This is a genomic window from Terriglobus sp. TAA 43 (genome assembly GCF_000800015.1).
GTDB lineage: Bacteria > Acidobacteriota > Terriglobia > Terriglobales > Acidobacteriaceae > Terriglobus.
The window spans coordinates 1-922,746 of sequence record NZ_JUGR01000001.1 but is presented as its reverse complement, the minus strand read 5'-3'; the positions used below and the strand labels follow the sequence as shown (position 1 = coordinate 922,746).

Below are 922,746 nucleotides of genomic sequence, written 5' to 3'. Positions count from 1 at the left end.
GGTCTCCCTTTTCGAGTCGTTCCACGACGCTTTCCAGCGACTTTAATTGCTCTTCGAAGGTTGCCATGTCTGTTTCTGATCCTACTCTGCCGTGACTGGTACCAGCAGTGCTTCCAGTACTTCTGCTGCTGCAACGTAACGGGCGAAGGGAGCACTTACCTGCACGCCCTGCACCATGGGCTGCGCCTCGGCCAGCATTTCCTGCGCAATGCGGATACCTTCTGCTCGCGATTGCTCCGGTGTCCCGGCATGCGCAGCCATGCGATGCAGAATCTGATCCGGCATGCGCACCTTCAGATCGTTCTTCATAAACTCCGCATTCTTCACGCTTGTGAGCGGCCAGATACCTGCGACGACCGGAATGCGGAAACCCTCGATCCGCTTCAGGAATGTCTCCAGCAACTTCAAATCGAAGACGGGCTGTGTGATGGCGAACTCTGCTCCCGCCTCTACTTTTGCTGCGAAGCGACGAACTTCCATATCAAGATCCGGCACGCCAGGATTGGCCGCGCAGGCGAGCACAAACCCGGTACTCGCGCCAATGCTCTGACCGCCAATGTCGAGGCCGTGATTCATGTCGCGCAGCACACGCGTCAGGCCGACGGCATCCACGTCAAAGACGCCTGTCGCATCGGGATAATTGCCCATCTTCGGCGGGTCGCCCGTAAGGCAAAGGATGTTCTTCATGCCGAGCGATGCAGCTCCGAGGAGGTCGCTCTGAATGCCCAACAAATTGCGGTCGCGGCAGGTAAAGTGGATGACCGTTTCTATGCCGATCTTCTGCTCAATCTGCAGGCACAGGCTGCTGGCGCTCATGCGTGTGCTGGCGCGTGGGGAGTCGGGCACGTTGATGGCATGCACGCCGAGCTTCTTCAGCATGCGTGCGCCTTCGAGTTCGCGCGAGGGATCGAAGCCCTTCGGCGGAACGATCTCTACCATGGTGACGAATTCGCCGATGGCAATGCGGCGGCCAAGCTGTGATCGCTCTGCGAGTGGTGCGGGCTCGATCAGTATTGCGGAAGGCTTATCGCCCACCTGCGCCACTCCTTCTGCCTGCGACTGAATCGCCTTTACGCTAGAACGCATGGCGCGAATGTGTTGTGGCGTGGTGCCGCAGCAACCGCCAATGATCGTGGCGCCCAGACGCATCGCCTTGCGCGCGAAGCTGGCAAGATACTCCGGCGACGAAAGATAGATGCTTCGACCGTCCACGCAACTGGGAACACCCGCATTGGGCATCGCGGCGATCGGCAGGGAAGTCACACGGCGCATGCGCTCAATGGTGTCCAGTACAAGTTGCGGACCATCACTGCAGTTGCATCCGATGGCATTCGCGCCCCACTCACCCATCAGGCGTGCCGCCTCTTCGGGTGATGTGCCGTCCGAGACATTGCCTGCATCCGTCACGGTGATCATGGCGATGATGGGGAGATCGGCGCCTACCTGTCGGATGGCGTCTATGGCCGCTTTCGCTTCAGCCATGGAGGTCATCGTTTCCACCACGAACAGATCCACGCCTGCATGGGCCAGCGCCTGAGCCTGTTCGCGGTAAGCCTCGATCATGACGGTTGCATCCCGAGCCGGTTCCGGCAGACCGAGCGGACCGAGCGCGCCAGCAATATAGGCATGGTGGGCGTGCTTCTCACGGACGGCGTTAGCAGCTTCACGGGCGAGCTTTACCGCGGCAGCGTTAATCTCTGCCACCTTGTCTTCCAGTCCAAAGCGCTTCAGCCGTATGGCATTCGCGCCAAAGGTATTGGTCTCCAGAAGTTCCGCACCCGCAAGGAGATATTCTTCGTGAATATCGCGGATCATCGTCGGTTCGCTGAGGTTCAGTTCGTCGAAACAGCGATTGATAAAAATGCCCCGCGCATACAGCATGGTTCCCATAGCGCCATCGCACAGGATGGGGCGAGAGCCGAAAATGCGGTCGATGCTGGGCAGAGAAACGTCAGACATAGGTATCTTCCTATCCTACTTTGTCCAACGCTTCGCCGTTCTGATCGTCCAACATGGTACCCGCTCTGCAAATCAGCCTGTTTGCTTTGGTATACTTTGGCAGGTTGCGGACAGGGAGATTCCCGCAGCAACATTGAGGTTTTCCGTTGAAGAGTGTTTCCGTTGCGCGGTCGGCAACCGCCCTGCTGTGTGCCACCGTTGTTGTTCTCCTGACGGGTTGTGGGTATCGCCCCTATAAGACCACGGAGAATCAGTTCGCCGGTCGTCCCGTACCGCCGTCGAAGCTGACCCAGCGCGTGATGGTCGCCATCTCGCAAGCATCGTTACTTGGTGGCGGTCTGGAAGTTCTGGACGCTAAGCGCGATATCCGTTCCAACGTCTACGTGGCCAACAGCACCACGATGATCGGCGCTTACAGCAGCAATGCGAAGAGCATCATCAACTATCCAGAGCAGATGCGCGGCTACGTGTACAGCACGGATGGTGCCATCAATACGATCAACTACTCAACGGAGGCGGCATCCGGTACTACGGCATCCACCACCGGTGCGTTGTCTTCGTACTTCGTGTCGCAGGACGTGTACTCGGTTCTGACTGCCGTTGAGAGCAGTGGCTTGTTCGTGATGAATGCACCGTCGACGGCGTCGGCCACAACGAGCTCGGTCATGACGACATACGCATTCCCGGTTCCCAGCGTATACAAGGTGGTGGCGAACCCGTCCCACAGCGTGATCCTGCTGATGCTGCGCAATTCGAACAACGTTTACCGTGTTCTGCAGCTCAACGCCAACCAGGCTGGAAACCAGACGCCTCCTGCAAATTCGCTGACCTGCATGCCGGTAAATAATCCCGTGTACTGCATCGTCCCGGTTAATGCGCCGGATGGCACCAGCAATGGCACTCCGCAGCCTACTTTCCACAGACCCTACGATGCGTACTTTTCGCCGGATGGGTCGCAGGTGTACTTCCTGAACTGTGGTCGGGAGTGCGGCGGAACGACAGCAACGGGCGATGGTGTAGCTGGTGTTTCCTTTGTTGACCTGAACACGCTACGTATCGACTACTATCCGCCGAATGGAGCAGCTGTTTCGCCGTCAACCACCTTTGTTCCTGTCCCAGGCGGCGCTACGGCAGCTATCTCCGACGGCAACACGCTGTACGTATCGGGTCAGTCGTTGCAGACGGACGGTCTCTTTGGCGGCAACCTTTCGGTGATCCCGCTGTCCACCAAGACCATCTCGGCGACTTATTCCATCTCCGATGGAACGCATACGAAGATGCTCTTTGCAGATAACAACACGCTCTGGATTGGTTCTTCCAACTGCGCAAGCGGCGAGCGTGCGGCGCACAGCCAGAACTACAACTGCCTGACTCGCTACGACATCACGAACAGGACTGCAGGCATTGTCCCCAATGTCACACCGGGTGGTTCGACGACCGTGCCCTATCCGAATGAGAATCTGGACAGGTACTACTACGGAAGCCTGACTGGTCTGTGCTGGGTGGAAGGTCTGAACAAGGTGTACACGGCGTACGGTGGCCAGGTTCATGCCTTCAACACCGCTGACGGTTCGGAAATCGATAACACGAACATCACGGTGCAGGGAACAGCGACCGACGTGGCTTATATGGATGCATCCACGAACGTAGCCAACTAACTCCGCATCACAAGAACACAACAATGGCCCGCTTTATGAGCGGGCCATTGTTGTGTGTCGATTAGTCTCTTTTAACGGCCTCGGCTGAGTCGTGCCAAGTCGCGTAGGTACTGCTTCAACGGACGTGCGGGGCGTCCCCAGAAAACCTGGCCAGCACCAAAGAGCTTCTTGCCGCTAAGTACGCCTGCGCCTCCACCAAGAATCACGCCCGGACCAACCGTTGCATGCTCGCCCATGCCGACCTGTCCGCCGAGGATCGCTCCGTCTTCCACCACCGATGAGCCGCTGATTCCGGTTTGTGCTGCGATGATTACGTTGCGTCCAATGCGGCAGTTGTGGCCGATGTGCACCAGGTTATCGATCTTCGTACCTGCGCCGATGCGTGTCTCTTCCAGTGCGCCGCGGTCGATGGTGGTGTTCGCACCGATCTCCACGTCGTCTTCAATTACAAGCGCACCCTGTTGCGGGAACATCAGGTAGCTACCGTCAGGTCTACGGGCATAACCAAAGCCGAGCGCGCCAAGTATCGCTCCTGCCTGGATGCGTACACGATCCCCGATGACGACGCCGGGTTCAATGACAACACGAGCACCGATGAGACACCCGTTGCCGATGCGAACGTTAGCGCCAATAACTACGCCGGGACCGATGCTGGTGTGATTACCAATATGTGCGGTCACGTCTATCACTGCGGTGGGATGAACGCTCGTTGCAGCCAAGGGGTGCAGCCGATCTCCAATAATGGAGAACGCCAGTCGAGGGTCCGTCACCAGCACAAGCCGATTGTCGTTTGATTCTGCGGCGATCTTTGCGGCGGCAAGAATGACTCCAGCGCGAGACTGCAAAGCACTCTGTAAAACGTCTGGAGACGAAGCAAAGACGGCCGCATGAATGTCAGCATCATCGAGAGAGCTGACACGCGTAATCTCGCCCTCAAAAGGCGAAGAGGCAGCCCTTCCATCGGTCCATTCTGCAATCTCTGCAATGGTCGCCATTAAACTAACTCACCTTGTTTTGCTGTGCGCGATACCGGCAATGCAGGTTCAGTTGAAGAAGTACGCCGTTTGTAAATCGGAGGTTCGCCTTCAGGACGTGTCTTCCAACGGCGATGCAGCCATAACCACTGATCCGGATAGCGACGGATGTAATCTTCGGTGACTCGTGCGAAGAGAGCGGTATTCGCCAGCGCGTCGGCTTCGGCATCGTCCGTCTTCTGCAGTTGCAATTCTTCGCCGAAGGTCAGCACATAGCGCGACTCTTCTTCGGACCACAGAAGAAATCCGGGAATCACAGTCGCGCCCGTTTTGCGTGCGATGCGTGCCAGACCGCTTCCAGTGCATGCGGGTATATCGAAGAAGGGAACGAATACACCTTGTGGCGGCGTCATGTTCGTGTCCATCAGAATGCCGACCGCTTCGCCGCGATGCATAGCCTTGATGATGCCGCGCGCGAAGTCATCCTTGTGCAACACGCGGTTGCCATGCAGACAGCGAATGCTGTTTACAAAGTTGTCCACCAGCGGATTGTCCAGTCGCCGTATGACCATACCCATCGGTTCGCCCAACAGAGAATGGACAAAGCTTGATAGCTCCCACGCGCCCAGATGTCCGGTGAGTACAAGGACGCCTTTGCCCTTTGCCTTGGCCAACTGATAGTGATCCAGGCCTTCGTAGCGCATGACTTCTCGCTGCACGAACTCCGGCGAGTACTTCGACATCTGGCAAAACTCAGCGAGCAGCCATCCGAGATTGCGATACGTTTTTTGCAGAATGGCGCGGCGCTCCGTGGCGCTCATTTTGGGAAAAGCAATCTGAAGATTCTGCTCGCCGGCGGAGGAGAGTTTTCCTGCGAGTTTGCCTGCAAGCGTGCCGAGCCACGCACCCAGAGCGCGCGCTGTATTCCGCGGCAGGACTCGTAGCATCCCAACGATCAGACGCAACGCGGCGTATTCCATGCGCTGCCGCATCGTCACCCGAACACGCTCTGTCCCAGAAGCATTCAACCCGAACAGTGTACTGCTATTTCGATATGGAAAACATTGGGTGCGGGAGGCTTACTTCTGATTCAGACCTTGCAGATAAGCAAGATAGGAAGAAAACTTTTCCGGGACAGAGCGGTAGTAAACGTTTAGTCCCTCTTTGCGCGATGTGATGAGGCCGAGGTCCGTGAGCACTTTGAGGTGATGCGACACCGTTCCGGGTGAGAGGGCGTGCTTCTCACAAACCTCTCCGCAGTAAACCTCATCGCCTTCGGCGATCTGCCTGTAGATAGAGAAGCGGCTCGGCTCTCCCAGTGCCTTCGCGATCTGTGTCGCCTCTTTTTCTTTCATCGCGCTCATATCTATCAGACGTGGCTACCGGCGCAAATATTCAAAACGTGTGAATCCTGAATCCAACTATTTTGACGTGCATCAAAGTAGTCGAAATGCAAAACGTCGCATTGTGGAGACGTCGTTATGTGGATAGTCCGTCTTGCGCTCAATAAGCCTTACACATTTATTGTAGCGTCGATTCTCATCCTTGTTCTTGGGTTTTCTTCGATTGCGACGACTCCGACGGACATCTTTCCCAACATTGATATTCCGCAAGTTACGGTGATTTGGTCCTACTCTGGTCTACCCGCCAAAGAGATGGAACAACGCATCACGACGTTTAGCGAGTTCGTGATGGCTGTGGTCAACGATGTGAAGTCGATTGATTCGCAAACTACGAATGGTGCGTCCGTCATCAAGATTTCGTTCCAGCCCCAGGTGCGTATTGATGCTGCCATGTCGCAAGTGGGCGCTGCGGTGAACTCCATTCGATTCCGAATGCCGCAGGGCGTGAATCCACCATGGATTCTGAGGTTCAGTGCGTCTACGGTACCGATCATTCAGTTGTCTCTTTCAAGCGATACGCTGTCCGAATCAGAGATTTATGACTACGGTTTGTTCCGTGTTCGTCAGCAATTGACGAAGGTCCCAGGGACACTTCTGCCCACGCCTTATGGCGGCGTTGCACGGCAAATCATGGTGGATCTTGATCAGAACGCGCTTCTGGCGAAAGGTCTTACGCCGATTGATGTGACGAACGCTATCAATGCGCAGAATGTCACTCTGCCTTCTGGTACTGCCAAAGTCGAGAACACCGAGTACACGGTCAGTACTAATTCCAGCCCTGTCGATGCATTGTCTTTGAACGATGTGCCTATTAAGCAGGTAAATGGCGCGATGGTGTACATGCGCGACGTTGCCCACGTACGCGATGGCTGGTCTGTACAGCAGAACGTCGCAAGAGCCAACGGAAAGCCTGCTGCACTTCTCACCATCATGAAAACAGGTTCGGTGTCTACGCTGGATATCGTCAAGCAGATTAAGGACGATGTACTTCCTGCATCACGTGCAGCAGCGCCCAAGGGCTTGAAGATCACCGAACTTTTCGATCAATCCATCTTCGTAAAGGCGTCGATTGTTGGCGTCTTGCGTGAAGGATTGATTGCTGCTTCGCTTACGGCGCTTATGATCCTGTTATTTCTTGGAAGCTGGCGCAGCACGCTTATCATCGCAATCTCGATTCCGCTTTCCATCCTGAGTTCCATCATCGTCCTCAGTGCACTTGGGGAAACGATGAATACGATGACTCTCGGTGGTCTCGCACTCGCAATCGGCATCCTGGTTGACGATGCGACGGTGACCATTGAAAACATTCATCGTCACATGCACGGGCAATCGCTTCGCGAAGCTGTTCTTATCGGTGCGTCGGAGATCGCAACGCCCACACTAGTTTCGACGCTCACGATCTGCATCGTGTTTGTCTCGGTTGTCTTCCTAACGGGGCCTGCAAAGTTCCTGTTCACTCCCATGGCGCTTGCAGTCGTCTTTGCCATGCTCGCTTCTTATGTGCTCTCTCGCACGCTTGTCCCGGTTCTGGTGAACTTCCTTCTTGGTGCGGAGCATAGCTTCGAGGGGAACTCCATCGAAGCTGGCAATGCTGGTGCGCCATCCTTCTTTCGTCGTATCAACGAGCGTTTCAATCAAGGATACGAGCGCTTTCAGCATCGTTATACCGCAGCGTTGGGAACATTCCTTGCCCATCGTCGAAAGGCACTATTCGCTTCGGTAGCGGTGATGCTTTCAGCCTTCGTGTTGTTGCCATTTATCGGCCGCGACTTCTTTCCCAGTGTCGATGCGGGACAGATCAAGTTACATATCCGCACGCGTCCCGGAACCCGGATTGAGAAGACGAAAGTCATCTTCAGCCAGGTGGAAGAGGAAATCCGCAAAACGATTCCTGCCGATGAGACAGAACTCGTGATGGATAACATCGGGCTTACGCCGGAAACGTTTAACTATGCCTTTGGTGATGGATCCACGATCAGCAGTGCTGATGGCGAAGTTCTCATCGCGTTGAACGAAAAGCACCACTCCACGCAGCGTTACATTAAGCAACTTCGTGCTGAGCTCCCAAAGAAGTTTCCTGATGCGACGTTCTTCTTTCAGCCTGCGGACATGGTGACGCAGATCCTGAACTTCGGGCTTCCGGCGCCAATCGACATCCAGATACAGGGATACGATCCAGCAAACTATGCCATTGCAAAACGTCTACGCGAGCAATTGGCCACTGTACCTGGCGCTGTTGACGTGCACATGCACCAGGTAGTGGATGCGCCGGATCTTCATCTCGACATTGATCGTGTTCGGGCGGCGCAGTTTGGGCTTACGCAGCAGGATGTAGCAAACAGTCTGTATGTTTCGCTAAGTTCCAGCGCTGCGGTGCAGCCGAATTTCTGGCTCGATCCGAAGATGGGTATTACTTACACGGTTGCAGCCCAGACACCGCAATACAGCATTGACTCCATCAACGCGCTGCAAAATACGCCGATCCCGATGCACACGATAGCGAATCGGACAGAGGTGTTGGGCAACATGGCAACACTTCGTCCGGCCATCATGCCCGTTGTCATCAATCACCACAATGGCGCACCGGTGTATGACATCTATGCGAACACACAGGACAGTGATCTTGGCTCTGTAGCTGCCAAGGTGAATCGCATCGTGAAACAGGAGAGTGCCAACCTGCCGGCGGGAACGAAAATTGTCATCCGGGGTCAAGTGGAAAGCATGAATGAGGCATTCACGCGCCTGGGTGTCGGCCTCACGTTTGCTGCGCTGCTGGTCTATCTGTTGATGGTTGTGAACTACCAGAGCTGGCTCGATCCGTTCATCATCATCTGCGCTCTACCTGGTGCGTTCTGCGGTATCGTCTGGGCGCTGTTCCTCACCCAAACCACTTTCAATGTGCCATCACTGATGGGTGCCATCATGTCGATCGGTGTCGCTACGGCCAACTCAATTCTGCTGGTTACTTTTGCAAACGAACTAAGAGCTAACGGTGAGTCGCCTCTGCGGGCTGCTGTAACGGCGGGTTTCACACGCCTGCGCCCGATCATTATGACGGCTTGCGCCATGATCATCGGCATGTTGCCCATGGCTTTGGGAATGGGCGAAGGCGGCGAGCAGAATGCTCCATTGGCCCGCGCTGTTATCGGCGGACTCAGCATTGCAACATTCGCAACTCTTTTCTTTGTTCCTTTGATGTTCACGTTGATTCACGGAAGAAACACCACTCAGGAGGCCGCATGATCACGCAGGAAATTCCGACCGGCGAGCGCGTTCAGACACAAAAAGGAAGCCGCATCAAAGCGGTTGGATTGGGAGCTGTTATCGCAGTTGCCCTGGTTGCCGTTGGCGCTGTGCCGCGCATTGCAAGCTATCGTGAAGCGCTTGCCGCAACCAACGATGCTCCGGTAACGCATCCCGTTGTCACAGTCATCCACGCACAGAAGGGTGAGCCCACTTCACAGCTCATCCTGCCTGGGAACGTTGAACCTCTCTATACGGCGAATCTCTTTGCTCGAGTGGACGGTTACGTGGATCGCCGCAATGTCGACATTGGGACAAAGGTGCGCGCAGGACAGGTTCTTGCTGTCATTTCCTCACCGGAAATCGATCAGCAACTGAGCCAGGCAAAGGCAACACTTGCTCAATCGCAGGCCACATTACTTCAATCGCGTGCAGCGCTGGAGCAGGCAAAAGCAAACGCGGAGCTGGCGCGCATTACCAAAGAGCGCAATCTGCCTCTCGGTGAGCAGCACGCCATCTCGCAACAGATCGTCGATTCAGCTGTGCAGACGCATAACGCTCGAGTGGCTGACGTTGCAGCTGCAAATGCGAACATCGCAGCAGCGGAGGCGGCCGTGGTTGCAAACCAGGCAAACGTGGCGCGGCTACAGCAGATGCAGGGTTTCGAACGTATCGTTGCACCCTTCGATGGTGTGATTACGCAACGAAACATTGAACGAGGTGATCTTGTTAGTGCGACTGCGCCTACTGGTGGGAAGCCACTCTTCAGCATTGCGCAGAGTGACACGCTACGTGTCTACGTCGACGTGCCGCAATCGGAAGCCGTGAATATTCGTGATGGGCAGAATGCTGTCGTACAGGTAAGTGAACGCTTTGGACGCAATTACAGCGGAACTGTCACGCGCAATGCGTCTGCGTTGAACGACGCTGCGAGAACGATGCGAACGGAAGTACAAGTGGCGAATGGCGACGCATCGTTGCTACCGGGTATGTATGCGCAGGTTCACTTCACCCTGTCGCAACAGCGTGCATCGCTTGTCATTCCTACTAGCGCGCTCGTGGTCGATGGAGCAGGAATGCATGTCGTGACGGTCAACTCGCAACATAATCTCCATTTCGTTCCAGTCACGATTGGCAAAGACATGGGCAAAGAGATTGAGGTACTGGCTGGGTTAAATGGCGGCGAAGCGCTGGTCGCCAGCCCGAGCGATGTACTCAGTGAGGGACAACATGTGGAAGTCCGCTGATTCAAACCAATTGCTTTATCGTGCAGGGTGGGTTGCGACTGCAGCCTTTCTGATACTCCTCATTGCGGGTTGCAGGGTGGGACCAAACTACGCACGCCCTGCCGTAACCACGCCGCAGGCATATCGTGGAGCGATAGCGCCTGCAATCGCAAGTGAGCCGTCCATTGCAGAGCAGGATTGGCGCACGATCTTTGCTGATCCGGTGCTTCAGAGCCTTGTTGATGAGGCGCTGAAGAATAACCTGGACCTGAAGATTGCGGCGCAGCGCATCCTTGAAGCGCAAGCCCAAGTGGGAATTGTTCGGGCGCAACAACTGCCCAGTATCGGAGCGGGTGGGAGCTTCAGTGCTCTTCAATTGCCCGCAGGGCTTGCGAACAAGAACGCAGACGGCACATCGAATGACTTCATCCGTGGAGGCGGCTTCAGTGCTTCAGCTGCGTGGAATCTTGACTTCTGGGGACTCTATCGCCGTCAGACGGAAGCCGCGCGAGCGGAGCTTCTGCAGACAGAGTGGGCTCAACGCGCGACACGTGCGTCTCTCATCGAAGAGCTTGCGACAGCGTACTTCCAATTGCGCAGCCTCGATTCGCAGTTAGAGATTACGCAAAACACGATTAAGGCGAGGGAAGACTCACTTCATTTGACACAGTCGCTGGAGAAGTACGGAGCAGGTTCACGCGCGGATACTCGACAGGCCGAAGAGCTTCTCCATACGGCGCAAGCGAATCTGCCCGAGATTCGACGTCAAATCGCAATTCAGGAAAACGCTATCAGCGTGCTTCTTGGTCACAATCCGCAGGACGTACAGCGTGGTCTGAGTGTGACAGAACAACCGCATCCTGCATCTGTGCCTGCAGGGTTGCCATCAGAGTTGCTGGAGCGACGGCCAGACATTCGCAAAGCGGAAGCAGAGTTGATGGCCGCCAATGCGCGTATCGGTGTTGCAAAAGCGCAGTTCTTCCCACAGATCTCGCTTACTAGCATGGGTGGTTCTGCAAGCAATCAGTTGCAAAGTATCTTCGAAGGCAAAAATGCGTACTGGTATGCGGCCGGTTCGCTTACACAGCCGATCTTTGCCGGTGGACGGATCACCAGCAACTATAAGTACTCGCAAGCGCAACAGCAGGAGATGTTGGCGAGCTATCAGAAGGCAATTCTCAATGCATTCAAGGACGTATCCAATTCACTCGTGACATATCGAGAGACGCAGAATTCTCGCGAGGAGCAACATCAAGTGGTGGTCTCAGCAGCCGATGCTGTCCGTCTGGCGCGCCTGCGTTATTCGGGAGGGAATACCAGCTATCTTGAGGTGCTCACGACCGATACAGATCTGTACGATGCCCAGTTGAAGCTCGCGCAGGCAGAAGCGCAAGAAGCTGGTTCGCTTGTGAACCTTTATGCGGCGCTGGGCGGAGGGTGGAAATAAGGCCCTCTGACAGCCGCCTAAAGGCGTCGTGCTGAAGCTGTTAAAACAACATTCTTAACACTCCACCGCTTCCCATCTTCATTGCAGAGACTTCGACGGGTATGCTGGATGCCACTACGTAGGCTCGTAGCAAAGCGTTGCGAATGGGGTGGAGTTTTCATGTATCGATGCGGGATGCAAATGCTGGCGGCAGCATGTGCAATTTGGGTGGGAACTGCCGGTGCGCAGTGGGTTCCGTCACATGCGACTGATCCCGGAGTGCATCCGGTAGGCGAGTTCATTTACACGCCGGCAACCGTGACTCCGCAGTGCCATGCATCAACAGTTGTGGCGTTGAAAGACGGTGATCTGTTGGCTGCCTGGTTTGGCGGCAAGGCAGAGCGAGCGCCAGATGTAGCCATTTACACAGCACGCAAGCACAAGGGTGTTTGGTCCGCGCCGGTTGAAGTCGCACGTGAGAAGGATGGTGATCAGGGAATCCCAACATGGAACCCGGTCCTGTTTCATACGAGTGACGGCAAGCTCTGGCTCTATTACAAATATGGCCCCAGTCCCGACACCTGGTCAGGGATGCGAATGGTGAGCACGGATGAAGGTAAGAACTGGTCGCCGAAGGAGCGCTTGCCTGACGGTGTACTTGGTCCTATCCGAGCAAAGCCTCTTGTTCTATCCAGCGGAGTCATCGTTAGTGGTTCATCCAATGAAGGCAAGGATGGGTGGCGCGTGTTTGTTGAACGCAGCGCCGATGGTGGCAATACGTGGAAGCGAATTGGTCCTCTCACCATCAGTCGAGAGGATGATGCGGCAGCGAAGCCCTGGCCTGATCCACCATCGGACTCATCGGAAGTGCGTGCCAAGGATAAGGCGGCACGGCCCTACGGCGGCATTATTCAGCCCTCAGTGATTTCGTTGGGTAGCAAGCATCTTCGTTTCTACGCACGCTCGAAGACGCTTGCTTCTCGCATCGTCGTATCTGACTCCATGGATGAAGGTGTGACGTGGTCCACGCCTCGTTATCTCGATCTGCCGAATAACAACTCTGGTCTCGACGTTGTGCATTTGCAGGATGGACGCGTGGTGATGATCTTCAACGACACAACGCGTGGGCGGTCTCCACTCAATCTGGCTGTGAGCACGGATGGCGAGCATTTCCGCATCTTCGCCACGTTGGAGCAGGGTGAGGGCGAGTATTCGTATCCTGCAATCATTCAAGGGAACGATAAAGCGTTGGAGATGACCTACACCTGGCATCGCACCACGATAAAACACGTTCGCCTGGAACTTGCGCAGGTTCCCGCGCGATAAGGAGTCGCCATGCAACTGCGTCGTCGCTCCGTACGCTTCGTCCGTCGTTGGCAACGGGTTGCATGGTTTCTGATCGTTGTTTGTGCAGGGATCTGCAGCGCGCAGGATGTGTTTTATGTGTCTCCTTCGGGTAACGACGCCTGGAGCGGGAAGGTCGCAACTGCGAACGCTACTGGCAGTGATGGTCCATTGCATACGCTGGAAGCCGCGCGTGACCATGTGCGCCAGCTGCGTCAGGAAAAACATACGGGGGCTATCCGCGTTGTTCTGCGTGGTGGCACTTATACTCTGAATCGCACGTTCGAACTTCGCCCGGAAGATTCTGGTCTTGCTTCTGGGGCTACTATCTACGAGGCATATTCACACGAAGAGCCCGTTATAAGCGGTGGCGTACGTGTGACGGATTGGACTGATAGAGGCAAAGGGCAATGGCAGACATCGCCAAACTTCGCTACGTCGCAGCTCTTTTGGGATGGTCTGCGGCTGCCTCGCACGCAAACACCAAAGAATGGTTATCTGCGTATGGTTGGGAAGACCAATGCAGATACCCAGTTCCAACTGCAGTACGACAACGACGATATTCGTCCAGAGTGGGCTGGTACGGGAGCTGAAGTCGTTCTGTATATTGCGTGGTTCGAAGCCCGCTATCGCATCGTTGAAGTCGATACGACTCATCACATAGCAATACTTGCGGGTTCAGCAAAGGGTTCGGCATTCGAATCGCAGGCGCGGTACATCGTGGAGAACATTCCTGGTGAGCCTGCGGTTGCAGGCACATGGTGGCAGAATAAGAAGTCGAACGTGATTCAGTTGCGCGAAAGACCCTTGGAATCACTTCGCAACGCCGAGATTATCGCGCCGCGCTTATCGCATTTGATGGAGATACGCGGTGGCAATAGTCAGGGTCGTGTGCACGATGTGCGGTTCTCCGGCATAACATTTGCATATTCCCGCTGGGAGATGACCGATAGCGGATTGAAGAGCAATCAGGCAGCCGATGTCGCGGATGCGGCCGTGATCCTTCGCGGAACGGACAATGTAACGATTGATCATTGCACCTTCCATGGCATGGGCGGTTATGCGCTGGCACTGCGTGGCGGCAACCAGCACGCGATCATTGATCACAATCATTTGTTTGACCTGGGCGCTGGGGGCATTCGCGTTGGCGAAGGCGAGATTCCGAAGGCACCAGAACAGATCTCTTCGCACCACGTGATCACGAACAATGAGATCGATCACGATGGATTGGTGTACCCGTCGGCAGTAGGTCTCTGGGTGCTGATGAGTGGCGACAATACTATCGCTCATAATCACCTGCACGATCTGACCTACTCCGCTATCTCCGTAGGTTGGAGCTGGGGTTATAACCCTGTGCCCGTGGCGAACAATCACATTGATCACAATCTGATCCATGACATTGGAACGGTGCTTAGCGATCTGGGCGGCATCTATCTGCTGGGTGTGCAACCCGGAACGCGTGTTGATCACAACCTGATTCATCACGTCGGCTGCTTCACCTACGGCGGATGGGGTATCTACCTGGATGAAGGATCAACCGGCATCACTGTGGAAAACAATATTGTGTATGAAGCGCAAAGCGCCGGTTTTCACATTCATTATGGGCGCGACAACGTTGTCCGGAACAACATCTTTGCATCCAATCGCGACTATGCCGCGCGACGCACGCGATCCGAGAATTTTCATGCGCTGACCTTTGAGCGCAACATAGTGGTTCTTGCAACAGGAGCAACGTTGGACGGTGCCTGGTCCGACGGCAATGTAACTCTGGACAGGAATCTTTACTGGAATGCGCGCCATAGCGCAATGCAATTTGCGGGTAGTACATGGGAGCAGTGGCAGGCGAAAGGGAACGATGTGCATTCCACCATCGCCGATCCGCTCTTCCGTAACGCCGCCGCTTATGACTTCACATTGCTGCCCGGATCGCCGGCGCTCAAACTGAGCTTTCAGCCAATCGATTTGAACGATGTTGGGCCTCTGCCGGATGTGTCAAGCCGCTGACAGCAAAGGCTTCAGAAAGCCCACAAGGGCCGACTGTGAATTTGCCGGTTTCGTCCGCTGATAGGATGAAGCTCGCAGGTATCGAATGGAACGATTTGCCCAACCCATGGCGCGGCTCATTGAAGAGTTGCGCAGACTTCCCGGAATCGGGGCCAAATCGGCCCAGCGGCTGGCGTTTCACATCCTGCGCGCCCCCGGGGAAGAGGCGTCAGCACTGGCGCAGGCCATCCAGGAGCTTCGTGCGAAGCTACGCCTGTGTTCCGTATGCAATAACGTCACGGATGTAGACCCCTGCGTGTATTGCTCAAGCCCCACGCGCACTCATGCGACTGTCTGCGTGATCGAAGAACCCACGAACATTGCAGCCATTGAGAAAACGCGCAGTTACAACGGCGTGTATCACGTGCTGCACGGAACGCTGTCGCCACTGAATGGCATTGGTCCAGCGCAGCTTCGAACAGCAAACCTTTTCAGCAGGCTTGGCGGTATTGAGGAGATCATCCTCGCGCTATCGCCTACGGTGGAAGGCGAAGCCACATCGCATTGGCTTGCAGGGGAATTGCATCGCGCAGCAGCCGATCATCCCCTGCGTATTACTCGGATTGCCACCGGCATTCCTGCCGGCAGCGATATCGAATATGCGGATGAAGTCACAATGAGCCGCGCCTTGGAAGGTCGCCGCGAGCTCTAGCCGAGAATCTCGTCCAGAATGACCTTGGCCTTGGTGCCAAGCGTGCGAGCGCCTTCCATGTCCTGCTTCTTCCACGCGTCCGCTGCCTGCCTCAGGTAGAGCCGTGCCTGCTCCACCTGCTGGCTGTGCATGGCGATGATTGCGGTAGACATGGAGGTGAGTCGGCGGTTTTGCGTGCGGAGCAGGTCTTCTGTCTGATGGCGGAACTGTTCGTTGTTGGATTCGCCACCGGTGGTTAACTCCCCAAGATCGGCAATGCCTGACGGCGCCGCAGAAGCTGTCTCCACAGGCTGGTTCGTCGTTGGGATGCGGCGACGCACAGGGGGCCGGACGACCGGCTCTGTTGGGATCGGAACTTCTTCCGAAGTAATCACGGGAATCTCTGGCAGCGGCTCCGTAGGATGCGTTGGAGGCGGAACGCTGACCACGGCCGTTGGCGTTGGCGGTGGTGGAGGCGCCACTGCGGTCACACGCTTATTGCAACCTGCCAACGGAAGCGCCAGGATCAGCGAAACCGAAGCACATAGAGCGCGGTTCATGCCGTCACCGCCGGAATTGATGCGGCCGCACGATTGGCCAGCGGTAGCCGCAGGGTGAACGTCGTGCCATGTGTCGGCGACGCGGTATCTGCGTCGGAAGCGACGGCAATGACGCCGCGATGAAGCTGAATAATGCGGTACGTCAAGGCCAGACCGATTCCGCTGCCGGTTGGCTTGGTGGTGAAGTAGAGGTCGAAGATACGGTCCAGCTTCTCTGGCGGAATGCCGCTGCCAGAATCGCGGATAGAGACTACGGCACTGCCGCGCTCCCGGGACAGTTGGATCTGAACAGCGCCGCCTCCGGGCATAGCCTGCATGGCGTTCAATGCGATATTCAGGAATGCTTGCCGCAGCAATTCGGCATCGGCAACAACGCGTAGGGAGATATCTGGAGTTCCATCGGCAATCGTAATGGCGATGTTTGCTTTTTCTGCCTCTGCCGCCACAAGCTGCACCACAGCCTGCACGATGGGTAGCAGGTCCTGTTCCAGGAACGTGGGTTCCATCGGCCGTGAAAAGTCAGCCAGCGTCTGCACCACGCGATCCAGTCTCCCCATCTCGCTTGAGAGCACATCCACATGTCGCTGCGCACCATCGGCATTCGTGCCAGAGGCCAGCTTGCTCCGAAGAAGTTCAAGATGGACAACCATGGCGTTGATCGGATTCTTTACTTCGTGGCCAACACCCGCCGTCAGCCGTCCGATGCTTGCCATGCGACGTGCGACTTCGATCTCGCGCTCTAATTCTTCCTGCGCTGCTACGTCGTGTAGCGTCAGCAACGTGCCCGGCGAGTTGCCGGGAAAGTAATCGAAGGACAGTTCTACAGTGCGACCGTCGGCCAGAACTACAGGTTGGGAACGAACGCTTCGTCGCTCCGCCAATAGGTCCGCAAGCAACGCGCCAATCGCGGTGTTGCGCGGGAAGATGTCTGTCAACGGCGCGCCTAGTTCGGCGTCTTTGCCCGGCGGCAAAAAATGGTGCATGGCCTCGCTGGTCATGATGACGCGCAGGTCCGCATCGATCAGCATGACGCCGTCTTTCAGCGTCTGCAACATGCTGTTCAGATTGGTCGCCATCTCGGTACGCGTCTGTTCGCTGGTGCGAATGCGTTCATCCAGACGACTGATGGACGTGGTGACACGCTGCACGGCGTCACTGTTCTGTTCCTCTTCGGTCTGCACTCCGGAAGTGCCGGAAAGCACATCGAGTTCACGGCTGATGTCTTCCAGCGGGCGCATTGCTGCTGCAGAGAGAGCGGCGGCCACCAGCAAGGCACCGGCCAGCGCAAACGCGCAGATCATGGCGGCATCGCGCAACCAAGGCGCATAGGCATTACGCAGAAGCGTGGACCGGACACCGAGATGGGCCGTCAGGAAAGGCTGTCCATTCCGCTCCATTGGCAGGCTCATGTCAAGCGTCTCGGCCTCACCAAAGAGCAGGGCTCGTTTCTGCAGCAGGGAAGCCGTGGTCACGACGGAGAAGTCACGACGGTGCGGCTGCACCGCATTCAATAGGGAAGGATCGCTGCTGACCAGAACCCGACCATTGGCATCAGCAAGGTATGCATCCTGGATGCTGGGGGAGTAACGGACAAACCCGTTCAACGTGTCAGCGAGTGCGTCATCATTCTGCAGCGCGGATTCAATCGCTGCTTGCAATGCCTGCTCCCCTATCTCCGTCGGGGGATGGTCGCGCAGGCCGTTCTGCAGCGCCGTGCGGGTGGCCGACAGCATCTCGTGCACCAGCACAACGTTCGAAGACTCGGTCTGCGCAATGCGCTCACGCAGAATCTCCGATAGGAAAACAAGCGAAAGCACCACCGTTAGGGTGAAGGTGAACAGCAGGGTGGCTGCTATCAGCTTGTAACGAAGCCTCATGGTTCGAGGGCATCCTTGTCTTCTAGAGCGTATTCCTTCAGCTTATTCTGCAGAGTCTTGGAACTAATGCCCAGAATTTCTGCAGCGCGCGTCTTGTTGTTCCGCGTTGCTTCCAGTGTCTTCAGGATAAGCTGTTTTTCCGCCTCATCCACCGTCATGCCAACGGATAGATGCACGATATCGTTGCTGTTGGCGGTCCCTGCAAACGTCGTCGGCTGCTGGTTGTTGAGATGAGCGCCATGCGCAGGAGGTGTGTGTTGTTCCTCACCGAATCCCGGCGGCAGATGCGACACATCAATCGACTTGCCATTCGCAAGAATCACCGCGCGCTCAATGGTATTGCGCAGTTCGCGCGCATTGCCGGGCCAGCTATAGGCCATGAAACGATCCATCACCGCACGCGAGATTCCGGGCACCTGCATGCCATGGCGGTCATTCATCTCCTGCACCATCGCCTCTGCCATGGCAGGAATATCTTCCTTGTGGTCGCGGAGGGAAGGCATCTGGATGTTGAAGACGTTCAGGCGATAGAAGAGGTCGCCGCGTAATTCACCGCTGGCAACGGCCTGATGCGGGTCCTTATTCGTGGCGGCAACCACGCGCACGTTTACGGGAATCTCATCGCGCGACCCCAGACGGCGCAGCTTGCGGTCTTCCAATACACGCAACAGCTTCGATTGCGTGGCTGCAGGCATTTCGCCAATTTCATCCAGCAGCAGCGTGCCTTCCTCTGCCAGTTCAAAGCATCCGGCGCGACGCTCCTGCGCACCCGTGAAAGCACCCTTCTCGTGCCCGAAGATCTCGCTTTCAATCAGCGTCTCCGGGATCGCGGCGCAGTTCACCGCGACAAAAGGCTTATTGCGGCGACCGCTAAACATGTGCAGCGCGCGTGCTGCCAGTTCCTTACCCGTACCGCTTTCACCTGTGATCAGAACGCTGACGTTATTCGGCGCAATACGCTCTATCAGGTGGAAAATCTCACGCATGTGTGGCGACGACCCGACTAGTGGTCCAAGACGGCCCTCTTCTTCGGAAGAAAGCTCTTCTGAATGAATCTCTTCGTTTGTTTCCGCCTGTTGCTGCGCATTTTGCAGAATGGTCTTCAAGCGCTGTGGATCGACCGGCTTCTGCAGGTAGTCGTACGCGCCCATGCGCATCGCATCCACCGCCGACTCAATCGACCCCTGGGCCGTCAGAACCACAACGGCGACCTTTTGCTGCGGCAGCTCACTGATGCGGTCCAGCAGTTGCAGGCCGTCCATGCGGGGCATCATCAGGTCCGTGACCACCACGTCGGGCGACCAGCGCACCACCAAGTCAAGCCCCATTACGCCATCCACCGCGGTCTCGGTGCGATAGCCCCAGGAAGCAATCAGTTCTGCCAGGCCGGCGCGTGCGTTCGGCTCATCTTCAACGACCAGTACCTTGGTCTGTGCCACTCAGTAATAGACCTTTCAACGTAAGTTCAAGGGTAGGATGCGCTTCCCGGCTGGAAGTTTGCGTATGCTTGTTCTGTGCTGCCCTATGAAATCAGTGTCGCAGAGGTTGCGCAGATGCGCGCATCCCAAACCCCTTTTGTTCTGTTGGACGTTCGCGAGCCGTGGGAGATTGAAACCGCGCATATCGCCGGAAGTAAAGATATTCCTATGAATGACATACCCGCGCGGGTCAACAACGAGCTGGATCCCGATGCGCATATTGTCGTCATTTGCCACCACGGAGCGCGTTCCTTGTCAGTAACGGCATGGCTTCGCCGCGAGGGCTTCGACAACGTGCAATCCATGGCTGGCGGCATTGAGCAGTGGTCACGCGAGATCGACGGAAGCGTCCCGCGTTATTGATTTAGAGGTACCAGTTAAAGGAAGTCGAATGACCCTCGCGGAGTTTAAAGCGCTGGCCAGCCTACACGACAGGCGTGTCCGCATGACTTTCAGCGACGGAGAAATTGTGGTCGCTCAACTCCTGTGCATCAGTACCGATCTAGATGACTCGCGGCATGTGATTTATGACATGGTGGAATGGTCATCAAAGAGCCAAATGGCGACGTTGCAAATCAAGCACGCTACGCGCCGGGTGAGGAACTCATCTCGTGCCTTGCCTGGGATGTGGATCCAACTTCTTAATCTTTAGATTTTTTGCGGAAGGCGGTGTTGACCTGAGTTGATCAGTCAACTCAGGTCAACTCATTGAGCGGACCTATACCTCGATCTTCGAGAACAGGTAAGCGCCCAGTACCAGGAAGCCACAGGTAATCGCAGCCAATATGCCTGCGTCCAGCGCGGGTGAGAACTGCCAGTGGCCAATCAACGCTCCACGCAGCCCGTCCACGCCATAGGTCAGTGGGTCAAGATGCGTGATGACCTTCATCACATTACCCAGATTGGCCAGCGGATACAGCGCGCCGCTGAGGAAGTAAATGGGCATCACCAGAAAGTTCATCACCAACTGGAACCCCTGCATGTCCTTAATGACGGAGCCGATGGCCGTTCCCAGCGCAGAGAACAACATGGCTACGAGGAAAACAAAAAGAAACGCAAAGGGAAGTGATAGCCAGTGTTGCGGCCGGAAGCCGAAGAGCAGGCAGATGAGCAGCACTAGCGTGCCCTGAATCATGGCAACGGTAGCGCCACCAAGCGTACGGCCCGTCATAATCTGCAGGCGCGATACAGGCGCTACCAACGTCTCTTTCAGGAATCCGAACTGGCGATCCCACAACATGGCAATGCCGTTGAATACGGATGAAAACAGAATCGTCATGCCGATGATGCCCGGCGCGATGAACTGCAGATAACTGCCCAGACCGGCCTGCCGAAAGACCGGGCTGAAACCGGCTCCAAAGGCAAACAGGTAGAGGCAGGGCTGCGCCAGCGATACCACCACCTGCACGCGCGAACGGATGTAACGCTTCAGTTCCCGAAGCCACAGAATGTAAATTGCACCCATCGCCCTATCGCCTCCACATCTGGGCCATCTGCCGCAGGCCAGCCTTTGCATCCGCACCTTCGTCACGCAGCGACGAACCAGTCAGCGCAAGAAATGCCGCTTCCAGGGAATCCGTGTCTGTCTGCGCCTTCAACTCCGCGGAGGTTCCCTGCGCCACAATAGCGCCGTGGTCCATGATGGCAATGCGATGCGCCACGCGGTCTGCCTCATCCATGTAATGCGTGGTGAGGAAGACGGTCGTCTTCTCGCTCTCGTTCAGCGCCTTCACGTGTGTCCAGAGCTGGTTGCGGCTCTGTGGATCAAGGCCCAGCGTGGGCTCATCTAGAAAGAGAATCTTGGGCGTATGCAGGAAACCACGCGCGATTTCCAGGCGACGCTTCATACCACCAGAGAAAGTCTTCACCATCGCATCTTTGCGGTCCCATAGTTCAAAGGTCTTCAGCAGCGTTTCAATGCGTTCTGCGCGGACCTTGCGGGGCACGTGGTACAGCACGCCGTGCAACTCCATGTTTTCCCAGGCCGTTTGTTCCTGATCCAGGCTGGGGTCCTGGAAGACGATGCCAAAGCTCTGCCGCGCTGCAATCTGGTTGCGATTGGGGTCTTTGCCATCCAGCTCAATGGAGCCGCTGGTGGGGCGCAGCAGCGTGGTAAGCATCTTGATGGTGGTGGATTTTCCCGCGCCGTTCGGCCCCAGGAAGGCGAAAATCTCGCCCTGCTCCACGTCAAAGGTAATGTCCTTCACGGCGGTGAAATCACCAAAGGTGCGGACAAGATTTCGTACACGGATCATTGTGCGTTTCTCCCGTGGGCTGCAAACAAGCGTGAACAGTATCGCTCGCTTGCCTCTCGCAAAACGCGTCATGACAGGAAAATGTTCCCGGCTGTCGCAAGGTGTGACAATTCTTTCTGCAATCCGGCAGACTGTTACGGACAACAAAGCTTTTATTTGGGAAAACCTTCGAAATGGCCATCGTAGCTGGAGCAGATTTTGGAACACTCAGCGTCCGTGTGACGCTGTTGGACAGTGAACGCGGACGCCTGGGAACAGCCTCCGCATCGTATCCGTTGAACCGCAAGCGTGACGATCCGGATTTCGCTACGCAGTCCCATACGGCGCAGATGGATGCGCTGGTGCAGGCCACGCGCGAGGTGCTGGCACAAACCGGCGTGAACGGCGCGGATGTGCAGTCGTTCGCGTTGGACACCACCGGGTCAAGCGTCGTTCCCGTCGACGCCGCGATGCAGCCGCTGGACGACTACTACCTGTGGTGCGATCACCGTGCTCTGAACGAAGCGCAGGAGATCACCGCGCTGGCACACGAACGCGGTCTTGAGGCCATCGAGTGGTGCGGAGGTGTGTACTCGCACGAGTGGGGATGGGCCAAGTTGCTTCACTGGCTGCGGCATAACCCGGAGAAACGCGCGCAGTTCGCGTCAGCCTTTGAGCACTGCGACATGGTCGCCGCAACGCTCTCAGGCATTACGTCGCCACGCGACGCGAAACGCAGCGTCTGCGCATTAGGGCACAAGTGGCTTTGGAATCCGAGGTGGGATGGTTTCCCATCGGAAGAGTTCCTTGTTGCCGTCGATCCTCTGCTCGAGGGTGTCCGCGAAAAGCTTCAGGGAGAAGTGCTGACATCGGATCATCTCGCCGGTCATCTCGCCGCGACATGGGCAGAGAAGCTCGGCCTAAAGGCGGGCATCCCAATTCCTGTTGGCGCTTTCGACGCCCATTGGGACGCCATCGGAGCTGGTTGCCGTGAAGGCGATGTCGTCAACGTTGTTGGCACATCCACCTGCATCATCGCCATGCAGCCCAAGACGACGCTGATCCCCGGCGTATGCGGCGTTGTCCCTGGCAGTGTGCATCCGCAGTACACCGGCGTTGAGGCGGGCCTATCCGCTGTAGGCGATATTTTCGATGCCATCGCGAAACGAGCTGGCACCGATGTAAAGACGCTTTCGCAGGGCCTGGATACCTTCCGCGCAGGGCAGACGGGATTGCTCCGCCTCTCTTGGGACAATGGCGACCGCACCGTGCTGGTGCGTAGCGACCTTGGCGGCATCACGCTTGGCTGGCATCTGGTCAGCACGGCGCAGGATGAGTTATTCGCGGCGATTGAAGGCACTGCGTTCCATACCCGCATCATCCTTGAGCGCATGGGCGAATTTGGTGTGCCGGTGGAACGCGTCATCAACGGTGGCGGTATTCCGCAGCACAATCCCACGCTGAACCAGATCTACGCGAACGTGTTCAACAAGCCAGTGCTGGTACCTGCTTCTTCCACCACGAGTGTGGGCGCAGGCATCTTTGCGCAGGTGGCTGCTGGGTCGTTTGCAACGATTGAAGAGGCGCAGGAACGCATGTGCCCGCAGTACAAGGTCTACGAGCCAGACCCGGATGCGGTGGTGATCTACCAGCAGTTGTATCCGCTGTATCGCCGTGTCTACGAAAGCTTTGGTGATCGCAACGCTGCGCCGCAGTCGCTGACCGAAGTGCTGCATGATCTCCGTGAGATTGCAGCCAGGAGCCGTGGCGCACACTAAAAGCCGTTATCCTGCTCATGGAGAAGTTGGCACATGAGCAGGAATCCGCTGGAAGTGTGGTTTGTTACAGGCAGTCAGCATCTGTATGGCCCCGGCCCGTTGGCCCAGGTGGCAGAGAACGCAGGCACGATTGCATCTTCGCTCGACGAGCGGGATGCAATCCCCGTGCGCGTCGTGGCGAAGCCTGTCATGGTTTCTGCGGACAGCATTCTGAAGCTGTGCCAGGAAGCGAATGCTGCGGATAATTGCATCGGCTTGGTGCTGTGGATGCACACCTTCTCACCGGCGAAGATGTGGATTGCCGGACTGAAGGCGCTGCGCAAGCCTTTCCTGCATCTGCACACACAGTTCAATCGCGAACTTCCTTATGCGTCCATCGACATGGACTTCATGAATCTGAATCAGGCGGCGCACGGCGACCGCGAATTCGGATTCATCACGGCGCGTCTGCGACTGGCACGCAAGGTGGTTGTTGGCCACTGGAGCGATGCGGAGACCGTCAACGAAATCGCCACATGGACGCGTGCAACGCTGGGCTGGCATGAGTCGCAACATCTGAAGGTCGCACGCTTTGGCGACAACATGCGCAACGTGGCCGTAACCGAAGGTGACAAGGTCGAAGCGCAGAGTGTCTTCGGCTATACCGTATCTGGTTTTGGCATTGGCGATCTAACCGACCGCATGAATGCTTTCAGCGATGCAGACGTTGCAGCGCAGGTGCAGGAGTATCGCGATACCTACACGATTGCACCGCAGCATGATCGTGCGGATGCGCTGACGGTGGCGGCTCGTATTGAACTTGGCCTGCGTGCCTTTCTTACAGAAGGCGGTTTCGGTGCATTCACCGATACGTTTGAAGATCTGCACGGCATGCGCCAGTTGCCCGGCATTGCCACGCAACGGTTGATGGCTTCCGGTTTTGGCTTCGGCGGTGAAGGTGACTGGAAGACAGCGGCGCTGGTTCGCATCATGAAGGTTATGGCGCAGGGGTTTCCCGGCGGCACATCGTTCATGGAGGACTACACCTACGACTTCGCGGGCAAGCCTTCCATCCTCGGTTCACACATGCTTGAGATATGCCCGTCCATTGCAGAGAGCAAGCCTTCGCTTGAGGTGCATCCGCTGGGCATTGGCGGCAAGGAAGATCCTGTGCGTCTCGTCTTCAACTCTCCGGCGGGACCAGCGATTGTCGCCAGCATCGTGGACATGGGCAATCGCTTCCGCATGATTGTGAATGAGATCGATGCAGTGAAGCCCGCACAAGAGCTTCCAAAGCTTCCGGTAGCGCGTGTGTTGTGGCATCCGAAGCCAAGCCTGAAGATCGCCGCTGCTGCATGGATTTATGCAGGCGGCGCACATCACACCGGCTATTCGCAGGCGCTGACGATGGAGCACATGGCAGACTTCGCGGAGATCGCCGGTATCGAACTGGTGCGCATCGACGACGAGACGAAGCTGCACACCTTCCGCAATGAACTTCGCTGGAACGACGCAGCCTACAAGCTGCTGTAACGGGAGCAGGGATGCTGTTAAAAGAACTACGCGAAGAAGTACTGGAAGCAAACCTGGAACTGGTGCGCCGTGGCCTGGTGCTGTACACCTTTGGCAATGCTTCGGGCGTTGACCGCGAACAGGGACTCGTCGTGATCAAGCCATCCGGCGTGGACTACGACAAGCTGAAGCCCGAGCACATGGTTGTGACCAACTTAGTGGGCGAAATCGTAGAAGGAAACCTACGGCCGTCTTCTGATCTGGATACGCATACGTTGCTGTATCGCGAGTTCCCAACGATCGGCGCCGTCGTTCACACGCACTCTGACTATGCCACCAGCTTTGCACAGGCTGGCCTGCCGATCCCCGCGTTTGGTACCACTCACGCAGATTATTTCTACGGCCCCGTGCCGGTGACAGCACCGCTCAGCGACGAAGCGATTCATGGCCGCTACGTTCACGAAACAGGTCTGGCGATCGTTGAATACTTCCGCAAGGGAGAAGATGGTCAGCCCATCGATCCACTCGCTGTTCCTGCATGCCTTGTCGCGGGTCATGCGCCGTTTGTGTGGGGACGTAACGCCCATGATGCCGCACATAACGCCGTCGTTCTTGAGGCAGTCGCCAAGATGGCTTATCAAACGCTAACGCTGCGCGCGAATTGCGAAAGTGTTTCGAAGGCGCTGTTGGATCGCCACTACTTCCGCAAACACGGAGCATCGGCAACTTACGGACAGTGCTAGGCTGCGGCGTCCTGCAGCCATCGCACCATCTGTGATGTATCGACCAAGCCAGCCTGCTGCCGAACGAGCGCACCATCGCGGAAGATAGCGAAATTCGGGATGCCGCGTATCTTGTAACGCGCGGAAAGCTGCGGATTCGCCTCGGTATCTACCTTCAACACCAAGCCTCGACCGGCCATCTGCTTCGCCGTCTCTGCAACGTAAGGCGCAGCCATGCGGCAGGGGCCGCACCACGCCGCCCAGAAGTCCACCAGCACCGGCACGCGTGCCTTCTGCAGAATTTCATCGAAGAGCGCAACATCAGCGGCAATCGGTTCACTCACGGCAGCCAGCGGTTGTTTGCACGAACCACAACGCCCGGTATCCGCAAGATGTTCCGCGGGGATACGGTTTTTCCTGCCGCACGCTTCACAGGCTCGAATCACTGGCATTGCATTCCTCCGAATACCCAGAGATTGTTTTATGTTCGATGTTCTGTGAAGATAATCCGTTTCAAGACGAATAGAAAGGCCCCGCTGAAGCGGGGCCTTTTCATCGTTGGAGAAAGCTAGAAGGAGATGCGTCCGCTGAAACGAAGCGTGCGGTTGCTGGTGGAAAGCACGCTTTGGATCTGACCGAAGCCGCTGTTGTTTACGTCGGCGACGGGCTGGCCCCACTGTGGAGTGTTGGTTACATCGAAGCTCTCTGCCTTGAAAACGAGCTTAAACTCCCGCCAGATGGGGATATTGCGTGTAATGCCCACGTCCAGGTTGAAATAGCCCGGACCGCGAACGGAGTTGCGACCTACGTTGCCGTTGGCGCTTGCGTTCGGCAGCTTGGTGAAGTTGCCGTTATTCACGAAGTAATACGGATACGTGGTGGAGCCGGTGCCGTAACGTGTTCCAGACAGCGTCGGTTTGGACACCATGTTCGGAACGACCGTGTCGCCGTTACCGTTCTGTGAACCATCGGTAATCTGGAAAGGCTTACCACTGTAGTAGGTCGTGATGGTATTGAGATCCCATCCGCCCAGAAGAACTCCCGCAATACCGGACTGCAGGAATTGGCGACCGCGGCCGAAGGGAAGTTGGTAAACCGTCCACAAGGAATTCATGTGAGGGCGGTCGTAGCCGGACAACGCGAAGTTCCGTTTGAACAATCCCTGGGTGCTGAAAGCCGGTGTGCCTAGGGTGGAGTCGGCATCCCAGTTGTTCATGTATTTCGAGTACGTATAGCTATATCCGAATTGCAAGGACTTCAGTTGCCGATCTGTTAGCTGTACCTGCAAACCGGAATATTCTTCGTCCCCAAGGGGGAGAACGTTGAGGATTGTTCCGGTATAGCGTTGTGCACCGCCTGGCGCATTCGCATTTGCGAAAAGTGGACGACTGGCAGCACCGAGAGGGCTCACACCACCAGCGTTGATATCAATACCCTCAACTTGCCGCACGTGATGCGTGCCCACATAACCTGCACTCACTACAAGGTCATGCGCAAGGTCGCGATCGATAAAGAGGTTCCACGTTTCGATATAACCGCGACGCCATTTCTGCGGTGCAGTCTGTGTCGTGTAGTTATAGGGCAGGGGAACGATACCGGACGAGATATCCGGAACATTCACTGTCGGAACGCCTGGGTTCAGAGTACCCGCGGGTGTGGTGTTCATGTTCGGCGCACCCGCATTTGGCCCTGTAAGGGAACCAGCCGCGACATAGTTGTTGGCACCAGTATTGTTCAGTGTGATCAGCGCAGGATACGAGTCGCGGAAGAAGCGGAAGTTTTCCGGATCTACCGTGATGCCTGCGCCGGACCGAATGACGGTTTTTTCGTTGACGCGATAGTTGATACCAAATCGAGGCACGATCATGCCCCACCCAACATTTTCGCCGGTATCTGTTGGAATGGAACCGCGCCCGCCAATCAGTACATTGCTGGTGGCGGGATCAAAGCGGAACACGCCTGTGTGGTCGCGATTCGCAAACGGATAGTATTCGTAACGCACGCCATAGTTAATGGTGAGATTCGGGTTAGGTTTCCAGGTATCTTGCGCATAGAAACTGAACGACGAGAAGCGTGGTCCATTCGGTTGGAACGACTGTACGGTTTTGCCGATGGCTTGCGGCATTCCCAATAACAGGTCAGCAACCGCACGATAGTAGTTGGGGCCATCCGTCGTTACGCCGCTGTTATTGCCCGTTACACCGCCGCTGAAAGTGAACTGTCCGCGTGGACCAGCGTTGTTTGCCTGCAGATGATTGATGGCTGAGTGGACATACTCACCACCGAAACGCATCGTGTGTTGTCCGTGAATGTAAGTGCCATTCAGGTTGGCCACATACTGCATGTCGCGGAACTGAAATGGATTGGACTGGATATAGTTACCAAAGCTGGAGTTGTTGGCAACAATGAATCCAGGCGTGCCGGACTGGAAGGGCGTCGGTCCATTCGTTCCAGGAATACCCAGCGTATCCAAGCCAACATTCTTACCGTAATCCGGAGCCTTCGCAGCCAGATTGATGCGGACAAAACCGGCGTTCGCGTCAATCAGGAAATTTGGTGTGAAGGTGTGTGTGGCACCCAGACCAACGTTCTGAATGGTGCCCGGCGCCGTGCCGGGCTGCCCACCATCCCACGTATTGCCGATCGCATTGCCTAATGCCGGAGGGTCGGTGATGTTTGAACGACCGATAGAGTAACGCCCGAAGAAGGTGGTCTTCGATGTCGGGTTGTAACTAACCTTCGCGTCATAGGAAGAACGGTCGTACTGCAGTACCGCGCCACCCGGATAGTTTCCTGATGTTCCGCCTACTTTTTCTGTTGGCAGCAGCGCCAGAATCTTCTGCGCAGCTGAGCTAAGTCGCGCTGCAGGAATTATGTTGCCGGTAAACGGTGTGCGACCTGATCCGTTCGCATTTCCGGTTGTCGGATCGTAGATGGTCACGCCCGTCCCGGAAAAGTCTCCATTACGCAATGCTGCCAATGGCACGGTCATAGCACTGCCAGTTTTAAATTGCCGCAGCGAAACCTTGTTGTAGTTGAAGAAGAAGAACAGCTTGTCTTTGATAATGCGACCGCCGATATTGCCGCCGTACTCGTTGTAGATGTTCTTCGGCGTTACCGGCGTGGTGGTATAGCGAGTGAAATACTGGCGCGAGTTGAACTGAGCAATGGAGTTGTACTCCCAAATACCGCCGTGGAAGTTATTGGTGCCGCTCTTTACGATCAGGTTGGCAGCGATACCGCCGGCCGCGCCCTGTTCCGCATTGAAGCTGTTGGTTACGATGTTCGCGGATTCAATCGAATCAGTTGGGGGAATATACGCCACAATGGACTGAAGCCACGGATAGCCCACCGCTGCGCCGTCAATCTTGGTGGAGTTCACCGTGTTCACAATGCCGTTTGCTGTGACCGCTTGCGTACGGCCGGGGTTACCAGCCTGCGAGTTGTTCTCCGTCGGTGGGGGAACGCCAGGGATCAGGCGATACAGTCCTTGAAAGTTACGACCGGCGGTCGAAGTCGTAGGCAACTCCTGCACCTGCGTCGGTGAAATTTCATAATTTACGTCAGCGCGCTCCGTTTGTAGCGCGGGCGGTGCGGTATTTACATTGACGGATTCCGTCACATTGCCAACAGTCAACGCCACGTCGACACGACGGGTCTGGTTCGCGCTGATGGCAATGCCCTGTGAGGACGATGTCCCGAAGTTAGCGGCGGTAAAGGTGACGTTGTATGTGCCCGGAGGCAGATCCGTGAACTGATAGTTACCGCTGCTATCGGAAGTCGCGGTGCGTTTCAGGCCGGTTGCCGGATTCTCCGCAGAGACAGTCGCTGCGGGAACCACAGAACCTGTCGCATCCGTTACTACACCGGTTAAGCCGCCATAGAGGGTTTGGGTGTAACCAGCAACGGGCATCATGAGAATCGGTGCCGCCAGGGCCACGGAGCGCAAAACGCAGGAAGTGCTGAGCTTAAAGGGCATAGGAAACCAATCCACCTTGAGTAGCTAAAGCCAGCGAACTATAGATCCGGTGGGATTGGACGGTCAACGGTTTTTTGGGCGTCTTTAGACGACAGGTCGCCGGAACCTATACAATAGGTCGTCGGAAGCGCTTCCGAAGGATTCGCCAGGAAGTGATATATCTTCTTGGTCTTATGTCGTGCGGAGTGGCATACTTGCAAACCATGGCAGCGGAACGCGTTCCAATCAACACGCTCGCATCGCGAGTAACGGATTTTGTCTTTGAGTACATACGGGAAAATGGTCTCTCTACGGGAGATTCGCTTCCGTCCGAACTGAAGACCAGCACGGAGTTGAAGGTCAGCCGCGGTGTTGTGCGGGAGGCGTTTCATTCGCTTGAAGTTGCCGGAATTATTGAAAAGGGAAATGGCCGTTCGCCCAAAGTTGGAACGCTGGACAGCGGATTTCTCACGCAACTATTGCTTCACGCCGTTTCCACACAGCAGATTTCAACCGAACAGGTGATGGATGTCCGAACCGCAGTTGAAGTGCGATCGGCGGAATTGGCGGCACTGCGCCGCTCCCGGGCAGACATCCAGCAGTTACGCGCCGCTATCACCGGCATGAAGCAGTCGCTGGAAAACGCGTCAGATTTCGTGGAACACGATGTCAGCTTTCACAGCATTATCAACCGCGCTACGGGCAATCTGTTGGTGGATGTGATCGGTTGCGCAATGCACGGCTGCATGCGGCAATCCATGCGCAGCGGTATCCTCCAGAGGCGAAAAAAGACAGAGATGTTGGAGGTGGTGCAGGCTCATGTGCGCATTGCCGATGCTATCGAGGATCGTGAACCGGCCAAGGCGGGCATGTGGATGAAGCGCCACTTTGCGGATGCCCGGAGGGCCCTGCGGCGAGCGCAAGTTGTTTAAAACAATTCTTCAACCTGTACGATAGGTAGTGACGTTTTGTGAAGGGTGAAGCCGCAGTTTCAGATTGCGGATGCTAGGTGAGACTGAAGTCATGGCACTCGATTTACGTTCGTCTTCTACCTGTCGATGGGACTTGCTGAGTCTCGGCGAAGTGATGCTTCGCTTCGATCCGGGTGAGGACCGCATCAGCCGCACACGGAGTTTTCGCGTATGGGAGGGCGGCGGCGAATACAACGTGGCGCGCGGATTGCGTCGCTGCTTTGGTCTGCGCAGCGCGGTCGCTACCGCATTGGTCGACAACGCCGTCGGCAGGCTGGTGGAAGATCTGATGCTGCAGGGCGGCGTGGACCTGAGCCACGTTCTCTGGACGGAGTTCGACGGCATCGGCGCAGAGGCGCGCAACGGTATTTACTTTCTGGAACGCGGTTTTGGCAACCGACCCGCCATGGGCATGATGGATCGCGCCCACACTGCCATTGCGCAGATCAAGCCAGGCGATGTGAATTGGGACGCGATCTTCGGGCAGGAAGGTGTGCGCTGGTTTCACACAGGTGGTATCTTCTGTGCGCTGTCAGATTCCGCTGCGGCGGTGGCACGCGAGGCGATGGAGTCGGCGAAGCGCCACGGTGTAGTGGTCTCGTTCGATTGCAACTATCGTCCATCGCTCTGGCGCGATCGCGGCGGAAGGATTGCTGCCAGTCGCTTGAATCGCGAACTGGCTCCGATGGTCGATGTTTTGTTTGGCCATGACGGCGATCTGGCTGCTGAAATCTGTGAGGCATCCAGCGGGCCGCCCTGGCATGACCGAGAAAGTTACGCAGCCATGGCGGAGCGCATTCAAAGTGAGTTTCCCAACGTCCATGTAATCGCCACTACAGTGCGCAAAGTACGCACTGCCAATCGCAATGACTGGGGCGCATTTGCATGGATGGATGGTGCGGTAGAAGAGAGCATTCGCTTCCTCGATCTTGAGATTCTGGATCGCGTTGGTGCGGGAGATTCGTTTGCCTCTGGTCTGCTCTATGGACTGATGGAAGGCAAAGATCTGAAATGGTCATTGGATTGTGGCGTAGCGCATGGTGCGCTGACCATGACGACTCCGGGTGACAGCTCTATGTCCACACTGACAGAAGTTATGCATGCCATGGATGGCAAAGGGAGTGGCGTGCAGCGTTAACGCTTTACGCGGAGAGAAGTATGAAGAAGACTGAAGTTCTACAGGCGATTCGCGAAGTAGGTGTTCTGCCCGTCTTGCGCGCCAGTTCCATCGATACAGCCATGCAGCTGGCTGAAGCCATTTCCGAAGGTGGCGTTTCTGCCATGGAAGTGACCATGACCGTGCCGGGGGCCATCGAAGTGATCCGCCGTCTGGTGAAGGAGCGCCCGGACCTGCTGGTGGGCGCTGGCACTGTGCTGGACCCCGAGACCGCGCGCATGTGCATCGCAGAGGGCGCGCAGTTTGTTGTAAGTCCTGCAATCAACCTGGAGACGATTGCGCTGTGCCATCGCTATTCCATCGCGGTATTACCCGGCGCACTGACTCCGACAGAAGTTGTGACTGCGTGGCAGGCAGGTGCGGACATCATCAAGATCTTCCCGGCGAGCGCCATGGGCGGCGCGAAGTACCTGCAATCGCTGAAGGCTCCACTGCCGCAGATTGAACTCATCCCGACCGGTGGTGTGAATGTGAACACTGCCAAGGACTTCCTCGCAGCAGGAGCTTACGCGTTGGGAGTAGGCGCGGACCTTGTGGATGAGAAAGCCTGCTTCGAAGAACGTCTGCACGAGGTGACTGCCGTCGCCGCAAAGTATGCAGGCATCGTGCGCGAATTCCGCGCTGCACAGGCCTAGTTATTCCACCGAGAGTTTGACTGCTGCTGTGGCTTTCACCGGCCGCAGCAGCAGAATCAATATTCCCGACAGCAGTAGCGACACGGACATCAACAGATAGCCAGCCTTCGAACTGCCCGTCGCACCCTGCAAATAACCCACAAGATAACTTCCCAGGAACGAACCTAGCGCGCCCATGCTGTTGATGAGCGCCATTACTTCTCCTGCAACATTGGCGGGAAGCATCTCCGGGATGATCGCGAAGAACGGGCCGTACGGTGCATACATACATCCACCCGCAACGATGAGGAATCCGAAGGCAATCCAGAAGCTGGTATCCGCCGCCAGATACGACCCGAAGAAGGCCGCTCCCGCCACCAGAAGGTATGGCCACACAAAGCGCGAACGCGTGGATGCGCGGTCACAGAAGTAGCTATTGATCAGCATCAGCACGATGCTTGCGGCGTAAGGAATCGCGCTGAGCAGGCCCGTCACGCCCATGCCCGTCGCTGCCCCTTTGCGTACCATTAACGGCAGCCACAACACGAATCCATACACGCCGATGGACCACAGCAGGTATTGCACCGACAACAGAATCACGTTGGGATTACGCAGCGCTGCGGCGATGTTCGGAACGGCAGGCAGTGATGATTGTTCTGCCGCCAACACCATGTTCAGTTCCAACCGGCTTTCACTAGTGGTCCAGTGCGCATCCTGTGGTTTGTCGCGGACTATCGCATACCAGACGAATCCCCACAGCACGGACGGCAGACCTTCGATGATGAACGTCATCTGCCAACCGAAGGCACGAATGATGTAGCCGGTAATGGCCGACATCCAGAGCACCGTAACTGGATTACCCAGCAGCAGAATGGTGTTGGCGCGTGAACGTTCGGGTCGAGTGAACCACTTCGTCAGCAGGATCAGCATGCCCGGAAGAATGAAGCTCTCTGCTGCACCCAACAGCAGGCGATCAATCGCCAGCAGGGGATAGCTGCGAATGACACCGGTCAACGCAGCAAGAATGCCCCACGTGCAAAGTGCCAACGCAATCAGTAGCCGCGCACTGCGTTTACGCGCATAGGCTGCGCCGGGAATCTGAAACAGGAAATAGCCGAAGAAGAACAATGACCCCAGCAGCGCCGATTGCGACGCGGTGATGTGAAGTTCATCCGCAAGCCCGGCGGCCGCGCCAAAGCCATAGTTCGCGCGGTCTACATATGCAAGGCTGTAGGTGACAAAGACAGCAGGGATGATGACGAACCATCGCCGCCGCATATCGGGCCGATTCGCAATCTCGGGACGCAACGACCTTGCAGCAGCACCATGAGGAGCATCGTCAAAGGGCATTTGGCTACAGCTCTCCTGAGAAAGGTGGTGGCAGGTCTCGACGAGGGTATCGTCCTGCTCTTCACACCGTCAAGAAAGCCGCATCAACTTACGTGAACCACAGGCCGCCGCTCTTGTTGCGGAATCGCGCGACGCAGCACTTCATGCGTCAACGGTGCTGTATCGCCTTCACCCAGGAAGAGGAAGCGCATGATGTTCACTGCGGGACTGACTTCGGTCCAGCGGAAGTACACATGCGGAACTTTGCCGGTGCGTTGTTCCAAATAGATCAGCAGCGCCGCAATCGAATTGGCAATCACAGGGCTGCGCGCACTTAGAATGCGGTGTCGTCCCACGCGCCGTCCCGTCACCTGAAGAGTTTGGGAGAAGTCAGACGCATCGCCGCGAATTACTTCGAAGAAGAACATGCATTCCTGATTCGATAGATTGTGAAAGTGCCTGATCTTCCAATCGGCCACATCGAGCACCTGTTCCGCGTCTCCTGCCTCAGGCCCGCGCGCCACCAGGCGGATGATTTGATCCACATCTTCTTCCAGAATGGCTTCTGCCTCGGCATCCAGCTTCACATCGGAGATGCGAAGTTCGGTAGAGCGCATCGCACGCGAGACGAACGATGAAAACAGAATGGAAGCGATAAAGATGGAAGAAATCTTCAGACCTTCTGGTCGTTCCACGATGTTTGCGATGGTCGTGTAGGTGAAGATGGCTGTGGTCGCCATAAATATATAGCGCAGCCGTTTCTCCTGCACATTCAGCATTACGGCGACGGAGGCAGACGTGATGAGCACCAGCACGCCAGTTGCATAGGCGCCACCCTGCGCGTCGACATCTGCGTGGAACAGAACGGTAACCAGCGTCGCAATGCCCATGAACACCAGCACCAGCGGACGCGACGCGCGCGCCCATTCCGGTGCCATACCGAACTTTGGCAGGTAACGCGGAATCAGGTTCAGCAATCCCGCCATGGCGGAAGCGCCGGCAAACCCAAGAATCAGGATGGTGACAATGTCGTAGGTCGTACCGATGACGTTCCCGGCATAGTGATGTGCCAGCCACGCCATGGCGCGGCCGTTCGCGTCTCCGCCGGGCTGGAATGCCGCAGGGGGAATCAGCACGGTGGTGATGACGCTGGTGGCAATCAGGAAGACGCTCATGATCGCCGCCGCCGTTACCAGCAGATGACGCGCATTCCGAACCCGTTCTTCCTGGTCCTTCGCCTTGATCAGAGGCATTACAGCTACGCCGGTTTCGAATCCTGAGAGACCCAGTGCCAGCCTGGGGAATAACAGTAGCGCGATGCCGATCATCATCCACGGACTCTGGTGTCGGTCGGCAAGGGCCATGCGCCAGCCGTGAAGCGTCTCCGGATGATGCATGATCTCCCGCACTCCCGCCACAACAACCACTGCATTCAGAACCAGGTAGCTGGTGACCAGAAACACCGCAACGCCAATGGCTTCCTTGAAACCCTTCAGGAAGATGCCGCTGAGAATCGCCAGAATCAGCAGCGTCACCACTACCTGGTGATCGATCCACGCAGGCATCAGCGGATTATGGATCAAGTGGGCCGCGCCATCGGCCGCGGACAGCGTCATCGTGATGATGAAGTCCGTTGTGGCAAACCCCAGCAGAATCAGTACGAATATCTTGCCGAACCACGCAGGGAACAGCGACTGCAGCATTGCAATGGAGCCCTGGCCGTATGGGCTGGCCTGGCAGACGCGCCGATAGATGGGCAGCGCCGCAAACAGCGTGACCAGCACCAGCACCAGCGTAGCTAGCGGCGATAAGACACCCGCGGCCAGAAAAGCAATGCCCGGCTGGTATCCCAACGTGGAGAAGTAATCCACGCCGGTCAGGCACATCACCCGCCACCAGGCATTTTGTGCCTCCGGTTGGTGCGTGCTCGGTACGTTCAGGTCGGCTAGCAGCCAGTCAGGAAAGCTCATTGATTGTTGGGAGTACCCAGCCAAGTATAAGGTTGGTTTGCGGTAAGGCTACCCCACGGCCGACTCCGGCGCACTTTCTATCAACGATTTACCGTCCATTTGCAATTGGTCACCGCACTTTGCGCTACGCTGATTGCGGGTACCGCCTGTTATCGGGGTACAGGGAGACTGCAATCAGCGTGAGCCAGACTATCTTTTTGCTGGAAGACGATGCGGATATTAGCCGGTTAGTCCGCTACCAACTGGAGGCGAACGGATTCATCGTCCAGGCCTTTGCGAATGCCGGAGAAGTGCTTCCGGCAGCCGAACGGAAGGCTCCGGGACTGTTCCTGCTGGACATCATGGTGCCTGGTGGCGATGGCCTGGATCTGTGCCGCCGTCTTCGCCTGAATCCTGCACTGAGCTCCATTCCGGTGATTTTCCTGACCGCGCTGGCTTCGGAGAGCGATCGCGTCCACGGCTTGGAACTTGGTGCCGATGATTACATCACCAAGCCCTTCAGCACGCGCGAGCTTCTGGCCCGCGTAAAGGCTGTGCTGCGCCGGTTTGAGCGCCACGAGCCTGCTGAGACCATCCGCATGGGCGACATTGAGATTGATAGCGGCGCCATGCAGCTTCGCGTGCGTGGAGAAGTGGTTACCACCACCGCCACCGAGTTCCGTCTGCTGGATTATCTTGCCCGCCATCCCGGCCGCGTTTTCAGCCGCGATCAGTTGCTGGATGCCGTTTGGGGCGATGCACGCTTTGTCACGCCGCGCTCTGTCGACGTGTACGTGCGCCGCATTCGCGAAAAGATTGAAGACGATGCCGAAGATCCGCGTTACCTGAAGACCATGCGCGGTGCAGGCTATCGCTTTGAGCGTCCGGATCGCATTGCCCAGACGCTGACTGCAGCCACCGTCACGGAATAAGAACAATAAGAACGTAGACTCCGTACGTGACGCGTCCGCTCCACAATCCGTTGGTATCACTGTTGCTGGCTCTGCTGGCGGGTGTTGCGCTCCTGTTGTTGGTGGCGCAACATCCCGTGTGGCTGTGGCCTGCTGCGGTTCTCTTCGTTGCAGTCTGCACGCTTTGCGGTATGGCAGTACGAAGCGGGATGCTCCGTCGTGCGGAGGCTGCCGCCAGGGCCGTTGAGCAGATCGGCGCTGTACCCGCACAGCAGATTTCGTCTGGCTCTGCCGAGTCGATTCGCATTCTGCAGCCAGTCTTTTCTGCGGTAAGAAGCTCTGCGGAAGCCGTGGATCGTGATCGCGAACGTCTGCTGGAAAGCCGTCATCAGCTGGAAGTGCTTCTAGAAGGCATGCAAGACGCTGTTCTCGGCTTGGACGCTGCAGGTCGCGTGCAGTGGAGTAACGCCGCTTTGCAGCGACTCATGCAGCGCGAAGGGCCGGGCGTCTCCGTGCGCCACGGACGCGCACTGGTCCACACCTTCCGTGATCCTGCGGTGCTGGCTTGCGTGCAGGGAACTCTCGACAACGGGACCACGCAGGAATGCCGCAGTGAACTGCTGCTGCATGGCAGCATCTTTCATGTGACGGCATCGCCGCTGCCCGGAGGCGGTGCTGTCGTTGTGTTGCGCGACACCACACGGTTTGAGGCCGTGGAGCGCCAGCAGCGCGACTTCGTAGCGAACGTCTCGCATGAATTGCGCACACCCCTGACCTCCATCGTTGGCTACGTGGAAACGGTTCTGGACACCGAACCGCTTTCGCCTGCAGCTAACGAATTTCTGGAAACGGTCTTGAAGAACGCTTCACGTATGCATCGCCTCACAGAAGATCTGCTTATGTTGGCGAAGGTAGAGCGTGGCGATGTGATCCTTGACCCTCTTCCTATCTCTGCAGAACTCCTCGTCCGGGACGCACTTGTGACTGTCTCAGGCGCACCCTATGCCGAAGAGGCGAAGCTTGAGATCGGTGAAATCACAGAGCAGCGTGTCATGGCCGATGAACACGCCATCCTTCAAGTACTGGGTAATTTGCTAGAGAATGCGCTGAAGTACTCCTCCGGCATGGAGCGCGTGCCACATGTGATCGTGAGCGCGCGTCCTGTAGAGAATGCGGTGGAATTTTCCGTGAAGGACTTCGGCCCTGGCATTCCGTCTGAACATCTGCCGCGCCTCTTTGAGCGTTTTTATCGCGTCGAAAAAGCGCGTTCGCGTGAGAAGGGTGGCACTGGTCTGGGCCTCTCCATCGCGAAACAACTCATCGAGCAGCACGGCGGTCGTATCTGGGTTGAAAGTGAACTCGCCAAGGGAAGCACCTTCCTGTTCACGCTGCCAGTAGCTTCGTGAAATAGCAGCGTCACCGTTAACTTTCTAAACGCTCCCTGGCACGCATTGACACGGTGTTCATGCTTCTCAAGTACTCTTGATGCACGGATTCGTGTGCATTCCGTGGCTGGGAGCGGAAGCGTGGGCGTTGCTATCGCCGTTGACAATTTGAATGCGTGGTACGGCAAGACCCACACGCTGAAGGGCATCACGCTGGAGATTGCGGCAAACTCCGCAACGGCGCTGATCGGACCCTCCGGTTGCGGCAAAAGCACGTTTGTACGCTGCCTGAACCGTCTCCATGAGACGGCTCCGCATGCCCGCGTGGAAGGCACCATCCGCATCGGCGATGAAGACATTTATGACGATGCGTCGCCGGTCGAAGTGCGCCGTCGCGTCGGTATGGTCTTCCAGCGACCCAACCCGTTTCCGACGATGTCCATCTACGAGAATGTGGCAGCCGGGCTGAGGTTGGGCGGCGTTGCCAAGCGCTCGGAACTGGACGAAGTTGTCGAGCGATCGTTGCGACAGGCTGCTCTATGGGAAGAGGTGAAGGATCACCTCCGCACCAAGAGCGGCGCCAGTCTTTCCGGTGGTCAGCAGCAACGTTTGTGCATTGCACGCGCTCTTGCAGTCGACCCCGAAGTGCTGTTGATGGATGAACCCGCTAGTGCGCTCGATCCCGTCTCAACAGGCAAGATTGAAGATTTGATCTTTGAGCTGAAGGACGATTACACCATCGTCATCGTCACGCACAGCATGCAGCAGGCGGCGCGCGTGGCAGAGGATACAGGCTTCTTTCTTTCGGGGGAACTGGTCGAGTTCGATAAGACCGACCGCGTCTTCACCAACCCACGCGACAAGCGAACCGAGGATTACATTACAGGGAGGTTCGGCTGACGATGCGTAAACGCTTTCATCAATCGCTGGACGAACTGAAGGAAAAACTGCTGGTGATGGCAGGCTTTGCGGAGCAGGCCATTCAGCGTTCCATTGAGGCGTACCGCACACGCGACCCCGAACTGGTGGAGCTTGTGCGCCGCAGCGAACCAGCCATCAATCGCCTCGAACGCGAGATCGATTCCACTGCGCTCGACCTGCTCGCCATGGAACAGCCTATGGCCGTGGACCTGCGTTTCATCCTCTCAGTCATCCGTATCAATGGTGACCTGGAACGTGTCGGCGATCTGGCCGTGAACATTGCCCTGCGTGCCGGAGAAACGAACGACCTGCAGCCGGTAGATCTTCCGGTCGACATTCCGCGCATGGGAACGCTCGCTGCCGCAATGATTCGTAAAGCACTGGAAGCCTTCATCGACGGTGACGCGCAGCTTGCCGAAAACGTACTCGCATTGGACGACGAAGTGGATACGCTGAACTCTGCTGCCTTCCACGCGCTTTCGAACGTGATCCGCAATCAGCCGCAGTACACCTCGCAGGCGCTGCATGCCATGCTGATTGCGCGCAATCTGGAACGCGTAGGCGACCACGCCACCAACATCGCGGAAGATGTCATTTTCTGGGTAAAGGGACGCGACATTCGCCACGCAGCGCCGGCGGCGTAACGAAACTAATCCGTCTCGGGGCGAGACTGCAGTGGAATATAAGGCCCGCGCGCTGACGTATGTGCATGGCGTGTGATGTGCGGAGTTACCAGCACCACCAACTCGCCGGTAGACTTGCTGCCGTTCTTGTTCGTCGTGCTCTGAAATCCTGGAATTTCGCTTAAACCGGGAAGTCCGATAACTGCAGCAATTTCCGTACTGGTGGTTTGGCTCATCATCATCACCGTATCGCCGTCGTGCACGGTCAGATCCGACGAGAACTGCCGGCTCGCCAGAATCGGAATGCCGTTGAGCGATGTTCCGGCAAGCGCGGTGATCTTGATGTCTAGATGCGTGGAGATATCTCCCGTCCATTGAATCTTGGGATTCGCGGTCAGCGTGATGCCCAGATCTTCGTACTGCACCTGCGGGATGACAGAACCGTTGCTGATGGAGCTGGATCCGGTGTACTGCGCCAGCAAACTGGCCAAACTCACGCCGTTCACCGACGTGTTGGCTGCAGAAGTGCTGCTGGCAATATCGCTATAGAGCGACGTCTGAATGGGATAACGCATCCCGGCCTTGAAGATGGCGTTCTGCATGTTTCCCGCGCGCAACTGAACATCTTCCAGCGTGCGGGCATCACTGGTACTCAGTGCAAGATTGATTGTGGGAGCGTTCGCTGTGGTGACGCCGGTCGTCGTCGATCCTCCGCCAAAAACGAAGAACGTATTGGTCAAGGAAGTGGAGCCGCTCACCCCGGCCACAAAGACGAGATAAGCCGCAATCTCCACATTGCTGGTGCCGGATGGAATGACGCCGTTGGCAATGAGCTGTTCCACCAGCGAACTGTTTGCGGAGATGATGCTCTGTGCCTCTGTCGCCAGGTTGTAGGCGGTGAACGAACTCGGCAACACCACGCCCAGATTTCGCATGCGCGAATGGTCCACGGAGTAGACCTTCACATCAAACACGACGTCGCTCTGGCCACCCATCAGGTCAGTGAAGATACGTTCGGCCGCGTCGGCAAGATCCGCCGGACCGCGCACCACGATGGCGTTCTGCCCGGCATCCACGCTGACTTTGTCGATCTTCAGAATGGTCTGCGCAATGCTCACAAAGTCCTTGAGCTGATCGGCGGCATATCCCGGAAAGAAATAGGCTTCCTCCACCATCCGTTCATATCGCTGGCGGTTTTGCATGGTGTCCTGCGCGAGCAGAATCGTGTGCTCATCCAGCGGAACGAACATCGAATCGCTGACCAACCCAAGCACCCGCATGGCTTCGTCGAAGTTGGCATCGTCCACGTCCATGCGGAAATCCTTCGTCTGCATGTCAGGATCGAGCACCACACGGAGACCGTAATCGCGGGCAACCGTCTCCGCCAGCGAATGAATATCTCCACGCTGGTGATAGCTGTGCCGCGATGCATTGTGCAGAAGCACAATGCTTGTGGCCAGCCGCTCGGTTCGAATGGGATGTAGATCGACAGGGGGGGCGTGCTGCACAACGGCAGGATTCGACGCATCCAGCAGCCGTGCCTGCGCCACAAGCGCCTCCGCAACGGCGGGATTCGTGGTGCGCTCTTTGGCGGCTTCGTGAAGCAGGTCGGTCAGGTGATGTTCTCGTGCCAGCAGGAGTGCCTGCACGTATTCGCTACGCAGGGGATTACGATCGACGGCCTGCGCGAAGAGTTTTTCAGCCTGCGGGAAACGTCCGTCCTGGAGCTCTTTCGCCCCGGAGAGATACGCCTTCTCGGCCGCGTCGCGATCCTTTTGCGAAGGCTCTTTCGGCTTTCTCGCCGCCGGTTCCTGGGAATCAGGGGGAAGGTTCGGAGTTCGCTGCGCAAGCGCGGTACAGGCAGAAAACGGCGCAACAGCGCAAACGCCTGCCAGCAGACCGCCAGAAATCAGCTTGGATGCAGTAACCACTGCTTGGTTAGACGCAGCTCAACGGACGCGGGCGATCGTCTGCAGACGCGGTGTACCCGCTGCGCGCTCGCTGCGTGCCGGACGCTTCAAGCCGTTGCGAATCTGCGCGGTGTCCATGTTCAGCTCCGCGAGCGTACGGCTCAGCGTATTGCGGTGCATGCCCAGTTCTTCAGCGCTCTTGCACTGATTGCCGCGGTGATTGATGAGTACCTGAAGGAGGTAACGGCGCTTGAATTCGCGGACAGCGTCCTCATAGGAAATGCCATCGGCGTGCATTTGTGCCACCAGTGCGTCCAGTTCGCGCTTCACTCGTACTTACCTCGCTCAGATGGCATCGTGCGGACTACGGCGGGCGTCCACTCGCCTGCAGCCGTCCTGGCATGGGTCAGCCAATCGGTTGCGGAGAGTCGTCTGCCAAAGTCACGCGGCACAACGAAGGATATCCCATGTGCGGCCGGAAGCAAATAGGGAAGCAAGAGAGATGTTTGTGCCGCGGGTACACTCCCCAGAAACGGAGCCACCGGCAACAACAACGCCGCCAGCAGCAAAATCCCCCTCGCAAAGCCGAAACAGGCCCCACCCAGCCGGTCCAGGAAACCCAATCCAACCGCCGAACACGCCCCCCGCAGTGCCCGCCCCACCAGCGCGGCCACCACGATCACGGAAACCAGAATCAGCACAAACGCCGCAACTTCCGCCAAAGACGACTGCGTGATCCAGCGATGCAGCCACCCCGCAAGTCGATGGCAATACCAGAACGCCAGCAGCACCCCAGCCAGAATCCCCGCCAACGAAACCACTGACCGAATCAGACCGCGCATAAACGCCATCACGGTCGACAGGGTCAGCACCAGCGCAATGCACCAGTCCAAGGGGTTCATGTGCCCCAGTCCAGCCGCCGCGCCATGGAGAGCTTCGTTCATCGTTATTCCGGCAGCTTTGCCTTGCCCGTCAGCTGCATGAACGCCTGTAGATACTTCAACCGCGTCTCGGTGACCACTTCTTCCGGCAACGACGGCGCAGGAGGCTGCTTGTCCCAGTGAATCTCTTCCAGATAGTCGCGGACGTACTGCTTGTCGAACGAAGGCTGCGCTCCACCGGGAGCATAGCCGCTCGCGAGCCAGTAGCGCGACGAATCCGGTGTCAGGACTTCATCGGCCAGAACCAGCATGTCGCTGCCGTCCTTTGCCGGGACGAAGCCAAATTCAAACTTCGTATCCGCAAGGATCAGCCCCTTGCTTTCCGCATACTTCGCGGCGGTGGTGTAAATGGAAAGCGTCAGCGTGCGCAGCTTCTCGGCGAGTTCACCGCCCACTGAAGCCACCACCTGATCGAATCCGATGTTTTCATCGTGCCCGGTATGGTTCTTTGCCGCGGGCGTGAAGATCGGCGTCGGCAGGCGATCGCTCTCGCGCAGACCCGCAGGCAGCGGAATCCCGCACACTTCGCCGGTACGCTGATAGTCCTTCCATCCCGATCCGGAAAGGAAGCCGCGAGCCACGCACTCCACCTGCACCATCTTTGCTTTGTGGACGATCATGCTGCGGCCACGGAGGTAGTTGCTGTACGGCTGCAGATCAGCGGGATAATCGCGCACATCGGCCGTCAGCAGATGGTTCGGCACCAGGTTGCGTAGATAGTCGAACCAGAAAAGGGAGATCTGCGTAAGCACCTTGCCCTTGTCCGGGATGGTGCTGCCCAGTACGTGATCAAACGCAGAGATGCGGTCGCTGGCAACAAAGAGCAGCTGGTCCGGTCCGGCCTCATACAGGTCTCGCACCTTACCGCTCAAAATCGGTTTCCGGTCGCCCAGTGGCATTTCACTCATACACACCAGTTCATCACTTTGGCGCAACAAGGGAAAGCCCCGTCTTCTGAGGCGCGAGGAAATGAACCAGAATTGTTACTTGCCCAGTTCCGCTTCCATGTTGTCCACCATGCGTTGCAAAAGCTGTTGCAGCGTGTCCACTTCGGCCTTTGTGAACCCCTGCAACGAGATCTGGCGACCTTCCATCAGTACATCGCGTGCAGCCTCTGAGCGTTTGAGCGCCCGCGGCGTAATTGAAATCAGGCTGCTGCGGCCATCGTTCGGATCGGGTTTGCGGACAATCAGACCGTCGCGTTCCATGCGATTCAGAAGTTGCGCCATCGTCGGCTGCTCCACATGCAGCAGCGTGGCCAGTTCTCGCTGTGACATCGAACCCCGCTGCTGCAATGCCCCAAACACCGGCACCTGCGCCACAGCCAGCCCCATCTCCTGCAGACGTGGCTCGATCCAGCGATTACTCATGCGCGCCATGCGTTGGATGAGTTGACCCGGCCCTGGAGAAAATTTGCTATCCATGAATCGTTTTCTAAATGCATAGTATCCTATGAATAATAAATAGGAGGCTATGTAAATGACTGCACGCATCGCAATCGTCGGTGGAGGACCCGGAGGGGTAACACTGGCGCGCATCCTCCATCAAAACGGCAGGGAAGTCGCCGTCCTGGAACGCGAATCTTCCTTTGTCTACCGGCCTCAGGGAGGTTCGCTGGACATCCACGCGGACAGCGGCCAGATTGCATTGGCAAAGGCCGGACTAACCGCAGAGTTCCAGCGTATCGCCCGTCATCAGGACCAGCAGATGCGGCTCTACGACAAGGAAGGAACTCTGCGCCTGCTGGATGAAAGTTCCGAAGGTGAAAGGCCTGAGGTAGATCGCGGCCATCTGCGTCAGATGCTGCTTGATTCCTTACCGCAAGACGTGGTGCGCTGGAATCAGCATGTGACGTCTGTTGAAGCACAGCAGGATGGAACCTGCGACGTGATCTTTGCGGGCGGCCATCGTGAGCGCTACGACCTGGTGGTGGGCGCCGATGGCACATGGTCAAAAGTCCGTCCAGCAGTATCCCCTGCACAACCGGAATACAGCGGAATCGTCTTTGTGGAACTGGGTATTCACAATGTGGATCGACGCCATCCTGCCATCGCAAAACTTGTCGGGCATGGCATGACGTTTTCTCTCGGCGACAGCATGGGGCTGATGATGCATCGCGATGCGAACGCGCATATCGGCTTCTACGCAGCGTTTCACGGTCCCGTGGATATCTATGCGGGAAAATCGGAAGCTGAAATTCGCGCTGAATTGATGAAGAAGTTTTCCGGATGGGCTGGCAATCTGACCAGCCTGATTGCAGAGAGCGATGAAGTGGTTGGTGTGCGCGGAATCTACTGGCTGCCGCCGGGACATCGCTGGAAACATGTACCGGGTGTCACATTGCTTGGAGACGCCGCACATGTGATGAGTCCCTTCGGCGGCGACGGCGCAAATTTCGCACTGCAGGATGCAGGTGAGCTTGCCGAAGTCCTCTTGCAGAAGGATTGGAGACAGCAGCTTCCGATCTTCGAAGAGGCTATGGCAGCACGCTGCGAACGTCCGGCTGCAGCGGCAAATGCAGCCATCCTGAAGGCTTTTTCACCAGACGGATTCACGCATAGCTTCCACATGATGCAGCAGCTTATCCCAAAGGCAAGAGCGTTTCCCGCAAAGTCATAGAGCGGTGATGCGCATAAGTGTGAAGGGGCCCAGCTTAGCTGGGCCCCTTCGATGATTTGGGTTTCTGTAAACGATGGAACCTACGCTACCGCTCGCCGTTCCGCCTTGTTGAGATTTACGCTGACGATTTTGCTCACGCCGGGCTCCTGCATAGTGACGCCGTAGATCACGTCGGCTTCGCTCATCGTGCGCTTGTGGTGGGTGATGACCACGAACTGAGTCTCCTTGCTCATTTCGTGGATCAGGCGTGCGAAGCGGCCCACGTTGGTTTCGTCGAGCGGTGCATCGACTTCGTCCAACACGCAGAACGGGCTGGGCTGGAACTGGAAGATACCAACCAGCAGCGACAGGGCAGTGAGGGCTTTCTCTCCACCGGAGAGCAGCAGCACGTTCTGCAGCTTCTTGCCCGGAGGCGATGCAATCAGATCAATGCCGCTTTCCGCAGAGTTCGACTCGTCGGTAAGCTTCATCAGCGCCTGTCCGCCACCGAAGAGCTTCACGAACATGTCGGAGAAGTTCTTGTTGATGATGGCGAAGGCTTCGTCGAACTTCGTCTTACTGATTTCGTCGATTTCCTTGATGGAATTCTGGGTGTTTTCGATCGCGTCCAGCAAGTCCTTGCGCTGCGCTTCCAGGAAGCCGTGACGCTGCTCTGCTTCGGCAAACTCTTCCAGCGCCATCATGTTCACCGGGCCCATCGCTTCCAGCTTGCCCTTGAGCGAACGCGTGTCTTCTTCCGCAGCGTCGAGCGCTTCGGACGTGATGGCTTCAATGGTGGTGTCCGCACGCAACTCTTCCGCAGGCACATTCAGATCATTCAGCGACTGGGCTTCAAGATGTTCAATCTCGCTCGAAAGTCGTGCAATCTTCGCCTGCAACGTGGCGCGCTGTTCGCGCAGACCGTCGATCTCCGTACGCAGTGTGCGAAGTGTGTTGTTCTTCTCTGCAATCTGAGCACGCAGAGCGGAGGCTTCCGCCGTCAGGCGATTGGCCTCGGCATTCAGTTGTTCGCGCTGTGCGGTCAGTTCTTCCTGCTGTGCCTGCAGCGCGACAGTCTCTTCTTCACGACGAGCTTGTTCCGCTGTGGCGCCTGCATTCTGACCTTCCAGATGATGAATGCGTTGCTGCGTGGTATTGCGCATACGCTCGTTCTGCTCGAAGTTTGCAGAAGCATTGCGACGACGCTCTTCCAATCCTGCAAGTGCAGCAGCGGCAGCAGCAGCGGCAGACTGCGCTTCTTCACGTGCACGACGCAGATCATCGGTACGCAGCATCGCTTCGTTGATGCGTACCTCAATCGCTTCACGCTCAGCAGTCAACTGCGCGGCTTCGGCCTGCTTGCGCTCGATCAGCTCCTGTCGCTGTGCGCGCGCATCGCGATTGCGCTCCGTGTGCAGCGACCAGTCCGCAAGACGACGCTCAATGCGCGCAGCTTCTGATTCCATCTGGCGCAGCGCAGCGCCGCTGTTGGCGGCTTCACGCTCCGCATCACGACGTTCGTTGCTCTTTACTTCAATGATCTGTTGCAGGTCGTGAATGTCGCGCGTCAGCGCCGCAACGCCAACCTCGCTCTGCGACAGCTCTGCTTGCACGCCTTCCAGCTTTACCTGAATCTCACGCAATTCCTGCTTCAATGCAAGCGGGCCACCGGAACGTGCTTTGCCGCCCGTGACAGTCAGGTTGTGGAAGATTTCTCCCGTTGGCGCAAGGAAGAACGCTTCAGGATTCGTGACCGCAAGTTCACGTGCCGCATCTGCATCCGGTGCAATGTAGCCTTCGCGCAGCTTCGGCAGAATCACTTCCAGCGAACGGCCAAAACCATTCTGCACCTTGATGAAGTCCTTCAGGGGACGCGCTCCACGCAGATCGCCGTTGACGCGGCTCTGCATGCCGTCCATGTAGGTAGGTGCATGGTCTTCATGGACCAGGAAGGTGGCACGCCCATCGACGGAGGTCTTCAACAGGCCAATGCCTGCATCCGCTGAATTCCAGTTCTTTACGACGACATAGTTCAGCTCGTCTTTGAGGAATTCGTCGACAACCAGGCCGTACTTGTCCTCCACTTCCAGAAAGTCTGCGAGTGTTCCCACCGGTGCAACAGTGCTGGCAATATCGTTCGCCTTGAATAGCTTCTTCACCGTGTCACTGGAGTAGCTGTGGTCGCGAATAAGTGCTTCCAGTGAATTGCGACGACCCGTCAGCGTAGCTGCTTCCGCACGCAAATGATCACCCTTGCGGCGCATCTCCATCTCTTCGTTCCGCTTGTTGCTCAGCTCAATGCGGAACTCCGCAATCTCTGCCTCAAGCCGCTTCAGGCGATCGGTGATGGATTCAAAGCTCATGCTCACCTGGCCACGCTGTTTACCCAGCGCATCCAGTTCGGCCTTGGCCTGTTCGCTCTCTGACACGAGTCGCTGCGCTTCGCGCTCAAGCCCGGCAAGTGACTCCGCCGCCTGTGCCTCCTCACGATGCACATTGCTGATGCGTTGCATCAACTGCATGGAATGATGGCGTCCCTGTTGCGCATCGCGGTCAGCCGAGTTCACCTGAGCCTGCGCTTCATTTGCTTCCTGCTGACGATCCTGGGCCGTGTGGCGAGCTTCTTCCGTATCGGCAGTCGCTGTTTCAAGAAATTTCTGCAGACCTTCGCGATCCGCGGCCAGCCCTTCCATCTGGTGCTTCAACTGCGCCAGTTCATCGGTGCCGCTGGCAATGCGTGCAGCAAGATCGTGGATGCGATCGTGATTGCTGGCAATGCGCGATGTCGCGCGCTCCAGTTCAATGCGCGTCTCGTTGGTGCGCCCCTGTGCCACACGGATCTCTTCATCCAACTCATAGCCGCGCGTGACGCTTGCAGTATGCTCCGCGTCCAGTGCTTCCAGTGAAGCAGCCTGGGTATCAATCGTCTCGGTCAACTTGGCAATCGTTGTTTCCGAGGCATTGCGATCTTCGTCATGCTGCGATAAGCGCGAGCGGAGAACAATGCGCAGCTTGCCGCGCAGTTCATCGCGAATCTGACCATAGCGTTCGGCCTTCGCAGCCTGACGCTTCAGTGAACCCATCTGTCGCGTCACTTCGTCGAAGATGTCATCCACGCGGGCCAGGTTCTGCTTGCTGGCTTCGAGTCGCAGTTCTGCAAGACGCTTCTTCGTCTTGAAACGCGTGATGCCCGCAGCCTCTTCCAGAATGGAGCGGCGATCCAGCGGCTTCGACGACAGCAACTGACCGATGCGTTCCTGCCCAATGATGGCGTAGTTTTCGCCCGAAAGACCCGTGCCGAAGAAGATGTCCTGAATGTCGCGCAGACGGCAGATCTTGCCGTTTAGCAAATACTCCGATTCACCCGAACGGAACAGGCGGCGCGTGATGGTGATTTCACCCGCACGTACTGGAGCGCGGTTAAATTTGCGACGACGAATTTTCAGAACAACAGGAGCAACAGGCTCACCGTTCTCATCGACGGTTGCGCTCTGTGGGGCATCCACTTCAATTTCTTCTGAATCTTCACCAACCGGTATCGGCCCGGGCTGCGCTTCAGCAATGGCGGCTGCGGTATCGGCAGAGCGGACGTCGCGTTCGCTCTGTTCGTCCCAATCGTTCAGCTCTGCAGGACGATTGCCTGCAGACCCAATGCTGATGGCATCGCCGCTGTCGCTGGCGTCGTACACATCAGGATCAACCAGCGTCAGTGATACTTCGGCCATGCCGGTGGGCTTGCGATCACGTGTTCCGGCAAAGATGACGTCTTCCATCTTGATGCCGCGGAGGCTCTTGGCACTCTGTTCGCCCAGCACCCAGGTGATGGCGTCGGAGATGTTCGATTTGCCGCAGCCGTTGGGACCAACGATGGCGGCAATGCCATTTCCGCTGAGCTGAACGTCCGTACGGTCGCAGAACGACTTGAAACCGAGAATCTGAACGCGCTTGAGCTTGAGCAAAAGGGAACCTCCAACACACCGCCTCTCTGGACGGTATTCCTGTTTGACTTGAGGCTAAGCGTCTGCAGGGGCGGAATCAAGCGAGATACAGGGTCTATCTTGTGGATAAGAGGTCCCTAAACGCAACGGAAAGGGGTGCCTTCGTATATGTGGTGTATTTCGGCTCCCGAACAAAATCGCTCGGCAAAATGGATGGAGCTGGAGCAATATTCCGAATCCGGTTCGATAATCGGCATTCTCATGCGTCAAAATAGGCGTGATTCAACACACGTTTAAAGAGGGTTCTTCAGAATGCATACCTACACCTGATACATTGCTTGCATCTATTCAAGCCTGTGCGACCTACAGAAGCACGGTAGTGCTCTGAATTGAATACAGATCGAAAAAAGAACAGGGAGAGTTCGATGAAGAAGGCATTTCTTGCCTCGATGCTGGCAGTTTCCTGCGTTTCCGCAGTAGCTGTGACACCGATGTTTGCCCAGGCAGCACAGGGACCTCAACTCTCGCAGGACGAATACGCGGATTACCAGAAGGTGATCACGGCCACCGACGGCGCCACCAAGGCCGCGGCAGCCGAGGCGTTCCTGACGAAGTACCCCGCGTCCACTGTGAAGGGTACCGTGCTTGAACAGTTGCTGGCGGGTTACGCCGGCTCCAACAACGCACCCAAGGCCCTGGAGGCTGCGGACCGTCTCTTGGCCGTGGATCCCAACAACATTCGCGCTCTGGCGCTGGAAACCAGCCTTCTGAAGGCGCAGGGTGACTCCGCGACGGATCCTGCCGCCAAGCAGGCTGCTTATGACAAAGCTGCAGACGCTGCCAGCAAGGGCCTGAAGGTAACCAAGCCTGCTGCTGTCGCTGATGCAGACTGGACCGCCATCACCAAGCAGGTAACACCCTACTTCTACTCGGCCATCGGTATCGATGCGCTGACCAAGAAGGACTCGGCAGGCGCAATTGCTGCTTACACCGCTGAACTGAAGTCGGTTGACCCGGCCGCTACACACCAGCCCGGCCAAATCCTTCAGGACACCTACTTCCTGGCTCAGGCGTACTACACCAGCACGCCGCCGGATTACCTGAACTGCACGTTCTTTGCGACCCGCACCGCGACCTTCGCACCGGACCAGTTCAAGCCCACCTTCCAGCCGCTGGCAACCTACTGCTACAAGAAGTTCCACGGCGCAGAAGATGGCTATGACGCGGTCAAGACTGCTGCTGCAGCAAGCGTCTTCCCGGCACCGGAATTCGCCACCAGCGTTAAGCCCGCTCCCACCCCTGCAGACACTGTGAAGCAGGTTCTGGACAGCACTCCCGATGTAACCAAGCTGGCTCTGGCTGACGTGGAATACATCATTCAGAACGGCACCGCAGATCAGGCACAGAAGGTGTTTGACGGCTTCAAGGGCAAGGAAACCAAGGTTCCGGGTAAGGTTGTCAGCATCACCGACACCAGCCTGCAGCTTGCTGTTTCCGATGACGCGAAGCAGGCGAATCCCTTGGTTGCCGACTTCACGATCACGCTGAAGGAAGCTCCGAAGACAGCTCCGGCTGCCGGTTCAGACGTCAACGTGGTTGCAACCTTTGACTCGTACGCGCAAAAGCCCCTCATGATCACCATGACGGGTGGCGAGATCGAACAGAAGGCCGCTGCCAAGCCGGCTGCCAAGGCAGCTCCGGCGCACAAGGCAGCTCCTCGCCGTCGCTAGGACGCATACAGCAGAACCACGAGAGGCAGCCTGCGGGCTGCCTCTCGCTATTGCAGAAAAAGGGATGGTTTCATGCCAACCAATCGCGCGACAAATGTACTGCTGGGCCTGATTGCAGGTTCTCTCATGGTGCTTGCTGTACGGCCTTACATTGCACCGGCTACTGTCCATGCCGACGCCAACTCATTTGACCCGCTTTATATCGAGCCGGGCGTTCACATGCTTCGCATCGCAAAGGGTGGCCAGGTGCTTGGAAAGGTCGTCGTCAACCTGCGCACCGGCAATGTGTATGGCTACCCAACCGGAACGTCAGACTCGTATCCCGTCTCGCCTCTCGATAACAAGCCACGGGTATCAGAAGCTATCCCGTTGGGGCGCTTTGCTCTCGAAGAGGCACGCTGACCTATTCGCCCAGCAGGATACGACGAATGCCATAGGCGCGGCCTGTGGCGCCGTCGCATTCGACCAGCGTCGCAGCCATCTTCGGGTTTCCCCTGGCGGCCTCAAACTTTGCTGGTTGGCCGGTCAGGAAGCGGTCAATCACTGCTTGCCGTTCCACGCCGATCACAGAGTCGTACGGCCCGCTCATGCCTGTGTCTGTCTGGTAGGCCGTGCCGCTGGGAAGAACACGTTCATCCGCCGTGGGAACGTGGGTGTGCGTGCCGATAACGGCAGTAACGCGGCCATCCAGATACCATCCCAGCGCGATCTTTTCGCTGGTGGCTTCGGCGTGAAAATCGACAAAGATCACGCGGCTGCGGATACCGTTCAGTAGCTCGTCTGCTTTGCGGAACGGATCATCGTTCTGCGACATGAATACGCGGCCTTGCAGGTTCACCACGGCATAGGCTTGCCCGTTGGGCAGCGCGCCTTCGTACACGCCAAACCCCGGCGTCTTCGGGGCGAAATTCGCGGGGCGCAGGATGCGGCGAGGACGGTCGTGCGAATCCACCGGGACCTTGAGGTAATCCAGAAGCTCTTTCTTGTCCCAGAAGTGGTTGCCCGTGGTGATGACATGCGCGCCCAGATCGAAGAGTTCATCGGCGATGGGAGGTGTTAGACCGAACCCGCCGGCAGCGTTTTCGCCATTGATGATGCAAAGGTCGACAGCGTTGGATTCAAGCACATGGCCGATGTGTTCGGCGACAATACGGCGGCCCGCCGAGCCAAAGACGTCGCCTACGAAAAGAATGTTCACCTGAACAGTGTTGCAGCGGCGAGGTCTGCTCTGCAAGGCACTCCGAAAGAATCAGCCAACTGCCGAAGTGAAAGGAAGAAACAGGCGGAAGACCGTACCGCTTGCGTCGGGCTTCTGGCTGCTCCGAAGCCGCAGCACGGCTTCATGCCGATCCACGATCTCCTTGCTCACCCAAAGGCCCAGCCCGTTTCCTTCTTCACCCTTCGTGGTGAAGAAGGCATCGAACAGGCGCCTCTGCACCAGCGGAGGCATGCCGGTTCCCGTATCAGCCACCACGATGTACACGCCCTTACGGCCCTTGCGATCCTGCCCGTCGTGGGAACGCAGACAGATGCGGCCACCGTTGGCGGGCAGGGCATCAATGGCGTTGGTGATCAGATTGGCCAACACTTGCCGGATCTCACCGTCCAGGCACCGAACCGGTTGAGCGGCACACCATCGTTGTTCTAACTGCACGCCGTGTTTGAACAGTCGCCCCTGCAGCACAGAGATCACACTCTCAAACAATTCCTGGACCGTCACGCGCCGTGGAGCGGTGGATTGCTTGTAAAAGCGCAGGGTCTGCGCGCTGATAACAGAAACACGTGAGAGTTCCTTCTCCGCGGTCTGTAGATAGTGCTGGATCTCCGTGATGTCATCGCTATGCTGCGATAGGTAAAGCAGGTTGGTAATGGACTCCAGGGGATTGTTGATCTCGTGCGCAATGGAAGCTGCCAATCTGCCCACTGCGGCCAGTTTCTCGTTTTCCAGCAGAGCCAGTTCCGCCTGTCTCCGTTCGTGGATGTCGATGTTAATGCCGATCATGCGCAGCGGCGTGCCATCGTACGCATACAGAAAACGAGCCTGTCCATGCAGCCATCGCTGTGTCCCATCAGGCAGGCAGGCGCGGAAATCGTAACCAAAATCGCGTTGCTGCATTTGCATGACGGTCGCGATCTCATGCTTGACTCGTTCCGCATCCTCCGGAACAACACGGCGCGACCAGTCTGAAAAGCTACCCTCAAAAGTGCCGGTCGGCACACCGTACAGTGCTTCCAATTGCGGAGACCACGTAATGCGATCATCCTGGATGCTCCAGTCGAAAACACCTGCGTGTCCGGCCTCCAGGGCCATGTTCAATACTTCGCGAGCTTCGACTGCTCTTCTGTCGCTGCGGATGCGGATGATCGACTCCCACACGCGATTCGCAACAGCCTGCAGTAGCGCGATTTCATCCGCGGTCCAGACACGCGGCTCCTTGCAGTGAAGAGCCATAGCAGCCAGCAGCACGCCGCCGCGTTTGACTGAGACGCAGATCACCGAACGAATCTGCGGTGCACGGAAAGCCTCCAGCACAGCCTGCGTGCTCCAGTCTTCCTCGCTGTCGTAGACCACGTAAGGCTCGCCTGCCCGCATGCATCGCAGGCACTCCAGCGAAAAATCATGGAACGTATAACGCCCCACAATGGTTCGCACACCGTTCAGGTAGTTGCCGGTCAGGTTGAACGTGTCTTCGTCTTCTTCCACATCGGCAAAAGCGCAGCGATTCACTCGCAGGAATTCGCCCAGCAGCGTGGCAGAGCGAAGAACAATTTCCTCTGGCGAAAGAAGACGGCGCGCAGCCTCGTCAATTTCCGCGAGAAGACGCACGCGGTCCAGCAGATGGCTTTGGTGCGAGTCGTCTGTCACCGACGAAGGAATTGGGCGAATCGGCATCGTTTCAGGGGAGGTCTTTCCACTAGGTTGAGATGCAGGACTGAGTTTGCCAGATGTGTGGCGCGGCTTTTCCGGCAAAAGAGCGGTGCGAGTTGGTTCCGAGGCTAAAGACTGGTAGAATCGATTGAATCCACTCCTTTGGAGAGGCAATGCAAGCCATTTTAGCGCTCGAAGACGGGCGCATCTTCCGCGGAAAAGGCTTCGGCGCCCCAGCCGAACGCGTCGGGGAAGTCGTTTTCAATACTGCATTGACCGGTTATCAGGAGATCTTTACAGATCCCTCCTACGCCGGGCAGATTGTCGTTCTCACCAATCCACAAATCGGAAACTACGGCACCACCCCGAGCGACGACGAAAGCACGAAGCCCTATATCGAAGGTCTCGTAGTTCGTGAGTTCTCTCCGGTGTCGTCCAACTGGCGTTCCACCCAAGTCACAGACGAGTACCTGGAAAAGAACAGCGTTCCCGTCATTGCTGACGTGGACACGCGCGCCATCGTTCGTCATCTTCGCGCCAACGGCGTGATGCGTGGTGTCATCGCCACCTTCGAGAAGGACGCTGTCGTCGACACGGATGCTCTCGTGGTGAAGGCGCGTTCCATCCCCAAGATGGACGGCACGGATCTTGCCAGCAAAGTCACCACAAAGCAGACCTACGAATGGTCCGCGGCGACAGAGCGCAATGAAACCGGCGACAAGTTCCTTCCGGCAGCCATTGATGGCGGACGCGAAATGCATGTCGTTGCGTATGACTTCGGTATCAAGCAGAACATTCTGCGTATGCTGGCGCGCGAAAACTGCCGTGTAACGGTAGTTCCCGCAACCACGCCTGCAAGCGAAGTTCTGGCGCTCAATCCCGATGGAGTGTTCTTCTCCAACGGACCTGGCGATCCTGAGCCGCTGGACTACGCACAGAAGAACGTGCAGGAACTGGCAGGGAAGACGCCGATGTTTGGCATCTGCCTTGGTCACCAGATCTTCGGTCTCGCACTCGGCGGCAAGACTTACAAACTGAAGTTCGGTCATCACGGCGCGAACCATCCCATCAAGAACCTGGAAACTGGCAAGGTGGAGATCACGTCGCAGAATCACAACTTCGCTGTTGATCCGGAATCGCTGGATGAGGGCAAGGTTGCCATCACCCACGTGAACCTGAACGACCAAACCGTGGCAGGCCTGAAGCACAAAGAACACCCCATGTTCAGCGTGCAGTACCACCCCGAAGCCAGCCCCGGGCCGCACGATTCGCACTACCTGTTTAAGGACTTCCGGAAGTTGATGGAAGAGTGGAAGAAGTAACAAAAGGGGCATCCTGAGGATGCCCCTTTTCATGAGAGCTTGTGTGTCTGGCCAAGCAAACAGCAAGAGGGAAGAGATAGATGCCACGCAGAAATGACATCGCAAAAATTCTGGTGATCGGCTCCGGGCCGATCGTCATCGGCCAGTCCGCCGAGTTCGATTACTCCGGCACGCAGGCCTGCAAGGCCCTCAAGGCTGAGGGCTACGAGGTCGTGCTGATCAACAGCAACCCCGCGTCGATCATGACAGACCCCGAAGTAGCCGACCGCACCTACGTTGAGCCGCTGACGCCGAAGTACCTGGAAGAGATTCTCCGCGTCGAAAGCGACCTGCTGAAGGAAAGCGGCAAGCCCGGCGTCTTCGCTGTTCTGCCCACTGTAGGCGGACAGACCGCGCTGAACCTCGCTGTAGACCTTGCAGACGACGGCACACTCGACAAGTACAACGTCGAACTCATCGGCGCGAAGCTCGACGCCATCAAGAAGGCTGAAGATCGTCTCCTGTTCAAGGATGCGATGAACAAGATCGGCCTCGACATGCCGCAGAGCTCGCTGGTGAACAACCTGCGCGACGGCCTCGACTTCGCACAGAAGATCGGCTTCCCGTGCGTCATTCGTCCGTCGTTCACGCTGGGCGGATCAGGCGGCGGCATCGCCTACAACCGCGAAGAACTGACGGAGATTCTGTCGCGCGGACTCGACCTTTCGCCTGTTACCGAGTGCCTGCTTGAAGAGAGCGTTCTCGGCTGGAAGGAATACGAACTCGAAGTCGTTCGTGACCTCGCCGACAACGTCATCATCATCTGCTCCATCGAAAACTTTGATCCGATGGGCGTGCACACCGGCGACTCTATCACCGTGGCACCCGCGCAGACACTGACGGATCGCGAATACCAGTGCATGCGCGACGCAGCCATCGCCGTCATTCGTGAGATTGGTGTTGAGACCGGCGGCAGCAACGTGCAGTTCGCAGTGAATCCCGCGAATGGCCGCATGACGGTCATTGAAATGAACCCGCGTGTGTCGCGTTCGTCGGCGCTTGCATCCAAAGCCACCGGCTTCCCGATTGCAAAGATCGCTGCACGTCTCGCCGTTGGTTACACGCTGGACGAACTGCAGAACGACATCACCAAGGCCACGCCTGCCTGCTTCGAACCCACCATCGACTACGTCGTGGTGAAGATTCCCAAGTGGCAGTACGAGAAGTTCCCTGGCACGGAAGAGACGCTTGGACCGCAGATGAAGTCGGTCGGCGAAGTCATGGCCATCGGCCGCACCTTCAAGGAAGCTTTGATGAAGGCGATTCGTTCGCTGGAGACGGGCAAGAAGGCATCCGCTGCCGACATCGAACCGCGCCGTCTCACGCAGCGCCTCGTCACACCGCACCCTGAGCGTCTGCGCTACATCCTGTACGCATTTGAACGCGGCATGACCGTGCGTGAAGTTGCTCGCCTCACCACCATGGACCCGTGGTTCCTGTACCAGGTGAAGCAGATCACCGACGAGATCCGCGGCCTGCATGGCAAGACGCTCGATAGCCTCGACGCCGGCCAGCTCCGTGACGTCAAGCGCATGGGCGTCAGCGACGATCTCGTCGCAACCGCACTCAACCTCGATGGCAAGGATGCATCGAACAAGGTCGCTGTACTGCGCGAGAAGCACGGCATCCAGCCCGTCTACAAGCTCGTCGACACATGCGCCGCAGAGTTCGAAAGCTTCACGCCATACTTCTACTCCTGCTACGACGAGGAAGACGAAGCGATCCCGACCGCGAAGAAGAAGATCATCATCCTCGGCAGCGGTCCCAACCGCATCGGCCAGGGCATCGAGTTCGATTACTGCTGCTGCCACGCATCGTTCGCACTGCGTGAAGACGGTTACGAGACCATCATGGTCAACTGCAATCCAGAAACCGTCTCCACGGATTACGACACCAGCGATCGCCTCTACTTCGAGCCGCTCACCTTCGAAGATGTGCTCGCCGTCTACAACCACGAAGCTTCAGCCGGTGCTGAGATTGGCATGATCGTGCAGTTCGGCGGCCAAACGCCGCTGAACCTGTCGCTGCCGTTGAAGGCGGCAGGCGTGCCCATCATCGGCACATCGCCGGAATCGATCGAACTCGCAGAAGACCGCAAGCGGTTCCAGAAGCTCATTGAAGACCTGAAGATTCCGCAGCCCGCGGGCGCCATCGCCACCAGCATTGAAGAAGCTCTTGCTGGTGCGAACAAGGTCTCGTACCCCGTGCTCGTCCGTCCCAGCTTCGTGCTCGGCGGCCGCGCCATGGTCATCGCGTATGACGATGAAGCCATCATTCGCTACATGAGCACCGCCATCGAATATTCGCAGGAACGCCCGGTCCTCATCGACCACTTCCTCGAAGACGCGACGGAAGTCGACGTGGACGCGCTCTGCGACGGCAAGGACGTCATCATCGCGGGCATCATGCAGCACATCGAAGAAGCCGGTATTCACTCTGGCGACTCGTCCTGCGTCCTGCCTTCGGTCGATCTCACCGCCGACGTGCTCGATCAGATTCGCAAGTACACGCGCCAGCTTGCGCTCTCGCTGAACGTGATCGGCCTTGTGAACATCCAGTTCGCTATCCAGCATGGCAAGGTATACGTCATCGAAGTGAATCCGCGCGCATCGCGTACGGTGCCGTATGTTTCGAAGGCAACGGGCCTGCCGCTGGCAAAGATCGCATCGCGCCTCATGACGGGCCGCACCCTCGCAGAGCTTCTGCCGAAGCAGCTTGCATCGGGCAAGGATCTTGACACGGGCAACCACTACTTCGTAAAGTCGCCTGTCTTCCCGTGGGGTAAGTTCCAGGGCGTCGATCCGGTCCTCGGACCGGAAATGCGCTCCACCGGCGAAGTCATGGGCGTGGCCGAAACCTTCGGCGAAGCCTTTGCCAAGGCGCAGATCGCCGCGGGCCAGAACCTGCCCACCAAGGGCACGGCCTTCCTCAGCGTCAACGATCACGACAAGGCAAACGTTGTTCCTCTCGCCAAGCAGTTCGTGGAGATGGGTTTCCATCTCGTCGCCACGCACGGCACGGCAGACATCCTCAGCGACGCCGGTCTACAGGTAGAGCGCGTTCACAAGGTGAAGGAAGGGCGTCCCAATGTTGTCGACTTCATCAAGGGCGATCGCATCCAGCTCATCATCAACACGCCGCGTGGTCAGGACAGCATCTTTGACGAGAAGGCAATCCGCCGCGCTGCCGTAACCGCACGCATCCCCTCCATCACCACGCTTGCCGCAGCACGCGCAGCAGCAGAGGGCATTTCTGCGCTACAGCGCGGCCAGACAAGCGTGTACACGTTGCAGGAGCTGCACGCTTCACGCACCGTCTAGAGCACCGGCACAAACAGTAAGGGCCTCCGCAACGCAGCGGAGGCCCTTACTGTTTGTGAAGAACGAAGGTGTTATTCAGACAGGTTGCGAGCAAGCTTCGCGCCAACGGCATACCCAATCATCGACAGCGGAATCCACGTTCCGATCAGCAGACCGTCGCCGCCCAGCAGGCCGCTGTTGAGCTCAATGGTGAAAAAGGTGCGCCACAGCTTGTCCACGGCGCCGCAGCCGTTGCACAGGCCATTTCCGGTGGGCAGGTCAAGCGTGTACACACACACCACCAGGAAAAACAGTAGCCCGGAGATCCAGACATACGACGCGACCGTACCCGGAAACATGCGCCCCACAACGTAGCCTGCGCCCATGGGGACGATCAGCGCCAGCACGGTGCAGATGATTTTGGGCAACGACGAATCCTGGTCGACATGCAGTACCCAGAACACGGCGACAATCACTACCAGCACCAGAACCGCCAGCAGCGTGTGCAACGCAAACCAGCCGGCCTCGTGCGCCAGGTCTTTCGTCGTTTTGTTTCCGCGAATCTCTACTGATTCCATCGACCTCTACGTTAGCTTTTCCTGCGCCAATTGCAAAGAGTCAGGCCGGAAATTCCTCGGGCAGGCATCGTTGGCGATACCATGAAGACATGCTGTTTGAAGGCGTTCACGTCCCGCTCGCAACTCCGTTTTATCCCGATGGCCGGCTCAACCTCCGCAAACTGGAACACAACGTACGCCGCTATTCGCTTACGCCAAACAGTGGACTGATCGCGCTTGGCCCCAATAGCGAGACGGCATCGCTCTCAACGGACGAACGCATCCAGGTGCTGAAGACCGTCGGTGCAGAGGCTGCGAAGGAGAAAGTTCTCACCGCAGGCATTGGTCTCCCCAGCGTGTACGAGTCCATCCAGCTTGCCGCAGCCGCCGCAGCCGCACGCTTTGACGTCGTGCTGCTCGCCGCACCCGTGGAGTACTCCCAAATGCTCTGGAACGACAGCAGCGCCACCACGGCCCTCCTGACGTACTTCCAGACCATCGCTGACGCTTCGCCGCTGCCAGTCCTTCTGCACTCCGATGCGGACCGCGTTGCGCTACCCATCGAACTCATCGCGCAACTCGCCTCACACCCCAACATCATCGGCGTGCTGGAGCAATCGACGCACGTCAGCCGCGTGACACAGATCCGCGAAGTTTCCGCAAACGTGAAGCACACAGCCACCACCACCATCACCTTCACAGCAGCTACCGGCCGCATGCTCGCTGTCGAGCAGCCAGAAGTCGTGGTCGCGGGGACTTTCGTCAGCGCCACAGCGCTCACAGGCGGAACTGCTGTAGCCACCGCTCCTCCGGTGCCTGCACTGAAAACACGTACCCGCGAAGTTGGTTTCCAGGTTCTCTGGGGTGCAACAGCGGATGCAGACGCCGCGCTCCGCGCAGGTTCGGTTGCGCTCGCCATGCCCATCGCTACATCCGTACCGCAGGCTGCCTTTGAAGTATGGGCTGCATGGAAAGACGGCAACCCTCGTCTGCTCGAAGAAAAGCAGGGCAGGCTCGCCCGCGCAGAGCAGGGCATTGCGTCGTGGGACACACCATCCATCAAGGCTGCCAGCGAACTCTCCGGCTACTTCGGTGGCCGTCCCCGACTCCCGCTTCTGTCCGTAACGGCAAACCGCGCAGAAGAGATTGCTTCTCTCCTGCGGGGCATGAACTCGTAATTGTCATTCTGAGCAAAGCGAAGAATCCCGACGAATCTTCCTTGCCGAAACGTTGAATGCCTTCCAGCCGATTCATCATGGCTGGAAGGCATTTGTTTTCTCTCCGAACTAGAAAGCGCTGTTCAGGTCTTACCGGGTCCGCGGAACCACCGTCACACCCAGCGCATTCAGCTTGCTGCGTGCGGCAGTGGCTTCCTGCGTGTTGGGATAACGCTGGATCAGCGAACGCAGTTCACGCACACCCGCATCCGTCTGCTTCATCGCCAGCAACGACTCGCCCTTGCGAAGCTGGGAAACGGCAGTCTTCTGATTCCCCGGATACTGTTCCGCTACCTTGTCGTAGTTCTTCGCGGCTGCGGAGAAACGACCGGCCTTGTAATCAATCTCGCCCAGGTAGAAGTAGGCATTGCCCGCCAGGTTCGAGTCGGGGTAGTACTTGATCACATCGTTGAACTCGGCCGACGCCAGCGTGTACTTCGCGCCGTTGTAGTCACTGAAGGCCGTGCGATACAGATCTTCCACCGGCGGGGCAGAAGGTGCCGTAGGTAGCGCAGGCGCTGCTGTTGCGGGGATCGCCGCAGAAGGCTTGCCATTACGCACGATCGGCGCAGCCGGGCTACCGCTCGGAGCGGGAGTATCGGTCGTCATGGGTGCGCCACCGCTGGCAGCTCCACCACCACCCGAATCCAGCTTCGCGCTGATGCTCTGCTGCTGGCTCTGCACATCGCCAATGCTCTTCTCAACGCGGCCAAGGCGAGCCTTCAACTCATCCAGCGAGTCATTCAGCGACTGCATCTGCCCGGAGAGCTGTTCCACGTTCTTGCCCGTGCTTTCGCTCTGCGCGCGCATCTGGCGCTGCACACCATCCATCGTCTGCGCCATCTTGTTCACGGCGTCGGTGGTCTGCTGAATCAAATCTTTCATCACGCCCATGCGTTCGTCGTTGGACTGTTGCAGGCGTGCAATAGCGTCCTGCAGCGCGCGGACCTGTGTCTGCAACTCCACCATGTCTTTGTTTGCAGCAAAGGCGGGAGTCGGGGCAGTGAACAGGACAGCGGCAAGTGCAAGCGTAGCGGGCACAATGCGAAGTGTGCGGTGCATGGGATGGTTCCTCCACGTAAGAGAACGCATGGCGGGCTTGTACCTCCCCGCCATGCGTTCGTGCTTTACCAGATTAAGTGAAATTGCAGTTGTTTACCGGTCGATGTTGAACTGTGCGCGGCGATTCTGCTGCCAGCACGATTCATTCTGTTCGGTGCAGAACTGCTTTTCCTTACCGTAGGAGATCACGCGGATGCGGCTAGCCGACACGCCTGCATTCACCAGCGCGGTCTTCGCTGCGTTCGCACGGTTCTCGCCCAGCGCCAGGTTGTACTCAGCCGAACCACGCTCGTCGCAGTAGCCGCCAATCAGCAGCTTGATGTTGGGATGCTGGTTCAGGTACGTGGAAGCCTGCTGCGCCGCGGTGTGGCCTGCGGGGTTCAGATCGTAGCTGTCGTAGTCATAGAAAATGTCCGGCACGGCAGCGTGGAACGCAGCATCATCCGGCAGATCCGACGATGTACCTGCAACCGGAGCCGCGGGGACACGTACGGTCACGCGGAAGTTCGCATCCGCAGTGCCACCATCGCCCGTTGCCACCAGGTGGAAGTTCGTCGAGTTTGACGGCGTCACGTTCGTCGTTCCGTTCAGGTTGACCGGTCCAACACCATCAATCGAAACCGACGTCGCGTTCGAAGTGTGCCAGGTCAGAACAACAGACTGGCCCAGGTCGATCGTCGCAGGCTCTGCGGTCAGCGTAGCTGTTGGCGCAGCAGCAGGTGCAGCAGCCGGCGGTGCGGTATACGGCGGCGGCGCGCTCTGCTTCTTATGGCAGCCTGCCAGCAGCAGCATCGCGGCCATCGCAGTTGTCACGATTGATTTGGTGCGGGTTGTTTGCAATCTCATCATCTCTCCTCAAAAATCGTTGATCGGCAGAAAAAACTTCAGCGAAAACTCCAATTGGGCATGTCGCTTCCGGTGCCTGCAAGTTTGTGCTTCGCAGTACCATCAGCCAGCATGGTCCAAACTTCTGCGCGTGCGCCAGAGCCCACGGCAAAAACGATGTGACGGCCATCCGGCGACCATGAGGGGAAGTCGCAGCGGCCTATGCCGTTCGTGAGCTGGATCCAGCGCTTGCTGGCAATCTCCATCACGTAAATGTCTTGTCCTCCTGGCGCGCCCGGACCGTACTTGCGGTCCCATGCAAAGGCCAGGAATTGTCCATTGGGAGACCACGAAACTGACGTGGCGTATCCACCATCGGTCATGCGCTGCACACCAGCGCCATCCGCGTCCATGATATACACCTGCGGCAATCCACTGCGACCGCTGATGAACGCAATCTGCGATCCCGTCTTGGGATTCCATGTCGGCGAAACATCCGGTCCGCGCGAGTTCGTCACGCGACGCGCTCCACCGCCATTGGCATCCGTGACGTAAATCTCAGGATCACCCGTGCGCGAAGAGGAATACGCAAGCTGACCGTTCGACGCCCACGCCGGAGAAAGATTTGTTCCGCCACCAGAAGGGAAGTTGATCGGACGATTCAGCAGCAGCGAATACATCCGGATTTGAAATCCGTCCTTGCCCAGAGACGAAAGCGCAATGCGCGAATTGTCCGGCGAAACACGCGGCGAAAGTGAAATGGTGCCCAGGTGCGTTACTGCATGAGCATTCGCGCCGTCGTAATCCATCGCCCAGATTTCTTTGGTGCCGCCACCCGCGCGCACAAAATAAATCTTGCTCTCTGCAATGCCGGGGATGCCGCCACCCAGGCGCAGAATGATCTCATCCGCCAGCTTGTGTGCAATGGTGCGTGCACCATTCTCGTCACCAGCTTCGGTGTACTGTTTGCCCAGCACCTGCGGATACTGCGCGTTGTGCGTGTCATCCACGTAGGCGTTCACCACCACGCGATTGTTTGCAACGCTCAACGAACCAAACGCAACATAAGCCGCACTGACCGGCGTAGCGGTCCACTCATCCAGGCGCATCTCCTGCGGAGTGCCAGGCATGGATTGCGGCTGCAGACTCTTCGACACAAGATCGAACACACCCGCGTTTTGCAGGTCGTTGAACAGCACGGAATCAAAAATTTGTTTCAGGCTGCCAGCATCGGCAGAACCCGCGCGAAAGTTTGCCGTGGCAATGCGGATGCGGTCTGCACCCGTGTTCGTTCCGGTGAAGACATTATCCTGCGCATGCAGCGCCGCGGAGCCCAACAACACCACTGCCGCGACAGCAGCCATCTTTACGAGATTCAAACGTGTGCGATTCACCATCGTTGTCCATGGTAGACGCTGCAACATGAAAACGGTGTGGAGAACGTTCCTCCGCGGGTACGGCATTTTCTTTTCGCCGCGCCTTGAACTCACGTTGCGTACCGGTTAATTGCCCTTCGGATCAAAGTAATACTGCACGTTGATGTACGAACCGCTGTAGCTGTCCGGCAGAGGTCCAAACGTGTCAATGCGTTGCAAGGCCCGCATGGCGCTCGCATCCAGAGTGGCATCACCACTCGGTTTCGCAATCTGGATGTTCGATGGCGAGCCATCACGATTCACACGAAAACTGATCCACACGCGATGTCCCACAGCACCGCTGTCGAGCGTTTGCGTGTACCACTGCTGCGCCACCCGCTGCGTCAGTTGCCGGACGTAATACGCATAACGCTCGCCAAATGCGGAATCCGACACGTTTGTGGCCGATGTGCCCGCACGATTTTCGACAGACGTCATCGCCATCTTCAGCCCGGCAGTCTCACCAGAAGTTGCTTTGTCCGGCTGCGGCTTTGTGGGCTGCGGCTTCTGCGGCGGTACAGGTGCAGGCTTCTCTGCAACCTTCGGTGGAGTCTTTTTGTCCGGTTGTTTCACCGGAATGGGAATATCCGTGGGCTTCGGTGGAGGTTCTGCAGCAGGCGTCGGCGGCGGAGGAGCTTCACTTGGATTCTCGCTCGCCAGCACATTGTCTTCCTTCGGCTGAACACGCGGCGGCAGCGGCAGGGAATTCACCATCGTCGCCTGCACCGCACCTGTAATGTCAGCTTTATCGCCCCACTTCTCTCCGTGATTGCGAAAAACGTATCCCGCAGCCAGCACACCGCCAATCACCACGCCATGCAGCACCAGCGACACCACGAAGTTTTGCTTCGTGCGCTCCTGCATCCGGGTTGGCTCCATCGTTACGGGCATCGCTTATTTCTCAATCGGCCTTGTCACAATGCTGATGTTCGTAATCCCCGCCTGCTTCACCGCATCCATCACAGAAGCAAACGCACCAAATGGAACCTTCTGGTCCGCGCGCAGGTAGATCACCTTCTTTGACGGATCACCCTTGGTGCGCAGCAGGCTCGGCAACTCTGCCAGGTTCACCGGCTTGTCCTGCAGGTAGACGCGCTGTTCATGGTCAATCGTCACCACGGTGCGTTCGTCCGTAAGCTGATTTACCGTGCGTGTCTGCGGCACCGCCACTTCAATGCCGCTCTGCAACACCGGTGCCGTCAGCATGAAAATCAGCAGCAACACCAGCACCACGTCCACCAGTGGTGTGATGTTGATCTCTGCAAGCGAAGAGCGTGTGCGTCCGCCGCTACTGGAAAATGCCATCGCGTTCTCTCTCCGAAAGCTTTAGTTGGTCTGCGAGATGCGGCGGCGCGGATCGTCTTGCCCCGTCTGCGGAGCGGCCGCTGCGGCATTCTCCAGCGCATTCAAAAGTTCGCGACCAAAGTCATCCATGCGCGCTGCGAAATCCTTCACGCTTGCAGTCAACTGGTTGTAGCCAACGACTGCAGGGATAGCCACCACAAGGCCAGCAGCCGTCGTGATCAGCGCTTCGCTGATACCCGGAGCAACGGCGCGCAATGTCGCGGCACCCTGCGTCCCCAGGCCATGAAACGCATCCACAATGCCCATCACGGTACCCAGCAATCCGATAAACGGAGCCACCGCCGCAATCGTCGCCAGCCACGTCAACTGCGATTCAAGATCGGTCATCGCCTCGCTGCTTGCAATCTGCGCGGCGCGTTCCACGGCAACAGGATTGCGCGGGAATCCACGACCACCGGTCTGTCGCTGATACTCCTCCACAATCTCTGAAAACACATTCACCAGAGGAGAAGGCTTGTACGTATCGGCCACAGTGGCAATCTCGCTCAGGCGCGATGATTTGCGAAATGCCCGTAGAAACTGCTGCCCCTTGGAGCGTGCACGCCGGAACGAACCCCACTTGGTCAGCATGATGGTCCACGAAACAATCGACAGAACCAGCAGCAGCGCCAGCACCGTCAGCGCCACCGGGCCACTGTTGTGCAGCATTTCCACCAATGCGGAAGAGTTTGCGGCATCGGGTGGTGCAGTCGCCGCGTTAACCGGTGTGCTGTCCTGCAGGAGAAGTGTCAGAAGAAGACTCATAGCTTGCTCGCAGTGTATCGACTCTTGCGGTGGGTTGAAGGTGAGGGAGAATCTTTCCAGGTGCATCTTCGGAAGAAACAGGTCCAAAAGACGCAAGGAATCATGAAGTTCCTGCCGAAGACTTTGTGTATCGCTTTCTCGTCCTGACTGCGCAGGAACTCCTTTCGCCAATGCCCACAGCAAAGAAATGTAATCTGATCACCAATCCTTCCGTGCTATTCTCGGCGCGAAGAGAGGGCGAAGATGCTCCTTGAGCTGCGAGCGGAAAACTATGCTGTCATCGACCACGCTGTCGCCACCTTCGGCAGCGGCCTGAACCTGCTCACCGGCGAAACCGGCGCGGGTAAATCCATCCTCGTCGACGCTCTCGCCCTTCTTATGGGCGGTCGCGCAGCCAGCGATGTGGTGCGTCACGGCGCCGAAAAGGCTGTCGTCTCCTGTGTCTTTGAAGCGACCGCCGGGGCCGAGGCCATCCTCGAAGCCAACGGTATCGACGTCGAAAGCACTGAGATTCTTCTTCGTCGCGAAGTGAATGCATCCGGCAAGGGCCGCGTCTTCCTCAACAATCAGCCCGCCACGGTTGCAGTTCTCCGTCAGCTCGCACCGGAACTCGCACTGGTGCACTCGCAGGCCGAAACCATGGGCGCATTCGATCAGGCACAGCAACGCGGCCTGCTCGATCGCTTTGCTGGTGTGAATACCAATGCAGGCCTGGGCAAAGATCTCGTCATCGATCTGCGTGAACGACTCAAATCGCATAAGGGACTTGACGTTGCGCAGGCAGGCGAAAACATCCGCACCGCATACGCCCTATGGCGCGATGCTCGTGAAGAACTCGACCGTCTCTCTGCCGATGAGCAGGAACGCCTCCGCATGGTCGATCTGTGGATCTTTCAGCGCAGCGAAATCGCAGACGCCAACATCGCATCCGCGGAAGAAGACGATCAGCTCGAAGCAGAGAAGCGTGTCTTGGCCAACGCGGAGAAGCTCTACACCGCAGCGATGAACGCGCAGGAAGTTCTCTACGAGAACGAAGCCAGCGCTGAATCCTCGCTCGCGGCTGCACAGAAGCATCTCGAAGAACTCGCGCGTTACGACCCATCATTCACTGAGGCCGCAACACAGATTGCCAACGCCCGTGCCGCTGTTGCCGACATCAGCGAAACCGCCCGTCATTATGCGGAAAACATCAATGCGTCACCGGAGCGTCTCGCGGAGATTGAAGACCGTCTCGCCGCGCTCGATCGCCTGAAGCGCAAGTACGGCAAGACGCTCGGCGATGTCATCGCGTATGGCGAAGATGTCTCCGCAAAGCTGAACGAAGTAGAGAATCGCGAAGCGCTCATCGAGCAGGCGAAGAAGACGCTAGCCGAATGCGAACACATCTACACCTGCGTCGCGCAGGACCTTACCGAGACACGCACTGCCTCTGCGCGCAAACTGGAAAAACTCGCCGAGCAGCAGATCAACGACCTTGCGATGCAGGTACGCTTCCGGGTCGAAGTCGCTCCGCAAAAAGAACAGAGCTTCTGGACAGCCATGGGCTGGGATCACGTCGAATGCCTGATCGCGACCAACGCCGGTGAACCTCTCAAGCCCCTCGAAGAGATTGCTTCCGGCGGCGAAATGAGCCGCGTCATGCTGGCCCTGAAGGTTTCCGTGGAAGAGGGTGGGGCAGACCGCACCAAGCGTCGCATCCCGCTGCCGCGTACCCTCGTCTTCGACGAAATCGACATCGGTATCGGCGGCCGCGCCGCAGAAGCGGTCGGTGCCAAGCTGAAGGCCCTGTCGAAGCATCAGCAGGTGCTCTGCGTCACCCACCTGCCCCAGATCGCCGCCTTCGCCGATCAGCACTTCCTCGTTGAGAAGTCGGAAAAGGAAGGCCGCACCCGCACCCAGATCCGCCAGATGAAGGACGAAGAGCGCACCGGCGAAATCGCCCGCATGATCTCCGGAGCCACCGTCACGGAGACCAGTCTGAAGCACGCGGAACAAATGCTTAAAGCCAGTCGCTGACCGCGGCAACCGGAAATCGTGGGAACCAATCCAAGTCATCACGGACTTCACAGCAAGAGGAGATCCACCGATGTCTCACGAACCGAAGAAGTGCGCACATATCGCCTGTAGCTGCACCGTGACAGAGGGCAAATACTGCTCGCAATACTGTGAAGATGCGGCCAAAGCGGCACCCACGGCCATCGCGTGCCACTGCCCCCATAACGGCTGCACAGGCAAACTTTAGGGTCTCCACTGGTACAGTAGCGCTTAGCGACCGGTCTTGTGCGCCATAGTGCGCCACGGCGCTTTGTCGTAGTTTCGTCAGACTGCACCACAACAGGTTCAAATCACTGCGGCAGGGGTTTACTTCGCGGTATACTTTAACCGTGAGCACTCTGACCCTCGACCCGCCTGTATCCACCGAAAACGAAAGCGCACAACAGAAGCGCGTTCTCCTGCTGAAGCCCCGTGGTTTCTGCGCGGGTGTGGTGCGTGCAGTGGACATCGTGAAGATCGCGCTGGACACCTTCGGTGCGCCGATCTACGTGCGTAAGGAAATCGTTCACAACCGTTACGTCGTGGACGACCTGCGCCAGAAGGGCGCAATCTTCGTCAACGAACTGGACGAGGTGCCGGAAGGCAAGCGCGTGATCTACTCCGCGCACGGCGTATCGCCGGCCGTTCGCGAACGTGCGAAGGAACGCGGCCTCAAGGTCATCGACGCCACCTGCCCGCTCGTGACAAAGGTTCACGTCGAAGCCATCAAGTTTGCCAAGCAGGGCTACTCCCTCGTTCTCGTCGGTCACCGCGATCACGAAGAGGTTGAGGGCACCGCAGGCGAAGCACCTGAGGTTACCCAGGTCGTCTCCACGGTTGAAGAAGTGGAAGCCCTCGTGGTTCCCGATCCAGACAAGCTCGCGTACCTCACACAGACGACGCTTTCACTCGACGAAGCGAAGTACATGATTGAGGCGCTGAAGAAGAAGTTCCCGAACATCGTCGGACCGCACGCGCAGGACATCTGCTACGCCACGGAAAACCGCCAGACAGCGGTAAAGAATGTGGCGCACGGTGCAGACCTGGTGCTGGTTGTCGGTTCGAAGAACAGCTCCAACTCCAACCGCTTGGTCGAAGTTTCTGAGAACCTCGGCACCAAGAGCTACCTGATCGACAAGGCCCAGGATATTCAGCCTCAGTGGCTGGAGGGTGTTGAGAAGGTGGCTATCACCGCGGGTGCATCCGCGCCTGAAGTTCTCGTACAGGAAGTGGTCGCTTATCTGCAGGGCATCGGTTATGGCTCGGTCGATGAAGTCGAGGTCATGCCGGAGAACGTTCGCTTCGGCCTTCCGCCGGAAATTGTTCGAGCAATTGCTCCGGCGCCATCACCGGCTGCGTAATAGTAGTCGAAGGTATCAGTAGTGCTCTCGCAGTTGCAGTAAGCAGCATCGCTCGGCACGGGGAATACGTCTAATAACAATGCAGGATCAAAATTACAGACCGGGAACGTCGGCGGCCACCGAAGCCGGCGCGGCACAGCCACGTTTTGGGCGCATTGATCTGGGCCTGGACCATGTGCGCACCGCCGTCCGCAAAGCTGCGGACTGGCTACTTTCTCAGCAGCAGCCGGATGGCCACTGGTGTGGCGAGCTCGAAGCCGACGTCATGCTGGAGGCCGATTACATCTTCATGCATACGCTGCTTGGCACGGGTGACCCGGGCAAAATGCAGCGCGCCGTAAATGAAATCCTTCGCCACCAGAATGAAGATGGTGGTTGGAGCGTTTACCCAGGCGGCCCCTCGAACATCAATTACGGCGTCAAGGCGTATCACGCTCTGAAGATGATGGGTTGGTCCGCAGAGCATCCCGTCATGGTCAAGGCCCGCGAGTCGGTGCTGTCACAGGGCGGTGTGGTGGAATGCAACACCTTCACCAAGATTTATCTCTGCGCATTCGGTCAGTACGACTACGATGCCGTACCCGCAATTCCGCCCGAGATCGTTCTTTTCCCGAACTGGTTTTACTTCAACATCTACGAGATTTCGGCATGGTCGCGCGGCATTCTCGTGCCGCTGTCGATCATCTACGCAAAGAAGCCTCTGAAGCTTCTGCCAGCGGAGCAGGGCATTGAGGAACTGTTCGTTGGTGGACGTAAAAACTCGAATCTCCACCTCCGCTGGGATAAGAAGCAACCTGTCTCCTGGCGCAACTTCTTCCTCTTCTGGAATCGTCTGGCCCAGGGATACGAGCGTGTACACATCCGCCCCCTGCGCAAGAAGGCGCTGAAGAAGGCAGAACAGTGGATGCTGGAGCGCTTCGAAGGCTCAGATGGTCTGGGAGCGATCTTCCCGGCCATGCTCAACGCCATCGTTGCGATGCGTCACCTCGGCTATTCGCTGGACGACCCGCAGATGATTCGCGCGATGGACGAGTTTGAAAAGCTCGGCATCGACAAGCCCAACGGCGAACCGAATTACCCCACGCCAACCTTCCGCATGCAGCCCTGCCTCTCGCCCGTTTGGGATACGGCGCAGGTCGTATCGGCACTCGGTTCGGCTGACATTTCGCCTACTGACCCGCGCATGATTCTCGCGGCGGACTGGCTCTTTAGCAAGGAGAGCCGCCACAAGGGCGACTGGGCGCAGAAGGTCAAGAACGTTGAGCCCGGCGGCTGGGCCTTCTTCTACAACAATATTCATTACCCTGACGTGGACGATACGGGCGAAGTTCTGCTCGCACTGAAGGCCGTGGAGCACCCGCACGAGCGCCAGCAGCACGACATTGCGCAGCGCGCCATCAACTGGGTCTTCGGCATGCAGTGCAAGAACGGTGGCTGGGCATCCTTCGATCGCGACAACACGAAGATGATCTTCCAGTACATCCCCTTCGCCGATCACAACGCGATGCTGGACCCACCAACGGTGGACATCACCGGACGCATCCTGGAAACGCTGGCTGCTTACGGCTACACCCGTCGCGATAAGCGCGTGGAAGCTGCGGTGCAGTTCATCCTGAAGGAACAGGAGTCAGACGGTTCGTGGTTTGGTCGCTGGGGTGTGAACTACCTCTACGGCACCTTCCTCGTACTGCGTGGTCTGGAAGCCATCGGCTTCGATCAGAACGAACCCGCAGTGCAGCAGTCTGTCGAATGGGTCCGCTCCGTACAGAACACAGACGGCGGATGGGGTGAGTGGTGCGCAACGTACGACGATCCGGGAACACGTGGCGTCGGCCCTTCAACTCCCTCGCAGACAGCATGGGCTCTGCTCGCGCTTCTCGCAGGTGGTGACACCCGTTCTGATTCGGTGGCCAAGGGCGTCCGCTGGCTCGTCAATCAGCAGCACGAAGACGGCACGTGGAGCGAACTTATTCCGGGCCGCAACGGCGAAAGCTACTACACCGGTACTGGATTCCCCCGTGTGTTCTATCTGGGGTACCACCTGTACAAGCAGTACTTCCCGCTGCTGGCGCTCACGACCTACGATAAGGCGATGCGCGCTCCTGCGGAATAGAGATTCGTAACACCAGTTTGTAATTGCTGGGGCCTTTGCCCCGGAGGAACTTAGACCTATGGCAATTCCTGTATCTCAGGCATGGACGGTAGCGACTTACGTCATCAAGCAGAAGCTCGCGGGCCGCAAGCGTTACCCCCTCGTGCTTATGCTCGAGCCGCTCTTCCGCTGCAATCTGGCCTGCGCCGGCTGCGGCAAAATCCAGTACCCCGCACACATCCTTAAAGCAGAACTCACCCCCGAGGAATGCTTCAAGGCCGTTGAAGAATGCGGCGTTCCGATGGTGTCCATCCCCGGTGGCGAGCCCCTTCTGCACCCGAAGATGCCCGAGATCGTTCAGGGCCTCATCGACCGCAAGAAGTACGTGTACATGTGCACCAACGCGCTTCTCCTCAAGGAGAAGCTGCACCTCTTCAAGCCGTCGAAGTATCTGTCGTTCTCCGTGCATGTCGACGGTGAAAAAGAACACCACGACTTCGGTGTCTGCCGCGAAGGCGGACACGACATCGCTATGGAAGGCGTACGCGCCGCTGTGGCTGCGGGCTTCCGCGTCACCACCAACACCACGCTCTTCGATGGTGCTGACCCGAACTCCGTTCGTCGTCACTTCGACCAGTTGATGGAAGCCGGCGTGGACAGCATGATGATCTCGCCCGGCTACACCTACGACAAGGCGCCGGACCAGAAGCACTTCCTCGGTCGCGCACGTTCGCGTAAGTTGTTCCGCGCACTGCTGTCGAACCGCAAGAAGCGCTGGCAGTTCAACGCAAATCCCATCTTCCTGGAATTCCTGATGGGCAAGCGCGAACTCACCTGCACCCCGTGGGGCATGCCGACGTTCTCCATCTTCGGATGGCAGAAGCCCTGCTACCTCCTGCAGGACGGCTACGCCGACACCTTCCAGGAACTGCTGGATGAAGTGGATTGGGCCAACTACGGAACCGAGAGCGGCAACCCGCGTTGCGCCAACTGCATGGTGCACTCCGGTTACGAAGCGTCGGGCGTGAACTACACCTTCGGTTCGCTGAAGGGCCTCATCGCGACGGCCAAGGCCATGTTCGGCGGGCTGTATGAAGACCCCGATGCACAGAAGCTTCTGAACGACTGGAAGCCCACGAACCACGGTCAGCTCGTGCAGATCGGCTCTGGCATCCTGTCGGCTGAATCGGAGCGCGTCAATCATTCGGAATCGCTGGCGGTGGGTGACTAATGGCAACCGAACAGCAGGAACACCTGAAGATTGAAGAACTGCAGCAGCTCAGCCCCGACCAGATCGAGGTCATGGCTGGCCGCGACCGCGAAAACCTCGAAGGCTGGATTCCGGCACTCGCCACGGAAGCGGAAGTGAAGGACGCCTTCGAAAAGGCTTTCGACTATCGCGGAGACGTCACGCTCACGCTCAAGTCTGGTGAAGTCGTCGAAGGCTACATCTACGATCGTCGTCAGGGTTCCACCCTCGAAAATTCTCTGGTCCGCGTGATGCCCTCCAAGGGCGAAGACCGTTCGCGCCGGAGCATCCCGTACAGCGAAATCGCTGCTCTGAACTTCAGTGGACGCGATACCGCCGCCGGCAAAACCTTCGAAGCCTGGGTCAAGAAGTACTGGGAAAAGAAGGCTGCAGGCGAAAAGAACATCCAGATCGAACCCGAAAAACTGGACTAATTTCATGAGCGAGAATCTGCAGCCTTTCCTGCAAGCGCAGGGCAGGCAACTGACCGCAGTCCTCAGCAACGACACCGGCGAAGGCGAGGAGATACTCCTCGCCTTCGGTGCCGATGCCCTCATCTTCCGTTGCAACGAGGACTCCGACGCCATCGCCGTCACCTTCGAAACCATCCCGAAACTCGAAGACGCGGACGACCTCACCACGGACCCGGCATGGAGCTGCTTCATCGGCAAGGAACTCTCCACCGGCTGGCTCATGCAAAACCAGCAGGGCTACGGAGACGGCGCACTCCTCAGCTTCGACGGCGTAGTCCCTGAAGTTGGTTTGAACGTCGTGGCGGCTGCCTTTGAAGTGTTGGAGATTCGTCAGCGTTCGTAGTGTGTGACAGATCTTTGCCGTAAGACTTCAGCTGGAACGTGGCTGGAATAATATTGGTGAGCAGGCTCCTTATGGAAAACAAGTCCATCCGAAAATTCTCAACGTCCGTAGGATGGGCATCGCTATGTGCGATTTGTTTTTGGACGCCTGATATTTTGATTCACTTGATTAAGGCAGATTCCTTTAATCAACCCTGGCTGGTAACGGCAGTCTGTCCAGTTGTTTTTCTCTTAAGCTATTTAGGGCTAATCTTCTTCTCCAAGAAACAAATAAGTGCGCGTCAGGCTTTTTTTGTAATGGTGGGAATATGGTGTTCTGGAGGAATTGCAACAATGATTGCCGCCTCTTTCGGAGGTAGTGGGTTTGTCTCCGGTTATAAAATTGCCGTGGGAATTTCTCTATTAGGTGTTGTGTTTCCCCCGTCTACACTCTTCTTCACCACTTACGACGGTAGTTTGTTTGCCCTTTCCGTCGTTTCTATCCTTCTGATTCTTGACGCGGCATCGGGCGCTGCGGAATACATGAGAAGCCTGTTCCATCCCGCTACTGCATGAACGTCTTCCTCACCGGTGCCACCGGCTTCGTCGGTAGCCATGTAGCGCGCGCCTATGCGGCACAGGGCGCAAACCTCCGTCTGCTCACACGCAACAGCAGCAATCTCGCCTCGCTCGAAGGCATTGCCGCGGAGACTGTCACTGGCGACCTCCGCAGCGCACCAGCGCTTCGCAGTGCTCTGGAAGGTTGCGATGCGCTCGTCCACGTCGCTGCTGACTATCGTCTCTGGGTACCCGATCCAGACGACATGTACAAGGCCAACGTCGAAGGCACACGCGAACTCCTCAAGTTGGCTCGCGAAGTTGGCGTGCATCGCGTTGTGTACACCAGTAGCGTCGCCACAATGGGCTTCACAAAGACGGACACCATCGTCAACGAAGACACGCCCGTCTCCGAAGCCGACATGATCGGACATTACAAACGCAGCAAATGGCTCGCCGAACAGGAAGCCATCGCCGCAGCACGTCTAGGCCAGTACGTGATGATCCTCAACCCTACGACACCCATCGGCCCGCTCGATCGCAAACCAACGCCCACCGGACGCATTGTCGTCGACTTCCTGAACAAGAACTTCCCGGCCTACGTCGACACGGGCCTCAACCTCGTGGACGTGGAAGAGATCGCAAGGATGCACGTCGAAGCGCTCGACAGAGGCACTCCCGGCGAACGCTACATCCTCGGCGGCGAGAACCTCACGCTGAAGCAGATACTCGACCGCATGGCAGCCATCAGTGGCCTGCCATCGCCCAAGCACAAGGTGCCGCACGCCGTCGCCATGGCCTTCGCCTTCTTCGACGAGAACATCACCGGCAAGCTCCGCGGCAAAGAACCACGCGCCACCGTTGAAGCCGTCCGCATGGGCAAGAAGATGATGTGGGCCTCCTCAGTGAAAGCAGAGAAAGACCTGGGCTTCCAGGTCAAGCCAATCGACCACGCACTCAAAGCAGCAATGGAGTGGTTCGTAGCGAATAACTACGCTCCTCAGTACAGCAAAGCATGACGAACGACGCCATCGTGATCATCGCCGCAATGCCCGGCGAACTGAAGCCGCTCGTCCGTAGTTGGGCCGCGCTCGAATCCGTCAACGGCGTCGACGGCTGGCAACACCCAGCAGGCCCCATCATGGCCTTCGTAGGAGGCATGGGCGCCGCAGCAGCCACACGAGCCTTCGCACGTGCCACCCAGGTCTGCCAGCCCCTCACCATGCTTTCCGTAGGCTGGGCAGGCGCACTCCGCGAAGAGATCGCACCGGGCAGTGTCATCAAGGCCAGCATGGTGCGCGACCTCAACACCGGCGAAATGTACGCAGCCGAAGGCAGCGGCGGCCTGCTGCTCACCTCATCCCGAGTCGCCAGCCGCGAAGAGAAGCACCGCCTCGCCACTACGTACGACGGTTCCGTCGCAGTCGACATGGAAGCCGCCACCCTCGCGCGCCTCGCGCTCGCCAACGGCCTCGGTTTCCGCGCCATCAAGGCCATCAGCGACACCCTCGAAGAAGACCTGCCGGACATGAACCCGTTCATCACCGCGCAAGGCAAATTCGCCACAGCGCGCTTCGTCGCGCACGTCGCCACGAAACCCCGCTACTGGAGCGCGCTTTCGCAATTCGGCAAACAGGCCAGCCTCGCCGCCAACAACCTCTGCAACGCCATAGCCGACGAGATCGGCATCGAACGCCCCCGCTAGCACTTCGTGCCGTCCTCGACATCGCTTCGCGATGTGTCCTCAACTGGAATGAATGTAGTGCCAGCACTATGTCGTGGGAGGCACGAATCGTAGGGGCACGACTTTAGTCGTGCCGGTGCAACGTTGGTTAAGAAAGGGCTTTAGCCCCTGAGGTCAGTTCGCTGCAGCCTGCAGCAGTACGAGCAAACTCGATACACTAGTCATGAACATGGAAGCCACACCCGCAACGCAAAAAGCCGCTGTCTACCGCGCCGTAAACGACGTCCGCATCGAAGAAGTTCCCGTCCCGACCATCGGTCCCGGCGAAGTGCTGATGAAGATCCACACCTGCGGCATCTGCGGCACGGACCTCAAGAAGATCCACACCGGCTCGCACTCCGCACCCCGCGTCTTCGGCCACGAGATGAGCGGCACCGTCGTCGCTGTCGGTGAAGGCGTCACCAACTTCAAACCCGGCGACCGCGTCATGAGCTTCCATCACATCCCCTGCGGCACCTGCTATTACTGCCGCAAACAAACCTTCGCGCAGTGCGACACCTACAAGAAAGTCGGCGCAACCGCAGGCTTTGGCGAACCCTCCGGCGGTGGCTTCGCGGAATACATCCGCGTCATGGACTGGATCGTCGAAAAAGGATTAATTCACATACCGAACGACATCCCGTTCGAGCAGGCCGCATGGATCGAGCCAGTCAACACCTGCTACAAGGCCATCGAACTTCTCAACCTCAAGGACGACGAAACCGTACTCGTCATCGGCCAGGGCCCCATCGGCATCCTGCTCGCAGCACTCGCAAAACGTAAGACCCCGCACGTACTCACCAGCGACCTCTACGCCGAGCGTCACGCCGTCGCAAAGACCTACGGCCTCGATCACCCGCTAGACGCCAGCAGCGACGTCATCGCCGAATGCAAACGTGTCACCGAAGGCCGCGGTGCCGACGTCGCTCTTCTCGCAGTCGGCGCAAACAGCCTCATCACGCAGGCCATGAACGCCATCCGCCCGGGCGGCCGCGTCTGCCTCTTCGCACAGACCCAACACGGCGAAGCACCCTTCGATCCCGCCGCCGTCTGCATGGACGAAAAGACCCTCATGGGCTCCTACTCATCCTCAGTGGCCATCCAGGACGAAGCCATCGATCTAGTCTTCGACGGCTACCGCGATGGAACCTTCGACCTCACCAAACTCATCTCCCATCGCTTCTCGTTGGAAGATGCAGTGAAGGGAATCGACCTCGCATCACATCCCGTAGCCGATAGTATGAAGATCGTCATCCAGCCGTAACCACGCTTCGCGGTGAATCGCTCCGGAAAATCATGCGCGGCATTCTGCTCTACAACCCGGCATCCGGACGATCGCGAATCAGCCGTGCCTCCATCGTGGAAACAGTCGCAACAACACTTCGAAGCCACGGCTACGAGCTGGAAATTCTCGCCACCACGCATCGAGGCAGTGCAGGCAATCAAGTAAAAGAAGCCATCGCAAACGGCGCAGAAGTCATCTTCATCTGCGGAGGCGACGGCACAATCCACGACGCCTTACAGGGAATCGCAGGAACCAGCGCAAAGCTCGCCATCATCCCGCTAGGCAGCGCAAACGCCCTCTGCCGCGAACTCGGCGTCCCTCTGCATCCGCTAAAAGCAGCAGAGTCCTATCAGCGAACATCACAAAAAGACGTACAGATAGCGCGCTGCAAAACACCGCAAGGCGAGCGTCAATTCCTCATCATGTCAGGTGCAGGTCCCGACGGCGCACTGATGTATCGCATGCTCACCACATCCAAAGGCAGACTCGGCCGCTGGGCTTACGCAATGCACGCGCTGCATCTCCTGCTTCGCGCACGCTTCCATCAATTTCAGGTGCGTTATCAAACGGCCGATGAAGCGTGGCACACCACCTCAGCCATCAGCGCCATGGCGCTTCGCATCGGCAACCTCGGCGGCATCTTCCCCGGCATCGCAAGCGGCGCTTCATTGAACAACAAGCACATGCGCCTCGTCTTAGTGAAACCACCAGCGATACTAGGCCTGCCGACATGGTTTCTCTTGTCCTGGCTACATCTCGATCACTGGAATCCCTATCTCGACACGAAAGATGTACAGGCATTCCATTGCGAATCACGCGAAAGCAAAGTCCATGCACAAGCTGACGGCGAATGGATCGGAACGCTTCCGCTCTCAGCCGAACTCGGCGAGCGAACGATAACGCTCCTCATCCCGAGCACCGAAGCGAAGCGCTAAAGAGTCAGAAGACGATCGACGGTAGCCACGCGCCAGCAGGCTCGTTATAAAGCCCAGTGCTCATCAGCGTCATCGTTTGCACCACGCGCAATCCATTCGCAAGGCACCATCGCAGCAGCGCACTATTGCGTGAAGGCACAAGCACTCCCGGCCCTGAGAACGACTCCACAGAAGCAAGCAAAGCCTGCATATCGACATTTGTCTCCGCCGTGGAATGTCCAAAGAAACCAAGGTGAGTCGAGTAGCCAGTCACACGGTTCTCACGCTCCACCACACGCGCCGAACCCTCTCGAATCGCGTGCGCCAACTCGACTCCACGATCGACTCCATGAACCCGCCGGGCGAGCGCATTACACGCCGCTTCATCTGCAGGCTCTGCATGTCGCACAACACATCCCGGCACACTTCGTTCGCGAGTCTTACCCTGCAAACACGCAAGCGGCTCACGCACGTCAAAGCCAAGCGATGCATACAGAGACAGCGAACGACTGTGATACGCAGCCTGCACCAGCCGCACGCCCGCAGCACCGTTCCGCTCCGCACGATCCATCACAGCGGCCATCAACTTCCGGCCAACCCCGGCATTCTGCACATTGGGATCAATCGTGATCGGACCCACACCGTAAATCACAGCTTGCTCTGCAAGCACATTGCTACCCACAATGCGGCCATCGCTTTCCGCAACGACTGCATAGAATCCCGGCGCAGAAAACATCATCGAAAGCAGCCCAATACCGACCTCCGGAGATGGAAGATCGCAGGGAAATCCATGCGCCGCACTAATCGCTGCGAAGGCGTCATAGCAAATCAACCCACACGCATGGGCGTCCTCAATGGTGGCAGCTCGAATCGTGATCTCGGGCGATGCAGTTGACGGCATGATTATGGATACTCGATTTACTTATAACTCCAAGATCACTCTCAAAGCTTGCAAATGACGAACCCTATCGAAAAGGCCCAACAGGTGCTTCGCCCGTATGCATCACGTCCTCTAATGTCTCTGCGGCGATCTTAGGCTCCTCAACCTCTTGCTGCGGCTTTGGAGCATCACTGTTACCGTTGCCATTGTTGTTTGCGTCATCTTGGCCACCTTGCTCACCTTGATCGCCATCGTCGTTATTCGCTCCATTCGCCGCAGCGCCATTCCGGCTTGCGGGCGGTAGTGGGCTAGCCGGTCCGGGATCTTTCACGGACAACACTTTCGCGCTAAGCCGATCAAGGCTATCTGGCACCAATCGCTCTGCGAAGCCAGCCAGGAACGCCCACACAAACAGCTTCCCGTACTCGGCACTTGAAGAAAGCTGCAACGGATAGAGCGATGAAGCGTGCGCAATGTCCGGTGGCATAAACGATGGAAACGCAATGCCCTGCAGAATCTGTCCAAGGAACATCAGCATCAACAAGACTGCAAAGATGCCGCCCAGCATGGGCGAAAGCCACAGATAGTAGCCGGAGATATCCAGTCCAAGAACGCTCACCAATGGGTCGCCGTCGCTGGGGATGTTCTGCATCCGTCGCTGTGAGCTAACGAATCCACCAATGATTCCGCAATAAATCACACCAAGCAACGTCATCAGCGAATGATCATGCTGAAACTTGTAAGCGGCCAATCCCAGGGATACCGTATACAGAACCACGCACCAGATACACGCCACAGTAAGCGATTTACGAATGCGTTCGCGCTGCGGAATCAGCGAGTAATACCAATGCAGAACGTCGAGGATGCGACTCAGGTCTGCACGAAGCAACTCAGCTTTGGCCGGAGTATCAGCTCCCGATGGTACGCCTGAATCAATGTATTTCTGGTAGATCGTGGGCGACGCAATACTGCGTAAACGCTCGCGCATGATCCACGCATTGCGTTCCACCATATCCGTCGGCAGCAGCGAGAAGACGACACTTTCTAAAAGGAAAATATCGCCCCATGTAAGATCGTCCGGTCGCTCACGAGACTTTTCAATGACTCGGTCTGCTCGTTGATCTGGCACATTGACGTTCACATACAGCGCAACAATGTGATCGAAATAAGACCAACCATAGGGAGGCACGGTTGGTGGATCACGAAGATTCAGTACCACTCCAAGCCGTCGCCACAACTTACGCCCGAAAATCATGGGAACACCCCATGTGAATTGTGAGTAGATTCCAACACAGCTTGGCGCCCGCGCACGCCATCAATCTGTGTGAGACGGCAGACTAACGCAGGGAAAAACTAAATACCAACATAATTTTTTGATCTGTTTTGGCCCGTGAACACAGGTGCGTCAGGTTGTAGGTTGTCCTTTTGCAAGTTAGCGCAACTTACTACAATCCGTTTCTACTCATTGCGTCGCCCAGGCGCCATCACACTTAGTTGAGTTCCTGCGCCAGTCCAATCAGAATTCCCTCAGGCCCGCGCAGGTAGCAAAGCCGATACGAATTCTGATAGCGGACCACTTCACCAACAAGCCTTGCGCCGCGCATGCAAAGCCTCTCAAGGGTGTCATCAATGTCATCCACGGCAAACATCACGCGGAGATAGCCCAGGGCATTCACCGGGGCATTGCGATGATCTTCAACGACGGCTGGCGCAAGCAAGCGTGAGAGTTCAATACGGCTGTGCCCATCCGGTGTGCGCATCATGGCAATCTCAACACGTTGGTCGGCAAGTCCGGTCACACGTCCTGCCCATTCGCCTTCGACCGTGGCTCGTCCTTCCAGCTCAAGCCCCAGCTCGAGAAAGAACGCAATCGCCTCATCAAGATCTTCGACGACGATGCCAACGTTATCCATCCGCTTCAATGCCATGCCGCGACTCTACAGGACATTTGTTACAAGCGACAACGCACCCTCTCGCAACGGGGAAGCGAGCCGTTAAGATTCAGCCGACGACGCAAACGGATCGTTCGCGCCTCTCACATAGGCCGCAGCATCCTGAAAGTTGCGACCGATTCTCTGAGCCTTGCTCAGAATCCACTCCGCTGTCTCTGCAGGGAATATCTCGACAGTTGTCTCGGAGAACAGGGCCAGCCATCGATCAAAATGCTCAGGGTCAAGACCAAGTCCGACATGGCGCATCGCTGGATCGCCTTTGTAACGACCCGAGGTCAGCAACACCGTAGACCAGAAGTCCTTCAGGACAGAGAGATGATGCGGCCAGTCGGACACGACCGCGTTGAAGATCGGGCCAATCTCGGGGTCTGTTCGAACCTTGGCGTAGAACACGTCAACAAGGTTTGCGATTTGTTCTTCCGTAATCCCCACACTCAATAACCTAACTGAGTTGCTCACAGCACCGAACGCATAAACAAGTTCCAGTTTTCTTAAAGCAAAGCTCGCACATCCAAGGCGCGAACACCGGAACGATCGCGCCTGGCAACGCGCCGAAGGCGTCCAGAACGGTATGAAAAACCTGTCAAGCCCCTAAGCTACCCAACCATAACAAATGAAAGGAAATAGAGTTGGCATGGTATTTCCGCCAAGCCGATAAAATAGAACTAGAGAGAAAAGGGCCGCGCTTTGGCGCGGCCCTAACTCGTTTAGAAAGACGATTTTGCCTCTAACCCCAATGGGCAGACGATTTTACAGCTACTGAGTCCGTAAACCCAATAGAAAGACGATTTTAGAAAAACAGGGAGGGGAGGGAGGGTACCCCGCTACTCCCGATCCTTACGTTTCTTGATTTCCACGTTCAGACGCTTGATCTTCTGGTTAAGCGTACTCAGAGGAATCTTCAGGAACTCCGCGGCTTCCGTCTGGTTCCAGTTGCAGCGTTCCAGTCGGTCCGAAATAATGCGGCGCTCAATCTCTTCCATGATGTCGAAGAGACTGGAATCCGCCTTCGTATCCAGAGCAGCAGCGGTATAAACAGTTCCACTCAACTGCTGCGGCAGAATCTCCAGCGTGACGGTTGGCGTAGATGACAGCACAACACCGCGTTCCATCGCATTCTCCAGCTCACGCACGTTTCCGGGCCATTCGTAATCCATCATGGCTCGCAGCGCATCCGGAGCAAGCGTACGCAGCTCAAAACCGTTCTCATCGCTGTAGCGCTTCAGGAAGTGTGTTGCCAGCAGAGGAATGTCCTCGCGACGCTGACGCAGAGGCGGCAGATCCAGGTTAATGACAGACAGGCGATAGAACAGGTCCTCGCGGAAACGACCGTCCTTCACCGCTGTCTGCAGGTTCACGTTCGTCGCTGCCACAATGCGAACGTCAACGGCAACCTCCGTCGTTCCACCTACGGGAAGGAAGCGACGCTCCTGCAGCGCACGCAGCACCTTCGCCTGCGTATCCAGCGGCATGGTGCCAATCTCGTCCAGGAACAGCGTTCCACCGTCCGCCGTCTCGAACAGGCCCTTCTTCGTGGCGACTGCGGAAGTGAAGGCACCCTTCACATGGCCGAAGAGTGTCGACTCCAGCAGGTCCGTTGGAACCGCGCCAGTATTGATGGCAACGAACGGCTTGTCGTGGCGCGGCGACGCAGTATGAATGGCCTTGGCGATCAGTTCCTTGCCTGTGCCGCTCTCACCCTGGATCAGCACGGTGGTCTTCGCCGGAGCCACCTGCGCAACCGTGTCCAATAGCTTCCCCATCACATCGGACTTACCCACGATGTTGTCGAAGGAGTAGCGCTGCTTGAGCGTACGACGAAGCTGAGTGACTTCCTGCAGCGAACGCTGCTTGGCAATGGCGGTGCGGATGTCGGCGAGTAGCTTCTCGTTATCCCACGGCTTCTGGACGAAGTTGTCCGCGCCCGCGCGCAGAGCATCGACCACATTGCCGACCGTGCCATAAGCGGTGATCATGATCACCGGCAGCTCCGGACGCATCCGTTTGATGCGGGGAAGTAGATCAATACCGCTCTCGCCCGGCATGGACAGATCCAACAGCAGCAGATCGTACTCGTTGGAGGAGAGCATCTCCAGGCCGGACTGGCCTTCGGGCGCCATCTCCACGGTGAAGCCCTCAAACGTCAGCAGCGTCTCTAGGGAGTCGCGGATTCCGGCTTCGTCGTCGATGATGAGGATGCGTGCGCCCAGGGAGTTACTAGTATCGAGTATTGCTGCCTCAGGCATTCACTGTCCTTGTGTCTCGTGTAGTGTCCGGGGACGTCTCGTCGGCACCGCCAACGCGTTCCACCGGGAACTCCAGTGTAAACGTCGTCCCTGTACCGATCTTGCTCTCCACGTGGATACGTCCCTGATGCTCCTGCACAATGCCGTACGACACCGACAGCCCCAGCCCGGTACCCTTGTGCTGGCCCTGCCGCGGCGCATTCTTGGTGGTGAAGAACGGATCGTAGATACGGTGCAGATGCTCAGGCGCAATGCCACTGCCGGTGTCCGCAATCCGCAGCGTGACAGTCCGACCATCGTCTAAGCTGGCAATGCGGATGGTGCCACCCGTACCGTCATTCATGGCATCCTTCGCATTCAAAACCAGATTGAGGATCACTTGCTGTAGCTTGCCGTGGCTGCCATAAATCTTCGCCAGCGGAAGCTGCAGGTCAATGTCCACGTTGACCTTTGCAGTGCGTAGTTGATGATCGATCAGCGTAAGCGTCTCGCGTACAACGGAGTTCACATCCAGCGACGCGAACACTGTGGAGCTTGTACGTGAGAAGTTCAGCAGGTTGTTGACGATCTCACTCGCTCGGAAGGTCTGTTGCGTGATCTTCTCCAGCACAGGTGCCAACCGCTGATCATCACGCGTGTGCTTCTGCAACATCTGCGCGTAGGAGGAAATAACGGCGAGAGGCGTGTTGACCTCGTGTGCCACGCCTGCAGCCAGCAGACCGATAGAAGATAGCTTCTCCGCTTGCGTTAACTGGCCTTCAAGGCGTGTGCGGTCAGTGATGTCTTCCATCATCACCGTAGAACCAACGGAGACGAAGTCGCGTGTCAGCAGCGGTGCGATGGAGATATTGGCAGTGCGGCTCTCGCCAGTTCGTAGGTCCAGCGTCACTTTGGACAAGTGGTGCGTTCCGGGCTCATTCGCGGCAGCAAGGAATGTCTCCAGGAACTCCGGCGAGAAGATCTCCGAAACGTGTTTCCCGATCACTTCCGCGCGTGACAGTGCATACAGCACTTCCATCTCGGTGTTCCAGCTCTCCACGCAGTTCTGCAGATCCAGCGTGAAGATGCCCACCTTGATGGATTCCACGATGTTCTCGTTGAACTCCTTCAGTCGCTCGAACTCGTTGATCTGCTTCTCGAGGCGATTGAAGAGTTGCGCATTCTGGATGGCGATCCCGATGTAACCCGCGAGTGATGCGAGCAACTCCATATCTTCCGACGAGAGGAAGTCACCTTCTTGTGTGCGTCCGAGACCAATGATCGCGATGGGACGTGTGGAGTGCCCGTTGCGTCCGAAGACGCGACACGGAAGGTAATAGTTCAGGTCCAGCAGGGAAGCTACGCGCTGTTCCGCAGGCTCGAGATGCGGCAGCAGTTGCGGGTTCTCGAAGAAGATGTGTTCTTGCGACAGCAGACCGAAGTTGAGGAATGAGTTATGCGAGAGCTCTTCAGGGAGGTCGGCCAGAACGATATCTGGCATGCCATGCGATGCCGCAAGTGTGAACGTGCGGCCGGCGCCATCGTCCGCCGCCACAAACACAGCTACACGCGATACCAGAAGTGTCTGAGACAGACGCTCGACGACGGAGCGCGACAGCGTCGTAAGGTCCGTCTGTGACGAGAGACCTCGGCTGAACTCAATCAATGTCTCACGATAGTCGAAACGCTTGCGATCAAAGAGCCGATCTACTCGCGCCTGAATCGCTGCCTTGATCGGCTCAAAGATGAGTGCCGTTGCGATGATGCCTGCCATCAAGCCCCACACACGCAGGTTCGGCAGGCGTGTATGGACCAGTTCGCCCGTCACGGCTACAACACCGAAGTAAACACCAACCAGTGCGGCCGTTGCCAGCGTGTAGGTCACTCCACGCTTGAAGATCAGGTCCGTATCCATCAGGCGATAACGGACAATCGCCCATGCGAAGGTCAACGGCAGGAAGATCAGCGTGAAGCCAGCCGCGCGAGCCATGCCAAGCGGTACATCAGCATCGGCAAGATACGGAATGGCGTACAGCACCGTGAATGGCACCACTGAGAGTAGTGTGCCGCGCGTCAGCCACTTCAACTGCTGGCGCTCCAGCGGCTTGTCCGCAGCGCGATAACGGAAGAAGAAGACGGTTGCCGCGATGACGTAGTACAGAGCCAGGTAGCCAACACCGATCTGATCCAGCCGATGCTTCAGGCGTTCGGTCGCAGACCACAGTTCGATAGCAACCACCTGCAGACCGAAGATCAATGCTCCCGGAAGATACAAGAGAGCGACCAGGGCCTTGCGGCGCAGAGAGATTGCGCTTTCACCGAACGAGACTGCGAAGTGAAGGAACACTGCAGGTTGCAATGTGCCAGCCAGTAGCGCACCCCAGTAGCAGATCCAGTCCAGCGTGTCGAAAGCACCTGTATAGCGGAAGCTGTACAGCACACCGCTTACTAGGCAGAAGACGTAGAAGTGCATCGCCTTGGGAGCCGTCCAGCGTCGCAGCAGAACGTACATGCCGATGGCGAGATAGGCCATCGCAATAAGGCGCAGCCCTTGGTTGCGACTGTGGTCTGTAGGTTCCAGGATGACGGGAACATCCAGCGGTGCCTTGCCGCGTATGAGCGAGTACGTTACGCGACTGTACGTTCCGATGCGGTGCATCTCGCGTTCCAGCGGGGCGACGGTGAGAGTCTTATGTCCGTCAGCGGCGACGAGGAGGTCGCCTTCACGTACTCCGGCACGGTGTGCAGGGGAGGTCAGTGGGACGCGTTCAGCGTGTAGGCCGCCGTCGGATTCCAGCCACCACACGCCATCGGTGGGTGCGTCGTAAGAGCTTTCCTGTAGGAAGTTGGAGATGCCAAGGGCACAGACCAGCAGCGTCACGAGCGCCAACACTACGGCGGTCACGCGGGTTTGTAGCGCCTTGCCCATCTCCTCCAGGGTCCCTGGTACAGGTTAATTAGTAAGGTACATGCACTTTGGGGGCCAATCCAAAACGATCGACAGAGCATCGTTCACGCCGTTGCCGCCCAACAATGATGCTGCTGTATCGTCTTCATGATACGCGCTGTAGCAGAGAAGAATCCCTAACAGCGGAAGCATCTACAAAATCCCATAGATGGCGATAGAACGCGGAGTTCACAAGTGTTACGCGGAATGCATTGAGCTTCCTGTGTGTCCTTGTGAACTCCGTGTGTTGCTCTTAGAGCTGCTTTGAGAGCTCGCTTGCCAGTTCCGCGTACTTGTCCACGGCTTCGAGGAGTTCGGACTTCAGAACTTTTTCATCGGGGGTGTGGGCTACGTGGATGGTGCCGGGGCCTAGGAGGAGTGGCTCTCCCCAGTTGGTCAGGGAGGAGATGTCCGTGGCGTACTTGGCGATCATGGTGTCGAAGCCGGGGAGGCGCTTCATACGTACTGCTGCCAGGTCGAGGGCGAACTTCACGTCACAGCGGTTGCCGACGACGCGAGTGATTGTGTCCTTGACGATCTGGGAGTCGCCGATGGTGCGGATGAGGACGTGGGCTTCGGCGGCGTCGGGGATGACGTTGGGGGCACGGCCCCCGCTGATGAGGCCCACGTTGAGGGTGGACTCACCGATCTCGGGGTCGACCGGCAGTTGGGTGCGGGAGAGTTCGTGGAGGACATCGACCAGCTTGTCGATGGCGGACTCGCCCAGCTCCGGGTAGGCGGAGTGGGCCATCTTGCCGCTGGCACGGAGTTCCACACGAAGAGCGCCCTTGGTGGCGAGTGCGAGACGGTTGGATGTGGGTTCGCCGTTGATGAGGAAGCGGGAGCCTTTGCCGTCACGATTGGCTACCTTGGCGCCGGCGGAGTCGCGCTCCTCGCCTACTACGTAGAGCAGGCCGACTGGAATGCCGCCCTTATGCAGTTTCTCCGCGCCTGCAACCTGTGAGGCGAGGATGCCTTTGGCGTCGCAGGAGCCGCGGCCGTAGACGTAAGTGTCGTCCTCAGAGGACGGGAAGTATGGCGGAACCGTGTCGAAGTGCGTGGAGAGGGTGATCTTCGGCTGTGTGCCGGGCATCTTCGCGTAGAGGTTGAAGCGCTCGCCTGTAGCGCCGTTCACACCCGGTTGTTCCACCGGTTGACGTTCCACTTCGTAGCCAAGGCCTTGCAGGTACTCGTGCAGGAAGAGTCCGCACGCTCCCTCGAAATAGGTCGTCGACTCAATGTCGACTAGCTGTCGTGTCAGCTGAATAGGATCGATTGCCATGGCCTAAGGATACCCGACAGCCAAAGGGCATTCGGGCCAGTTAACATGGGTGTGATGGCCGGAACGATACAGACTGTTGAGACTCTACGCGGACCCGCGGGACGACTTGAGGCGCTGCTGAATGTGGGCGCTGCCGATGCCGCTTACAGTGCTGTGGTGTGTCATCCGCATCCTCCTTCGGGTGGCACGATGCATACGAAGGTGGTGTATCACGCGGCGAAGGCCTTCTCACACTTCGGTGTTCCGGTGCTGCGGTTCAACTTCCGTGGAACCGGGTTGAGCGAAGGCACGCACGATAACGGACCGGGCGAGATTGCGGATGTGAAGGCTGCTCTCGATTGGCTACAGCACGAGTACGGCTTGCCGATTCTGCTGGCTGGATTTTCGTTTGGCGCAAACATCGGGTTTCGGGCGGCTTGCGGGGATGACCGGGTGAAGGGGCTGGTGGGGCTTGGGATGCCGTTGCAGGCCGGTGGCCGGAGTTACTCGTATGAGTTCATGGCGCACTGCGACCAGCCGAAGCTGTTGCTGACCGGAGCGCAGGATCCGTTTGCACCACGTCTCGTAATGGAGAGCTACTTCGATGAGGCTGGCGGCGACACAGAGATGCAGTGGATTGAGGGTGCGGAGCACTTCTTCGCTGGTGTTCCGGGATCGCCTCAGCCGAAACTGGATCGGATGCGCCTGGCGATGCAGGATTGGCTTGGGCGGAAGTTCTTTGGGCTGTAGGTACCCCCTCCCCCCTGTTTTTCTAAAATCATCTTTCTATTGGGTTTACGGAATCAGTGGCTGTAAAATCGTCTGCCCATTGGGGTTAGAGGCAAAATCGTCTTTCTAAAAGAGTTAGGGCCGCGCTTTCGCGCGGCCCTTTTCTCTCTAGTTCTATTTTAGCGGTTTGGTGGAAATAGTATGCCAACTCTATTTCTTTTGATTTGTTCGGTTTGAGTGCATCTGGGTCTTGACAGCTTTCGTTTGTCACTCCATTCGTAGGGCGTCCATGGGATTGATGGATGAGGCGCGTTGCGCGGGGATGATGGCGGCTATAGCTGCCGCGACGGCAAGGATGATGACTGAACTCGTGATGACGATGGCGTCGAGACCTGCAATCTCATAAAGCTGGGATTGAACGAAGCGGACGCAGAGCAATGCGACCGGGATGCCGATGAGCATGCCGAGCGCGGTTTGAATGGTTGCGCCACGCAGGATCATGAGCATGACGGTGGAGCGGTTTGCACCGAGGGCCATGCGGACACCGATCTCCTGGTTTCGGCGGACAACTGAATAAGCGGTGACGCCGTACGATCCGATGGCTGCGAGCAGGAGTGCTAGTCCACCGAAGAGCATGGTCAGTCGTGAGATCAAGCGTTCTTCGGTGAAGTTTGCGGCGATCTGCTGGTCGAACGTATCGAAGCGCACCACGGTTAGGTCGGGGTTAATGGATGCGAGCGTGTGCTGCGCGATGGCTTCCATGCCGTCGACGGGATGGTCTGTAGCGACAACCAAAGCGCCGGCATAGAGGGCGTCATCCTTGTCGATGGGATCGGTTCTTGATTCCGGTTCCTGCATGGTGGGAATGAAGAACATGAGGTGATCCTTCCACCGCACGTTCTGATAGATGGTGTCTTCCACAACGCCGACGATCTCCCATGCGTTATTCGTATCCGCGCCGGGGAACCCGAAGTGTTGGCCGATGGGGTTTTCGCCGGGTTGGAATATTTTGCGAACGAAGGTTTGATTTACGACCGCAACGCGAGGCGCGGTGGGTGTATCGCGTTCATTGATGCCGCGGCCCATGAGGACGCGGGTTCCCACGGAATCGAAGTAGTCGCCGTTGATGCGAATGACGGATGAGATCGCTCCCTTCTGAGGATGCGCGTGAGCTTCTATTCCCCAGCCGTTGTTGTTGTCTTCCATGGGTGTGTATGAGGCGATGCCGACTTTTGTGACACCGGGTAATGCATGGAAGCGGTCTTCCATGGTGTGGTACAGCGCATCGAGCTGAAACTGTGTGTAGCCCGCTGCCTGCGGGTTGATGTGAATGATGTAGCGATTGGTCGCGTTCAGTTTCATGTCAGAGCCCTGCAGCTTCTTGAGGCTTTGAAGGAACAGACATGCAGCGATGAGCAACACGAGTGAGAGCGCAATTTGAAAGACAACCAATCCCTTTTGCAGGAGTGATGCGCCGGAGGTGGAGGTGCGGGAGCTGCTACGGAGTGCATCTGCTGGTTGGGTTCGTGATGCGTTCCATGCTGGTGCGAGGCCGAAGAGAATGCCGGTGACGAGTGACAACGCACAGGCAAAGCCTACGACTGCAAGCGACGGTGTTGCGTGGACAGGAATGCTGGCGGCATCAGGAAATGCGAGAGCCAACAGCATGCGTGTTCCTGCATAGGCCACGAGAAGGCCGGCGATGCCGCCAAGGATGGCGAGCAGGACGCTTTCTGTAAGCAGCTGGCGGATGATGCGTGAACGCATGGCACCGAGCGCAGTGCGCACGGACATTTCTGTTGTTCGAGCGATGCCTCGCACCAATAGCAGGTTCGCAATGTTGGCGCAGGCGATGAGGAGTACCAGACCCGCGGTGGCCATGAGGAGTTTCAGATGATCGCCATACTGTTCCTTCATGGTGGTGATGCCAGCGCCACCGGGAGTAAGTGTGATGTGAAGTCTCGTGAGTTTCGCCTTGTCATGGTCGGGAGAGAAACGACCTACGGCTACAAGTTCATTGCGAAGTTCCGCGGTGATTTTCTGTTGTAACTGGGCGAGGTCCGTGCCGGGTTTGACACGACCGATCATGTACAGCCAGTTCTGCTTCGGATTGTGCACGTAAGGCACATTCGCCAGTGCGGGCATGGTCTCGATGGGCAGGTAATACTCAGGCGGGTTGCGGATGAGTCGATCGCCGAAGAAGTTGCGAGGCGCGATGCCGATGATGGTGACGGGCCGTGTGTTGACGCGGAAGGTGCTGCCGATGACAGTGGGGTCGCCTTGGAAGCGTGTCTGCCATGCTTCGTAACTGATGATTGCGGTGGGCTGCGCTCCTTCTTTGTCGTCCGCATCTGTGAAGAAACGTCCCGCATGGGGTTGCAGACCGAAGGTGTGGAAGTAGTTTCCGGAGACGAATTCACCTGCGACCGAGCGCGGTGGGTCCTGTGTGCCTTCGCGACGCACGACGATGGGACGATAGCCGAAGCCCGCCTGCATGGCGGCGAGCTCTTCAAACTCTGGCGTGTTCTTTTTTAAGTGTTCGTAAGCATCGGTAGAGAAGTACGACATGGAGTCGCTCATGCCCATGCCGACGCAGCAATCGTTGGTGTCGCCGAGGCGCACGAGCAATGCAGGATTTGCGACGGGGAGGTCCTTTTGCAGGACAGCATGCACGAGTGTGAAGATGGCCGCGTTGGCACCGATGCCGAGAGCGAGTGTTAACAGCGCGGTGATGGTGAATGCAGGTGTTCGACGCAGTTGTCGAAATGCGAAGAGGATGTCGGCACCGATGGTTTCAAGGAGGTTGGTGCCTCGGGATTCGCGACAGTTTTCTTTCACCTGGGCCATGCCTCCAAATTCAAGTCGCGTTCTACGGGTGGCTTCCTGCTGGGAGAGGCCGGAACGCATGTGCTTTTCAACCTGCTGATCGAAGTGGAAGCGCAGTTCTTCATCGAGTTCGTTTTCGACGGTGGTCCTGCGGAACAGGGCTCGTAGACGAAAGATCAGATCGCTGAACATATGCGCTCCTCCTTACACGGCTTCAAGAACCTGGGCTACCGCTGCGGTGAGCTTTGCCCATGCTTCCTTTTCAACTTCGAGTTGATCGCGGCCCTTCTTCGAGAGTTCGTAGTACTTGGCGCGTCGGTTGTTCTCAGTGGTTTGCCACTTGGCCTTGATGAGACCGCGACGCTCGAGGCGATGGAGTGCGGGGTAGAGCGAGCCTTGCTGGATGCGGAGTGCGTCGCTGGAGAGTTGTTGTACGCGTTCTGAAATAGCCCAGCCGTGTTGTGAGCCCAATGCGAGCGTGCGCAGGATCAGAAGATCGAGTGTGCCTTGTGGGAGGTCTAAGTAGTCGCCAGCCATGCTTCCCCTTTCACTTCGACAGAAGAGTACATGGGGTTGTTGTAGAAGTGCAAGGGGAGAGTTTGAAGATTCGGTGGCGAGGCTATAGAGCGGGCCTTTGGCCCTTGTTTGCCTGCACGGACTTACACCTAGGCCTTCGGCCTAGGCTAATATTTCGTCGCGCCTTTGGCGCTTAGGGCTGCGGCTGTTCGTAGGCCGTGCCTTTGCCAAGAGTTGTTGGTTGGTGAGGTTTTACGGAGTGCTTATTGGCCCCAGAGGAGTAGGGCGAAGAGGAAGATCCAGAGGACGCCCATGGCGTGCCAGTACCAGGAGGTGCTGTCGACCATGATCTGGCGGGATTGGATGGATTTCAGTGAGCGCAGGCCGACGATGGCTGTGATCAGCATCACGATGCCGAGGATGAGGTGGATACCGTGGACGCCGGTGATCAGATAGAAGAAGCGCGAAGACGGATTCGCTGAGTAAACGACGTGCTGCGCGACGAGTTGTCGCCATGCGAGGATCTGTCCCCAGACGAAGGCTGCGCCGAGGAGCGTGGTGGCGATGAGCCAGGGGAGCGCTTTGCGGCGTGTGGGGCTGCCGAGGCCGAGCCACTCTTCCATGACGTCGATTTCGCGGAAGACGGAGCGGCGTGCGAGTTCAATTGTGACCGATGAGAGGATCAGGACGGCTGTGTTGAGCCAGAGGATGGACGGGATGCCGATGGGAATCCATGTGCGGACGTAGTGGTTGTAGGCGTCGATGTGCGCTGCGTGCTTGGTGACGAAGAACGCGCTGACGAGCGTCATGAAAAAGATGAGGTCGCCTGCGAGGAACGAGAAGACAGCGAAGCGGTAGGTCTGGAGTTTTTCGCGAGGGCCTCGGCGGCCTACGGGGTTGTTGCTCCAGTTGTCGCCGTCGCCGCCACCGCCGGTGTGTTTGGGCTCGATGGGTGGGAGGCGTCCTCCGCCGATGTCGGCTTCATCAGGGCGCCGGGGTGGGAGCTTTTCGACGACCTCATCGGGATGGAGGATGGTAGGCATGGGGGCAACAACGCCGTTATGGCCTTGATAGTACTCCGCAAATGAGCCGTGTGCATGTGACGTGGCTCACAGTGGCAAGGTTATCCGTTGTGCGCCGCGCGGACGGAGTCGAGGAAGAGTTCGTGGACGCGCTTGTCGGTGGAGAGTTCGGGGTGGAACGTGGCCGCGAGCAGGTGGCCCTGACGGACGAGCGTGGGGGAGCCGTCGCGCTCTGCGAGCGTTTCCACGCCGGGGCCGGTCTGGGTGATGCGGGGCGCGCGGATGTAGACCATTTCGAACGGGCCGCCGGGCAGGGTGGTTTCGGCTTCGAGGATGCGGGAGTCGTTCTGGCGGCCGTAGGCGTTGCGTTCTACCGTGACGTCAAGCGCGCCGAGGGACTTCTGCTCGGGGTGGGTGACGTGTTTGGCGATGAGGATGACGCCAGCGCAGGTGCCGAAGGTGGGTTTCGTCTGGACGAATTCCTGGAGCGCGTCGAAGAAGCCGCCGCGTTCGAGCGCCTTGAGGAAGGTGGTGGATTCGCCGCCGGGGATGACTAGGCCGTCGATGTTTGCCAGTTGCTCGGGCTTGCGGATGAAGACCGTTTTCGCACCGCATTGCTGGAGCATGCGGGCGTGCGCGTCAAAGGCACCCTGAAGCGCGAGAACGCCGATGGTTGGCTGGAAGTTGGCGGTAGAACTGTCGGCCATGGTTCATCATAGCTGCATTTTTCGCTGGAAGACGGAGCGGTCGTCCTAAAGTCTTAAGCCTGATGTGGATGGTTTGCCCAACTGCCGTTACACTGTGGCGGTGAGTGAGTCTTTGAAATCTCTTCCGGATGCCATTCGCGAACGTCGCAGTACGCCCTCGTTCGATGGCAGCCCGATTCCGGCAGAGGATATCCGTACGATTTTGGAGGCGGGGATTGCCGCGCCTTCTGGGTATAACGTGCAGCCGTGGCGCTTTGTCGTGGTGCAGTCGCCGGAGCAGAAAAAGAAGCTGCGCGCGGCTTGCTACAACCAGGCCAAGGTGGAAGAAGCTTCTGTCGTGATTGCCTGCTGTGGCGACGTGGATAGCTGGCGTCGCGATGCGGACGATATTGTGCGCATGGGGCTGGAAGGCGGCATGAGCGAAGGCTATGCCTCGCAGTTGAAGAGTTACGTGGAGAGTTATCTGCTGAGTTTGAATGCTGACCAGATGCATGGCTGGCTGAACAAGCAGGTGACGTATGCCGCGGCTTACATGCAATTGACCGCTGAAGTAATGGGCTATGACACCGCTGCGATGGAAGGCTTTGAGCAGAACGAAGTGAAGGAAGCTCTGCGGCTGCCCTTAAGTTACTGGGTGGTGTCGCTGCTGGCGATTGGAAGATTGAAGGGGCCGGATAAATATAACGGCGGCCGCTTCGATCTGAATCACGTGGCCTTTGCGGAAGAGTTCGGGAAACCACTGCGGTGAGGCGCGGCTTCATAGCGACGCTTCTTGGAGTTGCGGCGTTGGTGGCCGTGGCGTGCACCTATCTTTACTGGAACCCAATGTGGCTGGTGGATCGGTCGGTGAACCTTTACCTGCGGGGTAAGGGGATTCAGCATCATTACGTGATGGTGGATGGCTACCGGATTCATTATCTGGAAGCCAAACCGGCAGGGAATGGACCGGAGAAGCCGGTGCTGCTGGTGCATGGGTTGGGGGCTCGCGCTTCTGACTGGGCGAAGATGATTCCCGATCTGGCGAAGGCCGGATACCACGTGTATGCACTGGATCTGCTGGGGTATGGCGATTCGCCGAAGCCGAAGGATGGCGACTACACGCTGGATGGGGAAGAGCGTATTGCGACTGATTTTCTGCGGGAGCTGAAACTGCAGAAAGTGGACCTGGGCGGATGGTCGATGGGTGGTTGGGTTGCCATGAAGATGGCGCTGGATCATCCGGAGATGGTGCGGCGGTTGATGGTGTATGACACGGCCGGGCTGTACTTCGTTCTGGATTTTCCACCTTCGCTGTTTTCGCCGCATGACCGCGCGAGTTTCGATGCGCTGATGGACAAGATTGAGCCCAGCCGGTGGCGTACGAAAATTCCGTCGATGATGATTCCCGGAATGATCCGCAACTTTCAGAAGAACCAGTTCATTGTGCAGCAATCATTTGGCAGCATGCTGCATGGGCGAGAGTTGCTGGACTTCCGGTTGGGTGGATTGAAGATGCCCATGCTGATTGTGTGGGGCACGGAGGATCGCTTGATTCCCGTGGAGGTTGGGCTGCGGATGCACGACCTGGTGCCGCAGTCAGTGTTTCTGGGCGTGAGGAAGTGCGGGCATTTGACTGCAGCGGAATGTGCGCCACCGGTGGTGGAGGAGACGCTGAAGTTCCTGAATGCCGACCCACCGCTATCACGTTCTACCAGTTACGCGGACGCGCCGCAGTAGCTAGTCTTCCTTCCAGCGGTATGCGGAGGGTTGCGGAAGGCCGATGTGGCCTAATACGCGACAACAAAATTGACGAGCAATGTCATCCAGGCTTGGTGGCCGGAAGTACATGGCGGGGATTACGGGGTAGATCACGGCCCCAGCCTCCGCCGCAAGCGTCATGTTCCGAAGATGGATGCGGTTGAAGGGAGTTTCCCGGACGCAGAGAATCAGCGGCCGCTGCTCCTTCAATGTGACATCCGCTGCGCGGTCGATGAGTCGCGCGGCCATACCGTTCGCGATGGACGCGAGCGTTCCCATGGAGCAGGGCAGCACAATCATGCCATCGGAAGGATGGCTGCCGCTGGCAACGGGGGCTGCAATGTCGTCATTGCGGAATACCGTGAACTTGCTGGAAGGCGGGCCGTCGAGAAGTGTTTCCAACAGCGACGCGCGCCCGCCGGCGAGGCTAAGTTCTTCCGTCACTACGCGCAAGGCATGATCCGATGCGATGAAGTGAACGGTTTCCACGCGATCGTCGTTGTTGAGAAGTCGAAGCAGATGCGCGGTGAAGAGTGCTCCGCTAGCACCTGTCATCGCAACGGTGAGGCGCGCGTGGGTGAGGTCGTGGCTTTGAGAAAATGGACTCACGCCATCGATTATCGTCGAAAGCTGAAATTTTCATCGGCACACGTGGTTCCAGATTGCGTCTTAAAGAATAGGCCGCGCCCCCCAAAGGCCGCCTCACATGTCCATAGCCCGACGTCCTGAAGGAGATGATCATGCCGCAATTGCGACATGCCGCAAACTTTCTCGCCGCCGCATTGTGCATTGCGCTTCTTACGCCATTGCGTGCGAACGCCAGTATCAGCCTGCTGGTGGAGGAGCCGTTTGGATCTTTTGGTTCGTTTACCTCCACTGGTCACGCTGCTGTGTATCTGGACAATGTCTGCGCAGATTCGCCGACGCGGTTGCGGCTTTGCCATGGCGCGGAACTTGGAGTGGTGATAAGCCGCTACAGCAACGTGAACGGCTATGACTGGGTTGCGATTCCATTGATCCCGTATCTCTACGCGGTGGAAGATATTTCCGACGTACCGGAGAAGGCTACGGTTTTGCTGGAAAAAGAGCTGCGCGATCGCTATCGGCGGGCGCATCTATTGGACCTGGCACCGAGTCGGGAGGATGGCAGCGCACCCGGTGGCGACTGGATTCAACTGATTGGCGCATCCTACGATCGGCACATCTACGGGTTTCAACTGGAAACGACGCGAGAGCAGGATGAGGCCATCATGGCGAGATTGAATGACAGCCGCAATCGGGGTGAGTTCAACCTGCTCTATCGGAACTGCGCGGATTTTGCGCGCACCATTCTGCGCAGTACGTTTCCGGGATCAATTCCTCGGAATGCGATGGCGGATTTCTGGCTGACGACGCCAAAGCATCTGGCGCGGCTGGTGACGAAGTTCGGTATGAAGAATCCTGAATTGCAATTTCAGACCTTCCAGATACCGCAGGTTCCAGGGACGCTCCCACGCAGCCGGAGGGTGAATGGTATTGCAGAGACGGTGGTGCGATCAAAGAAATACATTGTGCCTCTAGCGTTCTTTTCGCCCACCACAGCAGTGGGCCTGGTGGTTGCGTATGTGGGCACCGGGCGCTTCAAGATGCCGAAAACTGCGCCAGTGATGGCGCAGTTACAAACACCGTCGCAACCCGTTGGCATTATGATTGCCGACGACCGGATTCAACTGCCGATGACTCCACCGCCGTTTATGGAAGCGAAGATGTGTTCGACGGTGGTTCCATTGCTTGAGGCAGAGGGCGGCGGCAACTGAACGCCTGAGAAGCCTTCAAGTTGAACATGGCGGTTTGTTGTTGCGTGTGGTTCAGGAAGTGCTTTGGAGGTTCGTTGCATGCGTTTTATCCGTCCGCTTTGTTCTGCACTGCTTTCTGTCTCCTTGCTGCTACCAGTTTCTGCCGATGCCTGTACGCGTGCGGTGTATCACGGTGCGGATGGCGAGGTGATTACGGCGCGTTCCATGGACTGGAAGGTGGACGTTGGAACCAACCTCTGGATTTTGCCGCGTGGGATGGAACGGAGTGGTGCTACCGGCCCGCGTTCTCTTCACTGGACATCGAAGTATGGCAGTGTGATCGCGAGCGGATATGACATCTCCACCACAGATGGCATGAATGAAAAAGGCCTGGTGGTGAACCTGTTGTGGCTGGCCGAGTCAGAGTATCCGAAGTTTGATGGAAGCAAGCCTGGACTGGCTATTTCGCTGTGGGCGCAGTACATGCTGGACAAGTATGCGACGGTGGCTGAGGCCATTGATGCGCTTGAAAAAGAGCCATTGCTGGTGGCTACGGCGCAGGTGCCAGGTGAAGAGAGGCTTGCGAACCTGCACATGTCGATGTCAGATTCGAGCGGCGATAGTGCTGTTGTGGAGTATGTGAAAGGCAAGCAGGTGATTCATCATGGCCGTGAGTATCAGGTGATGACGAATTCACCGACCTACGATCAACAGCTGGCGCTGGAATCGTATTGGAAGGATATTGGCGGTACGACGATGTTGCCGGGAACGAATCGCGCTGCGGATCGTTTTGCGCGTGCTTCGTTTTATATCAATGCGATTCCCAAGAGTGAAGACCCGGACATGGCGGTGGCGAGTGTGTTCAGCGTGATTCGCAATGTGTCTGTGCCGTTTGGTATTACGACGGCGGATCAGCCGAATATCTCGTCGACGCGCTGGCGGACGGTGGCGGATCAGAAGCGGCTGGTCTACTTCTTCGAGTCAGCTCTGACACCGAATGTGTTCTGGGTGAAGCTGAGCGATATTGATTTCTCGCATGAGACGGGCAAAGTGATGAAACTAGACCTGGGGAAAGACCAGAAGAATACTTTCTCTGGAAACGCGGCTAAAGACTTCAAGGAAACGAAGGCTTTCTCGTTTATGGGGTTGCCTGATAAGTAGCTGCTACTGATCCTTCAGCGCGAAGGCGACGATGGTGGTGCCGGTAATGCTGGTCTGTTCGTCGAGTGTGGCTTCGAGCGCCGGTTCGGGTAGATGCAGTTCTGCTGCGGCGATGGTCTCTGCTGGCGCTCCTACAAAACACAGTTCGCAGACACCGAAGCCATCGTCTTCTATGCGGACGGGCGGGCCGAAGGTGCGGCAGGTCATGGGGCGATGCGCGTAGAGATCGCAGGTGCCTGTGGCGGGATCGAGAACGGGGCACACCGCGTCGTTGGCGAAGTCTTCGAATTGTTCGAGGGAGGCTTCGTCTTCGTAGAGGATGCCTGTCGTCGTGTCGCCGGGGAAGTCGGTGCTTAGATCTGCGATGGATTGTTGAACGCGTTCTTGTATGCGTTGTTGTGTCTCGATCGGGGCTTGATGGAAGCCTTCGCGGAGGCGTTCGGTGTCGAGCGGGCCGATGCGGAAGACGCCGGTGCAGCATTGGCTGCATCCCGGACGACAGGCCAGCCATGGGCCGCTGCGACGCGTTGCGTCTGCGAGTGCGGCGTCCATGAGCTGGATGAGTTGACTGTCGTCGGGGGGCAGCATGGCTGGCTCTTACTGCGCTTGCAGTTCGCTTAGTGGCTTGCCGAAGACGCGTTCGAAGATGGCGGGGACGTTGTTGAGGCGGCGGTTCACGTCGAAGGCGCGGGCGATGCGTTCGGGCGGCAGGAGGCTGGTGATCTGCGGATCGGCGGCGACCAGTTCCTTGAATACGAGGTCTTCTTTCCAGGCCTTCATCGCGAGGGTCTGGACCGTTTTGTATGCGTCTTCGCGGAGCATGCCGGCTTCTGCGAGGTCGAGCAGGAGCTGGCCGGAGAAGACGAGGCCGCCGGTGAGGTTCAGGTTCTTCAACATGCGCTCGGGGTAAACCATGAGCTTGTCGATGAGGTTGGTGGCCTTGCTGAGTGTGTAGTCGGCGAGGGTGGTGGTGTCGGGGAGGATGACGCGCTCGGCGGAGGAGTGCGAGATGTCGCGCTCGTGCCAGAGGGCAACATCTTCAAGTGCTACTTGAGAGTTTGCTCGCATCACGCGGGCAAGGCCGCAGATGTTCTCGCAGGTGATGGGGTTGCGCTTGTGCGGCATGGCGCTGGAACCCTTCTGCTTTTCGCTGAAGAACTCTTCGGCTTCACGGACTTCGGTGCGCTGGAGGTGGCGGATTTCTGTGCCGATCTTGTCGAGCGAGGACGCGATGATGGAGATGGCGCCGATGTAGGCGGCGTGGCGGTCGCGCTGGAGCACCTGTGTGCTGACTTCAGCGGCCTTGAGGCCGAGGCGCTTACAGATCTCTTCTTCTAGCTGAGGCGTGACGGTGCCGTAGCTGCCGACTGCGCCGGAGAGTTTGCCTACGCGCATGTCTTCTGCGGCGGCGGTGAAGCGCGTGATGTTGCGCTGGCACTCGGTGTACCAGAGGAGCAGCTTGAGGCCGAAGGTGGTGGGTTCTGCGTGGACGCCGTGGGTGCGGCCGATGCAGGGTGTGAGCGCGAACTCGATGGCGCGGCACTTGAGGACGACGGATAGCGCTTGCAGGCCGTCGAGGATGATTGCGGAGGCCTTCTTGAGCAGCAGGGCTTGTGCGGTGTCGACGACGTCGGTGGAGGTGAGGCCGAAGTGCAGCCAGCGTGATTCAGGGCCGACCTTTTCAGCGACTGCGGTAGTGAAGGCAATGACGTCGTGACGCGTCTGGAGCTCGATCTCCTGGATGCGTGCGATGTCGAAGTCACCCTTGGTGCGGATGGCCTTGGCGGCTTCCTGCGGGACGATGCCTGCGTCGGCGAGGACTTCGCTTGCGGTCGCTTCGACTTCGAGCCATGCACGGAACTTCGATTCGTCGGACCAGAGCTTGCGCATGGCGGGGCGTGTATAGCGATCGATCAAGGGAACGTACCTCTTTGGCGTGGTGGCCGGGATAAGCGCGGGCTGCTCAGGCGCTACCATTAAGTTTAATGGACGCACGAAGTCGCGATGTCGTGGTGGCGCCTTTACCTGCCCAGGTGAAGGCCGCTCGGCGACGCTTGATGCTGCGAGATGGCCTCAAATTCCTGACACTTACGGTTGTTGCGCTGCTCATGAGCGGCGTAACGACGCTGCTGTTTCGCAGCTTTGAGGCGCATCGCGAAGTTTTGGCGGTGCGATGGGCGGAGCGCGGGCAGCAGGCGCTGGCGGCGGGAAAACCGGCGGAAGCTGTTACTGCTCTGCACACTTCGCTGGGATTTCGACCGGATGTTCGTGAGAACCAGCTTGCCCTGGCGCGTGCGCTGGCAGCGAGCGGTCGCGTGAACGAGGCAGAGAATTACTTTCTGAATTTGTGGCAGACGCAGCCGGGCGATGGCGGTATCAACCTAGAGCTGGCCCGGTTGGCGCGGCAACAGGGCAGGTCTTTCAACGCGATTGAGTACTATCGCGCGGCGATTTTTGGTAATTGGAGCGGCGATGGTCCTGCGCGGCGACGGGATACTCGGCTGGAGTTGTCGAGCTACCTGGTGGGGCTGGGGCAGGGCAAGGCAGCTCGTGCGGAGTTGTTGATTGCGGCGGGGAATAATCCGGATGCGTCTTCGCAGCTTCGCATTGGTGAGGCGCTGGAGGCAGCGGATGCTCCGAAAGAGGCTGCTACGGCTTATCGCAATGCGAGTGACGACAAAACTTTCGCTGCGACGGCGCAGGCGAAGCTGGGCGAGCTTTGTTATGCGCAGGGTGACTATGCGTGTGCTTCGGAGGAGTTGACGCGGGCTTTGCGCACGACTTCGTGGACGGCGGAACAGAAGCAGCGCATGAGTGCGTTGCAGGATCGTTCGGAGTGGTTGCGAGAGTTTGTTCTTTCGCATGATGTGCCTTCTCAGTTGCGTGCGGAGCATTTGTTGAAGGCTTCGCGGATTGCGATCGCGCGCGTCGATGGTTGTCTTGTGCAACATGCAGAGCAGGCTGACATGATGCAATTGCAGGCGCAGTGGAAGGCGCTGGATACGGAGAAGAATCGTGTGGAGCTGCGGCACGACGATGATGTGCAGGACCAGTATCGGCGGTTGATTTTCAGCAGCGAACGAAGTGCGCAGAATGTATGTGGCGCGCCTACGGGCGATGATGCGTTGTTGCTTTACCTGGCGGACCATCCGGCGACGCAGTTCGGAGGTCAGTCATGAGCGCGCAAGAACCGGTGGTGGTTCTGCAGGAGATGGAAGCTGCCGCAGAGCAACAGGTGGAACATTCTTCGAAGCGTGAAGGTCGCCTGTTTCTTCTGCTGAGCATTTTCATTGGACTGATCTCTGGCCTGCTGGTGGTTTCGTTCCGCATGGCCATTGAGTGGCTGACGGTGTTGCTGCAGGGGTCGGCGCCAGCGCCTCACCAGTTGCGATTGTTGATTGTGCCTACGGTGGTGGGTGTGGTGTTGGGACTGATGACGCGTTACGTCTTTCCGGATGTGCGCGGTTCTGGTGTTAACCAGACGAAGGCTGCTCTCTACATTCACAACGGCTACATCTCTACGAAGACGATGATCGGCAAGTTTCTGCTGGCTGCGTTGTCGATTGGTTCGGGACAATCGCTGGGGCCGGAGGATCCTTCGCTGCATTTAGGCGCTGGTGTGGCTTCGCGCATTGGGCGTTATGTGGGGTTGTCGCGTGCGAGGCTGCGGCTGTTTGGGCCTGTGGGTGCAGCGGCGGGTTTGGCTGCGGCGTTTAATGCGCCGATTACTGCTGTGCTGTTTGTGATTGAGGAAGTCATCGGGCAGTGGACAGCGGCGATTCTTGGGTCCATTGTTTTGTCCGCTGTTTCCGCGGTGGTGGTGGCGCGATGGTTCTGGGGATCGCAGGCGATGTTCCGCGTTCCGAACGTGAATCTGCGTGATCCGCGCGAGTTGCTGGCGTATGCGGTATTGGGTGTGATCGGCGGATTTGCATCGCTTCTGCTGACACGTGCATTGGAATATCTGCGGCCTCGTCTGCGGAGCCTGCCTGCGAATCGACAGGTGTTTGCGCCAGCGTTTGCTGGTTTGTTGGTCGGGGCGATTGCGTATCTTGGTGTGCCGCAAGTGTTGGGCGTGGGGTACGGCACTATGGATGCCGCCATGCACGCGGAGTACACGATTGGGTTTCTGCTGTTGCTGGCAGGGATCAAACTGCTGACGACTACGTTCTCGTTTTCATCCGGTGCGCCCGGTGGATTGTTTGCACCTGCGCTGTTCATTGGCGCAATGCTGGGTTCTGCGGTGGGGACGTTTGAACATCACTTCTTTCCATCGCTTACGGGTTCAGTGGGATCGTATGCGCTGGTGGGCATGGGTGTGTTCTTTGCGGCGTTCATTCGCGCGCCGCTTACGAGTGTGTTCATGATCATGGAGATGAGCGGCAACTACACGATTGTGTTGCCGGTAATTGTGTCGAACACGATTGCGTACATCATCTCGCGTTCGCTGCAGCCAGTGCCGATTCTTGAGGTCTTCACGCATCAGGATGGTCTGTATCTGCCCTCACTGGAAGAGGAGCGCGAAGATACGGAGTTACGGCTGGAAGATGCGTTACGACCTGCCGATGTTCCAGTGCTGAACGGCGGCGAGATGTTGAAGGAACTGGAGCGCGAGATTTGCGTTGCTTCTGTTGTTCTGATTCGTTGTAGCGATGGATGGTATGCCGCACGGCAGGAAGAGATGCAAGCGCTGTTGAGCAAGGCGCAGGATGAGGGCGACAAAACACTGGAGCAGAGCGTGGCGGCGAGCAGGACGCCGATGCTGTTTCCGGATCAGCCGCTGGCGCACGCTTTGCCTTACTTCAAGAACTGGCCTCTGTTGCCTGTCTCCAATCGCGCGATGCGTGGCGTGGTGGAAGGCGTGGTGACGCTGCAGGATGTGTTGGACCGTTATCAGCAATAAGAAACGCCCTGCGGATGCAGGGCGTTTCAGTATCAAATTGAGGGTGAAGTTATCCCGGCTGCTGTACGCCGAACAGTGTCGACATCTCATCGAATAGGAAGCCCTTGCCGGGACGGTATGGCTGTATCCATTTGCCATCGATGACGAATTGCGGGATGGCTTTCTTGCCTACGTTCTGAACAAGTTCATCAACAGCGCCCGGAGTCTTTTCAATGTTGACTTCGGTGTAGGGGATGTTGTGCTGTGCCAGAAAGCGCTTAGCAACGAAGCAGTCGCGGCACCAGTCAGCGGAATAAACCTTCAGATCCATGCTTCTAGTTTACCTCTTTATGACTATTGCTCGTGGTAGTTGCGGATGAGGCCGCCGTCGACGAAATACGTGGAGCCGGTGACGTAAGCCGCTTCATCGCTGGCGAGAAAGGCTGCGAGAGCAGAGACATCGTCTACTGTTCCCATGCGGCCCAACGGTATGTTTTGCAGTAGCGCATTGAGCTTTGGCTTGTCGTTCAGCAATGACTGGTTGATGGGCGTGATGATGGCGCCGGGCGCTATGTTGTTGACCGTAATGTTCTTTGGGCCGAGTTCCACGGCGAGGTCGCGCATGAGCATGCGCACGCCACCCTTGGCTGCGCAGTAGCTGGCGAAATGAGGGAAGACCATGTCCTCATGCACGGAGGAGATGTTGATGATGCGGCCTGGCATGTTCTTTGCAAGCAGGTTCTTCACGAAGGCCTGTGTGGTGAAGAAGACACCCTTGAGGTTTACGTTGAGCACGTAGTCGTAATCCGTTTCCGTGACATCGACAAAATCCGATCCTTTTTCAACGCCTGCGTTGTTGATGAGGATGTCGAGCTTACCGAAGGCATCAATGCCGGACTGCACGAGCGATTGGCAATCAGAGACCTTGGAGAGATCAGCCTTGACGCTGATTACTTTGCGACCGAGTGCTTCGATCTGTTGTTTGGTTGTGTCTGCGCCTGTGGGATTGCCGGAGTAGTTGACGACGATATCTGCACCGTCTTTTGCGAGCCGGATGGCGATGCCTTGACCAATGCCGGATGACGAACCAGTGACTAGTGCTACTTTGCCTGCGAGTTTGCCTTCGCTCATGCGGAGTTGGATGCAGGGAAGGCTATCGTTGCTATCGACGTGCGCGGAAGAATTGCGTCAGCATGGAGCTGCAGTCTTCGGCGAGGACGCCAGGGATGACTTCGACTCGATGGTTCAGGCGTGGATGATTCATGACTTCCAACACAGAGCCGCATGCGCCTGCCTTGGGATCGGCTGCGGCGTACACGAGGCGACCGATACGTGCGTGGAGGATGGCTCCGGCGCACATGGCGCAGGGCTCCAATGTGACGACGAGCGTGCAGCCAGTGAGACGGTAGTTGTGCAGGTGATGCGCGGCGTTGCGCATGGCGACGATTTCAGCGTGGGCCGTGGGATCGTTGTCGCGGATGACGCGATTGTTGCCGCGGCCAATGATCTGGCCGTCAAGAAGAACGATGGCGCCGACGGGAACTTCGCCTTCTGCCTCAGCGGCGTGCGCTTCGGCGATGGCTTCGTACATGGCTTCCTGATCGGTCATCTGTCTCTGAGTTTACTTGGTTGCGGCAGGTGCTGATTCGGCGCGATAGACGTCGCTGAGGGTGTCTTTTTGTTTCGCGATGGGAAGAGCTGTTGGATAGAACTGCGCGAAGCTTGTGTCTACTGCGCCGTGCGATTCGTGGCAGGTGTAGCAGCTTGCGGGTTTGGGAACGAGGTGTTCTGCGCCATCTTTACCGCGCACGTAAAAGGACCATTCGCTGTTGCGCTTCTGATGGATTTCGAGGCCGCTGACTTCAGTGTTCTGCGTGTGGCCGCCTTTGTTGATGGAGGTGTTTTCTTCTGCCGTGCGATTCTCAAGCACGAAGGTTGTGCCTTCGGGCCAATGGCCGGTTTGCTTGAACGATGCCCACGCTTCGGGATTGACGAAGACGTTATCGAAGACGGAGTGATGTTCCTGTGTGAGTCCTACTGCACCGGGCGCGGCGTAGTTCATGTCGATGCCGCTGGTCATGTAAATCCATTCGCGATAGTTCGCGGGGATGGGAATGGACTTATCGGTTTGCAGTGCGGCGTCAATGCCGTGCGCTGCAACGATGAAGAGGCAGAGAAGCGATGCTGCGGCGAGGAATGCCTTGTGCATGATGATCTCCGATCCGCGGTTGGCGAGGACACTTTCAGATTACATGCAGTGATGCGTGCAAAAAACAAAACGGCGCTCGCAATGGAATTCATCTGCGAGCGCTGCGTTTGTTTTGTGTTGTGTTTATGCGGGTTCCTGCTGGGTCATGCAGTGCAGTGCGCCGAGTCCCCAGATGAAGTCGCCGCAGTGGATGCCGACAATTTTGCGGGTGGGGAACTGGTCCGCGAGGATGTTGAGTGCGATGCGATCGTTCGCGTCGTTGAAGGTGGGGACGAGTACAAGGTCGTTCGCGATGTAGAAGTTGGCGTAGCTGGCGGGCAGGCGTTCGCCGTCGAAGATGACCGGTGCGGGCATGGGCAGTTCGATGACGTTGTAAGGCTTGCCGTTGGGCTGACGGAAGCTGCGCAGGCGGTCGAGGTTTTCCGCGAGCGGCAGGTGATTTTCGTCTGCGGTGTTGTGCTCGGTGGCGGCGACGATGGTGTCGACGGCGGTGAAGCGCGCGATGTCGTCGACGTGTCCGTGCGTGTCGTCGCCTGCGCAGCCGCGATTGAGCCAGAGCACCTGGTCGATGCCGAGATAGTCGTGGAAGCAGGTTTCAAGCTGCTGCTTGCTGATGCCGGGGTTGCGTTGCTGGACTTCGCTGAGCAGGCACTCTTCCGTGGTGAGCAGGGCGCCCGCGCCGTTGACGTCGATGGAGCCGCCTTCGAGGACTACGCGATGATCGCCGATCATCGGCTCAAACGCGCGCATGTTGTAGTGCTTCGCGACGTGCGATGGGATGAGGTCGTCGTTGTGCCAGTTGGGGTACTTGGCCCAGGCGTTGAACTTCCAGTTGGTGATGGCTACTTCGTTAGCCTTCTTAACGAAGATGGGGCCGCTGTCGCGTAGCCAGATGCGGTCCGTCTTCCAGAGATGGAAGTGGATGCGTGCGAGGTTGGCGCCGGCGCGCGTGAGGATGCGGGTGGCGACCTTTTGTGCGCGCTCGTCGTTGACGAGAATGTTGACGTCTTCGACCTGTGAGAGGTTCTTGACGATCTCCGAGTAGACCCAGGGGATGGGCTGGAACTTGCCGGGCCAGTCTTCGGCGTTGTGCGGCCATGCGATCCAGGTGGAGGTGTGTGCGTCCCACTCTGCGGGCATGCGGTAGCCAGTATTGTCTGTCATTGTTTACTTTCCGAACCGTTGTATATCTGCGGAAGAACGAGCGAGACTAGCGTGTCTAATTTTCGTTCCAGCTCGTCCAGAGATTGCGAATCTTTCGCGTGAGCGATTGGAATTAGCTCGTTGAGCGGAGTGTTATTACGCACTGCCACAACCCACTCCCTAACCCCATCCAGATAGCGCTTTGCGGCGTCTCTCGCGACCGGGAAATCCTTAGCTTCTAAGTACGCAGTTGGAACGTCGCCAATGAAAACCCACAAGTCAACGCCTTCGCCAATCTTGTCGATGTCGGCACGAAAAAGAAAAAGCGCAAAGATGCCACCATAGCCATCAACAAATTTTCCTTCGGTGAGATTCCTGCACCATTTGAAAGCTTGCAGGAAGGATTCCGCCCTTTGCGCCATATCTCGCAGAAGTACAGTATCGACCTCGTCGTCTCCGACTATCGTGGATTCTTCGATTACTTTCATCAGCAACCTGAACTACAGCAAGAAGCGCTTTGTTATGCCTTCGTAGGCGTCGATGCGGCGGTCGCGTAGGAAGGGCCAGTGCTGGCGCGTGACTTCTACGAGTGCAGGGTCGAGGGTTGCGTAGAGCGTTTCTTCCTTGTCGTGCGAAGCTTTCGCGATGATGCGGCCGAAGGGATCGGCGATGAAGCTGCCGCCCCAGAACTCGAGGCCTGCGCCTTCGGGGCCGGGCATGTTTACGCCGTTGTGGATCACGTCGCCCTGTTCATGGCCTACGCGGTTGACGGAGCAGACCCACACGCCGTTGCTGATGGCGTGGGCGCGCTGCGTGGTCTGCCATGCGTCGTACTGGGCTTCGCCGAACTCTTCCTTTTCGCTGGGGTGCCAGCCGATGGCGGTGGGGTAGAAGAGGATCTCTGCGCCCTTGAGTGCGGTTACACGAGCGCCTTCGGGGTACCACTGGTCCCAGCAGACGAGTGTGCCGATGTTGCCAGCGGTGGATTCGAGTGCGCGGAAGCCGAGGTCGCCCGGAGTGAAGTAGAACTTCTCGTAGTAGAGCGGGTCGTCGGGGATGTGCATCTTGCGGTAGACGTCCGCGATGTGGCCGTCGCGTTCGATGGTGACGGCGGTGTTGTGATACAGGCCGGGTGCGCGGCGCTCAAAGAGCGATGCGATGACGACGACCTTGTTGTCTCGTGCGATTGTGCTGATGCGCTCCGTCGATGGGCCGGGGATGGATTCGGCGGTGGCGAAGAGGGCGTGGTCTTCGCGCTGGCAGAAGTATTGCGCACGGAAGAGTTCCGGCAGGCAGATGAGTTCTGCACCGTTCTTCGCGGCTTCTTCAATGCGCGCTGCGGCCTTATCGAGATTCTTCTGCGTATCGGGCTCACAGCTCATCTGGATGAGGGCTACGTTCGTCTTCTTCATCTTGCGGTGCTCCCTTCGTGTAGGGCGGACTCTGGCCCTTGGTCCAGTCTTTGGCGCTTGTAGCATCGGCTTCTTCTATTGCGTGTAAACGCCGGTTGAATCCTTGGTTCGCGCTTTGCGCGGGTGCCCCACATCTAAGAATCGGGATGTGGGGCACCCGGTTTAGCTCATGATGGCGCGGATATCTGCTGCGAGTTGATCGACGCGGGCGGGGTCGGTGTCCCAGGCGAACATGAAGCGTGCGCCGCCGCCGATGAAGGTGTAGAAGCGCCAGCCGCGTTCGCGAAGTTGTTGCAGATGCGGTTCGCTGGCGAGCAGGAATACTGCGTTGGCTTCCACGTCAAACATGATGCTGGCGTTGGCTACGTCTGCGATGGCTGCATTCAGGCGCTTCGCCATGGCATTCGCGTGTTCGCCGTTGCGCTTCCATGCGCCGCTTTCCAGCATGCCCACCCAGGGCGATGAGAGATAGCGCATTTTGGAGGCGAGCTGGCCTGCTTGTTTGCAGCGATAGTCGAAGTCTTCCGCGAGGGCGCGGTTGAAGAAGAGAATCGCTTCGCCTACAGCCATGCCATTCTTGGTGCCGCCGAAGCAGAGAACTTCCACGCCGGACTTCCATGTCATTTCAGCGGGCGTGCAACCGACGTGCGCGATGGCGTTGGCGAAGCGTGCGCCATCCATGTGCAGGTGCATCTTCAACTCGCGCGTGGTTTCGCTGATGGCTTTGAGCTGATCGAGTGTGTAGACGCGGCCCGTCTCGGTGGACTGCGTGATGGTGACGGCCTTGGGGCGAGGGAAGTGAATGTCCTGACGCGAGGTGGCAAGTGCGCGGATGGCTTCTGGCGTCATCTTGCCGTCGATGGTCTGCGCGGTGAGGAGCTTGCTGCCGTTGGAGAAAAATTCGGGTGCGCCACACTCGTCGGTTTCCACGTGCGCTGTCTGTGCGCAGATGACGGAGTGGTAGCTCTGGCAGAGCGACGCGAGCGACATGGAGTTGGCCGCGGTGCCGTTGAAGGCGAAGAAGACTTCGCAGTCTGTTTCGAAGAGATCGCGGAAGAGGTTAGAGGCCCGTGCCGTCCATGGGTCGTCGCCGTAAGGGGTGGCGTGGCCGTGGTTGGCTTCCTGCATGGCGGCCCATGCTTCAGGGCAGATGCCAGAGTAGTTGTCGCTGGCGAACTGTTGCGAATTATCAGTGCTGATGTGGCTCATGTCACCTCATTCGATGAAGCAAACATGCTTCTCGATGGACAGAGAAAGAGCGCTGGCTTGTGGCCAGCGCTCTTTGCAGATTCCAGTTACTGCGGAGCGCTACTTCTCCTCGTCATCCATGATGAGGATGGCGGCGGCGATGGTGGTGGTCCACAGGCCCTTCTTGTCGCCCACGGCGGACTGCGTTACGTTTGCCGTGCGGACGATCTTGTTGGAGATGCGGTAGATTTCCTTCTTCTCGTCCCAGCTCTTGTCGGGATCGAAATCTACATCGAGGGTGGTGGCGAGCATTTCTGCTGCCAGCTCTTCTGCGTAGTCACCGGCCTGATCTTCGGTTTCGCCGAAGCTGTGGTGCTCCGAGAGGTAGCCATAGGTGTTGCGATCGGTGGGGATAGCCACGCCGATCGACGAGACGCAAAGACGGTGCGCTTCACGCGTGCTGTTTTCCGCGACCACTGCAAAGACGACTTCGCCGGGATTCAGGTACTTGAGACCTTCCTTGCGAGTAATCAGCTTGCACTTGGGCGGGAAGATGGACGACACACGCACCAGATTCTGTGCCGCGATACCGGCGTCACGTAACGCCATCTCGAACGACGTGAGTCGCTCCTTATGCTTTCCTACGCCCTTCGTGAAGAAGATGCGCTTCGGAACCATGTTCATGCCCAATGTAGTCGTAGCCTCCAGACTGATTCGAAAGCTGCTGCCTATAAGCAGAAGCCCAAATGAAATTATCACATGTTGGAGGCCCTGCCGGGGCTTTTGGTCCGTGAGAATTGCTGGAATCGCAAATATTTACCTCAGCGAAAGACGACACGTTTTTTCGCACTCAAGAACGTCAATCTTCAGTAGGGGTTTACGGCGGATTTCTGCTAATTTAGGAATCGGTGATTCACCGCCTTTTCACACCACATCTGTAGCGAAAACCCACCGGGGTACTGGCAGAGCCAGCCTGGGGGAACTAAGGAGTCGTATGTCCGGCAACTACCGCGATTTTCTCGAACTGTCGTATGCAGAACTCGAAGACCTTAACCTGGCAGCTAAGGACCAGCGCAAGCAGCGCGTGGCAATCGACAAGATTCAGGAAGAGCGTCTGAAGTACCTGACGGACACGAAGGGCATTAAGGCCGTCACCGTGCTGTTCAGCGACCTGGAAGGCCGCCTGCACATGCTGGACTATGACAAGAAGTTCCTGGTCAACAGCTATGACAACCTGACCTTTGACGGTTCTTCGATCCGTGGCTTTACAGCGCAGAAGGAATCCGATCTTCGCCTTGGCCTGGATTGGAACGCGTTCTACTGGACGCCGTCGGATGTGTTCGGCACCGGCAAGGTTATGGTCTTCGGCGAAGTGATCGACAAGAACGGCGCACCGTATGCTGCCGATCTGCGTGGCATCCTGAAGCAGTACGCGAACAAGATGTACAGCGAGAAGGGCTACACCCTGAACGCTGCGAACGAAGTCGAGGGCTTCCTGTTCGAGGGTGTGGATGCGGAGCGCAGCTATCACAAGACCGGTAGCTTCGAGTACGTAAACGCCGGTGGCTACTACCACTCGCTGCCTGGCGATCCGCTGCGTGAGTTCATTGACACCGCTGCGGAAGTACAGCGCGCGATGGGTTTCGAAAACGAGAAGGACCACCCGGAAGTTGCGCCTTCGCAATTCGAGATCAACTACACCTATGGCGATGTGGTTTCCGCTGCTGACCAGATCCAGCTGTACAAGCTGATCTGCCGCCAGGTTGCTACGCAGATGGGTATGACCGCAACGTTCCTGCCTAAGCCCGTTACCGGTGTGAACGGCAGCGGCATGCACACCAACGTTTCCATCACCAAGGACAAGAAGAACCTCTTCTTCGACAAGGCCGGTGAAGAGAACATGAGCGAACTGGCATGGAGCTTCATCGACAAGATTCTGACGCACGGCAACGACATCTGCCTGCTGCTGAACTCGTCAGTGAATGCGTACCGCCGTCTCGATCCGCACTTCGAAGCTCCGAACCAGATCAAGGCTTCGGCTACGGATCGTGGATCGATGGTTCGTATTCCCATCGGCAACGAGAAGTCTGCTCGTGTTGAGGTTCGTTCGGTTGGTCCGGATGCGAACCCGTACGGTGTGCTGTACTCGGTCTTCAAGACGGGTCTGGACGGACAGGTTGGCAACATTGAAAACCTGCGTCAGGCTGCTCGCTACCTGCCGGACAACATCTACACCGCGATCGAGAACTTCCAGGGATCGGAGTGGATCACGACTCTGCTCGGTTCGGATGTGAAGGAGCGCTTTGCTGAGTTGAAGAAGGCTTCGGCTGACCGTTGCCCGCGTCTTCTGGGCACCGTCGTGAAGGGCAGCGAAGTGCAGTTCCACCACGAAGTCTACAACCAGCTCCTCTGGGGCCAGTTCTAGTGCTTCGCACGTGTTCGTCGTAGCAGCTAAGAGATCAAGAGCCCGGCTTCGTGCCGGGCTCTTTGATTTTGTGGTCGGTTTTAGCGACGGTTATCGGGTAGGTGGACGCGGAAGATTATGCCTGCGCCGAAACGGATGTTGCGCTGGCGATCGTCGACGCCGTTGGGCAGGTTGGTCTGCAGGTAGTCGACCTGGACGGGGCGCAGAAGGACTGCGTGGTTTAGTGGGAGGTCGATGCTTCCACCGAATGCCATTGCGAGATTTGTTGAGGTGTCGGTGTGCGTGTTGGTGGCGATGATGAAGTCGCTATCGAAGCCACGTACTGCTCCGAAGAGTACCTGTGCATTTAGACGGATGCGATGGATGGGTACGGTGTAACGCGGACCAGCGAGCAGCGTGATTTCGCTGAGTCCACGGGTGCTTGCGGGAACGCGAGCGACGGTGCTGCCGCCTGCTTCCACCACCCCGCGGAGATGCGGCAGGACGGGAATGGAGGCTTCTATGGCGCCTCCTTGAAGGAAAAAGCAGCCGCAACTTCCCGGTGGGGCATTCGCAGCCGTGACAGAGTAGCGCAGGCCTACCAGGAGAGTGTCGCCCTGCATTTGTGCTTGTGCCGCAGCGCATGACAATGCGACAGCGAGGAATGAGACGACGTACTTCATTGCGTGAGATCCAGTTCCACTGGGACGGTGTGGATGAGCGTGTCGCCCACGACGCCTGTGGTGGTGGCGGTGATGGTGCAGTTGTAGCGGTGTGTGTTGCTTGCGGTGCTGGTACTGGCCGTGGTGCGGAAACCGCCGCACCCTTGCAGTGTGAATGTGCAGCAGATTAGTAGGAAGGCAGGGAGGCGCTTTCGTTTCAGGGGGAAGATGCCGAGCAGAAGCAACGCCGTGAGTATGCCGGTGAGATTGGAAGGATGAAGCGCGAGTGTTGCGGGGATTTTGATCAGCAGCGATACCGCGACCGGGTCTCCCGCCAGAGTAAACGTGGATGGTGTAAAGGTCGCTGTGGCTCCGCTGGGCAGGCCGCTGATGGTGAGTGTGGTGGGGTGATTCAGTGTGCCGTTTAACGGTAAGAGCGTGATGGGGATGCTCACTGAGTTGTTGGCGCTGCCGCTGTAGCTGGCTGCGGATGTTGTGAGAGAGAAATCAGGCGCTGCGACAACCGTCTGCGTGGTTGAGCTCGATGTACTGGTGGCGTAGATGCTGTCGCCGCTATAGACGGCCTGGAGTGTGTGAGAGCCAGCCGTGAGCACGGTTGTGGAGAGTACGGCAGTCCCTGCTGCGAGCGGTATGGTGGCGAGATTGTTGTTGCCGTCCTGGAAGATGACATTGCCCGTGGGAGGCGTTAGCAAAGAACCTGCCACCGTTGCTGTGAGCTTGATGGGGGCTCCGGAATAGCTGATGGAGCCGTCGCTGACCAGCGAGATGCGCGACGTTGCGAGGTTTGTGCCGGAGACTCCGACGCCTGTGAGTCGCAACATGGACGGCGGTGCAGAGGCGGATTGGACCAGGCCGATTGTTTGTGCGCTTCCATTGGCTTGTGGAGTAAACGCTAACTGGAGGGAGCACTGAGCCTTCGCTGCGAGTGTGAAGGGCGGCGTGCCGCAGTTGCCGTTTGCGTTGATGGAAAACGCAGGCGACAGAGCGATGGATGCGATCTGCAGTGGCGTGTCTGCGGCATTCTGTAGCAGCAATGTCTGTGCTGCAGAGGTACGCCCGACGGGGATGCTTCCGAAGTCGATGGTGGGGAGTGCAAGATGTTGCACCTGATGGTTGCCGCGGTCGCTGATGGCAATGCCGCCGCTAGCGTCTGTTGCAACGGAAGAGGGGGAGTTGAGTGCGCCGGTTGCACTGGTGCCTTGTTTGCCATTGCCGGCGAGAGTGTTGCTTCCGGTGGTCGACGTTTGAAGCACCTGTTGCAGTTGCGCATCGGCAACGACGATGTTGCCGGAGGCGTCGAGTGTCATGCCTTCCGGGCTGCGGAAGGTTGTGCTGCCGTAGGGGCCGATGGTGCCGTCGGGTGACAGGATGCGGATACGGCGTGCGTCGGTATCGGCAATCAGGATCTTGCCATCGTTAAGAGCCAGGAGAGATGTCGGCCTGCGAAATGTGGCATTCGCCGCGGATTCTCCATCACCCGAATTGCCTTCTTTTCCTGTGCCAGCAACAGCGACAATGGTTCCGTTTGCGGCGAGGCGGCGGATACGGTGATTGCCTGTGTCGGCGATGAGGAGAGTGCCGTCGGCATCGAGGGCTAAACCGCTCGGATTGCGGAGTTGGGCGGTCTTAGCGTTTCTTCCGTCGCCTGAGTCTCCGGGCTTCCCGTTGCCCGTAACGGTCGTGATGGTTCCGTCGGGTGAGACGCTGCGAATACAGTGGTTTCCGGTATCTGCAATGAAGAGAGTTCCATCGGGTCTGAGGGCGATGGACGTGGGGCGGTTGAGGAGAGCGTTTGTGGCTGCGCCACCATCGCCCTCGTATCCCTCACGTCCTGTTCCGGCGATGACAGCGAGTTGGCCCGCGGGGGTAATCCGAGTGACGATGTTGTTTCGGCTATCGACAACGAAGAGGTTGCCCGCGGCATCATAACGGACCGTGCGCGGAGTTCCCATGCGCGTGGTGAGGGCATCTCCCGCAGTTGTCTTGCCATCACTGCCGCTGCCGCTCAGGGTAGTCATGGTGTTACCGGAGTTGAGGATCAGGCGAGTCTGCGAAGGCGCAGACGACGCCATGACAAAGAAAGCAAGCGCCATTGCGTGCCGCGGGCGTCGAGAGCCACAGCACACGGAACGGTGGATGTGGCCAGGAATTATCGTGGCCACGAAGGAACTTAGCTTCATGGAGTCAGGAGATTATCGCAGTTTTCGGGGGTCGCGAGCGAGGTACTAACACCTTTGGTACATAGTGAAGACCCACCTTTGGGGGTAGCCTTTAGTAACAGCTTTGTAGCTTGCCTAACTTTTCCAAACAATGGGAAACGGATGGCTGAATCATTCAGTGTGTGAGCTGGTCTTAGGGATTGCCGATACTCACGTTTGAAAGAGGCCAGTCAGGAGTATGCAGGAGTTGGAGTACCAATACTGGGTGCGTGAACAAGAACGCAGGTTGCGATCCGTATCTCACTCCGGTCGTGCACACGGCGGCATTCCTAAGTTCTCGATGGCATTTCAGCCAATCGTGAACGTCGCCAATGGTGGCGTTTACGGTTACGAGTCCCTTGTGCGCTCTGAGAGCGGCGACTCTGCACACAGCGTTCTTTCGCGTGTGCCTACGGAACATTTCCATACGTTTGATCGCGCGTGTCGATCCAAAGCGATGTCTGAGGCCATTCGTTGCGGGTTTCTCGAGACTGGTCCAACTCGTCTTTGTGTGAATGTGAATCCGAACGCGGCGATCAACGAGGCGAGCGATCTTCGGCGTACATGTGATGAAGCCGCCGAGATGGGGTTCCCGCTGGATCGGCTTGTGCTCGAGCTGGTGGAAGATGAAGAGATCTGGGATCTGACGAAGCTAAAGCCCATCATCGATGAGTATCGCGAGTACGGCGTGAAGGTGGCGATGGATGACTTCGGCGCGGGCTATTCCGGCCTGAAGCTGCTGTCGCGGCTGAAGCCCGATGTGATCAAGCTGGATATGGCGCTTGTCCATGCGATGGATGAAGACCGCACGTCGCAGGTGATTGTGAAAGCGATTGTGCAAGCCTGCTTTGAACTAGGCATTGTGACCATCGCAGAGGGAGTGGAGCGCTACGACCAGGCGATGCGTCTGCGCGATATGGGCGTGGTCTTTCAGCAGGGTTATTACTTCGCCCGGCCCGCTTTTGAGGCGCTTCCCACTGTCCAGTTCGAGTTGCCGGAGTTGCAGATCGGCGCGGCGACCCACAACTCCTCTTTCTAAGCGAAGAAGAATTCTTTTGTGCGCAGTTCCTTGATGGTGTCGCGCAGCTTCGCAGCCTTTTCAAATTCAAAGTTCTTTGCGGCTTCGCGCATCTCGGTTTCAAGACCGGCGATATGCTTGTCCAGTTCCTGCTGCGACGCGAAGTCCTGTACGGATGCGTCGGTGGTGACGTCGACGTAATCGGCTTCGGCGATGCCGACGAGAGCTTCACCGATGGGACGAACGACGGATTGCGGAGTGATGCCGTGCTCTTCGTTGTAGGCAAGCTGCTTTTCGCGGCGGCGGCTGGTTTCGTCGAGCGCGCGTTGCATGCTGTCGGTCATGTTGTCGGCGTAGAGGATGGCGCGGCCGTTGAGGTGTCGCGCGGCTCGGCCGATGGTCTGGATGAGTGATCCCTGCGAGCGGAGGAAGCCTTCCTTGTCCGCATCAAGGATGGCGACGAGCGAGACTTCCGGCAGATCGAGGCCTTCGCGGAGAAGGTTGATGCCGATGAGAACGTCGTATTCGCCTTTGCGCAAATCCCGCAGGAGTTTCACGCGTTCCAGTGTTTCGATTTCCGAGTGCATGTAACGGCACTTCACACCGACTTCGGTGTAATAGCCGCTGAGATCTTCGGCCATGCGTTTGGTTAGTGTTGTTACCAAAACACGTTCGTTCTTCGATACGCGGTCGCGGATCTCTGCGAGCAGATCGTCAATCTGGCCCTTGATGGGACGGATTTCTACTGGCGGATCGACGAGGCCGGTGGGACGAATGATTTGCTCGGTGATGACGCCTGCGGCTTTGGTGAGTTCGTAGGGGCCGGGCGTAGCGCTGACGTAGATGATCTGGCCGGCGCGATTTTCGAATTCATCGAACTTGAGCGGGCGGTTGTCCATTGCAGAGGGGAGGCGGAAGCCGTAATCAACGAGGTTGCCCTTGCGCGAGCGGTCGCCATGCCACATGCCATGAAGCTGCGGAACGGTGACGTGCGATTCGTCGATGAAGATCATGAAGTCGCGCGGGAAGTAATCGAAGAGTGTTGGCGGAGGTTCGCCTGGCAAGCGTCCGCTGAAGTGGCGCGAGTAGTTCTCAATGCCGTGGCAGTAGCCGACGGACTTGATCATCTCAAGGTCGAAGCGGGTGCGTTGATGGATGCGCTGCGCCTCCACCATGCGGCCTTCTTTTTCGAGTTGCGCTTCCCAGTCTGTAAGTTCGCTCACGATGGAGTCGATGGCTGCGGACTTGCGTTCGGGCTGCACGACGTAATGCGATTTGGGATAGATGGGAAGGCGCGAGTACTTCTGCTTGACGGTACCGAAGAGCGGATCGATCTGCGAGAGGGAATCGATCTCGTCGCCGAAGAGTTCGATGCGATAGGCGAGTTCGTCGTAGGTTGGGTAGACCTCGATGATGTCGCCACGAACGCGGAAGGTGCCGCGGCGGAAGTCGCCTTCGTTGCGCTCATAGAGGATTTCAACGAGACGACGGGTGATGTCTTCGCGGCGGATCTTCTGGCCCTTCTCCAGCAGCATCAACATGCCGTAATAGGCCTCCGGTGAACCGAGACCGTAGATGCAGGAGACGGACGAGACGATGATGCAGTCGCGGCGTTCGAAGAGTGAACGCGTTGCGCTGAGGCGCAGCTTGTCCAACTCGTCGTTGATGGTGGCTTCCTTCTCGATATAGAGATCGCCGCTGGGGATGTAGGCTTCGGGCTGGTAGTAGTCGTAGTAGCTGACGAAGTATTCGACGGCGTTGTTGGGGAAGAACTGTTTGAACTCGTGATAGAGCTGCGCGGCGAGCGTCTTGTTGTGTGCGAGGACAAGCGCGGGACGGTTTACGGCTTCAATGACCTTGGCCATGGTGAAGGTTTTGCCGCTGCCTGTGACGCCGAGGAGAACCTGATGCTGCTCGCCGTCGCGCAATCCCTGCGTCAGATCGGCGATCGCAGTTGGTTGATCACCCTGTGGTTTGTAGTCCGTCGCGAGCTGAAAGTCCATCCATTTAGTTTACCGTTTCTTCGCCTTTTTGCGGTGAAGGACGGCTTGCCGGACGGATGGACTTTCTGCGACGGGAGCGGTGTTTATTCGGTACGGAGCGCTTCCATGGGGTTGGCGGTTGCCGCACGACGGGCAGGCAGGGCGCTGGCCAGGAATGAGGAAACTCCAAGCACAAGGCAGGAGATGCCGAGTGTCAGAGGATCCCATCCGGAGACGCCGAAGAGGACCGATTTGAGAAGCGAAGCGGCGAGCACGGAAAGCAGCAAACCGCTTACGATGCCTGTGACGCTGAGGCGGGCAGCTTCGCGCAGCACCATGCCGTATATGGATTCGCGCCGCGCGCCGAGAGCCATGCGGACGCCAATTTCGCGGGTTCGGAGAGAGATGGAATAGCTGATGACACCATAGAGTCCGACAGCGCAGAGCAACAGAGCGGTTATCGCAAACGCACCCGCTAACCATGCAGCGCCACGATGAAGTGTGGCACTTTGCGAACTGTTGATGCGGTCGTTCATGGTCATGACGTCGCTCATCCCCAGGTCGGGATCGACGGAATGAATTACTCCGGGAAGTGATGCAATGACGGAGCTTTCACCGGACGAGACGCGCAGCGCGATGGCTTGTTGATCCGTCGATTGATACGCGGAGTAGTATGCCGCTGGCCAGATGGGATCATCGAGGGCGCCTTCATGCAGGTCGTCGATGACACCGACGATGGTTTTCATGGATTTTGGTTCGAGTGAAGTGTTCCCGAAGGTTTTGCCGATGGGGTTCTGGCCGGGGAAATAGTTTTCGGCGAAGCGTCGATTGACTACGGCTACCAAGGGTTTGCCAACGGTGTCCTGCTCGGAGATGAAGCGGCCCTTTAGCAGTGGGACGCCAAGTGTCTGCAGGTATGTGGATGACGCGCTGCGGCCGTTGATCTCAATGTGCTTGCCGTCGTAGGGGCGATCGGGGAAACGGATCCAGTCGGTATTGCCGTTAAAGCTGACGGGCATTATGCCGCCGAATCCTGCGGCGGTGACACCCGGGAGTGTTGCGAGGCGTTCGATGACCCTGCGCTGAATGGCTACTTGTGAGTCGTCGGTGGGGAACTTCTTGCCGGGCGCAACAACAATTACTGTGACCAGGTGATCGGAATTGAAGTTGAGGTCTGTGCGTAGGAGATTTGCCAGGCTGCGCGAGAGCAATCCGGCACCTGCCAACAACACGACTGCAACTGCCACTTCTGTAATGACCAATAGCGATCCCACTCGATTCCAACTGAGGCTGCCGGAACCCGCACTAGCGTTGCCTTCAGCGATGGCGCGCTGCAACGCGTTCCATGAGATGCGAAGGCTTGGAATCATGGAGAACAGGATGATGGCGCCAAGTGCTATGGAGATCGCAAAGAGTAAGGTGTCGCGGTTGATGGAGACGGAGTCAAAGAACGGCATCTGATCGCGCATGCTTTGTGGCACCAGAAGCATGATGAAGCGCACGCTCAACAGGGCGAGTGCCATGCCGCTCAGTGTGCCGGTGAGTACGAGCGTGATGCTTTCGGTTGCGAACTGCCGCAACATTCTGCGGCGCGTTGCACCAAGGGCGGAACGCAATGCGAATTCGCGACGTCGGCCTTCGGATCGTGCCAGCAAGAGGCTGGCGACATTGATGCAAGCAATGAAGCACAGCAGCAGAGCCGCAGTCAGCAGGACGTAAAGCACGGGGCGGATTCTGCGAACGACCTGTTCTGTGAGCGGCATCGCTACGCCACCCTCACCGCGATTGGAGTCGGGATATTGTGACTCCAGATTGTGCGCGATTGCTTTCACATCTGCGTCAGCTTGTTGGAAGGTGACGCCCGGCTTGAGACGTGCCACTCCGTTGAGAGAGTGGCAACTTCTACGTCCTTCGCATAAATCTTTATCCGGCGTGATGGCAGTAATTGCCTGGAGACGGCCGCGCGGTGCGAACTGAAATTTTTCGGGGAGGACGCCGATGACGGTGTATTTATCGCCGCTGAAATCGAGTACGTGATTCACGATGTTTGGGTCACTGTGGAAGTTGTCTCGCCACAACTCGTAGCTGATCATGACAACCTTTGCGGCTCCGGCAAGATTGTCTGTCGCGGCGAAGTCGCGGCCAGCGGCAGGATGAACGCCGAGTGTCGCAAGAAAGTTCGCACTGACGCGCATTGCGGGCGTGAAGACAAGGCCTTCGCCCACGCGCATTTGGAAGCCGCCATAGCGCCATACGGCAAGTGATTCAAAGCTTTTGTTCTGCTGATTCCAGTCCTGGTAGTCCTGCCAGGAGAGGTTGGCAGGACCCATGATTTCGACGGTCTCTGTAACCCATGCGAGGCGCTGCGGCTCGCGGTAGGGCAGCGGCTTGATCATGGCCGCGTCCACGAAGGCGAAGATGGCGATGCTGGCGCCGAAGCCAAGTGCAAGTGTGAAGATGGCCGTAAGAGTGAAGCCGGGTTTGCGATGAAGCTGGCGCAGTGCAAAGCGGAGGTCTTGAAGGAACTCCTCAACCGAGGGCAGTGTGCGACGATCGCGAACGGATTGCATGGTTTGTTCCAGTCCTCCTAATTGCAGTAGCGCCTGACGGCGGGCTTCTTCGTGGGAAAGGCCGCGGAGTTCGCCGTCCTCTGTCATCAGGGCGAGATCGTGCGCAAGTTCTTCACGCATGCCGGGCTCGCTGGACGGAGCTGTCCAGAGGCCGCGCACGCGGATGAAAAAAGCACGCAGAGCGGCGATCATTTTGCGGCCTCAAGCGCCAGGAAGCGGGCCATGATTTCGCTGGTCTGCTGCCAGCTCTTTGTTTCGGTTGCGAGGCGGCGATGACCGGCGCGGGTGAGGGAATAGAACTTGGCGCGGCGATTGTTATCCGAGTTGCCCCACTCCGCTGCGATGTAGCCTTCCTGCTCAAGCTTCACGAGCGCGGGATAGAGCGTGCCGTAGTTGAGCGCGAGGAGATCGCCGCTGGTCTGCTCGATGCGGCGCGCGATGCCATAGCCATGCTGGGCGCCCATGCTTTGCAGGGTTTTCAGCACCATCAGGCTCAGGGTTCCTTGCCACACATCCGCGCGTTCGCTCATCGACAGCTCCTATAGGGAACCCATAGGGGTTCCTATGGTTATCCAATAGAACACTGTGGTGCTGATTTGGCAAGGAGATTTTCGCCTGTCTGCCGTTTCTGTGTGCTGTATACGCTGTTGAGATTGCCAAAGTTCGGGGAAAATTTTGGTGTTTTACGGGGCAAATTCGGGTGTAGTCTGCGTGCACTATCCTCTGCCGTTTGTACTGGAGTTCCGCATGGCAACTTCGTCCCTCGCATTTGATGAATCAGCACTGCCTGCTGGCGTTGCGGAAGAACTGGCTGGGCCACCTGAACCGTCGCTCGGCCCGGTATCTCGTCAAGAGCGCATTGGTGCGCTGGATGTGCTGCGCGGATTTTCGCTGATGGGCATCCTGATCATGAATGTGACGGATTTTGCCTACGGCTATACGAATTACGCGGTGCCGTTGAGCATGCTTGTGCCTGTGTTTAATGGGCCGCATGCGAAGGCGAATACGCTGGCGTGGATGTTGCGCTGGGTGCTGGCGGAAGGCAAGATGCGTGCCATGTTCAGCATGTTGTTTGGCGCAGGCGCGGTGTTGCTGACGGAGCGTGCGGAGCGGCGTGGCGGTGGCGATCGTGTGGCGGATATCTATCTTCGCCGCAATATGTGGCTGGTCGTGTTTGGGATGCTGCACGCGCTTCTGATCTGGAATGGCGACATTCTTTTCTGGTATGGCGTCACGGGCTTGATCTTCCTGTATCCCATGCGTCACTTGAAGTCGAAGACGCTGCGAAGGACTGCCGGATGGTTGCTGTTGGTGTGGGTGCTGGCTGCGGGTGTTGGGCGCAGTGTAGGCGTGTATTACACGAACAAGGGTGGCGTTGATGCCATTGCCAAGGTGCATGCGGGTAAAACGCTGACAGAGAAGGAACGCAAGAACATTGTTGAGAAGGTGTCGCAGGACAAAGACTGGAGCCGCCTGCGCGTAGACACAGAAAAAGATATTGCTGACCACAAGGGCTATGGCAAGGCATTGGCCGCCGACGCGAAGGATGCAATCAAGTCAGAGCAGGTGATCGAGTTTGCGTTTCCGGATGTGCTGATCTTCATGCTGCTGGGCATGGCGCTATACAAGAATGGATTTCTTACCGGTGAGCAATCGACGAAGGTGTACGTTTGGACCGCCGTGATTGGCTATGCGATTTCGTTGCCGCTGGGTGCGGCTGGGGCGATCATCGCGTGGAAGAGCGGCTTTGAGATTGTGAAGTCTACGATCTGGTTATTCGCGCCTTACGATATTTGTCGCGTGAGCGGCGCATTAGCGAATGCCGCGGTGATCCTGTTGATTGTGCGTGCTGGTGCATTACGTTGGGCTGCGAAGGCTGTGGCCAACGTGGGGCAGATGGCGTTGTCCAACTACCTGGCAACGAGCGTGATCTGCCGCTTCCTGTTTGTGTGGGGACCAACGCACTGGTACGGGTACATGACATACTACAAGGTCTATTACGTGATGGCGGGAGTGTGGGCGTTCAACCTGATCTTCAGTGCCATCTGGCTGCGCTACTTCCAGTTTGGGCCGGTGGAGTGGGCGTGGCGTTCGCTGACTTACTGGCATCGCCAGTCGATGAAGCTACGTGTGTCGTCTGCGGAGACGGCCGCGGCTTAGTAAACTAAGAGCTTGGCGAACACTTCAAAGAAAGTCGAAGACCCGTCCACGCTGCGCGGACATGCGCTGGCTGTTGCGCTGCTGTCAGCGGGCGCGCTGTTTATGGAGAACCTGGATGCGACGATTATCGCGACCGGGTTGCCGACGATGGCGCGCGATTTCGGCACGTCTGCCATTGCCGTGAACGTTGGCATTACGGCCTATCTGCTAACCCTGGCGATCTTCATTCCGGTGAGCGGATGGGTGGCCACGCGGTTTGGCGAGCGACGCGTTTTCACATCGGCCATTCTGATCTTCACTTGCGCCTCTGCCTTGTGTGGGCTTAGCCATACGTTGCCGTTGTTTACGGCTTCGCGCGTGTTGCAGGGCATTGGCGGGTCGATGATGGTGCCGGTTGGGCGGTTGATGGTGCTGCGCGCTTCCACCAAAGCGCAGTTGATGAAGGCGATTGCTTACACGATCTGGCCTGCGCTGGTGGCGCCTATCCTTGGGCCACCGTTGGGTGGGTGGATTCTGTCGTTTACGACGTGGCCGTGGATGTTTCTGCTGAACGTGCCGATTGGCGTGGTGCTGTTTGCGCTGGCGTTGAAGCTGGTCCCGAAGGATCGTGAGACGGTTCGTGAGAGTTTCGATCTTCCGGGATTTCTGCTTGCTGGATCGGCTTCGTTCTGCCTGATGTATCTGCTGGAATCGCTGGAAGTGCAACATGCTCCCGGGATGAAGGCTGCGGTGTTGCTGGTGTTGACTGTCGCGTTGTCAGTGGCATTGGTGTGGTGGCTGCGTCGAGCGGAAAAGCCTTTGTTTTCGCTGGAGGTGTTTCGTATTGAGACATTCCGCGTATCGAATGGTGCTGGCTCGTTGTTCCGGATGGCAGTATTTTCTGTGCCGTTCCTGTTGCCGTTGTTGTTTCAGGAGGCATTCGGGCTGAATCCCCTGGAATCGGGATCGCTGACGATGGCGGTGTTTGCAGGGAATCTTGCGATGAAGCCGCTGACGGGGCCGCTGCTTCGTCGCTATGGCTTTCGCACCGTTCTGCTGTGGAATGGGACGTTGACCGCGTTAGCGCTGGTGGCTTGCGGATGGCTTCATGCAACCACGCCAAAGGTGATCACTCTGCTTGTTCTGTTTGCGGGTGGACTTGGGCGATCGATGGAACTGACGGCGCTTACGACGATGGGATTCGCGGACCTGCCGGAGAAGTTGAAGAACAGCGGCACCACGCTGGCTACGACGATTAACCAGATGACGACGAGTCTTGGTGTGGCTGTTTCTGCGCTGGCTTTGCACGGCAGCGCACTGGTGCGTGGTGGTGCAAGTGCGTTTGATTTTCGGGTTGCGTTTTGCGTGATGGCTGGCTTGGCTGCGTTGAGTTTGCCATCGTATTGGACGATGCATCCTGCTGCCGGTGCGGCGGTGAGTGGAAACCTGATCCGGCAGGAACGAGAAGCTACTCCTGCCGAGGGTTAGCGCAGAAGTGTTTGTAGAGCATTGAGCCATTTGGTTGGGCTATCCACCATCGCATCCGGGCCCGCTTCGCGTAGTTTTTCCGGTGCTAATCCGTAGCTGCACCCCAGGCAGAAGGCGCCAGCGTTGCGTGCGGTGGCGACGTCGACGTGGGAGTCGCCTACGAGGACGGTTCGTTGCGAGGATACCGGGCGGCCCAGCATGCGCGATGCTTCTTCCATCAATGAGTGCATGCCTTCGGGATCGGGCTTCTTGGTGGGGAAACTGTCGCCGCCATAGTTGGCGAAGAAGAACTCAGACAGCCCAAGGCCAGAACAGATGACGTGCGATGGGCGGTATGGCTTGTTGGTGAGGATTGCCATCGGCAGGGATGGTGCAGTTGCGCGGATCTTGCGGAGTTCACTGATCACGCCGGGATAGACGTAGGTGAAGTCGAGATCGTGCGCGCGATAGTAGTCCAGGAAGAAGGGAATCGCTTGCGCGAACGCTATTTCGTCCATGCCGCCTGTGGCTTCTAAAGCACGGCGCACGAGCATTGCAGCGCCATCACCGATGAACTCTGCAATGCGATGGGGCGGGAGCTTCTCGCGGCCCAGAAAGGCGAGTGTTGCATTGACCGACGCAGCGAGGTCTTGTTCCGAATCGATCAGCGTTCCGTCCAGATCGAAGACGAGAAGATCGCAGCGTAATTCGCTGCTGGCGTTCTCAGGCATACTTGCGCAACATGCCGAGGACCTTGCCCTGAATTGCGACGCGGTCGGCTGGGGCGAAGATGGGGGCCATCTCATTGTTGGAAGGCTGCAAGCGGATCAGGTTGCCTTCCTTGTAATAGCGCTTCAGCGTTGCGTCTGAACCGTCGACCAGCGCCACAACGATTTCACCTTCACGGGCGGTGCTGGTGCGTTCCACCAATACATAGTCGCCGTTGACGATGTGTTCGTCGCGCATGCTGTCGCCGCGGACTTCGAGGGCGAAGACTTCGCGGTTGCCGATGATCTCCGAGAGGGAGATAGATTCGGCTGTTTCGATGGCTTCCACGGGGCGGCCAGCAGCGATGCGGCCCAGGAGAGGCAGACGTTCATTCCCTTTACGGGAATTCCTTGGTGAAAGGACGTCGATGGAGCGGCTGCGGTTATGGGCGCGTTGCAACAGGCCCTTATTGTGCAGGTTTGTGATGTGTTTATGCACTGTTGCGAGCGAATTCAGACCGAGCCCAGCCGCAATTTCTTCGTAGGAAGGGGAGTATCCCTTGCGCTGGGTAAAGCCTGAGAGGAAGTCCAGAACCTCTTTTTGTCGCCGCGTGATCGCCATGGCTGAAATTGTAGCGAATAAAAGGCGAACTGCAAGGTAAAAATATTTTGTACCAAGAAAGCCAATGGGGTAGCGCGGTCGTTCCCGATGTGGTACGACTCGCCGACGCAGTGCCAAGCGAATTATTGTTTTGCTCTTATGTTCGCGTCATCTTGGAGTGGAGACAGATGCCGGATCGGAAAGCGCACCTGCCCGCACATGGACAAACGGAACGCAGGAGGAACAGAGATGAGAGTGATGGTGGCAGAAGATGATGCGGCACTTTCTTTGTTTTTGAAGAAGGCGCTCGAACTGGAAGGACACACCGTTCGCGCCGTTGCAGATGGCGCAAGTACGGTGGAAGGTATTCAGGAGGACGTGCCCGATCTGCTGGTACTGGATCTGGGACTTCCGCAGATGGATGGAATGGATGTGCTGCGCGCACTGCAAGACCGGGTTGCGTCAATGTCGATCCTGGTGCTGACGGGCCGGTCGCAGTTATCTAACAAGATTGAATGCTTGGAGTTGGGAGCGGACGACTATCTGTTGAAACCGTTCTCAATGCATGAACTGCTTGCACGTTGCAAGGCAATTGGTCGGCGGCGGATGGGATCTGCGGCGGGCATTCTGCAATGTGCAGGGGTGCGGATGGATCGCATTCAACGTACTGTTTCGTATCAGGACGAAGTTTTGGAATTTACCTCGAAGGAATTCCTGTTGCTGGAGTACCTGTTGCTGCAGAAGGGACGGGCGGTGTCACGTCGTGAATTGCTGGAGAACGTGTGGCAGATGTCGCCAGATGCAGGAACCAACGTGGTGGATGTGTATGTGAACTATCTCCGTCGCAAGCTAGGCGCAGTGGGAGCATCAGGCTTGGTGCAGACAATGCGTGGCGAGGGATATGGCATTGCCGCGAAACATAATATTGGTACGCCGCGATTTGGTGCGATGTCTGCCACCACGGGTTATCGAGCAGCGCTGGAGGTTGCGTGAACCAGATGAGGTCGACTGTGAACGATGCCGCATTGGAAGAGTTGGATGATGCTATTCACATGCTTGCGCAGCCATTGACGGCGCTGTTGTTTACCGTGGAGATGGCTGCTCTTCGAACAGATCCGGAGCAGATCCAGGACGCGTTGAAGACCGCGCGTACGGAGTGCCGCCGAGCGGTTGCGGAGATGGATCGAGTGCGTGAGGCAGTAGCGCGTCTGCACGCGGGAGGAACGCGATGAATCCGATGGCGGCTGCGTCTGTTCAGCAACGCTCTGTGGTGTTAGTAACTCCTGATACGGAGTTGCGGCATAAGCTTTCTGCTTTGCTTGCTGGCCTGCGTTGGCAGGTGTTTCCTGCTTCCGGAGGGGCGGAGGCAATGATGCATCTCGGAAGCATGGCACCGGAGGCGATGATTGTGGATCATTGGCTGCCGGACCTGGATGCGTCAGAGTTCGCGGAGTACGCTGCGACGGTTTGTCCTGCGACGGATATGTTGCAGATGGATGGCAGCTGTAACGGGTCCACGGTGCGTAGTGCGCGACGCAATGAGCTGCTGCACGCGTTGCGAGAGGCGCAGGAAATTCGCATGGAACCTTCGCCTTCAACCGGAGGTTTCGACGGGGCATCCTGGCTTCATGCGCCTGTTACAGCGCCCGTTTCGATGCCTGTATTTGCGGCCAAGCCGATGGTGCCTGACGTCCCGGAAGAGATCAAGATGCATCTTCCTGAATTTGTCGGCGATGCTTTGAAGATGCGGGAGTTGGCACTGCAGATCCGGCTGGTGGCTGCTCATACGGCGAACGTGCTGGTGTTGGGCGAAACGGGTACGGGAAAAGAGCTGGTGGCAAAGGCCGTGCATCGGTTGAGTCCTCGTGCAGGAAAGCCGTTTGTTGTGCTGAACTGTGCTGCCATTCCGGAACATCTGCTGGAGGCGGAATTGTTTGGTCATACGCGGGGCGCGTTTACAGGAGCGGTTTCCTCGCGCATGGGGCGCATTGAAGCAGCGCATGGCGGCACGCTGTTTCTGGACGAAATTGGAGAGATGCCTCTGCCGCTACAGGCGAAGATGCTTCGTTTCCTGGAGAGTGGCGAGATTCAGAAGGTGGGTGAGAATGACCCTATTCGTGTGGATGTGCGCATTGTCGCGGCCACACACCAACCGTTAGAGGAACTGGCGCGTGATCGGCGATTCAGGCCGGATTTGTATTACCGTCTTGCGGTATTTCCAGTGGAGATACCGGCATTGCGGGAGAGGCGTGAAGATATTCCCATGCTGGTGGAACATACATTACGCAAACTGGGCGATAGCATGCCCCGTAAATCTATCAGCAGAGAAGCCTTGGCTTTATTGATGGACCTTGATTGGTCAGGCAATGTTCGTGAACTTGGCCATATGATCCACCGCGCGGTGATTTTGTGCGGTGAGGAATCGGGTATCCGACCAGAACATATCCGGCTGCCGGGACAGATTTCAGTGATGCAACATTAGAAAAATCGCAAGCAAAGCATAGCTCGCAGTTAGGCCGCTCTCAGGAGCGGCCTAACTCTTGGCCTTCAGAATGCACTTATCGGCAGTAAGTCATTCTGCCTTTAATTGAAGGGAGGCTTCATGCTTGAGATGCCAACGGCCGATGCGCTGGAACGTTATCTGACACTGACCACACAGCAGATGAAGCTGACCGCGGCAAACATGGCCAATGTAGACACTCCCGGATATCGCACGCAGGGTTTGGACTTTGAGGGTGAGTTTGGGAAAGCGCTGGATGCGCACGGTATGAGTGGCGATCTGACCATAAGTGATGTTGGTGGGCTGACATCGCGACCGGATGGCAACAACGTTTCTCTCGATCGCGAATCGATGCTGATGGCGCAGACTCAGTTGCAATTTCGCACAGGTGTGGAACTGCTGAGGCATCAGTACTCGCAAATGATGGACGCTATTAAGTCGGACGGTAAGTGAGTTAACCAATGAACCTATTTGGAATGATGCAGGTTACAGGTTCGGCACTGACGGCGCAGCGTGTGCGGGCCGATGTGGTGGCTGCAAATATGGCGAATGCAGAGACCACGCGGACGGAAGACGGTGTGCCGTATCAGCGACAGAGCGTCGTGTTGCAGAGCGTTGGTGAAAATACGTTTGCCGGTGCGATGAAAAGTTTTGGATTGAGTAATGCGAGTGCGCCGGAAGGTGGCGTGAAGGTCGCTGAGATTCTCAAGAGCGAGGCGCCGCCATTGCGACGCTATGATCCTTCGCACCCGGATGCAGATGGGGATGGTTATGTTTCGTTTCCGGATATCAATCCGGTGACGGAGATGGTGGATCTGATGGGCGCCAGTCGCTCGTATGGTTTGAACGCAAGTGCTTTGCAGGCTGAAAAAGGCATGTTGAGCGCTTCCATAGACCTGTTGAAGTAAACGGACGGAGAGAGAGATGTTGCCGATCCAAAATCCCGTGGCCCTTCGTGAAGCTCTTCTGCAAAGCAGAATGCCAGCGGCCGCTGCGGAGAGTGCGCAGCCTTCGAATGTTTTTGGAAACATGATGCATGCCGCGCAGCAGCAGATTAGCAACGCAGATACAAAAGCGCAGCAGGCAGTGACGGGCTTATTGAGTGGCCAGGGTGTGGATGTGCACGAGGCCATGATTGCGACGCAGCAGGCGGATCTGACCTTTGAACTCGCACTCCAGGTGCGTAACAAAGCTGTAGCTGCCTACCAGCAGATGATGCAGATGCAGTTTTAACGCAACGGACGGGGAACGATGGCAGCAACGATGGAACCAGGAACGGCGATCAGCCGCAGCAACGCGATGCTGGTGGCCTTTCGTGAGCGATGGAGTGCCATGGAGCCCGCTCGCAGGCATCTCCTGATGGGGAGTCTTGCAGCGTTGTTGGTCCTGTCTGGTATTTCCGTTTGGTGGAGTACGCGTACGGATTGGCGCGTACTGTTTAGCGGAATGGATGGCAGAGATGCCGCGACGATGGAGCAGCAGTTGAGTTCCGCGGGCATCCGCTATCAGACCACGCCGGACGGATCAGCGCTTCAGGTTCCGGCTGAACAACTGGACAAAGCGCGCGTTGCAATTTCCACTAGCGGACTGCCGCAGTCGGGGCGCATGGGGTTTGAGCTTTTCGACAAGCCGAACTGGGTGGGTAGCGAGTTCGACGAGAAGGTGAACTACCAGCGGGCTTTGGAAGGGGAGCTGGAGCACACGATTGGAACGCTGCAATCGGTGCGGTCGGCACGTGTGCACGTGGTGTTAGCAAAGCAGGGTGCGTTTGCATCGGAAGACCAGCCGGCGAAGGCCTCGGCTGTGCTGAAGCTGCGCCGTTCAAATCTGCCGCGGGAACAGAGCGATGCGATTCGCAATCTGATTGCAAGTTCGATTGAAGGTTTGCTGCCGGAAGCTGTGACGCTTGTAGATGCCGATGGGCGCATGGATTTTACTGCGAGCTCCGCATCTGCAAATGATCGCGAAGAAGAGATTGCATTGCAGAACAAGTTGACCCAGGTGCTGGAGCCTTTGGCAGGTGCGGGGAACGTTCATGCGACGGTTTCAATCAGCTACGTGCAGGGATCGGAAGAACACACCGACGAGGTCTATGATCCGCAGCAATCGGCCCCGTTAAGTATGCAGCGGACGGAGCAGCTTGCGCAGGCATCGCGTCCTGGCGGTGTTGCCGGGACAGGAAGCAACGCGCCCGCACCGCAACCAACGGCGCAGAACGCGGCTCCAAACGGCACGCCCGCGGCTGTTGCGGCCGGACCATCCCCAACGATTGCGAGCACGGGGCAGACTCAGAATTCGCGTGAAGAGAGTACGCAGTATGCTGTGACGCGGCACGTAACGCACACGGCAGAGTCGGCTGGGCGTATACGACGTATCACTGCGGCGATTGTGGTGAATGATCGCGAGATTCGGCAGATGAATGCGAAGGCATTGCATACCGCGTGGCAGCATCGCACCGCGGATGAAATGAAGCAGTTGCAGCAATTGGCGCAAGCAGCCGTGGGATATGACGAGAAGCGGGGCGACTCTGTAGTGCTTGAGAATCTGGCTTTTTCTGGTAACAACGATGATGCTCCGATTGCGGGGTGGTCCAGGGTTATGGAGTCGACAACCGAACTTTTGCGAGCGCAACCGATGCTGCCGCGAGCGCTGGCAACGCTGGGAGGCATTGTGTTGCTGGGCATGATGGTGCTTCGACCCATAACAAAACAGACGCAGATATTGCTGGCACCTGTGTCGGTGCGGCCGATGTTAGCGGCAAAATCTGCGGAACAAGAGATTCCGAATGAAGCATCGATAAGGACCAGCGCCGGTGTGAGCACGCAGCACATTTTTGATCGCGTGACGGAACAGATTAAGGCTGAGCCAAAGAACAACACCAGACTGATTGGTTCGTGGATTCGCGCTGGTAGCGAGGAGATGGATTAATGTCATCGGCTCCCGTGGCTTTACCTTCTCCATCGGCACGTCTGGCTCTGCCGCAGATGCCGCAGCTGGATATACCGCCGTTGCGCAAGGCGGCAGTCCTGATCGTGACGCTGGGGGAGGAGACCTCAAAGTCGCTTCTGCGTGGGTTGAGTGAACAGGAGGTTCAGCACCTTACGGAAGAGCTTTCTCGCGTGGGTGACATCAGCCCTGATGAGCAGACGCAGGTATTGCTGGAGTTCTACGGCTTACAGGAGACGCAGCAATACATGCTGCGAGGCGGCGTGGAATATGCCACGCGATTGTTGACGGAAACATTTGGAAGACAGCGTGCGCAAGAGCTGATTCGTGACATCAGCCGCGCCGATGTGGATGGCAAGGCCAGTGATCTTGTTGCACTGCAAAAAATGGACCCCACGCAGTTGAGCAAGTTCCTGGAGGGAGAGCATCCGCAGACGGTGGCGCTTGTGCTGGCGCATCTGAATCCAAAACGCGGTTCCGCGGTGTTGATGCAGCTTCCGGAAGACCTGCGCGTGGAGGCGGTGCGGCGACTTGCCGAGATGCGTCAGTTCTCGCCCGAGATGGCGCAACGTGTTGCCGTGATTCTTTACAAGAGGATTCATGCGCTTGGGTCGACTGGACGGCAATCGTATGCGGGATTCAAGGCAGTAGCGGATTTGCTCAATCGTATGGATGGGAATGCGAGTCGTAGCATCCTGGACGGCATCGAGCAACAGGAACCCACCCTGGCCCTCGGAATTCGAAATCTGATGTTCACGTTTGAGGACCTGTTGACGGTGCCACCGGGCAGCATCCGCGAATTGGTAAGTGCTGCCGATAAAAGAATGCTCGCGCTGGCACTGAAATCGGCCGATGAGAATCTCAAGGCACATTTGTTCTCGGCGATGAGTTCGCGCGCCGTGGAGATGTTGCAGGAGGACATGGAAACTCTTGGGCCGGTTCGCGGACGAGATGTTGCTCAGGCTCAACATGAACTGCTTTCGCTGGCCAGAAAGCTGGAGGCAGAGGGCAAGATGATTTTGAAGGTGGAGGCAGACGATGGTTTGGGACGATAAAGCTATCTGCGACCCGAAAGTAGAGCCACTTGCGTTTCGTAACGCAAAGGAGGCCGCAATAACGATGAATGTTGCGACCGAAATGGAGTCGGCGGTCGCTGCCTGTGCTCCTGTTGACCTGGACGAGAGACTTCAAGAGGCCCATGAGCGAGGCCGTCGGGAAACGCTGGAGAGTTTAGAGGGCGAACTGGACCGCAAAATCGCGGAAGAGCGTAAGGCAGTGTCGCGGATCGTGCAGCAATTCGATGAGGAACGGAAACGCTATTTCAAAGAGGTGGAGAGCGAGGTTGTGCGTTTGTCTCTTGCAATTGCAGAGCGGGTTCTTCACCGTGAGGCCACGATGGACCCTACACTTCTGGCTGGAGCGGCGCGCGTTGCGCTGGAGCAGGTGGCCGATGGAAGCGAAGCGGTACTGCGAGTAGCCGCAGAGGAAGCTCAGCGATGGAACGAAATGCTGGAAAAGACCGCGGCCGCGGTGCACATTGAGCCGGATGACCAACTGGCAAACGGCGAGGCTGTATTGAAAACGCGTAGTGGAAGCGTGCAGCTTGGGGTGAAGGCACAGCTTGCGGAGATTGAGAGAGGCTTCTTTGAGTTGCTACGCCACCGACCGGTGATGGTTGCCTAAGCGATGGCACTGGAGATGTTTTTTCATCAGCTTCAGGATGCCGCTCCGGTCCGTCTTCATGGCGAAGTGGTGGAGGCGAATGGGAACTATGTGCAGTCTCTTGGGCCGCCTTGTTCGGTAGGTGACTGTTGCGAGATTGAAGCTGCAGATGGACGACGGCACCTGGCAGAGGTTATCGGGTTCCGAGGCCAGCATGTCCTCTCCATGCCTCTGACTTCGGTATCTGGCATTCGTTATGGTGATCGCGTGTCGGTGAGTCGGCATCGCGCGGGAATGCGTGTTGGCGGAGATATGCTGGGCCGCGTTCTGGATGCGAACGGTTTGCCAGCGGACGGTTTGCCAACGGTGAATGGAACGATGAATCTACCGTTGGATCGCGATGCTCCAGGTCCGCTGGAACGTGTGCGGATGGTTGAGCCTCTTGGCACGGGAGTACGTGCGATCGACACCATGTTGACTGTTGCACGGGGCCAACGAATTGGCATCTTTGGTGGTTCAGGGGTGGGGAAGAGCACGCTGCTGGGAATGATGACGCGGAACACTGCCGCGGATCTAACCGTGGTGGGGCTGGTTGGGGAACGTGGCAGAGAGCTAATCGAGTTTCTGGAGGACTCCCTGGGAGAGGAAGGCCGACAACGCTCGGTGGTTCATATCGCGACCTCCGATGAATCGCCGTTAATGCGAATGCGTTGCGCCTGGGCAGCGACGACAACAGCAGAGTATTTTGCGTCGCAGGGAAAACACGTGTTGTTAATTCTGGATTCGGTAACACGGTTTGCGATGGCTGCGCGAGAGATAGGTCTTGCTGCGGGCGAGCCACCGTCTACGAAGGGATATCCTCCATCGGCATTTGCAAAATTGGCACGTCTCCTGGAGCGGGCCGGGAACTTTGCCAACGGAAGCATCACCGGTTTCTACACGGTACTGATGGAAGGAGATGACGAGCAGGATCCTGTTGTGGATAGTGCGCGGTCGATCCTTGATGGCCATGTTGTTCTTTCGCGCGAGATGGCATCCGAAGGGATGTACCCGCCCATTGATGTACTGCGGTCACTCAGCAGACTGATGCCTTCTGTGGCGTCTGCGTCGCATCAACAGCGCGCGCGCGAGGTCCGGAGGTTGATGAGCGTTTATATGAAAGGTGAAGATCTGATTCGTGTGGGCGCCTACAAACCAGGAGCCGAACCTGAATTGGATCGCGCGATTGCAATGCGTCCGCGTTTCCGGTCCTTGTTAGAACAAACATCGTTGGAAACATCCTCGTTCGAGGATGCAATCGCCCGGTTGACAGGGCTTCCGGAGATGGTATGAGCAGGGGAAGAAAGCAGCTGGAAAGGATCGTTGCTCTTCGCGGACAGTTGCACGAACGATCCGTTCTGGCTCTGAAGCTGGCGAACGCAGAGATGGTAACGGCAGCCAAAGAGGTTGCTAACGGACAATTGCAACTATCCGCATGTAGGGATGCTCAAGTGACGGCGATCTCCGAAGGAGAACACGACCAGTGGCTCATGGCCCGGTCAAGTTCAGCTTTGTCGTCTATGGCTTTCACACACGCACTGCACTATCAACGCACACGGGATCAACTGGTAGTCGTTGTCGCACAGGATGAAGCGCAGTTACGTCGCGAACTACGGCAGCTGGAACGGGTTCTGGAACGTGCGGTGGACGAAGACCGCCTGTCCGCGCATCGCAAGGAACAGCGGCAATTAGAAGAAGTTGCGCAACGTATGGGAATCGCAAAAGCAAAATACGTCCCTTCTTAGAGCCTGCATAGAAACGAATTCGTAAAAAGGCAATCCAGATGCAGATCCTTTTGTGTCATGTTGCCGACTGCAATGCTTATCGCCGATACGCCGAAACCAATGTCAGGTATGCCGGGCGACGTGCCATCGAAAAATGCCGATTCGTCTGTGTCGGTGTCATTCAAAGATCACCTGCATTTCCATGAGGTGTCAGGAGTGGATCAAACAACTTCCGGCGTTGCGGTTCCCACTCGCGCATTAGAGGTGGCGGACTCTTCGTCAGAACTTTCTTCCTTGTTTATGAATGGCGATTGTGCGCCCTCACCTGCGCCGGAAGATGGGGCGACTTCCACGAAGAGCGTCATCGCACCGCAGGAAGACGCGTCGAAGGAAGATAGGTCGCCGGAAGACACGTTGCAGGCAGACCCTCAAGGCGAGCCGCAAGGCCTCACAAAAGAATTATTAGAGTCTGCTGTAACTCCAACGGCGAAGGAGCCAGAGCGCGGCGAGTCCGGTCACATAGCGCGGGCTTTCGTTACTAAGGAAGACAAGACGTCCTCCAAGCGAAATGGTATTCCGAGTATGACGTCGGGAGCGTTGGCGACAGGGCAGGCGGATTTAGTCCCGACGAGCGTGAATATTGTCGCAGTCGATCCGGGTAAGCCAATGGTTGATGGAAAAATTGCTCTGTTGATAAAGACTTCAGAAGACGCAGCAGGTTCGGCAAAGTTGCACAGTGGAATCGCGTCCGTGAAAACTCTCAATGTGAACCTGGCGACATCTGTTGAGCAGCCAGCACCACAGGAAAGCGAATTCACCGAGCTGGCAAACAGGGTTGTCGGCAGCTCTGCACCAGCAGCGGACGATCAATTGACCTCTCCTGATGGAGTCAAGGTAGAAGCCGGCGAGAAGGTTGCTCATGCCGCGGGTGTATCCGAACCATCGTTTGCGGTACCCGTCCCGCCCACGTCCGTCGTTTTCCACTTATCACTCTTGCGCGAAGAAGGATCGAACGTTCAGCTTGCAATTCCGGATGACGAGTCGATGTTGCCGACTTCCGAAACGACCGCCGTCTCGGATCTCAGGAGTCCAGTAAACCATCTGGACTTGCAATGGAAAGACGGTGCGCTCGGAAGTATCTCCGTGCGTGCGGAGATGCGGGAGGGTTCGCTGCACGCTACCGTGAACGGTTCCCATGTTAGCTCCACAGTCAGTGTGACCGACTTGCATCAATTTCTGGAAGATAACCGGATCGCTGTGCACTCTCTGCAGGTGAATGGTGTTGCAGAAACAAAGCTTGTCTCTGAACGACATGGACTTGCTGTAGATGCCCCGGTAGCGAATGGAGGGCAGGCCCCCTCACTGTCCCATCGTGATGACAATTCCGGTTCTGGTGCACGAGAAAGAACTACGCCCGGTAGATCTCGGAAAGAAGTACAGGAAATACCAGTGGCCATCTCTTCTGCCGCGATCTCGTTCGTGGGGCAGGCAAGCAATGGTCGTCTGAGTATTCATATTTAAGAGGAGTGAGATGAATCCAATTTCGAACAGTGCCCATGCGGTTGCGACCGCATTTGCAACGCAGGGTGTCGCACATAGCAATAGCGCTTCTTCCTCGACCGACGATGGAGCGACGATTACTTCCACTGACTTCCTGACACTCCTGGTGACACAGTTAAAGAACCAAGATCCAACACTGCCGACTGATCCGACTCAATATGTCTCACAGTTGGTTGGAGTGAACAGCCTGGAACAGTTGATTGACATAAATAAGCAGCTAACTTCTCTTGGTGGCTCGACCGCGACCTCGAGCGGTTCGTAACAAATAATTCAGTTCTTGAAAAGGAAGATATTGTTATGCCCTCATTTTCTATCGCGCTTAGCGGGTTGCAGGCGGACTCCATTGCTCTCAGTGCAATCGGCAATAACCTGGCAAACCTGAACACCACCGCATTTAAAAAAGAGAACGTAAACTTCGCTGACATGTTCTATCAAAGTGTCGGAACCTCCGGCTCGAATGCACCATTACAGGTCGGTATCGGAACACGTGTCTCATCGATAAGTAGCGATTTTTCCCAAGGAAACCTCAATTCGACCGGTAGCGCCACAGATATGGCGATCAACGGGAACGGATTTTTTGTTGTTCAGCAGACTGGCACGAATGAGCTTACCCGCACAGGAAACTTTCAACTGAGTCCGACCGGAAATCTCATGACGAGTGAGGGGTATTCGGTGATGGGATATCCGGCGGTAAATGGGGTTGTCGACACAAACGCGGCATTGACGCCAATGAATGTCCCGACGGCAAAAACTCAATTGGCGCACGCGACGACGGGGTTTTCTTTTACTACAAGTCTTAATTCGAGCTCCGCCGTGGGAACGAGTTATGTCTCATCCATGCCAATGTATGACTCGCAGGGAACAGCCCAAAATGTTAGCGTCACGTTTACGAAGACGGGGGGCAACCAATGGGATTACAGCATTGCTATGCCAAGCGGCGATGCGACCACGACATCCAATAACACCGGCACACTGGAGTTCAACCCGGATGGAACACTTGCTTTACCCACGGGCGATGTGACATCGATCAGCTTCAGTGGCCTTTCGGATGGCGCCAGTGATATGACATTGAATTGGTCACTCAGGGATGCGAGCGGTAACAGCCTGATCACGCAGAGCGCCGGAACTTCCAGTACAAATGCAAGCTTGCAGGATGGCTATCCGTCGGGAACTTATAAGAGCTTTTCCGTGGATGCTCAGGGAGTGATGCGTGCGACCTACACGAACGGTGGCACGGAGGTTCTTGGGCAGATCGCGATTGCGACAGTTGCCAGTCCTGAGTCGTTAGGTCGTATGGGCAGCAACCTGTATTCGGTAAATCAGGCATCGGGCGCGATGGATATCGGTGTCGCCGGAGCAGGAAGCCGTGGAAGCGTCACGGGCAGCACCTTAGAGCAGTCCAACGTTGATATCTCGACGGAGTTTGCGAACCTGATCGTGGCACAGCGATCCTTCGAAGCGAATTCGAAGACTGTCACTGCCTTTGACACGATTACACAGGACACGATCAACATGATTCGATAACCAGGGAATCTCCACGTGAGATAGGGCCGCCTTAGTTTCGACTAATGCGGTCTTTTTTTTGTGGCCCAGCTCGTGCATCGCATCATGGCATGTCCACCGCGGCCAATGTTGATACAGCAACGACGGAATCCATCACTCCGACTCCAGTGAAGGTGGGGGTGGGAGTGATCCTGATTCCAGTGCTCCTGTCTACGGTTTTAACGCTGGGAGTTGTAGGCGGAGGTGCCTTCTATCTCATCCGTTCAGGGAAACTTGGGACGGGAGTACAGAACACCGCCGCCCAACCGGCCGTTGCGCCGATCATCGTTGTTGCGCCGCCCGCATCGCATGTTCTTGCGTTGGAGCCGATGATCGTTAATCTTTCCGACGCAAATGGTCGAGCCTATCTGCGGGCGTCCGTAAGTTTGAGAATTAAGGATGAAGAGAAGACTGAGAGGCTGCCAGAGAAGAAAGATCCCAAAGCGGTAGATGCTGTCGCTACGGAGCTACGTGATACAACCCTGGCCGTGCTCAGCCGCCAGACATCCGACGGGCTGCTGTTGCCGGACGGCAGGGAAGCACTTAAGCAGACGCTGGAGCATGAATACAAGGTGCGAAACACCGAAATCCCAGTGTTTGAAATATACTTCACGGACTTCCTGGTGCAGCGAGGATGAATATCCTCAACGACTCTCCCGCGCCAGAAACCCCCGAGCGCTCCGTGGGGCTTTCCGTCCCGTCCAGTCCTTTGATTCAAGGACGAGTTCGGAATATGCCATTCCGGCTGTCTGTGACGATTCCGCTCATCGGATGGCGGCTGCATCGTCTGCGTGACCTGCAGCAAGGACAGCTAATTGTCACGGCAGTATCGGCAACAGAGGATGTCCCAGTGAGGATAGGTGAAGCTCTATTGGCGCATGCAGAACTGGATAACGTTGATGGACAGATGGCAATTCGTCTTACGCGTTTGGACTAACTGGGGCAGCATGGCTCATCCTCTTCGAATCGAGAACGGCGTGGAAGCATTGGCTGAACCAGACGCGGTCGAAGTGCCGTCGTGGAGGCAAAGGCTACGCGTGTTCCTGACCGCATTTACTTCAATGCGAGTACCGCAGAAATCGCTTCGGCATATTGAGACGCTCTCGCTTGGAGCCAAACAGAAAATCTATTTGTTGGAGTGTGAGGGACAGCGATTCCTGGTGGCGGAAGGATTAAGTGCGCCCGTTCCTCTAACGCAGCGATTTGCGGTGGAAGAGAGGTAACGGTGCGAAGTGTTCGCCTGACGGCTCTGTGGCTGCTTCTGATGTTCCATGGAGTATTGGAGGGCCAGAGCGTGCATTCCTTCTGGGTGCATCCTCCAGCGGCACGACGGGCAGCAGACGCGCCGCATGTCTTACACGCATCGCAAAGTGCGGCCAAGTCTTATGTCGTAAAAAAGAGCGATAAAGAAAAACCTGCGACCGAGCCTCATTCCACCGTGAAGGTTGCTGATCCTTCTGAAACCAGAAGCATCGCCGAGGAGTTCGCGATAGGGCATAGCTCGCAATGGGCTGTTGTTATCGGGCTTACGCTGTTGACGCTCGCACCTGCGATTCTTCTGGCGATGACGCCACTGATTCGACTTTTGGTTGTGTTTCATTTCTTGAGGCAAGCACTTGGAACGCAAACCGCGCCATCAAACCAGGTGCTGATGGCGCTCGGACTTATGATGACATGGTTCCTGATGCAGCCTGTTATCACGCAGGTAAATGATGTGGCGGTCGCACCGTATCGTGCGGGTGTGATGTCAGGGGAAGACGCGCTCAATAAGGGCTCGCTTCCTGTGAAGACATTCATGTTGCGCTATGCACGCGATAAAGATCTGGAACTGTTCGCGGCTGCATCGCAGCCTACGCGCCTGCATCGTCGTGAGGATGCGCCGATGCAGGTGGTGGTTCCGGCATACATGTTGAGCGAACTGAAGAGTGGATTCCAGATTGGCGCGGTCCTCTTTCTTCCATTTCTATTAGTGGACCTTGTAGTTGCCAGTGTGACCACTTCGATCGGTATGTTGCAGATGCCACCTACGGTAGTTTCCACGCCAGTGAAAATCCTGCTGTTTGTGATGGTGGATGGATGGCATCTGTTGGCCAGTTCACTCTTGAAGAGCTTTTGACAGGAGATAGGCAATGAGCCCGGACATGGTGACGGAACTAATGCGACATCTTCTGCTGGAGGCGCTCTTGTTGAGCGCGCCCCTGTTGATCGTGGGATGCATGGTGAGCGTGTTACTCACGCTGGTGCAGACATTAACCGGCATTCAGGAACAGACCATCACGGCGGTACCGCGATTGCTTGTTGTGTTTTCGGTTGGACTGGTTAGTTTGCCCTGGTTTCTGCGGCATGCTGTGACTTACACGCTACGTCTTTGGTCGGACTTTCATCGGTATCTCGGATAAGCATGCAATCGACAGATCAAGACGCTCTGAAGCCATTCCTTGCAGCGGGCGTGTTGCTTCTACTGCGTTTCGGAAGTGCAGTGGTGACGCTGCCGGTATTTAGTTCGGCCGCTATTCCAGCGCGTGTGAAGGCAATGTTGATACTCGTGCTGACCGTTGTCATTACTCCTGTGGCTGCGTATCAGCCGAATGCAGATCTCAAACTTTCGGCTCCGGCACTTATGAGTGAAGTGGTTGTGGGATTGTGCTTCGGTTTGACATTGATGCTTCTATCCGAGTCCCTAACGTTTGGCGCTGCCCTGATGGGATCTGCGTTTTCCTTTTCTCTTGCGAATCTCGTGGATCCAAATTCGCAGGTTGAAACAGAAGTGTTGGGTACGGTTCTGAATTGGCTTGGGATGCTTGTTATCCTTGCCGCCGGTCTGCATCGCACGATGCTGGCGGCATTGTTGCGCACCTTGACTGCTGTGCCGCTGGGACATGCACCAGCGGGCGGTGCATCGGCGCAGGCATTTGTCTTGATGGCTTCCGGGATATTTCTCTCTGGAGTGCAGCTTGCTGCACCAGTGCTTGCTGCTGCCATCCTTGTCGAAGTCGCGGTTGGCCTGGTAAGTCGACTAGCGCCTGCTATGCCCGCGCAGATCGCTTCAGTTCCGGTGAAGACCATCGTGTCCTACATCGTGCTCATCGGTGGCTTGTCCTTGTGGCCTTTGTGGATTGAGCGCCATTTCGCTGCGCTTTTAGACGTAGCACAAAGGAACATCCGGCTATGAGTGGCGAGCGCACAGAAAAAGCGTCAGAACAACGAAAGCGGAGGTCGCGGGAGAAGGGTGAAGGTGTTCGCAGCCGAGAGCTAACTAATGCTGCTGCAATGGTGGGTGGACTGCTACTGTTGCGTGGCGCTGCCGGACAGTTTGCGATGCAATGGAGTAAGACGTATACGGCGGCGGTGCATCTTGGCATGCGCCCTTATGACACACCGGATGGCATGAGCCGAGCTCTTCCTCAATTGCTTCTTCCAGGGGTGGTCCCTGTAGGAGTGGTACTCGCGGGTGCGCTGTTTTCTGCGATTGCGATTGGGGCGATGCAGACAGGCGGAGTGCAGATTTATGGTGCGGCACTTGCGTGGAAGCCTGGTCGCCTTAACCCAGCGACCAATATCAAGAATTTGTTTTCGGCGCGTTCTCTCCTGCGTTGTGCAAAGTCGCTGATTCCCGCGGCCGCAGTGACAGCGCTCGCCTCGATGGCGCTTCGCCGGTCTGTTTTGCCGATGCCGGTGATGAGTGAGGCACGACTTCCCACGACCTTGACGGCGGCTTATGGGCTTGCGGTGCAGGCCGCGTGGATCTCACTTGGGTGGGCGGCAATTGACTACATCAACGAATGGCGTTCCTGGAATACCTCGCTAAAGATGACCAAAGAAGAGGTCAAACAGGAGATGAAGGAATCAAACGGCAACCCGCATACGAAGGGCAGAATTCGCCAGATTCAACGTGCGATGCGGAGACGTCGCGTGAAGGCGGATATATCCAAGGCTGCCGTAGTGATCACCAATCCTACGCATTACGCGGTTGCTCTTCAGTTTGACTTTGCCACGATGGCTGCGCCCAAAGTACTGGCGAAGGGGCGCGATCTGCATGCGCTGGAGATTCGTGAAGAGGCGCGATGGGCAGGTGTTCCCATTGTTGAAAATCCGCCGCTGGCGAGGGCGCTCTACCGCGGTGTGGACGAAGGCAGAGACATTCCTTTCGAACTGTATTCCGCGGTGGCAGCGATCCTTGCTTACCTGTTCCGCGAGAGTCGTCAGCGCGCGTCGTCTCATGCAACAAGACACCGCAGTTATGGGTATGCAGCACCTGCTCGCATGATGTTGGGTTTGACTGATTATTCTGCGCCGTCGAGCGCAACTGGAGAGCCTTCACATGAGTGAGACTGTTCAAGCCAAACGCCTTGGCATATTCGCTCATGCCAAGCCGTTCCTTCTTCCAGCTGCCGCAATGAGTGCCATTTTTGTGATGCTGGTGCCATTGCCTGCGGTCTTGCTGGACCTGCTGTTGGCTGTATCGATTACCGCGTCGTTATTGGTGTTTGTGACCGCGGTGCAGGTGCGAAAAGCTACCGATCTATCGGTCTTTCCAACGCTGCTGCTATTGCTGACGCTGTTCAGGCTCTCGCTGAATCTGGCATCGAGCCGTCGCATTCTTCTGCATGGGAGTGAAGGCACTTCAGCTGCAGGCGATGTGATCCAGGCGTTTGGGCAGTTCGTTGTGGGCGGTAACTATGTTGTGGGATTTGTACTGTTCCTGGCGCTGATTGCGATTCAGTTTCTGGTGGTGTCACATGGCGCGGTGCGTACTGCAGAGGTGACCGCACGCTTCACGCTGGACGCGCTTCCCGGTAAACAGATGGCCATTGATGCTGATATGAACGCGGGGCTCATCGATGAACAGACCGCCAGGAAACGCCGCGAAAGCATTGCGCGCGAGGCGGAGTTCTACGGCGCCATGGATGGAGCTGCGCGGTTCAATCAGCGCGATGCGATGGCGACCATCCTGATTACCGCGATCAACATCATTGCCGGACTACTGATTGGAGTGTTGCAGCAGGGGGTTGATCTTCTCACTGCAGTCAAAACCTACACGATTCTGACGGTGGGTGATGGTCTTGTGACCATGATTCCAAGCTTGTTGGTGTCGATGGCCGGTGGTCTGGTGCTGACGCGCGCATCCAGTTCTGGGACGCTTGATAAAGAAATCAACACGCAGCTGTTTTCTCAAAGAAATGTTCTGTTTCTTACTGCCGGTGTGTTGACGGCCATGGCCTTGATTCCAGGAATTCCAAAGATTCCATTTTTTCTGGTGGCTTTGGGTGTCTTTCTGTTTGGTCGCACGCTGCCAGCAAATGGTCTGAAGGCAGAGGAAGACGCAGCGGCAGTGCTAGCGGGAAATGCCGTCGCGGGCGCGCCGCCATCCGAAGACCTTACCAGTCTTTTGAAGGTGGACGAATTAACGCTCGAAATCGGGTTCCAACTGATCCCGATGGTGGACGAAAAACAAAATGGACAGATGCTTAATCGCGTTCGAGCGCTGCGTAGACATCTTGCGGCTGAGCTTGGGTTCATTGTTCCCCCGGTTCATATCACGGACAATCTTCGACTTCGTCCGCGAGAGTACGTGGTGCAGCTTCGCGGCAATGAGATAGGTCGATGGCAGACGGAAGGCAACTGTCTGCTTGCGGTCAACAGCGATCCGAAAGCACGCGTGATACCGGGAGTGGAGACACGCGAGCCTGCCTTTGGAGTAGCCGCTCGATGGATCGATCCAGGTTTGGAAGAGCAGGCCCTGGCGGCAGGATATTCGGTTGTTGATCAGACGGCGGTGATAGGAACGCACCTGGCGGAACTGATCCGACGCAATGCCTATGAGTTGCTGGGGCGAGCGGAGACGAAGCGATTACTGGACTCGGTCAATGACAGTTACCCGAAGTTGATGGAAGAGCTGATGCCGAAGCTGATGACGTTGGGCGAGATTCAAAAAGTATTGCAACAGTTGTTACGCGAACAGGTCAGCATTCGTAACCTTGGAACGATTCTGGAAACGATCGTGGAATACGCTCCGCAATCAAAAGATTTGGTTTGCCTAACGGAGCAGATTCGGCAGACGCTGGCGCGGAATATTGTGCGTCCACTGCTCGATGGCGAGGGCGGCCTAAGTGTACTGACGCTGGAGCGTGGACTAGAGGAGCAGATCATCCGGACCTTCGATCCAGAGGGCGCTGCGCGGCTTCTGGGGAACGATGGGCGCGGTGCTCCTTTGAGTAGTAACTTTCTTCGTCCATTGCTTGACTCTGTGAAACGCCTAACAGGCGATGCCATGCCAATGGCAATCCCCGTGCTTCTCTGTCCTTCGCCGGCACGCTATCATCTGCGCCGCTGGCTGGAACCATTTCTGCCCAAAGTGACTGTGCTTTCACCGAGCGAGATTCCGCCAGAGGTGCGTGTTCGCAGCCTGGGGACGGTGGGGCATCAGTTGACAGGTGGCTAGAAAACGCACGCATTCGTAAGACAGGAGAAATGCACATGGAGCAGACCGGACATTCAGAGGAACGAGGCAAGGCTGACGTCCCGGCCAGTGTATTGTTTGGAGGAAATTCCGGACCGGTCGCCGGGATCAATGCATATGGAACGTTAGGCAACGCACCCGCGCGGATGAGCCAGGCCGCTCAGGATCAGTTGCTGGTGGAACACCTGGCCACGGTTCGGTTTGTTGCACGACGCGTCCATGAGCGCTTGCCACAGCACGTGGAGATAGACGATCTCATCTCTGCAGGCATTGTGGGTCTGATGGATGCAGTTGCGAAGTTCGATCACTCCAAACAGGTGCAGTTCAAGAGCTATGCTCAGTTCCGCATACGCGGCGCCATTCTGGATTCGTTGCGCACGCTGGATTGGAGTCCGCGCGAACTTCGCAGAAAGGGGCGCGCGGTTGAAGATGCAGTGCGTGCGCTCACGCAACGCCTTCGGCGCACTCCCGTGGAGACAGAAGTTGCGGACGAGATGGAGATGTCGCTTCAGGAGTATCAGCGCCTGCTGGGTGAGCTGAAGGGGCTGGAGATCGGCAGCCTTAACCTGGAGCGTAATGAAGAGGGCGGAGACGACGAATTGTCGTATCTGCCGGGCTCCGAAGGTGACGAACCGCTCTTTCGATGCCTGAAAGGCGAGTTGCGTCAGCGACTGATGGACGCTGTTGAGGAGCTTCCGGAGAAGGAGCGCATGGTGGTGTCTCTCTACTATCACGAAGAACTCACGATGAAAGAGATTGGTGTGGTGCTGGGAGTAGTGGAATCACGTGTTTCGCAGATCCACACCTCAGCCGTGGTGAAATTGCGTGCAGCCCTGACAGATCTTGGTGCAGAGAAGGCAGCCTCGCGCAATCGTGGAAAGCGGGGACAGGATGGGCGCTGAGTCTGTATCGGCGGCCGACGCTACAGCGTTCAATTTCAGTCGTGCCGGGTTAGTCGCCAATGATCAACTGCGCACACTGCGCACGTTGGACGAACAGTTTGCTCGTAACCTGACACATACGCTCGGAGCATGGCTACGAACGAACATTAGCATCACGCCTCAGCCAGCGTCGCAAATGATCTTTAGTCAGTTCATGGAGCAGACGTCGACTGGATGTTTTGTTCTTCCACTTCACATGGAGCCTCTGCGTGTGCGTGCAGCGCTCTCGCTGGATATTCAACTTGCGCCTGCCATCATCGATCTTCTTTTGGGAGGCAGTGGTAAGACGGTTCGCATTGACCGCGACCTTACTGAGATCGAAGAAGCGGTGCTTGGTTCGGTTCTGGATATTGTGTTGCGGGAATGGACTGGCGCATGGGGAGCGATGGGTGTGGAGTTTCTTGCAGAACCACGCGAACGCGAGAGCCGCGGACAGCGGTTGATGCTATTGCAGGAAAAAGTACTGTTTGTGCGATTCAGCATCACGCTTGCAGAAGTTACGGGCGATCTGTTGTTTTGTCTTCCTTCGGCTGCAGTCACTTCCACGATGAAAGCTATGTCCCATCGGCAGGATCGACAGCGCCTGCGGACCCCGGAAGAGCGAGCCAACATGGAGCAGCGTCTTGGCAATGCGAAGCTGCGGATGGCATTGCATCTGCCTCCGATGCGGCTTTACGCCCAGGATCTTCGGGCGCTAAGGCCAGGAATCACGCTGCCACTGCCTTTGCAGAATGGAATGGCAGCGGAATTACGGGTAGGTAACGCAACTATCTTTCGTGGTCGTCCTGTGCGGTATGGCGAACATCGCGGCGCCCAGTTGCTGCACCTGGTGGAAACACACAGCGCGGAGGGAGGAAGGGAATGACCGACATGTATGGCGGTAGCAATGCCGCAACGGAGCGAGAGCTTAAAGAACCTACCGTGGAATCGCTGTTGACAAGCGATGGCGATGCCTTTCTGGACATTGAGATGGAGGCACGTATTCAGTTCGGTAGTCGCGAGATGTTGCTTTCCGAAGTTCTGGAATTGAACGCCGGCGACGTGCTGGAGCTGGATCGGCTGGTGTCTGATCCGGTTGATCTTCTGGTCGGCGACAGAATCGTTGCACGTGGCGAAGTTGTGGTAGTGGGCGGCAATTTTGCCTTGCAAGTGACAGAAGTAGCGGTGCCTCGCCTGCGATTGGAGAGTGTTAGATGTCTACACTAATGCATCGCTTGGGAACGACCGTTTCTTCTGTCTACAGGCCGTCTGAAGAGAGGCGGGACTCCGAACTTGCAGTCCGTGACTTGACTGCGGGTTCATGTCTCTGTGGTTCGCGCCTTCCGTTGCCGGTTCGTTTCGGACTCAGAAGCCGTACTCGACCGGTCGTGGAAGGGCGTTGGTGCTGCAGCGAGCAGTGCCTGAAAGCGCGCGTGGCATCCTTTGTGCGTCGTGGTTTGCCGAACCATTCTTTGCGGCTTGAACATAATCATCGCGTTCCTTTGGGGCTGTTGTTGTTATCGCAGAGTGCTATTACCCAAGAACAGCTGCGGTTTGCACGCGACCGTGCAGAATACACCGGCGAACGTATCGGTACAGTTCTCGTGCAGCATTGCGGCCTCTCAGAACAACGCCTGGTCCAGGGGCTTGCAGCGCAGTGGGGGTGCACTGCGTGGGATGTTAAGGGAAGCATTCCCGATGGCATGGCGTGCGTTGCTCCGTATGCTGTGCTTCGTGGGGTGGAGATGTTGCCTCTGCGTCAGCAGTCGGATGGCACGATCAGCGTTGCATTTGCAGACGCACCTGACGCGCAGGCTGTGTTCGCCATACGCAGGATCCACGATCGTCCTGTGGATGCTGGCATTGCTGCGGTTAGCGACTTTGTTGCCGCGGTGGAGAGTATCAGGAAGCAGGCCTCCGTTCCGGCGGAGGAGTTCTATTGCGAAGATGAGGTGGACCTGGTGCAGATGCTCACCAGGACGGTTCAGCGCCAGTCGCCGGTGGAGAGTCGGTGGGCGCGCGTGCGCAACATGATCTGGGTTCGAATGTGGTTGGAACCTTCGGCGCTGGCTGGAGGCTTGCACCAGACAGAAGATGTGATGGATTTCATCTTCCATCTTTCTGGCGGGAGCATGAATGCCGCGAAACGTTAAATCGTCCTAACTCCACAAGCATTGTTGTGGATGAATGATTGCATCGTCCATAGGCATGGACAGTGGACTTTATGCGGCATACACCGGATTGCTGGCTCGCACACAGGCCCTGGAAACTGCCGCCAATAATCTTGCGAATACCAATACCAATGGTTTTCGCGCGCAGCAGAACTACTTTCGTGGTGTTTTCGCGGCTTATAGCCCTGAGGCTAAAAGTGACGGGTTGAGCAGCGCTGTGAATCAGTACTCGATGCTCGGGGGAACCCGGCTGAATCTGGCGCAGGGGCAACTTACGACGACGGGTAATCCTTTGGATATCGCGTTGAACGGAAGCGGTTTTTTTCAGATCAAGACCGCGTACGGCACGCAACTGACAAGGGATGGTTCCTTTCTCTGCGCAGCCGAAGGAACGCTGACAACGCAACAGGGCGAGCCTGTCCTGAATGCTTCCGGTGCACCGATTGTTTTACCGACTGGTGACGTCCATGTTGGCAGCAACGGGGACATTTCTGTAAGTGCAGCGGATGGTGGCAGTGCCATTGTCGGGAAGTTAGGCATTGTGAACTACGACGCAGCCGATCTGGCGGCTACGGGCTCGAATCGCTTTGTGAGCCGGGATGGCGCAAAGGCAACGGCCGCCGATGCAGAGGTGCGTGAGGGTGCATTGGAAGGCGGGAACGAAGATGCCGTGCAAGGAACGATGCAGCTGATGCTGATCCAGCGTCAGGCGGAAATGATGCAGAAGGCATTGAATGTCTTTCACAACGAGTTTGACAAGACCGCAGCGGAAGAGCTGGGCCGGGTCTAGCGCAAGAACAAAGAGGTGAGGCGATGATTCGTGCACTGTACACAGCCGCCAGTGGAATGAGCGCACAGCAGGCAAACCTGGATACGGTTGCTAACAATCTGGCGAACTCATCGACGACGGGCTTTCGTCGTCGGAATCTTCAGTTCGAAGACATGATGTACCAGAATCTTGTAACGCCTGGAGCAGCGCAGACGACAAGCACAACGCAGGCGGGATTGCAGATTGGGCTTGGGACCCATGCGGTGTCAACGGAAGTCGTAAACACGCAAGGAGACTTTAACCAGACGGGGAACCAGCTCGACCTTGCGATCAGCGGAGCCGGGTTCTTCCAGGTGACGCGGCCGGATGGCACCACGGCATATACGCGCGATGGAAGCTTCCATCTGAATTCATCGGGGCAAATGACGGATGCGAATGGTGAGCTTCTGTTGCCGTCCATCACGATTCCGACGAATGCAACCAATGTCAGCATCTCGCAATACGGAGTGGTAACGGCAACGATTCCGGGACAGACAACTGCGGCGACACTTGGACAGATTCAGTTGGCGACATTCGCGAATCCAGGGGGGCTGAGTTCCGTTGGTGGCAATTTGCTTCTTGCGACAAGTGCTTCGGGAACTCCCATTGTTGACAACCCTGGAGGTAGTACAGGATTGGGTACGCTGCAGCAGGGTTATCTGGAAGCGAGCAACGTCGATGTTGTGGAAGAGTTCGTGCAGATGGTGCTGGCACAGCGCGCCTACGAGAGCAATTCGAAGGTGATTAAGACCGCGGACGATATGTACTCGCAGGTCAATAACATGGTGCGCTGATGCGATCCTGGCGTCTTGTCTTACTGGTTAGTATTTGTCTGTTGCCTGCATCGCTCGTGGCGGAATGTGCTCCTACGCCGGAGATGGCGGCGCGGGCTGCTCTTGGAGAAAACACAAACAGTAGCGTGGGGAACGCAGGCTATCGCCTGGAGGATGTGGAAGTGGATTTGGTACTGCGCCGTGCCTGGGTTCGCGTTCGCCGTTGCGATATGCCAAATGCGCCTGCGGTGCTTGTGCCGATCTCTGTGCCTGTTCGAATGGCCAACTCAGTTGCCAGCAATTCGGAAGCTAAAAACGTTGTGACTGACCGTCGCATCGTTGAGGCTCCGCACCTGATCCTGATTCAACCAGGGCAGTCGGTGCATGCAGTTTTCATTTCGTCAGTGATGCATATGGAAGTGGAAGCGCGGGCGATGGAAGCCGGAAGTGCCGGGAAAACGATTTCGCTTGTGTTGAAGCGAAATCCGGGTACGTCCGCAGATGAACCCGAACACAGAATTCGTGGCACGGTGCGTGCAGATGGTTCGGTAGAGGTAACGCCGTGAACCGCACGAATGTATCGCTGCACAGGCTGCAGTATCGCTTTATTGCGACTAGCGCCGGCGCGCTTCTGCTGTTGGGAATTGTTGTGATGCATGGGCAGGCCAAGGTGGTCACTGCGTCGAGTGCGACGCGTTCCGCGAAAGATCCTGCTGCGGGATCACTCGACGAGTACCTGCGAAGGGTGCACGCGGAATCGATGGCGAACCAACCTGCAGCTGGAGCGATCTGGACAGATGGCAGCCGATTCTCGAGGCTTTCCGCCGATGTGCGCGCGCTTCAGCCGCACGATCTGGTGCAGGTAGTGGTTTCGGAAGGCTTGCAATCGTCAACCGACGGGACTGTGAAAGGAAGCCGTTCTTCCTCGGCAAGTTCAGCGGTGTCGGCTCTCTTTCAAAAACTCTCTGCTGCTTCGGCAGCGCAGAATCTCATCAACATGAACGCGCAGTCCGCGTTGAATGCCCAAGGGCAAAGCGAGAACAACTCCTCATTAAGCACGGTGCTCGGCGGCGAGGTGATAGAAGTGCTGCCGAATGGGATGTTGTTAATCGAGGCAGCGCGCCAGGTGGAGTTTAGCCAGCAGACTCAGACGGTTGTCTTGCGTGGGCTGGTGCGACCAGAGGATATCTCGCAGGCGAATCGTGTTCTTTCCACTTCCATCAGCGATTTAACGTTGCAGGTGCGCGGCCATGGCATCGTTACGGATTACACGCATCGGCCCAACGTGCTGGTGCGACTACTGCAACATGCACTCATCTTTTGAGCTTATGACTTGTTCGCGTACATTCCGTGTTGTTGCAATGGCCGCATTACTATTGCTGGCCCAGCGTCGACTTCTTGCTGACCCTGTTCCTACCGCTGTGCAGCGGCAAGCGCGCATTAAGGACATCGCATCCATTGAAGGCATTCGCGAAAACCAACTTGTTGGTTATGGAATTGTCGTAGGTCTGAATGGAACAGGGGACAGTCAGCAGACGGCATTTCCTGCACAGACGCTGGCGGCGACTCTACTGCGCATGGGGGTTAGCATTCCAGCCACTTCCATCCGCGTGCAGAATATGGCGGCTGTGTTTATTTCGGCATCGCTGCCACCGTTTGCACGATCGGGAACACGGATTGACCTGACCGTTTCTTCTGCCGGTGATGCTCGCAGTCTGGAGGGTGGCCTTCTTTTGATGACGCCGCTCTATGGTGCTGATGGCAAGATTTATGCGGAAGCGCAAGGGCCGCTTGTACTTGGTGGATATTCAGTTTCCACCAATGGAAACAGTAAGTCGATGAACCACCCAACGACAGCGCGGGTTCCCCAGGGAGGTTCCGTGGAACGCGGTGTTGCTCTGGAGATTGCGGGCAAGACGAGCTTTATGTTCCTGCTGCAGGACGCAGATTTTCATAGTGCGGAGTCGGTTGCGTCTGCGATCAACAAGGAGTTGGCACGTCCTGCCGCACATGCCATTAACAGCCGCAGCGTGGAATTGCAGGTGAAGACTGGCGAAGATGTGCCGGAACTGCTGTCCCGCGTGGAAGCAATTGAGGTTGCACTGTACCCCAAAGCGAAGGTTGTGGTGAATGAACGAACCGGGACGGTGGTTATCGGCGGAAATGTGGTGTTGCAGCCGGCATCTATTCTGCACGGTGGTCTTGCAGTGAACATCGTGAGTGAGTTTGAGGTGTCGCAGCCCAATTCGTTTTCGCAGGGGCAGACGAAGGTAGTGCAGCAGACGCAGGTGGACGTGAAGGACAAGCCCGTGAATCGCATCGATCTGAAAGGTGGTTCGACGGTGGAGGACCTTGTACGGAGCCTGCAGATGATTGGGGCATCGGCGCGTGATGTGATCTCCATTCTCCAGGCGATGAAGTCTGCCGGGGCCATGGAAGCAGAGATTGAGGTGCTGTGATGGTTTCTCTGGGATCGATCGTCGACACGCAAACGGAGAACTCTTCGAATGCACTGCGGCACACAAAATTGGTGCAGGCCGCGCAACAGTTTGAAGCGGTGATGATGGGCGAGTTGATGAAACCCTTGGGAAACGGTTCGGCCATTGGAGAGGACGCGGATGAAAGTTCGTCCAATCCCATGCAGAGCTATGGCGTAGAGGCGATGGCGGGTGCCCTAGCGCGTTCAGGAGCTTTGGGCTTTGCCAACAAGATGGTGAAAGCCGTGGAATCGCACGAACAAAAAAATATTGATCAAACGCCTAAAGTTATTTCCCAAGGTGCCGATATGCCGGAGAAAGGGGACTCTCGATGACGCAGACGAATGGGATCGGAAGTAGCGCACTGACGAACGGATTGGTCGATCGGGCGGAGCGCGCGTCACAGGCGGACAAGCAGTCTAAAACGAGTGCTGCAGACGTTTCTAAAGCACAGGCTTCGCAGGATGTTGCCAACTTTAGCGGCGCGGGCAGTGTTCTTGCAGTGGCGTCTGCTAATGCCGATGATGTACGCGCGGATCGCGTGGCCTCTTTGAAGGCCGCGGTTGACTCCGGAAACTATCACGTCTCCGCGGGTGCAGTGGCGGACAAACTTTTGACTTCGATGCTGGAATAGGTATGCACACACTGGTTCAGGCTGCGTCGCGCGCGCTCGCTCGACAGGATGCGGATGAGTTGGAACGCCTGGTTGAGACAGCGTTGGCACAAAGAGCCGATTCGCAGAGTTTGAACCTGCGTGAGTTATCTGATGCAGCCCGTGTCCTCTCGCGGCAGGTGCGGATGGCGGAAGTGCATTTGGGAATTTCATCGCAAGTGACCGCGCAGAAAGAGCACAACCCATGGGCTCTTTAATCGGTCTGCTTCATCTCAGCTCAAGCGCCCTCGCAGCGGACCAGGCCGCGCTTTCTGCGACCGCTTCGAACATCAGCAATCAAAATACCGATGGCTACACGCGCCGTGTTGCCAGTTTTTCCGATACAGACACGGTGAATGTAAACGGTGTGTCGACCAGTTCTGGGGTTACGGCGACCATTACGGCACAACGGGACCGTGTTTTGCAGCGATCCTTGCAACAAGCTACGGAGGCGTCAAGCGCCAGCACCGCCCGGACGACTGCGCTGGATAATCTGCAGTCGTTATTCACGATCGATAGCTCTGGTGATGATGCGTCGGGGATTGGTGCTGCCATCAGCAACTTCTTTAACAGTATGACCTCGCTTGCATCGTCGCCGTCGGATACCAACGCGCGGCAGACCGTCTACACCGCTGCGCAGGCGCTGGTTACGACGATGAATCGGACGGCTTCGCAAGTATCCTCGCAAACGGCATCGCTGAATCAACAAATTAGTATCTCTGTGGATCAGGTCAACAGTCTCCTCATGAACATTGCATCGCTGAACAAACAGATTCAGCAATCTGGGGGACAGGACACGGATGGCTTGCAGGATCAGCGCGACCAGGCAGTTCTTTCACTTTCAAAATTGGTCGATGTAAATACGGTTAGTGCACCAGATGGAACGGTGAATCTCTCACTGTCTGATGGAACACCTTTATTGAGTGGCACGCAGGCGATCAATATGGGCACAGCTACAGTGAATGGCAATGTTCACATTCTTTCGAATGGAAATGACGTCACAGGATCCATTCTCTCGGGTAGCATAGGCGGCCTGTTGCAGGTTCGGGACCAGGATATTCCCGCCGTACAGCAACAGTTGGATGCGGTCGCCGCTGCGATTGCGTCTGCAGTGAATGCTCAGAACGCTGCTGGAACCGATGCCAGTGGGAATGCCGGAGGCAATGTCTTCTCTGGCAGCACGGCAGCGACGTTACAGCTAGCCATCAGCAGCGGCGCTGGCATTGCGGCATCTTCAGATGGAAGCAATGCTGCCGCCATGGGGGCAGTAGCATCACAGGCAATCGTGGGTTCACTAACGGGGGCCGGAGCATTCTCAGCGATGATCACATCGTTGGGACAAACAGTATCGGGTGCCAGCGTAACCAAGTCCGCCAACGATGCCGTCCTGACGCAAACGTCGACGCAGGTAGCGAATGTGTCAGGCGTTTCGTTGGATACGGAAGCCGCAAACCTGACGCAGTATCAGCGTTCGTACGAGGCGGCGGCGAAGGTGCTTTCTATTGTGAACGAGTTAATGGCGCAGGCGATCAACCTTGGTCAGCAGACCACCGCCTCGTAGCGCAAGGGGAGATGATTCATGTTGAATAGCACGACCTCGCTGCAACAGATGCTTTCGTCGCTCTCCAATCTGAGCGATCAGCAGACACGCATCTCGCAGGAAATGTCATCCGGTCTCCGCATTACTTCGCTGGGTGATGATCCCGTGGCGTCGGGCCAGGCGGTTATCATGGCCGATACCTTGCGACAGGATGGGGCGTTTCTGTCCACAGCCAGCAATGCGACGAATCGCATGCAAGCTGCTGATACTGCGTTGGGCTCTGTTGTGTCGCAGCTGACCTCGGCTATCAGCACTGCAACGGGGGCGCTGAACGATACGGGGAACGCAACGACTCGTAACATTAGTGCGCAGTCACTGGCTGCTATTCGTGACTCGATCCTCTCGCTTGCGAACAGTAGTTATGGTGGCGCATATCTGTTTTCCGGATCTTCCGCCGCAGTCCCTTTCTCTGAAGATGCGTCTGGAAATGTGACCTATACCGGTAATCAAGACATCACAAGTGTTGCGCTGACATCTGGCGGGTCTGTAAATACCTCTCTTCCAGGGAGCAGCGTTTTCACTGCTTCCGGAACGTCTGTATTTGATGCCTTAAATAACATCATTACCGCACTACAGAGCGGGACGACGACAAATGCTACATCGTTAGTAAGCGGCTTACGGGACGCACTGAATGGTGTCATTTCGCAACGTTCCGTTTTGAATTCTGCGCAGAGTCGCCTTTCGGGGGAGAGCGATTACATCACGGCACAGAAGACCAATGTTCTGGCACAACAATCCACACTGCTGTCTGCGGATACACCGACGCTTGCAACGGAGCTTTCGGCTGTGACTACGCAACGTTCTGCCTTGCTGAGCACGATCGCCGCGATGCAAAAGGGAAGCCTCTTCGACTATCTCTAAGACAGCGCAACTCTCATATCCGGTACACTCGGCATGTGATTGGTGCAGTTAGTTTTCTTTGGAACAGCACGCGCGGTTCTCGCTTGCGCCCCTGGCGGAGTGCTTATCTTCGTTGGCGTCTGGAGACATACTCGGGAATGCACGCCGAGGATATCGGCGCAAATGAAGTATTTGGTTTCCTTTGGGCTGAGAAGCGGCAGTTTCTGCATTTTCTTCGTTGGACCGATGAGATCCGCAAAGAGAGCAAGACTCCACATGTCTGAGACGCATTCTTTTAGCCGCAGAGAGTTGTTGCAGGGGGCGTCAATGTTGGCGGCCACTACCGCGATGACTGCGTTGACAGGATGTGGACCCAAGCGGTCGTCGAGTTCTGGGCACGGATTGCCGGGCGTGGATGTGAGCGGATCACACTCGTTGAAGGCACATGCGATGGATGCGCGGATGCTGTTTGGCTTCGCGGTGAACACGCAGAAGTTACGCGACGATGCAGCCTATCGCGCTCTTGTGGAGCAACAGTGCAGCATTATCGTGGCCGAAAATGCGATGAAGTGGCAGGCACTGCGTCCGGCCATCGATCAGTTCTCCTTCGCAGATGCGGATGCATTGGTGGAATTTGCCGCTAGCCGTCATATCCGTTTGCGAGGCCATAACCTTTGCTGGCACGAGGCGTTGCCGGAGTGGTTTGCGAAACAGGTAACGGCGGTGAACGCACGTCAGTTACTGCGGGATCATATTCGCACTGTTGCTGGTCGCTATGCCGGGCGGATGCATTCCTGGGATGTGGTGAATGAGGCGATCGATGTGAAGGATGGTCGTCCAGATGGCCTTCGCAACACACCCTGGCTGCAACTGATTGGCACGGATTACATCGAGATGGCGTTTCGTGTGGCGCGCGATGCCGATCCGTCGGCCCTGCTGACATACAACGAATACGGCATTGAGCAGGAGACCCAGGACGCTGCCATGAAGCGTGCGGCGGTTCTGCTGATGTTGCGTCGGTTGAAGCAGCGGAATGTGCCATTGGACGCCGTTGGCATTCAGTCTCATTTGCAGGCGCAGTCCGCGTACGGAACTGGTTTACAGCGGTTTGTTCGTGATTGCCGTGAGATCGGTCTGGAGGTCTTTCTCACGGAAATGGACGTGAATGACCGAACGCTGCCATCGGATATTGCGACTCGGGATATCACCGTTGCCAGGCTCTATCGCAGCTACCTGGATCTTCTGCTGCCTGAAAGAAATGTGACGGCCGTGCTGACATGGGGCGTTTCAGATGCGGGAACTTGGTTGAATAACGGTAAGGATCGGGCGAGGGAAGACGGCTTACCCCAGCGACCTCTGCTATTTGACGATCATCTGCGTGCCAAACCGGCATTTGTGGCGGTGCGGGAGACGTTTGATGCACGACGGCAGGCGGGTGCCTTGCGAAGTACCCCGACACCGCAGAAACCACTGCCGAAACTGTAGGTTGCCTTTGTTCAATCGCCGTCCCGGTGGTATCCTGTTGCGTAGACCAATTCGGCTTTATTGAAATTCAGGAGCACTACAAGACAGTGTTGGCAACAGTGAAAAAGAACGAGATCATCAGCAAGTATCGTGTGCACGATACCGATACCGGCAGCCCCGAAGTGCAGATCGCTATTCTGAGCGAGCGCATCGGCCAGTTGACCGAGCATTTTAAAACGCACAAGAAGGATCATGGTTCGCGCCGCGGCCTGCTGATGCTGGTATCCAAGCGCCGCAGCCTGCTGGATTACCTGAAGAAGAACGACTCCGACCGCTACCGCGAAGTGATCGCGAAGCTCGGCATCCGTAAGTAAATCTTCCTTCAAGTTATTCCGAGGGCCGCTTCTCGTGCATTCATTTATCGGGAGCACCGTATCTGCTGTGCCGGGACGTTATCGTCCCGGCCACACGCTCTTCCTAAGGAGAGTGATCGGTTGAACCTGCCCTTCGGCACATGCAGCGTTTCATTCCGGATATCGTCTGGAACCACCCCGCATCGCAATTTTCAAGGTTTTTCGCGCCATGCAGGCCACTGTGCCGTGCGTGCGCATTCGCGCGTCTGCGCAAATAAGTTTCCATATACCAAAAAGAGAGAACACCCGCTATGAAGCAGGAGATTACCGTTGAACTTGCCGGTGGCAAGAGCATCACATTTGAAACGGGCCGTATTGCCAAGCAGGCGTCTGGCGCAGCTTTCGTAAGCAGCGGCGACACCGTCATTCTGGCAACCGCCGTTGGCGCTCCGGAGCCGAAGGAAGGTATCGACTTCTTTCCGCTGACCGTTGAGTATCGCGAAACAGCTTATGGTGGTGGCCGCATCCCCGGTGGCTTCATCAAGCGCGAAGGACGTCCTTCTGAGAAGGAAATCCTGACCTCGCGCCAGATTGATCGTCCCATCCGTCCGCTGTTCGCCGAGACCTACCGCAACGAGACCCAAGTGGTCGCGTTCGTTTACTCCGCAGATAAGCAGAATGATCCCGATGCGATTGCGATCAATGCCGCATCGTGCGCGTTGGCACTGTCGGATATTCCATTCCTCGGTCCTATCGGCGCGGTTCGCGTCGGTATCGTAGACGGCGAGTTCATCGTGAACCCGACCTACGCGGAGCGCGAGAAGAGCCTGCTGAACATCATGGTTGCCGGTACGAAAGACGGCATCACGATGGTGGAGTCGGGCGCGAAGGAAGTGTCGGAAGACAAGGCTGTCGAAGCGATCGAGTTTGCGCACGCACAGATCAAGCTCATCTGCGCAAAGATCACCGAACTGGCAGAGAAGGCCGGCAAGAAGAAGCGCGCCGTGGCGGAAGCCGAGGACCTCTCGGGTTACTACAACGAGTTGAAGGGCCAGATTGGCGAAGAACTCGCCGACGTCCTGAACACGCAGAAGTACTCCAAGACTGACAGCTATGCGAAGATTGCCGAGATTAAGTCACGTCTGAAGAAGGCTCTTCCGGAAGGCGATGCTGCCGCTGCCAAGCGTTTGGGCAAGGTCTATGAACTGCTGCGCGAAAACATCTTCCGTGACCAGGTTCTGAAGGATCGCATCCGCCCGGATCGCCGCTCGTTTGATCAGGTTCGTGCAATCGACATCGAGGTTGGCGTTCTGCCTCGTACGCACGGATCGGCATTGTTCACCCGTGGTGAGACGCAGGCACTTGTCACTGCAACGCTCGGCACCGCTGACGACGCGCAGCGCCTGGAAACCTACGAAGGCGAAGTGAAGAAGCGCTTCATGCTTCACTACAACTTCCCGCCGTATTCCGTTGGTGAGGTTGGACGTATGACCGGTACCGGTCGCCGCGAAATCGGCCACGGTGCTCTGGCATCGCGTGCGATTGAGGCAGTTCTGCCGGATGAGAAGTCCTCGCCGTACACGCTGCGTGTGGTGTCGGATATCACCGAGTCGAATGGTTCTTCGTCGATGGCTTCGGTCTGCGGCGCTTCGCTGTCGCTGATGCAGGCGGGTATTCCGCTGAAGGCTGCTGTGGCCGGTATCGCGATGGGCCTAGTCAAGGAAGGCGATGACTACGCCGTTCTGACCGATATTGCCGGTGCGGAAGATCACTATGGCGACATGGACTTCAAGGTGGCCGGAACGCGCGAAGGCATTACCGCGCTGCAGATGGACATCAAGATCATGGGCATCACCCCGCAGATCATGCGTGAGGCTCTGGCGCAGGCCAAGGCTGCTCGCATCTTCTTGCTGGACAAGATGGATGCAGTGATTGCGTCGGCTTCGGAAGAGAAGTCGCGCTACGCTCCGCAGATCAAGACGCTGCAGATTCCGACGGACAAGATTCGTGACCTGATCGGACCTGGCGGCAAGGTGATCCGCGGCATTATCGAAGCCACGCAGGTGAAGATCGATGTGGACGACAGCGGCAAGGTCGATGTCTCGTCCAGCGATCCGGACGGCCTGGCACGCGCGATCCAGATGATCAGCGACCTGACGGCAGTTCCTGAGCCTGGTAAGACCTATCTGGGCAAGGTGGTTCGTCTGGCGGAGTTCGGCGCATTTGTCGAAATCTTCCCGGGTACGGACGGCCTGCTGCACGTTTCTGAAATCGCAGAGCATCGCGTAAAGGACGTGAAGGACGAACTGCGCGAAGGCGATCAGGTTCTGGTGAAGGTGCTGGCAATTGAAGGCAACCGCATCAAGCTGAGCCGCAAGGCTGTTCTGAAGGAGCAGCGCGCGAAGCTTGGCCTGCCTGAGCCGGAAACGGAACAGGCAAGCAGCGATCGCGGACCGCGTCCGCCTCGCCCGGCAGCACCTGCTCCGACGGAGACCATCACGCTGGAAGGCGGCGATGACTTCGATGAGGATGATGACCTGGACGACGAGGGCGATGACGAGGGTGGTGAGTCCGAGACCGAAGGTTCGGATGCTTCTGCTCAGAACGGCGAAAACGGTGGTGCACAGGCACAGCGTAAGCGTCGCCGTCGTCGCGGTGGACGTCGTGCGCCCGGTGGCAACAGCGGTGCGCCTCGCGCGTAATACTTGTATGGAATGAGAAGAAGACCGCGGCTAAAGTGCCGCGGTCTTCTTCTTTTGACCTTGCCGCAACAGCCCGCGCCTGCGCATACGCTATCCTGAAGGTGCTTCCACTGTGCTCCCCATCTTTCTTCCCCTGGAAGGCGCGTGAACGCTTCAGCTATACGAAAAGTACTTTGGATATACCTGCTGCTGTTGGTACCGTTGGCATTGTTTTCTGCGCGATACGACGCGTATGCCATCGACGGTGACGCAGTAGCCTACATGGATCTGGCCGACCTGATCCGCGGCCACAACCTGCACGCGGCCGTGAACGGCTATTGGCATCCACTGTATCCGGCGCTTCTGGCGGCGGCACAGACGGTATTTCAGACAAACCGGTGGAATGAATTGGGTGCGTATTACGTACTCAACGTCGCCATCTTCTTTCTGGAAGTAGGCAGCATCCTGCTTCTGGTGCATGGATTGGTGCGGCTGCGGAGACGGCTGGATCCTGCTATGGAGAGTCTGTTCTCAGGCGATTTGCTTGCTCTCTTCAGCCTGTCTCTGCTGGTGATTGCCACTACACGCGAGCTTTCGTTGGGTAAAGTGCGCACGGATAGCCTATTGCAGGCGTTGATACTTTCCGGTGTGGGGCTGTTGCTGGAAGCGCTGGCCGTGGAGGGTAGCGCGGCGTTTGTGTATGCGGGATTGATGGGGCTCACGCTGGGCTTTGCGTATCTGACGAAGTCGTTCGCGTTTCTGCTAGCGCTTCTGTGTGCCGCTGCGCTCGTATCGTTTTCAGTGCTCGTATGTAAACGGCGTATTCCCACGGCGCTTGCGCAGAGCATTGTCGCGTTGGTTGCATTTGGTGTCGTCGCTGGACCGTACATTGCAGCGCTCTCACGTCAGCATCAACGTTTCGATTTCGGTGACTCTGGCAGTTTGAACTACATCTGGTACGTCTCCGGCACAGAGAAGATGCATTTGCAGCAGCGGATGACGGGCTCGTTTGGCTCCGCTACTGTCGAGTTGAAACATCCCGAGCAGGAACTGATGCGAACGCCGGGCGTCTACAGCTATACGCAGATGCAGCACGGGACATATCCACCGTGGTTTGATCCAACCTACTGGAACGATCACATCACTGCGAAGTTTTCGCTGTCGCGACTTATCGCGCGCGACGAGCGAAATGTGGTGCTGATCTTCCGATATCTCTTGAATCATCCGGAGCCACTCCTTCTTCTGCTTGTTCTGTTGCTCACATGCGGCAGGATTCATTGGCTTGGACGGTATGCATGGCCAGCATCGGGACTGGGCATTTTGATATGGGGTATCTACTCGTTAGTGAATGTCGAAGAAAGATACGTTACAGCAGCGTATCTCCTGATTCTGATTGCACTCTTCGCCGCAGTTGAGAAACAAAGGCCCCACGACGGCACGCTCAAGCTTGTTCCTTCTGCCATCATGCTTTTGTTTGCGCTGCTTCCTTTGGGGGCAATGACGCGACAGGCCGCTGAGAATCGACGTCAGCTTTCCATCGTGGGGCAGGTGCCAGCATGGCGAGATGCGCAGATCTTCGGTGCAGCAGAAGGGTTGCGGACTATGGGCCTGCAGCCCGGCGACAGCATTGCCTGTATCGGAACGATTGCCTGCGTTAATGATTTTTACTGGGCGCGTGTGGCAGGCGTTCGTATCGTCGACGAGATTTATGCGCCTGAGTCAAAACATCTCGCCATGCAACTGGATACCATGGCAAACCGGCAACTGGCATACGATGCGCTTCGCAGCCAGGGCGCGAAGGTGATTGTGGGGGCGTTTGACCCAGGAGAGATGAACAACGCACACCCCGCCACAGAAGGGTGGCAACGGCTTGGTGAGACCAGGTATTACGCTCTCCGTTTAAGCCCGAAATCTCAAGTCATGCCATGATGAATGCAATGAGCTCACAAGAAGCCGCACACACAGGTTCGTTGGAACTCACAGTTGTCATGCCTTGTTTGAACGAGGCAGAGACACTCGCCGTTTGCGTCGACAAAGCAATGGCGGCACTGCGAGAAAACAACATCGCAGGCGAAGTTGTTGTCGCGGACAATGGTTCGACCGACGGTTCGCAGCAGATCGCAACAGACCATGGTGCACGAGTAGTTAATGTACCTATCCGTGGTTATGGAGCCGCGCTGAATGCGGGCATTCTTGCTGCGGAAGGCAAGTATGTGTTGATGGCGGACGCGGACGATAGCTATAACTTTGCGCACATTCCGCGCTTTTTGGAAAAGCTTCGCAACGGTGCAGATCTTGTCATGGGCAATCGCTTCGCTGGCGGAATTGGGCCGGGTGCGATGCCACCGTTGCATAAGTACCTTGGCAATCCCGTTCTGAGCTGGATGGGACGCACGCTGTTTCATACGCCGGTTGGCGACTTCCATTGCGGTATTCGGGCCTTCAGCAAGAGCGCCTACGAATCTCTTGCACTGCGCACCACGGGCATGGAGTTTGCCAGTGAGATGGTGGTGAAGGCGTCGCTGCAGAAGCAGAACATTGTTGAAGTGCCGACGACGCTTCAGAAAGACGGACGCAGCCGTCCTCCGCACCTGAAGACGTGGCGCGATGGATGGCGTCACTTCCGCTTTCTGCTGTTGTATTCGCCGCGTTGGCTGTTCCTGTTTCCTGGTCTTACGCTGATGCTTGGCGGCTTTGGATTGATGGCTTGGTTGATGCCTGCCGAGCGCCCTCTAGGCCATGTGAACCTGGGCGTGGATACGCTGGCTTATGCCGCCGCGGCTGTGCTGCTAGGGTTCCAACTTGTGTTCTTCGGTGTTGCGGCGAAGGTATTTGCCATTACCGAAGGTCTTCTTCCAGAGGACGAAAGCTTTAATCGGTGGTTTCAGTACATCACTCTGGAAACCGGCCTGATTGCAGGCGTATTGCTACTGCTGGTCGGTATTGGAATTGCGGTCTCTTCGGTTGTCGGTTGGGCGCACACGGGCTACGGTCATCTTCCTCCAGTGGAGATGATGCGTCGCACGCTCCCTGCGATGTTGTGCCTGATGTTGGGAACGCAGGTCTGCTTCGGCAGCTTCTTCCTTAGCCTTCTTGGTCTGCGTCGCCGGTAAACGGCGAACGCAGGCCTTTGCACAAGCCTGTTTTGTTTACACTAGGCCGCAGATGGCTGCTTCGATGTACATCGTCGTTGAAGGAGACGACCCAGGCTTCGATACGTTCGTGAACGGTCGTGCGCTGGCTCGTAATGAAGACTCGTTGGAGCGCTTGGCGATTCATCTGGGTGTGCGTCCGCTCATTGACTTCTTTTCCGCGGATGACAACGCCATGGCTCTCTTACTCGACGAGGGCGCGGGCGATCCCGAGCTGCAGGGAAGATTGCTTCCGCCGCAGTGGTTCAGCGGGCATGAAGGTTTGGCTACGGTCTCACCCATGCTGCGCGCATTGGAAGAGGACCCCGCACTGATCGGCAGCGAAGGTGAGTTTATTCGCGAAGAGCTTGAAGAGTATGAAACTGTTCTTCGCAAGGTTGCGGATCGCGGTGTGCGTTGGCATCTTGCTGTGAGTTTTCGCTAAGACAAGAATGGAGATGAACTGTGATCGTTGCGCCGCATGAGTATGTAACCCTCGATACCCCCTATGGCCCCATGCGCACGCACATTGTGCGTCCGGCTGCTCCGGGAAAATATCCGGGGCTGGTGTTTTATTCGGAGATCTTCCAGATCACAGAACCTATCCGTCGTACCGCTGCGTTTCTTGCCGGGCACGGCTATGTGGTCGCCATGCCCGAGGTTTACCACGAGTTTCTGCCGGCGGGAGAAGTGCTGGCCTATGACCAGGCTGGCAGCGATGTGGGCAACAAGTACAAGTATGAGAAGGAACTGGCCAGCTATGACGCGGATACACGAGCTGTGCTGGATCATCTGAAATCACGTGAGGATTGCACTGGCGAGCTTGGTGCCATTGGCATCTGCCTTGGTGGGCACCTGTCGTTCCGTGCTGCCTTTGAGCCAGATGTGCGGGCCACGGTGTGCTTCTATGGCACAGACATTCACAAGGGATCGCTGGGCAAGGGACAGAACGACGATTCGTTAGCGCGTGCGGCGGAGATCAAGGGCGAGTTGCTGATGATCTGGGGACGGCAGGATCCGCACATTCCGCTGGAAGGACGCCGCACGATCCTTGCTCGTTTGGACGAGTTGAACCTGCGCTTTGCATGGCACGAGGTGAACGGAGCACATGCGTTTATGCGCGATGAAGGTGCACGGTACGATCCTGAACTGGCCATGCATCTTTACCGAGAGACGCTGGATCTTTTTGCGCGTCGATTGGGCCAGGGCGACCGATAGGGTTACGAGAGGAAGTTCTGCAACCACGGGTCTTCGGTGTGAGTCAGCTCCAACGTGGACCCGTCGAAAACGACTCGTCCTTCGTTCAGCACCAGAAATTTCGTGCTGTTATCCACGCCGCCATCCGGGATGAGTTGTGCCGATTTTGTGGCACTATCCCAATGATGCGTGGCCAGGAAGAACGCGTCCTGCAGACGATGTGTGATCATCACGGAGGCAGTGTGCGATTCGTCACGCTGCTTCAGGATGAGCTCTACAATCGTTGTGGATGTGATGGGGTCCAGGCCGCCGGTGGGCGAATCGTAGAGGATCAAGTCTGGTTTGGTGATCAACGCGCGTGCGATGGAAACGCGACGCCGCATGCCGCCCGAGAGTTCTGACGGAAATTTGTTGATCGCCTGGCTCAGTTCCACGAACTCCAATGACTCTTCGACTCGTTTGTGCGCTTCGGTTGGATCGACACCTTCTTCGTTCAGACGGTAGGCGACGTTGTCTTCCACATTCATCGAGTCAAACAGAGCAGACTCCTGAAAGACCATGCCCACGCGGCGCCGCATCTGGAAGAGTTCCTGCTGCTTCATGGTGGTGATCTCCTGACCGAAGATGCGGATGCTACCGCTGTCCGGTGGGATCAATCCATTGATGATCTTCAGCAGAACGCTCTTGCCGCCGCCTGCGGGCCCAAGCAGGACGCAGGTTTCGCCGTTGTAGAGCGTGAAGCTGACGTCATTGAGAACACGATTGCTATCGAAGGCAATGCTGACGTTTTGAACCTCGAGCACTGGTTCTTTAGGTTTTCCTTCAGGCATTGTGGTCACCGCCCAAAGATGCCGATGGTGAGGCGGCTAATAAGGAAGTCCATCACGATGATCATCACAGAGGACACCACGACGGCCTGAGTGGTGGCTTTACCCACGCCCTGGGTTCCACCCTTGGTGCTGACGCCAAAATAGCAGCCCACCGTGGCGATAATGAACCCAAAGAAGACAGGCTTGGTCATACCCTGGACCACGTCGCCGTAGTTCAGGGCACGATAGCTGTTGCGCCAGTAAGAGTGTGCGTTCAGGCCCAGCATGAACACGCCGACGAGTCCACCGCCGAGCATGCCTACTGCGTCGGAAATGACCGTAAGCCAGAAGAGCATGAACACCGTCGCGGAAACGCGTGGCGCAACCAATTTGCGGACGGGATCGACGCCGAGGGCGCGCATGGCGTCCAGTTGTTCCGTCACCTTCATGGAGCCTAGTTCGCTGGCCATGCCTGAGGCATTACGGCCGGAGACCATCAGGCCCGTCAGCACTGGGCCAAGCTCCTTCACCATGGAGAGCGAAACAAGCGTGCCAGTCATCGAGACGGCGCCAAACTCTTTGAGCGATGAAACAGATTGCAGCGCCAGAACGCAACCGGTGAAAAAGCCCGACAGGATCACGATGGGAAGTGATCCGATGCCGATGGAATCCATCTGCGTGAATATGTCCGAAAAATAGATGGGGCGCGAAAAAAGAGAGCCAATGGAGCGACCGCAGAGCAGGGAATACTCCTGCACGGACCACAGCTTGTCTTTTGCAAATTCAGTTGGCGAAACAAACTTCATCCGTGTGTCGTTGGCCTGCCCTTAAAAGTTTGGAAGTCCCGGTCAAGGTATCAGATGCGAAGAAACGATGATCCGTTTCGCAACCGCTGCTCAACCATGCAACAAGTGAGAAAATAGTAACGAATGGCAAAGACGATGCAAGCCGTAGTTCTCCATGGCAGGGAAGACCTGCGGCTGGAGACCGTTTCTGTTCCGGAAATTGGTCCCGGAGAGCTCCTGGTGCGTGTTGGCGCAGCTTTGACCTGTGGGACGGACCTGAAGGTCTTCCGTCGCGGGTACCACGCCAAAATGCTGGTCCCGCCCACGCTTTTTGGCCATGAGATCGCCGGAACGATCGTAGCCATGGGTGAGGGAGTCGCCGGTTTTCAGCCGGGTGACCGCGTCGTGGCGTCGAACTCGGCACCTTGCGGATCATGCCTGTTCTGTCGACGCGATCAGCCAAACCTGTGCAGCGATCTGCTGTTCAGTAACGGCGCTTATGCCGAGTACATCCGTATTCCAGAACGCATTGTTCAGAAGAACACCCTGCATATCCCGGATGGCGTCCCGTTCGAACACGCTGCCCTGATGGAACCGCTGGCGTGTGTTGTCCTGGGCTTGGAGCAGTGTTTTCCCAAGCCCGGCGACACGCTGGTGGTCATCGGAGCGGGGCCGATCGGACTCATGTTCATCCGTACCGCGCACATCAGCGGATGTCGCGTAATTGCCGTGGTGAAGCGCGATGACCAGATTGCCAGCGCGAAGCGGTTCGGCGCAGACGAAGTTGTCCAAATCACAGAAGGCGTCGATACCGTTGCGGTTGTGCGTGCGCTGACACCTGAAAACGAAGGCGCAGACATTGTGGTGGAGTGCGTCGCCACACCTGCCACTTGGGAGCAGTCCGTGGAGATGGTGCGCAAGGGGGGCACTGTGAACTTCTTCGGTGGCCCGCCCAGCGGCACGGTTGTGGCGTTGGATACCAACCGCCTACATTATGGCGACATTACTCTGAAGGCCACGTTCCATCACACGCCTGCAACCAACCGTCGCGCCTTTGAGTTGATCACCAGCGGACGCATGCATGCGGAAGATTTCATTACTGCGACCGCACCGTTGAGTGATGTGCCTAATGTTTTCGCGAAGATGCTGGTGCGGAGCGACAACCGCATGCTCGACATCAAGACGGCCATCCTGCCTGGGAGTGCGGCATGACTTCCGTAGCAGAACAGCGTCTGGAAGGCGCTCCAGCGGAACTGTTGGAGCCAACCACGCACCCTTCTCTGGAGGAGGCGCAGGCTTGGTGCAAGGCGCTGGCCGAGTCGCACTACGAGAACTTTCATGTAGCGACGGCGTTTCTGCCGAAGCCGCTGCGTCCGCATTTTCATGCGGTATATGCCTTCTGTCGTGTGTCCGACGACTTGGGTGATGAAGTCGCCGATACGGCAACAGCCACGCGTCTTCTGCACACGTGGCGCGAGATGTTGGACGAGTGCTACGACACGCCGGAGTTGTCGCGGCATCCTGTTTTTGTTGCCCTGCGGCCTACGATTGTGGCGTGTGATCTGCCGAAGAAACCGTTTGCCGATCTCATCGCTGCTTTTGAGCAGGATCAGGTGAAGACGCGCTTTGCCACGCTGGCCGAAGACGAAGAGTACTCCGTGTATTCCGCGAATCCGGTGGGTTCGCTGGTGCTGTATCTGTGTGGCTATCGCGAGCCTGCGTTGCATGCATTGAGCGACAAGACGTGCACCGCGTTGCAGCTTGCGAATTTCTGGCAGGACGTAGGCGAAGACCTTCGTCAGCGCGACCGCATCTATCTGCCGCTGGATCGCATGGAGAAGTTTGGCGTGACCGAAGCGGATCTTCGAAGTGGACGCGAGACAGACCGATATCGTGCGATGTTGCAGGAGCTCTGCATGGACACACGCGCGATGTTACTCGAAGGCGCGCCGTTGATTGATCGTGTTGACCGCGAACTTGCTGCGACGCTGCGACTATTTACGCAGGGTGGACTTGCCATCCTAGATGCGATTGCGGCTATTGGATACAACACGCTCAGTCAGCGACCGGAAGTCAGCAAGGCTGCAAAGTTGAAACTGTTGCTTGGAGCCGGACTGAGCAAGCTAGGTGTGCATCGGGGATCGCGGGGGCTTCGCTGAGAATGCAGCGCACGGTACAACTTGAAGCCGCGTACGCAGAGTGCTGCGCAATAGCCAAGCGGGAAGCGAAGAACTTCTACTATGGCTTTCTTGCGTTGCCAAAGCATAAACGCGAGGCTATGTGTGCGGTTTATGCCTTTATGCGCCGCGCCGATGACATCAGCGACGATGAAAGTTTTTCGCTCGAAACACGTCGCATCCAAATGGCCGCATGGCTTGCGTCATGGAATGGATTTCGGAGTGCGTCGTTTCACGATGAAGCACCGGTCCTCCCCGAAGATAAGCGCGATCATGCCGTCTTCCTTGCGGTAGCGGATGTGCAGCAGAGGTTTGGTGTGTCTGACCGACTGTTGGAACAGTTGATCGCAGGCACAACGATGGACTTAAAAGCAGAGGCACCGGAAGGTGTTGTTCGTCTGCAATTGGATGGGCGCACAGTAGACGTTTACGAGACGATGCAGGCATTGGAAGGCTACTGCTATCTGGTCGCGTCGGTGGTTGGGCTCACGACGATCCGCATCTTTGGTTATCGCGATCATGTCGCAGAGGATCATGCAGAAAAGATCGGCCTTGCGTTTCAGTTGACGAATATCCTGCGTGACGTGAAGGAGGATGCAGAACGTGGCCGCGTGTATCTTCCAGAAGACTTGCTGGCAAAGCATAAATTGACGCCGCAGGATGTGCTGACAGCATCTGCAAGTGGTGAGATGGGTCCCGCGTTGCGTGCATTGCTCGCGGAAGTGGGCACGCGTGCGGAGCAGTACTATGCAGCGACAGAGAACCTGATTCCGCTGCTTGATCGCGATAGCCGGCCTGCCATGCGAGTTCTTACCTCGATCTATCACTTGCTGTTGAAAGAAATCGTCGCGCACAACTATGACGTATTGCGGCAACGGGTGAGTGTTTCCAGCGGACGCAAGATGCGTGTGTTGGCTGGCGGAATGGTGCGCGCTCTGCTGGCTCGTGGAGGAGCGGCGTGAGTGTGCCGTCGTTTGATGTTGTGGTTGTTGGTGCAGGATTAGCTGGTCTTGCCGCAGCATCTTCATTGTCTGCGGCAGGGGCTTCAGTGCTCATCCTGGAGCGAAAGCCCTTTGTCGGCGGCCGTGCATATTCCTATGAGCATCCGGCTCTGCATGAAGAGATCGATTGCCAGCATGTGCTGCTGGGATGCTGTACCAATCTGATCGACCTGTGCGCGAAATCAGGTGTTGCAGATCGCATCCGCTGGTATGACGAACTTACTTTCCTGCAGCCGGGGAATGCGCCGCGCACACGTTTGAAGCCGGGCGGCATGCCTGCGCCATTTCATACTTCGTTTGATTTCCTTCGCGCGCCCATGTTGTCTATGAAGGACAAGGTTGCAGTCGCGCGCGGATTGATGGAGTTTCTGCGTGGCTATCCACAGAACGATAATGAGAGCTTTGCTACATGGTTGAAGCGCACCGGACAAACAGAGGGCGCGATTAAGCATCTTTGGGAACCCGTCATCGTAGGTGCATTGAACGATAGTTTTGAAAACTGTTCAACGAAGTACGCCGGACAGGTCTTTCACGAATCGTTCTTGAAATCAGCAGAAGGTGGACGTCTTGGAATCCCAACTTTGCCCCTGTCGCAGTTCTACGGTTACGTGGCGGAGCAGTGTGTGCGGCAGGGTGCCGAGCTTCGGCTGTCGCAATCAGTGACCGCGCTGCAACGTGACGGTGATGCGTGGCACGTGAGCACCTCCGAAGGTGGCTTTGCTGCACATGACGTGATTCTGGCAACCAACTTTCATCAGACGGCAAGCCTACTGCCGCAATCGAATTACGCATTTCAGAACTTCAAGAACGCGCCGATAACAACGGTTCATCTCTGGTTCGATCGTCAGATTACGGAGTTGGATCATGCCGTGTTATTGGATACCGGCATCCAGTGGCTGTTTCACAAGTCGCGCATCCGTAGTTGGGCTGAGGCACGCGGAAGCTATTGTGAACTGGTGATCTCGGCATCCTTTGCGCAACTTCATCAGACACGCGAGGCAATCTTCTCCAACGCGTTGCGCGAACTTGCCATGTTCTTTCCTGCAGTGAAAGAAACGAAGTTGGTGAAGAGCGGCATCCTGAAGGAAGCGCGAGCCACTTTCTCCGTCACGCCAGGACTTGATGCGTATCGTCCCAAGCAGGCGACCGGGCTCCCAGGGCTGTTCGTTGCGGGCGACTGGACCGCTACGGAGTGGCCCTCCACCATGGAAGGCGCGGTACGCAGCGGGCGTCTGGCGGCAGAGGCGCTGAGCATTTCCGCCGGTCAGAATGCGCGCTTCCTTACCCACGAGCCGTCGGCATCCGGTCTGATGCAGTGGATCGCGGCTCGCCGTTAAGTCATACGTTCCGGGCGTCTTAGCGACGCTGCCAGCGAATGATGCGCGGTCGCCTTACAAAGTTTCATCTTTCCGCGCAACAATCTCAAGAAAACGCGTGTCAGTAGGGGTGTACGCGAGCCCACGTGCGTGCGGAGGTTGTTGCCCAATGCGTGCCTCGAATGCTTTTCGTGCTCCTCTTTCTGCGGTTCTCTGTATCACCCTCGCGGCGCCGGCTTTGCCTGCGGCGCCGCGAGTCGATCCGGTGCGACCGTTGGATCGAAATGCACGTGCGGAGTTGATGCTGCAGCGCTTCACCTTTGGCCCCACAGCATCCGATCTGCAGACCATTCGCAGCGTAGGCGTTGAGACATGGTTTCAGCAGCAGTTGAGTCCACAGAGCATTCCTGACACAAGCTTTGAAGCACGCATGGATGTCTATCCGGCGCTGCGCATGACACAGGCTGAAAGACTGCAACGCTATCCTGAGCCCGCGACGATCCGAGTATTGGCACGCAGCGGAAGATTGCCTGCCGATCCAGAGTTGCGCGCCATTGTCAGCGACCAGGTGGAGTTCTACCAGATGGCGCAGGACAACAAAGCTGCCAAAGGGCAGGCTGCCACGAACAACATGGCCGCTCCTATGATGAACGGTGCAACAGACAAGCCCACGACGCAAACTGCAGCGCAAGTGCAGGCTCAAGCGGCCGTTGCCAATCTGGAGCAGACGACGCCGGCGATGGAAAAGCCGGAGATGGATGCGATTCTTACCCTCCCCCCGAATGATCGATACGCACAGCTGCTGCACATGCCACCTGCGGAACTGATTGCGTTGCGCAAGGGAGCGCGCGGTCCGCTAGAGGCGAAGCTGGTCGATGGCATGTCATCCCTGCAAAAGGAAACACTGCTGGCTCTCTCGGGCACGAATCGCATGATCAATGCTGAAACACAGGGCGCGCGGCTTCTACGCGACATCTATTCGCAGCGCCAAGTGGAAGCCGTGATGACTGACTTCTGGCTGAATCACTTCAACATCTTTAGTGGCAAGGATGGGCAGGAGCCTTCGCTTATCCCGCTGTATGAACAGACTGTTCGCGATCATGCGTTGGGTCGTTTTGAGGACCTTCTGGTAGCAACGGCTCAAAGCCCCGCCATGCTGCGCTATCTGGATAACGCCACCAGCACTGGTCCAAATTCACTGGCGGCACAGCGGGAACGTCGCAATCCTAAGAACAAAGCGAACTCCGGGTTGAACGAGAATTATGCGCGTGAACTCATGGAGCTGCACACACTCGGTGTGAATGGCGGTTACACGCAGAAGGACGTTACGGAAGTAGCAAAGGTATTTACCGGCTGGACGCTGGAACGTCCTTACGATGGTGGCGATTATTCCTTCAATCCAAATCGTCATGAGCCCGGCAACAAAACAGTGTTAGGCAAAACGATCAAGTTTGGCGGCGAAGATGAAGGTCGTGAAGTGCTGCACATGCTCGCCACGAACCCTGCGACAGCGAACTTTATCAGCACAGAAATCGCTCAGCGGTTTGTGAGTGATGCTCCACCAAAAGCAATGGTGGATCGCATGGCGCAGACATTCCTGAAGTCGAATGGCGATATCAAAGCAGTGTTGTTAACCATGATGCATTCACCAGAGTTCTTCACCACGGCCACTGTGAATGCAAAGTTGAAGACACCGCTGGAGTATGTCACTAGCGCTCTGCGCGCAAGCGGTGCGGAGGTGACGAATCCCTTGCCGTTGGTTCAATCGCTACAGCAGCTTGGGATGCCTTTGTATGGTTGCATGCCGCCCACCGGTTACAAGTGGGATGAAGAAACGTGGTTGAGTTCCTCGGCATTGATCAATCGCATGAACTTCTCACTCACGCTGGCGACGAACCGCATTGGCGGCGTGAGTGTCGATTGGATGCCAGTGATCACAGATTCAAATTCAACGGCGATGCGCTCTGTTGCGATGACTTCTGCACCAGCTGATCCGGAAACAATGCGTAAGGAATCGTTGCTGGAAGCGAAGTTGTTTGAAGTTCCGGTGAGTGCGCAAACACGTTCTGCCGTTATCTTTCAGGGGAACGACAACGTAGCGGCGCAGGCTTCGCAGCAGTTCTCTCAAACGAACAACGGTCGGGTGTTAACGCAGGCAGAGAAGGACGCGCAGCAGCAGGATAAGTTAGACGAAATGATGATGGCTCGCCGCAATGGTATGCAGCCCGCAAAGGCTGCAGGCGGAGTAAAGGGACAAGCAGTTGTGCAGCGTGGTCTTGGTGCGACACCGGCGAAGATGGGAGCGCCACCTGCAGATAAGCAGGCTGCGGCAATGGCAGGACTGCTGCTAGGTTCACCGGAGTTTCAGCGACGGTAAGAGGGATGTGAAGGCGAGGTAACGCAATGTTTTCACGGAGAGCATTTGTAAAAAACGGCGCTATTGCACTGGTGGGTACTGCAACAGTATCTCAGTTTCTTGTGCGTTCCGTGATGGCGGAACAAGCGTCGGCACAGGCCAGCGGCAAGAAACTGGTCGTGTTGTTCCAGCGAGGTGCTGCAGATGGTCTCAACATCGTGGTGCCGTATCGCGAGAAGAACTACTACGCCATGCGCCCGAACATTGCGATTCAAGCCAATGAAGTGCTGGATCTGGATGGTCAGTTTGGATTGCACCCCGCCATGGCCCCACTGTTGCCGCTGTATCAGAAGGGACATCTGGCGGTGGTGCATGCCGTCGGGTCGCCCGACACAACGCGGTCACACTTCGATGCCCAGGACTACATGGAGAGTGGCACACCGGGCATCAAGAGCACGCAGGATGGATGGTTGAATCGCGCGTTGCAGGCGGAGCGTATTGACCCTAAGGTGGCGACAGCATTTCGTGCCGTGGCGTTGGGGTCGCAGGTACCTCGTACGTTGCAGGGGCGTCTACCTGCGGTGGCGGTATCCAACGTGGCTAACTTCTCGGTGGGGAACAGTCAGGGAGCACAGGCTGCTGCTGTGTCCAATGCCTTCCAGGAGATGTATGCCGGAACGCATGACCGCATCCTGAGTGGTGAGGGGCAAGAGACGTTTGAGGCGGTGCGGATGCTGAAGGGAACTGATCCAGCGCACTATCAGCCTGCGAATGGCGTTGTGTATCCGAACACTGCCTTTGCCAACAGCCTGAAGCAGGTGGCGCAGTTGATGAAGGCCAACCTGGGAGTGGAAGCTGCGTTTGCGGACATCAATGACTGGGACACGCATCAGGCTCAGGGTGCGGTGCAGGGAAGGCTTGCTAATCGGCTAAGGGAGTTCAGTGAGGCGATTGCGTGCTTCTGGAATGACATGGGGCAGGATGCCGAACACATCACGCTCGTGACGATGAGTGAGTTTGGTCGTACCGCGCGCCAGAACGGCACCGGCGGAACAGATCATGGACACGGCAACGTGATGTTCGTACTTGGTGGGACGATTCGCGGTGGCAAGGTCTATGGCGAATGGCCGGGACTGGACGATCATCAGCTGAACGAGGGGCGTGATCTAGCGATCACCACGGACTTCCGGCAGGTATTGGCCGAAGCGACGCAACACGCGCTGGGAACGCGTGATCTTTCACAGGTGTTTCCGGGAGCCAAGCTGGGAGAAGATCGGTATCTACAGTTCGTTTGAGGGATGATTTCGGAGGTCGTTTGTGCGTGGAAATGTCGTGTTCTGATATGTCACGATGTATTCACTTAGATTCCCGTAAAAGCCTCATATCAACCGCGCAACCTTTAGTCGAAAACTGCGTCTTATTGAATGTAGTCAGTAGTTAGCCGGGGTCACCCTCTACGACACCGGTTTCACCTATCCGCAACAAATCTTCCCACCCTTTATGTAAGGCTCCCAGAGTATCGGGAGCCTTCACTTCTATGTGGGGTATGGGGTTGTGCGTGATGTGGGTGTTGTCAGCGTGCCCAGGCTGTCAAGTGGGTGCTACTCGAGGCCTAGACGGCGGTCGAGGGAGAGCATGCCGGCACCGAAGGCGGTGGCGATGAGTGCCAGGACGCCGACGGCGAGCGGGTACTTGGAGGCATCGTATGCCGGGTATGTGACCTTGGCGATGCCGACGATAAGGGTGATGGTGGTCAGCGCGCCGAAGAGGCGGGTCAGCAGGCCCAACAGGATGCAGAAGCCACCCAGGAACTCCGACAATGCGGAGACCGTGCCGAGCCATGCGGGCATGCCCAGCGTCATCACGTAGTGGTTCCACTTCTCGATGGCGGAGAAGAGGTTGTTGCCGTGCAGACCGCCGTGCGGAATGACCTTATGCCAGCTTGCAGAGATGAGCGCCGCGCCAAGGACTAGACGCAGGACGAGCAGGGCAAAGGGTTGCAGACGGTCGAAGAATCGGCCCATGAAAACACACCTCTCAAAATCAGGCTAAGGTGTTTTCGCTGTGTTTCTTGCAGCTATTTCGTTGTGGGTGCCAACACCGGCACGGGGCCACCGGGTAGGGTGCTGTCCAGGAAGCGGGCGAGTGAGGCCTTCTCCACGGCGGCGTCGTGAGTGGGGACCTCGACGGTCAGCTTGGGGTCGGCGGCACTCTGGTAGACGGCAGTGCGAGCCTTGTCCAGCGGACCGACGGTGTACAGCAGCTTGGGGGCTGCGAGGTGCTTCAGGCCGTCGAGCGGGAAGCCGTCGTGGAAGACCACGCTCATCGGGTAGAGCAGTACGCGGGCATCCGCGCGGACGCGGGCCTCTACGGATGGGTCGGCGTTGTAGGCGATCAGGCCTGCGCCGGGACCGTAGTTCTGGAGCAGTTGTGTACCGATGGAGACGCCGATGCCGCTACCGAAGACCAGCACGTGGTCTGGTTGGATGTGGCGTGTTCCGGTGAGGTATTCCCAGGCGGAGACGGCGTCGGCCAGCATGCGGTCCTGGCTGGGATGCGGACGCTGGGCGCTTTCGCCGTAGCCGCGGTAGTCGAAGGCGAGGACATTCAGTCCCTCGTCGTGTAGGGCGGCGATCTGCGTGCCGTCACCGGCATCGAGTTGGCCGTCGGCTCCGCGGAGGTAGAGGACAGCGTAGGAGGAGCGTGGCGATTGGTCGTTAGCGGCGATCCATTCGCCGGAGAGCTGCGGCTGGCCGCTGGTATCGGGGCCGAAGCGGAGCTTCTCGGAGGCCAAACCTGTGCCTACATTCGGCTTGCGCGTGGGATGAAGGACAAGCTGCCACGCACCCATGTAGATCATTGCTCCCATTGCCAGATAGGCGCAGACGAAGGCCGCGCCAATGGTGAGGCCGAGCATCTTGAGGAGCCAACGCGGATCGATAACCTGAACGGTTTTGGGTGGGTTCTGCTGCTTTTTCTTCGACTTCGCCATCGTTTCCCATGGTATCGCGTGGGTACCCCCCTCCCCCCTGTTTTCGTAAAATCGTCTTTCTATTGGGTTTACGTTTTCAGTGGCTGTAAAATCGTCTGCCCATTGGGGTTAGGGGCAAAATCGTCTTTCTAAAGGAGTTAGGGCCGCGCGAAAGCGCGGCCCTTTTCTCTCTGTTTCTATTTTAGTTGTTCAACGGAAATACCATGCCAAGTGTATTTCTTTTGATTTGTTGGAGTTGGATGGTTTAGGGCTTGACAGGTTGTGGCTGCAGATCCGTTGCGGTTTCCTGAAGCGTTGTAGAGGGTGCGGAGGAAAGCAGATCCTTCAGCTCCGCTTCGCTTCGTTCAGGATGACGGCCCTTACGGGCGTATGAGCTTCGCTAGGATGGAATGAGGAGTTTTGGATGGCGCAGTGGGTTCGTTTGTGTGCGGCGGGGGATGTGCCGCAGCCGGGTACGGTGGGGCAGTTTGAGGCGCAGGGTGTGGATGTTTGTCTTGCGAATATCGGCGGGGAACTGCATGCCATGGATAACTGGTGCCCGCATCGGCGCGGACCTCTTGGAGAAGGCTGGGTGGAAGGGGATCGCGTGGTTTGTCCCTGGCATGCGTGGGGTTTTGAGGTGAGTACGGGGAATTGCCCTGAAGAGAAGGGGCATGTGGATGTGTTTCCTGTTCGCGTGGACGGGGAAGATGTTTTGGTGGATTTGGCCTGAGGGCGCTTTCTTGCTTTCCAGTGGCATCGTAGTGAGGGATAGGAATGCAGGTCCTTCGGCTTCACTTCGTTTCGCTCAGGATGACGACCTGATGGGCGTACGAGCTTCACTGATGGGGTTTGTATTCTCTGTGATTTGGTGGGAATAGGAAACGGCCTCTTGCGAGGCCGTTTCTTATCGTTTGCTTTTGGTTGTCGTTACTTTGTTTCTTCTGCTTGTTTGGTGTCTTCCTTGTCCTGCGCTTTCTTTGAGGGGCGTAGGAGGGGGAAGAGGATGACGTCGCGGATGGAGCGCGAGCCGGTTAGGAGCATGGTGAGGCGGTCGATGCCGATGCCTTCGCCGCCGGTGGGAGGCAGGCCGTAGCGGAGGGCTTTTACGTAGTCCTCGTCCATGTCGTTGGCTTCTTCGTCGCCCGCGTTCTTCTGGGTCATCTGATCTTCGAAGCGGCGTAGCTGGTCTTCCGAGTCGTTCAACTCGGAGAAGGCGTTACCGATTTCAAAGCCGCCGATGTAGAACTCGAAACGCTCGGTCCAGTCTGGCTCGTTTGGTTTCACCTTGCTTAGCGGTGAGACGGCTAGTGGGAAGTCGTAGATGATCGTTGGCTGGATGAGGTGATGTTCGGCGACAGACTCAAAGACATCGGAGATTGCTTTGCCTAAAGGCGCATTGCTGAGGCCGTGAAATACGGCGTTGAGAGCCTTAGCAACGACGATTTGCTCTGCCGAAATCTCTGCTCCGGGGCCGTCGTCGAATGAATTTTCCGTAGCGACGTTGAAGCCTGCAGCGAGTGCATTCTTCAGCTTCAGAGTGAGCGCTTCTTTGCTCTCAAGATCGGACAGTTCGATTGGAGTGAGCCATTCCGGCCAGAACTTGATGATGGCTTCCTTCATGGAAAGGCGGGTCCACTTGCCCAAGTCGATCTCGACCATCTCGCCTGCGCGCGGGCCCTTTGGCAGTGGGAAGTCGACTACGGTGGTGCCGTTCACTTCGTTGGCTACGAAGGTGACGATCTCTTCCGTGAGGTTCATCAGGTCGTGGTAGTTGGCGTAGGCCTGGTAGAACTCCAGCATGGTGAATTCGGGGTTGTGCTGGGTGCTGATGCCTTCGTTGCGGAAGTTGCGATTGATCTCGTAGACGCGATCCATGCCACCGACGACCAGGCGCTTCAGGTACAGCTCCGGCGCGATGCGCAGGAAGAGTTCCATGTCGAGCGTATTGTGGTGCGTTACGAACGGGCGTGCTGCTGCGCCGCCTGCGACGGGCTGCATCATGGGCGTTTCGACTTCGAGGTAGCCGCGGTCGTCGAAGAACTTGCGCAGTGCTTTGAGAACCTGTGCGCGCTTCACGAAGACTTCGCGTGCGGGGAGGCGCTTCATCGGTGCTGTTGCTGCGGCGATTGCTTCGGGGTTCTCGTTCTCCGTTACGGATTCTTCGGTGGTCGGTTCGGCGGCGTCTTCGCCGGTGTCCATGAAGAGATCGACGTAGCGCTGGCGGTAGCGCAGTTCGATGTCGGTGAGGCCGTGGAACTTGTCGGGGAGCGCGACCATTGCCTTCGAGAGGAAGGTGAGCGATTCAACGTGGACGGTGAGTTCGCCGGTGCGTGTGCGGAAGAGGAAGCCGGTGACGCCGATGTGGTCGCCGAGGTCGAGGAGTTTGTAGAGCTCGAATGCGGGTTCGCCAACGTCGTCTTTGCGGACGTAGATCTGGATGCGTGCGCCGTTGTTCTGCAGAACCGCGAAGCCTGCCTTGCCCTGGCGGCGATGGGCCATCACTCGGCCTGCGATGGCGACGTGGGGCTTGTCGGCTTCGAGGAGTTCGCCGGTGGTGTCGGCGAAGGTGCCGATGATCTGTGGCGCGGTGTGGGTGAAGGCGAAGCTGTTGGGGTAAGTGGCTTCGAGCCGCGACAAGCCTGCTTGTGCGCCTAATTCGGCGATCTTGTCGAGTTTTTCCTGGCGCTCTTTGAACAGGCGCTCTTCAAAGTCGGATGCGAACAACAACGGTGAGCCTCTTTCTCTACGAGGCTCAGTATAAATTCGCTGGTACTTCGTACGGTTCTTGAAACGCTGCGCGTTTGAAGTTCGTTGGCTCGGTGGCTCAAAAAGCGCGACGCACTCGAGCGGATGTCGAGTGCGTCGGGATTCTTCGCGTTGCTCAGAATGACCAGTCTGTGACCATCTTCTTTCCGCAAGGACACACGCGAAGCGTGTCGAGAGCGGTGCGAAGCACTAGGTGGCTTTGCGCTGGAAGCTGGTCTTTTTGAAGCCAGCGGATGCGGACTTGCCGCCGCCAGCGTTGCCGTGGCTGAAGTTCTGCTTGCCGCCGCCGTTCTTCTGGGCTTCCAGCTTTTCGCGGAGGGCCTGCAGCTTCTGCGCCTTGGGGCCGAGGCCGGTGGCGCGGGGTGCGGTTGGTTTTGGTGTGTCAGTACTCATGGGAAACATCGTAGCGGCGGACGGGGTTGGGTGCAACGTGTGTCGCTATGCGGGGTTGCGGGGCGGCGTGATGTAATGGAGGTCGCGATGAGCGGAGACGGCAACATTCCGGGTAAACCGAAGGGCGCGCTGGGCGATCTGGTGAAAGCCGAGACGATGATTCAGCTGGCGCTGGCGCTGCCGATTGGGTGCGTGGTGGGTTGGCTGCTGGGGTCGCTGGTGGACCATCACTATGGCACTCGTTACGGCGGCATTGTCGGCATTGTGATTGGCGCCGTTGGCGGGTTTATCAAGATCTTCCAGACCGCGCAGAAGTATATGAAGGACAACAATTAAGTGGAACCAACAGAGATTCCCGCGGGTTTTACGGACGCGGATGCGCGCGAAGTGATTGCGCGTGCAGTGAAGATTGTGGCCGTGATGGCGGCCGTGTGCGTGATTCCAGCGTGGGTTAAGGGCGGCTGGCGGTCGGCGCTTTTGCTGCTGATTGGTGCGGCGATTGCGGGTAGCGGATTGTGGGAGTGGCGGCGTTTGATGGCCGCGTTGACGGCGAAGATGGAGCCGCTGCCGGGCGAGCATATTGTGGGTGCGCGGAGGCCTTCGATTGGGTTCGCGCTGGTGGGGTTCTTTCTCCGTTTATTCGTCGTCGTGGGCGTTCTGTATGTTAGCCTTAAGTATCTGAATGGCTCCGCGCTGGCACTTGCGGCGGGTCTTGCGATGGGTGTAATTGCACTGACGATCGAAGGCTTGCGGCTGTTGCGTAGCGGCACGATTTAGGAGCATCAGACAAAGTTTTCAAAGGCTCAGGCCGACAAGAAAGAATCATGCCGGAACAGCTCGTTTTCACTCGATTTTTGAATGCGCATTTCGCCGGTCCGGTGGATGCGCTGCTGCGTGCTTTGCACGTGAAGGTGGTCTTCCCCGAGGCCCCGATTTCAAACGCAGTTGCGATGGAGATCATCGTTGGACTGCTGCTGATTGCATACTTTGTGGCGGTGCGGGCCAGCCTGAGCGTGGACAAGCCGAATGGCATTGCTCACTCGGCTGAGATGGTGCACGAGTTTGTCTCCGGACAGGCTGAGAGCATTGTGGGCCACGGCTACGAAAAGTTTGTGGGCTACCTGTCGGTGCTGCTGCTGTTCATCCTGGTGATGAACCTGCTGGGACTGATTCCGGGGCTGATGTCGCCGACGTCGAACCCGGTGGTGCCACTTGGCATTGCGCTGGTGACGTTCATCTACTACCACTACCATGGCATCCGCTCGAACGGCGCTGGCTACATCAAGCAGTTCCTTGGACCGGTGTGGTGGCTGGCTCCGCTGATGTTCATCATCGAAATCGTTTCGCACTGCGCACGTGTTCTGTCGCTGACGGTTCGTCTTTACGCGAACATGTTTGCGGGTGACCTGGTGACGCTGGCGTTCTTCTCGCTGGTGCCGATCGGTGTGCCGCTTGTGTTCCTGGGACTTCACCTTGGCGTGTCGATCATTCAGGCGTATGTGTTCATGCTGCTGTCGACGATTTATCTGAGCCTGGCTGTCAGCCACGAGCACTAGGATTGAGCTGGTCCGCTCATGCGGACCACTCAGGGCTAAAGCCCTGAGCTACCGAATGGTAGAAGACTAAGTTTGACGTCGATGGAGCAGTCTCCGCTATCGATGGGTTTCATCCGAATAAGCGTGAGGGGGTCAGCACGGTGAACCTCAACCACCAACTCATTCGGCACTTTGGAGATATTGGAGTACGACCATGAAGGTTATGAAGTATGTATTTATGACGCTGGCTACGTTGCTGATCGCATCGCCGGTGTTCGCGCAGACCGGTGCTGATGCATCCGCTAAGGGACTGTTCTACATCGCTGCCGGTATCGGCATGGCTCTGGCTGCTGGTCTTTGCGGCCTGGCACAGGGCAAGGCGACCGCTTCGGCTGCTGAGGCTGTTGCTCGCAACCCCGGCGCACGTCCGGCGATCTTCACGTTCCTCATCCTCGGCCTGGCCTTCATCGAATCGCTGGCTCTGTTCACGTTCGTGATCATCTTCCTCAAGGTTGCGTAAGCAGCCTGCCGCGATCGCGGTTTAGAAAGCCCTCGCTTCGGCGAGGGCTTTTCTGTTTTCGAAGACGCGCTATTTCCTGCGGGGAACATGGTGGTGGGCTCGATAGACGTAGTGGCCGATCAGCCAGCCCACGCTGGAGCCGATCAGGACGTCGGAAGGGAAGTGTTGCTGACCGAGGACGCGGGTGAGGCTCACGCCGGTTGCTGCTGTGTAGATGCCGAGCTGCGCCCAGGGATTGTGGTATTCGCCTGCGATGACTGCGGCGGATGACCACGCGATGACGCTATGGCCCGAAATGAAGGACGAATCCAGTTTGGATGGGGCCGAGAAGAAATCGCCTCTTGCGTTGTCGATGTTGGGACGTTCCCGGAAGGTGACGACTTTCACGAGTTCGCCGACGGCATACGCTTCCGCCAAGGCCTGGGAGGCGAGGATGCCGGTTTCACGGGAGCGCTCGTCGCCTTTGATCTTGCCCCATGCGTACATGCCAACAGGCGTGGCGATGGAGGTGTAGAGCAGGCCGTCGGATACGTTGACGGTGGTTTGATTGAACGAGGGATTGCGACTGACGACATCGCGCATGGTGTGCGTGTCCGTTGCGAAGGCTGCACCGGAGGCGCCCACGAGTGGGAGTAGCCACGTCAGGTCGCGGGTGCGGATGTAAGCAGGAGAAGTGAAGATGTGGACCGCGTCGGAGGCCATGCTTTTCGGAAGACCGAGGAGGGTGACCTCAGGGTGGGGCTGATCTTCGAGAGGGATATGTTCGGGCGCTTGTCCTTGTTGTTGCGACTGCTCTGCGGAGTAGGAGGGGGCATCCGGAATTGCCGGGCCAGTCTGCGCGTTCGCACCTAAGGCCGCGGTGAACAGGACGAGGGAAGACGGAATGAGGGCTCTTGAAATCACACATCCAGATTGCTGAGTTGGGCCTTAATCCTTGCTGAATGTTTGGGATGTGATTGGGGGACAAACGCGCACCCAACCAATTCAATTTTGCTGTGGTGATTTCAGTGGACACGTGGCGCGAAATGGCGTCATCGCTTTTGACGTGTTTTTGCGTAGCTAACACTTGAACGGAGAGTGATGGATGGCTGCTTTTGCGGATGACGTGCGGTATGGAATCAGGAGATTGCGGCGTTCGCCGGGGTTTGCAGCGACGGCCTTGCTTACGCTGGCATTGGGCATTGGCGCTACGACGGCCATCTTCACGCTGATCTACCAGGTCATTCTTCGTTCCATGCCTGTCGAGCATCCGGAGCAGATTTACAAGGTGGGCAAGGAGATTGAGTGCTGCGTGGATGGCGGCCTGCAGGATGACTGGCGTATCTTCTCCTACGACCTGTATCGCACCTTCCGTGACCATGTACCGGGCGCGCAGGATATGGCGGCAGTGCAGGCTGGATCGACCACGGTATCGGCGCATCGTGCGAATGAGACGGCGACGCAGCCGGTAGAAGTCCGCATGGTCTCCGGGAATTATTTCGATGTGTTGCGGGTGCATCCGTTTGCTGGACGCTTGATTCATCCTGATGATGATCACGAAGGCGCGGCACCGGTTGCAGTGCTGAGCTATCCCGTATGGCAGACGAAGTTTCATGGCGACCCGAGCATCGTTGGGCAGACGCTGATTCTGACGGGACACGCGATTACCGTGGTGGGCATTACTGCGGATGGATTCTATGGTGACCGCAATTCCGCTGACCCGGTGGGCGTATGGATCCCGGTAGCGCAGGAACCGGTGTTTTCGGTTCGGTCGCTTTCGAAGCAGCCTGCTTCGCATTGGATGGATCTGCTGGTTCGTGTTCCTGATCCGGCGAAGGTGCCGCAGATTCAGAATGCGATGCGTGGGACGCTGGTGCAGTGGTTGTTGGCGAATCGCGATCCGCAGTCGCGCGACACGGTGGAACAGATTCGTAAGCAGACCACGGAGCTGGCACCGGCAAGCGGTGGCGTCAACGATCTGCGCAGCGACTACGAGAAGAGCCTGACGATGCTGCAGATGATTGCGGGCTTTGTTCTGCTGATTGCGTGCGCGAACCTGGCGAACCTGATGCTGGTGCGCGGTGTGGCGCGTAGGCAGGAGTTGAGTGTGCGGTCGGCGCTGGGAGCGAGCCGGAATCGGCTGATCCGCGAGATGCTGGTGGAGTCTGTTCTGCTGGCGGTGACGGGCGGTGCGTTGGGGCTGGTTGTTGCCTACGTAGGAGTGAAGGGCATTCTGGCACTGGCTATGCGCGGTGCTGAGATTGTTCCGGTGAGTGCCTCGCCTTCTTTGCCGGTGTTGGGATTTGCGCTGGTGCTGTCGACGTTGACGGGGGTGTTGTTTGGGATTGCGCCCGCGCTGATTGCATCACGTACAAATCCTGCTGAGGCGTTGCGTGGTGCGAATCGAACAACGGGACACAGCGGTGGCTTGCAGAAGACGCTGGTGGTGCTGCAGGCGGCGTTGTCTGTGGCGTTGCTGAGCACGGCCGGTTTGCTGATCATGAGTTTGAACAAGCTGGAGTCGCAGAACTTCCGCTTTGAAACCAAGGGCAGAGTGATTGCCTTCATCGATCTGGCGGCAGCGGGATACAAGTACGAACAACTTGATGGGTTGTATCGGCAGATTGATCAGGCGTTTGCTGGGCTTCCCGGTTTGCACGATGTTTCGTACGCGACCTACGGGCCGATGGCGTTCAACAATTGGGGTACGAATGTGGCCGTGGAAGGCGGCAACCCAGATGACAAGTTGAATGTGAGTTACTCGTCAGTGAGTCCGCACTTTTTTGACTCAGTGGGTCAGAAGCTGATGCTGGGCAGGACTTTTTCAGAACATGATTCTGCGACGAGTACGCATGTGGCCGTGGTGAATCAGCAGTTTGTGAAGAAGATACTGAAGGGCGCGTATCCGATTGGCAAGCGGTTTGGTGAAGACCGCAGAATGACCGGCGAGTTTCAGATTGTGGGCGTGGTGGATGATTCGAAGTACGGGAATCCTTCACGAGAGACTCGCGCGATGTTCTTCACGCCGATGAGCCAGACGTCAGACTACAGCGGTATTAATGCTCCTGCGGCGGAGATTGAGCGAGCGACGAAAGGCGAGCAGTACAAGCACTTTGCGTCGAACCTGATTGCTCGCTATGACGGCGATCCTTCGATTGCGACGGCGACGATTCGAAGGATTGTGAACCAGATCAATCCGGATATTGCGATCACTCGATTGACGACCTATGACGATCAGGTGAGCAATTACTTCACGCAGCAGAAGCTTGTGGTGCGGTTGACGACGATCTTTGGCACGCTGGCGCTGTTACTGGCTTCGATTGGTCTGTATGGCGTGACGGCGTACGGAGTGGAGCGCAGGATTCCGGAGATTGGCGTGCGGATGGCGCTGGGTGCGGATCGCAGCAATGTGGTTCAGCTGATCCTGCGCGGTGCGGCGATTCAGACGGCGATTGGCGTTGCTGTGGGGATTCCGCTTGCGCTGTTGGCGGGGCATTTTCTGCAGTCGCAGTTGTATGAGGTGAAGGGGATCAACGTGTGGGCGCTGTTGACGGCGTGTGGCGTGATGATTGTGAGCGCGTTGGTGGCGAGTGCGGTGCCTGCGGCGAAGGCTGCAAGCGTGGAACCGATGACGGCGCTTCGGATGGAGTAGATTCGTCGGTGATTTGAAATGAGACGCGGCTCCTGATGTTTCTGGGAGCCGCGTTCTTTTTTTAGTCTCAGATCACTTAGTTTTCGGATGGCGTTTCGATATGGTCGATGACCATGACTTCGATTGAAGTCTTTGTGGGGATGAGCTTGAGTCCGAGCTGTTCTTGCATTGCGGTGTAGATGCTAGTTGGCTTGTCGGGATCGGAATGAGAGTGTGTTGCGTCTACCGGACAGTAGCTCTGCGATTCGTCGGGTAGCCAGTTGAGATCGAAGTCGTATCGATCCTGCAGGCCGGTTTGATCGACGACGGGCTTCTCAAGGAATGCTTCCTGCATGCCTTTCGCTACGTCAGTTAGCGAAGCATTGCGGACTGTCAGAGTGATCTGGCAGTTATACGAGAAGCCTGTGCTGTCGCTGGGTTTGCGTGTAGTTCGTGCGAGCTTTGGGCCGTTGTTGGCGAGCTGGATGGCGTAGGCAGGAAGTACGCGGGACTCGTAGTGGAATGCGAGTTTGAAACGAGAGATGAGCAGCTTCTGGAACATCAGGCGCGACTGCGCGAGGTTTGGATGACCTGCGATGTCGGGCACGCCGTCGATATCGAAATGGATATCGAAGATGGGTGACGTGTTGTTGATGATTTGCTTCTGGTGCAGGCCGTACGAAAAGGCTATGAGTTCGCCGAGCGGAAAATTGAATGCGGTGATGTGGCGTCCGTTGTTTCGGATGCCTGTGCCGCGGGGGACGGAAGTGTCGCTTGGCTTGATGACGGCGACGTCGAATGATGGATCTGCGTCGGATGCCATCGGTACAGGCTGCATTGCGTTTGATTGCGCGGATGTGGTGACCGACGAGAACACCGTGAGCAGGGAGATGAGCGTGAGTCTTGTCAGCGACAGCATTGCTTTCTCCTCGCGATTGCGCGCAACTAACGTTATCAGTCAGTGAGGTTCATTCGACATAGACCGAGTCGTTCGCGTATCTGAGCCCAAACGAAAGATGGGGTGCCGAAGCACCCCACCTGTTTGATGGTTACTGAGATTTAGCGGAGAGCTTCCGGATCGTTCACGGTGTTTTGTGTGGCGTCGCCTGCGGGTGCTGTTGCGATGGCTGCGGTGCGTGCCGTGGCAACGAAGCGGCCGGGCCATACGCCGAGTACCAGGGTGGCGATGACTGCGGCAGCGAGTGCGATGTAGCCGGGGAAGCGGCGACCGTCTTCATGCGTGAACAGCGTGTCCGGACGGCCTGCGGCGGTGAAGCTGCCGGAGGTGGGTTCGTTGGGCTGCGGTGTGCTGTACAGGCGGATGATCAGGCGCAGGTAGTAGTAGCAGGCGACGCCGGAGTTCGCGAGGCCGATGATGGCCAGCTTCACGTGGCCTGCGTGCAGGACGCCGGTGAAGACGTAGAACTTGGCGAAGAAGCCGCCGGTGAAGGGAATACCGATCATGGACAGCAGGAAGAAGCTGAGTGCTGCGCCGAGAACGGGGTGGCGGAGCGCCATGCCGGTGTAGTCTTCGCCGGTGCGGACGGTTTCTTTGTAGCCGGAGATGAGCGTGATGACGGTGAAGGCACCGACGTTCATGGCGGCGTAAGCAGCGGAATACACCGCGGCTGCTGCGATGCCGTCCGTAGGGAGCGCGGTGAAGGCGCAGATGAGGTATCCCGCGTGTGCGATGGACGAGTATGCGAGCATGCGCTTGACGTCGCGCTGCAGCAGGGCACCGAGGTTGCCGATGCACATGGACAGCGTGGCGATGACAGCCATGAGGATGGACCAGCGCGGCTGGTAGATGGCGTAGCCCGAGAAGAGGATGCGCAGAAGGACGGCGAAGGCTGCGGCCTTGGGCGCGGTGGACATCATGCCAACGACCGGCGGCGGTGCTCCCTGGTAGACGTCCGGAGTCCAGACATGGAAGGGAGCCGCGGAGACCTTGAAGCCGATGCCGATGATGATCATGGCGACGGCGACGATCGCGAGAACCGGTGTGTTGGTGTGCGTGATGACGTTGGCGACAACGTTGATGTTGGTGGAGCCTGTGGCCCCGAACGTGAGGGCGATGCCGTAGAGGAAGAAGGCCGTGGCGAAAGAGCCGAGCAGGAAGTACTTCAGCGAGCTTTCGGTCGCGCTGGCTTCGGTCTTGCGGTAGCCCGCCATGATGTAGGTGGAGATGGACGAGATCTCAAGTCCAATGAAGACCATGAGCAGCTCGGTGGAGCAGCACATGAGCATCATGCCGACGGCGGCGAAGCAGGAGAGTGCGTAGTATTCGCCCGCGTGGCTGTTATTACCGTCGAGGAAGTCCAGCGAGGAAAGCAGCGAGACGACGACCACGAAGCAGATGACGACCTGGAAGAAGACGGAGTAGGCGTCGACGCGGATGGAGTCGCTGAAGGCATTCAGGATGCCCAGGTGAAGCTGCCAGAGCGTGAGGCCAGTGGTGACGAGCGTGCCGAGGACGGCGAACCAGCCGAGGGAACGACGGGACTTGCCAGCAGGCAGCAGCGGTTCGACCAGCATGATGATCACACCGACGAGGGTGAGGACATACTCCGGCAGAAGGGCCGTGACGTTGTTGGAGAGCGATTCGAGCATCTTAGCGTGCGTCTCCTGTGCGAATGGCCGAAGCAACGGCAGTGGTGTTGGCAGGGAGGCTCTGCGAATACGTCTCGGCTTCTACCTTGCGGATGGTGTCCGCAGGAGCAGGTGTGTAGCCGGAGTAGTGGACGCCGAGCGGATCGAGCGAACGCGTGAAGGTGGGCGAAGAGAGGCCCATGTACAGGAACAGCGCAACCAGCGGCCACAGTGCGAGGTGTTCGCGCGGCGTGATGTCCCATCCAGTTGTTTCGGAGGTGGTGGCACCGAGGTTTGCGTAGAAGACACGCTGGATCATGGTGAGCAGGTATGCCGCAGCGAAGATGACGCCGCTGGTGGCGATGGTCGTCCAGAGCCACGGGCATTTGGTCAACGTGTTGCCAGCGGTGCCGGAGAGGATGAGGAATTCGCCGACGAAGCTGTTCAGCATGGGCAAGCCTACGTTGGACAGCGCGGTGATGACGAAGAGCGTGACCATCCACGGTAGCTTGCCTGCGATGCCGCCGAGTTCGCGCATGTCGTAGGTGCCGTAGCGCTCGTAGAGGAAGCCCATCAGCAGGAAAAGCGCGCCGCCAGAGATACCGTGGTTCAGGATCTGGTACATGCCGCCGTCGAGGCCGTTCACCGTGAAGGTGAAGATGCCCAGTGTGATGAAGGACAGGTGGCCGAGAGTGGAGAAAGCGGCGAGGCGCTTGAGATCGTCCTGGATGAGAGCGACGCATGCGCCGTAGACGATGCCGATGGCACCGAGCGCGATCATCAACGGAGCGATGCGGTGCGACTGCTCCGGGAAGATGCCGAAGGAGAAGCGCAGCAGGGAGTAGAGGCCGATCTTACCGGCGAGGATCATGACGGCTGCGGTGGGTGCTTCGCTGATGGCGTCCGAGAGCCAGCCGTGCAGTGGGAAGATGGGAATCTTCACTGCGAAGGCGATCAGGAAGGCCAGGGAAGCGAGCCACATGCCGGCAGAGGTGCCGTTGATGCCGTGGTTGGCAGCGAGCGTGAGGAGGTGCGGGATCTGGAAGGTGCTGGTCTTGGCATAGATCCAGATCACGCCTACGAGAAGGATCGCTGACGGGATGAAGTTGTACAGGAAGTACTTCATCGCGGCCTTCTGACGGTTGCCGGTGCGACCGTAGATGGCGATCAGCAGCGTCATGGGGACCAGGGCCAGTTCAAAGAATGCATAGAACAGGAAGAGGTCCAGCGACATGAAGAGGCCGAGGATGGCCACCTGCTGCAGAAGGAACAGCGAGTAGAAAAGCTTCTGGCGGCTGGCGATCGTGCGCCATGAGGCGAGAACGCCGAGCGGAGCAAGGAGACCGCTGAGGACGATGAGCCACATGGAGAGGCCATCGACGCCGACGTGATAGTGAATGATCGGCGAGGGAATCCAGATGCGGTCGAACTCGAAGGCGAAGTTCAGAACGCGGCTGCCCGGTGCGATCACCGTCTGCGCCTGATGGAAGTTGACGGGCAGGTGCAGTGTGAAGACGAAGGTAAGCAGCGTGATGATGAGCGCTACCCACTGGTGCGATTTACCGCGCTGCGGCAGAAGCGCAAGAATTGCGACTCCGGCCAGCGGCGTGAGGAGAATCAGCGTCAGGATGAGGTCGTTTATTGTCATTGGTCCTCGCGCTCTCCTTACTTGAGGTGCAACGCCGCTTTAGTGGCGTGCTCGGTCAATGCGGTGTAGGTCATCAGCAGGATGACGGCTGCGGCTCCGGCAGCGAGCCATCCTGCGTAAGAACGAATGTTGCCGGACTGCATGCGGCGTGTGCCGTTGCCAGCCTGGCGGGTGAGGAATGCTGCAAGAGCGCCGCTACCGCTGACGAGTCCGCCATCAATCAGCGCGCCAAGGATGAGGCGTGAGAAGACAAGGATCGGAGTGACGATGGCGTAGTGGTAGATCTCGTCGACGTAGTACTTGTTAGAGACGAGCTTGTAGAGCAGGTTGTTCGTGGCCTTTGCGCCGAGCGTTCCGGGCTTCTTGTAATAGAAGAAGTAGGCGGCGAGGAAGCCTGCGACCGCGGTCAGCAGGGAGACAGCAGCGAGGCCGAGTTCCATGCCGCGTGATGCGGTTTCTTCTGCGGCGGCGTGTGCGCCTTCCATGGCCGGTGCGAAGACTGGTGCGAGGAACGCACCGATTTCGTCGTGGCCGTGCTGCGCTGCGGGAACGCCAACCCATCCACCGATGATGGAGAGCGCGGCGAGGATCGCAAGAGGTCCGAGCATGACCCACGGAGATTCGTGGACGCCGTGGTGGCCGTGTGCGGACTGGCTGTCGTCGTGTTCGGCTTCCATCACCAGCGTTGTGTCGTGACGGGAATGAACTGCGGCACCGTGCTGCGCGAGAGAATCGTGACCGTGAGCGTCGCCGAGGTTGTGTTCGTCAAAGCGCTCTGTTCCGAAGAAGGTCTTGAACCAGAGGCGGAACATGTAGAACGAGGTCAGGCCCGCGGTGATGAGGCCGACGGCCCACAGCAGGTAGTGCAGCGGGTTCTCCGTGTGGGAGAAGGTCTGCCAGAGGATCTCGTCCTTGGAGAAGAATCCAGCGAAGGGCCAGATACCTGCGATGGCGATAACGCCCATCGTCATGGTCCAGAAGGTGACGGGGATGCGTTTGCGCAGGCCGCCCATGACACGCATGTCCTGCTCGCCGGAGAGGGCGTGGATGACCGAGCCCGCTGCGAGGAAGAGAAGTGCCTTGAAGAAGGCATGCGTCATGAGATGGAAGACTGCCGCGCCATACGCTGCAACACCGCAGCCGAGGAACATGTAGCCAAGCTGCGAGATGGTGGAGTAAGCGAGGACGCGCTTGATGTCGTGCTGCACTGCGCCGATGGTGGCTGCGAAGAGTGCCGTTGCCGCGCCGATGATGGCGACTACGCCGAGTGCGAAGGGCGAACGGTCAAACAACACGTGCGAGCGAGCCACGAGGTAGACGCCTGCGGTGACCATGGTTGCGGCGTGGATCAGTGCCGAAACCGGTGTGGGGCCTTCCATTGCGTCCGGCAGCCAGACGTAGAGAGGAATCTGTGCGGACTTACCAGCGGCACCGACGACGAGCAGCAGTGCGATCGCGGTGAGGAAGCCGCCGTGCAGTTCCGGCTGACGCTGGATGGCAGCGAAGACCTGCGTGAAGCTCAGCGTACCGAAGTGGTTGATGAGCAGGAACATTGCGAGGAGGAAGCCGAAGTCGCCCACGCGGTTGACGACGAACGCCTTCTTGCCTGCGTTGTTGGCGGAGGGCTTCTTCCAATAGAAGCCGATGAGCAGGTAGGAAGCTAGGCCCACGCCTTCCCAACCGACGAAGAGGAGCAGGAAGCTCTCTGCCAGCACCAACGTCAACATGAAGAACATGAAGAGGTTCAGGTAGGCGAAGAAGCGCCAGTAACCCTCGTCGTCTGCCATGTAGCCGGTGGAGTAGATGTGGATGAGGAAGCCGACGCAGGTGATGACGCCGAGCATGATGAGCGTGAGGTGATCGACCGTGAGGGCGAAGCGCACGCTGAATGCTGCGGTCTCAATCCAGGGGCGCGAGGCTGCGGTGACCTGAAGCAATTCATGCGAGCGCATGAAGAACCAGAGCCACATCCACAGCAGGGCCGGGATGGCGGTGAAGAAAAGTGCGATAGCTGCGACACCGGCCTTGGGCAGCTTACGGCCAATGGTGCCGTTCAGCAGAAAGCCGGTGAAGGGAAGCAGCGGGAATAGCCAGAGCAGATGTGCGGGCATCGGTATGTATCTCGTCTCCGCTTAGTTCTTGAGCAGGTTGATGCGGTCCACGTCCAGCGTCTGGCGCGTACGGAAGATAGCGATGATGATGGCAAGACCGACGGCGGCTTCGGCGGCGGCAACCACCATGACGAAGAAGACGAAGATCTGACCGTGCACGGCGTGATGCACGTGCGAGAACGCAACGAACGTCAGGTTCACGGCGTTGAGCATGAGCTCAATCGACATGAAGACGGTGATGATGTTGCGCTTGATGAGGAACGAAGCAATGCCGATGGTGAAGAGCACCGCGGCAAGAACCAGATAGGCGTAGATGGGCACCATGTGTTTAGTGCTCCTTCCGTGCGAGAACCACAGCGCCAAGGATGGCGACGAGGATGAGGATCGAGGTGACTTCGAAGGGCAGCAGCAGGTCAGTGAACAGCGTCTTGCTGATCTCAACCATGTTGTTGACGCCGTTGTTCAGATGGCCACCGAGATTGACGGAACCCAGGGTGTCCTTCTCATGGAAGAACGTATAGCCGAGGAGGGCGACGACGCCGATGGCTCCCGGGATACCCGCGAAGTAAGCGGCCTTTGAGCCACGCGTTCGGTCTTCTTCACCTGCGTTGAGCAGCATGATGACGAAGGTGAACAGCACCATGATGGCGCCGGAATAGACGATGACCTGGGCGGCCGCAAGGAACTCCGCACCGAGCGTCCAGTAGATGACGGCGAGCGACATCATGACGACGATGAGCGAGAGTGCGGAGTTGATGGGGTGACGCTGAAACAAAAAGTTCAGCGCACCGGCCACACAGAGCACCGCAAAGATGATGAAAAGCGCGAGTTGCATCGTTCCGGCAAGTCCTTCGATCTGTTGCAAGAAGCGGTTAAAAGGCAGTTTGCTGGGGTTTCGGTTCCGTGTTGATTGTAACCGAGGCCCTGCAGTGGGTTTACCCCTTGAAGGCCAGCACCAATGCTGTACCTACGATGTTGAGCATGGAGAGTGGCAGCAGCCACTTCCAGCCGAAGCTCATGAGCTGGTCGTAACGGAAGCGCGGCAGTGTGGAGCGCACCCAGATGTAAAGGAACAGGAAGCAGAAGACCTTAAACACGAACCAGAGCACGGGGAAGAGGTGCATCAGGATCGGGCCACCGAAGGTTTCCGGCAGCAGGGTACCCAGCGGGGAGGATGCGCCGCCGAAGAAGAGCAGCGTAGCCACGCAGGAGACCGTGATCATGTTCGCGTATTCCGCCATGAAGAACATGGCGAACTTCATGGATGAGTACTCGGTGTGGTATCCGGCGACGAGTTCCGATTCGGCTTCGGGAAGATCGAACGGTGCGCGGTTGGTTTCCGCGTAGGCCGCCATCAGGTAGATGAAGAAGCCGAGGAACTGAGGCCAGATGTTCCAGCTCAGCAGACCGTGCGTTGCCTGGGTGTCAACGATGTCGCGGAGGCGGAGTGAACCGGAGCGCAGAACCACACCAACGAGCGAGAGGCCCAGTGCGAGTTCGTAGCTGATGACCTGGGCGGAAGCGCGCAGGGAGCCGAGCAGCGAGTACTTGTTGTTCGAGGACCAGCCGGAGAGCGCGATGCCGTAGACACCGATCGAGGTGATGCCGAGGACGACCAGCAGACCGATGTTGATGTCGGAGATCTGGAAGAGATCAACGCCGTGGTACACGAACACGTTGCCGAAGGGAACGACGGCGATGGAGACCAGAGCGCAGCCGAGCGCAATGATGGGCGCGAGCACAAACAGCGGACGCTCTACCGCGAAGGGCATGAGGTCTTCCTTGAGGAAGAGCTTGATGCCGTCAGCCAGCGGCTGGAAGAGGCCGAAGGGGCCGACGCGGCTGGGTCCCCAGCGGTTCTGGATCAGGCCGATGAGTTTGCGTTCGAGCAGAACCGTGTACGCCACCGAGGTGAGCGTGATGACCAGGACCACTACGATCTTGAGGATCGTGAGCAGGATGAAGATTTGCGTGTCTGTCAGATGCATCGCGGCTGTCTTATGTCCTTATCAGTCAGCCGGGATGCCGGCGGGTTCTACAGCGTACTTGTCAGCCAGCTCGGTCAGCTTGGGCGAGTAACGGCCCAGGGTGCCGGAGGTGAAGAGGGTGTCGTCGGCAGGCAGGATCAGGTCGCGCCGTGCTGGTGCGATCTGAATGAGGTCTGTCGGAGCTGCGGGCGACAGGTGCTGGTCGTTGCCGCTGAGAAGCTGCAGACGGAGCAGGTCGTAGCCCGGGACGAGGCGCTGGATCTCATCGAGTACTGCGAAGGGATCGAACGGCGAGAGCTTCGGCTCAAGGTTGTTGCTGGTGAGCCATACTGCGTGACGATCGGCTTCGCCAGCCTGTGCGCCGCGGGTCTGACCCAGGTCAGCGCGGAGTCCCGTGGACTTCTTGCCGAAGGGAACGAGTTCGCGGATGTTTGCGCCCATGGCGTCGGCCACGCGGACGATCAGCTCCAGGTCGGTGCGGACACCGGCGCGGTCGCTTGCCTTCTGTACGAGTTGCAGGTCGCCGTAGCTGTTGGTGACGGAGCCGGACTTCTCGTAGAGGTTGGCGCAGGGCAGGATGACGTCTGCGAGCTTGGCTGTTTCGGTGAGGAACATCTCGTGCGTGACGACGAAGGTGTTCTTCAGGTATTCCGGCTCGATGGAGTAGCGGCCTACCGGGTTCGCATTGACGATATACAGCGCGCCGAGATTGCCTGCGTTCGCTGCGTCGAAGATGCCGACGAGGTCGAGGCCGGGCGTTGCGTTGAAGCGCTCGCCGTACTCGGCTGCGAAGCTGTGCTGGCCGTTGAGCGGCTGGTAGCCGGGCAGCATGTCGGGCAGCAGGCCCATGTCGGCTGCGCCGTGCGCGTTCACGTAGTCGCCGAGGAGCGCGAATTTGGTGTTGGGCAGCGAGAGGCCGAAATCGATGAGGCGCTTCAGGGATTCGCCGCGCAGTTCGTCACCGATGAGGATGACGAGCGACTGCTCTGCTTTGACGGCGTCGCGCAGGGTGTTGAGGGCTGCGTCGCTGGTGCCGTTTGTGAGAGCTTCAACGGCTGCGCCGTAACCGAGTTCGTCGATCTGCGCGAAGTTCTTTGCCTGACGGCGGAGCTTGATGGCGCGGTGGTTCACGATGAACAGCTTGGCGCGGTTCAGGCGAACGTTGGTGCGCAGGTTCCATGCGGTCAGCGGCGCTTCGTTGGTGGGGTCGCCACCGACGAGAAGGATTGCAGGAGCGTTCTCGTTGTCATGCTGCGAGGCGAAGCGGTCGCGGTGGCCTGCGAGTGCTGCGGCCAGTGTGACGTAGTCGGCCGTGCGGTGATGATCGATGTTGTTGGTGCCGAGAACCGTGCGTGCGAACTTCTGCAGCAGGTAGGCCTCTTCGTTGGTGAGGCGGTTGCCGCCGATGACGGCGGTCTGCTTGCCAGCGTCGCGGATTTCAGCGAGCTTCTTGCCGGTGAAGGCGAGTGCTTCGTCCCAGGTGACGGTCTTGAATTCGCCGTTGGCTTGGCGGAGCATGGGCTCCGTGATGCGCTGGGGCGAGTTGGCGAAGTCAAAGCCGTAGCGACCCTTGTTGCAGAGGAAGTCGCCGTTGAGGCCGGACTTGTCGCGGTTGTCGCCGCGCATGATTTCGCTGCCGTCGGTGGTGGAGCGGACGCCGAGGGTGGTCTTGCAACCATCGCCGCAGTGCGTGCAGATGGTGGCGACGTGGTTCATCTCCCACGGGCGGGTCTTGTAGCGATAGGTGTCTGAAGTGAGCGCGCCTACGGGGCAGACGTCAATGCACATGCCGCACTCTTCGCAATCGAGCTTGGCGAGGCCGTCTTCGGTCTGCGATGCGGGGATGTTCGGCGCGATGACGGCAGAGGAGCCGCGGTTCTGGATGCCGAGAGCGTAGACGTCCATGCCTTCGCCGCACATACGGACGCAGCGGTAGCAGAGGATGCAACGCGGACGATCAAAGTAAACCGTGGGCGACCACTTCTGCTCTTCGCGGTGGTTCTTCGGCTCGGTGTAGAACGATTCAGCCGCGCCGTACTTGAAGGTCATGTCCTGCAGTTCGCACTGGCCGCCTGCGTCGCAGACGGGGCAGTCGAGCGGGTGGTTGCCGAGCAGGAGTTGCAGCGTGGCCTTGCGAGCCTGCGCGATCTCCGGCGTCTCGGTCTGCACGATCATGCCTTCCGCGACGGGGGTGGTGCATGCCGTCTGGAGCTTGGGCATTTTCTCAATGCGGACGACGCACATGCGGCAGGCCGCCTGGAGCGACAGGCCGGGGTAGTAGCAGAAGGCCGGGATCTGGATGCCCGCGGCCTTGCAGGCGTCGATGAGCAGCGTGCCCGCGGGTGCGGTAAGCTGCTGGCCGTCTACGGTAAAGGTTACGTCTGGCATTCCGTCCTCGAACTTAGTGCGCCGCGCCGATGAGTTCATCGGTGGTGATGAAGGCCTTCTCGGTGCGATGGCCCTTCAGATACTCTTCAAACTCGCTGCGGAACTTCTTCACGAAACCGAGCGTGGGCATGGCTGCTGCGTCGCCGAGCGGGCAGAAGGTGCGGCCCATCATATTTTCGGCGAGGTACTGGATGTTGTTAATGTCCTTGATATTGCCGCCGCCGTTGTAGAAGCGGGTCATGGTCTTCTTGATCCAGTCCGTGCCTTCGCGGCAGGGGATGCACCAGCCGCAGGATTCATGCTGGTAGAACTTGATGGTTCGCAGCGCGAATTCCACGATGGAGACAGTTTCGTCGAGAACGACGATGCCGCCGGAGCCAAGCATAGTGCCGGCTTTTCCCATCTGATCGAAGTCGAGACCTACGTCAATTTCTTCCGGCAGAAGAACCGGGCACGATGATCCGCCGGGGACGACAGCCTTGAGCTTGCGTCCGCCCTTGACGCCGCCTGCGACGTCGTAGATGGCCTTCTTCAGGTTGTAGCCCATGGGCAGCTCGTAGACGCCGGGGCGCTCGACCATGCCGCTGATACCGAAGAGGCGTGTGCCGCCGTTACGTTCGGAGCCGAGCTTGGCGTATGCCTCGCCACCCATAAGGAGGATGTGCGGTGCGGAGGCGATCGTCTCTGCGTTGTTGATGACGGTGGGACCACCGTAGAGGCCGACGACGGCAGGGAACGGGGGCTTGATGCGCGGAACGCCACGCTTGCCTTCCAGCGACTCCATCAGAGCCGACTCTTCACCAACTTCGTATGCGCCTGCGCCGGACTGCGTGACGATGTCGAAGTCCACGCCTTCCTTGCCGAAGATGTTCTTGCCGAGGAAGCCCTTGGCGTATGCATCGGCAACGGCCTTTTCGACGATCTTGAGGAGATAGCGATACTCGCCGCGCAGATAGATGAAGCCCATCTTTGCGCCGATGGCGAGGCCGGCGATCATGGTGCCTTCGATCACAGCATGCGGATCGTGCAGGAAGATGACGTGATCTTTGCAGGTGCCGGGTTCGGATTCGTCGCCGTTGACGAGAACGTACTTGGGCTTGTCAGACTGCTTGGGAACGAAGGACCACTTGAGGCCGGTGGGGAAGCCTGCGCCACCACGACCGCGAAGGCCGCTGGCCTTCATCTCATTGATGACCCATTCGGAGCCGCTCTCAATGGCCTTCTGCACTGCCTTGTAGCCATCGAGTTCGAGGTACTTATCGATGTCTGCCGCGCCTGCGCCGAAACGGCGGGAGAGGACTTTGACTTCATCGGGATGTGAGACGAGAACGGGCATGTTACTTCACGTCCTTTCCACGGCCTGCTGCATAGTCTTCGAGGATGACGTCGACTTTGGCGGGCGTGAGGTTTTCGTGGAAGTCGTAGTTGACCTGCATGGCGGGAGCCCAGCAGCAGGCGCCGATGCACTCAACTTCTTCGAGCGAGAAGAGACCGTCTGCGGTGACTTCCTTGTGGCCGATGCCGAGCTTGGCTTTGCAGTGATCGAGAATGTCGTAACCGCCGACGAGCATGCAGGAGATGTTGGTGCAGACCTGCACGTTGTACTTGCCCGCGGGCTTGGTGCGGAGCATGGAGTAGTACGAGAGCACGCCGCGAACGTCCAACTCGAGAAGGTCGAGACGCTGGGCGATTTCAGCGACGACGGCGTCGGAGACATAGCCGACCTCGTCCTGCGCATAAAGCAGCATGGGAACAAGAGCCGAACGCTTGACGGGGTACAAAGTGACAAGTTTGTCGAAGCGCGCGGCCGTGGCCGGCGAAAAGATGCTGTCGGTTACGGTGCTCACACGGTAATTATCGCCGATGCAAGACGTTCTGCGAACAGGTCCATCTCATCTTCATGGTCACCAACGATGGCACGCCCGTTTTCCGTGAGTTTGAAGGGCTTTGAATCGCCTTCACTGGTGCGGTATTCGTCTGGCGTGAACTGCATCCAGCGCAATCCATAGCGGACCAGAATGGTCGTATCGGAGACTTCGACGACGGCGTGATGTTCGCGTCCCAGAGAGTGGACGGCTGAGTACGAACGCAAGAGGGAAGCCCAGGATGTCCAGAGTTCGCGATGAAGTTGTGCAGTGAAGTCGCTCACCTCTTCACGCTATCGCATCTGTGGCGCTAGGATGTGGATGTTCCTCGCGAGGCGGCATTCCTGTTGCTTCTACCTGCGCTGCGAAACCTTCTCGCCGTGACGCGGATGGGGGCTGACCTGCGAGAGTGTGCTCAAAAAGCACGGAGGTCAACCCATGGCTAAGAATCAGTTTTCGTACCTTGAATTGCCCGCGACAGATGTGGCTTCGCTGAAGTCGTTTTACGGAAACGTCTTTGGATGGACTCACCAAGACTGGGGTCCGGACTACGCAACGGCGCATGGATCGGGGCTGGAAACGGGATACAACGGCAGCGATGAGGGCCGGTCAAAGGCTCCGCTGGCGATGATTGAGACGGATGCGATTGAAGCTGTGGCAGATCAAGTGGAGGCTGCCGGGGGCGCGATCACGCAGCCAATCTTCCAGTATCCCGGAGGACGTAGGTTTCACTTCACCGATCCAGCGGGAAATGAGCTGGCTGTGATGCAACCGAATAAACAGCACTCGTAATGCTTAGGCGGCAACCTGGCGACGTTCCTGCGGGATGACGGACGCGCTGGGATGCTTCTGCGTCTCTTCCGCGGCCTCGTCTGTGAGGAGGTTCCAGCCGTCGTAGGTGCCGTTCATGCCTGTGGCGGTAAGGACCATGTCGGCTACGAACTCCTCGCGGACGGCGTCGCGCAGGCTGCGCTTGACGCCAACGCGGATGCCCCAGCGGCCATTGGCTTTCCGCTTCGGATCGCGTGTGAGAATACGCGTGCCTTTGGCGAAGAGCGCCTTGCTGAGGGCGTAGGCGCAGTCCTGATCCTGACACGAGAAACAGAGCACGAGCGAACGTGTGACTTCCACGTTGTACTGCTGGTCGATCAACTCTTTGATGCGAACACTGTTGTACGCCGACTGCTGATCAAAGTTTTCCTTCTCGCGCAGATGGGTAGCCATGGTTTTGCCCTCGTGTCTGCAAATGTGATGCAGGAGAAGGCATGCAGCGTTTCTTTTCTTTTCGGATCTTTAAGGTTTTGTAACGTTGTCAACCAGTAATGGTGCAAAGTGCGAAAGATCAGGATCGATAGGCCATGATGTTCAGCCCCTCTTGCACCCGGGGAGGTTGGAAATAGCCGCAGATGGCGCGGAAATCCTCTTCGGTGGTGGTGGCGAAATAGAGGCCTTCGGGCTTTTGCTCGTTTCTTGTCTGGAGGCGTCGGAGGCATTCTTCTTCATCGACGTCCAGAAAGTGCAGGATGTGCGGGGCCTTCGCTTCTTGGGAGAGTGCGAGAACCCAGGCTCGATCCGTGATTCGATTGCCTGCGAAATCAAGCACTACGGACGCGCCTGCTTTGAGCGTGTCGACGATCAGTGGCGCCATGACGGCGCGGCATCGTGCGGACCACTTCAGGTAGTCCTGCAAGGAAGTGATTCCATCGGAGAGCTTTGAAAGCCAGACGTCTTCGCAGAAAAGCACCGCATTGTGTTCAACGGAGAGCTTTCGCGCCAGTGTGGTTTTGCCGGCGGCGAGTCTGCCCGAGATGAAGTGAAGTGTGCCTGGTTGCATCGTCTTCTACTCCGTGCATTTCAAAGAGAAACCCCACGCCTCATCGGAGACGTGGGGTTTCCATTGAGGCGTGAGACGTTAGCGGTCGATTTCACCGAGAACGATGTCAATGGAGCCGATGACGGCTACGACGTCGCCGAGGAGCTTGCCTTTGCACATGGTTTCCAGCGACTGCAGGGTGGCGTAGCTGGGGTTACGCATGTGGCAGCGCAGGGGCTTTGCCGTGCCGTCAGAGACGACGTAGTAGCCCATGACGCCGCGGGGCGATTCCACCGTCAGGAAGACTTCACCGGCGGGGACTGCGAAGCCCTCGGTGACGATCTTGAAGTGGTGGATGAGGGATTCCATCTGCGTCTTCATCTGCTCGCGGTTGGGCAGGATGATCTTCGGCGCGTCGGCCACGATGGGGCCTTCGGGCATGCGATCAAGCGCCTGTTGGCAGATCTTTACCGACTCGTACATCTCTTCGAGACGGATGACGTAGCGTGCCCAGACGTCGCCTTCAGTGCGGATGGGTACCTTGAACTGGTACTTCTCGTAGCCGGAGTAGGGCATATCGCGGCGAAGGTCCCAGTCCACGCCCGAAGCACGGAGCGGTGGGCCGGTGACGCCGAGGGCGATTGCGTCCTCAGGCGAGAGGTAGCCGACACCCTTGAGGCGGTTGATCCAGATGGGGTTGCCGCTGAGCAGACCTTCGTACTCGGCGATCTTCGACGGCATGATGTTGAGGAACTTCTGCACACGGGCGAACCAGTCGATGGGCGGTTCCATGGAGAGGCCGCCGATGCGGAAGTAGCTGGTCATCATGCGCTGTCCTGCGACGGCTTCAAAGAGGCGGAGGAGTTCTTCGCGCTCGCGGAAGCAGTAGAGGAAGACGGTGAGCGCGCCGATGTCCATGGCGTGCGTGCCGAGCCAGACGAGGTGCGACTGGATGCGCGTGAGTTCGTTCAGCAGGATGCGGATGGTTTCTGCACGTTCCGGAATCTCAAGGCCCAGGAGCTTTTCAACCGCCAGCACGTAGGCCAGGTTGTTGGTCATGGGGCAGAGATAGTCGATACGGTCCGTGAGGGGAACGACCTGCTGGTAGAACTTGGCCTCGGTAGTCTTCTCGATGCCGGTGTGCAGGTAACCGATGTCAGGCGCGAGGGAGACGACGGTTTCGCCGTCAATCTCAAGCACGAGACGGAGCACACCGTGGGTGGACGGGTGCTGCGGTCCCATGTTGAGGACCATGGTGTGGTCGCGCGAGGGGTCCTGGTTGTGGTGGCGCGCGTCTGCGACGACGTCGTCCACACCGGGGTTGATCATGTCAGGAGCGGCTACGGGTGCCATCTTGCCTCAATCCTTTTCAAGGGCGAACGTAGGGTTCGCAAGGTTGCCAGTAAAGTACGCGGAGTTTAGCGGTAGCCCTCGACGGGGTAGTCCTTACGCAGCGGATGTCCAACCCAGTCGGTGGGCATCATGATGCGGGTCAGGTTCGGGTGGCCGACGAGGCGGATGCCGAACAGATCCCATATCTCGCGCTCGTAGAAATTGGCGCTGGGCCAGACAGAGGTGATGGAGTCGATCACCGGATCTTCGCCGTCGAGCAGGGCTGCGAGGCGGATGCGCTGCTTCAGCCCCATGCTGACGATGTGGTACGTGACCTGGAAGCGCGGCTCGCTGGGGTACCAGTCGACTGCTGTGACGTCTTCGAGGAAGTTGTAACCGGCCTTCTGCACGGCAGTGGCGGCGGCGACGATGTTCTGCGGGGCGACGTAGATGGTGAGTTCGTCGCGATCAAACTTGGCCTTCACGGCGAGGTCCGCAAGCGCGACTACGGCCGGGTTGTCGGCCATGTGTTCGCGAACGGCTTCGAGGGAGAGGAGAGCTTCTGCCATTTAGAGGTCCGCCTTGTCGGTGCTCCAGTCGAGCACGCCCTTCTTCCAGACGTAAAACAGGCCTACGGCGACGAAGCCGAGGTACACGATCATCTCCCAGAAGCCGAAGAAGCGCGATCCTGTGATGTGGGGGAGCTGGCGATAGATTACCGCCCAGGGAAGCATGAAGACGGCTTCCACGTCGAAGAGGATGAAGAGCATGGCGACCATGTAGAAGCGGACCGAGAAGCGTCCGCGGGCGTCGCCGACGGGCTCCATACCGCACTCGTAGGCGCCTGCCTTGACCTTGCTGGCACGCTTCTTACCGATGAAATACGATCCGACGACCATGCCTGCAGCCAAGCCAATGGCCACGATGAGCTGGAAGGCCAGCGGAAGGTAATTCCAGATATAGGGATGTGACGTGTTCATGCCATCCTCTGAATTTCTTTAGTTCCGATTCTGATTCTAGTCGCAACTGAGGCGAGGGGAAAGACAGCGAACCATCAGGGTGTCTGCGTTTCGTCTTTCCGGCTTGATTTGGCTGGTATTGGAAGACCTGTTCCAGCGGAACGGCAAAGATGGTTGCGATGCGGAAGGCGACTTCGAGCGACGGGGAATACTTGTCGGCCTCGATGGCGATTACGAATCCTCTTAATTTCGTGGTATTCAGGTTTCACACTTCCCCGACTTCTATGCGAAGGAAAGTTCATGCCGGATGAGCAGAAGATCGACGAGATTGCTGGCCAGCCAGATAAAAATACGGCGTCCGACATCACAGATGGGAGTGTTGGGGCTGGAATTTCATCATCCGAAGTGTTGCCCAAGAACGCTGGCTTGGAGGAGATAGCAAAAGAAGTCAAGACTGGTGAGAAATGGCTCATCGGTGTTGGCCTGCTTGGCATCATCGTTAGCTCCATCACCGCTTTCATTTACTTTCAACAGTTGGTCGAGATGGTTGGAGTGGCTGGTCAAACTGATGCGCTTACTAGGGCTTATCGTAACCAAGCTATGGAGATGCAAAAACTTGCACAGGAGACTCATATCCTCGCTGCGCACGCTGATGATCAGGCTACTGCTGCTAGGGAGTCTGTGTTAACCGCTCAGCATGCATTGCTGGTAACCGCTCACTCTCAACGGGCTTGGATCGGGCTGAAAACATTCCACATCATTACGTTCTCCGCCTACAGGCCTGTCGAATTTGAGGTTGACATCATCAACACCGGTCAAACTCCAGCGTTGGCAGTGAAGTCTGGAATGATTCCTGTATGGCTCAAAACCATTCGTAGCGATTCCAGCAAGAAGGAAGAAATATCTAAAGCCAGGAAACTCATCGTTCTCAAACCTAACGAGTCTATCGGCCCAGGGCAGACTAGCAATCTCTTTTACACCACCGCCTCTGCACAAGTTGATAGTGGCATCAGCGCTGGTGGGTTCGAAGAAATTAAAAGCGGAAGATCTTCACTCTACTATCCGGGGCGGATTGAGTTCGACGATGTGTTCCATCGGCATCAATGGATTGAATTCTGTGTATACATCACTAGTGTAGGGCTTAATCAGCTCGAAATTGAAGGCTGTCCACTGGAAGAAAGCCGAATGAGTTATCAAGAAGAAACTAAAGACCTGCAAAAATGATCGGATCCAATATCAGCTGACCGGTCTACCAAAACAATGCCAGATACGCGTCGGCGATGGTTCGGCCGTAGAACGCTGCGAAGAGGCCTGCGAGTGCGAGGAAGCTGCCGAAGGGGAGTCTTGTGGCGGTGTTTGCCTTGCCTCGGATGAGCAGGAGGACTGCGTAGAGCGTGGCGAAGAAGATGCCTAGGGCCAGTGCGATTGCAGTTGGTGCGAAGCCCAGGAAGGCGGCGATCATGGCGAGGAGTTTGGCGTCGCCGAGGCCCATGCCGTCGCGCTTGCGGAGTGCTTTGTAGATGGCGCGGATGGCGTAGAGCAGGAGGAATGCTGCTGCGGCTGCGAAGATGTGGCTGAAGATGTGGAACTCTGGCCCGGTGAGGAAGACGTTGCCGGTGCTGCGGCCTGCGTTGGCGCTGTTGATGTTGATCTGATGTTTGAGGACGACGTCGTCCTGCTGCGAGTCGAGGAAGAAGGCCTGCATGCAGGTGATGGCGATGCCGACGAAGATGCCGCCGTAAGTGAGGTCGCTGGGCAGGATGTGTTCACGCCAGTCGGTGACGGCGAGGCCGATGAGGAACCATCCGAGGCAGGCGGTGGCGAAGCAGCGCAGGGTGAGCTGCATGATCGGATCGAAGTCAGCCGGTAGCGGATGTGTGAAGGGCCAGAAGCTGGCGATGAACCAGAGTGCGACTGCGAGTTCTACTGCGGGGTAGCGCCACGAGATGCTCTGGTGGCAATCGCGGCAGCGACCGCGGAGTAGTAGATAGCTGAGTAGCGGAATGTTGTCGTACCAGCGAAGCTGCGCGTTGCAATTTGGGCAGCGGGAGCGCGGTGAGACGACGGACTCGTCTGCGGGCAGGCGAACGATGCAGACGTTGAGAAAGCTGCCAAGCGCGAGGCCGATGATGCCTGCGAGCGCGGGAATGATCCAATGGGACGGCACGGATTTCAGTATAGGTGTGGGTGTTGTTGGGCTGTTCGAATATGGGCGTGATTCGGCGTCGGTGTGCGAGGCTTCGCGGTTACGTGCGAGGGCGTCTCACGCTGCATGATTCGCAAACTTAAATCCGGTGAATTTCGTATCTACTCCCGCAAGGTGGATGAGAAGACGGGCAAGCGCAGGAACCTGGGAACGTTTTCTACGCGCGAGGCTGCTGAGAAACACGAACGCGCGATCCAGTACTTCAAGCAGGGCTGAGGTGATGTGCAGCCGCGGTTAAGATGAGGGGAATGCCATTCAATTCCTGCTTCCTCTCACGGGTTTCCGCGCTGCTTTCGTGCGTGCTTTTGTGCTGCATGACTTGTAAGGCCCAGGAGCCTGATGTTGTTCCGGATGCGAACCCGGGGCGACCTACTGTGTCGACACCAGCGACGCTGACGCCGGTGGGCTATCTGCAGTTTGAGAGTGGCGGTTTATATGCTCGCCATTCCAGTGAGTTCTCAACGCGCTTCGAACTGAATGAAGTGGTGAAGTTGGCGGTGAATGAGCGGCTGCAGGCTTTGTTGCTGATTGAGCCGGTGGTGAAGTCGACCAAGTCCTCTTCGGATTCAGCGAAGCCTGGCGAAGTGTTTGTCGGAGCGCAGGGCGTGTTGATGAGAGGCGCAGAAAGCCGTCCGACGCTTTCGGCAAGTTACATCTATCGCACGCATGCGAGTCCTGCGCCGGAGCTGGATTATGGGACGTATCGCCAGGGTTTCATGTTGTTGTTGAGCGGCGATGCGAAGGGATTCCACGCGGATCTGAACGGGATGTTGAACGAGCAGATCAGCGATGAGACAGGTGCGCGTCGTGGTCAGTTTGGGCAGTCTCTTGCCGTGTCGCATCCTGTGGGGCGGTTCATTGTTTCAGGCGAACTATGGCACTTTACGCAGCCGTTGGTAAAAGGAAACGCCGTCGGCAATCTGTGGTCGGCGGCGTATCCCGTTCGTAAGAATCTGGTGGTGGATGCGGCGTATGAGCATGGGCTGACCAGCAGTTCAACGCGCTGGCAGACGACTCTTGGGATTAGCTATCTGCTGCCAAAGCAGTTGCTGCCGTGGAAGCAGCACAGGGGATAGCCTGCTTACTTGCTGCGTGCGCCTGCCACGGCGAGACCGAGTCCAGCGACGATCAGAACGCCGGAGACGACGGGGCCGATGGGGAAGGAATGCTCTTCCGTATGGCTGACCTGGATGGGGCCGAGTTTGGCGTCCTGCTTCTTTTCTTTGAACGAAAATCCGCCTGTGATCAGCGTAACGATGCCTGCGAGAACCAGCACAACTCCAACAATGGTGAGACCCTTCATGGAAACCCTCATCTTTTCTGAATTCAGCAACGGGTTTCTGAGACGTGGCAGAACGTGGCGGGGATGCCTTTGGTTGGCGGATTCCGGCGCTCAGCCGGCCTTGCTAACGGATTTCGGCAGGCGTAGTCTCACGCTTACACGGGAAAGGAGGATGGTCCAAACCTATGAAATTTGACTGTAGTTTGTGTGGTTCAACACGTGAGGTGACTGAGGCCTAGAGCGTTCCGCTCCAGACCTGGCTATCTTGCCGAACTATGCACGACGCCCGCCAATATGGGGGATTCTTGCACGGCTGACTTCGCCGAGGCCCTCCGAACGAGTGGACGCCTCAGGTCAATCTCAACAGTTCACCGCAAATAAGAAATGGCCCGCATGCCTATCCGGCGCGGGCCATTTCTTTTTTGTTTTCTTTCTTGCATCAGGGGGCAGGAGGGCGCATCTTAATTACGGATAACAAATATCCGTATATAAAAAGTGAGGCTTTACCCATGTCCCTTCGCATTGACTACGCACACCAATCGCCTGAACTGTTTCGCAAATACCTGGAGATGAGCATGGCTCTGAAGAAGAGCAGCATCGACGAGAAGTTGAAGTCGTTGGTGGAGATTCGCGCTTCGCAGTTGAATGGCTGCGCCTTTTGCCTGGACATGCATGTGAAGCAGGCCAAGATTGCCGGGGAACGTGAGTTAAGGCTTTACCATGTGAGCATCTGGCGCGAGAGCAACCTGTTCACACCGAAGGAGCGCGCGGCGCTGGAATGGACCGAGGCTGTGACGAAGCTAGGCGAACACGGTGTAAGCGATGCGATTTTCGATTCGGTTCGGAAGGAACTTTCGGAGAAGGAATTGACGGACCTGACCTTCGTTTTGATGGTGATTAATGGCTGGAATCGTGTGTCCGTTGCTTTCCAGGCAGTGCCGGGATCGCAGGATGAGGCTTACGGTCTGACGGCAGCAGGGCTGAGTTAATGCAACTTCGGAATCATGTGGAATGGGCTTTGCACTGTTGCGCGATCCTGGCTGGATTGCCAGAGGGCAAGTTTCTGCCTGCGAAGGTGCTGGCGGAGTTCCATGGGGTTCCGAAGGAATATCTGGCAAAGGCGCTTCAGGCGTTGTCGTTGGCGGGGCTGGTGGAAGGAACGCTTGGTCCCAATGGCGGCTATCGCCTGAAGCGTGCGCCGGAAAACATCACGTTTCTGGATGTGGTGGAGGCTGTAGAGGGTAAGGCCTCTACGTTTGTCTGCACGGAGATCCGTGGGAACAATCCTTGCCGCGAGCCGGGATATTGTGACGCGAAGCCCTGTGGCATTGCACGGGTGATGTGGGATGCGGACCGGGTGTGGCGGGAAAAGCTGGCGAGCGTACGGATGTCGGATCTGATGGTGACGCTGCTGGAAGATGTACCGGCTGACCAGCTTGCGAAGAATGCGGAGTGGTTTGCGGAACGTAGCTGACCTGATAAGGCGCCTTTACCGTTTCTGGTGACGCAGGACACTGCATAAGCATGTGAACCGCTCTTAGAATGGAAGGCATGGAACCTCTCGTCATTGCAGGCAAGGCATTTCAGTCGCGACTGATTGTTGGAACAGGAAAGTACAAGGATGGGCCGGAGACGCGCGATGCCATTGAGGCGTCGGGTGCGGAGATGGTCACGGTTGCGGTGCGCCGTGTGAATCTGGACCGGTCGAAGGAGTCGCTGCTGGACTTTATCGATCCGCAACGATACTTCCTGCTGCCGAATACCGCCGGTTGCTACACCGGTGAAGAGGCGATCCGTGCTGCTCGGCTGGGGCGCGAAGTGGGTATCTCCGACTGGGTGAAGATTGAGGTCATTGGCGACAAGAAAACCCTGTATCCGGACGTAGCCGGGACACTGTTAGCGACCGAGGTTCTGGTGAAGGAAGGCTTCACGGTTCTTCCGTATACCTCTGATGACATTGTATTTGCGAAACGGTTAATCGACGCTGGTGCGGCTGCAGTTATGCCGTTGGGAGCACCGATTGGGTCCGGGCTGGGACTGCAGAACACGGCGAACCTCCGCATCCTTCGGGAGATGATCACGGAAGTTCCGCTGATCGTCGATGCGGGGGTGGGTACCGCTAGCGATGCGGCCGTTGCCATGGAGATGGGTTTCGACGCGGTGCTGATGAACACGGCAATTGCGGAAGCTCGTGAGCCGGTGCTGATGGCTGAGGCCATGGGCAATGCGGTGCTGGCAGGACGGCAGGCTTACCTGGCTGGTCGTATGCCGCGGCGGCTGTATGCCTCGGCTAGTTCGCCGCTGGAAGGCGTTTCGCGGTAGCTCTTAGCGAAGATCAGGCAGAAGCCAGTGCGCGGGGATGGGCCTCAAGGGGCTGAACCTCGTGCGCTGGCTTTGCTTCTTTGACCATCAACCAGTAACCGGCCGCGAAGGTAAGCAGGATCAGCGGGCCGTCGATGGCTTTGCGGATGAGCCAACTGTAGATGGCGAGTGCGTTCAGGACGACGAAGGCCATGACTTTCAGGCTGTAGATGAGCCCAGGTCGCGTGGTGACGCGTGCGACGCGCCAACCGATGATTGCTAACGGTAGGGTGATGGTTGCCGCGTCGTATTCCATGATGCGCGGATTCAACAGCAACACACCGACGAGAAGCACCGGGCCCCATTGTTGAAGCGTGATGCGTCCGCGTTCGTAGAGTCGTGCTCCGTAGAGGAGCGCTGCGAAGACGGGTGCTGCGTAGGCGGCGAAGAAGAAGTAGCAACCGGGAGCGTAGGGGATGCCGCGCTTATAGAGGATGTCGCTGAAGAGTCCGGCGGGACTGCAACCGAAGTCGTGATTGAAGCTGAACTGTAGTTCTACCGCTTCAAGATAGTGGCGGAAGAGCGATGGCATAAACACTGGCTGCAAAGCGTATAGACCGATTCCTGCCGTGATGACGCCGAAGGTGGGAAGCCAGTTCTTTTTGCTGGAGAGTGGTGCGATCAGTATCAGCGACAGCATGGGTGCTTTCACGCAGGTAGCGAAGAGAATGACCGCGTAAAAGGGAATCCATTGGTTGCGGCGCCAACCAAGTAGGGCTGTAGCGAAGATGGCCCCGTAGAGAATGTAAGCGATGTTGCCGCTCAGGATGACACCGTTGGCGAGCAGACCTGGGAAGAAGAGGGCGATGCCAGCGAGGTACAGCACGCCGGGTATTTCTATCGTTTGTGCAAAGGTGGCGCAGACTGCGACGGTGCCGAGTGCTCCGGCGAAATAGACCAGCCAGTACAGAGTGATGAGCAACGTGCGCGGCAGGTGGCCGAGGGCTTTCAGCAACGGCAGTGTGATGGGTGCGTAGACATAGCTGTAGGGCGGCGTCTGATCGTTTGCTAGCTGTCCATTTGCTGAGAGTTGCTGATGGTGTTGTTTCTGGATGTCTGTGGCGTCCTGGTACGGGTCATGCCCGCGATCCATGCTGATGAGCGCGTGGTTGTAGACCTGCATGTCCCAGGCTGTGTCGTCGACAGAGGCCCAGATGGGCAGAGCAATTGCAGCGGCGAGCCACAGGCAGCGGACGCCGAGGGGGATTCGTTTCCAGAGACTCCAGAATTGTCGTGCGAAAAGACTCAATGCGTGACCTCGATATTGCCTGACAGCGCAGGATCATAGGCTGGCCGTGTGTCTGAATGATGGCGACGTACTGGCCATGTTACGAAGCTGCTCACAGACAGATTCCAGACAGACGCGATCATGATGCCAGCGAAGCCTGCGACGAGCCATTCGACGCCGGATTGCCAGAGGGCACGCGTAAAGATGAAGTTGGCCCATGCGCCGAAGGAACAAGTGACGGCAAAGCGCAGGATTCCCGGCAGAAGATGTTTGCCTTTCAGGCGGCGGTCGCGGAAGGTGATCCGGTTATTCAGGACGAAGTTTTCCGTCATGGCGAGGAAGGTGGCGATGATCTGTGCAGTGAGGAAATGCACATGCCGGCCATCCACGAGGTAGAGCAACGTGAGCAAGTGCAAGATGAGACCGATGCAGCCCACCAGCATAAAGAGCGTGAGGTGCACGGGGATAACGTCACCGAGCATCTTGTTCAGGACCAGGAAGACATACTCGATGGCCACGGCGGCGTCCAGTTTGCTCTCACCGTGGGTGCGTGCGCGGAAGGTGTAACCGACTTCGTTGAGGCTGACGGGACGACGCGCTGAGCTGAGCATGTCGACGAGGATTTTGAAGCCTTCGCCGCGGACGTCGCGCGCGACCTCCATGAGGAAGCTGCGGCGAATCAGGAAGAAGCCGCTCATGGGATCCGTGAGTTTGCAGTGGCAGATGTGCTGGCTGAGGCGCTGTCCGGCGCGGCTGAGAAGAACGCGCGTCTTGCAGAATTCGCCCATGCTGCCGCCATCGCAGTTGCGGGAACCCACGACCACATCGTGCGATCCGTGCCGCAGGCACTGGACCATTCGGGGAAGGATGGTTGAGTCGTGTTGGAGGTCGGCATCCATGACAGCAAGCAATGGCGCTTGTGAGGACAGCATGCCTTCCATGCAGGCAGAGGAAAGTCCGCGGCGACCGATGCGATGAATCAGACGGACACGAGGGTTTGTTTTTGCGTGAGCGGAGACAACGTCCGCGGTGCCGTCGACGGAGTCATCGTCAACGAAGACGACCTCCCAGTTCCAACCTTCGAGAGACACAGACAACTCTCGGATCAGGAGAGGGACGTTCTCCCGTTCGTTAAAGGTTGGTACGACGACACAGAGTTCTGGTGTCAAAAAACGCCTCCACCGGATACAGCCCCCGTATGCCAACAAAGTTGGATTCAGGCTGCTGTTCTAGGGAGACGTGTGTGGCGCAAATTTGGATTACACCCCAGGCCGGGAGGAATCTTCCCGGGCCTGAGCAATTTATTCCGAAACGGCAGAATTAGCGGAGAAAAACGCTCAATTCGTTTGCGGCGGTTCGTAGATAGGGCAGGAATTTGGCCTGCATCTCCATCATGGGCATGCGAGGAGCATGGCCGCTCAGGTTGATGGTGGCAATGACTTTGCCGCTTGGTGCGTAGACGGGTACGGCCATGGAACGGAGGCCGACTTCATATTCCTGGTCGCAGACCGCGTAGCCGTTGCGGCGAACATTGCGCAGAAGCATCCGGAGTTTTTCTACGGTGTTGACGGTGCGGGGCGTGAATGGCTTCAGGACGACGCGCGACAGGTAACGCTCCACTTCGTCTGGCGGTTGCGACGCAATCAGAACGCGACCCATGCTGGTGCAGTAGGCGGGTAGGCGGCTGCCGATGTGAAGATCGACGCTCATAAGCCGCTGCACCTGGGTGCGAGCGATGTATACGATTTCGTCGCCGTCGAGCGTGGCGACAGAGAAGCTTTCATTCAGCTTTTCGCTCATGCGCTCGAGAATGGGTTGCGCTGCGGAAGAAAGAGTGTTGCTGACGGTGTAGGTGTGGCTGAGCGACAACATCTTGGGCCGCAGGGAATAACGCTGACCGTCTTCAGAACCAACGTAGCCGAGTTTGTTGAGAGTGTAGAGGCAGCGGCGAACTGCGGCGCGGCTCAGGCCGGTCTTGTTCGCAAGCTGAGAGATCGTCATCTGCGGCATTTGCTGCGTGAATGTCTCCAGCACCGTGAGACCGCGCGCCAACGATGTCATGAAGTTGGCATCGCCCTGGTAGATCTCTAGAGCCTTTGCGGGAGAGACCTTTTCAGGCGGCGCCGGAGCGGCGGGAGTGCTGGGGAGGACGGCAGGCGAGTCAAGGACAGCAGAGTCAGACACTAGGCACCTCGTTGCGAGAAGTGTTCGAATAACGCGCAGACGAACGATTAACGCACTTCCAGTGTAACGCCGCCGCGGATTCACTGCAATTCTTCGCACCTGTTCACTGGCAGAAAACATCGACACGTTAGAGAGATAGAACCGCTCTAGAATGGAGACACTATGAGCTCGCTCGAACTTCAGACTTCGCTTCCTTCCGCGCTGCAAAGCACCGTTGCCTCTACCGCTGCCGATTGGCAGAGCGGCAACAAACTGGGCCGTCTTTTTGCCAAGGACGCTTCGCTGTGGACCAGCGGACAGGGCTCTGATGATGAATCGATCTGGCTGGGCTGGCTGGATATTGTGGAGCGCCAGTTGGGCGATCTGCAGTCGTTTGCAGCGTTGCGCGACGACGTAAAGGCTGCTGGTTTTGAGCACGCGCTGCTGTTGGGCATGGGCGGATCGTCGCTGTGCCCGGAAGTTCTTTCGCTGACGTATGGCCACCAGGCAGGCTTCCCGAAGCTGCACATTGTGGACTCGACCGATCCCGCGCAGGTTGCAGCGGCACGCGCTGCCGTGAACCTGAAGAAGACGGTTTGCATTGTGGCTTCGAAGTCGGGCTCGACGCTGGAGCCGAACATTCTGAAGGATTACTTCTTCAGCGAGATGCAGAAGGAAGTGGGCGCTGCTGAGGCTGGCAAGCATTTCATTGCGATCACTGATCCAGGTAGCAAGATGGAAGCAGTCGCAAAGGCTGATGGCTTCCGTCACATCTTCTACGGCGATAAAACCATTGGCGGTCGTTTCTCGGCGCTGTCGAACTTTGGCATTGTGCCTGCCGCTGTAGCTGGTCTGGATGTGCCGAAGTTCCTGCAGCAGGCCAAGCGCGGCGTTGACGCGGCGCACACTGCAGAGATCACGAAGAACCCCGGTGTTCTGCTGGGCATCATTCTGGGCGATGCGCACAATGCAGGTCGTGACAAGCTAACGTTCTTTACCTCGCCGGAGATTTTCGACCTGGGTGCCTGGCTGGAGCAGTTGATTGCGGAATCGACTGGCAAGCTGGGCAAGGGCATTACCCCGGTTGATCGCGAGACGATTGGTGCGCCGAGTGTGTATGGCAACGATCGCGTGTTTGCGTACATCCGCCTGAGCACTGCGGACAACGCTGCGATGGATGCGAAGGTGGATGCGCTGGCTGCTGCTGGTCATCCTGTTGTTCGCTTCACGATCGACGATGTGTATGAGCTGCCGGCGATCTTCTACATCTGGGAGATTGGTGTGGCTGTTGCCGGTTCGGTGATGGGCATTAACACCTTCAACCAGCCGGACGTGGAAGCTGCAAAGATCGAGACGCGTAAGCTGACCGATGAGTATGCTGCGACGGGCAAGCTGGCCGAGCATGAGCCGATTCTGGATGTGGACGGCGTCAAACTGTTTGCCGATGAGAAGTATGCTCTGACGCTTTCGACCACCGCTTCCGGCAAGACACTTACGGATTATCTGAAGGCGCATCTGACACAGATTAAGCAGCACGATTACTTTGCGACTCTGGCTTATATCGAGATGACGCAGGAGCATGAGGACCTGATCCAGAGCTTCCGCATGAAGGTGCGTGACGACAAGACGGTGGCCACGTGCCTCGGCTTTGGACCGCGCTTCCTGCACTCGACGGGCCAGGACTACAAGGGTGGACCGAACACCGGTGTGTTTCTGCAGATCACTGCGGACCACGCGGTGGACCTGGCGATTCCGAATGCGAAGTACACGTTTGGCGTGGTGATTGATGCGCAGGCAGCGGGCGATCTGGCCGTGTTGCAGCAGCGCGGACGTCGTGCGCTACGTGTTCATCTGGGCGCCGACGTTTCGAAGGGATTGAACCAGCTTGGGCTGGCGATTACGGAAGCACTCGCATAACTCGCTTCACAAATGCAAAGGGCCGGAAGTTTTCGAAAGAAAGCTTCCGGCTTTTTTGTTTTGCGAGGATGCGTTGGGATTCTTCGCTTCGTTCAGAATGACGTGCAGTTGTTAGAGCGCGGCGAGGACGTCTTCAGGTTCGGGGCGGACGCGGAAGTCCGCGTGGGCTTGCGCGAAACGAATGGTGCCGTCCTGGCCGATGACGAAGGTGGCGGGTAGCGGCAGTTTCCAGACGCTGTCATCTGGTGCGGCCATGATGTTCTTGCCGCTGTTAATGAACGGAATGTTCACCAGGATGGAGCGGTAGTAGCGCTGGAGCGTGATCGACACCGCATACGCAATGCCGAACTTTTCTGCGAGTTCGCTGTTTGCGTCCTGCAGTAGCGGATAGGGTATGTTGTGTTGTTGAACGGTGAAGTCGCTCTGACGAAGTGTCTGCGGTGAAATGCCGACGAGGAGGGCGCCGCGTTCGCGCAGTTGCGGATAGAGGTCGCGCCAGACTTCGAGTTCCGTGACGCAGTACGGGTCCCAGCGGCCGCGGAAGAAATTGATAACAAGCGGGCCGAGTGCGAGAAGATCGCTGGAACGAACCGTCTTGTTCGACACCGCATCCAGCAGCGAAAACGATGGTGCCTGCGCTCCTACGGGGAGGATGCGATCTTCAATGCCGGTGCTGAAAAGCTCGGCAATGGCCTGCTCGCTGATGGCAAGGCGATCGGCCTGCACCAGCTTTCGCGTGTTCTGTGTGATTTCGTCGAGCTTATCCTGCAAAGCGGCCATGGTTATATTGTCTGATGTTTCGGTGTTTCGCTTCAACTAAGCTGGAAACATGCAGCAGGCGATTGAGTTCATCCTGGAAGTAGAGAAGCTGAAGACGGTAACGCGGAAGGTGAAGCCGCTGGCACTGGAGCGGTATGAAAACTCCGCGGAACATAGCTGGCAGCTTTGCCTGTTTGCCTATTCGCTGGAAGTCTACGCCGCGGAACCAGTGAATATGAACCATGTGATCCGCATGCTTCTGGTGCATGACATCGGAGAGATTGATACCGGCGACACTATGGTGTTTGTGGAAGGCGGATGGGGCGAACGCAAGCGCGATGAGCTGGCTGCGATTCGCCGCATCTTTGGTTTTCTGCCTGCCGATAAGGCTGCGGAACTGGAATCGTTGTGGCAGGAGTTTGAAGCGGGGCAGACAGCAGAAGCCCGGTTTGCAAATGCCATTGACCGCGCCATGCCTGCGTTGCTGAACCTGAATAACAACGGCCAGAGCTGGAAGGAAAACGGCATCAGCTATGAGCGCGTAGTGAAACGCATTCGCGGCCAGATTGAAGAAGGATGCCCGGCGCTGTGGGAGTATATGGAGCCGCGCCTTGCCGAAGCGAAAGAACGCGGCTTCTTCGGAGCGTAGTTATTCCTTTGCGGCTGCTTCCAGATCGGCAATGATGAATTTCTTCATGCCCATCATGGCTTGCATGCCTTTAGGTGTCTTCACCAGATCGAAGATGTTTTCGGGGACGATCTGCCATGCAAGACCGAACTTGTCTTCCAGCCAGCCACAGGCAACTTCCTGTCCGCCATTGGCCGTTAATTTGTTCCAGTAATAGTCGATCTCTTCCTGGTCTTTGCACATGACTACGAAGGAAATGGCCTTGGTGAAGCGAAATTCGGTGTCGCTGTTGAGGGCCGTGAAATGGAGATCTTCCAACCGGAACGAGATGGTGAGGGGCTTGCCGCCAGGGCCGGGGAGACCGCCCGTCTTCTCTGCGTCGGGGAAGACAGAGATGTAGAAGTCGACAGCCTCTTCCGCGTTGCCGTTAAACCAGAGGAATGGTGTGATCTTGTGCGTGGTCGTGATGCCCATGAAGTGCTCGCCTCCTTAATGTGGACATTGTACACATTGGCATACAGGGAAGGGGACAGCGTTTAGCTGTCCCCTTTCCTGTTAAGTATGAATTTTTCGTGTGACTACATTCCTGCCATATCCATGTCATGGCATTGCGTGGTGGTCACCTTGGCTGTTACGACGCGTTTTGCAGGCGCAGGGGCGGGAGTACGCAGGGAAGAACGCTTCTTCGCGGGGCCTGCATTGAGTTTCGCCAGCTCTGTGGTGAGGCGTGCGAAGCCCTGTTCACGTGCGGTCTTGTTGCCTTCCACTGTATTGGTGGGATCAACACCGGCTCGCATGAAGCCGTGGCCTGCGCCGTCGTAAGTGACGGGATCATACTTCTTGCCTGCAGCCTTCATCGCTTCGATGGTGGCGGGGATGGTTGCATCGATACGTGCGTCGTTGCCGCCGTAGAAACCGAAGACAGGTGCGTTGATGGCAGCCATGTCTGCGGTGGCAGGTGGCGGGCCGTAGAAGACGAATGCTGCGTTCAGATCTTTGCGATGCGTGGCGAAGGCGAAGCTCTTACCGCCGCCCCAGCAGAAGCCGACGGACGCCAGCTTACCGTTTGCGGCAGGAAGCTTGGTGACGTAGTCGGCTACTGCATCGAGGTCGGCCATGACGACGGCGTTATCGAGTCCGCTGACCGATTTGGTTACCTGATCCTGAGAGGGGAAGCTGTCCGTGCCGCCGCCGTTTGGTCCCATGCCTGTGAGAACGTCGGGTGCGATGACGATGTAGCCCGCTGCAGCGAGATCATCGGCCATGCTCTTGGCCCAACCGCTGAGGCCGAAGATCTCCGGGATGAGAACGATGGAGGTCGCCTTGGTTTTCACTTCGGGGTAGACGACGAAGGCATCGAGCGGCTTGCCGTTGGCCTGGAGCTTGACATATTCGTGGTGGCGCGGGGAGGCGTCGAGGCGCTTCACCGCCCAGTCCTGTGCGTGTGCAGCGGCTGTGGTGCCAAAGAGGATGGAGGCGGCGAGGGCGAACGCGCGGAGTCTCATGCGTTGGAGTGTAGGGCGTTCCGCGTGGAATGCGCAATGGGATTTGTGGGTTGTGACAAGGCTTTGACAAGCAAAAATGGCAGGGGGGATTTTGGCTCGATCCCGAATGTCGATTGCCCGAATCGTACGACCGCTTTTCGCCGCAGGCCCACACCGTAATGGGGATGTGGGCCTGAGGCTTTGTGTTTATGACAAAGGCTTTGGACCGGATGGCGGGAACGTCGTGATGCTTACGATCTTGCCTTCCGGGGAGAGGAGGAGCGAGTCGTGCCCTTTGGCGGGGATGGTTCCGTCTGCCAGGACGAGCGCCCATGTGAAGAGGGCGACATCGTGGTGTGAGGACATGTCTTCGACAGCAAAGTGTGCTCCCGGGAACTTCTTCCGAAAGCTTTCCATGTCGTTCAGAATTGCTTCGCGGCTACCCTGGAATTCGGGCGTCAGGTACTGGATGGAATCGTCAATGACTTGAGCCAGGGCGTTTTCTCGTTCTTCGTTTGATACTAGTTTCCATGCTTCGGCGTAGGTCTCGTAGAGATTCCAGAGTTGCGGCTTTGTCATGTGTGCTCCTTGCTGCATGCTCCCTCATCACGTAAGGAACAACATGAAGCCAGTGTACGAAGAGTCTGCTGACACCCTTGTGTCAGTACATTGAGAGATGGAGGTGGGATAGAAGGTGACCGTTGAAGCCTTGCGAGATCGCGTTCGGACCTATGCGGTCCCGGTGGTTGTCGTTGTTGCCGTGGCCCTGCTTTTGCGGTTTCCTCTATTGGATTGTTTTGACTGTGAAGGTGGAAACCCTTGGGGGCGAGACGAAAGCGCTTATATGCTGCGGTCGTACCTCTGGTTCGCTTACAGAGCCATTTCATGCTTTTTGATGGCAGCCTCCCGTGCTCGCTTGGCATCGGCGGCGCCGATACTGCTTGCTGTGGTCGATTTCATCACGCAAGGAATAGATGGGGTTGCGTGGTGGTCGCTTTTCAATAATGAAGGCCCGTTCATCTTTCTTTTCGACTGCGCTGCCGGCCTATGTGCGTTATTGCTTGGGAGTGGAGTCGCGATGTTGTTAGCTCGTGTCAAACGTCGCGTGCGTTACCAAGACGACTGTATTTCGTAGTGGAATGCAAAAGGAGGAGCCCGAAGGCCCCTCCTTTGTCATCGAGAACAGTACGAAGTACTAGCGGCCGAAGCCACCGCCCATGCGTCCCATTTGTCCCATCTGGCTCATGAGGCGGCGCTGCATTTTGCCGCCACCGGAGCCGAGTCCCTTGAACATCTTGCGCATCTGGCCGTACTGCTTCAGCAACTGGTTCACTTCCTGAACCGATACGCCGCTGCCTTCCGCAATGCGGCGACGGCGTGAGCCGTTGATAATTTCGTGGTCGATGCGTTCTTTCTTCGTCATCGAGTTGATGATCGCTTCGGTGCGGGCGAGCTGCGAGTCGTCCACGTGTTCAGCGGCCTGCTGCAGACCCTGGAAGGGACCGACTGAGGGCATCATCTTAAGAATGGACTGCATGCTACCGAGCTTCTTGATCTGGCGAAGCTGATCGCGGAAGTCTTCGAGAGTGAAGCCGTCGCCGCTTAGGGCTTTCTTGGCGAAGTCTTCTGCCTTGCCGCGGTCGAGCTTTTCTTCGGCCCGTTCGAGCAGGGTGGCGATATCGCCCATGCCCATGATGCGCGAGACAATACGGTCCGGGTGGAAAGCTTCAAACTGCTCCGGTTTTTCGCCGGTGCCGAGGAACTTAACCGGGGCACCGGTAACGTTGCGGATGGAGAGTGCCGCGCCGCCGCGTGCGTCGCCGTCCATCTTGGTGAGGATGACGCCAGTGATGCCGAGCTGCTTGTGGAAGGCGTCGGCGGAGTTGACGGCGTCCTGTCCGGTCATGGCGTCGGCCACGAAGAGGATTTCGCTTGGATTGAGGGCAGCTTTGAGCTGCTTCATCTCGTCCATCAGCGCTTCGTCGATGCCGAGACGACCGGCGGTATCGACGACGAGGATGTCGTTACCAAAGTTGCGGGCTTCGCGGAGGGCTTCCTTGGCGAGACGCAGGACGAGCGGTGTGCCAGCTTCTTCTTCGTTGACCTTGCCGGTGTAGATCTGCGCACCGACGGCCTTGGCGACGATGGCGAGTTGCTCACGCGCGGCAGGACGGTAGACGTCGACCGAGACGAGCATGGGGCGGTGGCCGCCCTTCTTGAGCCATGTGGCCAGCTTGCCGCTGGAAGTGGTCTTACCGGAGCCCTGGAGGCCTGCCATCAGGATGACGGTGGGTGGCTGTGAGGAGAACTTGAAGCGCGCAGTGTCCTTGCCGAGGATCTCGATCAGTTCGTCGTTGACGATCTTGATGATCTGTTCGGTGGGGGAGAGCGCGGTGGCCACCTGCGTACCGAGAGCTTTTTCTCGGATGTGGTCGATGGTGGCTTTGACGACGTTCAGATTAACGTCGGATTCGAGCAGCGCGAGGCGAATTTCGCGCAGGGCTTCGGAGATGTTCTCTTCCGTGATGGTGCCCTGACCGCGGAGGTTCTTAAAGGCGCGCTGCAGTTTTTCTTGAAGATTCTCAAACATGGCTTGTCACTTTTAAGTTTAGCAGTGGGGGCGGCTGCAACATCTGTCCGTGGTTTTGAAGCGTCTATCTAAGAGAGAAGGTGACGCGATGAATCGACGGAACTTCCTGCAGAAAGCGGCGGTTTTTGGCGCTGCGGTGACGGTTGGGTCGCGCTTTGCGATGGCGGCGAGCGGACCTGCCATGGTGAAGATTGCGGTTTTTGACGTGGACGGCAAGCCGACCGGGGTGCAGACGGTGGCAAAGGTGCAGAAGTCCGATGCGGAGTGGAAGAAGCAGTTGCAGCCGATGCAGTATGCGGTAGCTCGGCGGGCAGAGACCGAGCGGCCGTACAGCGGCGCGACGTGGAATGAACATGCGCATGGCGTGTTCCGCTGCGTGTGCTGCGACTTGGCACTGTTCCGGTCTGAGACGAAGTTCGAATCGGGCACGGGGTGGCCGAGCTTCTACCAGCCCATTGCAAAAGAAAATGTGATCGAAAAGATTGACATGACGCTGGGCATGGAGCGGACGGAGGTGCTGTGCCGGCAGTGCGATGCCCACCTGGGACACGTGTTCGATGATGGTCCGCGGCCAACTGGGATGCGGTACTGCATGAACTCTGCGGCGATGACGTTTCACAAGACGGCATAATCAGCGATATGGCAACTGTGGAACCTTGGCTTCGCGGAACGTTGAGTGAGATTGAGCCAGTGCGGCGGGCGGTTCTGCATGCTCTGGAATTGGCCGAAGAAGATGTATTGCGGTGGACGCGCGATCTGGATGACGAGACGCTCGAAATGGAGCCGTTGGGTCTGCCTTCCGTTGCGTTTCAGATGCGGCATATTACGCGGAGCATTGACCGTTTGCTGACGTATGCGGATGGGCGCGGTTTGTCAGAAGAGCAGCTGCTTGAGCTGCGATCGGAACACGTTGCTGGAAGTGGTGGGGAGGAACTTCGCCGACAAGTGTCGGAGGTGATTGCGAAGGTGCGTCCATTTGCGATGCGGTTTTCGCAGGATCAGTTAAATGAGCCGCGTGGAGTGGGGCGTGCTGGTTTGCCTACGACGTTGGCGGGGTTGTTGATTCACATTGCGGAGCATACGCAGCGGCATGTGGGGCAGTTGATTACTACGGCTAAGGTCGCTGTGGCATTGAAGGATGCGCAGGGGAGTTGACGGGAGAGATGTAGGTAGCGGTCAGTACAATCCTCAGCTGAATAGTCTCTTCAAGGGGTGGTCATCGTGAACGTGATTCGTTTCTGTGGTCTCCTCGCTTCGCTCCCGATCATTTTCAGTTTTAGCGTTGCGTCTGCACAGGAGCCCTCGTCGTCGCCCTCGTTTGATGTGGTCTCTATTCGACAAGTGAGTTCAGGCGCACAACGCAGCAATGACCAACCAGACATGGAAGTCAGGGCGAATGGATGGCGGTTGAACGATGAGTCGTTGTTCGCCGCGATTCTTAATACCTACACCCCGTCTGTAGGAAACGCGGCTTTTTATACCGTGAAGCAAGTCCAAGGGGTTCCTAGCTGGGCTATGGACGACTTGTATGTGATCGACGCCCGGATCGGAGAGAGTGATCTCGAGAGGTGGCAAAACCCTGCTACTCGGGCCGATTTGCTTCACTCCATGATGCGCTCCATGTTAGCGGATCGCTGCAAGCTTGCTGTCCACCGCGAGTTAAAAGAAGTGGCGATCTATTCTTTAACCCTGACTAAAGATGGGCCCCAGTTTAGTGAATCTGTTCCAGGGGCCAAGCACCCAACTGGCGGCCCCATTCCCGGGGGCGGTGAGTTTATTCCCAGCGACGGGCAGGGTGTAATGCATTTCTACGGAGCGCCTCTCAGCGCCGTTGCCGGAGTGTTGTCCAATATGATGGGACGGCCAGTGCAGGATGCGACGGGACTTAGCGGCAAGTACGATATTTCACTGAAAATGGCGTCGTTGGATTCGACCGTTGGCAGTTCCGGGCTGTCCGTTTCCGAGGTCGCAAAAGACCTTGGCCTCAAACTGGTTCCGACAAAGGGGCAGGTCGAGATTTTGGTCATCGACCATATCGAGAAGCCATCTGAGAACTAGACAGGCATAGACGATCGGCGACTCGCCCTTTTACGCGCATGTGCCTCGCATAAGGGGGCTATTCCTTCACGAGCTTGTAGACGAGGCCGAGGATGGCCGTTGCGATGAAGACCCACAACAACTGATACCAGTAGAAGAACGGGAAGCCGAAGAGCGTGGGCGTTTCGCGGTTGTAGAGGCTGGGAAAGATGAGCGCCACAACGGGCAGCAGCAGAAGCCACAGCCATCCGCGGTTTCGCTTTTCGTTTTCGACTGGTTCCTGCATGCGCCAAGGATAGCGCAATGCGTTGATACGATGAAGATATGAGTGAAAGCACGTCAGCGAAAGCTGGAGATGCATTCCGTGAAGCCGCAGCGATCATGGCGCGGCTGCGTGGTCCGGGCGGATGCCCGTGGGATCGCGAACAGACCTTCGATTCCATCAAACCGCATACGTTGGAGGAGACCTACGAGGTCTTCGACGCGATTGATCGGCGTGCCTGGGGCGAGTTGCGTGACGAGCTTGGCGACTTGCTGTTGCAGGTGCTGTTCTACGGGCAGATGGCCGAAGACGAAGGGCATTTCAATATTGACGATGTCGTCCGTGGACTCAGTGCGAAGCTGGTGCGCCGGCATCCGCATATCTTTGGTGATGTTGTCGCCGAGACGGCAGGCGACGTTATCCAGACATGGGATGCGGTGAAGCAGAAGGAACGCGAAGGTAAGCTCGCGAAGGATGATGGCTTGCTGGGCGACGTTCCGCGCTTTGTGCCTGCTCTGGTTGAGGCGCGCAAGCTTGGCTCCAAGGCTGCGAAGGTTGGTTTTGACTGGCCGGATGCCAGCGGTCTGCTGGATAAGGTTCAGGAAGAGATTGCGGAGGTCAGAGAAGAGATGACTACCGCGCCGAATGCCGAATTACTGGAAGAAGAGATTGGCGATTTGTACTTTGTACTGACCAATCTTTCGCGTCATTTGCATGTTGATCCAGAACAGGCGTTGAAGAAGGCGAACACGAAGTTTCGTCGCAGGTTTCGCGCGATGGAAGAGATGGCGGGAGATGGATTTGCCGCGCTGCCGCTGGATGAAAAGGATGCGCTTTGGAACAAGGCAAAACTCAAGGAGAAGAGCCTGTGAGTGAGCTTCGTGTAGAGCAGTTACATACGTTGGAAGAGTTTGATGCCTGCGTGCATTTGCAGCAGAAGACATGGCAGTATTCCGCGGGTGAGTTATTGCCGCGCAGGGTATTCTTTCTTGCCGACAAACTGGGTGGACATGTCCTGGGGGCCAGGGATGGCAACACCTTAGTGGGTTTCAACCTGGGGTTGCCGGCGCAGCGCAACGGCATGGCATATATCCATTCGCAGATGCTGGCAGTGCTGCCGGAGTATCGCAATAGCGGCCTGGGACGGACCATGAAGCTGCGACAGCGCGAGATTGCGTTAGAGCAGGGCATCAAACTTATCGAGTGGACTTATGATCCACTGGAAATAAAGAACAGTTTTTTTAACCTATCGCGCCTTGGTGCGATTAGTCGCAGATATATCCCGGATTTTTATGGGTCGTCATCGTCACCGTTGCAGGGTGGTTTGCCGACGGATCGTTTGTATGCGGAATGGTGGATTGACTCGGACCACGTGAAGCGTGTGATGGCGCGTGAGGCGATGAAAGAAAAGGTGGAAGCTACCGTCTCAGTCCCTGCCCAGATTTACGCGTGGAAAGCCGAAGGCGATAAGCATGCTGTGCAGACGCAGTTGCGGGTAAGGGAAGCTCTCACGCGGCACTTTGCTGAGGGCCTTTCTGTGATTGGTTATGAGCGCGCGGAAGATGGTACGGGTGCGTTTTTGCTGGGGCTAGTGCCTGCTGAATTTCAAAGCTATTAGGAGTAGTTGATGAAGATTGATGCTATTGTTCTGCGCGAGATCAAGATGCCATTGGTGCATCCGTTCCGTACCAGCTTTGGCCTGACGACGGATCGTCGCATTCTTCTGATTGAGTTGCAGAGTGAAGGTCTTACCGCGTGGGGTGAGTGTGTCGCGGGTGAGCATCCGTTCTTCTCAGACGAGATGATCGATACGGCATGGTTCATCACAGAACATGAACTGGCGCCACGATTGGTGGGCAAGGACATTGCCGCAGGACGTGATGTTCCTGATTTGCTGTTGCAGGTACGCGGGCACCGCATGGCCAAAGCTGCATTGGAAAATGCCGTATGGGATCTTGAGGCGCAGGTCCGCGGGATTTCGCTGGCGAAGTTACTGGGTGGCACACGAGAGAAGATTGCCTGCGGTGTTTCTATTGGCATGGAGATGGATATTCCGAAGCAGCTGGACCGCGTTGCGAAGGAAGTTGCCGCGGGATATCAGCGCATTAAGTTGAAGTGTCAGCCGGGTTATGACTCGGAGATGTTTGCAGCGGTGCGCGAGCGGTGGCCGGATATTTTGCTGAGTTGCGATGCTAATTCGGCTTACAAGTTAAGCGATGCCGACCACATTGCGTCGTGGGACCAGTACAAGCTGCTGATGATTGAACAGCCGCTCTGGTATGACGATTTCTACTTCCACTCGCAGTTACAGAAGCGCATTCAGACTGCGATCTGCCTGGATGAATGCATTCGCAATGCGCGCGATGCCCAGGCTGCGTTGGAGTTGGGCAGCGGCCGGATCATCAATATCAAGGTGGGCCGCGTGGGCGGGTTCACAGAAGCTATTGCCGTGCATGATATTGCGCAGCAACATGGCGTACCTGTGTGGTGCGGCGGCATGTTGGAGAGCGGTGTTGGTCGTGCGCAAAATATCGCACTGAGCAGTCTGCCGAATTTTTCACTCCCGGGAGATGTCTCTGCCTCTGCCCGTTATTGGACAGAAGACATCATCGAGCCGGAAGTTACTGTTAGCAGCTTTGGTGAGATCGTTGTGCCAGGGACTGTGGGCCGTGGCTACGAAGTGCGAAGAGACCGCGTGGAAGCGCTGACTGTTAGGCAGCAACGTATTACGGCTTGATTGCAGGGATTGCCAAGAGGGTATTGACCGCATCGTGTACGGAAGGTGCGGTTGGAAGAAACCGTATGTCTGTGACGGACAGTGTCTCTTGGTACGGCGCAACATGCACCATTAACTCGCGGAGTTTTACGTCCATCTTGATTTCCGTGTACGCATCATGTGTGAGGCTGACGGGTTTTTGCTCATAAGACAGGGTTCCGCCCTGATACACACGCGCAAGGATGCCGAACATGAGATTCAGGTTCTGAATGACGCGGACTTCGATGCGCGAGAGATGGTGCGTCTCTGCGTCGATCCAGATGCGACCGGCAATACCCATCAGTAACGATTGGGTTGTTGAGGCAGGATGAAATTCCGGATTCGGAGCGTAGTCCAGAACGATTTGCGGTCGAGGATAATTTGGTAGCTGTGGCTGGCCTGCGACGGTTATGAAGGTCATGGCCTTTGGCAGAGTCTTCATCAGCTCAATGCCGTATTTGTCGCTGCTCTCGGATTTCTGACGGCGCTTACGAACATCTTCCGGTGTGAGTGCGCGAAGACGCGCCAATTCACCGGTTTCTTCTTCAGAAGTTAATGGACGCCCCTTAAAAGTAAGGATGCGCGATATGTTTCCATCCTCTGTTTCAATGATTTCGCGGATACTGTCTTCTTTTTGATTGATGCGATGGACGCGGTATTGCAATCCCCATCCGCGATGATGGAAGTCATCCAATTGAAATTGGACCGCCTGCTGAAGGATCGCGGAGATTGAGGACGGGGTAAGAGCTTCCTGTGCCCGTGCCGTAAAGCTGGTGAGAAAGCTGGCGATGGCCAGCCACACAAAACAATGATTCCGAACGATTCTCAACATGGGCGCGTTCTAACTTTGCCGTAGGATGCTTTCCTAGCCTACTAGGTGACTTTGCAGATGCGGACAGAATCTCACGTTGCTGTGCAGCCCGCACTTTATTAGACTCACCGGAAGGTCAAGAGGAGAGTACGAGCGATGGCAGAAGGATCAACAGTTCTGGGAAAATCAATTCAGGTACGCGGTGAAATTTCGGGCGCGGAAGATGTCACCGTACATGGCAAGCTGCAGGGCAGTGTGACTTTGAAGGAAAGCCGCCTTACTGTGGGCCCAGATGCTGAGGTGGATGCGGAACTTCATGTGCATGATGCGATCGTCCTCGGTCAGGTGAAAGGCAACGTGACGGCGACGGGTCGCGTGGAGCTGCGTAAAGGTGGTTCGCTAATGGGCGATCTGAATGCAGCCAGACTCTCGATTGAAGAAGGCTCTGCGATTCAGGGAAGAGTTTCTCTCAGCGGCACCAAAGAGTAGCCCCGTCTGTCTCTGGGCAGACTAATAAGTCGGACACAATGCGCCGGCGCTAGCAGTGGAGGTGGATGTGCGTCTATTTGGCGGCAGCGAAGCACGTGGATCGGGAACGAAGGCAAGTGCTCGCATCCCTCGGCTATCCAGTGGATGGACCCAGCTCCAGAAGTCATTGCGTGAACAGGAGGGGCTGCGCATATTGGATATCGGTCCCACCTCGTCTACGAATATTAACTTTCTGACGGCCATGGGACACAGCGTGTACATGGCGAACCTGGTTGAAGATATTGCCGATCCCAAATGGGTTCGGCCCGACGCAGAGACGCCTTTTCGGACCGAAGACTTCATAAGCGAAAACCTGGATTTCGGGGATAGGCTCTTCGACACCGTATTGTTCTGGGATACTGCAGATTATTTCCCTGCTGAATTGCGTACGGCAGTCGTGCGCCGTATCCATGAAGTGATGCAACCCGGCGGACAATTACTGGCGTTCTTTCACGTGAAACCAGAGACCGGCCTGCAACGCTATCATCTTCGGGACGATGGACAAGTGGATACACAATTTGCTGCAGAGGCCGAGGTCCGAGACACGATGACCAACCGCCAGATCGAACAACTTTTCCATGACTTCGCTACTTATAAATTCTTTTTGGCGAAGGACAATCTGCGAGAAGTACTTGTGACCCGATAGACAGCAATCATCAAAGGGGGAGGCCGATGGCCTCCCCCTTTTTGATGATTACCGTTTATAAATTTTGTTCTTACTTCTGCGACTTGCGGGTTTCTGCCCAACGCTTCTTCTGAGCGTCGGCAATCCGCTTACGTGCTTCTGCGCTCAAGGTGCGCTTTTTCGGAGTCGCCTTAGAAGCAGATGTCGTGATGCTCTTGCGCGGACGTCCCACGGCCTTCTTTACTACCGCTGGGGCAGTGCTGCTGCCGCCAGCAAGCAATGCACGCGCCTGCTGCAGCTTGGCAATCTGCGCATCGATCTCTGCAAGAATACGATTTACTTCCAAGTAGTTACCCTCCGTAGAGCATAGATGCTCATTGAGACAAAGTTTAGACCAAATACTGCGTATTTGGATACAGATTGGAGTAACACAAGCTAAGGATATCGGTAATCAGTTGTTATCTAATTAAAAACTATCCGTACGAGACGCAGTAAGGGAGTATCCCGGACTTTCATCCGTGTCCTCAAAACGGGAGACTGCTCCGAGTCCGCGCCTCTGGCTGCCATCATCAATGGCTGCACGCAACTGCTGTGATGTCACGGTACGATCGTTTGCGTATGACGCTGCGAGGCGCGTTAGCGCGAAGGACACGATGTCTGAGTGGTGCAGATCATCCATGTGAGGATCGCGACGCATATTTAACCAGAGCCTGTGTACGAGCTGAACATCGCTTGCAGGAATGGTAGGTGCGTGAGGTCCGATATGGAAGCTCTCTGCCTCACCCGTTGGTGGAACAACGTAAAAGGTGAACTGGCGCTTCGGCTCAGGCAGTGTCTCCCACGCCTGGCCAACATGATAAGCCTGTTCCTGTGCGGTCAATTTAGTAGACAGACCGGATACTACTGCGGCCACATCTAATGAATTTGCCGTACGAACAATGGCGGCGAAGATATCGCCAGCAGGGACCACGACGAGGCCGATATGTTTACCAAAGCTTTCGGCGACAGATACAGCCTTGGTGAACAACATCTGTTCGTGTTCGCTGAAGAGCTGTTCTGAAGCGTCGACATATTCAGGCCCACCAGCGCCCATCATGCGGGCAGCAAGAACAACGATGTCTTGTTCGTCAGTATCTGTGCGGGCCAAAGCCCATTTCAAGGCGTGTGGTGTAGCAGCATCGCGCATGGTGACCAACACGCCACCAGGACGAATCGCAAGATCATCTCGGCCCACTTCTTCCGAATGCTCTAACTGGAAGTGTTCCTTCATCTGACGCTCTGTCTGCTTATGACGGCGCTTATTGTCCCGTTCTGACAAAGAGAAGATGATGAAGAACCCGATGGCGAAAATAACTCCGCTGACGGTAGCTACGGATTTCGTGAATAAGTTGACGACCGCTGTGGTGAACAACACCAGGAAGACACAGAACAATCCGATCGGTAACTCGGTCTTGCCGATCCGAAGGTTCACTGGCACCTTCGCGCCGCGTTCCCCTTTATATTTCCAGCGAAGAACGAGCATTGCCAGCGCATTGAACGTGAAGCTCCAGATGACGCCGAAGGCATACGCTTCGCCGATCATGATGACGTCACCGCGTGTTACCACGATTACGAATAGCTGAATCAGTGCCACCATATTCACGATTCGGTAACTGGTACCGAAGCGCTTTTGTGGTTTGCGGAACCAATCGGCGAGTACGCCATCTTCGGCCACGCGCATCAGCACGCCTGTGGAACCGACGATGGCCGTGTTCACGGCGCCGCCCAGAATCATGAAGCCGACAATGACGACGAACACTCGGAACGCGACACGGATCGCCAAGGGACCGACCATGTACATGGCCATTCCAGCGATCAGGTTGTCGCGATACACGCTGACGCGGACGCTATCCGGAATCAGCATGACGGCCAGCAAAGAACCCAGGCCGGTGAAGACCATGCTGTAAATCGCTATGACCAGAGCGGCGCGCTTCAGATTCTTCAGCTTGGGATGTTCAATTTCGCGGTTGACCTGTGCCAGCGATTCTTCGCCGGACATCGCAAGTACTGAGTGGCCAAAGGCCATCAGGATGCCAAACAGCCCGAGGTTTTTCGCGAACTGAGTATGTCTGAGGAATCCCAGCGCATCCGGGCTGAACTTGAAGTTTGCTGGTGTTGGGAAGGGAGGAAGCGTAGCTCCAATATGTCCGACGCTGAAGAGGCCCCAGCCGATCAGAATGATCACCATGACAGTGGTGACCTTCATGATTGTGAGAGCTTTTTCGCTCGATTCCTCAATACCCTTGATGTTCTGCCACCAGAAGAAAATGGTGATCAGAATGGCGATGAACGCCGAGGTGTGGTTCACATTGAACTGGTGCGGTACCCCCGCAGCGTTCACAGCCCAATGATGATATTTAGGCGAAGCTGCTGCCTGGGATAAGAGGCCATTAAGAAGACCGACGATATATTGTCCGGCCGACACACCCGAGATTGGTCCCGTGAGGACGTAATCGAACATCAGCGCGGAGACGCTGACCTTCGCGAAGGTGCCTCCCAAAGCCTCCTTCACAATGCGGTAGACGCCGCCGCGTGTGTACATGGAACAGCTCTCCACGTATACCGCTCGCACCGCATATGAGAAGAACATGGTGCCCAGGATGAGCCAGGGGGCCGATTTGCCCACGGCTTCTTCCGCAATGCCACCTGCGTAAAAAGCAGAAGATCCAAGATCGTTGAGAACGATGGCGGCCGCTCGCCAAAAGGAGATGAAGGTCAGCATCACAGAGGATGCGACCACGAGGCGAACACGATTCGGAACGGGTGGTGTGTAAGTGCGTTTCGACGCCATCTTGTACCGGGCCTGCTCGCTTAATGTGCCCAAGAACCTGCACGCGCGAAAAAGCGCCCAGCGGTGAGTCTACTGCCGGCTGGGATATCAGTCAATGATGTCGTGGGGAGTTAGTGCAGATTGTCAGCGCTGGACTGTTCGCCGTTGTCAGCGAAGAAATCGTGCATGTCTTTGACCAGGGTAATTGCCACGACAATGGCCGACCCTCCCATACCAATAAGGAACATGGGGATGAGCACGTGAGATAGTCCGCGAATGATCAGGTCCAGCATCGATCTTCATTGTAATCGCAACACGTGGATTGGCGAGGGATGCTAGACTCCACGCGATGCGACTGCTCTCCATGCGGGCTATTGCCGCGCTTTTTCTTACCAGTTTTCTACAGGTGGTGATTTTTCCCGTTGCCGGGCCGTTGCCGGTGTGGCGGTCCGCGTTCTCGTGGTTCGCGCTGGTGCCGTTGTTATGGCTTTTATTGGTGGAAGGCCGCACCTGGAGCGCGTGGAAGTGCGCCGCCGTGGGTTATGCCAGCGGAGTGCTCTGGTACCTGGGGACCTGCTATTGGGTCTACTCGACCATGCATGTGTATGGAGGTTTACCGGCTCCGGTCGCGGCGCTGGTGATGGTATTGTTCTGCCTCTATCTGGGGCTCTATCACGCACTGTTTGCCGGCTTGCTGGCAGCGACGCGTAAGGCAGGGATTGCAGCGGCGCTGATGGCTGCGCCGTTTTTGTGGGTGGGTGTTGAACTCGCCCGTGCACGTATCACCAGCTTCCCGTGGAATTTGCTGGGGTACGCGCAGGTTGATAGCTATGCATTAACCCGACTGGCTCCATTGACTGGTGTTTACGGCATCAGTTTCGTGTTGATGGCTGTAAACGCAGCGATTGCCGCGGCCGTTGTGATGCCACGTAGGCGCATTCCCACTGTTGTTGCATTGTGTGGGGCAGTGTTGGCGGCAGGTGTGCAGAATGTTGGCGGATGGATGGCGCCTCAGCGTCAGGCGGGTTCGCAAAAGGCTGTTCTGATGCAGCCGAATCTTTCCGTAGGACAAGAAGAGTCGGACGATGCAAGCACGCTGGCAAGGAACTTTGCTGGGCTCTCATTGCAGGCTGCTTCGCTGGATGATTCGCCGACACGTATTGTGCTGTGGCCGGAATCTCCTTCGCCGTTCTATACAAATCGGCAAGACTTTACCTCGGTGGCCGCACAACTGACTGAGGCGGTGCATGCGCCGTTGATTGCGGGGGCGATTGGCATAGAGGCCGCCCCAAACGAACGGCGCGGCTACCACGTATACAACTCGGCGGCTCTATTTCTCCCCACCCAGGGATATGTCGGGCGATACGACAAAATTCATCTTGTACCGTTCGGCGAATTCACCCCTTATGCCGGTCTCTTTTCGTTCGCAAGTGGCCTCACGCAGGCCGTGGGCACCTTTGATCGAGGGAGCAGCCGTGTACCGTTGGGCGCCGATGGCCATCGCTACGGTGTCTTCCTTTGTTATGAGTCCATCTTTAGCGACGAGGTTCGGCTATTTGTGGCCAACGGTGCCGAGGTGCTGACGAACCTTTCCGACGATGGTTGGTATGGCGATACCAGTGCACCCTTCCAGCACATCAACATGGCCAGAATGCGGGCTATCGAGAACCATCGGTGGGTATTGCGCGATACCAATAACGGCATAACGGCTTCGATTGATCCGAACGGTCGCGTGGTGGAGCGTATGGAACGTCATCAGCGCGGTGCTGCTGCCATGCATTTTGACTATCTCCATGACCTCACGTTCTACACGCGATACGGCGATGTCTTTGCGTTCATCTGTGCAGGGATTTCTGCGCTGGTTTTGCTGTATGGGCTGACGCGGCAGAGCATCGCGATAGACTGAAGAAGTTATGTTGACTGATCTTGAATACCAGTACTCCCCGGTTCGTGCCCGCGTGCACGATCTGCGGGAGTATCTTTGACTCGCCTAAACTCAAACAGCAACTGGAAGCCGTTGAATCGCAGATTGGAGACCCCGCGATCTGGGCCGATGCTGCGCGTTCGCAGCCATTGATGCGTGAACGAAAGCGCCTGGAAACATTGCTTGCGGACGATGCCGAACTATCGCGTCGCAGCGAGGATGTGGAGGCTTACTTCGACCTGGCCCGCGAAGGCGAGGATGTAGAAGCCGATCTGGCGAAGTCGATTGAAGAGATTGATCGCTTTGCAGAAGAACTTGACGCGAAGACGATGCTCTCGCAGGAGAGTGATCCGTTGAACGCCATCGTCACGGTGCATCCGGGCGCAGGCGGAACGGAGAGCCAGGACTGGGCGGAGATGCTGATGCGTATGTATCTGCGCTGGGCCGAACGCAATGGCTTCAAGACCGAAATCAACGAAATTCAGGATGGCGATGAAGCAGGCATCAAGTCGGCGACATTCACCATCATTGGTGATAACGCCTTTGGTTTGATTAGTGGCGAGACGGGCGTGCACCGGCTGGTGCGTATCTCACCCTTTGATTCAGCGAAACGTCGACACACTTCGTTTTCGTCTGTCTTTGTGTCTCCGGAAATTGATGACTCGATCGTGATCGACATCAAGCCGGATGAGCTTCGCATTGATACCTACCGTTCCGGGGGCAAAGGTGGGCAACACGTAAATACGACGGACTCTGCCGTGCGTATTACGCATCTTCCTACCGGTATCGTCGCGGGCTGTCAGAACGAGCGTTCGCAGCACAAGAACAAAGAGAAGGCGATGAAGATGCTACGCTCGCGCCTGTATGAATTCGAGCTTGAGAAGAAGCGTGCAGCGAGCAAGAAGCTGGAAGATTCGAAGCTGGATATCAACTTTGGATCGCAGATTCGTTCGTATGTCTTGCAGCCATACCGCATGGCCAAGGATCTACGCACGCGCGTAGAAGTAGGCGATGTGGATCGCGTGTTGGACGGCGATTTGCAGCCGTTCATCCGCGGTTATCTCAAGATGCGTCGTGAGGGCAATATCCCCGCAGCGATGGTCGATGACATCGATTGATTCAATGGTTCAACGTCTTCAGCAGCGAACGATAAGACGATCGACGAAGAACGATGTTGATCGTGTCTTAGAGATATGGCGAGATGCCGTCGATGCGACGCATGATTTCTTGTCGCAAGAAGATCGTGTTGCCATTGAGGCAGAGGTCGTTTCATTTCTGCCCGACGCGCCGCTTTGGGTTGTTGTGGATGAACACAACAAACCTTTGGGGTGGATGCTGCTTGACGAAGATCGAATGGAAGCATTGTTCATCGATCCGGTGAGTCGGGGTGAAGGTGTAGGCCGTGCTCTGGTACAGCATGCACTATCGCTGCGCTCTCCGATCTTTACTGATGTCAACGAGCAGAACCTGCAGGCTGTTGGATTCTACGAGCATCTCGGCTTTGTGCCGATTGGGCGTTCGGAACGGGATGGGCAGGGGCGCGTTTATCCTCTGATTCACTTACGTTCGGCGTCCTGAGAGCTATGCTCAGCAGCTATTTCACGTTGAAAACATGTTTCTCCGTGGAATAGCTGGCATCCAATGCTGCATGGCTAACTCCACGCTGGAAATCGAACTAAAGAAACAATTGAAGGCGCTGTTGGACGGTGGGCAGGCGCATGCAAAGCTTGATGATGCAGTAGCCGGCGTGCCATTTGATGTACAGGGCAAGGTGCCGGAAGGATTGCCGTATTCACCGTGGCAATTGCTGGAACACATCCGCATTGCGCAGAAAGACATTCTTGAGTTCAGTGGCAATGCAGACGGCAGCTACAAGGAATTGAAGTGGCCGGATGATTACTGGCCGAAGTCGCCGGAGCCGCCTGATGAGAAGGCATGGGATGCCAGCGTGCAATCGCTGAAGAAAGATCGTACTGCCTTTGAAAAGTTGTTGGCAGAGCGCGATCTGATCGAACCATTTTCATGGGGCGATGGCAGTCAGAATCTGCTGCGTGAGTCTCTATTGGTTGCAGATCATGAGGCTTATCACACGGGTGAACTGGTAATGGCGCGACGTCTCCTGGGGGCATGGAAGCCGAAGAAAGGCCACGCGTGAACTCTTCCGAAGACATCGAGAAAATGCTGGCGGCCAAGACGATTGCGGTGGTCGGGTTGTCAGATGATCCTGCGAAGCCGAGTCACTTTGTGTCTGCTTATATGCAACGGGTGGGGAAGAAGATTCTGCCGGTGAACCCGGCCGTCCCGTCTGTGCTGGGTGAGACGAGCTATGCATCGCTGAGCGAACTTCCAGAGAAGCCGGATGTCGTGAATGTCTTCCGCCTACCCAGAGCGATTCCCGCGATTGTGGACGAGATGATTGCGCTCGGGTTAAAAGCTCTGTGGGTGCAGCAGGGAATTCGCAATGAGGAGGCTGCGGCTAAGGCAGAAGCTGCGGGGATTCGCGTCGTGATGGATCATTGCATTATGGTGGAGCATCGGATGCGTACTCGCTAAGTTACGCCGCGCCACTACAATGATTGCAATGTTCTCACTCCGTAGATTCCGCCTCCTTGCCGCCCTTTTGCTAACCCTTTTTCCGGGTTGTCTTTTTGCGCAGATTGGTACTGTTGTGGGCAATGGGGGCCCCGGGCCTGCCAAGGCCCAGCACCTGACGGTGGAGATGATCTCTGCCGGGCCGCAGATCGCCGCCGATGGTACGCAGACGGTGGCGTTCGTCTTCTCCATGGAGGAGGGGTGGCATGTGTACTGGAAGAATGCCGGCTTTGCCGGGTTTCCTCCCAAGGTGAAGTGGACGGTGCCGGAAGGCATTACCGCCGGGCCACTGCAGTTCACCGCGCCGGACCGGTTGCCGCTGGATACCACGGTGGACTACGGCTACCAGGATTCGGTGGCCTATCCCGTGACTGTTGAGGCGGGGCCGAAGCCCAAGGTGGATAAGGCTGGCAATGCCCATTTGGGTGCCGAGATCAGTTGGCTTGTGTGCAAGCAGGTCTGCATTCCGGGCAGAGCGAATCTGGGACTAGATCTGAAGGTGGTTCCCGCCAGAACCATCGTCAGCCATGACGGTGAGAAGGTAGGCGAACTTGGCGCGGCGCTGAAGGGGATGCCGAAGCCACTGCCGCTTAGCTTCCGGGTTACGGCAAGCACGGTCGGGGACAATATCGTCCTGACCGCGATTACCGGTACGCGCGAGACGGATGCCGAGTTCTTCCCGGCAGAGCCGGATGTGATCGCCGATGTAGCGCAGATCGAGACCGACATCCTCGACAACGGAGCGCAGATCCACTTCCAGCGCTCGCCGAATGCCAAGACTCCGCCGAAGCAGTTGGTCGGCGTGCTGAAACTGGCCACAGAGGAGAGCTACGAGATTGATGTGCCCATTCTGCCTGGGCCTCCGCCGGTGCATGCAGGCTCCGGGAAGCTGGGTACGGCGACGGCGGTTGGCGCTGCTGCATTGGCCTTCATCGGTGGTGTACTGCTGAACCTGATGCCGTGCGTGTTTCCGGTGCTGTTCCTGAAGGCGTTGTCGCTGCTGCAGACGTCGTCGTCGCAGAAGCACCAAGTGCGCGCTCATGGTATTGCGTACACGCTTGGCATTGTGGCCTCGTTCTGGCTGGTGGTTGCGGCGCTGCTAGCCTTGCGCGCCGAAGGACGGCAGCTTGGTTGGGGATTCCAGTTGCAGTCGCCGGGATTTGTCTTGGTGCTGGCGAGCTTCCTGTTCTTCTTCGCCCTGTCGCTTGCAGGCATGTTCGACTTTGGCCTGTCACTCACGAGCACGGGTGATTCGCTGACGCACAAGAGCGGCTTCACCGGTAGCTTCTTCACCGGTGTGCTGGCTACGGTGGTGGCTACGCCTTGTGTGGGACCGTTTATGGGAGCGGCGATCGGGTTTGCGTTGGCGCAGCCTGCTCCTGTGACCTTCCTGGTATTCACTGCGTTGGCGCTTGGTCTGGCGGCGCCTTATATGCTGCTGACCCTCAATCCGGCCTGGGTGCGGCTGCTGCCGAGGCCTGGTGCGTGGATGGACCTGCTAAAGCAGATCACTGCGTTGCCGCTGTTCATCACGGTGATCTGGCTGGTTTACATCTACGGTCGTTTGTCCGGCTCTAACGGCATCTTCGCTATGTCGATGCTGCTTGGCGGGTTGATGCTGGTGGTGATTGCGGCGTGGACGCTTGGTCGCTGGCCGGTTCGTAAGTGGAGTACAGCAGTGGCTGCGGTGCTTTGCCTGCTTGCCATTGGCGTGCCGCTGTACGCTTCCCGCGAGACCAAGAGCGCTGTGACCTGGCAGCCGTTCGATGCGGATGCTGTTGCCAAGGCGCGTTCGCAGGGCAAGGCAGTGTTCGTGGACTTCACGGCTGCGTGGTGCTTGTCGTGCCAGGTGAATGAGCGTGTGGTGCTGAATTCCGACGAGGTGGAGAAGCAGTTGACGCAGCCGAACGTGGTGGCGATGAAAGCGGATTGGACGCAGTACGACGCGAAGATCACGACGGCATTGCAATCTGCCGGACGCGATGGTGTTCCGACGTACATCGTTTATCCGGCGAATCCAACCGCAGCGCCTGATGTCTTGCCGGAAGTACTGAGCAAGAGTGTTGTGCTGAATGCGCTGGAGAAGGATTTGAAACAGTAGGGAGGGCCCCCTCCCCCTGTGTTTTCTAAAATCGTCTTTCTATTGGGTTTACGGTTTTGGTGGCTGCAAAATCGTCTGCCCATTGGAGTTAGAGGCAAGATCGTCTTTCTAAACGAGTTAGGGCCGCGCGATGCGCGGCCCTTTTCTCTTCTGTTTCTATTTTAGTGGTTTCGTGGAAATACCATGCCAAGTTTATTTCTTTTGGTTTGTTGGGGTTGGATGGTCAGGGGGCTTGACAGCACTTCGTGCCGTTCTCGATGCCTTCGGCGTGGGGCCAGCCGCGTGCTTCTGCTAGGCGCGCGGGGTGGAAGATATGCTCCTGTTTGTTTTGGTGGCCGCGCGGTTTTCAGTTCTTCTTGTAGCGGCTGCGTCAGCTTGGCGTTTCCGAGGACATCGTCTCACCATTAGCTGCTCAAATCACGCGGAACGAGGTGGCCGGAACTCCTCGCGTATCACTCTGGTGATGAGAAGAGCATTTATCGGGACTGACTTGTGGGACACACGACTCCGCTTCATCAGCGGCCTGTTGCATCATCCCGAAACTTCACCCTTTTCGGGACAAGTCGGAGTTTCTGATAGCGCCGTTCTCACGAATCACCGTTGCCGATATTCTCGCTGCATGAACTATGAGACGGTGGTGCCCGAGTTGTTCAACCGGTTTCCTGAGCTTGAGGCGATCTACCGTGCAAAGTTTGCATATATGGGAGACGACGAAGCGATTCATTACATCGTCTTCGGCTCAATCCTCATACCTGCTTTGACAGCAGCGTTAGAAGAGGGAAACTTAGGAGCCATCCTTCCGATCTCTGCATTTATGGAAGACGCTTCGGTCGCTGCGCGCCATGACAACTCCTTAGCGACGCTAATGAAGGTCGAAGTAGGCGAGTGGCTCGGGTGGGCCTCACACGAAGAACGACTAGCTCCTTGGTTAGGACCGGAAACCAAACGCCTTTGCAACTATGTCCCCGGACTCGCAACCCAACGGATACGGCTGCGGTCAGAGGAAAAGGCTCAAACGATCTCGGCTCGACTCTCTGCACTCTTCGGGGGGCGTAAGCTCCCGTGAAGTGGTCTTTTCAGCAGCTCACTTGCAGTCCCGAAACTTCTAAGTTTCGAGACTGCCGAGGACAGGTATCAGTAATGATTAGTCGGCTTATCGCCAATATTACTTTGATGACGTTAATCGCGTTTCTCGTTACTGATGCGCACAGTTTAAAAACTCGAGTTTGCGGAAGCTGCCTTGGATTATTTGTCCAGCCACAGCAGCACTGTCATCTGCAACCAGTCTCCGCAAAGTCCTTCTCGATAGCAGCGTCATCCGATATGTAGAAAATCGGCTCCATCTTTCTGTGTTCGATCATCTCGGTCATGCCGTTGACCGTGACTCGTTCGTAAGCGGGATAACCAGAGGGATACCCTTGAGGAGGATTCTTCGGTGTGAAAGGCCTGTCACATGAGCCGCTGCCATACAGCTTCTTGAGGACCGTGCCTTTAGAGTTCTGCAATACGAACGACGCAGTCCTTCCCGACGGCGTGACGTAATAGTTCATCGTTATCGAAACGTCGGCGCGTGCAAGTCCCGGCGGAATCGCGAACCATTTGGGCAACCTAGACTCACTCGCTAATCGGAATGTTGCCTCAGGAAAGTGTTCGCATCCCATTACTGTAGAAGCCAAAGCAGCCGCAGCTACACCGACGAGGAAATACCTCATGATGACCTGTATAGGCTCTTTCCGCATGCTCGCAGCCTATCTCATTCCCTCTCAGTTCGCCGAAAACTGCGTTTGCGGAAGCTGGTGGTAGATCGGTAATGATAAGTCGGCTTGTCGTCCGCAATCAGTCCCGCAAAATATCGCTCGGTAAGTTTCGTAACAGGCTCGATCTTGCGGCTCACTTTGTTTCGGCCGTTGGCCGTTCGAGCTTCGCTTTGCGAAGCTAGTCTGGTTTTTGGCTGATGAGGATTTGTGGCTGAGCGAAAACGATAGAGCGGGCCTTTGGCCCTTTGTTTTCGCGGGTGCTGGCCTACCTAGGCCTTCGGCCTAGGCTAATATCTTGTCGCGCCTTTGGCGCTTGCGTTCGTTGTTGCGCTGACTATTTCGTCGTGGCCATGGCGTTTGATCGCTGTGCGATACCCAAGTTAGCTTCGCGAACCTAAGGCCCCCGGTTTTTGGGGAACCTTTCGATCCCACGTCTCAAACGCGAGACGTGGGGCACTCGCATCCTCGTGAGGGAGAGGAATGCAGATCCTTCGGCTTCACTTCGTTTCGCTCAGGATGACGATTCTTCAAATCGTAGGAGCTTCGCTGGTGGGCGGCCTTTGGCCGTTAGAGTTTCGCTGTTGGCACGGAGCCCATCGTGGACGCTTTGCTTGCTCACGATAAAAAGCCCGTCATCCTTGGTTCTGGATGACGGGCTTTTGTTTGGAAGTGCTTTGTGACTATGTGTTCTTCTGGCGTTCGAGTGCGTTTTGCAGAACGATCTCAAGTGCTGGCTTTACCCGGGCGTATTGCTCTTCGGTGATCTTGCCGGTCAGCTTGTCGCTTTCCAGTTGGAAGAGTTCATCGCGCAGGACACTGAGAAGGTTGGCGGGAGCAACGTTGGCGTGGGACGGGACAACGGAGGCCGTGGTGGGGCCGCTGGTTGCGTCGGGCGTGGTTGGGGGTGTGTTTTGCGGACGTGAGAGCAGGAAGCCTGCGCCTGCTGCGAGAAGGAGACCCACGCCTGCGATGATCCACCACTTGTACTTGGAGAGCGGATCGGGAGTGTCGATGGGGGTGCCGAGGCCGCCGCCGGGCTTCTCAGCCGATGGGCCGGTGGGCTGCGCCTGCATGGGGCCTTGCGGGGCACCTGCTGCGCCGGGCTGTGCGGCGGAGCCGTCGGTGGTGTCCGTGGGCTTGGGAAGCTGGCCGTTGCCGCTGACGGTGAACTCTGCCACATCACCTGCGGCGAGGTTGCGAGCGACGAAGGTCTGCGCGTCCACCTCGTCCTGAATGGGCGCCCAGGGCGTGCTGCCGCCATCGAACTTCATCTGCTTCGGCATCATGACGATGACGTTGTCTGCAGGCATGACGGTGGTGGGGGTGAGCTTCATGTTGCCGGAGTACGGCACGTGATAGCTGACCTGGAACTGGGTCTGGCCGCCGGGACGGATGGCGAAGTTGAAGCTGTAGTGGCCCTTCTTTGCCAACGGCATGGGCTGCGACTGGACGGTCATGCCGCCGGGGCCCTGTGCCGCGCCGCCTTCGATGACTGCGCCTTCAGGCAGAGTGAAGTCAAAGGTGGCTTCCGGGGAGAACTGTGTCTTGGGCGGTGTGGATTCGTTCTTGAGGAAGAAGTGCTGCACGATGCGCAGGTTCTTGTTCTCGGTGTCGGTCTGCAGGCGCATGACGTCTGCTTCGAGGCGCACGCCGGGAACTTTGGCGGCGACGCTGTAGACGTCGATGTCGACGGAGGTGGTTCCTGGAGGTGCTGGCTTGAAGTAGTTCGCGCCTTCGTGGGTGACGCGGACGAGGTGGATGCCTTCGTCGGGGACGTCGAGGGAGAAATGGCCCTTGGCGTCAGAGGTGGTGTGCGTGGCTTCCTGCATGCCCTGCGCGAGGCGGATGAGGGTGACGGTGTCGCCCGCGGACGGCTTGTTGATGGTGCCGTTGGTGACGGTGCCGGTGATGGTGCTGGCGGCGAATGCGGAGAACGGCAGCGCGAGGAGCGCCGCGAGGGCTTTGAGTTGGAAGTGACGCATCGCCTTTTAGTTTAACTGGACGGCGCCTTACATTACTTCGCCAGTAGATAACAGATCGTGGTTTCGAGCTTCTCCGGATCGTTGTTCCAATGCCCGTAAATTTCCCACGAAGCGTCGGCTATGCGCCGTTGCTGGGCGCGGCACCATTGGTGAATTGCGGCGTGTGCTTCAGGAAGTTGCGAATAAGGGCCGAAGTGGGTGGTTTGCGCGATCTCTCCTTCGGGTGTCTGGACGCATTGGATTTGGGATTGAGCCTCGAAGGGGGCGAGGACCTCCACACCGAAGTCAACGACGAGAGGGCTATTGTGCTGGTTTGGATGGTGATAAAGGAACACGTTGCGACCAGTATTTGGCACTTGATTCTGGCGCAGAAAGGCCCACACGGTGTCGAGCGCGGGCTTCCATGTGGTTGGAATGTCCTTCGCGTGAGTGGATACGCGACACGATGCCAAAGTGAGCGGGCCTACGGTTTTCGACGTGACGGCATATTGCATGGCTGCGAGCTAAGGTAGCGCTTAAAACGCTTCTTTGGAAGATAGATTCGCGAGAACTTCTTTGCGGGTGCGCCAGACGTCGCGCCACTGTTTCTTTTCGGCGAGAGGCAGTTCGTCGGTGTGAAAGGGCGAGCCGGGCTGGGAGGATTCGCCGTAGTAGACGAAGGTTTTTGCCTGCTTGATGCCGGTCTTGCTGAATTCGAGCGCTACGGTGAAGCCGTCGCCGTGGACGGGGGTTTTGGTGCCGTTGAGCATGGGGCCCCAGGTGATGACTCGGAAGATGCCGAGGTTGCCGGGGCCGCCGTTGCCGGGGAGGCTGACACCGTTGATGGCTTCGCCGCGTGGGGCGGACGTGTTGCCGTCGGACTGGCCGTTGATTTCAAACTTGTTCACTTCGCCCCAGGGGCGGTCGGGGGCGCCGTAGGTTTTGGCGGTTTCGTCGTAGGCGGCGTCAAGCATCTGCGCGGCGAGTTTGGGGTCCTTGATGCCGCGTGGCGTGGTGAGTGGCTGGTTGTAGTCGTAGGGGACGGCGAAGTTCTGCATGGACTTGGGTGTCTGCATGCCGACGGTGGTGCCGATGAATTTTTGTGCCCAGACGTAGAAGAGGAATGCGCCGCGGGAGTTGGCTTCGGTGGTGTGGTCCCAGTTCTTGAGGATTTCGGCGGCCTTCTTTGCCTTGGGTGAGCCGTATTGTGCGACGGCGGATTGGAGATCGTCCATCATGCGGTCGGCCATCTCCATGCGGGTGGAGAACTTCTTTTGCAGCAGCATGTCGAAGGTGAATTTCTTGTCTTCGCTGAGCATGCGCAGGGCTCGGTCGGAGCGGAAGAGCGGGAAGAAGGATGAGACGTAGGCTGGGTACTTTGCGCGGTCGATCATGGTGGGCCATGCTGCGTCCCAGGGTGGCTGGTTGGAGTTCTGCACGTAGCCGCTGGCGGGGTCGACCTGCTTGGGGAGTTCGTCGTAGCTGAGGATGCCGTGCGGCATGGTGGTGGAGATTGAGCCGTCGACGGGCTTGGTCCACATGGCCCAGTCGCCGGTGCGGCGTGGGACGTTGGCGTTGAAGAGGTATTCGATGTGGCCGTCGCGGTCCGCGTACAGGATGTTGTACATGGGGACTTCGAGGCGCTTGAGTTGCGTTTGGTATTCGGCTAGGTTGTGCGCGGTGTCCATCTTCCAGTACTGCTCGAGGAAGAAGGGTTTGTCGAGGCCGGCGGCGTACAGCGCGATGGGCGTGCCGTTGTCGCGGCGGACGATGGGGCCGTGGACGGTCTTTTGCACCTGCACGATTTCGGTGGTGAGGCTGCCGTCCTTCTGCTTGATGCGGAAGGGATATTGTGCGGTTTCGTACTTGAGGACTTTGCCGTCGTAGAGGTAGCCGCCGTCCTGTTCCTTGATGGCGAATTGGAGCGCGCCGTTGTTGGTGTTCACGGTGTTGGTGATGGCGACGTAGTCAGAGAAGCAGAAGCGCATGACGGGCAGTCCGACCTGCGATGCGCCGAAGAGATTGATGCCGGGCGCGACGAGTTGCGCTTCGAAGTAGCTTTGTTCACCGGCCATGGCGAGATGCGGATTCATGAGCAGCATTGCGTTGCCACTGGCGGTGTGTGAGGGCGCGATGGCCCAGCCGTTGGAGCCGTCCTGCATGTCCATGTTGGTGGGCGAGTAAGGCGATTCGGGCATGCGAAGCTCGGCTGTTTCGGTATCGCGCGCGTTCATGAGGCGGTTGCTGGCGACGAACTCAAAGTTGACGAAGTGGTGCGTGTGCTGGACGATGTCGAGCGCGGTGATGGGCAGGACTTGCTTGGCTTCGGCGCTGAGTTTGTCGGGATGTTTGGCGGCGTAGGCGTTGATGCCAGCGGCGAAGGCTTCGAGGTAGCCACGGAATTCAGGTGTCTGTTGTGAGAGCCACAACTGCGAGCGTTTGGGGACTTCATTGAGCAAGACCCAACGGTCGGTCTTGAGGTTTTTGTCGCCGTCGCCGGGACCGTAGATTTCGCTGGAGCGGCCGCGTGATCCGGCCATGACGTGCATCAGGAGTTCGCCGTGGGCTTCGGTCTGCGCGTAGCCGTAGAGGTAGAACATGTCCGTCGTCGACTTGGCGAAGATATGCGGGACACCCCATTTATCCCAGAGAATCTCAGAGCCTTTCTGCGGCTTGTACTTCGGCTGTGCAAGGGCAGGGAGGCACGCGGCTGCGATGAGGGCAGCAGAGAGAATACGGCGGCGCAAGGGCATGGACGGCTCCTCGTGTGTCGCTGAGATGAATGGGGTACTGAGGGGAGATTAACAGATGGGGGATATCTGCAAGAACCGCCATCTTTGCGATGGCGGTTCGTTATTATGCCTTGTCTTCTGGGAAGAGACGGATATCTGCTACGTTGCGATACTTTTCTGCGTAGTCCATGCCGTAACCAATCACGAAGCGATTGGGGATGCTGAAGCAGACATAGTCGGCTTCGATGGGAACGAGACGGCGCTCCGGCTTGTCGAGGCAGGTGGCGATCTTCAGCGATGCGGGCTTGTGCTGGAGCATGAGGCGACGCAGGTAGCTGAGGGTCAGGCCGGTATCAAGAATGTCTTCCACCACGATGACATGCTTGCCTTCAATGGGAGTGTCGAGGTCCTTAATGAGCTTGACTGCTCCACTGGAGGTCTTGCCTTTGCCGTATGAGGACACTGCGACGAAGTCGAAGGTGTTGTCCACTTCAATGGCTCGCGCGAGGTCAGCGAGGAAGATTGCGGCTCCCTTGAGCACGCCAACGAGGACGATACTTTCGCCTTTGTAGTCGTCGCTGATCTGTTTGCCGATGGCTTTGACGCGCTCGGCGATCTCGGCGGCGGAAAAGAGAATGTCACATTCGGAGGCGGGAACTGCGGGTGTGGTGGGCTGTGCCATGAGGTATAGCGTAACCGATTGACGCCCTGTACGGTTCATCCCCGATATACTGGGTGAAGCGCATGTTTCCGTATCTTCACCTCGGCTCAGTGACCCTGGGCACCTTTGGCATCCTGATGTGGCTTGCGGCCGTGACCGCGGCCTGGGTGCTGCACCGTTCCTTTGTACGCGCCGGCGTTACCGCAGATGCGATTGTGGTGGTTGCCACGGTCATGATTGCCGGTGTGATCGGCGCCAAAGTCTGGCACGAACTGCAGAATCCTTTTGCCCTGCGTATGCAGATGGAGGAGATCATTCTGCCCGGATGGCATGAGCCGGGACAGGTGATTCTGCGTTTTCTGCATTGGTTCCAGGCAGGGTTTGCGTGGTTCGGCGGTCTGCTGTTCGGCGTGGGAACGCTGATGTGGCAGGGGCGTTCGCTGAAGATTGGCGCTGTCCGCATTCTTGATTTTGCGGCTCCGGCGGCTGCCGTTGGTTATGGTGTGGGGCGTATTGGCTGCCTTACGTCTGGCGATGGCGACTACGGTATCGCCACGAAATTGCCGTGGGGTGTTCATATTCATGACGACGCGCTGGATCCGCCACAGCCGAATCCTCCGGATCTGCGCGTTCACCCAACGCCGGTGTACGAGTTCCTATTTTCACTGGCGCTTGGCTGGTACCTGTGGGTTCGTGGGCGGAAGAACCTGCCTGTTGGTCAGCTTACTGGCGAATACCTTGCCATTAGCGGCGTTGGCCGTTTCCTGGTGGAGATCATTCGTCGCAACGAGAAGCTGTATCTGGGCATGAGCAATGCCCAGGTGGCTGCGCTGGCGACGGTTGTGATTGGACTGATTCTGATTGCGCTGGCAAAGCGTCAGCTTGCGCCCGAAACTGCCGAAGGCGTTTAAAGCTGTTTTAGAAAAGCCTTCGCCTCTTCCAGTTCGGGGAACAAACGTTCCTCGGCCTGGAATTCGCGCGAGTGGACGCAGCGACGCCCGGCACGTACGCGCACTGGATGTTTCAGGTGAAGCATCTCGTGGTACATGAGGTATTCAATCGCGTAACGCGGCACCTTGGGGCCGTCGAAGATGCGGCTCACCACGATGGTGTTGTGTGCGGCGTCGTAGTGGCCCAGCATTCTGCGGGCGCGGTGTGCGCTCCATGTCAGCACAGGACGGCCTAACAAGCCGTGAAAGAAGCGGCGATTGATGGTTTCGAAGACCTCTTCCAGGTCGTAATAGTGGCCCAGATGCGTGTGAATCTGTTTGCGGCCACGCGTTTGTCGCGCTTGTTCTGCCTGTCTGCTTACTACTTCGGATTGCGTGTACCGGCGATAGCGATCGTTGTGAAACGCCTCGATCGGTTTGCGGTAGAGCTTGGCAAGAAGGATGTGCGCGATGGCCTGGAGGACGGATGGCGGAGCGCCTTCGAGCAAGTCAGAGAGACTTACGTGCAGTCGGCCTTCGCGCAGCCGGATCGTGGTATTGAGCGAGACGAATCGCCTAAATTTGATTTCAAACGGGGGCATGGGCGCACGCGGTCGAAGATCGCGATACGCAACCTGAAAGATCTGTTGCAGTTCCAACGGTGTCACTACGAGTAGTGTAAATGGGCGCGTTATTCGTGATGAACTTCGCCTACGCCGCCTGGGTTCGCATTCTTATCTGGCGGATGCGCTTTGAAGTATGCGGCCTGTGCCGGGATCATTTCTGTGACTTCAGCCTTTACGTCCGCAACAGTTTCCAACGCGAGCTTTCGCGTGAGCTCATAGCTATCGTCTACGGGGGGTTGCTTTAGAACGCTCTCCCACCGCTCCATAGCTGTGACGAGTTTTGGGAGCGGTTTTCGTAGATCGCGATGCGCCTTGTCGTACTCCTCAAGGTTGTCTTCAAATTCGTCGACCAATCCGGAGATCTCGTCCATGTTCTGTTTCAGATCTTCACGGCGGCCCTGTGCGCGCTTGTCGGCAAGGATGGATTGCATGCGCTGCACGCGGGTTTCGATGATCTGCTGAAACACGACCACGCGCTGCGCCGGGTCGGCAGCGGCATCGCGGATCTTTTCTTCTTCTGCTTCGGAGATGGCCGTGGAATGCCTTTGACCATGTGCGGAAAGAGCACACAGTAAGAGCCACCCACATATGCGGAGAACGCGCTTCGCCACCATTTGCTTACTTGGCAAAGACCGCACTCAACAACGATGTCTGCGCCTGATCCAGTCGCTTAAGTGCCGACTGCACCATGGGCTTCATGTCGCCGGAAGCTTCGCGCACCAGATCTTTCAATCGCCGATTCGTGGTGTGCAACAGCATTTCAGCCTTTTTCATGCCTTTGCTGTCGAGCTTCAGGGTAATTTCCATCTGCGCCGTGCAGGCTTCGAGTTGCTTCAGCGTGGCCTGCGCGTGTTCTTCGTCACCGTCAGCAATCTGTTTCGTAGCCAGCAAGCTGATTTTGTCCGCCAGATCGGCGAACAGTTGCATCTGATCGCGCGGGGCCGCTTGTTCCGCGCGCAGTTGCAGCGTGGCAATCATTGAGGGATCGATCGTGGCGAGGTTATCCGCAGCATGGAGAGCCAGCGGCATAAGAGCCATCATGGCGCCACAGCATGCGGCGGCGCGGAGTCGCGAGGGAAGCGAAGGGGGAAATACATGAGACCGGAACTGCGAGGGTACTGCGAACTGCATAGCACACCTCCCCAAAGCCGGGGCACATACGGAGGCCTACTTGGTTCTTGTCAGGATTTGCAGCCGCTGCTGCGCCTGCCACTCCTGATCCGGATACTTACCACCAGACTGTGACAGAAACTGGCGGTATGCATCCACCGCCTGTTTCGTGTGATGCAGAGTATCATGCGCCGACGCCGCTAGAAATGTAAAGGGGGCAGATGAGGGCGCCAGCGGTTCCCGGATTGCCAATGCTTTCAGCACCGTGGCGGCGTCCTTGTTGGAAGAGGCGGCGAACGCCAGTTCTCCTGCCGCCTGCGCCAGAGCAGCTTTGGAAGGGAATTTGTCGGGCTGGGAAACGGCTTTCTGCAGCAGGGGTTCGGCTTCGGGCGAGCGGCGCAGCCGGATGAGCGTGTCCGCTGCTTCCGTCATGAGTGTTACGTCGTTCGGCGAGGTCTTCAGCAGGGCTGTGTAGATGGGTTCGGCCTTTTCCGGGGCACCTGAGGCGGAATACGCTCGCGCGAGAAGCATGGTTACGGCTACGTTTTCGGGCTCGTCCGCATGGAGGGATTGCAGTGCGGGTAATGCCGTTTCAGGCTTGCCTTGCAGCAGTTGTTCCGATGCGCGTTCGGCAAGCAGCGCATGGTTGCCGGGATGCTGTGCAAGTGCGCTGGTCAGCACCTGTTCTGATTGGGTGAATTTCTTTTGACGGGTTAGCGTCCGGGCGTATCCCAGGGCCACGTCTACGCTGGCCGGATTGAGCTTGGATGCGTGTGCGTAGGCCTGAGATGCGGCGTCATCGTCGCCCATGGCTTCGGCAATTTCTGCGGCGGTGGCGGCATCGTCTGGAGTTTCAGGAGAATACTTCAGGGCTGAAAGGAGGTCGTTGCGCGCCATGGTCGGGTTCGATTTGAGATCGAGTTCCGCGAGAGCTCGCCAGGCGCGTGCAAGTAGATCTTTTTCTGCGGTTTCGATCTTTGTTGCGGAACGTAGTTGATCCTCGGCCTTGGTTGTTTCGCCCATGCGTGCGTAGAGCAGACCTAGCGATACGTGCGCGCCTGCGTCGTCGCTCTTTAGCGCGATGGATTTTGTGTAGGCCGCTGCGGCTTCTGCGTCATGGTTGAGAGCGTCTTGCGCGAATCCCAGGTCGTAGAAGACGCGGGCGTTGGTCTGCGACTCGGTTGCGAGCGGAGTTAGCAATGTGACTGCGTCGGCATACTTGCCGTTGGCGATGGCGTCTTCTGCTTTTGCCAGCGTGGCCTGCGAAGCGGAGGGCGCAGCTTGATCTTGTGGCACGGCAGATGTGGTGCCGGGAGGCATTTCCATCTGCGCTGCTACGGGAAGTGAGAGCAGCAAAGCTGCCGCGAGAATCTTCATGCTACTGCGCCTTCTAATACGGGTTTCAGGAAGCGGCCGGTGTATGACTCTGGCACGCGCGCGATCTCTTCCGGTGTGCCCACTGCGACGACTTGTCCGCCGGCGGAGCCGCCTTCCGGGCCCATGTCGATGACCCAGTCGGCGCTCTTGATGATGTCCATGTTGTGTTCGATGACCAGCAGCGAGCCGCCGCCGTCGATCAGTTTGCGGAAGGCTTGCAGCAGTGTTGCTACGTCGGCAAAGTGCAGGCCTGTTGTTGGTTCGTCGAGGATGTAAAGTACTCGGCTGGCGGCTTTCTTTGTTTCACCGCGCGGTGAAGTGGAGCGGATGTTCGCGAGGTGTGACGCGAGCTTTACACGCTGTGCTTCACCGCCCGAGAGCGTTGTTGCTGACTGGCCGAGACGGACGTAGCCGAGTCCGACTTCTTCGAGGACCTGTAAGCGATCCACGATTTTCGGATTGCCGGCGAAGTAGTGAACTGCATCGCGGACGGTCATGTTCAGCACGTCGTGGATGTTGCGGTTCTTGTACTTGATGTCGAGAATGCCCGGCTTGTAACGTGTGCCGTTGCATTCTTCGCAGGGGAGTTCGACGTCGGCGAGGAACTGCATTTCGACCGTGACGGTGCCGTCACCTTCGCAGGTATCGCAGCGGCCGCCGGGGACGTTGAAGCTGAATGAACCGGCGGTGTATCCCTTGCGGCGTGCATCCGGTTGCGAGGCGAACAGTTCGCGGATGGCGTCGAAGGCTTTGATGTAGGTGACTGGGTTGGAGCGCGGTGTGCGGCCGATTGGCGATTGATCTACCAGCACTACTTCACGAATGAAGTGTGTTCCGGTGAGTTCGCGGTATAGCTGCTGGACGTCGCTGCTTACTCCTTCTACGCCGAGCGAAAACTCGAGTGCGCGATGGAGTACCTGGTGGACGATGGTGCTCTTGCCGGAGCCGCTGACGCCGGTGACGACAGTTAACATTCCTAACGGAATTTCGATGTCGACGCCGCGCAGATTGTGGATGCGCGCACCCTTGAGTTTGAGCATTTCGCGCGTGGGTTCGCGGCGTTCTGCGGGTACGGGGATGCGTGAACGACCGGAGAGGTATTTGCCGGTGATGGAGTGGTCGTCCTTGCGAATTTCTGCGACGGTTCCGGTTGCGAGGAGTTGACCGCCGAGTTCGCCTGCGCCGGGGCCGAGATCGATGAGGCGGTCTGCGCTGGTGATGACGTCGGGATCGTGCTCCACGACGAGGATGGTGTTGCCGAGGTCGCGGAGTTCGTGAAGGATCTTAACCAGTTTGGCGGTGTCGCGCGAGTGCAGGCCGATGGAGGGTTCGTCGAGCACGTAGAGTGCGCCGACAAGGCGCGAGCCTAGTGACGTTGCGAGCTGGATGCGCTGCGATTCGCCACCGCTCAGCGTGGAGGACAGGCGGTCGAGCGTGAGGTACTCAAGGCCTACCTGTTCGAGGAAGCTAATGCGTTGGCGGACTTCTTCGAGGATCTTTCCGGCGATTTCGGTTTGTGCGGGCGATAGCTTCAGTCCGTCGAAGAAGGCGCGGGCTGCGCTGATGGTGAGGCCTGCGGCTTCGCAGATGTTCTTCTCGTTCAGCAGTACTGCGCGGGCTTCTGCACGCAGGCGTTGACCGCGGCAGTCGGGGCATGGGGCGTAACCGCGGTACTTGGATAGAAAGACGCGGACGTGCAGCTTGTACTTCTTCGTGTCGAGCAAGCGGAAGAAACCACGGATGCCGGGAAAGCCTGTGCCGCCATCCCAGATGGCATTCTGCTGCGCTGGTGTCAGGTCATACCAGGGTGTCTTCAGCGGGATGTTGTTGGCCTGCGCGAAGCGCTTCATGACGCCGTGGTATTCGCGGTACTTTGGTTTCGTCCACGGATCGATTGCGCCTTCGTCCAGCGTCTTTGATTTGTCGGGGATGATGAGGTCGGGGTCGAAGTCGATGGTGTTGCCGAAGCCCTGGCAGCGGGGGCAGGCGCCGAAGGGATTGTTGAAGCTGAAGAGACGTGGTTCCGGATCGCGGTAGGCGCGATGGCAGTTCACGCACTCGAATGCTGCGGAGAAGCGTAGTCGCTGGGGTTGGGTTTCATCACGGGGGGCGGTGAGGAAGACGATCTCGCCACTTTCGCGGTAGCCGGTTTCGATGGCGTCGACAATGCGCGAACGTACGTCGGCGCTGACGCTGAGGCGATCGGCGAGGACGTAGATCGGTTCGCTGAAGTTGAGTTCGAGCAACGATTCCGGCGTGGAGAACTCAACGATGTTGCCGTTTTGAAAGAGGCGATTGAAGCCGCGGCGACGTAGTTCGACGAGCCGTTCTTTCAATGGCTCAGAGGGATCGACGATCGTTTGTTCTGCGGTCTTGGTTTTCTTTGTCGCTAGTTTTTTGGGCTTTGGCTTGGGAGCTTCTTCCACCACAGGGAGAGCGAACTCCTGCATGGGCTCCAGCACAACTTCGCGCCGCACGATGGGGAAGAGTGCGTAGAGTCGTGCGCCTTCTTCCATTGCGAGAACCGCAGTCGCAATTTCATCGACTGTGTCGCGCTTCACGATGCCGCCGCAGTGAATGCATGTGACGGTGCCGCAACGTGCGTAGAGCAGTCGCATGTAGTCGTAGATTTCTGTTGCGGTGGCTACGGTTGAGCGCGGATTGCGGGTCTGGTTCTTTTGCTTGATGGCGATGGCCGGAGCGAGGCCGTCCATGTGTTCTACATCGGGCTTTTCGATGCGCTCGAGGAACTGACGTGCGTATGCAGAGAGGGATTCCACATAACGGCGTTGGCCTTCTGCATAGACCGTGTCAAACGCAAGCGAGCTCTTACCCGAACCCGACACGCCGCTCACCACGGTGAGCATGTTGTGTGGGATGTTGACGTCGATGCCCTTGAGGTTATGCGTGCGTGCGCCACGGATCACGATGTGATCGTTGGGGGATACTGCTTTTTGTTCCACTGCGACGCTGCCCTCCTGATGAGAGTGAAGCGGAGCGGATGGACCTGTTTTCTTCTCAGGCGCCACGAACTTCTCCTTCAGATGCAGACGACGCTGCTTCTTCCTGCGGCCAGATCATCTCCGCCAGCAGCAACACAGCGCCCACGCAGATGGCCGAATCTGCGACGTTGAAGTCTGGCCAGTGATAGGTACCGATGTGGACTTCAAGGAAGTCCACGACGTAATGCAGCACGGCGCGGTCGTACAAGTTGCCGATGGCTCCGCCCAGAATGAGAGCGAAGCCGACGCTGGCGGCAGACCATGTCTTGCCATAACGCCACAGCAGAAATGCAATGCCAACGGTGACCAGTAGTGAGAACACTACGAGACCAAGACGCACTGCGATGGGTGAAGCCGAATCCGCAAACATGGAGAACGCTGCGCCCGTGTTCAGAACATGCGTGATGCGAAACACTCTCGGGATCACGACGATGCCTGTGCCGCTTTCGATGTGCGTCGCCACAACGATCTTGGTGATGCGATCGAGCGCGATGACGGCGACTGCGATGAGCAGCAGCCACCACCGCGCGTCACGCGAGGTGCTGGATTTGGAATGCAGTGTCTCGCTCAAGACGTCTACTCCTGTGCGTACGGTTGAAAGGCGATCTTCTCCAGCGCATCGGCACATCGTGCGCAGACCGTGGGGTAGCGGCCTTCGTTGCCGACGTCGTCTGTGAAGCGCCAGCAACGTTCGCAGCGTGTGCCTTCCGCTTTTACAAAGCGAACTTCCACGGGCGCGTTTTCTGTCTGCTTCAGCACAACCTGCGACACGCCAAACAACTCCGGCAGCTGGCGCTCGTATTTCGAGAGTGCAACGGCGATATCACCGCTTGGCACGTCGACTTCAAGACGCGCTTCCAAAGCCTTGCCGATCTCCTTTGCCGCGCGTGCTGCCTCCAGCACTTTCAGCGCTGCTTCGCGCACCGTGCGGATTTGCGCCATGTCCTTCAACAGTTCAGACGAAGCAGGCGCGAGATCAGAAGCAGCAGGGAACTCTGCAATGTGAACGCTCTTTGCACGTCCGGCAACTTCCGGCAGATAGCCCCAGACTTCGTCTGCAGTGAAGGAGAGGATTGGAGCGATCAAGCGCACGAGAGTTTCGGTGATCTTCCATACCGCTGTCTGCGCGCTCAAACGACGCGTGTCCTTCGGAGCCAGCGTGTAGAGGCGGTCCTTCAGAACGTCGAGATAGAAAGCTGAGAGTTCGGAGTTACCGAACTCGTTCAGTGCATGGAAGACGCGATGGAACTCGAATTCGTCGTATGCTTTGCGAACCTTTTCGACGAGTTCGGAAGCACGCGCCAGCATGTACTGATCGAGCGCTTCCATCTGATCCCATGCCACTTCGTCGGTTGCAGGGACGAAACCATCGAGATTGGCGAGAAGGAAGCGGAATGTGTTGCGCAGCTTGCGATAGATCTCTTCTGCAAGGCGCTTCATCAGCGGTACGGATGCGATGACATCTTCGCGGAAGTCGACCGATGCGACCCAGAGACGAACGATGTCGCCGCCGAGTTCATCCATCACCTTGACGGGATCAACGCCGTTGCCGAGTGACTTCGAGAAGGCACGACGCTGCTCATCGAGTGTCCAACCGGAAGTGGCAACGTACTTGTAAGGCGCAACGCCGCGAATTGCAACACTTGCGAGCAGCGACGAATGGAACCATCCGCGATGCTGATCGCCACCTTCCGTGTACATGTCGGCGGGGAAGCGAAGTTCCGGCTCTGATTCAAGCACGGCATGCCACGAGGAACCCGACTCAAACCAGACGTCGAGGATGTCCATTTCCTTGCGGAATTCAGTGTTGCCGCATTTGCAGCTTGTTCCTGCCGGCAGAAGCTCTTCGGCGCTGTACTTGTACCAGGCATCAGCGCTTTCTGCTTCGAACTTCTTCACGATGGATGCGTTGATTGCAGCATCGTTCAGAGGCTCATGACACTTCTGGCAGAGGAACACCGCGATGGGCACGCCCCAGATGCGCTGGCGACTCACGCACCAGTCCGGGCGCGTGGCGATCATGTTGCTGATGCGCTCCTGGCCCCACGACGGATCCCACGTGACCTTGGCGATTTCATCCAGAGCGCTTTGACGGAAGGTGCGGCCGTCGGGCATCTGCGTTTCCATGCCGATGAACCACTGTTCCGTGGCGCGATAGATGACGGGGCGGTGGCAACGCCAGCAGTGCGGATAGCTGTGATGGATTTCGCTCTGCGCCATGAGTGCGCCGCGATCCTTGAGCAATTCGATGATGGGCGCGTTCGCCTTGTGGACGTTGAGGTTGTCGTATTCGGGCAAGCCGTTGCGAAGACGTCCTGCTTCATCGACATCGCATGCCTGGCTCAACGCATATTTCTTGCCGGTGGCAAAGTCGTCCGGGCCGTGGGCTGGCGCGGTGTGAACGCCGCCTGTGCCTTGTTCCGTGGTGACGTACTCGGCCATGACGCCGAGGATTTCGCGTGGCAGGAAGGGGTGCGCAAAGGTTGCACGTTCCAGCTTCTGGCCGTGGAAGCGCGCGAGGATTTCAAACGCAGGCAACTGCGCCGCTGCACTCAGCGACTCAAGCAGGTCCATGGCAACGATGTAGACGTTGCCTTTGCCCCAGGTGGCGTTGTCTTCGGCGATCTGGATGGCTGCGTATTCAAATTCAGGATGGAACGCGATGGCGAGTGATGCTGGCAGGGTCCACGGAGTGGTCGTCCAGATGAGTCCGAAGACATCCAGGTTCGCCAGCGCGGGATCGATCTTTTCCGGCGCCGAGGTCAGTGCGTAGCGCACGTAAACGCTGGGCGACGTGTGCATCTCATACTCGACTTCCGCCTCGGCGAGCGCGGTTTTGTCGTGCATGCACCAGTAGACGGGGCGCAAACCCTTGTAGACGAAGTTCTTTTCGAAGAAGGCGTAGAAGGTTTCGAGGATGCGGGCTTCGTAGCCGAAGCTCATCGTGAGGTAAGGATTGTCCCAGCGACCGAGCACGCCCATGCGGACGAACTGCGACTTCTGAAGATCGACGTACTTCTGCGCATATTCGCGGCACTGCTGGCGGACGGTGAGGGCGTCCATCTCGAGCTTTTTGCGGCCAAGTTGTTCGTCGACTTTGATTTCGATGGGCAGGCCGTGGCAGTCCCAACCGGGGACATAGGGCGCGTCGAAACCGGCCATGGTCTTGGACTTCACAACGAAGTCTTTAATGCACTTGTTCAGCGCATGGCCGAGGTGGATGGCGCCATTGGCATACGGGGGGCCGTCATGCAGGATGTATTTTTCGCGGCCTTCGCGGCTCTGGCGGATTTGACCGTACAGGTCGGATTCGTTCCATCCCTGCAGGCGCGCCGGTTCATTGCCGGGCAGGTTAGCCTTCATGGGGAAGGCGGTTTTGGGCAGGTTCAGCGTATCTTTCAACTGAACGGGCAACTGCTGCGGCGTATTCGCCTGATCCATCCTGTTCCTCGTGGGCCCCGGCTTTGACGTACCGGCACTTACGGCCAGTCGCTCCCGTCGCAGCGCCCAAACTCTTATTGTAAGCGGTGTTGTGTCATCGCCGTGAGAATGGGAACTTCCGCATTCCAGACTTCGTATCTTTGCGTTGTGACTAATGCGAGGTTTCGCGCGTCAAACAGGGTACACAGCAGTTGGCGCTGTTGTGTGCCCGGACCTGACGCCGGGGTATTCGCTTTTGTACAATGCGGACGGACGCCAAAGACGCCGCACCCCGGCTTGTGTACTCTGAAATCCGGCACTGTTTTGTGAGCCGGCGGATCGAAACGAATCCGGAGCACGCAGCCACAGAAAGTTTCCGCACGCGGTTGAAGCGTGCCGAGTGATAGAGATCAAGAGGCGATGGCGACAATACTTCAGGAACCGCCCACAGAACATAGCCGCCGTACCGACGCCGGACCAAACCTCGGCGAACCGGAAGAGCTGAAATCCACTAGCCCGTTTACGTCGCTGGTGGACAACATCAAGGACGTCTTCTTTCCGGAGAAGCTTCCGCCGCTTGTTCTTGAATCGCAGCCGATCGCCGTCGATAACCCGATGGACGTTAAGCGCGATCCGAAGTCGACTGCGGTGGCTGTTGTTGTCCATGCGCTTATCTTTCTTCTGATCTGGTACATCGGCAAAAAAGTCATCACAGTGGTAGTGGCCAAGAAGCCGCAACTTACGCAGGTTTCCTTTGATACACCCGCACCGCAACCTCCCATCAAAGCACCTGCCAAGCAGGCAATGGGCGGCGGTGGTGGTGCGCCTGATATTGCTCCGGTAACCAAGGGACGTCTGCCAAAGTTTGAAGCGCACCCGATTGTGCCGCCGTCGAATCCGCCGAAGATTGAGCCGAAGCTGACGGTCGATCCGGCGATCAACGTGCAAACGAACCTGCACATGACCAACAACAACATGCCGAACCTTGGCATTCCGAATGCGCCGAATGTTGGCGTGGCATCGCTGGGTAACGGTAGTGGCGGTGGTCTGGGCAGCGGTCGCGGTAATGGCCTTGGACCTGGCGAAGGCGGCAATACCGGTGGCGGAGCTTACAGGATCGGCGGCGACGTTTCAGCTCCTGTGCTGATCTACCAGGTTGATCCGGAGTTCAGCGAAGAAGCCCGCAAGGCGAAGTTCCAGGGTGAAGTGCTAGTGCATCTGATTGTGGATGCGCAGGGACGGCCTACGAACGTGAAGGTGATTCGTCCGGTGGGTATGGGACTGGATGAAAAGGCACGTGAGGCGGTGGCGCAGTACAAGTTCCGTCCGGCTCGTAAGGGCGGTCAGCCTGTGCCGGTGGAACTGAATGTCGCTGTGAACTTCCAGATCTTCTAGCGGAGTTCAGAAACGAAATAAGAATGCCCGCGTCCTCTGGATGCGGGCATTTCTTTTTGCTATCGGCGCTTATCCGAAGAGAGAGTATTGGCCGTCGGTATCTGGTTCTGCTTTTTCTGTTTCTGCGATGAGAGCCGGTGTCTCTGTGGTGGTTTCGTAGGGCCACCAGATGAGGCGATCCATTAGCGGATAGAAGAGAGCCAGATGGATTGGTGTGCCTGGCGGTAAGGTCAGGCTGCGGACTTCGGCATAGGTGCGGAGTTGCGCTTCGTAGGCGGCGCGTTCTTCTGCGAGATAGGCGTTGCGGGTGGCTTCGGTTTCGTTAGGACCGGTGCGGTCGCCGGTTTTGAAATCGATGATCCAGAAGATGTTGTCGCCGGGTTGATTCGGTTCGCGACCGGCGAAGAAGCTGCGGTCGAGGCGGATGCGTGTTTCTGAACCTGCGTCGCCGGTGTGCCATGCGGACTCGCCGGAGGCTGCCGTGTGAGGGGTGAGAATCCAGCGTCCCTCTGGGCTTTGCAGTGTGGCTGTTAAGGCTCGCAGGACGGTGGCGGAGGCGCGTTCGACTACTGAGGGTGGGAGCGAGCCTGCGCGCAGCATCGCTCGGATGGCGGGTTGCCACGATTGCACGGTGTGGAGCAGCGAATGCGCGGCTTCGGCTACCGTTTCGCCAGCGGTCGTTCGTGTTGCGAGTTCGTTGGAGAGACGGTCGACGAATGCGTGGATGGCGTTGCCGACAGCGCGTGCTCCGAAGGTTCCGGCGGGCCGCGCGAATGGTTGCGCAATCGGAGTGTTGTTTACATCGGCGGGGGTGGTTGCGCGGAGGCGTTCTACCGCGTGAACGTCTGACGGAAGGCGCTGGATGTTTGGGAGCTGGACTTCACGAGCTGTTTTGGGAGCGGGGAACGGGATGAGTTCTGCCGCGGCTGCGAGGGCGATTGTTTCCGCTTCTGCTTCTTCAGTTTTTTCGGCTTCGGTGACAACCGGGATTACTACGTAGTTTTGTGCGGCTGGCCATGCTGCTTTCAGGAGGGTTCCGGCGCGGTTAATGATCTCGCCTTTTTGCGAGAGTTCCGGTGACGCAAAGAGATGAAGCGAGGTGCGCGCGCGTGTGACGGCTACGTAGAAGAGGCGCTTGATTTCAGCGTAGGTTCGCGCTCGTTTGCGTGTGCGGATGAAGTTCAGTAATGCGCCCGGCTCGCCGCCTTTGCCGGGGAGGGGCGCCATGAGAACGTCGCCGGAGCCGTCTTCGCCGCGCGTCGGAAGTTCGAGCCATTCCAGCGCAGAGTAGGTATCGCGCGTGGGGATGCGATGCAGGCCCGGAACGATAACGGTGTCCCATTCGAGGCCCTTGGCGCGATGGATCGTCATGATGTCGATGGCGTCGGGTGCGTTGCCGGAGCGGGCGAATAAGCGATCGAGGCGTCGGTTGAGGTGAGGCAGGGTGAATGATTCGCCCTCTGATTCCATCGCGTCGAGAACGCGTAGATAGTCTGCGGCGTTTTCGCGTTCGGTGGGCGCCAGGTACAGGTCGGCGCCGAGGGACCGCCATGTGCGTTCCACGCGGTCTGCCAATGATTCGGTACCCGTGTGGCGGAGCGCTCCGTCGAGAATGTCGAGCGTGCGGATGACGCGTTCTCTCGCTTGTTCAGGGAGGCTTTCTGCGCGTTCCCGCAGACGAAGTCGCAGCGATTCTTTGCGATGTTCGGGATGGTCACCGGCTGCGAGCGTGTGCAGGTGTGCGAGTTCGATGCCGCACCACGGAGCGCGCAAAAGCGCCAACCATGCGATGCGATCGGCGGGATGGAGCAGGGCGCGTGTGATGGCGACGAGATCGAGTACTTCCTGTTGTTCCGCGAGAGGCTTCAGATCGACGGCGCGATAGGGGATGCCTGCTCGTTCAAGCTGCTTGGCAATCTCGATCACGTGATTGCGGGCGCGCGTTAGAACGGCGGCTTTGAACGGGAAGTCTTTCTTGTCGCCGACTTCGATGCGGTGTTGCTTTTCCTGTAGCCATGCCACACGCGCGGCTTTGACAACAGCAAGGGTTTCGCGGGCTTCGCGGCGGATGGCGAAGCGGCGATTGCGGCGATTTTCTGCGAGGTCGGAAGAGGTGGGAACGGCCTCGATGGTCCAGTCCATGCCTTCGCCGGGCTGTGCTGGATTGGCTGCGGTTGCGTCGTGAAAGACGACGTCGCCGTCGGCCGGATGGTCGGCGGGAAAGATGGCGCTGAAGGTTTCGTTGAACTGCGAGACGATGTGGCCACCGGACCGGAAGTTGGTTGTCAGCGGCAGGACTTGAAGAGGGATGTCGCCCAATCGCGCGTCGGACATGCACTTCTGGAAGCGGTCGACGCGAGCCTGACGGAAGAGATAGATGCTCTGCTTGGGGTCGCCGACGAGGAAGACGGTTTGGCTGCGACCGTCCCACCCTGCAGTGAGTTGCTCCAGGAGGTCGTACTGGCCTGAGGAAGTGTCTTGCATTTCGTCGACGAGAAGATGGCGCAGGCGTGTGCCGAAGACTTCGAGCAGGCCGCTTTCCTGGGTTTGCAGAGCGGCGCGCGCGGAGAGGGCGATCTCTGTGAAGTCGCAGACTTCTTCGCGGGCGAAGAGCAATTTGAGTTCGACGAGGGCGTGTTCGAGCAGGCGAAAGAGAGCCTTGGAGACTCGCCATTGGTCTTCAGGGTAGGTGGCTTCCGGAGCGAATGCTCGCACTGCGTCGACGCGGCGGAAGAGTTCATCGCAGGCGATGTCTTCGAGGATGGCTTTTAGGCGATCCGCGTCGTCTTTGAAGAGTTTTGTGCCGATGTGATTGACGCTGAATGCAGCGCGAAAGCCATCTGCTTTGAGCATGAGGCGCGCGAGAGCCTGCCAGTGTTGAAGATCGCCCACCGTACTGCCGGGACGATTCTGCCGGCCTGCGCAGGGCAGAAGCGGGTTGGGTTCGTCTTTGTAGCCGGGTTCGAAGGCGTGCCGTTCGGCGATGCGTGCGATCTCGTTGAGAGTGTCGTCGTCAAATCCTTCGCAGGCTTCGTTCAGTGCCTGTTCGATGGTACGGCGCAGAGAGGCGTTCAAGCGTGGGAGCGTGATGTTCTCGAGATGCTCTTCCGTAAGCGCTTTGCCCAGAGGAATGAGGCTGCCCCACTGGTCGCGTGTGGCAAGCATTTCGGAGAGGACTCGTTCGCAGAAGGGAAGGTCGCCATCGCGGTGAAGGAGTACGGTTTCAATCGCAGCATCCAGCACTGGGTCGCCACTGCCGAAACGCCTCATGACGGCGTGCGCGGCCTGCAGATAGTACGGGCGTGGATCGGCCACGGGACTGACTGAAGACATGCCGCCGGAGGTGATTGGCAGTGACTGCACGATCAACGCGCAAAGCGAATCGATGGTGCGGATATTGAGAAGATGCGGGCGATCGAGGATGCGCCAGCCGCGTTCGCGGTCGCGCTGCAGCACGGCTTGGGCTAGTTGATGCGTGAGTAACGCGAACTCGTTTGTCGGCGGTTCGGTTGCGTTGCTAGCAGAACGCAGTGCCTTCAGAACGCGCTCGACCATCTCGGCGGTGGCCTTGGTCGTGAAGGTGAGCGCTAGGACTTCTGCGGGGTCGTCTACGGTGCCGAGTAGCTTGAGGAAGCGCTGAATCAGCAACCCCGTTTTGCCTGAGCCTGCGGGCGCTTCCACTATGCAGGATGAGGTGATGTCTAACGCGGCTTCGCGTTCGCGGAGATCGGCAATCTGTTGCGAGGGGAGGGCGGTAGGGAATGGGACGATCATACTGCGCCCTCCTCTTCTGTCTCCTCCAATGTGTCGTCGTCGGGCTCGAGACGCGTTACGTCTACGCGGCAGAGCAGGCGACTGGGGCAGCGTTTGCACGTGATGAGGTAGTCCTTGGGTTCCACGACGGCCTCGCTGCGAGCGAATGCTTCGGCCAGTGTGGTGAGGTCATGCTGCCACTCTTCCATTCGTTCCGCGAAGGTGGGTTCGGTGCGACGCCCTTTCGAGGCTTGATCGCCAAGGAGTGCGCGGTCGGCGAGCATCTCTTCGAAGTTCATGCCGAGTCTGCCAACGCGAACACGCCCGAAGGCGATGCCTTGCACGTCAGGGATGCCGCTTGCAATGGCGTACAGCGGGAGTTGTGGTGCGTCGGGGCGGTCGCCAAACCAATCTTTGCGCTCGGCCGAGCCGGTTTTGTAGTCGATGAGAAGTGTGGCTTCGCTGCCGTCGGCAAGTGGGATGCGGTCGATTCGGTCTACGCGAAGATTCATGGCGAGCGGGCCGATGTGGGCTTCGTCCACTTCGACCTCCATGCCTTCTACCCAGAATGGTTTGCGAAGGGATTCGAAGTCGAGCCAGTCGGACAGCAGGCGGTGCAGGCGTTTGCGCTGCACTTCGATGTAGGCGCTGTCCCATCCAGCGGCAGGGCGTGCGGGAAGCGCCTGCGCTATGCATTCGGCAAGGAGGGTATCGCGCGCTGTTGTGCCATCGTCGTAGCGCGTCTTGTTGAGGGTCGATAACTGTTCGTGTGTCTTGCAGTTGTCCCAGAAGAGTTGAAGTGCCGTATGTACTTCGTCGCCGCGCTCTCCTGCTGAGAGACCGGCTTCGATGCTTTCCATCTCGCGGGTCTGCAGGCGATGGAGCGCGAAGGCGCGGAAGCCGCATTGGGCTTGTTCGGTGAGGATGCCAACGCCGCCGGATGCGATACCGGAGAGGTCAGGGAGTGAGAGAGGATCAACGTGATCTTCCAACGGGATGGCGGTTGGGGTGCTGGAGACGAAAGCGTTCTCACGCTGAACGCCAGGAAGAGCAGAGACCAGCGGCGAGGGGCGAGACTCTCCTTCGGAACGCGCGGCGGCGTAGCTAAAACAGGCCGTGGCGGCGCTGTTGAAGCAGCGCAGTGTGATCTGCTGAGCGGATTCCTCATCGACGAGCGTATCCGATCCGGGCATGCGCAATGCACGTTGAAAGCGGGCGGGGAGCAGCGGGCTGGACGAGGTGTGTTGCGGCCAGGTCTGCTCGTCTGCGTGGAGAAACCAGAGGAAGTCGCTGGTGTTGCCGGCGGCTTCGGAAGGTGTCATTACCTGGATGGGCGCGCCGGTGTTTTCGGGGGCGAAGATCGTCTCGTGCAGTGTTGCGGTGAGTGTCTCCAGCCATTCTGCGAAGGTGGTGTGGCCGCCGAGCAGGTCCAGTGTGGCGACACGGTCGAGTACCTCGTTCCAGCGCTGTTGTGCCTGGAATTCGTTGCTGTCCAGATCGTTTCCTGGCCATCCTGCGGTTTCCAGCAACTTGCGCGCACCGTCTGAAAAGCTGGCAAAGCTGTGCGTGGACTGTGTCCACGGGGCGGCTGCTTTTGCGAGTTCTTCTACGTGGCTGGAGGTATGGGGATCTTCTTTGTGCAGAAGGCGCTGCGATTCGCGCAGGGTGATGGTGCCGCTGAGGCCGGTGGCGCTGCGGAATTTACGCGTGTTGCGAAGTGTCCAGGCCTCTAACTCAGCACCACGCTCAGGGGAGGGCGCGAGCGATATGAAAGGGCTGCGGAGAATGGCTCCTGCATCTTCGACGGATACGGCCGAGGCGCACCAGCGAAGCAGGAGCAGTGCGTCTGCAACCATGGGAAGTTGCGGGAGCGGCCGTCCGGTCGAAAACTCGTACGGCGAACTGCTGTGAGGCTGCGTTACGTCTTCGAGCCAGGGTGCGACGGTGACGCGGAGAGTTCGTTCGAGTACGGAGCGGCATTCCTGCAGGTCAGGTACGACGATGGCGATTCGTGCGGTGGGATTGGTCGCCAGCGTGTCGCGCACCCATTGGCAACAGGCGTCGATTTCTGCGTGAGGATCGTCGCAGCGAACCAGCGTTGGCGACGTTTGCTGCGGCATATCCGCGGGCAGATGCTCGATGGTTGCACTTGCGTGTTCCAGCGCACTCAGCAACGAACGCTGTGATGGGAGCAGGGCATCGAAGCCGTAGAGAATGTATTCCTTCTCCGTGATGGAGGTGTTGCGACGGAAGAGACTGCTGAGTTCCGCATCCAGATGCGAGCTGGGCAACAGTTGTTCGCTTTGGCAGGCGCTTAGAAAATCGCGATACCAGCCGTGAAATGCGGCCGCGTCTGAAACTGCGCTTGCGGGCGTGCGGGCGAAGGTATCTTCCAGATCGGACGACCCGAGGAGACGCATGGCGCGACTACATTGGCGTGCGACGGAGCGCGCGGATTGCAAGCCGAGATCGCCAGAGGCCTCGAGAATGCGCATCCATAGTGATTGCTCTTGCAGGCTGTTGAGCAGGACCGACTGGACGTGGCCGAGAAGGATGGCTTCGTTCCAGAGGGAGGATGTCCAGCCGCTCCAGGAAAAGACACGCGCCGGTTGCCATGCGGTCAGTCCTTCGGCGCGGCGCTCCGCGTCGTAGAGGCGGGTCAGAGTGCGAGCTGAGCGAACGTTCGGTGTGAGAACAGTCGCACCGCGCTGCATGGCCGTCATCAGGTCGCCCAGGCGGTTCGGTAGCAGATTCGCTGCGGCGGCTGACATTCTCCTTTTATACGCTTTTTGCCGATGTGGAAGACCGGGTAAATACCGCCAACAGAATCAGCAGGAGTAGTCCTGTGAGCGGAACGGCCAGGGCTGTGCGCAGCGATCCGGTGCTGCGCGAAACCATGCCCAGCAGGAGAGGCAAAATGGCCGCGCCAATTCCGGAGAGTGCGATGATGATGCCGGTTTCACGCGCCGAGGCTCCGCGGCCGATCATGGCGGAGAGGACCAGCGGAAACCATGCTGCAAGAGACAGCCCAAGAAGTGCGGCCAGGAGCGCGATCGTTATTGCTCCGCTGGAACGGCTTAACAGCGCAACGATGATCGTCGCAGCGCTTAAGGTTGCGATAAGGAAGATGCGTTCACGAAGAAATTTCAGTAGTAAGGGGGTGAGCGCGCGGCCGCTTGTAATCCCAATCCAGAGTGCCGTTGCACCTAATGTGCTGATGCGGAGAGTGGCATTGCCGTAGCGTGTGCCGAACGTGGTGATCCATCCGCTCAGGCATGTTTCCACGCCGCCGTAAAGAAGAAGCATCGTGGCGAAGGAGAGAAATGCGGTGCGAGGAAGATGGCTTTCTGTATGCGTGGTCTGTTGTTGCTCTTGCAATAGATTGCCGCGAACAGACCACGTTGCCCAGGTAAGCACAATGGCGAAGAGTGCGGTAACGGCGCCAAGAACAACGGATAGCGATATCCACGACAGGATGCTCCCCAGGAGAAAAGGAGCGGTGACTGCGCCAAGACTCCACGTGAAATTGATGAGGGCCAGTGCGGAGCTTCGTTGCTCCTGAAAACGCTGCGCTGCCAGCAGGTTTACGGATGTAAGCATCTGTCCTACACCGAAGCCAAGCGGGAGGAGTGCTGCCACATCCCAAAGCAGGCCCGCATGTAGCCCGACGGAAATTGCGAGGAACAGAAAGCCAGCGGCTGCAGCGGACAATCCGCGAACCAGGCAGTAGTACAGACGATGCGATGTGGTGATGCCGCCGAAAAATGCGCCGATGAACTGCGCGGTGAAAAAGAGGCCGCTGCCGGAGTCGGTGGCGTGGGCACTGGCTGCGAGCGCTGGAAGAACAGGGCCGAGAAAGACGGTGCCGAATCCAGAGAGCAGCATGGCCGCATGAAAAAGTGAAAGAGCAGGCTCAGATGTGCGCCCGGCCGGCGCAGCCTGTAATGCGGGCATGGTTCCTCCTGGCTGGCTGTCGCCGTGGCGGCGCTCAACTGCCTGTTACCTTTCGCAACGTATCATGGATGGTATGAAGTGGTTTTTCAGGAATGCTGTATTTGCCGTTGTGCTGATGGCTGTTGCTGGGCTGGCGGGCTGCGGTAAGTCAACGGAGCGACTGGGTAGCACGACGCAGGCCTTTACCATTAAGGGCACCGTGCTGGCAGCGGATCTGCAAAAGGGCGAGCTTACGTTGCAGCATGAAGCCATTCCCGGCTTTATGGAAGCCATGACCATGCCATATAAGTTGGAACGTCCTGAGATGGCTAAGGAGTTTCATCCTGGCGACATTATCCGTGCGCGGCTGTTGACGGAAAAGGACTCTGACGGTGTGTATCACCACACACGGTTGAATGAGATTGCCATCCTGGCGCAGAAGCATCTTGATGTAACTCCGACGGCGAACTATCACGTTCCCACGAAGGGCGATGCGATCCCTGATTTTGAAATGACAGATCAGGATGGGAAGACGTTCCGATTCGCTTCGCTGAAGGGCGAAGCGGTTTTGCTGACGTTCATCTATACGCGCTGCCCCATTGGGGATTACTGCCCGAAGATGAGCCGCAATTTCCAGGCGATTCGAGGCATGATGCAGAACGATGCTGCGGTGCGTGACCACGCTGACTTTGTTTCCGCATCGTTTGATCCTGCGTTTGATACAGCAAGTGTGTTGCGTGCGTATGGGAAGAACTATGTTGGCAGCAATGATTTTTCACACTGGCAGTTCGTTCGCCCGAAGGATGACAAAGCGCTGAAGGCGATGGAGCAGTTCTTCAACGTGGGAGCAACGCCGGAGAGCAATGGCAGCCTGACGCATTCGCTTTCGACCATTTTGATCGATCGCGATGGACATATCTCAGAGTGGTTTCCCGGCAACGAGTGGGATCCTGCGGATGTCTACGCAAAGATGAAGGCGCTTACCGCGAAGTAACGCGCTTCTGTTGCAACGGTCGCAACGACGCCCATGAGGGAGGGGCACACGCACATGGGTTCTATGGGATCGCTGGGTGGCGGAAGACATCTTCACAATGCGGAACGCACGGCAAGGAATCCTTCGCGCACCATCTCTGCGGAGATGACGAAGAAAAAGAAGCTTCCTCCGATGAAGCGTGTGATGCCGGAGGTGATGAAGCTGGTGAAGCCGCGGCTTCCGCTGCTGATCTTCAGCTTTTTTGTGCTCATCATCAATCGCGTATGTGGATTGGTTCTACCTGCTTCGACGCGCTTTCTTATCGATAACGTGATGCGGCAGCATGAGATGTCTCTTTTGCCGAAGATCGTTGCAGCAGTTGCGGGCGCAACGATTCTGCAGGGCATAACGACGTATGCGTTGACGCAGATGCTGTCGAAGGAAGGCCAGAAGCTGATTGCAGAGATGCGGGTGAGGGTGCAGGCCCACATCGGCAAACTTCCTGTGAAGTACTACGACGAGAACCGCTCAGGCACTCTGGTTGCGCGCATCATGACGGACGTGGAGGGCGTGCGCAACATTATTGGCACCGGTCTTGTTGACTTCGTGGGTGCACTGCTGACGGCGAGTCTTTCCTTCATTTACCTGATGCGGTTGTCCACTGGCATGACGTTGTTGAGTTTCGCTATTCTTGGCATGTTTGGACTTGTCATCTTCCGCGCATTCAAGGTGATTCGTCCCATCTTCCGCGAACGCGGCGCTATCAACGCAGAGGTCACGGGAAGGTTGACGGAATCGCTTGGCGGTGTACGCGTGGTGAAGGGGTATCACGCTGAAGCAGCAGAAGCGAAAGTATTTGCTGCGGGCGCGGAGCGTCTGCTGAAGAATGTGATCAGTTCGCTGACCGCGCAATCGGTGATGGCTCTTACATCGCAGGTGATGATGGGTATTGTTGGTGCGCTGATTATGTACCTGGGCGCGCGGCAGGTTGCCGCAGGACATCTCACGACTGGCGGCTATGTTACTTACACCATGTTCCTCACGTTCATGATCGCTCCGCTGATGAGCATGGTGAACATCGGCACGCAGCTCACAGAGGCGCTGGCGGGTCTTGATCGTACCGCCGAGATCATGAATGAGCACGATGAAGACGCAGCGCCGCGACGATCCGTAGAGCTTGCCACCATTACCGGCGACGTGATCTTTCAGGATGTTCATTTTGAATATGAACCGGGCAAGGAAGTGTTGCATGGCATCACGTTTGAAGCGGAACCTGGTTCGGTAACGGCGTTGGTAGGATCGTCGGGCTCTGGTAAATCGACCATCATCTCGTTGGTGTGTGCTTTCCACGATGCGACGACCGGACAGGTGCTGGTGGACGGAGTGGATCTGTCAACGGTGCGCCTGGATAGCTTCCGTTCGCAGTTAGGCGTGGTGCTGCAGGAGACCTTCCTGTTCGATGGAACGATCCGCGACAACGTGAAGTTCTCGCGGCCCGAGGCTACTGAGGAAGAGTTTTTAGAGGCTTGCCGCATTGCACGTGTTGATGAGTTTGCAGAGAACTTCGCCGAGGGCTACGAGACGATCGTGGGTGAGCGTGGCGTGAAGTTGTCCGGTGGTCAACGGCAGCGCCTTTCGATTGCGCGTGCGATCCTTGCGGATCCTCGCATTCTGATTCTGGATGAGGCGACAAGCTCACTGGACTCTGAGAGCGAAGCAATGATTCAGCAGGGTCTAAATCACCTGATGCAGGGACGTACGACATTTGTGATCGCACATCGTCTGAGTACGATTCGCAATGCGAATCAGATTCTTGTGATTGAAGCGGGAAGGATTGTGGAGCGCGGAACACATGCAGAGCTGTATCTGCTGCACGGACGTTATCGCGAGCTATACGACCGTCAACACGGTCTGGAACAAAATCTGTTTCTTGCACCCGGTGAAGAGCCTGTGCCGGTAGAGTAACCAGCACAGGCTTCACTCATTAGTCGATGGCGAGTTCGCGCAGGATGAATGCGTAATCCATCGCGGTTTCTTTCAGGTAATCGTAGCGACCAGATGCTCCGCCGTGGCCCGCATCCATGTTGATGTGAAGCAGCAACGGAGCATCGTTGTTTGTCTTCAAGGTGCGCAGCTTTGCCGTGAACTTCGCTGGCTCCCAATACATTACCTGCGAATCATTCAAGCTGGTCTTGATCAGTGTTGCGGGATATGCGCCTGCGGCCAGATTGTCGTATGGCGAGTAGCTGCGCATGTAACTGAAGGCTTCGGGCTCGTTGGGATTGCCCCACTCTTCGTATTCACCAACAGTAAGCGGCAGTGATGCATCGAGCATCGTGTTCATCACGTCGACGAAGGGCACATGAGATAACACGATGCGGAAGAGGTCAGGCCGCAGGTTGGCAACGGCACCCATCAATAGACCACCTGCGCTGCCACCTTCAATGATGACCTTGTCGCTTGCGCCGTAGCCTTCGGCGACGAGATGTTCAGTGCACACGATGAAATCGGTGAAGGTGTTGCGCTTATGCATCATCTTGCCAGCGTCGTGCCATGTGTCGCCGAGGTCGCCGCCGCCGCGGATGTGTGCGTATGCCATCACGATGCCGCGGTCCAATAACGAAAGACGGCTTGATCCAAAACCTACGGGGAGTGCATATCCATACGAACCGTAGCCATAGACGTAAAGAGGATTAGTGCCGTTTTTGTGGAAGGTGTCGCGGCGATAGACGAGTGAGACAGGAACCTTTACACCATCAGTCGCGATGGCCCAGATACGTTCCGCAGCGTAACGCGTGCGGTCGAACCCGCCTGGAACTTCCTGCTGTTTCAGCAGCGTGCTTTCGTTGGTGTTGACGTTGTACTCGTAGACCGATGCGGGTGTGACAAGCGAGGTGTAGCTGTAGCGGAAGCTGGTCGCGTCAAAGATGCGGTTGACGCTGAGACCTGCAGAGTAAGTCGGTTCAGGGAAAGCTACCGTGATCGGATTCTTCGCGAGCTTTTCATCGTCATAGCGGAAGACACGCATGCGATCGAGGCCAAGAACCGTTTCCGATGCAATGGCGAAGTTCTGGAAGACGTCGAAGTCTTCGAGTGGAACTTCTTTATCTTCCGGCAACAGTTCCTGCCAGTGTTCGCGCGATGGCGTGGTTACTGGCGTTACGACAAGGCGGAAGTTCTTCCCGATGTCGTTGGTGCGGATATAGAAGAAGCCGTGGCGATGATCAGGATAGTATTCCTGATCGTTGATGCGCGGTGCGATCAATGCGAATTCCGCTGTTGGTTGCGATGCGTCTACGAAACGGCATTCGCTGGTGGTGTGCGAGCCGGATTCCAGAACGAGATACTTGCGGTCGCGTGTGCGTCCAATGCCGACGTTAAAGCGCTCGTCCTCTTCATGAAAGACCTGAACATCGTTCGATTGTGCATCGCCGAGCGTGTGGCGGAAGACGCGGTCCTGGCGTTTGGTCTGCTCATCTTCCGTGCTGTAGAAGAGAGTCGTTGAATCGGCAGCCCATGCAATGGAACCCACGCGTTGAGCGGTGTCTTGCAGGTCTTCGCCTGTGTTCAGATCGCGGATGTGCAGTGTGTACTGGCGAAAGCCGGTGTTGTCTGTGGTGTAGGCCAGCAGGCTGCCGGATGGGCTCATGCCAAGTCCACCGAGAGACATGAAGGGTTGACCTTCAGCAAGCTTGTTGACGTCGAGAATTACTTCCTCAGCCGCATTTGCGTTGTAACTCTGATCGGAGGCCGCGGCTCGGCGGCAATAGATCGGGTACTGAAGGCCTTCGATCGTATGCGTGTAGTAGTAATGACTGCCGTCGCGATAGGGAACTGACGTATCCGTTTCCTTGATGTGCGAAAGCATCTCGTCGTAGAGTGTCTTCTGCAGATCCTTCGTAGAGGCCATCACCGCTTCGGTGTAGGCGTTCTCGGCTTCGAGATATTCGCGGACTTCCGGCGCATCCTTTTCACGTAGCCAGAAGTAGTCGTCTTCGAGCGTGGTGTTGTGAATGTGTGTGGGGTGCGGGATGCGCGTGGCGACGGGAGGCTTGGCGTCCGGCTTGGCGGAGTTCAGAAGATTGCTCATCACTTTCAGGATACGCAACCATTGGCTGTGCTTTCCATACGACACAATGGCGTGGTCTGGCGCGGCAACGGCCTTGGCGGCGATTCACTCTATCTCGCGTGTAGAAGCGGGAACTGCAAACAAAGCAGACCGCAAGGAGAACGACCATGAACATTCGGACGATCGCACTTTCGGCAGCATTGTTTGCATGTACCGTACCGGCAGCTTTCGGGCAGGCCTTTAGCGATCAAGACAAGAGCTTGCTCAAGGACGCGGCGGAAGCCAATCTGGCTGAGGTCAAAGCGGGCGAACTGACCGTGAAGACGACGAAGAACCCGGACGTCAAGATGTTCGCGCAAAAGATGATTACCGATCATCGTGCGCTGTATAACGGCATGAAACCGGTTGCGGCCAAGGCCGGTGTGACTCTGCCGACATCGCCTTCGATTGGCGAGGATGCAACCTATGCCAAGCTGAAGATGCTTACCGGTGAGACATACGACAAGAGCTATGTGAAGTCGATGGTTGAGGATCACCACCAGGATCTGGACAAGATGAAGCAGGAAAATCAGGCAACAAACAATCCAGATATTAAGAAGCTGACGGAACATGCTTCTACTGTGATCGCCGAGCACACGAAGATGATTGATGGCATTGCCGGGAAGATGGGCATTCAGTAAGCCACGCTTTTCAAACGACAGAGTGAGGCGGATGCACGCGATGCATCCGCCTTCGTGTTTAGGGAACCATTTCCTGCGCGGCAGCGTATCATCATTCGTGATGGCTAGACGCATCCTGCGGTACTGGGGCTTTGTCGTTGCGGTTGTGCTGCTGGGGTGGGTCTTCCCCGCAGTGGCGGAGACCGTTAAGGACATGCCGATGCCCACGGCATATGTGAACGACTACGCGAGCGTTCTGAGTGATTCCACCAAATCTGACCTGAATGATCAGTTGCGTGCCCTGGATACGCAGGCGCATGCGCAGATGTTTGTTGCGATTATTCACAAGATCGAAGGCGCTTCTTCATCTGCTGAGTTTGCCAATGAGTTGTTGGCGAAGTGGAAGCCGGGGCAGAAGGGGCAGGACCGCGGGGTGGTACTGGTCGTTGCCGTGGATGACCACAAGTACCAGTTCGAGATTGGGTACGGGCTTGAGGGCATTCTGCCTGACGGCAAGACCGGCGACATTGGCCGCGATATGGTTCCTGACCTGAAGACGGGGAACTATAACGGTGCGTTGCGTACAGCGGTTGGTGAAGTCTCCGATGTGATCGCCAAGGATGCGGGTGTGACTCTGAACACTCCGCAGCCGGTGCAGAACTATCGTCGTAGACAGCGCAGTTCCGGTAGTCCTTTCTCCGGCATTCTTATCTTCCTTGCCATACTTTTCTTCATCTTTCTGGCTTCGCGTGGTGGACGTGGGGGTGGGGGGCGGTATGGTGGCGGTGGTGGAGGAGGAGGGTTCCTTACCGGGATGATCCTGGGCAACCTGCTTGGTGGCGGTCGACGTGGGGGTGGGGATGACTCCGGTTGGGGCGGCGGTGGCGGCGGCTGGGGTGGTGGCGGTGGAGGAGGCTTCAGCGGCGGCGGTGGTGGAAGTTCGGGTGGCGGAGGCGCCGGCGGTAGCTGGTAGCTCCTAGCCAGAGGGATGGTAGCTGGCACTCCTGGCAGAGGGAATGGTAGTTGGTGACTCGTACGGCAAGGACGCGGTAGCTGGTAGAAGACGCGGAGCTGGTAACGGATATGCCAAAGACATTGGACGGTAGTACAACAGCAGGAAACGGGGGAACGATGAAGAAGGGACTGATTGGCATCATTGTGCTGGTGGTTCTGGTTGGGCTGGTAGGTATGAGCTATATCTCCGCGCGCAACTCCATGGCAGTGAAGAGCAACCAGGTGGATGCGGCGTTCAGCGCCATTGACGTGGATCTCCAGCGGCGAGCTGACCTGATCCCGAACCTGGTGGCCAGCGTGAAGGGCTATGCCAAGGTGGAGACGGACGTTCTGACCAAGATTGCCGAGGCTCGCAGCGGTCTGCTGCAGGCTCGTACGCCGGACGAGAAGCTGGCGGCGAACGATCGCCTGTCGACTGCCATTCTGCCGTTGACGCGGATGCAGGAAGCTTATCCGGACCTGAAGAGCAACCAGCAGTTCATGCGCCTGGAAGATGAACTGTCCGGCACCGAGAACCGCATTGCTGTGACGCGTAAGCGCTATAACGACGCGATTCTGGACTACAACAACACCATTGCGGTGTTCCCGAACAGCCTTTGGGCTTCCATCGGCGGATTCAAGCCGAAGACAACCTACTATCAGGCTGATCCGGGATCGAAGTCGGCTCCGAAGGTTGATTTCGGTAGCTAAATTGTTGGCTGATTTAAAGGGAAGGCGAGCTTGCGGGCTCGCCTTTTCTGTTGCCCTGATGAGGGGTACCCCCCTCCCCCCTGTTTTTCTAAAATCGTCTTTCTATTGGGCTTAGGGTTTGGACGGCTGTAAAATCGTCTGCCCATTGGAGTTAGAGGCAAAATCGTCTTTCTAAACGAGTTAGGGCCGTGCTTGTCACGGCCCTTTTCTCACCTGTTTCTATTCTAAAGAGTTGGCGGAAATACCATGCCAACTCTATTTCTTTTGATTTGTGGGGATTAGGTGGGTTGGGGGCTTGACAGTGTCAAGGAACACGTCGAGATTTGCCGTTTCCGTGTCTTGAGATCGGATCCGGTTTATTGCATGGTTTTCATGAGCACCCAATCCATCATCTGATCCGGCAGGAGCCACTTCAAAAACAGGATGGGGCCCGCCATATAACCGCCGTGATATCGGGCGCGTGGACGCTTGCTCTTGAGTGCCTTCAGCAGCAGATCGGTGATGACCTGGGGTGGGGGCATCGTGCGTTTCAAAATTGGCGAGTTCATCATCACCTTCACCAACGGACCATAGGCACCCTGGCCTGAATACTGTTCCGCCGAACCAAATGCGATGGGACCCCATTCCGTCTCTATGCCTCCCGGTTCGATCACAACGACATCAATGCCGAACTGCCGAACCTCCATGCGGAGAGTGTCGGAATATCCTTCCAGCGCGTGCTTCGACGCGTAATACCAGCCACCTAACGGTCCCGCAAACTTTCCGCCAATCGTTGAGATGTTCACGATCCTGCCGGACTTCTGCGCGCGCATGTGCGGCAACACAAGTTGTGTAAGACGAGCTACGCCGATCAGATTGACTTCCATCTGCCGTCTGGCCACATCCATTGGCACGTCTTCCAACGCACCCATCTGCCCGTAACCTGCGTTGTTGACGAGAACGTCAATGCGTCCTTCGTCGCGAATGATGCGGTCGATGGCAGTCGTCATCGCTGCGTCGTCTGTGACATCCATCTCAAGAGCAACACCGCCGGCGGATTCGATGTCGGCCATTCGTTCCACTCTCCTGGCCGCGCCATAGACCCTGTAACCCTCCCGAAGCAGTCGCAGTGCAAAGTCCTTACCAATACCCGAGGATGCCCCTGTTACGAGAACGACAGGTTTCTCTTTACCGCTCATTCTTTGCTCCTAACTGGCAGACTGGAACCGCCATGCTGCGAGTATGCTGTGGTTAGTATCAAATGGCAATAAGGCACCTTTTTGGCTGATACTTACCTTGAGGTAACTAATGGCGATTGATTGGGAATATGCGAACGCAGCCTGCGAAAAATTAGGACCACAGAGGGATTCAGTCGCGCGAGAGGTCGTTAACCAAATGGCCGAGAAATGGACATTGTGGACGATGGCCGTGCTTGCAGAAGCTGACGCGCCGATGCGATTTTCTCGCGTAATGGAAAGAGTTGAAGGTGTAAGCCAGAAGTCGCTCACGAAGACACTGCGTCAGCTTGAACGAGATGGGCTGGTGACACGGGCTGTATTTCCCGAGGTGCCTCCGCGGGTGGAATACACCATTAGTCAGTTAGGTATTGCGATGCTGGAGCAGGTTCACCCGCTCTGGATGTGGACTGTCGCGAATCTGGATAAGTTCGAGAAGGCAAGACGCCAGTACGACAAGAAGAGATAAGAAATAGAGTTGGCTAACGGCGAGATAGGCGACTCGCCGTCAGAAGGAAAGCAAGATCATCGTCACTTGATTTCTAAGCGGTTGCCTTGGGTTTGAGTTCAATGGTGACCTTTTCGATCTTGCCGGTGAAGACGAAGGGCATCTCGTAGGTGAAGTCGACTGGCGAACCAATGTCGCAACCTATATCCAGGCCTTCGTTCATCGTGAAACGAATCGGGATGGTTTTCTCAATGCGACCTTCGGCTACTTTCTTTCCGTTGGCGGACATGGTGATTTTCCCACCCTTGCCCTTGCCTCCGCCGTCGTAAGCGAAATCCACGACAAGTTTTATTTTGCCTTTGGGGAGCGGAGCCTTTGCTGTGAATGTCGGACGATCAACGAGGACGTTGTAGACAAAGGTTGGAACATTGTCGCGAAGGTAAAGGCCATAGCCACCTTCAAATCCACCGTGAGTGATGACCATGCCGCTCGTCTTGTCGTTGAGCAGTTCGATATCTGCGCTGATGGTCCACGATTTGTTGATCATGGATGGCGATGCGGCATCGGGGAGTCCGATGGTGCCGGGATAGTAGGTCATCTTGCTGCGTCCGGCGGTCAGGCTTGGACGCCCCATGGCTTCTCCATCCATGCGGACGGTACCGCGCCAATCAAGCGGCATCACGTTGTATTTTGAGGCTTCAACCCACCACAGGTCCTGCAATTGTCTTAGCTTGTCGGGGTACTTTTTAGCCAGGTCGTTGGCCTGCGAAAAATCCTCTTCGATGTTGTAGAGCTCCCACGGAGCTTTGTCTAAATCCCAGCCACCACGATTTGGCTCCCAGGGTACGAACGAAGGCGACGAAGCCATCCATCCGTCGTGATAGAGACCGCGATTGCATGCCAGTTCGAAGTACTGCGTTTTGCGAACAGCTTCGGCCTTTGCATCGCCAAAGGTGGAGACGAAGCTTACTCCCTCAATGGGCCGCTGCTGCACACCATTCAATTCACGTGGAGGCGTGATGCCACACACCTCGTAAATGGTTGGGACGATATCGATGATGTGGAGGAAGTGTGAGCGCACTCCACCCTTGTCTTTGATACGCGCGGGCCATGAGACGATCATCGGGTTGCGCGTGCCACCGAAGTGACTGGCTACCTGCTTGGTCCACTGGAACGGCGCGTTCATGGCGTGTGCCCATGAGGCGGGGGAATGGTTGAAATGCTTCGGGCCACCGAGTTCGTCGATGACCTTGATGTTGTCTTGCCATGTTTCAGGGAAGCCGTTGAAGAACTTGTTGTCGCTGATGGAACCTTCGAGGCCGCCTTCAGCGCTTGATCCGTTGTCTCCGGCAATGTAGATGATCAAGGTGTTGTCAGCGCCAGGGAGTTGCTTTACGGCGTCGACTACGCGGCCAAGTTCGTGGTCGCAGTGCGCGGCATATGCTGCAAAGACTTCCATCATGTGCGCATAGAGGCGCTTCTGATCGGCATTGAGGGAGTCCCATGCAGGAAGACCTTTGGAGCGTTCGGTGAGTTTGGTGTCCTTAGGAACGACGCCAAGTTTCTTTTGGCGCGCGAGTGTTTGTTCACGGTATTTGTCCCAGCCCTCATCGAACTGGCCCTTGAACTTATCGATCCATTCCTTGGGTGCGTGGTGCGGAGCGTGAGTGGCACCCGGAGCAACATAGAGAAAGAAGGGACGAGTGGGCGCAATGCTTGTCGCCTGCTGAACCCACGCGATGGACTTGTCCGCGATGTCTACGGTGAGGTGGTAGTTGGGATCTGTGGAACGCGGGACGAGATTGCGGTTCTCGTAAAGTATGGGCTCCCAATGATCCATGGAACCTGCGTTAAAGCCATAGAAGTAGTCGAAGCCGAGGCCGTTGGCCCAGCGATCGAATGGCCCAACGGCACTGGTCTCCCATGTGGGCGTGTTGTGATTCTTGCCGACCCATGCGGTCATGTATCCGTTCTGGCGAAGGACCTCGCCAACACTGCCGCAACTCTTTGGCAGGATGCAGGTGTAGCCGTCGTAGCCGGTGGCAATCTCAGTGATGCCGGCAAAGGCAGCGGAGTGATGATTGCGGCCGGTAATCATCGCTGCGCGGGAAGGACTGCAAAGAGCGGTGGTGTGGAAGCGGTTGTAGCGCAGGCCTTCGGCGGCGAGGCGGTCCATGGTGGGCGAGGGGATTCCCCCGCCGAAGGTGCCGAACTCACCGAAGCCGCAATCGTCAATCAGGATGAGCAGAATGTTCGGCGCGCCTTCAGGCGCTTGCACGGGCTTGGGGAATTGCGCGGGATCGGAATCGAGATAGGTGCGGCCAATTTCGCCGGGGAAATGAAAGTCAGGTCGAGGAAGGATGTTGGGTGTACCTGCAGCAGCCAGTTCAGGATCTGAGTTTGCCTTCGTCTTCGATTTCGCCATTGGTTTCCGTCCTTCACGGAAACGCTAGTGCGCGCTGTTTCAACCAACAACTGATGGTTTTTACAGGCGGACGCTTGAACCAAGGAATGCCGGGTCTAGAAGAATCCAAGCGGTGGGTAGACTAGTCTATTCTTTATGGCCAGCAGAACCACACGCGAGAATTTGATTGAAGTCGGTCTGGAGTTGGTGCGTTCGGCGGGGTATTCCGCTACTGGAATCAACCAGATACTTGAGGTTGCCAAGATTCCGAAGGGGTCGTTCTATCACCATTTCTCGACGAAAGACGAGTTTGTGATGGAGGTGATCCGGCGCTATGCGGCTGGTGAGCTGGATCGCCTGGAGCGGAACCTGGATGATTCGACCCGCTCGCCTATGAAGAAGCTGCGCCGTTATTTCAAGGACCTGATGGCAACCTATGGGCGTCGCGGTGGGCCGATTGCGGGATGCCTGCTGGGCAATCTGAGCCTTGAGATTGGCGGACAGAATGCCGAGATACGGAGTCTGCTGAGCACGATCTTCGATGCCTGGCAGAACTCGTTGGCGAAGACGATTCGGGAAGCGATCGCGGCTAACGAATTGCCCAAGACAGCGAAGGCTGATGATCTGGCTGCGCTGCTTGTGAATGGGTGGGAGGGGGCGCAGGTGAGGGCGAAGGCCGACCAGAGCGATAAGCCGCTGGAGTTGTTCTTCGACAACACTTTCAATGTTCTGCTGAAGGGCTGAATCCTGCATGCCTTACATAAAAGAAAAAGATTTTCTGAATCACAGAACAGACTGGTCTAATCAATTCAAATGTGACCGGGATTACGGCCAACTTAACGAACAAGAGGTGAATGAAAATGTCTTCCGCAAACTCCAAAGGTACGGTCGTTATTACCGGTGCATCGGGCGGTATTGGTGCTGTTTACGCAGATCGTTTTGCAAAGCGCGGATATGATCTGCTGCTGATTGCGCGTGATGGTGAGCGTCTTAACAACGTTGCCGATACGGTGTCGAAGCAGAACGGTGTGAAGGTCGAGACGCTGATTGCGGACCTTACTGATAAGTCCTCTTTGCTTGCAGTTGAAGCGAGACTCAAGGCCGACAAGAATGTGTCGATTCTTGTGAACAACGCTGGCTTTGGCGGCACGAAGTCTCTTGTTGACTCGGACGTGGATGAGCTTGAGAACATGATCTTTCTGAACGTGACGGCGCTTACTCGCCTGACGTCTGCAGTGCTGCCGAATCTGATTGAGAAGAAGGCTGGCGCTGTGATCAACGTTTCGTCAGTGGTTGCGGTGAATCCTGATGCGCTGAACGGTACGTATAGCGGATCGAAGGCCTACGTGTTGAACTTTACGCAGTCGCTGTTCAAGACGCTGAAGGACACAGGCGTACAGGTGCAGGCGGTTCTGCCGGGCGCAACGAGGACGGACTTCTGGGATCGTGCAGGTTTGGCCGTACACAATCTGCCTGAAAAGAATGTGATGAGTGCAGAGGATTGTGTTGATGCATCGCTGGTGGCATTCGACGAGAAGGAATTGGTTACGATTCCTGCGTTGCCGGATGTTGAGGTGTGGAATCGGTATGAGGAGGCGCGCCTGGCGCTGTATCCCTTCCTGTCGAGCAAGGACGCAGCTCCTCGCTACACGTCGAAGTTCTAATCGCACCTTCAAAGGAGGATGTCATGAAGGATGGAAAGCTCTACCTGCTTGCGGAGATTTTGGTGAAGCCTGAAGTGCTGGAAGAGACCAAGCAGATTTTTGCAACGCTTCTTCCCACGGTGCTGAAGGAGCCGGGATGTGAGGCGATGTATACGACCTCGATTGAGGGTGCTCCGAACAAGCTGGTTTTCTTTGAGATCTTCTCTTCGGAGGAGGCGCACAGATTCCATATGGCTCAGCCGTACACACAGAAGTTGGGTGCGGATCTGGAAGGAAAGCTGCTGGAGCCGATGAAGGTGACTAAACTGAATTCCTTTTAAGTGGCATAAGAAAGGCCGGGCTAATTGCCCGGCCTTTCTTTTGTTGCGGATTGTGCCTGGTCCGATAGAGCGGGCCTTTGGCCCTTTGTTCTCGTGCAAGACTGGCTACCTAGGCCTTCGGCCTAGGCTAATATCTGGTCGCGCCTTTGGCGCTTGGTTCGGTGGTACTTTGCAGGTTTTCGATTTCCTGTTGCGTTGTAGTGAGTGTGGAGGAATGCAGGTCCTTCGGCTTCACTTCGTTTCGCTCAGGATGACGACCTTTGGTCGTTTGAGCTTTGCTTTGTCCTTTTGAGAGAAAGATATTTTCATTCTGAAAATACAAACAGGCCTGAGGGGGAGTCCTACAGGAGAAACGCCTCCATGTATTCCGTCATTGTGTTGGAACGGGGGAGACACACTTCGTTCTCAATTGATGTTGGAACCTGGGAGGAGCAAGTAGTATGAATTCGATTTCAATCGGGTGAGGCTCTTGATGCCAAGTTTGCTGCGTAACCTCCGCCATACCGTACGCATGCTTTGGAAAAGTCCGGGATTGACGATCACGATCCTGCTGACGTTGGCTCTTGGAATCGGTGTCAATACGGCTATTTTCACGGTCGATTACGCGACACTGCTTGCTCCGCTACCGTACCCGGAACCTGACCAATTGGTGGTTGTGTGGTCGAAGATCAAGACGTATCACAATGGCATTTCCGCTGGTGACTACAAGGACTGGAGCGAACAATCGCGTTCGTTTTCGACCCTGAGCGCCTTCACCGGTGGATCTTTCAACATTGCCACCAAGGCTGTTCCGGAGAACATCGACGGAATGCAGGTGACTCCCGGTTACTACAACATGCTTGGGAACCCGTTCTTTCTTGGCCGCGACTTTCTGCCGGAAGAAGGAAAGGAGGGTAAGGGGCATGTTGTGATCCTGACTCATAAGCTGTGGTCACATCTGGGGTCGGATCGAACGCTGGTGGGTAAGACCATGCATGTGAACAGCGAGCCTTACACCGTGGTGGGTGTGCTCGCTCCGGGGATCGCTGATCGCAACGAAGCGCAGATTATCGTTCCGCTTGTCTTCAAGCCCGAGCAGCTGAATCACGACTTCCATTGGCTTCTTTCGATTGGAAGGCTCAAGCCCGGTGTGACTCTGAAACAGGCACAGGCCGATATGGATGCTGTGACAGCCCATATTGCAGAAGTGAACCCAAAGAGCAACAAGGGGTGGGGTTCGTTCGTTGAGCCACTGAAGAACGACTTTCTGCCTTCTGAGCGGAAGCAGACGCTCTGGATACTGCTTGGTGCGGTTGGATTTATTTTGCTGATTGCCTGCGTCAACGTGGCGAATCTTCTTTTGGCGCGGGGTTTGAGTCGGCAAAAGGAGCTTGCGGTTCGAAGTGCGCTGGGAGCGAGTCGGAAATCGCTCTTTGAGCAGCTCCTTTTGGAAAGTTTGCTACTTGCAGTGGCTGGCGGGGTGCTGGGGATCGGTGCGGGCTGGGCGATGCTCCAGGCACTCGTCTCGATCATGCCGCAGGGTACGCTTCCTACCGAAGCCGACCTGCACTTGAATCTTCCTGTGCTTTTCTTTACGCTCGCCGCCACGACACTTGCAGGGGTGCTGTTCGGATCGGCTCCCGCCTGGTATGCCTCACGGATTGATCCAGGAGAAGCTCTTAAGGAGGGTGGCCGGACGGGTACCAGCGCGGGACATCATCGTTTGAGACAGATGCTGGTGATCGGCGAATTCGCTCTCGCACTTTCGTTGCTGACAGGCGCCGGGCTCGCCATTCATTCGTTCGTCAAGCTGCTGAATGTGGACCTGGGCATCCGTCCGGATCACAGTCTGACGTTTTATCTTCCTGTACCAGAGACGCGTTCCAAAGAGCCGGAGCGAGTGGTTGCTTACTATCGCCAAATGCTGGCGAGTATTCGCGCAGTCCCGGGTGTTACTTCTGTCTCTGCTGAAACCGGAACGCCGCTCTACGGGCCGGGATTTGGAATGCCATTCACCATTGTTGGGAAACCGGCTTTCAATGATCCGTCCATGCGCCCGAATACTGGGTACGGAATGGTGACTCCTGACTATTTCCAGACGTTCGGGATCACGATGACGCGTGGTCGTTCGTTTACGGATCAGGATGCAGGGGCTTCCGTGAAAGTGGCTGTCGTCAACGAGGACTTCGTGAAGAAGCACCTCAAGGCTGCAGACCCGCTGCTGACTCGCATCTCGGTGGAAGAGCTTATCCCTGGCGTGACAAAACTCGGTGCGCCGCAGGAATGGCAGATCATCGGGGTTTATCACAATGTGCATAGTCGCGAGAGGACCGACGGAAACCCGGAGATGCTCATCCCCTTTTGGCAGATACCCTGGCCTGCCGCGGGTATTGGCGTGAGGACGACAACCGACCCCGCGTCGATGATTCCTTCAATTGCGACAGCCGTTCACCGCGTGGACTCTGATATCGCGCTGGCGGAACCCAGGACCATGGAGGAAATTCACGACCGGGTTCTTTCGAACGATCGCTTCACTCTCATCCTGTTCGTTGTATTCGCTGTGGTCGCGTTACTGCTGGCATCGATCGGAGTGTATGGCGTTCTGTCGTTTTCGATTGCGCAACGAACGCATGAGATCGCATTGCGTATGGCGCTGGGTGCGAGCCACCGCAGCGTGGTCGGGTTGATCGTGAAGGAAGGATTGGTGTTGGCGGCAATCGGGCTCTCCGTGGGCGCGGTCGGAGGGTATTTTGTCGGATGGGGAATGCAGAAGACGCTCTATGGGATGGAGAAGCTGGATCTGTCCGTGATGTTCTCCGTGGCATTGCTGCTGCTTATTTCAGCGCTTGTTGCTTGCTTGATACCGGCTCGTCGGGCAGCTTCGGTTCAGCCTATGCAAGCACTTAGAACGGAGTAGGCAGGGAATAGTTCGGTTCAGGCGGATCAAGGTATTCGTTTTCACATGCTGATGAACGGCGCGCACCGGATTCTTCATGTGTTCGGGACGGATTGATCGCACTGTTCAGAGGGAAGTTTCAGACAGCAAAAAGCCGGGCTGATTCGCCCGGCTTTTCTCTTGATGCTGGTTGCTTTTTACGGGAGCTTGCCACCGACGAAGCTGCTGCCGTTGCGGCTGTTGACGGGGCGTACTACGAAGACCACGTCGTCGCCTGACTTCAGTTTCGAGATCGTGGATTCGAACTCGGGCAGGGTTGGGGTGGCATGGCGGTTCACTTCGGTGATGATGTCACCCTTTTGGAGCGGCAGGTCATCGGCGAAGGTGCCGGGCTTGATGTTGGTGATCATCACACCGCCGGAGATCTTAAGGCGGCTGAGAATCTCAGAGGGGACGGCCTGTACGGACATGCCGAACTTGTCCTGTGCGACGTTGGACTTGGGCGGCGTGTTCGGGTTGCTGTCGTCTTCGGAGTCGTCGCCGTTCATAGCGGCGGTGGTTTGAGCGCGGTCGCCGATGGTGACGGTTACGTTGTTTTCCTTACCGTCGCGGAGGTAGGTGAGGCGTGCGGTTGAACCGGGATGGCGGGGCGAGACGTTGGAGACGAGTTCGTCACCATCCTTGACCGGGGTGCCATCGATGGCCGTGATGACGTCCTGCGGCTTGATGCCAGCCTTGGCTGCCGGGCCACCGGGTGTGACGGTGGAGACCAGAACGCCGCCCTTGGCGAAGCCGTAGATACGGCTGACCGCGGAGGAGATACCGGGCTGGAAGCTGATGCCGATGGAGCCGCGAACGACCTTATGCTCTGGCGAGATGAGGTTGTTGTAGACGTTGATGACGGTGTTCGACGGGACGGCGAAGCCAACGCCCACGGAACCCATGGACTGGGTGTAAATGGCCGTGTTCACGCCGACGACGGAGCCGGACATGTCGAGCAGCGGGCCGCCGGAGTTGCCGGGGTTGATGGCTGCGTCGGTCTGGATAAACTTCTGGAACTGGCTGCCAGCGCCCGAGGGATCGACACGGTTCTTGGCGGATACGATGCCAGCCGTAACGGTCTGCGAGAGCGAGAAGGGGCTGCCGATGGCGAGAACCCAGTCGCCGACCTGTGCGCCGTCGGAGTTGCCGAGCTTAACGGTGGGCAGGGAGCCGGGGACGTCGATCTTGATGACGGCGATGTCGGTTTCCTTGTCGACGCCGATGACGCGGGCCGGGTGGCCGGGGTCGTTTTCGGGGTCGGTGGTCAGCTTGACGTAGATGCGGTCGGCCTTATCGACAACGTGGTTGTTCGTGACGATGTAGCCGTGCGGGTCAACGATGAAGCCGGAGCCGAGTGCATGGCGTTCGCCGCCTGCTGGGCCGCCCTGATCGTCGTCGTCATCTCCGTCGCCGCCTTGGCCGTTGCCGCCGAAGAAACGGTTGAAGAAGTCCTGCATGTCGTTCTGCTGCTGATCGTCATCGCCCTGACCCTGGCCCGGTGCTGCGCGACGGCCACCGCGACGGTTGCGCGGATTGGTGACCTGCTTGGGCAGCGATTCGGTGTTGATATTGACGACCGCTGGACCCACTTCCTTGGCGATCTTGGTGAACTGATTCGGCTCCGCGACCATGCCGGGAATCTTCAGCGGCGATGCGTCGGAGGTATCGTTCTTCTTCTGCTGCATTGCGCCGTGAACGGTTCCGGTCATCACCGAGCCAGCGATAACGCCGGCTGAGAGAGTTCCGAGCAGCACGAACGATGTCGCAAGACGGTTGTTGCGAATCCGTTCTGAAAAGGTCTGGTTCGATGCCATGAAAGGGTATTCCTCGTTCTTCCTTGGAGCGTACGTGCCGCGAGATGTGGCACCTCAGCGGATTAGACGCCTCCGCATTGAAATTGTATGCGTGGAAAGGGGTGTTATGCAGCGTTGGCTTCGGGTTGTTCCGAGACTGGTTGTGATGACAGCAATTCGCTGGCGATGAGACTGATGAGAATGAGTGCCGCACCGAGGCCGGAGCGGAGGGTGAGTCGCTCGCCGAAAAAGAGCAGTGCTGTGAGCAGGGCGAAGGCTGGTTCGAGGGCGAGGAGCAGGGCGGTGTGGCTGGCCTGCAGATATTGCTGTGCCCAGGTCTGGACATAGAACGCTGCCGCCGTGCCGACGAGCGCGCAGAGCAGCATGGCGAAGATGAGGTATCCGCTGATATGGATGCGCGGCGTTTCGACCAGCGGCATGGCGACGGCGAGGAAGAAGGCTGCGAAGCCGATCTGCAGGGTTGCGAGTTGGGACGCGGGGACTTGCCGGGCTAAGTGCGACAGCGAAAGTAGATGCGCGGCGAAGGCGATGGCGCACAGGAAACTGAGGAGGTCGCCGAGATGGAGTCCGTGAGTGAATTCGCTTAACGGAAGGCCTGCAGGTGTGGTCAGTAGAACGATGCCTGCGAAGGCTCCGGCGGCACCGAACAGGGGTCCGATTCCGGGGCGGGTTGTGCCCGGCGGACGGAGTTTGGGAACGATGCAGAAGAGTGGCACGAGGACCACGACCAGTCCCGTAAGAAAAGCGCAACGGGGGGCTGTTGTGGTTTGGAGGCCGGTGGTTTGCAGGGCGTAGCCGAGGGCGAGGAAGAGGCCGGCGACGGCTCCTGCGCGGATGGCGGAACGGGACAGGTTGCGCAGGTGTCGGAGATGGACGACGGCTAAGGCGATGCATGCCAGCGTCATGCGCAGGGTGTTGAAGAGTAAGGGTGAGCAGTCGCGCAGGGCTTTCTGCACCACGCTGAAGGTGGCTCCCCAAACGAGAACGATGGCGAGAAGAAAAGCGTGGGCCAGGAAGGATTGGCGGCGCGTGACGATCATGACCGCTCGTCGCATTCGGCGGCATTTATGCCTGCGTAGCCGCAGAGGTCGAGCAGGACGAGAAGGACGCGGCGCAGGGCGAGGTCGCGGCCTCGCGTGTCGTGCCATTCGTTTGTGGTGTGGACGCCCCCGGCGAGTCCACCGGAGCCGATGGCGACTGCTTCGCGGCCGAGGGAGAGCGGGATGTTGGCGTCGGTGGAGCCGAGACGCTCTTCTGTGCGGAGGCGCAGGTGCCGGTCGGCTGCGTGGATGCTGGCGAGGAGGCGCGAGTTGGGTGCGAGTTCTCCGGCAGGGCGGTCGCCGATGAGTGTGATGACCGCCTTCAGGGTGTCGCGGTGAGAGCGCGGGATGGCGAGCATGGCGTCTTCGACGGCGCGGTAAAGACGGACTTCGAGCGAGAGGATCTGGCTGGCGTCGGTGGAACGGATGTCGAAGGTGGCGGAAGCGGATTGCGGGACCGAAGTGACCGACGTGCCGCCGCGGATTTCGCCGATGTTCAGCGTGGTTCGCGGGCGTGCGGGAAGTTTGAGTGCAGCGAGTTCGCTGATGGCCTGCGCGAGGATGACGATGGGGTTGGGCAGCGCGGAGTCAGTCCATGCGTGACCGCCGGGGCCGGTGATTTCGACACGGAAGCGTCGGCTACCGAGCGCACGGGTGACGACGGTTTCGTTGCCTGCGCCTTCGAGTGCGAGCGTGCCGCAGATACGTGATGCGAAGGGTGATGCGTTGAAGAGATGGCGCATGCCGCGGAGGTCGCCCTCGGCTTCTTCGCCGGTGTTGGCGGCGAAAAGGATGTTTGCGGCGGGGTTGATTTCCGAGTGGCGCACGGCGGCGGCGATGGCGAGGAGGGCGGCGAGGCCTGCGCCGTTGTCGGAGATACCGGGGCCGATGAGGAGCGATTCGTCTTCGCGGATGTCGAGTTCTGTTTCGGCGGCGAAGACGGTGTCGAGGTGCGCTGAGAGCAGCACGACGGGCGATGTGCCGTCGTCTTCATGGAGAAGGCCGAGCGCGTTGCCTGCTTCGTCAATGTGGACGTTGGCGAGGCCGAGGTCGTTCATGCGGTCGACGAACCATGCGGCGCGGGTGGCTTCACCGAAGGGTGGTGCGGGGATGGCGACGCATTCTTTCTGCCATGCGCGGATGCGTGGTTCATGCAGATGGAACCAGCCGAAGGCGCGATGGACGGAGCGGTCCTGCGCGATTTGTGCGATGCGTGCGAGGGGGAGGAGTTCGCGGTCGCGAAGAATCATGCGCTGGCCTCCTCAGTATTTGGACGATCGTTGCGGTAGATCACCTGCATCATGTGCAGACCCTGCGGTGGTGCGGTGGCTCCTGCGGCGTCGCGTTTCTTTGCGGCAAGGATGGCTGGGATGCTATCGGAAGGGATGCGGCCAGAGCCGATTTCGACGCAGGTACCCACGATATTTCGCACCATGTGATGCAGGAAGCCGGTACCGGTGACGCGATAGACGAATAGGTCATCTTTATGGAGCCATTCCGATGCGAAGATGGTGCGGATGTTGTTCAGCGGTTCACCGGACTCTTCTGCGCGACGTTTGCGGTCGGGGTCGCGGGCGGCGAAGGACGAGAAGTCGTGCGTGCCGATGAGGGCTGCTGCGGCCTGCTGCATCGGTTCCAGTTGCAGCGGCCAGCGGCAATCCCACGCGTACCGTGCGACGTGTGGCAGGCAGATGTTTTCTTCGCGACTGCCGGGCGTACGGCGGGGGAAGATGCGGTACTCGTAGGTCTTATTGAGGACGTTCGCGCGGGCGTGGAAGTCTTCGGGCACGGCTTCGCAGGTGAGGATGCGAATGGCGGAGGGAAGCCGGCGGTTGAGCGCGCGGTGGAGACGGTCTGCAGGGATATCGGCTTTCAGTGTGAGGGAGGCGGTCTGGCCGACGGCGTGGACGCCGGTGTCAGTACGCCCTGAGCCTTGTGGCAGGGCTTCTTCGCCGATGGTTTCGCGGAGGACTCGGGCGAGGGTGCCCTGGATGGTGCGGAGTTCGGGCTGGATCTGCCATCCGAAATAGTCTGTGCCGTCGTAAGCCAGAGTCAGCCGGAAGGTGTGGGCTGCGGTGTCAGTCTGGAATTGAGAATCGGGCATGGCAAGAGGTCCGCGGGAACATTGCGGATGTTTCGAACGTACCATGCACGACCATGCCGTGTGGCGTGGCCAGTGGTTGGTATACTTTGACTTCCGAAGGGAACACGGACGTACAAGTGGCCTGCGAATGGGGTCAGTCAGGCAATCGAAATGGATTGAACTGATCTGATAATCGGTCGCATGCAAGAAAGGTGCGTCCGAACGGGTCCGGCGAACGTCTCCCTTAGGAAAAGACTTTCCTCACAGTTGTTGGAGAACACAGGCGTGAAAGCAGGAACATTGCAGGGAGCGGCCGGAATCGCGCTGCTTTTCATGGGAACACTTGGCCAGGATGTGGCGCTGGCGCAGGCTGGGCAGCAACAGGCTCCCCCGGCGGGCGCACAGGCAAACCCCACCGCACCTGCTGCCCCGCAGGCGCAGCAGATTGACACGACTGGCCGACCGGATGTCCCGCAGGCTCCTGAGCCGGCCCATCCCGGACCGCTGTATCTGCGGGAAACCGGCAAGGATTACACCACACTGAAGAGCCATTGGAAGAATCCGATCGCGCCTTATACGGCGACGGATTACAACGCTCCTCGGTTAAGCAACACGCCCCGACTGAAAGATTTGTTGCGCGATGGCCGGATTTATCTGAGCCTTTCTGACTCGGTTCTGCTGGCGCTGGAAAACAACTTCGATATTGAAATCGCGCGTGTGAACCTGGACATTGCGGATACGGATATCCTGCGCGCCAAGGCAGGAAGCACGTTGCGCGGTGTTTCGACGGGTCTTGTCGCGAATACGCTGGGCGGCACTTCATCTACGGTGACAGGCGGCGGTGGCCCAGGTGGAACGACGACATCGTCGGGCGGTTCCGGTACCGGTGCCGCAGGCCTCGTGTTGTCCACGAACGGTGGCGGACCTACGCCGCTGAACCGGGACCCTCTGCTTTCGGGCACGCTGCAGTATGAGAGCTCAATCGCGCCGGGTGGAACGAGTATCTTCAACCCGAACTCCACGACGACGGATACGGCGACATACAACTTCGGCTATGCGCAGGGATTCCTGACGGGTACGCAGTTGAATGTCACGTATAACAACTCGCGTGTGACCTCGACTTCATTTTTGAGCGCGTATACGCCGCAGTTCAACGCGAACTTTAAGGCTACTGTTACGCAGAACCTGTTGCAGGGATTCGGCACGTGGATTCAGGGCCGTTTCGTACTGCAAGCAAAGAACAATCGCCGCATTACGGACTCGGCTTTCCGCCAGCAGTTGATCTACACGGTCACCCAGGTGGAAAGCATCTACTGGAACCTGGTGAGCGCGTACGAGGATGTGCAGGCGAAGACCCGCGCGTTGGAGCAGTCCACGAAGTTGGCTTCTGACAATCGCCGCCAGCTTGAGATTGGAACGCTGGCACCGCTGGATATTGTGAACAGCGATCAGGCTGTGAGCACGGATCAGCAGTCACTGACCACCTCGCAATCGAACCTGGAGTATCAGCAGTTGCTGATGAAGCAGGCGATCGTGCGTGATCTAAATGATCCTCAGCTTGCGACGGCTCCGGTGGTTCCGACGGATCGTGTGAGCCTGGAGCGTTTGCCGGAAGAAGATACTCCGCTGGAAGACCTGGTGAAACAGGCCTACGTGAATAATCCCTCCATTGAACAGGCAATCCTGAACATGGAGAACAACAAGATCACCATTCGCGCAGAAAAGAATGGTCTGCTGCCGGTACTGAATGCCTATGCATTCTACGGCGGCACGGGTATTGCCGGTACGGCGAATCCTGCCAGCTCTGCCTGTACGAATAACCCGACATTGCCGAACTGCGGTCTAGGCAACTATGGCGCGTATGGCACGGCGTTCTCAGGTGCGTTTAACAACAGCGCTCCGGATCGCGGTGTAGGTGCAACGTTGCAGATTCCGATCCGCAACCGTCCGGCGCAGGCTGACCAGGCGCGTTCGCAGATGGAATATCGCCAGGCACAGATGCGTTTGCAGCAGCTTTACACACAGACACGCATTCAGGTGATCAACGGGCAGTATGCGTTGACGAATGATCGTGCTTCCGTGGTGGCTGCGCAGGCGACGCGTGATTACCAGGCACAGGCTCTGGATGCAGAACAGAAGCGTTTCCGCCTTGGTGCTTCAACCACGGCGAATGTTCTGCAGCAGGAACGTAACCTGGCAACCGCTGAGAACACGCTGATCACTGCGACTGCGGTGTATGCACGTGACCGTGCTTCGCTGCAGCAGCTGCTGGCAAACACGCTGGACCGTTACGGTATCAATCTGGAGCAGGCTGCGACGGGCAACATCACCACCGCGCCTGTGATCCCGGGATTGACCGCGCCAAAGGATCCGGAACCGCCGAAGCCTTTGACGAATACACCTCCGCCGTTGCCGCCGTTTCAGGGCGTGACCCCACAGAGGTAAGCTTCACAAACGAACGACCGAACGAGGCAGAGAGAACACTCTCTGCCTCGTTTCCATTGTGCGCAAAGTACACTGGACAGGATGTCTGAAATCGTTGCAAACGCGCTTTCCTCCTCGTCTTCTTCGTATCTGCGCTCGGCTATGCATCAACCAGTGCAGTGGCTTCCGTGGGGGCCTGAGGCCTTTGAGCGTGCACTGGCAGAAGACAAGCCCGTGCTGCTGGATGTGGGGGCGGTGTGGTGCCACTGGTGTCATGTGATGGACCGCGAATCGTATGAAGATGCGGAGACCGCGGCGCTGATCAACGAACACTTCATTGCGGTGAAGGTGGATCGTGATGAGCGGCCGGACGTGGATACGCGTTATCAGGCGGCAGTGGCTGCGATCAGTGGGCAGGGCGGCTGGCCTCTGACGGCGTTTCTTACTCCGGATGGACGGCCTTACTTCGGCGGCACATACTTTCCGCCGGAAGAACGGTATGGACGCCCGTCGTTTCGGCGTGTGCTGATGACGATGGCCGCTTCGTATCAGAATCAGCGTGACGATGTTTTTGAGTCTGCATCGAGCGTGATGGAAGCGATTGAGCAGGGCGAAACATTCTCTGGTGCGATGAGTGATCTGGAGCGCGATGGTGCTGGCATTGCGCTGCTGCATCGCATGATGGATTCGGCGTTAAAGCAGTTTGATCCGGTGCACGGCGGGTTCGGATCGGAGCCGAAGTTCCTTCATCCTGGAGCGATTACGATGCTGACCGATGCGGCGTCGCGTGGTGAAGCGAATGCGGCGCAGTGTGCGGAAGCTGTATTGACGACGCTGAAGAAGATGGCGCGTGGTGGTGTCTACGATCAACTGGGAGGAGGGTTCCATCGCTACTCAGTGGATGAACGATGGATCGTGCCGCACTTCGAGAAGATGAGTTGTGACAACTCCGAAATGCTTAGGAGTTATTGCCATGCGTTTCAGACGTTTGCGGATGCAGAGTGCGCGGCGGCGACGCGAGGCATTGTGCAGTGGATGGATGAGTGGCTGTGCGACCGCGAGCAGGGCGGATTCTTCGCTTCGCAAGATGCAGACCAGTCGTTGGATGACGACGGTAATTACTTCACGTGGTCGCGTGCGGAGGCTGCGGAAGTTCTCACGCCGGAAGAGTTGAAGTTTGCCGAGGTGTACTACGACATTGGCGCGGTGGGCGATATGCGCCACGATGTTTCGCGCAATGTACTGTTCCGTCCGATGACGTTGGAGAAGGCCGCGGAACATGCAGGCGTGGATGCGACGCTAGCGCCAATGATGTTGAAGATGGTACGCGGGAAGTTGTACCAGGCTCGTTTGAAGCGGCCGATGCCGTTAATTGATCGCACGCTGTACACGGGCTGGAATGCGATGTGCATCTCTGCGTTTGTGACGGCGGGACGCGCGTTGCAGATGCCGAAGGCTATAGCGTTCGCGAAGAAGTCGCTGGATCGCGTGCTGGGTGCCGCGCTGCAGGATGGTGCTGTTTCGCACGTGGTGGCTTATGCCGACAAGGTTCACGCGACGAAGGTGTCCGGTGTTCTGGATGACTATGTCTTCCTTGCTGAAGCTTGTTTGGATGTTTGGGAGGCGTGTGGCGAGCAGGCTTATTACCTTGCTGCGGAGCAGATTGCGGAGACGCTGTTGCGGCGATTCTATGACGGCCGTGGTGGTGGGTTCTATGACACGCCGTCGGATGCAGCGGAGTTGATTGGCGCGTTGATCACGCGGCGTAAGCCGATTCAGGATGCGCCTACGCCTGCGGGAAATCCTGCTGCTGCGATGTTGCTGCTGCGGTTGCATGAGTTGAGCGGCAAGCAGGTGTATCGCGATAACGCGCAGGAGACACTGGAGACGTTCGCGGGCATTGTGGAGCACTTTGGTTTGTATGCCGCGACGTTTGCGCTGGCGCTGGGAAGGCTTTCGCGTCCGCCGGTGCAGGTCGTAATCGTTGGCGATGGAGAGGAAGCTGCGCGGCTGGAGTTGATTGCGTTGACGCCGTTCGCGGTGAATCGCACGGTGATTCGTGTGAAGCCGGAACAGATGGATGCGTTGCCGCCTGCGTTGATGGAGACGGTGGCGAAGATGCCTCGCGTGGACGGCGTGTATACGTTGGTTTGCAGCGGTATGACTTGCCATCCACCGATACGCGATGTGGAGGAGTTGATTACTGCTTTGCAGGCGTAGAGAGAGGGAAATGCAAAGAGGCCGGGTGATGATCACCCGGCCTCTTTCTTTTTGCCTTGTTGCGAGCGTTACTGCCAACCGCCACCGAGTGCCTGGTAAAGCTGTACCAGTGACGTCGCCTCACCTTGTTGCGCGCTGATGAGATTCAACTGCGCATTGAAGAGTGTGGAGTCACTGACGAGAACTTCCAGATAGGTTGCGGCGCCTGCCTGATAACGAACACGTGCGAGACGTGTCGAGTCCTGCGCGGCTGCGACAAGCTTCTGCTGTTCTTCACGTGCGGCACGTTGTTTGTTTACGGCGATGAGGGCATTTGATACATCGCGGAAGGCACCGAGGATGGTCTTCTGATAGGTGAGGACCATCTCTTCCTTCTGCTGTTTTGAAAGAGCGTACTGCCCACTCAGTTTGCCACCTGCGAAGATTGGCTGCGCGAGTGAACCGATGCCGTAGATGGTGCGGCCGGATGGATCAAAGAGATTGGAGAAGCTGTCTCCGCCGAGACCTGCGGAGAAGCTGATGGATAGCTGCGGGAAGAACTGCGCCTTGGCCACGCCGACGTTTGCGTTCGCTGCCTTGAGCTGTGCTTCCGCTTGCTGGATGTCCGGGCGACGCTCCAACAATTGCGAAGGGACACCTACAGGGAGATCCTGCGGCACAGGCGCGAGTGCAGATGCGTCTGTGTGCGTGACCGTACCGGGAGTCTGGCCCAGCAGAAGACGCATTGCGTTTTCCTGCTGCTCGCGCTGCTGTTCCAGCGTTGGGATAGCGGAAGTAGCACCGTAAAGAAGCTGTTCCGCCTGACGAAGATCCGAGAGCGGCGCGCGGCCCCCATCGGTCAGCGCGCGGGTGAGGCGCACAGAATCCTGCCGGGCCTTCAGCGTGTCCTGCGCTACGGCAATCTGTTCGTCGAGCGAACGCAGCGTGAAGTACGTGGTGGCGACCTGGCTGACAAGGGACATGCGCACTGCGGAGCGTGCCCAGTCCTGCGCGATGAGTTGATCGCGCGCAGCTTCCGTCTGTTTGCGATAGAGGCCCCAGAAGTCAGGTATCCACGCAGCGGAAAGATTAAGGCTGCCTGCAGTAATTGGTGAGCTAATCGTATTGCTGAGCGAATCCGGCAACTCCGCACCGATGCCCGAACCGCCAGCGTTGAACGTAGGGAACTGATTAGCGCGTGTGATCTTCACCTGCGACTGCGCTTCCAGTACTTTCTGTGCTGCGATGCGCAGATCGTAGTTGGCAGCGAGTGCCTGCTGAATGTATTGCTGCAGTTCAGGCTCGCGGAAGATCTCGCTCCATTTGCGATCGCCGATGGATTGCGTGGGATCGCTGGAGACGACTGCTTCATCCGCGCCGCGGAATGCCGGTGGTGCCGGCACCTGCGGGCGGGTGTATTTGGGACCAACATTGCAGCCAGTGGTGGCAATCAATGCAAGCGAAAGAACAGAGGTGATTGCTGGGTGTCGCATTAGTGTTGACCTCCATCTGCGGCAGCCGCGGCTACAGGATCAAAATCCGGCTTGGAATCCATCGTTGTGCCCTTACCGCCCTTGCCGAAGCGATGCGAGATGTATTCGACGACGGAGAAGGTGACGGGCACCATGAGGATGCCGATGATGGACGACAGCAACATGCCGCCGATCACCACGGTTCCGAGGATGCGTCGCGATACCGCGCCTGAGCCGGTGGCTGTCCACAAGGGAAGGCAGCCAAAGACGAAGGCGAAGCTGGTCATCAGGATGGGTCGGAAGCGCAGTCTTGCAGCTTCCAGTGCGGACTCTGCGATGGACTTTCCTTCCTTGTAGCTGAGGACAGCGAACTCCACGATAAGGATGGCGTTCTTTGCCGAAAGACCGATCAGCATGACGAGACCGATGGTGGCGAAGATGTCGTTTTCCATGGAGCGGATGCTGAGCGCAAGATACGCACCCAGAATGGCGACCGGTGTGGAGAGCAGAACGCTGAAGGGAAGAGTCCAGCTCTCGTACAGTGCCGCGAGGATGAGGAAGACGAAGAGCAGCGACAGACCGAAGACAACCCATGCAGGTACGCCTTGTGCCGCCTTCTGTTCCTGGTAGCTCATGCCGGTGTAGTCATAGCCCATGCCGGTTGGCATGGATTGCTGGAAGGTTTCTTCCAGTGCTTTTCGTACCTGTCCTGAGCTGTAGCCCGGAGCGCCGGTGACGTTCAACTGCGCGCCAGGGTGCTCGTTGAATCGGAGAACGAACTCCGGTCCATTGATCTGCTTCACGTGAACCAGCGATCCGAGTGGAACCTGGCTTCCGTTGGCACTGCGCACGTAGAACTGATTGATGTTGTCGATCTTCGTACGCGATGCACCTTCGGCTTCGACGTATGTCTGCCACTGTCGACCGAAACGGTTGAAGTAGTTGACCAGGTAGCCGCCCATGAAGGTGGACATGGTGTTGTACACACTGCTGAGATCCACCTGCTGCTGGATGACCTTTTCACGATCGACTTCAGCGTAGAGCTGCGGTACTGCCGGCAGGTACGACGGGATGGCCGCGGCAATCTCAGGACGCTTCTTCAGCGCGCCAAGATAAGCGAAGAGGTTTTGCGTGAGGAAGTTTGGATCATCCTTGCCGGATTGATCCTCCACCACCATGGTAACGCCACCCGAGGTTCCGATGCCGGGAATGGCTGGCGGCGGGAAACTGAAAGCCAATCCAGCGGGATTGCCCATCAGCTTCTGTCCGACCGAAGCCTGGATCGCTTCGATCTGCTCTTCCTTGGTTTTTCGATCGTCCCAGGGTTTGAGAGAGACGAAGAAGAACGCGCTGTTGGTGCTTTGTACCTGTGTCAACAAGCTGAAGCCGTTGACGGCTACAACACCACCAACACCCGGTGTATCAAGAAGCGCCTTCGTGATCTGCTGCGCGGCTTGATCCGTTTTCTGAAGACTGGTGGCATCCGGCAACTGCAGTGCAGCGAAGAGATACCCCTGGTCTTCCTGTGGGATAAAGCCCGTGGGCAGGCGCGAACCCATGAAGACTGCGACCACGGCGATGACTGCGAGCGCGATCATCGTGGCACCCGACTTGTGGATCAGAACGCGCGATGTTCCTACATAGGCTTCCGTGGTGCGACCAAAGACACGGTTGAACCAATTAAAGAAGCGTCCAAGCAGTCCGGGCTTCTGTTTGTGGTCCTTTGGCTTGAGCAACAGCGCGGCGAGTGCAGGCGAGAGTGTAAGAGCGTTGAACGCCGAGATGAGCACCGAGATGGCGATGGTCACAGCGAACTGCTGATACAGACGGCCGGTAATACCAGGGATGGCCGCTGTTGGGATGAACACCGCTGCGAGGATGAGGGCGATGGCGACGACGGGACCGCCTACCTCTTCCATCGCCTTGATCGTCGCATCCGTTGGCGACAAGCCTTCCTCGATGTGATGTTCGACGGCTTCGACCACGATGATGGCGTCGTCGACGACGAGACCGATGGCGAGTACAAGGCCGAAGAGCGACAGCGTATTAATGCTGAAGCCGAGCAGCGGGAAGAGCACGAATGTGCCGATGAGTGAGACGGGGACGGCCAGCAATGGAATCAGCGTGGCGCGCCAGCCCTGCAGGAAGATGAACACAACGATGATCACGAGGATCAACGCGATGCCCAGCGTCAGGATAATGTCGTGAATACCCGCGCTAACGGCCTTGGTGGTGTCCAGCGGCACGTCGTACTTGATACCCGGGGGGAAGGTCTTCTGCAGTTCGTCCAGGCGCTTGCGCACCTGCTCTGCTACCTGCACCGCGTTCGAGCCGGGTAGCTGGTAGATACCCATCATGCCGGCAGGTGCGCCGTTGTAACGTGCGGAAAGGCTGTAAAGCTGCTGTCCGAGTTCCACGCGTGCAACGTCGCGCAGATGCAGCACCGATCCGTCAGGATTGGCGCGCACTACGATGTTTTCGAATTCCTTCTCGTCCACCAGACGGCCCTGAGTCCGAACGGTGTAGGTGAACTGCTGTCCGTTCGGAACAGGTTCTCCACCAATCTGTCCTGCCGGGTTCACGGCGTTCTGTGTTCCGAGGGCAGTGATGACATCGGTCGCGGTGACGCCAAGGTTTGCGAGTTTGTTGGGATCAACCCAGATTCGCATGGCGTATTGGCCGCCAAATACCTGTACGCGGCTTACGCCGGGTACACGCGCAATTTCGTCCTGCACGTTGATGATGGCGTAGTTGGTGAGAAATTCCTGATCGTACTTCTTGTCGTTTGAGTTGATGCCGACAAGCATCAGGGGAGAGGTGAGCGCCTTCTGCACGGTGAGACCGGCAGTGTTCACCTGTGCGGGAAGCTGTGCCTGCGCCTGCGAGACGCGAAGCTGCGACAGGATCTGATCTGTGTCAGCATTCGTCTTTACGTCAAAGTCAACGAAGACCTGTGTCTGCCCGTTGTTGGCGTTGACCGAATACATGTAAAGCATGTTGTCCACGCCGTTCATCTGCTGCTCGATCGGTGTGGCAACGGCCTGCGAAAGTGTTTTTGCATCGGCGCCGGGATAGGTGGCCTGTACAAGGATTTCCGGCGGAACGATATCAGGGTATTGCGACGTGGGCAGAGTCAGCATGGAAACCACACCGACAATGACCGTAATAATGGCGATCACAATGGCGACAATGGGTCGCCGAATGAAAAATTTCGACACGAACTTACCTCGCTTCCGCGGGTGTTGTTGCGCTCGCAGGAGCGGGGGCGTGCGGCGCGACTGGCGCACCTTCCCTTAGCTTCTGCAGATTGTCCACGATGACGCGGCTTCCCGGAGCAAGACCGGAGTTCACGATCCAGTTGTTTCCAGATTCGGAACCAAGCTGCAGCGTTACGGCATGTGCCTTGTTGCCAGCGTCGACGATGTACACCTGCTTCATTCCCTGCACATCGGTCACCGCGGCCTGAGGTACGGTGATGGTGTTGCGGCGAAGCTGTGTGGTGGCAGAAACGCGGCCGAACTGACCGGGGCGCAGGACATTCTTAGGATTCGGGAAGACGGCGGCGATGCGGATGGCACCTGTCTGCTGATTCATCTGACGATCGATGAATGCGATCTTGCCCTTGTGGGGATAGGCATCGCCGTTGGACAGTGTCAGTGTCAGCGGAACGTTGGCGGCGCTCTTCAAGAGATCCGCATCGCTATCATTCGCACGACCGATGAGTGCGAGGTATTCGCTATCGCTGATGGAGAAGTACACCTTGACGGGATCAAGCTGCGACACAGACGTGAGGGCAGTCTGGGGCGATACAAGATTGCCGATCTGTGTGACTGCCTGACCGGCAACACCGGAGATGAGCGAACGAACCTTAGTGAAGCCGAGGTTAATCTCTGCTGTCTCTTCTGCCGCGCGTGCGGTTGCGATCTGCGCCTTCGCCTGCTGCACGTTGGCTTCGCTCTGTGCCCTGGTCTGGACTTCCTGATCTAACTGGCTCTGAGCAATTGCCTTTTGTTCTGCGAGCGGGGTATCGCGGGTGACGTTGATCTCTGCGAGCTTTAGAGCGGCCTGTGACTGACCCAGTGCAGCTTCTGCGGCTGCGACCTGGCCCTTCGCCTGATCAAGTGTTGCCTGGAAGGGACGAGGATCAATCTCAAACAAGACCTGGCCCTTGCTGACAACGGAACCTTCGCGATAATTCTGGCGGATAAGGTAACCGGTCACCTGCGGCTGGATCTGCGCGTTCACGAAGCCATCCAGTGTGCCCACCCACTGGTTGTTCAGGGCAACGTCTGACGGCTGTACCGTGACCACGGAAACAGGCAGGGCACCCATTTGCTGCTGTGGAGCGGGCTTGCTTTCGCAGCCTGTTGCCAGAAGCACGATGCTTGCTCCGGCTAAAAGAAAAGCCGCACGGCAAGCGGTCTGTGCGAGGGGAGTGCGTTGGTTCACGCGGCGGATGGCCGGCATGGTCATGAATGCTCCTTGGCGAAAGATCCTGCGGCTGAACGTTCTCTCACAGAAAACATACGCGCATGTATCTTTCACATACGATGATGCGTCCAATAGCGGGGATTCAATAAGTTGCCTGTGAGAAAAGTTACTTCCGAACATCGTACGCAAGAACGGGCCATACGGACACGTAAAGATTTGATGGCTGCGGCTCGGCGCGTCTTTGCGCGCGATGGGTTTGAAGTGGCTCGCCTGCAGGATATCGCGCAGGAAGCGGGCAAGACGCGCGGCGCGCTCTACGCCCACTTTAAGGACAAAGAAGATCTCTTTTTCGCATTGATCGAAGAGAACATGGAGGCGGACGGGGAATTCTATAGGACTCGGCTTACGCCCGAATCAACGCGCGAAGAACGTGTGGCTGCGCTTGTGGATCATATGGAAGCTATGTTGTGTGATCGCAAACGTGTGATGCTTTACCTGGAATTCAAAATGTACGCTATCCGGCATCCCCATAAACAAAAGCGTCTGGCGGAGCTTCACCAGGCACTTTGTGTGAAGGGCATGGATTCCAAGTTGCACCTGGTACCGGAGCTGCATGAAGACAACTCGCAAAAGCGGCGAGCGATCTTTGCTGCATTTGGTGCTGTGCTGGACGGCCTTGCGCTGAATCTGTATTTCGATCCGGGAGCACTTTCGCAGGAGGAAGTGCGCTCCCGCATTGAACAGATGGTGCGCGAACGCGTTGTTTAATGTGACTTGTAGGCCTTGATCCCGATAGCAACGGGATGTGGTCCGGCAGGCAACATGGTGAACAACTCAGGACCGCGTGTGGCGCGTGTGCGAATGACCGCCACGTCTGCACCGCGCGAGTCGGCGACCAGCAGCACAGGTTGTCCCGGTGACATGGCCATGGCATCGGGGCCGGGGCCGGTGTGGATGCTGTTGGACATGCGTCCATCGTCGATGGAGTAGAGGCTTACGGAGTCTGAGCCGTTCGCTGCGACCCAGAGCGATGTGTTGTCCGCACCGACTATACCGCGCGTGGGCTGTGTGCCGATGAGGTAGGTGCCGCCCACTTCGTTGGTGTAGGTGGAGATTTCACTGACGCTGTCAGAGCCGTAGTTGCTGACGAAAATCTCACCGCTATCGGGCTTCAGGGCAATGTGTCCGGGCTGCTTGCCAACGCGCAGTCGCGCCAGCAAGTGGTCCTGCATGGATGCGGGGTCCTGCTTGGCTTCCCATGTTCCGGGTGCGGAAGAGAGGCTGACGGCCATGACTTCATCGTTGCCGGGGCAGGTGATGAAGGCTTTGGAAGAGTCGCCAAGGATGGCGATGTCGGCTGCGCCGGAGCACTTGTCGTAGGTGGAACGAAGCTGCAACGGATGGTCTTCGCCGATCGCATAGACAGAGACGGAACCCGCGCCACGATTGGCCACAACCAGCGAACGATTGTCAGGCGACACGCGCACTGTGGCAGGCTGAACGCCAGCGGCTACGGTTGCAATGCTGCGATGCGTTGCGAGGTCGATGACGCTGACGGAGTTGGAGTCGGCATTCGTTACGTACGCGCGCTTGCCGGTGGAATCAACGTCGATGCCGGTCGGGCCGCGTTGCACGCCGATGGTGGCGGCGATGGAGTTGTTGTCCGCGTTGATGGCGGTGACGGTGCTGCTGCCGGAGTTGGTGACGTAGACTTCGTTGCGCGTGGGATTCACGGCAATGGCACTGGGCTGAGCACCCACCTGCAATGTGCGGTCGGCGCGGAAGTTCACCAGATCGAGGACGGTCACGGTGCCAACTGCATTATTCGCGACGTACGCGTATTCGCGGTAGTTCGCCGCGAGTTGCGGAAAACGCATACGATTGCATCCGCCTGCAAGGAGCAGAAGCGGCAGGGAAGCAAGAGTGATGGAGCGGCTTACCTTCACGTTACGATTGCTTCCGATTTACGGACGACCAACGCGCTGCAAGCCAGATGACCACGGCGATGTTCGTAACGGCAACGAGAATGTAGGCGGCCCAGAGGAAGTGGATACTGTTCACAGTAGGTTCCATGTTTATGCCTCCAGTGCTTCCATGGCTTCGCGTTCTGCGATCTGCTGTTCACGACGAACGATGGCGTAACGCGCCCAGATGAGAGTGCATCCCCAGAAGAACCACGCCACCATGTTCCAGAGGAAGGCGGTCTTCATTACCGGGTCCAATGCGCCGTCTCCGCGCAAAACCGGTGCGGGATGCTGCGTGCGCCACCAGGTGATGGATTCGAAGACGATGGGAATATCAATACCAGCAAAGACACTGAGTACTGCTGCAATTACCGGTGCCTGGCTGCTGGAGGAGAAGCTGCGCACCAACAGGTAGCTGACGTAGAGCAGGAAGAGCATCAGGAAGCTGGTCAGGCGGGCATCCCATGCCCACCAGATGCCCCACACGGGACGCCCCCACAACATCCCGGTGGCGAGACCGAGGCCTACATAAAGAACGGAGATTTCTGCGGAGGCAATGGCAAAGGCGTCCAACTTCATAGCCAAGGCGTGATTTTTGCGACGCGTCGCCAGGAAGGCGATCGACGCGATCATGTTCGCATAGGGGAAGATTTCGGCGGAGATGTTAATTGGCACATGCCAATAGAAGATCCGCTGAATCGGTCCCATGGTGGCTTCCGTGGGAGCAACGAAAATGGCCTCGTACAAACCCCATGCCAGCAGGGCCACGCTCAGACCGCACAACATCCAGAAAAGGCGCTTCATGATCGTCTTACAGTCTACCGTCTTCGTGGATTTGCGGGGCGTTATTCGGCGTGGAGCACGGTTCCGAAGAGAAGGATGCATGCGGTGGTGAAGATGACGTCAAACCCGAAGATCAGGCGCACCCACATGCCGGGTTCAAAATCGCCGGTGATGACGGCGGTGGTGGCCTGCGTGACACCGAGCAGCGCCGGGATGGAGATGGGGAAGAGAATTGCTGGCAACATCAGAGCGCGGTTGCGGCTGCGCAGACCCAGCGCGGCGAAGAACGTGCCGTTGGCTACGATGGCCCACGTTCCCAGTGGCAGGATCAGCAAGAGCCACTTGATCTCGCCCAGCGGATGCAGGTTGTAAAAGACGATGAAGACCGGCGCGAGTACGGCTTCAATGAAGGCCACGAAGAGGAAGTTTGCCAGCGCCTTGCCGAGGAAGAGTGCGGATGGCGGTGCGGCGCTCATGCGGTGCGCGTCCATGACTTGATTGCGGCGTTCGCGTTCCCATGAGATGTTGAGCGAGGTCGTTGCGGCGAAGAGTAAGCCCACCCAGAGAAGGCCGCCGCTCATTTGTCTTGCCATGGCGGGATAGCCGGTGGGGTCGAATGCCATTGCAAAGGCTACCGCGATCAGCAATGTGAAGAAGAGCATGCCAGCGACGGCTTCGCGGCTTCGCCATTCGAGCCGAAGATCTTTCTTGAGGTGGAGCCAGACGGTGCGGAGATAGATCACTCGACGGTCACTCCATCTTTCGTGATGTCGGCGACTTGAGCTTCTGCTGCGCGAATGTAGTCGGCGGGTGCAAGAAGGAGCTGCAGACCGCGCGTGCCAGCGGAGACGCTGATTGTGTCGAAGAGCTCGATGGATTCGTCAGCGAATGCGCGGTACGCCTTCTTCGCGCCCATGACGGTCACGCCGCCGCGGATGTAGCCAGTGAGTGGCTCTACGTCTTTCAATGAGGTCAGTTCGGCTCTCTTTGCTTCTGCTGCCAAGGCGAGTTTCTTCAGGTCGAGTTCGCTGTTGCCGGGAACGACGCCGAAGACATATTCACCGTCGTGGAGGCGACAGAGGAGTGTTTTGAAGACCTGCTCGACGGGCATGTCGATCTTGCGTGCGACTGTGCCTGCGGTGAGGTCGTTAGGGCTGACTTCGTACTCGCGGGTTTCGTACTTGATGTTCAGTTTGTCTAGCAGACGTGCGGCGTTCGTCTTCATGCAGCCGCCTCGGCATTTGGTGTGACGATGCTGCCATGGCGCATGTGGATGACGGAATCGGCTGCGTGATGGACGAGCTCGAACTGATGCGTTGTGACGATGACGGTGCGCTTGCGTCCGCCAACGAGCGGCCAGGTGCGGAAGTCGAGTAGTAGCGTGACGAGTTCCTTTGCGCCGCTGACATCCATGTTGCTGAATGGCTCGTCGAGTAGCAGAAGTTCAGGATCGCTAACGAGTGCACGTGCCATCGAGACGCGCTGGCGCATGCCCTGCGAGAACTGCGATACGGGGCGCGTGAGGAAGGGATCGATGCCGACTGCACGCAATGCCATCTCTGGTGAACCAACGCAGTCGCACGTTGCGCCGGGATTCTGAAGGCGCAGGAAGTAGCGGAGGTTTTCCATCGCGGTTAGCTCTTCGTAGAGCATGGGTGCGTGGCTCATGTAAGCCATGCGATGACGCTCGTTGAAGGGTGTGCCGCCAAGTGTCGTTACGGTTCCTGATGTCGGCGTGATGAGTCCGGCGAGCGTGCGGAGGAGCGTGGATTTGCCTGCGCCGTTGGGACCGAGCAGGACGTGGAATCCACCCGATTCAAAGGTGCAGGAGACACGCTTGAGTGCAGCGAAGCTGCCGTAAAGCCGGGAGAGGTTTGTGACCTCTGCTGCCAAATTGGGAATGGACTGCATCGGCTTTCAGTATAAAGTGCGGAATCTGCTTGAGCTTGGGTTGAAAGCATCGTTAGAGTGTTGGCCATGCAAGAATTGAAATCTTCCCACGATCCTCGGATCGTTCTTCCGCCTCCACGTCTGCATTGGGGTTGGGTGTTAGCCCTATCCATCCTTACCCGCAGCTACTTTAATTCGATCTGGATGATTGTGCTGGCCAACTGGGTGCGCAAGGTAACGGGTCGCAAAGACGCGTTGATCTGGGCGATCGTGAATGTCGCTGTTATTCCCGGAGTATTCCTGATCGCGGTGATGGTAGGAGCCACGATTGGCCTCATGTCTCGCGGTCAAGGTATTGGCGATACACGCGTGCTCTATTACTCGTTGGTAGCTTTTGGGATGATCGCTGTCGTAGGCAGTTACACTGCCGCAGCCTTCAAGTTGAGGAGCGCGCTGGAGGAAGCGACGGTTGGCCTGGCGTTTGGCGGTGTGATGACATTCCTGTTCAGCGGCACGTACTTTCAGTACTTCCTGCACGACTACGTCGTTCCGGATGCCGAAGAACTGTATGGAGCTCTTCCAACACCACCAGCGTACGTGCTGCCGCCGACTGCCTAAAGCTATTTCAAAGGTGCAACAAGCGTAGCTGTAGGAGCGGCGCTGGGAGTTCCGGCGGGTTGGGTGCCGGGCTTCGCTCCGTTGGGAGCGGGGGCGTACTTGCTGGCGCACTTGGCCTGGAGTTCGGTGGCCTGGAAGACGCCATCGCGGCCGAGGTGGCCCATGGCTAATGCCTGGGCGTCGTCCTTGAAGGTGTCTGGTGGCGGTTCAGTGCCCTGGTAGTTCACGGTGAGTTCCTTACCCTGTTCCAGCAGGACGAACTGAGCGTGCGTGCCCACGCGTTGGATGGAGCCGGGCTTCACGTTGCCTGCCACGCGCAGGTTGCGCTTGTAGGCCTTCTGGCCCATGGTCTGGAGTTCGCCGATGGTGCAGTAGTAGCTGGTGGCCTTGCTGTCACGTGCGCCCGCAATGGCGAGGAACAGGACAGCACCGACGATGACGACGGTGGCGACGATGACCTTGACGGAGGAACGACCGGACTGGGACATAAGCTACCTCCGATTCTACTCCTGCACCAGTGGCGATGCTACGGTTACCGGACTGGCGGAGGCGATGTTTGGCCTACATTGACGATATACTTCGCCTTACAGCTATGCCGAGAAATGGCATCTGGGCAGGAGACACGAATCCATGAGCACATCGACGAACGGGCACAAGCATAACGGGAACGACTACACCGTTCCAAAGCCGCGCGAGCAATGGATTGTGAACCGCAAGGCTGAAGCCGCCAAGACCGGCGACTGGAACATGAGCCAGATGCACTTCGCGCGTAAGGGCCTGATCACGGAAGAGATGGCTTACGTTGCACACAAGGAGAAGCTGGAGGCCGAGTTCATCCGCCAGGAGATCGCCAAGGGAACGATGATTATCCCGGCGAACATCAATCATGTTGAGCTGGAGCCGATGTGCATTGGCGTGGGTTCACTATGCAAGATCAACGCCAACATCGGCAACAGCGCCATCACGAGCAACGTGGATGAGGAGCTGCGCAAGCTGCATACTGCTGTGCACTATGGCGCGGATACGGTGATGGACCTGTCGACCGGCGGCGATATCCCGATGATCCGCGAGGCCATTCTGCGGCATTCGCCCGTGCCCATCGGAACGGTGCCGTTGTATGAGGCGCTTTCGCGTGTGAAGCGTGTTGAGGATCTCAACATCGACATCTACATGGACGTGCTGGAAGAGCAGGCGCAGCAAGGCGTGGACTACTTCACGATCCATGCTGGCGTGCTGATCCAGTATGTGCCGATGGTGTCGAAGCGCATCACAGGCATCGTGTCACGCGGCGGCGCCATTATGGCGCAGTGGATGACGAGCAATCACAAGCAGAACTTCCTGTACGAGAACATCGAACGCATCCACAAGCTGATGGCGAAGTACGACGTCAGCTACTCGTTTGGTGACGGCCTGCGTCCCGGATGCGTTGCCGATGCCAGCGATGAGGCACAGTTTGCCGAGTTGGCGACATTGGGCGAGTTGACGCGCAGTGCGTGGAAGCACGATGTGCAGGTGATGATCGAAGGTCCGGGCCACGTGCCGATGGACAAGATCAAGGAGCAGGTGGACAAGGAAGTGGAGCTTTGCGATGGCGCTCCGTTCTACGTGCTTGGACCGCTGGTTACCGATATTGCTCCGGGTTATGACCACATCACCAGTGCGATTGGCGCGGCGATGATTGGCTGGCACGGCGCGGCGATGCTCTGCTACGTAACGCCGAAGGAACATCTCGGACTGCCGAACGAGAAGGACGTGAAGGACGGCATCATCGCGTACAAGATTGCGGCTCATGCTGCGGATATTGCGCGTCATCGTCCGGGTGCGCGTGATCGTGATGATGCGATCAGCCATGCTCGTTACACGTTCGACTGGGATGCGCAGTTTGACCTGTCGTTGGATCCTGAAACCGCTCGCGGTATGCACGATGAGACGCTGCCGGATGACTATTACAAGGAAGCGGCTTTCTGCAGCATGTGCGGACCGAAGTTCTGCTCGATGAACTGGTCTTCGAAGGTCGACAAGTACAACGAGGAAGTTCATGGACTGAAGAAGCCGGAACTGACCCAGATCATGACGGAGCAACTCGTTTCGTTGCGCGGATAGTCAGGGAGAGGGGTACCCCCCTCCCCCCTGTTTTTCTAAAATCGTCTTTCTATCGGGTTTATGGTTTTGGTGTTTGTAAAATCGTCTGCCCATTGGAGTTAGAGGCAAAATCGTCTTTCTAAACGAGTTAGGGCCGCGCTCAGCGCGGCCCTTTTGCTGTCTAGTTCTATTTTAGTTGTTTGGTAGAAATGACCTGCCAACTCTATTTCTTTTTATTTGTTGGAGTTGAGTGGTTCAGGGGCTTGACAGGGCACTTCGTGCGATTCTCGACGCCTTCGGCGGGCGTTGGCTGTCATTCATCGCGGTGCGGGTGGTGTCGTAAGTACCAGGAACCGAACGGCCGCGGATGGTGAGGTTTTGGCCGGCTGCATGAACGCTTCCGCGCTCGTTCATCCAGTGCATCTTGAAATTACGGCCCCGGATATGGCTCTTGAGCTTTCCATCCGTGTTCACTCTCGGACAGTCCCGATTATCGGTTGCAATTATTTTCTGCAATCGTCGTCCCATAGAACATCGAGTGGAGTAACTTCATTCCCATAGAAGTTCTAGTGGAGAAGCCGATGGGCAAAGCCGATTCAACATCAACCGAAGTGATGATCGTGGCCCTTGGCAGATCCCCGGGCTCTTTGCAACGCTCTTCGAACGCACTAGAAGATCTAGTCCTCGCGAGGCTCTATGCGCAGAATTGAGTGGTATCAACGTACCTGCTTGCTCGTCATCGCATCCGTAGCAATGTCGCTGCTGTATCGGGCGCAAGCACAACAGCCCGCACCCAGTGCTGACACACAGACTCAGATCTCTCATATCGAGAATGGGTTACTGCCTTCGGTGATCATCAAAGGCCAGCCCGTGGCCGGAATGCACGTGACCGACAGGATGCGCTACTACCATGTGCCGGGTGTGAGCATCGCCTACTTCGATCATGGAAAGATCCAATGGACAAAGGCCTACGGTGTTGCAGACGTACAAACAGGCCGTCTGGTGACTCCGGAGACACTCTTTCAGGCGGGCTCCATCAGCAAACCGATTGCCGCGCTCGGCGCGCTTAGCCTGGTACGAAGTGGCAAGCTCAAGCTTGATGAGAATGTAAACAACGAACTTCGCTCATGGCACATTCCCGAGAATGAGTTCACGACAAACCAGAAGGTGACGCTTCGCAGACTCCTTAGCCATAGTGCAGGCGTGGGTGTTCATGGATTTAGCGGCTACGAAGTGGGGCAGCCGCTACCCACGGTGATTCAGATACTGGATGGCTTGAAACCAGCAGCCTCACCGCCGGTGCGCGTCGAGACCGTGCCTGGTTTGGTATATAGCTATTCAGGCGGCGGCATGATGATCGTCCAGTTGCTGATGATGGAGAAGTCGGGGAAGAGCTTTCCAGCAGTGATGCGCAGTCAGGTGCTTGGCCCCATTGGCATGATTCAGAGCACGTATGAACAGCCACTGCCGTCCAATCTGGTCAGTAGCGCAGCACTGGGATACGGATCACATGGTTCGCCTCTCCCCGGTGGTTTCCACGTCATCCCCGAGATGGCTGCTGGAGGCTTATGGTCGACGCCCTCCGACCTTGCGCGCGCAGCAATTGAAGTGCAAAAGGAATATGCCGGAACATCCGACAGGATTCTGACGCAAGCTTTGGCGAAGGATATGCTGAGTCGCCAGAAGGACAATTGGGGTTTAGGTTTCGAAGTTGAGAAGCCTGGTGCAACGCCTCGTTTTGATCATTTTGGGGTGAACACAGGCTTCGTCTCCGTGCTGGAAGCGTATCGCGACCAAGGACAAGGAGTCGTGATTATGACCAATGGACAACAGGGCGAAAAGCTTATTACAGAGCTTCTTCGTTCCATTGCCCATGAGTATGCGTGGCCGGATCTTCAACCTGTCGAGCATACGTTGATCAAACTTGATCCCGCTTCGCTGGAAGGTCTGGAGGGAACGTATGATCAGGCGGATAAGGATGGGCAGGACAAACTAACGGTCACAATCCGAGACGGGAAACCCTACATCTCTGGCTCCTACAGTGTGGGGTCGACCTATCATTTTGGATTTTCGGAGCCATGTGAGTTACTGCCCGAAACGCGCGACCAGTACTTCACCTTGCAGACAAGTGCTGCCAGCTTTCGCTTTGAAAGGGCCAGCGAAGGTCGAGTGGATCGTTGCATCGTGATTTCAGGAACGAATCAGCGTGACGCCAAGAAACTATAGAGTAACAATTGCCATTCATGATCTGTTCACGCTTGCTTCGTACATAGGGGAAAGGAGTAACGATGCGTCTGATGTCTTCCTCTAAAGGTTCTACGGTTCGTTTGTTTTCAGCCTGTCTGCTGATTGGTTCTGGTTTGGCCTGGGGGCAGGCAAAACCTGCTCCCGCCAAAGGCAGGGATTTTGATACGGCTGCCCCAAAAGAAGAAATCATGGGGACGGGGAAGGCTGCAGCGGGCGCAAACTCTGAGGTAGGCAGCCCGAATCGCACGGTGGGACCGCAGCGGGATGGCTCGATTGTTGTTTCCGACAACCAAGTGCTGACGCCTGCGGGCAAGATTGTTGAGATGGGCACGCCTGTGCGCGTGAAGGCGATTGCGCTCAATCCCAATCGCATGGTTCATAGTGCGGCTGTGTTGCTGATGGGATCGCCGCAGCCGATCATCGTATTCGATACGGTGGCGGGAAAGGTGCTGCAGCGGTTTACTCCTGAAGACGCGGGAGCCACTGCGAAGGACACCACCGCGGGATCGTTTACGGGCATTACGTATTCCGCCGATGGCTCGAAGCTGCTTTTCAGCCAAGACAACAACCACGTTGTGATTACGAAGGTGGATAAGAAGACGGGTCTTCTGAGCAGTGAGCAGCGAGTGAAACTGCCTGAGCCGCCCGCGGATGGGCGCACGTATCACAATGCGAAGTCAATCAATCCGGGAGGCATTGCATTCTCAGCGGATGGTAAGCGTGCCTATGTTGCGTTGAATGTTGCGAACACGCTCGGAGTGATTGACCTTACATCGTCTCCCGCGAAATTGATTAGCCAGATTCCTGTTGGCAATGTGCCGAACAGTGTTGTGGTGAGCGGGAACTATGCGTATGTGACCAATGAAGGGGGACGGCCCGCTACTGGCGAGGATTTCACTAACGATTCGGATGGTACGGCGATCGTTGTTGACCGGAAGGATGCTTTCACGATCACTGGCACGGTGTCTGTTGTTGACCTGACAGCGGGTAAGGAAGTGAAGACCATCCCGGTTGGTTTGCATCCGGTAGGGATGGCGATTTCCGGTTCGAAGCTCTATGTTGCGAATGCTTATAGCGATAGTCTTTCGATCGTTGATCTTCAGACCGATAAGGTGATGCGCACGATTAGCCTTAGCGTTCCGATTGGAAATGGTGCGTTTGGCGCTGGTCCCAATGGCGTTGCCGTTACGGATGATGGCAAGGCTTATGTAACGCTGGGGCAGGCGAATGCTGTTGCCGTTGTGAACCTGCAGGGGCGCGAAGCGAATCCCGTGGTTGGTTATATTCCTACGGCTTACTTCCCAACTTCCATCACGTATGACAAGGCGCGGAAACAGATTCTGGTGGCCGATGATAAGGGGCTGGGATCACGCGGTAATACGACGATCAAAGAAAACGTAGTTGGCTACAACACGCACGGCGATATGGGGGTTGCGAACCTGATTGCGGAGCCGAATTCTGTTGAACTGGCGAAGTTCAGCAAGCAGGTGTTTGATAACAATCACTGGAACCTGACGACGAACATTGAAGTTGGGAAAGAGTTCATTGATCCGCGGGCTGTGGCGGTCGCGGTGCCAAAGCATATTGGTGAGCCTTCGCTGATCAAGCATGTGTTTTTGATCATTAAAGAGAACCGCACGTACGACCAGATGCTGGGTGATGTGAAGTGGGGGAATGGATCGCCTGAGTTGGCGATGTTTGCTTCTGCTGTGCCGAATCAGCATGCGATGGTGAAGCGGTTCCCGCTGTTGGACAACGTGTATGCGCCGAGTCGTCAATCGGCTGATGGTCATCCGTGGATTGGTATGTCGGGTTCGTTTTATTCCAACGACATTCTGTCGCCGGATTGGATTCGTTCGTACCCGGGTGGTGGTGCAGAGGATCCGCTGACCTATACGCCGATGGGATTTCTGTGGACGGGACTTGAGGCAAAGGGACTTACCGCGAAGCTGTATGGCGAATGGAGCAGCGGCGCTACGATTGCGCATAAGGCTGATGGATCGGCTTATACGTGGACGGATTTCTATAACACTTCGCTATGCAAGGAAGGCAAGGCTCCGGCTTCCAGTTGCGTTGTTCCGGATGATGCCATTCATGTGAGTTCGGTGATTCCTTCTGCGGCGAAGATTATGGATCCGCACTATCCGCCGTTCAATTTGAATATTCCCGATCAATATCGCGTGGATTACTGGATCAAAGATTTTCAGGCGATGGATTCCGCAGGAAAGGTACCTAACTTAACTATTCTTTGGCTGCCGAATGACCACACGGCGGGTGCTTCAAAGGGAATGCCTGATCCGATGAGTTATCAGGCAGACAACGATCTGGCGCTTGGCCGCATGGTTGAGGCGATCAGTCACAGCAAGGTGTGGGGCGATTCGGCCATCTTTGTTGAGGAAGATGATTCGCAGGGTGGGGCCGACCATGTGGATGGACATCGTCAACCGGTGTTTATCATCAGCCCCTACACCGTTGCGTCGCAGACTCCCGGTGAAGGCAAGGCGATTCACACGACGTATACCGCTGAGAACATCAACCGGACGATTGAAAACATTCTTGGCACGCAGCCGCTGACGCAGTTTGATCTGGTGGCTTCGCCGATGTTTGACGCGTTCCAGAACACGCCTGATCTGACTCCGTATGACGTTGTGCCTGCGGTGCTGCCGCTGGATCATGGGCCTGGGTTGAAGGGTGCTCAGGCTGTTTCGTCGAACCCGATGGAGAAGGCCTGGTTCAAGGCTACGGCGACGGTGATGAAGGGTAAGTACGACAAGGCCGATGCGGTTGAACCGAACTTCCTGAATCATTCCACGTGGTATGTGGTGACGGGATGGGCGCGCCCTTATCCTGGTGAAGATAAGGTGATGCTGCCGGGGCCTTTGGTGAAGGTTGCGAAGAAGTACAACGGAGATGGGGACGACGACTAAGTCTGACTTACTAAGTCAGCACTTGTTACTTACGCCTGTTTTGATTTGCGGCTTCGGCTTTGGCACGGGCGATTTCTTCCATGCGTTGGGATAGCTGGCGTTCGCGACCCTGGTCGGTGGGGCGGTAGTAGCGGCGATCTTCGAGGCCTTCGGGCAGGCACTGCATGTCGGCGACTTTGCCGGGGAGATCGTGCGCGTACTGGTAGTCCTTGCCGTAGTTGAGGTTCTTCAGCAGGCGCGTTGGGGCGTTGCGCAGATGCAACGGTACTGGTTGTGCGCCGGTGGCGTTCACGTCTGCTGCGGTCTCGTTGAAGGCTACGTAGACGGCGTTGGATTTGGGTGCGAGTGCGAGATAGACGACAGCCTGTGCGAGTGCGAGTTCGCCTTCGGGGGAGCCGAGTAGATGCATGGCTTGTTGCGCGGACAAGGTGAGATTGAGCGCTTCTGGTGCGGCCAATCCGATGTCTTCTACGGCCATGCGGACGACTCTTCTGGCAACGTACATGGGGTCTTCGCCTGCGGCCAACATGCGGCGTAGCCAGTAGAGCGAGGCGTCGACGTCAGAGTTGCGCACGCTTTTGTGGAGCGCGCTGATGAGGTCGTAGTGCTGCTCGCCGTTCTTGTCGTAGAGGAGCGTGCGTTGCTGGAGTGCGTCGCCGACGGCTTCGCGCGTGAGCGTGGTTTCGCCGCGACCGATGAGGAGCGATGCTGCAGTTTCGAGGGCGTTGAGAGCGTAGCGGGCGTCGCCGTTAGAGAACGATGCGATGGCTTCGAGTGCGCCTTCGGCTGCGGTGAGTTGAAGGCTGCCGAGGCCGCGATCTTCGTCGGTGAGTGCGCGCTGGAGGAGCGCTACGATCTCTGCGTCGGGGATGGATTGCAGTACGTAGACGCGGCAACGGGAGAGCAATGCGGCGTTGACTTCGAAGGATGGGTTTTCTGTGGTGGCCCCTATGAGGCGGATGGCGCCGCGTTCGACGAAGGGCAGGAAGGCGTCCTGCTGGGCTTTGTTGAAGCGATGGATTTCGTCGACGAAGAGGATGGTGCGGGAGCCGGAGGCGGCGGCGCGTTCCGCGTCGGCCATGACCTGCTTGATTTCTTTAATGCCGGCGGTGACGGCGGAGAACTCAATGAAGGTGGCGGAGGTGGCGCGCGCGATGATTTTTGCCAGCGTGGTTTTGCCGGTGCCGGGAGGGCCCCAGAAGATCATGGAGCCGGGCTCGCCGCGGTCGATGGCGAGGCGCAGGGGTTTGCCGGGGCCGATGAGGTGTTTCTGGCCGGCGAACTCGTCGAGCGTGGTGGGGCGCATGCGCTCGGGGAGTGGAATGTCGCGGCGGTTCAGCGGCGCGCCTACGGGATCGAGATTGCCGAAGAGACCGCCCATTAGAAGTTCCTCTGTTGGGATGCTTCGTAGAGCAGAAGGGAGCCTGCGACTGCGGCGTTGAGGCTTTCTGTGGGGCCGGTGGTTGCTAAGGTGATCTGCTTGTCGCAGATCGACAACATCCGCCTGGAGACGCCTGCGCCTTCGTTGCCGATGACTAGTGCGATGGTGCCGCGGAGGTCGGTGGCGTGGGCGGCTTCGCCGTCTTTGGCCACGGCTGCTAGGAGTTGGCTGTCTACGGCTTTTAGTGCCTGGATCAGTGCGTTGTCGCAGCGGGGGAGCGGGACTCGGAAGGCGGCTCCAGCGGCGGCGCGGAGGCATTTGCCGTTCCAGGGATCGACGGTGCCGGGCGTGAGCGCCACGGCGGAGGCCCCGAAGGCTTCGGCGGAACGGATGAGGGTGCCGAGATTGCCCGGGTCCTGCAGGCCATCGGCGATGAGGATGAGGTCGCCGGTGCGCGGGGCGTAGGGGAGTTCGGGTCGTTCGAGGAGAGCGGCTGCGCCCTGCGCGTTCTCGGTTTCGGTGGCGGCCTGGAAGGCGTCGGGGCTGAGGAGCAGAACTTCGCGGGCGGCGTCTTCTGGGAGGTCGCGCAGGAGGTGCGCGAGGTCTTCGCGGAGGTAGAGCGTGTCGAGTTGCAGGCCGCTGGCGATGGCCTCGCGGACGAGATGGAAGCCTTCGATGCCGATGTGGTCGGACTTGCGCGTGGTCAGCGCGGTGCGAAGGGCTTTGACGCGGGCGTTGGTGCGGCTTGTGATTCGTTCGGGCATTGCTCTGGTAAGTGTAGCGGGGCTTGCGGTTTGGCATTGTGGTGAGGGTGAGGAATGCAGGTCCTTCGACTTCGCTCAGGATGACGAACTTCGTTCGTTTGAGCTTCGCAAAGCGAAGCTGATTTGGTTTGTGGTTGGAAGGGGTGGGCGTATCGGAGCGGTGAAGTGCGTCGGGATTCTTCGCTTTGCTCAGAATGACGGCGTTTGACTGTTTGAACTTTCGAGATGACGCCTTTCGGTGGTTTGAGCCTTGATGCGGATTAAGTTGTTGCGGCTGCTTGCGTTCCGGTGTGGTTTGGGCGATGCTGCGAGGGAGGTTCTTCGCGGGACTTCGGGAGTGTGCATGTCGGCAGAAGTGTTGCGGATTCATCCGGATGAACCAGAGGCAGAGCTGGTGGGGTATGTGTCGCAGTGTGTGGAGCGTGGCCAGGTGGTGGCGCTGCCGACGGACACGTTCTACGGTCTGGCCGTAGACCCGGTGAATCTGCGTGCAGTGGAGCAGATTTACGAGTTGAAGAGCCGCGCGAAGCATAAGCCGTTGTCGCTGCTGGTGGGAAGTACCGCACAGGGATACGAGCTGGCCCGGGGATTGGATAGCGCCTTTGACAAGCTGGCGGAACGATTCTGGCCGGGGCCTCTGACGATCATCGTGAAGGCGGGTTCGAAATTGCCACTGAGGGTGACGGCGTACACCGGCAATGTGGCGATTCGCGTGCCGGAAGCTCCGATTGCGCGTGCGGTGGTGGAACATTTGGGAATGCCGATCACCGCGACTTCTGCGAACCTGGCGGGGCATCCCGAGTGTAGCCACGCGCGGTGTGTGCGCGAGCAGTTGGGCGATAAGATTCCGCTGATTGTGGATGGCGGCCCGACCGCGCGAACGGTGCCCACGACGATTGTGGATCTGAGCGGTGGCGGAAATTCGTGGATGATTCTGCGTGAAGGCGCGATCCCAACGCATGAGATTGCGCTGGCACTCCAGCACTAAGTAACGAAAGGCACATGGCACGACGATCCGAAAGACGGCAGCGCGGCGGCGGACACCCATTCCGAACGCTGCTTGTGGTGGTCGTGCTGATCGCCGCGGCGTGGTTTGCCAGTTTGTATGTGCGCATTGACCGCGTGGCGCAGGAAGACCAGGCAGCGCCTTCGGATGCGATTGCGGTATTTGGGGCGGCGCAATATGTGGGGCGTCCATCGCCGGTGTATCACGCACGGCTGGACCACGTGGTTTCGCTCTACGAACATGGCATGGCGCCTTACATTGTGACGCTGGGCGGTTCGTCCGATAAGAAAAACGGACTGAGCGAAGGCGATGTGGGGCGTAACTACCTGCTGGCCAATGGCGTGCCGTATGACCACATCATTGCGGAGACGCGGTCGCTGGACACAGGCGAGCAGGTGGACCAACTGGCGCGCATTGCACGCGACAACCAATGGAAGCGTGTGATTGTGGTGAGCGATGGCACGCATCTGTTCCGGATACGGGCATTATGTGAGCGCGAGGGGCTAAATGTGTTGACGTCTCCACGTGCGGCCTACGGAAACTTGTCAGCATGGGGACATTTCACACGGATTACACACGAAATGTTGAGCTACACCTTCCTTCGGCTGCATGTGGAGGCCGGATGGGCGAAACGATGGATGGAAGGGAAGGAAGAGGCTTAGAAGCTGCCGTTCTCCTGACCGTTGGATGACGATTTGAGGACGACTTCGTCTCTTGGTTGAGGAATGCATCACGGGCATCTGGAAAGGTGCCGGGGTTGCGCCCTTATATCCGTTACAATCTGAAGATGGCGGGGCCGCAGTGCTCCCGAAGCAGGAGCAGCGTTTGGTTTCACTTCCACGTCAGGTATTTCGCGTAAGCGCGGCTGGTTTGAGCGCAATTGCGGTGTTGGCCATTGCCGGTTGCGGCAATAACTATCGGCCAGTTGTCAGCGCGATCAATCCGGTTGGTCCTTCGACTCAGCCGCTGGTATACGCCACGGCAGTTGCCGATCCGGGCAACGGCAACGATGGTCTTGCGACGGTCGTTAATGTTTTTGGCGAGACGGTGGCCGCCACGGCCGCTGTTGCTCCGAGTCCTCTGTACTTTACGGTGGATTCGGGAGGCCAGGCTTATGTTCTGCATAGCGGCAATTCGGTCATCGACTCGTTTAGTGCTGCTGAAGGCCTGATGACGACGACGGTGAAGCATTCGTCGCTGGCGCAGGGTGTAAATCCGACGCAGATTACGACGAACGGCACTGCTGGTCCGGTTTTCATCATCGAGCCGACGGTGAACAAGGTGGCTGTGCTGTCGGCAGGAACACCTCCGACGATCCGTCAGGAACTGCCAGTACCGGCGAATCCTGTGTACACCATCGCTAATGCGAGCGCGACGCGTGTGTACACGCTGAGCCAGGGTGCAACTCCGGGTACCGGTCTTGGTACGGCGACGGCTATCGAAGCGGGTACCGGAACAGCGAACAATGCGATCTCCGCAAGCATTCCTGTGGGTATCAACCCTATTTACGGTGTGATGACGCCGGATGCGCGCCGCGCTTTCGTCCTGAATCAGGGCAGCGGTACGGTGACCGTGATCAACACGGTGGGCAACAATCTGGATAAGACCATCACGGTTGGATCGAACCCGATCTGGGCAGATGTGGCTCCTGCGATTAATGAGATTGCTGTGCTGAACAAGGGCAACGGAACGTCTGCTGGATCGCTGAGCATTATCAACGTGGCGCTCTGCAACCAGGTTGCGCTGCCGGGCAATGCGGCCTGCGATGCAAACAATCCGGCAGATGCTGCGAACTTTGGCACGGTGCTGTCGACCGTTCCGGTGGGCGTGAATCCGGTGCAGGTGGCGATTCTGTCGGACCTGAGCAAGGCTTACGTGGCGAATGCCGATGGCACGGTTACGGTGGTGGACATGAACACGATGGTGGCCACCAAGACGATCACCGTGGGCGGTTCGCTGAACTGGATTCAGGCTGTTGCGGGCAATCCTACCGGCAAGATTCTGGTAACTGCTGCGGATACGCAGACGCTGACGATGATCCGTACCGATACGGACGTTGTGACGTCGACCATTCAGTTGCAGGGCAAGGGTATTGGAGTTCGCGTTTCGCAGTAACTCCTTGATGTACTAAAAGGGGGACCCTTCGGGGTCCCCCTTTTACTTTGTGCTGATTTGCGCTTTGGGCCTACGCGCCGATCATGAGGATGGGCAGGGTGGGGTTCTTCGCTCCGCCTTCTTCTTCCATGGTGACGCCGAAGGTGCCCGCGACAACTCCCTTGGGGATGTCGGGCAGGACGATGCTGGCGTAACCGCGTTCGTCGGGGCGGAAGGTTCCTGCAGGAATGGGCGTGCGGCCTTCGCCTACGGGGATGAGCCAGAGTTCGTAGACTTTACCTGCGGGCAACTGGTCAAGGTTTGCGCCCTGAAAGATGAGCGAACCCGTCTCCGACACGTAGGTGACCCGCGCATTCGCGATGGGCTGCGAGCTTTGCTTTGTGAGCTGGAACCGCTGGGCCGCGCTATTGCGCAGGACGTCGAGCACTCGCAGTGAATTGTCAGACTCTGTCGCGATGCGCGCTGCCTTCGCGTTCGCCGTTGTGGCTGTCTCCTGCAGAGTTTCGGCTTTATGCCACAGGGTGAAGGTGCTGGCGGCGAGACCCGCGGCCAAGGCCCATCCTGCCCACGGAAGAAGCCGCGTGAAGATGTTTCGCTGGGGCTCTTCTTCCTGAAAGGAGCGGAAGGGCAGCGAAGCTTCCGGCGACGGCGTGTAGCTATCGTCGCGAATGGCGCTGAGGCGGTCGGGAGCGGGTTCCGGCGTCAGGATCGGATCTGTCGCGATGGCGTGCTGCGCTGTGGCGCGATCGGCGACGGAATGGATTGCAGATTGTGATTTCTTGCCACGCGCAATCTGCTTGAGGAGACGCTGGCGGCAGAGTGCTGGCGGTGTGTGCTGTTCCGGCGTCATCGACAGGAGGATGAGATCGCCGTGGACATTCGCCAGCTCTTTGCGAGCTTCAGGAGAATGCTGGAGGAATTCCTGAAGACGCGTTTGCTCTTCAGGCAACAGCAGCTGCATGGCGTACAGGTAAAGGTCTTCGGCGGTGACGGGTTGTTGCCGGGTCATCCCTGCATGGCCTTTCTGAGCTGCAGCAGCCCTGTACGGATACGAGTCTTCACGGTGGAAGCAGGGTCGCCGGTTAACTCGGCGATTTCCGTGTGCGTGAGGCCGTCGAAGTAAGCCATGTCGAGCGTTTTGCGCTGTTCGGCAGGCAGATTCAGTAGCGCGGCGCGAGTACGTCCGAGTGTCCCGTTGCGATCCGATTCTTCGGAGAGACGGACTGCGGAGGGCAATTGGAACTCCTGCACCTTTGCGTCTGTTTTCTTGCGACGGAGCGTGTCCAGCGAGCGGTTGCGTGCAGCTACGGCGAGCGATCCGCCCAGTGATGCAGTTGCATCGTTGTACGACTCTGACTGGTTCCAGAGATTCAGGAAGACTTCATGAAGAACGTCTTCCGCGGAGGAAGGATCACGCAGGACGCGGAGTGCCACGGAGTAGACGAGCTTCGCATAGCGGTCAAAGAGTTGCGCTATGGCTGCTTCGTCTCCGCGCTGGACGCCGCGGAGAAGGAAGCCGTCGTCGCTGGAGGGCAGGATCTCGCTCTCGCGGGAAAAGGAACGCGCGAAAGGTTCCGCGGGATTGGGGCGCGGTGTGATGTTGCCGAAAGAAAATTCTGATGATGATGCCATGGGCGTGGAAGAAGTCAGCGCATCCTCAGGCGGTGTGCGTGTCCAGAACTGGATGCGAATCCGCAAAGGCGACCTGACCTCCCGTTGAGTGTAACCCGCAGGTGTGGGCTTTGCGCAATCTCTGCGAGGATGGAAATGGAGGCTGAAAGATGGCAAAGGTTCGGTTGGATAAGGCATTGGTTGAGCGAGGGCTGGTTCCTTCGCGAGAACGTGCCGCGAGTCTTATCCTGGCTGGCCGTGTGCTAGTGGACGAACAGAAGCAGACCAAGGCAGGCTTTGCGATGGCTGAAGACGCGGCGATTCGCATCCTGGGTGAGGACATGCCGTACGTCAGTCGCGGTGGGTTGAAGCTGCGTGGCGCGCTGGATCACTGGAAGATTGATCTTGCGGGACGGCTGTGTGTCGATATCGGTGCTTCTACCGGCGGCTTTACGGATTGCATGTTGCAGGCTGGTGCTGTGGGTGTGCTGGCGGTGGATACGGGTTATGGGCAGCTTGCGATGTCGTTGCGTATGGACGCGCGCGTGAAGCTGCTGGAGCGCACGAATGCGCGGCTGCTGGAGCCGGGTGCGTTGCTTTCGGAAGCTGGCGCGTTGTCGGCCGATGTTGCGCCGAGTTTCTTTTCCATGGATGTTTCGTTTATCTCTGCGTCGCTGGTGATTGCGGCTGTGGTGGCTGCTTTGACGAAGCCGGAATCGAAGTGGGCGGGTGAGTGTGTGGTGCTGGTGAAACCGCAGTTTGAGGCTGGCCGTGAATGGGTGGGCAAGGGCGGTATCGTGCGCGATCCAGAGGCCTATCGCATTGCAACGGAGCGCGTGAAAGAGGCGATTCGTGTGGCGGGCGGCGAGACGATGGAGGTGATTGATTCACCGATCACCGGGATGGAAGGGAATCGGGAATTTTTGTTGTACGCACGATTTGCTTGAGGTATTGGGCTGTAGCCTGCCTTTCAAACGATGATGAACTTGATTTGTAAACGCGCTGCTGGTTGGGGCCAAGTACACTAAACAGGCATGCAGCACGTTGCCATTATTTCGAAGCCGCAGAAGCCGGAACTCGTCACCTTGTTGCCGGAGCTTATTTATTTTCTGAAGGAACGCGGCTTTGAAGCGCATCTGGATGAGACAAGCGCGGCGTATGTAAAAGAACACGGCATGCTTCGTGAGAGCATGGCGGGTTGTTGTCCGTCGCTGGTGATTGTTCTGGGTGGCGATGGTACGTTGTTGTCGGCTGCGCGCGCCTTTGCCAAGACGGATACGCCGATCCTGAGTGCGAATCTTGGTTCGTTAGGTTTCCTAACGGAAGTGCCGCTGTCGGAAATTTATAAGACATTCGACGCTTGGCAGGAGGGATCCTGCTCCGTGGATCAGCGCAGCATGATGCATGCGGAGCTGTGGCGCGATGGCAAGGTGTACCAGGCGTGGGACGCGCTGAACGATGTGGTGATCAGCAAGGGCGCGATTGCGCGTATGGGCGATTACTCGATTCAGATTGGCGGGCAGAGTGTGGCACGGTTTCGCGCGGATGGCATGATCGTGGCCACTCCGACAGGCTCGACCGCGTACAGCCTGGCGGCGAATGGGCCGATTGTGATGGGCAGTGTGGATGCCATGGTGGTGACGCCGATCTGCCCGCATCTGCTGACGCTGCGTCCGATTGTGACGCCTGCGGATACGGAGATTTGCATTTCTGTGGTGGGGATTGCGGACCAGACATTTCTGACGGTGGATGGGCAGGAAGCCGTTGAATTGAAGCTGTCGGATGAGGTGCATTGCCGCCGCTCGCAGTACTCGGTACGGCTGATCCGGTTGGGCGAGCATGGTTTGTTTAACGTGCTGCGGTCGAAGCTGAAGTGGGGCGAGCGGTAGGTCGTTTTTCGGCTGGACAGAATGACAGGCGTTGGCGTGGCTAATCCTGTCATTACAGGATGTAGCATCAATGGAGACGCGATTTCTGAGTTTTTCCTTCGCGCATTTCCTTTCGAGTTTTGCCTTTCATGTTGAAACAGTCCCGCAGTCTTGTTGCCGCCGCAGTGCTTGTGTGCGGCATGTCCGTTCATGCGCAGAAGACGCCGATTCAGATCACGGCTGATCTGACTGAGGGCGTTCGCCACCTGTATCACGCGGAGATTGATATCCCGGTGAAGCCGGACTCGACTGCGGACCTGATCACGCCGAAGTGGATTCCGGGCACGCATGCTCCGGGTGGGCCGATTGGCGCGATTACCGGCGTGGTGTTTACGGGCAATGGCGAGACGCTGAAGTGGCGTCGTGATGATGTGGAACTGGCCGAGTTTCACGTGCCGGTGCCGAAGGGCGTAACGAGCATCCATGCGCATCTGGACTGCATTATCCCGGGACGTGTGACTTCGAAGATGAGCGTGCTGGAGTGGGAACACCTGATGCTGTATCCCGCGCATGTGCCGGTGAAGGAGATTGCGATTCAGCCTTCTGTGACGGTGCCTGCGGGATGGGGTACGGGCACGGCGCTGAAGCCGGTAGGTACGGTTCCGACGCCCAAGACGACGGGCGTTCTGGAAGGCGCGCATACGCCTCCTGCTGACGCTGTGACGACGAAGTATGACGTGACGACGGTGGAGCAGTTGGAAGATTCGCCGGTGATCACGGGCAAGTACTTCCACGAGTTCGCGCTGGCTCCAGAGATTTCGCCGAAGCACTTTCTTGATGTCGTGGCGGATGAGCCGGAGGACGCGAAGATGCGTCCGGAGACGCTGGCTGAAATTGGAAACCTGGTGCGCGAGGCTGATGCGAACTATGGCTCGCATCATTACAACGAGTACCACTTCCTGCTGACGCTCTCAGACCGCGCGGGCGGCGAGGGGCTGGAGCATGGCCAGTCTTCTGACAACGGTACGGGCGAAAAGGGATTTGCGGACGATGTGCACCAGTTGGCTGAAGCTGACTTGCTGGCGCATGAGTTCACGCACTCGTGGAACGGCAAGTATCGTCGTCCGGCACGCCTTTACCAACCGGATTTTGCGACTCCACAGCAGGGCGACCTGATGTGGGTGTACGAAGGCATGACGCAGTACTGGGGCAATGTTCTGGCGGCGCGTGCGGGCCTGAAGAACGCCGAGGGATATCGCGATCTGCTGGCGCTTTCTGCGGCGCAGTTGGATTACAAGCGCGGCCGCAACTGGCGTTCGACGGAAGACACGGGGATTGCAGGAAGCCTGATTCGTGGTGGCAATCCGCAGTGGATGAACTGGCGTCGTGGGCAGGATTATTACCAGGAAGGCGAACTGGTCTGGCTGGATGCGGATACGTTGATCCGCAAGCTGACGGACAACAAGAAGTCGCTGACGGACTTTGCAAAGATTTTCCTGGGCAAGGGCGGCAATACTGGTCCGTTGATTGTTGGGTATGAGTTCCCGGAGATTGTTGCTGATCTGAACCAGGTGGTGAAGTACGACTGGGACAAGTTCCTGCGCGACCGCATCAATGGAGTAGATCCGCAGGTGGATCTGGACGGCATTGAGCGCGGCGGCTACAAGCTGGTGTACCAGGATCATCCGAGCAAGGGCGAGCGGATGTTGGCAGGCAGCCGTCGCGGTGGACTGAATGTCTGGTACTCGCTGGGAATGCGCATTTCCGGTGAGGGCTTGATTGGCGACGTACTGTGGGATGGGCCTTCGGACCGCGCGAAGCTGGGACCTGGAGAAAAGATTGTCAGCGTGAACGGACAGGCTTTCTCCGCTGATGCTCTGAAGGCTGCGATCGTGAAGGCGAAGGCTGACCCTGCGCCGATTCACCTGCTGGTGCAGCAGGAAGACGCGATTCTGCCGGTGGATGTGAACTATCACGACGGTGAACGCTATGCGGTGCTCGTACGGCAGGAGGGAACGCCCGATTATCTGGGTGACATCCTGAAGCCGTTGACTACGCCACAGGCTGCAGCGAAGTAAACGCAAGATGAAATGGAAGCCCGTTCGCGAGATTCGCGGGCGGGCTTTCTTTCGTGTCGCAGGCGGAAGTTTGCGCTTGTTGACCTGTGTTCGTCCGGCAACCAAAGATAACCGCAACTTCCTGCTGCAAAGTGCGTTCTAACGAGATATGGGCAGGCCGTTTCGATCGAGGGGCCGCAAGCCCAGCGGAGTTTGGATTATGCGTTGGAACATCGCCGCACGTACTTTGGGATCGCTCGCTTTCGCGGCGGTCCTTTCCGCGCCTGTCGCGGGATTTGCCCAGGCTCAACCCGCTTCAACCGGTACGCAGAACGCGAAATTGAGCGATGCGCAGGTGGAAGCGAATGTTTTAAAGGCGTTTGCCGAAGATAACCGTCTGGCGAACCAATCGATTAATTCCTCCACCGTGTTTGGAACTGTGACGTTGACTGGTTCGGTGACCGATGAGGCTTCGCGCACGGCTGCGGAGCAGGTGGCTTCGCATGTGGGTGGCGTGACGAAGGTGGTGAGCCAGTTGACCGTGGGTGCTCCGGAGACCGCGGCCGCTGACCCTGCTGACGCGAACATGATGCCAGCGGATGGCTCGTCGCTGCCTGCAGCGCAGGGCGCGATTATCGCGGCGCAACATCCGCAAACTGATCCGGAGAATGGAAACCAGGCTCCTCCTCAGCAGGGTTATGCGCAACCGCAGGACGGGCAGCAGGCTTCTTCGCAGATGCCGGATGGCGATCCGAACGGCTACCCGCAAAATGCTCCGCAGCAGGCGCCGCAACGCCGTTTGTACTATCGCGATTATCAGCGTCAGATGGCGCAACAGCAGCAGGGCGGATATCCGCCGCAGCAACAGCAGGGCTATGCGCAACAGCAGGGCCAGCCGGGTGGTGTGCAGGTGACGGTGCCCGATGGAACGGTGCTGCCGGTGCGCATCAATCACTGGATTTCCAGTGGCAATGCGCAGCCAGGATCGACGTTTGACGCATTTGTGACGAGCGACATTCTGGCTGGTGGCGAGATCGCGATTCCTCGTGGTGCAACAGTTGAAGGAACGGTTGTGGATGCGAAGGGCGCTGGCGTGCTGAAGGGCCGCGGTGAATTGACGCTGCAACTGACGGCGCTGAACCTTGGCGGGCAGCGGATTCCGCTGCAAAGCCAGCCGTTTGTGATCAATGGACATGACAAGAGCCTGCAGTCGGTTAACTCGACGATTATTGGCGCTGGCCTGGGTGCTCTGTTTGGTGCGGCCGTTGGTGGCGGCACGGGTGCTGCGATTGGCGCGGGTGTTGGTGGTGCGGCTGGTCTGGGCACGTCGGCCGCTTCGGGCGGGGGCAATGCGAATGTGCCCGCGGAGGCTATGTTGCAGTTCCGGTTGGTAGCGCCAGTGCAGGTGGTGACGGTGTCTGAGGCGGAGATGCAGCGGCTGGGTGGCTATGCCGGACCGGCAGGAGCGTATCGGCAGGGACCTGGGCCTTATGCACGCCCCTACCCAGCCGTAGGCGTCGGAGTCTATGGCTATCCGGGATATCCGTATGGCTACTATCGTCGCGGATATTATGGGCCGCGACCGTACTGGTACTAAGTCTGGTTCACGAGAAAGGGCCGCGGCGAGGGATGCCGCGGCCCTTTCTGTGTCTTCGCTCGGCTATACTTTCGTAAGCGTGCGTCCGGGAGGACGAACGCATGCGCGCGTCTGTGTTAGTCCGCGCAACACATCCCGATCCACTCTTTGAAGGGTCTCCGCCGAAAGCCAATGATTCGTTCTCTGCAGAAGAATAACCGTGTAATGAAGGCGATTTTCGCCATAATCATCGGCGTCGCCACGATTTCCATGGTGGCCTATCTTGTTCCAGGCTTGATGGATGGCCTGAACGGTACGCAGCAGGGCGTGTATGCCACGGTGCGTAAGCCGGGTTTCTTCGGCCGTTTTAGCGATGCGACTGATATCAAGTCCACCGAAGTATCGCAGGTGGCGCAGAACCTGGCGCAGCAGCAGAACCTGCCCGCGCAGTATCTGCCGTTCCTGATGCCCCGCTTTGAGGCGCAGGCTCAGCAGTTGCTGATTGCACAGGCGATTGAAGATCGTGAGGCGGACCGCCTTGGTCTGAGCGCGAGTGCTGCTGATGTGCAGAAGGAATTGCAGACGGGCCAGCTTGGCCAGTTTTTCTTCCCGGATGGCAAGTTCATTGGCGACGACAAGTACCGCGATTTTGTGACGACGCGCCTGGGCTTTGCCAGCGTTGGCGAGTTTGAAGAGAAGATCCGCCAGGAACTGACCGGACGCAAGCTTCAGGAATTTGTGACGGCAGGCGCCGTGGTGAGCGACAATGCTGTGCGCGAACTGGTTCGTAAGCAGGCCGCGAAGGTGAAGTTCGATTACGTGGTGGTTTCGTCAGCGGACATTGCGAAGACGGTGAACCCGATCGATAGCGATCTGGAGAAGTGGTTCAACACGAACAAGGCACGCTATGCGACGGCTGTTGCAGAGAAGCGTCAGATCACGTACATCCCCGTGACGCTGGCGAACCTGCCCGGTGGCAAGCCGCAGGTGAGCGATGCCGATGTGCAGGCGTATTACAACGCCCACAAGGCCGACTATCACGTTGACCAGCAGGTGAAGGTGCGCCACATCCTGATCTCAGCGCCGCAGGGCGATGCGAAGGCAGATGCGGCGGCGAAGGCCAAGGCTCAGGGCATCCTGGACAAGATTCATGCTGGTGGCGACTTTGCGAAGTTGGCGCAGGAGAACTCGGACGATCCGGGATCGAAGACGCAGGGTGGCGAACTGGGTTATGTGAAGGCCAATGGCCAGATGGTGAAGCCGTTCCAGGATGCCGCAATGGCACTGAAGGCTGGCGAGACATCGGGCCTTGTGCATACGACGTTTGGTTATCACATCATTCAGGCGACAGCTCGTGACGAAGCGCATGACAAGCCGTTGAGCGAAGTTGCTGGCGAGATCCGTCCGATTCTGGAACAGCAGAACGGTGCGAAGGCTCTGCAAGCGCTGACGGGACAGATTGCGAATCAGGCTGCGAAAGAGGGCATGGACAAGGCCGCTGCTGCGCACAACCTGAAGGCAACGACGTCTGGCTGGCTGACCAGCAGCGACACCATTCCGGCGCTGCCGGATAGCGCGCAGATGATGCAGGCCGCGTTTACGGGTAAGAAGGGCGATTCGCCACGTTTCGCTCCCGCAGGTGAAGGCACTTATGTTGTGTTCCAGACTGCTGATGTGCAGGCCGCGCATGCGCCCACGTTTGCAGAGTGGAAGGACAAGCTGCTGAACGACTATCGCAGCGAGCAGGTTCCGCAGATGTTGCAGGCGAAGCTGCAGAAGCTGAGCGATCAGGCAAAGCTGCTGGGCGATCTGCATGCTGCTGCGAAGGAAATGGGCCTGCCGGTGAAGTCGTCGGACCTGGTCGACCGCACGGGCAATGTGCCGGATGTGGGATCGATGGGCGGTGCTGCTTCTACCATCTTCGACCTTGCGAAGGGCGGCGTGAGTGGCCCCATTGCGAATGGCGAAAACGGCGTCGTGGCGCAGGTGACGGACAAGCAGGAGCCTTCGGCTGAGGAGATTGCGAAGGCATTCCCGGCACAGCGCGACAAACTGGTTGAACAGCAGCGCGCGGAACTGTTTGGCGTGTACATGCAGACGCTGATTGATGAATACACGAAGAAGGGTGCCGTGAGGATTCATCAGAAGCCCACACCGCAGCCGGCTGGATTGCCGATTGGGCAGTAGTTCTTCGTAATGAAACAAAGGCCGGACTCAAACGAGTCCGGCCTTTTTATTTTTGATGGACACGGAATGACCATCCTGATGCGGGCCGGGTAAATGACGTCACGCCGCAGTCCGCTTCGCGTCGTAGCACCGTAAAATCGCATCACACATCACGGACATGATTTCAGAGCGACTTTCCGGCGTTTTATTGCACGTGACATCGCTGCCTTCTCAGGGTGGCATTGGTGATTTCGGCCCCGCTGCCTATGCGTTCGTTGATTTTCTTGCGGCGGGCAAGCAGAGACTTTGGCAGGTGTTGCCGCTAAACCCGGTGGGATATGGCAACTCGCCCTATTCCGCTGTTTCTGCGTTTGCAGGAAACCCGTTGCTGATCAGCCTGGAACATTTACAGCGCGATGGATGGCTGTATGCCGGTGAGTCCGATGGTCTTGCAGGGACGCAGGGAGCGGTGGACTTTGCGCGTGCACAGGCAGAGAAGCTGCCACTGATTGAACGCGCGGCGAAGCGGTTTTTAAAGCGCTGCAGCGCGGCCGATTGCGAGGCATTCCAAGCCTTTCGTGAGAACGGCAAGGGATGGCTTATCGACTATGCGCGCTTTACGATTTTGCGGCGGACGTTCGATTACCGGCATTGGAATGAGTGGCCCGCGGAACTGGCGGCGCATGATGAAGCTGCGCTGGAAAAGTTTGATACAGAGAACCGCGATGCGATGGAGATTGAGTTCGCCGTGCAGTTCCTGTTCATGCGGCAGTGGGAGACATTGCGCGCGTTCTGTACCAGCCGCGATATTCGCGTGATGGGCGATATGGCGATCTTTGTGTCGTACGACTCAGCGGATGTGTGGGCGAACAAAGATGTCTTCGATCTGGATGAACATTACAAGCCGATTGCGGTGTCGGGTGTTCCGCCGGATTATTTTTCGGAGACAGGGCAGCGGTGGGGTAATCCGCTGTATCGCTGGCGTCATCTGGAACAGCAGGGCTTTCAGTGGTGGATTGATCGTGTGAAGCGGCAGATGGAGTTGTACGATCTGTTGCGGCTGGATCATTTCCGCGGATTTGAGGCGTACTGGCGTATTCCCGCAGAAGAAGAAACAGCGATGAACGGCGAGTGGATTGAAGCGCCGGGACACGCACTGTTTGATCGGTTGAAGAGTGCACTGGGCGGGTCGTTGCCGTTCATAGCGGAAGACCTTGGCGTGATCACCGACAAGGTGGATAAGCTGCGCTGCGATTTTTCGATGCCTGGTATGCGTGTGTTGCAGTTTGGGTTTGCGGGACGAGGAGCGCATCTGCATCTGCCGCATAAGTACGACCGCAACACCGTCTGCTATACCGGCACGCATGACAACAACACGACGCTAGGCTGGTGGCTGGAAGCCCCGGAGATGGATCGGAAGAATCTGCTGACGTACCTGGGGCCGCTGGCACATCCGAATGATTGTGTGTGGGCGATGATTCGTTGCGCGGAACGGTCGGTGGCGTCGATCTGCATTGTGCCGCTTCAGGATCTGCTGCACCTTGGGTCAGAAGGTCGTATGAATACGCCGGGAATCCCAGAGGCGAACTGGACGTGGCGGTATTTGCCGGAACAATTGCATCCCGACATCAGCCTGCAGCTTCGGCACATTACGGAAGAGTGCGATCGTGACGCGTACATTCCGGAAGAAGTGCTGGAGAATGTCGACGCGCCACCACCGCCGGAAGCTCTGCATGACCAGAGCGGTGAACAACAGGGAACCCAGCCAGAGACGTTGGCCAGCGCATAGAGCGCCGTAATCGAATAAACTTCTTAGGAAGGAGTTTCCTACACGATGCCGCTGTCAGGTGAAGCGATCCGCACCATGAACTACGTTGACGATATTTCGGTAACGCTGCGCCGTATTCTGGCCGTGTTGCCTTCTCTTACCGAAGAGGAGCGCAGCCGCGTTGAGGAACACATCAAGAAGTCGGAACCGAGCTATGCGTCGGTCGTCGCTGCGATTGAAGCGAAATAAGACGCGTTGAACACGGGACAAAACATACACGGCCCGCTGACGCTTGCACTGATTGGTGCAGGCAAGGCGGGCCGTTCTCTTGCTGCTGCGGCGGTGAAGGCGGGGCATCGCGTGGTGCTGGAAGACGTGATGCCGGCGAAACTGCGTGAAGCGTTGGATGAGATTCCGACCGAAGGTATGCTGGGCACGCTGGAGACAGTGACCACCGTGGAAGATGCGGTGCGCGAGGCTGACCTGGCGATTGATTTTGTGCCGGATGAGTTGGAGTCGAAGCTCGAAATCGTCTGTATGGTGGACCGCATGGCTCCGCCGAAGACGATTCTTTGTATTCAGACGCGTGCATTGAACGTGACTGACCTTGCGGCTTGTACCTATCGTGCGGATCGCTGCGTGGGACTGGCGTTTGATGAAGCTTCCGCGTTGATCACGCGCGGTGCGAAGACATCCGACGAGACGCTGCAGCTGGTAGAGGCGTTTGCGCGGTCCTGCGGAACGACGGTCGCGCTGCGCGAAGAACTACCCATTTCTTTATAAGTTCTATTTCCAGGCAAAAAGCAAGGCCCTGAACGTCTTCAGGGCCATCATGGTGGACTCGATTTCAGTCCTGATGTTTTAGCGGTGTGCCGTCTGCTGCTGACCACTGGGGCGCGGTGAACTGTCGTGATAGCTGGGTGAGCTATCGTGTGTGCGCGGGGAGCGGTCATGCTCTTGGGCAGCGATTGCAAGCGGTGTGGCGAGGGCAAGAAGAACTGCGGCGATGCGATACGTCATGGGAAATACACCCCTTGATGAGTCGGGCGCCGTCGAGCGGTCGCGGCCTTTGCCAGACTCGGCTTGGGAAGCGGGATACTACGTACCGGGTCCGTTCAAATCTCCGGTACGGTTGGCCTTATGCCAATCCTCGAAGATGGTGTTCCGGGTGTCGACGCCCCGGTCCTGACCAACTTCTGTACACACATCTAGACGCTCGAGATCGCTCGAGGATTCAGGTTTTCAGGTTTCTGTTGCTTAACGGGGCACTGAAAAGGGGACGCAACTATACGCCACGTCCCCTATGCATGTGAAATCAGGCAACTAGTCCGTGGCGCGGGGGCGCTCGTAGGGCTTTTGCAGCAGTGCACGGGCTTCGTTGATGGCGCCTTGTGTGTTGTCGTTGGTCTGTACGGCGAGTCGGTATTCCTGCACGGCGCGGTCGCGCTGGCCGGTGATATCAAAGATTTTGCCGAGGCCGATGTGGCTCCAGACCTGCGTCCAGCGTGGATCGCCGTCACCTCGCAAAGCGTCGCGATAGCTGTTAGCTGCGGACTGATAGTTGCGCTGCGTGAAGAAGATCTCCGCAATGCGATAGGTGGCCAGCGAAGAGTTCTTGTTGGTGTCGAGAGCCTTCTGGTATTCGGCGAGCGCACCGATGAGGTCACCCTGCGCGACGAGTTGCTGGCCCTTCAACACAGCGACACGAACAGCGAGGTCGGGCGTGCTCTTGAGGATCCAGTTGTCGGGATCGATGACGATGCGGCGCGGCCGGCCGAAGGTTTCGATGGTGTACGCAGAGTCGGTTCCTGAGACATCGATCTTGCGCGTTTCGGTCTTGCCGTCAGTCTCAATACGAAGGTCGACGGGCATGCGGAACAGGTCAAGGTCCTGCGCAACCGCACCAACAGTACGGAAGCCTTTGCCACCGCCGAGACGATAGACGGTGTACTTGTTCTGGAACGTTGGCGAGCCGGTGCCGTCGAGCCACTGCGCGAAGAACGGCGTCAGGTTAGTGTTGTCACCCGCGGTCAGTTTGGCGATGTTCTCCAGATCGGCGGTGCGCACGGGCTTGTCTCGGTAGGTGGAGAGCAGGTTCTTCAGGAAGGTGAGGAACTTGTCATCGCCGAACTGGTATCGCAGCATGTGAAAGACCATGGCGCCCTTTTCCAGCGTCATGGATTGGAACTGCGGCGAGAAGGGATCGATGCGTGCGAGTGTTGTGAGCGGCTGCGTGTCGTATGCGAGCGCGCCTGCTTCAATGTCGGGCATGGCGGTCTGGAGGGCGGTCTTGCCACCGTTTTCTTCCAGGTTCATCAACTCGCCGTAACGAGCCATGCCGTTGGTGATCCATGCGTCGTTGAGCGTGGCCGGGCTGATGGCGGAGCCGAACCACTGGTGCGCGATGGTGTTGGCGAGGAGGCGGTGGCTGTTCTTATCGCCAATGCGGTTACCCGCGATGGCAATGACTTCCGGGCCCCATGAGGCGCTCACGGAGTCGTCGGGGATTTCGACGATCTGGAGGATGCCGGACTCTGGCGCGCCAAAGCTCTGCGTGAAGAACTCCTGCTGCTGCGCGGCGGTGGCCGCATATTCGGCGGCGTTTGCCTTGTGCTTCTCCGTTACGTAAACGGAAATCTGCCGGGCGTCCGGAGTTTTGATGGCAGGCAGGAATTTGCCGATCACGAGGGTGCCGGGTAGGCCGGGTTTGGTCCATGCGAAATCAAACTCGGTCTTGTTGGCGGGCATCGCTTTTTTGGCGACGAAGCCGCTGGAGACGGCGGTTTCACCCTCTGGCACCGTGACCTTCAGGTCCATGGTGAAACGGTTGGTGTACAGGCCAACCATGGGAAACCAGCGGCCGGGATAGAGCAGGATAGAGACGGGATCGGCGATGGCGGCCAGCTTAATGCCTTCGACCGGACTTGTATCCTCGTCTTTCAGAATGCCCGCGTAAGTAAAGGTAAACGTAGCACTTGTGCCGCTGGCCATGGGCGCAGGAAGCGACACGGTGACGGTGGAGCGTCGGGCGTCGCGGTCGCTGTCGAGCGGCTTGGCGCCGGGGCCGGTGATTTTGGTGATCCGCAGACCATTGTTCAGCTCAAAGGTGGCGGAGGTGATGTCCTGATTCGCCGTGAAGGTGACCTGCGCGGTGGCGGTGAGGCGCTGCGCCGTGGGGTCGACTTCGGCGGTGATGGCATAGCCTGTGACGTTGATGGGCGGCCGCGTGGAACTCTGCGCAAAGGCAGCGGAGCCGAGCGCGAGGAGGGCGGCGCTGGCAAAGGCGAGTGTCGTGCGAATCGCAGGCATGCTGGCAGAAATCCTTTTGGTGCAGGGACAGACTAGCCCTTTCTCCAGAGCTGTCAAACGGTTAGACGCAGATCGGCGGAGTGTGTTGTGGGGGATCAGGACAGTGCCTCCAATACGGCGTCGCGCAGACTTTCAATGGCGGTGCGATTTGTTGGGCTTAGAAGGCGTCGACGAACTTCGGCGAGGGCTTCGATCTGCTCTTCGCGCTGGGGTGTGTCGGCCAGAAGTGGCTTCAGGGCTGCGGCCACGTTTGCGCCAGTGAACTGATCCTGAAGAAGCTCCGGAACGACGCGGCGGCGGGCGATGAGGTTGACCATAGCGATGGGCAGGTTGCCGTGTTCGTCGACTTCTGCGGGGATCTCTGGTGGGTACTTCACCAGCGCTTTCGCCATGCGGAAGGTGAGATTGGAGACGCGGTAGACCACGACGAAGGGTGTGCCGATGACGGCAGCCTGTACGGTTGCTGTTCCGCTGGCTACGACTGCGGCTCGGCTGTGCATGAGGGCTGCTCGCGCGTCTTCAACGAAATGGAATGAGCCACTCCTGGCACGCGAACGCATCTGGTCCCGGCGGTCGTGGCTCACAGTAGGAGCCACGGGGATGAGGTATTCGTAAGCGTCGCCAAGGAGCATGGCGGCATGAACAAGCCCAGGGAGATTGGCGTCGATTTCGCCGCCACGGCTACCTGGCAGAAGCGCCACCCATTGCTTGTGAGGATTCAGAGCGTATCGCGTGGCGTAAGCTTCGCGGGAGACAGTGGGCAGTGGTTGCTCTGCGAGCGGATGGCCTACGAACTCGGCTTGTACTCCACGATTGGCATAGAAGGGTTGCTCGAAGGGGAAGATGGTGAGCATCTTCGCTACACGCTGTTGTACCCAGCGCAGACGCTTGCGCTTCCATGCCCATAGTTGCGGCGAGACAAACCAGATGACCGGCACTCCCATCCGCTTGAGATGTTTCGCGAGGCGAAAGTTTACGTCGGGGAAGTCGATGAGTACGGCGACGTCGGGCCGTTGTCTTTTTATCGACTCCACTAGCGTTTTGTAGCTGCGCAGGATGGTGGGGATATGGCGGAGGATCTCCGTGATGCCCATGACCGCTACATCTTCTGCGCGAATGACACGGTCTTGTCCGGCTGCTTCCATGGCAGTGCCGCCGAGGCCGGTGAAGCGGGCTTCAGGGAGCACGGCACGAAGGGCTGTGATCAGCTCTGCGCCGTAATGATCGCCGGAGGCTTCGCCTGCTGAGAGAAAGATGAGGGGACTCTTCACGCACCTTCAGTCTAGTAGCTGGCGAACGAAAGTGCAGATGGCAGGAACATTTGGCCACAACAGAAAGAAAAATTTTCTGTGCAACATCCCTGGCGCAGCCGTGTCTTCACGTTTGTCCCGCAGCCATGCTGCGAACAAGGGAGAAGAGTTTGATGAAGACGTTGACACGCACTGCCACTCTTGCAGCCGTTGCTGCTTTCGCTGTTGCCGTTCCGCTGGCACAGCATGTCTCCGCGCAGTCGTTTGCGATTGGGATTTCCATCCGTACCGCACCGCCAGCATTGCCCGTGTATGTACAGCCGCCATGCCCACAGCCGGGTTACATGTGGACGCCGGGATACTGGGCCTGGGGTCCAGAAGGCTACTACTGGGTTCCGGGTGTGTGGGTGGCTCCGCCGCGCGTGGGTGTGTTGTGGACGCCTGGTTATTGGGGCTATAACGGCGGCGTGTATGCGTGGAATGCAGGCTACTGGGGACCGCATGTTGGCTTCTATGGCGGCGTGAACTACGGCTTTGGCTATAGCGGCGTGGGCTTTGGTGGCGGCATGTGGGCTGGCAATGTCTTCCGCTACAACACTGCCGTGGTGAACGTGAATACGACGGTGATTCGCAACACCTACATTGATCGCACGGTGGTCCGCAACACGGTGGTCAACCGTACAAGCTTCAATGGACCTGGAGGCATTGGCGCACGGCCCACGCCGCAGCAGATGGCCTTCAGCCGCGAGCAGCATTTTGGTGCGACGGTGAACCAGCAGCAGCACCAGAACTTCGCATCGCAGGATCGCAATGCGTTTGCCAGGAACAATGGTGGTCGTCCGCAGACGATGGCGATGACGAATGTCGGCGGCAATCGCTTTGGAGCGCAGGGACGTCCTACGGGCGCACCGGCGATGAATCCCGGAGCACGTCCGGGTGGGCAACCGAACGCAGCTCCTGTGCAGCGTGGCTTTGCCAACAACACGGTGAACAATCGTGAGGTGAACCAGCAGCAGCGCATTGGCAACGGTATTGAAAGTGGTCGGATGTCATCGGGTGAAGCAGCGCGTGCGGAGAATCGTCAGCAGTCGATTGATCGCCAGGTGCGGCAGGATCGTGTTGCGAATGGTGGACGGATGACGGGGCCGGAACGGCAGCAGGTGAACCACGAACAGAATGCTGCCAGCCGGCAGATCAGCCACGAAAACCACAACGAGGCGCATGGACCTCGTCGTTAAACAGCACTGAAAATAAGAAGGGCGCGCTTATTTGATAAGCGCGCCCTTCTTTATTGATTGCTTGATTCTGATTCTTAGTGAATGGCGACCGCTCCGCCGAGCCATGCTTCCAGCGTGAAGTGGAGCAGGTAATAGGTTACGGCGCCGACAAGCGCTGCTCCCGGGAAGGTAAGAATCCAGCCATAGATAATGCGCTTGGCCCAAATCCAGCGAACGGCGTGGAGACCACGCGTGGCACCAACGCCAGAGATTGCTCCGCCGATGGCGTGAGTGGTAGAGATGGGGACCTTTGCAACTGTGGCAAGACCGATGGTGATGGCTGCGGCCATTTCCGCGGAGAAGCCACCCATAGGACGCAGGTGCGGGGTGATGCGCGAACCCATCGTTTTAACGATTTTCCATCCACCGATCATGGTGCCGGCGGCGATGGCCGCGTGGCAGGACAGGATGATCCAGATGGGGATTTCATGGTGGCGACCCAGCAGATTGGTGTGGCCTTGTGCGTACTGACCATAGCCAGTGGCAACGAGTGTGGCCACGATGATGCCCATGGTTTTCTGCGCATCGTTGGTGCCGTGACCGAGCGAGTAAGCACCTGCGGAGACGAGTTGCAGGCGGCGGAACCAGCGCGAGGCATCCTCGCGCGGTGCCTTGTAGCTGCTCCACGCCACAATATGCATGATGATGTAGCCGAGCACCATGCCGACGAGCGGAGATAGAACGAGGAAGATAAGGATGGAACCCCAACCCGTGCCCCATCCCGTGAAAAGGATTGCGTGGTAGCTGCCGAACGATGCAATGGCTGCTCCTGCGAGCGCCGAGATGATGGCGTGAGAAGAGCTGGTGGGCAGAGCGAGATACCAGGTCAGCAGATTCCAAAGAATGGCGCCGATAAGGCCAGCAAGCACCACATAAATGGTCATGGCTTCAGGCCGGATGAGGCCGCTGCTGATGGTATGCGCCACGCCTGTGCCGAAGACAAATGCCGCAACGAAGTTGAAGATGGCGGCCCAGAGGACGGCCTGCGGCGGTGTCAGCACACGCGTGGTGACGATGGTGGCGATGGAGTTCGCCGCATCGTGCACACCGTTGAGGAAGTCAAACCCCAAAGCGATGACAACCGTAATGATGACCAGGAGCAGAGGTGCTGCGTGCATGCGTCAGTCGTTCTTTAGAAGGATGCGCTCGATGGTGCGGCCAAGGTTGTCGAGGAGGTAGATCGCCTCAAGCATCAGGTCGTGGACCTCGCGCTTTTTCATGACGGAGATGGGGTCCGGCTGGCCGCTGTACAACTCCACCAGGAACTTATCGCGGCTCTGGCGTGCTGACTCTTCCTGACGACCGATTTCGTCGAGGTTGCCTCGGAGTTCGCTGAGCTTTGCCTTCTTGCGCAGACGGTTCAGCGTGGCCGAAACCTCAGACGCCATGGTGTCGATGGCAGTGGTGTGCGCGCGCAGCGAGGGGTGCATCTCCTCAAGCCGGTAGAGCTCCATACGGCGACCCGCCGAAGCGATCACGGCGATGGCTTCGTAAATGCGACTGGTGAGTTCGAGGATGTCCTCGCGATCGAACGGGGTAATGAAGGCCGTGTCGAGCCGGAGAAGCGTCTCGCGCATAACGCGATGGGCTTCATGGCGGCTCTGTTCCATCTTGGCAACGTGACCGTTTGTGCCGGGCCAGAGATTCATGCTTCCAGCGAGTTGGTCAGAGACCACCACCAGGCATTTGCCAAGCTGTTCAAAGTGGTCAAAAAAACTTCTGTCCTGTGGCATCACGCTGAACATGCTTGCGTTCTTCTCCTCCTGCGTTGCGTTCTCTGAGCGCAGGCACCCGGGCAAGGATAGCGCACCGGGAGGGTTAAATCGTAGTGTTGTGATGGTTTTTTGCAGAACTGTAATAAATCGTCAGTCGCCGGGCTGGAGGCGCAGAGCATCGACGGCCAATGGGACTGCGGTTGTTTCCTGATCCTTGTACTGAAGGCGATAGAGACGCCAATACAGGCCGCGGTGGGTCAGCAGTTCGTTATGCGTACCGCTTTCGCGAAGCTTGCCCTTGTGCATGACCAGGATTTTGTCGGCGCTCTGGATGGTCGATAATCGGTGGGCGATGACGAAGGACGTTCGGCCGGAGATCATCTTTTCCAGCGCGGACCGGACACGGAGTTCGGTGTCGGTATCGACGGAGGAGGTGGCTTCGTCGAGGATAAGGATCTCTGGCCGGTGCGCCAAAGCGCGGGCGAAGCTGATGAGCTGCTTCTGGCCGGTGGAGAGAGTCGCACCGCGTTCCTGCATAGGTTCGTTGAAACCCTGGGGCAGGGTGCGGATGTAGTCGCCAATGTTGACTTCGTCGGCAGCGCGTTCCACTTCGGCATCGGTGATCCATTCGGAGCCGAGGCGGATGTTGGATTTGACGGTGCCGGTAAAGAGGAATGCGTCCTGGAGAACCACACCGAAGCGCTTGCGGAGGGCTTCCAGCGGCATCTGCCGGACGTCCATGCCGTCGACGAGAACACTGCCGTGCTGGACATCGTAGAAACGCATCATCAGCGCGGTAATGGTGGTCTTGCCTGCACCCGTGTGACCGACCACGGCTGCGGTTTCACCCTTCGCAACAGCAAAAGAAACGCCGCGAAGAATCCATTCGACGTCGGAAATAGCGGAGAGATCTTCGTCCGATTGCGCGAGGGCGATGGCGGACTTTTGATCGTCACTCAACGTCTGGTAAGTGAACCAGACATTGCGGAACTCGATGGCGCAGGGTTCTCCGTGCGGAGGTTCAACGGCGATGGCCGGGGAGACGATCTCCGGTTCCATGTCGATGAGTTTGAAGACGCGCTCGCTGGCGGCCATGGCGGCCTGCAGGATGTTGTACTTTTCGCTCAGATCCTGAATGGGGCGGAAGAAGCGTTGCGCATACTGCATGAATGCGAGCAGCACACCGATGGTGACGGCGCGACCAAAGAATGTGGCGCCATGCAGGACACCGAAACCGCCCTTCCATAACACCATGGCAATCGCAATGGTGCTGAGCAGTTCCACCGCGGGGTAGTACAGCGAGTAGGCTTGCACCTGATCCACATAGGCGTCGCGGTGTTCGGCGTTGATTAAAGTGAAGTCGTCGTACGCGCGTTGTTCTCGATTGAAGAGCTGCACCACGCTCATACCGCTGACGTGTTCCTGCGTGTAGGCGTTGATTTTGGCGATGGCCGTGCGGATGCGGCGATAGCTGCTGCGAACGGCAATGCGGAAGAGGCGCGTGGCATAGCCGATGAGCGGCAACACCGACAACGTAAGCAATGCCAGCGGCCAGCTGAGCCACAGCATGATGCCGACGATGAAGATCAGCACGAACACATCTTCAAAGATGGCGAGAACGCCGCTGGTGAACATTTCGTTCAGGGCATCGATGTCGCTGGTAACGCGGGTGACGAGGCGACCAACGGGATTACGGTCGTAAAAGCCGACATCCATGCGTTGCAGATGGCGGAAGATCTGCGAGCGCATGTCAAACATAATGCGCTGGCCGGTCCACTGCATCAGGTACGTCTGCATGAATTCCAGCGCGTAGCTGAGTAGAAGTGCGACGAAGTAGAGCGCGGCACATTCGGTGATGCCGACGATGGGCTGCGGACTAAGATGGCGCGCGAACCATCCGGGCACAAACGTGGTGTTGTGGCCGGTCATATAGCGGTCGGTGGCGACCAGCACAAGGTATGGGCCAACGACGTCCGCGGCTGCTTTCAGCAGGATGGAGGCGAAGCTGAGGCCCGCATGGCCCGCATAGGGGCGCATGTAGGTGAGCAGGCGCTTCATCAGGCGGCCGTCATACGCCTTGCCCAGCACCTCTTCGTCGTGTGTGGACTTTGCCGCGGGTTTCGGCTTCTCTTTGCTTTTCTTCGCCATGCGCTTGTCTGATTGTAGATGTCTTTGTGGCATGCTTCGGCTCACGATTTTTACAGCGCATACATGGGAAAATAGAAAGAATGCATTCCCACGACGCCACGCTCGGCCTGTATGTGTCTGTGCCGTTCTGCCGGCAGAAGTGTACTTTCTGCAACTTCGCGTCGGATGCGTTTCCTCCGGCGAGGATGGCGGCGTATGTCGACAGGCTGGTGGCGGAGATTGAGGCCTCGCGTGATTTTGCCGCGCAACATCAATTGATTGTTCCGCAGCGGGTGGATTCGGTGTTTCTGGGTGGTGGTACGCCATCGCTGCTGGAACCGGAGCAGATGGCGCGTGTATTTGCCGCGCTGCGTGCGACTTATCCCATGGAGCAGGACGCTGAGGTCACCGTGGAGGCGGCTCCGGGGCAGATCCCGGATGACTTGCTGGATGTGTTGCTCCGAAGCGGTGTGAATCGCGTTTCGCTGGGCGTGCAGAGTTTTGTGGATGCGGAGTCGCGTGCCGTGGGGCGCGTGCATACAGGCGATGCCTGTCTTGCAGAGTTGAAGCGTTTGCGCGCTGCCGGGATTCGCAACCTGAACGTTGATCTGATTGCGGGATTGCCGCACCAGACGGCTGCGTCGTGGTCGCATTCCTTGAAGACAGCGATCGATTCCGGTGTGGAGCATGTGTCGGTGTACATGCTTGAGGTGGATGAGGATTCGCGGCTCGGGCGCGAACTGATTGGGCCGGGTGTTCGTTATGGAGCGCATGCTGCGCCGACGGATTCGCTGGTGGCCGATCTGTACGCGCAGGCATGCGAGACGTTTGACGCGGTAGGACTCTCGCAGTACGAGATTTCAAACTTTGCACGTGCGGGCTATGCTTCGCGGCACAACCTGAAGTACTGGAAGCGCGATGCGTATCTTGGCTTTGGGCTGGATGCGCATTCCATGTTGCGTGCGCAAAGCGATGGACGCGCTTCACGCTTTGCCAATGGCGATGAACTTAATCCCTACATTGCAGGCAACGAAGACGTCGAAGTGGAACACATCGAGATGCTGGGCGAGTGGGAAGAAAGTATCTTCCTTGGGTTGCGATTGATTGAGGGCGTTTCGATTGCGGAACTGCAGTGGCCGTTTCCCGCGCCGTGGCTGGATGCATTTGTGGAGCGCGTGCAGAGCTTGCAACGCGATGGACTGATGCGGTTGGACGATGGTCGCGCCATGCTGACACAGCAGGGACGTATCGTGTCCTCGAGCATCTTTGGTGAATTGCTGGCCGACGAGCCAGCGGTGGCATGAGTGCTCCCAAAGGATTAGGAGAAGTGACGATGGAAGTGATTGATCTGCGCAGCGACACCGTAACCAAGCCCACGCCAGAGATGCGTGAGGCAATGGCATCTGCAGAGGTGGGCGATGACGTGTACAGCGAAGACCCGACGGTGAATCGCCTGGAAGAGCGCGCTGCGGAGGTCTTTGGCATGGAAGCGGCGATCTTTGTTCCCACGGGATCGATGGGGAACCAGATTGCATTGCGTCTGCATACGGAGCCGGGCAGGGAAGTTGTCTGCGAATCGCGCGCGCATGTGCTGGACTGGGAGATGGGCATGGCCGCAATGTTCAGCGGATGCCAGCTTCGCACGGTGCAAGGGCAGCGCGGCATTCTTCGCTGGAAAGATATTGAGCCTGCGCTCGCCACAACGGGTTTGTATTACAAGGCGCAGACCGGCCTCATCTGGGTGGAGAACACGCACAATATGGCTGGCGGATCGGTCACGCCGCTGGCAGTGATGCGCGAGCTTCGCGATGGTGCGCATGGCCGCGGACTGCAGATTCATCTGGATGGTGCGCGCGTTTTCAATGCCTCCACCGCGTTGAAAACGGATGTCGCCACACTGACTGCAGGCTATGACTCTGTGAACTTCTGCCTCTCAAAAGGGCTATGTGCGCCGGTCGGATCGCTGCTGGTGAGTTCACGCAAAAACATCGATAAGGCAAGGCGCATTCGTAAAGCACTGGGCGGCGGCATGCGTCAGGCAGGAGTGCTGGCTGCGGCTGGATTGATTGCGCTGGATGTGATGTCTAAGCGGCTGGATGACGATCATGCCAATGCGAAGCTGCTGGCGCGGAAGATTGCGGATGTGGATGGTATCTCCGTCGATCCTGCGGAAGTGGAGACAAACATTGTTATCTTCCGCACGGAATTTGATGCGCCCGCTTATGTGGCTTCGCTGAAAGAGCGTGGCGTGTTGGCCAGTGCGATCAATGCAAATACGGTTCGTTTTGTTACCCACCATGATGTAAGCCAGGAACAATGCGCGCGTGCCGGTGAGATTGCTGTTGATGTTGCTGCGAAGATGCTTTTAGAAACCGCATAAAACAAGGTATTTACGCTGTACACTGGCAATACACGTTTTGAGTGCAATTCTGAAGAGGATTGCTTTGTTCAACACAAGCGCAGCGGAATGCATTGGGAAGCGCGGTGAGAATCCGCCACTGCCCCGCAACTGTAAGCGCGCATCTTCGACCATGTTTCGAAGACACATCCTTTTCGTGACACAGCTATCACTGCGTAAGTGGGAAGACAGCATGTGCAGGATACGAAGGCAATGTGCGATGCGCGTAAGTCAGGAGACCGATTCCGCTGCTGGTTGTAAGCCATGCTCCCGCGGGGGAAGCAGAGGAGAATTCTGATATGTATCGCATCGCTCAAAAGCGACGCGCAGCAGCGCAATTGTGCGCAGTCGCTGTGTGCGCCTTCACCGCATCGGTTGCACACGCTGTTGTTGTCCGCGGCACGGTCCGCGATCCGCTGGGCCGCCCTATCACCGTTGCACATGTGCGACTGGTTAAAGGAACGCAGGTGGTGGCATCCACCGTCACGCAACCGGATGGTTCCTTTGAAATTCGCTCCACGGAAGATGGCCGCTTCCTCCTGATTGCGGATGCGCCCACGTTTTCTCCGCAGGTCAGTGACTCGTTTTATGGTCGGCAATGGGACATGGTGCAGAAGAATCTGCAACTGACGATCAGCCCCATCAAGCAGGACATTACGGTAACGGCGACAGGCGAACCGATGCCCGTTCAGCAGACGAGCGGAAGCGTCTCCCTGATTGATTCTGAGTCGCTGAGCACACGCGCAGGTGTAGTGAATGAACTTCGCCTGCAGCCCGGTGTTGCAATGGTGCAAACGGGACAATACGGCGGTGTGACGTCGATGTTTGTGCGCGGTGCAAACTCCGATGCAAGCAAGGTGTTGATCGACGATGTGCCCGCAAACGATGTGGGTGGAGTATTCGACTACGGCACAGTCTCTTCAACTGCGCTTGCCTCGATCGAGACGCATCGCGGACCCGACAGCATCCTGTATGGAACGGACGCACGCGCTGGCGTGGTGCGCTTTGAAACGCCGCATGGAACCACGCTGAAGCCGGTGCTGACGTACTCCGGTGATGCAGGCAATCTGCACACGTGGCGTAACGAGGGCACGCTCTCCGGCACGTATGGTAAAGCTGATTACTTCGGTGCGTTCTCGCGATTTGATAGTTCGAATGCGCTCCCGAATGATCGCTATCACGTGGCAACTTCCGCGGCGAACCTGGGCTATAGCTTTACCGCAAAAACAAGCATTCGCGGAACAGTGCGCAATGCTGTCAGTGCTACGGGAATACCTGGTGCGTGGGACTTCCAGGGACTTGCACAGAACGGCAAGCAGGGCGATCAGGACACGTACATGAGCGGCGTGCTGGACGACACCCGTAGCAATGGTTGGCACAACACCTTCCGTTACATTGGTGCGCGAAAGCGCGAACAGGCCCGTTACTTTGCCGCTGTGGGTGCGCCGGATGGTTATGGCGAATACTTCGGTAACACCGTGACGATTCGTGGCGCCAACGGTACAAAGGCCACAGGGCAGGTCATTGTTGGGTACGATCCGTTTCCCACTTACTACGAGATGGTGAACAATCGCGACGGTCTGGACTATCACACCAGTTACAGCTTCAACCCTCACCTATCTGTGGTGGGAGGTTTCCGCTTCCAGGACGAGCGTGGGGCTTACCGCTATCCGCTGTATGGTGAAAATGATCAGGTGGGACGCAGCAATTACGATTACACGCTGGCGTTCAACGGCAATGCGTTGCATCGGTTGTTCTATACCGTTGGCGGAGCGATCCAACGCAACTCTTTGTATGGAACAGAAGGCCAGCCGCAGGTTGGGCTTTCGTACTACTTGTTCCGACCAGCGCGTGGATGGTTTCATGGAACACGTTTTCGCTTCCAGTTTGCGAAGGGTGTTCAGGAACCCAGCCTGAATGCGCAGCTTTCGTCGCTTTACCAGAAGCTGATTGGAATTGGAGATACCGCATCGATTGCGAATTTCCATGTAAGTCCGATTGGTGCACAACGGAGCCGCGTCTATGAAGGTGGGTTTGATCAGAATATTTATTCTGACAGCGCGATTCTTCATGTGACTTACTTCCACTCGACCTATGGACGGGGTACGGAGGGCGTTCCAGTAACGCTGTACAACGCGTATTTCCATCAGAACCTACCCGTGGCATTGGGAAGCTTCTATCTCAATTCGCTTGATACGCGGTCGGCAGGTGTAGAGACGTCGCTTGAATACCAGGTGCTGCATCACCTGTTCCTGCGTGCCGGATACACGTACCAGGATTCATTGGTGAAGCAATCCTTCTCCAGCGATGCGCTGGCGGCGTTGGGTGGTTCAACGACGATCAACCCTAACTATCCGGGTATTCCCATCGGGCAGTATTCGCCGCTGGTGGGCCAGCGTCCGTTCCGTCGTCCGCCGCAGACTGGATTCTTCGTGGCTCAGTACACCACCACGAAGTGGTCCGCGGCTGTGAAGGGTGCTATCGCTTCGCGTGCGGATGATTCCACGTTTATCGACGCTTATTCCAACTCGTCATTCGATAACTCCATGCTGCTTCCGAACCGCAATCTCGATCCTGGATTTACCAAGCTGGATGCGAACTTCACGTATCAGGTTCGGCCATCCGTTGCGGTGTTTTCGCAGTTAGACAATCTGCTGAACAACCAACATATGGGCCCAATCGGTTACCCATCGTTGCCGTTTACCTTCCGTGTCGGTTTGAAGGTCCGCATCCCTCACGAGTAATCGATCGCGTTATGTGTTGAACATGCGCCATCACCGAGTAAAAGGCCCACGCTGCGCGTCTTAATCAGTGTGGGCCTTATCCTTTGGGCCGGAGGGAATTTCATGTTGGCACGTTTTCGTTTTGCATGTACCGCTTTCGCTCTGCTCTTTGCGGCGCTTCCTTCTCACGGCCAGGAAGGTCCGTACAACGTTCGTGTGGTGTTGCGCGCCGAAACGAAGGGACAACCCACGGTTCTGCAACCGGCCGACGTACGCGTTCAGTTTGCAGGCAAGAAGGTCCCCGTACAGCGGCTGGAACCATTGATCTCCAACCGCACCACGAAGCCTTTACAGGTAGCCATCTTGATCGATGACGGTTTGCGCGGTAGCTTTGGCAGCCAGGTAAGTGACATCCGCCAGTTTGCGGCTGACCTTGCGGCACAGCATGTCTCCGTAGGCGTGGCGTACATGCAGAATGGCCGCGCTGTGTTTGGCGAAGGAGGATTCACTTCTGATCCTGAAGTCGTCGCGAAGCAGTTGCGGTTATCCATGGGTGGTGCGGGCATCAGTGCCAGTCCGTATTTCTGCCTGCAGGATCTGATCAAGAACTGGCCGGGCGATAGAACAGCACCGCGTGCCGTGCTGATGATTACCAACGGCATTGATTTGTACAACGGCGCGCCCACGCCGAATAACCAGTACAGCCCATACGTGCAGTCGGCAATTCAGGATGCGCAACGCGCAGGCGTGCCGGTGTATTCCATCTACTACGGCCGCTTTGATAATCATCCCGGTTATGCCAGCTTCAGTGGGCAAAGTTATCTTGGCGATCTAGCGGATTCTACTGGTGCCAACACGTTCAACCAGGGCAGCCTGAATCCGCCGAGCATCAGCCCATACCTGAAACAGTTTGAGAAGAACCTGAATGAAAGTTGGCTGCTGTCGTTTCAGACGGGAACGCGCAAGCTGGAACCACTCAAAGTTGATGGAGCAAAGGGAACAAAACTGTACGTGCAGCGCATGGCGCAGGGAAACGATGCGACGGCTGCTGTGCTCCGCTAGAAGCTTTGCCTATGCAAACAAGAAAGCCCCGGATTGCTCCGGGGCTTTTCTGTTGTTCGTGCTTGAGGCTTAGTACATGCCGTCCATGCCGCCGCCGTGGGAGTGGCCGCCTGCCGGAGCAGCTGCCTTCTCGGGGATGTCGGCGATCATGGCTTCCGTGGTCAGCATCAGGCCAGCGATCGAAGCTGCGTTCTGCAGGGCAGTGCGCGTTACCTTCGTCGGGTCGATGACGCCAGCGGCTACCAGGTCTTCGTACGCGCCGGTACCGGCGTTGTAGCCGAACGACAGGTCCTTGGACTCGGTGATCTTGCCGATGACGACTGCGCCTTCTTCACCTGCGTTGTAGGCGATCATGCGCAGCGGCTCTTCGATGGCGCGGCGGATGATCTGTGCACCGATCTTCTCGTCGCCTTCCAGAGACTTCACAAGAGCGTCAACCTCAGGAATCGTGCGGATGAGAGCAACACCGCCGCCCGGGACGATGCCTTCTTCCACGGCAGCGCGGGTTGCATGCATTGCATCTTCCACGCGAGCCTTCTTTTCCTTCATCTCGGTCTCGGTTGCAGCACCGACCTTGATGACGGCAACGCCGCCAACCAGCTTGGCAAGACGCTCCTGCAGCTTCTCGCGGTCGTAGTCAGAGGTGGTCTTCTCAACCTGAGCGCGGATCTCACGCACGCGGCCGTCGATCTCGGATTCCTTACCAGCACCGTCGATGATGGTGGTGTTGTCCTTGTCGATGGTGACGCGCTTCGCCGTGCCGAGGTCTTCGATCTTCACCGACTCCAGCTTGATGCCGAGGTCTTCCGTGATGGCCTTGCCACCGGTCAGGATGGCGATGTCGCCCAGCATTGCCTTGCGGCGATCGCCGAAGCCAGGAGCCTTCACAGCAGCCACGTTGATGGTGCCGCGCAGCTTGTTGACCACGAGGGTTGCCAGAGCCTCACCGTCGACGTCTTCCGCGATGATGATGAGTGCCTTGCCGGTGCGGGCAACCTGCTCGAGCAGGGGCAGGATGTCCTTCATCGACGAGATCTTCTTCTCATAGATGAGGATGTAGGGCTCGTCGAATGCAGCTTCCATGCGCTCTGCATCGGTCACGAAGTAGGGCGAGAGGTAGCCGCGGTCAAACTGCATGCCTTCCACTACGTCGAGCTGGGTCTCCATGCTCTTCGCTTCTTCAACGGTGATCACGCCGTCCTTGCCAACCTTCTTCATCGCTTCGGCAATGATGGTGCCGATCTGCGAATCCGAGTTAGCCGAGATGGTGCCAACCTGCGCGATCATGTCGCCGGAAACGGGCTTGGAGAACTTGGAGAGAGCGCCGCCCTCAACCACGCCGTCGTTGTTACGCACACCGACGATGGCTGCAACAGCCTTGTCGATGCCGCGCTTCAGCGCCATGGGGTTTGCACCGGCAGCAACCGTCTTCACGCCTTCGCGGAAGATAGCCTGAGCCAGAACGGTGGCGGTCGTGGTGCCGTCGCCGGCAACATCGCTGGTCTTGGAAGCAACTTCCTTCACCATCTGTGCGCCCATGTTCTCAAGCGAGTTGGGCAGCTCAATTTCCTTGGCGACGGTGACGCCGTCCTTGGTGATGGTGGGCGAACCGAACTTCTTTTCGATGACAACATTGCGGCCCTTGGGTCCGAGGGTCACCTTAACCGCGTCAGCGAGGACATTCACGCCGCGGAGGATAGCCTGACGGGAATCTTCACCGTGCAGAATTTGCTTTGCCATTGTGTTCTTCCTTTGCATCGCTCGCGAACGAGCGGTAACTAAACTGTGTCGCTGCCTTTGAAAGCAGAAGGGAAGCTGAAGCTTTCATTCCACACAACGAATGGCGCGAAGCGCATCCGCTGCATGCAATGCCTACTTGAGGATGCCGAGGACTTCTTCTTCACGCATGATCAGGAGGTCTTCGCCGTCCAGCTTGATTTCCGTGCCGGAGTACTTGCCGAAGAGAACCGTGTCGCCAGCCTTAACGTCCAGCGGGAAGACCTTGCCTTCATCGTTGCTCTTGCCCTTGCCAACGCTGATAACGGTGCCCTGCTGCGGCTTTTCCTTGGCGGAGTCGGGGATGATGATGCCGCCGCGAAGCGTCTCGCCCTCTTCCAGGCGGCGCACCAAAATGCGGTCATGCAGCGGTGTGAAAGTCGATGCCATGGTGTTTCGTTCTCCTTGGGTGGTGGTTGATGGTGATGCTTAGCACTCCATCGTTCCGATTGCTAATGTACGAACTGGCAGTCACCCGCGTCAAGTGCTAATCGTGAAATATGAGTGAAACGCACTCATGTCCGAAATGGGAACAGTCGTAGCGTCAGAATGCGCCATGCCTGCCGCGACAGAACACCCCTCGGAACGATAGAATGCAGGGCATGTTGTCCCGTCGTTCGCTTCCCGTCGTTGCCACCCTGCTGCTCTCTGCCGCACCGCTACTCTCCGCTCAGAGCGATCGCCATGGCCGTAAGTACAAGGCTCCGCCGGAGACCAGCCACTTTGAAATTCTGGTCGTGCGCGATTTCAACGGTAAGGTGATTGAGAACGCCGGCGTGATCTTCCATCCCACCAAGGACGGCATTGACGAGGGCAACCTGGAAGTGAAGTCTGGCCCCGACGGCAAGGCCTTCATCGACATCATCCCAACGGGATCGGATGTGCAGGTACAGGTGATTGCGAACGGGTTTGAGACCTATGCAGGCGACATCAAGCTGGATACCCCGTCGAAGCAGTTGACGATCCGCATGAAACGGCCGTCGTCACAGGTTTCCGCCTACGACGAGAGCGAAGGCAAGGGAAACCTGAAACGCAATGTCGGCGTGCAGGAGCCCATCCGTAACCAGACGGCACCCGCCGGGGGCGCAAAGCCGCTGTCGGCGAGCGAACCAGTGATCAAGCTGCCCACGTTGCCGAAGAACAAGACCGCAGATGGTGATGCGACGGTTCAACCGGGAACAACGCCTGCTCCCGCATCGAAGCAGCCCACAAAGACGGGTAACTCTGCACCGGTTGCAGACGGAACCCCAGCTCCGCCGCAAAGCAACTAAGCATGACTTCTTCGCACGACAGCCTCCGTGGGCGTCGCGTCCTGATTACAGGCGGCGTACGGAGGCTTGGCCGCGCCTTTGCGTTGGCATTGGCGAATGCAGGGGCTGACGTTGTTGTCACCACTCGTCATTCCGATGAAGAAGCAACAGAGTTGCTGCAGGCCATAACGCCACTGGGTGGCCGATACGCAGCCATTCAAAGTGATGTGACGGTTCCCGAACAAGTTAGCCGTGCCGTGGAAGAAGCTACGGGTTTCCTCGGCGGCATCGATCTGCTCGTCAACAACGCAGGCATGTTTGAGTCAGCGAAGCTGGAAGACCTGACACCGGAACAATGGGATCGCGTCTTTGCAACGAACACACGCGGGCCGTTCCTGATGGCGCAGGCTGCGCTGCCGCATCTTCGCAGCAGCCAGGGAAGAATCCTCAACATCGGCTCGCTCGGCGGCATCCGTCCCTGGGTGACACATGGTCACTACTGTTCCAGCAAGGCCGCGTTGCACATGCTGACGCAGACCATGGCGAAAGCTTGGGCTCCTGAAGTCAGCGTGAATGCGATTGCGCCAGGCATGATTCGCTTTCCTGATGAGCCGGAACGCATGGCAGCAAAGACTCCGATGCAACGCGACGGTTCACCTGCCGATGTAGTGAAGGCGGTGTTGTTTTTCGCGTCGGCGCCACGGTTCATCACCGGTCAGATACTGGCCGTGGATGGCGGACTTGGGCTTGCTTGAGCCTTCGCTTCGATACACTGGAAGCTGAACCGCTCATGTCCTCTGAAATTGTTCTCAAACCTTCTCCGGATGCCATCTCGCTTGCTGAACGACGCGAACAGCTTACTGCTGTCCGTACCCAGCTTGCGGAGTTGGAGGCGGAGCTTGCGCAGTTTCGCGCGCAGTTAAAGGCGTTTGAAGGACGTTATCTGCGGCAGGTGGGCGTGCTGTACGCCGAGCTTGATGAGTTAGAAGCGCGCATCACGCAACATGAAGCTTCGCTCTATGACTCCGATGCCGCGCGTCAACGTGCAGAAGAGGCTAAGCAGCGCGCGCAGGAAAGCCATGATGCCGCATTTGGTGAGGCCCGCGAGGCAGAAGAGTTTGATCCACCAACAAATCTGAAGACACTCTTTCGCGAAGTAGCCAAGCGCATTCACCCGGACTTTGCACGTGACGATGCGGAGCAGCAGTACTTCACACTGCTGATGGCACGCGCCAATCAGGCCTATCGACGCGGCGATTTAGAAACGCTGCAACGCATGCTCGACGATCATCTCGAAATCAATGCGGCGGTCGCAGGTGAAAGCACTGCTGCGGAGTTGCTGCGCATTTCAAGGCAGATGCAACATGCCAAACGCGACATTGCCTCATTGGAGATGGAGCGTTACACACTGCAGGGCAGTGAGATTGCCATGATGTTTCAGGACGCGGAGACCGCTGCGCGTGAGCATCGTGATCTGTTGACGGAACTCGCCGTCAGCGTGCGCGAACAGATTGCAGAGGCGCAGCGCCGCTTTGATTTGATTGATCGGCAGATGAACGTTCATGGAAGATAACCCGCAATCCGGCCTGCAACATGTACCCACGGGGTCTGGCCTGTCATTGCACACGGCACGCTCCGGCATGATTGCGCGTGGTCGCCGCGACGCCGCCAGTGCAGCGTCAAACCCACATTACAAGCAGGCATTGGAGCATTACAACGCAGGCGATTTCGTTTCGGCTGCCGCATCATTCAAGTTGGCTGCAGACCTGGGCCACGCCGAATCGCAATACATCCTGAGCACGCTCTATGACGAAGGCACAGGTGTTACACAAAGCGATGAACAGTCCGCGTACTGGGAACGCAAAGCAGCCGAGCAAGGACATGCCTATGCGCAGGCCAACGTAAGCTTTCGTTATTACGCTGCGAATGATTTTGCAGAGGCCTTCATCTGGTGCCAGCGTGCGGCGTATAGCAAGCTCGCATGGGCGCAGTACAACCTTGGCCTGATGTATCGCAAAGGTGAAGGCACGGAACAGAGCGACACGCAGGCGGCTTACTGGTATCGCCTGGCAGCTTCGCAGAACTTTGCAGAGGCGCAGCAGAAGCTTGCGGACTTGTATTACTTCGGCCACGGCGTACCGCAGAACTATGTTCAGGCGGCTTCGTGGTATCGCAAAGCCGCCGACCAGGACAATGCAGAAGCACAGTTCCAGCTGAGCCATCTGTACGCCATTGGTGAAGGCGTAGAGCATGACTACGTGCAATCGCGCTATTGGATTCGCAAAGCCGCGCAACAGGGGCACGAGCAGGCAGTGAAAGAACTGAAGCGACGCCAGTATCGCGACGCGTAATATGCTTCGTTCGCCAAACTAACCAGTGATCTGCACCAGCTTTTGAAGCGATGGTGTCTTCGCCATCTGCGCAAGGCTGTATTGATCCAACGCACGGAAGAATGCTTCATATGCTTCATCCAATGCGCTCTTCAACAAGCAGTCTTCGCGCAGTGGGCACGGTTGCGTCCAGCAATCAATCAGACCACCTTTGGGCTCGGTGATGCGTACAATCTCACCGATGCGCAGGGATTCGGGACGGCGACCCAACCGTAGGCCACCACCCCGTCCCTTTGCGGTTTCCACCAATCCTGCCAGGCCTAGTTGATATGCCACCTTCACCATGTGTGTGTAGGGAACATTGAACAATTCAGCCGCAGCACGCACCGTCACCACGGTCTCCAGTGGTTTGTCGCGGCTGGCCAGATACAGCAGCAGGCGCAGCGAAAGATCGGAAAATCGAGTCAGTTGCATGAGAACAGTTCACAGTCTACGGTGCATCGTCCGTTAGACCAGTGCAGGCTCCTCCCCATAGATCTCCTTCTCACGAGCGATCATCACCTCCGCAAGCTGCTGGTACGCGGCTGTCCATGCTTCCAACACCTCAGGTGTAATCGCGTCCGCCAACACAATCTTCATCGCCTGCAACAGGTAGCGACCAACCAGCGGATACTGATCCGGTGTGACGTGTGTCTGCACATGACGATGCGCGATCTTCTCCACGGCGGGGCCAAGATTCTGCAGCTTATCCAGGTTTGCAACGTAGGCAAGAATCGACTGCGCAAGTCGTTTCGGCTGCTCCCCATTCTGCTGATCATCCATGTTGAACTGCGACTTCAACTCCGGATTCTCACCGATCATGTTGGCATAGAAGACGCGCGTGATCTCCTCGCCATGTTGAGCGAGGGCTGGCATGGTGGACTTAACGATCTCGAGTTGGCGCTGTGAAAGCAAGGTGTGCTCCTTCGACTTGAATATGTATTTAAGATAATGATTAAAGCGCGAAGGATTCAGTGACCTGTGTCACATCGTTCGGTTATCGGAGCGGAATTATTCTGCGACGATCTCTTCTTCGAGTTGTTGCTTCTCGAAGAGTTCTGCGTAGTAGCCACCTTCGGCCAGCAACTCTTCATGTGTGCCAAGCTGGGCAATGTGCCCATTGACCAACACAGCAATACGATCTGCAGAACGCGCGGTTGACACGCGGTGCGCGATGAGGATGGTGGTGCGATCTTGCATCACCTCGCGCAGACCTTTCAGGATCTGTTCTTCCGTGTACGTGTCCACAGAGGCAAGCGCATCATCAAGGATCAGGATGCGGGGATTGCGCAACAGCGCGCGCGCAATCGAGGTGCGTTGTTTCTGTCCGCCGGAGAGCGTTACACCGCGTTCACCGACGAGGGTCGCAAAGCCATGCGGGAACTCCAGGATCTCCGCGGCAATGTGCGCACGGCGAGCCGCATCTTCAATCTGTTCGTCGGTCGCGTCAGGAACGCCGAAGGCGATGTTGTCGCGGATGGAAGTGGAGAACAGGAACGTCTCCTGCGGTACAAATCCAATGGCGCCACGCAGCGCAGCAAGCGGCCATTCGCGAATCGGCAAACCATCAATCAACACTTCGCCAGCAGGCGCATCCAGCAGGCGCGGAATCAGGTTCACTAGCGTCGTCTTGCCGCTACCTGTGGGACCAACAATGGCAAGCGATGATCCTGCCGGAATGGCCAGGTTCACGCCGTCAAGAATCTTGGGTCCGTTGCCGTACGCGAAGGTAAGATTGCGGAACTCCACCTCGCCCTGCGGCACTGCATCAATGGCCACGGCGTTGCCGCTCTCATCCTGAATCGACGGCACGGCCTTCATCAGTTCGTCGATGCGCATCACGGAAGCCGTACCGCGCTGGAAGAGATTAATCACATACCCAAGCGCCAACATGGGGAAGGTCAGCTGCACCATGAAGACCATGTAGCTGGTGAATTGCCCCGCGGTGACGTGTCCCAAGACAACCTGGTGTCCACCGACGAGCAATGTCAGAACAATGGATAGTCCAAGTACAAACTCCAGCGTGGGCCACAGCATCGCCATGATGCGGACGAGGAAGAGCGAGCGCCGGATGTACTCGTGATTCGCGTCTTCAAAGGAACGAATCTCCGCTTCTTCCTGCGCAAAGGCACGCACCAGTCGCACACCAGAGAAGTTCTCCTGGGCCTTGGCACTGATCTCCGAAAACATCGCCTGAATGCGCTCAAAACGCTGATGGATTCGGCGCCCCATCAGCTGCACGACAACAGAAGCAATCGGCAGAGGAAGGAAGGCAAGCAGCGTTAGCCGCGGCGAGATACGAATCATGAAGGGAAGCGCCGCAGCCGTGAAGACCACGGTATTTGCCGAATACATGATCGCGGGTCCAAGCAACTGGCGAACAGCATTCAGATCATTGGTTGCGCGGGCCATGATGTCGCCCGTGCGATGTTCATGGAAGAAGGTGATGGATTGCTTTTCAAGTGAGGCGAAGAGATCGTTGCGCAGATCGTATTCAATCTCGCGCGATGCGCCGATGAGAATCCATCGCGTGGCATACAGACAGACTGCAGCAACGCAGGCAATGGCGATCAGCACCATCACATTTCGCGCCACGATGCCTTGCGCGCCGTGATGAACAACATCGTCCACCGCATGACCAATGAGGAGCGGCATAACAACTTTCGATGCGTTGTAAAACAGAACGGCCACCGCTCCACGGACAAAGTGTCCGCGATAACGGCTGAGGTAAGGGAACAGTGGCCGCAGTTTATCCAGCATCGTTACTCGTGGCGCTCCTCAGGGCGTTCGGCAGGTTTGGCAGAAGGTGCCTGGCTAGCCGCAGGCGGAACCGTGGGACCAGCTTCGGGGGCTTCAAAGTGCGTTCCGGTGACAGGCTGCTGCGTATTGCCCTGACCAACCAGCTCGATATCGAAAATCAGATCGGCCTTCTCAGGAATGACCGGCGGATGTCCAGCCGCGCCATAAGCAAGCTGCCACGGAATAATCAGGCGACGCTTGCCGCCCACACGCATTCCTTCAAAACCCACATCCCATCCTGTGATGACACGCTTCAGGCCAATCGGGAAAACGATCGGTTCGCCACGATCGACAGACGAGTCGAACTTGGTTCCGTCGGTGGTCCAGCCTGTGTAATGCACGGTATAGAAGACCACCTTGTCAGGCGGCATGGACGGACGGGCTTCTTCGCCATCACCAACCTTCAGGTCGATGAAGCGCAGCGAAAACAGTTGTGCGGGTGTGCCGGTCGCGGCAGGCATGGTGCCCACGGCGGCGACGCCTTCGGTAGCTTTAGGATCTGCTGGCATAGGACGTGTCGGTGAAGTTGGTCTCAGTTTCTGTGGAGCCGTGGCGCTTTTCGCAGCCGTTGTAGCAGGCTTCTTTGTGGTGGTGGTTTGTGCCGCCAGCGTGGTGCTGACGATCAGTGCTGCTGCCAGTGCTCGCATCTCGTTCCTCAAATCCATTTTACGTCTGTGCCTTTAGCAGCAGGTATCCGCCGGCCATGCCGAAGAGCAGGTCAGGCGACCACGCAGCAATCACAGGCGGTAACGCATTCACGTTGCCCATAGCTTCAAAGATCGACGAGACGACCATATACGCAATGGCCATGCCTATGGCCGTAGCAAAACCGGCAAGTGAACCGCGTTTGCCCATGGTGAGCGCGAATGGCACAGCGAAGATCGCCATCACAAGCGTGATAAGCGGATAGGCAAGTTTGCGATTCAACTGAACACGCAGACGCATGGTGTCAAAGCCGCTCTGTTGCAGATCGTGGATGTAGTTATTCAATTCGCCGAAGCTCATCTCCTGCGACTGGCGGCTTTCCTTCTTGAAGTACACGGGCTGCTCGCGAATTTCAGGGAACGACGCCACCTCAAATGGTTCGTAAGAAGCGACACTGTCGCCACGGAAGTTTCTTTCCCATCCGTTTTCCAGTACCCATCGCTGTGCATGCGTATCCCAATGCGCGGCACCGGCAAAGATGCGGCGACTGAGATGAAAGCTGTTCGGTTCAAACTCAAAGACTGTCAGGTTGGCGAAGACGTCTTTGTCCGGATCGAAGAACTGGTAATAAAAAATGCGCGTCGGTTCGCCTACCGAATCCTGTTGACCGCTGATCCATTTGCGATCGGGCCGAAGGAAGGTCTGCGCAGGCTTGCCTTTGATAACGGAACGCAACGCTTCCTGTCGGCGGTTCGCCTGCGGAAGATAGAGTTCATCAAACGTAAAGAGCGACACAGCCAGGATGGCAGCGAGCGCCAGCAACGGAATAATGAGGCGATACAGACTGACGCCGCTTGCTTTCATCGCGGTGAGTTCACTGGAGCGGCTCAGCGCACCAACCGTAATCAGGACAGCCAGCAGAGCGCACAGCGGTGTCAGGTTGTAGAGCATGTAGGGAATCAGGTTCAGCAGGTAATCGCCCACGGTGATCAGCGGTGTGCGATTGCGGAAGATATCCCCAATCAGTTCAAAGAAGCTGAAGATCAGCGAGAGCATGATGAACGACGCCAGCACCAGCCCGAACGTGGTGAGGAACTGCCGCATCATGTAGTCGTCAAAGATCAGCGGGAAACGATTTTGCCGTGTGGGCCGATGCACGGTCGTAGCGGCACGATGTTCGCCGCTCTCCTGCGCAGGTGTAGCGTGTGCGCTGCGCATGCGCTTCGGCAGACGGCGTTCGATCCAGACACCCACAGGTGCCAGACCACGTGCCATGGTGGCAACCAAACCAGTTTCACCGCGCGACATCTGTCGCAGCAAAACAATGCCAACCGCGGCGAAGACTACATTCGCGGCCCATACACCAACGACAGGTGCAATTTTTCCTTGCTTCGCCATGGCGACGCCGATGGAAGAAAAGAAGTAATAGACGAAAACCAGAGCCACCGTCAGCACGAAGCCGGTACTCTTGCCGCCACGTCGTGACGACAAACCAAGCGGCACACCAACCAGCATGAGAACAATGCACGCCACCGGATACGAGAGGCGCTTGTTCCACTCGATCATGTAGGTGCGGCCCTGTTCCTCGTGCCGACGCTGCCATAGTTCCGTGGCCGACATGGCAACCAGCGGCGTATCCGCATGACCCAGCTTCAGGTCTTCCTGCGAGCCAATCTGGATGGGCGTATCCGTCTCGGTAAAGGTGGAGATGTCGTACTGATTCGGATCTTTTGGCGAGGTCTCGTGCTTGGTGCCGTCACGAAAGTGCAGACGCAACTCATTGCCGGGAGCGGGCAGTACAACCGCGTCTTCCGCAGTGGTAACGCGAGGCGTGGCCGGGTTTGTCAGGTCTGCAAGAAATACATGTTGCCAAAGCGACGCGCCCTGACCAGGACGAGTGTTTTGAACATAGAGGACGTAGTTCTTGAAGTCTTCGTAGAAGACACGTGGCTGCACTTCAAAACCCGCCTGCTGTGTTTTCAGACTGTCTTCCAGTCGCAGCAGGGCTGCCGCGGAGCGCGGCGCCACATAAAGAGAATTGAACAAGCCAAGCGCAAGGCCGAAGCCGGCCGCGATAGAAACAATCCCCACAAAGTGCAGAACACCCACACCCGCGGCGCGCATCGCAGTGATCTCGCTGTCCGCAGAAAGGCGCGACAGCCCTAGCAGGATGCCGACGAGCACAGTCATGGGGATAGTCAGGATGAGCGTAGTCGGCAGCGTATAGAAGAAAACATCAGCCACGGCCTGCAGCGACGCCGAACCGCGTACCAGCAACTCAAGAATGTGCCCCAGGTCGCGCATGAACAGCACAAACGTGAAAAGCACACCACCCAGCAGGGCATGCGACAGCACTTCGCGCAGAATGTATTTCGTTAAAATCCGCACAATGTCAGCGCCGCCTCTTGCATCCGTACCAGTTTAGTAATTTGACGCTCTAGACGTCGCCCAGGCTTCGCAAAATCTTCGATATCCAGTTTATTGGGCCGCCCCGTCGCCCACGACAAAGCGGTAGCCAATGCCGCGCACGGTCAGCAGGTGCTTCGGCTTCACAGGGTCGTCTTCCAGATAGCGACGTAAGCGGACAATGAAGTTGTCAATGGCGCGGGTATCAGTGTCCTCGCGGACGCGCCAGACCTCTTCCAGAATCTCCTTGCGCGAAACCACCCGCCCCTCACGTCCCAGCAGATAGCGCAGCAGGTCGGCCTCCATCAGCGTGAGGCGTGTGACTTTTTCCCCGACGCGGATTTCCAGGGTGTCAAAGTCGATGACCTTGCCTTCAAATTCGTAGATATTTCGTACAGCCTCTGCTTCGACTTCGGTAGCTACAGCAGGAGAGGGTTTCTCCTGCCACTGCATGCGCCGCAACAGACTGTTCAGCCGCGCTAGCAGAATTGACAGGTCAAACGGCTTGTTCAGATAGTCGTCTGCGCCAGCCGAAAAGCCTTCCAGAACATCTTCCGGGCGGTCGCGTGCTGTCAGCATCAGGATAGGGACATAGTTGTTGGCCGCGCGCAGTTGCCGGGCAATTTCAAAACCGTCGATGCCGGGCAACATGACATCCAGCAACACTACTGCGGGACGTTCCGGCGTGTGCATCAGCCAGTTCAGAGCCGCTTCGCCGTCGGCTTCGTGATGCGTACGAAAGCCCTCGATTTTCAGGTTAAAGAGCAGGGCTTCGGCCAGATGCTCTTCGTCCTCCACCAGTGCAATCAGCGGAGATTCACTCATGCAGTCGTTTCCTCCGTTGCAGGCGCGGACTTCAGGCCAGCGGTTGTGATCAAGGGAAGCTGAAGCGTAATCGTCACACCGCGACCTTCACCATGGCTCTGTGCCGTAGCATCGCCGCCATGCTGCCGTGCAATGGAACGAACAATAAACAAGCCCAGCCCCGTCCCTTTCACCTTGGAGAGCGACACACCACCCACGCGATAGAAGCGATGAAAAATACGCCCAATGTGCGCAGCCGCAATGCCGACGCCCTGATCGGTGATACGCAACGTCGCCGTATTGAAGCGCGGCATGTTCAGATCCGCTGTAATGTGAACGCCATTGGGGGAGTACTTCACAGCGTTGTCGAGGATGTTCAGGATGGCGGTACGCAGCGCATCCGCATCGCCCAGCACCTGAATCTGTTTCCCCACGGCACGATCCTCAAACTGCACGGCATCGTCCGAAAGATGATGCCGTCTGACCGTCTCCTCAAGGCAGGATTGCGCCAGCGCTCTCAGGTCTACTGGTAATCGAGCCTTCAGATTACGTTTCAAGCCTTTGGCGCCAGCCTCACCCGCGCGAAGAATCTGCTCTACCGTGGCCAGCAGACGGTCGTTGTCCTCACGTATGCGGCTATAAAACTCCTGCCGCTGCGCTTCCTCCAGAGGACGCCGCTGCAGCGTGTCCAGATAAAGCCGGATGGAGGCAATCGGTGTCTTCAATTCATGTGTCACGGCATTTAGAAAACTGTCCTGACGCTCATTGCGTCGGATTTCGCGCACCAGAAAAATCGTGTTCAGAACAAGGCCAGCGATGATGACGGCAAAGAAAAGAATGCCGATGACCATCAGCGCAACGCGTCGCTCCGTCACGTTGAGGATGATCCAGCCGACATTCAGGGCAGCCGCCAGCCCCACCAGGCAGATGCCCAACGTAATGAAGAAGGCAATGGTGCCGCGTCTGCGGGTGATATTCATCGCTTGTCTATTGTGGCACTTACACTTGGGCAAAGGGAAAGGGCACAAAGCTTGTGAACTTTGTGCCCTTCGGTGTCTCTTAGGTTGGAAGCTTACGCGCCAGCCGGTTTCGGGTTCTTCGGGTCCCACTTGGCAACCTGGACCTTCTTCGCCAGACCGACCTTCTCCAGGAGCCAGATGCCGTAGTAGTTGGGGTCGAACTCGTACCAGACCAGGCCGTGACGAACGCTCACCGGATGCGCATGGTGGTTGTTGTGCCAGCCTTCGCCACCGGTCAGAAGGGCAACCCACCAGCTATTGCGGGAGTCGTCCTTAGTCTCAAAGCGGCGACCGCCGAACATATGCGTCGCAGAGTTCACCAGCCAGGTGGCGTGAACGCCGATGCAGACGCGCAGGAACGTGCCCCACAGAACCATGCCCAGAGCGTCGTGAATGCCACCCATCCAGTAGCCAATGCCCATCTGAATGAAGCCAGCGATGGTCAAGGGGAGCCAGTGGTACTTGCTCAGCCAGCGCTGCGCGGGGTCGCGGGTAAGGTCAGGAGCGTAGCGGCCCAGCAGGGCGGTTTCGCTGTGCAGGGCACGACCGGTGATGATCCAGCCAATGTGAGCCCAGAAGGTGCCATCGTTCGGCGTATGCGGATCGCCGTCGTGGTCGCTGTGTTGATGATGAACGCGGTGCGTGGCCACCCAGAAAATCGGTCCGCCTTCCAGCGCCAGGGTGCCGCAGGTGGTCAGGGCAATCTCAAGCCAGCGGGGAACGCGGTATCCGCGGTGGGTCAGCAGGCGGTGGTACGTCATACCGATGCCCACATTGATCGCCAGGAAATACATGACGGCGGCGCAGATCACATACTTCCACGACCAGAAGAACAGGGCAGCAAAACCCAGCACGTGGAAGATGCTGAACGCAATGGTCGTAATCCAGTTGATGCGTCCCTGCTGGTGCTCACGTCCCATGCGCAGGTCCTGCTTCACCTTTTCGCGCTGTGCAACGGCGGCCGCAACATGGCGCGCGGGCTGGTCGGCGGGTGTTGCTGTAGATGTATTCTGCTCAACCTGGTCAACAACTGGTGACATTCTGCTCTGCTTTCCGGCGGAAGGTTTCTGGTTCCGCTCTACACCATTGACCCTATCGCGAAGGACACCCTCCCGTGTGTAAGAGTTCTGTCAGGGCGCTGGTACATGAAATATCACGGCTTTTCATATGCGGTTATCGACTCGGCCACCTCCCGTCGCCGTTCGCAGCCTGCAAACGATACACTCGTCACCATGCGGGTTTTCGGCATCGATTGCGGGACGGAATACACCGGATGGGGCGTCGTCCAGGTAGAGGAAACACCGCGCGAACGCCGTCTCGTGCCCGTTGCCGCCGGGGCTATCCGGCTGAATAAGAAGGAGCGCACACCGCTGCGCCTTCAACAGGTATACGTCGAGTTAACAGGCCTGCTGGCGGCTTATCAGCCCGATTGCGTGGCAATTGAAGATGTCTTTTTCGCCGCAAATGCCAAAAGTGCATTGAAACTGGGCCACGTACGCGGTGTGGCCATGCTGGCAGCGGCATCCTGCGGCCTTTCCGTCAGCGAATACGCACCTTTGTCCATCAAATCAGCAGTCGTGGGCTACGGCCTTGCCGCGAAGGAGCAGGTCCAGTTCATGGTGGCTCGTCTACTCGACCTGGAGAAAGCGCCAGAACCCGCCGACGCTGCCGACGCTCTGGCCATTGCCATTTGCCACGTTCATACTGCTCAGACACAGATAGGCGTCGGAGTCCGATGAAGCAATTGTTCCTTGCCACATTGCTGCTTGCCTTGCCGTTGCACGCACAGTCGACCTACAGCGTCACCATGACGTATGACCGCGAAGGCCTGACCGTGCCGCATTGGAAGATCATCATCCCCGAGCAGGGGGATGCCCACTACACCGGCAAACCGACGAAGGGAATCGACCCCGGCCTTATCAGCTTCCACATGTCAGCAACAGGCCGCGAAAAGCTCGGCTGGCTACTTGGCCAATCGAACAATTTGCAACCCTGCGAAACCAGGAGCAAGGGCATTGCGAACATGGGACAGAAGGACGTCACCTATTGGCCCAGCGGCGCCTCCGAAGCCCATTGCAGCTTCAATTACACCGACAACAAGGCGCTCGGCCAGTCCACCGACTATCTCATGGCCCTCGCCAACACGATCCAGACCGGTGTGGAGCTAGACCGTCTGCATCGCTACGACCGTCTCGGTCTGGATGCAGTCATGCACCGCTTCGTAGCCGATGTAAAAGAGCATCGCGCTGTAGAAGTCGTCGCCATCCAGCCCACGCTGCAACGACTGGTTGAAGATGAAGCGCTGATGGATCGCGTAAGAGCCAACGCACAAAGCCTGTTGACACTGGCCAGCCAGGAATCCGCGAAGTAAGTTACATGGCGCGATAAAGCGCCGCAAAGCGATCGAGCGGCAACGCCTCGGCCCTTGCAGACGGCTCAATCCCCGCAGCATTACATGCTTGTGCAATCTGCTCTGAGGTATATCCCGCAGCACGCAGATTGTTGTTCAGCGTCTTGCGCTTCTGCTGAAAGCAAAGCTTCAAAAAACGATCAAATCCCTTAGCATCTGTAATGCCAAGCTCCGCAAACCGCGGCGCAAAGCGCATCCGCAACACCGTGGAGTACACATCCGGCGGAGGATCAAACGCCTCCGGCGGCAGCGTGAACACATTGGCCACGTCCGCATACATCTGCACCGTAGCGGACAACAGCCCAAAGTCACGATTGCCCGGCTCCGCCGCCACACGCTCTGCCACTTCACGCTGCATCATCACCACGGCCAGTTCCATCGAAGCTTCATGCGCGCACAAATGCAGCAGAATGTCGCTGGTGATGTAGTACGGCAGATTGCCAATGACCAACGCCTTTTCACCCTCAGGAACAAGCGCCGTGATGTCCGTCTCCAGGATGTCCGCTTCGATAATCTCCACATTCGGATGATTGCGAAACTTGAAACGAAGCTCCGGTACCAGCGACCTGTCCAGCTCAATGCAGGTCAGCTTTTTCGCTCGTTCGGCAAGAATCGTCGTAATCGCGCCATGCCCGGGGCCAATCTCAATGACCGTGCGCGAGGACACATCACCCAACGCATCCGCAATGCGATGCCGCGCGTTGTCGTCCACCAGAAAGTTTTGTCCGAGCTTTGGTTTGCGTGGCTGCATCTGATACGGTGTGCGTGCTCCTCTCGTTAGAGTAACGTGGAGCATGGAAACAGGAGTGTAGATGCACATCGTATTTGCAGCATCGGAGTGTGTACCCTGGGCCAAGACCGGCGGCCTTGCAGACGTGGTGGGCGCGTTACCGCCCGTGCTGGTACGTATGGGACATCGTGTCACCACCTTCGTGCCGTATTACCGGCAGGTGGCGAAAAAACTGCCGGATCTTCCCGTAGTCATCTCCAGCCTCACCATGCCGTACACCTACTACCAGCGCTACGCCAGCGTGCTGGACGGTGGCGTGCATGAAGGCGTGCAGATTTACTTCATCGATTGCCCGGAGATGTTTGACCGCGAAAATTTCTACGCCACGCCCAGCGGCGACTATCCCGACAACTGGGAGCGTTTCGGGCTCTTCAGCCGTGCGGTGATCGAAGCAAGCAAGATTCTCGGCGTGCCCGACGTCTTCCACGCACATGATTGGCAGGCCGCGCTCATCCCCATCTTTCTGCGGTCCATCTATTTCTTCGATCCCGCTCTGCGCCGCGTGCCATGCGTCTTTACCGTTCACAACGCCGGCTATCAGGGCTGGTTCCCGTCGGACATTATGCCGCGCCTCTTGCTGCCGTGGGACATGTTCACCATGGACAAGCTGGAGATGTACGACAGCGTCAATCTCCTCAAAGGCGGATTGGTTTACGCGGATGCGCTGACAACGGTAAGCCGCCGCTACGCGGAAGAGATTCAGACCAGCGAATTTGGCAACGGTCTTGATTCGATCTTCCGCCGCCGCAGCGCGGACCTCTTCGGCATTCTGAACGGTGTGGATTACGAAGAGTGGGACCCGACACAGGACAAACACATCGCCGCTCACTACTCGGCAGATAACCTAAAGGGCAAGAAAGAGTGCCGCCGCGATCTGTTACACGCCTTTGGCATCGATGGCGTCGAAGATCAGACCGCGGTACTCGGCATCGTCTCGCGTTTCGCTACGCAGAAGGGCTTCGATCTGCTGGCGGCCATCATCAACGATCTCGTGCAGGACGACATCGTCCTTCTCGCACTCGGCACAGGCGAGGAGTATTACGAACGCCTGCTCGGCGAACTCGCTCTCCGTTATCCAGACAAGGTGCGTGTTCAGGTCCGTTATGACAACACGATGGCGCACAAGGTAGAGGCAGGCAGCGATATCTTCCTCATGCCATCGCGGTACGAACCCAGCGGCCTGAATCAGATGTATTCGCTGCGCTACGGCACAGTCCCCGTCGTGCGATCCACTGGTGGATTGGAAGACACCGTATACGAAGAACACGACGGCAAAGGCAACGGATTCAAGTTCCACGGTTACAACCCGTTGGACTTCCTCGATGCCATTCGTCGCGCACTTGCCACCTTCCAGAACAAGGAACAGTGGGAAGAGATCATGAAGCGCGGCATGGAAGAAGACTTCTCCTGGGACAAGCCAGCAGAGGAGTACACAAAAATCTACGAGCGCGTCGTCGCAAACCGTACCTGGAGTTAAGCCAACATCGCTTCATCAAGCCCACGTCTTGTTTTTAGGACGTGGGCTTTTCTGTTGACGCACGAACGATCGAGCGCTGCGAGCAAACGTCTCTGACCAATACGGTCGATGCGATTTCGAATAGACGTTGATCCAAATCCTCATGTGACAGACCGTCACGAGAACAAATGCCGGTACGAATACTGGACGTCTGCAGCATGGTGCTTCGAGGTGCAGTCAACCAGTGAAAGCGCTCGCGCTGCGACAGCTTCGCCATCGGTCCACCATCCGGATTCCCTGAACAGACCTGTGAGAACGCCTTCAGGTGTTGCTCGATCGCTTCTGTATCCACGTCAGGAGCCAAAGCGCGCAGGCGCTCGGAATCCAGTCCGATGCAGCACGCAAGATAGCGCAACTCCTGGCTGTACAGGATCACGCCCGCATTCACAAACTCTTCGCGCTCCACGCGTGGCACCACGCGCAGCACGGCGTAATCAAAGCTGACGTTCGCGTGCACGGATGGCCTCCTGTTCGAAGATGTCTGCGTGTTCCAGTCGTTCCACAAAGAAGCGAAGATACGCTTCGCGAATACCTTCTACATCGCTGCCAAGAAAATCATCTGGCACCAGCGCAAGAATGTCGCTTAGAACAGTTTCATTCAGCCGCTCACGAGCAATCGCACCAGCCGCGGCAATCTCGCTGGCAAACGGCAGCAGCACATGCTGATCAATCTGCGGAAACGGCGAACGCGCCTTGCCCGGCATCGTCTCCCAATGATGATGGAAATACATCGCCGCGCCATGGTCGATCAGGTACAGTTCGCGATGCCACATCAACAAATTCGGATTGCGTGGTGTGCGGTCGACGTTCTGAACAAAGCTGTCAAACCAAACGGCAAGGGAAGCTGTCTGTGTAGAAACCTTGTCACCAGCAGCTGCAACAAAATCAGTAGATCCCGGCAGATAATCCAGACCCACATTCGTTCCCACACTTGCCTTCAGCAGGTGACGAATCTCCGCATCCGGATCGCTTCGACCAAGCACGGGATCAACTTCCACCAGCACAATCTCTGGCACCTTTAAACCAAGCGCACGGCCAATTTCGCCAGCGATAATCTCCGCGGTCAGAGCGAACAATCCCTGCCCGGCACCACGAAACTTGGTGACGTACATGCCAAGATCGTCAGCTTCCACAATCGCAGGCAGAGAACCGCCTTCACGAAGTGCAAGGACATACCGCGTTGCCAGAACAGACCGCATGTTTTCTAGTGTATCGGGAGCGCTGCCGCATTCTTCTTCCGCTCAAAGTAACGGAATAGGGGAATGCCAAGCAGAATGACAATGCAACCAAGCAGCGTGTTCTTCGGATCGTCCACAAGCTGGAAGACGGTCAACGCAATCGCCGCAAGGATAAAGAGAATCGGCACCACCGGATATCCCGGCGTCGAGAACAGACGAGCACGACCTGAAATCGCATCACGCTTGCGGAAGACAAACACTGTACTCACCGCAAGCCCGTACGTAATCCACTCCGCAAAGATCGCCAACGAAAACAGCGCCTGAAACTTGCCAATCGCAAAGATCAGCAACGACCCAATGGCGGACTGCACCACCAGCGCAAACGCCGGTGTTTGATAGCGCGGATGCACATTCGCAATACGAGCGAAAAACAATCCATCGCGCGATGCTGCAAACCCGATGCGCGCACCGGAAAGCGTAGTTCCAACCAGCGTCGCGGTAATGCTGATGGCCATACCAATGCTCACCAGCGCCGCACCCCACGCAATGCCATGCTGACCCAGCACCGTCCTGATCGCATCCACCGCAGGCCGATCCGCAGCAGCCAGCGCAGATGCCGGCAACACATATTGAATCGCCGCATTCGTCAGCATGTACAGCGCACCCACGATGAGGATGCCGCCGATGTAAGCCACCGGCAGATCGCGCTGCGGCTTCTTTACCTCGCCCGCCAGAGTCGCTACATCGCTCCATCCGTCGTAGGCCCACAGCGCCGCAATCAACGCCACCATAAAGCCAGCGAATCCACCACGCGCCCCACCAAACACGGTGGCAAAGTTATGCAGTGTCCCCACAGGCCCGGAGAAGACAAAGCAACTCACACCAATTACCAGGATGATTGCGACCTTCAGCAAAGTAAGCGCCGCCTGCACATCCGCGGCCTTTCGAGTGCCAACAATATCCAGCCCCGTCACAAGCCAAAGCGCGACCAGCGCCGCAACCTGTCCCCAGTTCATGCCAAGGAATGCCGGGTTCGCAAAGAAAGAAAACATCGCAAACGTAGCCAGCGTCCGCGTGAGTCCGCTCACGACTGTGGCAATCGAAGCAGGCTTCGCAATTGTCCACCACGTCCACATATGCAGGAAGCCAACCAGATCGCCATAGGCCTCGCGCAGGAACGCATACTCACCGCCATAAGCAGGACGCCCCGCGGAGATCTCCGCATAGGTCAGCGCGCCAAACAAACTCAGCAGACCGCCCACGATCCATACCGCATAAAGCGTGCTGCTCTTGCCGACAGCAGCCACCATTTCGCGCGGCACCAGGAAGATGCCGCTGCCAATAATGATGCCCACCACCAGGGCCATTGCATGGCGTGCGCCAAGTACGCGAGGAAGTTCGTGATCAGAGTTCATGCGGTGCAATCGAGCCTAGCATCCACCGCGCTCCACACCAAATTCTTTAGTAGTAGATACGGCTCTCAGCCCAGTCCGGCGCCAGCGGCACCTTCCGGTGACGCACTAGGTAGATGTCGTGTTGCTCGTACCACATAGACAGCGGATTATCGACATGCCCCACCACCTGCACGTCCTGGTAGTACTCCTGCAGCTTCGCCACGCTGGTCTTGCGATCAATGATCATCACTTCCGCATCGAGCCCACGTGTACCCCACAGCCAGTAGTTGTTGTGTTCGGAAATCACAGTCGGCAACGCGATACCTTGCACGCTGCTTAACCATTCCAGCGACGCTGCTTCGCCATAATTGCCGCCGAAGATGCCCACCTTCGCTCGATCCTCCGGCGAGAGGCCATTCACAATGCGTGCAACCTCCGCCAGATTCTCCTGCCATCCATAGCGATCCGCATAGAACTGCGGAAGAATCTGATGACCGCCGGTATTTTCCGAATCCCCCACCGGAATATGCATCGCCTTCACGTAAGCCACAAAGGTGTTTGGTGGCAACACAAAGATCGCAGTAGGAAGCACCAGCGCGGTTAAAACAATCATCGTCACGAAAGCAACAGGAAACGCGACCACGCGATCCTGTTGCACAGCCTTACGCGAAGCAAAACGATTCGTCCAGGCAATCCCACCAGCAGCAAACAAAATGGGATAGATCGGCGCAAAGTAATAATCCTTCGCTCCAAGGGCAATCATTAGCACCAGCAGGATCAGCCAGGTCAAACCCAGCCAGCGGCGATCCGCACGCTTCAACAGATGCACCAGCCCAGGAATCCAAACGAAAGCCGTCCAGGGCCCAAGAACCATCAACTGGTTCAGAATCCAAGCCGCAGGATTCAAATGAACATTCTTGCCCTTCACTCGACCGTTATGCAGAAACTCCAGCGTGGGCCAGTGATTATGCATCTGCCACAGCAGATTCGGCATAGCAATAACCGCCAACAGCACAATGCCAAACAAAGCCTGCCGCGTAAACAACACGCGACGCTGCGGCGTAACCAGCAGCGCAATCCCAAGACAGAAAAGAAAGAAAGCCATCGACGGCTTGTTCAACAACCCAATCCCGGCGGACAAGCCAAAGACGCTCCACCATATCCAGCGCCGATCCACACCATCGCTTTCATCGCGCAACAGAAGAATGACAGCAAGCAGGCAAGTCATCCAGAACAGGCTCTCAAAAGAATTCATGCTCAGGTAGCTGTCGACGCCGAGATAGAGCGGCATGCAGATGCATGCAAGCATCGCCAGCGCCTGTGCACTTCGTTTGCCGCCCAACGACCAGCAAAGTAATCCCGTAAGAAAAATGCGTCCCGCACCCGCCAGCGCCGACAACATCCGGATGCCCACCATCGAGTGCCCAAAGAGCGTCTCCGCAATGCGCGCCTGCACGGCAACAATGGGCCCGTGATCTACATAGCCCCACGCCAGGTGCCGTCCACACATCAGGTAATAAAACTCGTCGCGGAAATAACCCACGCCAATGTGCCGTTGCCAAAGCGTGCCTGCAATGTGCAGTAACAGCTTGGCCAGCGCAAACCACAATGAGAGACGAATCGCCGAACGCAACGATGCGTTCACAGGACGGACAACCGTCGAGCTTGTCATGCAGGAAGCATACGTGCAACGCAAGCGATTGGTTCCGCGTTATGCTTCCCGTGAGGCATTCGGAAAAGCGCATCGCGCATCCAACCCAATGACTCCAACGAATCAACACAAGAGGGAACTGCAATGGAATGGACGCCCGGAGGCACCAGCAGCGATATTGAAGACCGTCGTGGAGATTCCGGTGGCGGCGGGGGCGGATTCAATCTCGGTGGAGGCGGGCTTGGCATCGGCGGATTCATCCTCGTCGTTGTCATCGGATTGATCTCTGGTCGAGGCTTCATCGGCAGCCTGCTCACCGGCCTCGGCGCAGCCGCAGGCGGCGGTGGCGGACAACAAGTTCGCCACAGCGAGCCCGGCCAGCCAGTACAGGAAAGCGCCGCCGAACATCACGACGTGCAACTCGTCTCCTTCGTGCTCGACGACGCGCAAAAAACCTGGACAGCCATCCTTCCAGAACAGACAGGCCGCAACTACCGCCACGCAAAGCTGGTGCTCTTCCGCAACCGAACACAATCCGGCTGCGGCAACGCACAGTCAGCCACCGGCCCCTTCTATTGCCCGGAAGATGAGCGCGTTTACATCGACCTCGGCTTCTGGGACGAGCTGAAACAACTCGGTGGCAACACCGGCGAGTTCGCACAGGCCTACGTCATCACCCACGAGATCGGTCACCACGTGCAGAACATCCTCGGCACCGAGCAGAAGGCGCAGCAAGCCATGCGCAATCCGGCGACTCGCTCGAAGACCTCGGTTGAGTTGGAACTCCAAGCCGATTGCTACGCCGGCATCTGGGCCCACTCCACGCAGCAGCGACACATCCTTGATGCCGGTGACATCGATCAAGCCATGCAGAACGCCGCAGCCGTGGGCGACGACCACATCCAGAAGATGCAGCGCGGCACGGTAAGCCCGGAAAGCTTCACGCACGGCACCAGCGCAGAACGTCAGGGATGGTTCAAACGCGGCTTCGAAACCGGTCAGGTAAAAGCCTGCAACACCTTCGATGTCGGCGCGGATGGCTATCAGTCGTCCACTGCGAACTAACTACTGCAAAATCCTGAACTCAGGCGGCGTTTCGGTTTCCACCGGAACGCCGTTTCCGTCGATAGCAGCCTCACGCTCACCATCAAAGTAAGCGCGAATCTTCTTCGCTGTCGCAGCGTTCACCACAGCCGTAAGAGCATCCGGTCCTGCAGCCTTGATGCCGCGCAAGCTTCCGAAGTGTTCAATCAATCGCTTGCGAGTCGTCGGCCCCACACCTGGAATCTGCAACAGTTCGCTGTCACGATCACGCATCTCACGACGCTTACGGTGATAGTTAATCGCAAACCGATGCGACTCATCGCGGATACGCTGCACCAGATGCAACACAGGCGAACGACGATCCAGCACCACCGGATCATCCTCTTGCCCGTAGACGTAAATCACTTCCTCACGTTTCGCGATGGAAGCCAACGGCTGCAGCGTCACACCAATACTTTCCAGCGCCGCATACGCAGCATGCAGCTGCCCCAACCCACCATCAATCAAAATGAGTGAAGGGAAGGGTTCATTGTTCGCTTGCAGCTTCGAATAGCGGCGCACCAGAATCTCGTGCATCGACGCAAAGTCATCCACGCCCGTCACGGTCTTCAGTTTGAACTTGCGATAGTCGGCCTTCTTCATATCGCCGTTCTCCCACACCACCATGCTGGCCACGGTCTCCGCGCCTTGAATGTGCGAGATGTCGAAGCACTCAATGCGCGTAGGCACTTCTGGCAGATTCAACGCATCCTGCAACGCTTCCGCAATCGCTTTCTTCGAAGGCTGCAGCGTGCGGAATCGCTGGTCGTAACTTTGCTTCGCATTCGTGCCAGCAAGATCCAGAAGCGAACGTTTATCACCACGCTGTGGCGCAAGAATCTCCACCTTGCGCTTGCTCTGCTCACTTAATGCAGAGGTCAGTGCAACACGATCCGGAAACTCTACCGGCACAAGAATCTGTCGCGGAACATAAGGCTGATCAAGATAAAGCTGCTTCAGAAACGCCGAGAAGAACAACGTAGGCGAAAAGCTCTGCTGTTGCGAAGTCACATCCGCGTCCGCCGAAGAAACATCGTCTTCCTCCGCAACCATTTCAAAGTTCACATCCTGCAGGTCTTCCCAGAAGAAGTCGCGCTTGTCCACGATCTTGCCTTCACGCATATGAAACTGCGCCACGGCCAACATCTCTTTATCGAAGTGAAAGCCAAACACGTCGGCATCCTCGTTCTCGGTAGAAGCGATGCGTTGCTTCGCCTGCAACTCCTGCAGCGTGATCAGTTGATCGCGCATCTTGGCCGCAAGCTCAAACTGCTCATTCCCCGCAGCCTCGCCCATGCGCTGCTTCAAGCGGCCTTCCAGTTCGCCTTCCTTACCTTCCAGAAACAACTGCACATCGCGAACAGCTTCCCGGTAAGCCTCCGGAGTGACAAGGTTCTCCACGCACGGTCCCGAGCACCGTTTGATGTAGTACTCCAAACAGGGCCGCGGATGGTAGCGGTTCAGATCCACCTTGCAACTCGGAATCAGGAACGACCGATGGATCAGATCCACAATGCGATACGCCAGATTCCCCGGGAAATAGGGCCCGAAATACTGGCCGCCATCCTTGCGTAGCTTGCGCGTAACAAAAACCTTCGGATGGCGATCACCCATGGTCAGCTTCACATACGGATACGTTTTGTCATCCCGTAGAAGAATGTTGTAGCGCGGCTTGCGCTGCTTGATCAGGTTGTTTTCCAGCGCCAGCGCTTCGTGGTTGTTGGCCACCTGGATGTAGTCCACATCCACGGCCTCGCGCATCAGCGTGCCGGTCTTCGCATTCGCCTGGTTGGCCTTCAGCAGGTAACTACTGACGCGGCTCCGCAGGTTCTTCGCCTTGCCAACATAGATGACCTCACCCTCGGCGTTCTTGTACAGGTACACGCCGGGTTGCTGGGGCAGCGTCCGAATTTTCTGATGGAGATCCATGTATGGTTCGCGCAAGGCGAAGATATCTTCGCGTCTGTGCAACAGTTTAGATGGAATATGCCGCAGGAAGATTCTGCCGGAAAGAAAGGGAATTTGTACCTTAATCCGGCTTTCATAAAGTTCCTGCAAAACGGTTTATCCGCAACAAATAGCAGTACTTAATCGTTTGGCATGGGGCGTGCATTCATCCAGACCGTACAGGCGTTCTCTCGAAGCGCCGACGTAAGAACCGGAGGAAGGCTGGAATGACTATGAAAGCAGACAAGATGACTCGCGCTACGGTGGCGGCCGGATCGGCTGCCCTGATTCTGTTTCTGACCACGGGTTGCAGCACCAAGAACTACGTACGTTCGCAGGCTGCTCCCATCGTCCAGCAGACGAACGAGCTGGATGCACGTACCGCCACCGACCACCGCAACATCGTGGACACGGATCAGCGCGCACAGGCTGGCATCGCCAAGGCCCAGGGCGCTGCTGACGCAGCCGACCAGCATGCAGCAGTTGCCGGTCAGTCTGCTGACAAGGCACAGGCAAACGCGAAGGATGCGTACAACCGTGTCGATACCCTTACCGGCGTCGTTGCGAACCTCGACAACTACAAGTCCATGCAGGACGTCAGCGTAACCTTCGGCTTTGACAAGTCCGTGCTGACAGCCTCGGACAAGAAGCAGCTCGACGAGCTGGCAACCAACCTTCAGTCCAGCAAGCACTACATCCTGGAGCTGACCGGTGGTACCGACTCCACGGGTGATGCGAATTACAACTACACCCTGAGCCAGAAGCGTGCAGACGCCGTGGCTTACTACCTGCAGAGCAAGTACGACATCGCTCCGCACAAGTTCTACCTGGTCGGCATCGGTAAGGACCAGGAAGTCGCTTCCAACCGCACGGCAGACGGTCGTAAGCAGAACCGTCGCGTACAGGTCCGCGTGCTCTCCAACCTGCAGGACCAGAACAGCATGACCGCGAAGGCAGGCCAGTAACTTCTGGTTGTGCAACGCAAATAATTAGGCGGCCTTCGGGCCGCCTTTTCTTTGCGCCAAACTCATGGGACAGGTGGGAAGAGAAAACGAACTGCATCCGGAAAGCGAGCCGCCCACGCGGCTTCTGTGTGTTGGCCGCCGGGTGCAATTGTTAACTTGACTTCGGTTTTTCCCATCATGCTGTGCCGCATACTGTCTGCCAACGTCTCATGCATTTTCACCAGTGCTTCGTTCGCGGTCGGCAAACCCATGCTTTCCAGCATCTGTTGATTCGCTTCTGCTGTCCCCACACCAAGCGAAATCTTCCGCGGCCCTCGAACAATAACCGACACATCTCGAAGTGCCAGCCCGTTGCCGTCCTGCAACGATGTGCTTTCCAGCAGCCCCAGGCCAAAAACCTCGGGGCGATGAAGAAGTGTTCGCAGCGCTGCCAGGCCACCAAAGGACGAGCCACCTATCGCGGTATGTCCCGGGCCCGCCTTAACGCGGTAGCGGCTCTCAATCCATGGCAGAACCTCGTCCATGAATTCCGGGATTTTGCTGCCCAGCGAAGGCATAGTATCCCGCTGCGAGGGTATCGGATTGTCATACCACTCGTATTCTTCTGAGCGATATGGGCCGGCGTTATCGATCCCGACCACAACGATTGGTTCCACCTGTTGACGGCCAATCAGATCAGTAAGCGTCTCATCGATCTGCCATTCTGACTTCCATTCAGAAGTGCATTTATCGAACAGCCACTGACCGTCAAACATATACAGGACGGAGTATCTCTTCTTCGCATTTTGCGGACTGTCGTAACCGGGCGGCAACCAGACACGTAGGTTGCGGTTTCGTCCGAATGTCATGTCGTGAAAAGGAACGATGTCGAGATGGCCGACGACAGTACTGGCGCAGGGTTGCTGAGACTTCGCATGCAAGACAGGCAGCCCAAGGGCCGCTAGGAGCAAAGCAGAGAAGATGCGCATGGTGCGGCCATCTTACTCCCAACAGAAAACGAACTTAGAGCAGTGAGCCGATCAGGTGGCCCATCTTGTCCCGCTTCACTTCCAGGTACTTCTGACTGGTCAGCTCCGCCGCCACTTCAGCGCTGATGCGCTCCGCCACCTTGATACCGTGGCTCTCCATCGCCTGTACCTTCTCGGGATTATTCGTAATCAACCGGATCGACCGAATACCAAGCTGATTCAGAATCTCCGCAGGCAGCGTGAAGTCACGATGATCCGCGCGATAACCGAGTTCCACATTCGCCTGAATCGTGTCGCGGCCAGCGTCCTGCAACTCGTAAGCGCGCAGCTTCGCCATCAGGCCAATACCGCGGCCTTCCTGCGCTTCATAGAGCAGAATGCCCGAGCCATGCGCCGTAATCGTATCCAGCGCCAGTTCCAACTGCTGGCGGCAGTCGCAGCGCAGCGAATGAAACACATCGCCCGTCAGGCATTGCGAATGCACGCGCACAATCGGCGATCCCGTGCTGACATCGCCATAAATCAGCGCCACGGCCTCATCCACGGTGTTACCCATGGGCCCCGGCGTTACATCGGGAGCAAGATGCCCCTCAAAGCCAAGGATGCGAAAGCTTCCCCAGCGAGTGGGAAGTTCGGCTTCTGCGACTTTTTCAACCCGGCTGTACTGCATAGTCTCGATTCTATAGATGCCGAGCTCTCCATGTGGATGCAGGCCTTTCCATCTCCGCCGGGGTAAGCTGAAGACGTGAATCCACTTGAACCCAAGCTCGTCCTCATCTCGTTGCTGATTCAGCTTGGTGTGGCTGCTGCTGTTTCCAGTTCGCTGGCCCGCTCCACGGCTTTTCGCAGACTTCTGCTTGCAACGGAACGTACCCCCATCGACCGCATGCAATTAATGTTGTTGGTCGTCACGCCACTCACGCTGGGCGTGTGGATTCGCACTGTAGTCCCGAACTTCCTCGCAGCAGACATTTCATTCGCCACCACCATCCTGCTCGGCGCCATCCTAGGACCCTCCGTCGCCGCAGTCGGTGCGGTCATCCTGTCGTTTCCAGCACTACTGCACCACGAATTCCTCGCGCTTCCGGTCAATCTCGTCGCCGCAACCGTCGCAGGAGGCTTCTATCGTTTCGCCGACGTGGAAGCGATCTGGACCTTCTCGCCCATGATCGACCTCAGCCTGTACCAGTGGGTGCGCCGCAATCTCCGCCGCCCGCACCTGGACCGGCAGGTCCTGTTGCTGCTCATCATCATGCTGTTGCAACTGTGCGCCAGCGAAGTTGCCATGTACCGTCCTCGCCGCTACTTCGCCCTGCGATCGAACCTGTGGCTCCTGCAACTCGCCATCGCCGCCGCAGCCCCGGTCATCGTCGGCATTCCATTGAAGATCTGGAACGCCATCCGCATTGAAGACAAGCTGGAACAACAGGCCCGCCTCCTGCTCGAAGCGCGCCTCGATGCACTCCAACGCCAGATCAACCCGCACTTCCTGTTCAACACCCTCAACTCCATTGGTTCGCTCATCCGCCTCGAACCCGAACTCGCACGCGAGATGATCGTGCGTCTCGCCAACATCCTGCGCATCCTGCTCAAGAAGCGCGAAGCCTTCGTCCCATTCCGCGACGAACTCGCCTTCACCGACGACTACCTCGCCATCGAAGTCGTCCGCTTCGGCGAAAAGCTCCGAGTCGTCAAAGAAATCGCCCCAGACACCCTCGACCTCGTAGTTCCAAGCATGTTGCTCCAGCCATTGATTGAAAACAGCATCAAGCACGGCCTCGAACCGCGCATTAGCGGCGGCACAGTCACCCTGCGCAGCCGCATCCGTGGCGAACGCCTACTGTTAGAAGTAGAAGACGACGGCGTAGGCATCGCCCCCGAACGCGACGTCGCCATGCCCGTCAGCGGCCTCCGACGCCCCGGCAACGGCATCGGCATGAAGAACGTCCGCGAGCGCATGGAAGTGCTCTACGGCAACGACGCCATCCTCGAAATGGAAAGCCGCCCCGGCCGGGGCACGCGCATCACCCTCGAAATGCCGGTAGTCGCCACCACCGAACTCCAGCAGAGCACAACAAGCGCCCGAAACTAAATCTCGTCATATCCGATCAACTCAAAGCGCCCTTCGCGGACAGCTGCAGGAATATACCCCAGCAGGGCATTCCGTTCTGCATCTCGCTGATCACGGAGCCGCGTACGAACCGCCGCCAGCGCGGCATCGTTGTAGCCGGGATGACACACCAGCTCCCACGTTCCCTCGGGCATACCCTCCAGCAGCCGCGCCAGGTTCTCAGCATCAAGAGTTCCCGTCGCCGACACTCCAATCGACCCCGCTGTTGTCTTCAGCCCGGAAGCGCGCAACAGCTTCTCAAACGTGCTGCTGAAGTTACGGAGAGCCGTGACTTCCAGCTTCCGCAGCAGCGGCCCACGCGTCAGCCGCGCAGACCACGCCTGCTCAAACGGGTTCCGAATCGCCGAAACACCACATTGCATGGCCGCCCGCATCAACGGACGAGCCACACGTGGGAAGAGGTGCGTATGTTTATGGGTGTCCACGTGGGTGACGGTCACCCCCGCATCCTGCAACCGCCGGATCTGGGCCACCGCCTCCGCTTCAATCTGTTCTTCCGGTATTTTTCCGCGTTGCAGGTCAGCAATAAACTTCGGCAACGACGAGCGCAATTGCCCCTGGTCTCCGTCGAGTAGGGCACGTACCGTCTCCGCTGGCGCAACACAATTGCCGTCTACCAGCACCACGTGGCAACCCACACGAAGATTTTTGTACTCCTTAGTAGTACGAACAGCGTCTTTAAAGGCGGCGCCTGCTGCCATCAACGTGCAGGATCGTAAAGCGCCAGCCTCTGAAAGTTCTCCAATGGCACGGTTGACACCCTCCGTAAGGGCGAAATCGTCTGCATTCACAATCAGGCGCCGTTGGGCAGTTTTATCGGATGGCATCACGGGGAGTGTAAAGGCTGCATCCCCAATCGCAAAGGATGCTACGCAACAAACTGACTTCAGGGCGAGCCGTTAAGGGTGCATGTGACAGATATGGTGCGGGTTGAACGAAACAATGGGTTGGTTGAGATATCCTGAAAAGAAAGAAGGCAATAGAGAACAAAGAACAGTTGAACGGTTCGCCGTTCTGTCACACGGTTTTTTTCCCGCAAATCAGGTGGCAATAAAACCCACCCTGAATGGCCCGAACCGCATCCAACGGCCAAAAGGTAGCGAATGCCGGCACAAGAATACGCGCAGGGGAGTGTCATGACCACGGAGGCACCGTCCTTTCGAGGACGTGGTATGTCCATGGCGGCGGGCGTGCTGGAGCAGCCATCCATTACAGGAGCAGCGTGGGCCGCGCTGGACATACTCACCGCGCTCATCGGCAGCCTCATCGCCATGCATTTCCGGCTGGATGCCTCGCATGAGAGCGGCACCCTTACGCAGAATGGTGTCTTCCATCTTCTCTGGAGCCAATACGGCGCGTACATGACGTGGTTTGCGCTGTGCCTCGCATTTTTCTCCCGATCCTACGGACTTTACGGCCCCATCCAGAACCGCAGTGGTCTGAATGAGCAGCGCCTCACTATCCAGGCCACCCTGGTCGCCGGCCTTCTGCTCTGCGGCAGCATCTATCTTCTCCGCGGCGAAACAGTCTCCCGCATCGTGGTCATGCTTTCCGTCATCCTCACGGGAACCATGCTGTGCGCACGCCGGGCTCTCTGGCGTTCCATGGTCTACACCCGCTACCGCGATGGCGTCGATACCCGAAACGTACTCATCATCGGCTCCGGCCGAGTAGGCCACGCCCTCCGAAATCACCTTGAGTCGCTCCGTCACCTTGGATTCCGCTTCCGCGGCTTCATCGCCCTCAACGAGAGCGAGACCGAATCAGGCGACGCAGATAACGTTGGCGACATGAGCAACTGCCTCGCCATCGCCCGCGCACTCTTTGTCGATGAAATCTTCTTTTCCGTCCCTGCCGACAAGAAGATCGTGATTGACCTCGTTCAGGAAGCACGTGAACTCGGTATTGACGTCCGCGTAGTGCCCGATCTTTACGATGGCCTCGCCTGGAACGCACCCATCGAATACGTGGGCCAGTTTCCCACGATCCCGCTGCATCGTCGCGAGTTTCCAATCGGCTCGTTCATGGTCAAGCGCACGCTCGACCTTGCCCTGTCGTTTCTGGCGATTGTCGTACTCAGCCCCATACTGTTTCTGATCTCGCTGGCGGTTCTGTTGGATTCGCCTGGCCCCATCTTCTATCGTGCACGTCGCATTGGCCGTAAGGGACGCACCTTCAACTGCTACAAGTTCCGCACCATGGTCCAGAATGCCGATCACCTGAAGTCGCAGCTGGAACACATGAACGAGCGCGACGGCATCCTGTTCAAGATGAGCAATGATCCGCGCATCACCCGCGTGGGCCGCTTCCTCCGCAAGTATTCACTGGATGAGATTCCGCAGTTCTTCAACGTGCTCAAAGGCGACATGAGCCTCGTCGGACCCCGCCCGCCCATCGCGGCAGAAGTGGAGCGTTACGACCTCTCCCATCTACGCCGCCTCGACGTGCTTCCCGGCATCACAGGCCTCTGGCAGGTAGAAGCGCGTCAGGACCCATCGTTCGACAGCTATATCTCGCTTGATACGGCGTACGTGGAGAATTGGAATCTCTGGCTCGATCTGAAGATCCTTCTCCGCACCATCAGCGTGGTCATCAGCGGCACCGGCAGCTAAGGGCACTCGCAGCAACTGCGCTCACCGTTCCATAATGGTGTTGTGAAGATTGCACTCGCGCAGTTGAACCCCACCGTAGGCGATTTCAAGGGCAACACCGCTCGCATCCTGGACTACGCAAAACGCGCCGGCGAATTGGGCGCCGATCTGGTCGTGTTCCCGGAGCTTGCTATCCCCGGCTATCCACCGCAGGATCTGCTGGAAGACGAAAACTTCCTCGCCCACTGCCAGCGCTCGCTGGAAACAATTGCTCAAGCCACATTGCAGCCCGGAATGCCTGGCATCCTTTGCGGAACCGCGCTGGAGTCCACCGCAAATCCCGGCAAGCACGCTCGCAACGTCGCCGCACTCTGCTACGACGGCAAGGTGCAGTTCGTCCAGCAGAAGATGCTGCTGCCGTTCTACGACGTCTTCGACGAACAGCGCTACTTCCAACCCGCGGAGTCACAGTCGCTGGTGGAGTTTCAGGGCGAAGTACTCGCGATCACCATCTGCGAGGATGCCTGGAACGACAAGGATTTCTGGGCAGAACGCCTCTACGCAAACGATCCCGTGGAACGTCTGCTCACCTCCACGCTTAATGGCCGAAAGCCCTCGTTGCTGCTGAACATCTCGGCCTCGCCCTATTGGGAAGGCAAGCAGCAGATACGCCGCAGCATGATTGGCGCAATCGCAAAGCGTCACAGTGTTCCGGCAGCCATGGCCGCGCAGGTGGGTGGCAACGACAGCCTTCTCTTTGATGGTGCCTCCTTCGTGGTCGACAGTGAGGGTGAAACCGTAGCTGCAGCAAAAAGCTTTGCAGAAGATCTCCTGCTTTTTGACACCGCACCTGCCGCATCGCACACCATCGCACCCGTCCTCGACGGTGTGGAAGCAGCGTGGAAAGCGCTCGCAATGGGCATCCGCGACTACGTGCGTAAGTGTGGCTTCTCGAAAGTGCTCATCGGTCTCAGCGGCGGTATCGATTCCGCTGTCGTCGCTGCGTTGGCGGTCGATGCAGTTGGCAAAGAGAACGTCATGGGCATCGGCATGCCCAGCGAATACTCCTCCAGCGGCTCGGTCGATGACGCGCTCGCGTTGGCAAAGAATCTTGGCATCCGGTGCGAAATCATCGCGATTCGCGAAACATTCAATGCAATGGATAAGGCTCTGGAGCCGGTCTTTGCAGGAACCCCCTTCGGCCTCGCAGAAGAGAACATGCAGGCTCGTATCCGTGGCACGCTGCTGATGAGCGTCTCCAACAAGTTCGGCCACCTGGTCCTGACCACCGGCAACAAGAGCGAAATGTCCGTCGGCTACTGCACGCTCTACGGCGACATGGTCGGCGCATTAGCAGTCATCGGCGACGTCTGGAAGACAAAGGTCTACCAGCTTGCCCATTACGCAAACCGCGAACGCGAAGTCATCCCCGAAAACACCATCAGCAAACCGCCCAGTGCAGAGCTGCGTCCCGACCAGAAAGACACCGACTCGCTGCCGCCTTACGAGGTGCTTGATCCCATCCTTCAGGCATACGTGGAACGCTACGAATCGGCAGACGAGATCGTCACCTCGCAGGGCGTAGATCGAGAACGAGTCGAACAGGTGTTGAGGCTCGTAGAACGCAGCGAATACAAGCGTCAGCAGGCTGCCCCCGTCCTGAAGGTGACAGCCAAGAGCTTCGGCACAGGCCGCCGCTTTCCGCTCGCAGCACGCACGCGTCAACAACTCTAAAATCTGTCAAGCCCCTTGAGGTCTCAACGTCAAGAAAGCAAAGCAGATAGAGTTGGCATGGTATTTCAACGAAAGCTCTACAATAGAAACAGAGACCAAAGGGCCGCGTATAGCGTGGCCCTAAGTCGTTTAGAAAGACGATTTTGCCTCTAACCCTAATGGGAAGACGATTTTAGCGCCACCCATGCCGTAACTCCAATAGAAAGACGATTTTAGAAAAACAGGGGGAGGGGAGGGGGTAGCGCAACCCGGCGCAGTGAAAGGGGCTTGCGACATCGCTCTTGGGTGAGAAGATAAACGTGATCATGCGAATCCAGTCCTTGCTCTCCTTTGCTGCTGCCGTGGCGATTGCGGTTGGTTCTGCCGCTGTTGCCCAGGCGCCTGCCGAACCCGCATTCCCGGCTACCAACCCGAAGTACTTCGATGCCACCTCGCCCACCTCGGCCGACGTGGAAGCCTTCCTCAAGGCCATCTGGGGCTACGACACCAACCGCTCCTGGAAGGTCATGGCCATCCAGAAGACGCCTGCTCCCGGCGTGAGCAAGGTGACCATCTTTGTAGCCGATAAGAGCCAGGGCAACAAGGTAGACAGCGTCCGCTTCTACGTCACGGCAGATGGTAAATACGCCATTGCCGATACAGTCTTCCGCTTCGGAGCGCATCCCTTCGACGACAACGCTAAGGTGCTCGCCGCCGAAGCCAACGGCCCCGCCACCGGTGCCGCCGACAAGAAGATCCTCTTCGTAGAATTTGCCGACCTTCAGTGCCCGCATTGCAAGGAAGCAGAGCCGGTGATGGAACAGCTACAGAAGGACTTCCCGCAGGCACGTTTCGTGTACGAGAACTATCCGCTGGTGGAGATTCACCCCTTCGCCTACAAGTCTGCCGCAATCGGCAACTGCATAGCGCAGGCCAAGGGTGATGCAGCCTTCTTCACCTACATCAAGGACGTCTTCGCCCACCAGGAAGGCCTGACCGACTCGATGGCAGACACCACGATTGCCAACGCCGTAAAGGCTGCCGGTGCTGATCCCGCCGCCATGGCCACCTGCGCCGCCTCACCCGCCGCCAAGACTAAGCTAGACGGACAGATCGAGCTGGCAGGGAAGCTGGGCGTAGACCAGACCCCCATGCTCGCGGTCAACGGCCACCTGATGCCCCTGGGTGGCGTACCCTACGAGACCCTGAAGCAAGTCATCGACTGGGATTTGAAGCAGGAAGGTTTGAAGTAGTTGTTCGCATCGACTGAATAGAAAATGGCCGCAACGTCTCACGTTGCGGCCATTCTTCATGCAGGTGCGTTTAGTGATGTGACAGAAAGAGGAACCGCGCGACGAATAGCGCTGCCAGCACAAACAGCAACCAGTCCTTGCGCGACGATTGGCCGCTGAACAGCCGCAAGAGCGCAAAGCTGGTAATGCCAATACCAAGTCCATTGGCGATGGAATACGTCAGCGGAATCATCACCAGCGTAAGGAACGCCGGAATGGCAACCGTCGGATCGCTCCAGTTCACCTCGGCAATGGAACCCAGCATCAGCGCCCCGACGATGATGAGCGCAGGCGCAGTAGCCGAACTGGGAATCGCTCCCACAAGAGGCGCCACGAACATGGACACCAGGAAACACAGTCCCGTCACGATGGCCGGAATCCCCGTCCGTCCACCAGCAGCAACACCAGCCGACGACTCAATGTAAGAGCACACCGTGCTCGTTCCCGCCAGCGATCCCGCAATCGTGGCGGTCGCGTCGGCGAAGAAGATACGCGACAACCGAGGTATCTTCGCATCGTCCGTAATGAGTCCAGCCTTCTTGGTCACGGCAACGAGTGTTCCCACGTTGTCGAACAGGTCCACGAAGAGGAAGACGAAGATGATCTCCAGCGCGCCCGTATGCAGAGCGCCTCGAATGTCCAGGTGAAACGCCGTCGCCGTAATCGCCCGGAAGGAGAACGGCTGCGAAGCCAGATGCACCTGCCCAAACACATATCCAGTGAGCAACGTCCCGGCAATACCGATAAGGATCGACGCACGCACACGCAGGATCTGCAACACACCAATCAACAGTAGCCCGAACAACGCCAGCGCCGTTCCCGGTGCGCGCAGATTCCCCAGCGCAACAGTGGTATCCGGATCACGCACAATGATCCCGGACTCCATTAACCCGATGAAGGCGATGAACAGTCCAACACCACCAGCGACCGAGGCGTGCAGCTCACGCGGGATCGCCTCCACCAGCAACTGCCGGATGCCCCCAAAGGTAAGCAGTAGGAAGACCACACCGGAGATAAACACCGCCCCCAGCGCCGTCTGCCAGGGAATATGCATCTTCAGGCACACCGTGTAGGTGAAGTACGCGTTCAACCCCATCCCCGGTGCCAGTGCCAACGGATAGCGCGCCATAAACCCCATCAGAATGGAGCCAAATGCGGCGCAAAGACATGTGGCAGCCGTCACCGCGGCAATCGGCATACCCGTCTTCGACAGGATCGCAGGGTTGACGAAGATGATGTAAGCCATCGTCAGAAAGGTCGTTAGACCCGCAAGGATCTCCGTGCGCCATGTGGCGTGAAGACCGGCGAAGTCGAAATAGCGCTCCAGTGCCTGGCGCAAAAGCATGTCCTTTCTGCAGGAGGGGATATGCCAACTATACGAGACATCCATCTCCAGACGGCGGTCACCCCAGTTGCGGATTCTGCATCCCATTCGTTGCGATGAAGAAGGCAGTCGGAATGAAGGCACCGGAAATCATTCTTGATCCGGTCGAAGCGGCAAAGTCAGCAGGGCTTCGCTACACAAGCGATCGTCAACCTGGGCATCATCGGATTGCGCATGGCAAGACGTTTCGTTACACCACGCCCGATGGCAAGGTGCTGCGGGAGAAGCAGGTCCTTGCACGTATCCGGTCACTGGTGATCCCGCCGGCATGGACCGATGTCTGGATCACCACGCACGACAACGGTCACCTGCAATGTACCGGGCGGGATGCGCGCGGACGCAAGCAGAGTCGCTATCATCCGCGTTGGCGTGAAGTCCGCGACGAGACGAAGTATGAGCGCATGTCACTTTTCGCGGAGGCATTGCCGATCATTCGTAAACGTGTCGCAAATGATCTGGAGCAACCGGGGTTGCCGCGTGAGAAGGTGTTGGCCACCGTAGTCCGGCTTATGGAAGAGACTCATATTCGCGTTGGCAACGAGGAATACGCGCGCACCAACAAAAGCTACGGCCTGACTACCATGAGGACGAAACATGTGGAGGTTCATGGGACGCACGTTACCTTCGACTTTCAAGGCAAGAGCCGTGTTCATCACACCATCAACCTGCAAGACCGCAGGCTTGCGAAGATCATCCGCCAGATCAGCGAGCTTCCGGGATATGAGCTATTTCAGTATGTGGACGATGAGAGCAATCGCCATAGCATCGATTCCACGGACGTGAATGACTATCTGAAAGAGATTACGGGTGAACACTTCACAGCAAAAGACTTCCGTACGTGGGCAGGCAGCGTCCTGTGCTGCTCTTTGCTCAATGAGTCGGAACCGGCAACATCCATGACGCAGGCGAAAAAGAATGTGGTGCAGGCCATCGCTCAGGTAGCGTCGAAGCTCGGAAATACTCCCAGCGTATGCCGCAAATGCTACGTCCATCCTGCAGTTCTGGAACGCTATTTTGGCGCAATCAGTGCTGAGGAAGCGGAGAAGCAGCTTGAGAACCAGATTCTCGAAGAGCGCAAGAGTATTGCGAAACACCCCTCAGCGTTACATGCTGAAGAACGCGAACTGGTGAACCTGTTACATCAGCGATCACTCCTGAAAAAAGCGGCCTGATACGAGACTTCGCGGAAACGTTTATCCTTGGTAGAAGCGCGTACACGCGGTGCATCGGAACATCGAGTGCCAGCGGAATCCCGGGACGCGTGGTTACGAGGATTCGCGTTGGCTTCCGTTGACAATACCCTCCGGCTGATTCGTATTGGCGAACAGCAAGGCTCCAGTTGCTCCTCCGCACTTGCAGACGATCCCTGGCAGTATGACGCGACCGCAGGCTATGGTCCCGGTGCGTCACAGCGTGATGCGCTACCCGAAGGTTCGCCCGCACAGGGTGTGATTCCGCGGGAGTATCGCAATGCCTCGGCAGCCGAGCTTGATCTGCGTATCCGTGCGGCGAAACATTCGCTGGGCGATCGACTGGTAATGCTTGGCCACTTCTATCAGCGCGATGAAGTCGTAAAGTACGCCGACTTTGTTGGCGACAGTTTCCAGCTCGCACAGGCAGCAAAGACCCGACCCGACGCGGAATACATTGTTTTCTGCGGCGTCCACTTCATGGCAGAAACCGCCGATATGCTATCGCAGCCGAATCAATCGGTAATCCTGCCGAATCTTGCCGCTGGATGCTCCATGGCCGATATGGCCGATCTGGATAGCGTGCAGGATTGCTGGGAAGAGTTGATGGATCTATACGGCAACGAGCCAGATGCCGATGGTCGTACTCCCGTTATCCCAGTCACGTACATGAACTCTTCAGCAGCACTGAAGGCGTTTTGTGGACGCAATGGCGGTATTGTCTGTACGTCGTCTAATGCGGCTCAAGTGCTGGAGTGGGCCTTCGCACGCGGACAGCGCGTGTTGTTCTTCCCAGATCAGCATCTCGGACGCAACACTGCAAAGGCCATGGGTATTCCACTGGCTCAGATGCCGGTATGGCAGCCCGAGCAGGAGCTTGGCGGCAACACGGAAGCAGCGATGCGTGACGCAAAGGTCATCCTTTGGCATGGCTACTGCTCAGTGCACAAGCGGTTCACGGTAGAACAGATTCGCCACGCGCGTCACCGGCATCCCGGTGTGCGTGTGCTCGTACATCCGGAGTGCCCAATGGAAGTGGTTGACGCTGCGGACGAGTACGGCTCGACGGATTACATTAAGAGGCGCATTGAAGCGGCCGAACCCGGCGGCGTGTTTGCTGTCGGCACTGAGATCAACCTGGTACAGCGCCTCGCCGACCAGAATCCCCAACACACCATCGTCTGCCTGGATTCCATCATCTGTCCGTGCTCTACGATGTATCGCATTCATCCCAGTTATCTGGCGTGGGTGCTGGAGTCTATGGATCGCGGTGAAATCGTTAACCAGATTACCGTTCCAGAGGATGTGGCCGAGCCTGCGCGTATTGCGCTGGAACGTATGCTTTATGTGAAGCCCAAGGTTGCTTGATGATACTCGCCGTAGACGCTGTCGATCGCATTGTCCGCATTGCACTGGACGAGGACGCTCCCTGGGGTGACGTTACTTCCGAGCTTCTGATTTCCGAAGATACGCAGGTAACAGCAATTCTCGCAGCGAGGGAAGATGGTGTTCTTTCCGGCGCGCAGGTTTTCGCTGCGGCGATGCGCCTGGTCGACCCTGCAACGCTCGTTACCTTCTCTGTACGGGACGCAGAATCGTTTACCGCTGGTCAGGTGCTAGCCACGGTGAGTGGATTTGCTCGCAATGTTCTTCGCGGAGAGCGCGTTGCGCTGAACTTCATCCAGAGGATGAGCGGCATTGCAACGCTCACAGCAAAGTATGTCTCGGAGACCGCGGGAACGAAGGCTCGCATCGTGGACACGCGCAAGACGACGCCGGGATTGCGGCTGCTGGAGCGCTATGCTGTCCGTTGCGGTGGCGGATCCAATCATCGCTATTCGCTGTCGGATGCAGTGTTGGCCAAGGATAATCACCTTGCCATCGTTACAGACGGGGGCAAAAAAGATCTGTCCACGGCTTTACGAGAGGCACGGAGCCGTCTTCCGCACACAACGCATTTTGAAGTGGAAGTAGATCGTCCCGATCAGATTGAACCTGTGCTGTCCGCAGGCGTGGACACAATTATGCTCGATAACTTCACCACGGAGCAGATGCGTGATGCGGTGAAGCAGATCAATGGACGCGCCCTGGTGGAAGCAAGCGGTGGTGTTCAGTTGCCACGCATTCGTGAGATTGCGGAGACAGGCGTGGACATCATTTCGGTGGGCGCACTGACGCATAGCGTGCGCGCGCTGGATCTCGGTCTGGACATCGAAGACAGCTAAAGCTACTGGGCAGTCTTTTCCGCAACCGCATTCTGGCTCGCATAGCGCTGATCTGCGAGCATGATGCGCGTAATCTCTTCCACTGTTCCAATGCGACCACGTGCGCCCGCACGTGTGCAGTTCAAAGCGGCTGCGGCACAGGCATAGTCGAGTTGACGCTCGAGTGGCCAGCCCTGCAGCAGTCCATAGATGAAGCCTGCGTGGAACAGGTCGCCCGCACCTGTTGTATCAACTGTGGAGACGCGATAGGCGGGTCGCTGCAGAATCTGCTTACCGTTGAAAGTGAGCACGCCTTCAAGCCCCAGAGTGATTCCGGCAAGATTGCAATCTGCGCGTTCCTGGAGGAGCTTTAGAGCTTTCAAGGGATCGGGCTCGCCGGTAAGTGCAGAAGGGAACTCGCGACTGGCGAGAACATAGTCGACCAGCGGCAGCAGGTCATCCACGCCGGGGCGGATCACGTCTAAGTCCGCAATGACAGGGATGCCAGCCTCACGAGCCCAACTGGCTGCGGTGATGGCAGCAGTGGTGTGATATCCGTCCACGAGCAGCGCGCGGGCAGAAGTAATCCATTCGCGGTGAAGGTCCTCTGGCTGTAGCGTAAGGCGCGGGTCGCGATGGCACAGAACGGTGCGCTCGCCGGAGCCGTCGACAAGAATCAGCGACTGCGGGCTGGCGGAGTCTTCGACTGTCGTTATGCGCGTTTCGACACCGACGTCGTCAAATGCGGCGCGGTGCAGCCGTGCCGCGTAGTCATCGCCGAGACGTCCGATGTAGCGCGTGCGCAGACCCCAGCGGCGGCAGGCGATAACAGCGGTAGAAACTTCGCCGCCGAGAAGGATGCTGCGCTCCGAATATTCGGTTTTGGAACCGAGGGCAGGGAAGCTGGCAAGGGGAATGACAGTATCGGTGGCGTTGAGACCCACGCCTACCAGATCGACCTTTGTGCTCTTCGGTTTTTGCGACATCTCCTTCATCGTACTCCCCTCAAAAGCAAAAATAGAACGTCAAGTTGCTGGTCGTACCAAACGAAAGGCCCCCGGATAACCGAGGGCCCTGGAGATGGAATGACGCTGGTTTACCAGTCAAGCTTCTCAGGAAAGAACTCAGCAAACAGATCGTCGTAGTAGGGCTTCAACTGAGCCATGTCTGGCTTGGTATTGCCCTTGGAGTACAGATCGTAGGGATTGAACCGAAGCACGGAAGGGAGCATGGCGCGATCCTGCTCGTTGCACAGGTGGTCATATGCGCCGTGACGGTGCCAGGCATAGAACGAATGATAGCGAAGCATGTAGAGCGCCTCCATGGGGAGGTAGTTCTTCGTTACTTCGTAGATGTAGCCGTCATGGCCGAAGCTCATCTTCACCTTGTCCAGACCGCAGTTTGGTTCATAGATACCGTACTTGGTCTGATACAGCGGGTTGTTGTAATCCGGATTTGCCTTGAAATATTCGGGGAAGACCACTTGATTGGAGTACGCACAGCCGGTGGGGAAGGTATCGCCCACGACGCCCCACTGAGGCTCGCCGTAGAGGCAGAGGCACTTGCCCAGGTCATGAACAAAGCCGGTGGCCACCATCCAGCGCGGCTCATTGTTGGCGCGCATGGCTTCAGAGGTCTGCAGCAGATGTTCAATCTGGGTCAGATCTGTGTCGGGGTCGCTGTCGTCGACGAGGGTATTCAGGTATTCCGCAGCTTCCCAGATGCTCTTTTTACCGCGCGTCAGGCCAAAGTATTCCTTTTCTTTGCCCAGCACGTATTCGTGCGTCTGGTAGGTATGGTTTAGGCGGTAAAACTCTGCAACACCGGGGTTTGCCTCTGCGTCATAAACGCGAAATTCCTCCTGGCTCTTGCCTTCCTTGTAACGTCCCTGAAGAAATTCTTCCCACTCGTGCTCGATTGGTAAACCGTTCTCACCAACGGCATCAACAACTGCAGTACCCATGACAACCCTCCAGCTACGCCTTTCGTACGGGCGTTTAGTTAGCGGTAACTATACCCAGTCAATGAGACGGTGCGCAAGGATAAAAGTTCTTATTTGGCAGAAGTTGTCAGAGAGGATTCGCGGACGACCAATGTTGGTTCCAGAAGGACGGAACGAGGTTCCAGGTTCGGCTGTTCCGCAAGCTGAATTGCGAGCCGCCCGGCCTGCTGGCCGAGGCGCTCGGTGCTCTGATCGATAGAAGTTAATGGCGTCCGCAGATAGCGGGCATAAGGCATGTTGCCGCAGCCAACGAAGGCAATCTCTTTGGGGATGGAGCGGCCTGCGTCACGTGCAGCTTCCATGGCACCAATGGCCGCCAGGTCGTTGTAGCAGAAGACGGCATCCACATCCGGATGCTCTCCTAACAGGCGTTGCATCGCAGCATAGCCTTCGCGGTCGCCGGCTTCGTCCATGTGGTCGAACCGGACGACGAGAGACTCATCCACCGGAAGCTGGTTTGCAGCAAGAGTCTCGCGATAGCCGCGCGCGCGCTCCATGGACGGGCTCAGCGGCCGCCCCGTGATGTGCGCAATGCGCTTTCTGCCAGTGTCGATGAGGTGCTGCGTGGCCATGCGGCCTACTGCGAAGTCATCGCCGCCAACGAAAGGTGCTTCTAACTCTGGATAGTTACGATCGATGAGCAGATATGGCGTTCGTTCGTCGCCAGACTGGTAGATGCTGGCCAAATTCTGCTGGCACGACGCGACGAGCAACACATCCACGCCACGGCTAAGGATGGTTCGAATTTCCGATTGCTCGATCGCCGGGTCATCCTCTGACGACGCGATGATGAGAGCGCGGCCCGTCTCACGCAGAACTTCAGAAAGGGACTTTGCGAACTCGGCAAAGAACGTTTGCACGAGGTCTGGAACCACAAGACCTACGGTGTAGGTGCGGCCACTGGCCAGTCCCCGCGCCAGCATGTTTGGCTGGTAGTTCAATTCCTGCATGCGCTGTAGAACGCGTGCGCGGGTGGCTTCGCTGATGTCGGGATTGCCCCGCAGCACCTTAGAAACGGTCACGGTAGACACGTTCAGATCGCGCGCAATGTCTTTCAGTCGTACGGCCACAGTGAATCCAGTCTACGGTGCAGGGGACATCAGGAAAAGCGTGTCTCGCGGCGGAGGCGCATCCCGGCGGCGATCAGGCTAACCACCAGGACAATACCAAGTACGGCCATCCAGCGGAAGTTCATCTCCAGCGGTGGTACGACAGCGCGCACAGCGAGAAAAATGAAGAAGCTGGTAGCGACTCCGACGATGAGGTAATCCCACCAGCGTCGCTTTTCTTCGCGTCCTGAGAATTCATCGCCCGCCTGAGCCAGAAGGGTTTCGCGATAGTCCAAGCCATAGCGGTCGCACTCACGTTCGAGGGCCTTGTTACGCGACGTGTGCTCCCCGATGGAAGCTTTGGCGGTGCTGATAAACAGGGCGCCGAGGATCATGATGAGCGATCCGGCAATGACCAGAGCTTTGTGTTGGCCGTCGGCATTGCGGAGTTCGCCGAACACGAGCGCACCCCATGCCAACCCCCAAAGCTGGTTCGTGTTGGAGAGAGGAATGCCACGGCCAATGCCGAGGTACTTCGTTGCGAACTGCTGGAAGAGATCTCCGATAACCCAGACAAATCCGCCGAGGAAGAGCCAGAACAACAGCGGACCGCTCTGCACGAGTGTGAACGCGGAAGAATGCCGCCCGCCATCAAGTGTCCATGTAAGGGCGAACATCGTGAACAGTTCACCCACGGTGAAAGCTGTGACGAACGACAGCGGATTCATGCCGCTGAGATATGCCTTGCGGTAAGGCACGTACATGGTGCCCCACATCAGGCTGGCTCCGATAGCGGCGAGAACGCCTCCCAGCGCATTGTGTCCGGTGGAGGTGGCTCCATGCAGAGTGCTGAAGCCGAGCATAATCGCAGCGATGATGATGCAGGTGGTTCCCAGGACGACCTTGGTTGTTGTCTTGCCGTCCGCACCTTGTAGTTCGCGAAAGAGAATACGTCCCCAGAAGAGGCCTACGAGGGAGTTGGTGTTCCACATGGGGAAGGCAATGGCCAGGCCCACATCACGAATGGCGAACACCGTCAGCGTATTCGCAACGGCCCACAAGGCGCCCGCAAGGATTGCCCACACCAGCAGGTGCTTACGCGCCATCAGATCGCGAAAAACGTAACCTGTGCCTTTGAGCAGCGTGGGGAATGTCCAGCGTGCAGTAAAGACACCTGCCACCATGCAGAGCGAGATGGCAAATGGGGAGAAGCCCGCGGTAACGAGTTTTGTGGGCGCTTCTGCGGCTCCCAGCCAGACACCTGCAGTCAGACCGCAGAGAACGCCTAGGGAATGCAGCGACGACGCATTGGATGAATGTTCTTGTGACAGGGCAGTAATCCTGAAGAGAAATTAGCGCTTAGTGAAGCGCGATAAGCAGCGCGAGGCCGAAACCAAGAACGGCAACTGGCACCCAGAACTGAACGTCGGTAACAATGGCTCTAAGAGTGCGGCCTGCGGATGGCGATGTGCTCAAACGGTCCTCGATGCAATAAGTGCTTTGCGAATGTCACGTTAGGATGCCGTGCGGACGATGTCAAGTTCCGCCATGAAAAGGTTTTGGAATGATTGCGAAGTTATGCGATGCGAAAGACCTGCCAGACGCAGGAAAAATGAAGAGTTTCGCGGGTCGCAATGGACTGCAAATCTGCGTTACAGAGATCGAAGGAAAGCTGGTTGCATTCGACAACCACTGCCCGCATCAGGGTGCACCTCTATCCGCAGGGCATCTGGACGGTTGTATGGTCGTATGCCCGTATCACGCATGGCGATTCGACGTAACGAACGGCAAGAGTGAGAACATTGCCGACCCTGATCTGGGAACCTACGAGATCCGTCGATATGACGACGAAGTGTTCGTTAGGCTTCCTAACTCCATCTAGGTCGTCGGAGTGCGCATCGAGTCTTCTTCCGCGTCGGGTACTTCTTCGGCGTCCTTCTCTTCGTGATAGACCATCTCCGAATTGATCTTCCAGAGATTGCGCTTGTCTGTGATGCCATGGATCACATTGTCGACGGCACGCATTGCGGTCAGCATGGAATGATCCTGGTTGTTGTACTTGTGCATGCCGTTACGACCAACAAGAAACAGATTCTCAAACTGGTCGGTGAAGGCGCGAAGTTCGTCAAAGCGATCGTATGTGCCGAAGTAAGCAGGATAGGTCTTGGGGACGCGGACCACATGCGCGTCTTCAAACTGCGGCGAGGGAAGAATGCCGATCTTATGCAGCTCTACTGCACCAAGTCGCTTTAACTCGTCGTCCGGCATGCTCCACAGCGGGTCTGTTTCATAGCAGAAATACTCAAGGCCAATCCAGATTTTGTCGGACGCGACGAGATACGGACTCCAGTTATTGAAGATTTGTAGACGACCAATCAGGACATCTGGCTCCTGGATATAGATCCACGTGTCTTTCAGTAATGAACCATCGTTTTCAGTAACCGCAAGACGATCCACGAGTAGGCCGATTGTGATGAAATCGCGATACACAAGGCCTTCTGCGACCTGTTTCACGTTCGCAGGAATCGCTGTGCCCGTGCGCTCCATCGCGCGGATGAGATCACGCATCGGCATGGTGGACACGAAGACGTCCGCAGGATGATTTGTGACATTGCCATGGCCATCAGCTGCGTCTACTGAGATCACACGATTGCCTTCTGTGTGAATGCCGACGACGGGGTTTTCGAGCTGAATCTCCCCACCGTTGGATACGATCTTGTCCGCGACATGCTCCCAGAGTTGGCCTGGCCCGTACTTGGGGTACAGAAAGCGCTCAATCAGCGATGTGTCTGTCTTCTTTTGCTGAATATCCGACAAATCAGCGTCCTTCTTGCTGAAGGACTTCTTAAGGAAATGCTTGATCGCAGTGGTGAGCGACAATCCCTTGATACGCTGTGCGCCCCATTCTGCGCTGATTTCGTCGCATCGTGTGCCCCACACCTTTTCCGTGTAGCTCTTGAAGAAGGTGAGGTAGAGTTGGCGACCAAACCGGTTAATGAGAAAGTCTTCGAGTGACTTTTCATTTTCAATGGGCGCAAGCCGCGACTCGATGTAGCTGATGCCGATACGCACTGCCCGCGACAGTCCAAGTTTTTCCAGCGTGTCGCGTGTGAGCGTAATGGGATAGTCGAAGAACCGGCGGAGGTAGTAAATGCGGCTTTTGCGCGGGCGGATAAGCATCAGTAAATCCGCTTCTTGAGCCGTTTTGTCAGAGCTCTCCGCTAGCCCCTCAATTGAGCGAGTGCTGTTCTGGTAGGCGATGGCAGCCTTACTGTCCGCTCCGCGTTCGGTGGGCATCTGGTCTAGCCACCACTTCATCACGCGATCGTTCTTTGAAAAGAAGCGATGGCCGCCGATGTCCATGCGGTTGCCCTTGTACTGTACCGTGCGCGAGATGCCCCCGATTTCGCCAGTTGCTTCAAGGACGACGGGGTGAATGGAGCTCTGCTTTTGGAACTCCAGTGCTGCGGTGAGGCCAGCGGGGCCTGCTCCGATGATGAGGGCGGTTTTGCGGGACGGCATTGCTTCCTTCAAGACTTGCTCACGCTAGTGTACGGATTGCATCGCGTAAGTGTCTTCTATTGTGACGATCCGGTTTGGCAACGGTGTATTTCGGTACGATAGAAGACAGGATTTTCAGTGGCTCACTATCTCGTTACCGGTGCATCAGGATTCTTTGGCGGCGTGTTGAAGCGCAGGCTTCTGCGCGAAGGACATACCGTAGTCAACATTGATCTTGAGCGCGACGAAGACGCCGGGCTCGACGGATTAACTAGCATTCAGGGTGATCTACGCGATCGCGCGCTGATGGAGCGCACGTTTGCCGAGCACAGCTTCGACGCCATCTTTCATGCGGCAGCACAGCTCGCGCATGGCATGAAGCTGGATGAGCACCTAATGTGGACCAGCAACGTGGATGCCACAGCTTTGCTGGCTGAATTGGCAAAGAAGCATGGTGTGAAACCGTTCGTCTTCGTCTCGACGAATTGTCTGTGGGCGTCGAACCTGGGGCATCCGGTTCATGAGGAAAACGACACACCTGCTCCCGTGGAGCTTTATGGCCGCTCCAAGCTGGAGGCGGAGCATCGCCTGAAGCCGTTCATGGACGACCTGAACGTGGTCATCATTCGTTGCCCCACGATCATGGATAGCGGTCGGTTGGGATTACTCGCGATTCTGTACGAGTTCATCGATGACCACAAAACGGTATGGGTAGTGGGTGACGGTAGCAATCGGTACCAGTTCATCTACGCCGACGATCTGGCGACAGCCTGCATTCAGGGCGCCAGCTACCAGGGCAGTGGCATCTTCCACATTGGGTCCGACAACGTGAAGTCAATGCGCGAGGTGTATGAAGCTGTCATCGCCGCAGGTGGCAGCCGCAGTAAAGTCCGCTCGTTGCCAAAGACTCCAACAATCGCGGCGATGATGCTGGCTCACAAGCTGAAGGTGTCCCCACTGGGGCCCTACCACTACAAGATGATTGCGGAGAGTTTCATCTTCGACACTACGAAGATCAAACGCGGACTAGGCTGGCAGCCGACTCTGACGAACGAAGAGATGCTCCTGCGCGCATATGACTATTACAAACAGAATCGCCGCGAAATCGCCGCGCGTACGGACGTAAGTGCACATCGCAAACCAGCAGAGATGGGAATCATTCGCTTGTTGAAGTGGATTTCGTAGCGACAGCTGTGTAGCTGAATTTATAGAAAAGGGAATCCGAGACGCGATAGGGGAGTGGAGGCGCGGGTCGGGATCGAACCGACGCATAAAGGTTTTGCAGACCTCTCCCTTACCACTTGGGTACCGCGCCATTCACACATTCAGGAGAAGAGGAATGTGCAATCTATCTTACGCTTGCTTCGATAGTCTGAAGCCGGTATCAGCACGCCGGAGAGGCAAGGCTGGAAATGGAGCGGGAGACGGGATTTGAACCCGCGACATCTTCCTTGGCAAGGAAGCACTCTACCACTGAGCTACTCCCGCTCAACAAGATTAACTATATCGAATGAGAAGGCTGAGGTCAACGTGCGCTGGGCCTTGGAATAACATCTGCTGTGGAAAGCAGTTACATGTTTTGATTCCTGCCAAAAGTATGACTTTATACCAGAGCGCGTGAAGATTCGATCTCTTCAAAGGTCATATTCTCTGCAAGGGATGCGCTACGTTGCTTCCAGTCCAGAAACATGCGGCCATAGCTATCGGTAAAGCAGAGCTCGCGGGATACATTCAGGCGTTCCAGTGCCCGGTCAATCCAATCTGGTGTGCCTTCCAGTTCCGCAAAGATGCCAATTGGAGTCTCATCCAGCAATAGTTCACCCTGGCCATCGCGAAATTCGGTACGGAACTTCTCATAGCGAAACACCGGACCGTAGCCAAGCTCAACAAAGACTGTTGCCAACGCGTCCGGGTCGGCAACATCTGTCTCCGTTTCCACTCGTTCTTTGTAGAACGAGGTGTCGTCGTTATCCGCCGGTGGCTTCTTGTGGGTCAGCAGGTTGCGGCCGTTGTATTCGCGAAGCCGCAGGATCTGGCGCTCCGAGAGAAGGCGGCGTTCCGACGTGTCGAAGAGAGTATTGCGTTCGAGTGTGCGTTCGGTGTGGATCTGAAAGCCGGCGCGCAGGGCGCGCGCATGAAACTCGCGCGCATCGCCGACACGGAACTTGAGCTCAATCTCCGCGTGCTGCATAACAAAGTATAGGCATGGGTACTTGCGAACGGTACGAGAAAGTGGGCAGTATAGACCGGTGAAAATTGCGACATCTTCTTCCTCTGCACAACGGACGCTGCATCTTCAGGCCGATCAACCCGCCGACATCGAAAAAGCGGCAAAGATTCTTCAGGATGGCGGACTGGTCGCCATGCCAACCGAGACCGTGTACGGCCTGGCCGCAAACGCTCTGGATGAAAAAGCCGTAGCTGCGATCTTTGCCGCGAAGAAACGCCCCAGCTGGGATCCACTCATTGTCCATGTGAGCGACATGGCGATGCTCTCCCGCGTGGTGCGTGAGGTGCCCACCGCTGCGTTGATGTTAATGGAGAGGTTCTGGCCCGGACCACTCACTCTGTTGTTGCCACGCCATCGGAGCCTGTCCGATAGTGTGACGGCAGGACGAGAGCTGGTAGGGGTAAGAATGCCGGCGCACAAGACGCCACAGCAGTTGATCCGTAGTGCCGAGTTGCCGCTGGCCGCTCCCAGCGCCAATCTTTTCGGCCACGTAAGCCCCACGACCGTCGCGCATGTCCTGGCGGATCTGGATGGACGGATTGACGCTGTCCTGGATGCCGGTCCGTCGGAGATCGGCGTGGAATCGACAGTTCTCGATCCAGTGACGCGCGTGTTATATCGCCAAGGGGGCGTGAGCCGGGCTCAGATCGAAGCGGTACTGGGTAAGCCTGTCACCGTGTATCACCGACGTGAGGACGTCACCAAGCCTGCGGCGAAGCCGGAAAGCCTCCCGTCGCCGGGTGTGGGCATTCGGCATTACGCACCAAAGGCAAACGTGATGTTGGTACATACGCAAGCGGACATGGACGATCTGCTATTGCACGTTACTCCCGAGCATACCGGCGTGATGCTGCCCAAAGGCTGGAAGGCAAGCGGATGGAGCGGTAAGGTCTTTGCGTGGGAAGCATGGAACGAGCCTGCCGCGCTAGCGAGAACACTCTATACGGGGCTGCGCACGCTCGACGAAAAGGGAGTTCGGACCATCGTCTGTCCTCTCCCTTCCTCCAGTGAAGAACCACTGGTCGAGGCCATTCGTGATCGCTTGTTGAAAGCCGCGCGAGATGCCTAAGCGCGTCTGAAATATGGCTTTCTGTCGCGGACTTGCTGGACAACATCGACCCCAACAGAACATTCAAGTCATGCCAGAAACAAAGCGACGGCGTAATCTCTTCGATTACGCCGTCGCTGTTTCTTGCATGTTTTTAAGCCTGAACGACTGCCGGATCGTCAATTTCCAGTGGCTCTTCCGGCGATGGCGGATCGACCAGCATGACACCAGCGCGGCGCACAAGCTGGCGCACGGCGGGTTCGGTCAGACGTGTTGCGTCGTACTCAAGTCCAATCGTCTTGGCGCGTTCGTCCAGAGTGACACGGCGGATGCCGTAAACCTCGCGAATGCGCGCAATGGCCAGAACGGAGCGTTCGGTCGGTTGGATCTCGTAGTGGTAGAGCACGTCAACGGTAGTCATCTCAAGGGGAAGAATATCAGGCGACGTGCCCCTTCGTGGAAGATTGCGGAATGCCGAATCTGACGGACGTGTATTCCATGCCGTAGTATTTGGGCGTAGGAATACTAAAAACGTTTTTCTCCACGCAAGACAACGGGTGAAAACGCTATCCCAGAAGAGGTTCCATGTCGGTTCGAGTCATCGGTGTTCGGTTAGCTTTGGCTGCGGTAGTGTTATCGGCGGTTGCGCCAGTGCATGGACAGGCTTTGGATTCAGTCGCTCAAAAAGCTGCCACGCAAGGCGCAGCGATGGCACGCACCGTGGAACAGAATTGGTCCGCAGGTGTCATCACCACTCAGGCTCGGCCGGGCGCATGGGCTTATGAAGTTGGCACATTGCTGGACGGTATGACAGCGCAGTCACGAGCAGCAGATGATGCGAATGCATTTGCGTATGTGCGCGCAACAGTCGACCGCTGGGTGGACAAAGACGGCAATGTGACGACAGAGCTTGGCAAGGCTTTCAACCCGGAACTACATACGCTCGATAATTTGGAGCCCGGTCGCGCTGTACTCGCGGTGTATGAGAAAACCAACGATCAACGATATGCGAAAGCAGCGAAGCTGATTTTCAATCAGTTTCAGACGATGCCGCGCAATTCCGCGGGTGGCTACTGGCACAAACAGATCTATCCGAATCAGATGTGGCTGGACGGCGCTTACATGGGTGAGCCATTTCGCGCGGGGTATGCGAAGACTTTTCATGTTGCAGACGAGTTCGACGATATTGCCAAGCAGCTTCTGCTGATGGACGAACACATGCGCGATCCAAAGACAGGATTGCTGCGCCACGGATGGGATGCGAGCAAAGAGCAGCCGTGGGCGGATAAGACGACGGGGCTTTCACAGGAAGTGTGGGCGCGCGCATTGGGTTGGTATGCAATGGCGCTGGTCGATACCATTCCGTCGTTTCCCGCGAACCATCCACAACGCGCGAAGTTGATTGCCGTGTTGCAACATGTTGCCGAGGGCGCTGCGAAGTATCAGGATGCAAAGAGCGGCACATGGTGGGATGTGATGGACAAAGGCGGACAGCCTGGCAATTTCCGTGAAGCATCTGCAAGCGCGATGTTCACATACGCATTAGCAAAAGGCGTGCGACTGGGTTATCTGCCAGATAAATATCGCGCGAATGCAGTCAAGGGCTGGCTCGGCATCGAGAAGGAATTCATCACCACGGACAGCAGCGGCAAGGTCACGCTGCATGGAACTGTGAAGGTCAGCGGCTTGGGCGGCAAGCCCTATCGCGCAGGCGATTACAACTACTACGTTCATGAAGCCGTAGGTGACAACGACGCGAAGGGCGTCGGCGCGTATCTTCTGGCTACGAGCGAGATACAACAACTCGCAAAGAAGACGGCCCGCACGAAGTAGGTGCGGACCGTCTTCAGATTCGTTAGTGTGCTTACTTCAGGTCGGCGATGCTGACACCGTCCATGTCGTCGTAGGCTTGATTCTCGCCGCCCATGCCCCAGCAGAAACCGTAGGCGCTGGTGCCCGCGCCCGCATGGATGCTCCATCCTGGTGAAACGGCGACTTCGCGATTCGCAACGACGAGATGGCGGGTCTCCTGCGGCGGCCCCATCAGATGCAACACGCGGTGCGCAGGATCGACGTCGAAGTACATGTACACCTCAGAGCGGCGCATGTGCGTGTGCGGAGGCATGGTGTTCAGGTTTGATCCTGCATCCAGCAACGTGAAACCCATCACAAGCTGACAGGAACGAATGCCGTCGCGATAAATAGCTTTGTAAATCGTGCGCTTATTGCACGTTTCCACGGTGCCAAGCTGCAATCCTTGCAGGTCTTTGAATGCAACAGATTTTGTAGGATAGTCCGCGTGTGCGGGATAGCTCAGCAGGTAAAACGCTGCGGGTGCATCAGCGTTTTCACTGTCAAACGTGACAACCTTGCTGCCGCGCCCGACGTAGAGGCAGCTAAGTTTCTCCATGGGATAACGCTCGCCATCCACGGTGATGGTGCCAGTGCCGCCGACATTCAGCACACCAAGTTCGCGACGCTCGCAGAAGAACTCTGCGCGCAATTCTGGTTGTGTTTCAAGATGAAGCGGAGTCGCCGTAGGAACAGCAGAGCCAATAACGGTGCGGTCCAGATCAACGTAGACCAGATCGATTGCACCTGCGGTGAAGAGGTTTTCCAGCAGGAAGGTCTCGCGCAATTCTGCAGTGGTCATGCGGGGAAAGCGCACCGGATCGGACATTTGAAGCAGCTTCATGTGTGCAGTATAGCGAGCCGCAATGATGTAGCCGCAAGTGCAAACGCACATGTATGCTTCACACACCATGGCTATGACATCGACTCGCCGCAGTTTTCTTTCGTCTGCATCGCTGACCGCATTGGCTCTTCCTTTGATGGAGACACAGGCGCAGGCTATCCCGCACCCCGAGCCGTTTCAGGTGTTCTCGAACGAGAAACTGGAGGCATCCAAGAAGACTCTGAATGCCAGTCCCGGCAACGACAACCTGTTTAAAGGATCTGCTGGACTGACCATGGCGATGACCGTGGAAGAGAAGAAGGCTGCGAAAGAATTTGAGTGGCACGAAGGTCGCGACCATATCCTCCAGGTGTTGGAAGGCTCCACGGTTTATGAACTCGGCGGAACTCCGAAAGATGGCCGTAATGTGAAGCCAGGAGAATGGCTTGCACCATCGGCGGACGGAGCCACTCGTGTCGAGTTGAAGAAAGGCGATGTTCTGGTGATCCCTCGTGGGACGCTCCACAAGCGAACAACCGCCGATAAAGTAACGTTCTACCTGATCTCGTCTGAGGGAAGTGTCCGATAACTCCGCCCTTCATCGAAACGTATTTGCAGATCGTGGCATACGGCGCATAAAGTGACATGCAGATATGTCGACTTCAGCTTCTTCGCTCGATCTGTTTCGGTTGGATGGAAAGGTCGCTCTGGTGACTGGCGCGGCCAGCGGTCTTGGTGCTGCCATTGCCGTGGGCCTTGCCCAGGCCGGTGCGTCCGTCGCAGTGCATGGAAACCGCCGTCCAGCAGATGAAACTGCGGCTGCCATTGGCGGTTTTGCCGCCGCGTTTCAGGCAGATCTGGCCGAAACAGAAGGCGCACGCACCCTCTTTGACCAGGCGAAGGCGAAGTTCGGCCGCGTTGACATCCTCATCAATAACGCTGGAATGATCCATCGTAATGAAGCGGAGAGCGTGCTGCTGGAGGACTGGCAGCGCGTGTTGCAGGTGAACCTGACGAGCGTGTTCCAGCTTTCGCAGCTCGTGGGTCGCGATCTGATCAGCCGCAACGCACCGGGCAAGATTGTGAACATCGCGTCGCTCTTGAGCTTTCAGGGCGGCATCCGCGTGCCTGCCTATGCTGCGTCGAAGGGCGGTGTGGCTCAGTTGACCAAGGCATTGGCGAACGAATGGGCTGTGAAGCAAATTCAGGTGAATGCGATCGCTCCTGGCTATTTCGCAACGACGAATACCGAAGCATTGCAAGCCGACGAAACCCGCAATCGGCAGATCCTGGAACGCATTCCTGCTGGTCGCTGGGGGCAGCCTTCGGATCTGGTGGGTGCGACGCTCTTTCTGTCGTCGGCAGCAAGCGACTACGTCACCGGAACCGTCCTGACCGTGGACGGGGGATGGATGGCGCGATGAACAAGAACATTGCTGGCTTGGCCCTTTGGTCCGCGATGCTGCTGCCGGCACTCCATGCGCAAGTAGAGTCGCCCAGTGCAGCGCAGAAGCCCGCGATCGTCGGCATTGCGCATGTGGCGATTCGTGTGGCCGACTTGCAGGCATCCCGCGCGTTCTACGAGAAACTTGGCTTCGCGCAACCGTTTGAAATTACCAAGGACGGCAAGGTTACAGAAGCGTTCATCAAGCTGAATGACCGCCAGTATCTGGAACTATATCCAGCAGACGCAGGGCAGACGGCGGCGTTTCTGCATGTGTGCTTTGAGGCGGTGAATCTGCCGGGTCTGTATCCGATTTACACCGCGAATGGTGTGGTTGCGCCGCCTGTACGCAAGGCTGGGGCAGGGAACATGCTGCTGGCGTGGAAGGGGCCGGAAGGGCAAACCGAAGAGATCACGGAATACCTTCCGGGTTCGAAACACAGCAACGATTTTGGCCAGCACCTGGACGGGGACCGCATCGCAACACATCTCGCTGCGGCAGTGGTTCCCATGAAGGATCCAGCAGCTACGGCGGAGTATTTCATCCAGAAAATGAACTTCGTGGACGGAGGCGTGCGCGAGGGCGCGCACGTCACGTCTCCTGCCGGTGGCAAGGACGGCTCATTCGCTTTTCTGTCTCAGAGTTCGCCGGAGAAGCTTGTGCTGGTCTTCACCGGCGTCAAAGAGAAAGAAACGTTGCGAAAACTACAAAAACAAGGCCTTCCGGCCACTGTAGAGCATCATCGCGTTCTGGCTCGTGATCCGGACGGGAATTTGCTGGTGTTCACCTCGCATTAGGCCGCGCCACGTCAGAATACGAAACGTTTCGATATTCGTTGACGACAGTGAATATGGGCTCCTATAGTTGCGGTGCATCGCTCGAATCCGCACCAGACTGGAATCCGCTTGAAACGCTATGCAGTCGCAGTACTTCTGTTTGCTCCACCGCTTCTCCTCCACGCACAGGACACCCGGCACGTCATTGAGCCGGTGATCCCTCCCGCATGCACGGTGTTGAAGGCGCAACTCCATGCGACCAGCAACGCATTGGGGGAGGAGGACGAAAAGAAACTGGACTCCGAGCGTATCCAGAAGGCCATGGATCATTGCGGCGAAGGCAAGGCGGTGGTCCTCAAATCGGATGGCGTCTCCAACGCTTTTCTCAGCGGGCCGCTGGAATTACGCAATGGCGTGACACTGATGATTGATAAAGGCGTAACGCTGTACGCATCGCGGGATCCTCGGCTCTTTGATGCAACGCCAGATACCTGCGGCATTACAGGGCCACAGGCGAAGAACTGCCTCGCGTTAATCAACGTGCGCGACGTGAAGAACGCCGCTGTCATGGGTGATGGTGTGATTGATGGACGCGGCGACAAACAGATCCTGGGCAAAACTTTCACGTGGTGGCAGCAGTCACGAGCCATGGAACCGACGAACACGAAATACTCCGCGCCAAGGCTGATCGTCGCGAACCACGCGGATGGATTGATCCTGTATCGCATTCGCCTCCACAACTCGCCCAACTTTCATGTGACGGTGAGCAATACCAACGGCTTCACAGCGTGGGGCGTTCATCTGCTGACACCAACCGTGCGCGGTACAGACGCACGCAATACCGACGGCATTGATCCTGGTTCCTCAGAGAACGTGACCGTAGCCAAAAGCTGGATTGATAACGGCGACGACAACATCGCAATCAAGGCCAGCGTGCACCACATGAGCGTGTTAGATAACCACTTCTACAGCGGTCACGGTATGTCGATGGGGTCCGAGGCCCGCGATGAATCGGACATCTACGTAGACACGCTGACGTTGGACCACACGACCAGTGGCATTCGCATTAAGAGCAACGTGCAGCGCGGCGGAATCGTGCGCGGTGTGAGCTACCGCAACGTGTGCATGCGTAATGTCGCGATGCCGATTTCCATTTCTCCGTTCTACACCGGACAAACAACCGATGGCATTGAAGACACCGGCCTGAAAGGCGATATGACACCCGATTACAAGGGCATCCACATCGAAGATGTGCTTAGTATCACTCCGGGTATCGTGCAGGTCGCAGGACTGAACAAAGACCACATCAGTGAAGTCACGCTGAACGGCGTGGAAGTGCGCGGCATTCAGCCTGCGCAGATGCGGGCTCGGTTTGCTGCCTTCACTTACGGACCGAAGGGCGCGAATATTAGCTTCTCAGGCGAGGGCGTAACGAGCAACCCAGCCACGCCGCCTGCAGTGAAGCCCACTCTTTCTTGCGATGGCAAGTTTGTTCCGTATGAGGATTAACACAACCATGTCTTGGCATAAGGTTTCATTTTCTGTCGCGCTTCTCGTCGCAAGCACCATGAGTGCGTTCGGACAGGAAGCGCACGTCGGCAATAATCCTGCGCAACGTAAGGCAGGAACTTCTGTGCGTATTGATCTGATCGGAGACTCAACGCAGACGGACAATGCGGGATATGGCCGTGGCTTCTGCGCGAATCTGTCTCCGCAGGTCGATTGCCTCAACATGGCCAAGGGCGGTGCAAGCACCAAGACGTATCGCGAACTTGGGCTGTGGGATCGCGCGCTCGCCACGAAGCCGGATTACATGTTGATTCAGTTCGGCCACAACGACATGGAATCGGCTGAACATAACGATCGTCAGGTTCCAATCGCTGTATACGAGCAGAACCTACGAAAGTTTGTGACCGAGGCGCGAAACCACGGCATCAAGCCGGTACTGGTGACGCCGTTAACACGCCGCTACTTTCAAGCGGACGGAAAGATCCATAGCGATCTTCTGAAGCACGCAGCAGTGATGAAACAGGTCGCTGCCAACATGCATGTGGCATTGATTGATCTGCAGAGCGAAAGCATTGCGTATCTGGACAGCATCGGCGAGGTTGCCGGCACCAAGCTTGGGATCACGAAAAAAGACGGACAGGGAAGAACGATCGCTGACAAGACACACCTGAACTGGCAGGGGAGCTATGTCTTCGGTCGAATGGTCGCAATGGATCTTGGAAGCGCCGTGCCCGCATTGAAGAAGTTTGTGCTTGCACAGGCCGCAACCCTACCTGCAGAAGGGCAGCTTGCCATGCGTGTGATCCAGCAGGCACCGTTCAAGATTGTTCTTGCGGGTGACTCCACGGTTGCTACAGAAGGCGGCTGGGGGCCTGGATTCTGCGCCACACTAACCTCCAACGTCTCGTGCGTTGATGTGGCCATGAATGGTCGCAGCACGAAGAGCTATATCGACGAGGGCCTGTGGCAAAAAGCACTGGACGAGAAAGGGAACTACTACTTCATCCAGTTCGGCCACAACGATCAGAAACCCGATCCGAAACGTCATGCGGATGCAGACGGACTCTACGCGGAGAATCTGCGTCGCTTCATTCACGATGTTCGCGCGATGGGTGCGATTCCTGTTTTAGTGACACCCCTGTCTCGTCGCAACTACAAGGATGGCGCACTGGTGAAGGATGGTCTGGAAGACTATGCGGCTTCCGTTCGTAAAGTGGGTGCCGAGGAGAAGGTGACGGTCGTTGATTTGTTCAGCGTGTCGCAAAAGTATCTCAGTGGCATCACGCAGCAGCAGGCCGATACCTTTGACATGGTTGGTCATCCAGATGAGAAGGCGGAAAATGCAGGCGCCGCCAAGCCCGATCGCACACACCTGAATGACAAAGGTAAGGCTATCTTTGGGCGCATGGTTGCCGACAATGTAATCCGCGTACAGGTGGAACTGGGACCCAATGTCAATGGACTTCCAGACGGCGCGCTGGCCGTGTTGCAGGCTGCTCCCACCGACGGGCACTAATACTTACTGCTCCATCTTCGAAAAGGATTGACCGTGCGCCGAATTCCTCTTGCTTTGCTTGCTGCTCTTACTTGCGTGACGACCTGCCCTGCGCAGTCGTTGAAACATGTCACCGTAGCGCGTGATGGGAAGTCAGACTTCCATACGCTGCAGGAGGCGATCGATCATGCGCCCACCGATGGCGAAGAGATTCGCATCGCTCCGGGCACCTATCGCGAGAAGATTCATATCAGCACGCCAAACATCCATTTGATCGGCACCGGGAAGCAGCCACAGGATGTCGTGTTGAGCTGGAATGATTCTGCGAAGAGCGCAGGCGGCACAGGAAAGAGCGGTAGTGTCAGTGTCGACGCAGATGGGTTCATGGCAGAGAACCTGACCATCGAGAACACCTGGGAGCTGGAGCACACGCGAACCGAGGAGGGCTCGCAGGCCGTCGCGCTGTTGATGAGCAGTGATCGCGCCGTGCTGGACAACGTGCGACTGATTGCGGCGCAGGACACACTCTACGCTAATAGCCGTACGTGTCACGACAATCTGCCGAAGGACGGGAGCCCACCTTCTCCGGGACGCGCGGCATGCCAGGCATCAAGGCAATACTTCCGCAACTGCTATATCGAAGGCCACGTGGACTTCATCTTTGGCGACGCGAAGGCTGTCTTCGATCACTGCGAACTGCACGCGAGGCACAATAGCAATGTGATGTTCACGGCGCAGAGCCGTCAGTTCCCTGAAGAAGATTCGGGATACTACTTCCTGCATTGCCGCATCACCGGCGATTCGCAACCCGCCGAAAAGCTTGTGCTGGGAAGGCCGTGGCGCACGTACTCGACGGTGCTCTTCTACGACACGGAGATTCAACCGATGTTAGCCGCCGATGGTTGGTCAGAGTGGGGCGGCAAACTGAAGACCAGCACCTATCGCGAATACCTTTCGCACGGCCCCGGAGTGAACGGAGAACATCGGATCGTGTCCTATCCTCCGTTGTCTCCGGAAGAAGAAGGGCGCCTTACTGCTAATGCTCTCTTGGCTGGCGAAGACGGTTGGAACCCTGTGGCCGCGGCCGACAGCTTGCGTCACCGCAGGTAAGGGCAACCTTGCGAGCACCCGTAAAGCGAAGAAAAAGGGTATGTGATTCGATTCAAATCGAAACGATTCAAGAGTGCAAAATATTCGCCAATACGGGGAAATTGCCCGAATAGTCCCAAAGCGTTTCGCTGTTTTCTCGGACATTTTGCAAAACCGTGAAAATTGGTTGACGACGCTATGCATTGGCCGCTAGTATTCGCCCGTTCTCGTTAAAAACCGAGATTATGTTCTACCAGCATGCAAAGGGAGCTAGCTGGCAGTAATAATAAAAACCTTTCGATCCACTCCAGGAGTACCCAATGACGTTTCGCAACCCACTATCCCGCATGACGCTTGGAGCAGGTCTTCTGCAGCCAATGCGCATTGCGGCGCCACTCGCCTTGGTGGCCACCATGACTCTCACAGCGGGAGCGCAGCTTGCCGGCAAGGGCGCCATCAATGGCCGTGTCGTGGACAACACTGGCGCCGCCATCCCTGATGCGACAGTCACCATCAAGGACAACGCAACAAACAAGCTGCAGAGTCTGAAGTCGAGCGGTTCGGGTGAGTACAGCTTCTCCCTTGACCCCGGCAAGTACACGATCACAGTCGCCCACGATGGCTTCAAGTCCGTGACGCAGGAGAATGTGAACGTCAATGCATTGCAGACGTTCTCCGTCGATCTGACACTGCCCACCGGTGAGACAACGGAATCGGTTACGGTCGTCGACACGCCGCCGACCCTCGAAACCTCCAATGCCACGTTGGGTGTCACCATCGAGCAGGAGCAGTACTCTGCGCTGCCGCTGATTCAGGATGGCGGCGGCCAGCGTCGTGCGACCGACTTCGCGGCTCTCCTGCCGGGCGTGAACTCCCAGACCACCAACGGCAACCAGACGACGAACGCGGGGTCGGTCAACGGTAGCGGTAGCCGTGGTGCGGTTTCGGCGATCTACATCAACGGCGTGCCCATCACCTCGGTAGCTGGTGAAGGCGACCCGCGCTTTGTATGGACGTCTATGGCCGTGGACGCAATCGAGCAGTTCCAGGTGCAGACCGTCGGCTATTCGGCAATCTACGAAGGCCAGGGCGTACAAAACTACGTGGTGAAGCGCGGTACCAACAACATCCACGGCGCTGTGTACGACTACTTCCGTGACACCGGCCTGGATACCTGGGGATTCCAGCAGACAATCAACCCTGTGACGGGCCGCGCGCAGAAGCCAACCGAACATCAGCACGAATATGGCTTGTTCGCAGGTTTGCCCATCATCAAAGACAAGCTGTTTGTCTTTGGTGGGTACGAAGGCTATCGCTTCTCGCGCCAGGTGCCATTCCAGCTTCAGACGATCCCCACCGCTCGCATGCGTCAGGGTGATTTTGGCGAGTTCGTCACGAATCCCGCGAGCTGCGGCACTGCCCCCACTACGCAGGCCGTTGCGGGTTGCATCTACGATCCAGACAGCACAAGGCTTGTGACGATCAACGTGAACGGTAAGGCGACGCAGGCCTATCAACGTACGCCGTTTGCCAATAACATCATTCCGGGTTCGCGCCTGTCTCCAGTGGCGCAGCGCATGCAGTCCTATCTGCCAGCGCCGACCAACGGCAACGTAAACAACAACTACCTGGTCAACTACAAGACTGGCCTCAACAACTGGACCACCACAAATCGCGTTGACTGGACGATCAATCAGAAGCAGGCGGCATCGGTTGTGCTGGCCTGGGGACGCCAGGCGACCACCGCGCCCGCAGCCGTGACGGTTTCTTCAACGTCAAACGGCATGCCACCGCCGTACATCTCGTCGCAGCAGTTCGCGCCAAAGACGAAGGTGTTCCTGTTCGAGCACACGTATGCCATCACCCCGCACGTCACGAACCAGTTGAAGTACGGTTTTGGTCGCTACGACGGTCCAGGCTACAACCAGGACATCGGCGGTAATTACGGCGCTGCAGCGAATGGCATCCAGGGACTTCCCGCAGGTCAGGCACAGGACTCGTTCCCGACGGTCACATTCAGCGGCAACACCAACATCAACCGCTGGGCTGGTTATTCCAGCAATCGTCCCGTCGCCAACGGTTATGTACTGCTGGACAACCTGCAGTGGGTGAAGGGAAGCCACACGTTTACCTTTGGCTACCAGATCGCCTGGATGCAGTACAACTTCCTGAACAACGCAACGGGAGTCAATCCGCTTCAGCTTACGTTTTCCAATGCGCTGACAGCGGGTTACAGCAACAACACGACCGCGCTTTCGACTTCCGGTCAGGGCTACGCCAGCTACATGCTGGGAGCGGCCAATTCGGGTGGTTTCACGTTGTCTTCAGTACCTGAAACAGGCGGTCGTTTCCGTCCGCAATCGCCCTATTTCCAGGACAACTGGAAGGTCACTTCAAAGCTCACGCTCGACTACGGTTTGCGTTGGGATTACTTCCCAACGTATCGCGAAGTGAAGAACCGCTTCGCCTACTTCGACCCGAATGCAACGAATCCGCTCACGGGATCGAAGGGCGCGCTCGCTTTCGGTGGCTATGGCAATGGGCTCTGCAACTGCAGCAGCCCCGTGCATGACTACATGAAGAACTTCGGCCCCCGCGTTGGATTTGCCTACCAGGCCGATCCCAAAACGGTGTTCCGCGGAAGCTTCAGTGTGATCTACACCCACGGCAACGCGAACGGTGGTTCGGCGACCAGCCGTCAGGGCTCTGGTTTGCAAGGCTACAGCGTGAGCCCAAGCACCACGGTTGTTCAACCGACCGCCAGCCAGACGGGAACGCAATACTGGAAGATCGACAACCCGTATCCGACCTATACCTTGCCGCCAACGCTTGATCCGGGCTTGGGTACGTCGTACACAACTGCAACGACCGCTTCCTCACAGACACCCACGTACGCTGACCCGTACTACGGTGGACGTGCACCGCAGTTCCTGAACTGGAACTTCGGCCTGCAGCGTGAGATCAGCCCGAGCACTACGTTGACCATCAGCTACGTCGGGTCGCAGGGACACTTCCTGCAGCCGGACAGCCTTAACGGTCGCGGCATTGCCAGCAACCAGCTTGATCCCAAGTACCTGGGACTGGGAACACAATTGGCGAACACGGCTACCGCTGCAAATCTGGCAACGGCAGGCGTCACAGTACCGTACGCCAGCTTCGGTGGATCGCAGAACCCCTCCATTGCTCAGGCTCTGAAGCCTTACGCGCAGTATGGCAGCATCAGCGACGCATATGGATTCGTAGGCAACACTCGCTTCCATGCGCTGCAGGTGTACATGACGAAGCGTCTGACACACGGCCTCACCTTCATGACGAACTATCAGTGGGCGAAGTCGATCGACAACAACGCAACCTTCCGTTCCGGCTACGACATTCCGGCAGCCTACGCATCGGACGGAAAGTTCCATGCCGCGCGTTCGCTGGACAAGAGCCTGTCGCTGGGCGATCAGCGTCACAAGTTCGTCGTGACCGGCGCCTACAATCTACCCTTTGGCACCGGCGCGCTGGGTGGGGGCAATGCGTTCACTCGTACGGCGTTTGGCGGTTTCAAGCTGTCGGGTATCTTCCAGGCGTTCTCTGGTGCGCCACTGTCCATTGTGATGAACTCGTGCAACACGAACCCGTCGCAGAACGTCTGCTATCCGTTCCTGAACCCAAGCTATTCGGGTAACGGACAGATTCAGGGCAGTACCCGTCCGAAGACCTCGGCCGACCTGGGAACCACGCAGTATCTGGATTCCAGTGCGTTCCTGAGCACGGCGAACACGCCGAACTATATGTTCAGCACGACGGCGCGTTCGGCCCCACTGTCGGGACTGTTCCAGCCGGGCAACTACAACCTGGACATGAGCCTTCGCCGGGCGATCGACATCCCGACCGGACGGCATGAAGGTACCAAGCTGGTGCTTGAGGCAGACTACTTCAACGTGACGAACCACACACGGTTCGTTTACAGCCAGTCAAATGCCGTTATCAGCACCTTTGGCACGTCCAGCTACGGCACCAAGGTTCGTGACACAACGGTTCCTTATATCCGCGCGCTGCAGCTTGCTGCACGTATCGAGTTCTAACTCTTAACCTCAGAAAGACAAGACCACCGATTAATATGATCGGTGGTCTTGTCTTCTTTCCTTCTACTTATGCGAATCTCATCTTGTCTCTCCGTTGCCCTATTGATTACCGTTTCCGCTTCCACAAACCTGCCGGGACAGGTTGCCGCCGGTGGCGGTGGAGAGCCTCGCCCTGACCAGTTCTTCTCGGTACAAGCGCCGTATAACAGCGGAATCTTTGTCACGCCGGGTAAAGACCTTTCCGCAGCGCAGATCAAGAAGCGCGATGATGTGTGGCGTGCGGAGATCCGCAAACAGCTCTTTGTTCCGGACAAACTTCCGGCATTACAGCCCAAAGTCTGGTCCACATTTTCTCCTGCGCCCGGTGTTCTGGCAGACCGTGTGACATATTCGACGGCCAATGGCATGCGGGTGCCCGCCATTGTGTATCGGCCTGATCCCAAGACGACGCACTGGAAGGGCAAGCTGCCCGGCGTCGTTGTGGTGAACGGGCATGGTAACGACAAGTTTGGCTGGTACGCCTTTTACAGCGGCATCCTGTTTGCCAAGGCTGGAGCCGTTGCCGTCACCTACGACCAGATTGGTGAAGGGGAGCGCAATGCGCACAAGGCCAGTCGCCAGTCTCCAGCCGAGCATGACCACGTTGTGGATCTACCCCACTGGGGACAGCGCCTCGCGGGATTGATGCAGATGGACGCAATGCAGGGAGTCAGCTATCTGCGCTCGCTTCCGGAGGTGGATTCTCAGCGTATCGGTATGGTGGGGTACTCTCTGGGTTCGTTGATCGCAGGAATTACGGGCGCAATTGATCTTCGTATTCATGCCATTGTGCTGAGCGGAGGCGGAGTCTATGACGGCCCACACGAGTATTACGACAGCAACAAGCTGCCATGCCAGACACCGCCGTATCTTTCCTTGGGTGTGCTGGGAGACCGCGGAGCCATCCTGTATGCACTGAATGCGGCTCGCGGGCCTCTCTATGTCATGAACGGCGAAAGCGACACCGTGATGAAGATGGCGGATCATCCGCAGCCGTGGTTTGATGCGGTGCGCGCACGGGCAATTGCGCTGAACGGCAATGATCGCAATATGTTCACGAACATCATGTATCCCGGCATCAGCCACCGCACCAGCTGGGTAAATCTGGATGGAATGCTTTGGCTGAACCAGCAGCTTCACTTTGCCCTGTGGGATGAAGCAGCGATTCGCGCCGCGGGTACGACCCATATCTCCACGTGGATTCGCGCCAATAACGTCGACATTGCACCCACCTACTTCCGCGAAGACCGCGAGGGCGGCCTGGATGCTGTGGGGCAGGGCTTTCCCGCAATTCCTCGCAAGGATCTGATGGTGCTGCCAGACGATGAGTGGGAACGGCAGAAGAACGTGCTGATCTACGACGCGTGGGCTGCAAAGGCCCGCGCATTGGAAGAAGGAAAGGCGCAGTAATGCAGAAGGACGTAAGTGCTACTTTTATGCGAGTTCGCGGCCCCTTTGGGGGTTGAAGAATGTATAAGTTTTACAACGCAATTCTCGGTTTCACCGTGTTATCTGCTTTGCCTTCTCAGGAGATTTGAACTTGTCCGTTACCCGAAAACCGGATGCACGTAAGAAGAGCCGCTCCGGCCGAATCAAAATTCAGGACGTCGCACGGCTGGCGCAGGTATCGCTCAGCACCGTTTCCGGCGTGCTGAACGAAAAGGACAATATTCGTCCAGAGACGCGGCAACGCGTGCTGGATGTGATTGCGCAGCTTGGCTATACGCCGAATATGTTCGCCAGCAACCTGGCGCGCCGCCGTACGAAGCTGATCGGCATTATCGTGTCCGATCTGCTCAATCCCTTCTTCGCAGAGATCGCCCGTGCTCTCGACATCGAAGCACGGAAGCATGGATATGAGACCTTCCTGACATCGACGAACTTCAACCTGGAGCAACAGGGGGAAGCGGTACGTCAGATGCTGTCGCTGCGGGTTGCCGGTATCGCCATGATGACCTCTGAGAACGATCCGGAGGCTTTTTTCCAGCTCAAAGCCAGTGGTACTCCTGCAGTTTATTTGGACAACAATCATTCCGCGCCGACCATTGGCACGGTGCGCGTCGATAAGCGTCACGGCATGTATGTAGCAGTGAAGCATCTGCTTGAGCTTGGACACAGGCGCATTCTGCTGATCAAAAATTCGCAGCGCGATTCCACTGCGCCACCGATGTTCTCGCACATGGAACGTCAGATCGGCTTTGAAGAAGCTCTGCATCAGTACAACGCTGAAGACATGGATGTTCATATCATCGACGAGCCGGGCGAACCGGCTGCCGCGGGTCTGAGCGCTGTCGAGCGCGCGTTGAAACACTATCGCTTTACTGCGGTGGTGGCCATCAACGATCTTGTGGCGCTTGGTGCATTCCGCGCGTTGCAGGCAGCAGGTCTGACGATTCCCAACGATGTTTCCGTTGTGGGATTCGACGACACGTATCTGTGCCGCTTCCTGCATCCTCCATTGACGACAGTGGCAACTCCTCGCAACGAGCTGGCTCACAGCGTTCTCGATATGCTCTTCCGCTACGTTGACGGAGAAGAGCATGTGATCGAACCAACGCTGTCGGCAAACATCGTTTTACGCGAATCGACGGCACCGCCCGCGAAAGAATAGCCCGCACCACAGAGGAACGTTATGCGCTGCATCCTTGTCCTTCCATTCCTGTTAATGGGAGGCCTATGCCTTCCAGCGCAAACACACTCTGTCGCGCCGGACGAGAGTGTGCTGTGGTACCGCCAGCCTGCTCCTATCTGGGATCACGCCTTGCCGATTGGCAACGGCCGGCTTGGTGCCATGGTGTTCGGCGGCACAAATACCGGCGCGAATAATGGCGACCTGCAGGACGCCAAGGAAAACGCCGCGTTGATGGACGGCAGTCAGACCTCGGCTGCGGATGAACATCTGCAACTGAACGAAACCAGCGTGTGGCAGGGAAGTCGTGCAGATCGACTGAATCCCAAGGGGCGAGAATCGTTTCTTGAGGCACGCAAGCTGCTGCTGGAGTCCAAGGGCACCGACGGCGAAAAGATAGCCGCTGCGGAGAAGATTGCACAGGAAGGCATGCTAGGCGTACCGATCAAGATGCCTGGCTACAGCACGCTGGGCGATCTCTATTTACGTGCGACCAACGCTCAGCCAGTCAGCGACTATCGCCGCGAGCTTGATCTGCAAACAGGCGTGGTCCGTGTCACGTACACGATGAATGGTGTGCATTACGCGCGTGAAGTATTCGCGTCGATCCCGCAACAACTCATTGTTATGAGGATATCGGCAGATAAGAAGGGGGCGATCGGCTTCCGTGCCAGCATGGATCGGCCTGAGGACTTTGCTGTTCGCACACAGGGCAACGACACCTTAGTGCTGCGCGAAGGAACAAAACACGAAGGGCAGATTCACTTTGCTAGCGAGACAAAGTTCGTAGCATACGGAGGCACTGTAAAGGCGGATGGCAAAGAGATTGTCGTATCCGGCGCAGACACCGTCACCGTACTGATTGCTGCAGCGACAGACTTCAAGGGCGGTCCGTTTGCAGGCGGTGATCCAGAGCAGCAATGCCAGCAGGCATTTCGGAAGGCAAACGATCTGACCTTCCTTGCCATGTTCGGAGCGCAGCAGGCGGTGTATCAGCCGGTCTATCGGCGGATGAAGCTGCAGTTGGGTGCGACTGATGCCGCAATCACATCGCTGCCAACCGATGAGCGCGTGAAGCGCGTTAGCGCCGGTGCTGACGATCTCGGATTGCAACAGCTTTACTTTCAGTTCGGCCGCTATCTGCTGATCAGTTCGTCGCGTCCGGATGGGCTGCCTGCAAACCTGCAAGGGCTTTGGGCCGCAGGCGTGAACAATCCGTGGGGGTCTAAGTACACCATCAACGTGAACACGGAGATGAACTACTGGCTCGCGGAGCCCGCCGGACTCTCAGATACGACGTTACCGCTGATCAATCTCATCGACATGGTGCGTACCCCATCGAGTGGAAGTGGCACCCAGGTGGCACAGAAGTATTATGGCGCTCGTGGATTTGTGATTCATCACAACACCGACCTGTGGGGTGATGCAGAACCGATTGATGGATATCAATACGGTATCTGGCCTATGGGCGGCGCGTGGCTCGCGTTACATGCGTGGGAGCATTACGCTTTCACGCTGGACAATGCATTTTTGAAGCAGCGGGCATGGCCCATCCTGCATGATGCTTCGCAGTTCTATCTGGATTACCTGACCAATGATGGTTCAGGGCATCTGGTTACCGGGCCATCGCTCTCGCCGGAGAACAAGTACAAGTTGCCAGACGGCAAGTCGCATTCGTTGGCCATGGGGCCAACCATGGACATGGAGATCATCCGTGAGCTCTTCACGCGCACGCTTGATAGCGGACGTGTCCTGCATGAAGATCCTGCGTTCCTGAAGCAGGTTGAGGATGCACGAGCGAAGCTGCTGCCATTCCAGGTGGGCAAGTTGGGGCAGTTGCAGGAATGGCCGCTGGACTACACAGAAGATGCTCCGGGACATCGCCACATTTCTCACCTATGGGCCCTATTTCCGGGAACGCAGATTTCGTTGGCGCACACACCGGAGCTTGCAAAGGCAGCACGCGTAACACTGGAACGCCGACTCGCGAATGGCGGCGGACAGACGGGATGGTCGCGCGCGTGGGTGGTCAACTATTGGGATCATCTGCATGAAGGTGAGAAGGCATACGAGAGCCTGCAGGTGTTGTTCCGGCAATCGACCTTTCCCAACCTGATGGACACACATCCACCGGGAGTCTTTCAGATTGATGGCAATCTGGGCGCAGCCAACGGAATGCTCGAAGCGATTTTGCAATCGCGCTGGACGAAAGATGGAGCGGAGTTGGAGCTGCTTCCGGCATTGCCGCGGCAATGGAGTTCCGGTGCTGTTACAGGCTTGCGCGTGCGGGGCGGTGCCAGCGTTGACATGCGTTGGAGTAATGGCAAGATCACTGCTTTGCGTATCCATGCAGACGGAGATACAAAGCTGCAACTCTTGTTACCGACAGGGAACACTGTTGCGGAAGTTACAAGTCAGGGCAGGAGAGTTGCTTTAACAGGCGGTGTCCTGTCAGTGAAGAGAAATCAATCGTACGAAGTGAAAATTCAATAAACATCAATGAAGCCTCGCAAGGGGCTTCGCTCTTTTGCATCCGACGAAACTTGCCATCGGCAGGTCGTTTGCTGCGCAACCGCACAAGGGAACGTATGCTGTTAGCAACGGATCGGCTGGTCCGTGTATGGTTCTGGCGGTGAACTATCTCCGCCCTTCGTAAACGGTCCCTTTTTCTGTGAAGGAGTTTCGAATGTCCGGTACCACCCCCAGCACTCCCCTTGAACAAGATGAACTGAGCAAGATCCATAGCTATTGGCTGGCCTGCAACTATCTTTCGGCAGGCATGATTTATCTGCGTGACAATCCGTTGCTGCGCGAACCACTCAAGCCAGAGCACATTAAGAACAGGCTGCTGGGACACTGGGGTTCTGATCCTGGACAATCGTTTGTCTGGGTTCATCTGAACCGCTTGATTCGCAAATATGACCTGGACGTGATGTATGTTTCGGGGCCAGGGCATGGCGCGCCTGCGACGCTTGCGAACAGCTATCTGGAAGGACACTACACCGAGATATATCCGGATCGCACGCTCGATGATGCGGGTATGAAGCGGTTCTTCTGCCGGTTTTCTTTCCCGGGAGGAATCGGTAGTCATTGCACGCCAGAGACGCCGGGGTCTATTCACGAGGGCGGAGAACTGGGATACAGCCTGTCGCACGCTTACGGAGCGGCGTTTGATAATCCCGAATTGATCGTCACTTGCGTCGTTGGCGACGGTGAAGCAGAGACAGGGCCGCTTGCAACATCATGGCACTCAAACAAATTCCTGAATCCTATTCGTGACGGCGCAGTACTTCCGATCCTTCATCTCAATGGATACAAGATTGCGAACCCGACGATCCTCGCGCGTATTCCGCATGAAGAATTGGAGTGGCTATTCCTCGGTTTGGGATATAAGCCTTACTTTGTCGAAGGCTCTGATCCTCTAGTGATGCACCAGGAGATGGCAGCAACGCTTGAAAAGTGCATTTTAGAGATTCGTGCGATTCAGGATGCGGCTCGTGCTGCAGGAACGTTTGAACGCCCTCGTTGGCCCATGATCGTGCTGCGCTCTCCCAAAGGATGGACAGGGCCGAAAGAAGTAAACGGCCACAAGGTGGAGGACTTCTGGCGAGCGCATCAAGTGCCCATTCTTGACCCGGTCACCAATCCGAAGAGCCTTGCGATGGTCGAAGAATGGCTTCGCAGCTATAAGCCAGAAGAGCTGTTTGACGAGACAGGCCGACTGCGCCCGGACCTACGTGCCACGGCACCGGAAGGCACTCGTCGCATCAGCGCAAACCCTCATGCAAATGGCGGCGTGCTTCGCCAGCCGCTTAACCTTCCCGACTTCCATTCCTATGCAGTGGAAGTGAAAAGACCTGGAACCGAATACATTTCCCCTACAGCCACGCTTGCAAGCTTTCTGCGCGACGTGATGAAGCAGAATATGAAGACCTTCCGCGTCTTTGGTCCGGATGAAACTGCTTCCAACAAGCTCGATGGAATTTATGCCGCATCTGAAAAAACGTGGATAGCAGAGTACAAGCCGGAAGATGCTGATGGTACTGAGATCGCGCTTGATGGCCGCGTGATGGAGATGCTCAGTGAACACACGTTGGAGGGCTGGTTCGAAGGATACGTCCTAACAGGGCGCCACGGGTTCTTCTCCACCTACGAAGCATTCGTTCACGTGATCGACTCCATGTTCAACCAGCATGCGAAGTGGTTGGAGAAATCAAAGAACGAGCTAAGCTGGCGCGCGCCCATCTCCTCCATCAACCTGCTGATTACATCGTTGGTGTGGCGACAAGATCACAATGGCTTCACGCATCAGGATCCTGGATTCCTGGATATTGTCACCAACAAGAGCCCGGATGTCGTCCGCATTTACATGCCGCCCGATGCGAACTGTCTGCTGAGTGTGGCGAATCATTGCCTTAAATCCGTTGACTACTTCAACGTGATTGTTGCCGATAAGCAACCGCATCTCACGTACCTCAGCATGGACGATGCGGCAAAGCATTGCACAAAAGGCATCGGCATATGGGATTGGGCCAGCACCGACAATGGACAGGAACCAGACATCGTTCTGGCGTGTGCCGGTGATGTTCCCACGATGGAGGCTCTTGCGGCCGCAGCAATTCTGAAAGAGAAGCTGCCAGACCTGAAGCTCCGTTTCGTCAATGTAGTCGATCTATTCCGCTTAACGCCGAATGCAGAACATCCGCATGGTTTATCAGATCGCGACTTCGATTCCTTGTTCACCAAAACCAAGCCCGTCATCTTTGCGTTTCATAGCTACGCATCGCTGATTCATAAACTCGCGTATCGCCGCACGAATCACGAGAACATTCACGTCCGTGGCTACAAAGAAAAGGGCAACATCAATACGCCACTCGAACTGGCCATCATCAACCAGATTGATCGGTTCAACCTTGCGATTGACGTGATCGATCGAGTGCCACGTTTCCGTGACACGGCTGCACACTTGAAGGACTGGCTGAAGAACGAAATCATCGAACACCTGAACTATGCCTATGCGGAAGGCATTGACAGCGAAGAGATTCGCAACTGGACATGGCCGGGTTAATGCGATGAGCGCATCGCGTAAACCTATCCTCACACTGAATAGCGGTTCCTCATCGTTGAAGTTCGGAGTCTTTGCAAACTCAGGCGACGATGAGGAACTGTTGTTGTCCGGCAGTGCGCAGGGAATCGGTCGTGACGACGGAACTCTTCAGATTCAGGCTGCGGATGGTACGACGCTGGTACACCGTGAAGCCATCCTCGAATCGCAAACCGAAGCGTTACAAACGATCGCTGCTTCGTTGCAGGAGTACTTACACGAAGCTCCCATTGCAGTGGGTCATCGCATTGTTCACGGTGGACCACATCTGCGTGAGCATCAACGCATAACACCACAGGTATTACAAACGCTGGATGCAGCGGTTCACTTTGCACCACTGCATATTCCATCGGCTTTACAGCTTGTCCGCCAGGCGCAGGAAATATTTTCCAATGCGACCCATATCGCATGTTTCGATACGGCATTCCATCGCACTATGCCACCCGTGGCAGCACAGCTTCCTTTGCCCTCGGATTATTTTGAAGAAGGCGTGATGCGTTATGGCTTTCATGGTCTTTCGTACGAGTCCATCGTGCATCGCCTTGGCAGCGGTCTTCCAGAACGCACAGTCATGGCTCACCTCGGAAACGGCGGCAGCGTGACCGCGGTCTTCCGAGGCAAGTCTATCGATACCAGCATGGGGCTTACTCCGACAGGCGGTATTGTGATGGGGACACGCACAGGTGATCTGGACCCTGGCGTGTTGCTGTACCTAATACGCAAAGAGACATTGGGTGCAGATGCACTGGAAGCTCTGGTGAATCGCAGCAGCGGACTTGCAGGATATAGCAATGGCGAAAGCGACATGCGTGCGTTGTTACAACGACGCGCAACAGGCGATGCGCCCGCCACGCTTGCCGTCGATGCCTTCTGTCTCAGCGTTCGCAAGACCATCGGAGCTTACGCCGCACTGATGGGCGGCATTGACCTGTTGGTCTTTACCGGAGGCATTGGCGAGCACAGTGGCGACGTGCGCACGAGGATATGCGATGGCCTGGAGTTTCTAGGCCTCACCCCGGATCGCATCACTGTTGTCCCGGCGCAGGAAGAACTACAGATTGCACGCCATTGCCGCACAATTCTGCAATAGCCTTTCATTCTCCCCGGCGTGAACGACGTTCTAGTTCGGCGTTGGCTTTGAGACGCTGTCAATTACGAGCACATCCACCGGTATCTTGCCGGAATCCAGCTTCAGCCCGAACTCTTCAGAGAGCGCGGTGATGAGCGGTGGTGGTGTATCGCCGGTGTCAGACTGCGGCGGAGCCTTCAGGCCCATCTTCATCAGTTGGCTGTCATCCATCTGGTACTTCAGCGTGCCGTTGTAGCGGGCAGCTCCCAGGTTCGTCTGATCAACGACAGGGTGATCAAACATGTCCGATTGCAGAAACCGCGCGAACTCCTGCATGGTCGCGTTGTTGATGAAGAGCCGCCCCGGAGGCAAGCCGAATCCTGGAATGTCGCCGGATCCCGTAGGCGCCGGCTTCATCTTGATGCCGCTCTTAGTCACCGTCAATGAGTAGGCGGTCATCGTGCGCTTCTCGGTGTGGTACTTCAAGCCATAACGATCCGTCATGAGTTTTGCGACCTCGCTCATGAACTGCTTCAGGCTCGGTTGTCCCGGAGTGTCGGGCTTTGCATCAATGTCGTACTTATCCTGAGTGGCCCAGTCCGGGAGACCCACGATCTGTGCGGCATTCAGTCCCAATGAGATCGTCATCATCTTTTCAAGGGTGAGTCCCTTGCCAATGAAGTTTCCGCGATTCAGCAGGAAGGCAAATCCCTTGTCGCCCGGTGCCTGAGGCTTGATGGTAGCTACCTCAAACGACGGATTTGCGTTGGGATCCATCTTGGGCTGGGGCGGGGGAGGCTCAGGGATGGCCCATGCTGTCTCTGTCGTGGCTCGCACGAAGATCAGTGGTACCTTGTTGTCGCCCGAGGTGCGTATACCGGAGATGGTGGTCCCGTCGGGCGACATCTTGCCCTCGTAGGTGATGAAGACGCGCTCGATGTTGAGCTTCAGCGTCCCGTCCACGAATTCGACCTTCTCGATCGGAATTGCGGGGGACTTCTGATCGATGAACCACATGGTCCCTTTCCAACCCGAGTCCGCCTTCTCAATCTTCACGACCCACCGGTTGTCTTTGCCGTCGGGCTGACGCACTGCGCCCTGCCACGTGCCGTCGAGCTTTACCTGTGCCGCGGTCTGCGCCGCAAGAGAGGGAAGCGTGACAGACGCTATCGACAGTAGCGAACCACAGGCAAGAACCACCGAACGAACCGGCACGGATAAGGACAGGCGCATGGAGACCTCGCAGAACTTGTGGCAGGAAATTGAAACCATAGTACGGCGGTCCCTGACGGAACACATGCGAAATCGCGAGCGTCATGACAGGTTATGGATGTGACGGAGCGTGAGGCAGAGCGGAAGCCCTACCGCAAACAAAAAAAAGCCCCTACCGACGAAGATCGCCGATAGGGGGGAGGCCAGTGACGCAACTTGTAGCGGCGGGATGTTTGCTCTACCGTCCGCGAACTTTCGGGCTCTCTTGCCCTCACACTGATTATGACGCAAAAATCTATGAGAAGTTGCATATTTCTGCTATGAGGCTAAGAAATCTACATAATTCAGTAGGATTGGCGTGGTTTGGCGTTCCCAGAGGGTATTCGGTTACTTCAGATGAGCGTTTTCGGACGTAAAAAACGGAAGCCGCGATCAGTCGCGGCTTCCGTTCTCCACTTTTTGGTAGATAGAGCGGCTACCAACCACGGGTTTGCATCAGCTCTTTTTCCTCGATGGCGAGGGCGGCCAGGCCCTTCATGCTGCCCAGAACCTGCTCGCTGACCTCTGCAAGGATCTTGGGGTCGTCAAAGTGGCGGGCAGCCTGAACGATGGCAGTGGCGCGGCTGACAGCTTCTTCGCGTTCCTTCGCGTTGTTCTCCACGTCCAGGGGGGTGGCACGCTCCTTCATGAAGATGCCGCTGCCCACAAATACAGTTTCAGCACCGAGCTGCATCATAAGGGCTGCGTCTGCCGGGGTTGCGATGCCGCCCGCGGAGAAGTTGGGAACGGGCAGCTTGCCCAGTTCCTTGACCATGCGAACGAGTTCGTAGGGCGCGCCGTGGTTCTTGGCGGCGTGGTAAAGCTCGTCGTCGCCCATAACGCTGAGCTGTTTGATCTCGCGGACCATGGTGCGCATGTGCTGCACGGCATGGATGACGTCGCCAGTGCCGGGTTCGCCCTTGGTGCGGATCATGGCTGCGCCTTCCGCAATGCGACGGAGTGCTTCGCCCAGGTTACGTGCGCCGCAGACGAAGGGCGTGGTGAAGGCGTGCTTGTCGATGTGGAAGGTGTCGTCGGCGGGCGTGAGGACTTCCGACTCGTCAATGAAGTCGACGCCGAGTTCCTGAAGGATCTGAGCTTCGGCAAAGTGGCCGATGCGGGCCTTGGCCATGACGGGGATGGAGACCGTGCCGATGATTTCCTTGATGAGCTTGGGGTTCGCCATGCGGGCCACGCCACCTTCGGCGCGGATCATGGCAGGGACGCGCTCAAGCGCCATGACGGAGACGGCGCCCGCCTCTTCAGCGATGCGAGCCTGCTCAACGTTCATGACGTCCATAATGACGCCGCCCTTGAGCATTTCCGCCAGACCAGTCTTGAGACGAAGGCCGTGCGGCGCGTAGTTGCCGTTGGAAGAAGACAGGTCAGCCATGGCGAATGCTCCTTGTAATGACGAATGTTCCGGATGTTAAGACGGAGATGGCTTCATTTTAGCAGCGATATGCCGCTTTATTTCGTGCGTGTGAATGGCATCCGTTTATCGCATGTAAGAAAGCGTGGATGGACGCATCGGCGTTGGTTTGAAATTGCGTGTCGTATCCGGCTTCTTTTCTGTTGGCGTAGAAGAGAATTCGTCTTTCGATGTTGGGGTAGGTTGGTCGGTGATATGCAGCGGAAGTTCGCCGTGCAGGACAGCGATGATCGCGTCGCCCCAGCGCGCGGCTTTGGCTGCGCCGATGCCGGATACGTCTTCCAGATCTTCCACGGAGCGGGGATTGTCGAGAACAATCTGGCGAAGCGTACGGTCGCCGAAGATGACGAAGGCAGGCTTCTTTAGCTTCTTGGCTTCATCAGCACGCCAGCCGCGTAGAGCTGCGTCGGCGATCTTTTGATCGGCGGTGAGCGGCGTATTTTCCTGCTCAGCCTTCTGCGACTTAGAGCGGCCTCCGGATGAGCTGCTCTTGGATTGACTGCGCGAGCGTTTGGACGGCAGAGCCGATGTCTCTGTAACGTCGCGCATCTGGATACCGATGATGGGTTCGCCGTCGTTGGCTTCGCGGCCTTCGTGAGTGATGAGGGCACGGCGGTAGCTGATCTCTTTGCCTTCAGGACTCATGAAGGTTGCGGATTCCAGCGTAATGTAACCAGCGCGGCCCATGGCGTCGAGCAGGACGTCGAGTTCTTTGCGATCGAGCTCGTTGCGCGAGTACAGCTCTGTGTGGAGCTTGCCAGTGGATTTGCCGTGGGGTGAAGCGGCGAGTTCTCGGAGGACGCGATGAATTTCCCGTAGCTCAGGCGTGGACGGATCGCGGAAGGTTTGCGAGGAAGCGCGTTCGGGCGAACAGAAGTCGCAGAGTCCGCAGGCGCGGTTGTCTGACATGTCGCCAAAGTGACGAATGAGTGCCGACATGCGGCATTCAGCAGCTGATGCGAAGCGCATCATGGCATCAATCTGGCCGCGGCGGAAGCTGACCTGCGTGTTGTAACGAGCCATCCATGCGGGCGAAGGATTGTCTGCGCGCGTGACGTTGCCGCCCATGTCGATTTGCGCTGCGCCTTGAGCGAGGAGTTTGTCGAGCGCTGGGCCGAAGACGTCGAGATCAAGACGGAGCTTGATGCGAAGGTCGTCGGCGTGGATGGGCTCGATTGGGAGCGCCGTAGCGATTCGCGAAAGAGTGTCTGTGGGCGGGTAGTCGCGCTCCAGGAAGAAGTCGTGCATGCGGCGGTCGGCGAAGCTGTACATCAGCACGGAGCGGGCAGGTTTTCCATCGCGTCCGGCGCGGCCGATCTCCTGGTAGAAGCTTTCGACGGTGGAGGGCATAGCCATGTGGAGCACAGTGCGCACGTCGGCTTTGTCGATACCCATGCCGAAGGCGATGGTGGCGACGACGACTTCCAGCTTTCCGTCCAGGAAGCCACGCTGCACCTTGTCGCGCGTGGCCGGTTCAAGGCCTGCATGATACGTGGCGGTGGGAAAGTTGCTGTTCAGTTCTGTGGCGAGCGTCTCCGCATCTTTGCGCGATGGCGCGTAGATGATGGCGGGACGACTGGCCGATTCTGAAAGAAGCTTGCGCGCCATCTCCGTGCGACGCGGCTTGGAGACTTCCACAACTTCTACGGCGAGATTGGTGCGACGGAAACCTTGGATAAATTCCGCGGCGTTCGTCAGCGCGAGTTCGGTAACGATGTCTTTCTGTACCTGCGGTGTGGCGGTCGCGGTAAGGGCAATGATCGGAGCGGGGCGAAGAGCTCCGAGATGCGCAGCAAGGTTGCGATAGTCAGGGCGAAAGTCGTGTCCCCATTGCGAGATACAGTGCGCTTCGTCGATCGCGATGAGCGAGGGCTTACGCTTGGCGAGCATTGCGCCGAAGCCGGGCACGCGGAACCGCTCGGGCGCAATGAAAAGGAACTGCAGTTTGCCGTTGAGGTAGTCGCGGCAGACCTGGCGGCTTGCTTCGCGGTCAAGGCCGGAGTGGATGCGTCCGACGTTGAGACCGAGCGATGTGAGCTTGTGCGCCTGATCGTCCATGAGCGCGATCAGTGGTGAGATGACCAACGCCGTACCGCCGAGGGCAATGGCCGGGAGCTGATAGCAAAGGCTTTTGCCTGCGCCCGTTGGCATGACCAGCAGGACATCGCGTCCCTTGGTGGTGGCTTCGCAGACGGCGCGCTGGCTGGCTCGGAATTCGCGGAATCCGAAGACGCTGTGAAGGAGCGATTCGAGGTCCGGAGATGGGGTGGGGGAGTGCATCAGGGGTGGTGCTATTTTCGCACAATCTTCTCCCTGTTTTCAGAATGCACTGAGCTGGGTTAGGCTGGTGCGCAAAGGAACCTTGATGCGAATTGTTGCTGTGATGCTTGCCCTTGTTTCAGCGGTGGGTGTGGCGCAGACGGCTGCGCCGGTTGCTGCTCCTGCTCAGAACGCAGTGCCTCCGGGCTTTACTACGTCGTTTCCGCCCGATCCCGGTAAGACTTTGCTGCCGTTGCCTGAGGGGCATACTTGGACGCCGCTTTGGCCAGATGGCGCGCCGGGACAGCAGGGAAATGAGGTTATCGACATCCCTGCAGTGAGCGTGTTCCTGCCGAAGGAAAACCCCACGCATTCACTTGTGGTGGTGGCACCAGGCGGTGGTTATGTTCACCTTGCCATCAAGCATGAGGGTTACGACATTGTGCAGTGGCTGAATCAGCATGGTGTGGCTGCTGTTCTGTTGCGCTATCGCCTGGGGCCGAAGTATCACCATCCCATTGAACTGGGTGATGCGCAGCGGGCCATCCGTTTTGCTCGTTCACACGCCGCCGAGTGGGGCGTGGATACATCGCACATCGGTATGTGGGGCTTCTCGGCTGGCGGTCATCTGACGTCGTCTGCAGGAACACACTTCGACGCGGGGAATGCTTCTGCAACCGATCCAATGGATCGCGTATCAAGCCGACCGGACTTTCTGGTGTTGGCCTATCCGGTGATTTCGTGGGATCCGACGGTGATGCATGCGGGTTCGAAGAAGTATTTATTGGGTGACAATCCTGATCCGGCACTGGTGACTCTGATGTCGAGCGAGCTGCAGGTAACGGAGCAGACACCTCCGACTTTCCTGTTCAGCACAACCGATGACAAGACTGTGCCAATTGCTAATTCGATTCTTTTCTATTCCGCGCTGGTGAAAGCGAAAGTGCCGGTTGAGATGCATATCTTTCGGCACGGGGCGCACGGAGCGGGATTGGCTACAGGGAATCCAGAACTGAGCGTTTGGCCGGATTTGTTGCTGAACTGGCTAAAGGTGAATGGCTGGGCGCAGTAGTTCGCCGCGGTCTTGTTCTACCTTTACAGGGACCTGAAAAGGTCCCTGTTCTCATTTGCTGCACTCAGGCTGCGATACTGCTAGACGATGCGTTTTGAGCTTTTTATTGCCGCCCGTTATCTGCGCGCCAAACGGCGGCAGGCGGTCATTGGTGTGATTACGGCGATCTCCGTGGCCGGTGTGGCTGCGGGTGTCGCATCGCTGATTATTGCGCTGGCTATTACAAATGGCATGCGACGCGATTTGCAGTCCCGCTTGCTGGGGTCGACGGCACATGTGGACCTGATGCGGGTGGCGGGTGATGGTATCCGTGATTGGCGTCCGCTGTTGGAGCGGCTGCGACAGGCGCCGCATGTAACGGCGGCTGCTCCTGGACTGTATGGGCAGGTGTTGATTTCCCGTGGGCCTCGGTCCGGTGGCGGCCTGATTAAAGGCGTTGTTCCCGCGGAAGAGAAGACCGTCAGTGACCTGTTGCAATCGGTGAAGAAGGGAAGTGCTTCAGCCCTGGAAAGCACTGGTCCGATGGCCTTACCGCCGATCGTTTTTGGTTCGGACTTAGCAGAGACGATTGGTGCGGGTGTGGGCGACACCGTACTGGTGACGAGCCCGCAGGGTGAGTTAACACCGCTGGGAATTGTGCCGAAGTATCAACGGTTTCAATTGGTGGGCATCTTTCATTCTGGGTTTTATCAGTACGACTCCAGCTATGCGTTTACGCGGCTGATGGATGCGCAGCGGTTGTTCAGTGAGCCGGACCTGACCTCTGTCATTTCGTTCAAGGTGGACGACATGTACCGCGCGAAAGAGATAGGTAAGACGATTGAAGAGGCTGCGGGACAGGGCTTTCAAGCGACGAACTGGATTGATCAAAACCGTGAACTATTCCGGGCCTTATCGTTGGAGCGCATCGTTACGTTCATTGTGATTGCGTTGATTGTGTGTGTGGCGGCGCTGAATATTCTCATCGCTCTCACGATGCTGGTGATGGAGAAGACACGCGACATTGCCGTACTGATGAGCTTTGGTGTGAAGCCGGAGCAGGTACGAAGGATCTTTCTGGCACAGGGTCTGCTGATTTCGTTGACCGGTACTGTGATTGGATTGGTGCTTGGTTATTCGTTGTCGTGGGTTGGTGGGCATTACCACTTCATCCAGCTTTCGGCAGAGGTGTACTCGATTGACTATCTGCCATTTGCGCCGCGGGTGATTGACGGAGTGTTGGTGGCTGCGGTGTCTCTGGCTGTTTCGTTGCTGGCTACGCTTTATCCCAGTGGGTCGGCAGCAAAGATCTTGCCTGCTGAAGCCCTGCGGTACGAATAGGCGATCATTGATCGATTGATTGCACCTAAATGCGAAAGTGCCCAGGTCAGCTTCGTGAACCTGGGCACTTTTCTTTGCGCATTTTGATGTAGCTACTTTGCGATGGCCTTTACGCTGGTGGCGTTTCCGGCACGATCCGCGAGGCGGATGGCTATGGTGTGTTCGCCTGTTCCTGTGACCGGGAGGGTCAAGTCATAGCGTTCGGTGAGGCTGTCGCTGAGGCCGCCGCTGGGTTCCAGGTATTGCCAGTCGTCTGCGTCGAGAGAGTACTCCGCGCGCGCGATGGGACTGGTGGCATCTGTGGCTTCGAACGTGGCGTGCAGCTTGCCGTTTTGTAGCGTGGCCGTCAGCGGACCGGGGACCGGCGGCGTGGTGTCCAGCGTGAAGGTGTCAGAGACACGTTGTCCGGTGAGCGCCTCGGCGGTGGTGTGTACAGCGGCGTCTGATGCTGTGACGCGGAGTTCGTAGTTGCCGTCTGGAAGTTGCGAAGAGTCGAAGCTGTAGGCGCGTTCGCGGATGTCGGTCTTCAGCGTGTGCCAGTTGGTTTCTCGGACGTCGCGATAATCCACGGTGAAGGTAAGTGGGTCGTTGTTGGGATCGTGTGCCAGCCAACGAGCGGTAACGGCATTGCGGTCGCGTGTGGCGATGATGGGCGGTGCGCCGGTTTCTGCAATGGTGAGCGCTGGCGCGGCAGAGGGAGCGCCCCTAAAGCCAACTGCGATGCTGCCGCCGCCTGTTGATGTTGCTGCTGTCGCGTTGGGAATGCGCGCTCCGGGCTGCACAGCAATGTCGTCAACCTGTGGTGGTAGATTGCGCTGGAGGTAATTCACAGCGACAGAGCGAAGTTGGGTGCCGGGATGGAAGACGGCCTTCCATTGCACGTAGCGTGCGGCGGGGATGGGAAGCGGTGTCTGGTTTGGTTTGACGGGTGTCCAGTCAGACCAGAGATGCGCGAGCGAGTCGTGTGCGTTTTCGACGTTGCCCGACCGGACGAAAAGGTCAATGCCGGTGGCACTGCCTTCCGTTTCGACACGACCGAAACGTGTGGTGGTGGAGGCGTCGAAGACGTCAGATACAAAGGTGGCATTGGCTGCAACGATGTCTGACACCTGAAGGATTTTGCCGCTGTTGGCTGTGGCAAGAGCGAGACCGGAAGGCGTCTGCGCGATGGCAGTTACCTGGCTGGCTTCGGTATGAGCGATGTCGGTGTACTTGTTGGCCTGTACCGTGTCAATGCGATAGACGCGACCGCGATTGCCAGTCGCTGCGAAGAGAGCGTTGTTGCGAACAGTCAGCGCGTAAACCACGTCCTGCTGAAGCGCAACGAGACGCCGCGGTGTGCCGTCCGGAGCGATGCGATAGATTTCAGAGCCATCGGGAACAATGGAGTTGTTCGTCGCGGAGATCGCTGAGCCGGGCTGCAGGATGGTGATGGCCATGGCAGCGGTGGGCTGGCCGGACGCGGGAAGCGGCGGTAGCACCGGCGGCTTGCGATCACCTACGGCTGCTGCGTAGAGGTTTCCTGCTGCATCGAGCGCGAGTGCGGTGATTTCGTGTTTGGGTGCCGCGTAGAGAGCGAAGGGCTTGCCATCGGGAGCGATGCGATAGATGAGTCCTGCACCGTCAGAACCTGCGTAGATGGTGCCATCTGCGGCTACCGCGAGTGAGCGGATGTGCTGGTCGCCGCTGCGGAAAAGCAGTTGCGGCTTGGCATTGGGCGATTGCAGCGGCACGCGAAAGATGGTTGCCGGAGCACCCGTTGCGACGAGCAAATCACCGTTCTTTGCGATTGCGAGCGACCAGATGTACTTCGGCTTTTCTGCGGTCTGCGTGGGGTCAAAGACGATTTGCGGCGTGGTGTTGCCGGGGGTAACGCGATAGACCTTGCCGTCCGGCGACGTCGCCGCGAGGATGCTGCCGTCGGCGAGCGCGAGAGTAGCCTGAACGTTCAGCTCTTTGAAGGATGCTGCAGTGCTGATGGCGCCCTTCGCGTCGATCTTGAGGAGTTGCGAGCCGCCGGAGGGTGCGCCCGTTCCTGCATAAAGATCCGTGCCAGCCGCCGCGATGGACCAGAGGAAGGTGCTGGAAGTTGCGGCGATGCTGCGGAGTGCTGGTGCGGGTTCCAGGCGACCGTCGTTACGCATGGCGACGTTGGTGGGGGTACCGCGTTCGAACTCGTCGTAGCGGGTTTCCGTCCACTGGCGGGTTCCTTGTGCCGTTGCGGTGAGAGCGGTGGTGGCGAGCAGGATGGCGGCGGCGTGTCGGATGGCGTGCCTCTAACGAATGCGAATAGTGAGAACTTCTGCGCCCGAAAGTTGGGCTTCCGCGGGTGCGGAGCCCGCCTCGGCGGCGGTCTCAGAAGTGAACGTGATCTGGCGTGTGCCGCGCATGGGCTGCAGCACATTCGCAATGGAAGGCGGCAACGATGGCAGCGCGGCCGCGGCGGTGACGGCCTGCGTCTGGTGGTCGAGGAGCGTGACGTAGAGACGGTCGTTGCTGTGTGTGCGGTTCAGTTGCGCGACGGTATCCTGCACGCCGAGGTTCACGCTGCCTGCAGCAGATGGTGGTGTGAGCAGCCGGTCGAGCGACGGGCCATCGCTGACGAAGATGCGCAGCGGCCCGGGCGTCAACGTCGTTGGCAACGTAACGGGGATGCGCACGACGCGGGACTCGCGCTGGAAGGGACGAATGGTGGCTTCCACCTGGATGGTGTCGCCGGGTTGCGCTTCATTGGTACTGAGACGCGCCGTTTCCAGTTCAGCGGACTCGCGGCGCGGTACGGCAATGGCGTGGAGTTGGATGCTGGTGATTTTGGGTTGCGCGAGGTCGTTGCCGAAGACGGCGAGGAATTTCTGCGCGAAAGAAACAGTAGCAAGCTGAGCCGCGGGTTGATTGTCCGAGGCAGCGAAGGTGCTCGCGAGATGCACGGTACCGGGACGACCCTCCGCGTCTTCCAATGCAATGTCGCCGGTAAGGCGAAGGCTCATCTGGTTGGCAGCGGTATTGTTCTGGTTCAGCGATTGGTAGACGGACGCCAGCATAACCTGCGGTGTGAGCTGCCGGTTGTCCAGCACTTCAAAATGCAGTGATTGAGCAGGGAGGCCGCTGCCGGGTTCCGGCGTGATGTCGACCGCGACTGGAATCATGCGGGCAGTGCGACCGAAAGTGCCGGCTACGGCGTTGGCACGGTCCTGCGTAAACGAACCGACTGTCTCCGTTGAATTGACGATCTTAAAGGCGTTCATCGGAGAGGCGAGCGTCGCGATCACCTCGGATTTCGTCATAGGGATGGAGATGTCACCGTACTGCGTCATGGGATGGCCGCAGGCAAGGAGCTGCTTCTCATCGACGTAGGTAACGGTGCAGGTGGCGGCTACGTTGAGGTCGCCGCGCGCGAGAATGGCGGAAACCGCGGAACCTGGGACGATGGGCGCCGGTTGACGTGTATCCGGCGACGCAGAGCCTATACCGCTGACAGGCTCAAGGCCCATGTTGCGGAAGTTATCGGCGTATTTCGCGACGGTGTCCTGCGAGAAGCCGCTGAAGACGAGCGGAGTGTCAATGGCGTGAATCTCCGGGCTGGCTTCGCTGACGGAGGCTTTACTGAGCGGTGTAGCGATCGCTGGCGGCGAGAGCGTCGGCAGATCGCGCACCTGGAACATGCTGCCGATTGGCGTGATGCCGCAGATGGGTTCCTTGCTGAATTGACCGATGCGATAGGCGAGTGCGCCCAGAAGTTTGCCGTCGACGTAAACGGGTGAACCACTCATGCCCGCGACCACACCGGTGAACTCGGGCTTGGCACCGTGGAGGCGTGCCAGGATCATGTCCTGGCCGGGGCCGATGGCGTCTTTCAGGCGTCCCAGGATTTCTACGTCCATGGGCTCGGGGTCGGTGCCTTCAAAGACCGTCCATGCGGTGCCGTGCAGGCCGCGGTGAACCTCGGCGAGCGGAAACGGATCGGCGTGCAGGGGCGGCTGTGCGGCGTTTTGTGCCGCAGCAACGGCCATAGGCAAAACGGCAGCCAGTGCTGCCGCTGCCAGCGTAGCCTTTCGGGGAAGAATCACGTCTACCAGAGTAGGGCCAAGTGTACCCTGTGCCAAGTTTCGCCTTGCCCCCTTACACGTGATGGACGTGGCCGGACGGGTTTAGGCTAGGGAATACCGCCAACGGATTCGGGAGACGAAGTCTTGAGCAGAACGAAGCACACCCTGGCTGCAATGGTTGCCGCGACAATGCTGCTGCCGGTTGCAGCCATGGCACAGACACCGCAAACCAAGCCCGCCGCGCCTACGCAGACAGACGATGCCGGGCCGCAGCAGCAGGATTCTCCCGTCATTCTGAAGAAAAAGCGTGCCAACGCACAGGAAGACGAGCCGCCACCGCCTGCTCCGGATGAGGAGAAGGTGAAGAATCCCAAGGAACTGGAGAACTACTCCATCCGCGTGGATGTGCCTGTGGTCACGGTGGATGTGAGTGTCCAGCTGCAGAAGACAGGCCAGTTTGTACCTGGTCTGAAGCCGGAAAACTTCCGTGTGACGGAAGATGGTGTGCCACAGAAACTGACCGATTTGCGTATGCAGCAGAAGCCCATTACAGCAGTGATGCTGCTGGAATTTGCGGCGAATAGCTGGGTGTTCATTCGCGATATGCAGCAGGCTTCGTATGTGTTCTTCAGGCAGTTGAAGCCGGAGGATTACGTTGCCGTGGTGACGTATGACTTGAGGACGCACATCCTGACGGACTTCACTCAGGACAAGCAGTTGACGGCACAAGCGTTGCAATCGCTGACGATTCCTGGATTCAGTGATACCAATGAGTTCGACGCTTTGTCTGAGACGCTGGATCGTCTAAGCCGCATTGAAGGCCGCAAGTACATCATCCTGGTTTCGAGCGGGCGAGATACGTTCTCAAAGCTGAACCTGGATCAGATTTACAAAAAAGTGCGCGAGTCCAAGGACATTACGATTTACACGGTAAGCACCGGCGGACTAGCGCGTGAGATATCGGATTCACGCGGTGCCATGGGCAGCATTGCACGCATGGATTATCTGCAGGCGGATAACGAGATGAAGACCATCTCGGCGATGACTGGTGGGCAGAGTTATTTCCCGGTCTTTCAGGGCGCGTTTCCAGAGGTGTTTGCGTCGATCAACAACTCAATCCGCAACCAGTATGTATTGACTTATCACCCCACCAATACAGCGCAGGATGGCACGTACCGGAAGATCAAAGTGGATCTGGTGGATCGTGAAGGCCAGCCGCTAACAATGGTGGATGAGAAGAGCAAGAAGCTGAAGTATTCGGTGATGGCGCGTGATGGATACCGTGCCCGCATGCCCGTGGAGTAATGCGCGCAGACGCTAGACTGGCAGTATGGTTCCACGTACTGCCAGTCTGCTTGCTCTTGCGGTCGCAATCATTGCAGAGACTTCCGCGACTACAGCGTTGAAGGCGTCGCACGGTTTCACGAGACTCTGGCCTTCCGTCATCGTTGTGATTGGCTATGCCATCGCTTTTTATTCCATGACCATTGCACTTCGCACCATGCCCGTGGGCGTGGTGTATGCCATCTGGTCTGGTGTTGGCATTACGCTCATTTCACTGCTGGGATGGCTGGTGTATCGCGAACGCCTGGATGTCCCCGCCGTGCTGGGCATTGTGCTGATCTGCTCCGGCGTGCTGGTCATCCAGATCTTTTCGAAGTCGCAGGCACACTAAAGCCTGCTCTTATTCTTCGTCATCCAGATCGAAGACGCGCTTCGGCGGGGCAGTGGTGATGCGTTCGCGCAGACCCGCTTCGCAACCGATGAGAACTGCGAGTCCGATGCCGAGCAAGAGTACCGTGCTTTCAACGCGTGTAGACCACTGGTGCCGAGCGTCGAAATCCTGGCGCAACGGTGAATCCGGCAGAAGGACGCTGATGTTGCCGCCTGCGAGTGCGCGGTCATGTTCCATGGGCAAAACGATCGCCCGATTGGATACAAACGTAAGCACAAGCATCAGCAGAATCAGAATGCCTTGCCACAGCGGTTTAAACGCGCGGTTATTCAGAAATCGCAGTGCGACGAGCATGACGATGCCGCAATAAATGCCGATCATGTGCAGCATCAGGATGGAGCGGCCAATGAAGTCCGCGAAGCGTTCCGTGGTGCCAAAGATCGCGGCTGCGCCGGGTGCGACAACTGCTCCAAAATAGACAATGCCACCAAGCCAAACAGCAAGAGCCAGCAGACGAAAAATGCGCGCGGCGATGATCATATTGCCAGTGTACTTGTGGGCTTACAGAGATGCGGTTCTTATGGGATTTGCGGCCTTGATTCGTTGATACATGGTGCCCGGAGGGGGACTTGAACCCCCACGACCTTGCGGTCTGCGGATTTTAAGTCCGCTGTGTCTGCCGATTTCACCATCCGGGCTTGATGTCTATTGTAGAGTCCGTCGCGCCGTTGCGGTGTGGAAGGACTCGGCCGTTGTGGTGGCTTTAGTGGTACAGCGTCGCATCTTTTATCTCAGCGGTCTCGCCTGCATATTTCATGTGTTCCATAAGAAGCGCTTTTAGCTCCTTCGCCTTTTCGCGATACTCTTTGCGTCCGGCAAGGTTCACCAGCTCATGCGGATCGTTGCGCTGGTCGTACATCTGCCATTCCATGTATTGCGGACTTGCAGCGTTTTTGGCGCCAGAGATGTCAGCCACGCAATAGGTCCAGTCCTGCGTGCGAAGTGCGCGCGCTGTCATCGATTCGCTGATCTGTACCAATTGCTGATCTGGCCATGCGGTGCGCGCAGTTCCGTCCTGCAGCAACGGCAGGAAGCTATGACCTTTCCACGAAGAGGGAATAGGAACACCTGCAGCCTGCAGCAATGTCGGAGCCATGTCGATGATGCCCACAAGCTGGCTGATCTGCTGCGCTCCGTTGAAGCCGGGGCCGTCGATGATCATGGGCACGCGGATGCTGCTGTTGTGCGTGGAGCGCTTGTATTCGGTATTGCGCGTCATAAAGTGGCAACCGTGGTCTGAGAAGAAGATGAAGATAGTGCCTTCATCCTGCCCGGTTTCCTTCAGCACGCTGTGGAGGCGTCCTACCGAAGCATCAATGCTTTCGCAGGCACCGTAATAATCCGGCAATTGCTGGTGCCAGTCGCCGGGAAACGCTCGAAGATCAGGAGGGACGTGAGCGTTGATGAATCGCTCCGCCGAGCCTTTGGGACCAACCATGCGGTTCAGGTCGTTTTGTTGATGCGGTTCCAGTTGCGACACGAAGAGGAAGAACGGTTTGTCGTGCTTCTGGCGCAGGAACTGTTCCGCGCGATCAGTCAGGAAGTCTACGCGGTAACGGTCTTTGTAGGTAATCTCCTTGCCGTCCCGATCGTAGAGTGTGCCTTCGTACGGATGGCTGGTGTGCTCCAGGGCGTTCGCACCCTCCCACAGATCGTCAAACCCACCTCGCCATTGCGGAGGCACGGCACCATCGCCACCACCCTGCTTCACGTTGCCCGGAGCCAGATGCCATTTCCCGATCAGGTTTGCGGAGTAGCCAGCTTTCCGAAGTTCCCCAGCCAGCGTGGGCAGGTCCTGCCGCATGCCGGGGCCGTTTTGCCAAACGCCGGTTTCTGTTGCGTAACGACTGGTAAAGAGGACCGAGCGTGATGGCGCACAGACCGGCTGATTCGTGATGGCATGGGTGAAATTGGTGCCACGACGTGCCATCGCGTCCAGATTCGGCGTTTGAGTGGAGCTATTCGCACCGTTTGCCCCGACAAAGTCCCAGCGAAACTGGTCGGAAAGGTACAGGATGATGTTCGGCCGACGGCGAGATGCCGTTTGGGCTGGTATTTCACCACTGGCGGTCAGTGCGGCTGCTGCAAGTCCACTTTTACGAAGAAAATCCCGGCGATCCAATCGGCAACTCCTTATCCGGTAGCCATCTTAGCTTGCTGCACCTCTGCGAGGCTGCTTCGACTTGGAATCAGGCGAAAATCGAGGTATACTAAGGTGTTGACTACGGGTTCGCGAAACGCGCTGAGCAGTGGTCGACGAATTGACGTGAGGGAGCGTGCATGGCGAAGCGTCGTGGCAATCCGAATTGGGGCAAGCCGGAGCCGATTGGGCCGGTCGTCCCGACGGTGACATCGTTTGAGTTGATCGTGAAGGAATACAAGCTGACCCCGGACCAGTATGTTCGGTCTACGCGGTTGCGTGAGTGGGCCCGCCGTAATAAGAACTCGAAGTACATCCCGGAATCGCTTTTGGAAGCGTGGGGATTTGAAATCGAGTCCACCCTGTAAGAAATTGACATCAGTGATGGAGGGGCTTCGTCTTCGGACGGAGCCCCTCTGCTTTTTCGAAGCCTTTCTTTCCGTGCAGCATCCGAAAGAAGGGAAGACTACACTGGAGGCGTATGCCTGAGAGCCCGTTTGTCGACGTACCGGAAGCGCTGCGACAGTTTGCCGCAGGGAAGATGATTGTTGTGGTGGACGATGAAGACCGCGAAAACGAGGGCGACCTGACCCTTGCGGCGGAACACGTTACACCCGAGGCGATCAACTTCATGGCGAAGTATGGACGCGGACTGATCTGCCTGACGCTGACAGAAGAGCGCGCCGATTATCTCCGACTGATGCCCATGGCCGCCGAAAACACCTCCCGCTTTGGTACGGCATTTACGGAGAGCATCGAGGCCCGCGAAGGCGTGACGACTGGCATTTCCGCCGCAGACCGGGCACATACGATTCTCACGGCGGTAAATCCGGGAAGCACCGCGGCTGATCTGGCACGACCGGGTCACGTTTTTCCGCTCCGCGCTCGCAAAGGCGGCGTGCTGGTACGCGCGGGACAGACGGAAGCGTCGGTTGATTTGGCTCGCATGTCCGGATTGATTCCTGCGGGCGTGATCTGCGAAATCATGAACGAAGACGGCACCATGGCGCGGGTGCCAGACCTTGTGTCGTTCTGCCGCGAACACGATATGGCCATGCTGACCGTTGCGGAGTTGATTCGTTACAGGTTGCAGCATGAGCGGTACATCCATCGCGAGGCGGAGACGCTATTGCGTACCCCCTGGGGTGAGTTCCGCACGATTGCCTATGCCAGCGACGTCGAGGAGGGGGAAAGCCACCTCGCACTGGTTATGGGCGACGTCACGGCTGCGGGCGGCGCGGAAGTGCCACTGGTTCGTGTGCACACGCATTGTCTGGCTGGCGGCATCTTTTGCCACGATAGCTGCGACTGCAGGCAGAGCATTGAAACGGCGTTGCGTCGGATTGGCGAAGAGGGACGCGGTGCGTTGGTGTACCTCCACAATGGAAGCCGTGGCTTTGGAATCGACCGCACGGTCACGCCACCTCGCATGGTGCTGCATCGTGACGGTATAGCACGCGGCAAGGACCAGACGCAGACGCTGCGACACACCGGGATTGGCGGCCAGATCCTCTCTGATCTGGGGATTCACCGCTTGCGCCTGCTGGTGTCACGGCCCACCCACGTTCCTGCACTCCAGGGGTTTGGCGTTGAGATTGTCGAGCAGGTTCTGATGGGCGAAGCCGTCAAAGCTGTTTGATCGTTCATTAGGTTGGCGATGTCACCACAAGCGTAAGTTTGACCGTTTGCGAAGCCGTGGTGCCATTTGTTGCGCTCGCCGTGACATGAAACGTGTACGTGCCAGGTACGACGGAGCGAAGACGAAAACCGCTTTCGCCGCTACCGCAGCCGATCAGCGAAATACAGAACAGACACAACAGAAGCATGCCTGGAGATCTGCGACGACGCAGCCAGAGGAAGATTGCGCCTGCGGGCAGGATGCAAGCAAGAATCGCTCTGCTGCCGGACTGCGATTCAAGCTTGGCCGTGTTCGAATTGACGACCGTTACCGTCGTGATGGTAGCAACGGATGATTGCGACCCACCGTTCAGAGTTACGGTGGAGGGCAGCAGCGAACAAGCGGCATACGCGACAGGCGCGTCTGGTGTACAAGTAAGCGCAACGGACCCCGCAAAACCATTCACTGGTGCAACACTTAGCGAATAGGTCGCCGCAATGCCTTGCAGTACTGTTACCGAGGCGCTGGAACCACCATTCACAGTCAAAAGCAAGTCACCACCTGCGATACCGCTCGCGGTTAGAGGCACGATCAGAGGCGACGCCGGGTCTGTGCTTTGAATCGTGAGCGTGCCGCTCGCATTGCCCGTGGTGGAAGGCGAATAGGTGATGTTTACAGAGCAAGACGATGTCGCGTTCAGCGTCGTGATGCCGCAGGTGCTGGTTACGCTGAAGTCTTTGCTGGCGGTAAATCCAAGGCCGCCAACTGGGTCCGCTCCGATATTTCGCAGCGTGAGCGAAAGCGTCTTGCTTGATTCGAGAAGAACGTTGCCAAATGCGAGAGAGGTAGGCGTGACTGCGAGCAGCGGCTGTGTGCCGACACCGGAGAGTGCAACCAACAAGGGAAGAGGTGTTGCCGAAGTTGCGACAGAAAGTGTTCCGCGCATCGTGCCTGCAGAGGGTGGCGTAAACACTACGGCAACGGTGCAGGACGCGCCTGCAGCCAATGTGTCTCCAGCAGCAGGGCATGGCGTCGACGAAGAAGACGATGTTGCCAGCACGAAGTTCGCACCTGTAACGGCGACGGTTTTCATCGTGACTGGGGCCGCGCCGGTATTGGTGAGCGTCGCGAATTGCGAACTGCTTGCACCCACCAGAACGCGGCCAAAATCGATGGACTGCGGCGCAAGGGAAACAGAAGCAGTGCTACCGGTACCCACCAGCGTCACAAACTCCAGCGATGCAACTGAGTCACTTTGAATTTCCAGTGTGCCAGTGGTGACACCTGTCGATTGCGGCTGGTAGTTCACGGAAATGCTGCACGTGGCCCCCACGGGAAGTGTGGCGCAGTTGCTGGAAGCTACGAAGCCAGTGGATGCAACAAGCTTCTGAATATGAACTGTGGCTGTGCCCGTATTCGCGAGTTCAATGAGCTGCGCAGGGGAACTGTCCCCCACTGCCGTATTGGCAAACGTGAGTGCCCCCTGACTTAGCGAATACGTCTGCAACGGGGCATCACTGCTGGCAACGGAGGACGCAATCGGAGCAGCCTGTCCACTCAACGCGATGAATTGCGGCGCGTTGCCTGCATCGCTTTCGATGGTGATGCTGGAACTATCGATTCGACCGGTCAGCAGCGCGGTACTCCCGGTCACCTGATACACGGGCGCGTACGTTACGGTGATGGAACAGCTTTGTCCGGGGGCCAATGGCTGCCCGCAGTCGGTCGTCGTGAGGAACGGTGCCTCAGACCGAATACGGCGAACCGTAAGACTCACGACAGCCGTTGCACTTGTGGGATTCGTTACTGTCAGCGTCTGCGACGCGGTCTGCCCCGACGTCACCTGGCCAAACTGCAACACGCCCAGCGGAGAAATATTTCCCGTAATACTGAGGTTTCCTGAGCCCTCGCCATATCCCTCTAGGTATCCCAGACCGTTTTGTGCCGTTGAACCGTCGGCGGGAGTTCCTGACACGAAAACCGTTCCAGTGATGCTGCCACTGATTTGTGGGACAAACTGCACCGTAAGATCGCAACTGCCACCCCCTGCGAGTGCACCACAGTTACTGGAAGTGATGGAAAAATTACGGGGCTCGCCAACGTTAAGCGTTAGAGCTTTGCCACTGAGATTATTCACGTGCAACACCCGGCTTGCGGCGATGCTTCCCGTCGCACCTGATCCAAAATTGACGGTATTGTGTTCGCCCGGAATGATCTGAATGCCAGCGGATTCCGAGGTGTACTGGCCCGTCAGAGCGATCGCGTACGTTGCCGTGGACGCTGCTCCTGCAGGCGAAGTGATAACAGGAACGCTGAGGACACCGGTGCTGAGTGCGGCTGTAGCCCGATAGACCACCGTAAGCGTGCACGATGCCCCCACTGCCAAAGAAGAGCAGCCGCTGCTGACAGTGAAGTGCGAGTCGCTGGTGGTGGGTAGACCGATGCTCGCGGACACGGCACCCGTGTTGGTCAGCGTGATCGTCTGCTGTGTTGCAGTGATACCGGGCACGTTGTCAAAACGAAGTTCACCGGGAGTAAAGCTGATTCCCGGATCGTCTGAGCCTGTCCCTGTCAGAACGGCTGAGGTGTTGCCGGCGGAATTCTGTACGGTAAGCTGACCAGTCCGTGTACCGGTTGCTGCAGGAACAAAGTCGACCGGTACGAAGCAGCTTGCACCGGGCTGTACCGTTGCAGCGGTACAGGAGACACCGCCAGTAGCGTCCGAGTTGATACGGAAGTCGCCGCTGGTTGTTGCATCGGTGATTGTGATGGCGGCAGGGGTTGCGTTCGTAAGTTGAAACACAGTTGCAGCGCTGGTGGTATGCACTGCAACAGAACCAAAGTCCTCCGTCAACGGCGTCAGGATCAATCCTGTCAACGGCACTCCATTGCCGCTAACGATGACGGACGCAGCTTTGCCAGCGCTCGAGGAACGCACCGAGATCATGGCAATGTCAGTCCCGCTTGTTGTTGGCTGAAACTGTATGCCGAGCCAGCAGTTCAGACACGAACCTGAAGTAGTCGATGAAAAACTGCTGGCGGTGGGCTGTCCATGCCCATAACCAATGTCTTCCACGAGGATGACTTTGTATGCAGCGTCGCTGGATGATGCCGTTGCCGATACCAGCCCTTGTTGCACTTTCAACCATTGCACAGACGGGGTGTTGAGCGGCACGTCTCCGTAGGCGATGCCGTTGTTCTGCGGAAGGATGGCGGTTCCTGTACCGCTAAGCGAAACGTATGTCGGTCCTGCCAACCCCGCAGTAACCGCCAGCAATCCCTCGCGCAATCCCGAAGCGGACGGGGTGAACGTGACGTTCACGGTGCATGAAGCGCCACCTGCGAGCAACGCAGGGCAATCGGAGGTCTGCGTAAAGTCACCAGTGATGGCAACTTGAAGCGCGAAAGCAACGGCACCAATGTTGCCGACGGTCACGGTCTGGACTGTGGTGGAAGCAGTGGTCACAATGACCGGATCGCTGAATGTGAGTGAGGTGGCCGAAACCGTCAGGTTCGGATTCGTTGAAGAACCTGTGATGGATGGCTGGGGCAATGTCTCACCCAGTACCGTGACTGCTGTGCCATCCACCACAAGTGAAAGCGCGTCGCTGCTTGGCGCTACCGCAGAGAGATAGCTGATCGCGATGCGGCAGATGGAAGACGCCTGCAATGTTGCAGGGCATTCATCGGTCACCGTGAAGACGGTATTGGTAGACGCCACCTTCATGTGTGACTGGGGAGTATCGCTGGCGTTGCTCATGTAGAGATAGCGCGGCGTGCGTATGCCATTCACATACTGGCGACCAAAGTCGATCGTCGTAGCAGATAGAGAAGTTGCCGCAGCCTGGGCATAGCCCGTGAGCGGAATGTCGTAGCTGCCCACCTGCCACGTCGCGGAAACAGGGCTGTCGTTGCCGTTGAGCGCAGATGGAGATAACGCGAGCGTAATAGTGCAGGAATTGTTTGGTCCTAGTATCTTCTGCAGGCCATCTATCGTGGTGTTGCATGTGCTTCCGGACTGCATGACGGAATAACTTGAGGAGCCAGCATTGATACGCGCAGACGAGAAGGTTTGGGTTGTGCCACTCGGGTTACGAACCGTAAGCGTGCGCGTGTTGGCCGCGCTTGTAGAAGTAACAATCCCGAAGTCCAACTCATGCGGTGTCACAACAATTGCACTTTCCGTGCGCGACGTAGCAGGCAAAGCGGTTGTAGATGCGGGAGCATTTGCTGCCTGCACTGTGACGGAACCTGCGGCGGTCCCTGAAAGTGCAATGCTGCATTCCGCACCAGCAGCCAACGTACTGCCGCATCCACTCGTCACGGTGTAATTCGTCGCAGTGATCTGCAGGCCCGTTGCATCCCCAGGCCCCAGGTTACGCAGGACAAGGTTTGGATGGTCATCGATGCTTAACGCCAGTTGTGGTCCAGTGGCATCCGGGGCGATTTGAGCCAGCAAAGCAGCAGACCCACCACAAGCGCTGCCGCTGCAACTGGCTAGTGGAAGCGCATCGCGCACAGTCGACGGCAACGCGCTGTTTGGTGCCTGCGCAAGCGGAAGATCGTAGTGCTCCGTTGGCAACAATTCCGAACTCAGCGTGGGCGCAATGGAAGCGGCAAGCGCGACGTTGCCGGAGTTCTGCAACAGGATTCCGCCCTCAGTGACGGGAAGGCTGGCATAGCCGCTATTGTTTACGGGAATCCCGCCGATACGGGTAATACGGTCTACCTTACCGTCGACACCCAGTCGGAATGCCGCAGCATCTCCGAGGTTTTCAAGCGGCTGCACAGGCAGCAGAGGGGTGGGGATAGAAGAAGCAAATACCCAGGCCTGACCGTTATTTCCGGGCGTGATGGAAGAGATGGACGCTAGAGAAGATGGCGCCAGCAACGTGGCGGAAAGGACCTGAGATCCATCCAGCGATAGACGTACCGCACTCTGATAGCTCAGGCCGCTGGCAATGGGTCGTTGCGCGACGGTGAGAGGGAAAAGGCCGGCAGCGATGTTGCCTGAAAGCAACAGGGAACCGCTGCCACTGGAGTCCAGCGATACAGCGTTCAATCCGTTGCCGGGGATGAAGGTTGAGAACAGAAAACCATCACCCGCGGTGGTGAGTTTTGTTACGAACCCTGATACCGGATAACTCGCCGCAAAGCGCATGACCGGACTGAGTGCTGATGTCGTTGGATAGCCAGTGGCCGTTGTAGTGCCTGCGATATAAGCCGCGCCGGTGTTGTCTGCAACAACGGCCGCGGGTTGCGTGTCACCGTTTGCTCCAGTCAGGTATGTTGCGTATTGCAGCGTGCCGTTCGTCGCATCGAATGCCTCGACGAAGCCATTGCCGCTGCTATTGACGGCGGGTACCTGCTGGATGCCACCGGACGTTACCGGTAGCGTCGCTGCGTAGATGCCACCGGTGATGTATACCGTAGAAGCTGTTGCGTCGATGGCCGTGACCGCTGTTTTCCCGCTGCCCGCAAAACTTAACCACTGCAGTGCAAGGGAAGACGAGAAACACGCAACGAACGAGTTGGTTGTGCTATCGGCGCGATTGGGAAATGCGGCACCGCTTGTACCTGCCACGCTTCCTGTAGAAGTCGACGTGCCAGCTACATAGACGTTGCCGGAGGTGTCCAGAGCCAGCGCAACGCCTGTATCCCCAGCCTGGCCGATCCGCGTCTCTGCCAGCACCTGTGTTCCATCGGTGGTCAACTTCAGTATGCGTACGCCATCGTGGGCATCGAACAGGGTATACAGATTGCCTGCAGCATCCTGCTTCAACGAGCGAAACGCTCCCGCGTGGTTCAGCGAGCGTAGCCCGAGCAGGGAAACCTGCTGCCCGCAGGCAAATCCTGCGATCGCTAAACACGCCGTGAGAAAAGCTAGGGGTCTGAAATTTAATCGCATGCGCGCAGAATTACGTCCGCATCGGAGTAGCGGCTGTGATCATTTATCCACGGCGAAGCGGCCCCTGGGTGTCCTGTTCTGCAACAGGTACATCTTTATGGCTACAACTGTCCCAATTCGGGACAAGCGGAAAGCTGAAGCGTTCAGGAACTAAAAGGAAGCGATGGTTTCCGGTTCGAGGAGATATCCGAAACCCCGCGTATGCATCTCGGTAACAAAGTCGGCGTGGTTGTCATAGACAATCGCCTGCATGCCAAACGCCTCTGCCGCTGCGGTGTTCTCCGGTTTGTCATCGATGAACAGGATGTTCTGCGGTGCAGTCTTCAACCCATCTGCCGCGATGGCGTAAATCTCCGGTTGAGGCTTCCGCAGCTTCAACGCGTAGGACCATACGGTGTGATGGAAATTCGCGATCCAATCAAATTGCGCAACGATGCCCTCGGCCATGGCGTCCGGCATGTTGGAAAGAATGCCCGTGCGAAAGCCGTGCTGGTGCAGGGAAGCTACCCATTGCAGCATGGGTTGGTTCATCTGCGTCCAAAGCGCTACATCCGCAGCCTTCAGGTCGCGCAGCACGTCGTCGGAGATGGATGCACCTGCGATAAGCCGCCAATACTCATCACCCGTAAGGAGGCCTGCGTCATAGTCATCGCGATATTTCCAGTAGCCAGCCTGAAGTTCCGCCTCGGACAGTTGCGAAATAGCACGCATTTGCTCCCAGACGCGCAGATCAGGGGCGAGGGTCAACACTTTACCGAAATCGAAGAGGACTGCACGAATCTGGGACATGCGGTCGATTGTAGCTGCGTGCTCTTTCGATAGCATGAGGGCTATGTACTTTGCTTCGCGGACAGAATTTGGTCACGAGTCGTCGCCCTTCGGAGACGCGTTGCACCGCGCAAAGCAAGATGCAGCGTTCCTTGATCTGACAGTGTCAAACCCGACTCGATGTGGCTTCGACTATTCCGCGATCCCGTTAGATGTGCTGGCAGCCAAGGCCTCGCTTCATTACGACGCGAGCTCTCTCGGAACACAATCGGCGCGCGTTGCGGTTGCTGGCATGTTCCCTAGCCTAGATGCAGAGCAGATTCTGCTGACCGCAAGTACAAGCGAAGCGTACGGATTTCTCTTCAAGCTACTCTGCGAACCCGGCGATGCCGTGCTTGTGCCGTCTCCGAGTTATCCATTGTTTGACCTGTTGGCGCGGCTCCATGATGTGGAACTGATCAAATACCCGCTGGTCTATCACGATGGCTGGCAGATTGACCCTGCCTCGCTGGATGCGGCAGTAACCGAACGCACGCGAGCCATTGTTGCCATCCATCCGAATAACCCAACAGGGCACTACTGCAGCGAATCCGACCGTGCCGCACTGTATGGTTTGGCGAACCGGCATAGGCTTCCTCTGATCGTGGATGAAGTCTTTCTAGACTACGGCGTTGAAGGTCGCGGCGAAACGTTTGCGCAGGCAGAGGCTTCCGCGCTTACCTTTGTGCTCGGTGGCCTGAGCAAGCTGCTTGCGATGCCTCAGATGAAACTTGCATGGACCGCCGTGTGCGGACCCGCAAGGCAGGTTCACGAAGCGATGCATCGACTGGAGATCATCGCCGACACCTTTCTCTCCGTGGGGACGCCTGTGCAGACAGCGGTGCCCGCCTGGTTGTCCGTGCGACATAAGATTCAGGTGCAGATACAGCAACGCGTAAGCGCGAATTTAGCCGCGTTGGATCTCTGCATACAAGGCACCGTGGTTAGCCGACTCAAGCTGGAAGGCGGATGGTGTGCGGTATTACGTATCCCCGCTGTCGCCGATGACGTCGAACTAGCCATCCGCTTACTGGAAGAGACCCGCGTGGCCGTGCATCCGGGGTCCTTCTATTGCTTTCCGTCAAGAGGCTGGTTGGTCGTCAGCCTTCTTGGAAATCCGGAGCAACTTACCGCAGGGCTACAACGGATGTTGCCGCGCCTGTAATTTGTACCGCGTTTTCCGCAGCCTCCTACCACACGGCTCGAGTCCTAGAATCGAAGTATGGCGGATCGCGAATTTACCCATCTTCACCTTCACACCGATTACAGCTTGCTGGATGGCGCATGCGACGTTGATAAGCTTGCCGCGCACCTGAGCAAGCTGGGCCAGAAGGCCGCCGCGATGACGGATCACGGCAACATCTATGGCGCCGTGCACTTTGCCGCAGCTATGGAGAAGAAGGGCATTAAGCCCATCATCGGCTGTGAGTTGTACCTGTCACAAACGGATGACCATCGCGAGAGGAGCGGTGGTTACAACCACTTCCTGCTGATTGCAGAGAATGACGAAGGCTACCGCAACCTCGTTCGGCTAACGAGCGAGGCAGCGGTTCATGGCTTCTATCGCAAGCCGCGTGTGTCGAAAGACTTTCTGTCGAAGCACACGGACGGTCTGATTGCGTTCAGTGGATGCCTTGCGGGCGAAGTGAATCAGCACCTGATGGCCGGCAAGTATGAAGAAGCAAAGAAGAGCGCCGGCATGTTCCAGGACATGTTTGGCAAGGACAACTTCTTCCTTGAAATTCAGGATCATGGACTGGAGCCCGATAAGGGCGTTTGCGATGCGCTGTTCAAGATGGAAAAAGATCTGAACATCCCACTCATCGCAACGAATGATGCGCACTATGTGGCGAACGATGACAGCCGCGCGCATGAGATTTTGCTGTGTGTTCAAACAGCGGGTTCGATGAATGATCCGAATCGCTTCAAGTTCGACACGCAGGAGTTTTATATCAAGTCTGCGGAGGAGATGTATCGCACCTTCCAGGGTCATGAAGAGGTCTGCGAACGCACGAACCAGTTCATGGATCGTTGCAATGTAAAGCTTCAGAAGGTGAAGAACCCATTCCCGCGCTTCCCAACGCCCGACGGGATGGACCTGGACGACTACTTCGAACACGTTTGCCGCGAAGGCTTGAAGAAGCGCCTGGACACCGCCATTACACATCTTCGTTCGCGTGGCCTGCTGCGTTACGAAATCGATGCCTATGAAGCGCGTTTGCAACGCGAGATCGATTGCATCAAGAGCATGAAGTTCCCCGGCTACTTCATGATTGTGTGGGACTTCATTCGTTATGCGAAGGAGCAGAACATTCCCGTAGGACCGGGACGTGGTTCCGCTGCCGGATCGCTCGTTGCCTACGTGATGGAGATTACGGACGTTGATCCGTTGCAGAACGAATTGCTGTTTGAGCGATTCCTGAATCCAGAACGTATCAGCATGCCAGATATCGATATCGATTTCTGCATGAACCGTCGCGGCGAAGTCATTGAGTATGTGAAGCGCAAGTATGGCGCCGACCAGGTTGCGCAGATCATCACGTTCAACACGATGGCGGCAAAGGCTGCCATTAAGGACGTTGGTCGCGCTCTGGAAATGCCTTACGGCGAAGTCGATCGCATCGCGAAGATGATTCCTGCGACCATCGGCATCACCATCGATCAGGCACTGAAAGACTCGCCGCCGTTGGCGCAGGCATATGAGAGCAATCCGCAGGTACGGGAGATCATCGACAATGCCTTGCGGCTTGAAGGACTCGTACGCGGTGCTGGCGTTCACGCTGCCGGCGTTGTTATCGCGCCGCAACCGTTGACAGAGCTTGTTCCCGTAACGCTCACCAAGACGGATGATCTGGTTACGGCGTATGACATGAAGGCCGTCGAGAAGATGGGATTGCTCAAGATGGACTTCCTTGGGCTCACGACTCTAACCGTCATCGACGACTGCCTCAAGCTGATCAAGAGCAATCGCGGCGACACCGTCGAGATGGATAAGATCCCACTGGACGATGCAGAGACGTACGAAAAGGTCTTCCATAGAGCGTTAACCAGCGGCGTTTTTCAGTTTGAATCCGGCGGTATGCGTGATGTGCTGCGCCGCTACAAGCCGACGACCGTAGAAGATTTGACTGCTCTCAATGCTCTCTATCGCCCCGGCCCGATCCAGGGCGGCATGATCGACGACTTCATTGAACGCAAGTGGGGCCGTCGCCCTGTTGAGTATCTGCTGGATGGTCTGGAACCACTGCTGAAGGAGACGCTGGGCGTCATCGTTTACCAGGAACAGGTCATGCAGATCTCGTCGGTCATCGCGGGCTACTCGCTTGGCGGCGCCGATCTGCTGCGTCGAGCCATGGGTAAGAAAGATCCCGCGGCGATGGCGGAGCAGAAAGACATCTTCATGAAGGGTGCTGCTGAACGGAAGCACCCCAAGGAAAAGGCTGGCGCGCTGTTTGACCTCATTCTGCAATTCGCGGGATACGGCTTTAACAAATCGCATTCATCGGCGTACGCATTGCTTGCGTATCACACGGCATATCTGAAGACGCATTACCCGGTGGAGTTCATGGCGGCACTGCTGACCAGTGAAACTTCCAAGCCGGAAAACGTTGTGAAGTACATCCAGGAATGCCGCGAAATGGGCATCACCGTGTTGCCCCCTGATGTGCAGATTTCAGATGCCAACTTTACGCCTAATGGCGATGCGATTCGTTTTGGTCTGGCAGCCATTAAGAACGTTGGTGGAAACGCTATCGAGACCATCGTTCAATCGCGAAACAAACTGAAAGACGAAGGGAAGTCCGGCTTCAGTTCGCTGTGGGATTTCTGCGAGCAGGTTGAACTTCGTCTGCTGAACAAACGTGTGCTGGAATCGCTGATTAAGGCAGGCGCTATGGATAGCTTCGGCCCGCGTGCGCGTGTGTTTGCGGCGGTCGATAAGGCGATGGAACGCGCTCAGAAGTCGCAGCGTGATGCAGCCAGCGGACAGAGCGGATTGTTTGGCCTGTTTGATGCATCACCATTTGCAGATGCAGCGGCTGTGCCGGAAGATGATCTGCCAAAGGTCCCTGATTGGGATGAGCATGAGCGTCTTCAGAACGAGAAGGAAGTTCTGGGCTTCTTCGTCAGCGGCCATCCAATGGACAAGTACCGTGAAAAACTGCGCAACATCAAGGGTGTTCTCGATACGGCAACCGCGTGCGAAATGAAGCCGGAACCTGTGGTCTTTCAGCGTGGCCAGCGCGAGCCGCAGAATGAAATCCAGATTGCTGGTGTCATCTCTGCACTGAAGGTTGCAAAGAGCAAACGCAGTGGCGAAATGTATGCCTCGGCGATTCTCGAAGATACTGTCGGCAAGATCGATCTGATCGCATTTCCAAAAGACTACGAGAAGCTGCAGGAGAAGCTGAAGATCGACGTGCCAGTGTTGGTGCGCGGTTCGTTACGTGGTGAAGAAGACTCTGCGCCGAAGCTTTCGGTAACGGGTATCACAGCGCTTGAGGATGTACAGATCAAACTGCCCGAGGCTCTGCGGATTCGAGTTCCGCTGCATCATCCGGATGCTACTCTGCTGGAGAAACTGGCAGCGCTGTTTCAGGAACGCCCCGGGCCGGGCAAGCTGATGCTTGATCTGGAAGAACCTGGTGAGTTCTGTGCCGTACTGGAACCGCAGGGATTCAGCGTGTGCGCCGACCGTCTCTTCATTGATCAAGTGGAGGATCTCATAGGCGCAGGTTCGGTGAAGCTGATTAACTAATTCCAGTTCACAGAGTCTGTCCTTTAGGGGACATGGGTGATGCTGCATGTTGCGTGATCATAAGGCTGTTGCATATGCGCTGATGCGCCTGGCGTTGGGGATGAACATCTTTGGCCACGGCTTTTTCCGCATTCTCAGCGGAGTAGGCAATTTCGCGAACGGCATGGCGCAGGGAATGGACAAAGGCCCGTTGCCACACGTGTTGACCTTAGCTTTCGGCTACTGCATCCCGTGGATCGAGCTAACGGTGGGGGCGTTGCTTCTCCTTGGCCTGTTCACTCGGTTCGCTCTGGCCGCGGGTGCGCTGCTCATGATTGCGCTGACCTTTGGCACCACGTCGGTTCAGAACTGGAATGGGGCGGGCACGCAACTGACATACAGCTTTATCTTCTTTGCCATGTTGTGGCTGGTGGAGGCGAACACGTTTTCCTTGGATCAGCTCCTGTCGCGTCGCAAGTGAGAGCCAGCCGTTATAATCGGCAGGAGCCCTCGCGGGCGCTTGGATATAAACCCTGATGGCAGAGACAGAAGCAAAGCCCGTTGCCGCTCCAGTGCCGGAGGCGTGGCGTAAGACTGAGGTAGCACGGGACCCGCAGCGCCTCCATCCCATGAACTTCATTGACGCGATTTTTACTGATCAGAGCGAAATCCACGGTGACCGCAGCTTTGGCGATGACGCGGCGATGTTTGCCGGTATGGCTCGCTTTAACGATGATGAAGTTCTCGTCATCTGCAACCGCAAGGGTCGCAATGTGAAGGAGCGTATGCAGTATCGCTTCGGTTCTCCAGAACCGGAGGGCTATCGCAAGGCTCTTCGTGCCATGAAGATCGCGGAAAAGTTCAACAGACCGGTATTCAGTTTTTTGGATCTGGCGGGTGCTTACCCCGGTCTGGGAGCGGAAGAACGCGGGCAGGGTGAAGCAATTGCCCGCAATCTGATCGAGATGTCTCGACTGCGCGTTCCGACGATCACCGTCATTACCGGTGAAGGCGGATCCGGTGGAGCCCTGGCTTTGGCTGTTGCCGATCGCGTTCTGATGCTGGAGAACGCGATCTACTCTGTAATCTCCCCGGAAGGATGCGCTTCCATCATGTGGAAGGACGCCACCAAACGGCAACAGGCGGCAGAAGCGCTGAAATATACGGCTCCCGATGTGTCACGCCTGGGCTGCGTCGATGGAGTGATTCCCGAGCCCGCAGGTGGCGCCCAAGCTAATCAGGACGAAGCGATTGCACTGGTTCGCGCGGCGCTGGAAAAGAATTACGCGGAACTGCGGTCTCAATCGGTGGAAGAACTCCTTGCAGCGCGTTACAACAAGTTCCGCAATATTGCTGCGTTTTACGCGACGGCCTGAGGCTGCCCTCGTCTAATACCGGAACCCCTCTGGGAAGGCGTACGGATGCCATTTGCAAAACACTCTCTGCACAAACCATCACGTCCGGCGGCGACATTTCTATTGTCCGCCGCATGGACGGTGCTTTCGCTGCTCTCTGCAAGCGAACTGTCGCAGCTTGTGCCCGCGATGTGGACCGACTTTGTGCGTGAGGTAGTCGCCGCACTTCTTCTTGCGGGTGGATTTTATGCCCTGGCAAGGGTTTGGGTGCCAGAGCTTCGACCGCTCAGCAGCCTTGGTTTCGTGCGTCGTCCAGGAATCGCAGGGGAGATCGGACGCGGCGTAGCTTTGGGCTGGGGGATTGCCATTGCGCTGGTTCTGCCGGCGCTCCTGACCGGCAACCTCTCTATGCAATTCCTCTTCAATGGGCCGACGCTTCTGCGAACCCTGTTGAGTGTTGCTGTCCTGTTTGTCTTTGCTCTCGTAGTGCAATTGGTGCTGGCCGGGCTTCCTCTTCAGACGCTGGTCAAAGCCTCCAGCCCCGGCTGGGCTGCCGCTGCTGTCATCTTTGTGGTGACCATGCTGGCCATCACCGGCACAGCATCGCAGGGAAGAACACTCCCGGTCATGGTGCTGGCTGCGTCGATTTTTGTCACGGGCTTTCTGCGGACACGCGCCCTCTGGTTTTCGCTGGGTGTGCAGCTGGGTTGGTCGGTTGTGTTGCAGATCCTTTTCGGCTTCAACTCGCCGTATACACCGGTCACGTTCGGTTTCATTCAAAGCGGGTCAGACGGTCCCGTCTGGTTGACCGGTGGGCCATTCGGCCCGGAAGCATCCCTTGTTACAGTGTTGGTACTCGTCGTCGCTCTTGTAGTCGTCTTCCGACTCACAAAGGAATACGCGTGGCATTACACGTGGCAGCCGCTGGAAGGCGCGGGGCGCCCAATGGATGTAGCGCCGCCGGCAGAGCACCAGCGGGAAGAGAAGCGACAGGCCGCCGCAGCTCCTTTGATCCAGATCGGCGGACTGCAAGCTCCGCAGATTCCGTATAGCGAACCTCGCGATCCAGCGTAACAACAGGCCACCTGCTGCACCGGACTTGCATTAGGGCATGTGTTAGGTCTACAGTGCCTGTCATCGGGGTGCCCCGTCCCATGCGTCACACAATTGCCGCCGTCGTGTTTGGTATTGCTGCCACGGGCAGTTGCGTCCTCCTTGCGCAACAGGCACAGACTGTAGGGCCAATGCCGCAACGGGATGTCTTTGTTGTTGGCCCAGACACTTCTGTTGGCGATCCTCTTCGTGACTTCAAGCCAACCCGCGTGGAATACACACAGGATCCCATGGACATTGCAGGCAAGCGCGAGCTGGTGCGCATGCTGCTGATGGAACAGGGATTCGCCCATCGGTCCCTGCCATTGGGCGCGCCTGGACTTGTAATTCACGCAAACGGACGCCTCACCGTCGATAACGACAGCCTGAAGAGACGCATGTTCAAGGACGGCATGAGCGCGGCTGCAGGTGATCGCATCATGGTCACCGACATCAACATTCTCGCGGACCGTATCGATATCGACATCAACGGCGGTCCTTACCTGCCGCATCGATTCCTGCGCCACATCTCTATCAATGACGTCCCGCTGGCGGGCGACGGTGTGATGGGCGAACGTCCAACGGGAACGCGCATCACCCTGCTGTTTGAAGGTCGGACACCACGTGTATCCGCCGCGGAGGTGAAGGCATTGCTGGAGCCTCTGCTCGACTTTGGCCTGAAGACTTCAGAGCAGGCCTATGCCGACACGCTTCCTGATCCCATCCGCAACGCGATCCTGGAACATGAGGTCCTGGTGGGGATGAATCGCCGCATGGTGCTTGCCTCTTTGGGACAACCGGACACCAAACTGCGTGAGCGTGCCGCAGAAAGTAGCGACGGCGAGGTGTTCGAGGAATGGATCTATGGCAAGACACCACAGTCGATACGTTTTGTGCGTTTCCGCGCCGATCGCGTGGTGCTGACGAAGCTGGCCGCATTGGGCAAGCCAATTGAAGTGCATGACAAGGATCAACTTGCCGGATATCGAGATCCTGCGCTGACGCACGAAGTATCGCTCGGAGATGCAAAAACCGGAACCGAGGAAACAGAAGCAAAGCCAAAGGCTCCTTCTCTCCGGCTTCCTTCTGACCGGCCCGCGGATCAAACTGCGCCAGTTCCGGCGAAACCGAAAGCGGATAAGGTTGCAGTGAACGACGCACCGCATCTGCAGTAGCTTACTGTTGGGATAGAATGAAAAGGTTGCGCGACAGGGCCTGCGTTCTCCACGTAACGCCCGCAGACCGGCTTCTTAGCCGGGACCAGTCGCGAATCACATTTTTCGGCGTAAGGAAGACGCCAACCGAAGGGAACTACCCATGGCCAAGATTGCCAAAACCGGTGATCGCAAGAAAGCGATGGACACCACCAAGAGCACGGATTGCCCGAAGTGCGGCAAGCCAACCCGTATCGTGAAGCGAGTCAAGGACCGCGATCGCGGCACCCCGGGCGGCATGTATATCTCCTGCTCAGCGTGTGACTTCTTCGAGCGCCTCTAAACCAGCACTTGAAGTATGCGAAAGCCCGGTTATCCGGGCTTTTCTCTTTTTGTAACCTTGGCTATGCCGTCTCGATTTCTTTCAGAATGGCTGTTGCCGCTGCTGCTGGATCAGCCGCTTTGGTGATAGGACGTCCTACCACCAGCATGCTTGCACCCCTACGAATCGCATCCCCCGGCGTAGCTATGCGGCTCTGATCGTCTGCCACCGTTGTGGCCGTGGGACGAATGCCCGGCACCACCAGAAGCGCATCCTGGGCTTTGCTGACACGAAGAATCCCAACTTCCTCCGGAGAACAGACAAGGCCATCAATACCGGCGGCCGTAGCCATCTCGCCCAGTAACAACACCTGGCTTGCAGGCGACGCATCGATGCCGGTGGCCGTTAGTTGATGCTTGTCCATGCTCGTCAACACGGTGACAGCGAGCAGGCGCGGAGCATAGTCCAACTCATCGGCAGCACGCCTGGCGGCTGCAAGCATGGCCGGGCCACCAGAGGCATGCAGCGTTAGCAACCCCGCTCCACTGGCAGCAGCAGAGCGAACTGCGCCCGCAACCGTATTCGGGATATCGTGCAGTTTCAGATCCAGAAAGACCTCGTGCCCCCGCGAGCGAATCGCTTCCACAATGGAGAGACCCTCTGCCAGATACAGTTCCAACCCGACCTTGAACCAGCGGATCTGGCCATTAAGCCGCTCAACCATATCCAACGCTTGCGTTCGATTCGGAAAATCAAGGGCCACAATGAGCTGATCGGCTGGGTTCATGCCTTCAGTGTAGCGGCTATCCTGAAATGGATGAACACTCTGCCACAGAAGACGGCGCTGACCATTGCGGGTTTTGATCCGTCGTCCGGCGCGGGCATTACCGCAGACCTGCAGGTGTTTGCAGCGCACGGGGTATTCGGCACCTCCGCGATCAGCGCGCTCACGGTTCAATCCACGCTTGGTGTGCGCAAGGTTCAGCCGGTTGATGCGCTACTGTTGCGCGAAACGCTCGAAACTCTGCACGAGGACCTGCCGCCACACGGCATCAAGATTGGCATGTTGGGCGGAACGGAACAGGTCGCGGAAGTTGTTCGCTATCTTAGTGGTTGCGAAGGGAAGAGGCCGGTCGTTGTTCTCGACCCGGTCATTCGCTCGTCCTCTGGCGCACCGCTGCTGGATGGAGATGGCCTGCGACAACTTCGAGCAGAGCTCCTACCTCTTGTAGATGTCGTTACTCCTAATGTTGGCGAACTTGCGCTCCTTACCGACTTACCGTGTGTCGATGACGCCAGTATTCAAGCCGCAGGGGAACAGCTTGCGCTACGGTTTGGATGTGCCGTTGTGGTGACCGGTGGAGACCGCGCGAAGCCAGACGATCTCGTGTTTGCAGATGACGTTTGGACAAGCTTGAGTGGAGAGCGCATTGAGACGCGCGCAACCCACGGAACCGGATGCGCATTTTCTTCTTCGATGCTGTGTCATCTGTTGCAAGGCTTGCCCGCGGTGGATGCCGCACGCCAGGCGAAAGCGTTCGTAACGGAAGCGATGCGTTCCGCAACACCTCGCGGTGGAGGACGTGGCCCCATGAACCTGTTGTGGCCTATTTTGCGACACACATCTCACTGATGAATGGCCCCTGGGCGCCGATGAGAGGGACATGTCCAGCGCTGCCAATATTCTCACCGCCCCCATGCTTCCGTGCCCCCAGTTTGCACCGAAGCTGCCTTCACAGCAGCCGCAGCGTTCTTCGTCGCCGCAGCGCAAACCCACACTTTCGCAGGGACGCGCTCTGGAAACGTTAGGCCACGCAATCGAATACCTGGTGGATTCGCGCCTGTACGAGACATGGGATTCGCCGGCTGACGCAGAGGCAGTCCACACCCTCATGGCATGCTCGCGGGCAGTATTTGCGGATTGCGAAGAGGTTATGGGCTGGCAACACAGACTGCAGCGTACACTCATGCGACGTTTGCATTCCGCACCCAGCCCAACTCGCTAGGCAAACGTCAGCTTGGTAAGCTGAAAGTATGTCGGAACCGATAGTTGTCACGCTCAACGGGAGCGAACGTCACCTCACCGAACTGGGCCAGCAACCAACGATTGCGGAACTGATTGCATCGCTCGGATTCAGGGCCGACCGGGTCGCACTGGAACGCAATGGGGAAATTGTGCCGCGCACCGCGTGGCCAGAGACGCCGCTGGCCACTGGCGACCGGATCGAGTTAGTTCATTTCGTCGGAGGCGGTCGTGGCTAACGCTTCGCCGTGAGGCTGTTTTGCAGCAGCTTCTCCCAACGATCACCGTAGGTTTCCCATCCACCAAGATGCTTGACCCGTTCCAGTCCTGCGGCACGCAGTCGTTGCTGTAATGCAGGATCCTGCGCGATCCGTTCCATGCGATCTGTCAGTGCCTCGACGTCACGGATTGGAACGATAAATCCTTCCACCTCATCATGAAACAGGTCTTCGCCGCCGGTGTTGGTGGTAGCCAGCACCGGGCATCCGCAGGCCAGTGCCTGGCCTTGAACCAAAGCGAGACCTTCCTCGACGCTGGGCAACACCAGCAGGTGACTGCGGCTCATGATTTCAGCCACTTGCTGTTGCGGAAGAATGCCGGTGAACTCGACGTGTTCTTTGGGCAACCGTTCCAGCACGGCCGGGAACTCGCGGCTCATACCGCCGACAACTCGCAATCGCTTGTTCGGATGCCGCAACCGCGCAAACGCCTCCAGGAGGTAAGGAACGCCTTTGCGCAGCCCAACGTTGCCTACAAAGAGAATCTCCAGGCGGTCTACGGGCGGCTCACCCGTGGGCTGAAAGCGTTCCAGACGCACGCCGTAAGGGATTGTATGGACCTTTTCGCTGGGAATTCCCATCTCCACGAAAGATCGCGCCGCGAAGCTGGAGGGTACAGTAATTCCATCCGCCATCGTGTAGATTTCTTCTTCACGTGCCGTGTCCCGAGGGTCGCTTACCGGGGCTTGAACGCCCCATTTCCGGAACTCCGACGAGACAAGCTGCTCCTGATAACGCTGATGCGAGGAGCCTCGATCGCAGAAGAAACGCCCGCCGCGCTGCTGCAGTAGGCGACCAGCCTTCAATGACGAACCGGAAATGCCAATCAGCACATCGCATTCCGGCAGTGTCTTTGTCACATATTCGTCGAAACTAAGGGCATTCAGATACCCGGTAATGTCTTCGACGGGCTGCGGCAGAATACCGGCGCGCTTCATCAAGAACTCGGGCGTATGAACCCATGGAAAGGTACGGACCTTGCTGTGTGGGAGACCTTCACGCTGAATCCGCCGCCACGGCCACGTGGAATAGATTCGCTCTAAATGTCCTCGGCGCTGAAGTTCACGCGCTAGATCGAAATGATGGAAGACACCAAAAACCGTTTGGACAATTCGCATGAAAGACTAGCCGGATGTTAGCAGATGAGCGGTTTCAAACATGGGAACCCAAAAATCCTCCGCGGCTGCAATGGGCTCAGGGGATGGGTGCAGATCATCGCAAAGGAATAGGGCTCAATCAGCTGGCCAGCTTCACGATACAGAATATGCATTATCGGACGTATCATCTAAGGCGCCTTTTGTTTGTTTGATTTGGCGGAATCTCTTGAGTACGGCCCGAAGCCCTTCACTCCTGTGAGTTACATGGCCAAGGACTAAAACTGTGTGGCGGGTCAGAAGCAACATCGTCGCATGAATCTGTTTCCGCCAGATTGGTTCAGGTGGAAACTTGCGGTGCCGTCGCAGCGTATGTCACCGCATAGGTGCCATTACAGCAAAAACTGGAATCGGCTTGCGCCTCGTCGGATATCATTCGCATAGTGGAACATCTACTCAATCTGTTGTGGCTGACCGTCGTGAGCGTCCTGTTCGCGAGTACGGTTGCGTTCAACCGTCGAGGAATGTTGCGCTGTTCACTTCCTGTTGCTTTGGGTGTGGTCGGCCTGCTCGCCATCGTGCTGTTTCCGGCGGTCTCCATGACCGACGATCTTCAGCGAGCAAAGATGGCCGCCGAGACTTCCTGGCAACAGGCCGATGGAGAGTTCTTTCCCGGATTACGTCCGGGGAGCGCCGCTGTTTCCGTTGCATTGCTTCCCTTTCTGCTCCTGGCAATGTTGTTCGGCGCTGTGATGCGTCGAATGGAATCGCTTTCTCGCAGGCGTCATGCCTGGAAGATGTATGAACTCGTCGCCATCCGCCCGCAGTCACCGCGTCCTCCTCCCTTTGACTGCATCGCGTAACAGGTTTTCAAAGCTCCTTTTCCCAATCTTGAAGTAGAAGCATCCGCAATCGTTATCGAGCGCGGAGGAATCGACATACCTATGAAGCGAATCTTGCTGTCTGCGGGGCTGGTATTACTGCATCCCGCGGTCTATGCACAAGCGACAGCCTCTCCGCCTACCCCGCCGCAACCGCTTACGCTGCAACAGGCGGTGGACTATGCACGACTGCATAGTCCGGGCCTGCTGGGTGCCCAGGCACATCTGTCTGCCATTCAGGCGAATGAAATCACTGCCGGACTACGCCTGAATCCGAATCTTGTGGCTGAAGGCACACAGATGAGTCTTGCCAACAGCGACTCGAATGGGCCGCCGTTCTATGGTGTTGGGTTACAGCGGACGTTTGAAGTGGGCGGCAAACGCTCTCTTCGTATTGCCGCAGCAAAAGCCAATACCGGCGTCGCCTCGGCCCAGGTGGACGATCAGCGCCGCGGGCTGGATCTGGCGGTTAAACAGGCATTCACTGGCATGCTGCAGGCGAAGGTGGCGCTTACGATTGCCAACGACAATCTCACCGACTATCGCAAGACGGTGGAACTGATGCAGGTCCGGCTGGATGCCGGAGATGTCGATCGCACGGACTTTGAGCGCGTAGAACTTCAGCTCGCAGGCTTTGAAAACGATCAGACGAATGCTCAACTGAATCTGACACAGGCCAGCGAACAGTTGCAGGTGTTGCTGGGCGAGCCTTCCGTACTGACAACCTTCGACATCAGCGGAGCGCTCGATCTTCCAGCGCTGGCAAGCTCCTTGCAGCAGTTGGAAAATGCAGCATTGGCGGCTCGGCCAGATCTGGTCGCGGCGCAACGCCAGGTGAACGCAAACGAAGCCGCAATTCATCTCGCCGACGCAATGGGCAAGACCGATCCGCAGTTTGGCGTGGAGTATGAACATAGCGGCACTGCAAGCACCGTAGGCGCGAACCTTCAGATTCCGTTGCGCATCTTCGATCGCAACCAGGGTGAGAAAGAACGCACGCGGCGTGAAGCTGATTCGAGTCGGCTGTTGCTGCAGCAGGCGCGCAATCAGGTCATCAGTGACGTCGATCAGTCGTACGCCGCGTATCAGGCGGCTGTGCAACAGAACGCGCGTTATCAGCAGAAGTATCTGGCAGAAGCCGCACACGTACGCGACAACATCCAATTCGCATATCGCAACGGAAACGCCACACTGCTGGACTACCTGTCCGCATTGCAGGACTACCGTCAAACCAATCTTGCCGCGCTGAACGCGCAGGCCAACGCGCAGAATGCGCTGCACCAGCTCTCTTACGCTACGGCGACCGAGGTGAATCCATGATCAGGACGCAAAGCGTCGCCCTGCTGTTGTCTGCCACCTTGTTGGTGACCGGCTGCAAGAAGAAAGAAACTCCCGAGGCTGATCTTCCTGCTTCGAACATTGTCACTACCACTGCGCACGCCACCACACTGAACGATTCGCTCGCTGTGCCCGCGCATATCGAAGCGAACCCCACGCAGACGGTGCATATCTATCCACCGCTGTCGGGCCGCATCGTAGAGATGAAAGTAGTTGCAGGACAGGAAGTTCATAAAGGACAGGTTGTTGCTCTGTTGCAGAGTGGCGATGTTGCCTCCGCACGCTCCGACTTTGAGAAGGCTAAGACCGAGTCGGATCGCGCTGATCGAGCGTTGGCTCGCGGCAAAATCCTGTTGGATCACGAGGTTCTTTCGCAAGCCGCATATCTCGAACTGCAAGCCACCGCAGCGTCTGGCCATGCCGAGTTGGAGCGCGCACGTCAGCGTCTACACGAGCTTGGCTTTAGTGAAAACGGAACGTCAGATGTTGCGCCAATCACCTCCCCCATCTCCGGTACTGTGATTGATGTTGGTACGGCGAATGGTGAGTTACAGAAGTCCGTGGACAACGCGACGAACGGCATTGTCACCATCGCAAATCTCGATTCTGTCTGGATCGTCGGCGAAGTCTTTGAACGGGATATCGCGCTGCTCAAGCAATCAGAGAACGTTGATGTCACCGTACAGGCGTATCCCAACGAAACGTTCCACGGCAGGGTTGCCAACGTTGGCGATACTTTCGATCCAACGACACACACTTTGCGTGCGCGTGTTGTCCTGCCAAACCCTGGCCATCGCCTAAAGCCCGCGATGTTTGCGAGTCTTAAGATTGCACGTCCATCGCAAAACGCAGTGGTGGTGCCAAACACCGCAGTGATTCACGATGGTGAAAGCACTGGCGTCTATGTGAAGGGCGCAGATGGCAAGTTCAATCTGCGACAAGTGAAGGTGGGCGCAGCACACGGCGACGACGTTGAGATCCTCAGCGGTCTGCAGGGCGGCGAAACCATCGTGAAGACGGGTGCCAGCTTCCTGCGCGCACCGGCGACAGGAGACTAACGCGATGTCTGCTCTCATTCGCATTCTTCTGCGCATGCGCGCGCTGGTTCTGATTGTGCTGGCATGCATGCTGGTCGCAGGAACCTTTGGCGCCATGCAGCTTGACGTTGAGGCGTATCCCGACCCCTCTCCACCGCTGGTTGAAATCATCACGCAGAATCCTGCGTGGTCCGCCGAGGAGATGGAACAGCAGGTTACCGCACCTGTTGAGACCGCGCTGTACGGCGTGCAACATCTCGACGGAATCCGTTCTATCTCCATCTTTGGCCTCTCCGATGTGAAGCTGTACTTCACCTTTACGAGCGACTATTTTCACGACAAGCAGGAAGTGCTGGATCGCCTGCAACTGTTGCAGCTTCCCAATGGCTTGCAGCCGCAACTTTCGCCTTGGTCACCCATTGGTGAAATCTATCGCTATCAACTGACCGGCCCCTACACGTTGTATGACCTCACGGCTACGCAGGACTGGCTCGTGACGCGTGAGATGAAGCAGGTTCCCGGCATCATCGACGTCACCACCTTCGGCGGCGATGTCAAGCAGTACCAGATTGAAGCCGATCCTCAGAAGCTGCTGGCTCACGGTGTAACGTTGCCGCAGGTTACGGCTGCGGTGCAGAACTCCAACGCCAACGCAGGTGGCAACTACATCTCACTCGGCGAACAGAGTGTCAATGTACGCGCTGTTGGTCAGTTGCACACGGTGGACGACATCAAGCAGGTTGTCGTCGCCAGCAATCGCGGTGTACCTGTTCTTGTTGGCGATGTTGCAGATGTGAAGATCGGTTCGCAGCAGCGCATGGGCAAGATCGGTCGCAACCATGATCCGGATGCGGTGGAAGGCATCGTTCTGCTCAACAAGAACGAAGAGTCAATCCCTGCACTGGAAGCACTCAAGGTCAAGATTCACGATCTGAATCATGGGCTGCTACCACCGGGCATGCACATCGACACCATCAGCGATCGAACCAACCTGATCGATCGGACCGAACACACGGTGAAGCACGTTATCATCACCGGTCTCGTGCTGGTGACGTTAATCCTGCTGTTCATGCTCGGCGATGTACGCACCACTATCATCGCCGCGGCGACGATTCCCTTCGCCGTGTTATTCGCGTTTTCGATGATGGCCATGACAGGCCATTCCGCGAACCTGATCTCCATCGGCGCGATCGACTTCGGCATCCTAGTCGACGCTTCCATCGTGGTACTGGAAAACATCCATCGCAAACTATCGCGACGATTGCCGGAAGACGATCTCGCTACCCTCATCATCGAAGGCGTTCAGGAAGCATCTCGTCCTGTTCTCTTCTCCACTGTCATCATCCTGGTGGCGTTCATTCCGCTGTTCACCATGGAAGGTGTGCCGGGTAAGATCTTCGCGCCCATGTCGGTCACGTACGGCTTTGCGCTCATTGGCGCGTTGCTATTCGGCCTGGTCTTTGCTCCGGTGCTTGCAATGGTGCTGGCTCCGAAGGGGCCACCCCCGGCACGTCCGGAAGAAGACGATGCACATGCGGGTGAAGGTACATGGCTGTCGAACTTCTTTCGTCACCACTACAACCGCATCTTCACGCTCACGCTACGGCGATCGAAATTCGTGTGGGGAGTCGCGCTCATCGCTCTCATCATTTCGGGTTTCATCTTTGTCTACGGAGTTGGCGGCGAATTTATGCCTCCACTTGAAGAAGGCAACCTGTGGGTACGTGCAACGTTGCCGCAGGATGTCTCTTTTGATGTGGCTTCCACTACGGTCGACAGTCTTCGTGAAGACTTCCAGCGTTTTCCTGAAGTGAAACAGGTAGTCTCGCAACTTGGCCGTCCAAACGATGGAACAGACGTCACCACCTTCAACAACCTGGAATTCCTCGTTGACCTGAAGGACGAAAGCACCTGGCCTGCGGATGTACACGGCAGCAAGGAGAAGTTGATTGAGCAGATGCAACACGCGCTCAGCAAGTATCCCGGTGTCGTGTTCGGCTTCTCTCAGCAGATTCAGGACAACGTGGAAGAAGCGATGTCCGGCGTGAAGGGCGAGAACTCACTGAAGATCTTCGGTGATGATCTCGACCAACTCTCAAAGCAGGCCGTCGCCGTCCAAAACGTGATGGAAAAGGTGCAGGGTGTGCAGGACGTTGGCATCTTCAAGGTCGATGGCCAGCCGTCGTTGGTCATTCGCGTGGATCGTGCGAAGGCAGCACGCTACAACATCGCCCCTGCTGATGTGAACGCCGCAGTGCAGGCTGCGGTGGGAGGGTCGGCCGTTACGCAATTGATCGAAGGTGATCGTCGCTTCGATATCACAGTTCGTTATCCCAAAAGCTATCGCGATAATCCCGACTCAGTAGGCAAGATTCTTCTGCCCGCCGGTGATGGATCTTCCGTGCCGCTCAGCGAGGTCGCGGACATTGGCGTGCGTCAAGGCAGCTTCCAGATCTTCCGTGAAGCAGGCCGTCGCTACATCCCCATCAAGTTCAGCGTTCGCGGACGCGATCTTGCTGCAACCATCACCGATCTGCAAGCGCAGTTGAAACAGAAGATTCAGCTACCCAACGGCTATACCTATGCCTGGGCCGGTGAATTCGACTCGTTGAAGAAGGAACAGAAGCGCCTGTCTGTGATCATCCCGATCAGCTTGCTGGCCATTCTGATCCTTCTATATACGCAGTTCAACACGTGGCTGGATGCGGTGATCGTGCTGGCGACTCTTCCTTTCGCGGCCATTGGAGGCATTCTGGCGTTGCTCATCACACACACATCGTTTTCCATCTCGGCAGCGGTTGGCTTTACTTCGCTGACCGGTGTGGCAACGCTGGGCGCGGTGGTCTTCCTGTCCGGCATCCGTCGGGCGCAGAAGCGTCATGGTGCACGTCATGGCCTTCGTGAAGGTTGTCTCGATGAAATGCGGCCAGTTCTGATGGCATGCATGTCGGCTGGCCTCGGTCTTCTGCCTGCTGCCATCAGCAACGGCATTGGAGCACAAGCACAACAACCATTGGCGCGTGTGGTGGTGGGTGGCATGATCACCACCGTGTTCTCCATCCTGTGCCTTACCCCACTGATGGCTCGTAGGCTTCCAAAGAACTTCGAAGAAGAGACCGTCTAGTCGTTTCGCCCGGTAGGAGGGACTTACACCTGCTACCGGGCGATTACTCTCAGCACCTACATCATTTCGCACCGAATCACGCTTGATGAGGCTAAGAGGTCCCTTTCGAGGGGCCTCTTATTTTGTGGTGCATCGTTGGGAATAGATCTCTCGATTAAGCGGCGGCAGTTACTCCGCCAGTCAGTGAGTTCCTCGCCACGCGACCGAAAGAGACATCCAGACCAACCTGCTCCTGGGACCTCTGTAGTCGCGTTCCAAATCGTGAAATATCTTCCTCCATCGATGCACAAGTCCACTCTCTGAAGTAAAAGAAATTGCGAACCAGATGAGAAGAAAGAAGAGCGCAAAGAATAGATAGTCGCCTGTGGTGAAGTCCATTTGTGAAGCCTCACCTTATGTTGAATCAATCCGGAGATGCATCGCGACGGGCCTGATATCGCTCGCGATATCGGGTGCGAGGAAAATCATAGTGCTGGTGCGATAGCAGTGCAGGCGCCGCTCATAGGCATTAGTGGCGCTCTATCAAAGGGCTGGAACACGCAGCAGCGTTCATCAGGCGACCACAGACACTGAAAAGCCCCGTAAAGCGCATCTTTAGCTGCTTTACGGGGCTTCCAAAAATCTATGGCGGAGAGACAGGGATTCGAACCCTGGATACCTTGCGGTATACACGCTTTCCAAGCGTGCGCCTTAAGCCACTCGGCCATCTCTCCGCTTCTTGGCTATCGTAACACGCAGAGGCCTGTGGCTGCTGGTTCATCGCAATGTGCCTGCAGCTGCCATCTCCCATACCGAAACCGGTAGAATGGCCGCGCATTGCATTCTCACGAATTGAAGGCACTCTGTTTATGCGCTGGCCAGCTCCCACTTCCCTTGCTGCAATCGTCTCAGTCGTTGCCTTACTTGGCGCCAGCCGCCCTGCGGACATCGCTTTTCGCGTGCAGATGATTGATCCGGGCTACGGTGAAACAGTCACGGTTGCAGACATCAATCGCGACGGCAAGCTGGACATTGTGTCAGGAGAACATTGGTTTGAAGCGCCCGGATGGACAAAGCATCCCTTGCGCGCCATCAACTACTCCAGTGGCTACATCGACAACTTTGCAGACCTCGCGATGGATGTGGACGGTGACGGCTGGACCGACATCATTCAATTCAGTTATTTCGCGCACAATATCGTCTGGTTGAAGAATCCCGGCAAAGCGGGTGGGGAGTGGAAGGCAAGCGAGATCGATAACAGTGGTCCCACGGAGTTCGCCTTCCTCGTTGATCTGGATAACGACGGAAAAGCAAACGAACTGCTGCCAGAGTTCGACCGCCCGAGTGTACCTGCAGCATGGTTTGAACATCGTGATGGCAAGTGGATCAAGCATGTTGTCGCCCCGCAAAGCTATGGCCACGGCATCGGTGTAGGCGATATGAATGGCGATGGCCGCAACGACATCCTCACGCCCAAGGGTTGGCTGGAAGCACCGGCCGACGTTCGCGCGGAAGGCTATTGGAAGTTTCACCCCACCGATTGGGGATGGAAGTACATTCCTCCTTCGGGAACACCCGCGGATGAAGTGAAGCTATCCGCAGCAGCGCAACGGGGTGGCGCGCAATTTGGCTACATGTACTTGTTAGACATCAATGGCGATGGTCGCAAAGATCTGTTGACCGGCATGGCACACGATTACGGTCTGGCTTGGTACGAACAAACGGCAGACGGCCATTTTGTTCAGCATGTGATTGATAGTTCGTGGTCGCAGGCGCACGCATCACAACTGGTTGATATGAACGGCGACGGGCAGCCCGACCTCGTGATTGGAAAGCGCTATTTCGCACACAACGGCGGCGATCCCGGTGAGCGAGAGCCGGTCGGGATCTACTGGTATGAATGGGGGAAGGTGTCTCCAGCAACGGCACAGAATGGCGGCGTGGAATGGGTTCGCCACATTGTTGATTACGGTGGCCGCATGGGCGGTGGCGTTCAAACAGTAGCCGTGGACATCGACGGCGACGGCGATATCGACGTGGTCAGCGCAAACAAATCTGGATTGTTTCTTGCGGAGAATCTCACCAAGTCACCCACGAAAGGTGGTCGCCGCTAATTCGATCCGCGAAGCAGCGGCTCAGATGGATCGGCATCCTTCCAGAGGTTCTTCAAATCATCTTCAGCGCGACTCGCATTGGGATCATCTCCCATTGTGCGATAAGAAGTCGCCAGGCCCGCTTGTGCCACGGGATACGCCAGTGTTCCGGTAAGCAGCGCCTCGCCTCGCCGTGTAAGAGCAGCTTTGAAATCGCCAATGGCCAGTACCTGCTGGCCAAGCTTCAAATACGATTCGCCACGAAGCAACACGGCCACAGTAGATTGAGCACTGGTCTTGTCCTCTTGCAGCAGGTTCAATGCGCCTTGCGGATCTCCCGTGCTCCATAACACTGCGGCTTGGATCAACGTCTTCTGCGCAGCGTCCGCGGGAAGACTGTCGGTTGCGGAATGCTTACACCATGCCTTCGCAAGGCCAGCATAGAATTTCGTGGTGTCCCCGGCTTCGGCGATAGACGGCAATTCATTGTGACAATGTCCTGCCATCGCTTCCATCGCGTCCAGCCGCGCATGCAAGAGCGCGGCCGACGAGACAACCTGAGGCTGTGCGCTTAAGCGCGTGAACGCGGCTGTGCCAAAACTATGCGCTTCTGCCAGGCGCCCGCGGTCACCCAGGTACGTCAGGTAGTACCAGTAATCGCTGAAGCTATTGGACGCCGCTGTAACTGCTGCCCATTGCGTTTCCGCGGCTTGATCGTTTCTAAGATATGCCGCGAGCAATGCAAGCCCCGGCGAAGCAGCGTTTAAGCTTGCGGCTCTGCCCTGCTCTTTCTGCGCCGATTCGTAGTGAGCCTGAGCAATCATTGCCTCTGTAGCCACTGAGACGGCGATGCGTCCCGCGGGATCGAGTTGAACGGCAGTTGTTCCTATGCTTTCGGCCTCCGCCGTACGTCCCGCTGCGAGGAGAGAACGCGCCATTGCAACGTGCGCCTCTGGCTGCAGGCTACACAGGTTGCTCCAGGCTTGTGCTGCTTCCATCGCTGCAGACGCGGCGTCTGTCGTTTCGTAAGCGATGCGGCTTTGCTGGCAAGGGCTTCCCTTGGTTGCGGCAGCTTTCAACGCAGTCGCAGCACGAAGACGTTCTACCTGAGCACCTGATTCACGCAGTGTTTCCACAAGTGCGAGTCGCGCAGGCACAAAAGATGGGTCGTCAGCCAGGGCGCGAGTGAGCTCGTCAATCGCGTTCGTTATCTGTCCAGCACGGAGATACGCCATCCCCTTCGCATACAGGCTTAAGGCATTGAGTGAATTCGTGGCCTCGTTGGCCAAAGGAACAGTATTCGCGGATGCCTGATCAGGGCTCTCACCAAGATGCGTTCGCAAGGCCACAGCAAGGCGGCTCAGCGCATTCGGAATCTCCACAGCGGAAGAGGCATCAACGTCTTCTGCCGCAAGCTCGCCCTTGTCCGACGTCCGCAGTATCTGCGCATGAATGTGATAGCTGTTGCCATCACGCGAGACGCTCCCAGTCAGATAAGCATCTGCACCACTTCGCCGCGCTATCTCCTGGGCATCCGGTTCATTCGAATTCAGCGGAGGCGCATATCCGGTCACGTGCAGCGATGGCATCTCGCGCAGCAGAATCTGCATGGCAATCGCAGGAACATCTTGCAGAAGGTTATCGCCGGTATTGTTATCAAACTGCGTGACCTGCAATCCCGTACTAATCACGCCCTGACCACCAACCGCACTGCCTCGCTGGCGAAGATATAGAAAGGCACCCACCGCCGCAAGAACCAGTGCCACGACCGTGGCAGGAATCCACCAGCGTATGCCGCCGGCTGCAACCTCGCGCTCAAACGACGAGGGCGAATGAATCACCGGGCCCCGCGCCACACCTCTAACTGCGGAATCCCTCGGAGTAGAACGCATCGCGGACGTACGAGTGCCCGAGGGAGCGTGTCCATGCACACTTCTCGCTGTCGGGTCAGAGACAGACACAGGCTCACGCGATACACGTGTCGCGCGAACATGCGAGGAGCTCGAAGGGTGCGCGTTGCTGACCGTGGAAGAGCCTGAAGGCCCTTTCAGCTTTCGTAATTCCTCAAGCAACGCATTCGCAGATGGAGTACGATTCTCGCGTTTCTTCTGCAGAAGACGCTGAATGATCGAGTCCATCCCCGTCGACAACTCCGTGTTCACCTTGCGGGGTGGAATGGGCTCAGAACCCAAAAGTTCTGCGAACACAACGGCGCTGGTAGCTCCGCGAAACGGAACATCACCGGTCGCCAATTCATATAGCACCGCTCCCAATGAGAACAGGTCCGAGCGTGGATCCAGATCTTCCCCGCGCGCCTGTTCGGGAGACATATATTCCACCGTCCCTACGGTCGCACCAGTACGCGTCAAGCCTGACGGCCCAAGAAGGATGCGGTCATGCTCCACTTTCGCCAGGCCGAAATCCAACACCTTCAGTTGAACTTCACCATCCGGGCCGTCCACCAGGAAGAGGTTTGCTGGCTTAATGTCGCGATGAACAATGCCCTTCGCATGCGCTGCGGCAAGTGCCTGCGCTGCCTGCATGGCAATGGAGATGAGTTCGTCTTCTAAAACCGGAACGCCATCGTGCAAGCGATCCTTGATCGACTCACCGTGTAATAGCTCCATCACCAGGTACGGATCACCGTCCTGTTCCCCGATGTCGAAGATGGTGGAGATGTTCGGATGATTCAGCGAGGAAACGGCGCGGGCCTCACGCAGAAAACGATCGCGGGCGCCTGCCATCTCCAGGTTCCGATGCAGCACCTTGATGGCAACGTCGCGCTCCAGACGGCGATCCCGAGCGCGATACACCGCTCCCATGCCACCAGAGCCAATCTGTTCAAGTACGACGTAGGGCCCGTACTGTCGTGGGCCGAGACCCTCCATCTGATTCCCTTTCCCCATTGGAATGCGAATCGGAAAGTATCACTGGAAGTTGGAGCCTCCGCAATACTTATCCCCTAGCCCACGGGCCAATCATATACTGTAGGCAGCGTCGCAACTGCCTGCTGCAATGGCAATTTCCACCCCAAAGTCCCTCGCCTTTGTGTGAGGCGAAATCGACCGTACATGAACTCTTTCGATCCCTCAGCTCCCACTCCCTCACTATCGCCGCAGGTCCTCATGATCGATGCGGACGACACATTGTGGGAGAACAATATCTACTTCGAACGCGCCATCGAACAGTTCATCCGTATCGTGGATCACGCAGAGTTGAACGATGCAGAAGTACGTTCAGCCTTCGATGCGCTGGAAGCCTCTCGTGTTCACACGCATGGTTATGGCACGCGCGCATTCCACCACTCACTGCTGGTCAGCTACGAACATCTCACGGGCTCGTCCTGCACCCACGAGATTGCAGCCCAGCTTGAATACTGCGCAGAGAGCATCCGCTCCGCAAATCTCACCTTGCTGGACGGCGTAAAGGAAACACTACCCCGTCTCTCCGAAAGACACACTGTCATCCTGGTCACAAAAGGTGACCAGGATGAGCAGCACGGGAAGTTACTGCGCTCAGGATTGGCCGATCACTTTCATCACGTAGAAGTGCTGCACGAAAAGCACACCGAAGCTTATGAAATTCTGCTGCAACGCTACGATTGCGACCCGGCCCATTCCTGGATGATTGGTAACAGTCCACGCAGCGATACCAACCCCGCCCTTGCTGCCGGTATGCACGCCGTTTACCTTCCCCATCCCAGCACCTGGGTGCTGGAACGCGAACCCATCAGCAGCCCAAAGGCAGGACGACGCCTGCTGCAACTAGCGAACTTTCGTGAGCTTTTGCACCATTTTGGGTGAAGCCATTTCTCTGCTATACTTCGTTCTGGATGGCGCACACGCCGGACGCACAGTAAGTCCTGTGTAACCGATGCGGAGGTGGCGAAATTGGCAGACGCACTAGCTTGAGGTGCTAGCGGGTAATTCCATACGGGTTCAAGTCCCGTCTTCCGCACCACTCCACACTTTTCTAGAAAGAACAGCCTGAACGGCAACACACCTGATGACATTCCTTGTAGCAGCTCTCATCGTTCTTCATGTGCTCGTTTGCCTATTCCTCATTGGCGTTGTCCTTATTCAGCAGGGCAAGAGCGCCGATCTGGCAGGGGCTTTCGGCGGAGCTGGATCACAGACAGCTTTCGGACCCCGCGGCGCAGCAAACTTGTTGACCCGTCTGACCACTTGGTCCGCTGTTCTGTTTATGCTCACGTCCATCAGCCTGACGGTTCTGATGTCGCGCTCCAACGATCGCTCGGTACTGTCCGGCATCAAGACGCAGCAGACGACACCGAAAAAGTAATTTCAGGGCATTTGATTTTTGAAAGGGTGTGAGCACTGCTCGCACCCTTTTCTCATTGCTTCAGGAGGACTTCATGCAGCGCGAAACCTTCCCCGTCGCACCACTTGGCTGCAACTGCTCCATCCTCTTCGACTCTGCGACGTCCGATGCTACAGTCGTTGATCCAGGCTCAGACATTCTTCGCATCGTCGGCTTCCTCGCCGCCCGCAATCTTAAACTCCGCCAGATCGTAGTCACGCACGGCCATCTGGATCACATCGCTGGGGCAAAGCTGTTATCAGAGCAAACCAGAGCTCCGGTCGTTTTCCATCCCGCGGACATCTTCCAGCTTTCGTGGATGGAGCAGCAGGCTGCGTGGATGGGCGTTCCTGTTCCCAAGACTGCACCGCCTGACATCGAAGCGGTGGAAGGCATGAAGCTACAGGTCGGTTCAGAGACTGGAGAAGTACTCCATACGCCGGGACACACAGAAGGTAGCATCTCACTGTACTTCCCGCAGAGCAGCTTGCTGCTGGCTGGAGATACTCTCTTCCGCGAAGGTATCGGCCGCACGGACTTACCCGGTGGAGACGACAAACATATCATCACGTCCATTCGCGAAAAGCTGCTGCTACTCCCTGAGACAACTCGCGTTATTGCGGGGCATGGTTCAGAAACCACGATTGCACACGAAATTCAACGCAACCCGTTTCTTCGTTAAATCAATGTTTTAGATCGATATCTGCAAGCGCAGCTTCAACTAGACAGAGTGCTGTTTACTGCAATGGTTCCTCATGCCTGCGGCAGATACTTCCGCGATCCGAAGCCGTGAAGACGAAGCTTTACCGTCCCGAGAGCTTCATGCCAGCGGTACTGGATGCGCTTTTGCCAGGAATACTCAGGTGGCCAGAGCGACGCGTGCGTCTGCCAGGAAAAGGCAAGTGGCCCGCTATAACGCTGCAGGATAAGTGATGTACGCGGTAGATGGTAGGCAGAGCTAATTACCTCTGCGGAGGTCCAGCCCTTCTGCTGCATGATTGCGCGGCTATACCAGATGTTTTGGATCGTGTCCTGGGCTTTGTCCTCGGCAATTACAGCGTTCGCAGGCACGCCTTCGCGTTCTGCCAGGTCTGCCATGACCTGCGCTTCGACGAAGTGATTGTGCGCAGGACCACCACTCATGATGATGTTGGGGGCTACGCCAGCGCGGTACTCTCGAACGGCTTCTTCCACGCGTTCCCGCATCTCCGGATCAGGAGAGCCATCTGCCTGCGCAGGGTGCCCCAGAACGATCAACGTGTCAAAGTGGGCAGCGTTCGTATTGTGATTGGGAATCGTCTCGTAAGAAACGACTGGAACAAGAACATACAAAAGAGCGGCACAAACCACAATACCCAGAAGCCAGAGAGAAAGGCGGCGCATAGGCAAACCCTAGCATGCGCCGCCCTTTTCTGTTGAGTTTCTTTCGGTTACCGGTGCGACTTCTTCGCAGGAGCCTTCTTTGCTGGTTTAGCAGCCACCTTCTTTGCGGGAAGTGCCTTTTTCGCAGGTGCCTTTGCAGCCTTAGCCGGTGCCGCTTTCTTGACCACTTTGGCAGGGGCCTTCTTGGCTACGACGACTTTCTTTGCAACAGCTTTGACCGGCTTCGCTGCTACCGCCTTCTTGACAGGTTTGGTGGGAGCTTTCTTCGCCGGTGCAGCCTTCTTTACGGGCTTAGCCGCGACTTTCTTGACCGGCTTTGCCGCGACCGTCTTCTTCACGGGCGCTGCCGATGCTTTCTTCGCAGGAGCGACCGGCTTGGCGGCTACCTTCTTCGCGGGGGCAGCGGCTTTTACCGGCGCAACGGCCTTCACCGGTGCCGCCTTCTTCGCGGGAACAACAGGCTTCACGATTGCTACAGGTTTCGCTGCGGGAACCGTCTTCGCAGGTGCCGGTGCGGGAGCTTTCTTTTCCGCAATGACCTTTGCCGCCTTCTTCTCTTTTGCACCCTTTGCCGGAAGTGGAGCCACCTTTTCAATCGGCTCTTCTTTGGTTGGCTCAGGGCCACGGTCCGGACCAGTGAGGTCGCCCTCTTCGGTCAACCCTGTCTCCAAGCCAGCCAGCTCTTCTTCCGCGGCAACGGTCAGAGTGCCTTCAAAGTCCGCATCGACTTCGACTACCTTCTTCTTTCCGCGGCCCTTGGGCTCTTTGCGTGCACGTGCACGACGAAGGTTCGGTGGCGGAGGAGGTGCTGGCGGCGAATACGGTTCCAGGAACGCCTTCATCTCTTCCGGAGTAGCAAGCCGCCCATCCATCAGCTCGAAGAAAAGCTTATCCAGCAGTTCGTTGTATCCCGGAAGATCCGGAGTAATTCGCATCTCCGTTAGCAACTGGTACGGAATGCGCTGGCGAGCGGTCGGCGACTCGGTAAGGAACGTCTTCAGGCGAGCCTGCACTGGCGCGCTCTTGCTGCCAAAGTACGTGGCCAGAACCAGGTCTGGCTCGCTCGCATGCAGCAACTTCCAGGCAGCGGACGGTGCAGCGGCTTCTTTCGCCGTGAGTTTCGTAGCAAAATCCTTCACGCGTGCGTCCAGCGACTCAATTTCGCGTACGAATCCCTGCCGAGCGAGCAAGTGCTTCAAGGAAGAGACTTCACCAGCAGACATTTTGCCGGTTACCAGAGGGAAGGCAATGGCAGCAATATGACCAAGAACGCCCTGAATCTGCAACTCGCCCTGACGGGTATAGAGATCTGTGAGGGCCGCAATGTTTGCCTTTGCCGACTGCCACGCCGGGAAGAGGTACTGCATCCACCCTTCGGCTTCCAGAGCGCGAAGCACGCGTACAGGGTCTTCTTCATGGAAGAGTTCTTCCAGCTCGTAGCCTTTGTTCCAGGCGCTCAGAGCGGAAATGTAGCCCTCTTCCTTGGCGGTCTCGTAGCGCTGGCGGGTCTTCTCTTCCAACTGCCAACCCAGCCGCGACATCAATCGAACCGCACGGATCAACCGCGAAGGCTCCTCGATGAAGCCGTAGTTGCTGACAAGACGTAGCTCCCGGTTTTCAATGTCCGCCACGCCATTCAGCGGGTCCATCAACAGGCCGTAGGATCCCTCGTTCAACGAAATCGCCATCGCATTCGCGGTAAAGTCGCGGCTGCGGAGGTCGTCGATAAGGCTTCCCGGCTCGTATTTCGGCTTGCCTGGCTTAGGCCAGGAAACGGTGTTGGCTGAACTCAGTTCCAGCCGGACTCCGCCTGAATAGGTCAGAAAAAGCTGGTGTGCGGGCGCGTTCTCGCCCACGATCTCGAACCCAGCGGCCCCTAAGCCTTTTCGAATGCGAGACAAATCGCCCTGAATGGTCAGGTCGATATCCCGGACAGAGGCGCCCGCGGTTAGATCGCGGACAGCTCCGCCCGTGAGGAAAATAGTGGCATCGCTCTCGCGGGCAATCGTGCGGAGTGCACCGATGGCCTTCTGCTGCGCATGCGAAAGGCGGTTTTCCAGCAGATAGATATAATCAGCCATGTACCGTTCCAGTCTCCAAAGCGCCGGTTAAAAATGCCGTGCGCGTTGCCGGTAAACAGCGCCAATTCAGCATGTTAGGCGGCGCTGAAAAGCTCAGCACAAAATGTGAGTTTAGCATGCTGCTGTCGCCCTGAATACCCCTTTGCACACATTTTGTTGCGGACTACACCCTATAACGCCACAATAGCTTCGACTAGTAACGATAAGCTGCTCGAGTCCGAATGGGAGAGTAATGGCGGGATCGCAGAAAAAGGTCGTTCTTCGCCGCTTCTCCCCCGGCTTGCTGTGGGGCTATCTGCCGCCCGGCGGATTCGCTCATGCAGGTTTTCTGGACCTGCTGGACCTCAGCGGCAGGATACAAAGCATCCCCCTCGCCGACGTAAAGTATGCCGCTTTTGTCCGCGACTTCAACACCAACGACAGTTCCAGCCCCGAACGCCTCTTACGGAAGACATTTCTTGCGCGGCCCAGGACGGAAGGGCTATGGCTCCGGCTAACGCTGCGTGATGGCGATCGTATCGAGGGACTGGCTCCGCTGGACCTGACACTGGCGGACGGTTGGGTCGAGGACGTCGGAGTTCAGCTCACTCCCCCGGACATCCGAGGCAACACGCAGCGGCTTTACATCCCCCGCGCGGCCATCGATCAGATGGAAATTCTGGCAGTTGTGACAACTCCTTCGAAGCGGAAGGCCTTCGCCCCGATTCCGGCGGAAGAGACGCAACAACCCGACCTATTCAGCATGCCTTTGCCCCCTGACTCGCGCACCAACTAGCGAGTAACATTGACGGCATGAAGCTAGCGGAAATTGCGCAACGGTTGGGCGCCGAATTGGTGGGCGGCGATGGTGATATTGAGATCACAGGAGTCGCCGGTATTGAACATGCCGGTGCCTCGGAAATTACCTTCATTGCCAATCCGAAGTACTCCGCCCAGGCAAAGACCACCAAGGCGGCCGCCATTCTCGTCGAGCCGGACTTCCCCGCTTTGGATGGAACCCCGACGCTTCGTATCAAAAACTGTTACCGGGCCTTCGCCCAAACCATCACCTACTTCTATCACCCGCCAAAGTACGCACCCGGTGTCCATGCCACGGCGGTCGTTGATCCCTCTGCGAAGGTCGGTGCAGACGCTCATATTGGTGCTTATGTCGTGATTGGCCCGAATGTGACGATCGGCTCGAGTGCTGTCGTTCTTCCCCATACTGTGATTTACGCCGGAGCTACCATTGGCGATCGATTTTTTGCCCATGCACACGCGGTTGTCCGCGAATTCTGCCGCCTGGGCGACGATGTCGTTCTGCAAAATGGCGCGGTCATCGGCGCGGATGGATTTGGCTATGCCCGCGAAACTGCCGGTGGCTGGACCAAGATTGTGCAGTCTGGCGCGGCTGTTTTAGGCGATCGCGTCGAGGTGCAGGCAAATGCGTGCGTTGACCGCGCCAGCATTGGCGAAACGCGGATTGGTGACGGCAGCAAAATCGACAACCTGGTCCAGGTGGGCCACGGTTCGACCGTCGGGCAGGACACCTTACTCTGCGCCCAGGTGGGCCTTGCGGGATCGACGGAGGTAGGCAGCCGAGTCATCCTCGCCGGGCAAGTAGGCGTTGCCGGGCACTGCAAGGTGGGCGATGGAGCAGTCGCCACGGCGCAAAGCGGCATTCCAAGCGACGTGGCCGCAAACAGCGTTGTGAGCGGCTACCCGGCCATGGACAACAAGCTGTGGTTACGCTCGGTCGCGGCATTTGCCCGACTCCCCGAAATGGTGCGTGAGTTGCGTTCCCTGCGCAAGCAACATTCAGAGTAAAACGGCGGGTGACCATGCCATGCCTCCCCGCATCAGACCTGTGAGCGCATGGACGATCACAACCACACAACGGCAACTGAAACTTCGACAGCAACAGCCGTAGAAAACGGCCCGCCGGTTCGCGTTCTGCTTCTCGACGACGACCCCGCAAACCTGTTGCTGCGTGCCGCGATTCTTCGTCAGAACGGCTACGAAGTTCTCTCGGCGGGGACCATTGAGGAGGCGAATGCCTACCTTGAACAAACAGACATTGCCGTTCTGGACTATCACCTGGGACATGGGAAATTTGGCACGGCGGTCGCCGCAAAGCTTCGTCAACGACGCCCCGAAGTGCCGATTATCATCCTTTCCGCCACACTGGAACGTCGTTTCGGTGGAGTGGAAGACATGCATCTGTTGAAGGGACACAGTTCCGCAGAGGATTTGCTTTCGGCTCTTCGCGGCTTAGAGGCCAAACGTCGCGGTGCTCCTGTGGTGGTCAATGCGCGGGAGTTCTATTACAGCCGGATCGCCATGGCCATTGGCGTCGACGTTTTGGTGCAGATCCTTGATCCTGAAGGTACCTGGCATTACGTGAACGAAAGCGCTGCCGCGTACCTGGAGAAGCCGCGTGAATGGTTTCCGGGGCGCAACATGTTTGCGGAGATGAGCGACATCCTGCGTGACTGGCGTGATGTCTTGCACGCAGTCTCCACCACGCGCGAAACGTATATCGACCGAACACGCCGTGGCTTGCTGACAGAACCCCGCCTGGAAGAAGCGGCGGCCACGTGGTCGGTATTGGCATTTCCCATCATGTTGCACGACGGTGGCAGCGGTGTGGTGCTGAGCGCGCGCATTCTGGAGCGCAACAACGGCCTGCCTGTCTTCGTTGCGTAACGCCTTGCATCATCAACCTGCTAACCTCAACGTATGCGCCGTATCGCTGCAGCCTCGTTCGTTAGCGCCGTATTCCTTACCGGCTGCCATTCGCATTACATTCAGACGACCATTACCAACCAGTCCGGCGCAGACATTAACGTCGTGCAGGTGGAGTATCCCGGTGCGTCCTTTGGAACGCAGCGCATCGCCAACGGTGCCAGCTTCCATTACCGCTTCAAACTCCTGGGTACCGGTGACCTGAAACTTACATGGACAGACGCCTCCTATCAGGAACACACACTGAAGGGGCTACATCTGGACGAAGGTCAGGAAGGGACGCTTGTCATTAACTTCCCTTCGCAGTCGCAGGCTAACTTCCAGCCGAGTTTGAAGCCGTGAACCATTCCCTTTCGCCACAGCGTGGCGTTTTCATCACCTTTGAAGGTCCGGACGGCTCCGGCAAGACCACTCAGATTCGCCGCGCCACGGAGTGGTTACAGGGCCGAGGCATCGATCCTGTGCTGTTACGACAACCCGGCGGCACACCGCTGGGAGAAAAGATCCGTAGCATCCTTCTGGATTCGCGCGCGCAAGACCCGGTATCTCCGTTGACTGAACTTGCACTGATGTTTGCAGACCGCGCACAGTCGATTCACGAAATCATCCTGCCTGCCCTGCGCGAAGGTCGGGTCATTCTTTGTGATCGTTACACCGATTCCAGCGAGGCGTATCAGGGCGCAGGGCGCGGCCTTGGCTCGGAGCGTGTTCTCGCTGTGCATCGCGCGATCTGTGACGATCTGCAGCCAGACCTGACCGTTCTTCTGCTACCCGACGTAGAAAAGGCGCTGGAGCGTGCTCGGCGTCGCAACCAACGACACGTTCAGCAAACCGGAACAGATGAAAACCGGTTCGAAGCTGAAGGCGAAGCCTTCTATCGTCGCGTCCACACTGCCTATCGAGACATTGCTAAGCGTGAACCGCAGCGCGTCGCGCTCATTGGTCCGGGCACGGGAGATGATGGGATCGAAGCCATCGCCTCAAGGATTCGCGAGATCATAACAACACGTCTCGAACAGCATCTACACGCCGCTTCCGGCGTCTAATCCGCAATGGCCGATGGCATCGACTTTGAGAACAGTTACGTCTTTCGTCCGGCGCATACGCTAAAGACGAAGGCCGGTGAATGGCGTATCCCTCCCGGCCTTCGCAAGACACTGCCTTTCTATCTTCATAAGCCATGGGCTCGGCTGGGCAAGCCCATTTTGCTATTCGAATACATGGCGCAACACTGCGGTCCCATCTCGCATTACATGCTGTTCGGCAATCACGTCGTTTTCCTGAATGACCCCGCTGCGATTCGCGAAGTGCTGGTGAATCAGGCAAACAAGTTTGTACGCGAACGCACCATCACACGCCTGAAGATATTGCTCGGAGAGGGGCTGCTCACGAGCGATGACCCCATTCACAAGCGGTCGCGGCGTATCGTTGCGCCGGCATTTCATCGCCAACGCATTCATGACTACGCTGACGAGATGGTTCGTTCCACCCAGCACTGGCGCAGTCGCTGGCATGACGGCGATGTTGTGGATATGAACGCGGAGATGATGACGCTGTCGCTCGATATCGTGGCGCGCACTCTCTTTGCAACCGAAGTTGACGATGACATTCGCCAGATCAATGAACACTCAAACCGCATTATGGCGATCTATAACTTCCTTGTCGGTTTCCCAAACGCGGAAGCTTTTCTGAAATACCGAATACCTGTCCCGGGTTTGCGCAGTTTTGCAAAGTCACGCGCGAAGCTGGATGAGGTGATAAATCGCATCATCCGCGAACGCAAGGCAGCAAACGCGGCCGATCCCGAACACACCGACCGGCACGACCTGTTAAGCATGCTCCTGGCGTCACGCGATGAGGATGGTTCGGAACTCAGCGACGAGCAGCTTCGCGATGAGGTGTTGACCATCTTCCTTGCCGGCTACGAAACCACGGCAAATGCGTTGTCGTGGACGTGGTACCTGCTATCGACACATCCTGAACATCAGGAAACGATGTATGCAGAACTTCGCGAAGTCCTGGGAGATCGCACCGCAACACTTGAAGACTATGCAAGCCTGAAATACACACAGATGGTCTTCGCAGAGGCCATGCGCCTCTATCCTCCGGCGTGGGCGATGGGACGCAAATCGACTGAGCCCATCGAGGTTGGCCCGTATTATTTGCCGCCTGGCACGCACTTCTTTCTCTCGCAGTATGTTCTGCAGCGCGACGCGCGATTCTATCCGGAACCATTGAAGTTTGATCCTCTGAGACACACGGAAGAAGAGAAAGCAAAACGCGATAAGTTCGAATACTTCCCTTTCGGTGGCGGTCCGCGGCAATGTATTGGAGAGGGGTTTGCGTGGCTGGAAGGCGTGCTCCTGCTGGCCGGCATCGCGCAAAAGTGGCGGATGACATGGATTGAAGGTCAACCTGTGGCCGTGGAAGAGAAAATCACGCTTCGCCCCAAGTACCCACTCCGCATGACGCTGCACGCTCGCTAGCTTTCGCCACTCAGAATCGATCAAGATATTGCATCGCAGAGATGCGGAGATGCGTATAGATCGGTATGAACGTCCTTGTGCACCTTCGCGCCGCAGTTGTTGCTTTTGCTGCTCTGCTCGGCGCATCGCAACAAACGCCCGAGTCTTTTGATGTTGTCGTCATTCATCCGAATCACACGGGCGAACGAAACACACAGCTGGATCTGACGCGACCGGGTCAGTTTATTGCGGTCAATGCGACGGCTCGCACGCTGCTTCGCAACGCCTATGGTCTGCTTCCGTTTCAACTTGCCGGTGCACCCAACTGGGACGACGAAGATGCTTTCGACATTCGCGCCAAGATCGATTCCTCAGATGTGATTACACAGGCCAGGTTCAAGGTTCTTCTGCAATCGCTGCTTGCGGACCGCTTCCATCTGAAGGCGCATTGGGAAACGCGCGAGTCTCCCGTATACGTGCTGGTTCGAGACAAGGGCGAACCGAAGATCACGCCACACGCCGATTCGCCGGGGCACGGGATGAATACCCGCAAAACCGCGACCATGGTCAACATGAAAGGCGATGGTGTGCCCATGCAGGAGCTGTCGACGAACCTGGCCAATCAACTAGGCCGGTACGTCATTGATCAAACGGAGTTGAAGGGAAATTACGATTTCGTTCTGAACTGGAGTCCCGATCAGAACTCCGACACTAACCTTCCGTCACTCTTCACCGCAATACGCGAGCAGCTTGGACTGCGGCTCGAAGCGCAAAAGGGACCGATGCCCGTACTGGTGATAGATCATATCGAGAAGCCATCGGACAATTGACGCGGTGTGAAGAAATCTACGCCGTTAGAGCCGTCGCAAGAAATGTGTCCATGCCAGACGCGGGCAGCGGTCTTGAGAAAAGATATCCCTGTCCGTATTCGCAACCCATCTCGCGAAGCAGATCAAGCTGCTCTGCAGTTTCAATTCCTTCTGCAATCACATTGAGATGCAGCGCATGTGCCAACGCGATGATCGAGCGCACCAGCGCCGCCTTCTCGCGGCTATCCAACATGTTCATCACGAAGGAGCGATCCACCTTCAGACCGTCAAAGGGAAAGCGTTGGAGGTAACTGAGTGAGGAATAGCCCGTTCCGAAATCGTCGAGATCCAGTAGGATGCCGGTGCTCTTCAACTCTTCCAGTATCTCGTTGGCGCGTTCCGTATCGTCGATTAGGACGCCTTCCGTAACCTCGAGTGAGATACATTGTGGCGGGACGCGATACTTCTGCGTAAGTTCTCGCAACATCCTTCCAAGTCGCTTGTCCACCAGTTGAAGCGCGGAAAGATTGACAGCCATGGAGACCTCCTCATCCACCAGGCCGTTCTCACGCCATTGCGCCAACTGCTCAATCGAACGCGTCAGCACCAGCGTCCCAAGTTCTACGATCAGGTCAAACTGTTCCGCAATGCTGATGAACTCTTCCGCTGAGATCATGCCAAACTTGGGATGATGCCAGCGCACAAGCGCTTCAAACCCTATGACCTTACGCGAAGGCAGATGAAGTTTGGGCTGGTAATAAACCTCCAGCTCCTCGTTGGAGATGGCATTGTGAAGTGCTGAAGAAAGCTCAAGCTGCCGGAGCATCCCATGCCGCATCGTCTCCGAGAAAACCAGCCGGTTGCCACCGCCATGCAATTTGGCTTCGCCCAGCGCAATTTCCGCGCATTGCAACAGATCACTCGCACCATCACAGGGATGTGATCGCATGGCAAGGCCAATACTCACGGAAAGCGAAATCCGTTTGTCATCGAGACCAATAGAACTTCCGAGCAATGCACTCAGTTCCTCGGCAACCCGGAGCGCCTCCTGTTCATTCCGCTTTCCACCCAGTATCAAGGCGAATTCATCCGCGGAAAGACGGGCGGCGATGCTATCTGGATGAACGGAAGCCCGCTTGGAAAGACGGAGACCAACTTCCTGCAGCACACGGTCTCCTGCCGCGCGCCCGAGCCCGCTGTTCAACAGCTTGAACGAGTCCAGGTTGATGGCATAGACCGCGAAATTGTCCTCTGCAGGTGATCCTGCCTCCATCAGCCGTTCCAGATGCTCCAGCAGATGAGTTCTTGTGGCCAATCCGGTAAGCACATCCACCGTCTTGCGCTCGGTAATGTCCACCATCGCGCCGACCAGACGTATGGGCTCTCCTTCACTGTTTCTGACGGCGATGCTGCGATTCGCGATCCACCGCCAGCGTCCATCCGTATGGCTTACGCGATATTCAGCATAGAAAGATAGGGCTTTCGTCGCGTACAAATCGCTGATCGTGCTAACGCGCGCTCTGTCGGAGGGATGAATCCTGTTCATCCAGTCTTCAATTCCAACATAGCAATCGACTGGCTCTTCCCCAACAATGGCGCGTGCACGAGCTGACAGATACAACGAATCGTGAACGCAATCCCAATCCCAGATACCCTCTGTCGCAGCCTGGGTGGCGAGCTTGAAGCGTTCGTTTGCCCGCACGATTTCATCGCCAATGCGCGATAGTCGTTCTGGATAAAGACGGTTCTCCATAATCAGTACCGTCAGGGCTGCAAACTGTTTCAGGCACTCGCGCTCACGTTCCGAGAATTCGAGCCGCGGCTTTTGATCAATGATGGAGAAGCCGCCCAGCATCATGCCATCGCGACCCACTAGAGGGGCTCCAGCATAAAATCGGATGTTCGGTTCGCCGATCACAAAAGGATTCGTCCGAAAGCGTTCGTTCTCCTGCGCATCGAGAACCACGAGCGGTTCATTTCCCAGAATCGAATAGGCGCAGAAGGATGTGTCTCGCGGACTTTCGCGCAGGTCTATTCCAATGGCGGACTTAAAAAACTGGCGATGTTCGTCGATCAGCGAGACCAATACGATTGGCACCCGAAAGAGTTCCGCCGCGAGACGCGTCAAATAATCGAACCCCGGCTCCGGGTCGCTATCCAGAACACAATAGCTTTTCAAAACGCGGAGGCGTTCAGCTTCGTTATACGGAAGCGGCGCTGGAACCCAGCCAGCTGTTGAAGCCATGCGGATTAGCCTCCCGGCCCTTACGAAAACTCAACTCTGCGCAGAAATCCACAGAAGAGACAGGGTATGTATAGCACACAGCATAAGCCATCGCATGAGGTGTTGCGTATTGCGCATATAGAAAGCTGAAAGCATCCTCTGCCGACGAATTTTTCGTGACGCCGGTATGCTGGAAGAGATGTTCCGCTTTTCTGATTTCGTGGGCAACACCGCTACCGTGGTGCATCTTCGCCGCGCCATTGCCTCGGGGCGACTGCCCTCGTCCATTCTGCTGAGCGGTCCCGCAGGTAGCGGTAAGTACACGCTTTCGTTGCTGCTGACGATGTCGTTGCTTTGCGAAAACCAGCCGCGCGAGGCTCATGCAGATGGCGATCTTGCCGACTTCTGCGGACACTGCCGTCACTGCACACGCATTGCAGAGGCGATGGACCTTCCGGCGTTGGTGGATGCTGCGGTTGCAGCGCGTGAAGAACTGCGTGAGACAGACAAGAAAGAGACACGCGTGCTGATTCAAACGCACCCGGATGTACTCATTCTTCCGCCCGATCCGCCGCAGCTTTTGGTCAAGCTCGGACAGGTGCGCACGCTGATTCGTGGCATCTACACTCTGCCCGGTGAGACAAAACACCGCGTGTATCTCTTTCCGTCGGCAGCGTTCATGAAAGAAGCAGCGAACAGCCTCCTAAAAGTGCTGGAGGAACCGCCTGCTTACGCGCACATCGTTCTCATGGCCGAACATCCGGGCGAACTGCTTCCAACCATCCGCAGCCGCTGCGCGCCCGTTCGCCTCGGAGCTTTATCTGCACCAGAGATTGAAGACCTGTTAGCGACGCGAAAGCCCGAAGTGAAGCCCGCACAACGCGCGTTGATTGCGCGCCTGGCACAGGGAGCAGCCGGTAAGGCCCTCAGCTTCGACCTTGAGGGTTATCTTGCTGCGCGCACCGATGCCATAGTTCTACTGCGTTCTGCCGTCCTTGATTCGGAACACACAGACCTATTTAAGACGACGGAAACGTATCGCGCCGGGGCGGATGGCCAGCAGAAGACTCAGGCCATGCTTGCTGCACTGGCAGGATTGCTGGAAGACCTGCTACTTCTGCGCAGCGGCGTCCCGGACCGCGTCCGCAACGTGGACATGCGTCGCGATCTCGACACGCTTGCTGACTCCGTCACCTTCGAGTGGCTGGAGAATGCGCTACGCGGCATGGATCAGGTCATCAGCGGGATGCGTCGCAACCTGTTGCGTTCACTGTCGCTAGATGCTTTTGCGGAATCCATGTCCAGCGGTCGTCGTTAAGTTCTACTTGTCGATCACGAAATGAAATACGCGTGTTGGGCCGTCCTCCGGCAGGAGGTACAGGTCGTTGCCCTTCACTGTCATGCCTTCCGCACTGTAAAGCCGACCACGATCCGTCGTTCCTGATGCGAGGGAGCGCACCGGCTTCATCGACGGCCACTCGTACCAATCGACCGCGCCGGTAGTCTTCGTCAGATTGCCGCCACCCACCAGCATTCCGTTTACAAACTTGATGTCCTGATACTGATTCTGCGACGGCGTATCAATCACGCGAATCACCTTGCCATCCATGCCGATGACATACAGTTTGCGGCTGCCCCAGTTCCCTGCAATCAACGAATCTTTTGTGATCGCAACGCAACCGACGTGATCCGCAACCGAAATTTTTCGTTTGACCTTCAGCGTTTTCTTATCCAGCTCCAGTAGTGTTGCGCTGCTGTTTGGCTTGTACTCCGCGACGGGAACCCAAATGGAGTTGCCACTGATGGAGAAGCCACCGGGGTGATAGCGTTCTCCATCGCTAACGTCCACCTGCCGCTCAAACGCTCCGGTCTTTCGATTGAACTGATGCAGATACCCTTTATGCGCGGTGGAATCCACCGACGTGATCCAGATGTGTTCCTTATCCAGGTCAATGCCCTGCACATGGAACACCGTGCCTTGAAGCACCTGGGTATCGGCCAGACTCGCATGTTCAATACCTTGCAACTGTGCCGCCGCAGGAAGCGACAAGCCGAGAACCATCACCATTACTCGCAACATCATGCGATCAGCATAAGCGATTCGGTAAACTGTCCTAGTGCAGGTCAGGCTGTCTTCGGACAGCTTGTTAAATGGGGAAGCTGGTGTGAATCCGGCGCTGTCCCGCAACGGTGATGGGAAAGATTTCCCAAAGTCCGACTACCGGCCTGCCGCCACCACCATGGAAGCGTTAAAACGCTCACCGTGGGTGCGTTTGAGGCTACCGCTCTCGTGGACTGGAACGGTGACCAATGCCTGCTTCTGCGCCTTTGCGCGTTGTTGCATGCCTGCGCATGGGTGGTTCCCTCGTAATCAGGAGAGAACCAAGATGGCAACACAGGCACTTACAACATTTCCCAAGCTGAAGACAGCAAACCTCGGCTTCCCGCGCATGGGACGGCAGCGCGAACTGAAGTTTGCACTTGAAGGATATTGGACGGGCAAACGCACCGAAGCCGAACTTCTGGAAACAGCATCAACCCTTCGCGCGGAGCACTGGAAGCTTCAGCAGTCTGCGGGAATCGACTTTATTCCCGCCAACGACTTCTCGCTCTATGACCAGGTGCTCGACACGTTGGTCCTGATCGGCGCCACGCCGGAACGCTTTGGCAGCGGCAAGGTTACGTTGGAACGCTACTTTGGTATGGCGCGCAATAGTAAACAACAAACCGCCATGGAGATGACCAAGTGGTTCGATACGAACTACCACTACCTGGTCCCCGAGTGGAGTGCATGGCTTCCCTTCACCGTCGATACGACGAAGCTGCTGAATGAAATTGCAGAGGCACGTGCGCTTGGCATTGAACCCCGTCCTGTTCTCATTGGACCTCTGACGCTGCTGCTTCTAGGCAAGGGCGTGGATGGGTTTGATCCCTTCATGCTTGCGGACAAGCTCATAGCTGCCTACAAGACGGTTCTGCAAACGCTGGAGCAGCAGAACATCCAATGGGTTCAGATCGATGAACCGATCCTTGCTACTGACCTTCCCGAAGGCGCAGCACAGTTCTTCCGCAATGCGTACGCAGAGCTAACCAAATCTTCAATCAAGCTCATGTTGACCACCTACTTCGATCACCTTGGCAGCAACCTCTCATTGGCTGTTGAAGCACGCACCGCAGGCGTCCACATTGACCTTGTTCGTGCGCCACAGCAGTTGGACGAAGTTCTTGCGGCGATTGCGCCGGAACAGGTGCTGAGCCTCGGTGTGGTGGAAGGACGCAATATCTGGCTGACAGATTTTGCCGTTGTCCGAGAGTTTCTCTCAAAGGCTGTTGCTACTTTGGGAGCGGAGCGTGTCCTCGTTGCACCATCGTGCTCGCTGCTGCATGTGCCGCACGATCTGCGTAGTGAAACAAAGCTGCCTGCTCGTGTAAAAGGCTGGCTGCGCTTCGCAGAAGAAAAGCTCGCAGAGATCGCGGTGAATGCTTCTTCTGACGAAGCAGCATTCACCGCAAATGTAGCTGCGATTGCGGATCGTGCAGCAGCCGAATCCTCCACGAATCAGGAAGTGCGTTCGAAGCTTGCGGCACTGCTGGAATCAGACTTCGCGCGCAAGTCGCCTTACAACGAGCGCACAACGAAGCAGCGTGCCGAACTAGGCTTGCCGCTCTTCCCTACCACAACCATCGGTTCCTTCCCGCAGACAGCAGAAGTGCGCAAGCATCGCGCTGCATTCAAGCACGGCCACGAATCTGCAGAAGCCTACGAGGCATTTCTTCGCGAAGCCACGGAGCACTGCATTCGCCAGCAGGAAGAGATCGGCCTTGACGTGCTGGTTCACGGCGAATTTGAACGCAACGACATGGTTGAATACTTCGCAGAGTTTCTGGAAGGATTCGTCTTCACTGAGAACGGATGGGTGCAGAGCTACGGCTCGCGTTGTGTAAAGCCGCCCATCATCTTCGGTGACGTTTCGCGTCCGCAGCCAATGACGGTGAAGTGGACTGACTACGCGCGGTCGCTCACATCACGTCCCATGAAGGGCATGCTTACCGGTCCCATCACAATTCTGCAATGGTCGTTTGTACGCAACGATATCCCGCGCCAGCAGACCGCTTGGCAGATTGCCCTTGCGCTGCGTTCGGAGGTCAATGATCTGGAGGCAGCAGGCATCCGCATCATTCAGGTGGACGAGCCCGCGTTGCGCGAAGGTTTGCCGCTTCGTCATGCCGATTGGGAAACCTATCTTGACTGGGCAGTCAAAGCATTCCGACTCTCCACCAGCGGCGTAGAAGACGAGACGCAGATTCATACGCACATGTGCTACTGCGAGTTTGAAGACGTGTTGCCTTCCATTGCGGCGCTCGATGCAGACGTCATCTCGATGGAGTCTGCACGCTCGCGTATGGAATTGCTAGACGCTTTCCGCGCACATGGTTATCCCAACGAGATTGGACCGGGCGTGTACGACATCCACTCGCCTCGCGTCCCTTCTGCAGAAGAGATGGGCGAACTGCTTGGCCTTGCGATCAACGCTCTCAAGCCGGGGCAGGTCTGGGTCAATCCGGATTGCGGTTTGAAGACGCGTGGCTGGCCAGAGACGGTCGAGGCACTGAAAAACATGTGCCAGGCTGCTGTTCAAGCGCGCATTCATTTCACTGAGTAATGCAACGAAGGTGGGTCATTGCGACCCACCTTCTGCGCCATGCCATAGTCAGTGTTTTGCGTGTGAGCTCCCTAACTCGGCAGGCATCACGTAATCCACACATAGGGTTGCAACAATCGCCAGGTCTTGTTATCTTGAATAAGTGCTTCGGCGCGTGTGCACTCGTAGCTCAGCTGGATAGAGCAATTGGCTACGAACCAATAGGTCGGAGGTTCGAATCCTTCCGAGTGCACCATACCTTTTAGAAAGGCCACTCTTCGGAGTGGCCTTTCTGGTTTCTATCTAACTTATTTCGCTTGAGATAAGTCGAGACCTGGAACCAATGTCTTTCCGTCGATTCCCTGCGACGACCATGCTGACACAATCGCCTTTGCGATCTTCGCCACAGTAACTTCGCCTTCGTTATCGACGCTCCAACCCTTATCGCTGTTTTCGTACGTGTATACCGCCAACACGATGGGGCCCGACTTCGCCGCGATGATCGCTACATCCGACCGCGTGGCATCCAGCGATCCGGTCTTACTCGCAATGCCGCTCCCCGCTTCCGTGTTATCCAGCGTCTCCAGGTAGCGGGGTACGGTATCGCGGTAGAACTGATTGCGAAGCATCTCGATAGCTGCCTTGCACGCCACCTGCGCCTTTGCAGGACCGACCGCAGGCTGACCAGCGATGTTCAGATCGCAGCGACCAATCTTTTCCATCACAGTGCTGATCTGTTGCGCTGTTGTCTTGCCAAGTCCGAACTTTGCCTGATCCGCAGGCATTGGCCCAGCGGCTGGCTTAAAGACCTTCTTGTACAACCACGTCTGATCCAAACCAAGCGCCGTCATGTTGTCATCGACCTTCTTCGTTGTGAAGCGGTCAATCATCATGTTGGTGGCGGTGTTGTCGCTGACAATGACCATCATCGTGGCCACATCCTTCAGCGTGACGGACAGCGGCGTATCGAAGAAATGCAACACGCCAGAGCCGGCCACACCCTCACCCGGTTGCAGTGTCAGCTTCTCGTCCCATGCGGCGTGTCCCAGGCCAATCTCGCGCATGGCCGTCCACAGCATTGCCAGCTTGATGGTGCTTGCTGTCTGCACGGGCTTGTCCGCATCGATGGCAATCGTCTTGTCGGTGTTGAGTTGGTGGGCATAGACAGCGACTTTGCCATGATGCTGCGCGATGATCTGTTGCACGGCACTCGTGACGACGTCCTGCGACTGCGCAACAGCAGAAGAGCCACACGTCAGCAAGGAAAAACTCACGGCACAAAGGGATATGCGAATTGTTCGAGGGAACATGCGGAGAAACATGTCCGCAATGCTATCCGAGCAGCTTACCTAAATCCATGCCGCCCAGCATGCCCTGCGTCTCCGACTGCATCTGCGCGTCGGCCTTGCGTCCGGCTTCGTTGATAGCGGCCGTGATCAAATCTTCCAGCATTTCAATGTCGCCGGAAGCGGCCGTGAGAACATTCGGGTCCAGCTTCAACCGAAGTAACTCCTTGCGACCGTTCACGCGGGCCGTTACCAACCCACCGCCCGAAGTGGCTTCGGCCGTGGTAGTGGCGAGCTTCTCTTCCATCTGGGCCTGCATGTGCTGCGCCTGCCCCATCATCTCCTGCAGTTTGCCGAAATCCACGCGGCCCTTCTTCCCAGGAACGAATTGGCCCGCAAGATGGCGGCCCACACTTCTTCCCATATCCAGAATACTGAATGCAGAAAGCTTTGTGTGGTGGCAGGTTTCTGTATCGCCGCCGGAATTTTTTCCGGAGTTGACGAGGGGGAAACATGCTCGAATCCATACCGCAGGAAAAGCAACCCGCAGTTGAGAAGGCACTACGCTCAGCCTTTGGAACCGCAGAGGTGTATTTCGTTGAGGAGTTGACCCGAGGTCTTAGCTCAGCGCGAATCTTTCGTATTCAATCTCTGGACAAGGATTGGCTTCTACGGGTGATCGTCCGCGATGATCCAATGGCGAATCCTGAGTTTCATTTCAGTTGCATGCGGACCGCAGCTGACGCAGGACTTGCGCCGCCGATTCTTTATGAAGATATCGACGACCGGATACTGATCACCGGCTTCATCACTCCAAGTACATTTCCCGACGACATGGCAGCGCGGATGGCAGACGTTTTGCGAACACTTCACAGCCTTCCCGCCCGCCATCGAATCGATTACATGAAAGTGATGGATGGCGCCGTTCAGAGGCTTCCTAAGCTCTTTCCGTCTGAACAAACAGACGAGATCATCCGGGGATATCAGCGGGCGTATGACTGCCCGCGAGACGAACGCGATCTGGTCGCGTGCCACAACGATCTCAAACCAGACAATGTCCTTTTCGATGGAAGCCGTATCTGGCTGGTCGATTGGGAAGCAGCCTTCGCCAATGATCGCTATACCGAACTTGCCGTAGTGGCCAACTTCTGGCTGAAGGATGGCGAGGAGCAGGAGCAGTCCTTCCTCTCCCGCTACTTTGGTGAAGAGCCTGGTGCAGTCCGTACTGCACGATTTTTCGTCATGAGACAAATCATGTCGTGCATCTACGGAGCGTACTTCCTGTTCCTCGCGACACAAGCGGGCCTTAATCCGTCATGGCAGGACAACAGTGAGACCTTTGAGAGCTTTCATCGCAAGCTAGTCAGCTTTGAGGTGTACCTGCTGGATGCAAATATGCAGATGCAATATGGCTTGTTGCATCTAAAACGAGCCCTGGAACAGATGCGGGCACCACGCTTTCGCGCAGCGATCGATCTGCTGCACGGAGAAAGTTGAAATGCTCGTCGAGCCTGCTAGTCTTTGCGGAGATCGAACACTGTGCTGATCTCCGCGTTAAACAGCTTCTGGGCCTTTTGTACTGTGGGATGATCCAAAGCCTTGGCCTGCACCGAGCCCGTGCGAGGCTTCTTTGGCTCCTTCGGCTTGTTGTCAACCGCGGCGGGGACGACGTTGATCTTCACACCCGTCAAGCCCTTTTCGCGGAGAGCCGTCTTGATGATCGCTTCCACATCGGGGCGGAAGATGGTGCCAATCATCGGCTTGGAGAGCGAAACTTCGATCTTCACTTCGCCGTCGGCAATCGTCCAGTGGCTCTCTTCCAGCTGCTCCGCGGCGGAGTTGTTCTTCTTCGTGGCAAAGAGAGCTTCGACCGCGGCTGCCTGCAACTCCGCTGTTCCTGAAGCAACACTGCCGGTGGCAACAGGTTGCGATGCAGGCTCCGTGGCCTCCGGATCTTCTTCAGGAGGAACAATGTTCTCCCACGAAGGATCGTAATTCTCATCGGCCTGCGTCGATATCGCAACTGGCTCTTCCAGAACGATGGGCGACGGGGCCACATGTGCATTCAGTCCTGTGCTTGGCTCCGGCATAGTGATGACGCCGGGCTGAGCCAGGGGCGAAACATTTGCAGGCTCCTTTACCGGTTCGGGAGCCAGCGCGAGGTTCCCTTCCGTCTGCAGCTGCGAGATCACGCTTGCGACAGGGCGCGCCGATGACTCCACGGCGTTGGAAGCGAAAGGTGATGTCGAAATGGAGGGCGCAGGGGCTGCCTGAGTGCGCGGAGCAGCGGGTTCAGGCGCTCCGCTGAAGCGTGACGACGCAGTTGACGGCCGTGGAACAGGTGCGGGGGCCGCAGGAATGGCCGTACGCTGCGGTGGCAGAACACGCGGCGTGGGATTGCCCGCCGTCTTTGGCAGTTGTGCGAGGAACTCTTCCACGGGCACGAGACGCTGCAAGTGCACCAGCTTGATCAGGCCCATCTCCAGGTGCAGTCGCTGCTCCTGCCGGAAGCCAAGATCGTCAAAGGTGCGCAGCATCACGTTCAGGAAGCGCGTCAGTTCTTCTTCCGTGAACAGCAGAGCGGTACGAACGGCGCGGCGCCGCTCATCTGGACTGATCTGTAGCAGGTCACTGGAATTCTCGTCTTCGGTCAACGATGCAATCTTTGCAACCACGCAGTTGCGGAGATACCGCACGAACTGCCTCGCGATCTGGGAAGGCGAATTGCCTGCATCCAGAAGGCGTCCTGCGGTCGTCAACACGGTCGCAGCGTCATTGCGAGCAACGGATTCCAGAATCTCTTCAAACACCGTGTTTGGTACAGTGCCCATGAGTTCGCGGATTTCAGCGGCACTCAGTTGCGCCTTGCCGTCGATCACTGGAGCCGATGCAATTGCCTGATCCATGATGGATAGCGCGTCGCGCATGGAGCCGTCACCGGCTTCAGCCAGCAGGGACAACGCAGCTTCATCCGCAGCGACACCTTCATGCGCCGCAATGCCACGCAGCTCGCCCAGAATGTCGTCCAGCTTCACAGCATGGAAACTGAAGTGCTGGCAACGCGAACGAATCGTCTGCGGAATGTTTTCCGGCTCCGTCGTCGCCATCATGAAGACGATGTGATCTGGTGGCTCCTCCAGCGTCTTCAGCAACGCGTTGAATGCGGCATCCGTGATCTGGTGCGCTTCGTCAAGGATGTAGATTTTGAAGCGATCACGCGCCGGGCGGTAACGTGCCGCATCGCGCAGTTCGCGAATTTCATCGATGCCGCGGTTCGTGGCGGCGTCAATTTCAATGACGTCGACCGCGTTGCCCGCACGAATCTCCAGGCAGGCATCGCATGTCAAACACGGCTCCGGCGTCGGGCGCTCGGGCGAGCCAATCGTCCTGTGGCAGTTCAGCGCACAGGCAAGGATGCGTGCGATGGTCGTCTTACCGATACCGCGATGTCCGCTGAAGATGTAGCCATGCGCAATACGGCCCTGTTCCAGCGCGTTTTGCAGCGTTCGAGTGACGTGGTCCTGCCCCGCCACATCAGCGAAGCGTTGCGGACGATATTTGCGTGCAAGAACCTGATACGGCATATCAGCGTTAGTGTACCGTCCTACGCTGTGGGAGAACCGGCAGCTACTTGCGGCGCGCCGGCTTCTTCAGTGTCATGGGCAGTCCCAACTTCTTCCGTCGCCGCACTTCCGCCTCGCTGAACATGGTTCCCCGGCAGGCATCGGTGCTGCAGTAGCAGGGCTGATCGTCTTCGTCGGAGTCGTAGAGGTGGTACTCGTAGGTCAGTTCCTCACCGGCAGCAATGTTCCGCAGCGCCAGGATGTACACGTGGCCCTCTTCGTCCTCTTCCGTCTGGCAGTTTGGCTCGCAGCAATGGTTGATAAACATCGCCGTTCCAAAACCGTCGATCACGGTATCGCGGTCTTGTACGCCGAAAAGATAGGTGATGTCGCGGTCAGCATAACGCTCGTCTGCCTCGGCTTTGGTCATGCGCGGGCCGTCGTATTCCGCCACGCGCGCGCCGCTACGAATGGAGTCAAGGGTGTAACAGCCGCAGCCGTGGACTGGGGAGGAGCGAAGAATCAACCGTGGGAGCATCGTTGCGCGAGTATACGGCAATTGCCGGTGAGGATACAGGTGCACTTCCCCACCACCTGCGTCTAAGCTGATGACAGACCATGTTGCGCCGTGCTTCCATCCACCGTTTTCTTCCGCTTGCCGCTGCAATGCTCTGCTGCAGTTTGGCCGTCGCACAGCAGGACACGAAACCCGCGAAGAAGTGCAAGCCCAAGGATAGTGCCTGCAATAACGCGCAGTCCTCACCGGACGCGTCCGCCCCACCGCAATCGATGCACGATCAGTTTCCCTTCCCGACAGACGACTCGAAACACGGTGGCGATGTGGAAGGAACACCTTCCACGCCTCCTGCTCCAGCCGCGAATCCAAACAGCCTGCCGCAGATGCCTACGGACCCCGTTCCCGATCCTCCAGCATCGTCAGAAAAGCCCATGCATATCCCCCGTGGTGATGATGCGGGAGGCTCCAGCTCGAGTTCCGGCTCCAGCAGTAGCAGCTCCAGTTCCTCCAGCTCAGCGGACGATGATAGCGACGTGGCGCCGACGACCGAAGCGCCCAACTCACCCGTGAAAGCTGCGCCTCTGAAGAACTACGGAGCGAAAGACAGTAACGAAGTCATCCGCGAGAAGCTAGACAAGACACGTGTCCCCGACGACATCAAGGTCGGCAAGTATTACATGGACACCGGCAACACGCAGGGCGCTTATCTACGCTTCAAAGACGCCGTCGGCTATGACCCCGAAGACCCTGACGCACGCTTCTACCTGGCTGAAGCAGCCTCGAAGCTGAAACATCGTGATGAAGCGGTGGCGAACTATCAGGAGTGCCTGAAGCTGGATCCCGGTGGCGACCACGACAAGGCATCGCGTCGTGCATTGACCGACCTCGGCGTTTCAACAAAGTAATCAGGCGATGTCACGCACCAAATTTTCGTTGTCGTAGTCTTCTTCGTCAGTAGCCTGAATCGGTGGTCGCGACGCCGCAGCGATCGTCTCTTCCGTAATCAGGAATCGCCGTATGTAATGCAACGGTTCCGTGCGGGCTGCCATCTCGCGCAGATGAAAACGCCACACATCTTCCCTGCTTGAATGGCGAAGGTGGGCCTTGCGATTCACCGTAAGACTGCGTCCGTTCGTGGTGACACGCTCAAAGGTTTGCGGTTCCACGACGTATTGGATACGTTCGCCGCTCTGAAAGAAGTGTTTCGCGAACTCATGGGAGAACAGGAGCATGTGCGCGCGTTTGCTTTTTGCCAGCCATTGCACGGCCTCGGCATAGTCGTTCCACGTCTCTCCGGTATTCTGCACAAACCACCGGCGGAACTCGAACCCTCGGGTTCTTCCCTGTCCGATCAGTAGATGGAGGAGTTCGCCGCGTGTCATTTGGAATATCTCCCAAGGTGCGAATAAAACTATGCCGTTGCAAGAGTCCCGTCAATCAAAGATCAGACACAGCCGTAAGCACGGCATCTGCGTCTACCCTCTTGTGACGATTCAAAGGAAATTCCTAACTACGGCATTGACCTCACTCGTGCTGCTTGGCTCCGCACGCGCCCAGAACACCTATCCCCTGAACAACGATCCAACGGTACGCGACGGATTTCAGCACTTCTACATCCTGGACTACGACGGTGCAATGCAGCGCTTCGAGGCCGTTCAGCGCGAGCATCCGCAGGACCCGATGGCCGCTGGCTACATCCTGATGGATACGATCTTCCGTGAACTCTACCGCCAGGACCTGTTGGACACCACCTACTACGCGCACGAACACTTCCTCAGCTCGGGCCATAAGTCGGACATTCCGGAAGGTGTGCGTAAGCATGTGGACGACCTTACGGATCGCGCCATCAGTCTTGCCGATGCGCGTATTAAGGCGAATCCCAGCGACAAAGACGCCTATTTTGCGCGTGGTTATGCCAAGGGTATGCACGCAGCATGGATGACGCTTGCCGACCACAGCTTTACCGGCGCGGCGCGGCAGGGGCTTTCCTCTCGCAATGACAGCGAGCAAGTCTTAAAACTCGATCCAAACTACGCCGATGCCAAGATGGCCGTCGGCATTCAGAAGTTCGCGGTAGCCAGCCTGCCGCGCTTTGTACGTATCCTGGTCGGCATTGCAGGTATTGGCGGCAACAAGGAAGAAGGGCTCAATCTATTGCGCGAATCCGCTGCGCACGGCACCGTGACCAGTGTGGAATCACAGACGGCCCTTTCGCTGTTCCTGCGGCACGATCAGCGATACAACGAGGCCTACGCCGTGTCGCAGAAGCTGGCGCAGAAGTATTCGCATGACTTCCTCTTTCGCCTGGAAGAGGCGAACCTGATGAAAGATGCCGGTCACGGCCCGCAGGCCATTGCCATCTACAAAGCCGTTCTTGCGGACTCGGAAAAGCCTGGCTACTTCATTGAGCCAAGACTTCAACTTGCATGGTTTGGCCTCGCGGAAACGCAGCGCGGACAAGGGCTGGTGCAGGATGCAGCGGACAGCTATTCCAACGCTGCAAACCAGCCAAACTGCAGCGATTGGATGCGTAAACGCGCCAACCTGAACGCGGGCATGATGCTGGATAAACTTGGCCACCGCACCGAAGCCATAGCGCAATATGAGAAAGCGGCTGCTCCCGGTGGCGATCAAACGCAGGCGGATGCGGCGCGCAAATACATCCGGTCGCCTTACAGCGGCAACTAGCATTCGCACCCAAAACGTTATGGAACCAGTGACCTATCTATTGCGTAATCTTCCCCAACGGCTTACTTAGTGGCAGAATAGCCACACGCCGCGTAAGGGAGGGTTTTCGTCATGTACGGTCCATTGATTCGTCCTCGTTATGACCGCAAGGTTGCTGGTGTCTGTGCTGCATTCGCTCGCTCTTATGGATGGGATCCCACCGTAGTCCGCGTGGTCCTGCTGCTGCTGGTGCTGTTCGGCGGTGGCGGAATCCTGGCGTACGTTGTGTGCTGGATCGTGATTCCGGAAGAACCGCTGGGTATGAGCTATCCGCCTGCATACCCCGGACAGTACCCACCTCCGCCCCCACCAGCGAATTATCCGCCGCAATACTCGCAGCCTTATCAGGGAAACACCCCGCCTACACCCCCTGTGGACCCGCCAGCAGCCTCGTAAGAGGCTGCGAGCGGTTACTCTGGAATCTATGGATCAGGGAAGACCGTTTGCCTACTCCGGGCACAGGCTCGTATGTGATGGCGTTGATATAGCAGGGTTGGCCGACACGTTTGGCACGCCGTTGTATGTGTATTCCGCAAAACAGATCTCCGAACGCGCCGGGCTGTTTCAAAGCGCCTTCGCTGGTACACCGCACACCGTGTGCTATGCAGTAAAGGCGAACTCCTCACTCGCGATTCTCAAAATGCTAGCAGCGCAAGGTTGCGGTTTTGACATAGTCAGCGGTGGCGAACTTCAACGTGTGCTTAAAGCGGGCGGACCGGAAGTCGCGTCGCGTGTCGTGTTCTCTGGCGTCGGCAAGACCTCGGAAGAGATGGACGCAGCTCTCCACGCGAACATCCTGCAGTTCAACGTGGAAAGCGAACCGGAGTTGGAACTGCTGGCCTCGCGCGCCGCAGCGCTCGGCAAGAAAGCTCGCATTGCTCTGCGCGTGAATCCCGATGTTTCTGCAGAGACGCATCCCTACATCTCCACCGGCCTCAGCGCACACAAGTTCGGTATCGGAATTCAACTGGCGCGCGCCGTTTACGCTCGTGCAGCGCAGTTCCCTTCGATTGATGCCACAGGCGTGAGCGTCCACATAGGTTCTCAGATCCGGCAGGTGGAACCCTTCGCTGAGGCGCTTGAGAAGACACTGAATCTCGTACGTGAACTGCGTGCAGACGGCCACAATATCCGCAATGTTGATGCGGGTGGCGGCCTTGGCATTGAGTATGGCGATAAGAGCTTCGACGCAGCCCAGCAGGTGCAGAAGTACGCCGCAGCTCTACAGTCCGCGCTGGGCAATATGGATGTCCATTTGTTGCTGGAGCCCGGCCGCTTTCTCGTCGGTCAGGCAGGCGCACTACTGACGCGTGTGCTGTATCGCAAGGCCAATGGCGATAAAAAATTCACCATCGTCGACGCTGCGATGAACGACCTGATCCGTCCGGCGCTTTATCAGGCGCACCACGAGATTGTCCCAGTGGTTCTTAACGAAAACGCAGCCACGGAAGAAGCAGACATTGTTGGCCCGGTATGCGAGAGCGGCGACTTCTTTGCTCGTTCACGCGCTTTGCTACAGACCGAGCAGGGCGACCTCATCGCCATCCTCGACGCGGGAGCTTACGGTCTCTCGCTCAGCTCCAACTACAACACGCGCGTTCGTCCGGCAGAGGTTCTCATCGAAGACGGAAAGGCACGCCTGATCCGCCGCCGCGAAATATACGAGGAGCTCTTCGCGCCGGAAATCTTCTAGTAGCGGATTGGTTCCACACGCGATGCAACCATCAGATCGCAACACGGATCCTGGGCACGCGCAGCCAGCCCAACATACCCCTCGGCGGCCTCAAAATGGTCGCCGAGGTTTTTCCAGGTGACCGTGTAGCTTTCCGGTTGCGCTGCAGGACACGCCGCCACACCAGCCTGCCCGGCCTTCGCGCGTGCCAGGGTTACTTTCACGATCACGCTCGGTCTGCTGGTATTCGTTGGAACCAGATAGGCACGATCTACTTTGTCGAATTGAAGTGTCTGCTGCGGATTCCCCACTGGGAAACCGCAATTTCCACTGCCATCCTCCGTAACGACAAAGTTCACCTTCCGATAGAGATCCTTGTCTATCGATGACGCAGGTGGCGCGGAGTCAAATGTCATCAACTGCACGCCGCTGCTGGCAAACCCCTGGTGCATGTCGCCGGTCTGGCAGATCACCGCATCTCTTCCCTGTCCCCACAGCGCCTTCAAACATTTGTTATCTGCAATGGCGGACTTCGCATACCGAACCAGCGACCACTTACTCCCGTTCCTGCGAAAGAGAAAGTCGCCGCCCATGTTGTTGGCGTGCGATTCGCAGCCGGAGACACGCATCAATGCTTCATCCATGCCCGGAGCGGTAAAACTTCCAGTTAAGACGCCGCTGTTGTTCCATCCGGCGTCAGGCGCATTGTTTTCGCCGGCAAAGTCGGATGCCGGAGGACACGTATTGCACGCGATAGCCTTCTTCTCATCCACGTTGGCACGGCCACCACAGGCAAGATTCGCCATGGCCACCTGATCGTCAAACGTAAGGGGTATCTGGGCGAGTGGAGTGTCCGGCGTGTCGTCATCCATTGAGAAAGCGACGTAAGCGTACCACGCACCTCCAATGACGAGGATCAGCAGCAGAACGGCAATGGAAATGCGTTTCAAAGCAGAACCCCATGCAAGGTGTTGCAGTAATACCTGACGAACTATCTGACTAATTCAGATGCACACCGTTATAACGCCATAACGCACAATCCGCATCCATTTCGACGTCGAATCATCAAAAGAAGCATGAGCGAAGCAATACATTCTGGCGTGCGCATTGGCCATGTTCACCTGAAAGTGGCGGATCTGGATCGCGCCCTGTGGTTCTATCACGAGGTCCTAGGCTTCGAGGTCATTCAACGTTTCGGCAATAGTGCTGCATTCGTGTCTGCAGGTGGATATCACCATCACATAGGCCTGAACACGTGGGAAAGCGAAGGCGGACAGCCCCCTGCTGCAGGTACAACCGGCCTGTATCACCTTGCCATCCTGTATCCCACACGTGCGGAGCTGGGCAAGGCGCTACAGCGTTTGCTGAACGCAGGTGTTCCTATTCACGGGGCATCGGACCACGATGTCAGCGAAGCGATCTATCTCGCAGACCCGGACAGCAACGGCGTGGAACTCTACTGGGATCGCCCGCAAGGAGAATGGCCGCTGGATGCCCAGGGCAACATTCGCATGATCACGCGCCCGCTCGATCTGCGCCCCATTCTGGCTGCTGCGGAGGAAGCTTCCGTGGATACATCTCTACAGGTGCATTAGCACCGCGGCTTGCTATACTTTCCCTGTTGCGTCCGCTTCTGGCGGAGCGCGTTGAATCATAGGAAAGAGTAGGGTTTTGTTCCATGTCAGGCCACTCAAAATGGGCAACCATCAAGCATAAGAAGGGCGCAGCCGACGCCAAGCGTGGCAAGGTCTTCACCCGTCTGATCAAAGAAATCACTGTTGCAGCGAAGCAGGGCGGCGGCGATCCCGATGGCAATCCGCGTCTGCGCACGGCCATTCTGGCAGCCAAGGCCGAGAACATGCCGGCCGACAACATCAAGCGCGCCACCCAGCGCGGCACGGGCGAAATTGAAGGCCTCACCTACGAGGAAATCACCTTCGAGGGCTACGGCCCCGGCGGCGTTGCGGTCATCGTGGACGTGCTCACCGACAACCGCAACCGCGCTGTCAGTGAAATCCGTCATGCCTTCAGCAAGAACGGCGGCAACCTGGGCGAAACCGGCTCGGTCGGCTATATGTTCTCCAAGAAAGGCATCATCGTCATCGCCAAGGCTGGTGCTGACGAAGAGAAGTTGACCGAAGTGGTTTTGGAAGCTGGCGCAGACGACCTGAACGACGAAGGCGAAAACTGGGAGATTTACACCACGCCCAAGGACTACATCGCCGTGAAGGAAGCTGTCGAAAAGGCTGGTTTCAAGCCGGAACACGCTGAAGTCACCATGATCCCCAGCACCTACCAGAAGCTTGAAGGTTCGCAGGCAAATGCGATGCTGCGTCTGCTGGAAGTGCTGGAAGATCTGGACGATTCTCAGAACGTCTACAGCAACTTCGACATGGATGAAGCCGCGGTCACCGCGTAATTTCGATTGAATAAAGAGGGCAAACGGCCGCCGCATACCGGCGGCTTTGCTCTTGTCACCGGAAGAAGGAGTGGAATGTCCCAGGTAAAGCGTTTGGTTCTTGCAGCGGTAGTGGGACTATTCCCTCTTGCGTCCTTCGGTCAAATGACGGCCAATGAATCCCCCGTCAGCGCAGCGGCGAAGCATACGTCGTGGGAGATGGGTGTCCTGTTTCAGGGAGGTAAGGGCATCACCGACCAGCGCGACGACTTCCAGTTCTTCATGGCGGGAGGCCATCTGGGCAAGGTACTCACGCCTGAGTACGGCGGTGGCATCTTCAAGGGAAACTTTGAATACGCCGTAGAGGTGTTTCCTTACTGGCAATCGAACACGCCTACTTTCCAGCGCTATTCCTGCACGGGCACGCCTAACCCCAACGTCTTCAATTGTGTAGGCCCGTACACTGTAGGTGGAACTTTCCACGGTGTCTCCGTCACACCAATCATCCTGCGGTGGAACTTTACCCACGGCCGCAGGATCATGCCCTGGGCCCAAGCGGCAGGTGGCGTTCTCTGGACGAATCACAAGTATCCGGCGTATGGTCAGGGCGAAGTAAATCTGCAGAACATGGGACCGAACTCCGACGCAAGTGTCTGGAATTTCACCCCTCAGGGTGGCGTTGGTCTTCACTATTTTCTGCAGCCCAATCGTTCGTTGGATTTCGGGGCGAACGCGGTCCATATTTCGTCGGCCTCTTTGGGCGACCGCAACCCTGGTGTGAATGCCAGTGTGCAATTTTCCATCGGTTACACATGGTGGAAATAGGCAGGATGTAGAAGTTTCGAAAGTGATGTCAGAAAAGCAGTACGAAGCAGCCCCCCCATCGACGATTGAACCGATCGTCGAGTGCGTTCCGAACTTTTCCGAGGGACGTGACGAGCGCATTGTGCGCGAGATTGTGCAGTCTATGAAAGTCTTTGGAGTCAGCCTTCTGGACTGGTCCATGGACGCAACGCACAACCGCAGCGTCGTTACCATTGCCGGGTCACCCGAAGCCGTTGCGGAGTCGGTCATTCGTGGCGTCGGACGCGCAGCCCAGCTCATTGACCTGACCAAACAGACAGGCGTGCATCCCCGCATCGGCGCCGCGGACGTCGTCCCCTTCGTCCCGGTTGCGCACTATACCCTTGGTCAATGCGCAGCTCTCGCGCATCATGCCGGCCTTGAAATCTGGCGACGCTTTGGCGTTCCTGTCTACTTTTACGAGGCAGCCGCCATGCGGCCCGACCGCATGCGTTTGGAAGAAGTTCGCCGGGGGCAGTTTGAAGGCATTCGCGATGCCGTTCGCCGCGATTCCTCGCGTCATCCTGACGTGGGGCTGGGCGAACTCCATCCATCTGCGGGAGCCGTCGCCGTGGGAGCACGCCACTTCCTGATCGCGTACAACATCTTTCTGGACAGTACAGATCTACATGCCGCACGTGCCATTGCGAAGGAAGTGCGCGCCTCCAATGGCGGCATGGTGGGCGTGAAGGCCATGGGAGTGCTCGTGGATGGCCGAGCGCAGGTTTCCATGAATATTACGGACTTCCACGCGTCGCCTGTGGAGCGGGTTCACGCTGCGGTATGCCGTGTTGCTGCGCGCATGGGAATCGGTACAGCAGAGGGTGAACTGATCGGCCTAATCCCGGAGGCGGCATGTGCCCCCATCATTGCCCGCGAAACGCTACCCGAGTGGCTGCGTCAAACCAATGAGTTCCACCCGGACGAAAAAGTACTGGAACGGAAGCTGTCCCGCCCACTTGCGTGGCCTGAACCGGTTTCCGCAGCGCACGTCTAAAATAAACGAAGTAATGGCACGGAGGCAGTTGGCAATGAAGATCGCACGGACAGTGCTGATGGGATTGGTTGCGGTTCTTACCGCAGGAGCGGCGCATGCGGCGCAGTTGAGCGGCGATGCGAAGGCGTCTATCCCAAAGGATATTCAGCAGTTGATCGTGGTGGACTATCGTTCCATGCAGGCCTCGCCTGCGGCCATGAACCTGAAGCAGCGCATTATGCCTCCGGAACTGGTTCGCCTGGAAACAGCGCTGAAAACCAGTGGTCTCAAAGTCGATCGGGATACGGAAACACTTGCTTTTGCGGCCTTCCGTATTCCCGGTGGTAGTAGCAGCAGCAATAACACTCGGACGCTCGGCGTAGCGCAGGGTCAGTTCAACACTGCTTCGATCCAGGCCAACTGGGTCAAGCAGAAGACCAAGCCGACTCCGATCCGTAACTACAGCGTGTACCCGATGGGAGCCGCTGGCATGAGCGTGGTCTTCCTCAACCAGACAACTATGATTTTCGGTGACAGCGCCGCGGTCAAGGCTGGTCTCGACTGCCGTGACGGACTTTCTCCCAACATCCTGGAAAACACCGACATGATGGGCGAAATGAATATCGTGGACCAGCGTGCCATCTGGAGCCTGCTCGATCAGAAGGGCACGCAGACCATGATGCGCAGCGTTCTGGGCGATGCCGCTTCCCTCACCGATTACGACACAGTGAAGAACCGCATGAAGAGTTCGCGCTACACCATGGACTTCGCCAATGGCATCAAGTTCGACATGGCTGTTGTGATGAGCGACACCATGACCGCTGCTACCGCTGCAACCCTGATGAAGGGCATGGCCCTTATGAAGCAGTCGCAGGGTTCTCAGCTTGAGAAGGCAGCAATGAAGGAAACCAATATCGACTCGAACTCGGGTACGCTGCAGGTTTCCTATGCTGCGAACGACTCGCAGTTCTCCGAACTGCTGAGTTCCTCACTCTTCCAGCAGGTCGTTCGTTAAGCTAACAAACAGTCTCAAGCAAGAGGGGCCGGATGCGTTTGCATCGGCCCCTCTTCTCTTTCGATTGTCTTAACTTACAGTTTCGGAAACACTCGCAAATCGCCACCCGTCATTTCTTTTGGCAGATCGAGACCAAGCATCGCCAACATCGTCGGAGACAGGTCGCGGAGTGAGCCGCCTTCGCGCAACGAGAACGACTTCCCTGCTTCTGTAACTGCAATCAGCGGCACCGGATTCGTTGTGTGCGCCGTATGTGGCCCGCCGGTCACCGGGTCAATCAGCATCTCCGCATTGCCGTGATCTGCTGTGATGAGCCACGAACCACCGTTGCGTTTTAACGACGCATAGATTTCACTGAGACACGCATCCACGGTCTCGACACCTTTGATGGTTGGTTCCATCTTGCCGCTGTGGCCCACCATGTCCGCGTTGGCGAAGTTGACGACGACGACATCAAACGCAGTATCATCAATCGCCTTCAAGACAACGTCGCAGATGCCACGCGCGCTCATCTCCGGAGCCAGATCATACGTCGCCACCTTCTGCGACTGCACTACCTCACGCTCTTCACCCGCGAACGGCTTTTCAATGCCACCGTTGAAGAAGTACGTCACATGCGCGTACTTCTCCGTTTCAGCCACGCGCAGATTGCGAAGCTCGTTGTTCGCCATCACATTAGCCAGCAGATTATCCATACTCTCCGGCAGGATAACCATCGGCAGCGTGAACTTCGGATCGTACTGCGTCATGGTGATGTAACGAATGTTCTTCGGCGTGGATACGCGCGGAATCTCCAGGTCAAGCTCATCGGCCTTGGGCAGATCAAGCGCATTCGACTTCGTCAGACCACCCTCAACATTGCGGGCCAACACTCGCGTAATCTGACGCACGCGGTCGCTGCGATAGTTGAAGCAGATACAAAGATCCTCATCGCCAACCGTGCCGACAGGCTTACCTGCGCCATCCACGCAAACAAACGGAATCGTGAACTCATCGGTCACACCGTTGTTGTAGTTCTCGCGAATCTTCGTAGCGGCATCGGTCGCCGTGCCAGCTTCAGCATTACCCTTCACCATGGCGTCGAATGCCTTGGCTTCGCGATCCCACTTCAGATCACGATCCATCGCGTAGTAACGGCCGCTGCACGATGCCAGTTTGCCGACACCAATCTCGCGAATCTGCTGCTGCAACGCATCGACATAACCTGCGCCAGAAGTCGGCATAGTGTCGCGACCATCGAGGAATGCGTGGACGAATACATCCTTCGCACCAAGCTTCGCGCACAGTTTCAGCAACGCATACAGATGACGCTGATGCGAATGCACACCACCATCGCTCAACAATCCAAGGAAGTGAACACTGCGGCCACGCTCCATCGCCGCTTTAATCTCATTCACCAGCAATGGCAGTTCAAAGAACTCACCCGACTCAATCAGAGAATCGATACGCACAATATCCATGCGGACTACGCGCCCAGCGCCCAGGTTCAAGTGGCCCACTTCGCTGTTGCCCATCTGCCCATCCGGCAGACCAACATAGTGATCGCTGGCACGGATGATAGTGTTTGGATACTCACGCAGCAACGTGTCATACGTCGGCTTGCGCGCCATTGCAATTGCGTTGCCGTGCTTTTCGGCGCGAACGCCCCAACCGTCAAGAATGGTCAGTACAAGTGGTTTGCGGCGGGACATGATCGCTCCTCTATTTCCTTGCTGCTTGCAAAGAGGGAGTGGCAGTTGGCCACTCCCTCTTTCTGTGGTTCGTTTTCTTAACTACTCGCAGTTGATGGTTTCAATGCCGAGGAACTCAGCGCCCTGGCCCAGCTCTTCTTCAATGCGAAGAAGCTGGTTGTACTTGGCGATGCGATCCGTACGCGACAGCGAGCCGGTCTTGATCTGACCCGCACCCGTACCAACTGCAAGGTCAGCAATAAACGTATCTTCCGTCTCGCCCGAACGGTGCGAGATGATCGACGTGTAGCCATAACGACGCGCCAGTTCGATGGATTCCAGCGTTTCCGTGATCGTGCCGATCTGGTTCACCTTGATCAGGATTGAGTTGCCCACGCCCTTCTCAATGCCCTCACGCAGACGCTTCGTGTTGGTCACGAATAGGTCATCACCCACAAGCTGGCAGCGGTCGCCAATCTCGTCGGTGAGAATCTTCCAGCCATCCCAGTCATCTTCAGCAAGACCGTCTTCAATCGAAACGATGGGATACTGGCGAACCCAGTCAGCCCAGAACGCAGCCATCTCAGCCGACGTCTTCTCACTCTTGTCGGACTTCTTGAAGATGTACTTGCCCGCTTCCTTGTTGTAGAACTCGCTCGAAGCAGGGTCGAGAGCCAGGACGACATCTTCGCCAGCCTCAAAGCCCGCAATCTGGATTGCTTCCAGGATCACGTCAATTGCTTCCACGTTGGACTTCAGCGACGGCGCAAATCCGCCCTCATCGCCCACTGCGGTGTTGTAGCCCTTCTTCTTCAGCACGCTTTTCAGCGTATGAAACACCTCGGTGCCCCAGCGCAGCGCATCAGAGAAGCTCTCCGCGCCCACCGGCATAATCATGAACTCCTGGAAGTCCACGTTGTTGTCGGCATGTGCTCCACCATTGATGATGTTCATCATCGGCGTGGGCAGCAGGCAGGCATTTACGCCGCCAAGATAGCGATACAGCGGCAGCTTCAGAGCATTTGCTGCAGCGCGGGCGGTCGCCATAGAAACAGCCAAAATCGCATTAGCGCCCAGGTTGCCCTTGTTTGGTGTGCCATCCAACTGCAGCATGGTGGCGTCAATCAGGCGCTGATTTGTTGCGTCAATGCCGGATAGTTCAGGAGCAATGGAGCTCTCGACGTTCTCCACTGCCTGCATCACACCCTTGCCCAAATAGACTTCCTTGTCGCCGTCGCGAAGCTCCACGGCCTCGTGCTCGCCAGTGCTGGCGCCACTGGGAACCGCAGCGCGGCCAATGGCTCCGCCGGACAGGATCACGTCGGCTTCTACGGTCGGATTGCCGCGGCTGTCCAGAATCTCCCGCGCCTTAATTGCAATGATTTCAGTCATGTTGCCTTTCCCTTCGGCCGCTTGGGGCGCGAGGATGCGATGTTGCAGCCGTTCATTCAGCTTGGGACGGCGATCGACGGCAATGCTACTTCCGCCCGTCCCGAGAATCGTCTCTAGCAGTTCTGCCATGGTGTCTAAAAAGAAAAGAAATTTCGCTGGAGCAAAAAGGCCTGCGCAATGCGCAACCAAGCCTACGCTCCCGGGTCATTTTAGCAAAGGACAGCGCTAACTATCGTGTACGCATCCCCCTGAAACTTTGCGTTTACCCTCTGGATTCAGCCCGCGAGATGGATGTGTCGTAACCGCGTCTACTCTTCTAGCCTTGAATTTGCATGGCTGCAGAGTTTGAAGAAGAACTGACCAGGAGTTGTATCCCGATGAAGATGCCCATCGCCCTTGCTTTTGCCGCAGTGCTTGCGGGCAATGCGTTTGCACAGCAGTCTGGCGTGTCCAACCCGCCAGAGAACGTGCAGGACATTCCTCAGGTTGCGCAGCCGGCTCCTGCTGCCGCGGTCGCACCAGCAGAAACCACGCCTCAGGCCAAGCCGTCCGCTGCCGAAACTTATGGTGAGTACAAGCCCTATGGCGGCGCACCTGTGCTGCGTGCGCGTACGCCACAGCCGGATCCCGATGCTGGCATTGTGACCGAAGTGCCACGCCATCCGAACGAACTTCCCGCTGGGACCTCGCTTCACGTCACGCTGGACACCGCGATCGATACCGCGTCCACCCAGCCCAACACTCCTTTCCGCGGCGAACTGACCGAGAACATCCAGAACGACGGTCGCATCGTCATTCCGCAGGGTTCCATCGTGGAAGGCCGTGTCACCCAGGTGCGCGGCGGCAAGCGCATCCGCGGCACAGCCCTGATTCATCTTCAGATGGACACTGTCGTCCTACCGGATGGCACCCGTCTTCCCCTGCACGCGCAGGTCGTCGACTCTGATCAGTTTGCGAACACGCGAATTGATGACGAAGGCAACATCCTCCGCAAGGATCACGCTGGCGGAACGCTGGCTGCCATGTCACTCGCCACTGGTGGCGCAGCCGCAGCAGGTGGCGTAATTGCTGGTCCTGCAGGCGCTTTGATTGGCGCAGGTGTGGGTGCAGGTCTTGGTACAGCGGTATGGCTGAAGCAGGATCGCCAGGCACATCTGCCGGAAGGCACTCAGGTGGTTCTCAGTTTGACAGAGCCCCTGGACCTGAGCCGCATGAACTTCGCGGCTGCTCCGACGCAGCCCGCACCGTCGGCGCCCATCGCGGCAGCGGCATCCGAATCACCCGTGGCAACATCCGGAGTGTCAGAAAAGGCTTTCGTCCCAACGAACTGAAGACAGAAATTAGAGCGAGGCTTCCGAGTCCACTTCCATGCCGAAGCGCGAGAGTTCGCGCTTCTGCATGTTGTAGTCGATGAGGAAGCCCACGCCAATGCACAGGTTGATAACGCCAGTAGCGGCGACAACCAGCACTGGCCGAATCTCAAGAATCATATACAGCAGTAATCCGAAGATACCCAAACCAACGCCGCATGCGAGCAAGACCATCGCCGTACGACGTGCGTTTGCCAGGCTGCGTAACGGGTCACGCACCTTCTTCTCTTCATCAACACTCTGAGCCATCATGCGCTCAATGTCCGCAAGTGGCACACCGCGCTGCAGCATCGCGATGCGCTCCTGCGACCGTAGTTCCTTGTTGCGGATCTCCGAATAAATACCGGCCACACCAAGGCCCAAAATCATCACACAACCAGCGACCGGGACCACAAACGGACTATCGAAAGCATTCATGGGTGTTTCTCCTTTTCGCCGGCGTTAGACTGAAGCGCGTCCCCTGAGTTTCAAAAATCTTTTCTGAAACTTTTGCCATCCGCCACGGTCTTACCCTCTCTTGAACGATCAAGCCAGCTTCGAGCAGGTGGTCACACAGCATCAGGATATGGTGTTTCGCATGCTCGTCCGCCTCACCGGCTCACGGGAGAATGTGGACGATCTGGCTCAGGATGTCTTCCTGCGGCTCTATCGGGCATTGCCATCCTTCCGCGGCGAAGCGCTTCTCACCACGTATCTGCATCGCATCGTGGTGAACGTGGCGCAGGATGAATGGAAGCGCCGCAAGCGTATTGATCAGCGTCACACTTCGATCTCCGACGAGACCAGCGGATGGGAAGATCGCCTGCATCATCCATCGCCAAACGCTGAGCAGGAACTGGCAACGCGCGAGCTGCAACTGCGTGTCGAAGAAGAGATGGGGAAACTCAGCGCTGTCGAGCGTTCTATCCTCGTGCTCTACCATCAGGAGGAACGAAGTTACCAGCAGATCGCGGAGTCACTTCGACTCCCTATCGGCACTGTCCGAACGCATCTGCACCGCGGCAGGAATAAGCTAAGAACAGCACTGGAACGGAGAGGAGGATGGCAATGATGACGAAAGACGCACAAGACCCGCAGGATGAGTTCAACGTCGCACTCCTCCGCGCGCTGGAAACATCGCCTCAGATTGTTGCACCGGAGGATTTCGCAGCCCGAGTAATGGCACGCGTTCCGCAAGAATCAAGACCGCGTCAGCGTTTTGCGAACGCCGTTGTTAGTGCGCCCGAGTATGGACGCAGAGCCATCTTTGTTGCGCTTGGCTTGCTGCTGGTGCTCATGCTGGTCATCTCACCTGCCACTCGGACATCCTCCACGTGGATGACCTTTCAGATGGTGCTGCTGGCACAGTTCGGCGTCTTGATTCTGTGGCTCGGCTTCCGGAGTCACAGTTCCAGCCAATAAGGAAACCGTAGCGAATCTAGCGTGTTAACTGCCCCAGCAATCGCTTCCACGTCTTCGTGTTGCGCTTGAAGATCTTCTTCAAATCATTCAGGATCAGCTCGAAATCGCTGTTACCCTGCAACTTAGCCCAGGCCGGGTTTTTCGCAAACCACGGGTAGTTTTCGTTGCCCAGGTATACCGCGCGACGAAGCCAATGCAGCGCCTCACCTGCTTCGCCATCGACAGCGAAGTATGTGGCAAGTCGATACGCCATCTCGCTGTCTGCTTCAGCCGCAGCCATCGTCTCATCCACGATGAACGTTGCCGCTTTGGCGCGATCGCCAAGTTGCACATAGCACATGGCAATCGTCGGAAACACAATGCGCATGGTGGCGTCTTCTGCGATGACTTCTTCCAACGCGTCAATTGCCTCGGAGAGACGCCCCAGCCGCATCAATTGATAGCCGCGCGAAATCCGAAGCAGTGGCTGCTTCGGCTCCAGCGCAAGCCCCTTTTCCAGTTCGTCATCGGCTAGTTCTAACTGGTTCTGATACTGCAGCACACGCGCGCGATGGTTGTAGATCACAGCGGCATCCGCAGGGTTCTGTTGCAGCGCAATACCGAACTCACGCAACGCTTCGGCGTACTGACCATCGCTGCGCAGCGTCATACCGGCCACACGATGGACGTTCCAATCATTGCCTGCTGACTGCAATAAGTGCGCGATGCCGTGGCGAGCGCTTTCCTTCTCGCCACGAGAGAGCAACATGTACACGCGATACAGATTGGCCTCGACCGAAGCCGGGTCAAGCGAAAGCGCCTTATCCAGGGCACGCCGCGTCTCCAGTAGGTGCATCTGTCCGCCCAGGCCATGTCGCGCGTATTGCAGATGGGTCACGCCAAGCCCGGTCCAGGCGGCCGCGTATGAAGGATCTCGCAGAGTGACATCCTCAAACAGCTTGCGGGCACGTTCCAAATCTTCCAGGGCACCCGTACGCGACATGAACGTACTCAATACCGCGCGGGCCTGCAGATACTCCTCTGAGAGCTCCTCATTCAACGAATGCGGATGCTCCTGCTGATTGCGTCCCCCGATCCGGACCGTGGCACTACCTCGCAGCGCACCGAAAATCTCCGTGCTGATCTCGTTCTGAACAGCAATCAGATCGAATGACTCTACATTGATGGAACCGCCTGCACGCACGGCCTGCGCCGGAACATCCAGCATCTGCCAATTGAGATCAAAGCCGCTCTCGCCCTTCAGAAAGCTTCCGGCTACGACGTATTGCACCACCAGCTTTCGCCCGATGCTCAAAGGATCAAGCTGGCGCGCCGGGACATTCATCAATGCACTTGTAGGCCGGACCACCAGCGATTGCATACGCGCCAACCTCGCGCTGATCGCATCGGCCAGTGCATGTCCATACAGCGGCGCTGAGTTCGCAGGGCCCATGTTTACAAATGGCAGCACCACAATCGTGTTCTGCTGTTCATTGCCACCGCTCTCACGGAACCGCTCCGCCAGCATCGACAGGAAACCAGTTGATCGCTTCTCCTCTTCCGGCGTCTTGAAGTCCAGCGAGGCCGATGCGGGCATGCTGGCGCTCGGCACCACCAGCGAATCCAGTTCGTTCGCTTTCAGAATGGTCCGCAGGCTCTCGCGCAACTCTGCAGCCGACGCAAATCGTGCTGCAGGTTGTTTTTCCAGGCAATGCAAAATTGCACTTTCAAGCTCTACCGGCGTATTTGGTGCAAGCTCATGAATTGAAGGCGGTTCCGCGAACTGAATCGCGCGAATGCTCTGAAAATCAGGAGCATCCGGCCGATGGAATGGATGTCGGCCCGTCAGCAACTCGTACAGCACGACACCCAGCGCAAAGATATCGCTCTGCACCGACGACTGCCCCGTTACAAACTGCTCCGGAGCCATATACGCCAGGGTGCCGCCACGAGCTGTGTACTTCGCATCCGGCGGAGGTGTCCTAGGATTCGACCGCGCTGGATCGAACTCAACATCTTCCATGTTGATGCGCCGAGCCAGGCCGAAATCCAGAATCTTCACCAGACCGCCATCGGTTAGGATGGCGTTCGCCGGCTTCAGATCGCGATGGAAGATGCCGAGCGAGTGCGCAGCAGACAAGCCGTCCGCCATCTGGATACCGACGGAGAGCACCAACTCTACCGACGCCGGTCCACCCTCGATCAGTTTGTCCAGTGGCTTGCCCGGGACATACTGCATCACGATGTAGGCTTCGTCGTCCGACTCACCCACGTCATAGATTGAGCAAACATTGGGATGGTCAATGGCAGAAGCCAACCGCGCCTCACGCAGATAGGTGGTCCGCATCTGCTCTTCCGTCAGGGCGCCGCGTTGCAGCAGCTTCAATACGACAGGCCGCTGCAGCTGCGTGTCGTTGGCCAGATAGACCACGCCACTTCCGCCAGCCCCTAGCTTTCGGACCAGCTCATAGTGTTCAATGACGCGGTGCTTCATAGCCTCATTATCGCAAGGATGAGTGCGTTACACCGTGAAGAGCTAGATACAGACTTCCAGCGTTCCCTTTTCGGATTAATTCAGCAGGGCGATGAAGACCGACCTCGACCGTTAACTGAAACGCCAACAGCTTCCCGAAAGCCGGAAAAACTGCCTGTCCACGGGTATCCGCGAAGATTCTTCCCACTGTCGGGAATTTATTCGCAGACCGCATAAATCATTGCAACTGCCCGTTTTATCGGGAAAATACCCCGTTTTCCTTCCGAGCCTGCCTTTTCACGCAGGAAAGCACCTGTAAAAATAACCTATTGCGGGGCTGCTGTTGTGGCAACATTGGCATCTGAAGTTGGAAATCTCCAGATACGCAGGCCAGTTCACAACAAGAGCAACACCCGCAGAGGAATAGAAACATCGATGGAAGCAACTGTACTTCTGATTGACGACAATGCCATCCAGGCCGCCACGCGACAGACGATCCTCAAGCGCGCTGGGTATTTCGTCATTCCCGTTCTGAACCCCCTGCGTGCTCTGCAACAGTTCCGTGACAACGATTTCCCCGCCGAAATCCAGCTTGTCATCACTGACCACATCATGCCCGGCATGAGTGGCGCCGAATTCGTCCGCGAACTCCGTACCCTGCAACCTGATCTTCCGGTTTTGGTCATCAGCGGCCTGGAAGAAGCAGAAGAGGAGTATCGGGGCCTCCATGTGACCTTCCGGCTGAAGCCTTTGCTGCCGGATAATCTGCTTGCTTCCGTCGACCGGCTGGTTAACTGCCGGATACCGGAGCGGCAGCCCGCGTGACGTTTGCACCTGTCGTCGCGCACCTGAGACAATGAACCTACGCGCATAGCGCAGGACATCCATGCCTCATCCCATGCCTACTTTCGGCACCTTTGCGCTGCTTCTGGCGCTGTGCCTCGCCGCCTATACATTTTTCGCGGGCAGCTTCGCACTTTTCGCCATGGCCAAGGGGATGCAACTTCGCATCTCGGCTGAGCGACTAAGCGAAACCGCTCGTCGTGCCGGCGTCGCCAGCTTTATTGCAGTGCTTTGCGCGGCCTTTGCCCTCGTCTGGGCAGCCTTCACCAACGACTTTTCCGTCGAGTACATCCGCGAGCACACAAACATCGCGCTGAACCCGATGTACAAGTTCTCCGCTCTTTGGAGCGGACAGGAAGGCTCTTTGCTGCTGTGGTCGTTCCTTCTATCGGGATACGGCTTCGTGCTGCGCCTGCGCCATAAGACGGATGTCCGCCTATTCGCCTATGCGTCGACCATTCTTGCGGCGCCGCAAATCTTCTTCCTCGCTCTGCTGAACTTCGCAGCAGAACCCTTCTCGCTCACCAAAGGCCCCATCCCTGCCGACGGCAATGGTTTGAACCCACTGCTGCAATACGTGGAAATGGTGATCCATCCCCCCATGCTGTACCTGGGTTATGTGGGCTTCACCGTTCCCTTTGCCTTCGCACTTGGCGCGCTCATGATGCGCTACCCTGGCGAAAAGTGGATCCGCATCACCCGTCGCTGGACGCTTGTGACGTGGCTGTTCCTTACCGTCGGTATCTCGCTTGGTATGCACTGGGCTTATGCGGTGCTTGGATGGGGCGGCTACTGGGGATGGGACCCGGTTGAAAACGCATCGTTTCTACCCTGGCTCACCGCTACCGCCTTCCTGCACTCGGTCATGATGCAGGAGAAGCGCGGCATGATGAAGAAGTGGAACGTATGGCTCATCTTCCTCACGTTCATGCTGACCATCCTTGGAACCGATCTGACGCGCTCCGGCCTCGTCAGCAGCGTCCACGCGTTTGCGCAGAGCAGCATCGGTGACTGGTTCACCACATTCCTCTGCATCATCTTCGCGGTCTGCCTGTTCGTGTTCTTCCGCCAGAGCAGCCACCTCACTTCAGAACACAAGCTTGAATCCGTGGTAAGCCGCGAGAGCAGCTTCCTCTTCAACAATCTTGTGCTTCTCGTTGCTTGCTTCACCGTTCTCTTCGGGACGCTCTTCCCCGTCCTTAGCGAATATGTGCAGGGATCGAAGGTCACCATGGGACCGCCGTTCTTCAATAAGGTGGCGGTGCCAATTGGCCTGTTCCTTCTTATTCTCACCGGCATAGGCCCGCTGCTGGCATGGCGCGCGACTTCCCTTCGCTCCATCCGCCGCAATTTTGTATTGCCCTGCGTCGCCATCGTTGGTACCGCTGTCATCCTCATGGCCACCGGTATGCACCCGTGGTCAGCATCGAAGGATGACCTTGAAGGTCAGCTTTACGCACTCGTCTGCTTCTCCATCGGAGCAGGTGTCATCGTGGCCATCGCCGCAGAGTTCCTGCGCGGTGCGAATGTTGTTCGCACGCAATCCGGCAAGAGCCTTCCCGCAGCCGTCTGGACACTGACGATGCGCAACAACCGCCGTTATGGTGGCTACATCGTCCACTTCGGCATTGTCATCCTCTTCATCGGGCTTGCGGGTGGTGCGTTCAATCAGCAGCACGAGATGGAGATGGGCTATGGCGACTCGCTCACCATCGGCAACTACAAACTGATCTGCCAGAGCTACACCGAAGATTCCAATCCGAACTACGACACCGACTTCGCTCTGCTCGATGTTTATCGCGGCGATAAGAAGATTGGCCAGATGACACCGGAACGCCGCTTCTACACTGCGAGCCAGACGACATCAACCATCGTCGCAATCCATTCGACAGTGCTGCGCGATCTATACGTCATCTTCGAAGGCCGCAATAACGACACGAACAAGCCCATCATCAAGGTCTTCCTGAACCCGCTCGTGAGCTGGATCTGGGCTGGTGTGGCCATCGTCTTTGCAGGAACCGTTCTCGCACTGCTTCCCGGTCTGCGCACGCAACTGAGCAACAAACCAGCACCGGCTGAACCGCGTGAACTGGTAGCCGCAGGAGGCGATTGATGCGCAAACTACTACGCAATCGTGTCCTGCAGATGGTGTTTGTCTTCACCATCGCACTCGCCACCATTGGCGCAGGCAGCACCGACGAGAAGTTCTCTTCCATCGGCCACAAGATGATGTGCGTCTGCGGCTGCGGACAGATTCTGCTGGAGTGCAATCACGTTGGTTGCCCGGACAGCGATCGCATGATCAAGGAACTCCGCGTGCAAGTTGCAGGGGGCGGCAGCGACACCAGCGTCTTCAACTGGTTCGTTGCGAAATATGGTCCTACCGTGCTCGCAGCGCCTATTCGCGGCGGTTTTGATAACGCGGCGTGGATCACGCCTGTCGTCGTCTTCATCCTCGCGCTTGGCGGTACGGCATTGCTCGTTCGCCGCTGGAAGGGCCGTCACATGATCGCTGTTGCCGGTGCACCTTCTATCCCCTACAGCCCGGAAAATGACGCTGTGCGCGAGCGCATCCGCCACGAGACGGAGTACTAACCCTATGGCATACGTCGCCTGCATCGCACTTCTTATTGGAGTCTTCGCCTACACATTCTGGCCGGAGAAGAATCCTTTCGTTCAGCGCGCCACGTCGCGCATTGACTTCCTCCGCGAACGCCGTGAATCGATCTTCGCCAACCTGCGCGATCTCAACTTCGAGTACAAGGCCGGCAAATATCCTGAAGACGATTACGCCACCCAGCGCGCGATGCTGGAAGATGAAGCGGCTGTCATCGTTCGCGAAATCGATACGCTCGAACGCGCATGACTCGTTGCGCCACAATCCTCGCGGATTGTGGCGCACAGCAAGTTTTCCTAAGACTTCCCCGGTACCATGAACGGGTATGCCTGAAGTGCAACCCCTCGCTCCGGAAATCCTCCTCCACATTGCCCAGGAACTGAACATCCCACTCAGCGGCGTACGTGCCGTCATGGGTCTTGTGGATGAGGGCTCGACTGTTCCCTTCATCGCGCGCTATCGCAAGGAAGCCACAGGCAACCTGGACGAAGTGCAGATTCGCGATCTTGCTGAAAAGATCACGTACTTCCGCGAGTTCGTGTCGCGGCGTGAGACTGTCCTGTCCTCCATCACGGAACAGGGCAAGATGACCGATGAACTGAAGGCAAAGATCTTGGGCACGCTGGATCGCAGTGAGCTTGAAGATCTATATCTCCCCTTCAAGCCCAAGCGCCGCACCAAGGCCACTATCGCGCGTGAAAAAGGCTTGGAGCCGCTGGCCGATTATCTGTGGGCACAGGAGCCTGCGGAACTCGATCTGATGACGCTCGCTACTTCGCTGGTCGATCCCGTGAAAGAAGTTGCCACGGTGGACGATGCATTGGAAGGCGCGCGCCACATAGTTGCAGAGCGCATCAGCGAAGATGCTGAAGTACGCCGCTCCACCCGTCACGTGATGTTTGAAGAAGGCTTAATCATCAGCCGCAAGATCTTCGACGCAAAGGACGAGCAGGAAAAGTTCAAGATGTACTACGAGTATCGCGAGCCGGTGAAGACCATCCCGTCGCATCGCATGCTGGCTGTGCGTCGCGGTGAAGCGGAAAACGTTCTTTACTGGCTCATCGAAACGGAAGAAGAACGCATGCTGGCGCTCATCCGTTCGCGTGTACTGAAGAACGATGGCGACTGGACGCCGCAACTTAACCTTGCCGTGGAAGATTGCTGGAAGCGTCTTCTGAACTCCTCCATTCAAGGCGAATTGCGACTGGAGCTGAAGCGCCGTTCCGACACGGAAGCCATCGACGTCTTCCGTGAAAACCTGCAGCATATTCTGCTGGCATCGCCTGCTGGACCGATTCGTGTACTGGGCATCGATCCTGGTCTGCGCACCGGCTGCAAGATCGCCGTCGTGGATGAAACAGGAAAGTTCCTCGCGCATGATGTGATCTATCCGCATACTGGTCGCGAGAAAGAAGCATCGCAAAAGCTGGCTGCCATGGTGGCTTCGCAGAACATCCGCGCCATCGCCATTGGCAACGGCACCGCCTCGCGCGAGACCGATGCGTTTGTCCGCGACTTCCTCGCAGAGCACAAGCTCGGCGGCATCTTCAAGGTCACCGTATCTGAGTCGGGCGCCAGCGTGTATTCCGCGTCGGACGTTGCGCGTCAGGAGTTCCCTGACCTTGACCTGACCGTGCGTGGCGCTATCTCCATTGCACGTCGTCTGCAGGACCCGCTTTCTGAGCTCGTGAAGGTCGATCCGAAGTCCATTGGCGTCGGCCAGTATCAGCACGACGTGGATCAGCGTCAGTTGAACCAGTCGTTGGAAGCCGTGATTGAAAGCTGCGTAAACCGCGTTGGCGTTGATCTGAACACGGCATCCTGGACGCTTCTGCGTTATGTTGCCGGCATCAGTGAACGCATTGCGCTGAACATCGTGCAATTCCGCGATACCAACGGGCGCTTCCAATCACGCAAGCAGTTGCATGAGGTATCCGGCATCGGTCCGAAGACGTTTGAACAGGCCGCAGGGTTTCTACGCATTCGCGATGGAGAACAACCGCTGGACTCGACCGCAGTTCATCCGGAATCGTATGCACTTGTGGAACAGATTGCGTCATCTCTGAACACTTCGATCGACGACCTTATCCTCAAGCCGCAACTGCTCACTGGCGTGAAGACAGACGCATTCGGCGCAGGCACTTACACGCTGAACGATATTCTTGAAGAATTGAAGAAGCCCGGGCGCGATCCTCGCGATACGTTCGTCGCTCCCACCTTCAATGAAGCCGTGCGTGAGATTCAGGACGTGGAACCGGGCATGGTGATGGAGGGCGTGGTCACCAACGTGACGAAGTTTGGCGCGTTCGTAGACATCGGCGTGCATCAGGATGGCCTGGTTCACATCTCCGAGATTTCTCACAAGTACATCAAAGACCCGAGCGAAGCCCTGAAGGCCGGACAACTAGTCAAGGCAAAGGTCCTGAGCGCCGACGCCAAGACGAAGCGCATCTCGCTCTCCATCAAAGCACTGGAACCTGCACCGGGTGGCACGGGGCCACAGCGTGGCGGTGGCGAACGTCCGCAGCAGCAACGACAACCGGAGCCAACTTCAATGGCGGATAAGCTGGCGGCTCTCAATTCAAAGTGGCGGAATAACGCTCCTGCCGGACGATAGAAGATTCCAATTCCAAAGTGCCCTCACGATGAATCGTGAGGGCACTTTTTTGATGCGCGATACAGAATCGACACTTCGTTCGAGCAAGTGAACAGCGAGAAGTTCGGGGGGGGCAACTTTCGCTCTTTATTCGCTATCATATTCTCAGGTATGCGTGCGATGACGGTGCAACAGAAGCTGCAGATTCTTGCCGATGCGGCGAAGTACGACGCGTCATGTGCATCCTCTGGCGCTAAGCGCAGCGGAAACGGCAAAGGAGTAGGACACAGCGACGGGACGGGTATCTGCCATAGCTATACGCCGGACGGCCGATGCATTTCGCTGCTGAAGCTGTTGCTTACGAATTACTGCACATATGACTGCTTGTATTGCGTCAATCGCGTGAGCAGCGACATTCGACGTGCGAGATTCATGCCAGACGAGATCGTTCAGTTGACGCTCGATTTCTACAAAAGGAACTACATAGAAGGGCTGTTTCTTTCAAGCGGGATCATCCAGTCGCCCGATTACACAATGGAGCAACTGTTGGCGGTGGCAAAGACACTGCGAACGGTCCATCACTTTGGTGGATACATCCACATCAAGGCTATTCCGGGGTGCGCGCAGAGGCTGATTGATGAGGTGGGGCTGTACGCGGATCGTTTATCGGCGAATATCGAATTGCCCACACAGAGGGATCTCGTGCAATTAGCCCCGGAGAAAAAGGCTGACGTCATTGAACAGACAATGACGCAAATCCATGTGCGGAAGCAGGAAGCCGACAGCGATCGCAGGCATTTCGTGCATGCTCCGGCTTTTGCACCTGCCGGGCAAAGTACGCAAATGGTGATCGGAGCAACGCCTGCGACCGATCGCGAGATCATTGAACGTGCGAGCGGACTGTACGCGAACTACAAGCTACGTCGCGTTTATTACACGGGATTTTCGCCCTATCCAGGAGCAGACACACGGTTGCCGTTGAAGGCTTCACCCATGCTGCACGAGCACAGGCTGTATCAAGCCGATTGGTTGATGCGGCACTATGGATTTGCTGCCGAGGAGATTACGACAGAAACTGATCCAGACCTTGATCTGGAAACCGATCCAAAACTGGGATGGGCAAGACGACACCCGGAGTTCTTTCCAGTTGATGTGAATACGGCACCGCGCGAGTTGCTGCTGCGGGTTCCAGGACTGGGATATCGCAATGTGGAGAGGATCCTCTCGATACGTCGTTACCACCGACTCACAAGCGATGACCTTCGCAAGCTGCATGTTTGCTGGAAAGACGCAGCGCAGTTCTTAGTTGCTGCAGATCATTTGCCTTCGCGGAGCGCTTCGTCGGAGGCCATCGACAAGAAGACACTTTCGCAGAGCCAAGCTTCATCGCCCATGCGGCAGATGACGCTATTTGAGGATGCGGCACGATCCGCCATGTGGGGTTCACTATGAACGCCGTGGGTGTGATGCGTGTACCTGTCACTCTTGACTTTGCGGACTGGAGAGACTTGGCTCGTGCCGCTCTCAACAAGGGCATCCTGCCTGAAGAAATTGATTTCTACGACGTAACGAATGCAGTGACACCAAAGTTGTTTTCAGAAGCGGAAGCTGGCTCGATAGAACTGACACGGGATGTACCCGATGCGAAGCCACATGTCCCGAAGAGTTTTCTGGAAAAAGCGACCATCGCGGCCTATCATCGCGAGCCACAACGATGGAACCTGCTCTACAAGCTTCTGTGGCGACTGCAATCAGAGCGCGAGTTGATGAAGGTACAAGTCGATGGGGATGTGAACGCCTTATTGCGGCTGGAGCAACAGGTACGGCACGATGAACACAAGATGCACGCCTTTGTTCGCTTTCGGCTTGTGGAGGATAAAGACGGTGAAGAACGCTTCATTGCCTGGTTTGAGCCGCAGCACCACATCCTAAAGCTGGCAGCTCCGTTCTTTGCAGAACGTTTTGCCGTGATGCGTTGGTCCATCCTTACGCCAGATGGATCGGCGTCCTGGGAGCCAACGACAAAACACCTGCAATATGGACCACCCGTGCCGCGTGAACAGGCTCCATCCGGTGATGAATTGGAAGAGCTATGGAAGAGCTATTATGCGAGCATCTTCAATCCCGCCAGGTTGAATCCAGCGGCCATGCGCGGACATATGCCAGTGCGATATTGGGGCAACCTGCCAGAGATCGAGTTACTCCCACAGTTAATGGCGACTGCAGCGAAACGCGTGGAAGGCATGGTTTCGGAGCAGGCCGGTAAGCCGAGTGCGGCTCCGTTTGTTCCCGCGAAGCATACCTTGTCTGTCATTCGTGAGGCGTTGCCCGCCTGCAAAGGTTGTGACCTCTACAAGGACGCAACGCACGTCGTGCCAGGGCGAGGTGCTGGCCATGCTCCGCTGATGTTAGTGGGCGAACAACCCGGCGATCAGGAAGACCTCCAGGGCCTGCCGTTCGTTGGTCCGGCGGGCGGAGTGCTGAAGAAGGCACTGGCGGAAGCCGGCATAGCAGACAGCGACGTATTTATGACGAATGCCGTAAAGCATTTCAAGTTTGTGCGGCGTGGGAAGCTGCGTCTTCACCAGAATCCCAGAATGAGTGAGATTACGGCGTGCAAACCATGGTTGTTGGCGGAACTGGACGCGGTGAAACCGAAGCTTGTGTTGTGCCTTGGAGCTTCCGCCGCGAAGTCACTGCTGGGTGGGACATTCGGGCTGATGCGCGATCGAGGCAAAATACTTTCGACGCCATTCGCAGACCATGTGATGGCAACGGTTCACCCCTCGGCTGTTCTGCGGGCGCCGGATGCAGCAATGCGCCATACGCTGTACCAGCATCTGCGAAATGACCTATTGGCGGCATACCGGTTTGCGATGAAGGCCGCGTAACCCACTTCTTATGGACGGCATGAAACAAGCCAGCCTGCCTGAGGATATGATGTCCTTTGGGTCTTTGATGACCTTGCAGATCGAGAGTTCTTACATGATGGAATCGACATACACGCCCGAAGGTTTTTACGAGCACGCAATCAGCAGTCCGCGTAGTCTTGCCGCCACGCTGGATCACACCCTGTTGAAGGCTGACGCCACGCGCGCACAGGTATTGCAGATCTGCGAGGAAGCGGCACAGTATCGCTTTGCCTGCGCTATGGTCAATCCGTTCTGGGTCTCTACTGCTGCTGCGGCGCTTGCTGGTACCGGTGTGCCTGTCGGCGTCGTCATCGGATTTCCGCTCGGTGCATCCCTGGCCGAATCGAAAGTGGACGAGGCAAAACGAGTCATTGCACTCGGCGCTCACGATGTCGACATGGTCCTGAATATCGGCGCTCTCAAAGGCGGCGAATACGACACCGTGGCGAATGACATTCGTGGCGTGGTCGACGCGGCTCATGAGCGCGGCGCGATTGTGAAGGTCATTCTGGAAACAGCCCTGCTGAATTTTGAAGAGAAGCTGCGGGCCAGTGAAATCGCCGTGAACGCGGGAGCGGACTTCATCAAAACCAGCACCGGCTTCTCCACTGGAGGCGCCACCGTGGACGACATTGCACAGATGCGCAGCGTTGCAGGGCTGCGTTCCGGCGTGAAGGCATCGGGCGGCATTCGTTCCCTGGCCGATGCGAAGGCAATGTTGAAAGCAGGAGCAAACCGCATCGGTGCAAGCGCGAGTGTGCGCATTGTGCAGGAGCTGACCGGAACGGCCAAGGGTGACTCCGGCGGTTCCGGCTATTAAAGAAGAAGCGCACCTCTGCTACAAAGGCAAGCAGGTACATGGCCGCACATGGAGACAAGGGAAAACGCGAAGGCAAGCCGCTGCGTGTGGTAACGCGGGCGCGCGCCTCCGACGCATCCGAAGTGCGGCTACAGCCTGTCGATGAAGCCGACACCCTTTCCAACGACTTTGAAGGCGACTATCGTCCCAGTCCTGGTGCTCAGGCGGACGACACGATACGCGTCGAGATACCGAATCAGGACATGGTCATCGAGCCGGTTTCGCCGGGGAATCCTGAAAACCGTATCCGCGTGCATTCCGAGCATGTGGACTTCCTGCAGCGCCTTGCCGACGCGCTGAACAATACGCTGGATCTGCAGACATTAATGCTTCGTGTCGCGGAACTGGTCCGTGCCGTGGTGGACTATCGCATCTTCGCCATCCTGCTTATCAACGACCGCACACAAGAATTATGGATGCGCTTTCAGGTGGGCCACGCTCCAGAAGTGGAGCGCATGCGCCTCAAGATGGGCCAAGGCATCGTGGGTCAGGCGGCGGCGACACGCGCTTCCGTGCTGGTGGACGACGTCACCCATGCGCCGCATTACATCTCGGCAAATCCAGCGGTGAAGAGCGAGCTCGCCATTCCTCTCATCATCAAGAATCGCGTTATCGGCGTGATTGATCTGGAAAGCGAACAACCCGCAGCATTCACACAGGACCAGCGACGTCTGCTGGAACTGGTAGCTTCGCGCATGGCTGTCGCCGTGGAGAATGCGCGGCTGTATACGCGCCTCTCCCGCCAAGCGCAGACATTGACTGTGCTGGCTGAAATCAGCCGTGAACTGACTGCGATCCTTGATCTCGACACGCTGCTGGAACGTATCGGAACGCTGCTGAAACGAGTCGTGGACTTCCAGATGTTCACCATCCTGCTTTGGAGCGAGAGCCGCCAGCAGTTTATGCATCGTTTCTCCACGCGTTTTGGCGAGCGAGTGCAACGTGATCGTAATGCGGAGATGGGCAAAGGCATCTTTGGTATGGCGGCTGCAGAACGCCATCCCATTCTGGTACCAGACGTACGTAAGGACCCACGCTACTTGGGCGACAGCACTCCCGGCAACGAGCGAGGGTCTGGCGAAGTGCGCTCCATGCTTGCCGTGCCGCTGGTCTACAAAGAGAAGGTCACGGGCGTCATTGCGCTGGAGCACACACGCGTGAACTACTACAACGAAGATCACCAGCGCACCCTGACCACACTGGCCGGACAGATCGCGATTGCTATTACCAATGCACGCTTATACGAGCGCATCTTCGAAGAAGAACAGCGCATGGAGCGGGATCTGCAGATGGCTCGCGAAGTGCAAATGCGGCTGCTTCCGCCACCACCGCAACCGCTGCCACATGCTCAGTTCGCGGCAACGTTCCTTCCTGCGCGTTCCATCGGTGGCGATGTCTATGACTTCATCGACTACGGCAATGGCCGTGTTGCCATTGCTGTGGGCGATGTCAGTGGCAAAGCCGCACCTGCGGCACTCTATGCAGCGCTGGTTAGCGGCATTCTGCGCTCTGTGGCCACACAACATCTTTCCCCTGCAGCCATGTTGGCAGAACTGAACAATCAGTTGCAGGAACGCAAGCTGGACTCGCAATACGTCACCATGCTTTTCGCCGTCTGGAATGACGATGAGCGCACGCTCAGCATTGCCAACGCAGGATCTGTACAACCGATGCTGCTCTCCTCTGATGGCGAGCAGATGCGCACACGCGTGATCGAGGCCGAAGGATTCCCTCTTGGTCTCTTCCCCAACGCTGAGTATGAAGAGTTCACCCTCAGTACTCGTCCCGGAGATCTGCTCGTCTTCTTCTCCGACGGCATTGTCGACGCTGAAAACCGCAAGGGAGAGATGTTTGGCAATGATCGTCTGATCGAAGTGCTGGACAATCTGCATGAAACGGATGCAGAAATCGCGGTGAAAACGGTCCTGGACAGTGTCTCCGCATTTCAGGACGGGCACGAGCATTTTGACGACGAAACCCTGCTAGTGCTCCAGGTTCGCTGATCCTTCATTCACAACCGTTAGAATGGTATCCATGTCACACGACGGAACCACGGAAGTTGTGCGTCCAGCACGCACCGTCCGCGGCAGTGTTCGACTGCCCGGCGACAAAAGCATTTCGCACCGCTATGCCATGCTGGCCGGATTGGCCAAAGGCACCTCGCGCTTCGCAAACTTCTCCACCGGCGCAGATCCGCATAGCTCGCTGAGCTGCATGGAAGCATTGGGCGCAACGGTTGTAAAGCATCCGGACGGCATCATTGAAGTCACAGGCGTAGGCGGCAATTTTCTACAGCCAACGCGCGATCTTGATTGCGGCAACTCCGGTTCCACCATGCGCATGCTTGCTGGCCTGGTTGCGGGCCATAGAGGAACGTATCGCTTTGTTGGTGACGCATCTCTCACCAAACGCCCTATGCAGCGCATCAAGGGGCCCTTGGAACAGATGGGCGCACAGGTTGAATTGACCGAAGGCCACGCGCCGATGACGGTTCATGGCGGCAAGCTAAAGGCAATTGAGTTCAGCGCACCAATTGCCAGCGCACAGGTAAAGACCGCTGTACTCTTTGCAGGCCTTGGCGCAGAAGGCGTTACGACTTTGCAGGAGGCCGTTCGTACACGCGACCACTCCGAACACGCACTGCGTGCGTTTGGCGCGGAGTTGGAACGCGGTAAGGATTCCATCTCCATTCGCGGTGGACAACAACTTCAGGCCATTGAAGCTACCGTTCCCGGCGATCTTTCTTCGGCAGCGTTCTTCCTGTGTGCAACCATCCTCTTTCCCGATGCGCAGCTTGTTTTGGATGACGTGGGTATGAACCCATCGCGCTCTACCCTGCTGGATGTGCTCGCGTCCATGGGTCTCCAGATGAAGGTCTTGAACCTGGAAGAAAAGCATGGAGAAATGATCGGAACGATTCAGGTGAACGGCGCTCCGGAACTCAAGGGCGCTGAAATCGTCGGCGATCTTCCGGCACTCATCATTGATGAGCTTCCCGTGCTGGCTGCGATCGGACCATATACAAGCACCGGCGTGACGATTCGTAACGCGAAGGAACTTCGCGTCAAGGAATCAGACCGCATCGCGCTCGTGGTGCAGAATCTGCGTGCGATGGGCGCGGAGGTAGAAGAGTTCGAGGATGGTCTGCACGTGCCCGGAAACCAGAAGCTTCGTGGTGGCGTTGTCGACTCTGCCGACGACCATCGTATTGCGATGGCGTTTGCTATTGCTGCGCTGCGGGCCGAAGGCGAAACCACCATTCACGGCGCAGAGGCTGCTGCTATCTCGTTCCCGGAATTCTTTTCGCTGCTCAACCAGATTTCGGAGCGATAGACCGGATGACGAACGTGCCGCCGGTAGAAATTTTCATCCCTGAGGTGGAGGCTTTCGGCGGCGCGGAGCGTGCCGATCTTGCACTGTCACGCTGGCTCTATGAGCATGGCATCGCCAATCGTTTTCTTACGTATCGAGATTCCGTCGGTCTTGCAAAGTACGCGTCACATCCGGTGGATGTAATTACCCTGAATCCGAGTGGCGGGTTTCGCAGCAAACTCGCGGCACTCAAACAACACTTCGCGGGTGTTTCAAGACAGTCGCGACTGATCACCTCCGGATATCAGCCCTCGCTTCACGCTACCCTGGTTGGTGCTCGAGGTTTTCATTGCCTCATGCACGATACGCCCGCTCTTTTCAGTGATGCAGCTCATCGCTCACTGAAAGCGAAGCTGCGCATTCAACTTCAGAATTTCCTTACCGCTCGTGGTTTACGCTCTGGTGGCACAACCATCGTCACCAGCGAGTTTCTTCGTGCAGAGTGCCGCAAAGACTTTGGCATCGAAGCACAGATTGCGCGCATGGGAGGGCTGGCTTCCGCAGAGGGGTTTCACGAACGGGCCTACTCTGGAACGCTGAACCTTCTGTCTGTTTCGCGCGTTGAAAAGAACAAACGCATTGACTGGATGTTGCAGTCGCTCGCAGCGCTTGAACATGAAGCAACTCCTCTCTCGTCGCGCTTCGATTGGCAACTCCGGCTTGCAGGCAAAGGGTCACAGATCGACGCGCTGCGAAAGATGGCTGAATCGCTTGGCATCGCAGAGCGAGTCCACTTCCTTGGCTTTGTGTCTGACGACGACTTGCAGCAGCTCATCCGAGAGTCGCATCTGTTTCTCATGCCTGCCTTGCAGGGCTTCGGCATTCCTGCCGTGGAAGCGTTGCAATCCGGCATGCCCGTGCTACTTCATCGCGAAAGCGGCGTAAGCGATATTCTGCTCGATACCCCGTGGGCAACCGTTTTTGAGGGAGGTGTTGAAGCCATGACGCCAGCTCTACGGCAAGCGATGGTGCATGCGGCGGAGAGACACCACCTTGGTCACCCGCTGCCTCCTATCAATACCGAGGACGAATGGGCCGAACGCGTAGCGAAGCTCTGCCACTGGGTTTGATCATGATGCTCGGATGCGATGAGCAAATGTAGTTCGTTTGGTAAACGAACTACATTTTGTACTGTCCCATGTCGTCATCGCCCAGGCCCTCGAGCCAGCGGCGAAGTTCGTCCGAGTTGATGTCGCGGCTTCCCTTTTGGCCTGCCTTTGCCGCGTCCATCACCGAACGGTTGACATAGATCGGGCAGTCCGCGCGCATCGCCAACGCCAGAGCATCGGAGGGCCGGGCATCCATCGACAGGACCTCGCCGTCGCGTACCATCCAAAGAATCGCAAAGAACGTGTCGTCCTTCAACTCTGAGATCACAACGCGCGTCACACGTACATCAAACGAGCGCAACAGATTGCGCATTAGATCGTGCGTCATCGGCCGCGGCGGAGCGTTCTTCTCAATCTCCAGCGCAATCGCATTCGCTTCGAAGATGCCAACCCAGATCGGCAGCACGTCATCGCCGTTGACATCCTTGAGGACCACCATGGGCATGTTGGTGACAGGGTCCATCATCAGACCGCGGATACGGACTTCGATCTCCTCCCGCGTGTTCTCGGAAGCGATGGAATCACGAAGCTGTTGTGCGGAATCGCTCATGCGGCGCTCACTGCCTCGCCCACCAGGCTGTTCGGAAATGTTTTAGTCACACGCACATTTGCATAGCTGCCAATAGCCGGCAAAATGGGTAATGTCGTCGTAAAGTTCAGTGTTTTATTCTGCGAGGTCCGCCCCGTGACCTGGCCACGCTGGTGGTTATATCCCTCCACCATCACTTCAACGATCTGGCCAAGGTGGCGCTCGTAGCTCACACGCTGACGCTCGCGTTGCGCCTCTAGAAGACGCTGCAAACGCGCAGCTTTCACTTCATCAGAGACTGTTTCCGCCATTCCGACTGCGGGAGTATTTGGCCGCGGCGAATACTGGAACGCAAACACGCCATCGTAGCCAACGACGTCAAGAAGGCTCATCGTCTCCTCAAAGTCGTCCTCGGTCTCGCCTGGGAAACCGACGATAATGTCTGTCGTCATGCTGATGTCGCGCTTCGCGGCCTTGATCCACGCGATGCGTTCCAGGTACCAATCTCGCGTGTATTCACGCTGCATGGCCTTCAAGACTGTCGACGAACCACTCTGCACCGGCAGATGCACGTGATCGCAAATCGTCGGCATGCTATCGATTACCTGGACAATGTCCGGCGTAAAGTCCCGCGGGTGCGATGTGGTGAAACGTACACGACGAACACCGGATAGCTCACCTACCATCGCCAATACATCGGCAAAACTCTTCTTGCCCAACGGATCGTGATAACTGTTCACGTTCTGGCCGAGAAGCTGAATATCGGTGAAGCCTGCTTCGGCCATGCGCTTCGCTTCAGCCAGAATGCTCTCCGACGATCGTGACCGCTCCTTACCGCGTGTGTAAGGCACGACGCAATAGGAGCAGAACTTATCGCAGCCCTCGATGATGGTGATGTAGCCGCGATGCGGATTGGAGCGTGCGGTGAACTCGGTGTCGAAGGTCTCTTCCGTCTGGCGATCATCCAGTCCGGTAATGCGCTTCTCTCCTGCTTCGAGACGCACCAGCATCTCTGGCAGGTTGCGATAGGAGGCCGAACCCGAGACGAGCGACACGAACGGTGCCTTCTCAAAGATCTTGTTGCCTTCCTGCTGCGCCACGCAACCCAGCACGGCAAACTTCTTGCCCTCGCCCTGCATGCGTTTGTATTCATTCAGGCGATGGAAGACCTTCTGCTCGGCCTTGTCGCGGATGGAACAGGTGTTGTACAGGATGAGGTCAGCCGCCTCCTCATCCTCCACGCGCGAATACCCTTCATGCTCCAGCGTGCCAATGACTTTTTCCGAGTCGTGGGCATTCATCTGGCAGCCAAAGGTTTCGATATAGAACGTCTTCGCGGGGGTAGTCATCACTTTCAAGTATACGTCCCGTACGGTTGTGTCCGAACGATCCTTGCGCCCTCGCAGAACCGATCGACAGGCTTCAGCCCGTACGGTCTCGCGAACGATAAACTTAGCGCAACCATTGTATTTTGTGTCACTTGAACATCGGCAAGAAGGAGGCGACAGAGAACCTATTTCCGCTCCTCAATCGAATAATCCGTGGAGACGCTCAGATATCGCCAATTCTCGATGGCAGTCAGCCTTTCGCGGTCGCTCTGTTCGATCGCCTTAACAGCATCGCTTCCCAGCGGAAGCCTTAGTGGAGGCTGATCCATGCTTGCAATCTCAATCACGGCCTTTGCAGCCAGCATCGGATCGCCCGGTTGTTTACCGTGGTAGTCACTTTGAAAGCGAGCCGCCACTCCGATTGTCGATTCGTAGGCAGCCTGAATCGCTGCTATTGGTTCAGCGGCAAAATCCGTTCGAAAACCACCCGGTTCCACGATAGTCACATTGATTCCCAATGGAGCCACTTCTTTCGCGAGCGCCTCCGAGAATCCTTCGACACCCCACTTAGCAGCAGAGTACGACGTCCTCCCAAGAGCCCCAATCCGTCCACCGACAGATGAGAACTGAATGATGTGCCCGCGTCCTTGCTTACGCATAAACGGAATCGCTGCTTTTGTCGTGTAAACCGTGCCTAATAAGTTGGTCTCGATCTGAGCACGAAAATCAGCGATCTCCATATCTTCCAGAGAGCTTATCGTTCCGTAGCCAGCGTTATTGACCAACACGTCAATGCTGCCGAAGTGCTCAACGGCGAATGCGACCGCTCGTTGCGCTGCGTCGGAATCTCCTACATCAAGCGTCAACGGCACCACCTGGTCGCCGTATGTCTGGACCAATTTATTTAGAGTATCTACTTGCCTTGCAGTGGCAATCAGTCTGTCTCCGCTCTTCAGCACAGCATCCGCAATCGCGCGGCCAAGACCTCGCGAACTACCCGTGATCAGCCAGACCTTACTCATGTGTCACATCCTTTCGAAGAGCATTCATGTGCTCATGAGATCTATTCGGCTCTCGTCGCATCCATCACTTCATTGATCGAAGCATCAAGGGCGTCGTTCCATTGCTTATCGGACATGCCGACACGCAGGTCCTCAAGCAGTGCACGAGAGAAGCTGGCAACCATGCCCGGATTACGCGAAAGACGAAGGCACGCCTCACGCCTCGAGAAGCCGCCAGACAGTGCAAGGATCCGATATACCTTCGGGTTCTGTTGCAGTACGGTGTAAAGTTCTGGAACAACCGGGATCGTGAGTTTAAGAAAGACACGCAGGCTGCTACTGGAATCAGTGAGCGCGGTCTCCATCGCATCGAGCAACCAACGTTCCACACGCTCTCGGACCTCATTTGGCAGTTTCGTGGACACTTCAATTTCCACGATAGGAATCAAACCGCTTGAGTAGATCTCCTCAGCCAACGCGAACTGCTGCTTAACGGCCTCTTCCACTTTCTGTTTTGTTCCGTCATGAATTAGCGTGCGCATCTTCGTTCCAACAACGCCAAGGTTGCGCCCCCAGGACAAAGTGTTCTGCAGATCTGGAATCGGTTTCAAAAGTTGCACGCCATCCGTTACAGCTTCCAAACCGTGGTCGATCTTCAAGAACGAAGCGATCTGATGTTTCCCCATCAGGTACTCCGGAATGGTCTGTTCTCCAATCTGTCCCGAGAGTGTTTTGGCGAACAGGATCACGGCCAGGACACGATCCCCATCAAACTTTGGCGAGGTGATGATCCGCAGACGCATCTGATGAATGAGGTCGAACATTTTGTCTTCGCTGCTGTACTGGCTTGTATCGATCCCATAGTGCGTCAGCGCAGCAGGCGTTGAGCCACCACTCTGGTCCAGCGCTGCAAATAATCCACGGGAATAACGCAGCCTGGAAAGAAGGCTCTGATCGATTCCATTTTCATGCGAACTAGGCGTCTGCATTGTCCTCTCCTTCTTCGGTTCGAACGAACGTTTTATGAATGGCGCGATAGGCGATTCGAGCCTGCTTGCTAATGGGCGTAATGAGTAAAGACATAGTCGTTCTGCTTCGCTGGCGTGTGGCAGGAGTAGCAAGACTTCACCGGATCAATTGCTGCTGGTTTGCCATCGGTGAACTGAGCGAAGCCCCATCCGCCGGTTGATGCAAATCGTTTCGAATCCTTCACCATGAGCTGAACGTTGGTGGGCGTACCCGCGACAAAAGACTGCTCCTGACCGAACGCTGCATTGTTCTCCGCAGAAGGTGTATATGTCCATGCCAATCGAGCGATGATGGCTCCATCAGGAAATGAGGTAGCTCCACTACGATAGGCGTCGATCGCCAGATCATTGCCTAACACCGCACGTAGATCGTTCAGCTTTCCCGCCTCGTGAGCCACTGAGACCAACCGCCAATCTCTGTAATCCAGAGGAAGTGTAATGGATGCGGCGGCATTCTCAGCGACATCCATATTCGCGGGAGTCTGGCCGCTGGACCAGATGGCGCAGGTTAGAGCAGGCCCGGCAAATGCCAACATCGCGATCAACTTCAGGGTTATCTTCTTTGTCGTGCGCAGTTCTTTTGCCATGAAGTCCTCCTATCGGGTCCGTGTGCCATGTACAGGGTTACAACTTCACCACGCCGGTGATTGCCTTAGCAAAAGCTTCCGGGGCTTCCTGCGGCAGGTTGTGTCCAACACCACCGCGGATCAGACGATGCTCGTATTTACCCGAAAACTTCTTCGCATAATTGTTGCTGTCTGGATGAGGAGCTCCATTGGCATCACCTTCCATGGTGATGGTAGGTACAGTAATGACCGGTCCAGACGCTAACTTCTGTTCGTAAGAGTCATAGCGTGTTTCACCTTGAGCAAGATCGAGCCGCCACCGATAGTTATGAATAACGATGTCGACGTGATCAGGATTGTCGAATGCTGTTGCACTGCGATCAAACACAACGTCGTTGTAGTGCCACTGCGGCGACGCCAACGTCCAGATCTGCTTTGCAAACTCGCGGCGATATTGCTGGTATCCCTCGCGCCCACGATCTGTTGCGAAATAGAACTGATACCACCACTGCAGTTCCGCAGTCGGTACAAGCGGTGCTCGGCCGGCCTTCTGGTTACCAATAAGATATCCGCTAACGGATACAAGAGCCTCGAAGCGATCAGGCCAAAGTGCTGCCAGAATGCAAGCAGTACGAGCACCCCAATCGAAACCAGCAACGATCGCCTTCTTGATGAAAAGTACATCCATCAGTGCCAGCACATCCAATGCAAAGGCGGACTGCTGGCCATTGCGGACGCTATCTTTGGACAAGAAGCGTGTTGTCCCATAACCGCGGAGATGCGGAACGATCACGCGGAAATTTGCTGCAGTCAGAATGGGCACGACGTCCACGAAGCTGTGAATGTCATACGGCCAACCATGCAGTAGGATGACAACACGGCCATCGCGCGGACCTTCATCCACATAGCCAATATCCAGCACGCCAGCCTTCACTTGATGAATGGTGGTGAACTCTGCGCGTGAAGACGACGGCGTGGCAGATTGAGTGCCGCGATCTGTCGCTTCTGTTTGCGCTGCAGCGGAGCCGAAGAGCGATGAGCCCGCCATCATTGCTGCTGCTCCCAAAAACGTACGCCGATTTAGCTGTTGGTTCTTCATGAAATTCTCCTGAGATCAATGCAATGCAGTAAAGGAATAAGGCTTCAATTAAGCCAGTGAGATGTTCGTCTGCACGTTGCCACGCAGGGCTTTGGAGTAAGGGCAGGTTGCATCGGCTACATCGATCAATTCCTGTGCGATGGCCCGTTCGATGCCAGGAAGGCTCACCCGTAGACGAGCACCAAGGAAGAACTCCGCGCCCGTTGTACCAAGGTCAATCTCCGCATCAATCGCACGTTCTACGGGCAGGCTGATTCCTCGCTTCTGAGCCGCAATTGCAAGCGCTCCCAGGAAGCAGGCCGACCAGCCGGCAGCAAGCAATTGCTCAGGGTTCGTACCAGAACCCGTTCCTGGCAGTGACAGGTTCACATTCAAATGACGGTCGTCGCTCACAGCAGTGCCGCCATCGCGGCCCGTCGTGATGTGAACTTTTGCGGTGTAGTGAATCTTTGAAATAGCAGTCATGGGGCTTCTCCTCAGTACGGACGTTGCCCTATACATTGCAAAGAAAATGCCAAACCTAAACCACTGATTTATTGCGACGTACATATTCACGGAATGCCGAGACCCTGGCATATGCCGATTTCTCGGCGTACTTGGCTTCAGCAAGTCAGCAAATCGTCAAGCCTTGGTGATGCCAAACTTCTTCATCTTGGACTCCAGAGTCTGTCGCGGCATCCCAAGGCGAACAGCCGCACCATTGGGTCCGGAAATTCGACCAGCAGAAGCCTTGAGCGCGGCTTCAATCATTGCCTTCTCCTGCTGCTGCAGGCCGGCCAAACTCATCGATGGTTGAACCAGATCCTTCTTGCTTGCATGCTTCAGCCAGCTGTCATCGAAGAAGAGTGTGTCTCCCTCGCTCAGGATGACTGCGCGCTCAATGATGTTCTGCAGTTCACGAACATTTCCTGGCCAGGCATAGGCCTGCATTTGCGCCAGCGTCTTCTTCTGGATGTGCTGGATCTTCTTTCCCGAGCGCGCACTAAAACGAGAAACGAAATGATTCACCAGCGACGGAATATCATCTGGCCGTTCCCGGAGAGATGGCATCGCGAGTGGTAGCACGTTTAAGCGGAAAAACAGATCTTCACGAAACGTTCCATCTTCAATCGCCTTTGCCAGGTCTCTATGCGTAGCAGCGACGAGCCTAATGTCGATTGAAACGGGCGTATTGCTGCCGATACGTTCGATCTCTCGTTCCTGCAGCACACGCAGCAAAGCAACCTGCGTTTCAGGGGGAAGGTCACCCACTTCATCCAAAAACAAAGTGCCACCATTTGCAGATTCGAATTTGCCTTCTCGTCGTTGCGTTGCCCCCGTGAAAGCGCCCTTCTCATGACCAAACAATTCGGACGAGATAAGAGATTGCGGAATCGCAGCGCAGTTCACTCGAATGAATGGCTTCTTTGATCGCGCAGAATTGCGATGGAGCGCTTGAGCGACGAGTTCTTTCCCCGTCCCTGTTTCGCCAATGATGAGTACGGTTGCATCAGAACTGGCGATACGCGACACGTGCTTGCGGAGAGCCTGCATCGGTTGTGAGTTCCCGACGATCTCGTTCCCATCGCCGACACTCAACTCACGCCGAAGAGCGATGTTCTCCTGCTCCAAAGCCTCTTCGCGTTTGCGACGCTCGTGGATGTCTGTGCCTGTGACGTACCAGCGCAACAATTCGCCCGTTTCATTGCGAAATGGCCTGTACTGCATGAGGTGCCAGCGATAGTAGCCATCCAGTTGACGGACCCGCACTTCTAACTGAAACGCTCGGCCATCTGCCAGCCCCTCTGCACGTTCGACACGAACTCGATCGATATCTTCCGGATGAAAAGGAAGAGAAAATGCATTGCCACCGTTGCCGACATCGACGGTCGTCATTCCGATCTGCCGAGTGACAAGTTGATTCACATAGGTAACCGTGCCCACCTTATCCAGGACGACGACGTATTGCGCGATGGCATCCAGGATGGAATGCCAGTTCTCTTCCCGCTGTTGTAGGGCAGTCTCTCTTAATTTCTTCGCGTCTATGTCGATGCAGACGCACCGCCAACATTGCAGTCCATCGGAATCATGCTCTGGCGTGGCGTGAAGAAGAAACCAACGGATGCCGCCGTCACTGAATCGTAGCCGAAGTTCAAGCGCCTCCAGGTGCCGATCGTCCTTTATGGCACTCCACCACTGCTTCAATGCATCGCCGTCGTCTTCATAAATGACTCCCTCCGGCAATGGCAGGGCTAAGTCGTTGGCATCAACACCCAAGAACGAGTTCGTGATCGAATCGTCCGTTTGACGCGTTCCATTCGAATCGACACGCCACATAAGCGCGGTTGGCCTGGTGTTGGCTTCCAAGGATGCGACTTCTCCGTATCAGGGCAGCTTAGATCCAAAGACTCTAGAGGAGAATCTCGCTTGATCTGTAGATGAGGATATCTCAGCAGGTGACGAAGCCGGCATGCCGAACCATCAGCATTTGCCGAATCCACGGCACTGCCCTTTCAGTACATGCCCTTTGCAATCTGCTGTTTACCTTTGGCTTCCATCTTGCAACCAGTTATGAGCAAGAACAACTCAAGGGAGCTGCACATGAATCGGACTATCACTCTTTTAGGCATGGCCTTCTTTCTCGCGACATCTGCTTTCTCACAAGACGCGGCGCACCCTGCGAACGCTGTTGCGAATTCATCAGACGACAGCGCGATCCGTCCATTCCATGTTCATGTGTCCGATGCGCAGATTCGTGATCTTCGCAAACGACTCGCGGCAACGCGGCTGCCCGATAAGGAGACAGTAAACGATGAATCGCAGGGAGTTCGCCGCGCCGAACTGCAGGACCTACTGCAGTACTGGGGCCACCAGTACAACTGGCGCAATGCTGAAACCAGGTTGAATGCGCTCCCGGAATTTGTGACAACCATCGATGGTGTGGACATTCAATTCATTCATGTGCGCTCCAAAGAGCCGAATGCGATGCCGTTGATTCTCACGCACGGCTGGCCCGGCTCGCCTCTTGAGTTCATGAAAGTTATCGGCCCACTGACCGATCCCGTTTCCTATGGAGGTAGCGCAGAAGATGCCTTCGATGTGGTTATCCCTGCGATTCCGGGCTATGGATTCTCAGGCAAGCCCAAGGGCGTCGGCTGGGGCCCAGATAAGGTGGCGAACGCATGGGACGTGCTGATGAAGCGCCTGGGCTATACGCACTACGTCTCTGAGGGCGGTGATCACGGATCCGTCATTTCAGATGCTTTGGCGCGGCAGGCACCCCAGGGATTGCTTGGTATCCATCTGACCATGCCAGCAACGATTCCTGCCAACCTCGTAAAAGGAATCAACAGCGGCGATCCTGCACCAGAGGGTCTGACTCCGTCGGAGTTGCAGGCGTACAACTCGCTCAGCACTTTCTTTGGAAGAAATGCAGCGTATGGCGCCATGATGGTGACGCGTCCGCAGACCATCGGCTATGCGCTATCTGATTCACCGGGTGCGCTTGCTGCCTTCACCTACGAGAAGATCGCCGCGTGGTCCGATAGCGACGGCCATCCCGAAAAGGTGATCGGCCGCGACGCTATACTCGACGACATTTCGCTGTACTGGTTCACCAACACGGGCGCGTCTTCATCGCGCTTTTACTGGGAGAACAACAACAATAACTTTAGCTCTGCCGCGCAAAACACTACGCAAATCAAAGTGCCGGTGGCCATCTCGGTCTTTCCTCACGAAATCTATCGTGCCCCTGAGAGTTGGTCTCGCCGAGCCTACCCATCGCTCTACTATTTCCACGAGGTGGACAAAGGCGGACACTTCGCGGCTTGGGAACGGCCTGAGGTGTTCACTGCTGAAATCCGCGCGGCCTTCCGATCACTGCGTTAATTCTGCACGGATTCCCATGCGATGCTGAGATCACGTGGCACTGTTCGCCTGCATGCGAGGGCAGTGTCACGGATGCTCAGCGTCTTGTAATTACAGCTGAGTGGCTTCGGTTCATTTACCCCACACGAATCGTACGTATGCTTTAGACATACCTACGTCTGCAAGAGCTGTCAGCAACTGATTTGTTTTTTGCAGGATGCTCATACGCTTCGGTAGGAGATGTCGATCTATGGCTATTAGCTGGAATCCAAACCGGCGACAGTTTCTTGCCGGTTCAGCGGTTTGCCTTGCAGATCGTTTTCTCGCTCCTCTTGAGCGGAAGCCACACCAGCAAGTAAAGCTGACTCTTGCCTCATCGGCCTTAGAAATCGCGAACAATCGATTCATTCGCACGACTGGCTACGTAGACCACCCTGCTGGCTCCGTGATCCGTCTACAACCAGATCGTCCCATTGATATTCGGATTGCGAACAATACAAGCGACGAAGAGTTTGTTCACTGGCATGGCCTGCGCGTGTCTGCTGCGTTGGACGGTACACCGGAAGAAGAAAGCCACTGCGTGGCTGCTGGAGGTGTTCTTACGTACACGCTACCTACGAGCGAGCCAGGATTTTATTTCGCGCATTCGCACGCCATGTGCGGACACGATCTCACCCGCGGCCCGTACAGCGGACAATTCGTCCCGATGGTCGTGGGTTCGCTGCAATGCTCTGAACCTTTTGATCGAGAGATCTTTCTCACGAGTCACGAATGGGAACCACGTGTCTTCGACACCGCAGGTAACGAGCGATCACTGGAAGCGATGCATCATCTACAAGTCGATTCCGAGTCCGAAGAAGGCGAAGACGTTCCCGACGATGGATGGGACATTGTGTATCGCGCTGCGACACTCAATGGGAAGGTTCTTGGAGCAGGTGAACCTATTCGCGTCCGCAAACGCGAACGCATACTCTTTCGAGTTTTGAATGCGAGCGCAACAGAACACTTGCGCCTATCGCTTCCAGGACATCGCTTTCTTGTCCTTGCACTTGATGGATACCCGGTTCCGAAGCCAGCATCTGTCGAGGTTCTCGAACTCGGCGTAGGCGAACGCCTGGATGCAATTGTTGTTATGGATACTCCCGGTGTATGGGTTCTGGGCTCACCAGACGATCAGCATCGCGCACTTGGAATGGGCATTGTCATTGAATATGCGGATAGCGTAGGGAAACCCATCTGGAGTAATCCCGCAGCAACTGCTCCTTGGAACTACCTCCGTTTCTCTGCTACGACAAAGGATGAAACGCCGTGCAGCAACACTCTTTCTTACCGCATCGAACGACGGCCTACAGGCCCTGATGGATTCGAACGTTGGGGTATGGCTCTTTTGTCTTCTGGACAAGAGCCATTGCGTATAGGCGAACGATGCCGTATCACTCTCTTCAACAGCTCCGACGAAGCACATCCCATGCATCTCCATCGCTTTCCGTTTGAGTTAGCCAGCGTTGCTGGACAATCATGCGCTGGGCTTCGGAAAGACACGGTGGTTGTGCCTCCTTTTCAACAAGTTCAATTCGACGTTCAGCCTGATAACAGCGGCCCCGCGCTATTGCATTGTCATAACCAGATGCATATGGATTGCGGCCTCAAGACACTTCTCTCTATCTCTTAGAAAGCATGCTCTGATGAATTCATTACGCGCGACATTGCTCCTGGCTGTAGCTGCCTGTTCCATTTCCGCTTCTGCACAGCAGAGTAAACCTCTGCTTCCAGAACTGACTCATACGATTCCTTCTGCGTATCTGGAGGAACTAGATGATCTCCGTGTCGATATCCCTGCCGGAGAGCAACAGGCCACACTCGAGAAGCTCTCGGCTCAGCCAGAAGCAGGGTTCATCCTTGCGCTGAAATACATCGGGCAACAACCGCAGGCATTCGACTTTCTGATGACACAACTCGCGAAAGATACGGATGCACAGCATCGCTTGCTGATCCTGACGCAGAGTTTGCGTGGGCAGGTTCGTTCCCTGCAGGCTTCCAATCGTCCTCTTCATTCTCCTGCTGCCGTTCGTACCGAGGTTGCCGAACAGCCTGCAAAGCGACGTCAGCTTCAGGCCACTCTGGAACATCTGGCCACCACGGACACAAATGCGGATGTAGCCCTTGAAGCAGCACGCGATCTACGCAAACTGAACTGGGGCGTGAATGGGCAGTTCCTTCTGGAGGCTGCAGAGAATGCTCACCAGCGCAAAGATTCCGCCGGAGAAGCTGCACTTCGCAAGGAGGCCTACGATTGGCTCACCTACGACGAACAGGTCAACCTGCCAACATTCCTTCGCACACCACCGCCCGTCTTTGCAGCAGCACCTGAAGACAAAGCCATCCGTGTGTTGGCCTTCGGTGATTTCGGCAATGGCTCTCCTGCGCAAAAGCAGCTCGCTACAACGATGATCACTTACAGCAAACAACATCCTTTCGATTTTGGTATCACGGTCGGCGATAACTTCTATCCGCGCGGAGTCACCAGCCCCAACGATCCTCATTGGGAAAATGATTGGGAGAAGGTTTACGGTCCGCTTGGAATAGTGTTCTATCCAACTCTGGGTAATCACGATTACCTGCCTGCCGACGGCCCCGCAGCCGAAGTGATCTACACAAACAAGAGCAAGACGTGGCGTATGCCGGCCACCTTCTATACATACACAGCCGGTCCGGTTCAGTTTTTCGCGATCGACACTATGGAGATGTCGGACACAGCTCTCTACCAGCAACAGCTGTCATGGCTCGATGCTGAAATCGCTAAGAGCAAGGCACGCTGGAAGATCGTCTACGGTCACTACCAGGTCTACTCCGCTTCACGTGGTGACGAGCAAAACCTGATTGACCGACTTATGCCCGTGCTTCGCAACCGCGTCAATCTTTTCCTGTGCGGCCATGATCACAACCTGCAGGAGTTGAAGTCAGACGGTGGCGTGAACTTTTTTGTAAGTGGAGCGGCAGGCGCCTCTCTGTATGACTTCACGCAGAAGAACTATGCGCGCACTACGTTCCAAGCCAAACAGAATGGCTTCAACGTTATCGAGGCAGACCAGAACACACTGAAGCTCTCGATCGTCGGTCTTGATGGGAGCGTCCTGAAGAGCGTGGATATTCACTAACGACTTAGGGACCTGTGAAGCTGCACAACTCCACAGGTCCTTTTCGTTTTGCCTACCAACAATAAGGTTTGGGGATCGAATGGCCACCTTTCAGTCGGGTTTTACACGTCGACGTTTCATGGCTCTAGGTAGCGCTTTTGCCAGCAGCGGCTTTTGTAGCGCACTTGAACCGGCAGTCCAACAAGCGCCCCCGCAACCCTATTTCGCCGCTGTGAATCGAGCAATTCAGTCCCTGGACCATCTCGGCTCTCCCATAAGCGCTGCCGATGCAAAGCAAATCGCGATTTTGACGCAACGCAATGATGAAGTCGCAGTTGGAAAAGCTGAAGAGATACTTCGTCAGTACACACTGGCCCAGCTTTCTCTCGGACCGGATGGAGCACCGCAAATCACAGCAGGCGATGCACCACGGCAACTCGTCGAACAGGGTTGGCGAATGTTCCTGGTGCGTGTTGAAGGCACAACCAGTCAGAGGGGTTCGTTGGTCTTCACAAGTGGGACACGAACGATTGGCGACCTCGAGACAGTCAGCAAGGGAGCGGCACAGCGCACGGCTCTTGCAGACGTTCTGTACAAGGGGCCGATGATCGAAAAGATGTGGTTCGCCATGGATCTGTACGAACCGACACTTGTACTCAGCGGAGGCGTTGAAGTTCAAACGATACCGCTTCCAGAAATCTCAATTGAATATCACGTGGCGCAGTTATTCAGTCGCGATCATGGCAAACGAACAACCAGTTTTTCTTTGAACGTTCTGGCAACATCAAATAGCCGTACTTTCCATCCGGCACGCCGCCAGTTCGATTTTGACTGTCTTCCGTCTCACGAAGTCCCACTACACATTATCGACACGGATGGTCGCAGTTGTTTCGCGTCTCTGATCATCAAAGACAAACTGAACCGCCTCTATCCACCGAAGGCGATGCGCCTTGCTCCGGATCTGTTTTTTCAGGAACAGATCTATCGAGCCGATGGCGAGACCGTGCGGCTCCCAGAAGGCGAATATACGGTTCAAAGCCAACGCGGCCCTGAATACCTGCGCGGTGTTCAGACGGTAAGCATTCACCGAGACTCTTCAGTGATTGATGTGAAGCTGGAGAGATGGATTGATCCTTCGAAGTGGGGGTTCTATTCCGGCGATACACACATCCACGCCGCAGGCTGCTCGCACTATGAGAGACCCACGGAGGGTGTTGGCCCCGAAACGCTGATCCGTCACATGCGTGGCGAAGCTCTGACCATTGGAGATGCCCTTAACTGGGGCCCGAGCTGGTATTACCAGAAGCAATTCTTTTCGGGAAACGCTGAGAGTCCTGCTGCGATGCTGGAACATCCTGAACTGCAGACTGCATACGGAGTTACTCTTCAACCGCAGACAACACGCGAAGACACAGAGAGCATCATTCGCTACGACGTCGAGGTATCCCAGTTCCCATCAAGCCATGCAGGTCACCTGGTGCTGTTGCAGCTCAAAGAACAGGATTATCCAGGTGCTCAGCTGATCGAAGATTGGCCCTCGTGGAATCTTCCAGTCCTGAAGTGGGTGAGAACGCAGGGTGCTTATGGTGGCTATGCGCATTGTGGTCTCGGAATGGAAGTGGAATCGACAGAGCTGCCGAATTACCAGATCCCTCCCATGGACAGCATCGGCACGCAGGAAGCCATCGTCGACGTGACGCATGGATACGTCGACTTTCTTTCCGGATGCGATAGCCTTCCCGTTGCTGAACTAAACGCCTGGTACCACATGCTCAACTGTGGTTTCCGTATGGCCATGCTGGGCGAAACCGACTTCCCATGCATGAGTGATGGCCGTGTGGGGGCAGGTCGTAGTTATGTAAAACTGCCGGCCCGTCCCAACGGCAATCCCGGGTATGCATCCTGGATCCAAGGCCTGTTCAAGCCACATCAATATTGCGGTGACGGCCGCAGCCATATTCTGGAATGCAGGGTGAATGGCCAGCCACTTTCGGATTCAGACATGTTGCTTGCATCGAGTGGAAGCATCAGCATTGAGGTGTTAGTGGCTGCTCGATTGGAATCAGAGATCACACCCGAAACCAAGGCGCGCCGAGCGAACGAATCCGGATACGACATCGAAAAGGCGCGTATCGCCGATACGCGGGAAGTGCCACTGGAACTAGTCGTCAACGGTTCTCCCGCCGCAACCGTGAACATCGTGGCAGATGGGGTACCGCGCGTCGTTACACTGAAAGCGGATATTTCCCGCAGTTCATGGTGGGCTCTTCGCATTCTTCCTTCCTTGCACACTCATCCCTCGTTCGTGCAGGTGAATCACAAGCCAATCAGGGCCTCAAGAAAGAGTGCGGAGTGGTGTCGTGCATGCGTCGATAAGGTATGGGAAGTGAAGTCGCCCTTCATGCGCGAAAGCGAACGTCCGGAGGCTGCAGCGGCATTCGAACATGCTCGCACAGCCTACGAAAAGATCGCTTCGGAGTGTGAGGTGGCATGATGCGCTTCGCCAGACTCATCACGACATTCTTCCTACTCGGGCCACTCTGGGGCGATGCGCAGGGGCACGTCCATCCCGACAGTGGGCCTACGAATACTGTGCCAATTACGATCACCATCAATCCAGAGTCAAGAGTCAGCGCCAAGCTTTCAGGGCCGCTCCCCGCGCCGATGCAGTGCGGTAGTCTGACAACCATTCCAATCGAAGTCATCAACCAGAGCTTTTCTACTCTTCGACTGGAAGCTAGTCTTGTCGGCGATTCGCCGTCATCGGGAGTCGCAATCGACTTTGATCCTGAGCCCTTAAAAGGCATTCCGGAAGAGTCTCTAGGTTTGGGCATCATGCTTTCGCACTCCGGCCCCGTTGATATTACGATTTCCTTTGGAGCGCGACGCGTCGCCCATGATCTTGGTGGCCGCGACCGAATCCACTTTATGATGCGCTGTCAGCCACCTGCGTGAGACGTGGTTCTATCGACTTTCTGTCACCATCACGCCACCAAGGGCATTGAGCATTAGAATGCTGCGTTGTCCTATCGTTAGGGGCTCATTAACACGCACGCCATACTGCAGACGTTGCATCACTCGCGCGTTGTCGCGATTGATAGATAGCAATGAGCCTTCTGCATCTACAGTCCAGACTGCATCTCGTGAAAGGCTTATGGGCGAATAGGGACCATCTCCGGCTGCGTGCTTCAGTCCCTGCACCGCATAATCACGAAGAACATTGCCGGTGACCGCATGAAGCACCGTCAATCTGTTTTCGGTCAGAAGGTAAAGCTCCGGACGATCTGCTGCCAACGTGAAATTCCTCACATTGGGAGACTGCGTCCGATACTGCCAGCGCAATGCTCCTGTAGCGGTGTCCAGCGCAAGAAGCAGACCACCTGTCACTGGCAGATATGCAATTCCGTGACCGATCACGGCATGGCCCAACGTTGCGCCGGTCCGCTCTCCGTGTAGCGCCAGCGTATGCCTTCCTTCTTCTGCAACTGAATGCCTCCAACGTTCGCGGCCATCCTGAGTGGAAAGACAGACACACTCTGCTTCCTCGGCAACAATCAACACATCCTCATCTGCAGTGAGGAAGGACAGTTCCCATCCTGAAGTCGCTGTCCACACGAACTCTTTTTTCAGCAGGTGCCATGCACCAATGTTCGGATAAGCAAGCGGCGTGATTACCAGATCGCCGACGACTGCGCTGTAGGTTAGCGTCAGTTCGCCTACATCCTGACGCTCCACTTCATTTCCCGTGGAAACATCCAGTATGGAGAGCACGCCACGCGATGGAGTCGTGAGCACGTGGCCTTTCCATACTTGCGACGAGCCCCATCCAGCCTCACAGGTATAGCTCCACAACATCTGCTTCAGATCAGTGCTGTAAGCGCCCAATGTCCCGTTGCGACTGACGAGGAATGCCACATCGTCATGGAGCAGCGGCGGTAACCGAAAATCGTCCGCTGATTGCGGCAGGCGCACGCGCGATACGGGTACGGGCACCTCTGCAACCTCGAGCGGATAGCGCATAGAGGAGCCGTACGTGCATGGCAGAGAAACACTCACTTAGTACCTACTCGAACAATGGAGGGCAATTTGTCTTTAATGGCCTGCACTCTTCGTGCGGCAAAATCGTCTTCATAGCCGCGCCATTTTTCCGCAAGAGCCTTGTCCAGTGCCTCACTCATTTTTGCAATGATATCCGCAGCCGTACCGATCCTCGGTCCCGGCTCAAATGCCCAGACTATTGGATCTCTATATCCGTTGGTTGGTATCCAATCCGCCATGAGCTGTCGGGTGGTCTTCTGTTCGGCCACGTTCACCCATTCCTCCCAACTCTTCAATTCAATCCGTGTTCCATCTGTAAGACGAACATCTATCACCCGCTCAAGCACCGAGTCTGGGGCGGACTCTTCAAAACTGGCGACCTTCTCCCACAAATTACCTTCGGTCAAAAAGCGTAACGTCCAACGTGCACCCTTGACTTTTTTGAACGGACCCGTCAAACCTTCAGGCCCCAGTAACCTATCCACTCCCTGGATTTTCCCCGCAACATCGCTCAAGCGTTTCAAGTGATCCAAAATCTCTTCGGGATCAGCGCGCTTTGTTTGGCGGACTTGATCTAATGCTGCACCTACCGCTTCCATATCAAGCGTTCCCGCCTCGGCGATTTCATCAGCGAGAGCACGTGCGCGTTTCCACTTACCAGGGTTGGCAGGGTCTAACGCATCTACTGCCTCGTCGCTGAAGTTCGCCAGAATATAGTCGGCTCCAGTTCCGCGTTCCAGGATGGCAGCTTCATTACGCGCTGCCTGTCGGCCTTTCCCCTTGGTGGTCTTGCCTTTGAGCTTTGCTGCTGACGCTTCCAACCCATCCAGCACTGCGTCCATCGCTGCGGGAGCACGATTATCGTGCAGTAACCCTTTAAGGGTTCGCTTGGCACGTGGGCTCAGCCTGGAAAGCAGTTTCTTGATGCGAGCCTCTTGCTCCGCAGTAGGCGGAGGATCCGTCGGGATGCAATCACTCCCGCACTGCGTCAATAGATCTCTAACCGCAGGATCCATCTCTGAATATCTTTTCCAGAGATTCTTTCCGGGAGTTGCTTCCTCACGGGTATTTTCCAGCTTCTCTCGTGTCGGTTCTTCGAGAGCTTTAAACCACTCGTCAAACGTTCGCGGTGCTTCCGCTTCCGCCCGGAACTTTGCCCCAAGGAATTGGCCAACCATGATGCCAGCGTTAAACATCAGGCCACCAAGAATTTTTGCCAGTTCCGCTTTCTGCAATCCTTCCGGCATGTCACGAATCGCATCCATCTGCTCCAACGCGCCTTCAGACATCATCAGCACGCTCGTACCCATTACCCCGAGACCAGTAACAATCAGAACTTTGCCGGCTGCCGTGCCAAGCCGAATGGCTTCCATTCCGGCGCGCGTTTCTGCCCCAACCCCTACCGCCGCACCAACAACGTTGACCACATCCATTGCCAAAGCCATATCGAAGTGCAATGTGTGATCGATAGCGCGATGAATGATGTTGTAAGCAGAAGGAACTGCCCCAATCACCATGGCCGGAACCATAAGCGCCATGCTTGCACCGGCGGTGAATGGCGCCAATGCAATCGCGATGACGGTTAATAGAGTGGCAGTATGAGCTGCCGCCTCCATGAAAAGCTTCCCTTCCGACAGGGTGGGAACATCGATTGACTTCAACGCTCCATCAAGCCGGACCGATGCCTTGCCACGACCATAGTCAGAATGTTTGAACAGATCTTCTAGTGCAGCAACGATGGCTTCGGGCCGCTTTCCGGACGCTGTCGCATGCGTGCTGGAAGGAGTTGTTGCATCGTTGACTTCGTATTCGGCAGTGCCGTCATCGTGTTGCGAAACCACGCGGACCTCGATCAAGAGATCGAGTATCTGCCCCGCGTCGCTCACATACACCGTCGGCAGCCGCTCACTGTTCGGACCAAACCCGCGCGTCTTGCGATTATTCAGAATGTCCTGAAGATGGTCTGCACGTTTCTGATCCTCTGAAGACCCGCCAGAAAACTTGTCGCGCTGATAGGACAACATGCCCTCTACACCCCCAGCAATGGCGACCGCCTTCTTGCGATCCTCCTCCAGTTCCTCCTTCTTCTTGCTATCCTTTGTCGCCGCGAGTTCCTTGTCGATCTCCTTGATGCGGTCAGCCGCCTGGTTCATCTCATCGATGGCACCCTCCAGGTGTGACTCCGCCAATATCCCGGGATCACGCGCAAACAGTGGCATATATGCGGCGCTGGGCGGCCGTCGCATGATGACTTCTCCATCCGGGATATGTTCTGCGACGGCCTGGACGATGTATAGCCCTTCGTCATCAAAGGAGAACCGTGCCGTATATTGTGGATCCATCAAAGTCTCCACAATGGTGCCAACGGCGTCTCCGAATTCTCTGGCCGCTGAATTTAGATTGACCGCCGTCATACTGACGCTCGGCGCTCCCATTTGCTCCCACAGAGAGTTTGCGTAAGCTCGGACATCCGCTTCGTGATATCGCTCGTCCTGCGCGATACGCTTCTTGAACATGGCATAGTGGCTGGAGCGAGTGCCACTTCCCTTCAAGGCCTTATTTGCACTGCTCAGCTTGTCGTCGGGAACACGAAACTTCTTGAACTCGTAGTGGTGTGATTGAAATGCTGCAAAGAGATCGGGGAACTTCACACTCATTTCGAATCCATACTCGGCGCGTGTGGAACCGTATAGATTGCCATCCAATTGCGGATAAATAGCAAGCGTTGCCGGATAGGGATCGGCAGTGTACTGCGTAGGATAGTCAGTCAGCTTTTGATTTCCATGAAGTCCGTCGCCTCCCGTCCGATATGCCTGCGCAACCGCGTAGCTATCCAACAGCTTCTTTCGGCCGACGCTGCTGAGTTGCGCTTCCTCTGTCAGTTGCGGACGCGCATCGGAGTAGGCAATCAACCCCGCGGCAACTCGCACATCAGGTTTGCGATCTTCAGCGGCGACCGGCGGGTTGTCTGGGTTGGCACCTTTGGTTCGCGCCGTGGGCCACATGCTCTGATAGACGTCATGCTTCACCAGCGATGTATCCGTACGAATCTCTTCAATCGTGTCCAGTGCAAGCGCGATACTCGCCAGAATGTTGTCCACTGCCAGTTCAGTAGCGTCCTTCCCCGCTTCGCCCGGAATCCTTCGTGCAGCAGCCAGATCTTTCAGCGCCTTGGCGCGTGATGCCATTACGGCATCGAACAGCGGTTCTGAAAACCATCGATATTGACCTAACGGAAGTGAGTTATAAGCAAACTCCGCTGTCTCCGCCATCAACAGCAGTTCTTCCAGCTCAGGTGGAAGTTTGACCGTGACCCCAGCTTTCTCGCATGCCGCCATCAGTTGTCGCATGGGACCGGGTCTTGCGGTTGCTCGCTGGAAAGGCTCGCCCTCCTTCATCGTTGGCCCTGAATAATCTTCCGCGGTATAGCTTCCACCCGCGGGTGCATTAAAGACTGGCCGACTTATCTTGCTGGTGATCTCCGCACTCACCTTGTCGCGGAATTCAGCGGTGTAGTTCTTGTCGACTAAGGCTTTAAGAACCATCCCAAGTATTTGCGGATACTTCGGCCCCGCATGGAATGTAGATCCGGATTTGGGGACGAAATTAAAGTTGTACAGGTTGGCGCTGATGGTGGCGTCCGGTGGCTCATCATCATTTTCTTTTCGTTGCGGTGCGAGGACACCGTAGCTGGACAGCGAGTGCACCCAACCACCTGCACTTATCTGATCACCTGCTCGATCAGCTTCCTGTTCGAGCATCAATTCGTGCCCACGTCCTGCGCCCGAAAACATGGATCCGCCCGTTTGCTGCACTACGTGTATCAGTTCATGTGCGAGCAATTTCCGGCCCGCTTCACTGCGGGGATCATATTGTCCGCGGGCAAACACAATGTGACGATCCACCGTGTAAGCGAGCGCAGACACTGCATGCGCAGAGTCTGAGGCCACATCATCAACGTGGATGCGGACATGACCAAGATCAAGGCCCAGACGCCTCTCGAAGAATGATCGCGACACGGGATCAAGAGGCATGCCTTCCGCATTTAATGCACGATGCACAATGTCCGGGACCGGGCTATCCAGACTATGACCGTCATTTTCCGATGTGGCTGGTTTTCGCTGAAGCTGTTCTTTCTCTTCGCGACAATGAGCACAAGTGCCACCACATGCACATGCTCTTTGCAATAGACCGTGTGCATGTGGCGTGTATTGCACTGCTACGTTGGCCAGATGCTCCGCAGCATGATGGGCTTCGTGTTCAAGTGCATCATCTGGCTCGCCTATCTTCAATCGCGCACGCGGCATGCGCAGGGGAAATAATGGCCGTTGGGGCGCCGGTGGACCGACCCTCACGCCCCCCTTCGCTGTTATTCCATCGGAAGCAATGGACGCCATCCGAGCAGTCGGTAGAGCGCGGATCACGGGACGCTTCTGCTTGCGTTGCTCTTCTATCTCAGATTCAACGTTCACTCCGCCGGTCCCGTTCGGTCGTCCTGACCGCTGGTCAGACCTTTTCTTTTCGGCACTGAGCGTTGTAGGGGCTGCAGGCATGCGTTCCCCTTAATGAACCGGTGCGGTTGGCACGGCTGTTGTCGGGGCCGCGGTCACACTTGCTGTTGTGGCTCTATTTCGTTCTGCAATGAAGTCATCAAGGCTAAGCCGGCGTCTATCCTTCGTCTGGACGAAGACGTGCCCTGCCATCACGCCACCGCCCGTTGAGCGAAGAACGTGGAAGATGCTGTAGCCCTCCTTGCTCCGATATCCAAAAACCATAAGGTTGTCGCTACGGTCTTCTTCAAAGACAAAGCGAATGCTCGGATCGCCGACCTTATCTCGCAACAACTGCGTTTCGGTTTCAATGCCCGCAGCGTGTGCTCTTTGAAACTCTGGTCCATCTGCAGGGGTGAATGTTCCAATGCGATGGTCGTAGCGAGACACGGCGAATCTCTCACGAAGCAGATGCAGAAGGTTCAGTTGAAAGCTGTTGTCATCAGAAGCACGCATGTCATCCACATCGAGATAGCCAAGATCGAAACTATCGATGTTTAGCGCCTGAAATCTGGGAGTGCCCTGCTGCACAAGCCCCGCGGCAGTAACCAACCGCAGAGGCACGGTCTCGGTGCGATCGATGAAGCCTCTCATCTGTTGGTCAAACGGCGTGAGATGCGATGCATCCAGCACCGTGTATGTGATCTCCGGACCAGTCAACGCATACTGCATTCCCGCAGACAGCCGATTCATACGGTCGAGTAGTTCCTGCCGCCGAGCGAACGCGGATGCCTCACCACGCCCCACCTGACGAATCTCCACCTTCGATTGCATCTGCTTTCGCGTAGCAGAAAGCGTTGGACGGCCATCGCGGGAGGTCCTGGGTTCCTCTCCGCCGTGCTGCTGTATCGTATGAGCAATCTCGTGCGCCAACAATTCCTGCCCCTCTGTCGTCGCAGGGTTATATCGGCCTGGCGCAAAGACGATATCGCTTCCCAGCGTGTACGCCTTCATCGATTGCCTCTCTGTCTTGTGCGAATCCCTTCCGGTTTTGTGTATTCGAAGATGCGAGAGTCCGCGTTCGAAACGGCGCTCCATTACCTCACGCGTAACCGTATCTAGTGGCTCACCGCCCCCAGTAGAGGAGACTCTAATCTTCTCGCGCTTCGTTGCGACTCCCTTAGAGCCTGTCTCTCGTTTCTGCCCGCGAACTTCCGGAGACAGCAAGCGCGATCCGGCTTCTCGTCGAGCCACGTGCCTTGCCATGCGGTCAGCCTCAGCCTCCAGTTGCTCGCCGCGTGGGTTCTGTTTTGGCAACGAAGCACGCGATGTTGCCATCGCCGGATTCTTACTGTGATTTCCATTCGCAGATCCAACCGAGCGAACGGATGACAGTGCCGTCGTTCCCGGAGCCGCAAACTGTTTTGGCGGCTCCGGGAACGACGAAGCATGCAGTGCGTCGCCACCCTGCCTACGTGCAGGACTCTTGCTCTGCTTGCTTGCCGCACTGGCATGTTTCAGGCTCATCCCGCGGAATCCTCAGGCAGTGGCATATCCACTGCGATGCAGGCGCGTGCAGTGACGATAGAAGTCGGGTGACTCCCAACGCATTCGTTCTTCCAACCGTTTCATAATCGCCGGATGTGACTTCGCGTCGCCCAGCAGATGAGTAAATCCGGCTCGGGCCGCCCGGTCCTCTTCGTAAGCCTGTTCAAACGACGGGAAGAGATATTCCATATTTACGCGAGAGAACGGGGATTGTGGATGGGCGCGATGGTAGCGGACACATGCGTTCAGCAAGAACTGCTCCACGATCATGTTGAAACCTTCTTTTTCAGAAAAGCGATCCCAAGCAGGCAGGTTTCGCGGGCTCAAGACCAGATCCATGGCAAGCCTGGAGAAGTATTGCAGGAATTCGATATCTGTCCCTCCCAGGATGCCGCAATTGTCCTCAGAGAATCGCTCGGAATGCAGTGAACGCGCCCATGTCCACTCCACCGGCAACTCCAGCGAATGCGCCTGGAACGCGTCCTCTACATAGGCAGGTCCAGACCACTCCCAAGCCGTATGAAAGAACTCCGGACACTGCGTGAATACCGGAGAAGCAAGCAACGCAGGCGGCAACGGCTTCCACAAGAACACATCATTGTCTATGTGACAGAACGGTTCCGTTTGCATGCTGTAGGCTACCAATTTTCCGAACGCCCACCATCCCGGATCCACGTTTTGAAACTGCTGCAGATCTTCGCTCACATCATCGAATGTCAACCCCAGTCGCTCCACCAGGAGCGACTTACCTGCCTTGTCGGTGATCAGCACAACCTTATTGAAATGTTGCTTCGCGAGACGCACTGACAACCCCCACGACAGCAGATGGTGGAACGGCGTCGCCCATATGCGGCCTTTGTATGCGGTGAACGGTTTGCTCCAAAACGAAAATACTGCTTGCATAGGAACTCGCTCCCGCTAGCGTCAACGAATAATGATCTGTGGCTGCGCGCCGGTGATGGTGAACGTTGCAGTTTGCGGATCGTTTGGCAAAGAACTGAGTGCTGCCGTCACCGTGAAAGAAAGCGTCGTTGGGCCGGGATTGTTCTTCACAGTAATGGCTACCTGTGCGGTACTTGCACCTGCAGGCACAACAACCGAAGATGCCGCTAACACAGCTACTTGTGTATTCCCAGCGAGACTTAGGTTCACCGTCGCACCGCCCGCTGGAGCAGCAATACTGAGGGTGATGAAGATGAGCGGAGATACAGTTTGCGGTGGAATCCCAGGTGTCGTGATTGCCTGCACAGCCGTCACGGCATTGTTAGGACTAACGAGGAGTGAGTACGCCGGATAGTTCGGTGCGACCGATTTCAGAACCAATGCTGCGGACAGATAAAACCAGCTTTCAAAATCAGCTGCAGCGTCATTATTTCCTGACGGCAACTGCAGGTCTAAGCGCTGTGTTCCATCCGCTTGCGTTGCTGCGATAGCAAATGTTTCTCCATCCAGGTATACCGTCGCTCCACCAGACGTCCCGAAGATGCGATTACCCAGCAAACGCACGCGCACTCTCGCATATGCATTCAATCGAGACTCCGTCGTCAACAAAGAGTTCAGATAATTCAACATCTGCGGGTTCTTGGCAACCTGCCATAGCAGGGTCGTTCCAGACGACATAACCAGGCCGTCGATGATTAGTGGCTGGCGAATCGTAATGGGATTTTGAGAGGGTTTCTGATCGTAGTTGGGAACGTTCTCCATTGTCACAACGAAGACGGCGGCAGAGAGTGGAGATGTAGGAGCGATGTCCAGATCCACTTCGAGACCGTTCGCCGCGAGCTGATCGATGCTCATAAGACTGTCGTTTCCCCAACTCGTCTTGGTGACGTGCATGGCTGGCCTTGCAACGCTCAGTCCAGTGAGCGGCGGGAATATCTTGCGACAATCAATCACCTGAAGCCCGCCCTGCTGCAGGTGGGTGTAACTCAGAACCGCCGTTCCCAGAGTGATGCAAGCAAGGGGTGCACGCACGATCTCCGTTCTATGAGCGAATTGATATAACTGACCGTTGGAACCACAAGGTGGCCACTCGATAGATCCTGTTGCAGCACGCGCAGGAATAACCCACGAGTCGCCGGCGCGAAATGTTCCGGTCTGGAAACTAACTTCAATTCCGTTTTCCAGTGCGACCCACGCCCCGCCACCAAGTGACATCCCATTGGAAAAAGCACTGGTTCCGGATTGATCCCAGCGCCGTACGCGCGCGTTCTTCGTGGTATCAACCGGAAGGACAGTGGTGAACATGGTCAGTGTGCGCGAGGCAACATCAATGCTCTTTATCTGGTAAAGCGCGCCAGGTGTATTAGGCTCTGCACCAAATAGATTGGCATCATCTGAAATCTCAACCCATTGGTTCGGCGCGAAGCCGAGATTACTATCGGGGCCCAGCGAATCGACACTAACATCGGCTCCTTGAACGGAAAGAATGCTGGCGACTACAGAACCATTCTCACGAGACCACTTGAAGGTGGCGCTCGCAAGGTCGCCCTCCTGATGGATCTCCACGCGATAGAGTTGATTCTCCAGCCCAACATATCCGCTGGAAGCAACGGGATCACATCCGCACGTATCCGATGAGGGATTGGTCTGCGCCGCCATTTTCGGAGTAATGCGCTGCAGACTGGGGCGGTACATTCCACCGCAGCAAGTGCTGTTCAATAGCGTGGACTTCCCCAGCTCAGCAACGACACGCCACACCGTCTGTCGCCGCGCAGTGGTTTCCGAAGCCTGACCCAGTGCTGGCTCCAGTAGGCATGAATCCTCGCGGGCCGTTACAAGTCGCTCCCACACCTCAAGCCACACCCGCAGCGGTGCGCTGCCTTGCGTCTGAGCAAACATCTCCAGCAATTGGGCGGCAGAGTATTCGGGATGAATCAGGAAAGGCTGACTATCGTAGTCTCCATCATCCGTTGCTTCACATAGCAGACCATTTACGTAGTAGCGCCCCGCACTGAACTGAAGCTTTCCGTCAACAATGGAGATCGCAAAGCCATCGTCACCTTCCGGCCCACCAAACTCTCCGATAACGTCTACGGTCTCGCTGGCCCGCAGATACGCGTCAATATCACGCTGCTCGTTCGCATCCGCGTCGAGTGCCACACGGCCCTGCTGTTCCAGCACGGACGTATAGTTCTTTGCCGGGTTGAATCGGATCCGGCTGAAGTCGCCTCTCATATCGTTCACTCCTTACGAATCAGACTGTTTAAAGCAATCCGATTCCAATGCCGCTAACACCCTCTGTGGACGTACCGTCATCACAGCAATCTTTAGAAACCTGTACGCCATAGCGCGCGTGTCGACGCGGCCTATCGCAATACATCTTCGGGGTCACCAGGAAGATTCCAGCTTCCATACCCGCAGGGAGATATTCCGGAATACGCAACTGTGTATTCTGTACCGCTTCTGTCTCCTGGATCCCGTGCATAACGCCGATCTGTCCACCGTCATCAGCGCCGTGCCATATAGCCAACGGCGTCCATGTCGACAACAACCCGTAGGCCGGATGCCCGTATCGGAGCGAAGCAAACATCGGCGCCAGAGCGCCCTCATTCGCAGCCGAAGTTGGTAGACACTTATAACGGCGAGGAGTGATCGATGCAAAAGGCAACGAACAAAACCGCACACAGCCTGTTTGCGTGCGGCCAGCCCACACCGCAGCCGCCCACGAATCGTTCCGTGCCAGACGTGAGCGAAAGATTGAATTTGATGCCAGAGGCATCGTGCGCGCGCGCACCTTTCCAATGACAGTACTGTTCTCGATCTGGAGATCACCACCTTGCTGCGATGGCACCTCACCCGCGTATGCAATACAGCAGGGTGACCCTGCATCGAGAAGCACCTCGCAGAGCATGACAGTCGCGCTATCAACCACGGCAAGTGGCCCAGCCAAAGTGCTTTGCATCGTGAGCGAAGTGCCTTCCGAATGAACCGTAATGCTCGGGTCGCGTGGACCTTCTGTGCCCCCAGCCCTCAACTGCATCGCATTCGGAAGCAGCGTGCAATGCTCCACTGACATTGCAATGGCTTCGCCACTGACATCGATGGAACCGAGGATGCGTAATCCGTTCAGTGCCAGCCGTCCTGACGTTCCATCAGAGGTGGAAGCATCCCCTATCACAGCGATCTCTGCCGCAATTGTGGCTTGTGATTGCGCTGCGGTGTATCCGCTATTAAGACCTGCTGCAACATGTTCGGTGGCGGAAAGGATTGTGAGTGCATTTCCCGCTGCGATGTGGATCTCCAGCGTATCCGCACAGTCAATACGCACGTAATCCAGAATCACAATCGACCCGGTCGTGCCACTGGGCTGCGTGTTCCAGACAGCAATCGCATCTTCCAGCGTCGGCGTTATAGGTGAACCCACGACAGCAACAAACGTTCCCGCCGCAGAGTCGTCTGTCAGATTTAACGACCGGTCGTACGAGCCTCCGCCGACCTCCGCAGCAAAGCCATAGGCATAGCGCACGATCACTTCTGCGGGGTTGCCCCACTCTTCTGCAAGGGCGATGCGTCCACACTGCACGTCAATCGACACTTTGTGAGCAACACCACAGCACCATGCATCTTCTTTGCCTGAAAGATGTGTCCACGCGATGTCCCGTGCTGCGACGGCCACCCCATCAATCCATACGAAAAGACTCTTCGTTGCGCCATAAAAGTCTTCCGTGTCCGTGCGAATCTCGTACAGAGAGATCGGCTCGGGGACATCCATACGCGCTGTGATGTGATCGAATGGCGTTCGCAGTGCCGACACTGTGAACAGCGGAACATCCAGCCCCGCAAGGTCGAAGGTGTATCTCCTCTCGCCCACTTGCAGCGCAGGAGACTTATCTACCAGAAAGCTGCGGTAACGCCAGATGTGCAGCGCAATATCCGGTAGATTGAACTGCCCTGGGCCGTGCAACGCAATATCCACTGCGGCGATGTCAGGATCTGCAACAGATCGAATACGCGGCGCGATCCTCCGCACATCGGCACGATGGCTGACACCGTCAAATGGCCCGGACACCTGCTCCATCAGTTTCTGTTGCCGCACCAATGCGAATGCGGGTTGCGATGGCGTGACACAACGCATGCTCTGCAGGGTAAGTGTGGTCTGGAAGCGTTCCGAAAGATGAACCTGTCGCGCCGATACATCGGAACACACTTGCTCCAGCGCGATGGCGGTTCCTTTGCGCCTTCGATAGCCGATGGTGTTCGCCACCTCAGCGCGTGGACTGTACGAAGCACCGTCAACGGCACGGATGGGAAGATAGCCGATCAAATCACCAATATATGGAACAGCCCACGTTGAACTTGTTTCGATGAACTGATCCTCATAGAGCTGCAGGATGTTGTCCTGCACAATTTCGGCCTGCTCGCCCAGCACCTCCAGCAAGGCTTCCAGTGGGCCTCCTGCGGCGGCGTCACGGACGCCGTAAATCGCAGGTAGGAGCCGCATCAAATCCTGGCCTGTCAGATTCATTGCCATGCCCCCAGTCCTGCGCGAGAAGCGGGATCCAGCAGCAGCAATTCTGCTCCCAGCAACGTGCTGTTCGGTGCTGTAGATGGTCCGCTAGCGCGCAACATGTCACGGGCTGGCACGCTCATGGCATCGCCACTGCGATAGAGCCCCTGCAACTGCACCGCCTGCACGCCAGTGCAGTTTTGTATGCGCTCAATAACATCACTAACAGCCACTCCCTGCTGAAATTCACGATTCGCAAAGCTGAAGGCCTGTTGTAGCAATGTCCATACCTGGGCCGTTACGTCGTCCACTGCATATTGCGAGGTATCGATCTTTAAACCTGCTGCAATGGAAACGAGCACGGGCCTATACGGAACCACGCGCACCGGTATGCGTCCCGTTCCGTAGTTCCGAAGATCATCCAGCAGGTGCAAAGCAACGGGATCATCCTGCGACAGTAATGATCCATTTGCTCCAGAGACTGTCACCAGAATGCCGCGTTCACGTCCTAACCAGCTCCATACTGCCAGCGCCTTTCCTATGCCTGGAAACGCACTGGAATATGCCTGGAAGTCCTCCAGCGTGACCACGCGTCCGAGCGTCAGAGTAGGCAACGGTGCCGACGTTCTTGCGTCAGCCGGCGATGCGGGGTCGGCTCCTCCCGTAGCTCCGCTTGGATTTGCAACACCCTTCAATCCTTGCGGTCGATCCAGCAACTGTGAAATCTGTCCAGCGCTTACCATTCCCTCAGAACCGATACCTTTGCGATACACAGCGCGGATGTTTGATTGGCCGGTTGGCGTGCGTGCGCCACGAAGCCCGTCGCCAAATTGCACAAACGTACTTCCACTCTGGTCCGCACCGGTCACGTACACACGATCGGCTGGACCAGACATCAAGAAGTTTGGCACCTCGGTCCACTTCTGGCTATTCACCCAGACTTGCAACGTGGAGGTGATGCCACCACCCGAATCAGAACTCACATAAGTTAAAGGCGTTTGCTTCAGCGTGAACAGCAGTGTGGCATTCGTACCATCACCATTGCCCAGAATCTCGTGGACTGTTTCGCCGTGGGTTGCATCCATCGTGTTAGCGTTCACTGTCACAGTCGTCACATCGTAGATGCCCTGCAAACCAGACACTAACTGCAGAGTCGTTATATCTCCCTGGACCGATACCGAACTGACTCGAGCAGCTTCACCTGTCAAAGCGTCATTGTCTGAGGACGGTTCCATACGGAATACACCTTTGGCCGTAAGGTGCAGCGTGCCGGCGATGCCGCTGATCGTGGTCACCTGCCATGCAGTGCCACCGTCTTCTGGAGTGGGCTGATAAGCATTGATAAGAAACACCTGGTTATCGGTGACAGCTTGGTTCACAGCAGTATCTTGCGGAACAAACGTCGCGGCGCCCGCTGTCACCACGCGCAGTCGTACAGCTTTACCCTGAACCGCGATCGGTCCTCCCGCCACAATGCCTTGACCACCTGTGATCGTAATAGTGCTGCCGAAAACAGGCAGCATCATATCTGCCGACATCGGATACTGAGGCATCGACGCAGAATTTACATAGGGTGACTTCAACGGAAGACTCGCTACAGCAAGCCGCTCACTTGCCGCATAAAGAGTCGCTTCGCGCGACCAGTTAACAATTCCACTAAGCAGATCGTCCATCGATGAAGCTGCCGTACCTTCGATCACGGCATATGAAGAAAACTTCAACGCCGTGGCTTTCGACGTCAGCGTGTACAGATTCGGGCTTAAGTCGCGAACCCCGCCAACTTGCAGCAGTGCTGAATTTGCTGGTCCCGAGAGCACAGCCCACTGCGCCGTCTCGCCAGAAGCGACAAGCCCCGCATACTGGCTGTCCAGGTACACCTCATTGCTTCCATCGTGATATTCAAACTGCCAATCTTTCTGTGGGTCCTTCGGATAATCAGGTGAACTCGTAATTCCCGCAGCCGTGAATAGAAGAGGATTTGGCGCCTGAGATCCAAACAATAACGTCTTCTTTCTCAAGGCATACACCACAACCGCCTGGGCTCCTGTCACCGCGCCGAAGGATGAGAGGGCACGATCCCAGCTAACCTCGGTGATACGGTCACTGCTCTTCACCTCTACTGCAGTGACAATACGTAAGTCGGCGGGGCCGCTCGCGTTAGGTACACCGTTTGTCGCGGCAACAAATAGCAGTGCATCGCCAATCTGTAAGCCTGTACTTACACCCGCTAAACAAGTCCGCGTGTCGCTTCCTGCAAGACTCCACGGCAGTGATGACACGGCGGGCAATGCATTCCATCCAATATGCGCCCGCAGGTCCGTTGCCGTTTCAAAGACCTGCGGCAGGCCGCCCGGTGGCGGAATACTTTGTGCACGTGTACCCGCTGGGATTGCGACGGACTCTGGAGCTCCAGGTGCGCTATTCAGAGTGAACGCAAGCACCGCCGACGCAGCCAAACCCGGAGACGGTACATAGCCGACCAGCCGAGTAAGTTCGAAGATAGAACGCCCTTGCACTGCGGTTCGCAAATAGGCTTCATTAGCAAGTCGTTCCTGGTAAAACGTCAGCACGTCCAGCGACACAGCCCAACCATCCAATAACGCCATCGTGAAGTCGGCGCTGTCACGTGTCGTTAGCCCCTGCAATGCAGGAAGGCTCGTATCGGAAAGCGCGGCGCCCATACTTTCCAGGAACGTCCCGTATCGACCCACACGATATGTTATTTCAGCCAGTCCCGGCACGTTGGAGATTGGTGCCGGTGTGGATCGAGTCGTCCCCGTGCAGCAGCCGCAGAGTGTTAGTTCAAGAGAATGGCATCCACTCATCGCCCACCCTCCATCTGTAATGAAAAGATTCCATGATCACGACGATTCGGATCGTTATCACAGCGTGCAATTTCAAGCCTTCCCATCGTGAGATAGCCCTGCTGAGGTGGCGTACTCGAAGGTTGATCCATCCGTTCGAAGCGCACCAGCCGCACAGATACCACGCCATCCACGTCTTGTGCTGCCGCAATCAATGGGCTTGCATACACTGTTTGGCCAAAGGAAAAGTTCTCTGCATTCAATACAGGCACACTTCCGTTGCAGCTTGATCCCGCAACGAAACGCCGCATCAGGGCCGCGTATACATCGCTCTGGAATCGATTCGAAGCCACACAGACCGCCAAAGTGATCCGGAGTCCAACCACAATGGCATCTTCGACGGCCAATCCCGTACCCATCATCCGTAACGGTTCCAGACGTGCCAGTGTTTGCGTGGCCAGATCCGACGGCGCCATCGACGCGGGTTCCACAGACACGAAGCCCGCGTACCATGACCCTGTCCATCGCATCGTTCCGCGTGCCTGTGTGATGTCACTGTCCTGCAAAGCAGCGGTGGTGTAATCATCTTCCGTCACACAGCGCAGCTGCGACTCAAACGCAAACGGAGCATGTTGACGGATATGCTCTGGCGACTCCGCATCGACCGCAGCCGCCGCAGGCAGCGGATTGCGAACGTAGATAATCGGCAACGTCGTCACTACGTGCAACAACGCATCAGAACCCACAAGACCATCACGTCCATTGCCGATACGATACGTTGCGAAGAACTGTTGCCCAGGATCAACCGCAGCGCCATACTGCCCATCACCGAAGCGCAACGACGCAGAACCACCATCTTCAATCTCCAACACGAAGACACGATCTTCTTCATCGCTTGCCAACAGATCAGGTTGTGGCGTCCATATCCGGTCACTGTCGTCAAGCACAGCAATCTGAGGTGTGGCTGCCGATGCATCCATCGATGGATTCAGGAATGCGCTCGCCGCGGTCGACGGATCAAAAGGAAGCTGGAATGTGACCGGCGCGGAAGCAAACGTTGGACGGAACTGAACCAGAGATGTCTCATCATCTGCAGTTGCACCACACGCACACCCGCTTGAAACCGGTGCTTCCGGTGCTTCCGGAACAATGCCAAGCGACTCTGACGTAACCCAGACCCCTTGGTCTGCAGGAACGACATTGCCCCAGGCACGACTTACTCCTGACACGGTGTTACCACCGTGTGCCGCATCCAACGTGGACGAGATACATAGTGGAAACGGCAAGGCATCTGCGACGCCCCACGTCAATTCCGTGATTGCTTCACCGTTGAACGGATCAACCAAAGGTTCACCCGCATCATTGGTGGTGCGCACGCCGGTGAGCCGTACTGCCCAGCGATGTGCCGGATTCGCGTCTTCCGGCTGACCTGTCTTCGCGCCTAGCACCTCTTCCAAAATCAGAACAGTTCCTACGTGTAACGTAGTCAGATTGCCGGACAGCGTGGTCGCGACAGCACCTTGCGGCAGGCAGCAATTCGTGTCGTTCCACGTATAAAAATCCATTGCATTCTGCTCTTGATAGAGCAGCGCGTCGCTCATACTGGCATACACCGGTTGGCTGTTTGATAAGAGCGCTTTGAGCAACGAGGTCTGCGAAGGATTATCCGGTGACAGCACGGGAGGAACACCCGCGGTACGGACATAGAAGTTTGTTCCAGCAGGCAGCAACAAAGCATCTTTCGCAGTCGCAACGCACACCCATGACCGTGCGTTGCATCCCTCTCCCACCCGGTAATCCACTAACCGCGCGTGTCGGCGCAGTGAAATTCTGCTGCGTGCGGTGTCCAGATAGGCTTCGGTATTCACAGCATCCTGCATGTAGCTCAACCGATCGGCGACATACGCCATGGCTTCCACCAGCGTGATCCCCAAATCAGCAGCATGTGACTCGGTCCACGCAGGCATCAACACAGACATACGGTCCAACATTCCTTGCCGGAAGCCGTCGTAATCCTTGGCAAGATAGTTGATGGCCGGCGCCGCTGGAGAAGCTTCTCCACAGCATGTTTCGGTATAGCAATCGGCAACAGAGGAACATCCAGCCTTGAATGAAAACGTAACTTCAGATAACTGCGGATCAAATGTCTCCGGCGGATCCTGCGCGTCTTCGCGTGCACGCAGCCTGAGTGTGTAAGTAGAGAAATCGCCTGTGCTATCCAGATGAATCCGCACTGTGCGTGATGACGCATCTCCGGTCATTGCTACGCTCAACACATGCACAGGCGCGCCGCCGGAAATGGATACTTGATCCACGCTCGGAACTATGAACGGTGAACGCAGTAACGTTAAATCCAGGTCCATCCCGCAACCGGGAGTGCCTACAACTTCCACGTAGTCGATGCCATTCAAAGAAGAGTGCGCCAGGACCTGCGCACGGCGCCGCTGTGTCGAACAGAAATACGTCATACGGCCCCCTCTCCTACCTGGAATTGTTCGGTCTGCGTCTGGTCAGTCTCCAACACCGTGTACTGCACCGTGATCGATACTGTTGAGTCATCGCCTTCAACAGAAACAGATTCCACGCGCACCACATCGAGCAGCCATTGCTGCAGAGCGCCTTGAATCAGTTGATTCTGCGCTGCCAGCATCATTGCGCTGTTTGGCTCAAACACCAGTCGCGATGCTCCACTGCCAAAGTTCGGCCGGTTCACGCGCTCTCCCGGAGCCGTCAGCAGGATCTGCTCGATCATCTCGCGTATGTGCGCAAGATGAGACGTCCGGGCTGTATTGCCCGTGCTGTCGAAGCCGTAGGGATAGCGCAAATCCATATCAACGTCTCCTTACAACTGGTCGCCTACGTTGCCATCACACGCATTTGTGTCACCAGTGGCATCAGCGGTGTTCCTGTAGACACACAAACTGACTGTCCTGTCTGCACCACCAGCGGCTGCCCGAGCGAAAGCACTCGCGTAGTTCCTGTCACCCACGTCGCAGTAACACACGGTGGGCTGGGTATAGACGCTAACGGGCATCCCGCCACCACCCAGGGTGCGGAGATCAGACAGGAAGGGGCACCACTCAGCAGCACACGCAGATTCGGCGCTGTAGCCATTGCCTGACCACCGTGGCTGCATAGAACCGTCGCTCCTACCTGCACTAAAGGACCGGGCATCCTATCTCTCCTCTCCGCTCTGCGTTTAGATGACCTGCAGGGCACCTTCATTAATCGTCACGGATGGGCCTGTCATCATGATGGTGGCGCCCTGCCCATTGGTGATGGTGATACCGGTCTCGTTAATCGCGATCATTGCGCCCGCAGTCGTCTTCAGCAGGATTCCTCCCGTCGGACCAGGTGTATCGCTGATCATGAGCGTGTTCTGCGATGTAGTTTGGATAACTAACTGCTGCAGTCCCGGCACACCTGCAAGAGCAAGTGCGGGCAACTCAGCGCTGCTTCCCCAGAAGCCGCCTACCCAAATTGGGTAATCCGGATCGCCTCCTTCGAACTCAATCCACACGCCCGACTGCACCGCAGGCACCACAAACATTCCGCTCTGAATGCCAGCGAACGGAAGACACGGCATCGCCCACGTAGAAGGTAGTGCCCCAGCCACACCCGCCACCTGTACCAGCAAACGTCCCATCTGCATCGGGTCAACATTCACCAGCACCGTGCCACGATATTTGCCAAAGAACTTCGCCAACCGTCTTCCTCCGTTTCAATAAGGCATCGCCGGGACCAACGGAATATTTGCAATCAGGCCATTCCGCTTCAACGTAAAACTTTGTTTGTACTGGCCCGCTTCAATCGTGTGCGTCGTGCTGTCCACGTAGTGAAGACCATCAAATCCAACGCCAGCGCCACGCACTCCAACTAACGAACGCGCTTTCAAAATAGCTCCGTAACGCTGAACATCCAGCGTGCCATCGCCGGTAACCACATCACCCGTTTCCACGGCCTTTGCCCATAACCGCATCAGTGTTGTTCCAACCGGTTTGTTGGATGTGTCTTCCAACATCTCGATCTTCTGTTGTGGTGGAATCACCAGTCCTAGTGGCGGACTGAACGGAGTCACAGAAGAAGGCACAGGGATGATCGCCTTCGTTGTCGGATCCTGTATATATGCCACAGGCATCACGGATGACTGCTTCTCGAACCGAAAGTTCAGTGACTCGACATTTGTCCAGCTATCCATGTTGGCGTTTAACGCGGGCTGCGGCACGCCATAGCGCATGCTCGGTCCCCAATACGCCGTGCTCGTCCCGGGTGCGGGACCGGGATCAACATAGAAAACGTATCCCACCTCTTCTGCCAGCTTGCGGATGTAGTGCAGATCGGTTCCTTCCTGCATCGGAATCTTTTCGACGGGAACTTCCACGTCTGGGGCAGGGACAGGTATCACCACCGGCACAATGCCAAATGCTGCATACTTCGCCAACATCGTAAGCACACGAAGATCCGGTGTCATTGCCGGATACGGAAAACCTGTCATGTTGATGAGGTCCATCATTCCTGACAGATCCTGCCCCGTAATCACCAGCTTCGAAGATCCACGCATTGCATCGGGCGCAATCTCGTGATGTTGAATCACGCCATCCATCACAACTTGAGGAATGCCCCCAAACGTCACCAGCAAAATAACTCGCAACATTGGAATAGGGCTTCCCGCCGCAAGCAGAAACAATGTTTGCAGAACTGAGTTGTTGGCCAGCGTAAACGTCAACTGAAAGCCGCTGCGATCAGAGGACGTTGTAATTTCCACAGACGTGAGCGCATCCGTTACAGGCTTCGGCACGGGAACGGCCACCACCGGCCCCGCGAGCAGCGTGAGGTAAAGTCCGTTAGCCATTGCGCGCTCCCGGCGGAAGACTGGAGGCCAACGGTATGCGAATCACATGGCCCGGCTGTTCCGTGAGAGCTTCTGCATCAGTCGCTGCATTCGCGTCGGCAATCATCCAGAACAACATCGGATCGCCGAGAAACTTAGCAGCCAGGTTATCTAAACGATCGCCCTGCACCACGGTATAACTGCGTGTAGAAAGATAGACCGCAGCCTGCGGAAGAATCCGCCGCGCAAGATAACGCACGGCAACTCCATCGGGTCCCACATACTCCTGGGTCGCCGCGCCGTAATACCGACTTGACGCATTTGTCGGCGCACCGGTTCCTGCGGCGGACTGAATCAGCAATGCGAGTGCGGTATCCATCTTCAAAATCCTCCTCAGGCCTTGCGAGCCATCGCTTCCTTACCCATCTGATACGCCATGTACACCGCTCCCGCAGGTGACAGGAAGCCTGTATCACTCACACTCAAAACGCGCAGGTCCAGCGCAATTTTTGCGCGAATCGGATTCAATTGCGCGTCAAATGCCTCTTCTGTGATTTCGAATCCAGTAATGCGCACCGGTGTCACACGATTTGTTCCCCATGCCAACAGCGTTAACGGCGACGACATCGGCAGAATTTCAATCGTCCCAATCAGCGACAGAATTTCGTTTGCAATCAGCTCAGCACTGGTGGGATACACAAGCGTCTCCAACAGGGCCATCTGCGGCTGCAGTCCAACGCTCGTCGCCGTCGCATCTCCTGCTTCCAGGCTGTCGGTCGCGTCCAACTCTACCGTCAATCGAATCGTCTCTATCGGCGGCCCTTTCAGACGCAACACTTCGCTACGATCCGGTTCCTCCCCAGGCGTTTGGGGCTTTAACGAACGCGTGATGCTTTCCGGGTTGTACTGCAATGCAATCCGCCCCATAGGGATACCCGTATTGGGCTCCAGCAGAACAAGCGCACCTTTTTGCAACCGAGGAGAGATGTTAGCCATGCGCCTTCTCCTCTCTTCCCTTCTTGTTTCTCCTGTTCGCGCGCTCTTCCAGTGTGCGCAGCAATCCTGACGCCACCTGACGCGCTGCATCTTCCACCGTTGCGCCAACGGCAAGAGGAGGTATCGATATGCGATCCACCTTTAGGTTGTCAGTGAATGAAAGTTCGCGCCTCTGTTGAATGCCTCGCATCATGGCTTCTTGCAACGCTTGATGAAAGCGAGGTCCAGCATTCTGCCCAAAGCCACGTAACGACACACTCCCCACGTGCAGATTCATCCTTTGCGGCAAGGATGTACGAGTTGCAGACACAAGTTGCGGGACTGTACTCAATCCCGATGGTGCCTTGGTCGCATGTGTTTTCATGCCCAGCCTCCGGTCTCCGCAGGCGTCAGGACTTTATCCATCTTGGTGTACTCCGTGCGCACGCCAGCTGCGATGTGGCTCATCCTTACCGGCTGTTCGTCCTCAGCAGCCAGATAAGCAGCGTGCATCGCAATGTTCCGAATCACCGCGCCCGATACGTGCAGTTGTGCCAATCGTTCCGGTTGAAGACCTTCGGTTGGTGTCGCTGACGGAAAAACGCGGGACCACATCTGTCTACGTGATACTTCATCTGGAAACGGAAACTGCACGATGAAACGGATCCTTCGCAGGAACGCCGGATCGATCGCTCTCTGCATATTCGTGGTCAGGATGGCGACGCCACTGTATGCTTCCATTCGTTGCAGCAGATAGCTCACTTCCAGGTTTGCATAGCGGTCGTGGCTATCCTTTACTTCGCTTCGTTTGCCGAACAACGCATCCGCTTCGTCGAATAGCAATACAGCGCTGCTCTGTTCTGCAGCATCGAAGATCCGCTTCAGGTTCTTTTCGGTCTCGCCAATGTACTTACTCACAATGGCCGCTAGGTCGATCTGATATAGATCCAGTCCCAGCTCGCCAGCCAGTATTTCAGCAGCCATCGTTTTGCCCGTACCGCTGGGTCCCGCAAACAAGGCTGCAAGTCCCATTCCGCGTCCATAACGCGAAGAGAATCCCCAGTCCTGCTGCACACGACGACGATGACGCACATGCATCATCAACTCTTGCAACGTGCCCTTTTGCGTCTCTGGAAGAACCAGATCTTCCCAACGTGCTCGGGGATCGACGCGCTGCGCCAGTCCTTCCAACGGACGTCGCGCATGATCGCGACAACTTTGCAGCAAAGTCTCTGCAAGTGTTCCGGGATCTTCCAAGGATTGACGAGACACAACGTCCAGAGCCGCCAAGCGAATCGTGCCTTCATCGAAATGGAAGGCGTCCACTAAGTTGTCGAGTTTTCCATTCAACGACGCGGCAGGCGCGCCCAGACTGTCCAACCAAAGCTGCCTGCGATCTTCACGTCCGGGTTGCGATATACGGATTGGCAAACTTTCGATTCGCTCCACAGCACTGCCCGGCTCTGCGTAGATCGCCAACGGAACCTCAATAGAACGTGCCCACGCCAAGACCGCCGCTGTAGTCTCTGCGGTATCCGAGTACGAAGTCTCCAACAGCAAGGCAGCGCCAGTCAGAACAGCCTCACGCGTCCAGTGGCGTGCAGCGATTTCACGTTCTGCTGTGGCGGTGGGCAGATCCGCTGCACGCAACACGAACGGAAGCAGGTCCACTTGTCCGCAGGCTTCCTGAAAGACGCGTTTGGCAGCTGCAAAATCGCTTCCCTGCATCACCACTGGCGGCGCAGCGCGCGGAGCTTCTCTTTGCCAATGCATCGCGATTCGCTGTGCATCCTCGCTGTCGGACTCTACTTCTACGCTCGTAAGCGGACGCACCATCCACTCCAGCACACCATCCAGCGAGGGCACGCTCAGCAGATACTGCAAAATGCGTTCATCAAGCTTCAAAGGCGCCTGTAGCAGGCTCTGTGATGATCCTTCCTCTACCAACCGCCAATAACGAAGCGGATGTAGACGACTCAGCGCACTCCAGTGCGCTCCTTCCAACAACGTCATAGCCATGGCAAACGTAGGCCACGGTGCCCGCTCGTCGCCATTGGCGCGGATACACGCCTGTAGAAAACGCGATTCCAGCGCAGTTCCTGCACACAACAGCAAAACATCGCGTTCAAACGTGCTCAGGTCAAACTGCGTTACAAGCCGTTGCAGTGGCCGGCAACTCACAACGAAACCATGTTCCACAGAGGCCGATGGAGCAATCTCCTCACCGCTCACCAGCGCGTATACGCGGTCAAGCTCATCAGCCAAAAGGGTCCCGGTTTGTGTCACCTCACTCATACCGTCACCTTCAACTGCGGAAAGAACTGCCCTTGCGTAGGACTGCCATCCTTCTGGTCCACAACCAATACGCTTTGCGCTCCATCAATCTCCACACGCAGCGGAGACTGAAACGGCCCCCAGGTTGTTGGAATTGGAAAGATCAACTGCGTAGACGTATCCGGTGCGCTAGGTGGACGAGCAGGAATCTCTACAGAGAGATTGCCCGCAAACAACCGCGCCCGCTGATTGCGGCCTACCGCAGGCTTGATCGTCAGCGTCAGGTTTCCTCCATGCGCTACCGTGAGCACAGATGCAGGCGTCACCGGTATGAGATCCTGCAACGTCGGCACGAGTTGAAAGACAAAGCTGCCCGATTCGAAGGCGCGATGTGGATCGGCCGCTGTACCAAACTCAACCGACCGCACAATGCGAAGGGGTACGGCCCCTGCCTGCACTGTGTTCGGAATGGTTACGCGCACTGTCGCAGCCTGCACGGTGGCAGCACTCACAGGCGCAGCTTCAGCAAACGAAACTGCTGTATCTGCAGGCGCTTCGCCCAACAGGTTGCGTCCTGTGATCGTAAGTGTGTCGCCACTTGCTGCAACCGCGGGTGTAATCATGTCGATCACCGGAATGTCCCATGGCAACACGGCAATATTGCGCGATTGAACTGGAAGATTCGAACGCACAGGTTGCGTATCGCGAATCAGTACCACCGAAACCTGGTAGGAGGTCGTTGGGCGATAGTGCGTTGAGAAAGCCATCCACAGTCGCGAAATCTCTTCGTTGGACAATGCCTCCGGTGTAATTTTCAGAAGTTCAAATTGACTCGCAAGGCCACTCTGGCTTACCAGTTTCGCCTCTTCTGTAGCAGAGCCCAGCGCCGCCAACGCGTCGGCGATGGTGTCGCGCGCAATGATCGGATTGTTGTGAAACACCTCCATCGCCCATCCCAGCAGAATCTCCGGATCAAACTGGTTTCCGCCATATGCCGAGACAAGATAGTGAAGGTTTAAGGCCAATGGCGGATTCGTTAATAGGCCCCCTACGGAATCGCGGCTCGGAAGCTGTACATTGCGATATCCCGTATTGAAGCTGGCGTAATACATGAAGAGGTTCAATCGTGGGTGTTCATCAGCGCCCGTTGGAACCAGATCCGGCGACGTCGCACTTATCGAAGTCGGCGAGGATAACAAGGTGGCGGGGCCACCGTTGGTAAGTTCTCCCAAGAGCAACGACCGCAACACCGCACTAACTCCGCCTACCGCCAGGTATCCGTTCATCGCCGCCCGCTCCTGGTCAGGAAATCGTTTAGCGAAACGCGCGGTCGGAATGGCGGCGTCCGAGGACGCTCTGGGGCTCTCACAGCTGCCTGCACCTCAATATGTCCAATAGAAATTTCGAGTATCGGTGGCAGGTGAGACTCTTGGGGATTCAAGGCTTCCTGATCTTCCATCCCATGACGAGAAGTAACTGCCAACATCTGTTCCCGCGTCGTCGGCGATTTAGATGTCTCTGGTTCACTTCTTTCAGAACGTTCCCTCTGCAGTTCTTTCGCAGCACCAGCCGCACTATGCTCTGGAAACCCACCAACTGTAGCAACGATCGTGTTGGCAGCTTCATGATTCGCAAACGCCTCACGCGCACTCGCACTCTCCACTGGATTCGTTGAAGGCTGTTTCACTCGCTGGTGAGGCACAGCATGCAAAGCAGCACTCTCTCGCTCTTCAACGCGTGTGAAAGAGTCGCCAATCGCCTTCGCGGGGATAGGGAGGATTGGTCGCGTCGACGTTCCTGTTCTTTCTACAGCACTTCCTGCGATAGGCACACGGGCATCTACCTCGCGAACCTCCTCTGCTGGAAACGTCATCGAGGAAGCAACGCGCGCACGCAATCCCGCACGTGAAGTACGCAAGGGTTCTAGTCCCCCACCGGGATGGGTAGCGCGTTGCAGAACGCGTGACAGCAGGCCGTTCATGCTGCCGACCTCTCTTCCGCAATCTTGACCAGGTACACTTCGCGGCGTGCCGAAGACATTGCAATAATTGAACTTTCTGTCCACCCGTACGCACTCGCAATATCATGCACATCTGCCATCAATAAGGAGGCACGATGACGCACAGCTAACCACACGAAGTAGGCGGGATCGAAGTCCACGCGATTCACTTCGCCACATTCTGCACACCGAATTCGGCAACACATCTCTGCATCTGCGTTGGCTACAGATACGTTGAGGCGAAGCTTTTCCAGGAGCGATTCGTCCAATGCACTCAGGTCGCAAGGATCGCCACCGGTGCACAGCGACAGAAGTAACCGTTCCCTGCTAAGCGCGTCCTCTTCCTGTAAAGCGCTAAGCAGCATGCGACTCGTAATCGCATGCACAGGACCTCCTTCACCCTCATCTATTTCAGGAAGAGTACTTAGTAAGTCTTCAACGTCACTATCGAACTCCATCGCAGAGCCGCAGGACTGACAGATTGCCAATCCCTGCAACGTCGAGCCGAACGTCGTTGCATACAACTCCAGCAGCAACCGATTGCGTCGAAGCAGCGACATGTTTTCCAGCGCACCAGCATTCATCTCCGGCATGGCATGCATCAACATGCGCAAGGGACGCCGCACCGGATCAGATGCGGCGGCGTCTTCCCATGCTTGAAGCAGACGTTCTCCTTCCAGTGGACACATTGGTGCTCTCCGCCTAACGCAAACGCGTAGTGAATCAGGCATGTGCTTCGTGGAGCAAACGATATATCAGAGTCATGGTGACTCCGTGGGGACATTCATGCGATTACGCATTAAGCACGTGTTGAAGTGAAAGTTGGTTCTGTAGGCTCTGTCACGGAGGTATCGCGTTCCCAGCCCTCGTTCTCAAGCTTCAAGTGTTGGATAGCAACTGCATTCGCATTTGCGTCCAGATCGGGCAGCGCCTGATATTCCGAAACCCACGCGCGATAAATCTTGTAACTGATCGCAAGTTGCCCGGCTTCGTTGTAAAGGTCAAGGATGATGTCCTTACGAAAATCTTTCAGAGACACCTCTGCACCCAATCCAGCCTGCAGTTGCCATACCTTCGCCGCCCAAGCCTCAAAATCAGGGTCGTGGGTCACACCGCGTTCCAGCGTGATCGCATCGTATTCCGTACGTCCGGGTGACTTACGACTCGTACTGGCATCGCCGCCCTCGCGGTGCTTCACAACTTCCGTCGTTCGCTTCAGAGCAGATACCTTGCTCACTCCCGCCACATAGCGGCCATCCCATTTCAGCCGGAACTTAAAGTTCTTGTACGGATCAAACCTCTGCGCATTCACAACGAATTCCGCCATGGTCTCTTCCTTTCCTTACGACGCCGACTGACTGTTCATTTGCTGAATCTGGATAACGACGAACTCCGCGGGTTTCAATGGAGCAAAACCAACCAGTATGTTCACCACGCCTGAATCAATATCCATTTGAGTGGTCGTTGTGCTATCGCACTTCACGAAGTAGGCCTCTTGCGGAGTCATGCCCTGGAACGCACCGCGTCGAAAGAACGTATTCATGAACCCTTCCACATTCAGCCGGATGGATGCCCACAAAGGCTCATCATTCGGCTCAAACACAACCCACTGAGTTCCGCGGAACAGACTTTCTTCCAGGAATAGAGCGAGACGGCGCACGGGGACATACTTCCATTCATCCGCACGGGCATCTGCGCCAACGGTCGTGCGCGCTCCCCACAGAACTGATCCATACACAGGGAAATTCCGGAAACAGTTCAGACCCAGCGGATTCAATGATCCATTCTCCGCATCGGTCAGCTTGTACACCATGCTCTGAACACCCATCAGTTGCGCATCGATACCTGCAGGCGCCTTCCACACACCACGTGAGGCATCGGTGCGCGCATAAACGCCGGATGTCACACCTGAGGGTGCAAAGGTACGTAGCTGATAGTCATTCAGAGGGTCTGGCAATCGCAGTCTTGGAAAGAATGCCGCGGCATTCCGATCCTGCACATTTAATTGCGTTGATATCCAATCCACGGCGGATGCAGGCGTATTGACGTTCGGTGGAGGATCGATCAAGAGAAACGCACGACGAGCATCGCAGAAAGAGATTGCAGCGCTATAGATCGCGTTCGGGTCAATATTTGAATCCAGCGAGGAAGGATCGCCAGGATTCGCTCGGGTGGCATCAGGAATGCTCAGAAGGTTGAACAGATCCACCTTTTCCAGCGCATAGATCCCTGTGAAGGCCAGTTCATCTCCTATCAGATCGCCTGTCTGCGGCAGGCCCGAGCCATCGCCACCCTCAGCCGAAGCCGTTTGCGATCCAAAAACATGTCCTGTTCCCAAGGAATACTGTGCAACGTTCGCAGAGGTGCCCAGCCCTAACAGCGCCGAAGCATCATGACCTCCACCAGTCGGCGCACCGATTGTGATGACGGCATCTGGATTTTCCGGCAGCGTTACAACCAGACGAAGTCTCGTGTCCGTTGTTGTCGTTGCAACGCTAACGGTGGCGGCGCTTCCCGGAAGCTTTGATTGCAGCGCAGTGTTCAAAGCCCGCGCCAGCGCTTGTGCAATGCCCGGGAGACTTTGCGGAATCGTACTGCCGTCAGCAAACACAGTGATATTTACGGGCAGCGGAGCCAATGTCGCCGGGCTGCTTACACCCAGGCTTAGTGCGTAACTGCCGTTCGCCGTGGACTGCAAAATGTTGCCCGTCGCCGTTCCGTTGTCGTCGCCTGTGAAAGGACTTCCGAGAGTGACAGCGCCACTGGTCGCGTCCAGCTTCGTCACGGCATACACACCGTTTGTCGTATCACCATTGAAGGCAAGGAATTGTCCCACGCGAAGAGCCTGCAGATTGTGCGGATCAGATGCAGTCGCTGTATTCGAATTCTTCACAACGGCAAACGTTCCGGTAACAGCTTGCTTCTTCGACGCACTTCCAAGAATGCTGGCGACCGTAATCGCATCGCCTACTAGCCCCGTTCGTACCGGGGGCGAAGCCGGTGCGGGACTGTGTACTGTTACCGCAACCAGTTGCGACCCTGAATCGGGATCGTTCACCACAGTCGGCGCGAAGTCTTTGCGCGAAGTATTCAGCGACAGGCCGGGGAACGTCTCCACGGTTCCATCGACAAGATTCGTAATCGTCAGGTTAAACGCCGTCGGGACGGCCGTCTGATCCAGGTTGTCGTAGCTCACATCTGCGATCAGGTTTCCATTCGCCCACGTGCCACTACTCAGCGCGGTGAGCGTGATGCCACCGAATGCAGAAGATGCATACGTTGCACCATGCTTTGGAACGCGCACGACATAGGCTTCGCTGCCACCATTCTGAAAGAACTGCTGTACCGCATAACTCAACTCACTGTCGGAGGCGAGACCACCGAACACTCGCTCGAAATCCGCAAAGCTGTACAGGTGCTCCGCGCGGTTATCAATGCCACTGTGGGTATAACCGACAAACGCGGTGATTGAAGTGGCAACCGATGCGATGGTGTGTACCGGTGATTCAATCTCCTGGATATACACGCCGGGATAGGTGTACGTTCCCATGGGATTCGCCTTTCCGTGAAAGTGTCAGCGGTTGTGCGTCATGATGTGTCGACGAGTGGGGAAAGAACTCGTAATGAAGTTGGGGGCTAACTACAAGTCGATTCCTTGTATGCCGCAGCAATATCCGAGTCAAGATAATTTTCCTTAACACAGACCACGAAGAAACACGGTTATTTCCCCAAAACAGCCGGATTCGTAGGTATGTCATCCTGCGAAATAACTTCAAATATCGGAGCTGCAATCTCACGGACATAGGTCGTAAGACCACACCTCAGACACACGCGTTCATCTTCGCCTCAAGACGCATCATCGATGCCAATTGCTCGATGAATCGCTAGTCATCAATCAATACAGGTCGTCTCTACTGCCGTTGTTCTGCAAAGGAGCTTCCATTCCTAAAGCAAATGCAGAGCTCTGCCGGGACAATTTGCTTGACTTGGTTCGGATGCTTGTTAAGATTCCACCACCGTACTTCCCCGACGTTCCCCAACCGCCTAACGCGAAAACATCGAAGTACTTTTTCTGGTCAGGAACCGAGCACCTCAAGGGCAACTGTTTGTGCTGACGCCATACCTTGCGGCGAAGCTGTATCTACATACACTGTCAGGCTCCGCATAAGTCCTTACACGATTCTTATCCGAAGAGTTTTTCCTGGAGGCCAATGTGGCCAAGGTTATTGGTTCACTCACTGTCGCACTCACTTTCGCGGCTGGCCTCATAGTTCAATCCGGGCGAAAGGATGTATCAGGCCCGGTACATCGAGAGACCGCGAGTGCGGCGCACACGAAAGAAGTGACCAAGGGCGAGGGGCCGTGGGTGGCGTCGTGCCGATACTGGGCTGCGATTGAAGGCGGACAGGCCGGTGGCCATCTGCAACAAACCAACACCAACGCTACGGCGAAGACTCTCACAGGCTGCGACTCTAAGGACGACACAATGGGTTGGAATATACCGTCCGACGTTGCACCTTCGAAGCCCGCGGCCGATCAGCATCCCGTAGACATAACATCCATGATCGCCGTCGTCCCTGATCCGATACACAGTGGTCTGGCTCTTGATTTCGATCGAACATTGGAGTCCGTGCTTCTGGCGGCAGCTGATAATCACTATCTCAGTAGCTACTACTGGCTACCCTGGCAGCAACGTGCTACTCCCACCACATCGGATTCTGCTGCTGATCCACCGCCCGGCAATCCAGAACGCGAGCGTCAACCGGGACTTGTGATCCTTCGCTACGTGTCTGAACCGCAACCATCGCCTGCGCCCGCTTCAAACGATGACAAGTCGCACACCGACGATGCAAACCTTGCACGATCGAATTATTCATCGGTCAGCTACCGAAAGGTCGTGTATTTATTTCTCGTTGCGGAGACACCTTCCCTGGGCGTCAATGGCGAGCAGCTTCAGAATGCTCTCCGCTATGAACAGTACCTTCAGAATTGCTACGATGCCCATCTTTCGATTCACCCCGTTAACGAGAAAATGGACGTCAAGCACAAAGTCACGCCTTCGCCCTCATGTCGTGGGGGCTTGCCCCATCAGGCTTCCACCGCGAACTACAAGTCTTTAAACAAGAGGAGCGAGCCATCAAACCGCGCGAAGATAGGTTCTGCCGCTGAGCCCGTCTCCTCCGATCACGTACTTTCGGTCATCGGACCGTCATACTCCGGCACAGCCACTTCGTTATATGCAGGCTTGTCTGCCAAGCTCGAATCACTTGGCAATCCCCGCCTTTCAATCACCGGTGTAACCAGTACGGCCATTGCGTCGCATGAGCTTGATCCTTTTGCAAGCGGAGACTATCGATCATTCGGAGAAAACACTGGCTTTGAGGAGGACCGCTTTCTTGAGGCACTCGTTCATTCCGGATTCGACCTGAGCCGAGTCGCGATCCTCTCAGAGTCCGGAACTGTCTATGGGTCGACCACCGAAGACACATCGAATTCTTCCTCAAGTAAAGGTGCCTGTTTACCCCGCAGCCGAGGTTGTTACCGGGAGGGCGACGAGCCGCTGAACGATGCTCCCAAAATTCTGAGCATTCGGTTTCCTCGTGAACTCTCGATCTTGCGTAACGCGAGCGCCAACGATGCTAAGAGTTCGTCATCAGCCCCAACGCCGTACCTCGGTCTATCGCTCAAGGGGGACGCCGCAGATGATACCGTTGAACGCTTCTCCAAAACGCAAACGCCTCTCTCCATAGAGGCCCAACTCATGGCAATTGCGAACCAGCTCAAGAGAGCGCGTACACAGTACGTGCTTATCTCCGCGTCAAATGTTCTGGATGTTTTGTTTCTGGCAGAATTTCTGCACCGGGCCTGCCCCGATGCAAGGCTTGTCATGTCGAGCGGCGGGGACCTTCTCTTCGAGCGCGAAGGTGAAAATGCGCCCTATATCGGTTCCATCTCCATCTCTCCGTATCTTCTATCGTCGCTGGATTTCACGCGTCACAGCCGCTGGATGCATTCTGACTATCACTCGGAAGCAATTTACAACGCGGCCACCTATGCATTTCATGGGGCGACATCGAATGCGGAGATCGCTCTATCCGGATATTCGAAACGATCGACTCCAACAATGCAGACTGAACATTCAGAAAGACAAATACCTCTGTGGGCCTCTGTCGTCGGCGCAGATGGTTACTATCCTCTCGCTGTTTTGAACTGGTGCAGCAGCGACGATGTCAGCCTCCTGCCAAGCATCTCGACGGACAATGCCGCTTCGAAGTTTACGTTGTGCTCCGAGACAAACGCACTTCAAGGTCGCGACAAGGTCGAATCGCAATCATCGAACGTCTCAGTCCAAGACTCAATCAATGCCAACTCCGGGATTGGCCCCTCATTGCCGTGGCAGATCCTGGTCGGCATTCTTTGCTTCATCTGTCTGACCCACGTCCTAGCATTGATGTCGGCGGATCTATGGTCGCCATTTACACGCGACTTCGCGATGGACCAAAACGATCTCCCCCATCGCCGCGCTGTCTATCTCAACATCGGCGCCAGCGTTTTGGCATCCACGGCCTTCGTCACCGCCTATCCCCTGCTGTGCGTAGACCGTTACTTCAACTTACCTGGCGCTTCCTACTGGGCAGCGGTTGGGTTACTCTTCAGCGCGGCAATTGTGGTGGCCTCTACCGCTTGGAAGACCCGACGGTACTTTTACCATTCACATTGCAAACCGTACTGTTTCTTTAACTGTGTGTCAGTCATCGCTTTATTCGGGATCATAGCGTCCTGGGCCAGAATCTGCAGGAGCGACACTCTCTACGGATATCCTGCATTCTCAGGGCTCTATCACAGTGTCCGGTGCTTGCAACCGTTCAGCGGGGTCAGTCCACTTTGCCCGCTTGTGCTGGTGCTGTCGGCCTGGTATCTGTGGGCGCTGTACCAGATCGCAAGACTGCGCTTTTCGCAGATTCATCGGCCACGACTACCACGACGCGACAACGCGGTCGCTTCGAGGAACGAACCCTTCCCATTGTTTGTTCCAGATAATGCACTCGAGGAGTGTGACCCTCCCAGGAGTTGCTGCCTCTATGCCGACATCACCTCCCTGCTAATTACACGTGAACTTATCGTCCGTGCAGTGCGAGAGGTGACCAGAAAACAAGGGGCAATTCAAGAGCACGACGATGCCAAACCATATCGCTGGGTGGACGCGATCTTAGCTGTCGTGTATGTGGCCCTGTTCTGCTGCTGTCTCTCCCTTTTCCGCATTCATAGTCTGGACGCTTTCGTCTTCCACCCACTTCTCGCGAAGTGGGGACCAACGATGTACGAAGCTTTACTCAAGGCATTGTTCTTCCCGCTACTCATGGTGGCGCTCGCCGGTTGGATTCGCACGCTCTGTATTTGGGCTGCGCTCAATCGAGGCCTGCTGGAGCCGCTGGAGAGGATGCCAATCCGGTTTGCATTTGACCGCTACAAGAGCGGCGGTTGGATGAGCATGCTTCGACAGAAGGGCCTGCACATTCGCTGGCGCGACATGTCTCGTTCCACAGAAGCCATTCGCCAGATTGTGCATCATTCGACTCTCACGGAGTACCCCACACTCTATCTGGACCTATCAACGAAGTACCGGAATATCGATAGTGAAATTCGAATGCTGATGGCAAGCATTCGCGCCGGCAAAGGCGCAACAATGCATGAAACCGTCGCGAGTACTTCGGTAGCCAATAAGTCAGCACCGTGTCCGTCTCACGACCTGTGGGACATGCCCGAAGACAATAAGGACATTTGCAGCATCTTCCGCATCGAATCGGACTACGCGGATTTTGGCACTAGCCTGATCAACCTGTATCTAGCCGGTAAGTGGGAAGAGCGGATAAATCCGCCGGAACAGAAGCCTGCAGCGGCTGAGGATAAGAAGACGTCCGATGCTACCCCTTCGACCACGCCGCCTTCACTCGAGCACCTTGCCGAAGATTTCATCGTCATCCGCTACGTTGCGCTTATTCGTTCTGTGCTGCTCAATATGCGCTATCAAATGTTGACAGTCGGAACAACGTTCGTGTTGGCACTGGTGGCATGGAACTCATACCCTTTCGAGCCGCATGCGTTTATGGATTGGGCTTTCACCCTGCTACTCGGCGCGCTTAGTGTTGGTTTCATCAGCGTCTTCGCCCAGATGCACCGCAGCGCCATCCTTAGCCGAATCACGGATACCACTCCCAATGAACTGGGTTGGGAGTTCTATATACGTCTGATCACCTTCGGCGCAGTTCCAGTACTTACCTGGCTCGCTTATGAGTTCCCCCAAATCGGCGGGAGCATTTACAGGTTGTTACAACCCAGCCTTCAAGGAATCAAGTAATTTAGGCGAGCCTTCAATGCCAGGATATGCGACCGTTTCACAGTCCGACATAACGAGAGTACAACCATGATTCTTTACGACTGCCTCTACCCCACAATCAAGAGCGGATGGTATCGACGAATGCGTACATTCGCTGGAGCCTTTGCAGCATTTGGTGGGGATATCATTCTTCTTCCTCCGCCGTTCCGTACTACCTATACGGGTCCTGATAATCAAAGTCTGGGTTATGACCCAGTCAGCGACCTCGACATAGGACAGTGGGATACCTTTCGTGGCGGCACCGCTAGCGATCTACAGTCGCTTGCAAAGGAGGCACTCGGTCACGGCATCCGTCTGATCTTCGATTTGCCGGTGCATCAGTATGGCGCCTTGCCTGTGATCGAACGCAATGCCAGCGGCAAGCCAGACAAAACATTGGCGTACAAACCCTCTTCGTTATTTCAAGCCGCACCGGATCAAACCTTTGAACGCGCCGCTGCTGACGGATTGCGTATTCCCTATCAGCATTCGAAACCGTCAGATTATCTCCGCAAGCTGAAAATACAATGCATCGCATGGCTTATGGCTGTCTCCGCCGGATGGGGATTCCGCCTGGATGAAGCAAAAGATCTCGACATGAATTTGACACGCCGGCTAGCCGCAGATATTCCGGGGTTCAAAGTCGCGGAAGCTTACACCGGCAGCAATGCGCAACTGGACTCTTACCATCAACAGTCAGGTCTTCCCGTCTTCGATTTCGGTAGCCACTTCGCGTATCGCGCCGTCAGCCAGGGCGCAGGCCTTGACGCGCTTGTGTATATGGATCGCTACTGCCACCTCAATCCTTCCGGCGCAGTACCGTTCGTGGAGAACCACGACACAGATGGTGCGGAAGGAGTGGTCAATTTCAAAGGTTGGTTTTATCTGGACGCGTGCACACAGGCCGCGGTCGCGTGTGCAATTTATGGGGGCGACTACGAGCGCTACGCTCTCGCCCCACTCATCGACAACTATATGTGGATCGGCAAACGCCTCGCCGCAGGCAAACAGAGTTACCACGTAGTCACCCCGGATATTTTGATTTGGTCGCGTGACGGTGATGGAGGTCCATTGGGCAACACCGCTGGCGTTCTGTGTGGCATCTCGCGAGACCCGTTCAATACGCAGTGGGTGTGGACGGACACGCCATGGCGTAACTGCTGGATAAAGAACTACGCCCGCAGCGGCGGCCCCAACGTTTGGGTGTTTGACGATGGACGCGCGTGTGTCCCGTTACCGCCGAACAGTTACGGTCGTGCGGATAACGGAGTTGCATACAGTTTGTTGGGGCAGGACAGCGGTATAGCCACGCACGAACTTCACATTCCACTCGCGAATCCACTCGATTTTTCAAACATCACGGTGAAACTATGAAACTGCTTGCGATAGCTCTCCTTGCATCTTCGTCGCTCGTGGCGCAGATATCTACCAAGTCGTACGATGTGGCGCGCACTTCTGAGACGCGCAGTGAGAAGACGCTCACCACGGCTCGGGTAAGTGCAGGCTTGCAGATGCAGCCTCGCATCCCGTGCATTGGCGATGCGCGTGGCTGCGAAGCCCAACCGCTCATCGATGGCCCCGTGATGATCCTCGCCTCCGAGGCAAACGTCATCCGAGGTGTACGTCCAGAAGATGGTTCCGCAATCTGGCAAACAGCCGCTTTATGTACCCCGATACGTTCGATTCCAGAGAACGATATGTGGGGCGTCAACGACCACTTCGGGATGTTAAGTACCGGCGTGATTGATTCGTCGACACACAAGCTCTATCAGGTAGCGACGTGTTCTTCAGACGGGAGTGGCGCGCACAGATCCATGACGCAACACATGTACGTTGTCGATACGCGTACCGGCACCATCCTGGCGAATACACTTATCGACGCAACCAGCAACGGCCAACGCTACGCGGATGCTCCGCGCAAGCAGAGAGCTGCTCTTGCTCTCTGGTCTCAGAACGGCACCAAATTTATCGTTATAGCCGCCGGCTCATTCGCCGAAACCGGAGCGAACGCCACAGGTTGGGTTCTGGCGTTTGACACATTCGACAATCAGGTTAAGGCAGCACTCTCTACGCGGGCCGGAATCTGGATGTCCGGAGGAGGCCCATCCATCGATGATGATGGTCTCATCTATCTCGGCGTGGGCAATGGGCCATTCAATGGCACTACAACCTTTGGCGAAGCTGTTGTGCAGCTGCGGTTCGTCCCTCCTACAGCCACCACGCCCGCCAAGCTAAGCGTGTTGCACGCCTGGGCCCCCTATTCCGACGCGGCGAGGACATGTGCCAATGCACAGCTCACACAGCCCAAAGCAATGCTTGAGAATAAGATCTCAGGTGATTCAGCACCCAGCGATCCGCCGCCCGGCGCCAGAATGCCGATGAACACAGACTGTGGTGCCCAATGGGGCGATCAAGATGCGCATCTATCAGGGACGCTGCTACAACGCTTCAACCTTTATTTGACCGCAGGCAAAGATGGCATTGGTTATCTAACCAGCACCACGAACTTCCCCGACAGCCACCCCGCCGACTTTGTCAATGCCAAGGCGAATTGCGCAAAGGTCAAAATGTATCAACTGGGATGGGATCTCGGAATGGATTCCTGCCCTGCTTCCCTGGCCGGATTGAACCGTTTTCCGGGCGGCAAAACCAGGCACATTCACTCACCAATGGCCCAGTACTTTGCGCCGGACTCGACGCAGTATGTGCTTGCCTTTGCTGAAAATTCTCCACTCCAGGTTTGGCGTGTGAACAAGGACGCGACGATGAGCTACGTAGCCCGTGGCACAGAGATGGCTTCGGCCCAGTCCACAGCAGAACATGGCGGCATGCCCGGCGGCTTCTGTTCAGTAAGTTCAGACCAGGGTGCAAACGCAATCGCCTGGTGCGCCATCCCCGACAGCGATGCCAATCGAACCGTCACCACAGGCCATCTCGTTGCGTATGATCTCACCAGCTTCGCAGGCGGTCGGGTCCGCACGCTGTGGACATCGGAACAGTTTGTCTTCTCGAAGTTCTCACAACCTGTCGTCTACAACGGTCACGTTTACCTCGCAGACTATGCAGGGAGCGTCATGCATTGGCGATAGAGCGTTCCCATAGGTCAGACAGCGGGGCAGAAGCATCGGCAAGCGCATCCTGAATCCCGCGAATCGATGCGTCCAGTTCTTCCCTACTTACGTTGTGACTGTCACCGTTGGGATGTAATATCCACCCCTTACTACCGACACTTACAGGAACACCGAATGGACATGATATGTCGTGCAGTTCACCCTGCAACATAACTTGCGCGTGCACGCAACGTCCATCATCTTCCTTCCATGCACGGATGATGTTGAGTACTGCATTCGCTGTCGCGTTAGGCGTGGAATGAATCGCGCTTGCCGTTACAAACGGCTCGATGAAGATGCGTGCGTCGGGAAGCGCGGCTTCTACCAGATGATAGGCCGAGGCGATGTCCTCATTTTGCAGATATAACAGTGATGCTTCCTGAAGGTTAGCAACACGTTCCATCAACGGCTTCTGCTGCGCACTCCACTCCAGCTCAGAGAACAACTTGAAAACCTTGTCATCGTCACCGCGCAGACGAACGGAATGCCACATGGGAATCATGTGACGACCATGCTCGCCCCACACGCTGGCATGCACATCATGTCGACTAATTCCCAAACTACGCGCAATGGAGCGGGCGAACCGAAGTGAGTCCTGCTCGGCACCGATACCAATAATTCGCTTGCGATCGATGGTGCGAGATAACTCCTGCACCGCGAGTTCCACGGGGTTACTCACCACGAGATATGTTGCTGTAGGAAGGTGTTTGCCGCATGCGTTAGCAATATCTCGAAAGATGGGAAGATTGCCACGTCCCATGACGCGACGATCCGTACAGCCGGGAGGCATGGGAACACCCGCGGTCAATACGACCAGGTCTGCTTCAATGTCTTCCAACTGCGGTGCCACGTCTATCGATACGCGCAGATCATCAAAAGCATCCAGTAGATCCGCGCGAATGGCAAGCAGACGACCATAGGATGAGGGTTCCCCATGACCTACAAGCTGGAGCCGGTCGCCGGGTTCCAGGATTCCGGATCGGAGAACATGCGCGCAAAGGGCGCTCCCCACATAGCCAGACGCGCCGAGGACCGCAATCGAAGTAGACATGGAATTCCTTCCTATTGGGAGGCGCCGGCGGCTGGAAGTTCCCACCGGCACCATATTGCGCTAGTTGCGCTGCGCCTTCCACGGGGCGTGGTCTCCGTGAATGCCGTACATACCAGACATTCCGTCGGCAGTAACCTCGCCGCGGAATGTAAGAACGTCGTGGGTGTCGGTGCTGAATTCAACATGATTGCCATTGATCCAGCCCTGCAGGTGGCCCTTCTGGTTCGGTCCCCGGAAGTTACCGGTCAGGACATTGCCATCCTGGCTGATCTGCACTTGCTTCAGGGAGCTACCCGGCTGAGCCACGTTATACGCGTAGATCGTCCAGTTGCCACTGATGTTGATGTTCACTGGTGCGGGAGTCGCAGCGGGCGGAGCGCCAGAAGACGAGGGTGGCGGAGCCGCTTCGCCCTGGTTTGCATCAGCCTGATCAGCTGCAAGGCCGATCTCCTGGTTTGCCTGTTCGAGCAACTCCTTGGCTCGTTGTGCATGGCCTCCCAGGTGCGCGTTGTTATCGCGCTGCGCTTCCGTAACGCGCGAATAAGCACTGATGACAGACTCCTGCGCACTGGCCAGATTGCCATGGCGCGAAGGGTCAATGGTAACGGTGGGCATTTGCGCATGAGCTACGGCGTAACTCATAGTTGCAAGGCCGAGGACAATGGCAAGTTTATTGCGTTTCATGATCTGAGTCCTTTGAGTTAATTGCTCTGGGTTAGTTCCACAGAGCGGTAATGATCTGTCCCTGCTCGTTCAGCAGGATGGTCATGCGATTGGGGTTTGATTCGAAGCTGCCCAGACCGTCGCCCTCACGGATCACGCGGAGATTGCGCGGCAGGTCTTCTTCACGCACGAAACCAGCCTTCGCGTTTGCCGGAACAGCTTGTCCCTTCGCAACGAAGATCTTGCCTTGGCAATCCACGCAATCCTTCGGTGCGGTTGCAGACACCGCATAGCCAGGCAGCGTGTTCAAGGTGACTCGATTCGCAGCACCGTGAACGCGCACACCTTTGAACGGATGGCCGGGTTCGATGGTGAAGATAGCTTCGATTGCGGGATAAGCGGTGGGCGCAAAGACATCCTGCGGAGCATCGGCAACGAGTGCCAGATCGAGCATGCCATCAGCAGGAATGCCACGCGTCAGCGGAACAAGTTGCGCTGATTCCCAGCCTTCTGTCGATGCCAGGCCACGTACGCGGATAACGTCCAGTTGTGGGCCATGCGCGCTGCGCATCACCTCCACGCTGGACACCCATAACACCGGTGCGGTGCTGGATGGTCCGTCGTTCGAAGCGAAGTCGGGTTGCTGGTCGGTAATGTTTGAAGCAGCAGGCTGCTGCACGGTTTGCGGTGTGCTCTGTGCCAGTAGGCAGCTCACAAGCAGGAGCTTGGCAGAGACGACTGCTGCGATCTTGAATTTCGTTTGCATGATGTCTTCCTTGTGAATTTGGGTCCAGCGTTGGGTCTTGTGTCAGGCGGCGGCTGCAACTTCGCTACCGCGCTGTAAGGTAGCGGTCAACGAGTGCTCCATCCGCGAGAAAGCCGAAAGGATAAGATCGGCGGGCGTAATCTGCACCAGATTGCAGAACGATGTTTGCGTGCTTGCGAAGGTACCGTTCTCTGAAAGCTTGTTGACGGGTGCCCCACCACCGCAGATGGAGAAGTAGTCACATTCCTTCCGGCATGACTCAACACCTGCGTTGATATCGGCGACCATCGCAGCCATCGCCGGGCTATGTAACATCTGCTCCAGCGTGTGTGTGTGAACATTGCCAACCAAGAAATCGTGATATCGCTCGTTGCGATAGCCCAGTAACTCTGGTGAAAACGTCCCCACATTCCCCTTGCAGTCCACGTTCAGCATGGCCAATGGTTCCACCTGGTCATTGCCGACGTTCGCTTCCTCGGGGCGGAAGATACGCGTGATTAATCCATCAATCTCGCGGATGAAGTTGATACCCGGCGTCTTGCGTGACAACATCCAAAACGTCTGCAGGAATTGCTGGAACTGCAGTCTGGTCGCATCGCGTCCCTGCTGCATCAGTTCCGAAACGTGATCACCTTCAGACTCCTCTACGTTGAAACAAACATCGCGGATGCCTTCTTCCATATAGAACGCGTGCAGTTCCGCCGGCTTCAGCAACGCGTCCTTCGAAAGAACCGAGATCACGTGGAAAGGAATGCCTTCGGCTTGCAACAGGCGAGCCCCGCGCATTGCCTTATCGAAGGTTCCCTTGCCTGACCGCGTTACACGATTTGCATCATGCATGGCGCGGGGGCCGTCGATGCTGACGCCGACACCCACATTCCAACGACGGATGAGATCACACCACTCTTTGGTCACCAGCGTTCCATTCGTCTGGAACGAATGGCGCAGCTTCACGCCGGAAGGGCGCAGTTGCTCGATGGCTTGGAACGCCGCCTCGTAATACGAGACCGGCAGCACCAGCGGCTCACCGGCATGCCAGATCACGGTGATCTGCTCGCCCGCATAGGACGACTCAAATACTCTGCGGAAAGTCGTTTCGATGGTATCCAGACTCATCGTCGAGATGTCATCGCGGGTTGGCAGATAGCAGTACTTGCAACGGATATTGCAAAACGGCGTGGGCTGCAGAACGATAGTGTGAATGCGTGTGTTGGTGCTCATTATGATTTCTCCCGCCTGAGATCGAAGTGGCTACCAGTTATGCCAGAAGTTGTGCCAGCCGTTGCCCCAGCCGCCGTTGTGCCAACCGCCATTACCCCAGTTGTGCCAGCCGCCATTGCCCCAACCGCCGTTGTGCCAACCACCGTTGCCCCAACCGCCGTTATGCCAGCCAAAGCCACCACCGAAGTTCAGCCACTCGGCCAGCGTCAGCTTCACGCCGTTCGCGTCTGTTACGGTTTTGTTTGCGTGATCCTGCATGTTGTTTGAGACGGCCTTGCGAATTTCGCTAAGCCGATCTGCTACCGAACCGCCGTTGTCGGCGTTCTCTGTTGCCTGAAGTCCCTTCACGGCCAGCGCGGCAGAAAGTCCCATAACGCCGGCTGGAAGTAGTAGTGCAAGAGCTGTTGCAGTGCGCTTTGTGGCGCTCATGTTGTTCTCCTTGGTTGCGATACTAGGCAGCCTGCAACCAGGAAAATATCCGTGTGGCTACACGGTTCCGGATGTACCGCTACATGAACAACCTGTGTGGTTCCACATAGACAGCTTTCTTTCAAAGCTTCCGGTCATCGTAGAATGGCGGCATTCCCTGTAAGACACAGGAGGGCGATAGCAGTGAAGGACTCAATACGATTGCAATTCACTGCTTTCTTGAAATTAGCTACGCTGTGGCTGCTTGTTACTTGCGCGACTTATACGACGCCTGCGCAGTACCGCTTTACGCAATGGACACCAGATTCAGGATTACCGCAGAGCAGCGTACGTGGCCTTGTACAAACTCCCGATGGGTTCCTCTGGATTGCCACGTTGAATGGAATCGCCAAGTTTGATGGCGTCCATTTCCAGATCTTCGATAAAAGCAATACTCCAGGTATCACCAGCAATCGATTCGTAGGTATGTCACGCGGTCCCGGCGAGGACCTTTGGTTCACCAGCGAAGATGGCAATGTGATGCTCAGGCGCGGCACCAAATTTCGAACGATGGGCGAGCAGGATGGCATGCGACCACGTTCCGTCGAAGCCATTACTGGGACTCCACAAGGCCAGGTATGGGTCGAATCAGACGGTAAGGTGCTCCATTGGAACGAAACCTCGCAACGATTTAAACCCGAATCGTTCAACACAGAGACGCGCAAGTTTCATGCATTGGCGTGGGTCGGATCAGGCTTCTGGACAATCGAAGGAAACCGGGTTGTGATTTTCAATCGTGGCAATTTGGCCACGTTTGCTGCACCCACAAGCGCCGATCTCCCGTCCGTCATGGGCGTTGCCGCCAACGCAAACGGGGATGCCTGGATTTCAACGAAAGACGGTCGCATGGGGAGACTCAGTGATAAACCTCCCGTATTCCGCAAAACGCCGGACTATTTTGTTTTGCACGGCGCGCCAGGCACCGATTGGAACTTAGAGATTTCACCCTATCGCTTTGAGCGGACGTTGCTCCTGCCCGTGGAGGGAGCAATACACCCCATCAGGTTGCAGGTGATTGGAACAGACAACGAAGGAAATGCTTGGGTTGGCGCGGAAGGCGAGGGCCTATTCCGCATCCAACGCCAGTTCATCATGACACTGGGACGCCCGCAGGGACTTGTCAGCGATAACACGTATCCCATATTTCATTCGCGAACCGGAGATATGTGGGCCGGAAGTTGGCCCGGTGGCCTATCGCAAATCCGTAACGGCAAAGTGATCCGAACCCTCGGGCTTGCTGACGGTCTTCCCGCATTGGTCTCGTCAATTACTGAGGATAAGGATGGAGTTCTCTGGGTTGGAACGCATGGCGGTGTCCGAACACTTGTGAACGGGCATCTGAAGAAGCCTGCTCTTCCCTTCGATGACTCATCGACCGCAGCACAGGTGATCCTGCAGACAGCAGACGGCGCCATGTTTTTTGGAACCCCGCGTGGCCTGTACATCGTGCGCGATGGCACGGCACAGCATCTGTCCATGGCTGAGGGCCTCGCAACAGACGATGTTCGCGTCGTGCTGATGGATCGTCATCATGATGTATGGATGGGTGGATATGGCGGCGTAACGCGCGTCCACAACGGACAAATGTCACGTTGGACAGAAGCACAAGGACTGCCAAGCAATAACGTCCGTTCTCTCGTAGAAGATTCAAACGGCGAAATCTGGGTAGGAACGTACGACGGCGGCATGGGATGGTTCCGCAACGGCCGTTGGGTCACGTTCAACACGAAGAATGGCCTCTACGATAGCGGCGTGTTTCAGATACTGGAAGACTCGCATCACTGGTTCTGGATCAGTTCCAACCGCGGAATTTACCGAGTGTCTCGCGAGCAACTGGCAGCGGTTGCCGACGGTAAGCAGCCCCTGGTGGCATCCATCGCCTATGGCCGTTCGGACGGCATGGCCAGTGCGGAATGCAATGGCGGCCTATGGCCTGCTGGATCTGCAGACGGAGAAGGCAAGCTGTGGTTTCCTACCCAGATGGGTATCGCCATTGTCGACCCGGCCAAGGTCCACGTAGTGACAACGCCACCGAGTGTCGCAATCGAAACCGCGAGTGTAGAAAATAAGCCGGAATCTGAGCCGCAATCCGTCGTTCTTAGCCCTGGGCAGACAAATCTTGAGGTCAGCTACACCGCCCTCGGATACACGAAGCCAGAACAGATGACATTCCGCTACAAGATGGATGGCGTAGATGGCGATTGGCAACAGGTGGGACTACGTCGCACCGCCTATTACACGCATCTTCCCCCTGGCAACTACATCTTCCGCGTCTCTGCCACGAACAGCGATGGCATTCGGAGTCGGCAGGATGCCGTGTTACACGTACAGGTAATCCCCCCGTTTTACCGGCGTTGGTGGTTTATTACCGGTGCAGTCATTCTTCTTGTTCTGCTTGTCTCGGCAGCGTGGCTATTCCGCGTCAGGCAATTGCAGCAAGCGCAGGAACGCCAACAAAACTTCTCTCGACAGCTCATTGCTTCGCAGGAAGGTGAACGACGGCGCATCGCTGGTGAGCTGCACGACAGTCTCGGACAGCGACTCATCATTATTAATAATCTGGCGCAATTCCTTCTCCGTTCAAAGGGAAAAGTCCGCACCGAAGAGGAGAAGCGTCAGACGGTAGAAGAGATCAGCGGAGAGGCTTCCGCCGCGATCGACGAGACGCGCGCCATATCCTATGCATTACGCCCCTTCCAGCTGGACCGCCTGGGACTCACGCGAGCCATCCAGGCACTCTGCACCACAATCATGAAGGCTTCAGAAATCACTATTCAGACAGAGTTGGCGGACATTGATGACGCATTTCCAGAAGATCTTCGCATCAACGTGTATCGCATTGTTCAGGAGGCGCTGAACAACATCGTCAAGCACTCCGAGGCTTCCATGGCCAAAGTAACGGCATTTCGCATGGAGGATGCTGTAACTCTGATCATCAAAGACGATGGCCGCGGAATAGCTGCGAAACCTCGCACTTACCTACCTGGTGGCGGGGGCTTCGGAATGACAGGCATGCGCGAACGTGTCACCCTGCTCAACGGCACTCTCCAGGTGGACAGTAACGCCGCTACTGGTACTCTGGTGAGGATTGAGCTTCCTATCGCCAAAAGCAGAGTGCTATGAATATTATCCCCGTTCTTCTAGCTGATGATCATCCTGTAGTTCGCCGTGGCCTCAAAGCAACTATCGAAGATGACGAACAGCTACGGGTGATTGCCGAAGCTGCCGATGGCAACGACGCACTTCGCCTGATGGAAGAACTGGCCCCTGCAGTGGCCATCCTGGATATAGATATGCCCGGATTAAATGGGCTGGGCGTTGCACGCGAAGTAGCCCAACGATCATTAAAAACCCGCATCATCTTCATGACCTTCCACGCGGATGAAGACCTCATGCGCGCAGCGATGGACGTGGGCGGCAAGGGATACCTGTTGAAAGGTAGCGAGACAGAAGAAGTCTGCGCCGCCATTCATGCAGTCAACGCCGGTAGAACATACATTGGCTCCACCATGGCCGCGGTCCTCTTGAATCAGAAGTCAGAAAACGCAGGCTCGCCTCTAAACCTCAAGATCCTGACGCTTACTGAAAAGAAGGTGCTGCGGTTGATTGCCGACGGACTTTCCAGCAAAGAGATTGGCGACGAACTGGGAATCCACTATCGCACGGTCGAAAACCATCGCACTAACATGTGTCGCAAATTGGAGATTGAAGGCGCGAATGCCCTGGCTCGTTTTGCTCTGCAGCATCGCGCTGCGTTGCACGAACGCCTTTATTAATTCCCCGGCAGGCAGATACAGTGCGCCTGAATGATCGCCTCTAAGTCAGTAAGGTTTGTCTTCAACGCATAGGCGCACGCGCCGGCATCTCGTGCAGCATGGCGAAATTCGTCGTCGTCATAGTCTGTAACGATGATGACGCGGGCCTCGGGATGCTTCTGGACCAGCTGCCGCGTGGCGGCGAGTCCATCCATACGCGGCATCTTTACATCCATCAGAACAATGTCAGGATGGTTTTCCTCGTAGGCTTCAAGCGCGTCCGCGCCGTCCCCTCGAGTGATTGCCTCATCTGCGATATCCGCCGTCGCTCTTTGAATAAGCTGCCGGACGGTCGGATTATCTTCTACTATCAAAATCTTCATCGGACTGGGAGTTGCCTGCCTTCACTTCGGTACAGAGTCGATGCTACGGATAACATCAACTCTTTTGAATCCGTATCGCTACATAACGGACACATGTGGAAGCACACTGCCAGCCGTGTGGTTCCACACGGTACCGGGCCATGTGGAACCGCACGGCAACGCATGTAGAGCCACGGATGGGATCATTGACGAATCTTTTCTACCTTCAGAACTGTGAGCGCTGGCTACATCCGGCGACGAAAAAACTCTGAAGGAGATTCTCCCTTGATTCGCACTCTTGCACTTTGCGCACTGGCTCTCAGCACCACTTCCCTTTATGCCGCCCAGGACGTGGCCGGCGCGGTGGTTGGAGCCGTAAAAGCCGTCGACCGGGCGGGTAAGGTTGTGGTGGTCGACACTAAGGACGGCGCAGTCCATACGTTCCATTTCACAGACGAAGTGGCTGTTCACACCGGCGACGGTACACGCGATATATCCCGGGACACCCTTCACGGAATCGACAAGGGAACCGTTATTGTCGTGCACTACACCGCGAAAGGCGGACGCGAAACCGCACACGAGATTGATCGTCTGGGCGACAAAGGCTTGCATGAAATCAAGGGGACGGTGAAAGGCGTGGATCATGGAGCTCACACGATCACCATTGATACAGGCAAAGGCACCTTGGACACCTTACGTCTGACCGGCGATGCCACGGACGATGCCGCCCGCGCAACTGGCAAAGGTACTGAAAAGGCCGCGAAAGTCACGGCGTACTATACGGTTGATGCTGGTCAAAAGACCGCGCACTTCGTCGAACGCGCGTTCTAGATTTCGAACGAGAGAATCTCCATGCTCACCTATACACAAAGCCTGGCCATCGTTCTGCTGTCGATCACCTTTGCGCTGGCTCTCCTCTACCTTCTTGATTGCAAGTTAGAGGAGGGTACTCGCAAACGTGCCAACAGCGTCAATGGCTGGCAACTGAGCATCCTGGGCACCGTGTACGCCGTATCGCTCGGATTCATGCTTTCAGACGCCTGGCTTGCATACCAGGCGGCGGTTGCGGATGTGCGAGCGGAAGCTTCAGCTGTCCTCTTGATTAATCGCAGCGCGCAACTTATGCCCGAAGCGTGTTCGCAACCACTGCAGCAACAATCCCGGGCATACCTCGATGCGGTCATCGGGACGGAGTGGACCGCCATGCAGGCACATCATGCAAATGCATCGGGAGAAACTGTTCTCCGCCAGATGTGGAACACGCTCGGATCTTGTGCGGGACATGAGGCCACAACCGGGCGTGGGAACGTCATTACGGCATTGTCATCGCTGCAGATACGCCGGGATGCAAGGATGCAGGATTTCCAGGGACACCTCCCTTTCATGATGTGGAATGTCCTGATCTTCGGCGGCGTCATCGTCGTCATCTCCTCGTGCTTGTTATGCAACGAGCGGAAGTCGATCCATTTCTTCCACGTCATCTCACTGACCGTTCTCATCACCGTGTCTTTGCTAGCTATTTCAGATCTCGATCGCCCATTTGAGGGCGCAACCCACGTGGACGTAGGGGCCTTTCGGGCAGTCCAGAACGATCTACAGGACGGCAGCGCCCGATGAGACGGAAAGGCGATCCCCGCAGGTCGATTCACCATCTGCTTTTTGGTTTGGCACTAGTGCTCTGCGGTTGCATGCGGGCCATGGCCGATGACCAGCGCTTTGACATACAAGGCCCCACGATCTTCGTCTCCGTTACTCGGAATGGAGTCACGCTCCCCATAGCAGAGGTACCAGATCTACTGCCGAACGATCACTTGAAAGTGAGAGCCGATCTTCCTTCCACGCAGTCAAACCGTCTGTTACTTGTCGTAGCATTTCTTCGCAGTGCGACGAACGAACCGCCAGACGACTGGTTCACACGTATCGAGACATGGCGACCCGAGGGGCAACGGCCTACAGACATCTCCGTTCCCGCCGGCGCGCAGCGCGCGGTAATGTTCCTCGCTCCCGCCAGGGAGGGTGACTTCGACACACTGCGTTCCGTGGTGCAGAAAAACCCCGGTGTGTTTTCACATGCGGCTGACACGCTATTCAAAGCGTCGCTACAACAACAGCGCATTGAAAGCTATCTTGCGGGCATGCGAACGGTTGCACAGGAAGACGATAAAGTCATCGCCGCGCGTTCTGCAAAGCTGGCAAGCGCGCTCGTGCTGAAGCCGAACGCTGATTGTTTCAAGCAACCCGTGGATGACCAGGTGGACTGTTTGACTCAAACAAGTGCACCCATGCTGTTGGATAGCGGCAGTGAGCAGACCATTTCCGCCGCAATCTCCACAGGAGCATCCTCCGACTTCATCAACGAAGCGTCCCAGAATGATGGCGGAGCGTACTCCGCATACGTTGGAACAATCATTGATCTTGTGCATCTCCTTGGTCAGCTGCACACAGCGCAATACCGCTACATCCCGGCGATCACCCTGCCGCAAGGAGCCTCGCTACATACGAGACTCAACACAGCGCCGTCTTTCAGCAACCCCCTGTCGGTGATCGGGATTGCCCTGCCACCCATCCAACCATCGCGTCTTCCGGACCTGCATCTTTCCACGCCCCGCCAGGCATTCTGTCTGCGAAATCCGGAGATGGTACTGCCACTCCGTGGCTCAACCATCTTCTACTCCACGGAGTTCGCCCATGATCTGCTCCTCGATTTCGGAAGCAAGGTATTGCCCATCACCGCCGACGTCCTCTCCGGCGGGCTTATTCGCGATCCCGCTCGGCCAGCCACTGGAGTATCTCCGCTGACGGCCAGCGCGGATGCGCCATTCATACGCGCTAGGCTACGCGGCCGCTGGGGTTTCGATGAATTCGATGGTCCTGAACTTCTCTTCCAACGGTCTGAAGGTGTCGGTTGGAAAATCATGAATGGCCCGTTCGTAGCAGGACAAACGTTCCCGCAGCAGCTCACGGCCAACGCAACGGCATGCCTCCACAATGTATTTCTTCGCCAACCAGACGGCACGACAGATGAAGTTCCCTTCACCATTTCCGACGATGGTTCTATCAATCTCTCGGTACCCGTCCGGGATCGGACCGCCGGGAAATACTTGCTCCAGTTAAGCCAGTACGGCTCTGTCGCTCCGGTCGCGCTTCCGTTCGCCGAACATGCAACCGAAGGCGGCGGTGTGAAACTTGCGTCGCTCTCCAAGGATGGTAGGAGCGTCTTTATGACCGGCAAAGAGCTTGATCAGATTGCTGCGGTGAGCGCGGCAGGTCAAAGCCTCACCGCCGCATCAACCATCACTCAGAACGACGCGGCATTCTCTCTGCCCCCTCAACGAAAAGCTTCTGTAGGAGACGTTCTGCTCGTAACCTATCGCGACGGCAGATCGCAGAAAATCTCTCTCTCCGCGGAAGACGCCGCTGCGGTCCTTCACGTCCTGTCGTTTCAACCTTCCGTCGAAAACCCTCCCGGTGAACTAGCCGTTGAACTGCTCACCGCCGGGGCCATTCCACTGCACAGCACGTTGCATTTCGTAGTGAGCAGCGACGGCGTCGTAGCCCCCACGGATCGGATCGAGATCGCCACAGTGAACGGCGAAGCGGACGCTGTACTTTCCTTTCAACAACCTGAGCCCGCCTTGGTGCTGGAAGACGCACACACCATAGTCGGCGGCATCGACCTCGACCGTAAGCTTGGTGAGTCCGCGTTCGGAACCTTGCAGATCAGGATGGTCAGGGCAAGTGGCGAAAAAGGCGCATGGGTTGAATTCGGCACATTGGTACGCCGCCCCCACCTCTCAAGCGTTCACTGCGACGTGAAAGGCTGCGTGCTCCACGGCAGCGAAATCTTCCTTATGCAAGAGATTAGTGCTACAGAAAGCTTTCAGGGTGCAGTACAAGTACCTAGAACGGCAGTCGAGGATAACTTCTCCTTCACCGCAGAAAAAACGCACGTCAAAACGCTCTACTGCAGACTGAGAGACAATCCCACGATCACAGCGGCGATCCCGATTATTGCAAACAGCAACTAACGCTAGGATCACTCGACTAAGCTTATCCGGGATGGAGCGTAAATTATTAGATCGTAGTTAGCCAATGCATTAGTCACGGGCGAACATTTTCTTGACTTTCCTGCTCTCACTGTTAATCTGGCGTCCCCGGAAACTTGGAGGCCTTGTATTTCATGAGCAAGCTTCGGCTCCGTATCTACGACGGCTCGCGCCAGCTCTTCGCGGCACCGGCAAAGTTCTTGGTGACCATCACGGACGGTAATTACACTCAGCGGGTCCGCAACTACTACTCATCCAACGGCGATCGCGCTGTCGATTCTCCGGATGCTGATGCGAGTGCTGTTCTCGTTTGGATGCGCGCTCTCGATGAACTTGTTTAACGAAGCCATTCCACCGAAGGATGGGTGGTTGCTCCCGATCCTTGGAAAACTGGCCAACATCGTGTCTATGCTGGGCAATTCGGGCTCTCTGAGATGGATGATGGCTCGCAGTTGCATCACAGAACTCACACGAAAGAGTCGACCCCGTATCTGGAAGGACAGCTCATACGAGCCAAGGTCGCTCACGGCCTGACCGAAGTCCATCGAACTCGGTGTTGGGATTTGGCAAGCGGCTACCGGATGAAAGGTCTCTCCGCCCCTTCAGGCTAAGCACTCCATGAGGGTTGGTTCACACGAACCAAGAGCCAAGCGATACGTCGCTTGCTCCCGGAAAACTCGACATATTTATTGCAGATTTTTCCGGAGACGGTCGTATTATGTTTTGGACCGTCCCACACCTTATCCCAGCTCATTTGAGAGACTGCCTTTGTCCGTCCTAACGTGGATCCACCTGTCAGATTTGCACGCAAATAGTCCGAAATATGGTTGGGATTCTGGTGAAATCCTGAGAAGTCTCGACGAAGATCTCGAGAGGGTGTGTACCCAATTCGGGCTGGATCCGGATTTGCTTTTCTTCACTGGCGATGCGGCTTTTGGCACCCGAGATGGAATTTCGATTGATACCCAGTTTGATGAAGCATGGCGCATCCTCGGATCGGTAAGGCAGAGATTCAAAGATAAGCTGTCGGTGGATCGTTGTTTTATCGTTCCGGGTAATCACGATCTTGACCGCAATCGGATTCTTCGGGATAACCAGGAATGGTTGAGTCGATTGAAGGATCCCAATGATTTAGCGGAAATGTTCTCGTCTTCGACCGCCTCATCGATAGCGACGCAACACAATACGGTTGCGCGGTTTGTCCCCTATCGTGAGTTCTTACGACGTGCTGGCCTAAAGCATTGTGGGGCCGATGACATGGCGCTGCGTTACGCGTCAACGTTATCCGTGAACGGAATCAAAGTTGGCATCGCCGGATTCAACTCTGCGATTATGTGTAGCAGGGATGAAGAGCAGGCGAAACTCGTGATGGGCGCAAGGTGGCAGGCGAATTTCGCTCTGCCCCAAATCGCGGATTGCGACGTCAAGATTGCTCTCGTACATCATCCTGATTCGTGGCTTCACCCCTTAGAAAAACTGTCTAGAGACTTATCGACACAAGTCGATTTTATTTTGCACGGCCACGAACATGATCAATGGATTGATCCCCCCTCTCCTCCCGAACGAGGTATCATTTCGAACACCAAAATAGGTGCCTCTGCGCTCTATGACCGGGGTACGCAGGCCAACGGCTATTCGATCGTTCGCTGGAACTCTAAGACCCGACGAGCCGAAGTTTTTCTCCGAGAGTACGAAGAAAAAGGCCGCGGCTGGCGGGGACGTGTCATGGGAAAGATCACGAATGATTTTGGAGTTTGGCCCAAGAGCAATTCGACTCGAACAAAACCGAAAGTCTCTCGTTCTGACAGTCGCCCCAGCGAGAGAAAGACCCCGAAAGGAAAGCCATCCTTTCCCTACTACATTGATCAAGTTGCCTGTGGGTCGTTGATCAATGATTTTGGAGATACCCATCGCATTGTGGAATGCAACGACATCCGAATCGGGAAGGATCGGTCGGCGGTTGATCGGCTGCGCGTTTTCCATTTGCCTGGCTCTGCCGGTTATGTCGATCCCGGTTTTGTTCGTTCAGAAATTCATGGAGGCCGATTCCCTGGGTTTCGCCACCGGTTTGAATCAACTTCACCGAAAGAGCTCAGTATTGATTTCCACCAACCGCTATTGCCCGGGGATCGATTTGGGATCGAATATTCCTGGTGGGCGCTCAACGAGCACACATTGGACGAGCGCCAATACCGGAAACAGTACAGAAATGAATTGATGGTTGAGGAGGCCGATTTTCCAGTTCTGCACCCAATCGGCGAACTCCTTCTCTATGTGCGATTTCCCCGCAAGATGGTGGAAACGAGTAATTTCGATTTGCCCTCCAACCTTTCCGTGGACGTCTCGCCCATTGATGACCGGGGAAACGTCGTAGCGGGCCCGCGTGACTACGAGACCGAGGATCTGCTTCGACCGCAGATATGGTTTATGAGACATTTGCGAGTCGCATGTCTTTCCATCCGCGAGCCCAAAGTCGGGTTTTCTTATGGGATCACCTGGCGTGTTCCGCCTTTACGTCCGGCGAGCCCTCATTCCTCTCCTGGGGAAAATCGACAAACTATTCATTCCATCGAATCGTCCCTGTTATCAACAGACGAAAGTCGTCGTATGATCCACAGGCAGGTGTTACAACGTTATTTTGAACTGTGCATCCCACTATTTCGACGCTACGTCACCGCCGAGAGAAGGAATATCTGGCGGGGCGAGATCGAGTTGAGTCTCATGGTGTTCGACGGTTCGGACTGCCTGCTTAAGATTGTCGGGGGGACACGCGCGACTGCTGACGATCGTTCTGCCACGCCGTTTTCCAGAAGCCGGACTCTCGGGTGCGGCCAGGGGATCGCGGGGAGAGCGTATAAGAACAATATCCCGCTGTTATGGGTAAAAACGCCAAATGACGAGAAAAACAGTCCAGATCCCTTCGTTGTTCTCGACGAGGAATACCAACACAAAGTTTTACTGGCCATTCCTCTTCAAAACCCGGACGACGATCGCGAGGTCTTTGCGGTAATGAATTGTGGTTCGAATGATCCGACGTGTCCTTTGCTTCATCTGAATCACGTGGAAATCAATAAGCTGAACAAGATTCTGAAAGACCTGCAAGTGGCACTCAGCGAAGAGTCCTATTCCTTTTTCAGCAAGGTGGCACCATTTTGAAGACCAAGACCAGAGCTTTCAGCAAACCCGAAAAAGATTCTAGAGAGGTTTCCACAAAGCCAAGTGTATGGCTTGCCTCGAACGGTCTCTACCAATTCAATTTGCCCGCTGAGGGAGATGCACAACGAATTGAAGAGATGAGAAAGATTTTCAACGAACCGCTCTCCACGGAAAACCCTGAGATACGTGCGTAACCGAGTAGGGCATGCAAACTCCTTCTGGCAAGCCTCTCGCAAGTGAGTCATTGCAATACCTCACGAGGGGACGAATTGACAAGAGCAGCTACCATGGTCGTGGTAACAACATAACTGCCATTTGTTATGCCACAACTTTCATCCAAACCGAGGACCGGTCATCGGACCAAAGCATTTTCCGCGATTTGCTCTCTCGCCTCTTTACCGAGCATGGGTGAGACATTCACCAAGAACCGTCGATCGAGGACCGGAGTTTCGATCTTGTCGTATCACAGGGTAGCCTTCGCTATGCGATCGAGTTGAAGGTGCTATCGGAGTCCCAGCGCGATCGCGTCTTGCCTCAAATGGCATTGGAGATCCTACGGGCTGAGTCGCTCAATCAAGTTGCTTCCTCGGTCCGTCCGTTCCCTTCCCATCCTATGTGTGCCGGAGCTTTCGCATGGCCTGGGGAACGCGGTGATGGCCTTCCTCCGAGAGAGTGCACCTAATCTGGCAACGGACATTATCCATACGCACGGCTCACGGATATTCCTTGAACGCGCCCTGCAGCACAGTCCGAAGGCAGCACCGTCGCCGTTACCGCAAACCGCGAATCTCTTCTCCGATCTCAATCAGCGGATGCTTAAGGTGCGTCTCGCATCACTTACTGTCCGGATCACCTAAATGCATCTCGGACCAAATGTCGGAACGCGACCGAACTGGCTACTGCTGCAGAAGTTTCTGTGATGAGTGCTTTTCGGTGCCCTCCCATCAGAAGTCCATCGTGCGATCAGCGATGCGTGGGAGACATTGTGTCCGGACGACACTTCGGTGAGGGAGTTCCATGCTCAAACTCAATAGTCTCTCGAAAGGCTACGGGAATCACGGGGCTCTTCGTGATTTGACTATGGGCAGACCCCATCAACGGTGGCGACAACATCAGCGTGCTACCGGGCTGCAGTGTAATGCTTTCGGTCACGTTTGGGCTTTCGCCAAAGCGCTAATTGAAAAGCATCGTGAAGAAAATGGGCCGCGTTCAAGCGCGGCCCATCTTTCTTTGTGGATTCAGTTCAGCGGAGAATCTCCTTGAGCACCCGCCCTTCCACTCCGTCCATCTTTAACTTGAGGATTGACGCAGCGGTCGGCGTGATGTCGACATTCTTGATTGTTTCAAGACGAATGCCGTTACGAATGTTCGCCCCCCATGCGACGAACAGTGCGCCCATCTTCACATCGGCATTGCTATACCCATGCGTGCCATGTCCAGTGCTGGGCGTTATCAGTGGACCGGTGTCTCCGCCCTCCAGAGCATAGTCGGGTTTTGCTGTGATGTAGAGTGCAGGAGCCTGGTCGCCAAAAACAGGAATACCTTGAGCAGCAAACTCAGACGGCCCGTATACGTGATCGACACCTTCGGCATTAGCAAATAACGCCTGTAACTGCGGGATGATGGTAGTCTTCATGCTTTCGTTCGTGACATAGAGCAATGCACTGCCGCCTTCCGGCATCAGCCAAGCATCGCAATTGATTTTGCTGCCCTCTCCGCGAATAAGGCCTCTCTGACGCAACAATGTGTTGAGATGAACAACCTTATTAAAAGTCCGGAAACCGTGATCCGAAACAACGAAGATGCTCGTCTTGTCCAGATCGCCGCTGTCGTGGACTGCGTCAATGATCTCGCGCAAGCGGTCATCCAACGCCTTCATCGACGAAAAGCTTGCGGCACTCATGGGGCCATAGGCATGGTTGATATTGTCCAAGTCCGTTAGGTGTAGCAGAAGAAGATTTGGGTGGTGCTTGTGCAGGATGTCTGAGACCGCTTCAATGCGGATCTGATCACGCCATGCCGCACTGGACTTATTGAAGTCCTTCAACTGTTCGGCGGTAACGAGACCTCGTGCGATAAGGTCGTTCTCGATCTCGCCGTCCGGCTCTGGCAATTCTGCAAAACTCCAATTAATGTGCCTTGCGTGATAGATGGCGACCCAATCCACCTGCGCTGTTGTCAGACCCGCCTCAGAGGCAACGTCATACAGAGTGGGTACATGAACCATCAGGTCACGGGCCACCCAGGGTTCCGTGTGGGGCGGCGTTCCATGACTCCCAAAGAGGATGCGGCCATTCACGAGCACATTGTGCTTAACAGCATCAACACCGGTGATCATCGCAGTGTGGTTCGGCCACGTAACCGTCGGATTGATGGGCTGCATAGTGTCTGCATAAGCGCCCTCGCCCATCATGCGACGCAGCGTGGGCATGGGCAGCCTGGGGTCCTGCAATGCGTATGCAGGAAAGCCATCAAGTGTGACGATGATGACCTTCCGATCGGGCTGCGCATAAGAACTGGGCACAAACAGAACACCGAACAAGAAAAGCAGCAGAGCTACTGGCATGGGACGGTATCTCCAATGGGATCGGATGGAATAAAGCAACACCTACCGATCCAGGACTTCAGGATCGGTAGGCGTCGGATCAGTTAGTTACGAAACGTATATAGCGCCGCCGAGTATAGCGATCTTTCTATGGACTAGAAAGAAGCACGGAAGCCGAGTTGGTACTGCCGAGGGATAGCCGCTGTCGTGGGCGCACCAAATGGGTTGCTTGCGGTAGACGGAGCAGTATTAACGGCAGTGATGTTGGCGTGATCAGTAATGTTGAGGCCTTCACCATAAATCTCAACCTTGCCTCGATCCAACACATGGAAGGTACGCGTAACGCGAAAGTCGATTTCGACGTATGGCGTCATTCGAAAGCCGTCGTATACGGCTCCGACGGAACGATCATTGGTGTTCAAGTCGCCATTGAGATCGAGACCCGAGAGAGCGCTATAGGGTAGACCGTTCTGGATCATGGTGGTGTTGGCAATACCCCATCCATTCAGAACGTTAGACAACACACGGCTTTCTACGTTTGCGCGTGGCTCCCACACAGCAGTGGCGGTGAAGCGGTTGGGCTGGTCAAAGCTCATCCGCCCGCGGTTGTAGCAGCTTCCATCGACCATTGGCGTTGCTTTGTCGAGGCAGACAGAAATCTTCTGCCGTTGGTAACCCGCCTGGAGATTCAAACCATTCTTCAACCTCTTGGTGAAGGTAGCCAGGAAGGCGTTGTAGTTCTGCCATGTACCTTCACTGGTGACAGTGCGAATAGCTCCAACGTTGGGATCGATACGCGATGCAAGACCACCATAGACAATCCGGCCGCCTGAGAGAATCTGCCCCGTAGGCTTCAAATTGCTAAGCTGGCCGTACACCAGGTGCGTAATGTGGGCACCGTAGTAGGAAAGCGCGAGGCTGTATCCGGACATAACTTCCTTCTCCGCCACAAGATTCCAGCTCTGCATCATGTTGTCTTTGAGGTTGGGATCAAATTGGTTCAAGTTTGGCGTTGCAACGGTTCCAACGGTGGCGTTCGGAACGGGCCCCAAGGTGAATGCGGGGGCACCAGGATCTGTAGGCAACACCGTAATGTTCTTAACAGTGATTGCGTTGTTACGTTCCCAGCCCTCATAGGTTTGAGGCGTGAAGAAGTTATGGTAGATGCCATAGCCCGCGCGAATGACAGTCTTACCTTTGCCAAAAGGATCCCATGCGACACCAAGACGTGGATCGATTTCGTCGTACTGCTGCGAGATATGCCCGGTAAGCGGATATGCCGGGTTCAGGTTCCCGCCTGGGCGCAGGAAGAACTCGTAACGAAGACCGAGGTTGACCTTCAGGCGCGGGTTCACACGGATGTCGTCCTGTAGGAAGTAGCCTTGCTGAACAACGGTGGCATCATAAACCTGTGATCCGGTTGCCTGTGTGAATTGCGTGTAGCTGTAAGGCTTTCCAGTGGTAGGATTCGTGACGTTCTGCACCGTGTTGAGGTATTGCTGTAGCGATGCAAAAGTGAACGTTCCGTTCAGGTTGGATGTTGTGTCCTGAAAATTGACAGGCAAAACCTCAAAGCCCACCTTGATATTGTGACGACCTTTGTTCCATGTGACATTATCGACAATCTGGTAGCCCGATTCGCGATACCAGTAGTTGCCGTTCGCATTGCCATTGAAGGTGCCGATACCGGAGATGTTTATAGCTGGATTGCTAGGCGAAAGCGTCGGCTGCTGCACTGGACGGAAGGCGTAGACGAATCGGAACTCGTTCAACAGAGATGGGCTAAAGACGGTGACAAGCTGTGCCGTTCCACTCTGCGGCTCATCGTTAAAGCCGGGAGCCTCATGACGCGTGACAGCACCGCTATCACTACCGGACTCGTGATCGTTGTACATGTTGTATCGCAGTGCCAGCCGGTTCCTCGCATTGAGTACTAGGTCGCCCTTAGCGGTTACAGTGTGCGCGCGGAATGAGTTGTTCCATGTGGTGACTTCACTCAAGGGCAAGCCAAGCTGCTGCGCAACGGTCGCTTGTTGAGCACCGCCGAACGTAGAGATGGCGGGGCTGTCCTGCACCCAACGTTCATAGTTAAGAAAGAAGAAAGCACGGTCATGAACGACGGGACCCGCGACAGTGGCGCCGTAGTTGTAACGTCTGAATCCGGGCGTAGCAGTGGTAGGTGCAAGAAGGTAGGGTCGCGACGCCAGTTCCTTTTGCTTCGTGAACATGTATACCGATCCATGCCAATCGTTGGTGCCGGAGCGTGAGATCGTATTGAGAAAAGCGCCGGTAGATCGGCCAAACTCTGCAGTTGGATTCACCAGTGTTTGATACTCGGCAACAGCTTCACCACTGATCACGACATTACGCGCGCCGCCTTGCAGATTGTTGGAGACACCATCAACGTTGTACTGTGACGTGCCGAGACCTGCAAAAGCCACTGAAGGGGTCTGTGTGCCTGAACCACCGGTGGAGTTCTGCTGCGAGTTCAACAACGGATTGAAGATATAGAATTCCAACGGATTGCGCGCTGCCAGAGGGATATTGCGAGCATCACGTTCGCTATACACGTTGGAATATGCGGTGGTACGCTCCACCTCAACGACTGGCGGATTGCTGTTGACCTCTACGGACGTCTTGACATCTCCGACGGCGAGCTGCATGTCCACACGCTGAGCCTCACCCACGTTGAGAACAAGATTGTTTCGCACGGCGGTGCTGAAATCCGCCTTAGAGACCATCAGCGTGTAAGCACCAGGCGGAAGTAGCTGAACGCTGTAGTAGCCGTGATCGTCTGTGTCTGCTTCGCGTACAAAACCCGTATTGATGTTCGCTACGCGAAGATGAGCACGCTTGATCGCAGCGCCGTCCTGCGCTGTGACATAGCCGTCGATATTGCCATCAATCGCCTGACTTTGCGCCATGGCATTTGTCGTTGCTCCTGCCAGGATCGCCAGCCCCACAAAACCGCAGTTCTGAAGATTCATTTTCAAATCCTTCCCTTCTCTTGTTCGTTACACAATCCCACACATCATCGTGCGTTTCCTCAGACTTGAGAGACCCTGATACTTTGCCGTTTCACTACCTGGGGAACATGGCAACTCCTTTATCAACTTGGCTTGCTCCTGTTGAAATTCATCGATTTGGGCGCAGAAACCCGTTCCGCGATCACATTCGCAGTGAAAACTTAGAAACTCGTTGTGGGCTTAGCTATGGATACTTCTGCTGCTCTAATGTCTCGAGTTCTTTCTGAAGCCGAGTCAAAGTTACGTGAAGTCTTGATTGCAGTTTTTGCGTCGAATCTTCTGTTCCACTTGCGCCGACGAGGAGTGAGGACACGGCCTGATTTGTTGATTCCACCGATTCGTGCGCAAGATGAATGTCCGCGCGCCAATCGAAGGGAGTCGCTACAGACATATCGTTGGTATCTATGGAGCCCGTGCTAACGATCGGAGCAAGGTGAACCTGTAAATGTTGCACATCATCACGCAAAGCGGACAAATGATCATTTAGAAGTGATCGCAGACGCGAGCGCTCATCCGGTTCCAACAACGCTACATCCCGCGCCACATACCTGTCTGCCAGTCGATTGAGAGCCCATGCATGGGCCGAGGCATCCTGACAGAGTGACATAGCACGCGTGACAAATTCTGTGCGTTGGCTTACATCGGGGAAATCGTGCTTCAGCTGCTCTTCTAAAAGAGCAGGCGTGGATGTGACCAGAGTTGCGTGTGTTGCCCGCGGTGCGTTGGGACCGAGATGCACGAGGGCTTCAGCAACACTCTCGATCTTCTGACTTGCAAAGGGAATGCCCGCGAGAGCACTCACAATCTGCTGCTTGCGTGCTTCACTTTCGGTGATGCCATCGACTTCAATCCCATCATCGGCGCGATGGACAGTAATCTGCTCACCCATGTCTGCAGCTGAGCCGTGCAACGCAAGATATACGTCCAGTTCCGCAGCCTCAAGCTGCGCTGAAGTGGGAGTCACCACATGCGCGGTTGTAGATCGCGGTGCTGCAGCAACATGAGGTGCCGAATCGAAGAAATTGTCTCCCAGTGACGAGAGACCAACCACTTCATAAGAAATCTCAGCGACTTCGATATACGTGTTGTCGCGGAGGCGTATCTCTTCTGCGACCGGGTGATAGTCATCCGAACGCAGAGTCAGTGAGGCTTGCGAGACCGGGCCCGCACTGGCTCTGGTATCGACACGTACCTCGCCTGCATTCAACTGTGTGACCCAGTCCTGTTTTTGCGTTACCCCCTCTCTCCACTGACTGTATGTCTGTGGTGAAAGAGGATCGTCCCAACTGAAGGGAGAGCGACCAAAATCATGCGCTGCGGCAAGTTCGTCACTTGCAGTCACATTGCTGCGTTGCACCATGCGCTTCCGAACAGCGTCGCGGTAGATGGTTCGAGCCATCTTATGGCCATTGATATCGATGCTGAGCTTCTGGACCACGACCGGCTGACTAATACCTGTAAGCGAACGTGACTCTGACGCCAATGCCCGCTGCAACAGTTCACTCGCAGAGACCACAGGAACGTTGCGTTGCTGCAACAGATACAGGCTGCCGGCAACCACCAAAAAGGTGGCTGCAAAGCGCAGGATATGTGATGACAACGCAACGCTGCACGTCCGCATCAGTGGTCGCCAGCTGAGCAAAGGTTTCCCCAGTTCCGATGCTGTCTGATCAAGCCGAGCCAGAAAGATCGCACGACTGCCGCCTGGCGGAGGCATATCTGGTGCCACAAGGCGATGCTCATACTCAACAATGCCTGCAATGGTGCGTTCCAGATGTTCGCGACGTGCACGGCAGCGCCAGCATGCCCGTACATGCTTCTTCACCAAATCGCGATTGGGATTGGTAAGCTCACCATCGATTGCCAAAAGCAAAGAGGCATCGCTCAAGTGACCGTCTGCCTGCATCGGCCCGTCGACGGGATACGTAGTGATTGGGCGGTTGACCGTCATGATTCCCTGCTGAGCCTTTCCACGGCATGCCGCAACGATCCCGCAACGGTCGAGGTAGTGACGTTGAGAATCTCAGCAATCTCGCGATAACGAAATCCTTCGACTCGGAGACGAATGCAGTTCTGCTGCAACTCCGATAGCTCCCCGATCTCGTGGTGCAGACGCGTTAGTTTTTCTTTGCGCAGCAATAGCTCCTCAGGACCCGCAGTTGGATCTGAAGCGGCAAGACTGATACGCTCCCAGTCTTCCGGCGAAGTCTCGATGAGGAACCTGCGCTCCTTGCGTCGGCTACTCGCTATGTTGTGCGCCACGCGAAAGATCCATCCGCGGATGTTGTCTTCGCGGCCTTGGGCGTGCAGGTGCTTGTAGAGTCGTAAGAACGATTCCTGAATCACCTCTTCTGCCTCTTCGGGCAAAACCCGCATGCATAGCAAGTAACGGAACAGCGGCAGGCGCAGTTCGTCGTAAAGGCGAACCACCTGCTCTTCCAGGCGCACTGTTCGTTGGTCGTCGGATCGCGCGTTATCAGCGCCAAGGCTCAGCGTCAGAATTCCACCCTGTGTGCGATCCGAGTTGGAGAAGTACCAAAGCACTGAGAAACACTCCTGTCCATGACGCATAATCTGCGCTCTTCATCCCCTGGGCAGCACTCGCCGCAGTGGTTCATGGCATCGTATGTACAGAAAACTCCCCAGACCCGCTTATTGTGACAAGACCGTATGACAATTAGCAGAATCGTCACAAAGAGCGCTCACAATCTCGCGACAAGGAGTCACCAAAATGCTTCCTTCAAGTTGTCGATATCCGACTCATCATGTCTGGCGAATAAGTTTCCGCTGAACCCGGAAACCGACGAAGCGCTTGTGGAATAGGTGCGCTAGGAGATCGAACGGTTGGGTCTGCGCAAGCGGATTGGCACTTATTTCCTTTTGACAAATCAAACCAGAGATCCGACGCCCGCGCCCACGAGAGGAATTCCAATGGAATCGCACGCGTCTTATCTTCCTTTGTACTTACGGTCTTCTTTGGGGCGGCGTTCGGAATCTACCTTAGAGAACGTGCTATCGGGCGTAGAGCACGGCTTCTGATCGAAAAGCGGGCAATGTTCAAGTATTTCAACTCTATCGAATAGTCATTCGAGTTCGTGGGCGCTTCACGCGATCTAACCAGTGTGGGATAGCAGCGCCGCGGAAGGTTTCGTAGACTCGAGGCGCGATGAATACCCACACCGTCCTGGTCATAGACGATAATCACGCGCGATGCGAGGGATTGCAGAGTTGCTCAGGATTGAAGGGTTTGTTGCCCACTCAGCATTCAACGGAACAGAAGGCATCGCTAGTGTAAGGTCACTTCGCCCGGATGCGTTACTCCTCGACCTTCGCATGCCGGACATGGACGGATCGAGGTCACTGCCGTGCTCCGCGACGCCTCTTCTTAAGCCGCTGGGAGAGTTGGACCATGGCAGGTAACTTTTATAGCCGTGAAGTTTGACCCCATGACATCGCTGAAGACGAACATGTCTTCTTCCCTGTCGTCCCGATTTGCGCGAAGCACATCCTACGTACCGCGGGCCTCTTGCAACTCCAGAATATTCCCCAACTCCGCCAAGTCCTTATGTGAACCCAGAGTGGGAGGCGGAGCAAGGATGCGATCCATGCGCAGCTCCTCCGACCTAAAGTAAAAAGGCACCTTCCCCGCCCGCTGTTGTGTAGGCGAGGAAAGTGCAACAAACAGAAAAGAAGCTGCGATGAATAGATTGATCGTTCTAGACAAGTAGCACCTACGGATTGACGCGATAGACAAGTAGAGCAGCAATGTCCACATCCGTCTTGGGGTGAATGACAAAGAAACGATGTACTTGTGGGACGTAGTAGGAAGTTTTGCCACCGTTGGTGGGGATATTTTCGATTGCAGTGTACGTATTGGGATCGTCCTGGTGGAATACAGATAAGCCCTGCGTTCCGCTGACATAGACACGCTTCAGCACTGGATCCCACGTCATGTCATCGTTGATGTTGACACAGTCCTGCTTTGACACGACTTTCCCACTGTTATCGAAGACATAGAACAAGCCAGGCTTTCTGCCTGCAACAAAGACATGCTGCGACTCTTTGTCCATCGCGAGCGCCGTATTGCCGCTCAGGTCCGGTGTGGTCCATGTATCAATCACCTTGCGGGCACTCAAATCAACAACACCGATCTGCTTCTTATCCCGGATGTTTACGTAGAGGCGATTGTGAGCGCTGTCTGCCACCATGCTCTCGACGTTATTGCCGGGGATGGAGATCGAACCGATCAGCTTATTCTCGTCGACAGAGAAGATCGAAATAACCGAGTCTGGCAGATTCGCGGAAGCTCCCCCATTTCCGATGTAATACAGTCGATTCTCTGCATCGAAGTAGGCAGCATCCGGAGAGTCGCCCTTTCCTGTTGCTGAACCATCGACCAACTGGATGCGATCAAGGCGATGGAAGTCATCACCCGAGAGGAGTACCAGAGAAGAATCGCCTCCATCGCAGATCATCAGTTCGTCTTTGCTTTGTGCAAAAGCAATGGAATGTGGTGTCTTGAACCCTCCGATGCTGCGAAGATGTTCTCCCGTCCGGAGGTCGAACATCTCGATGGATTTATGTACCTCCGCAGCAACGAAGAGATGGTTACGCTTCACGTCAACCGCGAAGTGATCGAAATCTCCAACCACATCCGGGAGGTAGGTCGTGCGCAACAGCGTCAGGGGTTCTTGTTTATCTGTTGCGGCATGTGCCGTGACAAAACAGGTGCTGAGTGCAAGAAGTGACAGAACGGCGTGTGTAAGTTTCATTGAACTAATCCTGATTCTTAATAGTTGAGGCGGAGGGAGAACTCGAGAACACGCGGCGTACCGGAGCCGACTAGCCCTGCTGAGTTGACGGGAGAGGTAATCAAGCCGAAGCTCTTGGGCACGCTCAACGCCCGCACTCCACCTGTAGTCACCACACTTAGGGCCGCAGATGGGCTCGCGTACTGAGCGCGATTGAACATGTTGAAGGCTTCGGCCCGAAAAAGAATGTTGCTCTTCTCGGTTGCATGGAATGACTTCTCGATTGCAGTGTCGTTCTGCCAGAGAGCGGGACCATTTGCAATGTTGCGCCCTGCGCTTCCCCAGCTTCCAACAGCAGGCAAGGCGAATGCAGCCGGATTGATCCACTGAGTAGTGCTGCGGTTGGGCAGGTACAACGGCACGCCGAGAACGCGATTGGGACGTTGGCTTTGGTTGTTGCCGTCAGGCAGCTCGCTTGCAGCACGCGAAAGCGTAACGTTAAGCGGAAATCCTGCGCGGGCGAAATAGAGCGTATTGATCGACCAACCGCCAACAAGCAGGTCCATCGCCTTGCTTGTGCTATTGAGATATGTCCTGCCGCGACCGAAGGGAAGATCGTACACTGCGCTCACATTGCCACTGTTGCGTGCATCAAAATCGCTGCTCGCATATTCACATCGGAAGCAGGACAGATTCTGAGCGGCGTCGCCGTCACCGGCGCCGACCGAGCCGTCATTGAGCGCGTGAGAGTACATGTAGTGGCCACCAAAAAAGAGGCCGTTGTGAAAACGACGTGACAGGCTTGCGACGAAGGCATTGAATGTCGACATTCCCTGGTTGTACTTAGTATCAATTTGGCTCGGGAATTGCGGTAACGGGCGCTTGTTAGTAGTTGGATCGATCAGGTTGGTGTAGCTTCTGCGAAACAGATGCACACCGTGGGATCCCAGATAAGTTAAGGTCAGCGCGGTCTGCCCGGAAAATGCTTGCTGCACAGACGCTGTCCATTGCTCAACATAGGAGTCTGGATGATGTAGCGCCATCGAGCGCGGCGTCAGCGCCAGTCCTGTCGAAGGCGTGAGGGCTGGATCGACAGGATACGAATACTGAACAAACGTACCGTTCGATTGAACACCGCTGGTCAACAAGGTCGATGGTTCATTGTTAACAGCAGGGCTGTCCTCATCACCAAGCTGTACCTCGCCGTGATAGACTCCAAAACCGGCGCGAAAGACAGTATTCCCTTTTAACGCATCGGGCGCGTACGCAACCGATGCGCGTGGGTCGAAGCTCAGATAATTCGGATGGTAGAAAAGCCCACCGAAACTGCAGTAGCCACCACACTCCGCGATATCAAACGCAATGGCACTGTCATGCACTTCATGAAATGGTGAGAAATAGTTGTACCGCAGACCATAGCTTACGGTGAGGGCACGGGTTGCCTTCCATTGATCCTGCGCATAGCCAGCCACATGAATCTTATGCATCCCTTTGTCCGGCAGTGCGGCCGTCGTTTGGAAGGTATTGAGCTGGTTGGCCTGAAATGCACTCAGACTCAGAAACGATGCCGTGCCATCAACGGAATTCTGTTCGTTGAAGAGGATGAACTCAATTTCAGCGCCAAACTTCAACGTGTGGCTCGCTTTCGTCCAGGTCACCGTTTCATTCACGGATTCGGATTGGCCGACTTGCTCTTTGCTGTAGTTCTCATTGAGGGATGTGAGGCCGGTGATAGAAAAGTTAAAAGGAAGCCCGGTTTTTTGTGACTGGATGTAGACGTTGCGATTGAAGCCGAATTGCACTTCATTAATGGCACGGGGACTGATGATGTGCGACTCTTCGAGGACAAAGTTCTGGAGCCGCGATTTTACATTGACTGCCTGAGAGAGGGCATTCAACGCGCTCGTTGAGGCACCGTCGTCGATGTTGTAACGAGCATAGGCAGAATCGTTGTCAGTGAACCGATGGTCGATTCGAATCGTCCCCGCGTTTTCGCTGTTCGGGCTCGGGACAACTCCGATATACGTGAACACGTTCGGATCGGACGTTGGGGCCATACCTGCGGGATAGGCGTTGACCACAGCCGCTAATGAAGGCTGTGCTGATGCAACAGCCGCGCGAAAGGCCGGACTGGGTACGAGTCCTGTTTGAGGAACGCCACCTAGGTGCTGTTGAAAGCCTTCATAGTTGGCGAAGAAGAAGGTGCGATCTTTGATGATAGGACCGCCAATATTGGCGCCATACTGATTCAGCTGGAAGACTGGCCGTTTCGTCGATGACTTAAACGGACCGGCTGCATCGAAGTAATTGTTACGGAAATAGTCGAATGCACTGCCGTGAAAAGCATCCGTGCCCGTCTTCGAAATGAGGCTTACCTGGGCTCCAGCAGAACCTCCTGTGTCCGCACCATAGCCGCCCGAGTCGACTTTGAACTCCGCGACCGCTTCCGTGGAAAATTGCAGGCGCAGAGCAGACTTCAATGAAGCATGGAAGATGCCGCTTGCGTCCACACCATCAAGCCGAAAGTTATTATCGTCGGTTCCATTGCCCGCAAAGCGAATGGAGGACTGTGCGCCCGATCCCGAGTCGATAGCACCCGGGGCTAAAAGTTCCAGGTTGGTAAGATTGCGGCCATTCAATGGGAGACGGGAGACCTGCACCGACTGCACTGTATCGCCCAAGGTCGCATCGCTCTTGTTGAGTTGTGCGCCGTCGCGATCAGCTTCGACGGCAATAACCTCCGAAACCGTACCGATCTGCATCGTTCCATTGACTGTACGGATGTCTCCCGAATGAAGGTCGAGGTCAGCCACACGTAAGTCTTGGAACCCCGTTCCCTGAAAGACGACGGTGAAGCGTCCGATCGGCAACGACGACACGACATACTGACCGTGTGCATTGGTAACCGTCTGTCGTGTTTGATTGGTCCCTTCTTGCGTGATCGTCACTTTCGCCTGTGACACTGCGGCCCCGGTGGAATCGGTGATCGTGCCGTTCAGTTCTGCTCGATCGATCTGCCCAACCATGCTGATTGGAGCGAGGAGCACTGCACTGAGGGCAACTGCGCTGTATGAAGATTTCGGAAACATAGACCTCTCCCTCGAGGCGATGGCTTGTGAAAAACGACAGGTTATGCAGGCTGAGAAGCCTGTGGCATGAGTGCGGATTTCAATGAGTTATCTGGATGACGTCGCGAACAAAGATTGCAAGTCAGGAATTTGAGATGCGACCTCAGCTCGGATACTGTCCGCTTGCGCCGCGGCTTCCTTTTCATTCGCCGCGGCCGTGCAAGGGATCTCCATGACCAGGATTCCAATGTTGCGGTGCTGCGCATCGAACATCGACATCTTCATGTTGTAGAACTGACCGTCGTCGATACGTGGACCATAGATACCGCCGTCTTTCACCGCAGCAAAATCGCCAGGCGATGTATGGATACCAAGGCGTGTCTCATTTCCATTCGCAATCAGAATCATGGTCTTCTGCCCAGGTGGGATGACATGCAATCCCATGCGACGCAGCATTTGATGAGCTGATAACTCTTTCAGAACAATCTGTTCCGCCACAGGAGCATTCACCGGTTCTTTCAGGTCTGCCAGGGGCGAACGTGCCGGAAGAGTGTTCGTCGGCTGTAGTACAAGAATGTGTGGCCCCGACGTCTCGCTCTTAGGGACAGCGACAAAGAGTTGATTTAACTCTGTCGACAGATAAGCAGTGCGGGCTTTCGCACCTGTCGGCTGGGCTCCACGGTTCTGATAGTGATCGAGATCAATCTGATCGTAGATATCCAGCGAGCCATCGGCGCTTGCGTAGAGTCGACGCGTTGACGCTTCGTAGATCAGATCGTCGACCCCGGCATGTATCGAGAGATTCGTAACCTGCTTACCCGTATTGGTGTCCAGTACTGCGACGTTCCCACTCAGGCATCCAACAAACAATCGCTGACGAGATTCATCGAGTGCCATGGCAACATTTGTCTTGCAGGCGTTGAGAGGCCAACGTGCAACTTCCACATTTCGAAAGCGATCGAGCACAACAACTTCATTGGTCGCTTTGTCATTGACGTAGATGCGTGGCCGATAGGCATCAAGGGACATCGCCTCGAGCGTGTCGCCATTGATCTGGAGGTCTTGCACTTTCTCTGCCTTCACCGTATCGACGATGCTGAGCAACGAGAATTTCTGACCAACGTCGCCTCCGCCGTTCACGATGTACATGAACTTACGGGACGGGTCAAAGCCCACTGCGTCGGCATCCTTTTCGAGGCCGATCCGCTTGATGAGTTTGTAACTTTCCCCGTCGTAAATGCTCAGTGACCCCTCTCCGCCATCAGTGACATACAAGCGGTCGGTGTCCGGACGAAACAGCACGTCATGGGGACGTGGCGATGGGATGCTTCCTGCCACAGCGCCACTTTTCAGATCGAGGATTAGGACCTTTTTCGCATCTTCCGCAGTGATGAATAGGCGGCTCCGCTTTACGTCGACGGCTAAGTGGTCAAAGTTCCCATTGATCGATGCGGGCAGCTTCAATTCGCGAATGTGCTGGACTGGAGTGGCCGTATCCTTCGTAGAACCTTGAGCAAACAACGCATGAACACAAACGACTGCGAGCCCAGCGATTGAACAGAACCTGGAGGTCATTGAGGTTTCCTAACCAATATCTCGATAACCTGAGCCTAGCGAGTTCTTCCAGGAACTTCGTTAATCAGGAGTCAACGATCAGGCAATCCGTTCTCAGCAGATCTTCAGGTTGATCCGATCCACGATCGGACACGTTGGCATATCGACGTGTCGTACCGATGACTTACACGTTTGAGAAGTTCAGGCCTCTTGCGGGAGCTTGGGCACCGCATGCATCGAACCGCACAAGGACACTGGAGCCGTTGCCTAGCTCACTTTTCCCCGAGATGCTTCCACCATGCAACTCGAAGAGATTTCGTGCGACGGCAAGCCCCAAACCGCGCAATCCATCGCCAAAAAGGTGCAAGTGACACTGACAGGAGACGAACGCTCACGACTCACTCCAGTAAAACCCGTTGCGCCTGAAGTCTACGAGAGCTATCTGAAAGGTCGGCTTGTTTTAGCGCAGGGCAATAGAGCTCAACTTGAGCAGAGCATTCCTCTTTTCGAAGGCGCTCTCCACAGAGATGGAGCCTTTGCACCAGCCTACCTGGGGCTGGCCGAGGCTTACACGATGCTCGGAACGGTCTCTGCAGGAGCAGGCTTGCAGAGAGAAATCGGATATCGTCCAGTTCCTTAAGAGCCATCCATACTTTGACCCAATCCGTAGTGATCCCCGATTCGCTGGCTTGGTACATCGAGTCGGGCTACCATAGCCACCCGTAGGACACGGACGTGCGACATTCGTTTGGTGATGGCATGATCCGCTCTGTCACGGGAGTGTTAGAGAAATAGATATAGGCCGCGCATTGCGCATGGCCTGCTCCGCCAAACGAGCCGCCTGCGCCATCTATAGGCGAGATGGAATCCTCGTTGCGCGATCCGCGCTCATCATCCACGAAAGTAAATGGCTCATTGGTGATGTTGTGCAGTTCCGCGACAATGGAATTGGTGCGCTATGCCATATCTCCGATGTTCGCGCAGTTCATAGCGACGGTGCGAGCCCGATGTGTGGACATAGTATTGGGCGGCGGGTACCTCTCTGCAAAGACAGAGGGGAACAATATTCAAGAGGCATACGAAGACCAGAAAAAGATCGCGAAACGGTTGCTTTTCTGAGACGAACAATATGCCGTCCAATGGCAGAGCACCGACAGCAACGTGGCTACGGAGAGATTGAAAGCACTCCCAATCGACAGGAAGACATGCGCGTTGCCACCACGCATGTCTTCTTTGCGTACTAAATAGGATCAGACTTGTCACGATCGGAATTTAGTGGCTGGCTATTTGATGTTCCCTTAGATACCCAACCAGTTCTGCAGGCCTATCAGTTTGTATTCCGTTTGCCCCCCTATCGATTGCAGCTTGCCAGCCTTCTGGACCATCTGTGGAGCCCATGCGATCCACGTAGATCAAAGTATTCGCCTTCTTCGCCACCTGGATTGTTTCGTCGTTGAAATCGGAGGCACTGAAAGCAAGCACTTTTAGAGGCATGCCCCGCGTCAGAAGCTTGCTGATATCCGGACTGTATGCCTCCGGCATCACTCGCAAATCCGGCCGCATTTTCTGAACCTCGTAAAGGAAAAATGGATTGCCGTAGATAACAACGTGATCCTGCATATCATGTCGGACGATCGTATCGATTAAGAGTTTCGCGTCTGCATTTTTGGTATCGACGTAGACGTTGATCTTGCCATGCGCCAGATCGAAAGCTTCATCCAGCGTAGGTACTTTTGTTCCTGCGAATGCTGATGAAAATTTTGCTCCCGCATCAAGCGCACGAACCTGATCAAAGGTCATGTCTTTAATGCGGCCAGTTGTCGTTGTTGTGCGGTTCACGCTGCTGTCATGCATCAGTACAAGTTTTCCATCCGACGTTGTCTGGACGTCCGCTTCAAAAAAGTCAGCGCCAGCATCGATTGCAGCTTGAAAGGATGCAATCGTGTTCTCTGGATGATGAAGGTGTTCCCCACGGTGTGAGATGGCAACGATCTTCCCTGGGGCCGGTGTTACAGATGGCCAGATAGCAGACGTCTTTTGTGCCTGCGCGGAGAACGCAGTCAAGAGCAGTACGGAAAGTACAGGTATTGAAATGGATCGCTTCATAAGTTGATTCTCGAATTTCTGATTGGTTCAGCTGCAATTAGAACTGGATCTTTCCAGCGAATTCAATGATGCGTGGATCAAGTGAAGAGGTCACCACACCGTAGCTCTTATTTCCGATCTGACTGCTCGGAGCCTTGAAGTTTGTATGGTTGAGCGAGTTGAAGAACTCTGCGCGAAACTGCATCGATACACGCTCGTAGATGGGGAATGTACGCATCACAGCCTGATCCCAGTTCTCCATTCCAGGACCATGAAACGGAAACCGTGGGGCATTACCCGTCTGCAAGGCCGATGACGCAGTGAAGGCAGCCGTGTTAAACCATTTCGACATTAAGCGCTTGTCGCGAGGCAGCATCGGGTCCGCCGTTTGATTGGGCCGCTGCACATCATTGAAGCCACCCAGATTATTCGCACTTTGTGTAACGGTTATGGGCAGGCCGGACTGGAACTCGATGATGCCGGAGGTTGACCAACCACCGATGATGTCCTTCAAGACAGGAACATTGTTCAGGAACTTACCGCCACGACCTATCGGGAGAACCCAGTAGTAGCTTCCGACTGCCCGCTGCGGAATGTCATATCCGCCCAGACCGTACTCCGCTTTTGTGTTGTAAACGTTCTGGATAGGTGCGGAGTTTGATCTATCTGGAGCATCCACGTCATCCATGAACTTGCTATAGGTATAGGCAACCTCGACGACAAAACCATTCTGAAAGCGGTGGTTCAGCTTCGTCTGTAGAGATTGATAATTAGAGCCCGCTTGATTAAGAAGCGCGCGCACCCCCTTGTATTGCGGGAAGGGGCGGCTCGACTGCAGGGCTGTGAGAGAGTACTGACTTGGTGTCAGCTGATTCACGTTATAGAGTGCCGGCAGCTTGATGCCCTTGCTGCCCTGGTAGTTCGCTTCGAGGAACCAGCCTCCAGCAAACTGCTGCTGCACGCCAATCTGATAGTTTTCGTTATAAGCGCTTCGCGAACGCAGTTCGACCTGATTCACGCTTTGGGTGGGATTGGTCAAACTAGTGGGAATATTTGCATTCCCATTGGCGTCGACGTTGTAGTGGTAAGCCGGAACACCATTGCTAAGTTGGTAGTATGGTGTGATATTGCTGTCGTTGCTGGAGAATGTTGTGCTCACACCATACTTTGTCGCGACGCCCTGGTAGGAAACGAGACCGATATTGGGAAGACGATAGATTCCGAAACCACCGCGGAAGACAGTGTTCTTGAGTGGCTTCCAGGCATAACCAACGCGAGGCAAAAAGTTGGTGTACACATTCGGAGTGAAATTGCGAGGAGCACCGTTGAAGCCGGCAAACTGAGTCGCTCCAAGACGGCCTGTTCCCGGGTCAACGATATTTGGATTAAAGGTATAGAGCTGATTGTTGTCTTCGGTATAAGTGCCGTTGAACTCCCAACGCATACCAAGATTGAGCGTCAGGTTCGAGCGAACCTTCCAGTCATCCTGGAGATAGAGCGAAGCGCTATTGATGTTGAACTTATAAGCGTAATTGGCGATATTGATACCTGTTGTCGTTGGGAGACCAAGAAGGACATCGGCAATTGCATCGCCCGTATTTGCATTTCCGGGGTAAGCAGAGAAGGTCTGTCCGAAGGCGTAGGTGCCTGATGTCTTACCGGGGTTGTAAGAGCTGTACATCTGACGACGGTATTCACCGCCAATCGTCAGTGCGTGCGCGCGAAGCTGCCAATTCAGCGCATCCGAGTAGATCCAGCTGCGATCACGATCATGCGCTTGCGCGGAACCACCGAGCTGAGCATAGTTCGTAGAGGTGATCTGGGGGAAATGGTCCAGTGGCACACCTTTCAACCCCAGGCTTGCTCCCGAACCACCTGCTTCGCCGTTGTAGTTATGTTCCTGAACAAAGCCGAGGCGAAAATCGTTGAACAGATTCGGTGCAAACACATGCGTTTCCGTTACGGCAACCTGTGTATCGGTCCAACCGCTGGACGTCGTGTTGTTGGCAGCATTGTTAAAGTTCGCAGGTGCATTGCCTGCGGGATGAAATCCTCCAACGCGGATGAAGCCCTTATCCCGATCACTGAAGTTATGGTCGATGCGGGTGATCCATTGAGCAGTGGAATGGAACTTGCTCGGAAAGACCATGTAGTTGGTCGCACCGCCAGAGTAGCTTCCATTCGGATCCGGGAAAAAGCTGACCATCTGCTTACCTACCGAATCAAAACGCGAGGCTGGAATGATGTTGTTCGCAAATGCCTTGCGGCACGTCGTCTTTCCCGATGTCACGACAGAAGCTGGATCAAAGATCTGCCCCTGATAGATCGGGGTATTGTCACAGGGATTCATCCCCAGAGATTTGCTTGTGTTGAGCAGCGCGGAGAAATCGCCGCCCTTTTGCTCTGCGGTTGGGACAATGGCGTTGTATGAGTTTCCCTGCACGAGGAGGGTGATGTTGTACGCACCGAAGAAGAATGTCTTCGGATTGTGACGCTCCCAAGGAAGAGGAATCGGCGCGCCAAATGTACCGCCGGGATCATTCTGGACATACTTCACGGTGCTTTGTGTGGGCGTGAAGTAGTTCCTTCCGTTGAGGACACGGTTGCGATAGAAGTCGAAGATTGAACCGTGTATCTGCGAACTGCCGGAGTTGGTTGTCAGAAGCAGCACACCGCCGCCGGTGTGCCCATATTGCGCAGAAAAGGGTGTCGTAATGACCTTCATCTCGCTCAGCGCCTCTGGTGCTGGAGTAAGGGTGTAGGTCTCATCGGATGGATTCGTTGTAGGAAGGCCGTCGACCAGAATCTCATTCGTGACGGGCCGGCCACCGCCGAGAGAAAAGTTATTGATGTTGCTGTTATTGGAACTGGTGGACGAAACCCCCGGCGACAGCTTCGCGAGCAGAAGAGGAGAACGCCCGTTTCCTCCCGTTACCACGGGCAGCTCGTTAAGACGTTCTTTATCGATTACGTCGCCAATCTCTGAGGAGATTTCATTCAACTGCGACGAGTCGGAGTTGACACTGACCGTCTCCGAAACCTGTCCAGGTTGAAGAGCGACATTGATCGTCAGGCGCTGGTTCAGGTCGAGCTTGATGTTGTCTTCGACGTGAGATTTGAAGCCCTCAAAGCTCACCTCGATGCGGTAGACGCCTTCATTCAGGAAGGAGACAGTGTAATCACCCGACTGACTGGTTTTCGTCTTGACGACGGCGTTGGTGGCTAAATTCGTGGCGATGACGTCGGCGCCCACTACCGCGTGGTCTGTAGCATCCGTCGCCCGTCCTCGAATGGAGGCACTGTATGTTTGGGCGTGCATTCTGGACACGTCGCCTGCGAAAAGCAGAACAAGGAAAAGTAGGACTCTTTTGAGCATTGGCTGACTCCGGTCCAGCCTTCGTGAAGGCTGTCTTGGTTCACCCTAATCCATAAATGTTATTTATTCACATCATGTCGGAGATTGTTGTCAACTATTAACAAAGCTGTCGGGCACAGAGTTTTCACGAAAACCATGTTTCATTGATAAATTGCCTGCTGCCATTCCGTACCGATGTGCATGCGTGTTACTTTTTAACGCGAAAGGGTTTTCATGTCAGAAACGTCGGAACATTCGCGGCTCACCGGAATTGTGGAGTTGCTCAAGGAGCATACGAGCGCCTCAATTGGAGAGATTGCAGACAAATTCCATGTGTCCGAGATGACGATCCGGCGCGATCTCCAGAAGCTTGCAGAAGCTGGCCACATCATTCGTATTCCTGGCGGCGCGCGGATCGAGCGATGGCAGGGGATGGAGCGCACGTTTGTTGAACGCTTGCGGAAGATGTCCCCGGCAAAAAGTAGTATCGGCGAAGCCGCGGCGGCGCTTGTAGGAGACGGTGAATCTGTCGTTCTGGATTCTGGAACGACCACGCTTTACATTGCGAGACAACTCCGGACGAGGAGAAATATTGTCATCTTCACCTTCTCCATTGCCGTGCTTGAAGAACTGGCAACAGCCGATTCGGTCCGGGTTGAACTGACGGGCGGCGTGTATCGCGCCAGCAGCCATGACCTTATCGGCCACGCGGTGGGCGAATATCTGACTTCGATCTGTGCCGACCGTGTGATCTTTGGTGCGGCAGCCGTATCGCTTACCCGCGGCGTGATGGTCCATGATCCGGATGCACAACGCGAGCTTTTACGTGCCGGCAAGCAACGCGTCCTGGTGGTCGACAGCAGCAAGATCGGAACGGAAGCTACCTATCGCTTGTGCGGAATCGATGAATGCGATCTCATTCTGACCGACAGCGGTATCCGTCCGGAAGACCTCGCAAAACTTCGACAAATAACAAATGTCCAAGTGGTGGATCAGCTGTAGATTCACTGTTTTTTTTCATACGAGATGTAGAGTCGAAGGAAAATACGGTCCCCTATTTTCTTCGCACTTCGACGATCGATGACATCTCTCGCGCCCCAAACCGCCCTCCACCCGGTGGAGCCATCGTTCTTCGATCCAGAACGAGAGATGGTTGTGGCCCGTGCTCCGGGACGGCTTGATCTAATGGGCGGCAATGTCGACTATACGGGCGGCCTTGTCCTGCAAACCCTGGTGCAGGAAGGCATCCAGATTACGTCCCAGATGCGTCGCGATGAACGCATCATCCTGCGCAATCCCGGTGCTACACAATATGGCTGGCAGCCAGATGTCGAGTTCGCACTGAGCGACTTGGATGATGCGGAGCATCTTCGCCGAATGTGCCATGCGACACCCGGTCTTCAGTGGATCGCCTATGTCGCCGGCAGCCTTCATCTTTTGCGCTCGAGAGGACGAGGCTTAAGCCGCGCCGGCGTGCAGATTTACGTCGAATCGGATCTTCCTCCCAACAAGGGTGTCAGCTCTTCGGCGGCTCTTGCCATCGCAACGCTCAAGTCGGTTTCAACGGCATGTGGCTCCCCTCTCATGGGAACGGAACTGGCAGAGGCTGGTCAGTGGGTCGAGAACGAGATCGCTCGATCTGCATGCGGCATCATGGATCACGCAGCGATCGTCTTCGGACAACAGCGATCGCTGCTGCCAATGCTTTGCCAGCCACTCCAGATAGACGCCAGGATTCCACTTCCCGCCGGGGTTCGGCTTTGGGGGGTAGACTCCACCGTGCCACGAACAACGACCAGTGTGGCATACGAACGCGCGCGAGCCGCGGCATTCATGGCGTATAAACTCCTCTGCGATCGAGAAAACCTTGCGGTCAGCTTCGATGGGCTAGGCGCGGTTCCAAGATGGCGTGACGCCAGATGGAACGGGTATCTATCGGCCATCTCTCCAGAGGACTTTGAATCGCGATACGAGCGCGAGTTGCCGGAAGCTCTCACAGGAGATTCGTTTCTGCGCGAGTACGGCCCGCATGTGGATCCCTTCACATCGATCCATCCACAAATGGTCTATCCCGTCCGAGCGGCTGCACAATATGCTGTCCGCGAGCATGAGCGGGTACAGCATTTTGCAAGTCTGTTTTCGAGCAATCCAGTCATGAGTGAGGAACAACGTCTGTGCCAGCTTGGAGAGCTAATGTTCCAATCACACCAGGCCTATGGCACGACCGGACTTGGATCGGATCGCTGTGACGAATTAGTAGAGATGGTCCGACGTGCCGGCTCCGCATCTGGACTCTATGGAGCCAAGATGACAGGCGGAGGAGGCGGAGGCACCGTAGCCATTCTCGGCACTGATCGAGGTGAAGAGACCTTCCGCAGAATCGTGGAAGACTATGGCCGTCGATATGGTGTGACACCATACGTCTTTGCTGGCAATGCTTCCGAAGCCGATACTTTCGACCATCAAATCTTGCCGCAGAGAATACAGCAGGCTGTCTGATGCGCACTTCCCTTTCTGGTTCTCGCTCTTTCGTTGCTGTGGTCTCGCTTTTCCTCGCAAACCTGCTCTGGGCCGGACAGGGCATCGCCGTGAAGATGCTAGAAGGCGGCATGCATCCGATCGCGATTGCCCTACTACCCCTGTATTTAGCGACGTTGTTGCTTTCGCCCTGGATCTTCTGGAGACGTAAAAACAGCTGGGTTCGCCTGCGTGCGGCATGGCAACATCGCAATCAATTCATCATTGCAGGCGTTGTGGGACAACTGGTCGCGCAGGTCGGTATGACGTTAGGTATCGCTCGTTCGCTGGCATCGGACGGAGCCATTCTGAACTCCCTTGTGCCGATCTTCAGTGCTCTCATCGCATGCGTGTTGCTCAGTGAGCGATTGACTCCTCTGCGAGTGGGAGCTTTGGTACTTGGGCTTTCTGGTGTCGTTCTGCTCTCACCGATTCACCTGTCTGCCTCTGCCGGAGCAGGGATGCATCATGTTTTGACTGGGAACTTGTTGATTGTCGCCGGATGCCTTGGGTCTGCCTTTTACAACGTTTACTCAAAGCGTCTGTTAAACGACTTTTCGGAGATCGAGATTCTTTTCTTCAGCTATCTGGCTGCAACAATTACAAGTATCCCGCTACTCGTGTCGATCGACTCCGGCTTCTGTAAGCAACTTGCAACCTTTACGGCGCGAGAATGGGGAGCTTTCAGCTTTCTCGCGATCTTCATGTATGGATTGTCCATGCTGCTCTTCCTGTATGCCCTGCGCCGCGTCGACGTGGTCGTTGCTTCGGTATCGTTCTATCTCGTGCCGGTCTTCGGCGCAGCACTGGCGATGGCCGTACTCGGAGAACGGATCGCGCCTCAGGGGTTTCTCGGATTTGGCATCGTTCTCGTTGGGATGCTGGCCGCATTTCGCAAAGGCTACAACTTCGGATGAGGCGTCGCTTAAGCGGCAACATACCTTTGACCTCTCAACTTACGTGACAGATAGCGACACCAGCGGAGCAGACAGCGTCTCACAGACAATCGTTGGATTGTGAGCCGTTAACTGTCACATAGTTGCTCTACCATCAATCGATCAAGCCTAACGAACTCTGAAAAGAGAGAGGCCATGTCTGGATTCGCGAGATTCGATCCCTACCACTTACCGCGGAGATGCCGTCAAGAAATTCTTTCGCATTCCCGCCAGATAGAAGCTCCAGTTATCTGCGAAGAGACGAGAGCGGACGGTCGAAACCAAAGAGGCTAAGTCCCATCCCCATGCGTAGAGACCCACTGCGGGTTGGGAAGAGCGGCATTACTAGTGACACACCCGTTGTGAGGTTGACTGCACAAGGGTCCGTCGGAATCTCTGTTTGAAGGAGGGTTTTCGGATGGCCACCCGGTTTAACCAGAGACTCGCAAAACCGACAGGAACCAGTTAGCCACACAGATTGCCTTTCTCTCGGCAATAAAATAGAGCACACCTCGGGTCCATTCGCTTGATGCCTGTTGCCAGCACAGTCAGATCATTGGTTCGTGAGTAGGTAATTACCACCGCTGGATGCGACTACTTTGAATTCGCTGGCGAGCAGGTCTTTCAACCGGGGTAGGTCGCTTCCGTAGATGAGGAGGTAGGTCCGTCGCTCACTCGACCATAGGGATTTCAGGGTGTTGTCGTCGATGAACACATGCGCGGCATTTGGAGCGCTGGAGCCATACTCGAGATTATTGCTGCGGCCATTCCATAGCAGAGCTGATTTGTTGGTGTAGAAGAAGACGGAAGAGAAAGCATAATAAGCATCTCCCTCGATCAGAAGGCCGGGTTCTGAGCGATTGAGCGCTTCCGCGAGGGCCTTAGAACTGAGATAGGGATCAAATGCAACAAGTGCGAGGCGGGCAGCCTGGATGAAGACGATCATCATCAGGGCCAGCCCGGCAACGACTGCGACGGTACGGCGAGCCCGGAGCGTGGCTATGATTCCGATGAGCAGCCCGCAGCCAGCAAGGACAAGAGGCAGACGGAGGTAGGCGAAGGAGTGAAGGGTAAGATCGCTCATGTGGCCGAGCGAAAGGGTGTACATGTCGGGGTTTTGGGTCAGCGCGTTAGAGATGTCGCCGTGGACCGTGGCATGCGCGTTGTAAGCGAGAAGAAAAACGATGGCACAGAGGCTGGTGCCAAGAATTAAGGAGAGCACCAAGCGCCCGCTCCATGGGTATTTTTCGCGGGTGGCGAGATCGCTGCCGAGGAGCATGGCGAGCGCTGGGTAAATGGGAAGTGAGTAGTACTCCTGCGTAGTGGATAGGGTGAAGAAGAGTAGGACGAAGCCAATCCAGATGAGAGCAAGAAGGCGTGTCTTACCCGCACGGCTGACAGGCCGGTAGCTGTTACGAAAGGCTGCGACAAGGGTGACACTCCATGGGAAGAGCCAGACGAAGTGCAGGAGCCAGAACCAAAGTCGTGGGACGGTGTTGTAGTCCCGCGGATAGCGGAGATTCAGGAAACGGAACAAGTGCTCGTTGAGAAAGTAGAACCAGAAAAAGCCGTGGTATTCGCCAGGATTGCTGTGCATGGTCCAGTCAAAATACGGCGGGTTGCGAATCGTGGCGAGAATGTGCCAGGGCGCGGCGATAAGCAAGAGCAGTGCGAGGCCGGAGAGAGGACGGATGCGCTTTGCGAGTTCACGTAAAGACGTTTCGCGAGTGATAACGAGATAGATTGCGGCGATGGCAATCGGAAAGACAGCGGCGATGAGTCCCTTCAGAAGAAGACCGCAGGCGAGGCTGATGTAGAGAACAAGGAACCAAGTCGTGCGCCGTCGCTCGGAGTCATCAAGCAGACGAAGGAAGGACCAAAGCGCGAGGACGATGGTTAGGGTCAGAGCGGCGTCTGGAATAAGGATGCGAGTGAAGAGGAAGATTCCGATGCAAGTGGCAAGAATCGTGCCGGAGTAAACGCCCGCGCGGCGGTCGAAGGCCCACATCGCAAAGCGCGCGGTGACCCAGCAAAGAGCGATGTTGATGATGGCCAGGGGAAGACGAGCGGCCCAGTCATGGACACCGAAGATTTTGAAGGAAACCGCCATGATCCAATAAATAAGCGGCGATTTTTCGAGATATGCGATCCCATCCAACCGGGCAGTGACCCAGTCTCCACTCTGAAGCATATTGCGGGCGATCTGCGCCTGGACAGCGTCCACATCGTCCATGAGGTGAGGCGGGCTGACGACCAGGGGCAGAAAAATGCAGCAGGAGACAACAAGAACAAGCAGGTCTATGCGGAAACGGCGGAGAAATCCTCGACCGCTCGAGTATCCCGCAGAGACTGTATCTTCCATTGTTCCATCCACAGAAACAGCATTAGTATGCCCCATAGGTGATACCCATAGTTCGCCTTTCTTTGCATGTGCAGGTCGAGCATAGATTGAAGATGAGGCCACGAAATGAGGCCAGATTCTTCTACGGTCTTGCGGTTGAGGGTGTCTAGCAATAGCGGCTTCAGATGGCCTCTAAACCAATCATGGACCGGGATGTCGAGTCCTTGTTTGCCCCTGGTGAGGACGCTTTGCGGCAGCTTGTCCTTCATCAACTTGCGGAGAAGAAACTTCAAAGTGCGTCCCTGAATGCAGAAGTTGGCCGGAAGGCTGGCCGCAAATTCGACGATGCGGTGATCGAGGAATGCGGGCCGGACTTCGAGCGCGTGCGCCATACTCATTCGATCGACTTTGGTGAGCAGGTTATCAGGCAGGTAGTAAGCCTGATCGAACGCCATGAAGCGGCGGACGTCTCCGTGGCCCGGAATCGTTGCAAGGATCTTGAGCAGGTGAGAGTCATCGTGGGAGAGCATGAGTTGACGACGCTGGTGACGGGAGAAGGTTCCGTTCCAGAAGACGTGTGACTGGCCTTCGTCAAGCAAAGTTCCATGCAGGAAACGCTGCAGTTTGTAATCGAGGCCGATCTTCTTATTCGAGGCCGGCAACGTGTTTGCCAAGTGGAGCGACAACCGTCGAACAGCGCGAGGGACGATGCGGGCGCGCTGAGCGTACATATCGGCGAGGTACGTGATGTAGCCGCCGAAGAGTTCATCCGCTCCCTCGCCGCTGAGAGCAACGGTTACATCTTTGGCGCACATTCGCGAGAGATGCCATACAGGAACAGCCCCGGCGTCAGCGTTCGGTTCGTCGGAATAGTAGGCGAGCTCAACAATTGAATCGGGTGTTACCGTTGCCGGCGCCAGGTCGAGTTCATAGTGATCGGTCCCGTAACGACTCGCCATCTCGCGGACATAGGGCGCTTCATCGAATTCGCGACCATTGAACGTTATCGAGAACGTTTTGAGCTGCGTACTCGCTTGCTGACTGGCATAGTGGAGCACCGTTGAAGAATCGATTCCTCCGCTCAGCCAGATTCCGACTGGAACGTCCGCCGCCAAATGCTCCTTGATGGATTGCGTCAGGAGATGGTCCAACTCTCTCGTACTCTCTTCCAGGGTCTGGAGAGGGCCGGCATCCCGTTCCTGAATCTGCCAGTATCGGCGCGTGGCAATCTCCCCATCATGCCAGGTAAGAACGTGACCAGGGAGCAGCTTGAGTATTCCCTCCGCGAGCGTATGCGCTCCGGGAACGTAGTTCATGCCTAGATATGTATCCAGTGCCCTCAGATCAATATGACGGTTGACTTCGGGATGGCAAAAGACCGCTTTCATCTCGGAACCGAAGTAGATGTCGCGTCCACAGCGCGCATAGTAGAGTGGCTTGATTCCCATGCGGTCGCGTGCCAGGACGAGTCGTTGACTCGATTCGCACCAAACAGCGAAGGCGAACATTCCCCGCAGTTTTTCAAGGCAGAGTGTGTCCCACTCGATGAAGGCGTGAAGAACCACTTCGGTATCGCAAGCTGTAGTGAAATGATGACCGAGAGCGGTAAGCTGCCGCCGGAGTTCGCCATGGTTATAAATCTCGCCGTTGAAGACAAGGTTAAACCCGTCAGAACTCATGGGTTGAGAGCCAGCGGATGTGTCGATCACCTTTAGACGCGTGGCACCAAGAGACACGGTTTGGTTTTGCCAAATACCCTGCTGATCAGGGCCGCGGTGGGCAAGCGACAAAACCGCGCGATGGATTCGTTCCGACAGAAAGGGGCGACCAGCGTGGGTATAACCCGCGATTCCACACATTCATGACGACCTTATTTCGTAATTTTCCAATTCTAAGCGCAATTCTTGAGAAAAATACTCGTCTAACGCCTTTATCTCTCCTCTGGAATACTGTGGTCTCAGACGGATCTCATCGCGAGATCGGCCATACGACCAAAGAGCAATTGCATGTTCATGTGGTAACAGGATCGCCAGACCTCAAAGAAAATCGATGCCATCGACTTGTTTCCAGCTTCTCGAAATCGTCCGAACATCGTTCCTGCTCATCGAGACTAGCTCACGTGCTGGACGGTCCTGTCCTGTGTATGGGCGAAATCGAGACAAGAGGTATCTCGTCAACACATGCGACCATTCAAGATCTGTGCCAATGGGACGGATCCTATTCCTTACAACTTGCTGCTTGCCAGCGTCTGAAAATACGCGATCACATCCACTCGTTCCTGCGCCTTAGGCAGATGAAAGTCCATTTTGTTATCCGGCACCAGCACATCTGGATCGTTTAGCCATTTCTCCAGCGTGGCTTCATTCCATGTAATGGCAGACGCTTTCAATCCTGTGGAATAACTGAAACCCGCCACACTTCCGGCCTTACGCCCAAACACGTGCGCCAGCGGAGGTCCCTCGCGATTGTCTTCCAGCGCGTGGCAACCAGTGCATCGCCTCTGAAAGACCATCTGGCCACGACCAGCATCACCAGCGGTGTGTATCTCCGCAGGCACTGACGTGCTTGTTTGCATACTCGACAGAGTAGCAATGTCCACCGGCGTCAGTTGCGACTTCCAATGAAGAAGCCGATATTGCAACGGCGGCATCTCGCCATTCTTTGTCTCATGAATGATCTCGCGCATCACTTGCTCCTGGTCTTCCGAAGACATCTGATCCCAAAGAGATAGATTCATCTTCTTGCGGGCTTCCACCACGTCCCGTTCAATCAGCCATGTACCAGGAGCAATAGGTGCATAGATTGGCCAGCGTGTTTCATTCGAATGGCAGTTCGCGCACTTGGCAATCAAGATGTCCCTTGCTCGTGCCGGCATCGTTGAATGGGTCAGCAGTGTGTCGAGCCCTTTCGAGGGCTCGACACGCGGATTGCCAAAGGGATGAAAGAGTCCCAAACCGAGAAGCAGTTCTACAAAGAGTGCACTGAGTATGACGATGTATTTCAAACGCCCTCCGCCAGTGTGTGATCCACAACCGCGAGGTGGCTATGGCCCCGAACCACCTTTACATTTGTCACGCCCAACACACTCTTCAGCTTCCCCGGCGGTACTGCCATTGGCCCGGGGTTTGGCGCGCTTCCTGGCGCGGGTTGTGGGAAGGCCGTAGCCATCGCAGTATGGAACGCAACGTTGCCTTCCACCTTCTGCACCACCTGGTGGATATGGCCGTTCAACACCGTCACCGATCCAAAGCGCTTCAGCAACGCCAACGCCAGCACACCATCCGCCGTGCCCCAGCCCCACTTCTCGTACACCGTCCACAAGGGAATATGAGCGAAGACAACAATCGGCGTGGACGAGCTCAAGCCTGCCAGGTCTGCCTTCAACCACATCAGCTGCTCTGTCCCAAGGTTGCCCAGCGCATCCACCTGTACGCAGTTGTTCAAGCCAATAAAGTGGACACCTTTGTGGTTATAGCTGTACCAGCCATTGCCCTTCGTTCCCTTACCAAAGCGTTGCTTGTAGAGAGCACCATCATCCAACGAAAAATCATGTTCCCCTGGTACATAAAACACCTCAGAAACCTTTGCGCTCTTGATTACTTGCGCAGCCGTATCGAACTCCGCAGCCTTTGAGTTCTGGGTGATGTCGCCCGTATGGATCAGGAAGTCCGGAGCTTTCATGCCTGCGGGAACGGTATTGATTTTGTTGATCGCTAGCTGAAGTGTTCCGGTCACATCCGGGTTGGCACCTTTATTAAATCCAATGTGGCTATCGCTGATCTGCACAAAGGAGAAATCCTCGGCCTTGCCTGCGCCCATACCTATCTTTGGCGCCTCAGCCAGTAGCTTGGAAGTGGGAATGCCTCCTGCCAATGTCCACAGCAGGCCCGTACCTGCCCATGCCATGCATCCCAGAAAGTTTCGTCGGTCGATCCCGTCACTCGAAGGCTGCGCTTCATCTTTCGGTACTACTGTGTCGTGTTGAAAGCGATTCATAAATAAGCTCCAGTTGGTGAACTTGCCTGCACCGTGGAGAACTGGAGAACATCTGCATTTATTCCCATGCAAATGCGATTTTTTATTTCTGCGAAATTGCGAAAAAGTGAGGAATAAAACCTGCAGAACTTGGTTACGACTTACATGAAGTCCATACTGAAGAAACAATCGGTTTCGTCTTCGTACAAGACTCTGCATTTTCTTGAGGACTCCGCATCATGCTCGCCCAAAACCGTAGTGCGCTCTTCGAACAACTCGCACTACCTCTGCTGCCCTCTCTCTATAGCCATTCGTTCTGGCTATGCCGCAATCATGCGGAGGCAGAGGACATCGTGCAGGAAACCCTCTCGAAAGCGTTGCGTGCCTTCGATTCCTTTCAGGCTGGTACCAACTTCAAAGCATGGGTCTTCCGCATTCTGCGCAACACGTTCCTCACATCGCGCACAGCCATCGCAATATCGCGCACCGTGTTTTTGGAAGATCACCTCGACCAGGTGGACGTCACCGACACCACTCCCACTCCGGAGGATGTTCTACTTCGCCTCGACAGCGAAGCTGCGCTATCGGAAGCGGTTGAGCGCCTGCACCCTCAACTTCGAGAAGTGCTCTTGCTATGCGAAGTGGAAGGCCTGAAGTACAAGGAGATCGCAATGGTTCTCGACGTTCCCATAGGTACCGTCATGTCGAGAATCTCTCGTGCACGCCGAACCTTGCAGGATCAACTGCGTGAACAATTGGGAGGATCGTTGTGATACAAGACCAAGTTCATCTAAATCACCAAAACATCAGCGCTTTCATAGACGGAGAGCTGTCCCCAAGCGATGCGCAGATCCTGGAGCAACACGTATCCACATGCCATGCGTGCGCGATGCGTACTGTCTCCGCCATGCAACTGAAAACGGCGACCACACGCGCTTCCCTGCGGGTCGCGCTCCCCCCCGACACGCTCAACAGGCTCACGGCACAACTCCGCGCAGATGCTGCGAAGGAAACACGACCAGAAAAGAAACCTGCTGGCGTCATCCGGTTCCCCACATGGGCCTGGAGTGCGCTCGCCGCGAGTCTCCTTCTGGGAATTTCACTCCTCGGGTGGCAGTCGATGCATCCGCCCAGCACCCTCTCAGCAGAACTGCTCGATCAACATCTGGCGGTCCTATCCAGCGGTGCTCCCCCCGAGGTGATTTCCAGCGATCGTCACACCGTAAAGCCATGGTTTCAGGGCAAGCTTCCCTTCAGCTTTAACCTGCCGGACGCATTCCCGCCCGGCACCGTACTGAAGGGGGGCAATCTAGCCTTCGTTCACGGACAACCCGCAGCGCTGCTTCTCTTCACGGTAGGTAAGCATCAGGCATCAGTCTTCCTCACTCAACATCCACTCAACCCACACTCGTTCACATCATCTGCAACTGAGTCCGGCTTCACCATCCAGTATGCCGATGCACAGGAACTGCACATCACAGCCATCAGTGACGTCAACCCCTCTGATCTCGCCAACCTGCTCTCCACATTGGCGACCGCTCAGGCCACCCGGTAAGCTAGGAAGCGAATCGCAGTCGAATGCTTCACTCATTTAGGCCAATTTCAACCCGCGGATCGCTTCACCGGCTGCACGGAGATTTGCGAGCTTCATCTCGGAATACTTACGCGAGAGCAAGACTCCATCTGCACCACCATTGAAGGCAGCCTCAACCACTTTCCGTGTACCTTCCGGCGTGCATTTCGCGGCCATTACTATTCGCTTTGTGCCTGTCATCGTGCGTGAGATTCAGAGCGAATGAGTCGATGAATGTTGTGAATCCAACGAGGCAGAAGGACCACTATTCTGGTTGTGTAAAACACATGAAGGGCCCGTCAGACGTCGCTCTGACGAGCAACACGAATCGATCATTGACGAGTACAACTATCCTATGCGTTTTTTGCTGGTAGCGGCATTTGGAATCACATCGTGTGCAGGCCTTGGAGAGTGTTCTCTCCAGGGTCCCGAAGTGTACCCAAAGCAGGTGGCAACTACTGGCACGCAAACGCATAGCGAGACTACATCTGTCAGCACCAATATCCTGCAAGACCACCTTCGCGTTAACAAAGCCTCAGGCGTATTGCTCGACTGGAAGACGGGAAGACTGTTGGCAAGCGTAGGCGAACAACATGCCGCCACACCAGGTTCTCTTTTGAAACCGCTCGTGCTCTCATATGCCCTACGACGAGGCATCGTCAGTGCCAATACAACAGTTTATTGCCGCCGTACGCTTCACGTTGCCAATCGTTCCCTGCCATGCACTCACCCAACAGACCAACCGATGCTAGATGCGCAAGGCGCACTTGCATTTTCCTGCAACACTTGGTTCGCTTCGGTTGCGCGGCGTATGAGCGCACAAGACCTCGAAGAGGTTTTTCAGCAGACACATTTACGGCATTCGTCCGCACAATTCAATGATGCCGACACTCGCATTCTGACAGCCTTGGGCCTTGAGCATGTCTCTGTATCCCCACTTCAGATCGGCACTGCCTATCGCGCCCTGTTACTGCATGAATCCCATACAAGTGCCGTGTGGTCCGGATTACGCGATTCCGTTGTTTACGGCATGGCAAACAATGCACGTGTCCCTGGGATAGAGGTCCTTGGCAAAACGGGCACTGCCAGCAATGCAGGGACATGGTGGACGCATGGCTGGTTTGTTGGCGCCATTTCAGACCGATTTGTATTGGTCATTTATTTGCCTCATGGAGATGGTGGTGCCGCAGCAGCGCTTGCTGGTGCTGTACTTCGAGAGTTCCTGTCCGAAGGCGTTCGATGAAGCGCATCGCGGCCTTACTGTTATGGTTCACGATAGTTTGCCACGCACAGAACGATGGTGGCGGTCGCGATGTGAGAATTGCATTGTTCTCTGCGCAACCACTGCAAAAGCTCACTGTCGCTGCGGCTGGCCCCGGGGCATGGTGGGCACCATGCGCAACCTGTCGCCACCAGCCATTGATCACACCGCTCCATATGCCTGGGATTCAAGAGATAGTTGCGGGTGGTCCAGTTACGGTCCAGAACGACGAACATCTTCAGAAGAAAACGGCGAATGGTCGTTGGCACTTGCATAGTGCAAACCACGGCACAATAGACGTCGTGCTCACGCTGCCAAGCGAACGCTACGTGGCAGCAGTGCTTATGGGAGAAACGGACTCAAGCGAGCCGACCGCATCGCTCCAAGCCATGGCTGTTGTCGCTCGTACCTTTGTCTTGCGGACCTCATCCCACAAAAACACTCCAGGCCATCTTCCAAGCGACATCTGCGACAGTACCGCATGTCAGGCAATAAAGCTTGGGCCGGTATCTGCTGCAGTGAATGAAGCTGTCCGCAGCACTGCGGGAGAGACTCTCTGGTTTGGCTCGCAACGTTCTCGGGTATTCTTCAGCGGCAGTTGTGGCGGTGTTACAGAGAGCGCGGGGGCCGTGTGGCCAAAGCTCTCGTCGCTTCCCTATCTGCGCTCAATCGCTGATCCTTACTGCGTTCGCAAGGACCATGCAACATGGCACGCGGAAATTCCGCTGACATCGTTTCAGGAGATAGCAGCACGAGAGGGTTGGCATCTTCCATTGGCCGTCGTGTCAGCACACGTCACAGCAAGAACGTGGTCAGAACGAGCCAAAACCATCGCATTTATCAGCAACAACCAACAACAGTCTGTGGTTGCGGCATCTGCTTTACGGCTTGCTATAGGACGCTCCATGGGCTGGAACCTTGTACGGAGCGATCTTTATGATCTCCGCGTGCGCGACAGCATGCTCGTCTTCGACGGCCGAGGCCATGGCCACGGCGTCGGCCTGTGCCAGCAAGGTGCCAAAGAGATGGCACGCATGGGCAAATCATATCGCGAGATCCTCGGACTATATTTCGCAGGGACAAAGGTCCGCATCACACCGTCAGACGATGGCTGGCACCAGACCACACAAAACGGAATCTCTTTGACGAGTACAGCGATACCCCCACAGGCCGTAATGGCGCTGGCAGCTGAATCATGGCTTTTTGCGAAGAGCCACTACACCACACCGCACATCATCATTCCTTCGATCACCGTCGCACCCAGCACTGAGTTGTTCCGTCAATTGACTCTACAACAGGGATGGCAACTGGCTAGCACCTCGGGTTCCACCATCATTTTGCAACCGTTCTCTGTAATTGCCGGAAATAGAGTTTCACTGAAGAAGACGCTGGAACATGAAATGCTGCATGTCGCAGTTGAAAGCAGCGCTAATCCCAAGGCTCCGTTATGGCTACGTGAAGGCCTGGTAGAAGTCCTGGCGGAGGAAGAGATCCATACCTCCCCTACACTTTCTCCGCAAGATACCGAACGGCTTCTACAAAACGCAGCCAGCCAACAGGAGAGCCAGGCAGCGCACGCTGCAGCGGCTGCGCGCACACGGCAATTGGTCGATCGCTACGGCATCTCCGCTGTACGCGGCTGGCTCGTTGCAGGCTCGTCCATCCCAATAGAGTGACTCCGAACAACAGCGTGTGCCATGGCCTGCAGAAGTAATGCAATGGTGGCGGCATTCAATACGATTACCAGCGCCATCCGAGCCATCAGGCTAAATGCCTCCACACGAAGGCCATGCCCCGGAGTCCATCCCATCAATTTCCCGGTGAGAACTCCCCCAACCACTGCGAACAGCAAAACAGACAACCAATAACGCCACGACCAAAGGATGGCGCGAAGGCCCTTTACAAATGCGTCGCGAGTGATAACGACAAACGCAGCGGCAGTCAGGAAACCTGCCGTGCCCCAACACACCAGATTCTCCAGCCAGGACGACCACTGGAAAAGGTGCTCAAACGAAAAGAGGCTCCGAAGCGAAGAAGGAAAACGCGAATTCAGATACCCCGCCCACAGGACTGTCTTCGCGCTCAGGTGGTCCACGCCAAGCGAGATCGAATACCAGAGTACTGCGGCCACAATCACAGCGACCGTACCCGGTATAAGGCCTCGCAGGATGATTGGTCGGCCTGCGACACGAAGCGCGATGGCGGACTCTCCAGCGCCACCAATGACAGCAATCAGCAATATCAACAGGATGCTGATCAGCACCTCAAGAGCATTGGCATCTGGAATGTGCAGCCATCCCACAATTAGCAGAAAGAGCACTGTAGCAAGCGCGACTTGTTGCAAGGCAACGACAACTGTGTTGCGCAGTATGAGCCGTGATGGGTTCATCGCGCACCTCCTGGAGCAGGAACGTTCAGATGCGAAGCATCGCTGGATGCTTCAATGCCTGGCTGATACATCGGTTCCACATGAGAGGGACTGATATTGAAGTTTCCAGGGTTCACAACGCGAATGAGATAGAAGACTTCCTGCCGCCCTGTGAAATCGCTGGCGAAGAATGCAGCGCGATCATCGTGAAACTCGCGACGTGTGAACCAGTCATACCAACCGCCGGGCCGCTTATCGATGGGATAACTATCTTCATTCGTAATGAACTCCGTACCCGCAGGGATGGGATCTTCCAGAAGGAGATATCGCATGGGAGAACCATTGATAGCCTCATGCACGGCAATCACATCACCTACCTGAGCATCTGTCCCAAGCGGTACAAGGCTGTATACAACCTTGCCGTCCTTCTGCGTCGGTTGCAGCTTAAAGTAATCGCGTGTCAGGTTCAGTGAAAGCGTACCGGCCTGGTAGTCCTTCTTTTCGGTGGAGAAATATCGACCACGCACAGACCAATACACGCGGCCAGAGCCACCATGCCGCACGATCTGCACACTGTTCCCCGTAGTGGCAAGCTGCGCGCTGCTTAGATCAACCTTCAGAGAAGCACCGCTCAAAGCATCATTCGCATTGAAGGTTCTCTCCCCAACCGACTTGCCATTGACCAACACATCGACGCTGAAGTTCGCATCCAGTTCGTGCGATGCGGCCAGGTAGTCCACCAAACCAAAGAGCACCATCGCCGTCTGCTCGGTCGACTCCCACCATCCACCGTTATTGCGTGCCCGCATAAGCCACTGTGCCGCTCCCGGCAGCAGAGGATCATTCGCGTTGATTTTCGCGAGCAATCGCACAGCATAGGCCGTTGCTTCTGAGTCGTTGTTGTACTCCGCATCCAGCAATGGAACATACGAACCGGTCCACGAGACAAGCTCACCCTTTCGGGTTGCCTTACCACGTAACAGATTTGCGATCTCGGCAGCACGAGCATCCTTGCCCTGCAGCATCGCCAGGCCGGTCATGGCCAGCGCTTCTGGCTGCAGATCTTTACGACGATCCCACTGTGCATCCAGAGCTTCATTCAGGTTGGTATCGCCCGCGTTCGCAAGCGCATAGACCACAGCGGCGCGTAACTCCGGTCGCATTTTAGGATGATCCTTCAAACCTTTACGGAGATACTGCATGCCGCGATTGATCATCTGCTTTTGCTGCGCGTTCATCGGAACAAACTGTGCCCCCTGCCCCAAACCACCGACGACATAGGCAGTCATGTAGATGCGGCTATCGTCTTCCTTCCACCAACCCCATCCACCATCGTCATGCTGATAATCCTGGAGACGATCCAGCCCCGCAGACATCTTTGCATGTAGATCTGCTTCATCAACATGTGCGCCTGGTTTCAACCGTTGCAAGGTCTCCGAGACAATTACGTTTGGCAGGAAGCTGGACATTGTTTGCTCCGTGCAGCCATACGGGAAGCTGGTGAGGTAATCGAGCGCCGTGAAGAGCGACCCCGCAATGGATGGGCTGACTTCAATACGCACTGAGTGCGCTGCGGCATCCGTACTCGCAGGAAAGTTCACCGATGCATTTGCTTGGGCTCCCTCTTGTGTCACGACCCCGCTCGATGCAAGTGTCTTCGCAACACCGGCTGGCTCTACCGGGAAGCTGACCTCCAATGCGTCCGATTCAGTATCGGTGATAGCTGTCGCGACCAACTTCACAGATCCAACCTGCGATGCCTTCAGACGCCATAGCACCGTGGCCTCTCCCTTACTAGGTACCGGCACAGTCGCGTCGGGTGCATGCACAACGTCCAGTCCACTCACGTTCAGCGATACCTTCACCGTCTTCCCGTCAGGAAGATAGTTATGCACGATAACGGGTAGCGTGATCTCGTCGCCTTTCAGCATGAACCTGGGCGTACCCATACGCACAAGCACATCTTTCCTCACCAGTACCTTGCTGGACGCCGAACCAGCCTTGGAATCGTCCGTGATCGCATGTACGGTCGCACGCCAAGTGGTCAGAGAATCAGGGAATGTCAACGTCACGCGCGCATGACCGCTGCTGTCTGTATGAACATCCGGCGCCCAATACGCCGTATCAGGAAAGGCTTTGCGTACCTTCGGAGCAGCCTCGTTCCCCGGCTTCACCTGTGCCAGTCGCGGCCGGAAGCGGCGGTTACGTTCCGCAAGCATGGGAGACTTTGAACCGGCTTCGCCGCTGAAGTAATACTCCAACGACGACTCGACTTCAGCGCTGCTGTAACGCTGAGGGTAGAGGCTCTTGACCATATCGCCACTGGAGTCTGGATAAAGCGAATAGATCGCTTCATCAACCACGCCAAAGCTCACATCCGCGCTCACAGGATTCCCGGCAAAATCCTTCGTCAGCACATCATAGGTCGCACTCTGTTGCGGCTGAAAGATGTCCTTCGTCTGCGTGACCTCAACTTGCAATTTCTGCTGCACCGGCGGAACCGCGATGCGCTTCGTCGCCTGATAGAGGGTGTTGTTCTTCAGGAACAGCGTGGACACGGTAATGTTCGGCTGTGCATCTCCTGTAATAGACAGGTCAAACGACAGAGTCTTGCCATCCGTATGCATCACCTCACGTTTCAAAAGCGTTGCGCCTTCTGTAATGACAAGTGCATGGAAACCCGCCACCTCAGAAACAATGCTGATGTGCGCAACATCACCAGGCGCATAGCTCTTCTTGTCCGTCACAATCTGCGCCGTACCGCTACCACTCTCCCAGGACCGTTCGCCGGCACCCAGAATGTACAGATAACTGGTGTCAATCGGATCTCGTGTACCACTCTGAACGGACGCTGCTGTCGCCATTACCTCGGCAGAAGCATATTGTGGTGTCCCCACAGGGAGTTCACCGGTAGCATGTCCAGACGCATCCATGGTCACATCCGTAGCAGCCCCTTCAGTAATGACGTTCTTCCCGCTCTCCCAATGACGGAACCGCAGCTGTAGGTGAACGCGTGTACTCACCGGTTTGTTGTCGTAGTCCACTGCGGTGACACGTACCTTTGCCATCTCGTTAGGACGGACGGCATAACTCACCGGCTCTACATTGACACGGAATGTGCTGTACGTCGCCAGGAAGCGCCCGCGCCCGGTGATCTCGCGATTCGCAGCATCGGTAACACCTGCCTCAACGGTGTAATCCAGATCCGAATGCGAGTTCCCTTCCACTTGTGTTGGCACCTGGATCGTCAGCACTCCTTTGCTATCCAGAACGCCCGTCTTCTCGGCTTCCTCATCGCCGTTATATCCGGCAGAGTCATCACTGCTATCTGAATCCGCGGGTGATTCATCGTCATCGGATTCGCCCCACCAGAAGTGGCGCTCGTGATAAATCCTGTACTTCACTTTGCCACCAGCCACCGGTTCGCCAAAGAAGTAGCGCGAATCAATTGTGACTGGCACCGTGGTGCCTTGCAGCACTCGCTTCTGCTGTGCCGTCACCTGCACACGATACTCGGGCTTACGGTACGCTTCGACATGGAAACCGGACGTAACAACAACATCGTCACCACTCTGAACACGCAGCGTGTAGTACCCAAGTGCAGCATCCTTGGGTAGTTCATAGTCGCTGGATACATTACCGTGCACAACCGGCAGATCCTTCTCGAAGACCGTTTGGTCAGCACCATCAACGATGGCTACATGAGCCTTCGTTATATCGGGTATCGCGAGGGAGTTTCCTCGCTTTTCACGCAGAATCGCCTTCCAATGCACGGTATGCGTCGGTCGGTATACAGGCCGTTCCGTGAATGCGTAGCCGACCATATTCCGATTAGAGGAATAGTTCAGAGTCCAGCCACCCGGCGTGGACACAGCAACATCCTTGTCTTTGGCGGAGACGATCCAGAGATTATCGTTGTCGCCCTTCTTTTCCTTTACCAACAGGTCCGCTATGCCATTCGCGTCAGTCGTTGCTGAGGCAAACGAGTTGTGGCCGTAGCCAGCATCCACCTTTGCTCCGGAGATGGGTGCTCCCGTTACACGGTCGACAACATACGCTGTAATGCCAGTGGGCGTGGTCCGTGTGACGAGCACCATCTCCGTCACCATCAAAAGCGTGTATGCCTTGTAGCGTCCATCCGTTGCTTCCAACAAGTAGAGGCCAGCCTCCAGCTTCGATACCGGAACGTCATTTGCATCGGAAATATAGGTAGACGGCACCTGTTGATGCCAGCGTGCAACAAGCTGCGATGAATTCAGCACCGGAATCTGCGCGAACTCCGCCTCGGATACGATTCGGCTTTTCCGATTCAGCCTCGTCTGTTGTTGCCGCAGAGAATGGCGTGCCTCGTGCGAAAACTGATGACGGAAAAAGGATCGGATGCTATTCCAAAGCGCAGTCTTCCAATCATGAAAGCGCTCTAGCCAGCTCTTTTCATCCACACGCTCAGGTCCAAGCAGGCTTCCCTCGGGACCAAACGAATGCAACTCCCGCAGGTTCTCCAGAAACTTCACGGGATCGTTCACGCGGTAAACGCGAAACTCCAGCGCATCCACGTTATGTGTGTACAGGTGGATCTTCGGCTGCTCACCCGGCGCGAACGTCTTGCTTGAGCTCAGATTGAACGATACGGAGTCATCTTGTGCATGGAGCGACGAAACAGCCAGTAACAACAAAACGAACAGAGAGACAACGCGCAGTCTCATCAAGGGTCCTCTCGGAGAATGTTCCAACGATACACGCCAAGGAAGTTACTGTTCTGAGAATTTGGTCGCCACCGAGGATCGGGATGTTCCAACAAATCCTGTAACAACACACGACGTATCTCACCAGGCCCGTGGCCAATCGGACCCGTGTGATAGATCACCCACTGCTGTGTAGTTCCAGTGATGATCATCGAGTGATACGGAGAGTTCTGTTCGAGCTGCCGGAAGAACAGTAGATCCCCCGGACGTGTGCTCTGCGGATTCCTGCTTAAGAAAAAGGTGTTGAGCCGCCAAAGAGTATGAGCATCTGCAAACTGAGCAAACGCACCATTCTCCACATCAGACGGCACGAACGCTCCTTCCTTCACTCGAAACAATGCGGCCCGCAAGGGCGTGAGTGGATAGAGGTACTGCCCAACTGAGGGTCTTGTGATCTGAATAGAAACCGGAGCGGTGCTGAGCCACGCTTCATCATGAGCGTGCAATGCATTGCGGTAGGACCAACGAAGGAGCGCGGCACAGTCATTGATCTCGTTCGGCACCTTTTCCTTGGGAAGGTCAGCCGCGGCTTCCGCCATCGCGGTAAACCATCCACGAAAAGCACTGCGGTCTTCTGCACTATGCAGACGCAGTAGGTCAGGAGTGCCGTCGCCGAAGGAATCCTCGAGGCTTGGAACGAAATGGATTTTAAGTGTCGTTACCGACTCGCCGTAGGAGACTCGTACAGTACGAGTCTCAGGGTTTACGGGAGCTTGAACTGTAAGCTCGATCTTCTTCGCCTTGCCCCTTGGAATCCGCGCAGATACTTCGCTAACGGAAACCTCGGAACTTTGTATTTCACTGCCGTCCTTCAGGGTGACAAGGCCAAGGCGGTGAAAACGGCCGTCTGCCGGAATTTGCAGAGTTTGCTCCAGAATTACTAGAGCACCTGCGTGGCTTCTGCGCACGCTAAAAAGAAGCAATGCAATGAGAAGCAGTACAGCAGAAACTCCGGCGATGAGTCGACCAATCAAGTGCATCGATCTTACTTTGGGATCGAGCTGCAGAGAGACGGCCAGACTAAATATCTAGCCGAGTCATGGCAATCGTCGGAGTTTCTCGCTCGCCTACAGGGAGATCGGATGTTTCCGCAGAAACTGAGCTCCATGCAACGCACAGAAATCTGCGTTGATTTGCATTTATTTGCGTTTTCCTCAGCAACAGCCCCCAAGCTGAAACAAGAAAAGGCGCGGCTCTGCGCGGTCTCTGTAATCTATTGATTTATAAGGAGATTGTGGTAGCGATACCGGGGCTCGAACCCGGACTCTTCGCCTTGAGAGGGCGACGTGTTAACCAGTTACACCATATCGCCACTTTGGGAGGGTGGCTGTCGCTTACGCGACTTTCCTACTATACCGCAGCAGCGCCCGGATTCCAAATGCTTTACCGCAATCTCTGCGACCTCAAAACGGCAGCTCGAGCTTGCCTAAAGCCATGGCCTGGCAACGATAAAGGCTATTTGAGAACCCGAACTTAACCTAGATCCCCAACCGCTTCACTTCGTCGTTATAGTACTTGCGGTACAGGATGTCCCACTCCTGCGTACCTTCCAGAATGATGCGCTGCTGGGAAGTGATTTTCTGGCGCGCTGCAGCGTCAATCTTCACTTCTTCGGCGAAAAGCTGCTCCAGAATTTTGCGAGCTTCCTGGCGGATGGTGTTGCGGTCCTCAAGGAATTCCGCTTCATCCGTATCGGCGAGCGTATCTGCGATCACGTGGGCAAGTTTGTTCACTTTATCGCGTGAAATGCGCATTACAGCACCGCCTTGTACTGCTGCACCAGGCGCAGCTTGATCTTCTTGAACATCTCCGGGTAGCTGGCGCCGACTTTGCTCATCTCACCCTGTAACTGCTCCAGAATCAGGCGAGCCTCTTCGTTGATGCGGTCTTCGAGAGAAAGCTCGTCAACCAGGCCATTGTTGATGCGTTCTGCCAGAACGGCGGGCTTATCCGTGCGTACGACTTTCGCTTCCTGAAGCCGGCGCACCACCTGCCGCGAGAGATATCCGACGTAATCCTTTGAGAAGAGCATGGGCAAGAGGAGGATAGCACGCAACTTAGTCGCGTTTCTCTGCCCTTCGATCCGCATGGGCCAGATTGGCGGGATTGTCGTGCAGCAGACGTTCCACCGGACGGTTGTTCAGCAGGTGTTCCTGCACAATCTCCTCGGCGTCTTTCGCCTTCACAAAGCTGTACCAAACGTTGTCCGGATACACCACGCAGACCGCGGCGTGTTCGCACTGGTCCATGCAGCTGGTTTCCAATACGCGGACACGGCCCTTCAGCCCGGCATCCTTCACCAGGTCCTTCAGCTCGTCCTTCAGTTTCCTCGAGCCTTCGTTGCGGCACGAGGGACGCGAGGCGTCAGGATCGCGCTCATTGAGACATACAAGAATCTGCCGCTCGGGAACCGCCATCTTCCCATGCTAACGTCACGCCGAAGTGAGACAATAAACACGAAATGCACCCTGACGATCTGCTCGGCCTCAAAGACGACATGATTGCGTTCATCGCAGGCAACGGCCTGCGTACGGTGAATGCGTATGTTCCGGAAGACGTTCCTTCTGTCATGTTTGAGGAACACGGCCCCGATGCCTGGAAAGACTTTGTAGAGCACGCCAAGGCCACCAACGTTGCCTTCGTCACCATGAGCGAAGTCGTGCTGGAAAAGCAGGACATTGAGATGCTCATTGAACGCACCCGTGTTCACCGCTTTCCCGACGAAGCCGGCCAGGACCTCGATGACGCGCAGTATCTTCTGCAGCACATCGGCAAAACCGGTTATCTGCAGATCGGCTTCGCCTACAACGGCATCATGTTCCTCTATGAAACGGCTACGGACTGGTACGACCGTTATCAGCAGTGGATGGAAGCCGTGGCCGATCTGGGCAGCATTGTTCTGGATGACAGCGACGAAGACTGATCCGCTCAATGTCTGAACCAGAAGAAATCGCAACAGCCCGAAATGCACGCTGGGTCTTGCCGGATGAACCCGGTGTAGAAGCGCACGGTCTTGCTGCGGCGCTCGAGCAGCCGCTCTGGTTCGCGCAGGTACTTGTCTCCCGTGGAATTGAAACTCCCGCAGATGCTCGCCGTTTCCTCATTCCAGATATGGCAGCCCTGCACGATCCCATGCTCCTCGGTGGCATGAAGGAAGCCGTAGCGCGCGTGCTGCAGGCAGTCGCCAAGCGCGAACCCATCCTCATTTATGGCGATTACGATGTCGACGGCACCACCGCCACCGTACTGCTGAAAACGGCGATTGACCGCATCACGCCCACTGGCGGTCCCTCGCTGGTGCGATATCACATCCCCCACCGCATTCGCGAAGGCTACGGCATACAGTCCAGCGTGCTAGCTGAAGCCGCCACACAGGGCATTCGCCTCGTCATCAGTGTCGACACCGGAATCCGCGCCTTTGCTGCGGCGGAAGAGTCGAAGCGCCTCGGCCTTGACCTGATCGTCACGGACCACCATCTCCCTGACGGCATGCAGGGTATCCCGGAAGCCATTGCGGTCATTAATCCCAACCAGCCCGGCTGCGACTATCCGTACAAAGAACTTTGCGGCGCGGCGGTCGCCTTCAAACTCGCGCATGCCCTGCTCCACGCCGCAACAAAGCCAGCCGCTGATCCCAACGCCTATCGCGCGGTCGACTTCCTTGCCCTTTGGGACAAGCTGCTCCCTTCGCTGCTCAAGCTGGTAGCCATTGCCACCATCGCAGATTCTGTTCCACTCACCGGCGAAAACCGTGTCATCGTTGCGCTCGGCTTAAGAGCACTCCGCGATCAGCGGCAGTCCGGTCTCCGTGCCTTGTTCGACCTGGCAGGTGTCGTCTCGGACGAGGAACGCGGACCTTCAGCCACAGACATCGCCTTCCGCGTTGCGCCACGCATTAACGCAGCCGGACGCATGGATGTGGCCGCAGATGTCGTCCGCATGTTCCTGGCACGGACACCGGAAGAAGGAGCAGCGCTCGCCGCAAAGCTCCACCAACTCAACGAAGATCGTCGCAACGTGGAAGCCAGCGTACTGGCCACGCTGGAAACACAAATGGAAGCCCTCCGCTCCGATGAATCCGCTCTCGGCACCATGGGCTGCCTCGTACTCGACGGTGAAGGCTGGCATCGTGGTGTCATCGGTATTCTTGCCTCGCGCGTCGTTGAGCGCATGCGACGCCCCGCGCTCGTCATCGCGCATGAAGATGGACAAGCTCACGGCTCGGGCCGCTCCGTTTCCGGGTTTCACCTGCTCGACGCCATTACCGCGGCACACACCGAAACAGAGCCGCTGCTGTTTGACCGTTTCGGCGGACACGCACATGCCGTCGGCTTCTCCCTGCCGTCAGATCGCGTGCCCCTCTTGCGCGAGCGTCTGTCGACATACAGTCTTGGCCGCCTTTCCTCGGCCATGCTGCAGGAGCGCATTGCGATTGACGCAGAGCTGCCTTCAGCGGAACTTAATCCCGACCTGATAAAGAAATTGCATCTGCTCGAACCGTTTGGCCAGGGCAACCGGGAGCCTCTCTTCCTGTCACGCGATTGCCAGGTGGAAGAAGCTCCAAAAACATTGAAGGAGCGCCACATCAAACTCCGTATTCGCATCTCACCGGAATCAACTGTGGACTGTCTGGGATGGAGCCGAGAAATCGTGTGGCCGGAAAAAATCGCGGAGATGGGTATCGCATCAGGATCCCGCGTGGATGTTGTGTATCGAGTACGTGAAAATCGGCATCCACAGTTTGGCGGAGTGGAAATGGAACTGTGTGATCTGCGGTTAACACCCGTCTCGACAACAAATTGAAGCGCAGACCGGGCGAGAGGCGTCCTATACAATGACGATTCGGGCATGAGCGAACAAGCAAGCGTAAACGGCAGCAAAATCGCGATTCGAATTCTGATTGTGGCAGCGGCCGTTTCGGCCCTTGTCTTTGGCATTCGCTATTTCACACGTAGCGAAGTGGAGATCCGTGTTGCGAAGGCCAGCTATACCGACCTCGTGAGCAACACTTCCACCACAGGCAAAGTTGAGCCCACCCAGAATTTCCAGGCGCACGCACAGGAACCTGGCAGCGTTCAGGCTGTCTACGTGCGTAACGGACAGCAGGTTGCCGCCGGCACTCTGCTCCTTAAGATGAACTCGGCCACCGCTGAATCGCGCGTCGAAACGGCGCGTTCCGCCATTGCACAGGCACAGGCCGCACAGGCCGACATGCGCAATAACGGGTCAAAGGATGAGCGCATCGCTATCCTCGGCGACCTGGATCGCGCGAAATTGCAGGTGGAACAATCGCAGAAAGATCTCTCTGCACTGCAGGCGCTTCAGGCGCGCGGTGCGGCCTCCGCATCAGAAGTTGCTGCCGCTCAATCCCGCCTGTCCTCTGCGCAGAGCTCACTGGGTGCCCTTCAGCAACGTTCCACGTCACGCTATGCGTCGACAGACCTGAATCGAGTACAGGCGCAATTAAACGACAGCCATGCCGCTCTGGGCGCGGCAGAGCAACAGTTGTCGCAGGAAATCGTTCGCGCTCCATTCGCCGGTACGGTCTATTCCCTTCCCGTGAAGGCCTATGACTTTGTCGGTGCGGGAGAAGAGCTCATCCAGCTTGCCAACCTCAATAACATGCAGGTGCGCGCCTACTTCGACGAACCTGAGATCGGCAAACTCAAGGTTGACCAGCAGGTGACCATCAAGTGGGATGCGCGGCCAACTCAACAGTGGCATGGTCACATCGTCCGCGTGCCGACCACGGTCATCACGTACGGTACGCGTAACGTCGGCGAATGCCTCATCTCAGTCGACGATGCCACGGGCGATCTTCTGCCCAACACAAACGTAAACGTCAGTGTCATTACTCAGGAAGTGAACCATGTCCTCAGCGTTCCGCGCGAAGCGCTACATACCCAGGGCAGTTCGACAAACTATGTATACCTGATTCAGAAGGGCCGCCTTGTGAAGCGCACCGTGCAGATCGGCAACTTCAACTTGTTGAACGTGCAAATCCTCTCTGGCCTCAACGACAGTGACAGCGTAGCCCTGAATCCGACCACCAGTTCCATCGATCTTCAAGAGGGACTACAGGTCAAGGTTGTGCAGTAATGAAGCGTTCGCTCCAATTCGCAGCGCCAATTCTGCTGGCATCCTTATGTGCCACGGCGCAGGTTCCTGCGTCCGCAAAGGCAGACGCGCACAACGGCCGCGTCGATAGCGCTTTTGCGGCGTTAGGCAATGCAAAAGGTGCTGACGCCGAGTTTCTGCGTTGCGGACTCTATAACTCCATCGAAGACATCGACCACGCGATACAGGCCTGCGAAGCAGCTACGGCGGCTGCGCCAAACAACAGCACCTACGAACTGGAGCTTGCACGCATGTACGGCAACAAAGCGGATCACAGCGGAGCCTTCACCGGGATGCGCATGGTGGGCAAGATCCGAGGTGCATTCGAGAAAGCCGTGCAGCTCGATGGTTCCAACGTGGAAGCGCTCAGTGACCTTGGCCAGTTTTACGTGGAAGCTCCCGGCATCGTAGGTGGCGGCACGGACAAGGCAAAACTGCTTGTCACAAAGCTGCAGCCCCTTTCCCCAGCACGCGCACATCGGCTCAGTGCCATGATCGCGAATAAGAGTCACGACGACGCCACAACCGAAACGGAATACAAAGCAGCACTGGCTGCAGGTCATAGCCCGGAGGCATGGGTTGACCTGGCGCGTTTTTATCGGAACCGTAAGCAGGACGATAACGCCGAAAAAGCGGCGCTATCCGCAATCCAGGGCGATAAGGAACACGGCCCCGACACACTGGATGCAGCAAAACTGCTTCTGCAGATGCACCGCAGCGTTCCCGCGGCTCAGGCCGGTCTACGCAGCTATCTGGCCACGCCACAAGAACACGTCGCTTTCTATGCGCAGGCTCACGTGCTGCTTGGCGATAGCCTGAAGGCATCCGGCGATAACGACGGCGCACAGAAGGAATATGCCGCAGCTCTGGCGTTAGCGCATAACTACGAACCGGCACGGAAGGCCGCCGGCAAATGAAAATTTCCTGTCTCCTCATCTCGTCTGTATTGCTCTGTTCTGCTACCGCGGCACACGGTCAGGTATCGCTGTCCTCTGCGGTGAACCTTGCTCTCAAGAACAGTCCGAAAGTCCGCATCGCCAAGGCTGACCTCGACAAAGCAAGGGCTGGTCACAGCGAGTCACGCGACGCCTATATTCCGGTCGTCTCCACCACCACGGGCTATGGCCAATCCACCGGCGCTCCGCTCGGCGTTCCCATCATCTTCTCCATCAGCGCGCAGAGTCTTCTCTTCTCGTTCTCGCAGAAGGACTACATCCGCTCCGCCAACGAATCCGTCAAAGCTGCTGAACTGTCATTGCATAACGCGGAAGTGGAGGTGGTGGAAGACACTACCAATACTTACCTCGCGCTCGACTATGCCACGGAACGCAGCCGTGTCCTCCAGCAATCTCTCGGCTATGCAGACAAGCTCGTCAACGTCACAACGGATCGCATCTCCCTAGGCGTTGATCCCAAGGTAGAACTTCCGAAGTCGCGTCGTACCGCCACTCAGATTCGCCTGCAGCAGTTGCAGGTACAGGATGACATCGCCGCCAACCGACAGCATCTTGCAGAGCTCACTGGCCTGCCCGCAGTCTCGTTTACGACAGATCGTGCCAGCATTCCTGCCTATCAGGCCAAGCCGTCCATCACAACAGAGGATCCCGATTCGGTTTCTGACGGTGATGGCATCAAGGCCGCCTTCGCAAATGCCAAGTCAAAACAATACGTCGCCTTCGGCGACAAGCGTTATCTACTGCGACCGCAGATAGTCCTGGCGGCAAATTACAGCCGTGTCGCCATCGGCCTCTCTTCGTATGCCTCGTATTACCCCCGTTTCGGTGGCACCCCGGATAATCCCAACAGCGAGAACTCCTTCGGCTTCGGCCTGCAGTTCAACATTCCTTTGCTGGATATGGCCCACCGCGCCAAAGCACGCGGCTCTGCCGCCGATGCGGCCCGCGCCTATGCCGACGCGGACCTGCAGCGGGCAGTCTATCGCGAAGGCCGCGCCAAACTGCAGAACGCAGCCCGCGAACTCGACCTGCGCGCACAACTGGCGCGAGATGACAGAGAGATTGCCCAGGATCAGCTCGAAACGCTGCAAATCCAGTTAAATCAGCAGGGTGGAAACAACCAGGGGCCGCAGATCACCCCGAAGGATCAGCTCAACGCCCAACTTCAGGAACGTCAGAAGTATCTCGACGTACTCTCCGCCGACCTGCAACTGCGCCAGACGCAGGTGAACGTAATGCGCCAGACCAACACCCTCGGCGACTGGATTTTGAGCGCAGTAGGCGGAAAGAGCAGCACAATTGCGCCGTCAATTCCTCCGGCAACGGGAAACAACACGCCGGGCGTCCCGGGAACAGCGCCTTCGGGCGCTTCCACCACGCCAATCCCCCAGGCACCCGGTCGCTAAAAAGATCCTCTAAACTCACTGCCACGAACACCTACGGGTTCCCTTGCCCGAAAAAGCTCGCTGGGGGTGAAGAAATGGTAAAATCGGAGCTATTGCCATGGTATTGAAGACACTGCTTCTGAACCCGCCCTCCTTCGAAAACTTCGACGGCGGCGCCAGCTCACGCTGGCCCGCGACCCGCGAGATTGAGTCCTACTGGTATCCCGTGTGGCTCGCCTATCCCGCCGGCATGCTCGAAGGCTCGCGCCTCCTCGACGCTCCGCCGCACCACATCTCCGCGGATGAGACCATCGAGATCGCCAAGGGCTACGAGTTCCTGGTTCTCTTCACCTCCACCGTGGGCTGGGCTGGCGATCACGCTCTGGCACAGGCCATCAAGAAGGCCAACCCCACCATCAAGATCGCCTTCGTTGGACCGCCGGTCACCACCGACCCCGAGCGCGCTCTGAACGAGTGCAGCGCCATCGACTTCATCTGCCGCCGCGAGTTCGACTACACCATCGTCGAATACGCGCAGGGCAAGCCGATCAGCGAAATCCTCGGCCTCTCCTATAAGGACGAGAACGGCGTCATCCAGCACAACCCGGACCGTCCGCAGGTCGAAGACCTGGACGCGATGCCTTGGGCCACCAAGATCTACAAGCGCGACATGGACGTCACGCGCTACAACGTGCCGTTCCTGCTGCACCCCTACATCTCGCTGTACAGCACACGTGGCTGCCCGGCGCAGTGCACCTTCTGCCTCTGGCCGCAGACCCTCTCCGGTCACGCATGGCGTAAGCGCTCCACCGACGACGTGGCCGCCGAGCTGAAGTGGGCCAAGGAGAACTTCCCTCATGTGAAGGAATTCTTCTTCGATGACGACACATTCAACATCCAGAAGGAACGCACCATCGAGCTCTGCGCAAAGCTGAAGCCGCTCGGCATCACCTGGTCCTGCACCAGCCGTACCACCACGCATCGCGACACGCTGAAGGCTATGAAGGAAGCGGGCTGCCGTCTGCTCATCGTGGGCTTTGAGTCCGGCGATCCGCAGATCCTGAAGAACATCAAGAAGGGTTCCACCGTCGAGCGCGCTCGCGAATTCGTGAAGGACTGCCACGACCTCGGCCTCATCATCCACGCCGACTTCATCCTCGGCCTGCCGGGCGAGACGAAGGAATCCATCCGCAACACCATCAACTTCGCGAAGCAGCTCGACTGCGAGACCATCCAGGTCTCGGTAGCCCACGCTTACCCCGGCACTGAGTTCTACGAATTCGCCGAGAAGAATGGCTTCATCACCAACGAGAACATGAACGACAACGGCGGCCACCAGATGGCGCACATCGAGTACCCCGGCCTGCCGACGGAGTACGTAATGGAAGCAGTTCACCGCTTCTACGACGAATACTACTTCCGCCCGAAGGCAGCGTTCCGCGTCGTCTGGAAGGCCATCGTCAACCGCGATGTGCCCCGCCTCTACGTGGAAGCAAAGTCGTTCATGAAGCTCCGCTCGCAGCGTAACAAGGCCGCTCGCGCCAAGGCGGAAGAGAACGCACTGAAGCAGCAGGAATCAGTCAGCATGAACGCGTAAGCATCATGCTGGTATCAAACAGAAAACGCTTCCTTCGGGAGGCGTTTCTTTTCGCTTGCATACCAGCCGATCCCACATCAGGATGCAGTCATGACCTTCCGCATAACCAACAATGGTGGCCTCAGTCAGATTGTCATCTCTCTTGTATGGGTTATCTTTAGCGCGGACCGGCTCACCAGTCATTCGGTCTATAGCCTTTCTTACCGGCGTTGGCTTACCGTGATTGCTCTCACGCTGTGGCTACTCTGCCTGTGTATGAACGTGTTGTTTTACCTCTCAGGCAAAGTTCAGTTCACTGAGCGTTCGCTGCGAATCCGCCAAGGTTTACGTTCCGTCTTCATTCCCTACAGTTCCATCGTCTCCTTCCAGCAGGCATGCGATGGCAAAGGAAAGCTAAAAAGAAATGTAGTGGAACTCGAAGTCGCGAAACTCTCCCACGACCTGTATCCACATCAATACAAGGAACTCCACCTGAAAGACATGCCGGGCTTTCTTGCCGCATTGCAACAGCGCGTCCCGCAGCAATCCTGAGTCTATTTCGTCCCGATACAATCAAATGTGTCGATGTCTCACCGCCTAAAATTCTCGCAATACCTCATGCTCGTCTTCATCATGCTGGGCGCATCGGTGGGCGATGCACTGTTAAGCCGCGGCATGCGTGAAGTTGGCCCTGTCTCCTTCGCTCATCTTGGCCTCTTACTGCACGCTCTGCTGAACCCGTGGGTGATCGCCGGCATCGCAGTGCTCATCAGTTTCATGGGCAGTTACATGACGGCGCTGTCATGGGCCGACCTCACCTTTATTCAGCCCGCAACGGCCTTCGGCAATGTAGTCACTGCTCTGATCGGCCGTCTCTGGCTACATGAAGCCATCACCCCCACGCGCTGGGCTGGCATTGCCTGCATCGTCATCGGCGTGGGTTTCGTAGCGAACGGACCATCGAAGACAGAGCATAAACACACGATCGCATTAACCGGAGGCGAAGGCGCATGACGCATCTTTCTGCCGACACCGTGATCACGATTGTTCTGATGGTCGCAGGCGCCACCGTAGGCGAAACGCTCATCTCTGCCGCCATGACGCGCGTTGGCGATCTGGATGAGATCCGCTCGAAATCCGGCCTCCCAGGCGCAATCAAGGCGGTCGTCTCCTCGCCGTATCTCATCGGCGGCATCTTCTGCATGGCGATCAGCTTCTTCTCGCTGCTCTTCGCTTTATCAGGAGCCGACCTGAGCCTCGTAGCCCCGGCGACCAATTCCCTTACCTTCATCGCAACAGCGATCGCCGCAAAGTTCTACCTGAAGGAAAATGTCGATCGTCGCCGCTGGCTTGCAGCCATCTTTGTAGCCGCAGGCGTAGTTCTGCTCGCTCGCTAAAGCTTCAACCGAAACGCGACTACTGCACGGTTACAGACACTGCGGCAGTACGGCTGGCAGCAACCGGCCCACCAACGGCGGTTCCCACCACCTGGAAGGTCAGCGTTCCCAACGGTGTGCCTGAGTCCGTCGTCCCTCCACCATTGTTGGAGGTGGAATCTTCTCCGCACCCACCGCTCATCAACCCAACTCCCAGCAGAACCAATAGCAACGCAGCCACACGCCGCCTGCGCCCTCCCATCAACAGCAACGCAAACAGACCCGCAGCAGACGCGCCAACCGCGATCCTGCTAGCACTCTTCGTAGATGCGGCGGCCTTCGTTGTATTGATCGTGATCACAGCAGACGAGCCAGTAGTAACGCTCGCAGGATTGATGGAACAGGTCGTCTCCGTGCCGGCCGGTGCCGTGCATCCCAACGCAATCGTTCCGCTGAAATTATTCACTCCGGCAACAACCAGATTGATCTGCGCAGAACCTCCCTGCGAAACCGTCGTTGAAGAAGGCGTGAACGACATCAAGAAGTCGCCCATGTTCACGACAAGCGCCGCAGCCGTCCCTTTGTTGAATGCCGTATCGCCTGAATAAATGGCGGCGATACTGTGCGACCCCGCCCGCAGCCCTGTAGTGGAAAGCGCAGCGTAGGACGCATTCAAGCCGTTCGACAATAGCGAAGCGCTTCCAAGATTTACAACGACACCGTTGTACGTGTCATAGAAAGTCACCGTGCCGGAAGGCACCAGTGTCGCGGTTGAAACCGCTGACGTGGCGGTCGCGGTCAGCGTAATGTTCTGCCCCACAATGCCATTCGTCGTACTCGCCGTCACGGATACAACAGCATCAAGCGGCAGCGGCACCACCGTGATCGCGTCCGACGTGCTTCCATTCCAGTTCGTATCGCCGCTGTAGATTGCCGTCACACTTGTCGACGTAGCAGAAGTAAACGTGACCGAAGCAGTAGCGACTCCATTCGCAACCGCTGCCTTGCCCAGCAGCTTATTGTTTGCGTAAAAGCTCACGGTACCGCTGTAGGTATAGGTTCCCGTACCAGTGCCGGAATTCGCAACGGTCGCAGAGATGCTCACCGGCACTCCAGCCTGCGGTGAAGAGGGCGCACCCGTGATCGTCGTCTTGGTGTATCCCTGCGTCGTCGTCACACTTACCGACGCTGTATTGCAGGTGATGTTCGTATTGCACGTGATCGTAATGGTGTATTTGCCCGGTGGTGGTACGGGGAAAGCAATGCTCGCCGTCGATGTTGTCGCACCCACACCCGTCGCTGTCAGCGTACCGGTATAAGTGCCGTTGTTACCGCTAACCGTCGCAGTCACTGTGCCAGCCGGCGCCACACCGCCGCTCGCTGCTGACGCATTCACCGTGATGTTCGCGTTATACCCATACGGCACCGATCCCGTGGGTGAAATCGTCGCTGTAATCGTCGCCGTCACAGGCGTAATCGTGATCGTCACAGCAGGCGAACTTGTCGAAGCCGCATAATTCGTATCGCCCCCATACGTCGCAGTCAGCGCATGACTACCCACCGTCAACGTGCTGATCGCAATGCTCGCCGAGCCTGCGCTCAGCGTCCCGGTGCCCACCACACCGCTCGCGTCGCTGATCGTGACAGTCCCACTGGGAGCAGTTCCCGCTGTCACATAACTCGACGGCGTCACCACCACATTCAGCGTGAAGCTCGTGCCGTACGCGCCGGTGTATCCCGACGAAGACGTCAGCGCAGTCGACGTCGTAATCAACGTCGTAGTCGCATCCGCAGTTACTGCGTTCGAAGTTGCCGCATTGAAATTCGTATCGCCGCCATACACCGCCGTCAACGTATGCGTCACAGTGGCCGTGACAAATGGCCGCACCCTCGAAGATGTGGATACTGACGTACCCGTAGCCAGCGAACCGGCGAACGTGGCAACACCACCCGCACTCAACGTCCCGGTGCCGATCTTCGTGGCTCCATCCATGAACGCAACAGTTCCCGTCGCAACTGTAGAGGACGTGCTTGTCACAGCCGCACTCAGTCCCACAGTCGCAGCTGTCGGTGACGACGCAGTCTTCGTCAGCGTCACCGTTGGGATGATCTTGCTCGTATCAATCGCATTCGAAGTCGCGGCATTGAAGTTCGTATCACCCGCATACGCAGCGGTCAGAATGTGTCCCGAGCCAGACGTGTAACCGCCGGTATACGTCGCAACGCCGGAACCATTCAGAGTCGCCGTACCAATCGCCGTGCTGCCATCCAGAAACTGCACTGCGCCCGTAGGAATGGTGGATGTTCCCGAAGGTGGCGTCACCGTCGCGGACAAACTCGTGCCCGCAGTGACCACTGCCAGCACCACAGTTGGCGTCACCTTCGTGATGGCATTCGCCGTCGCGGTGGCAGTGTTGTAATTCCCATCACCGCCGAACGTCGCCGTCACAGCATGTGTTGCGCCGCTACCCAACGCGCCGGTATAGGCCGCCACGCCGGAGCTGTTCAACGTGCCGCTTCCAATGGCCGTTCCGTTATCCAGAAACTGCACCGAACCTGTCGGAGCAACCGTCCCAGTCCCCGCAGTCGTTGGCACGGTCACAGTCGCAGTCAGCACCGCCGCCGTTGACGTTCCCGTCTGCGTCAGCTTCATCGCCGGAGCACCCTTGCCCACGGTCACAGAGAAGTTGGTTCGTGAGTTGCACGAAAAGCTCGCGTCCGAAGTGCAGTTCGCCTGGAAGGTAAACGTACCCGCATTGGAAGCAGGCACATTGACGCTGGCCGTCGCCTGACCGCTCGTCGACGCACCCAGCGTCCCCGTGTACGAGTTCACATCGACAGCCGACCCATACGGCCAAACCGTAACCGTACCCGACGGCGTACCAACACCGCTGGTAGAAGAAACCCCCACCGACACCGCCATGATGGTCCCCACCAGCGGCGTGCCATTGACACCAGCAATCACCTTCGCCGGCTCGGCACCAATCGTCGCCGTATCAACATTCGTGGTGCTACTCGCGTAGGTGCTGTCACCGTTATAGGTGCCGTAAAACCCATACTGGCCACCGGCAAGGCTATTGGTCGAATATGTCGCAACGCCATTCGTCATCGCCGCAGATCCCAACGTGCCGCCCTGCGAACTGGCGAACGTGACCGTGCCCGTCGGTGTCCCGGAACCTCCAGTGATCGTTGCGGTCAATGTGATCGACTGTCCATGCGTCAGCACATGCGTCGACAAACCAATCACAGAGCTAAAAGGATTCGTCGAACCAACCGCCAGCGCCTTCACCAGCTTCGCCACATCCACCGTACCCAGACCATCCGCAGCGGCCCACGTGCCATCAGCCACAGAAGAGTCGGCATGCGTGAACACGCCCGGCTCCGGCGCCACCTGGTAGAAACGCGCCGCAACCTCACCCTGCCTACCTGATGTAGTCGACACAGAGGCCAATCCAGCCGCAAGCGCTGCAACATCAGTTACCGCCGCATCAGGAGTCGCTCGCAGCCCATCCGCAGGCAAACCCTGCGCCGCCTGCCAATCAGGCCTCGGAGTTTCCTCCCCGGAATCATCGCCAGCAACCGCCGCAGCTTTCACCACCAGCAGCGCCCGTTCCGGCACCAGCGAAGACGAAGCACCAACCAAAACCACCGTCTGTCCCTGCGCCGCCGCCTGCTCCAGCACCGCGGTCAACTCCTCCGCAGAAACCGACGTCTTCGTAAGATCAGCCATCAGAACGGCAGCCGTATTCGCATCCACCGAATCTGCAAGCACCGCCACGGAATCCGTCGAAGCCGCCATCGCATCCAGCCCGGAAACCGACCCCACAACACCCGCCAACGCAGTCGGCACACTCGGCGTTCCCATCACCGAAACCGCGTCGCTCGAACCCAACGCCATCCGATGCAGCGACACGGCAAAAGCCGTCTCTGTCTGCTGGGCTGTTCCGCTCGCTTCCAGCCGCATGCCACTCGCTGCAACCGAATTCACCTGCAGCCCCTGCGATTGCAGCCAGGTCGTCACCTGCGCCACCGCATCCGCAGAAGGTGCGAACCGCTTTGCGAACACATCCGGCGTCAGCCACTGGTGATACTGGCTACTCCCCTTCGTCCGTACATCTTTGAGGAATGCGTCCAGATCAGCCTGCTGCGCGATCGTCCGTTTCAGGGTGATGGCAATCGACGGCACCTGCTGCGAAGCCGCAACCTCACCCGCATCCGAACCCACGACGGCAGCACTCCGCACCTGCGGCAGGGCAGCCCGGCCATCCTGCGCAACGGCGGAACAAGGAAGCATCGCGAGCAACGCCACTCGAAGCAGCACCTGAAAACCGGAAGGCAGAACACGACGGACAGCGGGCATGAATGGCATAAGAGGGATGACAAACTAGTTTCCCCCGGCAGTCGGCCTCAAAGCAAGCGTGTCACTTTTCAAATGATCGCAATCCCGCAGACGCCGTCTCCGTCGTAGCATCAAGGACATGAACCACTTCGGCATCGTCATCATGGCTGCGGGTAAAGGTACCCGCCTCAAGAGCGCTTTACCCAAGGTCCTGCACACCGTCGGCGGCAAGCCCCTCCTGCTGCACGTGATCGACGCAGCAAAGACCGCAGTCGCTGCCGAAAACATCCTCGTCGTCGTCGGTCATCAGGCAGATCGCGTAGAAACAGCCGCAGCCCCCACCGGCGTGCGGTTCGTTTTACAGCCGGAACAGCTTGGCACCGGCCACGCGCTGCAATGCGTGCAGAAGTGGTTGCATGACAACAAAGTCGCACCGCCAGAAAACCTCTTGGTTCTCTCCGGCGACGTCCCACTCATCCGCCCGGAGACCATCGAAGAACTGCGCGACACGCACCTACGCGAACGCGCCGCCATGACCATCCTGACCGCCATCCCGGACGACCCCACCGGCTATGGCCGCGTCCTCCGCAAACAGGACGGCTCCGACGACGTCGCTGGCATCATCGAACAGAAATCGCTCTCAGAAGACATGCTCGCCACACCGGAGCGCCTCCGCGAGATCAACAGCGGTATCTACGCCTTCGACACGCAAAAGCTCTTCGATCGCCTCGGTCGCCTGCAGAACACCAACTCATCCGGCGAGTTCTATCTCACCGACGTCGCCGCCATGCTCGTCAACGACGAAGAGCGCGTCATCGCCATCCCTGCGGATTCCGTGGACGAAGTCCTTGGCGCGAACACCATCGCAGAAATGATGCACCTGGACGCCAGCCTTCGCGAACGCACCACGGCAAAGCTCATGGCGCAGGGCGTCACCATCTTCCGCCCCAAAACGGTCACCATCGACGCCTGCGTTGAAGTCGCCGCAGACACCATCCTGGAGCCCTTCACACAGCTTCTTGGCAAAACAAAGATCGGCCCCAACTGCCGCATCCGCTCCTACTCGGTCATTGAAAACTGCGTCGTGGGCGAAGGCGTTCTCATCCGCAACGGCAGCATCCTTGCGGATTCCATCATTGGCGACGGCGCGCAGCTTGGCCCCTACTGCCACATCCGTCCGGAGAGCCACATCGGCGCAAACGCGCACGTTGGCAACTTTGTGGAAACGAAGAAAACCACGCTCGGCGAAGGTTCCAAGGCCAACCACCTCGCCTATCTCGGCGACGCCGTCATTGGCACTGGCACCAACATTGGCGCAGGCGTCATCACCTGCAACTACGACGGTGTAAACAAGCACCGCACCACCATCGGCAACGGCGTCTTCGTCGGCTCGGACTCCACTCTCGTCGCGCCTCTCACCGTGGACAGCGGAGCGTACATCGCAGCCGGAAGCAGCATCACGGAAGACGTACCAGCAGACGCACTCGCACTCGCGCGCGCTCGCCAGGTAACGAAACCAGACTGGGCAAAGCGCAAGCGAGAGGCCTTGCAAGAAGCCCGCAAGGCCCACACCTAAACCAGTTCAAATTGCAGAGAGCGAGTAGCCGGTGACCAGCTTAAAGCGAAGTCATCGGCTCTTCGCTCACAAACGTGCTGCCATCCGGCAACTCCGAAACAATCCACACACCGCGAAAAGCACCACGCAACTCCGGATAAGCTGCCACAATCGCCTTTGCTGCAGCGGCATTCCGCGCGCGCGACGCCACCGGATCATTCAGCACGGTATCCACCTTCACATGCGCCAGCACATCCAGTCCTGCGTTCGCCGGAGCATTCTCAGCACCGAACGACGTCACACGGACCTCCGTGCCCTTCCCATCGCCAATCACCAACGGCTGTTGCGTGCTGACACCTGAAGACAGTGCTGGCGGCGCAGCCTTACTGCGTTCCTCCTGCAACTTGTCCAGATGAGCGCTTGCGATGAACGACACCGGCTTCAGCAACTGCTCCGCTGCCGAGTAATACACATACGCGTTCCACGCCTGTTTCTTCGCCGCATACTCACGTGCAGCTTTCCAGTAAAAAAGCCCATCGTGACCGGCGACAGTCGTCGCACGCGGAAACAGCCCGCCCAACTGCCACTGTCCCGGCGCACTCTCACGCATCAGCAACGCCACCTGCCACGGCGCAGCCGCACCCACCGTATTCAACACCACCAGTCCGTATTTACCCGGTGGCAGCGATGGAATCAGAAAACTTGTCTGCGAAGCGCCACGATTCAAGCTGCAGAAGAACTGCGCGTCCTGCGAATCGCCCCGCAACGACGACGCATCCAGCAACCACGCTGTCTCCGGAGCAAATTTCGCACCCTGTAAATGCGACGCCGACCGCTGTATCACTCCTGCAATGCCGGAGAAATCGCTGGCAAACTGCGGCATCGTCTGCGCCTTCACACCGTCAGCGTTGTTCGCCGCGGCCAATGTCGCAAGACTCTCCGCCGCTCGAACCATCCCATCGCGCACAGCCGGATCCATCGCCGCCTGCGTCGTGCAGGTTTCCGCAAACACTGGCGCTGCCCCCAGCAGGAGCACCGGCAGCCATCGAACACATAGCATCGTAACTTTCATGAACCTCGGCAACGGCAATCCTTCGCCGTGGTTGCTAGTCTAGTACAGACGTTCTACCAACCATCGTGTGAGCCAGACGGCAACGTGAAACGTCTTACCGGAGGAATGGCAATGCGATCCACGGCAATCACGATCTTCCTCGTTTGTGCGCCAATCCTTGGTGCACAAACCACGCCTGTAGCTGCCATTCCAGCAAGCGCCCCGACGCAATCTGTGTCTGACCTACCCTCCGCTCGCCCCAACGCCGTCGCAACTGTTCCCGGCGCAGCAAGCAAAGTCACGTGGGACGGCTCCCGATTGACCGTGGAAGCCAGTGGCGAAGCCATGCCAGAACTCCTTGGCCGCGTTGCCCACGAAACTGGCATGAAGATCACCGGCGGCATTCCGGACGAACGCGTCTACGGCAAATACGGCCCAGCCTCCGTGCAAACGGTTCTCGCGCAGCTTTTCGACGGTCTCGCGATCAACATGATGCTGGTGAACGAAACCGCCACCAAGCCCAAAGAGTTGCTGCTGACAGTACGAACAGGCGCTGCGACCCCGCCTTCCACGCGCCAGGTAGCCACTGACTATCCACAGTATCGGCCAACTCCAGTCCGAACATCTCCGCCGCCCATGCCGCCGGCAAACCCCACCCGACCGCCCCAGCAGACCCCGCCGACCCAGCACGCCGAGCAGGCCCCAATCAACGGATCGCAACCCGCCTTCCCGCCGCTCGCACCGCCGCCTGCCGATAACACCGCCTTTACGAACAACGGCAATACGGAACCCACAACGTCCACAACTTCGAACACCACGGACAATGGCGCCAGCACGACCGACAGCGGCCAGCCGCAGTCGCCCAACGGCGTAAAAACCCCGGAACAGATCTTTGAAGAATTAAGAAAGCGCCAACAGCAGCAGAACCCCCAATAGGCGCAAGAAAAGGCGGCTGGAGAGCCGCCCTTCGGGGGATTAAGATTCTCTTAGGTTTACGCCAGGTCCACCGCGGTGGCAGCCGCCATCCGCGCCGCCTCACGCTGTGCAATCCGCTGCTGTGCCACCTGGATCGAATGGATCTTGAACACGTGGAACATGCCCACGCACAGACCATACGCCAGCAAAACACCAAAGCTAAGACTTGCCAGAACCGCACATACCAACATCAACGTCGTCACTGCCGCCTACTCCTGTCCTGGAAATGATGCAATCAAGGTGCCAACCTGCGACCGGGGGATTAAATCTCAGGCAATGTCAGTCATAATTCACTGCTCTTGCGCGCGGAAGTACCTATGCAGATACCCAGCCATCTCTGGCCTTCCGGCGTTATCGCACACACTTTCAGTATGCCCCATCTGCAAGACTGGCGTGGATAAAGTACCCTAGAATATGCGGCCTAACACCGCCGCCACACGCTATGAGCATCTCCCAAATTACCGTACGCGGCGCCCGGCATCACAACCTGAAAAATATTGACGTCACCATCCCGCGGAACTCGCTGACGGTGGTCACCGGCCTGTCCGGATCGGGAAAAAGTTCCCTGGCATTCGACACAATTTACGCAGAGGGCCAGCGGAGGTACGTAGAAACTCTCTCCGCCTACGCGCGTCAGTTCCTCGACCAGATGGAGCGCCCTGACGTCGATTCCATCGATGGCCTCTCCCCGGCCATCTCCATCGAGCAGAAAACCACCTCGCGGTCCCCACGTTCCACCGTCGGCACCATCACGGAAATCTACGACTATCTGCGCCTCCTCTGGGCCAGCGTCGGCAAGCCACATTGCCCCCAGTGCGGCCATGAGATCAGCCGTCAGTCCGCCGACCAGATCGTCGAACGCATCGTCGCCCTCAAGCCCGGCGAACGCATCACCGTCCTCGCGCCCATCGTCCGCGGCCGCAAAGGCGAATTCCGCGAAGAACTCGAATCCCTCGACCAGCAGGGCTTCCGCGTCCGCATCGACGGCGAAATCACCGAAGTCACCGAGGGCATGCGCCTGGAGAAGCGCAAGAACCACACCATCGAAGCCATAGTCGACCGGGTCATCCTCAAGCTCGACGCCGAAGGCAAGCCCGACACCCGCCGCCTCGAATCCTCCGTCCAGAAAGCCCTGCAGATGGCTAACGGCCTCGTCATCATCGCCATCCACGGCATGGACGAGACGCTGTACTCCACCTCCATGGCCTGCCCCGACTGCGGCATCAACGTGCCAAAGCTGGAGCCGCGCTCGTTCTCCTTCAACTCCACCTACGGCGCCTGCACCGAGTGCAACGGCCTTGGCAGCATCTACGACTTCGATCCCGGCAAGACCATCACCGACTGGTCAAAGCCGCTGCTTGACGGCGCAATGGGCCCCGGCTCCGGTTCAGCGTACCTGCTGCGCCTCATCAAGCTCTTCGCCGACAAGAACAAGATCAACCTCAAAGTCCCCTTCGAAGACCTCTCTGAAGCGAACCAAAAGCTTCTGCTCTACGGCCCACCCCGCGCCGAAGCCGGACGCACCGGCTTCCACGGCATCTTCGGCTACCTCCGCGACACCCTCGAAGAGTCCAAGTCCGACGCCTTCCGCGAGTACTACATGCAGTACATGTCCGCGACGGAGTGCCCCGCCTGCAACGGCAAGCGCCTCCGCCCGGAATCCCTCGCCGTCAAGGTCGACAGCCAGTCCATCAGCGACTTCACCTCGCTCGCGCTGGACGACGCCATGGCCAAGGCCCGAAACTTCCACTTCACCGGCCGCGAAAAACTCATCGCCGACCGCCTGCAGAAGGAAGTCATCGAGCGCCTCGAATTCCTCAACGCGGTAGGACTCAGCTATCTCTCGCTCAACCGCAGCGCGGCAACGCTCAGCGGTGGCGAAGGCCAGCGCATCCGTCTCGCCACACAAATCGGATCACGCCTGCGCGGCGTCCTCTACGTACTCGACGAACCCAGCATCGGCCTCCACCAGCGCGACAACATGAAGCTCATCGCCGCCATGGAGAACCTCCGCGACCTCGGCAACACCGTACTCGTCGTCGAACACGACGAAGACACCATCCGTAAAGCCGACTACGTGCTCGACCTCGGTCCCGGCGCAGGCAAGAACGGCGGTCACCTCATCGGTGCAGGCACACCCGAACAGATCGCAGCCAACACCGAATCCGTCACCGGCAAATACATCTCAGGCGAAATCGATATCCGCAGCAACGACGCCCCGCGCGCCCTCAGCGGCAAAGAAATCGTCGTCCAGGGCGCCCGCGGACACAACCTGAAGAACGTCACCGTCGGCTTCCCTCTCGGCGCGCTCGTCGTCATCACCGGCGTCAGTGGCAGCGGCAAGAGCACGCTCGTCAACGACACCCTCTACCGCGTACTGGCCAAGCATCTCTACCGCAGCAAGGAAGAGCCGCAGCCACACAACCGTGTCACCGGCATCGAGCAGATCGACAAAGCCGTCGAAATCGACCAGTCCCCCATCGGCCGCACACCGCGCTCCAACCCGGCAACATACACCGGCGTCTTCACGCAGATCCGCGACTACTTCGCCATGCTGCCCGAGAGCCGCGAACGCGGCTATAAGTCCGGGCGCTTCTCCTTCAACGTGCAGGGTGGCCGCTGCGAAGGCTGCCAGGGCGATGGCCAGCGCCGCATCGAAATGAACTTCCTGCCCGACGTCTACGTCCTGTGCGACGTCTGCAACGGCCGTCGTTACAACCAGGAAACGCTCTCGGTAAAGCTCAACGGCTACTCCATCGCAGACATCCTCGAGCTGTCCATCTCCGACGCTCTCGACGTTCTCGGCGACATCCCCAACATCAAGCAGAAGCTGCAAACGCTCGTCGACGTAGGCCTCGGCTACGTTCACCTCGGCCAGTCCGCAACCACACTCAGTGGTGGCGAAGCCCAGCGCATGAAGCTGGCGAAAGAACTCTCCAAACGCCAGACAGGACGCACGCTTTACCTCCTCGACGAACCCACAACCGGCCTGCACTTCGACGATGTCCGCAAGCTCCTCGAAGTGCTGCAGAAGCTCGTCGACCTCGGCAACTCTGTCCTCGTCATCGAGCACAACCTTGACGTCATCCGCAACGCCGATTACCTCATCGACATGGGCCCCGAGGGCGGCTCAGGTGGTGGTACGGTAGTGGCATCCGGTACGCCGGAGCAGGTCAGCAAGGTAGCTGCGTCGCACACCGGCAAGTTCCTCGCCAAGCTGTACCGCGAGCGCCCCGGCAGTGAACGCGCACCAGCCCCGGCTTACGTCGAACCGGTAGTCGTGAAGACGGAAGTAGCGAACCCAACCAAGTTCGCACCCTCCGCAGAAGAACGCGCTGCACGCCGCAAGGCCGCAGCAAAGAAGTCTGCCGAGAAGAGCAAGGCCAAAAAAGCCGCAGCAAAAGCGGCCGTGAAGACGTCTACAAAGACAGCGACCAGGACGACAAGGAAGAAAGCCGAGTGACGGAACCTCAACCGAATGAACCCAGCGTCACACACGAGGGCTTCCGTCCGGAAGACCACTTCGTCATTCGCTCCCAAAGCGATGAAGCCTCTCCTGCGTCCGCGCTGCATTCCGATGTCTTCACCAACACGACCTTCACGCGTTCCCCAAGCGATGTGCCGCACGATCTGCTGACGCATCAACCACGCCAGCCGAATCTCGGCTACTCCGCCGCCCTGCTTGGCATTGGTGTTCTGGCACTCTTTGCGGTCTCCGTCTTCATCGGCATCATCGGCTTCATCACCCACACCAAGCTGCTGGCAAGCTCTGCATCGCTTCCTCTCACCAGCATCCTGATTGAAGCGGTCACCTTCCTCATCACCTACGGCATCGCGTACATCGCATTCCCGCGCTTCTGGCAGCGTCCCTTTGGACAGGTCATCCACTGGAATCCTGCGGTGGCAAAGGAGCACGTGCCGCAACTCATCGGCGTTGGTATCGCGCTGAGCATCGTGGCGCAGGCGTTGGAGAGCCTCTTAACGCTGCCCAAGGAAATGCCAGTCGACGCCTTCTTCAAGCAGCCGTCAACGCTTTGGATCATCGCCATCTTCGGCACGTTCGTTGCCCCTGTCTGCGAAGAAGTCTTCTTCCGCGGATTCCTGCTGCGCGGCTTCGCCATCTTCTTCGACTGGATTGCACTGCCAAAGACCGACGAAGCACGCGAATGGTGGCAATCCACCACTGGCCTGTCACAGCGCAGCATGATCCTGAGCGGCGTTCTCACCAGTGGCCTCTTCGCTGCCATGCACGCAGCGCAGCTGGGATGGGCCTGGAACGCAGTCGGAGTGTTGTGGGTAGTTGGCGGCGGACTCACCTACATCCGCATCCGTTACAACTCCGTCGCCGCCAGTTCCGTCGTGCACGCTGCTTACAACGGACTTCTGTTTGCCATCATGTTCGTCATCACCGGCGGATTCCGCCATCTCGACAAACTCGCAAATCACTGAGTCTGGACTCAATCCTTCTTCAAGCCCGGCAGGAACTGTAAGGCTGACTTGAAAGCTTCCGTCCGGCTTGCATAAAGCGGATCAAGCAACGAGATACAGCCCACTGTCAGCCACGCTGCCGCGCCGAATGTGAGGAACCCGCTCATCTGCACAGGGGGATCCCTGTGCAACACATGCAGCAACAGAAGAATGCCCACCGGCAGAAAGCTTGCTAAGAGCGTTCTCAGGCCTGAAAACAGCGTTGCCAATCGCCCCGTCCGGTTATTCGCGGAGCCTGTATCAGCCACTGCGATTCCATCCCAGTCTCCAAGGCCGAGACAGGTCAGGACCGAACCAAGCTCTTTCAGAAAATACTCCCTCGTATCTCTACGCGGCATTGCCAGCCAGCCTTTGAGATCGCGGATGTGGGCGGCAATGCGCCTGCAGCGAACCGATACCCATCCGCGAAACAAAACGTCCTTGTCGGAATAGGCTGTTGGAATGCCGTTCTCAATCACGCGTGCAATCGCATCAAGCTCTTTCATCAATTGCGCGCGGAATAACAGCTTCTCCCATTGCCCAGGATTCGCTTCCGTCTTCCCCATCAAAGCGACGATCATGATCAGGATGCGAGCGTCCGCCTGGCGTCTGAGTTGACGAGCAATCCAGAACAGCATCGGCGTCAGAGTTAGACCGAGGGTCAGGATAAAGATGCCAATAATTCCAACCCCAAGCATCAAGGAATAAAGCGGACGGAACCACCAGTCGTCAGCTATGCGGATTGCCCATGGAAAACTGGCAACCAGAGACACAATCAATGCGACAGGGTATATCGCGAGCCAACCAATTGCGGAACCACTGTTCTTTGCTTTTGGCAAAAAGAAGATTGAGAAATAGGCGAAAAATGCTCCCGCAGCGACGAACCAACCATTGACGTTTGGCCCGGTCAGAAGTTTTCCCATCCGGTCTAACGTCAACACGATTGCAGGTAAGCAGAGAGCGAGCCCAGCAAGTGTCAGTACGGCGTACTGCAAGAATTGTGGCGATCGTGAGGTGTGGATGCGATTGATCGCGCGACGCACCGCTGGATAGATAACCCGCTTAACTTGTGGATCAATCGTCTGCAACCCAACGAAAATGGCGCGATCTTTCTTGATTTGCTCGATCAGCAGACTAACTTGATGCCGTTTCCATTTGGAGGGATTTGCCGGGGGCATTAACTTCATAGCCCGCTGAACCTCCGCCAGTGTTTGCGAGTTAGGTCGATTCATATCTGAACCTGATCGGCACCCTTTCGGTCCTTGCTCAAATGCTTTTCAGGCATGACCTCAGCAACAGGCACCTGAAGAAGTTGCAGCGGAGATTCAGAAGTTAGCGTTGTGGAAGAGACTACAGTCTGTCGACAAAATTGCACATCCTTGATTACCAGAAAATTGCCTATTCCTGGTCAGCCTTTTGAGCCATCGCACACCAGGTCGTCAGATCTATAGATCCATGCAATGAAGGGCCCCGGTTTAAAAACGGGGCCCTTCATACAGCACGCAGAATCCACTTACGAAGCGGACGATTGTGTTGTCAGCGCTTCAGGATGAGCAAGCCGCCGAGCAAGCAGGACACCAGCAATCAGGAAGTAAATCGCACCGAAGATTGCGTATCCGCCAAGGTCTTTCACGTGAACCTTCCCGCTCAATCCACCCAGTAGAAAAGCGATACCCGCCAGGCTCGATTGCGCGCCGCTCAAAATCATCGCCCACTGCCCGCCAAGCTGTCTGCGACGGATCAGTCCGGCAACAAGCTGCAGCAAGCCTGCTCCCAGCGCCCATGCGCCAAAGGTTGCGATAGCAAACTTCGGTTGATTGAAGATCGTGAACCCGATCCCCGCAGCAACAGCCGTGCCCAGCACAGCATTCACCACCTGCGATGTCCGCGCGCTTCCATCAGAGTTTGAGGTCGTCAGATCCCACAGCGTGCAGGCCACGTCCCAAAGCGGATAAGCGACGAGAAGAACTGCCGCGACGCTCGGCTGCGTCTCCGCCGTTGCCAGCACTCCCACAGCCCACAGGATCTGAAACACGGTGCGAACAAAATACAGGTTGCGCAAAGAGCGCGAGGACGCCAGGACGTTGGTCTTCATAAATCACCTTTACCTTCTAGTTGGTAGGTTAACTTCACACAAGGACGCCATCACTCGTCCTCACAGATTTAGCGTTTTGCGATCCGTTGAAGGGCCGCGCTGGTTACAAGCTGAAAGACCTCGCAATTGCCAGTGGTGCGCGCTGTGAGCATGGCCCCATGCACAATCGCCATCAGCGTCTGCGCTTCGGTCGCTGCAGGAGCATCGAGATGGATCACGTTGGCCTTCACGCCCTCATTCAGAACGCGCTCCATCCATCCGCTTAGCGTCTGGAAATGCAGGATCACTTCGGCCTGCACTTCCTCGGGGAGTGACGGCAGTTCGGCCGCCAGCAGCGCAGCAATGCAGAACGGAGCCGTGCGGTCCCGTATGCATCCCTCCCAGTACTGGACGTAGGCTTCCAGCCGCTTCCAGGGATTCTTGATCTGCGAATCAAGCATCTCCGTCGCTTCCATCAATCGCTTCCGATACGACTTCAGAACGGCCACAACAAGCCCGGCCTTCGTCGGAAAATGATGATGAATACTGGGCTTCTTGATCTTCACCGCATCCGCGATATCGGCATAACTGAACGCCGAATACCCCCGTTGCACCATCAGTTCTTCTGCGGTCTTAAGAATCCGTTCTGCCATCTCACCTTGCATACCGAGATAGACTACCGACTAGTCGGTATAGTCGCAAAATCTTTTCAGATTTATTTGCGAACCAAAACCTGTCAAGCCCCACCACCACCCAACCTCAACAAACAAAGAGAGATAGAGTTGGCATGGTATTTACACCAAACCATTAAAATAGAAACAGCCAGCAAAATCTGCTGTTTGCTGGCTGCTGACTCGCTGATCGGCTTCTCTTCTAATCCCTTTAGAAAGACGATTTTGCGTGTAACTCTAATCGCATGACGATTTTAGCGCCACCCGCGCCGTAACCCCAATAGAAAGACGATTTTAGAAAAAGAGGGGGAGGGGGGTACCCCTGGCCAAAACATCAAAGAACCCCGCTAACTAATTCCTTAATACCTCGTCCATCTCATCAGGACGATGCCGAGGAACCGCTCCAACACGCTGACCGAAGCCGAACTAAGGCTGATGCGCCTGCTCTGGCAGATTGGCGAATGCTCGGTACAGGATCTCGTCTCCGCAATGCCGGAAGCACAACGCCTCGCATACACATCGGTCCTCACCACCATCCGCATCCTGGAAACCAAGGGTTACGTAGAACACCGCCAGGAAGGTCGCGCCTTCGTATACACGGCCACAGTAGCCGAACAGGATGCGCAGCAGAGCGAAGTGCGTCACGTAATGCATCGCTTCTTCGGCAACAGCCGCGAACGCCTGATGCTTGCACTGCTCGGCGACGGCGAAGTGAGCCCCGATGAACTGGACAAGCTCAAGCAGGCCATTGCCGAAGCAGAAGCCGCCGCAGCGAAGCGCGGTGCCGAGCAGGAGGAAGCGGAATGACTCCTGTACTGACACACATCTCTTCCGTAATGGCGACGTCATGGGCTGCAAGCCTATGGCAAGGCCTCGCACTGTCGTTGCTCGCAGTAGCACTGCTGCGGTTGATGCCAAGGGCATCTGCAGCACTCCGTCACAGCATCCTGCTGGCAGTGTTCGCGGCTGCAACCCTGCTTCCCTTCCTGCACCTGCCGACGCACGTAACCGCAATGGCGCCGCAGGCATCGTCTGCAGCCATCCGCATAGCTCCATGGTTTGCAGCAGCCATCGCAGCGGTCTGGTTGGCAGCGTCCCTATTCCGCGCGGTGAGTCTCGGCATGGCATGGATGCACCTGCGCCAGGTTCGCCGCAACGCCACACCGATTGCGGTGGAGACAATGGACACATTCACCGCGGGCAACCGTCTCGCGACGCTATGCTCGTCCTCGCAGGTGAGTTCACCTGCCATCCTCGGCTTCTTCCGGCCAGTACTCTTACTCCCGGAATGGCTCGTACCAACGCTGTCCGCCGACGAGCTCCGCCAGATCGCCGCACACGAGTGCGAACACCTGCGTCGCCGCGACGACTGGATCAACCTCGCCTTGCAGATCGGCCTGGTGCTGATGCCGCTGAACCCTGCCCTGCTATGGCTCAACCGCCGGATCGCCGAGCAGCGTGAACTGGCCTGTGACGCAGCCGTAGTCGCATCCACAGCGCAACCGCTAGCCTACGCAGCCTCGCTCACCCGCATAGCAGAGCAACGGATGCAGCAGAACGGCCTACGCCTCGCCCTCGCCGCCCTCGGTCGCAGGTCGGAACTAGCCCAACGAGTACACGCCCTGCTACGCGAACCAGCAGCCGCCTGGTCCCGCAAGCAGTCCACCGCCGCCTGCAGCCTAGCCGCATTCGCCCTACTAGCCGCATCAGCCGGACTAAGCCGCGTGCCCCACCTCATCCGAGTAGCCCCCGCCGAGATGGTGCAACCCGACGTGGCGGTAACGACGCCAGCCAAGGCGATTGAGCTGTATCACCAGAAGAGTGTGACTGCTACGCCCGAAGGCCGCATGGTTCCCGCTGCGTTTGAAGTACCGCCTGTGCGTAAGCCGGCGCATCCTGTAGCGAAGACGAAGTTGAAGCATGCAGAGGAAGCCACTGAGACGGTTGCTCCTAAGGCGAATACGCCGCGTTTTGTTCGCACCGCAGCGACGGTTATACGTAAGCCACGCATGATGAAGGCTGCCGAACAGGACGACATGCAGCCGCGCTTTATTACTACCGAGTTTGTTCAGCCCTATGTGGCCGTCCCCGTTCGCGGCGGATGGCTGCTCATCGAGTTGTAGTTCCCACTAACGTTACCTGGAGAAAGAAGCACTATGTCCGCAACAACTAATTCCTTAGTAGACAAGAAGAACGTTCGCCGTTTTGCTCTGCCTGGATCGCTTGCCGCTGTGGCGGTGCTGGGTTCTGCGATGGCTTTCCATGGCATGGGTGGTGTGCATGCCGGTGCTGTAACTGCTGCCGCGCTGGATGACCAAAGCGTGTCTTCGCTATCCGCGTTAGATCAGGATATGGAGCGACTGGCTGCACGTGTTACGCCTGCTGTTGTCAACGTGGCTGTGACCAGCCGCGGCGGCGCTGAGGATGATGACGATAGCGATGGTCAGGCACAGCAGCAGATTGATCCGTCGCAGATTCCTCCGCAGCTACGCCAGTTCTTTGGACTGGGTGGTGGCGGTGGTCGCGGACAGGGACGCATGCAGCCGCAGCAAAAGCCGCTGCGTCATGGTGTGGGTTCGGGGGTGATCATCTCGTCAGACGGCTATATCATCACGAACAACCATGTGGTGGAAGGCGCGACGCAGATCAAGGTGACGCTGCATGATCGCCGCGTGCTAACCGGCAAGGTGCTGGGCACGGATAAGCTGACGGACATTGCGGTGATCAAGGTGGACGCGCATGATCTGCCTGCGATTTCGTGGGGCGATAGCGGCAAGCTGCAGCCGGGACAGACGGTGCTGGCATTTGGTAGCCCGTTTGGCGTGCTGCAGTTCAGCGTGACGCGCGGCATTGTGTCGGCGGTGAACCGTCCTGCTCCGTTCTCATCGGACGCTCGTACGCCGGGTGGTTTGATTCAGACAGATGCTGCTGTTAACCCCGGAAACAGCGGTGGTCCGCTGGTGAATGCGCGTGGCGAACTGGTGGGCATTAACCAGATGATCGCGACGAACAGCGGTAGCTTTGCTGGTGCGAGCTTTGCGATTCCGTCTTCGACGGCCAAGGCGATTGCAGATCAGATCATCAAGACAGGCAGCGTTCACCATGGCTACCTGGGCATTGCGATGAACGATGTGACGCCGGAGAATGCGCAGTTCTTTAACCTGACGGATGCGCTGGGCGCGATTGTGTCGCAGGTGTCGCCGGGTTCACCTGCTGCGAGTGCGGGGATGAAGAACGGCGATGTGATCACGAGCATCAACGGAAAGCCTGTCGAAAATGGCAGCGCGTTGCAGGTGGATGTGGCGCAGATGACGCCGGGAACGAAGATCAACCTGGGCATCAGCCGCAGCGGTCAGCACCAGAGCGTGAACGTGACGCTGGGTGAGTACAACAAGGACAAGGAAGTGGCCAGCAACGATGGTGACGGCGGCGGTAAGCAAGGCAACAGCGGCAAGCTGGGTGTTGCCATGAGCGACCTCACACCGGACATCCGCCAGCAGATGAACATTCCTGCGAACGTGAACGGCGCAGCGGTGGCACAGGTTCGTCCTGGGTCGCCTGCGGAAGAAGCGGGGCTGCAGCCGGGCGACGTGATCATGGAAGTGAATCGCAAGGCGACGGCTTCCGCGGATCAGGTGGCTAGCAACATCAAGGCCTCTCCTGATGGCAAGAATGTGTTGCTGCTGGTTTGGTCGAATGGTGGTGCGAGCTATCGCGTGGTGACGCCGAACGCTGGTTAATCTTCCATCAACACAATGACAGGGGCTGGCTTCGCGCTGGCCCTTTGTCGTTGCGACTCACGCACATGGGCGTGTGCCGTTAGACTGTTAGCCATGGCAACGCTTTCGATCCGCGATCTCGATCTCCACGGCAAGCGCGTCTTTTTGCGCGTCGACTTCAACGTACCGCTTTCCAAGGATGGCGGCGAAATTCTGGATGACACGCGTATTCGCGAGACGCTTCCTACGATTGAATATGCCCTGCGGCATAAGGCTCGGTTGATTCTTGCGGCGCACCTGGGGCGTCCTAAGGGCGAGCGCGTGGAGTCGATGAGTTTGCGGCCGGTGGTGGATCGCCTGCGCATGCTGCTGGATTCGGACCTGGGGCTTTCGCGCAATGTGGCTTTCTCACCGGACTGCGTGGGCGAGATTGCGGAAGAACTCGTAGACAAGCTGGAGTACGGGCAGGCGCTGCTGTTGGAGAATCTTCGCTTTCATAAGGAAGAGGAGAAGAACGATCCGGCATTTGCGAAGAAGCTGGCGTCGCTGGCAGATATCTACGTGAACGACGCGTTTGGTGCGGCGCATCGTGCGCATGCTTCGACAGAAGGCATTACGCATTTTGTGAAGCAGTCGGCCAGCGGCCTGTTGATGGATAAGGAACTTAACTATCTGGGCAAGGCGCTGGAGTCGCCGGATAAGCCTTTTGTGGCCATCATTGGCGGAGCTAAGGTGAGCGACAAGATCGAGGTGATCGACAACCTGCTGAACAAGGTGGATGCGATCATTGTGGGCGGCGGCATGGCTTACACGTTCCTGAATGCGCAGGGACAGAAGACCGGCAAGAGCCTGCTGGAGGCCGACAAGATTGACGTGGCTGCCGCTGCGTTGAAGAAGGCTGAGGAGAAGGGTGTGAAGTTCCTGCTGCCTGTGGATCACATCCTTGCCGATAAGTTTGCGCCTGATGCGAAGACGGAACTGTTTGATGGCACTGGCGACTTCCCTGCTGACTTGATGGCGTTGGATATTGGTCCGAAGTCGATCAAGCTGTTCACCGACGAGATCGCGGAGGCTCGCACCATTGTTTGGAATGGGCCGATGGGTGTGTTTGAGATGCCCGCGTTTGCCAAGGGCACCATGGCGGTTGCGCATGCTGTGGCGGACAACATTGATGCGACCAGCATTGTTGGTGGCGGCGACTCCGTTTCCGCGGCGCATATGGCCCAGGTGACCGACAAGATCACGCATATCTCCACTGGCGGTGGCGCTTCGCTGGAGTTCCTGGAAGGCAAGACGCTTCCTGGGGTGGCTGCACTTACGCAGAAGTAACGGTATGGGGTGGCGGAGGGAGCCCTTCGCCACCTATCATGCAAGCTGCTTTACGGGAGAGAACAGTCGAGTGTCCACACGCAAGAAGATCATTGCCGGCAATTGGAAGATGTACAAAACTCCGCGCGAATCGCTGGAGTTTTTGAATGCGTTTCTGCCGAAGGTCCACGACCATGAACGGGACGAGATCATCATCTTTCCCACGGCAACGTCGCTTTCGACCGTGATTGACCGCGTACGCGGCACACACTTGTTTGCTGGTGCCCAGACGATGCACTGGCTCAATGAAGGACCGTATACCGGTCAGACTTCGCCTAATATGCTTACCAGCATTGGTGCGACGCATGTCTTGCTGGGGCACTCTGAGCGCCGCCTGTATGCCAACGAAACCTATGAGCACGTGAATCTGAAGATCAAGGCTGCCATCGCGCACGATCTGATACCGGTGCTTTGCCTGGGTGAGCTGCTGGTAGATCGTCAAGGCGGATTTACTCGGGACATCATCATGGCGCAGATGGGTGCTGCGCTGTCGAACATTCCTGCTGAAAACGCCACGCAGATTGTGATTGCGTACGAACCGGTCTGGGCCATCGGCACTGGATCCACGGCGTCGCCAGAGATTGCGAACGAGGTACACAGCATCATCCGTGCGCAACTAGAACGTGTATTCAACGCCGATATTGCGAACAATGCTCGCATTCTCTACGGTGGTTCTGTGAAGCCGGAAAACAGCGCAGCACTGCTGACTCAGCCGGATATCGATGGACTTCTTGTGGGCGGCGCGAGCCTTGATCCGGCTTGCTTTGCGAAGATCGTTCATACGAAATATTGATCTGGATTCTTTTGAAATGATGAAAAGCCCCGCAGATTCGCGGGGCTTTCTTCTTTGGAATCACGCAGGATTTAGCGTGCGTGATGATGGGCGTGATGAGAACGGTGATGGCGGTGGTGGCGCGGCTGGGCAGAAGCGACAGTTCCGGCAACTGTGAGGACGGCAAGGAGAACAAGGGCGCTGCGACGAATCATCTTCAAGGGAGAAGCTCCATAATGGCTAGGCCATTGACTGCATTTTCCGCGAGTACCGCCGAAGCGTGGCCTATGAAAATGAAAGTTTCTTCGGGAATGTTCCTTGCTTGATTCCCTGACGTCCCTAGTGGACGACGCCGGCCTGATCGAAGGGCCAGTACACAAAGCTGGCCTTGCCGTAGATCAGCGTACGGTCCACCGGGCCAAAATCGCGGCTGTCCGATGAGATGGAACGGTGATCACCCATGACGAAGTATTCGTTTGCGGGGATGGTCATCTCTGGTTGCGAACGTTCGTCCGCGAATCTTACGGGGACATAAGGCTCTTTGAGTTGCTTGTCATTCACGAACACGCGACCATGCTCAATGCGCAAACGGTCGCCCGGAAGCGCAATGACTCGTTTGATATAGCTCTTGGTGAGGTCGCGGGGATAGTGGAAGACAACCACATCGCTGGGGTGGATTTCGCCCACGTGATAGGCCAGTTTGTTGATGAACAGGCGATCCTGATCCTGCAACATGGGCACCATGCTGGTGCCTTCTACACGGACCGGCTGGTAAAGAAACAGAATGATAAACACTGAGACTGCGACGGAGGCTAATACGTCTCTCAACCACGCCCAGGAGACGGCTTTGCGTACCGGAGTTGTCTCTTCCACGTTCTGCTGCTCGGTGTCGTTCATTGCCCTTCTACCACTGTATAAGACGGGCGGGGTGCCACAATAGTCACAGTCCCGGGCTTATAAGCAGATATCTGAAAGGTTTTCCTCGGCATCGAAACAGCTTGGACTAGAATGACGATGGCGAAGGACATAGAAGATCCATGCCTGCACTCATGATCGAAGAACAAAACAAAACGGCCCTGCAAGATAAGCAGGGCATCCGCTCTCTGGCCACCGAGCGACAAAATGAAGCTTCCGAGGGGTTCGACACCAAGTCAGCCCTTGAGATTGCGCGCATCATCAATGCGGAAGACGCGAAAGTCGCCGCAGCGGTGAAGAAGGCGCTCCCGGAAATAGCGCAGGTCATCGATGTGGTGGCGCGCTGTCTTCGCGACGGTGGGCGACTTATTTACGTGGGTGCGGGTTCATCGGGGCGCATCGCTTCGCTGGATGCGGCGGAATGTCCGGCCACCTTCTCAACACAGCCCGCACAGGTGCAGTACATTATGTGTGGCGGCCCCAAGGCACTTGCCAGCGCAGCAGACGTAAATGAAGACTCGCCTGACATGGGCCAGCGTGACATCGCCAAGCGCCGCCCCACCCGCAAAGACATTGTGATCGGTATTTCCGCTTCCGGGCGTACTCCGTACGTTGTCGGAGCCGTGGAGTATGCGCGCCTGCGAGGCGCCCAGACCGCGGCTATTGTCTGCAATCAGGGCACGCGATTGGCGGATGCTGCCGACATCTGCATGGTGGCCGAAGTCGGACCGGAGGTCATCAGCGGATCCACACGCCTTAAGGCGTCGACCGCGCAGAAGATGATCACCAACATGATCACTACGGGTGCAATGACTCGGCTCGGATATGTGTACGACAACCTGATGGTGAACGTACATATGAAGAATGAAAAGCTGGTGGAGCGCGGTATCAACGTGCTGCAGCGTGTCACCGGCGTTGATCGTGAAACAGCGATTCGCACGATCAAGTCTGCTGGAAAATCCATTCCGATTGCAGTGGTGATGCTCAAGGCAAACGTCGATAAGATGGAAGCCGTTCGCCGCCTGCAGAAGTCGGATGGTAACGTTCGACGCGCAATTGAGAATGCTCCGCTCGATCTTTAGAGACAACTACTGTGATGAACAAAGGGCCAGCAAATGCTGGCCCTTTGTTCTTTTTCGATGTGGGTTCAGTTTACCGAGACGGTGTCTGCTGACGGCGTGTCCTGTTCGCCGTCGATCAATTCTTCCTCTGATACGTCCGGAAAAAACATGACGAAGCATGTTCCGGAACGCTCTCCTTCACGGGTTCGAAGTCGCACTAATCCACGATGCTTACGAATGATCTCTTCGCTGACCCAAAGACCAAGCCCCGTGCCAGTAGCGTGCTTGGTGGTAAAGAAGGCTTCAAAGATTTTGCGCGCTGTCTCCGGAGACATGCCGTGGCCAGTATCGGCAACCGTAAGCAAAACACCACCGGACGGATAGGAAGTCCGGCGAATCCGTACGGACAATGTGCCGCCGCCGGACATGGCATCCAAAGAATTTGCCACTAGGTTCGCCAGAAGCTGACGCATCTCCCCGGCAAAGCACACCAGGGAAGCATCTCCTCGGGTTTCGCGCAGGACATTGATATTGGCGCGCAGCAGGCGAGGCTGATAAAGCGCAAGTACGGAATCCACAATCTCATTCAGATCAACCCGTGCACGCGACACTGACTGCCTGTAGAAACGCAATGTCTGTTGCGTGACCTGTGCCACGCGCGCAAGCTCCTCCTGCGCCATTTCGATGAATCCCACCGCGCTACCATCCATGGGTTGATGATTTCGGAGGATGTACAGAAGGTTGGTAACGGATTCCAGCGGGTTATTGATCTCATGCGCGACGCTGGCCGCCAGACGACCAGCGGCAGCCAGTTTTTCCGTACGACGGAGCGTTTCTTCCGCCTTCAGGCGTTCGGTAATTTCACTGCCCACAACGCCTACCCAACGCACACTGTCGCTGGCTGTTCGTACGGGATAAAACTGCATCAGCCATGCACGTTGCGAATCCTCGCGGCCGTCCTGCAGTTCAAGATTGCGAATGCCCTGCCCCGTTTTGAATACCTCTGCAACGCGAGCCTGCACCTCTCTCGCTAAGGAACCGGCGAGAATACCGCCATCCGCATCCTGGGTGGCGAACATGACAGAGAAGAAGTCGTTCTGGCGCACGATTTGGAACTCCGCGTCAAGAAAGGCGAAGCCAATCGGTGCGTTCCCCAACATGGAATCAAGCAGTGCCAATGTTTCCAGAAGACCACTGCGCTGCTCTTCCAGTTCGCGCACCATAGTGTTGAAGTTTTCGGTCAGCACGCCGGCTTCATTCCGTCCCGTGACGGGCAATGGAAACTCAGGATTCGGCAGAGTGCCGCGCAATACGCCGTGCGTCGCCGTGCTGAGCCTGCGAATGGGCTTGGTCATCCGACGGACGATCAGAAAAATGGGTAATAGATTGGCGAGCAGAGCCAGAGCACCATATGTCAGCGCAATACGCGCGATTGTATTGACCGTGCTCCCTCCAGCGGCGGGGTTGGGCTCGAGCCACAGCAATGCCACCGGTTTGCCATTTTCCAGCAACGGTGTGACCGCCTCTACCTGCCCCCTCCTGGAACGGAAGATGTGCTGCCCTGTGATGGTAGGCAGAACTTTGCGTTCGTCTTCGTCCAGATCGCGATTCGCGCCGCCCTTACTGGCGGCGACTGTATTGCCGCTGAGATCTGTCAACCGAGTGGACTGGATGCTCGGCGCGATCTCGGCAAGTTCCAGTAGTTCACGGAGGCCCTCGTTATCGCCCCGCCGAATCCGCTCCGTGCAGGCGGCGGCCAAACGATCGATCTGGCTGGCGATGCGCGCTTCCAGGCTCTTTCGTGATGCCTGCCTTGTACTGACAACGACATAGTAGAGGTAGCCGCTGAGCACAAGCGTCTGTGCAAGGATGATTCCAAGCACAAGCTGGCCGAAAAACGTTCGCGGCACGAGGCGGCGCATGTCACTCATTATCACGCACGTACAAGCCTACGCGAAAGCGATGCGGAAAGTATGACATTACAATTCAACAACCGCCGTGGTTTAGACAGCAAACGGCGCTGTGAGAGATGGGCTCTGCGGTGTAAATAAAACTCCGCCTTCGGGCGTGATGTGCATGCAGTCTTCCAGGCGCACACCAAATTCATTCGGTAGATAGATACCCGGTTCGTCGCTGAAGCACATGCCGGTTTCAAGGATGGTTTTGTTGCCGCGGACGAGATAAGGCCATTCATGGCCGTCCATACCGATGCCGTGGCCGAGGCGATGTGTGAACGTCTTGTAATCCGGGCCGAAGCCCGCGGCGGTGATGATGTCGCGTGCAGCCTTGTCTACAGATTGGCATTCGTTGCCTGCCTTCGCGGCGTCGCGTGCAGCTGCCTGCGCTTTATGCACGGTGTCGAAGACGCGCTTCATCTTGTCAGACGGTGTGCCGTAGACAAAGGTGCGCGAGATATCTGCTGCGTAGCCTTCCACGGTGCAACCGTCGTCGATGAGGACGATGTCGTTTTCCTTGATGACCTGCGGCTTGATGGAGCCATGCGGGAGCGCGCTATAGATGCCTGTCTCGCAGCTTGAGAAGCCGGGAAATCCGCTCTTGACGTAAGCTGCGCCCATCAGCGCGCTGAAGTCGGCTGTGTTCATGCCGGGGTGGCCGGCTTTCCATGCGGCTTCGTACACAGAGAGAGTTACCTGATTCGCCAGCGTCAGCAGATCCAGTTCATGCTTCGTCTTGATCCTGCGGCAACCGGCTGTAATCGGTGTTCCATCGACCACTTGCAAATTCGGATTGGCTTTCGCGATTTCGGATGCGTAGATGTACGGCGTCTTTTCTTCAACGCCCAGTTTGCCCGTGCGCAGGCCCGCATCGGCCAGTCCTTTGCCTACCAGAGCGAAGGGGCTTTCGTCCTCGTGCCAGGTGTAGATGCGCACGTTCTGACCGCCGGGAATGGTGTCCAGACGCTCGCGCATTCGGTCTTCTTCAAACGACGGGCATACAAGGAATGCTGCTCCCTTTACGGGGATGATGAACGCGAACATGCGTTCGCTGTTGCCGCTGCGGATACCGGTGAAGTACACCATGGACGTGCCGCCCGCCAGCAGGACACCGGCGATTCCCTGCTTTGCCATCAACTCCTGTGCGCGGGCAATGCGCTCGCCGCGCTCCGCTACGGTAACAGGCGTTGCTTCTGCCTTACGGTTGGGCAAAGCCGCGATAGACGGCGGCAGAGGGCCCTTTACAGGCGCTTGTGCTTCGGGGCGCTGGGCCTCGGCCATCAGGGAGGTGGAAGCTGCGGCGGCCAAGGCGGCGTGCGAGAGAAAATGACGGCGGTTCATGAAAATTCTCCTTCGCGCCCGACGTATAACGCAACGGCGCTTCTCTGCAGAAATGTTTGAGTAACAACAAGGTATCAGCAAGTGCCGTACACAACAGCAGTCGCCGCAAAAAGTTGCGCGCAACCATTGCGTAGGGACGTGTTTGTACATGCAGAGCGAGTGCAGATGTTTGCCGCTCACGTAAGGAGTAACCCGTCATGAAACAGATCGTTCTGACCTCTGCATTTCTTCTCTCGTTTGCAGGAACAGCCGCCTTCGCCCAGACCGCTGCTTCACAGGCACAGACCGCTGCACCGCAAACGCAGGTAGCGCATAAACATCACCGTGGCGCGCACAATCCGCATAAAACCGCGTTGAAGATGGGTAAGAAGCTTGGTCTGTCGCAGGACCAGACGGCGAAACTGGAACCCATCCTGGCCGAGCGTCAGCAGAAGATGAAGGCGCTTCGTACCGACACCACACTGACGGCCGACCAGAAGAAAGATCAACGCCGCCAGATCCAGGAAAGTACACAAACAGAGATGTCAGGTGTGCTGACACCGGATCAGATGCAGCAGTTGAAGACCATGCGGCAAGCGCATCGACACGCCGCCAAGACCGGCGTCTAGACCAACCAGAAAACGATATGAGAGCGCGGCAGTAATGCCGCGCTCGACTCATTTCTCTTCAATCCATGTGTGATCCGGCAAGGTTTTTCGGAATGCCTCAAACTCCGGCTGCAAACGCTTCAGCGCAGCGGGCGATGTCGCGTAGAACGACACGCCAACCGTGGAGATGGGACTGTCGAAAAATTGCGGGGATTTCTGCAAAACACCAAGTTTGATCCAACCTGACGGAGGGCTGGCAAACCACGAACTGTAGATCATGACCAGCCCGACACCGTGTTTCTTTGTGACGCGATCCAGCCACGCCGTATCGCGATTTTTCTCGCGCAAGGTTTCAAGATTTGCCAGTCCGATCAGGTCCAGAATGTAAAACTTGCCGTAGGCGTTCATGCTTACCCAGCCGAGGTCGTTCACCGCGACGTTTTTTGAACCCACCTGCTGCACAAAACGATGCATTTCATATTGCTGGCGCGCAATTTCAAGGGAAGCTCCTGGCGATCCCAGAAGAGGCGGCACGAAGGCGACGGCACTCAGCAGCGTGAGGAGCCACACCGCGGGCGCAAGCAGTTTCTGCCCCCTCATGGCGTGGAGCATCAGTCCCAATGCAAGAAGCAGAACGAAGATGCGGAGTGCGACGTCATAACGAAAGTACCAGTCGTACGGCCCGACCAGCACCATTGCAACCACTGCCAACAGGACTGCCACCATGGGCCATATCGCGAAGCGACGCCGCAGGCCCACGCAACAAACTGCAATCACCGCGATACAGACGAAGATCACGCGACGCGGAGGCCTGACGAATAAGCCCGTCACATTCGCGAGAATCAACTGCCTCAGATGGGCTAGTCCGGTCGTGTGGCCGCCACCGGCTGCCATGCCACCCTTTGCCATGACGGAGTTGGGAAAAGGAGGTAGGCCATGCCCGTGCAGGAAGACTCCTAACCCAATCAGAGGGAGAGCGCTGACCGCAAGAACCGTCAGTGCCGTGCCGTAGCGACGTTTCAGTAGCAGTACGGCGCAAAGGGCTCCGGTGTACACCACATTTTCATAGCGCACCGCTGGGGCCAGCGCCGCCGCGGCCAGATAGGGCAATGGAATGCAATCGCCCTCATATCCCCGGAAGATAGCGATCACGCAGGCGATAACCAGAAAAACCTGGAGAGAGTGCTCCATCCCGGTCATGGTCAGACCGGGCATATTTGCTGCCAGCACAAGGCAGATGGCTAACCCGGCAACGGAAAGAGTACCGAATCCGACGGCACGCAAGCGTGGCTCAAGCCAGCGCCCCAGCAGGATGCAGGTCCCGAGCGAGAACGCCACATTCAGGACCAGCGGCATCCACTCCCCGACCGCGGTCCGACTCAGCGGTGCGAGTAGAAACGGCCACAACACGCTGGAAGAGGGCGACGTAATTTCGCCCGGATTGATGCCGTAATGCCCCACTGCCAGGTTTTGGGCAAGTGCCAGATGGATGTACGGGTCGTCCAGTGTGTAGCTGAAGTGGGGGGCGCGCAGGAGCACGATGATCAGCATGACCGCTACTGCTGTCAGGTATGCGCCGATCATAACGGGAGCCATCAGCCCCTGGTGAGCAGCGGATCCCGTGTTTTCCGGACGATGGCTTCCCATCGGGTCAACAGATTTCAACATGCAAAAGGAACCTCTCCCGATAACCTGCAAAGCCGGCAAGTCTTCCGTAGACTGAGATACATGGATAAGTTTGTTGTCCGTGGTGGCAATCCGTTGCTTGGCACCATCAAGGTTTCCGGCGCAAAGAACTCGGCTCTTCCCTGTATGGCTGCGGCCATCCTTACGGAAGAGGAAGTGGTTCTTGAAAACATTCCCCAGGTCCGCGATATTGAGACCGAACGCAAGCTGCTGGAAAGCATGGGTGCGCATGTAGAGCTGGGTTATGGCCGTGCGCAACATCGCACCACGATCCAGTGCGCGGTGCTGTCTGATCCAGAAGCCAAGTACGAGATCGTGAAGACCATGCGCGCGTCTTCGCTGGTGCTTGGGCCGCTGGTGGCGCGCGCAGGCATTGCGCGTGTAGCGATGCCCGGCGGATGCTCGATTGGCGACCGTCCCATCGACCTGCACCTGAAGGGTCTGGAGCTGATGGGAGCGAAAATTACGCAGGAGTATGGCTACATTGAAGCCAGAGCGGACCGTCTGCACGGCGCGCATATCTCCTTTGACAAAATCACCGTTACAGGGACAGAAGATCTGCTGATGGCCGCAACCCTGGCCGACGGCGAAACCGTGATGGAAAATTGCGCGCAGGAACCGGAAGTGACCGACCTCGCCGACATGCTGATTGGCATGGGTGCGCAGATTGAAGGCGCGGGTACTTCGACCATTCGTGTGAAGGGCGTGTCGAAGCTGCACGGTGTGCGGCATCGCATTAATCCCGATCGCATTGAGGCTGGAACCTTCCTGATTGCAGGAGCTATCTCTGGCGGCGATCTGAATGTCGATTGCCTGAACCCCGCGCATCTGGGCGCCGTAATTGCCAAACTGGAAGAGTGCGGCGTGCGTCTGGACGTGGGTAAAGACAACATCCGTGTGCGCAGCGAGGGCGGCAGCTCGCTGAAGGCTGCAGACATTACGACAGTGGAATATCCTGGTTTCCCCACCGACATGCAGGCACAGTACATGGCGCTGGCAACGCAGGCAGAGGGCACCAGCGTGATCACGGAAAACATCTTCGAGAATCGCTTCATGCACGTGCCAGAGCTGGCGCGCATGGGCGCGAACATCCGTGTGGAAGGCCGCACTGCAACTGTTCGTGGACGTACACCGTTGCAGTCAGCTGCCGTGATGTGCAGTGATCTTCGCGCTTCCGCTTCGTTGGTACTTGCCGCACTGATAGCGGATGGCGAAACGATTCTGGATCGCGTGTACCACATCGATCGTGGCTACGAACGCATTGAAGAAAAGCTTCGCGGTGTGGGCGCGCAGATTCGCCGCATGGGCGAGGTCTTCGGCAAACGATAAGCAACAAAGTTAACAGGTTGTAGAAGGCCCGGCATCGCCGGGCCTTTCTACATTGCCATCTGCCAGGGCAGGAATGCCCATACGTTGCAATGTCTCTCGGAGCGGCATCCCCGTCAGTGTTTGGCGCGCCATTTTGTCATGCACAAGATGTTCGTGGGAGTCGCGCGAACTGAAGAACACCTTCGCGGCCCCGGCGAGAGGCAGAACAAACATCACGGTAAACACAAACACTGCGGGTTCCGCCATTGGGGCAGTCTCGTCTCCTGCTGAAATTGCATCGGTTACCTTCCTCATCGGCTTCAACGAAAATCCCTTGAGCGAGTTACTATGGAGCCACTAATACCCAATTTCCGCAGGAGTTCTCTGCCCATGCGTCGTCTATCGCGACTCGCCGCTACGCTGCTCTGCTTTTCGTTCGCCTCGCTTGCAGCTTCTGCGCAGATTCCACTGCTGAATGAGCGCAAGGACTGGTCCGGCCCTGCGAATGCCTGGTGGGCGCACGTTTCGTACCTGGCGGATGACAAGCTGGAAGGCCGTCGCGCCGGAACTCCGGGGTATGAAAAGGCAGTGGCGTATGTCGAAGAACAGTTCAAAGCTATTGGCTTAAAACCTGCGGGCACCAACGGCTATCAGCAGTCATTTGCGCTTGTGCCCACGTCGATTGACACAGCTGCCTCGTTCTTCCGCATCAACGCCAGCGGCAAGACCATTGACTTCCCTATCGGCTCCGATGCGACGCTGGCTCCCGGCATGGAGAACACCTCAGTTTCGAACTCGCCAATGGTCTTCATTGGCTACGGCCTTCGCATTCCGAAGAAGCACATCGACGATTTTGCTGGAACAGATGTAAAGGGCAAGGTTGTTGTCTTCTTTAATGCGCCTCCGATCAACCTGCAGGGGCCTCAGCGTGCCTATGCTCGCAGCAACGATCAGCGGTGGAAACAGCTTGCCGCAGCCGGTGCAGTGGGCATGATCTCGCTGGCACTTGCTCCGCCGCAGAACAATGCCAATGGCCCCGCCCGCGCGGGTGGCGCACGCCTTCTGTTTGAAGATCCCGCTCTGAACAGCATGAAGGGGTTGCAGGTGAGCGCCACCATTGCCTACAACGCCGGTGACAAGCTCTTCGGAGGCAGCGGTCATAGCTATGAAGAACTTCGCAAGCTGGCCAACGCTGGCGAGACGTTGCCGCATTTCGCATTGCCCGGCACGCTTGAAGCGAAGACGACGATCAGCAAGGCTGCGGCGGTTCACATGTCCAACGTGATTGGCCTGCTGGAAGGTTCTGACGCCAAGCTAAAGAAGGAATATGTTGTTGTCAGCGCGCATCTGGACCACCTTGGCATTGGTCGTCCTGTCAATGGCGATAGCCTGTACAACGGCGCGATGGACAACGCTTCCGGCTCAGCTTCAGTGATTGAATGTGCGAAGCTGATGGCGAAGTATCCGCATCCGAAGCGATCAATCTTGTTCATTACGCTAGCGGGTGAGGAGCTGGGCGAACTTGGTTCTGCGTACTTCGCGAGTAAGCCCACCGTCCCCAAGAAGGATGTTGTCGCTGATCTGAACATGGACATGTATCTGCCCCTGTTCCCCCTCCGCTTCATTGAAGTACAGGGCCTTGGCGAAAGCACCCTGGGTAACGATGCCCGTGCCGCGTTCCAGTTGAACGACGTTGAAGTTCAGTTCGACAAGCAGCCGGACGAGAACCGCTTTGTCCGCTCGGACCAGGTGAATTTCGTGAAGCAGGGCATTCCGGCGCTGGCATTCAAGTTTGGCTGGACGCCCGATTCGCCTGAGCAGAAGATTTTCATGGATTGGGTGAAGACTCGCTACCACAAGCCGAGCGATGATCTGCAACAACCTGTTGATAAGGCTGCTGCTGCACAGTTCACCGTGGTGCTTGGACAGCTGACGACCCGCGTCGCCAATGGGCCGAGACCGGAATGGTATCCGGAAAGCTCTTTTGCAGATCAGAAATAACCCGGCAACGATCACCGCACACAAACGCCAGCCGGCATTTACCGGCTGGCGTTACTCTTAAGAGAACAGAAATTTCTTAGACACTATCCAAGAGCGGCGATAAGAAGAGCATGAGCACAGAACTGGAATACGAAAACACACTGCCCCCCGCAGCGATGCCCGGTATCAAGGTGGCAATCCTGGGAACCGGCAAAATGGGCGGCATTCTTCTGCAGGCCTTCCTGAAGAACAACCTATTGCATGCCGAACAGATCATTGCGACCGTTGCCCACCCGGAGCGCGCCCATGCGCTTTCTGCGCAGTACAGCGTGGAAGTGACCACGGACAACGTGGAGGCGGCGAAGCAGGCAGACGTGATTCTGCTTGGCGTGAAGCCAATCCAGGTGCCCGCGCTGATTGAGCAGATTCGACCGGTACTCACGCCGCAGAAGATGCTCGTGTCGTTCGCAGCGTCGGTGAAGACCTCGGCGATTGAAGATGCCGCTAGCATCGAGATGCCCGTGGTGCGTTCCATGCCGAATACTCCGGCGATGTTGGGTGCCGGCATTACGGCGCTATGCCGCGGACGCTTTGTGTCGGAGGATCAGCTCGGCATTGCGCAGCGCATCTTCGGCACTGTGGGTCGCACCGTGGTGGTGGATGAGAAGCACATGGATGCTGTTACGGGGCTTTCGGGTTCTGGTCCAGCGTTCATTTACATCATCATTGAGGCGCTGGCCGAGGCTGGTGTGAATGTCGGTCTGCCACGGGATATTGCAACACAGCTTGCGGCGCAGACGACTTTTGGTTCCGCGCGGATGGTGCTTGAAACCGGCTATCACCCTGCACTGTTGAAGGACGCGGTCACCACTCCGGCAGGCTGCACGGTGGACGGCATTCTTGAACTGGAAGAAGGCGGTCTTCGCGTCACTCTGATCAAGGCAGTGAAGCGTGCGACGCAACGCGCGAAAGAGCTCGCAGCCGGATAACCTGAAGTTAGTTAGGGAAACGAAATATGAATACCGCCGTTGCCACGCCCAGCCAGACACGTTCTCTGAAAGGAGTGCGCCTGTGGGCGTGGGCCACGCTTGCGCTCTTTGTTGTGGTGGTTTTGCAGGGTGCGGTGGTTCGCGCCACCTCTTCCGGCGCGGGCTGTGGCGCTCACTGGCCGCTGTGCAATGGCGAGGTGCTCCCGCACTTCCAGCGGCTGGCCACGATCATTGAGTTCATGCACCGGTCACTGACCGGCATATCGGGAACCATGTTCTTTGTGTTGGCTGGGTGGACTTTCCTGGCTACGCCAAAGCAACATCCGGCACGTAAGGCGGCGCTATGGTCGCTCGCTTTTCTGATCTTGGAAGCACTGCTGGGCGCGGTTCTGGTGCTGGGGCATTACGTTGAAAACAACACGTCAAACATGCGTGTTTTCGTGCAGTCCATCCACTTCACCAACACGATGATCCTGTTGGCAGCTACGACTACCGTAGCTGTCTTGTTGGGAAATCTGAAGGCCTCTGCCTATAACAAGCCCTTGCGACAGGCCTCGCTGCTGACGATTGTTGCTGTTCTTATTACGGGTGCAGCGGGATCGGTGGCAGCGCTGGCCGACACGATCTTCCCGTCGCATTCGCTTCATGCGGCTATTGCGGCTGATTTTGCAGCTGATTCGCCGCTGCTCATTCGTATGCGCTGGATACATCCCGCAGCCTCGCTGTTGATCGTTGCCGCAACGTTGTCGTTAGCAAAACGACTGAAGCAGAACAACGCTGGCCTCGCGGCGAATCTGCTCTTTGCGAATCTCGCTCTGCAGATGTTGATTGGCGTTGCCGATGTGCTGATGCTGGCGCCGACATGGATCCAGGTGCTGCATCTTTTTGGAGCCGACCTGTTCTGGATTTCGCTCATCGGCATCAGCGTTCCGCTGTTTCTTGCCAAGCCTTCGACGACGTAGCAAGGGTATAGACAGAAAAGCGGGGATGCTAATGCATCCCCGCTTTTTGTATTTGAATGAGGTCTAGTGCCCGTCGACCTTATCGGCCATCTTTTCTGTGCCGACCTTGGTTTTATGAGCGGCGACCTTGGTGCCATGTGCGGTGGCATCCGCAGCCTTCACAGTGCCTTCCTTGGTCTTCTCAGCCGCTACTTTTGTGCCGTGCGCAGTAGCATGAGCGGCATCCACTGTGCCTTCTTTTGTTTTATGCGCAGCGACCTTGGTGCCGTGAGCGGTGGCATCGGCGGCCTTCACGGTGCCTTCCTTGGTTTTGTCGTAGCCGGTTTCAGTTCCTTTGGCAATGGCGTGCCCGGTGTTCTTGGTGGCCTTCGCCGTGTCGTGACCAGCGTCTTTCATATCCTGCTTGGCGGTCTGCGCCATCAGACTGCCCGCGGAAACCACCACGCCCAAAGCCAGCACTGCAAATCCTGTCTGTCGCATCATCTTGCCACTCCCTCTAACGAAACGTGTGAGCGTTTCTTCTATAGACTCTGAAACACGCATTCTGGTTGGACGATAGGTGATATTCCGGGTTCGTTCACATATCTCTGATAGCCTTGCGCTGCACAACCGCATCCAACAGAAGAGAAACATGCCAACATCGTCACGCAAAGGAAAGTCTGCTGCCAGCAGCGGACGCGAAACGTCTTCTTCCAGCCAGCCGCGCCATTTTTTCTTCAATCGCGACGAGTCCTGGTTACGGTTCAACAGCCGCGTTCTGGAAGAGGCGCAGGACACCAGCAATCCCCTGCTGGAGCGTGTGAAGTTTCTCGCGATTACCGCTTCCAATCTGGATGAGTTCATCGAAGTGCGTGTAGCCGGTATTCTGCAGCGTATTGAAGACGGCTATCAGCAGCCGTCCGGTGATGACGATGACGGACTGACAGAGCAGGAACGGCTGGATCAGCTTGCGGATCACCTGCACCGCTTCAGCAGGGAACAATATTCCGGCTGGACACGCGACATGTTGCCCTCATTGCGTAAAGCGGGCATCGACATTCTTTCCTGGAAGCAACTGGACAATGAAGCTCTGCGCCACGCGGCCGAGTTTTACGAACGCGAAGTCGATCCATTGTTGACACCAGTCACCATTGATCCGACGCACCCGTTTCCACGCGTGCTGAACAAGGCGCTCTGCATTGGCCTGCTGCTTCGACGCAAAGGCAGCAAACGCGATAAACGTCCGCTTGGAGGAAGCACCCTGGGCGTGGTAACAGTGCCACGCACACTGCCTCGGCTGATCCGCCTGCCTTCCGCGGATGGAACGTATCGTTTTCTCTTCCTGCATGAGTTGATTGAGGAGCGCATGCAGCGGCTGTTTCCCGGATACGAAATTCTTGCGCGGTCGCCCTTCCGTGTAACGCGCAACAGCAATCTCTATCTGCAGGAAGAAGAATCACGTTCACTGCTGGAGAGTGTGCGCGCGGAACTTCATAATCGCCGCAAAGGCGATGTGGTGCGACTGGAAATTTCGGCCGGAGCAGATGAGGAGTTGATCGACCAGCTTCGCGTGAACTTCGAGCTGGATCGCTGGCAGGTCTTCCGTGTTGACGATCCGGTCAACCTCACGCGACTGATGGAACTCTACAGCGCCGTCGATCGCTCTGACTTAAAATTTCCTCGCTTTGCCGGACGAGAATTCGCACCGCCGCCTTTAGCGGACGGACGGCCTGGCTGTCTCTTCGACACCATTCGAAATCGTGACATCCTGCTGCACCATCCGTTCGATTCTTTCCGCACCGTGGAGAAATTTATCGAGGCCGGAGCAGAAGACGAATGCGTGATCTCCATCAAGCAGACGCTGTATCGTACATCGCGCGATTCACCACTCTTCCAGGCCTTGCTGGACGCGGCGCAGACCACGGACGTGACGGTGGTGGTGGAGTTGATGGCGCGGTTCGATGAAGACTCTAACATCCGCTGGGCACGCACGCTGGAAGACGCGGGCGTGCAGGTGTTTCACGGCATCGTTGGCCTGAAGACACACGCGAAGCTCGCGCTGCTTGTGCGTCGCGATCCGGATGGCGTTACGCGTCGCTATGGACACCTGGGCACGGGCAATTACAACTCGATTACGGCTCGTTTTTATACCGACGTCAGCCTGCTAACAGCGAATGAAGCAGTCACGTCTGCGGTGCAGAAGGTGTTCAACTACCTGACTGCCGATGCGCAGAATGAGACCTTCCGCCCGCTGCTGGTGGCACCCGTTACGCTTGCCACGGATATTCTGCACCTGATCGAACGAGAGGCACAGCACGCACGCGCAGGGCGTCCTGCGCGCATCATCGCGAAGATGAATGCTCTGCTGGATGGCAACACCGTCCGAGCGTTGTATGCCGCATCACAGGCTGGTGTGGAGATTGACCTCATCGTCCGAGGCATGTGTGCGCTGCGTCCCGGCGTGCGTAAATTGAGCGAAAGTATCCGAGTGCGCTCCATCGTTGGGCGCTTCCTGGAACATAGCCGCATCTACTGGTTTCAGAATGGCAGCAAGGTAGAAGACGGAAGTGCGGCTGATCACACTGAGGTTTACTGCGGCTCTGCAGACTGGATGCCCCGCAACCTGTTTGAGCGATGCGAAGCGATCTATCCTGTCACGCAGCCTGATTTGAAGAAGCGCCTGCGGCATGAGATTCTTGAAACCTATCTCGCGGATAACGTGAAATCGCGTTTTCTGCAGGAGGACGGCAGCTATACACGGCCTCCAGTGGGCGCACGTCCTGTAAATGCGCAGGAACGCTTGATGGAACTGGCGGCTCTGCCTTGGCCTGACCCCATGTCTCCCACATCCCCTACTGCTGCAAAGACTAAGCCGGTGGCAGAGAAGTCTCCTGTGCAAGCCGAGAGTAAATCAAAGACGAAGAAAGCCGTCGTCAAAAAGGCAGCGAGACCTGCAAAGAAGGCAACAGCCGCGCGCAAATCTTCAACGAGCAAAAAAACAAGCCGTCCCTGAGCGTTACTCGGGACGGCTTGTTTCTACTTTCGAGGAGTTAGAAAGCTGCCAGATCGACCATTGCGGTGTAGATGTGTTCGGGCTGCGGCAGAATTGCATCTTCCAGAATCGGCTGGTAGGCCACGAAAGTATCCATGCCCGCTACGCGACGCACCGGTGCGTCGAGGTCGTGGAAGAGTTCGTCACTGATGCGTGCGGCGAGTTCCGCACCGAAACCCCAGCTACGCATGTCTTCATGCGCGATGATGACACGATTGGTCTTGCGGACGCTTTCAGCGATGGTTTCAAAGTCATAGGGCGAGAGCGAACGGAGGTCGATGATCTCCGCCGAGATTCCCTTCTCGCGTTCCAGCTTTTGGGCCGCCTGCAAGGCGCGCGGCACCACTGCACCGTAGGTGACGACAGTAAGGTCTGAACCGGGTTTCACGGTCTTCGCCTTGCCAAACGGAATCATGTATTCCGGGCCGGGGTTCGGGCCGCGGCCATAGGCTTCACGGTAAAGACGCTTGTGCTCCAGAAACAGAACCGGGTCATCGCAACGGATAGCGGTGCGCAACAGACCCGCAAAATCCTGCGCGGACGATGGCATAACAACTCGAATGCCCGGCGTGTGCGTGAAGATGCTCTCGCCTGATTGCGAGTGATAAATGGAACCACCCGTGAGGTAGCCCCCAATGGGAACGCGGATGACTAACGGCGCAGAGTGGTTGCCGTTTGAGCGCCACCGGAAGTTCGATAGCTCATTGCGCATCTGGTGTACGGCGGGCCAGATGTAATCGAAGAACTGAATTTCGACGACCGGCTTTAGACCACGTGCGGCCATGCCAATAGCGCGCCCTACAATGTTTGCTTCGGCAAGCGGAGAGTTGAAAACGCGATCCGAACCGAACTGAGTCTGCAGGCCAGCGGTGATCTTGAAGACACCGCCCTTACCTTTGATCTCGCCGGATTTGAGATATTCGTCTCGTGTGGCATCTGCCACATCCTCACCGAAGATGACAATCCGATCGTCGCGCTCCATCTCGTCGCGCAGAGTGCAGTTAATGAGATCGGCGATAGTGTGATCGACCTTGTCAACCGGGTTCAGTTCGGTGGAGAAGATGCTGTCCGTGGGGTCCAGGTCTTCCGAATACACATGCTTCGTGATGCCGGCGACGGTGGGAAGCGCCGCTGCGAGTGCTTCGTCTGCCGCCTGACGGACTTCGTCGTCCACTTCTGTCTTGAGCTTCTGAAGCTGCTCTTCCGTAAGAATGTTTTCGCGCAGCAGCAACGCCTCAGTTTTCAGAATGGGATCGCGGAGAGCGTCGGCTTCCAGTTCCGATGAATGACGGTACCAGCGCTCGTCGTCAGAGAGCGCGTGCGAGTACGGACGGATCACATGGCCGTGAACAAACGCTGGGCCTTTGCCGCTGCGGCAGTATGCGACCGCTTCCTGCATCGCCTCATAGCTGGCGATGGGATCTGTGCCGTCAATCTCCGCGAAGTGAAAGTTGGGAAAGTTCGCGACGAGGCGCGAGATGTTGCCGCCGGGCGTGTTCGCTTCGACTGGCGTGGAGATGGCGTAGCCATTGTCTTCCACGACGAAGAGCACGGGAAGTTTCGCGTTGGAGGCTGTGTTCAGAGCCTCCCAAAATTCGCCCTGCGAAGTGGACCCCTCACCTACCGAGGTGTACACCACTTCGTCTTTATGGAAATCAACGTCCTTGAAAGCGCGGTAGTCGCCGGGGCCGTAGTTCCCTTTTGCAGCTTCCGGATGGTGGGTGAAATAGCGGCCTGCCTCCGCGCAACCGACGGCGTGGAGAAGCTGCGTGGCCGTCGCGGAAGAAGGCGACATAAGTCGCAGTTCCTTGGAGGTCCAGTGCGAAGGCATCTGGCGTCCTCCGCTGCCGGGATCGTCCGCTCCCACTGCCTGCAGAAGTTGATCCTTTACCGTCTGGCCGACGGCAAGGGCGAATGCGCGATCACGATAGTAGGGGAAGAACCAGTCGTAGCGCGGCTTTAGCGAAAGTCCCGCGGCGACGAGGAGCGCTTCGTGGCCGGCGCAGGAGATCTGGAAGAAGATCTTCTGCTGGCGTTTGAGCAAGATTTCGCGATCATCTGTCTTCCGCGAAAGGTACATCAGGCGGAAGAAGTGAATCAGTTGTTCCGGCGAGAGCGATCCGAGTGCGCTCTGTGAAGTCTTCTGTGGTGCGTTCGCGCGTGTTGCCATCGCTTTCCGGCCTGCCATCCTTACCTGCTGGAATCAGCGGATCGCCGGCGCGAGGCACAACGTTCCCTGTTGATTGTACTGCTGTTGGGCGACGCGCGCTCAAGCGTGGAAATCGTTGGCCGATAAGGGCAGTGTCGCAATGTGGAACGGCCGTGGCTGTTCCATACACAGCATTTTGACCCTGAACAGCGAGGCACCATGTCCGTAAGAACCGGTTTGCGCCGGGCGATCCCCTCTGCCCTGATGACCTTGATGCTGGCCACTTGGCTTTCTCCAACGGTAGCCGCACAGACGACTTCCCCACTGGCCGCAACGGCGCAGCGCAAGATGCTGGTGGTCTATCGAGACGGCACGATACCAGCAGACGCCGACAACATGGCACAACGTGCCGGTGGACGAATGCTGCGCAAGCACGCCCGCTTTGGAGCGGCTGTCGTAAGCGGTACTGCAGCCTCGGAAGCAACTTTGCGAAGAGATCCAAACGTTGAGTATGTCGTGGAAGATCGCTCAGTCACGGCAAGCCAGTTGAAGATGCGCACGATGGATGCGAACCAGATGAATGCACCGTCAGTTCACTCATCTGCCCCCACGCTGGCCATGCCGTCGGACGGGCCGGACGCCTTCTACACCAACTCACCGCAAGGATGGGCTGTGCGCGTGGTAGGCGGTTATGGCGGTGGCATCGCCGGTGGTCCGGAGGCTGGTCCTTGGGCTACATCCACGGGCAAGGGCGTGCGTATCGCAGTATTGGACAGCGGCGTGGATCGTACGCACCCAGACATCGCGCCGAATCTGCTACTGAACATGAGTGACGTGGATCAGACGCAGCAGCCCAGCGCCTGCGATGATGGTTCGCCACAGGACCAGAGTGGGCATGGAACCTGGGTGGCATCGCTGGCTGCGGGCGCAGCCGGAAGTGCGACGGGATTGACCGTGGGCGTCGCTCCGGGTGCATCTCTCCTGAATGTGAAAGTGTTGCAGCGGATGCCGGGCACCGGGTCAACGACAGCGGAACAATGCACGAATGGGCAGCCTTCCGGAATGTTGTCCTGGGTGCTCCAGGGCATTGACGATGCGATTGCGCAAAAGGCAGACGTCATCGTGCTCAGCATGGCCATCACGCTCGATTTGTATAGCGGTGACGCGGCAGGATTGAAGGCGAGTTTCGATCGTGTAACCCATGCCGCAAGCGATGCTGGTGCTGTGCTGGTGGCTGCGGCAGGCAATGATGCGTTCAACTTAGCCAATGCACGTTATGTGTCTTATCCGGCGCAATCGCGCGATGTATTGGCTGCGGTCGCTTCAACAAATCCCGATTGTGCGGAAGACCTGACAGCGGGCGACGGGTGCGCGCCCGGGTTGGTGACCTTGGCGTATTACAGCAATTATGGCGCTCCTTTGAACGCTGTTGCAGCACCCGGTGGTAGCTATCCGCAGGGCGGTAACTATGCTGTTTCGGGATGGGTCCGCGGAGCATGTTCTACCGGTATTCCGAACACATCCGACGGTTTGCCCGGGACCAACGGACGTTCGTTTGGCTGCTTCAACCTTGGACACATTGGATACATGCAGGCCATTGGCACCAGCGCCTCCGCGCCGCTGGTGGCGGGTGTGGTGGCACTGGTAAAGGCGGCCCATCCGGATTGGAGCGCCGCCACGATCATTGCAGCGATTCGTGCATCTGCCGTGCCAACGGCAACCATGCCGTATGGAGTGGTCAATGCATCCACTGCACTGGCTTACAAACCGTAATGCTTACTGGCGCATACGGTCTTTTACAGACTTGGCCAGTTTTTCAATCTCATCTGCCTGCCGGATGACGTCTATGGAGAGTTCATCCCTGCGGGTTTGATCCACTGCGGCTTTCAATAGCTGCGCCTTCGCCAGAAGTTCATCGGCATCTGCAAGCATTTTTTTCTGGCGATCCGCTGCGGCCATCTGCGCCTGTGAGTTCACCATCTTTTTCACTGCGGCACTTTCCATGTTCTGCGCGCGGGCAGAGTTCATGGGAACTGCGATAAGTACCCCCGCGGCAATCGCCGCGAAACGAACGTACTTCAACATCCCACACCATCCACACAATGGTCCGTAACGGCGCACATCTTCGTCGTCATGCGGTCCCCCAGAGGCCCATATCAGTTGCGCATCTGGTCCTTCACCTGTCGGGCCAGCCGGGCAATCTCATCGAGTCGTTTCTGATCTTCCGGAGTTGCTTCACGCCCCTGAAGATCGGCTCGAAGCTGTTGCGTCAGCGCCAGCAGCCGATTGGCGTTGTCCACCATACGCTTCTTTCGGTCCAGTTTGCGAGCTTCTTCACGACGACGAATCAAGGCAGGATCGATTCCGGTGTCCGAGTCGCTGGCGGTGCCGAGGGGCATGTGAATATCGGATGAAGAATCCCCCGAGGGAACCCGGCCACCACTTGTCGGGGAGGGGTTGGGCGAACTGCTCTGGGCGGCAGCCGGCAGAGTCACAAAGGATGCGAGAAGTAACAGCCGTACGGTTTTCGTCATGGGAAACCTCTCGTGTGGATATGCGGATGGGTTGCAGCGCGGGAGTGCCTGCGCCATCCTTAAGAGATCAGGACTGCTGGTTTTGGCCTGATTGTACCCCCGGCGGCTTCTGCCGCAAGAAGGACATTTTGAGCATGATGCCTCTTTTCGCTCTTCTCCTGGTCGCTGCGACCAAGCAACCGGGCGAGGGCCACCCTCCCGAAACATTCCACGATCTGGGACAGAGCTGGCACGACGACGTGTTGGACTTCGTTCGTTATGACGTGCCGAAGCTGATCGTCATCCTGTTGATGGCTTTTGTGCTTCAGTACATCGTTGCCTTTTTTGTGAAGCGCATGCGCCGGATTGCCGACGCATATCCCGGAACACAGCGAGCATCGCAATTGCGGACGATGGCGGCAATCCTTCGCGCCACCTGCTACGGGCTGATCGGCTTCATTGCCCTGCTGCAGATTCTGCAGTTATTCAACATTGACCTCAAACCTCTGCTGGCTTCCGCCGGTGTGGTCGGCCTTGGAATTTCTTTTGGCGCCCAAAGCATGTTCAAGGACATGTTGAATGGCGTCTTCATCCTCATTGAAGACCAGTTCAACGTTGGCGATGTGGTCACAATCGCCGGACTCACCGGAACTGTGGAGGATCTGACGCTTCGCTCCACGACGTTGCGGTCGGGAGACGGCACGCTGAACTTCATTCCGAATTCTCAGATTGCAACGGTTTCGAATCTGACACGCCAATATTCGGTCGCAACACTGAACGTCTCGGTAGATGCATCAGCCGACCCGGATCGAGTGATGGCCGTTCTGAAGTCCGTTGCAATGGAAGTGCGAAAAGATGCCACCTTTCAGAATGTTGCGATTGCCGATCCGGACATCCTGGGCGTAGACAAGATCAACGGGCGCGAAGTCGTTTACCCCGTGAACATTCGTGTGAAAGCAAATCAGAAAGATCCGATTCTGCGTGCGCTGCGACGCCGAGTTCTGCTGGCGTTTGAGAAGGAAGGTATTCCGCTGGGACTTCCGACAAGCACGATTGTCATGCAGGCGAAGGGCGATCCCACATTGGCACAGCCCCCCGTTTCGATCACTGGAAGCTAATCTGCCTCATTTACTAGGGCACGGCGGAAGCGGTGCCCTTCTAGACCTTGCGAGCGAGTACGAGTGTGATGTCGTCAGGTTGCTCCGCGCCACCAATCCACGCGTCAAGCGCAGCCATCACTTCCGTGGAGATAACTTCCAACGGCTGATTTCGATTGGCACGTACGACGTCCAACAGGCGGTCTTCGCCAAACTCACCGAAATCATTTTCCGGTTCAGTTACACCGTCGGAATAAGCAATGAGCAGGTCGCCGCTTTCTAACTGGACCGTCTCCTGCTCGTAGCGCATTCCATCCATCAGGCCCACCACTGTCCCACCCTTGTCGAGTGCACGCACGCTACCGTCTGGCTTCATGACAAACGGCGGAAGCTGTCCAGCGTTCGAATACGTGAGGCGTCCGCTGCGATCGTCATAGTGCGACAGGAAGAGCGTCGCGTACTTTTCCGGCTGGGTGGAGCGGTAGAGATGGCGATTGAGGAGGGCCAGGATGCGCGCAGGTGATTCAAATAACTCGCCGCATTCCAGAGACTCCTGATGTGTGACGCTTCGTGCCTCCTCGGAAAACAGCTCCTCGCTTGCAAAGCGGTAAGCGCGCACAGCTGCGTGGAGTGTTGACATCAGCAATGCGGCAGAGATTCCCTTGCCGCTGATGTCGCCAAGCGCGAGCCCCATGCCTGTAACTTTCTTTGGCTGATATGGGTCGTCATGGAAGATCAGAAAGTCGTAGTAATCACCGGAAACAGTACGGGCCGGTCGGCTGAGACCGTGAAGTTGCAGCGATGGGATACCGGAAAGCGAATGCGGGAAGAGGTTCGCCTGCACTTCATGCGCAATGCTGAGTTCACTCTGCATGCGCTCCTTTTCCTTCTGCTCTTCAATCAGCCGGCCCAGTGACCAAGCCATTCGATTAAAGGACCGTCCCAGATCCGCTAGCTGATCGTCCTGTTGCACATGGATGCGATGAGAAAGATCGCCGCTATCAATGGAAAGTGTCGCTCCATACAGGTCTTCCACCGAGCTGGTCATAGAGCGCGTCAGACGCATGGCAACGTAGAACGCAAAAATCTCCAAAAACGCGAAGATCATGCAGATGGCAATAAACGAGAACCGAACCGCATCCGTAATGGAACTGGTCAGGCCCGCACCGAAGAGTTGCTGAAACAGCACCGACGGCCGCGAAGTGACGACGAGCGGCACTGGGCGTATGTCTCCGGTCTCCCAGTTCAGGACTGGGAGACGCGAACGGAAGACCACCTGGTAGTCGAACAGGTTTACGGAAGTCGGCCTCGTACCGCCGGAAAGGCGTTGTTGTTTTGCATTGGAACGTACACTGCCCGACGCGGTATCTTCCACGACTCCAGGAAGCAACGTCACCACGCCCAATCCCTTGGCCACGTTCGCGAGTAAGGGCTGCGTGACCGGCATGGTTCCGATCACAGTAATCATGTGACCGTTGCTCGATGCCACGCGGTCCACCACTGACATGTACAACACGCCACCGTCTTCCGCGAAGACTTTGAGTTGTCCGCCACGGCGCTGTTTAATCCATGACGAGATGCGCATGGGACTATGCGCATTGCCCATGAAGTCGCGCAACTCGATCTCTTGATCATCTAGATAAACCGACCGCTGTCGGAAACCCGGAGGACGCGCCGACTGAGGCGATGTAGCCCCTGCGGGTAGCCCGGCCGATTGTGGCGGTGATCCGGTGCGACGCACACTGGCCGGAGGGCGGCTATCGTCTCTTCCCCCCTGTGCCAAATCGGCAGCCGTGGCGCCATCCTCCACGCGCCGCGCGAGGGAAAATGCGAAGCCCGCGTCGCTGGTGCCCATGTTGTCCAACTGAAGCTGCAAATGTTGCGATGCCAGATGGACTGCGAACTGCCCTGCTGCCGTATAGGCAGAGAGGAAGACCAGTGTGAAGAACAGTACAACGGGCGTAAGGCCGATCAGCAGGTAAGTGAGAATCAGCTTGTTTCTCAGCCGCCACAGCAGACCATGTTTTGTTGCCCGATACAGATAGGGCACCGTCACGATGAGCGCGACCGCCAATACACCCCAACGAAGAAAGAACGTCTGCTCGCCCAGCGTCCCCGGAACAAATGCCAAGGCGATCAGCCCGGCGGTTATGCCCCAGAGGATGCGTAGATACAAAGGAAAATGCGAGACCTCGGCAGATAGAGGCGTGCTCCTAGTGGCATAGAGCGGGTCCGACACGTTGTTCTGCTGGCGCGGGCGAAGGATCAGCGGCATGCCTTAGGGCTCCTTCCGTGCCTGCAGAGCAGTCATGCGCATCGCATGCCGTGTCGCAGAGAAATGCGCTCCTGCCAGCAGAAGCAACCCACTCAGAAACGCCCAGAGCATAAGGCCCACAGAGATGTAAAACGGCCCGTAGACATTCTCAAGATCGAGGTGAGGCAGGGTGAAGATATATAGATATTTCGCCCCCTCCCAAAGCAGACCCGTCACTACGGCCGTGGGCAATACCGCCATTGCTGGAATCTTGCGGTTGGGCAGAATCCAGTAAATCAGGGAAAAGATACCAATGGAACTGATGGTGGCCACAACGCTGAGAAATCCATTGGATAGCGCAGTGTAAAACACGTTGTCGGTGTGGCCAAAGAAGATGAAACCCAGCACCGACTTCTGCGCCGTAGACATAGCCACGGAAAACATGGCGAGAAGACCAACAGAGATCGCCAGTCCCAGCGAAACAAGCTGGTTGTGAAGATAACTGCGGTTTTTGGGGGCGCGCCATACGTTGTTCAACGCCACTTCCAGTGGCAGAAATACGCCGGTGCTGCTGATGAACAGCATGATCACTGAAAAGACCTGCACGCCCTTGTGGGGGTGGGCCAGCAGATTCATGTTGCGCATTACGAAGTCCTGCCCGGTCGGCAGGTAGCTGTGCATCAGCTCGCTGACGACGTTCGCCATCTGCTGCGAATGAAAAACATTGCGCGATAGGGTGAGCAGCAGAACGATAAATGGGAACAGCGACAGGATCACGTTGGCAGCGACAGAGAAGGCGTAGGTATGGACGTCTGTCTGCGTCAGGTAACGCAGCAGCTCCATAAATTGTGCCGCAGAGCCGCCCTCCACCGGATCGGGCCAAAGCTCGCGTTCGCCAGGTGCTTCACTGACTTTTTCGAGCTTTTCCGCTGCCTCCGCCGGCACGGGTTCGCTTGCGTTTTCCTGCGGCGTGATGAACGGCATAGGGCTGGTCTGCCCACTCCTGCAAAGACGGTTGGAACGATGCTAGCAGAGGCGGCATAGGGGATGCTTGCACACCCTCATTTGACCGCAAGGCTTTGAAATTGAGACGTGTAAGCGACTTGGAAAGACGCGTTACCGCCCTTCAGTCGCACGAAGGTGATAGGCTCTTCGGCACGATGCTTCCCCGCTCCCGCATGGCGCTTTCACGCCGTACGTTCCTTTCCGGAATGGCTGCTGTTGGCTGCATGTTTTCCATGGAAGGACGGGGCCAGGTGGCGGAGAATCTTCATTTCAATGTCGCGGAATACGATCGCGACAACATTCTTGCCGCCGCAGCGGAAGCCCTTAAGTTGACACCGCAGACGATTACCGAAGTACCTGCTCCGAAAAAGCTGGCGAGTCCGGGCTTGTATTTTTCAGAGGACACGGAGTGGTTCGCGACAGAGGGCGGTCACTTTGAACATCGCCCGGGGTACTCCAATCCTGCGGCGTTTTCGCAACATCGCGATGCTCTTGTGCGGATGAATGGGGCGGTTGCCGCGTGCGTGGCGGCGTGGCGGCTCACTTCAGAAACGAAGTATGCGCAGCACGCCTTAAATCATTTGCGAGCATGGTTCATCGACACCGATACTCGCATGGAGCCAAATCTGGACCACGCAGCCTGCATTCCGCCTTCCATGGATGGCAGTTTTCGCGGGATCGAAGATACCGTGATGCTTGCGGAAACTGCGCGTTGCGCGTCGTTTCTATGCGCTTACAACGGTGCGGCAACTGAGGAAGATGCCGCCGCGCTGCGCAAATGGTTCACCGACTTCACTACCTGGATGAACGAAAGCAAGCCGGGATTTATTGCGCGTGAGATGAAGGACCGCACCGCCATCTGCTGGACGCTGCAAGCGGCGGAGATGGCTCGATTCACACGCAACGGCGCGCTGCAACTGGATTGCCTGCATCGCTTCCGCGACAAGCTGTTGCGCGAGATGAATTTCGACGGTCAGTTCCCTATCGAACTGCACCGGCCCGACGCGTACGCCGCATCCATCTTCACGCTGGATTGCCTTTCGATGACGTGCGAGGCTGTTTCGTCTCCATTAGATCGCCTGTGGGACTACAACCTGCAGGATGGCCGTGGCATGCGGTCGGCCGCGGCATACCTGTTTCCGGTGCTACTTAACCGTGGCGCTTGGAAATTTCCATCGGACGCGGAACATTTCACGGACTGGCCCGTGCGCCAGCCAAGCCTTCTGCTCGCAGGGCGTGCGTACAGCCGTTCTGAGTACATTGCGTTGTGGAAGCGCCTGCCACCAGAACCGAAGAAGCCGGAGCTGCTGCGAACGTTTCCGATGCGTCAGCCAGCACTCTGGACGGTACGCCCTCCTGCCTAAAGACTGCCAAATCATTTAGTTTGTTTGCATGGCCCTTGCCCCAAAGTTGCGCCGACTGTCTCTCCCCTGCACGTTGATGTTCAGTGTCTCGGCTTTCTCGCAATTGGCGCTGATCCCTACGCCACGCGAGGCGAATGCTGTTCGCTCGATTCCACTTTCGCAGGGTGTGAGCATTGTCTGCTCTGCATGCAATGCAGACGACACGTTTGCAGTGAATGAACTCACGCGTCAACTTCGTGACAGCAACATTGTCGTTACGACATCTGGGTCGGCACACATCACCTTGTTGCGTTATGGCAGCGATGCAGGCAAACAGGCGTTGAGTGTCGCCCATGTGGCGTGGTCGCCCGAGATGCAGGATGAGGGCTACGCCATTGTTCCTGACGCATCGGGCATCAGCGTTGTGGGTGCGACAGCTGCAGGCGTGTTTTATGGCGCGATGACGGCGAAGCAACTGATAAGCGGCAATGGCAACACAGCGACATTGCAAACTGCCAGCATTCGCGATTGGCCTGCAATGAAGTATCGCGGTCTGCACGATGATCTTTCGCGCGGGCCAGTGCCGACGCTTGCGTTTCAGAAGGAGTTGATTCGCAAGCTTGCGTCGTACAAGGTGAATGTCTATTCGCCGTACTTTGAGAACACGATGCAGTACCGTAGCGAGCCGCTGGCCGCGCCGCCGGGAGGTTCGATCACACCGGACCAGGCACGCGAGTTAGTTGCCTACGCCGCGCAGTATCACATCACTGTGATCCCCGAACAGGAAGCATTTGGCCATCTGCATTACATGCTGAACCAGGAGATGTATGCGCCGCTCGCGGAGACTCCGCATGGCCACGTACTGGCGCCGGGACAGCCGGGTTCTGTTGAGCTGACGAAGCGGATGTACACGGAATTGGCAGCGGATTACCCTTCGCCGCTGTTGCACATTGGCGCCGATGAAACCGTAGAGCTTGGCAAGGGGCAGACAAAAGCCGCAGTGGATGCGCAAGGTCTTGGCCCCGTGTATCTGGACTACCTACAGAAAACCGTTGCCGCGTTGAAGCCATTGAATCGTCGCTTTCTTTTCTGGGGCGACATTGCCATGAAGGAACCTGCGCTGCTGAAGACGTTGCCGCAGGACTTCAAACAACAAACGATTGCCGTGGGCTGGGAATATAACCCGCACACTAGCTTTGCTCCGTGGATTAAGCCCTACACCGATGCGGGTATGGAATGCTGGGTAGCGCCGGGCGTGAATAACTGGAGCCGTGTGTGGCCCAACTTCAACAATGCTCTGCCGAACATTCAGCAGTTCACTGCGCAGGGACAGGCCGCGGGATGCACCGGGCAGTTGAACACACTATGGGAAGACGACGGCGAGGCGTTGTTCAACAACAACTGGTATGCGCTGCTCTTTGGTGCGCAGACCGCATGGCACAAGGGCGAAAGCTCCATCCCACAATTTCAGGACAGCTTCGCGCAGGTGTTCCATGGTGATGCCAGCGGTAGGGTCAACGAAGCGCAGAAAGAGTTGATGGCTGCGCATGCTGTTCTAAAGAACGGATTCAAGACAAGTGACGCTTCTGACCTGCTGTTCTGGATTGATCCGTGGAGCGCGGATGGGCAGATTTATGCACCGAAGATCCGGCCCTATCTGCATGAACTCCGTATGCATGCGGAACAGGCGATTGTGCTGATCGCACAGGCTCGCAACTCTGCAACATTGCGCGAACAAGATGCGCTGGATGCGATGGAGTTGGGCGCGCGTCGCATGGATCTAATTGGCCTGAAGTTTCAACTGACCGATGAGATGGCTACGACGTATGCCAATGCCTATCGTTTGCAGACAGCCAAGGACAAAGACAGTCGCACCGAAGTATCGCGCGACTTGAACGACATCAACGCCGTAAACGGTAAGCTGCAGGATCTTCGCAATCAGTACTCGCTGATGCGCGACCTCTACGAGGCAGCATGGTCGAAAAGCAATCGCCCGTACTTCCTGCGGAACAATCTCGCGCGCTATGACCACACGCTGAATACGTGGCTTAGCCGCATAGACAAGGTGCGTTCCGCGCAACGACAGTGGGACCGCACGCAAACGATTCCTCCGGCATCCGAGATTGGATTGCCGGCGCCGCCGGCGCCTGGAGCTCCTCAATGACTGACGAAACGAAACTCGCATCCGGCACACGGCCGAAAGCCATCGCAGCGAAAACGCTGATCACGCCGCACTCGGTAGTACATGATCCGTTGCTGATTCTGGAAGACGGCAGGGTGCAACAGGTAACTTCGTTGGAACGCGATGTGTTGCCGGAAGGCGTGTTGTATCTTCCCGAAACAACGCTCAGTGCTGGATTCTTTGATGTCCACGTACATGGTGCGGGTGGACGCGACGTGATGGAAGGCACCCCCGAAGCCATTGATACCGTGGCACGCACTCTGGCACGGTATGGCACGACGCAGTTCCTTGCAACAACGGTTACCGCAGGCATCGATCACACACTGCACGCACTGGAAAGCATCGCGAATGCAATTGAATCAGCTGCGCCGGAGCATGGCGCGCAGATTTTGGGCATTCACCTGGAAGGTCCGTTCCTTTCGCACGAGAAGCGCGGCGTACACAATCCAGAGTTGCTGGAGAGGCCTTCCGTTGCACTGTTCGATCGCTTTCAGGAGGCGGCACGAGGTCACATCAAACTGATGACCGTTGCTCCCGAACTGCAGGATGCGCTGGAGATGATCGCGCATGCGAGTGCAAAGGGTGTCCGCATCAGCATGGGTCATAGCGACGCTGTTGCCAGACAAGCGCGAGCCGGCATCGCCGCAGGTGCTGTAAGCGCCACACACACCTTCAACGCCATGCGCGGCCTGACGCAACGCGAGCCGGGCATGTTGGGCGTTGTACTCGACACGAAGGAGTTGTATGCCGAGTTGATCTGCGACGGCATTCACACTACGCCGGAGGCTGTTCGCCTATGGTTCCGCATGAAGGGTGAGGAGCACGCCATGCTGATCACCGACGGCATGGCTGCTACCGGAATGCCCGACGGCGAATACCTTCTGGGCGACATGAATGTTCAGGTAAAGGATGGCGTAGCGATGTACGCGGGTGTGCTCGCGGGATCGGTGCTGACGATGGACCGCGCTGTTGCCAATGTGCAGACCTTCACCGGCTGCGGGCTGGATACAGCCGTCCGCCTAGCGTCACGCAATCCCAAGAACATGCTGCACTTGCCTTTTGACGAAGCTGAGGCGAGTTTCAATGTCTTCAACGAAGCAGGAAACCGCGTAGGAACCATCTTGAGAGGAGAGGTTCTGTAACACTGCTGTCACCTGTAGACTCGTTGCATGCCGACGCGGCTTCATGCCTTCGACCTTGGACTGATTGTCCTTTACCTGATTGCAATTACCCTGTTTGGCTTGCGCTTCCGCAAGCCCGCAGACACATCTCTGTCGTCGTACTTTCTTGCGGCTCGTAGCGTACCGTGGTGGGCCATTGCGCTCTCCATCGTGTCCGCGGAAACCAGTACGCTGACCATCATCAGCGTGCCGGGTATCGCCTTTGGTGGCAACTTCACCTTTCTGCAGCTTGTGTTCGGCTACATGATTGGGCGACTGCTGATCTGCATCCTGTTCCTGCCGCGTTACTTTGATGGCGAGTTGTTCACCGCATATCAACTGATCGACCGCCGCTTCGGACCAATACTGCATAAGGTCACTGCTGGCTTGTTCCTGTTGACGCGTGCGGCAGCGGAAGGCGTGCGTGTCTACGCCGTGAGCATTGTAGTTGGCATTGCGATTGGCACGAATGACATCGCGAGCATTGTCATCATCAGCATGTTGACGCTGGCTTACACGTTTGAAGGCGGCATGGCGGCGGTGATTTGGACCGATGTGGTGCAGATGTTCCTCTACATCGCAGGGACCATCATTGCTCTGTTCACGCTGGGTGCAAAGGTCGATGGTGGATGGGCAACTGTCCATGCCGTTACAAGCGCAGCGCATAAGTTGCAACTCTTTGACTTCACCGTGAACCTGACGTCCAACTACACATTCTGGGCCGGTGTGATTGGCGGCGCATTCCTCACGATGGCTTCGCATGGCACCGATCAGTTGATGGTGCAGCGACTGTTGGCTGCAAAGAATCTGCGTGAAGCGCGTGTTTCGCTGTTGGCCAGCGGCGGTGTTGTCTTCCTGCAGTTCACGCTGTTCCTTGTGATTGGCGCGGGACTGTACGTGTTCTATGGACAGCATCCCGCGCTGCTGACCGTGCATGGTTCTGATCGTCTCTTTCCTGCCTTTATCGTGCAGCAGATGCCCACAGGTGTTGCGGGATTGCTCATTGCGGCGATTCTTGCGGCAGCGATGTCAAACCTCTCCGCTGCGTTGAATTCCCTTTCGTCCACGACCATCGTGGACTTCTACATGAAGCTGAATCCGAATGCGTCTGACACGAAGCGTAATCTGCTGTCACGCACAGCAACGCTGCTATGGGCAGTTGTACTGGTTGCGATTGCGATCTATTCGGTGAAGGTGGGTGGTAAGGGGCACGTTGTGGAGATGGGGTTATCCATTGCGTCCGTCGCGTATGGTGCGTTGTTGGGCGTGTTCCTCCTGGGAACACTGACTCGCTATGCGACACAGTTCGGTGCAACGGTCGGTATGATCGCGGGATTCGCCTTCAACCTGGCCCTGTATCTGCCGAAGATCCTTCCTGTTTCCCCTATTCATATCGGAGGCTTCTCTCTGTCTGACATTGCGTTCACCTGGTATGTGTTGCTTGGCTCCGTTGTGACGTTTGTGGTTGGCTCGCTGTTCAGTCTTATGGGCAAGCCGCGTACGAAGGCTGTTTCGGCTCTATTGGTGATGGTCGCCTTTGGCACCGCATCCATGCGTGCGCAGAGTGCCAACTACTCCGAGATCGATACGCTGATGGCGCAGGCGCTGAAGGACAAGCTGTTGCCTGGCGGCGTTGTCGCCATTGGTAGCACTGGACGCGTCGTCTACGAGAAGGTTTACGGCAATCGTGCGGAAGATCCGGCCGTTGAGGCGATGACGGAGGACACCATCTTCGATATGGCGTCGTTGTCCAAGTGCATGTCGACTTCGGTTGCGATCATGCAGTTGTATGAGCAGGGCAAGCTGCGGTTCGATGATCCGGTGGTGAAGTATCTGCCGGAGTTTGCAGCCAACGGCAAGAGCAGTGTGACGATCCGTGAGTTGCTGACGCACTACAGCGGATTGCGCGAGGATGTGTCGCTGAAGGATGCGTGGAGCGGCAAGGCTGAAGGCGTGAAGCGCGCGATGGAATCGGACCTTTACGGACCTCCGGGAAAGACCTTCAAGTATTCCGACATCAACTTCATCACTCTTGGCGCGATTGTGGAGAAGATCAGCGGTGAACCGCTCGATGTCTACGCGGCGAAGCATATTTTTTCGCCGTTGAAGATGACGGAGACGGGATACTTCACCCCCCACTGCTCTCACCTGTACTGGGAACCTGCCCCTGCTACGTGCCCTGCCGTGTCAAGTGCCGCTATGCGTGCGCGTATTGCGCCCACTGCCCATAACGACGACAAGCCCATGGATGACGACCGTATGTTGCGGGGTGAGGTGCATGACCCTACGACTCGGCGCATGGGTGGTGTTGCCGGGCATGCGGGGGTGTTCTCCACGGTGCATGACACCAGCCTGTTCGCGCAGGCACTGCTGGATCGGCTGGCGGGACGCCCGAGCAACTTCCCCCTGAAGCAGGAGACGCTGCGGCTGATGTGTCAGCCCGAGCAGCCTACGGGAGCGAAGGGGCTGCGTGGGTTTGGATGGGATATTGACTCGCCCTACTCGCGTCCGCGAGGGACGATCTATCCGGTGGGCAGCTTCGGGCATACCGGCTTCACGGGTACTTCCGTGTGGATGGATCCTCGCAGCGACAGCTATGTGATCCTGCTGGCGAATGCCGTGCATCCACGCGGACGTAAGCCGATTACACCCTTGCGTGGCACCATTGCTACGGCTGCGGCGAAGGCGCTAGGACTGGATAAGCCACTGTCGGGTAAAGCCACGCTTACGGGCATTGATGTGCTTGAGCAGACCAACTTCCAGGCATTGCATGCACTAGCTACCAAGACACCGGGACATCTCCGTATCGGACTGCTGACCAATAACACCGGCCTAAACCGCACCGGCAAACGCACCATCGACGTGCTGTATGCACAGCGCGCGAATGGTATTCAGCTGACTACGCTGTTCGCGCCAGAGCATGGGATTCTGGGCGCTGAGGATCATGAGGGTCTGGGCAATGCGGTGGATGCAGCGACGCATCTACCCGTGATCTCGCTGTATGGAGCGAAGCTGGCCGACCGTTATCCGAAGGTGGAAGACCTGCAGAAGCTGGATGCGGTGCTGATTGACCTGCAGGATGTTCCAGCACGCTTCTACACCTACGAGACCGAGATGGGTTACGTGATGGAGTCGGCGGCCAAGGCTGGCACGCAGGTTGTTGTACTGGATCGGCCGGCGATCACGAGCGGTGTGCAGGTTGTTGGGCCGGTTGCCGATGCGGGCGTGCAGAGCTATGTCGACTACATGCAGGAACCCATATCGCTGGGCCTGACGATGGGTGAGCTCGCAGGGTTCTTCAATGGGGAGAAGCAGCTTGGCGTGAAGCTGAGTGTGGTGAAGATGCAGAACTGGCAACGCGGTGTTTGGTATGACCAGACCGGTTTGCCGTGGGTGAATCCATCACCCAATCTGCAGAGTATGAGTGCGGCTACGCTTTACACTGGCATCGCGTTTGCCGAGTACACGAACCTTTCCGTTGGCCGCGGAACGGATGCGGCGTTTGAGCAGGTTGGCGCTGCGTGGATTGCTTCCGATGCTGATGCCAAGAAGCTAGCTGACACGCTGAACGCTCGTGCGATGACGGGTGTGACGTTTGCACCGGTGACGTTTACTCCGGCGAAGCCTTATCCGTTTGCCGGACAGGCGATTCATGGTATCCGTGCAACCGCTACCGATCGGACTCGGCTTGATGCACCTGCGATGGGCGCGGAGTTGCTGGCCGCAGTTCATGCGCAATATCCGACGCAACTGCTGTTGGCGAAGGCACAAGGCCTGGTGCTGAACAGTGCGACGATGCAGGCGCTTACTGCGGGGAAAGATCCGCATGACATTGTGGCAGCGTGGGAACCGGAGCTTTGGAAATTCCGCGAGGCGCGACAGAAGTATCTGCTCTACAGCTACCTACCGGAGTAAAGGGGTACCCCCTCCCCCCCTGTTTCTCTAAAATCGTCTTTCTATTGGGGTTACGGCACGGGTGGCGCTAAAATCGTCTGCCCATTGGGGTTAGGGGCAAAATCGTCTTTCTAAACGAGTTAGGGCCGCGCTGTGCGCGGCCCTTTATCTTCCCTGTTTTTATTGTAGTCCTGCACGTATGGGATCGTGCCAACAAATTTTGTTGGGTAAATCGCTTGGAATGATTGCGTTATCGCATCTCCGCACAAGCTCAGGGATTAACAGACAAAGATAGATCGGGCCGTTGGCCCTCATTCTTCCCTTCGCTCCCCTACCTAGGCCTTCGGCCTAGGCTAATATCTGGTCGCGCCCTTGGCGCTTAGAACTCGTTTCGTTCGGAAGGCGATGTAAGGCCTGTCGCTGCGGTTTGGAGGAGATGTTTTGCTGCTTCATCTTGCTTGCCTGCGAGCATGGACGCCATGGCTCGGCCGATGAGGATGAGCAGGGGCGCGTGGCCTGGTTGCAGGTTGCCGAAGTCTTCGAGTGTGGCAGCAATGGCGGATTGCTGCGGTGTGGCTGCGGAGGAGATGGCTACGCAGGGCATGTCTGCGGGGACGCCGTGGTTGCTGAGGTCTTCTGCGAGCGTCTTCAGGTTGCGGCCCGGCATGTAGATGGCGAGCGTTGCATCTTCCGGCAGTGGGCCCTGCCACATGGGTAGCGGATTGGTCTTGTCTGCCGCGTGCGAGCCGCTGATGAGGATGAGCTTGGAGGCGGTGCGGCGGTCTGTGAGCGGAAGTTGGAGCGTGGCTCCTGCAGCGAAGACTGCTGAGACTCCGGGGATGACTTCCGCTGGGATGTTGGCTTGGCGGAGCGCGTTGAGTTCTTCCGCAGCACGGCCGAAAACGAGTGGGTCGCCGCTCTTGAGACGCACGACACTGAGGTTGCGGCGTGCGGAATCGATCATGAGTTCGTGGATGCCTGACTGCGTTATGCGAGGGCGTCCGCAGCGCTTGCCGACGCTGGTGATGAGCGCGTGCGGGTTGGCGAGTTGCACGATGGCGTCGGGAACGAGGTCGTCGTGGAGCACGACGTCTGCCGTAGCGAGAAGGCGCGCGGCTTTGAGCGTGAGCAGGTCGGGGTCGCCTGGGCCTGCTCCTACGAGATAGACCGTTCCCTTTTGCGCGCTCACCGAGATACCTCCGCAGGATTCCGCTCGGGGTAGTGTTCGCGGGCATGCCGTCTTGCAATCTGACGTGATGGGCAGGCTTCTGCTCCGCAGACTTCGCGCTGGGCGAGCTGATGCAGGAGTTGTTTGCGCGGTTCGCCGAGGGGTTCCATCTGCAGGACTTCGCGGCGGAGGCGACCGAGTTCTTCCAGCCACGGGCCAATGTCATGCGGCAGCGCTTCATTCACTGCTTTGCGAAGCTGCATGGCGTACGCGGGGCTTTCGCCTGCGGTGGAGATGGCGATCTGAAGGTCGCCTCGGCGCACGACGGATGGGAAGAAGAAGTCGCAGTAGGGTGGGTCGTCGACTGCGTTGACGAGGATGCCACGGGACTGTGCTTCGGCGAAGACGGCGCGGTTCACTTCAGGAACGTCGGTTCCGGCTACGGCGAGGTACATGTCTTCCAGATCGCTGTCCTGAAACTCGCGAAGGTGGAGGGTGATTTCTCCTGCTTCGGCTTGTTGCTGGACCTTGGCTGACGCGCGCGTGGCGATTACGGTGACCTGCGCTTCGGCGTCGAGCAGGGATTGGATTTTGCCTTCCGCAATGGATCCTGCGCCGACGACGAGGCATGGGCGATTGGTGAGTTTCAGGAAGATTGGGAAGAGTGACATGAGGCTGGTCCTTACGACTTACTGCGCTCCGCTCAGGATGATGGACATCCGAGCGGAGCGGCAGGGTTGATTACATCTCTGCGGGCGGACGGCCGCTGGGCTTGTCGCGTTCAGCGGCTGCTACGACTGCTCCTGCGAGCTGGCCGCGAAGCTCTTCGTCGGAGAAGCGGGCGAAGTACTGGCGGAGGTTTTCGTTTTCGGTGCGGTCCTTCAGGTAGGTCTTTAGCAGACGCTCCATGGCGACCGGAACTTCCGTTGCGGGTGCGCGGTAGCCGATGGCGCGAGCGAAGCCTGCATGTTCACCGAGGGCACCTCCCAGGCAGAAGTAGAAGGCGTCGACCATCTGGCCTTCGTGCTTGACCTTCTTGCCTTCGAGGCCGATGTCAGCGATCCATGCCTGGCCGCAGTTGTTGGGGCAGCCGGTGACGTTGATGCGGAGCTGCTGGTCAAAGTTGGGGACGCGCTCCTCCATCTCGTCGACGAGCCAGCGGGAGAAGCCCTTGGTTTCTGCGATGGCGAGTTTGCAGAACTCCGTGCCGGTGCATGCGACGGTGCCACGCCAGAAATTGGTGGCTTCTACGTGCAGTCCGAGCGCATTGATCTTCTCAACCAGTGCTTGAACTTTTTCGTTTGGCACGTTGGTGATAATGGCGTTCTGCTGAATCGTGAGGCGCACATCGCCGTTGCCGTATTCGTCGGCGAGGTCGGCCAGAGCGTGGAGCTGCGCGGCGTCCATACGGCCACGGAGAACCGTGATGCCAACCGAGGAGAGGCCTGCCTGCTTCTGCGGAAGAACGCCCGTGTGGTCGCGGTAGATGTCGTCGGGCTGGATTTCTGCGGGTGCGGGGTCCAGCTTGTAGCCGAGCTTGCGCTCGATTTCCGCGAGGAAGGTTTCGGCAGTCCAGCCGTCCTTCATGAACATGTACTTCAGACGGGCGGTGGTACGGCTTTCGCGCAGGCTGCCCTGCTGGTCGCGGAAGATTTCCGTGATCTTGTAGCAGACGTCTTCTGCCTGATCCTGCTTGACGAAGGCGTTCAGGCGGATGGCGAGATGCGGCTCCTTGGAGAGACCGCCGCCGACGCGGACGGAGTAGCCGACTTCACGCTGACCGTTGACGGTGCGCTCGATGGCGGTGAGTCCGATGTCGTTGATCTCCGGGTAGTTGCACCATTCGGGGCAACCGCTGACGGTGATTTTGAACTTGCGCGGCAGGTTAACAAAGTCGGGGTGGCCGGTGAGGAAGGCAGCTACCTTCTTCGCGAGCGGTGCGGCGTCAAGGAGTTCGTGCTTGTGCAGGCCGGTGAGCGGGCAGCCGGTGACGTTTCGGACGACGTCGCCGCATGCGCCTTTGGGCGAGAGGCCGACCTTCGAGAGAGCGTCGACGACGAGGGGCAGCGACTCGATGGTGAGCCAGTGGTACTGGATGTTCTGGCGGGTGGTGATGTCGGCCAGGTCGCGGCCGTGGTCACGCGCGAGGTCAGCGAGGACGCGGGTTTGTTCGCTGGTGAGGATGCCGTTGGGGATGCCGACGCGCATCATGAAGTATTCCGTGGCCTTGCCTTCGCCACCGACGCCGCCTACGGCACCGATGCCGTCGCCCTGCGTGTAAATGCCCCACCACTTGAAGTAAGCGCCAGCCCAGTCGGGCACAACGGATTCACGACCTTCTTTGGCGAAGGCGACGACTTCATCCCAGTGCTCCCAGGGGTTCTTTTCGACCTTGAGGCGCTCCATCTTTTGCGCCTTCGTCTCTTTCTTTTCGACGGCGGGCTTTGCTGGGGTTACGGTCTGCGTGGCGTTGCTCTGGACTTCGTCTACCATGATTCCCTTCTACTGCGCCGCGGCTGCGGCAAGATCGTTGTGGCGCACGTCAGAACCGCGCACCCAAAAAATGACGTCTTCTGCGATGTTGGTGGCGTGGTCGGCGCTGCGTTCGAGATTGCGCGCCACGATGATGGAGTTGAGCGCGTTTTCCGTTATCTCGGGGCGGCGGGCCATCTCATCGCGTAGGGCGGCTTGCGTTTCGTGATTGAGGCGATCCATCTCGTCGTCCATGGCGAGGACTCTCTCTGCGAGGACGGGATCGCCTTCGAGCAAGGAACGGATGGCGCGGCGAATCATTTTGACAGAGAGCGCGCCCATTGCTGCAAGGTGGCCGGGAAGGTTTTCGGGGCCCGCGTCAGGGTTCGTCTTCTGCAGCTCTGCACAACGTTTGACGATTGCGGCGGCCTGATCGCCTACTCGTTCCAAGTCGCCATTAATTTTGATGACGGCCATGAGGAAACGGAGGTCCATTGCCATGGGCTGTTCCTTGGCGAGGAGTTCGTAGGCCATTTCGTCGACGCCACGCTCGGCGGCATTGATGGCCTGCTCGATGTCAGAAACGTGGATGCAAAGGCCCGCATCGCGTTGGAGATAGGCCTCCACGGACAGTTCCAGCGCCTGCTGCGACAGCGCTGCCATTGCAAGCAGCTTGTCTTTGAGCATGGCGAGTTGTTGCTGGAAATGGATGCGTGGCATTGGCTAGGGGTTCCCTATGCTCTATTGTCGCGGAAAATTGATTTTTCCGCCAACTGTTTTCAGAAAATGGGCTAAAAGTTGAGATTACGGTTTTGAGTGGTCAGACCAGTCGCGTTGTTTGGTTGATGACATACGGGGGCAACCGGATTCTTGTTTTGACACAGAATGACGACTTCCGGGCGCGCTTAGGCGGGTATGTCCTCCACGGAAGACATGCTCTGGCCCTTGGCTTCCCTGCCCAGACCCGCTAGGAGCGCGACGGCCACTGCGACGATGGCTACCGTCCAGGCGAGGACAGGTGTCAGGTCGCCGTGGAAGTACTTGCGCGCCAGGGCGGTTTGGAACTTGGCGTTACGCGACGAGAGCAGGTTGCCGAGCTGGTAGGCGAGGCCGGGGAAAGTGGCACGAACGGCCGCGGGCGACAGTTCGTTGAGGTGCGCCGGGACGATGCCCCAGGCACCCTGCACCATGAACTGCATCAGGAAGCCACCGACGGCTACGATCATGGCTTCGCGGGTGAATGCCCAGATGTAAATCATGGGGATGGCGAGGAGCGATGCGATGACGATGGAACGGCGTCGGCCCCAACGCTCGGACAAGGTACCGAAGGTGATGCCGCCGAGCAGCGCGCCGATGTGGCCCACATCACTGACCCATCCGACGCGTGCCGGGGCGAAGCCCTTTGCCTTCTGCAGGAAGGTGGGATACAGATCCTGCGTGCCGTGGCTGAAGGAGGTGAAGGCCGTCATGAGAAGGACGAGGAAAAGGAACGTGGGCAGGTAGTGTGCGATGTCGCCGAGGTGGATGGTGGGCTTGACGGCTTTTGCCTGGCCACTGCGATAGGCAGGTGACTCTTCGACCTTGCTGCGGATGTAGAAGACGAGGATCGACGGCAGAGCGCCGATGAAGAACATGACGCGCCAGTTGACCAGCATGCCGGTGCCGTGGAGATGCGGGAAGACGAGACCGTACACGGTTGCCGCGAGAAGGTTGCCGACGACGTAGCCTTCCTGCAACAGCCCCGAGAAGAAGCCGCGGCCTTTTTCTGGCAGCGTTTCAAAGGCGAGTGCCGCACCTACGCCCCATTCGCCACCCATCGCGATACCGAAGAGAGCGCGGAAGACGAGCAGCCAGCCCAGTGTCGGTGCGAGGCCAGAGGCTACTTCAAAGACGCAGAAGCTGATGATGTTGATCATCAGCGTGGGACGTCGACCAAACTTTTCTGCCATGGCGCCGAAGATCAATGCGCCGACCGGGCGCATGACCAACGTCCAGAAGAGGGCTTCCGTCACGGTCTCGACAGTGGTGTGGAAGTCACCCGCGATGGCGGTGATGCAGTAAGTGAGGATGAAGAAATCAAAAGCGTCCAGCGCCCAACCAAGGAAGCAAGCGATGAAAGCATTCTTCTGCGGCGACGTGAGCGCACGCCACTGATGCACAATTCCGGAGGCCATGTTTGAAGGAATGTTACCGGCTCCGCGGCAACACAGGCCATAAAAATCTTTCACGACGAAACATTCGTGATTTGTTGTTCGATCGGGGACCGATGAACTGCAAAGTGAATGCCCGCAAAAAACACCTGTAAGGGTCGTGTGACCTTTGCGAAAAGTAAATCAAATGGCGCGTGGCAGAGAGGTTATGATGACGCCATTCGTGATTCAGTATTCGGCTGTCTTTTGAACTTTGAGTCCAGTTGGACAAGGAGACCGAAGTATGGCGGAACATGTTGCACGCAGGTATGCGGCTTCGGCATTTGTGTTCGCGATGCTCTTTTGCGGTGTTGCGATTGCGCAGAATAAGGCTGAAAAGCTGCTTGTGGGCGATACGAAAGTTACCGTGATCGCTGGATACAAAGGCGAAGCCAAACTCACCGTGCCAGCGAAAATTGTTGTCCATGATTTCGATGTGCCGAGCGAGATCATCACCGTGGATCATTCGCCCGCGTCACACATTCTTTCCAACAGTCCGATTGCGCGTATGAAAGGGGATGCAGGACAGGAGGAAGATCCTCCTGCGATTGCGAGAAAGGTTCAGGCTGCCTTTTCTAAAACACTGCTCAACGATCTGAAGAAGACTTCGATTCCATCGACGGCATCGGCACTTGGAGCGAACCCAGAGGAGCCCGCAGGCACACTGATTGTGCGGGGGAATTTCACCACCATCAAGCAGGGCAACAAGACGACGCGCATGATGATTGGGCTGGGACGCGGCGCGAGTGATGTGCAGGCGCATGTGGTGATCTCTCTGCTGACAGATAACGGACCGATTCTGCTGAGCGAATTCAAAGTGGATGCGGCAAGCGGAAAGAAGCCCGGGGCCGTGGAGACGATGGGCGTTGGCTCCGTGGCAACAAGTGCTGCGGCCGGCGCCGCAACGGATGGCAAATCAAGCGTGGAAGGCGATACCGCACGCATTGCCAATGCTGTTGCGAAAGAGATGAACACGATCATGACGGCGCAGGGATGGATTGCTTCTCAACCGAGTAGTGATAAGCCGCAAACTCCAACGCAACCGACGAAGTAAGAAAGGTAAAGCACGATGGGAATTTTGCTTGGCTTATCGCCGTTTATTGCATTTGCAGTGTTGAGTCGCTTTACGAGTGCCGCGGTGGCACTATGGGCCGCTGCAGCGGTGTCCGTTGTGTTGATACTGCGCGAATTGAAACTGGGGCGTTCATTGAAGGTGCTGGATTGTGGCACCTTAATTTTGTTTGCGGGGTTGGCATGCTACACAACACTGGTGCATCGGACCTGGGACATTATGGGAGTCAGAGCCGTAGTGGATACGGGATTGTTTTTGATCATGCTGATTTCCCTGCTCATCAAGCTGCCATTCACGTTGCAGTATGCGCGTGAAGAGGTTCCGGAGTCGCTGCATACATCACCCGTATTTATTCGCACGAATTACATCCTGACCGCCGTATGGACTGTGGCTATGGCGACCATTGCGGCATTCGATATGTTGGCGCACTCCAATCCGGATTATTCAACGTTGTCGCGCAGAATGATTATTGTTTCGCTGGTTGCGGCATTCAGTTTCACGAAGTGGTATCCAGATCACGTCAGCAAGGCACACGCTTAACAAAGACACGAAAAGGAAATTACTTATGTTGAAAGCGGGACGCTTTCCCTTCTTCCCTGACAATGTGCAGTACTGGTTTGAAACAAAGCGCGCCTTTGGTGCAGCGAGTTATGGCGCTTCAGAGTTTGGCGAAGTGATGGCTACGGTCAATCGCATTACTTCTGGCGATCCGGATGGCTGGTATACAGAGTGGACCGCGACAGCAGAACGTGTGCTGGCAGAAGCGGAGTCGCAGAGAGAGCGAGGACATCGTGTGAGCGCGCGCGATAGTTATCTGCGAGCCACAACTTACTTCCGCACCGCGGAGTTTTTCCTGCATGGCAACCCGGACGATCCGCGCATTTACAGCTCCTATCAAAAATCCATTGCGGCGTATAAGGTGTGTTGCGCGCTGTGTGATCCGCCTGTGCTTCCGGTGGAGATTCCGTATGAGGGCACGACGTTGCCGGGCTATTACCACCGCGTGGATGAGTCCGACACGAAACGTCCGCTGTTCATCATTCATTCCGGTTTCGATGGCTCTGCCGAGGAGTTGCATGGCGAAGGCGCAATCGCGGGCCTGGAGCGCGGCTATAACGTTCTGACGTTTGATGGTCCGGGACAGTATGGCCCCATTCATCGCGAACGGCTTCCGTTCCGACCGGACTGGGAAAAGGTGGTAACGCCGGTGGTGGATTTTGCATTGACGCTGCCCGGAGTTGATCCAGACAAGATTGCTTTGATGGGCATCAGCCTGGGAGGCTATCTGGCACCGCGGGCGGCGGCTTTTGAGAAGCGGATTGCGGCCCTGGTGGCCAATGACGGCGTCTATGACTATGGGATTGCAAATCTTGGCAGCAATGTATCGCCAGAACAACTTCCCGTGATCGAGTCCATGGTCCGCGCACCGGAAGCTCCGGAGTTGGATGCAAAGCTGGAAGAAGAAAAGAAGTCGTCTCCCGTGGCGGCGTGGGCGCTGGAGCACGGCATGTTCGTGACCGGCACAAAGTCACCGCGTGCGTACATTGCGGCCAGTCTGGAGTACCACCTTCGAAACGGAATCGCCGAGCAGATCGCCTGTCCCACGTTGGTTTTGGAGGCAGAAGACGATCTTTTCTTCAAAGGTCAACCGCAGGCCCTTTACAACCACCTGACCTGCCCGAAGACGTTTGTGCGCTTTACCGCAGAAGAAGGCGCTGGAGCGCATTGCCAGGTGGGCGCGCATCGCATGGCGTTTGCACGTATTTACGATTGGCTGGATGAAACGTTTGCGGACGTGTGAGCAGCTTGCTGCACGCTCAGTCGCAATCGCCACTCTGTCTGTGCGGAGTGGCGATTTTCTTTCCAAAGCTAGGGAAGTTGCTGATCCTGCGGATAATCCTTCAACAACTGATGGTGCATGCAGTAGAGCGCAAGTTCCAGGCGATCGCTGACACCGAGTTTGTCGTAGATTTTGCGCAGGTAATTCTTGATGACCTGCTCCGTGGTGCCGACGTGATACGCGATTTCCTTGTTGCGCATACCGCGGGTGATGCAGGAGATGATCTGCACTTCCTTCGGCGAAAGATGCGGTTTGCTCCGCGGGCTCATGATCGCCGTCGCCTGGGCACGGTAGGCTTCAATGACCCAGGAGACAGACTGATTGTCGATCCATGTTTCACCCGCGGAGATTTTGCGGACGCATTTGACCAGCAGGTCAGGCGAGATGGCGCGTGGAACCACTCCGCGAACACCGCGACGATAGAGTTCCACCGTTGTGGACTCGTTCGACTCGGTTACCTGAACGATGATTTTTGCCTGCGGGGCACGACGAATGAGTTCTGGAATGGCGTCGACTACGCCAGCAATGAGGTTACCTTCCAGGATGACGACATCGGCTGGAAATCGCTGGAGGGCGGAGTAGAGGTTGGACAATGTCTCCGCCTGCGCTACGACCCGGATATCGTCCTCAAGTGCGAAGACTTTACGAATGCCGACGCGGTAAATCGCCTGTGAATCGGCGAGGATGACACGGATTCCTTCATTGGGAATGTGATCTTCTTCAAAGCCATCCTGCAGGGAACGATCCTTCACTTACTCCCCCCGGCGATGCGGTAATTGTCGATGACTGCGCCAATCTGTTGACCACCCTGCCCCGAATTTCTCCAGATAACACGGCCCACACAGTGGACCTCGGTATCGGCAGGTCCGCCCATGATTTCACGTGGCAGGACCATCGTCCATGACAGTTCGGCATTGACGGGGGGCGCCTCCGCCTGCGTGCGGAAGAGCACGCCGCTGGCTGAAACGTCTTCTGTTTCTGCGTCAAACGCACCCTGCTCGGTTTCCACGTGCACCTTCAACCTGAGGGGAAAACGTACACCGTTCCGCATGGGATCAGCAGAGCTTCCAGATTGTTCTTTCTGTATTTCCGAATCCATGTAAGTTACTGTCGTCACCAGTTACTGTAGTGTAAACCCTTTCTGACGCTCAATGGCGCAGCGAGGTTACCATTTGCGACGACATCCCATTTTGAGTTCCGAAACAGGAGCTGGTGCTGGACAATCGCGCTGAGCGAAGGGGCTATGGCTTTACACTCAGGAACGATGAAGCTGAATGCACAGTTCCTGTTGTCGGCGTTTGCGCCGGAACATTTCCCCAATCAGGCACGCACAGGCGGCGCACCCGAGGTCGCGTTTCTGGGCCGCTCGAACGTGGGCAAGTCAAGCCTGATCAATGCTTTGCTGGGCGCAGGGATGGCGAAGGTCTCGTCCACGCCAGGGCGGACACGATCGATCAATTTCTTTGGGTTGTATCCGGTAACGTCCGGTGGGCAACAGAAGCCGCTGCCCGCGCTGGTATTTGCTGATCTGCCGGGATATGGGTACGCGAAAATTTCAAAGTCGATCTCGGCAGAGTGGTCCGGTTTCATTGATCCGTACCTGACGGAGCGTGAACAACTGGCGCTGTGCTGCTGCCTGGTGGACACGAATATTCCTCCGCAGCCCAGTGATACTCAGCTGATGGATTTTCTGCGGCATGAACAGCGCCCATTTGTGGTGATTGGAACCAAGAGCGATCGGCTGAGCAATAACACTCTTTCAAAGTCCATTGCCGCGCTGAAGCGGGAGCATGGGATTGATGAAGTGATTGCGGTTTCCGTGGAGCGCGGGAAAAGCGATAAGGGGCTGCGTGCCCTGTGGGAGCGGTTGGAGTCGGTGATTCCGGCTTAAAGCTCTGTCCAATAAGCCCGGTTCAGGGAGCGCGGGAAGAGCGTTGGAGCGGTTTCGAACCAGCGTTCCTGGAGTGATTGCGGCAGAGCCTTTGATAGCTGTGCGCGGAGGGTATCGTCTTTGCTGCGGCGCTCTTGCAGCGTGGCGGCTGTGTCTTCTGCGATGCGGGCTTGCAAGGTTGCTAACGGGGCTTCGATGTTGTGGCTTGCCTTGTTGATTGCGATCAGACTGCTTGCGTGAAGTGGGTGTGTTCCCCATTGCTGAAGTGTTTGCAGGGAGGTTTCCTCGGCCCCAGTGAGTGGGCGTGAGGCTGTGATTGCAGTCGGAAGGACGCCTCGTTCGACCATTTCTGCCAGCCATTGCGCCGAACTACCTGCCAGGCCGATGGTGATGGCTCGCTTCTGGCGGATTTCGTTTTTGAGGGCGCGCAGGGCTTCGTCCAGCGTGGTGACGCTGAAGGTGAGGCAGCCTTCGCGGTTGGCCTCGCGCAGTTGTCGGGTGTCTTCTTCCAGAAAGAGCGCGGCGGCGCCTGCGGCGAGGGATGCCAGGGCGAGTTCCCTGCCGGATTCGTTGAGGCCGATGTGGAGGAGGAGTTGTCCTGCCCAGTCTTCACGATGGAGTAAAAGTGCGGTGTAGAGGCGCAGGGTTTGGGACTGCGAGGGCATGCGGCTATGCCCTCGACGGATTCAACGAGTCCACACGCGTGGCGGCGATGGCTTCGAGATTCTTTCTCATGGTGGCAAGTCGGGCTCGGCCTGCCTCGGTGCCTTCCACCTGCCGTTCGATTCCGCTCATCCACTCTGGCAGATTCATCTGTTGCCGGAAGCCAGCGAGGAACGGCTGAATTTTCGCGTACTGGAAGTACATTTCCTGGCAGGTGTTGTAAACGAGTTGGGGAGTGAGCGCGCCACTGTCGACGAACGAAGCGACCATGTCCCAGTAGCCGTATACCTGGAGTACGAAAGCGCCTTGCTTTGTGCCGCTGCTGACGATGGCTACGAGTTCTTCCGCCGAGGCTGGAAGGAACTCGCCGCCGATGTAGGAACGAGCTTCGCGCATAGTGGCTTCGCGTCGCAGGTCATAGAGCTTCAGGATCAGTTCAGCTTGTCGGATTGCAACATCAACGGCCGATAAATCACTCATCGCATTCTCTCTGGAGTGAGGATTTTACTTTTACCAGGTGGAATAAAGTGAGCCGTCGAGTGAGGCGGCCTGGGCTCCGCTATGGACGTCATTGATGCCAGTCTGGGTCTCATCGACAGAGTTGTAGCTGTCGGTGCGGTCGCCCATCCAGGAATCCTTGCGGTTGGTGATGGGATCCATGGGCAGAGCTTTCAGATAACCAGCGGTGACGAGATCATCCAGTGTCTGCGGGGCTTTCTGCTTGTCGACGGTGTAGCTGTCGATGGCTTCACGCATGACGTGCAGATCCTGTTTGAGGACTGCTTCTTTCGCAGCACGAAGGTGCCGCGTGTACGCCGGTACTGCCATCGCAGCGAGTACGCCGATGATGACCATGACGAAGAGAAGCTCCAGGAGGGTGAAGCCTTCGTCGTTCTTCCTTCTTTGCATCATGGCTACCATTCTGAATATTTTGTCCCATCCAGAGCAGTGCCCTGGCTCTTGGAATGTACGTCGAAGACGTTCTGGCCGCCCCAGCCGGTGGTGTCCGGTTCGTCCTGCATGGAGCGAAGCTGCCAGTCGGTGTCGCCGGTCATGGGGTCCTTCGGAATGCTCCGGAGAAACTTCACCTTCTTGGTTTGGACGTCCACGCCGTCGACCAGTGTTTCCATGTCCGGCGGGTAGTTGAAGCTATCGAGCTTGGTCTGGAAGGCGCCGCGGTCTGCGGCGTCCTTGTACCGATCGATGGCCGAGCGCATCTGCCAAAGTGCCGTGCGCAGTTCCCTTTCCTTGGTCCGCTTCACCTGCCAACGCGTAACCGGGATGGCGGCACTCGCAAGGATCGCGAGAATGCCGACTACCACGATGAGTTCGACAAGGGTGAAACCGCCCTGACCAGAGTCCAGCTCGGATTTCGCCGTTCGCATGCGCATGGCGATTCTCCCTGTTACTTCACGTGGACCGTGGCCTGCGAACCGACCGCGGGCAGGTTGACCTGGCTACTGTTCTTCGCGCCGACCTTGCTGAGCGAGACGGTGGAGTCGCCCGCGGCGTTCGCCTTGAAGGTGAGCACGCACACCGATCCCTGGCCATCTACGCCGCGCACAGCAGGCGGACGCGAGATGGAGATGGTGGTGGTGCCGTTGCCTTCATCGCGATGCACCACTGCGACGGACTGGCCATCACGGGAGAGGAACTCGCCCGAATCGACGTTGACCAGCGACAGGACGGCGGGGTTGAACTGCACCTGCAGCGGCACGGAGTACAGATCCTTCGCGCCGGAGGCGATCACCGCCATCTGGAAGGTGCTGCCGACAGCCTGATTTGCCTGGCCCGGAGCGACGGCGAAACTTACCGGTTGTGCACCAGCCGCGGGCTGGGCTGCGGGTTGTCCGACGGGCTGTGAATTCTGCTTCAGCGCAGCCGCAGCGGCCTGTGCGGCGGGCGTGTTCTCATTGCCGATCTGGCCAATCATGGCGGATGCGGCCTGCGCTGCCGTGATGGGAGCCGAGGGCGGCAGGTTCTGCGCACGCTGCTGCTGGAAGGCGCCGGTGGTCATGCTGGCAGAGTTATCACCTGCAAGCGCCTCAGCAACAACTTCGCGACGGAGTTCAATCGACTGCCCAGAGCCCGTGTCGATAGCGCGCGTGTTCAGCCGCGTGATCAGCGGTTCGCGCACGATGTGCGGGATCAGCAGGAAGACAACTTCGTCCTGCGAACGGTCGCGATTGTGCGTGCTGAATATGTTCTTGAGGATCGGAATTTCAGACAGACCGGGTGTGCCAGAGAGCGAGTCTGTTTCCTGCCGCGTGAGGATACCGGCGAGGATGCTGGGTTCGCCCTCTTTGAGCTGGATGACCTGATCGACCGTACGCTGGCCGATGACTGGCTCCGTGACGCCGGAGATGGTGACGTCGCTGGCGTGGGTGGAGATTTCCAGCTTCATCTTGAGTGAAATTTCGCGATCCTGGTGAACGGTCGGCGTGAGGTCGATGTTCACACCGATATCCATGTAGGTGAACTGCGTGTTCACCAGTGAGGACACGATGGCCGTAGATGCACCGGAGGAGTACGAACCGGTAGCCACCGGAATCTTCTGACCTATTTTCAACTGAGCGCGCTGCCCGTCCGTTGCGCGGATGCGCGGGTTCTGCAGGATGCGTGTGTCGCTGTCAGAAAGCAGCGCTGCCACCGTTGCATTGCCTACGCTGACGGCAAAGTTGCTGGCAGTCAGGTTCGCGAAGGTGTTCAGCGTGGGTGAGGTCGTGGTTGTCGTGGTGCCGCTGGTGGAGCTTGAAGATGACGAGTTGGTGCTGTTCGCAACCTGCGGCGTGATGGTAACGCTCTGCGGCAGCGTGAGGCCGAGATTACGCGAATGATCGCGATTGACTTCAAGTACAGCCACGTCCACCACGACTTCGCTATGCGGACGATCGAGGTTGTTCAGCAGCTCCTGCGTGAGCATGAGCTGGTCAGGCGTGCCGCGTTCCACGATGGCGTTCTGGCTGGGAACGAGGAAGATTTTGACGTCCTGCTCCAGCACATTGCGCAACGCGGTCAGCAGTTCGTTCTGGTCAGCCTGCGTGGCGGCGTTGGAGAGATAGAAGGTTTGTACGGCGCGCGTCTGTAGATCCTGGCGCTTCTGCTGCGTGTTCTGCGCAACGAAGATCGTGTTCGACGTGACCGGCTTGTAAAATGTGCCGGACTGCGTGCCGAGAATGCGCAGACCGTCTGCCAGAGAAACGCTCTTCAAATCGAGCTGGATGCGGCGCGAAGTGTAATCGGGATCGAAGATAACGTTGAGGCCGGCGGCTTTACCGATGGCCTGATAGAGCACCTTGGTGTCTTCCACCATGCTCAGCGTCAAGGGGTCCGATGAAACAGGCTTCAGCTTTAGCGGCTCGCCCAGGGTGGCGAGTTCCGGCGCGGGCCCCGTGGGAGCGGGCAGGTCCAGATTGCTGGTCGGTGTGTTGGCGAGTATCCGCTCGGTGACCGTGATCTCCTGCTGCGCGGACTGGTTGCCGCCGTCAATGGAGAGGGCACGCTCAAACTCGGTCAGCGCACCGTGGATGTCGCCACTCTGACGAAGGACGCGACCACGGTCGACGTGGGCGGCGGCAGCGGAAAAGCGTGCGCGCTCAAAGTGCGTCTTATAGCGAAGGTCGTTTGGCTTGAGCAGATGCGCCTGGCGGTATGCCTCAAACGCAGCGTCCCAGTCCTCACGGGACTCGGCATCTACGCCGCGCTTGGACCATGACGAAGCTGACTGAGCGTGTGCCGGCGGCACAGTGACGGCAGCGGTACCAATAAGGAATGCGGCGGCAGCGCCCGCGTGGAATAGGCTACGGCCCAACGTCGTACATGCGCCTCTGCCCGGTTTCTGAATCGTCAACTTCCGCTTCCGCCTCTCAGGGGATTCCTGCCTCTCTGTTGGACGAATGTAAGCGGGAACCGCTCACAGAAAGCCAACGACGGGGACATCAAATCTGCCTGTTTTGTGTGAGAAGTGTAACATCGTGAGAAGAGCGCTGGATGCTTCCACATGGGAGGTCCACGCATCAGATAGAGCCATGCCGCATTCTCCCGCCGTATTTCAGCAAAACCCCTCGAAAAAACCAGCGCAACGCGACCCTGTCGCGGTGGGCCAGCGGGATGCTGCCGTAAATCGTTCTGCCAGCCATAACTACTTTTTGACAGACCGCTTTGAATGCGGCATTGCCCTGCGCGGTACCGAAGTGAAAAGCATCCGCGAAGGTAAGGCGCAGCTCAAAGACGCCTATGGGCTGATCAACAATGGCGAGGCATTTTTGCTGAATGCGCACATTGGCGCGTTTTCGCACGGCAATGTGATGAACCACGAAGAGACGCGCACCCGCAAATTGCTGCTGCACAAAGAAGAGTTGCGCAAGTTGACGGCACGTACCAAGGAAAAGGGATTCACGCTGATCCCTACGCGTTTCTACTTCAAGAATGGCCGCGTAAAGTGCGAATTGGCGCTCGCCCGCGGTAAGCAGGACTGGGATAAGCGCGAAACGGAACGCAACCGCGAGGCGGATCGCGAAGCACGAGCTGCAGTTGCGCGTAGCCAACGTCGATAGTCGCGCTGCGATTTTCTTCCGTTGGCAGAGCTACACTGTTGGGGCATGAATGCCTCGCTTCAGTTCTCAAACGCCGCCGAATTTGTTACTCCCCTGCTGACCGTGTTTGCCGTTGATACCGGCAGCGCACCCGATGCTCCTTCCATTTCTTTGCTGACAACAGAACAGCCGATTCTTGCTGCCGCCGCTGTTTTCCTGAACTCTGGTGAGTTCAAAGCGGAGACGGGAGGGACTCTGCTGTTGCACGCGCCTGCGGGCCTGAAGGCGGAGCGGTTGTTGATTGTTGGTGCAGGTAAGGTTGCAAAGTTTTCGACCGCGGAATTGCGCAAGGCTGCAGGCGCTGCGATCCGTACCGCGAAAGCGAAGAACATTCGCGATGCTGCGGTTGTGTTTCCCAAGCTGGATGACAACCTGGATGCGGCCGCTGTGTCCCGTGCGTTGACGGAAGGCGTTCTTCTTGCTGACTACGATGCGGATACGTATCGCAGCCAGCGCGAAGATCGCAGCATGCAGAACGTTGTTGTGCTTGGCGACTCATCGACGCAGGTGGAACTCGAGAATGGATTCCGCGAAGGTGAAGTTTTTGCGGCTGCGCAGAACTTTGCGCGAACGCTGGTGAACGAGCCCGGTAACGTGCTGACTCCTACAGAGCTTGGTAAGCGCGCTGCTGCGATGTGCGAGACCAATGGGCTGTCCTGCGAAGTCCACAGCACGGAGAAGCTGAAAGAACTAGGCATGGGTGCGTTCCTTGGCGTGGCACAAGGTTCTGTGGAGCCGCCTGCGCTCATCGTGATGCGCTATAAGCCTGCGAAAGCCACGAATAGCAACGTGGTGGGCCTTGTGGGTAAGGGCATTACGTTCGACACCGGCGGCATCTCCATCAAGCCTGCGGATGGCATGGACAAGATGAAGTACGACATGGCCGGTGCCGCCGCCATGATTGGTGCAATGCAGGCGATTGCTGCGTTGAAGCCCTCGGTCGAAGTGATCAGTATTGTGTGTTCTGCGGAGAACATGCCGAGTGGCTCTGCTTATAAGCCGGGCGATGTATTGACCGCAATGAGCGGCAAGACCATTGAAGTGATGAACACAGATGCTGAAGGGCGGCTGGTGCTGGCGGATGGACTGCACTATGCGAAGACGCTGGGTGCGACTCATCTCATCAATGCGGCAACGCTGACGGGCGCGTGCGTTGTTGCACTGGGCAAGTTGAACAGCGGTTTGTTCTCAAACGATGATGCGACGGTTGCGATGTTCCGCGAGGCTGCGAATCAGACGAACGAAACCTTCTGGCAGCTTCCCTGCACGGATGACTATCGCGACCTGATCAAGAGCGACATTGCTGACATCCGCAATACGGGTATGGACCGGTGGGGTGGTGCGAGTACCGCTGCGATGTTCCTGAAGGAGTTTGTGGGCGACACGCCCTGGGTTCATCTGGACATTGCAGGACAGGCCTGGATTGACGATGCGCGTTCGTACATCGCCAAGGGGCCGAGCGGCGTTGCAGTGCGCTCGATTGTGGAATGGGTGCGGGCGTTGGCGCAATGACGTTGGCTGAGAGCACCGTCCTTGTTGTCGACGACGAACCTGTGTTGCGACTGACCTTCTCTGTGCTATTAAGGCGGATGGGGGCACAGGTTCTCACCGCGGAGGATGGTGCAGAGGCACTGGAGATCGTGGCAGCAAATCATGTCGATGTGATTCTTACCGACAAGAAGATGCCAAACGTGGATGGGTTGGCGTTGCTATATCAACTGCGCGAACGCGGCGTGATGACGCCTGCCATTTTGTTTGTGAATGGAGTCTTGCCAGAAGATGCAACGGAGATGGAACGACTTGGTGTGACGCGGACGATCTCCAAGCCAATTCATCCGCTGGAGCTGGTGGGAATCTTAGAAGATGCGCTTGTAGACAGGTGATGAGGTCAACGCGAGGATTGCGTTGACCTCATTCCTTTACATTGACAACGGCACTTCGATACCGAGCCATCCGAGAACGCGTGCTAGTTCTCGCGAAGCTACTGCGGCGGTTGCCAGCAACAGCTTCTTTCTTGCGGCATCAGTTTCGTTCAACACGTGATTGCGGTGGTAGAAGTTGTTGAACTCCTGCGCGAGTTGGAAGGCAAAACGCGCAACGATTGCGGGTTCTGCTGCAGCGATGGACTGCTCCACAATCGTTGTCACACGCGACAGGATGAGCCACATGGCCCACAGACTGTCGCCTGCCTCATCTTCGAAGTAGGGAGCCAGATCGACGTCGGCAATGTCGTTGATCGCGTGCTGTTCCGTAACGCCTGCCTTCTTCAGGATGTTTGCGGCGCGCACTGCAGAGTACTGCGCATATGGGCCGGTTTCACCTTCGAAGGAAAGCGCATCGCGGAAATCAAACGCGATGATGGTGTTGCGTGTGTACTTCAGCATGAAGTAACGCAGAGCACCAACTGCGATCTGTTCCGCCGAACGCTGACGCTGCGATTCGGGATCTTCAGGATGACGTGCGTCGACTTCAGACTTGGCTGCTGCAATCAGGCGATCGAGAAGATCGTCTGCCTTTACACCGAAACCCTTGCGACCGCTGACTTCGAGATGCTGCTTCTCTTTGTCGGCATCGCTCAGTGTGTATCCGAGATCGATTGCGCAACGCGGTGTGAGCGCGACCATCGCGTAGTTGATGTGGGTGTAGTTCGCGGCGGCTTCGGTGTAACCGAGAGCGCGAAGGCTCTCCACCACGTTCGCCTGCGGATCGTTCTGACGTGAGTCAATCACGTTGTAGATGGCAGCGGCCTGACCGTAGTGCGGATGCGGAGTTTCGCCGTGCATGGTGCTGATCCAGCAGGGATGCGACTCGTATTCGCGGAAGATCTTGTAGCCGAAATCGCGGCCGGGGAGCAAGCCGAACTTCCATAGGTGATACGCAATGTCTTTGCCTACGTAGGTCACGGTGCCGTTAGAACGGATGATGACCTTTGCATCTTCATCGGGGCCTTCAACCACTTCAGCGCCGGGGCGGCGCATAACCCAGCAGCCCTTGTTCTTACCTTCTGTTTCCAGATAAAGAACGCCGCGCTCCACCATCAACTGGCGTGCGGCTTCCCAGAAATGCAGGTGCAGGATTTCGCTTTCGCGCGGAAGGAAGTCGTACTCGATGGAGAGGCGCTCCATGGTTTCGAGATGGCGTTCCAGAACCGCGGTGGCGACAAGGTCGGCTACCTTTGCGATTTCGTTGTCGCCCTCTTCGATGTGGTGCAGCGTGTCCAGGCGTAGTTTCTTGCGTGCTTCTTTCTGATCGGCATCGCTGTCATACCACTGCGAGACGCGGGCGTAGAGATCCCACAGGTAGTAGTCGACACGTTCGCCGCGCGCGATCAGATCGCCGATGAGTGCATCCACGTCTGCAGGCGACTTCCCTTCCAGATGCAGCAGGCCCACGACGACATCTGCAACCTGCACGCCGGTGTTGTCGATGTAGTTCTGCACCACGGTGGGATAGCCGGACTTGTACGCGTCCTTGCGCAGAAGACGCGCGAAGCTGTCGCCAAGAATGGCGTTGCGCAGATGGCCTACATGCGCAGCCTTGTTGGGATTGATGCTGGTGTGTTCGACGAGGCGAAGACCTTCACCACCAATGTCGGAGTGTTCACCTTTTGCGATGCGTTTCGTGATCGCGGCGCGATCAAGCTTTACGTTGAGGTAGCCAGCACCGGCGACTTCAACCGTAGCTACGCCGTCGATGCCATTGAGTTCAGCGGCAAGTTCTGCGGCTATCATCTTCGGCGCTTTGCGCAGGCGCTTTGCGAGTTCAAAAGCCACAGGCGTGGCGATTTCACCCAACGCGATATTCGGCGGTAGTTCCGTGGCGATGTTTGCGCCGGTTACTTCGTACTTTGTTTGCAGCACGTTTGCTGTGGTTTCCAGCAGTGCCTGTTTGAGCTTGCGATACATAGTTCGTTCTTTCTACATGGGCTGCGTTTGTACGCAGTGGTTCTTCGCTTACAGGAGATCGGCTTCTGGCGGGAGTGAATGAATTTCATCCGAGAGCGTTTTACCGCCATGCTCTTTGCGGTTGATCAGGAAGCCGATGCCGCCGACGATGTTGACGATCATAAAGATGACGAAGTGCACAAAGAGTGCGTACAGGATGGCCAACGAAGTGGGCACTCCCTGAGACTCCATGGCGAGCTTGCCGAATGCTTCAAAGGGGCCGATGCCACCCGGAGCACTGGGCAGCATAAAACTCAGATTGCTGAGAATGGACGCCAGCATGGAGCCACGGAAGGTGTTGAGGCCTAGGAGCTGTGCGGTGGAATAAAAGACCATGCCTTCACAGAGCCAGACGACGGCTGTGAGCAGCACGAGCAGAAAACGCACCGAGAAAGGGATGTGCACGATAGCATCAAACAACTGCTCAGCCCACTCTCCGAACTTGCGCGTGCGTGGGTGATTGCCGTAACGCGCGACAAGTTTCTGCACAAGGATGTGCAGAAGGTGCGTGCCGAAGAGAAGCAGGCACAGGCAGAACACCAGAATGACGAGCACCAGGCGAACCGTCTGAGCGACGCCATAGCCATGGAATGAGAATGCACTGAAACTGCTTTCCAAGCCAGGGGCAGCCACGGCAAAGAAGCCAAGAAGCATCACCGTATCCAGCAGCCGTTCCAGTACGACGGTGCTGAGTACAGCGGACGAGGATGCGTTTACATCCGGGGCGTAAGCAAAGATACGCAGGAAATCGCCAATGCGGAACGGCAGGATATTGTTTGCGGCCAGACTGGTTAACAGAACGCGGAAGCATGCGGTGAGGCGCGCGTTATACCGGCGCAACATGAGCCACCAGCGGTAGCTGCGGAGGCCGTAGTCGACTGAGATGAAGCCCAGTACACCCAGAATCCATACGGGATGGCCGAAGTGCACATCGCGCAGTTCATCCAGGTGGAATCCGCGAAGTGTCCGCCACAGGAAAAAGGCAGAGATGAGAAGCCCAGGAATGAGTTTCCAGTAGCGGCTTGCGTTGCTGGACGGCTTTTCGCTCAAACAATAGCTCCTGCTCTGCGGGGATACGGGCGGGAATGAAATTGGGACATGCCTCACCGATTATACGAAGATTGGCAGAAGAAGCCGCTGCGTACGGTTAACTCTGCACGTTAGTCTTAAGTACTCGCACCCGATACATGGCAACGGTTTCGATTCTTACAGAAGCGCATTTGCGCTCGATGAATGCAACAGAAGGCAACACGCGGACGACGCTGCTGTTCCTGGCGGCGTTATCACTGGTGGCCGCGGCACTGTTGGGATACCACCCATATGCGGAGGATGGCGGTATTTATGCGTCGGCGTTGGCGCTGCAGCTAAATCCGTCGTTATTTCCTGCGTTTCGAGCCTTTGCGGTGGCGCATACCGGCAAGAGCCTGTTCATTCCGGTTGTGGCGGAAATGGTTCAGCAGAGCCACATGCCGCAGGAAGTCTTGGTGACGGGGCTGTTTCTACTGTCGATTGCAGCTACCGTGGCGGCAGCGCATGGAATCGCCTGCGTACTGTTTCGTGAGCGACGGCAGCAAGTCTGCTCAACGCTGCTGTTTGCCCTGGCTATGGGCATGCCTGTGGGCGGGACATCGCTCTACCTTGCGGACCCGTATCTGACGTCTCGTTCGTTCTCCACACCGCTGATCCTGCTGGGGCTTACCGCCATTCTGCGCAAACGATATGGCGCCGCCGCTGTATGCGCGGTCGTTTCGTTTGCCGTTCATCCGCTGATGACGCTGTGGGCCCTGTTGCCTGCTGTTTTTCTGCTGATTTGGCAGAGATCGGCGAAGCGGACACGTGACTTTGTGTTGCTTGCGCTGGCTGTCGTTAGCTTTATGGCGGCGATCCAGATGGTGGCACCTGTTGATTCCGCTGCTGTGCGTGCCGCTTCGCTGTCGCGGGGTTACTGGTTCCCTTCTCAGTGGCAGTGGTACGAGTGGATTGGTCTGATCGCGCCCATGCTGATGCTTCTGGTCATCGCTACAGGCAAAAGCAAGATGATGTCTTCTACGGCTCAGGCGCTTGCTGCAGCGATGGCAGCTTCGTTGATGACTGTGACTGCTGGCGCGTTGCTGCTCATCCATACGGGTGATACAGCTTTTCTGCTGGCGCGCTTGCAACCGTTGCGGTTGTTGCATCCTGTCTCGATTGTTTTTGTATTAATGCTGGGCGGATGGCTGGCAGCTCCTGCAGCAGGAATGCTGAGGCGCTATGGAATGTATCTATTCGCGCTTGGCGCTATCGGTGGAATGTTGTTTATGCAACGGGAAATCTATCCGCACTCTGCCCATTGGGAAAATCCCCGGGGTACAAGTGGCAATGGATATAAGGAAGCTGCGCTTTGGCTTCGGCAAAACACATCAGCGGATGCGCTGATTGCAGTGGACGCGCACTACACGACGATGCGCGGCGAGGATGCCCAGATGGTGCGGGCCATTGCGCAACGAAGCACGATTCCCGATGCGGCAAAGGATGGCGGCATTGCCTCCGTTGTGCCGGAGCTGGCGGACACGTGGTGGGTAGGAAGCCAGGCACAGGAGGGGCTGGCTGGCGTGTCCGACTTACAGCGTATCCAGCGATTACGCTCGTTTGGAGCGTCGTGGATCTTGTTGCCAGCAGATGCTGAAACGACGTTTCTCTGCCCGTATCGCAACACAGATGCGAAGGTCTGCCGCCTTCCCTGATGCGATGCAGCAAAAAAGCACAGCCGAAGCTGTGCTTTTTATTCAACGAATGCATCAAGCGGTTATGGAACGCGTAGCGGACGGAGTCCTTCCATTGGGAACAGGCCCGTCGGATAGTCGTCCGTGGGGTACTGTGCCTTGAAAAGGTAACGCGCGAAGAAGGTGGGCTGCACCATCGTGTAGTTGTTAGTGTTGTTCGCAGCCAGCGCTCCACCCACGTACCAGTGTTCGGCCACTTGATAGCTGAACTGACCACCGATGTTGAAGTTGGCTCCTGTGGAGGTGCTCCGTGCGTTGTAGGCCGTGGCGCAGGTCTTCTGAGCAATCTCAGTCAGAGAGCAGCCAGAGAGTGAGCCGTTAAACAGCGCCACGCTGGCGGAGTCGGACATGGGATAGTACTTCGCCGTGTCCTGAACGAAGGTCTGCACGCCGATGGCACCGGCAACCGTGTAATGCCATTTTTCACGGTAATGACCGTTCCACGTGACGGGAACCGAACCCAGGAAGTAGACCTCGGGGCTGAAGTAGCCGCCGTTTCCGTACGTCAGTGGGATTTCGTTGTGAGCGTAGTGCATGCCGAAGAAGCTGCCACCCACGTTGAGCGAACCATACTGTGGCACCTGCCAGACGCGGAAGTATGCGCCCATGGTGCCTTCCAGCTTCTGGTTGTCAAGCACCTTGTAACCGTTGACCGTGCCACCGTCGCCGCTGATGTAGAAGCCTGACTTCTCATCACCGAAATCGAATCGGGCACCCACTGTGGTGGAGACCACGCCGCCCCAGATGTTGCCTGAGAAGACGGGGGTTACGGAACCCGGGTCACGGAGACCGGCGTACGAAAGCTGCGTATCCTTCACCGAGTCGCGCTCACCGAAGATCGTCAGGTGATTGAAGAAGCGCGCACGCGCGCGGCCGGTAATGTTGTTTACCAGGAACGAGTACGGCGTATAACCAACGGCCAGGCCAAAGTTCGTGCTCGTCATCTGCAGTTCGCCGCCAACGCCGGAAGAATACTGCGGCGCGGGAGAGGTGATGGCCGTGGCAGGCAATGTACCCAGTAGCGGTGTCGCAGTCGTTGCGCCCAGGGTGCCGAGATCGAGCGTTCCGCTGTTCAGGAAAACTGCCTTCGGGACAACGGAGAAGCGCACACGGTTGCCCGCAACGAAGGTGGCTTCGATGGGAGCTTCGTAATCGAAGAGGCGGTTGACGCCCGGTGTGCCGCTACGGAAGCGTACCCAACCACTGCCACCCACCCAACCGGAGTAGCTGGATTCCAGTGTGGCAAGGTCGAGTTCTGTCTGCTGACGCTCGTTGAGCGGTGGCGCTACCTTCTCGTTCGGATCGTAATACCCACGGAGAGGCGGCACGCTACGCGCGACCAGGTCGCCATCCGTGGGGATGCGATTGTTGCCGTTGTTGTATGGCGGTAGATCCGGGTATGGCTGCGTCGAAAGCTCGCTGGGCGCTGCCGGATAGAAGATCGGAGCTGACGCCTGACCCACGCCAGAAATCGAGGTGGCCGAACGCGAGCGAGTGGTGCGGTGAGCGGTGGTGGTGCCCTTGATCACAGGGCGCGTGGGTTGCGGATACTGCTGGCCGTAGGTGTTCTCGCTGCTCTGGATACCGTAGTTGTTGTACGAACGGCCAGGCTGAGTCGTGGTGGTACGCGTACTGCCCAGGCCCTGACGGTAGGTGTTGCCGTCATTGGTGGACGACGTGTCGTACGGCTGCGTATTCGTGGGTGCCGTCGCAGGCAAGGACGATGGCTGGCCCATCTGTCCGGGCGCAGGGGTTTGCGTGTACTGCGCACTGCGAGGCGTACCGTCGGCGATCTCGTCGGGCGGAGTACTCTGCCCCATCATGCCACGTGGGTCAGACTGGCGACGGCGCTGTGCGGCGGCTTCCGCAGCGGCGATCTCAGGATGTACCGTCTTCCCGCCGCGCTTGGTGTTGCTGACCGCGCGAGTAGGAACGTGCACGTCGCTGGGCGAGTACGTGACCATCGGTGTCGCGTTCTGCTGCGAGGGCGCAACGTAGGGGACGTACGGACCATAGACTTCGCCGTTGAACTGGCCAGTCTGCGCCCCTTCCCTGTGCGATCCCGCAAGATAAAGCGGTTCCGAGGTATTCCCGGACTGAGCCTGCTCGGTCGAACGTCGAATCTGTTCGTGCTGGTACGCGAGCGAGGCGTCTGGTGCTGTTCCTGGTAGGTCCGTCTCGGAGGAGAGCGGCTGTGCGCTTGCGGTTAGCGGAGCTTCCTGTGCATGCCCTGTTACATCCGGCATTGCGTAATTTTCCGAGACACCGGGATACACGATGGAGCCTGGGGCAGGCAGAGTGCCGGAATTCGGGACGTAGTCACGCAGACGCTGCGTGGAAGGTTGCTGACGCACCGTCGAATTGGGGTTCGCCATGTACGACGGCACCGTCGGCTGAGCGGTGTTGCCGTTGTAAGGCTGAGCGTATCCGGAACCCGGCAGCGGTGCCTGGGTACCAATCTGCACTGGAGCCTGGCCATACGAGTTCGACGCATTCGGAAGATACGGATGTGCCGGAGGCTGCGTCATGGGGGTGCCGTCCGGATTGCGATCTTCCTGTCCAGGAGCCAGAAGCTGCGCAAGGCCCTCGGCCTGCGTGGGGCTGGGCAGCTGGCGCGGGTTCAGCTGCGGCGATGGCTGGTTGAGGATGCTTGCCAGCTCCGAACCGGGGTCGGGCTGCGGCTGTGCCGCGAGCGATGCGCGGTAGTAATCGGCCGCACGCGTGCTGTCGCCACGGGCCTGCTCGAAACGGGCAGCAAGGTTCAGGATCTGGCCATCGCGGGGATACTGATCCAGCGCGTAACGCAGCCAGTTTTCGGCGTCCTTGAGATCATTCGCAGCGAGCGCGGAACCGACCGCGGCCTTGTAATCCGCTGCGGAGCCGGTGCTCATGTCCTGCGCTTTGAAAATGGAAACTGCCTGCTTGGGCAATCCGGCGCGGAGGTATCCGCCTGCCAGCGCCTTGATGACTCCGGGGTTATCCGGGAAGGCTTTCGCTGTGGCGTTCAGGATTGCGAGTGAGCGCTTCTCGTTGTTCGCAGCAGCGGATTGATTTGCTTTGCGAACGGCCCAATTGGCCCAGATCACCTGTACCGTACGGCGCTGTTCATCGGAAAGATCCTGGCGGCTGCCAAGCACCAACAACTGGCGATAGAGACCAACGTCGTTCTGCCCGTTAAAGAGCAGCCAGGCATTCTGAATGTCGATGTCTGCCGGTGGTACCGTGTGCTGGCTTGCGTAACGCTGCTGCACGCGGTTCAGGAAGAGCATGGCCTGCGAAGGCTGACCGAGGCTGTTATAGATATTGCCAATGGTCTGGAGATATTCCACGTCACCTTCGAGCGTCTTGCGCGTGGCCACTGGAATCTGCTGCACCTGCGCGAGAGCGTCGCGGTCACGGCCTGCGGTATGCAGCGCGGTCAGCAGCCCCTTCCATGCATCTACTCGATCCGGGTTTTCGCTAAGGATGCGCTGGTAGATGGGAAAGGCGTGTGCTGCGTCGTTGCGCTGAAGATACAGGCCCGCCAACTGCAGCTGGAGGGGCGCAGGGATGCGCTGGCCTGCAGTGTTCTGCTGCGCGATGGCGCGCTCCAACAGGCTTTGCGCGATGTCGTACTTGTTTTGCGATTGATAGATGGCTGCGGCGGTGCCGAGGAAGCCGGGGTCACGGAGCGCCTGATCGTAAACAACAGGCGGCATGCTCTCCAATGTCTGAATCGCGCCCGCATCGTCATGCATGGTGTGCAGAGTGTTAACTAATCCCTGCCATGCGAGCGCGTTCGTAGGGTCCGCTGAAAGTACCTGCCGGTACAGGCCAGCGGCCTGATCAAGATGGTTTGCCTGCAACAGCAGGCTGGCGTACTGAAGCTGTGTGTCTGCCTTCAGACCCTGCGCTCCCGCAGGAAAAGGCATATCGAGCGCCGAACGCAAAACGCGTTGTGCATCCGCATCGCGGCCAACTGCGGAATACGCCGATGCCAGCGAACGGAGATAGTCCGGATCACGCATGAGTTGCGTGCGGATGGTCTGCGGCGTGCGACGTTCTGTGTCGAGCGCAGCGGCAGCATGGCCAGCCTGATACTGCGACATGAACAGACCACGCCAACCTTCGATGGCCTGCGGCTTCAGACGGATGTATTCCTGATACGCGGCGCTGGCAGGTTCCGGCTGCTGCGCCTTGGCGAGTGTTCCCGCGAGTCCAAGCAACGCTTCCGGGCCAGCAGGACGGATAGCAAGCGCCTGTCGGTACTGCTGTTCGGCGGTGGTCAGGTCGTTTTCGTTGAGGGCGATGCCGCCCTCCTGAATTGTGTAGAAGTAACGCGCGGTGGTGAGGTTGGCGTCAAGCCCCTTGTCCGTCGCGCCTTCCTGCTTGGCCTGCTCCAGAAAGGAGATGGAGCCGCCGAAGTTCTGCTGATTCATGCGGACGTATCCCATGCCCGCAAGTGCGCGCGCATCGTTGGGATTCTTGGCCAGCAATGTCTTGAACCGCTCTTCCGCTTCGGTGAACCGCTTCGCATTCAGCGCGGCGTAGGCGGCACTCTGTTCTGCGTTGTATTGGCGGAGCTGAGCGTTTTCGGCCGGTTCTACATACGGTGCGGCTGGTGTACCGGCGCTGGGCTTGCGGCCTTTTGCTGCGGCGCGCTGATTCGCTTCTGTGGTGCGGAGCGCGTCCTGCAACTGCGCGTCCTTGTGCTTTGCGAGGTAGTTGCGGATGTCACCTGCCGAAGCTGGGTTCTGCGCATCCCACACGAGCGACTGCTTCAGCGCCTCGGCTGCCTGCGGATCATTGGGATGGCGCTCCAACAGTCTGCGGCCTTCCGCGCGCGTCTTGGGGTTGTACGTAAGGATGCGACCGAGAGCCACCTGATAACGCGAGTCCGCCGGGTAACGATCCATCAATGACCGCAGCGCTGCAATGGCGTGCGGACGACCGTCTTCCGTGGCAGCTTCTGTCTCGTAGTACGCCAGTGCCCACTCGCCCTGCGGCGGGTTGTTTCCGAAGACGGAGCGATAAATGCGCACGGCTTCTGCGTAATTTCCAGCGGCGGCAAGCTTGCCTGCCTTTTGCAATTCGGCGAGTTGCGCACCCTGCTGCATCACGCTTTCCGCGCGAGCGATGCCGGGATCGTTCGGATTGATGGAACGCAGGCGTTGCAGATAGGTGTTGGCCAGCGCATTGTTACCGGACATTTTGGCGGCGCGCGCCAGACCAGCGAGTGCGTCCGTATTGTTCGGATCGGCGAGCAAAACCTGTTGCCAGGTCTGCGCAGCCATATCCATGCGTCCGCGCGACTCCAGCGAACGAGCCTTATCCAACAAAGCCTGTGTGGCTGCGCTGGTGGCGGCGGGCTGTGTCTGTGCGTGCAAGCACAGTTCTCCTGGAGTGCTCAGAAGAACGGCACTCAGGAACAGAAGCGTCCGCCGGGATGGAGCCTTGTATGCCATTCAATTTGCCTCTGCGCTGGTACGCTGCCTGCGCATGCTAAGCCCCGCGACCTGGGGGTCAGGTTTGCCGTGTTCCCCACAGAATCTTACTCGTTTCTTGGGTGGAACAGCCGGTTTTTTTAGGGTTTACTCTTGTGGTAACAACTACTTGGCTACCCTATTTCCATTTCAGCCTGAGTTTTCCATCACGGTCGAAGTGAAAACGTCCCTCCTGCCAACCTGTCGCAAACATCGCAAGATTTTGGTCATAGTACAGAGAAGAGTGACCATAGAGGCCGGTGGCTGAGTCCTTGCTCGCCGTCAGGCGGTCGTTCTGCGACTTGGCCTGGCTCATGCGGCCGGTAGCGACGAGGTAAGGAATCATGGCCGCTGAAAATCCGACAGTGCCCTCCGGATTAAGGATTTTTCCGGTGGAATCTACCTGAAGGGGCGGCGTTGGAGCCGTTTGCATGTAGCGGCCCATGCCTTGCAGATAACCCAGCGACTCGGAGATTCCAACCGTGCCTTTGTCGGCCATGCCGAGCCAGAGATACACACGGATGGCTTCGTAAGCGCCGATCGGGGTGAAGTCTGTCTTGCCGGTGGCCAGCTGTGCCGGCGTTCCGCTGGGACGTACGCCTGTTCCTGCGGTGACCCAGTCCATGGCGTATCCGGCAGGAGAGCTTCCCTGGACGAGCATGGGATAGCTCTCCAGTAACGAGGCCCAGGGCCCCGTAGGAGAATCAAACCGCAGCCGTGCAACCACCTGCGGCGGCGTGTATGAGGGATTCAGAATGAAGATGTTTTGATCGGGATGAAAACCCTGTGGGCCTGGAAGCAACACGGCGCCCAACCCGGGTATCAGCGCGACTTCACTCTGAGCGATGTGATTTGCCAGTACAGTGCCGAGTTTCGCGAGACGATCATCCTTCCACATGCGTCCGGCTTCGACGAGATCGTAGGCCATCCAGAGATCAGCATCGGCTGCAGAGTTGGCGTCCAGCGTCTTCCATTGACCTTCCGGTGACTTGCCCCAATTCCATGCGGGAAGTCGCGCGGTCAGGTCGCCGCCAGCCAGATTGTCTTCTGTCCAGCGAAGCATCTTGTCAAAGGTGGGGCGGTCGTTTGTGACGAGCGCGAAGAACATGCCGTAAGCCATGCCTTCGCTGGTGGTGCGCTCGTTGGCGTCATGGTCAATGACCCGGCCCGACGCATCGACAAACTTCGCACGATAGGACTGCCACAGCGGCCAGGGAACCTCTGCCCGGCAGCCCGTCTGCGACAGCAACGTCACACACGCAATGGCAACCGCCGCAGTGCGACGGAAGCAATTGCGCCATCCTTTTCGTACTCCCAGCATTAGTCCTCTCCCTGCAACCTCAGTCGTGCACGACGGCGGAGCGATACACGGATGATCGTCGCCAACAGGATGGAGGCCAAGATCACCAGCACTACAACGGATGCGGGGAATTCAGAAAAGAACAACTGGAGACGTGTCCAAATCGACAACGAACCGATCTTGTAGACGTCGTTTCCGATTCGATACGAGACGAACTGTGTTCCGTGAAGCACGGCAACGGACTGCGAAATGTCCGATGACGAACTGACACGGAGGAAGGTAGAAAGGAACGCCGGAATGACGGAGTGGTCTCGCAGGGCAATCACAACCACGGAACGGTTGGAATGTGCAGGCCACTCCACACCCTCGATCAGACCGTCCGGAAGGCCACCCGAGACTTCCAACTCTCCTGTCTTCACGTGATCGGAGGAGCGAACCTTCCACCATGCGTGTTCCAGAGGAGCGAAGAAGCCCTGGGTATCGGAAATCTTCAGGCCGCTGGTCGAAGGCTGTACGGGCAGATGGTTGTTCAGTTTCGCGAAAGCGGTCTGATCTTCCACGGTGCCCATGACGATGTAGTCCTTCTTACCGTCGGACTTCAAGCCGTCGGGGCCGTCCACCGTTACGTCAATTGCGGGATAGCCGGTGGCAGCGCCGAAGTGGCCCATCAGGGTCAGGTAGGCTTCAATCTCGTCAGCTCCGGGGTTATCCGGCAGGATGAAGGCAGTCTGCGACAGGTCCTTGTACCGCGTGAATGGGAAGCCTGCATTTGAGAACAGCTCCAGATCCGGCAAAACAGCCAGATGCGGAATGCCACGGATGTCCAGATAGGAATCTTTGACGATGGCTCCCTGCAGGTTGAGCGGGGCCGTGTCCTGGCACTTGTTCTTCTTCGCGATCTGGAAGACGAACTTCAAGCTCATCGTCTGCGAGAACGGACGCATGTTGCCACGTGGAACGGGAATTTCTGTCTCAAGACGCGCGGAGGCTCGGTCGGCATGCGGCATGGGCGTGGACGAAACGTACGCCGTGTTCATGTAGACCTGCAGCGTGCTTTCGTTCGCCAATGGCACCGGGTTATACCGGTAGTCCATGTGGAAGATGATGTTGGCGCGGGAGCCGTAATACAGATCCGGCGGCAAGCGCATAAAGACGCCTACGGGGACAGAGCCATCGCCCTGCAGATCGCCGGTCTGCATCAGTTCGCCAACGGTTGTGATGCGATCCGTGGGCATCCATCGCGGTGCATCATCGGGCTCGCTGGGAGCAGGATGTTTGACGGATACGGATACCTGATTGCCCTGCCACATGTCCTTCTGAAGCGAGAGCGCCTGCGCTGCCAGAACAGCATCCGCAGCGGAATTTCCTGTGAGCACCAACACCTTGGAATAGGGGTCAGACGGATTGGTCCGCATGGCGATGGTGGGACCGCCCGTGGACTGTACGTTCAATGACGCCGGAAGCTCACCCGCATTCTCACTAATCAGGATGACGTTGCCCTGCGGGATTTGTCCGAACGATACCGGGAAGCGCACCTTGCGGTAATCAGTGAGTACGCCAAAGTAAGAGGCGACGATACCCGCGGCCTGCATCGCCTTGGTGGACGGCTGGTTCAGGAAGACGATGGGTACAACGGGATGCAGATTGACCGCAGCGTCATAGAACGGCAGCGGCAGCAGCTTCAGATCATCCTGCAAGGGCAATAGATTGCCAGTGAGTTCAATGGAGCTGTTGTTATCCACGTGGGACCACAGCGTGGAGTGCGAAGGATCTTCACACTGCAGCGTGTAATGGCCGATGAACTCAAAGGTGATCTGGTTGTCGCGGACGAGCATGTCCGCCGGCATTTCCAGCGTGGCTTCCAGCAGCGCGTTGTTCTCGCCGACTCGTGTGATCGAAAGCTTCTGGCTCTCTGCAACTTTCTCGTCCGGCGTCAGGTCCGGGGCCGCCTGCATCGGTTGCTGCGTCACTGGCAGCGTGGCGAACAGCGTACCGTTGACGGAAACCTTCAGATGGCTCAGCGCGGGCAGCAAGCCAGGAGAAAAGTGATAACGCAGATGCAGCGTTGCGGTTTTCACAACCTGCGTCTGCGGCACAGCGAAGTAGACGGAGTGGTATGCATCGACACCGCGCAGAACGACGGTGTCGGCAACGCCCACATCCTGCAGTGTGAAGACGTTGTCAAACTGTCCCGGCGGCATGACTCGTTGCTGCAAGGCGGAACCAGGTGTCACGCCCAGGGCGCCAACGTTTGCGGCACCGCTTTGCGGCGCGGGCGGCACTACTATGCCGGGGGCCTGCGCATGCGATGACACGCCGAGACCCAATAACATTCCCAGAGTGAGCAACAGCGCCAGCGGAGCAGCTCCCGAACTCAGCGCACCTTTACCACTACCTGCGTTCTTCTTCATCAGACCTCGGAAGGTTTCTCTCAACCCAATTACTGCAAGATGCAAAATGCGCGCCAGACTCTTCAGCGGACGGTCTGCTTCACGTGCCTCACCCCATCCCAGCCACGTATCAGCGCGCGAATAGAGCACCTGCGTCAACGTCTCTTCTTCCGTGATGGAGAGCGGATCAAACTGGGCACGAAGCTCTGTTCCGTTGACGCGAACGATTGTGGCAGGAAGCGACTCTTCTCCGTCCAGCACCGGGAAGTGTAGGCGTACCGGTTCCCCGCCTTCCACCATCGCGGCTTCATCCGTTTCCATCATGACGCCGCCGCTGGAAACATCGGCTGTCACACCGGTGAGCATGGTTCCATCAGGCAACTCAACCGTCACCGGCACCTGCATGGTGACGCGCACCGTTTGACGGCGCTGCTGGCTTTCCCAAGCCACGCCGCAGGCCACACCAAGAATCAGGACGTTGAAGCACGTCCACATGACGTTCATCAGAATCGTTCCGGGATGGGTGCCGTCATACATGTTCGCAAGGATGTTCAACGGCCAGATGAGACCGCTTCCCGGAAAGTGGAAGTACCTGGGAATCGCGCACAGGATGCCGAGGAAGCTAAACGCCAGCATCGTAAGGAACGGCAGTGCAATGCGCGAATCGAAGAACCTGCGACTGACCACACCACCCTTTGCCGTTACGTTGAACGAACCAAGTTTGGGGTTGAGGATGGCCATGAACGTCGGCAGAAAGATGTATGGCGCCAGCACGGTTTCGTAGATTTCGTTCCAGAACGAATGCCGGTGTTGCCCCTGGATGCGCGAGTTCGTCATGGACGACAACACAAGGTGCGGGAATGCGTAGGCCAGGATGGCGGCCCAGTAACCCGGCACGTTGGTGTGGCCAAGGACGAGGTAGATCAGCGGCGCAAAGAGGAAGATGAGACGCGGCAAGCCGTAAAGGAAGTGCGTCATCGCGTTGAAGTAGCAGAGCCGCTGCATGGGCTTGAGGCCCGGCGCAAACAACGGGTTGTCAGTACGCATGATCTGGATCATGCCGCGAGCCCAGCGAATACGCTGCTTAACGTGACCGCTGAGACGTTCCGTTGCCAGACCTGCCGCCTGCGGAATGTTGATGTACGCGGTGTTCCATCCGTTGATCTGCATACGCAGACTGGTGTGAGCGTCCTCCGTGACGGTTTCCACGGCGATGCCACCGATTTCATCCAGCGCTTCACGGCGCAGAACCGCGCAGGAACCGCAGAAGAAGGTGGCGTTCCAAAGATCGTTGCCGTCCTGCACGATGCCGTAAAACAGTTCGCCTTCATTCGGGATGGCGCGGAACTGTCCGAGATTACGTTCGAATGGATCGGGCGAATAGAAATGGTGCGGCGTCTGCAACATGCCAAGCTTGCGGTCGCGCATGAACCAGCCCACCGTGACCTGCAGGAAGGAGCGGGTGGGAACGTGGTCTGAATCGAAGATGGCCACGAGCGGCGAGCTTAGGCGCTTCAGAGCACGGTTGATATTGCCGGCCTTGGCGTGCGCATTGTCGTCGCGTGTCATGTAACCGATGCCCGCTTCTTCGCAGAAGATACGGAACTCTTCACGCTTGCCGTCATCCAGGACGTAGACGTTGAGCTTGTCCGCGGGCCAGTCAATGAGCGTGGCCGCGAGAGCCGTGTATCGAACCACGTTGAGCGGTTCGTTGTAGGTGGGAATCAGTAGGTCGATTGCGGGCCAGTCGTTAGGGTCATCTGGCAGCGGCACGGGGGTGCGACGCAATGGCCAGAGCGTCTGCATGTAGCCCAGATAAAGAATGGAGAACGAATACGCCTCCGCCAACACCAGCAGAAAGATGAAGAACGCATCCAGGCCGCCCCATTGCGATGCTGGATCCAGAAAGAACTTGATCACCGTGGAGATACGCCAATAGGCGTAACGGTATGTGGAGTAGCAGGACGCCATCATCAGCGTGAGCGTGATGAGGTACGACGAGGACGAACGATCCATCCATATTGCGATAAGAACCGTAACCACGCCCAGAATGGCCTGCTGCGGCCACGTGAGCTCCAATATGCCGGCGTACAACAACAAGCAAACGCAGCAGAAAACCACCACGGTGCGCAGTACAAGCATGGGATAGTTATCGCGCGTTTCGAACTCTTGCCAGAGTCGCGTTTCGGTCATCGTTCACTCCAGCGGGTGTTTCGCATACTGTTCTGCGCTGGTGCCGCAAGGTTGCGAGCCCACTCCGCCAGATGCATGTAATCCTCCGCAACCGGCGATTCCGGTGCGTAATCCATAACGGTCATACCTTCAGCCAGCGCCTCTGCAACAGCGGGTGAACGCCGGATCATTACTGGCAACAGGCGATCGCCCAGTTGTTGGCGCAGTACCTCGCGCACGTCCAGATGAAGTGGCAGCGAGGCATCAAACTGATTCAGAACATAGTAAGGACGGACTGGACGGCCCTCCGCATCCTGCGTTCCTGCAAAGAAGCGCTCCATGTTCTTGATGCCAAGAACGGAGTTCATGTCCGGCGTGATGGGGACGAGAATCTTGGCCTGCTTCTCTGCCAGACTGCGGCCCAACCATGCACTGGAAGTGTTCAGATCCAGCAAGACTCGCTGCGTTCCGCGGGTGTGGTGTGCAATCTCTTCCAGCAGGGCTGCCTGCCCTTCAGCATTCCCATTCAGCCGCTCCGCCTCGTAGTTCACCATGAAGACCGGCGCGGCCTTGCTATGTGGAGGAGGCGAGAAGGTCCGCACGACATCGGGCCGCAGTTCGCGTGCGCCGAAGTAATACGGGAGTAGTCCCTGGGAGGTGACGTCGGCCAGCAACACTCGTTCGCCCATGGCTGACAGGTTGCGTCCGACGGTGGCCACCATGCTGGTTTTCCCCACACCACCAGACAGTGACATGACGCAAAGTGTTGGCACCGGTACAGCCTTGTCTCGTGCGGGGAGAGCCGGATCAGAAGGAGTTTCCGTGTTCCCCACCAGTCCCTTCAAAGCGAACCAGCGCGCGGCAACTCGTTCGCGCGATTGCTGGAGAGTATCTCCGGACGGACGCGGGCCCTGCTCTTCAGGGGAGCTCTCTTCGCCATAAGCGCGATGTTCGCGCGAGGAAACACGCTCCTGGCGCTCAAGAGATTCCGCTGCAAGGCGGTCCGGGCGCGACGATTCATCGGAAGGTACCCGTGTATCTCGTCCCAGCCATTCCGGACGCTCTTCTCGCGAACGCGAGGATTCCTCTCGCTGCTCTGGAGGCATACCGGCATCAGACCAGCGGCCATCCGTGGGAAGACGACGCATCACATTCGGAGCTTCACCGCCCTCCGAAGCTGCCGACATTCCGCTCACAGGCCGGGAGGCGGATTCCTCGCGCGAGCGACGAGATGTGCGAGCCGAAATGTCCGTTGCCGATTCGCGACGGCGCGCGCGGGAGTTGTCGAGTACATGGGCGTTACCCGGCTCCGGGTCGAGCGGACGCATCGCACGGCGCTCCGACGAATCTACCGATGCAGACGAGGGCCGGGAGGGAGGGACGCGCGGTGGAATATAAAGACCGCCCGGAGCGGAATTGAGATCGGAAGGCGAACGCGGCGCAGGCGGGACAAAAGACGAACCACCCTTGCGGTCCATCTGGTGGTCGTAGTAGCCGTTATCGTCGACGTCGTTTGCGCGCATATCGACGGGGCGATGCAGGCGCTCGGCCTCATCGGGCCGATTGCGCTCACGCATCTCTTCGGGTGTGTCAGACCGGCGTTCCTGGTAAGCTCGGCCTTCCGAATAGTGAGCATGTTCTGGTCCGGTTGCCGCAGAGATTTCCGCGCTCCCTTTTGACCGATGGTAATTTTCCGCAATTCTGCGCTCCGACGAAAGACGCTGCGGAACGGAGCTACGGACACCCTTGCCCGGAGCAAATACCGTGGGTTCAAGATGGCCCGCGTAATAGTAGGGATCGTCGATTTCACCTGGCAGGTATTCGCGCCTGGAGTCGCGATAGCGCGCGTCGGCTTCTGCGTAACGTGCAGCCTGCTCTTCGGCACGGCGACGCGCGTCTTCCATCTGACGCTGCGCATCTTCCATTGCTCGCTTCAGGTTCTCGGCCGTCTCCACGTGACGCTGAGCGGCCGCGCGTTCGCGGTTGGCGTGCTCCTCGGCAAGCTGGCGAGCCTCTTCCGCTTCCTTGCGGTCGGTTTCGTCGGCTGCGCCCTGCTCTCTGAGGCGCGCCTCCTCCAACTCCCGAGCGGCCGCCTCTTCCATGGTGCGAGCGGCATCCAACTCGGCCTGACGTTGGGCTTCCACCATACGGTGGCGCTGCTGGGCCCGGTGCTCCCGGCGTTCTGCAGAAAAGTCTCGATACTTTCCACCATGGACATTTGCCCACGTATACAGAACAGCGACGTCTTCCGGAGTTTCCGGGGCTTCCGTGCGATTCTCGTCTTCCGCCGGATTCATGCTGCTATCGTCCATGCTTCCGCTTCTCTCTGCCTGCTTCGATGCCACTCTCAGAACCGCCGCAATGACAAAAGCGGCCACAGCGGGCCGTCGCCGATTTCGACCCGGCAATCGGACGAGATTTGCACATCAGCTGGTGCGAAATGCACCTGCTTGAGGAGAGGCTACGTTCCTTAACATTTCAAGTCAACCGGAGTATCTGCCACTAAAGTTGCAAGAGAACCCGAGCGGGAACGTCCGAACTATTTTGGGAAAAGACATCGGGGAAGAAACAGGCGGGAGTGGTGAGAGGTCTGGGGCTCGAACCCAGGACCAGCGCCTTAAAAGGGCGATGCTCTACCAACTGAGCTAACCTCTCGAACAATTTAAGAATACCTGATTCCGGCCAGAATGTCGGCCTGCATGAGGGTGGAAGAGTGGCTCAGATTTCCTGAGCGCACCATTCGCGATACTCCTCGAACGTCTCCAGTCGCTGATTGTGAGTTTCCAGCGCTACTTTGTGAGGCCGGCTGTCATCTTCTTCACGATATTTGTCGTGGAGAAGCCTTCCACCGTGGGCACAATCTCCACGCGTCCGCCCGATGCCAAGACGTCCTCATGGCCGACGACCGTTTCCACCGAATAATCTCCACCCTTCACCAAAACATTCGGCTTCAGAGCGCGGATCATTTCCAGGGGCGTCTCCTCGTCGAAGAGAACGACCATGTCGACGCAACCCAGAGCCGCCATCACACGTGTGCGTTCGTTCTGGCCCACGATGGGACGCGTCGGTCCCTTCAGTTCACTCACGGACCGATCCGTATTCATCGCCACGACCAACTTCGAACCAAAGCGGCGGCAATCTTCCAGCAGAGTGACATGGCCGATATGAAGAAGGTCAAAACAGCCGTTGGTGAAGACCACCGTTTCACCGGATTCCTTCCATTCAGCGATGCGCGCCGCTGCACGATCGAGATCCAGCACCTTTTCACCGGAAGTGATGCCACCAGAAACAGTGAGTTCCGCAACAATCTCATGCGCGGCCACAGGTACTGTTCCCAGCTTCGCAACAACGATGCCCGCCGCGATGTTCGCGAGGTCTACAGCGGTGCCTACCTGCAGACCACCAGCTAGGCCGGCTGCCAGCGTCGCGATGACGGTATCGCCAGCACCCGATACGTCGAAGACTTCGCGAGCGCGTGAGGGCGAATGAATCTCTTCAATTTTGCCGTCTGCGTGAATTACGCGAATGCCCTTCTCACTCATGGTGACCGTGAGGTAATCCATATGCAGAGTGCGCAGCAGATCTCGCCCTGCCTGCAACAGAGCGTCGGTCTGGTGTACAGAAACCCCGGTTGCCATGCTCAGTTCATGCAGATTCGGACTGATCGTGGTGGCGCCGCTGTACTTAGTCAGATCGCGTGTCTTGGGGTCCACCAGAACAGGAACACCTGCGGAACGAGCAGCTTCGATCACGGCATGGCATAACCCGTTGGTCAACGCGCCTTTTGCGTAGTCCGACAGGATGACCGCCTGGACAGAGGCGACGGCCTTCGTAGCGAAATCACGAAGTGCATCGCAATCTTTATCGCTGTGATCGTCGCGGCTTTCGACGTCGATGCGCATCAGCTGCTGCGTGCGACTGACGACACGAGTCTTCGCGATGGTTGGAAGTCCGCAATCAACGAGACCTGAGGAGTCAATGCCCGATCCTGCAAGGAGTGAACGCAATTCTCTTCCCGCGCTGTCATCTCCCACAAATCCTGCGAGCGTCGCCTTCAGACCAAGTCCGGCAAGATTCATGGCAACGTTCGCTGCACCGCCAGGTCGGGAATACTCACGAACCTGCCGCAGAACTGGAACAGGCGCTTCCGGCGAGATGCGTTCCACATCGCCCACAATGTAGCGGTCAATCATGACATCGCCAACTACCAACACACTGAGACGGCCGAAGCCATCCTCCAGCAGGTCAAGTACCTTGTGCAACTCGGGAAGCATGCCTCTCCTTCAAGACGTCTTTGCGACGGACACCTTCATGGTAGCCGTAAGCGCAGCCAATACTTCGTCGACGGTGATAGAAAGCAGACATTTGCGCTTTTGTTCAATGCAGGTCTCCAAAGCGCATCCCCAACAGTCCACATGGTGGTAAATCACACGATGATGTTTTCCGAATGGGAACCACATGCGTGGCTTGTTACGTGCTGCGAAGATGGCCACGCAAGGTGTTTGCACCGATGCTGCAAGATGCATCGGGCCGCTATCATGCCCGAGAAAGACTCGGCATCTGCGGAAGGCAGCGGCACTCTGTCGCGGCGATAGCTTGCCGCAGAGATTCACAACAGGACCGGCTCCCTCAACAGAACGCCAGCCATCGGCTGCAAACTCGCTTGCCTCTGATTCCTCCGGAGCACCGGCAAGTACGAGGCCGTGGTTCGGATACAGGTCTGCAACTCGAGCCAGTAGAGCGCGCCAGTTATCGCGCCCCCAATCCTTTGCCTGCACCTTAGTTCCCACACTGACGGCGATGCACGGCATATGCGCTACGGGTTGCAGAAGAAGATCGGCAGCGGCAACTTCATCGTCTGAGAGCCGCATATCCCAGCTCGCAGACTCGTTCAGGTATGCCTCGCCCAGGGCGCCGATGTTACGCGCCAGTCTTGAAGCTTCTGGCTCTAACAAGCCTGCCGCATCCACGCGGCAACGCTGCATGTCTTCTGTAACGGGAATGCCGATGACGTTGCGGATACCGCAGATTGTGCGGAAGAAGCGCAGATCACGCTCGGCGGTGACAGTGCCGCGCGCCGCCATGAGGTAGACCATCGCGTTCGGACGGAAACGACGGATGCGAAAGACAAGCTTCAGCAGTTCCCACGGGCTACGTGTACCTACCGTGTAGCGCTCATAGCCGTGGATGAGCCCGGAGTCGCCCAGAACCGCGGCAGCAGCAGGCGCCTTCCCTGAAACAGGGAAGTTTGTCAGTAGTCTGCGATCCGCCATGGGGAACGCGCGTTCCACCAGATGAAGCGATGGAAGTGCCACCAGTGTGTCACCTAAACTTCCCAGTCGATAAATCAGAACCCTACGCGCTGATCGGCTGATAGTGGCACTCCTGCCCGTTCCCGTTACACTCATTCTGACCTGCATGCTACACGCCAACTCCACTTTCGACCCCACGCCAGAAATGACACATCTGCTTGATGCGCATGCGGAAACGCTGCGTTTTGCGGAACACACAGCAAGCTGGCACGTTGTTAACTCAGAGGCTTCTGACGCTGATTTATTGCTGCGTTTACATCGCAGTAACTTTGACTTATGGCACCTGGAAGATCGAGCACGCGACACAGGCGCAACCGATGCAGTGATCGCCCAGGTGAAGCGCGAGATCGACCAAACCAATCAACGTCGCAACGACCTGGTAGAGAAAGTGGACAACGCATTGATGTCCGCGCTGACTACTGTGAGTTTACCCAATCCTGAGTCTCCGTTGCATTCCGAGACACCAGGCATGATTTTGGATCGACTGTCGATTCTCTCTTTGAAGATCTTTCATACCGAAGAAGAAACTCACCGGCAGGATGCGACAGAGGAGCATCGGGAACGCAACCGTCAGCGACTCGCCATCCTGCAGGAACAAAGCTCTGCGCTAGCGGGCTGCCTGGCCGAGTTGTGGCAACAGGTGGTTCATGGCGAGCGGCGTTTTCAGCTTTATCGGCAGATGAAGATGTATAACGATCCCACACTCAATCCAGTGCTGTACGCTGCGGCGGAGCGCAGCCGAATGCCACGCCCTTGACCGCGCCGCAACACTCCCGTATAACGCATAGCGAACACCCGTTGCCAACTTCATCCGTCCCCCAAGCCAACCAGGCATACGGAAAACTTTCAGGACACTCATGCCAGCCGCAAAATCTGCAACCTCCAAGCCCTCTGCAAAGCCCGGCAAGACCACTACGACCGGAAAGCCCTCACGCACCATCGCAGGCACCGTGGCGCCTGCGCAGGACGAACTGCGGCAGGAGATTCTGCGGCAGTACGAAGAAGCCGTTCGCGCGATGCAGCAGGGCAACTACGCTGCCGCACATCCATCGCTGGAAAAGCTTCTGCAGATCGCTCCGTCGGAATTCATCGACCGCATCCGCATGTATCTTGCCGCGTGCGTCGCACAAGCGAACCGTAAGACAGCGACCTTTACGTCTGCGGAAGAGAGGTATGACTACGCCATCTCACTGCTGAACGACGGGCAATTTGAAGATGCGCGTGAGCACCTCAACGAGATTCTGGATGGCAACTCCGAAGCCGACTATGCGTTCTACGGCCTGGCAGTGCTTGCATCGGTCACCGGCGACTCGCATAACTGCCTGGAAAAGCTTACGGAGGCAATCCGGCTGAACGGCCAGAACCGCATCCTGGCCCGCTCCGACTCCGACTTTCAGGACATGACAGACGATCCGCGGTTCACCGAACTGCTGTATCCGGAAGCGTAGAAAAAAACTAAACATCCGAACCTGGGCCGGCATCTTGTCGGCCCAAGTTCTTGGTGCCGATCTGACTGCCGCTAACATGGACTCCATGAAGCCTATCCTTGCCGTGGCCCGCCACTTCACCCCCGAGGTGGATGCACGCATTAACCGCGATTTTGAGCCCCGCTGGAACCCCAACGAACAGCCGTGGACGCAGGACGAGTTACTGCAGGCAGCCGACGGCGCTGATGCCATCCTCGTGTCGCCGGTGAACAAGCTGGATGCGCGCTTCTTTTCCCTGCTCTCACAGTCCGTCAAAGCGATCGCCACGTTTTCCGTGGGGTACGACCATATCGACCTGGCAGCGGCGCGCGCCAGAGGCATCCCTGTGGCACACACACCGGGCGTGCTAACCGATGCGACCGCGGACGTAGCCATGCTGCTGCTCCTGGGGGCCTCGCGCCGCGCATACGAGGCGCAGCAGCGGCTGCGCAGCGGTCTGTGGGCGTCCTCCAAGGGTGATCTGCTGGGTGTGTCACCACAAGGCAAGGTGCTGGGCATCTATGGCATGGGACGCATCGGTCAGGCGCTGGCGCATCGCGCGCGTGCCTTCGGCATGCAGGTGCACTACAACAATCGCCGCCAGCTACCACCAGAAGAGGAACAAGGTGCTGTCTTCCATGAGGACGTGGCTTCCCTGCTGCATGTAAGCCAGTTCCTTTCGCTGAATGCACCTGCATCAGAGGAGACGCGGCACTTCCTTCGCACAGAAAACATCGAACTGCTTCCCGCTGGCGCAATCGTCATCAACACGTCACGCGGCGGGCTGGTGAAGGACGACGACCTGATTGCAGCGCTAAAGTCAGGACGGATTGCCGCGGCAGGACTGGACGTTTTCGAAGGCGAACCCAAACTGAATCCCGGTTATCTCGATTTACCCAACACGTTCCTACTACCCCACATTGGCAGCGCCACAGTGGAGACTCGCACGGCAATGGGCATGCTTGCGTTGGACAACATTGAGGCCGTACTGAACGGAAGTCCTGCCCCGACTCTTCTCCGGAATTGAACCGAAACCTGCGCAATTTCGCATAACGGAACGGGTACACTCCAGAGATGCCTGACGCTTCAGCAAAACAGCTTCGTGTAGTGGCGATTGGTGGAGGCACGGGCCTCTCCACGCTGCTGCGTGGCTTGAAGCGCTACGTGGACCCGGCAGATGCAAGCGAACAAAGCAACAACGCCTGTCTCAACGTACCGTGCCGCATTCGCAAACTGTCTGCGCTGGTCACGGTGACGGACGACGGTGGTTCATCCGGGCGACTGCGTGAGGATCTGCAGATTCACCCGCCGGGCGATGTGCGCAACTGCGTCGCAGCTCTCAGCGAAGATGAACAACTGCTGACCAAGCTGTTCCAATATCGTTTCCCAAGTGACGGAACGATGCATGCCCTCTCGGGTCATTCGTTTGGCAATCTTTTTCTTGCAGCTTTGACGGCCATTCACGGCGGCGATTTCGCCAAGGCGGTGCAGGCCTCGTCCCACATTCTGGCGGCGCGTGGCAACATCTATCCTGCTACCAACTCGCATGTAACGCTATCGGCCGTCATGGACGATGGTTCTGTAGTCCACGGCGAAACGAACATTACCGCGTCGAGACATCGCATAGCAGAGCTGCGCATGCATCCTTCGGACGCGCCTCCTATGCAGGAAGCCCTCGAGGCCATTCGCGAAGCGGACCTCATCACGGTAGGCCCGGGATCACTCTTCACTTCCCTCATTACCAACCTGTTGGTGAAAGGCATTCCTGAGGCGATTGCCACCTCGAAGGCGAAACGTGTGTTCATTGGCAACCTGATGACGCAGGCGAACGAATCCATTGGCCTGACCGCGTCGGAACACATGACACGCATCCAGTCGCACACCGGCGGACAACGGCTGTTCGACTTTGCGTTGCTGAACACCGCCCCCATCTCGCCAGCGCTGTTGCAGCACTATGCGAGCGGTGGCCAGCAGCCCATTGAAAATGATTTGGACCGCATTCGCGCTATGGGTGTAACCCCGGTTACGGGCAGCTTTGTGTATGAAGGCGTTGTGCTGCGTCACGACTACGACCGCGTGGCAGATGCACTGATGGAGCTTGCCGAACGCGAGCCATCGCAATGAACCACACGCCAATGCTGGAAGGCTACGGCGTTCGACTTGAGCCGCTATCCTCGACACACATTCCTGCACTGACGCAGATTGCTCTGGATGAATCCATCTGGCGTTACATGAATGTTCGCCCGACCTCGCCCGACGACGTGATGAAGCATGTTGAGGATTCTCTTCTGCAAGCTGAACAGGGGCTGGTAGAAGCATGGGTGACCTTCGTCGGCGACGAAGCAGTTGGCGCCACCCGGTTTCTGGATATCCAAAGAGCGCATCGCGGCGCGGAGATCGGTTTTACATGGCTGGCGAAGGCGTGGCGTTCCAGCGGCGTGAATCCGCGCGTGAAGCTGCTGCAGTTGACCTACGGCTTTGAAACGCTGGGACTACGGCGCATCGCGCTCAAAACTCACCATGAGAATGTGCATTCGCAGAACGCCATGCTGAAGCTGGGCGCGCAGTATGAAGGGACCTTCCGCAACCACATGATCATGCCCGACGGATCGACGCGGCATACGAAGTGGTACAGCATCACAGCGGAGGACTGGCCTGACGTGAAAGCACGGCTTTTGAAACGCATTTCGGGCGAACCGATACAGCGCAGAGCCTGACGCCCGTCGACCGCTACAATGGAAGGATGGTCGAAACCACTCCCCTTGCGGAGAATGCCGCATCCAATGAACGCAACATCCGCCGCACCACTCTGCCGAACGGCATGATGGTGCTGACCGAACGCATGCCGCATGTCCGTTCCATCAGCCTGGGCGTCTGGATTGGCACCGGATCGCGCGACGAACAGGCGGAAGAGAACGGCCTGTCTCATTTTGTAGAACACATGGTCTTCAAGGGCACCACGACCCGCTCTGCACGCGACATTGCGCGCGAGACCGATGCCATCGGTGGCAATCTGGACGCATTCACCGGCAAAGAGACCGTCTGCTTCAACATCAAGGTGCTGGACACGAATGTGCCTGCCGCGATGAACATCCTTTCTGATCTGGTCCTGAACCCGACGTTCAGCGCCGACGACATTGCGCGCGAACAGTCCGTTGTCCTAGAAGAAATTAAGATGGACGAGGACAATCCCGATTACCTCATCCACGAGATTCACACGGCAAACTTCTGGAAGAACGATCCGCTGGCACGCTCGATTCTGGGCACGGCAAAGACCGTCTCCAGCTTTGATGAAGCTGCGGTACGCCGTTTTCATTCTGAGCGCTTCGTGCCTTCCAATATGGTCTTCTCTGCCGCAGGACACCTCGAACACGAAGAGATGATTGCAGAGGTGACGCGCTACTTCGGCGCGCTGGCAGCAACCCCTGGCACGACGACACGTTTCCCTGAACCCTCAGCTACGCCACACATCACGCTGCGCAACAAGAAGTCGCTGGAGCAGGTACAGATCTGTCTTGGCGTTCCTGCGCCGCGTGTGGATCATCCTGATCGCTATGCGCTGTACCTTCTCAGCAGCATCCTTGGCGGCGGCATGAGTTCCCGGCTGTTCCAGTCGGTGCGCGAAGAGGCTGGGCTGGCGTACTCAATCTACTCAGAACTGTCGCCCTTCCGCGACACCGGCGCGCTGAGCATCTATGCCGGAACGTCGATTGAGAAGACGCAGGAGATGCTGCACCTGATCCTGGAAGAGTTCCGCCGCATTAAGGCGGAGCCTGTCAGCGAAGATGAACTGGACCGCGCCAAGAATCAGAGCAAAGGCAACATCGTGCTGGGGCTGGAAAGCTCCTCATCGCGTATGAGCAATCTCGCGCGTCAGCAGATGTACTACGGTCGATTCAACACCGTCGACGACATCATTGCCGACGTGGATCGCGTTACCGCTGCCGATGTGCAACGCCTTGCTGTGGAGCTGCTGAAGCCAGAGAGAATTTCACTGACCTTGTTGGGAAATCTCGGCGAGCTGAAAATTACTCGCGACGATCTCACTTGCTAAATGCAAAAAGCCTCGCTCGCGATGGATTCATCGCGAGCGAGGCTTTTTTGTTCTTCTACGGTACCCAGATGCGATAGAGCAGTAAGCACAAAGCTGTTGCAATCGCGGCCAAGAGCAGACCGCTGGTACGGCGCTTGTAGATGAAGAAGATCAGCACCAGTCCTGAGAGCGACACAAGCGTCAGCAGGATGGCTGAGCCGTCGATGACCCACGACCACACCTTGCCGCTGTCGCGCCCCTTGTGAAGGTCGTTGATGACGGCGACGAATCCTGCTTTGGTCTCCACCACCTGGTACTTCCCTGTGGCGCGATCTACCGTTGTGTCTGCGCTATAGCCGGGGCCGCGAAAGCTAAAGGTGATCTGGTCATCATCCACGCGCAGGTCTTCGGTGTTCACCGCGCCGTGTACGTGGTCCGTGTTGCGGATATGTTCCACAATGGCCAGCGTGTCCGGATGATCCTTCGGCCCCATCTCTTTCGCCGAGAGTGAACCGTTAAGGTTCTTAACCACCTCACCATGCGAAAAATACTCGGCGTGGTTAAGTGTGAGCCCTGTTACGGCGAAGAACAGCACCACGGCGAAGCTCACCATGGACAGGTAGATATGCAGCCAGCGCGAGATAATCGCGGTCTGCTTACGCAGACGCACCCGGAAAGGCTGTTTCGCCTTTCCGGGTGTGCTGTGATGACTTTCGGGTTTGGTGGAAGGACTAGTGTTTACGGTAGTCAAGCTGCACCGCTCCCAGTTCTTCGCTCGCCGGCAACGTCTTTGCAGAAGGCGTGCCATCGAAGTTGATTTCCTGACGCAACAATGAGTGTCCGCCGTGTTCACGTGCGGCCTCAATCACCACGGTGTACGTTCCGGCCTTCACCAGCTTGCCGTTGTTGTCTTTACCGTCCCACTTCAGCGTATACGCACCGGGAACGCGCGTGGCGCTGGAGACCGTCGCGGAGATGTCCGTGCCCTCGCTCAGATTGCGAAGCTGGTCATCGCGATACCAGCCCTTCAATTCATTCAGCCAGCGCGGATTCTTGAACCACAGCGCAATGGTGCGAACGGGATACTTGTCCTTGTCTTCAATCCATACCGCAACGTACGGACGGCGGTAACGCGGATTGTCCATACGCGGCAGTTCCAGCTTGATCTGGAGTTCCATGGACTGGTTCCAGTTCGTGCCAGCCTGCGGCGCAGCAGCGCCCGCCTTCACGATGTATGCAGCGCGCTCCAACTTCGGCTCTGCGTAGTTCGTCCAGCCCTTGCTGCGAATCTCTTCGCCAGACGCAGTCACGATGAGATATTGCGCATTAGGATGACGCTCCATCAACGCCTGCGATTCACGCGGCGACAGGATGGACAACGCTGTGGCGAGTGCGCCTGCGGTGGTTGCATCCTGTGCGATAACGCTGGAGGACAGCACCTGCGCTGCAGGCGTAGCCGTGCGCGGGTCGATGATGTGGGACATGCGCTCGCCTGCAACATCAAAGCCGCGGCGATAGCTGCCGCTGGTTGCAATGGCACGATCGCGCAACACGACTGTGTCGATAGCTGCATCGTTCTCTGCGTGTGCCTGCGGATTGGCAACGTCAACGCGCTGCGTCAGCGCGCCACGAGTTACGATGTCACCGCCCACGTTCAACATCACGCCGGTTGCGCCGGCGTGCAGAGTGGCCTCCGCAGCCTTCTCCGTGATCCAGCTCTTGGTAAACGTAGCAAGGACCAGCGGAGCATCGCTGAGACGCGTTGCTGTGCCGTTGGTGCGATCTAACGACCAGTGGGGCTGCTTCATCGCCTGCACCGCAGCAGCAAGCTGTTCCGTAGAAGGTGCTGCACCCTTTGCGGCAGGGCCACGCCATACCTTTGCTGCGGTCTCGCTGGAAGCGTTCAGAACGCCACCCGTCTCACCCTGCCATGCATCGAAATGCGCCAGCACCTCCATCAGCTCCGGCGATACTTTTACCGCAACTCCGCGCGTCTTCTGCCAACGCGAAAATTCGCTGTCCCCATTCCATGCGCTAAGCTTCGAGGAAAGACGATCGAACTCTGCAAGAGCAGCCTTCTCCGCCACACGGGCGTCGTGCTGCGACGGTGCGCTGATGGCCGCGTCCAGCGATGTTCCCAACACGTTCTCATGCGAGAAGCCCCATGTACCCGCGGCATCCTTTGCCGGTGCCATGGCGGGTTCTGCAGCATGTGCCGCAACAAAGCCCGGCAGAACACTAAACGCAATCGCAGCAAGTGACACTGCGCCATTTTTCATCTTCGAAACTGTCTTATTCACCTGAAAATCTCTCCCGGATCTTTGCCGTGTGAGTCGAGAAAATGCTCCGGCCAATGTATTGGACCGGAATAAAGTCAAAGTTGATTACTGCTGAGGCTGCTGACCGCCCTGACCACGCTCGCCCTGGCCACGACCACCGCCGGGACCGCCGGGGCCACCAGGACCGCCCGGGCCACGCCCCTGCGGCTGCTTCTCCATGTAAGCGGTCGCTTCGTCCATATCGACCTTGCCGTCCTTGTTGGTGTCGATGGCTTCAAACTGTGCCTGCATGCGGTCGGGCATCTCTTCCTTGAGCAGAGCGCCGTCCTTGTTGGTGTCCCACTCGTCGAAGAGGTGTTCCGCGCGTTGGCGGGGGGTCTGCTGACGCATGCGAAGCTCTGCCACGGCCAACGTGCCATCGCCATCCTTGTCCAGCGTCTTGAGGGCAGCAGGAGCGTTGGCGATTTCCGTTGCAGAAAGAATGCCGTCCTTGTCCACGTCCAGAACGATCATCACGGGGTCCATGCTGCTGAAGTTGCCACGACCAATAGGACGCCCCTGGGGATCGGCCTGCTTGCCGTACATGGCAGCAATCTCTTCCTTGGTCAGCTTGCCATCATGATTCGCGTCGCCCTTTTCAAAGAGCGGCTTCATGCGCTCAGGGACTTCGTCCGCCGTCAGAACGCCGTCGCCATTCTTATCCAGCATCATCAGGCGCTGCTCCAGATCGCTGCTTGCGGTCTTGTCTTCCAGGCGCTGGCTGTATTCCGCAGAAGTGATCTGCCCATCGCCATTTTTGTCCAGCTTCAGCAACGACTGCGATGCTGCCGCAATCTCCGCTGCCGAAAGCTGGCCATCACCATCCGTATCCAGCGCTTCCAGAACAATCCGCTTGGGCGGTCCGCCGCCGCCAGGACCCTGTGCAACAGCGGCCGTAGAAAGAAGAATGGGCAGGGCAAACAGCAAATGCGATGGCTTCATCGGGAACGATCCTGAGGAGAATGAGGACTGAAAATGTCCTTATTCAGTTGTAGGACATATTTGGTCCTAGATCAAGGACGAAATTTCCCTTCCTAAAGACGCACCATGCGATAAACGACCGTTTCAGAGAAAGATGGCTATGCCGGAGGCAGACCGTCCACCACCGTCACACCTGCAGGAGGAGTGAAACGGAAGTCTGCATCGGAGGCAGCGACGTTCTCTTTCATATCGCGGAATGCGAACTCCGTTATGGTGCCGTCTATCTCTTCAATGCGCAGGCCGGTGATGACTCCCGTGGCGGCAACCACGGTGACGGCGATGCGTTGCACGCGCTGATCACCGGGCGACATCGCATAGTGCGGCGTTCCGCTCAGCGTGACTTCCCCGCTGCCTGCGGGCGTCACCTTCAGGTTGTCCAGTTCCTTTTCCAGCTTGGTGTGACCCAGCAGAAAGCGCAGCGGCGACCGCATGTCGTCCAGTTGCTTTGCGGGGACGCGCTGAGCCTGCGGATCACCCGGCGTGTAGCTGATGGAGTATTTGCCATCCAGAACAAAGAGCTTGCCGTTGTTGTACTGCCACCGCATGCGCCCCGGCTTCTTCAACAACAGCGTGCCACCTTCGGTGCGTTGCTGCCCCATGCCGCTGTAATGCTCGGTGTACGTCGCGTGCAGCGTCGTCAAGTGGTTGTAATGGTCGTCGACTTTCGATGCGATGGCGTGGACGTCCTGCGCGTGCGCGGACACCGTCAACACAGCGACCGCCGCAAATCCTGTAAGAAACTTCATCGTTTTGCTAAGACGCACAAACTCTCCCTGGAGTCATTCGTACAGACGAAAGGCGCAGCCGAAGCTGCGCCTCTTCGACATAAGACCTATTTACTGAATGGGCTGGGTGCAGGCGGTACCGCCCTTGGGGTCGTACTTCACCTGCTGCGAATCGTCGGAGCAGAAGCCACGGTCGCCGGTGTTGCCTACCTTCTGCGGAACAGCGGTGATCTCGTACGACGTGTATTGATCCTGATTGTTGATGGTCACCTTATTGCAGTTCACAAGCGCGAAGGTATAACCCGCCTTCTGGCCGCCCGCGAGATCCGTAGGTAACAGTCCTGCAGCCGCTGGAGTAGGAGCTGCTCCCTTATCGCCGCCAAGGGCTGCCAGCGAGCAGGCATAGCCGTTTGCCGGATACGTCTGCTGGTACTGCAACTGCGCTGCCACGATGGCACGAATGGACTGGATAGCCGAGGTCTCGTTGCCCTGCCGCTTGATGCGCGTGATGTTGGGGATCGCGAAGGTGGCAATGATGATGATGATCGACATCACGATCAGCAGTTCGATGAGCGTAAAGCCCTCATCCTGGCGCGATGCACGGTAGCGGTTCGGGAAAGTCATGCGTGTCCTCAGCGAAGTTCGTCAGCCCTGCTCTGAGAGACGGAGCGAGAACCAAATCGACAACACAAACTGTAGCAAAAAGCAGCCTGCTCTGCCTCCGTGTAGAGGCAGGCGATAGCTACTGCGCAGGCAATGTGTACGTGAAGTCGTAGCTGTGGCCGGATTTGTCGATGGTGATCTGCAGCGAGCCTTCGATCCCTTTTAACTCGCCTGTACCGGTATTCGGCAACACGGTGATGTCCATAACACCGCTCTTCGGATCGGTGGAATCCATCGTCGCCTTGTGCGAGAACACGAATGTCCCGGACTTGCCGTCCACTTTCACAGTCATGGTTTCCAGCGCAACATAGGCCATCGTGGTTCCAACTGCGGTGGTGGTCATTTCGCCCTTGCTGGTGCCCTCGATGCCGCCGCTCCACACTTTGTCGATGGTCATACGGCCAAGTCCTGCAGCTTTGCCGATTTCGCTGGATTCTGCCGGCTTTACGGACACCTGGAATGTTCCTGTTGCGTGCATCTGCGCGGTCCTTTCAGAGCCTGTTTTCGTTGCTCCGCTTACGGTTTTCCTGTTCTGCGAAAAAGCGCAATTCGCGAGCACCAGCGTAAGGAACAGCGCCATACGATACAGGGAGATGCGATTCATCCGCCCAGCTTAGCAAATCATTCTCATCGCTCTCTACCTCTGATTGCGACGGCGAAAGCAACAGCAAAACCACCTCGACCCACAGCCACGCAATACACGCCAGCATCAGGATGCCGCAGACATTCCAAAGCGAAGACAGCAGCGTCTCCGGACGGGCTGCGTCGAGGTTTTCGTAATTCGCTTTGAGAAAAAGAAGCACAGACAGGATAGTGGCCATACAAGCCAGAATCAGCCGCTTCAGATTTACTTGCTGCATCTTCTCAGTTGGATGCTTAAACACGAAGAAAGTCGTGTTTCGAGGCTTCGAAACTGATATCACAGGCCGTTTTTTAGTCGAAACGCCTTGATCACTTCTGCGGGGTCCTTATGTTCGCCTTCCACGGCGTGATTCATGGACTGCATCTGGGCTTCGGTAATCTTTCCTGTCAGCTTTTGCAGGGCCTTCAAAGCCGCAGGATGCGTTCGAAGCATGTCCTCGCGCACCAACGGCACAGCTTGATATGGCGGGAAATAATGTCGATCGTCCGCGAGAACACGGAATCCCAGCGCGGTAATCGCGCCATCCGTGGAGTTGCCGCTGACGATATCGACCTGTCGGTTCTGCAATGCGCGATACAACAGCCCGAGGTCCATCACACGCGGTTCATCCGCAAAGCGCAGTCCATAGGCGGCTTCCAGCCCGTGGAGGCCGTCGGGGCGCTCCTCAAACTCATATCCCACACCAAGCTTCAGCGACGGAGCCGCAGTCGCGAGTTCGCTTAATCGGGTGACGTGGAGGCGATCTGCATCTTCGCCGCGCATCACCATGGCGAAGGTGTTTTCAAAGCCGAGCGACGGCATCATCAGCACGTTGTATCGTTCACGATAAATACGGGCAACCGTATTAAAGACGCGTTGCGGATCGTGATCAAGCGGCTGTTTCAGGATGGAGGTCAACGCCGTTCCGGTGTACTCCACATAGGCGTCAATGCGGCCGGAAACAAGCGCCTGATGCGCAATGTAACTCCCCGCAAGATAGAACCGCCGGTCAACAGGCTCGCCTTGCGCTTCGATCTCCTGTGCCAGCAGTTCGCCTAGCAGAACCTGCTCTGTGAAGTTCTTTGCGCCGATAACAATGCGCGAACCGTGCGGCGGATCACATGCAGTCAGCAGCAGGAGAAACAACGGCAGCACCAGTGCCGCCCTGCGATTCACGGCAGCCTCCGCACTTCCACGCGACGTTCGATCCATCCAAGAAACGCATCCGCCAAGAGCGCGAGTAACGCAGCGGGAACGGCCCCAAGCAGCACGAAACGATTGTCCACGGACGCCACGCCGCGGAAGATAAATTCGCCCAGGCCGCCTGCACCAATTGCCGCTGCAATCGTCGCCACGCCAACGCACGTTACGGTCGCCGTGCGCAGCCCAGCCAACAGAACACTCGCGGAAAGAGGCAGTTCGACCTTGATCAACCGCTGCCAATCTGTCATGCCGAGCGCTCGACTCACGTCGATCAGAGCCGGATCGATGCCTTGTATTCCCACGTAGGTATTGCGCAAAATCGGCAACAACGCATAACCGGTAAGCGCAAGAATAGCCAGCCGTGCAGCGTTTTCTCCAAGCCACGGCACGGGCAACAGCAAGCCAAAGAGCGCGAGACTGGGCACCGTCTGCACCACGTTCGCAAATCCGATCACAGGCCTGGCCCAGCGTTCATGCCGCGTGAGCCAGATGCCCGCAGGAATCGCGATAAGCGCAGCAAATAACATCGCCGATCCAGTAAGCCAAAGATGCTCAAACACGAGTTGCAGAAGCTCATGCAGATGCAGGCGAAGGAAGCTCATGACTGTGCCTCCGGAAAGCGCTGCACGGCTGCGACATACTGCTTCACGGCGGGAATCTGCGAGTGCAGAACATCGCCCGAAGGCAGGTCTGCGACGATATTTCCCTTGTCCAGCAACAGGATTCGATCAGCGAGAAAGACCGCTTCCTGAAGATCGTGCGTAACGATGACTGCGGTCTTCTGCAACTTCTTCAACAGATCGCGCAGCATGGTTTGTATTTCCACGCGCGTCAGCGGATCGAGCGCGCCAAAGGGTTCGTCCAGAAGCAGGATGGCAGGGTCAGCAGCCAGCGCGCGCGCCACACCCGCACGTTGACGCTGTCCGCCGGAAAGCTGCCACGGCATACGTTCGGCAAACTTGGCGGGGTCAAGCCCGGTCATGGCAAGCAATTCGTGTGCGCGGGAAAGCCGCTCTGTCAGCGGCTTTCCCGCAAGTTCCAGGGGCATGGCCACATTGCGTTCGATGGTCAGGTGAGGATAGAGGCCAATCTCCTGAATGACGTAGCCAATGCGTCGCCGCAACGCCAGGAGATCGGCGCTGCCCACCACTTCACCATTGACCAGTACCGCGCCGGAAGTTGGCGCTACAAGTCCGTTAATGGTGCGCAGCAACGTCGTTTTCCCGCTGCCTGAACGGCCCAGCAGAGCCGTCGTGGTTCCCGCCTCCAGCCGCAACGAAATACCGTTGAGAATGACAACGCCCTCGCCGGAATTTTTCCGGGAGGGCGTTGCGTCCACTATCACGTCGCGGAACTCGATGGCCGCGCCGTTCATATTTTCTTACTCGTCCTGCGAATCGTCCGGCTCGATGCCTTCCGGGCCGTCCAGCTCCGGTGCATCAAGATCGGCAGGGACGGGCGCGTTGAAGGCATCGTCGTTGACCGCAGATACCGGAGCGGCGCTGCCCACTCCCTTCACGCGAACCACCGTGATCTTGGTAAAACCTTCTTTGAACGACGGCGGACGCAGACGCTCTGCCATCTTCTGCATCACGTCATCGGCCACGCGGCGCTCGCGCTTGCTGTTACGGTCTACGCAAACGGCCAGCGGCACGTCAAAGTACACGGCCTGCACCTCGTAGCCGAACGAACGCGCCATCTTGATCCACTGGCGGCGCTCGTGGGCGCTGAGGTTGGTGGCATCCACGTAGTTCCACGGCATCTTGGCAATCAGGCGCGCACGCAGAAGCGAACGTAGCGTACTGAACACCAAACCGCTGTAACGCTGGTCCGTGATGTCGTCGAACAGGATGTTGCGCAGCATGTCGCTGCTGAGGGGAGACACGCCACGGCGCTTGAACCACGTCGTCTTGCCACTGCCAGGAAGGCCAATGGTGAGAACAACATAGCCACGCGGAGCAGCCTTGTCGCCCGCAGGGATCGAAGGCGGTTCCACCGGCGCGGCCAACGATTCTGGCTGCGTTTCGACTTCGATCTTGCCGGGAGCAACTGGCTCCGCCTCAACCGCTTCCGGTTCGGCTTCAGTGGTTATCTCTGCTTTTGCAGGAGCTTCGGGGTAGCTCGGCTGCAGTGCTGCAGGCTGATCCTGTGGGATCTCCTGCCCAATCTTTCCAGTGGCCTCGCTATTGTTGGGGCCACGCTTACCACGTCTTTTCATCTTGTTGCGGATCCAGTCCCGCATAGCCGGTTTGTAACACACCACGCGGCTCAGGCCAAACCCGATGGGAACCTTTGATGGCTCCCCAGGGTTTCACACAGCCGAATTGCGCCACCCCACGGCGCACCCGCTACACTGGTTGCGACGGACGAAACGGCGTTCGCCGTAACCCTGAGAGGAAGCTAAAGACACGTCATGGCAGTAAAGGTAGGCATTAACGGATTTGGCCGTATCGGCCGCAACGTCTTCCGCACCGCAATCGATAATCCTGAAATCGAGTTTGTGGCCGTCAACGATTTGACCAGCCCTTCAACGCTGGCTCACCTGCTGAAGTACGACTCGATTCTCGGCAATCTGAAGCACGAGATCGAAGCTGGCGACGACTACATCAGCGTCAACGGCAAGAAGATCAAGGTTTTCGCCGAGCGCGACCCCGCCAAGCTGCCCTGGGCAGAGGTTGGCGCGCAGATCGTGGTGGAATCCACCGGCCACTTCACCGACGCCACCAAGGCCAAGGCTCACCTCGGCGAGACGGTGAAGAAGGTCATCATCTCCGCTCCTGCCACGAACGAGGACGTAACCCTGGTGCTGGGCGTAAACAGCGACAAGTATGACGCTGCGAAGCACAACGTCATTTCCAACGCCAGCTGCACCACCAACGGCCTTGCGCCGGTGGTGAAGGTGCTGCACGAGAAGTTCGGCATCACCAGCGGCATTATGACCACGATCCACAGCTACACCAACGATCAGGTCATCCTGGACTTCCCGCACAAGGACCTGCGTCGTGCACGCGCTGCGGCCATCAACATGATTCCGTCGACCACCGGCGCAGCCAAGGCCCTGAAGCTGGTCATCCCTGAGATGGACGGCAAGCTCGACGGCTTCTCCATGCGTGTGCCCACGCCGAACGTCTCCGTGATCGATCTGACGTTCAACACAGAAAAGCCCATGACCATCGCCAGCATCAACGAAGCGATCCAGTCCGCCAGCGAAGGCGCCCTGAAGGGCATCCTTGGCTACACGGATGAGGAACTGGTCAGCAGCGACTTCAAGGGCGACAGCCGCTCGTCCATCTTCGATTCGAAGCTGACCAAGGTCATCGGCGAGAAGACGGCCAAGGTCATCTCCTGGTACGACAACGAGTGGGGATACAGCTCGCGCGTGAAGGACCTGATCCTGTTCCTGGTGAGCAAGGGTCTGTAATCTTTTTCAAATACAAACAGCGAACGGGTGCAGCCAAGGCTGCACCCGTTGTGCTTTTACAGAGAGAGCGGTTAAACGACCTTCTCATCCGCGCTTGGACCGTACGTCGAAGGCACATTCACTCCAAGCAGGCGCAGGTAGACCGTCAATTGGCCGCGATGATGGGTCATGTGGGTGAAGGTATCGGCGATCTGCTGAATTCGAGTGCCACCGCCCAACACCTTGTCACCCATGCGGAAATTCCAGGTACCGTTCAGGTGGTCTTCGTTTGTGCCTTCAAGAGCGGACTTCCCTTTCGCGGCGGAATCCTCGGCCAGTTTCAGCAAGGCTGCGGTTGAGTCCGAACCCTTTGCCTGGAAGCTGCTGCGTGCGGAACTGTCTGCGAAATCAAGACCGTCAGTTGCGATCATCATCGCTATCCATGCAGGCATTTGCGCTACCAGCGCTGCCAGATAGCCAAGTTCCATTGATTTGTCATGCGGCTTCCAGGTGTTCTTGCCTTCCGGCACTACGGCCAGCACCTTCCGGTTCAATGCCTGCTCCCGCTGCAACTGGTCCACAAAGAAACGCACCGCATCCATGTCACATCACCTCACGCTCAACACGATACGCCGACTTGCTGACTGGCCGACTCGCTGTTTTGATAGAGACATGGAACTCTCCACCGCTCTGACCGCCGACCGCGCCAAACTTCTCAGCCTGATTGCAAAGCTCAGCTTTCGTCTTGGCGACTTCACACTGGCCTCCGGTGCCAAGAGCGATTACTACATCGACTGCCGCACCACCACGCTGGATGCCGAGGGCGGTCGCCTGAGCGGACTCGTCTTCGCAGAGCTGATTCGCCAACACGCTCCCGACGCAGTGGCCGTGGGTGGTTTGACGATGGGCGCCGATCCGCTGGTGAGCAACACCGCGTCTGCAACGGCCTGGTACGCGCTAGAACACACCGACGTGAAGCCGGTACATGGCTTCCTCGTCCGCAAAGCGCTGAAGCAACACGGCACCGGACGACAGATTGAGGGCTATGTACGCGAAGGCGCTTCCGTTGTCGTGGTGGACGACGTCTGCACCACCGGCGGCAGCACCATCACGGCCATTGAAGCTGTGAAGGCCGCAGGCATGACCGTTGCAGCCGTACTCTGCCTCGTGGATCGCGAACAGGGTGGCCGCACAAACATTGAAGCCGCAATCGGCGATGCGCCGTTCGTCAGCGTGTTCACAGCAAGCGACGTGCGCGCGGAGAAGTTGCGGCAGAGCTAAAGATCGGTCGCCTCAGACACCTCAACCTCGGAACTCTTCACCAGGACCTTGCATTTGCCACAGTTGGGGCAAGCGCGGCCTTTGCGGTGAAGCACCTGTGAGGTAAGGAAAACTTTGCCGCAGGAAAAGCAGGTGACGGCGGCGTTATTGCCGTACCAGTCTTCGCCCTGTCCCAGATTCGATTTGTCGAGAGTACGCACCTCTCCATGCTATCGGTAATTGTGCGCACTTCGCCTTTTCATCGCCTACAATAAATGCATGGCTGCGCGGACAGAATCCCCGGAACTTGTCGTGCGATCCGCGACGAATCTTCGCCGTGAGATCAGCGCGCGCAATCTTGCCCATGCGCATGAAACCACGTACAGCAACATTCCTTCCGTGTTGTTTCGTGAAGATGAGAGCGGCCAACACGGCAACTTCCATCCCGCGAGTTACAAACGCATTGTTGCCAATCCTGAATGGGCGGAGCGGCTGGGCAAGACGTACACCGCATCCAGCCGCATTGCGCACGGCAACGAGCGTAGCCGTGGCGAACTGGATTGCGCTGTGAGTTCCGATGCGTTGCTGATGAACATCTTTTGCCATCCGCAGACGCTGCGGTCGAAACGCCTGCAAATGCTGTTGAATATCGACTCCGATACCACACCCTTGTTTGGTTTTCGCGTACGCACAGCGCTTCGCGGTGGCCACGACGACCGCACAGAGATGGATATGCGCATCGACGATCTGCTGGTGGAGGCGAAATTAAGCGAGTCGGACTTTCAGACTGCGCGACCTGACCTGCTTCAGCGTTATGAAACGTTCGAGGAAGTCTTCGAGACGGATCAACTTCCGCGTGCTCGCAACCTGTTTCGCGGCTATCAGCTCCTTCGTGGAGTTTTGGCAGCGCATCACAGCGATTCCCGCTTTGCGGTGCTCATCGACGAGCGACGCCCCGACCTACAGCGGCAATACTTTGCCGTTCTTTCTGCCATCCGCTACAGCCATTTGCGCAGCCGCGTACTGATGCTCACATGGCAGGAGATCGCCGCCACACTACCTGCTTCCCTACGGCAGTTTCTGGCAAGGAAATATGGCATTATCGCAATGGCGAAAACCCGCTGAGGGGTGATGGCGGTCACACCTTCCCGTTCACGAAAGCGTAAACTTGTAGGTGATGATTCCTACTCTCGAATGGACCGACCAGGGCGTTCGCTTCCTCGATCAGACGAAGCTTCCGCTTGAAGAAACGTACGTACTCGCCACCAGCTATCAGGACGTTGCCACCGTCATCCGCGACATGATTGTCCGCGGCGCTCCGGCCATCGGCGTCTCCGCCGCTATGGGCATGGCATTGGGTATCCAGAACTCGCCTTCGACCACCGTTGCTGCGCTGAGCAAGGATGTGGACGAGATGGCCAAGGTGTTGGCCGCCACTCGCCCCACCGCCGTGAACCTGTTCTGGGCAATTGAGCGCATCCGCGTGCTGTATTACCAGCTTGTCGACAAGCAGCCCACGAACCTTTCGGAAGCCGAGAAGATCGAGCGCATCCGCGAAGAAGTTCGCGCTGAAGCGCTGCGCATGTACGACGAAGACATTGAAGCCTGCAAGACGATGGGCCGCTACGGCGCGGCACTGCTGCCGAAGGAAGGCACCGTGCTAACCCACTGCAACGCGGGCGCACTGGCCACCTGTGGCTACGGCACAGCGCTGGGCGTAATTCGCGCGGCTGTGGAAGCCGGACACAAGATCAACGTGCTCGCCGATGAGACTCGCCCCTACCTACAGGGCGCTCGCCTGACCGCGTGGGAACTGCTCCACGACGGCATCCAGACCTCAGTCCTGTGCGACAACATGAGCGGCGCGCTGATGCGCAAGGGTCGTGTTCAGGCCGTGATCGTTGGTTCGGATCGCATTGCCGCCAACGGCGATGTGGCCAATAAGATCGGCACCTACTCCGTCAGCGTTCTGGCGAAGGAACATGGCATTCCGTTCTACGTCGCTGCACCCTGGTCCACCGTGGACATGGCGACGAAGCACGGCGATGACATTCCCATTGAAGAACGCAGCGCCTACGAAGTAACGCACTCCAACGGCAAGCAGATGACGCCGGACGGCTGCGGCATTGAAAACCCTGCCTTCGACGTAACTCCGGCAAAGTACGTGACCGCCATCATTACCGAGCGCGGCGTTCTGTATCCGCCGTACGACGAGAGCATGCGCGCCATGGAGGCCGCAGTTAAAGCTGAAGCCGATGGCGTACCTGCATAACCATCACCGGATTGCATTCGTGGATTGGCGCCAGCGTTCGCTGCTGCGCGCCAATCTACTGGTGCTCCTGAGCTTGCTGGTTTCGTTCTGGCTGTCGAACTTCCCCTACAACCGGGCCAATCCGTGGCTTGTGATCCCATTGCTGCTTTCGTTGATTGGCACTGTGGATACGCTGCGTTGCATGCGTAAACAATGGAACTGGTACCACGGCGGAGTGGTGCTGTGCGCCTACATGGACCTGATGTGCGTTTGCGTAATCCTGTTCTTTCTGGTCTATCCGTTCTGGCTGTAACATCGCGAAATTTTCACCACACCAAAGCTTCCCGCTGCCATAAATTGGCCGCGGCATGTATGCTGTCCCCAAAGTAAGGGAGGCAACACTCCACATGCTGAAGGGCTTTCGCGATTTCATTCTGCGCGGCAACGTTGTTGATCTGGCAGTCGCGGTCATCATCGGTGCTGCATTTGCGGCCATCACCGCGTCGGTAACGGCAGACATTATCACACCGTTCATCGCTGCAATTGTTGGCGCACCGGACTTCTCCAATCTGGTCGTCCACGTTCCCACGCTTCGACACGTTGTTCCGCCAAGTCCCCTGCCCGCGGGCTACATTCCGCCGGGTGAACTTCACGTTGGCAAGTTTTTAAACGCGATTATCAACTTCCTGATCAACGCTGCGGCCATCTACTTCATGATCGTGATGCCGATGAAGTATGTGATGGCAAAGTTTGAGACACCCGTAGCGGCCACTACAAAGCCTTGCCCGGAATGCCTGTCCGACATCCCGGTGGACGCCAAGCGCTGCAAATTCTGCGCACAACCGGTATAACTCTCCAACAATTCTTTACGAACCGAAGGGGTCGCAGATGCGGCCCCTTCTGCTTTGAAAGAACACCACGATCAGACCGCGCTATGATCGTATGCATGAAGCGCGTGATTGCTCTTGTTGCCGTTGCCGTCCTTACCGTAGCCGCGTGTGCGCAGTGGTCGAACCCGTCAAAGGACATTCCGGCCTACAACACCTCCGCACCCACGAAGGCGCTGCCGCCCATTTTGCATGACGCGCAACTGACAGGCGTGTACTTTTCGCACCCGTACCAGGTAACGGTGTACAAGATGGCCGCAAAGGTTTCGCCGGTCCTGCACCAGATGCCCTGCTACTGCCGTTGCGACCTGGGCATGGGCCACAACAGCCTGCATTCCTGCTTTGAAGGCCTGCACGGAGCCGAATGCTCCACCTGCATGAAGGAAGCCGCCTTCGCCTACCAACAGACCCAGCAGCACAAGTCTCCCGCACAGATTCGTGCTGCCATCGAAAAGGGCGACTGGATGAACCTGGATCTGGAACACGTCAGCCTGTAAATCTCTCTATGCAAAACGTGAAAGGCCGCGATTCATCATCGCGGCCTTTCGTTGTTGTGAAGGAGTGAACTATTCCTGCGGCCAAAGCCACGCGGCACCACGCACACCACTGGCGTCGCCGTGTACAGCCTTGCGCAGAGGAGTTTCAAATCCCTTGCCAAAGGTGTACTGCGCGATGAGCTGCGGTACGTTTGTGTACAGACGATCCAACTGCGACAGGCCACCACCGAAGACAATGGCATCCGGGTCCAGCAGGTTGCAGACGTTGGACAGGCCGCGTGCAAGACGATCTTCCAGACGCGCCAATGCGGCTTCTGCTTCAGCATCGCCACTTTCGCTCAGCTTGACGATCTCAGGTCCGCGCAACGCCTTGCCAGTGACAGCAAGAAAGTCGCGTTCCAGCCCTGATCCAGCAACCCACGTCTCCATGCAGCCGCGCTGACCGCAGTAGCACTCAGGACCAGGCCATTCGCCTTCGCGCTGCATCGGCAACGAGTTGTGTCCCCACTCGCCGCCAATGCCGTTCGGACCGTTGTGTACCCGGCCTGCGATTGCAACACCGCCGCCGCATCCGGTACCAAGGATGACGCCGAAGACAACGTTGTATCCCGCGCCCGCTCCATCCACTGCTTCCGAAACAGCGAGGCAGTTGGCGTCGTTGGCGCAGCGAACTTCGCGGCCCCACGCCTTGGAAAGATCCTTCTCCAGCGGACGGCCATTCAGCCACGTGGAGTTCGCATTCTTCACCAAGCCAGTGGACTTCACCACCGACCCGGGGATGCCAACACCCAGCGTCCCCTGCTGGCCCAGACGCGTCTCCAGCGACTTGGCTACCTCAATGATGGTTGCGACGGTGCCGTCGTAATCTTCACGCGGTGTGGGAACGCGCAGACGATCCAGTTCCTGTCCGTTGTTATCAAACGCGCGGCCTTCGATTTTCGTGCCGCCGAGGTCAACTCCAATACGCATACTCATTCGCCTGTCCCGCTTAAGTTAGCGGTTGTTCTCCTGCCTCTGCGGCAGCAAGGAGCCGAAGCTCCACCAGCTCGCAGATAGTGTGCAGCAGCAGCTTGTGTGCTTCCTGGATACGTGCCGTCACGTTGTGACGCACAATCAGTTCCACATCTGCAATGCCTGCGCATGCTCCACCGTCGCGTCCAAGAAAGGCAACCGTGGCAACACCATACTGCCGCGCCGTATTCAGCGCACGCAGCACGTTCTCGCTGTTGCCGCTGGTAGTGTAGGCAAACAGAACGTCACCCTTCAAGCCGAAGGCACGTACCTGCCGCGAAAACACATCGTCGAAGCTGTAATCGTTGCCGCAGGCCGTCAGATCGCCACCGTTTGCGGTAAGGCTGATCGCGGGATAGGGGCGGCGCTCCTTGTGGAAGCGAACCACAAACTCCGTGGTCAGATGCGATGCATCCGCCGCCGATCCGCCATTGCCGCATGCCAGCAGCTTGTTGCCGCGCAGCAGCGCATCGGCAAGTACTCGTGCTGCCTCTTCAACCTGCGGTTCAAGCTCCAGAATCGTGTCCAGCACGACCTTGGCATCGGCTACGTTGCTTTGTAAAACGCTCAATTCCTTCATCCCTTTAACTTCTCCGCACGCGGCTCCAGATAGCCCTTCACGTAGTCGTGAATGCCATCTTCCAGCGTTGTAAATGGTTTGGTGTATCCCGCTGCGCGCAGTTTGTCCGGCTTGGCTTCGGTGTAGTACTGATACTTCTCGCGCAGAGTCTCCGGCATGTCGACGTATTCGATGTTCGGCTTTTTGCCGCTTGCCGCATAGACCGCCGTAACCAGGTCATTCCACGTACGCGAAATGCCGGCGCCGCAGTTGAACACACCGCCAATCTGCGGGTTCTCCAGCAGCCACAGCGTGACATCGACAGCGTCCTTCACATACACGAAGTCGCGCATCTGCTCGCCGTCCTTGTACTCCGGACGATGGCTCTTGAACAGCTTCACCTTGCCGTCACCGTCGTGAATCTGGCCAAAGCTCTTGTGCACCACGGAACGCATGTCGTCCTTGTGGTCTTCGTACGGGCCGTACACGTTGAAGTACTTCACACCTGCAATGGGATGACCATTGGCAAAGAAGCCATTCTTCAAAGCCCACAGATCAAACATGTGCTTGGAATAGCCGTACATGTTCAACGGCTCCAGCTTCGGCGTTACGCTGTCATCGTCGTCATACCCAAGCGAACCATCGCCGTAGGTGGCAGCAGAGGAGGCATAGACGAAACGCGCGCCATGCTCCTGCGACCACTGGGCCAGGGTGCGTGTGTAGCCGTAGTTGTTGGTCAGGAGGTAGTCCGCATCCTTCTCGGTGGTGGCGGAACACGCGCCCAGATGCACGATGCCGTCAATCTCCGGCAGTTCCTCCGCACCCACGCCGTGGATGCGATCCAGAAACTCATTGACCGGGATCAGGTCTTCATACCGCAGGCCGTTCAGGTTCTGCCACTTTTCACCCGTTCCCAGGTCATCCACCAGCAATAGATCGGTTTTGCCCCGGCGGTTCAACTCTGCCACTGTGTTGCGTCCGATGAATCCGGCTGCGCCGGTAACTACGGTCATCTTTCCCATGAGGATGATTGTAGCCGCGCCCGGACCACGCGTAGTGGCTGCTAAGTACACGTAATATCTGCTTTTCATCGAAACTTATCGGCGACCCCTATGGGCCTTGCGCGGAAGCTTTTCCAATGGCGCTGATAAACTGACCGTTAGCGCGATGCCCAATAAGTTCTATCTCACGACTCCGATTTATTACGTCAACGCCCGGCCACATATCGGCCATGCGTATACAACCATTGCCGCAGACACGCTGGCGCGCCGTAAGCGCCTCGATGGCGCCGACACCTACTTCTTGACCGGGACCGACGAACATGGTCAGAAGATTGGCCGCAGCGCCGCGTCCGCAGGCGTTCCGCCGCAGCAGTTCACGGATGAGGTCTCCGCCACCTTCCGCACGCTGTGGCACCGCATGGGCATCAGCTACGACCAGTACATTCGCACCACCGACGAGAAGCACAAGATCGGCGTGCAGAAGCTGTTCCGTGTTCTGTATGAGAAGGGTGCGATCTATCTCGATCGCTACACCGGTGCATACTGCGTTTCCGATGAGGCCTTCGTCGATGTGCCCGTTGGCGATCATTGCCCCGAATGCGGTCGCGTAACCGAAGAAGTAACGGAAGAGAACTTCTTCTTCCGTCTGTCGGCCTACCAGAAGCCACTGATTGACCTCATCGAATCGAACCAGCTCACCATCACGCCGGAAGCGCGCAAGAACGAAGTTCTGAGCTTCCTGCGCGGCCCTGTGAACTCTGGTGCAGAAACACTGCTGAGCGATACCGGCATCCCCTACGTTCCCGGCGCGGTGAAGGACCTTTCTGTCTCGCGTACCAGCTTTGATTGGGGCATTCCTGTTCCCTCGCCCGCTGCGGATACCACTACGCAGAAGCATGTCATCTATGTGTGGCTGGATGCGCTGGCCAACTACATGACCGCAGTGGGATACGGCGACGAAAGCGAAGAGGGCGCAGAGATGTTTGCGCGCTACTGGCCGGCCGATCTGCACTTTGTTGGCAAGGAAATCGTACGTTTCCACTGCGTCTACTGGCCCGCGTTCTTGCTGGCCGCAGAACTACCGCTACCGAAGAAGATCGTTGCGCACGGCTGGCTTCTGTTCGAAGAGAGCAAGATGAGCAAGAGCCGCGGCAACATTGTGCGCTCGGAAACCATCCTTGACGCATTCGGTTCCTTGAAGCCCGAACTCGAGAAGAACGAACAGGACCTTTTCGGCGCGGATGTTCTGCGTTACTTCCTGCTGCGTGAGATTTCGTTCGGCCAGGATGGTTCGTTCTCGTTCGACGCTCTCGTTGCGCGCTACAACAGCGATCTTGCGAACGGCTACGGCAACCTCGTCAGCCGCACGTTGAGCATGCTCGTCCAGAACTTCGATGGCGTGATTCCGGATGCCGCTCTTACAACGGAACTCACATCGGACATCACCACTGCGATTGAAGCTGTGGGACGTGGGCTGGAGACGCAGGACTTCACGGTCGCTGTGCAAGCCACCTCTGCGTTGATTGCAGCGACAGACGGTTACCTGACAGCGAATGCGCCGTGGAAGCTGGCAAAGAATCCCGAGCACCGCGAACGCCTTGCCACAGTCCTGCGCACAGCTGCGAAGAGCATCCGTATCATGACTGCCCTGCTGCATCCTGTACTGCCGTATGTCACGGCACGCGTGTGGGATCAGCTTGGACTCGGCTCCATTGAACGCGCCGCCGAAACTGGCGAACTGCGCGACCTGACACAAGGCGGATTCGCCGCAAACACAAAGCTTGGAACACTCGCGCCCATCTTCCCGCGCGCGGAAAAGGAACTGATTACTCGCATGAACGACGCAGAACAGAAGCCCGCAACCACCGATGCCAACGCGCCGCAGAACCTTGCCGAAGGCGAACAGAAGCTGACACCCGTAAGCGATGCGACCACCGCGCCATCAGCAGAAGCCGCAGCCGCTCCCGCCAAGCCGGATACACCAGAGATCACCATCGACGACTTCGCAAAGGTCGACCTCCGCGTGGCGCAGGTGCTAGTTGCCGAGCGTGTCCCCAAGGCTGACAAGCTTCTCCGTCTTGAAGTAGACCTGGGCTATGAGAAGCGCCAGATCCTTGCAGGCATCGCGCAGTTCTACGAACCGGAAAAGCTGATCGGCCGTAAGGTTGTCATCGTTGCGAACCTTGCACCGCGCAAGCTGCGTGGCTTCGAGTCGCAGGGCATGGTCGTTGCCGCTTCCATCGGCGACGGCACCCCCGCACTCGCCAGCTTCATCGAAGACATCGAAATCGGAGCGCGCTTGCGGTAGTTGCACCTATGCACATCGTCGATTCGCACGCACATCTCGACTTCCCCACTTACGCCGACGATCTCGACGCTGTACTAGCGCGTTCGCTGGAAGCGGACGTGCGCACAATCCTTTCCGTGGGTATCGGTGATGGCCCGGAGACGATGCATCGCGCACGCGATCTTGCCGTGAAGTACAAGGACAATCCCGCTGTGCCATGCATCGTCGCATCGGCAGGCATTCATCCGCAGGAAGCACAACACGCAAACGATGCCGCACTAAACAAACTGCGCACTCTCGCAGCGGATGAAAACGTTGTTGCCATTGGTGAAATCGGGCTGGACTACTACCACATCGAAAACCCCGATATCGACGTGCAGCAGCAGGCATTCCTTGCGCAGATGGAGATTGCCCTCGCGGCAAACAAACCCATCCTCATCCACTGCCGCACCAGCGAACTCGCCACGCCGCAGGCAAAGGAGCGCTTTGGTCCTGCTGACGCGCAGGATGACCTGCTGCGCCTAATTGCCGAAAACTTCTCGAACAAGGGCGGCGTTGGCGTGATGCACTGCTTCTCCGGAACAGCCGACGAAGCACGCCGCGCACTCGATCTTGGGTTCTACCTATCCTTCGCGGGCAATGTCACGTACGCGCGGTTCCCGTCCATCCGCGAAGCTGCAGAACTCGTGCCTGCTGATCGATACCTGGTAGAAACTGACGCCCCCTTCCTGGCTCCGATCCCCTATCGCGGCGAACGCAACGAGCCCGGACGCACACGCGTGACAGCGGAGTTTGTCGCCGAGTTGCGCAAGATCCCGCTGGAACAGCTCGCACAGGAAACCACCGGAAACTTTCGTCGCCTCTTCCGCGTAGAATAGCCCGGCAACGTGCGGCATCTTTCTGCCGCTCTAAATCATCAGCTTTTGCAGGATTGCAGTACTGGCAAGGAGAACGAACAATGGCAGCCGATAACAGTTTTGACGTCGTAAGCAAAGTCGAAGTGCAGGAAGTAAAGAACGCGATCGATCAGGCCACCAAGGAAGTCAACGCCCGCTTCGACCTGAAGAATTCAAAGTCCACCATCAACCTCGAAGGCAACGACGCCATCCAACTCGCCTCGCAGGATGAGTACACGTTGAAGGCCGTCACTGAGATCCTTTCGCAAAAACTCGTGAAGCGGAACGTGTCTCTGAAGAACCTAGAGTACGAGAAGATCGAACCAGCATCCAACTCCTCCGTCCGTCAGAAGATCAAGCTCAAGCAGGGCATCGAAGGCGACTCCGCGAAGAAGATCACCGCGGCCGTGAAAGACAGCAAGCTGAAGGCGCAGGCATCCATCCAGGGCGACACTGTCCGCATCACCAGCAAAGACCGTGACGTCCTGCAGCAGATCATTGCCCTGCTCAAGGGCAAGGACTTCGGCGTGGAGCTTCAGTTCACCAACTACCGCTCGAACTAAACCCTCTCACGAACCCATGCCCCGTTCATGACGTAAGTTGTGGACGGGGTTTCTCTTTCCTGCGTCCCGCTGCACTGCTTTCGCGTCAAAGAACTGTTACAGTTTGAAAAGCGTGAGTCTTCTCCCCAGTGCGACTGCCAAACAGGTCTTCGACCTCGTACGTGACGATCTTGCTGCCGTAGAGCGCGAGTTCGGCAAACAGTCACAGTCCGAAGTCGCTGTCATTCAAGACATTGCAGAATATCTGCTGGCAGGCGGTGGCAAACGCATCCGTCCGCTGCTGCTGTTGCTCGCGGCAAAGGCGCTCGGCTTCCAAGGCGAAAGCCGTATCCGCATGGGTGCCGTCGTCGAGATGCTGCACACCGCCACGCTGGTTCATGACGACATCATTGACGAAGCGAAGACGCGACGCGGCAAGGCCAGCACCAACACCGTGTGGGGCGAAAGCAAGTGCGTCCTCGCAGGCGACTGGTTGTACATGCAGTCGTTCCAGACGGCCCTGGAAGAGCGCAATTTCCACGTGCTGGATCTGCTCATCGGACTAACGCAGCAGATGGTCGAAGGCGAACTGCTACAGATTCAAAAGCTGGGTCACCTGATCAACGAAGAAGAGTACTTCGACCTGATCTTCCGCAAGACCGCGATGCTGTTCAAGGTCAGCATGCAGCTTGGCGCTGCCCTCTCCGGTGCCAGCGATGAAGTAGAACAACAGCTTGGTGAGTACGGCCGTAACCTCGGCCTTGCATTCCAGATTGTTGATGATGTGCTTGACATCACCGGCGAAGAGTCCACCATTGGCAAGCCTGCCGCCAGCGATCTGCGCGAAGGCAAAGCAACACTCGCCGTGATCCACGCGCTGGAACGTGGCACAGGCGCGGAACGCGAAGCCATCCGCACAGTGCTCGCCGACCGCAACTTCAGCCGCGTGAAGCACGCCACCATTCTGGAAATCCTGACGCACCACGGATCGCTGGAATACGCCATGGACGCAGCCCGCGCCTATGCGGAAGCAGCTCGTCAGTCCATCGTCGATCTACCTGCTGCAAACAGCGAAGCTGCCAAGGCGCTACGCGCACTGCAGTGGGTTCCCGGCTACGTGACCGACCGCGACCGCTAAACGATACCTCCCCGAAATTAAAGGGTGTGCGAAGCTCACTTCGCACACCCTTTGTTCTCTAGAGTGTCTTGCCGCTGGCATCGGCAAACACCGCGTCCTTCGCGGCCCTGCTCCATCCCACGCGCACATCCTTCGCATGACGGAAGTCGAAAGCGCTGGGCGTAGTCGGTGCGGTAATGGCAAAGAAGTCGGCCCTGTCCACGTCTTCCAACACAAACGACGGACGCGCATCTGACTGCGCTGGCGCAATCTCCACGTGACTCACTTCCACGTTACGCACATGGCGTAGGAAGAAGCCCTGTGCTGGCATAGGGCCAAACATCTCAGGGTCGGGATACTTCGCAATCTCTTCCGGTGGCACCAGCTTTGCCTTATCGGCCGTCGCCCCGCCCCGATGCTGCATGTAGAAGTTGCTGATCTTCACATCGCGGATCGGAAAGTCCGGGATCCCCGAAAGGATGTTGCACAGGTTCGACGTGGAGTTATAGCTGGTGATGTTGTTCACCACAATTCGTTGAAGCGTTCCCGGCTTTGTCTCCGGCTTAGGCCCGCGTAGACGTGCCCCGAGGCGGAAGAACAGCGGGCCCGCAAACAGATCGCGCATGGTGATATTTGAGATGGCGATGTCCTCGCACAGCGCGCCGTCCTCACTCTCAAGACAAAGGCTGTGGCAACCATCAAAGACGCAGTTTGAGATGGTGATGTTCTTGAATCCGCCGTTGGATTCTGTGCCGCACTTGATGCGTCCCGTGCGATACGTCTGTGGTGCATCTGCAGGAAAGTGTTTGTAAGTACCGTCCAACACCGTGCCCAGCATGTAATCGCCCGTCACCGTGCAACCAGTGATGGTGACGTTCTCCGTCGCACGAGCATAGCCCAGCGCATAACTCGACTTCGGGCAGATACCGTCATCCCACGGCGAGTTAACTGTGCAATTAGAGACATGCACATTCTTGCAGCAGTCGATATCAATACCGTCGCGATCCGTGTCGATCAGCAAGCCATCAATAACCAGATTGTCCACGCCTGTAAGCAAGAATCCGAAGTGACCGCCCTTCAACAGACGAAACTCGCGGAAGGTCACATTGCGACAGTTCTTCATCGCAATGGCCTTGTTACCCACGCCAGCCTGCTCCGCTTTGTAAATCGGATAGTCGCCACGAGCGGCACGCGTGGCGCCGAACGACAACCCTTTGCCATAGATCAAGCCAGGACCGGTGATGGACACATTCTCAATGCCCTCACCCCAGATCAGCGAGTTGTGCCAATGGTTATGGCCGAAATCCTGGAACGGTTCAATCGCCGGATTCTGCGGCTCTGCAGCGTCATACACGCCACCCATCTGTCCCGTGGTTTCACCGGGCTTGGGTGATTCCGCCGCCAGAATCACCGCTCCCTGCGATAGATAGAGATGGATATTGCTTTTGAGACGAATAGAGAACGTAAGATAGGTTCCCGCCGGGAAGACAACCGTGCCACCGCCTGCCTTGGTGGCCGCTTCAATCGCCGCATTGATGCCGTTGGTATCCAACTGCTTCCCTGTTCCCGATGCGCCATAGTTACGAACATCGAAGACGGTAGGAGTCGATGGCGTGGAGGCTCCCGTGACCTGTGCCGAACCAACGGACGGCACAAAGGCGGCAAGAGCAAGCGGAGAGAACTTCAGAAGATCGCGACGGGCTGAATTCATGGCGAAATGAATCCTATCAAAACGCTTTGATCGTTCCCCACCCAATAGACGCCAAAAGGAAAAGCGCCTGTCATAACAGGCGCTTTCCGATCGTGCAGTTAAGACGCTTTACTGCTTCGAAGGTTCTGGGGCTTCCGTGTTGACACCGATCTCAGCGAACGCTTTCTTCGCATCCTTGGCCTTCAACGCGCCATCACGCACCAGCTTTGAGATGGTTGCGGCAACAATCGCCTTCGCATCCACTTCAAAGAACTCGCGCAGATTTTCGCGATTATCGCTGCGTCCAAAACCGTCCGTGCCTAGTGTCACCAGACGCTTGCCCAGCCAAGGCGACAAGGCATCCGGCATCACCTTCATCCAATCGCTGGCTGCAATGACTGGTCCCGGCGCATCGCCAAGAGCTTCCACCAGATACGGTGTCTTCTCTGCTTCGAACGGATGCAGGCGGTTCCAACGCTCGATCGCAAGCGCGTCACGACGAAGCTCGGTGTAGCTCGGCACACTCCACACATCCGCCTCAATGCCGAACTTGCTGGAAAGAATCTCCTGCGCCTTCAGCACTTCGTTCAGGATGGTGCCCGAACCAAAGAGCTGCACAGTCGCCTTGCCCTTCGGAGCTGACTTGAAGCGATACAGGCCCTTCAGAATGCCCTCGCGGACGTTGTCGCCCTGCGGCATTTCCGGGTGAACGTAGTCCTCGTTGTACATGGTGACGTAGTAGAAGATCTGCTCGTCGTTCACGTACATGCGCTGCATGCCGTCCTGCAGAATCACAGCCATCTCATAGGCAAACGCCGGGTCATAGCTGACGCACGTAGGAATGGTGCTGCTGATCACATGCGAGTGGCCGTCCTGATGCTGCAAACCTTCGCCAAGCATCGTCGTGCGTCCAGCAGTGCCGCCCATCAGGAAGCCCTTACCGCGCGAATCCGCAAATGCCCACGCCATGTCGCCAATACGCTGGAAGCCGAACATGGAGTAGTACATGTAGAACGGAACCGACGGCACACCGTAGTTCGCATAAGCCGTTCCGGCAGCGGTGAAGCTGGCCATGGAGCCTGCTTCGGTGATGCCCTCTTCCAGAATCTGGCCGTCTTTTTCTTCGCGGTACGAAAGCAGCATGTCGCTATCGTGCGGCGTGTACTTCTGGCCTTCGCTGGCGTAGATTCCCACCTGCTTCACAGCCGATTCCATACCGAACGTACGACCTTCGTCAGGAACAATTGGAACAACCAGGCGACCGATGTTCTTGTCCTTCATCAGCGCGCGCAGGATGGCAACGAACACCATCGTGGTGGAAACAGCGCGCCCCTTCGATCCACCGAGCCATTCCTTGTAGAAGTCGACCGCAGGATTCGTAAAGCTGAACGGCTTCCATCCACGCGTGGGCACATAGCCACCCAGGTTCGAACGACGCTCCTGCAGATACTTCAACTCCGGCGCGTCGTCCGAAGGCTTCCACGGTTTACCCGCAGCAGCCTGCTCATCCGGCACGGGGATGTCGAAGCGCTGCTTGAACGCGATCACGCCCTCGTCGGTCAGCTTCTTCTCGTTGTGTGCAGCGTTACGGCCTTCAGTAGATGCAAAGCCATAGCCCTTCACCGTCTTGGCAAGGATGACCGTTGGTCCACCCTTGTGCTCCACAGCGCGCTTATAAGCGTTGTAGACCTTCTGCGCATCATGGCCACCACGGTGCAGCTTGGAAAGCTGCTCGTCGGTGTAGTCCTTCACCAACTCAACCAACTGCGGATACTTGCCGAAGAAGTGCTCACGCAGGTACGCGCCGCCCTTGGCCTTGTACGCTTGGAAGTCGCCATCCACGCACTCTTCCATTCGCTTCAGCAACAGGCCAGTGTGGTCACGCTCAAACAGCGCATCCCAATCCGTGCCCCAGACAACCTTGATTACGTTCCAACCGCAACCGCGGAAGTGGCCTTCCAGTTCGTCGATGATGCGCTTGTTGCCACGCACCGGACCATCAAGGCGCTGCAGGTTGCAGTTGACGACGAAGATCAGGTTGTCCAGATTCTCACGCGTTGCCAGCGAAATCGCACCGAGCGTATCGACTTCGTCCGACTCACCATCACCCACAAATGCCCAAACCTTGCGGTCGGTATGCGGGATCAGGTTGCGGTTCTCCAGGTACTTCATGAAGCGAGCCTGGTAGATCGCGTTCAGCGGGCCAATGCCCATCGACACCGTTGGGAACTGCCAGAAATCCTTCATCAGCCACGGATGCGGATAGCTCGACAGGCCAGGATGATCCCGCAGTTCATGGCGGAAGTTCAGCAGATGCTGCTCGCTCAAGCGGCCTTCGAGGAAGGCGCGAGCATAAACACCGGGCGATGCGTGGCCCTGAAAATAAACAAAGTCACCGGGCTGCTCGGTGCCGTCAGCAGCGGTGTACTTGGCATGGAAGAAGTGGTTGAAGCCAACTTCAAACAGCGTCGCCACTGACGAATACGTGGAAATATGGCCGCCAATACCGGCGTCCTTCTTGTTCTGGCCATGAACCATGGCCATGGCATTCCAGCGGATCAGCGCTTCCACGCGGCGTTCCATATCGCGGTCGCCGGGATACGGAATCTCGTCATGCTTGGGGATGGTGTTCTTGTACGGCGTGGTGAGTTCAATGCCGGCGGTGACGCCTGCTTCGCGTGCGCGCTGACGCAGAGCTGTCATCAGCTCCGCACCCTGCTCCGCGCCTTCAGCGACGATCATCTCGTCAAACGCTTCAATCCACTCTGCAATTTCCTGCTGCCGGTCGTTCAGGGCGCTTGCCGGGGGCACTGCTACATTGGTCGCCATCGCTGCTCCAGATTCTGTGTCGATACGTGACAGAAGATGCGCGTGCTGAAACGACTCAGCACGCACATTTCAACCACAGCCATTATAAGTGCGAAGAGGAAAAGGTATAAGCGAAACGAATCGGTCGCTTAGGTCGAATAATCCGCGTTGATATGCACGTATTCCACCGTCAGGTCGCAGGTCAGGAAACGGGAACGGCCTGGCCCATTCCCAACGCTGACGGCGATGGTGTATTCGCGCTGCTTCATCTTTTCGTGGACAACGGCCTCGTCATATCCCGCTGCACGCACGCCTCGGTCGAAAACTTTCACGCCACCAATCGTCACCGTCGTCTCTTCCGGCGAAAACGGCACACCGGCATAGCCTGCGGCGGCGATGATGCGTCCCCAGTTCGGATCGGCGCTGGACCACGCCGTCTTGCACAGCGGCGAATGCGCGATGGATTTGGCAATGGTCTTGGCGTCCGCATCGTTTGCGGTACCGCTGATTTCCAGCGTCACGACGTGCGTCACACCTTCACCGTCGTCAATGATGGCGTGCGCCAACTCATTGCAGACCTGCTGCAGAGCATCGCAGAAATCGTCCTGAAAACTGCGCGGTGCATCGCTCCACTTCACACCGCTGGCACCGCTCGCCAGCAACAGCACGGTGTCATTGGTCGAGGTGTCGCCATCCACGCTGATGGAGTTGAAGCTGGCTTCCACACGGCCTTGAAGAAGGTCGCGCAGGACAGCAGGCTCCACAGCAAGGTCGGTAAACAGATAGACCAGCATCGTCGCATGCGGCGGACCGAGCTGCGGTCCGATCATACCTGCGCCCTTGCAGCATCCGAAGATGCGCACAGAGGTCTCTGCCGCTTCCACCGTCGCCTGCGACACCTTCATCTTGGTGTCGGTGGTCATGATGGCAGTGGCGAAATCTTCCGCTGCCTTATTGGTGTTCGCAAGGCGCTCTGCAGCAAGCGGCAATGCATTCGTCAGCTTTTCTACCGGCAAAGGCACGCCAATGATGCCGGTCGAAGAAGGGATGACCTCTTCCGCCGTACAACCAAACAACTCCGCAGCCTTCCGGCAGGTTTCTTCGGAAACGGCGATACCCGGCGCTCCCGTTGCACAGTTGGCATTGCCCGCGTTCACAACAACGGCCTTCACTCGGCCCTGAGTGGCGGCCATGTGTTTCCGACCCACCGTTACCGGAGCAGCGACCATCTGATTGTCCGTAAACATGACCGCTGCAGATGCCGCACGATCCGCCACCGCCACCGCGACATCGGTCCGGCCGCTAGCCTTAATGCCTGCCTTTACAGCTGCCCAGCGAAATCCTCGGGGCAACTCTTTTCTCAATGATGGCAACTACTTACACCCTCTTCCTGAAACAAATACTTTTGATTTACCAGCCGGTATGATCGACGCGGACCGTAGCTCCAACGCGAGCACTTTCATATGCCAGATCGATCATGCGCGCTGTTCGGACAGCGCAACGTGCCGTTACCTCAGGCGCCGCCAATCCCAGCAGCGAATCCGCAACATTTTGATAGAACCCGCGATAGTCACCAGGCAGTGTGGGGATGATTTCCTTCTCCAACTCGTTCGGTTTCTGCGTGTTCGGGCAGAAGGTCAGAATGCCGTAGCGATCCTCCGGCTCCTGCAGCCAAAGCTCTTCAGCGCCTTGCCGTGGTGGCAGATGGCCAGCCAGAATGGTCGGCTCCTGTGGGTCCAGCCCGTTCTTTACATAGGTGCCGCCGGTTCCGTTCAATCGGTAACGCGGTGCCGGATCGGCGGCCAGAACGCTGGTTCCCAACTTCACAGTGATCTTGCGGTCATCGCGGTTGGTATCGAACACCAACGTCAAATCAAAGCCATCCGGAACCTTACCCACGTTGCGGTCGGTACGGACATTCGCGGTCAACGTCGACGGACGCCCGAAAAGGGTCAGCGCCTGGTCAATCAGGTGCGGCCCAATGTCATAGAGCTGCCCGCCGCCCGCGTTTTCTTCCTCGCGCCACGCATTCGGCTTTGGCTCAGGACGATAGCGATCAAACCGCGATTCCAGCATGACCACACGACCCACGCGGCCATCGCGAATGATGCCCTGCAATGTCTGAAAATCACCATCCCAGCGGCGATTGTGGAACGGAAACAGCAGCAGACCCTTCTGAAGAGCGATTTTCTCCAGTTCCTCCGCCTGCGCGGTGGTGGTGGTCATGGGCTTATCGCAGACCACGTTTTTACCTGCCAGCAGAGCCTGTTTCGACATGGGATAGTGGCTGATGGTCGGAGTTCCCAGCACCACCAGTTCCACATCACTCTGTAAAAGGTCTTCAAAGCTGCGAAGCTGTTCTGCCTGCGGGAAGGCGCGTTTCGCCTCGTCGCCGGAGCGCTGAACAATATAGGCCAGCTCCAGTTCAGGAATAGCGTCTACGAAGGGCGCGTGAAAGACGCGTCCTGCCAGTCCAAACCCCACAACTCCCGTGCGAATGCGGCGCAATTCTTCAGTTCCCCCTCTTCGCAGCCCGTTCCAGAGCGCGAATCAACAGGATAGAACGGAGCGGTGAATTACGCTGAAAAGAATCTGCACAGAATTTGTGGCACGCAGGCAACATTTTCTGCATCGAGAGATGGGGTTGACTGCATCTGAAGTAGGAAACCGAAGCATGGCCGACGCCCGGCCACTGACCCGCGAGTCAGTGGAGACGTGGAACCGAGCCGCTTGGGTCGCAATGGAGCGTATGACGCAACACGATCGAGCCTCAGGCTTTCACTGCCATCCGCGGCGCTGGACACTCTCTGCGGCGGCTGTTCTTTCGCTGATGCTGCCGCTCGGAGCCGTTGCCCAGGCAGCGAGCACACAACCGGGCACCAACAACCACACTGCCAGCGGCGTAACCACAGTTGATACTGCCGAGCAGATCTTTAGTTCGGTCCCACAAGCAGCGGGCAGCACGCAGGTCACACAGCAGGACTTCAAGGGATCGCTGGTCGAAGGCAAGGCCACGGATGGCGTGCTGGAACTAACACTGGATGATGCGATCCAGCGTGGCTTTCGCACGAACCTGGGACTGATTCTTCAGGGCGCACAAACGCAGACAGTGAGCGGCCAGAAGCTTCAGGCACTGCAGGCGCTGCTCCCCACGGTAACCGGCTCGGCCTCTTACACGGTGGAACAGGTGAACCTTGCAGCTTATGGTTTGAGCTTCCCCGGCCTGAACCCCATCATCGGCCCCTTCCAGGTCTTTGACTTCCGCGCATATCTTTCGCAGTCGCTGGTGAATGTCAGCAGCATCCAGAAGTACATTGCTGCGAAGCATAACTTCCAGGGTGCGAAGCTAACTGCAGAAGACGCGCGCAACATGGTGGTATTGACTGTTGGCAATGCCTATCTTCTTTGCCTCGCAGATCGGGCGCGCATTACTGCAGCCATCGCATCACGTGCAACTGCGCAGGTATCTCTCGATCAGGCGACTGCAGCGCATGAAGCAGGCACCAGCCCTAAGCTGGACGTGCTGCGCGCCCGTGTGGATTATCAGAACGCTGACCAGCAGGTAATCCAGACGCAGAACAATCTGGAGAAGGACAAGCTGAACTTGGCTCGCGCCATTGGCCTGCCGCTGGATCAGAAGTTCAACATTGCAGATTCAGCTCCCTTCACTGCTGCAACGCCCACTACCCCCGAACAAGCTTTTGCTGACGCGCAGAAGAACCGCAAGGATCTTGCGGCATCGGCAGAGCGCATCAAGGGCGCGCAGGCGCAGAGGTCCGCGGCCAAGGCAGAGTATTACCCGACTGTCGATTTCAATGGCGACTACGGTGATCTGGGTACCACGCCTGCTCACTCGCACGGTACCTACACTGCAACGGGACAGGTCTCCGTGCCCATCCTGCAGATTGCACGCACGCAGGGCGACATCCAGGTGGCAGACGCCAACCTGAAGGCGGCCCAGGCTCGTTATTCCGATCAAGTGCAGCAGGTAAACGCGGACGTTCGCGATGCTCTGCTGGATATTGAAGCTGCAGAAAAGCTGGTAGAAGCCACCAAATCCAACATGGATCTGGCCAACGAAGCGCTTAACGAAGCTCAGCAGCGCTTCCGTGCCGGCGTGTCAGACAACCTTGCTGTTTCCGATGCGCAATCGCAAACCGAGCAGGCGAACAACCAGTACATCAGCGCGCTGTATCAGCACAACATTGCAAAGCTTTCATTGGCGCGCGCCGTCGGCTACGCCGGAACGAATTACAAACAAGCTCTTCAACTCGGAGGAAAGTGATCGTGGCAGATTCCGATCAGCAGCAACAGCAGCAGAACAAAGCAGCGGCACCCGATCCGGCCGAAACCGGACCAGGCAAGGCTCGTCGTAAGTTCATCATCATTGTCGTTGTCCTACTTCTCGTTCTGGTGGCTGGGTTCTTCTACTGGCGCTCCACACTGACAGAGGACACGGACGATGCGCAGGTGGATGGCGATCTCTACCAGGTATCCGCACGTGTCTCTGGCCAGGTCATCAAGGTCAACGTTACGGACAACCAGGAGATCAAGCAGGGCGACGTCATCGCAGACATTGATCCTCGCGACTATCAGGTAGCGGTTGAGCAGGCAGAAGCACAGCTTGCAAATGCCAAGGCCAGCTATGTTCAGGCCAACTCCAACGTCCCCATCGTGAATGTTCAGCAGCGCACGCAGGTGGCTACGTCAGGATCGGACGTTTCAACAGCAGAAGCTGCTGTGGCACAGGCGCAGAAGAACGTGTCTGCAGCACAGGCACGCGTAGCTCAGGCAGAGGCAAATGCTCTGAAGGCGCAGCGCGACGTGGAGCGTTACAAGCCGCTGGTGGAAAAGGACGTCATCAGTAAGCAACAGTTTGACCAGGCGGTTGCTCAGGCGGCAGCGTATGACGCCAGCGTGGTGGAAGCGCAGCAGAATGTGACCGCACAGCAGGCGGCAGTGGCACAGACAGTGTCCAAGCTGAACTCTGCACGCAGCGATGCAGCGCAGGCACGGGAAAACGCTCCGAAGCAGGTTGCGGTGCAGCAGGCTCGTGCACAGGCAGCCAACGCTGACATCATGACGGCGCAGGCAAAGCTGGATCAGGCAAAACTGAACCTCAGCTACTGCCACATCGTCGCGCCGATCGCCGGCATCATCAACAAGAAGAATGTTTCGGTGGGCCAGAACATCTCGCCCGGCCAGAACATGCTGACGATCATCCCGCTGGATAACCTCTGGATCACCGCGAACTTCAAGGAAACTCAGCTTCAGAACATGAAGGTGGGCCAGGAAGTTACCGTGAAGGTAGACGCCCTGGGTGGCCGCAAGTACAAGGGCCGCGTGACGCAGGTTGGTGGTGCAACGGGTTCGCGCTTGTCGCTCTTCCCGCCGGAAAACGCCACGGGCAACTACGTGAAGGTGGTGCAACGCATCCCGGTTCGTATTGACCTGGAAAAGGGTGAGAACGATGATCACCTGTTGCGTCCTGGCTACTCAGTGGTTCCGGATGTAGGCATCAAGTAAATCCTTATCAACACTTACGTGAAGGGCGCGGCTGATTGCCGCGCCCTTCATCTTTCCACGTCAAGATGAAGGCCACTGTATCCCATACGCTCGCATCCAACAGATAAGCCACAAAGGAGAGCAAGCATCATGGCAGTTGCAATCAAAAAGGCCGATACCAAGGACTTGGTAACACCGCACTGGCACGAAAAGGCCAACGAGATTCAGAAGTGGGGTACCGTTACGCAAGACCTGCCACTGGGTCTGGACGCGGATGTCCGCGCGAAATCCTGCAAGGCGTTGAACCAGCTTCTGGCAGATTCCATCGCGCTCCGCGACTTGTATAAGAAGCACCACTGGCAGGTTGCCGGTCCCACTTTTTATCAGCTTCACCTGCTGTTCGATAAACACTTTGACGAACAGGTTGAGATCGTGGACACCATCGCAGAACGCATTCAACTTCTGGGTGGCGTAACCATCGCCATGGGCGGCGACGTTGCAGAAGTCACCAGCATTCCGCGTCCCCCGCGTGGCAAGGAAGAGGTTCCGGTGCAGATCTCGCGTCTGCTGGAAGCTCACAAGATCATCATTGAGGAATGCCGCAAGATCGCCAAGCAAGCCGACGACAATGGCGATGACGGCACCAATGATCTGGCTGTCTCCGACGTGCTCCGCACGAATGAACTACAGGCATGGTTCATCATGCAGCACCTCGTTGACATGCCGCTGGTACACGCAAAGTAAATCTTCTTTCTCAACGAGCGAACGGCCTGCCCCATGGCAGGCCGTTCACTGTTTACGTTGACGCACTCAAAGACGAAGTTCAATCTCTGCGCCGAATCACACGACAACCTTCATAAGCAGTTCAAGCAATTCTTTGGGTGACATGACGGATAGAAGAAGTGATGCCATGGGCAACAACGCCATAGCGATCAGCTTGAAGAGATCCTTGGGGGCAATCGGCAGCGGTTTCATCTCCTGGATGATGTGGAAGCTGTTACCCAGATCCGCGAGAGATTGAATGTCGGAAGAGCCAAGCAGCGCTTCATGTTCGGGATTATCCCCTTTGATCCAACGTCTTTGAAAAGAGTCTGTGTAGGCCGTAGCGAGCGTTCCGTATTGATGAAGGCTTTGACGTTTCGTCACCAATAGCTTGGGCGTAAAAACGATCAGCGGAAGTGCTGCGAAGAGAAAGCAGAAGACCGCATACGCCACGATGGGAGGAGCAAGCTGTTCAAGCTTTACGCCCCCGTATAAAAGCTCGTTCGCAAGCACGCCGGTTACGCCACAGGAATACGAGAAAAGAAATAGTCCAAAGAACCGTTGCGCTTCGCCAATGAAACCGAGGCCCCCTGCCGCATCCGGATGCGTGCCGAAAAGCTTCAGATCGAATTTGCTAACGCGGGCCAGAAAGCGAAACCAAAGAACAATGCGCCACACCCACCGCAAGACAAGGAACTGCAGGAGCGGAACACAAACCAGAAGCTGCCACCAGCCCGCTCCGGTAAGGACGTAGCTGCCATCGGGCATTGCGGAGGAGTACCAGGTTGAGGTGTGGACGGCTAGCGTGCGGTAGCTCATAAAGGTGAAGGCAAAAGAAAGGATCACCATCACAAATTCGGCTGTCTTCGAGTCGCGTAGTCGAAGACCATCGTCTATCGCTGCGTCGAACTGTTTGTAGTCTTTGGAAGTAACAACGCCGGCGAGGAGGAACTGTTCCGCCGCTTCGGCAATTCGAGGTGCCAGCACAAGTTCAACAACCAGTAGCATCGGAAGGGCGATAAGAAAGCGACTGTGAGCGCTGAAGTCGCGGAAAAAAGGAATGTTCACTCCACCAAATGCGGTGCCTTGCAAAAGAGTGATAACAAGCAACGGCAACCATGTGATACAGACAGCCCCTAACGCTCGACGCTTTGTAAGCGGGGCAGTGGCATGAATCTTCCGAATACGTTTCTCAATCTCATAAAGCGGGCCGCCTTCCATCAGCAGAAAAGGACGTGACTTGTGACAGCGATCCGGATCGGGTATGACATTCACGTATGGCAACGTATTGCTCTGTGATTCCACATCTCCCCCTCATTCGTTCTCTGTTCTATATGCCCATCATCTGCTGAACCGCCCTATCGTTCTTAACTGCTTCAACCAAGGCAGCATGATCACGCACAGTTTGGTCGCCGTACGACTCGGCGAAAGTTGCAAGTGCATCATCAAGAACTCCGGAGTTTCCGCAATAGCCTGAAAGCAATGCAGCGTCTGTCGTGCGTGCATGCGCACGAGCGAGGATGGCGCCGCATACCCACACATAGAAGTTAAAAGCGTCTCCCGAAAGCCATTCGATTGGGATTGACCCCTTCATATTTTTCATCTGGCGTACGAAGAAGGGCCGACCGTCGATTTGAGTCCAACCAAGCATCACATCCGTTGACGCCTGGAGAGCCCGTTGCCCCGTGACAATGCGCTCTCCTTCCTGGGATATTTTCGCGCTTTCGCGGCGCTCGATATAGGGGGCAAGAGCTGGAACGATGGCTTCTTTCACCTGCAGGAAGAGTGGATCAATATCTCCATTCCCGAACAACAGGGCCAGGTAGGCTCTGGTTCCAACGCTCCCAACACCAACGATGCGATGCGCAACGTCGACGATCCTGTAGCGCGAAAGCATGAACTTGCGTTCAAGGTTCAGCGTATCGGCATATTCGATAAGAGCCTTCTCAACAGCGTTGCGAGTAGATGAATCAACGCGAGTCAAGATGGGAGGCTCCTCTTTGAACCGCCATTTGCCATTCACCTTCTCAGCCACCTTATTCAGGAATGTCTGATTCGTTTGGCGCCCCGCCTTGGCGACTGCCTTCGCCCATACTGCTCTGGATTTCGGATCAACCCGTATCAACGGATTTTCGCGGCCGGGGTAAGCATGCAGATACCAGGTTTCCAGAACCCCAAGCTTCGACAGTCGATCAAGATTGTCACGATAACCACGTACCGCGCGGCGTACCGCAGCACCACGTTCGCGGAGGTTGAGACCGTTTTCACGTCCTGCCAGATTGACACTGGCAACAAGACGCTTCAAATCCCATTCCCACGGGCCAACCGTGGCTTCGTCAAAATCATTCAGATCGAAGATGATGTCTCGCTGCGGCGTGCCGTACAAACCGAAGTTGTTGATGTGTGCATCACCGTCAATCACAGCCATCAACCCGCTCACTGGCGTATGAGCGAGATCAGAGGCCATGACAGCCGCCGCTCCACGATAGAAAGCGAAGGGTGACGCAGCCATACGAGCCAGGCGTAGCGGCACATACTTCTCCAAACGCCCTTTATTGCCGGCCATCACAATATCTACGGCACTAGGAGAATTCGCCTCCCGCCCCCAGTTCGCATGCTCCTCACGCGGCAGTTTGTCGCGCAGCGCCTTGCCAGCAGCACGTCGTTCCTCAAGAGGGTGGTCCCCTTCAAAGGAAATAATGGGTTCGGAAACAATCACCTTCGCATTACCTGAAACCTTGGTGCGAGGCTTTGAAGACTTCTTCGCGGGAACATTTTTTGACTTAGCCATTGCTACCTCAGCATGATGTCAATTGCTCATCCAACACGTACTAAGCCAAACACTCTACTCGGTTCATACCAGAGCGTCTACACGCATTTCTTACAGTGCCGTCCTTTTGGGTGCCTTCATCCCATACAGGATTCCCCTATCCGCGCGGCCCATCGTGATGGCATGAGCAACAAGCCTGTGATCCAGCTCCCCCTCGCTACATCCACCCTGCAGAAAGCGAATGGTGCAGAAGACTATCTCTTCTGCACCGTTCGCTTGTTTGCTGCAATGAATGAACTGCGCTTCTTCGACTATTGCTGCTGGTTGCCCGGATAATCGACACGAATTGACGTGATCGAATACGGAGTCACAGAGACCCCTACCTTATTTGTGTCGACAACCGGTATGGGCGCTCCTTCAGGCTTCTCCATCAGGTTCGTCAGCGTCGCGGACTTGGCTCCAGCGGGAATGCGGAAGTCGACCTTGCCATTCTGTCCCGCCCATTCATAGAAATGCAGGATCAACCCGTTTTCATCTTCAGCCTTCTTCACCGCCGTAAGGACTACATTCTTGTTGTCGACCTCGATGAAGGAGTGCGTCAACGGCAACGGGCCTGCGTGCGCCTGCACCTGCAATGCCTGCAGCTTGTAGTTGTATTCGTAGCCGTGGCGCACGGTGAGTGCAGTCTTCCAATCAGCAGCATGCGGATAGAGCGCGAAGCTGAAGTGCTGGTGGCCGCGATCCGCTTCCGGATCAGGAGACAGAGGCGAACGCAACAGCGTCAACCGCAACACATTGTCCTTACCGTCATATCCATACTTCGACTCATTGATGAGAGAGAATCCATGCTTCCCATCGCCTAAGTCCGCCCAACGCATTGCCGCAACTTCAAACTTTGCAGCATCCCAGGTGTTGGTCCTTGTCGTCGGCCGCTGAATCGTTCCGTAAGGAATTTCGTAAGTCGCCATACTGCTCGATGCTGCCAATGGAAACGCAGCCTTAAGCAGGATGTGGTTTTCATGCCAGTCGATATCGTTGACCACTTCCACCTGATCGGAATTGGCATAGAGCGTAATGTCCTGCACAAACTTCGAACTCTGCCAAGTCCTCTCCACGCGAACAACCGCACGGAATGGCGTATTCTCCACCAGCTTCACCGAATCGGCTTTAGTAAGTGGGATGACATGATCCAGCGTGCCAGGATCAATGTTCCAGGCATCATCATCCACAGGCGTGTCCTTGAACGCCTGCAATTCGTTGCCGCACGCACCCGAAGCCGATGCTTCAAAGTTGTCCTTCTTGTTGTAGAGGCTCGTGATGCAACCAGTGTTTGGGTCCACCTTCACTTTGAGGTTCGCGTTCTCAAGTGTTAGCCCACTCGCCTTCAGATCGCTGACGAAAGTGCGACGACCAGGAACAACGTGAAGCACTTCGTAACCGAGAGACGGGACATCCTTCGCCTGAACCAACAGGTGATACGTGTTGGTCGCCTTGTTAACCGACACAATCTGCGAAGGCACGACCCAGCCAGCGCGGTCCAGCACCGTAACCCCATCGCCTTCTGACGTTGGCATCTCAACATCAACTGGCACAACTCCAGAACGATTCCATCCCAGCGGATTGAAAACCACAACAGGAACTTGCCCCGCCACCTTCGTATTGATGTGAGCCTGAATTGTATTGAGAGCCTTGGATGAAACTTCGTTGGTTGCCCAGCGAACCTGATCGTAATCCTTCTGCGATTCCTTGTAGAGGACACCGATTCCCGAGCCTGCAGCAAGATCATGGAATTGATTAAAGAGCACCTTCTTCCATGCTTCGTTCAACTCTGTAGCCGGATACTTGCTTCCGTCCAGCCATGCGAACGAAGAATACTTTTCTGCATTCAACATCCATTCTTCGCTCTCACGCATGTTGCGTTTGTGTGCAGCCTGCGTAGTAAGCGTGCCACGATGATGCTCGAAGTACAGTTCGTCATTCCAAGTCGGGATGCTGATCTTCCCTGCTTCCGGCTGCGGCAACGCAGCAACGCCCTTCCCCATGGCCTGATAGTTCCACGTAGGCGAAACAGGCGAAATCTTATTCTCGACATCGTTAAAGTAGGTCTTCGCAAAACCCCACTCAATTTTCGGAGCAATCTTATCGGGTTGTTCCCAATGCGTCGCCTCATCCAGAACCATGCGTGTCGCACCACCACCGTGATCGCCCACACCATACAGATCCATCATCTCCGTCAATCCAGGGGCAAGCGTCCGCTCTTGCACAAAATCGTTGGTCATACGCAGAGGCGTCATCTTGTTGTTCGCATAGCCGTGCGGGAAGTAAGTAAGCACTTTGCTACCGTCAGGCGATTCCCACCAGAACAACTTGAATGGAAGTGGATTCGTTTCGTTGAACACCATCTTCTGCGTCACGAAGTAATTGATGCCCGACTTCTTATAAATTTGCGGAAGCTGCCAGTTGTAACCAAACGTATCCGGATTCCAACCGATGCTCGCCGTCGTTCCGTAGAATTCTTTGAACGACCGCTGGCCAATCAAAAGCTGACGAACCTGCGACTCGCCATCCGGCATATTCAGGTCCGGCTCCACCCACATACCACCAACTAACTCCCAGCGTCCCTCCTGGATACGTTTCTTGATCTGGTTATTAATTTCCGGATACTTATCAACCATCCACTCGTTATATTGAGCCGCCGACTGCGTATAGGTGTAAGAGGGATACTCATTCATCAGGTGCAACGCGGAACCAAATGTGCGCCGCACAATATCCACCGTCTCAGACCACGGCCACAGCCATGCCGCATCGATGTGGGAGTTACCGGTGATGTGATACGTCGCCTGCTTCACAATCGGATTCAGCACTTCCAAATCCTGCTGCGACCTGCGCAGCGAAGCATCGAACGCCTTCTGATCTCCGGCATCCAGTGCCTTGAAGTCAATGTCCTTCACAGCCTGGTCCAGTGCGGCTGTTTTCGCGGGATCATTCTTTGCAAACTGTGGAACCAGAAGTGTTGAAGCAATGATCTCGTTATACAAATCGCGCGGACTGGGTCGCGATGGAATGAAATCAATACGAATACGCGTGAGTGGAACTCTCTTAGGACGTCCTGAAACTCGAAGCTCCATCGCAACGAAGATCTTGTCGCCCGGCTTGATGTCCTTCGCAAGAACCTGCGGCATCAAACCTTCGCCTTCACCCGCACGCTCTCCATTGATAAACAGAGTTAACGCGTATTCTTCAGGACGCCAGCCCTGAATCCATAACCTGGTCCCCGTAAGGTCATACCCATTGAGCGTCTGCGGAACCGTAACGGTTCCACGCACCCACAGGATCTCTTGCGTGCGTACCCCGCCGGAAGCGTTCGCAATTTCCCAGGAAGAGTCATCAAACGAAGGTGCTTCAGCTCCTGCCACATATCCAACGTGATATTTCCAGCCTGGTGCAGGAAGCTCGTCCAACTTAGAGAGCTTGTCGATGTTATCTTGCGACTGCTTTGACAAAGCCTGTGCCGCAGTAGCAATTTGCTGCGGCCCTGGATTATCAAACTGCTTTGTTTCCGGAGTATATTGCGCATGCGCAATGCCGCATGGAATCAGGCTTCCGCACAAAACTGCGGCCATCGCGAGCGAACCGACACGCTGGCGGTAGTAGCTCGACTTACTAAACTTTTCAGGAAACACAAAACACCTCTTTAAAAGCGATGAAGATGTAGCGGAACCGCGCGCCAGCCAATGCAGCTGCGTTACATAAATAGACCCGCTGTCCCGCGAATTCTATCGCGCAGGCTAGCGGCGCTTCTCGCTCAATCTAAAGCGTTTCGATTTAAGTTGTCATGCCAGCTTTGTAATCAGCATTCTTGACATGTGTTTACCGCAGAAAAGATAAGTTCATGTGTGATGCTGGCGGGATTTCCAGAAACGTATCCGACAAAAGCGAAGTGGTAGCTCGTGCCGATGCGCCGACATGGACGACGTGTGTTCTCCATCGGACATCCTCAAGCACAAACATTTTCTGCGTCGCCAATCTTGCAATCAACGCATGAGGAAGGTCTTATGAAAAACAATGGAAGCGGCCTGTCCAGAAGAGATTTCTTAATTCAGGGGACAGCAGCTCTTGGCACAGTGGCAGTTTCTAATTCGTTTGCCCAGGTAGTGCACAGCAACACCGTAAACGGCAAGCGCGTATTGCACATCATGGGGCATTCTCATATCGATGCCGCGTGGCTGTGGCGCTGGCGCGATGGTTCGGATGAAGCATTGAACACATTCCGGAGTGCGTTGAATCGCATGAAAGAGACGCCGGGATTCTGCTACAGCCATTCTTCTTCCATGCATTACCGCTGGGTTCAAAATGCTGATCCCGGAATGTTTGAAGAGATCAAGCAGCGCATCCGCGAAGGTCGTTGGGAAGTTGTCGGTGGCTGGCCTGTTGAGCCCGATTGCAATATCCCCGCGACGGAAAGCTTTGCTCGACACTGCCTCTACGGAAAAGAGTTCTGCAAGAACGAGCTTGGCGTCGATGTCAAAATCGGATTCAATCCTGACTCTTTCGGACACGCTGCCGGACTTCCAACCATCCTAAAAAATGCAGGCTATGAGTACTACGTGTTCATGCGGCCGCAAGAGAATGAGATGGATCTTCCGTTGCTGTTCTGGTGGGAAGGTCCGGACGGCTCGCGCGTACTCGCGCTCAGACTCTATCGAACCTATGAAAACAATGCCTCCCATCTTGCGGCTGATGCAGAGCACTCGTTCGCATCTGGCATGAATGATGGGGCATTCTTTCTTGGCGTGGGTGATCATGGAGGCGCAGTAACTGCCGCGCAGATACGCGAAGTCCTGAAGATGAAGGGCGATCCGAACCTTCCAGAACTACGCTGGAGCACGTTGCATGAGTTCTTCGACGCAGTAAAGAAATCCCCTGCATTCAGTTCCCTGCCTGTGGTTCGTCACGAATTGCAGCACCATTCGCGTGGCTGCTACTCCGCCTATGGAGAGGGCAAGGCGCTCAATCGCCGTGCAGAACGCTCCATGGTGGAAGCTGAATCGATCTCTCTGTTCTCAAGCCTGACGACGACTCATCAATACCCTCATAAAGAATTCGTCGACTCATGGTGGAAGATTCTATTCTGCCAGTTCCACGATATGGCGGCAGGAACGTCACTCTACGCGGACTATCAGGATGTGCGTGACAGCCTTGGCTTTGCATGCGAGGTTGCTCAAACGACCAAGGTGCAGGCACTACAGAGCATGGCTCGCCAGGTGGACACCACTAAGGTCGTGCAGGGCGCTGTATTCCTATGGAACCCTCTCCCCTGGCCGCGCAAGACATTAGTCGAGTACTACACCGGTCGGCGTCCCGATAACTTGGAATTTATTACTCACTTAACGGATAAGGATCAAAAGAAATATCCGATTCAGTGGCTTGCCTCTGAAAGCATGACGCAGCAACATCTCCGTCTTACAGCATGGGTCGACTTGCCTGCCTGCGGTTACAAGTTATTCGAGCTTGCGCATGGCTCTGCACCAAATGGAGCAGCCTTCTCAAATGCCATTACAGTTTCCAAGACTGGCTTCGGCATATCTTCTGCGAAGGCGGAAGACGGAACCGAACTGCTAGCCAGGAGCATCGGACTTGTCGTCGTCGCCGATTCATCCGATACGTGGTCACACGGCGTAAACGAATTCCGTCAAGAGATGGGTCGTCCCCCCCTGGTGTATGCCGGTGTTGTAGAGGAAGGCCCTGTCACTCGCATCACTCGCCATCGTGCAACATGGATGGAATCCGAGATCATTCTTGATCTCGTTGAGTATGCCGGTATTGAAGCAGTAGAACTTCGCTTCGTAATCACTTGGAACCAGCATGAGCAGATGCTGAAACTTGAGATTCCCACCGCATTAGTGCAGCCACGTGTCTTCACGAAGGTCCCCGGAGCGATCATCGAACGCGCCGTCAATGGTGAAGAAGAACCTTATCAGGACTGGGCAGCCGTGCAGGGCAAGATCGGTTCGGACGACTACACTCTTGCCCTCATCAACGAACAGACCTATAGCTATGACTGCCTCGACGGACTCTTCCGCACAGTACTCATTCGTTCCGCGCCATTCGCTCGCCACAGACCCGACAAAACCGTCTACTTTGATGCGAATGCATGGCAGGATCAGGGACGCCAGGAACGTCGCTTCTGGCTTGTGGCCAGGAAGGGTACGCATTCTCAGTTAGCGTTGGATCGCCTCGCGGAAGAACTGCAAAGCCCGGCTGAATATGTCATGACCTCTGCTCACACGGGACACCTGGAATGGGAACAGTCGTTCTTTGAGGTCTCCCCCAGCTCGGTTTGGGTGCTCGCACTCAAGCCTGCTGAAAGCGTTAAGGACGGCTACATCGTTCGCTTACAAGAACGTACCGGAACAGCGACGAAGACGTCGTTGAAGAGCACGTTCCTCAACGTCGACTATTCCATCAACCTCGCCCCTTGGGAATTGAAGACACTCCTGATTCAACGCTCGGCCTCAGGACCAGCAAAGGTGAAAGAAGTTTCAATCCTGGAGGTTTGATAAAACCGCCCGAACAGATCAATCGAGCCCTCCGTCGCATCGGCGTCGGGGGGCTCGATTGATTTAGGCGATTACTTTTCGAAGACGGAAACAATTGAGAGAAATTAGTGATTCAACCGTTTTCGTGGGTGATATCATTCGCTCTCTCCACGTTTCAATCGAGTACCCGCAGTTCATTGCTGAGGAGCTACGCATCATGAGTAAGAAGATTGTTATCTGCTGTGATGGCACCGGAAACGGTTTCGAAAAAGTCTCGGAGGAGTCCAACGTTGCGAAACTTTACAGCTCCCTCCAAATAGGCCCCGGTCAGGTCGCTTACTATCATCCCGGCGTGGGAACGATGGGTGACCCGAATGCGCGCGGCTTCTTCAGCAAGCATGTATCCAAGATCAAGGGATTGGCCTTCGGCAGTGGACTACTGCGCAACGTAGGCGACGCCTATCGCTACCTCATGGACAACTATGAAGACGGTGACGAGATCTACCTCTTCGGCTTCAGCCGGGGAGCCTTCACGGTCCGGGCCCTGGCAAGTCTCATGAATGTCTTCGGCCTACTCTGCCATGGCAATCACGGTGCGATCCCGTACATCCTCGACATGTATTCCAAGCGAAGCAGGGACGCGAAAGGCAGGATCACACAGTTCACGTCGGATGAGGTATTCAAATGGCAGTTTTCACACGCGAATCCCGTGAAGATAAAGTTCTGCGGTCTTTGGGACACGGTGGCCAGCTACGGCTGGGTCTACGATCCCATCACGCTGCCGTTCCTGGGCACAAATCCCATCATCGAAGTGGGCCGTCACGCGGTTTCCATACACGAACGTCGCTGCTTTTATCAGGACAATCTTTGGGGTGAGTATCGTTCGCCGCAGGACTTCCGGCAGGTATGGTTCGCAGGTGTCCATTCTGACATTGGTGGCAGCTACCCGGAGGCGACCAGCGGCTTATCGAAAATAGCATTGGAGTGGATGATGGTGGAAGCCATTGCGCACGGTCTGGAAGTCAATGACTACAAGGCGAAGATCGTCCTCGGCAAGTGCTCGGCGTTTCCCAAGCTCCAGGGCCTCCCGGAGTATGTCGAACCAAACGCAAAGGCAGACCCGCATAGTTCATTAAAAGGGTTTTGGTGGGCGTGCGAATTCCTCCCCCAACAGGACCCTCATGTGAAAAAGAGAAAGTTCATACTCCCAATGGGGCGTAATCGCCTCATCCCGCCAAACTCCTTCATCCACCAAAGCGTCATGGAATCGCCATGGAAGCCGGAGTCGCTCCCTGCACATGATGTTGAGCCCTGGGTACCGCTCGGAGCGATCGCGGACCAGCGCGTTACGAGCAAATTTATCGCAGCGGATTGAGTACAGAGATATCGACAGAATCCCCGTCAGGGACGGCCTGCGGGCGGCATTCATGCATGCCGGGAAGTTTCCCCATGAGCTGGCTGTTCGTCAGTTTGATGGGCCCAATCCTTCTACTCCACGCAGCCCACAGTTGCGCATGGCTTCTGTGCGATAAGGCTTCCCGAGGGGTCAGCGGGAGTCGTAGTTTATTTACCGACCCACCCGCCATCGACGTAGATCGATTGCCCCGTGATGTACGAGGCATCATCCGATGCAAGGAACGCAACGGCCTTGCCAACTTCTACAGGCTGGCCCGGACGTCCCAAGGAAATCTGTCCCACCACTCCAGGCAGGATTTCGGGACTCTCCAATACCCAACGGATCATTGGCGTATCGATCAGACCGGGGTGAACACAGTTCACACGGATGCCGTAGTACCCCATCTCAGCAGAGATATTGCGCGTAAGTGCTTCAATAGCCAGCTTGCTTGGAGCATAGTGAGTGCGGCCTGGCAGCACACGAGCCGCTTGAATCGATCCGATGTTGACGATCGTGCCCTTTCGATCCTCTGCAATGGCGCGCTTGCAGAAAGTCTGTGCACACATCCACTGGCTCTTCAGATTGACCTCAGTGACTTCCTCCCACTGCTTGTCGGTAAGTTCCAGAAAAGGGATGATGGTTTCAATTCCCGCATTATTGACCAGCACATCAATAGGGCCGAAGTCTGAGGCCGCATCGAAGATACGATCCACGTCTGCGCGCTTACTTACATCACCAGCAACAACTAGGGCGCGCCTTCCCTTCTCTTGAATGGCTTCGGCTAATGCGTCGCAGCGCTCATCGACATGAATGTCATTGATGACAATGTCTGCACCTTCGTCCGCAAGAACTTCAGCGATTCCCTTACCAATACCTTGTCCTGCGCCGGTCACTAGCGCGATCTTACCCACCAACTTCATCTTCGTCCTCGTGGTCATCTCTCGTTCGGGAGTTAGCGTGTACTCGTTAGTGGATCGTCCAACCGCCATCAACCATCAGCGTTTGTCCTACCACCATATCGGCGAAAGGACTCGCCAGGAATAACACTGCGCCCACCAGATCTTCAGGCTGGTTCCAACGGCCCCGCGGAATCATCTCCTGTGTCGCCCACTCTTTGTAACCAGGCTTTTCAAGAATGTTCTTCCGCGATTCCGTTTCGGTGATGCAGGGCGCAACAACATTCACCAGTACACCCTGTTGTGCCCACTCCAGCGAAAGCGATTTCGCTAAATGATGCACCGCGGCCTTCACAGCAGCGTAGAGCGCACGGTTCTTAAACGCGATAACACCAAAGTTAGATCCGATCTGGATAATGCGACCACTTCCCTGGGGCAACATCACTTTTGCCGCCGCCTGCGACGCAAAGAAGACACTCTTGAGCGAAGCCGTAATGGTCTTGTCAAACTCTTCTTCACTGACATCCAGAGCAGGTCCGGTCCCGGTCCAGCCCGCATTATTGACAAGAATATCAATGCGTCCAAATTCCGCGACAGCACTATCCACTAACTTCTGAACGTCACTTACTATCCCGACATCTGCCGGAACGATCAGGACACGTCGACCAAGCTCTTCAATCTCTTGCTTGAGATTCTGGATCTCTTCCAGTCGCGGCCCGGGATGCTTGGAGAGAACCAGATGCGCCCCTGCCTGAGCCAGCCCCAGAGCGATAGCCCGTCCTATACCCTGCGATGCGCCCGTTACGATGGCAACCTTGTCTTGTAAGTTGAAGCTCGAGTAGTCCATCTTCACTCCGAAATCGATTCGTTGCGTATTTCACTTAATTATTTGCGTATTGTGCAACGAACAAATCTTAACGTTCCATGTCGAAAGCGTCAAGGCTCGGTTATCGCAATATCTGCAAGAGCCCGTTTATCGCCATACAAAGAGCCATTTCTGATCGTGTTTAAGGGCAGTCGTCTCGTCCGACTACATCCTGTAATGTATGCAGCAGAGATTGCCTTATGGACGATAGTGAAAACGCATGATTGTTCTGGAAGACAGTGATGGCAAATAGCAGGAGGAGGCTTCTAAGGACCGGCCATCACGCCTCCACATGGCGAAGCGACAGGGTGATATGGTGGAGGTGAATCTGAGAAGCGCCCGAGGCTTTCTCACCAGCACACACCTCAGGGAATGGCACTAAGCCGGTATTCCCGAAAGATGGTGGGAGTCTGCGGGGCTGACAAGGCAAGGTCCATGGCTCCGAAGAAATCCCCGCTCGTCCCTTTCATCCAAAGCCTCGACCGCGGTCTAACCATCATCCAGATGGTGGCATTGTCCAAGCAGCCGGTAACACTGTCGGAACTGGCCGAAGCCCTCGAAGTAGACCGCAGCAGTGCCTTTCGGCTGGCCCATACCCTTCGTCGTCGTGGCTTTCTCTCCTGCCCGCCGGGACGAAAAGACTACATTCTTGGCCCTTCTATGTGGACACTGTCGCACCAGTACGATTGGAGCAACATGCTGGTCCGTGTCGCGCATAAGGAACTGAAGACGCTGGCAAACGATCTGAACGAAACAGCCCACCTCGCAGTCCGTGAAGGCAAAAGCGCACTGTTCATCGATTCCGCCCACGCAAACCACGTCATCGCGGTTGCTGGCCAAACGGGCGAACTGGTGCCACTGTATTGCACCGCTCACGGAAAAGCTCTCTTGGCAGATGCCGACGAACGCGAGCTAAAGTCACAGTTCGGTCAGGGAGCACTCACGCGGCACACGAAAAACACCATTACGAGCCTTAAGTCACTGCTGGAAGAGTGCCACGAAATCAAGACTCGCGGCTACGCGACGGACGAAGGTGAATACGCCGCTGGCATGCGCTGCATCGCTGCCCCCATCCGTCTCGAAGATGGATCCATCGTCGGCTCCATTGGAATCTCGGCGCCAGACTCGCGCTTCCTGAAAGAGCAATACCCCAGCTACAGCAAGAAGGTTCTCCGTGTAGCCGCGGGCATTGCGGCCCTTCTGAACACTTCCGAGCAGTCTGAGTAGTTCCTCTTCACCCTTCCTCATAGCTCATCCCTCTTGCTCGCCTCGTGCTACCCTTGCAATCTATATTGCAAATTGTGCAATACGGCGGATTGAAACTCATGCCGCCAGATCGAGCATTACGAAGGATTGCGGCATGTCTAATCCCATTCTTGATTTCGGTATCGACACAAATTCCCTGCAATACATTGGCGAAGGCTTACAGCGCCCAGAGTGCATCCTTGTAGAACGCAATGGAACACTGTGGTCTGCAGATTCGCGCGGCGGTGTGGTGCGTATGCGGCATGATGGAACGCAGGAGATCGTGACGCAGCGTATCTCCGACTACTTTGCGGATGCTGGTGACGAAGCTACACGTTATCTGACCGGCACTCTGCCCAACGGGCTGGCATTCGCTCCAAATGGAGATATCCTCATTTCCAACTTTGGCACGGACCGTCTGGAAGTCATGACACGTTCCGGCGAATCGCATGTGCTGGCGAACAGCATTGAAGGTGAAGCGATTGGCAAGGTGAATTTCGTCCTGCGGGATTCAAAGGGACGTATCTGGATCACCGTTTCCACACGCATCAAGAACTGGATGCACGCATTGCGTACCGACTTGTACGACGGATACATCGCACGTTACATTGACGGAAAATTCCGCATCATGGCCGATGGATTTCAATTCACCAACGAAATCCGTATGGATGCCAACGAAGAGTGGATGTACGCCGTAGAAACAACCGGCGGCCATATTCGGCGCATGCGAGTCCACGAAGACGGGACTTTGGGAACTCCTGAAGTCTTTGGGCCATCAAGCCTTGGCAAGGGTGCATGGCCGGACGGAATTGCATTCGATAGTATCGGCAATTTGTGGGGCACCTGCGTCTATTCCGACAAGTTGTGGGCGCTCACTCCTCAGGGCGATCTGCGTGTGTTCCTGGATGAGGGCGACCCAGCGAAAGTCGACGCGTTGGAACAACAATTTCTTGCGGGTGCAGTCACGCAGGATGTGCTCTTCGCAACCGGTCGCGGCATTGCACCTTGGATGGCAAGTGTGACCTTCGGAGGACCAGACCTACAGACCCTTTACATCGGTTCGTTGCGGGGCCAACGCATCCCCTATTTCCGCGCGCCTGCACCGGGCTTGCCGATGGTCCACTGGCACGAATCCCACTAACTACCCTGATGCAATTTCGCGCAGACGAATCGATGGGGCCAGCAGAGATGCTGTCCCCATCATCTTGTAAGTACTGCTTTGCATTGATGTACGTTGCGTATTATGCAAATACTATTGCGTATTCATGACAATAGGAGGACAATCTCCGAAACGACTTTCCGAGGTTTTCGCCGTGTCCAATACCGCCACTCTTCCTGATTTGACTGCAGAAACTGCTTCGCTACGTGTGATCTCGCACTGGATCGGCGGCGCCGCTGTGCCCGGTACATCGGGCCGTTTCAGCGACATCTACAATCCCGCAACCGGTCGGGTACAGGCTCGCCTTGCATTAGCAAACGGTACAGAACTCGCAAGTGCTGTTGCCGCGGCTAAAGCGGCGTTTCCAGAGTGGGCGGCATTTCCGCCGCTACGTCGCGCGCGCATCCTGTTTCGCTTTCGCGAGTTGCTGGAAAAGAATACCGATCGCATTGCGGCAGCCATCACATCGGAGCACGGGAAGGTACTCTCCGATGCGAAGGGCGAAGTAACACGCGGGTTGGAAGTCGTTGAATTTGCTACCGGCATCCCTCAACTACTGAAGGGTGAATTTACAGAGCAGGTAGGCACAGGCATCGATAGCTGGAACATGCGGCAACCACTGGGTGTCGTCGCAGGTATCACACCGTTCAACTTCCCAGCCATGGTGCCCATGTGGATGTTCCCTGTGGCGCTGGCCTGCGGCAACACATTCATCCTGAAGCCAAGCGAACGCGATCCCAGTGCCGCGCTCATCCTCGCCGAACTCCTGAAAGAAGCAGGCCTTCCCGACGGTGTATTCAACGTACTCCACGGCGACAAAGAATCCGTAGATGGGCTGTTGGATCATCCGGATGTGCAGGCGATCAGCTTCGTAGGATCAACTCCCATCGCCGAATATGTCTACGCGCGCGGCACGGCAAAGGGAAAGCGCGTGCAGGCACTTGGCGGCGCGAAGAATCACATGATCGTGATGCCAGATGCAGACCTCGATCAGGCAGCGGACGCGCTCGTTGGAGCTGCCTACGGCTCCGCCGGTGAACGTTGCATGGCAATCTCAATCGCTGTGACTGTAGGCAACAACACAGCGGACGAACTGCGTGAAAAGTTGTTAGAGCGCATTGCCAAGCTGAAGATAGAACCCGGAACGGAAGCCACTTCCGATATGGGACCGCTCGTAACAAAGCAGCATCTTGAGCGCGTAAAGGGCTACCTCAACACAGGCGTGCAGGAAGGCTCAGAGTTGGTTGTAGATGGCCGCAACTCTGCACTGCCAAAAGGCGACGGCTTCTTCCTGGGAGCTTCCCTGTTCGATCATGTGAAGCCTGAGATGAGCATCTATAAGGACGAAATCTTCGGCCCCGTGCTCGGCATTGTGCGTGCGAATAACTTCCAGACCGCGCTGGACCTAATCAATCAACACGAGTTCGGTAATGGCACGTCCATCTTCACACGCGATGGAGATACTGCTCGCGCTTTCACACACGCGGTTCAGGTGGGCATGGTAGGCGTGAACATCCCTATTCCTGTGCCAATGGCGTTCCATAGCTTCGGCGGCTGGAAACGCTCACTGTTTGGCGACCATGCCATGCACGGCCCAGAAGGCGTCCGTTTCTACACGCGCGTCAAGACAGTCACCGCTCGGTGGCCTACGGGCATCCGCGTAGGTGTAGATACCACGATGCCAACACTAGGCTAAGGATGGTCCCAAAAAGAATGGGCTCCCAACGGGGAGCCCATGGGGACACAGAACATTAGTCCTGAAAACCAAGACCTTCAAACATCTGGTAGTTATCCAGGCTTGTCGCTGGCGCAAAGAAGCAGACAACTTTCATTACTTCACCGCTCGTGTTCTGCAACATATGCGGCTTTCCCTGAGGGAAGAGAACCATGCTGCCTGTGCGCACCTCACCAATCTCTCCGTCAATCCACACGCGTCCACTACCGCTGACAAGATAGATAACTTCTTCGCCGTGAGGATGGGAGTGCGCAGGCCGTACCTTTTGACCGGGCTGTACCTCAATCATGGCCACGCTGCAATGCTCTGCCCCAGTGGTCTCTTCTGTTACAACCCAGCGCAACATCCGGCCTGGTAGATCCAGTGCCTCGATGTCGCTTTCATGCACGATGGGCAATGCCATGGCTGAATTCCTCACTTTCCCGCTCACCATCCACTTCCAAGACCTTCCTGGCTAGAGCCGTTCCTGAAAGTCCAAACACTTCGACTAACTCTTCATACGTTGCGGAGTGTATGAACTGCGGCTTGCCATGCGCATCCAGCGTATTCACCGTAAATACAGTGGAAGATGAATGGAACTCACGATGACGGTAAAGCACCTTCAGATAGTTTTGCCAGATATAACCGTTGTTCTGCTCAGCGAAGATCAGCTTCTTTCCCGACCGATGCAATTGAAGTAACAACTCCTCATCGATAGACGGCATATCCACCACAGTGACGGCAATGCCTTCCTCTGCGCAAAGACGGGCAGCCTCCAAAGCTTCATGCGTTCCACGTCCACTACTAATAAGCGCAACGGTATCAGTTTCTGTTTGCTTCAGAATATGGCCAGCCCCGAACTCGAAGACGTACTCCGGCCCATACAACACAGCAGATGCGGTGCGCATGACTCTGACATACAGCAAGCCCTTGTTGCCCTGCATAGCCCACTTCATCAACGACAACATCTGCTGGGGGCAAGAAACGTCAATGATCTTCAAGTGTCCGACAGCATCAAACGTGGTGATGTCATCGTTACCCATGTGGGTAGCGCCATTCGTACGTGTTTCGAAGTTGGCCGCCGTAGCAAGAAACGTCAGATCCAGACCATGGCCTTCGCTCAGCCACCCATCGGTCGCTGCAATCGCCTCAAGCCTCTCCTGCTGTCCCACTGCGATGCGTCGCATCACTTGCCAGTTAAAGAATGGGCAGAACGTGCTGGTCCATACCTGCATTCCAAGTGCAGCCATGGCTTCGCCAATCAACATCATGTTGGCTTCCGCAACACCCACATTCAATGCCCTAGCTTGATCCACCGCAGCCACACCCGCTTCTAAACCACTGGTGGATGCAAGATCAGAATCAATTGATACAACGCGGCGATCGCGAGCAAAGACCTTCATCGCTGCGGTGACAATATCCGCGGCGATGTACTGCTTTCCACGATCCAATCGTGGCAGAGCAGCATCGTTGTATTGCACCGCCTTCGAACGCATCGGAGCGCGGCGCGTAAGTACCGGGCCGATCACTTGCGAGAAGCCGTTGGACTCATCCAGATGCATATCTTTAGCCGCTCGTCGCAATAGCTGGGCAATACGCTTGTCTTCCTGGGTGCCATCGAGTTTGATCAACAGCTCTTGAAACTCTGCAACACGTTCCGCGCGACGTGCATGCTGTAACTCGGCCTCCTGATCCAACAACGCTTCGGCAGTTGTGACTTTATGTTTGTTCATGAAGTCACTGAACGCACCGTAACCCTTCGTTGTATTGCAGATGATGGCTGTCGGCTTACCATTGCGTGGCCCATAACGGAATTGCTCCAACGCGGCCACAACACCGTCGTATTGTGTGGCGTCTACACTATGCGCATTCCATCCAAAGGAACGGAGGACTTCATCCAGCTCCGGCATCGGAAAAAGCGTGCGGTTGTGAACATCAAGCTGACCATGGTTTCGGTCAACCAGAACACACAAATTATCCAGATGGCTTTGGCCCGCATACATAATGGTCTCCCAGCAGGTCCCTTCCTGCAGTTCGCCATCACCCACCATTGCATATGAATCAAAACGTGGGCTAGTACGCCCTGCGATCGCAAATCCCTGCGCAACGCCGATACCTTGTCCCATCGGTCCAGTGGCAATGTGAATGCCGGGCAGAACGGGCCCTGGATGTCCATTCAGCAAGCTATGGTGCGAGCGGGAATTCATTAGCAACTTCGCATCGAAGTAACCAATCTCCGCATAGATAGAAGCAAGTGTTGCAACAGCATGCCCCTTGCTCAACGTGAAAATATTCTGACCGCGTCGCGTTGGATCTTCGATGTCAAGTGAAAGAAACCCACCATAGAACAATGCCACCATGGGAATGGTGGCGGAGAATGCTCCACCTGCATGCAGTCCATTGTCTATAGCGGTCCGACTCTGAGAAAGCGTCAGCAATCGTATATCGGAATCTTTGATCGCAAGTAGTCGCAAAAGCCCTTCGCGAATCAAGTAGCGAGACTGGGAGAGCAAAGCCTCTCCAAAAGCGAATAGTGTTCCAGTTTTCATCTTGTTCCAGAGTCCTTGTACGTTGCAATCACTTATCGTTTTGCTGGCAGAGCGAACACGTAGTATCCCTGCGAAGGCGCCGCATCACCAGAAGTCTCCTTCGCAAGCGGACCGTCGCTGTTCTGATGCGCTCCCACGTCGGTTCCAGCAAGAACTGTTCCAGGTCTTGCGCTGATCACGATGTATTCCCTGCCATTCACTTCATACACAGCAGGAATACCTTCCGGTGCTGCAGGAAGTTCTTTCTCCCACAAAACCTTTCCAGTGTCCTTGTCATAAGCGCGGAACTTGGAATCAGACTTCGTTCCAGAGAAGATAAGACCACCAGCCGTAACCGCAACGCCGCCACGAGGCCAGTAACTTCCAGTCCCCTTAATCCCTTTTGCTTCAAGGCGCGTGATGCCTCCAAGAGGAACCTGCCAGGCGATCTTGCCGCGATTCAAGTCGTACGCGGTCAACGTCGACCACGGTCCCTTGATAGCAGGCAAGCCATCTTCCGAATCCATATATCCGTAGCCCGTCCAATAACGCTGACCAGCGGTCTTAGGTGGTGGCGCCAGCAACGCCTCTAGATTCGGAGGAGCTTTAGCCGTCGACGGACTCTCAAGATACGCAAGCAGCGCATCAAGATCGGTGTTTGTGAAATCAGCGAATGCAGGCATCGGTGATTGCCCGTTGTGCACGGTCTCCTTCACACGAGACGTGCCGATCCGTTCCACAACGCCCTTTAACGAAGGGATAGCAGGTGGCTGCCCCTGCTGCTCCGCAAGATGGCAGGCTTGGCAATTCTGTTTGTAAAGCACCAAGCCAACAGTGGATGGAGGGCCTTGGATCGGACGACGAGGCGCTCGCGGCTCCAGCTTCAACAATGACGGTGCGTTCTTGGCTTGAACATAAACAAAGCCCGCATCGGGATCAGCAGCGAGTGCACCCCAATTCGCACCGCCTCCATTGCCGGGAGCTTGAATGGTGTTCTGCAGTGCGGGGGGCGTAAACAAGCCGTTGTTCTTTGCCTCGCGCACCAGCTTCCGCAATCTTTCCCGCTCTGCGGGCTCTTGGATATATGGATTAATGTCATCAGCAGTAAAGCTTTGCCGCACAAACGGCGGCACTACCGTGGGAAAAGGCTGTGTTGGCCAAGACTGCTCACCCGGTACTGTTGAAACCGGTACGGGACGTTCCTCAATAGGCCACAGTGGCTTACCCGTGACTCGATCCAGAACATACAGAAAGCCATTCTTGCCCGCAGCTGCAAGCGCATCAACAACCTTGCCGTCATGCTTTACGGTAATCAACTTTGGCGATGCCGCAAGATCGTAATCCCACAGATCATGGTGCACAGTTTGAAAGTGCCAAAGGTACTTTCCGGTCTTCGCATCCAAAGCAAGGATGCAATTTGCGAACAGGTTCATGCCCTTTCTGTCCGCGCCATAAAAGTCATACGTGGCCGATCCAAGCGGGAAATAGGCGATGCCACGATTCTCGTCAATGGAGAATTCTCCCCATGTATTCACGCCACCTTCGTATTGCCACGCATCTGCCGGCCAGGTGTCATAACCAAACTCACCCGGATGCGGAATCGTATGAAAACTCCACACCAGCTTGCCCGTAATCACGTCATAGGCACGTATATCTCCCGGAGGTGAACCGTAGTCCTCGCCAGGAGCCGATCCCATAAGGATGAGGTTTCCAAATATCTTCCCAGGCGTACTCGACTGGATCGACCGAACCTTCGATGGATCGCGACCAAGCCCTTCTTTAAGATTCACGCTCCCATTCACACCAAAGGACGTAATCAAGGTTCCAGACTTCGCGCTCAACGCATGTAATTCATTGTTGCTTGCAAACAGGATGCGGGCATCCGTCCCATCGTCGCTCTTCCAATACGTGAGACCACGATTAGTAATGCCACGAGGATTCTGCGTGTCATACACCCAGATCTCTTTGCCCGTGACTGCATTCAGAGCCGCAATGCGGTTGCTCCGGCCCAACACAAACATCACACCATCGACAACGATAGGGTTTGAGCCAAATAGTAGACCGTTGTTCCCCGCTGGATAAAACCACGCCTGCTGCAGCTGGGTCACGTTCGCCTTGTTGACTTGTCTCAGAGAAGAATACTGAGATGCATCCGAGCTGCCTTCGAACTGAGACCAGTCAGCATACCGCCTGTGCTGTTCCGCACGGACGGTAGTCGCATGTTTGCTGGAGAGTGCCACCATCAATGTTGCGGATGCGCATAAGCTCGCGCTGATGAACTTGCGATATTGCATGAAGTATCTTCCCTAAGAACTCTTACTTACAAATTTCGCGACAAGTACCCCGCGGCACCGCTTAGCGCACGGGGTACTTGCATAGTTAGAAGACCAGGCGTGCGTGCATCTGAATCTGCCTTGGGTCAAAGGCATTCATATTCACGGTTCCAAACGTGCTACTGGTGCCGAGACCTGGGATCAGACCTCTGCTCACGTTGTTCACAAGGTTGGGTGATCCAAGTCCTCCGACATAGGCTCCGTTGTATTCCGCAGTATTCAACAGATTCGTCGCTTCCGCTGCCACGTCCAGCTGGAAACGCTCAAACAGCGGGAAACTGCGTCGTAGGCTGAAGTCCACGTTGTAACGGCTGTTCGTCCGGATGTTTCCGTCCGTTTGAGAATGATTTCCAACCCAATACAAATCCTGCACAATGCTCCCGTTCGGAGTTGTAAGTGTTCGACTGGAGTAAGCGCAAGCGTTGTATTTCAACAATGAGTACTTCGCTGGCGTGACCGTTTTGCCGCAAGGAAGTGTAACCGTCGTCGAACCGTTGTACCGCTTCTGGAACTCCTTCGGTAGGACAACATTCTGTCCAGCAACACGATCCAGTCGAGACGTCAGCGATCCATTGTTTGAGAAGCTTAAAACCACTGGCATACCGGATTGCATTGTGATCACGCTACCAAAGCTCCATCCCCCCAGTAGCGCGCGTCCCACGACATTGCCAACGGCGTACTTTCCATCCTTTCCAAATTGCGACTTGTAAATCAAAGTAGCGACAAGACGATGTGGCTGATCAGCAAGCCCATAATTCCGGTTGAGTCCATTGTTCAAAAGATCAGGCGTTCCAAGCGAACCACCAGCATTCACACCCTGGCCGTCTTCAATTCCGGTTACGGAATAATCCAGCTCCTTGCTCCACGTGTAATTCACGATCATATTGAAGCCAGACTGGAAGTTGTGACGCAACGAAGCTTGCAATGAGTTGAAGTTGGAGTAGCCTCTTGATCCGTTGAGAAACGCTCCGTAAAGCAATGGATAAGGCGTCTGTGGGATGAACTGCTGAATCGTTGATCCAGCAAGCGCATTCTGGAACGGCAGCAATTGTCCACCTGTTGGCTGATACGGATTCTGCACCAATGCCGTTGCCGGATTCGATGTCCCATTGTTTGCGATGTACTGACTACGATAGTTCGCAAGAATGGAAGGGTCGACAGACTGCAGCGTCTCAAACGGCTGATTACGCGTTGTCAGGTTCGATCCGTAGGATCCTGCCCATCCAAGCGAGAACAGGTAGCCGCCACCTTTGCCGAAAGCTTGTTCAAGAAACACATTTCCCTGCTTCATCAACTGGTTCTTCAGGTGCCGATCGAAATAGGCGCCGGTTGTTCCATACACCTGCGGCGCAGCGGCATTGGCTCCAACTGCCGGTACAAGCGGAGAGGCATCAGTAAACCGCGTGACAGGAACACCTTGCGGGTTTGTGCCAAATGGCAACGCCTGATTGCCTGGAGAGAATGGCGTTCCACCGTAATCGTTCGGGCTTGAGAAGTAGCCGGTATTGCTTGGCAGATAGGCAAATGCAAATCCGCCGCGAATCACAGTCCCTTCATGCACCTGGTACGCAAGTCCGACACGAGGCTGGAAGTCTGTGTATTCCGTATCCCAGAGGTTTCTGCTGTAGCCATTCGTTCCCGGGAAAGCAATCACGCCTTTGCTTCCGAAAGGATTGTTCCGAGTGAAGTCGATACCAGACAGACGGTTATACCGTTCTGTAGGTCCAGGCTGAAGATCCCAACGAAGACCAAGGTTAATGGTCAGATTCGGTCGCACCTTCCAGTCGTTCTGTGAGTACACCGCGAAGTACTTCGCCGCGTATGCCGGCTTCAGATTGGCTCCGGGACGCACAAACCAGACACCTTCACCCAGCAACATCGTTGCACCTGAAATTCCCTGCAGATTCGGGCTGGTATTACCAGGCGCCTGACCACCACTTGCAGTGACATATCGGAAGGAATAGTTGCCTCCGGGATCAGCCGCACAGCAGCCACCGATGTTCGCAGAGGCCTCTTCGAAGTCGTTGTAGTTGGCCAGCATCACACGATATTCAGAACCAACCTTATAGGTCCATTTCCCTGCGACCTTCGTCACGCTACCGTTGATAGCGTGAACCAACTGATGCTCTGCCTTGCTGGCGAACTGTCCAACTGAAAGTGCAGACCAGTTGCTGCCGCCACCACTGCCACCGAATCCAGCGGGGCTCACAACGGGCGCAGCGCCCGGTTGAGCAAACAAAGCCTGTGTCGCCGTAGGAATTCCAAAACTACCGTAATCAGTAAATCCGGAATGATTACCCGCGTAGTTGTAGGTGTTGATTCTTGTCACGCCATAGCGTACGTCAACATACAGCGTCGGGGAAAGCGTGATAGTGTCACCGATTTGCGCATACGGATTCTGATCCTGCGTAGTCGTCGGCGCGTTGTTGAAGGGAGCCGTACCAAACGGACGCGGTTGGGAGATCGTTCCGTAATCGATACCGCCGCTTGCATAAAATGAATGACGTCTCCACTTGAAGTCGAGACGATTATTCGATGACTGACGACGGACCATATTCACCACAGTTGCAGTGAAGTTGTTGGTGTTATAAACATCATCCGGCGTACGATTCGGCAGCGGATAATAGCTAAACATCTTGACCGCATACGGATTCGGATTCGGAATGATTGAATTTGCAATCTGTGCACGTTCGTACAGGTTCGCGCCACGCTGTGTCACATTGAATGGATCGAACAATAGCGCAGGCACAGGATTTCCGTTCGCATCCTGCTGGAATGTCTTACTGAAATCTCCTACGCGCTCCAGAGCCGTGGGCACAGTCTGGAGATACGTCTGCCCCTGGTTAAAGCGCAGGTAGTGATAGCTGGACGAGAAGAAGATCCGATCACGCCAGATAGGCCCTGTAATAGCTCCACCGAAGTCGTTCACCTTGAACGCAGGACGACGGATTCCCTGTGCTTTATTACCCGGCGAATTTGCATTCAGAGCCTCATTACGAATCATGTACGACACTTGTCCATGAAACGTATTTCCACCTGACTTTGTCGTAATTGCCATCACGGAATCACCACGGCCATAGTCCGCGGTGAAGTTATTCGCAATCACGCGAACTTCCTGAATGCCTTCGGTGTTCGGTACGATCGCTGCTTCGTTGAAGCCATTACCCGTAATCGGAAGACCATCGAGCTGGATGTCGTTCTCATACGCTCGACCACCATTTACGCCGATAGCGGAGAACTGAGCACGTCCCGCGACACCCACACCAAACGAGTTCAGATTCTGTGTGCTCGCAGACGTATTGCGAGGCTGAACGCCATTTTGTAGAGTCGCGTAGTACAGCGGATTCTGCGTGATGTTTGGGATAGCTTCAATCGTCTGAGCGTCTACGGCTCCAGACACGGTGCTGCTCTCCGTCTGAATCTGAGCCGCGGAAGCATTCACTTCCACCTGCTCAACAGAACCACCGACAGACAGCGTGCTATCCACCTTTACGGTCTGCGAGGTGGCCAGCACAACGCCCTTTGCCTTGAAGTCCTGGAAGCCGCCCTTGCTCACTGTAACGGTGTACTTACCAGCGGCAAGATACGGAATGGTGTATTGTCCGGAACTCGAAGCATCTGTCGTTTGAGTTTCATTGGTAGCTTCGTTCGTCACGGTCACCTTAGCCCCAGGCAAGAGTGCGCCGGTGCTGTCGATGGCTGTTCCGGTGATTGTCGCAGATCGAATCTGAGCGCTCGCAGATGAGACAAGTACTGCGGCAAGTGCGATTGCCGATCCAAAGCTCTTTCTGTAGTACATGGGTTGGCCTCCAACTACGTGTTGCGTATTATGCACTTCTTATTGCGTGAACGAGAAAAGGCTAGCAACGTCAAACAGAATTCGTCAAGGATTAAAAAATATTTTCAGACGATTGCTGTAATGCTTGCTGACGCTTGATAGCGCGCAACAAAATGTCGTCTTCCATGCGACTAAACACAGCCGCTTTCGTAATCACGAGAAATACTCGTGTCTGTACCACGGTGATAAAGCGGCTGTAATCACTCCGCGATTTAGAGGTGTGCAATCTTCCAGTACGCGCACGTGTGCACAAGAGCAATCGGTATCTTCGCCGAAATTGCTACGGCGATACCAATAGCGCGTGTACACGCAGGCTCTCTATCGTCTGCGAGGAAATTGGTATCGTTACATTACTTCAAAGGAGGTAATGTAACGACGAAAATACAAGTGTGCACAGTCTCATCCATCGGCCCGCCAGGACTTTGCTGGCCTCTGCCTTGATCTATTTTTCCTTTGTGCGAACCGGTCGTTTGGGTCGTGTATTCCAGTAAATGTCTGTTCCAAAACGCGTGGACGTTACGATATCCAGAACACCATCACGATTCAGGTCAACGGCGAGTACATCTGACCCCACACCACTGTGTGTATCAATAAGTTCAGGAACAAGCTTCGCGCCGCCAGGTGCCTTCGGATCGCGCACTGTCTTGTACCAATAGAGGACCGGAGCGTCTCGCGGATCAGGATCAAGGTTCGTATCCAGATGCGAAAAGTATCGTTTCCCCACAATGAAATCTGTCAGGCCATCGCCGTCGACATCTCCGAAGCCGGATCCATGTAGTTCTGAGAAGGTGACGTTCCCCGCGTTCGCAGTTGTGAAATCATCCATCACCATGTGTTCCACGAAAGTAATGTTTCCGTTTTCACGCTTCTGCTCATACCAGGCAAGTCCCCAGCCGTGAGAATTCAGCGACGTAACAATGTCATTCAATCCATCGCCGTTCACGTCGTAGACAGCCATAACGCTGCCTCCCATCATGCCGCGCCCATACTTCGCAAGAGCCTGCGGATGATAAGTCCAGGTCACATTTGCAGCGTTCTGCGCAGGCTGCTCCCACCATCCAAACGGATCGATGACGTCCATGCGACCATCGCCGTTTACATCCCCCACGCCAATGCCATGTGAAGCGCCATATCCCTTTTCAGAGATGTTATGTATCGTCCAGGGCTTTGTAGGATCGGAAGCATCGGGCTTCAGATAACGGACGTATCCTTCGCCGGAACACACCAGCTCTGGCTTGCCATCACCATCCACATCGCGCAGAACCGCAATCTCGCTTTGTACGGCCGAGCCAACGGTGTACTTATCCCAGCGACGATTCTCCCCTTTGGGATTGATGTAGAGCTGGATACCGGGACCATTACCAAACATCACTGTCAGAACATCGGGCCAGCCATCGCCGTTGAAGTCTGCAGCAAACTCCATTGTCGAATCAGTAGCAAATTCTGTCGTGGGATTTGAGCTAAGCGCCAGCCATATCTCACACGACGTTCTGTAATCCGGACCGTAATAGATGTAAGGTCCGGAAACAATGTCCAGCACGCCATCGTGGTTGAAGTCAGCAGCAGCCGTACCCCACGAATAATAGAAGTCGTTAAGCTTCTGCTTGCGAAAGCCATCGCCCACCTTCTCCGCATCGCGGACCTTACGATTCAGATCCTTTAGGGCCAACTTGCGAAAGCTGACCTGGCCTCCACTTCCTACATAAAGCCCAACGCGTCCGTAGCCTTCTTCGGAGATCGCGCCTTCCTGATGCCCATCATTCAGGAATGATCGAACAGTATTCGCATCGAAGAAACTCTCAACGCGGTTCCATTCCCCGACTTTTAACGAAGTATCAGGGGCATGTAGAGGCAACACAACAGTGTTCGCATTTCTTGGCCGTGCAGCGCCTCCGGTCTGAGGCTTTGCTGGAGGAGGCGTAACCCGCTGCAGCAAGCCACCACGGGCTAACAAGTCCTTGCGAACGATCTTGCCATCGCGATCAATGGAGACAGCAAATGTCGGAAGCGAGCTCTCACTGAACGAAACAAGAACGCCTTTCAATCCACCATCGGAAGTCGGCTTTGCACGCAACAGAAATCCTGCATCACAAGGATTGGCACAGCGGAATTCACCATAAAAAGCCACATCCTGGTAAGACTTATCCGAAAGGAGCCATGCCCCATTCGCTCCCCCATGCCCGACAATGCTATCTCCCTCTGGCTGCCATGATCCGCTCCCTGTCGATGACCACGCATGCAATGTGTTGCTCTGATACCGAATATCTGGCTGAAAGGACTGTGCTCCGGCACTCAACGTGGTGCATGCAGCACTAAGGAATAGCAAGAAGGTGGCGAGATGCTTCATAGGAAGTTACTCCAGAGATGAGCGTGACTTGTTGCGAACTTTGCCTTGCGACCCAAGTGATTTCGTCAAAGGGTTATGGAAGAGCATAAGCATAGATTGTTGGATGAGCCGGCGTGGAACCATTGCCACCACCTGCAACGACGACGACATACTGTTTCTTATTCGCACCTTGATAGGAAATTGGAACAGTAGACCCGTTTGAGTTAAGAGTTGTCTCCCAAACTTTCTTACCGTTGTGCGCGTCAAAGGCACGGAACTTTTGATCTTCTGTGGCGGCAATAAAAACAAGGCCACCTGCTGTTGCAATTGGACCGCCGGTATTTGTTCTTCCAGTCGTTGGAATCCCAATTGCATCAAGTTCTGAGAATGATCCCAAGGGAATGCGCCAGGCAATCTCACCCGTGTTCACATTCACGGCACTCAACTCACCCCACGGTGGTGCCTGGCAGGGCCAGGGTCCCACTTGAAAAAGGTCTTTGACACCGGCTGGCGGGTGATCTGGGCCGACACGACTATATGTCCCGTCTTTTTCCTTCACCAACTTGCTCAGCATGCCTTCACTCTTGGAATTCACAAAGAGCAAACCAAGTTTTGGATCGAACGCAGTTCCGCCCCAATTCCCGCCTCCCGTCCATCCGGGAAACACGATACGCAACTTGGGACCGTATTCGGCATAGGGGCCTCCCATCAGAACACCGCCCTCCAAGCCAAGCAAGTCTTTACAAGCCTTATCGTGCTCTGGAGTCAACTTCGCCATCTCGGCGTCTGTACCTTCAAAATGATTCAGACTCAACGCCGCGGGCTTAACCGGAAATGGCTGTGTAGGAGAAGGTTCATCCCCCGGTGGCACGTTATCCGCAGGTATGGGCCTTTCCTCAACATCAAAGATCGGCTTGCCCGTTTTGCGATCAAGGATAAAGAGCAAACTCTGCTTTGTGCTCTGTGCAACGGCCTCGATCTCCTTACCGTGGCGATGAACATCTAACAGAACAGGCGCAGCCGTAATGTCATAGTCCCAGTTGTCGTGATGCGTTGTCTGATAAAACCATTTCAACTTTCCGGTCGCCACATCCAGAGCAACAAGCGACGAACCATACAGATTCGTCCCTTTACGATCACCACCGTAGAAGTCGGTAGTAGGTGTTCCCAGAGGAATGAAGATGGTGCTGGTCTGCGCATCCACCGTCATCAGCCCCCATACATTCAACCCAGAGCGATCCTTCCATTGATCTTCCTGCCATACCTCATGGTTCGCTTCACCAGGACGCGGCAGCGTGTGGAATGTCCAAACCAGTTTGCCCGTTCGTACGTCCCATGCGCGGACGTCACCACTCGGCCCTTTGCTGGGCATCTCCTGCAACTGGCATCCAGTAATGACAAGATTCTTGAAGATCGCAGGCGGAGATGAGATGCCATAGTGTGCATTCGGATATTTATCCGCAACACCAACGCGCACATTCAAAGCACCATCCTCACCAAATGCCTTCACCGCCTCACCGGTCTTCGCATCAAGTGCAAACAACTTCCCGTTGGAGGTTCCAATGAAGATGCGAGGACCATCACTTCCCTCACCGGGCCAGTATGAAATTCCTCTCGACGCCGGATTGGCTGGCAGTGTGTGGTCCCAGATCACAGTCCCATCGGTGGCGTGCAATGCAACGACATGAGAGAACGGCGTCGAAAAATACATCACGTCACCAACCACCAGCGGCGTCGTTTTCGATGTGCGAACAATCCTTCTTCCACTCGCTGTCGTCACAGTGGGTGTTGTCACTGGCGCAGTCATATCAAAGCTCCAGGCAAGCTTCAACGAACTCACATTCGCCACGTTGATTTGCTTCAGTGGCGAAAAGCGCGTACTGGATGTGTCGTGACCATACATGGGCCAATCCGCACCCTTCTGAGCACCAATCGGAGAAACCAGAGCCAGAACGGAGAAGAAGAACAAATACTTGTTAACCACAGAGCCCATTGTTGCGTATTACGCAATGCTATTTGCTTAATGAGAGTGAACAAGTGTATAAATCTCCGTGTTCAGGAAAGTCAAGCATGTACGCGATTCTTTCCATTGGGTTTCATCAGAAGCGAGCTTTCAATGCGTCGACGGACAGATTCTCCCCAATCAGATCGAAGGAAACCTCACCTGAAACCGCACAGACCGGTGACCTTTTGGGCTTGGCTGTGCGGGGTATCTCTGCTGATAATCACTCTGTGTATCAGCACCTATGCGCATTCTCAGGCGCCTCAGACTGCCTCGTCCGATCTCCCACCCGGTGAAGGAAAGGCTGTTGTTCAGCGCGCCTGCACCACGTGCCACACATCGGGGACGATCTCTCGCAAGCGTGCCACCGCCGCAGAATGGTCAGCCACAGTAGATGAAATGGTGAATCGAGGTGCGGAACTGAGCGATGAAGAGATCGTCACAGTCAGCCGCTATCTTGCGTCCAGCTTTCCTGCAACATCGAGCCCGAACACCACGACCACACCAACCGTTCCATAAAGATCAGGCCGAATAGCATTCACGCCGGTCAAAATGCCGGCGGTACTGGAGAAACAGCATGGAGTTAAACCGCCGCACGTTCTGCAAGTCAGCCGTGTTCACTGCCAGCCTTGCAGCACTTAACCCCGGTTCCCTCTTCGCATCACCTCGCAAGCGCAACATCGTTGTAGGACACACAGCAATCACGTGGTCCAACAAAGATGTCGCGACGGCAATCGCTGATATCGGTGGCGAGGGCTTTTACGGATTCGAAACATTCGGCGAGGTACTGGAACGTTGGGAGCAACAGCCAGGCGGTCTGGGCGCGGTACTTAAGGCGCATTCTCTCCCATTAATCTCTGCGTACTGCGCCCTGAACCTGACCGATGCTTCGGCAAGAAAAGAAGAGATTGCCAAGGCCGTACGCTGGGCAAGCATCGTTAAGAAATACGGCGGACGCGTTGCCGTCATCGGGCCCAATGCAGTGGATCGAAAGACGTATGACTTCTCTCAGCACAAGTCGACCATCGTGGATTCACTGAATGAAATCTGCCAGGCCGTAACCGACATCGGAATCACCGCCGCGCTGCATCAGCACACCGGAACCTGCGTGGAATCGAAGGACGAAACTTACGAAATTCTCCATTCCGTGAACACCAAATATGTTCGCTTCGGCCCCGACATTGGCCAACTCACAAAGGGTGGCTCCGACGCAACCGCAGTCGTTCGCGACTTCCTTCCCATCATCGAACACATGCACCTGAAGGATTGGAACGGCAAGGACGATCACTTCGCCGGTTACTGCCCGCTGGGACAGGGCAAGGTCAACGTACCAGCAGTGCTGGATCTAATGGCAGGCCGCAAGCTGAAGGGCATGATCATGGTGGAACTCGACTACGACGGCAAAGAGTCGTTCGTTCCCTTGAAGCTGGTGCAGGAAAGCAAGCACTACCTGCAGTCGCAAGGCGTTCACTTTCGAAACTAAACACTCGACGAACTTTACGTGCGATTAGCTAGAGGTTGAACGCAACGTTCGCAGAGATCAGCCAGAGTGGCTTCAAGGCTGTCCCGACAACTGGGTCGTGAACTCGGTCGAGTTATGTCGAAGGAAGCGGGTCGCCGGCAGGCGGCTACCGTGCTGTGTTACATCAAAACCCGGCGTGACGATCGGAAGACTTTCACCGTATGCGGGAATGCGCCACATCGTGGGTTGCGATTTGTCGGTCGGGTCAAATGTACAAGCGTGCCAAGGAAGTTCATCTACTCCATAAACGTGACACGCAACTGATCGCGTTTGAAGAGCAGCGATGGAGCGATTCCAAACGTGGAGCGAAAAGTTCGTGAGAGATGCGCAGAATCCGAAAATCCGGCAGCATACGCTGCTTCAGTCAGGCTGGATCCGCGCACGGCGGCTTCGACAGCGACACGTATGCGACACCACAAGATGTAGCGCCGAAGCGGAACTCCAGTAGCGTCTTTGAATCGATGTGCGAAGCGGCTGGGTGAACGATGGACCGCCGACGCGAGGGCTGTTAAGGATATGGCTCTTCCAAGATTTAGGTGGATCAGGTTACACGCTTCCGAGATCAATGGATCGAAGACCGATTCCGAGCACGGAGACTTGCCCATCACGTTTTCGACGAAGGCATTTGCTGCCACAGGATCACACTTTGCAATTCTTCGTGCGGCGGATCGCAAGCTACTTCGGAACGGTAAGGCGACAATGTCTTCAGCATGTCGCTCGGGGAAGTTCGCCCACTCTACGCTCTCTGGCTCAACAAACAATATGACCGAAGCGCCATAGGCTGGATGGGCGTGAGGAAGATCTGGCGGGATCAGAACTAAGTCCGAGGTGTGCCTGACTCGTTTCTTCGTTTCGAAGATCGCTGGCCCGTCAAGACCGAGTGCAATTTGCGCGAAGTGGTGACTATGCAACTCCGAAGCGTATGCGGGTGCAAGCAAGAGCAAGCGCTTTGTCCACATATAGAGCTGGAATGGTTCGGGCTGCACAATAGCCAGTTTATTCAAGTCTCATCTTCTCATTCTGCTTAATCTTTGCATTAGTAAAGCGGCCTTTCGAGGCGAAGCGATTCAGATTTACTTGAATCGATGCTCGCTCAGGCGTCTTGGTCGCAAAAGTGGAGGGATGAATGGAATATGCAACTGTCGAAGGCACATTAGAAACGGGCATTGCTCCGGAACAGATTCTGAGAGTCTTGGAGCAACCCGAACTTCTCCCACATTGGGCCCCAGCGTTCGCGGACCGTGTAGAGCCTGGCGATGAGGGAGCATGGCATGTCACAAAGAACGACACTGCATTCGAGATCCGTGTCGAAACCTCTCGCGTGGCGATGATCACTCAGTTCTCGAGAGAGATTGCCGGTGGCCAAACGGTTGGTGCTGTCATCCGCCTCGTTCACCGCATCGGCGGAGGATGCATTCTCAACATGAGGCTTCCTCTTGGGGATCCATCAAATCGTGAAACAGTTCAAAACCTGCTTCGAGAAGAACTGAATAACCTTGTCGATTTGACCCAAAGCTTATTGCATCCAACCCAACAAGCTCTGGGCACAGCATGATCAAGGACATCAATCACTTCGCTACAAGGTGAGGTTCTGATGGGGGAACAATAACTCTCTAAAGCGTCCGCGCCTCTTTACAAGGCTCTCGATATTTCTCGAAGAGGCGAGGACGCAAGAGCGGAACGAGCAGTTGGTTTTTTTTCGTGGCGCTCCTTGCTGCAAGCGCATGGCTTTTCACTGAAGAGGGGGTGGATTGGTTTTATAGGATCTTCATGTCGGTTGCCTATCTTCCGACGGATGCTGGTGCCGCAGCCGCATGCATCGGTGATGGCAGCTTGATCGTCGCAACCGCCCCAGGATCATCCCTCAACTTCAGGTACAGCGTCGCACCATCCGAAGGTGTCGGCACTGCAAACTCGCCCTGCGCATAGCCCGTTGGCACATCCGCTGCTTTGGCAAAGTCCTTGCCAGCTCCAAACGTTTGCACCAGGAATAGATTCTTCCCGCCCACCGTGCACGTCGGTGCATCGGCAGTCGTACACTTCACATCACTGATCTCCGGCGTACGCACCAATACACCCAGTCGTATCCAATCGCCCGTGGTCCCATCTGCTGTTATCGGCCGAATCGCAAGTGGCCCAAACGCTGACTGCCCAAATGCTTTTAACGGCTCCAGTGTCGCAATCGCTGTGTGCTGATCCTGTAGCACCAGGTTGTTCTCTGCGAGCGACAGCGTTGTCTTAAAGCTCTCCTTATCGGTTGCCACCTCAATCTTCTGCGTAGGGGGAAACGCATCCTTCGTCGTAATCACAAAGGTGAGCTTGCCATGGAGTGGAATCTCATCCTTGCCACTCAGCACCACCGGCAGCGTTCCTCCGTCCTGCATCGGAGTCGCGTTCATCGACACCAGCGTCAGTCCCGGCCTCGCTTCCGACGCCGCCACCTTCACTGGCAACACGCGTCCATCCTTCAGCTTCGCCTTCGCCTCTTCGCCATCCTTCGGCGTCACGCCTGCCTTCGCTTCCAGATGCACCGTCGCATCATTACTGCCCGCGGTCGGAGTAAACGTCTGCCCATCTAACTCCAGCGAAACCACACTGCTCAGCCCCTTGCCCGTAAGCTCCGCCGTCTGGTCACCCGCATGCATCCTGATGGCATCCAGCCGAATCTCCGCGTTATACGCCGTCAACGGCACGCGTTCTTCGTTGGCATCACCAAACTGCTTAATCCCCAGCGAATATCCGCCCGGCTCCACATTCTTCAACGACACATTCAACGCGAGCGTATTCTTCTGCGGCTTGCCGCCATCGCCCTTTGCTTGCTCGTACTTCACATCCACATCCTTGGCGTCCTTCGCTCCCTGTGCAGGATTCAATGCGATGTGCTCCACGCAAGCAGTTCCATTCCCAGTCAGCGTCAGCTTGCTGTCCTGCCCCGCCATCAACTGTGGATTCCCAACGACCTTCCAGTCCTTACCGTTCACCTGCTGCAGCGTCACAGTGGGACCCTGAAAGTGATCGAAGCCCCAGAACCCCGTGATCGTTCCCGTGATTGTCAGATCTGTATCCGAACCCAGCTTGCCTTCCGGCTTGATCGCATCATTCGCACTCGTATCATCCAGTTGCTTCCGTGTACTCGGCGCAGCGAACACGAGCCCACCCTGCTCGGCATCCGCTTGAAGCGGAAGATCCGTCGCGTTACCTGTCCGGTTCAGGTGCAGCACCAGGTCGCGCGCAAGCGCGGTCGAATACACCAACGGAGCACCTTCAATCTGCATCACCATCTTCGGGTTCTTCAAACACGGCATCACATCGGCGTTTGTCACCTTTAATGGAGGCAGCTTCGCCGCCTGTACTGCAGGCAGTGCAATCACTACAACCGACTTCGGATTAATGAACGACACTGGTGCGTTCAGCTTCAGATTCAGTGCTGTGCCATCTGGTGTCGCAAGTGCAGGAATGTATTGGTACTGTGCCGTCCGCAGCGAACTCACAATGTGGATCGCATCCATCACCACACCCACATACGCGGAATACAACCCCGCACCGGCCTGCGGTGTATACGAAGCATTGGCTGCCAGATCCTGCGCAGTGCCTGACGAAATGGTCTCCGTCACGCCCATTGAGTGCCCATCATTCAGCAACAACGGAGCCGTACCTTGCGTCAGACACGTCACCTGTTGCGACACCGGCTGCTTGAAACAATCCGGATTCGGCTTTAGTCCCAGCGTCGTCGCAAGTTTCGATGACTGATCTGAAATCACCTTTGCATCTTTCGAATCCACCTTCTTCATCGCGTCCAGATAGCGCTGTACTCGCTGCTGCTCAAACGACGCCTCATTCAGCTCAGCATCCGCGCGAATAAACAGCCCAGGACGCCCCCGCACCGCACCACGCAGCGTCTTAAAATCCCCGCCCGTCTCCGGTGCGATAAACATCAGTGCCTGCTCCGCGCCTTCAGGCACAACAATGGTCGTGCCTTCCCGCGTCTTCTTGTCCCACGTATCGATCTCGTGAAACCAATCCTCCGGCGGCTCATTCGTAGTTCCGCGTAGAAAGGCAACAATCAGCAATAGATGATTCGACTGTGTCGAAGGCAGATCGGCTTTGACGAAGAGTTTGTCGCCCGCCTGAAGATTCGGCACCTGCGCAATCGGCAGCGTCACACCTCCACGCTGCACATGCACATCCACTTTGGGGCCAGCCAGATCAAACTTCACAGGATCGTCGGCCCACGAGCGCGTAAACACGCCTCCCAAAACCATCAATCCAGCTGTGAGACAAGCCACACGAATTGCACGCTTCATTGCTATCTACCCTGAGTCAGTTACTCGACATTGGTAGATGCCCGTGATTCCGCCGCCGTTGTGCCGCCGTTGCACGCCGGAAACTGGCTAAATCGCTCCCGTAGTACTCTGGTCTCGGAATCTCAACCCGTGCGTTGTTCCGCCTGAGCCTTTTTTGCTTCGTCGGTGTGAGCACGCAGGAGCTGTGTTTGCTCTATCTGTTTGACGATTACGAACTGAATGAGCAGGAGTTCTCACTCGAGCGAGGTGGGAAACGCCTTCCTCTGGAGCCGCGTGCCCTTAGCGTTCTGCTGGTGTTGGTAGAAAACCAGGGACGGCTGATGGAGAAGAGGGCTCTCCTGGAAGCAGTTTGGAAAGAGACCTACGTCGAAGAGACGACGTTGACCCGCGCGATCGCACTGATCCGCAAGACTCTCGAAGATAACTCGCGTGCTCCGCGATACGTTGAGACCGTCCCCACCCGTGGCTACCGATTCATCGCGCCAGTTAAGATTCGACAGACGACTGTAGCGCCAACTGAACCACTTCAACAAGCTCCAGCGCCACCCGAAGTTCCTCTTGCAGATGTTCCGGGAGCAACATCGTCTGCGACAGAAATAACACCTCGCCCCAAACGTTTCCTCACACGAATTCCCGCATACGTAGCAATAGCTGCATGCATATGTGTGGCGACAGTGGTCGGTCTCATCGAGCATCGCAATCATCGTCTCCCACACTTCAGCACCACCGATACGCTTGTCCTTGCAGACTTCAACAACAGCAGTGGCGACCCGGTATTCGACGAAGCGCTGCGACAGGGCATGTTGGTGCAGTTGGAACAGTCACCAGTGCTGCGGCTCGCAAGTGACGGGCAAATCCGCAAAACAATCAAGTTGATGAATATGCCCTCAGGTGCACGCGTAACTCCTGAGATCGGGCGTGAAGTCTGCCAACGCATTGGTGGCAACGTGGTCCTGGATGGCTCGATCTCCAGGCTAGGAAATGAATATGTCATCGCACTGCGTGGCAGACGTTGCAGCACGGGCGAAGAGTTGGATGCCGAACAAATTCAGATCGCCCGGAAGGAAGACGCACTTGGTGCCCTCACACAAATAGCTACGCGTTTCCGAACCCGCATCGGCGAAGCCAGCGCAACCATCAAGGACTTCGATACACCACTGGCGGAAGCTACGACGCCTTCGCTGGAAGCGCTGCAAGCCTTCAGCAAGGGTGTTAACACCTTCAACACAAAGGGCAGCCGAGCTGCGTTACCTCTGTTCCAGCAGGCAACCATCACCGACCCGCAGTTTGCGGCGGCGCATGTCTGGCTTGGACGAATGTACGCCGACCTGGGCGAGGAAACCCTCGCCATACAAAGCACGCAACGGGCATATGACCTGCGCGAACGTGCAAGTGAGCGGGAACGTTTCTCCATCGATGTTTCGTACGATCTGCTGGTAACCGGCAATCTCGAAAAAGCACGATCCGCTTGCGACGCGTGGATTCAGATGTACCCGCGTGACGTGTACCCACGGAACTTTCTTTCTGCCCTGGTGTATCCCGCCTACGGTCAGCATGAGAAAGCATTGGCGGAAGCAAAAGCTGCAATTGAGATTGATCCAGACTTCGTTGTCGGCTATCGCAACGCAGCGACGAATCTCATTGCTCTGAACAGGCCCACGGAAGCAGAGCAGGTGTTGGCTCAGGCTTCGCAGCGAAACCTGTACCTCGCCAGCTTTGTCACGGACCGATATCGCATCGCATTTTTACGAGGCGACACCGATGGGATGAAACGGGCCGCGGACGCTGCGCCCACCAACCCGTGGCTGTTGTTCTATCAATCGGCGACACTTGCTCAGAGCGCAAGACTGGCGCAGGCGCGCGCGCTACACGAGCAAACCCTGCAGCTCGCACGGCACGGAAACCGGCGCGACATGGAAGCTGACTTGTTGGTGAACGCATCACTGACCAACGCGCTGTACGGTTTCTCAGACGACGCGGTCCGTCAGGCACGCTCTGCCCTTCAGCTGTCGTCCGGCAGATATGTAATGTATGCCGCAGCAACGGCTCTGGCCATAACCGGGCACACAACAGAAGCCGCTCACATTGCGGACGCACTTGCGCACAAGTTTCCCGAAGACACCATCGTCCGTTACAGCTACGTCCCCACCGTTCGTGCGGCCATCGCTCTCGCGAACAAGCATCCACAACAAGCACTCGACCTGCTCCAAGAAGCCGCGCAGTTCGAACTCAGCTTGCCGTTGTATCCGGTCTTCCTGCGTGGGGAAGCCTACCTGTCCCTGGGACAAGGCGCTCGCGCTGCAGCCGAGTTCCACAAGATCGTAGCTAGCCCAGGCCTCGTTCTGAATGACCCACTTCTCTGCCTCGCGCAGATTAATCTCGCCAAGGCCGACCTCCAGATTGGGGATAAAGCCGGTGCGAAAACCGCCTTGGAAACCGTCCTCAGGAAGTGGAATGGTGCTGACGCGAACTTTTCGCCGCTGCGCAGCGTGCAAACACTCCGAACAGGAATGTAACTAAGCTCCTACGTCTGAGAGACTTACAGACCCTAAGAAAACCATCACAGAAACACAGCGCATTCCTAAGACACATTTGCCATCGCGCCAATGCATAGTTCTCCCACCCCCGATGGAATGGTGAACGGGCGCAGGGATTCTGCGTTATTGGGCTGCGCTCGTTCAGTTCCTCTCGGGAGTTCTTGAGGAGATTGCCCCTTGAAGCCTTTCCCCTACTGCCTCCGTCGGTTGACTCTGCTTTCGTTATTTCTCGTTCTGATCGCTCAGACAGCCACTGCGCAGCAGTTTGGCCCACCGTGGATGCGTGCGCGTGATCCCGGCCCACGGCCCAATCCCAAGAGCACCATCCCCAGTCCGGTGCCGAACCTGAATGCGAATGAGATCGCTCTGTTCACCGAGAGCCTGCTGCGCGTTTCAGAGCTGGAAGGCACCTGCGACACCTGTGTGCAACAGCCGCAGGGTGTCTCCCCCATCGATCCGGATCCACAGAATCCGTTCTCGCCGAAGAAGCTCATCAATTCCGCGGGCATGGGTCCTGTGTTCAATGCAGACCAGTGCTTCACCTGCCATTTCCAACCGACCATCGGCGGCAGCGCTACTCGCGCCAATGCTGCATACGAAGTTGCAAACAGAATGGGAGCCCACAACAAGATTCCCAGCTTCGAAGAGCGCAATGGAGCCTTCCGCGAGGTCCGTTTCAAGTTCGACAAGAACGGAAAGCGAGATGGTGGTGTCCATAGCCTGTTCACCGTCGCCGGCCGTTCTGACGTACCTGCATCCTGCCGTGTGGAGCAGCCCGATTTTGAAAAGGAGTTGCGTGAGCGCAACCTGGCCTATCGCATCCCGCTGCAACTCTTTGGTCTGGGCCTGATCGAATCCATTCAGGACTCCGAGATTCGCGACAACATGCGCGCCGACCGAGACCAGAAACGAGCGCTGGGTATTGAAGGCCGTCCCAACATCAATCCCAATACAGGCACCATCAGCCGCTTCGGCTGGAAAGCACAAAACGCATCTCTCACGGTCTTCGCTGGCGAAGCCTACAACGTTGAGATGGGCATCAGTAATGACCTTTTCCCCACCAGTCGCAACGAGAACCCGGAATGCAATAAGGCGTATCAACCATTCGATGTGCCTCGGACCGACTCTCTGTCGTACGACAATCCGCTGAAAATCATGCCAGCATGGCTGATGTTTACGGAGTTCATGCGCTTCGTGGATGCCCCGCAGCCTGCGCCTATGTCAGCTTCAGCCCGACGCGGCAAGGAGCTATTTGCAGAGGTGGGCTGCGCGTTCTGCCATACGCCTTCCATGAAGACACCCGGCACGGCAAACCCCGCAGGACAGTGGGACGAGGTAGGAGCAAAGACCGTGGCGTTACGTGGTCAAACGGTCAACCTCTATTCCGATCTCCTAATCCATCACATGGGCGCCACGCTAGCTGACAACGTAGTGCAGGGTGATGCCGGCCCCGACGAATTCCGCACAACGCCTCTGTGGGGCCTTGGACAGCGCATCTACTTCCTGCACGACGGTCGAACGTCAGACCTGATGACCGCCATCCAGGATCACTTCTCGTTTCCCGGCTTCGACGGCGGCGACAACCCCGCCAAGGATCGCGACTCGCAGAAGTATGGATTCTCAGAGGCGAACGCCACCGTGAGCCGATTCAATCGACTGTCAGAAATCGATAAACAATCCATCCTCGAATTTCTTCGGTCGCTTTAACGGCAGCAGAGTTGGGACTCTTACCGAATGAAGACGCTGCGCACAATTATTCCGTTCTGCATCGCCCTCTTTCCTGCTTACCTCTGGGGCGCAAGCACCACTGCGGACCCATTCTTAGGCCGATGGGTATTAGATGTGCGCACGTCTCATTACGCAGCAAAAACATGTCCCAAGTCCATGACCATCGAGATGACGCAGGCACAGCGCGGCGTCCACTACCAGTCGCATACCGAACCAGCAGTAGGTGAAGCATTCGACGTGGAGTACACAGCCGATTACGATGGCAAACCAGCCATCGTGACCGGCAGCAAAGGCATCCTGCTACCCGTAAGCTTGCAGCGCAAAGGCGATGCGGTGATTGCAACCTACCGCAACGCATTCCAAATCGCGGCGACAAGCCAACGAGTCCTGTCAGATCACGACCACACCATGACCATCACAACCGTCTCCTACGACTCCGCTGGAAACGCCGTAACGAACGTCGGAGTGTATCGGAAGGCAAAGTGATCTTCGACGCTGAACAGTCCATCGCCACTATAGAAATGCTCTAACCCCAATTAGGAAATGCTAGGGCGGCGGCATGGATCAGGCTTATCCGAATACATTATGGACGGCATCCAGATAAGCAGTCCCGTGGTCCATGTCAGGCTCCAGATAACTACCCTCCGTCCACTCGTTCCATGAATTGAGCGTGACCAACCGCTTGCCTGCGGGCAGATGCTCCACAGCAAATTTCTTAGCTGAACGGAGAGAATCTTCAAAGGCCTGCGGAGAGTTGTTTACGACTACCGATGTAAAGGGGTAGCCGCTCACACGAAAATTATCGGTCTGGCATGTGCGAGGCGAGGCATCCCAGCCGACCGTTACATTCGGAAAGTACATACAACCCAAGTCGTCAGAGGCATTGTCGCGGTACTTCTCATACTGCCGCCGCACGTCTTCATATTCCGTTTGGAATTCTTTTGAAAGCTGGGCGTGGTGAATCCATACGTAAGACGTGGTGCTGTCGATTCGCAATTGCTTCAGGAGTTGTGGCAGATTGTGTACTTCCGTTTCGCCCGGCAGAAGCTTCACACCCCACGTCACTGCATTGATGTGGACGCCGGGAAAACCTGCAGCACGCGCCTTTTGGCGGAGAGCATCCAGTGCAAGTGCCGCCTGTGAGACACCCCCCATACCTTCGATAAATCGAAAGAGTTCGTAGATAGAAAAATAAGGCTCGCCATCCAGCTTGAGGTATGAGGGATGCTGGAACAGTTGGACGACACGATCGCACATCCTGTCGAAGGCTTTGCGTGAAATCCCACCGCGAAACTGGACCTTGCCGAGACTGTCCAGCTTGGCTGGATGCAGATCGATCCAATCATGATTGGCCCACATCAGCGCAAACTGAACATCGCGGTTGTTTGGGGCCATCAGATAGCCCTTATCCAACGCGCCATTGAGGAACGGCCCATCCTCATACCAGTACCAGTCGAAGAGCAGAGCGTCGACACCATGTTGGCTTGCTGCATCAATCTTTTGTCGGAAGGCCTCCGGGGTGGACTCGTCAGCGTAGCCCCACTGCGGCACTTTTGGCTGATGATGACCAGCGAACCGCGGCGTGGCAGCTTTGACCAGGTTCCATTCCGTCCATCCCTTGCCGTGAGCCTCCTCATTCCGAGGGTCTACATGGAAATTTCCGAAGTAGTACGCCGCGGTGATGCAAGCATCCGTCTTTGGTGGCGTTATGGCGGCTGGAGTTCCCATCAATCCTCCATGCAACAGCGTGGCGCCAGCCGTGGTGATGAATTCCCGACGATGCACAAAACTCCTTCGTTTGGCGCTTCTGATTGATTCGTTTCAATAGCTGGTGTCACGGGATGTGTGTCGAATTCCCTCCTGCCCGGCTGAGGAGGGCAAGGATGAAATAGAAACCTTTCACCGCACACTGTGGCAGTTTTGTTTCGCCCTGTAGCCACTCCCACCCTCAGACAGGCACCTTCATGCTGTCAACGTCCTGCCGGAACAGTGCAGGTGCGGTGCTGTATCATGGCTCCTCTGAAACGATTCAACGTCTTCCGGTGGCTGCCGAGAAATAGACGGAATTCGAGGTGAAGCGATGCTTGCCATAAACGAGATCGAAGCCACCTGCGAACGGTCGCAGGGCGAAGTTCATCACTCCTCTGAACAGATTGCGGAAACGTTAGATCAGATCCTCCGCAGCACGCGTTTCAAAGACAGCCAGCAGTTGCAGACCCTCTTGCGATACGTAGTCGAAGAGACGATTAAGGGGAATGACGAAACCCTTAAGGAGAGGATGATTGGGATCTACGTCTTCGGCCGCCGCCCCGATTACGACACGACCGAAGATCCAATCGTTCGTTCCCGAATGGGCCTTCTCAGGAAACGACTTGCTCAGTATTACGAGGGTGCAACTGCAGAGCAGTCCCCCATCCAGATTGTGATCCCAAACGGAACCTATCGTCCCGCATTCGTATCCCGGCCGGTCACGAAGGGTAAGCGCTCGCAGTCGGTTCACGACGGGACGAAACCCGCCTCCATGTCCATTCCGGTGATCACGAACATCGTCCCGGCAATCGAAACACCACAGCATATAGTCCCGCAGTCGGATTCCGCGACGGCTGTCCCCTCCACTTCCAGGAGAAAACTAGCCTTTCAGGTGGCGTCCATCGCAGCGGTGCTTGCCATAGTTCTAGTGGGAGCATGGTGGTTCTTCCTACGGCCCCAACAGCAGGAAATGGATGCGCTGTGGACTCCGATCATAAAGGGCAAGCAGCCCGTCTATATCTACACGGGGACAATGCCTGTCTATGAACCCGAATCGCCGGCTGACGAAGCTTCATCCCCCGCAGACCTTTACTGGCCGATACGCGTACCGGAACCTCCCACGGCAGATTTGCCGAAGATGGGGCCGAATCAGGTCTTCTCGTATGGCGAAGGTATGCTCACCGGTTCGGTGTACGCCGATATCCGAGTCTCCGCATTTCTAAGCAAGTACAACCGGACTCCGGTGATGCGATCAGGTCCAGATCTCCCTTACATGGACCTGAAAGGGTCGCCGCTCATCTTGATCGGATCCTTCGACAACTACTGGACACGGGTCATGAATGAGAGTCTTCCGTTTTATTTCGACCGGGGCTTTGGAATCCGCGAACGCGCGGGCGCTCACCGGCGCTGGCATAACCCACTGAAAGCAGAAATGACGCCTCGGATGATGGATGACTACGCTCTTGTATTCCGCGTGATGGACTCGAAAGCTGGAGCGCCGGTCCTGGCCATTGCCGGCCTTTCCACCTGCGGAACACATGCGGTTGCGGACTTCGTCACCGATCCCGTACAGATGAAGGCGCTATCCGGCATTCCCAAGTCAGACCTTCTGAGCAAGAACATCGAACTCGTCCTCCACACCTCGCTGGTGAACTGCGCCCCCACCTCAGTCCAGGTCATTGCCAGCAAAGTCTGGTAGCTGTCGCCGTCTCTGACACTGGGCTGCTTCTGCTTCAAAACGTAATTTCACCTCCGCGAATGGCCGAAGCTTGCCGTAACGGCGGAGCACGCCTCACCTCGTAAGGTACTGACGAACATAGGGAACACGTCCGTACAGCACCGTACCTACACCACACCTCCTGAACATTGACAGTCGATTCAGACGGACCTTAGAGCTTGCCGAAGCAATAAAAAAGGTCTTTCACAGTTGCTGTGATTTGGAGGTAAAGATGCGACCCTGGTTCATTTCGGAAGTGATGCGGCCGGTAGCGGACGGCGAAAAGAAAACGGCACAGATGCGGTGTGCGGAACGGCGAAGAGTGGCGACACTTGCCGGCTTTGTTTTTCCAACTCTGGTTTCAGCATGCGTTCTGGTAATTCCCCAGCGACAGGCATACGCACAGACAAACCTCGCCACCCTCTCAGGAGCCGTAACGGACGCCTCGGGCGCTGCGATGCCAAACGTTCCTGTCAGCATTCAGAACGTGGAAACCACGGCGACACGAGTGGTCACGACAGACGCGAACGGCTTCTATACTGCACCCTCGTTAACTGTCGGCTCGTACCGCGTAACGGTCGCCGTGCAAGGCTTCTCCAAAACGGTGCTTCCGGCCTCGCTGACTCTCGGCGGCCTCAACCTGGACGTTCACCTGAAGGTTGGCAACGTTTCGGACGAGGTCACTGTAACCAGTTCCTCAGGATCGGTCGCTCTGCAAACAGACAGCCATGAGTTGGCTACGTCCGTAGACAGCGTGCAGTTAACCACACTTCCCAATGGTGGACGCAGCATTCTCAGCATCGCAACGCTGGGGCCAGCTTCCCAGGCAGGCACAGACGCTTCCACATCAGCCGGTGACCAGAGCTTCTACAGCCAGACAAGCAACGCGGTCATCCTCTCCGGTTTGGGTCCGAACCAGACGCAGTTTCTTCAGGACGGTATCGATAACACCAACCTTCTGACACAAACGGCAAACATCCTTGCGTCCGTAGAAGCGGCGAAAGAAGTCAACACGCTTTACAGCAACGCTCCTGCCATCTTCCGGCAACCCGCCGTCGTCAACGTCATCACGAAGAGCGGTTCCAACAAATTCCATGGCACCGTGTACGACTTCCTGCAGAACGACGCAGCGAACGCAAAGAACTGGTTTGCGACCACCAAAGCACCACTGCGCTACAACCTCTTCGGCGGCAACATCGGTGGCCCCATCTATCGCAACAAGATCTTCGGCTTCTTCGACTACTCCGGTCTGCGCAGCCACTCCTCGGGCCTCTCACAGAATCGCGTTCCCACGTTGGCAGAACGTGGCGGAGACTTCTCGGCGGATCCAACCATTTACGATCCCTCCACCTACAACGCGGCAACCGGCACCTCCAACCCATTTCCGGGTAACAGGATTCCTGCGATCAGCGCGTTCGCGCAACAATGGCTGCAAAACTATCCGCTGCCGAACGCACCGCTCGTGAACAACATCAACTATCGGATCAATCTCCCGTCAAGCAGCAACTATGACGAGTACCTTGCTCGAGGCGACTGGAACATCTCGCCGAAGAACCAACTCTTCGGCACGGTCGCTCGTAACAGCCACTCAGGCGGCGGAACCACCATCACTCCCGGCCTGTTCGGTATCAGTGTTCCCCTCACAGGTACGAACGCTTCCATCACTGACACGCAGATCTTCAACGACCGCATCGTTAACGCGTTCAGAGTCGGCTACAACCGCAGCAATCTGTTCCGCACACAACAAGGAACAGGTGCAAAAAACTACGCCGCCTTCTACGGATTGAACAATCTCAATCCTCTACTGGAGCAATCAACACCGCCCGCGATTGCAGTATCAAACTACACCTCGCTCGGCGACCCTTACTCTCCGCAGGGCGCTATCCAGAACCGGTACCAGTTCACGGATCAAGTGACCTGGACACACGGGAATCACACCATCAGCTTCGGTGGCGAATTCATCCGTGTTCAGTTCAATGGCGATTGGGTCGTCACGAACAATGGCAACTACACCTTCGATGGAACAGCAACATCACAGTACGTCGCTGGCAAGCGCAGCGCATCGGATCAGGGCAATGCGTTAGCCGATCTCGAACTCGGATTCCCTGTCAGAGGCAGCGGTCTGACTGGCAACTCCGCCGGGGCGTTCCGCGAATTCGACGTCTCCGGATTTGTTCAGGATGATTGGCGAGCTTCACAGCGCCTGACGCTGAACTTCGGTCTGCGCTACGACTACATCAACCCGCCCACGGACAAGAACGGCCGCGGCGCGCTCTATTTGCTTGCAACAAACTCCAATCGCTCCGGTGCATGGAACGCAAACTATAACGACTGGGGACCGCGCGTGGGCTTCTCGTACAAGGCCTCAGATCACACTGCCATCCGCGGTGGTTATGGCATTTACTACGCGCCCATCCTCTACAACAACTTGCAGTTCATGCTGCTCTACTCCCCCAACGTGGTGGCACAGAGCTACAGCCTGAACATTCAGTCGCCGGTGAACATTCAGAATTTATTCATCGCCAACCCACCGTCGGTACCGGGCCAGGGCGGTTACTCCATCACTCCCACGCTCAAGGACACATCCACCCAACAATGGAACCTGAACGTCGAACGAACGCTTGGAAGTAGCACGATGCTCACGGTGCAGTACCTCGGCAACGTGACTCGTCACCAGTCTGCACGCGCTGACTTGAACCAGCCAATAGCGCTCTCTGCAGGAAATACGTCCGGCAAACTCGACGTCCGTCCCTATCCCAGCGGCGGTCCCATCGACGGCCAACTCAATGCCTACAGCGCGAACTACCATGCGTTAGGGGTGAAGCTCGACCGGAGACTTTCCAGAGACTTCCAGCTTCTGGTCGCTTATACGTTCCAAAAGGCGTTGAACAGCATCGATGGCGACAACAGCGACATTCAGTCGATCTACCATCCAGAACTGACCTATGGTCCTGCCAGCTTCAACCGCAAAAACGACATCGACATCAGCCCGATCTATTACCTTCCCTTCGGTCCCGGCAAAAGCTTCCTGAACTCAGACAACATCATCAACCGCATGATCATTGGCGGTTGGGAGCTTGCGGGCCTCCAGTACTTGGCCTCGGGCCAACCGATCACCGTAACCGCAAACAATAACGCGGATACCAGTCCTTACCATTCCGTTTACGCGAATCTCACTTGCAATCCCATGCAGGGATTCCATCGCACACGATTCAACATCTTCAACCCCGCATGCTTCGCACAACCTGCCGCCGGCCAGTATGGCACCACGCGTTCTGTAGGTTGGCAGCCCTGGATTTTCCAAACGAATCTTTCCGTCATCAAGAACTTCCAGATCATTGGAGAACACCAGCTTCAGTTCCGTGCTGAGGCGTTTAACCTGTTCAACCATCCACTCTTCAGCACAGGAGGAGGCGGCATCACCTCACCAACGTTGGGCGTAGCAACATCTCAAACCAACAGTCCTCGATCAATGCAGTTCGCGCTCAGATATTCCTTCTGACATGCCAGCATGTGGAGAGCAAATCTTGGAGTGAGCCACCAACATCTCCAGGACCGGGTAGTCGAACATCGATTGCCCGGTCTTGGCTCGACGACATCGACGCTGCATTCAGCAAAAGCTGATGCCGCACGCCCAGGTAGCGATAGCAATGAAAATTTATGGAACGCTCGGATGGAGTCCAACACGTCGCGAACACTGCTGTGTAAGTAAGACTTTGAAGGATTCGTAGCGACGAAGAATCTTGCGACCAAAAGCCAGAAAACCCTCACGGAGAATTACAAATTCTCTTACGTGGGGGTATCGTTTAGGTAATTGGTTGCGGGGGCAGGATTTGAACCTGCGACCTTTGGGTTATGAGCCCAACGAGCTACCGGGCTGCTCCACCCCGCACTTATGAATATAGTCCGGTTGCGCAGTTTGGTCAAGTCGCGTTCATCGCCCGTTTACTTTGCGTAGCTTCACTTCGCATATCCCCATCCCATTCATCATGAAGGACTAAGCCGGAGATACCCGTGGACCTAGGGCTCGTGGAGGATTAACTCGCCCTGCAACGAGGCGTAAAAATAACGAAGAAAATCTCGGCAAAATTACCCTTGTTTCCGTAGCTATGAGTAATGAATTCCAACGGAGCTCCTATGAAAGTCGCCAGCCTCGTTTTCCTGTCGCTTATCTCCCTCCCCGCTCTCGCCCAGCAGCCCAATATCGCCGGTAAGTGGACCATCACGCTAGACACATTCGGCACGCCCACCACCTGGCCCCTCACGGTGGAGCAGCAGGGCGACCACATCACCGGCAACTACGCAGGCGACAAACTCGAAGGCACCCTCAAGGACGGTAAGCTCACCTTCCACGCAAAGGATCCCGGCGGCGATGGCTACGAGGACGTAACCGCGACCATCTCGGGCGATACCATCACCGGCACCATGATCTGGGCACAGAACATGACTGTGAATCACCCCACCACGCACACGTTCAAGGCTGTCCGCAACGTCTCGTCAAGCGCATCCTCCGCGCCGCCCAGGACACATGAGTTCACGCCTACCGTCTTCCAACGCCAGTACTCCAGCGCGTACAAACCAGTACTCACCATCAACCCTGGCGACACGCTCCACACATGGACCGTCGACGCCGGAGGCAATGACCCCAGCGGCACACCGCGCTCGCTCGGCGGCAATCCGCAGACCGGCCCGTTCTACGTGAACGGCGCCATGCCCGGCGACACCCTCGTCGTCCACATTCGCAAACTCCGCCTCAACCGCGACTGGGCCATGAGCACCAACGGCATCGTTCCCCGCGCCAACACGCCAGCACTCGCAGCCAAATCGCAGAACAAGGTAGACACCGTCCGTTGGCATCTCGACCTCGCCAACAACATTGCTACCCCGGAAAAACCCGGCCCACACATGCAGCATTACAGCGTCCCCGTACGACCCATGCTCGGCTGCGTCGCCGTCGCTCCCGGTGATGCCTCAGGCCCCGGCATTCGCACCGGCGACAGCGGTGGCTTCGGCGGCAACATGGATTTCAATGAAGTCAACGAAGGCGCAACCGTACTCCTGCCCGTTCGCGTCCCCGGTGCTCTGCTCTTCTTCGGCGACGGCCACGCGGTTCAGGGCGACGGCGAAACCACAGGCGACGCCCTCGAAACCTCGCTCGACGTCACCGTCCAGGTAGAGGTGCTCAAAGGCAAACGCATCCCCGGAGTCTTCGTCGACACCGACACTCACATCATGGCCGTAGGCCTCGATGGCTCCATCGACCAGGCCTTCGCCGACGCCACAGAAACCATGTCCGCCTACCTCGAACAGGAATACAAACTCACACCGCAGGAATTCGCCATGGTCCTCGGCACCGCCGCCGAATACAAGATCAGCGAAGCCGCCGACCGCAACGCAGGCGTCGTGCTGAAAATGGCCAAAAGCAAACTAGCAACGCTCACCAAACCAGCAACACCGTAGCATTCCTTTTCAGCATTAAGAACCAATTGCGTGCGCAATGAAAGGAAGCGAAGCAGAGAAGCCTGCTTCGCTTCATGTTCCATGGACGATGCCTAAGGCTCATGGTGCGCGCGTGCAAGTAGTTGGCGATTTGTAAGAGCCTGAACTAAAGCAAGCACTACAGTCAGAGAAAAGAGCGTTGCTCCTAACACTGGAGGAGTTTTGCCCCTTGCGACGACAAACGCCGCAGGCAGGTAACCGCGAATTAAGAATGCCACGAGTTCCAGCAGCAGAACCGCTGCGAGATATGCACCATGTCGCAGAAACAACTTCGGTAAAACCGACTCTGTATATGGACAGCCAAAGAAAAAAGGTTGTTGCCCGCGATACGCGCTGAACGTCATTAACCCAATGAATGCTGTGTAGCAGATAGCTGTTGCCATCAGAGTCGTGACGAAGGAATCAATGATCAACGCCGTCCAAAGACCAACAAACATCACCACAGCCAAAGGAAGAAAGAGTTCCATGCGGTCGAATGTCTTTGGATCATGCCGGTAACACTCACATCTCACAGCTTGACTAGCCAATGCACAGCGCTCCTATGAACAATCATTTGTCTAACGATGAGCCGCAACAAAGCCGCGAACATCCCCATCCAACAATCCGGAAATCACCGCCACAGAATCCGCACCAGCCTCAAGAACCGCCGCCGCATTCGCCTGCGTAATCCCACCAATCGCCACCAGCGGTTTCCGCGTCAACGAACGAGCCAGCGCAACTCCATCCAACCCCACCACCGGCTCCGTATCCAACTTCGTCGACGTAGCAAACACCGGCCCCACCGCCACATAAGAAACCGACAGTAAATCCGCTGCAGAAACCTGCGCAGGATTATGCGTGGAAACACCCAACACCGCATCCGGCCCAATCACCGCGCGAACAGCGGCAACCGAAGCATCTCCCTGCCCCACATGCACACCATCAAATCCTGAATCAGCAAACAAGTGCACGCGATCATTCAAGATCAGCGTGGCCTCTAAGCCACCAAACACTTCGCGCAACAACGCAGCATTCCGCAAAACACCCAGATCCGACGCCACCTTATCGCGATACTGCAACAGGGTCACACCCGCATCGCGCCAGGCCCTCGCAGTCTCCAGCAAAGACAGCCCACGCCGCGCACAACTCTCCGCATCCAGAATCGCGTACAGCCGCGGCAACTGCGTCATCCCTTGAAACTCCATTCAATAGCGATACACAAGGCTGACACCCCACACCAACTGGTTCCGCGCCTTGCCATTGTTATAGCCGAGCTTATCCCACGAGTGATCAAACCGCAGGTCCGACTGCATCAGGAACGTGCTGCCAAAATACCGGTTCACGTACAGCGTGTTCTCTGTGTACTTCGTAGCAGTGCCAGTGCGTTGCCCCTTCTTGTCATTCAACAGATCCGAACGGAATCCAACCGTTAACGACGGGCTGATCTCACGGTTAAGATAGTTAACGATTGCATATTCAGATGTAAAACACCGCAACATACCCGGCGCGCACACGGCGCCTAATGAACCACTCTCCGGGGGCGGCGCATTTTCAACATCGTTCGCAATGTTCGGCACATCGCGCTGATACATCACCCACGCTTCCGTTGCCATGTGCCATTTCGCATTGAACTTGTGCGCCCAGACCGCGTCATACTGTTGCACATTGTTATAGGCATACTTGCCATCGTTAATGCCATTCGCGCAGACGTAGACGTTGTCATGATTCGTCGCCGTCGAATAGTTCACACATGCAATCAGTGAAGGCTTATGGTCACTCGACCACGGCGACACATCATGCCCCGCCGACATACCAAGCTGCACCAGCCACTGCTTATTCAACTTCAACGTGGCCACTGCTCCCGTCTCCGTTACAGGAGCCGCCGTGTACACAAGCGAACGCGTCATCGTGTAGTTATTCGGAGCCAGCGGTGAATCGAGTCCAGGCAGTGAAAGAAACCGCCCCACACGGATATTCAAACCATCCTTCACCGGAAAATACAGATCCGCATACTCCATCAAAGGATCAAAGCCATACGTGCGCCCTTCGTTCAATAGCTGATCGCTCAGGTATCCCTTGGTTGTCGTAAACCGATAGTCCACGCCGTAGTACAGCGCGGTAATGTGGTATCCCCAGTCAAAGTGCGTGTTCTGCACCGTATCCGGCAACCGTTCAATAAACGTCACCACCTGGTGCAGGCGCGCGGCGTTCGGTGTCGAAGCAAACGTCAGCGGATAGTTGCTGTCATGGCTGGTGCTCTGGTTATATGTGCCCTTCGCCCACCCATAAATCTTCGTCCGTCTGTTCTCCATCTTCAACGCCGTCATCAGCGGATACGTCGTCGTATCCGGCACGCCAATCGTCGGCGATCCACCATAGCTCCAGTCGCCAGCAGGATATGGCGGACTATCCAGCGGCGCATCGAAGGCGCGCCGCGCAGGAGTCGGCCCAGCAGGAAGTTTGCCACGCCAGTCCGCCCAATAAAAGCGTCCTAGCCGTTGCACAAAATTTCCGTGAATCACCGTCTGCGCATCCGGCAGACTGCTCTTGGAATCGTTGGCACCAGGGCTCGCCTGCGTTTGCGGCACAGGCGCATCGGTTTTCGGTTGCTGAGCGTACACTCCGCCCATCATGACGCTGGCAAAGGCAAAAGCCCCGACATGCAGCGTCCGGGTCCTGCCAGACTTCATGCGTTGAGTCCTTACAGCCAAAAATGAATGCTTTGTGAAGAGAGAACAAGCTTACACCGCGGCCACAACCATACGGAAGCACGTCATAGCAGCTTTCGCAGAACAGCTTGGCACGACTTGGCGGGAGATTTACATTCTTCCCGTCCGATTTCACATCTTCCAAGCGTAGACTTTGGCCAAATCCTGAATCCCTGGCCACCGAGGTGGACACGTGACCGACGCTGAATTTCGGACGACGAAATTACCCCTGCGCGATGGAAGCGGCCTCATGCCGGCTCTGGGCTTTGGGACTCTCATACCCGACTTAAACCTGACGGTAAGTGCCACCCGCGACGCACTGCAAGCCGGCTTTCGACACTTCGACGCCGCCGAGCGCTATCGCAATGAAAGCCAGGTTGGCGAAGCGCTACAAGACGGCATGGCTGCGCTCGGTCTCAAGCGAGAAGACATCTTCGTCACCACAAAACTCTGGAACAGCAATCATCGACCAGAACGCGTCCGCCCCGCATTTGAAGCCAGCCTTGAAAGGCTCAAGCTAACTCATCTCGATCTCTACCTCATCCACACGCCATACGCATTTCAGCCCGGCGATAACCAGGATCCGCGCGACGCATCCGGCAATGTCATCTACGACACCGACATCACCTTGGTCGATACATGGAAAGCCCTTGAGAGTCTTGTCGACCAAGGCAGATGCAACGCCATCGGCCTCTCAGACATCACGCTTGAAAAACTAGCGCCGCTCTACGACGCGGCAAGAATCAAACCCGCCGTCGTACAAGTGGAATCGCATCCATACCTGCCGGAAGACGAACTCCTCCAATTCTGCAAAGAGAAAAGCATCATCCTCCTCGCCTTCGCTCCCTTAGGCCACGGCGCAAGACCCGGCCCGCTTGAAGATCCAGTCATCACGCAGATCGCCACACGCGTAGGCAAAACACCTGCACAGGTATTGCTCGCATGGGCCATTCAACGCGGCACCGCGTTACTCACCACCCCAAAATCCGCAGACCGCGCACAAGAGAACTTCAACATCTCTCCTCTTCCACAAGAAGCCCTCGACGAAATCAATCGCATCGAGACAAGAGAACGCCTCAACAACGTAGTCAATACCGGCGTGCCGGGGTTCATTCCACGCAAACCCTCAGCATGAAAAGGAACAGTCCATGAGCGACATACAAGTCGGACAAGACAGTTTTGAGATGCCTCCCAAAGAGGGCCTCAGCATCGCACATTTTCTTACCGTGAGTGACATTGAGCGATCCGCCCGCTACTACGAAAAAGTCTTCGGCGCTCGCATCCTTACGCTTGGCGATGGCAACGCACCCTGCTACCTTCAACTCGCAAATATCTGGATGATCCTGAACGTCGGCGGCGGCCCCACACCAGACAAACCAACAGTGACACTAAGCACTCCCGACCCCGACCACATCAACAGCTTCATGAACTTTCGCGTAGCCGACATGCAGGCGTCGTATCAGCTATGGAAAAGCCGCGGAGCCGATTTCCTTACAGAACCCATCGATAAATACGGCGAGATACGCTGCTACATCCGCGACCCAGACGGCTATCTCATTGAAGTAGGCCAAAGCCACGCAGGCGTCATGTATGGCTAGCATCAAGTCCAAATACGACAGACCGTCATGTGGCGGTCTGTCGTAGTCATGAAGCCTTAAAGCTTCTAAGAAGATTTACTTCCCTTCCAGTGATTTCGCAGCCTTGCGAATCACATCAATCACAACATCAGGCATAGAGAGCATCGGCACATGGCTGCTCTCCACCTCCGTCACTGTTGCGCCCATACGTTTTGACACCCACCGCTGCAGATCAGGATGAACGGTGTGGTCCTGCTTCGCCAGAACATACCAGCTCGGCTTCGTTCTCCACGCAACGCCGTTGGCATCAAGCTTCTGTTGCTGGAACAAATCAGCAACAGGAGCATAGTGCGTTGCCCAAACCAGCTTCTGTTCTTCAGCGGACAAGTCTCCGCAAAAGAACTCCGTTCCGTTCGGAAGCAACCATGCGCGCCCATCCGCCACCGCCACACGCGAAAAGATGTCGGAAGGATATTTGTCCAGTTGGTTCTGCACCGTCTCACCTGCATCCGGTGCAACGGCCGAGATATAAACCAATCCCGCCACACGTTCATCCACGCCGGCAGCCGTAATCGTAGCGCCGCCATAGGAATGCCCCACAAGCAGAACTGGACTTCCCACACGATTCAGCGTGCGCTTGATAGCAGCCACGTCCCCTTCATACGAGTCCAGGCCATACTGCGCTGCAATCACTTCATGGCCGTCCTTCTGCAGTGCGGGAATGACCTTGCTGAAACACGAGCCATCGGCCCATATCCCGTGACAAAAAACGATAGCGACTTTCTGTTGTGCTGACATGGTGTAACTCCTCAGGTTGAAATTCCGAAGAACACGCGACGCGTTCCCCGTTAGCCATAGAGTCGTCCTCCGCAATCACGCGCACAAATACTTTGATTGCTTGAGCTATGCTTATTGCGCATAGCTAGAGGGTCTCTCAATGGAACTTCGCCATCTGCGTTACTTCATTGCCGTAGCTGAAGAAGGCAGTCTCTTACAGGCCGCCGAGCGTCGACTCCATACCGCGCAACCATCACTCAGTCGACAGATCCGCGATCTCGAAATGGAACTCGGCGTAAAGCTCCTCGAACGCAAAGCGCGTGGCATTGAACTCACCGCCGCAGGTCGAGTCTTTCTCGACCATGCAAGACTCGCACTCATGCAGATCGACGTCGCCTGCGAAGCTGCGCGAAACACAGAACGCCCCCACAAACCAGGCTTCAGTCTGGGCTTCCTTCCAGGTCAGGAAGTCATATGGCTAACCGAAGCTCTACGCGTCTTACGTGACGACGCATCCGGCGCCGACCTCACCATCACAACAAAATCATCACCAGAACTCGCGAACGCATTAATGCAGGGCGAGATCGATGTAGCCCTGCTACGCCGCGAAACCAAAACAGTAGGCCTCGATTTCAAACTACTAACCCGCGAACCTCTTGTAGCGATCCTGCCTGCTCGTCATCGTCTTGCTAGGCATAAAACCATACGCCCGGAAGACGTCTGTCGTGAAGACTTCATCAGCACAGCACGAGCCGCCCCCGTGCTCAAAACTGTCATCGAGGAATACGCCGCAAGAGTCGGCATCAAACTCAAGCAAATCTACGACGCCGAAACTCTCTCAGGCGGCATGTCGCTCGTAGCATCCACCGGCGGCTTCACCCTGCTGCCGTCCTACGTGCAAAACGCCCTCATCCCCTCCGTAGTCGCCAGACCTCTGCACGGCGAAGTCCCAACCATCGACCTCGTCATGGGCTACAACAAGTCCAACACTTCCCCACTACTCAAAAAGTTCCTGCAGTGGGCCGATGAACATGCCTCTCGCGAATCCAGCGTCGTTGCACGTCCTCTCGGCGTTACTGAATCAACCGCCGAAGCCCCTCGGCGAAGACGGGGCCGATAGAAAATCCATCAACCACGCCTCCCATTCCCGCGTTTACAAACCCGGCAGTCGTTCGTCAATAGGTCAGTACTGGCACTTAGTAAACCGACTGCAAAACGGGATGAACGGTATGACAGGAAAAGAAACGGCAGCAACGCTGTTGCTTGTGGCATGCGCCATCGGCAACCTTCAAGGACAAGCGCCTCAGCCCTCACAGCCAAAACAAGAAACAACGGCTACAACCGCAGCTCCGCTGGCCTTTGAGACAGTGTCGATAAAGCCCGCGCCTCCAGGTTCGCTCCCATTCATACCAGCATTCATGCGCGACAAAACAGCACCAGTCTTCGGCCTGCAAACGATGGCAGGACCAGTTTGGCTGACAATTTCTTATGCCTATCGATTGCAGATAAGTGAGGCCAAAGCCGCATTCGAAAAGCAGCCTGCCTGGGTGAAAAAGCGGATCTATAGAGAGACCTTTCGAATCGAAGGCCAGCGCACCAGCGATCAGGTGCGTGAGATGATCCGCACCATGTTGGCAGATCGATTCGCCCTGGAGATTCATGACTTCACCAAAGAGGGCGCGGTGAACAAAGTTGTCCTGAGCAAGCCCGGTGTACTCGGACCCAACATCAGGCCACATCCAGACGGAGCCAGTTGTTCAACGCAAGGGGATGCTTCCGTTGGCAAAGCACCTGATTCTTCAACGCCACCAGTCACGAACTGCGGATTTAGTTGGTACTACACATCAGGAGGTTTGCTACACGTTGGTATAACGAACACAACCTTGGTTGACGGGGTGCGGGCTCTGGCAGGGACCGGAGTTCCCGGCCTCGACACCAAGCCAATCGTGGACGGTACAGAACTAACCGGAAAGTACGACCTAACGCTCGAGTTTCGCCCCGACAGCGGAAGTCCTCGCATCACTCCGGAAGCTGATGACAATGGCGGCCCAACGCTCATCCAGGCAGTCGCGCAACAACTCGGTGTGCGATTAGAAAGCGCAACAGGACCAGTCAGGATCGTAGTGATCGATCACATCTCTGAACCCACACCGGACTGACGCCAACAAGCCTCCACGGCACACTAAGTGGAATTTCGAAATTTGTCCGCATGCGAACAGCTCCGTCCAAAGACGCACAGCTTTCTCAAACCCCTTCCGCATCAACCGCTTGATTCTTCAGCAAAACACTTTGGCGCGGCGATTGCTGGTCCAAACGTTGGAGGAAACACATGCCTTACTTTGAACGAGTCAAGGACAGGTTCTCCGGCCCCTTCAGCCCAACTCTCATCGCCGACCGCCAGAAGGCCGGATGGCAGTTGGTCTCGATCGAGTGGCGTCGAGAACTTCCGGAATCCGAAACACCTCACGAACCGGAACACGCAGAAGAGATTCCTTACGGTCTCCGACTCTCCGACGATTGCATGCGCCTCGAGATCGACCCCTACGAGAATGCAGTCTTGAAGCAGATGATGGATCTGCTGAGCCAGGATTTTTCCTATTCCCAAATCGTCAGCGACCTCAATGAAAAAGGACTGCGAACGCGAACCAACGCTCCGTGGGATCGCGTCAGCCTACACAAAATGATGCCAAGACTAATAGAGGTCGGCCCCAGGCTCTTCGCGGAAGACAAGCGAAAGCGCTCGCTCTCTCAATGAGTACATTGGCCCGTTTTCACCGATCAATGCATCTCCGTGATTCTCGATCAATCCTCTCTCCCTGTCAGAACCAACAGGTTGAAGTTACCTCGCAATGTTCTATCTTTGGCCTCTCAAGAGAGGTCACTGATGCTGATAGGGCATGCGCGTGGAGCATTGTGGGCTGGATTGTCCGCTTTGATCTTGTTTACTGCGGCGGGATGCGATAGCGCGAAGAAGCCGGCGGAGAGTGGCGTTGCTCCGGCAGAGGCGCAATCGATTGCGAAGGATGCCTATGTGTACGGCGTGCCCATGGTTGCGCAGTACAAGACGATGTATGCCTTCTCAGTGGATAAGAGCAATCCGCAGTACAAGGGACCATTCAACTCCGTGCTGAATATTGCGCGTGTTTTCACGCCTGCGGACACGGCGTTTGTCACGCCCAACTCTGACACGCCTTATTCCTTCAGCGGCCTTGATCTGCGGGCTGAGCCGATGGTGATCACCATCCCGAAGATGGAAAAGAATCGCTACTTCGTCTTCCAGTTGATGGATTTGTACACCTTCAACTTTGCATACATTGGCAGCCGCACTACTGGGAATGATGGAGGCACCTTTCTGATTGCCGGCCCGGAATGGAAGGGCGAGGTGCCGAAGAACATCACGAAGACGTTCAACGCTGAGACGGAGTTTGTGTCCGTGGTGGGCCGCACGCAGCTGTTCAATCCTGCCGATCTGCCGAATGTGAAGAAGATCCAGGCTGGCTACAAGATTGAGCCGCTGCACGAATTTGCTCACACGGCACCACCTCCTCCTGCACCGCCCATCAACTGGCCGACACCTATCTCGCCAGCGGAACAGACATCGCTCGCATTCTTCAATCAGATGGCATTCCTTTTGCAGTTCTGTATGCCACCGCACCCCAGTGAGGCAGAGTTGCGGCAGAGCTTTGCAAAGATTGGAATCGTGCCGGGCAAGCCTTTTGACGCGTCTGCGTTTTCGCCTGAGGTTCAAGCGGCTATGAAGACAGGTATTGCCGATGGGCAAAAGGCGATTGATACCAACCGCGCGGCTACTGGCGGCAAGACAGACACACTGTTCGGGTCGCGTGAGTATTTGAAGAACAACTTCCTTGCACGCGCGACTGGCACGCAGATGGGTATTGGCGCTAACTCGCGCGATGAAGCTCTGTATCCGATTCTGGATAAGGATGCGGATGGTCAGCCGCTTGATGGCAGCAAGGGCAAGTACACGTTGCACTTTGCCAAGGGACAGTTTCCGCCAGTAAATGCGTTCTGGTCGTTGACCATGTATGACCTTCCGAGTCAGCTACTGGTGAAGAATCCGATCAATCGCTACCTCATCAACTCGCCGATGCTGCCCCAGCTGAAACTCGATCCGGATGGCGGACTCACTCTGTATATCCAGGCTGATTCTCCGGGAGGCGCGAAACAGGCGAACTGGCTTCCTGCGCCGAAAGGCCCATTCATGATGGCGGTTCGCTATTACTGGCCCAAGCCGGAACTGCTTAGCGGCGACTGGAAATCTCCTATAGTTGAGCGGGCGAAGTAGCAGGCATACACAACACAGCAACCGTTCGAACGAAGGAGCTCTGATGATGGCAACTGTGCTTTGCAGGATGTCAGGAGTTGTTCTGGCAGCAGGTTTGCTTTTTGCGACGGGATGCAATCAGGCGAAGATCACGGAACAGAACGGCATCTCCGCCGCTGATGCACGGACCATTGCAAAGGAAGCCTACATCTACGGCTTTCCGATGGCTGCGAACTACCAGACGATGTACAAGCAGGCGATCGACACTACCAACCATGACTATCAAGGGCCATTCAACACCCTTCATAGCTCGAAGTCAGTGGCCACGCCCGAAGATAAGTTCGTGGTGACGCCGAACTCTGATACGCCGTACTCGTATCTGTGGATGGATTTGCGCGCGGAGCCGCTGGTGGTGACGGTGCCGAAGATTGAGCCGAATCGTTACTACACCGGGCAAATGGTGGATCTGTACACATACAACTTTGCCTACCTTGGCACACGCGCTTACGGGAACGATGGCGGAACCTTTCTGGTTGCCGGTCCCGGATGGAACGGAGCAACGCCCGCCGGAGTGAAAGCGGTCGTTCGCTCAGAAACGCAGTTCGCCTACATCATCTTTCGTACCCAGCTGTTCAACGCAGCCGATTTGCCAAAGGTAAACAAGGTTCAGGCGGGATATCAGGCACAAACACTCAGCGCATTTTTGAAACAACCCGCACCTGCAACTGCGCCACCGGTAAGCTGGCCGAAGATTGGCGACCTGCCTGCGGGCGTGGATGTGTTTCCTTACGTCAACTTTCTCTTCCAGTTCTGTCCGCCGAATCCCAGTGAGAGTGCGTTGCTTGCGCGGTTTGCCAAGTTGAACATCGGTCCGGGGCAGACGTTCGATATGAGCAGGTTTTCACCGGAGATCCAGCAAGCGATTAAAGACGGAGTTAAGGACTCGGACGCTGATCTGGGCACAGTCATGAAGAAGATCAATACCGATCAGATCTCCAGCGGAGAGATGTTCGGAACTCGCGACTTCCTCAAGGACAACTATCTGTACCGCTATGCGGGCGCGAAACTGGGGCTTTACGGCAACTCAAAACAAGACGCGCTCTACTTCGGCTACTTCGTCGACGCGAACCACCAGCCGCTTGATGCATCAAAGTCGAACTACGAGCTTCACTTTTCGAAGGGTGATCTGCCGCCCACCAAAGCGTTCTGGTCTCTCACCATGTACGACGGCAAGACGCAGTTGCTAGTGGCAAATCCTCTGAAGCGCTATCTGCTCAACTCGACCATGTTGAAGTCGTATAAGTTCGGCCCTGATGGATCGTTGACACTCTATGTCTCGCGCGAGAACCCCGGCCCGGTAAGACAGGCGAACTGGCTTCCCGCACCCGACGGGCCGTTCTATGGCGTTTTCCGTGTCTATCTTCCCGGCGATACGGTTATGAATGGGACCTGGAGGAAACCACAGATGCGGCCGGTGCCTGCAAAATGAGACAAAAATGAAAAGCCCGCATCCGAGCCTGGCTGAAAACGAGATTGATTCTGTCAAGCCCTCAAGCTACTTAAACCCAACAAACCACAGGAAATAGAGTTGGCATGATATTTCCTTCAAACCGCTAAAATAGAACCAGAGACAAAAGGGCCACGCTTCCGCGTGGCCCTAACTCGTTTAGAAAGACGATTTTGCCTCTAACTCCAATGGGCAGACGATTTTACAGCCACCAAAACCGTAAACCCAATAGAAAGACGATTTTAGAAAAACCGGGGGGAGGGGGTACCCTCCCTGCTTATGCCCCTGTTGGTTCGTTCTCGGCTTCCACCTTCTTGCGCGCAGCTTCCTTTTCAAAGAAGCGTTCCATGAACTTCGTATCGAAGTCACCCTTGCGGAAGTCAGGATCGGAGAAGATCTTCTGCTGTAGCGGAATCGTCGTGTGAATACCTTCCACCACAAACTGGCTCAGAGCGCGCTGCATCTTGCTCATTGCCTCTTCGCGGTCCTTGCCATGGCAGATGACCTTGGCGATCATGCTGTCGTAGTAAGGCGGAACAACGCCTTCCTGGTACTGGTTCGTATCTACACGAACACCATTTCCGCCCGGCACATTCCATGCCGTGATCTTGCCTGCGGAAGGCGTGAACTTCTCCGGATGCTCCGCGTTGATGCGGCACTCGATCGCATGACCGTTGATCGACGGACGAACCGGAACGATGTCCGGCAGCTTCTCACCAGCGGCAATGCGCAACTGCGCCTTCACCAGGTCGATGCCCGTAATCAACTCCGTCACCGGATGCTCCACCTGGATACGCGTGTTCATCTCGATGAAGTAGATCTCGCCATCTTCATCCATCAGGAACTCGATCGTGCCAGCGTTCCAGTAACCGATCTCACGCAGCGAACGCTCAATCACGCCGCCAAGACGCGTACGAATCTCCGGCGTAATCTGCAGCGACGGAGCTTCCTCGATCAGCTTCTGGTGACGACGCTGAATAGAGCATTCACGCTCGCCCAGCGACATCACGTTGCCATGCTCGTCAGCCAACACCTGGAACTCAATGTGACGAGGACGCTCGATGAACTTCTCCATGTACAGGTCGCCATTGCCGAAGGCGTTCAGCGCCTCGGTCGATGCCTGGTTGTACAAACCGGGAAGCTCCTCTGCCGAACGGACGATACGCATACCGCGTCCGCCGCCGCCAGCCACAGCCTTCAGGATCACCGGATAACGCACATCCGCAGCCCACTGCAGCGCCTCTTCCACCGACCCGATAACACCATCGGACCCCGGCAGGATAGGCACATTAGCCGCCTTCATAGTCTGCCGGGCGGTGGACTTCTCACCCATCATCCGCGTCACTTCAGGGCGCGGTCCGATGAACTTGATGTTGCTCGCGCGGCACACCTCGGCGAAGTTGGCGTTCTCGCTCAGCAGTCCGTAACCGGGATGAATCGCGTCCACATCCGCGATCTCTGCGGCAGAGATAACCGCCGGAACGTTGAGATAGCTCTCCGCGGAGCGCGGAGGGCCAATGCAGATAGCCTCATCCGCAAAGCGGACGTGGAGGCTGTTACGGTCGGCCTCGGAGTATACGGCCACAGTACGGATGCCAAGCTCCCGGCAAGCCGAGATAACCCGCAGTGCAATCTCGCCACGGTTCGCGATCAGGACCTTCTTGAACATGCCCATGTCCTTACCGCGGCCGTACCGCGAACAGCGGCTGGCCATACTCGACAGGCTTGCCATTCTCGGTCAGCAGCTTCACCACTTCACCGGCGACGTCGCTCTCGATCTCGTTCATCAGCTTCATGGCTTCCACGATGCAAACCACCTGGCCAACAGAGATGGTGTCACCCACCTTCACGAACGGCGCAGAACCAGGAGCGGAGCTCTCATAGAAAGTACCCACGATGGGCGACTTCACCTCGTGCAGCACCTCTGCCGGGGCAGCCGCCGCTGCAGGCGCAGGAGCAGCCAGCGGAGCGGCAGCGACCGGTGCCGGGGCCACATGCGGAGCCGCCGCGAGGTGCGCAAAATGCGTCGGATCAAATGCAATGGGCGCAGCGGGCTGCGCAAACTTGATGCGGACATGTTGCTCGCCGCGGTGAAGATCAAATTCAGCGATGCCGTTGTCCTTCAAGAAGGAGACAAGCTCGCGAAGTTCCTGCAAATCGTTCTGTTCCATCATCTTCCTTATGCCTGCCTTGCGCTCTCGGCATTCAATGCCGCGCTACAGTTCCATCCAGCCTTTGTGCACCGGGGTCAGCACCTCGGCGCCATCTTCCGTGACCAGTACAGAGTCTTCGATGCGCACGCCGAAGCGTCCGGGCAGATACACCCCGGGTTCGATTGTAATCACGGTTCCGGCCTTCAGAACGTCTTTACTGTCTTTCCCCACTCGAGGAACCTCATGAATTTCCAATCCGACTCCGTGCCCGGTGGAATGGGTGAAGTATTTCCCATACCCCACCGCCTCCAGAGTCGAACGTGCCGCAAGATCCACCTCACCGCAACTAGCGCCCTCATGAACAGCGTTAACGGCCGCCTGCTGCGCAGCAAGAACGGCTTCAAAGACATCACGCTGCTCCGCCCACCGCTGTTTCCAGCGGGAGGGAACAGATTTTTCACCGTATCCAATCGCGAAGGTGCGAGTCATATCAGAGCAGTAACCATCCAAGACAATACCGAAGTCCAATGTGACCAGGTCACCAGGTTGGATGCGCGCTTCTGTGGCGCGAGCATGCGGCTGGCTGCCTCGCTCACCTGCGGCAACAATCGTCTCAAAGCTCATAGACTCAGCACCGGCCATGCGTGCGCGATGCTCCAGCTCGCCGGCGATATCGCGTTCCCTCATCCCCGGCTCAATCCATCCGAGTAGACCTTCGTAAAGCGAACAGGTCAACGAGGCCGCGCGGCGCATGGATTCCACTTCGGTAGCGTCTTTGATCACTCGCAACGCTGCGACCAAGCCATCGGCGGGGACGAAGAAGCCTCTTTTCCCTGCTGCTTTCTTCATGGCAGCCAGAGTGGCCACCGTGGTTTGTGTACGGTCAAAGCCACACTGGGACGCATGTTGTTCGGCCCATATACATGCCTCTACAACTGCTGATTTAGGGGCAATGCGTACGCTCGCGCTCTGCACTTCACGTTTTGCCTGGACGGTATACCGACCATCGGTAAACAGGCGCGAAGTCAGCCGTGGCTCCGCCACTACGACCAGTGCGGCATTCGATCCGGTAAAGCCCGTTAGATAACGGACGTCGGGAAGGTGCGTAATCAGAAGCGACGGTATGGACCGGCGTCGCAACTCCTGCGCAAGGTGGCGGATACGTCCGCGATGCATCATCTTTAACAGGATACGACGACGCGCGTTTCCCTGTCGCATGGCCAAGCCAGTATCATGACGTATGTCCTCGCGGAAGAGCGCAACAGGAAACCTTACGCGACGGCGCTTTCTTGCGGGAGCCACGCTTACCGCCGGAGGTCTGGCCCTATACTCGGGCGAGATAGAACGGCACGTCCTCATGACCGTGGAACGCACAATTCACATCCGCAACCTGCCTGCCCCTTTTCACGGCTTCCGGATTGCGCAACTCAGCGACTTTCACTTTCATGACTATGACGAATCGTTCTTTGTCCGCCACGCCATTCAAAAAGTGAATGAGCTTGCGCCAGATATGGTCGCTCTCACTGGCGATTTCATCACGACGAGCAAAGACGAACATCGCCAGGCTGTACCCGATGCCTATGCTTGCGCCGAAATACTGCGTGAGATTAAATGCCCGGTACGCTTCTGCTCTCTCGGCAATCATGATGTATCGATTAAGGCTGATGTAGCGGATGCGTTACGACGCAATGGCCTCACGCTCTTAATGAATCAGTTCACCACGCTGGAGAAACGAGGCGAAAGAATATGGGTCTCCGGCATAGCTGATGCTTACTTTGACGTGCCCAATCTCGCACTCGCTATGCCGAAAAGGAAAACGGACGAACCGATCGTCCTATTGGGACATGAACCGGATTTTGCCGATACGATCGCCTCTCAGAACTACTATGTCGATCTGATGTTGGCAGGACATACGCACGGAGGACAGGTGCGGCTTCCCTTCCTACCGCCGATCCTTCTGCCTGCTATGGGTGAGAAATATGTCGAGGGTCTGCACACGGTGGGCAGTTCTGGGATGCAGGTCTATGTAAATCGTGGGCTCGGCTGCATGCATCTTCCGTTCCGATTCAATTGCCCACCAGAACTAACCCTGCTTACGTTGCAACCTGCCTGAGCTACTTCGCTGAGCGCGCGGGCTTCTTGCTTTCGGGCTTGGCAACAACGGTTTCCGGCATCGCCGCTCCCGACTGATGATCCATCCAGGTGTCCAGCAGGGTCTTCTTGAACCGCCATCGATTTCCCAGCTTGAAAGCGGGTACAAATCCTTCTGAGGCGTAGCGGTACAGCGTGTCGCTGCTGATTCCCAGATATCCAGCAGCCTGGCGGATATCCATGACTTCGCGAATGGCTATTTCTGCGGCGTTCGGCATGGTTTCTTCCCAGGGGTTTAGGATTCGTGGGAAATCGCACCTTCCCAGCCCCATACTTGTACCCCTTTCCCCGGTCAGGTACAAGCAAATTCTTTTAGCTGTGTCGGTTACCGGGGTTCGAGGCAAGAACGACTGGCCTTTTCATTCGGCGTCCGCACCGCTATACATTGCCTCAATCTCCTTCGCGTAGTTAGTGGCCACCACACGCCGCTTTAACTTAAGACTGGGCGTGACTTCGCCTCCATCCACCGTCCATTCATCGGGCACCAAACGGAAGCGCTTTACCTTTTCCCACGGCGAGGCTTCTTGATTCACGCGATCAAATTCTTTCTGATACCGCTCAATCACCCTCTCATCATGAACCAAGGCTTTGCGGTCTGATGCCGCAATTCCCTGCTCCTTCGCCCACTCTTCAAGCACGGGGAAATTCGGCGAGACAATAGCGGCGACGTACTTTCGTCTATCACCCTGCAATGCCACAAAACCAATCAGAGAAGAAACCTTGAGCTTGTTCTCAATGGGCTGCGGTGCAATGAATTTACCGCCAACCGTCTTGATCAGTTCCTTCTTCCGATCAGTGATGGAGAGGAAACCTTCGGAGTCGATCTTCCCGATATCGCCGGTCTTGAACCACTCGCCGTCCATCACTTCGGACGTCTGTTCAGATTTCTGCCAATAACCCTGAAAGATGCTGGGACCGCGCACTTCCAACTCCCCATCCTCTGCAAACCGCACGTCGATGTTCTTCAGCTTCGGTCCGATGGTTCCGAGTTTGTTGCGACCGGGCAGGTTTACGGCAATGACAGGAGAGGTTTCCGTAAGCCCGTAGCCTTCGAGAATCGAGATACCCGCCGAAGCGAACCACTGCGCCAAATCGATGCCAAGTGGGGCACCACCAGCTACGAATACCTTCACCCGTCCGCCAAAAGCTTCACGCAGCTTGCTGTACACCAGCTTGTTCGCGATCTTCCATGACAGCGAAGAAGGCTCGCCCAGCATCTGCGCCACTTCATCCCGATGCTTTGCACCGGTCTTGATGGCCCATTGGAAGATCTTCGCTTTCAGACCACCAGCCTTCAACGCCTTACCCTCTGCGGACTGACGCACACGTTCGTAGACACGCGGTACCGCGACGAAAATCGTCGGCTTGACTACAGCCATCGCAGGAAGAACACGCTCCGGACGGCTGACATACGCGAGCGTGACATTCTCCGCGTAAAACAGATAGTCAATGTGGCGCGCCGTCACGTGCGACAACGGCAGGAACGACACCATCAGGTCATCCGCTCCGAAGCGAAACAGCTCTGTCGTCATCGACAGATTGGATGCAACGTTGCCATGCGACAGCACCACGCCTTTGGCGTCGCCCGTGGTGCCAGAGGTGTAGATGATGGTTGCAGTATCTTCAGGCTGCACCGATGCCACAGCCTGATCGAATGCTGCATCACGTCCGGAAGAATCCTCACCGGCAACGAGGTCCGAAAAAGGAAGGCCGATTTCGCCACTGTCCATCGCGACAATCGTTCCCTCAAATCCTGTCCCAAGAACTTTCTTCGCAACATCCTGCGTAGAAACGAAGACAATCTTCGCGCCGCTGTCTGCGAGTTGCGCGCGCGTCTGGTCCGGCGTCAGCGTTGGAAACATGGGAACGTCAACAGCGCCAATGGCGAGCGACGCAAAGTCTGTCACTGCCCATTCCCAACGGTTTTCAGCGATGAGCCCAACTCGATCACCCTTCGCAATGCCCTGCGACTGCATCCATGCAGCCAGGCGTCGCGTACGCCAATAGAGCGCGTCGCAGGAGATGGCCTCCCACCGTTCACCAACGGGTGTAAGAATGGCGCGCTCACTGCCACGGGAGGTGGCGTTCCGGAAAACATCGTTCAGCGTACGCAGTTCCATGAGACTCCCAACAGGGTATGTACCAGCCCAACGGTCATCCTACATGGAAGCAGAAAACTATCGATTGCGTTGGATGAGAAATCTCACCGTGACCATGCGGCAAGACGGATGACACCATCCCTTCAACCTCATCAAAGCCTTTTCCGAAAAGAAAAATGGACCCGGTATAACCGGATCCATTTTGTTGTTGGTGATCGTGACTCAGGCCTGCGGCAAAGGCACCATGCGCAGGAATCGCGGAGAGTAAGCCGGCCAATCCGCCAGCATGCGCGCTGCACGTGTGCTGCCCGCCTTCTCGGCATGCTCTTCCAGCAGAGCCTTCAGTTCTGCCTGAGCTGCCTCGTCGGTCTCAGCAAACGGAACTGCCTGAAGGAATTCCGCGTGGTAACGCGTCTGCGCGAGAACAGTGTCGTCCACGTCATAGATCCACGCGATGCCGCCAGTCATACCTGCACCGAAGTTCATACCGATCTCACCGAGAACGACAACGGTACCGCCAGTCATGTACTCACAGCCGTGGTCACCCACGCCTGCAACCACGGCCGTTGCGCCGGAGTTACGCACTGCGAAGCGCTCGCCTGCGTACCCCGCAGCAAACAGCTTGCCTGCCGTTGCACCGTACAAAGCTACGTTGCCCAGCACCACGTGATGACCACCACTGCCAACCGCCATGCCGCGTGCACGGATGACTATTTCGCCACCGCTCAGGCCCTTTCCAACGAAGTCGTTTGCCTCGCCGGTCAGCGTCAGGTGCATGCCTTCGACGGCGAACGCGCCAAAGCTCTGACCCGCAGTGCCTGCCAGGTTAATGTTGATCTCCGGCACCGGCATTGGCGATTCCGCCTTTGCACGCAGCACAGAAATCTCACCTGCGATACGAGCGCCTACGGCGCGGTCGCGATTGGCGATGATGTCCTGAACCTCGTAGGGCTTGCCTTCCACAACTGCCGCCAGTGCAGGTTCCACCCACGGCTCGTCGAGGGCCGGACGGCTCTCCGGACGATCATTGCGGATCCCGGCCCACTTGCGCGGACCTTCGCCCACCTGTGCCAACATCGGCGATAGATCCAGACCACCATCAGCACGGACCTGCTGCAGCAGGTCGACACGTCCAATGGCGTCCTCGATCGATGCGAGGCCATAGCGAGCCAACAGCTGCTGCAGATCGCCTGCAAGCTGCTGGAAGAAGCGAACCACATGCTCAGGCTTGCCGCGGAAACGAGCGCGAAGTTCTGGCTTCTGTGTGGCAATGCCGGTGGGGCAGGTGTTCAAGTGGCACTGACGCGCCATGTCACAGCCCATTACGACCAGGACAGCAGTACCGAATGCATATTCGTCAGCACCGAGCAGCGCCGCGATCAGGACATCACGCGCCGTGGACAGGCCACCGTCCGTACGAAGACGTATGCGTCCACGCATGCCGTTCGCCATCAGCGTCTGCTGTGCTTCGGCCAGTCCAAGCTCCCACGGATTGCCTGCGTACTTGATAGAGGACAGCGCCGCAGCGCCCGTGCCACCGACGTTTCCGGCGATCACCACGTAATCGGCATAAGCCTTCGCGACACCCGCTGCAACCGTACCTACGCCGCAGCTCGAAACCAGCTTCACACCCACCGCGGCGCGCTTGTTGACGCGCTTCAGGTCGTGGATCAGCTCCGCCAGATCCTCAATGGAGTAAATGTCGTGATGCGGTGGCGGCGAGATCAGCGGCACGCCCGGCTGGGCATGACGTAGACGCGCGATGAGGCCAGAAACCTTATGGCCAGGAAGCTGACCACCCTCACCGGGCTTGGCTCCCTGCGCCACCTTGATTTCAATCTCCTCAGCATGCGCCAGGTATTCCGCCGTAACACCGAAGCGTCCGCTGGCCACCTGCTTAATGCGATTGTTCAGCAGCGAGTGGATTGCAGGAGCCTCAACCATCGGCTCAGCAACCGCAACGCCGCCCTGCGCAGGCTTGTTCACGAACGAAGCTGCCTCGCCGGGCTGCGGCACGCGGCGATTGCCAGGATGCGTACGGTAGACATCCGAATCCTCACCGCCTTCACCCGTATTGCTCTTACCGCCGAGCGTATTCATCGCAATAGTGATGGTGGTATGCGCCTCGGGACTCAGAGAACCAAGCGACATCGCCGAAGCGATAAAGCGGTGGTACATCGAAGAAGGCTGCTCCACCTTATCCAGCGGCAGTTCCGCGCCGGCCGGAGAGATTTCCAACAGTTCACGAAGCACCGTGGGTTCATTGCTGGAATCCACGGCGGACGAGTAAATCTGGAACGCCTTCGCCGGGTCTTCCGGAAGAGCCACATTACGGGCCGATCCCACCACAGACTGCAACGCCTTTACATGCGACGGTGCCCATGCGTGCGGCTCTGCCAGCTCTGCCTTGCGGAACTTCACCCAGCCGTAGTCAGGCAGGTCAATCTTCGCTTGAAGCTCGTCAGATACAGGTGCTCCCCAGTTCTGACGAATGGTGTGCTCAATCTGCGCAAATCCAATGCCGCCAATGGGTGCAGGAGTGTTCGGGAAACAGCGGTCTACAACCTCGTTGCCCAGCCCCAGAATGTCGAACGGATACGCGCCGCGATAGCTGTCCACCACGCTAACGCCCATCTTCGACATGATCTTTGCCAGACCAGCATCGAAGGCCTTCAGCATCTTTACTTCAGGCACCTTCGGGTCGCCATCGGCACCGGCCGTTGCACGGGCTGTTTCCAACGCCAGCCACGGGCATACCGCACCCGCACCATAACCGATGAGTACAGCGGCATGATGCACATCGCGTACATCACCTGCCTCCACGGCAATACCAGTAGCAGTGCGCAGGCCAGCCTTCACCAGTGCGTGATGTACTACGCTGACTGCAATAGCCATAGGAATCGGCAGGTTATCTGCATCGGCGCTGCGATCGCTCAACAGCAGAATCTCAACACCGGAACCAACCAACTCCACCGCGTTGGCACAGAGCGCTTCAATGCCAATCTGCAGCGAGAAATCCTTGTTGAAAACACACTTCAACTCGCGCAGCCGAAGCGTATCGCTATGCGGATACTTACCCTGACGCAGAGCATCCAACTTGCCTACCGAAAGAAACGGCGACACCAGCGACATGCCGGGCAGCGTAGCGTGCTTGTCCAGCATGTGCGACCACGGTCCGAGGCGTGTGTGCAGGGAGACAACGATGGCCTCACGCAGAGGGTCGATCGCTGGATTCGTCACCTGCGCAAAGCGCTGGCGGAAGTATGCGTAGATAGGACGCGGTGTGCGCGCCAGCGGAGCCAGCGGTGTATCGTCGCCCATGGACCACACAGCGTCTTTGCCGTCCGCCGCCATTGGCGTCAGGATCATGCGCACATCTTCCTTCGTGTAACCGAAGCTCTTCTGCGCACGCGCAATGGCGTCGAAATCCGTCGGGGGCAGGTCTACCCACTCTGCCGAAATCGTCAGATCGTCGATCAGTGCCGCGTACGAACCGTCCTCATCGAACAGGTCAAGCAGTTGATCGTTCTCATAGATCTTCTTGGCTTCAAGGTCGACCACTAACATCTGGCCAGGGCCAAGGCGGCCGCTGTGCAGCACCGTTTCTGGATCGATATCCACCAGACCAGCTTCCGAACCAGCAACGACGAGGCCATCCGTCGTGATCGCATAACGGCTGGGCCGCAAACCATTGCGGTCCAGCGCCGCGCCTACATAACGGCCATCAGCAAATCCCAGCGCAGCAGGACCGTCCCACGGCTCCATGGTGTCGCGGTGATATTTCAGGAACGCCGATTCACGGTTTGTCACCGCAGGCGGCAGCAGAACGCGAACTGCCTCAGCAATGGAATAGCCATTACGAGTCAGAAGTTCCACGGTCTCATCCAGCGAGGTGGAATCCGTGCCATCCTGCGTCAGGATGGGTTGGCACTCCGCGGGCAGCGTGGAATAGCGCGCTTCCATGCGTGCGCGATTGCCCCACACAGTATTGATTTCGCCATTGTGCGCCAGCATACGACCCGGCTGTGCACGATGCCATGCGGGTGTCGTGTTCGTCGCATAACGCTGATGGAACAGAGCATACGGAGTCACGTACGCGGCGTCCTGCAGGTCAGGAAAGAACTCCGGTAGCAGACGTCCGCTGCACATCGACTTGTAAACGATCTTGTTCGTTGAAAGCGAAGCGACATAACCGGACGTCTCGCCCGCCTCAAACTTCCGCTCAAAGCTTTTGCGCGCCAGGTACAGGCTGCGCTCCAGATCCACAACATCCGCCGTCACCAAGACATGGCGAATCTCCGGCATGGTGCCAAGCGCAATCTCACCCAGAACTTCCGGCTTCACCGGCACATCGCGCCACGCCAGAATCGTCAGACCCTGCTCTACTAGGCATGCTTCCAGGACATCGCAGGTATTGGCACCTTTTTCATTGACGAACACCACGCCAACGCCCAGCGGCTTCTCTTCGGCAAGCGTCACGCCGGTTGCATCCAGCAGGAGCGCGCGGGGAACCGCCGTCATGATGCCAACACCGTCGGAGCTCTTACCGTCCGCAGCCACAGCGCCACGATGAGCCAGGCGAGCAAGTGCCGTCAGTGCGTCTGTAAGCACCTTGTGCGACGGTTTATTTCCGGAATCCGCAACAAATCCAACACCACAGGAGTCGTGGTCAAAGCGAGGATCGACAAGCGAGCGCACGGGACGACAGGCACTCGTGACCTCAGAACGGGTCGGCAAAAACTGGGTAGCCATAGCTCATTCTACTGCGCGAAAACACCGCCGGATAGCGGAAACGCAGTCTTTCTTGTAAGGGTGCCTAACCATTTCCCGCGTAAGCGGCAGAAATGCACAACGGGAATCTTGACTGGCAGGGCTCTGTATATTTATACATGTTTATGCATACTTATGCATCGGCGAATTTACGCCATGCATCCAATGCATAGCCGGGAGACGGCTCTGAATTTCTCTCGCTACCGCCCCCACCAAAGGTCAACGGCAGCTATCTTCTTCGGGTGTGAGGCATCTTCATGAAACAGCAGCGCCAATCAGCAATTCGCGAGCTTCTGGTGTTGACCGCAATCGTCAGCCAGGATGAGCTGCGCAAGAAGCTGCAGAAGCGCGGGTTTACCGTGACGCAGGCGACTTTATCGCGCGATTTCCATGAACTTCGCGTATACAAGGGACCGAATGGATATGCGCTCCCCGGCGATCTGGACGAAGAGGACGACGATCCCGGCATCAAGGAAACACTGTTCAACTTTGGCCTGGAAGTAAAACAGGCTCAAAATCTTCTCGTTCTCATCACACGCACCAGTGGAGCGCAGCCCGTAGCCGCCGCACTGGATTACGAAGATTGGCCGGAGATGCTGGGCACGATTGCCGGCGACGACACGGTCCTTGTTATCTGCGCCGACTCCAAAGGCGCTGCCGCGCTGAAAACGCGCATGGAAGAGTTGATCGGATGAGCACAGCACTGTATGAAACGGAACCGCTGGCCACGCTGGCGAAGCTCCCACGTTCTACCGTTCGCACCGCCGTTGCAGGTGTCACTGGCTATGCCGGTGGGGAACTCGCACGTTTGCTGCTGAATCATCCGCGCCTGCGTGAAACGCAGCCCATCTTCCTCGGCCGCATGGGCTCTGAGGCTGACGGCACCACGGTCTACGATCTGCATCCGCACATTGCGCATAACGAAATTGGCGCGCCCGCGGTTGTTCCCTTCACATGGGAAACGCTACGCGACAGCGGCACCGAAATCCTGTTTCTTGCAACGCCGCATGAACAGTCGCGCGAGTGGGTTCCCTTCGCGTTGGAAGCTGGCATCCGCGTGATTGATCTTTCCGGCGCATGGCGCCTGCACAACACAGCCAATGCTGCCGTGTACAAGCTGCACGATGCTGATCCTGTACTCGCTGCAAAGCTGCAGGAAGAAGCTGTGTACGGCAATCCGGAACTGCATCGGAATGAGATTCGTGAGGCACGCCTTGTAGCGAATCCAGGCTGCTATTCCACCAGCATCATCCTTGCGCTTGCGCCTTTCATCCGCGCTGGAATCGTCGACGTGGAACACGGCATTGTGTGCGATGCGAAGAGTGGCGTCAGCGGCGCGGGCAAAGCACCGACTGCAAAGACACACTTCATGTCTGCTGCGGACAATCTTTCGGCGTATGCAGTCTTCGGACATCGGCACACCGGCGAAATGCTGGAACAACTTGGATTGAGCAGTGATCAGATTCAGTTCACACCGCATCTGCTGCCGATTCCACGCGGCATTCTGTCGACCATTTATCTGCGACTGAATGAGAAGAAATCCGCGGCGGAGCTAGAAGCTGTCCTGCGCAATTTCTATGCGGGTAGCCCGATGGTACGAGTGCATCGTGCAGGTGATCTTCCGCAGATTCAACATGTGGCACGTACGAACTATTGCGATATCGGATTTGAGCTTGCGCCGGATGGTAAGCGGCTCGTTGTTGTTTCCTGCCTGGACAACCTGCTCAAGGGTGCGTCAGGACAGGCTGTACAGAACTTGAATGTGATGTGTGGTTGGAAGGAATCGGAGGGACTCCTGTGAAGTATGTCGTGAAACTTGGGGGTGCCGCTCTGGAGAAGCCGGAACTACTTCACGCGATTGGCAAGGCCATCGCGGAGCTGGTTGCGGACGGGCATCAGGTGGCAATCGTGCACGGTGGTGGCGTTCAGTTAACGAAGACGCTGCAGGCATTGGGTAAGAAGAGTGAATTCATCAGCGGTCTGCGTGTGACTGACGCGGAAACGCGTGACGCTGCGTTGATGGTGTTGGCAGGCCGCGTGAATAAATCATTGGTCGCGTCGCTGGGCCAGCAGGGACAGGCTGCGGTGGGCATCTGCGGTGGCGACGGACACGTGTTCCGCGCACGCAAGAAGCAGACCACGCCAGACCTCGGTTTTGTTGGCGAAATCGCAGCAACCGATCCACGCTGGCTGGATGCTATCTGGAAGATGGGCGCTGTGCCCGTCATCAGTTCCATTGCGCTTGGCTTCGACGGCGAGTACTACAACATCAACGCCGATGAAATGGCGAGCGCCACGGCAGTCGCAACGAAAGCCGATGCGTTGGTCTTCCTCACCGACGTTCCGGGAGTGAAGGGTGCGGATGGCCAGGTGATGCGTTGGTTGTCACTGAAGGAAATCCCGCAGCTTGAGAAACAAGCCATCATTTCAGGCGGGATGCTGCCAAAGCTGAATGCCTGCCGCGACGCCCTGTTGGGCGGCGTTAAACGCGTTCGCATCTTACCTGCCGAGGCGGCAAAGGTACTGCCGGACCTAATCAGTTCGCGCGTGAACGACGGAACGGAGGTTATGGTCGCATGAACAATTTCAATCAGCACGACAACTCAATCATCAACGGAGGCGCAGCAGACATGAACCTTGTTGCTACCCAGGCCGCGGAGAAGAAGCTCCTGCTTCAGACCTATGACCGTCACCCGATTCTCTTGACGCGCGGCGAAGGCGTGCACCTGTTCGATGATGCTGGGCACCGATATTTGGATTTGCTGAGTGGCATCGGCGTCTCTGCGCTTGGCTATGGCCATCCTGCGATCACGAAGGCCATCCATGAGCAGGCTGCAACGCTGCTGCATACGTCAAACCTCTTCTATCACCAGGGCACTGCCACGCTTGCCGTCAAGCTGACGGAGATTACCGGCATGGACCGCGTTTTCTTCTGCAACAGCGGCACGGAAGCATGGGAAGCTGCGCTGAAGCTGGCGCGTGCTCATGCAGGTGTTTTACGCACAGAAGGAAAGACCATCGGCACGCGTTTCATCGCCATGGAACACAGCTTCCACGGCCGCACCATGGGCTCCGTTGCAACCACGCACAAGCAGAAGTATCGCGAACCGTTTAACCCGGTGATGCCGGACGTGATCTTCGTTCCATTCAACGACGTCGACGCACTGCGCGCCGCCTTCGATGAGAACGTGTGCGCCATTGCGTTGGAGTGCCTGCAGGGCGAGGGTGGTATTCATGCTGTCTCGAAGGAGTTCTTCGCAGCTGCGCGCGAACTGTGTGACAACAGCGGCGCCCTGCTGCTCTGCGACGAAATTCAGAGTGGCATGGGACGTACCGGCAAGTGGACGATGTATCAGCACTACGGCATCCAGCCAGACGTGACCACGCTGGCGAAGCCCATTGCGGGTGGGCTGCCCATGGGTGCCATGCTGTGCACGGAAGAAGCAGCACGCGCCATTACTCCCGGCATGCACGGCACCACGTTTGGTGGTGGTCCCTTGGCCTGCGCCGTTGCGATTGCTGTGATTGACGAGATTCAGGAGTCACGTCTTCTCGCACATGTAACCGAAGTGGGCGATTATTTCATCGCGCAGCTTCGCTCGCTGGCTTCAGAACACGACAGTATCATTGAAGTACGCGGCGCTGGCTTCATGATTGGTGTTGAGATGAAGTCTGCGGAAATCGCAAAAGAGGTTGCGGACAAGATGCTGTTTGAACGGCACATTCTGATCAACCGCACCAGCGAAACCGTACTGCGCTTCCTTCCTCCCTATCTGATAACGAAGGCGGATGTTGACGAAACGATTGCTGCATTGAGCAGCCTCATTGCAGATGCTGAGACGGCGCAGGCCGCACTCGCAGAGGAACAGGTCCATGGGTAGCAAGACAGTTGTTATGGGAAGCGCGTCAGGCGCTTCTGAAGTACTCGATATGCCAAAGCCGAAGGTTGCGCTTGGCATTCAATCCGATGCGGGTTTCACCGAAGCAGCGAAGAGCCTGCGCGGCCGCGATCTCTGTTCCATGAGCGACCTTTCCGTACAGGAACTGGCCGCCCTCATGGAACTAGCTCACGCAGTCAAAGCACATCCAGAAGACTTTAAGCACGCTCTGGATGGCAAGCAGATGGTGCTGATCTTTGAAAAGGCGTCGCTACGTACGCGCCTTACTTTTGAAGCAGCCATCAACACGCTTGGCGGCAACGCGATTTTCTACGACCAGACGCAGTCGCCGCTGGGTGAGCGTGAATCGCTGTCGGACGTTGCGCACAACCTGGAACGCTGGATGAACGTCATCGTGCTGCGTACCTATGCGCACGAGACAGTCACCGAGATCGCCGACATCAGCAAGGTTCCTGTAATCAATGCACTCAGCGATTACGAGCATCCCTGCCAGGCCATTACCGACTTCATGACCATTGAAGAGCGCTTCGGCACGGCAGAAGGCGTGAAGTTCACCTACGTTGGCGACGGCAATAACGTGTGCAACTCGCTGATGCTCTGTGGTGCCCTGCTGGGTGCGCACATGACCATCGCAACTCCCAAAGGCTACGAACCGAAGTTGGAGATCATTCACAAGACGATGGCCATAGCCGAAGATACCGGCGCGACCATCACGCTGACGCATGATCCCATCAAGGCCGTAGAGGGCGCCGACGCAATCTACACCGACGTCTGCATCTCCATGGGCCAGGAAAACGAAACCACCAAGCGCACGCCGATCTTCAAGCCTTACCAGGTGAACGAAGCTCTGATGGCGCATGCTACGGATCACACCATCTTTATGCACTGCCTGCCCGCACACCGCGGTCAGGAAGTAACAGATGCCGTTATCGACAGCGAACAGTCGGTGGTATTCGATCAGGCGGAAAACCGTATGCACGCACAGAAATCGCTACTGCTGATGCTGTTGGGCGGAGCGAAGCGTATCCCTCGCGACCGTGGTGTAAACGGCAAGCGTCGCCGTACCCTCGCATAGACCTCAGAGCGGCTGTAAGCATATCTGCAGCCGCTGACTTACACTGAAGTTCTCGGAAAGATTAGGCCCGGCACGTTGCACAAGCGCTGCCGGGCTGTCACACGCTGGCAACACCTGCACGAAAGGCCTCACTGATGTCCGTCATTCTCGAATCGCTTCCCACCGGCCAGAAGGTCGGCATTGCTTTCTCCGGCGGCCTGGATACCTCCGCCGCGCTGCACTGGATGAAGCAGAAGGGCGCAATTCCCTACGCTTACACCGCGAATCTGGGACAGCCCGATGAATCCGATTACGACGCCATCCCGCGCAAAGCGTTGGAATACGGCGCAGAAAAGGCTCGACTGATTGATTGCCGTGCGCAGCTTGTCCGTGAAGGCATCGCCGCGTTGCAATCAGGAGCGTTCCACGTCACGACGGCGGGCGTTACTTACTTCAACACCACACCCATTGGCCGCGCTGTTACCGGCACCATGCTGGTCACGGCGATGAAGGAAGACGACGTAAACATCTGGGGCGACGGCTCCACCTATAAGGGCAATGACATCGAGCGTTTCTATCGCTACGGCCTGCTCGTGAACCCAGACCTGAAGGTGTACAAGCCCTGGCTGGACGCCACGTTCATCGACGAACTGGGTGGCCGCAAGGAGATGAGTGAGTTCCTCATCCGTTCTGGTTTCGATTACAAGATGTCGACGGAGAAGGCGTACTCCACCGACTCGAACATCTTGGGCGCAACGCACGAAGCCAAGGACCTCGAACATCTCAGCACATCCATGAAGATCGTTGCGCCCATCATGGGCACGGCGTTCTGGCGCGATGATGTGGACGTGAAGCGTGAACAGGTAAGCGTGCGTTTTGAAGAAGGTACTCCTGTTGCGTTGAACGGCAAAGAATACAACGACCCCGTCGAACTGATGCTGGTAGCCAACCGCATTGGCGGACGCCACGGCCTCGGCATGTCTGACCAGATCGAAAACCGTATCATCGAAGCGAAGAGCCGCGGTATCTATGAGGCGCCCGGTCTTGCGCTACTCTTCATCGCGTATGAGCGCCTCATCACGGGCATCCACAACGAAGACACCATCGAGCAGTACCGCGAGAATGGTCGCAAGCTGGGCCGCCTGCTCTACCAGGGCCGTTGGTTCGATCCGCAAGCCATCATGCTGCGGGAAGCTTCGCAGCGTTGGGTTGCGCGTCCTGTTACCGGCGAAGTCACGCTGGAATTGCGTCGCGGCAATGACTACTCCATCCTGAACACGGAGAGCCCGAATCTCACGTTTGCTCCTGAGCGTCTCTCCATGGAGAAAACCGAATCATCGTTCTCTCCGCGAGACCGCATCGGCCAGCTCACGATGCGCAACCTGGACATCACAGACACGCGCGCTAAGCTTGCGACGTACGCCGCAAGCGGTCTCATCTCGCTGAGCAGTGGCTCTGAGATGCCCAAGCTCAAAGGTGCGGAAGAGTAAATGGCGAACGAAGCAAACAAAATGTGGTCAGGCCGCTTCCGCGAGCCGTTGAACAAAGCATTCGAGCAATGGCAGCGTTCTTTCCCGTTTGATTGGCGCTTGTTGCCACAGGAAGCCGCAGCCAGTAAGGCGCATGCGAAGACCATCGCCGCGGCAGGCATCCTCACCGATGCTGAGTTGCAGTCCATCGTGAATGGACTCGACTCACTCGCGGATGACTTCGCAAACGAGCGTCTGAACCTGAAGAGCGATGTTCCCGAAGACATTCATCACTTCGTGGAACTCGAACTGAAGGAACGCATCGGCATCGTTGCGCTGAAGCTGCACACCGGCCGTAGCCGCAACGAACAGATCGCTACTGACCTGCGTCTGTATGTGCGCGATACGATCGAACGCGCCATAGCGAACCTTGCAGCATGGGCGACTTCCCTTCTTGCGCTCGCTCAATCTGCGGGCGAACACGCAATGCCGAGTTACACGCATCTGCAGCGTGCAGAACCTGTTCTAGTTGCGCATTGGCTCATGGCTTACTTTGAAATGGCCATGCGCGACATCACGCGTCTGCAGGATGCACGCGTGCGCATGAACTTCTGTCCGCTCGGCTCCGGCCCGATCGCGGGCGCAACGCTCAAGCTGGACCGCACCATCGCCGCAAAGGAACTCGGCTTCACGGCTCCGACTGCGAACAGCATGGATGCAACCAGTGACCGTGACTTCGCGCTGGAGTTTTCACAAATAGCGGCAACCATCGGTCTGCATCTTTCGCGCTTCGCAGAAGAGATCACGCTGCATGCAACCGCGGAGTTCGGATTCATCGAACTCCCCGAAGCATTCAGCACCGGCTCATCCGCTATGCCGCAGAAGAAGAATCCCGATCTGACCGAACTGGTACGCGGCAAGAGCGGACGTCTGCTTGGCGCAGCCACCACTTTTGCAACCATCATCAAAGGACTTCCGCTGGCCTACAACAAGGACATGCAGGAGACGCAGGAAGCGACCTTTGAAGTTGCGGAAACACTCGATGGAATGCTGCCATTGCTCGCTCCCTTCACTGCGGCGCTTCAGTTCCGTTTCGACCGTATGGAGAATGCCGCAACGCACGGTTATCTGAATGCGATGGCTGCAGCAACGTACCTCGTTTACAAGGGTGTTCCCTTCCGCACGGCACATGAGAAGACCGGCAATGCAGTTCGTTTCGCCCTTGATACGAATCGCGAACTGAACGATCTGAGTGTGGAAGAGTTAAAGCAGTTCGGTGAAGAGTTTGGCGATGATTTCCAGCAAGCCATCACGCTGGAAGCAACATTGGACTGCCACGACGTTATTGGCGGCACGGCGATCCACCAGGTAAGAGAATCACTCGCTTCGGCGCAAAAGAGGCTTGAAGAACTCAAGCGCCAGATGGAGACAGAACATGCCCTCGGCTAGTGTTCGAAAGGCGCGCCTGCAGGACGCGGCCAACATCTTCGAACTGGTCAACTCGCTTTCCGGCGACGGTACGCTACTGCGTCGTCAATATGCTGAGATCTGCGAAAACGTACGTGACTTCTATGTTGCCGAGAGCGAAGGCGGTGTCTTCCTCGGCTGCGGCGCGCTACACCTGTACGGTCCACACTTGGCAGAAGTGCGCTCCATCGTGATGAAGCCCGAAGCCAAGGGACAGGGCGCGGGCGGCTTGCTGCTGAAGGCGCTCCTGCAGGAAGCGGAAGACCATGGCGTGCAAACCGTCTGCCTGTTCACACGCATTCCAGACTTCTTCTTCCGCTACGGTTTCCGTACGACCATGGATCGCACGGCGTTGCCTGACAAGATCTACAAGGACTGCCAGAAGTGCCCGCGTCTGCACGCATGTGACGAAGTCGCGATGTTACGCGGTCCCGTGCCTCGCGTTGCAGTGCTTGGGCCCGCCAAGATTAAGCAGCCCGAACTGGTTCCCTTACAGATTGCCTTCACTGGCACCGACCACTAATAGCAAAGGCGGCCCGCAAAGGCCGCCTTTCTTCTAACTGCGCGCCCTACCAAGCGTGAAGATAACCATCCTTCTCCGTGATGTTCACCCGAACACCGAACAGATCATAGAGTTTGTCTTCTGTAATCATCTCTTCGCGCGATCCATCCGCGACAATGCGCCCATCGCGCATCATCAGCACACGATCAATCTCTGGGATGACATCCGCGATGTGATGCGTTACCAGAATCAATCCAGTTCCCTGCTGCACGAGACTGCGCATGGTGTTACGCAACTCTGCCTGTGCGGCAATGTCCAGTGCATTCGACGGTTCATCCATCAGCAGCATCCGTTCCTCGGGAGTGTCGCCGCTGCCCACCAGTGCACGCGCAATCATCACGCGCTTCTGCTGACCTGCAGAGAGCGTTCCAAGTTCCTGCCGTGCAAACTGATCGGCGCCGACATGCTTCATCGCAACTGTTGCACGTTCACGCATCTCCTCAGTCACGACGAGATTCGGCCATAACGTTGCGGATGAGAAGAACCCCGTCACTACAGCGTCAAACGATGTCGTGTGGCGTGCGGATTTACTTGGCGGTTCCGACGTTACGACACCCAGCTTCCGCTTAAGTTCCGTAAGATCCCAACGCTGACGGCCAAAGATCTCCATGTGCATCCCTGGCTGCACCAACGGATAAATCTCCGACGTCATCGCCTTAATGAGCGTACTCTTGCCGCATCCGTTGGGGCCAAGGATGGCGATGCGTTCGCCACGCCGCATATCCAGATGGATATCGTGAAGGATGGTGCGTTCGCCACGCATCACATTCACGTTGCGGAACGAAAGGAAAGGCTTCAGCTCTTCAGCGGACAACAGTCACTCCATACGGCGCAACAGCGCTCATAGATTCAGTGTAATGATCAGAGGCGTGAACGGAAGCAAGAGTGCGGTGATTGTCGGCAGCGGGCCGAATGGTATGGCTGCGGCCATCGCACTTGCGCGTGCCGGTGTTCATGTCACCTTGTTCGAGGCAGCAGCGCAAGCAGGTGGCTGTCTGCGCTCAGAAACACTAACGTTGCCAGGGTGCATTCACGATGCAGGTGCTGGTGTCTTCCCACTGGCAAAAGCATCACCATTCCTCTGCACATTGCCATTGGAACAACATGGCCTTACATGGATAGAGCCAGACGTTCCCGTTGCGCATCCTCTCGATGATGGCCATTCGGTGGCCCTGTTGCATGATGTCAACGCAACGGCATCGTTACTGGGTGAAGACGCTCAGCGATGGAGTCAACTGATGCGTCCATTACTGACTTCCTGGCCGTCGTTGCTACCAGATGCGTTATCACCCTTGTTGCGCATACCGCGTCATCCGTTCCGCATGGCTCGATTTGGAATGGACGCTTTGCAGTCTGCTCGGAACCTTATGAATCAGTTAAGGACAACACGAGCCAAAACACTCTTCGCGGGGCTCGCTGCACATGCCGCTGTTCCACTGGAGATGACGGCAAGTGCGGGTGAAGGGTTAGTTCTGGCAGCAGCGGCGCACAGTACAGGCTGGCCTATTGCACGTGGTGGCTCGCAGAGCATTGCCAATGCCATGCTGTCACTGTTGCAAGAGCTTGGTGCGGAGATTGTGCTGCAACATCCGATTGAGACTTTGCGTGACCTGCCACAAGCTGACTCGCTGTTGCTGGACGTCACACCGTGCCAGTTTGTATCTCTAGCCGGCGATGCGCTTTCCGAATCAGAGGTGAAGATGTTGTCGGAGGTTCAGTTGAGTCCGGGTGCATGCAAGGTCGACTGGGCACTCTCTTCGCCGATTCCTTGGCAGTCTGAACTTCCGCGTCGCGCAGGCACTGTGCATCTTGGCGGCAGCTTTGAAGAGATCGCTGCGTCGGAACGTGATGCTTGGAACGGCGCTTTGAATCATCGTCCGTATGTTCTTCTTTCTCAGCCGAGCCTCTTCGATGCGACGCGTGCTCCTGCGGGGGTGCATACGGCGTGGGGGTACTGCCATGTACCCAATAGCTCGACGGAGGACTTCACTCAGCGGATTGAGGATCAGGTTGAGCGGTTCGCTCCAGGCTTCCGCAGCACCATCCTTGCGCGGCATGTGCGGACCGCTTCCGACATGGAACGATGGAACCCCAACCTGTTAGGTGGTGACATCTCTGGCGGCGCCATGACACTGAAGCAGATTGTGTTGCGGACGCGGCATCGCACGCCATTACGGGGGGTGTACCTGTGCTCGTCGTCTACGGCTCCGGGTGGCGGGGTGCATGGCATGTGCGGTTGGCATGCGGCATCTGCCGCTGTAGCGGATATGAAGCTACCGCGTCTGCGACTGGCATAAACGTCAACTGCGGACCGAAGTCCGCAGTTGGTGGTTCCAATGTAGGGTGTTATTGCTTACATGGCAGCAGCGGGGATTACGCCGCAGGCGATGCGCTTGCCCGATGCACCTGCCGGGTCGGTCTTCTGGTCGTCCACCAGTTCGTGTACCACTACGGTCTTGCCGTAGATGGACGACATGGATGCAGTGTCCAGAGAGATGTCAGGGTTGCTCAGCGTTGCCTTGCCCTTGCCATCAGCACCCACCTTCACGCTGGAGGCGAAGTCGCCGGCATGATGGCCTTCAGGGTTCTGGTAGCCGTGGTGCTTGTTGTCCGGGTTCAGATGGCCCTTGGCGCTGGCGAAGTCCGGCGCTGTGCAGGCGTCACCAGCATGAACGTGGATGCCATGTTCGCCTGCGGGAAGATCGTGCAACGACACCTTCATGTCGACAGTCTTACCCTTCTTGGCAAACTCCACCGTTCCTACATCTTTGGCAGCGGGATCCTTCAACTCAACCTTCACGGGCTTCTGCGCCACTGCGAATGCAGTCAGGCTACATGCACCCAAAACCACTGTTGCCATCCACGACTTCTGCATACTCTGAATCTCCCTTTGAGTCTTCGCTCCATGGTAAAGCGGAGAGCGTTCCCTCATCACGCCTTGCCGCTACGTGATAACGATACGCTCTCCGCTTAGATGCTGCTCGATTCCCTACTGACCGATCTGGGTAGAGAGTGAATCGATGAAATCTGCTTCATCGTTCAGACTCTTTACCAGAACATCCAACTGCTGTTTCGCTTCGTCGAAGCGGCCTGCTTCTATGGCCTCACGTACCCCGGGCAGGGTGCTGGCGCCGTAGCCGGTGTAGGTGCCGGGGGCGTAGATGAGGTGCTTCACCCATGGGCGGCCCGGCAGACCTGCGTCGGAGAGTAGCTTGCGCTCACTCACTGCCAGGCCATCGTTCAGGGTCTTGCGTTGGGCTGGCGACAGCGTCACAGCCTTCGCCGTAAGTCCCTCGTAGCGCGTGGATGCAGTGGACAGCTTGGTGATGGCTGCGTCCAGCGTAGTCCAGTCGTACGTGGGAGGCATGGGCAGTGCTGGTGGCGGTGCGAGGGAGTTCTTTGGGTCGTTCGCCAGGGTGAATGCGCCGGACTTCAGGGCGCGGTCACGCTGCGTGGACTCTGCCTGCATCGTCTTCACCTCGGCCTTGAGGTTGTCTGCATAGTCCTTCACCGTGAGCGCCAGCTCCGTGAAGTTGTATGGCATGACATCCGCATTGGCGATGCGCAGGACGATGGTTCCAGCAGTCTGGGCGAACAGCTTGCCGTAGACCTGATCCTTGTCGGCGAACTGGTCCCAATGCCACGGTGTGTCGTAGGCGGAGTGGTAGGTGCCACCGCGGTCTTCACCACCGTAGCCGATGTTGATGGAGGCTACACCGAGATGATCGATGAACCCTGCATAGTCCGAACCGGAACCTGCGGGACCGAACGGGATGGTCTTGCGGCCAGCGCCGTCACCACCCGAGCGACGACCGCGGCCCGTCTGCGTTGCGGCTTTCTGGCGGTCCCATACGCTCTTGCCGGTCTCAGGGTCGGTCATCTCGCGGGTGACGTCGTTCACCATGAGCTCGAAGCTCTGGGAGCCGCTGCCGCCGAAGTAGCCACGGCCGTTCTCGTCGGAGTTGATGTACACCGCGCCGTGTTTGGTCAGCTCATCGGCGTGACGCTCTGCCCATTCGGTGGAACCGAGGAGGCCTGGCTCTTCACCGTCCCATGCGGCGTAGACGAGGGTGCGCTTGGGGCTCCAGCCCTGCTTGTGCAGGTCGCCCAGTGCGTGAGCCTCTTCCATGAGGGCGGACTCACCGCTGATGGGATCGTCTGCACCGTTGACCCAGCCGTCGTAGTGGTTGCCGCGCACGATCCATGTGTCTGGCTCTTCACTCCCCTTGAGTGTGGCGATGACGTCGAGCACAGGCTTGGTTCCCCAGTCCGACTGGATCTTGAGGTGGACCTTGTCCTTGCTGGGACCGAACTTGTAGGTGAAGGGCAAGGCGCCGCGCCATGTCGCAGGCACTGTGCGGCCGTCCAGTTGCGCCAGCAGTGGCTTGGCATCGCCCCACGAGATAGGAATCGTGGGGATCTGCATGATGACCTTGCTGTCCTTGATGGCCAGGCGCTTCACGCCGGGGACAGAGGCTTCACCGGGAGTAAGAGGATCACCTGCGTAGAGAGTGGTGTCTGCGACGGAGCCGCGCTGTACGCCCCATTCGGGACGCATGGGACCCGTCGGGATGACATCGCCGGGGCCGAAGCCGTCATCGGCGGGATCGGAGTAGATGATGCAGCCAACAGCGCCGTGCTCATACGCGAGCTTGGGCTTGAGGCCGCGCCAGCCGCCGCCGTAACGGGAGATGACGATGGCGCCCTTCACGGAGACGCCGTTGCGCTCCAGCTCTTCGTAGTCGGCCTTCATGCCGTAGTTCACGTAGACGAGCGGCGCAGTTACGTCACCGTCGACAGCGTAGATGTTGTACGGCGGCATTGCGGGGCTCTTGTCCTGCGTGTACGGATCTTCGGGAACGGGCGGCTCTTCCAGCTTGGCCTTATAAGGCTTGCTGCCGAGGAGTTCCAGCACGCGCACCTTTGGCGTGGGATAGAGCACGTCGAAGGACTCGATCTTGGCGTCCCAACCCCAGGACTTATATTGCTCGACGAGCCATTCCGCATTGGCGCGCTGCGCTGCCGATCCAACGTTGTGCGGATGTCCCGCGAGCTTGTGCATGTTCGCGGAGATGCGCTTCGCATCCGGCAGCGTGAGGAACTTGGACTCAAGCTGTCGCTCTGTCTGCGCGCTCTGCGGTGTGAAGCCGAGGATGGACTTGGGAGCTTCCTGCGTGACAGCAGAGATAGGAAGCAAAAGGGCGAGCGAGGCAGCGGCGAGTCGGCGCATTTTTCTGGAAGCACTCCCTGGGACGGGAGGGGTACCCCCCTCCCCCCTGTTTTTGCAAAATCGTCATTCTACGGGAGATAACTGCGGGGTATACCGCAAAATCGTCTACCGCAAGGACTTAGAGGCAAAATCGTCTTAATAAAAGACTTAGCTTGCGTTGCGCAAAAGTTAAATCAGCTTAATTTTCGGGTGCATTTCCAGTGTAGCAAGTTTCGGGGAAATTACCGGCAGTCGCAGATTGTTGATGGGAATGGAGTTACACGAACAAGGACTTGACAGCATTTCAATCAATTCGCGAAGAATGTGGTGCTTCGGAACGGATTTGCTTTACTCTGCCACTTCAGACGTTCGGCATTAGGCGGTTGAGCCTTGCCTCACGGTGAATGAAAAGCACCAAGGGATGGACTGAAGTGGCGAAAAGACCCACACAACTGCTGCTTGTGGACGGCCGCCCGCTCTTTCGCGAGAACGTGATGCAGTTGTTGGCGTATGAGCCGGACATCGCTGTTGCCGGTCAGTTTGCGAACTTGTCCGAAGCTCGCAGGGCCCTGACGACACAGAATGTAGACCTGGTGCTGCTGGACTACGATCCTGAAAACGAAGTGGGTCCAATACTGCTGGAAACACTTGCGCGTCTTCAACACGTGCCGCGGTTTCTGCTGCTCACTGCGGGTATGGAAGTGGCCGAGTTGCACCGGGCGCTGGATGCTGGGGTCTCCGGCGTGGTGCTGAAGCATGGTGAACCTCGACAGTTGTTACATGCCATACGCGCTGTGGCCCAGGGGAATCAGTGGTGGGACGAGAGCGCGCTACGGCAAGGTTCGACGCCGACAAACAGAAATGCCGAGGGCAGTCATCCTTCGATCACGGCGCGTCAGAGACAGATCCTGCACCATATCCTGGATGGCCTGAGCAACAAAGAGATTGGAACAGTGGTTGGTGTGTCGGAAACCGCGGTGAAAGCAAGCATTCAGGAGCTGTTTCATAAGACCGGTGTGAGGACTCGGGGCCAACTGGTGAGGGTGGCGTTGGAAGGACACTTCGAGGACTGGCTCAAGCCTCATGGTTAGGCCAAGAGTCGGTTCCCTCTAAGAGTGTGTTTCGAGAACCTGCGCTATTTCATAGCTCTGCGGTCGATGGTGTCATACAGTCTCAAAGAGCAGTCCTCAGGAGGGCTATGTTGAAGCGACTGGTGCAGACCGTTTGCGTGCTTGCATTTTTGTTTTTGATTGCTCAGATGGTCCGGCCTTCGATTCCGAGCCAGCCTGCGGCGGCTGAAGTTCATGCGCCTGAAAATGTGCGGCAGATACTGCGCAAGGATTGCTATAGCTGCCATTCCGATGAACGCCGGTTGGCGTGGTTCGATGAACCGGTGCCAGCTTACTGGCTTGTGCGGAAAGACATTCTTGAAGCGCGTGAGCATCTGAACTTCTCCACGCTGGGCAGCAAGCCGGATGCGGTGCAGAAGGCGACGCTGTACGAAGCGGTGAACATGATCCAGCTTGGAGCGATGCCTTTACCGCGCTTCCTGGCGCTGCACCGTGATGCTCGAGTGACACAGGAAGAGCTTGCGACGCTGAAGGATTATCTGTCGCCGTGGGGTCCTCTCCCTGTTCCAACCGATACGAAAGGTGCGGCAGCAACGACGACACGCATTGCACTGGACAGCGTGAAGCCGGAATGGAATGGACTTGCGTTTGAGCCAACGTTTGCGACGTGGAGGCCGATCAGCTTCACGGATCGTGGTGATAATCACACGTTCCGCTTCATCCTGGGCAATGACGTTGCCACAAAGGCAGTGGCTGAGGGAAAGATTTCTCCGTGGCCAGATGGCGCGAAGCTGGCGAAGATTGCATGGAAGCAGGAGGCGAACAGCGATGGGACGCTTCGCGCGGGAGACTTCATCCAGATGGAGTTGATGGTGAAGGACGCGAAGAAATATGCTTCGACCGCGGGATGGGGTTGGGGCCGGTGGCGTGGGCTTGATCTGCAGCCTTATGGCAAAGACGCGAGCTTTGTGAAGGAGTGCACGGGTTGCCATCTGCCGGTGAAGGGCGACGATAACGTGTACACGTTGCCGATGACTGCGGCCACTGTGCCGGGCGCGGAGATCGTGAACAACCATGCGGTGATGTTGCCCGCATCACTGCCCTATCAGCCGCTGACGTGGACGCCGATGACGATGCTTGCCGATCCGACGAAGCGAACGATCTCTGTTTTGTATGGCAATGATGCTGCCGTGCAAAATGGCGCAGGCGCCGTGGTGGCGCTGGTGACGTGGGCAGAGCGCGATGATCCGCATTGGTTTGGCGGGAGGATTCCGGATAGTCCGGTGCGTGTGGAGTTTCTTGCGAATGGTGCGGAGTATCAGCAGTTTGCGGGACCGCAGTGGACGAAGGTGGAATCGTCCGCGAACTTCGTTGCACAACGCAAAGAGCTTCTGTTGAGTTTGAAGCCGGTCTCGCTGCCTTAGTAAAAACACAGCAGGTGCATGAGAATGCCATGCACCTGCTGTTGCGTTCGCTGATCTATGCGGAGAGCACGGAGGTTTTGCCCTCCGGTGTTTTCGTAAAGGCGTGGAGCGTGTTGCCTGCTGCATCGACGTGACGCAGCGTGAGTAGCTTCTCAGTCACCGAAAGATGGCTGAAGCCATTGACCTTCTGTGCCCAGGGGCCGCGTTGATCCGGCGTGATCTTAAGGTCGTAAAGATCAGCGCCACCACCACCGGAGAGAAAGAAGCTGGTGGGGTGGCCGTGGAACTCAAGGTGCTGCAGATCGTGATCGTGTCCACCTAGATAGGCGTGTACGTTGTAACGCTGCAACAAGGGATCCCAATCGCGGATGAGCATGGGGTGGTCGCCGTGTGGGCCGTCCGTGTAGACCGGGTGATGAGCCATGACGATGGTGAATGGCGTGAGGCGCGGCTTGGCGAGTTCTTTCTCAAGCCATGCAAACTGCGCGACGCGCTCTTCTTCGGTGAGTGTGAAGTTGCGGTTCGGTGTGCCGTCGGGGTTGGGCTTGATCTCGTGCGGCATGTTGCTGTCGAGCGCGATGAAGTGGATGAGTGGCTTCTTCGCGGGGAAATCGAAGCTATACCACTTGGCTGGCATCGTCCAGCGGGTATGGCCGCGGCGCGCGTAGGCTAGTTCCGCTTCGACCTTGCTGGTGGGGTACATCTGGTAGTCGTGGTTGCCGAGGATGGCGTATGCAGGACCAGGAAAAACGCTGGCGGGATAGAGGTCTTCAAAGTGCGTCTTCCAGCGCGGCGAATCGACGCCGCCGGGCAACTCGTCGTACCAGTTATCGCCGAGCATGAGGAGCGCCTGAGGGTGAAGTCGCTGTGCCTGCGTGTACTTCACCATGCTTGCGGCGACAAGTTCCTGGGCGGCAGGACGTGCGTATCCCCAATCGCCGACCATAAGCAGATCGGCTTCGCCATGCGGCGCTGCAGCGATAGCAGGCATTGCCTGCGAGGCGAGTACGGCGGCGCTGAAGCCGATGGTCTGCCGCAGAAAGCGGCGACGAGTGATCTGCAAATCCATTGGTTTCGGTGTTTCCCTTCTGGCCATCCTTATACCAGCCGGGTGTGACGGTGTCGCGAAATGATGAAGAAAAGCAGTAATCTCCAGTAGCCGTTTTCACCGTCTTACTGTACATGGCAGATTCTGGAAGATTTTCGAGGCGACGGTTTCTGAAAACAACCGTCGCCTTTAGTGCGGCTGCAATGCTGCAAGGCTGCGGGCTACCTCCAACAGAAATCTCTGCCACGCAGGATCCGGTGGAAGACGTTCCTATCCACCTGCTGATGGTGGGCGATTGGGGCGTGGGTGGCAATCAGACGGATCAAGCAATGGTCGCTGCGGCGTTGCGAAACTACCAGACGAAGTGGAGTTTCAAGGCAGATTCCCTGCTGATGCTCGGTGACAACTTCTACGACGGCATGCCGGGAGGCGTGACCTCTCCGCGTTGGCAAAGCACCTTTGAGCAGATGTATCCGGCAAGCGACTTCAACTGCCCTGTGTACGCCGTGCCAGGCAACCATGATTATGAGCTTGCGCCGGAATCGAAAGTGGATGCGGAGTTTGCTTACTCAGCGTTGGGAACGTCGCGATGGACGATGCCTTCGCGGTACTGGAGCATGACCATGCCCGCGGCGAATCCTTATGTCACGCTTTATTTCGTAGATAGCAACATGCCCAATGAACGGGCACAACCCCTTCCACCGAACCCAAATTTCTACACGGCAACCGACGCCCAGCGGCAGGAGCAGCTTGATTGGTTGACTACCGAATTGAATAAGCCGAAGGCGACGACGTTCCGCGTGGTGGTGGGGCATCATCCGCTTTACTCCAACGGACCGCATGGCGATAACAACACGTTGATTCGTGACTGGGATCCGTTGTTCCGCGCGCATAAGGTGGATATGTACTTAGCCGGGCATGATCACGATTTGCAGCACCTGGAGTTTGCGGGACATCCGACTTCGTTTGTTTCATCCGGTGGTGGCGGCGCTACGTTGAATGCATTGGATAATTCATCACGCGGTCCGTTTGGAATGGAGGTGCATGGGTTCACTCATCTGCATGCTTCGGCGCAACAGCTAACGCTGCGGCATCTTGGAACTGACGGCGGGTTGCTACATAAGTTCAGCCGTACAGCGGATGGGACAGTGACTATCTTGCATTAATTAATTCGCGACACAATACGCCAGCCTGAAACGACATAGAGCGAAAGCCCGTCTGCCTCGCTAGTCCTATGTCCATCACCTCAGTTCTGCTACGTCGATTCGCGGTTCCTGTCTTGTGCGTTGGTATCTTTTCCGGTCTTACCGGGTGTGGGTTTGGAACCAGGAACAATACCTGCACGACACAGACCGTGGCGACAGAGGATCAAAGCAATGGAGCTTATACCCTGTCTGTCTCGGGGACATCGTTATCTATCTATCCCGGACAGACAACGACCGTTCCTGTAGCGGTCGGCGGAACGGGTTCAGGGACCGTCATGATAACTGTAGCCGGCCTTCCTTCTGCGGTTACTGTGCAGCCAGTAACCGCTGCAGTGGGAAGTACCGCGAACCTTACCTTCGTCAGTACCACTGCGCTGGCAGCAGAATGCTTTCAAGGAGTAGCGTCAGTATTTTCTTCCTACAGTTCTCTGGCACTGCAGGCAAAGGGTAGCAGTGGTACTGAGACCCAAGGCTATGGCATGGAAGTCGTTCTAGAGAACCCCAGCTTCACTCCCACCAAGACTTATCTTCCTGTCGTGAACATCGCTACGGATGGCGGCATTGCGGTAACGAGCGAAGATGATTACGTAGATGGGACACTGACGATCACGGATCCAATGACATCCAGCAATAACTACACCGGAACCATGGAGATCAAAGGGCATGGCAATACGACTTGGGCGATGCCCAAGAAACCTTACAAGGTCAAACTAGATTCCAAGGCCAAACTGATGGGGATGCACAGTGAAAAGAATTGGGTACTGTTGGCCAACTATGACGACAAGACGATGCTGCGGGATGCGGTGGCTTCGTACATCTCAAACATGACACGACTTCCGTGGGCTCCTGCCTCGTACTTTGTTGAGATGACAATGAACGGGCAATATATGGGTGTTTATCAGTTAATTGAGAGCGTCGATATTGATAGTAACCGCGTCGATATTGCGGATTCCGACGCCAGCACCGATCCCACCCAAGATGGTTACCTGATGGAGATCGACCATACGTTGGGAGATACCTTTAACTGGACCACGCCGCATGGCTTGCCGGTGGGATCGCATGATCCAGATCCGCCTACGGATGCACAAGAAGCTTACATTCAGCCTTTGGTCAATAATGCAGAAGCCACCTTCTTTGCTTCCAACGCTTCCGATGCAACTGCTGGATGGCGTTCGAAGTGGACAGAGGCGAGCGTTGTGGATTGGTTCCTGGTAAATGAGCTGATGGGCAACCATGATGCCAATGGCGAGTCGGAATACTTCTACAAAGATGTTGGCGATGTGCCATTTGTGGCTGGGCCAATATGGGATTTTGATATCTCAAGTGGCAACGATGACTATGGCGCGATCCAGGATCCGAGCGTGGCGTGGGTAAGCACACAGCATGCCTGGTATGCGGCATTGTTCAAAAACGATCCAACGTTTCAGGCAGCCGTGAAGACGGAGTGGGCTGCGATGCGCTCGCAGGTAAGTGGATTGCCGGATTACATTGATACTTCTTCTGCTACGCTGGCGCAGGCAGCGAACAATAACTATCAGCGATGGCCCAACCTGTATCAAAGGGTGTGGCCGAATCCTGAGGCTGCGGGTAGCTACAGTGGCGAAGTGACCTATCTAAAGCAGTGGATCAATAGCCGCATCAGTTATATGGATAAGACTTACGGGAACTGAACTGTCTGTCGGCTAATGCGGTGATTGCGATCGCAATGAGATAGGCGAGGATGTTGGCCCATGCGAAGTAGCGGCCTAGCAGAAGTCGTCCTGCGAGCGTGAGACGGAAGGCGTCGATGTGTGGCTCGGGGACGAGGCGCGAGAACTCTGTGATGAGTGCGATCGCGGACGCGACGATTGCTAACGACATTGGGCGGAGTCTGGGGAGAAGCATGGCGATGAACCAGTAGACCGCCATAGCCCACAGCATGGAGCCGAGGTACTTTGACCAGAACCATGGCAGATGGAGCGGTGCGTATCGAACCGCTAAGCCCAGCGGGATAATCACGGCGAGGACGCAGAGGCAGACGATGCTGCGTGGTGGATTGGTTTTTCTGCGTGGCATGTGATGATGTGCGCTAAAGCGCGGATCCAGAGTATCTTGGCGGCGCTTTGTATTGGCAGAAATGTTTTACGGAACTGGAAGTGGGACGTGTGCGTAAGACCCGATACAGACTTCTTTTCCGGAATGGATTTTGCGATGAATGTTGGGCGATCTGCTTTTGTTGCGGCGTGTGTACTTTTTACCGCGCTGTGCTCTGTTCCGTTTCATGCGCAGGCTGTCGCAACCACGCCTGCAATAGCTGCACCTACGTTTGAAGTAGCGACCATCAAGCCTACTGAGCCGATGCATCGGAATCGCGGATTTCATGTGAGCGGAAACCGCGTGAATATTGAGAATCAGGATGTGACGACACTGATCGTCATTGGCTATTCAGTCCATCCGAAACAGATTGTGAATGCTCCCGACTGGTTCGATACAGCGCGATGGACCATTGACGGTGTTGCGGATAAAGAAGGCAAACTGAGCGTGGCGGATGTGCAGGTGATGGTGCAGAAGCTGCTGGCGGATCGTTTTGGATTGAAGTTCAAGCGGGAGCAACGCGAGATTCCTGTGTATGCGCTGACCGTGGCCAAGGGTGGGCCGAAGCTGGAGACGAGCAAGGCCGATCCGAATGCGTTGCCCAATCAGAATGGCAATGGCAAAGGCAGGATGCAGTTTCAGAACACGACGATGACAACCTTCCTGTTGGGCATGCAGAGTGAGTTCGATCGTCCGCTGGTGGACCAGACGGGGTTGGATGGGCACTATGATTTCTCGTTGCGTTGGACGCCGGATACAGCGCCTGCGGGGGATGCGGATGCGCCTCCTGGGATGTTTACGGCGATTCAGGAACAGCTTGGATTGAAGGTGTCGCCCGTGAAGGCTCCGGCGAATGTTCTGGTGATTGAGAGTGCGGAGAAGCCTTCGGCGAATTGATGATGCTCCCAGGTTGAATTTCCATTCAGTAGCTGCTTGAGCATTGACTGACATTCCTACGCGAAAACTTTGCGTTGGAAAAACTTGGCTCCGTGATACAAGACGATGCCTTCTAAAAAGATCATGGGAACGCACACCAAAAATCCAACATCAACCAAGTTCCGCAAAACGATACCAAACACTAGGAACAATAACGCTATGTGGAAAGCAAACATGACCAGCATTGTTTTCCATAAAACGTTCCTGGGCATTCTCCGATGAAAATAATCAAACATACCGGCGAATGTGGGTACGGTGCAGAAGACAGCTGTAAGCCATTTGTCGGGAAGATCGAACTTCACAATCAAAACGCCGGTAAGAACGATTACCACTAATACGATTACACGTTCCGTGGTACCAACATGATTTCCCATTGATTGACCGGTGTGCACAGCTGTCGTTATTCCCTGCGTTGCTGATGCCCCTCAGAGTATCACCGGCATACTCAGACAAAACCGTCGGCTTCTCTCAATGAGAAGTAAAGCCCCATCCAGATGGATGAGGCTTTTACTTTGCTCTGTTTCCGCACGTTACGGCTTTGCGGTGTTGTTGGTGCGGTTGCTGTCCGGGATGCGCTGGTCTGGGTCGATGGTTACGCTGGCGATCTTCTTGGTGGTGGGAAGGGCCAGATCGTACTTCGCTTTTTGCAGCCAGGTTTCTGCGGGCAGTTTGATTTTCAGGTCAGTACCGTCTTCGTATTTGACCTGTACCCATGCGGGTAGAACGAGTTGGCCGTTCTGCTCGATGGTGACCTTTGCGCCCTTGGATGGGTCGGCTGCGTCGGTGTACTTTACGTCCTTCGCGGCGAGGTCGAGCGACCAGTTGTTTTCATACCAGCCGTGCCAGAAGTAGCTGAGGTCTTCTCCGCCCTCTGATTCCATCTCGCGGAAGAAGTCAGATGGTGTGGGGTGTTTGAAGGCCCAGTCGCTGACGTACTTGCGGAAGGCACGATCAAAGACGTTGTGGCCAAGGATGTCTTCGCGCAGCAGCCACAGGCCCTCTGCTGACTTGAAGTAAGTGACGGGGTGACGATACTTCTCGCGGATGGCGTCTGCGCGAGAGAGGATGGTGGGCGCCTGCGGGTCTGCGATGACCTTGGCGATCTGGTCCGCGGGTGAGTCGGTTCCGGGAGCGTATTCGCCGTCACGCTTGGGCGCGTACTTGCCCTTCTTGTAGTAATCCGACTCGTAGATGTCAATGAAGGTGTTGAAGCCTTCGTCCATCCATGCGTCGCGGCGTTCGTTGGACTGCACGATCATGGGGAACCATGTGTGACCCACTTCATGCGCGGTGACGACGAAGCTGCCCTTGCCCTTGTCGCGGATACCGTCGAAGACCATGGCCGGGTATTCCATGCCGGAAGAGAAACCGGCGACGTTGGTCATGACAGGCCACGGGTACGGGTACCAATCGCGCGAGAAGTTTTCGACCGTGTCCTTGGTGTATTCCGTCACCATGGGCCATGCGTCAGGGTCGGCGGATTCCGCGGGATAGAAGCTCTGCGAGAGAGCTGTTTTACCTGCGGGCAGGTTGATCTTTGCAGCGTCCCACACGAAGCCTGCTGAGGCCGAGAAGACGGCGTCGCGGGTGCGGTCCATGTGGTAATGCCATGTCAGCGTGCCGTCTTTCTTCGGGCGGCTGTTGGGATCCTTGATCTCGTCGACGGACCGGATGACGACGGTTGCGTCAGAGGTACGCGCCTTGGCGAGAAGGTCCTGCTGCTTCTTCGTCAGCACGTCCTTCTCGTTGACGAGGAGGCCGCTTCCCGCGACGAGCATGTTGGATGGCACGGTGACGTAGTAGTCGTAGTTGCCAAACTCGGTGTAGAACTCGTTGCCGAGGTAGGGCTGCGTATCCCATCCACGAACGTCGTCATAGACGCACATGCGCGGATACCACTGCGCGATGTCGTAGATTTCGAAGCCGTCACGCGACTTGTCGACCGAAGTACGGCCACCCCAGCGACCGGGCACCTTGTAGTGGTACTTGATGTGGATCTTGATCTGGCCATTGCGAGCGAGCGGCGTGGCCAGATCGATGCGGGCGCGTGTGTCGCTGACGATGTATGTCGCCTTCTCAGGCTTTGCACCCTTGGCGTTGGCGATGAGTTCTACCGACTCAAACACTGTGCCTTCGGTGAACTGATCGGCAGGTGCGCGGCGACTGCCACCGGCGAAGTTACGGGCGCGTGCGTCGAGGCGATAGGTGTTCTGTTCGACCTGCAGCCACAGGCTGTTCAGCGTGTCCGGCGAGTTGTTGGTGTAGGTGATGGTCTCGTCGTTGCTGAGCGTCTGCGTGGCCGTGTCGATGCTGGCGTGCATCTCGTAGTCGGCCTGGTTCTGCCAGTAGCTGGGTCCGGGCGCGCCATTGCCGCTGCGATAAGCGTTCGCCGTCTGCGGCATCTGGAAGGGCGCGAACGTTTTCAGCGGATCGTACGTAGCAGAAGGACCGCCAGTGTCGGGCATTTGCGGGCGGCGCTGCTGGCCTTCGGGTGGCTGTGCAAGGGCAAGTGTGGCAGTAAAGGCAACGGCGGCAGCGATGATGCTGCGACGCATGGCACGGGAGTGCTGCATGGCGGACTGCTCCTGAAACGGGTGTGGCTTTATCAGAACAGCTTGCAGCCTGCGCGGCAAGGTGGATGTTGGGATTTTCGTTGCAGTGTCGTGCGATTACGCCGTGTTGCCCTGGAAGATAGGTTTGCTAACTATGCTGATGCAGCGCAAGAGGACTTTATGCGGTGGCAGCGGCTTCGAGGAGTTCAGGCGCGGCCTCGCGGGGCTTCTGTTCGTCGTAGGCGACGAGCGGCAGGTCAGCGTCACGCCAGCCTTCGAATCCGCCGCGCAGTGGACGCACGCGATGTACACCGAGACGCTGGAGGCGCTTGGCAAGCGTGGCCGACGTTTCGTCGTTGGGACAGGTGCAGTACAACACCACATCCGTGTCTCGCGGCAACAGGTGGCAGTGCTTTTCAAGCTCTGTGGGACTGATGCGAAGAGCGCCTGGCAGAACACGTGGGTCCGGCAGGTAATCCAGTGGATGACGCAGGTCTACGATGAACGGCTGACGGGCATCGCCGGTTTCCGCCATGTTCATGAGGTTTTTCAACTCGGTTGCGGTGATAGCAGAGTTCTGCAGGTCACGCAGAAACTGACGCTGCGACCAGATGCGGCGTGCCACGAAGCCGAGAACCACCAGCACGAAGAGCAGCAGGCCAAACCGCGTGAACAGATGGACGAGCATGGCGTGCTTCTCTGCGAAGTCGCCGAAGAAGCGCCCACCGAAAACGTATGCCGATGCCCAGATGGCCGATCCCATGAGGTCATAGGCAGCGAACCGCACAAACGACATGCCGGTCTGCCCGGCGATGGGAGGCGCTACTGTGGACAGACCAGGGATGAACTTGGCGAAGAGAAGCGTGGTGGCGCCGTGACGGCTGAAGGAACTTTCCGTCTTCTTAACGCATGTGGATGCCTCGAGCGACATGCGGCATACGAGTTTGACCACCCGGCTACCGTAGCGGATACCGAGGTAATACCAGAGCGAATCCGCAAGCAGGCAGGCCAGAAGAATGGATCCCATGACGGGGAGCGCGTGAATGCGATGTGTTGCCGTTAGTGTTCCCGCAGCCACCAGCAGAGGCACAGAAGGCACAGGAATGCCGAGCTGCTCCAGCAGCACCCAGAGAAAGAGGATGCTGTACGCATAGTGTTCGAAGAATGTAACCGCAATCGGCATAACGAGGGGGACCTGCTCTGTAGATGATGCAGGATGCCCTTTAGTTTCGTACAGTCGCAGACAATAAAAAACGGCTGACGCGGTGAGCGTCAGCCGTTTAGCAAGGAAGCCTACTTGTTGTGGGTGGCCACGAAGTACTTTGCGACGGTGCCGACGAACGGGCGGGCATCCGGCGGGGTGGGGATGTTGCCGCCGAGAATTGCCTTGAACGGAGTCGCCGTACCGTAATACTCGCGAGTGTCATCCAGATTCTGCGAGAGCACGGTTCCATCGAGGTTGATTCCGGCGAAAAGGCCCTTGGAACGCGAGTAGGTCAGGAACTCCGCGTTGAGCTTCCAGTCGGTACCCGCCTGAGCGTTGCGACCCACTGGGCCGGCAGATGCAGCGGCGTCCGCGCCAATCTTGAACTTGTTCGCCAGCATGTGCTGCAGACCATTCTGGTTCATGGCAACTAGCACTAGATCGGTAGACTGGCCGCCGATCTGGAAGCCCACGCTACCGCCTGTAAGCTGCACAAATACCGGAGCGCTCCAACCATGGCCCGTGCGGCAAGTGGCCACACCCTGGCCGTACTGCGCGCCAACAATGAATGCGCCCTTTTTGTAAGCAGGAATCACCACAACACAGCTTGCGCCGCCGAGAATGGAGCTCGGAATGGACTTGTCCGGAGTCGCCATAATTTCGTTAATGATGTTCTGGGAGTCAGTTAGACGCTCATCGAGCTTCGCCTTGTCGGCAGCCATAGCCGGAATGGTTACAGCAAGCACCATTGCCGAACACATTGCAGCTTTCCATCGATTGATCACAGTGTTCCACCCTATCCGTGGCAGTTATTGCTTTCCACCGCCACTGTCAGTTCATACAGTGGGATGAACAGATGGGAAGGAACGTTGTACTTGAAGTGATGGGAAGGGGTGATGAGTGCCGTGAGAGAGCAAAAAATGGGGGCTGTCGATCAGGTTCTCACCCGCGCCGCCAGCCCCTCTTCTCCCAGGTCTGTGTTACGTAAAGCTAGGATGAGGTCTGCAAGAGCAATGTACAAGTTACGGAGGGCCTAAGCCCTCCACATAATCTTGATTTTGCAAAAACTCCAACGAAATTGGGATTCTTAGGAAGTCTTCCAGCGTCTTTAGAGCTCTTTGCCGATCTGCATTTCCAAGGCACGTACCGTGAGAGCGACGCGATTGGGAACGCCGAACTTCTGCAACAGACGACCTACGTGACTTTTGACGGTCTTGGTCTCAACGCCGAGCGTGGCAGCGATCTCGCGATTCGCACGGCCCGCGATGAGAAGCTCGATCACTTCCTGTTCGCGAGGAGTCAGCCGCAGCTCCGGCGCCCTGCCTTCCGTCGGCGCGATCGTGTCGATCAGGCTGGCAAGAACTTTGCGGGGAGCCCAGATGGAGCCGTCGGCCACAACCTCTACGGCCATGGTGATTTCTCTCTGGTTGGCGGTATGGAGGAGATATCCTTTGGCGCCACCAGCAACGACTTTTTGAATGAATCCGGGGTCGCTTCGTGTGCCAAGCACCATCAAGCGAAGGCCAGGGCGCGCCCGTCGTAGGGTGGACATGAGGGCGGGGAGATCATCCTCGGGAACGTCGATCAGGACCATTGCCAGTTCGTTGTCGCGGAGGGTCTCCGGCGCCGTCATGGGGACGATATCGCAGGTCCCCTCCAGGATCGCGCGGAGGCCCTCAATGCGCAGGGCATCGCTACTGACCACACCAATCCGCAGTCGCCCGCCTGCCGATTGGTCTGAAGTATTCACAGTTTCGGCAGCACGATTCCCTGCTGCCCCTGGTACTTGCCGGAACGGTCCGCATAGCTGGTTTCACAAACTTCGTCCGATTGGAAAAAGAGAATCTGGCAGAGGCCTTCGTTTGCGTAAACCTTCGCGGGAAGTGGCGTTGTGTTGGAAATTTCGAGGGTGACGTAGCCTTCCCACTCTGGCTCAAACGGCGTGACGTTCACGATGATGCCGCAGCGCGCATACGTGGATTTGCCGACGCAGATCGTGAGGACGTCGCGCGGGATGCGGAAGTATTCGATCGAGCGGGCAAGAGCGAAAGAATTTGGGGGAACGATAACGCTATCAGCCTCGACTGTGACGAAGGAACGTTCGTCGAATGCCTTGGGGTCAATGATGGCGCTATTCACATTGGTGAAGATCTTGAACTCATTGGAGACCCGCAGGTCGTAGCCATAGGACGAGAGCCCATAGGAGATGCAGCCTTTGCTCACCTGCTTCTCGCTGAACGGCTCAATCATGCCATGCTTTGTTGCCTGCTCCCGGATCCACTTATCGCTTTTAATCGACATTGCACTCCTGCCGCGAGGGTACGCCCTGCGTAACTCTGCTGTTTGTGTCATCTTACGACAATCGGACACTTTGATCTTTTTTGTGGACAAAGGTTTCAGGAGAATGTTGACAGGGGCCAAAGGCGTTCCTAACATCATGACAATGCGCCGGTTGCCCATGGCCGCTCAGACACTGGAAGGGAAAACAAACCCGTGATCAAGCAGGACCTGATTCAGCGAGTCGTGGACCGTACCGGTCTGCCGAGAACACGTGCCGAACAGGCCGTGGAAGACATTTTGAAGGGCGTGAAAAAAGCGCTTACCGCTGGTGACCGCATCGAACTGCGCGGATTCGGCGTCTTCACAGTGAAGCCTCGGAAAACCGGTATCGGCCGTAATCCACGCACTGGAACCGAAGTGGACATTGAGCCCGGACGCGCCGTGCGATTCAAGCCTGGCAAAGATCTGCAGGAATTGGATAAGCCACTGGCAGCAAAGGCCGAGTAGCTCCGCTTCACATCAAACTGATCGCATCGACATCGACAAGGATGGCGTTGCGCGGGATGCCCTTGTGTTCCGCATGACGCAACATGTTGCGCAGACCTGCCTGCAGGTCGCTGCGTCGTTGTGCCTTCAGCAGCAGGTGGTAGCGGTAGATGCGTTTCAGGCGCGAGACCGGCGCTGCCGCTGGGCCAAGCATGCGGACGCCCGGAACGGATGCGGTGTTGAACCAGCGGCCAAGTTCCCCGCTCCACCGCATGGCTTCGCCCATATCCTGCGACTGGATCAAGACGTTGGTCAGGACGCCGAAGGGCGGGTAGAAGAATGGGCGGCGGAACTGCATTTCGCGGCGCACGAAGCCTTCGTAGTCATGCGCGGCGGCGCAGCGGACTGCGTAGTGATCCACGTGATAACTCTGCACCAGGACCCGGCCTGGCTTTTCGCCACGACCGGCGCGGCCACTGACCTGGGTGAGTAGCTGGAAGACACGCTCTGCGGCACGGAAGTCCGGCATACCGAGCGCGTGATCGCAACCTACGACGCCGACGGTGGTAACGCCGTGGATGTCGTGCCCCTTGGCGATCATTTGCGTGCCTACGAGCAGGTTGATTTCGCCGGAGTGGAGGCGTTGAAGCAGACGCTCCATGTCGCCGCGCCCGCGTACGGTATCGCGGTCCATACGGCCGATGCGCGCGGAGGGAAAGATCTCCTGCAAGCGTTCCTCGCCCTGCTGTGAGCCGGCTCCCATGTAGTAGAGGTGCTCGCTGGAGCATTTGGGGCAGGCTTTCGGCACGTTGCGACGGAAGCCGCAGTAGTGACATTCGAGGCGCTCGCCGGGTTCTGCGTGGAGGTCCGTGCCGTGTACCGGTTTGTGGAACGTCATGGAGATGGCGCAGTTTTCGCACTCGATCTTTTCGCCGCAGGAACGGCACATGACCACGTAGCTGTAGCCGCGACGGTTGAGCAGGATGATGGCCTGTTCACCGCGGTCGAGTGTGGCCTGTGTCTCTTCGATGAGGCGGCGGCTGAAGAGATGTTCTGCGCCCGTTTGCTGGAACTCTGCGCGCATGTCGACGAGTTCGACCTCGGGCAAGGGGCGATTGGCCACGCGCTGTTCCATCTTCAGCAATGTGTAGCGGCCTGTTTGCGCGTTGTTCCAGCTTTCTAATGATGGTGTGGCTGAGCCGAGGATGACCGGGATGTCGAGCAGCTTGGCGCGCATGACGGCTACGTCGCGACCGTGATAGCGCGGTGTTTCTTCCTGCTTGTAGCTGGAGTCGTGCTCTTCATCAACGATGATGAGGCCGAGTGATGGCACGGGTGCAAAGACTGCCGAACGGGTGCCGACAACGACGCGAGCTTCGCCACGGCGGATGCGGTGCCACTGTTCGGCGCGTTCGTCAGGTGAAAGCTGCGAGTGGAGCAGAGCTACTTCGTCACCGAAGGCTGCGTACATCTGCCCTGCCATGGCGGGCGTGAGGCCTATCTCAGGCACCAGTAACAAGGCGGCCTTACCGGTGGCAAGGACTCGTTGCATGGCTGCGAAGTACACCGCTGTTTTGCCGCTACCAGTGACACCGTAGAGCAGATGCGGCTTGAAGCTGCCTTCTGCTAGTGATGCCGCGATGGACGCGAGGGCTTCCATCTGCGTTTCGTTCAGTGCGTGTTCGTGTGCGTGTTTCTTGCCCTCTGCATGCACGCCGCCGAGATGGAATGCGAGTGGCTCGTCTTCAATGACGACCAGACCGCGGCGCACGAGTGTGGTCAACGTGGAATCGGGCACGGGAAGGTCGCGCAGATGACGCACCGGCATGCGGCCGCCGACTGCAGTGAGTTCCGCGAGGATGCGCATCTGGTTGTCGTTCAGTTTGGGCAGGCGTGCGTCTTCCACGAGGACGGCGACACGTTCGGTGCGGCGTGCATCACGTTCGTCGGCCTCGACTTCGCGTGAGAGCCAGCGCTTGCGGACCATGCCTTCCAGCAGCGCCTTCCCTGCTCCTGTGGCGGAACGAAGTTGCGCGAGCTTCAGTGCGTTGCCGCTTTCCAGCGCGTTGAGCACGGCGTATTCGCGGTTTTGCTCTTCCGTCGACAGCTTTGAGCGGCGCGACGAACCTTTTTCTGCGCCCTCATACAGAACCCGGCGGCCCTGTTCGGCAATCCGATAGAGAAACACACGACGGATTTCCGCGGTGAGGGGCAGCATGCCGCGCAGGACCTCGCCCAGCGGGGCGACGTAGTACTGCGCGATCCATTCCGCAAGGCGCAGAAGGTCGTCGGGCAGGAGCGAGGCGTCGTCCAGCACCTGCTGTACCGGTTTAACCTCAAATTCACCTTCGGGTTCCTGCGAATGCACGCGCAGAATCACGCCCATCAGCCGTTGTCCGCTGAAGGGCACGAGGACGCGCGCGCCGATGGCAGGCGCCTCGCCGTCGACCCGATATGTAAATGATCGGTCTAACGGAACAGGCAAGGCGACGTCTACGAAGAAAGACACATCTTCTAGTGTATGAGCCAAGTGACGTTTCAACCGTACCGGAAGGTACATGCCGCCAGCGGTGTTGTGGCGTACGCGTTTGAGAATGACGCGATGCACATCCAGTTTCGGAACGGCGACGTGTACGTGTACACGCCTGCCGCCACCGGTCGCCTGCATTTAAAGGTGATGCGGCAGCTTGCACGCGCGGGTGCGGGGTTGAGCACGTACATCAGCCGCCAGATTCGGAACCGGTACTCATTGAAATACAAGCGCGATCTGCCGGAGGAGACCGAAGGTGCAACTCCTCCAGCGCCGCAGGAGAGTCGCGTTAAGCGCCGGAAAGTGGCGCCATCTCCATCTTCATAAAAACGTCGGCGCGGTCGTACTTCATCTCCGGCAGCTCAGAAGGAGGGACGTGGTGAAAGCCCACGGCTTCGTAGAGGTGCACGGCATTTTGCAGCTTCTTGCTGCTGCCAAGAAACACCGTGCGCGCGCCGAGAGAGCGTGCCTGATCGATCATGTAAAGCAATAGCTTTCTTCCGATGCCCTGCCCGCGGACTGTGCTGTCCACCGCCATCTTTGAGAGCTCGTAGATGCCCTCGGCGTAACGAACCCACGCAGCAGTTCCGACGATGCGACCGTCGAGCTCCGCGACGTATACCTGGCCACCTTTGGCTAGGATGGTGTTGTAGGGATCGTTAAGTGTGGTGCGGTCTTTTTCTTCCAAGCGAAACAGTTTTGTGATCCATGCCTCGTTCAGGGCGCGGAATGCATCGGCATCCGACTGCGATTGCATGGGACGCATGGTTAGATTTGTCATTGTTTCTTCTCCGCGCCAGGTCGTGCGCGCATCATGGTTGCCGTTGCTTCGGCAAAGACCGTTTCCCTGTCCCCTGACGTTACTTCTGCACTTGCGTACACCACGCGTCCGCGATCCTGTGTTACCCACGCACGGACACACAGCACTGCATCTGTTGGTACAGGGCGGAGGAAACGTGTTTCAACCTTTGCCGTTACGGCCTGTATCCCCTCAAAGTGCAGGCACCATCCCAGCGCTTCATCCATCAGCGTGAATGTGATGCCGCCATGTAGGATGCCGTTCCAGCCTTCGTGTTCTCGACGCGCAATGGTGCGTGCCTCTGCCGTGAAAGGTGCGGTGTGGCCGAAACGGATGCCGAGTCCTGCGGGATTTTTGGGGCCGCATACGTAGCATCCTGGGCTTTTTGTAAGGACGTTTTGTGGTGACGCTGCCAGTACTGCCATGACTCCAACCTAATGATGCAGATCAGGCGTGTCCAATAGCATAATCAGAGCGATTGATAAGCTGAATGCATGGATACCGATCTGGAGTTAAAGCACCTTCGATCCTTCGTGGCGGTTGCGGAGGAGTTGCATTTTGGACGTGCGGCTCAAAAGCTTTACCTGGCGCAGCCTGCGCTTTCGCAACAGATCCGGCGCATGGAAGAGATTGTGGGATCGCCGCTGTTTACGCGCACTTCGCGGTCCGTGTCACTTACCTCTGCGGGCAAGGTTTTGCTGGAGCGTGCGCATCGGACGCTTCGCAACGTGCGGCTTGACCTGGAGGAGACACGCAGCATTGCTCGCGGTGAAAGTGGGCGTTTGAATGTTGGGTTCGTGGGTTCCAGCATGTTGGCGACGTTGCCTGCCGTGTTTCGACAGTATCGTTCTGCTTTTCCGCTGGTGCAGATTCATCTGCATGAATCGTTTACATCGCGCGTTGCCAGCGGGTTGCTGGACGGAACGCTGGATGCCGGTATTCTGCGCGATAGTGATCCACAGCCTGATCTGGAAGTCGAGACGTTGTTTACGGAACGCTATCTTGCAGTGCTTCCAAGTAAACATCCGCGTGCGAGCCAGCGGACGATTCATGCTTCGGTACTGCGCGATGAACCTTTCGTGTTTTACTCACGCGTTGCGGGAAGCGTTGCTTTCGACAAGCCGCTATCGCTTTGTGGTGGCGCGGGATTTCGCCCTCGTGTGGTGCAGGAGGCTTCACATTGGCTGAGCATTGTGCGGCTGGTGGCGGCGGGATTTGGAGTTTCTATTGCACCGGCTTGCGTAGCAACCATTGCGGAGAAAGGTGTGGTGTATGTTCCACTGCGTGGCGCTACTGAGGTGAGTCATGTAGAGCTTGCGTTTCGTAAGGGTGAGCAGCGGCCTATTGTGCAGGGCTTTGCGCGTATGGCTCGCACTATTGGCAGAACTAAGGTCTAAAAGGAAAACTGGAGACTTCCCTGCACGGTTCTTGGCGGGACAAAATGTGTGCCGCTGAAGGTGGAGAGAAAGTTATACAGGGCGATCTTGTTCGCCACATTCAGTACGGCTATGCGCGCGCCTACCGTTACGTGCTCAAAGCGGAAGAGACGGTCGTCGCCTGCGGTGAGATCGAACAGTGTTCGTGGTGTGACGCGTACGGGATTCCTGTCGTCGTCTTCTGTGCCGAAGGTTGGGATGCGGATGCGTGTTGCGCCGAAGGATGCAGCACTGCATTGCCGGATTGGCTGTGTTGGTGTGGCGTAGCTGTTCCCGCAGTGGAGGCCCATCTGCGATTGTTCGTCGGCGGTGAGATTCAGAGCATCGAGATACGTTGGCACTGTGTCAGGCAGGGCGAGGCCGCTGTTGTAACGCCAGATGGTGGAGATGTAAGGGTGATGTTCTCCGATGAGGCGTGCGGGAAATTCATGGCGGATGTCGGTTGTTTGTTCAAACTCTTCGCCGTGGTCGATGCGGAAAACAGGTGCTGATGGAACGCTGTTGAAGATGAGACCGCCCGTCTGTGGTGTGAAGAATCGCGAGCGAACGTGGCCCATGACGCTGAAGATGTTGAGGCCATGCCAGTCGTGCAGATTGGCTGTGAGTGCGAGGCCGTCGATCTTTGATTTGCGCCACGCGACGCTGAAGGTGATGGGCGTGTTGAAGAGCGTGTCGAAGTCGAAATCGTCGCGTGTGAACTTCCAGTAGTAGTCGGCGTTCACGCTGAAATGATTTCCGAAGGCCTGTTCGAATCCGGTGTTGAACTGGTTGCGAGTTGCGGGGCGGACGGGCTCAGACCGATAGCTGGCGAATGGATTCTTGCCGGTGCTGTTTGCGGAGCTTTCGTTGGCGAAGATGAGGTTTTCGTTGTACGGCGTTTCGTAAAGGCGCGCGTATGAGCCCCGCAGCAACGTGTGCGCCCATGGTGTTCGCCATCCGATGCCGAAGCGCGGCTGCAATTGGTTTCCGTGGCTTAGGCCGTTGTAGATGTCGTAGCGAAGGCCGGGGCTTAGTACCCAGTTGCCTAGTTTGATTTCGTCCTGCATGTAGAACGCGGCTTGCACTACGTCTGCGGATTGATTGAAACGGAATAGCGAGCCTCCACGCGTGAGATCGTAGGGCAAAAGATTGGGCAGGAAGTTGGGATTGATGCCGTATCCGGAGGTTGCGCATTGACTGGTGGAGTCGACACCTATTGCTGCTACGGGATTGCCAGTGGCATCGGTGCAGAGTGCGTTGTAAAGCGGATCGGTGAGGCCGACAGCGAAGCGTTCGTGCAGCAGCGTGTGCCAGTAGGTGCTGCCGATCTTTGTTGTGTGTGCGCCGCGGATGTATTCGCCTTCGAGGCGGAAGCCGGTGTTGGTGAGCGTTCGATTCTGCGCTAGGGTTGCGGTGGCGTCGGCTAATGGATTTGCGGATGGGAAGTACTGCGCTTCATCGTGGCGATAGAAGGGTATGAAGTTGGTCAGTACGTATGGCGTGAAGATGTGCGTCCAGCCGAGGGCGAAGTTTGCATTGCGGATCTGGCTGCGCTGATCCTGCCCTGCTGCGGCGGTGTCGTAGCTGTTGGGCGTTTGAAACCATGAACGTCCGGCACCGAGGTTCAGGTGAAACTGGTTCGCTGCGTTCGGCTGGAAATCGATCCGGTTGAAAGCACCCTGGCCATTCCCGTTCGCGTGTAAGGGGATGAACTCTGGTGTGTCGAGAAAACGTTCGGAGCCATTTGCGCCGACGGCAAGGAACTCTCCCCAGTGCTGGCCGCCTGTGCCGAGTGCAAGATTCTGCGACCATGTGCCGAAGCTGCCGTACGTGGTGGAGAAGGTGCCGAATGGTTTCCGAGCTAAGCCGGACTTTGTTGTGACACTTACGACGAGGCTGGTCTTGTCGCCGAATTCAGCGGGAGGCGCGCCAGTTGTGGCGGTAAGGTTGCGAATGATATTCGGGTCGATCTGGTTGGAGAAAACCTTCGCCATCTGGTCGGTGATGGGTTGACCGTCGAGCGAGATGGAGGTGTCGGCGTGTTCCCCCAGAGGATGGGCGAAGCCATTCGCGTCCGCGGCCACGCCGGGCGTTGTGCGTGTGAGGATGTCGGTGAATCCCGTGGAGGCGTTGAAGATGGGCACTGCCTCAAGCTGTTTCGTGTTCAGCGTATGTTGAGCCGTTGGGCTGTTGACGAGGGGTTGCGCCTCGTCTGCGAACACTGTCACCTCCTCCTGCGCTATTGGTTTCTGCGCGGCGGCGAGGGGTGACAGAGCGAGTGAAATAGCGATCAGAATGCTTTGTTGGCCATACATATTTAGGTATACCTAAATTGTCTTTAGGTAAGCCTAACTCATGCGTCGAGAGAATGCCAAGTTTTCTTTTGCGGAGAAGCGGAATGAGACGACGCTGCCGATCTAACGACTGGTCGCGAGCGTGGCTTCGGAGCCAGTCCCGCCATAACGCTGAGATCCTTCCGGGCCTCCCCTTCTGGCGTGGTCGCAAAGGAAAGGCGAGAAGGACGGGGCAGGTTATGACACTGGCCGCGCGCGGGTATGCCGGCGATTTGTTTTACGTCGACTACGTAGCTTGCCGCTGTCGCGCAGAGAACTTTAGCGCAAGCTACATCGAAGCTTATCCAGGATGTATTGATAAGAAGCCCGGACACACTAAGTCAGCACTTTTCTAATAACAACGGTTAGATAAGTCTTGACATGGAATAAGGTGGCGGCGGTAATTTGAGCCATACATGCTGCCATTTGTGATGTTGCGAATGATTTTGCTTTCGATGCAACTCGGGAGCTGTACGTTTTAGAACTTAGTTCGAAGCTTCGATAGTCATCAAGGAGAGAGTTATGGCGAAAGCAAAAAAAGGTACTGCCCCAAAAGCGGCGGCGGCTGCACCAACTCCACATACGATTCAGAAATATGGATGGGTTCCTGATCTGCCAGATCAGCGCGATTTTCTTTATGCAGCGCCGACACCTTTCCAGAAAGACCTGCCTGCCTCAGTGGACCTGTCGCACAAGTGCCCTCCTGTATACGATCAGGGACAACTGGGGAGTTGCACTGCGAACGCCATCGCCGCAGCTATCGAATTTGATCAAGCAAAACGGTTCGTTCCTTCGCGACTTTTTATTTATTACAACGAACGCGTGATCGAGGGCACCGTTGCAAGCGATTCCGGTGCGCAGATCCGTGATGGGATCAAGAGCGTTGCGACGCAGGGTGCGCCGCCTGAAACGATGTGGCCTTATGCGATTGGCAAGTTCAGCACCAAACCCCCGGCAAGCGTATATAAGGAAGCCCAAAAGGACGTGGTGACCCTTTATCAGAGGCTGATCCAGAATCTCAACACGATGAAGGGCTGCCTGGCGTCAGGGTTTCCATTTGTATTTGGCTTCACTGTGTATTCGTCCTTCGAGGGTCCTACCGTCGCCAGGACCGGGATCGTTCCTATGCCTAATGGCAGCGAAAAATCGGTTGGCGGTCACGCAGTGATGGCCGTGGGCTATGACGATGCTTCGCGTCATTTCCTGGTTCGTAACTCCTGGGGTCCGAAGTGGGGACTGAAGGGTTACTTCAAAATGCCCTATTCGTATGTGACAGAAGCGTCTCTTGCTTCTGATTTCTGGACGATTCGAAGCGTGTCGCAGACAGGTAATCCAGCGAAATAAGGCGAATGGAACATCGACCGCCACTACAGGCTGGACTGAAATAGTCCAGCCTGTTCGTTCGCGTGATCCTTGCGACCTAGAAATAACTAAATGGACTTAGTCAGCTTCTTGCAGGGGGTTTCAATCCAAGCTCTACCATGACGCGTTGGAGATCCTTCCAGGCTTCGCCTTTCTGGCGTGGATCGCGCAGAAGGAAGGCGGGATGGTAGGTGACGGCGCATTTGGCTCCTCGTACGTCGTGCCATTGGCCGCGCAGGTTTGCCAACGATTGCTTCACCCCGAGCAGGTATGTGGCTGCCGTTGCACCGAGTGCGACGATGACCTTCGGCTGCACGATGTCCACCTGCTGCAAGAGGAATGGCGAGCAGGTGTTCGCTTCCTTCGGCTCCGGGGTGCGGTTCTGCGGCGGGCGGCACTTCACTACGTTGGCGATGTAGACATGTTCGCGTTTGAGGCCCATCGCGTTGATCATGTTGTTGAGCAACTGCCCTGCCTTGCCTACGAAGGGAGTGCCGCTGGCATCCTCGTCAGCTCCTGGGCCCTCCCCTACGAACATGAGTTCGGCGTTGGGGTCCCCGTCGGCGAAGACGATGTTGTGACGGCCGGCATAGGCCAGCGGGCAGCGTGTGCAGTCACCGATGGTGTCGCGGACGCTTTGCAGTGCAGCGAGTTTGTTCGCAGGCGCAACGCGCTCTGTGGGCAGAGGTGCGAGATTGTTGAAGCTGACAAGAGGCATGGCAGGGGGAGCGAGCTGTCCTGTGGGCGCGGGCGCCTGATCGAAGTCGTATGCGTGCGGTGCAGCCGCGGCTGTGGGCGGTGTGATGACAATGTCCGGTGCGCGATTGCTCGACGGCATCGGGGGACGCTGCGGCGTGGGAGTTGGGGCAGGACGCTGCACAGGCGCGGCGGGTCGTTGTGGAGATGGACTGCCTGAGTTTGCAGGACGTTGCGGAGTTGCCGGTGCAGATGCTGTTACCGGCGTGGCAACTGACTTCCACCATGCGGCGAGCGCAGGATCATCTGACGGATCGCTGGTGCGATACACGTCGTAAATTCCTAAGTCGCGAAGGTACTCCAGGTACCCGCGCAGTGATTCAGCGCTTCCGTCCATGTGTCCATTCTAGAGCGCAGCAACGTTCTCGCCCTGTGGACGGCGGTGCACCGGACCTTCCGCAACACAGGAACTTACAGTGCGGACGGAAGAATGGCCTTCGGAGAAGGCTTTACGAAATACCGCACAGATCCACTGCGGATTTCGTCCTGCGCCACGCGGCAGGCTTTCATGCTGTTGGTGTGAACAAGCGGAGCAGCACCGGACTGAAGCTGACGCGCGCGGCGTGCGGCTCCCTTTACCAGGCTGTACTTATTAAGCAGAGCATCGTCGATACCGTTCAGGGCTTGCGAAGATTCGTTCATTCCCTTTGCCTCCGTACCGCATGAGGCAACTGTAACCCAGATGGCATGAAACGGCGCGAAGATTTTTATCAGAAGTAGACGAAACGGTTACTTTGTTGCGGGTGTCAGTGGTGCAGCAGCAAACTGTTCCAGCACCTGACGTACACCTTCCGGTGATATCTGAGTGCGGCATCCGTCTGCCAATGCAACATCTGCCTGCGACGCAACACCACGTGCTTGCAACACGATAGCGCGAAGTTCTGCTGCCGCGGTGTCGAGCACATTGTTCACAATGGCGAAGCGATATTTCGACACATGCTCCAGTTCGCCATGCGCCTGACGAAGACGGCGTTCAATCACAGCTTCGTCCGTCATACGCTCTGCGGCGCTGCGATTTCGCAAACGCGTTTCCAGAATGGCCGGGCTGGGAGGCAGGATGAAGATGGAGACCGCTTCAGGGACACGTTCCATCACCTGCAGCGCACCCTGCACGTCGATGTCGAGCAGAAGATCGTGCTCGTTTTTTGCGGCCTGCGCCAATGCGGCGCGCGCAGTTCCGTAGTAATTGCCGAAAACGTCTGCCCATTCGAGAAAGGCATCTTCACTGATCATGCGTTCGAAATTCTCACGCGTGGTGAAGTGGTATTCGCGTCCATCTTCTTCACTGCCGCGGGGTGCGCGGGTGGTGTATGAGACGGAAAACTCCAGTCCCTCCACGTAGTTTCGCAGTTCGCCCACGAGCGTGCTCTTACCGGAGCCACTGGGCGCAGAGATGATGAAGAGAATACCTGCCATTGTCGTTCGTCCGTCTTTTGAAGTGAGTTTATACGCCCTGCGGTTGTAGCGGAGCGTCCGGTGGTGCATCGTCTCCTGCAAACTGCATCATGTAGAGCTTGTGATACATGCCGCCGTGCGCGAGCAATTCAGCGTGCGAGCCGGTTTCCACGATCTGTCCACGTTCCACGACAAGGATGCGATCTGCGCGGCGCACCGTGGATAGCCGATGCGCAATGACCAACACCGTGCGGTGCACCATGAGGTTGGAGAGCGCCTCCTGCACCAGCGATTCACTCTCCGCATCGAGCGCAGAGGTGGCTTCGTCAAGAATGAGGATGGGCGCGTCTTTCAGAATGGCGCGGGCAATGGCAAGACGCTGGCGTTCGCCGCCGGAGAGACGGAAACCTTTTTCACCAATGACGGTGTTGTATCCGTCGGGCATGCGTTCGATGAAGTCATGCGCCAGCGCAGCCGTGGCCGCAGCGATGACACGCTCCATGGGAACGTCGGGCTGGCCGTAGGCGATGTTGTTGCGCACGGTGTCGTTGAACAACACCGTCTCCTGCGTTACGGTGCCGACGAGTTTGCGCAGGCTGCTGAGTTGCACGTCGCGCAAGTCGTTGCCGTCGAGCGTGATGCTGCCGCCCGTGGGATCGAAGAAACGCGGGATGAGATTGACCAGCGTGGATTTGCCACCGCCGCTGGGACCAACGAGAGCAATCACTTCGCCGCGCTGCACGTATAGGCTGATGCCGCGCAGGACTTCGTGGAAGTTCTCTTCGTCGTCTTCATCGCGATATCCGAAGCGAACATCGTCGAAGCGGATTCCCTCTTCGAAGCTCCTGAGATGAATGGCGTCACGCTTTTCGGGAAGGTCGTCACGCTCGTCGAGAAAGTGGAAGATCTTTTCGCTGGCTCCCAGTGCCTGCTGGAAGCTGTTGTAGTACATGGCGAATTTGCGGACCGGATCGTAGAGCGCGATGACCGCAATGAGGAACGTGATGAACGAGCCAGCCGTCATCTGGTGATGCACGATGCGATTGCGGCCGATGAACAACAGCAGCGCAATGGCGATGGAGCCAAGCGCATCCATCAGCGGCGATGAGATGGAACTGATACCCATAGCGCGCATGTTGGCGCGGAGCAGTTTGCGCGCGGCGCGGCGAAAACGAGCCATCTCCCACATCTCCATACCGAACGCCTTCACAATGCGATTGCCCGTGAGCGTTTCGTGCAGGAGATTCTGAATGTCTGAGAGGCGATCCTGGCCGCCGCGGGTGCTGCGGCGAACACCACGGCCAATCTTCTTTGCGGAATAGAAGATGACGACGACAAAGCCAAGCAGGATCCAAGCGAGTCTGCCGCCCGCGATGACCACGACGCACGCAGTGAAAAGGAGCGTGAAGAATTGCTGCAGGAAATCACTGAGCACGGTGGACATGGCGATCTGCACACGCTCAATGTCGTTGATCAGCGTGGAGAGCAGAGCGCCCGTGGTGTAGCGCTGGAAGAAGGCGCTGGAACGCTTGAGCACCGCACCGTACAGGTCGTTGCGGAGGTCCGTGATCATGCCGAAGCCGGCGTAATTGACCAGGTATGTTCCGGCGTAGTCGCAGATGGACTTCAATACCGCCGAGACAAACAGCGCGTAGGCCACGATTGTCCAGGCATTGTGGAAGCGATTCGGCACGAAGTACTGGAGGTTGATGAGCCAGTGGGTGTGTGGAACGGCGAAGACCAGAATCTTGGTGCTCTGAAGGTCTGCGCTGAGCACGTTGTCAAGAATGGGCTTGACCAGCAGGAGACGCAGAGCAGCCATGGCGCCGACGATGGCCATGAGGACCACGGACAGCAGGGTGTAAGGCAGATAAGGGCGCAGATACCACAGCAGGCGCAGGATGCGTTTCATTGCGTGGGCCGAACCATCCAAAGTGTCTTGTACAGCACGGGTTTTATCTTACTCGTTCACATGTCATAAGTAAGAGTTCCCGAGACATCTCGCAGAGGACAAAATGTGCTTCAACCTGGGACCAACAGCCCTTAAACACCAAACTGGCGCAAGTGGTGATCGAGGTGTTTGTACATGAGGATGGCCCACTGTTCGGGCTTGAGTGGTCCGAAAAACGGGTGCGGGTATTGGGAGCAACCCTCAGGACCACGATTGGCAAAATTGTCGATTGCGGCGACAAGCCGAGAACGCTCATGGATGCAGTCAAGCTCTGATGGCTTCGCCGAAAACAACTCCGGCGAAGAGGGAGAGTTGCGACGCATCGGCTTATCGTCGCGGAAGACCAACGGCTTGATAAGCACGCCGATCAAGCTAGCAGGAAACGGTGCACGCTTGGGATGGATAACACCCATCGCCATTTCAACGCCTGAGGTGCAGTGAGCAAGCGTTTGAGCGAGATCCATGCTGCCCCACTGCCGCTTGTTCTCCGGACGCAGATCAAGAACGCGCCGCCTTGTGTCCTCCACCACGATTGGGTCAAAGAGATTTTTCATCTCAGACAGACTCCATTTGGAAATCGGAACTTTACTTCGAGGGCACTATTGCGGCATGTCGCGGTGCGAAACCTTAACGTGATAGCCCGCGTCGCTGAGACGCTTCTTCATCTCTTCCACAATGGCTACGGAACGATGCTGTCCGCCGGTGCAGCCGAAGGCAATGGTGAGGTAGCTCTTGCCTTCCGTTACGTAATACGGCAGAAGAAACAGCAACATGTCCGCTGTGCGGTCCAGAAACTCCTGGGTCTGCGGGAAGTCCATCACGTACTTCGCCACGCGCTCGTCGCGGCCCGTGAGGGGACGGAACTCCGGAATAAAGTGGGGATTGGGCAGGAAGCGCACGTCAAAGACAAGGTCAGCTTCTGCGGGTACGCCGTTCTTGAAGCCAAAGCTCAGCGTTGTAACGAGCAGTCTCTGTTCGCCCTCGCGACGAGAGAACTGCGTGGTGATGTGAGCGCGCAACTGATGCACGTTGAAATGCGTCGTGTCGAGAAGAACATCGGCCACGTTGCGGATCGGCTCCATGCGCTTGCGCTCGGATGCAATGCTTTCTGAAACCAACTCATCGCGACGAAGCGGGTGCGGGCGCCGCGTTTCGGAGTAGCGACGCACCAAGACATCGTCGGACGCCTCGAGGTAGACCACCGTGGTGGGCAGCAGGCCGCGTACAGCATGCAGGATGCCCGGAAAGTTCTCAATGGAGCTTTCGCGTACATCGACGCCCAGAACCGCGCGTGTAAATTCGCTTGAGCCACGCAGAAGTTCGGCAAACTGCGGAATCAATTCCAGCGGAAGATTATCGACAGCGTAATAACCCAGGTCTTCAAATGCTTTGAGCGCAGAGAGTTTTCCTGCACCGGAAAGACCCGTAAGAACTACCAGTTCGCGTCCGGGAGTATGAGGCACTCCCTCCTTGCTTCCCACTACCGGGGTACCGCCTGACGGTGGTTCGACCATGCGCAAATGCTAGCATCGCCCGATAGCCCGCGAGTGACTCAAAATGAAAAGAGGCATCCGCGATGGAATGCCTCTTCCCGTTACTGAACTCAGAACTCGTCAGGCGGCTTCGACTTCCTCCGTTTCGATTTCGCCGTCCTCAATGGCCGCAATGGCCTTTCCTACGCCGGTCTTATTGGTGGCCGACGATTTCTTGACCGATGTGACTTCGCCTGCTTCCGTGGTCTGCCGGCGAATGGTTCCGGTGGCATCGTGGTCCGGATGATGGCGCGTAGTGACAACTTTCTTGCGCGCCTTTACGGCCTGCATCTCCACCTTGTCCAAAGCGTCTTTCAAGGCAATCTCGACATCCTTTGCCGAGGTATGGGAGGAGAAAGTACTGATGGTGTTGCGCACCGTGACTTCCGCCTCGCAGCGATTCTTTTCGCAGCTGAGCACCACCTTGGCCATACATTTGGGGCCAAGGATTTTTTCAATGCGCGCCAAACCCTCTTCTGTCTGCGCACGCAACTTTGCAGTTACCTGTGTGCCTCTGCCGGTGATCTCAAGATCCATGCTGCTTACCTCCTTCACCTCTTGGGTAAGATGCCGGGGTTGTTGTCACGAAATCTGTGAACGCCACGTTAATCCCGGCGCCTTGAGATGTGTTTCTAGTCCCTTCGAGGCGGCGCGTCAACTGCCAGATTGACAGACCCTGTGGATCGCGGCAGATTCGGCTAGTCGCGCTTGCGGCGCTGATGTGTACTGGGGATGTTCATATCCTCGCGATACTTCGCCACTGTGCGCCGCGTGACCTGAATTCCCTGCCGTTGAAGCTCACTCGCCAGTGCGTCGTCCGTCAAAGGTTTCTTCGGATCTTCTTCCTCAATCAGCTTGCGAACCTTTTTCTTCAACAGCATGAGCGGAAGATCACCGCCTTCGGGGCCGTTCACGCCCTCGCTGAAGAAGAAGCGCAGCTCGAACACTCCCTGAGAGGTGTGCACATATTTGTTCGCGACAGCTCGCGACACGGTAGAAGGATGTACGCCAATTTCTTCCGCCACCTCTTTAATCATCATGGGGCGGAGGGAGTCGACGCCGTGCTCCAGGAACTCCTGTTGACGGCGGACGATGGATTCGCAGGTGCGAACGATGGTGTTCTTGCGCTGCTCAATGTTGCGCAGAAGCTGGATTGCGGAACGATACCGCTCCTTGACGTACTCTTTCACCTCGCGCTCGGTGTCCTTCTGGCGCAGCATCTTGCGATAACCGGCGTTGAGGCGCAGGCTGGGCAGATCGTCTTCATTCATCACGACCTGCCACTCGTCGTTGCGTTTGACGAAGGCCACGTCCGGCTCAATCAGCCGCGTTTCCTGCTGGTTGTAACGCTGGCCGGGGCGTGGATCAAGCGAACGAATCGCATCGATCCCAGACTGCACTTCATCCAGCGAGGCGTTGAGAAGGCGTGCGAGTTCGCGAAGATCACGTTTCTGCAAGAGTTGCAGGTGATCCGTGACAATCCTGCAGGCGAGTGTTAGTTCGCTCTGGCGTGCCTCATATTCTTCCTCATCCAGGATGGCGTCGTCTGTGTCGCTAAGGGCAGCGCGGATCTGCAACAGGAGGCACTCACGCAGGTCCCTGGCGGCGATGCCAATGGGATCGAGGGTCTGCACGGCGGCGCGTGCTTCCGCCATGAGGGCGGGCGTGGCGTGGCCGTTTTCATCGAGCGCGGCAAGTTCCGCATCATCGACGGTGAGGTAGCCGTTGTCTTCCAGATTGCCAATAACCACTTCGCAGGCAGCGCGTAGCTCCGGCCGCAATGTCATGGCGCCGAGCTGCCACAGCAGATGATCAGTCAGCGTGGATGGCTTGGAGAGGAAATTTTCGAACGAGGGGGAATCAAGCTCTTCAAAGGATGGGCCGGAAGCGCGGAAGCCGGGGTCGAGATATTCCTGGAAGTATTCACCCATGTCGATCTCATCGAATGGATCTTTCTCTTCCCGCTCGGCCTCGGTCTTTTGCTGTTCTGCAGAGAGTTCGCGGTCGCCTTCGCGCCCGGCAAGCTCCTCAAAGCTGGCTGAGGACTCGTCAATCTCCTCCAGCACCGGATTCTCAACGACTTCAGCGTTGATCATTTCCTTCAGTTCCAGCTTGTTGAGCGCGAGCACGCTCACCATCTGGACCAGCCCAGGTGTAAGCACCTGGCGCTGAGCAACTCGAAGGTTCAACTTAGGCTGAAGCAGCAAAGACAATTCTCCGTGGCAAAGACCTGGGACCCTGCCTCATGAGAACAGAGCAACCTGCCTTCCGAAGTCTACTCCGAAAGGATGCGTCACGGATGGCCAAATGGCAAGCAACGTGCTTGCAAATTCATTCTTTTAACTTTCCCGAATTGGAACGAGAAACATTACAGGCGGATCACGAGCTTTCCGGGGTTTCCAACTGCGGAGCCGCTGTAAGCCTGATCCGCTTCCTCCAGTGAGAGTTCCGCTTTGACAAAAGCCTTTAACTTGCCGGAATCAAACCAGTTGGACAGAAACCAGAGCTCGTCGCCACGGGGCTCCACGATGAAGAAAGCATCTTTCACTCGCTGTTCCGTGGTTCCTTCCGCATCGGCTGCGATTGTTACCAGCCTGCCTCCAGGCGAGAGGACGGACCATGATCGAGTCAGGGTTTCGCCACCCACCGCATCGAAAACGACGTCGACCTTGCCCGCGTCTTCGAAGCGTCGTTCGCGATAGTCGATGACTTCATCGGCACCGAGCTGCTTCAGGAAATCGACGTTTGCCCCGGACGCCGTGGCAATCACGTAGGCACCCTGCAACTTTGCAAGCTGGACTGCGAACAGCCCTACCGCTCCCGCCGCGCCGTGAATGAGGACGCGCTCGCCCTGTTGGAGCTTTGCGCGATCGTGCAGCCCCTGCCACGCTGTGAGCGCACCAATGGGGGTGGCCGCCGCTTCGATTGCGGAGAGCGAGGCTGGCTTGAGAGAAAGATTAGAGGGTTTGGCAATACAGAACTCCGCAGTCGCCCCCTCTGCGAACCAATCGTTCATGCCAAAAACGCGATCGCCCGGACGATAGTCTGCGACACCTTCCCCGATGGCTGAAACGATGCCGGAGAATTCGTGGCCGGGGATCGCTTTGGATCGCGCTGTGCCGTCGGCATTGTGAGTGGTGGGGTACCAGAGCTTCTCGGTCGGGGTGACGCCAGAGGCAAGGACCTGAACCAAAATTTCACCGGCTTCTGGCTCAGGAACGGGACGGTGAACCGGCTGCAGATGCAGCTCTTCTGTGAACTCCATCGCTTTCATGTCTGCCATGGCGCTCGTTCCTTTTCGTAGCGAAATTAGATTTCAGAGGCGGAAGCTTTCACCAAGGTATACACGTTTCACTTCTGCGTCGCGGCCCAATTCGCCGGGCGTGCCGTGGCGGAAGATGCGGCCCTCCGCGATGATGTAGGCGCGGTCGGTGACGCTGAGCGTTTCGCGGACGTTGTGGTCCGTGATGAGAACTCCGATGCCACTCTTCTTCAGGTTGAAGATGATCTGCTGAAGGTCGAGTACGGCGATGGGATCGATGCCGCTGAAGGGCTCGTCCAGCAGGATGAAGCTGGGGTCGATGCAGAGGCAACGCGCAATCTCTACACGGCGGCGCTCGCCACCGGAGAGCGCATAGCCTTGTGTGCGACGGACGTGGCCCAGATTGAGCTGTTCGATGAGTTGCGCGGTGCGGTTGCGGCGCTGTTCCCAGCTGAGACGCTGTGTTTCCAGGATGGCAAGGATGTTCTCTTCCACCGTGAGTTTGCGGAAGATGCTGGGTTCCTGCGGCAGATAGCTGATGCCGTAGTTGCGCGCACGAAGATACATGGGTGCGCGGGTGATGTCTTCTCCAGCAACGGTAACGCGACCGGAATCGGGGCGCACGAGGCCGACGATCATGTAGAAGCTGGTAGTCTTGCCCGCGCCGTTGGGGCCGAGAAGGCCGACAACCTCGCCCTGCGTGATATTGATGCTCACGCCGCGAACGACTTCACGACCGCCATAGCTCTTGGCGATGCCGTCCGTGGAAAGCGTGTGCCGCGTCAGCGCCGCGCTGGATTCAAAAAGTTCCAAGCCAGAAGACGAAGACTCGCCCCGCCCCTCCATCTCCAATGTACCTGTAGCTGATCCCATGCAAACTTTTAGACGAAATCTAAAGGACTGAGGATTCAGTCTTTGGATGCGGATTACTTCTTCTGCGGGTTGGCTTCCACCTCGGTGTGAACGCGGTGCGTACCGGCGCCCTCTACCTCCACGTTGTTGTCCCCGCTGTGCAGCGTAAGGGTGGTCCCGGTGATGGTTCCCTTCTGCGTGTCGATCACCTTTGGCTGGTTTTGCGGCGTTCCAGTAAGGACGTAACGCTGATCCGACGAAGTGTAGACAAGACGTTCGCCCTGGCCGGTGCGGCCCGGCTGCGTAATGTTGACCGCGCCGGTGGCCACAATCTGCTGTACGTTGCCCGAAAGAACGCCCGGAGTGGTGCCAGACAGCGTCGCAACCGCCTGACGCGCGGTGAGCAACGCACCTGAGGTCTGCATGGTCACGCCGCCGGTGACGTCCGCATGAGCGAGATGCACGCCTTCCGCCGGGACGTAGAGCAGCGTCGTTCCGACGATGCGAACCACGCCGCTGGATTTCTCCTTGCCGGTGGCCGATGCGGGTAGCAGCAGGTGGACCGTACCTGTGGCGGCAGAACCCGACGGAGCATGAGCCATCAGGCGGTTGGTACTGCGGTCGACTTCGATAACCGGCGCTTCCATCTGCGACGACGATGTCCACATGCGGGCGGCATGCGTTCCTGCGAAGAACTTCGCCACGGAACCGGCGATGGTGGCGTGTTCCGCCGTAACGTGTACGGGGTCACCGTTCTGCTTCGACTGGTAGACGCCTCGAACACCGCCGCTTGCGTCGGCGTCTCCGCTGCCCTGCGTGAGCGCGATGCGGTCAGCGGCGATCTGCATGCCGTCGCCTGTGACGCTGGGTAAGCCAGTGAGTAGCAGCTTGCCGGTGGCGCCGTCGAAGTCAGCGTGTGAGGCTGTGGCGTGCGTTTCTGATGCCGCCTTGCCGTTTTTCGCAGGTGACTTCGCGGCGACGGTCACGCGGCCATCCTGCGTGGCCGATTGTACGGACGACGCGGATTTTCCGACTCCGGGTGGCAGTAGTTTTACCTGCAGAGTGTCGCCGGTGCTGGTGCGTGTGGTTCCTGCGCCGTCGTCTTCATCCAGCCTCGTGGAGCCGCTGCCTGTCAGCAAGGACACGTAATGTTTCTTGCCGGAGGTAGCCATGATCGCATGCAGCGTGTCGCCAGCGACTGCGGTTGTTTTGGCTGGTTTGCCTGTGGTGGTGGAATGGAGCTGTGCGTGGCCGGTAGCAGTGGCGTCCTTCACGACGGTGTGGCGCGTAGCGTCCGGAGCGAGGTTTGCGACGAGGTTGTCAGCCGTGAGGTGGTCCAGCGATGTGGGCGAATGATGGTCGAGCGTGACGCCGCCGGTGAGTTCCGCCGTCTTCGCGTTCCCTGCACCATCGAAATGCATTACGGCTGTCTGGCCGGAACCACTGCCCTCCGGATGGGACAGCGTGACGCCGCCGGACATGGTAACCAGCGTGGGTTTGTTCTGTTCCGAGACTTTAGCAACAAGCTTTGGAGCCTGCGCGCGGATGCCGTCGCCACTTTGCAGGGAGGTATGGCCGTCAGCACGGATCTCGTCGATACCACCGGATGGTCCCGCATCCAGAACGACCGTGTCACCTTGCGCGTTCATGTCGCCGGTACGCACCAGAGCCATGCGCAGCGTAGCGAGGCGCTGGTTGCGGTCGAGTTGAGCGGAAGCCGCGGTGAGGTGCACCGGCTGGCGATCCTGGGTGCCGTCCATGGTCACGGCGGAATGCAGATTGAGGAGGCCTGTGCTTGTTGTGTAATCAGCGCCGGTCGCTGTGCCGTGCAGATCGCCGTACTCAATGTGCAGCGGCTGATCGGTTGTGGCAATGCCCTCTTTTTGCGTGAAAACCAGACCACTGGTGGTTACAGAGATTCGTTTCGCGCTGGGATTTTGTTGCGCGTTGGCGGGCGATGCCAGGTCAAGATGCACTTCGCCCATGGCTTTCACGATGCCGTTGTTCTGGTCGTACTCAAACTCCGCGCCACGGATGCTGTCCGTTTCGTGCGAACCTTCCGGGCCGTAAAGGGTGATGGCGACGTCGTGGAGCGTGGTCTTGCCGTTCTGCCGCTGGATCGCTTTGGCCGCGTGCAGCGTGAACAGCGTGTGGCCCTTTACGGATTGGGAATAAGTGAAGCCGTTGGCCTGCGACTTGATGTCGATGCCCATTTTTGCGGGCAGATCATGCAGGAATTTGCGGGCTTTGTAGCGAGCGATGCCGATAAACGATGCAAGTGCCACGAGCATGACGACAACGCCGACAAGGAGCCAACGGCGAAGACGCGTCACCGAAATGCCGCCTGCCCTGCCCCGTCTGCTGCCCATTGCCATTGCTGTTTATCTTCTCAGGGAACAGGGGTGCGTGTCCGATTTCCGCATCATGAAACGCATTCCGTGCAGTAGCATCCAATATTGGTTATGGCCGATCAGCTCTATCTAAGCCTCTGGTTCCCGAATTTCCGTCTTGCTTCTCTGCCGGAGAAGCTCACCTCTGTCCTGGAACAGTTTGCCAGGGTGGCAGACAACCAGGGCCGCATTGCCGTGGCGTCTGCTATTCCGCTTGGGTGGAATGAGTCGCCCGTGTTTCAGCGCATTTTTGTGAATGACGACCGATCTGAAGATTCGGACGACTCGGTGGCGAAGAATGCCGTTGCCGAAGCGACCGAACAGCTTCATGACGACATGGCCTACGAGTTTGAGGTCAAGTGGCAGCTATGGCAGCCGGAAGAAGGCGCCGAGGGCTTTGACAGCACCTGGCGGCTGGAACCGGCGACCGTAAAAGTCATCGGCTTTGGACCGGAGTTTGACGACTCCAGCTACGAGCAGAACGGTCATATCCGCGTGGACTTTGGACTCGACACGCCGTGGGTTCAGGACGAAAGCGATCTGGATGAGGACGGACAAAAGCGTCTGCAACAGAACGTGGAAAAGCTCCTGGCGTTTGTGTTGAGCGTCGAGAAGCATTGCGGCATTTCATCGCGGCTGCTTTGGACCGAGAGTGGTGAGCCGCTGGCGGAGAAGTTGATTGCAACGCTGCAGCGTGTGAACTAAGTCTCTTTTGCAAATAGAAAACGCCTTCCAGTAAAGACTGGAAGGCGTTTTCTTGTTTTACCGAAGCATCTATCCCGCGATCACGATCTCTGAGAAGTCAGCGACCTTGCTGTAGTCCAGCAGAATGCGCAGCAGCAGGCCCAGGCGTGCGGCGCGCAGTTGCGGCTCTGGGGCCATAACCATCACCTTGTCAAAGAATGCATCCACGAATGGACGAAGCTCTGCGATGGTGGCCAACGCGAGCGTGTAGTCCCCGTCCTTGCGCAGACCTTCTACCCATGCGGCGCGGCGTCCGGCTTCTTCAGACAGGCTGCGTTCCACGGGTTCCGTGAGGAACTCGAGCTTCGAGCCGGGTGAGAAGACTTCTCCCTTGGCCTTTGCCTGTTCGACGAGGTTCTTCATGCGCTTGAACGCTGCGGCAATGGCGGCGAAGTCTGCGCCTGCACGTGCTGCTGAGACGGCATCGACACGCTTCATAGCATCGCGCACGTCGTCCGGGTCGGTGGCCATGACGGCCTTCACCACGTCGTAGGCTCCGCCGCGAATGTCGCGGAGATACCACTCCAGGCGCTCGCCAAGGAAGCTCTTCACGTTTGCGCAGAGGGCCTCATTGTTATTGGTGGCGGCACCAGCGATTTCGCCGAGTGTCAGCGGCAGATCGCTTTCCGCAAGGATCTTCACGATGCCGTTGGCGGCGCGACGCAGACCGAAGGGATCTTTCGATCCGGTGGGCTGCATGCCGAGGCCGAACATGCCGGCGATGGTGTCTGCCTTGTCCGCGATCGAGAGCAACTGCCCTTCAACGGTGGATGGGATGGCGTCTTCCATGCCTGCGGGTTGGTAGTGTTCGTAGATGGCGATGGCAGCGGCTTCGTCCACGCCCTGAGCCTTGGCGTACAAGCCGCCGATGATGCCCTGCAGCTCAGTGAACTCCTTTACCAATTCGGTCGTGAGATCGGTCTTGGCCAGTGTTGCCGCAGTGGTGAGTGCATCCAGCTTCACGCTCACAACTTGACCACGCTGTGCATTCGCACGTTCGCGCACGAACTGGCCCAGCGTGACGACGAGCGCATTGGTGCGCTCCATCTTCGCGTAGTACGAGCCGAGTTCCTTCTGAAATGTGACGTTCTTCAGCAGTTCGACGCGATCCTGCAGCGAGGCGCGCTGATCGAACTCGTAGAAGAAGCGTGCGTCGTTGAAGCGGGCACGCAGAACACGCTCGTTGCCGTGACGGATGATCTCAACGGCATCGCCCACTGGCTCTGTGTTGAGCACGGCGAGGAAGTACGGTTGCAGCTTGTGTTCGCCATTCTCAAGCGCGAAATAGTTCTGGTGATCGCGCATGACGGTTACGAGAACTTCTTCGGGCAGCGCCAGAAACTCGTCTTCAAACTTGCCGAGGAGGACGGTGGGCCACTCGGTGAGGTGCGTTACCTTGTCGACCAGCGGATGGTCTTCGCGCCAGCGTGCGCCTTCGACGATGCGCGTTGCTTTGTCCAGGTCCTTGCGGATGCGCTCGCGGCGATGCTCCACGTTGACCATGACCTTCGCCTGATACAGCTTGTCAGCGTATTCCGCGGGTGTTGCGATGGTGATGGGCTCGTAACCGAAGAGAACACGGTGGCCATAGGTGACATTCGAAGCGGTGATGCCTGCCCATTCCACGGGGAGGACTGCGCCGTCGAGGAGCGCGAGAATCCACTTGATGGGGCGCACGAAACGCTCTGGCAGGAACGGGCGCCAGCGCATGTTCTTGGCCCAGTACATGGCCGCGATTTCCTTCGGCAGTTCCGCCAGAACAACCTCAGAGAACGACTTGCCTGCGCGCTTTGCGGTGGCGGCAAGGTACTCGCCCTTGGCGTTGGTGATGGTGCGAAGCTGATCGACAGGGATGCCCGCCTTCTCCGCGAAGGCTTCCGCAGCCTTGGTGGGCTGGCCGTCTTTGTAGGCGGCCTTTACCGGCGGTCCAACGAGTTCTTCTTCAGCGTCGGCCTGCTGCGCGATCACGCCCTTTACCCATACGGCCAGACGGCGCGGCGTGGAGTAGCTTTCTACGGAGAAGCCTTCTTCGACGAGACGTTCGCGCGTGAGCAGGTCGCTGACTCGCTTCGTCAGCTCTGCTTCGGCTCCCGGCAACATGCGTGCGGGAACTTCTTCCAATCCAATCTCAAACAGAAACTCTGCCACTATGCACCAGCCTTTTCTTTCAAGGCAGCAAGGCGTTCCACCTGCTCCGCGTAGATCTTCGCGACGCCTACGATCAGCGTGCGGATGCGAGCCATGACGCCCACGCGCTCCGTTACGGAGATGGCGCCGCGTGCGTCCAGCAGGTTGAACAACTGTGAACACTTCAAGGCCAGTTCGTATGCGCCAAGCACGGGGAAACGCTTGACCGTGACTTCATCCGCATCTTCCGGCAGCGTTTTGAAGGCTTCCAGGAGGCCGAGGCATTCCGCCTCGTAATTCTCAAGATGCAGCCAGAGCTTCGATACATCTGCGTGGTCGAACGCAAAGGCGGAAAGCTGCTGTTCTTCATACAGGCGGATGTCGCCGTAGGTGGTGATCTTGCCGGTGTCCGGCTCCTTCGCCCACTCAATGTCGTAGATGGATTCCTTGTCCTGCAGGAACTGGGTCAGGCGCTCCATGCCGTAGGTGATCTCGCCGCTGATGGGGTCCAGATCCATACCGCCGCACTGCTGGAAGTAGGTGAACTGAGTGATCTCCTGGCCGTCCATCATGACCTGCCAGCCAACGCCCCAGGCGCCCCCCACGGGCCATTCCCAATTGTCTTCTTCAAACTTGATGTCGTGCTCGGCCAGCACAATGCCAATGGCTTCCAGGCTCTTAAGGTACAGCTCCTGGATGTTGGCCGGTGGCGGTTTCAGGATGACCTGAAACTGGGTGTGCTTGTACAGGCGATTGGGGTTATCGCCATAACGACCGTCTGCCGGGCGACGCGAGGGTTGCGCGTAGGCAATGCGAACAGGCGTGGGGCCGAGGACGCGCAGGAAGGTGTCCGGCGACATGGTGCCTGCGCCCATCTCCGTGTCATACGGCTGCTGCAGGACACAGCCCTGCTCCGCCCAAAAGCGTTGCAGGGCAAATAATGTTTCCTGAAAAGTCATCACGCTACGGCGCGGCGTGGTCGCGGCTGTTTCTGCTACGGCAGACATGTGTGGGTGCGTACTCCTTGATGCGTTCCCGTAAGTTTATCGCGAGACGCTCAGGAAAGCCCCTGATCAGATATGAATGCCCCAGCCAAGTTCACCCAGTTCGCGCTCAATCTCAAGCAGGGCTGCCTCAAGAGCGGAACGGCGATGTGGGCTGGAGGTGCGCTCGCTGAGGACGCGTTCGCGCTGCAGCTCAAGCTCCTGCACGCGGCGCTTCTTCTCACGTTCGGTGCGCTGCTGTTCTGCCGCCGTAGCCGGCTTTGCTGCTGGAGTTGGTTCTGGTGCGTCCACGTCTTCTTTCTCCCATCCGCGTGCCATGGATTCATTCTATGCCCCACAACGCAAAGACATGTCGCAAAACGGCTTGAGTCGTAAGCACTGACTCGTTCGTCTAGAGAAAACACTTAAGGAAACTCCCGCAGGGTTCCTGCAAATTTGGCACAATGGTGCCTAGCGGTATTCCCCGCATTTCTCTAACGCACGTTTTTCCTTTCGGAGCTGTCCTTCATGTGGATTGTCCGCCTTGCCCTTCGGCGCCCGTACACCTTCGTGGTGATGAGCGTGCTGATCCTTGTGCTTGGCATTGTCTCCATTGAGACCATGTCCACGGACATCTTCCCCACCATCGACATTCCCGTAGTCACCGTGGTGTGGAGCTACAGCGGCACCAGTCCGGATGAGATGGAGAAGCGCTTCACGACGATCAGTGAACGCGCCATGACGACGACCGTAAACGACATTGAGCACCTTGAGTCGCAGTCGGTCAACGGTATCTCCATCATCAAGATCTTCTTCCAGCCGGGCGTGAAGGTGGAAGCCGCCGTGGCGCAGGTAACGGCCGTCAACCAGACGATTCTGCGTATTCTGCCGCCGGGTACCACGCCGCCGTTCATTCTGCAGTTCTCCGCATCGAACGTGCCAATCCTGCAGGCGGTCGCTTCGTCGAACAAGTTGTCAGAGAGCGAACTGTTCGATGTGGGTTCGCAGTTCATCCGTACGCAGTTGGCAACCGTGCAGGGCGCGCAGGTGCCGCAGCCGTACGGCGGACGTATTCGCCAGGTGGCTGTAGATCTTGATCCCGCCGCGCTGTATTCGAAGGGACTTTCGCCGCAGGACGTGGTGAATGCGCTGACGGCGCAGAATCTGATTCTGCCTGCAGGCGACATCAAGATTCAGGACCGCGACTACGTGGTCCGAACGAATGCCTCGCCGCAGATTGCCGCGCAGTTGAACGATATTCCCATCAAGCAGGTAAACGGGGCGACCGTGTACATGCGCGATGTAGCGACAGTTCATGAGGGATCTGCACCGCAGCAATCCATCGTCCGTTACAACGGCCAGCGCGCCGTGCTGATGACGATTCTGAAGGCTTCCTCATCGTCCACGTTGGACATCGTGGCAAAGGTGAAAGAAGTCCTTCCGCGCATCCTGGCGAATGTGCCGCCACCAGCGCCGGAAATTCGTATCCTGTTTGACCAGTCGATCTTTGTGCGCGCCGCGCTGGAAGGCGTGGTGAAGGAAGCTGCCATTGCCGCCGGTCTGACGGCCATCATGATCCTGCTCTTCCTTGGATCATGGCGCTCGACGGTGATCATCGCTGTGTCGATCCCGCTGTCGATCCTGGTATCGGTGATCTGCCTGAAGTTCCTGGGACAGACGCTGAACACCATGACACTGGGCGGACTTGGGCTGGCGGTCGGCATCCTGGTGGACGACGCTACGGTGGAAATTGAAAACATCCACCGAAATCTGGGATTGGGCAAGGAAATTGAACCTGCCATCCTGGACGGCGCTGCGCAGATTGCGGTTCCGGCGTTCGTTTCCACACTGGCAATCTGCATCGTGTTCGTTCCGGTGGTCTTCCTGACGGGCGCTGCCAAGAGCTTGTTTGTGCCGCTGGGTATGGCGGTGGTTTTCGCCATGATGGCTTCGTACTTCCTGTCGCGAACCCTGGTACCCACCATGGTGAAGTTCCTGCTGGCGAAGGAAGTGGATGTCTACTCGCTGGCGGAAGCGTCCCACGGCGACCATCCTCTCTCCGCAGAAGAGCAAGCAGAAGTTGACCAGAAGATGCGTGGGCTGGGAGTTATCTGGCGTACGCACTTTGCCTTCAACCGCGTCTTTGAGGCGTTGCGATCGCGGTACCAGCGTTTGCTGGATTGGGCGCTGGTGCATCCTGGCTTTTCGCTTGGTTGCTTCGGCCTGTTCATCGTGCTGTCCGCCTGCCTGCTGCCGTTCATCGGTCAGGACTTCTTCCCGGACGTGGATGCGGGAAGCTTCCGGCTGCATGTTCGCACCGCCCCCGGAACACGTCTGGAAGCGACGGAAGCCATCTTCGCTCAGGTGGAGAATGTCATCCGTGCGACCATTCCGGCGGACGAGCTGGACGGCATTCTGGACAACATCGGAACGCCCAATGGCGCATTCAACCTGGCCTTTGGCGACGGCGCCCTCACAGACGTGCAGGACGGCGAGATTCTTGTCTCGCTGAATCAGGAAAAGCACAAGCCCACTGCGCTTTATCGCGAGAAGCTGCGTGAGACGCTGCGCAAACAATTCCCGCAGACCACGTTCTTTTTCCAGGCTTCGGACATTGTGAACCAGATCCTGAACTTTGGCCTGCCTGCTCCGATTGACATTCAGGTGAGCGGACGTCTGGCCGAGGCGAACTATGCGACGGCGCAGGCGATTCGTGCGGACATCGCGAAGATTCCGGGCGTGGTGGATGCTCACGTTCACCAGGTGATGTATGCGCCAGAGTTGCGTGTCAACGTGGACCGCTCGCGCGCGCAACTGCTGAACATGACAGAGCAGAACGTTGCGGGCAGCATGCTGACAGCGCTTTCGGGATCAGGTATCGCAGCGCCAAACTACTGGCTCAGCCCGAAGAACGGCGTGAACTATACCGTGGTGGTACAGGTGCCGCCCACGACGCTGGATTCCGTGGATAAATTGAACAATCTGCCGATCTCCAACGGCACGACCACGACGCAGGGTGCCACCAACGCTGGTGCGCCGCCAGTGGGAGCTTCGCAGTTCCTTTCCAACCTGGCGCAGATTCAGCATGGAGCAAGTCCGGCCATTACAAACCACTACAACGTGCAGCCGGTGTATGACGTGTATTCCAGCGTGCAGGGCCGCGATCTGGGCGGTGTGAATCGCGATATTCAGAAGGTTCTAAAGAACTACACCGTACAGAGCGGTAAGCTCTCCAAGGGCGCAACCATTACGGTGCGCGGCCAGGTGAAGAGCATGCAGGACAGCTTTACAGGGCTTGGACTAGGCATGATCTTTGCTGTTCTGCTGGTGTACCTGCTGATGGTGGTCAACTTCCAGAGCTGGCTTGATCCGTTCATCATCCTGATGGCGTTGCCGGGCGCGGCCTGCGGCATTCTGTGGATGCTGTTCCTGAGCGGCACCACGTTCTCAGTGCCCTCGCTCATGGGAACCATCATGACCATCGGCGTGGCGACAGCAAACTCCATCCTGATGGTGACGTTTGCCAACGACCAGCGATCACTGGGCCTGAACAGCATTCAGGCTGCGTCGGCTGCGGGCTTTACACGTTTGCGTCCTGTCATGATGACAGCGTTGGCCATGATCCTGGGCATGCTTCCCATGTCGCTGGGCATGGGCGAGGGTGGCGAACAGAATGCACCACTAGGACGCGCCGTGATCGGCGGCCTGCTGGTGGCCACCGCAACCACCCTTGTGATTGTTCCTATTTTCTATTCTCTGCTGCGCAAGAAGGTCCCGAGCCATCTTCAAACGGAAGAACTGCCCGAGCCCGAAGAGGAGTTTTCCCATGCGTAACGCTGAACAGCTTTCAACCTATTTGAACTGCCACCGCAACACGTTTGAAGGAGCCCGCTGAGCATGGCCCAGAACATCGCACAGGATCCGGCAATGACCGGGCATTCCGCAACCACTCAACAGCCTGCAGGCAAAGGCCCATTCGTTGCCGCAGCCGGTGGATTTCTTTTGCTGGCGGTTGTCGGTATCGCCTTCCTGATTCCGAAACTGCATCATCAAAATGACCTGGAAGACCGCACCCGCGACGCCTCTGGACCACCGCCGGTTGCAGTTGTAGCCGTTGGGCTGGGACAACCCAGCAGCAAGCTGGAATTACCCGGCACCGTGCAGGCATTCTCGCAAACTCCGATCTATGCGCGCACCTCGGGATACATCTCGAAGCGCTACGTGGACATTGGCGATCACGTAAAGGTCGGGCAATTACTGGCCACCATTGAAGATCCGCAGACCGAGCAATCGCTTCGGCAAGCGCGCGCAAACCTGTTGCAGTTGAAGGCGCAGCTACTGCAGGCGCAGGCCAATGCTAAGTTGTCGACACTGAACAACACGCGCGGTCAACAGCTTCATACCGAGGGTGTGATTTCGCAAGAAGCCGCGGACAATTACACCGCGCAATCGGGCGCGAACGATGCAACGGTGGAAGCGGCCAAGGCTAACATTGCCGCGGGTGAAGCGAACGTGAAGTCGCTGGAAGAACAGGCGTCCTTCTCGCGTGTTGTGGCCCCCTTCACTGGCGTGATCCTGTCGCGTTCCATCGATAACGGATCGCTGATCACATCCGGCTCTGCTAACAGCGTGACGCAGCTCTTCACGATTGCGCAGTCGGGTGTAGTCCGCGTCTTTGCGAATGTGCCGCAGAGCAATGCGCCGGACGCATTGAGCGCATCCACGGCGCAGGTGACATTCCGCGAACTTCCGGGACACGTCTACTCTGGCTCCATCACACGTTCGTCGACGTCGATTGATCCGGCGTCGCGCACGCTGCTGACGGAAATCGATCTGCCGAACCCCGATGGCAAGATTCTTCCCGGCATGTTTGCTACGGTAACGTTCGCTGTGAAGAATTCGCGTCCGCCGGTCCTGCTGCCAGGCAATGCCCTGGTTGTTCGTACCGCTGGACCGCAGGCTTATACCGTGGATGCAAATAACGTTGCGCATCTGCACAGTGTCGTACTGGGCCGCGACTACGGCACCAGCGTAGAGATCCTCAGCGGCTTACAGCAGGGTGATCACGTAATCCTGTCGCCGTCTGATGCAGTGCAGGAAGGAACCAAAGTGGCTCCTGAACTCGAGAAGCCACAGAAGCCGTAACCTCTAATGAGTCACAAGGAAAAGCCCGCCATGTGGCGGGCTTTTCCTATGTACGTTCCTTCCAGGCTTCAGACCAGATGATCCGCCAGTACCTCTGCAGAGCTATGCACGATACGCGGGCCACGCGGTACGCCATCCCATGGGAAGAACAGCGAGAACACGGTACCAGAGGCGTCGCCACGATACTTCGCCTGGCGGCTGCGCACCAGCAGCGCGCCGTGGTGCTTCTCGAGAATCTCCGCACTCACCCATAGCCCAAGACCGGTGCCGCTGGCGTCCTTGGTGGTGAAGAATGGCTCGAAGATGCGACGACGCACAGCATTCGACATCCCCATGCCCTCATCCGCAACAGTGATGCGCACTCCCTTTCGGTCATTGCGACGCATCGTACGCGCGCGGACAAAGAGACGTCCCCCTTGCGGCATGGAATCAATCGCGTTGCCAACAAGGTTTGCAAAGAGCTGGCGAAGTTCACCCGCATAACCAAAGAGCAACGCCGGATCTTCCAGTCGCAACTCCGCCTGCACATTCGCTGACCGCAGCTTGGCATTGTGCAGTAGCAAAACACTGCGCAGCATCTCCGTCACCTCCACGTCTGTGGCGGTTGAAGAGTGGCGGTGAAACCGCAATGTCTGCTGCGTGATTTCACCCACTCGTTCCACTTCCGTCTGCGCCAGCGCGACCCAGTCCTGCGCCTGTATGTCCAGCGATGGGTTGCCGCGCAGAAGGTAGAGCGCGTTGGTAACAGCTTCCAGCGGCGTATTGATCTCATGCGCGATGGAAGAAGCGAGACGTCCGGCGATGGCCAGTTTTTCGCTGCGACGCATGGCCTCCTCGGCATGGCGGCGCTCCGTTACTTCGGAGACGATCACACCCACCCAGCGCACTTCTTCACCAATGAATACGGGGAAGTAACTTGCAAGCCAGATACGCGGGTGAATGTCGCCTGCCAGTTCGCCACTAAGTTCGTGCTCCGCAACTGCTTCGCCCGTACTGAAGACCTGCTCCACCACTCGTTCGGATTCCAGCGCCAGCGAATTCACATCTCCTTCGGTTGGGGGCACCAGGTCACGCAAACGTCGCCCAAGATGTTGTTCGAGCGGCACGCCGTGCATCTTCGCGAGGCGGTCATTGATGCGGATGTAGCGATAGTCGCGATCATAAAATGCAAACCCGATGGGCGCGGTGCGCAGCATGGCGTCGAGGAGGTTCAACGTCTCCTGCGTGCCGCGACGCTGACGTGCAATCTCGCTCACCATGCCGTTGAAGCTATCGAGAAGTGCGCCCGCCTCATTCTGTGCCGCCACCACCGGCACAGTTAACGGGAATGCGGACAGGTTGTTGGGGTCACAACGCAACTGCAACGTGGCGCGCCGCAGTTGTCGCAGCGGCTGAGCCAGCGTAGCGCTAAGAGCCCACACCAACAGCACGTTGCCCAGCAGCGCAAATGGGAAGTAGATCAGCAGGCTTTGCAGCACGCGCTTGGGCGTGTTCATGGTCAAAGCAGAATCCTGCGTAACCCACAGGATGCCTCGGACCAATCCATCAGAGATGATCGGCTGCGCGCCTTCCTCATTGCCCTCGTCGGAAAGAACGCGAAGATACTTACGGCCGGAGAGCAGCTTGGGCAGCAGCTTCTGTTCACGGTCCGAAAGTTGCATGGGCAGCTCTTCGCTTGTGTTTCGCAGGACTTTGCCGGTGACATCCGTGACACGCGCGCCCTTCAACGAAGCAGCGATGGGAAGCTCATGCATTACGTCGTCGATCATGTCGTCGTCATGCAACTTCATTGGCTGCGCCAGCGATTTCGCAATGATGGAACTCTGTCGCTGCAAACGGATGCGGTCACGCTCGCGGCTTTCGCGGAATTGGTCGCGCACGCTAAAGCTCAGGAAGACGCCGAACACAAGGAGCTGCACCAACAACGTGCCTGCGATCAACTGCCCCATGATCGTCTTCGGCGCCCAGCGCATCATCGTTCTCAGTTCCCTTTCCTGTTAGGACTTGCCAAGCAATTTGACGGCCAGGTCACGTGCAATGAGAGCACCGTGGAAGCGGCCATTTTCGATAAAGATTTCGTTGGTGCGTTCTCCTGCGACCACGACACCCGCCATATAGATTCCATCCACATTTGACTCCAGCGTTGCCGCATTGCATACCGGGCAACGGCTGTTGTCAGGATCAAGCGTGACGCCCATGCGCTCCAGGAAGTCGAAGTCAGGATGGTATCCCGTCAGCGCAAACACGAAATCATTCGCCAGCGTAATCTCACCCTGTGGCGTATTCAGAGTGACGGTGTCCTCTGCAATCTGCTTCACAGTTGACGCAAAATACGCCGCTATTTCGCCGTTTGCAATGCGGTTCTTAATGTCTGGCAGAATCCAGTACTTTACATGCCGATGCATGGCTTCACCGCGATGCACCAGCGTGACCTTCGCACCGTGACGCCATAGATCAAGAGCCGCAATCGCCGCGGAATTCTTGCCACCGATCACCAATACATTCAGCCCGAAATACGGGTGCGGCTCGTCGTAATAGTGATGGACCTTATTGAGGTCTTCGCCCGGGAGGCCGAGATAATTCGGAAGATCGTAGTAGCCCGTGGAAACAATGAGCTTCTTTGCGCGGAAGTCCTGCGCACGACCAAAGCGATCCGTGGTGTGTACGGTGAAATCTCCGTCTACGCCACTCACACGATCCACATGATGATATTGCCGCACGTCCAGAGCGTAGTACTCTGCCACCTTCCGGTAATACTCCAGCGCCTCACTACGGGTGGGCTTCTGGTTGGGGCTGCTGAACGGCATGTTGCCAATCTCCAGTAACTCCGGCGTGGTAAAAAACGTCATATGCGCCGGGTAATGGAAGAGGCTGTTGCACACGCACCCCTTATCCACCAGAACCACGCGCAGGCCTTCCTTCTGCGCATCAATGGCGCAGGCCAGTCCGGTGGGTCCCGCCCCTATCACCAGCACATCGAACAACATGTCGGACATATATTGATCATTGAATCATGCTGTGCGCAGAAGGCAAGCGCCATTCACCGGTCATCGCACACGCCATAAGCGGACGCACATCGTAACGATGGTCAGCAACATCCAAACAAAATCACTTCGCCTTCAAAGGAAAATGCCATGTCCGACCTCCCCGCACTGGAAAAGCTGAAGCACGGTAACCCGGAAGCACTTGTTCATGATCTGATTCTGGCTCGCTGGAGCCCTAGATCATTCGCGGACAAGTCCATTTCCGACGCCGATCTGAAGAGCATCTTTGCTGCCGCCGCCTGGGCTCCGAGCAGCAGCAACGAACAGCCATGGCGCTTCCTGGTGGGCCGCAAAGGCGACGAAACCTACACGAAGATCTTCAATGCGCTGGTACCTGCGAATCAATCATGGGCACAATCAGCTCCCGTTCTGTACTGCAGCTTTGGCAAAAAAACCTTCACCAGCAACGACCAGCCCAATCCCTATTGCCTGCACGATACGGGTGCGGCTTCCGCAGTGATTACGCTGCAAGCGATCTCCATGGGCATTCACACGCATGGCATGGGCGGATTCGATAAAGAGACACTGCGCGCATCGTTCGGCGTACCGAGCGACTTTGAAGCAGGCGCCTGCTGGGCGCTGGGCTATTTGGGCAAGCCAGAAGACGCTCCGGAGAAGTACCGCGCCGCAGAGACCGCGCCGCGTTCCCGCAAACGCCTTGCCGAATATGCTTTCAGCGAGTGGGAAAAGCCTGCTTCGTTCTAACTCCTTGCTACAAACGCAGAAAGGCCCGGGCATCTGCTCCGGGCCTTTTCTGCAACCTCTTGACGTGCGACTCAGCTTACGCGAGCACCTTGCCAATGGTCTTGTCGATGGTGTCCTTGGGCACGTAGCCCACGATCTGCTCCGCAACCTTGCCGTCCTTGAAGAGCAGCAGCGCGGGGATACCGCGAATGCCATAACGGCCCGGCGTGGCTGCGTTGCGATCCACGTCCATCTTCATGACCTTGATCTTGCCTTCGTACTCGCCAGCAACCTGGTCTACGACAGGGGCAAGCGCCCGACACGGTCCGCACCAGGTGGCCCAAAAGTCCACCAGGACGGGCGTCTCGCTCTTCAGCACCTGCTGTTCAAAGTCCACGTCGTTCACTTCAGTTACAAACTGTCCTGCCATCGATTTGCCTCTTCTCCCGGGAATGTTCGCTCGACCGGATTGCCCGCGTTAGCGAGGGTCTCGCGATCGTTCCTGCTTAAGAATAGATGCACCCAGCACAAAAACGCTTCAGGTGTACCCCTGTATGTGCATGCAGGGTTCATCCAGCCTTGCGACAATAGAAGCATGAATCAGGCTATAAGCGCCAGTCCTCGTCGTTTCTCTCGCAGTGAATTCCTGCAGAATGTGCGTGATGCACGTCTCCGCACCGCCGTTTTCGACTTCGACGGCACGCTCTGGCCCGGCGATGCCGGCTCCGGCTTTATGCACTGGACCATCGCCACCCGCCTGCTGCCCGGCGAGGCGACGCGCCACATTCTGGATCGCCACGCCCTCTACAACCGCGGCGAAGTGGGCGAAATCGCCATTTGCGGCGAGATGACCTCGATCTACGCCGGTATTTCCGAGAAAGCCCTGCGCGATTCCGCGGCGAAGTACTTTGTCGACCACGTGCAGCCCCACTTCTTTCCGGAAATGATCGCCATTTTGAAGGAGTTGCAGGCCAGTGGGACGGATATTTGGGCCGTATCGTCCACGAATAACTGGATGATTGAAGAAGGCGTCCGCGAGCTGGGAATTGCACCGGATCACGTGCTGGCGGCCTGTGTGGCCGTGGAAGACGGCATCGCAGGCGAGACGATCCTGGATATCCCTTCCGACGAGGGCAAGGCCGAAGCGCTGCGCCGTGTGGGACTGACACACCCAGATGCCGTCTTTGGCAACAGCGTGCATGACCTGCACATGCTGGAGATGGCAAAACATCCTTATCCGGTGAATCCGACCGCAGCGCTGGCGGAAAAATCGGCGGAACTCGGCTGGAACGTTTACTATCCGGCGACCGAAGGCTAGGGTCAGTGGCCCTTCAGCATCTACACTGCTGTGACGGTGGTGCAATTGCTGCCGGAGGGATGCAGGGCTTTGAAGAAGAAAGCGGTCATTCGAAAGCTCGACGGAAAGCGGGATAACCCAGCGCGGTTGCCCCGTACCGTTCGCCTTGTGGTGGCCGCGCTGATTCTTCGTCCTGGCGCTGATGGCGCCGAAGAAGTGCTGATCTGCCAGCGAAAGGCAGATCAGCCCATGAGCCTGAAATGGGAGTTTCCCGGCGGCAAGATTGAACTTGGCGAAGGTCCCGAAGAGGCGCTGCGTCGCGAACTGGATGAGGAACTCGGTATCCACGCGGAGATTGGCCCTCTGCTGACCCGTGTCCGGCACAACTACCGCAACGGTGGCGCTGTGGACATCCAGTTTTTCCGCGTCCGCAGCTTCACAGGCGAGCTACAGAATCGGATTTTTCAGCAGATTCGCTGGTCTGGATTTGAAACCCTGCCGGAATATGACTTTCTCGCCGCTGACCTGGGTATGATTCATGATCTGGCGGAAGGCAAACTGAAAGTTTAGGGTATATCCCTTTATTTGCAATTACTTGCAAGTGTTTCCAGAAGCATTGCCTCAACCTTCCGATCTTGATTTGAGCTGCAAGTACGTCGACGATCACCCGCGAAAGATGGCCTGAGTCTGCTATAAACCGGCATGCGCCGATTGCTTCTGCTCATGTTGCTTCTTGTGGCTGTTCCCCTCCACGCCGGCACTACGCCTGCTGAAAAACTGGCGAACGACGCGGCACAGCACGAACTGGATTCTTCGCCCGAAGGTGGCAACATCCCGTCGTACTCGCTGAACGCTGCGGATCTGGTCAAGGCACAGCATCTGGACAAGGTGGGTACGGTGCTGCACTTTGCCACCTCCATCTGGTCGTTGGTGTACACCGTGGCGCTGCTAGCGCTGGGAGTGGTGGGATGGATGCAGCGGACCGTAACATCGCGTTTCAAGAACCGCTGGCTGCAGGGCGCCACCTTCCTGCTTCTGTTTCTTGTCATTACAGGTTTGTTGGACGCACCGTTCAGCGTCTATGGCCATTGGCTGAGTTTGAAGTACGGGTTGAGCGTGCAGAGTTGGGGCAGCTGGCTGGGCGACCAGGCGAAGAGTGCGGGCATTGGGTTGGTCATCGGCACTCTGCTCGTGATGCTGCTGTTCTGGTTCATCCGCAAATTTCCGCGTCGCTGGTGGTTCGGCTTCTGGATTGTCTCCATCCCCATCACTCTGGCAGGCATTTTCATTACGCCGTATGTGATTGATCCGCTGTTCAACAAATTTGAGCCGCTGCAGCAATCGCATCCTGAACTGGTGCAGCGGTTGGAAGAAGTGGCGAACCGCGGCCACATGAACATTCCTCCAGACCGAATGTTCCTGATGAAGGCATCAGAAAAGGTGACAACGCTAAACGCGTACGTGACCGGCTTCGGTGCATCGAAGCGCGTAGTGGTATGGGACACGTCGATTGCCAAGGGCACGCCGGACGAAATCCTTCTCATCTTCGGCCATGAGAGCGGGCATTACGTGCTGCATCACATTGTGCGCGGCATTCTGGAAAGCATGGTGATCACGTTCATCACGCTCTATCTGGGATACCTGTTTGTGAAGTGGGCTATCCGCCGCTTTGGAGCCTCGTGGGGTATCCCGACGCAGAACGACTGGGGCGCGCTCGCAGTGTTGCTGCTGGCGTTTTCGCTGTTCAGCTTCTTCCTTGAGCCAGTTACTTCCACGCTGTCGCGCACGCAGGAGCATGCTGCCGATGTGTACGGCATGGAAGCCATTCACGGCATCGTGGCAAACCCGCAGGAGACTGCGCGCGGAGCGTTTCAAGTGTTGGGTGAGACAAGCTACGACTTGCCGAATCCAAACCAGTTCCTTGAGTTCTGGACGTATGGTCATCCCAGCATCGGGCGCCGCGCGGCTTTCTCAGCGCACTACGACCCATGGGCTGATGGCTATGCGCCGAAGTATTTTCCGAAGCAGTAACGCTTCTTCAAAAGCAAAAGGCGCCGCAGTCAAAATGCGGCGCCTTTTGCTTTTGTTTGACTGCTGATTATCCGCGTACCGATTGCCATACCAAGACCAGCGATAGACCAGTGACCAGGATGCCCGTGATCCACGCGATGGCGTTAAACCATGTGCGATTGCGACACTCGCCCATCAGCTCTGGCTTGTTGATCAGCTTCAGCATGAAGTACATCACCACTGGCAGTAGCAAGCCGTTCAACACCTGCGACAACACGGCCATCTTCACCAGCGGGAAATTGGGGATGAGTACAACCGCTGCGCCCGCCGCGATGAGGATGGTGTACAGCCAGTAGAAGACCGGTGCCTGTTTCCATGTGCGATCCAGGCCACTTTCAAAGCCCAAGCCTTCGCAAACGGTATACGCCGTGGAGAGCGGCAAGATGGACGCCGCAAACAAGGATGCGTTGAATAATCCCGCAGCAAAGAGCAGAAATGCGTAATCGCCCGCGATAGGCCGCATGGCTTCCGCCGCATCGGCTGCGACGTTGATATTGCGCACACCGTGAATCCACAATGTGGCCGCACACACCACGACGATGAACCACGCAACAACGTCGGTGAAGATGGAGCCAATGGTCACGTCAAGACGCGTGGCCTTGTACTGCTTCACCGTTACGCCCTTCTCCACAATGGACGACTGCAGATAAAACTGCATCCAGGGCGTGATAGTCGTACCGATGACACCGATGGTCATGTAGACGTAATTGCGGTCATGCCACAGGGAACGATCAGGCAGTTTTACCGTCTCGACCAACGCAGTGTGCCAGTCCGGTCTGCCGAGCACGCCTGCTGCGATGTACGCGAGATAGACCACGCTGGCAAAGAGAAAGATCTTCTCCACGCTCTTGTAGTCGCCTTTCACAACAAGTGCCCATACCAAGAACGCACACACGGGCACGGCGATGTACTTGCTGACATGAAAGAGACCGAGAGCGCCTGCAATGCCGGTAAACTCCGCAATGACATTGCCAAAGTTCACCACCACCAGTAGCAACATGATGATGAAAGTCAGACGCAGACCAAACTCTTCGCGGATGAGGTCGCTAAGCCCCTTACCGGTGACCGCACCCATGCGCGCGCACATCTCCTGCACCACAATGAGCGCAATGGTGATGGGAATCATCGTCCACAGCAGTGCGTAACCATACTGCGCACCCGCCTGCGAATACGTGAAGATGCCGCCCGCATCGTTGTCCACGTTGGCCGTGATGAAGCCCGGGCCGAGCGCTGCAAGGAAGAACAGAATGCGGTAACGCCAAACCTTCAGCCACTTCACGCCGCACCTCCCTTCTTCGCTTCCAGAATCGTTTGCACGCGTTCCACGATGCGACGCACCTGCGTGTCGTTGTCGTAACCACTGGACCACGCGCGTTTCATGCCCGCCAACGCAATGCGATTTCGCGCGGCTTCATCAGGCAAGTAGAGCCTGATCTTTGCAAGCAGTTCGTCATAGCCCTCGAAGAACACAGCTTCCTCGTCTTCGACAAAACGCTCCAGATGCCCCGCCGATCTCTCGGCAAGAAGGAAGCCTCCGCAAGCCGTAATTTCAAACGATTTGTGAACAAACTCGTCCTGATTGGAGTGTGTGAGAAAGCTCAGGTTGATCTTCGATCGCCAGATGGCTTCGCGATACTGTTGTTGAAACAACTCGCCTTCGCAATAGAGCGTGTCGAACATCTTTCCCAACGGTCCACGCCAATGTTGCGGGCCTCCGGAGATCGCCACAGGAACGCCATCGGCATGCAAACGAAGCAACGTTTGTGCGCGCTGATCATAACTGGTACCGATGAACGAAACACCGCGATCACGCCGCGCATCCGTATAGGGAGGGTCGTGCGGAAAGTGCAGCGTGGGCTCAAACGCGGTCTGAATTTTGATGACGTCGCGTGCGCCGGCATTTTTGTAATCCGTCACATTCACATCGCGCTGCGTGCAGTGCAGGTCGTAGTACGGAATGGTCTTTGCGTAGAGCCTCCATCCCGGATCGCGGCGCGGACCAAAGAAGTTGTCAATCATGTACGAGACGGTGACGATGCCCTTCTTACGCAAGCGTTGCAGCGTGGAGGGCTTCATGAAAAGCACCTTGTCTGCCCACACGACGTCTGGCTTCAAGCTTTCTGCCATCGACAGGATGTCGCGATTCAGGCGCTCAACTTCTGGTCCCCAGACGAGGCGGAATTCAATCTTCTGCAGTAGAGGATTTTGCTGGCGGTAATCCAGCGTGTTCAGTTCAAAAACTTCATGCCCTTCCCGACGCAACGCAAGAATGCGATACCACGCGGAGTCAAACGAAGTAATCTGCCCAGCGTAAAGAATCCTCATGCGTTAGTGCCCCGCCCTTAGCAGAGCAATTACGTGTTCCGGATAGATAACGCCTGCGAGCTGACGGTCGTGATCCAACACGGCAAGCGAACGCAGGTTGTATTTATCGAATTGCTCAGCAATGGCGCGGCTTCCCGCATCAATGGAACAGGTGTGCAAGTGTGCTTCCTTCACATCGATCAGCTTCGTTTCAGCATTCGAAAGTGCAAGTTTCGCCAAGGTAACTGCACCTTTCAATCGACCATCCTGGTCCAGTAGAAAGACCTCGTTCACCGTGTCCAGATCGCCTTCGTAGCTGCGCAGTGCTTCAATGGCCTGGTACACATCGGCATCTTCCGGAACGGCAACGTACTCCGTGGTCATGCGGCCTGCGGCCCAGTCTTCCGGAAACTCCAGAAGCTCTTCGACCTCGGCACGCTCTTCTGGTTCCATCTCAAGAAGAATTTCTTCGGAACGCTCTTCAGGCAGCTCTGCAAGAAGATCCGCAGCAGCGCCGGGATCCATCTCTTCCACGATGTCGGCAACGCGGCTGGACTCCATGCCTTCCAGCAGCGAACGTTGCAGCTTCGGATCGACTTCTTCCAGCGCTTCGGCTGCAATCTCTTCGTTCAACGAACCGAAAACTGCCTCGCGCTCTGCGGGTGCGAGTTCTTCCAAAATGTCCGCGATGTCCGACGGATGCATGGTCGAGAGGCGGTCGCCTTCGATCTTCAAACGCACGCGGCGCGCGGGATCGCGGTCGATGAGATCGACGAACTCCCAAGGAATGACGCGGGGTTGAAAGCGATGCGCCATCGCGTCCACCGCATTCAGTGGAAGGCCGCGGAGCAGGCGCCGAACCGCGCCGCGCATGCCCACTTCCACCTCGGCAATGCGCAGGCGGTGGAGTTCGTCGTGTATCTCCCAGACCAGGTCGACGTCGTTCACTCGCACCACTTTGTGACCGTGGACGTCGATGATCTGTTGGTCGAGCAGATCGCGCTCCAGCAAAACGGAGGCATGCGGAATATCGACGGGTGCCGGTCGCTCCTCACCCTGCTTCAGGTGAAGTTCGCCGGTGTGGCTGAGATGCAGTGCCTGCAGGGGAACGGAGTACACCGGGCCACCGCGCAACCGGCCGGAGGCCGTCAGGAGCAGGCTGCTGATGTGGGTTCCGGAGTTCTCAGTAGCCACGACAAGTTCCGCAATGCGCCCCAGAACCACGCCATCGTGCGCTCGGACAGGAGCCCCCAGCAGCGAGGAGAGACTCGTGCGGCGAACCAGTTGATCGTTCATGCGTCACCGCTCCTCTCTGCCCGGAATCTGGTGCTTTTTTTGACTGCCCTTCCGGCAGTCTACCGAAGCTATCGCCATCGGCGAAATCACCGGCTCGTAACAATCGCCTGAGCAAGTTCCTTGACATTCCTGCGCCGGGAAAGCACACTGCCAGCAAGACCAAGCGGCCAGGGACCGAGACACGTTGCCCAATACACCTACAACACGGACAACCTTCACCCTGCCGTCCACGCTGGATACCGTGGACCGTGTGGAGCAGGAGGCGGAAACCTTCGCCAACCGCGCCGGATTCGCGGAAGACGACATTTCCAACATCGCCATGGCAGTCCGCGAGGCTGCTGTGAACGCCGTCATCCACGGCAACAGCTACAGCAGTGACAAGGAAGTGACTGCCAGCTTTGAAGCGAATGACGAAGACCTTGTCATCCGCATCAGCGACCAGGGTCCGGGCTTCAACGAGGAAGCCATCCCCGATCCTCTTTCGCCGGAGAACATTCTCCGCGGCTCAGGACGCGGGGTGTTCCTTATGCGAGCCTTCATGGATGAGGTACACTTTCGCCAACTGTCCCCGGGAACCGAACTGACTCTTATCAAGCACCGCATTCCCGCGCAGGACGCAGCCTGAACCACTTAACGACCGCAGATTTTCCAAGTTTCAATTTCGCCGATTCCTTCGGCAGGAGAGCACACAGACGATGAGCATCAAGGTAAGCACTCGCCAAGTTGACGGCGTTACGATTCTCGACTTGAGCGGCCGGATCACCCTGGGCGAAGGCTCCGTCACCCTGCGTGACACCATCCGCGATCTCGTCGCCAAGGGCGACAAGAACATCCTTCTCAATCTGGGCGACGTGTCCTACATCGACTCCTCGGGTATCGGTGAGCTGGTTTCCGCTTACACCTCCGTGAAGAACGCAGGCGGCGAGCTGAAGCTGCTGAACCTGACCAAGAAGGTGCAGGATCTGCTCCAGATCACCAAGCTGTACACCGTGTTCGACGTCCGTGACGACGAGACGCACGCTGTGGGTTCGTTCACTCGCTAATTCAGCCAATTTCACGTCCTGAAAAAGGGTCACTTCGGTTTGAAGTGACCCTTTTTCTTGCGTTTTGCTATCTGGACGCCAACTTCCGCCGATTTATACATGTGGCGCATTCCGTCCGGGAAAAACGTTCATTTTGCCGTCACATTCGGCTTGCGCCGGTGTTCTTTCACTGTGTAGTGTGGGTGAAACGGTCCACATTGCGGGCTAAGAAATTTCGGCTGTTTGAGGTATTCATGCGCTTTTATACGGCGTCCGCTGCGACTTTGCTCCTCTTCTCCACCATCCTCCCGTTACAGGCTTCCCGCGTGAAGCGCGGACCTACGGCGAAGCATAAAAAGACCCAGACTGCCACGCCGCATCAGCGTGCGATGGACGACAGCCGTGCCACGCAGATCCAAACGGCATTGGTGAAGGCTGGCTACCTGAAAGAAGCCAGCGGCCACTGGGATGCTGAGAGCCAGGCCGCCATGCAGAAGCTGCAGGGGGACAATGGCTGGCAGACGAAGCTAGTGCCTGATTCTCGCGCACTGATCAAGCTGGGCCTGGGACCGACTTCGCAGGCGACACCCTCCACGGTTCCTGTCGCGCTCTCAGAAGGCGGCGCCTCAACCTCAAGCGACGTGGAAGCGTTCGGCGGCAAATAAACGCAGTTCGACTCCCCACCGGGCCTCGATAGCCCCCTCTACAGCTATGTCGCAAGGCGCTATTCTAGGAATGTGAAGCGCCTCCTGCTCCCGGTTCTGTTTCTGATGTCTCTGTTTACCCTGAATGCCCGCGCGATCGAATTAAAAGTCTCCGCTGCGGCACTGGAACGCACCCTCAAAGAACAACTCTTCAATGCTCCGGATGCGCGCTACTACCTGCGCGGCGACCGCAATTCCGCGTGCTACGTCTACATCGATCAGGCGACGGTCAGCTTTCAGGATGATCGCGTGGTGGTGCATGTCAGCACGCATTCGCGTCTGGGTGCGGGTGTATTTGGCAAGTGCGTTGGTGTGGGATTCAACACCATGGCAGACGTTTCCGTGGTGCCGGAGGCAGAGGGCGAATCCATCGGTTTCCGCGACGCGCGCGTCGACCGCTTCACTGGCAACAAGGAACTGGATTTCCTGCTGGTTCCCTTCCTCCAACGCAAGCTGCCCGCCAGCATGAAACTGAATGCCGCAGAACTGCTACGCGCCGCACTGGCGAAATCGAAGGACAGCACCGGCTACAACGTAGCGCTGGATTCGCTGAAGGTGCATTCCATGCTGGTGTCGAAGGATCGCCTTACCGTTGATCTGGACGGTTCACTGCACGTGGACTGAGGCTACTTCGCAGCGGCCTTCTGATCAGAAGGCATTGTGTAAATCACTTCGCCGGGACGCGCATAGTGCAGCGCTTCTCGTGCCTCATGCTCAATGGCATCCGGATTGTTCGTCAGACGCTCCACATGACTACGCAGGCGTCCGTTGTCCTGCTCCAGCTGCTGGCTCTGCGTCTGCAAATCGCGCAGGTCGTGGCGCTTGTTCTGGTATGCCGTCAGGCCATTTTTTCCAAAAACAACGTGGTAACCAACCATGATGGCTAACAACGCCACGGCTCCCGTCGCCAGGCGGCGTCGGTTCCCGTAAAACACCTCGCATACACGGCCGATGTTGGCCGCAAATCCGCGGGGCCGCGTCGTCTTTTGCTGCGTTTCCACTTCCATCCAGTAGATGCGCGGATGGGACGCGATGCAAGAGGTGGCATCCCACTCGATACCTCCTTTTTGTAGTGAAAAACCTATCCATGATGCCAAATCAGGTGTAAGCCCGTGTCCTCTTTCGGAATAACTCTCACCGTTGTATTCTCGGTTGGTCTTGTCTATGCAGACACTCGCCCTGATCGCCGCCACATGTTGCATTGTTTTGCTCGTGAGCATCGCTGCTCTATGGCGAAACATGCGGAAGACGCGACCGCTAACTTCGTCGCAACAGAAGTTCAATATGCGCGAAAGACGGCAGCATCCGCGCACGGATCTGGCCGCCGGTGTCGTAGCGTCATCGCAGTCCGTTCGCGCACGCAATCGTGGACAAGGAATTCAGAAAGATACATCTGTGCTGGAAGTTCAGAATTCCCCGCTGCGGAAACGTTCGGACCGCGCCTATTTCAACGAGAACCTGGGCGACCTGCGCGACCCGGATATGGGTATCGCGCCGGCAGGTGGCGTACGTCGCCCCACAGGTACTCTGTCGAAACCCGAACACCGTTAATCTCGCATCGCCGTCACAGCCGGTACAATCAGGATTGAAAGGCACCTGACCCATGTCACGTATCTCTCTGTCTTCACTGCGTCCCGCTATCGCAGGCGAGTCGCGTTCGGTCTCATTTGTGTTGCAAGCATTGGCTGTTGTGGCCGCCAGCCTGTTTATCGCGCTGTGCGCGCACATTTCTGTGCCACTGCCGTTCACGCCGGTTCCGTTCACGCTGCAACCCTTCGCGGTGATCCTGGTGGGCATGCTGATGGGGCCGACTGCGGGCTTCGCAGCACTGGCTCTCTATCTGGCAGAAGGCGCGGCAGGTATGCCGGTCTTCACAACAGTCGGTCTGCCCGGCGTGGCGCGCCTATTGGGCCCCACGGGAGGCTATCTCTTCGCCTATCCTTTGGCAGCGGCGATTGCGGGTATTCCCGCTGCGCTGCGTTCGCGCCGTTACCTCAGCTTTGCTGCGGCAGGCGCTGCGACCATGCTGCTGGTTTACGCCTGCGGTGCGGCTTGGTTTAGCGTGTCGCTGCACGTTCCGTTCTCCACGGCGCTCGGTAGCGCTGTGACTCCGTTTGCTCTTGCAGACACCATCAAGGTCCTTGCTGCGGCAGGCATGGCTACCGCCGTGGCTCGTCGTTAAGCCGTAACTTTCTTCCCCCCACAACCTGAAGGACAAACAATTTCATGAGCACCACCACGACAGGCGTACAAGAGATCAAGGTGGCCCACAGCCCCGACTCCGACGACGCATTCATGTTTTACGGCCTTGCAACGAACAAGGTCCGCGTCCCCGGCTACAAGTTCACCCACGTTCTTACGGACATTGAAACGCTGAACCAGCGCGCCATTCATGATCCGTACTACGACGTGACGGCCATCAGTTTCCACGCCTATCCCTACCTGCAGGACGAGTACGCCCTGATGGCTTGCGGCGGCTCTGTGGGCGAGGGCTACGGCCCCATGATCGTGGCTCCGCGCAAGTACACCACGGACGAAGTGAAGAAGCTGAAGATCGCTGTTCCGGGCGAACTGACCACAGCGTTTCTGACGCTGCGCCTCTTCCATCCGGAAGTGGCGTACGAGGTCGTTCCGTTCGACCAGATCATTCCGCGCGTGGTTTCTGGCGAATTCGAAGCCGGCCTGATCATTCACGAAGGCCAGCTCACCTACGGCGACAACGGCCTGCACAAGATTCTGGACATGGGCCAGTGGTGGCGCGAACAGACCGACGGTTTGCCCCTGCCGCTGGGTGGCAATGCCATCCGCCGTTCGCTGGGACCGGAATCCATGCACATTGCCACACAGGCTCTGCGCGACTCCATTCAGCATGCGCTGGATCATCGCCCGCAGGCGCTGGAATACGCGATGCAGTTTGCGCGTGATCTGGATCCGAACCTGGCCAACAAGTTCGTGGGCATGTATGTGAACGAGCGCACCCTGAACTACGGCGACGATGGCCGCGAAGCCATCAAGAAGCTGTTGGACATGGGCTATGAGCGCGGCGTGATTCCGCACAAGGCCAAGGTCGATTTCATCGACTAATCCGACTTGCGAAGAACGAGAATAGGCATGGCGCAAGCCATGCCTCTCTTCATTAGCAGCGTTTGCAGGTGCAGTTTTCGCAGTGATGTTCGGCGCAGGCTCCACAGGAACGAATCAGCGCCTTGCGCAACGCCGCACGCGCACGATGCGCTCGCACCGCGGCGTTGTTGCTGGTCAGATCTCTCTTCTGCGCATAGGCGGCAAGCGGCTCGTCTGCCAGATCCACCTCGCGCAACAGATCCGCGTAGTCAGGCGACAGCGAATCCACCGCGGATTTCAAGCAGAGACATACCTCATCGCGAAGGTCGACAGGCGGCGTGGCGGCATCTTCCATCTCTCTCGCTAACACCGCGAGACCTTCGTTCTCCACGCTGTTTCGGCGATAGGAATCAATCACCGCGTTGCGCAGAACACGATAAAACCAGCCCACAACGGACTCGTGCTCCTGCACGTTGCCTTCGTGTTCCAGCGCACGAATATAGGCCGCCTGCAGAATGTCTTCTGCCTTGTTGCGGTCGTGCAGACGACGCTCCAGAAAGGTAAGAAACTGCGCACGGTGTTCCAGCAGCGTGTCGAATTGTGTCGTTACGGGCATGGCAGCGGCTACAGAATGAGATGTTCCGTAGCCGCCTGAGGAACTAACCATTCCGCTTGCATCCACAAATGACGCAGACACAGACTTCACCGCATTGACATTCATTGCACTTCATTTGGTCTCTCCTTCAGAGCCGTGATGTGGGCTCACAAGGAAACACGCAGCGGGCGGGAAAACCTTACACCCATCGCCAAAGATTCTTAGCCGCGATGCCGAAGCGCCGTCGCAACGGCAGAAGCCAGCGATATGACAGTAGCCTCTCGTGCCTCTACCGTAGGCCTCAGTCCCTGCTCCTTGAGCGATGCGGTGGTGATGGGACCGATGGACGCCAGCACCATCTCTTTTGGAAGAGACAAACCGGCGGCGTGCAACAGAGCGAACAGATTCTGCACTGACGACGAACTGGTGAAGGTGATGGCGTCTACCGTGGGCAGTTCGCGCTTCAACCGCTCCACCGATTCCGTAGGAATCACCGTGCGATAGGCGGGGGCCAGAGTCACTTCTGCGCCAGCCTCTTCGAGTATTTCGATCAGGACGTCTCTTCCCTGCTCGGCGCGCACCAACAGCATGGAGGCACCACGTGCGTGTGGCAACAGCGACTTCGCGAGGGACTCCGCAATCGCCGTCTGCGCCTGCAGGCGTACGGGAAAGCCTGCATCGCGCAGCGCTTTGCTGGTGGCGGCGCCAATGCTAGCAATGCCACAGGTTAACGGCACAGCTTCGTCCTCAAGCCGCTCAGCAAAGACAGCGACCGCATTCGCAGAGGTGAAGAGTATCCAATCGAACTCATCCAAGCGAATAAGAACGCGGTCGAGCGTGGCGTATTCATCACTGGGAGGTGCAAGCGCGATGGTGGGTACGGATGCCACGCGCAGGCCATGAGCGGCCAACGCATCGCCCAATGCCGAGGCCTGATGCGGGGCGCGAGTGACCAGAACGCGGGGAGCCAAGCGTTACTCGGCCTCCACCCCGGCAAAGCCTTCCGCCAGCACCTCACGTGCGCCCTGATCGATCAGAACCTTCGCGCCACGCGAACCAAAGCTCTCTGCGGATTCGCCTTCTGCGGCGTATAGCATCGCAGTCACTACGCATTCGCCATCGGGCGCCGCCACTACTGCGTGGAGCTTCGCGCGGCCCTGTTCCTGAATGCACAGCGCGCCAACGGGCAACGAGCATCCCCCACCTAACGCGTGCAGCAGCCAACGCTCGCTTTCTACGGCGTAACGCGTGGTCCCATCGTCCAGCACCTGGATAGCAGCAATGGTCCTTGCGTCGCCAGCGCGTGTTTCAATCGCAAGCGCACCCTGCCCCGGTGAAGGACACAGCATCTCTGGATCAAAACGCTGACGAATCCAGTCCGCCTGGCCCGGAAGCTCTTCTCCGTGGTCGTGGTCGGCAAGATGATCGTGATCCGGATGCGTGACGCATTCGATGTGCGGCGCGCGGCCAAACTCCGGATGCTGCGGATCGAGCTCCACGGGTTTCAACAGCCTCGTTCCAAGACGATCGATTCCCGCGGCGGCCAGCACCAGGGCATCGCAATCCCCACGTCCCAGCTTGCGGATGCGCGTGTCGATGTTGCCGCGGATGGCTACAAACTGGAACTCTGGATTGAGAGCGCGCAACTGCGCCATGCGACGTGGTGATGTCGTGCCAATACGCGCATTCGCAGGCAGCGTGTGAATCTGCAGCCAGTCCGGAACCAGCAGAACATCACGCGGATCGGCACGTTCCGGAATCGCCGCCAGCGTGAACTGTGCATCCAGCTCCGTGGGAAGATCTTTCAACGAATGGACCGCAAGGTCAATCGTTCCAGCCGCAAGTGCTTCTTCAATTTCCTTGATGAAGATGCCTTTGCCGTCCACATTGGCTGGTGTTTTGCCATCGGGGCCGATGATCGTCGCGGCAAAGGCGGGGTCCTGCATACGGTCCCCCGTGGTGCGGATAATCAGAATCTCAGTGGTGTGTCCCAGCGCGCGCAGGTGCGCAGCGATGTGATTGCTTTGCCATAACGCGAGCCGCGAGCCGCGGGAACCAATTCGCAGGTGCATGGAGTGATCATACTGCGGCCCGGAACGCCTGCCCACTCCCGCACCGCGGCTATACCCCGCGACCATCCTTTGCATCAGAAGCAAACAAGCTGTCGATTTTGTCCATCCCGGCAAAAGCTGTGCGGCTGGAGGAAGTTCGTGGTGAATGAGGAAACTGCAGCACGCCCGCCTTTAAAACGGCGTGGGGTCTGGCGGTGGATAGCAATTGGCGCACTGATTGTCCTCGCTGTCTTGATCGTCGTTGGCAACGTTATGGTGCATCGCGCAGGCCCTATCCTGAAGGGCCGAGTGATTGACACGCTAAGCACCCGATTTAACAGTCGCGTGGAGCTGGATACCCTCGACGTCTCATTGATGAAAGGGCTGGAAGTATCCGGCACGGGGCTGCGTATCTATGCGCCAGATGACGTTGTCGCTGCTGGTGCAACGGACCCCCTGATTGCCATGGAACACTTCCGCTTCCATGCTCCCCTTAGTGGATTATTTGTGAAGCCAACCCACGTTGGCACGGTCTACGTGAGCGGCATGCAGATTCACATTCCGCCGAGAGAAGCGCGTGCCGCCGCTCCGTCGAACCCAAATAAGAAGAAAGGCAAGATTGAGATTCTCGTCGATCAGATTGAGGTGGAGAACTCGCACCTGATCATCGGCACCTTCAAGCCAGATAAGGATCCGAAGCACTTTGAACTGCAACACATCCGTATGCGTGATATTGGTCCGGAACGACCGTGGAAATATGACGCTGTGCTCGTCAATGCCATCCCCAAAGGCGATATTCACGCCACTGGCGACTTTGGTCCGTGGAATAACGAAGAGCCCGGCGACTCGCTGGTAAATGGCAACTACACCTTCGACAATGCCGACCTGGGAACAATCAAGGGCATAGGCGGAATGCTTTCTTCGACCGGAAAATTCGACGGCCAGCTTGATCGCATCATCGCGGATGGCACAACCCACACACCGGATTTCACGCTCGACACGGCAAACTATCCAATGCCGCTGGACACCACCTTCCACGCCATCATTGACGGCACCAGTGGCGACACCTATTTGCAGCCGGTGCAGGCAAAGCTGGGGAGTTCAGAGTTCACCTGCTCTGGCGCCGTGGTCAACGTAAAGGGCAAAGGCCACATCACCGATCTGGATGTAAACATCCCCAACGGCCATCTGCGTGATTTCCTGATGCTTGCGGTGAAGACAAAGCCACCTATCATGCAAAGCAACATTGGCATGAAGATGCATCTGCGTATTCCGTACGGCAAAGAGAGCGTAACGAAAAAGTTGGAGATGAACGGCGGCTTCACCCTCCGCAATATCCACTTCACCAACCCTAAGGTGCAGGACAAGGTGGACATGCTGAGTCTGCGCGCGCAGGGCGATCCCAAAGCTGCCAAACCCGGTGCACCCGACGTCACCTCCAACATGCAGGGCAAACTCGTAAGCCGCAACGGAAGTCTGAGGTTTTCCACGTTGCACTACACGCTTCCCGGTGGAGAAGTAAACCTGGAAGGCACGTACAGCATGGATGGCAAACAGTTTGATTTCTTCGGCAAGGTACGCACCGAGGCGAAGGTGTCACAGATGATCGCCTCAAAGTGGAAGAGTCTTCTGCTGAAGCCTGTCGATCCGTTCTTTCATCACAACGGCGCAGGCGCAGAGATTCCGGTGAAGATCACCGGCACCCAGGATGAACCGCACTTCGGCTTCGACCTGCATCACAAATCGCCTGAAGAAGAAAAGAAGCGCAAGGACGAAACCGCGAAGGACGGTGGCGTTGTTATGTAGTTCACTCTTACGGCTCAGCAAAGGAAAAGGCGGCTCAGATGGGCCGCCCTTCCCTTTGTTATTTACGGTGAAGAACTATTGCCGATGATGTGTCTTGCCGTTCCGTCTGGGGTCCTGTGGTGGTTGCCGGATCGCATCTGTTTCCAGCCCCTGCTTGCCTACATTCACCGGAGATGCCTTTACGCTGCCCTGACTTCCAAGGTGCGCCGCGTAAGAATGCGCGTGTGCCTTGTCGTTTCCGGGAACCGCATCCTCGCGGCCCGCGTGCATCTTCGTATTGTCGATCGATGCCATAAGCTCAGTCCTCCTTCGTTAGAACGTCAAGCGCGGTTTTCATCTCATCCGGACGACTGCCGCCCATATTGAGCGGTTCGTCGCCGAAATCCTGCGCGCCATAATCGTAGTCGCTTCCGCCGTAGGTATTCTGTTTGCCCTGCAGCGGAGCGGCTCGTTGTTCCTGATTGAGATCCCAACCCATCTCATGGGCCCGCTCGGCAGCAACACCGCGTGCGTGCTCTCCGAAGCCCCTGGGTTCGTGGAATTGTGCATTATTCACGGCTCGTCACCTCCACTCTCTCCTGAGATGAGAGTTTCAGAACGAAGGAGAGAGTAGAGAAAGCGCAAAATGCGCCACAACGAAAAATTAGCGATCGCGTGAAAACATGCGACGAATAATGTCCACCGCAGCGGCATCGCCGTCATTCGCGCTCTTTCGCAGGCCGGTCATAGGAGCGTGCAGGAATTTGTTCATCATGGAACGCGTCAGCGCTTCCACGGCCTCCTGCTGCTCTGCGGTCAAACCGGCTAGCCTTGCGCGCGCACGATCCAATTCCGCAAGGCGCAGTTGCTCCGCATGTTGCTGTAAAGCTAGGATGCCGGGAACAGCGTCCAGCGTCTGTAAACGTTGCTGATACCGGCTGACTTCGTCGGAGACGATGCGTTCCGCCGCCGCCGCCTCTTCGGATCGCGCCGTCAGATTCTCTGCGGCTACCTGCTGCAGGTCGTCCACGGAGTAAACAAACGCTCCATCCACACCGTTTACTGCGGGTTCCACGTCGCGAGGCACGGCAATGTCGATAAAGAACACGGGCCGTCCGCGACGCTTGTGCAGAATCTCCTGCGCATCGCGCACGTTGAACAAGTGCTTATGCGAGCCGGTGCCGGTCACGATAATGTCGGCCTTTGGCGCGTGCTGGTGCAGATCGGCAAAAGGCACCGCAAGGCCGTGAAACTGCTCTGCAAGTTTTTGCGCGCGCTCCGGCGTGCGATTCGCAACCAGAATGCCGGTCGCTCCCTGCGCGATCAGGTGACGAGCAGCAAGTTCGCTCATCTTGCCAGCTCCTACCAGCAGAATCTGCTTCCCTTTCAGGGACCCGAAGATCTGCTTCGCGAGATCCGCCGCAACCGACGCAATGGATACCGACGAAGAACCAATTTCCGTCTCCGTGCGCACCTTCTTTGCGACCGTGAACGCTGACTGCAGAAGGCGTTCCAGCGTGGAGGAGACGGCACCCACTTCCCGTGCGACGGAATAGCTTTCCTTCACCTGGCCAAGAATCTGCGGCTCACCAACGACGAGGCTATCCAATGACGACGCAACGCGGAACAGATGGCGGACTGCCTCGTCCTCACGGAACTCGTACAGGTGCGGCGCCAGCGTGGATTGCGGCACCGCGAAGTAGTCCGAAAGAAACGCGCGAACATCGCTTGCAGACTCATGCTCCGTAAGCAGTTCCACACGGTTGCAGGTGGAGAGGATCAACCCCTCATGCACGCCCGGATGCTGCACCAGCGAACGAATCGCATCGGCAAGCTGATCCGGCGCGATGGCGAGGCGCTCGCGAACATCAATCGGCGCGCTCTTGTGGTTTACACCCAGCAGGCTCAGGCTCACGGGCGCCCCGCAAACTGGTGCACGCTGCTCACCTGGTCTGCTGACCAAACGGCGAGCATGATGAAGAACACAAACGACGACAGCCACACGGCGCGGCGTCCACGCAGACCGCTGGATTTACGGATGGCAATCATCGCCACGTAGGCAATCCACATGGCGAAGCTAAGCAACACCTTCGGATCGCGAAAGTACGACGCGCCATACGTCATCTGCGCCAGGGCTGTGCCGATCAGCAGGCCCGCCGTCATGCAGGGCAAACCCACCAGCAATGACTTCAGCGCGATTTGGTCCGTTGTCTCCAGCGGCGGCAGCTTACTGAGAATGCCTCGAGACGAACGCGACTTCAGCCTGCGCTCCTGAATCAGATACAGCACACTGGCCAAAACGCTGACAGACAACGCCGCATACGCCGCCAACAGCAGCCCGATATGCAGCCACAGCCATGCGGAATTCATCAACGGCACGGTGATGTCATGCGTTCCGGGTGCAAAGGCGGGCAATAATCCCAACAGAAACACGGCAGGCAGCAGGACCACGCCCACAGTCAGTGTCCGATAGGCCGCGTAGACCAGTAGAAACGCCGCAGCCAGAAGCAGCCCCAAAGCCGCCTGAATCTCACTCGCGTTGACCGGAACAAGATGATGCGCGGATCGCAGCATCTCCGCAACGGAGACGAAATGGAATAGCAAAGCCGCCACCGTCGCCGGGATGGCCACAGCTCTCCACCGGGGACGGTCATACAGCACCGCAGGCAGCACCGCCAGTGAGGCAACGCCATACAGTACAACAGCGACTTTTAGCCAGAAAATCGACAAAGCGAACATGGCCCTGTGGCCACTATCCAGTATACCGTTTGTCATATTTCGCCCCCGTCCTCCACAGGCGGCAATCGCACACAAAACGGTATGCTGACAAGAGAGATGCCCCCGGAAAAGACTACCGTCGAAGGCGCCAAGCTTTCGCCCATGATGCAGCAGTTTGCCGCCGCCAAGGCCGCGCACCCCGATGCGCTGCTGTTCTTCCGCATGGGCGACTTCTACGAACTCTTCTACGACGACGCGATTGTCGCCTCCCGCGAACTGGAACTCACCCTTACAGCGCGCGACCGCGAACGCCAGCAGCCCATGTGCGGCGTCCCCTATCACGCCGCCGAAGCCTACCTGCAACGCCTGCTCCGCAAAGGCTATCGCATCGCCATCTGCGAGCAGATGGAAGACCCCAAGCTGGCCAAAGGCATCGTCAAGCGTGAAGTCACACGCGTTATGACGCCCGGTACGGCGCTTGATCCCACAGCAGCCGCCAGCGAAAACACCTTCCTTGCCGCGTTGACCGTCGGCGGGGATCGCAAGTCTTCCGGCGTGGCCATGCTCGATCTGTCCACCGGCGAGTTCCGCACCACCGAGTTCCGCGGCGTCAACGCTGTCAATCTTGCGCTGGAAGAAGTCGCGCGCAATCGTCCACGCGAAATCCTGTTGCCCGCGGGCCTGCATCTGGGCAACGGCCAGGCTGATCTGAACGGCGAAGACGATACCGAAGCCGATCTGCTTTCAGGCGTTCGTACACGCACGCCGGTGGAGGATTGGGTCTTTACCAGCGAATACGCGCTGCCATTACTGCAGAATCACTATCGAACGCATTCACTGGAAGGCTTCGGACTCGCAGGCAAAACATCTGCCGGCATTGCAGCGGGCGCGCTGCTGCATTACCTGCGCGCAACGAAGCATGATGAGATCGAGCATCTCGACGTGCCGCGCTTCTATGAGCGCACCACATGCCTTGAACTGGATGCGGTCAGCGTGCGCAATCTGGAACTCGTTGAACCTCTGTTCAGTGGAGAGAATCAGCAGACCACACTCTGCTACGCGCTCGATGCCTGCCGCACGCCGATGGGAAAACGTCTTCTGCGTGCAGTGATTCTGCGGCCATCCATCCATGCAGAAGAGATCGAAGCAAGGCACAATGCAGTCGCACAGGTGAAGAATGATCTTGCCGCACGTGAACGACTGCGTCGCGCCTTAGAAGGCGTGCTCGATCTGGAGCGACTGCTGGCACGTCTCGCTTTGGATTCCGCAGGACCTCGCGAAATCGTTGCACTCGGACGGACACTCGCCACACTACCTGCGATCCACGAAGCTTTGCATGACTTGCAGGACGGGCGCTGGTCCGCGCTCAAGAATAACTTCGATACGCTGGTCGATGTTTGCACACGCGTTGCGCAAGTGATTGTCGAAGAGCCACCACTGCGGCTTGGTGAAGGCGACTCCATTCAACCCGGAGTAGACGCCGAACTCGACGAACTTCGCGGGCTTTCGCGCAGTGGACGCGAAGCGATCGCAGCCATTGAAGAACGCGAACGCACGCGCACCGGCATCAACAGCCTGAAGGTTCGTTTCAATAACGTCTTCGGTTACTACCTTGAGATCACCAAGGCGAACCTTGCCAACGTCCCTGCAGATTACGAACGCAAACAGACATTGGTGAATGCGGAACGTTTCACCACACCCGAGCTGAAAGATTACGAACGCAAGATCCTGACAGCGCAGGAACGGCTGGGAGAAATTGAACGTCGTATCTTCGCCGCATTGCGACGTGAAGTGCTCGACGCAGCTCCGCGTATGCGCGACACGGCTCGACGCCTTGCTGAGATTGATCTGCTGGCAAACTTCGCGCACATCGCAGCGTTGCGTGGATGGACTCAACCAGAAGTAATCGCAGACAGCACCGTTCTTGAGTTTGCAGAGGCTCGACATCCCGTAGTCGAACTTCGACTGGAAGAGAACGGCACGGGCCGCTTCATTCCCAACTCTGGCTATCTTGATAGCGACAACGGCCCGTCGCTCGCGCTCATCACGGGCCCCAACATGGGCGGTAAATCGACCTATCTGCGCATGGCCGCACTACTTGTCATCCTTGCCCAAAGTGGTTCGTTCGTTCCTGCTGCATCCATGAAGCTGGGGCTGGTCGACCGCATCTTCACGCGTATCGGTGCCAGCGATAACGTAGCGCGTGGCCGGTCCACCTTCATGGTGGAGATGACGGAAACCGCTGCCATTCTCAACTCCTCCACGCGTCGCAGCCTTGTCCTGCTCGACGAAATGGGACGCGGTACCGCCACATACGACGGCCTCTCGCTTGCATGGGCCACAGTCGAACACCTGCACGAACGCATTGGCGCGCGCACGCTGTTTGCAACGCATTATCACGAACTCACGCTGCTGGAAGAGAAGCTGACACGGTTGAAGAATCTGCGCGTGGCCTGTCGCGAAACTCCGCAGGGCATTGTCTTCCTGCATCACGTAGAGAGCGGCGCTGCCGACCGCAGCTACGGCATCGAAGTTGCCAAGCTTGCAGGCTTGCCGCGTGAGGTCATTGCACGCGCACGCGCCGTGTTGAAGATGCATGAGAAGGCGGAGTCTGCATCCATTGCGGCAGCCGGGCAAGCCGCGCAGCCAACAGCGTCGCCCATGCAGATGACCATCTTCACACCGCTCTCGCAGCGCGTTGTAGATCGCGTACGCGAGCTCGATGTAGACCGCATGACGCCCATGGAGGCACTGCAACTACTGGCCGAATTGAAGCGGGAGATTGCCGAATGAAGACACAGAAAGCGATGATCGTAGCTGGTGTGATGAGCGGTACATCTGCCGATGGTGTGGATGTCGCACTGGTTCGCATCACTCCAGCAAAAGATGCTGCGAAACCACGCCTGAAACTGCTCTCACATACAGAATTCGCCTATCCAAAGAAGCTTCGCGAAGTCGTACTCGCTTCTATGGACTCCCCTGCCATGAGCACCGCGGACTTCGCTCGTCTGCACTGGCGCCTTGGCGAGTTCTATGGCAACTGCATCATGCAAGCGCAAGAACAGAGCGGCATTCGTGCAAGACTTGCCGGTGTGCATGGACAGACGATCTACCACCAGGGCACACCAACGAAGTTCTTAGGAGAGCCGCTGCGCTGCACGCTACAAATCGGTGAAGCAAGCGAAGTATCGTCACGCACGGGCCTGCCTGTGGTCAGCGACTTTCGACCTGCCGACATGGTTGCGGGAGGGCAAGCCGCACCACTGGTGCCCATGTTCGATCGCGTCTTCTTTGCACACGCAAAGCGCAATCGTGTTCTGCAGAATCTTGGCGGCATCGCAAACATGACAGCCATTCCTGCAGGCACAGACAAACTGCTCGCCTTCGATAGCGGCCCCGCATCCATGGTGATCGACGCCTGCATGCAGCAACTCTTCGGCAAAACTTTTGACCGCAACGGAGCGACAGCGAAGCGTGGCAGCGTCATCCACGAAGTGCTCACCGATGCATTGAAGCTTCCCTACTTCCACTTACCAGCACCGAAAAGTTGCGGACGCGAAGAGTTCGGCAAAGCTTATCTCGAACGCTTCATCGCTGCCTGCCGTCGACATACTGCGAAGAACGAAGACATCATCGCCACCGCGACGGCACTCACGGCGGAAAGCATCCTCGCGGCCTATCGCGCCATCGTATGGCCATTCCTCGGGCAGAACGCTCCTCTCGCACAATCCACTGACTACATCGTTGCGGGCGGTGGTGCAAAGAACGCAACCCTGATGAAACTGCTGCACAACGGTCTGGAACCACTAGGCGTCACTGTCAGCACGACCGACGATTTCGGCGTCCCTTCACAGGCAAAGGAAGCCATGGCCTTCGCGCTCCTGGCCTGGCTGCGCTGGCACGAACGTCCCGGCAACGTCCCTTCCGCTACCGGAGCTGCGAGGCCCGCAATTCTGGGAAGGATCACGCTGCCATGAGCAAGCCCGTCTTCTCCGCGGCGCTTCTACTTAGTCTCCTGCCGTTGGCAGCGTGCCACGAGCGTCCTGACCGCGACACCGTTGTCGTCGACATTGAAAACTCACCGACCAATCTTGATATTCGTATCGGTTCTGATGCGCAGGCGGAACACATCGGAGCGCTACTCTTCGATTCCATTGTTCGCAAGGATCAGCATTACAACCTGCAACCCGCGATTGCCACTGCGTGGGAGTGGCACGATCCGCTAACACTGGTGTTGCACATCCGCGATGGCGTGCACTTTCACGATGGCAAGCTGCTCGACGCCAGTGACGTCGCATGGTCCATCGACTCGATGCACAACGGTGCAATCACCACGGCAAAAGGCGGCAACTTTGCCAGCGTCGATCGTGCAGAAGTTACAGACGCGCACACCTGCATCGTTCACCTGAAAAAACCAGATGCGAGCTTGCTCTTCAACATGAGCGATGAACTCAGCGCGGTCGTCGAGAAGGGCGCAGGGCAAAACATGGGCGATCATCCCATCGGCACTGGCCCGTTCCGCTTCGTGAGTGAGGAGCAGGACAAGGACGTGGTTCTGGAGCGCAATCCGAACTACTGGGGCGGCGCACCGTCGATCCCGCGCGTGCGCTTCGCCGTCGTTCCCGATGCCATCACACGAGCGCTCGAGTTGCAGAAAGGCTCTGCCGACGCGGCTTCCAACGCACTCACGGGCGACATGGTCGCAGTTATGCAAAAGGACCCTCGACTCGTTGTCGAAGCAAAGCCCGGCTCCATCGTTCTCTACATCACCTTCAACGCAACCGATCCGCAGCTACGCGATCCGCGCGTCCGGCAGGCGTTCGCGTACGCAGTGGATCGCCCCGCCATCATCCAAGCGCTCTATCATGGACAAGCCGAATCGCAGGACACCTTGCTACCGAACGGCCACTGGGCCGCACCGCGCGCAAACGATTCCCTCACGCGCTACGCGCACAACATTGTCAAGGCAAAGCAGCTTCTGGAAGAAGGGGGCTACCACGCAGACAAGAACGGAACACGCATTCATCTCACACTGAAGAGTTCCACTGATGACACGATGCGTCTACTGGCCGCCGTGGTGCAACAACAGGTGCGCGGCGCGGGCATCGAATTGTCGCTACGCCAGAACGAATTCGGCACCTTCTACTCCGACGTGACCAAAGGCGCCTTCCAGATGTACGTATTGCGCTGGGTAGGCTCCAACGAAGATCCGGATATCTTCCGCTACGCGTACAGTTCTGCGATGATGCCACCCAAAGGCTCGAACCGCGGCCATTACACGAACCCGCGCATCGACGCACTGATTGCCCAAGGCGCAGCGGAAATAGACAGCACAAAACGCCGCGCGATTTACCTGGAATTGCAGCGCATTCTGTCAGAAGACGAGCCAACATTGGTGCTATGGTCGCCGGATAATATCGTGGTTCACAGTAGGCACTTGCAGGGTGTTGTACCGGCATCGGCAGGCAGCTTCGGCTGGCTTCGCACAGCCACGCTCAACTAACGCGTCAGTTTGACTCAATCGCAAGTGTTTCGTACACTTAGAAAGTCAGTTGAGACGCGCACGCGACTCGCTTACGCATGCAAGCGGAAGCTCTTCCGCATCTGTGTTGCCCTCTCGTTCAATGGTAGGACCGACGACTCTGACTCGTCTAATCGGGGTTCGAATCCCTGGGGGGCAACCAATTTCCTTTTCTGGCGTACTTTCCCGGACTTCCTAGCATCTCCTCAGACTCCGAAAAGCCTCATCAATACAGATGTTTGCACGATTTTATCGTTCTAAACGGTCCTGAGCCGGTCCAATTGGTCCGGACTCCGCTGCGGGTACGGATGCGGGTATAGTGGGGACGAATTGCGGGTATCGCATCTTCCGCAGTTTGGAGGCAGACATGGCACTCACGACCCGCGAAATCGAGACTGCGAAGGCTACTGTAAAGCCATACAAACTGACCGACGGTAGTGGCCTCTGTCTACTCGTCACATCGTCTGGCTCCAAGCTATGGAGATGGCGATACTACTTCCAAGGCAAAGAGAAGATGATGGCCTTAGGCGAGTACCCTCTCGTCTCATTGAAGGAGGCTCGCGATCTACATTTTGCTGCCCGAAAGACACTGGGTAGCGGCGTTGATCCAATGGAGGAGCGCAAGGTAGACGCAGCAACAAAACAGGAACACGCCAAGACACTTCTTCGCCGAGCAGAAAGCAGCGTCGAGAAGGTAGCCCGAAAATGGTGGGACACTTGGTCCACTGGCAAATCACCCCGACATGCCGCTCAGGTCATGCGCCGTCTTGAAGCCGATGTCTTCCCCGTTATTGGGCACAAGTTTGTCGACGACGTGAAGGCAGCCGACGTTCGCGAATTAGTGCTTGCAATTGAGGACCGCGGCGCTCGCGATGTGGCGAAACGCGCCCAAGAAACCATTGGGCAGATCTTCCGGTTCGCCATTGCGAATGGATTGGCGACGCGTAATCCAGCAGCCGACTTCAAGCCATCGGACATCTTGAAACCCGCGATGGAGATGAACTTCGCGAGGGTGGATGAAAGCGATCTTCCGGAGCTGCTGGCGAAGATGTGGACCTACAAAGGCGACATTCTGACCATCTACGCGATGCGCCTGATGGCGTACCTGTGGGTGAGGACATCGGAGCTAATTGAAGCGGACTGGGCTGAATTCGAACTCGAGAAAGAAAAATGGGAGATACCACGTGAGCGCATGAAGAAGAGGCGCCCTCACATCGTGCCGCTGCCACATCAAGCCGTCACGATTCTCCGGGATCTCTCGATTCGCACAGGGAATGGAACGAAGGTGTTTCCTGGAGCGAATGATAAGGACAAGACGATGAGCAACAACACGATCCTATTCGCTCTCTATCGCCTGGGATACAAGGGCGAGATGACCGGACATGGATTCCGAGGAATTGCATCGACTGTTTTGTATGAGTCGAACCTGTTCGAAGAGGACTGGATCGAGATGCAGCTCGCTCATGTTGAAGAGAACAAGGTCAAAGGCGCATACAACAAGGCGAAATACATCAAGCAACGAGCGAAGATGATGCAATGGTGGGCGGACTATGTCGACACGCAGTTGGCCAAAGGAATTGCAGCGCTGGCGAACTAGACCATCGGTCGAGTTACGGATAAATTCATGAACGGCATATAGGCTGCCGGTTCGGATGTCCGCTGGAACAATTCGCGGCGCTAGGCCGTCTTCCTGAGGCTCCGAACCGTTTGATCCGATGCCTTGGTTGAATGGCGACGTTGCAAAGTTCTGAGACGAATTTGTTCTTCCGCCCAATCCCTGATTTCTTCTTCAATCCACCCCACTGCGCGTTTTCCGATCGGAACCGGAGACGGAAACGCTTCTCGTTTGATCATTTCGTAAATACTTGTTTTCGACAGTCCAACGGTATCCGTCACCTGTGGCAATCGAAGGAATCGACCACGACCGCGCAGAACATGCGAGTGCGCATCGGTCCCGATCTCTTTTTTCGTCAAGGGGACAAGAGAACCTACGATGGGAGATCGATCACCACGGTTTGAAGCCATAAAGAGTTCTCCGTAAGTCGTTTTGGCGTCCGCGAACGCCTGAGACTCTCAGCGTGAAACATCCATACGCTATGGTCTAATACTTTTTATTTATCGGCTGATTCGTCGGACGCATCGGTTTGGTGTGCGACGCGACATCGATACAACCACAATCATAAGAGGCGAAAGGATATCAATGCAGGTAACGATCGAAGGAAACGAACTTGTCATCAGAATCTCCATGCTGGAGACACCAACAAAATCAAAAAGCGGGAAGACGATGTTAGTAGCGACGAGCGGTGGGAACGTCGTAACGGATGCCATGGTCAATGGCCAGCCAGTTACAGTGGGACTAAACGCATACATCTCGAAGTAGTCCGTCGGCTCTCCGCGTTCATAGCGCGCTCAACAGTTCGTTACTTTTCAAAAGAGTCTCGGAGTCTCTTATCTGCGGTGAAGCCTTCTCGTTTCTCCTCCCCTACCACTGTCGATTAAGAGCCGAACCTAAGCATTGAGGATTCGACTTCAAACTATTGAATAGCAGCTACCTACAAACAGGTCGCCCGTACAGAAAACTATGACGTAAGCGCTGAATCTGTTGGCATGATTTGGGGTGTCACATCATAGCCATGTCATAGTGCCAGATAGTGGATAACCAATTGACGATAGGTAGTGATATGTCGGCTTCTCGCCAATGACCCGAAACTGATGGTAGCGGCATTTATTAGGATCAATCTCCTATTGGCTGAAACTTTCGAAGCCGAATGCGGTCTAAGCTGCACATGAAACTAACAGGACGGTTTTGCGGCCCCTCCTTGCTCATTTGTATGGCCTTGGTTTGCCGAGCACAGAAAGCTGAATTGCCTCGTGTTGACGATACTTCCTGCCTCTACACGCCAGGCGACGGATACGACACCCGTTGTGGTTACCTTGTTGTGGCCGAGAACCGTGGACATCCTGAAGGTCGTGTCATCAAACTTCCATTCATCTACGTAAAGAGCAAGAACAAGGCCCGGGCCCCTGATCCGGTGCTTTATACGGGCGGTGGTCCCGGGGTCAGTTCTCTGCATCCCGTGACTTCGATCTCTCGCCGATCATTACTGGTCGACCGGGACTATATTGCGTTCGAACAACGAGGGACGCACTTCGCACTGCCGAATCTAGAGTGTGACGGCGAAGGCACTGAGGTCCAGAGGGCGTATCTCGAACATCGGTCTCCGGATGCTGCACGGCTGGCAGCGGTGAGGGCGTGTCGTAAGAAGCTAGTTGAGCGGGGCATCGACCTATCTGCATACAGCACGGACGAAAGCGCAGCTGACATCGAAGATCTACGCAAGGTGCTCAAGATCGACTTAATCAATTTGATGGGGATTTCATACAGTGGTGGCATAATGATGGCCGTCCTGCGGAAGTATCCCGAGCACATTCGGTCACTCATCCTCGATTCGCCACTCCCGGAGTTCGTGAACATTGACGAGCAGGAACTAGCGAACTTCGATGAAGCTTTGACGATGGTATTGGATGGTGTGGACAGGAAGCTCACGCCCCAGTTTCGCGCCTACTTCAGTTCTATAGAGGGGAAAAGCTTTTCAATCCACTACCGGCTCAAGGATGGCCGTAATGTTGATTTGAGCTATGGTCGCAGTGAACTTTTGAGCATCCTGCATAGCAAGCTGGAGGACTACGACGGGATCAAGCAGATACCGCAGATTGTTCTCGACATGGTCAGTGAACGCGCAGAGCTATACGTGAAGGAATACTTCGACGGCGTGTTCGCAAATAACGGTGGCGTTTCGGGAATGCGCATCTCGGTCTATTGCTCGGACAAAATGGCATACGAAGATCCTGACCTGATTGCACAGCAGGAAAAGATGATGCCGTGGCTGGCGGGCTTTCATGTAAATGATGTATTCGGAGCCGTATGCCAGGAGTGGCACGTAAAACCGATCCATTCAGCAACCAAGAAGCCGTACTATAGCACCGTCCCGGTACTGCTTGGAGCAGGTGGACTGGATGACGCCTGCAGACCTCTCTACAACGATATGATCCACCACTATTTTCCCAACAGCCAGCGGTTATTGTTTACGAAGCGTATGCATGGGCCTCTGTTGAACTCCCTAGAAGGAGATCTATATATCCATGAGTTCCTCAATGCTCCAGACGACCACCTCGCGTCCAAACCCGACATCGACGTGTATTAACTCAAGGTAGATTTCTCGAAAACAAATTAGTACTGCGAAGTCGGCTTGCCATCAAAAGGCGTCAATGTTCGACAACGGCGTTTACCAGGAGCGATCAGACTGGCCAACCGCGCACGAGTTGGTTCAGCAAACTGGTGGCTTGAGCGCCTCCAAAGACGATAATTGTCGATCGACTGCAAGATCGACCATTGACACAGTATATCCATTCCCGATATATCTGCAATGGATATAGGGGGGGGCACGATGGAAACGCGCTCATTCGACGAATCTCTGCTTGAGAAACTTCCGTTGCCAACCGCATCCTTCTTTGTACTCTTCGCTCTGGCGGACGAAGAAAAGCATGGCTATCGCATCATGCAGGACATTCGCGAACTTTCTGAAGGAACATTTTCAATTGGCCCTGCGACGTTGTACACCACCATCAAAAAGCTAACGGAACAAAGCCTTATCACCGAGGTTCTCCACTCCGGCGACGAGAGGCGCAGAACCTATGCTCTGACCTCGACAGGAAAGCGCCTGCTCGGTGCCGAGTTTCGGCGTCAACAGGCTCTGCTCGACCTCGCACGGCACAGAAAACTTCTCAAAATTGGAGAGCAGAAATGAATCGCCTCGACCGGCTTCAATGCTTCCTCTTTGATCGCCTGCTCATGATTCAAAGCGACGATTTGATCGCTTACTACGGCGATGAAATGCGTTTGGTGTTTCGGGACGAACTTGAGCATGCACGGCAGCGAGGCGCCGAAGAGACGTTCCGAGTCTGGAGCGAAGTGCTCCGTGAGATATTCGTGCTCTGCGCTCCGCGAGCCTTGGCACGCGCACAACTCCTGCTCTCAGCAACACTCATTGCAAGTGTCATTACGATGGGCACTGTTTTTGGCTTCTGCACGATCGGGGAACCATCAATCGTGCATGCCTGCATCCAGCAGCCGTCCATCTCTCAGGGTTCCTCAACGCTTCAGAAGCCCGGCCGGTTGGTACAGCTTTCCAACGGTCAGCACATGTTTCTAGAATGCTCTGGAAATGAGAACGCGGTCCCTACCGTCATCCTCGTTACCGGGAGAGGTCTTGGCGCGGCGAATGCGTGGGGAAAGGTGCAGGAAAAAGTCAGCCCCCAAATCCGTGTGTGCAGTTACGACGCCATTGGAGTGGGACAGAGCGACCACCCGGAGAACGATGCGCATCCCGAACGTCGGCCTATCGACGCCGTCATTTCCGACGATCATGCTCTCTTCGCTGTGGCACAGCTGAAGAAGCCATACGTTCTCGTAGGAGCCTCAGACGGCGGCATCCTTGTGCGACGCTACCAGCAGGCGTATCCCCACGAAATTGCCGGGCTTGTCTTCGTCGATTCCGCACACGAGGAACAGGAGTGGCGGATTGCCGCCATCTCAAATGAGCTGGATCCCAATTGGAACAACCCTGCCTTTCTTCAGCAGAATGGATATCTTCCTAACCACGAAACGCTTACGTGGCACGCAGACATCCCTCTCAGCGTTCTGGAACGCACACAGAAGGCGCCTGCTTCAGCTTTCCCCACATTAAATCCGCAACAACTGACAGCGTTGAACGATGAATGGCACAACCATCAGGTGGACCTCGCGAAGCGTTCAGAACACGGGCGACTCATTGCAGTGCCTGATTCCGGCCATTTCATGCACCAACAGAACCCAGATGCTGTTGCCGATGCAATAGAGAAGGTCGTGGATGACGTGCGAGCACAGCGTAGATGAAAGACGTAGCAGTTCAATAACGAGAAGTCGGCTTGTCGTCAGTGATCCGGGCAAGCTTTCGCTAGGGCGTTTCTCGTTACTAGTCTGAGCGACTTCCGCAAAGTGGAACCGGGGAAATCCCCGGCTTTCGGTGAATTGAAACGCGGCTGTCGTCCTGGCAGCTCATCCATCGTACCCGTGGTGGCGCAGAGCTGTTCCACGAAAATGCGGCCCCGCGCGCGTCAAGGACGGTCAGTGCCTGCACGCGCTGTAGACTGAGTTATTCGCGGAGATCTACTTGAAACGCACATTTGGGTTTTTCTGTTTTTTGACCTTTGCCTTGTCCGCAGTCTGCCAGACTTCGTCTGCTCCACTCGTCGGTTACATCGGCGCTTATGAGTACGAAAACAATACACGCATCGACATCATCTCTGGCGCAGATCTCTTCGCGGTTCTGGATGAGGCAAAGTACAAGCTTCCGCGCCAAGAAGGTGACATTTTCTTGAATGGCGCGAGGGAACCGGTCAGCTTTCGCCGCGACGCCGCTGGAATTATCACTGGATTTGAAGAACGTGGCCATTTCTATCGACGGCTTTCCCCGACACCGTCCGCAGCCGCGCGTGGCCTTGCGACTCCACGCCCCAATGGCGATCTCCGCTATTCCTACAAGG

768 protein-coding genes, 10 tRNA genes and 2 riboswitches (1 of these 780 only partly in view) are annotated in these 922,746 nt (G+C 57.0%); of the genes, 399 read left to right on the top strand and 379 right to left on the bottom strand.

Annotated elements, in window-relative coordinates:
• Both xseB and M504_RS03880 read right to left on the bottom strand, forming a co-directional pair.
• Window positions 1–67: the 5' end (the start) of an exodeoxyribonuclease VII small subunit gene (gene xseB, locus M504_RS03885; protein ID WP_047488211.1), read on the bottom strand. It extends 158 nt beyond the left edge of the window; only the first 67 of its 225 coding nucleotides appear in the window; it begins with the start codon at window positions 65–67; its stop codon lies off the left edge, out of view.
• Window positions 68–81: 14 nt separating this feature from the next.
• Window positions 82–1,959: a bifunctional homocysteine S-methyltransferase/methylenetetrahydrofolate reductase gene (locus M504_RS03880; RefSeq protein ID WP_047488209.1), complete on the bottom strand. Its 1,878-nt coding sequence runs from the start codon at window positions 1,957–1,959 to the stop codon at window positions 82–84.
• A 146-nt stretch (window positions 1,960–2,105) separates the two neighbouring features.
• Here M504_RS03880 and M504_RS03875 point away from each other — a divergent pair, with 146 nt between their 5' ends.
• Window positions 2,106–3,617, top strand: coding sequence for a hypothetical protein (locus tag M504_RS03875; RefSeq protein ID WP_047488206.1), 1,512 nt, complete (start codon window positions 2,106–2,108; stop codon window positions 3,615–3,617).
• 71 nt (window positions 3,618–3,688) lie between these two features.
• Here M504_RS03875 and M504_RS03870 read toward each other — a convergent pair whose 3' ends face one another.
• The 3 genes from M504_RS03870 to M504_RS03860 all read right to left on the bottom strand — a co-directional run bounded on the left by M504_RS03870 (window position 3,689) and on the right by M504_RS03860 (window position 5,946).
• Window positions 3,689–4,612, bottom strand: coding sequence for a UDP-3-O-(3-hydroxymyristoyl)glucosamine N-acyltransferase (locus tag M504_RS03870; protein WP_047488202.1), 924 nt, complete (start codon window positions 4,610–4,612; stop codon window positions 3,689–3,691).
• On the bottom strand, window positions 4,612–5,583 hold the full coding sequence (locus tag M504_RS03865; RefSeq protein WP_084214070.1) for a lysophospholipid acyltransferase family protein: 972 nt from the start codon (window positions 5,581–5,583) through the stop codon (window positions 4,612–4,614). Before M504_RS03865 ends, M504_RS03870 begins: the two co-directional genes overlap by 1 nt.
• A gap of 87 nt (window positions 5,584–5,670) precedes the next feature.
• Window positions 5,671–5,946 (bottom strand): helix-turn-helix transcriptional regulator, encoded by a 276-nt coding sequence (locus tag M504_RS03860; protein ID WP_232296147.1) that lies wholly within the window; start codon window positions 5,944–5,946, stop codon window positions 5,671–5,673.
• 126 nt (window positions 5,947–6,072) lie between these two features.
• Between M504_RS03860 and M504_RS03855 the strand changes: the two genes are divergently transcribed.
• From M504_RS03855 to recR, 6 genes are all read left to right on the top strand, one after another.
• Complete coding sequence (locus M504_RS03855) at window positions 6,073–9,237, top strand: efflux RND transporter permease subunit (protein ID WP_047488200.1); 3,165 nt, start codon at window positions 6,073–6,075, stop codon at window positions 9,235–9,237.
• Complete coding sequence (locus tag M504_RS03850) at window positions 9,234–10,484, top strand: efflux RND transporter periplasmic adaptor subunit (protein WP_047488197.1); 1,251 nt, start codon at window positions 9,234–9,236, stop codon at window positions 10,482–10,484. The genes M504_RS03855 and M504_RS03850 overlap by 4 nt, the downstream gene beginning before the upstream one ends.
• Window positions 10,468–11,910 (top strand): efflux transporter outer membrane subunit, encoded by a 1,443-nt coding sequence (locus M504_RS03845; RefSeq protein WP_052200326.1) that lies wholly within the window; start codon window positions 10,468–10,470, stop codon window positions 11,908–11,910. Before M504_RS03850 ends, M504_RS03845 begins: the two co-directional genes overlap by 17 nt.
• A gap of 159 nt (window positions 11,911–12,069) precedes the next feature.
• On the top strand, window positions 12,070–13,215 hold the full coding sequence (locus tag M504_RS03840; RefSeq protein ID WP_198137515.1) for an exo-alpha-sialidase: 1,146 nt from the start codon (window positions 12,070–12,072) through the stop codon (window positions 13,213–13,215).
• A gap of 9 nt (window positions 13,216–13,224) precedes the next feature.
• On the top strand, window positions 13,225–15,237 hold the full coding sequence (locus tag M504_RS03835) for a right-handed parallel beta-helix repeat-containing protein (RefSeq protein ID WP_052200324.1): 2,013 nt from the start codon (window positions 13,225–13,227) through the stop codon (window positions 15,235–15,237).
• An 85-nt stretch (window positions 15,238–15,322) separates the two neighbouring features.
• Window positions 15,323–15,928, top strand: coding sequence for a recombination mediator RecR (gene recR / locus M504_RS03830; protein ID WP_047488194.1), 606 nt, complete (start codon window positions 15,323–15,325; stop codon window positions 15,926–15,928).
• Here recR and M504_RS03825 read toward each other — a convergent pair.
• From M504_RS03825 to M504_RS03815, 3 genes are read right to left on the bottom strand one after another with little or no spacing between them, the layout of a single operon-like run.
• Complete coding sequence (locus M504_RS03825; protein ID WP_047488193.1) at window positions 15,925–16,467, bottom strand: hypothetical protein; 543 nt, start codon at window positions 16,465–16,467, stop codon at window positions 15,925–15,927. The two genes, recR and M504_RS03825, sit on opposite strands and share 4 nt — an antisense overlap.
• Window positions 16,464–18,344 (bottom strand): ATP-binding protein, encoded by a 1,881-nt coding sequence (locus M504_RS03820; protein ID WP_047488190.1) that lies wholly within the window; start codon window positions 18,342–18,344, stop codon window positions 16,464–16,466. The genes M504_RS03825 and M504_RS03820 overlap by 4 nt, the downstream gene beginning before the upstream one ends.
• Complete coding sequence (locus M504_RS03815; RefSeq protein WP_047488188.1) at window positions 18,341–19,783, bottom strand: sigma-54 dependent transcriptional regulator; 1,443 nt, start codon at window positions 19,781–19,783, stop codon at window positions 18,341–18,343. Before M504_RS03815 ends, M504_RS03820 begins: the two co-directional genes overlap by 4 nt.
• Window positions 19,784–19,858: 75 nt before the next feature.
• Between M504_RS03815 and M504_RS03810 the strand changes: the two genes are divergently transcribed.
• Window positions 19,859–20,185 carry a rhodanese-like domain-containing protein gene (locus M504_RS03810; protein ID WP_047488185.1) on the top strand — a complete coding sequence of 109 codons (327 nt, stop codon included), beginning with the start codon at window positions 19,859–19,861 and terminating at the stop codon, window positions 20,183–20,185.
• A 355-nt stretch (window positions 20,186–20,540) separates the two neighbouring features.
• On the opposite strand, the gene M504_RS03800 is transcribed toward M504_RS03810, so the two are convergent.
• Window positions 20,541–21,287 carry an ABC transporter permease gene (locus M504_RS03800; protein WP_047488179.1) on the bottom strand — a complete coding sequence of 249 codons (747 nt, stop codon included), beginning with the start codon at window positions 21,285–21,287 and terminating at the stop codon, window positions 20,541–20,543.
• Between the two features lie 4 nt (window positions 21,288–21,291).
• Window positions 21,292–22,077, bottom strand: a complete 786-nt coding sequence (locus tag M504_RS03795; RefSeq protein WP_047488176.1) for an ABC transporter ATP-binding protein — start codon at window positions 22,075–22,077, stop codon at window positions 21,292–21,294.
• A 173-nt stretch (window positions 22,078–22,250) separates the two neighbouring features.
• Here M504_RS03795 and M504_RS03790 point away from each other — a divergent pair, with 173 nt between their 5' ends.
• The 3 genes from M504_RS03790 to M504_RS03780 are packed head-to-tail and all read left to right on the top strand — an operon-like array spanning window position 22,251 to window position 26,068.
• Complete coding sequence (locus M504_RS03790) at window positions 22,251–23,834, top strand: ribulokinase (RefSeq protein ID WP_047488174.1); 1,584 nt, start codon at window positions 22,251–22,253, stop codon at window positions 23,832–23,834.
• A 33-nt stretch (window positions 23,835–23,867) separates the two neighbouring features.
• Window positions 23,868–25,346 (top strand): L-arabinose isomerase, encoded by a 1,479-nt coding sequence (araA, locus tag M504_RS03785; RefSeq protein ID WP_047488171.1) that lies wholly within the window; start codon window positions 23,868–23,870, stop codon window positions 25,344–25,346.
• Between the two features lie 11 nt (window positions 25,347–25,357).
• Window positions 25,358–26,068 (top strand): L-ribulose-5-phosphate 4-epimerase, encoded by a 711-nt coding sequence (locus M504_RS03780; protein ID WP_047488168.1) that lies wholly within the window; start codon window positions 25,358–25,360, stop codon window positions 26,066–26,068.
• Here the strand turns inward: M504_RS03780 and M504_RS03775 are convergent.
• Both M504_RS03775 and M504_RS03770 read right to left on the bottom strand, forming a co-directional pair.
• Complete coding sequence (locus M504_RS03775; protein WP_052200321.1) at window positions 26,065–26,499, bottom strand: thioredoxin domain-containing protein; 435 nt, start codon at window positions 26,497–26,499, stop codon at window positions 26,065–26,067. The genes M504_RS03780 and M504_RS03775 overlap by 4 nt on opposite strands.
• Before the next feature lie 116 nt (window positions 26,500–26,615).
• A complete protein-coding gene (locus M504_RS03770; protein WP_047488165.1) occupies window positions 26,616–30,026 on the bottom strand; it encodes a TonB-dependent receptor in 3,411 nt (1,136 codons plus the stop codon).
• A 203-nt stretch (window positions 30,027–30,229) separates the two neighbouring features.
• Between M504_RS03770 and M504_RS21065 the strand changes: the two genes are divergently transcribed.
• From M504_RS21065 to M504_RS03755, 3 genes are all read left to right on the top strand, one after another.
• Window positions 30,230–30,937: a FadR/GntR family transcriptional regulator gene (locus M504_RS21065; RefSeq protein WP_232296298.1), complete on the top strand. Its 708-nt coding sequence runs from the start codon at window positions 30,230–30,232 to the stop codon at window positions 30,935–30,937.
• A gap of 91 nt (window positions 30,938–31,028) precedes the next feature.
• Window positions 31,029–32,114, top strand: coding sequence for a sugar kinase (locus M504_RS03760; RefSeq protein ID WP_047493334.1), 1,086 nt, complete (start codon window positions 31,029–31,031; stop codon window positions 32,112–32,114).
• A 20-nt stretch (window positions 32,115–32,134) separates the two neighbouring features.
• Complete coding sequence (locus tag M504_RS03755) at window positions 32,135–32,788, top strand: bifunctional 4-hydroxy-2-oxoglutarate aldolase/2-dehydro-3-deoxy-phosphogluconate aldolase (RefSeq protein ID WP_047488162.1); 654 nt, start codon at window positions 32,135–32,137, stop codon at window positions 32,786–32,788.
• Here the strand turns inward: M504_RS03755 and M504_RS03750 are convergent, their stop codons facing one another.
• A complete protein-coding gene (locus M504_RS03750) occupies window positions 32,789–34,117 on the bottom strand; it encodes an MFS transporter (RefSeq protein WP_232296146.1) in 1,329 nt (442 codons plus the stop codon).
• An 83-nt stretch (window positions 34,118–34,200) separates the two neighbouring features.
• Complete coding sequence (locus M504_RS03745) at window positions 34,201–36,066, bottom strand: amino acid transporter (RefSeq protein WP_047488159.1); 1,866 nt, start codon at window positions 36,064–36,066, stop codon at window positions 34,201–34,203.
• A 179-nt stretch (window positions 36,067–36,245) separates the two neighbouring features.
• On the opposite strand from M504_RS03745, the gene M504_RS03740 reads away from it, so the two are divergent.
• The 4 genes from M504_RS03740 to phoU (M504_RS03725) all read left to right on the top strand — a co-directional run bounded on the left by M504_RS03740 (window position 36,246) and on the right by phoU (M504_RS03725) (window position 39,906).
• Window positions 36,246–36,977: a winged helix-turn-helix domain-containing protein gene (locus tag M504_RS03740; protein ID WP_047488156.1), complete on the top strand. Its 732-nt coding sequence runs from the start codon at window positions 36,246–36,248 to the stop codon at window positions 36,975–36,977.
• Window positions 36,978–37,003: 26 nt separating this feature from the next.
• Window positions 37,004–38,362, top strand: coding sequence for a cell wall metabolism sensor histidine kinase WalK (locus M504_RS03735; protein WP_052200317.1), 1,359 nt, complete (start codon window positions 37,004–37,006; stop codon window positions 38,360–38,362).
• A 120-nt stretch (window positions 38,363–38,482) separates the two neighbouring features.
• Window positions 38,483–39,241, top strand: a complete 759-nt coding sequence (gene pstB / locus M504_RS03730; RefSeq protein ID WP_047488153.1) for a phosphate ABC transporter ATP-binding protein PstB — start codon at window positions 38,483–38,485, stop codon at window positions 39,239–39,241.
• 2 nt (window positions 39,242–39,243) lie between these two features.
• Window positions 39,244–39,906: a phosphate signaling complex protein PhoU gene (phoU, locus tag M504_RS03725; protein ID WP_047488150.1), complete on the top strand. Its 663-nt coding sequence runs from the start codon at window positions 39,244–39,246 to the stop codon at window positions 39,904–39,906.
• 5 nt (window positions 39,907–39,911) lie between these two features.
• On the opposite strand, the gene M504_RS03720 is transcribed toward phoU (M504_RS03725), so the two are convergent.
• The 5 genes from M504_RS03720 to M504_RS03700 all read right to left on the bottom strand — a co-directional run bounded on the left by M504_RS03720 (window position 39,912) and on the right by M504_RS03700 (window position 44,160).
• A complete protein-coding gene (locus tag M504_RS03720; RefSeq protein WP_047488147.1) occupies window positions 39,912–41,816 on the bottom strand; it encodes a hypothetical protein in 1,905 nt (634 codons plus the stop codon).
• Between the two features lie 18 nt (window positions 41,817–41,834).
• Window positions 41,835–42,125, bottom strand: a complete 291-nt coding sequence (locus tag M504_RS03715; protein WP_047488143.1) for a helix-turn-helix domain-containing protein — start codon at window positions 42,123–42,125, stop codon at window positions 41,835–41,837.
• The gene (locus tag M504_RS03710; protein WP_052200314.1) at window positions 42,122–42,739 is read right to left on the bottom strand and encodes a CvpA family protein; all 618 of its coding nucleotides are present in this window, start codon (window positions 42,737–42,739) and stop codon (window positions 42,122–42,124) included. Before M504_RS03710 ends, M504_RS03715 begins: the two co-directional genes overlap by 4 nt.
• Before the next feature lie 2 nt (window positions 42,740–42,741).
• On the bottom strand, window positions 42,742–43,635 hold the full coding sequence (locus M504_RS03705; RefSeq protein ID WP_084214374.1) for a phosphoribosylaminoimidazolesuccinocarboxamide synthase: 894 nt from the start codon (window positions 43,633–43,635) through the stop codon (window positions 42,742–42,744).
• A gap of 84 nt (window positions 43,636–43,719) precedes the next feature.
• Window positions 43,720–44,160: a MarR family winged helix-turn-helix transcriptional regulator gene (locus tag M504_RS03700; RefSeq protein WP_047488140.1), complete on the bottom strand. Its 441-nt coding sequence runs from the start codon at window positions 44,158–44,160 to the stop codon at window positions 43,720–43,722.
• Window positions 44,161–44,215: 55 nt separating this feature from the next.
• On the opposite strand from M504_RS03700, the gene M504_RS03695 reads away from it, so the two are divergent.
• Window positions 44,216–45,355 (top strand): NAD(P)/FAD-dependent oxidoreductase, encoded by a 1,140-nt coding sequence (locus M504_RS03695; protein WP_052200312.1) that lies wholly within the window; start codon window positions 44,216–44,218, stop codon window positions 45,353–45,355.
• 80 nt (window positions 45,356–45,435) lie between these two features.
• Here the strand turns inward: M504_RS03695 and smc are convergent, their stop codons facing one another.
• Complete coding sequence (smc, locus tag M504_RS03690; protein WP_047488135.1) at window positions 45,436–49,293, bottom strand: chromosome segregation protein SMC; 3,858 nt, start codon at window positions 49,291–49,293, stop codon at window positions 45,436–45,438.
• 404 nt (window positions 49,294–49,697) lie between these two features.
• Here smc and M504_RS03685 point away from each other — a divergent pair, with 404 nt between their 5' ends.
• Complete coding sequence (locus M504_RS03685) at window positions 49,698–51,002, top strand: hypothetical protein (protein WP_047488133.1); 1,305 nt, start codon at window positions 49,698–49,700, stop codon at window positions 51,000–51,002.
• A 72-nt stretch (window positions 51,003–51,074) separates the two neighbouring features.
• On the top strand, window positions 51,075–51,404 hold the full coding sequence (locus M504_RS03680; protein ID WP_047488129.1) for a hypothetical protein: 330 nt from the start codon (window positions 51,075–51,077) through the stop codon (window positions 51,402–51,404).
• 1 nt (window position 51,405) lies between these two features.
• Here M504_RS03680 and M504_RS03675 read toward each other — a convergent pair whose 3' ends face one another.
• Both M504_RS03675 and M504_RS21060 read right to left on the bottom strand, forming a co-directional pair.
• Window positions 51,406–52,200: a TIGR00282 family metallophosphoesterase gene (locus M504_RS03675; protein WP_047488125.1), complete on the bottom strand. Its 795-nt coding sequence runs from the start codon at window positions 52,198–52,200 to the stop codon at window positions 51,406–51,408.
• A gap of 51 nt (window positions 52,201–52,251) precedes the next feature.
• On the bottom strand, window positions 52,252–53,895 hold the full coding sequence (locus M504_RS21060; protein WP_052200310.1) for a sensor histidine kinase: 1,644 nt from the start codon (window positions 53,893–53,895) through the stop codon (window positions 52,252–52,254).
• 149 nt (window positions 53,896–54,044) lie between these two features.
• On the opposite strand from M504_RS21060, the gene carA reads away from it, so the two are divergent.
• Both carA and carB read left to right on the top strand, forming a co-directional pair.
• Complete coding sequence (carA, locus tag M504_RS03665; protein ID WP_047488122.1) at window positions 54,045–55,193, top strand: glutamine-hydrolyzing carbamoyl-phosphate synthase small subunit; 1,149 nt, start codon at window positions 54,045–54,047, stop codon at window positions 55,191–55,193.
• A gap of 80 nt (window positions 55,194–55,273) precedes the next feature.
• Window positions 55,274–58,552, top strand: coding sequence for a carbamoyl-phosphate synthase large subunit (gene carB / locus M504_RS03660; RefSeq protein ID WP_047488119.1), 3,279 nt, complete (start codon window positions 55,274–55,276; stop codon window positions 58,550–58,552).
• Between the two features lie 71 nt (window positions 58,553–58,623).
• On the opposite strand, the gene M504_RS03655 is transcribed toward carB, so the two are convergent.
• Window positions 58,624–59,109 (bottom strand): hypothetical protein, encoded by a 486-nt coding sequence (locus M504_RS03655; protein WP_047488118.1) that lies wholly within the window; start codon window positions 59,107–59,109, stop codon window positions 58,624–58,626.
• A gap of 89 nt (window positions 59,110–59,198) precedes the next feature.
• On the opposite strand from M504_RS03655, the gene M504_RS03650 reads away from it, so the two are divergent.
• Window positions 59,199–60,266 carry a dihydrodipicolinate synthase family protein gene (locus M504_RS03650; protein ID WP_047488115.1) on the top strand — a complete coding sequence of 356 codons (1,068 nt, stop codon included), beginning with the start codon at window positions 59,199–59,201 and terminating at the stop codon, window positions 60,264–60,266.
• Window positions 60,267–60,395: 129 nt separating this feature from the next.
• On the opposite strand, the gene M504_RS03645 is transcribed toward M504_RS03650, so the two are convergent.
• From M504_RS03645 to M504_RS03620, 6 genes are all read right to left on the bottom strand, one after another.
• On the bottom strand, window positions 60,396–61,367 hold the full coding sequence (locus M504_RS03645; protein ID WP_047488112.1) for a tol-pal system YbgF family protein: 972 nt from the start codon (window positions 61,365–61,367) through the stop codon (window positions 60,396–60,398).
• 93 nt (window positions 61,368–61,460) lie between these two features.
• Window positions 61,461–62,216, bottom strand: coding sequence for an OmpA family protein (locus M504_RS03640; protein WP_047488108.1), 756 nt, complete (start codon window positions 62,214–62,216; stop codon window positions 61,461–61,463).
• A 35-nt stretch (window positions 62,217–62,251) separates the two neighbouring features.
• A complete protein-coding gene (locus M504_RS03635) occupies window positions 62,252–63,589 on the bottom strand; it encodes a PD40 domain-containing protein (protein WP_047493320.1) in 1,338 nt (445 codons plus the stop codon).
• Between the two features lie 105 nt (window positions 63,590–63,694).
• Window positions 63,695–64,498: a TonB family protein gene (locus M504_RS03630; protein WP_047488105.1), complete on the bottom strand. Its 804-nt coding sequence runs from the start codon at window positions 64,496–64,498 to the stop codon at window positions 63,695–63,697.
• A 3-nt stretch (window positions 64,499–64,501) separates the two neighbouring features.
• A complete protein-coding gene (locus tag M504_RS03625) occupies window positions 64,502–64,912 on the bottom strand; it encodes a biopolymer transporter ExbD (RefSeq protein WP_047488101.1) in 411 nt (136 codons plus the stop codon).
• A gap of 21 nt (window positions 64,913–64,933) precedes the next feature.
• A complete protein-coding gene (locus M504_RS03620; protein WP_047488097.1) occupies window positions 64,934–65,716 on the bottom strand; it encodes a MotA/TolQ/ExbB proton channel family protein in 783 nt (260 codons plus the stop codon).
• Between the two features lie 243 nt (window positions 65,717–65,959).
• Between M504_RS03620 and recN the strand changes: the two genes are divergently transcribed.
• The 11 genes from recN (at window position 65,960) to M504_RS03565 (ending at window position 77,747) form a co-directional block, all read left to right on the top strand.
• On the top strand, window positions 65,960–67,732 hold the full coding sequence (gene recN, locus M504_RS03615) for a DNA repair protein RecN (RefSeq protein WP_047488094.1): 1,773 nt from the start codon (window positions 65,960–65,962) through the stop codon (window positions 67,730–67,732).
• 368 nt (window positions 67,733–68,100) lie between these two features.
• Complete coding sequence (locus M504_RS03610; protein WP_047488091.1) at window positions 68,101–69,111, top strand: 4-hydroxy-3-methylbut-2-enyl diphosphate reductase; 1,011 nt, start codon at window positions 68,101–68,103, stop codon at window positions 69,109–69,111.
• A 79-nt stretch (window positions 69,112–69,190) separates the two neighbouring features.
• Complete coding sequence (gene shc / locus M504_RS03605; protein WP_047488088.1) at window positions 69,191–71,224, top strand: squalene--hopene cyclase; 2,034 nt, start codon at window positions 69,191–69,193, stop codon at window positions 71,222–71,224.
• Between the two features lie 58 nt (window positions 71,225–71,282).
• Window positions 71,283–72,434 (top strand): adenosyl-hopene transferase HpnH, encoded by a 1,152-nt coding sequence (gene hpnH, locus M504_RS03600; RefSeq protein WP_047488086.1) that lies wholly within the window; start codon window positions 71,283–71,285, stop codon window positions 72,432–72,434.
• Window positions 72,434–72,886 (top strand): hypothetical protein, encoded by a 453-nt coding sequence (locus tag M504_RS03595; protein WP_047488083.1) that lies wholly within the window; start codon window positions 72,434–72,436, stop codon window positions 72,884–72,886. Before hpnH ends, M504_RS03595 begins: the two co-directional genes overlap by 1 nt.
• Before the next feature lie 4 nt (window positions 72,887–72,890).
• A complete protein-coding gene (locus tag M504_RS03590; RefSeq protein WP_047488080.1) occupies window positions 72,891–73,268 on the top strand; it encodes a DUF6334 family protein in 378 nt (125 codons plus the stop codon).
• A gap of 71 nt (window positions 73,269–73,339) precedes the next feature.
• Window positions 73,340–73,822, top strand: a complete 483-nt coding sequence (locus M504_RS21995; protein WP_156993495.1) for a hypothetical protein — start codon at window positions 73,340–73,342, stop codon at window positions 73,820–73,822.
• A complete protein-coding gene (gene hpnA, locus M504_RS03580) occupies window positions 73,819–74,823 on the top strand; it encodes a hopanoid-associated sugar epimerase (protein ID WP_047488072.1) in 1,005 nt (334 codons plus the stop codon). Before M504_RS21995 ends, hpnA begins: the two co-directional genes overlap by 4 nt.
• Window positions 74,820–75,509, top strand: coding sequence for a hypothetical protein (locus M504_RS03575; RefSeq protein ID WP_052200307.1), 690 nt, complete (start codon window positions 74,820–74,822; stop codon window positions 75,507–75,509). Before hpnA ends, M504_RS03575 begins: the two co-directional genes overlap by 4 nt.
• 202 nt (window positions 75,510–75,711) lie before the next feature.
• Window positions 75,712–76,791 carry a Zn-dependent alcohol dehydrogenase gene (locus tag M504_RS03570; protein WP_047488070.1) on the top strand — a complete coding sequence of 360 codons (1,080 nt, stop codon included), beginning with the start codon at window positions 75,712–75,714 and terminating at the stop codon, window positions 76,789–76,791.
• A 32-nt stretch (window positions 76,792–76,823) separates the two neighbouring features.
• Complete coding sequence (locus M504_RS03565; RefSeq protein WP_047488065.1) at window positions 76,824–77,747, top strand: diacylglycerol kinase family protein; 924 nt, start codon at window positions 76,824–76,826, stop codon at window positions 77,745–77,747.
• Window positions 77,748–77,751: 4 nt separating this feature from the next.
• Here the strand turns inward: M504_RS03565 and M504_RS03560 are convergent, their stop codons facing one another.
• The 7 genes from M504_RS03560 to M504_RS03530 all read right to left on the bottom strand — a co-directional run bounded on the left by M504_RS03560 (window position 77,752) and on the right by M504_RS03530 (window position 87,012).
• The gene (locus tag M504_RS03560) at window positions 77,752–78,627 is read right to left on the bottom strand and encodes a GNAT family N-acetyltransferase (RefSeq protein ID WP_047488063.1); all 876 of its coding nucleotides are present in this window, start codon (window positions 78,625–78,627) and stop codon (window positions 77,752–77,754) included.
• A gap of 64 nt (window positions 78,628–78,691) precedes the next feature.
• A complete protein-coding gene (locus tag M504_RS21055; RefSeq protein WP_052200305.1) occupies window positions 78,692–79,861 on the bottom strand; it encodes a hypothetical protein in 1,170 nt (389 codons plus the stop codon).
• Window positions 79,862–80,096: 235 nt separating this feature from the next.
• A complete protein-coding gene (locus M504_RS03550) occupies window positions 80,097–80,534 on the bottom strand; it encodes a VOC family protein (RefSeq protein ID WP_047488060.1) in 438 nt (145 codons plus the stop codon).
• A gap of 66 nt (window positions 80,535–80,600) precedes the next feature.
• Window positions 80,601–81,017 (bottom strand): group III truncated hemoglobin, encoded by a 417-nt coding sequence (locus tag M504_RS03545; protein WP_084214064.1) that lies wholly within the window; start codon window positions 81,015–81,017, stop codon window positions 80,601–80,603.
• A gap of 365 nt (window positions 81,018–81,382) precedes the next feature.
• Complete coding sequence (locus M504_RS03540; protein WP_047488057.1) at window positions 81,383–82,804, bottom strand: sigma-54 dependent transcriptional regulator; 1,422 nt, start codon at window positions 82,802–82,804, stop codon at window positions 81,383–81,385.
• On the bottom strand, window positions 82,797–85,712 hold the full coding sequence (locus M504_RS03535) for an ATP-binding protein (protein WP_052200300.1): 2,916 nt from the start codon (window positions 85,710–85,712) through the stop codon (window positions 82,797–82,799). The genes M504_RS03540 and M504_RS03535 overlap by 8 nt, the downstream gene beginning before the upstream one ends.
• A 271-nt stretch (window positions 85,713–85,983) precedes the next feature.
• Window positions 85,984–87,012, bottom strand: a complete 1,029-nt coding sequence (locus M504_RS03530) for a M20/M25/M40 family metallo-hydrolase (RefSeq protein ID WP_047488054.1) — start codon at window positions 87,010–87,012, stop codon at window positions 85,984–85,986.
• 54 nt (window positions 87,013–87,066) lie between these two features.
• Between M504_RS03530 and M504_RS03525 the strand changes: the two genes are divergently transcribed.
• Window positions 87,067–87,741 carry an alpha/beta hydrolase gene (locus M504_RS03525; protein ID WP_047493306.1) on the top strand — a complete coding sequence of 225 codons (675 nt, stop codon included), beginning with the start codon at window positions 87,067–87,069 and terminating at the stop codon, window positions 87,739–87,741.
• A gap of 246 nt (window positions 87,742–87,987) precedes the next feature.
• Here the strand turns inward: M504_RS03525 and M504_RS03520 are convergent, their stop codons facing one another.
• The 4 genes from M504_RS03520 to pdxT all read right to left on the bottom strand — a co-directional run bounded on the left by M504_RS03520 (window position 87,988) and on the right by pdxT (window position 92,791).
• Window positions 87,988–90,738, bottom strand: coding sequence for an ABC transporter permease (locus M504_RS03520; protein WP_084214062.1), 2,751 nt, complete (start codon window positions 90,736–90,738; stop codon window positions 87,988–87,990).
• A 12-nt stretch (window positions 90,739–90,750) separates the two neighbouring features.
• Window positions 90,751–91,083, bottom strand: a complete 333-nt coding sequence (locus tag M504_RS03515) for a PadR family transcriptional regulator (RefSeq protein WP_047488051.1) — start codon at window positions 91,081–91,083, stop codon at window positions 90,751–90,753.
• A gap of 242 nt (window positions 91,084–91,325) precedes the next feature.
• Window positions 91,326–92,105 carry a cytochrome c oxidase subunit 3 gene (locus M504_RS03510; RefSeq protein WP_047488048.1) on the bottom strand — a complete coding sequence of 260 codons (780 nt, stop codon included), beginning with the start codon at window positions 92,103–92,105 and terminating at the stop codon, window positions 91,326–91,328.
• An 80-nt stretch (window positions 92,106–92,185) separates the two neighbouring features.
• Entirely contained in the window at window positions 92,186–92,791 is a 606-nt protein-coding gene (pdxT, locus tag M504_RS03505) for a pyridoxal 5'-phosphate synthase glutaminase subunit PdxT (RefSeq protein WP_047488045.1), read from the bottom strand.
• 112 nt (window positions 92,792–92,903) lie between these two features.
• Here pdxT and M504_RS03500 point away from each other — a divergent pair, with 112 nt between their 5' ends.
• A complete protein-coding gene (locus tag M504_RS03500) occupies window positions 92,904–93,539 on the top strand; it encodes a nitroreductase family protein (protein ID WP_369792888.1) in 636 nt (211 codons plus the stop codon).
• Entirely contained in the window at window positions 93,536–94,507 is a 972-nt protein-coding gene (locus M504_RS03495; protein WP_047488042.1) for an alpha/beta fold hydrolase, read from the top strand. Before M504_RS03500 ends, M504_RS03495 begins: the two co-directional genes overlap by 4 nt.
• On the opposite strand, the gene M504_RS03490 is transcribed toward M504_RS03495, so the two are convergent.
• Complete coding sequence (locus M504_RS03490) at window positions 94,508–95,137, bottom strand: UbiX family flavin prenyltransferase (RefSeq protein ID WP_255347713.1); 630 nt, start codon at window positions 95,135–95,137, stop codon at window positions 94,508–94,510.
• Between the two features lie 131 nt (window positions 95,138–95,268).
• Here M504_RS03490 and M504_RS03485 point away from each other — a divergent pair, with 131 nt between their 5' ends.
• Together M504_RS03485 and M504_RS03480 are read left to right on the top strand one after the other, a co-directional pair.
• Entirely contained in the window at window positions 95,269–96,324 is a 1,056-nt protein-coding gene (locus tag M504_RS03485; protein ID WP_156993492.1) for a hypothetical protein, read from the top strand.
• A gap of 78 nt (window positions 96,325–96,402) precedes the next feature.
• Window positions 96,403–97,464: a linear amide C-N hydrolase gene (locus M504_RS03480; protein ID WP_047488039.1), complete on the top strand. Its 1,062-nt coding sequence runs from the start codon at window positions 96,403–96,405 to the stop codon at window positions 97,462–97,464.
• A 3-nt stretch (window positions 97,465–97,467) separates the two neighbouring features.
• Here M504_RS03480 and M504_RS03475 read toward each other — a convergent pair whose 3' ends face one another.
• Window positions 97,468–98,052: a YkgJ family cysteine cluster protein gene (locus M504_RS03475; RefSeq protein WP_047488036.1), complete on the bottom strand. Its 585-nt coding sequence runs from the start codon at window positions 98,050–98,052 to the stop codon at window positions 97,468–97,470.
• Window positions 98,053–98,061: 9 nt separating this feature from the next.
• A complete protein-coding gene (purB, locus tag M504_RS03470; protein ID WP_047493292.1) occupies window positions 98,062–99,381 on the bottom strand; it encodes an adenylosuccinate lyase in 1,320 nt (439 codons plus the stop codon).
• A 68-nt stretch (window positions 99,382–99,449) separates the two neighbouring features.
• Between purB and M504_RS21990 the strand changes: the two genes are divergently transcribed.
• Both M504_RS21990 and M504_RS03460 read left to right on the top strand, forming a co-directional pair.
• Window positions 99,450–100,643 carry a lipopolysaccharide assembly protein LapB gene (locus M504_RS21990; protein WP_156993489.1) on the top strand — a complete coding sequence of 398 codons (1,194 nt, stop codon included), beginning with the start codon at window positions 99,450–99,452 and terminating at the stop codon, window positions 100,641–100,643.
• Complete coding sequence (locus M504_RS03460; protein WP_232296145.1) at window positions 100,640–102,367, top strand: chloride channel protein; 1,728 nt, start codon at window positions 100,640–100,642, stop codon at window positions 102,365–102,367. Before M504_RS21990 ends, M504_RS03460 begins: the two co-directional genes overlap by 4 nt.
• Window positions 102,368–102,416: 49 nt before the next feature.
• Here the strand turns inward: M504_RS03460 and M504_RS03455 are convergent, their stop codons facing one another.
• The 9 genes from M504_RS03455 to M504_RS03415 form a co-directional block, all read right to left on the bottom strand.
• The gene (locus tag M504_RS03455; RefSeq protein WP_047488031.1) at window positions 102,417–102,677 is read right to left on the bottom strand and encodes a glutaredoxin family protein; all 261 of its coding nucleotides are present in this window, start codon (window positions 102,675–102,677) and stop codon (window positions 102,417–102,419) included.
• Between the two features lie 23 nt (window positions 102,678–102,700).
• Window positions 102,701–103,477, bottom strand: coding sequence for an SDR family NAD(P)-dependent oxidoreductase (locus M504_RS03450; RefSeq protein ID WP_047488028.1), 777 nt, complete (start codon window positions 103,475–103,477; stop codon window positions 102,701–102,703).
• A 31-nt stretch (window positions 103,478–103,508) separates the two neighbouring features.
• Window positions 103,509–103,955, bottom strand: coding sequence for a tRNA adenosine(34) deaminase TadA (gene tadA, locus M504_RS03445; protein ID WP_047488025.1), 447 nt, complete (start codon window positions 103,953–103,955; stop codon window positions 103,509–103,511).
• Window positions 103,956–103,967: 12 nt separating this feature from the next.
• Complete coding sequence (locus M504_RS03440) at window positions 103,968–104,555, bottom strand: cytochrome P460 family protein (RefSeq protein WP_047488022.1); 588 nt, start codon at window positions 104,553–104,555, stop codon at window positions 103,968–103,970.
• Between the two features lie 123 nt (window positions 104,556–104,678).
• A complete protein-coding gene (locus tag M504_RS03435) occupies window positions 104,679–105,719 on the bottom strand; it encodes an agmatine/peptidylarginine deiminase (RefSeq protein WP_047488020.1) in 1,041 nt (346 codons plus the stop codon).
• Window positions 105,716–106,186: a hypothetical protein gene (locus M504_RS03430; protein ID WP_156993486.1), complete on the bottom strand. Its 471-nt coding sequence runs from the start codon at window positions 106,184–106,186 to the stop codon at window positions 105,716–105,718. The genes M504_RS03435 and M504_RS03430 overlap by 4 nt, the downstream gene beginning before the upstream one ends.
• Before the next feature lie 12 nt (window positions 106,187–106,198).
• Window positions 106,199–107,110: a carbon-nitrogen hydrolase gene (locus M504_RS03425; RefSeq protein WP_047488014.1), complete on the bottom strand. Its 912-nt coding sequence runs from the start codon at window positions 107,108–107,110 to the stop codon at window positions 106,199–106,201.
• 162 nt (window positions 107,111–107,272) lie between these two features.
• Complete coding sequence (locus M504_RS03420; protein ID WP_047488011.1) at window positions 107,273–108,319, bottom strand: low specificity L-threonine aldolase; 1,047 nt, start codon at window positions 108,317–108,319, stop codon at window positions 107,273–107,275.
• Between the two features lie 99 nt (window positions 108,320–108,418).
• On the bottom strand, window positions 108,419–108,982 hold the full coding sequence (locus M504_RS03415) for a pyruvoyl-dependent arginine decarboxylase (protein ID WP_232296297.1): 564 nt from the start codon (window positions 108,980–108,982) through the stop codon (window positions 108,419–108,421).
• Window positions 108,983–109,292: 310 nt separating this feature from the next.
• On the opposite strand from M504_RS03415, the gene M504_RS03410 reads away from it, so the two are divergent.
• Window positions 109,293–110,723 carry a glutamine synthetase family protein gene (locus tag M504_RS03410; RefSeq protein ID WP_047488008.1) on the top strand — a complete coding sequence of 477 codons (1,431 nt, stop codon included), beginning with the start codon at window positions 109,293–109,295 and terminating at the stop codon, window positions 110,721–110,723.
• A gap of 80 nt (window positions 110,724–110,803) precedes the next feature.
• Here M504_RS03410 and M504_RS03405 read toward each other — a convergent pair whose 3' ends face one another.
• A complete protein-coding gene (locus M504_RS03405; RefSeq protein WP_047488005.1) occupies window positions 110,804–111,385 on the bottom strand; it encodes a hypothetical protein in 582 nt (193 codons plus the stop codon).
• On the bottom strand, window positions 111,382–113,478 hold the full coding sequence (locus M504_RS03400; RefSeq protein WP_047488002.1) for an Ig-like domain repeat protein: 2,097 nt from the start codon (window positions 113,476–113,478) through the stop codon (window positions 111,382–111,384). The genes M504_RS03405 and M504_RS03400 overlap by 4 nt, the downstream gene beginning before the upstream one ends.
• A gap of 406 nt (window positions 113,479–113,884) precedes the next feature.
• Between M504_RS03400 and M504_RS03395 the strand changes: the two genes are divergently transcribed.
• Window positions 113,885–114,622: an EAL domain-containing protein gene (locus M504_RS03395; RefSeq protein ID WP_047493283.1), complete on the top strand. Its 738-nt coding sequence runs from the start codon at window positions 113,885–113,887 to the stop codon at window positions 114,620–114,622.
• Here the strand turns inward: M504_RS03395 and uvrB are convergent.
• From uvrB to M504_RS03380, 3 genes are all read right to left on the bottom strand, one after another.
• Window positions 114,619–116,604 carry an excinuclease ABC subunit UvrB gene (uvrB, locus tag M504_RS03390; RefSeq protein ID WP_047487999.1) on the bottom strand — a complete coding sequence of 662 codons (1,986 nt, stop codon included), beginning with the start codon at window positions 116,602–116,604 and terminating at the stop codon, window positions 114,619–114,621. The genes M504_RS03395 and uvrB overlap by 4 nt on opposite strands.
• Before the next feature lie 83 nt (window positions 116,605–116,687).
• Entirely contained in the window at window positions 116,688–119,345 is a 2,658-nt protein-coding gene (locus M504_RS03385) for an ABC transporter permease (protein WP_047487996.1), read from the bottom strand.
• Window positions 119,342–119,683, bottom strand: coding sequence for a PadR family transcriptional regulator (locus M504_RS03380; protein ID WP_047487992.1), 342 nt, complete (start codon window positions 119,681–119,683; stop codon window positions 119,342–119,344). The genes M504_RS03385 and M504_RS03380 overlap by 4 nt, the downstream gene beginning before the upstream one ends.
• A gap of 217 nt (window positions 119,684–119,900) precedes the next feature.
• Here M504_RS03380 and M504_RS03375 point away from each other — a divergent pair, with 217 nt between their 5' ends.
• Window positions 119,901–121,313, top strand: a complete 1,413-nt coding sequence (locus tag M504_RS03375) for a DUF418 domain-containing protein (protein ID WP_047487989.1) — start codon at window positions 119,901–119,903, stop codon at window positions 121,311–121,313.
• A gap of 12 nt (window positions 121,314–121,325) precedes the next feature.
• On the top strand, window positions 121,326–122,780 hold the full coding sequence (locus tag M504_RS03370) for a DHA2 family efflux MFS transporter permease subunit (RefSeq protein ID WP_232296144.1): 1,455 nt from the start codon (window positions 121,326–121,328) through the stop codon (window positions 122,778–122,780).
• On the opposite strand, the gene M504_RS03365 is transcribed toward M504_RS03370, so the two are convergent.
• The gene (locus M504_RS03365; protein WP_047487985.1) at window positions 122,777–123,490 is read right to left on the bottom strand and encodes an HAD hydrolase-like protein; all 714 of its coding nucleotides are present in this window, start codon (window positions 123,488–123,490) and stop codon (window positions 122,777–122,779) included. The two genes, M504_RS03370 and M504_RS03365, sit on opposite strands and share 4 nt — an antisense overlap.
• Window positions 123,483–124,088 (bottom strand): transcriptional repressor LexA, encoded by a 606-nt coding sequence (gene lexA, locus M504_RS03360; RefSeq protein ID WP_047487982.1) that lies wholly within the window; start codon window positions 124,086–124,088, stop codon window positions 123,483–123,485. Before lexA ends, M504_RS03365 begins: the two co-directional genes overlap by 8 nt.
• A 228-nt stretch (window positions 124,089–124,316) precedes the next feature.
• On the opposite strand from lexA, the gene M504_RS03355 reads away from it, so the two are divergent.
• From M504_RS03355 to M504_RS03150, 42 genes are all read left to right on the top strand, one after another.
• Window positions 124,317–125,060 (top strand): response regulator transcription factor, encoded by a 744-nt coding sequence (locus tag M504_RS03355; RefSeq protein WP_047493278.1) that lies wholly within the window; start codon window positions 124,317–124,319, stop codon window positions 125,058–125,060.
• A complete protein-coding gene (locus M504_RS03350) occupies window positions 125,057–125,299 on the top strand; it encodes a histidine kinase (RefSeq protein WP_047487975.1) in 243 nt (80 codons plus the stop codon). Before M504_RS03355 ends, M504_RS03350 begins: the two co-directional genes overlap by 4 nt.
• Window positions 125,296–126,549: a sigma-54 dependent transcriptional regulator gene (locus M504_RS03345; RefSeq protein WP_052200294.1), complete on the top strand. Its 1,254-nt coding sequence runs from the start codon at window positions 125,296–125,298 to the stop codon at window positions 126,547–126,549. Before M504_RS03350 ends, M504_RS03345 begins: the two co-directional genes overlap by 4 nt.
• 120 nt (window positions 126,550–126,669) lie before the next feature.
• Window positions 126,670–127,020 (top strand): flagellar basal body protein, encoded by a 351-nt coding sequence (locus M504_RS03340; RefSeq protein WP_047487972.1) that lies wholly within the window; start codon window positions 126,670–126,672, stop codon window positions 127,018–127,020.
• Between the two features lie 8 nt (window positions 127,021–127,028).
• Window positions 127,029–127,475 carry a flagellar basal body rod protein FlgC gene (gene flgC, locus M504_RS03335; protein ID WP_047487969.1) on the top strand — a complete coding sequence of 149 codons (447 nt, stop codon included), beginning with the start codon at window positions 127,029–127,031 and terminating at the stop codon, window positions 127,473–127,475.
• Between the two features lie 16 nt (window positions 127,476–127,491).
• Entirely contained in the window at window positions 127,492–127,800 is a 309-nt protein-coding gene (fliE, locus tag M504_RS03330) for a flagellar hook-basal body complex protein FliE (protein WP_047487967.1), read from the top strand.
• Between the two features lie 18 nt (window positions 127,801–127,818).
• On the top strand, window positions 127,819–129,495 hold the full coding sequence (gene fliF, locus M504_RS03325) for a flagellar basal-body MS-ring/collar protein FliF (protein WP_047487964.1): 1,677 nt from the start codon (window positions 127,819–127,821) through the stop codon (window positions 129,493–129,495).
• On the top strand, window positions 129,495–130,568 hold the full coding sequence (gene fliG, locus M504_RS03320) for a flagellar motor switch protein FliG (RefSeq protein ID WP_084214058.1): 1,074 nt from the start codon (window positions 129,495–129,497) through the stop codon (window positions 130,566–130,568). Before fliF ends, fliG begins: the two co-directional genes overlap by 1 nt.
• A 64-nt stretch (window positions 130,569–130,632) precedes the next feature.
• On the top strand, window positions 130,633–131,196 hold the full coding sequence (locus tag M504_RS03315) for a FliH/SctL family protein (protein ID WP_198137513.1): 564 nt from the start codon (window positions 130,633–130,635) through the stop codon (window positions 131,194–131,196).
• Window positions 131,197–131,199: 3 nt separating this feature from the next.
• A complete protein-coding gene (locus M504_RS03310) occupies window positions 131,200–132,507 on the top strand; it encodes a FliI/YscN family ATPase (RefSeq protein WP_047487958.1) in 1,308 nt (435 codons plus the stop codon).
• Window positions 132,504–132,959, top strand: coding sequence for a hypothetical protein (locus M504_RS03305; protein ID WP_047487956.1), 456 nt, complete (start codon window positions 132,504–132,506; stop codon window positions 132,957–132,959). Before M504_RS03310 ends, M504_RS03305 begins: the two co-directional genes overlap by 4 nt.
• Before the next feature lie 57 nt (window positions 132,960–133,016).
• Window positions 133,017–134,459: a hypothetical protein gene (locus M504_RS03300; RefSeq protein ID WP_047487953.1), complete on the top strand. Its 1,443-nt coding sequence runs from the start codon at window positions 133,017–133,019 to the stop codon at window positions 134,457–134,459.
• A gap of 10 nt (window positions 134,460–134,469) precedes the next feature.
• Window positions 134,470–134,760, top strand: a complete 291-nt coding sequence (locus M504_RS03295) for a flagellar hook capping FlgD N-terminal domain-containing protein (protein WP_084214056.1) — start codon at window positions 134,470–134,472, stop codon at window positions 134,758–134,760.
• Window positions 134,761–134,795: 35 nt separating this feature from the next.
• Complete coding sequence (locus tag M504_RS03290; protein WP_047487950.1) at window positions 134,796–136,022, top strand: flagellar hook protein FlgE; 1,227 nt, start codon at window positions 134,796–134,798, stop codon at window positions 136,020–136,022.
• 89 nt (window positions 136,023–136,111) lie between these two features.
• Window positions 136,112–136,678, top strand: a complete 567-nt coding sequence (fliL, locus tag M504_RS03285; RefSeq protein ID WP_047487947.1) for a flagellar basal body-associated protein FliL — start codon at window positions 136,112–136,114, stop codon at window positions 136,676–136,678.
• A gap of 95 nt (window positions 136,679–136,773) precedes the next feature.
• A complete protein-coding gene (locus M504_RS21700) occupies window positions 136,774–136,977 on the top strand; it encodes a FliM/FliN family flagellar motor C-terminal domain-containing protein (protein ID WP_198137512.1) in 204 nt (67 codons plus the stop codon).
• A 357-nt stretch (window positions 136,978–137,334) separates the two neighbouring features.
• A complete protein-coding gene (gene fliP / locus M504_RS03275) occupies window positions 137,335–138,156 on the top strand; it encodes a flagellar type III secretion system pore protein FliP (RefSeq protein ID WP_232296143.1) in 822 nt (273 codons plus the stop codon).
• Window positions 138,157–138,169: 13 nt separating this feature from the next.
• On the top strand, window positions 138,170–138,439 hold the full coding sequence (locus tag M504_RS03270) for a flagellar biosynthetic protein FliQ (protein ID WP_047487941.1): 270 nt from the start codon (window positions 138,170–138,172) through the stop codon (window positions 138,437–138,439).
• 2 nt (window positions 138,440–138,441) lie between these two features.
• A complete protein-coding gene (locus M504_RS03265) occupies window positions 138,442–139,212 on the top strand; it encodes a flagellar biosynthetic protein FliR (RefSeq protein ID WP_047487936.1) in 771 nt (256 codons plus the stop codon).
• On the top strand, window positions 139,209–140,369 hold the full coding sequence (locus M504_RS03260; protein WP_047487932.1) for a flagellar biosynthesis protein FlhB: 1,161 nt from the start codon (window positions 139,209–139,211) through the stop codon (window positions 140,367–140,369). The genes M504_RS03265 and M504_RS03260 overlap by 4 nt, the downstream gene beginning before the upstream one ends.
• Window positions 140,362–142,482 (top strand): flagellar biosynthesis protein FlhA, encoded by a 2,121-nt coding sequence (gene flhA, locus M504_RS03255; RefSeq protein ID WP_047487929.1) that lies wholly within the window; start codon window positions 140,362–140,364, stop codon window positions 142,480–142,482. The genes M504_RS03260 and flhA overlap by 8 nt, the downstream gene beginning before the upstream one ends.
• A gap of 35 nt (window positions 142,483–142,517) precedes the next feature.
• The gene (locus M504_RS03250; RefSeq protein ID WP_232296142.1) at window positions 142,518–143,402 is read left to right on the top strand and encodes a sigma-70 family RNA polymerase sigma factor; all 885 of its coding nucleotides are present in this window, start codon (window positions 142,518–142,520) and stop codon (window positions 143,400–143,402) included.
• Window positions 143,392–144,306 (top strand): flagellar motor switch protein FliM, encoded by a 915-nt coding sequence (locus M504_RS03245; RefSeq protein ID WP_047487921.1) that lies wholly within the window; start codon window positions 143,392–143,394, stop codon window positions 144,304–144,306. Before M504_RS03250 ends, M504_RS03245 begins: the two co-directional genes overlap by 11 nt.
• A complete protein-coding gene (locus M504_RS03240; RefSeq protein ID WP_232296141.1) occupies window positions 144,303–144,647 on the top strand; it encodes a FliM/FliN family flagellar motor switch protein in 345 nt (114 codons plus the stop codon). The genes M504_RS03245 and M504_RS03240 overlap by 4 nt, the downstream gene beginning before the upstream one ends.
• Window positions 144,648–144,853: 206 nt before the next feature.
• Window positions 144,854–145,573 (top strand): hypothetical protein, encoded by a 720-nt coding sequence (locus M504_RS03235; RefSeq protein WP_047487918.1) that lies wholly within the window; start codon window positions 144,854–144,856, stop codon window positions 145,571–145,573.
• Window positions 145,574–145,607: 34 nt separating this feature from the next.
• Window positions 145,608–146,381 carry a flagellar hook-basal body protein gene (locus tag M504_RS03230; RefSeq protein ID WP_232296140.1) on the top strand — a complete coding sequence of 258 codons (774 nt, stop codon included), beginning with the start codon at window positions 145,608–145,610 and terminating at the stop codon, window positions 146,379–146,381.
• Between the two features lie 23 nt (window positions 146,382–146,404).
• Window positions 146,405–147,193, top strand: coding sequence for a flagellar basal-body rod protein FlgG (flgG, locus tag M504_RS03225; RefSeq protein ID WP_047487916.1), 789 nt, complete (start codon window positions 146,405–146,407; stop codon window positions 147,191–147,193).
• Between the two features lie 41 nt (window positions 147,194–147,234).
• Complete coding sequence (locus tag M504_RS03220; RefSeq protein WP_156993483.1) at window positions 147,235–147,738, top strand: hypothetical protein; 504 nt, start codon at window positions 147,235–147,237, stop codon at window positions 147,736–147,738.
• Window positions 147,735–148,496, top strand: coding sequence for a flagellar basal body L-ring protein FlgH (locus tag M504_RS03215; RefSeq protein ID WP_232296139.1), 762 nt, complete (start codon window positions 147,735–147,737; stop codon window positions 148,494–148,496). The genes M504_RS03220 and M504_RS03215 overlap by 4 nt, the downstream gene beginning before the upstream one ends.
• A 37-nt stretch (window positions 148,497–148,533) precedes the next feature.
• Complete coding sequence (locus M504_RS03210; protein WP_232296138.1) at window positions 148,534–149,631, top strand: flagellar basal body P-ring protein FlgI; 1,098 nt, start codon at window positions 148,534–148,536, stop codon at window positions 149,629–149,631.
• Window positions 149,631–149,984 carry a hypothetical protein gene (locus tag M504_RS03205; protein WP_047487907.1) on the top strand — a complete coding sequence of 118 codons (354 nt, stop codon included), beginning with the start codon at window positions 149,631–149,633 and terminating at the stop codon, window positions 149,982–149,984. Before M504_RS03210 ends, M504_RS03205 begins: the two co-directional genes overlap by 1 nt.
• Window positions 149,981–150,283: a flagellar biosynthesis anti-sigma factor FlgM gene (gene flgM, locus M504_RS03200; protein WP_047487905.1), complete on the top strand. Its 303-nt coding sequence runs from the start codon at window positions 149,981–149,983 to the stop codon at window positions 150,281–150,283. The genes M504_RS03205 and flgM overlap by 4 nt, the downstream gene beginning before the upstream one ends.
• Window positions 150,284–150,285: 2 nt before the next feature.
• Window positions 150,286–150,519 (top strand): hypothetical protein, encoded by a 234-nt coding sequence (locus M504_RS03195; RefSeq protein WP_047487902.1) that lies wholly within the window; start codon window positions 150,286–150,288, stop codon window positions 150,517–150,519.
• The gene (gene flgK / locus M504_RS03190) at window positions 150,507–151,862 is read left to right on the top strand and encodes a flagellar hook-associated protein FlgK (RefSeq protein WP_047487898.1); all 1,356 of its coding nucleotides are present in this window, start codon (window positions 150,507–150,509) and stop codon (window positions 151,860–151,862) included. The genes M504_RS03195 and flgK overlap by 13 nt, the downstream gene beginning before the upstream one ends.
• Before the next feature lie 18 nt (window positions 151,863–151,880).
• Window positions 151,881–152,762 (top strand): flagellin, encoded by an 882-nt coding sequence (locus tag M504_RS03185; protein ID WP_047487893.1) that lies wholly within the window; start codon window positions 151,881–151,883, stop codon window positions 152,760–152,762.
• A 255-nt stretch (window positions 152,763–153,017) separates the two neighbouring features.
• On the top strand, window positions 153,018–154,226 hold the full coding sequence (locus M504_RS03180) for an endo-1,4-beta-xylanase (protein ID WP_232296137.1): 1,209 nt from the start codon (window positions 153,018–153,020) through the stop codon (window positions 154,224–154,226).
• Between the two features lie 86 nt (window positions 154,227–154,312).
• Window positions 154,313–154,579, top strand: a complete 267-nt coding sequence (rpsO, locus tag M504_RS03175; protein WP_047487890.1) for a 30S ribosomal protein S15 — start codon at window positions 154,313–154,315, stop codon at window positions 154,577–154,579.
• Between the two features lie 290 nt (window positions 154,580–154,869).
• Window positions 154,870–157,260, top strand: coding sequence for a polyribonucleotide nucleotidyltransferase (pnp, locus tag M504_RS03170; RefSeq protein ID WP_047487887.1), 2,391 nt, complete (start codon window positions 154,870–154,872; stop codon window positions 157,258–157,260).
• A 144-nt stretch (window positions 157,261–157,404) separates the two neighbouring features.
• Window positions 157,405–159,168: a hypothetical protein gene (locus M504_RS03165; protein WP_156993480.1), complete on the top strand. Its 1,764-nt coding sequence runs from the start codon at window positions 157,405–157,407 to the stop codon at window positions 159,166–159,168.
• Window positions 159,169–159,176: 8 nt separating this feature from the next.
• Window positions 159,177–160,352, top strand: coding sequence for a glycosyltransferase family 2 protein (locus M504_RS03160; protein ID WP_047493252.1), 1,176 nt, complete (start codon window positions 159,177–159,179; stop codon window positions 160,350–160,352).
• 52 nt (window positions 160,353–160,404) lie between these two features.
• On the top strand, window positions 160,405–160,815 hold the full coding sequence (locus M504_RS03155; protein ID WP_047487882.1) for a hypothetical protein: 411 nt from the start codon (window positions 160,405–160,407) through the stop codon (window positions 160,813–160,815).
• Window positions 160,816–160,835: 20 nt separating this feature from the next.
• Window positions 160,836–161,588, top strand: coding sequence for a dienelactone hydrolase family protein (locus M504_RS03150; RefSeq protein ID WP_047487879.1), 753 nt, complete (start codon window positions 160,836–160,838; stop codon window positions 161,586–161,588).
• Window positions 161,589–161,590: 2 nt separating this feature from the next.
• On the opposite strand, the gene M504_RS03145 is transcribed toward M504_RS03150, so the two are convergent.
• Window positions 161,591–162,397: an ABC transporter ATP-binding protein gene (locus tag M504_RS03145; RefSeq protein WP_047487876.1), complete on the bottom strand. Its 807-nt coding sequence runs from the start codon at window positions 162,395–162,397 to the stop codon at window positions 161,591–161,593.
• Between the two features lie 5 nt (window positions 162,398–162,402).
• Window positions 162,403–163,182 (bottom strand): ABC transporter permease, encoded by a 780-nt coding sequence (locus tag M504_RS03140; protein WP_047487873.1) that lies wholly within the window; start codon window positions 163,180–163,182, stop codon window positions 162,403–162,405.
• Between the two features lie 123 nt (window positions 163,183–163,305).
• On the opposite strand from M504_RS03140, the gene M504_RS03135 reads away from it, so the two are divergent.
• The 6 genes from M504_RS03135 to M504_RS03110 all read left to right on the top strand — a co-directional run bounded on the left by M504_RS03135 (window position 163,306) and on the right by M504_RS03110 (window position 171,306).
• The gene (locus tag M504_RS03135) at window positions 163,306–164,373 is read left to right on the top strand and encodes a zinc-binding dehydrogenase (protein ID WP_047487872.1); all 1,068 of its coding nucleotides are present in this window, start codon (window positions 163,306–163,308) and stop codon (window positions 164,371–164,373) included.
• Complete coding sequence (gene hpnC / locus M504_RS03130; RefSeq protein WP_047487867.1) at window positions 164,370–165,320, top strand: squalene synthase HpnC; 951 nt, start codon at window positions 164,370–164,372, stop codon at window positions 165,318–165,320. The genes M504_RS03135 and hpnC overlap by 4 nt, the downstream gene beginning before the upstream one ends.
• A 2-nt stretch (window positions 165,321–165,322) precedes the next feature.
• Window positions 165,323–166,300, top strand: a complete 978-nt coding sequence (locus tag M504_RS03125; protein ID WP_047487864.1) for a phytoene/squalene synthase family protein — start codon at window positions 165,323–165,325, stop codon at window positions 166,298–166,300.
• Entirely contained in the window at window positions 166,297–167,676 is a 1,380-nt protein-coding gene (gene hpnE, locus M504_RS03120; protein WP_047487859.1) for a hydroxysqualene dehydroxylase HpnE, read from the top strand. The genes M504_RS03125 and hpnE overlap by 4 nt, the downstream gene beginning before the upstream one ends.
• Window positions 167,677–167,824: 148 nt before the next feature.
• Window positions 167,825–170,032, top strand: coding sequence for a DUF1800 domain-containing protein (locus M504_RS03115; protein ID WP_052200292.1), 2,208 nt, complete (start codon window positions 167,825–167,827; stop codon window positions 170,030–170,032).
• A 26-nt stretch (window positions 170,033–170,058) separates the two neighbouring features.
• Window positions 170,059–171,306 carry a DUF1501 domain-containing protein gene (locus M504_RS03110; protein WP_047487856.1) on the top strand — a complete coding sequence of 416 codons (1,248 nt, stop codon included), beginning with the start codon at window positions 170,059–170,061 and terminating at the stop codon, window positions 171,304–171,306.
• Between the two features lie 306 nt (window positions 171,307–171,612).
• On the opposite strand, the gene M504_RS03105 is transcribed toward M504_RS03110, so the two are convergent.
• The gene (locus M504_RS03105) at window positions 171,613–172,035 is read right to left on the bottom strand and encodes a DoxX family protein (RefSeq protein ID WP_047487853.1); all 423 of its coding nucleotides are present in this window, start codon (window positions 172,033–172,035) and stop codon (window positions 171,613–171,615) included.
• A gap of 53 nt (window positions 172,036–172,088) precedes the next feature.
• Complete coding sequence (locus M504_RS21050) at window positions 172,089–173,003, bottom strand: serine aminopeptidase domain-containing protein (protein WP_052200290.1); 915 nt, start codon at window positions 173,001–173,003, stop codon at window positions 172,089–172,091.
• 403 nt (window positions 173,004–173,406) lie between these two features.
• On the opposite strand from M504_RS21050, the gene M504_RS21690 reads away from it, so the two are divergent.
• Entirely contained in the window at window positions 173,407–173,715 is a 309-nt protein-coding gene (locus tag M504_RS21690) for a Rieske (2Fe-2S) protein (RefSeq protein WP_084214046.1), read from the top strand.
• Between the two features lie 197 nt (window positions 173,716–173,912).
• On the opposite strand, the gene M504_RS03090 is transcribed toward M504_RS21690, so the two are convergent.
• Both M504_RS03090 and M504_RS03085 read right to left on the bottom strand, forming a co-directional pair.
• On the bottom strand, window positions 173,913–175,709 hold the full coding sequence (locus tag M504_RS03090; RefSeq protein ID WP_047493245.1) for an amino acid--tRNA ligase-related protein: 1,797 nt from the start codon (window positions 175,707–175,709) through the stop codon (window positions 173,913–173,915).
• Window positions 175,710–175,940: 231 nt separating this feature from the next.
• Window positions 175,941–176,144 (bottom strand): hypothetical protein, encoded by a 204-nt coding sequence (locus M504_RS03085; RefSeq protein ID WP_156785042.1) that lies wholly within the window; start codon window positions 176,142–176,144, stop codon window positions 175,941–175,943.
• An 87-nt stretch (window positions 176,145–176,231) separates the two neighbouring features.
• Here M504_RS03085 and M504_RS03080 point away from each other — a divergent pair, with 87 nt between their 5' ends.
• The 4 genes from M504_RS03080 to M504_RS03065 all read left to right on the top strand — a co-directional run bounded on the left by M504_RS03080 (window position 176,232) and on the right by M504_RS03065 (window position 178,199).
• Window positions 176,232–176,480, top strand: a complete 249-nt coding sequence (locus M504_RS03080; protein ID WP_047487844.1) for an ATPase — start codon at window positions 176,232–176,234, stop codon at window positions 176,478–176,480.
• Entirely contained in the window at window positions 176,481–176,921 is a 441-nt protein-coding gene (locus tag M504_RS03075; protein WP_232296136.1) for an ATP synthase subunit I, read from the top strand.
• Window positions 176,922–176,968: 47 nt separating this feature from the next.
• A complete protein-coding gene (gene atpB, locus M504_RS03070) occupies window positions 176,969–177,700 on the top strand; it encodes a F0F1 ATP synthase subunit A (protein ID WP_047487841.1) in 732 nt (243 codons plus the stop codon).
• A gap of 193 nt (window positions 177,701–177,893) precedes the next feature.
• Window positions 177,894–178,199: an ATP synthase F0 subunit C gene (locus tag M504_RS03065; RefSeq protein WP_047487838.1), complete on the top strand. Its 306-nt coding sequence runs from the start codon at window positions 177,894–177,896 to the stop codon at window positions 178,197–178,199.
• 69 nt (window positions 178,200–178,268) lie between these two features.
• On the opposite strand, the gene M504_RS03060 is transcribed toward M504_RS03065, so the two are convergent.
• Window positions 178,269–179,102, bottom strand: a complete 834-nt coding sequence (locus M504_RS03060; protein ID WP_156993473.1) for a phosphatase PAP2 family protein — start codon at window positions 179,100–179,102, stop codon at window positions 178,269–178,271.
• A gap of 181 nt (window positions 179,103–179,283) precedes the next feature.
• Between M504_RS03060 and M504_RS03055 the strand changes: the two genes are divergently transcribed.
• Window positions 179,284–181,830, top strand: coding sequence for an ABC transporter permease (locus tag M504_RS03055; RefSeq protein WP_047487832.1), 2,547 nt, complete (start codon window positions 179,284–179,286; stop codon window positions 181,828–181,830).
• 76 nt (window positions 181,831–181,906) lie between these two features.
• Here the strand turns inward: M504_RS03055 and M504_RS03050 are convergent, their stop codons facing one another.
• The 11 genes from M504_RS03050 to M504_RS03000 form a co-directional block, all read right to left on the bottom strand.
• The gene (locus tag M504_RS03050; protein WP_052200288.1) at window positions 181,907–182,728 is read right to left on the bottom strand and encodes a TIGR03435 family protein; all 822 of its coding nucleotides are present in this window, start codon (window positions 182,726–182,728) and stop codon (window positions 181,907–181,909) included.
• A gap of 140 nt (window positions 182,729–182,868) precedes the next feature.
• Window positions 182,869–184,419, bottom strand: a complete 1,551-nt coding sequence (locus M504_RS03045) for an NADH-quinone oxidoreductase subunit N (RefSeq protein WP_047487829.1) — start codon at window positions 184,417–184,419, stop codon at window positions 182,869–182,871.
• A gap of 1 nt (window position 184,420) precedes the next feature.
• Complete coding sequence (locus M504_RS03040; protein WP_047487826.1) at window positions 184,421–186,046, bottom strand: NuoM family protein; 1,626 nt, start codon at window positions 186,044–186,046, stop codon at window positions 184,421–184,423.
• Window positions 186,047–186,063: 17 nt separating this feature from the next.
• Window positions 186,064–188,157: an NADH-quinone oxidoreductase subunit L gene (gene nuoL, locus M504_RS03035; RefSeq protein ID WP_047487824.1), complete on the bottom strand. Its 2,094-nt coding sequence runs from the start codon at window positions 188,155–188,157 to the stop codon at window positions 186,064–186,066.
• 21 nt (window positions 188,158–188,178) lie between these two features.
• A complete protein-coding gene (nuoK, locus tag M504_RS03030; protein ID WP_047487821.1) occupies window positions 188,179–188,481 on the bottom strand; it encodes an NADH-quinone oxidoreductase subunit NuoK in 303 nt (100 codons plus the stop codon).
• A gap of 4 nt (window positions 188,482–188,485) precedes the next feature.
• Complete coding sequence (locus M504_RS03025) at window positions 188,486–188,992, bottom strand: NADH-quinone oxidoreductase subunit J (protein WP_047493236.1); 507 nt, start codon at window positions 188,990–188,992, stop codon at window positions 188,486–188,488.
• A gap of 100 nt (window positions 188,993–189,092) precedes the next feature.
• Complete coding sequence (gene nuoH / locus M504_RS03020; RefSeq protein WP_047487819.1) at window positions 189,093–190,145, bottom strand: NADH-quinone oxidoreductase subunit NuoH; 1,053 nt, start codon at window positions 190,143–190,145, stop codon at window positions 189,093–189,095.
• 21 nt (window positions 190,146–190,166) lie between these two features.
• Window positions 190,167–192,533: a molybdopterin-dependent oxidoreductase gene (locus tag M504_RS03015; RefSeq protein WP_047493233.1), complete on the bottom strand. Its 2,367-nt coding sequence runs from the start codon at window positions 192,531–192,533 to the stop codon at window positions 190,167–190,169.
• A 13-nt stretch (window positions 192,534–192,546) separates the two neighbouring features.
• Window positions 192,547–193,869: an NADH-quinone oxidoreductase subunit NuoF gene (gene nuoF, locus M504_RS03010; RefSeq protein WP_047487815.1), complete on the bottom strand. Its 1,323-nt coding sequence runs from the start codon at window positions 193,867–193,869 to the stop codon at window positions 192,547–192,549.
• A gap of 1 nt (window position 193,870) precedes the next feature.
• Window positions 193,871–194,380, bottom strand: a complete 510-nt coding sequence (gene nuoE, locus M504_RS03005) for an NAD(P)H-dependent oxidoreductase subunit E (RefSeq protein WP_047487812.1) — start codon at window positions 194,378–194,380, stop codon at window positions 193,871–193,873.
• A complete protein-coding gene (locus tag M504_RS03000) occupies window positions 194,377–194,682 on the bottom strand; it encodes a hypothetical protein (protein WP_047487809.1) in 306 nt (101 codons plus the stop codon). The genes nuoE and M504_RS03000 overlap by 4 nt, the downstream gene beginning before the upstream one ends.
• 154 nt (window positions 194,683–194,836) lie before the next feature.
• Between M504_RS03000 and M504_RS02995 the strand changes: the two genes are divergently transcribed.
• Entirely contained in the window at window positions 194,837–195,190 is a 354-nt protein-coding gene (locus tag M504_RS02995; RefSeq protein WP_047487807.1) for a VOC family protein, read from the top strand.
• Between the two features lie 3 nt (window positions 195,191–195,193).
• Here the strand turns inward: M504_RS02995 and M504_RS02990 are convergent, their stop codons facing one another.
• From M504_RS02990 to M504_RS02970, 5 genes are all read right to left on the bottom strand, one after another.
• Entirely contained in the window at window positions 195,194–195,622 is a 429-nt protein-coding gene (locus M504_RS02990; protein ID WP_047487804.1) for a ribonuclease E inhibitor RraB, read from the bottom strand.
• Between the two features lie 118 nt (window positions 195,623–195,740).
• Window positions 195,741–196,232, bottom strand: a complete 492-nt coding sequence (locus M504_RS02985; RefSeq protein ID WP_047487802.1) for an ATP-binding protein — start codon at window positions 196,230–196,232, stop codon at window positions 195,741–195,743.
• Between the two features lie 78 nt (window positions 196,233–196,310).
• Window positions 196,311–197,564, bottom strand: coding sequence for an NADH dehydrogenase (quinone) subunit D (gene nuoD, locus M504_RS02980; protein WP_047487799.1), 1,254 nt, complete (start codon window positions 197,562–197,564; stop codon window positions 196,311–196,313).
• 65 nt (window positions 197,565–197,629) lie between these two features.
• Entirely contained in the window at window positions 197,630–198,112 is a 483-nt protein-coding gene (locus M504_RS02975; RefSeq protein WP_047487796.1) for an NADH-quinone oxidoreductase subunit C, read from the bottom strand.
• Window positions 198,113–198,523, bottom strand: coding sequence for an NADH-quinone oxidoreductase subunit A (locus M504_RS02970; RefSeq protein WP_047487793.1), 411 nt, complete (start codon window positions 198,521–198,523; stop codon window positions 198,113–198,115).
• Window positions 198,524–198,802: 279 nt separating this feature from the next.
• Here M504_RS02970 and M504_RS02965 point away from each other — a divergent pair, with 279 nt between their 5' ends.
• Complete coding sequence (locus M504_RS02965; RefSeq protein ID WP_047487790.1) at window positions 198,803–199,726, top strand: hypothetical protein; 924 nt, start codon at window positions 198,803–198,805, stop codon at window positions 199,724–199,726.
• Between the two features lie 25 nt (window positions 199,727–199,751).
• Here M504_RS02965 and M504_RS02960 read toward each other — a convergent pair whose 3' ends face one another.
• Window positions 199,752–200,669: an A24 family peptidase gene (locus M504_RS02960; protein WP_047487787.1), complete on the bottom strand. Its 918-nt coding sequence runs from the start codon at window positions 200,667–200,669 to the stop codon at window positions 199,752–199,754.
• A gap of 105 nt (window positions 200,670–200,774) precedes the next feature.
• Here M504_RS02960 and M504_RS21985 point away from each other — a divergent pair, with 105 nt between their 5' ends.
• On the top strand, window positions 200,775–200,924 hold the full coding sequence (locus M504_RS21985) for a hypothetical protein (RefSeq protein WP_156993470.1): 150 nt from the start codon (window positions 200,775–200,777) through the stop codon (window positions 200,922–200,924).
• A gap of 158 nt (window positions 200,925–201,082) precedes the next feature.
• Window positions 201,083–201,784 carry a transporter gene (locus M504_RS02955; RefSeq protein ID WP_047487784.1) on the top strand — a complete coding sequence of 234 codons (702 nt, stop codon included), beginning with the start codon at window positions 201,083–201,085 and terminating at the stop codon, window positions 201,782–201,784.
• Window positions 201,785–201,789: 5 nt separating this feature from the next.
• Here the strand turns inward: M504_RS02955 and M504_RS02950 are convergent, their stop codons facing one another.
• Window positions 201,790–202,011 (bottom strand): hypothetical protein, encoded by a 222-nt coding sequence (locus M504_RS02950; RefSeq protein WP_047487782.1) that lies wholly within the window; start codon window positions 202,009–202,011, stop codon window positions 201,790–201,792.
• Between the two features lie 488 nt (window positions 202,012–202,499).
• On the opposite strand from M504_RS02950, the gene M504_RS02945 reads away from it, so the two are divergent.
• From M504_RS02945 to M504_RS02935, 3 genes are all read left to right on the top strand, one after another.
• A complete protein-coding gene (locus M504_RS02945; RefSeq protein ID WP_047487779.1) occupies window positions 202,500–202,979 on the top strand; it encodes a carboxymuconolactone decarboxylase family protein in 480 nt (159 codons plus the stop codon).
• The gene (locus M504_RS02940) at window positions 202,979–203,464 is read left to right on the top strand and encodes an Rrf2 family transcriptional regulator (RefSeq protein ID WP_047487776.1); all 486 of its coding nucleotides are present in this window, start codon (window positions 202,979–202,981) and stop codon (window positions 203,462–203,464) included. The genes M504_RS02945 and M504_RS02940 overlap by 1 nt, the downstream gene beginning before the upstream one ends.
• A 77-nt stretch (window positions 203,465–203,541) precedes the next feature.
• Complete coding sequence (locus M504_RS02935; RefSeq protein WP_047493231.1) at window positions 203,542–204,312, top strand: thiazole synthase; 771 nt, start codon at window positions 203,542–203,544, stop codon at window positions 204,310–204,312.
• 13 nt (window positions 204,313–204,325) lie between these two features.
• On the opposite strand, the gene M504_RS02930 is transcribed toward M504_RS02935, so the two are convergent.
• The 3 genes from M504_RS02930 to M504_RS02920 form a co-directional block, all read right to left on the bottom strand.
• On the bottom strand, window positions 204,326–205,600 hold the full coding sequence (locus tag M504_RS02930; protein WP_047487772.1) for a hypothetical protein: 1,275 nt from the start codon (window positions 205,598–205,600) through the stop codon (window positions 204,326–204,328).
• Window positions 205,597–206,748 (bottom strand): glycosyltransferase family 2 protein, encoded by a 1,152-nt coding sequence (locus M504_RS02925; protein WP_198137511.1) that lies wholly within the window; start codon window positions 206,746–206,748, stop codon window positions 205,597–205,599. Before M504_RS02925 ends, M504_RS02930 begins: the two co-directional genes overlap by 4 nt.
• Before the next feature lie 151 nt (window positions 206,749–206,899).
• Window positions 206,900–207,763 (bottom strand): IclR family transcriptional regulator C-terminal domain-containing protein, encoded by an 864-nt coding sequence (locus M504_RS02920; protein ID WP_047487769.1) that lies wholly within the window; start codon window positions 207,761–207,763, stop codon window positions 206,900–206,902.
• Window positions 207,764–207,925: 162 nt separating this feature from the next.
• Between M504_RS02920 and M504_RS02915 the strand changes: the two genes are divergently transcribed.
• Window positions 207,926–209,659 carry a bifunctional transaldolase/phosoglucose isomerase gene (locus M504_RS02915; protein ID WP_052200284.1) on the top strand — a complete coding sequence of 578 codons (1,734 nt, stop codon included), beginning with the start codon at window positions 207,926–207,928 and terminating at the stop codon, window positions 209,657–209,659.
• 111 nt (window positions 209,660–209,770) lie between these two features.
• Here the strand turns inward: M504_RS02915 and M504_RS02910 are convergent, their stop codons facing one another.
• On the bottom strand, window positions 209,771–210,439 hold the full coding sequence (locus M504_RS02910; protein ID WP_047487766.1) for a peroxiredoxin-like family protein: 669 nt from the start codon (window positions 210,437–210,439) through the stop codon (window positions 209,771–209,773).
• 49 nt (window positions 210,440–210,488) lie between these two features.
• Here M504_RS02910 and M504_RS02905 point away from each other — a divergent pair, with 49 nt between their 5' ends.
• Window positions 210,489–211,067 carry an HD family hydrolase gene (locus M504_RS02905; protein WP_047487763.1) on the top strand — a complete coding sequence of 193 codons (579 nt, stop codon included), beginning with the start codon at window positions 210,489–210,491 and terminating at the stop codon, window positions 211,065–211,067.
• On the opposite strand, the gene M504_RS02900 is transcribed toward M504_RS02905, so the two are convergent.
• The 3 genes from M504_RS02900 to M504_RS21045 all read right to left on the bottom strand — a co-directional run bounded on the left by M504_RS02900 (window position 211,068) and on the right by M504_RS21045 (window position 213,109).
• A complete protein-coding gene (locus tag M504_RS02900; RefSeq protein WP_047487760.1) occupies window positions 211,068–211,520 on the bottom strand; it encodes a VOC family protein in 453 nt (150 codons plus the stop codon).
• 104 nt (window positions 211,521–211,624) lie between these two features.
• A complete protein-coding gene (locus tag M504_RS02895) occupies window positions 211,625–212,551 on the bottom strand; it encodes a dienelactone hydrolase family protein (protein ID WP_047487757.1) in 927 nt (308 codons plus the stop codon).
• 186 nt (window positions 212,552–212,737) lie between these two features.
• Window positions 212,738–213,109, bottom strand: a complete 372-nt coding sequence (locus M504_RS21045; RefSeq protein WP_052200282.1) for a nuclear transport factor 2 family protein — start codon at window positions 213,107–213,109, stop codon at window positions 212,738–212,740.
• A gap of 115 nt (window positions 213,110–213,224) precedes the next feature.
• On the opposite strand from M504_RS21045, the gene M504_RS02885 reads away from it, so the two are divergent.
• Window positions 213,225–213,665 (top strand): hypothetical protein, encoded by a 441-nt coding sequence (locus M504_RS02885; protein WP_156993463.1) that lies wholly within the window; start codon window positions 213,225–213,227, stop codon window positions 213,663–213,665.
• Between the two features lie 60 nt (window positions 213,666–213,725).
• On the opposite strand, the gene ffh is transcribed toward M504_RS02885, so the two are convergent.
• On the bottom strand, window positions 213,726–215,120 hold the full coding sequence (gene ffh / locus M504_RS02880) for a signal recognition particle protein (RefSeq protein WP_047487752.1): 1,395 nt from the start codon (window positions 215,118–215,120) through the stop codon (window positions 213,726–213,728).
• An 88-nt stretch (window positions 215,121–215,208) separates the two neighbouring features.
• On the opposite strand from ffh, the gene msrB reads away from it, so the two are divergent.
• The 3 genes from msrB (at window position 215,209) to M504_RS02865 (ending at window position 217,178) form a co-directional block, all read left to right on the top strand.
• Complete coding sequence (gene msrB / locus M504_RS02875; RefSeq protein ID WP_052200280.1) at window positions 215,209–215,751, top strand: peptide-methionine (R)-S-oxide reductase MsrB; 543 nt, start codon at window positions 215,209–215,211, stop codon at window positions 215,749–215,751.
• Window positions 215,752–215,759: 8 nt separating this feature from the next.
• Window positions 215,760–216,275: a DinB family protein gene (locus M504_RS02870; protein ID WP_047487748.1), complete on the top strand. Its 516-nt coding sequence runs from the start codon at window positions 215,760–215,762 to the stop codon at window positions 216,273–216,275.
• Window positions 216,276–216,341: 66 nt separating this feature from the next.
• Window positions 216,342–217,178, top strand: coding sequence for a TIGR03435 family protein (locus M504_RS02865; RefSeq protein ID WP_198137510.1), 837 nt, complete (start codon window positions 216,342–216,344; stop codon window positions 217,176–217,178).
• A gap of 58 nt (window positions 217,179–217,236) precedes the next feature.
• Here the strand turns inward: M504_RS02865 and M504_RS02860 are convergent, their stop codons facing one another.
• Window positions 217,237–217,443: a DUF3311 domain-containing protein gene (locus M504_RS02860; RefSeq protein ID WP_047487741.1), complete on the bottom strand. Its 207-nt coding sequence runs from the start codon at window positions 217,441–217,443 to the stop codon at window positions 217,237–217,239.
• Window positions 217,444–217,481: 38 nt separating this feature from the next.
• Between M504_RS02860 and mazG the strand changes: the two genes are divergently transcribed.
• Genes mazG through menC form a run of 3 tightly spaced genes read left to right on the top strand, consistent with a single transcriptional unit; the run spans window position 217,482 to window position 220,156 of the window.
• Window positions 217,482–218,291, top strand: a complete 810-nt coding sequence (gene mazG / locus M504_RS02855; RefSeq protein ID WP_047487738.1) for a nucleoside triphosphate pyrophosphohydrolase — start codon at window positions 217,482–217,484, stop codon at window positions 218,289–218,291.
• Window positions 218,288–219,037: a GNAT family N-acetyltransferase gene (locus tag M504_RS02850; protein WP_047487735.1), complete on the top strand. Its 750-nt coding sequence runs from the start codon at window positions 218,288–218,290 to the stop codon at window positions 219,035–219,037. Before mazG ends, M504_RS02850 begins: the two co-directional genes overlap by 4 nt.
• Before the next feature lie 9 nt (window positions 219,038–219,046).
• Entirely contained in the window at window positions 219,047–220,156 is a 1,110-nt protein-coding gene (gene menC / locus M504_RS02845) for an o-succinylbenzoate synthase (protein ID WP_047487731.1), read from the top strand.
• On the opposite strand, the gene M504_RS02840 is transcribed toward menC, so the two are convergent.
• Entirely contained in the window at window positions 220,146–221,006 is an 861-nt protein-coding gene (locus M504_RS02840; RefSeq protein WP_156993460.1) for a hypothetical protein, read from the bottom strand. The two genes, menC and M504_RS02840, sit on opposite strands and share 11 nt — an antisense overlap.
• Before the next feature lie 135 nt (window positions 221,007–221,141).
• Between M504_RS02840 and M504_RS02835 the strand changes: the two genes are divergently transcribed.
• Both M504_RS02835 and M504_RS02830 read left to right on the top strand, forming a co-directional pair.
• Window positions 221,142–221,474 carry a polymer-forming cytoskeletal protein gene (locus M504_RS02835; RefSeq protein ID WP_047487725.1) on the top strand — a complete coding sequence of 111 codons (333 nt, stop codon included), beginning with the start codon at window positions 221,142–221,144 and terminating at the stop codon, window positions 221,472–221,474.
• A 166-nt stretch (window positions 221,475–221,640) separates the two neighbouring features.
• Window positions 221,641–222,159: a class I SAM-dependent methyltransferase gene (locus M504_RS02830; RefSeq protein ID WP_232296135.1), complete on the top strand. Its 519-nt coding sequence runs from the start codon at window positions 221,641–221,643 to the stop codon at window positions 222,157–222,159.
• Between the two features lie 70 nt (window positions 222,160–222,229).
• Here the strand turns inward: M504_RS02830 and M504_RS02825 are convergent, their stop codons facing one another.
• The 3 genes from M504_RS02825 to M504_RS21980 form a co-directional block, all read right to left on the bottom strand.
• Window positions 222,230–222,484 (bottom strand): hypothetical protein, encoded by a 255-nt coding sequence (locus M504_RS02825; protein ID WP_047487723.1) that lies wholly within the window; start codon window positions 222,482–222,484, stop codon window positions 222,230–222,232.
• A gap of 120 nt (window positions 222,485–222,604) precedes the next feature.
• Window positions 222,605–224,968 (bottom strand): APC family permease, encoded by a 2,364-nt coding sequence (locus M504_RS02820; RefSeq protein ID WP_047487720.1) that lies wholly within the window; start codon window positions 224,966–224,968, stop codon window positions 222,605–222,607.
• A 110-nt stretch (window positions 224,969–225,078) separates the two neighbouring features.
• Entirely contained in the window at window positions 225,079–225,240 is a 162-nt protein-coding gene (locus M504_RS21980) for a hypothetical protein (protein ID WP_156993457.1), read from the bottom strand.
• A 56-nt stretch (window positions 225,241–225,296) separates the two neighbouring features.
• Between M504_RS21980 and lnt the strand changes: the two genes are divergently transcribed.
• The 7 genes from lnt (at window position 225,297) to M504_RS02785 (ending at window position 232,630) form a co-directional block, all read left to right on the top strand.
• On the top strand, window positions 225,297–226,853 hold the full coding sequence (gene lnt / locus M504_RS02815) for an apolipoprotein N-acyltransferase (protein WP_052200278.1): 1,557 nt from the start codon (window positions 225,297–225,299) through the stop codon (window positions 226,851–226,853).
• A gap of 7 nt (window positions 226,854–226,860) precedes the next feature.
• Window positions 226,861–227,989 (top strand): peptide chain release factor 2 gene (gene prfB / locus M504_RS02810; RefSeq protein ID WP_198137509.1). Its coding sequence is split into 2 segments (ribosomal slippage): window positions 226,861–226,929 and window positions 226,931–227,989, totalling 1,128 coding nucleotides; the frame shifts between segments, so codons are not numbered across the junction.
• Complete coding sequence (locus tag M504_RS02805) at window positions 227,976–228,449, top strand: acetyltransferase (RefSeq protein ID WP_232296134.1); 474 nt, start codon at window positions 227,976–227,978, stop codon at window positions 228,447–228,449. Before prfB ends, M504_RS02805 begins: the two co-directional genes overlap by 14 nt.
• Window positions 228,450–228,519: 70 nt before the next feature.
• Complete coding sequence (locus tag M504_RS02800; protein ID WP_047487717.1) at window positions 228,520–229,026, top strand: DinB family protein; 507 nt, start codon at window positions 228,520–228,522, stop codon at window positions 229,024–229,026.
• A complete protein-coding gene (locus M504_RS02795; protein ID WP_047487714.1) occupies window positions 229,023–229,424 on the top strand; it encodes a CoA-binding protein in 402 nt (133 codons plus the stop codon). The genes M504_RS02800 and M504_RS02795 overlap by 4 nt, the downstream gene beginning before the upstream one ends.
• A 115-nt stretch (window positions 229,425–229,539) precedes the next feature.
• Window positions 229,540–231,564 carry a protein-disulfide reductase DsbD gene (locus M504_RS02790; RefSeq protein ID WP_232296133.1) on the top strand — a complete coding sequence of 675 codons (2,025 nt, stop codon included), beginning with the start codon at window positions 229,540–229,542 and terminating at the stop codon, window positions 231,562–231,564.
• A gap of 619 nt (window positions 231,565–232,183) precedes the next feature.
• A complete protein-coding gene (locus M504_RS02785; protein ID WP_047487708.1) occupies window positions 232,184–232,630 on the top strand; it encodes a hypothetical protein in 447 nt (148 codons plus the stop codon).
• 205 nt (window positions 232,631–232,835) lie between these two features.
• On the opposite strand, the gene M504_RS02780 is transcribed toward M504_RS02785, so the two are convergent.
• The 5 genes from M504_RS02780 to hpt form a co-directional block, all read right to left on the bottom strand.
• Entirely contained in the window at window positions 232,836–233,171 is a 336-nt protein-coding gene (locus M504_RS02780; RefSeq protein ID WP_156993454.1) for a hypothetical protein, read from the bottom strand.
• Window positions 233,172–234,001: 830 nt separating this feature from the next.
• Window positions 234,002–235,303 carry a carboxypeptidase-like regulatory domain-containing protein gene (locus M504_RS02775; protein WP_047487704.1) on the bottom strand — a complete coding sequence of 434 codons (1,302 nt, stop codon included), beginning with the start codon at window positions 235,301–235,303 and terminating at the stop codon, window positions 234,002–234,004.
• Between the two features lie 32 nt (window positions 235,304–235,335).
• Window positions 235,336–235,797 carry a GyrI-like domain-containing protein gene (locus M504_RS02770; RefSeq protein ID WP_052200273.1) on the bottom strand — a complete coding sequence of 154 codons (462 nt, stop codon included), beginning with the start codon at window positions 235,795–235,797 and terminating at the stop codon, window positions 235,336–235,338.
• A gap of 21 nt (window positions 235,798–235,818) precedes the next feature.
• Window positions 235,819–238,035, bottom strand: coding sequence for a penicillin acylase family protein (locus tag M504_RS02765; RefSeq protein ID WP_052200271.1), 2,217 nt, complete (start codon window positions 238,033–238,035; stop codon window positions 235,819–235,821).
• A 103-nt stretch (window positions 238,036–238,138) separates the two neighbouring features.
• Window positions 238,139–238,696 carry a hypoxanthine phosphoribosyltransferase gene (hpt, locus tag M504_RS02760; protein ID WP_047493198.1) on the bottom strand — a complete coding sequence of 186 codons (558 nt, stop codon included), beginning with the start codon at window positions 238,694–238,696 and terminating at the stop codon, window positions 238,139–238,141.
• A gap of 62 nt (window positions 238,697–238,758) precedes the next feature.
• Here hpt and M504_RS02755 point away from each other — a divergent pair, with 62 nt between their 5' ends.
• The gene (locus tag M504_RS02755) at window positions 238,759–239,586 is read left to right on the top strand and encodes a prolipoprotein diacylglyceryl transferase (RefSeq protein WP_047487701.1); all 828 of its coding nucleotides are present in this window, start codon (window positions 238,759–238,761) and stop codon (window positions 239,584–239,586) included.
• Here M504_RS02755 and M504_RS02750 read toward each other — a convergent pair.
• Genes M504_RS02750 through ileS form a run of 7 tightly spaced genes read right to left on the bottom strand, consistent with a single transcriptional unit; the run spans window position 239,583 to window position 249,160 of the window.
• Window positions 239,583–240,272: a M48 family metallopeptidase gene (locus tag M504_RS02750; protein WP_047487698.1), complete on the bottom strand. Its 690-nt coding sequence runs from the start codon at window positions 240,270–240,272 to the stop codon at window positions 239,583–239,585. The two genes, M504_RS02755 and M504_RS02750, sit on opposite strands and share 4 nt — an antisense overlap.
• Before the next feature lie 23 nt (window positions 240,273–240,295).
• Window positions 240,296–240,859 (bottom strand): hypothetical protein, encoded by a 564-nt coding sequence (locus M504_RS02745; RefSeq protein WP_156993451.1) that lies wholly within the window; start codon window positions 240,857–240,859, stop codon window positions 240,296–240,298.
• A complete protein-coding gene (locus M504_RS02740; RefSeq protein WP_156993448.1) occupies window positions 240,849–241,361 on the bottom strand; it encodes a hypothetical protein in 513 nt (170 codons plus the stop codon). Before M504_RS02740 ends, M504_RS02745 begins: the two co-directional genes overlap by 11 nt.
• A gap of 36 nt (window positions 241,362–241,397) precedes the next feature.
• The gene (locus M504_RS02735) at window positions 241,398–242,717 is read right to left on the bottom strand and encodes a tetratricopeptide repeat protein (protein WP_047487691.1); all 1,320 of its coding nucleotides are present in this window, start codon (window positions 242,715–242,717) and stop codon (window positions 241,398–241,400) included.
• Window positions 242,714–245,680 (bottom strand): excinuclease ABC subunit UvrA, encoded by a 2,967-nt coding sequence (uvrA, locus tag M504_RS02730; protein ID WP_047493192.1) that lies wholly within the window; start codon window positions 245,678–245,680, stop codon window positions 242,714–242,716. Before uvrA (M504_RS02730) ends, M504_RS02735 begins: the two co-directional genes overlap by 4 nt.
• A gap of 55 nt (window positions 245,681–245,735) precedes the next feature.
• Window positions 245,736–246,290, bottom strand: a complete 555-nt coding sequence (gene lspA / locus M504_RS02725) for a signal peptidase II (RefSeq protein ID WP_052200266.1) — start codon at window positions 246,288–246,290, stop codon at window positions 245,736–245,738.
• Window positions 246,291–246,295: 5 nt separating this feature from the next.
• The gene (gene ileS / locus M504_RS02720; RefSeq protein WP_047487688.1) at window positions 246,296–249,160 is read right to left on the bottom strand and encodes an isoleucine--tRNA ligase; all 2,865 of its coding nucleotides are present in this window, start codon (window positions 249,158–249,160) and stop codon (window positions 246,296–246,298) included.
• Between the two features lie 399 nt (window positions 249,161–249,559).
• Between ileS and M504_RS02715 the strand changes: the two genes are divergently transcribed.
• Complete coding sequence (locus M504_RS02715; protein WP_047487685.1) at window positions 249,560–250,534, top strand: energy transducer TonB; 975 nt, start codon at window positions 249,560–249,562, stop codon at window positions 250,532–250,534.
• A 69-nt stretch (window positions 250,535–250,603) separates the two neighbouring features.
• Here M504_RS02715 and M504_RS02710 read toward each other — a convergent pair whose 3' ends face one another.
• From M504_RS02710 to M504_RS02700, 3 genes are read right to left on the bottom strand one after another with little or no spacing between them, the layout of a single operon-like run.
• Window positions 250,604–254,308 (bottom strand): UvrD-helicase domain-containing protein, encoded by a 3,705-nt coding sequence (locus M504_RS02710; protein ID WP_047487681.1) that lies wholly within the window; start codon window positions 254,306–254,308, stop codon window positions 250,604–250,606.
• The gene (locus M504_RS02705) at window positions 254,305–257,058 is read right to left on the bottom strand and encodes a PD-(D/E)XK nuclease family protein (protein ID WP_047487678.1); all 2,754 of its coding nucleotides are present in this window, start codon (window positions 257,056–257,058) and stop codon (window positions 254,305–254,307) included. The genes M504_RS02710 and M504_RS02705 overlap by 4 nt, the downstream gene beginning before the upstream one ends.
• Before the next feature lie 7 nt (window positions 257,059–257,065).
• The gene (locus M504_RS02700; protein WP_047487673.1) at window positions 257,066–258,241 is read right to left on the bottom strand and encodes a sugar MFS transporter; all 1,176 of its coding nucleotides are present in this window, start codon (window positions 258,239–258,241) and stop codon (window positions 257,066–257,068) included.
• A 73-nt stretch (window positions 258,242–258,314) separates the two neighbouring features.
• Between M504_RS02700 and M504_RS02695 the strand changes: the two genes are divergently transcribed.
• Entirely contained in the window at window positions 258,315–259,214 is a 900-nt protein-coding gene (locus tag M504_RS02695; RefSeq protein ID WP_047493186.1) for an SCO family protein, read from the top strand.
• A 54-nt stretch (window positions 259,215–259,268) separates the two neighbouring features.
• Window positions 259,269–261,158 carry an ABC transporter ATP-binding protein gene (locus tag M504_RS02690; RefSeq protein WP_047487670.1) on the top strand — a complete coding sequence of 630 codons (1,890 nt, stop codon included), beginning with the start codon at window positions 259,269–259,271 and terminating at the stop codon, window positions 261,156–261,158.
• Window positions 261,159–261,177: 19 nt separating this feature from the next.
• Here the strand turns inward: M504_RS02690 and M504_RS02685 are convergent, their stop codons facing one another.
• Window positions 261,178–263,283, bottom strand: coding sequence for an oligopeptidase B (locus tag M504_RS02685; RefSeq protein ID WP_047487667.1), 2,106 nt, complete (start codon window positions 263,281–263,283; stop codon window positions 261,178–261,180).
• A gap of 146 nt (window positions 263,284–263,429) precedes the next feature.
• On the opposite strand from M504_RS02685, the gene M504_RS02680 reads away from it, so the two are divergent.
• The 3 genes from M504_RS02680 to M504_RS02670 all read left to right on the top strand — a co-directional run bounded on the left by M504_RS02680 (window position 263,430) and on the right by M504_RS02670 (window position 265,625).
• The gene (locus tag M504_RS02680) at window positions 263,430–263,942 is read left to right on the top strand and encodes a DUF4142 domain-containing protein (RefSeq protein ID WP_047487664.1); all 513 of its coding nucleotides are present in this window, start codon (window positions 263,430–263,432) and stop codon (window positions 263,940–263,942) included.
• Window positions 263,943–264,042: 100 nt separating this feature from the next.
• A complete protein-coding gene (locus M504_RS02675) occupies window positions 264,043–264,894 on the top strand; it encodes a YgcG family protein (protein ID WP_047487662.1) in 852 nt (283 codons plus the stop codon).
• A 158-nt stretch (window positions 264,895–265,052) separates the two neighbouring features.
• Window positions 265,053–265,625 (top strand): LemA family protein, encoded by a 573-nt coding sequence (locus M504_RS02670; protein ID WP_047487660.1) that lies wholly within the window; start codon window positions 265,053–265,055, stop codon window positions 265,623–265,625.
• Window positions 265,626–265,981: 356 nt separating this feature from the next.
• On the opposite strand, the gene M504_RS02665 is transcribed toward M504_RS02670, so the two are convergent.
• Complete coding sequence (locus M504_RS02665) at window positions 265,982–266,803, bottom strand: oxidoreductase (RefSeq protein WP_047487657.1); 822 nt, start codon at window positions 266,801–266,803, stop codon at window positions 265,982–265,984.
• A 196-nt stretch (window positions 266,804–266,999) separates the two neighbouring features.
• Between M504_RS02665 and M504_RS02660 the strand changes: the two genes are divergently transcribed.
• Window positions 267,000–267,308, top strand: a complete 309-nt coding sequence (locus M504_RS02660; RefSeq protein WP_232296131.1) for a helix-turn-helix domain-containing protein — start codon at window positions 267,000–267,002, stop codon at window positions 267,306–267,308.
• 73 nt (window positions 267,309–267,381) lie between these two features.
• On the opposite strand, the gene M504_RS02655 is transcribed toward M504_RS02660, so the two are convergent.
• Complete coding sequence (locus tag M504_RS02655) at window positions 267,382–269,712, bottom strand: arylsulfatase (protein ID WP_052200264.1); 2,331 nt, start codon at window positions 269,710–269,712, stop codon at window positions 267,382–267,384.
• Between the two features lie 135 nt (window positions 269,713–269,847).
• Between M504_RS02655 and M504_RS02650 the strand changes: the two genes are divergently transcribed.
• The 4 genes from M504_RS02650 (at window position 269,848) to M504_RS02630 (ending at window position 274,571) form a co-directional block, all read left to right on the top strand.
• Entirely contained in the window at window positions 269,848–270,435 is a 588-nt protein-coding gene (locus M504_RS02650) for a TetR/AcrR family transcriptional regulator (RefSeq protein WP_047487652.1), read from the top strand.
• Between the two features lie 116 nt (window positions 270,436–270,551).
• Window positions 270,552–271,355 (top strand): SDR family oxidoreductase, encoded by an 804-nt coding sequence (locus M504_RS02645; RefSeq protein ID WP_047487649.1) that lies wholly within the window; start codon window positions 270,552–270,554, stop codon window positions 271,353–271,355.
• 23 nt (window positions 271,356–271,378) lie between these two features.
• Window positions 271,379–271,675 (top strand): putative quinol monooxygenase, encoded by a 297-nt coding sequence (locus M504_RS02640; protein ID WP_047487646.1) that lies wholly within the window; start codon window positions 271,379–271,381, stop codon window positions 271,673–271,675.
• A gap of 472 nt (window positions 271,676–272,147) precedes the next feature.
• Entirely contained in the window at window positions 272,148–274,571 is a 2,424-nt protein-coding gene (locus M504_RS02630) for an ABC transporter permease (RefSeq protein ID WP_047487639.1), read from the top strand.
• 176 nt (window positions 274,572–274,747) lie between these two features.
• Here the strand turns inward: M504_RS02630 and M504_RS02625 are convergent, their stop codons facing one another.
• From M504_RS02625 to truA, 4 genes are all read right to left on the bottom strand, one after another.
• Window positions 274,748–276,406 (bottom strand): trypsin-like peptidase domain-containing protein, encoded by a 1,659-nt coding sequence (locus tag M504_RS02625; RefSeq protein WP_047487636.1) that lies wholly within the window; start codon window positions 276,404–276,406, stop codon window positions 274,748–274,750.
• Between the two features lie 104 nt (window positions 276,407–276,510).
• Window positions 276,511–277,461 carry a DMT family transporter gene (locus M504_RS02620; protein ID WP_232296130.1) on the bottom strand — a complete coding sequence of 317 codons (951 nt, stop codon included), beginning with the start codon at window positions 277,459–277,461 and terminating at the stop codon, window positions 276,511–276,513.
• The gene (locus M504_RS02615) at window positions 277,443–278,696 is read right to left on the bottom strand and encodes a M20/M25/M40 family metallo-hydrolase (RefSeq protein ID WP_047487630.1); all 1,254 of its coding nucleotides are present in this window, start codon (window positions 278,694–278,696) and stop codon (window positions 277,443–277,445) included. The genes M504_RS02620 and M504_RS02615 overlap by 19 nt, the downstream gene beginning before the upstream one ends.
• On the bottom strand, window positions 278,693–279,550 hold the full coding sequence (truA, locus tag M504_RS02610) for a tRNA pseudouridine(38-40) synthase TruA (protein WP_047487627.1): 858 nt from the start codon (window positions 279,548–279,550) through the stop codon (window positions 278,693–278,695). Before truA ends, M504_RS02615 begins: the two co-directional genes overlap by 4 nt.
• A 264-nt stretch (window positions 279,551–279,814) precedes the next feature.
• Here truA and M504_RS02605 point away from each other — a divergent pair, with 264 nt between their 5' ends.
• Window positions 279,815–281,974 carry a TolC family protein gene (locus M504_RS02605; RefSeq protein WP_232296129.1) on the top strand — a complete coding sequence of 720 codons (2,160 nt, stop codon included), beginning with the start codon at window positions 279,815–279,817 and terminating at the stop codon, window positions 281,972–281,974.
• Window positions 281,975–282,055: 81 nt separating this feature from the next.
• Window positions 282,056–284,173, top strand: a complete 2,118-nt coding sequence (locus M504_RS02600; protein ID WP_047487623.1) for a thioredoxin domain-containing protein — start codon at window positions 282,056–282,058, stop codon at window positions 284,171–284,173.
• A 68-nt stretch (window positions 284,174–284,241) separates the two neighbouring features.
• Here the strand turns inward: M504_RS02600 and M504_RS02595 are convergent, their stop codons facing one another.
• Genes M504_RS02595 through M504_RS02585 form a run of 3 tightly spaced genes read right to left on the bottom strand, consistent with a single transcriptional unit; the run spans window position 284,242 to window position 290,091 of the window.
• Window positions 284,242–285,645 carry an efflux transporter outer membrane subunit gene (locus M504_RS02595; RefSeq protein WP_047487620.1) on the bottom strand — a complete coding sequence of 468 codons (1,404 nt, stop codon included), beginning with the start codon at window positions 285,643–285,645 and terminating at the stop codon, window positions 284,242–284,244.
• Window positions 285,645–288,842, bottom strand: coding sequence for an efflux RND transporter permease subunit (locus M504_RS02590; protein WP_047487618.1), 3,198 nt, complete (start codon window positions 288,840–288,842; stop codon window positions 285,645–285,647). Before M504_RS02590 ends, M504_RS02595 begins: the two co-directional genes overlap by 1 nt.
• A gap of 4 nt (window positions 288,843–288,846) precedes the next feature.
• Window positions 288,847–290,091: an efflux RND transporter periplasmic adaptor subunit gene (locus tag M504_RS02585; protein WP_084214365.1), complete on the bottom strand. Its 1,245-nt coding sequence runs from the start codon at window positions 290,089–290,091 to the stop codon at window positions 288,847–288,849.
• A 183-nt stretch (window positions 290,092–290,274) separates the two neighbouring features.
• Between M504_RS02585 and M504_RS02580 the strand changes: the two genes are divergently transcribed.
• Complete coding sequence (locus tag M504_RS02580; RefSeq protein WP_052200261.1) at window positions 290,275–290,823, top strand: TetR/AcrR family transcriptional regulator; 549 nt, start codon at window positions 290,275–290,277, stop codon at window positions 290,821–290,823.
• Here the strand turns inward: M504_RS02580 and M504_RS02575 are convergent.
• The 6 genes from M504_RS02575 to M504_RS02555 are packed head-to-tail and all read right to left on the bottom strand — an operon-like array spanning window position 290,820 to window position 294,713.
• Entirely contained in the window at window positions 290,820–292,001 is a 1,182-nt protein-coding gene (locus M504_RS02575; RefSeq protein ID WP_232296128.1) for a YncE family protein, read from the bottom strand. The genes M504_RS02580 and M504_RS02575 overlap by 4 nt on opposite strands.
• A gap of 1 nt (window position 292,002) precedes the next feature.
• Window positions 292,003–292,128 carry a hypothetical protein gene (locus tag M504_RS22625; protein WP_255347711.1) on the bottom strand — a complete coding sequence of 42 codons (126 nt, stop codon included), beginning with the start codon at window positions 292,126–292,128 and terminating at the stop codon, window positions 292,003–292,005.
• A gap of 2 nt (window positions 292,129–292,130) precedes the next feature.
• Window positions 292,131–292,823, bottom strand: a complete 693-nt coding sequence (ccsA, locus tag M504_RS02570) for a cytochrome c biogenesis protein CcsA (RefSeq protein WP_047487615.1) — start codon at window positions 292,821–292,823, stop codon at window positions 292,131–292,133.
• Between the two features lie 41 nt (window positions 292,824–292,864).
• Complete coding sequence (locus tag M504_RS02565) at window positions 292,865–293,545, bottom strand: heme exporter protein CcmB (protein WP_047487613.1); 681 nt, start codon at window positions 293,543–293,545, stop codon at window positions 292,865–292,867.
• Complete coding sequence (gene ybaK, locus M504_RS02560) at window positions 293,542–294,027, bottom strand: Cys-tRNA(Pro) deacylase (RefSeq protein ID WP_047487610.1); 486 nt, start codon at window positions 294,025–294,027, stop codon at window positions 293,542–293,544. Before ybaK ends, M504_RS02565 begins: the two co-directional genes overlap by 4 nt.
• Entirely contained in the window at window positions 294,024–294,713 is a 690-nt protein-coding gene (locus M504_RS02555) for an ABC transporter ATP-binding protein (protein ID WP_047487607.1), read from the bottom strand. Before M504_RS02555 ends, ybaK begins: the two co-directional genes overlap by 4 nt.
• A 66-nt stretch (window positions 294,714–294,779) precedes the next feature.
• Between M504_RS02555 and M504_RS02550 the strand changes: the two genes are divergently transcribed.
• On the top strand, window positions 294,780–295,310 hold the full coding sequence (locus M504_RS02550) for a hypothetical protein (protein WP_156993441.1): 531 nt from the start codon (window positions 294,780–294,782) through the stop codon (window positions 295,308–295,310).
• A 2-nt stretch (window positions 295,311–295,312) separates the two neighbouring features.
• Here the strand turns inward: M504_RS02550 and M504_RS02545 are convergent, their stop codons facing one another.
• Complete coding sequence (locus M504_RS02545; protein WP_047487603.1) at window positions 295,313–295,798, bottom strand: cytochrome c maturation protein CcmE; 486 nt, start codon at window positions 295,796–295,798, stop codon at window positions 295,313–295,315.
• Window positions 295,799–295,919: 121 nt separating this feature from the next.
• Here M504_RS02545 and thiC point away from each other — a divergent pair, with 121 nt between their 5' ends.
• The 3 genes from thiC (at window position 295,920) to M504_RS02525 (ending at window position 302,566) form a co-directional block, all read left to right on the top strand.
• Window positions 295,920–297,413 (top strand): phosphomethylpyrimidine synthase ThiC, encoded by a 1,494-nt coding sequence (gene thiC, locus M504_RS02540; RefSeq protein WP_255347728.1) that lies wholly within the window; start codon window positions 295,920–295,922, stop codon window positions 297,411–297,413.
• A 675-nt stretch (window positions 297,414–298,088) separates the two neighbouring features.
• Window positions 298,089–299,618: a serine hydrolase gene (locus tag M504_RS02530; protein WP_052200259.1), complete on the top strand. Its 1,530-nt coding sequence runs from the start codon at window positions 298,089–298,091 to the stop codon at window positions 299,616–299,618.
• Between the two features lie 62 nt (window positions 299,619–299,680).
• Window positions 299,681–302,566 (top strand): bifunctional YncE family protein/alkaline phosphatase family protein, encoded by a 2,886-nt coding sequence (locus M504_RS02525; RefSeq protein ID WP_084214038.1) that lies wholly within the window; start codon window positions 299,681–299,683, stop codon window positions 302,564–302,566.
• 25 nt (window positions 302,567–302,591) lie between these two features.
• Here M504_RS02525 and M504_RS02520 read toward each other — a convergent pair whose 3' ends face one another.
• A complete protein-coding gene (locus M504_RS02520; RefSeq protein ID WP_052200255.1) occupies window positions 302,592–303,947 on the bottom strand; it encodes a replication-associated recombination protein A in 1,356 nt (451 codons plus the stop codon).
• On the bottom strand, window positions 303,947–304,711 hold the full coding sequence (locus M504_RS02515) for an RNA methyltransferase (protein WP_047487594.1): 765 nt from the start codon (window positions 304,709–304,711) through the stop codon (window positions 303,947–303,949). Before M504_RS02515 ends, M504_RS02520 begins: the two co-directional genes overlap by 1 nt.
• A 343-nt stretch (window positions 304,712–305,054) precedes the next feature.
• Between M504_RS02515 and M504_RS02505 the strand changes: the two genes are divergently transcribed.
• The 3 genes from M504_RS02505 (at window position 305,055) to M504_RS02495 (ending at window position 307,832) form a co-directional block, all read left to right on the top strand.
• A complete protein-coding gene (locus M504_RS02505) occupies window positions 305,055–305,699 on the top strand; it encodes an L-threonylcarbamoyladenylate synthase (protein ID WP_047487588.1) in 645 nt (214 codons plus the stop codon).
• Window positions 305,700–305,713: 14 nt separating this feature from the next.
• On the top strand, window positions 305,714–306,379 hold the full coding sequence (locus tag M504_RS02500; protein WP_047487585.1) for a YdcF family protein: 666 nt from the start codon (window positions 305,714–305,716) through the stop codon (window positions 306,377–306,379).
• Between the two features lie 163 nt (window positions 306,380–306,542).
• Window positions 306,543–307,832 (top strand): YncE family protein, encoded by a 1,290-nt coding sequence (locus tag M504_RS02495; RefSeq protein ID WP_156993438.1) that lies wholly within the window; start codon window positions 306,543–306,545, stop codon window positions 307,830–307,832.
• Window positions 307,833–307,902: 70 nt separating this feature from the next.
• Here the strand turns inward: M504_RS02495 and M504_RS02490 are convergent, their stop codons facing one another.
• Together M504_RS02490 and M504_RS02485 are read right to left on the bottom strand one after the other, a co-directional pair.
• The gene (locus M504_RS02490; RefSeq protein ID WP_047487582.1) at window positions 307,903–308,841 is read right to left on the bottom strand and encodes an anti-sigma factor domain-containing protein; all 939 of its coding nucleotides are present in this window, start codon (window positions 308,839–308,841) and stop codon (window positions 307,903–307,905) included.
• Window positions 308,838–309,530, bottom strand: a complete 693-nt coding sequence (locus M504_RS02485; protein WP_232296127.1) for a sigma-70 family RNA polymerase sigma factor — start codon at window positions 309,528–309,530, stop codon at window positions 308,838–308,840. The genes M504_RS02490 and M504_RS02485 overlap by 4 nt, the downstream gene beginning before the upstream one ends.
• An 83-nt stretch (window positions 309,531–309,613) precedes the next feature.
• On the opposite strand from M504_RS02485, the gene M504_RS02480 reads away from it, so the two are divergent.
• The 8 genes from M504_RS02480 (at window position 309,614) to M504_RS02445 (ending at window position 319,661) form a co-directional block, all read left to right on the top strand.
• Window positions 309,614–310,390 (top strand): TlyA family RNA methyltransferase, encoded by a 777-nt coding sequence (locus M504_RS02480; protein ID WP_047487579.1) that lies wholly within the window; start codon window positions 309,614–309,616, stop codon window positions 310,388–310,390.
• A gap of 87 nt (window positions 310,391–310,477) precedes the next feature.
• Window positions 310,478–311,332, top strand: a complete 855-nt coding sequence (locus M504_RS02475) for an NAD(+)/NADH kinase (RefSeq protein WP_047487576.1) — start codon at window positions 310,478–310,480, stop codon at window positions 311,330–311,332.
• A gap of 128 nt (window positions 311,333–311,460) precedes the next feature.
• Complete coding sequence (locus M504_RS02470) at window positions 311,461–313,389, top strand: M61 family metallopeptidase (protein WP_047487573.1); 1,929 nt, start codon at window positions 311,461–311,463, stop codon at window positions 313,387–313,389.
• A gap of 199 nt (window positions 313,390–313,588) precedes the next feature.
• Entirely contained in the window at window positions 313,589–314,965 is a 1,377-nt protein-coding gene (locus tag M504_RS02465) for a BON domain-containing protein (RefSeq protein WP_047487570.1), read from the top strand.
• 171 nt (window positions 314,966–315,136) lie between these two features.
• Window positions 315,137–317,131: a peptidyl-prolyl cis-trans isomerase gene (locus M504_RS02460; protein WP_047487566.1), complete on the top strand. Its 1,995-nt coding sequence runs from the start codon at window positions 315,137–315,139 to the stop codon at window positions 317,129–317,131.
• Between the two features lie 157 nt (window positions 317,132–317,288).
• Complete coding sequence (gene malQ / locus M504_RS02455; protein ID WP_047487563.1) at window positions 317,289–318,899, top strand: 4-alpha-glucanotransferase; 1,611 nt, start codon at window positions 317,289–317,291, stop codon at window positions 318,897–318,899.
• 45 nt (window positions 318,900–318,944) lie between these two features.
• On the top strand, window positions 318,945–319,127 hold the full coding sequence (locus M504_RS02450; RefSeq protein ID WP_047487560.1) for a hypothetical protein: 183 nt from the start codon (window positions 318,945–318,947) through the stop codon (window positions 319,125–319,127).
• 6 nt (window positions 319,128–319,133) lie between these two features.
• Window positions 319,134–319,661, top strand: coding sequence for a 3-hydroxyacyl-CoA dehydrogenase NAD-binding domain-containing protein (locus tag M504_RS02445; protein WP_047487557.1), 528 nt, complete (start codon window positions 319,134–319,136; stop codon window positions 319,659–319,661).
• A 78-nt stretch (window positions 319,662–319,739) separates the two neighbouring features.
• Here the strand turns inward: M504_RS02445 and M504_RS21975 are convergent, their stop codons facing one another.
• From M504_RS21975 to lpxB, 3 genes are all read right to left on the bottom strand, one after another.
• A complete protein-coding gene (locus M504_RS21975; protein WP_156993435.1) occupies window positions 319,740–319,898 on the bottom strand; it encodes a hypothetical protein in 159 nt (52 codons plus the stop codon).
• 303 nt (window positions 319,899–320,201) lie between these two features.
• Window positions 320,202–322,187 carry a M1 family aminopeptidase gene (locus M504_RS02440; protein ID WP_047487554.1) on the bottom strand — a complete coding sequence of 662 codons (1,986 nt, stop codon included), beginning with the start codon at window positions 322,185–322,187 and terminating at the stop codon, window positions 320,202–320,204.
• Between the two features lie 95 nt (window positions 322,188–322,282).
• A complete protein-coding gene (lpxB, locus tag M504_RS02435) occupies window positions 322,283–323,458 on the bottom strand; it encodes a lipid-A-disaccharide synthase (protein WP_047487551.1) in 1,176 nt (391 codons plus the stop codon).
• A 152-nt stretch (window positions 323,459–323,610) separates the two neighbouring features.
• Between lpxB and M504_RS02430 the strand changes: the two genes are divergently transcribed.
• Window positions 323,611–324,675 carry a YXWGXW repeat-containing protein gene (locus tag M504_RS02430; protein WP_047487548.1) on the top strand — a complete coding sequence of 355 codons (1,065 nt, stop codon included), beginning with the start codon at window positions 323,611–323,613 and terminating at the stop codon, window positions 324,673–324,675.
• A 74-nt stretch (window positions 324,676–324,749) separates the two neighbouring features.
• Here the strand turns inward: M504_RS02430 and M504_RS02425 are convergent, their stop codons facing one another.
• From M504_RS02425 to M504_RS02415, 3 genes are all read right to left on the bottom strand, one after another.
• Window positions 324,750–325,832 (bottom strand): inorganic phosphate transporter, encoded by a 1,083-nt coding sequence (locus M504_RS02425; RefSeq protein WP_047487545.1) that lies wholly within the window; start codon window positions 325,830–325,832, stop codon window positions 324,750–324,752.
• A gap of 3 nt (window positions 325,833–325,835) precedes the next feature.
• Window positions 325,836–326,459 carry a DUF47 domain-containing protein gene (locus M504_RS02420; RefSeq protein WP_047487542.1) on the bottom strand — a complete coding sequence of 208 codons (624 nt, stop codon included), beginning with the start codon at window positions 326,457–326,459 and terminating at the stop codon, window positions 325,836–325,838.
• A gap of 120 nt (window positions 326,460–326,579) precedes the next feature.
• A complete protein-coding gene (locus tag M504_RS02415) occupies window positions 326,580–328,577 on the bottom strand; it encodes an ABC transporter ATP-binding protein (protein WP_047487539.1) in 1,998 nt (665 codons plus the stop codon).
• An 80-nt stretch (window positions 328,578–328,657) separates the two neighbouring features.
• On the opposite strand from M504_RS02415, the gene hemW reads away from it, so the two are divergent.
• From hemW to M504_RS02395, 4 genes are all read left to right on the top strand, one after another.
• Entirely contained in the window at window positions 328,658–329,860 is a 1,203-nt protein-coding gene (gene hemW / locus M504_RS02410; RefSeq protein ID WP_047487537.1) for a radical SAM family heme chaperone HemW, read from the top strand.
• Complete coding sequence (locus tag M504_RS02405) at window positions 329,857–330,936, top strand: low specificity L-threonine aldolase (protein WP_052200249.1); 1,080 nt, start codon at window positions 329,857–329,859, stop codon at window positions 330,934–330,936. Before hemW ends, M504_RS02405 begins: the two co-directional genes overlap by 4 nt.
• A 38-nt stretch (window positions 330,937–330,974) precedes the next feature.
• Window positions 330,975–331,219: riboswitch (cobalamin riboswitch) on the top strand.
• 34 nt (window positions 331,220–331,253) lie between these two features.
• A complete protein-coding gene (locus M504_RS02400) occupies window positions 331,254–333,698 on the top strand; it encodes a TonB-dependent receptor (protein ID WP_047487531.1) in 2,445 nt (814 codons plus the stop codon).
• A gap of 102 nt (window positions 333,699–333,800) precedes the next feature.
• Entirely contained in the window at window positions 333,801–334,739 is a 939-nt protein-coding gene (locus tag M504_RS02395; protein ID WP_052200247.1) for a hypothetical protein, read from the top strand.
• A gap of 69 nt (window positions 334,740–334,808) precedes the next feature.
• On the opposite strand, the gene groL is transcribed toward M504_RS02395, so the two are convergent.
• The gene (groL, locus tag M504_RS02390) at window positions 334,809–336,479 is read right to left on the bottom strand and encodes a chaperonin GroEL (RefSeq protein ID WP_047487528.1); all 1,671 of its coding nucleotides are present in this window, start codon (window positions 336,477–336,479) and stop codon (window positions 334,809–334,811) included.
• A 132-nt stretch (window positions 336,480–336,611) separates the two neighbouring features.
• On the bottom strand, window positions 336,612–336,905 hold the full coding sequence (groES, locus tag M504_RS02385) for a co-chaperone GroES (protein WP_047487525.1): 294 nt from the start codon (window positions 336,903–336,905) through the stop codon (window positions 336,612–336,614).
• A 212-nt stretch (window positions 336,906–337,117) separates the two neighbouring features.
• Between groES and M504_RS02380 the strand changes: the two genes are divergently transcribed.
• The 4 genes from M504_RS02380 to M504_RS02365 are packed head-to-tail and all read left to right on the top strand — an operon-like array spanning window position 337,118 to window position 340,116.
• Window positions 337,118–337,786, top strand: a complete 669-nt coding sequence (locus M504_RS02380) for a hypothetical protein (RefSeq protein ID WP_084214363.1) — start codon at window positions 337,118–337,120, stop codon at window positions 337,784–337,786.
• Window positions 337,787–337,788: 2 nt separating this feature from the next.
• Window positions 337,789–338,520, top strand: coding sequence for an SDR family NAD(P)-dependent oxidoreductase (locus tag M504_RS02375; RefSeq protein WP_047487520.1), 732 nt, complete (start codon window positions 337,789–337,791; stop codon window positions 338,518–338,520).
• Window positions 338,521–338,555: 35 nt separating this feature from the next.
• Window positions 338,556–339,338: a hypothetical protein gene (locus M504_RS02370; protein WP_047493153.1), complete on the top strand. Its 783-nt coding sequence runs from the start codon at window positions 338,556–338,558 to the stop codon at window positions 339,336–339,338.
• Complete coding sequence (locus M504_RS02365) at window positions 339,328–340,116, top strand: tetratricopeptide repeat protein (RefSeq protein ID WP_047487516.1); 789 nt, start codon at window positions 339,328–339,330, stop codon at window positions 340,114–340,116. Before M504_RS02370 ends, M504_RS02365 begins: the two co-directional genes overlap by 11 nt.
• An 18-nt stretch (window positions 340,117–340,134) precedes the next feature.
• Here the strand turns inward: M504_RS02365 and M504_RS02360 are convergent, their stop codons facing one another.
• From M504_RS02360 to M504_RS02325, 8 genes are all read right to left on the bottom strand, one after another.
• Complete coding sequence (locus tag M504_RS02360; protein WP_047487513.1) at window positions 340,135–340,569, bottom strand: Rrf2 family transcriptional regulator; 435 nt, start codon at window positions 340,567–340,569, stop codon at window positions 340,135–340,137.
• Between the two features lie 33 nt (window positions 340,570–340,602).
• Entirely contained in the window at window positions 340,603–341,049 is a 447-nt protein-coding gene (locus tag M504_RS02355) for a globin domain-containing protein (RefSeq protein WP_047487510.1), read from the bottom strand.
• 96 nt (window positions 341,050–341,145) lie between these two features.
• Entirely contained in the window at window positions 341,146–342,894 is a 1,749-nt protein-coding gene (locus M504_RS02350) for an ABC transporter ATP-binding protein (protein ID WP_047487508.1), read from the bottom strand.
• Between the two features lie 2 nt (window positions 342,895–342,896).
• The gene (locus tag M504_RS21040) at window positions 342,897–343,580 is read right to left on the bottom strand and encodes an FKBP-type peptidyl-prolyl cis-trans isomerase (RefSeq protein WP_052200245.1); all 684 of its coding nucleotides are present in this window, start codon (window positions 343,578–343,580) and stop codon (window positions 342,897–342,899) included.
• A 19-nt stretch (window positions 343,581–343,599) separates the two neighbouring features.
• Window positions 343,600–345,966, bottom strand: a complete 2,367-nt coding sequence (locus M504_RS02340) for an LptF/LptG family permease (protein ID WP_047487505.1) — start codon at window positions 345,964–345,966, stop codon at window positions 343,600–343,602.
• A gap of 90 nt (window positions 345,967–346,056) precedes the next feature.
• Window positions 346,057–346,809: a response regulator transcription factor gene (locus M504_RS02335; protein ID WP_047487502.1), complete on the bottom strand. Its 753-nt coding sequence runs from the start codon at window positions 346,807–346,809 to the stop codon at window positions 346,057–346,059.
• Window positions 346,806–347,768, bottom strand: coding sequence for a sensor histidine kinase KdpD (locus M504_RS02330; RefSeq protein WP_047487499.1), 963 nt, complete (start codon window positions 347,766–347,768; stop codon window positions 346,806–346,808). Before M504_RS02330 ends, M504_RS02335 begins: the two co-directional genes overlap by 4 nt.
• 92 nt (window positions 347,769–347,860) lie before the next feature.
• Complete coding sequence (locus tag M504_RS02325) at window positions 347,861–348,847, bottom strand: fatty acid desaturase (protein WP_047487496.1); 987 nt, start codon at window positions 348,845–348,847, stop codon at window positions 347,861–347,863.
• Window positions 348,848–349,039: 192 nt separating this feature from the next.
• Here M504_RS02325 and ruvC point away from each other — a divergent pair, with 192 nt between their 5' ends.
• Window positions 349,040–349,546 carry a crossover junction endodeoxyribonuclease RuvC gene (gene ruvC, locus M504_RS02320; protein ID WP_047487493.1) on the top strand — a complete coding sequence of 169 codons (507 nt, stop codon included), beginning with the start codon at window positions 349,040–349,042 and terminating at the stop codon, window positions 349,544–349,546.
• Window positions 349,543–350,178 (top strand): hypothetical protein, encoded by a 636-nt coding sequence (locus tag M504_RS02315; protein WP_047487490.1) that lies wholly within the window; start codon window positions 349,543–349,545, stop codon window positions 350,176–350,178. Before ruvC ends, M504_RS02315 begins: the two co-directional genes overlap by 4 nt.
• 1 nt (window position 350,179) lies before the next feature.
• On the opposite strand, the gene rsmA is transcribed toward M504_RS02315, so the two are convergent.
• Window positions 350,180–350,968, bottom strand: coding sequence for a 16S rRNA (adenine(1518)-N(6)/adenine(1519)-N(6))-dimethyltransferase RsmA (gene rsmA, locus M504_RS02310; protein ID WP_047493146.1), 789 nt, complete (start codon window positions 350,966–350,968; stop codon window positions 350,180–350,182).
• Window positions 350,969–351,029: 61 nt separating this feature from the next.
• On the opposite strand from rsmA, the gene glgA reads away from it, so the two are divergent.
• Window positions 351,030–352,484, top strand: coding sequence for a glycogen synthase GlgA (gene glgA, locus M504_RS02305; RefSeq protein WP_047487488.1), 1,455 nt, complete (start codon window positions 351,030–351,032; stop codon window positions 352,482–352,484).
• 34 nt (window positions 352,485–352,518) lie between these two features.
• Here the strand turns inward: glgA and M504_RS02300 are convergent, their stop codons facing one another.
• From M504_RS02300 to M504_RS02285, 4 genes are read right to left on the bottom strand one after another with little or no spacing between them, the layout of a single operon-like run.
• Window positions 352,519–352,980, bottom strand: coding sequence for a DUF3037 domain-containing protein (locus M504_RS02300; protein ID WP_084214035.1), 462 nt, complete (start codon window positions 352,978–352,980; stop codon window positions 352,519–352,521).
• Window positions 352,958–353,722, bottom strand: coding sequence for a HipA family kinase (locus tag M504_RS02295; RefSeq protein ID WP_047487484.1), 765 nt, complete (start codon window positions 353,720–353,722; stop codon window positions 352,958–352,960). Before M504_RS02295 ends, M504_RS02300 begins: the two co-directional genes overlap by 23 nt.
• 5 nt (window positions 353,723–353,727) lie before the next feature.
• Complete coding sequence (locus tag M504_RS02290) at window positions 353,728–355,116, bottom strand: APC family permease (protein ID WP_047487481.1); 1,389 nt, start codon at window positions 355,114–355,116, stop codon at window positions 353,728–353,730.
• A gap of 46 nt (window positions 355,117–355,162) precedes the next feature.
• Window positions 355,163–356,767: a glycosyltransferase family 39 protein gene (locus M504_RS02285; RefSeq protein ID WP_047487478.1), complete on the bottom strand. Its 1,605-nt coding sequence runs from the start codon at window positions 356,765–356,767 to the stop codon at window positions 355,163–355,165.
• A 123-nt stretch (window positions 356,768–356,890) separates the two neighbouring features.
• On the opposite strand from M504_RS02285, the gene M504_RS02280 reads away from it, so the two are divergent.
• A complete protein-coding gene (locus M504_RS02280; RefSeq protein WP_047487476.1) occupies window positions 356,891–357,811 on the top strand; it encodes a neutral zinc metallopeptidase in 921 nt (306 codons plus the stop codon).
• Here the strand turns inward: M504_RS02280 and uvrC are convergent, their stop codons facing one another.
• Window positions 357,812–359,758, bottom strand: coding sequence for an excinuclease ABC subunit UvrC (uvrC, locus tag M504_RS02275; RefSeq protein ID WP_047487473.1), 1,947 nt, complete (start codon window positions 359,756–359,758; stop codon window positions 357,812–357,814). It abuts the gene before it with no gap.
• A gap of 245 nt (window positions 359,759–360,003) precedes the next feature.
• Between uvrC and M504_RS02270 the strand changes: the two genes are divergently transcribed.
• The gene (locus M504_RS02270) at window positions 360,004–360,741 is read left to right on the top strand and encodes an OmpA family protein (RefSeq protein ID WP_047487470.1); all 738 of its coding nucleotides are present in this window, start codon (window positions 360,004–360,006) and stop codon (window positions 360,739–360,741) included.
• Between the two features lie 62 nt (window positions 360,742–360,803).
• Here M504_RS02270 and M504_RS21035 read toward each other — a convergent pair whose 3' ends face one another.
• Both M504_RS21035 and ribA read right to left on the bottom strand, forming a co-directional pair.
• Window positions 360,804–361,709: an alpha/beta hydrolase gene (locus M504_RS21035; RefSeq protein WP_052200243.1), complete on the bottom strand. Its 906-nt coding sequence runs from the start codon at window positions 361,707–361,709 to the stop codon at window positions 360,804–360,806.
• Window positions 361,710–361,743: 34 nt separating this feature from the next.
• Window positions 361,744–362,379 carry a GTP cyclohydrolase II gene (gene ribA, locus M504_RS02260; RefSeq protein ID WP_047487468.1) on the bottom strand — a complete coding sequence of 212 codons (636 nt, stop codon included), beginning with the start codon at window positions 362,377–362,379 and terminating at the stop codon, window positions 361,744–361,746.
• 75 nt (window positions 362,380–362,454) lie between these two features.
• On the opposite strand from ribA, the gene M504_RS02255 reads away from it, so the two are divergent.
• On the top strand, window positions 362,455–363,801 hold the full coding sequence (locus M504_RS02255) for a sensor histidine kinase (RefSeq protein WP_047487466.1): 1,347 nt from the start codon (window positions 362,455–362,457) through the stop codon (window positions 363,799–363,801).
• On the opposite strand, the gene M504_RS02250 is transcribed toward M504_RS02255, so the two are convergent.
• Window positions 363,798–364,667 (bottom strand): ChbG/HpnK family deacetylase, encoded by an 870-nt coding sequence (locus M504_RS02250; protein WP_047487462.1) that lies wholly within the window; start codon window positions 364,665–364,667, stop codon window positions 363,798–363,800. The two genes, M504_RS02255 and M504_RS02250, sit on opposite strands and share 4 nt — an antisense overlap.
• Before the next feature lie 276 nt (window positions 364,668–364,943).
• Between M504_RS02250 and M504_RS02245 the strand changes: the two genes are divergently transcribed.
• The 3 genes from M504_RS02245 to M504_RS02235 all read left to right on the top strand — a co-directional run bounded on the left by M504_RS02245 (window position 364,944) and on the right by M504_RS02235 (window position 369,397).
• Window positions 364,944–366,452, top strand: coding sequence for a sugar transferase (locus tag M504_RS02245; protein ID WP_047487459.1), 1,509 nt, complete (start codon window positions 364,944–364,946; stop codon window positions 366,450–366,452).
• A gap of 42 nt (window positions 366,453–366,494) precedes the next feature.
• Window positions 366,495–368,165 carry an NAD+ synthase gene (locus M504_RS02240; RefSeq protein ID WP_047487456.1) on the top strand — a complete coding sequence of 557 codons (1,671 nt, stop codon included), beginning with the start codon at window positions 366,495–366,497 and terminating at the stop codon, window positions 368,163–368,165.
• A gap of 305 nt (window positions 368,166–368,470) precedes the next feature.
• Window positions 368,471–369,397, top strand: coding sequence for a thioredoxin domain-containing protein (locus M504_RS02235; RefSeq protein ID WP_047493134.1), 927 nt, complete (start codon window positions 368,471–368,473; stop codon window positions 369,395–369,397).
• A 70-nt stretch (window positions 369,398–369,467) separates the two neighbouring features.
• On the opposite strand, the gene M504_RS02230 is transcribed toward M504_RS02235, so the two are convergent.
• Window positions 369,468–370,781, bottom strand: coding sequence for an NCS2 family permease (locus M504_RS02230; protein ID WP_047487454.1), 1,314 nt, complete (start codon window positions 370,779–370,781; stop codon window positions 369,468–369,470).
• Between the two features lie 113 nt (window positions 370,782–370,894).
• Between M504_RS02230 and M504_RS02225 the strand changes: the two genes are divergently transcribed.
• From M504_RS02225 to nadC, 3 genes are all read left to right on the top strand, one after another.
• Complete coding sequence (locus M504_RS02225; protein WP_047487451.1) at window positions 370,895–371,992, top strand: DNA topoisomerase IB; 1,098 nt, start codon at window positions 370,895–370,897, stop codon at window positions 371,990–371,992.
• A 108-nt stretch (window positions 371,993–372,100) separates the two neighbouring features.
• Entirely contained in the window at window positions 372,101–373,378 is a 1,278-nt protein-coding gene (nadA, locus tag M504_RS02220; protein ID WP_047493132.1) for a quinolinate synthase NadA, read from the top strand.
• Window positions 373,378–374,235 carry a carboxylating nicotinate-nucleotide diphosphorylase gene (gene nadC / locus M504_RS02215; RefSeq protein ID WP_047487448.1) on the top strand — a complete coding sequence of 286 codons (858 nt, stop codon included), beginning with the start codon at window positions 373,378–373,380 and terminating at the stop codon, window positions 374,233–374,235. Before nadA ends, nadC begins: the two co-directional genes overlap by 1 nt.
• Before the next feature lie 2 nt (window positions 374,236–374,237).
• Here nadC and M504_RS02210 read toward each other — a convergent pair whose 3' ends face one another.
• From M504_RS02210 to M504_RS02195, 4 genes are all read right to left on the bottom strand, one after another.
• Window positions 374,238–375,209, bottom strand: a complete 972-nt coding sequence (locus tag M504_RS02210; protein WP_052200240.1) for a carbohydrate kinase family protein — start codon at window positions 375,207–375,209, stop codon at window positions 374,238–374,240.
• A 101-nt stretch (window positions 375,210–375,310) separates the two neighbouring features.
• Window positions 375,311–376,177 (bottom strand): inositol oxygenase family protein, encoded by an 867-nt coding sequence (locus M504_RS02205; RefSeq protein ID WP_047487443.1) that lies wholly within the window; start codon window positions 376,175–376,177, stop codon window positions 375,311–375,313.
• 89 nt (window positions 376,178–376,266) lie between these two features.
• Window positions 376,267–377,286 carry a LacI family DNA-binding transcriptional regulator gene (locus M504_RS02200; protein WP_047487439.1) on the bottom strand — a complete coding sequence of 340 codons (1,020 nt, stop codon included), beginning with the start codon at window positions 377,284–377,286 and terminating at the stop codon, window positions 376,267–376,269.
• Between the two features lie 29 nt (window positions 377,287–377,315).
• A complete protein-coding gene (locus M504_RS02195; RefSeq protein ID WP_232296125.1) occupies window positions 377,316–378,449 on the bottom strand; it encodes a GRP family sugar transporter in 1,134 nt (377 codons plus the stop codon).
• A gap of 380 nt (window positions 378,450–378,829) precedes the next feature.
• Here M504_RS02195 and M504_RS02190 point away from each other — a divergent pair, with 380 nt between their 5' ends.
• On the top strand, window positions 378,830–379,147 hold the full coding sequence (locus tag M504_RS02190; protein ID WP_047487433.1) for a Rieske 2Fe-2S domain-containing protein: 318 nt from the start codon (window positions 378,830–378,832) through the stop codon (window positions 379,145–379,147).
• Here the strand turns inward: M504_RS02190 and M504_RS02185 are convergent.
• A complete protein-coding gene (locus tag M504_RS02185) occupies window positions 379,144–380,787 on the bottom strand; it encodes an NAD(P)/FAD-dependent oxidoreductase (protein ID WP_047487430.1) in 1,644 nt (547 codons plus the stop codon). The two genes, M504_RS02190 and M504_RS02185, sit on opposite strands and share 4 nt — an antisense overlap.
• Before the next feature lie 117 nt (window positions 380,788–380,904).
• Between M504_RS02185 and M504_RS02180 the strand changes: the two genes are divergently transcribed.
• Window positions 380,905–381,951, top strand: a complete 1,047-nt coding sequence (locus M504_RS02180) for an NAD(P)-dependent oxidoreductase (RefSeq protein ID WP_047487426.1) — start codon at window positions 380,905–380,907, stop codon at window positions 381,949–381,951.
• 55 nt (window positions 381,952–382,006) lie between these two features.
• Here the strand turns inward: M504_RS02180 and M504_RS02175 are convergent.
• From M504_RS02175 to M504_RS02165, 3 genes are all read right to left on the bottom strand, one after another.
• Window positions 382,007–382,081, bottom strand: a tRNA-Cys gene (locus M504_RS02175).
• A gap of 98 nt (window positions 382,082–382,179) precedes the next feature.
• Window positions 382,180–382,254, bottom strand: a tRNA-Gly gene (locus M504_RS02170).
• Window positions 382,255–382,369: 115 nt separating this feature from the next.
• A complete protein-coding gene (locus M504_RS02165) occupies window positions 382,370–382,957 on the bottom strand; it encodes a class IV adenylate cyclase (RefSeq protein WP_047487423.1) in 588 nt (195 codons plus the stop codon).
• 58 nt (window positions 382,958–383,015) lie between these two features.
• Here M504_RS02165 and M504_RS02160 point away from each other — a divergent pair, with 58 nt between their 5' ends.
• Complete coding sequence (locus M504_RS02160; RefSeq protein WP_369792886.1) at window positions 383,016–384,065, top strand: L-threonylcarbamoyladenylate synthase; 1,050 nt, start codon at window positions 383,016–383,018, stop codon at window positions 384,063–384,065.
• A gap of 133 nt (window positions 384,066–384,198) precedes the next feature.
• Here M504_RS02160 and M504_RS02155 read toward each other — a convergent pair whose 3' ends face one another.
• On the bottom strand, window positions 384,199–384,465 hold the full coding sequence (locus M504_RS02155; RefSeq protein WP_047487420.1) for a hypothetical protein: 267 nt from the start codon (window positions 384,463–384,465) through the stop codon (window positions 384,199–384,201).
• 164 nt (window positions 384,466–384,629) lie between these two features.
• On the opposite strand from M504_RS02155, the gene M504_RS02150 reads away from it, so the two are divergent.
• The gene (locus M504_RS02150) at window positions 384,630–385,877 is read left to right on the top strand and encodes a glycoside hydrolase family 105 protein (RefSeq protein ID WP_047487418.1); all 1,248 of its coding nucleotides are present in this window, start codon (window positions 384,630–384,632) and stop codon (window positions 385,875–385,877) included.
• Window positions 385,878–385,908: 31 nt separating this feature from the next.
• Here M504_RS02150 and kduI read toward each other — a convergent pair whose 3' ends face one another.
• Entirely contained in the window at window positions 385,909–386,790 is an 882-nt protein-coding gene (kduI, locus tag M504_RS02145) for a 5-dehydro-4-deoxy-D-glucuronate isomerase (RefSeq protein ID WP_232296124.1), read from the bottom strand.
• Here kduI and M504_RS02140 point away from each other — a divergent pair.
• From M504_RS02140 to M504_RS02085, 12 genes are all read left to right on the top strand, one after another.
• Window positions 386,789–387,307 (top strand): cupin domain-containing protein, encoded by a 519-nt coding sequence (locus M504_RS02140; protein WP_232296123.1) that lies wholly within the window; start codon window positions 386,789–386,791, stop codon window positions 387,305–387,307. The two genes, kduI and M504_RS02140, sit on opposite strands and share 2 nt — an antisense overlap.
• A gap of 64 nt (window positions 387,308–387,371) precedes the next feature.
• The gene (locus tag M504_RS02135) at window positions 387,372–388,142 is read left to right on the top strand and encodes a glucose 1-dehydrogenase (protein WP_047487416.1); all 771 of its coding nucleotides are present in this window, start codon (window positions 387,372–387,374) and stop codon (window positions 388,140–388,142) included.
• Window positions 388,139–388,960: a VOC family protein gene (locus tag M504_RS02130; RefSeq protein ID WP_198137507.1), complete on the top strand. Its 822-nt coding sequence runs from the start codon at window positions 388,139–388,141 to the stop codon at window positions 388,958–388,960. The genes M504_RS02135 and M504_RS02130 overlap by 4 nt, the downstream gene beginning before the upstream one ends.
• Window positions 388,961–389,068: 108 nt before the next feature.
• Complete coding sequence (locus M504_RS02125) at window positions 389,069–390,448, top strand: glycoside hydrolase family 28 protein (protein WP_232296122.1); 1,380 nt, start codon at window positions 389,069–389,071, stop codon at window positions 390,446–390,448.
• 7 nt (window positions 390,449–390,455) lie between these two features.
• Window positions 390,456–391,964 (top strand): GDSL-type esterase/lipase family protein, encoded by a 1,509-nt coding sequence (locus M504_RS02120; protein WP_047487412.1) that lies wholly within the window; start codon window positions 390,456–390,458, stop codon window positions 391,962–391,964.
• A gap of 33 nt (window positions 391,965–391,997) precedes the next feature.
• Window positions 391,998–393,053 (top strand): pectinesterase family protein, encoded by a 1,056-nt coding sequence (locus tag M504_RS02115; protein ID WP_156993432.1) that lies wholly within the window; start codon window positions 391,998–392,000, stop codon window positions 393,051–393,053.
• A gap of 299 nt (window positions 393,054–393,352) precedes the next feature.
• Complete coding sequence (locus tag M504_RS02110; protein WP_047487410.1) at window positions 393,353–397,102, top strand: TonB-dependent receptor; 3,750 nt, start codon at window positions 393,353–393,355, stop codon at window positions 397,100–397,102.
• Between the two features lie 102 nt (window positions 397,103–397,204).
• On the top strand, window positions 397,205–398,551 hold the full coding sequence (locus M504_RS02105) for a S9 family peptidase (RefSeq protein WP_052200231.1): 1,347 nt from the start codon (window positions 397,205–397,207) through the stop codon (window positions 398,549–398,551).
• 130 nt (window positions 398,552–398,681) lie between these two features.
• Entirely contained in the window at window positions 398,682–399,752 is a 1,071-nt protein-coding gene (locus M504_RS02100; protein ID WP_047487408.1) for a LacI family DNA-binding transcriptional regulator, read from the top strand.
• Window positions 399,753–399,773: 21 nt separating this feature from the next.
• A complete protein-coding gene (locus M504_RS02095; RefSeq protein WP_052200228.1) occupies window positions 399,774–402,263 on the top strand; it encodes a glycoside hydrolase N-terminal domain-containing protein in 2,490 nt (829 codons plus the stop codon).
• A gap of 193 nt (window positions 402,264–402,456) precedes the next feature.
• Window positions 402,457–404,838, top strand: a complete 2,382-nt coding sequence (locus M504_RS02090; RefSeq protein WP_047487401.1) for a phosphoketolase — start codon at window positions 402,457–402,459, stop codon at window positions 404,836–404,838.
• Window positions 404,839–404,842: 4 nt separating this feature from the next.
• The gene (locus tag M504_RS02085) at window positions 404,843–405,964 is read left to right on the top strand and encodes an acetate/propionate family kinase (protein WP_047487398.1); all 1,122 of its coding nucleotides are present in this window, start codon (window positions 404,843–404,845) and stop codon (window positions 405,962–405,964) included.
• Between the two features lie 30 nt (window positions 405,965–405,994).
• Here M504_RS02085 and M504_RS02080 read toward each other — a convergent pair whose 3' ends face one another.
• From M504_RS02080 to M504_RS02070, 3 genes are all read right to left on the bottom strand, one after another.
• Window positions 405,995–407,176 carry a TIGR03435 family protein gene (locus M504_RS02080; RefSeq protein WP_047487394.1) on the bottom strand — a complete coding sequence of 394 codons (1,182 nt, stop codon included), beginning with the start codon at window positions 407,174–407,176 and terminating at the stop codon, window positions 405,995–405,997.
• 454 nt (window positions 407,177–407,630) lie between these two features.
• Window positions 407,631–408,587, bottom strand: coding sequence for a pyridoxal 5'-phosphate synthase lyase subunit PdxS (gene pdxS, locus M504_RS02075; RefSeq protein WP_047487391.1), 957 nt, complete (start codon window positions 408,585–408,587; stop codon window positions 407,631–407,633).
• Window positions 408,588–408,692: 105 nt separating this feature from the next.
• A complete protein-coding gene (locus M504_RS02070; protein WP_084214028.1) occupies window positions 408,693–410,906 on the bottom strand; it encodes an ATP-dependent DNA helicase RecQ in 2,214 nt (737 codons plus the stop codon).
• Window positions 410,907–410,991: 85 nt separating this feature from the next.
• On the opposite strand from M504_RS02070, the gene M504_RS02065 reads away from it, so the two are divergent.
• Window positions 410,992–411,957 carry an alpha/beta hydrolase gene (locus M504_RS02065; protein ID WP_047487388.1) on the top strand — a complete coding sequence of 322 codons (966 nt, stop codon included), beginning with the start codon at window positions 410,992–410,994 and terminating at the stop codon, window positions 411,955–411,957.
• Window positions 411,958–412,044: 87 nt separating this feature from the next.
• Window positions 412,045–413,277, top strand: coding sequence for an FtsX-like permease family protein (locus M504_RS02060; protein ID WP_047487385.1), 1,233 nt, complete (start codon window positions 412,045–412,047; stop codon window positions 413,275–413,277).
• A 92-nt stretch (window positions 413,278–413,369) separates the two neighbouring features.
• On the opposite strand, the gene M504_RS02055 is transcribed toward M504_RS02060, so the two are convergent.
• Window positions 413,370–415,421 (bottom strand): hypothetical protein, encoded by a 2,052-nt coding sequence (locus M504_RS02055; RefSeq protein ID WP_232296121.1) that lies wholly within the window; start codon window positions 415,419–415,421, stop codon window positions 413,370–413,372.
• A 132-nt stretch (window positions 415,422–415,553) separates the two neighbouring features.
• Window positions 415,554–417,344 carry a SpoIVB peptidase S55 gene (locus tag M504_RS02050; protein ID WP_232296120.1) on the bottom strand — a complete coding sequence of 597 codons (1,791 nt, stop codon included), beginning with the start codon at window positions 417,342–417,344 and terminating at the stop codon, window positions 415,554–415,556.
• Window positions 417,345–417,467: 123 nt separating this feature from the next.
• Here M504_RS02050 and M504_RS02045 point away from each other — a divergent pair, with 123 nt between their 5' ends.
• On the top strand, window positions 417,468–418,628 hold the full coding sequence (locus M504_RS02045) for a VWA domain-containing protein (protein ID WP_369792885.1): 1,161 nt from the start codon (window positions 417,468–417,470) through the stop codon (window positions 418,626–418,628).
• Between the two features lie 25 nt (window positions 418,629–418,653).
• A complete protein-coding gene (locus tag M504_RS02040) occupies window positions 418,654–418,998 on the top strand; it encodes an SMR family transporter (protein WP_047487372.1) in 345 nt (114 codons plus the stop codon).
• A 9-nt stretch (window positions 418,999–419,007) separates the two neighbouring features.
• Here M504_RS02040 and M504_RS02035 read toward each other — a convergent pair whose 3' ends face one another.
• From M504_RS02035 to M504_RS02025, 3 genes are all read right to left on the bottom strand, one after another.
• On the bottom strand, window positions 419,008–419,538 hold the full coding sequence (locus M504_RS02035; protein WP_047487369.1) for a DUF4149 domain-containing protein: 531 nt from the start codon (window positions 419,536–419,538) through the stop codon (window positions 419,008–419,010).
• A 71-nt stretch (window positions 419,539–419,609) separates the two neighbouring features.
• A tRNA-Leu gene (locus M504_RS02030) sits at window positions 419,610–419,696 on the bottom strand.
• Window positions 419,697–419,761: 65 nt separating this feature from the next.
• On the bottom strand, window positions 419,762–421,180 hold the full coding sequence (locus M504_RS02025; RefSeq protein WP_047487367.1) for a sulfatase-like hydrolase/transferase: 1,419 nt from the start codon (window positions 421,178–421,180) through the stop codon (window positions 419,762–419,764).
• Between the two features lie 158 nt (window positions 421,181–421,338).
• Between M504_RS02025 and M504_RS02020 the strand changes: the two genes are divergently transcribed.
• Together M504_RS02020 and ribB are read left to right on the top strand one after the other, a co-directional pair.
• Window positions 421,339–421,566, top strand: coding sequence for a hypothetical protein (locus tag M504_RS02020; protein WP_047487364.1), 228 nt, complete (start codon window positions 421,339–421,341; stop codon window positions 421,564–421,566).
• A gap of 113 nt (window positions 421,567–421,679) precedes the next feature.
• Window positions 421,680–422,837, top strand: coding sequence for a 3,4-dihydroxy-2-butanone-4-phosphate synthase (ribB, locus tag M504_RS02015; protein WP_047487361.1), 1,158 nt, complete (start codon window positions 421,680–421,682; stop codon window positions 422,835–422,837).
• Between the two features lie 7 nt (window positions 422,838–422,844).
• Here the strand turns inward: ribB and M504_RS02010 are convergent, their stop codons facing one another.
• A complete protein-coding gene (locus M504_RS02010; protein ID WP_052200220.1) occupies window positions 422,845–428,598 on the bottom strand; it encodes a choice-of-anchor D domain-containing protein in 5,754 nt (1,917 codons plus the stop codon).
• A 276-nt stretch (window positions 428,599–428,874) separates the two neighbouring features.
• Window positions 428,875–429,513 (bottom strand): HAD family phosphatase, encoded by a 639-nt coding sequence (locus tag M504_RS02005; protein ID WP_047493098.1) that lies wholly within the window; start codon window positions 429,511–429,513, stop codon window positions 428,875–428,877.
• A gap of 100 nt (window positions 429,514–429,613) precedes the next feature.
• On the opposite strand from M504_RS02005, the gene M504_RS02000 reads away from it, so the two are divergent.
• From M504_RS02000 to M504_RS01970, 7 genes are all read left to right on the top strand, one after another.
• Window positions 429,614–430,696 (top strand): pyridoxal phosphate-dependent aminotransferase, encoded by a 1,083-nt coding sequence (locus tag M504_RS02000; RefSeq protein ID WP_232296119.1) that lies wholly within the window; start codon window positions 429,614–429,616, stop codon window positions 430,694–430,696.
• A gap of 57 nt (window positions 430,697–430,753) precedes the next feature.
• Window positions 430,754–434,287: a DNA polymerase III subunit alpha gene (gene dnaE, locus M504_RS01995; protein ID WP_047487356.1), complete on the top strand. Its 3,534-nt coding sequence runs from the start codon at window positions 430,754–430,756 to the stop codon at window positions 434,285–434,287.
• Window positions 434,288–434,333: 46 nt separating this feature from the next.
• The gene (locus M504_RS01990) at window positions 434,334–434,747 is read left to right on the top strand and encodes a DoxX family protein (RefSeq protein WP_047487353.1); all 414 of its coding nucleotides are present in this window, start codon (window positions 434,334–434,336) and stop codon (window positions 434,745–434,747) included.
• 55 nt (window positions 434,748–434,802) lie between these two features.
• On the top strand, window positions 434,803–435,642 hold the full coding sequence (locus tag M504_RS01985; RefSeq protein ID WP_047487350.1) for an acetyl-CoA carboxylase carboxyltransferase subunit alpha: 840 nt from the start codon (window positions 434,803–434,805) through the stop codon (window positions 435,640–435,642).
• 45 nt (window positions 435,643–435,687) lie between these two features.
• The gene (locus M504_RS01980) at window positions 435,688–436,695 is read left to right on the top strand and encodes a hypothetical protein (RefSeq protein WP_047487348.1); all 1,008 of its coding nucleotides are present in this window, start codon (window positions 435,688–435,690) and stop codon (window positions 436,693–436,695) included.
• An 80-nt stretch (window positions 436,696–436,775) separates the two neighbouring features.
• Entirely contained in the window at window positions 436,776–437,888 is a 1,113-nt protein-coding gene (locus M504_RS01975; RefSeq protein ID WP_156993429.1) for a hypothetical protein, read from the top strand.
• Window positions 437,889–438,030: 142 nt separating this feature from the next.
• Window positions 438,031–438,210 (top strand): hypothetical protein, encoded by a 180-nt coding sequence (locus M504_RS01970; RefSeq protein ID WP_047487345.1) that lies wholly within the window; start codon window positions 438,031–438,033, stop codon window positions 438,208–438,210.
• Window positions 438,211–438,271: 61 nt separating this feature from the next.
• On the opposite strand, the gene pyrF is transcribed toward M504_RS01970, so the two are convergent.
• Entirely contained in the window at window positions 438,272–438,976 is a 705-nt protein-coding gene (gene pyrF, locus M504_RS01965; RefSeq protein WP_047487343.1) for an orotidine-5'-phosphate decarboxylase, read from the bottom strand.
• A gap of 30 nt (window positions 438,977–439,006) precedes the next feature.
• Here pyrF and thiD point away from each other — a divergent pair, with 30 nt between their 5' ends.
• The 3 genes from thiD to thiS are packed head-to-tail and all read left to right on the top strand — an operon-like array spanning window position 439,007 to window position 440,451.
• The gene (thiD, locus tag M504_RS01960) at window positions 439,007–439,822 is read left to right on the top strand and encodes a bifunctional hydroxymethylpyrimidine kinase/phosphomethylpyrimidine kinase (protein ID WP_047487339.1); all 816 of its coding nucleotides are present in this window, start codon (window positions 439,007–439,009) and stop codon (window positions 439,820–439,822) included.
• Window positions 439,823–439,853: 31 nt separating this feature from the next.
• On the top strand, window positions 439,854–440,195 hold the full coding sequence (locus tag M504_RS01955; RefSeq protein ID WP_047487336.1) for a hypothetical protein: 342 nt from the start codon (window positions 439,854–439,856) through the stop codon (window positions 440,193–440,195).
• A gap of 28 nt (window positions 440,196–440,223) precedes the next feature.
• Window positions 440,224–440,451 (top strand): sulfur carrier protein ThiS, encoded by a 228-nt coding sequence (gene thiS, locus M504_RS01950; RefSeq protein WP_047487333.1) that lies wholly within the window; start codon window positions 440,224–440,226, stop codon window positions 440,449–440,451.
• Here the strand turns inward: thiS and M504_RS22695 are convergent.
• Window positions 440,448–441,071 carry a glycosyltransferase family 4 protein gene (locus M504_RS22695; RefSeq protein WP_369792903.1) on the bottom strand — a complete coding sequence of 208 codons (624 nt, stop codon included), beginning with the start codon at window positions 441,069–441,071 and terminating at the stop codon, window positions 440,448–440,450. The genes thiS and M504_RS22695 overlap by 4 nt on opposite strands.
• Window positions 441,072–442,027: 956 nt before the next feature.
• On the opposite strand from M504_RS22695, the gene M504_RS01940 reads away from it, so the two are divergent.
• The 4 genes from M504_RS01940 (at window position 442,028) to M504_RS01925 (ending at window position 447,964) form a co-directional block, all read left to right on the top strand.
• Window positions 442,028–442,447 carry a hypothetical protein gene (locus tag M504_RS01940; RefSeq protein WP_047487328.1) on the top strand — a complete coding sequence of 140 codons (420 nt, stop codon included), beginning with the start codon at window positions 442,028–442,030 and terminating at the stop codon, window positions 442,445–442,447.
• Window positions 442,448–442,528: 81 nt separating this feature from the next.
• Window positions 442,529–443,785, top strand: a complete 1,257-nt coding sequence (locus tag M504_RS01935) for a TolC family protein (RefSeq protein WP_047487327.1) — start codon at window positions 442,529–442,531, stop codon at window positions 443,783–443,785.
• On the top strand, window positions 443,782–444,861 hold the full coding sequence (locus M504_RS01930; RefSeq protein WP_047487324.1) for an efflux RND transporter periplasmic adaptor subunit: 1,080 nt from the start codon (window positions 443,782–443,784) through the stop codon (window positions 444,859–444,861). Before M504_RS01935 ends, M504_RS01930 begins: the two co-directional genes overlap by 4 nt.
• Window positions 444,862–444,865: 4 nt before the next feature.
• Window positions 444,866–447,964 (top strand): efflux RND transporter permease subunit, encoded by a 3,099-nt coding sequence (locus tag M504_RS01925; protein WP_047487321.1) that lies wholly within the window; start codon window positions 444,866–444,868, stop codon window positions 447,962–447,964.
• A 625-nt stretch (window positions 447,965–448,589) separates the two neighbouring features.
• Here M504_RS01925 and M504_RS01920 read toward each other — a convergent pair.
• Window positions 448,590–448,677, bottom strand: a tRNA-Ser gene (locus M504_RS01920).
• A 135-nt stretch (window positions 448,678–448,812) separates the two neighbouring features.
• On the opposite strand from M504_RS01920, the gene M504_RS01915 reads away from it, so the two are divergent.
• Window positions 448,813–450,057 carry a VCBS repeat-containing protein gene (locus M504_RS01915; RefSeq protein ID WP_052200775.1) on the top strand — a complete coding sequence of 415 codons (1,245 nt, stop codon included), beginning with the start codon at window positions 448,813–448,815 and terminating at the stop codon, window positions 450,055–450,057.
• Here the strand turns inward: M504_RS01915 and M504_RS21030 are convergent.
• Window positions 450,054–452,924, bottom strand: coding sequence for a serine/threonine-protein kinase (locus M504_RS21030; protein WP_052200217.1), 2,871 nt, complete (start codon window positions 452,922–452,924; stop codon window positions 450,054–450,056). The genes M504_RS01915 and M504_RS21030 overlap by 4 nt on opposite strands.
• 183 nt (window positions 452,925–453,107) lie before the next feature.
• On the opposite strand from M504_RS21030, the gene M504_RS01905 reads away from it, so the two are divergent.
• From M504_RS01905 to M504_RS01890, 4 genes are all read left to right on the top strand, one after another.
• Window positions 453,108–453,839 carry an HAD family hydrolase gene (locus M504_RS01905; RefSeq protein ID WP_047487317.1) on the top strand — a complete coding sequence of 244 codons (732 nt, stop codon included), beginning with the start codon at window positions 453,108–453,110 and terminating at the stop codon, window positions 453,837–453,839.
• 72 nt (window positions 453,840–453,911) lie between these two features.
• Window positions 453,912–453,996 (top strand) — tRNA-Leu (locus M504_RS01900).
• A 45-nt stretch (window positions 453,997–454,041) separates the two neighbouring features.
• Window positions 454,042–454,338 carry a preprotein translocase subunit SecG gene (gene secG / locus M504_RS01895; RefSeq protein WP_047487313.1) on the top strand — a complete coding sequence of 99 codons (297 nt, stop codon included), beginning with the start codon at window positions 454,042–454,044 and terminating at the stop codon, window positions 454,336–454,338.
• A gap of 73 nt (window positions 454,339–454,411) precedes the next feature.
• The gene (locus M504_RS01890; protein WP_047493086.1) at window positions 454,412–455,038 is read left to right on the top strand and encodes an MBL fold metallo-hydrolase; all 627 of its coding nucleotides are present in this window, start codon (window positions 454,412–454,414) and stop codon (window positions 455,036–455,038) included.
• A gap of 71 nt (window positions 455,039–455,109) precedes the next feature.
• Here the strand turns inward: M504_RS01890 and M504_RS01885 are convergent, their stop codons facing one another.
• Both M504_RS01885 and M504_RS01880 read right to left on the bottom strand, forming a co-directional pair.
• Window positions 455,110–455,739: a YdcF family protein gene (locus M504_RS01885; RefSeq protein ID WP_047487308.1), complete on the bottom strand. Its 630-nt coding sequence runs from the start codon at window positions 455,737–455,739 to the stop codon at window positions 455,110–455,112.
• 47 nt (window positions 455,740–455,786) lie between these two features.
• Window positions 455,787–457,820: a CCA tRNA nucleotidyltransferase gene (locus tag M504_RS01880; RefSeq protein ID WP_047487306.1), complete on the bottom strand. Its 2,034-nt coding sequence runs from the start codon at window positions 457,818–457,820 to the stop codon at window positions 455,787–455,789.
• Between the two features lie 232 nt (window positions 457,821–458,052).
• On the opposite strand from M504_RS01880, the gene M504_RS01875 reads away from it, so the two are divergent.
• From M504_RS01875 to M504_RS01845, 7 genes are all read left to right on the top strand, one after another.
• Complete coding sequence (locus tag M504_RS01875) at window positions 458,053–458,595, top strand: hypothetical protein (RefSeq protein ID WP_047487300.1); 543 nt, start codon at window positions 458,053–458,055, stop codon at window positions 458,593–458,595.
• Window positions 458,596–458,612: 17 nt separating this feature from the next.
• Window positions 458,613–459,626: a UDP-3-O-(3-hydroxymyristoyl)glucosamine N-acyltransferase gene (gene lpxD / locus M504_RS01870; protein WP_047487298.1), complete on the top strand. Its 1,014-nt coding sequence runs from the start codon at window positions 458,613–458,615 to the stop codon at window positions 459,624–459,626.
• A 48-nt stretch (window positions 459,627–459,674) separates the two neighbouring features.
• Complete coding sequence (locus M504_RS01865; RefSeq protein ID WP_047487295.1) at window positions 459,675–460,505, top strand: response regulator; 831 nt, start codon at window positions 459,675–459,677, stop codon at window positions 460,503–460,505.
• 33 nt (window positions 460,506–460,538) lie between these two features.
• Window positions 460,539–460,886, top strand: a complete 348-nt coding sequence (locus tag M504_RS01860) for a hypothetical protein (RefSeq protein ID WP_047487292.1) — start codon at window positions 460,539–460,541, stop codon at window positions 460,884–460,886.
• On the top strand, window positions 460,883–461,590 hold the full coding sequence (gene tmk, locus M504_RS01855; RefSeq protein WP_047487289.1) for a dTMP kinase: 708 nt from the start codon (window positions 460,883–460,885) through the stop codon (window positions 461,588–461,590). Before M504_RS01860 ends, tmk begins: the two co-directional genes overlap by 4 nt.
• 6 nt (window positions 461,591–461,596) lie before the next feature.
• A complete protein-coding gene (locus tag M504_RS01850) occupies window positions 461,597–463,030 on the top strand; it encodes a cytochrome P450 (protein ID WP_047487287.1) in 1,434 nt (477 codons plus the stop codon).
• 65 nt (window positions 463,031–463,095) lie between these two features.
• Window positions 463,096–463,839 carry a TIGR03435 family protein gene (locus tag M504_RS01845; protein WP_052200215.1) on the top strand — a complete coding sequence of 248 codons (744 nt, stop codon included), beginning with the start codon at window positions 463,096–463,098 and terminating at the stop codon, window positions 463,837–463,839.
• A 16-nt stretch (window positions 463,840–463,855) separates the two neighbouring features.
• Here M504_RS01845 and M504_RS01840 read toward each other — a convergent pair whose 3' ends face one another.
• Window positions 463,856–466,063 (bottom strand): bifunctional diguanylate cyclase/phosphodiesterase, encoded by a 2,208-nt coding sequence (locus tag M504_RS01840; RefSeq protein WP_047487284.1) that lies wholly within the window; start codon window positions 466,061–466,063, stop codon window positions 463,856–463,858.
• 178 nt (window positions 466,064–466,241) lie between these two features.
• Here M504_RS01840 and M504_RS01835 point away from each other — a divergent pair, with 178 nt between their 5' ends.
• A complete protein-coding gene (locus M504_RS01835; RefSeq protein WP_047493081.1) occupies window positions 466,242–467,360 on the top strand; it encodes a DNA polymerase III subunit delta' in 1,119 nt (372 codons plus the stop codon).
• 3 nt (window positions 467,361–467,363) lie between these two features.
• On the opposite strand, the gene M504_RS01830 is transcribed toward M504_RS01835, so the two are convergent.
• Together M504_RS01830 and M504_RS22620 are read right to left on the bottom strand one after the other, a co-directional pair.
• On the bottom strand, window positions 467,364–468,125 hold the full coding sequence (locus M504_RS01830; protein ID WP_156993426.1) for a DUF6454 family protein: 762 nt from the start codon (window positions 468,123–468,125) through the stop codon (window positions 467,364–467,366).
• Window positions 468,126–468,146: 21 nt separating this feature from the next.
• Window positions 468,147–468,287, top strand: a riboswitch (cobalamin riboswitch).
• The gene (locus M504_RS22620; protein WP_255347709.1) at window positions 468,261–468,386 is read right to left on the bottom strand and encodes a hypothetical protein; all 126 of its coding nucleotides are present in this window, start codon (window positions 468,384–468,386) and stop codon (window positions 468,261–468,263) included. (Overlaps the previous riboswitch by 27 nt.)
• A 43-nt stretch (window positions 468,387–468,429) precedes the next feature.
• On the opposite strand from M504_RS22620, the gene metE reads away from it, so the two are divergent.
• Complete coding sequence (gene metE, locus M504_RS01825; RefSeq protein WP_047487279.1) at window positions 468,430–470,706, top strand: 5-methyltetrahydropteroyltriglutamate--homocysteine S-methyltransferase; 2,277 nt, start codon at window positions 468,430–468,432, stop codon at window positions 470,704–470,706.
• A 158-nt stretch (window positions 470,707–470,864) separates the two neighbouring features.
• Window positions 470,865–470,941 (top strand) — tRNA-Arg (locus M504_RS01820).
• A 52-nt stretch (window positions 470,942–470,993) separates the two neighbouring features.
• On the opposite strand, the gene M504_RS01815 is transcribed toward M504_RS01820, so the two are convergent.
• Together M504_RS01815 and M504_RS01810 are read right to left on the bottom strand one after the other, a co-directional pair.
• Window positions 470,994–471,959: a serine hydrolase gene (locus M504_RS01815; RefSeq protein ID WP_047493077.1), complete on the bottom strand. Its 966-nt coding sequence runs from the start codon at window positions 471,957–471,959 to the stop codon at window positions 470,994–470,996.
• Window positions 471,960–472,017: 58 nt separating this feature from the next.
• Window positions 472,018–472,335, bottom strand: a complete 318-nt coding sequence (locus tag M504_RS01810; protein WP_047493075.1) for a YbaB/EbfC family nucleoid-associated protein — start codon at window positions 472,333–472,335, stop codon at window positions 472,018–472,020.
• A gap of 149 nt (window positions 472,336–472,484) precedes the next feature.
• Here M504_RS01810 and M504_RS01805 point away from each other — a divergent pair, with 149 nt between their 5' ends.
• The gene (locus M504_RS01805) at window positions 472,485–473,468 is read left to right on the top strand and encodes a phosphotransferase (protein WP_047487276.1); all 984 of its coding nucleotides are present in this window, start codon (window positions 472,485–472,487) and stop codon (window positions 473,466–473,468) included.
• Between the two features lie 17 nt (window positions 473,469–473,485).
• On the opposite strand, the gene dnaX is transcribed toward M504_RS01805, so the two are convergent.
• The gene (dnaX, locus tag M504_RS01800) at window positions 473,486–475,555 is read right to left on the bottom strand and encodes a DNA polymerase III subunit gamma/tau (protein ID WP_047487273.1); all 2,070 of its coding nucleotides are present in this window, start codon (window positions 475,553–475,555) and stop codon (window positions 473,486–473,488) included.
• A 43-nt stretch (window positions 475,556–475,598) separates the two neighbouring features.
• Window positions 475,599–476,117: an SET domain-containing protein gene (locus M504_RS01795; protein ID WP_369792884.1), complete on the bottom strand. Its 519-nt coding sequence runs from the start codon at window positions 476,115–476,117 to the stop codon at window positions 475,599–475,601.
• Between the two features lie 35 nt (window positions 476,118–476,152).
• Between M504_RS01795 and M504_RS01790 the strand changes: the two genes are divergently transcribed.
• Complete coding sequence (locus M504_RS01790) at window positions 476,153–476,956, top strand: tetratricopeptide repeat protein (protein ID WP_084214020.1); 804 nt, start codon at window positions 476,153–476,155, stop codon at window positions 476,954–476,956.
• On the opposite strand, the gene M504_RS01785 is transcribed toward M504_RS01790, so the two are convergent.
• Window positions 476,957–477,433: a hypothetical protein gene (locus tag M504_RS01785; RefSeq protein WP_047487265.1), complete on the bottom strand. Its 477-nt coding sequence runs from the start codon at window positions 477,431–477,433 to the stop codon at window positions 476,957–476,959.
• A gap of 136 nt (window positions 477,434–477,569) precedes the next feature.
• Between M504_RS01785 and M504_RS01780 the strand changes: the two genes are divergently transcribed.
• The 3 genes from M504_RS01780 to lysA all read left to right on the top strand — a co-directional run bounded on the left by M504_RS01780 (window position 477,570) and on the right by lysA (window position 480,471).
• Window positions 477,570–478,739 carry a hypothetical protein gene (locus M504_RS01780; RefSeq protein ID WP_156993817.1) on the top strand — a complete coding sequence of 390 codons (1,170 nt, stop codon included), beginning with the start codon at window positions 477,570–477,572 and terminating at the stop codon, window positions 478,737–478,739.
• Window positions 478,740–478,850: 111 nt separating this feature from the next.
• Window positions 478,851–479,174, top strand: a complete 324-nt coding sequence (locus M504_RS21680) for a PspC domain-containing protein (protein WP_084214019.1) — start codon at window positions 478,851–478,853, stop codon at window positions 479,172–479,174.
• Between the two features lie 28 nt (window positions 479,175–479,202).
• Window positions 479,203–480,471, top strand: coding sequence for a diaminopimelate decarboxylase (gene lysA / locus M504_RS01770; protein WP_047487262.1), 1,269 nt, complete (start codon window positions 479,203–479,205; stop codon window positions 480,469–480,471).
• Here lysA and M504_RS01765 read toward each other — a convergent pair.
• Complete coding sequence (locus M504_RS01765) at window positions 480,468–481,400, bottom strand: hypothetical protein (protein WP_047487257.1); 933 nt, start codon at window positions 481,398–481,400, stop codon at window positions 480,468–480,470. The two genes, lysA and M504_RS01765, sit on opposite strands and share 4 nt — an antisense overlap.
• Before the next feature lie 126 nt (window positions 481,401–481,526).
• Here M504_RS01765 and M504_RS01760 point away from each other — a divergent pair, with 126 nt between their 5' ends.
• The 5 genes from M504_RS01760 to M504_RS01740 all read left to right on the top strand — a co-directional run bounded on the left by M504_RS01760 (window position 481,527) and on the right by M504_RS01740 (window position 485,682).
• On the top strand, window positions 481,527–482,045 hold the full coding sequence (locus M504_RS01760; protein WP_047487255.1) for a VOC family protein: 519 nt from the start codon (window positions 481,527–481,529) through the stop codon (window positions 482,043–482,045).
• 83 nt (window positions 482,046–482,128) lie between these two features.
• Window positions 482,129–482,869, top strand: a complete 741-nt coding sequence (locus M504_RS01755) for a YebC/PmpR family DNA-binding transcriptional regulator (RefSeq protein WP_047487252.1) — start codon at window positions 482,129–482,131, stop codon at window positions 482,867–482,869.
• 75 nt (window positions 482,870–482,944) lie between these two features.
• Entirely contained in the window at window positions 482,945–483,673 is a 729-nt protein-coding gene (locus tag M504_RS01750) for an acyloxyacyl hydrolase (RefSeq protein WP_047487246.1), read from the top strand.
• 25 nt (window positions 483,674–483,698) lie between these two features.
• On the top strand, window positions 483,699–484,688 hold the full coding sequence (ftcD, locus tag M504_RS01745) for a glutamate formimidoyltransferase (RefSeq protein ID WP_052200213.1): 990 nt from the start codon (window positions 483,699–483,701) through the stop codon (window positions 484,686–484,688).
• Between the two features lie 34 nt (window positions 484,689–484,722).
• A complete protein-coding gene (locus M504_RS01740) occupies window positions 484,723–485,682 on the top strand; it encodes a hypothetical protein (protein ID WP_047487243.1) in 960 nt (319 codons plus the stop codon).
• 74 nt (window positions 485,683–485,756) lie between these two features.
• On the opposite strand, the gene gpmI is transcribed toward M504_RS01740, so the two are convergent.
• Window positions 485,757–487,373 (bottom strand): 2,3-bisphosphoglycerate-independent phosphoglycerate mutase, encoded by a 1,617-nt coding sequence (gene gpmI, locus M504_RS01735; RefSeq protein ID WP_047487241.1) that lies wholly within the window; start codon window positions 487,371–487,373, stop codon window positions 485,757–485,759.
• Between the two features lie 81 nt (window positions 487,374–487,454).
• Window positions 487,455–488,744 (bottom strand): phosphopyruvate hydratase, encoded by a 1,290-nt coding sequence (gene eno, locus M504_RS01730; protein ID WP_047493065.1) that lies wholly within the window; start codon window positions 488,742–488,744, stop codon window positions 487,455–487,457.
• Window positions 488,745–489,121: 377 nt separating this feature from the next.
• On the opposite strand from eno, the gene M504_RS01725 reads away from it, so the two are divergent.
• Window positions 489,122–490,075 (top strand): TrbI/VirB10 family protein, encoded by a 954-nt coding sequence (locus M504_RS01725; protein ID WP_047487238.1) that lies wholly within the window; start codon window positions 489,122–489,124, stop codon window positions 490,073–490,075.
• Window positions 490,076–490,084: 9 nt separating this feature from the next.
• Here M504_RS01725 and M504_RS01720 read toward each other — a convergent pair whose 3' ends face one another.
• Complete coding sequence (locus M504_RS01720; RefSeq protein ID WP_047487235.1) at window positions 490,085–490,531, bottom strand: DUF6249 domain-containing protein; 447 nt, start codon at window positions 490,529–490,531, stop codon at window positions 490,085–490,087.
• A gap of 127 nt (window positions 490,532–490,658) precedes the next feature.
• On the opposite strand from M504_RS01720, the gene M504_RS01715 reads away from it, so the two are divergent.
• Complete coding sequence (locus M504_RS01715) at window positions 490,659–491,165, top strand: RNA polymerase sigma factor (protein WP_255347727.1); 507 nt, start codon at window positions 490,659–490,661, stop codon at window positions 491,163–491,165.
• Window positions 491,162–491,515 carry a hypothetical protein gene (locus M504_RS01710; RefSeq protein WP_156993423.1) on the top strand — a complete coding sequence of 118 codons (354 nt, stop codon included), beginning with the start codon at window positions 491,162–491,164 and terminating at the stop codon, window positions 491,513–491,515. The genes M504_RS01715 and M504_RS01710 overlap by 4 nt, the downstream gene beginning before the upstream one ends.
• A gap of 16 nt (window positions 491,516–491,531) precedes the next feature.
• Here M504_RS01710 and M504_RS01705 read toward each other — a convergent pair whose 3' ends face one another.
• A complete protein-coding gene (locus M504_RS01705) occupies window positions 491,532–493,988 on the bottom strand; it encodes a serine/threonine-protein kinase (protein WP_047487225.1) in 2,457 nt (818 codons plus the stop codon).
• Between the two features lie 414 nt (window positions 493,989–494,402).
• On the opposite strand from M504_RS01705, the gene M504_RS01700 reads away from it, so the two are divergent.
• From M504_RS01700 to M504_RS01650, 11 genes are all read left to right on the top strand, one after another.
• The gene (locus M504_RS01700) at window positions 494,403–494,792 is read left to right on the top strand and encodes a response regulator (RefSeq protein ID WP_047487222.1); all 390 of its coding nucleotides are present in this window, start codon (window positions 494,403–494,405) and stop codon (window positions 494,790–494,792) included.
• A 61-nt stretch (window positions 494,793–494,853) separates the two neighbouring features.
• Window positions 494,854–496,923, top strand: coding sequence for a heme lyase CcmF/NrfE family subunit (locus M504_RS01695; RefSeq protein ID WP_052200210.1), 2,070 nt, complete (start codon window positions 494,854–494,856; stop codon window positions 496,921–496,923).
• Window positions 496,923–497,405 (top strand): cytochrome c-type biogenesis protein CcmH, encoded by a 483-nt coding sequence (locus tag M504_RS01690; protein ID WP_047487219.1) that lies wholly within the window; start codon window positions 496,923–496,925, stop codon window positions 497,403–497,405. Before M504_RS01695 ends, M504_RS01690 begins: the two co-directional genes overlap by 1 nt.
• A gap of 4 nt (window positions 497,406–497,409) precedes the next feature.
• A complete protein-coding gene (locus tag M504_RS01685) occupies window positions 497,410–497,676 on the top strand; it encodes a hypothetical protein (protein ID WP_047487216.1) in 267 nt (88 codons plus the stop codon).
• 76 nt (window positions 497,677–497,752) lie between these two features.
• Window positions 497,753–500,044, top strand: a complete 2,292-nt coding sequence (locus tag M504_RS01680; protein WP_047487214.1) for a Tex family protein — start codon at window positions 497,753–497,755, stop codon at window positions 500,042–500,044.
• Between the two features lie 150 nt (window positions 500,045–500,194).
• On the top strand, window positions 500,195–501,475 hold the full coding sequence (locus tag M504_RS01675) for a putative DNA modification/repair radical SAM protein (protein ID WP_047487211.1): 1,281 nt from the start codon (window positions 500,195–500,197) through the stop codon (window positions 501,473–501,475).
• Window positions 501,472–502,914: a UdgX family uracil-DNA binding protein gene (locus M504_RS01670; protein WP_052200208.1), complete on the top strand. Its 1,443-nt coding sequence runs from the start codon at window positions 501,472–501,474 to the stop codon at window positions 502,912–502,914. The genes M504_RS01675 and M504_RS01670 overlap by 4 nt, the downstream gene beginning before the upstream one ends.
• A 97-nt stretch (window positions 502,915–503,011) precedes the next feature.
• On the top strand, window positions 503,012–503,755 hold the full coding sequence (gene deoC, locus M504_RS01665) for a deoxyribose-phosphate aldolase (protein ID WP_052200770.1): 744 nt from the start codon (window positions 503,012–503,014) through the stop codon (window positions 503,753–503,755).
• Window positions 503,756–503,793: 38 nt separating this feature from the next.
• Window positions 503,794–505,797, top strand: coding sequence for a SpoIIE family protein phosphatase (locus M504_RS01660; protein ID WP_052200204.1), 2,004 nt, complete (start codon window positions 503,794–503,796; stop codon window positions 505,795–505,797).
• Window positions 505,798–505,828: 31 nt separating this feature from the next.
• Window positions 505,829–507,127, top strand: coding sequence for a 3-phosphoshikimate 1-carboxyvinyltransferase (gene aroA, locus M504_RS01655; protein WP_047487208.1), 1,299 nt, complete (start codon window positions 505,829–505,831; stop codon window positions 507,125–507,127).
• A 5-nt stretch (window positions 507,128–507,132) separates the two neighbouring features.
• Complete coding sequence (locus M504_RS01650) at window positions 507,133–508,236, top strand: glycosyltransferase family 4 protein (protein ID WP_047487203.1); 1,104 nt, start codon at window positions 507,133–507,135, stop codon at window positions 508,234–508,236.
• Window positions 508,237–508,285: 49 nt separating this feature from the next.
• On the opposite strand, the gene M504_RS01645 is transcribed toward M504_RS01650, so the two are convergent.
• From M504_RS01645 to M504_RS22440, 8 genes are all read right to left on the bottom strand, one after another.
• Complete coding sequence (locus M504_RS01645; RefSeq protein ID WP_052200201.1) at window positions 508,286–508,825, bottom strand: bifunctional nuclease family protein; 540 nt, start codon at window positions 508,823–508,825, stop codon at window positions 508,286–508,288.
• Window positions 508,822–510,153 carry a tRNA (N6-isopentenyl adenosine(37)-C2)-methylthiotransferase MiaB gene (gene miaB / locus M504_RS01640; RefSeq protein WP_047487199.1) on the bottom strand — a complete coding sequence of 444 codons (1,332 nt, stop codon included), beginning with the start codon at window positions 510,151–510,153 and terminating at the stop codon, window positions 508,822–508,824. The genes M504_RS01645 and miaB overlap by 4 nt, the downstream gene beginning before the upstream one ends.
• 164 nt (window positions 510,154–510,317) lie before the next feature.
• On the bottom strand, window positions 510,318–511,154 hold the full coding sequence (locus M504_RS01635; protein ID WP_047487196.1) for an SDR family NAD(P)-dependent oxidoreductase: 837 nt from the start codon (window positions 511,152–511,154) through the stop codon (window positions 510,318–510,320).
• Window positions 511,155–511,195: 41 nt separating this feature from the next.
• A complete protein-coding gene (locus tag M504_RS01630; RefSeq protein WP_047487193.1) occupies window positions 511,196–512,122 on the bottom strand; it encodes a hypothetical protein in 927 nt (308 codons plus the stop codon).
• A 68-nt stretch (window positions 512,123–512,190) separates the two neighbouring features.
• Complete coding sequence (locus M504_RS01625) at window positions 512,191–512,748, bottom strand: cytochrome P460 family protein (RefSeq protein WP_052200199.1); 558 nt, start codon at window positions 512,746–512,748, stop codon at window positions 512,191–512,193.
• 37 nt (window positions 512,749–512,785) lie between these two features.
• Window positions 512,786–513,826: an alpha/beta fold hydrolase gene (locus M504_RS01620; protein ID WP_047487190.1), complete on the bottom strand. Its 1,041-nt coding sequence runs from the start codon at window positions 513,824–513,826 to the stop codon at window positions 512,786–512,788.
• 48 nt (window positions 513,827–513,874) lie between these two features.
• Complete coding sequence (locus tag M504_RS01615; protein WP_047487186.1) at window positions 513,875–514,291, bottom strand: Ohr family peroxiredoxin; 417 nt, start codon at window positions 514,289–514,291, stop codon at window positions 513,875–513,877.
• A gap of 156 nt (window positions 514,292–514,447) precedes the next feature.
• Window positions 514,448–516,172 (bottom strand): sigma-54-dependent Fis family transcriptional regulator, encoded by a 1,725-nt coding sequence (locus M504_RS22440; RefSeq protein WP_156993420.1) that lies wholly within the window; start codon window positions 516,170–516,172, stop codon window positions 514,448–514,450.
• Window positions 516,173–516,406: 234 nt separating this feature from the next.
• On the opposite strand from M504_RS22440, the gene M504_RS01605 reads away from it, so the two are divergent.
• The 5 genes from M504_RS01605 to M504_RS01585 all read left to right on the top strand — a co-directional run bounded on the left by M504_RS01605 (window position 516,407) and on the right by M504_RS01585 (window position 523,764).
• Window positions 516,407–517,693, top strand: a complete 1,287-nt coding sequence (locus tag M504_RS01605; protein ID WP_047493041.1) for an epoxide hydrolase family protein — start codon at window positions 516,407–516,409, stop codon at window positions 517,691–517,693.
• A 229-nt stretch (window positions 517,694–517,922) separates the two neighbouring features.
• Window positions 517,923–519,344 carry a multicopper oxidase family protein gene (locus tag M504_RS01600; RefSeq protein WP_052200194.1) on the top strand — a complete coding sequence of 474 codons (1,422 nt, stop codon included), beginning with the start codon at window positions 517,923–517,925 and terminating at the stop codon, window positions 519,342–519,344.
• A gap of 13 nt (window positions 519,345–519,357) precedes the next feature.
• Window positions 519,358–520,830, top strand: a complete 1,473-nt coding sequence (locus tag M504_RS01595) for a metallophosphoesterase (RefSeq protein WP_047487183.1) — start codon at window positions 519,358–519,360, stop codon at window positions 520,828–520,830.
• 286 nt (window positions 520,831–521,116) lie between these two features.
• Window positions 521,117–523,303 carry a CehA/McbA family metallohydrolase gene (locus tag M504_RS01590; RefSeq protein WP_156993413.1) on the top strand — a complete coding sequence of 729 codons (2,187 nt, stop codon included), beginning with the start codon at window positions 521,117–521,119 and terminating at the stop codon, window positions 523,301–523,303.
• A complete protein-coding gene (locus M504_RS01585) occupies window positions 523,300–523,764 on the top strand; it encodes a hypothetical protein (RefSeq protein ID WP_047487179.1) in 465 nt (154 codons plus the stop codon). Before M504_RS01590 ends, M504_RS01585 begins: the two co-directional genes overlap by 4 nt.
• Window positions 523,765–523,773: 9 nt before the next feature.
• Here the strand turns inward: M504_RS01585 and M504_RS01580 are convergent, their stop codons facing one another.
• The 20 genes from M504_RS01580 to M504_RS01485 form a co-directional block, all read right to left on the bottom strand.
• Window positions 523,774–524,802, bottom strand: coding sequence for a PQQ-binding-like beta-propeller repeat protein (locus M504_RS01580; protein ID WP_232296118.1), 1,029 nt, complete (start codon window positions 524,800–524,802; stop codon window positions 523,774–523,776).
• Between the two features lie 59 nt (window positions 524,803–524,861).
• The gene (locus M504_RS21025; protein ID WP_052200190.1) at window positions 524,862–528,881 is read right to left on the bottom strand and encodes a DUF4157 domain-containing protein; all 4,020 of its coding nucleotides are present in this window, start codon (window positions 528,879–528,881) and stop codon (window positions 524,862–524,864) included.
• A 528-nt stretch (window positions 528,882–529,409) separates the two neighbouring features.
• On the bottom strand, window positions 529,410–530,864 hold the full coding sequence (locus tag M504_RS21020; RefSeq protein WP_052200189.1) for a DUF4157 domain-containing protein: 1,455 nt from the start codon (window positions 530,862–530,864) through the stop codon (window positions 529,410–529,412).
• A gap of 12 nt (window positions 530,865–530,876) precedes the next feature.
• Entirely contained in the window at window positions 530,877–531,788 is a 912-nt protein-coding gene (locus M504_RS21015; protein WP_052200188.1) for a DUF6734 family protein, read from the bottom strand.
• 21 nt (window positions 531,789–531,809) lie between these two features.
• On the bottom strand, window positions 531,810–534,062 hold the full coding sequence (locus M504_RS01560) for a DUF6519 domain-containing protein (RefSeq protein ID WP_047487174.1): 2,253 nt from the start codon (window positions 534,060–534,062) through the stop codon (window positions 531,810–531,812).
• Between the two features lie 28 nt (window positions 534,063–534,090).
• Complete coding sequence (locus tag M504_RS01555; RefSeq protein ID WP_047487170.1) at window positions 534,091–536,358, bottom strand: hypothetical protein; 2,268 nt, start codon at window positions 536,356–536,358, stop codon at window positions 534,091–534,093.
• A complete protein-coding gene (locus tag M504_RS01550; protein ID WP_047487168.1) occupies window positions 536,349–539,015 on the bottom strand; it encodes a hypothetical protein in 2,667 nt (888 codons plus the stop codon). Before M504_RS01550 ends, M504_RS01555 begins: the two co-directional genes overlap by 10 nt.
• 140 nt (window positions 539,016–539,155) lie before the next feature.
• Window positions 539,156–541,606 carry a hypothetical protein gene (locus tag M504_RS01545; RefSeq protein ID WP_047487163.1) on the bottom strand — a complete coding sequence of 817 codons (2,451 nt, stop codon included), beginning with the start codon at window positions 541,604–541,606 and terminating at the stop codon, window positions 539,156–539,158.
• Entirely contained in the window at window positions 541,603–541,968 is a 366-nt protein-coding gene (locus M504_RS01540) for a GPW/gp25 family protein (RefSeq protein WP_047487160.1), read from the bottom strand. The genes M504_RS01545 and M504_RS01540 overlap by 4 nt, the downstream gene beginning before the upstream one ends.
• Before the next feature lie 26 nt (window positions 541,969–541,994).
• Window positions 541,995–542,312, bottom strand: coding sequence for a hypothetical protein (locus tag M504_RS21675; protein WP_084214012.1), 318 nt, complete (start codon window positions 542,310–542,312; stop codon window positions 541,995–541,997).
• A gap of 25 nt (window positions 542,313–542,337) precedes the next feature.
• A complete protein-coding gene (locus M504_RS01535; protein WP_047487159.1) occupies window positions 542,338–542,844 on the bottom strand; it encodes a phage baseplate assembly protein V in 507 nt (168 codons plus the stop codon).
• 15 nt (window positions 542,845–542,859) lie between these two features.
• Window positions 542,860–543,990: a hypothetical protein gene (locus M504_RS01530; RefSeq protein ID WP_047487157.1), complete on the bottom strand. Its 1,131-nt coding sequence runs from the start codon at window positions 543,988–543,990 to the stop codon at window positions 542,860–542,862.
• The gene (locus M504_RS01525; RefSeq protein ID WP_052200187.1) at window positions 543,983–544,348 is read right to left on the bottom strand and encodes a LysM peptidoglycan-binding domain-containing protein; all 366 of its coding nucleotides are present in this window, start codon (window positions 544,346–544,348) and stop codon (window positions 543,983–543,985) included. The genes M504_RS01530 and M504_RS01525 overlap by 8 nt, the downstream gene beginning before the upstream one ends.
• A 14-nt stretch (window positions 544,349–544,362) precedes the next feature.
• Complete coding sequence (locus M504_RS01520) at window positions 544,363–544,965, bottom strand: hypothetical protein (protein WP_047493019.1); 603 nt, start codon at window positions 544,963–544,965, stop codon at window positions 544,363–544,365.
• Complete coding sequence (locus M504_RS01515) at window positions 544,958–545,329, bottom strand: hypothetical protein (protein WP_156993407.1); 372 nt, start codon at window positions 545,327–545,329, stop codon at window positions 544,958–544,960. Before M504_RS01515 ends, M504_RS01520 begins: the two co-directional genes overlap by 8 nt.
• Window positions 545,326–547,239 carry an ATP-binding protein gene (locus tag M504_RS01510; RefSeq protein WP_047487150.1) on the bottom strand — a complete coding sequence of 638 codons (1,914 nt, stop codon included), beginning with the start codon at window positions 547,237–547,239 and terminating at the stop codon, window positions 545,326–545,328. Before M504_RS01510 ends, M504_RS01515 begins: the two co-directional genes overlap by 4 nt.
• Window positions 547,236–548,504, bottom strand: coding sequence for a DUF4255 domain-containing protein (locus M504_RS21010; RefSeq protein ID WP_052200186.1), 1,269 nt, complete (start codon window positions 548,502–548,504; stop codon window positions 547,236–547,238). Before M504_RS21010 ends, M504_RS01510 begins: the two co-directional genes overlap by 4 nt.
• A 691-nt stretch (window positions 548,505–549,195) precedes the next feature.
• Complete coding sequence (locus M504_RS01495; protein ID WP_047487144.1) at window positions 549,196–549,906, bottom strand: hypothetical protein; 711 nt, start codon at window positions 549,904–549,906, stop codon at window positions 549,196–549,198.
• A 110-nt stretch (window positions 549,907–550,016) separates the two neighbouring features.
• Entirely contained in the window at window positions 550,017–550,544 is a 528-nt protein-coding gene (locus tag M504_RS01490; protein WP_047487141.1) for a phage tail protein, read from the bottom strand.
• A 15-nt stretch (window positions 550,545–550,559) separates the two neighbouring features.
• Entirely contained in the window at window positions 550,560–552,767 is a 2,208-nt protein-coding gene (locus tag M504_RS01485) for a phage tail sheath C-terminal domain-containing protein (protein ID WP_047487138.1), read from the bottom strand.
• 663 nt (window positions 552,768–553,430) lie between these two features.
• Here M504_RS01485 and M504_RS01480 point away from each other — a divergent pair.
• The 3 genes from M504_RS01480 to M504_RS01470 all read left to right on the top strand — a co-directional run bounded on the left by M504_RS01480 (window position 553,431) and on the right by M504_RS01470 (window position 560,683).
• Window positions 553,431–557,576 carry a hypothetical protein gene (locus M504_RS01480; RefSeq protein ID WP_047487134.1) on the top strand — a complete coding sequence of 1,382 codons (4,146 nt, stop codon included), beginning with the start codon at window positions 553,431–553,433 and terminating at the stop codon, window positions 557,574–557,576.
• 120 nt (window positions 557,577–557,696) lie between these two features.
• Window positions 557,697–558,968: an alpha-amylase gene (locus tag M504_RS01475; protein WP_232296117.1), complete on the top strand. Its 1,272-nt coding sequence runs from the start codon at window positions 557,697–557,699 to the stop codon at window positions 558,966–558,968.
• Complete coding sequence (locus M504_RS01470) at window positions 558,965–560,683, top strand: hypothetical protein (protein ID WP_047487127.1); 1,719 nt, start codon at window positions 558,965–558,967, stop codon at window positions 560,681–560,683. The genes M504_RS01475 and M504_RS01470 overlap by 4 nt, the downstream gene beginning before the upstream one ends.
• On the opposite strand, the gene M504_RS01465 is transcribed toward M504_RS01470, so the two are convergent.
• Genes M504_RS01465 through grrA form a run of 5 tightly spaced genes read right to left on the bottom strand, consistent with a single transcriptional unit; the run spans window position 560,667 to window position 564,834 of the window.
• The gene (locus M504_RS01465; protein WP_052200185.1) at window positions 560,667–561,755 is read right to left on the bottom strand and encodes a hypothetical protein; all 1,089 of its coding nucleotides are present in this window, start codon (window positions 561,753–561,755) and stop codon (window positions 560,667–560,669) included. The genes M504_RS01470 and M504_RS01465 overlap by 17 nt on opposite strands.
• 60 nt (window positions 561,756–561,815) lie before the next feature.
• Window positions 561,816–562,439, bottom strand: a complete 624-nt coding sequence (locus M504_RS21005; RefSeq protein WP_052200184.1) for a hypothetical protein — start codon at window positions 562,437–562,439, stop codon at window positions 561,816–561,818.
• A 31-nt stretch (window positions 562,440–562,470) separates the two neighbouring features.
• The gene (locus M504_RS01455) at window positions 562,471–563,184 is read right to left on the bottom strand and encodes a hypothetical protein (protein WP_047487125.1); all 714 of its coding nucleotides are present in this window, start codon (window positions 563,182–563,184) and stop codon (window positions 562,471–562,473) included.
• 42 nt (window positions 563,185–563,226) lie between these two features.
• Window positions 563,227–564,405, bottom strand: a complete 1,179-nt coding sequence (gene grrM / locus M504_RS01450; RefSeq protein ID WP_047487122.1) for a cyclophane-forming radical SAM/SPASM peptide maturase GrrM/OscB — start codon at window positions 564,403–564,405, stop codon at window positions 563,227–563,229.
• A 30-nt stretch (window positions 564,406–564,435) separates the two neighbouring features.
• Window positions 564,436–564,834: a GrrA/OscA1 family cyclophane-containing rSAM-modified RiPP gene (grrA, locus tag M504_RS01445; RefSeq protein ID WP_047487119.1), complete on the bottom strand. Its 399-nt coding sequence runs from the start codon at window positions 564,832–564,834 to the stop codon at window positions 564,436–564,438.
• A 183-nt stretch (window positions 564,835–565,017) separates the two neighbouring features.
• On the opposite strand from grrA, the gene M504_RS01440 reads away from it, so the two are divergent.
• Both M504_RS01440 and M504_RS01435 read left to right on the top strand, forming a co-directional pair.
• Window positions 565,018–567,996 (top strand): sensor histidine kinase, encoded by a 2,979-nt coding sequence (locus tag M504_RS01440; protein WP_198137503.1) that lies wholly within the window; start codon window positions 565,018–565,020, stop codon window positions 567,994–567,996.
• On the top strand, window positions 567,993–568,649 hold the full coding sequence (locus M504_RS01435) for a response regulator transcription factor (protein ID WP_047487113.1): 657 nt from the start codon (window positions 567,993–567,995) through the stop codon (window positions 568,647–568,649). The genes M504_RS01440 and M504_RS01435 overlap by 4 nt, the downstream gene beginning before the upstream one ends.
• On the opposite strand, the gene M504_RS01430 is transcribed toward M504_RS01435, so the two are convergent.
• Window positions 568,646–569,011 (bottom strand): response regulator transcription factor, encoded by a 366-nt coding sequence (locus tag M504_RS01430; RefSeq protein ID WP_052200183.1) that lies wholly within the window; start codon window positions 569,009–569,011, stop codon window positions 568,646–568,648. The two genes, M504_RS01435 and M504_RS01430, sit on opposite strands and share 4 nt — an antisense overlap.
• A gap of 264 nt (window positions 569,012–569,275) precedes the next feature.
• Between M504_RS01430 and M504_RS21000 the strand changes: the two genes are divergently transcribed.
• The 5 genes from M504_RS21000 to M504_RS01405 all read left to right on the top strand — a co-directional run bounded on the left by M504_RS21000 (window position 569,276) and on the right by M504_RS01405 (window position 576,192).
• Entirely contained in the window at window positions 569,276–569,821 is a 546-nt protein-coding gene (locus M504_RS21000; protein WP_052200182.1) for a hypothetical protein, read from the top strand.
• A 21-nt stretch (window positions 569,822–569,842) separates the two neighbouring features.
• The gene (locus M504_RS01420; RefSeq protein ID WP_047487110.1) at window positions 569,843–570,607 is read left to right on the top strand and encodes a DUF4239 domain-containing protein; all 765 of its coding nucleotides are present in this window, start codon (window positions 569,843–569,845) and stop codon (window positions 570,605–570,607) included.
• Window positions 570,608–570,687: 80 nt separating this feature from the next.
• Window positions 570,688–573,018 (top strand): hypothetical protein, encoded by a 2,331-nt coding sequence (locus tag M504_RS01415; protein WP_052200181.1) that lies wholly within the window; start codon window positions 570,688–570,690, stop codon window positions 573,016–573,018.
• Window positions 573,019–573,170: 152 nt separating this feature from the next.
• Complete coding sequence (locus M504_RS01410; protein WP_047487107.1) at window positions 573,171–573,377, top strand: hypothetical protein; 207 nt, start codon at window positions 573,171–573,173, stop codon at window positions 573,375–573,377.
• A 427-nt stretch (window positions 573,378–573,804) separates the two neighbouring features.
• The gene (locus tag M504_RS01405) at window positions 573,805–576,192 is read left to right on the top strand and encodes a metallophosphoesterase (RefSeq protein ID WP_047487104.1); all 2,388 of its coding nucleotides are present in this window, start codon (window positions 573,805–573,807) and stop codon (window positions 576,190–576,192) included.
• A gap of 1,243 nt (window positions 576,193–577,435) precedes the next feature.
• Here the strand turns inward: M504_RS01405 and M504_RS01395 are convergent.
• The 4 genes from M504_RS01395 to M504_RS01380 form a co-directional block, all read right to left on the bottom strand.
• Window positions 577,436–578,758, bottom strand: a complete 1,323-nt coding sequence (locus tag M504_RS01395; RefSeq protein ID WP_047487098.1) for an alkaline phosphatase family protein — start codon at window positions 578,756–578,758, stop codon at window positions 577,436–577,438.
• Between the two features lie 134 nt (window positions 578,759–578,892).
• Window positions 578,893–581,724: a TonB-dependent receptor gene (locus M504_RS01390; protein WP_047487095.1), complete on the bottom strand. Its 2,832-nt coding sequence runs from the start codon at window positions 581,722–581,724 to the stop codon at window positions 578,893–578,895.
• A gap of 223 nt (window positions 581,725–581,947) precedes the next feature.
• Window positions 581,948–583,714 (bottom strand): hypothetical protein, encoded by a 1,767-nt coding sequence (locus tag M504_RS01385; RefSeq protein WP_047487092.1) that lies wholly within the window; start codon window positions 583,712–583,714, stop codon window positions 581,948–581,950.
• A complete protein-coding gene (locus M504_RS01380) occupies window positions 583,711–584,334 on the bottom strand; it encodes an RNA polymerase sigma factor (protein ID WP_047487087.1) in 624 nt (207 codons plus the stop codon). The genes M504_RS01385 and M504_RS01380 overlap by 4 nt, the downstream gene beginning before the upstream one ends.
• Before the next feature lie 639 nt (window positions 584,335–584,973).
• Between M504_RS01380 and M504_RS22690 the strand changes: the two genes are divergently transcribed.
• On the top strand, window positions 584,974–585,183 hold the full coding sequence (locus tag M504_RS22690; RefSeq protein WP_084214006.1) for a response regulator: 210 nt from the start codon (window positions 584,974–584,976) through the stop codon (window positions 585,181–585,183).
• A 311-nt stretch (window positions 585,184–585,494) separates the two neighbouring features.
• Here the strand turns inward: M504_RS22690 and M504_RS01375 are convergent, their stop codons facing one another.
• The 3 genes from M504_RS01375 to M504_RS01365 form a co-directional block, all read right to left on the bottom strand.
• The gene (locus tag M504_RS01375; RefSeq protein WP_052200180.1) at window positions 585,495–586,535 is read right to left on the bottom strand and encodes a YncE family protein; all 1,041 of its coding nucleotides are present in this window, start codon (window positions 586,533–586,535) and stop codon (window positions 585,495–585,497) included.
• A 17-nt stretch (window positions 586,536–586,552) separates the two neighbouring features.
• Complete coding sequence (locus M504_RS01370; protein ID WP_047487084.1) at window positions 586,553–589,603, bottom strand: TonB-dependent receptor; 3,051 nt, start codon at window positions 589,601–589,603, stop codon at window positions 586,553–586,555.
• 87 nt (window positions 589,604–589,690) lie between these two features.
• The gene (locus M504_RS01365; protein WP_156993404.1) at window positions 589,691–591,157 is read right to left on the bottom strand and encodes a YncE family protein; all 1,467 of its coding nucleotides are present in this window, start codon (window positions 591,155–591,157) and stop codon (window positions 589,691–589,693) included.
• 277 nt (window positions 591,158–591,434) lie between these two features.
• Here M504_RS01365 and M504_RS01360 point away from each other — a divergent pair, with 277 nt between their 5' ends.
• The gene (locus tag M504_RS01360; protein WP_047487079.1) at window positions 591,435–591,776 is read left to right on the top strand and encodes a hypothetical protein; all 342 of its coding nucleotides are present in this window, start codon (window positions 591,435–591,437) and stop codon (window positions 591,774–591,776) included.
• Window positions 591,777–592,408: 632 nt separating this feature from the next.
• Here M504_RS01360 and M504_RS01355 read toward each other — a convergent pair.
• Together M504_RS01355 and M504_RS01350 are read right to left on the bottom strand one after the other, a co-directional pair.
• Window positions 592,409–593,242 (bottom strand): glycerophosphodiester phosphodiesterase family protein, encoded by an 834-nt coding sequence (locus M504_RS01355; RefSeq protein WP_052200178.1) that lies wholly within the window; start codon window positions 593,240–593,242, stop codon window positions 592,409–592,411.
• 37 nt (window positions 593,243–593,279) lie between these two features.
• Entirely contained in the window at window positions 593,280–596,540 is a 3,261-nt protein-coding gene (locus M504_RS01350) for a TonB-dependent receptor (RefSeq protein ID WP_198137501.1), read from the bottom strand.
• Between the two features lie 270 nt (window positions 596,541–596,810).
• Here M504_RS01350 and M504_RS01345 point away from each other — a divergent pair, with 270 nt between their 5' ends.
• From M504_RS01345 to M504_RS01335, 3 genes are all read left to right on the top strand, one after another.
• A complete protein-coding gene (locus M504_RS01345; protein ID WP_047487073.1) occupies window positions 596,811–597,578 on the top strand; it encodes a DeoR/GlpR family DNA-binding transcription regulator in 768 nt (255 codons plus the stop codon).
• Window positions 597,579–597,656: 78 nt separating this feature from the next.
• Window positions 597,657–599,075 (top strand): galactokinase family protein, encoded by a 1,419-nt coding sequence (locus M504_RS01340; RefSeq protein WP_052200177.1) that lies wholly within the window; start codon window positions 597,657–597,659, stop codon window positions 599,073–599,075.
• Window positions 599,075–600,010 (top strand): DMT family transporter, encoded by a 936-nt coding sequence (locus M504_RS01335; RefSeq protein ID WP_047487070.1) that lies wholly within the window; start codon window positions 599,075–599,077, stop codon window positions 600,008–600,010. Before M504_RS01340 ends, M504_RS01335 begins: the two co-directional genes overlap by 1 nt.
• A gap of 571 nt (window positions 600,011–600,581) precedes the next feature.
• Here M504_RS01335 and M504_RS01330 read toward each other — a convergent pair.
• The 4 genes from M504_RS01330 to M504_RS01315 form a co-directional block, all read right to left on the bottom strand.
• The gene (locus M504_RS01330) at window positions 600,582–602,390 is read right to left on the bottom strand and encodes a glycosyltransferase family 39 protein (protein ID WP_232296115.1); all 1,809 of its coding nucleotides are present in this window, start codon (window positions 602,388–602,390) and stop codon (window positions 600,582–600,584) included.
• Window positions 602,327–604,228 carry an asparagine synthase (glutamine-hydrolyzing) gene (gene asnB / locus M504_RS01325; RefSeq protein ID WP_047487065.1) on the bottom strand — a complete coding sequence of 634 codons (1,902 nt, stop codon included), beginning with the start codon at window positions 604,226–604,228 and terminating at the stop codon, window positions 602,327–602,329. The genes M504_RS01330 and asnB overlap by 64 nt, the downstream gene beginning before the upstream one ends.
• A gap of 365 nt (window positions 604,229–604,593) precedes the next feature.
• A complete protein-coding gene (locus M504_RS01320; RefSeq protein ID WP_047487062.1) occupies window positions 604,594–605,373 on the bottom strand; it encodes a heme-binding domain-containing protein in 780 nt (259 codons plus the stop codon).
• The gene (locus tag M504_RS01315; protein ID WP_047487059.1) at window positions 605,370–606,365 is read right to left on the bottom strand and encodes a metallophosphoesterase; all 996 of its coding nucleotides are present in this window, start codon (window positions 606,363–606,365) and stop codon (window positions 605,370–605,372) included. The genes M504_RS01320 and M504_RS01315 overlap by 4 nt, the downstream gene beginning before the upstream one ends.
• Window positions 606,366–606,583: 218 nt before the next feature.
• Between M504_RS01315 and M504_RS01310 the strand changes: the two genes are divergently transcribed.
• On the top strand, window positions 606,584–607,117 hold the full coding sequence (locus tag M504_RS01310; protein ID WP_047487056.1) for a sigma-70 family RNA polymerase sigma factor: 534 nt from the start codon (window positions 606,584–606,586) through the stop codon (window positions 607,115–607,117).
• Complete coding sequence (locus M504_RS01305) at window positions 607,114–607,899, top strand: anti-sigma factor (RefSeq protein WP_047487052.1); 786 nt, start codon at window positions 607,114–607,116, stop codon at window positions 607,897–607,899. Before M504_RS01310 ends, M504_RS01305 begins: the two co-directional genes overlap by 4 nt.
• A gap of 36 nt (window positions 607,900–607,935) precedes the next feature.
• On the opposite strand, the gene M504_RS21970 is transcribed toward M504_RS01305, so the two are convergent.
• The gene (locus M504_RS21970) at window positions 607,936–608,094 is read right to left on the bottom strand and encodes a hypothetical protein (RefSeq protein ID WP_156993401.1); all 159 of its coding nucleotides are present in this window, start codon (window positions 608,092–608,094) and stop codon (window positions 607,936–607,938) included.
• A gap of 178 nt (window positions 608,095–608,272) precedes the next feature.
• Between M504_RS21970 and M504_RS01300 the strand changes: the two genes are divergently transcribed.
• Together M504_RS01300 and M504_RS01295 are read left to right on the top strand one after the other, a co-directional pair.
• Entirely contained in the window at window positions 608,273–609,160 is an 888-nt protein-coding gene (locus M504_RS01300; RefSeq protein WP_047487048.1) for a penicillin-binding transpeptidase domain-containing protein, read from the top strand.
• On the top strand, window positions 609,157–610,854 hold the full coding sequence (locus M504_RS01295; protein WP_047487045.1) for a SpoIID/LytB domain-containing protein: 1,698 nt from the start codon (window positions 609,157–609,159) through the stop codon (window positions 610,852–610,854). Before M504_RS01300 ends, M504_RS01295 begins: the two co-directional genes overlap by 4 nt.
• On the opposite strand, the gene M504_RS01290 is transcribed toward M504_RS01295, so the two are convergent.
• From M504_RS01290 to M504_RS01255, 7 genes are all read right to left on the bottom strand, one after another.
• Window positions 610,794–611,567, bottom strand: a complete 774-nt coding sequence (locus M504_RS01290; RefSeq protein WP_047487042.1) for a hypothetical protein — start codon at window positions 611,565–611,567, stop codon at window positions 610,794–610,796. The two genes, M504_RS01295 and M504_RS01290, sit on opposite strands and share 61 nt — an antisense overlap.
• Window positions 611,564–616,252 (bottom strand): alpha-2-macroglobulin, encoded by a 4,689-nt coding sequence (locus M504_RS01285; RefSeq protein ID WP_052200176.1) that lies wholly within the window; start codon window positions 616,250–616,252, stop codon window positions 611,564–611,566. The genes M504_RS01290 and M504_RS01285 overlap by 4 nt, the downstream gene beginning before the upstream one ends.
• A complete protein-coding gene (locus tag M504_RS01280; protein ID WP_052200175.1) occupies window positions 616,252–617,271 on the bottom strand; it encodes a DUF1175 family protein in 1,020 nt (339 codons plus the stop codon). Before M504_RS01280 ends, M504_RS01285 begins: the two co-directional genes overlap by 1 nt.
• 255 nt (window positions 617,272–617,526) lie before the next feature.
• Window positions 617,527–617,603, bottom strand: a tRNA-Glu gene (locus M504_RS01270).
• A gap of 166 nt (window positions 617,604–617,769) precedes the next feature.
• Window positions 617,770–618,045, bottom strand: a complete 276-nt coding sequence (locus M504_RS22615) for a DUF507 family protein (RefSeq protein WP_047487031.1) — start codon at window positions 618,043–618,045, stop codon at window positions 617,770–617,772.
• Entirely contained in the window at window positions 618,045–618,347 is a 303-nt protein-coding gene (locus M504_RS22610; RefSeq protein WP_255347708.1) for a DUF507 family protein, read from the bottom strand. The genes M504_RS22615 and M504_RS22610 overlap by 1 nt, the downstream gene beginning before the upstream one ends.
• A 1-nt stretch (window position 618,348) precedes the next feature.
• The gene (locus tag M504_RS01255; protein ID WP_047487027.1) at window positions 618,349–618,708 is read right to left on the bottom strand and encodes a ferredoxin; all 360 of its coding nucleotides are present in this window, start codon (window positions 618,706–618,708) and stop codon (window positions 618,349–618,351) included.
• Between the two features lie 44 nt (window positions 618,709–618,752).
• Between M504_RS01255 and M504_RS01250 the strand changes: the two genes are divergently transcribed.
• From M504_RS01250 to M504_RS01210, 9 genes are all read left to right on the top strand, one after another.
• Window positions 618,753–619,214 carry a hypothetical protein gene (locus M504_RS01250; protein ID WP_047487024.1) on the top strand — a complete coding sequence of 154 codons (462 nt, stop codon included), beginning with the start codon at window positions 618,753–618,755 and terminating at the stop codon, window positions 619,212–619,214.
• An 8-nt stretch (window positions 619,215–619,222) separates the two neighbouring features.
• On the top strand, window positions 619,223–621,094 hold the full coding sequence (gene recJ, locus M504_RS01245) for a single-stranded-DNA-specific exonuclease RecJ (protein WP_052200174.1): 1,872 nt from the start codon (window positions 619,223–619,225) through the stop codon (window positions 621,092–621,094).
• 45 nt (window positions 621,095–621,139) lie between these two features.
• Window positions 621,140–622,390 carry an efflux RND transporter periplasmic adaptor subunit gene (locus M504_RS01240; protein ID WP_047487018.1) on the top strand — a complete coding sequence of 417 codons (1,251 nt, stop codon included), beginning with the start codon at window positions 621,140–621,142 and terminating at the stop codon, window positions 622,388–622,390.
• Window positions 622,390–623,325 (top strand): lipopolysaccharide assembly protein LapB, encoded by a 936-nt coding sequence (locus tag M504_RS01235; RefSeq protein ID WP_052200173.1) that lies wholly within the window; start codon window positions 622,390–622,392, stop codon window positions 623,323–623,325. Before M504_RS01240 ends, M504_RS01235 begins: the two co-directional genes overlap by 1 nt.
• Complete coding sequence (locus M504_RS01230) at window positions 623,322–624,770, top strand: TolC family protein (protein ID WP_047487015.1); 1,449 nt, start codon at window positions 623,322–623,324, stop codon at window positions 624,768–624,770. The genes M504_RS01235 and M504_RS01230 overlap by 4 nt, the downstream gene beginning before the upstream one ends.
• Window positions 624,771–624,867: 97 nt before the next feature.
• Complete coding sequence (hpnJ, locus tag M504_RS01225; protein WP_047487014.1) at window positions 624,868–626,346, top strand: hopanoid biosynthesis associated radical SAM protein HpnJ; 1,479 nt, start codon at window positions 624,868–624,870, stop codon at window positions 626,344–626,346.
• A gap of 90 nt (window positions 626,347–626,436) precedes the next feature.
• Window positions 626,437–626,877 carry a hypothetical protein gene (locus M504_RS01220; RefSeq protein WP_047487013.1) on the top strand — a complete coding sequence of 147 codons (441 nt, stop codon included), beginning with the start codon at window positions 626,437–626,439 and terminating at the stop codon, window positions 626,875–626,877.
• Window positions 626,878–626,910: 33 nt separating this feature from the next.
• Window positions 626,911–627,339, top strand: coding sequence for an EamA family transporter (locus M504_RS01215; RefSeq protein ID WP_052200768.1), 429 nt, complete (start codon window positions 626,911–626,913; stop codon window positions 627,337–627,339).
• Window positions 627,336–627,722, top strand: a complete 387-nt coding sequence (locus tag M504_RS01210) for an EamA family transporter (protein WP_047487012.1) — start codon at window positions 627,336–627,338, stop codon at window positions 627,720–627,722. The genes M504_RS01215 and M504_RS01210 overlap by 4 nt, the downstream gene beginning before the upstream one ends.
• A 19-nt stretch (window positions 627,723–627,741) precedes the next feature.
• Here M504_RS01210 and M504_RS01205 read toward each other — a convergent pair whose 3' ends face one another.
• Entirely contained in the window at window positions 627,742–632,061 is a 4,320-nt protein-coding gene (locus tag M504_RS01205; protein ID WP_198137499.1) for an Ig-like domain repeat protein, read from the bottom strand.
• A gap of 118 nt (window positions 632,062–632,179) precedes the next feature.
• Here M504_RS01205 and glmU point away from each other — a divergent pair, with 118 nt between their 5' ends.
• A complete protein-coding gene (gene glmU, locus M504_RS01200; protein WP_047487010.1) occupies window positions 632,180–633,616 on the top strand; it encodes a bifunctional UDP-N-acetylglucosamine diphosphorylase/glucosamine-1-phosphate N-acetyltransferase GlmU in 1,437 nt (478 codons plus the stop codon).
• 40 nt (window positions 633,617–633,656) lie between these two features.
• On the opposite strand, the gene M504_RS01195 is transcribed toward glmU, so the two are convergent.
• On the bottom strand, window positions 633,657–634,667 hold the full coding sequence (locus tag M504_RS01195) for a hypothetical protein (protein ID WP_047487006.1): 1,011 nt from the start codon (window positions 634,665–634,667) through the stop codon (window positions 633,657–633,659).
• 111 nt (window positions 634,668–634,778) lie between these two features.
• Here M504_RS01195 and M504_RS01190 point away from each other — a divergent pair, with 111 nt between their 5' ends.
• Window positions 634,779–635,582 carry a hypothetical protein gene (locus M504_RS01190; protein WP_047487003.1) on the top strand — a complete coding sequence of 268 codons (804 nt, stop codon included), beginning with the start codon at window positions 634,779–634,781 and terminating at the stop codon, window positions 635,580–635,582.
• 56 nt (window positions 635,583–635,638) lie between these two features.
• Here the strand turns inward: M504_RS01190 and M504_RS01185 are convergent, their stop codons facing one another.
• Window positions 635,639–635,824, bottom strand: a complete 186-nt coding sequence (locus M504_RS01185) for a hypothetical protein (RefSeq protein WP_047487001.1) — start codon at window positions 635,822–635,824, stop codon at window positions 635,639–635,641.
• A 239-nt stretch (window positions 635,825–636,063) separates the two neighbouring features.
• On the opposite strand from M504_RS01185, the gene uvrA (M504_RS01180) reads away from it, so the two are divergent.
• Both uvrA (M504_RS01180) and M504_RS01175 read left to right on the top strand, forming a co-directional pair.
• The gene (gene uvrA / locus M504_RS01180) at window positions 636,064–639,084 is read left to right on the top strand and encodes an excinuclease ABC subunit UvrA (RefSeq protein WP_047486996.1); all 3,021 of its coding nucleotides are present in this window, start codon (window positions 636,064–636,066) and stop codon (window positions 639,082–639,084) included.
• The gene (locus M504_RS01175) at window positions 639,081–640,070 is read left to right on the top strand and encodes a CPBP family intramembrane glutamic endopeptidase (RefSeq protein ID WP_047486993.1); all 990 of its coding nucleotides are present in this window, start codon (window positions 639,081–639,083) and stop codon (window positions 640,068–640,070) included. The genes uvrA (M504_RS01180) and M504_RS01175 overlap by 4 nt, the downstream gene beginning before the upstream one ends.
• Before the next feature lie 8 nt (window positions 640,071–640,078).
• On the opposite strand, the gene M504_RS01170 is transcribed toward M504_RS01175, so the two are convergent.
• The 3 genes from M504_RS01170 to M504_RS01160 all read right to left on the bottom strand — a co-directional run bounded on the left by M504_RS01170 (window position 640,079) and on the right by M504_RS01160 (window position 642,815).
• Window positions 640,079–641,275 (bottom strand): hypothetical protein, encoded by a 1,197-nt coding sequence (locus M504_RS01170; RefSeq protein WP_047486991.1) that lies wholly within the window; start codon window positions 641,273–641,275, stop codon window positions 640,079–640,081.
• 326 nt (window positions 641,276–641,601) lie between these two features.
• Entirely contained in the window at window positions 641,602–642,183 is a 582-nt protein-coding gene (locus M504_RS01165) for a hypothetical protein (RefSeq protein ID WP_047486988.1), read from the bottom strand.
• Window positions 642,184–642,251: 68 nt separating this feature from the next.
• The gene (locus M504_RS01160; protein ID WP_232296114.1) at window positions 642,252–642,815 is read right to left on the bottom strand and encodes a TetR/AcrR family transcriptional regulator; all 564 of its coding nucleotides are present in this window, start codon (window positions 642,813–642,815) and stop codon (window positions 642,252–642,254) included.
• 405 nt (window positions 642,816–643,220) lie between these two features.
• Between M504_RS01160 and M504_RS01155 the strand changes: the two genes are divergently transcribed.
• The 5 genes from M504_RS01155 (at window position 643,221) to tpiA (ending at window position 648,713) form a co-directional block, all read left to right on the top strand.
• Window positions 643,221–643,640 (top strand): BlaI/MecI/CopY family transcriptional regulator, encoded by a 420-nt coding sequence (locus tag M504_RS01155; protein ID WP_047486984.1) that lies wholly within the window; start codon window positions 643,221–643,223, stop codon window positions 643,638–643,640.
• Window positions 643,637–644,956: a M56 family metallopeptidase gene (locus M504_RS01150; protein ID WP_047486981.1), complete on the top strand. Its 1,320-nt coding sequence runs from the start codon at window positions 643,637–643,639 to the stop codon at window positions 644,954–644,956. The genes M504_RS01155 and M504_RS01150 overlap by 4 nt, the downstream gene beginning before the upstream one ends.
• Before the next feature lie 33 nt (window positions 644,957–644,989).
• Window positions 644,990–646,573, top strand: a complete 1,584-nt coding sequence (locus tag M504_RS01145) for a trypsin-like peptidase domain-containing protein (protein WP_047486979.1) — start codon at window positions 644,990–644,992, stop codon at window positions 646,571–646,573.
• Window positions 646,574–646,666: 93 nt separating this feature from the next.
• Entirely contained in the window at window positions 646,667–647,881 is a 1,215-nt protein-coding gene (gene pgk, locus M504_RS01140; protein WP_047486976.1) for a phosphoglycerate kinase, read from the top strand.
• A 70-nt stretch (window positions 647,882–647,951) separates the two neighbouring features.
• Window positions 647,952–648,713, top strand: coding sequence for a triose-phosphate isomerase (tpiA, locus tag M504_RS01135; RefSeq protein ID WP_047486973.1), 762 nt, complete (start codon window positions 647,952–647,954; stop codon window positions 648,711–648,713).
• A gap of 318 nt (window positions 648,714–649,031) precedes the next feature.
• Here tpiA and lepB read toward each other — a convergent pair whose 3' ends face one another.
• Window positions 649,032–649,589, bottom strand: coding sequence for a signal peptidase I (gene lepB, locus M504_RS01125; protein WP_047486968.1), 558 nt, complete (start codon window positions 649,587–649,589; stop codon window positions 649,032–649,034).
• A gap of 140 nt (window positions 649,590–649,729) precedes the next feature.
• On the opposite strand from lepB, the gene murQ reads away from it, so the two are divergent.
• Window positions 649,730–650,689: an N-acetylmuramic acid 6-phosphate etherase gene (gene murQ / locus M504_RS01120; RefSeq protein WP_047486966.1), complete on the top strand. Its 960-nt coding sequence runs from the start codon at window positions 649,730–649,732 to the stop codon at window positions 650,687–650,689.
• Window positions 650,690–650,754: 65 nt separating this feature from the next.
• On the opposite strand, the gene M504_RS20995 is transcribed toward murQ, so the two are convergent.
• Both M504_RS20995 and M504_RS01110 read right to left on the bottom strand, forming a co-directional pair.
• On the bottom strand, window positions 650,755–652,590 hold the full coding sequence (locus M504_RS20995; protein WP_052200171.1) for a PAS domain-containing sensor histidine kinase: 1,836 nt from the start codon (window positions 652,588–652,590) through the stop codon (window positions 650,755–650,757).
• 81 nt (window positions 652,591–652,671) lie between these two features.
• Window positions 652,672–653,964 (bottom strand): Xaa-Pro peptidase family protein, encoded by a 1,293-nt coding sequence (locus tag M504_RS01110; RefSeq protein WP_047486961.1) that lies wholly within the window; start codon window positions 653,962–653,964, stop codon window positions 652,672–652,674.
• 197 nt (window positions 653,965–654,161) lie between these two features.
• Here M504_RS01110 and M504_RS01105 point away from each other — a divergent pair, with 197 nt between their 5' ends.
• Window positions 654,162–654,572: a hypothetical protein gene (locus M504_RS01105; RefSeq protein WP_047486959.1), complete on the top strand. Its 411-nt coding sequence runs from the start codon at window positions 654,162–654,164 to the stop codon at window positions 654,570–654,572.
• A 48-nt stretch (window positions 654,573–654,620) separates the two neighbouring features.
• On the opposite strand, the gene M504_RS01100 is transcribed toward M504_RS01105, so the two are convergent.
• Window positions 654,621–656,219 (bottom strand): hypothetical protein, encoded by a 1,599-nt coding sequence (locus tag M504_RS01100; protein ID WP_156993393.1) that lies wholly within the window; start codon window positions 656,217–656,219, stop codon window positions 654,621–654,623.
• A 60-nt stretch (window positions 656,220–656,279) separates the two neighbouring features.
• On the opposite strand from M504_RS01100, the gene murA reads away from it, so the two are divergent.
• Entirely contained in the window at window positions 656,280–657,566 is a 1,287-nt protein-coding gene (gene murA / locus M504_RS01095; protein WP_047486953.1) for a UDP-N-acetylglucosamine 1-carboxyvinyltransferase, read from the top strand.
• A gap of 9 nt (window positions 657,567–657,575) precedes the next feature.
• Here murA and M504_RS01090 read toward each other — a convergent pair whose 3' ends face one another.
• Window positions 657,576–657,812, bottom strand: coding sequence for a hypothetical protein (locus tag M504_RS01090; protein WP_047486951.1), 237 nt, complete (start codon window positions 657,810–657,812; stop codon window positions 657,576–657,578).
• Between the two features lie 123 nt (window positions 657,813–657,935).
• Here M504_RS01090 and M504_RS01085 point away from each other — a divergent pair, with 123 nt between their 5' ends.
• From M504_RS01085 to M504_RS01075, 3 genes are all read left to right on the top strand, one after another.
• A complete protein-coding gene (locus M504_RS01085) occupies window positions 657,936–659,546 on the top strand; it encodes a M28 family peptidase (RefSeq protein ID WP_047486950.1) in 1,611 nt (536 codons plus the stop codon).
• Between the two features lie 110 nt (window positions 659,547–659,656).
• Window positions 659,657–660,514, top strand: coding sequence for a pyrroline-5-carboxylate reductase (gene proC / locus M504_RS01080; protein WP_052200170.1), 858 nt, complete (start codon window positions 659,657–659,659; stop codon window positions 660,512–660,514).
• Window positions 660,515–660,540: 26 nt separating this feature from the next.
• On the top strand, window positions 660,541–661,476 hold the full coding sequence (locus M504_RS01075; RefSeq protein ID WP_047486948.1) for a heme A synthase: 936 nt from the start codon (window positions 660,541–660,543) through the stop codon (window positions 661,474–661,476).
• Window positions 661,477–661,539: 63 nt separating this feature from the next.
• On the opposite strand, the gene M504_RS20990 is transcribed toward M504_RS01075, so the two are convergent.
• Window positions 661,540–661,959, bottom strand: a complete 420-nt coding sequence (locus M504_RS20990) for a hypothetical protein (RefSeq protein ID WP_052200169.1) — start codon at window positions 661,957–661,959, stop codon at window positions 661,540–661,542.
• Window positions 661,960–662,107: 148 nt separating this feature from the next.
• Here M504_RS20990 and ppk1 point away from each other — a divergent pair, with 148 nt between their 5' ends.
• Window positions 662,108–664,468 (top strand): polyphosphate kinase 1, encoded by a 2,361-nt coding sequence (gene ppk1, locus M504_RS01065; RefSeq protein WP_052200168.1) that lies wholly within the window; start codon window positions 662,108–662,110, stop codon window positions 664,466–664,468.
• 37 nt (window positions 664,469–664,505) lie between these two features.
• On the opposite strand, the gene M504_RS01060 is transcribed toward ppk1, so the two are convergent.
• Complete coding sequence (locus tag M504_RS01060) at window positions 664,506–666,677, bottom strand: thiamine pyrophosphate-dependent enzyme (RefSeq protein WP_047492960.1); 2,172 nt, start codon at window positions 666,675–666,677, stop codon at window positions 664,506–664,508.
• 198 nt (window positions 666,678–666,875) lie between these two features.
• On the opposite strand from M504_RS01060, the gene M504_RS01055 reads away from it, so the two are divergent.
• Entirely contained in the window at window positions 666,876–668,429 is a 1,554-nt protein-coding gene (locus M504_RS01055; protein WP_047492957.1) for a S8 family serine peptidase, read from the top strand.
• A gap of 3 nt (window positions 668,430–668,432) precedes the next feature.
• On the opposite strand, the gene M504_RS22250 is transcribed toward M504_RS01055, so the two are convergent.
• Window positions 668,433–668,741 carry a hypothetical protein gene (locus M504_RS22250; RefSeq protein ID WP_047486945.1) on the bottom strand — a complete coding sequence of 103 codons (309 nt, stop codon included), beginning with the start codon at window positions 668,739–668,741 and terminating at the stop codon, window positions 668,433–668,435.
• Between the two features lie 71 nt (window positions 668,742–668,812).
• Entirely contained in the window at window positions 668,813–669,190 is a 378-nt protein-coding gene (locus tag M504_RS22245) for a hypothetical protein (protein ID WP_198137498.1), read from the bottom strand.
• Between the two features lie 134 nt (window positions 669,191–669,324).
• On the opposite strand from M504_RS22245, the gene M504_RS01040 reads away from it, so the two are divergent.
• Entirely contained in the window at window positions 669,325–670,287 is a 963-nt protein-coding gene (locus M504_RS01040; protein WP_232296113.1) for a mechanosensitive ion channel family protein, read from the top strand.
• A gap of 40 nt (window positions 670,288–670,327) precedes the next feature.
• Here the strand turns inward: M504_RS01040 and M504_RS01035 are convergent, their stop codons facing one another.
• Together M504_RS01035 and M504_RS01030 are read right to left on the bottom strand one after the other, a co-directional pair.
• On the bottom strand, window positions 670,328–672,541 hold the full coding sequence (locus tag M504_RS01035; RefSeq protein ID WP_047486940.1) for a PP2C family protein-serine/threonine phosphatase: 2,214 nt from the start codon (window positions 672,539–672,541) through the stop codon (window positions 670,328–670,330).
• A gap of 3 nt (window positions 672,542–672,544) precedes the next feature.
• Window positions 672,545–673,504, bottom strand: coding sequence for a YihY/virulence factor BrkB family protein (locus M504_RS01030; RefSeq protein WP_047486935.1), 960 nt, complete (start codon window positions 673,502–673,504; stop codon window positions 672,545–672,547).
• A 272-nt stretch (window positions 673,505–673,776) separates the two neighbouring features.
• On the opposite strand from M504_RS01030, the gene M504_RS01025 reads away from it, so the two are divergent.
• The 4 genes from M504_RS01025 to M504_RS01010 are packed head-to-tail and all read left to right on the top strand — an operon-like array spanning window position 673,777 to window position 682,125.
• On the top strand, window positions 673,777–674,889 hold the full coding sequence (locus M504_RS01025; RefSeq protein ID WP_232296112.1) for an alginate lyase family protein: 1,113 nt from the start codon (window positions 673,777–673,779) through the stop codon (window positions 674,887–674,889).
• Between the two features lie 28 nt (window positions 674,890–674,917).
• Entirely contained in the window at window positions 674,918–677,032 is a 2,115-nt protein-coding gene (locus tag M504_RS01020; RefSeq protein ID WP_084213997.1) for a glycoside hydrolase family 20 zincin-like fold domain-containing protein, read from the top strand.
• Window positions 677,029–678,192 carry an N-acetylglucosamine-6-phosphate deacetylase gene (gene nagA, locus M504_RS01015; RefSeq protein ID WP_052200166.1) on the top strand — a complete coding sequence of 388 codons (1,164 nt, stop codon included), beginning with the start codon at window positions 677,029–677,031 and terminating at the stop codon, window positions 678,190–678,192. Before M504_RS01020 ends, nagA begins: the two co-directional genes overlap by 4 nt.
• 27 nt (window positions 678,193–678,219) lie before the next feature.
• Window positions 678,220–682,125 carry a sodium/solute symporter gene (locus M504_RS01010; protein ID WP_047486932.1) on the top strand — a complete coding sequence of 1,302 codons (3,906 nt, stop codon included), beginning with the start codon at window positions 678,220–678,222 and terminating at the stop codon, window positions 682,123–682,125.
• Window positions 682,126–682,483: 358 nt separating this feature from the next.
• Here M504_RS01010 and cobA read toward each other — a convergent pair whose 3' ends face one another.
• The 5 genes from cobA to M504_RS00985 form a co-directional block, all read right to left on the bottom strand.
• Window positions 682,484–683,293 (bottom strand): uroporphyrinogen-III C-methyltransferase, encoded by an 810-nt coding sequence (gene cobA / locus M504_RS01005; RefSeq protein ID WP_232296111.1) that lies wholly within the window; start codon window positions 683,291–683,293, stop codon window positions 682,484–682,486.
• Entirely contained in the window at window positions 683,290–683,943 is a 654-nt protein-coding gene (locus M504_RS01000; protein WP_047486929.1) for a bifunctional precorrin-2 dehydrogenase/sirohydrochlorin ferrochelatase, read from the bottom strand. The genes cobA and M504_RS01000 overlap by 4 nt, the downstream gene beginning before the upstream one ends.
• A gap of 70 nt (window positions 683,944–684,013) precedes the next feature.
• Window positions 684,014–685,765, bottom strand: coding sequence for a nitrite/sulfite reductase (locus M504_RS00995; protein WP_047486926.1), 1,752 nt, complete (start codon window positions 685,763–685,765; stop codon window positions 684,014–684,016).
• A 9-nt stretch (window positions 685,766–685,774) separates the two neighbouring features.
• Window positions 685,775–686,464 (bottom strand): phosphate signaling complex protein PhoU, encoded by a 690-nt coding sequence (phoU, locus tag M504_RS00990; RefSeq protein ID WP_047486923.1) that lies wholly within the window; start codon window positions 686,462–686,464, stop codon window positions 685,775–685,777.
• A gap of 185 nt (window positions 686,465–686,649) precedes the next feature.
• On the bottom strand, window positions 686,650–687,918 hold the full coding sequence (locus M504_RS00985; RefSeq protein ID WP_047486920.1) for an MFS transporter: 1,269 nt from the start codon (window positions 687,916–687,918) through the stop codon (window positions 686,650–686,652).
• 259 nt (window positions 687,919–688,177) lie between these two features.
• Between M504_RS00985 and M504_RS20985 the strand changes: the two genes are divergently transcribed.
• From M504_RS20985 to M504_RS00970, 3 genes are read left to right on the top strand one after another with little or no spacing between them, the layout of a single operon-like run.
• The gene (locus M504_RS20985; protein WP_052200165.1) at window positions 688,178–688,987 is read left to right on the top strand and encodes a DUF4410 domain-containing protein; all 810 of its coding nucleotides are present in this window, start codon (window positions 688,178–688,180) and stop codon (window positions 688,985–688,987) included.
• Between the two features lie 15 nt (window positions 688,988–689,002).
• On the top strand, window positions 689,003–689,545 hold the full coding sequence (locus M504_RS00975; protein ID WP_047486917.1) for a hypothetical protein: 543 nt from the start codon (window positions 689,003–689,005) through the stop codon (window positions 689,543–689,545).
• A gap of 25 nt (window positions 689,546–689,570) precedes the next feature.
• A complete protein-coding gene (locus M504_RS00970; protein WP_047486915.1) occupies window positions 689,571–690,806 on the top strand; it encodes a S9 family peptidase in 1,236 nt (411 codons plus the stop codon).
• Window positions 690,807–690,874: 68 nt separating this feature from the next.
• Here the strand turns inward: M504_RS00970 and M504_RS00965 are convergent, their stop codons facing one another.
• On the bottom strand, window positions 690,875–691,597 hold the full coding sequence (locus tag M504_RS00965; RefSeq protein ID WP_047486912.1) for a response regulator transcription factor: 723 nt from the start codon (window positions 691,595–691,597) through the stop codon (window positions 690,875–690,877).
• Window positions 691,594–691,896, bottom strand: a complete 303-nt coding sequence (locus tag M504_RS00960; protein WP_052200164.1) for a PilZ domain-containing protein — start codon at window positions 691,894–691,896, stop codon at window positions 691,594–691,596. Before M504_RS00960 ends, M504_RS00965 begins: the two co-directional genes overlap by 4 nt.
• Window positions 691,897–692,109: 213 nt before the next feature.
• Between M504_RS00960 and yihA the strand changes: the two genes are divergently transcribed.
• Entirely contained in the window at window positions 692,110–692,736 is a 627-nt protein-coding gene (yihA, locus tag M504_RS00955; protein ID WP_047486910.1) for a ribosome biogenesis GTP-binding protein YihA/YsxC, read from the top strand.
• Here yihA and M504_RS00950 read toward each other — a convergent pair.
• From M504_RS00950 to M504_RS00930, 5 genes are read right to left on the bottom strand one after another with little or no spacing between them, the layout of a single operon-like run.
• Window positions 692,733–693,401, bottom strand: a complete 669-nt coding sequence (locus M504_RS00950) for a hypothetical protein (RefSeq protein WP_047486908.1) — start codon at window positions 693,399–693,401, stop codon at window positions 692,733–692,735. The two genes, yihA and M504_RS00950, sit on opposite strands and share 4 nt — an antisense overlap.
• Window positions 693,402–693,405: 4 nt before the next feature.
• Window positions 693,406–693,879 carry a hypothetical protein gene (locus tag M504_RS00945; RefSeq protein WP_047486903.1) on the bottom strand — a complete coding sequence of 158 codons (474 nt, stop codon included), beginning with the start codon at window positions 693,877–693,879 and terminating at the stop codon, window positions 693,406–693,408.
• A gap of 30 nt (window positions 693,880–693,909) precedes the next feature.
• Complete coding sequence (locus M504_RS00940; protein WP_084213994.1) at window positions 693,910–694,311, bottom strand: type II secretion system protein; 402 nt, start codon at window positions 694,309–694,311, stop codon at window positions 693,910–693,912.
• 2 nt (window positions 694,312–694,313) lie between these two features.
• Window positions 694,314–694,790 carry a type II secretion system protein gene (locus tag M504_RS00935; RefSeq protein ID WP_369792883.1) on the bottom strand — a complete coding sequence of 159 codons (477 nt, stop codon included), beginning with the start codon at window positions 694,788–694,790 and terminating at the stop codon, window positions 694,314–694,316.
• A 14-nt stretch (window positions 694,791–694,804) separates the two neighbouring features.
• Window positions 694,805–697,249: a cohesin domain-containing protein gene (locus M504_RS00930; RefSeq protein WP_232296110.1), complete on the bottom strand. Its 2,445-nt coding sequence runs from the start codon at window positions 697,247–697,249 to the stop codon at window positions 694,805–694,807.
• 178 nt (window positions 697,250–697,427) lie between these two features.
• Here M504_RS00930 and smpB point away from each other — a divergent pair, with 178 nt between their 5' ends.
• From smpB to M504_RS00915, 3 genes are read left to right on the top strand one after another with little or no spacing between them, the layout of a single operon-like run.
• A complete protein-coding gene (smpB, locus tag M504_RS00925; RefSeq protein WP_047486897.1) occupies window positions 697,428–697,955 on the top strand; it encodes an SsrA-binding protein SmpB in 528 nt (175 codons plus the stop codon).
• Window positions 697,956–698,000: 45 nt separating this feature from the next.
• Window positions 698,001–699,506: a leucyl aminopeptidase gene (locus M504_RS00920; RefSeq protein WP_047486894.1), complete on the top strand. Its 1,506-nt coding sequence runs from the start codon at window positions 698,001–698,003 to the stop codon at window positions 699,504–699,506.
• Window positions 699,503–699,877 carry a response regulator gene (locus tag M504_RS00915; RefSeq protein WP_198137497.1) on the top strand — a complete coding sequence of 125 codons (375 nt, stop codon included), beginning with the start codon at window positions 699,503–699,505 and terminating at the stop codon, window positions 699,875–699,877. Before M504_RS00920 ends, M504_RS00915 begins: the two co-directional genes overlap by 4 nt.
• A gap of 36 nt (window positions 699,878–699,913) precedes the next feature.
• On the opposite strand, the gene M504_RS00910 is transcribed toward M504_RS00915, so the two are convergent.
• Together M504_RS00910 and M504_RS00905 are read right to left on the bottom strand one after the other, a co-directional pair.
• Window positions 699,914–701,899, bottom strand: a complete 1,986-nt coding sequence (locus tag M504_RS00910) for an arginine--tRNA ligase (protein WP_047486891.1) — start codon at window positions 701,897–701,899, stop codon at window positions 699,914–699,916.
• Window positions 701,900–701,947: 48 nt separating this feature from the next.
• Window positions 701,948–702,988, bottom strand: coding sequence for a lysylphosphatidylglycerol synthase transmembrane domain-containing protein (locus tag M504_RS00905; RefSeq protein WP_047486889.1), 1,041 nt, complete (start codon window positions 702,986–702,988; stop codon window positions 701,948–701,950).
• Between the two features lie 137 nt (window positions 702,989–703,125).
• On the opposite strand from M504_RS00905, the gene M504_RS00900 reads away from it, so the two are divergent.
• On the top strand, window positions 703,126–704,661 hold the full coding sequence (locus M504_RS00900; RefSeq protein ID WP_047486886.1) for a hypothetical protein: 1,536 nt from the start codon (window positions 703,126–703,128) through the stop codon (window positions 704,659–704,661).
• Between the two features lie 62 nt (window positions 704,662–704,723).
• Here M504_RS00900 and M504_RS00895 read toward each other — a convergent pair whose 3' ends face one another.
• The 7 genes from M504_RS00895 to M504_RS00865 all read right to left on the bottom strand — a co-directional run bounded on the left by M504_RS00895 (window position 704,724) and on the right by M504_RS00865 (window position 721,339).
• The gene (locus tag M504_RS00895; RefSeq protein WP_198137496.1) at window positions 704,724–710,066 is read right to left on the bottom strand and encodes a cellulose biosynthesis protein BcsC; all 5,343 of its coding nucleotides are present in this window, start codon (window positions 710,064–710,066) and stop codon (window positions 704,724–704,726) included.
• Window positions 710,067–710,301: 235 nt separating this feature from the next.
• Window positions 710,302–711,483, bottom strand: coding sequence for a cellulose synthase complex periplasmic endoglucanase BcsZ (gene bcsZ, locus M504_RS00890; RefSeq protein ID WP_047486880.1), 1,182 nt, complete (start codon window positions 711,481–711,483; stop codon window positions 710,302–710,304).
• The gene (gene bcsA / locus M504_RS00885; protein WP_047486877.1) at window positions 711,483–716,045 is read right to left on the bottom strand and encodes a UDP-forming cellulose synthase catalytic subunit; all 4,563 of its coding nucleotides are present in this window, start codon (window positions 716,043–716,045) and stop codon (window positions 711,483–711,485) included. The genes bcsZ and bcsA overlap by 1 nt, the downstream gene beginning before the upstream one ends.
• A complete protein-coding gene (locus M504_RS00880) occupies window positions 716,042–718,336 on the bottom strand; it encodes a cellulose synthase operon protein YhjQ/BcsQ (protein WP_156993390.1) in 2,295 nt (764 codons plus the stop codon). Before M504_RS00880 ends, bcsA begins: the two co-directional genes overlap by 4 nt.
• Window positions 718,337–718,603: 267 nt before the next feature.
• Window positions 718,604–718,679: transfer RNA gene (locus M504_RS00875), tRNA-Lys, on the bottom strand.
• Window positions 718,680–718,813: 134 nt separating this feature from the next.
• Complete coding sequence (gene rfaE1 / locus M504_RS00870) at window positions 718,814–720,298, bottom strand: D-glycero-beta-D-manno-heptose-7-phosphate kinase (RefSeq protein WP_047486872.1); 1,485 nt, start codon at window positions 720,296–720,298, stop codon at window positions 718,814–718,816.
• A 9-nt stretch (window positions 720,299–720,307) separates the two neighbouring features.
• Window positions 720,308–721,339 carry a glycosyltransferase family 9 protein gene (locus tag M504_RS00865; protein WP_232296109.1) on the bottom strand — a complete coding sequence of 344 codons (1,032 nt, stop codon included), beginning with the start codon at window positions 721,337–721,339 and terminating at the stop codon, window positions 720,308–720,310.
• A 61-nt stretch (window positions 721,340–721,400) separates the two neighbouring features.
• Here M504_RS00865 and M504_RS00860 point away from each other — a divergent pair, with 61 nt between their 5' ends.
• The 6 genes from M504_RS00860 to M504_RS00835 all read left to right on the top strand — a co-directional run bounded on the left by M504_RS00860 (window position 721,401) and on the right by M504_RS00835 (window position 726,856).
• A complete protein-coding gene (locus M504_RS00860; RefSeq protein WP_232296108.1) occupies window positions 721,401–722,093 on the top strand; it encodes a DUF4254 domain-containing protein in 693 nt (230 codons plus the stop codon).
• Between the two features lie 100 nt (window positions 722,094–722,193).
• The gene (locus tag M504_RS00855) at window positions 722,194–722,784 is read left to right on the top strand and encodes a M48 family metallopeptidase (RefSeq protein ID WP_047486870.1); all 591 of its coding nucleotides are present in this window, start codon (window positions 722,194–722,196) and stop codon (window positions 722,782–722,784) included.
• An 85-nt stretch (window positions 722,785–722,869) separates the two neighbouring features.
• Complete coding sequence (locus M504_RS00850) at window positions 722,870–723,829, top strand: D-glycerate dehydrogenase (protein WP_052200764.1); 960 nt, start codon at window positions 722,870–722,872, stop codon at window positions 723,827–723,829.
• Between the two features lie 47 nt (window positions 723,830–723,876).
• The gene (gene yvcK, locus M504_RS00845; RefSeq protein ID WP_047486866.1) at window positions 723,877–724,926 is read left to right on the top strand and encodes a uridine diphosphate-N-acetylglucosamine-binding protein YvcK; all 1,050 of its coding nucleotides are present in this window, start codon (window positions 723,877–723,879) and stop codon (window positions 724,924–724,926) included.
• Window positions 724,923–725,519, top strand: coding sequence for a GNAT family N-acetyltransferase (locus tag M504_RS00840; protein WP_047486863.1), 597 nt, complete (start codon window positions 724,923–724,925; stop codon window positions 725,517–725,519). Before yvcK ends, M504_RS00840 begins: the two co-directional genes overlap by 4 nt.
• 26 nt (window positions 725,520–725,545) lie before the next feature.
• Complete coding sequence (locus M504_RS00835; protein WP_047486861.1) at window positions 725,546–726,856, top strand: pitrilysin family protein; 1,311 nt, start codon at window positions 725,546–725,548, stop codon at window positions 726,854–726,856.
• A 55-nt stretch (window positions 726,857–726,911) separates the two neighbouring features.
• Here the strand turns inward: M504_RS00835 and M504_RS00830 are convergent, their stop codons facing one another.
• From M504_RS00830 to M504_RS20975, 11 genes are all read right to left on the bottom strand, one after another.
• Window positions 726,912–727,586, bottom strand: a complete 675-nt coding sequence (locus M504_RS00830; protein WP_232296107.1) for a PepSY-associated TM helix domain-containing protein — start codon at window positions 727,584–727,586, stop codon at window positions 726,912–726,914.
• Complete coding sequence (locus tag M504_RS00825) at window positions 727,567–729,135, bottom strand: DUF2271 domain-containing protein (RefSeq protein ID WP_232296106.1); 1,569 nt, start codon at window positions 729,133–729,135, stop codon at window positions 727,567–727,569. Before M504_RS00825 ends, M504_RS00830 begins: the two co-directional genes overlap by 20 nt.
• Window positions 729,136–729,219: 84 nt before the next feature.
• The gene (locus M504_RS20980) at window positions 729,220–730,095 is read right to left on the bottom strand and encodes an EF-hand domain-containing protein (RefSeq protein ID WP_052200161.1); all 876 of its coding nucleotides are present in this window, start codon (window positions 730,093–730,095) and stop codon (window positions 729,220–729,222) included.
• Between the two features lie 137 nt (window positions 730,096–730,232).
• Window positions 730,233–730,898, bottom strand: a complete 666-nt coding sequence (locus M504_RS00815) for an outer membrane lipoprotein carrier protein LolA (RefSeq protein ID WP_232296105.1) — start codon at window positions 730,896–730,898, stop codon at window positions 730,233–730,235.
• A 72-nt stretch (window positions 730,899–730,970) separates the two neighbouring features.
• A complete protein-coding gene (locus M504_RS00810) occupies window positions 730,971–731,483 on the bottom strand; it encodes a type IV pilin protein (protein WP_047486856.1) in 513 nt (170 codons plus the stop codon).
• 118 nt (window positions 731,484–731,601) lie between these two features.
• Window positions 731,602–732,000, bottom strand: a complete 399-nt coding sequence (locus M504_RS00805; RefSeq protein WP_047486852.1) for a DUF3224 domain-containing protein — start codon at window positions 731,998–732,000, stop codon at window positions 731,602–731,604.
• A gap of 13 nt (window positions 732,001–732,013) precedes the next feature.
• Entirely contained in the window at window positions 732,014–732,382 is a 369-nt protein-coding gene (locus M504_RS00800; protein WP_156993387.1) for a hypothetical protein, read from the bottom strand.
• A gap of 59 nt (window positions 732,383–732,441) precedes the next feature.
• Entirely contained in the window at window positions 732,442–733,356 is a 915-nt protein-coding gene (locus M504_RS00795; protein WP_052200160.1) for a glycine betaine ABC transporter substrate-binding protein, read from the bottom strand.
• On the bottom strand, window positions 733,317–733,949 hold the full coding sequence (locus tag M504_RS00790; RefSeq protein ID WP_047486846.1) for an ABC transporter permease: 633 nt from the start codon (window positions 733,947–733,949) through the stop codon (window positions 733,317–733,319). Before M504_RS00790 ends, M504_RS00795 begins: the two co-directional genes overlap by 40 nt.
• Entirely contained in the window at window positions 733,946–734,722 is a 777-nt protein-coding gene (locus tag M504_RS00785; protein WP_047486843.1) for an ATP-binding cassette domain-containing protein, read from the bottom strand. The genes M504_RS00790 and M504_RS00785 overlap by 4 nt, the downstream gene beginning before the upstream one ends.
• A gap of 6 nt (window positions 734,723–734,728) precedes the next feature.
• Complete coding sequence (locus M504_RS20975) at window positions 734,729–735,565, bottom strand: ATP-binding protein (RefSeq protein ID WP_052200763.1); 837 nt, start codon at window positions 735,563–735,565, stop codon at window positions 734,729–734,731.
• Window positions 735,566–735,760: 195 nt separating this feature from the next.
• Between M504_RS20975 and gap the strand changes: the two genes are divergently transcribed.
• Complete coding sequence (gap, locus tag M504_RS00775) at window positions 735,761–736,768, top strand: type I glyceraldehyde-3-phosphate dehydrogenase (protein ID WP_047486840.1); 1,008 nt, start codon at window positions 735,761–735,763, stop codon at window positions 736,766–736,768.
• 71 nt (window positions 736,769–736,839) lie between these two features.
• Here the strand turns inward: gap and M504_RS00770 are convergent, their stop codons facing one another.
• A complete protein-coding gene (locus M504_RS00770; protein ID WP_047486838.1) occupies window positions 736,840–737,349 on the bottom strand; it encodes a DinB family protein in 510 nt (169 codons plus the stop codon).
• 70 nt (window positions 737,350–737,419) lie between these two features.
• On the opposite strand from M504_RS00770, the gene pyrE reads away from it, so the two are divergent.
• Window positions 737,420–738,028, top strand: a complete 609-nt coding sequence (pyrE, locus tag M504_RS00765; RefSeq protein ID WP_047492901.1) for an orotate phosphoribosyltransferase — start codon at window positions 737,420–737,422, stop codon at window positions 738,026–738,028.
• On the opposite strand, the gene M504_RS00760 is transcribed toward pyrE, so the two are convergent.
• Window positions 738,025–738,228, bottom strand: a complete 204-nt coding sequence (locus M504_RS00760) for a hypothetical protein (RefSeq protein ID WP_047486835.1) — start codon at window positions 738,226–738,228, stop codon at window positions 738,025–738,027. The genes pyrE and M504_RS00760 overlap by 4 nt on opposite strands.
• A 58-nt stretch (window positions 738,229–738,286) precedes the next feature.
• Between M504_RS00760 and M504_RS00755 the strand changes: the two genes are divergently transcribed.
• From M504_RS00755 to M504_RS00735, 5 genes are all read left to right on the top strand, one after another.
• Window positions 738,287–739,132, top strand: a complete 846-nt coding sequence (locus M504_RS00755) for a hypothetical protein (RefSeq protein WP_047492898.1) — start codon at window positions 738,287–738,289, stop codon at window positions 739,130–739,132.
• A 52-nt stretch (window positions 739,133–739,184) separates the two neighbouring features.
• Window positions 739,185–740,279, top strand: coding sequence for an S-methyl-5-thioribose-1-phosphate isomerase (gene mtnA / locus M504_RS00750; protein ID WP_047486832.1), 1,095 nt, complete (start codon window positions 739,185–739,187; stop codon window positions 740,277–740,279).
• Window positions 740,263–740,571, top strand: a complete 309-nt coding sequence (locus tag M504_RS00745) for a hypothetical protein (protein ID WP_047486829.1) — start codon at window positions 740,263–740,265, stop codon at window positions 740,569–740,571. The genes mtnA and M504_RS00745 overlap by 17 nt, the downstream gene beginning before the upstream one ends.
• A gap of 94 nt (window positions 740,572–740,665) precedes the next feature.
• The gene (mscL, locus tag M504_RS00740; protein ID WP_047486825.1) at window positions 740,666–741,109 is read left to right on the top strand and encodes a large conductance mechanosensitive channel protein MscL; all 444 of its coding nucleotides are present in this window, start codon (window positions 740,666–740,668) and stop codon (window positions 741,107–741,109) included.
• A 95-nt stretch (window positions 741,110–741,204) separates the two neighbouring features.
• Complete coding sequence (locus M504_RS00735) at window positions 741,205–741,642, top strand: CYCXC family (seleno)protein (RefSeq protein WP_047492895.1); 438 nt, start codon at window positions 741,205–741,207, stop codon at window positions 741,640–741,642.
• 69 nt (window positions 741,643–741,711) lie between these two features.
• Here the strand turns inward: M504_RS00735 and M504_RS00730 are convergent, their stop codons facing one another.
• Genes M504_RS00730 through rfaD form a run of 3 tightly spaced genes read right to left on the bottom strand, consistent with a single transcriptional unit; the run spans window position 741,712 to window position 744,285 of the window.
• Window positions 741,712–742,611, bottom strand: a complete 900-nt coding sequence (locus M504_RS00730; RefSeq protein WP_047492893.1) for an ROK family protein — start codon at window positions 742,609–742,611, stop codon at window positions 741,712–741,714.
• 19 nt (window positions 742,612–742,630) lie between these two features.
• Window positions 742,631–743,233, bottom strand: a complete 603-nt coding sequence (locus M504_RS00725; RefSeq protein WP_047486822.1) for an SIS domain-containing protein — start codon at window positions 743,231–743,233, stop codon at window positions 742,631–742,633.
• Window positions 743,230–744,285 (bottom strand): ADP-glyceromanno-heptose 6-epimerase, encoded by a 1,056-nt coding sequence (gene rfaD / locus M504_RS00720; protein WP_232296104.1) that lies wholly within the window; start codon window positions 744,283–744,285, stop codon window positions 743,230–743,232. The genes M504_RS00725 and rfaD overlap by 4 nt, the downstream gene beginning before the upstream one ends.
• Window positions 744,286–744,379: 94 nt before the next feature.
• Between rfaD and metG the strand changes: the two genes are divergently transcribed.
• The 4 genes from metG (at window position 744,380) to M504_RS00700 (ending at window position 749,076) form a co-directional block, all read left to right on the top strand.
• The gene (metG, locus tag M504_RS00715; RefSeq protein WP_047492888.1) at window positions 744,380–746,521 is read left to right on the top strand and encodes a methionine--tRNA ligase; all 2,142 of its coding nucleotides are present in this window, start codon (window positions 744,380–744,382) and stop codon (window positions 746,519–746,521) included.
• Between the two features lie 8 nt (window positions 746,522–746,529).
• Entirely contained in the window at window positions 746,530–747,378 is an 849-nt protein-coding gene (locus M504_RS00710; RefSeq protein ID WP_047486819.1) for a TatD family hydrolase, read from the top strand.
• Window positions 747,379–747,458: 80 nt separating this feature from the next.
• Window positions 747,459–747,959: a YajQ family cyclic di-GMP-binding protein gene (locus M504_RS00705; protein WP_047486816.1), complete on the top strand. Its 501-nt coding sequence runs from the start codon at window positions 747,459–747,461 to the stop codon at window positions 747,957–747,959.
• A gap of 112 nt (window positions 747,960–748,071) precedes the next feature.
• Window positions 748,072–749,076, top strand: coding sequence for a polyprenyl synthetase family protein (locus M504_RS00700; RefSeq protein ID WP_047486814.1), 1,005 nt, complete (start codon window positions 748,072–748,074; stop codon window positions 749,074–749,076).
• Between the two features lie 58 nt (window positions 749,077–749,134).
• On the opposite strand, the gene M504_RS00695 is transcribed toward M504_RS00700, so the two are convergent.
• From M504_RS00695 to M504_RS00680, 4 genes are all read right to left on the bottom strand, one after another.
• Window positions 749,135–750,766 carry a glycoside hydrolase family 28 protein gene (locus tag M504_RS00695; protein ID WP_047486811.1) on the bottom strand — a complete coding sequence of 544 codons (1,632 nt, stop codon included), beginning with the start codon at window positions 750,764–750,766 and terminating at the stop codon, window positions 749,135–749,137.
• Window positions 750,767–750,874: 108 nt separating this feature from the next.
• A complete protein-coding gene (gene aceE / locus M504_RS00690; RefSeq protein ID WP_047492886.1) occupies window positions 750,875–753,574 on the bottom strand; it encodes a pyruvate dehydrogenase (acetyl-transferring), homodimeric type in 2,700 nt (899 codons plus the stop codon).
• 128 nt (window positions 753,575–753,702) lie between these two features.
• Window positions 753,703–754,905, bottom strand: coding sequence for a bifunctional glutamate N-acetyltransferase/amino-acid acetyltransferase ArgJ (argJ, locus tag M504_RS00685; RefSeq protein WP_232296103.1), 1,203 nt, complete (start codon window positions 754,903–754,905; stop codon window positions 753,703–753,705).
• Between the two features lie 58 nt (window positions 754,906–754,963).
• Window positions 754,964–756,061 (bottom strand): Gfo/Idh/MocA family oxidoreductase, encoded by a 1,098-nt coding sequence (locus M504_RS00680; protein ID WP_047486806.1) that lies wholly within the window; start codon window positions 756,059–756,061, stop codon window positions 754,964–754,966.
• A 166-nt stretch (window positions 756,062–756,227) separates the two neighbouring features.
• On the opposite strand from M504_RS00680, the gene M504_RS00675 reads away from it, so the two are divergent.
• The 3 genes from M504_RS00675 (at window position 756,228) to M504_RS00665 (ending at window position 759,802) form a co-directional block, all read left to right on the top strand.
• Window positions 756,228–757,838, top strand: coding sequence for a TolC family protein (locus M504_RS00675; RefSeq protein ID WP_232296102.1), 1,611 nt, complete (start codon window positions 756,228–756,230; stop codon window positions 757,836–757,838).
• A gap of 2 nt (window positions 757,839–757,840) precedes the next feature.
• A complete protein-coding gene (locus M504_RS00670; protein ID WP_047492882.1) occupies window positions 757,841–759,079 on the top strand; it encodes an HlyD family secretion protein in 1,239 nt (412 codons plus the stop codon).
• A 129-nt stretch (window positions 759,080–759,208) separates the two neighbouring features.
• The gene (locus M504_RS00665) at window positions 759,209–759,802 is read left to right on the top strand and encodes a Dps family protein (RefSeq protein WP_047486803.1); all 594 of its coding nucleotides are present in this window, start codon (window positions 759,209–759,211) and stop codon (window positions 759,800–759,802) included.
• 96 nt (window positions 759,803–759,898) lie between these two features.
• On the opposite strand, the gene M504_RS20970 is transcribed toward M504_RS00665, so the two are convergent.
• Both M504_RS20970 and M504_RS00655 read right to left on the bottom strand, forming a co-directional pair.
• Entirely contained in the window at window positions 759,899–761,125 is a 1,227-nt protein-coding gene (locus M504_RS20970; RefSeq protein WP_052200159.1) for a hypothetical protein, read from the bottom strand.
• Window positions 761,126–761,150: 25 nt separating this feature from the next.
• Window positions 761,151–762,611 carry a DUF2252 domain-containing protein gene (locus M504_RS00655; protein ID WP_156993384.1) on the bottom strand — a complete coding sequence of 487 codons (1,461 nt, stop codon included), beginning with the start codon at window positions 762,609–762,611 and terminating at the stop codon, window positions 761,151–761,153.
• A 162-nt stretch (window positions 762,612–762,773) separates the two neighbouring features.
• On the opposite strand from M504_RS00655, the gene M504_RS22430 reads away from it, so the two are divergent.
• A complete protein-coding gene (locus M504_RS22430) occupies window positions 762,774–762,926 on the top strand; it encodes a hypothetical protein (RefSeq protein WP_156993381.1) in 153 nt (50 codons plus the stop codon).
• On the opposite strand, the gene M504_RS00650 is transcribed toward M504_RS22430, so the two are convergent.
• Window positions 762,902–766,273 (bottom strand): glycoside hydrolase family 38 C-terminal domain-containing protein, encoded by a 3,372-nt coding sequence (locus M504_RS00650; protein WP_232296101.1) that lies wholly within the window; start codon window positions 766,271–766,273, stop codon window positions 762,902–762,904. The genes M504_RS22430 and M504_RS00650 overlap by 25 nt on opposite strands.
• Window positions 766,274–766,714: 441 nt before the next feature.
• Between M504_RS00650 and M504_RS00645 the strand changes: the two genes are divergently transcribed.
• Entirely contained in the window at window positions 766,715–769,150 is a 2,436-nt protein-coding gene (locus M504_RS00645) for an alpha-mannosidase (protein ID WP_198137494.1), read from the top strand.
• Between the two features lie 196 nt (window positions 769,151–769,346).
• Window positions 769,347–770,504 carry a DUF2235 domain-containing protein gene (locus tag M504_RS00640; protein WP_156993375.1) on the top strand — a complete coding sequence of 386 codons (1,158 nt, stop codon included), beginning with the start codon at window positions 769,347–769,349 and terminating at the stop codon, window positions 770,502–770,504.
• A gap of 188 nt (window positions 770,505–770,692) precedes the next feature.
• Here the strand turns inward: M504_RS00640 and M504_RS00635 are convergent, their stop codons facing one another.
• Both M504_RS00635 and M504_RS00630 read right to left on the bottom strand, forming a co-directional pair.
• Window positions 770,693–771,514: an SDR family NAD(P)-dependent oxidoreductase gene (locus M504_RS00635; RefSeq protein ID WP_084213982.1), complete on the bottom strand. Its 822-nt coding sequence runs from the start codon at window positions 771,512–771,514 to the stop codon at window positions 770,693–770,695.
• Entirely contained in the window at window positions 771,492–772,268 is a 777-nt protein-coding gene (locus M504_RS00630) for an SDR family NAD(P)-dependent oxidoreductase (RefSeq protein ID WP_047486794.1), read from the bottom strand. Before M504_RS00630 ends, M504_RS00635 begins: the two co-directional genes overlap by 23 nt.
• Window positions 772,269–772,721: 453 nt before the next feature.
• On the opposite strand from M504_RS00630, the gene M504_RS00625 reads away from it, so the two are divergent.
• The 3 genes from M504_RS00625 to M504_RS00615 all read left to right on the top strand — a co-directional run bounded on the left by M504_RS00625 (window position 772,722) and on the right by M504_RS00615 (window position 776,386).
• Window positions 772,722–773,513 carry an IclR family transcriptional regulator gene (locus M504_RS00625; RefSeq protein ID WP_047486791.1) on the top strand — a complete coding sequence of 264 codons (792 nt, stop codon included), beginning with the start codon at window positions 772,722–772,724 and terminating at the stop codon, window positions 773,511–773,513.
• 133 nt (window positions 773,514–773,646) lie between these two features.
• Window positions 773,647–774,672: an SMP-30/gluconolactonase/LRE family protein gene (locus tag M504_RS00620; RefSeq protein WP_047486789.1), complete on the top strand. Its 1,026-nt coding sequence runs from the start codon at window positions 773,647–773,649 to the stop codon at window positions 774,670–774,672.
• A gap of 172 nt (window positions 774,673–774,844) precedes the next feature.
• Window positions 774,845–776,386, top strand: a complete 1,542-nt coding sequence (locus tag M504_RS00615) for a CoA-acylating methylmalonate-semialdehyde dehydrogenase (RefSeq protein WP_232296100.1) — start codon at window positions 774,845–774,847, stop codon at window positions 776,384–776,386.
• Window positions 776,387–776,441: 55 nt separating this feature from the next.
• Here M504_RS00615 and M504_RS00610 read toward each other — a convergent pair whose 3' ends face one another.
• The 6 genes from M504_RS00610 to M504_RS00585 all read right to left on the bottom strand — a co-directional run bounded on the left by M504_RS00610 (window position 776,442) and on the right by M504_RS00585 (window position 789,422).
• Window positions 776,442–776,828, bottom strand: a complete 387-nt coding sequence (locus M504_RS00610; RefSeq protein ID WP_047486787.1) for a cupin domain-containing protein — start codon at window positions 776,826–776,828, stop codon at window positions 776,442–776,444.
• Window positions 776,806–778,842 carry a transketolase C-terminal domain-containing protein gene (locus M504_RS20965; protein ID WP_198137493.1) on the bottom strand — a complete coding sequence of 679 codons (2,037 nt, stop codon included), beginning with the start codon at window positions 778,840–778,842 and terminating at the stop codon, window positions 776,806–776,808. Before M504_RS20965 ends, M504_RS00610 begins: the two co-directional genes overlap by 23 nt.
• 143 nt (window positions 778,843–778,985) lie before the next feature.
• Window positions 778,986–781,226 carry a PQQ-binding-like beta-propeller repeat protein gene (locus tag M504_RS00600; RefSeq protein ID WP_052200156.1) on the bottom strand — a complete coding sequence of 747 codons (2,241 nt, stop codon included), beginning with the start codon at window positions 781,224–781,226 and terminating at the stop codon, window positions 778,986–778,988.
• An 85-nt stretch (window positions 781,227–781,311) separates the two neighbouring features.
• Window positions 781,312–785,064 (bottom strand): TonB-dependent receptor, encoded by a 3,753-nt coding sequence (locus M504_RS00595; RefSeq protein ID WP_047486784.1) that lies wholly within the window; start codon window positions 785,062–785,064, stop codon window positions 781,312–781,314.
• Between the two features lie 481 nt (window positions 785,065–785,545).
• On the bottom strand, window positions 785,546–787,450 hold the full coding sequence (locus M504_RS20960; protein WP_052200155.1) for an FG-GAP-like repeat-containing protein: 1,905 nt from the start codon (window positions 787,448–787,450) through the stop codon (window positions 785,546–785,548).
• Between the two features lie 73 nt (window positions 787,451–787,523).
• On the bottom strand, window positions 787,524–789,422 hold the full coding sequence (locus M504_RS00585) for a PQQ-binding-like beta-propeller repeat protein (RefSeq protein WP_052200154.1): 1,899 nt from the start codon (window positions 789,420–789,422) through the stop codon (window positions 787,524–787,526).
• 586 nt (window positions 789,423–790,008) lie between these two features.
• Between M504_RS00585 and M504_RS00575 the strand changes: the two genes are divergently transcribed.
• Window positions 790,009–790,914 carry a sugar phosphate isomerase/epimerase gene (locus M504_RS00575; protein WP_047486782.1) on the top strand — a complete coding sequence of 302 codons (906 nt, stop codon included), beginning with the start codon at window positions 790,009–790,011 and terminating at the stop codon, window positions 790,912–790,914.
• A 275-nt stretch (window positions 790,915–791,189) separates the two neighbouring features.
• Here the strand turns inward: M504_RS00575 and M504_RS22685 are convergent, their stop codons facing one another.
• Window positions 791,190–791,558 carry a helix-turn-helix transcriptional regulator gene (locus tag M504_RS22685; RefSeq protein ID WP_369792902.1) on the bottom strand — a complete coding sequence of 123 codons (369 nt, stop codon included), beginning with the start codon at window positions 791,556–791,558 and terminating at the stop codon, window positions 791,190–791,192.
• Between the two features lie 521 nt (window positions 791,559–792,079).
• Here M504_RS22685 and M504_RS00565 point away from each other — a divergent pair.
• Window positions 792,080–792,508 carry a hypothetical protein gene (locus tag M504_RS00565; protein WP_047486778.1) on the top strand — a complete coding sequence of 143 codons (429 nt, stop codon included), beginning with the start codon at window positions 792,080–792,082 and terminating at the stop codon, window positions 792,506–792,508.
• 226 nt (window positions 792,509–792,734) lie between these two features.
• Here the strand turns inward: M504_RS00565 and M504_RS00560 are convergent, their stop codons facing one another.
• The gene (locus M504_RS00560) at window positions 792,735–795,257 is read right to left on the bottom strand and encodes a hypothetical protein (protein ID WP_156993372.1); all 2,523 of its coding nucleotides are present in this window, start codon (window positions 795,255–795,257) and stop codon (window positions 792,735–792,737) included.
• Window positions 795,258–795,445: 188 nt separating this feature from the next.
• Between M504_RS00560 and M504_RS00555 the strand changes: the two genes are divergently transcribed.
• The 3 genes from M504_RS00555 to M504_RS00545 all read left to right on the top strand — a co-directional run bounded on the left by M504_RS00555 (window position 795,446) and on the right by M504_RS00545 (window position 800,008).
• On the top strand, window positions 795,446–797,773 hold the full coding sequence (locus tag M504_RS00555; protein WP_198137491.1) for a winged helix-turn-helix domain-containing protein: 2,328 nt from the start codon (window positions 795,446–795,448) through the stop codon (window positions 797,771–797,773).
• A 198-nt stretch (window positions 797,774–797,971) separates the two neighbouring features.
• Complete coding sequence (locus tag M504_RS00550) at window positions 797,972–799,501, top strand: di-heme oxidoredictase family protein (RefSeq protein ID WP_047486772.1); 1,530 nt, start codon at window positions 797,972–797,974, stop codon at window positions 799,499–799,501.
• A 27-nt stretch (window positions 799,502–799,528) separates the two neighbouring features.
• Entirely contained in the window at window positions 799,529–800,008 is a 480-nt protein-coding gene (locus M504_RS00545; RefSeq protein WP_047486769.1) for a hypothetical protein, read from the top strand.
• 84 nt (window positions 800,009–800,092) lie between these two features.
• Here M504_RS00545 and M504_RS00540 read toward each other — a convergent pair whose 3' ends face one another.
• On the bottom strand, window positions 800,093–801,307 hold the full coding sequence (locus M504_RS00540) for a glycoside hydrolase family 99-like domain-containing protein (protein WP_052200150.1): 1,215 nt from the start codon (window positions 801,305–801,307) through the stop codon (window positions 800,093–800,095).
• Between the two features lie 295 nt (window positions 801,308–801,602).
• Between M504_RS00540 and M504_RS20950 the strand changes: the two genes are divergently transcribed.
• Together M504_RS20950 and M504_RS00530 are read left to right on the top strand one after the other, a co-directional pair.
• Window positions 801,603–802,970, top strand: coding sequence for a hypothetical protein (locus tag M504_RS20950; protein WP_052200149.1), 1,368 nt, complete (start codon window positions 801,603–801,605; stop codon window positions 802,968–802,970).
• Window positions 802,971–803,220: 250 nt separating this feature from the next.
• The gene (locus tag M504_RS00530) at window positions 803,221–806,490 is read left to right on the top strand and encodes a TonB-dependent receptor (protein ID WP_047486766.1); all 3,270 of its coding nucleotides are present in this window, start codon (window positions 803,221–803,223) and stop codon (window positions 806,488–806,490) included.
• 313 nt (window positions 806,491–806,803) lie between these two features.
• Here the strand turns inward: M504_RS00530 and M504_RS00525 are convergent.
• Window positions 806,804–806,880 (bottom strand) — tRNA-Met (locus tag M504_RS00525).
• A gap of 245 nt (window positions 806,881–807,125) precedes the next feature.
• On the opposite strand from M504_RS00525, the gene M504_RS00520 reads away from it, so the two are divergent.
• Entirely contained in the window at window positions 807,126–808,448 is a 1,323-nt protein-coding gene (locus M504_RS00520; protein WP_047486763.1) for an acetamidase/formamidase family protein, read from the top strand.
• A gap of 92 nt (window positions 808,449–808,540) precedes the next feature.
• Here M504_RS00520 and M504_RS00515 read toward each other — a convergent pair whose 3' ends face one another.
• The 3 genes from M504_RS00515 to M504_RS00505 all read right to left on the bottom strand — a co-directional run bounded on the left by M504_RS00515 (window position 808,541) and on the right by M504_RS00505 (window position 811,156).
• Complete coding sequence (locus tag M504_RS00515) at window positions 808,541–808,954, bottom strand: hypothetical protein (protein ID WP_047486760.1); 414 nt, start codon at window positions 808,952–808,954, stop codon at window positions 808,541–808,543.
• Window positions 808,955–809,044: 90 nt separating this feature from the next.
• Window positions 809,045–809,656 carry a thiamine phosphate synthase gene (thiE, locus tag M504_RS00510; RefSeq protein ID WP_232296099.1) on the bottom strand — a complete coding sequence of 204 codons (612 nt, stop codon included), beginning with the start codon at window positions 809,654–809,656 and terminating at the stop codon, window positions 809,045–809,047.
• Between the two features lie 15 nt (window positions 809,657–809,671).
• A complete protein-coding gene (locus tag M504_RS00505; protein ID WP_047486754.1) occupies window positions 809,672–811,156 on the bottom strand; it encodes an outer membrane beta-barrel protein in 1,485 nt (494 codons plus the stop codon).
• 268 nt (window positions 811,157–811,424) lie between these two features.
• Between M504_RS00505 and M504_RS00500 the strand changes: the two genes are divergently transcribed.
• Complete coding sequence (locus M504_RS00500) at window positions 811,425–812,309, top strand: aldo/keto reductase (protein ID WP_052200148.1); 885 nt, start codon at window positions 811,425–811,427, stop codon at window positions 812,307–812,309.
• A 13-nt stretch (window positions 812,310–812,322) separates the two neighbouring features.
• Window positions 812,323–812,772: a VOC family protein gene (locus tag M504_RS00495; RefSeq protein ID WP_047486747.1), complete on the top strand. Its 450-nt coding sequence runs from the start codon at window positions 812,323–812,325 to the stop codon at window positions 812,770–812,772.
• A gap of 75 nt (window positions 812,773–812,847) precedes the next feature.
• Here the strand turns inward: M504_RS00495 and M504_RS00490 are convergent, their stop codons facing one another.
• Complete coding sequence (locus M504_RS00490; RefSeq protein ID WP_047486744.1) at window positions 812,848–813,549, bottom strand: alpha/beta fold hydrolase; 702 nt, start codon at window positions 813,547–813,549, stop codon at window positions 812,848–812,850.
• A 139-nt stretch (window positions 813,550–813,688) separates the two neighbouring features.
• On the opposite strand from M504_RS00490, the gene M504_RS00485 reads away from it, so the two are divergent.
• The 5 genes from M504_RS00485 to M504_RS00465 all read left to right on the top strand — a co-directional run bounded on the left by M504_RS00485 (window position 813,689) and on the right by M504_RS00465 (window position 819,302).
• A complete protein-coding gene (locus M504_RS00485) occupies window positions 813,689–814,648 on the top strand; it encodes a LysR family transcriptional regulator (RefSeq protein WP_052200147.1) in 960 nt (319 codons plus the stop codon).
• 109 nt (window positions 814,649–814,757) lie between these two features.
• Window positions 814,758–815,687 carry a TIGR03435 family protein gene (locus M504_RS00480; RefSeq protein WP_198137490.1) on the top strand — a complete coding sequence of 310 codons (930 nt, stop codon included), beginning with the start codon at window positions 814,758–814,760 and terminating at the stop codon, window positions 815,685–815,687.
• 170 nt (window positions 815,688–815,857) lie between these two features.
• A complete protein-coding gene (locus M504_RS00475; RefSeq protein ID WP_047486738.1) occupies window positions 815,858–816,283 on the top strand; it encodes a recombinase family protein in 426 nt (141 codons plus the stop codon).
• A gap of 129 nt (window positions 816,284–816,412) precedes the next feature.
• Complete coding sequence (locus tag M504_RS00470) at window positions 816,413–817,834, top strand: DUF1254 domain-containing protein (RefSeq protein WP_052200146.1); 1,422 nt, start codon at window positions 816,413–816,415, stop codon at window positions 817,832–817,834.
• Between the two features lie 43 nt (window positions 817,835–817,877).
• Window positions 817,878–819,302, top strand: coding sequence for a DUF1254 domain-containing protein (locus tag M504_RS00465; RefSeq protein WP_198137489.1), 1,425 nt, complete (start codon window positions 817,878–817,880; stop codon window positions 819,300–819,302).
• A 295-nt stretch (window positions 819,303–819,597) separates the two neighbouring features.
• Here M504_RS00465 and accC read toward each other — a convergent pair whose 3' ends face one another.
• The 3 genes from accC to M504_RS00450 are packed head-to-tail and all read right to left on the bottom strand — an operon-like array spanning window position 819,598 to window position 822,691.
• Window positions 819,598–820,989 (bottom strand): acetyl-CoA carboxylase biotin carboxylase subunit, encoded by a 1,392-nt coding sequence (gene accC / locus M504_RS00460; RefSeq protein ID WP_047492830.1) that lies wholly within the window; start codon window positions 820,987–820,989, stop codon window positions 819,598–819,600.
• A 10-nt stretch (window positions 820,990–820,999) separates the two neighbouring features.
• Window positions 821,000–821,494: an acetyl-CoA carboxylase biotin carboxyl carrier protein gene (gene accB / locus M504_RS00455; protein WP_369792882.1), complete on the bottom strand. Its 495-nt coding sequence runs from the start codon at window positions 821,492–821,494 to the stop codon at window positions 821,000–821,002.
• Between the two features lie 42 nt (window positions 821,495–821,536).
• The gene (locus M504_RS00450) at window positions 821,537–822,691 is read right to left on the bottom strand and encodes a Xaa-Pro peptidase family protein (protein ID WP_232296098.1); all 1,155 of its coding nucleotides are present in this window, start codon (window positions 822,689–822,691) and stop codon (window positions 821,537–821,539) included.
• A gap of 22 nt (window positions 822,692–822,713) precedes the next feature.
• Between M504_RS00450 and M504_RS00445 the strand changes: the two genes are divergently transcribed.
• On the top strand, window positions 822,714–823,586 hold the full coding sequence (locus M504_RS00445) for a metallophosphoesterase (protein ID WP_047486730.1): 873 nt from the start codon (window positions 822,714–822,716) through the stop codon (window positions 823,584–823,586).
• Between the two features lies 1 nt (window position 823,587).
• Here the strand turns inward: M504_RS00445 and M504_RS00440 are convergent, their stop codons facing one another.
• From M504_RS00440 to M504_RS00430, 3 genes are all read right to left on the bottom strand, one after another.
• Complete coding sequence (locus M504_RS00440; RefSeq protein WP_047486728.1) at window positions 823,588–823,842, bottom strand: helix-turn-helix domain-containing protein; 255 nt, start codon at window positions 823,840–823,842, stop codon at window positions 823,588–823,590.
• A 141-nt stretch (window positions 823,843–823,983) separates the two neighbouring features.
• Window positions 823,984–825,744 (bottom strand): long-chain fatty acid--CoA ligase, encoded by a 1,761-nt coding sequence (locus M504_RS00435; protein ID WP_047486724.1) that lies wholly within the window; start codon window positions 825,742–825,744, stop codon window positions 823,984–823,986.
• A gap of 201 nt (window positions 825,745–825,945) precedes the next feature.
• Window positions 825,946–830,475 carry a glutamate synthase-related protein gene (locus M504_RS00430; protein WP_047486721.1) on the bottom strand — a complete coding sequence of 1,510 codons (4,530 nt, stop codon included), beginning with the start codon at window positions 830,473–830,475 and terminating at the stop codon, window positions 825,946–825,948.
• A 275-nt stretch (window positions 830,476–830,750) separates the two neighbouring features.
• On the opposite strand from M504_RS00430, the gene M504_RS00425 reads away from it, so the two are divergent.
• The 8 genes from M504_RS00425 (at window position 830,751) to M504_RS00390 (ending at window position 838,905) form a co-directional block, all read left to right on the top strand.
• Window positions 830,751–831,188, top strand: a complete 438-nt coding sequence (locus M504_RS00425) for an arginine repressor (protein WP_047486718.1) — start codon at window positions 830,751–830,753, stop codon at window positions 831,186–831,188.
• Window positions 831,185–832,294 carry an N-acetyl-gamma-glutamyl-phosphate reductase gene (argC, locus tag M504_RS00420; RefSeq protein WP_052200145.1) on the top strand — a complete coding sequence of 370 codons (1,110 nt, stop codon included), beginning with the start codon at window positions 831,185–831,187 and terminating at the stop codon, window positions 832,292–832,294. The genes M504_RS00425 and argC overlap by 4 nt, the downstream gene beginning before the upstream one ends.
• The gene (gene argB / locus M504_RS00415; protein ID WP_047486715.1) at window positions 832,291–833,073 is read left to right on the top strand and encodes an acetylglutamate kinase; all 783 of its coding nucleotides are present in this window, start codon (window positions 832,291–832,293) and stop codon (window positions 833,071–833,073) included. The genes argC and argB overlap by 4 nt, the downstream gene beginning before the upstream one ends.
• Complete coding sequence (locus M504_RS00410) at window positions 833,070–834,374, top strand: aspartate aminotransferase family protein (protein ID WP_232296097.1); 1,305 nt, start codon at window positions 833,070–833,072, stop codon at window positions 834,372–834,374. Before argB ends, M504_RS00410 begins: the two co-directional genes overlap by 4 nt.
• A complete protein-coding gene (argF, locus tag M504_RS00405) occupies window positions 834,367–835,467 on the top strand; it encodes an ornithine carbamoyltransferase (RefSeq protein ID WP_084213971.1) in 1,101 nt (366 codons plus the stop codon). Before M504_RS00410 ends, argF begins: the two co-directional genes overlap by 8 nt.
• A 134-nt stretch (window positions 835,468–835,601) precedes the next feature.
• Complete coding sequence (gene argG / locus M504_RS00400; protein ID WP_047486713.1) at window positions 835,602–836,936, top strand: argininosuccinate synthase; 1,335 nt, start codon at window positions 835,602–835,604, stop codon at window positions 836,934–836,936.
• The gene (argH, locus tag M504_RS00395) at window positions 836,937–838,364 is read left to right on the top strand and encodes an argininosuccinate lyase (RefSeq protein WP_047486710.1); all 1,428 of its coding nucleotides are present in this window, start codon (window positions 836,937–836,939) and stop codon (window positions 838,362–838,364) included.
• Window positions 838,351–838,905, top strand: a complete 555-nt coding sequence (locus tag M504_RS00390; protein WP_047486707.1) for a GNAT family N-acetyltransferase — start codon at window positions 838,351–838,353, stop codon at window positions 838,903–838,905. The genes argH and M504_RS00390 overlap by 14 nt, the downstream gene beginning before the upstream one ends.
• Before the next feature lie 46 nt (window positions 838,906–838,951).
• Here M504_RS00390 and M504_RS00385 read toward each other — a convergent pair whose 3' ends face one another.
• Complete coding sequence (locus tag M504_RS00385; RefSeq protein WP_369792881.1) at window positions 838,952–839,758, bottom strand: ABC transporter ATP-binding protein; 807 nt, start codon at window positions 839,756–839,758, stop codon at window positions 838,952–838,954.
• Window positions 839,759–839,813: 55 nt separating this feature from the next.
• Between M504_RS00385 and M504_RS00380 the strand changes: the two genes are divergently transcribed.
• The gene (locus tag M504_RS00380; RefSeq protein WP_232296096.1) at window positions 839,814–841,241 is read left to right on the top strand and encodes an NAD(P)/FAD-dependent oxidoreductase; all 1,428 of its coding nucleotides are present in this window, start codon (window positions 839,814–839,816) and stop codon (window positions 841,239–841,241) included.
• Window positions 841,242–841,297: 56 nt separating this feature from the next.
• On the opposite strand, the gene M504_RS00375 is transcribed toward M504_RS00380, so the two are convergent.
• Together M504_RS00375 and M504_RS00370 are read right to left on the bottom strand one after the other, a co-directional pair.
• Window positions 841,298–841,819, bottom strand: a complete 522-nt coding sequence (locus tag M504_RS00375) for a superoxide dismutase family protein (RefSeq protein ID WP_047486702.1) — start codon at window positions 841,817–841,819, stop codon at window positions 841,298–841,300.
• A 114-nt stretch (window positions 841,820–841,933) separates the two neighbouring features.
• Window positions 841,934–844,174, bottom strand: coding sequence for a transferrin receptor-like dimerization domain-containing protein (locus tag M504_RS00370; protein ID WP_047486698.1), 2,241 nt, complete (start codon window positions 844,172–844,174; stop codon window positions 841,934–841,936).
• A gap of 383 nt (window positions 844,175–844,557) precedes the next feature.
• On the opposite strand from M504_RS00370, the gene M504_RS00365 reads away from it, so the two are divergent.
• Together M504_RS00365 and M504_RS00360 are read left to right on the top strand one after the other, a co-directional pair.
• The gene (locus tag M504_RS00365) at window positions 844,558–845,244 is read left to right on the top strand and encodes a response regulator transcription factor (RefSeq protein WP_047486695.1); all 687 of its coding nucleotides are present in this window, start codon (window positions 844,558–844,560) and stop codon (window positions 845,242–845,244) included.
• A 107-nt stretch (window positions 845,245–845,351) separates the two neighbouring features.
• Window positions 845,352–846,647: a cytochrome P460 family protein gene (locus M504_RS00360; RefSeq protein WP_084213969.1), complete on the top strand. Its 1,296-nt coding sequence runs from the start codon at window positions 845,352–845,354 to the stop codon at window positions 846,645–846,647.
• Window positions 846,648–846,702: 55 nt separating this feature from the next.
• On the opposite strand, the gene M504_RS00355 is transcribed toward M504_RS00360, so the two are convergent.
• On the bottom strand, window positions 846,703–847,716 hold the full coding sequence (locus M504_RS00355) for a metallophosphoesterase (RefSeq protein ID WP_047486692.1): 1,014 nt from the start codon (window positions 847,714–847,716) through the stop codon (window positions 846,703–846,705).
• 182 nt (window positions 847,717–847,898) lie between these two features.
• Between M504_RS00355 and M504_RS00350 the strand changes: the two genes are divergently transcribed.
• Together M504_RS00350 and M504_RS00345 are read left to right on the top strand one after the other, a co-directional pair.
• Window positions 847,899–848,861: a metallophosphoesterase gene (locus tag M504_RS00350; RefSeq protein WP_232296095.1), complete on the top strand. Its 963-nt coding sequence runs from the start codon at window positions 847,899–847,901 to the stop codon at window positions 848,859–848,861.
• Between the two features lie 314 nt (window positions 848,862–849,175).
• The gene (locus M504_RS00345) at window positions 849,176–850,570 is read left to right on the top strand and encodes a CotH kinase family protein (RefSeq protein WP_047486686.1); all 1,395 of its coding nucleotides are present in this window, start codon (window positions 849,176–849,178) and stop codon (window positions 850,568–850,570) included.
• Here M504_RS00345 and M504_RS21665 read toward each other — a convergent pair.
• Window positions 850,539–850,955 carry a DUF2809 domain-containing protein gene (locus M504_RS21665; protein WP_084213966.1) on the bottom strand — a complete coding sequence of 139 codons (417 nt, stop codon included), beginning with the start codon at window positions 850,953–850,955 and terminating at the stop codon, window positions 850,539–850,541. The genes M504_RS00345 and M504_RS21665 overlap by 32 nt on opposite strands.
• 135 nt (window positions 850,956–851,090) lie before the next feature.
• Between M504_RS21665 and M504_RS00340 the strand changes: the two genes are divergently transcribed.
• Entirely contained in the window at window positions 851,091–851,870 is a 780-nt protein-coding gene (locus M504_RS00340) for a TIGR03435 family protein (protein WP_052200144.1), read from the top strand.
• 569 nt (window positions 851,871–852,439) lie between these two features.
• Here M504_RS00340 and M504_RS00330 read toward each other — a convergent pair.
• From M504_RS00330 to dcd, 5 genes are all read right to left on the bottom strand, one after another.
• Window positions 852,440–854,482: a M1 family metallopeptidase gene (locus M504_RS00330; protein ID WP_047486681.1), complete on the bottom strand. Its 2,043-nt coding sequence runs from the start codon at window positions 854,480–854,482 to the stop codon at window positions 852,440–852,442.
• Between the two features lie 157 nt (window positions 854,483–854,639).
• Window positions 854,640–855,644 carry a VTT domain-containing protein gene (locus M504_RS00325; RefSeq protein ID WP_047486678.1) on the bottom strand — a complete coding sequence of 335 codons (1,005 nt, stop codon included), beginning with the start codon at window positions 855,642–855,644 and terminating at the stop codon, window positions 854,640–854,642.
• A 110-nt stretch (window positions 855,645–855,754) separates the two neighbouring features.
• The gene (locus M504_RS00320; protein ID WP_047486674.1) at window positions 855,755–856,426 is read right to left on the bottom strand and encodes a lipid-binding SYLF domain-containing protein; all 672 of its coding nucleotides are present in this window, start codon (window positions 856,424–856,426) and stop codon (window positions 855,755–855,757) included.
• Window positions 856,427–856,773: 347 nt separating this feature from the next.
• On the bottom strand, window positions 856,774–857,415 hold the full coding sequence (locus tag M504_RS00315) for a response regulator transcription factor (protein WP_052200143.1): 642 nt from the start codon (window positions 857,413–857,415) through the stop codon (window positions 856,774–856,776).
• The gene (dcd, locus tag M504_RS00310; protein ID WP_047486671.1) at window positions 857,412–857,966 is read right to left on the bottom strand and encodes a dCTP deaminase; all 555 of its coding nucleotides are present in this window, start codon (window positions 857,964–857,966) and stop codon (window positions 857,412–857,414) included. The genes M504_RS00315 and dcd overlap by 4 nt, the downstream gene beginning before the upstream one ends.
• 192 nt (window positions 857,967–858,158) lie before the next feature.
• Between dcd and M504_RS00305 the strand changes: the two genes are divergently transcribed.
• Window positions 858,159–858,452 carry an HU family DNA-binding protein gene (locus tag M504_RS00305; RefSeq protein WP_047486668.1) on the top strand — a complete coding sequence of 98 codons (294 nt, stop codon included), beginning with the start codon at window positions 858,159–858,161 and terminating at the stop codon, window positions 858,450–858,452.
• Window positions 858,453–858,459: 7 nt separating this feature from the next.
• Here M504_RS00305 and priA read toward each other — a convergent pair whose 3' ends face one another.
• Window positions 858,460–860,940 carry a primosomal protein N' gene (priA, locus tag M504_RS00300; RefSeq protein ID WP_047492807.1) on the bottom strand — a complete coding sequence of 827 codons (2,481 nt, stop codon included), beginning with the start codon at window positions 860,938–860,940 and terminating at the stop codon, window positions 858,460–858,462.
• 12 nt (window positions 860,941–860,952) lie between these two features.
• On the opposite strand from priA, the gene M504_RS21660 reads away from it, so the two are divergent.
• Entirely contained in the window at window positions 860,953–861,288 is a 336-nt protein-coding gene (locus M504_RS21660; RefSeq protein WP_198137486.1) for a hypothetical protein, read from the top strand.
• On the opposite strand, the gene M504_RS00295 is transcribed toward M504_RS21660, so the two are convergent.
• Together M504_RS00295 and M504_RS00290 are read right to left on the bottom strand one after the other, a co-directional pair.
• The gene (locus M504_RS00295) at window positions 861,251–861,742 is read right to left on the bottom strand and encodes a GNAT family N-acetyltransferase (RefSeq protein ID WP_047486665.1); all 492 of its coding nucleotides are present in this window, start codon (window positions 861,740–861,742) and stop codon (window positions 861,251–861,253) included. The two genes, M504_RS21660 and M504_RS00295, sit on opposite strands and share 38 nt — an antisense overlap.
• A complete protein-coding gene (locus M504_RS00290; protein WP_052200142.1) occupies window positions 861,739–862,185 on the bottom strand; it encodes a PaaI family thioesterase in 447 nt (148 codons plus the stop codon). The genes M504_RS00295 and M504_RS00290 overlap by 4 nt, the downstream gene beginning before the upstream one ends.
• A gap of 69 nt (window positions 862,186–862,254) precedes the next feature.
• On the opposite strand from M504_RS00290, the gene M504_RS00285 reads away from it, so the two are divergent.
• The gene (locus M504_RS00285) at window positions 862,255–863,157 is read left to right on the top strand and encodes a LysR family transcriptional regulator (RefSeq protein ID WP_047486662.1); all 903 of its coding nucleotides are present in this window, start codon (window positions 862,255–862,257) and stop codon (window positions 863,155–863,157) included.
• Here the strand turns inward: M504_RS00285 and M504_RS00280 are convergent.
• Window positions 863,154–865,403 carry a TonB-dependent receptor gene (locus tag M504_RS00280; protein ID WP_198137485.1) on the bottom strand — a complete coding sequence of 750 codons (2,250 nt, stop codon included), beginning with the start codon at window positions 865,401–865,403 and terminating at the stop codon, window positions 863,154–863,156. The genes M504_RS00285 and M504_RS00280 overlap by 4 nt on opposite strands.
• Window positions 865,404–866,030: 627 nt before the next feature.
• On the opposite strand from M504_RS00280, the gene M504_RS00275 reads away from it, so the two are divergent.
• A complete protein-coding gene (locus M504_RS00275) occupies window positions 866,031–866,852 on the top strand; it encodes a C1 family peptidase (protein ID WP_052200140.1) in 822 nt (273 codons plus the stop codon).
• Window positions 866,853–866,952: 100 nt separating this feature from the next.
• Here the strand turns inward: M504_RS00275 and M504_RS00270 are convergent, their stop codons facing one another.
• The 11 genes from M504_RS00270 to lptC all read right to left on the bottom strand — a co-directional run bounded on the left by M504_RS00270 (window position 866,953) and on the right by lptC (window position 878,987).
• Window positions 866,953–867,963, bottom strand: a complete 1,011-nt coding sequence (locus M504_RS00270; protein ID WP_047486659.1) for a uracil-DNA glycosylase — start codon at window positions 867,961–867,963, stop codon at window positions 866,953–866,955.
• A 74-nt stretch (window positions 867,964–868,037) separates the two neighbouring features.
• A complete protein-coding gene (rpoZ, locus tag M504_RS00265; RefSeq protein ID WP_047486656.1) occupies window positions 868,038–868,268 on the bottom strand; it encodes a DNA-directed RNA polymerase subunit omega in 231 nt (76 codons plus the stop codon).
• Between the two features lie 87 nt (window positions 868,269–868,355).
• Window positions 868,356–869,042, bottom strand: coding sequence for a guanylate kinase (gene gmk / locus M504_RS00260; RefSeq protein WP_047486653.1), 687 nt, complete (start codon window positions 869,040–869,042; stop codon window positions 868,356–868,358).
• A 28-nt stretch (window positions 869,043–869,070) separates the two neighbouring features.
• Window positions 869,071–870,933: an ABC transporter ATP-binding protein gene (locus tag M504_RS00255; RefSeq protein WP_047486650.1), complete on the bottom strand. Its 1,863-nt coding sequence runs from the start codon at window positions 870,931–870,933 to the stop codon at window positions 869,071–869,073.
• 131 nt (window positions 870,934–871,064) lie between these two features.
• Window positions 871,065–871,526 carry a DUF1569 domain-containing protein gene (locus M504_RS00250; protein ID WP_047486647.1) on the bottom strand — a complete coding sequence of 154 codons (462 nt, stop codon included), beginning with the start codon at window positions 871,524–871,526 and terminating at the stop codon, window positions 871,065–871,067.
• A gap of 45 nt (window positions 871,527–871,571) precedes the next feature.
• Entirely contained in the window at window positions 871,572–872,486 is a 915-nt protein-coding gene (gene rapZ, locus M504_RS00245; protein ID WP_084213962.1) for an RNase adapter RapZ, read from the bottom strand.
• 99 nt (window positions 872,487–872,585) lie between these two features.
• Entirely contained in the window at window positions 872,586–873,041 is a 456-nt protein-coding gene (gene hpf, locus M504_RS00240) for a ribosome hibernation-promoting factor, HPF/YfiA family (protein WP_052200139.1), read from the bottom strand.
• A 161-nt stretch (window positions 873,042–873,202) separates the two neighbouring features.
• A complete protein-coding gene (gene rpoN, locus M504_RS00235) occupies window positions 873,203–874,711 on the bottom strand; it encodes an RNA polymerase factor sigma-54 (protein ID WP_047486645.1) in 1,509 nt (502 codons plus the stop codon).
• A gap of 161 nt (window positions 874,712–874,872) precedes the next feature.
• Window positions 874,873–875,787 carry an NADP-dependent oxidoreductase gene (locus M504_RS00230; RefSeq protein WP_047486642.1) on the bottom strand — a complete coding sequence of 305 codons (915 nt, stop codon included), beginning with the start codon at window positions 875,785–875,787 and terminating at the stop codon, window positions 874,873–874,875.
• Window positions 875,788–875,820: 33 nt separating this feature from the next.
• Window positions 875,821–876,639: an LPS export ABC transporter ATP-binding protein gene (gene lptB, locus M504_RS00225; RefSeq protein ID WP_232296093.1), complete on the bottom strand. Its 819-nt coding sequence runs from the start codon at window positions 876,637–876,639 to the stop codon at window positions 875,821–875,823.
• 53 nt (window positions 876,640–876,692) lie between these two features.
• Window positions 876,693–878,987 carry an LPS export ABC transporter periplasmic protein LptC gene (gene lptC / locus M504_RS00220; RefSeq protein WP_198137484.1) on the bottom strand — a complete coding sequence of 765 codons (2,295 nt, stop codon included), beginning with the start codon at window positions 878,985–878,987 and terminating at the stop codon, window positions 876,693–876,695.
• Window positions 878,988–879,080: 93 nt separating this feature from the next.
• Between lptC and M504_RS00215 the strand changes: the two genes are divergently transcribed.
• Complete coding sequence (locus tag M504_RS00215) at window positions 879,081–879,713, top strand: hypothetical protein (protein WP_047486636.1); 633 nt, start codon at window positions 879,081–879,083, stop codon at window positions 879,711–879,713.
• A gap of 69 nt (window positions 879,714–879,782) precedes the next feature.
• Here the strand turns inward: M504_RS00215 and glyS are convergent, their stop codons facing one another.
• The 3 genes from glyS to M504_RS00200 all read right to left on the bottom strand — a co-directional run bounded on the left by glyS (window position 879,783) and on the right by M504_RS00200 (window position 883,201).
• The gene (glyS, locus tag M504_RS00210) at window positions 879,783–881,900 is read right to left on the bottom strand and encodes a glycine--tRNA ligase subunit beta (RefSeq protein WP_047486633.1); all 2,118 of its coding nucleotides are present in this window, start codon (window positions 881,898–881,900) and stop codon (window positions 879,783–879,785) included.
• Entirely contained in the window at window positions 881,900–882,886 is a 987-nt protein-coding gene (locus tag M504_RS00205; RefSeq protein WP_047486630.1) for a glycine--tRNA ligase subunit alpha, read from the bottom strand. Before M504_RS00205 ends, glyS begins: the two co-directional genes overlap by 1 nt.
• Window positions 882,887–882,952: 66 nt before the next feature.
• A complete protein-coding gene (locus M504_RS00200) occupies window positions 882,953–883,201 on the bottom strand; it encodes a hypothetical protein (RefSeq protein ID WP_052200138.1) in 249 nt (82 codons plus the stop codon).
• A 189-nt stretch (window positions 883,202–883,390) separates the two neighbouring features.
• On the opposite strand from M504_RS00200, the gene M504_RS00195 reads away from it, so the two are divergent.
• Together M504_RS00195 and M504_RS00190 are read left to right on the top strand one after the other, a co-directional pair.
• Window positions 883,391–886,696 carry an efflux RND transporter permease subunit gene (locus M504_RS00195; protein WP_047486628.1) on the top strand — a complete coding sequence of 1,102 codons (3,306 nt, stop codon included), beginning with the start codon at window positions 883,391–883,393 and terminating at the stop codon, window positions 886,694–886,696.
• A 63-nt stretch (window positions 886,697–886,759) separates the two neighbouring features.
• On the top strand, window positions 886,760–888,007 hold the full coding sequence (locus tag M504_RS00190; RefSeq protein ID WP_047486625.1) for an efflux RND transporter periplasmic adaptor subunit: 1,248 nt from the start codon (window positions 886,760–886,762) through the stop codon (window positions 888,005–888,007).
• 68 nt (window positions 888,008–888,075) lie between these two features.
• Here M504_RS00190 and M504_RS20945 read toward each other — a convergent pair whose 3' ends face one another.
• Entirely contained in the window at window positions 888,076–889,983 is a 1,908-nt protein-coding gene (locus tag M504_RS20945) for a PAS domain-containing sensor histidine kinase (protein WP_052200137.1), read from the bottom strand.
• A 21-nt stretch (window positions 889,984–890,004) separates the two neighbouring features.
• Entirely contained in the window at window positions 890,005–891,003 is a 999-nt protein-coding gene (locus tag M504_RS00180; protein WP_047486622.1) for a YpdA family putative bacillithiol disulfide reductase, read from the bottom strand.
• A 138-nt stretch (window positions 891,004–891,141) separates the two neighbouring features.
• Here M504_RS00180 and M504_RS00175 point away from each other — a divergent pair, with 138 nt between their 5' ends.
• A complete protein-coding gene (locus M504_RS00175) occupies window positions 891,142–891,756 on the top strand; it encodes a nitroreductase family protein (protein ID WP_047486619.1) in 615 nt (204 codons plus the stop codon).
• Window positions 891,757–891,832: 76 nt separating this feature from the next.
• Here the strand turns inward: M504_RS00175 and trxA are convergent, their stop codons facing one another.
• A complete protein-coding gene (trxA, locus tag M504_RS00170) occupies window positions 891,833–892,165 on the bottom strand; it encodes a thioredoxin (protein WP_047486616.1) in 333 nt (110 codons plus the stop codon).
• Window positions 892,166–892,390: 225 nt separating this feature from the next.
• Between trxA and M504_RS00165 the strand changes: the two genes are divergently transcribed.
• From M504_RS00165 to M504_RS00155, 3 genes are all read left to right on the top strand, one after another.
• A complete protein-coding gene (locus tag M504_RS00165) occupies window positions 892,391–893,053 on the top strand; it encodes an HAD family phosphatase (RefSeq protein ID WP_232296092.1) in 663 nt (220 codons plus the stop codon).
• A gap of 69 nt (window positions 893,054–893,122) precedes the next feature.
• A complete protein-coding gene (locus M504_RS00160; protein WP_047486611.1) occupies window positions 893,123–893,602 on the top strand; it encodes a (deoxy)nucleoside triphosphate pyrophosphohydrolase in 480 nt (159 codons plus the stop codon).
• Window positions 893,603–893,734: 132 nt separating this feature from the next.
• Window positions 893,735–895,063, top strand: a complete 1,329-nt coding sequence (locus tag M504_RS00155) for a M48 family metallopeptidase (protein WP_047486608.1) — start codon at window positions 893,735–893,737, stop codon at window positions 895,061–895,063.
• Between the two features lie 67 nt (window positions 895,064–895,130).
• On the opposite strand, the gene M504_RS00150 is transcribed toward M504_RS00155, so the two are convergent.
• The 3 genes from M504_RS00150 to M504_RS00140 are packed head-to-tail and all read right to left on the bottom strand — an operon-like array spanning window position 895,131 to window position 898,702.
• Entirely contained in the window at window positions 895,131–896,381 is a 1,251-nt protein-coding gene (locus M504_RS00150; RefSeq protein ID WP_047486605.1) for an Nramp family divalent metal transporter, read from the bottom strand.
• Window positions 896,378–897,427 carry a glycosyltransferase gene (locus M504_RS00145; protein ID WP_047486602.1) on the bottom strand — a complete coding sequence of 350 codons (1,050 nt, stop codon included), beginning with the start codon at window positions 897,425–897,427 and terminating at the stop codon, window positions 896,378–896,380. The genes M504_RS00150 and M504_RS00145 overlap by 4 nt, the downstream gene beginning before the upstream one ends.
• Window positions 897,428–897,430: 3 nt before the next feature.
• Window positions 897,431–898,702 (bottom strand): magnesium transporter MgtE N-terminal domain-containing protein, encoded by a 1,272-nt coding sequence (locus M504_RS00140; protein ID WP_047486599.1) that lies wholly within the window; start codon window positions 898,700–898,702, stop codon window positions 897,431–897,433.
• A gap of 184 nt (window positions 898,703–898,886) precedes the next feature.
• Here M504_RS00140 and M504_RS00135 point away from each other — a divergent pair, with 184 nt between their 5' ends.
• From M504_RS00135 to M504_RS00120, 4 genes are all read left to right on the top strand, one after another.
• Entirely contained in the window at window positions 898,887–899,327 is a 441-nt protein-coding gene (locus tag M504_RS00135) for an ATP-binding protein (RefSeq protein ID WP_047486597.1), read from the top strand.
• Between the two features lie 70 nt (window positions 899,328–899,397).
• The gene (locus M504_RS00130; RefSeq protein WP_047486594.1) at window positions 899,398–899,745 is read left to right on the top strand and encodes an STAS domain-containing protein; all 348 of its coding nucleotides are present in this window, start codon (window positions 899,398–899,400) and stop codon (window positions 899,743–899,745) included.
• A gap of 233 nt (window positions 899,746–899,978) precedes the next feature.
• Window positions 899,979–900,389: a peptidoglycan-binding protein gene (locus M504_RS00125; protein WP_232296091.1), complete on the top strand. Its 411-nt coding sequence runs from the start codon at window positions 899,979–899,981 to the stop codon at window positions 900,387–900,389.
• A 105-nt stretch (window positions 900,390–900,494) separates the two neighbouring features.
• Window positions 900,495–901,052 (top strand): hypothetical protein, encoded by a 558-nt coding sequence (locus tag M504_RS00120; RefSeq protein ID WP_052200756.1) that lies wholly within the window; start codon window positions 900,495–900,497, stop codon window positions 901,050–901,052.
• Window positions 901,053–901,054: 2 nt separating this feature from the next.
• Here the strand turns inward: M504_RS00120 and M504_RS22425 are convergent, their stop codons facing one another.
• On the bottom strand, window positions 901,055–901,648 hold the full coding sequence (locus tag M504_RS22425) for a septum formation initiator family protein (RefSeq protein ID WP_232296090.1): 594 nt from the start codon (window positions 901,646–901,648) through the stop codon (window positions 901,055–901,057).
• A 19-nt stretch (window positions 901,649–901,667) separates the two neighbouring features.
• On the opposite strand from M504_RS22425, the gene M504_RS00110 reads away from it, so the two are divergent.
• From M504_RS00110 to M504_RS00100, 3 genes are read left to right on the top strand one after another with little or no spacing between them, the layout of a single operon-like run.
• Window positions 901,668–901,979: a hypothetical protein gene (locus M504_RS00110; RefSeq protein WP_156993369.1), complete on the top strand. Its 312-nt coding sequence runs from the start codon at window positions 901,668–901,670 to the stop codon at window positions 901,977–901,979.
• A gap of 52 nt (window positions 901,980–902,031) precedes the next feature.
• On the top strand, window positions 902,032–902,610 hold the full coding sequence (locus M504_RS00105) for a biotin transporter BioY (protein WP_047486585.1): 579 nt from the start codon (window positions 902,032–902,034) through the stop codon (window positions 902,608–902,610).
• A gap of 44 nt (window positions 902,611–902,654) precedes the next feature.
• On the top strand, window positions 902,655–903,512 hold the full coding sequence (locus M504_RS00100) for a menaquinone biosynthesis family protein (RefSeq protein ID WP_047486582.1): 858 nt from the start codon (window positions 902,655–902,657) through the stop codon (window positions 903,510–903,512).
• 52 nt (window positions 903,513–903,564) lie between these two features.
• Here the strand turns inward: M504_RS00100 and M504_RS00095 are convergent, their stop codons facing one another.
• From M504_RS00095 to hemC, 3 genes are all read right to left on the bottom strand, one after another.
• On the bottom strand, window positions 903,565–904,212 hold the full coding sequence (locus tag M504_RS00095; RefSeq protein WP_232296089.1) for a sigma-70 family RNA polymerase sigma factor: 648 nt from the start codon (window positions 904,210–904,212) through the stop codon (window positions 903,565–903,567).
• A 95-nt stretch (window positions 904,213–904,307) separates the two neighbouring features.
• Window positions 904,308–905,057 carry a uroporphyrinogen-III synthase gene (locus M504_RS00090; protein WP_047486579.1) on the bottom strand — a complete coding sequence of 250 codons (750 nt, stop codon included), beginning with the start codon at window positions 905,055–905,057 and terminating at the stop codon, window positions 904,308–904,310.
• Between the two features lie 3 nt (window positions 905,058–905,060).
• Window positions 905,061–906,158, bottom strand: coding sequence for a hydroxymethylbilane synthase (gene hemC, locus M504_RS00085; protein ID WP_047492771.1), 1,098 nt, complete (start codon window positions 906,156–906,158; stop codon window positions 905,061–905,063).
• A gap of 141 nt (window positions 906,159–906,299) precedes the next feature.
• Here hemC and M504_RS00080 point away from each other — a divergent pair, with 141 nt between their 5' ends.
• Complete coding sequence (locus M504_RS00080) at window positions 906,300–907,943, top strand: hypothetical protein (RefSeq protein WP_232296088.1); 1,644 nt, start codon at window positions 906,300–906,302, stop codon at window positions 907,941–907,943.
• Between the two features lie 75 nt (window positions 907,944–908,018).
• Here M504_RS00080 and M504_RS00075 read toward each other — a convergent pair whose 3' ends face one another.
• The 4 genes from M504_RS00075 to M504_RS00060 all read right to left on the bottom strand — a co-directional run bounded on the left by M504_RS00075 (window position 908,019) and on the right by M504_RS00060 (window position 910,697).
• Window positions 908,019–908,237, bottom strand: coding sequence for a hypothetical protein (locus tag M504_RS00075; RefSeq protein WP_047486574.1), 219 nt, complete (start codon window positions 908,235–908,237; stop codon window positions 908,019–908,021).
• Between the two features lie 4 nt (window positions 908,238–908,241).
• Window positions 908,242–908,499: a hypothetical protein gene (locus tag M504_RS00070; protein ID WP_047486572.1), complete on the bottom strand. Its 258-nt coding sequence runs from the start codon at window positions 908,497–908,499 to the stop codon at window positions 908,242–908,244.
• Window positions 908,500–908,586: 87 nt separating this feature from the next.
• The gene (gene hemA / locus M504_RS00065) at window positions 908,587–909,837 is read right to left on the bottom strand and encodes a glutamyl-tRNA reductase (protein WP_047486569.1); all 1,251 of its coding nucleotides are present in this window, start codon (window positions 909,835–909,837) and stop codon (window positions 908,587–908,589) included.
• Window positions 909,834–910,697, bottom strand: coding sequence for an inner membrane protein YpjD (locus M504_RS00060; protein ID WP_369792880.1), 864 nt, complete (start codon window positions 910,695–910,697; stop codon window positions 909,834–909,836). The genes hemA and M504_RS00060 overlap by 4 nt, the downstream gene beginning before the upstream one ends.
• A 60-nt stretch (window positions 910,698–910,757) precedes the next feature.
• On the opposite strand from M504_RS00060, the gene mutS reads away from it, so the two are divergent.
• From mutS to M504_RS00035, 5 genes are all read left to right on the top strand, one after another.
• Complete coding sequence (mutS, locus tag M504_RS00055) at window positions 910,758–913,433, top strand: DNA mismatch repair protein MutS (RefSeq protein ID WP_047486566.1); 2,676 nt, start codon at window positions 910,758–910,760, stop codon at window positions 913,431–913,433.
• The gene (locus M504_RS00050) at window positions 913,430–914,617 is read left to right on the top strand and encodes an anhydro-N-acetylmuramic acid kinase (protein WP_047486563.1); all 1,188 of its coding nucleotides are present in this window, start codon (window positions 913,430–913,432) and stop codon (window positions 914,615–914,617) included. The genes mutS and M504_RS00050 overlap by 4 nt, the downstream gene beginning before the upstream one ends.
• Window positions 914,614–916,143, top strand: coding sequence for an ABC transporter substrate-binding protein (locus M504_RS00045; protein ID WP_047486561.1), 1,530 nt, complete (start codon window positions 914,614–914,616; stop codon window positions 916,141–916,143). Before M504_RS00050 ends, M504_RS00045 begins: the two co-directional genes overlap by 4 nt.
• 107 nt (window positions 916,144–916,250) lie before the next feature.
• Window positions 916,251–916,324, top strand: a tRNA-Gln gene (locus M504_RS00040).
• A 204-nt stretch (window positions 916,325–916,528) separates the two neighbouring features.
• Complete coding sequence (locus tag M504_RS00035) at window positions 916,529–917,758, top strand: integrase arm-type DNA-binding domain-containing protein (RefSeq protein ID WP_047486558.1); 1,230 nt, start codon at window positions 916,529–916,531, stop codon at window positions 917,756–917,758.
• 80 nt (window positions 917,759–917,838) lie between these two features.
• Here M504_RS00035 and M504_RS21655 read toward each other — a convergent pair whose 3' ends face one another.
• Window positions 917,839–918,186, bottom strand: a complete 348-nt coding sequence (locus M504_RS21655) for an AlpA family transcriptional regulator (RefSeq protein WP_084213954.1) — start codon at window positions 918,184–918,186, stop codon at window positions 917,839–917,841.
• 175 nt (window positions 918,187–918,361) lie between these two features.
• Between M504_RS21655 and M504_RS00025 the strand changes: the two genes are divergently transcribed.
• From M504_RS00025 to M504_RS00005, 5 genes are all read left to right on the top strand, one after another.
• Window positions 918,362–918,541: a hypothetical protein gene (locus tag M504_RS00025; RefSeq protein WP_198137483.1), complete on the top strand. Its 180-nt coding sequence runs from the start codon at window positions 918,362–918,364 to the stop codon at window positions 918,539–918,541.
• 406 nt (window positions 918,542–918,947) lie between these two features.
• On the top strand, window positions 918,948–920,366 hold the full coding sequence (locus M504_RS00020) for an alpha/beta fold hydrolase (RefSeq protein ID WP_047492753.1): 1,419 nt from the start codon (window positions 918,948–918,950) through the stop codon (window positions 920,364–920,366).
• Between the two features lie 243 nt (window positions 920,367–920,609).
• Entirely contained in the window at window positions 920,610–920,969 is a 360-nt protein-coding gene (locus tag M504_RS00015) for a PadR family transcriptional regulator (protein ID WP_052200133.1), read from the top strand.
• Window positions 920,966–922,096: an alpha/beta fold hydrolase gene (locus M504_RS00010; protein ID WP_047486554.1), complete on the top strand. Its 1,131-nt coding sequence runs from the start codon at window positions 920,966–920,968 to the stop codon at window positions 922,094–922,096. The genes M504_RS00015 and M504_RS00010 overlap by 4 nt, the downstream gene beginning before the upstream one ends.
• 277 nt (window positions 922,097–922,373) lie before the next feature.
• Window positions 922,374–922,746 (top strand): hypothetical protein (locus M504_RS00005; RefSeq protein WP_047486552.1); only part of this gene is annotated, 373 nt, incomplete at its 3' end.

Coding starts and splice junctions, on each gene's coding strand:
- M504_RS03045 (WP_047487829.1), bottom strand. CDS start 184,419: ATGCTCGAATCGCTCTCCAACAACGTCACGGCCCTTCTGCCGGAGTAT.
- M504_RS02395 (WP_052200247.1), top strand. CDS start 333,801: ATGTTGGCACGTTTTCGTTTTGCATGTACCGCTTTCGCTCTGCTCTTT.
- M504_RS01635 (WP_047487196.1), bottom strand. CDS start 511,154: ATGAGTAAGGTCTGGCTGATCACGGGTAGTTCGCGAGGTCTTGGCCGC.
- M504_RS01220 (WP_047487013.1), top strand. CDS start 626,437: ATGACCTTCCGCATAACCAACAATGGTGGCCTCAGTCAGATTGTCATC.
- carA (WP_047488122.1), top strand. CDS start 54,045: ATGCAAGCCATTTTAGCGCTCGAAGACGGGCGCATCTTCCGCGGAAAA.
- M504_RS00130 (WP_047486594.1), top strand. CDS start 899,398: ATGAGCATCAAGGTAAGCACTCGCCAAGTTGACGGCGTTACGATTCTC.
- M504_RS03085 (WP_156785042.1), bottom strand. CDS start 176,144: ATGAGTACTGACACACCAAAACCAACCGCACCCCGCGCCACCGGCCTC.
- nuoK (WP_047487821.1), bottom strand. CDS start 188,481: ATGGTGCCCATCTACGCCTATCTGGTTCTTGCCGCGGTGCTCTTCACC.
- M504_RS02660 (WP_232296131.1), top strand. CDS start 267,000: ATGGCCGAGAAATGGACATTGTGGACGATGGCCGTGCTTGCAGAAGCT.
- M504_RS01075 (WP_047486948.1), top strand. CDS start 660,541: ATGAATACCGCCGTTGCCACGCCCAGCCAGACACGTTCTCTGAAAGGA.
- M504_RS00095 (WP_232296089.1), bottom strand. CDS start 904,212: ATGAATGTCAATGCGGTGAAGTCTGTGTCTGCGTCATTTGTGGATGCA.
- uvrA (WP_047486996.1), top strand. CDS start 636,064: ATGAGCATCTCCCAAATTACCGTACGCGGCGCCCGGCATCACAACCTG.
- M504_RS01085 (WP_047486950.1), top strand. CDS start 657,936: ATGCGTCGTCTATCGCGACTCGCCGCTACGCTGCTCTGCTTTTCGTTC.
- M504_RS21975 (WP_156993435.1), bottom strand. CDS start 319,898: ATGACGTATCGCATCGCCGCAGTTCTTCTTGCCCTCGCCACACCGCTT.
- M504_RS02415 (WP_047487539.1), bottom strand. CDS start 328,577: ATGGCGAAGAAAAGCAAAGAGAAGCCGAAACCCGCGGCAAAGTCCACA.
- M504_RS02700 (WP_047487673.1), bottom strand. CDS start 258,241: ATGCCCGCATTACAGGCTGCGCCGGCCGGGCGCACATCTGAGCCTGCT.
- M504_RS20995 (WP_052200171.1), bottom strand. CDS start 652,590: ATGCGCCGCCTCGTGCCGCGAACGTTTTTCGGCCAGCTTGTGCTTGGA.
- M504_RS21020 (WP_052200189.1), bottom strand. CDS start 530,864: ATGAGCCTGAAACATGCCAGTGCGGCAAGCAAGCAGAGCAAGAGTCCT.
- pyrE (WP_047492901.1), top strand. CDS start 737,420: ATGGAACTCTCCACCGCTCTGACCGCCGACCGCGCCAAACTTCTCAGC.
- menC (WP_047487731.1), top strand. CDS start 219,047: ATGAAGATTGATGCTATTGTTCTGCGCGAGATCAAGATGCCATTGGTG.
- M504_RS03745 (WP_047488159.1), bottom strand. CDS start 36,066: ATGAGCTTTCCTGACTGGCTGCTAGCCGACCTGAACGTACCGAGCACG.
- M504_RS02655 (WP_052200264.1), bottom strand. CDS start 269,712: ATGGCGAAATCGAAGACGAAGGCAAACTCAGATCCTGAACTGGCTGCT.
- M504_RS00295 (WP_047486665.1), bottom strand. CDS start 861,742: ATGACAAATCTAACCATGCGTCCCATGCAATCGCAGTCGGATGCCGAT.
- M504_RS01760 (WP_047487255.1), top strand. CDS start 481,527: ATGAGCGAAGCAATACATTCTGGCGTGCGCATTGGCCATGTTCACCTG.
- M504_RS02630 (WP_047487639.1), top strand. CDS start 272,148: ATGCCAAGTTTGCTGCGTAACCTCCGCCATACCGTACGCATGCTTTGG.
- M504_RS03535 (WP_052200300.1), bottom strand. CDS start 85,712: ATGGGCAAGGCGCTACAAACCCGCGTGACCGCCGTAGTGTTGGCGCTC.
- M504_RS00440 (WP_047486728.1), bottom strand. CDS start 823,842: ATGCCGAACGCCGCAGAAATAGCCATTCGCGAAGTCATGGATATCCGC.
- M504_RS02095 (WP_052200228.1), top strand. CDS start 399,774: ATGCGCTGCATCCTTGTCCTTCCATTCCTGTTAATGGGAGGCCTATGC.
- M504_RS01485 (WP_047487138.1), bottom strand. CDS start 552,767: ATGGGAACGTACACCTATCCCGGCGTGTATATCCAGGAGATTGAATCA.
- M504_RS03310 (WP_047487958.1), top strand. CDS start 131,200: ATGGCACTGGAGATGTTTTTTCATCAGCTTCAGGATGCCGCTCCGGTC.
- M504_RS03480 (WP_047488039.1), top strand. CDS start 96,403: ATGCGTTTTATCCGTCCGCTTTGTTCTGCACTGCTTTCTGTCTCCTTG.
- M504_RS03705 (WP_084214374.1), bottom strand. CDS start 43,635: ATGCCACTGGGCGACCGGAAACCGATTTTGAGCGGTAAGGTGCGAGAC.
- M504_RS00445 (WP_047486730.1), top strand. CDS start 822,714: ATGTCCTCGCGGAAGAGCGCAACAGGAAACCTTACGCGACGGCGCTTT.
- M504_RS00530 (WP_047486766.1), top strand. CDS start 803,221: ATGCGACCCTGGTTCATTTCGGAAGTGATGCGGCCGGTAGCGGACGGC.
- M504_RS03340 (WP_047487972.1), top strand. CDS start 126,670: ATGCTTGAGATGCCAACGGCCGATGCGCTGGAACGTTATCTGACACTG.
- M504_RS01030 (WP_047486935.1), bottom strand. CDS start 673,504: ATGCCGTTCATCACGCCGCAGGAAAACGCAAGCGAACCCGTGCCGGCG.
- M504_RS01395 (WP_047487098.1), bottom strand. CDS start 578,758: ATGCCAGTAGCTCTGCTGCTTTTCTTGTTCGGTGTTCTGTTTGTGCCC.
- M504_RS00945 (WP_047486903.1), bottom strand. CDS start 693,879: ATGAGTGATTTATCGGCCGTTGATGTTGCAATCCGACAAGCTGAACTG.
- M504_RS02285 (WP_047487478.1), bottom strand. CDS start 356,767: ATGACAAGCTCGACGGTTGTCCGTCCTGTGAACGCATCGTTGCGTTCG.
- M504_RS00325 (WP_047486678.1), bottom strand. CDS start 855,644: ATGCCGATTGCGGTTACATTCTTCGAACACTATGCGTACAGCATCCTC.
- M504_RS03860 (WP_232296147.1), bottom strand. CDS start 5,946: ATGAAAGAAAAAGAGGCGACACAGATCGCGAAGGCACTGGGAGAGCCG.
- M504_RS02545 (WP_047487603.1), bottom strand. CDS start 295,798: ATGTCCCAGTCCGGTCGTTCCTCCGTCAAGGTCATCGTCGCCACCGTC.
- M504_RS00340 (WP_052200144.1), top strand. CDS start 851,091: ATGAATGTTGGGCGATCTGCTTTTGTTGCGGCGTGTGTACTTTTTACC.
- M504_RS02675 (WP_047487662.1), top strand. CDS start 264,043: ATGGCTAGACGCATCCTGCGGTACTGGGGCTTTGTCGTTGCGGTTGTG.
- M504_RS00855 (WP_047486870.1), top strand. CDS start 722,194: ATGCCAGCCGCAAAATCTGCAACCTCCAAGCCCTCTGCAAAGCCCGGC.
- M504_RS00175 (WP_047486619.1), top strand. CDS start 891,142: ATGTCCGACCTCCCCGCACTGGAAAAGCTGAAGCACGGTAACCCGGAA.
- M504_RS22615 (WP_047487031.1), bottom strand. CDS start 618,045: ATGCGCATTTCACGCGATAAAGTGAACAAACTTGCCCACGTGATCGCA.
- M504_RS02965 (WP_047487790.1), top strand. CDS start 198,803: ATGCCGGATGAGCAGAAGATCGACGAGATTGCTGGCCAGCCAGATAAA.
- M504_RS01385 (WP_047487092.1), bottom strand. CDS start 583,714: ATGACGGTCAACCGCCCAATCACTACGTATCCCGTCGACGGGCCGATG.
- M504_RS03230 (WP_232296140.1), top strand. CDS start 145,608: ATGATTGCATCGTCCATAGGCATGGACAGTGGACTTTATGCGGCATAC.
- mtnA (WP_047486832.1), top strand. CDS start 739,185: ATGATTCCTACTCTCGAATGGACCGACCAGGGCGTTCGCTTCCTCGAT.
- M504_RS01465 (WP_052200185.1), bottom strand. CDS start 561,755: ATGTCTACTTCGATTGCGGTCCTCGGCGCGTCTGGCTATGTGGGGAGC.
- ftcD (WP_052200213.1), top strand. CDS start 483,699: ATGTCAGAAAAGCAGTACGAAGCAGCCCCCCCATCGACGATTGAACCG.
- M504_RS00745 (WP_047486829.1), top strand. CDS start 740,263: ATGGCGTACCTGCATAACCATCACCGGATTGCATTCGTGGATTGGCGC.
- M504_RS21035 (WP_052200243.1), bottom strand. CDS start 361,709: ATGCGCATCTTCTCTGCTTTGCTCCTAGCGGCCCTTGGGCTGCCTGTC.
- miaB (WP_047487199.1), bottom strand. CDS start 510,153: ATGACTACCCCCGCGAAGACGTTCTATATCGAAACCTTTGGCTGCCAG.
- M504_RS02690 (WP_047487670.1), top strand. CDS start 259,269: ATGGGTTCTATGGGATCGCTGGGTGGCGGAAGACATCTTCACAATGCG.
- M504_RS01905 (WP_047487317.1), top strand. CDS start 453,108: ATGAACTCTTTCGATCCCTCAGCTCCCACTCCCTCACTATCGCCGCAG.
- M504_RS00985 (WP_047486920.1), bottom strand. CDS start 687,918: ATGGCCTCCGGAATTGTGCATCAGTGGCGTGCGCTCACGTCGCCGCAG.
- M504_RS03210 (WP_232296138.1), top strand. CDS start 148,534: ATGGCCGCATTACTATTGCTGGCCCAGCGTCGACTTCTTGCTGACCCT.
- M504_RS00370 (WP_047486698.1), bottom strand. CDS start 844,174: ATGCGCCGACTCGCCGCTGCCTCGCTCGCCCTTTTGCTTCCTATCTCT.
- M504_RS02085 (WP_047487398.1), top strand. CDS start 404,843: ATGAGCGCATCGCGTAAACCTATCCTCACACTGAATAGCGGTTCCTCA.
- M504_RS02225 (WP_047487451.1), top strand. CDS start 370,895: ATGAAGGCACCGGAAATCATTCTTGATCCGGTCGAAGCGGCAAAGTCA.
- M504_RS03510 (WP_047488048.1), bottom strand. CDS start 92,105: ATGCCTACCATCCTCCATCCCGATGAGGTCGTCGAAAAGCTCCCACCC.
- M504_RS02490 (WP_047487582.1), bottom strand. CDS start 308,841: ATGACCCGGCAACAACCCGTCACCGCCGAAGACCTTTACCTGTACGCC.
- M504_RS03260 (WP_047487932.1), top strand. CDS start 139,209: ATGAGTGGCGAGCGCACAGAAAAAGCGTCAGAACAACGAAAGCGGAGG.
- nuoF (WP_047487815.1), bottom strand. CDS start 193,869: ATGCCCGTTCTCGTCTCACATCCCGATGAAGTCAAAGTCCTCTCCCGC.
- M504_RS00770 (WP_047486838.1), bottom strand. CDS start 737,349: ATGGATGCGGTGCGTTTCTTTGTGGACCAGTTGCAGCGGGAGCAGGCA.
- M504_RS02935 (WP_047493231.1), top strand. CDS start 203,542: ATGGAACCTCTCGTCATTGCAGGCAAGGCATTTCAGTCGCGACTGATT.
- recJ (WP_052200174.1), top strand. CDS start 619,223: ATGTCTGAACCAGAAGAAATCGCAACAGCCCGAAATGCACGCTGGGTC.
- M504_RS01360 (WP_047487079.1), top strand. CDS start 591,435: ATGCAACTCGAAGAGATTTCGTGCGACGGCAAGCCCCAAACCGCGCAA.
- tadA (WP_047488025.1), bottom strand. CDS start 103,955: ATGACCGATCAGGAAGCCATGTACGAAGCCATCGCCGAAGCGCACGCC.
- M504_RS03425 (WP_047488014.1), bottom strand. CDS start 107,110: ATGAAGAAGACGAACGTAGCCCTCATCCAGATGAGCTGTGAGCCCGAT.
- M504_RS01630 (WP_047487193.1), bottom strand. CDS start 512,122: ATGCAGACGCCTAGTTCGCATGAAAATGGAATCGATCAGAGCCTTCTT.
- M504_RS01250 (WP_047487024.1), top strand. CDS start 618,753: ATGCACCCTGACGATCTGCTCGGCCTCAAAGACGACATGATTGCGTTC.
- M504_RS02820 (WP_047487720.1), bottom strand. CDS start 224,968: ATGGCGTCGAAACGCACTTACACACCACCCGTTCCGAATCGTGTTCGC.
- M504_RS03050 (WP_052200288.1), bottom strand. CDS start 182,728: ATGCTGTCGCTGACAAGACTCACGCTCATCTCCCTGCTCACGGTGTTC.
- M504_RS03365 (WP_047487985.1), bottom strand. CDS start 123,490: ATGCCTGAGAACGCCAGCAGCGAATTACGCTGCGATCTTCTCGTCTTC.
- M504_RS02195 (WP_232296125.1), bottom strand. CDS start 378,449: ATGGTGGCAGGTGTCTTTACTGCACGCTGGACATTCCCCACGCTGCTC.
- M504_RS03300 (WP_047487953.1), top strand. CDS start 133,017: ATGTTGCCGACTGCAATGCTTATCGCCGATACGCCGAAACCAATGTCA.
- M504_RS02335 (WP_047487502.1), bottom strand. CDS start 346,809: ATGAGTGAATCTCCGCTGATTGCACTGGTGGAGGACGAAGAGCATCTG.
- M504_RS03775 (WP_052200321.1), bottom strand. CDS start 26,499: ATGCCAGTGATTCGAGCCTGTGAAGCGTGCGGCAGGAAAAACCGTATC.
- M504_RS01235 (WP_052200173.1), top strand. CDS start 622,390: ATGAAGCGTTCGCTCCAATTCGCAGCGCCAATTCTGCTGGCATCCTTA.
- M504_RS02150 (WP_047487418.1), top strand. CDS start 384,630: ATGTCGGTTCGAGTCATCGGTGTTCGGTTAGCTTTGGCTGCGGTAGTG.
- M504_RS01755 (WP_047487252.1), top strand. CDS start 482,129: ATGTCAGGCCACTCAAAATGGGCAACCATCAAGCATAAGAAGGGCGCA.
- hpnA (WP_047488072.1), top strand. CDS start 73,819: ATGAACGTCTTCCTCACCGGTGCCACCGGCTTCGTCGGTAGCCATGTA.
- M504_RS00485 (WP_052200147.1), top strand. CDS start 813,689: ATGGAACTTCGCCATCTGCGTTACTTCATTGCCGTAGCTGAAGAAGGC.
- M504_RS01255 (WP_047487027.1), bottom strand. CDS start 618,708: ATGGCGGTTCCCGAGCGGCAGATTCTTGTATGTCTCAATGAGCGCGAT.
- accB (WP_369792882.1), bottom strand. CDS start 821,494: ATGATGGAACAGAACGATTTGCAGGAACTTCGCGAGCTTGTCTCCTTC.
- phoU (WP_047486923.1), bottom strand. CDS start 686,464: ATGCCACGCATCCATTTCCAGCAACAACTCGCCATGCTCAAAGACAAG.
- aceE (WP_047492886.1), bottom strand. CDS start 753,574: ATGGCGACCAATGTAGCAGTGCCCCCGGCAAGCGCCCTGAACGACCGG.
- M504_RS21040 (WP_052200245.1), bottom strand. CDS start 343,580: ATGCGAGCACTGGCAGCAGCACTGATCGTCAGCACCACGCTGGCGGCA.
- M504_RS02985 (WP_047487802.1), bottom strand. CDS start 196,232: ATGCAACCAGGCACACTTCACTTCATCTCGGGCAGACTCGCCGCCGGC.
- M504_RS00755 (WP_047492898.1), top strand. CDS start 738,287: ATGGCTGCGCGGACAGAATCCCCGGAACTTGTCGTGCGATCCGCGACG.
- M504_RS03110 (WP_047487856.1), top strand. CDS start 170,059: ATGTTTTCACGGAGAGCATTTGTAAAAAACGGCGCTATTGCACTGGTG.
- M504_RS01315 (WP_047487059.1), bottom strand. CDS start 606,365: ATGAATCGCTTTCAACACGACACAGTAGTACCGAAAGATGAAGCGCAG.
- M504_RS03125 (WP_047487864.1), top strand. CDS start 165,323: ATGCAGCGCACGGTACAACTTGAAGCCGCGTACGCAGAGTGCTGCGCA.
- rpoZ (WP_047486656.1), bottom strand. CDS start 868,268: ATGAACGAATCTTCGCAAGCCCTGAACGGTATCGACGATGCTCTGCTT.
- M504_RS02735 (WP_047487691.1), bottom strand. CDS start 242,717: ATGAAGATTCTCGCGGCAGCTTTGCTGCTCTCACTTCCCGTAGCAGCG.
- M504_RS03770 (WP_047488165.1), bottom strand. CDS start 30,026: ATGCCCTTTAAGCTCAGCACTTCCTGCGTTTTGCGCTCCGTGGCCCTG.
- M504_RS03305 (WP_047487956.1), top strand. CDS start 132,504: ATGAGCAGGGGAAGAAAGCAGCTGGAAAGGATCGTTGCTCTTCGCGGA.
- M504_RS03515 (WP_047488051.1), bottom strand. CDS start 91,083: ATGGCTGGCGACTACTTAGACCTCCCACAAGGCACACTCGATCTTCTG.
- M504_RS01720 (WP_047487235.1), bottom strand. CDS start 490,531: ATGAATGCTTTCGATAGTCCGTTTGTGGTCCCGGTCGCTGGTTGTGTG.
- M504_RS02520 (WP_052200255.1), bottom strand. CDS start 303,947: ATGGGCGGTCTCTTCGGCAATCTCGATCCCGTAGGCGCGCCGCTGAAC.
- nuoH (WP_047487819.1), bottom strand. CDS start 190,145: ATGCATCTGACAGACACGCAAATCTTCATCCTGCTCACGATCCTCAAG.
- M504_RS00330 (WP_047486681.1), bottom strand. CDS start 854,482: ATGCAGCACTCCCGTGCCATGCGTCGCAGCATCATCGCTGCCGCCGTT.
- M504_RS03025 (WP_047493236.1), bottom strand. CDS start 188,992: ATGCAACTCGCGCTTTTCATCATCTTTGCGGTGCTCTGTGTGGCCGGT.
- M504_RS00735 (WP_047492895.1), top strand. CDS start 741,205: ATGAAGCGCGTGATTGCTCTTGTTGCCGTTGCCGTCCTTACCGTAGCC.
- M504_RS03575 (WP_052200307.1), top strand. CDS start 74,820: ATGACGAACGACGCCATCGTGATCATCGCCGCAATGCCCGGCGAACTG.
- M504_RS02840 (WP_156993460.1), bottom strand. CDS start 221,006: ATGTTGAGAATCGTTCGGAATCATTGTTTTGTGTGGCTGGCCATCGCC.
- M504_RS01010 (WP_047486932.1), top strand. CDS start 678,220: ATGCCGACGCGGCTTCATGCCTTCGACCTTGGACTGATTGTCCTTTAC.
- M504_RS01310 (WP_047487056.1), top strand. CDS start 606,584: ATGCTCGCCCAAAACCGTAGTGCGCTCTTCGAACAACTCGCACTACCT.
- M504_RS01845 (WP_052200215.1), top strand. CDS start 463,096: ATGAACGTCCTTGTGCACCTTCGCGCCGCAGTTGTTGCTTTTGCTGCT.
- M504_RS01675 (WP_047487211.1), top strand. CDS start 500,195: ATGCGTGCGATGACGGTGCAACAGAAGCTGCAGATTCTTGCCGATGCG.
- M504_RS01705 (WP_047487225.1), bottom strand. CDS start 493,988: ATGAAGCACCGCGTCATTGAACACTATGAGCTGGTCCGAAAGCTAGGG.
- M504_RS02550 (WP_156993441.1), top strand. CDS start 294,780: ATGCAAGAATTGAAATCTTCCCACGATCCTCGGATCGTTCTTCCGCCT.
- M504_RS00105 (WP_047486585.1), top strand. CDS start 902,032: ATGTCACGTATCTCTCTGTCTTCACTGCGTCCCGCTATCGCAGGCGAG.
- M504_RS01840 (WP_047487284.1), bottom strand. CDS start 466,063: ATGGCTTCAACAGCTGGCTGGGTTCCAGCGCCGCTTCCGTATAACGAA.
- M504_RS03870 (WP_047488202.1), bottom strand. CDS start 4,612: ATGGCGACCATTGCAGAGATTGCAGAATGGACCGATGGAAGGGCTGCC.
- M504_RS01725 (WP_047487238.1), top strand. CDS start 489,122: ATGAAGATGCCCATCGCCCTTGCTTTTGCCGCAGTGCTTGCGGGCAAT.
- M504_RS02290 (WP_047487481.1), bottom strand. CDS start 355,116: ATGAACTCTGATCACGAACTTCCTCGCGTACTTGGCGCACGCCATGCA.
- M504_RS03855 (WP_047488200.1), top strand. CDS start 6,073: ATGTGGATAGTCCGTCTTGCGCTCAATAAGCCTTACACATTTATTGTA.
- eno (WP_047493065.1), bottom strand. CDS start 488,744: ATGACTGAAATCATTGCAATTAAGGCGCGGGAGATTCTGGACAGCCGC.
- M504_RS00625 (WP_047486791.1), top strand. CDS start 772,722: ATGGCTCCGAAGAAATCCCCGCTCGTCCCTTTCATCCAAAGCCTCGAC.
- fliE (WP_047487967.1), top strand. CDS start 127,492: ATGTTGCCGATCCAAAATCCCGTGGCCCTTCGTGAAGCTCTTCTGCAA.
- M504_RS00375 (WP_047486702.1), bottom strand. CDS start 841,819: ATGCAGAAGTCGTGGATGGCAACAGTGGTTTTGGGTGCATGTAGCCTG.
- M504_RS01000 (WP_047486929.1), bottom strand. CDS start 683,943: ATGTCACTCTTCCCAATCTTCCTGAAACTCACCAATCGCCCATGCCTC.
- fliF (WP_047487964.1), top strand. CDS start 127,819: ATGGCAGCAACGATGGAACCAGGAACGGCGATCAGCCGCAGCAACGCG.
- M504_RS01145 (WP_047486979.1), top strand. CDS start 644,990: ATGTCCGCAACAACTAATTCCTTAGTAGACAAGAAGAACGTTCGCCGT.
- M504_RS02715 (WP_047487685.1), top strand. CDS start 249,560: ATGGCGACAATACTTCAGGAACCGCCCACAGAACATAGCCGCCGTACC.
- M504_RS01430 (WP_052200183.1), bottom strand. CDS start 569,011: ATGAAGATTTTGATAGTAGAAGATAATCCGACCGTCCGGCAGCTTATT.
- M504_RS00565 (WP_047486778.1), top strand. CDS start 792,080: ATGGAATATGCAACTGTCGAAGGCACATTAGAAACGGGCATTGCTCCG.
- M504_RS00725 (WP_047486822.1), bottom strand. CDS start 743,233: ATGAAGGAATTGAGCGTTTTACAAAGCAACGTAGCCGATGCCAAGGTC.
- recR (WP_047488194.1), top strand. CDS start 15,323: ATGGAACGATTTGCCCAACCCATGGCGCGGCTCATTGAAGAGTTGCGC.
- M504_RS01105 (WP_047486959.1), top strand. CDS start 654,162: ATGAAACAGATCGTTCTGACCTCTGCATTTCTTCTCTCGTTTGCAGGA.
- M504_RS03415 (WP_232296297.1), bottom strand. CDS start 108,982: ATGAACATGGTTCCGAAGCGCATCTTCTTCACGAAGGGCGTAGGAAAG.
- M504_RS01955 (WP_047487336.1), top strand. CDS start 439,854: ATGTCCAGCGCTGCCAATATTCTCACCGCCCCCATGCTTCCGTGCCCC.
- M504_RS21990 (WP_156993489.1), top strand. CDS start 99,450: ATGGACGCACGAAGTCGCGATGTCGTGGTGGCGCCTTTACCTGCCCAG.
- lysA (WP_047487262.1), top strand. CDS start 479,203: ATGGATCAGGGAAGACCGTTTGCCTACTCCGGGCACAGGCTCGTATGT.
- M504_RS03825 (WP_047488193.1), bottom strand. CDS start 16,467: ATGAACCGCGCTCTATGTGCTTCGGTTTCGCTGATCCTGGCGCTTCCG.
- M504_RS03680 (WP_047488129.1), top strand. CDS start 51,075: ATGCCAACCAATCGCGCGACAAATGTACTGCTGGGCCTGATTGCAGGT.
- M504_RS21025 (WP_052200190.1), bottom strand. CDS start 528,881: ATGCCTCTTGATCCCGTGTCGCGATCATTCTTCGAGAGGCGTCTGGGC.
- M504_RS01230 (WP_047487015.1), top strand. CDS start 623,322: ATGAAAATTTCCTGTCTCCTCATCTCGTCTGTATTGCTCTGTTCTGCT.
- M504_RS02230 (WP_047487454.1), bottom strand. CDS start 370,781: ATGCTTTTGCGCCAGGCACTGGAGCGCTATTTCGACTTCGCCGGTCTT.
- M504_RS00205 (WP_047486630.1), bottom strand. CDS start 882,886: ATGTCTGCCGTAGCAGAAACAGCCGCGACCACGCCGCGCCGTAGCGTG.
- M504_RS00710 (WP_047486819.1), top strand. CDS start 746,530: ATGCACATCGTCGATTCGCACGCACATCTCGACTTCCCCACTTACGCC.
- M504_RS01605 (WP_047493041.1), top strand. CDS start 516,407: ATGAATCGGACTATCACTCTTTTAGGCATGGCCTTCTTTCTCGCGACA.
- M504_RS00285 (WP_047486662.1), top strand. CDS start 862,255: ATGGATACCGATCTGGAGTTAAAGCACCTTCGATCCTTCGTGGCGGTT.
- M504_RS02970 (WP_047487793.1), bottom strand. CDS start 198,523: ATGAACACGTCACATCCCTATATCTGGAATTACCTTCCGCTGGCCTTC.
- M504_RS00675 (WP_232296102.1), top strand. CDS start 756,228: ATGGCCGACGCCCGGCCACTGACCCGCGAGTCAGTGGAGACGTGGAAC.
- M504_RS00290 (WP_052200142.1), bottom strand. CDS start 862,185: ATGGCAGTACTGGCAGCGTCACCACAAAACGTCCTTACAAAAAGCCCA.
- M504_RS00500 (WP_052200148.1), top strand. CDS start 811,425: ATGCCGGCTCTGGGCTTTGGGACTCTCATACCCGACTTAAACCTGACG.
- gmk (WP_047486653.1), bottom strand. CDS start 869,042: ATGGCAGGTATTCTCTTCATCATCTCTGCGCCCAGTGGCTCCGGTAAG.
- rsmA (WP_047493146.1), bottom strand. CDS start 350,968: ATGCAGCCACGCAAACCAAAGCTCGGACAAAACTTTCTGGTGGACGAC.
- M504_RS01240 (WP_047487018.1), top strand. CDS start 621,140: ATGAGCGAACAAGCAAGCGTAAACGGCAGCAAAATCGCGATTCGAATT.
- M504_RS01990 (WP_047487353.1), top strand. CDS start 434,334: ATGTTGCGTGATCATAAGGCTGTTGCATATGCGCTGATGCGCCTGGCG.
- M504_RS02670 (WP_047487660.1), top strand. CDS start 265,053: ATGAAGAAGGGACTGATTGGCATCATTGTGCTGGTGGTTCTGGTTGGG.
- M504_RS01880 (WP_047487306.1), bottom strand. CDS start 457,820: ATGGCTGATTATATCTATCTGCTGGAAAACCGCCTTTCGCATGCGCAG.
- M504_RS00190 (WP_047486625.1), top strand. CDS start 886,760: ATGGCCCAGAACATCGCACAGGATCCGGCAATGACCGGGCATTCCGCA.
- M504_RS00610 (WP_047486787.1), bottom strand. CDS start 776,828: ATGGCATTGCCCATCGTGCATGAAAGCGACATCGAGGCACTGGATCTA.
- M504_RS02800 (WP_047487717.1), top strand. CDS start 228,520: ATGGCTAACTCCACGCTGGAAATCGAACTAAAGAAACAATTGAAGGCG.
- M504_RS02940 (WP_047487776.1), top strand. CDS start 202,979: ATGCAACTTCGGAATCATGTGGAATGGGCTTTGCACTGTTGCGCGATC.
- M504_RS02210 (WP_052200240.1), bottom strand. CDS start 375,209: ATGAAGGAGATGTCGCAAAAACCGAAGAGCACAAAGGTCGATCTGGTA.
- M504_RS21690 (WP_084214046.1), top strand. CDS start 173,407: ATGGCGCAGTGGGTTCGTTTGTGTGCGGCGGGGGATGTGCCGCAGCCG.
- M504_RS03115 (WP_052200292.1), top strand. CDS start 167,825: ATGCGTGCCTCGAATGCTTTTCGTGCTCCTCTTTCTGCGGTTCTCTGT.
- M504_RS02990 (WP_047487804.1), bottom strand. CDS start 195,622: ATGGCTACCCATCTGCGCGAGAAGGAAAACTTTGATCAGCAGTCGGCG.
- M504_RS01280 (WP_052200175.1), bottom strand. CDS start 617,271: ATGCACTTGATTGGTCGACTCATCGCCGGAGTTTCTGCTGTACTGCTT.
- M504_RS02895 (WP_047487757.1), bottom strand. CDS start 212,551: ATGAGACTCCGCGCGTTCGCCCTCGCCGCCTCCATCCTCTTTGGCACC.
- M504_RS01555 (WP_047487170.1), bottom strand. CDS start 536,358: ATGGCAATGAATCTGACAGGCCAGGATTTGATGCGGCTCCTACCTGCG.
- M504_RS02360 (WP_047487513.1), bottom strand. CDS start 340,569: ATGCAACTGACTCGATTTTCCGATCTTTCGCTGCGCCTGCTGCTGTAT.
- M504_RS03645 (WP_047488112.1), bottom strand. CDS start 61,367: ATGCACCGCACACTTCGCATTGTGCCCGCTACGCTTGCACTTGCCGCT.
- M504_RS03455 (WP_047488031.1), bottom strand. CDS start 102,677: ATGGATCTGAAGGTTTATTCCGCTGACTGGTGCCGCGACTGCTTCGTT.
- M504_RS01560 (WP_047487174.1), bottom strand. CDS start 534,062: ATGAGAGGCGACTTCAGCCGGATCCGATTCAACCCGGCAAAGAACTAT.
- M504_RS20945 (WP_052200137.1), bottom strand. CDS start 889,983: ATGATGCGCTGGGCGCCGAAGACGATCATGGGGCAGTTGATCGCAGGC.
- M504_RS00270 (WP_047486659.1), bottom strand. CDS start 867,963: ATGGACGGAAGCGCTGAATCACTGCGCGGGTACCTGGAGTACCTTCGC.
- M504_RS02380 (WP_084214363.1), top strand. CDS start 337,118: ATGTTGTCCCGTCGTTCGCTTCCCGTCGTTGCCACCCTGCTGCTCTCT.
- M504_RS01970 (WP_047487345.1), top strand. CDS start 438,031: ATGGCCAAGATTGCCAAAACCGGTGATCGCAAGAAAGCGATGGACACC.
- M504_RS01850 (WP_047487287.1), top strand. CDS start 461,597: ATGGCCGATGGCATCGACTTTGAGAACAGTTACGTCTTTCGTCCGGCG.
- argH (WP_047486710.1), top strand. CDS start 836,937: ATGGCGAACGAAGCAAACAAAATGTGGTCAGGCCGCTTCCGCGAGCCG.
- M504_RS01165 (WP_047486988.1), bottom strand. CDS start 642,183: ATGAAGACCAACGTCCTGGCGTCCTCGCGCTCTTTGCGCAACCTGTAT.
- fliL (WP_047487947.1), top strand. CDS start 136,112: ATGTCCACCGCGGCCAATGTTGATACAGCAACGACGGAATCCATCACT.
- accC (WP_047492830.1), bottom strand. CDS start 820,989: ATGTTCAAGAAGGTCCTGATCGCGAACCGTGGCGAGATTGCACTGCGG.
- M504_RS01935 (WP_047487327.1), top strand. CDS start 442,529: ATGAAGCGAATCTTGCTGTCTGCGGGGCTGGTATTACTGCATCCCGCG.
- M504_RS01785 (WP_047487265.1), bottom strand. CDS start 477,433: ATGACACGCGGCGAACTCCTCCATCTACTGATCGGACAGGGAAGAACC.
- M504_RS00935 (WP_369792883.1), bottom strand. CDS start 694,790: ATGCGCATGCGAACGGCGAAATCCGAGCTGGACTCTGGTCAGGGCGGT.
- M504_RS01740 (WP_047487243.1), top strand. CDS start 484,723: ATGAAGATCGCACGGACAGTGCTGATGGGATTGGTTGCGGTTCTTACC.
- M504_RS02625 (WP_047487636.1), bottom strand. CDS start 276,406: ATGGCATCGAACCAGACCTTTTCAGAACGGATTCGCAACAACCGTCTT.
- pdxT (WP_047488045.1), bottom strand. CDS start 92,791: ATGGCCGACAGTTCTACCGCCAACTTCCAGCCAACCATCGGCGTTCTC.
- M504_RS02065 (WP_047487388.1), top strand. CDS start 410,992: ATGCGAATTGTTGCTGTGATGCTTGCCCTTGTTTCAGCGGTGGGTGTG.
- M504_RS03345 (WP_052200294.1), top strand. CDS start 125,296: ATGAATCCGATGGCGGCTGCGTCTGTTCAGCAACGCTCTGTGGTGTTA.
- M504_RS02005 (WP_047493098.1), bottom strand. CDS start 429,513: ATGTCCCAGATTCGTGCAGTCCTCTTCGATTTCGGTAAAGTGTTGACC.
- M504_RS01365 (WP_156993404.1), bottom strand. CDS start 591,157: ATGACCTCCAGGTTCTGTTCAATCGCTGGGCTCGCAGTCGTTTGTGTT.
- M504_RS22690 (WP_084214006.1), top strand. CDS start 584,974: ATGCGAGGGATTGCAGAGTTGCTCAGGATTGAAGGGTTTGTTGCCCAC.
- M504_RS00365 (WP_047486695.1), top strand. CDS start 844,558: ATGAAAAGCACCAAGGGATGGACTGAAGTGGCGAAAAGACCCACACAA.
- M504_RS01205 (WP_198137499.1), bottom strand. CDS start 632,061: ATGCCCGCTGTCCGTCGTGTTCTGCCTTCCGGTTTTCAGGTGCTGCTT.
- M504_RS21660 (WP_198137486.1), top strand. CDS start 860,953: ATGAGCCAAGTGACGTTTCAACCGTACCGGAAGGTACATGCCGCCAGC.
- M504_RS00060 (WP_369792880.1), bottom strand. CDS start 910,697: ATGACAAACGGTATACTGGATAGTGGCCACAGGGCCATGTTCGCTTTG.
- M504_RS22430 (WP_156993381.1), top strand. CDS start 762,774: ATGAGCAACAAGCCTGTGATCCAGCTCCCCCTCGCTACATCCACCCTG.
- bcsA (WP_047486877.1), bottom strand. CDS start 716,045: ATGACCGAAACGCGACTCTGGCAAGAGTTCGAAACGCGCGATAACTAT.
- M504_RS03420 (WP_047488011.1), bottom strand. CDS start 108,319: ATGAGCCACATCAGCACTGATAATTCGCAACAGTTCGCCAGCGACAAC.
- M504_RS02685 (WP_047487667.1), bottom strand. CDS start 263,283: ATGAGCAATCTTCTGAACTCCGCCAAGCCGGACGCCAAGCCTCCCGTC.
- M504_RS00850 (WP_052200764.1), top strand. CDS start 722,870: ATGAAGCCTATCCTTGCCGTGGCCCGCCACTTCACCCCCGAGGTGGAT.
- M504_RS02975 (WP_047487796.1), bottom strand. CDS start 198,112: ATGGCAGAAGCTCTCCTCTCCCTCGAAGCCGTTCGCGAACACATGGCC.
- M504_RS01215 (WP_052200768.1), top strand. CDS start 626,911: ATGTCTCACCGCCTAAAATTCTCGCAATACCTCATGCTCGTCTTCATC.
- M504_RS00785 (WP_047486843.1), bottom strand. CDS start 734,722: ATGAACGGCGCGGCCATCGAGTTCCGCGACGTGATAGTGGACGCAACG.
- M504_RS00600 (WP_052200156.1), bottom strand. CDS start 781,226: ATGCAATATCGCAAGTTCATCAGCGCGAGCTTATGCGCATCCGCAACA.
- M504_RS02325 (WP_047487496.1), bottom strand. CDS start 348,847: ATGTCACCAGTTGTTGACCAGGTTGAGCAGAATACATCTACAGCAACA.
- M504_RS02585 (WP_084214365.1), bottom strand. CDS start 290,091: ATGCCGGCCATCCGCCGCGTGAACCAACGCACTCCCCTCGCACAGACC.
- M504_RS03140 (WP_047487873.1), bottom strand. CDS start 163,182: ATGAAGTTTGTTTCGCCAACTGAATTTGCAAAAGACAAGCTGTGGTCC.
- M504_RS02765 (WP_052200271.1), bottom strand. CDS start 238,035: ATGCCCTTGCGCCGCCGTATTCTCTCTGCTGCCCTCATCGCAGCCGCG.
- M504_RS00640 (WP_156993375.1), top strand. CDS start 769,347: ATGAGTAAGAAGATTGTTATCTGCTGTGATGGCACCGGAAACGGTTTC.
- M504_RS00915 (WP_198137497.1), top strand. CDS start 699,503: ATGACGTTGGCTGAGAGCACCGTCCTTGTTGTCGACGACGAACCTGTG.
- truA (WP_047487627.1), bottom strand. CDS start 279,550: ATGCCCGATTCTCAATTCCAGACTGACACCGCAGCCCACACCTTCCGG.
- M504_RS03620 (WP_047488097.1), bottom strand. CDS start 65,716: ATGAGTCTTCTTCTGACACTTCTCCTGCAGGACAGCACACCGGTTAAC.
- M504_RS02470 (WP_047487573.1), top strand. CDS start 311,461: ATGTTGAAACAGTCCCGCAGTCTTGTTGCCGCCGCAGTGCTTGTGTGC.
- M504_RS03380 (WP_047487992.1), bottom strand. CDS start 119,683: ATGAGCGAACGCGCGGATGTGTGGCAAGGAACCCTGAGCCTGATGGTG.
- M504_RS01285 (WP_052200176.1), bottom strand. CDS start 616,252: ATGAGACTGCGCGTTGTCTCTCTGTTCGTTTTGTTGTTACTGGCTGTT.
- argG (WP_047486713.1), top strand. CDS start 835,602: ATGTCCGTCATTCTCGAATCGCTTCCCACCGGCCAGAAGGTCGGCATT.
- M504_RS01750 (WP_047487246.1), top strand. CDS start 482,945: ATGTCCCAGGTAAAGCGTTTGGTTCTTGCAGCGGTAGTGGGACTATTC.
- M504_RS01865 (WP_047487295.1), top strand. CDS start 459,675: ATGGACGATCACAACCACACAACGGCAACTGAAACTTCGACAGCAACA.
- M504_RS00620 (WP_047486789.1), top strand. CDS start 773,647: ATGTCTAATCCCATTCTTGATTTCGGTATCGACACAAATTCCCTGCAA.
- phoU (WP_047488150.1), top strand. CDS start 39,244: ATGCGTAAACGCTTTCATCAATCGCTGGACGAACTGAAGGAAAAACTG.
- M504_RS02190 (WP_047487433.1), top strand. CDS start 378,830: ATGATTGCGAAGTTATGCGATGCGAAAGACCTGCCAGACGCAGGAAAA.
- M504_RS02350 (WP_047487508.1), bottom strand. CDS start 342,894: ATGCTGGATAAACTGCGGCCACTGTTCCCTTACCTCAGCCGTTATCGC.
- M504_RS02375 (WP_047487520.1), top strand. CDS start 337,789: ATGACTTCTTCGCACGACAGCCTCCGTGGGCGTCGCGTCCTGATTACA.
- M504_RS21980 (WP_156993457.1), bottom strand. CDS start 225,240: ATGCTGGACCTGATCATTCGCGGACTATCTCACGTGCTCATCCCCATG.
- M504_RS01020 (WP_084213997.1), top strand. CDS start 674,918: ATGGCCCTTGCCCCAAAGTTGCGCCGACTGTCTCTCCCCTGCACGTTG.
- M504_RS21985 (WP_156993470.1), top strand. CDS start 200,775: ATGATTCGCAAACTTAAATCCGGTGAATTTCGTATCTACTCCCGCAAG.
- M504_RS03695 (WP_052200312.1), top strand. CDS start 44,216: ATGACTGCACGCATCGCAATCGTCGGTGGAGGACCCGGAGGGGTAACA.
- M504_RS03485 (WP_156993492.1), top strand. CDS start 95,269: ATGCCGCAATTGCGACATGCCGCAAACTTTCTCGCCGCCGCATTGTGC.
- M504_RS03400 (WP_047488002.1), bottom strand. CDS start 113,478: ATGGCGCTTGCTTTCTTTGTCATGGCGTCGTCTGCGCCTTCGCAGACT.
- mscL (WP_047486825.1), top strand. CDS start 740,666: ATGCTGAAGGGCTTTCGCGATTTCATTCTGCGCGGCAACGTTGTTGAT.
- M504_RS03460 (WP_232296145.1), top strand. CDS start 100,640: ATGAGCGCGCAAGAACCGGTGGTGGTTCTGCAGGAGATGGAAGCTGCC.
- M504_RS02650 (WP_047487652.1), top strand. CDS start 269,848: ATGGCCAGCAGAACCACACGCGAGAATTTGATTGAAGTCGGTCTGGAG.
- M504_RS02870 (WP_047487748.1), top strand. CDS start 215,760: ATGGCAACTGTGGAACCTTGGCTTCGCGGAACGTTGAGTGAGATTGAG.
- M504_RS02755 (WP_047487701.1), top strand. CDS start 238,759: ATGTTTCCGTATCTTCACCTCGGCTCAGTGACCCTGGGCACCTTTGGC.
- M504_RS03790 (WP_047488174.1), top strand. CDS start 22,251: ATGGCCATCGTAGCTGGAGCAGATTTTGGAACACTCAGCGTCCGTGTG.
- M504_RS02600 (WP_047487623.1), top strand. CDS start 282,056: ATGTCTGAAATCGTTGCAAACGCGCTTTCCTCCTCGTCTTCTTCGTAT.
- M504_RS02680 (WP_047487664.1), top strand. CDS start 263,430: ATGAACATTCGGACGATCGCACTTTCGGCAGCATTGTTTGCATGTACC.
- ppk1 (WP_052200168.1), top strand. CDS start 662,108: ATGCCAACATCGTCACGCAAAGGAAAGTCTGCTGCCAGCAGCGGACGC.
- M504_RS00345 (WP_047486686.1), top strand. CDS start 849,176: ATGATAACTGTAGCCGGCCTTCCTTCTGCGGTTACTGTGCAGCCAGTA.
- M504_RS00075 (WP_047486574.1), bottom strand. CDS start 908,237: ATGGCATCGATCGACAATACGAAGATGCACGCGGGCCGCGAGGATGCG.
- M504_RS01335 (WP_047487070.1), top strand. CDS start 599,075: ATGCGCACTTCCCTTTCTGGTTCTCGCTCTTTCGTTGCTGTGGTCTCG.
- M504_RS02530 (WP_052200259.1), top strand. CDS start 298,089: ATGCGCAGAATTGAGTGGTATCAACGTACCTGCTTGCTCGTCATCGCA.
- M504_RS03520 (WP_084214062.1), bottom strand. CDS start 90,738: ATGTTCAGCGATCTGATCTTTCGTCTACGAGCCCTGTTCCGCAGGACC.
- thiD (WP_047487339.1), top strand. CDS start 439,007: ATGAACACTCTGCCACAGAAGACGGCGCTGACCATTGCGGGTTTTGAT.
- M504_RS01625 (WP_052200199.1), bottom strand. CDS start 512,748: ATGGCAAAAGAACTGCGCACGACAAAGAAGATAACCCTGAAGTTGATC.
- M504_RS01340 (WP_052200177.1), top strand. CDS start 597,657: ATGACATCTCTCGCGCCCCAAACCGCCCTCCACCCGGTGGAGCCATCG.
- M504_RS21015 (WP_052200188.1), bottom strand. CDS start 531,788: ATGCAAGCAGTATTTTCGTTTTGGAGCAAACCGTTCACCGCATACAAA.
- M504_RS00960 (WP_052200164.1), bottom strand. CDS start 691,896: ATGCGGAACGGTGTACGTTTTCCCCTCAGGTTGAAGGTGCACGTGGAA.
- M504_RS01470 (WP_047487127.1), top strand. CDS start 558,965: ATGAAACTGCTTGCGATAGCTCTCCTTGCATCTTCGTCGCTCGTGGCG.
- M504_RS03795 (WP_047488176.1), bottom strand. CDS start 22,077: ATGATCCGTGTACGAAATCTTGTCCGCACCTTTGGTGATTTCACCGCC.
- M504_RS00195 (WP_047486628.1), top strand. CDS start 883,391: ATGTGGATTGTCCGCCTTGCCCTTCGGCGCCCGTACACCTTCGTGGTG.
- M504_RS03245 (WP_047487921.1), top strand. CDS start 143,392: ATGGGCGCTGAGTCTGTATCGGCGGCCGACGCTACAGCGTTCAATTTC.
- lexA (WP_047487982.1), bottom strand. CDS start 124,088: ATGGCGATCACGCGGCGACAAAAAGAGGTTCTGGACTTCCTCTCAGGC.
- M504_RS02555 (WP_047487607.1), bottom strand. CDS start 294,713: ATGCAGTCCATTCCCAATTTGGCAGCAGAGGTCACAAACCTCTCCCGG.
- mutS (WP_047486566.1), top strand. CDS start 910,758: ATGCCCCCGGAAAAGACTACCGTCGAAGGCGCCAAGCTTTCGCCCATG.
- M504_RS00435 (WP_047486724.1), bottom strand. CDS start 825,744: ATGGAACTGCGTACGCTGAACGATGTTTTCCGGAACGCCACCTCCCGT.
- M504_RS01885 (WP_047487308.1), bottom strand. CDS start 455,739: ATGCGCCGCCTTTCTCTCTGGCTTCTGGGTATTGTGGTTTGTGCCGCT.
- M504_RS00900 (WP_047486886.1), top strand. CDS start 703,126: ATGGCAACGGTTTCGATTCTTACAGAAGCGCATTTGCGCTCGATGAAT.
- fliG (WP_084214058.1), top strand. CDS start 129,495: ATGTCATCGGCTCCCGTGGCTTTACCTTCTCCATCGGCACGTCTGGCT.
- M504_RS00480 (WP_198137490.1), top strand. CDS start 814,758: ATGACAGGAAAAGAAACGGCAGCAACGCTGTTGCTTGTGGCATGCGCC.
- M504_RS22250 (WP_047486945.1), bottom strand. CDS start 668,741: ATGTTGAAGTACGTTCGTTTCGCGGCGATTGCCGCGGGGGTACTTATC.
- M504_RS01100 (WP_156993393.1), bottom strand. CDS start 656,219: ATGTTGAAATCTGTTGACCCGATGGGAAGCCATCGTCCGGAAAACACG.
- M504_RS02915 (WP_052200284.1), top strand. CDS start 207,926: ATGAGCTCGCTCGAACTTCAGACTTCGCTTCCTTCCGCGCTGCAAAGC.
- M504_RS01660 (WP_052200204.1), top strand. CDS start 503,794: ATGGCCGCACATGGAGACAAGGGAAAACGCGAAGGCAAGCCGCTGCGT.
- M504_RS03835 (WP_052200324.1), top strand. CDS start 13,225: ATGCAACTGCGTCGTCGCTCCGTACGCTTCGTCCGTCGTTGGCAACGG.
- M504_RS03395 (WP_047493283.1), top strand. CDS start 113,885: ATGGCATTTCAGCCAATCGTGAACGTCGCCAATGGTGGCGTTTACGGT.
- M504_RS03530 (WP_047488054.1), bottom strand. CDS start 87,012: ATGGCAATCGATCCTATTCAGCTGACACGACAGCTAGTCGACATTGAG.
- hpt (WP_047493198.1), bottom strand. CDS start 238,696: ATGGCACAGCCCACCACACCCGCAGTTCCCGCCTCCGAATGTGACATT.
- M504_RS00110 (WP_156993369.1), top strand. CDS start 901,668: ATGCGGAAGACGCGACCGCTAACTTCGTCGCAACAGAAGTTCAATATG.
- M504_RS01525 (WP_052200187.1), bottom strand. CDS start 544,348: ATGGATACCGCACTCGCATTGCTGATTCAGTCCGCCGCAGGAACCGGT.
- M504_RS03185 (WP_047487893.1), top strand. CDS start 151,881: ATGTTGAATAGCACGACCTCGCTGCAACAGATGCTTTCGTCGCTCTCC.
- M504_RS00465 (WP_198137489.1), top strand. CDS start 817,878: ATGATGGCAACTGTGCTTTGCAGGATGTCAGGAGTTGTTCTGGCAGCA.
- M504_RS01510 (WP_047487150.1), bottom strand. CDS start 547,239: ATGAGTGAGGTGACACAAACCGGGACCCTTTTGGCTGATGAGCTTGAC.
- M504_RS00630 (WP_047486794.1), bottom strand. CDS start 772,268: ATGGACTACTCGAGCTTCAACTTACAAGACAAGGTTGCCATCGTAACG.
- bcsZ (WP_047486880.1), bottom strand. CDS start 711,483: ATGCTGGGAGTACGAAAAGGATGGCGCAATTGCTTCCGTCGCACTGCG.
- smpB (WP_047486897.1), top strand. CDS start 697,428: ATGCCGCATTCTCCCGCCGTATTTCAGCAAAACCCCTCGAAAAAACCA.
- M504_RS01915 (WP_052200775.1), top strand. CDS start 448,813: ATGCGCTGGCCAGCTCCCACTTCCCTTGCTGCAATCGTCTCAGTCGTT.
- M504_RS01035 (WP_047486940.1), bottom strand. CDS start 672,541: ATGCCGCTGATCCTTCGCCCGCGCCAGCAGAACAACGTGTCGGACCCG.
- M504_RS02365 (WP_047487516.1), top strand. CDS start 339,328: ATGGAAGATAACCCGCAATCCGGCCTGCAACATGTACCCACGGGGTCT.
- M504_RS02450 (WP_047487560.1), top strand. CDS start 318,945: ATGCCGCTGTCAGGTGAAGCGATCCGCACCATGAACTACGTTGACGAT.
- M504_RS00450 (WP_232296098.1), bottom strand. CDS start 822,691: ATGCGACAGGGAAACGCGCGTCGTCGTATCCTGTTAAAGATGATGCAT.
- M504_RS02140 (WP_232296123.1), top strand. CDS start 386,789: ATGTATGCTTCACACACCATGGCTATGACATCGACTCGCCGCAGTTTT.
- kduI (WP_232296124.1), bottom strand. CDS start 386,790: ATGTGCGTTTGCACTTGCGGCTACATCATTGCGGCTCGCTATACTGCA.
- M504_RS02440 (WP_047487554.1), bottom strand. CDS start 322,187: ATGCCTGCGATTCGCACGACACTCGCCTTTGCCAGCGCCGCCCTCCTC.
- M504_RS00360 (WP_084213969.1), top strand. CDS start 845,352: ATGTTGAAGCGACTGGTGCAGACCGTTTGCGTGCTTGCATTTTTGTTT.
- M504_RS03430 (WP_156993486.1), bottom strand. CDS start 106,186: ATGAAAGTAATCGAAGAATCCACGATAGTCGGAGACGACGAGGTCGAT.
- M504_RS02500 (WP_047487585.1), top strand. CDS start 305,714: ATGGCACGACGATCCGAAAGACGGCAGCGCGGCGGCGGACACCCATTC.
- deoC (WP_052200770.1), top strand. CDS start 503,012: ATGGAATCGACATACACGCCCGAAGGTTTTTACGAGCACGCAATCAGC.
- M504_RS03550 (WP_047488060.1), bottom strand. CDS start 80,534: ATGGCATTGAAGCGGATGGATAACGTTGGCATCGTCGTCGAAGATCTT.
- flgC (WP_047487969.1), top strand. CDS start 127,029: ATGAACCTATTTGGAATGATGCAGGTTACAGGTTCGGCACTGACGGCG.
- dcd (WP_047486671.1), bottom strand. CDS start 857,966: ATGTCGATTAAAAGCGATAAGTGGATCCGGGAGCAGGCAACAAAGCAT.
- M504_RS02665 (WP_047487657.1), bottom strand. CDS start 266,803: ATGAGCGGTAAAGAGAAACCTGTCGTTCTCGTAACAGGGGCATCCTCG.
- M504_RS01540 (WP_047487160.1), bottom strand. CDS start 541,968: ATGGATTTGCGCTATCCCTACGGCTTCGACAGCACGGGCAATACAGCC.
- M504_RS03290 (WP_047487950.1), top strand. CDS start 134,796: ATGCCCTCATTTTCTATCGCGCTTAGCGGGTTGCAGGCGGACTCCATT.
- M504_RS01090 (WP_047486951.1), bottom strand. CDS start 657,812: ATGGCGGAACCCGCAGTGTTTGTGTTTACCGTGATGTTTGTTCTGCCT.
- M504_RS01690 (WP_047487219.1), top strand. CDS start 496,923: ATGCGCAAACTACTACGCAATCGTGTCCTGCAGATGGTGTTTGTCTTC.
- M504_RS01290 (WP_047487042.1), bottom strand. CDS start 611,567: ATGAACCCATCACGGCTCATACTGCGCAACACAGTTGTCGTTGCCTTG.
- M504_RS00475 (WP_047486738.1), top strand. CDS start 815,858: ATGCCTTACTTTGAACGAGTCAAGGACAGGTTCTCCGGCCCCTTCAGC.
- uvrC (WP_047487473.1), bottom strand. CDS start 359,758: ATGGATCTCCATCAGAAAATTCGGACGCTGCCCCAGCAACCCGGCGTG.
- M504_RS02525 (WP_084214038.1), top strand. CDS start 299,681: ATGCGTCTGATGTCTTCCTCTAAAGGTTCTACGGTTCGTTTGTTTTCA.
- M504_RS01300 (WP_047487048.1), top strand. CDS start 608,273: ATGCGTTTTTTGCTGGTAGCGGCATTTGGAATCACATCGTGTGCAGGC.
- mazG (WP_047487738.1), top strand. CDS start 217,482: ATGAGTGAAAGCACGTCAGCGAAAGCTGGAGATGCATTCCGTGAAGCC.
- M504_RS00575 (WP_047486782.1), top strand. CDS start 790,009: ATGGAGTTAAACCGCCGCACGTTCTGCAAGTCAGCCGTGTTCACTGCC.
- M504_RS00050 (WP_047486563.1), top strand. CDS start 913,430: ATGAAGACACAGAAAGCGATGATCGTAGCTGGTGTGATGAGCGGTACA.
- flgK (WP_047487898.1), top strand. CDS start 150,507: ATGGGCTCTTTAATCGGTCTGCTTCATCTCAGCTCAAGCGCCCTCGCA.
- M504_RS01160 (WP_232296114.1), bottom strand. CDS start 642,815: ATGGCAGAACGGATTCTTAAGACCGCAGAAGAACTGATGGTGCAACGG.
- M504_RS01615 (WP_047487186.1), bottom strand. CDS start 514,291: ATGACTGCTATTTCAAAGATTCACTACACCGCAAAAGTTCACATCACG.
- M504_RS02945 (WP_047487779.1), top strand. CDS start 202,500: ATGTCCCTTCGCATTGACTACGCACACCAATCGCCTGAACTGTTTCGC.
- M504_RS02460 (WP_047487566.1), top strand. CDS start 315,137: ATGATTCGTTCTCTGCAGAAGAATAACCGTGTAATGAAGGCGATTTTC.
- M504_RS03630 (WP_047488105.1), bottom strand. CDS start 64,498: ATGCCCGTAACGATGGAGCCAACCCGGATGCAGGAGCGCACGAAGCAA.
- M504_RS01110 (WP_047486961.1), bottom strand. CDS start 653,964: ATGAACCGCCGTCATTTTCTCTCGCACGCCGCCTTGGCCGCCGCAGCT.
- M504_RS03755 (WP_047488162.1), top strand. CDS start 32,135: ATGAAGAAGACTGAAGTTCTACAGGCGATTCGCGAAGTAGGTGTTCTG.
- M504_RS02505 (WP_047487588.1), top strand. CDS start 305,055: ATGTCGGCAGAAGTGTTGCGGATTCATCCGGATGAACCAGAGGCAGAG.
- M504_RS01520 (WP_047493019.1), bottom strand. CDS start 544,965: ATGGCTAACATCTCTCCTCGGTTGCAAAAAGGTGCGCTTGTTCTGCTG.
- M504_RS01700 (WP_047487222.1), top strand. CDS start 494,403: ATGGAAGCAACTGTACTTCTGATTGACGACAATGCCATCCAGGCCGCC.
- M504_RS02235 (WP_047493134.1), top strand. CDS start 368,471: ATGCGAATCCAGTCCTTGCTCTCCTTTGCTGCTGCCGTGGCGATTGCG.
- M504_RS01585 (WP_047487179.1), top strand. CDS start 523,300: ATGATGCGCTTCGCCAGACTCATCACGACATTCTTCCTACTCGGGCCA.
- ribB (WP_047487361.1), top strand. CDS start 421,680: ATGCCTGAGAGCCCGTTTGTCGACGTACCGGAAGCGCTGCGACAGTTT.
- M504_RS03655 (WP_047488118.1), bottom strand. CDS start 59,109: ATGGAATCAGTAGAGATTCGCGGAAACAAAACGACGAAAGACCTGGCG.
- M504_RS01390 (WP_047487095.1), bottom strand. CDS start 581,724: ATGAATCTTCAGAACTGCGGTTTTGTGGGGCTGGCGATCCTGGCAGGA.
- M504_RS03135 (WP_047487872.1), top strand. CDS start 163,306: ATGGCAAAGACGATGCAAGCCGTAGTTCTCCATGGCAGGGAAGACCTG.
- yvcK (WP_047486866.1), top strand. CDS start 723,877: ATGCCTGACGCTTCAGCAAAACAGCTTCGTGTAGTGGCGATTGGTGGA.
- M504_RS01545 (WP_047487163.1), bottom strand. CDS start 541,606: ATGACGTATTTCTGTTCGACACAGCGGCGCCGTGCGCAGGTCCTGGCG.
- M504_RS02020 (WP_047487364.1), top strand. CDS start 421,339: ATGGCGAAGCGTCGTGGCAATCCGAATTGGGGCAAGCCGGAGCCGATT.
- M504_RS03040 (WP_047487826.1), bottom strand. CDS start 186,046: ATGACAATAAACGACCTCATCCTGACGCTGATTCTCCTCACGCCGCTG.
- grrM (WP_047487122.1), bottom strand. CDS start 564,405: ATGAGCACCAACACACGCATTCACACTATCGTTCTGCAGCCCACGCCG.
- M504_RS02295 (WP_047487484.1), bottom strand. CDS start 353,722: ATGCGGTCTGTTCTGGCAACGCGGTATGTCCTTGCACTTCGTGAAGGC.
- M504_RS03865 (WP_084214070.1), bottom strand. CDS start 5,583: ATGCGGCAGCGCATGGAATACGCCGCGTTGCGTCTGATCGTTGGGATG.
- M504_RS01930 (WP_047487324.1), top strand. CDS start 443,782: ATGATCAGGACGCAAAGCGTCGCCCTGCTGTTGTCTGCCACCTTGTTG.
- shc (WP_047488088.1), top strand. CDS start 69,191: ATGCAGGATCAAAATTACAGACCGGGAACGTCGGCGGCCACCGAAGCC.
- M504_RS02270 (WP_047487470.1), top strand. CDS start 360,004: ATGACTATGAAAGCAGACAAGATGACTCGCGCTACGGTGGCGGCCGGA.
- M504_RS02070 (WP_084214028.1), bottom strand. CDS start 410,906: ATGCACTCCCCCACCCCATCTCCGGACCTCGAATCGCTCCTTCACAGC.
- M504_RS03180 (WP_232296137.1), top strand. CDS start 153,018: ATGTCTGAGACGCATTCTTTTAGCCGCAGAGAGTTGTTGCAGGGGGCG.
- ileS (WP_047487688.1), bottom strand. CDS start 249,160: ATGGATCAGGCGAATACGCCGCAGCAGTTGCCCGTTCAGTTGAAAGAT.
- M504_RS03410 (WP_047488008.1), top strand. CDS start 109,293: ATGTCCGGCAACTACCGCGATTTTCTCGAACTGTCGTATGCAGAACTC.
- M504_RS21060 (WP_052200310.1), bottom strand. CDS start 53,895: ATGCCGATTCGCCCAATTCCTTCGTCGGTGACAGACGACTCGCACCAA.
- M504_RS21030 (WP_052200217.1), bottom strand. CDS start 452,924: ATGGAGGGTCTCGGCCCACGACAGTACGGGCCCTACGTCGTACTTGAA.
- M504_RS03820 (WP_047488190.1), bottom strand. CDS start 18,344: ATGAGGCTTCGTTACAAGCTGATAGCAGCCACCCTGCTGTTCACCTTC.
- rapZ (WP_084213962.1), bottom strand. CDS start 872,486: ATGGTCGAACCACCGTCAGGCGGTACCCCGGTAGTGGGAAGCAAGGAG.
- M504_RS02040 (WP_047487372.1), top strand. CDS start 418,654: ATGGTTCCACGTACTGCCAGTCTGCTTGCTCTTGCGGTCGCAATCATT.
- M504_RS03375 (WP_047487989.1), top strand. CDS start 119,901: ATGGCAACTTCGTCCCTCGCATTTGATGAATCAGCACTGCCTGCTGGC.
- M504_RS00635 (WP_084213982.1), bottom strand. CDS start 771,514: ATGGCGGTTGGACGATCCACTAACGAGTACACGCTAACTCCCGAACGA.
- hpnC (WP_047487867.1), top strand. CDS start 164,370: ATGACTTCCGTAGCAGAACAGCGTCTGGAAGGCGCTCCAGCGGAACTG.
- M504_RS21680 (WP_084214019.1), top strand. CDS start 478,851: ATGTACGGTCCATTGATTCGTCCTCGTTATGACCGCAAGGTTGCTGGT.
- M504_RS02185 (WP_047487430.1), bottom strand. CDS start 380,787: ATGCCGTCCCGCAAAACCGCCCTCATCATCGGAGCAGGCCCCGCTGGC.
- M504_RS01435 (WP_047487113.1), top strand. CDS start 567,993: ATGAATATTATCCCCGTTCTTCTAGCTGATGATCATCCTGTAGTTCGC.
- M504_RS02135 (WP_047487416.1), top strand. CDS start 387,372: ATGTCGACTTCAGCTTCTTCGCTCGATCTGTTTCGGTTGGATGGAAAG.
- M504_RS03265 (WP_047487936.1), top strand. CDS start 138,442: ATGCAATCGACAGATCAAGACGCTCTGAAGCCATTCCTTGCAGCGGGC.
- malQ (WP_047487563.1), top strand. CDS start 317,289: ATGATTTCAGAGCGACTTTCCGGCGTTTTATTGCACGTGACATCGCTG.
- dnaE (WP_047487356.1), top strand. CDS start 430,754: ATGGCGGATCGCGAATTTACCCATCTTCACCTTCACACCGATTACAGC.
- M504_RS01345 (WP_047487073.1), top strand. CDS start 596,811: ATGTCAGAAACGTCGGAACATTCGCGGCTCACCGGAATTGTGGAGTTG.
- M504_RS01355 (WP_052200178.1), bottom strand. CDS start 593,242: ATGAAGCGATCCATTTCAATACCTGTACTTTCCGTACTGCTCTTGACT.
- glgA (WP_047487488.1), top strand. CDS start 351,030: ATGCACATCGTATTTGCAGCATCGGAGTGTGTACCCTGGGCCAAGACC.
- M504_RS02245 (WP_047487459.1), top strand. CDS start 364,944: ATGCCGGCACAAGAATACGCGCAGGGGAGTGTCATGACCACGGAGGCA.
- M504_RS00470 (WP_052200146.1), top strand. CDS start 816,413: ATGCTGATAGGGCATGCGCGTGGAGCATTGTGGGCTGGATTGTCCGCT.
- M504_RS02110 (WP_047487410.1), top strand. CDS start 393,353: ATGACGTTTCGCAACCCACTATCCCGCATGACGCTTGGAGCAGGTCTT.
- M504_RS00425 (WP_047486718.1), top strand. CDS start 830,751: ATGAAACAGCAGCGCCAATCAGCAATTCGCGAGCTTCTGGTGTTGACC.
- M504_RS03240 (WP_232296141.1), top strand. CDS start 144,303: ATGACCGACATGTATGGCGGTAGCAATGCCGCAACGGAGCGAGAGCTT.
- M504_RS03635 (WP_047493320.1), bottom strand. CDS start 63,589: ATGGTGAATCGCACACGTTTGAATCTCGTAAAGATGGCTGCTGTCGCG.
- M504_RS01515 (WP_156993407.1), bottom strand. CDS start 545,329: ATGAAAACACATGCGACCAAGGCACCATCGGGATTGAGTACAGTCCCG.
- M504_RS02740 (WP_156993448.1), bottom strand. CDS start 241,361: ATGCAGTTCGCAGTACCCTCGCAGTTCCGGTCTCATGTATTTCCCCCT.
- M504_RS00390 (WP_047486707.1), top strand. CDS start 838,351: ATGCCCTCGGCTAGTGTTCGAAAGGCGCGCCTGCAGGACGCGGCCAAC.
- M504_RS01645 (WP_052200201.1), bottom strand. CDS start 508,825: ATGAGCGATTCCGCACAACAGCTTCGTGATTCCATCGCTTCCGAGAAC.
- M504_RS00800 (WP_156993387.1), bottom strand. CDS start 732,382: ATGCAGCAAGTAAATCTGAAGCGGCTGATTCTGGCTTGTATGGCCACT.
- gpmI (WP_047487241.1), bottom strand. CDS start 487,373: ATGTCCCGCCGCAAACCACTTGTACTGACCATTCTTGACGGTTGGGGC.
- proC (WP_052200170.1), top strand. CDS start 659,657: ATGAGCACAGAACTGGAATACGAAAACACACTGCCCCCCGCAGCGATG.
- M504_RS00950 (WP_047486908.1), bottom strand. CDS start 693,401: ATGCCCTCGCAGTCCCAAACCCTGCGCCTCTACACCGCACTTTTACTC.
- M504_RS00655 (WP_156993384.1), bottom strand. CDS start 762,611: ATGGCTAAGTCAAAAAATGTTCCCGCGAAGAAGTCTTCAAAGCCTCGC.
- M504_RS02250 (WP_047487462.1), bottom strand. CDS start 364,667: ATGCCATCCGATAAAACTGCCCAACGGCGCCTGATTGTGAATGCAGAC.
- nuoD (WP_047487799.1), bottom strand. CDS start 197,564: ATGGCACCCGTAGCCGCTCCTGACATGATCAACCCCGGTGTGGACGAC.
- M504_RS03250 (WP_232296142.1), top strand. CDS start 142,518: ATGGAGCAGACCGGACATTCAGAGGAACGAGGCAAGGCTGACGTCCCG.
- M504_RS01530 (WP_047487157.1), bottom strand. CDS start 543,990: ATGGCTAACGGACTTTACCTCACGCTGCTCGCGGGGCCGGTGGTGGCC.
- M504_RS00200 (WP_052200138.1), bottom strand. CDS start 883,201: ATGGCACGCGGATGGGAGAAAGAAGACGTGGACGCACCAGAACCAACT.
- lnt (WP_052200278.1), top strand. CDS start 225,297: ATGCGACTGCTCTCCATGCGGGCTATTGCCGCGCTTTTTCTTACCAGT.
- atpB (WP_047487841.1), top strand. CDS start 176,969: ATGCCGGAACAGCTCGTTTTCACTCGATTTTTGAATGCGCATTTCGCC.
- M504_RS03710 (WP_052200314.1), bottom strand. CDS start 42,739: ATGAACGAAGCTCTCCATGGCGCGGCGGCTGGACTGGGGCACATGAAC.
- M504_RS03155 (WP_047487882.1), top strand. CDS start 160,405: ATGGCTGCTTCGATGTACATCGTCGTTGAAGGAGACGACCCAGGCTTC.
- M504_RS00515 (WP_047486760.1), bottom strand. CDS start 808,954: ATGGAACTCTTTCTTCCTTTGGCTGTGGTGATGTTTGTTGGTCTTTGG.
- M504_RS01620 (WP_047487190.1), bottom strand. CDS start 513,826: ATGAAGAACCAACAGCTAAATCGGCGTACGTTTTTGGGAGCAGCAGCA.
- M504_RS03650 (WP_047488115.1), top strand. CDS start 59,199: ATGCTGTTTGAAGGCGTTCACGTCCCGCTCGCAACTCCGTTTTATCCC.
- secG (WP_047487313.1), top strand. CDS start 454,042: ATGACATTCCTTGTAGCAGCTCTCATCGTTCTTCATGTGCTCGTTTGC.
- M504_RS00995 (WP_047486926.1), bottom strand. CDS start 685,765: ATGGTAGACGAAGTCCAGAGCAACGCCACGCAGACCGTAACCCCAGCA.
- M504_RS00320 (WP_047486674.1), bottom strand. CDS start 856,426: ATGTGTTCGGCAATGGTGCTTGCTGTAACCATTCCGGCTATGGCTGCC.
- M504_RS00255 (WP_047486650.1), bottom strand. CDS start 870,933: ATGAAACGCATCCTGCGCCTGCTGTGGTATCTGCGCCCTTATCTGCCT.
- M504_RS03590 (WP_047488080.1), top strand. CDS start 72,891: ATGAGCGAGAATCTGCAGCCTTTCCTGCAAGCGCAGGGCAGGCAACTG.
- M504_RS01595 (WP_047487183.1), top strand. CDS start 519,358: ATGAATTCATTACGCGCGACATTGCTCCTGGCTGTAGCTGCCTGTTCC.
- M504_RS03065 (WP_047487838.1), top strand. CDS start 177,894: ATGAAGGTTATGAAGTATGTATTTATGACGCTGGCTACGTTGCTGATC.
- M504_RS02330 (WP_047487499.1), bottom strand. CDS start 347,768: ATGAATATCACCCGCAGACGCGGCACCATTGCCTTCTTCATTACGTTG.
- M504_RS22245 (WP_198137498.1), bottom strand. CDS start 669,190: ATGACGAAAACCGTACGGCTGTTACTTCTCGCATCCTTTGTGACTCTG.
- M504_RS01860 (WP_047487292.1), top strand. CDS start 460,539: ATGCGCCGTATCGCTGCAGCCTCGTTCGTTAGCGCCGTATTCCTTACC.
- M504_RS03205 (WP_047487907.1), top strand. CDS start 149,631: ATGGTTTCTCTGGGATCGATCGTCGACACGCAAACGGAGAACTCTTCG.
- M504_RS02475 (WP_047487576.1), top strand. CDS start 310,478: ATGCAGCACGTTGCCATTATTTCGAAGCCGCAGAAGCCGGAACTCGTC.
- lpxD (WP_047487298.1), top strand. CDS start 458,613: ATGAAGCTAGCGGAAATTGCGCAACGGTTGGGCGCCGAATTGGTGGGC.
- M504_RS00585 (WP_052200154.1), bottom strand. CDS start 789,422: ATGGGCTCTGTGGTTAACAAGTATTTGTTCTTCTTCTCCGTTCTGGCT.
- M504_RS00155 (WP_047486608.1), top strand. CDS start 893,735: ATGCGCCGATTGCTTCTGCTCATGTTGCTTCTTGTGGCTGTTCCCCTC.
- M504_RS03405 (WP_047488005.1), bottom strand. CDS start 111,385: ATGAAGTACGTCGTCTCATTCCTCGCTGTCGCATTGTCATGCGCTGCG.
- M504_RS22620 (WP_255347709.1), bottom strand. CDS start 468,386: ATGCAACAACGCGCAAAGGCGCAGAAGCAGGCATTGGTCACCGTTCCA.
- M504_RS03450 (WP_047488028.1), bottom strand. CDS start 103,477: ATGAGCGAAGGCAAACTCGCAGGCAAAGTAGCACTAGTCACTGGTTCG.
- yihA (WP_047486910.1), top strand. CDS start 692,110: ATGAAGCTGAATGCACAGTTCCTGTTGTCGGCGTTTGCGCCGGAACAT.
- M504_RS01380 (WP_047487087.1), bottom strand. CDS start 584,334: ATGCGTCATGGACAGGAGTGTTTCTCAGTGCTTTGGTACTTCTCCAAC.
- M504_RS21995 (WP_156993495.1), top strand. CDS start 73,340: ATGGAAAACAAGTCCATCCGAAAATTCTCAACGTCCGTAGGATGGGCA.
- M504_RS01195 (WP_047487006.1), bottom strand. CDS start 634,667: ATGAAAGTTACGATGCTATGTGTTCGATGGCTGCCGGTGCTCCTGCTG.
- M504_RS00145 (WP_047486602.1), bottom strand. CDS start 897,427: ATGAGGATTCTTTACGCTGGGCAGATTACTTCGTTTGACTCCGCGTGG.
- rfaE1 (WP_047486872.1), bottom strand. CDS start 720,298: ATGCTTCCCGAGTTGCACAAGGTACTTGACCTGCTGGAGGATGGCTTC.
- M504_RS01600 (WP_052200194.1), top strand. CDS start 517,923: ATGGCTATTAGCTGGAATCCAAACCGGCGACAGTTTCTTGCCGGTTCA.
- M504_RS02480 (WP_047487579.1), top strand. CDS start 309,614: ATGGCAAAGGTTCGGTTGGATAAGGCATTGGTTGAGCGAGGGCTGGTT.
- M504_RS21665 (WP_084213966.1), bottom strand. CDS start 850,955: ATGCCACGCAGAAAAACCAATCCACCACGCAGCATCGTCTGCCTCTGC.
- M504_RS20985 (WP_052200165.1), top strand. CDS start 688,178: ATGGCGGAACATGTTGCACGCAGGTATGCGGCTTCGGCATTTGTGTTC.
- M504_RS22625 (WP_255347711.1), bottom strand. CDS start 292,128: ATGGAACCTACTGTGAACAGTATCCACTTCCTCTGGGCCGCCTACATT.
- thiS (WP_047487333.1), top strand. CDS start 440,224: ATGTCGGAACCGATAGTTGTCACGCTCAACGGGAGCGAACGTCACCTC.
- ruvC (WP_047487493.1), top strand. CDS start 349,040: ATGCGGGTTTTCGGCATCGATTGCGGGACGGAATACACCGGATGGGGC.
- M504_RS01210 (WP_047487012.1), top strand. CDS start 627,336: ATGACGCATCTTTCTGCCGACACCGTGATCACGATTGTTCTGATGGTC.
- M504_RS21970 (WP_156993401.1), bottom strand. CDS start 608,094: ATGGCCGCGAAATGCACGCCGGAAGGTACACGGAAAGTGGTTGAGGCT.
- M504_RS00495 (WP_047486747.1), top strand. CDS start 812,323: ATGAGCGACATACAAGTCGGACAAGACAGTTTTGAGATGCCTCCCAAA.
- M504_RS01495 (WP_047487144.1), bottom strand. CDS start 549,906: ATGTGTCCACTGGAAGGAGAACGTCTGCTTCAAGCATGGGAAGACGCC.
- recN (WP_047488094.1), top strand. CDS start 65,960: ATGCTCCTTGAGCTGCGAGCGGAAAACTATGCTGTCATCGACCACGCT.
- M504_RS03540 (WP_047488057.1), bottom strand. CDS start 82,804: ATGCCTGAGGCAGCAATACTCGATACTAGTAACTCCCTGGGCGCACGC.
- M504_RS00880 (WP_156993390.1), bottom strand. CDS start 718,336: ATGGACGATAGCAGCATGAATCCGGCGGAAGACGAGAATCGCACGGAA.
- M504_RS02900 (WP_047487760.1), bottom strand. CDS start 211,520: ATGGGCATCACGACCACGCACAAGATCACACCATTCCTCTGGTTTAAC.
- M504_RS01875 (WP_047487300.1), top strand. CDS start 458,053: ATGGCGGGATCGCAGAAAAAGGTCGTTCTTCGCCGCTTCTCCCCCGGC.
- M504_RS21050 (WP_052200290.1), bottom strand. CDS start 173,003: ATGGCGAAGTCGAAGAAAAAGCAGCAGAACCCACCCAAAACCGTTCAG.
- M504_RS22685 (WP_369792902.1), bottom strand. CDS start 791,558: ATGGGCAAGTCTCCGTGCTCGGAATCGGTCTTCGATCCATTGATCTCG.
- M504_RS00505 (WP_047486754.1), bottom strand. CDS start 811,156: ATGAAGTCTGGCAGGACCCGGACGCTGCATGTCGGGGCTTTTGCCTTT.
- M504_RS02425 (WP_047487545.1), bottom strand. CDS start 325,832: ATGCACGCAGCACCTCTGCTCCTGGTCATCATTACGGTTGTCATCGCT.
- M504_RS03315 (WP_198137513.1), top strand. CDS start 130,633: ATGAATGTTGCGACCGAAATGGAGTCGGCGGTCGCTGCCTGTGCTCCT.
- M504_RS02155 (WP_047487420.1), bottom strand. CDS start 384,465: ATGACTACCGTTGACGTGCTCTACCACTACGAGATCCAACCGACCGAA.
- M504_RS02770 (WP_052200273.1), bottom strand. CDS start 235,797: ATGCAATATGCCGTCACGTCGAAAACCGTAGGCCCGCTCACTTTGGCA.
- M504_RS00975 (WP_047486917.1), top strand. CDS start 689,003: ATGGGAATTTTGCTTGGCTTATCGCCGTTTATTGCATTTGCAGTGTTG.
- metE (WP_047487279.1), top strand. CDS start 468,430: ATGGCAACACAGGCACTTACAACATTTCCCAAGCTGAAGACAGCAAAC.
- M504_RS01790 (WP_084214020.1), top strand. CDS start 476,153: ATGTTGCGCCGTGCTTCCATCCACCGTTTTCTTCCGCTTGCCGCTGCA.
- M504_RS03105 (WP_047487853.1), bottom strand. CDS start 172,035: ATGGGCCGATTCTTCGACCGTCTGCAACCCTTTGCCCTGCTCGTCCTG.
- lptB (WP_232296093.1), bottom strand. CDS start 876,639: ATGGGATCAGCTACAGGTACATTGGAGATGGAGGGGCGGGGCGAGTCT.
- M504_RS01170 (WP_047486991.1), bottom strand. CDS start 641,275: ATGAAGTTAATGCCCCCGGCAAATCCCTCCAAATGGAAACGGCATCAA.
- pnp (WP_047487887.1), top strand. CDS start 154,870: ATGAAGCAGGAGATTACCGTTGAACTTGCCGGTGGCAAGAGCATCACA.
- M504_RS03780 (WP_047488168.1), top strand. CDS start 25,358: ATGCTGTTAAAAGAACTACGCGAAGAAGTACTGGAAGCAAACCTGGAA.
- M504_RS01410 (WP_047487107.1), top strand. CDS start 573,171: ATGAGCAAGCTTCGGCTCCGTATCTACGACGGCTCGCGCCAGCTCTTC.
- M504_RS01490 (WP_047487141.1), bottom strand. CDS start 550,544: ATGGCGGAATTCGTTGTGAATGCGCAGAGGTTTGATCCGTACAAGAAC.
- hemC (WP_047492771.1), bottom strand. CDS start 906,158: ATGCACCTGCGAATTGGTTCCCGCGGCTCGCGGCTCGCGTTATGGCAA.
- M504_RS02280 (WP_047487476.1), top strand. CDS start 356,891: ATGGAATGGACGCCCGGAGGCACCAGCAGCGATATTGAAGACCGTCGT.
- M504_RS01040 (WP_232296113.1), top strand. CDS start 669,325: ATGATGCCTCTTTTCGCTCTTCTCCTGGTCGCTGCGACCAAGCAACCG.
- M504_RS00970 (WP_047486915.1), top strand. CDS start 689,571: ATGTTGAAAGCGGGACGCTTTCCCTTCTTCCCTGACAATGTGCAGTAC.
- M504_RS03560 (WP_047488063.1), bottom strand. CDS start 78,627: ATGCCGTCAACTGCATCGCCCGAGATCACGATTCGAGCTGCCACCATT.
- nadC (WP_047487448.1), top strand. CDS start 373,378: ATGATACTCGCCGTAGACGCTGTCGATCGCATTGTCCGCATTGCACTG.
- M504_RS00665 (WP_047486803.1), top strand. CDS start 759,209: ATGGCAGTTGCAATCAAAAAGGCCGATACCAAGGACTTGGTAACACCG.
- M504_RS02860 (WP_047487741.1), bottom strand. CDS start 217,443: ATGCAGGAACCAGTCGAAAACGAAAAGCGAAACCGCGGATGGCTGTGG.
- M504_RS00100 (WP_047486582.1), top strand. CDS start 902,655: ATGAGCACCACCACGACAGGCGTACAAGAGATCAAGGTGGCCCACAGC.
- hpf (WP_052200139.1), bottom strand. CDS start 873,041: ATGGATCTTGAGATCACCGGCAGAGGCACACAGGTAACTGCAAAGTTG.
- M504_RS02120 (WP_047487412.1), top strand. CDS start 390,456: ATGTCTTGGCATAAGGTTTCATTTTCTGTCGCGCTTCTCGTCGCAAGC.
- flgM (WP_047487905.1), top strand. CDS start 149,981: ATGACGCAGACGAATGGGATCGGAAGTAGCGCACTGACGAACGGATTG.
- asnB (WP_047487065.1), bottom strand. CDS start 604,228: ATGTGTGGAATCGCGGGTTATACCCACGCTGGTCGCCCCTTTCTGTCG.
- M504_RS03080 (WP_047487844.1), top strand. CDS start 176,232: ATGAGCGGAGACGGCAACATTCCGGGTAAACCGAAGGGCGCGCTGGGC.
- ffh (WP_047487752.1), bottom strand. CDS start 215,120: ATGTTTGAGAATCTTCAAGAAAAACTGCAGCGCGCCTTTAAGAACCTC.
- M504_RS02705 (WP_047487678.1), bottom strand. CDS start 257,058: ATGTCAGCCGCCGCAGCGAATCTGCTACCGAACCGCCTGGGCGACCTG.
- M504_RS21055 (WP_052200305.1), bottom strand. CDS start 79,861: ATGATTTTCGGGCGTAAGTTGTGGCGACGGCTTGGAGTGGTACTGAAT.
- M504_RS03850 (WP_047488197.1), top strand. CDS start 9,234: ATGATCACGCAGGAAATTCCGACCGGCGAGCGCGTTCAGACACAAAAA.
- M504_RS00045 (WP_047486561.1), top strand. CDS start 914,614: ATGAGCAAGCCCGTCTTCTCCGCGGCGCTTCTACTTAGTCTCCTGCCG.
- M504_RS00125 (WP_232296091.1), top strand. CDS start 899,979: ATGCGCTTTTATACGGCGTCCGCTGCGACTTTGCTCCTCTTCTCCACC.
- M504_RS01455 (WP_047487125.1), bottom strand. CDS start 563,184: ATGCAAACGAAATTCAAGATCGCAGCAGTCGTCTCTGCCAAGCTCCTG.
- M504_RS03525 (WP_047493306.1), top strand. CDS start 87,067: ATGGCCGGAACGATACAGACTGTTGAGACTCTACGCGGACCCGCGGGA.
- M504_RS02580 (WP_052200261.1), top strand. CDS start 290,275: ATGGCTGCGGCTCGGCGCGTCTTTGCGCGCGATGGGTTTGAAGTGGCT.
- M504_RS02080 (WP_047487394.1), bottom strand. CDS start 407,176: ATGCGCCTGTCCTTATCCGTGCCGGTTCGTTCGGTGGTTCTTGCCTGT.
- M504_RS02370 (WP_047493153.1), top strand. CDS start 338,556: ATGTCCTCTGAAATTGTTCTCAAACCTTCTCCGGATGCCATCTCGCTT.
- M504_RS00430 (WP_047486721.1), bottom strand. CDS start 830,475: ATGGCTACCCAGTTTTTGCCGACCCGTTCTGAGGTCACGAGTGCCTGT.
- M504_RS03625 (WP_047488101.1), bottom strand. CDS start 64,912: ATGGCATTTTCCAGTAGCGGCGGACGCACACGCTCTTCGCTTGCAGAG.
- M504_RS03800 (WP_047488179.1), bottom strand. CDS start 21,287: ATGGGTGCAATTTACATTCTGTGGCTTCGGGAACTGAAGCGTTACATC.
- M504_RS03700 (WP_047488140.1), bottom strand. CDS start 44,160: ATGGATAGCAAATTTTCTCCAGGGCCGGGTCAACTCATCCAACGCATG.
- M504_RS00805 (WP_047486852.1), bottom strand. CDS start 732,000: ATGCACGCAACAGGAACATTCCAGGTGTCCGTAAAGCCGGCAGAATCC.
- M504_RS02430 (WP_047487548.1), top strand. CDS start 323,611: ATGAAGACGTTGACACGCACTGCCACTCTTGCAGCCGTTGCTGCTTTC.
- M504_RS03295 (WP_084214056.1), top strand. CDS start 134,470: ATGAATCCAATTTCGAACAGTGCCCATGCGGTTGCGACCGCATTTGCA.
- M504_RS01710 (WP_156993423.1), top strand. CDS start 491,162: ATGATGACGAAAGACGCACAAGACCCGCAGGATGAGTTCAACGTCGCA.
- M504_RS01650 (WP_047487203.1), top strand. CDS start 507,133: ATGACGAACGTGCCGCCGGTAGAAATTTTCATCCCTGAGGTGGAGGCT.
- M504_RS02805 (WP_232296134.1), top strand. CDS start 227,976: ATGACATCGATTGATTCAATGGTTCAACGTCTTCAGCAGCGAACGATA.
- M504_RS21675 (WP_084214012.1), bottom strand. CDS start 542,312: ATGCCCGGTCCTTTAGTGCAGGTAGGAGCGACGGTTCTATGCAGCCAC.
- M504_RS22425 (WP_232296090.1), bottom strand. CDS start 901,648: ATGCTCACGAGCAAAACAATGCAACATGTGGCGGCGATCAGGGCGAGT.
- msrB (WP_052200280.1), top strand. CDS start 215,209: ATGAATCGACGGAACTTCCTGCAGAAAGCGGCGGTTTTTGGCGCTGCG.
- M504_RS03160 (WP_047493252.1), top strand. CDS start 159,177: ATGAGCTCACAAGAAGCCGCACACACAGGTTCGTTGGAACTCACAGTT.
- M504_RS03845 (WP_052200326.1), top strand. CDS start 10,468: ATGTGGAAGTCCGCTGATTCAAACCAATTGCTTTATCGTGCAGGGTGG.
- M504_RS21010 (WP_052200186.1), bottom strand. CDS start 548,504: ATGAACGGATACCTGGCGGTAGGCGGAGTTAGTGCGGTGTTGCGGTCG.
- M504_RS00250 (WP_047486647.1), bottom strand. CDS start 871,526: ATGAAAAATCTCTTTGACCCAATCGTGGTGGAGGACACAAGGCGGCGC.
- argF (WP_084213971.1), top strand. CDS start 834,367: ATGGGTAGCAAGACAGTTGTTATGGGAAGCGCGTCAGGCGCTTCTGAA.
- pdxS (WP_047487391.1), bottom strand. CDS start 408,587: ATGGCTGACCTGTCTTCTTCCAACGGCAACTACGCGCCGCACGGCCTT.
- M504_RS02465 (WP_047487570.1), top strand. CDS start 313,589: ATGCGTTGGAACATCGCCGCACGTACTTTGGGATCGCTCGCTTTCGCG.
- M504_RS01475 (WP_232296117.1), top strand. CDS start 557,697: ATGCGTACATTCGCTGGAGCCTTTGCAGCATTTGGTGGGGATATCATT.
- nuoL (WP_047487824.1), bottom strand. CDS start 188,157: ATGCCCGCACATCTGCTCTGGCTATTCCCGCTGCTTCCCTTCACCGGC.
- M504_RS03440 (WP_047488022.1), bottom strand. CDS start 104,555: ATGCACAAGGCATTCCTCGCCGCAGCATCGCTTCTCTGCCTCTTCATC.
- M504_RS01680 (WP_047487214.1), top strand. CDS start 497,753: ATGCCTGAAGTGCAACCCCTCGCTCCGGAAATCCTCCTCCACATTGCC.
- hpnJ (WP_047487014.1), top strand. CDS start 624,868: ATGGTATTGAAGACACTGCTTCTGAACCCGCCCTCCTTCGAAAACTTC.
- M504_RS02420 (WP_047487542.1), bottom strand. CDS start 326,459: ATGTTCAGCGTGATGCCACAGGACAGAAGTTTTTTTGACCACTTTGAA.
- groES (WP_047487525.1), bottom strand. CDS start 336,905: ATGGCATCGACTTTCACACCGCTGCATGACCGCATTTTGGTGCGCCGC.
- M504_RS02645 (WP_047487649.1), top strand. CDS start 270,552: ATGTCTTCCGCAAACTCCAAAGGTACGGTCGTTATTACCGGTGCATCG.
- M504_RS03565 (WP_047488065.1), top strand. CDS start 76,824: ATGCGCGGCATTCTGCTCTACAACCCGGCATCCGGACGATCGCGAATC.
- M504_RS01375 (WP_052200180.1), bottom strand. CDS start 586,535: ATGAAACTTACACACGCCGTTCTGTCACTTCTTGCACTCAGCACCTGT.
- M504_RS22695 (WP_369792903.1), bottom strand. CDS start 441,071: ATGGGAATTCCCAGCGAAAAGGTCCATACAATCCCTTACGGCGTGCGT.
- M504_RS02710 (WP_047487681.1), bottom strand. CDS start 254,308: ATGATCGTCCCATTCCCTACCGCCCTCCCCTCGCAACAGATTGCCGAT.
- M504_RS03145 (WP_047487876.1), bottom strand. CDS start 162,397: ATGCCTGAAGGAAAACCTAAAGAACCAGTGCTCGAGGTTCAAAACGTC.
- M504_RS02620 (WP_232296130.1), bottom strand. CDS start 277,461: ATGCGACGAGCGGTCATGATCGTCACGCGCCGCCAATCCTTCCTGGCC.
- M504_RS00410 (WP_232296097.1), top strand. CDS start 833,070: ATGAACAATTTCAATCAGCACGACAACTCAATCATCAACGGAGGCGCA.
- M504_RS01835 (WP_047493081.1), top strand. CDS start 466,242: ATGTTCCGCTTTTCTGATTTCGTGGGCAACACCGCTACCGTGGTGCAT.
- M504_RS02905 (WP_047487763.1), top strand. CDS start 210,489: ATGCAGCAGGCGATTGAGTTCATCCTGGAAGTAGAGAAGCTGAAGACG.
- M504_RS00920 (WP_047486894.1), top strand. CDS start 698,001: ATGAATGCCTCGCTTCAGTTCTCAAACGCCGCCGAATTTGTTACTCCC.
- metG (WP_047492888.1), top strand. CDS start 744,380: ATGCCCAATAAGTTCTATCTCACGACTCCGATTTATTACGTCAACGCC.
- M504_RS21655 (WP_084213954.1), bottom strand. CDS start 918,186: ATGGCTTCAAACCGTGGTGATCGATCTCCCATCGTAGGTTCTCTTGTC.
- M504_RS21045 (WP_052200282.1), bottom strand. CDS start 213,109: ATGACAAAGCCGCAACTCTGGAATCTCTACGAGACCTACGCCGAAGCA.
- M504_RS01695 (WP_052200210.1), top strand. CDS start 494,854: ATGCCTCATCCCATGCCTACTTTCGGCACCTTTGCGCTGCTTCTGGCG.
- M504_RS00230 (WP_047486642.1), bottom strand. CDS start 875,787: ATGGCAGACATGAAAGCGATGGAGTTCACAGAAGAGCTGCATCTGCAG.
- M504_RS00840 (WP_047486863.1), top strand. CDS start 724,923: ATGAACCACACGCCAATGCTGGAAGGCTACGGCGTTCGACTTGAGCCG.
- M504_RS00705 (WP_047486816.1), top strand. CDS start 747,459: ATGGCAGCCGATAACAGTTTTGACGTCGTAAGCAAAGTCGAAGTGCAG.
- flhA (WP_047487929.1), top strand. CDS start 140,362: ATGAGTGAGACTGTTCAAGCCAAACGCCTTGGCATATTCGCTCATGCC.
- M504_RS00810 (WP_047486856.1), bottom strand. CDS start 731,483: ATGACTTTCCCGAACCGCTACCGTGCATCGCGCCAGGATGAGGGCTTT.
- M504_RS01550 (WP_047487168.1), bottom strand. CDS start 539,015: ATGGGCGCCGCGCTTTCCGATACGAGCCTTCCTGCATTGCAGGGGCTA.
- dnaX (WP_047487273.1), bottom strand. CDS start 475,555: ATGCCGTATCAGGTTCTTGCACGCAAATATCGTCCGCAACGCTTCGCT.
- M504_RS01985 (WP_047487350.1), top strand. CDS start 434,803: ATGGCAGAGACAGAAGCAAAGCCCGTTGCCGCTCCAGTGCCGGAGGCG.
- pyrF (WP_047487343.1), bottom strand. CDS start 438,976: ATGAACCCAGCCGATCAGCTCATTGTGGCCCTTGATTTTCCGAATCGA.
- murQ (WP_047486966.1), top strand. CDS start 649,730: ATGCCTGCACTCATGATCGAAGAACAAAACAAAACGGCCCTGCAAGAT.
- M504_RS00020 (WP_047492753.1), top strand. CDS start 918,948: ATGAAACTAACAGGACGGTTTTGCGGCCCCTCCTTGCTCATTTGTATG.
- M504_RS03270 (WP_047487941.1), top strand. CDS start 138,170: ATGAGCCCGGACATGGTGACGGAACTAATGCGACATCTTCTGCTGGAG.
- M504_RS01055 (WP_047492957.1), top strand. CDS start 666,876: ATGTCCGTAAGAACCGGTTTGCGCCGGGCGATCCCCTCTGCCCTGATG.
- M504_RS02835 (WP_047487725.1), top strand. CDS start 221,142: ATGGCAGAAGGATCAACAGTTCTGGGAAAATCAATTCAGGTACGCGGT.
- M504_RS00140 (WP_047486599.1), bottom strand. CDS start 898,702: ATGAACGATCAACTGGTTCGCCGCACGAGTCTCTCCTCGCTGCTGGGG.
- M504_RS00795 (WP_052200160.1), bottom strand. CDS start 733,356: ATGGATCGAACGTCGCGTGGAAGTGCGGAGGCTGCCGTGAATCGCAGG.
- thiE (WP_232296099.1), bottom strand. CDS start 809,656: ATGACGCAGTTGCCGCGGCTGTACGCGATTCTGGATGCGGAGAGTTGT.
- M504_RS02775 (WP_047487704.1), bottom strand. CDS start 235,303: ATGCGTCACTTCCAACTCAAAGCCCTCGCGGCGCTCCTCGCGCTGCCG.
- murA (WP_047486953.1), top strand. CDS start 656,280: ATGGATAAGTTTGTTGTCCGTGGTGGCAATCCGTTGCTTGGCACCATC.
- M504_RS00595 (WP_047486784.1), bottom strand. CDS start 785,064: ATGTACTACAGAAAGAGCTTTGGATCGGCAATCGCACTTGCCGCAGTA.
- M504_RS01975 (WP_156993429.1), top strand. CDS start 436,776: ATGCGTCACACAATTGCCGCCGTCGTGTTTGGTATTGCTGCCACGGGC.
- M504_RS00490 (WP_047486744.1), bottom strand. CDS start 813,549: ATGTCAGCACAACAGAAAGTCGCTATCGTTTTTTGTCACGGGATATGG.
- M504_RS00790 (WP_047486846.1), bottom strand. CDS start 733,949: ATGAGCTTCCTTCGCCTGCATCTGCATGAGCTTCTGCAACTCGTGTTT.
- pgk (WP_047486976.1), top strand. CDS start 646,667: ATGGCAACGCTTTCGATCCGCGATCTCGATCTCCACGGCAAGCGCGTC.
- M504_RS02315 (WP_047487490.1), top strand. CDS start 349,543: ATGAAGCAATTGTTCCTTGCCACATTGCTGCTTGCCTTGCCGTTGCAC.
- hemW (WP_047487537.1), top strand. CDS start 328,658: ATGCATTCCCACGACGCCACGCTCGGCCTGTATGTGTCTGTGCCGTTC.
- ribA (WP_047487468.1), bottom strand. CDS start 362,379: ATGCAGTACAGCCGGGTTGAAAAAGTCGCAGAAGCCGAACTTCCCACT.
- uvrB (WP_047487999.1), bottom strand. CDS start 116,604: ATGGACTTTCAGCTCGCGACGGACTACAAACCACAGGGTGATCAACCA.
- aroA (WP_047487208.1), top strand. CDS start 505,829: ATGTCACACGACGGAACCACGGAAGTTGTGCGTCCAGCACGCACCGTC.
- M504_RS01415 (WP_052200181.1), top strand. CDS start 570,688: ATGGCCGATGACCAGCGCTTTGACATACAAGGCCCCACGATCTTCGTC.
- M504_RS03385 (WP_047487996.1), bottom strand. CDS start 119,345: ATGATCGCCGCTCTGCGTGCTTTTTTCATCCGCGTGCGCGGCCTCTGG.
- M504_RS20950 (WP_052200149.1), top strand. CDS start 801,603: ATGCTTGCCATAAACGAGATCGAAGCCACCTGCGAACGGTCGCAGGGC.
- M504_RS01295 (WP_047487045.1), top strand. CDS start 609,157: ATGAAGCGCATCGCGGCCTTACTGTTATGGTTCACGATAGTTTGCCAC.
- M504_RS00275 (WP_052200140.1), top strand. CDS start 866,031: ATGGCGAAAGCAAAAAAAGGTACTGCCCCAAAAGCGGCGGCGGCTGCA.
- M504_RS00355 (WP_047486692.1), bottom strand. CDS start 847,716: ATGGATTTGCAGATCACTCGTCGCCGCTTTCTGCGGCAGACCATCGGC.
- M504_RS02695 (WP_047493186.1), top strand. CDS start 258,315: ATGAAGTGGTTTTTCAGGAATGCTGTATTTGCCGTTGTGCTGATGGCT.
- hpnH (WP_047488086.1), top strand. CDS start 71,283: ATGGCAATTCCTGTATCTCAGGCATGGACGGTAGCGACTTACGTCATC.
- grrA (WP_047487119.1), bottom strand. CDS start 564,834: ATGAGCGCCACAAAGCGCACTGCAACAGCTCTTGCACTACTACTTCCA.
- nagA (WP_052200166.1), top strand. CDS start 677,029: ATGACTGACGAAACGAAACTCGCATCCGGCACACGGCCGAAAGCCATC.
- M504_RS00180 (WP_047486622.1), bottom strand. CDS start 891,003: ATGTCCGACATGTTGTTCGATGTGCTGGTGATAGGGGCGGGACCCACC.
- M504_RS00520 (WP_047486763.1), top strand. CDS start 807,126: ATGAAAGTCGCCAGCCTCGTTTTCCTGTCGCTTATCTCCCTCCCCGCT.
- M504_RS02405 (WP_052200249.1), top strand. CDS start 329,857: ATGAGTGCTCCCAAAGGATTAGGAGAAGTGACGATGGAAGTGATTGAT.
- M504_RS01925 (WP_047487321.1), top strand. CDS start 444,866: ATGTCTGCTCTCATTCGCATTCTTCTGCGCATGCGCGCGCTGGTTCTG.
- M504_RS02785 (WP_047487708.1), top strand. CDS start 232,184: ATGAACTATGAGACGGTGGTGCCCGAGTTGTTCAACCGGTTTCCTGAG.
- M504_RS00910 (WP_047486891.1), bottom strand. CDS start 701,899: ATGTATCGCAAGCTCAAACAGGCACTGCTGGAAACCACAGCAAACGTG.
- M504_RS21700 (WP_198137512.1), top strand. CDS start 136,774: ATGCCATTCCGGCTGTCTGTGACGATTCCGCTCATCGGATGGCGGCTG.
- M504_RS02130 (WP_198137507.1), top strand. CDS start 388,139: ATGAACAAGAACATTGCTGGCTTGGCCCTTTGGTCCGCGATGCTGCTG.
- M504_RS03435 (WP_047488020.1), bottom strand. CDS start 105,719: ATGACAGACAATACTGGCTACCGCATGCCCGCAGAGTGGGACGCACAC.
- M504_RS03760 (WP_047493334.1), top strand. CDS start 31,029: ATGGCACTCGATTTACGTTCGTCTTCTACCTGTCGATGGGACTTGCTG.
- araA (WP_047488171.1), top strand. CDS start 23,868: ATGAGCAGGAATCCGCTGGAAGTGTGGTTTGTTACAGGCAGTCAGCAT.
- M504_RS02090 (WP_047487401.1), top strand. CDS start 402,457: ATGTCCGGTACCACCCCCAGCACTCCCCTTGAACAAGATGAACTGAGC.
- M504_RS03750 (WP_232296146.1), bottom strand. CDS start 34,117: ATGCCCTTTGACGATGCTCCTCATGGTGCTGCTGCAAGGTCGTTGCGT.
- M504_RS01330 (WP_232296115.1), bottom strand. CDS start 602,390: ATGGAAGATACAGTCTCTGCGGGATACTCGAGCGGTCGAGGATTTCTC.
- M504_RS02595 (WP_047487620.1), bottom strand. CDS start 285,645: ATGCGACACCCAGCAATCACCTCTGTTCTTTCGCTTGCATTGATTGCC.
- M504_RS00940 (WP_084213994.1), bottom strand. CDS start 694,311: ATGATGCAAAGAAGGAAGAACGACGAAGGCTTCACCCTCCTGGAGCTT.
- M504_RS01190 (WP_047487003.1), top strand. CDS start 634,779: ATGCGATCCACGGCAATCACGATCTTCCTCGTTTGTGCGCCAATCCTT.
- M504_RS21005 (WP_052200184.1), bottom strand. CDS start 562,439: ATGAAACGCAATAAACTTGCCATTGTCCTCGGCCTTGCAACTATGAGT.
- M504_RS00560 (WP_156993372.1), bottom strand. CDS start 795,257: ATGAAGCGTGCAATTCGTGTGGCTTGTCTCACAGCTGGATTGATGGTT.
- ccsA (WP_047487615.1), bottom strand. CDS start 292,823: ATGAAGCGCCTTTTCTGGATGTTGTGCGGTCTGAGCGTGGCCCTGCTG.
- M504_RS01060 (WP_047492960.1), bottom strand. CDS start 666,677: ATGGCAACACGCGCGAACGCACCACAGAAGACTTCACAGAGCGCACTC.
- M504_RS02165 (WP_047487423.1), bottom strand. CDS start 382,957: ATGCAGCACGCGGAGATTGAGCTCAAGTTCCGTGTCGGCGATGCGCGC.
- M504_RS01685 (WP_047487216.1), top strand. CDS start 497,410: ATGGCATACGTCGCCTGCATCGCACTTCTTATTGGAGTCTTCGCCTAC.
- M504_RS02205 (WP_047487443.1), bottom strand. CDS start 376,177: ATGGGTACTGCAGTTGTTGATGCCGTTGGTGAGAACGGTTTACCAATC.
- M504_RS20960 (WP_052200155.1), bottom strand. CDS start 787,450: ATGAAGCATCTCGCCACCTTCTTGCTATTCCTTAGTGCTGCATGCACC.
- M504_RS02060 (WP_047487385.1), top strand. CDS start 412,045: ATGCGTTTTGAGCTTTTTATTGCCGCCCGTTATCTGCGCGCCAAACGG.
- M504_RS00015 (WP_052200133.1), top strand. CDS start 920,610: ATGGAAACGCGCTCATTCGACGAATCTCTGCTTGAGAAACTTCCGTTG.
- M504_RS01830 (WP_156993426.1), bottom strand. CDS start 468,125: ATGATGTTGCGAGTAATGGTGATGGTTCTCGGCTTGTCGCTTCCTGCG.
- M504_RS21065 (WP_232296298.1), top strand. CDS start 30,230: ATGGCAGCGGAACGCGTTCCAATCAACACGCTCGCATCGCGAGTAACG.
- M504_RS01890 (WP_047493086.1), top strand. CDS start 454,412: ATGCAGCGCGAAACCTTCCCCGTCGCACCACTTGGCTGCAACTGCTCC.
- M504_RS00350 (WP_232296095.1), top strand. CDS start 847,899: ATGCTGCAAGGCTGCGGGCTACCTCCAACAGAAATCTCTGCCACGCAG.
- M504_RS00695 (WP_047486811.1), bottom strand. CDS start 750,766: ATGAATTCAGCCCGTCGCGATCTTCTGAAGTTCTCTCCGCTTGCTCTT.
- M504_RS01420 (WP_047487110.1), top strand. CDS start 569,843: ATGCTCACCTATACACAAAGCCTGGCCATCGTTCTGCTGTCGATCACC.
- M504_RS01350 (WP_198137501.1), bottom strand. CDS start 596,540: ATGCACGCCCAAACATACAGTGCCTCCATTCGAGGACGGGCGACGGAT.
- M504_RS20975 (WP_052200763.1), bottom strand. CDS start 735,565: ATGAAAAGACGTGGTAAGCGTGGCCCCAACAATAGCGAGGCCACTGGA.
- M504_RS02910 (WP_047487766.1), bottom strand. CDS start 210,439: ATGGCCGCTTTGCAGGATAAGCTCGACGAAATCACACAGAACACGCGA.
- M504_RS01155 (WP_047486984.1), top strand. CDS start 643,221: ATGCCGAGGAACCGCTCCAACACGCTGACCGAAGCCGAACTAAGGCTG.
- ybaK (WP_047487610.1), bottom strand. CDS start 294,027: ATGAAGACGAACGCCGCACGTCTGCTAGACAAACTGAACATCAAGTAC.
- M504_RS03195 (WP_047487902.1), top strand. CDS start 150,286: ATGCACACACTGGTTCAGGCTGCGTCGCGCGCGCTCGCTCGACAGGAT.
- M504_RS00215 (WP_047486636.1), top strand. CDS start 879,081: ATGGCCGATCAGCTCTATCTAAGCCTCTGGTTCCCGAATTTCCGTCTT.
- lepB (WP_047486968.1), bottom strand. CDS start 649,589: ATGAACGACACCGAGCAGCAGAACGTGGAAGAGACAACTCCGGTACGC.
- lptC (WP_198137484.1), bottom strand. CDS start 878,987: ATGGGCAGCAGACGGGGCAGGGCAGGCGGCATTTCGGTGACGCGTCTT.
- M504_RS02515 (WP_047487594.1), bottom strand. CDS start 304,711: ATGCCCGAACGAATCACAAGCCGCACCAACGCCCGCGTCAAAGCCCTT.
- M504_RS00010 (WP_047486554.1), top strand. CDS start 920,966: ATGAATCGCCTCGACCGGCTTCAATGCTTCCTCTTTGATCGCCTGCTC.
- M504_RS03640 (WP_047488108.1), bottom strand. CDS start 62,216: ATGATGAGATTGCAAACAACCCGCACCAAATCAATCGTGACAACTGCG.
- M504_RS00025 (WP_198137483.1), top strand. CDS start 918,362: ATGCAGGTAACGATCGAAGGAAACGAACTTGTCATCAGAATCTCCATG.
- M504_RS20990 (WP_052200169.1), bottom strand. CDS start 661,959: ATGATGCGACAGACAGGATTTGCAGTGCTGGCTTTGGGCGTGGTGGTT.
- M504_RS02055 (WP_232296121.1), bottom strand. CDS start 415,421: ATGCGTAACGACGGTCGCCTGGAACCCGCACCAGCACTCCGCAGCATC.
- groL (WP_047487528.1), bottom strand. CDS start 336,479: ATGGCAAAGCAAATTCTGCACGGTGAAGATTCCCGTCAGGCTATCCTC.
- M504_RS01980 (WP_047487348.1), top strand. CDS start 435,688: ATGCCATTTGCAAAACACTCTCTGCACAAACCATCACGTCCGGCGGCG.
- M504_RS03055 (WP_047487832.1), top strand. CDS start 179,284: ATGGCTGCTTTTGCGGATGACGTGCGGTATGGAATCAGGAGATTGCGG.
- M504_RS02995 (WP_047487807.1), top strand. CDS start 194,837: ATGGCTAAGAATCAGTTTTCGTACCTTGAATTGCCCGCGACAGATGTG.
- M504_RS03355 (WP_047493278.1), top strand. CDS start 124,317: ATGAGAGTGATGGTGGCAGAAGATGATGCGGCACTTTCTTTGTTTTTG.
- M504_RS20980 (WP_052200161.1), bottom strand. CDS start 730,095: ATGAAGCCATCGCATTTGCTGTTTGCCCTGCCCATTCTTCTTTCTACG.
- M504_RS01805 (WP_047487276.1), top strand. CDS start 472,485: ATGCTCGAATCCATACCGCAGGAAAAGCAACCCGCAGTTGAGAAGGCA.
- M504_RS03570 (WP_047488070.1), top strand. CDS start 75,712: ATGAACATGGAAGCCACACCCGCAACGCAAAAAGCCGCTGTCTACCGC.
- M504_RS02400 (WP_047487531.1), top strand. CDS start 331,254: ATGTATCGCATCGCTCAAAAGCGACGCGCAGCAGCGCAATTGTGCGCA.
- M504_RS00035 (WP_047486558.1), top strand. CDS start 916,529: ATGGCACTCACGACCCGCGAAATCGAGACTGCGAAGGCTACTGTAAAG.
- M504_RS02615 (WP_047487630.1), bottom strand. CDS start 278,696: ATGATTCTTCGCGACCGCGAACTCCTCCCCCTCGCACGCATCGCACAA.
- M504_RS03685 (WP_047488133.1), top strand. CDS start 49,698: ATGAAGAAGGCATTTCTTGCCTCGATGCTGGCAGTTTCCTGCGTTTCC.
- argC (WP_052200145.1), top strand. CDS start 831,185: ATGAGCACAGCACTGTATGAAACGGAACCGCTGGCCACGCTGGCGAAG.
- M504_RS02035 (WP_047487369.1), bottom strand. CDS start 419,538: ATGATCATCGCCGCGCGCATTTTTCGTCTGCTGGCTCTTGCTGTTTGG.
- M504_RS03880 (WP_047488209.1), bottom strand. CDS start 1,959: ATGTCTGACGTTTCTCTGCCCAGCATCGACCGCATTTTCGGCTCTCGC.
- M504_RS00120 (WP_052200756.1), top strand. CDS start 900,495: ATGTCTCTGTTTACCCTGAATGCCCGCGCGATCGAATTAAAAGTCTCC.
- M504_RS03015 (WP_047493233.1), bottom strand. CDS start 192,533: ATGCCAGACGTAACCTTTACCGTAGACGGCCAGCAGCTTACCGCACCC.
- M504_RS03840 (WP_198137515.1), top strand. CDS start 12,070: ATGTATCGATGCGGGATGCAAATGCTGGCGGCAGCATGTGCAATTTGG.
- trxA (WP_047486616.1), bottom strand. CDS start 892,165: ATGGCAGGACAGTTTGTAACTGAAGTGAACGACGTGGACTTTGAACAG.
- M504_RS01150 (WP_047486981.1), top strand. CDS start 643,637: ATGACTCCTGTACTGACACACATCTCTTCCGTAATGGCGACGTCATGG.
- M504_RS00730 (WP_047492893.1), bottom strand. CDS start 742,611: ATGCGTATTGGAGTTGACCTCGGCGGCACGAAAATCGAAGGCCGCGCG.
- gap (WP_047486840.1), top strand. CDS start 735,761: ATGGCAGTAAAGGTAGGCATTAACGGATTTGGCCGTATCGGCCGCAAC.
- M504_RS02950 (WP_047487782.1), bottom strand. CDS start 202,011: ATGAAGGGTCTCACCATTGTTGGAGTTGTGCTGGTTCTCGCAGGCATC.
- flgG (WP_047487916.1), top strand. CDS start 146,405: ATGATTCGTGCACTGTACACAGCCGCCAGTGGAATGAGCGCACAGCAG.
- M504_RS03475 (WP_047488036.1), bottom strand. CDS start 98,052: ATGCTGCCCCCCGACGACAGTCAACTCATCCAGCTCATGGACGCCGCA.
- M504_RS03595 (WP_047488083.1), top strand. CDS start 72,434: ATGGCAACCGAACAGCAGGAACACCTGAAGATTGAAGAACTGCAGCAG.
- M504_RS01670 (WP_052200208.1), top strand. CDS start 501,472: ATGAACGCCGTGGGTGTGATGCGTGTACCTGTCACTCTTGACTTTGCG.
- M504_RS00835 (WP_047486861.1), top strand. CDS start 725,546: ATGGTCGAAACCACTCCCCTTGCGGAGAATGCCGCATCCAATGAACGC.
- M504_RS02640 (WP_047487646.1), top strand. CDS start 271,379: ATGAAGGATGGAAAGCTCTACCTGCTTGCGGAGATTTTGGTGAAGCCT.
- glmU (WP_047487010.1), top strand. CDS start 632,180: ATGAACCACTTCGGCATCGTCATCATGGCTGCGGGTAAAGGTACCCGC.
- M504_RS00545 (WP_047486769.1), top strand. CDS start 799,529: ATGAAGACGCTGCGCACAATTATTCCGTTCTGCATCGCCCTCTTTCCT.
- carB (WP_047488119.1), top strand. CDS start 55,274: ATGCCACGCAGAAATGACATCGCAAAAATTCTGGTGATCGGCTCCGGG.
- M504_RS01370 (WP_047487084.1), bottom strand. CDS start 589,603: ATGTTTCCGAAATCTTCATACAGCGCAGTTGCCCTCAGTGCAGTGCTC.